This window comes from Chryseobacterium shigense, assembly GCF_014207845.1.
Classification (GTDB): Bacteria; Bacteroidota; Bacteroidia; order Flavobacteriales; family Weeksellaceae; genus Chryseobacterium; species Chryseobacterium shigense_A.
In genome coordinates, this window is sequence record NZ_JACHLC010000001.1 from 921,434 (window position 1) to 1,844,179 (window position 922,746).

A 922,746-nucleotide genomic window follows, 5' to 3' on the forward strand; every position below is an offset into this window, starting at 1 on the left:
TTTTGTAAAGGATTCTTTACAGGATGCCGATGTATTTTTGTTTATTGTGGACGTTACAGATAAAGCAGAACCTTCAGAATTTTTAATTGATAAACTGAACAAAATCCCGGTTCCTGTACTACTTCTGCTGAATAAAGTGGACCAGACTACCCAGGAAGGACTTGAAAAACTGGTAGAAGATTGGCACAACAGAATTCCAAAGGCTGAAATTCTTCCTATTTCTGCTTTAAATGCTTTCAATACAGATATTATTCTTCCTAAATTAAGATCTTTGCTACCGGAGAATCCTCCTTATTATGACAAAGAACAGTACACAGACAAGCCGGAAAGATTTTTCGTAAATGAAGCGATCCGTGAAAAGATCCTTTTGAACTATGAAAAAGAAATTCCTTATTCTGTAGAAGTGGTTACGGAACAGTTCAAAGAAAAAGAGGGAATTATTTTCATAGATTCTATTATTTATGTGGAAAGAGATACCCAAAAGGGAATTATCATCGGGCATAAAGGAGAAGCTATTAAAAAAGTGGGAACAGAAGCCAGACTGGATCTGGAAAAATTCTTTGCCAAGAAAATTCACCTAAACCTTTTTGTAAAAGTGAAAAAAGACTGGCGCAAAAATGACAGGGATCTGAAAAATTTTGGATACAGATAGACTAAAAATGCCTGAAATGCCGTTCTATTAAAAGATTTTTATTAACTTTAGTGTAAATATTTAGTAAATGAACTACTTTCAGCCAAATTCAAGCTCAGTACCTAAAGATATTGTCTTATTCGTAGTGAGGGTATTTTTGGGTTTTGCCATGCTTTCTCATGGTTTTCCAAAACTTCAGATGTTACTGGAAGGTGGTAAAATTGAATTTTATGATTTTATAGGATTAGGGCCTTTAATAACTCTGGTTCTTACCGTTATCGCTGAATTTGTATGTTCAATACTTCTTATATTAGGCCTCTTCACCAGGATTTCTTTAGGTTTTCTGATCTTTACAATGGTGATTGCCGCTTTTGTAGTTCACGGAGCAGACCCTTTCGAGAAAAGAGAAATGAGTCTTGTTTACCTGTCTGCTTATCTTTTGCTGATGGCTTTTGGTGCAGGAAAAATATCAGTAGACCATATGATAGAAAAACGAAAAAGAGCTTCGGATTGGTAATCCGGTTCAGATAAAATAAAAGAGCATTAGAAATAATGCTCTTTTTTGTTGGTTATATTTGAATTTATAAAGTTTAAGGCTATTTTAATTATACCCAAAAATCACTACATTCGTAAAAATGAATCTATATGAAGATAAAACTGACTATTTGCCTTCTGGCATTTCTCAATTTCTATGATGCACAGGAGAATATTACTTACCAGAAACCATCTGCTGAAATCTTAAAACTGGCAGATTATGAAAGGCCGCCAAGCGTTCTGATGAACAGCAAAAAAGACTGGGTGGTTTTCACATACCGCCCTACCTATAAAACACTGGAAGATCTTAACCAGCAGGAAATGAAACTTGCCGGGCTAAGGATCAACCCGGTTACCAATATTTCAAGCAGTGTTACGTATTCCAATAATCTGAAGATCAGAAAGATCAATGATAAAAATGAAACTCAGGTGAAGAATCTTCCTGCGAATCCTAAAATTACCTATATCTCATTTTCTCCGGACGAAAAAAAACTGGCCTTTACTAATACAACGGATAAAGGAGTTGAGCTTTGGATTGTGGATATGGAAACTGCCGCCGCTAAAAAAATTACCGCTGATAATCTGAATGCCAATCTGGGAACACCTTATACATGGTACAATGATTCCCAAAGTTTCCTGATCAGAACACTTCCTTCAAACAGACCAGCTCTGATTGATGCAAGTAAAGATCTTCCGACAGGACCTATTGTTTCTACCGCTGACGGTAAAGTTTCACAGAACAGAACTTATCAGGATCTTCTGAAAAATCCCCAGGATGAAAAGAACTTTGAGGTTCTTACTGCCTCCGAGATTTACAATGCAGATATGAACGGGAACCTAAAAAAAATAAAAGACCAGGATATGTATTCCGGCTTAAGTTTTTCCCCGGACGGAAATTATTTAATGGCGACTGTGATCAAAAAGCCGTTCTCCTATATCGTTCCATTAAACAGGTTCCCTTCGACTACTACCGTTTATGATCTGAAAGGAAATGCTGTAAAAACAGTAAACGATGTTCCCTTGAATGAAATCATGCCAAAAGGATTTTCATCCGTAAGAACAGGAAAAAGAAGCATGGGCTGGAGAAGTGATGCACCGGCAACTTTAATATATGCTGAAGCACTGGACGGAGGAGACCAATCCAAAGCTGCAGAGTACAGAGATGAGATCTTTACATGGGAAGCACCATTTACTGCCGCTTCGAAGTCATTTTTTAAAACAAAACAGAGATATGAAGGAGTAAGCTGGACTAATGACCATTATGCTGTAGTTTCTGAGGGCTGGTATGATACAAGAAATACCAAATCTTTCCTTTTAGATCTTAATAACGGAGAATCAAAAGTTATTGATGACAGGAATTACCAGGATGTTTACAGCGATCCCGGGAATTTCAATACTGCAAAAAACCAGTACGGAAGAACTGTTATCGATATGAAAGGAGGAAAGACATACCTTATAGGAGACGGATTTACTAAAGACGGTCAGCATCCTTTTATTGATGAAATGGATGTAAAGTCTCTTAAAAAGACGAGATTATACACTTCCAATATTAAAAACAGCAAAGAAGAGATCATTGATATCCTTAATCCTGCGAAAGGAGAGATTTTAACAATTCAACAGTCTCCAAGCCTGTATCCGAATTATTTTAAGAAAAATATTAAATCCAATAAAGCGGTAGTTGTAACCAATTTCGCGAATCCTTTTGAAAGCATTAAAGATGTTTATAAAGAAGTAATTACCTACAAAAGAAATGATGGTGTTACTTTAACAGGAACTCTTTATTTGCCTGCCAATTACGACAGAAAAGCTAAAAAGGAAAAACTTCCGTTACTGATCTGGGCTTATCCTACAGAATATAAAGATAAAAATACGGCCGGTCAGAATACGCAAAACCCGAACGATTTCACATTCCCATACTACGGATCTTTCGTATACTGGACTACAAAAGGATATGCTGTATTGGATGATGCTTCTTTCCCGATTATCGGAGAAGGAAAAACAGAACCGAATGATACCTTCATTCCTCAGCTGGTAGCAAACGGAAGGGCAGCCATAGATGCTGTAGACAAGCTAGGCTATATTGACAGAACTAAAGTTGCTGTTGGAGGTCACTCATACGGTGCATTTATGACCGCTAATCTTTTAACCCATTCTAAAGACTATGCCTGTGGTATTGCAAGAAGTGGGGCTTATAACAGAACCTTAACACCGTTTGGATTTCAGAGCGAACAGAGGAATTACTGGGATATTCCTGAAATCTACAATACAATGTCTCCATTTATGAATGCAGATAAAATGAAAACCCCGTTGTTGCTGATTCATGGTGATGCGGATAACAATCCGGGAACTTTCACTTTACAGACGGAAAGATATTTTCAGGCCCTGAAAAATCTGGGAGCTCCTGTAAAAATGGTTCTCCTTCCGAAAGAAGCGCACGGCTATGTAGCCAAAGAAAATATTTTACACCTTTTATGGGAACAGGATCAGTTCCTGGAGAAGTGTCTGAAGAAATAAATGTAAAACTCGCCTGTTAAGGCGAGTTTTTTTATAAATATCCGAGTATTTTATCAATACTCTTCAGCTCCATAAAATTTTCATGTTCCAGATGATGTTCATGCTGTTCGTGGCTCCAGGTTACATGATAAGGAATGTGGGCCGCAAAACCACCAATTTCCAATACGGGCAGAACATCTGATTTTATTGAATTTCCAAGCATCAGAAAGTGTTCAGGCCTGCAGTCCAGATGTTTCAGGAGTTTTTGATAATCGCTTTCCTTTTTGTCACTCATAATTTCTATATGATGGAAATATTCCTGTAATCCTGAATTTTTAAGCTTCCGTTCCTGATCCAGCAAATCTCCTTTTGTAGCCACTACAAGTCTGTACTTTCCTTTTAATGCATCAAGTGTTTCAGTAACGCCATCCAATAATTCTATTGGTTTCTGTAACAGTTCCTGACCAATTTCAATAGTCCTGTTGATTAACTGCATGGATGCTGTACCATTCGAAATTCTGCTTACCGTTTCCACCATACAAAGCATGAAGCCTTTTACACCATAACCGTACAGGTGAAGGTTCTTCATTTCGGTTTTAAATAATTCCTGGGATATGGAATGTTGTGGAAGATAATCTTCAAGAAGTACACAGAATTCTTTTTCTGCTTCCTGAAAATAGGGTTCATTAATCCAAAGGGTATCATCTGCATCAAAGGCAATTGTTGTTATGTGATTATTCATTTTACTTTTGTATTTTTCTCATGGCAAAATTCAGTATAAAAATTCAATCAGAAAAGGACATTTGTCCCGGATAAGAGATGTTACGGACCAATCAGTTATTTTTAAATTATATAGAGAACCTTTACGTAAAACAGGAACGTAAAGAAGATATTCTTGTAAGATCTTTCTCCAAAGGCGAAAGAATATTCTCACAGAACGAAAAACCTTCTAAAATAATGCTGATTAAAGAAGGAATCACCAAATGTTTTTTCGTTGAAGAGAATGAGAAAGAATATATTGTTGAATTTCTGGGAAAAGGCGAAATCACAGGGGAGATAGAGCTGATCCGGAATATTCCCTGCTTGTGTAGTATTGAAGCGGTAACAGATGTCATTGTTTATGCCATATCGATAGCTTATTTCAGGAATTTAATCAAAAGTGATCTGGCTTTGAATAATCTGCTTCTTGATGTTTTTGCCGAACGCATTGTCAATACTTCCAAAAGAGCTTCTTATCAGCAGTTGTATGCGGCTGAACATACCTTATCCCAGCTTCTTGAACTGCAGGCACAGCAGGAAATAGAAATTTCAAAAGAAGATATGGCTGCCTATCTGGGAATTACGGTGAGAAGTTTGAACAGAACTTTAAAAAACTTGGGGAAGTGACTCAATTTTAAACAATAAACATACAATTATTAATTAAATTCTGTCGGTAAAAGTCTCATGCTTCTTATTTTTGCAGAGAAATAAAACCGGAATCTATAAAACATGAAAGAGATACAATTCAGAAATGCTGAACTGAAAGATTTGGAAAAAGTGGTTGACATATATAACTCTACCATTCCTTCAAGGATGGTGACCGCCGATACGGAAAATGTTTCTGTGGAAAGCAGAAGGAAGTGGTTTGATGAACACAATCCTGATACAAGACCGCTTTGGATCATTGAGAATAATGATAGTGAGACGGTAGGATGGGTGAGCTTTTCTTCATTTTACGGAAGACCTGCTTATAACGGAACCGTTGAAATGAGCATTTACCTGGATGAATCCTGCCGGGGAAAAGGCTATGGAAAAAAAATAATGGAATACTGTATTGAGAAGGCACCGGGTTTAGGAATTAAAACCCTGCTGGGATTTATCTTCTCACATAATGAAGCCAGTCTGAAACTTTTCAGGAATTTTGGGTTTGAAGATTGGGGAATATTACCCGATGTAGCTGTTTTGGATGGAATTGAAAGAAGCCTGACAATTCTAGGAAAAAGGGTTGGATAATGATATAAAAACAAATTTCGCGAAGTCTCCGACTTCGCGAAATTTGTTACGAATAGTTTGTAAAAAGCTCCAAAGTAACAAAAACCGGAGTTTTTAAGCTCCGAGTTGATCTATTGACCCATTTTGTTTTTCTTTCTGGTTAATTCTTTTTGCAGACATATTTAAAAATCGTTTCACTAAGAAAACTGCGGAAATCGTAAGTCCCAAACCTAAAGCGATCCACATTCCGAAAGCACCCATATTCAGGGTTACACAAAGAAAATATCCTAATGGAACGGTAATCACCCAGTAAGCAATAAAAGTATAGATTGACGGAATTTTCACATCCTGCAAACCTCTGAGCGTACCCAAAGCTGTGACCTGAATCCCATCTGAAAGCTGAAATAATGCAGCAATAATCATCAGTTTGGATGCTAAGGTAATGACTTCAATTTCCTCTTTTTTGGTAAAGAAGGTTGGCAGAATATTTCTTCCGAGAATAAATACCAATCCACAGATACACATGAAAATAAAAGCTATTTTCAGGTTATTGATCCCGACTTTTCTTAATTCAACAAAATTCTGTTCCCCCAGTTTTCTTCCGATCATAACCGTTGAAGCCACACTAAACCCAACACAAAGATTGAAGGTAAATGAAGCCATACTCAAAGCAATCTGGTGGGAAGCAATATCATGGGCTGAAATAAGTCCGCAGATAAATGCTGCCCCGGCAAAAGCTGTTACTTCAAAGAACATTTGTAAAGCTGTAGGTAAACCCAGTTTTACCATTTTGTCAAACATATTTCTTGAGAAAACCTGAATTTTTAAAGAAAAATCTTTGATGTAGCGTCTTGTTTTTTTCTCTTTCACCAATACAATATAAAGAAAGACTACCATAAATATTCTGGAGATCAGAGTGGCTAAAGCAGAACCTTTCACACCCATTTCAGGGAAGATCCAAAGCCCTTTGATAAAAACATAATTAAGAGCAATATTGATGATATTGGCAATGATCGTGGCTTTGGTAACACCTATGGTATAAGAAAGACCTTCGGAAACTTCACGAAGTGTCTGAAACGCCATGAACGGGATCATACTGATCGCCATAATACTCAGGAAATCCACTGTATTAGGAATGATCTTCTCCGGCTGCCCGGAATGATAGAGTAGTGGCATTCCTAAAAGTAAAACAGTCATTAAAATAATTCCTACAGACATATTGATTACGAATCCGTGACTGAAAACAGAATTAATAGTCCCATGATCCTGCTTGGAATGGGCCTCAGAAACAAGGGGAGGAATGGCAAATGAAAATCCAAGCGCCAATACGAACACCGAGAAAAATACGGCATTTCCCAATGAAACGGAAGCGAGCGCATCCGCACCCAAAAGTTTTCCGACAATAATATTGTCGAAGAGATTCACCGAAACCTGCCCAACCTGCGTAAGCATAACAGGAAGAGCCAGAGTAAGGCATTCTTTCGTATAATTTTTGTTTAAAAAGTTCATAATAATTTATGATTCATATATAGTTTAATACTTAAAATAGGGCAAAAAAAAATTTGCAGTAAGGCTACTGCAAATTTTTATGAATATTTAATGTTCAATTAAATTATTTCCTTACAAAACTTGCAACATCCTCCTCGGAAACAGTATTTCCGCCAAGAATAATTAATCTTTCCACAACGTTTCTCAGTTCTCTGATGTTCCCTGTCCATGAAAGAACTTTAAGCGCGTCAATCGCTTTATCATCAAATTTTTTCACAGCAGTACCATGTTCATCGGCAATCATACCGGAAAAATGATCTACTAACAATTTGATATCTTCTTTTCTGTCATCCAACGGCGGAACATAGATTTCAATCACAGAAAGCCTGTGGTAAAGGTCTTCCCTGAATTTTCCTTCTTCAATTTCCTTCTGCATATTTTTGTTGGTTGCTGCAATTACTCTTACATCAACCTTGATTTCTTTATCGCTTCCTACAGGAGAAACTTTGCTTTCCTGCAATGCTCTCAATACTTTTGCCTGGGCAATAAGGCTCATATCTCCAATTTCATCTAAAAAGATGGTACCTCCGTTTGCCTGCTCGAATTTTCCCTGCTTGTCTTTAATAGCACCCGTAAAAGAACCTTTTACATGTCCGAAAAGTTCAGATTCAATAAGCTCGGAAGGGATGGCTGCACAGTTTACTTCCACCATTGGGCCTCTCGCACGTTCACTTTGGTTGTGAATGGCGTGGGCTACCAGTTCTTTTCCTGCTCCGTTTGGACCGGTAATTAAAACACGGGCATCGGAAGCAGCTACTTTTTCGATCATATCCTGGATCTTTTTCAGAGCAGGAGAATCGCCGATCATCTGGTATTTTTTGTTGACCTTTCTTTTAAGGGTCTTATTTTCAGTTTGAAGATTTTTATTTTCCTTTTTAAGACTTTCTTTGGCTAAAGCATTTTTTACGCTGGTAATCAGTCTGTTGATGTCGATAGGTTTGGAAATAAAGTCGTATGCACCTTCTTTTAGACAAGAAACAGCAGAATCGATGTCTGCGTGACCGGAGATCATGATGAATGTACTCTCAGGCTTTAAAAGGATGCTTTGCTTTAAAAGTTCTGTTCCTGAAAGTTTCGGCATCTTGATATCAGAAATCACCAATGCGAAATCTTCTTTTTCTATCTGTTTGTAGCCTTCAAGGCCATCTTCAGCGATAACAAATTCGTAATCGGTAAGTTCATCAGAAAGAATACTGTGTAATACTCCCGAGATTGCTTTTTCGTCTTCTACAATAAGGATTTTTTGCATAGTTGCAAATTTAGATTTTTTGATTCAATTATTAGCAAAAACCATACCTAAATATACTATTTTGAGTAATCTCTCCTGCCGAAAATAGCGGATCCAACCCTCACGGAATTGGCACCGCATTCAATGGCTAAGGGGAAATCATCACTCATTCCCATAGATAAAGTTTGGAGTGATTTTAACTGATTTAATTCATCAAAAAGTCCTTTCAGTATTAAAAATTCTTTTTTCACCTGTTCTTCATCATCCGTAAATGTGGCCATTCCCATCAGTCCGGTGATTTCAATGTTCGTAAACTTTCTGTCAATATACTCTTGAAACAAGGTTTTTGCTTCCGGAATTTCAAGTCCGAATTTACTTTCTTCCGCAGCAATCTTTACCTGGAGCAATACTTTAATGGTTCTGTTATTTTTTCCGGCTTCTTTACTGATCTCGGTCAGAAGTTTCTCAGAATCCACACTCTGGATGGTATCAATGAAAGGAGCGATATATTTTACCTTATTGCTCTGCAGATGCCCGATCAGGTGCCATTGGATATTGTTTGGAAGAAGAGGGTACTTTTCCATAAGCTCCTGAACTTTATTTTCACCAAAGACTTTCTGTCCCAGATCATAAACCTTCTGAATTGCCTCAACCGGATGGGTTTTGGAAACTGCTACGAGTTGTACTTCTGACGGAAGCTGGTTTTTTACTGCCGTATAATTTTCTTTAATATCCATAATATGCAAATTTCCGAATTTTAAAAGCAAAAAACTAATGATCCTGTAAAATAGTTACCAGTTAGCAGCTTTACCAATATTCCTGAATTGTTACACTGCTAAACGGATACATTGCTATATTGAAATTAGTTCAGGATATCATTAATCTTCGGATACTGGGAAATCTTCCTGAAAACAAACCTGTTGCTTTTCTGGAGTTTTTCAATAAACATATCCAGCTCATTGATGGAATCGGCATCTCTTAAATATTGGTCGTGAGTAAGGAAAACCAGATGTCTTGATGTTTTTTCCAGATCATTATAGAAGATGCTGTCTACTTTTTTGATCATGGCTTCATGGCTTCCCTTCAAAGTCATTTTTTGGGAAGGTTTCCACTCAAGATCCCAACCTATTACTTTATAGCCTGCTTTTTTAAGGTTGTCTGCCGCATTGGTGGAACTTTTGATATCGGTAACATTAATATTATTCAGTCTCCAGATATTTCGGCCCGGTGTTCTGGCGATCTTATCATAAAGCTTTAGGCTGTCTTTGGCGATATCAAAATCATATACCACAGCATCAGGATTTTTATAAAAATCGGAGTATTTGTTGTGTGCATGACTAAAGCTGTGATTGGCCAGTTCAATTAATGGATTGCTTTTTAAAAGTTCCATGTCATCTTTCTGTTTCTTGCTTCCATAGGCATGTTTTCCTACAAGAAAAGCAGTGGCACAAACGTTTCTCTTATTTAAGATTTTAAGAAGGTTTTCTGTTCCCTGGTTAGGTCCGTCATCAAAAGTAAGGTAGATAATTCTTTTATCGGGATCTACATTTTCATCATCTATTTTGGGGACCGTTTTCACGGTGGGATGTTCCAGTGAAACTGTTTTTTCAAACTCTTTCACTTCAGTTTTGCCGTTACAGCCGTTGAATACAATTGAAGACGCACTCACCAATGCAGTCATCCCAAGAAAAGTCATGTTTTTTGACTTTCCCCCAAAGAAATTTTTCATAAAGATAATGGAAATTAAATCGTTAAAAATTGTTAAAATTATCGCAAAAATGTTAACAAATTATATGCCATGATTTGTTAAAATACTGTTTTTTAATTTTATTTTAAGAACTTTATTTCAGTATGAATTTTGTCAGAATAAAAAGGTGTTGAGATTATGTTTTTTAATTTCTATATTTTAACATTTATAAATGTGAAAACAATAGTTTTTCTCTATTTTCATTGAAATTACAGATGCTGATAAAGGTATTTATTCTAAGATTTTCTTCAGGTAAAGAGAGTTTTTAATGGCAGCAGTTCCCCACGTATTATTGAAAAATATAAATGCTTTTCTTTCTGAATTTTTGATCTTTTGAGCCAGCGTATCAAGGAAGTCCGTGCTGTATTCAGATTTATAGAGAACAGGTTTTCCGTGAAGCCTGTAATATAAAATTTCAGGATGATTAACAATCATATCTTCCGGAAGGTTACCGGGAAAGCTCACGCCTGAAAAAACAATATGATGCCCTTTCAAAAGAGTGAAAATTTCATCAGACCACCAGGAATCATGACGGAATTCTATGACATTCAGGTAATTGAAATCAAGACCAGACAGGATTAAATCAATGTTTTCCTGCGACCGTTTGAACGAAGGCGGAAACTGGTACAGAAACCCGGAAAGTTTTTCGTTTAAGTGGGTATGAATATGCTCACAGAATTCCGAAATCTCTTCTTTGGAATCTTTCAGACGTTTTTCATGGGAAATGGTTTTGGGAATTTTGATGAAGAATTTAAAATCGTCAGGCGTTTCATCATGCCATTTTAAAAGCGTTTTTCCAGTCGGTTTTCTATAGAAAGTAGAATTGATTTCTACCGAATTGAAATTCTGGGAATATAAGATAAGAAAGTCTTTACTTTGAACATTTTCAGGATACAGCGACCCTTTCCAGTCGTTGTTATAAAATCCCGAACATCCAATGTAAAGACTTCCTTTTTTCATAACTTTTTATCTTATATCTGCATCCAGATTAACAGAGTTCAACCGCAATGAATTCAGAATTACAGAAAGTGAACTGACACTCATTGCCGCTGCTGCAATCATTGGAGACAACAGTATTCCAAAGAAAGGATACAATAATCCTGCCGCTACCGGAATGCCCAGTACATTATAGATAAATGCAAAGAACAGGTTTTCTTTGATATTTTTGAGGAGTTTTTCACTGAGTAGTTTAGCTTTTGCCACCCCTAAAATATCACCTTTTAATAATGTGATCTCTGAACTTTCCATAGCAACATCGGTTCCGGTTCCCATGGCAATTCCTACGTCAGATTGTGCCAAAGCGGGGGAGTCGTTGATTCCATCGCCGGTCATGGCCACTATTTTACCTTCTTTCTGAAGTCTTTTTACTTCGTTCAGCTTATCCTCCGGAAGGCAGCCTGCTTTGTAATGTTTTATTCCCAGTTCACCGGCTACAGCTCTGGCAGTATGCTCATTGTCTCCGGTCATCATAATGACTTCAATTCCTTCGTTCATCAGCTGCTGAACTGCTTTTTTGGAAGTTTCTTTAATTTTATCGGTAAAGCTGATAAATCCTAATACAGTCTGATTCTGTGCAATATAAGAGATGGTATGCGCCTTCGACTGTACTTCTACGGCTTTTTGCTTTAATTCTTGGGAAATAGACAGATTATTGGAAATCAGAAGGCTTTCATTTCCTAAATAAACGGTTTTTCCATTGATATTTCCCTGAACACCTTTTCCTGAGATATTTTCAAATTTATCTACCTTTTCAGCAGTTATATTTTCTTCTTTAGCTCTTTTAATGACCGCATTGGACAGCGGATGTTCTGAATTTTGGTTAAGTGAAAATGCCAGTTTCAGGATTTCATTTTTATCTCCGTTGCCTGAAGTTTCGATATATTGTACAGATGGTTTCCCTTCCGTTAAAGTTCCTGTTTTGTCTGTGATCAGTACATTTACCTTATTCATCTGTTCCAGTGCTTCTGCATTTTTGATCAGGATGCCGCTTTTTGCTCCTTTCCCGATTCCAACCATCAGGGACATTGGAGTAGCCAAACCGAGGGCACACGGACAGGCAACAATGAGAACGGCCACTGCATTTACAAAAGCAAATAAGCTTCTTTTTCCTTCCGGACCAAAGAACTGCCACAAAATAAAAGTAAGAACGGCAATCAGAATTACAACGGGAACAAAGACTTTGGAAACCTTATCAGTCAGTTTCTGTATAGGAGCTCTGCTTCGGCTGGCTTCGTTTACCATTTTAATGATTTGGGAAAGAAGGGTTTCGTCGCCCACTTTTTCAGCTTTTATGGTGAATACCTTATTTCCATTAATGGTTCCTGAGGAAACTTTATCATCAATATTTTTTTCTACGGGTACAGGTTCACCGGTAATCATGCTTTCATCCACAAGAGAGCTTCCTTCTGTGATCTTTCCGTCAACAGGAATTTTTTCACCCGGCTTTACTTTTAAAAGATCCCCGATTTTTACCTGGGAAAGCAACACTCTTTTTTCTTCTCCATTTATGATAAGATTGGCTTCGTCAGGAGATAGGTTCATCAGTTCTTTGATCGCATTTCCTGTTTTTTTATGAGCAGCGGCTTCCATAAGCTGGCCTAAAATTACAAGTGTTAAAATCACACAGACGGCTTCAAAATACAGTGGAATTTCATGATTATGTCCTCTGATTTCATGAGGAATAATATCCGGAAAAATCAAAGCTGTGATACTAAAAATAAATGCTGCTGCAACACCCAAAGCAATAAGGCTGAACATATTTAAATTCCAGGTTTTGAACGAAACCCAGCCTCTTTTCAGCAGAAACCATCCGGAATAAAACATCACGGGAAGCGTTAAGGCAAGCTCTATAAATCCCTGTATCTTATGTGAGAAAGGAAAATTAATCATCATTCCACCCATAGAAAGAATGAAAACAGGAATTGTAAAGGCAAGTGAAATTAAGAATTTTCTTTTCAGAATATTGTAGGTTTCATCCTCTTCATCCTCACTGCTGTCAGGCATTCTTATGAGGTCCATTCCACAGATGGGACAGTCTCCGGGTTCATCACGGATAATTTCCGGATGCATAGGGCAGGTGTATTTTGCTGTTTTCTTTTCGGGGTATTTTACCAGATCCATTCCGCAAACGGGACATCCCACATTGGAATCATAGGTTTTATCACCTTCACAATACATGGGGCAGTAATATTTTCCGGCCATATCATCTGTAACTTTCGGTGCTTCACGGTGATGACTGTCATCATGATGATGAGAATGCTGATGACTGTGTGAAGATGCATTTTTTGCAAGGTCTTCCGTGATTTCTTCCAGATGCATATGGCAGACCGGACAGTCACCTTTTTCATCATATACTTTATCGCCTTCACAAAACATCGGGCAATAATATTTTCCAATACTGTCTTTAAAATTTGAAGGGGGATTTGAGGAAGAATAGACTGGTTTGTGATTCGGGTCTTTGGCGTGTTTTTCCTCAATGGGAACCAGATACATATTGCAAACGGGACATCTTTCACCTTGTTTAAAGTAAACTTTATCACCTTCACATTCCATTGGACAATAATATACAGAAGACAAGGAAATCCTGTCCTGAGGCTTTACGAATGTTTTTTCGGGTTTATTGGGATCTTCGAGTCTGTATTTTCCTATTTCCTCTAAAGCATTATTTAAAACGGAAAGTTCAATTTCTTTATCGGAAGTTATGGTTGCTGTATTATTTTTCAGGTTTATATCGGCTGTAACTCCTTCAATGCTGTTGAGTTTTTCAGAAATTTTTTTCTGACAGCCGGAGCACGTCATGCCGAGTATATGATATTGTCTGTTCATGATTCCTTGAATTTATAATACAAATGTCCAAAATGAAATGGTAAGCCTGTTATAAATTTAAGGATAATAGTTATAGAATTTGGAAAGGTGGGTGAGCGGGAGGGTTTTAGGGTAGAGTGAGAGTAGGAGGGTTGAGGGTGAAGAAGTTTATATATTCATAAATGGGCTGAGGCTCTTCTGTATTTATACTCTAAAATTTTCCAACACGCTTACTCTCCAACTCAGAAACTGTCCAGGGTTTTTCTTTGATGATCTTTCAGTTTCTTAAATTCTGTAGGGGTGAATCCGGTAATATTCCTGAATTGGGAAGAAAGATGCTGAACACTTTTATAGCCAAGCTTTCCTGCAATTTCTGTAAGGGTGAATTCATTATAAAGAAGCAGCTCTTTTACTTTTTCTATTTTGTGAAGGATAAAAAACTGTTCGAGTGTGATGTTTTCGTTCTGGGAAAAGGTTTTGGAAAGGGAACTGTAATCCTTATGAATTTTTGAACTTAAAAAATCGGAAAGAAGAAAGTTTTCATCAATATCCAGTTCGCTAATTTTGATGATAATTATATTCTTGATCTTATCAACAAGCTGGTGCGCAGAGTCCTTGATTCTCTCAAATCCTGTATCCAGAAGAGTTTTTTCTATATCCACCATTTTTCCGGCTGAAATATCGGTTGCTGTTTCAACTTCTCCCAGAATGACAGAATTTACAGGAATATCTGCTTCTCCAAATATTTTTTCCACTGCAGAAATACAGCGGTTGCACACCATATTTTTTATGAAGATTTTCATGGTTTGCTCAGCCTGTCTTTTACAAATTCAATCTGGGTTTTTCCATGGGGTGCAGGGTTTCCGTCACTGTCCAGATTCACCATGACGATTTTGTCTACGGTAATAATGGTCTGGTGGGTCATTTTGTTTCGTACATCACATTTTAAAGTAACAGATGAAGATCCGAAGTGGGTGGCTTCAATCCCGATTTCTATAATATCCCCCTGTTTTGCAGAACTTACAAAATTGATTTCCGAAATGAATTTCGTTACTACTTTTGTATTTTCCAACTGTATGATTGCGTAAAGTGCCGCCTCTTCATCGATCCACTGTAAAAGTCTTCCTCCAAAAAGAGAATGGTTAGGGTTCAGGTCTTCGGGCTTTACCCATTTTCTGGTATGATAGTTCATGTTTTAATGATTTGCTCTACAAATTTAGGGCTAAAAACCGGGTTTATCAAGGAAACAATATTTACTGATCTTAAAAAAATGATTCATTTTCTCAATCATATTTTCTTGGAGCGCATTGCTTTTACTTTTTTTATGGAGCTGTCGTTTAAAAATTTTTGATATTCCTTACTTTCAACGGGAAAAACAGCTACTTTCCCTTCCTCATTGTGGTGGGTCCCGAATCCGTAGCGTTTGGATAATGGGGAGGAGCGTAGACAAGGCTGTCCTTTGGAGAAAAACTGTATTCTTGCCTGCTGTTTTTCACTTTCGGGAATATCATTTTTTAAGGCATAGCATTCAAATATAATATCGTCAGAAGTATAACGGTAAGGATTTTTTATCATCTGCTCATATTGAAATTCTGCCAAAGTTTTGATTTTCTTTTCAGGTGGAGCCTCGGCGTGGGAGACAGGACAGTCTTCAGCAACTTCAATAAAGGTGTTGATATAATTTGTTGTATGCTTCATATATATTTTTGATTAGGTTAATAAATGGGATTAATATTTTTTATTTTGTTAAGCTCAGGTTGCTATATATATGCTGAATTATAACAGGATTAGACGCTATATACTTTGTTTTTTACAATTTTTGTAATTATGTTAACTAATTTTAACTTTATTGAAATTTAAATATAATACACTGATATATAGGTAATTATTGTTTTGCATTGATGATTATAGGGCTTGAATTTCTTACGAGGCTAGAAATGACTTAAAAAAAACTTTGATTTATAATTTTTAATTGTATCTTGCATACGTTTATATTTGGAATCAATATTTGTTCATTAATTTATGTTGTTTTTCTTTTATATACCAAATTTTTATTAATTTTTTAATTTTATTTAAAATGAACATTTTTGTTTCAAACATCAATTACGCAACTAAAGAGTATGAGTTGCACGATCTATTCGCAGAATTTGGTGACGTATCATCAGCTAAAATTGTTACAGACAGAGAAACTGGCCGTTCAAGAGGTTTCGGTTTTGTAGAAATGGGTGATGAAGAAGGAAAACAAGCTATTGAAGCTCTTAATCAGAAAGAATTTAACGGTAAAACTCTGAATGTATCTGAGGCTAAGCCAAGAGAAGAAAAGCCAAGAAGAAGCTTTGACAACAACAGAGGTGGTGGTTACGGAAACAACCGTGGTAACGGCGGTGGTGGATACGGTGGAAACAACCGTGGTGGTAACGGCGGCGGAAACCGTTGGTAAAATATAAGGCGGCTTTTTAGTCGCTTTTTTTTGTATTAATATCCCTTCCTGATCTTTCAGGAAGGGATAATTATTTGAATATAAACAGTTAAGACATTAGTTAGTATTTATTTATTTTTCCCTGATCAGCATTACCGCCTCATTATAGAATATATCATTCTGTTTGTTATCAGATGTTTTGTCTCTCGAAATGCTTGGGAAAACTATTTTGATATGATATTTACCAAGGTCACTTTCCATAGAGATTTCTTTCATTCTTACAGTTCCTATCTGGGACGTATTGTTTTCAAATAACCTGTTCATTGCAGGGCCGAAATCCACAACTTCTTTTGAATTAAGAACTACCTTTATAATTCTTGAATTATTAACCAGCGCCTGGTTATCTATCAAAAACGTATCTCCATTGATATTTCCGGATTCCTGGCTGTAATTATTGAAATTAATTATATACTGATACCCCTGGATATAAGTTATTTTTGTTTCAGATTCCAAAATAAGCCTTTCATATTTTGAAACTTCCGGAATTCTATCCACAACGGAAAATGCATTTCTAATAGTGCTGCTGACAGCCCATGAATAAGGCTGTTGAAAATCATCAGCTAAAAGATCATGTGTTTTGCCGGAAACAAGGTTCAGCAAGAAATCCTTTTGTTTTCTTTCTGCAAGAAACTGGAATTTGTTTGAAATTTCATCTACCAGGGTATCGGCAACTTTCTTTTGAAAATTTATTTTGTTGTTTACTAAAAGTTTGTTCTTATCCAAAAGGGTTATCAATTCATTTTTCTGACTTCTTTTGGCAACACTGAATGCATTTAAGTAAGGAAAGATCAGTGAAAACAGGCCAAATGTGAATAAGCTTACCGGAATGAATTTTATACTGGCTTTCTTATTCAACACAAAATAAACGACAACGCTTAACAGCCATAACGCCAGTAATAATACAAAGTATCTGGGTTCTGTATAACCGTACTCCAGAATCCTTGTAAATATAGCCGTAAATAATAAAACAAGTAAAGGAATTATGGTATAATAAAAAGCCTGTGAAAATACTTTAACCCAGGATTTTGCCTTCTCTTCTTTAAGCGGATATACCAGCAGCAGAGCAAGGATACCTACAACGCTGTAAGCTAAAACCAGATACGAAACCCATCCTCTAGGAAGTTCCCAGCGAATGATTATTTTAAATGAATAAAGATAAAGAATGATTAAATAAATGAAAAGCAAAGGGATCAGAACAAACTGAGTGAAAAATTTTAAGATCACAGGGTAAGTTCCGTCTTTCTCAAGATAGTCCAGGCCGGTTTCATTGAAAAGAAGAAAAATAAAACAGCTTCCGGAAATGGCCAGCATGTAAAACGTATCAAGATAGAGGATATCATCGAAGTGAAAATCAAACAGTTTATCAATTGCGAGGATTGCCAGTTCCACACCTCCTGTAAGTACTCCTGTAAAAACGGCCGTCAGGAAAATATTAACAAAAAGATTCTTGTTATACTGCCAGAAATTAAGCTCTTTGTTTTTACTCAGGAACGCTGCAAAGGAAACCAGTAAATGGGAAAGCAGAAAAGTTATGGCTATAATAAAACCCTGAATATCATTGAAATTTTTCTTTTTTTCAGGCAGAATAAAATAAAAGCCAATTAGGAAAACCACGCCCAATATTTCCAACAGCAATCTTCTTCCAATTCTTTGGGATAGAATCTTCAAAGCAAACATTAATGAAATTCCCAGACTGCTGCAGATGGTAAATTTTGCATAGGTAAATAAAAGATCACCGTCATTTTTACTGTCCATCATACAGATAGCTCCTATAGAAGAGAGCAACCCCATTAATAAAACCATGGGATAGCGAAAGATAACATCCTGCGCTTTTCCTGTTATTTCACGAAATTTCGTTTTCATGATCTGTGTATTGTGTGTTTAATCTTTTTTCTTTTTTTTCTTCTTGTCCTTATCTTTTGCTTTGCCTTTTTTTACTTTTTTAGGGTTTAAGATTTCTTCTGCATATTCAAATTTAGGTTCTTCAGCTTTTGCAGGAATGATTTCAATTTTAAGGTCAAAATAATTCTTCAGATCATCCTGGGATATTAATTTTTCATTAAATAAAAACTCCAGCATATCCTTCCCTGAATCATTGAAAAAATTATGGGCCAGTTCTTTCAGTATAAACTTACGGTATTCTTCGATAGGGACAACAACGGTATATTTAAAAATCCTTCCTTCTTTCTGAGTGGTGAGATATCCCTTTTCAACCAATATTTTTAAATAGGTGGAAACAGTATTCTGGTGCGGCTTCGGCTCAGGATGCTGTTCCATGATGTCTTTCAGATAAAAAGATTCAAGCTTCCAAAACAGCTTCATAAAATTCTCCTCAGCACCGGTAAGATGATTTATTTTCATAGAATGTTCTTAATGTTGAAATTGTATATTGCAATAAAGATAAATAAAAGATACCACAAATGCTATTCCGGCACCCATAAATACTTCCTTTACCGTATGTCTTTTTAAAATAACTCTTGTAATTCCCACTAAAGCAGCAATTCCCAGCCATACCAATCCGGCCTTCCAGTTCAATGTAAAAAACAATGCGGCAACAAATACATTAAAAGCTGTATGCATTGAGCTTTTGATAAAGAAATTACTGATCTGCATGGTGAAAATAAGGATAAGGATAAAGAGCATCACAAGATCAATATACCCGTTCCTGAAATAATTAAAGATAAGATAGGCAACCACACAGCCCGCAATAAAAATATAGAGCGTTTTCCTCTGGACACGGTCCGAAACGTCCATATTCGTATATCTTCCGGTTTTTACATTCCATACCAGCCAGATCACTACCGGCACAATAATCATCAGTAATATAGGCACAAAATAAAGCAGGGAATCTTTCAGTGAGTATTGCTTTACGCTCATATACGTAAAGTAAATAAATAAAGAAACAAGTGGATTAAAAAAATCCGAGATAATCTTTGAAACTTTATGCACCAGTAAAGGCTGTTTTTCTTCCATGTTCAGGTTTAAAATTCAAATATAACACTATAAGCAAAAAAACAATTAGTATGTATATGATAAAAACAAAGTTTTTTTTATAATTTTGCTCAAATATTCATCATAAAAAAGCAAGAGCTAACACATGAAAGAATTTTCTAAAGAGGTATACCTGAAGTGGTATGAAGATATGACTATGTGGAGAAGGTTTGAAGACAAATGCCGTTCTCTTTATCTAAAACAAAAGATCAGAGGTTTTTTACATTTGTATAATGGTCAGGAAGCTATTCCTGCCGGATTCACACATGCAATGGATTTAACGAAAGACAGTATGATTACTGCTTACAGATGCCACATCCATCCAATGGCGATGGGAGTAGATCCTAAGAGAATCATGGCTGAACTTTGCGGTAAAGCTACCGGAACGTCCGGAGGTATGGGTGGTTCTATGCACATTTTCAGTAAAGAGCACCGTTTTTATGGCGGGCACGGTATTGTAGGAGGACAAATTCCTTTGGGAGCCGGAATTGCTTTTGCAGATAAATATTTTGACAGAAAAGCTGTAAACATTTGCTTCTTCGGAGACGGAGCAGCAAGACAGGGATCGCTTCACGAAACTTTCAACATGGCGATGAACTGGAAACTTCCTGTAGTATTTGTGGTAGAAAACAACCAGTATGCAATGGGAACTTCTGTAAAAAGAACAGCCAACCACGAAGATATCTATAAATTAGGTTTAGGGTACGAAATGCCTTGCCTTGCTGTAGATGCAATGGACCCTGAAAAAGTAGCCGAAGCAGCTTATGAAGCAATAGAAAGAGCAAGAAGAGGAGACGGGCCTACATTTATTGAAGCAAGAACTTACCGTTACAGAGGACACTCTATGTCTGATGCCGAGCCTTACAGAAGTAAAGAAGAAGTAGCACTTCATAAGAATGATGATCCTATGGAACTTGTGAAACACAGAATCCTGGAGAATGGATGGGCTACGGAAGCTGAACTGGAAACTATTGACAATAAATCAAGAGAATTTGTAGAAGAGTGTATTGAATTCATGGAAAATTCACCTTATCCGGATCCGGAGAAAATCTACGAATACGTTTATGCTCAGGAAAACTACCCATTCTTAGATAAATTAGAAAACTAAAAGATAATTAAATCAATTTGAAAATTTGAAAATGAGATAGTAAATTCATCTTTTTTTAATTTTCAAATTCTCAAATTTTCAAATTAATAAAAAATTATGGCAGAAGTAATTACGATGCCCCGCCTTTCTGATACTATGACGGAAGGAAAGGTGGCGAAATGGCATAAAAAAGTAGGAGATAAAGTAAAAGAAGGAGATATTTTAGCCGAAATTGAAACAGATAAAGCTGTTCAGGATTTCGAATCTGAAATGGAAGGAACTCTTTTATATATTGGTGTAGAAGAAGGCGCTGCTGCTGCTGTAGATTCTGTTTTAGCGATTATTGGAAATGAAGGCGAAGATATTTCCGGACTAACCGGCGGAGCGGCTGCTCCCGCTGCAGGAGGTTCTGAAGAGAAAAAATCTGAGGAAGAATCCAAAACAGAAAACAACGCTACAAGTGTTGAGCAGACTACTGCGGAAGTTCCTGCAGGAGTGGAAATTATTACAATGCCAAGACTTTCCGATACCATGACGGAAGGGAAAGTGGCGAAATGGCATAAAAATGTAGGCGATACCGTAAAAGAAGGAGATCTTCTTGCTGAGATTGAAACAGATAAAGCAGTTCAGGATTTTGAATCTGAATTCAACGGGGTATTATTGAAGCAGGGCGTAGAAGAAGGCGGTGCTGCTCCGGTAGATTCAGTATTGGCAATCATTGGCCCTGCAGGAACAGATGTTTCCGCTGTAGGCGCTCCAAAAGCAGCAGCTCAGTCATCAGACAAACCTGCTGAACAGAAAGCTGAAGCTAAAACGGAAGAAAAAGCAGCACCTGCAGTAAGTTCTTCATCTTCTGACAGGGTAGCGATCTCTCCGTTAGCTAAAAAAATGGCTCAGGACAAAGGGGTTGATATCAACAGCGTTCACGGTTCAGGAGAAAACGGAAGAATCGTTAAAAAAGATATTGAAAACTATCAGCCTTCCCAGGCACAGGCTCAATCTCCTGCTTCTGCTCCGGCAGCAGCTGCGGTTGCGTTAAGCTTTGTTCAGGGTGAAGATACGGAAACGCCAAACTCCCAGGTAAGAAATATTATTGCAAAACGTCTTGCTGAAAGTAAGTTCTCTGCACCTCACTATTACCTGATGGTGGAGATCAATATGGATAAGGCAATTGAGGCCAGAAAAGAAATCAATTCCTTACCGGATACCAAGATCTCTTTCAATGATATGATCATTAAAGCAACGGCTGTTGCTTTAAGAAAACATCCGCAGGTGAATTCAAGCTGGGCTGGAGACAAGATCATCCACAGAGGAAATATCAATGTAGGTGTTGCGGTGGCTATTCCTGACGGATTAGTGGTTCCTGTACTTAAAAATACAGACCAGATGAACTACACACAGATTTCCGCAGCGGTAAAAGATATGGCTTCAAGAGCTAAGAGCAAAGGCCTTAAAGCTAATGAAATGGAAGGTTCCACATTCTCTATCTCCAACCTGGGTATGTTCGGAATTGAGACATTTACAAGTATCATTAACCAGCCGAACTCTGCCATCCTTTCCGTAGGGGCAATTATTGAAAAACCGATTGTAAAAGACGGTCAGATTGTGGTAGGAAACATCATGAAGCTTTCACTGGCATGCGACCACAGAGTGGTAGACGGTGCTACGGGAGCTCAGTTCTTACAGACATTGAAAACATATCTGGAAAGTCCTTTAACTCTGTTACTGTAACAAGTCCGAATTATAAAATAGTAAAACCTCTCGTTTCGAGAGGTTTTTTTGTTTATTTAAAAATGAAATTTTAGATATTATCATTCTAATTTTTGATTGAATATCAAAATCAAATTACTATTTTTGAATCATGATTAAAGCAAGTAATATCCATAAATCTTATGGGAATTTAGAAGTACTGAAAGGAGTTGACATCCACATCAAAACGGGTGAAGTTGTTTCTATTGTAGGGGAATCAGGAGCTGGAAAATCTACTTTGCTTCAGATCTTAGGAACTTTGGATCATCCCAGTAATTCCAATAAGTATAATACGGAAATTAGTATTGCAGGGGAGTCTTTTATTAATATGAATGATAAACAGCTTTCCAAATTCAGAAATCAGAATATCGGTTTTGTATTTCAGTTTCATCAGCTTCTTCCGGAGTTTACTGCTTTAGAAAATGTTCTACTTCCTACAAAAATTGGGGGAGCCAACGAAAAAGAGGCGCTGGAAAAAGCATATGCTTTATTTGAAGACCTTAAAATAGAACAGAGGCTGAACCATAAACCCAACCAATTATCCGGAGGAGAGGCGCAGAGAGTAGCTGTAGCAAGAGCACTTATCAATTCCCCTAAAATTATTTTTGCGGATGAACCTACAGGAAATCTGGATTCAAAGAATGCAGATGATCTGCACAGGTTATTTTTTGATTTAAGAGATAAATACAACCAAACCTTTGTTATTGTAACCCATAATCCTAACCTTGCTGAAATTACAGACCGGAAACTGGTTATGAAAGATGGTATGATTATAGAATAAAACACACACCTTAATGAAAAAACTTTTATTCCTGTCCCTTTTTGCTATTTCCTGCTCAAAAGTTGAGTCTCAGGAAAATATATCTTCTAGTTTTCTTCCGGAAGCGAAAGTTTTGGAAATTAAAAACTTTGTAAAGGGGAAAAATTATAATCAGGACATTGCTGTTTTTATTAATTTTAAGGTGTATTCCGGGAAATACCGTTACTTTGTTTATGACCTGAAAAATAATAAAATATTGCAGAAAGCAATTGTTTCTCATGGATCAGGGTCAGTTATTAAGAATTCGGATGCTCTGAAATTCAGCAATACAGAAGGTTCATATCAGTCTTCACTTGGAAAATATGAAATCCTGAACAGTTATAACGGAAAATTCGGAAAAGCGTACAGGCTGAACGGCCTGGATATGGGTAACAGCAATGCAATGCAAAGGGCAATAGTATTACATTCTTTCGGATGTATCCCGGATCAGGAATCCCCAAACCCTGCATGTTTAAGCTTGGGATGTCCGATGCTTTCTGCGGGTGCATTGGCTCAAACCGCAAAATATCTTGATAAGTCAAAATATCCGGTGATAATGTACGCATTCTATTAAATTCTGTTTCTATATTCTAAATCCACACACAAATGACTATAAAATTTCTTGCTAAAGACGACAGGCCCAGAGAAAAATTTTTACGAAATGGAAAGAATTCGCTTTCTGATTCCGAACTTTTAGCTATCATTATGGGGAGCGGAAGCAGGGATGAGAGCGCTTTGGAATTGGCAAGAAAGATTCTGGCTTCGGTGGATAACAGCTGGCACCAGTTGAGCCTTCTTTCCAATAAAGAGCTTATGAAGTTCAAAGGAGTGGGAGAAGTGAAAGCCGTTTCCATTATTGCAGCATTAGAAATAGGAAAGAGAAGAATTACCCAGGAAATACCCGATAAGGCAGTAATTTCAAATAGTGATGAAGCTTATGTTATACTTAAAAATCAATTAACAGATCTGAGGACTGAAGAATTTTGGGCAATATTTCTGAATCAAAGGAATAAAGTTATCCAAGTTTCACAACTTACACAGGGAGGAATAAGTCAATCTATTGTAGATGTCAGGGTTTTATTTAAAACTGCTTTGGATCACCTTTCAACAGGAATTATAATAGCCCACAATCATCCTTCCGGTAGTTTAAAACCGAGTAAAGAAGACATCAATATTACCAAGAAAATAAAAGAAGCAGGACAAACATTAAGCATACAGCTTTTAGACCATATTATCATTACACAGGATAAATACTTTAGTTTCTCAGATGAAGGATTATTATGATTAGGAGATTGAAATATAACGAAATCAATTTTATAAAATATACTGGCTGCCTTGAAAAGTCAGAACAGAGAAAGTATTCAGCATCAAAAGATTTCCTGGATGCGACAACCGATAAGCAATGGGATGTTTTAATTTATAATGATTATGAGGCTGTTATGCCTGTTCCTTTTATACTTAAAAAAGGTATTAAAATTGTCCAGAATCCATTGATATGCCAGCAACTTGGAGTCTTTTCTGTTAAAGATGATAAGAAAATTAATGAAAAATTCCTGCATTTTCTTCAGAAAAATTATCTGATAAGAGCTTATCATTTCAATGAGACCAATGGTTTTGATTCAAAATTAAAGACAAAGAAGAACTTTCTTTTATATCCGGATGAATATGCCAAAGTTTTTGCAAAATATTCACCTAAAAGAAAAAGAAAACTGAGGTTGGATGATGAAGTGATAGAAAATTCGGAGCTTAAAGAAATAAGCTACCATGAAGCCGAAATTTTTATAAAGAACAATGTGATAGGATTGGATAAAGAGGATGATACAGAAACTTTGCTTAAAACCCTGCAAACCTTTCATTCATCAAAATATTTGAAATTTTCAGCTTTTTACTATCATCGTGAGATCACCAATATGATAGCTACTTATTCAGATTATGATACCATTGCGCTTCTGGGGACTTTTAATGATAAAAAATACATTAAGATGGCCGGAGCGTCCACATTGATTGATTATGTAATAAAAGAAAATATAGAAAATTACATTTTTGACTTTGAAGGTGGGAATCTTCCGAGTATTGAAGAGTTTTTCAGAGGCTTCCGGCCGGTGTTGAAGCATTACGCAGTCATAGAGAACTCTAAAAAAACACTGATTAAAAACTTTGCCAGATTTTTAATGAGATGCAAGTTTTCTTAAAATTTATATCATTTATATTTCGTTATTTAGAATGATTATAACTAAATATTATTCCGTACCTTTATAAAGTATTATCCAAACATTCCAGTCATGCTAAAGCAGATCCGCCATTATAAGCTTCCCTATATTATTTACAATTTTTTTAATAAGAAGAAATTACAGCATAATATTCCTTTATATAAGAAATACGGCCTTAATAAAAGCTATTTTTCCAGTATTTCCAGTGCAGATTTTGCCCATCTTCCTGCCTCTTTAAGAAAAATAGATCAGGATAGGCTGATTGATACTGCATTTTTCAAAGGACTTACTGACGAAAATAAAGAAAGTGCCCTTCAATATGATGAGAACGGATACATGATTTTGAGAAATTTCATTACCGAAAATGATGCTGATAAAATCAATACCGAAATTGAAAAACTGATGGAGAACGGCACACTGAAATTCATCTACGGCGGAAAGCTGATGTTTGCCATTCATCATTCTGAAATCATTAAGAATATTGGTAGTAACAGAAATTTATTAGATTTTCTGTCTGTACTGTTAAACGGCAAAGCTAAACTTTTTCAGAGCATTAATTTCATTAACGGGAGCCAGCAGAAAACACATTCAGACAGCATCCACATGACAACCTATCCGCTGGGCGGACTTTTGGGAGTATGGATTGCACTGGAAGATGTGGATGAAACCAACGGTGCTTTGCATTATATCCCGAAAAGCCATAAGCTGCCTTATTTTCTTAATTCTGATTATGATAATGAAGGTGATGCATTAAGGATTGGCAAAAAAAGCTATAGGGCCTATGAAGAATTTTTAGAATCTAAAGTCAGGGAATTAGGCTTGAAAAAAGAGGTCTTTAAAGCAAAAAAAGGAGATATGTTGATATGGCATGCCAATATACTTCATGGAGGAGAACCGCATACCGATAAGAACAGGACAAGAAAAAGTCTTGTTTATCACTTTTTTGATGAAGACAGTGTATGTTACCATGAAGTGACCCAAAGACCTGCTTTATTTGAATTATAGCCCTTTATCATTGCAAAAACCCGTAAAAGAATAAATAAGCTGAATCATAAATAGTTTTTTTACTTTTGCATTCTTACCGAATAAACTGAAACGCAAATGAAAAAAACTAAGAATATTCTTGTTTTTATTTTTTCACTCTATGTATGCCTGATGTCATCCTATCTGTATACCCATCAGTACTATAATGTAGATCTTGAAGCTTACGTAGGGCTTGTTTACAAAGCTGAATATCCGGATATGAAAATAGAGGACATTCATAAAAAAGTATACACAGAATTAAAAGGGAAAAACCCAAAGCTTTTCGGAATTACTCCACAGGATGAAGAAATTGCAAAAGGAGAAAATACCTATTATAAAGTTTTGTCAGAAAATCCGAAAGCTTACGGGGAAGAACTTCAGCTCTTTTCGGTGAAACCATTTTATAATTTTATTAACCTGATGTTCTTTAAAGCAGGTTGTAAGGTAACCACTTCCATATTTCTTACTTCCATACTTTCTTATGCCTTTATTCTGGTCTTAGTATTCAGTTTCCTGATCAGGATTTTAAAGAATTATCCGTTAGCATTTATTATAACGATCTTAATTTCTTTGTTTAAACCGCTTCTGGAAGCCAGCAGGCATGCTTCGGCAGACAGTTTATCATGCTTACTGCTGTTATTGAGCTTATATGTTTTTGTAGTTAGAAAGAATCATCTTGCTGCTACGGTTTTTGCCATGCTTTGTGTCTTAACAAGGCCGGAGTACTTTATTTTATATTCATTTCTTTATATTCTGGTTTATTTTTACAGAAATACTCTCCAGATTAAAACGGCTCAGGTTTTCTTGTCTTACGGCTATATTTTCCTTTCCTTTTCTCTGATCCAGTATTTCAACCAGATTTCATGGTCTGTCTTATTTATGAATCAGTTTACAAAAGTTCAGATTTATCCTATATCAGCTCCGGACCCATTCTCTTTTCCTGATTATCTTAATTTTATAAAGAAAACCATAATGCTTGATTTTAACGGGTCGTATTTTCCGTTACTATTAATATTCATTGTTATTATTCTGGCAAATAAATTGGCTTTAGGCAGTAAAAAAAGCTGGGCGCAGTGTTTATTTTTCGCAGCTATTTATGTTTCAGTATTTTTGAGATATCTGGTTTTTCCGAGCCTGGCAAACAGAATGATGATAGGTTTTTATCTCACCATAATACTGTCGCTGATCTATATTCAGAATTCTAAGATCGATATATTTAAAAACTCTTTACAAGACGGAAAATAATTAGTAATTTTGCCGTCTAAAATTATGGCTAGTTTTTCAGGATATTTACCGTATGCTTTTGCATTGATTATCGCAATTCCTTTTCTGGTATTGCTGAGACAATTCGTACACTCGTACATCACCCTTAAAAATCAGGAGATCAAGCTGCTTTCTGTAAAATCAAATTCAGAAAATAAAGCACATTCTTATGAAAGAATGACCCTTTTTCTGGAAAGGATAAAACCATCAAACATAATCCAGAAATTTGATAAAGGGTTAGCTGCACACGAGTTTATCTTTCTTACTGAAAAAACCATTAACGAAGAGTTTGAATACAACTCTTCACAGCAGCTGTATATCACAAAAATATCATGGAAGAATATTGTGGATTCCAAGAATGCGGTGATAGACCTGCTTCATAAAACCTATGACGGACTGAACGGAAATACAGATCTTGAAGAATTCAAAACCATTTTCCTGATGAACTATATGGAAGGCGACGACTATATTTCAGCCACAATAGAAGACCTTAGAAGAGAAATTTTAATTATAACTTAAAAATAAACAGATAAATAATGATTCCAAATTTTAAAGCACATCCGTGGCATGGGATTTCTGCAGGGGAAGATGCGCCAAATATTGTAAACGTATTCGTTGAAATTGTTCCCTCAGATACTATTAAATATGAAGTAGATAAAGAAACAGGATATTTAAAGGTAGACAGACCTCAGAAATTTTCTAATATTATTCCCGCTTTATACGGATTTGTTCCAAGAACATACTGCCATAATGAAGTAATGAAGCTTGCCGTAGAAGCAGGAGCAGATGATGTTACAGAAGGAGACCATGACCCGCTTGATATTTGCGTGCTGAGCTCTCATAATATCCATGCAGGAGGACTGTTAATGGAAGCTATTCCAATCGGTGGATTCAAAATGATTGACGGTGGAGAAGCAGATGATAAAATCGTTGCTGTAATGATCAATGACCATGCATTCGGGCATTTCAGAGATATTTCTGAACTTCCTGAAGCAGAAGTTAAAAGATTGATGCACTATTTCTTAACATACAAAAACTTACCGGATGAGCCTGCAAAATGTAGGATTCATGAAGTTTACGGAGCCGAACATGCTAAAAAAGTAATCAGAGCTTCTCAAAAAGATTATGCAGAAAAATTCGGGGGATAATATTCTCTGATTTAATGATATAAAAGGATAAACGGCTTTCGTTTATCCTTTTTTGTTTAAAAAATTAAAAGGCTCTATTTTTCATTGTAAACCTTAAAAATCCAGATATAATTCTTTTTGGTTAAATATCATCTGTAAACTCTCAACTTTTTTAATGCTTTAGTAGGAATTATTTATTATATTTAATTTTCTATTACCAAAAAAATATTAAACTATGGATCTATTTGTGTTAGTACCAATTTTTGGTGTTATTGCCTTGCTTTACACATTTCTTCAAAGCAATTGGGTAAGTAAGCAGAATGCCGGAAATGAAAAAATGAAAATAATCAGCGGACATATCGCTGACGGTGCTATGGCCTTTCTAAAAGCCGAGTACAAGATTTTAACCTATTTCGTAGTTGTAGTTTCCATACTGCTGGCTGTAATGGGGTCCAGTAATTCCAATTCGCACTGGAGCATCGGAATTGCTTTTGCTGTAGGAGCCGTATTTTCTGCACTGGCAGGATTTATCGGAATGAAGATTGCAACAAAAGCCAATGTAAGGACCGCAGAAGCGGCAAAAACATCACTTGCCAAAGCGCTCAAAGTTTCTTTCACAGGAGGCTCCGTTATGGGAATGGGGGTTGCCGGACTTGCTGTTCTTGGTTTGGGAGCCCTTTTTCTGATCATTAAGCAGATTTTTGCTCCGGATGCCACAGTAGATTCCCATGAAATGGAAAGAACAATCGAAATTCTTACCGGATTCTCTTTGGGAGCAGAGTCTATAGCCCTTTTTGCGAGAGTAGGCGGTGGAATTTATACAAAAGCCGCAGACGTGGGAGCTGACCTTGTAGGTAAAGTAGAAGCCGGAATTCCTGAAGACGATCCCAGAAATCCGGCTACTATTGCAGACAACGTAGGAGATAACGTAGGAGATGTTGCAGGAATGGGAGCCGACCTTTTCGGTTCTTATGTGGCAACTGTATTGGCAACAATGGTTTTGGGTCGCGAGACAATATCAGAAGATTCTTTTGGAGGTTTTGCACCTATTCTTCTGCCAATGCTTATTGCCGGGACAGGAATTATTTTCTCTATGATCGGAACCTTATTTGTAAGGATCAATGATAATGAAGGCTCATCCACTTCAAGCGTACAGAATGCCCTTAATTTAGGGAACTGGGGAAGTATTGTAATTACTGCCATATCTTCTTATTTTCTGGTAACCTATATTCTTCCTGAAAAAATGATCCTCAGGGGACATGAGTTTTCTAAAATGGGCGTTTTCGGGGCTATAATGGTAGGACTTGTAGTAGGTACTTTGATGAGTATTATTACAGAATATTATACAGCGATGGGTAAAAGACCCGTTTCAAGTATTGTAAGACAGTCTTCCACAGGACATGCAACCAATATTATCGGAGGGCTTTCTGTGGGTATGGAATCTACATTACTTCCGATTATCGTATTGGCCGGAGGTATTTACGGATCTTACTTATGTGCGGGACTTTACGGGGTAGCTATTGCAGCTGCCGGAATGATGGCAACCACCGCCATGCAGCTGGCTATTGATGCTTTTGGCCCGATTGCCGATAATGCCGGAGGTATTGCCGAAATGAGTGAGCTTCCGAAAGAAGTCCGTGAAAAAACAGATATCCTGGATGCCGTGGGTAACACTACAGCTGCCACCGGAAAAGGATTTGCCATTGCTTCTGCTGCATTAACGGCACTTGCTTTATTTGCAGCGTTTGTAGGAATTGCCGGTATAGACGGAATTGATATTTACAGAGCTGATGTTCTGGCAGGTTTATTTGTAGGAGGAATGATTCCTTTTATATTCTCTTCCCTCGCTATTACAGCAGTAGGGCAGGCTGCGATGGCTATGGTAGAAGAAGTAAGAAGGCAGTTCCGCGAAATACCAGGAATTCTGGAAGGAAAAGCACAACCCGAGTACGAAAAGTGTGTAGCCATATCCACAGATGCGTCTATCAGAAAAATGATGCTTCCGGGAGCAATTGCCATCATATCCCCGTTACTGATAGGATTTATATTCGGGCCTGAAGTTTTGGGAGGATTTTTAGCCGGTGCTACCGTAAGCGGTGTATTAATGGGAATGTTCCAGAATAATGCCGGTGGCGCCTGGGACAATGCTAAAAAATCATTTGAAAAAGGAGTTGATATTAACGGTCAGACTTATTACAAAGGTTCGGAGCCTCATAAAGCTTCTGTAACGGGAGATACAGTGGGAGATCCGTTTAAAGATACTTCAGGACCATCAATGAATATCCTGATCAAGCTGATGTCTATTGTTTCACTGGTAATTGCCCCGACTTTGGCAGTGTTGCATAAAGATAAAATTGAAGCCAACAGACAGGCTAAAATTGAAAGCTTAACGGGAATGAAATCTGTACATACTCAATATGAAGATATTTCAGTGGCACCTATACCTATTACTCCTAAAGATATAAAAGGACACATAAACGAAAATGGAGATTTTGTATACGAAACCGGAAATATTGAAGAGATTCAGTTAAAAGGTGGCAAGAAGATTTCTATAGGTAAAGAAAGCCAGTTGTATTATTTAACCAAGGATATTCAAAGCAAAAATAAAAACCTTTTGAACCCGGATAAATGGTATACCATTGAAAATCTTTATTTTGAAACCGGGTCAAGCGATCTGAAAGCAGGCTCAGAAGCACAACTTGTTAACCTTGCTGAAATATTAAATGCATATCCCGATCTTAAAATAAAATTAGGCGGTTATACAGACAATACCGGCAATGAAGAAAGCAATCAAAAACTATCCAATCTGAGAGCCCAGACGGCAAAACTCAAGCTTTTGGAATTGGGTATTTCTTCAGACAGGGTTGAAGCGGAAGGGTATGGCTCTCAGCATCCTGTTTGTGAGGCGAATGATACTGATGATTGCAAGGCAAAAAACAGAAGAATTGATGTGAGGGTTTTAAGTCTTTAAAGATAATAAGAATAAAATCATTAGAAAATGGTATTATAATTAATGTTAAAAATTCACATTTGTTTGAATAATTTTTTAATTTTAACTTATAATTAGCTTAGGTTCAGGATAAGAATAATTTTTATAGTATGAAGTATGCTTTATTTGCATCTTTTTACAAATTAAGAAAACTAAATGTAGGCTTCTGATTTATATAAGACAGTTTTTATTCTGAACTCAGGTTAATTAAATAATTTAGTTAAGACTAATATTGTGTTCCTATGAAAAAATTATTTTTTTTATTGTTTTTTATCTTATATACTATGAATTTTTCCCAAAAATTTGAATACTTTGATTATATTGAAAAAGCTGAAAATTTATATCATCAGAAAAAATATGAATCATCTGGAAAATATTTTGATAAGGCGTATGAGATAATGAATGAAAAGATAATTCAGAAAGATTTATATAATGCAGCGTGTACTTGGAGTATGGCCGGAAATCTTAATAAATCCTTCTTTTATTTAAATCATATTATTGAAAATAAAATGTTACAAGGATGGGATGACCCAGTTGAATTTTATAAAAACTTAGATAATGACAGTGATCTTAATAACCTGAAGAAGGATGCAAGGTGGAATACTTTTATGGATACTGCATATAATAATCAACAGTCTTATTTAAAAAATATTAATAATCCAATAGCAGAAAAAATAAAACTAATTGGTGAAAAAGATCAGGAAATAAGATTAAGACTGGATTCTATTCGAAAAAGGGATGGTTTAAATACATCAGATGAAAAAGAACTGATGAAGCAAATAGAAAAACAAGACTCAATCAATATTCTTGAGGTAGAAAAGATCATAAATGATTATGGTTGGTTAGGTCCTCATAAAATAGGTTATAAAAACAATCAGTATCTGTTTCTCGTTATTCAGCATGCAGATTTAGGAATTCAAAAAAAATATTTGCCTGTACTGAGACAGGCTGTTGAAGATAAGCAGGCTCTCCCAAAAGATTTAGCATATTTACAAGACAGGATAAAAAGAAAAGAGGGTCTTCCCCAAATTTACGGCACACAGGTTTATATTGATAAGGAAGCGAGCAAATATTTTTTATATCCAGCTATCGATATTGCTAATATTGATCAGAGAAGAGCTCTTGTAGGTTTAGAACCTCTTTCAGGATATTTGAAAAACTCCTTTAATATAAAATGGGATATTAACGAATATTTAGATAAAGCTCCTGATTTGGAGAAAAAACTTTTGAAAAAATAGTTTTTCATTATGATTATAGCATAACTATTAACCAATCTAATATGAATTTATCATGTTAAAATGTGTTAAATTAATATTCCACTATTGTGTGATATTTTTTATTTTAATAGATTAGCTAAACATTAATCAACAAAACAAAATTAAAATGAAAAAATTAAAAAAATTCGTCGTAAGTGAAGAAAATCTTAAGAAAATCAAAGGAGGACTTCTTCAGGTAAGTGTAGATGAAGGTTCATCATCTTCATCATCGTCTTCTTCCTCATCTTCATCATCATCTAGTTTTACTTCTGATTCTGATTCAGACTCTGATTCTGATTCTGATGCAGATTAAGATTTTCCATCTTAACATCAAAAAAGGATATACAATATTGTATATCCTTGTTTTTTTAATCTAATTTAATATTTCCGCTATGATTTTAATATTATCCAGATCAGATGATGGTTCTACTAACAGAATAATTGATTGGCTGTTTCTTTACGAGAAAAAGTACATACGGATCAATGGAAATAAAGCCAATTATCAGGTAAAGAAAATAAATAATAAAGAAATCATAATCTCATTTTATGGAAAAGAAATAAACATTCTTGAAGCTTCTACGGTTTGGTATAGAAGAAATGGCTTTGGTCACTCTTCTTTTGAGTATTCATTATCCAAAAATCTTTTAAAAAAGGTTTTTAAAAGGGAAATTGATCAATTTTATGTTTATGATCAAATTAAAGATGAATTTAAAGTAATTTTTGAATATATAAATTTTCTTATTGAGAACAAAATACCTAACCAACTTGGTAGTTTTTTCAAAAGAGATATCAATAAACTAGTAACATTGTATCAGGCAGAAAAATTGGGATTCAGGATCCCAACCTCATTTATTATTCATAAAAAAGAAACACTATTAAAAGAAAATAAATTAATCACCAAAGCATTAAAAGATGGAGTTTACTTAATGGGAAAAGATTATGATTATTATTCCTATACAGAGCGCGTTACCGAAAATGCTATTGAAAATATATACGAAGATTCGTTTTTACCGTCTTTATTTCAAAAAGAAGTAAAAAAGAAATATGAGCTACGTGTATTTTATTTGAAGGGTGAAATTTTCAGTACGGTCATATTTTCACAACAAAAAAAGACAGCTTCTGTAGATTTCAGAAGGGAAGGGCATTCCATCAGATATCTTCCGTTTTCTTTACCTGAAGAAATTAAATACAAAATAAATATGCTGATGGAAACATTGAATCATAATATTGGCGCAATTGATCTGATTGTGGATACAGATGATAACTATATATTTTTAGAAATAAATCCTGGAGGGCAGTTTTCTTATTATTCAGATATGTGTAATTTTTTTATTGAGAAAAAAATAGCAGAAATTTTATGAAAAAATTAAAATTAAGTGAGGCGCAAAAAAAATGTTTACCTATTTTTTATAATTATATAAGTTTTAGAAAATTAGATTCTTCTAACTATACTTTTGAACTTCCTCAATCAAATAAATATATGAACTTTACCAACATAAATGTTCCCCATACTTTTATTTCAAAAATAATTGATTATTCTAAAATTGATTAATATGGCTCAGAAAGAGAATTTTTTACTTGTCTATACTAACGTTTTTTTTGTAAGAGGACATACCCGGACTATGATCTTGGATTTATTAAAAAATGATTGGATATTTTTTGATAATGAATATGCTGATCTGATTGATTTATTTCCAAATAACAGTATTGATTCTATAGCAAAAAGTATCGATCCTGAAAGTCAGGAAGATTTCTATAACTTCATACAGTTTTTATTAGTTAACGACTACGCCTGCTATGTAGACGATATTTCTTTGTTCCCGAAAATTGAAGAAGTTTGGCATAGCCCATATAAAATAACAAACTCCATTATCGATTTTAATGATAAAATCCACGATATGGAAAAAATAGCTGATAATCTTTTTTTGTTGGGATGCCAATTTATAGAGTTAAGATTCTACTCTGATATACAGATAATAGAATTACAAAATATTTTAAAGTTTTTTAAAAACAAAGATTTCAGAAATATTCACATAATACTTAAATACGACTCAAACATATCAAATGATGTCATATTCAATATATGTAAAGAATATTTAAATTTATCATTTACTTTATACAATGCGCCAAAAAATGAGTATTTCAAAAGTGCATTAGATAACGTACTTCCTTCAGTAGGGTATATACATTACATTGAACAAAATATTATAGACTGTACAAGTTGCGGTATAATTAATTCAACTACTTTTTTAAATCCAAAAAATGTTGGGATATTCATGTCGAATAAATTATATAATTCTTGTTTAAATAGAAAAATATCTATAGATATTGATGGTAATATTAAAAATTGCCCTTCAATGAAACAATCTTATGGAAATATTAATGAAAATTCACTTCTTGAAGTTTATGAAAACAAAAATTTCAGAGACATCTGGTCTTTAAATAAAGATATGATCAGCATTTGTAAAGACTGTGAATTTAGATATGTGTGTAGTGATTGTAGAGCATATACTGAAATACCTAATAATCAGTATTCAAAGCCTCTGAAATGTGGTTACGATCCGTATACAGGAAAATGGGAAGATTGGAGTAAGAATCCATTTAAGCAGAAAGCAATTGATTTTTATAAAATGTAAACTTTACAAATTCCTCCGTAAATGCTCCAAAGCCTGAATAATCACTTCATCCTTCTTAGCAAAGCTAAACCGCACATAATCCGAATTTTGCCGGGAATTATAAAAAGCAGAAAGGGGAAGACATGCTGTTTTTTTCTCTACCGTAAGCCATTTAGAAAATTCCACATCAGTCATGGTTTTAGAAACATTTCTGAAATTAACAACCTGGAAAACACTTCCCTCAGCTTTTTTTGCCGCTTCTAACGGAGTAAAGGCAATCATTTCATTAAATATATTCCTCTTGTGTTCCATTGTACGCTTATTGGCAGAAGAATCAAATACCTCAAGATATCTGGCAAGGGCATACTGGGCGGGTGCGTTGGCACTGTAGGATATATATTGCTGGTGACATCTGAATTTTGCCGTCAGATCTTCCGGAGCAAGCAGATAACTGACTTTCCAACCTGAGGTGTGAAACATTTTTCCAAAAGAAAAAATACAGAAAGTCCTGTTTTTAAGCCCGGCATGAAGAAAAGAACTGTAATGTTCAATTCCGTCATAACAGTACGTATCGTAGATCTCTTCCGAAATAAGATAGATTTCCTGATGCTTGATCAACTCATAAAGCTGGTTCCAGTCATTTTGTTTCCAGACAGTTCCCGTAGGATTTTGCGGAGAATTGACAATAATAGCTTTTGTTTTTTCAGAAATGCATTGTTGAAACTTTTCCCAGTTTATGGTAAAATCATTGTCAAGATCATAATAGACAGGAATTCCGGCATTAAGTGTTACAGAAGGTCCGTAAGTATAATAGGAAGGCTGAATGATAATAACTTCATCTCCTTGATTTAAAACACATTTAAGGGCAGTATGTAAAGCAAAAGTTGCACATGGAATGATAGTAACCTCATTTTCTTTCAGTTTAATGCTGTTGGCTCTCGAAGAATTAAATGCAATAATATTCTTTATCAGCAATGGATTGCCTGCAAGTGGTTCATACTGATGGTATTCGTTTTCTGCAGCCTCTGCAAGGAATGATTTCAGGCGGCTGTCAATATCAAAATCCGGCAGCCCTAGAGAAAGATCAAAACTGTTATGTCTCAATGCCAACTCAGACATTTCTGTAAAAAAAGAGTAATGTGTAAATCCGTAAATTTTTTCCATCTATAGTGCATTTATATCAAATATAAGAAAAATACAGATTCATTGAAGATCAAATAAAATTTGTTATTTTTAAGCAAATTATTATCATATGACAAAAATACTTATCCCGTTGTTGGCTCTGACTGTAACAGCCAGTTGCGGAACAGCGCAGACTTCCGAAGGAACTGTTCCGCGGGAATCATCCGTTGCAAAATCAGACAAAGCTTTTCTCGCTGCCTATAAAACGATTAAGGCCGATGAGTTAAAGAAAAATTTATATGTGATTGCTTCCGATGAAATGGGAGGTAGAGACACAGGAAGTCCCGGACAGAAAAAGGCGGGTGAGTATATGATTAATTATTATAAAGCCCTTGGAATTAACCCTCCGAAGGCATTAGGATCATACTATCAGAAAGTTCCTGCTGAATTTATGAAGAAAAGAGGAGGCGGAAACCTTCCCGATTCCGAAAATATCCTTGCTTTTATTGAAGGAAGCGAAAAACCTGAAGAAATTGTAGTGATTTCCGCACATTATGACCATGTGGGAACCAGAAACGGGGTAGTTTATAATGGAGCTGATGATGACGGAAGCGGAACTGTAGGCGTAATGCAGATCGCAAAAGCTTTTCAGGAAGCTAAAAAAGCAGGACATGGTCCTAAAAGATCAATCCTGTTCCTTCATGTAACCGGTGAAGAGCACGGTTTGTTTGGTTCCGAATATTATACCGGTAACCCTGTCTTTCCACTTGCCAATACTGTCGTAGACCTCAATATTGATATGATTGGCCGTGATGATGCAGCAAACAGAGGAAAACAGTATGTATATGTAATTGGTTCTGAAATGTTGAGCTCCCAGCTAAAAGTCATCAATGAGGCAGCCAATAAGAAGACAAATAATCTGGAGTTGAATTATAAATATGATGATCCGGCAGATCCGGAGCAATTGTATTACCGTTCAGACCATTATAACTTCGCTAAAAATAATGTTCCGGTAGCTTTCTTCTTTGACGGTATTCATGAAGACTATCACAAACCTACAGATGATCCTGATAAAATTGATTATCCGTTACTGGAAAAAAGGGCACAGCTTGTCTTTACCACCGCATGGGAGATCGCAAACAGACCCGAAAGAATTGTAGTAGATAAAAAATAATATTTAAGAATAATTTAACACTAAACATTGGAATGAATATTCCAATGTTTATTATTTTTGTCAGGTGGAAAAGAAAGATCAGATAATTAATGCAGCGATGAAATTGCTTACTGAGAAAGGTATTCAGGCTACACCTATGTCTGCTATTGCAAAAGCTGCCGGTACAGGCATGGGTACCATCTATAATTATTTTCCTACAAAAGAAGAGCTGATTAATGCTATTTATCTGTATATTAAAAACCTGGAAGTTCAGTTTATAACCAGGAAAACAAATGAATCGTCGCTGAAGATTAAATTTCTGGATTATTATAAAGCATTTATAGATTTTAATCTTCAATACCCTGATTGTTTTGCCTTTATGGACCAGATGCAGAATTCACCGGTTATTTCATGCCATACAAAAGAAAAAGGAAAAGCAGAATTCCTTCAGATAATAGAACTGATCCAAAAAGGGCAGGATGAAGGAATTATCAAAAAAATGAGCATAGAAGCCATTCTGCAGTTTTTAGCAGGAACCATGACAGCCTATGTCCGCTGGATGCTTGGGATTAAAGAAAATGAAAGGAAAAAATACCTGGATCACCAATTGAGAATGGTTTGGGATGCCATAAAAGAATAAAAAAATTTAAACAATTTTGGAATGAACATTCATTCCAGTAAATCAATTATAAAATTTCAGCACAATGAAAACAATTTTTATTACCGGAACATCAACCGGATTGGGAAAAGCAGCTGCTAAACTTTTTGCAGATAAAGGGTGGAACGTTATCGCCACCATGCGTAAACCTGAAAATGAGACAGAACTGAGTCAGATTTCCAATGTAAAATTAATGGCATTGGATGTAACAGACAAAGAACAGGTACAGAAAGTTGTTTCTGACGTCTTGGCGGCTCATGATGTAGACCTGGTTTTTAATAATGCAGGTTACGGTTTGGCAGGGCCTTTTGAGGGTGCTGATGAAGACCAGATATTCAGAAATATCAATACCAATGTATTGGGTGTAATGAGAGTAACACAGGCTTTCCTTCCTCATTTCCGTGAAAAAAGAAAAGGAATGTTTATCTCAACAACTTCCATCGGAGGTTCTGTAGCATTCCCTATGAATTCCGTATATCATGCCACCAAATTTGCTCTGGAAGGATGGAGTGAGAGTTTGGCGTACGAGCTTGCACCATTCGGAATTACAGTGAAAACAGTCGCTCCGGGCGGAATTACTACAGATTTTGCAGGAAGGAGCCTTGATTTATCCAAACATGAGGCGTATGATGAAATATTTGCAAAAATATACTCGGTTTTCTCCAACCCTGAAAGACGTGCATCCTATTCAAGTGCGGAACAGATTGCAGAAGTAGTGTACGAAGCAGCTACCGACGGCAAAGATCAGATGAAATACATTGCCGGAAATGATGCAAAAGATTTATTCTCTCTGAGAAATTCAGTAGGACAGGATGATTTCCGCAAAGAAGTAAAAAAGATTTTCCTGGATTAATAAAAACAATTTTTTAAGAATAAAGCCTGTAGATTAATTTTGCAGGCTTTTTCATTAAAATTAAATATATTTACTGATGCATACTATTAAAATCCGGGAAGCGAGGCCGGAAGATATTCCTCAAATCCAGATAGTGAGAAACTCCGTAAAAGAAAATACCCTTTCAGATCCTGCTTTGGTAACAGATGCAGATTGTCATGAATTTCTGTTTGAAAGAGGAAAGGGCTGGGTATGTGAAACTGAATCACAGATCGTTGGCTTTTCTGTTGCAGATCTTAAAGAAAATAATATCTGGGCACTTTTTGTACATCCTGATTTCGAAAATCTTGGAATTGGAAGAAAGCTTCACGACTGTATGCTCGACTGGTATTTTGAACAGACAAAAGAAGATGTATGGCTTGGAACCTCACCAAAGACAAGAGCTGAAACATTCTACAGAAAATCCGGCTGGCAGGAAACCGGAGTGCACGGAAAAGGAGAGATCAAATTTGAAATGACATACAATAACTGGAAAAACAGAAAATCATGATACAGGGTGTAAAATCTATCAGGCCTTTCATTGGAGCTGAGAATTTTGAAATAAGCAGAAGCTTTTACAGGGATCTCGGATTCGAAGAAATAGTTCTTGAACCTAAGCTTTCCTTATTTAAAAAGCAGGAAACAGGATTTTATCTTCAGGATTATTATGCCAAAGACTGGATAGAGAATACCATGATCTTTATGGAAGTAAATAATACAGATGAATTCTGGAAAGAGCTCCAAACCCTGAACCTTACTGAAAAATATAGTACAGTAAGACTTATCCCTGTAAGAACAATGGATTGGGGAAAAGAATGTTTTGTACACGATCCGTCCGGTATACTTTGGCATTTCGGTGAATTTTTTTAAAGTATTGAAAGAAATATGATCTACGCCTTTGATACGTATTATTACGAAGACCATGCAAACACGGTATGCATCGCATTTGAAGGCTGGACCTCAGAAAAAGAGGCGGATATCTTCACAGAAAAAACAGAAATTTCTTCAGCATATGAAAGCGGAGCCTTTTATAAAAGAGAATTGCCCTGCATTTTAAGCTTATTAAAGAAAATTGAATTGAAAGAAGGGGATATCATTATAGTTGATGGCTATGTAACCCTTGACAACGATGGTAAAATTGGTCTTGGCGGTTATCTTTACGAAGCTTTAGAGCAAAAATATCCAGTTATTGGTATTGCAAAAAACGGATTTGCATCACCGGATTCCCAAAGAAGAAATGTATTAAGAGGGGATAGTAAAACTCCGTTATACCTTACTGCAAAGGGAGCAGATGTAGATGAAATATTACCCGAAGTAGAGAAGATGCATGGAAATTACCGCATACCCTCACTGTTAAAAAAGCTGGATCAGCTTTCCAGAGCATGATTTACTATGTATTTATGAAAAATGTTCATTTAATATTAATAGTATCATTTATATTTTTGACAGTATATTGCCTCCTGCAATATGATTATTTCTTTTGGTTCACACCACTGATTTTTCTTGCACTATGCTATAATTTTTATTTTATACTGAAATTCTCTAAAAGGATTGTTTTTTATTGCTTTCTTAATCTTTCACTACTTGCTATAGACATTTATTTCGCTTTCATTACTGTTATAATGCGAGTCGATTGGTATTTTATTTAAACAAAGAATATTTTATCTTCCTGATTTTTAAATTATTCTGCAAAAAGTGATAAATGTCATTCGTTTCTTATTTTTATTGATTCTAAATAAATATAAATTTGTCTCAACAAAATAAAAGAATTAATGAAGAAACTATCTACTCTTTCTGCGGTGATATTCTATATGATGATGAATGCGCAGTACTGTACCCCGGTATTCCAATATGGTGCAGACAGCAATATGATTACCAATGTAAGTTTTGGGAATATTAATAATACATCAGGTTCACAATCGGGAAGTATTCAGGCATATGAAGATTTCACTTCAATATCTGCAGATCTTCAGGCAGGGAACAGTTACCAGATTTCGGTAAAAGGCCCGTCCAGTACATTTCCAAGTGATGTTGTTGTGTTTATTGATTTTAATAAGAATGGAAGCTTCGATGATGCAGGCGAGAGTTTTTATATCGGCAGACTGGGAGCAGCAAACCCCTTTAATGCGCTAACAATAAACGGAACCATCGCAGTTCCTGTAAATGCAGCATCAGGTACCACAAGAATGCGGGTGCTGAAAAATACCAATACAGCAGCTTATTCAGATCCGAACGCACCAAACTCCATCAGTACAGCTTGTGATACAGGATTACGGGCAGGACAAACCGAAGATTACACCGTAAATATCACCGGAAATAATACCGTCTTCCCATCGCCATACTGTGGTACTGAAAACGTGACAACACTGACTGTAAGCGAAATTGCAAAAGTAGAATTTACAGGAATTATCCGCGAGAGCAATATAGACGGTACCTCAGACGCAATAGAAAACTTTACGGGTACCGTTTTCAATGCTAACAGAGGAAATTCTTACCCGATAACAATAACGGGAGGAACCCAGGGGCAAACCACAGTTTCAGCTTATGCCTATATTGATTTTAACCACAATAATATGTTTGATGCGAGTGAAGTATTCAACCTGGGCTACCTTGATAATTCCAATCCTGTTCCGGGTAAAGAATCTGGAATAACATCCGGAACAATAACAATTCCTGTGGATGCAGTATTGGGGGAGACCCGTTTCAGAATTGTCAAAGCTTATGAATCAAGTTCATGGATGGAAACGCTGGAAAATCTGCCATGTCCTTCAGGATGGTTCATCGGGCAGGTTGAGGATTATACTTTGAATGTATTGGCATCCAATCTGGCAACATCAGAAGTAATGAAGAAATCTTCTGTGAAAATATACCCGAACCCTACATCAGGATCTTTGACGGTAAAAACGGAAGAAGGACTTGAAAAGTATGAAGTCTATAACCTGGCAGGGCAGAAGCTTATGGAAGGAACATCAGGCAATATCAGTTTGAGCAGCGGTGCAGCAGGAACTTACCTGATCAGGATTTACACGAAGGATAAAAAAATAGTTTCCGGGAAAATCATTAAAAAATAAACACTTATCTAATCATATCCATATCAATTTTTGTTTTTTAAGCCGGCAGATTTTATCTGTCGGTTTTCTTTTGGGAATAATTTTTATAAAAAATCAGATTCCAGTAGTTCAAGCAGATCATTTTTTGAAAGCTTTCTGATACCATTTCCGTCAGTCTGAAGAAGGTTTTGAGCCAGTTCATTTTTCTTTTTCTGAAGACTTAAGATTTTTTCTTCAACCGTGTTCGAGCAGATCAGCCTTACAGCAATCACATTTTTCGTTTGTCCGATGCGGTAACTTCTGTCAATAGCCTGATTTTCCACTGCAGGATTCCACCATGGATCTACCAGGTAAATATAATCAGCTTGGGTAAGGTTAAGTCCTGTACCGCCTGCTTTTAAACTAATCAGAAATACTCTTACTTCATCGTTTTCCTGGAAATTATTAACAGCTTTGGCTCTGTTTTTAGTCTGGCCGGTAAGGTATTCAAACGGAATATTCTGGTGTTCAAGTTCAGCTTTAAGTAAATCCAGCATCTCTACAAACTGTGAGAATATTAATATTTTATGGTCTTTTGTTTTACTCTGGATTTGTTCCATCAGTATTTCTATTTTCACGGCATGCTCACCGGAATATCCTTCTTTCAGCAGTATCGGAGAATTGCAGATCTGCCTCAGTCTTGTAAGCCCCGTCAGAACATGCATGCTGTTCTTATTGAGATCATCATCGTCATTGGCTGCAATAAACTCCCTGAGCTCTTTTTCATACGCATCATAGACCTTACGCTGTTCAGTATTCATTTCACAGTAGATAACCATTTCTGTTTTTTCCGGAAGTTCTTTGGCTACCTGCTTTTTTGTTCTGCGAAGAATGAAGGGCTTTATTTTTTCCTGAAGCTCCCGGGCACGTTTACCGTACTCAAATTTATCAACAGGAACTGCATAAATATCTTTAAAATACTGTTTGCTTCCCAAAAACCCCGGACAGGCGAAAGATAGCTGACTGTAAAGATCAAAAGTATTATTTTCAATAGGCGTTCCGGTAAGAACAATCCTGTTTCTTGAATTTAAGAGGCGTGCAGCTTTATACCTTTCCGAATTGGGATTTTTAATGGTCTGAGATTCATCAAGGAAAGTACAGTTAAAACGGAAATCTTTCAGAAAGCGGATATCCGAAAGCAGCATTCCATAGCTGGTAAGTATTACCTCGTGTTCAGAAAAATGTTCTGTAGCTTTCAGTCTGTCAGCACCATAATGGGTCATTACTTTTATGGAAGGCGCAAATTTACGGATTTCTTCCTGCCAGTTAAATAACAGGGAAGTCGGGACAACTATAAGATTGGTTACGTGTCCGCGTTTTTCTCTTTGAGAAAGAATAAATGCAATGACCTGGAGCGTTTTTCCCAGTCCCATATCATCAGCAAGGCAGCCCCCGAAATTAAATCGGTCTAAAAAACTCATCCAGTTTACACCCTGATGCTGGTAATCTCTTAATGTTGCATTTAATCCCGCGGGAACAGGAATCTGCGGAATATCTTTAACGGATGAGAAATTAAGTGAATAGGAAGAAAGTTCGTCCTGTACCTCATGGCTTAAGATATCCTTCTCAAATAATGAAGATACTTCAGTAAAATTGATCTTCGGGATTTTAAGGCTTTCAGCATCAATTTCCCCGATCCGGAAAAATTCACTCATCCTGCTGATCCATTCCTCGGGAAGAACACCAAGTGTACCGTCATTCAGCTGTACGAATTTACTTCTGTTGCGGATAGCCCTGTGAAGCTGTTTCAGAGCAGCATCTTTCTGCCCGAAACTTACCTTTAATTTGGCATTAAACCAATCCAGTCCGCTGGTAATCTGAATATTGACTTTTGCTTTGTATGAATTTAGTTTAGTGTTTTTAAGCTCGTTGAATCCTAATATAACAATTCCTTCATTCCTCCATATTTCAAAAGATTGAAGAAACCAGTCCTGATCCAGAAACTTGTCTTTATGCAGATAAAAATAATCATAGCCATCCATTTGAGCCTCAAAATCAGGATGCTGTTTCATTATAAGAGATGTAAAGCGGGCTTCTTCCGCATCACTTCTGTCAATTTTAAATGCATTACCGTTCTGATCCGTACCAAAAAGCTGCTTTCTGGAATATACGGCAACTTCTGCCTGCCCATATTTCATAACAGGGGTTAAGGCAATATAATTTCCCTGCTGGCGAAGGTAAATGATCCGTTCATTGTCATGATCTTTTTCTTCAAGCTGTACTGATGTTGCAGGCTGTATGTAGCTGTAATTGATATGAATACGTTCTTCCAGTGAAGAAAGTACGTTCTGCATAAAAGCCTCGTATTTTGACTGATGAACAAGAAGAATTTCATTGTTGGCTTTAAAAAATCTGATAACCCTCAGCATATCAGGATCATCTACAAAACTGAAAGTATCCCGGCTATAAACAAAGTACTCATTCCTGATTATTACATTTTTAAACGGAATAGAAATGTCATTAAATTCCAGTTCACCGGTCACTTCATAAAACGGCTCTTTTTTAAATACGTTAAGCTTTATTTCAGCCTGTAAAATTTCAAGATGTACAGGAACAAGGGATTTGGATGACACGGTTTCAGCCAGTTCTCGGTCATGATAATAAGTTTCCAGCCCAAAAGGGTTGTGTACGATCAGTTTAAGGGCTTCCAGTTCAGCTGTATTATAATCTTCGTTATAATTGTTCTGAAACGCAGAAACAGCGGTGTAAAATTTAATATGCTGCGGTTCTTCGGCTTTCCAGATCAGCTGCATGGCATCAACCGGGGTTACCGGGTTTTTAATCTTTCCATACTGTGTGGTATCAGCTTCCATCAGTGAAAAGTTCAGATGGCTGTAATAACGGTGTCTTCCAATGACAAGAATTTTTCTTTTTCCAGTATCCTGCAAGGCCAGTTCATCAATTACTGAAGAACGTTGCGGGATAAGCTGCTGCCGGAGAATATCTTCGTCAATAGATAACATTTCTTTAATCTTTGGACGGACTTCTATTTTATCATCAACATATTCCAGTTCAAAATATGGGTCAAGATCCTGCTCATTTTCCAGACCGTAATTTTTGGCTTTGGCTATAAACAGCTTTTTACGGAGAAACGAATCAAAGAAAGTCCTGAATTTCCTTTCCTCTAAAATACAGTGAATGATTTCCGCCTGATGCTCACAAAGTTTATTTTTCGGATTATTACAGGTACAGGTGCTTACAATGGAGCTTCCTATCTGGCTTACTGAAACATCAGGAAAATCTTTTAACGGTGATCTTTTGGTAAAAACCCCGGTATTGTTTTCTATAGCGGCAGGATAAATGTCCCGAAAATCCTTTATCTCCAGAAATGCGCTCCCCGAAGTATGTTTCAGAAGATCGTATACGGAAAGTATAGTGATATTTGTATTTTCAAGAATATATGCTGCCATAAACACGCGAATTTACAAAAAATGGGAACAGAGAATCCCGAATGTTTTCAGTATCTGTTAAAATTAATCCTGAAAGGCGAACAATAGACAGGTTAAAGCATCATTATATGCTGTGAATACCAATATAAATTTTGAATTACATTTTATCATACGATTAATAGATATTTTATCGTTATTATTGTACAATATTAAGATTCATGAAAAAAACAAGATGAATTTAAAAAAAAATTAATTCTTTTTTAATGACAAGCAAGATTATAGGTGTGGGTAATTATATTCCGCCCGAGACAATTACAAATTTATTTTTTGACAAGCATCATTTTATTAATAAAAACGGAGAGTCATTAAAGGAAGCGAATGATATTATTGCCAGAAAGCTTAAAGAAATTACAGGCATTGAAGAAAGAAGATATGCATCTGAACATCAGGTGACTTCTGATCTGGGACTGATTGCAGCACAAAAAGCAATAGAAAACTCGAAAATAGATCCTGAAACACTTGATTACATCATATTTGCCCATAATTTTGGAGATGTCCGTTTTGGCACCGTTCAGTCGGATAGTGTACCAAGCTTAGCCTCAAGGGTAAAGCATCTGCTGAAGATTAAAAACAATTTCTGTGTTGCCTATGATGTACTTTTCGGTTGTCCGGGATGGATTGAAGGAGTAATACAGGCCAACGCTTTCATTAAAGCAGGTATTGCGAAAAGATGCCTTGTTATTGGTGCAGAAACCCTTTCAAGAGTAGTAGATATTCATGACAGAGACAGTATGATCTATGCAGACGGGGCAGGAGCAGCCATTCTGGAAATCAGTGGAGATGACAGTGGTATACAGTCTCATTTATCTGCTTCTTATACTTTAAATGAAAAAGATTACCTCTATTTCGGAAAATCATACAATAATGAAAGCTGCCCAGATACAAGATATATCAAAATGGACGGCAGAAAGATCTACGAATTTGCTCTTGTAAACGTTGCAGACGCTATGAAAAAATGCATGGATGCAAGCGGATATTCCATAGATCAGCTCGACAAAATTATTATCCATCAGGCCAATGAAAAAATGGATGAAGCCATTGTAAAACGTTTTTATCAGCTTTACGATTTGCCGATGCCTGAGAATATTATGCCGATGGTCATTAATAAATTAGGGAACAGCAGTGTGGCAACTATTCCGAGCCTGCTTACAATGATTCTGAACGGAGAACTTCCTACTCATGAAATAAAGGAAGGGCATGTGGTTTTATTTGCTTCTGTAGGAGCGGGAATGAATATCAACGCGTTTGTCTATAAATTTTAAGATAGAGTACTAGAAAAATTACAGTTTCACTGATTGTTACTGTAGTTTTCCAACATACAAGACCCGGATCATATGATCCGGGTCTTTTTTTATTTAATCCGTTTTGGCTACATGTTAATCCATTTTGGCAACTTTAGACTTTGTACTAATTCTGACCTTTGTCCTGTTAATTTAATACAGAACAAAATGAAAACAATTTTTATAACAGGCGCTTCAACAGGACTGGGAAAAGCGGCTGCCCAATTATTTCAAAGCAGAGGATGGAATGTTATTGCTACCATGAGAAACCCTGAAGCAGCTGGTGAGCTTGCAGCTTTAGACAATGTAACCCTGCTTCCTCTGGATGTTACCAATCTTGAGCAGATAAAATCAACAGTTAGTAAAGCTCTTGAGCTGGGAGATGTGGATGTGGTTTTCAATAATGCGGGCTACGGGCTTATTGGTCCTTTGGAAGCTTTGAAAGATGAGCAGATCCTGAAACAGCTGGATACCAATCTCCTTGGAGTGATCCGTGTAACGCAGGCTTTCATTCCTTATTTCAGGGAGAAAAAAAGCGGGATGTTTATTTCCACCACCTCAATCGGCGGGCTGATTGCATTTCCTTTAGGTTCAACCTATCATGCAACAAAATGGGCGCTGGAAGGATGGAGTGAAAGTTTAGCTTTTGAGCTGAATAAGTTTGGTATTGATATCAAAACAGTTTCTCCCGGAGGAATTAAGACCGATTTTGTGAGCCGTTCCTTAGATGCTGCAACAAGCCCTGAATATGAAGAAATGACCAATTCTCTTTTCTCCAGTATGGAAGGAATGATGGAAGCTGCTTCCGAACCGGAACAGATTGCTGAAGTTGTGTATCAGGCAGCAACTGACGGTAAGAAACAGCTGAGATATGTAGCAGGAGAGGATGCAAAAGCATTGTATGCACAGCGTCTTGAACTGGGAGATGAAGCTTTCAGAGAGCAGTTTGGAAAGCAGTTCATCTAAAATATACTGAATATTGAAGCAGCATAAGTAAACCCACTTGTGCTGCCTTTCAATGTAAATATTTAATAACTTTATATCATGGAAAAGAAAGACAATACCCCTTTGAAAATTTCGTCCATATCAGAGCTTCACAATCTGTTGCAGCTTCCGAAACCGCTGCATCCTCTGGTAAGCCTGGTGGATAATACGAAAATGATCGTTAATAAAGAGTTCCTGAACAGAAGCTTTTATCTGAATTTTTATAAGATCTCCTATAAATTCTCTGAACATGGTAAAATGGGCTACGGGCAGGGATACTATGACTTTAATGAAGGAGGTATGATGTTTACAGCTCCGGGACAAATTCTTTCCACAGAGGTGGATGAAGCATATTGCGGATATACGCTGTTGATTCACCCGGATTTTATACGGACATATCCTTTGGCAAAGAATATCAAAAAATTCGGCTTCTTTTCTTATGATACCAACGAAGCATTGCATTTGTCCGACCAGGAAAAAACAGTTATAACAGGATTGCTGGATAATATCAGAAATGAACTGAATACTGCCATTGACGAAGTAAGTCAGGATGTAATTATTTCTTATATTGAAGTTTTACTGAATTACAGCAACCGTTTTTATAAAAGACAGTTTATCACCAGAAAAGTGGTGAACAATGATCTGCTGTCCAAAATGGAAATAATACTGGAAAATTATTTTAACCGGCAGGAAACATTAACAAAAGGACTTCCCACAGTAGATTTTCTGGCTTCAGAAATGAATCTTTCACCCCATTATCTAAGTGACATGCTGCGAAATCTTACCGGCCAGAATGCCCAGCAGCATATTCATGAAAAACTGATCGAGAAGGCTAAAGAATATCTTACCGGAACCAGTTTTTCAGTTTCAGAAGTAGCGTATGCTTTAGGGTTTGAGCATCCGCAGTCTTTTAATAAGCTATTTAAAAAGAAAATGGAAATAACGCCTTTAGGTTATAAACAATCTTTTAATTAATTTTATTGTCTAATGAATTGAAAGTTATAAAATGACCCCACCAGGAATCGAACCTGGATCTAAAGTTTAGGAAACTTCTATTCTATCCGTTGAACTATGGAGTCTCTGAGACAATAAAAATACTAATTAATTTAAATAAATAAAAGGTTTTGACATTTTAAAGTCTTTATTTTTTGTATGCTGCCGGTTTTATTGATGGGATGCATAACCTGTTTTCTGATCATAAAAGAATCCGCTCTTTAGAAGCGGATTCAGTAGATAATACATCTCATTTTTTTAATTAGACAACAATAAAAAGCACAGCCGACAATGCTGTGCTTAAATTTTTATTTCAAATTTAATTGCAATTTCAAAGCTGAAAAAAGCAAAAAAAGATTTCATTTCAGTTGTATTACATAGTAAATTTAGCACTATTTTTAATACGAAACATGAATTTAATGTTAAAATTCACAACTTATCCACAATTTGCTGTGGATAAGTATGTAAGTTATTGTTTTTCAATATATTCTAAAATAAAATTGTTCAGTATCTCTTTCTCTTCTTCGCTGCCTTTATTATCCATATGCCCGTGATTGATCTGTGTGGGCTGTACCGTGATATGGTACTTTTTTTGCTCTTCAGGTGATGGTAACACGCCTGCATCAGCGGGATAATCATTGGAACGAAGGGTATATATCCTGGGAAGGGAAGTCCGGGGTAGGTACATTCTCCTGTTGTCCATAGTAATAACCCTGTGCACAAGAGAAGGGTATTTGCCGGCAAATAAAGCAACCATATCTCCGCCGTTGGAGTGGCCGATCAGTGTGAGATGCTTATAATCAAGATCAGGCCTGGACTTTTTAAGTTCATTCAAAACAAATAAAATATTTTCAGTACCCCGTTCCCAGAAAGGCATTCTTACCACCTGAAGGTTACCTTCCACAGGAAGAAGTTCATCAGTCGGAAGCTCATGCTGAATGCTTACGGTAAAATATCCTTTTGAAGCCAGTTTTTGGGTGAGATAAGAATAAACGAAATAATCGTTGCCTTTATTGGCTCCATAACCATGATTAAAGATAACAACCTGCTGCCCGGGAATCTTCTGATCTGTTTCCGGACTGTAGAATGCAACGGGAATTTTCCGGTTTCTGCCTGTATCAAAGAGCGTTAGTGTATCCAGTTTTGTTTTATAGTTCCGGTATGAATCGAGGTTCTTTTTAGATGTACAGTTATATAATAACAAAATAGCAAAAAGTGCCGATCCTATTTTAGATTTCATTGTGTTTACTTAGATTAATGAGTGGAAAATTAGTGAATATTTTATGAAGTAATGTAAAGAAGTTCTTTTTTCAGAATAAAATTTACATTGAAAAAATAGCCTTTGCTATTGGATTTCTATCGTTTAAATTAGTTTATTGTGCTTTAAAATAAATTGTTATATTTGGTTCATTAATATCTCTTTATAAATATTATTACTGAATCAGGTGATTTTCTAGTGCCTGAGACCTTAAGGTTCAAATTTTCTGAACCCAATTCTACTATTATTTAAAATTAAAAAGAAAATGATGATCAATGCATGAATATTCTCATTCATTAACTACATTTTATAAATCATAAAGAGAACATTATGAAAACACATAAAATTGCCATAATAGGCGGAACCGGAAAATCCGGAAACTATCTCGTTCAGGAACTCCTGAAAAGGGAATATTCCATAAAGCTGTTACTGCGTACTCCTGAAAATTTTACCACTGAAAGCCCTTTAATTGAGATTGTACAGGGAGATGCAAGAGATTTTGAAGCTGTAGACCGTCTTGTTAAAGATTGCAGTGCAGTAATCAGTAAAATAGGGCAGCCTGTTGGGGAAGAACCTATATTCAGGGATGCGACAAAAAATATTATCCAATCTATGAATTTCCATGGAATTAAAAGGTATATTACCATCACCGGTTTGAATGTAAATACACCATTTGATCATAAGAACAATAAGGTAAAAGCAGCAACCGACTGGATGTACCAGAATTATCCAAAGACGACTAAAAATAAGCAGGAGGAGTATGAAATCCTCGTCAACAGTAATCTGGATTGGACGCTGGTCAGGCTTCCATTGATTATTCCGACTTCTGAGCATTTTACAACAGAAACTAATCTGGAAGATTGTTTGGGGGAGAAAATCAGTGCAGCCGATCTGTCTGAGTTTTTGGTTTCCCAGATTGATAATGAAACTTATATCAGGAAAAGTCCGTTTCTATACAATGTATAAACGAATCTTAATTTAATAAAAAACAGAGAGTCATTTTGGCTCTCTGTTTATCTTTTAGTTCTCAAGTTTTTCCTTGATGTATTTTGCTGTGTGCGATTTTTTATTTTCCGCCAGGTCTTCCGGAGTTCCGGCAAAAACAACTTCACCGCCATATTTTCCTGCTTCCGGGCCAATGTCAATAATGTAATCTGCACATTTGATAATATCCGGCTGGTGTTCAATAACTATTACGGAATGACCAAGGTCTATCAATGCCTGTAATGACTTCAACAGTTTCTGGATATCGTGGAAATGAAGTCCTGTGGAAGGTTCATCAAAAATAAACAGGGTTTTATCCGTTGTTACTCCTTTAACAAGGAAAGAGGCCAGCTTCACACGCTGTGCTTCACCTCCGGAAAGGGTAGAAGAGCTCTGGCCCAGCTGCAGATAACCTAATCCTACTTCCTGAAGAGGTCTCAGTTTGGTAACGATTTTTTCTTCGTTATTATCTTTAAAGAATTCCAGTGCTTCATCTACAGTCATATGAAGAATATCGGAAATACTTTTCTCATCGAATTTTACTTCCAGGATTTCGTTCTTGAAACGGGTTCCTTTGCAGACTTCACATTCCAGTTCAATATCCGCCATGAACTGCATAGAAACATTAATTATTCCCTCACCTTTACATTCATCACATCTTCCTCCGTCTACATTGAATGAGAAATGCTTGGGCTTGTAACCCATCATTTTTGAAATTTTCTGTTTGGCAAAAAGGTCCCTGATATCATCATAGGCTTTCAGGTAAGTAACAGGATTGGACCGTGAAGATTTTCCGATAGGGTTCTGGTCTATCAGCTCAATATTTTTGATCAGTTTCTTTGGAAACTCTACGGAATCATAATCTCCTTTTTTACCACCCATTCCAAGCTGGATCTGGATGTCATTGGTTAAAATTTCCTTCATCAGGGTAGATTTTCCGCTTCCGGAAACTCCCGAGATCACCGTAAGGCTTTCCAGGGGAACATCTACGTCTATATTTTTAAGGTTATTCTGTCTTGCCCCTTTGATATGGATCCATTCCTTAGCTTTTCTGCGTTTTTTAGGAACTTCAATCTCCATTCTTCCGGTTAAATATTTTGAGGTAAGTGTATCTGCATTTTTAAGATCATTGTAATCTCCGGCAAATACCAGCTCACCGCCGAGATAACCGGCTTCCGGGCCTATATCAATAATATAATCAGCAGCTTTCATAACGTCTTCGTCATGTTCAACTACAATTACGGTATTTCCGAGGTCACGGAGATTTTTTAGAACTCCGATCAGGTTTTCCGTATCTCTTGAATGAAGCCCGATAGAAGGTTCATCCAGGATATAGATGGATCCAACAAGAGAGCTTCCCAAACTTGTGGCAAGGTTAATTCTCTGGCTTTCACCTCCTGAAAGGGTATTGGAGGTTCTGTTTAATGTTAAGTATCCTAAACCTACTTTTAATAAAAATTCAATACGGGTTTTGATCTCGTATAATAGTCTTTTGGCAACCTCCTGATCATGTTCGGAAAGCTTTAAACCGTCTATTAAAGGATATAATTCATCCAGCGGAAGCTCGATCATAGATTGGATATTGTGTCCGTCTACTTTTACCCAGCTTGTTTCTTCACGCAATCGCAAGCCTTCACAGGTAGGACAAAGGGTTTTTCCTCTGTATCTGGAGAGCATAACGCGGTACTGGATCTTGTATAGGTTTTCTTCAAGCATTTTGAAGAAATTATTAATGGAAGGAAAGCTGCTTTTTCCGTCACCTTTCCACAGGAAGGATTTCTGTTCTTTGGTTAACTGGTGGTAAGGTTTATGGATAGGGAAGTCTCCCGCTTTTTTAATGAATGCTTTTTTCCATTCACTCATGCTTTCACCTTTCCAGGAAACTACGGCATCCTCATAAACGGACAACGTTTTATTAGGAACAACAAGGTCTTCATCTATTCCTATTACTTTTCCGTAGCCTTCACAGGCGGGACAGGCTCCGTAAGGATTATTAAAGCTGAAAAAATGAACATTCGGTTCAAGGAATTCCATGCCGTCCAGCTCAAATTTATTTGAAAATTCCTTTATTTTTCCTGTATCCGCGTTCTTCAGTGCGCAATAACCATGACCTTCATAAAATGCCATTTGGATAGAGTCTGCCAATCTCTGAAGGAAACTTTCATCTTCTTCATAAGAAAAACGGTCAATGACAAGATTAATGATCATTTCTTTTTCAGGAGTAAAACCGAAGCTTTCAAGGTCTTCAATACCGGCTACGTTGCCGTTGATTTCAAGTCTTGTAAATCCTGCTAATTTTAAAATATTCAGTGTTTCCTTAAAATTGGCTGCATCATATTCCAAAGGAGCCGTAAGTAAAAATGAAGTCTCTTTTTTGGATGTCTTGATAAAATCGATTACATCTGAAACGGAATCTTTCTTTACCTCTTCACCTGATACCGGAGAAAAAGTTTTTCCGATTCTTGCAAAAAGGAGTTTCATATAATCGTAGATTTCAGTAGAGGTTCCTACTGTAGAACGCGGATTGGACGAAATCACTTTCTGCTGGATGGCAATAGAAGGTGCAAGCCCTTTGATGTCGTCTACTTTTGGTTTTTCCAGTTTTCCTAAGAACTGACGTGCATAGGAGCTCAAACTCTCCACATATCTTCTCTGCCCTTCCGCATAAATGGTATCAAATGCAAGGGAAGATTTTCCGCTTCCGGAAACTCCCGTGATTACGATCAGTTTGTTCTTCGGAATGAGAACATCTATATGCTTCAGATTGTTAAGATGTGCATTCTTAACGAAAATCTGTTTTTTTATATCTATTTCTATTGTTTTAGCCATGTTTTATCTTTGGAAAAAGATTGTTTCCATCTTAAAAATTAAGACCTACAAAATTACGAAATTTTAGTGAAAATCATGTGTTTAAAATTTCTTCAGGAGAAATATATTCCCCTGAAATATGCAGGATAAAATGCATTAAACTTTTAATAAGCGTAAGTAGCTTTTGGGAATAAGTGATTGATATCCATAAGGTTGTTTAAATGGTGTATTGTCACGGTATTTTGAAATAATTTAAGATTTTCGTTAAGTTTTTACATTTTACTATTGTTTTGTATTTTAAAATTATTTAAAATTGTATTCATAAATATGTAATATAGAAATGAGAAAGTTATTCAGAGATCTTGTTACGCATTTAATGAGAAAAAGATAAAATTACTTCCCTCAAAAGATGCAGTATCCTCATACTGCATCTTTTTTTATGATAACTATCATTTGCCTGTCTTCGGGAACTCCCTTACTTTTGAGGCCATTATTAAAGAAACTGGTTAAGAACAAAACGGGAACTATTATGATCAAGAAGATTGGAAGTATATTTTTATTGGGATCAATGCTTTATGCCCATGCACAGGAAAAGCCTACGGATATTGAAAGCATTGAATTTCAGGGTAAATTTATTTCAACACCTTATAAAAGCGCCAATCAGAATATTACGGTTATTACAAAAGAGGATATTGCAAATTCTCCTGCAAAAAGTATTGATGAAGTTCTTCAGCAGGTTCCGGGAATGGATATCAGAAGGAGAGGAGCGAATGGAGTGCAGAGTGATATAGGTTTTAGAGGAAGTTCTTTTGAACAGGTTCTTTTACTGCTGAACGGTATCAGGATGAATGATTCCCAGACGGGACACAATTCTATGAATGTTCCTGTGGATATGGATGATGTGGAAAGAATTGAGATCATCAAAGGTCCTGCAGCCAGAAGGTTCGGACAGAATGCCTACGCAGGGGTTATCAATATTATTACAAAAACAAATCCCGGAAAGAGGGTAAAAATAAGTGCTGAAGGCGGAGATTATGAAACTTACGGTTTCGGCTTCAACGCACAGCTGGGAAATGAAAAGTTCTCTAACTCGCTTCAGGCCAATTCTGCCACATCCCAGGGATATATGTACAATACGGATTATGAAATCCGGAATGTTTTCTATCAGAGTAAACTGAATATTAAAAACGGTGACCTTAAACTGCAGGCCGGTTTTTCAGAAAAGAAATTCGGGGCCAATGGTTTTTATGCATCCAAAAGTGCAACTGAACAGTATGAGGAAACGCAGGCTTCTATTGTAAGCCTGGCCCATCAGCAGAAGTTTGGTAATTTGAAACTGAGCTCAAATGTATACTGGAGAAGAGGACAGGATATGTACCTTTATGACAGGAATAAGCCAAACGGTTACAGAAATATGCATATCGGGAATAATGTAGGCGGGGAAGTGAATTCCAGCTATCAGTGGGGACTGGGAACTACGGGAGTGGGTGTTGAGCTGAGAAAAGAGTTTCTGGCAAGTAATAATTTAGGGGAAAGAAACCGTTTTGTTTCACAGGTTTTCTTTGAACATCATTTTTCTCTACTGGATAAAAAACTGAATATCAGTCCGGGAATTTCTTGGGCAAATTACTCAAAAGAAGGAAATTTTTTCTATCCCGGTTTGGATGTAGGCTATAATTTCAATCAAAATAATAAAATCTACGGAAATGTGGCGAGGGTTCACAGGGTTCCTACGTTTACAGACCTTTATTATATGAGTAAAACAGAGCAGGGAAACCCAGATCTGCTTCCTGAGAACGCCGTTTCATCCGAAATAGGTTATCAGTACCAGACCAGTAAAATTCTGGCAAAAGTAAGCGGATTTATGAGGAATTCTGAAAATTCCATTGACTGGATAAAGAAAGATATCAATGCTCCTATTTGGTATGCACAGAACGTTGGGAAAATTGATACAAAAGGAGTGGAAGTAGAATTGAGCCACAAGGTTTTCAACTGGCTGAAATATACGGCAGGATATACCTATCTGGACAGTAAAATAAGCGAATCCAATGAGTTTGTTTCACGATATATTCTTGATAATTTAAAACATCAGGTTGTTGCAAAACTGGAAACCAGATTCTTACAGTATTTTACCAATGAACTGGTGTACAGGTATAATGAAAGAATGAATCTTGGAACTTATAACCTTCTGGATGAAAAACTGACTTTTGCCAGGAAAGATCTTTCTGTGTACGTGCTGGTTAATAATTTAACAAATACAAAATATACGGAAGCTTTTGGCGTTGAAATGCCTCAGAGATGGTTCCACATAGGCTTCTCATACACGATCAATATTAAGTAAATGTTAAATTGAAATGAATGAAAGTTAATATTAACAATTTGTTAAATAATTTATTTTTGCAAAAATTTTTTATGAAACTTTTTTTAAGTCTGAGTTTACTTTTAAGTCTGACCATTTTCAAAGCGCAGGAACATGTTTCCAGTTTCAATGCAGTAACTCTGACCTATAAGTTTCACCCTAAATTTTTCCTCTATGCAGAAGGTCAGCTGAGAGGAAATGAGGATTATACCTATCCGGATTATTATGAGATTAAAGGAGGATTAGGTTACAATCTCACAAAAAACCATAAACCTTTCATCGGTCTGGGAAGATATGTGAATTATAAAGATCACAGTTTAAACAGAGAAGAGTTCAGGGTATGGCTTCAGGACGTTATTGACCTGAAAAAAGGAATCGTTAAGTTTGAAAACCGTTTCCGTGCGGAAAAAAGCTGGTTCTATGAGCCTGCAACAGACAAAGCTTCCCAGAGAATGCGTTACAGATACCGTTTAAACGTAAGTGTTCCCCTGAATGCAAAAACCGTTAAAAAAGGAACGGTATTCGCGAATGCTTATGACGAAATTTTCCTGGTAAGCCCAATGAAGCCTACGTTTGCCAGAAACAGGGTATATGGCGGTTTCGGCTATCAGATTGATGATTATTTCGGAATCCTTACAGGCTATTTATGGCAACGTGAATTTGAAGCGAAAGGAAATAAAAACCTTCACTTTATTTATCTAGCTTTAAACATCAATATTGACGGTACAAACCACCCAACAAAAACGTACGATTTCCCGGGAGCGGATTAATATTTTTCTATCAGATAGCGGTATGCTTTCAGGTACTTGTTGAATCTTTTGATGTCTTTTGGGGTAAGCTCCCTGTTTACCCTTCTCAGGTCCATATTATCACGAAGGTCATTCAATTTTACAGCAACAGCAAGAGGGGATCTTTCCGTTCTTTTGATAAATTCATCGTAATCCTCTTCCGGATCAAGTTTGGTCAGGCAACTGATTGCAAAGATAATGTACTCGGGAAATCCCTCTGTTCTTAAATAATCCAGGCTGAATTCTTCCGGATGGTCCTCTACCACGTCATGAAGTATGCCTACAATCTTTTCATCTATTGTTTTACCGTATTCCATAACACGCATTACATGGGCAATATAAGGGGCGTGATATTTATCGGTTTGTCCTTTATGTGCTTTATCAGCTATTTTTATTGCCCGGTTGAGCATTTCTTCTTTTGTCATTTCACATTGAAAATAGAATACAAAAATAAAAAATGCCTTAAAAAATAAAACATTTTTATTGAGATTATTTTACTAAGTTTTATTTTGTTAAAATAATTATTTTTAAAGACTGATATTATTATTTAATGCCAGCTCTTTTATTTTATCAGATATATCTTTGTTATTAATAAATCCATCTTTTATATCAGTTAACAGTTCTTCTAATGTTATTTTATAGAGGTTAGCCTTATTCACGGACAGAAAACTGATTATTTCATCTAAAGCCCTGTCATAATCTTTCAATTCAACACAGGACAGATATTTTATTTGTGAGGCATACTCGTTGTTACTGTTTTTTTGCAGCAATGTTTCAGCAATCGTAATTGCCAAATTATATTTCCGGATATTATACAAAGAATAAGAGAGCAGCAGTAATCTATAACGCTCATCCTTTGGAGATAATCCATTTAAGTTGTTTAAAATATCAATAGCCGGTTCATAGTGGCCGTTGTCTATTAAATTTTTAACTTTTTGCAGTTTATCAGTCATTTATATTGATATTTTTGTCAGGTTAATTATTACTTTAATACAGTAAATAAAAAATGCCTTAAGAAATAAGACATTTTTATTAAGATTATTGTACACAGTATTAAAGAACGGTTTCATCCTCTACAGAGGCACCCGGAGCATTATTCTTTACAGATTCTATACCGTTTTCCATTCCGTTTTCGGATTCGTACATCTGGCTGGTTCCTATGATCTGACCGTTTCCTGCCTTTAAATTGAAATAACAGCGGTCATCTTTCGCCGTATTCCTTTCAAATTTTGAATCATCCTGTGAGTTGATGCGTACGGATTCTATACCGTTTTCACATGAGGATTTTGAGCCATATCCCTGGCTTGTTAGGATGACTTGTCCGTTTCCGGCTTTCAGATTGAACTTGAAGTCATTGTCTGTCCTTTTCGAGATAACAAATTTTCCCATAGTAATAAATTTTTTGTTTTTTGATTATTTGGAAGGCTGTGCCTTTTTTGTGTCTGTTGATGTTTTTTCAGGAATGTCGGGATTCAATATCCTGTAAACAGGAATCAGGAATAAAGGAAATAATAGGATTTTCATAAGGTTTTTTGAATTTTAAATAAAAATAAAAAAAATAATGGAATTTTAGACTCCTGAAGCCTATAGATTTTTTATATATCAGTTTGCATTTCTGTTTGTTATGGATTTTTCAGTGTTTAAATTAAAAGAAAAGCGCCTCAAAAAGATGAGACGCTTTAAATCAAATTTATGTTATAAAAGACTAATAAGCTCCTTTAGTAATATAGTGTGCAGCAATTTTTTCAGTTAAAGCCACTACATTCGGATGGTTGGTGTATTTTGTGAATCTTCTCAACCCGGAAAGCATCATTCTCTGTTCATCACCTTCTGCGAAAGAAATAATTCCTTCTTTAGCGGCTACGATTGTTTTTTCAACGGCTTTGTACAGATTAAGCTGTGCCATTGCTGCTTCTACAGAATCAGGAGAGAAGTGCTTTTCAGCTCTTAATACAGCAGATTCTGCCATATAGATCTGGTTAAGGATTTCAGAGGCATTCAATAATAAGTGCTGCTGCTTCTCAATATCCATCATGAATTTCTGAAGGGCAGCTCCGGAAACCATTAAAAATACTTTCTTAAGATTTGCGATGATAGCTTTCTCTTCACTCATGAATGCTGAATAATCAGGAACTTCAAATGAAGGAATTCCCATTAATTCTTTGCTGATAGCCATTGCCGGAGACAACAGATCCAGTTCTCCTTTCATTGCTCTCTTGATCAGCATTCCTACAGATAACAATCTGTTGATCTCATTGGTTCCTTCATAGATTCTTGAAATCCTTGAATCTCTCCATGCAGCTTCCATCGGCGTATCTTCAGAGAATCCCATTCCTCCGTATACCTGGATACCTTCATCAGCAGTGTGCTGTGCAAGATCAGATACGAAAACTTTAAGAATAGAACATTCTACAGCGAATTCTTCAACACCTTTAAGCTCTGCAGCCTGATGATCCATTCCGCCTGCTACAAGCTCATCAATTTTATCCTGAACATCTTTTGCCGCTCTGTAAGATCCTGCTTCACTTACGAAAACACCTGTTGCCATTTCAGCAATTTTCTTTCTGATGGCTCCGAAAGTAGAAATAGAAACTCCAAACTGCTTTCTTTCATTAGAATATTGAATTGAATGGTTCAGAATTCTTCTTTGTGCATCAAGACAAGCTGCGGCCAATTTGATACGGCCTACGTTCAATGCATTTAAAGCGATTTTGAAACCGTTGTTTCTTTCTCCTAAAAGATTTTCCACCGGAATTTTCATATCATTGAAGAAAACCTGACGGGTAGAAGAGGCACGGATTCCTAATTTGTGTTCTTCCTCACCGAAAGTAATGCTTCCCGGATTTTCAAGCTCCGAACGGTTAATAATGAAACCTGTGATATTCTTATCATCATCAATTTTGGCAAACAAAGTGAAAGTATCAGCAAATCCTGCATTGGAGATCCACATTTTCTGTCCGTTGATGATATAATGTTTTCCGTCTTCGGAAAGTTTTGCTCTTGTTTTTCCTGAGTTGGCATCAGAACCTGCATCCGGCTCTGTTAAGCAGTAAGCTCCGAATTTTGTACCTGTAGCCAGATCCGGAAGATATTTCTTTTTCTGCTCTTCAGTACCGTAAAGAACGATAGGAAGTGTGCCGATTCCGGTATGTGCTCCGTATGCTGTAGCCAATGAACCTGTTACTCCGGAAATATAGTCACAGGCAAGCATTGTTGTTACAAAGCCCATTCCCAAACCTCCGTACTCTTCAGGAACTGATATCCCAAGCAATCCCATATCTCCAAGTTTACGCATTGTTTCTTCCGTAAATGCATAATCCTTCTTCTCAAAACGCTCTTTCTGCGGAACAACCTCTCTGTCGATAAATTCTTTTGCAGAGTCACGAAGCATTTTTTGCTCCTCATTCAGTTCCTCAATACTGAAAATTTCATTTGCAGGAATTTCTTTGATCAGGAATTCTCCGCCCTTCAGTGTTTTATTAAGTGTATTACTCATTATTTTATGATTTTAAATTTTAGATTATAAATTTTAAATTATTGATTTTCGTTATAAATTTTCAGATGAAGTTTTTATGATTTTGGTCAAAATATTAATAATGCTTTCAATTTCTTTCAAATAAGAATCTATTTCAATTTGAACTAAATTTGAAGATTGATAAAGTCTTAACCAATATTTAGTTTCTCTTGCTTCTTTATTTGCAATAGAAAGTTTTGAGATAAAATCTTTTTTAGACTGGGCTGCAATTGCTTCTTCTACATTTGCGCCAATTGAAGTTCCACAGCGAAGAATTTGTTTTGATAAAATAAATTCATTTTGAGATTTACAATGAGTATAAAATTTAATTATTCTTAAAGCAAAATCAAAAGTTTTTATTTGGATCAAATTGTCTTCTTTGAAACTCATTTCATCTAAAATTTATAATTTAAATCTATAATTAATTAAAGAAGTTCAAAGATTGAAGCTGCTCCCTGTCCTGTACCTACGCACATAGAAACCATTCCGTATTTGTTTCCGCGTCTTCTCATTTCGTCAAGAAGCTGAACGGTTAATTTTGTTCCTGTACATCCAAGCGGGTGACCTAGAGCGATTGCCCCTCCGTTTACATTCAGAATATCAGGATTCAGACCTAGTTCTTTTTTGATAGCAACGGATTGTGATGCGAATGCTTCGTTTAATTCTATTAAGTCAATATCTTTTAATTCAAGACCTGCCTGTTTTAAAGCTTTTGGAATAGCATAGATTGGGCCCATTCCCATAATTCTCGGCTCTAAACCTGCTGCTGCATAAGCTGCTAATCTTGCTTCCGGTTCAAGTCCTAGTTCTTTTACCATTTCTTCGCTCATTACCATTACGAATGCAGCTCCGTCACTCATTTGAGAAGAGTTTCCGGCAGTTACACTTCCTCCGTTAGCGAATACCGGTCTAAGTTTTGCCAGGCCTTGTAATGATGTGTCTGCTCTAGGGCCTTCATCTACAGAAAAATCAAACTTTTTAGTCTGCATTTTCTGGTTTTCATCAAGGAAGTTATATTCTACAGGAATGGAAACAATCTGATTGGCAAATTTTCCTTCCTGATTGGCTTTTAAAGCTTTCATGTGAGATTCAAAAGCGAACTGGTCCTGTTCCTCTCTTGTAATATTGTATTGTTTAGCAACTTCTTCAGCTGTATAACCCATTCCCCAGTAATAATCAGGGTTTGTTTTGGCAATGTCTGTTTCCGGAACGGGTTTGTAACCTCCCATCGGGATATATGACATGGATTCTGTACCTCCTGCAATAATGCAATCCGCCATTCCTGCCTGAATTTTTGCGGAAGCAATCGCAATCGCCTCACTTCCTGATGCACAGTATCTGTTTACGGTAACTCCGGGAACCTTGTCTGTATTTAAACCCATTAAAGAAATTAAACGGGCTACGTTCAAACCTTGTTCAGCTTCCGGCATGGCGTTTCCTACAATAAGGTCATCAATTCTGTTTTTATCTAATTGAGGCAGCTCAGCCATTAATTTTTCAATAACTGTAGCGGCCATCACATCGGGTCTTGTGAATCTTAAACTTCCTTTTGGAGCTTTTCCAACGGCAGTTCTGAAACCCTTTACTATATATGCTGTTTTCATATTTTTTGTTTAATTAAAATTTTGAATTTTTTTGCCTCGTAGAGGTAAACTGTTCATAGCTTTTTTGCAATTTACGGAGCTCCGTAGGAGCGACCTGTTAATCTTCAATCCATTCAAATAAATATTTTGAATCATATTCAATTTCAAATTTTTCCATAAAATCCAAATATTCTTCTTTAAATGTTTTGTTTTTATGATGCTCTTCCTGATTTAAGATATATTTTACAACGGAATCTACATTGCTTTTAGAATAAGAAAAGGCTCCATATCCTTCCTGCCAACTGAATTTTCCGTTAATCCATCCTTTTTCATTAATAAACTTTGATGAACCTGCTTTAATATCTCTAACCAAATCTGAAATTGATATTGTTGGGCCTATACTCACAAGAATATGAATGTGATCCGGCATTGCAAAAACCGCAAATAATTTTTGATTTCTATTGGCAATAATACCTGTAATAAATTTATGTAATTCTTCTCTGTTTTCCTTTGGAATCAGGTTTTGCCTCCCTCTAACAGCGAAAACAATTTGAATATAAATTTGGGTGTATGTGTTTGCCATAAAAACTAACAGGTCGCCTCTACGAGGCTCAATAACATTTTAAATTATTAATTGCTATTAACAGGTCGCTCCTACGGAGCTTCCTTCTAATTTCTCAACGGTTTTCCATTTTGAAGCATGTACTGAATTCTCTCCAGAGTTTTTCTTTCACCGCAAAGCTGAAGGAATGTTTCTCTTTCAAGGTTCAATAGGTATTGTTCAGTTACTACGGTTGGTTCAGAAAGATTTCCTCCGACCATAACGTTAGCTAATTTGTCTGCGATTTTCTTATCGTGCTCAGAGATGAAGTTTCCGGTAAGCATCTGGTCTGTTCCTACGTAGAACATTCCTAAAGCGTCTTTTCCTAAAACTTTTACTTTTTGCTCGATAGGTTGGGTATAACCTTGCTCTGCCAATAATTTTGCTACTTTTTTAGCTTCGGCGATCTGTCTGTTTTTGCTTACGGATACAATATCTTTTCCTTTTTCAAGAATTCCCATATCATAAGCTTCGTAGGCTGAAGTGGCTACTTTACCCATAGCAATGTTCATGAAGGCTTCACGAAGTCTGTTGTTTTTAACATCATCACTGTGGAATTCTCTGGAAGTTCTTAATGTAAGTTCTTTAGTCCCGCCGCCGCCAGGAATTACACCAACTCCGGTTTCAACTAAACCAATGTAAGTTTCTGCTGCTGCTACAACTCTGTCTGCGTGCATGGTCATTTCGCAACCACCACCAAGGGTCATTCCGTGAGGGGCAACAACTACAGGAATAGAGGAGTAACGTACTCTCATCATGGATTTTTGGAAGTAAGCGATTGCCATATTCAGATCATCCCAGTCCTGTTCGATGGCCATCATCAGGATCATTGCTAAATTGGCTCCCACAGAGAAATTGGCTCCCTGGTTTCCTACAACTAAACCATCATATTCTTTCTCAGCTAAATCAATGGCTCTGTTTAATCCGTCAAGAACTTCGCCTCCAAGAGAGTTCATTTTTGAACGGATCTCGAAGTTGATGATACCGTCACCAAGATCTTCGATAGCTGCTCCGGAATTACTCCAAAGTGTTTTATTTTTTCTGATATTATCCAAGATGATGAATGCATCCTGACCTGGAATTGTATTGTATTGTCCTGAATTTTTATCAACGAAAATGCTCTGACCTTCATCATTTACTTTATAGAAGCTCTCTACATTTTTAACCCAGTCTGAAACTTCATAGCCGGCATCTTTTGCCAGTTCAATACCTTTTTGAACGCCTACAGCATCCCAAATCTCAAACGGACCGTTTTCCCATCCGAACCCGGCTCTCATGGCATCGTCAATTTTATAAACTTCGTCAGAGATTTCAGGAACTTTATGAGAAACGTATGCGAATAATGCCCCTAAAGATTTTCTGTATAATTCTCCTGCTTTATCTTTTCCACCAATTAAAACTTTAAATCTGTCAATTGGTTTATCTATATTTTTAGTTAATTCTAAAGTAGGGAAGGAAGATTTCCCCTGAAGTTCATATTCTAATGTATCGAGGTTTAACCCATGGATTTCAGATTTTCCTTCTGCATTTTTTACTTTTTTATAGAATCCCTGCTCAGTTTTGGAACCCAGCCATTTGTTATCCATCATTTTCTGGATATAACCAGGAAGGGCAAAAACATCATTGAAATTATTGGCTTCAGCACCGCTCTGGCGTACACCGTTGGCTACCATCACCAATGTATCAAGACCTACAACGTCAGCTGTTCTGAATGTGGCTGATTTTGGACGTCCGATTACAGGTCCTGTCAATTTATCAACTTCAGAAACGGTTAATCCTAATTTCTGTACATTGTGAAGAAGATCCATCATAGAGAAAACCCCGATTCTGTTGGCAATAAATGCCGGAGTATCTTTAGCTAAAACGGTTGTTTTTCCCAGGAATTTGGCTCCATACGTCATGTAGAAATCTACAATTTCCGGATCTGTATCGTTTGTTGGGATAATTTCCAGAAGTGGAAGGTATCTTACCGGGTTGAAGAAGTGTGTTCCTGCAAAATATTTTTTGAAATCATCGCTTCTTCCTTCCGTCAAAAAGTGGATAGGAATTCCTGATGTATTAGAAGAAATTAATGTTCCTGATTTTCTGAACTGTTCAATTTTTTCATAAACAGATTTCTTAATGTCAAGCTTTTCAACAACTACTTCAATGATCCAGTCTGTATTTTTGATTTTCTGAAGATCATCATCAAAATTTCCTACTTTAATCCTATCTGCAAATTTGGGAGAATAGAGAAGGGCAGGACTAGCTTTTTTCAGTTTTTCAAAGTTCTCAGAAGCAATTCTGTTTCTTACCGCTTTGTCATCTTTGGTCAAACCTTTTTTCTGTTCAGCTTCTGTCAGTTCAAAAGGAACGATATCCAAAAGGGACACTTCCACACCAATATTGGCGAAATGTGCCGCAATACCGCTGCCCATAATTCCTGAACCAAGAACCGTTACATGTTTGATTCTTCTTTTCATATGTAAATTTTTATTATTAATAAGGTCATATGGAACCATATGGTTTCATTATAATTTATTTCCTGTTGTTTAATAGTTCGTTGGCAATCTTCATGATTTCAGACATTACTTCCTTGAAGGTTTCAATCTTTTCCGGAGCAATCTTTTCCATCACTTTTTTGTTAAAATTAACGACCACTTCTTTTGACATGTTCCTTGAATTCAATCCTTTATCTGTAAGTTTGATAATCACTTCCCTTTTATCGGCAGTGGTCTTTTCCTTATAGATATATCCGTTATCTTCCAGAAGTTTGATAATTCTGGTTAAAGAAGTGGGTTCAATAGCCATTTTAGGACCTAAATTGGTACTCCGGGTTCCTTCTTTGGGATCAATTTTAAGAAGAGTGAGGGCCTGTACAGCTGTAGAATCATGCTCCTGGGCAAGTTCTGTGTACATCTTAGAAACAGCCAGCCAGGTCTGCTTCAAAACTAAATCTACGTTTTCTATTTTTTCTTTATTATTATCCATCATTTATTCACTAATGGTGTTACCCAAATGTAGTAAATATTATGCATGCATAGTATTTATTAACGTTAAATTTTGTTAATACGCTGATAATAAATAGATTAAATTATATGATTAGCATAATACTATGCATGCATAGTATGTGAAATATTTAACAGAAATGCAGTATTAATGAACGTTTTTAACGAAATTGACTATTTCTTCGAAAGATTCATATTGTTGTTTGGTGGTGCCGGTGAGGATACCCCAAAAACCATTTTTATACTCAAAATGTAGGGCTGAAAGGTCTTTTTCGAAATTTTTCTGTAATAAAGAGTATAGCATTTCTTTGTGAACAGGCGGTGCATCAATGGAAGGGGGAACAAAACTTTCATTCACCTGAAATAATGAAACATTAATAAGCTCTTCATGCTGAAGCAGCACTTCTTCCACAATCCCTGAAAAAAGCTGGTTATCTTTTACGTACCATATCTTGTCTGCGAATTCTTTAGCCAATCTCCAGTCGTGGGAAGAAAATAGGATGATTTTATTTTGTTCCTTAGCCAGTTTGCGCAGAGTTTTTAAAATGATGAGCTTGTTCTTTTCATCCAAGTGGGTTGTTGGCTCATCCAGGATAATTACCGGAGAATTTTGAGTGATGGCTCGTCCGATGAACGCTTTCTGCAAATTCCCGTCTGAAAGGTTTTTAAGAAGGGTATGTTTATACTGGCTCAGTTCCAGGTCATTGATGATTTGTGCAACTTCATCCCTGTCCTCTTTTTTAAGCTCAAAATAAAATGGATAATAAATATATTTTCCCAGCGAAATAAGGTCTTCAACTGTATAATGCTGCGGAACATTTGATTTTGAAAATACAACAGCTATATATTCTGCAATTTCTTTAACGGAAAGGGTTTTTATATTTTTCTGACCCATTAAAATTTCACCGCTTAAAAGGGAAATCTGATGTAAAATAGATTTGATAAGCGTTGTTTTTCCCACACCGTTATTTCCAATCAGAAGGCATACGTCACCCAGTTTCAGATCTGCGTTGGCATTTGAAATTAAAGTCTGGTCGTAGCCTATATCGACTTGTCTGATTTGTAGGTGCATTGGATTGGTTAATTAATCGGAAGAATAATTTTTACAAAAATACTGTTTTTAAAGTGCAACAAGTTCGACTTGAACAAATTTTTATGCTGTTGTAATTTCATAAATAATTGACAATTCTGACTTCTCGTTTCTTTAAAAAAATAACACTTAATTTCTCAAAAATCTGCTTAATCTGCTAAATCTGCGAGCGTATAATTTTTTATTTTTTCTCCCGCAGATTGAGCAGATCAAGCAGATCTTAATTTATTGTTCATATTTATTAAGCATTATTCTGTTTTAAAAGCATCAACAAAATAACAGGGATTCCAAATACAGAGCTTATCACATTCAACGGAATCTGTGTTTTTTCAGCTATTACAGAGAAAAGCATCATCACCAGCATTCCAAGAAACATATTAAGAATCCATTGCTGCCATAATTTGGACGGATTATAGATCAGCCTGCAGAAATGTGGAACAATGATCCCAATAAATAAAATAGGTCCCAGAAAGGCTGTAATAGAAGCTGAAAGCAGGGAAGAAGATGCAATGATCAGGATTTTTAACTGATTAAGATTAACTCCCAAACTCTGTGCATAAGAAGTTCCCAAAGAATTGCCTATCAATGGCTTTATGGTTTTAAAACAAAAAAACATTCCTGTAAAAACCAGAATAGATAATACATAGATCTGGTTTCTTGTCACCATATTATTAGCACCGAAAGACCATAAAATATAGTTTTTCAGACTTTGATTTTCTGCATAGAACTGTAATAATGAAACAACAGCACCTGCAAATGCCGAAACAAGAAATCCAAATATAATAAGATAAGATTTATCCTGAAATCTGTTCGACATGGAAAGCAAGATCAGCATCAAAACAAAGCTTCCCGCAATAGCTGAAAGACTGAGAAAACTGTTTTGCAGAAATTCCGGGATTAAAAAATCATGGGAAAAGAAAATGTAAAAGGCTACCGATAAACTGGCTACAGAGGTAATTCCTAAAATATCCGGACCAGCCAGCGGGTTTTGAAAATATTCCTGCATCAGGAAACCGGAAGTAGGAATCGAAATTCCGGCTAAAAGCATCACCAGAATACGGTTGACACGGATCTCCGCAATCTGGCTTTGAGCAGTATTCTGAAAAAAATCCTGTATACCCAAACTTAAAAATCCTGTATTCAGGTTGATCACAGCAGTAAAAATAATGGCAGCTGTCAGCAGTAAACACAGGATTTTGAATTTTTTTGACATGATCAGAAAGAATCCGGATATATTATTTTAAAAGTGCATCAACTTTAGAGTTCAGCACTTCTTCGGTCATCATACCTAAGTATTCATCAGTTTTATCTCCTTTTCTCAGATAGGTAAAAGGAATGGATCCGCCGTCCCACTGTTTGAAATTATTACTGAAAAAAGTAGCATCCAGCTTCTGCCCATCCAAAAGAATGATATTACCGGCAAGATTATTTTCCTGTGCAAATGTTTTCACTGAACTGTTCCATTCAGATTTATCATCAAGATTGATAAATGTAAATTTTACAGGTTTTCCATGTAGTTCCTGCATTTTGTTCTTAAAATGAGGAATTTCTCTTATGCATGGTCCACACCAGGTTGCAAAGAAATTAGTTACATATAAAGTATCATTTTTCTGAGCCAGAAATTTTCCGAGATCCTCAGGAGAAAGTTCCTTTGAAACATAAGCTCCTGATGCAGAAGAAGCTGTATTTTCTGATACAGTAACGGAATCTTCAATAGCCGTGTTTTCCGTTTTCTGACCATCTTTTTTACAGCTGTAAAGTGCAGTGAGGATAAGCGTGGATAAAATTATCTTCTTCATAAATTATTTTTTGACTATTTTTGAGTTGAAGTATGGAACAACAAATCTATAAAGGGAAACTGATACAGTTTCATCCGTTAAAAATAGCGAAAAAGGAACAACTGACCAAAAATACTTTTTCTCTGGAATTCGATATTCCCGGGAATTTGCAGGACAATTTCAAGTTCGAAGCAGGACAATTTGTAAGCATAAAATTTATTGCTCATGGTACGGAAGTTATTAATGATTATTCAATGACATCGGCACCTTATGAGAAAAAAATCAGCCTAGGGATAAAGGTAAACTCTTCTGAAGGAGCTACTTCAGAGTTGTTTAAAAACTATAACACCGGAGATGAACTGATGATAGGAGAGCCTTCCGGAAGGTTTACATTGGTTTCCAAACCAAACGAGTTCAGGACAATCGTTGGTTTTGCAGCAGGAATAGGAATAACCCCGATTTTGAGCCACTTCAAAAACATCCTTCACAACGAACCCCGTACCAGGCTTTTTTTATTTTTCGGCAATACAAGTTCAGAAGAACTTATTTATAGAGATCAACTCGACCATCTTGTCAAAACTTATGACGACAGGCTTCAGATTTTCTATTTCTTTTCACGGGAGAAAACGGCTGACCAGTTTTTCTACGGAAGACTGGATGAAAAGAAGCTGAACCTTATCATTAATCAGATTCTGCATCTGGATGATACTGATGAAGAGTCTACGATATGGGATGCAGTAGATGAAGTGCTGATCTGCGGAAAAGGAGAGATGATCAAATCACTGGCAAATGCCTGCTACCATCACGGAATTCCGAAAAAGAATATTCATTTTGAACTTTTTGAGGAGTACAATGAGGATATTTATCCTGTAGAAAGAGAATTTTCATTGATTGAAAACATAGAGGTTGAATTTAAAATATTCGGAAAAGAGTATGAAACCCATCTTCCTGATAATAAAGAAAAGATCCTTCAGCAGCTGCTGATCCAGAAATTTCCTGTACCTTACTCGTGTAAATCCGGTATCTGCGGAAGCTGTGAATGCTATCTTGAAGAAGGAGAGGTGGAGCTGCTTGAAAATGAGTACCTCACCGAAAAGGAAGAAGCGCAGGGAAAAATACTGGCATGTATGTCTATTGCAAAAAGTAAAAAAATAAAGCTTAACTTTGATCTTAGTTGAGAATCATCAGGAACATATTTAACTTAGGTTTTGTTTCAGCGGAAATAGGGATTCTGCTGATATGTCTTTGTAATGCCTGGGTTTTCGGGCTTACAAACGGGCGTACCTATACCAAAATCTCCAAAATTCCCCCACGGGAAATTGCCCTTGTGCTGGGAACTTCTCCCAAAATGAGATCCGGCCTGTCCAATCCTTATTTTACCAAAAGAATGGATGCGGCGGCACTTCTTTATCATCACGGAAAAATCAAAAAAATTATTGTAAGCGGAGAAAAAAGCAAAGGATATAATGAACCTGCTGCAATGAAGAATTATCTGGTAAACCAGGAAGGAGTTCCTGAAGATATTATTATTGAAGATCCGAAAGGGTTTAATACCTATAAAAGCATCTTGCGCTGTAAAGACGTCTATAAAAAGATAGACGTAATTATTGTATCACAGGGGTTCCATAACCTGCGTGCCCTGTTTTTTGCAAGAAATAATAATATGAATGCGCTGGGTTTTGATGCACAGGATGTTACAAAGCCTGAAAGTTACTACAGAAACCAGATCAGGGAAGTATTTGCCAGAGTGGTTGCTGTAGTATATTTCATATTGGGAATTTCTCCGGATTAGAAAGGGTATCCGAATGCAATATTCAGGGTAGGTTTAAAAGGCTGGAAATTTTTAAATCTCCAACGGTCACCTTCAGGTTTATTCGGATCATAGATCTTATAAGCGAGATCAAGTCTGAAAGTGATGTATGCTACATTTACCCTTAAACCGAAACCGCTGCCGATCCCCATTTGCCCTAAGAATTTATTGAATTTGAATTCATCACCGTAGCCACCGGTTCCATCCGGTTTCCTGATGCTCCATGTATTTCCTATATCGGTAAATAGTGCTCCTTCATACATTTCATTGAACGGAACCCTGTATTCTATATTGGTGGTTAGCTTTACGTTATTCGTCATATAGGTACGGACTCTTTCATCAATCTGAGAATCTGAAGGTCCTAATCCTCCAAATGCTACCCAAGCCCTGATATCATTAGATCCACCATTGAAATAAGACTTAATAACAGGCATATCTGTAGAGTTCCCGTAAGGAATACCTACCCCGATGAACTGGCGTAAAACCAACGTCTGGTTGCCATTAAACTTAAAATACTTTCTGGTATCGATGTCAAACTTGACGAACTGGGCATAAGGAATTCCGAAGATTGTTCTCTGCGGACTGGTTACAACACCTCCGGCATCTCTTTTTTGATTGAATATGCTTAAAATATTACCGGCAAGCTCTATTTTACCGTTAAAATAGAAAGCGTTTGGATAATCTTTTTTACCAATCTCATTGTAAACAAAATTATAGATCATGGAAGAAATAAGGACATCCTGGGTCTGTCTGTCTTTATTAACCAGTGATCCCATAAATGCTAAAATAAGATCCTGTCCCGGTTTGTCCAGCGATGTTATATAATCTATATCTTTCAGAATTTCCTCAGAAACATAATCAATGCTTACCTGTCCGGAATTGAACTGTGCTCCAAGTTCAGGTTTACCTGCAAAATAACCTGCAAACACATCTTTCCTTATGTCTTCATCATTACTGAAATAATCATAATAAGCATCTTTGTTTTTCGTAAGGCTGACCTGCGTATTGAAAAGGGTAAGTCTGTGTGAAACCTGGTCGTTTACATTCGCCTGGTAATTCAGTCCGGTATTGAAGTTTACTCTTCCCAAACCAATATTGTTCTGTACCGAAGCTCCTAAAAGTATGGAAGAGGTCGGGGTATATCTTTTGGGAAGTAACTTATAATAATTGAATGGCAGCAGAAGTCTCGGGAAATTAAGGGAAGCCTGTGCTGAAATTTCATAGGCAAGCTCTCTTTTATCAATATTCTTTGTACTTCTGATAGATCCGAATGTTCCTGAAATACTTGTAGAAAGGTTTTCCGCCCCTTTGAAGACATTTCTGGTGGTAAGGTCTACGGAAGGGGATACCCCAAGATTAAGAATCTGGGAATAATTGATATCCGTTCCCAGCTTAAGCTCATATTTAGGAAGCGGTTTTAGTACATAAAGTACATCAACAATACTGTCATTAGGTGAAGTACCGCCGCCTCTTCTCAGGGAATCCCTTGCTTTCAGAATACTGAAGTTATTCATTGCAATGAAATTTCTCTTCGTTAGGTCAAGGCTTTTCTGATCATAAACTTTCTTACTGTCTACAATCACAGCTCTCCATAAAGAAGCTGTTTTGTAGCTGTTGTCCATTTTATGGAACCTTATTCTTCTTAAACTGTCCTTCACCGTATTTTTAGGAAAATCGCCAGCTTCATTAACAATTGCTACATCAATGTTTCCTATGGTTGCTACTTTATAAGGATGGTCTGCAGAATCCTTATGAATTTCCAGTGTAAGAGGAACCTGTTTTTTACTTTTCAGGGAATCTGCCACGAAATAAATCTCTTCATTGGAACTGTTGAACCTGTAATATCCGTTTTCACGCATCAGGTCTGTAATCCTTGTTACTTCTTTCTCAAGAACGGTCTGGTCAAGCCTTTGCCCGGATCTTATAAGACTCTTGTCGAGCTTTTGCCAGTAGAGACCTTTAACGGTAGGATCTGTAATATTGTAGTAATAATCTTTAATATATGTAGGATCATTATGCCTGATGAAATAATCAACGGCAGCTTTTCTTGATGCAGTATCAAGGGCATGTTTAAAACTGACATCAGGATCCCAAAAACCTCTGTAAATAAGTCTTTTTTTAATAGATTCAGCACTTTTCTCACTTCTCGTCTGATCAAGAATTACAGGCGGAGTTCCCCAGCTGTGAAACAAACGGTCCATAAAAAGTGTTTTTCCCACACTGCTTTTCATATCATATTTAAGGAAAAGAGAATCTCTTAATTTTTGATTTCTCATTTCACTGGGATAAGTCATGTATTCATTAAGCAGGGTATCATATTTAGGATTGGCCATATTATAAAATCCCAAACTCAGAGGCATGAAAAGAAGCTGCTTTTTATTGGGCTTCTGCTGAACGTAATCTTTCAGTTCTTCATCAAAAGATTCTTTCTTATCTTCAAACTTAAAGTTGTTCCTGGTAAGCAGATATTCGCCTTCCGGAACTTTTTTGGTTGTACTGCACGCATAAAGGAGACCAACAAATGTTGCAAATGAGATAATTTTATAATATTTTTGAGGAGAATTCTTATAATGCTTACAGCTCATACAATAAAAATTTTACAGTCTTTAGATAAAAAGAAGTTCAGACAAAAATACAATTTGTTTTTGGTTGAAGGTAATAAAATCATTTGTGAACTTTCTGAATCTAATATTAAAGTTAAAGAAATATTTTCTACTGATCCGCAAAAATTGGACCGGACAGATTCTTCTATCATCCAGATCACTGAAAATGAGCTGAAAAAGATCAGTTTCCTTAAAACTCCTAAAGATTCTGTAGCGGTTTGTTACCTGCCTGAAGAGAAAAACACAGAAGATAAAGACATTCAGCTGGTTCTTGACGGAATTCAGGATCCGGGGAATCTGGGAACTATTATCCGCCTGGCAGACTGGTTCGGAATAGAGCAGATTATTTGCAGCGAAGATACTGTGGATGTGTATAATCCTAAAGTAATTCAGGCTACCATGGGCTCTTTTACCCGCGTGAATATTATTTACACAAATCTTGTAAAATATCTTTCAGAAACAGAAAATATCAATATAGGAACGGATATGGATGGCGAAAATATTTATTCTTTTGAAAGACCTGGAAAACTTAATCTTATTCTTGGTAATGAAGGAAACGGAATGAGACCGGAAACGGAGAAACTTCTTCAAAAATGCATCACAATCCCAAGATTCGGGAAATCCCAGTCTACAGAAAGCCTGAATGTTTCTATGGCAGCGGGGATTATACTGGGGCAGTTATTTTCTAAGTAGATTTTTAGATGTCAGACATCAGATATCAGACTTCAATTGGTGTGGGAGAAATTAATTCCTAAACGAATATATCTGAAATCTGATATCTACTATCTGAAGTCTATATGAGCTGCTCCAGGCTTGAGACACTTTTATTCTTTTGGTAAACCTCAAGTTTTTTTCTGACATATTTCAGGGCAATAGGAGCGAGGTAGATCATGGCAGCTCCCAGAAGTTTTTTCTTCCAGTTGGGGCTTTTCATATTCTTTTTGGCATAGTTGCCAACTAATGCGGTGATTCCCAGTTTCACAAGACTGTCCGTCACATTGCCTCCCAATGCAGTGCTTGCAATTCCCACAGCAGCTTTTTTATTGATGAACATATCTTTCACTTCTGAAGTGAGCTGTCTGGCAATAACATCTTTTCGCAGAACCACTTTTTCATCGCCGTCATCATCTACTTTTTCCTGCAGATACTGATCTGTAAGACCATTGGTGAATGCGCTCAGGCTTTCTTTTGTATTTTTGAAAGTAAGAAGGTTTTCCAGATCGTTGATCTCACTTTTAAGCAGTTTTTTCTTTCTTCTTAATTCTTCAATGCTTTCGTAATTTCTGCCCATAGTTTAATGATTTAAAAATTTAATAACCTGATCTGCAACAGTATTGACAATCTTATTTTTAAAAGCAATGACAAAAGCCATTATCAACGCATAAAATGCAGCAACAATTAAGAATCCATATGAGTAATTATCCAGTGCTTTTCCGATAAGGAAAGCAATTCCAAAATTGAAAAGGATAATAAAAAAAGCAAAAGCAACTAGCAGCACTACAAAGTAGGTAATGAGCCCTGCAGAAAGAGAGGATTTTTCAGTAGCTTCAATCTTCAGAAGATCTATTCTCTTTGATGCATATTCTTTAATAGTCTCTATCATTGTTTTTTTTTAAAGTTACAAAAAAAGGAACTTTCGCGCAAAAAGTTCCTTCCCATAATTTACTCAAAAAATAAACTATTTATTTTTTAAGATCATTCAGTTCCGCTTCTACATCTTTTACTACGTCTGCAGTTTTGGAAACAATCTGATCTTTATATTTATCATATCCGTCTTTTACCGTATGAGCTACATTGTTGGCTGTTTCTTTGAAAGTAGAAGAGATATTGCTGTACTGGTCTTTTACTTTTTCAGAAACTTCACCATACTTGTTTTTAGCCTGGTCTTTTAGGTCTCCTGCTTTATCTTTTATTTTCTTTCTGGTTTCTTTACCTTCTTCCGGAGCATAAAGCATTCCTAAGATTACACCTGCTGCAGCACCTGCAAGAAGTCCTGCCAATATACCTGCTGTATTTTTTCCGTTTTTCGACATTTTAAGCTTTTTTAATAGTTAATAAATATTAGTTTTTACTGTGTTAAAATCTACAATTTGCATACCAAAGGGAATATTATACCTATTAAAAATTGTTAAATCTTCTTGATATAAGATAAAATCAGGTCTATGGTTTCTTCTTTTGTGAGAGATGTATTGTCTATAACAATGGCATCTTCAGCCTGCTTTAGAGGGGCTATTTCCCTTTCACTGTCGATCTTGTCACGGTCTATAAGGTTTTGTTTTACCTGTTCTCTGTCTGCCTCGATGCCCAAGCCGGCCAGTTCGAAATACCTTCTGTTTGTTCTTTCGTCAATACTGGCAGTAAGAAAGAATTTATAGTCCGCATTTGGCAGAACTACTGTCCCTATGTCACGTCCATCCATAATAATACCGCCTTTTTCTGCCAGAGTCCGCTGGGATTGAAGAAGAAAGTCTCTTACTTCTTTCTGTTTTGCAACAATACTTACATTGTCTGAAACTTCTGTGGTGCGGATCTGTTTGGAAATATCAATATGATTAAGGTAAAGAATCAGCTCATTGTCATTGTTCCTGAACTCAAGCTCAATCTGATCCAAGGATGAGAATAATTTCTGAAGATCAATGGAGCCGTCTTCATTCATACAGTTCTGTATGGCAAACCATGTAATTCCCCTGTAAAGTGCGCCGGTATCCAGATGTATGATATCCAGTTTATCGGCAATGACTTTAGAGATTGAACTTTTTCCGGTAGACGAGTACCCATCGATAGCTATTACAGGTTTTTTCATACCGCAAATTTCAAGAATTTTTTTAAAAAATCAAGACAACACAGAAAAAATCTTTATTATTATGAAGATTCCTTATGGTGGAGTTATTCTCCTGCGTGGCTGCTAAGGTCCATAGAAACGCCTATCTGATTCACATTGGAAGAGTTGTGATAGCGTACATGAGCATAGTCTACACGGAATCTTCTGAACTTGATTCCAAATCCTCCCGAAAGCCCTGAAAAATTCCTCTGATCTGCCACAGCAAGCTCATTTCCTCTTTTGGCATTATAACCAAGTCTGATATTGAAGTTTTTTTCCGGGAAAAGTTCTGCACCTATGGAAAAATGGTCGGCAAGTTTTCTTCCGAAACCAACTTCCTGTCCATTTACATTATATTCCTGTGAAATATCAAACTGCTGAAGATCGTGTGCAGTAATGGTAACGGCAAGAGGAATGACTTTAAGGATTCTGGTATATCCAAGATCTACCCTGAACGGAAGGTTTTCCCTGGTTCCGTTGAATGATTTCAGCTGAAACCCGAAATTCCTCATCACAAGGGAGAGGGCTTCTTTATTCTTTTTATTATGGTAAGTAACTCCTGCAGTTCCTGAGATGGCAGAAGAAGTGTAGTTGTCGATTTTTGAAGTGATGAAATTAATGCCGCCCCCAATCGTCCAGTCTTCCTCAAACTGGTAAGCATAGCCTGCCCCGATTGCTACATCCGAAGCTTTGAATTCACCGTTTTCGTACCCGCTTTCATCGGTTCTGGGAATGCTTCCGTAGCTCATATACCTGGCATTGATGGTTGCCATATGTCCGTTATCAAAATCTCTGGCATAGGCAACAGTTCCGTATTTTGAGTCTGCAAGATAAGCTGCACCATTTACTGAAAGCTGCTTATCTGAATCTTTATTTAAAAGGGCCGGGTTTGCAATAGCAAAGGAAACATCATAATCCCTGATGGAAATTGCATCGCCACCTAAGGCAGCCTGTCTGGCAGATACAGGAATGTTTAAGAAAGGATAAACATTTGTTCCTGTTTGCGCATAAGAAACAATTCCTGACAGAAATAATGAAAAAATGACAATTTTCTTCAATTCAATTTATAATTAATGCAAAAATAATCCTTTTTCGTACTTATCAAAATATTTCTGACATTATTTCTGCGTAAATATTTTTCTTTATTCAATATTTTTAATGATTATATTTGCAAAATCAAATTTTGGAGAATATTGCTCCGGTAAAGTTTATTAAAAATTAAAGATGAAATATAAAAGAATCCTTCTGAAACTGAGTGGTGAGGCCTTAATGGGGAACAGACAATATGGTATTGACAATGAAAGACTGCAGGAATATGCTGCCGAAATCAAAAAAGTAGTGGAAAAAGGCTGTGAAGTAGCCATCGTAATCGGAGGAGGAAATATTTTCCGTGGTGTAGCAGGGGCTGCAAAGGGAATGGACAGGGTGCAGGGAGATTATATGGGAATGCTGGCTACAGTAATCAACGGGATGGCTCTTCAGGGGGCACTGGAAGATGCAGGAATCAAAACAAGACTTCAGTCTGCCATTGAAATGGATAAAGTAGCTGAACCTTTCATCAAAAGAAGAGCTGTAAGACATCTTGAAAAAGGCAGAGTAGTAATCTTTGGGGCTGGAACAGGAAACCCTTATTTTACAACGGATACTGCAGCAACTCTCAGAGCAATAGAAATTGATGCAGATGTGATCTTAAAAGGAACAAGGGTAGACGGAATCTACGACAGCGATCCTGAAAAGAATGCAGATGCTGTAAAATATAACTCACTTTCATTCGACGAGGTATATGCTAAAAACCTTAAAGTAATGGATATGACGGCCTTCACTTTAAGCCATGAAAATAAATTGCCTATTATTGTATTTGATATGAACAAGAACGGGAATTTAGAAAGAATTGTTGATGGAGAGAATGTAGGGACTTTAGTTGATCTGTAAGTAGTTGGGTAATTGAAAGATTTAAATATTTAATAATTTAAAGATTGCCTGTTACTTATTGCTGATCATTTATCAATCATCACTTAACAAATGTGTAATTTATCAAATTTTAACTATATAATGGAAGAATTAGATCTTATATTAGAATCTGTAAAGCAAGATATGGATGCGGCTGTAAAGCACCTGGATCACGCATTTCAAAGAATCAGGGCAGGACGTGCTTCTACATCAATGGTTCAGGATGTAATGGTGGAATATTACGGAGCTATGACTCCTATTAACCAGGTTGCGAATGTTTCTGTACCGGATGCAATGACCATTTCTATTCAGCCCTGGGACAGAACGGCTATCAATGCCATTGAAAAAGCGATCATCAATTCAAATTTAGGTTTTGCGCCTTCTAATAACGGGGAAAATATCATCCTTAACGTTCCGCCTTTAACAGAGGAAAGAAGAAAAGAACTGGCAAAACAGGCTAAAGTAGAAACTGAAAATACAAAGGTAACGGTAAGAAATGCAAGACAGGACGGGTTGAAAGAACTTAAAAAACTTGACGGTGTTTCTGAAGATGTTGTAAAAGGTGTGGAAGAAGAAATCCAGACTTATACAGACAAATATGTTAAACTTTGCGATGAACATCTTAAGAACAAAGAAGCTGAAATTATGAAAGTATAATTTTCAGGCTGAAAAATAAAAAAAGAGGTTTCCTGTGAAACCTCTTTTTTTGTTGTTAAAGACATTTTATTTGCTTGTATTGCAATAAATGCTGCAACTTATCCTGTATTAATAATGGAAATTTAAATGCATAAAAAAGGCCTTCCATTGGAAAGCCCTGTATTTGTTTTTATTTGCAGTTTTCGTTGTAATCCGTAATCACTTCTTCAACTATTTCCGGAACGTTTGACATCACATCGTCAATCTGGCTTTTGATCAGCCTCCCTAATCCGGATCTTTTCTTTTCATCGTTCTTAAGGGATGCATAAGAGCCGCTTGTCAGTTTAGCTTTTGCATAGCTGCAGTCTGCAATAATTGTTTTGGCTTTGGCAAAAGTTAATTCCTCTATTTTACCTCCTTTTTTAGAATAGATGTAAGAAGGTGAGTTTCTCATTCTTTCAGTTTCCTTTTCAGCCACTTCAATCTGTCCGCCTGCAGAGAATGTAGTAGGATAGCCGTATAATTTATATACTTTGATCTTTCCATCCTTTACAACTTCGGCAAACTGGTAACTTTTTGTAAGATTATTAAAAGCCTTGATATTGCCGCTTAAACCTCCTGTTGCGGTATTGAAGCCTTCTTTAGTGTTTGTATACTTGATGGTTTCAAAATGTCTTTCATTATTGTTTTCATCAAAAGCCACATATTCTTTGATATCATCGGTATCAAGGGTTTTGAATTTTTGTTTTTTTCTGGATTTGTCAATATCAGATACCGCAACGAATTTTACTTTTTTCTGATTACTCCACGGGTTCATAGCGTCTCCGTTCAGTCTTACGATTCCTTCAATCTTTTTTCCGCCTTTATCAATGATGTAGCCATATTTTTCATCGGTTCTCAGTTCATAGTCCGTATTGTCTTCCTGCGCATAGGCATTGAAAGATACCAATGTAAACAGACCAAATAATAATGCTTTCTTCATATAGTTACTGTTTTTAACAATTTTTTGTAAATATAGCTTTTTATACCTTACTGCAAAATGAAATAAAATACCACAGCCATAAAAAAAGACCCGGAAATTCCGGGCCTATACTCTTTTTAAATTATTAAATGTTTAAATTCTTTAATCTCTAATAAACAGTTATCGATATCTCTCATGCTCTTTATTCTTAGCAAACCTTTTCGTAATAGGCTTAAACAGAGCTTTATATTTTTCGGCATCGAATAATTGCGAATCCGTAAGCGCTTTATACGTCATCCATATTCCGAAAGGAAGAAGGATAAGGTTGGGAAGCCAGGCCGCTAAATAAGGGCTCATTCCTCCTCCCCAGGCAACGTTTTCAATACCGAGATTCATTACATAGAAAACAATGAAAATAATGATTGCGATGATCACAGGAAGTCCCATTCCTCCTTTTCTGATAATAGACCCTAAGCTGGCTCCGATCAAAAAGAAAATGATACATGTTACAGAATAGGAAATAATTCTCTGCTGATAAATAACAACTTTGCTGAAATATTTTACATTTGAGCTGAACTCATTCTTTTTACCGGAAGCCGTAGATTTCAGATTTTCCAATCTGTTGTAAGCATTGGAAATAATCTCCAGCTTTTTATCTCCCTTCACGGTATCCAGTTTAAGCTGCTGCTTGGCAACCGCTTTGGATTTTGTTTTATCCATATAACTTATTACCGAATTAGTCTGGGTTAAAACATCAGAACTGATATTCGTAAAATAAGCCGCATTTTCTTTTTTGTTTTTTAGGATTGTTTCATTAAGCTGGCCATAAGTCTGGAAACGGTAGTCGTCCGTGATCTGTTCCTTTTCAATGGCTTTGTTGATGAGTTCAGCAATATCAAAGTGGGAAACCAGTGTGTCAAATTTAATGGCCTGATCCGGTTGTTTCAGTCTTACATTCTCGCCTTTACCTGCGAAATTATCCTCAAATATATAACCGTTATACAGTTCCAGTTTCAAAAAGTTTTTATTGGCAGCAGGAACAAATTTTCCCTTTTCCGCAACAATAGACTGCTGATTTTCGTAGGAACTGGCTTTTCTGTGTACAAATACTCCTTCAAGGGTTTCCTGATTCTCACCGTAAATTTTATCAAATTTTACCATGTACCCCGGAATCTGATCAATAAACTGTCCCGGTGTAAAATTCAGGGCCGGTTTCGTCTGGGCAATATTGAAAAGCATATTCTTTGCCTTTTTCTGAAAATCCGGAATGATGTTGTTGGAGAAGAAGAAAAGCATGACCGCCAGTATCGTTGCCACTCCAAGAAGAGGAGCCATTACTCTTGTCAGGGAAATCCCGGCCGCCTTCATTGCAGCAAGCTCATAGCGTTCCCCGAATTCCCCAAAGGACATAATGCTTGCCAAAAGGATCGTGAGCGGGAGCACCAGGCTGACAACACTTACCCCAAGGTAAAAAAGAAGCTTCAGGATCTGCCAGTAGCTTAATCCCTTTCCCATGAACTGCCCCAGCTGAACCCAGATAATGTTTACAATAAATATGAAAAACAAAACGCTGAATATAAAGAAAAACGGTCCAAAGAAGGTTTTTATGATATATCGGTCTAGTATTTTTAACATGCGCCAAAATTAATCAAAAAGCCACAAAGTTTACTTGTGGCTCTTATAATTTTTATTACTTTTTATTTTATAGCAAAAATACTTATTTGCTTCTTAGCTTTTTAAAGTTCTGTAATGATGTAGTTTTTGAACTTATTTTTGTCAAAAACAAACATATTGGGATCCAGTGTCTGGTTTTCCTTATATTCTTTAATGGCAATTACAGCTACATCTTTATTGTTTCCGTGCTGTTCCAGTTTTACCATCTGCTTTTTTGCAGAGTCTACAAAAATGTATACATATTGGATACCGTTGGATTTTACAGGGGTCAGTTTAATGAAATCTGCATTAACTCCGTTTACATTCTTTTTACCGTTATAGGTTACGTTATAATCGTTTCTGTAAGTGGTAAGATAGTTGATAGGGGAGAACATGCTGCTGCCCGCATTGGGTTTTGCCACGGTAACTTCCATATCATCTGCATTGATATTGTATATTTTACTTCCGTCGAAGATCTGTTCCGTATCCATGATCTTCAACTTATATTTATCCCCTGCAGCATAATAAATTCCCGGTTCTGTTTTGGTAACTTGTCCGTTAACACCGGTTCCGAAAGAGAATTTAAAATAAGAATTCTTTTTGGAATTGTAGTTCGCAGTGATATCGTCAAGAATCTTTTTAGCTTTTGCATCAATTTTCTGTGCATTGGCAAATCCTACAGCTCCTACTACAAAACTCCCGACTATGATTTTTGATATACTATTTTTCATTTTCTTATTGAATAAACTTTAAACATTCTAATGCTTCAAGGTTGAATTGATAAAGCACTTTTCCTTTAATTACGCAAATCTTCCAAAAACTGTTCCAAAGAATGAAGATCACTGATAATGACTTCTCTTGCTTTGGCTCCGTTAAAGCCTCCTACAATACCGGTTGCTTCAAGCTGGTCCATGATTCTTCCGGCTCTGTTATAACCCAGTTTAAGCTGTCTCTGCAACATAGAAGTAGATCCCTGCTGTGTGGAAACAATAATTCTTGCGGCTTCTTCAAATAAAGCATCCTTTTCATTCGGATCAAATGCTCCCACAGTACTTGTAGAGTCTTCAGAAACGAATTCAGGAAGCAGGAATGCAGATGCATATCCTTTCTGTTCTCCAATATATTCTGCAAGTCTTTCCACTTCGGGAGTATCCACAAAGGCACACTGAAGTCTCAGGATCTCGTTTCCGTTGAAATAAAGCATATCTCCTTTACCAATCAGCTGGTCTGCACCCGGTGAATCAAGGATCGTTCTCGAATCCACACTGGAAATTACCCTGAATGCTGCTCTTGCAGGGAAGTTAGCCTTAATCATACCTGTAATTACATTTACGGAAGGTCTCTGTGTAGCAACAATTAAGTGAATTCCTACGGCTCTTGCAAGTTGTGCCAATCTGGCGATAGGAAGTTCAACTTCTTTTCCTGCGGTCATGATAAGGTCGGCAAACTCGTCTACAACCAATACGATATAAGGAAGAAAACGGTGACCGTTCTCAGGATTTAGTTTTCTTTCCGTAAACTTTTTATTGTATTCCTTTAAATTTTTACAGAACGCATTTTTAAGAAGGTCATATCTTGTATCCATCTCTACACAAAGAGAGTTCAGAGTGTTGATTACCTTATTGGTGTCTGTAATGATCGCTTCATCAGCATCCGGAAGTTTGGCCAGATAATGTCTTTCAATTTTTGAATATAATGAAAGCTCCACTTTTTTAGGATCTACCATAACGAATTTCAGTTCGCTAGGGTGTTTTTTATAAAGCAGGGAAGTAAGGATAGCATTGATCCCAACAGATTTACCCTGTCCTGTAGCACCTGCCATCAATAGGTGAGGCATTTTTGCAAGGTCGGCCATGAATACTTCGTTGGAAATTGTTTTTCCGAATACCACAGGAAGATCCATATCTGTATTCTGGAATTTCTGCGATGCAATAACGGAACGCATAGAAACCATGGTAGGGTTTTTTCTCGGAACTTCAATCCCGATGGTTCCTTTTCCTGGCATTGGCGCAATAATCCTGATCCCTAAAGCAGAAAGGTTCAATGCAATATCATCCTGAAGCTTTTTAATGGCTGATACTCTGATCCCGGCTTCCGGAACAATTTCGTATAAAGTAACTGTAGGTCCAATCGTTGCTTTAATCTCGGAAATACCAACGTTGAAATTCTTTAAAAGTCCTACAATTTTATTTTTATTTTCTTCTAATTCTTCTTTATTGATGGAGATTTCTTCACTTCCGTAATCTTTAAGCAGTTCTACGGTCGGCATCTGGAAGCCTGCCAAATCAAGCTTGTGATCATAAAGGCCGTGCTTTTCTACAAGTTCCTGGGATTTTCTGTCTGAATCATCCAATACATCTACTACCGGTGCAACTTCTACATTAAATTTTATGTTGTCCTGAGCTGATGGTGACGGCGTTACCGGAGGAAGCGGAGTAATTGCAGGAATTACGGGTGCCATATCAAAAGCCTGTTCTGGAGAGGAGGTTGGAACGGCAGGTTTTGCATTTAAATTTAAGCTGACGGGTTTCTCTTCTTCCTCAAAAGAAGTCTGGTTAGGCGTTACAATAGGCTCCAGATTCGTTAAGGGCTGAACTTCAGGAAATCCTTTAGGAACACTTACCGGTTCCTGCTCTTTAACCTTTGCTGTATTTGAAACATCTGTAACGGTAACATTAAGACCTGCTTCTTCAGCTTCTTCTTCAAGTTCGGTATCGGCTTCAAAGTTTTCCTCTGAGCTTGGCATCATGGATTTAACTTTACCTATCGTATTGTCATTGATCTTGTCCAGCTTGGCTTTAATAGAGCTTGGACGAAGGTTGAATTCCAGAATGAAATATAAAAGGATACTTGCTGCCAATACTACCCAAAGACCTACAGGCCCGATGATGGCATTCAGATAATCCATGATCTGGTATCCGTAAACACCTCCCAGTACACCTTGCCCTTTAGTCACTGCTCCCATGAAAATAGGAAGCCAGCAGATGAAAAACAGGGAATGTCCGATGGTTTTCCAGGGTTTGAATGTTTTTTTCTTCAGGATAAGGGTGCCTACAACCAAAAATAAAAAGGCAATAATAAATGAGGCAATTCCTATGCTTTCGAATATAAAAATATTCCCCAGCCAGTCGCCTACCTTCCCAAAAATATTTGAAGATTTTATTGTTTTGTCTGTCATTGTTCCTGCCTGGCTCTGGTCTGCTTTCCAGTTCATCAGATAAGAGACGAACGAAAATGCCAGAACTGCGGAGAAAAGTATAAAGGTAAGCCCGAAAAATATACGGGGCTTAGATAAGATTTTGCCTTTGTCAGGCGATTCAGTCGGTTTTGTCTGTGTCTTTTTATCCATAATATCAATGTGGGCAAATTTAATGTTTTTTCAACATTAAACAGAATCTTTTTTTGTTCAAAAGATGGTCTAATTTAGGGTTATTTTTTAAAATTATGTTCCGTTTTAAAGATATTTTTTTCATTAAAATATAAATACAGTGGTTATTTTTTTAATCAATTTAAATATTGCTAATTATGATTAGCTAATCTTACTCCATAAACAAATTAAATTGAAATTTAAAAAATAGGTTTCATAGTTTTATCAACGTTTTACATTGAAAACAAAGTATATTCCAAATAAAAGATTTCATAGACAAATTGCATTCCTGATTTTTTTAACCGTAAAAAATATATTTTTCTTAATAATTTTCACGTTATTAAGAATGGTTCAAAATAACCGAAATAGGCTTCAAAGTGACAAAAAACAGCTTTTTTTAGCTACTTTGTTGTTAATCATCCTTATTTTTGCATGTCAAGTAAAATAAATCATGAAGAAGCTCCAAGATATTCTTATCTCGACCAGGACAATGGCTGTGCTGTTACTGGTTTATGCCTTTGCAATGGCATATGCAACGTTCTTAGAAAATGACTACGGAACTCCTACGGCCAAAGCCTTAATTTATGAAGCAAAATGGTTTGAATTAATCATGTTTCTGCTCATTCTCAACTTCATAGGAAATATCGGAAGGTATAGATTGTGGAGAAGAGAAAAATGGCCGGTTCTGGTCTTTCACCTTGCTTTTATCCTTATTTTTATAGGAGGTGCTATCACAAGATACATCAGCTTTGAAGGCACAATGCATATCAGAGAGGGGGAAACTTCCAATGAAATTGTAACGGATAAGAATTTCTTTAAAATTCAGATTGAAGAGAAAGGTGATGTTCTCAACTACCAAGATGTTCCTTATCTGATGTCTCCTTTGCATAAAGATTTTAATGCAACTTATGATTTCCACGGAAAAGAAGTAAAGGTTTTTACCAAAGATTATATCCAGAGAAAAAAAGACAGCTTAATAGTTGAGCCGAACGGTGCGGAATACCTTCACCTGGTTTCTACAGGAAATACGGGAAGACAGAATATTTACATCAAACCGGGCGAGACAAAATCTATCAACGGAACTTTGGTAACATTCAACAGAGCTATCGAAGGTGCTGTAGAATTCAAGAGTGAAGGGGGACAATTATTCATCAAAACTCCTGTTGATGCAGCTTTTATGACGATGGCAACCCAGGCTACGGGAAGTACGAAGAAAGATGAATTCCAGCCTTTGGCATTGAGAAGTCTGTATACCATCAACGAACTGAAACTGGTTGTGCCTGAAGGTCTTAAAAAAGGAAGACTGATGGCTTTTGAAGGAGACAAAAAGAAAGATGCGATGGTTCCGGATGTATTGAGGGTCGAACTTCAGGGACCAAAAACAAAACAGATGGTAGACCTTTCAGTAGAGAAAGGAAACCCGAACGCATTTAAGCAGATCACTATGGACGGACTGAATATTATGGTAGGTTTCGGCCCTAAAGTATACAATACACCTTTTGCACTGAAACTTGATGATTTCATAATGGAAACCTATCCGGGAAGTTCATCACCAAGTGCTTATGAAAGTCATGTAAAGATTATTGACGAAGGAAAAGAAACACCTTATAAAATCTACATGAACCATGTACTGAACCATAAAGGATACCGTTTCTTCCAGTCAAGCTTTGATCCGGACAGAATGGGAACGGTACTTTCCGTGAACCACGATTTCTGGGGAACAATCATTTCCTATATCGGATACGGACTTCTGTTCTTAGGAATGTTTGTGATCTTCTTCTGGAAAGGAACCCACTTCTGGAAACTGAATAAAATGCTGACTGATGTCAACAAAAAGAAAGTGAAAGGAACCGCTGCAGTATTGCTGATGTTCTTAAGCTTAGGTTTAAATGCGCAAAAAATAGAAACTCACGGAACGACTGACGGAAGCAGGGAACATATTCATGTGGAAGGAGACAACCATTCTCACGCTCCGGCTCCGTCTGCTCAACCGCTTGACGGTGCTGCTCCGAAGCAGAACTCCCTGGCAACGCCGATGAACAGAATGAGATCTATCTCTCCGGATGAAATCATTGCAAGAAACAGAATCAGCAAAGAGCATGCAGATAAATTCGGATACCTTCTGGTTCAGAATTTTGAGGGAAGAATTGTTCCTATCAATACAGAAGCGCTTGATGTTTTAAGAAAATTATACAAAAAAGATGAATTCAAAGGAACAGACGGAAAGTCTCTTACGGCAAACCAGTGGTTCCTTTCCATCAATACAGATACACCGAGCTGGACAATGGTTCCTATGATTAAAGTAGGTACAAAAGGAGGGGATGAATTAAAGAAAAAAACAAAAGCAGATGAAGATGGCTATACTTCATTAATGAACCTTTTCCCGGCAGATGCAAACGGTAATCTTACTTATATCCTGGAGCACGATTACAATACTGCATTCCGTAAAAAACCATCTGAACAGACCAACTACGATAAAGAAGTAATTTCTGTAAACGAAAGAGTACAGATTTTCAACGAGTTTTTCAGCGGTCAGTTTATGAGAATTGTACCTGTGAAGAATGATGCCAATCATACATGGCACTCATGGCTGGATCAGAAATTCGAACCGGATATGGAATCTCAGCAGGTGATGGGACCTTACTTTGCAGAAGCTCTTACGGCACAGAAAACCGGAAACTGGAGCAAAGCGGATACTGAATTGGCAAAACTTTCAGAATATCAGCAGAAATGGGGAAAAGCAGTTGTTCCTGCAAAATCTAAAGTTGACCTTGAAGTTTTCATGAATAAAGTGAATATCAACTTCAAATTATTAATTTTCTATACCATTATTGGTGGACTTCTTCTGATTTTAGGATTTGTAGAATTGTTCAAGTCTAATAAGGTTTTAACTAAAGTAGTCAAAGTAATTATTGCTTTAGGTCTGGTGGGATATTTCTGCCACTTCCTGGGCCTTGTGGCAAGATGGTATATTTCAGGGCACGCGCCTTGGAGTAACGGTTATGAAGCTATTATATTTATTTCCTGGGTAGGAATTACAGCCGGACTTATCCTTTACAGAAATGCCAATGCATTGATTCCTGCAGCCGGATTTATGGTAGCAGTTATTATGATGGGGTTTGCTCATGGAGGTTCAGCTCTTGATCCTCAGATCACGCCGCTTGTTCCGGTATTGAAATCTTACTGGCTGATTGTTCACGTAGCAATTATTACCTCAAGTTACGGTTTCTTCGCCCTGTCGATGATTATTGCTGTGATCTCTTTGGTATTCTATATCATCTCCAATAAAGAAACATACAAAATTCACCATGATACTACCTTGAAAGAATTGGTAATTGTATCTGAAATGTCATTAACTATCGGTCTTTTTGCTTTAACAGTAGGAAACTTCTTAGGCGGTATCTGGGCCAATGAATCATGGGGTAGATACTGGAGCTGGGACCCGAAAGAAACATGGGCTTTCATTTCCATCATGGTATATGCTTTCGTACTGCACATGAGACTGGTTCCCGGATTGAGAAGCAGATGGGCATTCCATGTTGCAACAATGTTTGCATTCTGTTCAATGGTAATGACGTATTTCGGGGTTAATTATTACCTGAGCGGACTTCACTCTTACGCAGCAGGAGATCCGGTTCCGGTTCCGGCATGGGTATATATCGGGTTGGGCACGATGCTTATTTTATCACTTGCTTCTTACTTTAAGTTTAAAACTTTAACGAAGAAATAAATATTTTACCATATACAACTGAAATCCTGGAATTCATTTCCGGGATTTTTTTGTGGGTGTTATTACGGGTTGCGGGATTCGAGATTCAGGGTGGGGAATATTAGTCAATAAATTATATTCTAATCCGGCTATTAATTTTAATTGATTTTATTTATCTAACCCGAAACATCTATCCTTACACTTAATAACCCGAATCTCGTACTCAGTAACTCACAAACCGAAAAAAACTCATCAGCAATGATTCATAATTCAAAACTTCTCCATACCTTTATGATATCAAAATAATATCAAATTAAAATTACAATCATGGAAAAAGTTTTAAAACCCATGTCGGGCTATCTGGCATTAGTGTTCTGTCTGATTTTGTTCGCCGGAGCTGTTTATTTTTTTATTTCCGGAGTGGAGCACAGTATTACATTTGTCATTATTTCAATGCTGTGTTTTCTGCTGTTCTGTTTCTTTTTGAAGGGACTGATGATTATTCAGCCTAACCATTCGAGAGTACTGAATTTTTTCGGAAAATATGTGGGAACAGTGAAAGATAACGGGTTGTTTTTCATCAATCCTCTGTATTCTTCACAGAAAATGTCATTACGTTCAGAAAACCTGCAGGGGCAGACTTTGAAAGTAAATGATAAAATGGGGAACCCTATTGAAATTGCTGTGGTTATTGTATGGAAAGTAGGAGATACTTACAAAGCTGCTTTTGACGTTGAGCGTTATTCAGATTTCGTAAGAATGCAGAGTGAAGCTGCGGTAAGACATCTGGCAATGAGTTTTCCTTATGATAATTTAGAGGATGATCATGCACCGATTACTTTAAGAGAAGGTGGTGATAAAATCAATTCTATTTTGGAGCAGGAGCTTACAGACCGTCTTTTCAAAGCAGGAATTGTGATTCAGGAAGCGAGAATTTCACACCTTGCCTATGCATCAGAGATTGCAGGTGCTATGCTTCAGAGACAGCAGGCAACAGCAATTGTAGCAGCCAGAACCAAAATTGTGGAAGGTGCTGTAGGAATGGTAGACCTTGCACTGAAAAAACTTTCGGAAGAGAATATTGTAGAGCTTGATGATGAAAGAAAAGCAGCAATGGTAAGCAATTTAATGGTGGTGCTTTGCGGTGAAAAAGCAGCGACTCCTATCTTAAATGCCGGAACTCTTTATAATTAAGGGAAAAAGTGAAGAATGAAGAATTAATCTTTAGATTTTTAAACGAAGCCTTTGCGTCTTCTATTCTGTAAAACGTATTACTAATCAGGCAAAGAGAAAAAATGAAATCGGAAAAAACTTCAAAACCCTCTGAAACTAAAGGCAAGAAATCCTTCGTCATAAGAATCGATGAATCTACCTATAAGCTGGTGGAGAAGTGGGCCAATGACGAGTTCAGGAGTGTGAACGGGCAGATTGAGTATCTGCTGCATCAAAGCCTTGTTAATTCAGGAAGAAAAAAGAAAGACGAATAAAGTAAAGGTAAATTTTTTAAAAATAATACTTTATAAAAGCCTTTACATTTAACAATCAAATAAAAAAATCACAACCATTTCAATTAACCTTATTTAAAAAGAAAAGCAGAGAAACTTCTCTGCTTTTTTATTTTATACAACTCTGAAGCGTATCGGCCCCGAAGTAGAAGATAACGAGCCAGATCAGACCTTTGATTGTGAAAAAAGCAAATCCCGCCCAGCCTACACGTTTGAACCATTTTTTGAACTTCGAATTGTTATTTTCCTGTGGATTTTCCATGTCTGAATGTCAAAAGATTACCCTGCAAAGATAAGCATGTTTATAATTAGTCCAAATAAAAAGTTTGTTAAAAATTTAAATTTTGAGGTTCGCATAATATTTCTATCTTTAGAGGAAACGAAAAGTAAATATTCTATGTCTAAAAAAGTAAAGGATTTCGGAATCGAAAAAACACTCAAAAATCTAGGAATAAAGGAGGAAAACAAAGGAACATCAGTTGGTGGAAAATATTTTGCTTCCGGGAAAACAATAGAAAGTTTTTCACCCGTAGATGGTAAATTGATTGCAAAAATAAAGACTTCCGGAGAAAGTGATTATGACAAAGTAATAGAGACGGCTCAGAAGGCGTTTCAGGAATTCAGATCTATCCCAGCTCCTAAAAGAGGGGAGATCGTTAGACAGTTAGGTCAGAAATTAAGAGAATATAAAGATGACCTTGGAAAACTTGTTTCTTATGAAATGGGTAAATCTCTTCAGGAAGGTCTTGGAGAAGTACAGGAAATGATTGATATCTGTGATTTCGCAGTAGGAGTTTCAAGACAGCTTCACGGATACACCATGCACTCGGAAAGACCGGGCCACAGAATGTACGAGCAGTATCATCCGCTTGGCGTGGTGGGGATCATTACCGCTTTCAACTTTCCGGTTGCTGTTTGGGCATGGAATACAGCCCTGGCATGGATCTGTGGAAATGTTACCATCTGGAAACCATCAGAAAAAACACCGTTATGTGCTATTGCATGTCAGAATATTATGGCTGAAGTACTTAAAGATAACAACCTTGCCGAAGGTATTTCAAGTGTGCTGGTTGCCGATCATGAAATCGGGCAGAAGCTGGTTGATGATAAGAGAGTTTCCTTAGTTTCCTTCACAGGTTCTACAAGAGTGGGAAGAATGGTTTCTTCAAAAGTAGCGGAACGATTCGGTAAATCTATTCTTGAATTGGGCGGAAACAACGCAATTATTATTTCTAAAGATGCAGATATCGATATGTCCATTATTGGTGCTGTTTTCGGGGCTGTAGGTACCGCAGGACAGCGATGTACTTCCACCAGAAGACTGATCATTCATGAAAGTGTATACAATGAAGTGAAAACCAGGTTGACAAAAGCTTACGGACAGTTGAAAATAGGAAATCCGCTTGATGAAAACAATCATGTAGGACCTCTTATTGACGTAGACGCAGTAAATCAGTATGAAGAGGCTATCAAAAAATGTAAGAAAGAAGGTGGTAAATTTATCGTTGAAGGAGGTGTTTTAAGCGGAAAAGATTACGAATCAGGATGCTATGTAAAACCATGCATTGCAGAAGTTAAAAATTCTTACGAGATCGTTCAGCATGAAACTTTTGCTCCGATCCTGTATTTAATCAAATATAAAACATTGGATGAAGCTATTGCGATCCAGAATGATGTTCCTCAGGGATTGTCTTCCGCTATCATGACCCAGAACTTAAGAGAGGCTGAATTATTCCTTTCTCATGCAGGTTCAGACTGTGGTATCGCCAACGTAAACATCGGAACTTCAGGTGCTGAAATCGGTGGTGCTTTCGGTGGTGAAAAAGAAACCGGGGGTGGCAGAGAATCCGGATCAGACGTTTGGAAATACTATATGAGAAGACAAACCAATACTATAAATTACACGGCTCAACTTCCTTTGGCACAAGGAATTAAATTTGATTTGTAAGAATTTAATTTAAATTATTTAAAATCTAAGTATTTAAAAATTAATAACCTGGAATGTTTAAATCTTTTTATTCATTCAATTTTTAAATCAAACACAATTAACTATGGAACAAACAATTGATATAAAAGTAAATAAGGTAAAAGAAACAGTAGGAAGACACGTTCTGGCAGACGGCTTCGATTTTGTGATGGATATTGAAAAATCCCACGGATCGTGGCTATACGATAAACTTACAGACAGAGAATATCTGGATATGTTCTCCATGTTTGCATCAGCCTCAATAGGTTACAACCATCCATATCTTGTGGAAAGATCAGAATGGCTGGGAAGAATGGCCGTAAATAAACCTACTTTGGCAGACGTATATTCAGAAGAATACGCGCACTTTCTGGAAGTTTTCGAAAGAGTAGTGATCCCTGAAGAATTACAGTATGCTTTCTTTATTGAAGGCGGAACTCTTGGAGTGGAAAACGCAATGAAAGCTTGTTTCGACTGGAAAACCCGCAAGAATTTTGAAAAAGGACTTCAGACGGAAGCCGGAATCTGTATCCACTTCAGACAGGCATTCCACGGAAGAAGCGGTTACACCTTGAGCTTAACCAATACTTCTGATCCTAGAAAATACCAGTATTTCCCAATGTTCGACTGGCCGAGAATCTTAAATCCTAAATTACATTTCCCGATCACGGAAGAAAATTTAGAAGAAACGATTAAAAATGAAAAACTGGCACTTCTTCAGATTGAGGAAGCCATTCTGATGAATCCTGATAAAGTGGCATGTATCATCATTGAGCCTATCCAGGCTGAAGGTGGGGACAACCATTTCAGAGACGAATTCCTGATGGGGTTAAGAAAACTGTGTGACGAGAATGAAATCTTATTGATATTTGATGAAGTTCAGACAGGTATCGCTATCACAGGAAAAATGTGGGCATTCCAGCATTTCACGGCAAAACCGGATATCATTTCTTTTGGTAAAAAAGCGCAGGTTTGCGGTGTTTTAGCCAACAAAGAAAAATTCGACCAGATCCCGAATAACGTTTTCAGAGAAAGCTCAAGAATCAATTCTACTTTCGGAGGAAACTTTATAGATATGCTTCGTTTCCAGCTGGTAATGGAAGTGATCGAAAAAGAAAACCTTGTTGAAAACGCAAGAGTAGTTGGTGATTATTTATTAGGCAAATTAAAAGAGCTGGCTCAGAAATATCCTGAGAAAATCTCAAATGCAAGAGGAAGAGGTTTGATGTGCGCCATTGACCTTCCTTCAGGAGAGCAGAGAAACCGCATGATGAACGAGCTTTTCAAAGACGGATTGATTATTCTTCCGTGTGGAGACCAGTCACTTCGTTTCAGACCCCATCTGAATGTTACCCAGGAAGAAATTCAATTAGCTTTAGATAAAATCGAGAGCAACATTAATAAAATTTAAAACCAAAGATTTGTAATTTTAAAAAAAACATTGTACATTTAGATACTCAAACGATATAGAATATGGAAAGAAGTACGAGAGTATCGGTTTTTGAAAGTGATAAGCCTTCAGAAATCCAGTTAATAAAGTCTAAATTGGATGATGCACAAATTACAAACAGCGTCGAAAACAGCTACCTTACATTTACGACAACGCCTACCGCAACGTCGCTGAAAATTATGGTAAAGCTGGAAGACGAGAAGAATGCATTTAAAGTTATAGATGCTTATCTTCAGCAAAGTGAAAATCAATAAAAACAATTTCATAATTTTAAATTTTACTACTTCGAACCGAAAATTAATTTTGATTAGTTTTCGGTTTTTTAATTGAAAAAATAGTAAAAATTAGGAATTTAAAAATTTAAAGATTAAAAAAGAGAGTACTTTGGCCTTCCTATTTCAAAAGGTTTAATCAATTCAATAGAGGTGGGCTTTAGCCCGCCTAAAAGATTAATCATCACAACTCACTGGCTTTAGCCAAAATCTAAAACAGAATAACTTCTAAATCTTTAAATCTTTAAATTCTTCAATTTTTAAATATATCTAATCAACATCCACACAACAATGAATTCAGAGACTAAACTAAGAAAAGCAGAGATTGATGACAGAGATATCATTTGGGGAATCATCCGGCAATCCATTGAAAGAAGAAGACAGGACGGAAGCACCCAATGGCAGAACGGATATCCCAACATAGGAACCGTAGAAAGTGATATTGCCAAAGGCTTCGGATATGTCCTTACGGCAGATGATGAAATTGCTGTTTACGTAGCTCTTATATTAAATGATGAGCCGGCTTACAGTACTATTGAAGGAGCCTGGTTGAGCGATGGAGAATTTGTTGTTGTACACAGAGTAGCCGTTGACGAAAAATTTGCAGGAAAAGGAATGGTAAAGAAACTATTCGATCATATTGAAGATTTTACGAGATCCCATGAAATTCAGAGTATAAAAGTAGATACGAATTATGATAATTTGGCCATGCTGAAGATCCTGGAAAGTAAAGGTTATTCCTATTGTGGTGAAGTACTTTTGGCTGGCGGAATGAGAAAAGCCTATGAGAAGATTATAATTTGAATCAAAAGTTAAATCAACTTTCATTGAATTTTTAAAAGAACCTGTATTTATAAACTCTATCATGTTTGTTCGTTTAGTTCTGAACTAATTTCTACTTTTGTCAAAATTTTTATATTATGCACCAAAGTATAGAAATTGATGAAAAGATTTTTCAGGATGCTGTAAAGTTTTATGGCACCGTTTTCAACCTACCGCCTTTAGCTTCAAAAATTTATTCCTACCTGCTTTTCGATTATGAAAAAGTGGGAATTACTTTTGATGAGTTCGTAGAAGTACTTTCTGCGAGCAAAAGCTCTGTTTCTACCAGTATTTCCTTACTGCTGAATGCGCAGCTCATCATCGACCATAATAAAATGGACGAGCGGAAACGGTATTTTTTCATCAATGACGAGTACAAGAAGATCCGATTTGAGAAAATTGTTCAGAAAATGCAGGATGAACTCAAATTACTGGACGATTTAAACAACTTTAAAAAAAATCAGGACAATGAATACAATGAACGAATAGAAGCCTACAAAGCGCTTTTACATAAAAATATAGAAAATATTCAGGAATCTCTTAATAAACTTTAAAATGAACAATAAGCTAGTTATACTTTCTGTTGCAGCGCTATCACTGACAGCCTGCAAAAAAGAAGCTCCAAAACAGGACGGTCCGAAACCTTTTCCTGTAGTTTCCGTGGAGTCTAAAAATATAGTAGGCTATCAGACCTTCCCGGCTACCATACAAGGAAGAGTTAATAATGATGTCCGCGCAAAGATACAGGGATATATTACCCAGGTGCTGGTAGATGAAGGTCAGTATGTTTCAAAAGGCCAGCCGCTGTTTCGTCTTGAAACCAATATCTTATCCGAAAATGCCGCAGCTTCCAAAGCCGGAATAGGAGCAGCAGAGTCCAATATTGCCGCAGCACAGGCTTCTGTAAATGCAGCTCAGGTTGAAGTAAATAAACTGAAACCTCTTGTACAGAAAAATATCATCAGTAACGTACAATTGCAGACCGCTCAGGCAAATCTTGCCCAGGCTCAGGCTCAGTTACAGCAGGCCAACGCAGCAAAAAGACAGGCCGTTGCCAATTACAAAGGAGTAGAAGCTAATATAGAATATTCTATCATCCGTGCCCCTATTTCAGGAGTTATCGGGAAGCTTCCGTTAAAAGTGGGAAGTTTGGTAGGGCCTACAGACCAGACCGCATTAACAACAATATCTGATACTTCCGAGATCTTCGCCTATTTCTCAATGAATGAAAAAGAATATTTTGATTTCCTTGAAAAATCTCCGGGAGCATCTATGCCTGAAAAAATTAAAAACCTTCCGATGGTAGAACTGCAGTTGGCCAACGGGAGCCTTTATCCTGAAAAAGGAAGAATCGAGGCTATTACAGGGCAAATTGATCCCACAACAGGAACCATACAGTTCAGGGTAGCCTTCACAAATGCACAGAAACTGTTAAGCAACGGTAACAGCGGAACCATCAGATTCCCGCAAGCTTATGATAATGTACTGGTAGTACCGGAAAGCGCAACTTATGAGCAGCAGGGAATCGTTTATGTTTACAAAGTAGATAAAGATACTGCTAAAAATGTGGTGGTGAATGTTATCGACAGAATAGACAATCTTGCCCTTATAAAATCCGGTGTCAACAAAGGAGAAATTATTGTTGCCGCAGGTATTGGAGGATTAAAACCGGGAACTGCCATTAAGAAGAAACCTGTAAAAATGGATAGTCTTGTTCAATCTATAAAACCGAAATTCTAAAATGATTAAAAATTTTATAAACCGACCGGTTTTATCCACCGTAATATCAATCCTGATTGTTATTCTCGGTGTATTGGGATTGATCTCACTGCCGGTTACACAGTATCCGGACATTGCCCCGCCTACAGTAAGTGTTTCTACGAACTATACCGGAGCCAATGCCGAAACTGTAATGAAAAGTGTGGTAGTACCACTGGAAGAACAGATCAACGGGGTGGAAGGAATGGATTATATTACTTCCAGTGCCGGTAATGACGGATCTGCCCAGATCCAGGTATTTTTTAAACAGGGAATAAACCCGGACATTGCTGCCGTGAACGTACAGAACCGTGTGGCAAGAGCAACACCGCTTCTTCCTTCCGAAGTAACCCGTTCAGGGGTGGTAACGCAGAAACAGCAGACCAGCGCCCTGATGTATATGTCCTTCTATTCTGAAAATAAGGATCTGGATGATGTATATCTTCAAAACTTCCTGAATATCAATATTATTCCGAATCTTAAGAGGATCAACGGTGTAGGAGATGCCAACGTTTTCGGTGGGAAGAACTATTCCATGAGAATCTGGCTGGATCCAGCGAAAATGGCAGCTTACAGTGTAACACCTACAGATGTTACCAATGCTATCAACGAACAGAGTAGAGAAGCAGCGGCAGGGTCTATCGGACAGAACAGCGGAAGCTCTTTTGAATATATCATCAAGTATGTAGGTAAATTCAACGACAAGGAACAGTATGATAATATTATCATCAAATCTCTTGGTGACGGTCAGAATTTAATGCTGAAAGACGTTGCTAAAGTAGAACTGGCAGGACAGTCTTATACAGGGATCGGGGAAAACGGGAACAATCCATCCATCAGTATGGGGATCTTCCAGACTCCGGGTTCCAATGCACAGGAAATCATTAAAAATATCAAAGAATATCTGAAATCTGCAGAAGGTACTTTCCCACAGGGCATCAAGTATACCTTTAACTTTGATACCAATGAATTCCTTGAAGCTTCCATCGAAAAGGTGGTACATACCCTGATTGAAGCCTTCATCCTTGTATTTATTGTAGTATATATATTCCTTCAGGATTTCAGATCTACTTTGATCCCGGCTATTGCAGTTCCGGTATCTATTGTGGGAGCCTTTTTCTTCCTGAATTTATTCGGATATTCATTAAACCTGTTAACCCTCTTTGCACTGGTACTTGCCATTGGTATTGTGGTGGATGATGCGATTGTCGTCGTCGAGGCCGTCCATGCAAAAATGGAACATGGTATTTCAGATGCTAAAAAGGCAACTGTAGAAGCGATGGATGAGATTACAGGAGCAATTATTTCAATTACTTTGGTAATGGCATCAGTATTCATTCCGGTAACGTTCATTACAGGGCCTACAGGGGTATTCTACCAACAGTTTGGTATAACACTGATTGTTGCGATTATCATTTCCGCGATTAACGCTTTGACTTTAAGTCCGGTTTTATGTTCCTTATTCCTGAAACCTCACTCAGAGCATCATAAAGAATATCAGAACCTTAATTTCCTTCAGAAGTTTTTCTATAAGTTCAATATTGCTTTTAAAACAACAACAGACCGTTACGGAAGAGGGTTTGTATTCCTGTTAAGACATAAATGGGTAACCCTGGTTATTTTTGCGATTACCGGAGGTATATTATTCTGGGCAAGCAGCACTATGAAAAAAGGTTTCGTACCTACAGAAGACAGAGGGATTATCTTTACGGATGTTCAGCTTCCTCCGGGCGCTTCAATGGAAAGAACATACAACGCTCTTAAAACACTTCAGGCAAAAGCAATGAAAGTTCCAGGAGTTCAGAATGTAACGATTTCCACCGGTAGAGGATTCTTATCCGGAAACGGAAGTAACAATGGTCTTGCCTTCATTAAGCTGAAACCCTTTGATGAAAGGAAAAAAGACGGCCAGACTTCCGAAGACATCACCAAGAAACTATTCGGGATTTCAGGAGCAGTTCCTGATGCGAAAGTGGTATTCTTCCAACCGCCAAGTGTACCTGGATTTGGTAACAGTGCCGGTTTTGAAATGGTGCTGTTGGATAAATCCGGAGGAGAATATGCTGATTTGGATAACAAAACAAATGAGTTCATCGGTAAGCTGATGGAAAGACCTGAAATAGAATTTGCCCAGACTTCATTCAACACAAAATATCCCCAGTACCAGATGGAAATTAATGTTCCGCTAACCAAGCAGCTTGGAGTTTCTGTAAGTGATATCCTGGCTACAATGCAGGGATATATCGGGGGAGTTTATACCGCTGATTTTACCAAATACGGAAAACAGTTCAGGGTAATGGTTCAGGCACTTCCTGAAAACAGAAAGAACATTGAAAATCTGAATGAGCTATATGTAAGAACAGGTTCAGGAGTAATGTCTCCGATATCACAGTTCGTAACTTTGAAGAAAGCATATGGACCCCAGTCTGTAAGCCGGTATAACCTCTTTACTTCTGTGAAGATTACTGGAGCCAACTCTGCAGGATTCAGTTCCGGTGATGCCATTACTGCTGTGCAGCAGGTAGCCAATGAAGCATTGAACCAAAATTATGCAGTAGAGTTTACCGGATTAACCAGGGAAGAATTAAATTCAGGATCTCAGACTCTTCTGATTTTCGGATTGAGTTTGATCTTCGTTTACTTTATTCTTTCCGCTCAATATGAAAGCTACATTCTTCCGCTGATCGTTGTAATTTCTCTTCCTCTTGGGGTAATGGGAGCTTATTTCGGACAGAAGATTATGGGGCTGGAGAATAACATTTATTTCCAGATCGCCCTGATCATGCTGGTAGGATTATTGGCAAAGAATGCAATTCTTATTGTTGAATTTGCAGTCCAGAGAAGGCATCATGGTGAAACCATCGTTATGTCTGCCATCAATGCGGCTAAAGCCAGGTTAAGACCGATCCTTATGACTTCATTTGCCTTTATCTTCGGTTTATTGCCGTTGGTTCTTGCAAGCGGAATCGGTGCGGTAGGTAACAGATCCATTGCAACGGGTGCAGCCATCGGGCTACTGATAGGAACCATTTTAGGATTGTTTGTAATTCCGGTACTGTATGTGATCTTCGAGACCCTGCAGGAAAAAATTAAACCTATCAAAAAAGAAGATATCAATTTAGCAGAATAAAAATTAATTAGAGAAACTGGAAGTTTGAGCTTAGAAATTTGTCTGATGCTCAGCTTCTGATCTCTGGTTTCTAACTTCTAATTTTAACTAATGAAGAGTTTATTAAACATCATAAAAGGAATAACTTTTTCAGTCGCAATCCTGGGCGCCATTACCTCATGTATGGCCAGAAAAGAATATGAAAGACCGAAAAACGTTGTGGACGAAAAGCTTTTCCGTACAGATATGCTTCCTTCCGACAGTACAACGATTGCCAATGTTTCCTGGAAAGAAATATTTACCGATCCCATACTTCAGAAACATATATCGAAGGCTTTGGATAATAATTTAGATATAAGAATCGCCCTGCAAAACATCAATTCTGCAGAGGCCTATTTAAAGCAAAGTAAAGCAGCTTATGAACCGACTTTAACAGTTGGTCCCGGCTATACTTTTCAGACCCAGTCTTTAAATACACAGACCGGTCAGCTATTTGGGCAAAGGCGTTATATCAACCAGCTTGACATTACAGCAAGTTTAGGCTGGGAAGCTGATATCTGGGGTAAAATGAAAGCTCAGCAAAAGGCTCAACTGGCAACCTATTTAGGTACTGTTGCAGCACACAAGGCTGTAAAAAGTGATTTGGTAGCGTCTATTGCTTCTGCTTACTACCAATTGTTAACCTTTGATGACCAAAAGAGGATCATTACGGAGACAATTGCAGTTCGTGAGAAAAATTTAGAGACGACCAAAGCTTTAAAAATAGCAGGAACAGTGACAGAAGTTGCAGTTCAGCAGAGTGAGGCACTGGTTTTCAATGCCAAATCTTTATTGATCGACATGGATACCCAGATTCAGCTGTTGGAAAATACAATGAGTTTGCTGATGGGAGAGCCTTCACACACTATAGAAAGATCAACATTGGAAAGTCAGAAAGTTCCTATTGATTTAAAACTGGGATATCCAGCCCAGTTATTGGCAAACAGGCCAGATGTGATGAGGGCGGAATACAGCTTGATGAATGCCTTTGAATTAACGAATTCGGCCAAAGCACAGTTTTATCCTACTTTGAAAATTACAGGAAACGGAGGTCTTCAATCGATGGATATTGATCATTTGTTCAGCGTAAATTCTTTATTTGCAAGTGTAGTTGGGGGATTGGCCCAGCCGATCTTAAACCGAAGAACGATCAAAACCAATTATGAGGTAAGTTTGGCCAATCAGGAAACAGCTTATCTGAACTTCAGAAAGACAGTTCTTACAGCGGGAAAAGAAGTTTCAGATGCTATCCGTGTGTTTTCAGTACAGGATTCTTTTATTGATTTAAAACAGAAAGAGCTGAATGCCTACAAAAATTCTGTTGAATATTCCCAGGAGCTTGTAAACTATGGTATGGCAAACTACCTGGAAGTGCTGAATGCAAGTGTTAACTCTTTAAATGCAGAGCTGAATATTTCCAATGCCGAATACAGCAAGATGAAAGCTGCCGTAGAGCTTTACCAGGCTCTTGGCGGAGGATGGAAATAAATACATTTCAGTGTATAAAATAGGAAAACGTATGTCAGGACAGGCATACGTTTTTTATTTGGCTTTTAATTATTCTGTTAAAATTGTCATAAAACAGAATGGTTATTTGTATGTACGTAGTTAACTACGTAGTTTTGTGCTGTAAAATAAAATGATATGGAAATACACATTCAGCCACTAAATAATAGTTATTCAGATCAGCTTATTGATTTGATTCTTACCATACAGCAAAAAGAATTTAACGTACCTATTACGATAGAGGATCAACCGGATCTTAAAAAAATTGAGAGCTTCTATATGGAACCCGGCGGAAATTTCTGGGGAGCTTTTATCAATGGAGAACTGGTAGGTTCCATAGCATTGGTTAAGTTTGATGAAAGGGCAGGAGCCATAAGGAAAATGTTCGTAAAAAAAGAATTCAGGGGAAAGGAGCTGAATATTGCCCAGAAACTTCTGGAAGTTTTAATTTCTTTCTGTCAGGAAAACGGAATAGACTCGGTATATTTAGGAACAGTCTCCATACTGAAAGCCGCCATGCGTTTTTATGAAAGGAATCATTTTTCACAGGTTGAAAAAGAGAATCTGCCGGCCCGTTTTCCATTAATGAGTGCTGATAATATTTTTTATTATTTAAATGTAAATCAGACAGTATGAATATAATAGATGAATCCGGTATTCTGGCAATATCCACAAGGCTACAGCGGTTAAGCGAACAATTGAGAAAAGACGGTGCCTTGATCTACAAATCCTTCGATATTGACTTTGAGCCCAAATGGTTTCCTGTGATCTTTACTTTGTATCATAAAAAGAAGCTTAGTGTTGTAGAAATTTCGAATGAAATAGGGTATACCCATCCGTCAACGATAAGCTTACTGAAAGAACTGGAGAAACAAAAGCTTATTCAATCCAAAAAAGACAAGCAGGATGAACGTAAAAGACTTATTGTTCTGTCTCCAAAAGGTACTGAGCTGGTTGAAAAAATGAAACCTGTCTGGGAATTAATGTCAAAAGTCCTGGGAGAAATTGCTGATAATAAGAATCATCTTTTGGCAGCTATTGATGAGGCAGAGGAAAAGATAGCAACCCAGTCTTTTTACCAGCGGGTATTGCAGATGAAGAATGAAAAGTGAATGGTTTGATTACCAGTTATTTGTTAAATAAAATCCTCTTTCTTTATCATTGAAATGATCCCCAATCCCTGATAACAATGAAAAAAATGATATAAATTCTGATAAAAAAGTAAGAAAATATTTGGAAATGTAGTTTAAATACTTACTTTTGTACCGCTTTAAGAAGTAGGGGAATTAGCTCATCTGGCTAGAGCGTTAGACTGGCAGTCTAAAGGTGACGGGTTCGATCCCCGTATTCTCCACAAAAAATAAAAGCTTGCAATCTTTGCAGGCTTTTATTTTTTTACAGGAAATCTAAATTCTGAAGCTTTACTAATTATATACCGGCTTAATGAACAGGTATCTTCAAAATTTTTGAAAGTTATTTTAATTTATTTGCGAGAAAAGATCTGTACTGTTCGGTACCATAATAGGATAAATGGCCTGTATCATAAATATAAGGCTCTCCATGATTCGAAACTTCTTTTATTTTTAAATGTAAAATGTTAATATACTTATCACCTAATTTACTAATAAGAAGATCATTTGTTTTGTCATCTTTTTCCTTTATCGATCTATTATTTTTGTGATCAATATTAAAATGATTTTTCAGATAATATGATGTCGGGAAATCCAGATAAAAAGTACTTGTTTGGCCAATATATAAAACTTTGGTATTATATTTTTTGAAATAATTTTCGGTAAACTCTACAGATTCTGATATTTCATCTTTTGTATAGTCGGCATAATTACTATTAATGACAACCATATCAATCTTACTGTAATTTTTTGGAAAAAAATCCTGAAAAAAGTAATTGAAAAAGTCTTTAGGACCTTGATATCTTGTTTTTGAATTTATCATTGGGTAAGTTGCATCTGCAGTAACTTGAATCAAATTATATTTATCCTGCGGAAAAATGTTATGAAAAGTCTGTGAGAACATCCCGGCATGACTATCGCCCAGTAAAACAATATTCTTTTTTTGAGGTAATACTTTAATTTTATTTAAATCGTAATTTTTCAGACTCAGATTGTAGCTAAAGTGCTTATTTTTTAGATCATACTGCTTATAAGCCTGGGGACTGTACTTATAATCAGTTGCTGCAAATGCCATATTAGCTTTGTAGTTATCAAATATATAATGAGGCTTTACTTTTGTAATTATTAGGGATGATGCAAATAAAATTACTGTTGAAACCAATACCAGCTTATATTTCTTATTATAATTTCTTTTTTCCACAAAATAATATGATACTATTGCAAAGACGAACGACAAAGCAATAAACAGTATTCTATATCTGAATCTTTCATTTACGTTAAAAAATATGCTTAAAACATAGAAAGGCCAGTGCCATAAGTAGAGGGAATAAGAAATATTTCCCAGAAAATTTATTACTTTATTATTGAAGATTTTTAAATCAATATTAAGCAGTAAAATGACCATTGTTGAAACAACAGGAATAATAGTTAATGTTGATGGCCAGGTAATGGAATGTTCATTTGTAGTTACAATAAAAACTCCAAGAATCACAATGCAGATACTCACTACTAAAAGTTTTGTATTGAACGTAATAGCTTTTACTTTATCCTCAAATAAGAATGCTACTCCCCCAATCATCATCTCCCAGGCGCGGGTATAAAATATGAAAAACGAATATGATTTATCATATGCACTATGAATTAACATGGATGCAAAAGAAATCCCGATTAAGGCACAGAAATATACTATAAAAACTTTTTTCCTGCTTTGATATGTATGTCTGAACAAAAGCAATATCAATGGATAAATCATGTAAAACTGCCATTCTACAGATAAAGACCATGTATGCAATAGAAAATTAAACTGTGACTGCTGATCAAAATAACCGTTATTGAGATAATAATAAATATTGGAAAAAAATAAACTACTCGAAAAATAAGATTTTAGGTAGGTTGAAAACATGGTGGGCAGTAAAAAATAAATAACCACCGCAAAAAAAGTGATCATGACCAACAAGGCCGGAAATATTCTTACAACTCTTTTTTTGTAGAAATCCAGTAAATTGAAATTATCATTTTTAAACCCGGAAAGTATAATTCTGGTCATTAAATATCCTGATATTACAAAGAATATATCAACCCCAACAAAGCCGCCTTTAAAAAAGAAAAATTTAAAGTGGTATAATAGAACTGCAATTACTGATATTGCTCTTAAAAATGATATATCATTTCTGAATTTCATATCTTAAAAAAGTTATTGTCAAATAAATATATAAATGCTCGTAATTGAAATCATGATCTTTTGAATCATGTAATAACGATTTTGTATTAAAGGTTGGAGTGTTTATTCTTCACTGTCTAAATATCTGCTATCGAAATATATTCTATACTCCAAACTATTTTTTTCTTTATAAGGTATTTGTGTTTTTTTGTTTTTCATTTCTACAAAATAATCATCACTTATAAACTCCACATATCCATAAATGTGCTTTTTATCTAATTTATTTTTTGGCAGTCTATTAATAATTAGCTTGCTTTTTTTGGTAGTGACTAATATTTTACTTTTTGCACTTTCTTCATTTCTACTATTAAAATAAGAAGGATACCCCCAATTTAGCTGCAGTTTTACTTCTGCTTTTTTGTTTGGTAGTACTTTCGCAATAAAACCATACATTTGATATCTTAATCCAAACCCACCTTTTATAATGAGTGTATCATTTTTGAAATAATGATGACACATGAAACTTTTTTTTAAGTATTCACTATTTTCCAGTTGATTAAAAGAAACAGTATCTTCAACCATGAGTTTAGCCCTAACAGTGGTTTGATAAATGGAATCTATAGAATAGTCTGTTGGACTGTCAGTCGTATTTATATTTTTCAGACTTGCCACTTTTATTTTAGGGTCTACAATTAAATTAATTGTCTTCTGAGAATAAATGTAATTAGCTGACAGTACAAAAAACAGAATTAGTAAGTTTAATCTCATGATCTGGGAACAATATTAAAAAGCTTAATGAATTGAAAAGCATTATCTAATATATTTAAGGTTATAAATTTTTTTTCGGCACGAAGATACAAAATTATATTTTTTTGTATGTGCTGACTTATTCACTGAGAATTATGCTTTTTACCAGACAAACTTAACAAACAGATAGTAAAGCTGCATAAATAAAGAGCCTCCAATTTTTGAAATTGCAGGCTCTTGTTTTTACTGTCAGAAAAATTCTAATTCCCCAGTTCCAGTTGATTTCTCACCAGGTTAAAATATTCATTTTTTGTATCTACCAGTTTGTAATGGTTGCCTATTTCTGCAATCTTTCCGTTTTTCAGAACGATAATCTGGTCGGCATTTTTTACGGTTGATAAACGATGGGCAATAACCACAACTGTTCTTCCTTCAAAAAAAGTCTGGAGATTGTTATAAATCCGCTTTTCATTTTCCGCGTCTAATGCTGAAGTAGCTTCATCAAGAAATAAGAATTCAATAGTCCACAGGAAGAGATTCTATAAATGAATCGATGCAGGCAATTCTGGCAGATCCAACCAGTTTCTGACTGCTGGTATGTTCAGAAATAAGGAATTCGATTCAATTGAATTTAGTTTTTTCTGGATTGCCAGTATTTTATTGATGGAAAATGTCTAAGCGTTATTTATTTTTATTTCCGGCATATTCATGATAAACTCATAAGTATGGTTACTGTTTTCCGATTGTTTCAGAAATAGGGTATAAGCAAAAATGAAATGATTTTACACCTTGTTTTTTAACAGATTAGAGAGCATTTGTTTGTTTCTATTTGGTAAATAATTGTATTTTAGCCAAAATAATAGGCTAATTCATAAAAATATAAACGGCTGATTAAAATTCAGATAATCTGAATGAAAAAAATTAGTAGATTTGCACGGAACAAGCCGGAAGAATAACAATATGAATTCACTTTTCTGTTTTTCAAATAGAAGATGAATAAATAATAATACAATTTGATTAGGTTATATAAACTATTAGAAACTATGAAGAAACTTTTTTTACTTCTTTTAACAGCTTTTTTATTTATCGGATGCAGTTCTGATGATGACACTATTCACGATTATATAGGAACGTGGTCAGGAAAATACACCGGAAGCGATAACGGAACCTGGAACCTTGTGGTAGCCAGCGATGGAAAAGTAACCGGAACTATGCATTCTACAGTAAATGACGAAAATTATAATATTTCCGGAAATTTAACTGAAACCGGTGATCTTACCGCTGTAGTTGGGCTTCCTGATGATGGAGAATTCAAAGGAACCCTTTCAAAAGATAAAAAAGGAAACGGAAACTGGTCAAACGCTGTTCCTACACCCACAAGATCCGGGACCTGGACAGGAGGAAAACAATAAAACAGAAAAGCCTGCAGATCATTCTGCAGGCTTTTTTATTTAAATAAATCCCATGTGGGTAATTTCATCTTTGCTCCTGAATACCAAAAAATAGAGGAGGAGCTTATCTTCCAGGAAATGTTTCTTAAAACGGATCTCTTTTTTATCCTTCATCAGGAACTTTTCTTCAGAATATTCTGCGGAGTATGTTTCCAGATCAGGATTTATAATGACTATTGTTATTTCATCTGCTGAAAGTTGGTCCGCTCCATTCAAGATTATATCTTCCTTTTCTTCAGAAATATAAATTTCAGCACTGAAATTTTTCTTTTCGCCAAACTTAAACTCCCTAAGAAAACTTATTCCTTCTTTGACGCTGAGTCCGTTTTGGACGGTTCTTTTTCCTCTCTCTGAAATGGTATCCAGATCCTTAACAGCCGTCATCAGCTTTGCAAATCTTTGATAGAGCAGGGGCTCATCAATTTCTTTAATATATTTTTCAATACAACTTCTTATCGTTTTTCCCGCTTTTGAGCAGTGCCCGAATTCAGAGCTGTTCTGCCGTACTTTCTCATAAGATGGACTTTTTTTGAAAGCCGTTTTATTGAACCCGCTTTTTTTACGTACCACATTTTTCCCGTTCAGGCTGTAAAAAACCAGATCGCCTACACTGCCTTTGATCTTTATTAAACTTTCGTACGTTGCCATATCACAAAATTGACTTCAAATATACTAATAAATATAAGAAATTAAATTTTTAACATATATTTATAATATAGTTCTAGTATAGTTATAACATAATTAAAATATAAAATGTATATTTGCTTCATGATTAGTTACTTCATTTAAAATCAGATGAATATGATACCGGGATTATTTGAAAAAAACTTAAGAATAAAGCAGCTTGCCGTTCTGGTGGTTGCCTCAGCCATGGCAGTTTCCTGCGGATCTTCAAAAAATGTGTCTTCCAGAAAAAATACAGCAGCAAAAACCGAAAATCTCAGAAAGCTTGATTCCAGATTTGACGGAACCATTTCCAGGTCTGTGAATGATATCCTGAAAGATGCCGAAAGATATATCGGAACCCCATATAAATTCGGAGGAAGTACATCTTCAGGCTTTGACTGCTCCGGATTTACCGTAAAAGTTTTTGAAGAAAATGATTTATCGCTTCCACGCAGATCAGCAGATCAGGCCGAAGCAGGTAAAAAAATAGATATTAAAGAAGTAAAGCCCGGAGATCTGCTTTTCTTTGCAACAGCCGGAGGAAGCAGGGTTTCACATGTAGGAATTGTTCATGATATCGGAGCTGACGGAGAGGTGAAATTCATTCATGCGTCCACTTCAAAAGGGGTAATGATTTCATCTTTAAACGAAAAATACTGGAATAAAGCCTATCTGCATGCCCAGAGGGTATTGTAATATTTAAAATATTCATGGAAAACCGGACCTTTGCATTTATTAAAACAGATAAAAAACTGGTAAAACTTTTCTTCAAAGACATTACCATTATAAAAGGCTTGGGAAATTATGTAGAGATCAATACTATATTTCAGAAAAAATACATCTACTACAAAACCCTTAAAGAACTTATTGAAAGCCTTCCCGATGAATTCATGAGAGTTCACAATTCTTATATTGTCAATTTGACGAATATCGAATACTTTGAAGACAACCAGCTTGTCTGCCAGGACCAGAAAATTGCTGTAGCAAAAAGTTACAAAGATTGCCTGATTACGGCACTCAACAAAATGATGCTCTGAAAATCCATATCAGAAAAGTGCCATTCTGAATAATATTTCCATCATACTGCATAATAAATTAGTTAACCTGTTGCATTCATTTTAGATTCGTAGAAAAATTAACAATGAATAAAGAAACAGCAATACACTACATCAACAGTCATAATCTCATTGAAATAAAAGCAGGAAATCAGAGAACAACTTTCCTCGAAATCTGGATGGTTACCGTTAACGACAGAATTTTTGCCAGATCATGGGGCCTTGCAGAAAAAAGCTGGTACAATACCTTTTTACAGGATCCGGAAGGTCAGATTAAATGCGGAGAGGATATATTCAATATCAAAGCCCGTGTTCCTGATGATCTTAATGAGATTACTTCTGACATTAATACAGCTTATTTAACAAAATATAATACTGATTCAAACCTAACCTATTCAAAAGGAATTATTCAGCAAAAACACATTGAGAAGACGATGGAGCTTATAATTTGCGAATGAAATCATCACATCTGAAAGTGAATAATCGTCATTACGCACTTATTGCCCAACTTGTATACTAAAACAATCTTTTGTACTTTTGAACCTGAAAACTGCGAGATGCTGCAGGATAATTTACATTAAAATCAAACAAGAACATGTCGTTACAACAAACTATTGAAAACATTTGGGATAATAGAGATTTATTACAGAATGAAGACAGCCAGAAAGCCATAAGAGAAGTTATTTCCTTATTGGATTCAGGAGAACTTCGTGTTGCCCAGCCTACGGAAAACGGATGGCAGGTGAACGAATGGGTAAAGAAAGCTGTAGTAATGTATTTCCCGATTCAGAAAATGGAAACCATTGAAGTAGGTCCGTTTGAATTTCATGACAAAATTCCTTTGAAGAGAAACTACGCTGAAAAAGGAGTAAGAGTTGTACCGCATGCCATCGCAAGAGAAGGATCTTTCGTAGCTTCAGGAGTAATCATGATGCCTTCTTATGTGAATATCGGGGCTTATGTAGATTCAGGGACAATGGTTGATACCTGGGCTACTGTAGGAAGCTGTGCACAGATCGGGAAAAACGTTCACCTGAGTGGTGGTGTGGGTATCGGTGGTGTATTGGAGCCGTTACAGGCAGCACCTGTAATCATTGAAGACGACTGTTTCATCGGTTCAAGATGTATCGTGGTAGAAGGTGTTCACGTAGAAAAAGAAGCCGTATTGGGGGCTAATGTTGTACTGACTGCTTCAACAAAAATTATTGATGTTACCGGTACTGAGCCTGTTGAGATCAAAGGAAGAGTTCCTGCCCGTTCAGTGGTAATTCCGGGAAGTTATACAAAACAGTATCCTGCCGGAGAATACCAGGTTCCATGTGCACTGATTATTGGCCAGAGAAAAGAATCTACAGATAAAAAAACATCTCTTAATGATGCTTTAAGAGAAAATAATGTAGCCGTATAAGCTATGTTTTCTCTAAATTTTAAAGCTTCATTTTAAAATTTACATAATAAACCCTGAATAACCATTTAGGGTTTATTTTATTTATACCTTTAAACAATTAAAAAAGCTTATTAAAAAATTGGATATGAAAATTGCCTTCGATGCAAAACGTTTTTTTCACAATACGTCCGGATTGGGCAATTATTCAAGAGATCTTGTCAGGATTCTTTCACAGTACTATCCTGAAAATGAATACCTGCTGCTGAATAAAAACAGTTCCGAAAGAGGCAGGCAAATTCAGGAGCAACCCAATGTAAAATTTGTACAAACCTCAAAAGGAAACCTTTCCAGACAGCTTAAAATGGGGAAAGATGCCCAAAAAGAAGGTGCAGATATATTTCATGGTCTTTCCGGCGAACTTCCGTTGAAATGGGGCAAAGAACCCATTAGGAAAATAGTGACGATTCACGATTTAATTTTCATGAGATATCCGCAGTATTATTCCTTCTTCGACAGGAAAATTCACCTGTGGAAATTTAAAAAAGCTGCCGTTTCTGCTGATAAGATCATTGCTATTTCAGAACAGACCAAAAAAGATATTATCACCTATTTAAAAGTCCCCGAAAGTAAAATTGAAGTTATTTATCAGGGATGTCATAAAGCTTTTAAGGAACAGCAATCCGATGAATGCATCCAGTCGGTGAAAGACAAATTCAACCTCCCTGAACGCTATATTTTAAATGTAGGAACCATTGAAGACCGTAAGAACCTTTTAAATATTGTTAAAGGCATCAGCGGAACTGAAATTCCTCTCGTTGTAGTGGGAAGAAAAACCAATTACTATAAAAAAGTAGAAGCTTTTATCAGGAAAAACAAGATGGAAAAACACGTACTTTTCCTTGAAGGAGTTTCTATGGACGAACTGGCTGTGATCTACAAACTGGCAGATATTTTTGTGTATCCAAGCTTTTTTGAAGGCTTTGGAATTCCTGTAATAGAAGCCCTTTTCTCAAAAACAGTAACCATTACAAGCAATGCCAGCTGTCTTCCGGAAGCAGGAGGAAAAGACTCTCTTTACATTGATCCGGCTAATTATTCCGATATCGGAGCCAAGATTAGATTTCTCTGGGAAAACGAATCCGAAAGAAAACGCCGTGCAGAAAAGAGTTTCGAATTTGTTCAGAAGTTTAATGATGAACCTATTGCTAAACAATTAATGGAGCTTTATAAAAAAAATCTGTGAAAAAACTTTGCAGTTTAAAAATAAATCCTACATTTGTACCACAATTCAAAACAATGAAACCGAATTTTTTAACACTACATCATTACTATCATCATCTCTGCTAAGACGGAATTGATTGATATAAACACGTGTTAAAATCAAAATAATTAAAAAACCGTCTGAGTAAATAGACGGTTTTTTTGTTTCCCTAATTCTCCTGGAAATATCCACAGATCAGTTTTCATTTACTCAGATTTATCTTAAAATAATACAATGAGTAAATTAAAAATTGCGATTCAGAAAAGCGGCAGGCTTTACGAAGACTCCTTACAGCTCCTCAAAGACTGTGGTATTTTCGTTAACAATGGGAAAGACCAGCTTAAAGTTTCCGTAGACAACTTCCCGATGGAGATCATGTATCTAAGAAACTCAGATATCCCGCAATACCTGGAAGACGGAGTGGTAGACATTGCTATTGTCGGTGAAAATCTTTTGGTAGAAAAACAAAAAAATATCCAGATTGTAGAAAAGCTTGGGTTTTCAAAATGCAAAGTTTCTCTTGCTGTTCCCAAAGAGGTGGATACTGATGATCTTTCCTACTTTCAGAACAGGAAAATTGCTACTTCTTATCCCAATACCCTTAAAAATTTCCTTGAGAAAAAGGGAATTACTTCTGATATTCACATCATTTCCGGCTCTGTGGAAATAGCTCCCAATATTGGTCTTGCAGACGGAATCTGCGATATTGTAAGCTCCGGAAGCACATTATTTAAAAACGGATTGAGAGAAACCGTTACCATTCTGAAATCAGAAGCGGTTTTAGCAAAAACATCTCAGCTTGATCCTCAGAAAGAAGCCATTTTAGACAAATTCCTATTCAGAATTAAATCCGTTTTAAAAGCAAAAAACTCAAAATACATTCTGATGAACGTTCCTGATGAAAAAATCAGTGACATTGCTTCAGTTCTTCCCGTTCTGAAAAGTCCTACCGTTATTCCGTTAGCTGAAAAAGGATGGAGCAGTATTCATTCCGTTATTGATGAAGAAAGATTCTGGGACGTTATTGACGAGCTGAAAGAAAACGGAGCACAGGATATACTCATTATTCCAATTGATAAAATGGTGATTTAATTATGAAAATATACAGATATCCAGAAAGAAAAATATGGCCGGATCTGGTAAAAAGGCCTGCTATTGAACGTAAAGAAATCTCAGGACTGATTGCAGAAATATTCGAAGCTGTTGAAAAAAAAGGTGATCAGGCACTTATAGAATTCAATAAAAAATTTGATAAAGCGGTAACTTCACAAATCACAGTTTCAGAGACAGAAATAAATAATTCTGAGAATGAGATTTCTGAAGATTTAAAAAAAGCTATTAAACAGGCAAAAGAAAATATTTCGAAATTTCATGCTTCCCAGATTGCAGAAACTGAGAAAATTGAAACCGTAAAAGGAGTAACCTGCTGGAGAGAAAACCGTGCAGTAGAAAAAGTAGGAATCTATATTCCGGGAGGAACCGCCCCATTATTTTCAACAGTGCTCATGCTTGCAGTACCGGCAAATCTGGCGGGATGTGAAGAAATTATCCTTTGCACACCACCAGACAGCAATGGAAATATTAACCCGGCAATCCTGTTCACAGCAAAACTTTGTGGTATTACTAAAATCTTCAGGACGGGAGGTGCACAAGCCGTAGCAGCAATGAGTCTGGGAACAGAAAGTATTCCTAAAGTCTATAAAATATTTGGACCCGGTAACCAATATGTTGTTGCAGCAAAAGAATATGCCCAACGTTACGGTGTAGCTATTGATATGCCGGCAGGACCCAGTGAAGTTCTCGTAATTGCAGACAGGCAGGCCGTTCCCGGTTTCTGTGCCGCAGATCTGCTTTCCCAGGCAGAACACGGAAGCGACAGTCAGGTAGTTTTTATAGCGACTGATTTTAAAATTTTTACTGAAACCATTGAAGCCGTTGAAAAACAGGTGAAAAAGCTGCCGAGAAATGAAATGGCCTGTAAAGCTTTAGATCACAGTGTTTTTGTCTTGGTCAATTCAGTAGAGGAAGCTTTGGAATTCAGCAATTTGTATGCTCCGGAACACCTTATTCTCGCGTTGGAAGATTTTGAACAGTATATTCCAATGATTCAGAATGCAGGCTCTGTTTTCTTAGGAAATTATTCCTGTGAAAGTGCCGGAGATTATGCCAGCGGAACCAATCACACGTTACCTACCAATGCTTATGCAAGGAACTATAGCGGTGTTTCCATCGACAGTTTTGTCAAGAAAATCACGTTTCAGTATCTTTCCAAAGAAGGTCTTAAAAAAATAGGAAAAACAATAGAAGTAATGGCAGAAGCAGAAGGTCTTATTGCCCACAAAAATGCAGTATCTATCAGATTAAAATAATATAATGAAAGAATTTAACCTCAATACTTTAGTAAGAAAAAACATACTAACATTACAGCCGTATATCAGTTTCAGGGATAATAATGAGTTCAGTGCCCCGGTTCTTCTGGATGCCAATGAATGTCCGTTCGGGGAATACAACAGATATCCGGATTCAACACAGAAAAATCTTAAAAATAAACTGGCAGAGCTTAAAAGAGTGTCACCCTCACAGATTGCATTAGGAAACGGAAGTGATGAACTGATAGATCTTATTATCAAAATCTTCTGTGAACCAAAAAAAGATGCCATTCTGATAATGAATCCTTCATTTGCCATGTATGCCTTCTATGCGGCAGTGAACGAAAATGAAGTTGTAAAATTAAACCTGGATGAAAACTTTGACATTGTAAAAGATGACTTTTTAAAGATAACCCAGGAACGCGACATCAAAATTTTCTTCCTGTGTTCTCCCAATAACCCAACAGGAAACAGTGTACAGGATATCGAATTTTTTGTTCAAAATTTTGATGGTATTGTTGTCATAGATGAAGCATATATTGAATTTTCAGGTAACAAATCTGGTATAGAATTATTGAACAAATATCCGAATCTGATTGTACTGCAAACATTCTCTAAAGCCTGGGGAACGGCCGGAGCAAGGGTAGGAGCTGCTTATGCTTCCGAAGAAATCATCCGCTTTATTAATACGGTGAAAGCTCCGTATAATGTTAATTCTATAAGCCAAAAACTTATTTTAAAGCTATTGGATGATAAAGATAAACTTAAAGAAAATGTCGGCAGTATTTTACAGGAAAGAGCGTGGCTTGAAGCAGAATTCAAAAATATTGAATGCATCGTAAAAATATTTCCGACGGATGCCAATTTCTTCCTGATTAAAATGAAAAATGTTGACGAAGCGTACAACAGAATGCTTGAAGCAGAAATTCTTACCAGTAAAAGAGCGCCTGCCATTCCGGATTGTATAAGGATCAACGTAGGAAGCCGTGAAGAAAATGAAAAATTAATCAATGTTCTAAAAGGAATAGCATTATGAAGAAAGTATTGTTTATAGACCGCGACGGAACCCTTATCATAGAACCGCCGGAAGATTTTCAGGTAGATTCTCTGGAAAAGCTGGAATTTTACCCGGGAGTTTTTCAGAACCTTTCCAGGATTGCTAAAGAAATGGACTACGAGCTGGTTATGATCACCAACCAGGATGGGTTGGGAACTGACAGCTTTCCGTTTGAGGATTTTATAAAACCACAGGAAAAAATGCTGAAGGCCTTTGAAAATGAAGGAATAATTTTCAGTGATATCCTTATTGACAAAAGTTTTGAACATGAAAACCTTCCCACCAGGAAACCGGGAACAGGAATGCTTTCAAAATACATGTACGGAAGTTATGATCTGGAAAATTCATATGTTATCGGAGATAGGAATACAGATATCCAACTTGCTGAAAATTTGAGATCTAAAGCTATTTTTATTAATGAAAGCTTTAATGAAAAGGCGGCTCTTACTACATCAAACTGGTCTGAGATTTACCGTTTTTTAAAGCAGGAATCAAGAAAAGCAAAAATCCACAGAAAGACCAATGAAACAGAAATAGATATTGAAATAGACCTGAACGGAAAAGGAGCTGCACAAATTTCTACCGGACTTCATTTTTTTGATCACATGCTGGATCAGATTGCAAGACATGGAAACCTGGATCTTAAAATCAAAGTGAATGGAGACCTTAATGTAGATGAGCACCACACGATTGAGGATACGGGAATTGCTTTAGGTGAAGCCTTTTTAAAAGCATTGGGAAATAAAAAAGGTATTGAAAGATATGGTTTTCTCCTTCCAATGGACGATTGCCTGGCCCAGGCTGCCATTGATTTCGGAGGCAGGCCGTGGATCGTTTGGGATGTAGATTTCAAAAGAGAAAAAATCGGTGATGTTCCTACAGAAATGTTTTTTCACTTCTTCAAATCGTTTACGGATTCTTCAAGATCTAACCTGAACATCAAAGCGGAGGGAAACAACGAGCACCACAAGATAGAAGCTGTCTTCAAGGCATTTGCAAAAGCTGTTAAAATGGCAGTGAATCAGTCGGACAACAACTTTAATCTACCATCAACCAAAGGAAGTCTGTAATATGATTGCATTGATAAAATATAACGGAGGAAATGTAAGCTCGGTACAGAATGCTTTGGCACGCCTCAATATTGATTCCATCATTACGGATGATCCGGACTTGATTATAAAAGCTGATAAAGTAATATTTCCGGGTGTGGGGGAAGCTTCCTCAACAATGAAAGTGCTTAAGGAAAAAGGTCTTGATATCCTTATTCCCAGCCTGAAACAGCCTGTTTTGGGAATTTGTCTCGGTATGCAGCTGATGTGCGGAAATAATGAAGAAGGAAATACAAAAGGAATGGAAATCTTTGATACAGACGTTAAACGCTTTCCACCCGGAGAACTTGTTCCCCATATGGGCTGGAACACCATTTCAGAGCTGAAATTCCCGCTTTTTTCAGGGATTGAGGAGAATAGTGATGTTTATTTTGTTCACAGCTATTATTGCGGATTAGCAGAGTCTACGGTATCTGTATGTGATTACATCCTGCCATTCAGTGCCTCATTGCAGAAAGATAATTTTTTTGCAGTACAGTTTCACCCTGAAAAATCAGGAGTGACGGGTAGCAGGATATTAAAAAACTTTATAAAATTGTAAATAATGAAAATTATTCCAGCCATTGATATCATTGACGGAAAATGTGTCCGCCTGTCAAAAGGAGATTATTCCACGAAAAAAATATACAGTGAAGATCCTTTAGAAATTGCCAAAGAATTTGAAAACTTCGGGATTCAGTTCCTGCACCTTGTTGACCTTGACGGGGCAAAATCTAAACATATTGTCAACCAGAAAGTACTGGAAAATATTGCGCGGGGAACTTCTCTTCATATTGATTTTGGAGGCGGATTAAAAACAGGAAATGACATAGAAACAGCCTTTAATTCAGGAGCAAAACAGATCACTTTGGGAAGCATTGCGGTACAGGACCCGGAATTCTGTATTGAAATGCTTCAAAAATATGGCCCAGATAAGATTATTCTGGGCGCTGATTGTGAAAACAGAAAGATCAAAACGTCCGGATGGCTGGAAGAAAGCTCCTTAGATATTATTGATTTTCTTCTTCAGTATCAGGAAAAAGGAATCAGCCAGACCATATGCACGGATATTTCCAAAGACGGAATGCTGGAAGGTCCTTCAACGGAACTGTATCAGGAAATATTAGGTAAAATTTCAGTGAAGCTTACGGCCAGCGGTGGAATTTCCTGTATTGAAGATGTATATAAGATGAAGGAGATCGGATGCTCAGGAACCATTATTGGAAAAGCCATTTATGAAGGAAAAATAAGTTTGCAACAACTTCAGAAATTTATTGAAAATGCTTAAAAAAAGAATCATTCCATGTCTGGATATTAAAGACGGAACAACGGTAAAAGGAATTAATTTTGAAGGCCTCCGGAATGCAGGAGATCCGGTAGAGCTTGCGGTAAAATATGAGAAAGAAGGTGCTGATGAATTGGTTTTCCTTGATATTACAGCAACATTGGAAAACAGGAAAACTTTTGCATCACTTGTAAAAGAAATAGCCAGACAATTAAGCATCCCATTTACGGTAGGCGGCGGAATTTCCTCTGTAGAAGATGTCAGGATACTTCTGGAAGCCGGAGCAGACAAAATCAGTATCAATTCTTCCGCAGTAAAAAATCCACAGCTGATCTATGATCTTTCCAAAGAATTCGGGAGCCAGTGCGTTGTTGTAGCTATTGATACCCGTTTTACAGACGGTTCAGATCTCGTATATGTGAGGGGTGGAAAGCAGGCTACCAGCCTAAATACCGTGGATTGGGCAACACAAGCAGCATCTTTGGGAGCCGGAGAGATTTTGTTGACCTCCATGGATGGTGATGGCACAAAAAACGGCTTTGATCTTCGCATTACCAGGCTGGTTTCAGAAGCTGTATGTATCCCTGTGATTGCTTCAGGAGGCGCAGGAAGTGCAGATGACTTTATTAAAGTATTTAATGAAACAAAAGCAACAGGAGCATTGGCAGCCAGTATTTTCCATTTTAATGAAGTACCAGTTCAGGAATTAAAAAAGCAATTGAAAACTCAAAAAATACCCGTTCGATGAAAATAGATTTTGATAAAAATAACGGACTTGTTCCCGTAATCATACAGGACAGCAGAACACAGCAGGTGCTCATGCTTGGTTATATGGATGAAGAAGCTTTAAAAAAAACAGAAAAAGAAGGAATTGTTACCTTTTTCAGCCGCTCTAAAAACAGGCTTTGGACAAAAGGAGAAGAATCCGGCAATTTTCTGACCGTAAAAAATATAAGCGTAGATTGTGATCAGGATACGATCTTAATACAGGCCGTACCTAAAAATACAGTCTGCCATACCGGGAGCTTCAGCTGTTTCGGTGAAAAGGAAAATAAAGGTTTTATTTATGAACTGGAAGCAAAAATTTCAGAAAGGATTGATAAGAAAACGGAAGGCTCTTATACGTATTCCCTTTATCAGAGAGGAATCAATAAAATGGCCCAGAAAGTGGGAGAGGAAGCCGTAGAACTGGTTATTGAGGCTAAAGACAGCAATGATGATCTTTTCAAAAATGAAGCCGCAGATCTGCTTTACCATTTTCTGATCCTGCTTAAGGCGAAAGGGTTTACCATGGAAGAAATTGAAAAAGTGCTTCTGAGCAGAGATAAATAGATTGGTTGATATAATTTTAAGAGCTTATTGTATTTAACTTAACTACCCCGTCTTTTTGCGGTGCAAAAATCCACCCCATCAGAGAAGGGGAATTTGGGTCGGGATAAGTTGTCATACTTTATAATAACTTAATCGTTCAAAAAATAAAAAGAGGCTGTTTCAAAAAAGAAAGCAGCCTCTTATAATTTTATAAAAATTTATCGGATTATTTCTCGATCAGAATTTTTCTCACTGCCTTCTGGCCATCAGATTGTATAATACCAATATAGGCCCCCGCAGTCAGTTTTGAAACATTAATTGCCGTTTCATTGACCGTTTTAAAAAGAGATTTTCCCGAAAGGTCCGTGATTTCAAAACTGAAATCTTTTTTGGTATTAGCGGGAAGCTCAATATTAATGGTATCTTTAGCCGGGTTAGGGTAAATAGATACAGCTTCAAGAGATTGGTTTGACGCTGCTTCCTTTGTTCCCAGCACGATGGAACTTGTAGAAGTAGCAACGGCAAAATGCTGCAGGGCTCCCACTGTTGCCTTTCCTATTTTGTAAATATAAACAGGGTCTGTATTCGCAAAAGTATCATCAGAAGAATGCGGATAGGTACTTCTTATCCTTTCAAAAAATCCTGTGATTACTTCACCTTTTCTTTCAAACGGGATGTAATCTGTGTCTTCTGCAGGGTCTACAGCGGTTTGAAGAGGAGAGTAGAGCGCTGTACAGTTTCTGAGCTGTTGTGTTACTGCCGCTGAAGCTGCATTATTGGTGGTTGGCCCGGACTGGTCCTGATCACAGTATACCGTATTATTGTTATTGCCCATAACACCGCCTACCTGGTCAAGATTGAATACCAGTTTAATGTCCAGAACCCTCGTCCCGTTCTGATAGGCTACATTATTCACATAATGGGTGCTTCCTCTCAATCCCTGCTCTTCACCGGAAAAATGGATGAACTTAATTGAATATTCTGTAGGGATATTCCTTAAAATTCTTGCCGCTTCCAAAATAATAGAAGTTCCGCTTCCGTTATCGTTAACTCCCGGACCATAAATACTGTCGAAATGTCCACAGATAATTACATATTTGTTAGGATAAACAGTTCCTGTTTTGGTAATAACCAGATTTTTAGAGCTGGTACTTCCGAAGGTAAAAGGATCTTCCACGATCTGGCTGGCAGAATATCCATAGGAAATGTACTTGTTTTTGATCCATGCTAATGCGTCTGCATTTTTAACAGTACCTGTTGTCTTGATGCCAAGATTTGAAAACTGCTGTAAGTTAGTTGTAATATTGGTCTGGGAAACCTGGTTGGCCCTGTCCTGATAAGCCTGGATGAAAGTCTGGGCCTTACTGCTGAATACTGCTGAACAGATAGACAGCATTGTAATTGTCTTTTTCATTTTATTATTTTAAATGTGTGGTGTGTCTATTTTTCAATAATGATTTTTCTTGTAATGCTTGTGCTTTCTGTTTTTACAGTACATAAATAAATTCCATTCTCCAGCTGTGAAACATTAATCTGAGACCTGTTTTTATTCTTCAGTACGGTAAATCCTTTTAAATCTGTGATTTCAACGGTAAAATCCTTTATTGCCGGATCAGGTAGTTCAACATTTAAAATATTTTTGGCCGGATTAGGATAAATTTTTACAGATTCTAATGTCTTCTGAGGTGTTGCTTTAGCTGTAACAGTTGTAGATGCCGTAGCAAAATGCTGCATTGCCCCTGTAGCTGCTTTGGCTACTTTAAATACATAAACAGGATCTATATTGGTAAAAGTATCGTTTACAGTATGTTCGGTATAGCTTCTGGTATATTCGTAAAAACCTGTGATTACATATCCTTTTTGTTCAAAAGGCATATAATCGGAAGAATAGGCATTGGAAATGCTGGTCTGAAGAGGTGAATACAGGGTAGTACATGTTGCCAGCTGCTGGGTAATTGTATTGGAAGACGCATTGTTTCCAGACTGTCCGGAAGTATCTCTTTCACAGATGATCTTACTGTTGGTATTGCCTAACTTACCACCTACCTGATCGAGATTAAAGACCAATTTGATATCCAGCTTTTTTACTCCGCTTTGATAGGCAACATTGTTTGCATAGTGAGAACTTCCGTATAATCCCTGTTCTTCACCGGAAAAATGAATAAATTTAATTGAATATTCAGTAGGAATATCCTTTAAAATTCTGGCAACTTCCAGAATGACCGAAGTTCCGCTGCCGTTATCATTGGTACCGGGCCCTGTAATAGTATCATAATGCCCGCAGATAATAACATATTTATTAGGATAAAGAGTTCCTGTTTTCGTGATGACCAGATTCTTTGAACTTGTACTTCCGAAAGTGAAAGGATCTTCCACAATCTGGCTGACGGAATATCCGTAAGAAGTATACTTGTTTTTGAGCCAGGCTAAAGTGTTGGCATTATTCACAGATCCGGTGGTTTTAATACCTAAATTGGAAAACTCCTGAAGATTAGCAGTAATGTTGGTCTGGGAAATCAGATCGGCCCTGTTTTTATAAGCCTGAACGAGACTTTGGGCACTGACGCTTCCAACCGCTAATGCAGTGCAAACAAATGTGGTAAGTTTTTTCATATTAAATATTTTGGTTTGGTGTGTGTCTATTTTTCAATAAGAATCTTCCTGGTGATGCTGTTTTGATCAGATTTTACAGTTACCATATACATTCCGTTTGAAAGGCCGGAAGTATTCATTTTCTTCTCATTTTCTGCATTTAAAATCAAACGTCCATTCATATCACTGATTTCTACCTCAAAGTTTTTATGGTCTTTTGGCAATTCAATATGAAGAACATCCTGTGCCGGGTTAGGGTAGATCCTGATTGCTTCCAGTGAATTTTCAGCCTGAACATCATCCGTTGCCAAAGTAACGGTTGAAGCTACTGCAAAGTGCTGCAAAGCCCCTAAAGCTGCTTTTCCTACGTTAAAAACATACACAGGGTCCACATTGGCAAAAGTATCATTTACGGTATGCTCATTATAGCTTCTCGTTGTTTCGTAAAATCCTGTAATGATGTCACCCTTATTTTCAAAAGGCATATAATCCGAATTGAAGGCATTCGACATGGTGGTCTGAAGTGGAGAATATAATGTGGTACACGTTGCCAATTGCTGAGTCATTGCCAGTGAAGCTGCATTATTTCCGGTTTGACCGCTCTGATCGCTCTCACATTTGATATTATTGTTCAAGTTTCCTAATTTTCCTCCTACCTGATCGATATTGAAGACCACTTTCAGGTTAAGCTGGCGGACATTATTCTGAAAAACAACATTGTTTACATAGTGTGAACTTCCCAGAAGACCCTGCTCTTCACCGGAGAAATGGATAAATTTGATGGAATATTCTGTAGGAACATTTTTTAAAATTCTTGCCGCTTCCAGCAAAATAGAAGCTCCGCTGCCATTATCACTTACTCCGGGACCAACTATCGTATCATAATGTCCGCAGATAATCACATAGGTATCAGGATATACCGTACCTGTTTTGGTTATAATTAAATTCTTTGTAGAATTACCGTTATAGGTAAACGTATCTTCTGTAATCTGGCTTGCATCATATCCGTAAGACTGATATTTCGCCTTAAGCCAGTTCAGTGCATTTGTATTTTCTATAGAACCTGTAGTTTTTACGCCAAGATTTCCGAAGTCCTGAAGGTTTGTAGTAATATTGGTTTGAGAAACCTTGTTAACCCTTGTTTGATAAGCCTGTATAAAATTCTGACCCTGAAGGCTGTAAGCTGATAAGGAAAGGAGTAAAATAGTCGTTATTTTTTTCACTTTTAACTAAAGTTTTATAGATTTAATAATTCAACAAATGTAAATAATAAAAATCAATTTTATTTTATGCTAAAAGAAAAACTTTCAAATGCTATTTTATTTTTTGATTAATCATAAAAGTGATACGCATTACTATTTTCTACCTAATTTAATGAAAGAATAAACGTAACAGATAATAAAAAAAATCCCGGACTAAAAAGCCCGGGATTATATTGATAACAAAAAATTCTACATTATTTTACTTGATCTACAACTGCTTTGAAAGCTTCAGGGTGATTCATTGCTAAATCTGCTAAAACTTTTCTGTTAAGCTCTACGTTGTTCTTTTTAAGAGCTCCCATAAACTGAGAGTAAGACATTCCGTGCTCTCTTGCACCAGCGTTGATACGCGTGATCCAAAGTGATCTGAAGTTTCTTTTCTTCTCTTTTCTTCCACGGTAAGCATATTGCATTGCTTTTTCTACCGCGTTTTTAGCTACAGTCCAAACGTTCTTTCTTCTACCGAAAAAACCTTTAGCTTGCTTCATAATTTTTTTTCTGCGAGCTCTTGAAGCTACTGCATTTACTGATCTTGGCATAATTTAAATTGTTTTTTTGAAAAGGGCGGCAGCTTAACTGCTCTTAGTGGCACCGTTTCAGGGTTAAATTGTTGAATTTGTTTTGAATTCTTATAAACCGGATATAGATTTATAAAAACTACTTAATGGCTAATTGACGTAGAACGCTTTTCTCATCCACAGCAGCAACGTAAGAAGTCTGCGTAAGATTTCTCTTCTGCTTAGTTTCTTTCTTAGTTAAGATGTGGCTTTTGAAAGCATTCTTTCTTTTAATCTTACCCGTTCCGGTAAGTTGAAAACGCTTTTTAGCACCTGATTTCGTTTTTAATTTTGGCATTGTTTTGCTTTTTATGTTTTGTTATCAATATCTTGTTCCTTGATTCCTGCAATACAGAGGAATTACAGTTTGCAAAGATACAAAAAAATTCAATCCAAACTTTCATTATCCGTGATTTTATCAGACTTATATAAAAAAGCCGACCCTGTTAGGAGACGGCTATGAGTTAAAAGTCGGTTTTGTAATAATAATGAAATTTATTATGATTGAAAAAATGATAATAAATCTTTATTGATTGTTTCGGCTTCTGTGGTAGGCATTCCGTGCGGGAAACCGGGATAGGAAATTAATTTTCCGTTTTTAAGTAGAGTAGCGGCAACCTTACCGGTCGTTTCAAAAGGAACAATCTGGTCATCTTCACCATGGAGAACCAAAACCGGAATTTCCGTGTTTTTAAGATCTTCTGTGAAATCGGTTTCAGAGAAAGCTTTGATACAGTCATAATGAGCTTTGATTGAACCATTCATCCCTTGTCTCCACCAGTTTCTTTGAATTCCTTCTGAAATATTTGCTCCTTCTCTGTTATAGCCGTAAAAAGGAAATGTAATGTCTATATAGAACTGTTGCCTGTGATGGGTGGTATTATTACGGATATCATCGAAAACAGACATGGGTACACCATCCGGGTTATTTTCGGTTTTAACCATAATGGGAGTCACTGCACTTATTAAAACGGCCTTTGCAACCCTTCCTTTTCCATACTGTGCAACATATCGGATCACTTCACCGCCGCCTGTGGAGTGTCCCACATGGATAGCATCTTTAAGATCCAGTGCGGTTACAATTTCGTCAACATCTGATGCGTAAGTATCCATATTGTGTCCTTCCGGAGTCTGCTCAGATCTTCCGTGGCCTCTTCTGTCATGGGCAATCACTCTGTACCCCTGCTCTAAAAAGAACAACATTTGTGCATCCCAGTCATCACTGGATAACGGCCATCCGTGATGAAAAAATACAGGCTGCCCTTTTCCCCAGTCTTTGTAGTAAATTTCGGTTCCGTCTTTTAATGTAAGTGTGCTCATTGCTTTTCTGTTTTTAAATTATTAATAATATAATGAATAATAGTGTTTGCTGATTACAATACAAATGTATACTTATATCTTTTACCGGATATTGATATAGGGTAATATTTAATAATAACTTAATAAATTTTAAAAACAAAAAAACCTCAAAATACTTTGAGGTTTATATGATAGGAAACAGACTTACGCCTGTTAAAACTATTTAGCTGGTTTTTTAGGACTCATCATCATGATCATTCTTTTTCCTTCAAGCTTTGGAAGCTGGTCTACTTTTCCAACGTGCTCAAGTTCCTGGGCAAGTTTCAGAAGTAAGATTTCTCCCTGGTCTTTAAAGATAATTGAACGTCCTTTAAAAAATACGTAGGTTTTTAATTTTGAACCTTCTTCAAGAAACTTTTCAGCATGCTTCTTCTTAAATTCATAATCGTGATCATCAGTTTGAGGCCCGAAACGGATCTCTTTTACAACCACTTTCACCTGCTTTGCTTTAAGTTCCTTCTGTTTTTTCTTTTGCTCGTATAAAAACTTTTTATAGTCTAATATTCTTGCAATAAAAGGTTCTGCCTTATCGGAGATTACTACCAGATCAAGATCCTGCTCTGTAGCAAGCTGTCTTGCCTTATCAATTGGATAAACTCCCGGCTCTACGTTGTCGCCCACTAAACGAAGCTCTCTCACACGAATTTTATCGTTGATCAAGTGCGCGTCCTCCTGTACCGGACGTCTCTGTGGGCCCCTGTTGTTAAATCTTTGTGCTATTGTATTATAATTTTATTGGTTAATTACTTATTTATTTTTTCTGAAATTAAAATATTGAAGAATTTAATGGCCAAAAGATCAATTAATGTATGTCTAATAGTTTTTCAATATTTTAATTCTTTAATCTTTTTATATCGCTGTCTCTTTCTTGAAGTAAGCAACAAAATCTTCCATGCTCATGGCTCCGAGATCTCCTTCGCCGCGTCTTCTTACAGAAATGGTGCCGTCAGTTTCCTCATTTTCACCTACAACCAGCATGAATGGAATCTTCTTCAATTCTGCATCACGGATCTTTTTCCCGGTTTTCTCATTCCTGTCGTCAATCAGACCGCTAATATCGTGATTTTCCAAAAATTGTGAAACTTTTTTTGCATAATCTACATATTTTTCACTGATCGGTAAAATAATAAACTGGTCAGGGCTCAGCCATAACGGGAAATCTCCGGCAGTATTCTCTAAAAGAATCGCAATAAAGCGTTCCATAGAACCGAACGGCGCTCTGTGGATCATTACCGGTCTGTGCTTCTCATTATCGTTTCCGATGTAGTGAAGATCAAACCTTTCCGGTAAATTGTAATCTACCTGGATGGTTCCCAGCTGCCATCTTCTTCCCAAAGCATCTTTCACCATGAAATCTAATTTAGGACCGTAAAATGCTGCTTCACCATATTCAACAACAGTTCTTAAACCTTTGTTTTTGGCTGCTGTAATGATTGCGTTTTCCGCTTTTTCCCAGTTTTCATCTGAACCGATATATTTTTCCCTGTTATCAGGATCTCTCAGAGAAACCTGAGTGACAAAATCTTCAAAACCTAAAGATCTGAAAACGTACAGTACAAGATCAATTACGGCTTCAAATTCTCCCAGAAGCTGATCCGGAGTACAGAAAAGGTGGGCATCGTCCTGGGTAAATCCACGAACTCTTGTCAATCCGTGAAGCTCTCCGCTCTGCTCATATCTGTATACAGTCCCGAATTCCGCATATCTTTTCGGAAGATCCCTGTAGCTCCATTGTGATGTTTTATAGATTTCACAATGGTGAGGGCAGTTCATCGGCTTCAGCATGAATTCTTCACCTTCATTAGGTGTTTTGATCGGCTGGAAGCTGTCCGCACCATATTTATCCCAGTGTCCTGAAGTTACATACAGTTCTTTTGCCCCGATGTGTGGTGACATTACGAATTCATAACCTCCTTTTTTCTGGGCAACACTAAGGAAATTTTCCAGTTTCCTTCTTAAAGCAGTTCCTTTCGGAAGCCATAAAGGAAGACCTGCACCCACTTTTTCAGAGAATGCAAAAATTCCGAGTTCTTTACCTAATTTTCTGTGGTCTCTTCTTTTAGCCTCTTCCAGTCTTTCAAGGTATTCGGTAAGTTCTTTCTGTTTAGGAAAAGAAATACCGTAAACCCTTGTCAGCTGAGGATTGTTTTCATTTCCTCTCCAGTAAGCACCGGCTGCGTTTAGGATTTTCATTGCCTTTACGATTCCGGTATTCGGAATGTGTCCGCCACGGCATAAATCCGTGAAATTATCATGAGTTACAAAAGTGATTTCTCCATCATTAAGATTAGAGATAAGTTCTACTTTGTAAGGGTTATCTGCATATGTTTTTAATGCTTCTTCTTTAGAAACAGGGTATAAAGAGAATGTTGAACCTTTTTTTGCATTTTCAAGCACTTTCTTTTCAATCTTCTCAAAATCTTTCTCAGATAAACTTTCGTCCCCGAAATCCACATCATAATAGAATCCGCTTTCAATAGCAGGTCCGATTGTTAATTTAGCATCAGGATAAAATTCAAGGATAGCCTGCGCCAGCAAGTGGGCAGAAGAATGCCAGAAAGCTTTCTTTCCAAGATCATCATTCCAAGTTAACAACTGTACCGTTGAATCCGTGGTTATAGGTGTGGTAGTTTCTACTTGTTTGCCGTTTACAACTGCGGAAATGGTATTTCTAGCCAATCCCTCGCTTATAGATTTTGCCACATCTAAAGGAGTAACTGCTCCTTCGAATTCTTTGACACTATTGTCTGGAAGTGTAATTTTTATCATTGTTTACTAAAAATTTTTAAGAGGCAAAAATACGCATTTTTTAGATAAAATACTATATTAGCCTGTATTTAGAATAAGAATTAACATCAAATATGAAAAAGATTGTTGCGGTTTTTGCCGTGTTTATTTTTTCACTGCACTTTTCACAGAAAAAAACATCTAAATTTTCAGTTTCCCATAACCGGAATATTGAAACCTATTTCCTTGCGGAGATCCTTTCTGTAGAGCATCGGAAGAATAATAAAGATTTTGAACTGTATAAAATCAAAGAATGTTCTGTGTATCAGCCTATCGTTAAAAAAGCTATCGATAAATACGGATCATTAAAAAACTCTAAAATTGCTGTTCTGACGGCTGAAATCAACGATGTTCTGATGGAGAAATATAGTTCCGGTAATGATGTTCTGATGAAACCTCTTCTTTACCATAGAGAATTTCCGGCAGATGATTGGGTTAATAACTATACATTCAATGATAATAAGTTTACAAAAAAGCAAAATGAAGAAGTAACTTCCCTGATCAGGAATTATATTTCGGAGCTGCATCATTTTTATGTAAAAGAAAATATCGGCGAATTTTTCGAACAAAATAAAGATTTTTATAAAAATGCCGAAGCTGAATATAATCAACAGATTCCACCCGCATTTACAGATGCTATGGAACAGTTTTATGGTGAAGGCTTCAATACATATACCATCCTTATTTCTCCGATGATGATGTGGCCTATTGAAGATAATGAAGGAAGGGGAATTGGAACAGCAGTTGATCTGAAATCAGGAGCAAAGAATATCTATGAAATTGCAAGTCCGTTTGTAAGGGTTGAAAAGCCTGGGCAGTTCGGGTATGATAATCAGTTTCAGGCCAGGTTTTTAAGTGTTCATGAATTCGGGCATTCTTTTGTTAATAAAGAGGTGTATAAAAACAAGGACAAGCTTGAAAAATTTAAAGACCTGTTTGAAAAATCCAAATTGAAGGAAACTATGATCAAAATAGGAGGCTACGGGGATTACCAGACCTGCGTTGCCGAACATTTGGTCAGGCTGGGGGAGATAGAAACCGCCAGGATCCAGCAAGATTTTGAAAGATCAAAAAGGCTGGAAGACTATCATATGAGGAATAATTTTATTTTCCTGCCAGAATTGGAAGCTAAGATCAATGAATATAACACTGACCGGAAAAAATATAAAACATTCGGAGACTTTGTTCCACAGCTTCTGGAAATTTTTGAGAAAAGTACTATTGAATCTATCAATAGTAAACTTGAAAATATCAAAAAATAATTTAGCATTTTTATCATATGAATAATTTTAATATTGATCTCCATTGTGATCTGCTATGCTATTTATTAGCGGCAGGTTCAGCAATTGACGACAGGGAATTGGGCTGCTCGCTTCCTTTCTTAAAACAGGGCAATGTAAAGCTTCAGGTAATGGCCATGTATGCCGGTACAGGCGGAAACAGTTCTGTTAATGGAATAAGGCAAAGTGAAATATTTTCAGATCTGATAAAAACTGAAAATTTCTTCTTATTTGAAGGCGAAAACTATAAAAATGCTGAGAACAGGGATAAAGTTGGCGTTATAGCCTCCATTGAAAATGCATCCGCCTTCTGTAATGAAGATGATACGCTGGAATCAGGCTTTAAAAATCTTGAAACAATCATTGCAAACGCAAGAAAGCTTCTTTATATAGGAATTACACATCATACGGAAAACCGTTTCGGAGGCGGAAATGATTCTGAAGCAGGACTGAAAGACGATGGTAAAGTTTTAATAGATTATATTGCCGATAGGAAAATTGCCATTGATTTAGCCCACACAAGCGATCAGCTGGCCTACGGTATTCTCAATTATATAGATCAGAAAAACTACAATATCCCCATTCTGGCAAGCCACTCCAATTACAGAAGCATCCAGAATAAGAGAAGAAACCTTCCGGATGAACTGGCCAAAGAAGTTATTAAAAGAAAAGGCCTGATAGGGCTTAATCTTATAAAAGACTGGCTGGATGATAACAGCCCGGAAAGATTATATGACCACATTCAGCGTGGGCTTGATCTCGGAGGTGAAAATGCCATCGCGTACGGTTTGGATTTTTTCCATGATAAAGCACATCCGGACAAATCCCGTTATCCTTTTTTCTTTGAAGGATATGATGATGCTTCCGCATTTAATACCATCAACAGCAGGCTTGAAAACGATTTTTCAGCTGAACTGATGGAAAAGATAAGTCATGGAAACGCTTTGAAGTTTTTGGAAAGAATTTCAGTTTAGGAACTGGTGGCTTCGAGAGCCTCAGCCACCAGATGCTGTATTTATTAATTGATGTCTTAAAAATATTGAAATCAGGTTGGTGGCTGAGGCTCTCGAAGCCACCAACCAATTCTATTTCTTCCGTTTATATCTCACTTTCTGCTTGATGATCTCTACCACATCCACATTTTTCACCTTAGATTTTACCCAGCCATGAATATCAATATACAGTAAAGATCTCCTGTAATATTCATTCTTTGAAAAATCTTCAAGTATCTTATCAAAAGCTTTAAATGATTCCTGCTGTTTACTTAAAACCAAATTGTTAATGTTTTTAAAAAACTGTATGCTTTCAAAATGAAATGCCTCAGGTTTTTTCATTTTACGGGCAAATTTTAACGTTGAGTTGATGAATTCATCATAATCTTCATCGTTGCCCGATTCGTATTTTGCCATTAAGATCAGGATCCGGGTATGGAATAAGAGGTCTTCCTGAACATTGCCTTTACATTCTATGACCTTCATGGAATACTCAATTGATTTTTCAAACATTTTGCTTCCGAAAAACATGGCCGCCATTTTCAGGTAAAGAATCATAAAGTGATGCTCATCAATCCTTTCCCTGAGCTTTTCCATTTTCAGTTCAATTTCAGGGATAAGCTTTGTACCTGTAAAAAATTCACCTTTTACAAAATGGATATTCATCAGGGTATTATAATGAGTCAGGAAAATCAAAGCCTGAAGGTTTTCATTCTGGCTAAAATTCTGGGAATTTACCGTAGCATTGAAATTCTCAAAATGTTCTTCCAGGATATCAATATTTCCATACAGGAATAAAATTTTAAGCAGATAGGTATTACCCTTAATATACCACACCGGATGACTGAAGATCATTTCAGGATTCTTATGAAAGAGATCTACCCATTGGCGGGCATATTTCAGCGTATATTTATAATCCTGAAGCAGCTGATTTTTCCAGACATGGGCCTTGAAATACCATAATTTTTCCGTAAAATTAAGCCGTTCCAGTTTTATTTTCTGAATCTGATCATTGAAAAGCTCAAGTACTTTTCCACGGTCCGTATCATTTTGAACATAGCCATGCGTAAGCATTTCACTGTATAATTTAAGGGACAGATTGGAAAGCTCTGTGGCATAATGGTTCTGCTTGCTGATTTCTGTAGACTGTCTGATAAGTTCATCCGCACGCCCTTCAATACTTCTTGTAATAAACTGTGATTCAATTACCTTTTCGAGATCAATAATTTCTGAAGCAATACTTTTCTCATCCAGTTCCAATGCAGACTGTTTCGTTTTATCCAGTATCTTTAAAGCCTGTTTGTAAAGGCCTTTCTGGTATAAAATATTGGCAAAATCCAACTGTTCCCGGAGCTGTATCCTGTAATTCTGATGGCTTGGGTTCATCCGAAGACTCACAAGAATCTGTTTGTAGAGATGCGCTTTCAGGTTGGATAGCTGCTGCTTTGTAGAGATTTTTTTCTCAATAATGATTTGTTCATCATATTCTTTCATCTTGTCAAGCTCTGAAAAAAGGAGTAGAAATTTAGCATCTACATTAATTCCCAGACGGTTGACGTACAGTTTGAACTGACGTTTTTCAGAAGTGGTTAATGACTTAATCAGTACAAACAAAAAATCTTTCTGCAATTCTGCCATTGTAAATTTATAAAATATAATAAATTGATTATCAGTTAAATCTGGTTATTTTTTCAGCTGTTGAATATTGTAATTTTCAGAAAAAATGAAAACGCAAAAATATTGTAAGCGGTAGTTTTGATCAAAATTAAGTAAAAAACTTCATTATGAATTCCGAAAAAATTGAAATTTTTGATACTACGCTGAGGGATGGGGAACAGGTTCCCGGATGTAAACTGAATACAAAACAAAAACTTATGATAGCAGAAAGGCTTGATAAGCTAGGGATTGACGTAATTGAAGCCGGTTTTCCAATTTCAAGTCCGGGCGATTTTGAATCTGTTTCAGAAATTTCAAAGCTGATAAAAAATGCAAAAGTATGCGGACTGACGAGAGCCAACAGAAAAGATATTGACACAGCCGCCGAAGCATTAAAATATGCAAAAAGGCCGCGAATCCACACTGGAATCGGAACTTCAGATTCCCATATTCAATATAAATTCAATTCAACAAGGGAAAATATTCTGGAACGGGCTGCAGAAGCTGTAAAATATGCCAAAAGCTATGTAGAGGATGTAGAATTTTATGCTGAAGATGCGGGACGAACAGATAATGCTTACCTCGCAAGAGTCTGTGAAGAAGTTATTAAAGCCGGGGCTACAGTTTTGAATATTCCGGATACAACAGGTTATTGTTTGCCCGAAGAATACGGCCAGAAAATAAAATACCTGAAAGAGAATGTAAAGGGTATTGAAAAAGCTGTCCTGTCATGTCATTGCCACAATGATCTGGGACTTGCCACCGCCAATTCAATTGCCGGGGCCATCAACGGAGCCCGCCAGATTGAATGTACCATCAACGGATTGGGCGAAAGAGCTGGAAATACAGCTTTGGAAGAAGTTGTAATGATTCTGAAACAGCATAAAGACTTGAATTTTCATACAGATATCAATTCAAAAATGCTTAATGAAATGAGTCTGATGGTTTCCGATCTTATGGGAATGCCGGTACAGCCTAATAAAGCCATTGTCGGGGCTAATGCTTTTGCACATAGTTCAGGAATTCATCAGGATGGTGTTATTAAAAACCGGGAAACATATGAGATCATAGATCCGGCAGAAGTGGGAGTGAATGCTTCATCCATTATCCTTACAGCAAGAAGCGGGCGTTCTGCTTTGGCATACAGATTCAAACATATCGGTTATGATATCACTAAAAACGAGCTTGATTTTCTGTATCAGGAATTTTTAAAAATCGCAGATCTGAAAAAAGAAGTTAAAAATGACGATCTGTACATGATTATGGAAACATGCAGCAGAAAAATAGGATAGTATTGATTTAAAAGTCAGGTAAAAATAAATATGGATAACAATAAAAAAACACTTTTTGACAAAGTCTGGGATGCTCATGTAGTAGAAACTGTTCCGGATGGGCCTCAAATTATTTATATAGACAAGCACTTGATCCACGAGGTAACCAGTCCACAGGCTTTTGCAGAACTTGAAGCAAGGAATCTTGGAGTTTTCAGGCCCAACCAGATTGTAGCCACCGCAGATCACAACGTTCCTACGCTTGATCAGGAAAAGCCGATCCGGGATGAACTTTCCAGAAACCAGGTAGAACAATTAACGGAGAACTGTAAAAAAAACAATATAGAACTTTTTGGTTTAGGTCATCAGTATCAGGGAATTGTTCACATTATCGCCCCGGAATTGGGAATTACCCAGCCTGGAATGAGTATCGTATGCGGAGACAGTCATACCTCTACACACGGAGCTTTCGGTGCTATTGCTTTCGGGATTGGAACCAGCCAGGTGGCACAGGTTTTTGCCAGTCAGTGCCTGCTGCTTAATAAACCTAAATCCATGAGGATTACCGTAAATGGTAAACTGAATGAAAATGTTCAGCCTAAAGATGTCATTCTCTATATTATTTCCAAAATCGGTACCGATGGCGGAACAGGATATTTTTGTGAATATGCCGGAAATGTGTTTGAAGAAATGTCCATGGAAGGAAGAATGACCGTATGCAACATGAGTATTGAAATGGGTGCCAGAGGCGGCATGATTGCACCGGATGAAACCACTTTTGAATACGTAAAAGGAAAAACATTTGCCCCGAAAGGTGAAGAATGGGCAGAAAAGCTCGCGCACTGGAAAACCCTCAAAACAGATGAAGGTGCTGTCTTTGACAAAGAGCTTACATTCAATGCTACAGAAATATTTCCAATGATCACCTACGGAACCAATCCGGGAATGGGAATTTCAATTAACGAAGCCATTCCTGTTCCGCAAAATGAATCTGAAGAAAAAGCCCTTCAATATATGGGACTGAAAGCCGGTCAGGAAGTTTCAAATATTAAAGTGAATCATGTATTCATCGGAAGCTGTACCAACGCAAGAATAGAAGATTTCCGTTCTGTAGCACAGTATATTAAAGGTAAAGCCAAGTCCGAAACTGTAAAAGCCCTGATTGTTCCGGGATCACAGCAGGTTGTAAAACAGATCTATGAAGAAGGTCTGGATAAAATTTTCAATGATGCAGGATTCCAGATCCGTCAGCCGGGATGTTCAGCCTGTCTTGCCATGAATGATGATAAAATTCCGGAAGGAGAATACTGTGTTTCCACTTCCAACAGGAATTTTGAAGGCAGGCAGGGGCAGGGAGCGAGAACCATTCTGGCAAGTCCGCTCACCGCAGCCAAAGCAGCTATAGAAGGAAGAATTTCAGCTTTTGAAAGCTTAAACTAAAAGATCAGACAGACTAATGCAAAAATTAACTTATATACAATCAACCGCAGTACCGTTACCCGCAGAAAATATAGATACGGACCAGATCATTCCTGCAAGATTCCTGAAAAGTATTGACAGGAAAGGCTTTGGAGAGAACCTGTTCAGAGACTGGAGGTTTAACATTCATTCAGGAGAGCCTAACCCTGATTTTGTATTGAACAATTCAAAGTACAGCGGGGAAATCTTAGTGGCCGGAAATAATTTCGGGTGCGGAAGCAGCAGGGAACATGCCGCCTGGTCTTTGACTGATTATGGATTCAAAGTAATTATATCAAGCTATTTTGCCGATATTTTTAAAGGGAATGCTCTCAACAACGGACTTCTTCCCGTAAAGGTTTCCGAAGAATTTTTAAAAGATATTTTAAGAAGTATTACCGAAAACCCTGAATTAGAAATTAATGTGGATGTAGAGCAGCAGACGATCAGTTTTAACGGGAGAACAGAAACCTTTGAACTCGATTCTTATAAAAAAATATGCCTTATCAACGGCTATGATGATATTGATTTTTTAATCAGCAAAAAACAGGTGATAGAACAATTTGAACTAAAAACACAAAAGCATGAGCAACAATTATTTTAAAATAGCAGTTTTGCCCGGAGACGGAATCGGTCCCGAAGTAGTCAGTGAAAGTATGAAGGTGTTGGAGGCTGTGGAAGAGGTTTTTCACTGCCGGTTCCAGTTTTCTTATGGATTAATGGGGGCTGAAGCTATTTTCAAAACCGGAGATCCTCTTCCTGAAGAAACATTAAAAATTTGTAAAGATTCGGATGCCGTTCTTTTCGGGGCAATTGGAGATCCGGTTTTCGACAACAACCCGGAAGCAAAGGTAAGACCTGAACAAGGTTTATTGAAACTTCGTAAAGAATTGGGGTTATATGCCAATATCAGGCCTTTGAAAACCTATGCTTCACTGATTGATAAAAGTCCTTTAAAAAGAGAAATTATTGAAGGAACGGATATCCAGATCTTCAGGGAATTGGTGAGCGGAATTTATTTCGGTGAAAAATTTACAGATCCGGACGGTAAATATGCCTATGATGTCTGTAAATACAGTACAGAAGACATCATTCCTATTGCTCATATGGCTTTTAAAGAAGCTGAAAAGAGGAAAAAGAAACTTACTTTAATTGATAAGGCAAATGTTTTGGATACTTCAAGACTCTGGAGAAAGACCTGCCAGAAAATTGCCATTCAATATCCTGATGTACAACTGGATTATATATTTGTTGATAATGCAGCCATGCAGTTGGTTCTTAACCCTAAACAGTTTGATGTGATCCTGACAGAGAATATGTTTGGAGATATTATTTCAGATGAAGCTAGTGTTATCGGCGGTTCTATCGGGCTTTTACCGTCTGCTTCAATAGGTGAGGAAAATGCTTTGTTCGAACCTATTCACGGTTCTTATCCTCAGGCTAAAGGAAAAGGTGTTGCCAATCCTGTTGCATCCATCCTGAGTACAGCCATGATGTTAGATTATCTTGAACTTACTGAAGCAGCTGATAAATTGAGAAGGGCAGTAGAGCATGCTATTGAGAACAGATATGTTACAGTAGATCTTAATTCGGAACAGCATTATTCTACAAGTGAAGTGGGAAGCTTTATTGCGGATTATATCAAATATTCTGAAAAATCTTATTATAATTTTGAAAATATCAAGATCGGAAAATCTACGATCGTATAGTTTTAAACAAACAGTTCACATAAATAATAGATTAGTTAGAAAGGTTCTGTCCTATGGGATGGAACCTTTCGTTTTATATAGAAGAGTGTACAGGATTTTAACCACAGATTTCACGGATTTTCACAGATAACTGCGTATAATTAATTTTAATAATTTCCATAAGTATAACATAAACATCTGTGAAAATCCGTGAAATCTGTGGTAAATAAAAACAGCTTCTTTTATAGAGAATGGATGAAGAATAGAAGATGTACAAAAATTTCATCATTAAAAAAGCCCCATCTCAAATATGAGACAGGACCTTCTTTATTTCTTAGTGTTATCCGTTTTTCCCGATTTGTTTTTTGAAGCTTTCTGAATATCTTCCTTATCAATATCGGGCGGATTGCTTTTTTCTGATGAAGCAGGAATATTCTGAAAATCCTGGTTCTGTTTCTTGGTTTCTGCGCTGTTGGCAGATTCTTTCTTTTTGTCGTCTTTTGAATCCATAGCTTTACATTTTTAGAGTCCTAAAACACCGAGCTTGCCGGTTTCATCTTCTATGGTATAGTTCAAAGCCTTTGCCAAAACGAAAATATTGTTGAGGTTTTCCATTAATTGTTTACGTCCTTCTGTTCTCAGTTGGTTCTGATTAATGGATTGAATTGCTGCTTCCTTGGCTTTCTGGGTCACATTTTTAATGTCCTTTTCAGAAATTCTGTTAAAAAAAGAATCGTCCAGTGACTGGATATCAACGCTTGGAGTAATTCTTATTTCTGCATCGGGAAGTTCGGTAATCACCAGTTTTTTGTTGATGGAATCTACCTCGATCTTCATTTTGTTGAGATCATAAGAAACCTGGGCATTGGTTTTGGTGTAGGTAATAATGCTGTTATTCGACACTTCTTTTCCAAACACTTCATAGCCCATTTTGGTTTTCTGCATGCTGGAAATATTCTGCTCCATCACCACCATTTTATTCATTTTGGAGATCTGGTTGGTCAGAATATAATAATCTGATTTTTCCGTCTTTCCTCCAAGATTTAAACAGGATTTAAGTCCGAAAAACAGAATCAGCATCACGAGAATTCCCGCTGCAAATGATATGATTACCTTGTAATTTCTCAACGTTATTTTTTAAATATTTCTTTAAGTACGGAACTGTCATCCTTCTTCAGAATTTCAACAAGATCCCTTTCAATATAACCGCTGGTAGGCATCTCAATAATTCTTCCGATTTCCTTGCCATATTTTTCTACGATAATGGTAGGTACTTTCTGGATATTATAACGTACTTCATCTCCGGTAGGGGATTCTTTTTTACGGTTAACAGCAATAATAGTCAGTTTATTATCCGGATATTTTACTTCCTCCAGGATTTTCGTCAATCTTGGAAAGTCTCTGTGACTGTCTTCACACCATGTTCCCATAAACACAACCAGTGAATAGGTACTGAATTTAGCCTTTCTTAATTCGCTGATCGCTTTCTGGTCAACAGCATATTCATCATGTTCTTTCACATACCAGTCTGCATAGGGAGCTTTCAGGAACTGCTCTTTGAATTGATTTCCCAAAAGCATTTTACCATCATTCTGAGTTTCCACTTCACGGTTCATCACTACTTTTTGGGCGCTTAGCTGCTGGGAAGCCAGAATAAGGCCTGAAATAACAAGAGTATTAGTAATAAATTTTTTCATATTATTTTTCGATAATTGTTTTTAAATCTGCAGGGGAATAGTATTTGTTTTTCAGAACTTTATGATCTGTTTTTCTGTAAACATTAAACTTTTCTCCTGACTTTTCATAGAAAGATTCTACTTCTTTTTCTTTATAAAATGCTACTGTTTCCTCGGCCTGTTCTGCATTGTCACACGCCTTAGACATATTGGAACGCTGTACTTCGTTGAATAGCTCTACAAATTTACTGCCAAGTCCGAATTCCAGTACGGCTCCGCTTAAAACATACTGAAGATCGCACAGGGCATCAGCTATTTCTACAATATTATTATCCGCAATAGCTTGCTTTAATTCGTTTAATTCTTCCTGTAAAAGTTCAACTCTCAGATTGCATCTTTCCGGTGAAGGAATTTGCGGAGTATCTAAAATAGGGGCTTTAAAAGTGGTGTGGAATTCTGCTACCTGGTTCAGACTGTCAATTTTATCCATGAATTTTATTATTTACAGCAAAGATAGAAAACGATTTTGGAAAACTTGTAATGCGTATTACATATCTGTTCCGATAAAAATTAAATAACCCTTATTAGAAAACACTTTCTACCAAAAATCCACAGCCTGAACCGTGGATTTTCTTTTAAAATTTTGAACGTTTTATTTCAAATTGTTAAGGTTTATTACAAATCTTCATATTTCCATACACCTGAAATGTTTAAAAGCGTTAATCCGGGCTGCCATTCTCCATAACTGAATACACAGATATATTTTGATTGGCAAACCTTACAATCGGTTCCAAAATATAAAGTAGGTAGATCGGTTACCGTTAAGTCCCCAAGATGCGACATTCTTGCAGAAGTTTCAGTAACCATTTTATTTTTCAACAATTCATTTCTGGATAAGACTTTATCTTCATTATAAATTTGAAAAATCGGGAATCCTGATTCATAGGGAAAGATTTTAATTGTATTTTCCTGACCGCAGTCACAACATATAAATTTTGTTTCAGCAGCCGGAATTATTTCATCATTACTGAAATGTTTTTTTTCAATAACTACCTGGTTAATGAGTTCTATTTTTTTTGATATTGAATACATTCGAATTTATTATTGCTGAATAACGGTGCCTGCCAGATTATTATATTTTCCGCTCGGACTTTTTTTGATGGTAATCTTTATATATCCTTCCTGTGCCAGCTTATTCCATGTTTTCTGATAGCCTGTAGCAACATCAACAGGAATTTTCCACATGGTCTGCTTTCCTCCGCCAATCTGGTTAAACCAGGGAATAACATCTGCTGTCTGGGACTTGAAAGGTAGTAAATTATTCAGAACATCTATTTCATAATAGAAATCATACTTGTTCTCCGGTTGGTTTAAGGCTCTTTGAGAGAAAGTATAAACATATCCGTTCACAATTGGGCTCGTAAAGCTGCCTCCCAAAGTAGGGATTCCTGTTCCGTCATAGCTTCCGACAGCTCCACTGTATCTGTCAAATTTTTGCCCTGCCTGGAACGGAACGTCGTCAACAATATTATAGCCTCCATTGGCAGGCGGCCATCCTCCGTTAAGGTCATTAGCTTTAAAAAGGGCTTCCAGCTCACTCCATCTGCCTTGTTTGTAAAGTTCAAATGCCTGGTTTCTGACAGTTGGGCTTACTGTTCCTGAAGGGTCGTAGGTTAAAGCAAATTCATCTGCATTCTTATAAAATACATGCGTAACAACTCCTGTTGGTACATCATCAGCTTCTTCATGATCTGAACTACAGGCAGCCGAAAAGAATACAGCTGTTATAAAAAAGATGTACTTAAATAAATGTTTCATGGTAAAAGTTTTTATGGTTATTTTATTTTTTTGGCGGATTTGAGATTTGATTCAATCTTTTTCCGGATTTTGTGAAATAGTATTTTATAACCTGATCTTGCCGGGACGAAGTAATTTTCTGAAAATAAAAATTCGGAAGAGAAAACCGTTTTATCAGAAGACAAAGAATCCAATACCAGCATTTGTTTCAAAATCTGATCGGGTAACGGTACAAAGTAATTTGAATGATAAATTTAAATTAAAAATTTTAAATATCACTTAAATTTATTAAAATAAATAATTATGTTTAAATTTAGTATATTTTTTAATTGTTTTCATAATGTACTTTGTATTGTAAGTGTGAATCAGATCGGGTTACAACAAAAAAAAGACTGCCCGAAGGCAGTCTTCCAAAGTGTTTACTGAATGGTTATTAATTTTTAATGAATCTCTTGGCAGCATCTCCAATCTGGATCGTATAAGCTCCTTTGATAAGTCCGCTTACATTTACACTGCCTCTTTCTAGTTTTCCTGAATTGATTAGTTTTCCACCCATATCGAAGATTTTATAATCTTCTGAAGTCGTGTTTGAAATATATAATACATCTTTTGCAGGATTTGGATACAACTTGATATCAGTGATCAGATCTTTGGTATCAAGAATTTCTCCTCTTCCTGAAGAAACAATATTCAGGGTATAATCTTCAACCTGTCCGTAAGTAAAGGCTTCACATGAAGAAGTAGGTATGGAGCTGTACTTCATCATTACTCTCATCCTTGTAGAACCAACTGTTGCAGTTGCAGGAATAGTAATACTTCCTGTTACAGGAGTAGTTGTGGAGCCTGCTTTGGTCCATGCCAGCTCTCCGTTGTCTGTAAAGTCGCCATCACCATTGTAGTCAATATAAACTGCATAAGCTTCACTGTATTTGGTTGAAGTCCATGTAGGAGTTACTGAAATAGTGTAAGCAGTTCCTTTTGTTACATTGGTAGAAACAGAAGTGAAGTTTTCATAACCTGCAGTTCCGGTTGAAGTATTGTTAATGGTTCCGAATTTCACGTTTCCGATTCTTTCATCTGCTGTATTGCTGGCAGATGATGAACAGTACGTTACTGTGCCTCCGGAAAGTGTTGTGACACTTACTGTATTACTTGATGGTGATACATTTCCTGCAGCATCTTTAGCCTTAACAGTAAAGCTGTATGTTGTGGCCGGTGTTAAACTTGTTACCGTATATGTTGCAGATGCCGTATTTCCGATTACAGATCCGTTCATGTATACATCATAGCCTGTTACTGCTACGTTATCTGTAGCTCCGCTCCAGGAAAGATTGGTAGTGGTAGCTGTAGTTCCGGAAGCTGCAAGGGTAGGAGCCGTAGGAGCTACTGTATCTGTACCACCGCTGCCTGCGTTAACTGTAATATTGGCATTGTTAACATCAAAGAAGATGTGGTTTGAGCCCTTTACCATAATTCTTCCTGTTGTAGTAGATGCATTAGGAATGGTTACAGCCTGGGTTCCATCATTCGGAGTTCCGGCAAGAAGGGTAGTCCATGTATTTCCGCTGTCTGTAGACCATAAAATATCTACATTGGCAGCATTCACCCCGTTTGCAGTTGTTCCTGCCACATTCCATGTTACGGTTTGTGAGCTTCCTCCTGAATAGGTAGTAGCTGAATTTTGGGATGAAACACTAAAAGGTCCTGCTGTTCCGTTTACAGTAATTAGGGCATCATCAGAATTGTTTCCGGAACCTCCCGCTCTGTTATCACGGACAGTAAATCGGAAATTTAAAGATCTGGCAACATTAGATAATGCTTCCACAGTGATCTCTGAACCTGCTGTAGTTGTTCCTCCTGTTAAGATGGATGCCATTCTTGGGAAATATCTCGTTGGAGAAGTTGTAGGAGTCCATGATCTGAAAGTTGGCCCCGTTGTCTTGGTGGCACTTGCCGCAGAACTGGCACCGGTTTGGGATGATGATGCATTATCCATCTGTTCCCAAATGTAAGTTAATGAATCCCCGTTAGCATCGGTTCCTGTTCCTGTAAGCATGAAAGGTGTGCCTTTCGGAATGGTATAATCAAGGCCGGCATTGGCTGTAGGAATGGAATTTCCTGTAGAAGTGCTTACCGGACATGTTTTAGCTTTAATATTATTGGTAATCTGCTGAATGCTTATTGCATGGAAGAAAGCATCAGAATGCGGCTGGATATCCTGACTTGTAATTCCGGCGTATCCCATAATGGTTGATCCTGAGCCCGGCTCCATATTGGCTCCGGTTCCTTCATTGCTCATAGAGAAGGTATGATTTCCACCGAACTGATGTCCCATTTCGTGGGCAACATAGTCGATATCAAAATTGTCTCCTGAAGGAATGGCATCTGCCGGTGAAGTATACCCGCTTCCTTTTGAACCGTTTGTACAGACGCAGCCGATACATCCTGCGTTTCCGCCTCCTCCGGAAGCACCGAATAAGTGCCCGATATCATAATTGGCTTCTCCGATTACAGAGGTCAGTGTACTCTGAAGCTGGGAATTCCAGCTGCTCATTCCTGAAGCTGCTGAATATGGATCTGTGGAGGCATTGGTATAGATTACGGCATCATTATTGGAAATCAAAACCATTCTTGCTGCAAAATCTTTTTCAAAAACACCATTTACACGGGTCATTGTATTGTTGATGGCGGCCAGGGCATTCGCTTTGGTACCTCCAAAATATGTTGTGTATTCTCCGGTGGTTGAAAGAGCCAGTCTGAATGTTCTCAATTTAGCATCATCTGCGTTTGGCCTGGCGGCAAGGGTGTTGTTGGATACTCCTTTTTGCGCTACATCAATAACGGTACATTCGAATTTATTGAGATCATCTTTTTTATCGGATTTCCTGTATACTACGTAAGAAGAAAGGTCTTTGGTGTAAGGCTCAATAAAAACAGCGGATTTGTCACCATAGATTTCCATAGAGGAAAGCCCAAGTGAAGAAATACTGAAATATACTGTTGAATTGGAATCGGTAAGACCTTCGCCTACATAAGATTTGATGTCCGGATATTTAGCTGCAAGCTGAGGGTCGAAATTCGAATTTTCCCTTACTTTAAAGTTTTCCATCTTTCCTTCAGAATTAGGAAAGGAGATAATGATTTGTGATTTTTCTCCCGGAGCGAGTCTTTGGGGAGCTTTAGCGAGGGCATTTTTCAATCCGTTGAAATCTAAGCTGTAGATTTTAGGATTATTAATTGTGGTTTTGTTTTCAAAAACGTCTGAAGGTGCTTTTTTTGAACCTTCACTCCAGAGACGGTCAGTCTGCGCGAAAGAGATACCTGTAATAAGAAGCATCCCGATCATGGATAATTGTTTTTTCATATGAAATTTTATTTTTGATTGTGGAATATCAAAGCTAATAAAAAATATGTTATGAAAAACAGAATTTTTTAAGAAATTTTTAGAACATCAGTTCAGTTTATTATGCAATACATTGTGTATAATTTAAAATGTATTATCTCAAAAAAAGAAAATAGCATACGCAAAATACGTATGCTATTCAAAATATGATTATATAAGTCTCAACTTACATCTGGTCTTCAGCAGTTGGTCCGTATAAACCAGGGACACTATTTCCTGTTGCTCTTAGATAAACAATCAGTTCGCCTCTGTGATGGTATAAGTGATTGTACAGAAAAGAACGGATTACCTGAATTTTTGGCATAGGAGGGAAGAGTGCATTACCACCCATTTCCATTTTCCACTCGTTGAAATAATTGTTTTCATCAGAATTTTCTAAAACTTTCTGGGCTCTGGCAACATTTTCTTCAAATTTTGCAACAATATTTTCAGCTTTAGAAATATCTCCTTTGTCATACTGGTAAGTTCCCATATCGAAAACATCCTGATTAAAGGTAGATTCGTACCAGTTATACACTTCTGCAATGTGAGAAGCCAGTTGGCCGGTAGTCCAGTTTTTTTCAGACGGTTTCCAGTTTAAAGCACTGTCCGGGATTGCTTTCAAAAGTTTTCTCGTGCTTTCTGCTTCATACAGAAATTCACCTAAGAGGGCTTGTTTAATCATTTGTGAATATTTAAAATTATTTTGTAATGTCTCTACCAATTACCAGTCTCTGGATTTCTGAAGTTCCTTCACCAATAGTACATAGTTTAGAATCTCTGTAGAATTTCTCAGCAGGGAAGTCTTTTGTATATCCGTAACCTCCGAAAATCTGAACTGCATTGTTGGAAATTCTTACGCATGCTTCAGATGCATATAATTTTGCCATTGCGCCTTCTTTGGTCATTTTTTGCTTGGCATTTTTCAGTGTTGACGCTCTTTGGATCAGAAGCTCAGCAGCATCAATTTCAGTGGCCATATCAGCCAGCATAAAGTTGATCGCCTGGAATTCAGCAATTGCTTTTCCGAACTGGTGTCTTTCTTTGGCATATTTTAAAGCGGCTTTATAAGCTCCTCTTGCTGTTCCTAAACTTAAAGCTGCAATGGAAATTCTACCTCCATCCAAAATTTTCATGGCCTGCTTGAATCCTTCTCCAACTTCTCCCAAACGGTGTGAATCCGGTACACGAACATTATCAAAAATAAGCTCAGCTGTTTCCGAAGCACGCATTCCCAGTTTATTCTCTTTCTTTCCTGAAGTGAAGCCCGGCATTCCTTTTTCCAAAACGAAAGCGGTAGAATTGTTTTTGGCTCCTATTTCACCTGTTCTTGTCATTACCACGGCAATATCTCCCGAAATAGCGTGAGTGATGAAGTTTTTAGCTCCGTTGATTACCCATTCGTCACCATCTTTAACGGCTGTAGTGGACATACCTCCTGAATCGGAACCGGTATTATGCTCTGTAAGCCCCCATGCTCCTATCACTTTTCCTGAAGCAAGCTGTGGAAGCCACTTATTTCTCTGCTCTTCATTCCCGAACTCATAAATATGGTTGGTACAAAGTGAATTGTGTGCAGCTACAGAAAGACCAATAGACGGATCTACCTGGGAGATCTCATCCAGAATGGTAACATATTCATGATAGCCTAAACCGGAACCTCCGTACTGCTCGGGAACTACAATCCCCATAAATCCCATTTCTCCTAACTGGTGAAATAAGTCTTTTGGAAACGTCTGGCTCTCGTCCCACTCCATAATATTCGGTCTGATATTTTTCTCAGCAAATTCTCTTGCTGTTTCTGCTATCATTTTAATGTTGTCAATAGTCTCTGTGTTCATATAGATAAAATAGTTAGTTCCCAAAGATAATTAAATTGATGGAATGCCAAAAATAATTATTCAGCTTATAATATCATATACGCAAGATTGTAATAATCAATTTTTTATATTTTTATAATTAATGATTTTTTAATAAAAATTTCAGAACTTTAAGTCTTTTAATTTACTATTTTAGCCTCCCAATTTTTATTGTATGAAAAAACTTCTATTTCCTGCTATTTTAATATCGTCATTTATTTCTGCGCAGGCTCCTGCGGGATATTATGACGGAACAACCGGGCTTACAGGCTATGCACTGAAGTCTAAAGTTCACGATATTATTTCTCAAAAAAATGTAAATTGGCATTACGATGATCTGCCTAACCTGTATAACCAGACTGATCTGGATAAGTATTATGATCATGATGCTACCAATACAACCTATTTATTAGATATTTATTCTGAAAGGCCGGCAGGTCCTGATGCTTATGAATACACTTCTGGTCAAATGACATCAGGTGCCGGTGCAGAAGGCCTTGGATATAACAGGGAGCACATGATCCCACAGAGTACATTCAGTACCAATTCTGATATCAGTGATTATCCTATGTACTCGGACTTGAATTTTCTGGTTCCTGTAGATGCAAGAATTAATCAGCTTAGAAACAATTATCCGTATGGAGTAGGCGGAGGAACCAATTTCTACATTTTTTCAAACACTTCAAGGATGAGCAATTCAGCTATTCCCGGTTATCCGTATACAGGAAGGGTTTATGAGCCTATTAATGAATTTAAAGGTGATATTGCACGGACTTTACTGTATTTTGTAGTAAGATATGAAGGAAAGTTAGGTTCTTTTAATACGGCTTACAGCACTTCTTCAACAATAACGCCTTCAACGGACCAATGTCCATTCGACGGAACAGAGGAAAGAGCAGTAGATCTTCCTTATATAGAGATGCTGAAGCAGTGGAACACCCTGGATCCTGTATCACAAAGGGAAACAGAAAGAAATAATGCCATATATACCATTCAGAAGAACAGAAATCCTTTCATCGACCATCCGGAATGGATCAACATGATCTGGTCTGAAACTCCTGACAGCGTTGCCCCTTCCGCACCGGGTTCATTAACTTCAACACAGCAGAATGCCAATTTTATAAACTTAAACTGGACTGCTCCTTCAGATACGGATATATTAGGATACAGGATTTATGTAAACGGAGCAGCCACCCCTTCAGCTGTAACAAAAAACACTTCTATAAGTATTGACCATCTTAATCCTTCCAGCACGTATACCTTTACTGTAAAAGCTTTTGATAAAGGTTATCTTGAATCTCCTTTCAGCAATACCGTTACTGCATCCACATCTGCTTCAGATGCTTTTGCAAAGGATCTGATGATTGTAAAATATATAGAAGGAACCAGCAATAATAAAGCTATAGAAATCATTAATAAAACCGGTCATGAAGTCAATCTGAATAATTACAGAATTAATATTCACCTGAAAAGACCAAGCACAGGGAATTTTTATGCAGCCGATACCTATGAACTGGAAGGGAAAGTAGGAAATAATGAAAGTTTTGTTATCCTGAATCCCAATGCATCACTTTCATGCTATAGCAACAGCCAGGCAAGGTTTGTAACCGCTTCGGATCCTATGACTTTTAACGGCGAAAATTATGTAGAACTTGCCTATAACAAAACAGTCACCATAGATGCTATAGGAACCAGGTATACCACCAATACCAACGGAAATGTTTCTTTATACAGGAAAAATAATGTAAACCAGCCAAACAGTACTTTTACGATTGGAGAATGGGATTCTTATCCGGTTAATTACTGTCAGAACCTAGGTGTATTATCCGCAACCGATCTTATTGCCTCTAACAAAGAGTTTAAAATATATCCGAACCCTGTTTACGATGACCTTTTCGTGAGCGGAGACACTCAGGATGTTAAGACGGCTCAGGTATTGGATGTTTCGGGAAAAGTGATATATACCGAGAAAGATCCGTTTAAAAACAAGAAAAATATTTCAGTACAGAATCTTTCAACAGGTTTCTATTTCTTGAAACTCGACGATAAAATATACCAGTTTATCAAAAAATAATAGAAGGTAACGATCATTTTATGATTTTACCTCTGGCTTTTTTACCAGAAAAAGACATCATTGATATAAGCAGATTCACTAATAATCAATATCTATAAGTGTTTCTGCTTATATTTTTTATTTATAAGTAATTATGCTTATATTTGCATAATGATAGCGGTCATAACCGGTGATATTATAAATTCACAGCATGCAGACACAGAAGTTTGGATCACCAGACTCAAGAATCTCCTGGAAAACTGGGGAAGTTCACCGCTCGCATGGGAAATCTACAGAGGAGACGAATTTCAGTTCAAGTGTAATATTGATGAAGTATTCTGGCGTTTTCTAGCCATTAAGTCTCTCATAAGAAGTCAGGAAAATTTAGACGTAAGGATTGCCATAGGCATTGGTGAAGAGAATTTTTCCTCCGAAAAGATCACCGAATCCAACGGAACGGCTTACGTACACTCCGGAAGACTGCTGAATGATCTTAAAAGTGACGGCCACACCGTTTCCATAAAAACCTCCAATGAAGCTGTAGACAGGGATTTGAATATCCTCCTGAAATGGTCTTCAAAAGATTTCGACAGCTGGACGGTAGCTACGGCAGAAATCATTCATGAAATGATTATGAACCAGGATATCACACAGGAAGATCTCGCTAAGAAATTTGCTATTTCACAGTCCTCGGTAAGCCAGAGACTGAAACGCGCCAACTACGAGCTTATCGTAGAAACCAACCAATACTTTAAAAAGAAAATCTCAGAACTGTAAGCATGATCTTTATTAAACTCATATTGGCACATTTACTCGGAGATTTTATTCTTCAGCCAAATTCTTGGGTTGCAGATAAAGAACGCCGTAAGCTGAAAAGCCCTTATTTGTACTTGCATATTCTGATCCACATTGTTTTAAGCTTTATTTTTCTCTGGAATACAGATTTGTGGTGGGTTTCGCTGCTTGTCGGGATCACTCATTTTATCATTGATGCCTCAAAACTGATTTTCCAGACTGTAAAAAATAAAAAAAGGTGGTTTTTTATTGATCAGATGTTGCATATCCTTGTGATTGCAGGGATCTCATTTTATTCCAAGGAATTCAATTTTGACTTTCTTCAGAACCAGAACGTTTTAAAAATAGTGATGGCCGCATTGTTCCTTACAACACCGGCTTCCATCTTTATCAAAATATTATTGTCTTCGTGGACTCCGGTTCCGGAAACACAAAGCAGTTTACAGACCGAATCCCTGTCGAGTGCAGGAAAATATATCGGTATTTTGGAACGCCTTCTTGTTTTCACTTTTATTATGGTGAATCATTGGGAAGGAGTAGGTTTTATGGTTGCTGCCAAATCGGTTTTCAGATTCAGTGATCTGGCACAGGCCAAGCAGAGAAAACTCACGGAATATGTACTCATTGGTACACTCCTGAGTTTCGGATTGGCTGTATTAACGGGAATTTTAACTAAGTAATATAAAATAAATCTAACTAATACGAATTTAGAAATGGAAAAGAAAGAAATGTTGTACGAAGGTAAGGCAAAACAGGTATTTGCCACCGATAATCCCAATGAAGTAGTAGTACGTTTTAAAGACGATGCTACAGCATTTAATGCTCAGAAAAGAGGATCTGTAGATTTGAAAGGTGAAATGAACAATGCCATCACCACCCTTATTTTTGAATACTTAAATGAAAAAGGGATTAAAACTCATTTCATTAAACAATTGAACGAAAGAGAGCAGCTGGTAAAAAAAGTATCCATCATTCCATTGGAAATGGTGGTAAGAAACTACTCAGCAGGAAGCATGGCTCAGAGATTAGGAGTGGAAGAAGGAATTAAATCTCCGGTTACCATTTTCGATATCTGCTACAAAAAAGACGAATTGGGAGATCCGCTTATCAATGATCACCACGCAGTTTTCTTGGGAGCAGCAACATATGAGGAACTTGATGAAATGTACGAGCTTACTTCCGATATCAACGAAATCCTGATCGAACTTTTTGATAAAATGAACATCATCCTTGTAGATTTCAAAATTGAATTAGGAAAAACAGCAGACGGCGAGATCATCCTTGCAGACGAAATTTCTCCTGATACATGCAGACTTTGGGACAAAGACACCATGAAAAAGCTGGATAAAGACAGATTCAGAAGAGATCTTGGAGAAGTTACCGAAGCTTACGTTGAGATCTATAACCGCCTGAAAAATTTACTGGGTAAGTAAATTTTGAGAGGTTAGAAGTTAGATATTAGAAATTAGTATGAAATCACACCGGATAGAAGATTTGAAAGTTTGGCAGAAATCAATGACTTTGGTAAAAGAAGTTTATTTGGTTTCGGCTGAATTGCCGATTGAAGAGAAATTCGGGCTGTTATCCCAAATTAGAAGATGTGCCGTTTCAATACCGTCTAATATTGCTGAAGGAGCTGGAAGAAATAACAAAAAAGAGTTTTATCAATTTCTTGGAATTGCATTCGGTTCCACCTATGAATTGCAAACCCAATTACAGTTGCTGGTAAATCTTAATTTTATTTCTGAAGCTAAAATAGCTTCCTTAAAAGAACTTTTAGCCGAAATTCAGAAAATGATTTACTCATTAAAAGAAAGTTTAAAATTATAATGAAGTTAGACTAAATTCTAACAATCTAATATCTAACTTCTAATTTAGAAAAATAGAAATGAAAAGTTTAGACATTCATAAAAGTGAATATTTAAAACAGTTTAAAGACCATACCTACGGAAGAAATCTTTTCAGAACGCAGGAAGAAGAAAGACTGGATGCTCCCAATGAGGAGTGCGGGATCTTCGGATTGTATTCTGATAATGATCTGGATACGTTTTCCCTTTCACAGTTCGGACTTTTTGCCCTGCAGCACAGAGGGCAGGAAGCCTGCGGTATTTCTGTGTTAAAAGACGGGAAAATTACCAATATGAAAGATGAAGGGCTGGTTTTGGACGTTTATAAAGAAATTCAGGAACCTGAAACTTTTATGGGAAATTCTGCAATAGGGCATACCCGCTATACCACTGCAGGAGATAAAAAGAAATATAATTTCCAGCCGTTCTTCGCAAAAAACGAATACGACCAGATTATACTTTCTATAGCGCATAACGGTAACCTTACCAATGCAAGAGAACTAAAAAAAGAGCTGGAAGCTGAGGGCGTTGTTTTCAGAGCAACTTCCGATTCTGAGGTTATTTTAAGACTGATCCAGAAAAACCTTGATTTAGGACTTCGTGGAGCAATCAAAGCCACCATGGAAAAAATTGAAGGCGCTTATTCCGTAGTGGGAATGACGAGAAATAAATTCTTTGCTTTCAGAGATTTCAACGGAATCCGTCCGTTGGTTTTAGGAGCTGTTGACGAAAAAACTTACGTTGTAGCTTCCGAATCCGTTGCATTAGATGCCGTAGGCGCTCAATATGTACGAGATATCCTTCCGGGAGAAATTATCTATACCAATGAAAATGAGCCAGGAAAGCTTAATTCTTATATGGTAAACGAAGAAAAAGGAAAACAGAGAATCTGTTCATTTGAATATATTTACTTTGCAAGACCTGACTCTACCTTAGAAAATATCAACGTATACGAGATCAGGGAGAAATCCGGTGAAAAGATCTGGGAACAGGCTCCTGTAGATGCAGATGTTGTCATTGGAGTTCCCGATTCAGGAGTTCCGGCTGCTATTGGCTTCTCAAAAGCTTCCGGAATACCTTTCCGTCCGGTTCTGATCAAAAACAGATACATCGGAAGAAGTTTCATTGTTCCTACACAGGAAATGAGAGAAAGGGTAGTTAACCTCAAGCTTAACCCTATCATTTCTGAGATCAAGGATAAAAGAGTAGTAATCATCGACGATTCTATCGTAAGAGGAACTACTTCTAAAAGACTCGTTAAAATTCTGAAAGATGCAGGAGTAAAGGAAATCCACTTCAGAAGTGTTTCCCCGCCTATCATTGCACCATGTTATTTAGGAATAGATACCCCTTCCAAAGATGATCTGATTTCAGCCAACATGACCACAGAAGAGCTTAGAGATTACCTGGGTGTAGATTCACTGGAGTTTTTAAGTACAGATAACCTGAAAGAAATTTTAGGATCTTCCAACCACTGCTTCGGATGCTTTACAGAAGAATATCCGGTAGGAAAAGGAGAGGAAGTAGAATTATTTAATTAGTAATTCTTCAAATAATAAAAAACGAAAGGCCGTATTTAATGTGTTAAATACGGCCTTTACTATAGGTTAAATAATTGATTGTAACTGATTAGAACTTATAATTCAGACCTAGCTGAAATGCTCTGTGGTTCAATGGTTCAGTACCTTCAGGCTTTTGGTTTCTCATATCCGTAAGACTGTTGATATATCTTGCATTGATCCCCAGATTCTGAGTGATATCATAACCAAGACCTAAACCTAGCCCTAAATTAAATTTGTTCACATCATCTTTATTGATGTCTTCAGAGTTAGATACAGACTGAGTTGTTGTAATACCTCCGGTAGTTGTAGAAATTGTACTGTTTCCAGAGTTTTTCCCGTTAATGAAATAACTGAACTCAGGGCCTGCCTCTACATAAAACCTCTCTGTAGGTCTCATTTGTACCATTAAAGGAACCGAAATATAGTTCATGGTAGTTTTGTAATCGCTTTTTGTCTTAATGTTCGTACTTCCTGTTGTTACGTCCGTAGAAGAGATTACGCTTTTTGCCCCTAACTGGTTGTATAAAACCTCCGGTTGCAGGCTGAATTTCTGAGAAAGTGGAATATTAACTAAAACCCCCGCATGAAATCCTATTTTCTGGTTATTAAGGCTTAATTTCTGCTCACTGAAGTAAGATGAGTTTCCTCCCGCTTTAATACCAAATCTGATGGGTTGTTTTTCTTTTTTAATGGGTTCTGTGCTTACTGCTTTTGTTTCTTGAGCAAACGTCATCATGCCAGCAGCAACTGCCAACCCTAGAAATAACTTCTTCATAATTTTATTTTTTAATTTTACTTTTTACTTCTCATCTGATTTTTCAACCAGACTTGATTTATTTTGCAAAATGCTTGCCAAACTTGGAAAAGCCTTATATGAAGGGAGTTAACAAAGGTTTTAGGGATTATGTTATTTGTACTTTTAACGGTTTTTTATGAGAATTTATGTTATGGAATTTCAGTTTTTGTAAATAATTCCATACTAATTTGCTTTTTTGTGAAGGCACAGTGAGATTTAATCAGCTGATATGATCAATTCATTTCACATGTCCAGCATTTCGGTAGCCGTCATTCCAAATTCCTTCCTGAAGGCAAATGAAAAATGTGATAAATCTTCAAATCCCAGATCCGTATAAATATCTGTAGGCCGCTGCTTTTTCTCTTCGATTAAAAACCGGGCTTCCTGTAAACGGCGTTTTATAAGCCACCGGCTGGGAGTTTCATTAAAGATCATTTTGAAATCCCTTTTAAACGCAGAAAGGCTCCGGCCGGCCAGAAAAGCAAATCTTTCCATACTTACATTGAACTTATAATTCTGCTGCATGAATTTTTCAAGATCCAGCCGCCCGGGAATCCCGAAATCAAAAAGAAGGTCAGACAGTTCAGGGTGAATTTGTAATAGGATCAGTAATAATTCTTCCCTTTTAAGATCAGAAAACGTTTTGCTGATATTTCCTGAATGATTGTAATAAGGTTCCAGAGAAAAAAGGAAACTGTCTATAAGGTTATCTTTTTTAAGCTTAATAAAAGCGTCTTTTGACTTATAATTCTGAAATAGGACCGTATTTTTTTTCTGAAAGCTTTTGAGAAAAGATTCATCAAAAATAAAAATTACCTTTTCAAATTCATTATCTGTTCTTACCTTATTGTAGCGGGCCAGCCTGTTTTTGCGGATAATACAGCTTTCTCCCGCTTTGAGCTTATAATGTTTATTTCCATCGTAGCCATTCATTTCCCCTTTTGCCAGGAATATGAAAAAATGTTCGGCAATAAACTGTTCCGGTGAAATAGCAGGACCTACAAAACATGATTTTATTTCAGTAATCTTCATTGTTTTACTTAATATTTTTCCACCATTGTTTAAATACCTGCGAGCCGTTGTTTAGGTAAACCGTTTCACCAATCATGGGTGTTGCAAGGCGGTAAGGCTTTGCTGCTGACCACTCTGTAATCTTTTCCAGCGGTTCATTCCAAGGATGCTTGGCTAAGGTGAATTTAGAATGATGAACAGGTAACAGGTTCTTGGCTTTTAATCCCGTGGCTGCCAGTGCGACTTCTTCCGGAAGCTCGTGTACGGACTGCCATGCCTTATTATATTGCCCGCATTCCATGATTGCCCAATCAATAGGGGGATATTTTTCCGCAATTTTTTTGAAACGGTCCGTATAACCTCCATCGCCGCTGTAATAAATATTCATAGCCGGGGACTGTATAAAGAAGGACAACCATAAAGCCTGTGAACTCGTGAAATTCCTTCCTCCATCGTGATGAGTGCTTTCGGCATAGATCACAAATCCAGGTTTTACCTGTGTTTTATCACCCCAGTCTTTTTCCAGGATCTGTTGAGGACGGTAGCCCCATTTTTCATAATGGGCACCGGCTCCGAGGCCGCAAATCACATATTTTACCTTTGACTGCAGTTCTTTTGCCGTTTCATAATCCAAATGGTCGTAATGATCGTGTGAAAGCAGCATATAGTCTATCTCCGGCATATCTGCAGCTGTATAGATATCACTGCCTTTATAAGCTTTCACGCTTCCCGGCAATGGTGATGCATTTCCGCTGAATATAGGATCAACGAGGATCTTTACACCATCCAGTTGCAAAAAGAAGGAAGAATGCCCGAACCATACTATAACATTACGGTCTGCAGGGATTGCTTTCAGATCTGTTTTTACTGATGGTATTGTATCTATCGGTTCTGTGTGAGGATATTTTTTTGTCAGTGCTTTCCAGATTTCACCTGTAAAACTGTAACCATCGGAAATGGTTGGCTTTTCTACGAAATTCCGGAATTTTCCATTTTTATAATGTGATGAATTTTTAACCGCTTCCAGCCTTTTACCTTCAGGCAATGCTCCGAACTGTGGCTGTTTCATATAAAAATAAGTGGCAATCATTAAAAGTGTAACGATGCATAACAGAACAATTAACGCACGTTTAAGTATTTTTAAAAACCGTTTCATTACTTTGCCTGTATTTTAATGTCTTTTACTTCCAGAACAGGCTGACTGTATCCCTTTAATACACAATTGATCATTGCTGCCCCTACTTCCCGCATGGTACAGATCCAGTTTGGAAAAGCCAGATACCAGATAGGGGACAGTGCATTAAATACACGGTATATAAATCTGACATTTTTCTGTCCTTTTACTGGCCTCATAAATCCGGGACGAAAATTGTAAACCGCTTTAAAGGGTAATTTGAGCAGAGCATTTTCGGTTCTGCCTTTCACCCTTGCCCACATTACTTTTCCCTGTTCTGTACTGTCGGTTCGGTTTCCTGAAACATAAATAAATGTCATACCTGAATTGATTTCTGAGAGTGATTTTGCAAACGGTACAACAAAATCAAATGTTTTCCTGGTAAATGATTCTTCATTTTCACCTACAGCACTTACTCCGGCACAAAAGAAGCATCCGTCATAATCCTTGAGCTGGGCACTGTAATTTTTTATCTCTGAGAAGTCTTTTAAGATAAGCTCTTTTAGTTTACTGTGTTTGCGGTCCAGTGGTTTTCTGCTTATGGCAAGTACTTCTGTAACCGCCGGATTTTCGAGGCAGACCAAAAGTACACCGTCTCCTACCAGTCCTGTTGTTCCCGTAATAATTATTTTCATCGTTTTTATTTTACTAAATTCATTTGGATCAAACTGTTTGCTGTAGCTAAAATGGCTTCTTCGGCAGAACGGGGTTTCCATCCCAACATTTTGACCGCTTTCTCGCTGCTTGCCCTTTTTACCATTCCCAGGTAAGGTTTAACGGCTTTCAGTTTGGGATTAAATATAGCCAATAATTTAATAAACCAGTCAGGCAATTCTCTGGAAGGAACATTGGCTGTTTTTTTATTTTCCATTGTTAAAATTTATAGTACAAATCTCCGGAATGAATTATGAAATCAGTTTGTTAAAAAGTCCATTTTGGTTTGTTATAAAGTTCAGAAGTGAAATTAATTTACATAAAAATACCGGACTCTTAAAAAGCCCGGCATCGGTTTTGAAAATATATATAATATTATTTGAATTTGTATGCTACACCCACCTGAAAAACATTGTTCCTGATGGCATCTCCGCTATTATGCTTGTAGATATCTGTTATACCGGCTGTAAATCTTGCCGTTACTCCGAAATTCTGAGTAAAATAATAGCCTGCTCCAATCCCGATTCCAAAGTTGAACGTATTATACAGATCTTTAACAATCTTGTCTGAGAAATTTGATGTTTCTGTAACAGTAGTATTTCCTGAATTTCTGGTCATGGTAATATCTCCTTTATTCTTACCTCCCAAAAGGAATCCGAACTCCGGCCCGGCTTCTACATAAAGCTGGGGAAGAATATTGTACTGTACCATTACAGGCACAGAAAGATAGTTCAGTGTCTTTTTATAATCAACTTCTCTTCTGTATCTGTCTGAATTAATATAGAATTCATCTCTTTCTTCTGTTTTTGAACCTACCTGGTTAAAAAGAAGCTCAGGCTGAACACTGAATTTTTCTGCTACCGGAATATTAACAAATATTCCTGCGTTAAAACCTGGCTTTATCCTTTGATCATTGTCATATTCATCTGCTTTACTAAGGGTAGAGGCGTTAAGGCCTGCTTTTACTCCAAATGTAACAGGGGAAGAAGCTTTGGTTTTTTCCTGTGCATTTACCAAAAGGCTTCCTGCCAATGCTAATCCTAGAATTAATTTTTTCATGATTTTTAAAGTTTAAACTTGTCCTCACATTGCATCAAAATTCCCGCCAAAGGGAATAAACTGATAAAAGTCATGTTGAAAAGCGAAAAAGTCAAGCTTAAATGAATAAGCCTGACCTTTTCTATTGAAATCAATTTATATGTAGAAAAAACTTTCGCTGGATAACTTTGATAAACTATCAAGTCTTTCAGCTTATCACATATAGGCAAACTTCTTGCCAAAAAATCAAATTGAGGATAAACATTATAAAAAAAACCGAATTAAATAAATAATCCGGTTTTCTTATTGAATATAAAATTTGTTTTCTGAATGCTAAAGCTTATTATTTGAATTTATAAGCTAAACCAACCTGGAATGTATTGTTTCTAACTGCATCACCAGAATTATCTTTAAAGATATCAGTTACTCCAGCTACATATCTGGCAGTAATACCTAAGTTAGGAGTGAAATAATATCCTGCACCAAGACCGATACCAAAGTTAAAAGTGTTCAAGTTATCCTTATAATTATCACTTGTAGTTGAGTTTCCTGTAGATTCATTCTTGAATTTGTTTTTAGCGCTTACCATGAATCCGAATTCTGGTCCAGCTTCTAAATAAAGCTCAGGAATCAAGTTATATTGTAACATTACAGGTACTGTAATATAATCTAATTTCGTAGATGCAGAATAATTAGTATTTCCTAATCTGTATTCTGATTTTTCTCCATACTGAGAATATAATACCTCTGGCTGAACACTGAATGAACTTGCAATTGGAATGTTTGCAAATGCACCTGCGTTGAAACCGATTTTAGATTTTTGATCATCTAAACCTTCGTCTTTGGAAAGAGAAGATACGTTCATTCCACCTTTTACACCAAATGTTACCGGGTTAGAAGAAGATTTTGCTTGCTGAGCGAATGCTAATGAACTTGCAGTTACTGCTAATCCTAAAATTAACTTTTTCATAACTTAATTTTTTTAATATTTTACTATTCTAATTTTAAATTTTACTACTGTCAAACTTTACTACCGGGTTTGACGCAGAGTATCTTTCAAATTGCTTGCCAAAAATAAATGACATGACAAAAGTCAGTAAAAAAATCAACTTAAATAATAAGTTGATTTATATTAAATTATTGATTTTAAACGATTTATAAAAACTATCAAACGTTTGTTTAGAGATAATCTAAATTATTCTGTTTATTAAAATTATATCGCTTAAATGATATTTTCCTATAAAATATTATGCATTATTCAGTCTTCTGTAAAAATCTAATGATTTCAGAATGTTTTTCTGGCTGCACTGGTAATCATAAGTACACGAGCCTAGTCCCGAAAGGAGTGAGAAATTGATTTTACTGTCTGTATTCTTTTTGTCATTCAACAGAAGTGCGGTAATGTTTTCGTCGGTAAAATCACTTATATCAAGGTAAGGATAATATCTTTGAATGTTTTCAATGATAGTAATAGCATCCTCTTCAGTAATCAGATTTTCAAGACATGCCAGATGTACTTCACAGATCATTCCCATGGCAACAGCTTCTCCATGAAGGATAGGATTTCCCTGGCTAAGGTAAAGGCTTTCTATGGAATGTCCGATGGTATGTCCGAAATTCAGGGTTTTTCTGATGTTTTTTTCATGAAAATCCTTTTCCACCACATCCTGTTTGATATCCATTGAAGTCTGGATATGGGGAACTACCGCTTCTACATCAAGTTTATGAATCTGAATAAGGCTTTCCCAGTGGGCTTTATCAGCAATAAGACCATGTTTCAGCATTTCTGCAAAACCGCTTCGTAATTCTTTAAACGGAAGTGTTTCCAGAAACTTCGGATAAATAAAGATCTGTTCCGGGAATGCAAAGGTTCCCACCATATTCTTATAATGCATAAGATCTATGCCGGTTTTTCCTCCTATGGAAGCGTCACACATAGATAAAAGGGTAGTGGGGATATTGATGAACTGAATTCCTCTTTTATAGGTAGATGCCACAAAACCGCCCATATCCGTAATTACACCTCCTCCAAGATTGATGACAAGTGCTTTTCTGTCTGCCTGCATCTCGGTAAGAATCTCCCAAAGCTGGTTGGCAGTCTGGATATTCTTCATTTCCTCGCCGGCCTCAATCTCTAAAATTTCAAAGCCTAAGTCTGTTTCCATATTGCCCAGGAGAACAGGAAGACAATATTCATGGGTATTTTCATCAACCAAAATAAAGATCTTACTGAAAGTTTTTTCGTGAAGGAAGTTATTTAATTGAGAAAAATCATCGTTTAATATTGTTATCATTATTGGAGTTTCTTTAAAATTAGAATAAAACTATTCTGCAAAGTTATGATTCTTAATTTTTAACTCGTAACTAAATTACTATCTTTGCAGAAATTTTTAGAATGAGCAGAGATAACAATAATTCAGAAAGACCAAAAAGACCAAGAATTTCAACAAGAAAAAGTTCTGATGATTCTCGTGCTTCTAGATCCGGAAATTCTTCAGGATCAAAACCTTTTAAAAAATCTTTTCCAAAAGCCGGTGAAAGAAATTCAGACCACAAAGGAAGCAATTCAAAGTTTGAATCTAAACCTTTCAAAAGAAGCGGGGATAGCGGAGATGAAGATTCAAAATCTGAAAGCAGAGCCTATATCACCAACTCAAGTGAGGGGCGTGAGAAAAAAACTTTCGGTAAGCCAAAAAGAGGTGGAAAGAATTTTGATACCAGAGATAAATATGAAAGAGGAAGTCTGAAATACGGAAGAAGACCTTCCGGCGGAGATGACAGAAATGAAGATAAAGCAAAGTCTTTTGTACAGAAAAGGAGATTAAATAAAATTGATAAGGATGTTCATAAGGATACGATCCGTCTGAATAAATATATTGCCAACTCGGGAATCTGCAGCAGAAGAGAAGCTGATGAGCTTATTACGCAGGGGCTTGTAGAGGTAAACGGACAGGTGGTAACTGAAATGGGATATCAGGTTCAGAAAACAGATAAGGTTGTTTTTGACGGGCAGGGAATTACACCGGAAAAACCTGTATATGTACTTTTAAATAAACCAAAAGGATATATTTCTACCACCAAAGATGATAAAGCCAGAAAAACAGTAATGGACCTGGTTGCGAATGCATCACCTTACCGTTTATTCCCTGTAGGAAGGCTGGACCGTTCTACCACAGGAGTTATTCTTTTAACGAATGACGGGCATATGACGAAAAAGCTTACACACCCTTCTTTTGATGCCAAAAAAATCTATCACGTAACTTTGGATAAAAAACTTACCCATGAAGATATGAAACTGATTGCAGAAGGAATCCGTCTTGATGAAGGAGTAGCGGTAGTAGACCAGATTTCATTTATTGAAGGAAAACCGAAAAATGAAATCGGGATTGAAATTCATATCGGGTGGAACCGTGTGATCAGAAGAATTTTCCAAAGGCTTGGATATGAGGTGGAAGCTTTAGACAGAGTGATGTTTGCAGGTCTTACCAAAAAGAATATTAAGCGTGGGCACTGGAGAATCCTTTCAGAACTTGAAGTAAATAATCTTAAAATGCTTTAATACGCTATAAAAATTAAAAAGGCGCAGAAATAAAATTTCTGCGCCTTTTTTTATCTTTAAATCATAGACTGAAAAGTAATTGTACAGACTTGCTAAATTCATCATTTATAATTTAGGCCTTATTATTGGAAAAAATTATCCAAGAATTGTAACTCCATTCTGGATCAGGTCATAAATAGCGTCTTTGCCATTGTCCGGTTTTACATTCACAGCTTTTGTTCCGTTGAAATGGAGACATGTGATGTACCCGTTTGCTACTGCATCCAGACAGGTGAATTTTACACAATAATCTAAAGCTACACCTACAATTTCGAGCAGCTGGATGTCATGATATTTTAAAAAATCATCCAATCCTGTTTTCATAAAGTGGTTATTGTCCTGAAATCCGCTGTAGCTGTCAATTTCTGTATTTTTCCCCTTTTGAACAATGTGGGTTACTTTATCCCTGTTCAGGTCCTTATGGAATTCAGCCCCGAAAGTTCCCTGGATACAATGATCCGGCCACATGAATTGTGGAACTCCGTTCAGAATAATGCTTTCGCCTACTTTTCTGTTGTTGTTGCTGGCAAAACTTTTATGGTTGGCAGGATGCCAGTCCTGGGTGAGCACAATCTGATCATATTCATTTTCTTCCATCAAAAGATTGATATAGGGAATAATTTCATTGGCTTCCGGAACTGCCAGAGCACCTCCTTCACAAAAATCATTCTGTACATCTACTATTATTAACGCTTTTTTCATATTGAGATTTCTCGAATTTTTGATAAAAATACTCAAAAAACTGTCCAAAACTGAATTATCGGACAAATCGGCAATATATTTTTCTAACTCGTTGAGTGCTATATCAGAATTGAAATAACTGCAAGTTTACCTTATATAGCATACAGCTCCGGTTTTTACCAAATATCAATAGCTTATCTTTGCAGTAAATAAGTATGTTTATGTCATTTGAATCTTTAGGATTATCACACAATATTATTCGTTCCGTCAAAAAATTGGGCTATCTGAAACCATTTCCGATTCAGGAGCAGGCTGTTCCGGTTATTTTGCAGGGCAAAGACCTGATGGGAATTGCACAGACAGGTTCCGGAAAAACCGCATGTTTTGTGATGCCAATTTTAGAAAAGCTGCAAAATTCAGAAGTTAAAAAAGACCGGAATGTTCAGGTTTTGATATTGGTTCCTACCCGTGAATTAGCCATTCAGATTGATGAAGTTTTCAGAGTTTTCACAGAAAATCTAAAGCGTGAGATCCGTACAATGGCTGTTTATGGCGGTGTTTCCATTAATCCGCAGATGAAAGGCATGTTTGGAGTGGAAGTTCTTATTGCAACGCCGGGCCGTTTATTAGATCTTATTGATCATAATGCATTAAGTATTTCAGGAATTCAGCATTTGGTGATTGATGAAGCGGATAAAATGTTTCAGCTGGGGTTTGGTGAGGAAATGAACAAGCTTTTCGCTTTGATGCCTGTAGTAAAACAGACAACTTTATTTTCAGCGACTTTAAATGATAAGGTTTCTGAAATGAAAGAGCGTTTATCCATCAATCCTGTCATCATTGAAATTAAAAAAGAAGAAGTTGAGATTGACAATATTGAACAACTGGCCTATCATGTTGCTACGGAAAATAAAGGCCCTTTTTTGCGGTATTTAATTAAAGAAAAGAAAGTTGAAAAAGCTTTGATATTTGTTTCCTCTACAAGATCAGCCGATAATCTGGTGGAAAAGCTTAAAAAGAATAAAATTAAAGCAGTAGCCATCCACAGCCAGAAATCACAGGGAGCCCGCAGAAATAATTTGGAGGAATTTAAAGTAAACGGAGCCCAGATTTTAGTAGCTACGGATCTCATTGGCCGTGGTATACATATTGAATCTTTACCTTGCGTAATTAATTATGAGCTTCCACGCTCACCTTTAGATTATATTCACCGGATTGGAAGAACAGGCCGTGCCAACGAAAAAGGAACCGCCATCAGCATTCTGACAGATGATGAACTGCAGCATTTCAGGGTGATTCAAAAGAAAATGGGAAGAAAAGTAACCCTGCAGAGAACAGAAGGTATTGATTTACACGGTTATTAAAATATCAATTACAATAGTAAAGCTTCAATTTTTCAGAATTGGAGCTTTTTCATATAAACCATATCAATACAATTAATGCATTCTTCATTTTAGATTCTTGAATTTTTGATAAATTTACAGAAACTGCTACTGAAAAAAACGTCCGGAAATGAATAACCGGACAGGACAATTTAAAACTATTAAAATGAGCAACTTAGAACAGAAAAGATTTCCTATAGGTGAATATCAGCAACCTGAAAACATCTGCGACATCAAACTTGATGAATATATTAAAGTCATCAAAAATTTCCCTGAAAAGCTTAAAAACCTGATAGAAAACCTTTCTGACGATCAGCTGGATACTCCTTACAGAGAAGGAGGATGGACAGTTCGCCAGCTTGTAAATCATATTGCTGACAGCCATATTAACAGTTTTATCCGTCTTAAACTGGCATTAACGGAGGATAATCCCACCATAAGACCTTATGATGAAGCGAAATGGGCCGAGCTTCAGGACAGCGTCAGTATGCCCATAAAACCTGCCATGAGAATGATAAAAGGAACTCATCAAAGATGGGCTGTTTTGCTGAAAAGCCTTACCAATAAACAGTTTGAAAGAACCTTTCATCATCCGGAACAAAATCAGGATTATGATCTGAGAAATTATCTTGCCCTGTATGTCTGGCATTGCAACCATCATTTTGCCCATATTGAAAATCTGAAGAAAGAAAAAGGGTGGTAAAGAAAAGTCTGCACAATCCGGTTTATTTTGAGGAAATTATTCACCGGATTTCCTTACTTACTGAAAATACTCCACAAAGATGGGGAAGAATGAATGCTTCCCGGATGCTAACCCATTGTGATCTTGTTCTTAAAGTGGCCTTAGGAAAAATTGAACTTCCTGAGATTAATATCTTTTTTGAAACAATAGGAGCAGTCACCAAAGTGGAAATGCAGATCTTTAACAACGGAATTCCCCGAAACATGCCTACTTTTCGAAAACTAATCGTTAATTTTGAATGTGATTTTAATGCATCAAGAACCAATCTGCTGAATACCCTGAAAGACTTCCGGACCGCATCTGAAAATAAAGCGCTTCCGGACCGTCACAGATTATTCGGGAAAATGACTGAAAAAGACTGGGGATTTTTAGAATACAAGCATCTTGATCACCATTTAAAACAATTTAATGTATGAGTTTTTTTGACAAAATATTCGGAGGAAAAGAAGACGCCCCTGAACGTAAATCTTTCTGGAAAACACTTGAATCTGTGGAGGATCTCAATAAAGCGATTGAAAATTCCTATCACCATAGAATTGCTATTTTCAAACATTCAACACAATGTTTCATCAGCAAAACTGTATTGAAAAATTTTGAGAGAGAGATAGATAATTTAGATCATAAAGTGGAGTTATATTACTTAGATTTGCTAAAATATAGACTGATTTCCAATAAAATATCTGAAGACCTTGGAATCAGGCATGAAAGCCCGCAGTTAATTGTAATAGAAGATGGAAAGGCTATTAACAGTGCATCACATGAAGATATATCCACAAATCAGCTCACATAAATGAAGAATATAAACACTTATCTGGCTAAAGTACTCAATGTTCCTATAGAAAAAGTGAACATGTGCAGTTTACACTATGAAGTAAAGAAAATACCTAAAAACCAGTTTCTTTTACAGTATGGTGAGATCTGCAGGCATATATTCTTTGTGGAAAAAGGGCTGCTGAAAATGTATTCCATCGACAAGAACGGGAAAGAGCATATCATACAGTTTGCTCCGGAAAGCTGGCTGATTTCCGACCGAAGCAGTCTTTATTTTAACGAAAAATCAATCTACTACATAGAAGCGGTCGAAGACACGGAAGTTCTGTTTCTTCACCCCGATTTCTTCAACAAACTTGTAGAACAGTTCCCGAACAGTATTGAAAGAAGTGATTTCCTTTTACAGAAGCACATCAGAAGCCTTCAGAACAGGATCAATTCTTTACTGGGCGAAACTGCAGAAGAAAGATATATGAAATTTATTAAAATGTATCCTGATTTACTTTTAAGAGTTCCGCAGTGGATGATTGCTTCTTATCTTGGAATCACCCCGGAAAGTCTGAGCAGGGTAAGAAAAGAACTGGCAAGGAAAAACTTCGTTCCGGACAGATAATATCATATTTTTTTTGCAAGATTCCCTACCTGTTGCAGGCATAACCTGGTTTCTTCCGTCCACGGCAGTCCAATACATAGGCGCATGCAGTTTTCAAACTGATTCTGAAGGGTAAACATCCTGCCGGGAGCAATACTGATGTTCTGTTTAATGGCAAGATCATACAGCTCAGTGGTGCGGATATTCTTATCAAACTCTACCCAAAGGGAAAGGCCTCCCTGCGGCCGGCTTGTTTTTGTGCCTTCAGGGAAATATTCTGCAATGGTCTGCACATAATTCTGATAATTATTCTGAAGTGCCCTCCTCATTTGCTGAAGATGCTTCTCATATCTTCCTGATTTGAGAAAATTGGCTACAGCCTCATTTACAATAGAAATAGATGAAGTGGAATGGAGCAGCTTAAGCTTCATGATTTTGTCCTTATACTTTCCCGGAGCAATCCACCCCACACGGTATCCCGGAGCCAGTGTCTTTGAAATTGAGCTGCAGTACAGTACATTTCCGTCCTTATCAAAAGATTTGCAGCATTTCGGACGGCTTGCCCCAAAATAAAGGTCACCGTAAACATCATCTTCAATCAGGGGAATATTATTTTCAGAAAGAATTTTTACGATCTCTTTTTTATTTTCATCCGGCATACAGCTTCCCAGCGGTGAATTGAAATTTGGAATCAGCAGGCAAAGATCAATTTGCGGTATTACTTTTTTCAAAGCTTCAATCTCAATACCTGTGGTTGGGTGAGTGGGAAGTTCAAGGACATTTAAGCCCAAGCCATTTGCCAGTTGTAAAATACCCGGATAACACGGACTTTCAATGGCAATTGTATCACCGGGTTTTCCTAAAGCCATTAGACAGAAGGAGAGGGCATTCATACCGCCATTTGTAGTAACCAGATCATTTTCACTGAGATTCCCTCCCCATTGCAGTGAACGTACGGCAATCATTCTTCGTAATTTCAAGTTTCCCTGAAGTTCTTCATATGCTGTTCCGCCATCTTTTAATTCACGGGTTGCATTGATGATTTCTTTCTTTAATTTAGCCTGCGGCAGAAGATCTCCCGAAGGAATTCCGATAGAAAAAAAAGTAAGCCCTTTCTTTCCCATGTTTTCATAAACCTTACTGATCAGCTCGTCCGGTTCATCGTTATTGGCAATCAGGGAAGGCCTGCTTACTTCCGGAAGAGGAAGCTTTACAGACATCAGCCTGCTGACAAAATAACCTGACTGCGGCTTGGATTCAATTAAAGACTGGGATTCAAGTTCCAGAAAAACCCGTTTCGCCGTATTCATGCTTACCTGATGTTCCTGGCACATCATTCTTACGGAAGGAAGTCTGTCTCCTGCTTTTAATACTCCGTTTCTGATCTGGGAAGCAATTCCGTCAGCAATTTCTGTATATATAAATTCTTTACTCATTTTTGCAACTGTGTTCATGCAAATATACAAAACTGAGACTGTGTTTATTCATTTCAGCTTTCTAATTTTGAATTATTAAAAAAATATAGAAATGATGACTGACAAAATATCCAAAGATGAAAATATAAGCGGATGGATCAACGGGTTTATAGGAGTAGTATTATTCAGTGGCGGACTGCCTGCCACCAAATTAGCGGTGATGGAAATGAGCCCGATTTTTGTAACAATAGTACGTGCTGCCATTGCAGGGATACTGGCTTTTATGGTTTTGTGGATAGGTAAAGAAAAACGGCCTGTAAAACAACAGCTCATACCATTGCTTTTGGTATCGCTCGGCTGTGTGGTTGGGTTTCCGCTTCTTTCTGCATTGGCTCTTCAATATCTTACTTCTGCACATTCTATTGTATTTTTAGGAATGCTGCCTTTGGCAACTGCCATATTTGGAGTGTTCCGGGGTGGAGAAAAGCCTCATCCGGTATTCTGGCTCTTTTCTATTGTGGGAAGCCTTTTAGTAATAGGATATGCGGTTTCACAAGGGATTTCTGCTTCGCCAATTGGCGATATGCTAATGCTTCTGGCGGTTATTCTATGTGGAATGGGATATGCTGAAGGTGCAAAACTGTCAAAAACATTAGGCGGCTGGCAGGTGATTTCCTGGGCCCTGGTATTGGCATTGCCGGTTATGATCCCTTTATTTTTTATTTACTTTCCCGACCATATTGAGACTGTAAGCTTTAAAGGGTGGTTTGGAATGGCTTATATTTCCCTTTTCAGCATGTTTATCGGTTTTATATTCTGGTACAAAGGCCTGGCGCAAGGCGGTATTGCTACAGTGGGGCAACTACAGTTATTACAGCCTTTTTTCGGACTTGGACTGGCAGCTTATTTCCTTCATGAGAAGGTAAGTATAGGAATGCTGGCTGTTACTGTAGGAGTTATTTTATGTGTTGCCGGGACTAAAAAATTTGCAAAATAATATTATGATCCAGATCATAAAAGGTTGCTTTAAAAATGTATTATTTTTGAATATACACAACAAAATATAACTATTTATGAAATATCCTTTGAGCATCAATTTGCAAATACTACAATAATTACTTCTTCATTATATTCATTTTTTATTAAGTTTTTTAATATCCTTCAGTCATCTGCAAGGATATTTAACTGCTATAGAATTTAAATTTAATAATTTTCAAACAATTATCTTTTTTAATATTAAATAACTACCATAAGTTTTAATTCAAACACAATTTGATAATTAATTTAACTTACTTTAACAATAAATTCAAACAATAAGGTTCGATATTTGCATATGATTTACAGAATCTCATATTCAATGAAATTTTAATTTGTAAAAAGCATTAGCATGCTGATAGAGAAAATAAATAACCCGATTATAATAATTTTCATCAAAAAGCAATTTCAATAAAAAATTTCACTATTTTTTATTGAACATATTAAAAAACATACTTATGAAAACAATAAGCTGCATGAATATAGGCGAAGATATTCTATATTCATACGGAGGGGAAATCAGACAATATAAAAAAGGGGAGCTTATATACAGGGAAGGGGATCATGCTCTGTATTATTTCCAGATTGTCAACGGAAAAGTAAAGCTCAATAATTATGACGAAGAAGGAAAAGAATTTATACATAACATTTTTGGAGGAAAACAGAGCTTTGGAGATTCATTGCTTTTTTTAGATAAATTTTATCCGACCAATGCAGTATGTATAGGCCCTTCAGAAATTATAAGGGTCCCAAAGGAACAGTTTCTGAAATTAATAAAGACAGAACCTAAGTTTTCTCTGGAAATGAACGCATGTCTTTCCCAAAGGCTCTATTTCAAGGCCATTATGCTTCAGAGTATGGCTTCCCTGAATCCTGCCTCAAGGCTTACAGGGCTGCTGGATTATCTTAAGAGCTATCATGACGACAGCTGCGGGAGCTGCTTCCAGGTAGAACTTACGAGACAGCAGATTGCCAACCTGGTTGGTTTGCGTGTAGAAACTGTTATCCGCGCTTTGAAAAAAATGGGAAAAGAAGGATACATCACCATAGAAAACAGGAAAATAATCTATTAAACCTATAAGAGTTGAATTAATATGATTTAGGTCATAAAAAAGTGAATTATTGAGGTGTATATTTGAAGTATCAGGTTTCAACATAATTTCCAATCCCTCAGGTAAGGTAGAAAAATTCATTATTTCCGGTATAGCGCAACCTATTTATAAGTATTCATTCAGAATAAAGCTCAGGGAAATTGATGTTGAAGTGAAAATAAAATTTTTCGAAAGGACCTATCAACTCAATTACTCAAATATATGGATTGTCAAAAAATAGTAAAGACCCTGAAACATAAAGACTTTATCAAGGTTTCCAATAAAGGTGGCTGGTTTGAAGAAGGCGCAGCTGTTTATGCCAAAGAGATCAAGGATCATATTTTTTTATTATTTGTGATCCTGAAAGATGTAGAAATTGAAAATATTCAGGCTCTGATCGCGCATTTCGACTGCTTCGGCAGTATAGGTCTGAAAGAACCGGAACAGATCATGTTTTATCTTTCCATCAAAGACAAGGAAGACCTGCACTATTTTGAGAAATATTTAAGAATTCCCGATAACTAATAACCGCTGAGAATATGATATTTGAAAACGACACTTTAAGACATTCCGGGTTGAATGATAAAAACAATATGATAGAGAATGAGTCTTTATTTCCCAATGTTATCAATTCTTACGGAGTTACTGCTTTTCTCATCAAATCATTGGAAAAGATAAAAAATAACGCAAAGTGCGATATTCTGAAAAATGTAATCGACAATTATATTAACGAGTACTTTCTGAATATCCGTGAATATCATAGCGAAAAAACCGTTGATCCGGGCAGCATGGACACGGAAATCAATATTGAAAATTCTTCATTCACCCTATATGCCAAAACAGCATATTACAAAGTATTAAAAGAAGAGGAATATCTTAATAAAGTACTGAGCACCTTAGAAAAAGACAGGGCCGGAACAGAATAACCCCGTGACAGATTTAGTTTGACTTTTTAACCTTCACACCACATTAAAAATAAATTGATATGAAAAATGAAAACCAAAATGAAAAGTTAAACCAACTGGACAGCCACACCACTTCCAACGAAAACGAAAAACTGACAACCAATCAGGGGATAAAAATCAATAATAATCAGGATTCATTAAAATCCGGTGACAGAGGACCTACACTGTTGGAAGATTTCATTTTAAGAGAGAAAATAACTCACTTCGATCATGAAAGAATTCCCGAACGAATAGTTCACGCAAGGGGTTCAGGGGCACATGGCATTTTTAAATTAAACAAAAGCCTCAGTCCTTATACTAAAGCCGATTTTTTGTCAAAAGCCGGCCTGGAAACACCTGTTTTCGTAAGATTTTCAACCGTAGCAGGAAGTAAGGGCAGTACCGATCTGGCAAGAGATGTAAGAGGTTTTGCTATAAAGTTTTACACTCAGGAAGGAAATTATGATCTTGTAGCGAATAACATGCCCGTTTTTTTTATACAGGATGCTATTAAGTTTCCGGATCTCGTTCATGCCGTGAAGCCGGAACCCGATAATGAAATACCTCAGGCAGCTTCAGCACACGATACATTCTGGGATTTTATCTCACTGATGCCGGAAAGTATGCATATGATTATGTGGCTGATGAGTGACAGAGCGATTCCCCGAAGTCTTAGAATGATGGAAGGATTTGGAGTTCATTCCTTTAAATTCATTAATGAACAAGGAAAAGTTCATTTCGTTAAATTTCATTTTAAACCCAGACTCGGAGTACATTCTGTTGCCTGGGATGAAGCCCAGAGAATTTCTGGTGTAGATCCCGATTTTCATAAAAGGGATCTGTGGGAATCCATTGAAACCGGAGCTTATCCTGAATGGGATTTCGGTGTACAGCTGATTCCGGAAGAAGACGAACATAAGTTTGATTTTGATCTTCTGGACCCTACGAAACTTGTTCCCGAAGAAGAAGTTCCCGTAGAAATTGTCGGAACCTTAACACTTAATAAAAATCCGGAAAACTTCTTTGCAGAGACCGAACAGGTAGCTTTTCATCCCGGACATCTTGTTCCGGGTATAGATTTCACTAATGATCCCCTGCTTCAGGGAAGACTGTTTTCATATACAGATACCCAGCTGTCAAGACTCGGATCACCCAATTTCCATGAAATACCGATTAACAGATCTGTAAATACAGTTCACAACAATCAGCGTGACGGCCATATGAGACAACAGGTCGTAAAAGGCAAAGTAAGTTATGAACCGAACTCCACCGGAGGGGGATGTCCTTTTCAGTCCATGATGTCAGAAGGAGGATTTGCTTCCCATGAAGAAAAGGTTTCAGGAGAAAAAGTAAGAAAAAGAAGCCAGAGTTTTGTAGATCATTATTCACAGGCAAAATTATTCTATAACAGTCAGTCCGGTCCTGAGCAGACTCACCTTCAGAATGCTCTTGTTTTTGAACTGTCCAAAGTAACGATACCGGAGATCAGGGAGAGAATGGTAGGGCAATTAGCCTTCATCGATAACATCCTCGCTAAAAAAGTTGCCGAAAAATTAGGGGTAAAAGTTAAAAAACTGAAACAGCCTAACCAAAGCATTCCTGCAGACGGCGATATCAGTAAACTTCAAAGTGAAGAAAGAGAGTCTAAAACAAAAATATCCGAAGCGCTAAGCATGAAGGATACCGTTAAAAATACCATCAAAAGCAGAAAAATAGGCTTTATCCTGGCCAATGGTGCAGACGGAACCGTTCTGAATGCCCTGAAAACAAAACTTGAAAAAGAAGGAGCAACAGTAGAACTTATTGCACCAAGTTTAGCTCCTGTCAGTGCAACTGATGAAATTTTATCTCCGAAACATTCTCTTACAAGTATTGCCAGCGTATGTTTTGATGCTTTATACCTAAGTGCCGGGGAGAAATCCGCTGAAGAATTAATGAATCCTGAAAACAAACATCTTACTCTGCGTTTCATCAATGAAGCCTATAAGCACTGCAAGGCTATTTATTTCGGTGCAGGAACAGAAATACTTTATAGCAACAGTAATATAGCCATGAAAAAGCACGAAGATCCGGCCGTGATTATCGCAGCAAAAGACAGGGATTCTGATGAACAGTTTATCAGAGCCATTTCCGGTCACAGAGTCTGGGATCTGGAACTCGCGAGGAATACCTGAACATAAATAAAAAACACCTTCACATCACACACTAAATATTTAAAATTATGGAATTTCAAGAAAACCTTTTAAGCCATATAAGCCAGTCTCTCATGACTGCAGGCGAAACAATTTCTATTGCAGAAAGTGTTACATCAGGGTGTTTGCAGCTGGCTTTTTCACAGATGCCGAACGCTTCACTATTTTATAGTGGTGGCCTGACCGCCTATACATTGCCTCAAAAAGTAAAACTTCTTCACATAGACAAAGAAGAGGCAGAAGAATGTGACTGTGTATCCGAAAATATTGTAGAAACAATGGCCCTGAATGCGGCAAAAATCTTCGGTTCCGACTGGTCAATTGCCACCACAGGCTATTGTACCCCGATAAGGAATTCATCCTATAAGGTTTTTGCCTTTTTCTCCTTTTCTTATAAAGGAGAGATCATTCTCACCAAAAAGCTCGAACTGCATCCTAAAACGCAGGCTCTGAACGCTCAGATGTACTATACGGAATTCATCCTTGGATGTTTCAAAAGTGAAATCAACCAGTCACTAATCTTAAAATAAAATATGGGGCGCAAGAATCAATATGCTTTAATTACAGGCGCAACCAGCGGAATTGGTTATGAACTGGCCAAACAGTTTGCAAAAAACGGCTATGATTGCCCACAGAATGGCTGAAATGCAGAAACCGGTAACTGAAAAATAATCATGAGTATGGATGAATTAAAAGATAAATCAGTTCTGATCACAGGAGCTGACAGCGGAATAGGTAAGGCAACAGCTTTACTTTTCGCACATAAAGGCGCTGATATTGCCATCATTTATCATTCAGACATAAAAAATGCGGAAGAAACCAAAAATGAAATCGAAAAACTGGGCAGAAAATGCATCATTTTCGGAGGTGACATCAATGATTACGGATTTTGTGAAGAAACAACAGCAAAGATAATTGAAGAATTCGGAGGAATTGATATTCTCATTAATAATGCCGGGGTACAGTTTCCCGCAGAGAATATTGAAGAACTCGAAGAAGAAAATATCCGGAAAACCTTTAATTCCAATATCATAGGAATGATCCTGCTCACAAAAGTTGTTTTCCCATATCTTAAAGAAGGAAGCAGCGTAATCAATACCACTTCGGCTGCTGCTTATCAGGGGCATGCAGAACTTCTGGATTATTCAGCAACAAAGGGTGCTATTGTATCATTTACGAGATCACTTGCACTTCAGGCAAAACCAAAAGGAATCCGGATCAATGCTGTGGCACCCGGCCCTGTGGCAACACCATTGACCAAGGCAACATTCGGGGAAGAAGAGGAAAACCCGGATAAACCGCCTTTTGACAGAAATGCCACACCTGAAGAAATAGCCGGAAGCTTTCTTTTTCTTGCAGGAAACGGAGCTGCACAAATTACAGGGCAGGTTCTCCATCCAAACGGCGGACTGATTATCAACGGATAGAATCAAACAGCTTTAAAGAACTAAAATTATAAAAACAGAAACATTAATTTTAGGAGCATGTGATTCAAAGCCGGAACCTTATACCTGAATTTCAACTTTAAATTGCAGTTACCATGTCAAAAAAAACTTTCTTTTACCGTAACAGTTTAAGTATTATTTTGCTTACACTAATGTTTTGCTGCCTTCTTGGACAGTTTTTTACAGGCTGGGCAACATTGAATAAAGAACTGACAGAAGAAGGAAGTCCACAACTCAGTGTTGGATCCTATATTTACAGCGGACATTTTATACAGGCTACATTTGAAAACTGGGAAAGTGAATTTCTCCAGATGATGCTCTACATTGTATTAACGGTTTCCCTGAGACAAAAAGGTTCCAGCGAGTCCAAATCTCTGGAAAAGAAAGAAGATGTAGACAAAGAGCCGGAAGCTCATTCAAAAGCTCCGTGGCCCGTTAAAAAAGGAGGAATATGGCTTACCCTTTATAAGCATTCCTTATCCCTGGCTTTTGCGGTTTTATTTATTGCAAGCTTCGGACTGCATTTTTATGGAAGTATGAAAGATTTCAACGAAGAGCAGGTCATCAAAAATAAACCTACGGTTAATGCTGTACAATACATCTCAGAATCCAGGTTCTGGTTTGAATCTTTTCAGAAATTTTTAGCTGTTGCAGCAATCGTGATTCTGTCTATCTGGCTTCGTGAAAAAGGATCACCGGAATCCAAACCTGTAGATATGGCTCACGATGAAACACCTTAATTCATCTTTCTCACTTTGGGCTTGGCTTTCATAATTGCATGATAAGAAGACGTAAAAGCGGACAAACTTTGATAACCAACTCTATAAGCAATCTGGCTTAAAGTGTATTGTCCTGTATCAATAAGTTCTATACTTTTCAATATCCTTACAAGCTGCAGGTATTTTTGCAGGGTAATTCCAGTTTCATTCTTAAAAATCCTTTGCAGGCTCCTTACGGACATTTGTGCTTTTTCTGCCATTTCATCGGCATTCAGGCTGTATTTAAAATTTAAATTGATATAAGTACAAACCGGAATAAGCCTGACATCCGACGGAACCGGAATTTCAAGATAACTGCTTTCCCTGCAGAAGTTGGGGAGGCTTTTTAAAATCGCTTTAAAAAAGAGATCCTGTTCTTCATCTTCATCTGTCAGCTGGTTCCATTTGGAAGCATAGAGAAGCATTTCTTTCAAAACCGGGGGAACTGCAAAAACATGAATATGTTTGTAAAAATCATCATCAAAAACCGTTTTGAACAGGAAGACCATTAAATTAACTGTTTTCGCTTCCGAAGTAATTCTGTGCGCCTTTCCGGAAGGAATCCAGATGACGTGATACTGCGGAACAAGATAAATTTTCTGATCTATATGAAAATACTGGTAGCCATCTTCCACAAAAGTAAGCTGGGCACGGTGGTGCGTATGCTCATGATCATCATGCTTCCAGTCTTTTTCACACCAGACATAGGCTTCTTTTCCTATAGTATCTACAAATCTGCTGTTCTTCTGTTCTGTTAAGCCACATTTTACACTGTCGTTCTGCATAGTATTTTTGGCAAATTTAATAAAAACGACAATATTAATTTTGTACTGTAATTATTTATTTCTTTAAAAATGAAAAAACTAAGTACCGTTTTTATATTAATTTTATTATTAAAAATCAGCACGGTTATGGCACAAGGTAATAAAGCCAGAATATTGGTTCTTATCCATTCAGATAATGGCGGGACATATAAACTGGCCAAAGAAATAGCATCCGGTATCGAAAGCAGTAAAAATGCAGCAGCAGTAATTAAACAGGTTAAAGAATCCTCAAATCCTGAATTAAAAAACATTCCTGTAGCCTCTGTAGATGAATTGCCTTCCTATGACGGAATTGCTTTCGGATCACCTGTTTATTTCGGGAATATCAGTACGGGAATGAGTGAATTTTTGTCTAAAACCGTTAATCTATGGACCAATCATGCGCTGGAAGGAATGCCTGCAACAGTTTTTATGTCCGCAGGAAGCGGAGCGGGAAAAGAGCTTGCTCTGAATGCTTTCCGGAATACTTTAGCGGTTCACGGAATGGTACTTGTCTCCAACGGAATCAGGGGAACGGAAAATATCGATAAGACAATTCCACAAGGGAATACCGTTTTAGGAGTAACAAGCACGGCCTCGCTGAAAGATGTTGAAAGACCTACAAAAGATGAGCGTGAACTGGCGAAAATCCAGGGAAGAAATTTTGCCAAAACCGCCCTGGCCCTGAAGGGTACATTTTCTAAGAAACAGACTGCGGCTGTAGCTCAGGAAAAATCTCAGGATATCAATGAAGTTTTGGAAGAAAAGAATATTATTCTGCCACAGGTTCCACAGCCTGCCGGAAATTATAAACCGTTTGTGCGTTCAGGAAATCTTGTGTTCATCAATCAGGTTGCTTTGAAAGACGGTAAAATTTTAAATCCCGGAAAATTAGGTGTTGATGTTAATGAGCAAGAGGTAAAAGAAGCTGCAAAAGCTACAATGCTTAATGTTATAGCCGTTTTAAAAGAAGCTGTGGGCGGAGATCTCAATAAAGTAAAACAATGTGTGCAATTGACGGGAATTTTCAATACCAAAGATGATTATACGAAACATGCAGACCTGATGAATGCTGCCTCAAATCTTACCGTGGAAATTTTCGGAGAAAAAGGGAAACATGCCAGAGCCACTTTAGGCGCGTCATCCATTCCTGTTAATTCTTCGGTGGAAATACAGGCTGTTTTTGAAGTAGAATAATTGGTAAGCACATCTAGATTTGCTTAACCTGCTGGATATGTGAGAGATAAAAGTGCATTAATTCTTTTTTTCGCAGATCGAGCAGATTAAGCAGATTTTTTTAATTTAATTGATTTGATGTTTTAGGACTTCGGAAATCTTTTTTATACTTTCTTCCAGCTGTTCTTCGGACAGAGAACCATAACTCAGCCTGAAACCATTGATAATCTGGTTATGGCTATATTGTTTCGGATGGATGATATTAATGTTTTTTTCCAGCAATGATGATGTAACAGCATCCCAGCTGAGATTTTTCTTTGGCACGATCCAGAAAGCCAGACCTCCTTCCGGCAGGGTAAAATTAGCAATGTTTCTTATATGTTTTTCCAATAAACCATGCACAAAATCCCTTTTGTTTTTATAATGAACAGTCGCTTTTTTAATGTGTCTTTTCACTGCACCTTCTTTAATTAACTGCATAACCGCCTGCTCCATAATCATATCGCCCTGAACATCAATGATTTTTCTCAGATCACCTATTTTCTTAAGCAGATCAGCGTTTTTGGAGGCCAGGTAACCTATCCGTAATGCCGGAGCAACCACTTTACTTAATGTACCTACATAAACATAGTTTGTAAGTTCAGCAAAACTGGAAAGAGGGAGAATAGGGCGGTAACCAAAATGAAACTCGTTATCATAATCATCTTCAATAATGGTAATTCCGTGTTTGTTTGAAAGTTCTATCAGTTCAAGCCTTCTTGCTAAACTTAAAGTAACCGTTGTAGGATATTGTCTGTGTGGGGTAATGTATATTGCTTTTATATTTTTATTTCCGGTTAAAAGCAGCTTGATATCTTCAATTTTGATTCCTTCATCATCTACTGAAACCGGTAACAGTTCTGCTCCGGCATATTCAAAAGCTTTCCAGGCCGGTTTATAACCCGGATTTTCAACAATAACCTGACCGCCTGTTTTTAAAAGACACTGAGCGGTAAGGAACATCGCCATCTGGCTTCCTCTTGTAATTGAAATTTCATTTTCACTGATATGCATTCCCCGCTGGTGATTCAGCATCTGAGAAATGGTCTTCCGGAATTCAGTATCACCATGTGCATTGCCATAGCCCATCATCTGCCATTTCGCTTTGCGGTTAAAAATCTGGCGGTATGCTCTTGCCAATTCTGTTACCGGAGCTATTTTGCTGTCAGGATGGCCATCATCAAAATTAATTACTGTGTTGGTAAATGCTGACGGGTCTTGTTCGTTTTCATCATTTCTGCTGCCCGGCATTTCCTTTAAAACCGGAAGATTATCCGATACAAAGATTCCTTTTCTTTCTTTTGAGATCACCCATTCTTCATTGATCAGTACCTGATAGGCTTCAACTGCCGTATTTCTGTTGATCTTTAGCATCAGTGCAAGATTTCTGCTTCCGGGAAGTGCATCACCGGCTTTAAGCCTTCCGGAGCGTATATCCGCAATGATGGTATCTGCAATCTGTAAGTAGACTGCCTTTTCAAGCTTTTTATCTATTTCGAATTCTAATTTCCACGGACGAATCATCTGGACTACCTATTTATATAAAAACTGAATCATTTAAACAGTCCAAATATAAAATAATTTTGTGAAGCAGTAAAGCACAAAACATTTTAAAATTTAGATATCATGGACAAGAAAAATTTCAGTTCAAAAGATTTTCACGAAACATTTGCAAGACCAAAGTATGTGAAACCAACTCACCTGATCCATAAAAATGTAGAAAATGCAGGGGAGCATGACCAGTTTTCAACGGAAAGAAAGCATCCTGTTTTTTTCGTGGATCTGCCGAGTAAAAATGTAAGTATGACCATTGGCGGCCTGCTTCCGGGGCAGCAAACCAACAGGCACCGTCATACTTACGAAACCGTATTGTACGTAATAGAAGGAAAAGGATGGACGGAAGTAGAAGATGAAAGAGTGCATTGGGAAGCGGGAGATGCCGTGTATATTCCTTCATGGGCATGGCATAAGCATCAGAACCTTAGCGATACTGAACCGGCCAAATATCTGGCCTGTGAAAATGCACCACAACTTCAGAATCTTGGAGTAGCCTTGAGAGAAGAAGAGGGAAGAGATCTTTAACATATCCTATCATTAAGAATAAGTTTAAGGTATTGCCAGGAAGATCATCCTGATGTTAAGTAGAAACCCGACCAGCCATTATTACATAAGTTTATTTAAGCAAAAAAATCACCTGAAGTAAAGCACTTTGATGAAAACAGAGATTTGTAAAGCTTAATAATTATTCAACTTAATATTTCTGGCGGCTTAAACTTTTCTTAATGGTTAAAGATTCCCATATAATCATTTTAATTTTAAATAAACAAAATATGAAAAATATTCCATTCAAAGGAATTATTGCTTACCCAATTACTCCTTTTGACCAGGATGAAAAGATAGATATTCCTCTTTTTAAAAAGCTGGTGGAAAAGCTGATCGTTTCCGGAAGCCACGGAATTGCCCCGCTAGGAAGCACAGGAGTAATGCCTTACCTGTCTGATGAAGAAAAAGAAGCCATAACGGAAGCTTCTATACAACAAACCAACGGAAGAATTCCAACACTGGTAGGAGTATCGAATCTTACGACAGAAAAAACCATTCACCATGCGCGATTTGCTGAAAAAGCAGGAGCTGATGCCGTTATGATTATTCCTATGAGCTACTGGAAACTGACAGATGATGAAATTGTAGCCCATTATGATGCAGTAGCCGGTAAAATTTCAATTCCTATTATGGCTTATAACAATCCGGCAACCAGTGGAGTAGATATGTCACCCGCCCTTTTGAAAAGGCTTCTGGAAATCCCGAATGTCACTATGATTAAAGAAAGTACCGGAGATATCCAGAGAATGCATTACCTGAAAAAAGAGCTGGGCGATGGTGTTGCTTTTTATAACGGTTCCAATCCATTGGCTCTATCTGCTTTCACTGCCGGGGCAAGAGGTTGGTGTACAGCCGCTCCCAACCTGATCCCGGAACTTAATATTAGTCTGTATCATGCTATTGAAGAAGGAAATCTCGAAAAGGCAAAAGATATTTTCTACAGGCAGTTTGATCTCCTGAAATTCATTGTTAATAAAGGATTACCGAGGGCTGTAAAAGCAGGTCTGAATATTTTGGGAGAAGAAGGCGGAAGCTTAAGAAGTCCGCTAAAGCCTTTAACCGAAAAAGAAACGGAAGAATTAAAAAATATTATTAAAACTCTTGTAAATTAATGTAAATCTTATGAAAAAATCAGTTTTTTATCACGCGGGATGCCCGGTATGTGTAAGCGCGGAACACGATATTGTTCAGCTTATCGGTACGGAAAATGTAGAAATCATTCATTTAGGGAATGACAGAAATAAAATTGCAGAGGCTGAGAACGCAGGCGTAAAATCAGTTCCTGCCCTGGTGACGCCTAACGGGAATGTTCTGCATATCAATTTCGGGGCTTCTATGGATGATGTTAAAAAGTAAAAAAACCGGTGACTTCGAGAGCCTCAGTCACCAGTTTTTATCGGGCATTCAATAATTTTGAATCCGTTTACTATTTAAGTTGTAGAAAAGGTGGTTTCGAGAATCTCAGCCACCCTTTTTATTTACACAATTGCGTTGCCTTCCACACCATCAGAATTATTCGTTTTAATCCCGGTTATAGCCGCTGTAACGAAACTGAACAGGCTGACAAGTTTCCCTGCTTTGGTGTCCCAATAGTATGTTTCTTTAGGTTCTACCCGGATAATGGTTACATCCGGATCATCTTTTCCGTCAAACCATGCTTTAGCCATAGGCGACCATTTTTCTTCAATCGTGGCTTTATCTTTATAAACTGAAGCTTCACCATAAACAGAAAGATACTGAGAATCGCTGTTGTTCATAAAAAACAGCTGTACTCTCCGGTCTTCCTTTATTTCAAAATTTTTATTGCTGGTTCCACTGCTGATAAACCATAAATTTCCGTTATCGTCCGTTTCCTGCAATGTCATAGGGCGGGAGTTGACGGGAGTGGTACCCAGTTCTGTACAGAACATGCATATTCTTGCCTTTTCCGACAGTTCTTTAATTTTTTTAATAGCTTCAAGGTGGGTTAAATTCTGTGTTGACATAATATTATATTTTTAGTGATTGGTAATGAGAAATTATAATGAATTAACTTCTGAAAAAGACACTTCAGTAACATTCACCGTTAAATATTCAAATACCTGACCAAACAGAATGAGTGTGGTAGCAATATCCGAAGTTTTATTTATTATTAGCTGCAATGGTTTCCTGAAGGTCACTCCATGCACCACCGTTATGTATATACTTAAAGCCTCTTTCCTTCAAAATATTTTCAGCTTTTACACTTCTAAGTCCGTGAGAGCATACTGTGATATAGGTTTTATCCGGATCAAGTTCAATATATCTTTCGCGGATGGTTCCCAGAGAGATATTAACAGAGCCTTCAATATGCCCCGTTTTAAATTCCTTTTCAGTTCTTACATCCAGAATAACAGCCCCTTTTTTAATAAGTCCATCTAAGCCGTTATCCAATGTCTGATATCTGTAAACCCGGTAAATAATATAAACTGTAAGAATTACTCCACATACTATCAATACATTCTTCATAGTTTACTTAAGATTTTATTGTCAATATAAAAGGTTCCGAACGGAATGAAACACGCCAGAATTACTTTCCAGGTGGTTTCTTTAAATTTCCATCGCTGCTCAACCCCTACACTCAGCGTATTAAACAGGAAAAGCAGGAATAATGTCCCATGAATAGGCCCCATTACTCTTACAAGAGCTGGATTTCCCAGCCAATACTTCATAGGTACTGCAATGAATACAAGCGTTAACAGGGATATTCCTTCCAGAATGGCCAGAATTCTCAGGCGCCCGATTTTTGTTTTTAATAAATGCGTCATAATTATCTTAAATATGGTCTGTTGGCGAGAGGGGAGAACGGCCACGGAATTGCAATGAAAATAATTACTAAAGCAATGGTGAACCAGATAAACATAGTTTTGAATTTTTCATGATCCGTTTCTTTTCTTTTTGCCAAAGCAGAGCCTACCGTAATCAGTACAACTGAAGTAATCATAAGTGAAATATGGATTAAACCGAAAAAAAGCAGATCTAACGAAGCTTTAGCTTCACCGGGGTTTTTCCAGAAATACTTTACAATTGGACTTTTTGTATAGAGAATAATTCCCAAAGCCAATTGAATATGGGCAATTGTTGCCGTCCAATGCCTTACCGAATCATCAGTTTTATTAAATATTTTATGATGGAAATACCCTCTGAACGCTATCCATATGGCATAAATAAGACTTAATAAAACAATCCAACGGAACATAGAATGAAGAAATGTAAGCGTCTGATACATGATAGTTTTTTAGAACGCTTCAAAGGTATAATAAAAACATACTAATTAGTATGTTTTTTGATAAAAAATTATCAAAGTGAATTAAAATAAGACTTAAGTCCCTTTAAATAAATAAGATACACATATTTTGAATTTTCCAGTTTACCCAAATTCCGCACTCCCCAATAGCCGGACATTACGAAAACAGCAATTTCTCTGGCATTCACATCAGCTTTTACCATGCCTTTTTTCTTTCCATTTTCAATACAAGCTATCATCGCATTTTCCCATTGCTTTGAAAGTTCGTTTAATGCTTTGGTAAAATCTACATTCCAGGGAGCCATTTCCTGTGTGAAATTGGAAGCGGGACAGCCATATTCAACCTTTAAAAAATCATTTTCCATTAAAATGCTGTACACCAGGTTATAAATATTTTCTAAAGGATCATTACTGTTTTGCAGGGGCTCAATGAAAGTACTCCTGAAATTGTTGATCAAAAGTTCATTAATAATAGCCAATCCCATTTCGTCCTTTGTTTTAAAATGATAATAAAAAGCTCCTTTTGTAACCTGTGTAGTTGCAATGATCTCATCTACACTTGTAGTTTGGTAACCTTTTGTATAGATCAATTCAAAGGCTTTCTGAAGAATATTCAATCGCGTGGCTTCTGATTTTTTCATTAAATGAACGGGATTTATTGCAAAGAAACGGAATTTCAAAACAACAAACTATTATTATTCTGATAATAAACTAGAATTTAAATAATTTTTATAATACAATTATTCAGCGGAAATTTGCATAGTCAATTCAACAAAATTACAACACAATGAATTATCAGAAAGAAATACAGGTCAATACAAAATCTGCCATGAAAAGCAAAGGGCTTCCGGCAGCATTATGGGCATTAACAATCAGTGCATTTGGAATAGGAACAACAGAATTTGTGATTGTAGGGCTTCTTCCTACTGTGGCAGGAGATCTTGGTATCAGTATTCCTTCCGCCGGGTTACTGGTAAGTTTATATGCTATTGGTGTAGCTATAGGTGCTCCCATACTAACGGCCTTAACCGGGAAAATTCCACGCAAAACATTACTTATTTCAATCATGGCTTTATTTGTGATAGGGAATGGGCTGGCTTCTGTTGCTCCGGGATTTATCACATTGGTTATGGCCAGAATCCTCACAGGATTTGCCCACGGAGTTTATTTTTCCATTGGTTCCACTATTGCAGCATCGCTGGTTCCGGAAGAGAAGAGAGCTACAGCCATTTCAATTATGTTTGCAGGACTTACCCTTGCCATTGTAACCGGAGTTCCTCTGGGAACTTTTATAGGTCAGCATTTCGGGTGGAGAGCAACTTTTATAGGTGTTTCCATTCTTGGAATCATAGGTTTACTGGCAAGTATGTTGCTGGTTCCCAAAAATCTTAAAAGTGAACAGACTGCTTCTTTGAAAAGCCTTCCGAAAGTATTTGGAAACAAACGTATGATTTTTGCATTTTTAATGACTGCAATGGGGTACGGAGGAACATTTGTTGTTTTCACGTATCTATCCCCGATCTTACAGCAGATTGCAGGATTTAAGGAATCAACGGTCACTTTTATTCTCCTTATCTATGGAATCGCAATTGCGCTAGGAAACCTTCTGGGTGGAAAAACAGCCAATAAAAATCCCCTGAAGGCACTTCTGTGGATGTTTGCAGCACAGGGACTGGTATTGCTTGCCTTTTATTTTACAGCCGGCAGCCAGATTTTAAGTATCATCACCTTATTCCTTTTGGGAGGGCTATCTTTTGCAACCGTACCGGGACTTCAGCTTTTGGTGGTTCAGATTGCAGAAAAAGAGCTTCCCGGAACTGAAGATGTGGCATCAGGAATTAATATTGCGGCATTCAATATAGGAATTGCCATTGGTTCTTACACCGGAGGGATTATTGTAACTTCTTCTCTGGGACTGGCCAGCACACCGTGGATCGGAGCTTTATTTTTACTGGTTACCGTGTTAATTACGGTTTACAGTATCCGTTTAAGCAAAAACAAAAAATAATTTCACCTGTTTATATATTTTAAAGACTGCCTGTTATCGGGCAGTCTTTTGGTTTTTTAAACAGTTTTAATCATATCTCATGAATCCCGGAATCTGTAAAGACAAAGAATTTTCCATCTTTGGGAACATTTTTGGTATCCAGGCCGGTAAATTCACTGAAAGCGGGAAGCAGCAGCTGGTTTTTTGTCTGAACAAAACAAGGAAGCCTGATATTTTTAACAGAAGAACTCAGTACCACGCCCGGATGAATATGCCCTGTGATCTGAAATTCAGGTATCGTTGTATCAAAATCATGGATCATTGTAAAACCGTCAATTGTAAGGGAATCAGATTTAAAATTCAGGCATAATTTCTGTTCCAGTTCCTTGGATAAACGGTCATGATTGCCTTTGATAAGATAAAAAAGAAGATCAGGATACTGATTTCTCCAATTGCAGAACTCGTCAACATCTGAATTATCTCCGGCATGAAGCAGATCCCCAACCACAATGAACTTTTCGGGCTGAAAATATTCAATAAGAACGGAAAGCCTTTCCAGATCACTTTTCATGATATGATTGGCCAGTGCAATGCCATTTTTCCTGAAATGAGCAGTTTTTCCAATATGAAGATCGGAGAGAATCAATGCTTTCTCTTTTTTCCAAAATGCTGCCCGTTGGTTGGTTAAAGTGAAAACTTCGTTGTTTATACTGATATTTTTTACTGCAATGTTCAATTTTTGTATTGATATATTAATGATTTTTCAGCTACCCCGTATTTTGCTATGTAAAATCCACCCTTTCAGAGAAGGGGAATTATGCAATCCCGGACCCCGGTACCACGAAACTAGATAATCAACCGTTTTTCCGAGCCTGTTCTACCATCCGTTTGATTCTTGCATCCAGACTTTCACTCGAAAGCGTCTGCCTTAAACTGTCTACTTTGATCGGGAAACTGAGCGGTGTAAAGGTATGGGAATATTTTAAAATGATTTTTGATTTTTCAATTCTTTTAAAAGCCTCCACAAGACGTGGTTCCTGAAGCTGCATATTGAAAACTTCGGTATAGGCCTGCCTCACAAGGAAATGATTGGGATCATAGTCTTCCAATACTTTAAAAATTAAACCTGCAGAACTCTGAAGTGATTTGTTGGAACGCTGTTTTCCTGCATAATTCTGGATCACCATTCCCGAGATCACTGCAATATCACGGAATTTACGTCTTGCCATTTCCGCCGAATTAATACTGGCTATAACATCATTCATCAGGTTTTCCCTGGTCAGGATTTTATCCAGATTACCTTCATTCAAAGGAATTTCCTTGTCACTGAATAGTTCAAAACCATAATCATTCATCGCCATAGAGAAAGAGATAGGGGCAAGTTTAGAAATGCGGTAGGCAATCAGCGCAGCCATTACTTCATGAACCAGACGGCCTTCAAAAGGATACATAAAAAGGTGATAGCCTTCGCGGTTTTTAATCAGCTCAACCAGAAATTCATCTTCTTTAGGAATATGGGAATTTTTTTCCTGATTGGCCAGTAAAGGATGAAGAAATTTCAGTTCTTTTTCTGATGCTTTAGGATTTAAGGTGTGAGAGAGTTTTTCCCTTAGAAAATGCCCCAGATTTGAGCTTAAAGGAAGCCTGCCGCCAAGATAACTCGGAGCCATGGCTTTTCCTTTTGCTGAACGCACATAAACCGTCATATCTTTGATCATGGCCACTTCAAGTGTTCGCCCGGCGAGAATAAATTTTTCCTCTTTTTTTAATTTTGAAATAAAATATTCTTCCACCATTCCGATATAACCGCCGGAAATAAATTTTACCTTCAGCATGGCATCACTTACGATAACGCCCATATTCATGCGGTGGAGCATAGCAATTTTCCGGGAAGTCACTCTATAAAGACCGTCTTCCATAATCACTATTTTGTGGAATTCTTCATAGCTTTTCAGAACGCTTCCGCCAATGGTGAGAAAATCGAGGATGCTTTTCCATTCTTCTGCGGTCATTTCCTGGAAAGCGTATATTTTTTTTATTCTTTCAAATGTTTCTTCAGGATAAAATCCGTCACCAACTGCCAGCGTCATCAGAAACTGAACAAGTACATCAAAGCATAAAACCTGTGGTTCACGGGGTTCTATTACTTTCTGCTTTACGGCTTCTTTTAGTGCTGCTACCTCGATCAGTTCAAGAGAATGAGTGGGAACACAGTAAATTTTAGAGGTTTCAAAAGGGGAGTGTCCGCTCCGTCCTGCCCGCTGTAGAAATCTTGCCACACCTTTTGCCGAACCAATCTGGATAACGGTATCTACGGGCTTAAAATCAATTCCGAGATCTAAAGAGGAAGTGGATACTACAGCTTTCAGTTTTCCTGCACTTAAGTTTTCTTCGATCCAGATGCGCAGATGGGCATCAATAGAACTGTGGTGAATAGCAATCTGACCGGCAAAATCAGGATAGGCATCCAGTAAAAGCTGATACCACATTTCACTCTGACTTCTTGTATTGGTAAAAACAATGGTAGATTTTGATTCAAGGATAATCGGGACAATTTTATCGGCTAATTTTGCTCCCAAATGTCCGGCCCAGGGAAGTATTTCAATCTCATCCGGAATTACCGGGAGAATATCTATTTTTTTATGTTCTTTGGCGGTGATCTTTGTTTTTTTAATGTCATATGGAATCAAAACGTCCATTGCTTCTTCCAGGTTTCCAATGGTTGCCGTAATTCCCCATATTTTTATTTCAGGAACATACTTTCTCAGTTGAGAGACAGCAAGTTCTACCATAACACCACGTTTTGAACCAAGCAATTCATGCCATTCATCTACTGCAACACACTTCATACTCTGGAAAAACCGGGCATGATTTTTCTGTCCCAGAAGCAGATGAAGGCTTTCAGGAGTAACAACCAGAATCTCAGGCATATTTCTGACCTGCTGCTGTCTTACTTTCGGATCGGTATCACCATTTCGTACTCCAACAGTCCAGTCGAGGCCAATTTCATCCATTGCTTCCTGCATAGCTTTGGCAATATCTTTAGACAGAGAGCGAAGGGGAGTGATCCAGATCATTTTCAGTCCTTTACCGTATTTTTCAGGATGATTCATAAAATCTGAGATCAGGGCAAGGAAAACTGAAAATGTTTTTCCGAAACCTGTTGGCGCAACAACCATTCCGCTATATCCGTTTCCGAATTTCTGCCAGGTGTCTATCTGAAATTTGAAAGGGGAAATATCTTTATCAGCCATCCACTGCTGAATGACCTTGAATCCGTTGGTATTTTCAAATGCTTTCAAATTATTGGATCAGTTTTTTTATTTCTTCCAGTTCATCAATTTCGTCTACGGTTTTATCTTTCCGCCATCTTACAATTCTTGGAAATCTTAAAGCAACTCCGCTTTTATGCCTGCTGCTGAATCCTATACCTTCAAAAGCAATTTCAAAAACCAGTTCAGCTTTCACCGTACGGACAGGCCCGAACTTTTCAATAGCATTTTTATTGACGAACTTACTGACTTCCATGATTTCTTTATCGGTAAGCCCTGAATATGCTTTTGCAATGGTCACCAGAGTGTCCCCGTTTTTTACGGCAAAGGTATAATCCGTGTAGTAGGCACTTCGTCTTCCGCTACCTTTCTGGGCATAAATCAAAACAGCATCAATCGTTAACGGGCTCACTTTCCATTTCCACCAATCGCCTTTTTTCCGTCCGGAATGATAGGGTGAGTTTTTCTGTTTTAGCATTAAGCCTTCACTGTTGATGTTTCTTGATTCTTCCCGCACTGTATTCAGATCTTCCCATTGAGCAAAATCAATGAGCTGTGAAAGTTTAATGTTGGGAGGAGTTTCATTCAACAGCAATTCTTCCAGCATGGCTCGCCTTGCAGCCATAGGTTTTTCCCGGAGGTCGGTTCCTTCAAGTTCCAGCAGATCATATACAAAAACTTCAATAGGAATATCCGTCAGCATTTTCTTTGTTAAAGTTTTCCTGTTTAATCTTTTCTGTAATTCATTAAAATTTAAAACATTAGCATCCTTTACCGCAAGTATTTCTCCATCTAAAACAAAATTACCTTTCATAGCCTGTACGGTCTCTTTTATTTCCGGGAACTGATCTGTTACCAGCTCTTCGCCTCTGGACCAGATAAAGACTTCATCATTCCTGCGGATAATCTGCCCGCGGATTCCGTCCCATTTATATTCTACCTGCCAGTCTTCCGGATTTCCAAGTTCTTCCGGTTCTTTTTCCAGCGGATAAGCCAAACAGAAAGGATAGGGTTTTGAATTATCCGGATTAACATTTTCTGCCGAGATCAATTCCTTAAATGACACTTCACCGGGTATCCATTTTCCCATGAGGCTATGCATCAGCGTGCTTGACTCCTGGGAAGAGAATTTGGTGAGTGCATTAATCAGAGTTTTATCAGAAACACCGATACGGAAGCTTCCGCCAAGCAGCTTGTTGAATATCAGTCGCTCAGTATAATCTAAACCGTTCCAGGATTTCAGTACAAATTCTTTCTTTTCAGCATCGGATTTATCTTTTAAACCAACAATATCCGTCATCCACCGGGAAAGAGTCCGGTCTATTTTTTCTGAGGGTGGAGGAAGGATCAGTGAAATGGTTTCCCCCAGATCTCCCACTGAAGAATAGCTTTCCTGAAACAGCCAGAATGGCAGCTGTGCAATTTCCAGCGCCCATTCTTTCATATAATTGGTATTAACGTTCCTTTTAGGTCTTTTCCCTGTGAACAGGGCAATGAACCATACTTTATCTTCATCAGGAGCACGTTCCAGATAATCGATAATGGCGTCTATTTTTGCATTGGTCTTATTGGTGGTTTCCAGCGCATTGATCAGGTCGGCAAAATGTTTCATGGCTCGGGGTTTTCAATGATTTCTTTTTCTGCTTCCTCTTCGTCTTCACCAAACTGTGTCTGTACAACATCCGCTTTGATCCCGATTTCATTCAGATATTTTGAGAAAATCTCGGTCTGGCCATGGGTAACGTGTACTATTTCAGCTTCGGTAGCTTTTATGGCCTGTAATAATCCTTTCCAGTCTGCATGATCGCTCATGGCAAATCCGGCATCGGCACTGCGCCACCTTCTTGCCCCGCGTACCTGCATCCAGCCTGAACATATTGCCGTTGCCGCATCAGGTATTTTCCTGATTATACTGCTGTCTAAAAGTGCCGGTGGTACAATGACAATTTCATGCTGTACTTCTTTAGCATTTTCTCTGAAATCTGCAGTTTTATAGTCGGGAAGACTAATTCCTACAGATTCAAAGGCTTCATTCAGTTTTCCGATAGAATAATGGACATAGATTTTTCCCAGACCTTCCACCGCTTTCATAATACGCTGGGCTTTTCCCAACGAATATCCTATAAATACCGATGTTTTGGAATTTTCCTTATTTTTAAGTACCCAAGTTTGAAGCTTTTTATTAAGATCCGGAACTTCCAGCCAGTTGTAAATAGGCAGTCCGAAAGTACTTTCTGTGACGAATTCATTGCATTTTACCAGTTCAAATGGTGTGCTTAATCCATCTTCCTGTACTTTATAATCCCCGGATATAACGGTAACATATCCTTTATATTCCAATCTTACCTGGGCTGATCCAATGATGTGGCCGGCAGGATGTAAAGAAACTTTTACACCGTTGAGGATTATCGTTTCACCATATTCAACTCCCTGACATTCAATATCCATCCCGATTCTTTGATAAAGGATAGGTTTTGTATAATGGTGGCAAAGATATTTTTTCATTCCCCAACGTGCATGATCAGCGTGTCCATGGGTAATGACTGCCAGATCCACAGGCCTCCAGGGATCAATATAAAATTTACCCTGCGGACAGTAAATGCCTTTTTTTGTAAATGTTATCAGTTTCAAATGAAAATATTTTGATACTTCTATAAAATTTATGTATTTATAGAGTTTTGGTTATGTTTCAATCTTCAAAAACCTAACCAATCCTTATTTTTCTATGAAAATATTAAACAGTTTTTAAATTAATACTTAAAAATCAATTTTATTTTGTAATTTTATCTACCTACTAGTAGATAGATTTATGGAGACCAAAGATAAAATTATTGAAATCGGCAATAAGTTGCTGGTTGAAAAAGGGTATAATGCCTTTAGTTATGCTGATATAGCTAAAAGCATCAATATAAAAACATCGTCAATTCACTATCACTTTCCCTCCAAAATAGACTTATGCCTTGCTATTATTGAAATGCATCAGCAACGTATCCTGAATCTGAAATATTCTCAAAATGAACTTTCAGCAACAAAAAAGCTACAGGGTCTTTTTAATTACTATCTGTTTCTTATTGATAAGCAGCAGATCTGCCTTACGGGTACTTTAGCATCAGATTATAATTCACTGGATGAAAAGATCACAGAAAAACTAAAAGGATTCAATGAAATTATTTTATTGCATACAACGGCAATCTTAGAATCCGGCATTGATAAGAAAGAATTCCGAAGCATCAAAAACTGCCGTTTAAAGGCTCTGGAAATTTTATCTGTGCTGGTTGGGCTGGCACAAATAGGAAGACTGTATACAAAGGATGAAATTCAAATTTTAATGGATGAAATTATTAACAATCTAAAACCTGAAAAATGAGTTTTTACCAAAAATTAAGCAAATACGGAACAAAGGTAGTCGGACAGCCAAAATTGTTTAAATGGGCATTCAATTTATCTCCTATGTACCGCAGAAGCACAGCCAGAATACAATCTGTTTCTGAAAACTTATCAAAGATATGCATCAAACTTCCTATTAGCTACAAGAACAGGAACTATATGGGAACTATTTTTGGCGGCAGTATGTTTTCTTCGGTAGATCCGATTCCTATGGTACAGCTGATCTACCTTACAGACCACAAATATGTTATTTGGGATAAATCGGCAGAAATCTATTTCAAACGTCCTGCTCATATCGATCTTTATGCAGATTTCATTTATACAAAAGAAGAATTAAAAGAAATAGAGGAACGCATAAAAACCGAAAACGAGATTGTTATTGTTAAAACAACACAGCTTACAGACAAAAATAAGGAAACCCTTTACTGTGAGATCAAGAAAACGATCTACATTGCGGATAAAAACTTTTATAAACAGAAACGGCAACTGAAAAAGCAAGCGTCTGGATAAACCAATTCACACTGGACTTTTCAGCAATAAAACATTGAACTTTTCACCAATAACCTTTCTTCTGAAATCCAGGAAATTTGTACTGTAACAATAAGAAAACAAAATGAGTAAAACAATCTTAATTACAGGTGCAGCAAGCGGTTTCGGAAAAACAGCCGCATTTGATCTTGCCAGAAAAGGACATAAAGTTATTGCAACCGCGCAGGTTTATCCGCAAATGAGTGATTTAATCCGTGAAGCAAAGGAACAGGGAATTGAACTTACCGTTGATAAACTGGATGTTACCAGTTCGCGGGATATCGCTTATATTCATCAGAAATATGATATTGATATTCTGATAAGCAATGCAGGCATCATGGAAGGCGGTCCTATCGCTGAACAGCCGCTGGAACTTATCCGTTCTATGTTTGATGTGAATGTTTTTGGCGGGTTAGAACTTGCCCAGGGCTTTATCAAAAAATTCGTTGAGCAAAAGAAGCCGGGTAAAATTGTATTTACAACGTCTATGGGTGGTTTGTGGACTGTTCCTTATGTGGCGGCTTACTGTGCCTCAAAACATGCTATGGAATCCATTGCAGAAGGTTTAAAAACTGAACTGGCTCAGTTCAATATCAAAATTGCGACCTGCAATCCGGGAGTTTTTGGGACAGGATTCAATGACAGAGGGGTGGATTCTATCTTCCGCTGGTACAATCCTAAGGTGAATTTCACTCCTGAATCAGCTTTTGACGGAGCAGCTGAATCTCTTGCTCACCAGTTAGATCCGCAATCTATGGCAGATGTGATCGTTAACGTAGCTCTGGATGACAATTCTAATTTCAGAAATGTACACCCTAAGGAAACAGAAGATTTTGTAAAACAGCTTCAGGCTGATGCATGGACTGCAAAAAGCTAGATCATGAGTATCACATATAAACAGGCCGCAAAAGCTCTGAATGCAGCTATAGAAAAAGCAGAATTCATCAAAATTCCCGTAAGTATTGTGGTGGTTGATTCCGGTGGACATCTTATGGCATCTGCAAGATTAGACAGTGTTTATGGTGTCCTTGAATTTGCTCTCAAAAAAGCCAAAACAGCTGTAATGTTTGGCGTAGATAGCGATGTAATGGGCACTATTATTGCCGGAGCAGGTTTTCACGGATACGGTATGCTGAATTCCAATGACGGACTTCTGACCATAGCCGGTGGAGTAGTGATCAGGGATAATGAAGGAAAGATCATTGGTGCAATAGCATCTTCCGGCGGAACTCCTGAGCAGGATAAAGAAATTGCAGAGGCAGGTGCTTCCGTTACAGACTAAATTCCGGATATTTGTATTATGGAGACTACTTCTGAGATCATATTTGATAAACTGGTGTATTCATGTTCCTTTGAAACGTACAGGGGACATGAGGAATTTATTCCGGATCATTTTCTTGGTTTTCAGCTGTCCGGTGAGACCCATGCGTTTCATGATAAAGGGAAAACTGTTATTAAAGAAAATACAGTTGTTCTGGTCAGAAAAAACCAGCTGATCCGAACGATAAAACATCCGTCAAAGAATGAAAAATACCAGTTTTTATCTATAACCCTTGATCAGGAAACACTCCGGCAGTATGCGGCAGAAAACAAGATTACTGCAGGTGAAAGAGTTTCAGATAATGAAAAGCTTTTTTTTGAATCGGATGAATTTTTCAAAGGGTATTTTGCTTCGCTCTTGCCCTATATCGACAAAACAAAAACAGCAACTTCCAGACTGGTGGTTTTAAAGATCAAAGAGGCTATAGAACTGGTTCTCCAGAGCAATCCTGATTTCAAGAACCTTCTTTTCGATTTTTCCGAGCCGCATAAGATTGACCTGAAAGAATTCATGAATAAAAACTTCATGTTCAATGTCTCAGTGGAAACATTTGCAAAGCTTACAGGCCGAAGTCTTTCGGGATTTAAACGTGATTTTGGCAAAGCATTTAATATGACACCCAAACAATGGCTCAGGGAAAAAAGGCTGGAGGAAGCATATTACCAGATTCGTCATAAGAATAAAAAACCATCCGACATTTATCTGGAGCTGGGATTCGAAAATTTATCTCATTTCTATTATTCATTTAAACAAAAGTTTGGTCTCACCACCAGCGAAATTTAAAAAGACACATTTATATAAAAAAGGAGCAACTTAAAACTGCTCCTTTTTCTTGTAAGAGATTAATTGCTGTTTCTATTTTTTCAGATAATTAATAATACCGATCACATCATCTTTACCAAAACCTTCATCATGTGCGGACTGATAAGTTTCGCTCAGTACTTTCGACAGAGGGAAGTCAGCACCAGCATTTTGTGCCAGAAGAATATCTTTCAGCATCAGGTCCAAAGCAAAAGCAGGCTCATACTGGTCCTTGATAAGCATAGCTGTTTTTACCTTGGTTGCACCGTTTCCACTGGCACTTTCATTGATGATTTCCAGCATTGCGGAACGTCCAATTCCCAATTTATCTGCAAACAGAACTGTTTCTGCCAATCCTTGATAAATAGCGGACAGGAAATAGTTGATTGACAATTTTCCGGCAATTCCTTTTCCGTTTTCACCTAAATGTTTTACCGCTTTTCCCAGCTTTTCAAAATAAGGCATTGCCCGCTGGAGATCTTTTGTTTCACCACCAGCCATAATAATCAGAGTTCCTTCTGCAGCAGGAATTGTACTTCCTGCAACCGGAGCATCAATGAAAGAGGCTTCTTTTATTTTAACGGCACCACTCAGTTCGGAAGTTACCTGGGGAGAAATGGTACTCATATCTATAAAGAGTTTTCCGCTGATATCTGATTTCAGAATTTCCTTATAAACAGCTTTCACAGCATGATCATCTGTAAGCATTGTAAATATGATATCATTGTTTTGAATCAATTCCGGGATTTGAGTGTAAACGGTTGATTTTTCTTTAAAGTTCTCAGCTTTTTCAGAAGATCTGTTATAAACTGAAAGCGGGAACCCTGCTTTTTCAAGATTTTTGGCCATAGGATGCCCCATGTTTCCCAATCCGATGAATCCTATTTTTTCTGTCTCCATATTTTTTCAATAAATTAATGCAGGCTTGTTCAGTATCAAAAGCCCAGTAAGATGTAATAAGAATTTACAATACAAAAGAGAGATCTGATATTGTATGTATGCTCTTTTTGCATCAAAAAACCGACCAAAACCAACTTTTAAAAATTAAGATTTGATTATATTTCTATTGATTTATTTCAGTAATATTTTTTCAGATTTGCTTTTAAAACCGGGAAAACTTACGGAAATTTGCAGCAAATGAAATTAATGAAGGTTATAGATATTGAAACATGGAACAGGAAAGAACATTTTGAGTTCTTCTCAAAAATGGCAAGCCCGTATTTCGGGTTTACTACAGAGGTTGACTGTACAAAAGCTTATGCCTATGCAAAGGAAAACGGGCATTCTTTTTTCGCTACCTATCTTCACAGGTCAATGGTTGCTGTAAATGCTGTAGATGAGCTTAAACTCCGTATCCTCAACGGTCAGGTAGTTTTATATGATGCCATCCATGCAGGAACTACGATAGGCCGGCCGGATGGTACTTTCGGTTTTGCATTTATCCCTTTTTCAAAAGATTTTAATGTGTTTAATACGGTGATGCAGGAGGAAATAGAAGATGTATACCGAACTTCAGGCATCAGAATGAATAACGGAGAGCTTGGAAAAGATCTCATCAGGCATTCAACCATTCCGTGGAATTCTTTCAGTGCGTTGCTTCATCCTACCAGTTTTAATAATTCGGAATCTGTCCCTAAGATCACATTTGGAAAGTTCAGCATCCGTGACGGAAAAAAATATCTCCCGGTTTCTGTGGAAGCACACCACGGACTGGCAGACGGGATACATATTGCGAGATACCTGGAAGAGTTTCAGCGACAGCTTGATGGTGAGTAATAGTAATTTCTGTTTTGAGATACGGGATACGGAATTTGAAGGCTCATTCTATAGTGACCTTTGATCTTTCCGATTAATACATAATTTTTCTCTTCTCTATTTTTAAGATCTTATCTTTTTCCATGCTCTTTATAGCTCTTATAACTGTTTCTACGCGAAGACCGGTAAGGGAAGCCAGCTGTTGTCGTGTCAGAGGGATTTGGAAAGAGTAGGGACTTTTGTCCTCATGATAGCTTTTGAGGTAATCCATCAGCTGCTTGAGCTTCAGAACAGGATTCTGAAAAGAAAGGTTATACAGCATGATATATTTGTAATACATCCTTTCTGCAAGACATTGGTATACATTCAGGGAAACTTCCTGATTTTCTTTTATTAAATTCAAAAAACGGGATTTTGGAAGCCTCAGAATACTGGAATCTTCTATTGCTACAGCATTCATTGGGTAGGGACGGTCTACAAACAGCAGTGATTCTCCGAAACTGTGGCCGTTGAAAAATATATTCTGAATGAATTCCTTTCCGCTCTCCGTATAGTTGTTGAGCTTTACCTTTCCCTGATTAATCTGGTAATAAAACATTGAAAACTCACCTTCCCGAAAAATAATATCTCCTGCTTTATACTTTTTAGTTTCTGCACCGAATGACATAAGTAAATCTTCAACGATCATGGTTTGACAGTTTTTAATTAAAATTTAAAACAAACGTTTAATCATTGATGGCTTTCATAATATAATAAACAGAAAAGCTTGAAATTTCAATAATGTAAAGAACGGTCAATTTTAATCAGATCCCTGAATTTAGCATACCATACATATACCACAAGCTTTAAATATTTCTGCTTTTAAGCCCTGTATAATGAATGATGATAATGAATAAAATCTTCAAAAACATTGATTGAGATCATAAAAAACATCATCTGCATCTTCTAAATTTGTTTAAAATAATAAACACTAATGTAATTCAGCACTGAATTGAACATATAATAAATAATCCGTTTATAAGCACAGACGTGGTATGTATGTGGTATTTCAATTCTGTAAAATTTTAATCATTTTTTCTTTCTTTGTTTCATTTAAAAATAAACCGAAGATCAAACTTCAGTTAGAAATTTTTAAGAATAATACCGGGACCGATAAAAAATGTATTATGCTATTGAATTATAAGTTATAGAATTTAAGTATATGAAGCCTCCATTTAAAATAGCTATTAAACTAGTTGGAGAAGAGAATTTGTACTGATGCTCTATGAGACATCAGAAATAAAGTCAGAGATGAGAAAAATATTATGAAAAACGAAAAACCCCAATCTAATTTAGAAGATTTGAACCAAAAAAATACAATGCAGGACGAGATTATAGCGTTGGCTAAAGAAAATTCTCCACGCCTGCTGAATAAATTCAGATTAGTTTACCCTGATTTTTTTGATAAAATTGCCAATGTATGTCCCAGTCTCAAAAATTCTGAACAGATTTTTTGCATTTACCTGAAACTCAACTTTACCACCAAGGAGATTGCAACCTATACTTTTGTAACTCCAAAAGCTATTCAGAACAGAAAAAACAGGATTCGTAAAAAGCTAAATATTCCTTCTGAACTGGATATCTATAAGTGGTTCAATGACCTTTAAAAATCTATTTTGTATCAGTTTATATTTGGATTACTGCTTTGTCCAGATCGTGATAAAGCAGTATTTTCCACTTCTCCTCGGTAGCTTCTTTTTGCCATTTCAACCTTAATTCCATTGCTTTTCTTCCGTCAAAATCGCTTTTATAAGCCAAATGATATTTCAGGTAAGATTCCTGCGGGAGATCATCTGCACCGTAAAAAGCGGTTTCTCCGTTTTCCCTGATCCAGAATACCTGCATAAAAGGAGTATGCCCGCCCGCTACTTCAAAAGAAATTTCATCACTGATATTTCCCTTGTCTTCATCCATCCATACGATATTCGGCAGGCTGATCAGTTTCTCCAGCATATCAAAATCGAAAGAGGGATTTCCTTTATTTTCAAGGGCAAAAGCCAGTTCACGTTTCTGGATATAGATCGTTGCATTAGGAAAAGCCGCAGCAAAACCGTTTCCGTTATTTTGAATGCTTCCGTCGATATGGTCTTTATGAAGATGTGAAAGAAGTAGTTTGGTAACCTGTTCAGGTCTGATATTTTCTTTTTCCAGTATTTCTGAAATAACGGTCTTTCCTTCAGCATTTTTCCATCCAATCCCGGCGTCCAGAAGAATATAATCATTGGCTGTAACGATCAAAAATGGTTGCACAGACATTTTAATTCCTCTGACGGTATCAAAATTCTCATTGGTCAGTAGTGTAAAGTCCTTCGTTTTGCTGGCAGAGAAATTACCTTCTTTAAGCGGAATAATTTTCATGCTGCAAATTTCCCTAATATTTTTAAAACCTGAAAACCTTTTTTTCAATAGGATTCATTGGAAAAAACGATCATACTACCAGCTGTTCAGCCCGTTTTCCATAGCTTTGGCATAATGTTCTTCATCAAAAGAGTAGAGGTCCGGAGCTTTGTGAGCGCCACCACGTCTCTGTTCATCAAGTTTTTTCAAAATTCCCAGGTTCTTTATTTTCCTGTAAAAATTCCCCCGGTTGAGCTCTTTTCCTAAAATAGCTTCATATAATTTCTGCAGTTCCGGAAGGGTAAATTTCTCAGGCAGCAGATTTTTCCCGATAGGTTTTGTAGATATTTTCTGTCTCAGGGTAAACAGGGCCTTTTGAATGATTTCATAATGGTCCATCCCAAATTCTATTTCCGGCAGTCTGCTGAGAAATACCCATTCACATGTCTCACTGAACTCATCAGGGATAAGACGAAATCCTGAAGGACTGTATAACGCATAATATCCCACCGTAACAAATCGCTGTTTCTGAAAAAGTGTTTCATCAAAATCTTCAAAATAAAACTCACTTCTGTTTTTCCTTCCGAATACACCAAATTCTTCGAGATAAACATCGGTAACTCCGGATCTTTCCTTAAGGATTCTCTTTACGGCTTCATCCAGATCTTCATCTTTTCCAACATAACCACCCGGAAGCAGCCATTGTTTTCTGTAATTGGTTTTAATAAGCAAAACTTTAAGCTCGTTATGCTCAAACCCGAAAATAACCGGATCGGCTGAAATGTGAGGCAAAAAAATCTCTTTGGCCTCCATCGACTGTTGTAAAAGCTGTTGTTTAAAATCCATGGAATTAGTTTGAAATGTGTTTTATTACAAATTTGCTAAAAAAATTGAAACAAAAAGGATATTACCACAAAATATTGACCGCTGTTTTTGCGTTAAGGTAGAATATAAAATATATAGCTGGTTTTCTTCAAACCATTACCAACAAAAAAAGTATTTCCCTATTTTCCTGCCAATAAATTATTTTACAATTAAATGTCTGTAGTTGATTGAAAGAGCTCGTTTCCAAACGGTCTTTTTTTTTTAAAATTGATTACCTTTGACAGTTCTGAGAAGCATATTTATTTTGACTTTTTAAGCCATTTATAACTCTCTCTACACTCATTCTAACATAAGCTAAATAAAACTCCGATTATATCATGCAGGTAAGTTCACCCTCCGCCATTTCCCGTACTGTAATCTGGCTGATGGCTGTTATTTCAGGCCTTGTGGTTGCCAACAATTATTATAACCAGCCTCTGCTGGCCCTTATTTCTGATGATCTGCATGTTTCCGAAAGCGCGGCAAGCAAAATTTCCGTACTTACCCAAATAGGTTACGCTTTAGGGCTTCTGCTGCTTGTCCCTCTTGGAGATAAATTTTTCCGGAAAAAATTAATTTTATTGGATTTGGTTCTTGTATTCGGATCTTTGCTTTGGATGACCTTTGCCACTCAATTATGGATGCTTTATGCAGCAAGCCTTATGATAGGGGCAACTTCGGTAATTCCCCAGCTGTTTGTACCTATTGCAGCAGAACTTTCTTCGGATAAAGAAAAATCATCCAACATTGGACTTGTAATGTCCGGACTTCTTCTGGGAATCCTTTTGTCCCGTTTCATTGGCGGTATTGTAGGAGAGGTCTGGGGCTGGAGAGCCATGTTCGGTATTGCTGCAGGATTAATGGTTTTTGTTTGGATTGCCGTATATAAAATGTTGCCCGAAATGCCTCCCAATTTTAAGGGAACGTACAGGGAATTGATGCGTTCCGTTGTTCATCTGGCTAAAACACAGCCGATACTGCAGCTGGCTTCATTCCGTGGAGCGATGGCATTCGGATCTATGTGTGCTTTATTTACCACTTTGGTCTTTCATATGGAGAAACCGCCCTTCAATGCGGGTTCTTCGGTTGTGGGAAGCTTCGGACTTGCCGGAGCGGTAGGAGCACTGGCAGCAGCTAAAGTGGGAAAACTTCAGAAATATCTTGATATCAACAGAATCATATTGTACTCCCTTTTTATTGTGATAGGAAGCTGGGCCTTTACGTATTTTGCCGGGGAAACTTACTGGGGATTGATTGTCGGGGTTATTTTGGTTGATCTTGGAGTACAATCCAGCCATATCATGAACCAGACCAATTATTTTTTAATTAAATCCAATGCAGTGAACCGTCTGAATACGGTATATATGGTTTCGTATTTCATCGGCGGATCGCTTGGAACCTGGCTGGCTTCTATAGCCTGGCAGCAGGCACAGTGGGAAGGAGTCTGTTTTGTAGGAGCTTCTTTCGGGTTGTTTGCAATCATTGTGCATGTGCTGTTCTGTAATAAAGTGAATGGATCATCAAACTGATTTTAAAAAATTTTCTTTTGTTTAAATATATTGTAACAAATCTTGTTACATTAAATAAAATACCCTAAATTTGTGCTATAAATAATTTCATCAAAAATTAAAAAATGAAAATAGAAATATGGTCCGATGTTATGTGTCCATTTTGTTATATCGGAAAACACAATTTCGAGCAGGCTCTTGAAAAACTTCCATTTAAAAACGAAATAGAAGTAGAGTGGAAGAGTTTCCAGTTAGATCCAACCCTGGATACCTCAAAACCTCAGAATACAATTGAATATTTCAAAGAAAAAAAGGGATTTCCGGCAGAACAGGCTTCACAGATGATTAATCAGGTTGCCCAGATGGGAAAAGGCGCAGGAATTGATTTCAATTTTGAAAAAGCAATAATCACCAACACTTTTACTGCCCACAAATTACTTCATCTTGCTAAAAAACACGGCAAATCCAATGAGATGGAGGAAGCTCTTTTTAAAGCTCATTTTATTGACGGAAAAAACGTAGGAGATCTGGAAGAACTTGTTTCTTTGGCAGAAAATACGGGTATTGATAAAGATGAGGCAAGAAAGGCTTTAACTACAGATCAGTTTGATTATGGGATTAATCAGGATATTCAGGAAGCGAAAAACAATGGTATTTCCGGCGTTCCTTTCTTTATTCTGAACGGAAAATATGCCGTATCAGGTGCACAGCTGGCGGAAGTTTTTGCAGATGCCCTTCAGCAGACATATAAAGAAACAGTAAGCCCGCTTAAAGATCTTTCTCAAGGTGGTGCGTCATGTGATGCTGATGGATGCAGTATGTAAGGAAATTTGAGAAATTGAGAACCTTTGTTTTAACCACTAATATCACCAACAGATTCACAAATAGCACTATTAAAGCCTGTTAAGATATGTGGAATTTGTGAAAGATCTTAGTGTTATTAGTATTTTATAATAAAATATAAATCAGCTTATTCAATATAAAGAACACCTCAATCCGGGTGTTTTTTTGTACTGTACGACTCAATAAAAACAGGAAACAGTTCCCGTTTTTATTTTTTCAATGCTTATTTTTGTTTAAATAATTTGCTCAATGATAAAAATCAATGCCGAAGCTCAATATCCAATTTCAGAAACATTGTTTGTTTTTGCTCTGGATTCCGAAGCAGGAAAAGCTTTTGAAGGAAAAAATAAATTGGTGACTGGAATAGGAAAAGTGAATGCAGCTATAGAACTTACCCGGGAAATTCATTCCAGAAAGCCTCAACTGATTGTTAATCTGGGTTCTGCAGGAAGTAAAAGTTTTGGTAAAGGCGAGGTGGTATGCTGTACGAAGTTTATCCAACGGGATATGGATGTGAGAGGGCTTGGTTTCAGTCTCTATGAAACCCCTTTATCCGGTATTCCGCCTGTTCTGGAATATGGCCTTCAGATGAATGGCCTGGAAGAAGGAATTTGTGGCAGCGGCGACAGTTTTGAGATGAATCATTCTGAAACAGACTATAATATTGTAGACATGGAAGCTTATCCGCTTGCTCTGATTGCAAAAAAAGAAAATATTCCTTTCCTGTGCCTGAAATATATTTCAGATGATGCAGGAAGCGATGCGGCAGACGATTGGTCGGTTCAGGTCCATCTGGCTTCTGAAGCATTCAAAAAATTATTATTTTAAGAGAAATAAAATGGCATCTGTTATTATCAACAAAGCTTCAACTGAAGATCTGGAAACCATACAGAATGTAGGCAGGCAGACTTTCCATGAAACTTTTGCGGAAAGCAATTCAGAAGAAGCGATGAAAATCTATCTTGAAGAAAGCTTCAGTACAGAAAAAATAAAATCAGAGTTAAATAATCCTGATTCCTATTTCTTTATTGCCTGGGAAGAGGATATTCCTGTTGGTTACCTGAAATTAAATTCCGGCCAGGCACAAACTGAGCTGCAGGACGATACTTCTTTGGAAATAGAGCGTATTTACGTCAAAAAAAGCCACCATGGTCAGAAAGTAGGCCAGTTATTATATGACAAAGCCCTTGAAACAGCCCAAAGTTTGAAGAAAGGATATCTTTGGCTTGGAGTCTGGGAACAGAACCTCCGGGCGCTTAATTTTTACAGGAAGAATGGTTTTGAGGTATTCGGAAATCATACATTCAGGTTGGGAGATGATGAGCAGACCGACCTGATGATGAAAAAAACTTTAGTTCAATAAAACGTATTACATCTTATATTTCTAAAATAGAAATCCTTTTAAGCACAGGACTTAAAAGGATTTCTCATAATGATTATCAAATATCAATGAAACATTTTAAATATTTTCAAAGTTTTTGCCCAAGTGCTCTTCAATCACAAAGAACGGGTCTTCCGTGCGGGTATGGCCTCTCATATCCAGCAAACTTACCTTACTCATCATTCTGAGCATGATTCTTCTTTCGCAGCGGTATTCTATCCCGTCAATATTTCTTATCCCTGCTCTGAAAGCCGATCTTCCGTGAGCACACAAATGATTATTGACCAATATCACATCTCCTGCCTGCGGTGTGAAGCCTGAATAGATAAGATCTCTTGCCTCCTCCCAGAACTCATTCAGATGATGATGAGCCTCATCACTTTGCCTGATGCTTGGATTGAACAGCTGTTCCGCTGCATCAAACCTCATGAATGGAAGCTCATAATTGCCATACAGAATAGCATCCAATACCTCTTCTTCATTGGCTCCAGTTTCAAGATTGGCATCTTTCGGAATTTTATACATAGGCTCAAAAAGGGGCCTGAATTTTTCCCCGATAGATTCATGGGAACGGATAGAGTATAGGGTAGAAGGTACCTGCTCTTCATTTCTGATGTACATAAAGCTTAAAAAATCAGCCTGGTGTTTCAGGAAAGCATCTTCCGTATGCACATAAAGATCTGTTGATGAACCTGATCCCGTCTGAGTTTCCCGCATTTTTTCATCCGGGATAATAGCATGCATCAATCCTCCACCTTTACGCTGTGAGTAATATTGTACCGGTTTGGACGGAAGCGCACCATGAATCAGCGCACAGGCAAAACCATAGATATTGAATTTGGAATAATCTGCAGACTGCCAGTTAGCAGGCGTAGTGCCTATATTCTCCTGGTCAATATCCATCAACCCTCTGAAAGCCAGTGCTCCGTACTGGTTCTTTGAAAAATCGCTGGCAAAATCAGCGGCTATATGTAGAATTCTTTCCGGTAAAAAATAAGAAGCAAGCTGATGAACATGGGTAATAAATTCACGGTTTTCATAGCTGCCGTATTTTCTCTGAAGATGCTCCGCTGCATCTTGTATCATTCTTCTTTCCTGAGATGTGATCTCAACGACTCTTGGAAGCAGTTTTACCGCAGTAATACTGTCGTTATCTAAAATTTCTAAAGAATTCATTAAAAAAATATTTGGTGTGTGAATATAATTTTTATATTTGTTTTTAATTATTCTAAATAAGAATTGACTGGCCAAATTTATGAATAATTTACAAACCACCAAATAAATATTTAAAAAAATGTAAAAATTAAAGACTTGACTGTCAGATATATATACTTGTATATCAAATGAATTTCACACAACTTACTGATTTTAAAATCACCTTACATAAACGTATATGAACAACAATCAAATGCCCGTTGGAGACCTCATGAACGCTTCCTTACCTCACATTTCGGGGAATTTTGGAAATATTTTTCATTCTGATAATTATGATCATTACCGTTCCGCGGTAGAAGAAACTTTAGACCTTGTGGGAACATTTCTTCACAGAAATCAAAAACCCTTCAGCGGAATAGAAGCCAAAGAAATGAAAGGCATGGTACAGCAGATAGACCTTAATCAAAAACTGTCTTCTTACCAGGAACTACTGGATGAAGTAGACACTATATATGTAAAGCACGCCACTGCTTTCCATTTACCACAATACGTGGCACACCTTAACTGTCCTATTGTAATTCCGGCATTAGCGGGAGAAATCCTTGTAAGCGCCATCAATTCTTCCCAGGATACTTACGATCAGAGTGCGGGAGGAACATTCATGGAAAGAAAACTGATCGACTGGACCGCAGAACAATTGGGATATAGCCCGGATAAAAGCGACGGGGTTTTCACCGCAGGCGGATCACAGAGTAACCTGATGGGGCTTGTTATGATGCGCGACTGTTTTTCCCAAAAGAGATACAATCATACTATTAAGCTTGATGGTCTTCCGCAGGAAGCAGGTAGGTTTAGAATCTTTGTTTCTGACAAATCCCACTTCAGCAATTTAAAAAATGCCTCTATCATGGGATTGGGCGAGAAAAGCATCGTAAAAGTTCCTACAGATGAAAGGTTCTGCATGGATATCGCTTTGCTGAAAAAATATATCAAAAGAGAAGAACAGATGGGAAATATCCCAATCGGGATTGTAGCAACCGCCGGAACCACAGACTTTGGAAACGTAGATCCCCTGGAAGACATCGCTAATATTGCAGAACAATATAATATCTGGATGCATGTAGATGCGGCTTACGGATGCGCTTTATTATTAAGTGAAAAATACCGTCATCTTCTGAATGGTATAGAAAGAGCGGATTCTGTGACGATAGATTATCACAAATCATTCTTCCAGCCTATAAGCAGCAGTGCTTTCATCGTGAAGAACAAAAGAGAACTGAGAATCCTGAAGCATCATGCAGATTATCTGAATCCCGCAGAAATGGATGAAGAGGAAATTCCTGCACAGATCAACAAATCCATTATCCAGAGTACCCGCAGATTTGATGCCCTGAAATTATGGTTCACGTTAAGAATGATGGGTAAAGAACAATTGGCCGAGTATACAGATACTGTAATAGACCTTACGAAAGATGTTGCGTCCATGATCCGCGAAAACGCAGATTTCGAACTGCTTTCCGATACGGATCTGAGTGTTCTGGTTTTCCGCTATATCAGACCAGATGTAGAAGATCTGAATGCTTTGAATCAATACATCAAAATGAAGCTTTTCTACAGCGGGGAAGTCCTTGTAGCCAGCACGAAAGCAGACGGAAATTTCTACCTGAAGTTTACCTTCCTAAACCCGATTACAACAACAGAAGATGTTCATCAAATTTTAAACAAGATAAAAGCGCATGGAGAAGACTTTGGTACAGCAAACTAAATTCACTGAACAGGCACAGGAAATTACGGTAAGAATTCTGCTGAACGGCATGCTTCGCGAACTTGGAAACGGAAGATTTTATCAGGGAGTCCCAAAATATGATACGTTAACGGCTCAAGCACTTCAAAACAGCATTTATCCGCTGCATATAAGATTTGAATTGAAGAAAAGCAAAGTCTTTTTATTCGCGCCCGTTTCTTACCGCTCTGAAAGTACCTTTCATAATTATGGCATGCCTTTATGGATCGTAGATCATAACAATCAGACAGTTTCTGAGGCTGATATTGATCAGTTGACTGCTTTGGTATATCAGGAACTTTCTGAAGCATCAACGCAGCAGGGACTTGAGCTTTTTACGAAAAGAATTCAAAGCAGTTTCCACAATCTCCAAATGATCATGACTGAAGGTTTAAAGAAGAAAAACACATTAACCTTTTCTTTCCTTGAATCTGAACAGCAGCTTCCCGTAGGGCATAATCTTCACCCCTTTACAAAAGCAAGAATGGGGTTTTCCAGAGAAGAGCAGCTTCTTTACGGCCCTGAATTCAATAAAGGGATCAAGCTTGAATATTTTCTCGTCCATAAAAACTGCGTGAAAAAAAACTCTGTTCTGGATATTCCTTACAGCGAATTCCTGAAAAGTATAGTTTCACTGCCTGAAAATCTCGAGCAGAAATATATTAATGAAAATATTTCAGATTTTTATACAGTTCCGTGTCATCCGTGGGAAGCCAGCTATCTTTTATCTACAAAAGAAGGTTCTGAAATGGTCGGCAACCGTACTTTAATTCACATTGGAACTTTAGGGGAAGAATTTTATTCAACCTCATCCATCAGAAGTATGTACAGTCCGGATGTCCCGTGGATGCCTAAGTTTTCCTTAAATGTCCTTTTAACCGGTTCTATAAGAATCAATACGGAAAAGGACTTGGCAAGAGGGTATGCATCGGCATTGTGGCGTAAACATGCGGGAGCATCTTTTGAAAAGGATTTTGATCAGTTCAGATTGCTGCTGGAACCGGTAACATTAGGCGTTTATCATGAAGATAAAAACATTGAAAGTCTGAACCTGCTTTTCCGTGAAAATCCATTTTCACCTGAAGACAAAATATTGTTACTGGCACGACTTTGCCAGGATGAACCTGCAGAGGGACAAAACTTCATCCAGCAGTTCTTTAAGGAAGTTTCAGAAAAACTGAGCACAAGCCCTGAAGAATCTGTAACGATCTGGTTTGAAAAATACGTCAGATTACTGATTGCTCCTTTAAACCATTTGTACAGCCAGTACGGAATGGCTCCTGAAGCGCATCAGCAAAACCTTCTGATCAAACTGGATGACCAGTTGCTGCCACAAACTCTTTTTGTAAGAGACGCACAGGGTTATTTACTGAGAGAAAGCACAAGAGATCAGTACACTGAACTTTCAAAACAGTATCCTGAAATTGAAGACCTTTTCATCAAAGACGAACGACTTTTAGATATAATCTCTTATCATGTGCTGGTAAGCAATCTTTCCGCACTTATTGCTTCATTGGGAAAGACAGGATGGGCCAAAGAAAGAGATCTGATCAATATACTGCATAATGAATTTAAGCTAATTCATCAGGAAATGCCGTCAGATTTCACCCGTTACGCCCTTAAAAACCGCTATTGGGGAACCAAAACAAACTTTAAGGCAGTTGCTAATGAAATTGACGGAATTACCAGCGCAGGAGCCATTTCTTATGCTAAAGTTCCGAATCTTCTTCATTATTATTATTTCTCGGATCAGCTGATTCATCCAATAGGAAAAGAAGCTTTCTTTAAGCGTTATTTCCAGAAAGATGATGTCACAGTTACCATAAGACCTATAGATATTGATGAAGACCTTGAAATGCTTCATGAATGGTTCAACCGGGAACATGCGATCAAAATCTGGCAAATGAACTGGCCGATTGATGAACTGGAAACCTACTACCGACTGATGCTTCCGGGAGATGAAGCACACAGCTACATCATCATGAGCAATGGTGAACCTACATGCAATATTGAGGTTTACTGGCCATGCAGAGATATTGTCGGCGATTACTATGATGTACTGCCAACCGATTACGGAACCCACCAATTTATTGCACCAACAGATCCGAAGAAGAAATATGTTTCACCTTCCACACAGTCTATGGTAGATTATGTATTTGCCCAGCCTGAGGTTGGAAAAATGGTAGGGGAAGGCTCGGTAGATTCTCTGGCTTCTATGATGAATAAAGCCCATGTCGGGTTCAAAGTAGATAAAGTCATTGAAATGCCTCATAAAAAAGCCAACCTCAATTTCTGCTACAGAGAATGGTACTGGGAAAAGTTCCCGCAAAACAAAGATGTAGAATTCACCGTAAAAATCACTGAACATGAATAACGATAATATATATAACGTGATCGGAATAGGCATCGGTCCTTTCAATCTGGGACTGGCAGCATTATCCAATCCGATTTCTGAATTAAAAACCCTTTTCCTGGACCAGAGAGACGGCTTCGACTGGCATCCGGGATTAATGATAGACCATGTAACCCTACAGACACCTTTTCTGTGCGACTGCGTATCCATGGCAGATCCTACCAATCCCTTAAGCCTTCTGAATTATTTAAAGGAGACAAACAGGCTTTACAAATTCTTTATCAGGGAAGATTTTTTCATTCCACGTAAAGAATACAACCGATACTGCCAGTGGGTGGTGAACCAGTTGCCGCAATGCCGTTTCTCAACGCAGGTTGTGGATATTGTCTATGAAAACGGATTGTATTTAATTACAACTATTCATACGAAAACCAAGGAAACAGAAGTTTTCAGAACAGAAAGACTGATCTTGGGAACCGGTACACAGCCTCACATTCCTTCATTTATTCCGAAAGATGATTCACGTATTCTGCATACAAGCTCTTATCTGTACCGAAAGGAAGAACTTTTATCACAAGGCAAAAAAATTGCTGTAATAGGTTCCGGACAGAGTGCTGCAGAGGTTTTCTATGATTTATTACAGAGCCGTGATGAAGATACACAACTGGGCTGGTATTCACGCCCTGATCGTTTCTTTCCTATGGAATATTCAAAACTGACCCTGGAACTTACTTCTCCTGATTATGTAGACTATTTCTATGGCAGAAGTGAAACAGCAAGAAAAACCATTTTAAGCAAACAGCAGGCACAGTTTAAAGGCATCAACTATGACCTTATCAATCAGATTTACGATTTTATCTACGATCTTAATATTGACAATGCTGATCCAAAGCTGACAATTATTCCTAACAGTCAACTGGATAAGGTAGACAACAGCAGTACAGATCATCTTACTCTTGAATTCACCCAACTGGAACAGGAAGTACCTTATGAACAGGAAGCTGACTATCTGGTGATAGGAACAGGATACCGTTATCATGAACCTGCATTTTTAAAGAATATCCAGTCCAGGATTAAAAGAGACTCAGGCGGTTTATTTGCAGTAAACAGAAATTATTCCATAGATCATAATGGTGGCGAAATTTATGTGCTTCACGCAGAGGTACATACCCACAGTTATATTTCCACTGACCTGGGAATGGCGGCTTACCGTAATTCCTATATCATCAATGATATTTTGGGAAGAGAATATTATAAGATTGAAAAGAAAATAGCTTTTCAGGATTTTGATGTAGAAAAACATGCAGCAATGTCACCCGCAAAAATATAACAGAAAATGAACACTAATTTAAATACAATCAGTCAGGAAATCTGGTTACAGGCCAACAGAGACCTTATGGCTAAAACCCTTGCAGAACTGATGCATGAAGAACGGCTTAAACCTGCTCCTGTCCTTCAGGATGAATCAGGATTCACCGTTTTTAAACTGGAAACCGGTATCGAAAATATAGAGTACACATTCCGGGGACAGAAAAGAATGATGGATTACTGGCATATCGATAAAGACAACATCGTAAAAACAGAGAACGGCATAAAAACCTCAGCTCTGAATATTCCTCAGTTCTTCTTTGAAATGCAGACCATATTCGATCTGGATGCCAATACGCTGGCAAGATATACCGAAGAATTACTGCATACCTTATATTGTGATGCCTTAATCCTATCGCGAGGTGTTAAATCATCAAAAGATCTTGCATCAAGCAATTACCAGACCGTAGAACATCAGATGACAGGACATCCCTGGGTGATTGTCAATAAAAGCAGGCTGGGCTTTTCCCCAACTGATCTTGAAAATTTTGCTCCTGAAGCAGGTAAGGATTTAAAAGTTCTGTGGCTGGCTGCCCATAAAGACAGGTCCGCATTTCAGTCTTTGGAGCATATTAACCAGGAAGAGTTTTACCGTTCTGAAATGGGAAATGAGCTGTTTGAAGAATTTCAGCAAAAGCTTATTGACGAAGGAAAATCCGTTCAGGATTATAATTTAATTCCGGTTCATCCGTGGCAGTGGGAACACAAACTGAAGATCCACTTTGCAGGTGATATCGCTTCAGGTATTTTAATACTATTAGGCGAAGGAAATGATAGGTACAGCCCGCAGCAAAGCATCAGAACATTATTTAATACAGGCCATCCTGAAAAAAGATACCTGAAAACAGCAGTTTCTATTCTAAGCACAGGTAACATCAGAGGGTTATCTCCCAAGCAGATGAAGATCGCTCCGGCCATTACGGATTGGGTTAAAGGTTTGATTAAAGATGATGCTTATCTGGAAAACAAGGGTACCATCTTTTTGGGAGAAGAAGCTTCCATTGCTTATCTGCATCCTCATTACAGTGCAATTGCCGGAGTTCCTTATCAGTACAATGAGTTTTTAGGGGCTTTGTGGCGTGAAAGTGCTTCAAAATATTTACAAGAGGACGAAGAAATGTTCACCATGGCTTCCCTTTTATTTGTAGATCAGAACGGGATTTCTTTGGTTCAGGCTTTTGCAGAAAAAGCAGGGATCAGTATTAAACAATGGATTACCAATTATCTTGATGCCTATCTTACACCGCTTCTTCATATCTATTACACCCATTCTCTTTGTGTAACACCTCACGGTGAAAATATTATGGTAGTATTGAAAAACGGAGTACCTCAAAGAATTGTCATCAAGGATTTCGTGGATGATATTGTCCTGACCACAGAAGCTAGGGAAAAACTTCCTGATCATCTGGCAGACGGACTCATTCAGTCTTCCAATAAGGAAAATGTTCCGTTGTCTATTCTGTTAGGTGTTTTTGATGCCTTCTTCAGGTACTTATCGAATGTATTGCACACTTATGCAGACTTTCACGAAGAAGAATTCTGGACACTTGTTCATGAATGTGTGGAGAACTACAAAAATCACAATCCCCATCTGAATGAACGATACGAAAAGTATGATCTTTATACCCCTGAGTTTAAGAGATTCTATATCAACAGCCTGCGTCTGAAAAATGGTGGATACAGTGAAAATAAGGCATTTGCCATTCCGAGGAAAGATGGCGCACTGCCCAATCCTCTGTATCAGATTGCCAATAAAAACTCTGTAGCGACGGTATGAGGAAGCTTCTGCATCTTGTAAAGGAAGGATCTGTATTTGCGTACGGAGCTTTGGCAGGGAAAAAGATAGAGCTTACATCAGGCAGTATCAACCGTTCTATCTTCAGTCTGGCCATTCCTATGGTTATGGAGCTTGTGATGGAATCTGTTTTCGTCAGCATCAATCTTCTGATTATTGCAAAGCTGGGGGATAAAGTTCTCGGACTTGTAGGGATTACAGATAACTACATCAATTTTGCCAACGCCATTGCTATTGGACTTGGTATAGCTGCTGCAACCCTTACTGCAAGGAGAGCCGGTGAAAAGGACCAGGAAGGTATGAGCCGGACTGCCCATTACATCATATTGCTGGCTTTTGCTTTTGCTGTACTGATTGGTGGGCTGTCATTTATTTTTGCAGGGGAAATCATCAGCTTTCTTGGGTTTAATACCGGGATAGTTGAGAACGGACTGCCTTTCTCCCAACTGGTCTTTTTAAGCATAGGTCTGGTAATCCTGCGTCTGTCCATCAATGGATTGTTCAGGGGAGCCGGAGATGCGGATCTGGCCATGAAATCGCTTTGGCTTTGTCATATCTCAAGTATGATCTTTGCCGTGATTCTTGTATTCGGACTTGGTTTTATTCCTGCTTACGGATTAATGGGACTGGCTTATGCCACCGTTTTATCACGCTTATTAGCTGTTTTGTACCAATTCTTTATTCTTCTTACAAGAAAAACCAGTATCAATATTCTGGTGAAATTCCATATTGATTTTTCACTGTTGAAGAAGATACTGAAAATCACTTTTGGAGGCCTTGTTCAATATATTATCCCTGCTTCAAGCTGGCTGATTATGGTTAAAATCATCGCAACATTCGGAACAACAGCTCTTGCAGGATATATTATCGCCCAGAGAATTGCTTCTGTAGCTACAATGCCAGCCTGGGGAATTGGAAATGCCGCGGGAGTACTTACAGGACAGAATTTAGGCGCCGGAAATCCGGACCGTGCCGAGAAAACAGTATGGAGAGCCGGAGGAATCAATATGACCTATCTGGTAGCAGTTGCTGTATTCTGGCAGTTTGCAGCAGAGTATGTGGTAACTTTCTTCACGAAGGAAGCTGAAGTAGCCCGCTATGCCGTACAGTACATCCATGTGGTATCTATGGCGTATCTCTTATTAGGCTTTACAATGGTAATCAGCCGTGCGCTGAATGCAGCCGGCAATATTATGCAGGTAACCCTGCTGTACATGATCATGTTCTATGTGATTCAGCTTCCTTTGGCTTACCTGCTTGGGGTAAGGCTTCAATGGGAACTGAAAGGAATATTTACGGCTATTGTTTCTTCGGAAATTGTATTGGCTGTACTATTCTTAATGATCTTCAAAAATGGTAAATGGAAAACTATAAAAATTTAAAATGCACACAACAGACGAATTTTATGAAATTATCGCATCAGCAATCGCTGTAAAAAAAGAACTGGTAGACGAAAACCTTACGTATCAGGAAATTCCTGAATGGGATTCTATGTCGCATCTGCTTATTGTAGAAGCTTTGGAACAGTTCTACCAGGTAAAGTTTGATTTCAACGATATTCTTGAAATGGGAACCGTCGGAAAGATCCGCGAAAAAATGAAAAAATACGATGTACTCGTAGAAAACTAAGTATATGAAAATTTTAGAAAATGTAATTGCCAACAAGAACTTGTTGTTTACAGATGCTTCCACCGGTGCCACCACGCCGGTTGGAACCCTGTACCGTTCTTTAGGCCTCAATCCTGTGGAAAAAGGATTGATCTTTTTGTACAATGACAACCAGCTGTCCAGTATTGAGGTACTTCTCAATTTTTACGGAACAGCACATGCCATTGCAGTTTTGGGCCAGAAGCTGCACTCGGAGTTCAAAGAACGCCTGGAAGGAGAGTACCGTCCAAAATACATCTTTGATCCCTCAAGAGATGAGGTTCAGGGATATTCGTTAAAGGAGTTTTCGGAAACGGTGAAAATCTTTGCTAAAGAAGATTACCAGCCGGAAGTGACCATTCATCCCGAAATCAAGATCCTGCTGAGTACTTCCGGAACTACCGGAGTTCCGAAGCTGGTGAAGCTTTCAGATGAAAACCTTTATCAGAATGCAATAAGCATCCTTCAGTATATGCCAATCCTGGAAACGGATGTAGTTCCGTTGAACGTACCGATTAATTTCGTCTACGGTTTTTCTATTTTTACCACCAACTGTATGCGGGCAGGAAGAATAGTCTGTACGGACAAAGACATCATGCAGAAAGCATTCTGGGATGAAATGGAACAATACGGATACAGCACGCTTGGCGGAGTTCCCTATCTGTATGAAAACCTGAACAGGATAGGGTTCTTCAGAAAAAACAGCGCTAGCCTGAGATACATGACCCATACCGGAGGTGTAATCAACGCTGAATTGAGAAAAACAATCTTTAATTACTGTCATGAATTCGAAAAACAATTCTTTGCCCAGTACGGACAAACCGAAGCAGGAGGAAGAATGGCTTATCTTACTACAGACGGACTTCTTGAAGAGGAAACTTCCATAGGAACTCCGGTAAACGGCGGCAGCTTCCAGATCGATCCTGAAACAGATGAACTTCTTTTCTTACATACAAGCATCAGTGGCGGTTATGCCAATAAGCTGGAAGACCTTTCAACTTATGAACAGCCCAGACTTCTGCGTACGGGAGATACGGCAAGAAGAGGACAGAATGGATTATACTACATTACAGGAAGAATCAAGAGGATTATGAAGCTTTTCGGGATCCGTCTCAACCTGGATGAGGTAGAGTTTATCCTTAAAAATGAGTTGGAAGGCAATACATTCGTCTGCCTGAATTCCAATGACAAAAAAATCATTGTACTTTATGACAACAGCGAAATTGATCCCCGGATCATTACGGAGACTATCAAGAATAAACTGCGTATCAACCCGCAGTATGTACGCACCGAACACATAGAATCATTTCCATTATCACAAAACGGCAAAATCAACTATCCACTGTTACAAAACTTACAGCATGAAAACATTTAGAACCCTTATATTACTTTTATTACTTGTCAGCTTTCCGCTTATTGTCTCTGCACAACAGAGTGAACGCGTTCACGGCAAGGTCATGCTGTCTGAAAAAGTGCCTGTGAAAAATGCGCTTTTAAGATTAGTCAATACGCCGTATCAGGCAAAAACCAATAATTTAGGAGAATATTACTTTGATAATGTGCCGCCTGGAGAATATACTCTTCAGGTGGTTTTAAATGATATCGAGCTGATGCGTGAGCAGATCCGCATTGAGAAAGATATTTTTGAAATTCCGGTAATTTATACTTCAGTAGAAAACAACGTCATTGAAGGCATCACAGTATATGCCGTAAGCAGGAATAAATTTCTGGATAAGGACAGTACTTCCATCTCCAAAATGCCATTGAAAAACCTGGAAAATCCACAGTTTTATACAAGTATTAACCAGCAGATCCTGAAAGAACAGCTTGTTTATGATATTTCCGATGCGTTAAAAAACGTTCCGGGTATTGTAAAAATGCAGGGAAGTGCCGGTAGAGCAGGAGACGGAAGTTTTTATTATAATTTACGGGGATTTCCTACAAGAGTTTCTATGGTAGATGGTGTTCCGGCAACAACCAACACCGAAATTGACCCCGCAGATATTGAGCGAATTGATGTGATCAAAGGCCCATCAGGAACCTTGTACGGTGGGGCAGTTACTTCTTTCGGGGGATTGATTAATGTAATGACCAAAAAACCGAAGGATTACTTCGGAGGTGAAGTTTCCTATCTTTTGGGAAGCTACAACCTGAACCGCGTCACAGCTGATGTGTATGGCCCGGTTACGGATTCAAGGAAAACACTTTTCCGTCTGAATGCTGCTTATCAGTACCAGAATGGGTTCAGGGATTCTGAATTCAGAAAATCGATGTTTGTAGCACCAACACTCAGTTACCAGGTAAACGACAGATTGACATTTAACCTGGGAGCACAGATTTATACCTATGAAGGAACAAACACTCCTATTATTTTCCTGTCCAGAACAAGAAAATTTTTCGCTGCAACACCTGATGAACTTGGATTCGACTGGAAAAGGTCTTATTCCAATAATGACATGAGCTTAAAAGCACCTTCCATCAATGTAAAAGCTGAGGTTAACTATAAGATTTCAGATAACTGGAGCTCACAGACCTTAATTTCAAGGAACTACCGGAAAACAGAAGGACTGTACCAGTATCAGTTCATCAGAGGAAATACCAGCGATGCCCTTTTGGAACGTAATGTACAATGGCAGAATTCTGAAGGAGCATCTACCAGCATTCAGCAGAATTTTAACGGAGAGTTTAAAGTAGGAAAAATTAAAAATAAAGTTCTTATCGGATTGGATTACCTGAACCAGTCCCTGAACAATAACAATTCGCCTATCGTTAAATATGATACCATCAACGGAAAAAATCTTACAAATGGTTACGGATTCATTTCCAAAGATCTTGTTCTGCAGAAAATCCAGTTGTCTAAAGCAGCGCTGGAAAGAAATACAACATCAAGTAACATTTATGGGGCTTATGTTTCAGATGCAGTATATATTACAGACCGTCTGATTACCCTGTTAAGCTTACGTTTCGACCATTATGAAAGCAAAGGACAACTTAATCTGAACAGTAATATCAATTCAGGCGCTTTCAATCAGAATGCGTGGTCTCCTAAGATAGGTGTGCTGTATCAGATCTATAAAAACCGCCTTTCTGCCTATGCCAATTATATGAACGGGTTCAGCAATACGCCTCCTTCTATTCAGCCGCTTTCAGACTACAGCGGAGATTTCAAACCGCAGAGATCCAATCAGTGGGAAGTAGGTTTAAAAGGAAACCTTTGGAGAAACAGGGTGAATTTCACAGTAGGATATTATGACATTCTGGTTGATAATATGCTGAGAGCAACTGAAGTAATCCGGGACGGGAAAAGCTATAATGTCACCATTCAGGATGGAGAGCAGAGAAGTAAAGGTATTGAAATTGAAACCATTCTGAATCCGGTTCAGGGGCTGAACATTATGGCCGGATATTCTTACAATGACAGTAAATTTGTGAGGGCTGCCGCCTCTGTTGATGGCCGCCGTCCTTCATCTGCAGGTCCTGCCAATGTATTTAATTCATGGATAAGCTATATTCTGCCGATCCAGGGACTTCAGGGGCTGGGATTGGGGCTTGGAGTGAACCGTATCGGTGAACAGGTTACCGTAGATAATGCAACTACGGGCCAGTTTATATTTCCGGCCTATACTTTAATCAATGCTTCTTTATCTCTTGAAAAGGAAAGATACAGGTTAGGATTTAAAATGAATAATGTAGGAAATACCAGGTATTTCGCAGGACAGGGTGTTATAGTTGCCCAGATGCCCCGTAACTTTGTTGCAGAGGTAACTCTTAAGTTTTAATATGAATCCTGTACTAAGAAAAATAGCCTATCAGCTACATCTATGGCTCGGACTAACGTCCGGGCTTATAGTTGTAATAATGGCCGTTACCGGATGTATTCTTGCTTTTGAAAAAGAACTGAAGCATACCATACATCCTGAAAAATATTACGTCAAAACCATAAAAAAGCAAAAACTGCCATTTTCTGATCTTAAATTAAAGGCAGAACAGGCATTACCGGACAGCCTGAAAGTGAGCAGGGTAGAAATATCCTCCGATCCATCAAGAAGCTATACATTCCGGTCCCTGAAAATGAATAATGAAGCTTTGACGTATTGGGGATCATATATCCATTATTACAGAGTTTATGTTGACCCTTATACCGGAAAGGTTCTTGAAGTGGAAAATGCTAAAACCGATTTTTTTGAAATTGTTATGGATCTTCACCGCAGGCTTTTACTGGGTGAAAAAATTGGTAAAACAATCACAGGGTATTCTACACTTATACTGGTTGTTATGCTTTTTTCCGGGTTGATTATCTGGTATCCCCGCAAAATGAATAAGAAAGCATTGAAAGGAATGTTCCTGATTAAAACATCAGCAAAGTGGAAAAGAGTCAACTATGATATGCACAATGTCTTAGGATTTTATGCTGTCATTCCATTACTTCTTATTTCTTATGCTGCATTGATCTGGAATTTTGAAGATTTTGATAAATGGGTAAAAAAAACACTGAACGGAAAAGCAAAGACCGAACAGAAAGCCAAAAGCACAATTCCTTCCGAAAAAAACACAGATCAAAAAAGCATCCTGAATATTGTAAGCAATAAGGTGGGAAAAAGTCTGGCTGATAAACAATCCGCACTCATCAGTTTTCCCAGGTCAGAAGAAGGAACCTATTATGCTGAGGTTACCTATGGAAACAGGCAATACCAGAATGAGCAGTTTAATTTCGATCAGTATACAGGCGAAATATTGAAGCACCAATCTTATAAAGACAAAAATATCGGATACGGAACCGCATTAAGAGAGAGGAACTATGACCTTCACACCGGAAGCATTTTGGGAATGACAGGAAGGGTTTTATATCTTTTTGCAGGTATGATCGCAGCTTCACTTCCCATCACAGGATTCATCATTTACCTGAACAGGAAAAAGAAGAAGCCAAAGAAAAAGGAGATCAAAATATAGCTTTTATATCAAATTAAAAAAACAAAAATTCAGATAAGTGTAGCGTAACAGTTACACTTTTTTTATACCAAAAATTCAATAAATTCAAACACAAAAAATCTGCTACATCTGCTCAATCTGCGAGAAAATTTAATACAAGTGTTTATCCTATCAACAATTTGATTTGCAAAATCTTTGTGATTATTTTTTTAGTCTCTCGCAGATTGAGCAGATGTAGCAGATTTTTTCCATCCTTATAAATATTAAAATTCCATTTTGTGATGTATTGTACTATTCAAATTACAAAGAATTTTAAAATTTTCACAGCAATTTTTTAGCATTTTCTGCAAAAATTTCCATACTTTTTTCCATTTCATCAGCATTGAGATTCCCAAAACCCAGTCTCATGGCCGTAAGATCTTTGGTTTGGTAAAGCAGTGTTTTAGGGATAAAAAGATTTTGCCGTGCACAGTTCCGGCTTAACTGCATCAGATTAACAGGAACTCCCCATTCCAGCCAGAATGCAAGTCCTCCGGATGGTTTCTGAAATTGTATAAACTTCCCTAAATGCTCTTCCAGCAACTCTGCAAAATAATCCCTTCTTTCCTGGTAAACCTTTAAAGATTTTTTCAGGTAACGATGGATTTCACCTTCTTCAATCATTTCTCCCAAAGCTCTTTCCATTAAAATATCTCCCTGCCGGTCTATGATTCCCAGGTATTTCCTCATTTCGGCCATCAGATTTTCCGGTGCAACAATAAAACCTGTCCTGAATCCGGGAGCCAGCGATTTCCCGAAAGACCCTATATAAATTACCATACCATTGGTATCGGCGCTTGCAAGAGGTAGAATCGGGCTTTTATCATAATGAAATTCGTAATCGTAATCATCCTCGAGAATCACAAAACCATATTCATGGGCGAGATCCAGCAATTCAAGCCTTCGCTGGGCACTCAAAGCAACAGTAGTAGGATAGTGGTGATGCGGGGTAAGATAAAGCATCCTGATCTTCTGTTTCCTGCAAATTTCCCTGACGTTTTCTACTATAATCCCTTCCTCATCTATTGGCAATGAAACAATATTAACGCCTGCTTTCTGAAAAATCATATTGACAGAAAAATAGCTCAGTGCTCCTACCAAAACCGTATCCCCTTCGGAAAGCAGAATTTCAGAAACAATATAAATACTCATTTCTGTGCTTCGGGTGATGAGAAGATTATTCTTTGAAATAGGCAGCCCCCGGGAAAGATTAAGATAACGGGATAAATGTTCTTTAAAAAATTCACTCCCGTCATGATTATAATGTCCCAGCATTTTCTGATTGGATTTTCTTTTAAGAATTGAGCTGTAAAATCTTGAATGCTGGCCGATCTGTGTTAATCTTATATCCGGAATTCCATCATTAAAAACATATTCACAGTCTGAATGCTCAAAAGGATTATCCAGGATATTTGAGGTTTTAAAAGGAAATCCTGTGGTTTTAGGATAATTCTGAAGATTGTTTTTTTCAAAATCTTTCACTTTTACAGGCTGTTCAGGATTTTTACCTATAACGAAAGTTCCTTTATTCGGAAGGCTTTCAACCCAACCCTGTGCAGATAATTCATCGTACACTGCAACAACTGTATTCCGGTGAATATCCAGAATCTCACTGAAGGTCCGGGTTCCGGGCAATTTGGTGCCATAAGGAAGAAAACCTCTCTGGATAGCATTAATGAGCTGATTCGCAATCTGCATATAGATTGAAGTCTCAGAATTTCTGTCAATTTCTATGAAACTTCTGTAAGGAATTTTAACCGGACTATCCATAATATAAAAACTGGCACCTTTTAATAGTCCGGCAATATACTACTTTTGGATCAAAATAAAATGAAAAGTTACGGGTTGCGAGTTATGTGATTCGGGGATTGAAGTTTAATCTTCTTTAACATTAAGTCGAAATTAAATATCCCGTAACCCGTAACCCAACCCCGAAACAATAAATCTATGGAATTTCATCAACTGCTAAAAAAAATTGTCCAGGATGGAGGAACTCATGCCAAATGGCTGAATACCCTTTCTTTCATGGAAAATGCCGGCGCCAGAAAAATCTCTAAATGTGAGCATCCAATTTCAGTGAATCTGATTCAGCTTAAACATGCAGCTGAAGAACACCGCCATGCTTACTATCTGAAAAAACAAATCGGAAAGATAGATCCTGAACTGTGTAAAACATATGAGGTTCATGAACTTCTTGCTCCCGTCGCAACCAGGCAATACCTTCATTTCTTAGATATTAAGGCTTGTAAATACCTTCAGACTGCTTTCAATTTAAATAAAGAAGAATTAAAATATGCAGCCTATCTTTTTGTAACCTATGCTATCGAGGTTCGTGCAGATGAGCTGTATCCGGTATATCAGGATATTCTGACCAGAGCATCTTCAAAAATTATGGTAAAATCCATTATCCTGGAAGAAGAAGGGCACCTTGAAGAAATGATTCATCAGCTCAATGAATTTTCCCCGGAATGGAAACAGCATGCAGAACATATTCTGAGAATAGAAAAGGAATTGCATAATCAGTGGATTAATGCTATAGCTGAAGAAGTATCACAACCGGATTATGCTTAATAAATTTCAGGAAGCTCTTGACCGGAGAAGAGAAACAGGGATCTTAAGAACATTAAAGCCTGAATCAAAAGGCATTGATTTCTATTCCAATGATTATCTCGGAATGTCAGGCAATGAAGAATTTCAGTTACAGCTGCTTGAAATGATCCAAAAGAATCCAAAACTTCTTTCAGGAAGCTCCGGTTCAAGACTGATCAGCGGAAACAGCAGCATAGTAACTGAAGTGGAAAATTATATTGCCAAACAACATCAATATCCGGATTCCCTGCTTTTTTATTCAGGTTACAATGCCAACCTGGCCCTGTTTTCTACATTACCGGACCGCCATGATACCATTATCGTTGATGAACAGATTCATCGCTCAGTTCATGATGCCTGCAGAATGTCTCATGCTAAAAAAATAAAGTTCAGGCACAATAACCCGGAACATCTTGAAAATATTCTGAAAAAACAAACGGGACCATGTTATATAGCAATAGAAAGTCTTTATTCTATGGATGGAGATTTTGCTCCCATTCAGGAAATTGCAGCCTTATCCAAAAAATATAATGCAGCACTGATTGTGGATGAAGCCCATGCTTTTGGAGTTTTTGGCTATGGTATGATTGAAAAATATCAGCTTCAGAATGATGTTTTCGCAGCCGTAATCACCTACGGAAAAGCTTTGGGAACACACGGAGCCGCAATCCTATGCCATGAAACAGTGAAATCTTATCTGGTCAATTTTGCATCTCCGTTCATCTATACCACAGCCGCTCAGGACTTCTTGTGGCAAAGTATAAAAACAGGCTATCAGTTTTTAAAACAGAACCCTGAATTATCAGAAAAGCTTCATCAGAATATAAAAATTTTCAGAGATCAGCATATAGATACACCTTCGTCAGCAGTGAGCCCGATACAAGCTGTACTGATCCCGGACAATCACCAGTTAAAAGCTCTGCAGCAGGCATTATCTGAAAAAGTATTTTCGACTTATGCAGTATACAGCCCAACGGTAAAAGCAGGCACTGAAAGACTCAGAATATGCATTCACAGCTTCAATACGGAAGAAGAGATTATTGAACTGTCAACCATAATTAAAAAATTCACCTGAAGCAAAAAGACGAAAACGAAAAAGCAAATGAACCGATTCACAGGCTTTTTTATCAATCATTCAACAACTCGAAACCCGTAACAATTCAATGAATAAACTCTTTATCACCGGTATTGGTACAGAAGTAGGAAAAACCATCTGTTCGGCAATTTTAGTGCAACATTTTAAAGCAGATTACTGGAAACCCATACAGTCAGGAGATCTTGATTATACAGACAGCCATAAAATACAGGCATGGACAGAAAATACCATTTGTCATCCGGAAGCCCATCGTTTTAAGCTTGCAGCGTCACCACACCAGTCTGCAAAAGAAGAAAGTATACAGATCAGCCTTGATGATTTTGAACTGCCAAAAACCAGCAACAAAATCATTGTGGAAGGAGCAGGAGGGCTTATGGTCCCACTCTCAGACGAATTTTTCATGATTGATCTGATTAAGAAACTGGAAATTCCTGTGGCACTGGTAATCAGGAATTATTTAGGATGCATTAATCATAGTTTACTTTCAATTATGGCATTAGAACAAAAAAAGATCAAACTGGAATTTCTGATCCTTAACGGATCTTTCCCTCCTGACACGGAAAGAGTGATTTCCGGATTTATTAAAAAGGAAACAAGGATTATCCACATTCTTGAGATTGAGCAGCTTACAAAAGACAGCATCAAAAACGCAGCAAAACAATTAATCAAAACAAATTTATGATAATGGACAAAAAAACAACCATCAGAAACAACTGGACAAAAGAAGAAATAGAAGAAATTTATCATCTTCCTCTGCTTGAGCTGATTTATAAAGCATCAACCGTTCACCGTGAGTGGCACGATCCGTCAGAAGTGCAGATTTCAACCCTGTTATCCATCAAAACAGGAGGCTGTCCCGAAGACTGCTCATACTGTGGACAGGCAGCACGTTATCACACCAATATCAAAGTTCAGGCATTACTTCCTACAGAAACCGTTATAGCCCATGCCCAAAAAGCTAAAGACAGCGGCTCTTCCCGTTTCTGTATGGCCGCCGCATGGCGTGAAGTCCGCAATAACCGTGATTTCGACAGGGTAATCGATATGGTAAAAGGAGTGAATGAACTTGGATTGGAAGTTTGCTGTACATTAGGTATGCTTACCGAAGAGCAGGCAATCCGTCTGCAGGAAGCAGGTTTATATGCTTACAATCACAATCTGGATACTTCAGAACAATATTATGAGGAAATTATCTCTACAAGAACCTTTGATAACAGGATCAACACCATCAATAATGTAAGAAAAGCCGGAATAACCGTATGTTCAGGAGGAATTATAGGACTTGGCGAAACCCACAGGGACCGTATTTCAATGCTTCTGACTTTAGCAACAATGCCGAAACACCCGGAATCCGTTCCCATCAACGCGTTAGCAAGAGTAGCAGGAACGCCGCTTGAAGACAATGAGAAAGTAGACACGTGGGAAATGGTAAGGATGATCGCCACTGCAAGAATTGTAATGCCTTCTTCAATGGTAAGATTAAGCGCAGGACGTATCGAAATGAATGAAACGGAGCAGGCCTGGTGCTTTATGGCAGGTGCCAATTCTATTTTTACAGGAGAAAGAGAAACTTTACTGGTAACCCCTAATCCCGGTGTTTCCGAAGATATGCAGATGTTGGAAAAGCTGGGATTGAAACCTATGAAAATGAAAGAGAGCAGCTGTTGCTAGTTACATAGTATGGAAGTTTGGGTGTAATAGGGTTGGAGAGTGGGTGTAGAATCCGGAAATAGTGAACAAACGGCAAATATCTGGTGGCTGAGGCCCTCGAAGCCACCAGTACTAATAGCTCATAAGATTTTTTTTACCGGAATTTATTTGTTCATTATCAAAAAAGTAAATCAGCTTATTCGCCTCCTTCATTTTTTATCCTTTTTACACCTTTTCACCTCAAATAATCATTAATACACTTTACATGAATACCTTAATACAATCCCGCCTTGCAGAAAGAGATAAAGCCGTCAACTGGCACCCTTACACACAGATGAAAACAGCAGGAAATCCTGTTCCAATCGTTAAAGGAAAGGGCGTCTACCTGTATGATAATGAAGGTAAAAAATATATTGATGCCGTTTCATCATGGTGGGTTACTTTACACGGACATGCCCATCCTTACATCGCTGAGCGTGTTTCCCAGCAGCTAAATACTCTGGAACAGGTTATTTTTGCAGGTTTTACGCATGAACCGGCAGTTCAGCTTTCAGAAAACTTATTAAAACTTCTTCCCGGAAATCAGGAAAAGGTTTTCTATTCGGATAATGGCTCCACCGCAGTGGAAGCAGCGCTGAAAATGTGTATTCAGTATGCCTACAATCAGGGAAAAGAAAAAACAAAAATCCTGGCGTTCAAAGAAGCTTATCACGGAGATACATTCGGGGCCATGTCTGTAAGCGGAAGGAGCGTGTGGACAAAACCCTTCGGAAGCATGCTCTTCGAAGTCATTTTTATTGATACTCCAACTGCTGAGAATCTGGAACATTTAAAAATTCAGATCAAAGCCTTGGCAGGAGAAACGGCATGTTTTATTTATGAACCTCTGGTACAGGGCGCCGCAGGAATGCTGATGTATGAAGCCGAACATCTTGATGAGCTGATGAAGTTCTGCAGAAATGAAGAGATCCTGATGATTCAGGATGAAGTATTTACAGGCTTCGGAAGAACCGGAAAATTGTTTGCAGCAGATCACCTGACGGAAATACCGGATATAATGTGCTTTTCAAAAGGGCTGACCGGCGGGACAATGCCCATGGGAATTACAACCTGTTCAAACCGGATTTTTAATGCTTTTCTGTCTGATGATAAATATAAAACATTATTCCACGGACACTCTTTTACAGCAAATCCTTTGGCATGTACAGCAGCACTGGCAAGCATGGAACTGTTATTGAAAGAAGAAACTTTAGCTGCAATTGACCGAATCAGCAGGCAGCATTCGGATTTCACCGGAATTCTGGCCAGCCATCCGAACGTTGAAAATGTCCGCCAGACCGGGACTATTCTTGCTTTTGAATACAAAACGGATCAAAATACATCATATTTCAATGAAACCGGAAAAATCCTGTATGATGAATTTCTGCAGCGGGGAATTATTATGCGTCCTCTGGGAAATATTATGTACCTGGTTCCTCCTTACTGCATTACTCCGGAAGAGTTGGATTTCATTTACCGGAATATTCTCGAGGTTCTGGAACTATTCAGGGAACCAACTTGTTTCCCCACTGATGAAGCTGCTCGAGAATAGGCTCTAATTCCCCGGCTTTATCAGTAAGCTTATAATAAACTTCCGGAGGAAAATTATAGACTTCAATCCGTTGGATCATATGGTTTTCCTCCAGTTGCTTAAGCTGCTCAGAAAGTACTTTCTTCGAAACTCTGGGCATCTTACGCCACAATTCTATAAAACGGACCTGATCTTCTTCAAAAAGATTCTGAAAGATCAGCGGTTTCCACTTTCCGGAAAGAATGTCCAGGCTGCGCCTGAGTCCACAATTTTTAAATTCTTCAAAATTCATCCGTAAAAAATATTTATAGTTAACCTTTTGGTAACCATCCATTATTTAGTCTTGATTAAACAATAGTTTTGCAGAACAAAATTAAGCAAATGAAACTAGAATTATGGCGTAACGCTACATTGGTACTTCAGATCGGAGGAAAGAATATTTTAATTGATCCCATGCTTGGAGAAAAAGGCTCACTGGGTCCATTTCCGATGACAGGTAATGAACTGCTGAACCCTTTGGTTGATCTTCCTTTCAGTGAAGATGAATTAAAAAATAAACTGTCCGAAATTGATGCTGTAGCTGTTACCCATCTTCACCCTGATCATTGGGACGGAAAAGCTATTGAGCTTCTGGATAAAAATATTCCGGTCATCTGCCCGGAAGTTATAGCGGAACAGATATCCCAATCCGGCTTCAGGAATATTATCTCTGTTAAAAACAATATTACCTGGGAAAACATCAGTATTTCTACAACAGAAGGCCGTCACGGAACAGGTGAAATAGGAGAGAAGATGGGAACTGTAAACGGATTTGTCTTTAAAGCAGAGAATCAAGCAGTTTATATTGTTGGCGACAGTATCTGGTACGAAGGCATTGCAGCAGAAATTGACAGGCATAAGCCGGAACATATTATTGTAGCAGGCGGTGCAGCAACTTTTGTAGTGGGAGATCCTATCATCATGACCAGTGAAGATATTATCAGGGTTTGTAAGCACGCTCCTGATGCATCCGTTTTAGTAACCCACCTGGAAGCAGTAAGCCACTGTAAAGAGGACCGTGCATTTATCCAGGATAAAATTGATAAAAGTGGTTGGCAGGACAGATGTTTTGTTTTGCAGGATGGCGAAATACATTCTTTTTAAATAATTTGAAAGAAACTGATTATTAGTAAAAAGACTATATCTTTTGTAGGATACAGTCTTTTTTATTAATAATCTTCAACAGATTTATTTTCTGCCGCTTCCGTTAAAAAATATGCTTCGGTAAGGCTTTGCAAAAAAAATCCCCGGGTTTCCCCGGAGATCCATTTTAATCTAAATTAGTATCAGAACTTAAATACACAGCCGCAAACGCTCATTTTGCCTTCTACAACTGTGGTCCATTGTCCGTTCCATGTGCCTCCGTAAGAAGCACAGATTGAAGGGCATATTTCTTTCGCATCTTCATTGCTCCAGATAGGGCCCGCTAAAACATCCATAGTATATTCGGTGCTTCCGGTTGGCTGAGTATTGTATTCAACCTCGATAACGCTCATCTGACCTTCGACAATAGTGCTCCATTGTCCGGTAAATTTTCCTAAATGTGCCGCAGCAATACGGCCTCCGATTTTTTGTGCTTCGTCATTGCTCCAAAGCGGACCGGCAATGATGTTGATTTTGAATGTTGACATGGTGTAATGTTTTAAATTGTTTAACATTACAAAGTTGTCACTTTAAAGAGAGATATGATAGCGTAGAAAGTACCAAATTTACTATTCCGTATTTTCACTTAAACATGAAATAAACAATTATGAATGCATAAAATGAAAAAAGGTCCCCAAAGGAGGAGACCTTAAAAAAACACAAATGATGAAAAAAAATTATTTCGATCCACAAATATAAACAAAATTTATATTATGTGGGATATCATATGAACATAAATATTAAAAAATTATTAATTCCATTTAAAAAAGAAGGCATCTGGCAATACTATTATCTTATCAACCCATCATATAGGATATTATGATAAAATCAAAATAATAAGTAAATATTTAAACATAATTAATATTAACAAGAAAGCATTACATTAATTATATAACACTAGTTGAAAATGTACCTGTCAATAAAATATTTTACCATTCTGGATTCTTACCGTTTTTTCTTTTTCCATTTTTTTTACAACTCTGATAACGGTTTCTACACATAAACCGGTAAGTGAGGCTAAATGCTGTCTTGTAAAAGGAAACTGGTAAGAATACTTGTCGGTGTACTGATTATAAGATTTAAAGCAATCCATTACACGTTTTACTTTTGTTCCGGGATCGGGAGCGGAAATATTACTCAACATCACATGCCTGTAGTACATTCTCTCCGCTGTATAGCTGTAGAGTTTTAAAATAAGATCCGGCGAGCTTCCGGTAAGTTCCAGAAATTTATTTTTATCAAGCCTTATAATCTCACAATTCCCCATTGCCACTGCGTTAACAGGATAGGGCTTATCTATGAAGAGAGAACTCTCTGCAAAACAATGACCGTCAAAAGGCAGACTGTGAATAATTTCCCGGCCATCTTCATGATAATTGTTGATTTTTACAGTCCCTGTTCTGATCTGAAAATAATACTTCGGCTGATCATTCTCCTTGAAAATAATATCATTTATCGAATAATTCATCAGTTCTGCTCCTGAGGAAAGTAAAAGTTCTTCATCTATAACCATAGGCGTATATAACTGTTGTGTAATTCGCAAAATATAAATTCAGGTTAATTTCGTTTCTTAAGGTTCTGAATTTTTATTCAAAAATAATTATTACTTTATAAAAACACGGTAAAACTTTAAAATTTAAAATTTAAACAAATTCATAATATATTTATAACAACATGACTCCAGTCATAAAATAAATCGGCTATTCCTCCTACTTTTGAGAATTGCGATTAACTTCCATATATCTCAATACATTACGTTTTAACATGGGCCTCTCAACTGAGAGGTTTTTATTTTAAAACTATTAGAACGCACTTCCTGATTTTCGCAAAAGAATGATATTTGGCATATTTCCGAAATTAAAAATATTATTCAACGCATAACTAACATTTAAATGATAGATTTAAGTAATTAAAAATACCGGGTTGAATCTGTCAATTCCGTATTTTATTTATTCTCAATGAAAGAATTTTTATCAAAATAAAATGACACATAAACCATTACACAACTTCCATATTCCGGTAATGGGCCTGGCGTATACCATAGACAGCCCAATCCGCGTTGCCCAATATGGAATTTCTTCCGTTATTTCCATTATTGATGATGAGATCCTGGAAAAAATGAAAAACTTCTACAACAGGAAATTCAATCTTGATTACCTTGGAATTTCAACAAAAACAGAAGATTACAGGGCAAAAAGAATTACAGCTTACCTGGATATGGTAGATGATATCGTGAATGAAAAATTTGAAACCTTCAAGCAGGAAATCACTAAGAACGGGGAAGCATTAAAGAACTTTATAGCCATTCTGCCCAATACTTCAGATCTGAAAAACGGGCTTCAGAACTTAATAAACCAAAAAGACAATGTAAGCTCAGGCATCAGGAACTTCATTGAATCCAACCTGAAGCCGGGAAGTATTGACGTTAATATCATGACAAAAGTTGATAAAGACAACTATAAAAAAGACGAGCAGCTTCCGGTGATTTTTAATGATGCCCATGCCTCACTGCGGGGCTTTGCACAAAGCAAACTATCTTCTTCCATGGTACTTTCTGCAGGAATGAATCCGCGTTTATACAGCTATATTGAAGAATTTGATGATTTCTTTCCTGATCAGAACGGATTTTTAAAAAAGAAGATCATTCTTAAGGTAAGCGATTTCCGTTCAGCGATGATCCAGGGAAATTTTTTAGCTAAAAAAGGATTATGGATTTCGGAATACAGGATAGAATCCGGACTGAACTGCGGAGGACACGCATTCGCTACGGAAGGGATGCTGCTTGGGCCTATCATGGAAGAATTTAAACAGAAAAAGGATGAATTGATCCGGTCTGCTCATGCATTAATGATTACAGCTTTAGAACAGAAAGGAAAACATACGGTTTCTGAACCTCTTGGCATGAAAATTACCGTTCAGGGGGGAGTAGGAACTTCCGAAGAGCATGAATTTCTGCTTGAAAACTATAAGGTAGACAGTGTTGGATGGGGTTCTCCATTTCTTTTGGTTCCTGAAGCCACTTCCGTAGACACCGAAACCAGGAACCTGCTTTTAAAATCCAAAGAACAGGATTTTTATCTGAGTAATATCTCGCCTTTGGGTGTCCCTTTTAATACAGTAAAGGGTACTTCCAATGAAATTTTGAAATATCAAAAAGAAGCTGCCGGAAAATATGGAAGCTCATGCCCTAAAAAGCTGCTGGCTTTAAGCAAAGAATTTTCACCGCAGGGAACCTGTACCGCTTCCAAAAAGTACCAGGATATTAAATTAAAGGAACTTCAGGATGAGCAGGAACTTACTGCTGAAGAATTTAACAGGAGAAAAACTGAAATTACAGATAAGGCATGTCTTTGTGTAGGATTGGTAAATGCGGCATATATGGAGCAGAATCTTGAAATAAAAGGAGAAAAACAAGGAGTTGTTATATGCCCCGGACCCAATCTTGCTTTTTTTGATAAAGAAGTTTCCCTTTCCGAAATGGTAAAACACATCTATGGAAACGCCAATATACTTACGGATAATAACCGTCCGAATATGTTCATTAATGAACTGAAAATGTATGTTGATTACCTTAAAAAAGAAATCAGCAGCTCTTCAATACAGATTACCAGTTCCCAGATTAAAAAATGGAATACATTCAAAAAAAATATATCCGAAGGTATTGAATATTATCACCATCTGTTCAATACATCCACTTTCTTTACAAGCGGACTGAAAACCATAGAACTGCAACTACAGGAATATAAACTGATGCTTACAGCTATTGAGATTCCCCAAGCTAAAAAGTAACAGTATTTTTTTATTTTAATTGATAGATAAAACAGTCTTCATCGTGGAGGCTGTTTTTATTTTGAATTATGGTTCTTAAAGCATAAAGAATGTGTGGGAATAAGCATTTTCATTTATAATAACTATAAGCAGCATGCTTATTTTTGAATGTGAAATGATGAGTGATATTCCTTACCTTAGATACTTCTTACAATTTTAATTCAATTTGTTTTTATGGAAAAAAGAAAGATAAAAAATACAGATCTGTCGGTAGCGCCTGTCAATTTTGGAGGAAATGTTTTTGGATGGACGCTTGATGAAAGACAGTCTTTTGATATATTGGATCAGTTTACAGATGCCGGATTCAATTTTATTGATACTGCAGATACATATTCATGGTGGGTGAACGGAAAAGGAGGTCAGTCTGAGGAAATTATCGGAAAATGGATGAAAAACCGCTCCAACCGTCAGGATATAGTGCTGGCAACCAAAGTGGGATCCGAAACCAAAGAACATGGCTTTGATATCAGTAAAAAACATATTTTAAAATCCGTTGATGAATCCCTTCAAAGGCTTCAGACCGATCATATTGACCTTTACTATACCCATTTTGACAATCATACCACTCCGGTAGAAGAAACACTTTCTGCATATGATGAGATCATTAAAGCAGGGAAGGTACGTTATATTGCAGCATCTAACCTTACTCCCGAACGTCTGAAAGCATCATTTGAAGCTTCAGAAAAATATAATCTTCCAAAGTATGCTGCGCTACAGCCTCATTACAATCTGATGGAAAGAGAAGGCTTTGAAAAAAATTATGCTCCGTTAGTGGAGGAATTTGGATTGAGTGTGTTTCCGTACTGGTCATTAGCAGCAGGTTTTCTTACCGGAAAATACCGCACAGAAGCTGATTTAGGCAAAAGTCAAAGAGGCGATGGCGTAAGAAAGTACCTGAATACCAAAGGTCTTGAAGTATTAAAAGCGTTGGATCAGGTAAGTGAAAAGCATCAGACAACACAGGGAACTGCAGCTTTGGCATGGCTCTTGGCCAATCCTTTAATTACGGCCCCTATTGTGAGTGCAACCAGCGCTTCCCAGCTTGAGACTTTATTCAATGCTCCCAAGCTGGTTCTGGATCAGGAAGATATTGAACTGCTTAATCAGGCAAGTAACTAATTTGAAGATAAAATACATACAATATCCGTTCAGTAGCTGGGCGGATATTTTATGCTTAAATGATTAAAGTTTTATTTGAAAAATCAATCGGAGTATTCTTTTAAAAGCTGTCTGTAGCTCATCAGAATGGAAGATTTTGAAATAAATCCGGTAAAATTATTATTCTCATCAGTTACAGGAAGATGCCAAACCCCGGTATCATCAAAGATCTGAAGAATTTCCAAGGGTTTATTTTTCCGGTAAATTACTGCAGGCGGAGCTTTCATAATTTGGGAAACCGTCATTGAATGGTCTGTTTCCGTATTAAAAAGATATGGACGGATATCATCCAAAGTTAGAATCCCTTTCAGTTTTCCGGCTTCGTCAGTTGCTGCGAAGATGTTTTTATTTCCGTTTTTCACCTGTTCAAACAACTCGGTAACTGAAGCATTTTCATTGATTGTTTCTGAATATTTATCTATAAATTCTTCAGTTTTTAAAGCAAAAAGAAGATTTTTATCGTGCTTATTGGTCAATATTTTTCCTTCGTCAGCCAAAGATTTCAGTTCAGGGGAGATTGGAGAGAACCATTTTGCAATAAGATAGGAAATGATGGATACAATCATCAGCGGAATAAAAAGATCATACCCGAAACTGGATTCGGCAATAAGGAATATAGCTGTAAGAGGGGCATAAAGAACACCACTCATTGCCCCGGCCATTCCTACGAGAACCAGATTGGTTACCGGAACTTCTGTAAAACCGATATGCTGGCAAACCAGTGCAAATAAATATCCCACCGTACCTCCGGCAAAAAGTGAAGGGGCAAAATTACCGCCATTCCCTCCGCTGAATATGGTAAAAGATGTTGCAAAAGCCTTTAAAAGACATATGAGAACTAAAAATATGATAATCGTCCATTCCCCGATTTCAAAATACCGGAAAAAACTGTTTCTGATGATAGACTGGGTGCTTCCGTTAGTAAAAGCCTTTACCGTATCATATCCTTCTCCGAACAACGGAGGAAAAAGAACGCACAACAATGACAGAACCAAACCGCCAAACATGGCTTTCCGCATCCTCGAAAGTTTTAATCCTTTGATAAAGTGTTCCACTTTTTGGGAAATGACTACAAAATAGCGCGCATACAGCCCGGTTACAATTCCCAGAATAAGATAATAGGGGACATTCTTATAATTAAAAGGTTCTCTTGTATAGAACCTGAAAAGCACATCTTCCTGCAGCAATATTCTCGACAGAAGACTTCCGCAGACCGCTGCAACTACCAAAGGAATGAAATCTGTAAAAACTACACCTGTCAAAAGAATCTCAAAGGCAAACATAATCCCGGCAATAGGCGCATTGAAGGCTGAAGCGATTCCTGCCGTAGCACCTGCCGCCAGAAGAAGGGTCCTTTCCTTATAACTCAGCCTGTAGGTCTGTGCATAATTGGAACCGATGGCAGCACCGGTAACTGCTATAGGGCTTTCCAGTCCTGCAGAGCCTCCCAACCCGACCGTTACGGCACTCTGAATGATCTGGGAATACATTTTTACGGAAGCCACGATGCTTGAATTCTGGGCAATTTCATATAAAATGGCACCAATCCCTTTCCTGTCCTGCCCCTTAAACAGGGTAAGAACAATTGCCGTAGTAAGCACAATTCCCAGGAAAGGAAAAACAATATAGAATAAGATCTGATACTCAAAATGAACCTTATGTGTAATAAAATTGTGAATGGTATGCACCAGAGTTTTCAGGACAACTCCGGCCAACCCTGCAGTACAGCCAACAAGAATCCCGGAGAGTACCAGAAACTGGTTTCTGCTGAGCCTGTTATTCAGCCAGTGGAGGATAAGCTCATAACTTCGGGCTTTTTCCAGTCCATATTCCTGAAAGTCTCTTTTAAATTTCAGAAAGCTTAAATACTTTTTTTTATTGTGAATTTTCACCTGAGAACCAATTTAACACTGTAATGGCTCCTTAAATTTATGAAATATCTTTATAATAATTTTGTTTCCTTTATCAGGGTTAATCAAAAAAAGGTAATAACGCATTGAATTTAAGATATTTAAATCAATTGAAAATAATTCATCATCGCGTATCAGCTTCGAAAAAAGAATGCTGTAAAAATATTCTAAGAGGCAGATTCCAAACTGTCTTTTTTAAGGCTGCTGATAAAATAGGAGGGGCTTACCCCGGTTTCTTTCTTGAAAATAACCGCAAAAACCTCCCTTGATGAAAACCCGCAGGCTTCAGCCAGGTAGCTGATCTTATATTCCCTGTAAATAGGGTCTTCATAAAGCTTATTGATAATATAACTGATGCGGAGACCGTTGATATAATTATTGTAATTATTCTCCCTGTATTGCTTGATGATTTCAGAAAGATACCTGGTATTGGTACTCAGATCATTGGCAAGGGAAGTAAGGCTCAGGTCCTTTTTGATGAATTTTTGTGATTTCTCAAACTTTTCAAGTTTAACGAGGATCATTTTAACTGTTTCATCGGTAATATTAATGCTTTTCTCAGAAGATATTTCCACCTGCATATCAGCCACAGGAGTATGATTGGCTTTTTTAAGATTATCAATAACAGCTTCGTAACTTTTATGAAGTTTTCTCTGATTTCTTTTCCAGAAAATTATCCCGCCTGCTATAATTAATATAATGAAAACAGAGACAAATACCAGGATCTTCTGAATATTTCCGGAATGTGCTTTTCCCTGTTCATCCATCATTTTTTTTACCGGAGTATTAATGGTTTTCTTTTCTTGGTTTACAAGGCTGTCATTCAGTTTTGTATAAAGATTCATATACTTTTTTGAAGCTTCTTTTTCTCCAAGCTCTACGTAAGATTTGAAATTAACTTCATAAATATCTCTGCGGATATAGGGTATGCTGATTGATTTCTCCAGATGCTCAGCCATTTCTGCATAATGTACTGCCTGGCTGTATTTCTTTTGATCGTAGTACAGCCACGCATATTCATTCAGAATAGTAACTTCCAGATTTTTGCGTACGCCATACTGCTCATTCTGGGATATTTTCAATGCTTTTCCAAAATAATCTTCTGCATCATTAATGCGCTTTGAGGCAACGCTTGTCATTCCCAGGTTCATGTAGGATAGGGCAAGAAGATGATATTTTTTAGACATATAATCTTTGCTACTGCCAATATGAAATGCACTTTCCAGACATTTTTTCTGGTAATATATAACAGAGTCCAAAGGTGCATTCACATGAGCCAAGTATAAGCCTATTCCTGTATAAGTTAACGCCTTCAGGTAGTTTTTCCTGTCTTCCGGCACTACTTTTTCAGATATTTTTAATGCTTTTCTAAATTCTATGATGCTTTCGTTATTGAAGCCCAATTCTGTGTAGGATGAAGCCCTCAGCCTGTAAATATTAGCCAGTTTTGCATCTTCTTTTGCATCCAAAGCAAGTTTTTCGGCTTCTGTACTTAAATCAATTACTTTTTTATGATTCCCGGTGTCAAAATACCTGGCCATAAGCATAGAGCTGCTTTCCAGAATGCCTTTTTGATAATTGGCCTTTTTAGAAGCACGGTAGAGCTTTTCAGAAAGTTCTATTGATTTTGCCGGATTGCCCTTGGACAGTTCTTCGGCGCGGATAATTTCAGAGTCAATTTGTGAATTTGTAAGAGATCCGGAATTCAGCTGGGCATGAAAAAGTCCGAAAATCATACAGAACAGAAGTAAAACGGTATTTTTCATTTTGTGTGTTTTTGAAAAAGCAAATTAAGTACAATATTAACAATTATAACTCAATAATAGCGTTAGTTTTTCAGAATTTATGTTATTAATTAAATTTATCAATAAACTGATCTTAAATAATTTAACTTAAAATTATTGTCTTAAATCCGGATTTTTTCAATCAAATAAAAATAGCCCCAAAATAGAAGTTTATTTTTCAGAAATCATTTTATACTGAATTTTTCCCTGTCTGATCAGGAGTCTAAATCTGTGCATATTTTAAAAGAGCAGATGGTTCATCTACAGCTATAAAACGCATCGATACTGAAGGAAAAATTGTTGGCCATTATCAGTCATCATCCTTCCGGCACTCTGCAAAACTGATTATTTAACCTGACGGATATGGAGGTTTTACCCGACAAGATGGTATATAGTGAAATATTCAGAATTTACAACACCATACATTTTTATATCGCAGGATAAACCTTTAATCTTGTTGTCAGAATCTCACATAATGTTTACATGGAAAAACAAAATCAGGCTTAAAATTCTAAAGCACAAGTATGAAAAGCAATAAACCTGTCAGAATTTCTAATCCCCTCAATTAGGAATTTTGTCCTATTGCTTTTCCTTTGTTCATCACTATTCAATTTCAAAATAAACATTTAGAAACACAAACAATTAAAAAGATTATGGACCTAAAAAACCTTAACATTGGATCAATGATAAAAGAAAAGGTTGCTAAAAGCGGTATAGAAATGTCCCGCATATGTAAATTTTTAAACTGCAAAGAAGAAGATGTCATGAAAATGTATAATTCTTCGGCCTTTGATACAGATGTATTGCTGCGCTGGTCCAAGCTTCTGCAATATGATTTTTTCAGGCTTTACTCCCAGCACCTTATTTTATATTCTCCGCAGTCTTCCATGAATTATGTTCAGAAGAAAAGCATACAGGATTCCTTGCCGGCCTTCCGCAAAAGCCTTTATACTAAAGAAATCATAGAATTTGTTCTGGATAAGATCAGAAAAGGGGAGATGACGAAATCAACTGTAATTTCCGAATATAAAATTCCCAAAAGCACCCTCTACAAATGGCTGCATAAATATAATCTGATAGAACAATAGAACACACAATGGAAAGTATCCCTGATTATAAAAGAATCTATACAGATCTTATCAACGAAAGACATCCTGATAAAATAGAGGCATTTAAAGCCATATTTTCCAAGGAGAATTTCTCTGTATTGGATGTCATTACATGCAGTAACCTTCTTACAGACAATACGGACAAAAGCACCTTTACTTTTAACCAGAAACACCGTTGTTTTGACCAGCAGTCTATCCTTGAAATACTGAATTTCCAAAAGAAATACGGATATAATAATGCACAGCTGGCCCGGCATTTTAAACTAAGCAGAAATACAATTACAAAATGGAAAAAGAAGTTTATCTAGCGCTTGGGATAAAAGTAAAGTAAAACAGACGCAAAAGAGTATAAATAATTATTTATCACTATATTACATAAATTAATTAATGTACTTTTTTCCGAAAACATTACAAACAATATTTCCCATTTTGAAAGAGTTTGTCAATCTTTGTAACCAACAGAGAATGTGAATTTTCAGTTTCATAAAAATTTAAAATGACTGTAAAAAGCATTTTAACCTTAAAAGTTCCATCAAAATAAAACCCCGACATTTAAAAACACAATTCAATGAAAAAAAAATTGCTATTCTTAGCACTTGTATCTTCATCGTTCATTAGCGCACAGATAGGAATTAATACCAGCAAGCCGCTGGGAACCCTACATATAGACGGTGCTAAAGATAATGCAGCTTCAGCCACTCCCGAACAAATCAGTAATGACCTCATTATTACCAATACAGGTTTCATAGGGGCAGGAGTTTCAAATCCAACCGTAAAACTTGATATGCGGTCAGCCGGATTACAAAATGCTGTAGGATTAGGCTCCACCAATATGACAGCCAGTGCAGCAGGAGCAGGTGCCGTGAGATATGAACCTACTCAAGCCAAATTTCAGGTATCTGACGGATCTGTCTGGGAAGCGGCAATTATTCTTCCCACAAAAGCGGTAGTGGTGGCAAGACTAACCAGTCCTGTCTCTATAGGCTACAATTCTGATGTAAATATTACAGGATGGGACGAAGTCAGAGATTTATCCAATAGTTTTGACCCTACAACAGGGATTTTTACAGCACCCAGGGCAGGTGTTTATACGTTTTTGATGACGTATAACTTTGTTTCCGGTTCGGTAGCCAACTCTTCTGAAGTCACCAGCCAGTTTTACAGTCCAAGCGCAGGATCCATCCTTGCCCGTTCTTATAAAACATTTGCAAGGGCCAATGAGGATGCCCAGGTAGGAGGATCAGCTGCTATTACGGTTAATTTAAGTGCCGATCAGACTGTCCGTCCGCAGCTTAACCAAAACATTACAGGATCCGGACCAAGAGCTTTAAGGGCAAATGCAGACTGGACTCATTCGGATGCCGGCTTTAATAACCTGACTATTATCGAAAATTAAAAACACAAAAATGAAAATGAAAAACTTATATAAACTACTGGTCTTTTTCCTGTCGTTCTCTGTACAGGCTCAAACAGGTGTGTTCACCAAAGATCCTATGCAGCCCTTTCACATAGATGGTGCAAAGGATAACACCAGTATACCTCCTTCTGCATCTCAGATCATAAATGATGTAGTAGTTACTTCCGACGGGAAACTGGGAGTAGGGATTTTAAATCCTAAAACAAAAGTAGATGTACGTTCGGGTGATCCCAAAAGTATTATCGGATTAGGCACAAGCACCCAAACGGCTGCTGAAGCCGGCGGTGGCGCAATTCGTTACGGCTCCGGAAATATTATCCAGTATTCCGATGGTGCAGCATGGCATAACCTTCCCATGACCCTGCCTCCGAAAGCATTGGTATTAGCTAATAAAAGTTCTGCGCTTACTCTTAATAACAACGCTACAACTCTGGTAAACGGATGGAATGTAGTAACAGATTCCCAGTCTAATTTCAACGGCACTACTTTCACTGCGCCCAGAAACGGGTTTTATATTGTTTCTTTCAACATCACTTTAGCAGATAGCAATATTGCGCAGAATTCAAGAATAGAAACAATTATTGAAAGTAATAATGCGACCAATAATATTCAGACCTACAGAAGCGTAAACTCGTATCCGGCCTGGGATGTTTCTACTGTCGGTAATATAGTGGGAGGTAACTGTACGGCTATTTTCAATTTATCCGCAGGCAATACCATCCAATTTAAGGTATATCATAATTTTGGAAGCAACAGAGGTATAAATACGGCAAACAGCGGAACCAATAACAGTATCAGTATTTACGAATTATAAAACAGCAAAGATGAAATTAAATAAAAAAAACATACTATTACTGGGCTCCGGAATTCTTTCGAATTTACTGTCAGCCCAAATGGGCATTGGCCTAAATAATCCCAGTTCTGCGAATGCTGTTGAAATCAATACCACAGAAAAAGTCATCATTGATAAAACCGGAAAAATAGGAGCAGGAGTAGCCACCCCAAAAATGGCTATTGACCTTAGAAACGGCGCCAACGGCTCTATGGCAATAGGAATGACGAACCAGACTGCTGCTGAAGCCGGAGCTGGTGCTATGCGTTACAATCCCAACCCTGCTATCGGAGTACAGGGCTATATAGAATATTCTGACGGAACGGTATGGGTTCCTATTTTACCTTACGGAAAGCCAAGAATTGTAGTTATGGCTGAAAAAACAGATAACAATTCCACCGTTTTTGAACCCGGCTTATGGCCTGTAGGGAATTATACGGACGGAATTCCCGGAAGATCTTCTTCTTACCTTACTTCATGGACGGAAAAGCTGGATTCGGATTCCGGGCAGCCGAGAACTAATTTCGATCCTTCTACTGGCGAATTTATCGCTCCAAGATCAGGGGTATACTTTGCTACTTTTACTTTTGCCCTTGCACCAAGCCAGGTTAATACCAGTTTTGGGCAGAACCAGACGGAAGCGATCTGGGAAGTGAGAAACTCTGCCAATTCGGTTATACAAAGGATAAAAACCAATAATGGTTATCCTCAGGATACAGGAAACTCACCCAATGCTGTGATAGTGGGATCTGCCTGTACTGCAAGTTTATATCTGAATGCAGGCGACAAGCTAAGACCTTTTGTATGGATTAATGTATCATGGGATCCTGATAAGCGTCCTCTTCTTAATACGGGAGGTTATAATGTTCTGACCGTTGTTGAACAATAGTCTTCATCTCTTATACTTAAAGATCATCATTTATCAGGAAATCAGAATAGCCTCTCATTCGGGAGGTTATTTATTTTTTTATATTGAGTAATTGGCAATTAATAATTTCTCCAGGCTTCGGAAAAATTTGTGTGATTCATTTTTTATCTCTAGCTGATCATACAGATATTTGATGAAAATATGATCCGCAAAGTATTCATCAAGAGGTTGCTGACAATTTCGGCATTTATATTTCTTTATGACTATACCACTTTTGCCTTACGGACAATTTTAGCCAGAAGATCGGGAAAGAACCTCTTAAGATAAGTTCCCATAACTTCCTGTCCGCCTATGGAAGCCTGATTTTTCTTTTTCCGGATTGCGGAAAGCATTTTTCCAGCAAAAATATCAGCCGGCATTCCCTTCATGGTGGCATCATCCATAGTTCCCTGTAGAGAACCGCTGCCGGTTACTGCATTAATGGAAATATTGGTCTGTACAAATCCGGGGCAAATAATGGTTACTATAATATTTTTTGTATACAATTCAGCACGCAGAGAATCAAAAAAACCGTGGAGTGCATGTTTGGCGGCTGCATAACTGCTTCTCATCGGAGCTCCGAAAATCCCCATCATGCTGGAAACAACAGCAATATGTCCGCCACCGTTTCTGACCATATAGGGAAGAACAGATTTGGTGAGGGCTACGGTTCCTATAAAATCAACTTCTATTAAACGTTTATCAACCTCTATATCTGTTTCCATAGCCAGAGAGCGCTGGGAAAGTCCGGCATTATTGATTAAAATATCAATTTTTCCAAATTTCTCTATGACTTGTGTTACGATATCCGGCATCTGTTTATAATTTTCCAGATCTAAAGGCAGTATCATAAAACGATTTGCATCAAGTCCGGCCTTTTGGGCAACGGTATTTAACTGATCTTTATTTCTTGACGAAAGAATAATTTTCGCATTGCTTTTTGCTGCCAGTTCATGAACCAAAGCTTCCCCGATTCCTGATGAAGCTCCCGTGATCCAAACCACTTTATTATTAAAATAATTTTTCATCCTTAATGTTTTTTTGTTAATTCTTAAAATTCATCATGATCTTTTTTAAAGTCCTGCAATATATTGTCCTGCCTTCATCCCGGAAAAGATGCATCCTCCGAGAAATGTTCCTTCCAGAGCACGGTATCCATGCATTCCGCCGCCGCCGAAGCCTGAAACTTCTCCTGCAGCATACAATCCATCTATTACGGTATCATCATCCCTTAAAACCTGTCCGTTAAGATTGGTTTTAATACCGCCTAATGTTTTCCTTGTAAGAATATTAAGCCGTACAGCGATCAGAGGTCCGTTTTTAGGGTCCAGTATTTTATGCGGGGAAGCAACACGGCCGAGTTTGTCTCCTAAATAATTTCTTGTATTCCGGATATAGTTAACCTGTGTGTCTTTTGAATATTTATTGTCCAGCTCGCGGTCTCTGGCTTCAATCTGCTCTTTGATTTTTTCATAGTTCAAAAGGGAAGTGCCTGTCAGCTCATTCATTTTTTCTACCAGATCTTTGAGATTATCTGAAACAATGAAATCTTTCCCATGTTCTTTAAAGGCTTCTACAGGGCCGGGGGCTTTTTTTCCAAAAATCCGGTTGAGGAACAGGGCGTAATCTTTATTGGTAATATCCGGATTCTGTTCTGATCCTGAAAGGGCAAATTCTTTTTTAATGATTTTCTGGGTAAGTATAAACCAGGAGTAAGAAAATCCTGTATCCTGTATGTGCTTCAAAGTTCCCAGGGTATCAAATCCGGGAAGAAAAGGAGCGGGGAGGCGGTTTCCTCTGGCATTAAACCATAGGGAAGATGGGCCGGGAAGTATCCTGATACCGTGTTTCGGCCATATCGGATTCCAGTTCTGTATTCCTTCTGTATAATGCCACATTCTGTCCGGGTTGATGATATGTGCCCCGGAATTTTCTGCAATACCAATCATTTTTCCATCTACATAAGCGGGCACACCACAAACCATATTTTCCGGGGCTTTTCCTAGTCTTTCCGGTCAGTTTTTGCGGACCAGTTCATGATTGGCTCCTATACCTCCGGATGCAATAATTACATGAGAGGCATGATATTCAAACCGGGAAATGACATTTCTGTTGGTTTCAGCTCCTCTTTCTTTATCATCGTTTTCGAGGATATCGCCTTTAACGCCTTTGGCTTTGTTGTTTTCTATAATCAGATCGGTCACTCTGTGCCTGAATTTCATCTGTAAAAGGCCTTTCTTTTCGGCTTCATATGCTTTATCTACAAAAGGCTTTACAACTCCTGTTCCTGTTCCCCAGCTGACATGGAAACGTGGCACAGAATTCCCATGACCTGTTGCTGATCCGTCTCCGCGTTCTGCCCAGCCTACCATGAACATAAATTTGATTCCCAGTTTAGAAACATAGGCATATTTTTCATAGGCTGCAAACTTCAGATAAGCTTCTGCCCATTTTCCGGGCCAGTAATCTTCCTCACGGTCAAAACCTGCTGTGCCTTTCCAGTCCTGAAGAGCCAGCTCATAAGAATCTTTGATTCCCAATTTCCGCTGTTGGGGAGAATTAACGAGAAACAGGCCCCCGAATGACCAGAATGCCTGTCCGCCAATATTCTGTTCTGTTTCCTGGTCCAGAAGAAGTACTTTTTTCCCGGCATTGGTAATTTCCATTGCAGCAGTGAGTCCTGCCAGTCCTGTTCCTATAATAATAACATCAGGCTGGAATTTTTCTTCCATTATATTGATTTGCTTTTGTTTGTACTTGCATTATATTTCCTATAATAAATATATAAAATATTTACACTCAAAAAGCAGCCAAAATATTTCAGAAGCAGATATCATTTCCTGTTTTATTTCTGATGGATGGTAACATCAAAAAAAGCAGGCCGGAAAATTAATCTGCGGACCTGCTTTTATTTGATATTCAGTAGTGCTTCAGCTATGATCAGAGAGGCTTTTTACCTGAAATAATGTTATAAAGTATTACAATAATGGCAATTACCAGAAGAATATGTACCAAATATCCGGTACTGATTCCCGGCACGACATCTAACATTCCAAGAAGCCAAACAACGATACAAATGACAGCTACTAACCATAATAAATTTCTCATGACTTTAAATTTTTAATGTTATTTCCTGATTTAATACACATTCTATGCCTTTATGAAATAAAATTGACAATAATATTAAAAATGTGGTACCTGTAATCTTTTTCTGATATAAATAAAACAAGTAAACAGAAGTATTCTTGAAAAATATCTTATCTTAAAACAATGAAAACAAGTGCGGGCATTTTGCTGTTTAAAAGAGTAAAAAATAATCTGTATTATTTCCTGGTTCATCCGGGCGGACCTTTCTGGAAGAATAAAGATGCAGGCACATGGTCTGTTCCAAAAGGGGAGATACAGCCTGATGAAGATCCGCTGGAGCGTGCCTTAACTGAATTTAAAGAAGAAACGGGGAAAACGATACACGGTGAATTCATTGCTCTTGTGCCCGTTAAGCAGAAAGGAGGTAAAACTGTTCATGCGTGGGCTCTGGAAAGTGATCTTGAAATATCCGGACTTTACAGCAATACACTGCAGATAGAATGGCCCCCAGGATCTTCTAAAATGATAGAAATTCCCGAGGTAGATCAGTGGGAGTGGTTTGAATCGGTGGAGGCTCAAAAAAGAATCAACCCGGCACAGATTGCATTTATAGCAGAATTAGAGAGGATATTGAGTGAACAGGATTCTATTTCTTAATTCCAATAGATTGTAAGGCATTAGCTGTAAGATATATATCCTCAAAAACAGTAAGTGCTTCAATATCTGTAAATGCAGTTGACATAAGATCATTTTTATTGAAAGAGAGTTCCACTTCCTGATCATAAGAAGCTACGATTCTCACTACGGAATATCCGTTGTAAGCGATGATAAACCCTTCAAACAGACATTTTTTTTCTGCTTCCTGATAATGAATATGCTCTTCAAATCCGGCAATATCATTTCTTTTTACAGCGTTATGATCAAGTGATTTCCAGGCAGTGTAGTTTCTGGGTTCTTTCAGTACATTTCCGTTCGGATCTACAGGAACAAACATTCCAAGAGTTAAGGGCAGTCTTAGAAAATTAGCATAGTTTTTCATCAAACGTAATGTCTGAAGATCGGCATATCCTTCGTTAGCATAGTATTCAATAACAAAATCTGTCATCGGAATCAGCTTGTGGGAAGCTTCAGTCGGCATAATTGGTGTTTTCTTTTCTTAAAATAAAAATAGTACTTTTATTTACTTTACCAAACAATAATCTGTTCCGGCTGCAGGAAAGCCGGTGCTGAAATTTTCAGATGCCCGGAAAGTAGACGGGAGATCATGGCCTGATTGTTGAGATTACTGCATTTTAGAGCATTTCGGGCATATCCCGCTCACTATAAAATTATATTCCTGTGCTATAAAATCCGGTGGCAGGCTGATATCAGGAACCACATTTTCAATACATGTTACCGAATGGCATTCTTTACAGTTAAAATGAATATGGTTGTGGAAGTGTTTTTCTGTACTGCATTTTCCGCTGCATCTGGCAAAATTCACCACTCCGTCTATATTTACAATTTTATGAATGAGTCCTTCATTTTCAAGCCTTTCCAGTACCCTGTAAATAGTCACTCTGTTGCACAGGTCGCCCAGCTTTTTCTGTATATCTGATTGTGAAAGAGCGATGTCAGAATGATTAATGACATTTAAAATTTCAGTTTTGGCCTGGGTATTTCTGATTTGTTTCATTTTTTAATGCAACAAAGTTGCTTTAATTAAGATTTTATCTATACTTTTGCAACAAAGTTACAATAAGAAATTTAAATCCCCGGTTTTTATGAAATCAAAAATTCTTGATGCAGTAGGAATTTCTGCAGCAGTTCTGTGTCTTATCCATTGTATAGTTTTTCCTCTGTTACTGATTATTCCTTTGGGAATATCCCATAATCCTTATATTGATCTTGCTTTCCTGATCATTGGTACTGTAGTGGTTTACAGGGTTACAAAGAGTATAACCCGCCATTGGCTCAGGGTCCTGCTCTGGGCTTCCATTTTTCTTATTGCGGTTTCTGTTTTTGCAGATTTGATCTTTGAAATTCATATTCCTTTATTATATGCAGGAGCAGCAGGATTAATCACGGGCCATATCATCAACTTTAAAAATCATCAACATTAAATTCTGAAATTATAAATGACCAGTCCTGAAAATAGTACGAATTACAGGCTGGTCATTTTTTTATGGAAAAAGCAGAACATACAAAGCTGCCAGGATGATGAGAATGCTGAGAATAGCAGTAAGCCATTTCAAACCTGAAACAATAATTATTTTGATTTGAAAGGTAGAGATTAATTTATTTTTATCATCTTCATTCAATCTCCAGTCTTCGGGGTTGGTTATTCTTTCCTGTTTAAGGATATCCAGCTTCTCCAGCAGGGATACTGTAAAATTATTTTCAAGTATATCCATAGCATAAGCTGCCAAAGGAAAATACCAGCATTTAATCAGCAAAATGTAAATGAAAGAATAGGGCCTGTCCATAAATCTTAACCAGAAATAAAAGAATATCATCAGCAAACCTCCGTAGGCAAAGGGCATAAAATACGAATCTGCTTTTAATGCTTTATTTATAACAGTACTGGTTTTGGAATCAATTCCCAAAAGGATGTCCTTCAAATAGGTCTTTTTGAAGGGAAGCTGTAGACCGGCCAAAGAAAATTTTTTGAATGTATATTTATTTTCACAGGTTTTTATACTGTAAAGAAAACCTTTTGAGAAGGAAGCCAGATAGGCACCGGTTGTAATGGTCCCGATGGATGTCAGAATAGCAATCCACAAAATCAGCTGATCAAAATTATCAATTCGAATATGCTGATCCAGATAATAATTTGTAATCTTTATCATGACTAAAATTTTTAATAGGTGAAACTTGATCTTTCTTTCATTTTAGGACTCAGGTTTTTATAGATCTCTGCTTTTCCTCTTTCTCTTTTGTAACTTTCCCAATTGAAGAAAACATCAGGATAAATGAAATCTTCTGTTCTGAAGTCTATAATTCCAAAGTCTTTACAAGCTTTTTGCATCAACTTGTTTTTTTCTTCAGAAGTCAGATTTTCGCCGGAAAGGAAAATAGCTGCAGCTAATGCCCCTCTGTAAAATAATTCTATCTTTTCATTCCTGGAAGGATTAAAATTAAGCCAGCTGATATCTCCTGTATCTACGCTCCGTACCGTTTTTTTGAAATTGCTGTTTTTAATCAGGAAATCACGGTCATAAAAATACCTCATTGTAGAGATCATAGAAAGGGCCAGCTTGGTTTCATTATCAATCAGTTTATACAGATCATCATTATCATATTCCAGTTTAATTCCGAAAGTAGGGCGGGTAGGTATAAAGTGAGTATTGCTGTAAAATACATTGATAGGGAAGTTGGATAATGCTCCTCCATCCACAAACAGAATCTCATTATTGCCCTGGATAAAATTTTTGTAAGCTCCCAGCTTTACCTTCCATGTGTTATTGATCTTTACCATCTGTGTATTGGACATGGTGACTTTATAGGGCTTAAAAAAGAAAGGAATAGACATAGATGCCCGAACATATTCAGCCGGAGAGATGGATTCATCACTTCCCCAGTAAAACTCGTGCATTCCGGGAAATTCTACTTTAATCTGGTTGGTAATATCTGCCGCAACCACCACAAGCTGCTGGGGGAATTTATAGCTTTTGGTACCCACTATAGCATAGGTGTTTTTAAATAGTTCCCCTATAATTCTTTCTACTATTTTTTCGTTGGCATTAATAGGAATAAAATTCTTTTCAATAAGCTGATCATTGATTACTTTCAGATCATGCCAGCTCACCTGATTAAAATATTTGATAACGGAAATAATCTGGTTCAAAAGGCCATCCACAAAACTCTGGTCTTTAGTGTTTTTATGTTCCTTTAAATATTTCTCTATTGCATTTTTGATGTCATTGTCAATTAGAGATTCCTTTAATTTTTTCCAATCGATTGTAGTTTCAGATTGTGATTTGTGGCTTTCCTCAACTAACTCTACAGGTTCGGTGGTCATACTGAGCTTTAAACTGTTTACATCTTCTGTAATGTTCAAAAGCTGTTCGTTGCCTTCACTTTTTCCTCCTGCCGAAGACAATGAAGCATTAAAAGAGGATTCATGTTCCGAATACCAGCACTTGTAAAGGTCGTTTTCTTTCAGCATTTTATTTTTAAGATCGGCTACGCTGTTTATCCTGTTTTCTTCCATGAGGGTTTTTATCCATTCTTTAAAATTGTCCCCCGGATTGATCCCCATTTTTTCACTGTTAAAATAAAGCAGCCGCAAAACCATAAAGTTTTTAATAACCATACATATAGAGATTATAAACCCCATCACCGAAACAATCAGTAAACGGTGAACCCAGATCTGCCACACCGCGATTTTGCCTGAAAGTATCCCAACTCCTATGGCAGCTACAATCATTGTAATTAAGAACACAACAAAAGAGTATACTGTAATTCTGGCTCTGAATTTTATTTTATCTAAAATGGGTTTCCGGTCCCGCTTGGAAAATATTTTTAAAATAATAAATCTCCATGACGGATGCCCGTCCACAAGTTCCGTAAGATCCTTTTTCGAAAGATATTCAAGAATTTTTTCAGATCTTGTTTCATAATACTGGTTGATGAATTCTTCTTTTTCGCCCATCATAATGGCGTCCCGTTGTGAATAAACACAGTTGAGCATCATGGTATTGATGGCTCCGGCACTTGTTCCTGCGCTGTTTAGAAAAGAGATCCCCATTTTCTCAAGCACATAGGTATATCCGGCCAGTGCAATTCCGTGTACTCCGCCGCCTTCCTGTATAAGGTCTACATACTGGCGCGGTTCTTCGCCTATATTATATTTCTCAAGCAACTTCTTTTTTTGCGGGTCGCTCCAGTCAATATCATCTATTACATCGGAAACTTTTAAAGGCTTATTTTTATAGAGTGTTTTAAGGTGAGTGATGAGATGAGCAACTGCACCTGTAAACTGCTCAACTTTCAGTTCTTCTTTCATGGCAATAATTTTATGATTCGATAATGAATAAAAGTATAGAGGTATACTGCAATCTCATACCAGAGACTGCATAGAGAGCATCGTAACGCTTACAATTCTAAGTACAGAATAAAAGCTAAGCAGTTGAGTAGAAAATAGGAATAGAGTTCATGGCTGTTAAGTTTTAATGGTTTTGTTTTTAATTTTATTGATAAAATTAATAAATAATCACCTATATGCAGACAAACCCCGACAAAAAGAGGAAAGTGTCAACATATTGATGATTTTATAGGGTGCAAATTTAGACATAAAAAGCCATAAAACAGCCATTGAGCGACAAAGATGACGCTCTAAATCGTACCCCCTTATTATGCAGACAAAAGGGAGACACAAAAAGAGCTAAAATGGCTGTGTTTGGCTTATAAACGACTGATATTGTCCACCCTGCAAACCGCTCATTTTTAGAGGTTGAATTTAATTTTACAACAATAGAAATGTAGCGTATGAGAAGTACATTCAAAGTCCTTTTCTTTTTGAAAAGAGACAAACAAAAAAAAGATGGAAGTGTCCCTGTATATTGCAGGATTACCATTGACGGAAAAGAAGCCCGTTTCGGAATGAAGAAATACATTGACCCGAAGCTATGGAACATCAAAGAAGGAAAAGCAACAGGAAAAAGTGCAGAATCTTCCGAAATCAATGCTCTGCTTGAAAAAACAAAGGCAGGAATTCATAAAATTTACAGGGATGTTCAGGAAAGGGAAAATACAGTTTCAGCCGAAAAAGTAAAAAATATTTTCCTTGGAATCGACAGTAAGCAATATATGCTGCTGAAGGCATTTGACGAACACGTTGAAGAAAAATTTAATTTGATAGGCAAACGAATTGTTAAGTCTACCTATCATAGATATTATTATCTTCGGGTTAGGCTATCGGAATTCCTTACGGAAAAATATCACCTTTCGGATATTCCACTTCGGGAAATCAATTACCAGTTTATCCGGGATTTTGAAATGTATTTGCTGACGGTTCGTGGAAACAAGCAAAGTACGATTGCCCAATATCTGATTAACCTGAAGAAGATTGTTGAGCTGGCTTATAAAAACGAATGGATTTATCGGAATCCTTTTATCAATTACAAAATAGAAGACGAAAAATCGGAACGAGGTTATCTTTCCCAAAGAGAAGTGGAAATTCTAATGAATTGGAAATTGGATAAAAGACTGGAACGAACAAGAGATGTTTTCATTTTCTGCTGCTTTACGGGTTTATCTTATATTGACGCTTTTAAATTAACTAAAGAGCAAATTCAACTATCTATTGATGGACAGCAATGGATTATGGGAAAACGGGAAAAAACGGATATGGACTATTTTATTCCGATGATGGAAATACCGAAGAAAATCCTTGAAAAATATAAAAACCACATCTTTAAGGATGGGAAACTTCTTCCTGTAAAAACCAGTATTATGGTTAATCGTCATTTAAAACAAATCGCTGAAATCTGCGGTATAAAAAAGCATCTGACTTTTCACCTTTCTCGTCATACTTTTGCTACATTGACGATGTCAAAAGGTGTTTCACTAGAAAGTGTGAGCAAGATGTTGGGACATAAAAACATACAAACCACTCAAATTTATGCTAAAATGACGACTGAAAAAATTGGCAGAGATATGGCAATTTTTGCAGAAAGCATAAGGGAAACCGAAAGAAAATTTGTGGTAAATTTTTGAGTGAATTTTGATTTAATTCGTAAAACGGAAATGGCTTTTTTTAAAGCTGTTTCCGTTTTTTTTGGAATTATCGCAAAATTTATTGGGAATTTTTGTACTATGTTTTGCTGAATTAGCTAATAATGAAGTATCTCCTATTTTAACTATATTTTGTTGAGCAATTACCTAGTAATTTATTGTCAATTGTGTCATTCGTTTTACAAACCTATTTTCGCACTCAATTAATTCGTCCATTGTCTGATTTTCGTCAACATAAATTCCATCTACAATAAAACCTATATTGTTGTTGTCGTTTCCGTATAATGAGTTTGAATGGGATTTGTCTAAGTTTAATTTTTTTGATAATGGATAAATAAGACCACTTGCAATTAATTCATTTTTGTAATAACCCGAATACGAATGTATTTGATGTAAATCCGCTCTATCAACATCTCTATTCTGCATTTCTATTCTCTTAAATTTTGCATCAAGAACAATAATTTTTCCACTTGTCTTATGTTTCATTATTAAGTCGGGGAAAAAAGACCTGTGATAAAACTGTTTTTGGTAAATCGGAAGTTCAACCTGTCCACTCACAAACCATTCGGGAAAATTTCTACTCAAAAGTTTTTCAAGATAGATTTCATATAATTCAGCAATATCAAAAAGATAGCCACTTGTCGTTAAGTTTTGTTTTTCATAGTCCGGCATTAAGTCTTTATTCAATAAAATAATTTCTGCATACTCCAAAACCTTTTTAAAACCACGATACATTGGATTGTATATAGATTGGTGTCTTTTGGCTTTTTGTATAGTTTCGTAGTTTACAAAACATCCCGAATATTGCTGTTTCAATAATTGGCATAGTCCCAGCAAACGACTGTGAATTTCTTTTCCAAAAACACTTTCTAATTTTCTCAACGCTAAATATAGAACATCTACAATTTCTTGAGCATATATTCGTTCTCTGAAAGTTGTTGTTAGTTTTCCTTGAAACGGAATATCTCTTTTTAAGTAGTCGCTGAAATTTATACTTCCTCTCACTTTTTGGCTTCGCTCTTGCTGTTTTTGGTATTGTTGTGGCAAACCCAAAACGACTACTTTTTCTAATGACTGAATAAATAAATGAGCAATGATAAATAAGAATTGATTTTCAGTTTCATCTTTTTTAGCTTGTATTTGTTCATTATCTACATAAATGTCATTTACGAAGTTAAGCATACGCTTTAGAAAAGCGCCACCATACCTTGTTGTAATATTTATTTTACAACCTTTATGAAATAAAATTCCAGCATATAAACCTGTTTGAATGTAGTATTCTTTCTCCTCTTTTTCTTTAGAATATAATTTTAGAATTAAACGTTCTTCGTCTTCCTTAAAAATTTTGTTGCGTTTGCTTTTGAAGTTTAATACTTTAACTTGTTTTAATTGCTCTGCACCAAGTTTTAACTCATAGACTGAAGAAAATAATTTTTGTAAATGTTTAACTCCCGATTTGTTTACATCAAAAGACTTACTCAAAGTCGATTCTAAAATTGGAGCTTCTTCGTAAAAATTATGATTGACGGGAACACTAATTCTCATTTTACTTTATTGTTTCTTTGAACTTATTCAACGCTTCATCTAACTTGCTATCTAATTCGCTTTCAGCAAATACTGCTCTTAGGTATTCTTTCAATGTTGGTCGCAAGAACAAGTTGAATAGAGTTTCAACATTATTTGCCGTAATTTCTTTACGTTTAGCAATGTCTCCAATCTTCATAAAAAAAGAATGACCAAATTCATACGATTTTCCCAAACCTAAATCGTTAGAAATATAGTTGTTTAATTTTTCACAGGCTTTTACATACTGACCGATATTATGAAACTCATCTTTTCCTTTGAAACGTGTTTCTTCTTCAATTACTTCATAATCGCAATCTTTTCCAATCCATTTAAACCTTCTACGAAGAGCTAAGTCAAAAGCATCAATACTTTTGTCCACATCGTTCATCATTCCGATAAAAAACACATTTTTAGGAACTCCAAATTTTACGTCTCCATTTATAGCGTTATAATCATATGCTAAATCTTTATATTCAGCAACAGTAGGATTATCTTTAATCAACTGTTCAATCAGTGCGGAATACTGTGTTTTTCTTAAATTTCTACCGCTTCCATCATCTCTGTAATCTTTTTCTAATAACGACAATGTTTCGCCAAATACAGTTGAAAGATTGGCACGGTTTATTTCATCTACTACGAAGTAAAAATCTTTCTTAGGCTGCTTTTTCGCTTTGATACAAAAGTTCTTAAAGACTCCATTTACCAATTCAAAACGAATGTTCCCGTCTTTTGAAACTCCTTTTGGTTTGATACCTTCAATAAAATCTTCGTAAGTAAATGATGGATGAAATTGTAAAACTTCGTATCGAGATGTATCACCTTGACATACAAAATCCAAACTATTTTTTGCAGAAAATGTTTTACCTGTTCCTGGAGGTCCATACATTATAACATTCGGATTATTGATGTCCGCAATGGCTTTAGAGTTTACAAATCTCCACAAAAAACGTGAAAGCAAAACAAGTTCATTTTTATCTTGCTCATTTACTTCTAAAAGCTTTTTTGCAATAATACAGACTTGATGGTTTTTTGTAAAAATACTTTCAGCATCGCCATCAATAAACTCATTATACAATTCTTCTAGCCACTGTGTAGAATAGATGTATAGAAAGTCTGATAAATTATCTAACACCGCCAATTTCATTAAAATCTGTTTGGCACTATAGTTTGCATTTTCAACCAATTGTATTTTTTCCAATGGATCGGTTTGTGAGACAATATTTTTCAACAAATCTTTTATGTTCTCGTTGAAATAATTTTCTGCTTCTTGTCGGCTTGCATTTGATTGATTTGTACTTTTGATGTGATATGTTATGTTGTCATCATTTAATTTCACTTCAAAATTAAAAGCGGTACCAGGCTTTGAAGAGCCCAAAACAATTCTTGTAGCTCGTTCTAAAAAATTACATAAGTAACCTCCCGGCATTGTTGCTGTGGAACTACTCAAAGTATTTGTATAATCATCCAAACTCAATGTATCATTTAAGATTTTGTCTTTGTATAATTGCCATTCTGCAATCCTTTTCTCAACTTCGTCATTGCTGAATTTTCTATCTTCTTCTTTTGTTTCAGACTTAAACTTATTCCAAAGCGTTTTGATTTGAGCTTGTCGTTCTGCTGATAATTTTATGTTTTCCATCAATTGTTTGATAATTTGTTTTTCTAATTCCGCAGCTAACAAGTTTACAATTTTCTTGTCTGCTTGAACCTCATTAGGTTTTAAATGATAAAGTGTTGCAGGTTGTTTTGATTCGCCCCAAGTACTGTCATTAAAATCAAGCCCTAATTTATCAAGTCTTTCTTTCGGAATTGTAAACTTTAATTTTCGGTTTTGTACAGTTTCAGGTGTACCATCCAAATGTTCATATTTTGCTTCTGAATCTACAAAACCGCACAAGAAAAATTTTTTATTTGAGTTTTGTCCTTGTGCAATTAATATGACATCACCAATTCGGATATCATTTTTGAACATTTGCCCAAAACGATGTTGATCATCATACCCAATAAATGCCCTCTTTAAATTATTAATGGCGTTTTTCCACTCTGTTTCATCTGCACCATTCATTACGTTTGGCGATAGTACCCAATACTTTCTTTTCATTTAATTTGTTACTTTTCTTAGTGGCTACGAGAGTAATAGTTTGTCACAATGACAGATTTTAATGCATTATAAGATTTGGTATAGACTATAGCAACCCCTAAACAATTTCGTTTATATATTATACCTCAGTTGAAACATATAAACCCTGCTGAAAGTGCAAACAATTTTACTTATTTAGATTACATCCCGTTTATAAAACAAAAGGTTTAATTGATTCTGACAGTGTAGCTGCAATGGTAGGAAACCAACTTTTGCATAATTCCTCCAATGTTGTACTCTTTTTGTCGGGCGGAGTTTTTTTTACCGTTTCTACTATTTCTAATAGCTTACTTGTTTGTTCAACGTTTAGACCATATTGCTGACTAAAATCATTGATATTTACTTCACCGTGATTGTCATTAAAATTAATATTTGCCATAGTTTCTGTAATTAATATATTATTATGAATTGAAAAATTAATGCGATTTGAAATTTGTTCAATAAAAAGATTTACTTGTTCTTCTGTTTTTTTATCAATAGAAATGGAATTTAACACATTTGAAACCTCATACTTATTCATTTTATTCTGAATAATTCTTAACCCTAACTTCTTCCACCAACTGTCCAGCTCAATAAGGCAATCTAAAAGTTCTGTATTTTGAGAAACGATGGCTGTTTTGACTATTGCAGATAGATTATTTAGTGTTTCCCATATTTTTATCTCATTTTTTTGTATTCTTATGTAAAATTCTTCTAATTCTAATTTTTCATCTGTAAAATAATAATAACGTACAAAGTCTTTCTTTTGCTCTACAATTTCTACTCCTAAATTTGTAGATTCTATAAGTTTAAAGTAATTACAGAAAACATTTGTAAGGTCTAAAATGAAATTCTGGTTTGCTTCTGATGTTTCTATTATGAAATCTTCAGTTCTGCAACTATATTTACTGCAACTTGGTGATATTGATACAATGTTTGGATTTTCCTTTTCAAGCTCAAGCAACTTAATTTTATTATCCAAATAGATTGTATTCAAGTCGAAATTTTCAAAAGAGATTAAGCCTTTGGGCGTTTGTTTGTAGTAAAAAGCCATTTCGCTTTTTACCATTTTATCCATTGGTTTCTTTCCTCTAAATAGAATTTTCCCTGTTTCATTTATTATATTATTTCCAAAAGTTACTCCGCTATAAAAATTGTTCAAATTTTCAGGTAGTAAAAACTCCGTTTCTCTAATGCCTATTAAACCGTTAACTACATTATTCTCAAATAAAAACTCATTTAGCATATTACATTTGTCAAAAATAACTTCTTGATTAAGGGTATTACCATCTATAGCAACCCTTGGGGTGAAAGATGAGTTCTCAAATGTAACTGAGTGGATTTTGCTATTTTTTATAGATAACTCGCAGCTTGGAGAATTTAAAGGATTGTTGAAAATACAATTTTCAAAATAAGAAGCTCCATTAAATTCTGATGTTTTTATGCTTAAGCTGTAATCAAATATTGAGTTAGAACCGTAAATATTAAAGCCAATATTGACAGACTCAAATAAAACTAAATCAGAAAAATGGCTATTCATCAAATTAATAGAAGATGTGCTGATATTTATCAATTTAAATTTTCCATAAAAATTAGAGTTTGATAAGTCTATCGAGTTGTTAAATTCCATATTATTTAATAGCAAATCTTCAGTAAAAACAAAACCTACAAAATCATATTTCCAGAATATTTTATCCGTATCTTTAAAAACCAATGAAATAGTTGAAAGTAATTTTTCAAAATATGTTTCGAATGAATTTTTTGATTTGAATTCTTTGTCTCTACTATGAAAAATACAATACCCCTCATTATCAAGAGGTAATTCAAGGAACTGTGGCTTACTTTTATCAGAGTAATAACAAGTTTTCCCATCGTTATTTCTTCCTTTATTTTTGTATATATAGTTGCACATCTTCGTTCTTAGAGTTATGATTTTTATTCTTAATAACAAATATACTTCTTATTATATATCCTTCAAGTTATTCTAATTAAATATTTTCACGCATAAAAATACTACAAAGTTTAATCATTTTACCAGTGAAAAATTACTCAGGGCTTAGTAACTAGCCTATAAAGAATAATGTAAGGTTCAATCTGCACCTGTAAAAAATAATTTAAGGTTACACTTCCAAGCCTATAAAGAATAATACAAGGTTCAATTTGTAAACTATAAAAAGTAACATAGGGTTTTGCTTCCAACCTATAAAGAATAATGCAAGATTAAACTATCAAGCTATAAAAAATAATGTAGGGTTCAGCCGCTTAACTATAAAGAATAATATATGGATTAATGCTCAACCTATAAAAAATACTGTAGGGTACAAACCACTTACCAGTAAAAAATACTTTAAGGTACAAGTAATAACCTATAAAAAATAATGTCGGGTTTAATCGTCAACCTATAAAAAATACTACAAGGTTAATTACCAAGCTGTAAAAATTAATGTAAGGTTCAAACTGCCCACCTATAAAAAATACTACAAGGTTAAGCCACTTACCAGTAAAAAATACTTTAAGGTACAAGTAATAACCTATAAAGAATAATGTAGGGTTTAATCGTCAACCTATAAAAAATACTACAAGGTTAACTACCAAGCTGTAAAAATTAATGTAAGGTTCAAACTGCCCACCTGTAAAGAATAATGCAAGGTTAAGCCACTAACCCATAAAAAATAATATAGGGTTCAACTGCTGACCTATAAAAAATAATGCAGGGTATTCATTTCCTATTCCAAAAATCAGATTTCCAAAAATAAATACTGATAATCAACAACTTATTAAAATCAGGGTAACTTCATTATCCACTTTTCAGAACTCTGAAAAAATCAGCCCATTTATTAAGCAAGATGTGTCTTTGTATATACAAACTTTTCAAGTTTTATATCCAAAGACCCTCTTGCCTTTTTTGCAAAAAGGGGAAAAAACTGCGGAACTTGTTTTTTTAGATAAATCAGGTATAAGAATCCAAATTAGTACAATTTATTCTTTTTTAATCCACGCCTATTCCAAACTAATCCAGACTAGTCTTATTCAGTCCAACGTCCTTGAATACTATTGTTTTCACGAGTTTGATGTTCCAATTTTGCAGAGGAAATTTTAATCAAAAAAACAATGAAAACAATGATTTATTTTTTTCTGCCATTTATCGGAATGTCTGTTCAAGGACAGGTGGGCATCAACACTCAAACGCCTGAAACTACTTTGGAAGTGGTAGGAAAACCAAATGACACCAATCATTTTGATGGAATCATTCCTCCCCGCATTACAGGAAATCAATTAGCAACAAAAACATATTCAATTGCTAAAAAAGGAGCTGTTGTTTTTGCCACAACTTCCGCTTCCAATTTATCGGGTCAGGTCAAAAATATTACCGAAGCCGCACCCTATTATTTTGACGGGAATTTATGGCAACCATTTTCAAAAGAGATAGCTCCTATTGAATATCAGATTATTTTATCATTTGATCCAAATAGTACAACTGCACTTACCGCAACTTCCACTTGGTCTGCACCTGTTAATTATTCTGGAAACACGAATGCTTATTTGACATCTACAAAAACGTATACTATTGGAACTAAAAATTTTGGAGGATTGAAAGGAGGTGTTTTATTTAGAAAAGTTCAAGGAATTGTAAATGTGAGATTTCAAATATATCGATCAAGTGATTCATCACCAATTTCGGGGAATGCCTTTATGAATATATCAAATATTTACAGTGATATAGGATATATTCCTAATCAGATTGTTTTACTGCATACTGAAAATTCAAGCCAATTTTTTCCTGCATTGCTTGAAAACTATGCCATCCAAATTCCTCAGACATCTTTATCTGCAATGTCTACATCATACTATACCTACGGAGAAGTTCAAGGATATTCTAACAGGATTAAACCTTTTTTACCATAACCATAATTGTTAAATAAAATGAATTGCAATGATGATATTACTTATAAATGATAGAAAATAAAATGACTTATCCTAAATGAACAAATGGAGAACGACGGAAAAGAAGGGCTGATTCTCATAAGAATTCAAAAAAACCGAAAGGAACACTGGAAAAAAATCTGTTTAGAAAAACAAATTTCCTTAACCAATTTAATCATTGATTCGGTAGAAAACAGAATGATGGATAATGAGAGAAAAAAAGTATTAGCGTTCATTGAAAAACAAGACAACATCTTTGTAAAAATCGAAACCAATATCAATCAGATTGCAAAAATGGTGAATGGTCAAAAGTTCATTTCAGAGAATGAATTACAGAAATTCTCTAACCAGCTTACTGAAATCGCAAAGTTGAAAGCCCAGCAGAATGAAGTTTTTATCAACATCTATTCAATGCTTGGAAAATGATTGTGAAATTGATGAAACCCGCAAGTTCTAATTTCCCTGGAATACAGTACAACGATAAAAAAATAGATAAAGGAAAAGGCGAACTGATGCTGATGAAAAATTTCCCTTCATTCATCAACGAATCGAGCAGCAAGGAAGAAGTAAAGTCCTACTTGGCTTCAGTTTCTAAAAACGAAAAGGTAAAAAAGCCACAATTCCACGCTGCTTTATCCACAAAGTTCAGGGAACATTCCAAAGAAGAGCTTACGAAAATCGCTGAAAACTTTATGGATGAAATGGGTTATGGGAATCAGCCGTTCATCGTGGTTTTTCACAACGACACTGAAAACAATCACGTCCATATTGTTTCAACAAGAGTCGATAAACAGACTGGGAAAAAGATTAACGACAGTTACGAAAAGCTGAAATCACAGAGAGCTTTAGCCAAAGTAATGGAAAAAATATACGGAATAAGCAATGTAGAAAATATTAATAAGCTTCTGAGTTACCGGATCAGTTCTTTAAAACAATTGGAACTTTTACTAGAAAGAAATGGATTCCGGTTAGCTCAGAACAAAGAAGATGAAACCCAATTGGATATTCTCAAAAACGGAGTTCGAGAAAAAACCTTTTCTGGAAATCAGATCGTTTTTGACAACAAAAAGAATGAAAACAGAACAAAACAGATTAAAGCGATCCTGTCAAAATACAAAGACCTATTTTCCAACAAGGTTTTTAAAGTTCAGGATTTTAGAAAACAGGAAGCAATGCTTCCAGAAGAAAAACAGAATGAAGAAACCGAGCCGAAAATCGAATTTGAAAGTGAGCTACAGAAAAAGCTGAAAGACACCTTTGGAATTGATGTGGTTTTCCATCAAGTCGATAAAAAATATCAAAGCGAAGGGAAATTGGAGGGCGAACTCCGCCCTTTCGGATATTCTTTGATTGATAACAGAACTGGAACGATGTACAAAGGAAGTGAGATTATGAAAATGAATGAATTATTTGAATTCACTTCCGTGATGATGGACAAAAGGCTCTTTGAGCGATTGAAAGATTTTAACATTCCAAACAAAGAAACTAAATCTGTTCTCATAAATTATTTAAAATATAAATATCCCGAAAGTGAACTGTATGACTTTATGCTTTTCGAGAACAAAAAATTTAAAAATAAGGAAATATTCAGTGCTGTCAGAGATGACGTGAAAGAATATCTCAAAACCCAAAATAACGATGATGTAAGCATCATAAAATTAGAGGACGGAAAATATTACATCATTCATTCCAAGCTCCACTACATCGGAGAATTGGAAACATTAATTGGAGAAAAACAGTTTCAAAACTTTTTAAACCCAGTTGTGAAGGCTGAAAACAAAAAAGAATATGGTTTGGAAAAGGTCATTGATGATTTCCTGTTTGATATGATGAAATCTTCAGCAACAGCGAAAGATCCAGCCGAAGAGGAACTCAAAAAACGTAGAAAAAAGAAAAGATAAAGTTGATGATTGTCGGTTAATAGTTGATAGAAAAATCAGCTTACACATTTTCAAACCGACAACAGGCAACCATCAACCGACAACTAAAAACTAAAGGTATGATTATCACATTTGCCACCCAAAAAGGAGGAGCCGGAAAAACCACGCTGGCAATTGCTTTTGCGAATTATATTTCGGAAAGATCCGACAGAAAGATCAATGTTTTTGACTTTGATTATCAGAAATCCTTTTACAACAAATGGAAAGAAGATGAACTTTTAGAATTGCCAAAACTGTATGAAGTAGAAATTGCAGGAGAAGGCGAGCGTCTTTTTTCAGATTTTGAACAGTTGATTGATTTGAAGGAAAGCAAAGATGTGAATGTCTTTGACTTAGCAGGAACGCTCGATGAAAAATACAGTGATTTGCTGATCTACAGCGATGTGATTATCATTCCATTTGAATATTCCGATGTATCGGTAAAATCCACATTGGTTTTCAAAAATGTTCTCGGAATGCTTGAAAGTGAAGCAGAACGAATTTTTATCCGCTCCAAATACGACAAAGGGTACAAATATCTCAATCAGAAAGAAATGGATGCCGAGATTTCAAAATACGGAGTGATGGTAGAAAGCCCGGTATACAAAAGAAATTGCTTACAAACCATTGATACCAGAAAACTGACTTATGAACAGAGATATGCCGTGAAGAATCCTTTTAATGAAATCATAGAATATATAAATGAAACCTTGAAATCGGAAATATAAATATCAAAATAATATGTTAAATACCGACAACTATCAACCATCAACTGACAACTAAAACAAAAAATAATGATAAAATTCTCACTCCTGCTTTTAACAGCTTACCTACTTTATTATGCAGGAAATATCATCTACGACCTTTTTCTCAAAAAAGAAATCACCACCCATCAGGAAGAATCAGAGTTCTTTTCTCTTTCAGATTTTACTAATGAAAAAGAGAATCCGGCAATGGTAGGCATCGAAGATGTTGAAACCCTCAATATGCCGAAATCTTTCAACAAAAAAGAAATTATACCGCAGCGCTCCTCACAAAATGAAGAAAGGCTGAGTCTGGAAGAACTAAGAAAGCGTTTCGAATCTGAGCAAGATTTGGACAATCTTCTTGAAGTGCAACCCGAAAAGAAAAAAGAAGCCCCAAAAGCAAAAGATAACGGATGGCAAAATATTCTTAACCTTTCGGAAACGATGGTTCAGCTGGTTTCCAATATAGACGGACACAAGGTATACCATTCAACAATGTAACTTAAAATCAATTCATATTTAACCTAAACTTTAATTTTTTATTATGATTAAAAACTTTTTCAAAAAAACCGTAACCACAAAAAAAGCACTGACTCTTGCTTTAGTAATGATGGCACTAACTCCAATCTTTGCTCAGGGAGGGGCCACCGCAATCTCGAATGCAGCCAGCGACATTAGGGATTATTGGGATCCCATCAAACTGATTTTAAAAGCAGTCGGAGGATTGGTCGGCTTTATCGGAGGATTGAGAGTCTATAACAAATGGACGAATGGCGACCAAGATGTCAACAAAGAAATCCTTGGGTATGGAGGAGCAATGATTTTCTTGATTGTCGTTCCGGAATTCGTAACAGCATTCTTTGCCTAATATGGGATTCTACCTTTACAAGGGGCTTAAAAAACCCCTTGTATTTTTTGGACTCAAAGGCAAGTACATCTTTTATGCAGTTGGTGTTATTGGAAGTGGAGTCATTGCCGCTTTGATACTTTCAAAGTTTGGTTTACTCGGTTCTCTACTCGGCCTCGCAATCACAGCGGGAGGAGTTTATCTCATCTTCAAAAGGCAGGATAAATACGGACTGTATGATAAAACAAAAAATTCCGATCAGGTTTTAATTTTCCCAAAAAAAGTACATAATAAAAAAATATTGAAAAATACAATAGCTGAAGTTTTAATAAATAATGAGAAAAAAATAACTTCAAATGAAATCGCCATTAACAATTGGGCGATAACATATGGCAATTAAAAACAATAAAAGCTAGATATGAAATCAAAAAAGCAGGCATTTAGCATCCCATTTATTGGCTACGATTATGGAAAAGATTTCAATTGGGATTTTGATGTTCTTTTCGGTCAGTATGGTAATCCTATCATTGGGATTAGGATAAAAAATATGGTTGAGCAATATTCAGCCGATCCCGACAATTATCTGAATTTTCATACGATTTTAAATCAGGTTGTATCAATTATTGGCGAAGGAAGAATTGTTCAAAAACTTGATATTTTCAGTAAGAAAAAATATACCGCAGAGCCATCCAATCAGTTTCTTCAACAGAAATACTCCGAACATTTTGACGGCAGGCTTTTCAAAACCATTGAAACGGTATTGTTCTTCACCGATATTATTGATGACAAACTGAAAAAGAAGAACAAGCAGTATCAGTTCTCTGAAAAAAGCTACAAAGAGCTTCGGGACAAGTGTCAAAAAGTATGGATGCTTTTGAAACAGAGCGATTGTGAACCCCAGTTTTTATTCGAAAAAGATTTTGAATATTATATATCAGGTGTTTTGTCAATGAAGTTTACCGATGTGCCAACATTTGACAATATCAAAAGTACCAATGAGTATTTACAAATTGGAAACCGTTTCGTCAAAAATATCTCTTACGTAGATGTAGAAAACATTGATCTGCCTTCGGAGATTGAACCTTATTCGTTTCTTGGAGGAAACGGAGCCGCTGCAGAAACAGCGGTAGATAATTTTACATTTATCAATGAACTGGAAGATTACGAAACGATTATTTATAATCAGGTTATTACGATTCCACCGCAAGCTCAGCAACAGAGAGAACTCGACAAAAAGAAGAAAAAGCACGAAGGGGCTGCCAACAATTCGCCTTCCAATGCCATTATTGCCGAAGAAATTCAGACGTTACTTCACAATATCGCTATTGATGGACAATTGGTGGTGAATGCCCATTTTTCCCTAATATTTTCAACAAACACTCTGGAAGAAATGGAAGGGACACAGTCCCTTATTGAAAATAAGCTGTTTACCAAAGGGATTATCGTTTCCAAAAATGCGTATAACCAGCTTGAACTCTTTCGTTCAGCCATTCCAGGTAACGGAACCGAATTGAGAGAGTATGATTTATTTATGACGACAAGCGAAGCAGCCTTGTGTTTTTTTTTTAAAGAAAGTTACCCCTTGAGTGAAGAATCCAACTTTTATTTACGATTTACCGACAGACAAGGTGTTCCGCTAAAAGTGGATCCTTCAGATTTACCAATGAAAACTGGAAGAATTAATAACCGAAATAAGTTTGTTCTTGGACCCAGTGGCTCAGGCAAGAGTTTTCTAATGAACAACATTATCGAACAGTATCTTACCTACAATTATGATGTTGTGATTGTAGATACAGGAGATTCTTACTCGGGAACGTGTAAATATAAGGGAGGAAGGTACATCCAATATACTGAAGAAAAACCCATTACAATGAATCCTTTTCTGATGGATAAAATAGAGTTCAATATTGAGAAAATAGAGTTTTTGACCAACTTGATTTTCCTGATTTGGCAAGGTCCCGATGCTGCAATGTCATCTGCTCAGAAATCCATATTAGATAATGTATTAATGTCTTATTATCACCAGTATTTCAACTCAGGAACTGTGTGGTATGAAAATAAAAATTCTGAAGAACTTATTTTATATCTGGGTAAGTACAACATTCACGAAGAGGATATTTTCGAAGAATACGAGAACGATACCAAAGAACAACGTACCTATTATGATATTCTGGGTATTGCATTCGATGCTGAATCAGATGAGATAAAGGAAGCCTTCCGAAAATTGGCTATTGAGTATCATCCTGATAAAAACATCAATAATCCCGATTATGACAGCGAAAAATTTTACAAGGTCTATGAAGCCTATGAAACCTTACATGACGAAGAAAAACGAAAAATATACAACGAAACACAGCTGATTCTCATTAAATCCAATGAGATTATCAGGCAACCCAAAACAGCGGAAGAATGGAACGAATCGTTCAGAAAAGCCATCATCAAAAAAATAAAGCAAATCGAAGAAACATTAGAAACGAAGGAACTTTCCTTCAATGGTTTCTATGAGTATTGCGATAAATTTTTACCTCTTTACCTAAACAATAAGAAACACAGAATCACGGAAAAAGAATTCAATCTGCGTACTTTCTTATTTGTTCTGAAGGACTTTTACAAAGGTGGAAGATATGGAACCACACTAAATAATAAAGGAGACGAGAGTCTCTTCGATGAATCATTCATTGTTTTTGAAATCGACAATGTAAAGGACAACCCGAAGCTGTTTCCCATCGTAACGCTCATTATTATGGACACTTTTATTCAGAAAATGAGGCTTAGAAAAGACCGCAGAAAAGCACTCATAATTGAGGAAGCGTGGAAAGCCATTGCAAGTAAATTGATGGGGGGATACATTCTGTATCTCTACAAAACCGTAAGAAAGTTCTGGGGAGAAGCAGTAGTTGTAACTCAGGAACTGGATGACATTATCGGAAATGCCGTAGTAAAAGACAGTATTATTAACAATTCAGATACGTTCATTCTGTTGGATCAGACGAAGTTCAAAGATAATTTTGACCGCATAGCGGCTTTATTGTCCCTAAATAAGGTAGAGCAGAATAAGATTTTTACCATTAACAATCTCAACAACAAATTCGGAAGAAGCCGATTCAAGGAATTTTATCTGAAAAGAGGTTCTAAAGGCGAAGTCTATGGAAATGAAGTTTCCCTTGAGCAATATTTAACCTACACGACGGAAAAACCCGAAAAATCAGCAGTTGAATATTATGTCCAGAAATACGGAAGCTATGATGAAGCGTTGGTAAAAATAGTAGACGATGTAAAGAATTTTGGAGATGATATGGGAAGTATAATATCCTTAATTAATCTCTATCAAAAGCCGTTAGACCAAAAAGTTTTTAAGTTCTATCATAAGTTTAAAAATAAACATAAGGGGCAAAATATCTTTAAGAATTTACAAAATGAGTTGGAAATGAATGAACAGACTTTGGAGGAATATATCGGTAATGCTGTATTTTCCAACTTTTCTTGAAAATTGGAAATGAGAGTACATGTGTCAAACTAAAGAAAAATCTATGAAAGCCATCATCAAAAAAGAAAAAGAACGGACGGATTGCAATTCTGTAGCTGAGAATGAAATTCGTATTGCAACTTGGGAAAAAGCGATAATTCTCTCTCATTGCTTTACACAAAACACCATTAAAATAGATACTAAAACAGGTCAGGAGATTGTGATTACGTTTTCCATCAGTACTGAAGATGTAACACCTGACTATCAGGAAAAAGACGAAATATGGATTAAAACGGTAAAATATAAAGCGATATGAAAAAATTTATTCTCAAAATAGTAATGCTGCTTTTCTCCCTTTGGGGGACAGGGGTATTCGCCCAAAACACCTACATCGACCCAACGGTAACGGCAGCTATGATTCTCTATTCGGAAAATCTAAAAGCCAAACAAAATGAGGTAATTGAAGAAACCTCCAAATTAAAAGATGCCCAAATGTGGATAGGAACTCAAATGGTAGCCGCCAATGATATTCAGAATAAAATCCTCAAGGGTTTAAAGGAAGTTTCCGGAACATTACAAAACGGAATTCAAGTGCAACAGATCTATTCTGAATTGAATAAATGTTACACCTATTCCTCACAAGTCGTACAATTAGCATCCCAGCATCCACAGTATGCGATATTCGGAGTGAAAGCTTCGCAAAAAACATACGAACAAAGTTTGAAAATAGTAACTGATGTTTCTGATATTCTGGCTTCTGGAGAACTCAATTTGGCAACTTCTGGTGATCGTTACAAAATCCTGCATAACATTTCCGAGAATGTGAAAAATCTAAAACTGTGGCTTTTGGCGATTAAACTGCGATTAGAAAAAGCCAACCGGTTAGGATTTTGGAATTCCATCAATCCGTTTGCAGGCTATATCAATACCGATAAAGGCATTGTGGAAAATATAATGAACCGATATAAGCGAAATTTTTAAATATCATAAGATGAAAAAATTTTCTCAAATTTTGTTGATACCACTGATTTATGTTATTCTGACTTCTTCCGGTGGTGGTTCCACACCAGCTTGGCAACAGGAAAATGTATCATTTCCAATGATGAATCTTGAGATTAATGCGACAATGAAAGAAAATGAAAGGCAAAAAGAAATGAGGCAAAAGCAAACGATAAATGCCACGGTAGAAACAGTTAATAAAACCCAATGGAACAATTTTAAAGATAAAGTTACCAAAGTTCAGGACAGACTGAAGATTGTTTCATTTGCCATTCAAGCCATACCAACAGGAATAGCGATGAACAGAGAGATTACAAAAATAACCAATAATCAGACCGCTATTATTCAGGAAATTAATTCTGCCCCCTATTCCATTATAGCAGTATTGCCTTCTCAGGTACAGTTTGTAGATGATTTACAAATGGTAACGCGGCTGATAATGGGCATTGTGATTTCTTACGGAGCCATCAATCAAATGGAAAAATCAGAGCGAAAAATTTTATTGGACTATGCTTTAGGAGAAGTCAAAACACTCAGCAGAAATTCTACCCATATGCTTTTAAAAATTAGAGACATCAAAGCCAAAGTTTTACGAAATAAAAGAGCTTTCCAGTACTATGTGAACAGAGATAAGCAGGTGGTGGAAAGTATTATGGATAACATTAAATCCTTTTAGAAATGAAAGCGAAGATTATCTCCTTTCAGTTGATAAAATCGAAGATTCGGCGTAAGCCAATGTATTTCGCGAATACCATAATAAAAAATAATAAAGTTATGAGCAAAAAAGTAGTAACCTTTGGATTATTATTGTTTTTAGGTGTTTCTGTAAAGAGCCAGCAGATTGTGATCAATGACAAACTTTTAGCTCAAATCACCAAAAATCATGCTGTACGATTAGCCAGTGAACAAACATTTCTGGACTCTTATGAAAAACAAAAGCAATTGTATGATGATGTTAAAAACAAAACCGCACAAGTCATTGCGATACAGGAATACATCTATCAGCAACTTAAAAATGTTAATTCAGCACTAACGCAGAGTAAAAAACTCATATATCTCTATCAGTATCTTGGGAAGATTGTGACCAATTCGAATAAAATGCTGGATTTATCCGCACAACATCCTGAATATGCCATATTGGTTTCAAAATATTATGTAGAAATCGGAAAGCAAACCCTAAAGCTCAAACAGGAAGTTACTCAAGATATTTTGAATGAAAACAAAGATTTCTTAATGGATGCAAGTGATAGAGAAATGCTTATTGAAAAGGTCTTTACAAGGGTAAGAAACATCAATGGAAATATTCTCTACATCATTCTACGATTAGAGAATGCCAAGAAAATACCTTACCTGTATCAGGTTCCAGTACTCAGAAATTACATCAATATCGACAAAGCCATTGTTGGAGACATTATCACCAAATACCAATACATCTTTAACTAAAATTATGAAACAATTATTCAAAAAAGGAACATTTTTTCTCTTACTATTTGTTACAGTTGGAGTATCTGCACAATTGAGTGTAAAAAGATTAAACGATCCTTCCATTGTCGCCCAACACAAAAGAATGACCTTCGAACGTTGGGGCGATTGGCGACCTTATCCAAAATACTTTTTAGGAATCCAGACCAATTTTGCCTATGCAACGGTTTGGGGAATATGGGCTCCGAGTAAAAACAGGGATTATAAAGACGGTCCCGACATCAGACCTTTAAAGCCAACCGGAGAACAGAATCTAAGATTTGCCCAACTCAAATTTCAAGAAGAGGAAGCCAAAAAAATCAAAACAGCTTCTGACACCATTCATAAAAGAAGCGTTCAGGATTTTGCCCATTGGACTTCCGCTACGGTTGATGCAGATCCGCTCTGGTTGCTGTATTACAAACGGATGCTAAAGCCCATTACCGAATTTCCTGATCATCCACAGAATTTTATAGAATGGCGGCTGAAAGACCAGCAGACGTTTGAAACATTGAATACAACAGGTACCATAACAAGACTACAGGAAGAACTGGACTTAATCAAAGAAAAATATGATATGTCCAGAAGTATGGATATGCCGAGAGGAAAACGCTTTATCATGTACCACGAAACGCTTATCAAATGGCGAAAATTTGTTCAGGAACTCAGAAAGTACAATAACAAGACAACACTTCTCTTGGATTATAAGAATATTCTGAAAAACCATTTATCCACAGCTTTGCCCAACCAATGGACTCCCGCATCGGATAAACAGATTGTTCATAGCACAATGCAACAATATAAACACCGATTTTAAAAATGAATAAAAAACTAACATTTATATTTTGCTTATTTGCAATACTTTTTCCCATCATGAGCTTTGCTCAAACTGATGGTGATTACAGTAACCTGCTCCAGTTTCTAAAAGGCGATGGTGCTTTTGAAAAATGGTTTATGGAAGTCTTTACCAAACTGGATAACAGCGTACAGGATAGCGCTCAAGGTTCTGCTTTGGTTGGGAAAGCAATTGGAGGAATGGGGGCTCTGATGTATCTCGGATATATGGGTTGGCAAATGGCAGCGGGAGACCGAGAATGGGAAATTACTCCGATGCTAAAGCCTATTCTCATCGGTTTTACCTTGGTGTATTGGACGGGATTTGTCAATTTAATCCAAGCCCCTTTTGAAGCCATTGCCCAACCAGGAATTGCCATTTTCAGTGATATAGAATCTGAAGTCAATGATTTGCGGGTTCAACGATTCAAAAAACAACAACAATTATTAGATGCCGTCATCAAACTCAATGCGGAAGAAGATGCCAAACAGGAAGTGATTGAGAATACTAGCGAAGATGCAGACGATTCTTGGTTTGATGTAAGTGAAGGTTTGGATAAACTCATTCAACCCATCAAAGAATGGCAGATCAGAATGCAGTTTCAAATGCAAAAATTAGTCGCAGAAGTCATTGAATTTGTCTGTCTTTCTATCTTGAGAATTTGCGTGTATCTCATTTTCTTCATCCAAAAAATTTGGGCATACATCCTTATTATTTTAGGACCGATAGCTGTTGGAATGGCACTCATTCCGGGATTTGAGAATTCATTGTACAGCTGGGTATCCAAATTCATCAATATTAATCTGTACACTTTTGTGGCTTATACCATTATCAATATCGGTCAGCAACTCATCGCTTCGGGTTACGAAATGGAAATTGAAAGATACGACACGCTTTTATCCAACGGAACCATTACCAATTTAGATGCTTTAATGGTGTATGTTTCAAACTCTGGAATGATTTACAATCAGCTCTTTACTTGTGTAGCCTATATCGTTACAGGAATTGGAGTGTTGATGACGCCAACCATTGCCGATACCATCGTTACTGCCGGAGGAGCTGGTGCAATGACCAAAATGAAAAGTGCGGCAGGAAAAATGGTTAGTAGTGCAAAAACGGCAATACTAACAGCCAAAACAGGTGGAGCTTCTCTCACATCATCCGCAGCAAAAAGTGCGACAGCAGGTTCTGCATCGGGAAGAGTACAGGAAGCAATGAAAAACGGAAAATAAATCTAATTATCAATTAGAAATTACGAATTACTATCAACCAACAACTATCAATCAACAACTAAGATAAAAATGCTTATTAAAAACATAGAACAAAGAATTAAAATCAACAAGGTCGTTTCGATTTCCACCATTGCTTTTGCAGTGTTCATAGTCATTGCCGGATTTTTCTTTGCGTATAGAATGATTGAGGATTCCAGAAAATCCATTTACATTCTAGACAACGGAGTTCCGGTACTTGCCAAGCAAACCGATATATTATTGAACCGACCTGTGGAATACAAAGCGCAGATTGAATTGTTCCACCGACTTTTTTTTACCCTTGCACCAGATGATGCCTATATCAAGGATAATATTCAGAAATCATTGTATCTCATTGATGACAGCGGAAAAAAGGAATATACCAATCTGAAGGAAAAAGGATTTTACAATCAGATTATTGCTTCCAGTTCAATGGTCAGTATTCACGCAGATTCTATTGCGCTCAATATGGAACAAAAGAAATTTGCTTTTTTTGGAAAGCAGATGATTACAAGAAAATCATCAGTCATCACCCGAAAACTCATTACTGAAGGCTTCTTTGAAGATATTATCCGAAGCCCCAACAATCCTCACGGTGTGATTCTTAAGAATTGGAGAATCATTAATAACGAAGAACTAACCAATCAAACCAAAAACTCGTACTAAAAATGAATACGACATTACAACAAGCTGGGCAAAAATGGCTGAATTGGGCTACTCAAAATCCGAAAAAATTCTTTACCTATTCGATGATTTTTTTATCCGTGTCCTTTATAGGCTCTTTGATACAGGGGATATTCTTTCCCTCTGATACGGCATTTAAAATCAAGCCTCCCATACTTTATTCCAAAAGTAAGATGGCACAAAATGCTCCAGTAAACAATGAAAAAGAAATGGGAAAGATTGTTAGTGAACTCAAATTATTAAAAATGAAGCGAGACAGAAAAGAATTAAAAAAAGAAGACAGTTTACGAATAGAATACCTGTTTAACCAATATCAACAATTAAAAAATGACCGGTAGCACCGGAGGCAATTTATCTAAAAATCAAAACTCAATGAAAAAACTTAATTTCAAACAGAAGAAATATGTGCTGCCTCTTTTAGCACTGCCGTTTCTGTTGCTATTTGTCTATGTGGGAGCACAGTTTACCAAAGAGGACACTTCGGAAAAAGATCAGTATAAAGAACTGTCTCTTTCATTAGGTGAAACGCAGGATTCCATTATGACGAAGAACGATGCGTATGATGCGTTTTTCAAAAAAGACGACAACAGAACGATGTTGGAAGGTCTGGACAAGGAAGAGGACAGTCTGTTAAGCTATGAAGATCAGCTATCTTTAGACCAAAAAAGAAAAATTGATTCTTTGAAGGCAGTAACAGCAAGACAGAATCAATATCGGGGAAAAGGAAATCCATCTTCTTACTATAACCCTAATTCCTCTCAAAGAGAAGATAAAGATTACAAACGATCTTCGGATATCATCAGAATGCTGAACGACAAATCCTACGGAAAAACCGAAAATGAGTATGCATCAGAAATCCCGAAAGCTCCATCCAGAAATGAGCAACAAGATCCAGTAAAATATCTTAAACAACAAATGCTGGTAATGGATTCTTTAGAAAAATCTCGTGACCCAGAATATCAAAGCAAACTCGCAGCTGAACAAAAACTCAAAGCCAATAGAGAAAAAATGGATGAGTTTCTGAACTCCACTTTCAATGTAAATAAATCAGGAATTAATAGCGACTTCAATGCTTTTTACAAGGAAAAAGAAAACAGTTTTATCAAAGCCGTCATTGATGAAAATAACAAAGGCTTTTTGGGAAGCAGAATCCGTTTCCGATTATTGGAAGACATTTTTGTAAACAATAGAAAAATTAGGAAAGGTTCTATTTTATATGGGCAGATTTCAGGGTTTTCAATGCAAAGAGTTGATCTTAAAATTATATCGGTATTTACGAAAGGAGAAATCTATCCAGTTAATCTCTCCATTTACGATGTAGATGGAATGAAAGGATTGTACGTTCCCCAAAGTGTTTTCAGGGATATGATTCGGGAAATGGGAAGTAATTCTGTACAGGGAACACAAATGGATATGGGTGGACAAGGATTTTTTACCAGCATTGGCTCTAAGTTATTTACATCCACTTCCAAATCCATTGCCAACCTGATTAAAACTAACAAAGCCAAGTTGAAATACAATTCTTATGTATTTCTAATTGATGAAAAACAATTAAAAGATTCACAAAACCAACAAAAAAAATAAGATAATGAGAACGATATTATACAGTCTGTTATTATGTACAGCTCAATTTTTAACCGCACAAACAGCCACCAAAGAACAAATCATTTCCGATTTACCGGAAATAGAAATTACCGAAGGAATTAATTTACATATTATTTCTCCCGAACCGATTCAGTATGTGGATTTATCCACGCAGAAACTCACAGGAGATTTACCAACCACCAATATTGCCAGAATTAAAATTACTGACCAGCCAGAAACCGATTCAAAAGATAAATCAAAAAGCCCAAATACTTTTTCTAACGGAGACCAAATCGGAGTGATTACCGTTGTCGGACAATCGTTTATTGCGCAATACAAAGCCATTTATAGAAATTCCGAAAATTTGAATACGGTCACCAATATTCACATTCAACCCGAAGAAATGCAGCCGATTGAGTTTGATAAAATGGTTTTTTCAAATCTTGAGCTGAGAAAATTTGCAATGGACATTATTCAGAAAAAATTGGAGAAAAATCCGATCAGAGAAGAAAAAAATCTGAAGCTCAATATGCAACTCAATAATGTGTATGTCATCAGCGATTATATTTTTTTGGATATGACTTTTAAAAATAATTCCAATCTGAGTTATGACATTGAAGACCTAAAGTTTTCCATAGAAGACAAAAAAATATACAAGGCCACCAACAATCAGAGTATTGAGATGGCTCCCATTTTTCAACTGAATCCCCAAAAGCAGTTCAAAAAAAATTTCAGAAATATTTATGTCTTCAAAAAATTCACTTACCCCAACTCTAAAGTGATGATGATACGATTAATCGAAGAACAACTTTCTGGCAGAACCATCGAAATGAAAGTGAACTATTCGGACATCCTTAAAGCTGATACATTTTAATCTATTAATATAATGGACAATTTTACAATTATCATATCTATAGCGAGTTTTACACTCATTTTACTGCTTGTTACCTTTATAATCATTTTTGAAAAAATACGGAAGCAATTTATAAAGGAAGATGAAAAGCTACTGATCTTAAAAGATTGTTATGAAAAAGTGTCAGAAGAAGCAATTCGCTCACTTATTATTGAAAGGGTTGAAAAAAAAGGAAATGAATTAATTGATCAATTTAATAACTTGAATATCAAACTTGTTAAAATTAAAGAACGGCAAGTACAATTGCAAGAACAGCAAAAAAATCTACACAATAATTTACTTGAACAACACAAATTATTAAATGAATACTTTGAAAACTATTCGTGATGCAAGAACAACAACATCAAATAAAAATTTACGGATTTCTGCAAAAAGCAGTGTACGCGGTAGTTGCACTCGATTGTGCTTCGCTGTTTTATCTCAATGCGAATGTTCCAGTAGTATCCAACTTATTGAAAAATTTTTCAAAGCTGAGTTTTATTTATCCGCCAATCAACGCAAAGTTTGCCACATTGATTTTGATAGGATTAGTCGCCATTGGAACAAAAGCCAAGAAAAAGAGAGACTTAAATATTGCGACAGAAATAGTAGTCCCTATGGTTGTGGGATTGCTGATGATTTTCTCTTCGTTGGTTTGGCAGAACGAGGCAGGAAATACAAAACTTCCAAAAATATTTCCAGGAATGAATCTGTATCAGATTATTTATGCGACACTTTCATTTTTAGGAGCGGTTATTCTTCAAATGGGAGCTGACAGTATTTCTAAACTGATGCAGCAAAAAATGGGAAAAGACCGATGGAATGTAGAAGAAGAATCGTTTGACCAAAATCAAGAATTGATAAAATCAGACACCAATATCAACATTCCTTATTTATTCAGATACAAAGGTAAAAGCAACAAAGGTTGGATTAATCTGAATCCTTTTCGAGGAACAATGGTGATTGGAACACCTGGCTCAGGAAAATCATTTGGTGTGATAAATCCCGCCATCCGGCAAATGATTGCGAAAGGTTTCTGTCTCTGCATTTATGATTTTAAATTTCCCGATTTAGCGCAAATTGCCTACTACCATTATTTACTAAAAAAAAGTAAAGAATCGGAGTACAATTACAGTTTTCATGTCATCAATCTGAATGAAGTAGAAAAATCAAGAAGAGTCAATCCGTTTCATAAAAAGTACATCCAAACTTTAGCAGAAGCACAGGAAATGGCAGAATCAATGGTTTCCTCATTGCAAAAAGGAGGTTCGAGTTCAGGGGGTGGTTCTGAAGCATTTTTCACCCAATCAGCCATCAATTTTCTGGCCTCCTGTATTTACTATTTTGCAAAATTAGAAAACGGAAAGTATTCAGACTTACCCCATATTCTTTCCTTTATGAATCGAAGCTATAAAGAAATCTTTGATACGCTGTTTACCAACGAAGAGATAGGTTCCTTGCTTTCTCCTTTCAAGACAGCGTATGATAACAAAGCTTTTGACCAATTGGAAGGACAAGTCGGAACATTAAAAATTTTCCTTTCAAGGCTAGCTACCAAAGAAAGCTTTTGGGTGTTTTCGGGAGATGAAGTTGAATTGAAAATGACCGACAGAGAAAATCCGTCCATCATTATTCTCGCTTCCGATCCCGGAACACAGGATATTAATTCGGCATTGTATTCTGCGGTTCTGAATAGAACGTTGCGTTTGGTCAATTCCAAACACAATTTGCCAGGAGGAATTATCGCAGACGAATTTCCGACGATTTATATCCATAAAATCGACAACGTGGTGGCAACCGCGAGAAGCAACAGGGTTGCTGTGTTGCTAGGTCTTCAGGAACTACCACAATTACGACAGTTCTATAAAAAAGAAGTCGCAGATACCATTTCTGCCATTGTTGGGAATATATTTTCGGGTTCAGCAAGAGATAAAAACACCTTGGAGTGGCTTGAAAAATTATTCGGTAAAATCAAGCAAAAGTCGTTTTCTCAATCCATATCGCAACAAGGAACAACAACCAGTATTAACGAAAAAATGGATTTTATGATCCCTGCAGGAAAAATAGCCGCATTAAGAACTGGTGAAATGGTGGGAATGATCGCACAAGGAGAAGAAAATGACACTGATGAATACAAAACATCCGCTGTGAATGGTAAAATCAATTTGGATATGAAATCCATTAAACAAGAAGAACAAAACTACATTCCGATGCCAAACTACTATTCATTTGTAGACAAAGCTGGAAATAACCGCAAAGAAGATGTTTTGATGACCAACTTTAGAAAAATTAATAAAGAAGTAGAACTCATCATCAATGAAAATATAAAAATAGCATAAATGAAAACCATAAAAAAATATTTTATAGCAGGATTGATTTTGTCTCTTCACATCTCAATATACGGACAGTTTAATACCCTTACGCCGACACAGTCAAATAAAGCGAATAATCCAAAAATTGTAGAGCAAATAAAAGAAGCGGATAATCCGAAGCTAAAAAAAGAGAAAAAGTCGTGGAAGGATGTTTTTAATATCACCACAAAAGCCGATTTGAAAAATGAAACCGAAGGTTCGACGAAGTGGTTAAAGAATCAAATTGACTCTTTGAAAGCAATGCTTAAAGAAGGTTCAGCATCCAACAGCAAGAAAGAGAATCTAAAAAAATCACAGGATTTTCTCATCTTAGCCACTAAAAGTAAAATAATTAATGACTTTCAAAATAATATAAAAGTCCCCTTTGCGGGTTTGGGAGCCTATGATTTTATAGATGAGCCAGAAGAAGTCAATTTTTCAAAAATTGTAATGCCGTTACGTCGAAAAATATCCATTACATCACCTTACGGAACAAGAACACATCCTATTTTCGGAACCTCTAAATTTCATAACGGAATTGATTTGGCAGCCCATTATGAAAATGTCTATTCGGTTCTGGATGGAGTCGTTACGGAAACAGGAAAAGGCAATAAAGGAGGTGGAAACTATATCAAAATCAAACACTTTAACCGATTTGAAACCGCTTACCTCCATCTTTCCGAAATTTATTATCGTGTCGGAGAGCGTGTGAAGGCAGGATTTATCATTGCTAAAAGCGGAAACTCTGGAAATTCAACAGGACCACATCTGCATTTTTCAGTAAAAGAGTTTGGGAAAAGCATCAATCCGTCTCATTTTTTAAACGACCTCATAAAAGTTAACCAATTAATCGCTACCTATTATGCAAAATGAACATTTACCAACCGAAGAACTTAAAAAATTCGGTATTATCAATGAAGACTTATCATTCTCTAAAAAACTAAATGCGAATGATATTCAGAAATTCCTGCAAGGATACACCATCGTTGCCGACAACGATAAAAACAGGGCTACTTTTCAATTGGTAGAAAACAATACCAAGCTAAAAGTTATTTTTTTGGAAAGAGACAAAAGCCTGTCAGAAATTCTGGAAAAGAGTAAAGAAAGAATTCAGTATTCTGAAACAAAAGTGCAATACGATGTTAATGAAAATAAACATTCTGCCCAATTGAGCTTTTCAAAACAGGCATTTGTTTTTGACAAAGATACGAATACAGTAAAGGAATTGGATTTTATCAAAAATGCTGTAGAGCTTACCAAACTCGTTGTGGGAAGAAAAAGTCCGAATGAAATCAGTCAATACCAATTAGAGCTTGAAAAACTTAAAAGTTTTCTTTACGATAAAATGGACCAATATCCGGAAATCGCCAAAGCTATTGCTGGTGATTTGAATATTGTAGATAAGGAAATCAGCTCAATTTCCAGCATTTCCAATACTGACTGGCAGGTTGAAAATGACCATCGCAGAGAGGTTCGGTTTGACGTAAACGATTCTGATAGGTATGAAGATGCCAATCGAAAGCGAGAAGAAGAACAGGAAGAAGAATTACACAGACCAAGAGGTAGAGGAAGATAATTTTTGTAGGCATATTAAACAGGTACTTATTAAGTGCCTGTTTTTTTATGTCAAAATTCCATTTCAGAGTAGTTTTTAGTCTTATTGGGTCTTTTTTAGTCTTCAACCTATTGATTATCTTGTATTTAAAAAGGGCTTTGCGGAAGTTTGCAATATCAATTAATTCATTAAAATTCAATCAAAAAAATTATGGAAACAAAAAAAGAATTCGACCAGGTAGAATATTTAAAAAATCAAATGAAATACCTAGGCTTTGGAGAAGGAGAAAAACTCCACAAAGACTTGGAAAAAGGTATCAATTCTAAAAAACAACAGTTTGAAATCAAAACCAGTTCCGACAAAACGTTACCCGGAAATAAAGCAGATTTTACATTGAATTACAATAAAACCGAAAAGGGCGGAATTTTCCTAAACTCTTACGATGCCAACCTTAGCAACGAAAAAGGGGAATCTGTTTCCCAAAATTTTAGGGTTTCGAGAGACAACTCCTTCACGGCAAAAGAGGCTGTCAATCTTTTGGAGGGACGTTCCGTGAAAATAGAGTTCGACAATCCGAAAACCAATGAGAGAGAACCTGCTTTTGTAAAGCTGAATTTGGGCAAAGAAAAAAATCAATACGGCAACTACAACTTCCAGACTTTTTATAAAAATTACGGTGTTGATACCGCAGAAATCGTAGAAAAATCCAATCTCATTTTCGATAAACCTGAATATAGGGAAACCACCATTAAATCTTTAGAAAAAGGAAATGTTGTAAAGGTGAAGTTTGAGCAAGATGATAAGATTATTGAAGGAAAAGCCATTCTTGACCCTCAAAACAGAAACCTTAAGTTATATGATTCTGATATGAACCGAATCAACACCAACAAACCGTTGGAAGGTCTGGAACAAGACAATAAGCACGAAAAAAACAATGTGAAAGAGCAAAGCATTAAACGATAAAATACTACCTGACCCTAATCCGAAAGCGGTGCGTCTAATGATTTGCCGCTTTTTTAAATCGAATTAAAATGAAAGTAAAATCAATATTTATACTCGCCATTCTTACAATATTTTTAACTTCTTGTCACAAAGAAATAAAATCCGAAAAAGGCGGAATTGATCTAATTTCCAATGTGTATTTCAATGCCTCCAAAGGCTTGGGAAATATGCAGACCTTCCACATTTCAAAACTCAATTATCAAAACGATTCGATCATCGAATTGATACCCGATTTGGAATTTCCAGAAATGACAAAAGCTACTTATTACATCAAAGATTCGGTCTTTTATGATTTGGAAAATGATAGTGCTTCAGCAGTGTTGTCAGAAATACAAAAAAAGCAAAAACCGAATTTAGTTTATACAAAAAAAACTGGAGCCATCTTTACAAAAGACCCAATCCTCAATTACAGAAATCGTCGAAAATTAAGCGACACCATATTATTCAAAAAGAACTACAAGCGTTTTGAAATCAATTCGCCCTGGAATTATACCCGATATTATATTTATCCGACCGATACGATTCTGCCTTATTCCCTATACAAAGAAGTTGAGGAAGATTATCACGGAAGAATTGAAAGAATAGATTCTTATGATAAACAGAAAGATATTTTCGTATCCCTTCAGCTGATTCCAAGAAAAAAATGGGATTCAGAAGCCGAAGAATTATTCCGATTTAACCGCTTTATCGAGGACAGGAATAAAAAGTAATTGTATGATTGATTTTCCGAAACAAGAAGATGCAGCGATTACAGAGAATCAACTTCCTGCAAGAATCATCAACCAAATAAGCCCTAACAGATACAAACTCACGGACTATTTTGAGGAAAAAGGGATTTCAAAAAACCTTATTCATCAAAATACTTCCCAGATTTATTACGAATATTCAGGAAAAAAATATCTCGGCATCGCCATACCTAATCATTCCGGAGGATTTGAAATTCTGCATCCACAGAACCATCATCTTATCGGAAAATCTGGTATTTCAGAAATTAAAGGAAGCAAAAACGAAATGGTTGTTTTTGAAAATGCTTTGGATACCCTGTCTTTTCTAAGGCTTTTGGAAATGGAAAACAGAAAGAACAGCCGAACCTTAATCACACTGCATTCTGCTGAAAATATGGATTTTCTTTTCAAACAGTACAAAAATTTTGACGGAAAACTCATGCTTTGTTTGAGTGGAAATGCCATAGGAAATGCTATAACCCAAAAGATTTCTGATTTTTTTGAAGGCAGGAATATTCGGGATGTCCGTTCATTTTACGGCATTTCAGAATCGGGAAACAGCAATCTGAATCATTACTTGATAAATAAACTCCGTAATGAACAGAAAATTGCTAATTTTAGCACATTAAATTTGTCAAAAGATGAAAACACTGCAATTAAATCTGGAACAGTTCCCGAAACTCAGCCAGTGGAATCAGGAACAACTCGACAAGACGCTGGAAAGTCTTTCGAGGAAAGCCAATCCGTCCAAAACCGAAATAACACTTCAAGACAAGCAGTGGGCAGCAACAATGCTGGAAATGGACTTGCAGACCCAGAGCGGAGCAATTTGGGAGGAGGACAAGCAGGAAGATCCTCAATTAGCCCACAACACAATGATGTTCGAAAAAATGAAAAAGGAGAATATTCCCTGGGCGGAATATTAACTCCAACAACAAGAATACAAAAATTAGATGCTCTTATTTTACAATATAAAGAGCAAAAGCTCACTAATCAACAGGTTGCGGAAATAGTTTCCGCAGCCTGCTTTGTTTCTGATGATCAAAAAATTCATCTCAGAGAAAACCTAATTATCACCGATGATTTAAAGAACATCTGTAACCAGTACAAATCCGGTGGAACAGATAAAAAAGGTCGTGGAATTTTAGATGAATATTACACTGATTCAAAAATTGTCGATACCGTTCGAAATCTCATTAAAGACGAGTTTAAAGGCAAAAGCCACATCAGCGTTTTAGAACCAAGCATAGGAACAGGAAATTTTGTGTACGCTGCAAAAGGTCTTGATGTAAAATGTACTATTACAGCTTTTGAAATCAATGAAACCACGGCAAAAATTGCCAAAATTTTTCATCCTGAAACCGACATCAACCTGCGCTCTTTTGAATCGGAATTTATTGGGGAAACAGGAATTAAAACCAATCCGAAAGAATTTAAAAACAAGTACGATCTTATCATCGGTAATCCGCCTTATGGTGATCACAGAGGCTATTACAAAGGTTTAGGAGAAGAACCCCATGTATCCAAATACGAAGATTATTTTGTAAAGCGAAGCCTTGATGTCCTAAAGGATGGCGGAACCTTGGCAATGGTTCTTCCTTCTGCGTGGTTGAACAGACAGAAAAAACTAAACGGTGCAGAAGTAATCAATGCATTCAGGCTGCCTTCGGGAGTTTTTGCAGGAACTAAAATCGGAACCGACATCATCATTCTTAAGAAAAATACCCACAAGCAAACTCAGGATATTTCCGGTTATTTTGACCAAAATAAGGAAAGGGTTTTGGGCGAAATGAAAGAAAGAAGCAACCAGTTCGGAAGAATGGAAACCTATGTTTCTGGAAACTTGGATGATGCGCTGTTGCAAATTGAAAAATTCCAATCTCAAAAAAATACCGCAAGAATCGGAAATCTTTTTGAAGATCTTTTTTCAGATAACGATAAAAGTAAGGAAGTAGAAGGTACTTCACTATCAATCAGAACAGGAGAAAAAACACAAACCGTTATTTCGGATACAAGACAGGAAAGAAAAACGTTACTTACCAATGCTCAAAATAAAGTAATTGAAGTTCTCCAAACGCTCAACGATATTAAATTCAAATCTCCCGCTGTCAATGCTGAAATCCGAAAATATGAAAAGTATAAAACATCAGTAGACACTCTTTCACCAGAGCAACTGAATACACTTTTTAAGAATGCTGAAAAAATACTGGAAAGAAATTATTCGAAAAATGAAGAATACAAAGTTCAGACTCAACCGAACATAAAACCAAGTATTCTCAAATACCAATTCAAAAAAGAGGATACTATTGTTCCCACCTCTTTGCAGAACAACCCCGATATTTCACAGGAACTTATCAATGCTTTCAAAGATACTCATTATGACGGAACGCTCAATAATTACGGTAAACACTACCAATTTGCCAATTACGTTGATGGACAATGGATTCACGATTTTTATTACGCTGAAGGAAATATTTACAAAAAGTTAGAACAACTTGAAATCGACTTCAAAGACAAGTATGCGGTTGGTGGAACAGAAAATCAATACGAAAAGCAGAAAGCTTTATTGGAAAAAGTGCTTCCTAAAGCCAAAACATTGGATGAAATCATCATCAGTCCCAATCATGAGTTTGTTCACCAATTTCATTTAGGAACTGTTGAGAAAATTCGGTATAACCAAGCTTCAAAGCAACAAGAAGCGGTTATTGAAAGTTACAGTCTTGCGGATAAATTTAAGGACTTTGTTCGTGATCTTCCTTCTGAAGCTTTTGCAGGTTCATCTTCGTGGGAAGTCAGGCAATTTGTAGATAATGAAACGGTAACAGGAAGTGATAAGGAGCGAAATGCCCTAATCCGAGAAAGGAGAAAAGAGGCAGCCAATGATTTATTTAACAAATTTCTCCGTGAAGAATTACCAGAAGATTTGAGGAAACGTTTTGTAAAAGACTTCAATAGGAATTACAACAATATTCACGTTCCTGATTATTCAAAATTTCCTTTGTTTTCAAAAATTTATCAAAATTTCAAAGGAAAAGAGCTTCGGTTAACCGAAGTTCAAAAAGCAGGAATCGGAAGGATGACCACAAAAGGAGTTGGACTTCTAGCACACGAAGTAGGATTCGGGAAAACCTTATCGGGTATTCTTTCGATGTACGAAGCCATGGAAAGGGGAAATGCTAAAAGACCACTCATTGTGGTTCCGAATGATACTATTTTGAAACAATGGGTGGATACGATTTTTGAAACCATTCCCGATGCGAAAGTGAATGTTTTAGGAAATCTCGGTAGAGATTATGATTTATCAAAATTCGATAATAAAGATGGAGAAATCACCCTCGTAACCTACGAAGGTTTCAATAATATCGGTTTCTCTCAAGAGATTACAGAACGTTTGGCTTCTAGATTCAATTACATCTCTTCAAGCGAGCTCAAAGGGGTAACGAATTCCGAAAGGGATTTTCAGAAAGAACTGGAAAAGGATAAAGAGATGCAAGGTAAAATGAAGCGTGGAAAAGTCTATGATTGGGAAGATTTTGGGTTTGACCACAAAACTTTTGATGAAGCTCATAATGCCAATCACATCATCGGAAAAGTAAGGATTGAAGACCGCCGTTTCGCTTCCGATTTTCGGAGTCAAAATCAACAAACCTCAAAATTGGGTATTAATACTTGGATGGCGGCACAATACATTCAGGAACAAAATGACGGGAGAAATGTCACCCTACTTTCAGCAACACCATTCACCAATAAGCCTTTAGAATATTATTCAATATTGTCATTGATTGCCAATAAACGTCTGGAAGAATCGGGATATTTCAATGTTAATACCTTCTTTGAAACCTTTATGGAAGCGGACAATGATATGGAGATTGATGCCAAAGGTGATGTGAAATTCAAAACCAATGTCCGCAGGTTTAAAAACAATTCTCTTTTTCAGCAACTTTTATCAGAATTTATTGATATTAAAGGAGAAGAAGACAATCCAGATCTGATTCGTCCGAACAAAATCAATAAAGAATATAAAATTGAGCAGAATGACCTTACCCAAGAACAATATGATGTATTGACCGAAAACTTTAAGGAAGGCGAAAAAGGAGCAATTCTTACTCATATTTTAAATGCACGAAAAATTGCGATATCACCTTATCTTTCTCCTTACTACGATGGCGAAATCCCAACGGTAAAAGAGTTTGTGGAAAATTCTCCGAAATTAAATGAAACGATGAATTTAATCCGGCAGAATAAAAAAGACATTCCCGAATCGGGACAGATCATTTATTCCGAACTGGCAGTAGAAGAATTTCCGAAACTCAAAGAATATCTTGTACTGCTGATTGGCTACAAACCGGAAGAAGTTGGAATAATTACTGGAGCAACAAGCAAAGCCAATCGGCTGAAAATTCAGGATGAATTCAATTCCGGAAAAATAAAAATCGTTATCGGAAGTGAAGCTATTCAGGAAGGAATGAACCTTCAGGAAAACACCTCGGATTTATATTTACTGTCTTTGCCGTATAATTTCACATCGCTTCGCCAAACGGAGGGAAGAGCTTGGCGACAAGGCAATCAATGGGAAAATGTCAGAATCAATTTTATGCTCACAAATGATAGTATTGATGTGTTTATGCTTCAGAAATTACAAGCTAAACAGGCGAGATATTTGGAGGCGATGAAGAAAGGTGCTGATGTAATTGATATTTCGGATATTGACACGCAGGAACTAAAAACATCTATCATTACCAATCCTGAAACCAGAGCCAATATTGAAGTTGAAATTCTGAAGAAAAAATTGGAAGGTGAAAAAAGCCGATTTCTTGCGGACAGTGCTTTTGTATCAAGAAAATTTGAAGAGTACACCAAAGAAAAGGAAAAAGTAACCCAAGCTGAACTTTCTTACAACAGAATTGAAGGGTATGCCAATGAAAATGATGACAAAGCGGATTATTGGAAAGACCAGCTTCCATACTATCAAAATAAGATTGAGCTTGCTAAAATTGACCTCGAAAAAGTAGTTCAAAAACTCGCTGAGAAAGGGGTAAATGTTTTGGATATAGAAAAGCAAACCGAAATCACGGAAGCTAAAATCGAAGAACTGGATATGCAAATAGAAAATCTTCCGGAGCTAAAAAAGGAATTAATCACTCAATACAGATTAGAGAAAAAAGAATCCCTGAAAATTGCTGAAAACCGTGATTATGTGAAAGAAAGGGAAACGGAGAATTTTGAATTATTTATAAATAAAGAACCTTACACAACTTTGAGCGCTAATTCTGTGATAGAAAAAGAAAATATTTTAAAAGAACAATCTGAAAAATATTCTGGAAGAAAAAGGTAAAATCGAGACAAAATTTCTCTTTTTATTGATATTCTATAGGAAATAAGTCAAAAAAATTTGCGTAAATAGAAAATCGTAAATACATTTGTAGGAAACGTGAAAAACCAAATGAAGAAAAAGCGTGTCAATTTCTTACCCAATGTTGATCCAAAAATTTATATAAGCTTCGGAATTATCTTATTTTTAAGCTTATTTTTTTTACTCTACCAGTATTTTCGTCATGTAGATTGCGAAAATGCCAATTACTATATTCATGCAGATGAATATATTGTTAATAAAGTCGTTGAATTCAATGATAATACAAAAGGAGCCACTTCTTGGGAATGGGATTTTGGTGATAGCACAACAATAGACACGAGGCAGCGTACTCTTCATTATTATAAAAAGCCGGGAGAATACATTGTAAAGCTCAAAATCAATGGAAACTGCACCCACGAAAAATCAGTAACCATTACCAGCATTAGTCAGCAAACAGGATATTTGCCTATTATTATGGCTCCTGATGTAGCAACAGTAGGAGATCTTGTTTATTTTGATGCAGAAAAAGAAGGAGGAGAATCGTGGGAATGGAGTTTCGGAGAAACAGCCAGTACAGATGCGTTAGGAAAATCCCCTGTGTATCGTTTCAAAACAACGGGAGATAAAAAAATAACCCTTATTGTAAACGGAGATGTAGAACACAATGCTGTAAAAACAATTTATGTCGCTCCAAAGACAATTAAAGCAAAACAAAAAATTGATATTAAATCTTACGAATTTGAGAAGCCTCATTCTACATTTTCATTGCCAATAGGAAGTGCACAAAAAGATCCTTTGGTGGATATGTTGCAATATATTCCTGTTTCTCCTAAAACAAAATCCAAAAAAGATTCCATAATAGCAGCAAAAAAAGCTCCAGAAATTTCCAACGAGCAGTTTCAGTTATTGCTTAATCAGGTAGCTGCTCAAGCCAAAACTAAAGACGATTTTAAAGATTATCTCTGTGAAAGGTACGATATTCCTGTTGTTGCCAATGATAAAAAGCTGATTCCTTTTGAACAGTTCTGTCAGAATATTGCAGGAAAAAAAATAAAAATTACAGCATTACGCCTAAATAAAGATGCTAATAACTGTATTCAGAATATCAATATCCAATATAAAGTCAAAAAATATTTGATTTGGATGAAGGAGTAAAAAAAAATAAAAACACAAAATTTTAAGATGAACCAAACCAACACCTATAATCTGGAGGTTACCAAAGCACTTAACATTGCCCAAAAAATTGGCAGAGAAAACCTTAATGCCTATTACACAGGAGCACATCTTTTAAAGGCAATGCTTACAAGAGATTTATCCTTGCTAAAACAGCTAGAAGCAATGGGTATAGATGTTTTTTATATGGAAGAATGGGCAGAAGTTCGTATAGAAGAGCTCCCAAAATCTCCTAACAAATACTCTTGTGAACCCGACGAAATTATTGACGAAATTTTTGCAGAAGCAGATTCGGTAAGAGAATTATTGGCAGAAGAAGAAATATCTTTATTTGCGGTAATGGTGGCAGTAAGCTCTCCTGGAGTGGCTTTCAACTTCGATCAAATGAAAACCTTCCCCGTTTCCCGAAACGAATTACTAAAGGACGTTTCCACATTCGGAGGCGCAGAAACACAAGGAATAGCAGAACCTACAAAAAAAACAAACAAAGGATTTATACAGAAATACTGCATCAACAAAAAAGAACAAGTTAAAAAGAGAAATAAAAAAGAATTATTGGTTGGTAGAGATACAGAAATTAATAAAATTACCGAAATTCTTTGTCGTTTTAGTAAACAAAATGTATTGGTTATTGGTGACCACGGAGTAGGAAAAACTGCTTTAATAGAAGGATTTGTACAAAAAGTTTTGCTAAAACAAATTCCAGATATACTTTCTGGACTTGAGGTGTTCGAGCTGGATATGGGAGCATTAATTGCTGGAGCTTCTTACAAGGGAGAAATAGAAGACAGGATTAAAAATATTGCTCAGGAATTAAAAGCCATCCCGAAAGCAGTACTTATCATAGAAGAAATCCATTCTCTTTTTAGTAGCCACGGTTCAGATTCTGGGATTGTTAATTTATTGAAGAGTGAGCTTTCTAATGGTTTAACGCTCATTGCAACATCCACCATAGAAGAATACACCAAAAAAATTGAAAAAGAACAAGGTTTAGCAGGAATGTTCGAGCTTTTAAAATTGGAGGAATCCAATGACGAAATGCACCTAAGAATGCTAAAGCAAACATTGGAAGATTATCAAATACATCATAAAATAACCATTGATAACGAGACAATGAAAGAAGCAATAAGGCTCTCTAAAAGGTATATGAAAGAGAAAAGTTTACCTGCTTCTGCCATAGATTTAATAGATCATACTATGTCTGTACTAAAAACAGCAGGAGAATCTTTTTTAAAAGAAAGAAATCATTTAATCACAAGGATTATCATTTTAGAAGACAATACCAATAACCATACAGAAGAAGAAAGAAGAATGCATGCAGATTGGTTGCTAAAAGATTTTGTAGAAAAAACCAAATACCTCATTAGTACAGCAGACGCACAAGAGGAAGAAAAAGAACTTCCAAAATTTGAAAATACCGACGAACTGCTTAAATTCTCCAGAGAATTGATTGAAAAAACAGAAAAAATCGCTCAAGAAAAAAGAACGCATATTACCGAGTTTGATTTGGGATTGATTATTTCTCAAAAAACAAATATCCCGATTGGCAAACTGAAAGAGGAAGAAAAACAAAAGCTCAACGATATGGAGGGCGTACTCGCCCGGAGAGTAGTTGGGCAGGACCACGCCATTACCATAGTTTCGGAAGCCGTGCTAGAAACCCGTTCTGGATTAAGCAAAGCAGGGCAACCAATAGGATCGTTTTTCTTTTTAGGACCCACAGGAACTGGAAAAACCGAATTGGCAAAATCTTTGGCGGAATTTCTTTTTCAAGATGAAAACGCCATTATTCGTTTCGATATGTCGGAGTTTAAAGAAGAGCATTCCGCAGCATTATTGTACGGAGCTCCTCCAGGATATGTTGGATATGAGGAAGGCGGACTTTTGGTAAACAAAATAAGACAAAAACCTTATTCTATTGTGCTTTTTGATGAAATTGAAAAAGCCCACGCTTCCGTTTTTGATGTTTTTTTACAAATTATGGATGAAGGAAAATTGCACGATCGTTTAGGGAAAGAAGGGGATTTTTCTAATGCCATCATCCTTTTTACCTCCAATATTGGTTCAGATTTTATCGTAGAATCCTTCGGAAGAGGAGAAATCCCACCATCATCAAAATTATTAGAAATGATGAGCCGTTTTTTTCGTCCAGAGTTTTTGGGTCGTCTTACGGAAACCATTCCTTTTGCGCCAATTAGTAAGGATAATGCATTGAAAATCTTCGAAATACACCTTAAAAAAGAATTGCTGGATTTGGCTAAAAACCTTAATATAGACTTAGTAATAACCCAAGAAGCCAAAGAATATCTTTCTACAGAAGGATACGATATAAAATACGGAGCAAGACCATTAAAAGGGGTAATTCGTGGAAGATTAAGAAGACCTTTAGCGAAAAAAATCGTTGCTGGAGAATTTAAAGATGGTGATACTGTAGAAGTTTCATTGGCAGATAATGACCTGATCTGGAGAAAATTATAATGAATTATGCATTGCATTAATTGTAATAAAATTTGATTATTATTCACAAAGTATTTGTTATTGATGAATATGAGACTGTTTATGATTGATATAATTTATAGTAATTAAATAAATGATATTTTCATAATTTATTCATTTCAGTTTTTTATTTAATTTTTCGTTAATTTTTAGTCTAAAAAGCTTGTTTATTGATAATATTTTATAGATAAATTGCTATATTTGTTAAAAACCAAATTTGATGAAATTTAATAAGCTATTTTATATAATCGTACATTTGATATTCTGTATCATTGCTTTTTCATGCAGTAGCAAGAAATATATCAGAGAGATTCCCTATAATTATTCATCTGACTCATTTTCTCAAACCGTTCAAAAACAAAAAGAACAATCTGATTCCAATTATTCAGTTGTAGATGATAATCCAGCGGGTCTTAGTGATGATATTTTAAAAATCAAAGAAAAGTATTCCATTATTTTGGAGGTGATGCCGAAGGAAATCAGAGATTACAAATTATATTCTTATTTGGATGAATGGATAGGTACTCCTTATAAGAAACAAATGTTGGAAAAGCAAGTAGGCGTGGAAGCATCCTATTTTGTTCAAGCATTGTACAGTGATATATACAAAGAAACCTTTCCCAAAACTCCAGACGGCATCTTTCGTTCCAAAGCCATTCAGCTTTTTACAGGAAGGACTTTTTTAAAAGAAGGAGATCTCATTTTTTTCCGCTATGATAAATTCCACCCCATTTCTGATGTAGGAATTTACCTTCATAATGACAGGATTCTAGCATGTACAGCTCAGGGACTTAACATTTACAATTTTAACGACGAATATTTTCAGCTTCGCTATGTGGCAGCGGGAAGACTAAAAGAAAAGCAATAAATGATGGGGCATATCAACTATATAGCAGATGTTATTAGAACGCTTGAACATGATGTAAGAGCTGAAGTAATCATTAACAACCTACAAGAGAATAACGATATTACAGATGAACAATATGTAATCCGTAAAGAAGGTCAGTTCTCAAGAGCATACCGTTTCGATGTACTGGATTCCAAAATAGTTGATTACAATTACGACAGTACTCAAATACTGAGTTTGGATTTATCCCGAGACAGCATGTACGATATGCTCCCTGAAGGAACAACACACGCTTCCAAAAATGACACTCCCGAAAAGGATGTAGATGTTATGATTCGGGAATACAACAACCAGAAGAAGCAACAAAAATCCGCAAGAATATTCTTTCAACCTTTTGAGAATGAAATCTTCAGGTATGGCGTGAGTACAGAAAATTTTGAAAATGAATTTTTGTATGGGCTTAACGGCAGTTCAGCACCGGAAATGTTTTATGACTTCTGGAATATTGATCGTGATTTTCCACCGCTATTGGTTTCTAAATTCATACGGTTATTACCTTTTGCCTATAAAATAGTAGGAAATATTCCGCTTGCTACTCACATTCTTTCTGTTCTGCTAGAAGAACCTGTGGTAGTAAATGACAGGGATTATCAGGAATATGCCGATGAAAGTCAGGGAATTTCCTTGGGAGAAACCCGTCTCGGCTTGGATAGTATTACAGGCACCCGTTACGACGATTATTCTCGCCATCTTGACGTTAAGATAGGGCCGTTGGAAAAATCTTCGTTTACTGATTTTATCCATGATGGTAACAAAAAGAAATTTACAGAAATGTTTTACGAGCACTTCTTTCCGCTAGAAGTCGAAATAAAAACCATTATTCTTCTTCCGAAGAATAAACAAAACTTTGAATTTAATAACACAGAAGCACCCGTTTTGGGCTATAATACGAGCATATGAACAAAATAAAGAAATATTTCACCAATTTATTCGATCCCCAATTGCTGGTCATAGTACTGGTAGTGATTGCGGTATGTATTATTCTTATGATGATATTTTCACAGAAAACGTCTGATTTTAAAGAAAAATACCGGTCTAAATTTTACATTTATCTGTTTTCGTTTGCTTTTGTATATGCCATTATTGCTTTATTGGGGTACAATAAGCTTTTGCAGGATAATAATCTGTATGAATTTATTTTTTATCAAGTGTGTTCCCTCATCATAGGAATCATTCATTGTTATGCTTATCGAGGATATTTTGAAAAATTTGGTTCTAAAAAACCAGTCAATGAATACCTGTTTGCTTTATTGTCCGTATGCTTTGCATCGGTTCCTTTTATGCTCATTTATACATTTCTGAATGGAACTGATCTTGTTTACCTGATGCTGGGACATTTCATCGTATTTTTCATTCCCACTTTCCTTAACGATACTTTTAACCGTGCGATGAACATTCCTCCCAAAGTATATGTTACTTGGCAGTTTCCAGAGAATTATAAAGAAAATATAGGACTTAGCGATGAAGAATGGCGAGATATGGTAGTGCTCACTTATGTTATGGACAAAGATAAACAAGCAACCAAATACAGCGTTTACCGTGCCAAAGGACCAACCAGAATAGATTTTGGAAGACTTTTTTACAACTTTATTGTAGACTATAATCAAAGACATCCCGGAGATGAAATACAGATTGAAGATGAAAACGGTCTTTTTGACTGGGTCTTTTTTCTACAACCTAAATGGTATGAACCGACCAAATATATTGACCCTAAATTAACTCTTTATATGAACGGTATCGAAGAAAATAGTGTGGTTTTCTGCATGAGAACAGATCAGATGTTAGGGGAAAATAAATCAACTCAAAAGACGGATTTTGAATATGATCAGAAAAAAGATAATGAACGAGTAATAAGCGAATAAACTTAATAATTCCATGATAGAAAAATTAAACCATTTTCCCGTAAACTGGATAGACGGGATGAAAATTAATAAAAACCATTTCACAGATGTACAGAACTTTGTAAGCGATTCTGTACGGGATGCAGTGGGAGTCCATACTTCAATGATTGGTTATGGCCTATTGCCTGTAAAAGATCCGGTTAAAATCAGTTTGATTATAGATAATCATAAACTTTTGCGAATAAAAGTAGAAGAATGCCACGCGATTACACCCAACGGTTCGAGAATAGAAATCGGAGAAGGAACATCAGAAAACCTCAGTCTTTCCATTCCTTATCCAGAAGCGGTAAGAGAGCTGAAAGAAAATGAAGAAGCCGTTTTGCTGGCATGTATTTCAGTCAACCCTTTCAAAAGAACACCTTATGGTGAGCCCGACCCCGAAGAAAACCCACCAAGGTATCCGTACACACTTCCCGAATACACATTGAATCTTATTCCAGAAGATGAACTGAAAAATACCGTAGGATTCGGAACTCATTATCTTACCATAGGTAAAATACTGGTGAAGTCTGGTGAGTCTAAGATCGATGAAAATTACATTCCTCCTTGTGTAACGGTTTCCAGTCATAAAAAGCTTCAGGAACTATATACCGAGATTGATCGTTTTTATGGACAGATTGAGCAATATGCTGTACAGATTGCTCAAAAAATATATTCTAAAAAACAAAGTAATTCACTGGCAATGATGATGGAACTGATGGCAGACAAAACGCTGAACTATCTGGGAATGGAGATCAATAAGTTCCGTTGGATGTCTCCCCATGCTTCACCTGCAGAAATGTTGGTATCGGTGGTTGCTTTGGCAAGGGTGTTGAAAAATTTTATTGACGCCCGTTCGGGTGCCGGAAAAGAAGAGTTGCTCAATTATTTCGCTGAATGGTGCAATGTGAGTCAAGGGGATTTTGAGATTATTTTTTCTGAAGCAATCAATAGCGATTATAGTCATAACCAAATGGATGTTGTAATTGTCAAAGTGAAAAAATTTATGAAAACACTAGAAGATCTCTATGCTGTGTTAAGCAGGCTGGATTATATCGGTAAGAAAAGAGATGGAAGTATTTTCGTTTCTGAAAACACAGATGAAAGAGATGCTGTGATTCATGCTAAGCGAAGCAGAACCTTTTTAGCAGATTAAGCAGAAAGTATCATCTAAAATTTATAATCTAAATCTATAATTATACTTATGGAAGTTTTAAATAAAACACAACGAAGAAGTGCCTATTGGTTTTTTGTATTGTTTTTTCTGATCACCGTTGCAGTGCTGATTACAGCTGTTTTCTTTAACGCCTATTTTCCTTTTAAGGAAAATAGCCTTCTGAAAACGGAAAATGCCAAAATGAAGAAAGAAATGGAGACACAGGAAAAATTTTCTTTCCAGCTGGAAAAAGTAAAGCTGGCGGTAGATTCCATCGGAGTTCCTGGACAGAACGACTTTTTTAATGAAAAGCTGGCACTCTCTATTCTAGCAGATATGTACAAGCAACTCCCGAAAGATACTCTGAAAAATAAAAATATGTACAATAATACCATTATGACCTATAAAGATCTGATAGACAACAAGAAACAGGTAAAGCAGCTTTCAGGAAATCAGGCACTGATGGATAGCTTAAGTACGATTAACAAAACATTGAAGGAAGAATATGATAAAATGAAGACCGACTTAGATGTTTGCAGACAATTGTACCAAGCACAATAGCGATGATGATGAAGCTAAAAAACGTTATTTTCTTTAGTTTTTTTCTAGTCTGTTCGGGATGGTTTAATGCTCAGGACAAAGAAGCCGATTCTCTGGAATTTGCGCATTTTGATTGTGGTATTACCCAGACAAAACAAAAGCTTGACAAACAATTTTTCGCAAGCACAACTCCTATTCAACTGAGGATTAATAATGATGAATTTACCTATACCACCATTCTGTTTGGGAAGAGAAAAAACAAAATCTATTTATACCTTAAGATATTGGCAGACAATGTATGTATCAAAAAAGATAAAAACGTGGATGTGTATTTTAAATCAGGAGAGGTCATTACCTTAAAAAATGAGTATCTCCTTAATTGCGAGGCTTTCTTCGCAAAGCAGATAAAGAAAAAAGAACTTCAAAAGTTAAAGGAGAATGAGATTTCCCTTATCAAAATATACACCTACAAAAAGAACTATGAGATGTACGTGAGTGAAGTACAAAATCAAGACATTCACCACTATATTGACTGCCTGTCTGCTTATAAAGTCAAAAAAACCGATGAAGTGAAAGTGAAAAAGAAGAAGCAAGATGAAAGATGAAAGAACCGAAAGCCAAGAGTCAAAAACAAACCAGCAACCGATAATCGACAGCCAACAACCAAAAGAACAATGAGTCCATTACCAGAGCTTAATCTTAATTTAGGAATGACCAATAATCCAGGTTCCCCATTTTACGGAGGAAAAGGAGAAGAAGGTGTTGTCGTGCGTACCGATTCTGGTTTAAAAAAGCATACCATCACCCTTATTATCTCGGATCAGGAAGCTGGAAGTATTTCTCTTAAATTAGGAGAAAAAGAAATTGAAGTTCCTACCTATAAACTCACTGTAACCGATGACAAGACTGAGGAAACAGAAGCGTATCAGGTAACAAGGGACACCCTCAGCTTTGTGAAAAGCAAGACTAAGAAAAGTTTTTTATCATTTTTCGGGTTCAAGCGGTTTGATAAGACTTCTTTTCTGTATGATACTATTGCTTTTGAACCTCAAGTAGAAAACATTGAAAAATTTGATATTTCGAGGCATCGGAAATTAACCCATGAGCTTTTGACCTACGAACTGGAAAGAGACGGACAAAAAGTAATGTTATATGCAGGAGATATTAACGAGTTTGCCAAGCCAGAGCATATCAACCAATATTTTGTGGTAGTAGATAAAGATGGTGGAAAGAGTTTTATCGGAGATATTTTGTATCGTGAAAAATTCCTAAAACTTACCCCCAAAGTGGAACTTCATCTCATTAAAAGAAAAAAAGTGCCTAAAAATTTTGAATACGATGACAAAGGGAATATCAAAAAAGTAATGTATATCTAAAAAATATTTGAATACCAATGAAAGGAGTCTACTATAATTTACCCCTAGATTTTGAGTCTTTAATCGAAAAGAAAGATGCTGAAAAGGTTACTTTGGAGACCTCCATTCGTCAGCATATATTCCTATTAGCGACTACGGCTTTAGGCGAATGTAAATTTGATGAAACCTATGGCACGGAGATATGGGAAATGGATTTTGATTTAATGAAGAGCGACAATATGCTAAAAGAGCTGATTGCGGAAACATTGAAGACTTCCGTTACAAGGCACGAGAAACGATTAACATTGGAGAATGTAGAAGTATCCATACATGATTATAACTTAGGAACATTCGGAAAAAGAAAGATGAAAAAGAAAGTGACCCTTGCTATTAAAGGATTGATATTGGAAACCAACCGCCCTTTTACTTTCAGTAATTCCTTCTTTGTAGGGCCGCTGTCGTATTAATAAAAGAGCCGAGAATCAAGATAAAAGAGTAAAAATCCAACAACCATCAACTGATAACCAATAGCCAACCAACGTATGAATCAAGACCGCATAAAAGACCGCATATTAAGAAGAGCAGCCCGAATGTGGGGGTATAATGAACTAGAAGCAGAAACCTCTTTTGATCCTGTTATCAGTTTGTTATTGTCAGCCTGTGCAGCAGAATTGGAAAAGATTGGATTTGAATTAGAAAGCTCACGAGCCAGAATCATTGAAAGAGTTTTAGAGGTGATGTTTCCAGAGGAAGTTTCGGGAGTTGTTCCTTCAAGAACACTTCTTCAGGTGAGTCCACTAGAAAATAACACAAAAATATCTCTTTATAACAGTTTTAAAACGTCCATACGAAAGCAGAATATTTACAATCCTGCGGAAAGCACGAGTAAAGATGTCTATTTCAGTCCTTCCATAGAAGCCAAACTGACCATAGCAAAAGTGAAATATATTGCCTATGCTAATACTTTAAATCAGGTTGAAAGCTTCTTTTTCGAAGATACCATCGGAAAAGCAGAAACGCATCTGCCTTCTGGAGAATTATGGCTGGGTATCCACTCTCCCAACAAAGAGAATCTTGAAGATTTGCTGTTTTTTATTGACATCAACAATACCTATCAGAAAGAGATGTTTTTTTATTATCTTCATCAGGTAAAGGTTTATTTTGCAGATAAAGAGTATGAACTCAAAGAAGGTTATAACGTTGAAAATGAAGGTTTGAACCTTGAAAACATCATTACCAAGAATTATTCTGATTTGGAATATATCTATAATGAAGTCAACCAATACTATGCAGGAAATTTTTTTACACTGAAAAATAAAATTGATTTTTCGGAGAAACCTGAAAAAGAAGAGTTATTCATTAAAAATTTCCCAAACCACAGAGCAGGAGAAGAAGAAGATGTCATTTGGCTAAAGTTCAGATTTTCTGAAGCCATTGTACCGGATATATTAAAAAATGTTCGTTTTGCCCTGAATTGTATTCCCATGCTCAACATCAGAAATAAAGAAGCAGGGCGTAAAATTAAAGGAAGACTGAATATTATTCCTATTGATGAAGAAGATTATTTTTTAGACTTGGATTATGTTTCTGATGATCGTAATGGCAAAAGATTGGATGTTAAAAATTACGATACAGAAAATGAAGGAATGACCGCTATGTTAAGAAAAGGCGGTGTTTCCCGATTTGATCGTAGAAACGCTTCAGAGCTTTTGCAATACCTTTTGGAACTCATCAAAGATGAAACAGCGGCTTTTGCTGCAATGGGTATCAATTCGGTCAACGAAACCCTAAAACAAATCAACCAACACGTCGCTTCACTTCATCAGGTAGCCAAAGAGAAAAATTTTACAGAAGCCAACAACCCATATCTTATCATTTCTTCAGGAAATGAAACATCAGAAATTAATTGTACGATTTCCTATTGGTCAACAGCTGCTGAAGAAGCGAATAATCTCAAACCTGGAACGATAATGACAGAAGAAAACAAAGGAAACCGCTCTATGAATCCCACCGCTGTAATGATTCAAACCTCTGTAGGAGGCAGAAAGAAGCTATCCTCTCAGGATAAAATTTTGGAATACAGAAGCGCACTTCTTACCCGAGGAAGAATTGTTACAGTAGCCGATATAAGAGCTTTCGGGATGAATCATTTCAAAAACACCATTACAGGGATAGACGTAAAGAAAGGAACCAAAAAAGAAGTGTCCTTGAAGGGAGGCTTTAGTAGAACAATAGATATTTTTCTGATCCGAAATAAAGAAAATGCAGAGGCAGTTGAGGAATCCGAATGGAATTATTTATGTGACAGCTTTTCATTAAAATTGAAAAATGCCTCTGCGAATATTTATCCATACCGATTATTCGAAAAATAAAAATAAAGTTTTGTATTAATCAAATTTTCATATATTTATAAAAACAAAAAATACATTGATGAAATCATTAAAATTCCTTACAAAGCCCGAATAATTTTCGCTTCAGTTTTTCTTTTTCGGAAAATACGATATCATCTTTAGATTTAGAATTTTGAATAACAAAAAAATAATTTTAAACCATACACTATGTTAACAAACAAAGGAATTGGTGGTAATGAAGTACCACTAGATGCAAGTGAAGCGATTTTCGAAATCCCACAAAACAGAACGCTTTTTGCGCAGAAGCTTACAGCGGATGACCCCGTAAAACCGGAATTGGTAGAAGGACTTACTACAGTAGAAAAAGTCTTTGAACATTACAAACCAGAAGTGAAAGTTGATTTCGAAGATGCGAACGGTTCTATCAGAATGGAGAATCTAAAATTCAAAAATCTTGGAGATTTCGGGACAAAAGGAATTACGGCACAAAGTGGCTTTCTTACCGGACTGGAAACAGAAAAAGACCAGTACCAAAAGATAGTGAAACAATTGAAAACCAATAAAATTCTAAAAGCAGCATTGGAAGATCCTGATGCTAAGAAAGCGCTCCATGATACACTACAATCGTTAATCAAAGAATTAGAAGAAAACAAATAACCTAAAACACAAATAAACAATGTCACAAAAACAGCAAGAAACACAACAGTCAGTAGAAGCTCCTGTTTTGGAACAGAAAAAAGGAGGACAAGTATCATTAGATAAATCCATCGAAAAATTAGCCCGCTACGGAGGTTTTGATTTACTGGAGACATCTATTGAAAATGTCCAAAATATCAACCCAGACCGAAAAGCAAGAAGAAAAATCTTCCTTACTGAAAAAGGGAAAGAAAAGGAAAGAGAAACCCTAAAAAAAACGCTAGAGCTTTGGGCAAGTGTTATCAGTAAAAGTGATTCTCTGACAGATATGGTAGCACATTGCGAAGACCAAAGAAAATCAGCAGAAGAATTGCTTTCTAAAAATCTATCCAAAGCAGTGGATACTACAAGAGAACTTGAAGCCAATTACAGAACAGTAGCACTATTTTATAAAAATACAGAATCAGAAAAAGTAAAGAATGTAACAGTAGTCAATGCTACTTTAGAGCAATTGAAAGATCTTGACAACACTCGTTTCATTGATACCATCCACGCAGAATTATCTGATAATTATGACCGTTTGGATCTTAAAAACAATTACGGACTTTTAGTTATTCCTGGATATTTGGGTTCTAATACTGTAGTGGAAAAATGGGCGAAAATTGCACACCAGAATAAAGTGATGCTCGTGACTGATTTTGAGCACCTAGATGAACCAGATGATGTGATGGAAATGTTCGATCAGGCTTATCTTACAGGAGGCGATATTTATCGTTCCAATGTATTGATGACCTGCAATTGGCTAGTAGGAAGAGGAAGATTTGAAGAAATTGATGAATTGGATGATCTTTTCATTCCACCATCAGGAGCATTGGCAGGAAAAGTATATAAAACGCTGATGTCACAAGTAACCGCAGGGAAAAAATTCGGAGGAATCAATGAAGTAGATGGGGTGAAATTCGATTTGAAAAAAAGCGAGATTGCTAATCTGGAGAACTTAGGATTAATTCCGATGGTAAACGAGTACGGAAAAGTAATGGCGTTCTCGGGGAAAACATTATTCAACGGAGATAACTTAGGATTGCAGACCTATTCTGTAGTGAGAGTATTTGATTATGTAACTAAAGTATTAATGGATTTCCTCAACAGAAGAGCATTTGAAAACTTTACAGCCGTTACAAGAAAAGAAATTATGAACCAAATCGTTCGATTTTTAGATGCCATCACAGGACCCGGAAAATTGATAGAAAATTTCGAGATTAGAAAATTTGAGCAGGATCCTGTTCAAAAAGACAGAATCCATTTGGATATTCATATGAAACCATATTTCCCAGCTAAAAACTTCCTCATTAAAATGGACGGACATAAGGGAGATGATGGCAATGAATGGGATACAGAGTACGAACAGAAATAATATTAAAATAAACTACAAGTTTACACCTTATTTAAGAAATAGCATAGAAGTTCAAGATTTTATCTTTTTTCTTAAATTTTTCATCATTTGTGTTTTTTTAACAGGAGGGAGTTTTCTCTCCTGTTTTTATTAAGATTCTATCTTTTAGTCATTTAACATAATAAAAAAGATTGAAAATTTTCTATAAAAAATTTGGTGGATAAAAAATAATGCGTAAATTTGATAAAAATTAGTTTTAAAAAATCTGTAAAGATTTATTAATTTTTAAGGATATCATCCATATTTGGTGTATGTAAAAAGGTATACAATGAAGAAAGAGAACATAGATAGGATATATTCCATTTTTGGTAGTATTAAATATTAAACCTTTAAATATATTTATTATGTCATTTAAAACCCTATTAGAGTACGCAGGAAAAAAGCGTAACGTACTATCTGTAGAATACGCAATGCTACAGGAAACCGACAAAACAGGAAGACCCTCTTCCGTTACCCGTGGCGGTAAAATCTTTATCACAGTAGAAGGCACAGGCGAAACTGATCTTTTTGAGTGGATGACCAATTCTTTCGAGAGAAAAGATGGTGTGGTTAAGTTCATCAAAAGAGATAGTGATGCTACGCTTAAAGAACTTAAGTTCAAAGAAGCCTATATTGTAAAATACACCGAAAACTTTGACGCATCGGGAGAAAATCCATTAACAGAAACTTTTGTGCTTTCCGCTAAAGAAATTGAGCTTGGAAACGCAAAGCATGTTAATGAGTGGGTATAATTCTTATTCACAAATCTATTAAATTTCTTAAAACCATTTAATTTTATTTTAGAGATTGAGATGAATTGATTTCAGTCGTGTCTCCATCAATTTTAAGTTCATTGGTTGAAAGATTTTTAAAAACACAAATTCTATTTATAACAATTAAAATTTTACAATTATGTCATTTCAAGCCATATTAAAAGTATCAGGAAAAAACTATAATGTACTCAACGTAAACTACGGATTATTCCAAGAAACAGATGCTACAGGAAGACCATCTACCATTACCAGAGGTGGTAAAATAGAAGTAACCGTAGAAAGTACAGGTGAAACCGATTTATTTGAATGGATGACCAATTCTTTCGAGAGAAAAGACGGAAGTTTCGTATTTTACAAAAGAGACAGCCAATCTACCTTGAAAGAACTCAAATTCACAGAAGCTTACTTAGTGAAGCATAAAGAGAAGTTCGATTCCACAGGAGAAAATCCTTTAACCGAGACCTTCACTATTTCTGCTAGAAAAATAGAAATGGGTAGCGGAGCGTATGAAAATGAGTGGGTGTAACTCATCTAATAAAAAAATGGGTAATGTAATGATTGCCCATTTTTTTGCTTTTTGAAAATTGTTTCAAAACAGATAAGTTAAAATCCATCAACAGACAATCATCAACCAACAACTAAAATATGTCATTTTTATCAAAATTAGAATTAGACGGTAATACCTACAATATATTGGAATGCAAATACAAGTTTGTTCAGCCGATAGACACCACCGGAAAGCCTAAAGGAATGCCAAAAGGTGGTGAAATCATCATCCGTATCGAAAGTACAGGGAATCCCGAATTATTAAGCTGGATGCTTGATCATAGCCAAGTCAAAAATGGCAAGATTGTTTTTTACCGCAGAGATGCGATGAGCAAATTGCAGGAACTTGTTTTTGAGAAAGCCTTCTGCGTAGAGTTCTCAGAACATTTTGATTCCAGTAATGATGAACCTCTACAAATCGAAATGCATCTGATGGCTAAATCATTTAATGTGAGCGGAGCCCATCACGAAAAGCTTTGGAGTGAATAGATCGTAAAGTAATGGAAGACTTGAAATTTGAATGGACAGGTATTCAGCAAAAACACCGACTTTATAACGGTTCGGAAATAAATGTGCAAGCTTTTTTAGGAGAGCAATTGTTTATATACAACCATTTTGCAAACAAGCATTTTTCATACTATCCGAAAGAAAAAAGACTTATTTATCGGGATGGCAAAAACCTCTTGTGTACTCCGAAAGGAATGATACTGAAGAAAGGTGTTTCTGAAAATATTTCATTCGATAAACCAGGAGACTCCATCAATTTTGAAGATGGAGGTATTGGCTGTGTTTTAGAAGAAAAAGATCTTCGGGAAATCCTTGAAAATTCATTTTTTCTTCCCCATCAACCGCGTTTTTATGATTTTATTAAAGATGATCTTCTATTACTGAAATGGTAAGAAACGTAACCTTTTATCAAATATACATAACATTAAACAACTCAAATTATGGAAAACGAACCTTTTGACCCTTCGATATTCGGTACATCACGATCCTTCAAAGAACAGCTAAATGATCCTAAAAACCCCAATGTTTACTGCTTGTTTATGATGGATGGCAAAGAGTTTCTCCTGAAAAACAGTTACAACACAGAGCTTCATCAGAAAACGGCAGATCACGATACTTTTTCTATTACCGTTCCAGATGATGCTTTGGATAGTTTTAAAGGTTATGTGCTGGAAAACTCCAAAAATATTCTTGGGAACGACATCACCATTAATTTTTGGCAATGGGGAAAAATTCAGCAATCTTTCAGCGGAATCATTGGCGGTATTGATAATGCGAAGAATGAAGGTGGCGGTTATGGTGATTTGATTATTACCGGATTTTCCCCAAGTATTTTGTTAGAAAGCGGGAAAGACTGTCAAAGTTTTGAAGATAAAACGCTAGAACAAATTATAGGTGAAGTTTGTGAGACTTATCCCAGAGAAGCCCGAGTAAAGGTTGATTTACCTAATGTAAAATATGCACTCCCCTACACCGTTCAGTATAAAGAATCAGATTATCAGTTCATTCGCAGATTGGCGGTACGTCACGGTGAGTTTTTCTATTACAATGGTGAAGAGCTGATTTTCGGAGCAGGGACACAACCTACCCTAAAACTAAGAGAAGGTAACGAACTCATCGATGTCACTTTTTCTTTAAAGATTGGTGCACAAGATTTTGGTTTGATGAGTTATGATGCTGGGAGCGGTTCTAAAGTAGAAAAAGACGGTACGTCGCAGCAAAGCGAGTTCAAGGCAAATCTTTTTCAAAGTGTTGCCATAAACCGTTCCAAGAATCTCTTCAGAAAGAAACCCAAAATGCACTTTAATCATACGGGTATCTCGGATATGTCCGAAAAAGAACTGCAAGAAGCCCTTCGGTTAGAAAAAGAAAAAAAGGAAAACCTGATGCAGGTAAAAGCCCGAAGCTACAATCCAGCGGTAAGAATTGGCGGTCGTGTGGAACTTTCGGACATCAATGGCAAAGCGATGGAAACCTACCGCATTATCGAAATCAAACACATCCACGATCCGGGAGAATATTACAACGAGTTTACGGCAATCCCCGATTTGTTCAATGCAGCACCTTACATCGACACTGAAGCTGTACCAAAAGGCGAAGAGCAACCTGCAAGAGTGGTAGAAAACAACGATCCAATGGGAATGGGTAGAATACGAGTGCAGTTCCCTTGGCAAGAAGATAAAGGACAAAGAACACCTTGGGTTAGATTGATACAACCCCACTCCGGAGCTGGAAAAGGTTTTCATTTTATTCCTGAGATTGGCGAAGAAGTTTTGGTAAGTCACGAATCCCAAAATGCGGAGAAACCTTTTGTGATGGGAACGCATTATAACGGAAGTGAAACGAGTTCTTATCATACGAGTGGAAATGATAAGAAGGTGATTCACACAAGATCGGGAACTAAGATTATTTTAAATGATGCAGAAGGTTCTGTTTTCATAGAAGACCCAAGTGGGAATACTTACTTAATGGATGGAGCTGGGAATATTAATGTGAATGCGCCGAAGAATATGACGTTTACTGCGGGAGAGAATGTAACAATAACGGCGGGAATGAATATTACTGCCTCTGCTGGAATGAACATTTCCGAAACTGCAGGAATGAATCACAGTAGTTTTGCTGGTGCAATGATGATGCAAAATGCGGTTGCAGATTATTCTTTGATGGCAGCGAATATTATGGAAGTGGCACAGGGTGAGAGAAAATCTAAAGCACAAAAAGTGACAGACCAATCTAAAGAGAAAAAGATAATTTCCGAAAATAAAAACGAGATCCATACCAAAGGTACTTTTGATAATAATGGAGGTGAAAATTCTAATTTGCATTAAATATGGCAGGAGGAAATATTACAAGAATAGTTGGTGGTACAAACAGTATAGAAACTGAAGAATGGATTGTTCGTACAAATGAATTTTCGGCTTATGCAGGAAAGGGAAGTTATTTTACTGCTGATGGAGGGACAATCTTTGGTGAGCCTAAAGATAGTCAGGAAGCATCCGAAAATGATAATTCTTTTGTCCCAATAGTTTTGATTGACGAGTCGGATAATGAACTGTACAAAGTTTCTGAAGAACAAAATACGACTTGGACTCTTGACAGTCCCATAGATGAAGATAAAAGAAAAACCAAATCTATGGTAATCAGGTTAAAAAGTAAAGAGAAGACCAAAATCAAGTTCAATGTAAAAAAGGGATATGTAAATGCGAATGACAGTGACGGAGGGATTATAAAAGCTTTTTATTTTAAAGCAGATGATCAAAAATCAGGAGTCAGTACGGAGCATGAAGTAAGTGGATATGACACAACAATTGAGCTTGAACTTTCGAAAGAACAGGGCTATCATCATATCCAATTCTATGCTGATGATAATGACAGCTTTTTTGACGGAGGTGTAAAAAATGTTTATTGTGGAGCGGTAAAGCTTACAGGATGCTATTGTAAAAGGGATTTTACAGTAGAGGAATTAAAAAAAATAATAATAGAATTAAGAAAATTAGAGAAAACGGGAGCTACACAAACGTTAAGAGATAAAAATAATACTAGCAGATATGAAATGGGCGAACCTGTTCTTGATAAAGATAGTAAAATTATAAAAATAGAACAGACCCAATATGATGAGTTAGGAGAAAACTTATTTAATTTAAACCTTCCAGAAAAGATAAACAGTGATGAAGCAAATTTCAAATCATTTACCGCTGCAATTAATAAAGCAATGACTGATTATGAAATAAATACTTGTATTAGAAAAATTCATTTCTTGGCGCAATGTTATCATGAAACCCAACGTTTTACATTGTCTTATGAAGAGAGACCAAAATCAACTTATCATGGAGGAGAATATTTTAGAGGTAGAGGATTGATACAAGTAACGCACGATGATTGGGGATATCTTCCATATTACAAATATCTATACCCTACATGTAAGGAGAAAACAGACCCAATAGATAGAAATAGTAATTTTTATAAAACAGTATTGATCCCTTTTTGCAAAAATATTTCTACTAAAATATCATATGCGTGTGATTCTGCTGGTTGGAATTGGAAATTTAAAGGAGTACCTACTGTCGGAGAAAATATTAACTTACTTGCTGATAAAGATAACGTTTTATTAGTCTCAAGAGCAATTAATGGGAATGTAACCAGCCCTTATGGTCTGGATAAAAGAGAAGAGTTTACAAACTTTTTGAAACAAATTATGAAATATAATGAATGTGAAAACCATTAAACTTATAGTTTTATTATTCTTATTTATTTTTTTTTGTGGCTGTTATGAAAAAAATAATCAGTACAAAGAAGATATTGAGCAAAAGAATATTATAGAATACCAAAAACCACAAAATTTATTCAAAAATTTAAAAAATTCTAACGGAGAAATCATACAAACTGACACTTGTAATTTCACTGTAATTTTTAAAAATGCTATTTTATTAAAATATAATAATATAAACTTTAAGAGAAATGCATATAAAGATTATCAATTTAAAATAATCTTGGAAAATATTTTGGAAAAACCTTTATACATAAAAACAACTAACTATTATGGATATTTACAGTTTAATTGGGAGTTGAAAAAGGAGGATGGAGAATATATCCTACAAATGACTTCTGATACGAGAGATTATGTTATGGATGAATTTAAATTAAAAAAGATAAAGGGTCATTATTCGCTTTATAAAGTTAGCAATATTATTCCCTTACGAAATGATTCACAATTTTCAAAACAAATATGCACTTTACCAATAGTGAATTTACAAAAAGACACAATTATTGATTGCACAATTGACAATTTAACTAATTGTTTATCAGTTAAATGACGTGGTTTAAATAAAAATCGTGAAAATAAAAAATAACATACATATTATAGTTGTTTATTTATTATTAGTAAGCTGTAAAGAATCGAAAAACAATATGGCTATAATGAATAAAAACATAAAACCAAGTCCTCTGATTTTTAATGTTGTCTATGAGGATTTTGGTGAGAAACGATTGGCATTCAATCCTGAAAAAATAGAAATCGATTCATTAATATGGGCAAATCATGAAAATGATAGTATAGTATATTATAAAATTTGTCTGAAAAATATAGAAAAAAGACCTTTTGTTTTGAAAACAAAATTAGTGGCTACAAAAATCCCTTTTTTATTAAGATACAGCCAACAAAAAAATAATGAAATAATATTGGAGGTAATTCAACAGTTCAATACTGTTTGGAAGGATTCTTTAATTTTTAGTAAAAATGGGAATTACAAAGAGGTTTATAGGATAGGATATTATCATAATGGAGTAAACGAAGCCAGTCGATTACATCCTATTTATAAAAATGACACATTAGATATTACTAATCAATAATATTATTAATAAGCATTTGAAGCAATAATGAAAATAATTGATTATGAAAATACATGTGTTAATAAAAAATAATTTTTTTTGTTGATTTTGTTGTTAAAATCATGTAGTCAAAATAAAACAGAGACTTCATCATCCAAAATTGAAAATAAAAAAGAAAACCATAATTTCAAGTTTCAAAAATATGTAATAACAAAAGTAGTAGAAAGATTGCTGCAAATATGGAAATCGGGAAGCGATCCTACAGGAGAAGATTTGGCTAAATATGTTACCAATAAATATACCATACACCCAATGTATCGTAATGCGACTTGGGCAGATGAAGTGGTAAAAGGATGGGCATCTTCTAAATATAAAAACACGGATATTATTAAGAGAATACAGAGTGCCACTATATATGATCATGCCCACAAAGTAACCAAAAGGGTAATAAGCGACGAGAAAATCCAAGAAATTTTAAAATATTTTCAATGATGAAACAAATCATTATATTACTTTTATTAAGCAGTATTTTGCTGCAATGTCAAACCAAAAAAGAACCTATGCCAGCAACCGATTTTTATATTAGTGAACAAAAAATAACCTATAAAGGTCAAGATTTACCTTTTGGAAAACCAGTAGAAGAATGGGTGAAGATTTTTGGCAAATATGATAGAGTGCTACCTCCATTGGGGAAAGATGGAATTGTTAGAAGAAATTATATTTGGGATAGTATAGGCATTATGATTGAAGAACATGGGAGTGATAAAGAAGTAAAATCGATACCTAATTTTTATATTTTTTTTATGAATTTGGAAAGTCCCTTAGCGAAAGAAGGGGTATTAGATTTTGCTGAAGGATATTATATGAATACTGATAAAGATTCCAAAAATTATGAATATCCTTTCACCATTTATAAAAAACCACTTAATATAGAAGGAGCAGAAGTTAAGAATGGAATGAAAATTTTAGATATTAACCAAGAAAGAAAATCAAGAGATTTAGAACCCATCAGTTATATAGATGCCAATATGAACGGTAAGGTTGAAGAGGAACCCGAAGAACAAGCTAACGGTTATTTCAGTAATTATGGTGCAAAAAATAATCCCCAACAACAAAGAAGAGAAGGCGAAAAAAAGAATTTTTATCACATCATGTTCCGCCAAACATCTGGAGAAGTTGAATACATTAGAATTGTACAAGATAAGGGGCAGGAATATTTTAAATATTGACATAGGAAATATTTAAAGTCGATGTAATAAACAATAATATTTGTAAATTGAAAATATTTGTATTCTGAAAATATATGAGCTTAACTTTACCTAAAACCTGCAAAATATCTAAAGGCACAACTCTTAAAGAGTTGGCAAACTTCTTTAGACTTACCGAAGAGCAGCTTAAGAGATACCATAATACCCACTGTCCTTTAGATGATTTGATTGGATATGATATTCCAGAGCATGTAAGAATGATTTATGTTCCGCCAGATGACATAGAGTCAAGAGAAAAAATATTTAATCCCAAAGGAGGAAATTCTGTAAATTACAAAAGCAAAAACACATTATACAACAAGGGCTCATTCAACAAACGATACGGCATTATTCAGAAAACATTCATCAATGGTGAGGAAAAACTGAAACTCCATTATGAAATAGAAATTAAGAAGAACAATAATAAAGTAGAAATAAAAAGAAAATCAGTTTATCTCAACCATCAACGTCCCGATTTGATTGTGGAACAAATGGCAGATAAAATTGGGAATATGATGTATCCGTTAGAATTAGAACTCAACGATGATGGTACTATTAAAGAAACAAGTAATCAACAAGCAATTCTTGACCGTTGGTTAAGGTTAAAACTAGAACTTGAAGATTATTACAGAGGAAAAGAAGCGGAACTTATTTTCCAAAATGTTGGTAAAAATATAAGAAGTAGAAGTAAATTTTTACACAAAATTAAAGATAGTTTATTTTATGGAATGTATTTTTTTCCTTTGTACGAAACCTTTACTGAAGATAAGAAGTACATTTTTCAAATGTATCTTCCTTTAGAAGAAAATTCAGGAAAAGTGCCTTTTGAGGTTACATTATCATTAAATGAAGAAATATCAAAAACAAATAAATTTTTGATTCAGGCAGAAGGAAAAAGTATAGCTCCTAGGTTATATTCTATTCATATCCCAAAAAATGAAAATAATAATCAACCTACAACTGAGGGATATTTTGATTTCACTTATAAATTCAATTCGAAAGACAATAGCATCTTTGCTATCTATGGAGAAATGGGGTTGAAATCTCAAAAATTAGACAAAAAAATAACTTTTGAATGTTATGAGCAGTTAAAATAACATCTAAAAAAAAACAATATGAGCCAGAAACATTTAGTTTGTCAAGGAGCTTTATGCAAATGCAATTTCGGAACCACACCTGATAAGCTCAAAGTAAAAACCCAAAGCAAACGTTATATCAATGATAAGGATGGTAGCGAAAAGCTAATGGCAACACATAAGGATATTGGAAAAACCTTTGAGAAAAATACTTTTGGTAGTTGTGCCAAGATGAATAATAATCCTTGCCAAGTGGTGGTAACAGAATGGAGCGGATATTATGAAAAAATTACCTTAGATGACAACAAAGGAAAAGCCTTATTGGAGGATAGCAAAGCAACCTGCCCTATCGGAAGCAAAGATTGTATTACAATCATTAAGCACGGACAAACTGCTGAAGTTTCTTCACAGAATGTAAAGAATGCAGATAAAGAAGCTGTGGCAGAATTGTGTCCTTTCATGGATATAAATAAATACATTCGTAAAACTGACGATAAAACTGATTAATTTTTAAATTCTAGAAGCTATGGGAGAAAACTTAAAATTAACTGCAATTATATTAGCCCCGGTCAATCCAGAATTTGATGAGCAATATAGGGCATTGACAATTAAGGAAGGTGAACGTTTCACTGTTGGAATTAAAGAATATGAAGATGGAAAAAAAGATCTTCAAAAAAAGATAGATGATTTAGAAAAGGAAAAAAATACTATTGATTCTAATCTAACAACAAAAGAGGAACAATTATTTCAGCAGGCAAAGGAAAGGTATAGTGAGGGAGGAAAATGGCTGGATCCCAAAAAACACAATGGCAAAATCATTAGCCAGGCTGAAGAAACTTATAAGGCAAATCTTGATCAGGAAAGAGCCAAAGCCCAAAAATTAAAAGGAGATAAAGATATTCTAATTAAAAAATTAAAGGACGATTTAAAGTCTTTGGAAGCAACATTTGACTCTGTTGTTTGGGCGTGGAATCTAGCTCGCAATAGGAGCAGTAAACCCTCAGGAAGACTTAAGTTTGGAAAAGGGCAAAGAGAAAGAACAATTATTATGGATAAACTTTCCAGTGGTGGTGGGTTTTCTTGGATAGAGCCCTTTTTTGAAAACGATAAACCTACAGGAAGTATAAAAAATGGACTCTATTATCATAGCATACCTCAAGAACCGGATGCCATAATTGCAGAATGGTATGGAGTAGATGAATCAGAAAACTTTGTAAAGATTGACCAACCTGTTGCCCCTGGATCGAAAGTCCAATTACATATATACACAAAAGACTTGTATGGTCAAAATATTGGAGTTGAGCTAAAAGCAAATGGTAAAACTTTAAAAGCCAATACATATTCACCGATTATCTATTCTAAACCAGCTAAGGATAAAGAAAGTGAAAAAAAACGACCAAAGTACGATACTTATGAATCTGAAGATATATTTTTAACTGAAGTAGAAATTTATGACTATTCTGATCCTTCTAGTATACAACCCCCTGCTGTAGCAATAAAAGGAAGTCTTACAGATACTAAGGATGATTTTTCAGACGGAAGCCCTACTTCTTTACCAAATGTGCAAAAAGGCATACTCAATTTTTACATTGATCCTATTTGGAGTTTTGGAGTTCCAGAAATTATTATAAAGCCAACAATTCACTTTTTAGGAAAAAACAAAGAGTTAAGTGCAGAACTAAAAATTAATGGACACAAAAATCCCGAAATAAGAATTCCGAACACAGGTAATATGCCTGTTTTTGTAGATAATGTGGAAACAGATTTTAGAGCGTTTCATCATTGTAGATATGATTTAATAAAAGGTTCATATGCTAAATTAGATGAAAGAGATGAAAATGAGCCGGTTGAAGTAATTATTTTTGATTCTACAAAAGTTGGCTCCGAAATGTCTGAACTTTTTATGCCTGTTATTGCAGGAAATAAGCAAGGGCGTAGGAATTTGAAAATAACAACAGATGCAAAAACGGAAGAATGTAATTTTAGTGACAACAAATCAAAAAGTCATAGTCATAAAGTCTTTGATTTATCGCTTATACAAGAAGCAGTAGTTGTAGAAGAAAGTACGAAAGTAGATGAGCATTTAATATTCAGTAAAAATGATTTTAAAATCGGAAACATAAATTTTGGTAAAGAAGAAGAGGGACACAAAGATACAAATGACGATAATGAAATTAATGCAACACATTCAAAGGGAAAAGGAGGTATTAATGGTCCTGTTGGAATTAGTAGAACAAGTAAGACAACAACCTTTAAAGATGAAAGAAAAATTGGAAAATATGCAAATTCTGACACAGAAATTGTATTGGATGTTGGTTATCAATATGAAGGATCTCTAATCAAATATATATGGCCAACAAGAAAGGCAATTATACAAAATTACCCAGTACTATTACATACTTGTGCCTATCCGCAAAAGACCTTAAATATTCAGGTATATCCAGATATAAAATGGATATTACAGTTTGCATATGATTGTGACCCCGAAGAATTTAACGAAATGCGAGGAGATGCTTATGATAAATATTTAGTTAAAGTTGAAAAATTAGACAGTAAATACCAACCTGAAAAAATTGAAGATAAAATTTCAAGAATTGATAGTGACTTACAAAACGCAAAAGAGACTAAAAAATTTGGTAATAGAAGTCAAAAAAGGAGTGCAGAAAAATTAATTTCTAATTTAGAGGAAAGGAAAACAAAGCAACAAACAAAAGCAAATAAATACATAAAAGAAAGTTCTAAAGCAAAAAAACAATATAAAAAAGACAGACCAGACTTATTTAATTTTAAAGATAATATAAGTTCAGGTTTGTCTGATTTGGTACTATCTTTAAATGTCGAGTACGATCGTCCTGGTGAAGCATTGGAAATTTCAGCAAGTTATCAACGTTATATCGATCTTGTGAAACAGATTATTGAGGTTAAAAATACGATAGAGTTAATCTTAGATGGTAAGAAAAAATCCAAAAAGAAATTAGATAAAAAATATAAAGAAATAGATGAAAAGACGGCTTCTGAAAATCTTGAGAAGCTAGGGGATGCTTTAAAAGGTAGACCGTTATTCTCTTTTGATATAATTCCACCTTCATTAGCGGTTTTAGGGTCTTGGTATGCTGAGAGTCCTAAAGATGTAAATACTGACAAGGTTGGTATTGTCGGCGAAATCCAAGTTATGGCAAAACCGTTTATTGGCGCTGCTATCACAATGGATTTTTTAGCTTTAGCACAAAAAGCTCATCCTATTGCAAGAGGAATTATTACTGTTATTGATGTTGCAGATGCTGTAGGTATAGGTCCTAAAATAACTCTTGAAATGGAAGTCAGTGGGGAACTAGAAATAGAAGGAAAGTTTATGTATAATTCTGCTAGTGGAAATACCAATTTTAATCAAGGTTCTTTATCACAAGATTCGGAAGATGATAGTCCACTTACGGTTAGTGGTGTATTTAAACTTGAATTGAGAGGAAAAATTGAGTTTTCCAAAAAAGCGAATTCTTATATTTTTGGCAGTGTAACGGCATATGCTAATGCTGGTTTTGAAGTCAAGACAGGTTTGACACTTTCAGGGGCAATAAAAGCTGATGAAAAAGGCTTTTTTATTGATCCCCTCTTGACATTTCATGGTTTAATTGTTTCGGGAATCGCTGAAGCAGGATATAGAGCTGAAAATTCTGATGGAGGTGAATACTTTTCCGATAGTATTGAAGGTAGTTTTGAATTAGTTCTTATGCATGAATATGAGGGTAGTTTTGAAAACTCAAAAGGAGAAAAAGTTCAACTGTATTTAACATAAAAACATGTGCAAGATGAGATTTTTTTTAGTAACAATAATGATTTGCTTAACAGCGTGTGCACAAGAAAATAAAGAAAATAAAAAAAATATGAAAACAAGCCAAGATATTTATAATCTTCCTAATGAAATCATAAAATATAATGAAGAGCCACTATATAAGCTTATACTTACATCAAGTGAGTGTTCATTCTATTTATTAGTAAACGATATACCATTATATAAATTTTTTGGGATCAGCGGAGGAGTTGGAGCAACCTCTTTACCTATGAATTGGAATATAGAAAAATCAGGTAAACAGAAAATAACCATAAAAATGTATCCGAAATTCAATTCTAATTCAAAAGAAATGGACGAAAATTTAGGTGCCAATGCTGGTGTAAAATTTAGCATCGAAAGAGAAATTAATGACGAAGATGAAACTATATTTGAATTTAACACACCTTTTAAAGAATTTAACGGTAAAGGAAGTGGTGGATTTTTATATCCTGAAAGAACATATTATGAGGAAACAATTTATGTTGATTTGAAAGTTCCTTACTCATTGTCTATTTTGGAAAAGGCACAAACTTTATATACCGAAGATTCTGAAAAATTGAAAAGATTAGAAAAAGAGGTTGTTGCTAAATATAATCAGATTAGAGATATTTATTTAAGTGGGTCAAAAGATGATTTAGCAAATATCAATTTTACCAAGGAGAAACGTTTAACTGAGCAAATGTATTTTACAAAAGAAGAAATAAAAAATGGATGGGATAATGATTATCAATTTAGAACTGATTCCAATTTAGAGTTTTTTGACTTAAAACCCGTAGAAAATTATAAAATGACTTTTTATGCTGATGGAAAAATAGTTTGTTTAGAAAAAATTAATAATAAAAAATCTGCACTTTGGGGAGGTTTTAAGCGCAAAGGCAAAGATATAGGAACAACAACTTATATAACAGTATATTTATACCGACCTAAAGGAAGTAATACATTGGACGTATATTAAATTATGAGTGTGATAAAAATTTTCGGTGCTTTTTTTATTCTTTTGGGAGGATTTTTAGTTTATGCTATTCTTGGAACTTTTTTCAATGTCATCTCAGGAAAGAAAATACAAGCAAAAATTGTAGCAGTTGAAAAGGTTGAAAGTAAAAGATTTACCTATTTATATTATCCTATTTTTGAATTTAGTTACAAAAATTGTATTGTGCGTCAAGTAAATAGGAGTCAAAGTATTGATTTAAAAGAAATAGGAACAAAAACAGATATTTATTATATTGAGAATCATCAAATTAGTAGAGGTTTTACAATTGTTGAAATTATTTTTTCAGTTGTGGGAATTTGTTTTATTTTTTTTGGTATGGTTACCTTATTTAAACAAAGATGAAATTTGTTAAATGTACCTGAGTTCGGTTTAAGGAAAGTTTAAAAATAATTGACCGTCATTTACTTTTTTCAAGTTGAGTGACGGTTTTTTTGGAAAGAAGCAATATGCTGTAAGACTTCCCAGAATGTTCATCATAAAATTATTCACACTTCGGTGTCTCGTGTGTTCCACTTGGCAATGATTTTTTAATTCATCGTTTATGGTTTCAATAATGGCTCTTTTACGGAGCAAAATCTTGTCTTCCATTTTCATAATATGATTTTTCATATTCTTTCTAAGTTTGGTAAAAAGTTGGATCCCATCAGCAAAAAGCAACTCCCACAAAGATTTTGAAAGATATCCTTTATCTGCAAATAGTTTTCCAAAAAGCTGCTGAGTCATATTTTTAATGTGCTTGAGATCTCTGTCATCAACATTTCCTTTCGTCAAATAAAAGGATAAAAGTTCGCCTTTTTCATTGCATACCAGATGTAATTTGAAGCCATAAAACCACCCCATTGATGACTTTCCACGTTCTGCCAAACCTTTGAAAACTTTATGATTGTGTATTCTCTGGTTTCTGCAAACTTTCAAAGTTGTACTGTCCATAAAACTTATTCCTGTGCATTTTCCCAAGCATTTTTCTTTTAGAAACAATGCAAAAACTACAAAGCTTCTCTGCTGAAGTTCAATAAATCTATTATAAGAAAGGCTTTTAGGAAATAAGTCCTTCCAATAACCACAAACAACTTCCTTATAATAGTGCTTAAAAGTTTTGTGAGCGCCCAAATGAAAGCCAATCATAATGGTGACGATTTCAGAATCCGACATTAGCGAGGTTCTATTTCTTCTTTTCTTTCTATCGCCGAGTGCCTGGAGCTTCATTTTTTTAATTTGAGCCTCAAACTCTTTACAAAAATCGTCAACTTGTACAAAAATATTTGTAATTTGGTCTTTCAAAATCATAAGCAATAATTCATTAAATATTTGAACGTTAGATACTTAAATATACGAATTATTGCTTTTTTATACAAATTTTATTCCTTGTTCTTATCCCGAACTCAGGTTAAATGTATATAATGTGTATTAGCTTTATTATCTCTTGGAATGTTTTTAGTCTGGCAAAATAACTTTATTATATGGGGAAAGTATCATTTCTCCATGTTCAATTTTAACCAACATATTCAAATCTTCAAAACTTCTGGTTCTGAATGGGCAGAATATTTTGATATTTTTTTCGGGAAAAGCTTTATGTAGTTTTATGGCTGAAGCCATAGCGGTACGACCCAAAGTCAATACATCATCTATCAAAATCAGATTAGATTCCATAATCAATTCCAGTTCAACAGACAAGCTGTCCAAATGTGTCTGAACCGAATTTCTTGTTTCAGCAGAATATTGTCCACTGGATTTAGGAATTGCGACTGTTCGCTTGAGGCATCCTGACACACCATTACCTAAACCGTTTCTTACTAATGTTTCAGCAATGACGTTAGAGGGAAATACAGCTCCCTCAACAGTCGGGTACTTCTTGGGATTGGTACTAAAACCGAATTATCGAAAAAAGAAGATTCGTTGTTTTCAATAATCTGTCCTGCCAGTATTCTACTGAAATCAGGATTACCATTTTTACAAGCTCCTAAAAGCCGTCTTGATTTTGCTGCATTTTCAGAGCTTCCACGTGGAGAATATATAAGAAATGTGAAAAAATCAAAATGCATATTCCTCTTTTGATGTTAGATATGGAATGTTTTCGATAAGATCCTTATAATTATCGTTGGTTAGAACCTGCGCACCATAATGCAACATTTCTTTTGCCCAGATGATATTTTCCTTTATCACATTTTCCATAATAAAAAGTTCCCGACCTAACCTCAATGATTCCCATCCCTGGTGTTTAGTTCCACTTTTTTCGCTGGCTTCAATGATAATAGTAGCATCACTTATCAAAGCCATTGTCCTGTTTCGAATAGGAAAATTCTTAGGAGTTACACTATAATTTTCAGGAAATTGAGAAACCAACAAATGTTCCTCAGCTATTTGGTCTTGCAGTTTCTTATTCTTCACAGGAAAATACTGCCCCAAAGGCGTACCTATGACCGCAATTGTTTTTCCTTCCCTTTCAATAGTTGAAAGATGAGCTGTCGTGTCAACTCCTTCAGCTAATCCACTCACAACCGTAATCTGGGTGTCCACTAAAAAATTACTGATAAAGCGTGTTCTTTTAATTCCCATTTCCGAAACATTTCTTGATCCGACCACAGATACCCTTCTACCAAATTCCAAAAGAGAGAAATCGCCTTTGAAAAATAGTTCTTTAGGACTGTTTTTCTTTTCTATTTCAGTGAGCTTATTATAGTAATCTAAATAGGTGTTCATATATTTTAAAAAGTAAAGACTTAAATATCCAACAAAATGCGGAATAGTATTATTCAAAGATAATAATTACACTATTATTAATCTCAATATTTTATGCAAAAGTAATAGTTGTATATTTTCAAAATTACAGTTTTTCCTTTAAATACGGTTATAAATTCTTTTAATTTGAGAATCGATTATTGAAAACAAGCCATTACACTCATATTTTAAATTAATTTTTCTGAATAAAAAACATCTGCCAAATTGCTTCCTACTGTGGTTTGGCTTTTTACTATTGCAAATGTAGGACAGCATCATTCACTCAAAAAAATCTTTTTGGGTTTCTACAAAAATTCTTTCCGCCTCTCTCCAACAATTTTTCCAGACACTCCTAAATCCTTCGGACAAAAAGATTTCAAGCCCGATTCGAATTCTGTTTTTTTAAAACGGAACTGAATCGGGTTTTGTGTGCCTGATGCTGTCCTATAATCATCGGCAAAGAAAAAGCCGGAACCTCAGTTATACGAATCAATTTAACAGCAGACGTTCTTTGACATCAACGGAAAAATAAACAAAAAAATAAAGACAAATAATGCTTTTCCAAAAAAAGAAAAGAAAAAAAGAAGCCGAGTGTCCTCGATACCAAATCAATTTACAACGAAATTTTAACCCAAGAATAACAAATTTATTAACAAGCAAAAACGAAAAGTTATGAACACAATCATCGGTAGAGTTACCCAAAACGCAGAAATCAACACATTAGCAAACAACAAACAAGTTGTTAATTTTTCAGTAGCAACCAACGAAAGCTATAAAAACAAACAAGGAGAACGCAAAGAGCAAACCACCTATTTTAATTGTTCGTACTGGATAAGTCCGAATGTAGCCAAAATCCTTACCGTAGGAGCTTTGGTTGAATTATCAGGCAGAGTAAGTTCAAGAGCGTGGATAGGAAAAGACGGAGAAATAAAATCGGGATTGAATTTTCATACTTCACAAATAAAACTTCACAGTAGCGGACAGAAATCTGACACAGGAGAAAAGCAATCGAATGAAACATCACAAGGAACAAATGCCTTTGCCGATGAAACAGAAGATGATTTACCATTCTAATAATCATTAATCATTTCAAAAATGGAAGCACAGTTTAATTTTCAGATAAAACAGCGAAAAGACAAGAGAGGATGGGAAAATATAGAAGTCTATTACAGAATCCATTGTGACAGGACAACCGCAATACGCTATGCAAGAAAACTCTCCAAGATATTCAAATCAGAAATCCGATTGACAGAAGGAGCAGAACCACTCAAAACAAGCGGAACATACATTTACGAAAATACACAACCTTTAAAAATCAAGCATTATGGCAAATTGGTGCAGTAATACGGTTGCTTTCGAGGGAACTCCCGAAGCAATTGAACAAATAAAATGGTTGTTTCAAGCAATGGCAACCAAAGAACAGCAGGAACAAAAAGGACAACTTCCCGATTGGGTAAATCAACACAATGGCGGATATTTCTTTGATTTGTATTTTGATAATGATAATACAGAAGTGTTTCAGTATCAAACCAAATGGTCTCCCAACCTTGAAATCATACAAAAAATAGCAGAACACTACAAAGTAGATTTTGTGCAGGATTATGAAGAAATGGGAAATCTTGTATACGGACAAGCAACGTATCACAACGGAATACTTCAAGACATCTATCTCGAAGATGAAGATTTTGAGCAGTACGAATATGACGAAGAAACCGACAACTATTACTTTGAGGGCGAAACCTACAACAGCAACACCGAAATCTTAGAAATCCTTTTAGAAAGAAAAACTGGCAATCATTTAAACCCAATGAAAATAGTAACCCAATGAAAACATCAACAAAACCCACCGAATATTTACTGATAAAAGCAATGACCAATAGCGAATGGGACGACTGTAATTTTGCTATTATCAACATCAATAAAGACTGGAAACAAAATCAAAAGAAAAGACTGGAAGCCGTAAAAATGGTTGAAAACGATTACGATTTGAAATGGTTAAACTATGCAGATACCAATGTAGAATTTTTCAAATTTTCGGAAGAAAAATATCCCGAAGTTAAAGAATGGCTTTCAGAAAGAAACCAAGTTTTTATTGAATTGGAAAAAGAGGATTTTAAAAATTTCACTTTACCCGAAAATAACCTGCATTGTTACCAAATGCAGGTTTATAAAAACGGAAACGCTATTTACAACGCCTTTGGAAAACACACAAGCGAGGAATTTTGGACGGAAGAATTTTCATTATACCACTTAACTCAATAGTAATGAAAGTAACAGATTTAAACGGTTGTGAAATAAAGGTAACCAATTTGGACGAAGCCATCCGAATTACAGCAGAATACAAGCAATATGAACACATCAATGACGGATTTTCAGATTTGGATAAAAGGCTGAACAATTATTGGACAGATATGTACGAGAAATTAATAAAACTAAAATCGAAACAGAATGAGCAATCTCGCCAATAAAACGGAATATAAAGCATTGACTGTTATTGCTCAAATGATTAAAGAATTTGAAAAATTACACTATTTGGATATGACCAAAGAAGATGACTTAGATGCTACAAGAGCAAGAAACTTGTTAGAGAGTATCATTCAAACCAATGGATACAAGATTAATTACGAAAAGAACAGCAAAAAAACACTTTTAAAAATAGAATAATGCAAACCAATTTTTTCAGACATATAGCCAAAATGGGCTTAACAGGAGATTTACAAATCACACTCCGTTCAACCACAGAAAACAGTTATGTTCTTTCCGTATTGCTCAACAATGATGGGTGCGGAGACGAAGCAAGAAAACTCATTCCTCCTTTAAATCTTCGGGGAACAGCCGAAGATTTAGACAACGGATTTTTTGAGAGTATTTCCGCACCGTTACAGACCGCTTCGGGATTGATGGTGGATATGGAAAGTTTTATGAAACAACTCGAAGAAGCCCAAAAGCAATCCGCAATGGAAAAGGAAAAAATGGACAAGGAGAAAAAAGAAAAGGAAGCTAAAGAAAAGAAGTACAAAGAAGCTTTCCAAAAAGCCGAAGGACTCGAAAAAGAAGGCAAATACAAAGAAGCGTGGTCGGCACTTCCGAAAGTATCGGAAAACCCCGATTTTGCAGAAGCTATCCGCAAAAAACAGGATGAATATGAAAGACATTTTGCTCCAAGTCTTTTTACCGAAAATCTGACAGAAAATTTCACGGAAAGCCAATCTCAAACCGACAACCATTAACTAACAACCAAATACTAAAATTATGTTATTAGCCACCCAATTAGAGCGGATTTTTATATTGAAAGATAACGGACAGGAAATCCGCCTTACAGACCCCGAACCAAAATGGAGCGTAGAAGCTGTAATGAATTTTTACGCCAATACCTACCCAATTTTAACCACCGCCAAAGTTTCCACACCACATATTAAAGATGATACCATTCAATACCGATTTGAAAGCGTAATGGGAACAAAAGGATAAAATTAGTTGATGGTTTTTGGCTGACGGTTGATAGAATTACAAACTAAAAACTGACAACCTACAACCATCAACTAACAATAATCATTCATCATTTATCAATCATCATTTATCATTCATCATTTATGAAAAACTATGCAACACAAGATTATATTGGGAAAAATAAGCGTTCTCGAAGAAAAAGAACAACAACGATTACACCAACAATTGGGCGAGTTTTCACAATGGCTTCAAAAACCAAAGACAGCGAACGAAATACGGAAAGACAAACTAAAATCCTTACCCATTGCAATGCTTCCAATGGTTTTCTAAAATGGAGATTTCTGCCAAAGCAGGAAGAAATACCAACAATACAAGATTGCAAAGAAATGGAAAAAACGGAGAGGGATTTTTATAAGTCCCTTTCAAATTTTGCTAAACATTACAATGTTGAGCTAATTTCAACTCAAGAATTTGAGTTTCCATATAATATTTCTTTGGCAATGTGGGATTTAGAAAACAAAATGAAGCAGACAAAAGAAGATTGGAATAGTTTCAAACTCATTCGTAATGATAAGAATATTCATTTTGCGAAAGAGGAAAAATACGGTACAGGAACATCTCTTTATTATATTCCCATTGTACCGTTATTCCAAATGCTTAACGATAAAAAGCATAGAAACAACGCCCAACTATTGCTTTCAGTTTGCAGTTATCTGTATCTGATTGCAGACATTCCTTATTACAGACAGCAAGACAGTTATCTGTATTGGATATACGAAATGCAGGAAGATTGGATAGAACAAGGCGATGAAGCGGAAGAAGATTTGCAGGAGTTTAGACGTGAATTTAAAATCTCAAAAATCATAGGAGATAAAGTAGAAAAAAAATTAGGTAACCCTAAAAATTTGGAAGTATTTGAACAGCGATTGGGAGATTTCAAAATCCGAAATACCTTTGACCACGACTGCTACGAATTGGCTTCCGTTGCTTTTACCCTTTATTCTGAATATCCGAAAACAACCGTTTTCCGAAACAAACCAACTCCCGAACTAGACCCTTACAATGATGATTACGGCAATAAAGCCATTGGAATGGATATGTATATTTCATTCGTTGCCGATACCAAAGGTTGTTTGTATAGCAATATTGAAGAAAGCATTAATGCAGAGTTCAATGAATACGGAAGTATCGAAGAACCTACGGTTTACACACTCATTAACGGAACTGCAATTTCAAAAGCCAATTTTGATTTTGAAAACCGCTTGTTTACCCTAATGGAAAACCTGTATAAAGTATTAACATTAACCCATTAACTCATAAAAAAATGAACGATATAATAGACATCGCCAAAGAATTCGGAACATTATATGAGCCAAAATCAGCACTTATTTTTTATGAATCTTTAGATAGCAATAAAACGATGTATGTAGAGCATTTTGATATGGACAGAAACGGAAATCCAATCAACGCCCATCCTTTGACCGTAAACGAAGCCAAAGAATTGGCAAAATCATTAAATACTGACGAAGAAAAGGACAAAACTTTTTTACAATCGAAAGGGATTTTACCAACCTATATTCTGAATATCAATCCTAGTCAAAACGGTTCTGTACTTTGGCATTCTCCATCACAAGAAAGGCAGATGTACTTTGTAAAAAATTTGGAAATACCCAACGGAAAAGCAAAAATTCCTGCATTACTTTGGCTTGCCAGTAAAGAGCGTCTTTCCGTTTTTGCTTTGGCAAATGATAAAAGACCAACCGAAAAAACACTATTGTATTACGCACCTTTTTTCAATGTGTATGAGGACGGAGCAGTCTGTATGGGAACAGTCAATATCCATATCAAAAATTCGGCTTCTGTAGAAGAATTTACCAACGCTTGGGAAGATTACTTTTTCAATTCTTATTTCAGTCATTTATTGGACAATTATAATCCGATAAAAGGAAATTGCGTAAACCTTTGGGAAAAATTAATAGAAACAGGCGAAACTTTTCCTGTGGGAGTATTGAAAAAAAATGGTAAAACCCTTAAAAATGTATTGCGATGAATAGCAAAATAATACTAAATCAAGAAATAAAATCGAAAGTCCATTTTACTGATGGTGAGTTAATCAGTCCGACCAATCCGATTTCGGTAAATCTAATCGGAGCAGGCGGAACAGGTTCTCAAATGCTTACTGCATTGGCAAGGATGAACCATGCATTGACGGAACTTAATCACGCAGGTTTATCCGTAAGATTGTGGGATGATGATCTAATTACCGAAGCCAATTTAGGCAGACAGCTATTTGCGGAATGCGAATTGGGATTGTACAAATCCGTTGCATTAAGTAATCGTATCAACCGATTTTTCGGCACGAATTGGAAAGCTGAAACTGTAAGATTTGAAAAAGACCGTTTTGACAGATTGCCCGAAAACGCAAAAGCAACCATTACGATTACCTGCGTTGACAATGTACAGGCGAGATTTGGTATTGCTGAAATTCTGAAAGAAAAAGTTAATTTCGGAAGTTATCGGGACGAACCAAAATATTGGATGGATTTTGGAAACGGTCAATACACAGGACAGGTGTTTTTATCAACGGTCGGAGTAATCCGACAACCCAAATCCGAGAAATACGAAACAGTGGGAAATCTTCCTTTTGTTACGGATGAATTTGGAGAGTTACTCAAACAATCTGAAACCGAAGATGATACGCCAAGTTGCAGTGTAGCCGAAGCACTCGAAAAGCAGGATTTGTACATTAATTCGGTTTTGGCACAAATGGGAAGTTCATTAATTTGGAATTTATTCCGCAACGGATTGACCGAAAATAGAGGTTTTTTCCTTAATCTGAAAAATTTCCATTCACAGCCTATTAAGTTATAATTTGAATAAGTTTTGTCACCTTATAGACCCCATAAATTGCGGCAGGTGGCAAAAATGCAATTCCTCTCTGCGGTCGGAATCGCATTTTTGCAGTTGAAAGCGGATGCAACCCCATTTAAAAACATTGCCATTGATTTTTACCAGCAAATGTTTTGAAAAAAGGTTGCGAAGTTTTTTTAATTCTTTGAATTTTAAGATGAATTGAAAAAGATGAAATACAGAAATTAATTCCAACTTACTTTTAAGTCTTTAAACTCTAAATTTGACCTTATTTTTTCAAACGAATTCCTGTCTGGCTGTGATGTCGTTTTGAATCTAAACATTTTTATAAACATTGGTTCGCCCTGTATATCTTTAAATGAAAAAGTAATTTTTACAGGAATATTTTTGGCTAACTGCGGAAAGGTTTTGCTAGATTTAGAGAAATCAATTTTATATTCATTTCCTTCAATATCTATAGCAAATATATCTTCGATAGTCATTTTTTTATTCTCATCTTTAGATTCGATCAGAAATATAATTTCGATATTTTTTCCGACTTTGTTCCCTGTTACTTTCGTTATTTTAAAAGTCGAATTTTCTTTTTCTGTTTCGAGTATCGGTTTGTTAATATCAAGCACTTTTTTCAAATATTCATTTTCTGAAACCAAAACTTTGTTTGTTGATTGCAAAGCTTCATTTTCTTTTTTCAAAGCATCACAATTCGTTTGACTGTATCCAAATGTTGCAAATAATAGTGCTGATAAAAATAAAAATCTTGTCATATCTCTATATTAAATCCTTTGTTTAGGGTATTCAAATTTACAAATAAAATTGGTTTTTATCAATTGATTGAATTCGAAAATACTGTTTTAACATTCCTTTTACCTGACAGTCAGTACGTTTTCAGTATGCAAAAGTATAAATCCCATTTCTGCTCAAAAAAATATTTTTGGGTTTCTACAAAAATTCTTTCCGCTTAGCTCCAACAATTTTTCCAGACACTCCTAAATCTTTCAGACAAAAAGATTTCAATGCCTTCATTACAATGCTTCCATTTCGGTTTTGGCTGAAACGGAATTTCTATCGTCAAAAAGCAATGAAAAACGACAAGTTGCTCAGATAAAAACAAAGTGTTCTTTGATATTTCAGAAAACAATAAAACAATAGTAACAATTTTAAAAATTTAATTATGAAAAATCCAAACATTTCAGCAAATGAATTCTACAATGATTTTATAGGTACAGAAACATACTACAAGTATCTTTTAGGACTACTGCTAACTGATGGTGTAAAAACCGTTGCTGATGAAGAACATTGTTATTGGTTTCTTGACTGCATTGCATCTTATCAGTTTAAAGAAAAATTTAAGCAGGAAGAATTTCAGGTCTGGAAAATCGAACGAGTTGAAGACTCTAGATTTAGGCTTTCTGCAACAAGCGGAAATAATAAAGTCTTAATTACACAGGATATTGAGTATTCCGATTTCTTTTTTAATGAACTAACCATTTGGAAAGAAAGTAATGTGCTACTGCTTCCGAGCGAACATTAAAACAATTAGACCTCACGATGTATAGGCAATCGTATTTTTTTACCTTTAAAAATGTATTACAATGGAAATTTACTCAATTATTTATGTAAGAAAGCCTTGAAAAATGGAAAAGGAGGTCAATGTAAAGCACTCGGAAATAAATTCAAGAGTGCTTTTTTGTATTTTCTATGCTCAAAATTTTTTAAGGAAAATGTAGGTTGGCAAAAATGCAATTCCTTCCTTTGGTCGGAAACGCATTTTTGCATCAAACGGAGCAACCCCATTTCTAAAACATTCCTTTCTGTAGCTTACCTTTTTTTGAAAAGAGGTTGCGAAGATGATTTTATCGAAATTGATGACCAATTATCCATAAGTTGATTAATGCTACAAAGTATAGTCTTGTATTTTTACTTGTCTATTAATCAAAATTTGATTTCGGACGTTTTATAGTTGGCAAAGAAATCTTTTGGAAAGCAGCACTGCTTGATTGTAATTCACTTTGAAGAAATGGCATTGCGTTTTTTATGGAAGACTTCCAGTTCGTTATCGGTTTGTCGTAACCGTTTTTCCATTCGTTTCCGAGCCAACTGTCATATTTTTCTTTAATAAGAATATCTAATTCGGGAACATAGTTGTCCAGTGTTTTCGCATACTGCGTAAATTCTTCCAACAAAGGAATATTTCCTGAAACCTGAATAAGTGTTTTAGCTGGAATTTCCAGTTGATTATCTGCAGATAAATTTTGATTTTTTGGAGCTTCAATTTTCTGTGAAGACTTTTCTGTGGTTTTATTTTTTTTCGAAATTATCTTTTGACTACTTTTAGTAGTCGAATCTCCTTTGTCGGTTTCAGGTTTTGCAAATACAGATAACGCAGGTGAATATTCCAAAAGAATTTTGTAATGTCCCGGAAGTCCGTTTTTGGACTGATACTGAATCATTCCCAGAGTAACCAATTTTTGGCGCAATGCAATAATCGTAGGTCTTGTGATTTTCAGCCCTTCACAAATTTCAGTATCCGAAAGATTGAAATCATTTTTTTCGTTTTTTTTCCATATTTCAACCAAAAAAAAATAGAGGGCAACCGCAACAGCTCCCAACGGTTCTTTTTCGTTGTATTCCCAAAACTGCATAATTAATCCCGACTCATTCATTTTTTATGCAAAGCCATCAATTCCATTGCTTTATCTTTATCGATGATTATTAGATGTCCGTTTTGAATAATGGCATCATCCAATATTCCGCTGGATTTGATTTCCGCTGCTTTCGAGCGGGAACATCCAAGCGTTTTGGCTAAACCTTTAAGTCCATATTCGTACTTTTTTTCTGGAACATTGTTTTTTTGTAAATCCAGAAATTCCTCGACAGTCAACTGAAGTAATGGCTTTTTAGGATCTATATTCATATTGTTGGGGTTTTCTTGATTTCAGTTATTATCTAGGAATTTAGGTGTTTGGATCAATAGTGTTTGAATCTTATTTTTTGAGCTCATAACTATTTTCAGCATCTTTAACAATCAATCCTTTCTCACGCATAAATTTTATATAACTCTTTGCCGTTCGGTCTTTGACTGCCATCATACTTTGAAGTTTCTCACATAATCCAGCATAGGTATAACGCTTTTGTTGCGAAAATAGATTTCGGGCAATATTTGCCAGTTCTATCTCTTTGCGTTTCTCTTTTTCTTCCTTGGTTTTTTCCCCGACAAAAACGTGCATTCCTTTTTCCTTATCCCAAGAAAATTGAATAAGCGGAACATCCAATGGGCTTCCGTCTCTTACTTTCAATGCTTTTACCACAGATATTTGGGGATCGTCATCTTTCTCGATGGATAAAATAGCGGCTGCTTTTCTCTGGAGTTCGCTTCCAAGATGTCCCCGAAGTTTTAGTCCGTTGGGTGTAAAGTGCAGTACACCGACAATGCAGGTTTTGTATATTCCTGCCATACGGTAGAGCTCGTCAATTAAGGCAACACTCTCTGCTTCATCATTGGCACATCGTATCAAATCGGCAATTCCGTCTATCACGACCATATGAATTCCTGAAAATTGGTAGTAAAATTTATCCATACTCTGTAATATTGCCTGCATCCTTTCTTTTCGTGACATCCCTGCCAAACAGTAGGCTTTGAAATAGTTAGGCATACTTTCTCTTCCAGATCGTTTCAGAATACCTGAAATGTTTTTGTACAGTTGATTTTCGGATTGTTCGGTATCGTAAAGCAAAACGGCTTTACCTTCGTTATTAGGTAAAATATGGGTTCCTAAAGTATCTATATGGTCGCCCTGACATAATGTTCCGGCAATCAGGCTTCCTACATAATTACTTTTTCCGGTTCCTTCACCGCCTGTTAGTCCCATTAAATTTCCTTGTGTCCCTAAAGGAACATCATTAATAGAAATCAAGGTTTGTGATTGTAATGGAGGCTGACTAAAGTCGATTTCGCAAGGTTTTAGTATCGCCATAGTTTCATTGTATAATTGGTCTAAAAATTCAAGAAATAATTGGTTAAAGTCATTTTTGGCATTTCCCATTCTGAAAAAATCGGAAATATCCTTTTCCTGTTTAGTTCCTGAAAGAGGTAGGATCAAACGATTTACTCCGAAACCAGACAATTGCTTCTGATGTTTGAGCGAAGCCTCCAACCCCGTTTTGTCCACATCATACAAAATCAGAATGTGTTTGAAACGATAGGAAAGTTTTTTAATCAGACTTTCTGATATCGAACTGGTTTCACTGTTGAAGCAAATCGCATAGAATCCTTTGGAAGCTAATGAGAGTACATCTTTTTCTCCTCCCGTAATAAACAGGGTGTTTCCTTTGGCAGGCAATTGTTCTAATCCAAAACAATAGGATTCAGGCAGATTTCCACCGTACAGGAAACGGATTTGGGAAAAAGGACGGTAAATTTTAACATACTTTTTGCCAAAATACCCAAACATAGGCTCTTCAACTGAAGATTGTATGGTAAAAGGTTTTGAGTCTTTATTTTCACTTGTAAATTCATCTAATGAAACCACTTTGTACAGTTTCAGAATTTCACGAGTAATGCCATATTGTTTCCAAAACTCAATTTCTTTCAGTGTAAAGCTGCGTTCAAATACGGTGTAAGGTTTAGGATGATACGCCAGTTCTTTCACTGAATTTTCATTTACATTATTTGCTTTTGCTCTTAAAGAACTTCTATCTTGAGGCAATGCATAATTATTTTCCAATCCCAAATTCATTTCTTCATTGATCTGTTTCAGGATTTCTGTAAAATCCTTATTACAGTCTAGGTTTTTTATTTTTCCTACCAATGAAAAACAATCTCCGTCATAATCAGGATTACCAAAATCCTTTATACGATACATATCGCTTCTCCGGTCAAAGTAGATGTTGCACGATGCTTTGGTATCGTCATAAAATGGATTTTTGAATTTTCTGCCCACACGCCAATCTCCGGGAAGGAAGTGTTTGAAAACATCTAGTCCGTCACGGGTGCTACTGAGTACCTTGTTTTTGTCTAACATTCTTTTGGTGGTTTAAGATCAGATTTTGTAAACAGTCTTCACTCCGACGGATTAGGTTTTCCTCCATCATTCTTTTAATTTCACTGATTTTGTAGTAATTTTTCCCTCTAATACGGGAATAGTTAATTTTATTTTCACTGCGTAGTCTTTGCAGAGTTCGGTCACTAATCTTCAAAAAGGTACATACCTCATAGCTGTCTACCCAACTGTCTTCTTCATCTTGTATGTTTTGCTGGGAAATAACATAATCGAAGATTGTGTCTACTTTTGACATCAAGTTTTTAAAAGCTTGTGATTCAATAGTGATTACTTCCATTAGTTTCTTTATTTTCAACTCGCAAAATTAATGGCTGTGGTTATGCAATGCCAAATTGTGAGGTGGTCAATAACAGACAAGAAGAAGACAATAACGGACTATGTGGGGGATATCAGAATATAAGCCCAAAAAATAGATTTAAGCTAACATCAGCAAAAAAATAAAGAGAGTTTTTGAGATAATTAGATTATGGCTCATTAGGGCAGGTGCAAAGGTGCAAGTATATATAATACTTGCACCTTGCACCAGTTCCAAATGCCGATGAATAAAGGATTGGTGTTTTGAATTTTTTTGGCTAAATTTGCACTATGAGTGGTTTGCAGACAAAAGGTAGACACCAGGCAGGTCAAAATAGTGCAGAAAACGCTCTAAATCGTACCCCTCAATTGAAAATACATACATTTAATATTGAATATTAGTTAGTTATGTGTTATTTACTAATTTTATATTAAAATTACTAAAATTAATTTTACCTTTTTATTACACAAATGTGTAATTTTTAATGCCTGAAGATGTTCTTCCAATAAAGCATAATTTCATTGGAAGGAGAATATGTATTTAAATTGAAAATCTGAGAAAAATAACAGCTATTAAGATCTGGGCTTACTGACATATTTATTGCCTTTAACATAGAAGCGCCAGGGCAGTAATGCATCTTCCTGAGCATAGGCCACCCCAATCCGCGGCCCGGCTATGATTTCATCAGAAGAATATTTAATACCATGATCCTCAATCCATATTTCATTTTCAGTAAGATCTTTTTTATTAAAAGAACGGTCGATCCCCAAAGCTTTTGCTGCCGAACCCGGACCTGATGAAATAGCAGCCTTTGAAGCCGGCATATTCCTTCTAAGTTCCATAATTTCAGAACCTATTAGCGGTTCTACGGCTCTTACCAATACTGCATGAGGTTCATCTTCAACAGAGCTTACAACATTGAAGAGATGATGGATCCCGTAACATAAATAGACATAAGAAATACCTCCCTGACTGTATAACGTTTCTGTGCGGTCTGTACGGCGGCCTCCGTAAGCATGGGAAGCTTTATCGATAACCCCGAAGTAAGCCTCGGTTTCTACAATAATCCCAGCCGTAACATCTCCGTTAATTTCCGTGAAAAGTACTTTTCCCAAAAGATTTCTGGCAAGAAAAATAACATCCTGATTGAGGTAATAGGAAAGGGGCAACTTCAAATCCATTTATTGATAACTGTTGAGCAAAGTTAAACATCTGATTCCTATTATCAAAGAAATTGGCTTGAACCGGAACATTACTATTTTGATATAAACAATAAAAAAAGAGACCCGGTGGCGGATCTCTCTTATACATTGAATTAAATTCTACTTAGCTTTACTGTTAATAGCGGTATCTGCTATTTTGGTTAACAATTCATCACATTTTTTTTCTTCATTAAGAGTGGCCAGAAGATTCTTCAGGCATGTTTTTTCTTTCAGTACTTTGGCATAGGCAGCCAGCGATCCATAGGTGGCAATTTCATAATGTTCCACTTTTTGTGCAGCAGCAACAATACCTGCATCTCTTACAGCACCTGCCTGTGTTTCTTCCATGATGCTTTTACCTTCATCCAGTAATCCCTGCATGGCATCACATTTTTTGGCCTGAGCTTTTTTACCAAGCGAAGCAAAGCATTCTTCCAGTCTTTTCACATGAATTTCAGTTTCATTAAGATGGTTTTCTATCGCTGTTTTAAGCTTTTTATCTGTAGCATTTTTATGCATCTTAGGCAGGGCTTTTACCAGGGCTTTTTCTGCCCAGTATATATCTTTCAGGGAATCTTCAAACAGATCTTTCAGCTGTTTGGCTGCCTCTTTTTTAGCAGGAATCTTTGCTGTTTTTTTTGCTGCAGTTTTCGAAGTTGTTTTCTTTGCTGATTTTTTAGTTTCCATAATAATATAATTTAGTGGTTGAATTTTTGATACTTTACTATCTGCAATTATAAGACCAGCCTCTATTTTAAAGTATTGATGTGGTAGGAAAAGTAATTAATAAAAAAAGAAGGAAGTGTTATTTTGCGTGAAATCCGGCAGATATGAAGATCTTCAGCTGTTCAATTTTCCCTGTGAAACCTGCCACTCACAGCTGTTAAGAACAATTCTGCTATCAAGAGGTTTCAGTGTCTCATTCTGATATAAGCTACTCTAAAGCCATTTTATAAAATACGGTGTAAATTATTCATTTTTAAAGGAATATAACAAATAACTCAAATAATGACATACTTATAAAACAAAACACATATTAACAAAATATTAAATAATAAACACTTATATTTGATTTTATTATAAAATAATATACAAATATTATAATTATTCATATATTAGTATTACAATAATCATATAAATTTTATATCATGAAAAACTTAAAAAAATTAAACAGAAACGAGTTGAAAACTATTTCAGGTAACGGAATATTCGATAACATCGGTGGTGTTATCGGAGGCCTGGGCGGAGTCGTTGGTGGAGTAGTAGGCGGTGTGGGTACGATTGTTGGAGGCGTTGTTAACGGTGTAGGCACTACCGTAGGTGGTGCGGTAAACGCCACGGGAACTCTTGTAGGTACTACATTATGCAATGTACAGTGCGTGATTAATGGTGTTGTACATATTCAGGTGCTTGCATGCGGATCTACTTGCTAATACCAGGCCAACGTTAAAACATGATACCGCTCTTTGAAAAGAGCGGTTTTTTTCTTTTAGGATTTAATTATTATAATTTTTCTTTTCAATTTTTTCAGATAATAAAAGGATCTCTTTATTTATTATATCAGCATTTTCTTTTTTCGTAATGATAGTACTATGGCTTGCATTCATAATAATTTGTTTTCCATCAGAAGAGAGTTCTTTTAGTTCTTTTTGCATATCAAACCACAATTGAACTTGCTTTTCAGGATCAATTCCATCTTTTCTGTATCTCTTTTTCTGGGATTCTTTATACTGTTCTGTAGCAGTAAATACCAAAACAGGTAATGAATCTAAATCCTTTGCTTTACCTGCTCGCATCAGTACTTCATTGGTTAATTCATTCTCTCTTAAAAACATGCGATAAACTTCTCCGGAATTATAAGTTAATGATCGTGAACGACTGTGTAATTCTTTGGGCAACCCATCACCCTGATATACTGGCTTAGCAATTGTATTATTATAAATACCCAAAATACCTAAATCTGCAAATACAGATCCTATTTTTAAAAGTTTTGCCTGTCCTTTAGGAACCAATTCTTTTTGAGCTAATCGTTTCCATTGTTCAGGATGGCTTGAGTCTATGAAAACAATTCCTTCAACTTCGTTTGGATAAAGATCCCTGAATATTCTGCTATAAGGTCCTCCCATAGAATGACCTACCAAAATGTAAGGTGGTTTTTCGCCAATTTTCTCTAATAATTCATGAAGCTGATGGGCATAAAATTCAGGAGATACACTATCATTATTACTCGATTCGCTAAACCATTTTCCATCTCTGTCATAGCGTATAACTCTCGTATTATTTTTTAACCCTTCTGCCAGCCAATGCAACATATCTGTATTACTGTGTGCACCAGCTTCAATAATAATAGTAGGTAAAGATTTCTTTTTACCATCTATTCTTACATGAATATTGGTCCCATTAACATTAACTAATTTACCTGGTGGAACTGGTTTTGAACTAAATAATCGGTAGCCTCCGCCCAAAAACAATAATAATATCAGAATTCCAACTATAAGTTTACCAATAAACTTAAATGTTTTTAAAATCAATTTCATAGTAATCTATTATAGCAGTTTTAGGCTTTGTGTAGTAGGGGACATTCCGACGTTGAAATGTTCAACTAAAATACAAATATCTACCGAAACACAAAACGTGAATTATATACTTTTTCCTCTATTGCAAGGCCCTTGTTAGTAACAGACAATTATTTTTCATGGAGAATTTGCTGTAATATTAATGCTGTTGCTTTTGCATCGTCTAATGCTCTGTGAAATGTAAAATTTTCTTTTATATTCATTTTTTCCAGAACTCTTTCTAATGAAATTCCAGATGTAGAAATGTTATTTTTTGCCAGCCAATAAACGCCTAGTGCTCTGATGTCAAAACCTCCACCAACAAAATATGTATTATAATCAAATCCAAATTCTGTAAATTCTTTCCTCAAAAGAGGTAAGTCGTAGTACAATCCCCAACCGGCTAAAGTTGATTTATTTTTTTCTCCGTACCAATCTAAAAACAGGAGAATTGCCTCATCAAAATACTTTTCATTTTCAACCATTTCATTTGTAATGTTTGTAATGTCCGTAATTTCGGGTAGAATTGGAAAATGTTTTGGTTTTATTAAAATTGAGAATTCACTTTTTATTTCAAAAGTTTTTTTGTCTAATTTTACAGCTCCAATTTCTATTATATTCGTTTCATTTATTTCATTTTTTCCAAAAGTTTTGCAACTTCCTTCTAAATCATAAATTACCAAATCACTTGAAAATTTCATATTATAGCTTTAAATATTTACGGTATTCAAAAATATAGTATTACTGCGCAATCTATTGGCGTATCACATTATTTTTTTTAATTGCATGAATACACAAATTTTAAATCAGTATAAGGAATGTAACAAAATAAGTTTCATATTTAATTTAACATAATATTAATTATAGGATAAATAATATTTCCTAGTCAGTTACCTTTAGAAACATCAATTCTGTCCAAATTTCCTCTCCAGGTATTCTTTTACAACTTCTACAAACTCTTCCTTTGTCATATAGCGTTCAAGAAATTTTTCAAGGGTTCCTTCGTTTTCAATTTCCTGAAAAAAAACTTCATGATCTGTGCTGTACACAGTTGGATTTTCCTGGTCAGGATCTGTGAGACATACAAAATAATGATCCGGATATCCGTACGAATAAATAATACAGATAAAATCCATTTCTGAGCCTTGTACAATTTCCCGGACTTCTGTTTCGTCTACAAGCCCGTCCAGCTCTCCAAAATCTTCTGAATTTTTTTTAAACGGTGTAAAGAGCCAGTTTTTATAGAAATCCTGGCCATAAGCATTTTCATGCTCAGAGAAATAATGATCAAGTAAATTCTGATAGAAATCTTCTTTATTATTGGCGTATAAATGCCTGTTGCTTTCATAAAACTGGTCGATTCCGTATACGTCCCATTCTTTATCATATAAATAATGATTGAATGTGATACTTTTCCAGTTCTCCGCAAAAGTTTTCTCTTTGTTTACATGATCTGTATTTGCTCCTAAAACAGTAAGTTTCTGCAATATATTCGCTTTCATATTATGTTAAATTGAATAGGTGTAAATATTTGCAATATAATTTTTATATATAAAACTTCCAATTCTTAAAGGACATATTTAATTCTTTATTTTTCAGTCATATAGCCTGTACCTGACTGAAAAAGCATCTATATAAATCTACTTTTCACCAATTTTCATGCTGGAAACTGCTGATAAAAAATTTACCTGAGTTTCAGAACTATCAAAAACTTTTTACCAACCCTATTCCTAAGCTTTTTTCCTGATAAAACGGCATTATCATGGTAGATGCATTTTTATTTTTACCTCCCAGCATCGTATTGATCTTTGGAAACAGCCAGTACGCCAGTTCAGTGGAAAGAATTCCAAATCCGGCTCCTGCAACCACATCCCCTACCCAATGCTTATCATTCAACATTCTGTATACTCCGGTAAAAACAGCTATGGGATAGCCTGATAAACTTAACCAGAAATTGGTATCCTTATATTCCCTGAACATAAACTGTGCAGAAGAAAAAGCTGCTGCAGTATGCCCCGAAGGAAAAGAAAGATTGTTAGACTCATCAGGCCTTTCTTCTTTTACCAAATGTTTCAGAGGAAGCGTAATGGCGGCTGATATTGCCTGTGATGTAACATAGATAACAGTCCGGTCCCTGAAATTATGCTTTCCTTTGATCCCTGCGGCATTCAGTCCGTATACCAGAACTGCGGGTGCATATTGGGTAAAATTGTCTAATTTTATATGATCCGGCCTATGCTCATTAATTTCATCTCTTGTAGAAAAATTGAGCTGCTTCAGATCTTTTACTGTTAAGCTTGCCACTCCATACCCTATAAAAGCAGCGGGAATAATTAAACTTTTATAATTCAGACGGCTCTTTTGGACATTTGGAGAAATTACACTGTCCTGTACGTTTCCATGGATCTTTACCGTATCATTTTGTGCTGTCATTCTGCCATATGCAGAAAGTACAATAACAAAACAGAAAATTATTTTTTGACGAAATGCATACATCTTATTATTGGTTTGTTTTTAAAATTTATAACTGTAACCTAGTCTTATCACTTGCGTTTCATAATAATCGTCGCTGGTGTATCTAAATCCTGAGCCCTGGATCTGCTTCCTGCTCACCATAGTATTCAGCAGGTCTGTCGCATTCAGAAACAGCTCGCCTTTACCATTCTGAATGGATTTTTTTACCCCGGCATCAATTGAAAACCGTGATTTTATCTTACCCTGCGGAATAATATCCGGAGCCAGGTAAACTGCGGTAAGCTGGGCATCAAATCCTTTAGAAAATTTGAAAATATTGTTGAATTTTAAGTTTCCCGAAACAGCAGTCTGTTTATCCGCTGAAAAAACAACAGGCTGAGGATAAAGATTTTCCACCGAAAATGCATTGATCTGATTTCTGTACAGGTTTCCATTAATATTAAAGGAATAAACTTTGGAAAGTTTTTGGTTCCAGATCATTTCCAGACCGGAATTATAGCTTTTGCCTGCATTCTGAAATACAGCATAAATCAAGCTGCTGCCCGGAACAATGCTCGAAATCCTGGTAATGGTTCCGTCTGAAAAACGATGGTATATTGCGGAATACAGATAACCGTTATCCCAGCTGTATTTTTGCCCCAACTCTATTGAATTGGTAAACTGAGGTCTTAAACCAGGATTCCCGACTTTAATGATTTCCGCATCATCATATTTTGGGAAAATGCGGATATCGACTTCATTGGGCCTGTCTACCCTCCTGTTATAAAACAGAGACAGTTTATGATGATCGTTAAACTTATAGGCCAATCTTAAATTGGGAAACGGCTGGGTATAATTGTAGCTGTCGCTCTTGTAAGTGGGATGGTTAGGATTTACATCATATTGAACTTTAACATACTCCAGCCTCATTCCCAGCTCTGCTTCCCATTTTTCGTTTTCAAAAATATAATTTCCGTAAACGGCCGGGATTAATTCTTTATAGGTAGCTTTTCCTCCTGCACTGGTATCCAGTACAGAATTGGCTCCGGGTATGAAATTCATATCTGTAGGGATGCTTCTGCTTCTGAGCTTTACTCCAGCTTCTATACGTCCGTATTTTAACGGTTTTACATAGTCAACATTAAAATCATATACCTGCTCATCGGATAACAATTTGAAGGCATCTGTTCCTGTTGATGTCGGCAGATAGTTATCATAAAAGTATTTTTCATCTTCCCTGTGGAAGGTATAATTAAATCCTGCGTTCAAGAGGTGCCCCGCTTCTTTGAATTTATGCTGATAGGCTGCTGTAGCCATCACGGTGGTTTTCAATTCATCTTCCAGAAACTGCCAGAGACGGAGGCGCTGCGAAAGATCTCCGTTGAAGAATGGCTGATCTCCCCTGTCTATAATTTTTTCACTTCCGTAAAGCCCGGAAATTGTTAACGTGTTTTGCGGGTCAATATTCCAGTCTATCCCGGCTTTGGTGGTAAGGTAATTGGTATTCCTGTTTCGTTTTAACTGTGAATTAATAACTGTTCCGTCATCATAATTCCGGGTTACAAATTCATTTTTATTGAGGGTTTGGGTATAGAGATTATCGGCCTGTAAAAAGATGTTTACCTTATCTTTCCTGTAATTTAAAGAAACTGACGGATTGATTTTTGGCGTTAAAGTATACTGAGGCCTGATAGTCGGCTGATTTTCCTTTCTTACCCAAAGAGAGCCAAGCCCGGCGGTAAGGCCTATTTTTCCGTTCCAGCCGTTCTGCTTGTTTTTCTTCATAATGATATTGATGATTCCTGCATTACCATTTGCATCATATCTGGAAGAAGGATTGTTGATGATCTCAATTTTATCAATGGCGGAGGATGGAATATTATCCAGTCCTGTCTGGCTTCCGAAACCTGTTAATGCGGTCTGTTTTCCATCAATCAAAACAGTCACTTTATCATTTCCGCGCAGCTGAACTTTGCCGTCCTGTACTGTAATTCCCGGTAAATTCTGCATACTTTGCAAAACAGATCCTCCACTTTGGCTTATATTATCTGCCACGGAATAGGTTTTCTTATCGAGCTGGCTGCTTATATCATTTTTTTTCGCTGATGTTACAACCACTTCTGCAATTTTTGTTTCTTTTTCATCTTTTTCCTGTTCAAGCTCTATGGAAGGAATTTCAAGAAATTCTGAAAGATTTCCCACAAAAAGAGACTGGTTCTGTGCATGATATCCGGAAACAGAAATTTCCAGCCTGTAATTTCCCGGTTTTATATTTGTGAGAGAGAATCGTCCTTCTTCATTGGTGATTGTTCCGGCAACAAATGCGGTATCTTTTTCGGTTTTTGCCAATATATTTACATAAGGCAGAGCGGATTGGTCTGTTTTATTTTTAACAATTCCTGAGACAGTTACATCCGCCACCTGGGCAAAAGACATCACAGAAAACATCATTGAAACTGAAAGAAACAACAGCTTTCTATTCATTTTCATCATCGTCAGCATACCTATTAACTTTTTCATTTTTTACATTTTATTAACTGTGCAATATTGGGTAATGATTTAGAAGGAATTTTGAATTTCAGGTTACTGGCGGTAATTTCTTTTGTCTATAGTGCGAAATAGTAATCATCAGAAACAGTAAAGCTAAAGAAACCAGTGATGCATACAATGTGCTAAGGTTCAAGCCGCCTTTTAAAATGGGCTTGGTGAGAAAATCCCCGAAAGTGGCCCCGAACGGTCTTGTGAAAACAAAAGCAATCCAGAATAATACAACATGATTGATCCTGGTGAAATAATGAAGAAGGACAACCACAAGTATAATGGATCCTGTAATAACAGCTCCTTCCAAATAAGTATATCCTAAATTATCACTCAGAAAATCTCCAAACGCTGTACCCAGGCTATTGGAAAAAAGTATGGCAATCCAGTAAAATATCTCTTTGTCTCTTCCAAAAAGCGGATATACTTCAAGACTGTTATATTTTTTATACCATAATAAAAGTGTTACCGAAAGACCTCCTGCCAATATTAAGCTTCCTGAGAAATAACCTATTTTCAGGGTTCTGTCAATAAAATCAGAGATTTCCGTGCCCAGTGTTGTAGTACTTACAATTACCATCCAGTAAATAAACGGGATGTATTTTTTTACACTAAGCTGTATGGTAATAACTATAATGAAAAATAGAAATGTAACTCCTATTCCTACAGAATACCCCAGGTTAAGCGTCATAGAAATAAAATCCCCGAGGGTTTCGCCAAGTGTGGTGGCCGTAATTTTCATCAGCCAGAACAAAAGGGTTACAGCAGCTACTTTATTTAGCGTATTCATGTTTTTTCTTACAAAATTCAGGGGTAATTTTGTAGAAATTTAGAATCTGGATATTTTATCTCTAAGTGAAATGATATTTCAGATAAAACGGTTTCAAGTAAAATCTATATTTATAATGATAAATCAATTGACTTCCATTAAATTTATATAATTCAATAAGTTAAATTAAATACTTTTTTAGCCCTTCCATAATTCCCTGCCATAAAGTATTGAAAAAGCTTTTATTCGGATCACGTTCTTTTTCCACTTCCACATGATCAGGTTCTCCTTTGGAGTCATTTTTAACGAAAATATTGGCTACGGCTGTAAGAAGTTTTCTTTCTTTACCTGTATTTTTATTCATGAAATTAACGTGCATGTCGTTATATTTAAAATAAAAATTCCCGCCGATTTTTTGGCTGTTACCCTTGTAATCGAATTTCAGATAATGAATTTGCCCATCCAGGGTTACATTCAGATAAGGCCGTACAAAAAGATTTGCATTGTCCACTGAAAGATTTTTTATAGTTCCGTTAATGGCATAATCATCATTTCTGTTGGCAACATCAAACTGCCAGTGAACGTCCGTAGGAGCATCTCCGAAGAATTTAAAGTCAGAATCCACTTTTACCAATGTTGGTTTTCCTTTCATTTTTGCACTGTTCACGCCGGTCACTTTTGCATTGAAATGATCAAATGTTATTTTTCCCGGAATCTGTGCTTTTTCTGCGATTTCTTCGTAAGTCAGTTTTGAATTTTTAATATCTACCTGTTTTATAAATAAAGGGAATTTTATATCACGGAGCTTTTTGCTGAACATATAACGGACACCATTATCATCAGGTGGAGCAAGATCATGATAAATATTACAGTCTACTCCGTCTAAAGCAATATGATCAAGATCTATACTGGTTTTACCACCTATGGCCGAATTTTTATCCGTGATATCCACTGATTTTACTTTGATTGTATACAGATCTTCTTCTACAGCAATTATTCTGTTAAACTGATCCCTTGAATATTTGGGAAGGAAAGCAAAATTGCTGATATGGGTAGTTTTTCCGGAATTTTTTATCTGATCAACCTTCAGTCTGTAGTACTTTCCTGCATCTATATCTAAAGTATTGGCCGTGATCAGATGACTTTTTACATGAAAAGGAATAGATTCTTTCAGAACATCTTTGTTTGTCGTAATTGAATTCAGCCTGACATTGAAATTTCCCACCTTCATCTTTTGAATACCTTGTTTCTGCTGACTGAAAGTTCCGTTGATCAGATTCAGAGCCCCGAGATTCACCATTAAATCAGGTGGCTGATTCTGTGTTTTTTGGGTAACAGGTTTTTTATGGGTTGCGGCAATAATTTGGATGTCGGGAGAATATACATTAATTTCATCCAGTTTAAGCTGTAGCTGCTGCCCGGCAAATTTTGAGGTATTGTTCAGGATGTCAATCTTTTCCGTTTTAATGTTGAAGACATCTTTTGTACTGCTTTTTCCGATTGCCTGAAACTGGGCATCATTAATGAAAATATCGGCATTATCCGAACTGATTTTTTTAATGCTCACAGCCTGCAAAGCATCCACTTTAAAATAAATATCATCCAGTTCAACATTATGGGTGGAAAATGCAAAAGGTATTTTTTCCTTTACCGTATTTTTATCAAAAACAATATCTTTCAGGTTCACACGGAAATTGTCTACAGAAGCTGTTTTCGTTTTGTCTTTCTGCTGAACGATTACAGAGCCCTGCTGAAGATCAAGATCTTTAATGCCGATTTTCAGATTAACTTCTTTCGGGTTTTCTTTTACCGTTTTTTTATTGGTAGAAGTGACGGTCAGTTGAGGTTTGATGAACCTGGCATTATCTATAATAAGTGAATCCTGATCAACGGTGAAATTCTCCGCAGACAGTTGATTAATCTTAAGATCAAAAACATTTTTTGCATTGTACAGGGCCGGGCTTTCAATAGGTTTCAGATGAAATGCTGAGATTTGAAGCTGTTTGTTTTTAGCGTCAATCCTATCCGCGGAAATTTTATAGAAATCATTCACGGTGATCAGTACATCATGCGCATCAATTTTAAATTCCTTAAAAGCAACAGGCATTTTGGAGGCATCTTTACTCTGGCGGATTTCTGTAAGCTTAATATTGATATTTTTCCCGTTAAAAAGATCTTTTCTGTCATTTCCTTTCACAGAAATATTTCCGTTGCTCACCAAGATATTTTCAACCTCAAAGTTCATTTTCTTTTTTGTGGAATCTTTTTTCTTCTGTGATTTTCCGGAAACTACCTGAACATTCGGGTCAATCAGTTTAATATTATCAACTTTGTAAGACTTATTGAATATGGCATTCCAGATTCCGAAATTTTCTATCTGGAGACTTTTTACATTTCCTGATATTTGGGTGACAGCTGGATCATTTGTATTTTTCGTTTTAATTGAGATAGAATTGGCCGAGATATTACCTCTGAAGAGACTGAGATCAAAATCCTGAAGGCTTATCTGGTAAGGTGTTTTCTTGTTGACAAGCTCCGGTAATTTATGTTTAAGATAAATGTTAAGTAAAAATGGAAAAATAACAGCTAAAAGACATACTACACCCAATATAACAAGTATAATCTTTTTTCTTTTCTTTAATTTCTGATTCGATAATAGTTTTTTCATTTTGTTTGTGGCTTTACAGAATTTAAATAATCTCTAGAATCCTAATAACTTGAGTTTAAACTGAATGGCGAAATTATCTTTAAATTTTGGGGTATTGTAATATCCTACCCGGTAGAAAAAACCTAAATTAAATTGGGAGGACAGGAAATTATTCCATTCAAGACCTACTTCATTATACAGATGATCAAGCTTTTTAAAATCAAACTGATGAAATTCCGGGTTTTTCATATCACCGATTGTTCCCCTGTAGATAAAGTCGAAACTTGAAACATTTTTCCCGAAACTTTTAAAATACCAGGGCAGCTTGTGTGTAAGATAAGCGCCCACAAATTTGTCATTATAATACTTTCCGCCTGCCATGGTTGCAAAACCAAGGTAAGAAGTAAGGTTGAAGTTCAGCCCTTCCCTTCCGTTTCCTAATCCATTCAGGGTGAAATTCTTCCAGATTGGTGCGTCACCTGTAACCAGACCACCATAAAGCCTTAAACCTGTTACACCAAGTTTTGTTTTAAAATTGTGAACAAAAAGAGCATCAAATCTGCTGAAATTAAAATCACCTCCGAATGCTTTATATCCCTGTTCATAGTTCAGATAGAGCTCCGGAAGATTCTGCTCGTAAGTATATTTTCCGGTAGGCGTCATAATATTCTTTGAATTCGGCGAATATTTCAGGGTGATGACTGATGATGCAATATCAAACTGATTCCCCAGACCTTTAAAATTATAATCAAACATTGACTCTTCCTGGGTTCTTTTTGCCGCAACATTGATAGTCAATGCGTTGGTAATATCATTTTCATAGCTTAATTTGAACCCTTTATGGCCAAAGAAAACATTATTGTTCAGGGCAACACCGGAATTCATTATTTTCATCCTGAAATTCCATAGGTTTTCAGAAAAACGGCCTGCCGCCATTACATCATTAAAATATTCTGCACGGAAGAACGAGTTTTTCTCAAGGGTTGTACGAATATCAACACCGGCTCCGTATTTAAAATCTTTGTCGTAAATACCATACGCGAAATAAGCATCAGGGGAAATATACCTGTTGAACTTATCATTCAGCTTGGCACCTGCTCCGAAACGGAAATGTTCATACTTATTGTAACCGATGATTCTGGCAAGATCAAAATCTACCATCCCGACTCTTATTTTTCCTTTTAGCAGACCGGTTAAGGCCTTCGCCCTTTGGTTAAGCTTATATTTTGCGCTTAAGCTGTCGATTGTTGTATAGGTAGCAGCTTCACGCTCAGTCAGATTTTCGGTGCGGTATTGGTCAATGCTTTTTCCGTCTGAATTTTTCACATCTATGGTATAGCCTTTGAAATCTGCTGATCTTTCTTCGATAGGGGATTGGAAGTCAAAATAATCAGCGGTGACAAAAGCATAGCTGCCAAATCTTTTTGTATTTTTTTTATCGGCTTCTTTTTCTTCTTTGGTTTCGTTTTTATCAGATTTATCATCATTATCAAAAGTGGCTGAAGCCATTTTCAGCTTATAGTTTTCTTTTACCAGAAACCATTTGTTATCAACAGGTTTCCATATACTGGTAATGCTGCCTTCGCTTTTAATTTTACTGTTACTTTCAATTTTTTTCAAAGCGTAGGTATCCTTATCTACATAAAGATATCCATTGAATTTTCTCTGTTTTACAGGCTGTTTGTAATCAACCTGACGGAAGCGGATCACGTAATTCTGCCGCCCTTCAATTTCAATAGAATCTGTTAAAAAGAAACGGTAAAGGTTCCTGTTTTCTTCACGAATCTCCTTCGGTATCTGGTTTCTGTTGGAACGGAAAGCCATCAGCTCATAAATAGGTTCTTTTATGCCGGCAACTTTATTGTCCAGGATATTAATTTTTTCACCATATTTTTTTGAATACAGATATTGGGAAGCCCTTTCCCAGAGGAATATTTTACTTTCACCCAAAAGCTTCATAAGGTTAACGGATTCAAGGGAATCTTTTTTCTCTGCAGCTTTCATAGGGCGCTGTGGCAATCTTTTAAGGGAATCTATCCTGTTGGCGATATAGCTGTTATATGCATTGATACTGTCTTCATCCAGATCCAGGGAAATTTTCTCATAAGATTTGAAAGAATAGGAATCTAAGCTTTGGGGGGAATTCTGTTTATAGTTTTCGTTAACTTTTTTCAGAATTTCTAATGCCCTCGGATCACTTTTATCTTCCAGAACAATGGTTTGTATATTTTTAATATTAGGATCTGCCTTGGTTAAGAAAACTTCCATTACTTTATCAACAACCACATCGTCGTCCTGAAAGCCATTTGCTGATACCTCTACTTTTTTACATTTTGTTTTAAAAATAAGAATTCCTGATGCATCTGTTTTACCTGCAATTTTATTATTGCAGGAAATTGTTGCATTTATAACAGGCGATTGATCCGTGGAATTTTTAACGATAATTTTTGATTGCGAAAAAATGCTGAGATATCCAAACGATAACAGCAGGATTATAATTTTTTTCATACAAAGTTTTTTTGACAGGTGTGATGCCATAATACTTCCAGATTACAGGAATTATTACACAAGCTTATACATGCTCTGGCAAAAAAAGTGCCGTTGGTGCTTTTTTTGAGTTTTTGTAGGAAAATTTACTATTTTTAAATCATATAATATCATTTTTTAAACCATTACTACATAATAATGTAATATTGAAAATATTATACCTTAGTATCATGGGAAATGTATTGGAAGAATATTTAATTTAATTCAATTTCGCTACATCACTACAGAAAATGAATGCCGGTTATTTTCAAACCTATAAGTAACCGTCCATCCGTGAAATGCGCATATTTCTTTGATAATAGACAATCCCAGCCCGCTTCCGCTGCTATCTGAAGACAATTTTGAAAATCTTTTGAACAGCAGATCTTTATCCAGCATTTCTGAGCCAGAATTGGCTACCTCAAAAACTGAACCGGTCAGTGTAACGGAAATAGAGCCATGAGGCGGTGTGTGGCGGATTGCGTTTAATATCAGGTTATTAATCAGGATCTCTGTTAAACTGCTGTTTCCATGTACCTTTACCTCTGAAACAATTTCTTCTTTTACAGAAATGTACTTCTGTTCAAAATGTTCTTGCAGGGCTTCCATGCTGTGATGAAGGAATGTATTGAAAAGGAAAACCTCCGAATTATCGAACTGGTTGTTCTCTATTTTAGCCAGCAGTAACAGGTTTTTATTGATTCTTGAACTTCTTGTTAAGGCTTTGTTCATTTCTTCGGCAATCCCGTACTGTTTTTCTGTAAGATCTTCACTCTGCAACAAAATATCCAGCTTGTTTTTAAGAATGGCCAAAGGTGTCTGCAGCTCATGTGAAGCATTTTCAGTGAATTCTTTCTGGGTTTTGTATACGGAAATATTGTGTTCTATTAATTTGGTTAATGACCGGTTTAATTCTTCAAATTCAAGAGTATCTGTGGTATTAAATTCAATTTTAGTTTCATTGTTCAGGTTAAATTTTTTCAGTTTTTCCAGCGTATCCCGGAAAGGTTTCCAGACTGAACCTGAAAGCCTCCTGTTAATGAATAAGAGCCCCAAAACAATCATAATAAAGAAAAAAACAGTGGTTATGGCAATCACAACAATGGTTTCCTGGGATTCTTCGATATTGGTTTCAACGGTAAAGCGGAACGGCTTATTATTGACATAAATAATGGTTGAAAGTGATCTGAAACGGTCAATATTAGGTTCTTTGGTGTAGGATTTTTGTTTTTCGGAAGTAAAAATGCTGTCTTTCAGCAGGTCGTTCTTTTTTATATTCTGAATATTTGTTCCCGGCTGAATGCTGTTCCAGAGTTCTATACTTTCCGACAGCTTTTGATCTGTAAGCTTCAGTTTATTAAGCCCGTATGCTGTTTTTTCTGCAATAATTTTATTGTGCTCGTCCAGTTCCGCTTTCCATATGGTATCCACTACCAGATAGTAAACGGGAATACTGATGACCAGCACTACAAGCACATAGATCAGAAAAGGTTTGGTTATTTTGCTTAATAAGGGTTTCATGACCGGCTGTTTAGTTGCTTTCCCATTTGTATCCGGTTCCGTACACTGTTTTCAGGTAATGATCGCAGCCGGCATCGTATAATTTTTTCTTCAGGTTTTTCACATGGGCATATACAAAATCATGATTATCCAGCATATCTGCAAAATCTCCCGAAAGATGCTCTGCAAGAGTACTTTTGGAAATTACCCTGTTTTTGTTTCCTATAAAATAGATCAGCAGATCGAATTCCTTTTTGGTAAGGATAATGCTTTGATTGTTAACGGAAACGGTTTTTGCCAAAAGATCGATCTGCAATTCATTCTGCATGATGATATTGGAACTACTGAATTGTTTCCTGCGGATGATGGAGTAAATTCTGGCCAATAATTCCGAAAGGTGAAAGGGTTTTGTAAGATAGTCGTCTGCTCCCAGTTGCAGGCCTTTTATTTTGTCGTCCAATGCATTTTTGGCGGAAATAATAATAACACCATCCTGTTTATTCTGCCTTTTGAGCTCTTCTAAAATGGTAAGGCCATTGCCGTCCGGCAAAGTAATATCCAGCAGAATACAGTCGTAATGAAAGGCTTCTATTTTATCCATTGCCTCTCTGAATGTGGAGGCAAACTCGCACAGATAGTTTTCTTCCGAAAGGTATTCAGAGATGCTTTTGGCCAGTTCAGCTTCGTCTTCTATTATCAGTAGCTTCATTTTACAAATCTATAGAGTGAATTCTGAAGAAATTTTGAATTTTTATGCAGAACCTTAAATATAACGAAAACTATTTAATATATGTAACCGGAAATGCCTTATACTTTCTTTAATATTATCTGGTTTTCGGATACAATAACCGCTACCCTGTCCCCTGCTTCAAAGCCACAATCCTGAACCCATTTCCCGGCAATCCTGATCTCCGGAAAGAAAACTTCATTGTAGTATGCCCTTGCGAAGGATTTACGGAAAACCTTAAGATTCCGGCTTCGGAAAAGCTTATATTTGTTCTGAGAACTGATCTTTTTTTTCATCATTTGCTGTTTTTTCTGCAAACCAAAGGATACCAGCCGGTATATACCAGTTTCTGAAAGGATATTTTATGTGAAATGAAGGATATTTCAGAATATAATTTATTTTATTTTTGAGCTTTATTTTTCTCTCCTAAAACTTTATATTTGTTATTATGATTGACACAGATATGCAAAATAAAAAAATACATCAGGGCCGAAACATCAAACGTTTCCGCGAAATGCTGGGCATAAAACAAGAAGCCCTTGCCCTGGAACTGGGCGACGACTGGAACCAGAAGAAAATTTCCCTTCTTGAACAAAAAGAAACCGTAGAAACGGATATTCTGGCCCAAGTTGCCAAGATCCTGAAAGTTCCGGCTGAGGCTATTGAGAATTTCAACGAAGAGCAAGCAGTAAATGTTATTGCAAACACATATTCCTTCCAAGATTTTAAAGATAATGCAATTGCTTCAGGGTTTAATTATCAGCCAAGCTTTAATCCTATTGATAAAATGGTTGAGCTTTATGAGCGTATGCTTGAACAGCAGAAGGAAATGATTGAAAAGTTGGAGAGGTTGATTGAGAAGAAGTAATTAAAAATCTCTTAGAATGTTAATTTAAAATTAATAGTAATTGTAATGGCTCAAATTGATTCTTATCGAACAACATTAATAAATAGACAAAATGAATTGTCTAGACTTACATCTGACAAAGCAAAAGAACAAGTCAAAATTGCAGATTTAAACAAAAAAATCAATTCTGCTTCTGATGCTATTAAAAGAACAAAAAATATAAGCTCCATTAATTCTAAGCTGAAAGAAATAGAGCGATATAATAAAGATATTGCAAGTACTACTAAAAAAATTGCTGATTTAGAGTCTAAAATTGTAAAAAAAAACAAAGAGATTTTTGACACTCAGAAAAAGATTGACAAAGAACAAGTCTCAATTGATAAAAAACGAAAGATCGAAAGTGATAAACTTCAAAAAGATCAAGAAAGAAGTTTAAGAAATATAAACAATACTTTAAATCATCATAACACATTACATCAAACTACTATTAATGAAATTCAAGAATTAAAAAAAATTCCTGAGAAAATCACTGTATTATTTTTAGCTTCAAACCCAATAGACCAAGTACAATTAAGGCTTGATGAAGAAGCAAGAAGTATTACTGAAATGATTAGAAAGACTAAACACCGTGATTCTGTTAAATTTGAATCACGGTGGGCACTTCAAACATTGGATTTATTACAAGCACTTAATGAGCATGATCCAACTATTGTTCATTTTAGTGGACATGGCTCAAATGATGATGAAATTGTATTTCAAACTCAAGAAGGAATAGCCAAATTTGTTAGCAAAGAGGCGATTGTACAAACAATGATGGCATCTGCTGACAATATCAGGTTAGTTTTTTTTAATACGTGTTATTCAAGAAACCAAGCAGAAGCTGTATCTGAATTTGTAGAAGCAACTATTGGGATGAATACTACAATTGGTGATGAAGCTGCTAGAGTATTTTCTTCACAGTTTTATTCAGCAATTGGGTTTGGACTTTCAGTTGGGAAGGCTTTTCAACAAGCCAAAGCATTACTAATGATGGAGGATATTCCAGAAGAAAATACCCCTGAATTGTTTATTAAACTTGGGCTTAATGCAGAGGAAATAATATTAGTACAGCCTAAATAAACTTAAAATACCATACAAAAGCATTATTATAATAATTTAAATGGAGAATCTTAAGTTCTCCATTTTTATCTTCATAATCAATTTAATATAAATTTTCCTCAAAAAAACTTGCGTAGTCAAATAACTTCATTTAAATTTGTAGTCAAATAACTACACAATGAATTTAAGAAGAGATGTATTTCAGGCTATAGCAGACCCTACCAGAAGATCTATCCTGATGCTGGTGGCGGCACAATCTATGACCGCCGGGGCCATTGCTTCCAATTTCGATACCGCAAGACCTACCGTTTCCAAACATCTTCAGATCCTCGCAGAATGCGAACTGCTGAGATCTGAACAGAATGGCCGCGAAATTATCTACCACCTCAATCCCAATAAAATGAAAGAAATAGCAGATTTTATAGAACCTTTCCGCAAAATGTGGGACGAAAAATTCAATAAGCTGGAAAGTGTAATGAAAGCGTATCAGAATAGAGATGCGTGATGCGACATACGGGGTTATTGAGATTCGTGGTGCGGGTTCCGGGATGATAAATGGATTGCAGTTTAAAATCTCAAAAATCTTCATCCACAAAATAACTCGAATCTCTTAACCCGAAACGCGTAACACGTATCAAACTCTCCCACTCTCAAACACTAAAACTCAACAGATATGGAACTCAAAACAAAAATTCACGCCGAAGACGGCAAACAGGAAATATTCATCACCAGGGAATTTGATCTTCCGGTAGAACTGCTTTTCAAGGCATATACAGAAGCAGAACTTTTCGAACAATGGATGGGAACTAAAGTGACAAAGTTTGAAAATAAACAACACGGCGGTTACCGTTTTGAAACCTCAAACCCTCAGGGAGAAGTGATGTTCAGTGCCAATGGAACCATTCATGATATCATTCAGAATGAGAAAATTATAAGAACTTTCCAGATGGAAAACACACCCTTCCCTGTTCAGATTGAGTTTTTAGAATTTGAAAAACTTACGGACAGCACCAGTAAGATTACCATACAGACCATTTACAAATCGGTAGATTTCAGAGACCAGCACCTGAAAATGCCATTCGCTCAAGGGATCAATATGGCGCATAACCGTTTGCAGGAGTTACTAGGTAGCAGGTAGCAGATGATAGGTGGCAGGTAATTTGGTCATAAGTTGTAAATCCCATTACCCCACAACTCTCCCACTCTAATACTCTAATACTCTAATACTCTAAAACCCTAAAACTCTCCAACTCAACACCCCTCAAACCCAAACTCATGAATCCAAAAGTTGATTTTTTCTTTAACGAACCCGGCCAATGGCAGGCAGCATTTGAAAAGCTAAGAGCAATTGCCCTGAGTACAGAACTCACAGAAGATCTGAAATGGGGATGCCCATGCTATACCTATGAAGGGAAAAATATTTTCCTGATTCACGGCTTTAAAGAATATTGTGCTTTGCTCTTTTTTAAAGGTGCTCTGATGAAAGATCCCGATCATATTTTAATCCAGCAATCTAAAAACGTGCAGGCTGCAAGACAGATCCGTTTTACGGATGTACAGCAAATTAATGATCTGGAAAGTATTCTCCGGTCTTATATGTTTGAGGCGGTTGAAATTGAAGAATCCGGAGCTAAGGTTGAAATGAAAAAGACGAAAGAATTTGAAATGGTTGAAGAATTTCAATCCAGACTGGATCAGCATCCTGCATTGAAAGAAGCTTTTGAAGCACTTACTCCCGGAAGACAAAGAGCTTACCTGCTTCACTTCTCATCAGCCAAACAATCTAAAACACGGGAAGCCCGCATTGAAAAATGTATTCCGCAGATTTTTAAAGGAAATGGATTAAATGATTAACACTAAAAACTATACGATATGGAAACACAGAACAAATCACAAAAAAGGAACAGAATCATCTACTGGATCTTCACCTTATGGATGGCCTTGGGAATGGTGTCTACAGCCATTGTACAGCTTATGAAAAATAAAGACGAGCTTGCCAATTTTACCAACCTCGGCTACCCTGCTTACCTGATGACCATTATCGGAGTCTGGAAAATCCTGGGTGTTATAGCCGTTCTTATTCCGCGATTTCCGGTATTGAAAGAATGGGCTTATGCAGGTTTTTTCTTCGTAATGTCCGGTGCATTGATCTCGCATATCATCGTTGGTGATGCTGCCGGAAGAACTTTGCCGGCCCTCCTATTGCTGGTTTTAGTAATCATTTCATGGTATTTCAGACCTGCTGACAGGAAAATTTCTATGGTTAACCACTAAAATATATATGCAGAAGCTTTAATTTTAATAATGAAACCACTTAACAATAATTGATATGAGTAAAAAGAAACTTTCAGCGGAACAAAGCACAGAACTTTTAAAAATTTTAAAAACCCGTTTCGAGAAAAATATGACCCGCCATAAAAACTTAGACTGGGGAAAAATTCAGGCAAAACTGGAAGCAAATCCCGAAAAACTATGGTCACTGAACGAAATGGAAGAAACCGAAGGCGAACCGGACGTTGTAGACTACGACAAAAAAACAGACGAATACATTTTCTTCGACTGCTCCCCGGAAAGCCCGAAACGCAGAAGCCTTTGCTACGATTATCAGGCCTGGAGCTCACGAAAAGCCAACAAGCCTGAAAACAATGTTATTGACAGAGCTGCGGAAATGGGCATTGATTTATTATCAGAAGAACAATACCACCACCTTCAGGAGCTCGGAAAATTTGACTTGAAAACTTCCAGCTGGATAAAAACACCTGAAAACATAAGAGAACTGGGTGGTGCTATCTTCTGTGACCGCCGCTACAATAAGGTTTTTACCTATCACAACGGTGCAGATTCTTATTATGCTGCGAGAGGATTCCGGGGAGTTTTGAAAGTGTAAAATTAGTATGGTTCGGGTTCCGGTATCCGGGTTTTGAGTTGAGTTTGAGCATTCAATTAACTATAAATTCCCTCACATAAAATGATTATAATAATCTACATCATTCCTACCAGCCACCAAAAATAAACCCGAACATCTGCTCAATCTGCCCCATCTGCGAGAGATAAAAAACATCAACTTTCAAAACTATATAAATTAAATTTTTCAATATTTTTCAATATTTTTAAATAACGTATTATTTATAGTCCATATTCTTCCATATCAAAATACTATTATTAATTTAGTACGCAGAAATTTGAATTTAATATAACAACTTTGGATATGAAAAAATTAATCTTACTGGGTTCACTGTCAGTTTTTCTTATTAACTGTAACAAAAAAACGGAAACTCCCGCCCCAAAGGTTGAAGGAGATGCAACGGCTGTAGCTGAACCTGTAGTAGATACGCTTGGGCCAAAATCTTTCTGCTATATGGGTGTTACTGGAAAGGACAGTGTTTTTGCATCTATTGATGATAATCTGGGAACCATTACCGGAAAATTAGCTTATAAAAACAATGAAAAAGACAGTTCTATAGGAGATATAACAGGTTTTAAAGCTGGAGATACTCTTAAATTAACCTATGAATTCCAATCCGAGGGAACGAAAAGCAAGAGAGATATTTATTTCATTCAGAAAGATAATATTTTAACGGAAGGAATCGGGGATCACAAAGAGGAAGACGGACAGTCTAAATATGCAGATGAGAAAAAGATCAGCTATAAGGATGGACAAAAGCTGGAACCTGCTGACTGTAAAGTGGTTTTAAAAGCTTTGAAATAATACAAAAAGGTGGCTTCGAGATCCTCAGCCACCTTTTTATTTACTTTCTGATTAGAGTTCTTTCTTAATAATTTCTATAAAGCGGTCTACCGGCTCATCTCCCGTATTCCAGGAAGTAATAAGACGGATTGCAGACGATCTTTCATCAATTTTTTTCCAGACATAAAATTCAAAATGCTCTGAAAGAATTTCAATAAGTTCATTGCTTATAATAGGGAAAATCTGGTTGGTATAGGTATCCGACAGAAACTGTACTCCCCTTTCTTTCATGACATTTTTAATCTTCATCGCCTGAATATTAGCATGTTTTGCCAGATCAAAATACAGATCATCTTTCATAAGCTCCATAAACTGAATGCCCAGAAGACGTCCTTTAGCCAGCAAAGCCCCTTTCTGCTTGATATTAAACGCAAAATCCTGCTGTAAAGCTTTATTATTAATCACAATAGCCTCTCCTATCAGTGCTCCGTTCTTCGTTCCGCCCAGATAAAAAACGTCTGTAAGCTCCCCTACTTTTTCCAGTGTAAGATCACTGATTTCAGAAGTAAGACCATGCCCTAGCCTTGCTCCGTCCATAAACAGATACAATCCTTTATCACGACAGAAATTTGAAAGTTCTTCCAATTCTTTAGCCAGATAAATCGTTCCCAGTTCTGTAGAATTTGATATATACACCAGCTTTGGCATTACCTGATGCGGAATATTACCGTGGCTTTCCAGAACAGGAATAATGTCAGAAGGTCTGAGTTTTCCATCCGCGGTATCAATACTTAAAACTTTATGGCCGGTGGCTTCAATAGCTCCTGTTTCATTATTCAGAATATGCCCCGGTGCTGCAGATATCACACATTGATAGGGTCTTAAAATCGAAGAAATTACAATAAGATTGGCCTGCGTTCCTCCGGAAACTAGATAAACCTCTGAATCCGGATTTTTGATCTTTTCTTTGATCAATTTTTTTGCCTGAAGTGAATATTCATCTTCACCATATCCGGCCTGCTGCTCAAAATTAGATTGTAAAAGTGCTTGTAGAATATTCGGGTGGCATCCCTCTGAATAATCGTTTTTAAAAGAAAATTTCATAGAGTAAAATTAAAAAAAGTTAAAGGAACAAGACCAGATTTTACATAATATTTTGTTAGATTTGTAATGAAAATCATCTAACATTTTGAGAACAACATTAACAGAAGAAAATTATCTGAAGGCTTTGTTTCATTTAGTTGACAATGAAGGGAAAGTAACGATCAATGAGCTCAGCAAATTTTTAAACGTGAAAATGCCGAGCGTAAACAATATGATGAAGAAGTTTGCCGAGAAAAAATGGGTAGTCTATGAAACCTATAAACCTCTGGTAGTTACAGAAAACGGAAAACGTGAAGCTGCACTGGTAGTCCGCAAACACAGGCTTACCGAAATGTTCCTGGTAAAAAAAATGAACTTTGGGTGGGAAAATGTACACGAAATTGCAGAACAACTGGAACACGTTCATTCACAGGTATTTTTCGACAAAATGGATGAAATTCTCGATTATCCTAAATTCGATCCGCACGGAGAACCCATTCCGGACAAAGACGGAAACATTATCTCTCAGGATCTCCAGAAACTGAGCGCCTGCACCGTTGGAGAAACAGTAATATTTGCTTCTGTTACCCTTTCAGATGATGGTTTTTTAAGTTACCTGAATGAAAGAAAACTTCTTCTGAATACGAGGATCAAAATCATTAAAATTGAAGAATTCGACAAATCCATGACCATAGAAATTGGAAATACCAAAGAAATTCTCAGCAGAAAAGCTACGGAAATAATATTGGTGAAGAAATAAATACGATGGTGGCTTCGAGAGCCTCAGCCACCAATGCAGCATACATTATAGAACAACGCAAAAAACAAATGAGAATCATTCTATCAACAGCAATCATGCTGGCATTTTTTAATACAACAAAAGCTCAAAAAATATTCACGTCTGATATTGACAACTTTTGGATTGCTTATGACCATATCCGGAAAACGGAAAACAATAAAAAAGAAATTCTGGAAACCTCTTTTCTGAATAAAAAAACGGAAGGATTAAAGGATTTCATGGAAATCAAACAGTTTGGCGGAAACGATTATCTTACCGTAATTGAAAAATACCCCCAATTCTGGAATTCCATCCGTAAAAATACTTTTATTGACAGCAAAAAAATCAGTTCAATAAACCTGGCTCTGAAGAAACTAAAACTGCTTTATCCCAACAATTCAACCGGAAATATTTATTATACCATTGGAGCTTTAAAATCTGGGGGAACAACCCATAATGAAGATTTGCTTTTGGGAATTGAAAAAATTGTAGGGGATAAAAATACAATAGTTTCTGAATTTGATAATGAAAACCTTCAGAAAATGTTTTTGTATATCAATAATTCACAACTGGAGCACATCACCGTTCATGAATTTGCTCATACCTTTCAAAAAAAGGGTGAAATTAACGTACTGTCAAAAGCTATAAAGGAAGGCTCCTGTGATCTTATTGCAGAATTAACGATGAACAAAAAGTTTTCTTCACAATATATGGATTATGGATTTAAAAATTATGATAAGGTAAAAACCCTATTCAAAAATGAAATGCTTACCCATAACTTTGAAAACTGGTTTTATAATAGCAGTACAAGTAAAAATCCCGATTTAGGCTATTTTGTAGGATATGTTATTTCTAAAAAATACTATGACAATTCAAAAAATAAGAAAAGCGCAATTAAAGAAATCATCGAATTGGATTTTAATAGTGAAGAGGCAATATTTCAGTTTTTAGAAAAATCAGAATTCTTTGAAGAAAATATTGAGGAAATAAAATCTGTATATAAAGACAAGCAGCCAAAGGTTGTCCGGATTATCGGATTTGAAAACAACAGTCAAAATGTAGATCCGAAGATAAAACAGATCCAGATCGTATTTTCAAAACCAATGAATGAAAATGTTTCCATTAATTTTTCAAAATTTGGCAAAGAACATTTTCCGTTAAAAAAAATTACAGGCTTAGACAACACAAAAACAATCCTCGCGCTTGAAACAGTTGATTTACAGCCTGACACTGAATACGACTTTTACATTACAGACCGGGGAACAAAATCTGAAGAAGGTTATCCTTTTCCGGAGCAGGAATATAAAATATCATTTAAAACTGAAAAAAAATAGCTTCTGGCCCATGTAAATAAGTTAGTGTATTGGTGGCTTCGGGAGCCTCAGTCACCAATGCTGCTCAAAATTATCATAAGAAATAACAGGCAGACGGCTAAAATTACAACTGGTGGCTGAGGCTCCCGAAGCCACCAGAACCTATCATTCCAATATTTCCAAAACCCTTGCGATTTCCTCATTAGTATTGAAATAGTGTGGCGACAAACGGATAGCCCTATCCAGACCTTTCAATGTAAAATCAATCAAAGCATTACTTTTATTGCTTACTGAAAAATATACGTTGTTTTCTTTCAGTATTTTGTAAATATTTTCAATATTACCGTCCTGGGGAACAAAAGTTACAATACTGCATAAATTCTGTCCTTGATCCAATACCTTTAAGCCATTGTTTTGCAGGCGTTGTCTCAAATCTTCTGCAAGTTTTCTATTATAATTTTCAATATTCTCCAAGCCAATTTCATTCGCATATTTCAAGGCTTCCGTAAATCCAAGAAGCGAGCTGATTGAAGTTTCCCACAGCTCAAATCTTTTAGCAGTTTTCAGTAATGTATAATCATCAAAATCCGTCCATTGCGCACCGTTCATATCCAGAAATACAGGAACCATATTTCTTTCTAAAACCCTGTCTGAAACATATAAGAACCCAGTTCCTCTTGGACCGCGCATAAATTTCCTACCCGTAGCAGTAAGAAAATCACAGCCTATTTTCTCAACATCTACAGCCATCTGACCAACAGACTGACAGGCATCAACAAGAAATAATACATCATATTGACGGCAGATCTTTCCAACTCCTTCCACATTCTGAATTAAACCGGAATTGGTAGGAATATGAGTAACAGCAACAAGCTTCGGATTATATTTTCTGATTATATTTTCAAGATCTTCAAGATCCAGCTCATGATCAGGAAGATTTTTAACCCTGATCAGCTTAACTCCCCTCTTTTTCTGCAGTGAAAAAAAAGCCATCTGGTTCGAGATATAATCATCGTTGGTAGTAATGATGACATCCCCGTCTTTGAATTCAATGCTGGACAAAGCTTTGGCATAAGCATCAGTAGAACTTACCGTAAAGGCAATATTTTCAGGCCTTGCGTTGATTATTTTGGCTGCTTCCTCATAAAACCTGTTAACGTGTTTCTCATTTTTGTCCGCAGCTTCATAGGCTCCGTATTGCTGTTCCAAAAGAATGTGATCCGTCATTGCTTTAACCACGGTCGAAGGCATCAGTGATCCTCCTGCGCTGTTTAAAAATATTTTATCCGCACAACCAATTGTATTTTGTCTTATGATATTTAGATCCATACTATTATTACTGAATGATTTGAATTTACAAACTGAACTATATTTTTGTTTTATGCATAAAAAAATCCCGAAAATTTCAATCCGGGATTTATACTGTTATTTATTCTGTTAATCTAAAACACTCCAGCCTCTTTTCGGATTGGTATTGGAAGAAACTTCCTGTTCATTAACAATGATATTTTCTTTTCTCTGACCAATATAATCAAGTTCGCTCAACTTAGAGAAAATTATTTCCAGGCTGCGTAACATCTGTTGGATATACAATAAGGGTTCTCCGCAATTATGATGGTCATAATTAGTTTCTGCCACTATTGAAAGCTGGTTTAATAAGGTATGAGGTGCAATTTCACTCCATTCCAAGCTGTAGTTCAACATTTCTTCCAGTTCTGCCGGAACTAAAAGCTGGGTTGAATTATAAAGATGAAGCGCCAGTTTTGCAAATGACTCGATTAAAAATACAGGCGGCTGCCACGGAATAATATTCCTGAACTGGAAATACATATCTCCAAACGTATTCACCATGGTAGTACACAAAAACTTAACGTTCTGTGCCAATGCTGTATTCTGGTTTTTATGAGATGCTTTCTGAATGATTTTAAATGCATACTGCTGCAGGTTTCCAATGGATTTTGCGTAGCTACTGTAATAATCCAACAAAGCAGGATGGCTCTGGATAGAGGTACAAGGCGGGATAAAATTAGAATCTACCTGTGCTATATTGGCCCTTAAATCTACTTTTCCGATAATAAGATAGTTTCCTCCGGAATAGCTGCTGTTCAGTGAAGTTACCGGAAGAAGTTCAATATGGTGGTTCGGCTGTGTGTTTGGATGGCGCGGTGGAATCTCTTCTGGATCAATATCTCCAAAAGGTACCTTGTCAAAAGGGTTTACAGAGATCAGGATGTAATAATCCCCGTCTGCCTGCTCTTCGGACATGGATTTTGCCAGGGATTTAACGCTTACTCTTCTGTCGCTCAAATCTATACGGTAACCCGCCATTGTAATGGCGCTGCATCTTTTGATAACAAGCTGTACATCATTGGTAGCGGTATTGTGAACATCGAATATTGTTTTATCCGTAAATTCGTTAGGAATAGGCAGAAGTCCGTAATTATATGTAGTGATCCCAAGCGAGCTGGAATCCCTGATGGTGTCAATTAAAAAATTATCCTGATCATTAAGGTGTCGCTGGGAAACTTTCATCCCGTCTACCCAATTGATCGCAAAATGCTTAATAGGCTGTATCATAGTTAATACTTTTTAAATTTGTGTGATTATGATTTTTTCAATACTCCTTCTTCCTCATGCTGGATCACTCTTTTGCAGATCACTACTTCATTTTCTGAAATACCGTTCATAGAGATATCCTGATCGAAATCAATATATTTTCTAAAGCTGAAAAACGATTTTTTGGTGTAAAAAATCCAGTAATAAGGCTCTTTTTCTATATCTGAAAGGTGGATGATTGAGTTTGGATTTTTATGGTTGTAGTCGTCAACCACTCTATAAAACCAGTCTCCGAAGGTTACCCCGGTCGGAAGTGTTTTGGCTTTGATCCTGAAACGGTTGGCATCTTCAAGGTTTTTGCTTAATTCTACATTCAATACCATTAATCTGTCAAAATCCGCCCCTTCAAAATCCGGAAGCTTCTGGTCCGGCGAGTATCTCCATGTTTTATAGATATCAAAAGGAATGCTTATAAACTGAACATAGCAATAGTAAAACACCATCGGAACAAGGAAAATCACCATGCTCGTAGCAGCCATAACCGAATATCCTGCTCCTTTACTGATCCAGTTAAAGATCAGGGTAAACAGATATCCTCCAAAAGCAATACATGTTAATGAAAGAATGGATTCAAACAGAATACTCATTCCTACAGAATCAATATGTTTCCTGAAATATCTGTGTAGCAAATTAACGTGAATAATACCAAAAATAAGATAAATAACTTGTGCTATAAGATACCAGTACGGATTAAAAAGGTTTCCTGCAAAACCAAAGATCCCGGGCAAAGCCAAACATAAACTGCACAGAAGAACGTATATAATAATGACTTTAATTTTAATCGCAGGCTTGTTTCTTCTGATAATACCCAGAATAATCATCATAATTATTGCGATTAAAGGCATTAAAATATACCTTAAAAAAATACCTTTTACTGAAGAAATTTCCATTCGTTTCTTTTCAAATTTATACTTTGTTGGTAATTGTAAATATAATTAAATTATTTTAGAGAAATGTAGAATATCCCAGCCGGCTGGCATTTCTGTCATCATCTTCAAGACTGAACGAATATTCTTCCTTTTCCGTAACGAAGTTTTCCTCCACATCTACCGTTACCGGAAGAAAATAATCATATAAAGCCTGAAGAACCTTTCTGAACGGGCTTCCGGAAATATACCTTTTCATTTCAGTATAAGGAATCGGGCCTATATTCACTACCCAGTTCCGCTGTCCGTCCATATGTTTTCCGCTTGGAATATAGGTAACTCCCAGTTTAGAATTCCCCAGTAACATTGAATCGTCATTTCTCTCTATCCTGTCGATAACATTCGGGGCAAAAGTAACTTCTACCGGAACCTGAAGAAAAGCCGTCATACATCTTTCAAACCATTTTTTATCTCCCCTGATCTGATGAAAAAAGGGTAACAGGTAAATGAAAATATAAGCATTCTGCTTATCCAGCAGTTTTATCAGCGGCCAAAGTTCACTTACGGTATCCAAAAGTGTGTCCGTACCACTTGAAATATCAAACTCTGATTCTTTAAGCAGGGAACTGATTTCTGTAAAAAAAACTTCCAGTTCAAAAGGCTTGAAAAATTTCCGGGCGTCCTCTTCTACTCTTTTCTGTTTACGGATTTCACGTACCACTGAATCCACATTTTTTCGGGAAGCTCCTAAGGATGGCGGATGGAAAAGCCCTTCCGGCAGATAATCATAAATACCTTCCCTGTAAGTCTCTATGGTAAAAACTTCCTCATCAAATCCCAAATAACTGCTCGAAATACTTTTGATATCTTTAAGATAAGCACGGTCATTAATCCCGATTCTTTCTATAAATATATTGCTTACCGCACGATGATATTTCAAAAGATTGACCGCCACGGCTTCAGCTTTGAAGTCGGTCTGCAGTTTATTGTAATACATGTCTACAATATTATTCTCATACATAGTGTTTCCTGTGATTATGACTTGTAAAGATAATATATCTCATAAGTTTGAAAAAATAATTCGGCTATAATTTTATTCTAAAATACTAATTTATTGACACTAAAAGGAATATTCTGTGATAAATTCCGTAAAAATACGGTAATACTGCTTCTTCAATGGATTTCAGGTTCCAAATTAAAAGTAAATGCAGCCGCTGACAGGCAGAATTTTATAATCTGTTTAAAATTTAAGTGTAATCTGTTTATTCAGATTAATTTTTATTAACATTTCTGAAGTAAGAAATTGATTATAATTGATGCTTGTTCCGAAACCGGGCCGTATCTTTGCAGCTTGTAAAATGTTATTTATAATGAAAAGTATTTATTCTAAAATTCTGATTTTAGCATTCATTTCATCCTCACTTTACTCTTATGCATGGGGACTTACGGGGCACCGTATTATTGCAGAAATTGCAGAAAACCACCTGTCCGGTAAAGCAAGAAGGGAAATAAAAAAAATAATGGGTAAAGAACGCCTGGCTTACTGGGCAAACTGGCCGGACTTCATCAAATCCGATACCACCGGTGTCTGGAAGCAGGCTTCATCATGGCATTATGTAAATATTGATCCGCAGGCAGACTTTAAAGCTTTTGGCCAGAACCTGAAAATGCAGGCAGGTCCAAGTCTTTATACACAGATCAACACCTTATCCAGCCAGATCAAGGATGAAAAAACGTCTGAAAAGGACAGAAAAATTGCCCTGATTTTCCTTATTCATATTATGGGAGACCTTTCCCAGCCTCTTCACGTAGGAAGAGCGGAAGACCTTGGCGGAAACAAAATCAATGTTACTTATTTCGGGGATAAAACCAATCTTCACTCTGTATGGGACGGAAAGCTGGTAGATTCACAGAAATACAGCTATACGGAATATGCCGGTCTTTTAGATATTAAATCCAAGGAAGAAGTAAAGCAAATTCAGGCCGGAACTGTAGAAGACTGGCTGTATGATTCCCACAAGATTGCCAATAAAATCTATGCCCAGACTCCGAACGATTCAAAATTATCATTTGATTATCAGTATAAATTTAATGATACGCTGGAAAGACAGCTTCTTTACGGAGGCCTCAGACTGGCAAAAGTATTGAATGATCTTTTTTAATTATTGATCGTCGACTGTTATCAGTTAATAGCTTGTCAAAATAATAAAAGCGGGACTTAGGTTCCGCTTTTGGTTTTTTGATTAAAACCCAATGTGTAAAGTCTCGTTCATGTCTGAAATCTGATATCTCACATCTGAGGTGTGCTTTAATTTAAAAAATAATTAAAAGTGGTGTAACCTTTGTACCTCTTCATGCGTATAATATACAGTAACTCTTTTTTGAGGATAAAATTAGATGAGACAATTAAAAATCACTAAGCAGGTTACCAACAGGGAAACCGCTTCATTAGACAAGTATTTGCAGGAAATTGGTAAAGTGGAACTGATTACTGCGGACGAAGAAGTAGAATTGGCACAAAGAATACGTGCAGGCGACAGAGCAGCACTGGAGAAATTAATCAAAGCCAACCTTCGTTTCGTAGTTTCCGTATCCAAACAGTACCAAAACCAAGGTCTTTCTTTACCCGATTTAATTAATGAAGGTAATTTAGGACTGATGAAAGCAGCAAAAAGGTACGATGAAACTAGAGGTTTCAAATTTATCTCTTATGCGGTATGGTGGATCCGTCAGTCAATTTTACAGGCTTTAGCTGAACAGTCCAGAATTGTAAGGCTTCCGCTGAATAAAATCGGTTCCATCAACAAAATCAATAAGGCATACGCTCACCTTGAACAGGAAAACGAAAGACCACCTTCTCCGGAAGAACTGGCTGAAGTTCTTGACATGAGCGAGGAAGATATTAAAGAATCTATGAAAAACTCCGGAAGACACCTGTCTATGGATGCGCCTTTAGTAGAAGGTGAAGATTCTAATCTTTATGATGTATTGCGTTCAGGAGAATCTCCGAGTCCGGATAAAGACCTGATGCTTGAATCTCTTCAGATTGAGATTGAAAGAGCATTGAATACTTTAACTCCAAGAGAGGCCGACTTAGTAAGATTGTACTTCGGACTGAACGGAAAACACCCAATGACTTTAGAAGAAATCGGTGAAACTTTCGATCTTACAAGAGAGAGAGTTCGTCAGATCAAAGAAAAAGCAATTAAGAGACTAAAACATAATACCAGAAGCAAGATTCTTAAATCTTATTTAGGTAAATAATTTTAGCGTAAACAATGTATACGGAGTCTGGTTTCAGGCTCCGTTTTTTGTTTTAACCTGAGTTCGGGATAAGAGAAATTCTGTAACATCGATAGGAATGGGCTTTAGCCCATTTATGTAACGAATAACAAACACGGCTTTAGCCGAAACTTAATTTAAATTTTGGCTAAAGCCCTTATGTATTTACCTCATTCGAAACATCGGGCTAAAGCCCGACGCTATTGATATTGAAATTCAATAATTTAAACTTAATGTTTATCCCGAACTAAGGTTATTTTATTAAATCATGGAATAATTGCAGGTTATTACGGAAGTGTAAAATTTTAATCGCAAAGTTTTATTTTGAGAATGTGAAATTTGAGAGTGCAAAGAAATAATCAATCTTTGATTGATTTGATTAAGCAGGCGTAGTATCAGCAGCTTAATCAATGGTGGAAGCATATACTTTGCATAACTCAAAGTATAAATCAAATTTTCATAAAACTTTGCGTTTAAAATTCCTATTTTTTATAATCCATTGAAATATATCCAATAATATAAAATGTAACAATCTTCAAAGTATTTCCAACTAATAAGAAACAAAATCAATCTAAAAACTTATGAAAAAAATACTCTTTGCATCTGCGCTGGCTCTCTCCATAATTTCCTGTAAAGAAAACAAATCCAGAAATGCTCCGGCTGTAGAAAATGCCGTAGATAATGCAGAATCATCTGTATCAAGCTCTCTGGAGAGTTCCCGCAGCGAAGATATGATTGATAAAATTTATTCTGAACTGATCAAAAACAATAAAAACCTAAAAGCTCTGGATGACAAGCTCATCAAATTGCATGAGGACAACAGAAAAGTTCAGGAAATATATGCGGAGACCCTTCATAAATCTGAATTCTTTTATCTTGATGCCTATAACCAGGCCACTTTCATTAAAGATTCACTTCTAAAACACCAGGTGGAAAAAGAAATTAAAATAAGTTCAGACCAATATGACCTTAAAATCAGCAAAATAAAAGAGTTAATGGCAAAAGTGGATAAGAATAGTGATAGTATTACTAATCTGTACACCGCTTTCAAAATCAGAAAAACACTTCCTGAAATCGAAAAGTACCAGAAAGCTCATCCTATGAAAACGGACAGCCTGGAGAAATTCATCAATAAGCAGACTCAACTCCTGAATAAGCTGAAAAATCTGAAATAATACTGATTATTAAATATTTTACAATTACCAAAAATAATAAATGAAGTGAGGGTGAAACCTCCCAGAAAGTCCGAAAAATATAACCGCCTTACTTTATTGGTAAGGCGGTTTTATTATGTTCAGTTTTACAATAAACTATAACAAACCTAATCCGGTAGGAAAATTCAATTCATAAAAACGGAATTATTTGGAATGATTAAAATAATTCCCATTTCATATGATAATTTTACAATAAAAACATAGAAATATGTAATATTTCCAATAAAATATTCACATAAATTAATTAAACCAAATCAATAAAAGAAAATTTTATGAAAAAAACATTTATTTACTCAGTTATTGTGTTGTTTTCATTAACCAAAATTAATGCACAACGTAACATGAATGAGCAAATCAAGCCAAGTCAGGAAGAATTGCAGAGATTTCTTTCCAACATTCCTAAAGGGGAAGAAAAAGACTTTGGCTTTACTGACCGTGAACAATTCAAAAAAGCAAGTCTTGGAAATCCAATTCTCATGAAAAGCTTTAATGAAAAAGGAGAAATTATCACTGAAAACAGGTACCGGATACCCGTAATTGTGAGAGATAAAAAAGTACTGTTTATCACAACAAGGCTTACAGAAGGAAATCTGGAAATAGTAGATATGGGTGGCAGCATACTTGCCCGTGAAATCGGGAAATATGAAGCTTCAGGGATTAAGGTATATAATATCATGAGGCTTTATAATGCCAATATAGATTTTGTGCAGATAAATGATACAGAAAATGAAAAAGAAGCAAAATATTACCCGCTTTCTTCTGCTGTACAAAAGCTTACGGATGAAAAATCTTCTAAGGAATATTATTCTGCTGAAGACCTGAGAAATATCTACAAAAACACACCAAAAAACAATAATTAGCCATGAAACTGATCAAGTATTTATTCCTGTTAGGATTCTTTGCTATAGGCAAATCACAGGTTTTAAGTGTTCCCCAAACCATTCAGGAGCAAGACCAATGGTGTTGGGCTGCGGCTTCCAAAACCGTTTTAGATTATTACGGTTACCCTAAACAGCAATGCGAAATAGCCGAGTATACGAGAACAACCGCTACATTTCATAATTTTGGAAGCACAAAATGCTGTATAAGTGCTTCTGCAGGCTGCAATTATTGGAATTACCTTTCCGGTTCTTCAGGAAGCATACAAAACATTCTTTCCAATTTCGGAAGCATTACCACTTCTTCTTCCAATTCATCTCTTACCCTTTCCCAGATCAGTACGGAAATATCAAACAAAAGACCGTTCGTGATAAGATGGGGCTGGGCAGCAGGCGGAGGCCATTTCGTTGTAGGGCACGGGGTAAGCGGCAATAATGTTTATTATATGGACCCGTGGTTCGGCGAAGGTAAACATATCTCCACATACAGCTGGGTAGTTGCAGATGGAAACCACACCTGGACACATACCTTAAAAATGACAAAAAATCCTAACAGAACAACTTTTAAACAAAGTCAGGCAGAAAATAATGACGCGGTAAGTACTTCTGCCACAGAAATATCTCCTAATCCCGCCAAGGATTTTATCAATATTAAATCTGAATCTGAAATAAGCTCTTATACATTTACCTCATTAAACGGAAATACTCCTGTAAAAGATCAGAAGTTTGAAAAAGATAAAAATATTGATGTAAGTTTCCTGCAAAGTGGAATATATATCGTCAATTTGAAAACAGCAGATGGAGAAAACATATCCGCTAAGTTTATAAAAGAATAGAAAATACTTTTATAAAAATATACAAAAAGAGGCTACTAAAAAGTAGCCTCTTTCCAATTTATTTTCTGCTTTAAACTTCTAGTAAGTCAGGGTAATTCCTGCTCCCCAACCCATTTCATTGTCATAATTTCCGGAAACGGATAACCATTTCTGCAGAATATACCTCAATCCGGTTGAGAATTCACCATCAGAATTCAGAGTAAAATTTCCTCTGACCCTTCTGGAAACAGGAATATCTTCCCTGCTTAATTCCAGCAAGACTTTTCCGTTCTGGTCTACGCTGGCATCAGCTGTGATCAGCATGGGTAAAAGATATTGTACTCCTACCATAAAAGCATATTTATTTTTTGAAGCTTTCTGCTGACCAAACCATGTTTTCTTTCCACGGAATTCCATTTCCATATCTTCCATCATCTGTCTTTCCATGATCTCATGATTTTTCTGAATCCTGAAACCTGCATACGGAAGTATCCACTGGAATTTTCCCAGAAATCTTCCTACTTTTACATTTCCTTCAAAATGATCAAAATCCCAGTTGGAATGAAACTGGTTCAGATTAGCCCATCTCGGTCCGAACATCGTCATTGTTTCTGCATGCACTTTATTGCTTGCCATATCCAGCATGGCCATAGAACTGATCATTTGGTTATCTTTCAGGAAATTTTTCCAGGCTAGTTTTCTGTCGGGCAGCTGTGGATTGGGTTTTGAATTTTCATAGCTGAATATTCTTCCCATTCCGGCCATCATGTGGTATAATATATGGCAGTGAAAAAACCAGTCGCCATCCTGATTGGCTGCAAATTCAATGGTATTTGTCTCCATTGGCATAATATCCACAACATTTTTCAGCGGAGAATATTCCCCTTTTGAATTAATCAGCCGGAAATCATGACCGTGAAGATGCATCGGATGGCGCATCATGGAATTATTGTACATGGTAATTCTCAGGATCTCACCTTTTTTTACAAGGATTTTATCTGTTTCAGTCACAGTTTTGTTATCCAATGTCCACAAATATTGATTCATATTTCCTTCCAGTGTAAATTTCAGTTCCCGTACGTTTTCACCTGGAAGAATTGTTTTTTCAGGAGATTTTAAAATATTGTAAGACAGTCTTTTAATTGTTTTCTCTTCCTTCATATTCATCCCAGAATGTTCACTGTGATTGGTAGCTGAGGCATTTGAAGCCGCGTTTTCCTTCGTCTTGGTCCCCATCATCTCATTCATGTGCTTCATTGTCATTTTTCTCTGGCTTTCAGGAAGTTCAGGATACATTACCTCATTCATATCCATCATCTGGTTTCCCATCGTCATATTCATTGGCTTCATGTTTCCGCTCATTTCCATCATGCCGTTCATCATTTTCATTCCTTCAAAAAGCAACAGCCTCGGCAGATCAGGAGCCGCCATTTTTTCACCGGAACCCAGCCATAATGAGGCATGTCCTATCCTATCTTCTGATGTGGAACGGAACTCAAAGCTTTTGTTTTCAGGGATTGTTACTTCGATGTCATAAGTTTCGGAAACCCCGATGATGAGGCGGTCAACTTCTACCGGAACTACATCATTTCCGTCATTTCCCACCACTTTTATTTTTCCGCCTCCATAATTCAGCCAGAAATAAGTGGATGATCCGCCGTTGGCAACTCTAAGTCTTACTTTATCTCCTGCTTTGAGGTTAGAATAATCAGAACTTGGGACACCATTGATGAGAAATTTATCGTAATATACGTCACTTACATCCATTGCCTCCATCCTTTTCCATTCATTCAGAGCTTTGGTTTCAAAATTACCGGATTTGATAGCTTCCCAATAACTTTGCACTGCATTTTTCTTAATGGCATACCAGTCCGTATTGGCCATATGAAGCCTTCTGGCGATCTGCATAGGATCTTCATCACTCCAATCTCCCAATAATACAGGTATTTCTGCATTGTAAGACGGCTTGGGCTCTCCTTCCCTTTTGTTAAATACAAGAATACCATTCATTCCGATCTGCTCCTGTAAAGCTTCATGGGAATGATACCAATACGTTCCGTTCTGAGATACCCTGAATTTATATAAATGCGTTTCTCCCGGTGTTACAGGCTTTGTCGTAAGATATGGAACGCCATCCTGTTCATTGGGAAGGATCACACCGTGCCAGTGAAGACCCGTATTTTCCTTAAGCATATTATGCAGATAGATTTCTGCGGTATCTCCTTCTGTAAAGTATAAAGTCGGTGCCTGTAGTTTTCCGTTGATGGCAATTGCTCTCCGGTTCTTTCCGGTGAAACTGACAATCGTATCTTTTACATAAAGGTCATACCGAACTGTTTTCCCTCCGAAAGTTATTTTCCCGTTTTCAGAATTTCTTTTGAATACATACTGATCTGTTTTCGGTTCTTCTGTTATTGTATGCTGATGGGTTTCTTTTTCTACAAGCTCCATACCACATTTTGGGCATTTTCCCGGTTGATCTGAAATAATTTCCGGATGCATCGGGCAAGTGTAATTAGTTTGAGGCTTATCAGAATGAGCTTTATAAGCAGCTCTTTCTTTTTTTGCCTCTATAACTTTTGGCTTTATCTTAGTCTGAATTTTAGTTTTATTTTTCTTAGGTGTTTCTATTGCTTTCTGTACTGTTTTAATCTCGGATTTCGGCTGTGGCTGGACCGTAGTTTTGGTTTTTACCACAACGGTTTTCTTCACCAGTGTCATTTTGCATTTTGGACAGTCTCCCGGTTTTGAGGATACTACTTCAGGATGCATAGGACAGGTATAATAGGTTTTTGTTGATTGAGCGAAAGTAAAAACAGAGAATAAAAGCAACAGAAATATGATTAGTTTCTTCATGATATTCTGAACTTTTTAAAGATGCACGACTTAAAGCTAATTAAAGATTAAACCTCACAACTTATTGTTTTAAAATAAAATACAATGATAAGTTTAAACAGATCTGATCATTATTTTATTTCTGACTTTACACTTCCGCAGGAAAGCATGGATTTTCCGTAATATGGGTTTACAATCTGTTTTTCGTCACTTAGCCAGCTTGAATCTGCCATTGGACAATATTGTACATAAACCGGTTTTTCTGAAAGTTTAAATTCTTTGGTTAAAGCGATCATGTTCTCTGAAAGATTGGAGAAGGTTTCTCTTTGTGCCGTAATATTTCTTGCATCGGAAATAGCCGTGGCATCTTTTCTCAAAATAGTAAGATTTCCTTCTGAAACTATTTTATAATCAACAGTTGAAACTGTTTTGATGAATTCTGTGGCTGCTTTTGAAGTTTTATCTGCATCATCAGAAGCCAGCGCGGATTTAATATCAATATAGTTCTGATATAATTTTGAAAGCTGGGCGTCTTTTTTAGATTGTGCAGAAAGTGAAATAATAGAAAATAAAGACAGTACTGCTGTAATGATATACTTTTTCATTGGTTTAAATTTTAGAATTAATGTTTAATAAAGAATAACTGAAACGCATCATGCGCTGAACCGTGTTGCCTGCGAAGGAATGCTCATCCGATACATACCAGACAACAGACGGATCTTAAATTCTAAAATGACAATGATTGATATAAATAGGAACAGGCCTGTATTCCGGCGGACCATTGATTCTTATCCGGGTAAATTTTGAAGCTGAAAAAGATTTGTCGGCAAAGAAAAACTGATGCTCAGTAAATTCCGGAACAATTTGGCCTGAAAAAACAATTTTAAGAAGATCAGATTTTTGGGAATCATCTACTTTTACAACTTTAATCTCAGTTTTACAGCATCCTTTTTTTTCCTTAACACCACATTTACCACAGATATCTGTAGTTTTCTGACTTACAGAAACAAATTCCTCCATACAGAAATGTACACTGAAAGCTGCCCCGGAAGAAAATCCAAAGTAGAAAACAGAGAATAATATGGCAAGAATCTTTTTCATTGGTAAGACAAAGGTAGAAATATCCCGGAAACCCGTGTTATAAAATTCTGTATACTTGTTATAAAATTCTGCAAAATAGAAAAGCTCCTGAAAAATTTCAGAAGCTTTTATTTTTTCTCGCTGATTTTGAAGATTGAGCTGATTTTTACTATTAAGTTATTAACTAATTTCTAAAATCTAACTTCTAACCTCTATCTATAGTTTGAATTCAAGTTTTACATTGAAGAAACGTCCTGTAAGGCGTACCGGAACCGGATACATTACATTAGAATTATAATCTGTGATCCACTGGTTGGCAACGGTATTGTTGATATTAAATGCGTTGAATACCTGAACACCTAAAGTTAATTCTTCAAAATTACCCCAGAAACCATATCTGCTTTTCTTGTTTTTGGAATCAATGAATACTTTTGACAATCCTAAATCTACTCTTTTATAAGCGGGTAATGTTCTCTGATACTGGTAAGGATCTGTGAAAACAGGTGCTCCGTTCGGAAGTCCCATAGCATATACCAATGTAAGGTTTACGCGCATTGACGGGAATTTCGGCATATAATCCTGGTAGAACATGGCAAATCTGAATCTCTGGTCTGTAGGTCTAGGAATATTTCCTTTTCCATCAATATTTTCATATATTCTGGCATAACTCGCAGACAACCATGAATCTACTCCCGGAACAAATTCTCCAAATAACCTGGTATCAATTCCATACGCATATCCTGAAGCATTATTCTGCCCTGAATAACGGATTCTTACATTATCCATATAATAAGGAATCAGGTCATCCATTTTCTTATAATAGGCTTCCGTAGTCAGCTTAAATGGCCTGTCATACATATAGAATTCGTAATCATGACCAAGGATCAGCTGCATGGAACGCTGGGATTTTATACTGGAATTAAAGTTTCCGTCAAGATCTTTGATCTCTTTATAGAAAGGTGCCTGGTAATAAATTCCTCCGGAAAGCTTGAAGAGCATATCTGAATCCCAGTCAGGTTTTATGGCAAACTGGAATCTTGGTGAAAAAATAGTTTCTTTGTTAAAGCTCCAGTTTGCAACCCTTGCTCCGGCATTCACAAATACTTTGTTGGCTCCCCAGTAAAATTTCTGGGAATACTGGGCATAAGCAGAAAGCCTTGAAGGTTCTATTTTATTTTTTCCTGCGATCTGGTAAAACAGTTCCAGATCTCCTGACTCCCCGGTTCTTGGATCATCAACAGGTCTTGGAATACTGTATCCTGAAGAATCTACCAGTTTCCATTCGTTGGTATTATCATTCAGGTTTTCTTTTTCATATTTAACTCCTACTTCTATATCCGTATTGATATTAGGTGAGAATTTTGCTCTGAACTGTGTTCCGTAAGTTCTCACAAACAGGTCATTTCTGGCATGTTCTATCTGTCCGCCCCCGTCAAAAGAAGGAACCGGATCTCCTGTTACAGGATCAAAAGTCTGGATCTCATAGCCTGAAGCAATGGTATAATATTCTTTTTCTCTGTTCTGATAGGCAAAACTGTCCAGCGTAAACTTCCATTTATCTGAAGGTTTATAGTTCAGAGAGAAAGTTCCCATCATATTTTTATACATATCCTGCTCACGTCCGCCATAGCCAATATTTACGGTAATCGGCTGCTGAAGGCTTCCGAAAGTAACGCTCTTGGCTTTTGGAACCATTTCGTAATCGTTCTTGGAGTAATATCCAATGAATGACATGGAAAATTTATCGCTGAGATGATAATTGATATAAGACTGGAAATCCCAATAGGTTGGATTAAAATCCGTATCCTCATTCAGGGTGTTGAGAACTAAATTGGTATTTCTGTATCTTCCTGAAAATAAAGCAGTCAGTTTTTTGTTTTTTGAAGCTAACCCCGCTGTCAGTCTTCCGCCAATCAAACTTGCTTCTCCAGAAAGTTCAAATTTTTCAGGTTCGCGATAGTAAATATTCAGGGCTGAAGACATTTTATCCCCGTATTTCGGTTCAAATCCTCCGGCAGAGAAATTGACTGTTGAAACCATATCAGGATTGATGATACTCATTCCTTCCTGCTGTGAGTTTCTGATCAGAAAAGGCCTGTAGATCTCAATATCATTGATATAGATAAGGTTTTCGTCATAGTTTCCACCACGTACCATATATTGCGAAGACAGCTCGGTATTGGAGTTTACGGAAGGAAGTGTTTTAAGAATACCTTCAATTCCTCCTCCTATGGAAGCAACTTCTTTAGCATCTTTTGCCGAAATTCTGACATTGTTAATGTCGTTCGTTTTTCCGATTACTTTTTTCTGGAAAACGACTTCCTCAATATCGGTTACTCTTTCTGCCGTATCTCTTTTTTTATTTTGAGAGAAAATAAGCATAGGAACCATAAGGCTCAGCGGTAAAACTAGTTTTTTCAAAAGAAATATTTTAAGAATTTCTAAAAATAGGGATTTTTTAACAATTACAAAATGGATTCTCTGATTCTTGTTAATTTCTTTAACAAATCTTCCAATAAATCTAATCTTAACATATTGGCACCATCTGACAAAGCGGTTTCCGGTGTAGGATGAGTTTCAATGAAAATTCCGTCTGCTCCTACAGCAATTCCTGCCTTTGCTACCGTTTCTATAAGATCCGGTCTTCCGCCTGTCACTCCTGAACTCTGGTTAGGCTGCTGTAATGAATGGGTAACATCCAGAATAACCGGCGCGTATTCCCTCATGGTAGGAATCCCTCTGTAATCCACAATCAGGTCCGTATAGCCGAAAGAGTTTCCTCTCTCAATAATAGCTACTTTCTGGTTATTGGAATCTGTAATCTTCTGAACAGCGAATTTCATAGATTCCGGAGAAAGGAACTGTCCTTTTTTCAGGGTTACGCATTTTCCTGTTTGTGCTGCGGCCACCAAAAGATCGGTCTGGCGTACTAAAAATGCAGGGATCTGAAGCACATCAACGTATTGTGCAGCCAGCGCGGCATGCTCATTTTCGTGGATGTCCGTTGTAGTAGGAATGTTAAAGGTCTCTCCCACTTTTTTAAGGATTTCAAGGGATTTTTCTTCGCCAATGGTTGTAAAAGAATCTACACGGCTTCTGTTTGCTTTTTTGAAGCTTCCTTTGAAGATATATGGAATATTATATTTGTCTGTTATGCTTATTACTTTTTCTGCAATTCTCAATGCCATATCTTCGCCTTCAATGATGCACGGACCGGCAATAAGAAAAAAGTTTTTTGAATCTTTGTGATGAATATTATCTAAATACTGGATCATTTTTATTTTAATTAAAAAGTTCAGTAAAAATACTTATAAAGTTTCAGAATCGAAAATTATTTGAAGGCTTTAACCATTCCAAATATAATGACGAAATTTTAATAATTCATCTGCTTATAATTACCCCTGTTGTGTATAATTACTATAACAATTAAATTTTTCAACCACATATTTCACTGATTTGCACAGATGATTGCGTGTAATTTTATGCAATTTCAATATAGTATAACATAAATACCTGTGCAAATCAGTAAAATCTGTGGTAAATAAAAAAACAGAAAATATTGAAATTTCGCATTCATATCATCAATTTCTACATCTGCAAAATGGATTAATGTAGAATAATATATAATAACCTTTATTATTTTATAACTTTATACTATGAAACCTAGAGAAACTTTGGATGAATTTTATGTTCTGCATGGAAAAGAACATGATCAGGAAGCTCATTGCAGTGTGCATCGCAGAGAAGATTTTGAATGCAGCAAAAGCTTAAAGCCTGTGTACCGCAGAGATTTTTATAAAATATCAATGATGTGTGAAGGAACGGGAATATTAAGTTATGCAGATAAATTCATAAAGATAGACAGACCTTCCATTGTATTTCTCAATCCTTTGATTCCCTATTCCTGGGAGCCTATTTCTTCTATACAGACCGGCTATTTCTGTCTTTTTACCGAAGATTTTGTAAGCTCTGAGCTTAAAAACGAAAGCCTTTCCCAGTCGGTTTTATTTAAAGCAGGAGGAAATCATGTATTTTTTCCTGATGAGTCCGGTATACATCTGCTGAAAAATGTGTATGAAAATATGCTGAATGAAGCTCAGTCGGATTATGATAATAAATACAGCCTTCTCAGAAATTATATCCAGATCATCATGCATGAAGCGATGAAGATGCAGCTGCCTCAAACATATGACCAGCATTCGAATGCTTCCGAACGCATCACTACATTATTTTCAGAGCTTCTGGAAAACCAGTTTCCGGTTAGTCCGGAAAATGTAATGCTGTTAAAAAATGCGAATGAATTTGCAACACAGCTTAATATACATACCAACCACCTTAATAAAGCCCTTAGAGAAACAACCGGCAAAACAACATCAGACTGGATTGCCTCACGAATCATCAGGGAAGCAAAATCCCTGCTCCAGTTCAGCAATTGGAGCATCAGCGAAATCGCTTACTGCCTGGGCTTTGAACATTCTTCCAATTTTATTATTTCATTCAAGAAAAAGACGGGAGACTCTCCTAACCAGTTCAGAAAGAAAATCCTCTCCAAATCATAACCTTTGATTTGTTCTGCATAATTATTTTATAGCAGCACAGCCGAACTTTGTGTCATATAAATATCAAATTATGACACATTCAAATTTTCAGGGAAAAACAGTACTCATTACCGGAGGTACAACAGGCATCGGGCTGGCTACTGCAAAACTGTTTTTAAAAAATGGTGCCCAGGTGGTTATTGCAGGCCGCAGGGATGAACAGGGAAATGCAGCTTTAGAAACACTTCGTTCAATAAATGATAAAGTACGTTTTGTTCAGACTGATGTCTCAAAAAGTGATCAGGTCCGGAATCTGATCAATGAAACTGTTAAACACTTCGGAAAGCTGGATATTGCATTCAACAATGCCGGAATCGAAGGAACGTTTTCAACAATTGACAATTCTTCTGAAGAGGAATTCGACAAAGTGATGAACATCAATACAAAAGGTGTATGGCTGGCCTGTAAATACGAAATTGAGCAATTTAAAAAGCAGGGAACCGGTGGAACAATCGTCAACACCTCTTCATGGCTGGCCAGAGGTGCAATATCCGGTTCTGCAATATATTCGGCAAGCAAAGCTGCAATAGACGGGCTAATGAGAGCACTGACTCTGGAAACAGCCTCAGAAGGGATACGTATCAATAATATTCAGCCCGGATATATCCACACTCCCATGTTTGACAGATTTTTCCCCGGAGAAAATGTTGAGGAGGCAATAGAATTATTCAGAAAACATGCTCCGATAGGACGTTTTGCCTCTCCTGAAGAAGTTGCAGAACTGGTTGTATGGCTCAGCAGCCCTGCAGCCTCTTTTATCATGGGCGAAAGTATTCTGGTAGATGGAGGTTTGGCTATTGGAGGACAACGATAGACAATGAAAAATATCTTTTACTTCATGTTATGGGCAGTAAGTAATCACTTCAATGCCCAGCAGACGGATAGCAGCAGTTATACACTCAAAAATAAAGGAACAGATCGTATAATGAAATCAGCAAAACACAATCATTTGTATCAGCATGGAATTGTAGATGCGTTTATAGGCGGACTTTACAAAGGAACACTTCCTCTAAAGGATTTAAAATCAAGAGGCGACTTTGGATTGGGGGCACCTGATATGCTGGACGGAGAGCTTACGGTACTTGACGGGCAGGTATATCAGACGAAGGCTACGGGCCAGACCGTTACACCCGGAGATCAGTTTAAAACATCTTTGGTTTTTGTTACATTTTTCAAACCGGATCATATTTTTACCATTGAAAATAAAATGGGCTACCATTCTGCCCTACAGGAAATAAGCAAAGTTCTGCCGGGGAAGAATTCAATGTATGCCATTAAAATAACAGGGAAATTCTCCCATATAAAGACCCGGGCTTTTCCTCCCGTGGAAAAAGAGCCTTTTCCAACTTTAAGTTCAATTTCCGACAGACAGAAATTCTTTGATTTTTCAGATACTGAAGGTACTTTAGTTGGTTTTTATCTTCCTGAATATGTAAACGGTATCAATATCAAAGGTTTCCATTTCCATTTCATTTCATCAGATGGAAAGCAAGGCGGGCATGTTCTGGATTTTGATGGTGAAAATTTAAAAGCGGCTGTGGCTGTTTTGAAAAGTTTCACTCTCGAGACACCTGAAAGTAAGGATTTTCAAAATTTCCGGTTTGAGCAAAAAAATAATGACGCTCTGGAACATTTGGAACAGGGTAAGTAGTCCGGATATATTTTAATAGTAAAAAAACAGGTTCCAAATTTAAAGCAATTTGGAACCTGTTTTTAATTCATTTTTTTCAGAATCTTTTCAAAAGTATTGATGTTCCGGCTGGTGAGCTGATCTTTAAGGCTTTTCTTTCCCAGAACCTTACCAAAAGAAGAATCCAGTGTATTTCCTTTGGGAACCTGCCAGTAAAATATTCCTCCGGTAATTTCAGCTTTTTCATCTTCAGTTTTGGAAGCTGCCTCGAATTCTGCCATCAGGATATTTTCCACTCCGGGATTTCCTACAAAGGCATAAATATGCATATCATCCTTTTTTTCAAAAGGAATGCTGCTCCAGAAAATTCCTGTTTCTTCATGGGATTTTATAAACAGAAAGGCTTCGTAGGAAAAATGATCAGACATTGCTTTTTCTAAAATCTTCTTTAGTTCTTCCGCTTTTTTATCGGAAGAGAACACTATATTTCCGGATGCCAGTACCGAACTTACATCCTGCATTCCGGCTTCTTTAAAAACCTGGCATACATCGGCCATTTTCATATTGGTTCCTTTTACGTTGACGCCGCGGAGAAAAGCACAGTATTTCATTTTTTGAGGGATTAGGAGTTAGAGATCAGGTTGTAGGGAAACGATTTGATTTGTAAATTACAAATATAATTCTAAAATTTTCAAATAAAAAAACGGAACCAAAGTCCCGTTTTTTTATTAGCATTTTTATTGTGTTACCTTAATTATTGCTGTTGTAATTTGTTCCTCTTTTTCTTTTGAGTAAGTAGAATCAAAAGGTTCCATCACATCAAACAGATACTGGTAGAAAGGTGAGATTTTCTGTATCTTTTCAGATTCTTTTCTTGCCTTTTCCTTGCCCATCTGCTGAAGATCTTTGATGAATGTATTAAACTTCTTATCAATCGGTTCTATGGATTTCACAAGGTAAGCATATGCTTTCTCATTCTGTCCCAGCTTTTTATACGCATCTGTAACAGCTGCTACTACAAGGGAATACTCCATTGGTTTTGATCTCATCTGTCTTCTTGCAAAATTCTGATCAGCCGGAGCAAGACTCAGGTAATAATCATACTCTTCAAAAATACCTTTTTTAAGGATTTCTGCCAACTGAAGCCCTTTCTTCTCCTGTCCTGCAATGATGTATCCTGTTACCATAGAACTTAGTGAACGTGGATCATTAAATTTCTCAGCAGGAATTTCTTTGGAAACAAGATCCAGCAATTCTACTGCTTTACCTTTCTGTCCGTTTAAAGCCAGTGCTGAAGCTGCTCTGCTCGCTGACATTCTGTAGCTCATGATGTTTGAGGTAGCTGTTTCATCAAAATGGCTATTTAAGTCTTTGAAATTACCCCATCTGAAGTTTTTCACAACATTGTACAGTGAATTAACATCTACTCTTCCCATATCTCCATCTGCATTTGGAACAGTGTGGATTGGAACCAATCTGTAGCTGAAGCCATCAAACTGAAGATACTCATCAAGATAGAAAATATTTTCACTGTCGTAAATTCCTCCTGATGAGAAGTTGACAGGACGTTTCCAGTCGAAATTGGCAAGCATATCCATCAGGATCAGGTTATTTTTATAAAGAGTGTTTCCTTTATAAGTAATCATGATCTGGTTAACTACATTCGGAAGATCTGCCTGCGTGATGATTCCAGCTTTTAAAGCATTTTCTTTGTTAACAGGAAGAATGAATTTATTTACCGGAAGAATATTGTATTTCTCATACTTTTCTTCTCCAAAGTACATTTTTAAAAGCTCATCTTTTTCAGGAGATTTGAATTTGATAAAATCAATAGCTTCTTTCAATGTTAATGAATCCTGTGTAAGATATTTTCTGAATGCCTGGAATTCCGTATCAGGGGCTCCCTGTTCTTTTAACATCGAGAAAACGCCTTCCCAGTCTTCTTTCTTCATCATGTAGATCTGGTCGTTTACACCATCTCTGTAATCCTCATGAGTCAGCTCACTTGGAATTCCTGCCGCATTGTATGTTTTTCTTTTCACCTGATCCAGATTCCATGGAGTTGAAGCAAGGGTAAAGTTAACTACCTTCACATCATCTCTGAATCTTTCTGTTTCCTGGATTGCCCAGACAGGATACGTATCATTATCTCCGTAAACAAATAAAATATCGTTCTTCGGAAGTGATTTTAATACTGAATAGGCATAATCATATGCTGTATACCTGTTGCTTCTGTCGTGTACATTATAGTTCTGGAAGCCCATCATAAAAGGAACTCCTAATAAAACTACTCCCAAAGCAATATTTGCCCCGTTGGATTTTACCTTGGACTGGATGAACCATAAAATAGCTGCTGCCCCAAGACCAATCCAGATAGCAAAGGCATAGAAGGAGCCTACCATCGCATAATCCCTTTCTCTTGGCTCAAAAGGCTTTACACCCGTATAGAAAACGATTCCGACACTGGTTAAAACAAATAACGAAAGCAGGGCATAAAATCTTCCAAAATCCCTGTTCAATTGGAAAAAGAAACCGATCAGTCCTAAAATCAAAGGTAAAAAGAAGAATTTTACGGTACTTTCATTCTTGAATTTGGCAGGCATTTTATCCTGGTTGCCAAGCAAAGCATTATCAATGAAAGGAATTCCGGAAATCCAGTTTCCTTTTGTGTTTTCCATATTCCCTTCAAGATCGTTCTGTCTTCCTACGAAGTTCCACATCAGGTATCTTACAAAGTAATATCCGTTCTGGAATGTAATGAAATAATCCATATTCTGGGCCAAAGATGGCTTCTGAACATTGATTAAATTGTAAGGCTTAACCTTCAGATAATCGGCTGCCGTAATAGATTTATCTTCGTACTTGGCTCTCAATTCATCAAAAATCTGCTTGGCCTGGGGGCTATCTGCTACATCTTCATTAGCATAATTGAAGGTAAAATCCGGAGCTCCGTACATTGAAATGTAGTTCGCCATTACGTCTTTATCTTCATTGAACATTCTCGGCATTAAACTTATCTGAGATTTGCTGAATGTATAATTGAACCTGTCACCGGTTTTTCTGTAAGTTCCGGTTTTTTCATCTTTTTCATAGATCTCACCGGTCTTCTTGGTCTTGAAGCTTCCGTCTTCGTTCTTCTCAATTCCGTTGGCATCAAGGAAAGCGGTGTAGTTTTGACCATAAATCGTTGGCCAGTCACCATACTGCTCTCTGTTATAGTAATCCAGCATACCAATAGCAGTATCCGGATCGTTAAGGTTCATCGGAGGATTGGCATTCGCTCTCACAGGAATTACCATCCAGCATGAAAAACCGATCATCATATATACAACGGATAATGCAGCCGTCTGAATTATGTTTCTTTTAGCTTTTCTTGCATATTTAATCATGAAATAGCAGGCCGCTACCATTAAAATAAATGCAGCAATGGTTCCTGAATGGAAAGGAAGTCCAAGCCCGTTCACGAAGAATATTTCCAATCTTCCGAACATCGTCATGATAAGCGGGAAGATAATTTTGAAAACAATAATCAAAATTCCCAGTGTGATGGCATTAGCCCAGATAAAATTCTTCCAGGTAAATTTGTAGTTTCTTGCATAATATACTAAACATACTGCCGGAACGGCAAGCATACACATCATGTGCACTCCCACAGAAAGTCCTAATACAAAGAAAATAAGGATGATCCATCTTTCGTTGTCTTTCGCAAGGTATTCGTTTTCCCATTTGGTAATCAGCCAGACAAGCAAAGCAATAAACATGGAAGCCATGGAATATACTTCTCCCTCTACCGCTGAAAACCAGAAAGTATCTGAAAAAGTAAAGCATAAAGCGCCTACAGCTCCAGCAAAAAGAATGGAAATTTCCTGGTGCTTTGTTACTTCATCAAAATCCTTGTTTAACAGCCGTCTTACAAAATGGGTAATCGTCCAGAATAAAAATAAAATCGTCAGCGCACTGAACAATGCAGACATTGCATTGATTACGATAGAATAATTCTCACCTTTTCCTAAAGCAAAAATGGCTGCCACAGCACCCACAATCTGGAATAAGGCAGCTCCGGGAGCATGCGTTACTTCAAGTTTTACAGCTGAGGAAATGTACTCACCGCAATCCCAGAAACTGAAATTAGGTTCTATGGTCGACAAGTACGTGAAAAATGCAATGACGAAAATCACCCATCCTAAAACGGTGTTCCATTGCCTAAAAGTCCAATTTTTCATAGTATTAAATCAATTACGCGAAAATAAGGCTTTTATACCATTCTATGGTGTTTTTAACAAAATTTAAAAATTTTGGCGTAGTATTTGCGATCGTACTTCCACTAAGATTGCAAATCAGAAAATAAATTTTACTGAATCGCTGGCTTGAAATCAAACAAAAGTTTAGTAATTATTTATTTTTTTGTATTTTTGCGGTCAGATTTTTATTGAAAATAACAAATAATGAGTAATGTTTACGATAATATTCTTGGCCTAATAGGAAATACTCCTATGGTGAAGCTTAATACTGTTACAAAAGATATTCCTGCAACCGTTTATGCCAAGTTAGAATCATATAATCCTGGACATTCCACAAAAGATAGAATAGCACTTCACATTATAGAAAACGCTGAGAAGAAAGGTTTATTAAAAGAAGATTCTGTAGTTGTAGAAACTACTTCCGGAAACACCGGGTTTTCTATTGCGATGGTCTGTATTATTAAAGGATATAAATGTATTCTGGCGGTAAGCGACAAAACCAAGCCTGAGAAAATTGCTTATTTAAAAGCATTAGGGGCTACGGTATACATTTGCCCTGCCAATGTTGCTGCAGACGATCCCAGATCTTATTATGAAGTAGCTAAAAGAATAGCTTCAGAAACACCAAATTCAGTTTACATCAATCAGTATTTTAACGAATTGAATATTGATGCACACTACCAGACAACCGGTCCGGAAATTTGGGAACAGACAGAAGGTAAGATTACACACCTTTTTGCCTGCACTGGAACAGGTGGAACATTGTCCGGCTCAGGTAAATTTTTGAAAGAAAAAAATCCTGATATCAAGATTATCGGAGTGGATGCTGACGGTTCTATTCTGAAAAGCTACCACGAAACAGGAGAAATCCATAAAGAAGATGTACATCCTTACCAGATTGAAGGAATGGGAAAAAACCTGATCCCTTCTGCCCTTCTTTTTGATAAGGTAGATGAGTTTGTAAGAGTAAATGATGAAATGTCTGCATACAGAACCCGTGAAATTGCCCTTAAAGAAGCAATTATGGGAGGATATACTACAGGAGCAGTTACACAGGCCCTGATCCAGTATGCACAGTCTCACGAGCTGACCAAAGATGATATTATTGTACTGATCTATCCTGATCACGGATCAAGGTATATTACCAAGGTATACAGTGACAAATGGATGGCTGAACAAGGTTTTGTAAATAACTGCGTACACAATTACGATGAAGTTTTCAAAACAGAATTCATTAAATAGATTTAAATAAACCACGATACAAATCAGGCCTTTTGTGTTTTACAGGAAAGGCTTTTTTACTTAAAAATTACGATACAAAATGTTGGATATTTTTGAAAGAATAAAAGAAAATCCAGGACCTCTTGGACAGTTTGCAGATTACGGAGAAGGTTATTTTATTTTCCCGAGACTGGAAGGCCCCATCGGCCCAAGAATGCAGTTCCAGGGAAGAGAAGTTATTTTCTGGAGTGCCAATGACTATTTAGGATTATGCAACCACCCTGAAGTGATAGAAGCTGATGCCAAAGCTGCTGCGGAATATGGAATGTTCTATCCTATGGGAGCCAGAGCGATGTCAGGTGAAACAGACCAGCATCTCCAGCTGGAAAGAGAACTGGCAGATTTTGTACAAAAAGAATCAGCCTATTTATTGAATTTCGGGTACCAAGGAATGGTTTCTGCCATTGATGCTCTGGTAAACAGAAATGATGTCATTGTATATGATATGGACTCTCATGCGTGTATCGTAGACGGTGTAAGACTTCACTCCGGAAAAAGATTTACCTACAGACACAATGATATTGCCAGCCTTGAAAAAAATCTTCAGAGAGCCACTAAAGTAGCGGAAGAAACCGGAGGCGGTATTCTTGTGATTACGGAAGGGGTTTTCGGGATGAGAGGTCAGCAGGGAAAATTGAAAGAGATCTGTGATCTTAAATCTAAATACAGCTTCAGACTATTGGTAGATGATGCTCACGGATTCGGTACTCTTGGAAAAACAGGAGCCGGAGCTGGTGAAGAACAGGGATGCCAGGACCAGATTGATGTTTACTTCTCTACTTTTGCCAAATCTATGGCAGGTTTCGGAGCTTTCTTAGCCGGAGATAAAGAAATTATAAGATATTTAAAATTCAACTTAAGATCTCAGATTTTTGCCAAATCTCTTACAATGCCAATGGTAATCGGAGGATTAAAAAGACTTGAGCTTTTAAGAACAAGACCTGAAATTAAAGCCAAGCTTTGGGAAAATACTTATAAACTTCAAAACGGTCTTAAAGAAAGAGGATTCAATATTGGAGATACCAACACATGCGTAACTCCGGTAATGATGCAGGGAACGCCGGTAGAAGCTACACTTCTTGTAAAAGATTTAAGAGAGAACTACAGAATTTTTACCTCTGTAGTGGTTTATCCGGTTATTCCGAAGGGAATGATCCTATTAAGGTTAATTCCTACCGCTTCCCATACGGATGCAGAAATTAATGAAACATTAGCTGCGTTTGAAGCTATTCATGATAAATTAGTAAGTGGTTACTATAAAGAGCAGGAACAGAAACTTCTGCAGGAGCAGGGTTTAAGTTTCAAGCCGATCTAATGAAAAAAGATAAAAACCACTGAAATTTTCAGTGGTTTTTTATTACATATTCATCCTCTCAAATTGATACGTAAAATGAAGTTCAAGGGCTATTTGTTAGGCATATTGTCATCCGTTTCATTCGGGTTGATTCCTATTTTTATCCTGCCGTTAAAGCAGGCTCAGTTTTCTCTAGACATTACTCTGTTTTATAGGTTTTTGTTTTCAGCCTTAATGGTGAGTGGATATTTGCTGTACTCCGGAGAAAGCTTCAGGATCAATAAAAAAGAAGCTTTGATTCTTGCTGTTCTGGGAGTATGCTATGCCCTTTCTTCAGAATTCTTATTTATCGGCTATGATTTTCTCACGCCGGGAATTGCTTCTACCGTTCTGTTTATTTACCCGGTTATTGTAGCTCTGCTCATGTTCTTTTTTTATAAGGAAAAACTTACAAAACTATCCGTAATGTCTCTGTTACTGGCATTTGCGGGTGTTATTGTTCTATGTTTAAAAGGAAACAGCCTGGAGATCAATTTTGCAGGACTTGGCATTGTGATGCTGAGTTCGTTATTTTATGCCCTCTACATGGTTATTGTGAATAAATCACATCTTAAAGTATCAGGATTCAAGCTTTCTTTCTATTCAATGCTTTTCACTTCTGCATTTTTTATGATAAAAGCTTTTACGGAAGGTGAATCTTTCGCCATTCCTTCTGTATCTGTATTTTTGAATTTTATTGTTTTCGCTTTTCTCACCACAGTAATTTCCAGCCTATGTTTAGTTTATGCCATAAAATATATCGGCTCTACCCCAACCGCTATTTTAGGTGCGTTGGAACCGGTAGTTGCAGTAATGGTAAGTGTTCTGATGTTCCATGAAAGATTTACGCTTAATCTTCTCATCGGTATTACACTGATTCTTTTAGGTGTTATCCTGAATGTTATTGCAGACAGCAGAAGATCAAAACGCAGTAAAAAAAGAACCTTAAAAAATACCTGACAAACCGTCAGGCATTTTTTATTTCATTTTATTAAACATATATCTGGCTATTTTCCATTTCCCGCTTTCTTTTTGCATGACAAACAATTCCCGGTTTTCTTCCGGTGTGGTTTTTTGTTCTGCATGAATTATTTGTGTTCCCTGAGAAACAGTACGTGCAATAGCATAACTTTCATTAATTAATGTAATTTCGTCTATTCTAAACTTCACATTGAGCTGCAGGGTCTTAAAAACAAAATCATAAGCTCCTTTTAACTGTTCCTGTCCTTCAGCAGAGGGTCCTCCCTGGGGCATAAATATTCCGTTGTGTGTGTATAAAGGTAATACCTGTTCTGTAGATGAAGAATTAAGAGCCTTCTCATAGGCAAAAAGTGTTTCTTCTATATCTTTTTTTGCTGTAATTTCCATTGTTGTATTATTTTGTACTGTTACAGTTGAATTATTATTTTTTATATTCTGCTGTTTTTCGGTGCAGGCTGTCAATACAGCTAAAGCCTGCATCATGATCAATATTTTAGCCATCTGTTATTCTAAAATTTAGATTTCGCTTCAGCCAAAGTAACTGTTTTTCCAAGTGCACCAAATTCATGAAGATCTCCAAAAACCTCAATACGGATCGACTGATCTATACCTCCTATTCTTAAAGGCTCAAAACCTGCATTTCTGATTACATTTTCAATATCTTCATTCACTTCCGTATCATCAGATGCATAAAACAATACTGCTTTTTCCGGTTCTTGGTTCGAAGATGATGCCAGCGTTCCTGCTCCAAGTGTGCCAAATGCTTTTACCAGCTTTGCTCCTTTTGGAAGGATTGCTTTATTCAGCTCTCCAGCTGATTCGTTTTCTCCAATGATCTTTTTAAATCCTCCGTTTCCGTCAGGAGCAATAGGATTAGAAACATCAACAATTGTTTTTCCCTGTAAAAGATCTCTATTGTCATTAAAGAAATCTTTAAAAGATCCAAACCATATTGCAGGAATAATAATATCTGCAGTATTAATTGCATCTTCAATACTGGCATTTTGGGCAAATCCACCAGATTGTACAGCAAAATTGGCTGCCTCCTCCGCATTTCTTGCTGCTACAATTACCTGATGCTTATTGTTTACTAAATTATTGGCAACTGCTTTGCCTATATTTCCTAATCCAATTACCGCTATTTTTTTCTGTGTTTCCATTTTATGTAATTTAAATGTTTTTATTTGACACAAAATTACAATGGATAGTAATAAGAAAACGACAAACAAGTTTAAGAAAACGCCTTAACATTTGATAAGATACTTCCTTAATACAGTTTAGTAAACGGCTTTATTTTTTCACTCTTTTTCCGCGGATTTTACTGAGAAACTGAGGTGTAATCCCCAGATAAGAAGCAATTTGTACATTAGAAATACGGTTAGCAAGCTGAGGGTACTGTGCAAGGAAGAACTCATATTTTTCTTCTCCTGTAGCACTGATATTTTGGAGCATCCGGTTCTGAAGCTCAATAAATTTTTGTTCCATGATAACCCTGAAATTCCGGTTAAATTTCGGAAAATAGACATAAAGATACCAGAGATCACTTCTTTCAATCTGAAATACAACCGAGTTTTCCAGCGCTGCAATATATAATTTGCTGGGCTTTTTATTATGAAAACTGTCAATATCTACAATCCAGTCGTTTTCTGAAGCAAATTGCAGATTATGCTCTACGCCGTCCTTATCTATACCATACATTTTAAAACATCCTGAAACTACAAATGTATAGTACTGGCACACATCATTTTCCTGCATTATAAATTGTTTCCGCTTTATTTTTCTTTCAGTTATCCGCTCTTTGAGTGCTTCCGTCTCCTCTTTTGAAAGGGGAACATAACTTTTAAAATAACTGATAAGTAAATCTATTTCTTTTAACATCTATACCAGATTTTTTATAAAACTACTTTCCACAATATATCAAAAAAATACAGCTTTTTAAATAAATTTTCATTTCACCGCTTAAAATAAATTTCTATTTATCAGATAAAGCCTAAACTTTCCTGCCCAGTCTTTCATTTTTAAATGAATTTAAAATAACTTTGCAAAAATTTCCTGTTGAAAGACCTGCTTCTCATTACCCCGCCTTTTACCCAGCTCAATACCCCATATCCGGCTACAGCTTATATTAAAGGCTTTTTGAATACTAAAAATATTTCCAGCTATCAGATTGACCTGGGGCTTGATGTTATTTTAGAACTATTTTCAAGACGTGGAATTGAGAAAATTTTCAGCAGAAATATCAATGTACAGGAAATATCTGAAAACTCGCAGAGGATTTATGCACTGCGGGAAGAATATTTAAAAACCATAGATCAGGTTATTCCCTTTCTTCAGGGGAAAAATCCTACGTTGGCAAGACAGATCTGCAGCATGAATTTCCTTCCCGAAGCTTCCCGTTTCAACCAACTGGATGATATGGATTTTGCTTTTGGAAACATGGGACTTCAGGACAAGGCAAAACATCTTGCCACCTTATATTTGGAGGATATCTCCGATTATATTATCGAAAATATTGATCCTGATTTTGGCTTCAGCAGATACGCGGAACGTTTGGGGAAAAGTGCCAATTCTTTTGATGAACTTTATTCAAAATTATCTGAAAATCAAACATTTACTGATAGTTTTACATTGAAAATTCTTCAGGAAAAGTTAGAAGAGGTCCAGCCAAAATTAGTCTGTTTTTCCATTCCTTTTCCCGGAAATTTATATGCCGGCTTCAAATGTGCCCAGTTTATCAAAAAAAATTATCCCCATATTAAAACTGCAATGGGTGGTGGTTTTCCCAACACCGAATTAAGGGAAGTAAAAGATAAGAGAGTTTTTGAATTTTTTGACTTTATCACTCTTGATGACGGTGAACTTCCTCTTGAATTACTTTACGAAAGTTTAAGTACTTCCGAAGAAAACACTGAATATAAAAGAACATTTTTAGTTGATAATCAAAAAGTTATCTATAAAAATAATTCCAAAAGACACGATTATAAACAGGCAGATATCGGAACACCGGATTATACTGATTTACCATTAGATAAGTACATTTCCGTTATTGAAATTGCCAATCCGATGCACAGCTTATGGAGTGACGGAAGATGGAATAAACTGACGATGGCTCACGGCTGCTACTGGGGAAAATGTACTTTTTGTGATATTTCCTTAGATTACATTAAAATTTATGAACCCATTTCTGCAAAGATTTTAGTCGACAGAATGGAAGAGCTCATCAAAACAACCGGCGAAACGGGATTCCATTTTGTAGATGAAGCCGCACCACCTGCATTGATGCGGGAAGTTGCCCTGGAAATTCTTCGTAGAAATCTGGTTGTTACCTGGTGGACCAATATCCGTTTTGAAAAAAGTTTCACCCGGGATTTATGCTACCTGCTGAAACTTTCAGGTTGCGTGGCGGTTTCCGGTGGACTTGAAGTTGCCAGTGACCGCTTGCTGAAGCTTATAGATAAAGGTGTTTCTGTAGAACAGGTTGCACAGGTGACCAGAAATTTTACAGAAGCAGGTATTATGGTTCATGCTTATCTGATGTATGGCTATCCTACCCAAACTATTCAGGAAACTGTAGACTCTTTGGAAATGGTAAGGCAGATGTTTGAGATGGGAGTTCTTCAGAGTGGATTCTGGCATCAGTTTGCTATGACGGCCCATTCGCCTGTCGGGATAAATCCTGAAGAATTCGGAGTAATTCCTGTGAAAGAAGAAATTCTGTTTGCCAACAATGATATCGATTTTAAAGACAAAACCGGAATCGATCACAATAAATTCAGTTTTGGATTAAAAAAATCCCTTTTCAATTATATGCACGGAATCAATTTTGAAATCCCGCTTCAGGAATGGTTTGATTTTAAAATTCCGAGAACAACAGTTCACCCGGATTATATTCATGACTGTCTTCTGGAAGATGCACCATTCGGTTTTAAAGGCAATTCAAAAGTTGTTTTTTTAGCTAAAAACGTAATCGCTGAGAATCGTGTAAAAAATAAAAAGAAATATTCTGGTACGTATACGCTTCTTACATTCCATTTAAAAACGAACATTATTAAGGTAGACCTGGAACAGGATAAAGCAGAGTGGCTCATGAATATTCTGGAAGAAAATTCTATAGAAAATCCGAAAAAAGTTACAGTACAGCAACTTAAGAATCAGTTTGAAGAAAATTTTGAAGATTTTGAATTATTCTGGTTTTCAAAACCTATTCAACAGCTTAAAGAAAATGGCGTGATTCTGAGTTTGTAATTAATTGGGATTTTCTTTTGAAACCGGGCCTACCGTCACTTTATCCTGTATTTTTATAAAGTTCGGGTCCATAATTGCAAGTCTTTCAGCAATAGCTTTATAGGTAGGAAATTTCAAAAGAGAAGCCCTGCCTGACATTTCTCTGTAAATGGTAAAAGTCTTTCCGCCAGCGGTTTTCAGCTGTTTTGTTGTGGTAATATATCTTCCTATGTACTTACTTTTGGCATCATAGATCTCAATATCTACAAAACTTTTGTCTTCAATGGTATCTTCGGAACCGAAACTTACGGGAAGGTTGGTGAAGTATCCTACTGGAACCCCATTACTGATAATCTCTCCCACTTTATTGACTTCGATATTCATTTTATCAATTTTACTTCTGGTGGTATAGGCATCTTTAGTTTTGGCATCCAGTTTTCTTTTCGGGATATTTTGGAAGATTTCGTCCAGGCTTTTAATATTGATCCCTTTGTTATCAATAATTTTCAAACCTTTTATAGAAGTGTATACCGCTGATTTTTCTTCTCCTGAAAATGCAGATGGAGAAATATAATCCAGCTCTATCGTTTTTTCCCGGTTGTAAACCCTGTTCAGCTTTATATAACTATCCCGTACAGAGTCTACTATGCTTTTATCTATAAATTCTATGGTATAGATCGGGGTATCATTCAGATCCATAAATGTATAGGTACTGGATTTGCTGGAAATCTTGGCAACATGGACGTCATCAAGACTTATGATACCTCTTTTGGTTTTGAAATTCTGAGCATTACAAAGAATTCCCAGAACGGTAAAGAATATGATGATGCTTTTCTTCATACAATCAGACTTTTACACAACATAAAAAAAAGTGTAACCAAAGTTACACTTTCTTGAAAATATATTTAGCTTTTCATTTAATTATTCACAAAGGATAATTCCTTTATCATGATTAAATTCTACAACACCGCTTTTGATAGGATAAGAAAAAACAGAGTCTTTCTCATTTTCTTTGGTAAAGTTCTTAGCATAAGCTTCCTCTACAGAAGAAGTAAAAAGCTTTACCTTACCTCCGATCAAAGAAGAAACAATTGCTGCGTGGCTTTTCATGATGTGAAATTCACCATTTTTTCCAGGCAATAATACAGAATCTACTTCTCCTTCAAAAACTACGTATTCTGGTGTTAAAATTTTTATATTCATTTTTTATGAATTATAGATTATAGATTTTAAATTTTAAATGATTTTTTCAATCTAAAATCTAAAATTTAACATTTAAAATTTTATTAAGCGTTTTCAGCTAACATTTTTTGTCCGGCTTCGATAGCTTCCTCGATAGTTCCTTTCAGGTTGAAAGCAGCTTCCGGCAAGTGGTCTAATTCACCATCCATAATCATGTTAAATCCTTTGATCGTATCTTTGATATCTACCAATGATCCAGGAATACCTGTAAACTGTTCAGCTACGTGGAAAGGCTGAGATAAGAATCTCTGAACTTTTCTTGCACGGTAAACTACAGATTTATCTTCTTCAGAAAGTTCTTCCATACCAAGGATTGCGATGATATCCTGAAGTGCTTTATATCTCTGAAGAATTTCTTTTACTCTCTGAGCACAGTCATAATGTTCAGCACCGATAATTTCCGGAGCAAGGATTCTTGATGTAGAAGCCAATGGATCTACTGCTGGATAAATACCCAATGAAGCGATCTTTCTGTCTAGTACCGTAGTTGCATCCAAGTGAGCAAATGTAGTTGCAGGAGCCGGGTCAGTTAAGTCATCCGCAGGTACGTAAACCGCCTGTACTGATGTAATTGAACCGTTTTTAGTTGAAGTAATTCTTTCCTGCATCGCACCCATCTCAGAAGCAAGGGTTGGTTGGTAACCTACCGCTGACGGCATACGACCAAGAAGTGCAGATACCTCAGAACCAGCCTGTGTAAAACGGAAGATGTTGTCTACGAAGAAAAGTACGTCTCTTCCCTGTCCGCTTTCACCACCGTCTCTATAGTACTCAGCCAATGTAAGACCTGAAAGTGCTACTCTCGCTCTTGCACCTGGCGGCTCGTTCATCTGTCCGAAAACGAATGCAGCTTTGGAATCTTTCATAGCTTCCAAATCTACTTTGGAAAGATCCCAACCTCCGTTTTCCATAGAGTGCATGAAATCATCACCATACTTGATAATTCCTGATTCAAGCATCTCTCTCAAAAGGTCATTTCCTTCTCTCGTTCTTTCACCTACTCCGGCGAAAACTGAAAGACCTCCGTGTCCTTTTGCAATATTGTTAATCAACTCCTGGATCAATACTGTTTTACCTACACCGGCACCACCGAACAATCCGATCTTACCTCCTTTTGCGTAAGGCTCGATAAGGTCGATTACTTTAATACCTGTAAATAAAACTTCTGCAGAAGTTGAAAGTTGATCAAATTTTGGAGCTGGTCTGTGAATTGGCAGACCACCTTCTTTAGAAATATTTTGAAGTCCGTCGATAGCATCCCCAACAACGTTGAATAGTCTTCCGTTTACAGCTTCACCGATTGGCATTGTAATAGGATTTCCGTATCCAATTACTTCCTGACCTCTTTGAAGACCGTCTGTAGCATCCATTGCGATACATCTTACTGTATCTTCACCAATATGCTGCTCTACTTCCAAGACTACTTTTTCACCGTTTCCTTTTGTAATTTCTAACGCGTCATAAATACTTGGAACTGCTTCCACATCTGTGAAGACAACGTCGATTACCGGACCAATAATTTGAGAAATTTTACCTTTAATTTGGTTTGCCATTGCTAAATTTTTTCTTGGTGCAAATATAATGATTCTTCATAAACCCACAATTGCTAAAAAAAAGATTTTTATCATACTTTTTGTTAATGTACCAAAGTATCAGTTTAGCAATATAACAATGCTATTGACCATAAATATTTGGTAAACCGTTAAATTGGTACATTGGTACATTATCTTTATATTTGCAGTCAAATTTTTTTCCGTTTTGAAAGTTTTCAAGAATTTTAAAGATTATTCCTCTCAAAAGCCTTTAGCATTATCTTTAGGAATGTTTGACGGAGTGCATCTGGGACACAAAAGTATTATCGATGAACTGATTAATGTAGGAACAGAGAATAATCTGGAAACAGCTATACTCACTTTCTGGCCTCATCCGCGTTTTGTTTTCAATCCGAATGAAGATCTTAAGCTTCTCAATACACTGGAAGAAAAAAAACAGCTGATCGAGAAATACGGCATCAATCATTTATTTCTGAAAGAGTTTGATGAAGAGTTCAGAAATCTTACGGGAGAAGAATTTGTACGCCAGATCCTGATTGATAAGCTGAATGTAAAATACCTTATTATAGGCTATGATCATTCTTTCGGAAAAAATAAGAGCGGAAATTTTGAACTTCTTCAGAAACTTTCCAAGGAACTGGGTTTTGTGGTTGAACAAATGGAGGCTATTAATATCCATGAAAACAATATCAGCTCTACTAAAGTACGTAATGCCCTTCTTGCAGGAAATATTAAAGAGGCCAATGAAATGCTTGGTTACTCCTACTCTGTTTCCGGAACTGTTGTTCATGGAAAAAAGATCGGAAGAACAATCGGTTATCCTACGGCCAATATTGATACTGAATCTATTAAACTTCTTCCTAAAAAAGGCGCTTATATTGTAGAAACCGAAGTAAAAGGACAACAGTATAAAGGAATGCTCAGCGTTGGTACCAATCCTACCGTGAACGGAGAAAAATTAACCGTTGAAGTTTATATCCTTGACTTTGAAGGTGATATTTACGACGAAAAAATCACGGTAAGGTTCAGGGATTTTCTTCATGACGAAATTAAATTCGAAGGTATTGAAAAGCTTATCGAAAGACTGGATGAAGATAAAAGGCTTACTCAAGAATTTCAATTTTAACTGTTTATAATTTCCTCTTTCGCTTTTTTCGTTAAAGAATTAAATACCAGTTCATAAGACTGATCTATTAATTTAAAGATCAAATCTCTTTTTAAACCGTCTACCATTACGGAATTCCAGTGGGTTTTATTCATATGGAATGCTCCTGTGATCTGTGGATGCTGTTCACGAAGTTCTGCACTCCATTCAGGATCTGTTTTCACATTTATATTTAACGGCTGCTTCTCCAAGGGCAGCAACAGGAACATTTTTGTCCCTACTTTCATAACAAGGGTTTCGTTATCAAAAGGAAAAGTTTCCGTAACTCCTTTTTTGGCAAGACAATAGTCTAGAATTTCGTTAGCATCCATAGGGCAATTTGAAAATTTGAAAATGAGATAATTTGAATAAAATCTTTTAATTATTCCTCCAAATTTAGTAAATTTAAGAAAGAAAATACGATCCACGCAAATTACAGTTATTATGAAAGCTTTGATTATCGGCGCTACAGGCGCTACAGGAAAAGATCTGGTAAAGCAGCTACTGAACGACAAAGAGTTTGAGGAAGTCGATATCTTTGTAAGAAAGCCTGTCGATATTCAGAATGATAAGCTGAAAGTTCATGTCGTTGATTTTGAAAAACCTGAAGAGTGGAAAGACAAAGTGAAGGGCGATATTGCTTTCTCCTGCTTAGGAACGACTCTGAAAGACGCCGGAAGCAAAGAAGCGCAGAGAAAAGTAGATTTTAATTATCAATATGAATTTGCCAAAGCCGCTAAAGAAAATGAAGTGGAAGATTATATTCTTGTTTCAGCTTACGGGGCCAATCCTAAATCTAAAATTTTTTATTCTAAAATGAAAGGTGAACTGGAAGAGGCTGTAAAGCAACTTCATTTCAATAAAATTACCATTTTTAAACCGGGAATGCTTGAAAGAAAAGATTCTGAAAGAACAGGAGAAGTGCTGGGAAGCAGGATTATTAAGTTTGCCAATAAACTGGGACTTCTGGAAAGTCAGAAACCCTTGCCTACAGATGTTTTAGCCAAAGCTATGATTAATTCTTCCAAAATAAAGAGTAATGGTTATTCCAGTATTAAGCTGGGAAATATTTTTTGTTTTGCGGAGAAAAGCAATGAGTCAAAGTAATAGACTATAAAACTTTGACCCTGCTCTTATGTATGTAAATCTGTTATGTTATAAAATCATACCTGAATGGGCATTATCTTATAATTTTAAAATTTCCGGATAATAATAACTTTATTGTTTTATAAGTTTTTTAACTACAACTTTTCCGTTTTGTAATTCTGTTTTTGCAATGTATATTCCTTTTGGAAGATCAGAAACATTGGTATCATTTTCTTTTATTGTTCTCAAATGTTTACCATCTGCAGAATAAATTTCAATTTTATTTATTTTCTCATTAGCCTGAAAAATAACATTTGATTTTACCGGATTTTCAAAAAAGACTGAATTTGAAAGATGAGCTTCGGTTGTTGATAAAGTTGGCAGCAGATTAAATTTTGCAGCATAAATATTATTATTGGTACCATTATTTATTTCTCCTGCAACAAAAAAAGTTGTTGGAGAAATTACATTAAAACTTTCCGCCCATTCCTGGTAAGCATTGGTGTTGCCAACAAAAATACCATTGTTATTAAAGGAATTGTCAGGAGTTCCATTCGGGTTCAGCCTTGCTACCATTATATTTATGCTTCCATCTATACTTGCTCCACTCAGATAAATTTGGTTTGAAAAAGTTTTTAAACCGGATATGATTGTGTTTGCAAGCTGATAAGTCCCATTATTCGCAAAAGTAGTCATTACACTACCTGCAGGGGTATACTTTTTAACAGAAGTGGTAAAGGAATTTTCATTGGATATACCATGAATTATATTGCCTGCATCATCTAAGGTTACATAATCGTAAGAATTTTCGTAATCAGCTAATGAAGAAAAAGAAGCTGTGTTAATTGTTCCATTGGTTCCAAATGTTGAATCAATAGTTCCATCAGTATTAAGAAGTGTAAGATATGTAGTATATGTCTGATTGTTGATTGATTTCACTAATAATTTACCTCCGGGACCATTATAGACCCCATATATATTGCTAATTCCTGGAATATTTGCTGTTGAAACAATATTGCCTGCCGTCACGTCAATTTTCTGTAAAACACCTTGTGAGTTTTCAGTTTTGCCAATATATAAATAGTTTGAAAGTAGTACGCTTCCATTGCTGTAATTTGTACCTGATGCTATTGTAAAAACTCCATTTACACCAAAGGAACTATCCAAAGTTCCGTCAGGATTCAGTTTGATCAGGGTATTTTGGGCAGGATAAAAAATTAAAATTTTATTACCCATCAAATAAAGATTGGCCACATAAGCATCTGGATACTGAAAAGATGTAAAATATCCATTATTGGCAAATGTTGTATCAGTTGTACCATCAGCATTTAACCTTGAAATAAAAACTTCATGACTATTAGCCCCATTAATTCTCTGCCCCGAAATAATTACTTTACCATCCGGCTGAACAACGGAACTTATTACAGAGTCTCCATCTGTCTGATTACTTAAAACTGAAAAACCATTAGAACCAAAAGAACTGTCAGCAGTAACTGTCTGTGCATTAAGATAAAAAGCAGTAATTAAAGTAAAAGAAATAAAAAATTTTTTCATGATATGTGTTTAAATATTTTTCTGAATTTCCGAAAAGAATATCAACATTATTTTTAAAAAAATATGATATACTTCGGTTTTATATATTCCTCAAAAGTATTCAATTTAACCTCAAATAAATACTAAAATTCAATATTTATTATCAATTACACAAAAAAACATCTTCTTACTATTAAAATAATAAATTTATCAACCAAAAATTTAAAAATTTATTGAAATTTTCAATTTAAACGCACATATTAGATTAATAACAATTTTAGATCATTTTAAAACTGCTTTTGATCCTTCTAATTTTTAGGATATTTGCATAAAAAAGTGGAAAAAATCCACTTTATATAAATCATTTTTAAGTTTTTATTTCAGATACTTTGTAATAGCTTCATCCGTAGGCTTTGTAGTACTTACGAAGGTATCTATTAATTTACCGTTTTCATCAAGCAGGAATTTTGTGAAATTCCACAGGATTGTAGTGTTCTTTACTCCGTTCAGGTCTTTTTCTGTCAAATATTTAAAGATTGGTGCTGTATCATCTCCTTTCACAGAAACTTTAGCAGCCAAAGGAAAAGTTACTCCATAATTTTTCTGGCAAAAAGCTCCGATCTCGGTATTGGTTCCGGGCTCCTGGCCTCCGAAGTTGTTGGCAGGAAAACCTATAATCACAAGTTTGTCTTTATATTCTTCGTACACTTTTTCCAGATCTGCATACTGCGGTGTAAATCCACATTCTGATGCTGTATTGACAATAAGGATTTTTTTTCCTTTAAAATCTGCAAAATTGATTTCTTTGCCATCAAGGCTTTCCACTTTGAAATCATATATTGTTTTTCCCATAAGTTCTTTGGTTTTAGCTTGAGAAATTTCACTTTTCTGGTTGGTACAACTCTGTAAAAATGCTACAAAAGAAAGCAGCAATAAGAAAACCTTTTTCATTCCTATAAATTTTATTTGGCAGTTTGCCGTTAAAAAATGTAATTAAAATTTAAATGTATTGGCAGGAAAAACCTTATTAACATCTATTCTGTTCAGGATCATAACGAAGTCTCCATCTTTTTTAGTACTTGAAGATTCAATTCTGAAGGGCATTGAAAGATTTCCAACTTTTTTATAATCAGCGTATGTCAACGTTTCATCTTTTTTAACTTCTCTTAAAAGCATATACGTTTTCACATCAAAATAATAAATATTCTTATTTACATTTTTGGTAAGTTCCACCTTGTGGCAGTAGATTTCGCCCACTTTTTCTTTTCCCAGATATTTGGCATCAAAGCCTTTGCTTTCCCAGTCGATAAAATCGTTGTCAAAACTTTCCGGTACATAATCAGCATAAACCTGAATTTTATTGGCTGCATAGTTCATTGCATAGCCTTTAGTACCGTCATAACCTTCTATTGCTGTTTCTTTTCCGTTAATAGTAATTACTGTTTTAGTAAGATTGGGACGCTGCTGGTAGATTTTTATAGGATATTCATCTTTAATCCCTAAAATTACTTTTCCCTGCAGCAATACTGAATTTAAGAGCTTCCAATTCGTTAATCCTCCTGATAGCTCTATATTTTTTTCTATAATTTCTTTTGCGGTCTGTGCAAAGGACAACTGCGAAAGTATCAGTACGAATACTAAAAGTATTTTCTTCATTAATCTTATTTATATTTCAAATATAAGGGGAATTGGGCTAAAAAGCAAAGAAAGTACAAGGTGAACTGACTTATTTGTTACCGATTATACTTCAGATTAATTTTCTGGCTTTTTCAAGATCTTCCGGGGTGTCAATCCCTACTCCGATAAAGTTTGTTTCTATTAACTTAATCTTCATTCCGTACTCCAGGTAACGGATACATTCTATTTTCTCCGATATTTCAAGAGGTTTCATTTCCAGTTTGGAGAACTGAAGCAGTGCATGTTTTCTGAATGCATATACTCCGATGTGCTTGAAATAGTTTACATCATAAGAAATTTCCCTGTGGAAAGGAATTACAGAACGGCTGAAGTAAAGGGCAAAACCATTGTTGTCCGTAATTACTTTTACATTATTCGGATTTTCAATTTCTTCTTTTTCTGTCAGTTTTATTTTTAATGAGGCCAGTGAAATTTCCTGATTATCGTCTTCTTGGAAAACTTCGATCAGTTGTTGTAAAGGTTCTAATTTAAGGAAAGGCTCATCTCCCTGTACATTGATTACAATATCACAGTCGATATTCTGCACGGCCTCAGCAATACGGTCACTGCCGGTTTCATGCTGCCCGGTCATTACTGCTTTTCCTCCGTTGTTTACAATTTCATCAAAAATAATTTCTGAATCCGTTGCAACAAATACTTCATCGAACAGCCCTGTTTCCACAACATTCTGATAGGTTGTAGTAATGACTGTTTTTTCACCTAATATCTGCATAAGTTTTGCAGGAAAACGGCTTGCTTCGTAACGGGCAGGAATGACGGCTATGATTTTCATTTATAATTAAGATATAAGTTATGAATTATGAGTTTAGATAATTCGTTAAAAAGATAATTCCATAGATCCAAGAGACATACAGAAATGAATAAAAAAGTCCAAAAGATAAACTTTTTAGCAGATTTCCTTTACAATGTCTCGAATTTTTAAATACCAGACGTAAAGCTCGGAAAAAAATCCAATATAACATCGCCGTAAAAAATAAAATGGCTGCCCAAAACAAAAATCCTAAAAAGTATAAAAGAAATACAAAAACAATCGTAAACACAAACCATAAAACAACAGATAATATGGCAGCTGCTATGCTATCACCAATAACGGGAGGATCAAAATCGAAACTACCAACTGTGGGAGCATTATCAGAATAGCTTTTTAATTTTTGTTTATTTAATACACTTCCGACATTTTCTTTTAATTTCAGACCATAATACAATCCCAAGCTTATAAAAAGGAAAAAAGTGACTGCTAAAATCGAAGTTGATACTATAGAGTTTTGGAATAAAGACCGGTGAGAATTTGTTCCTGAAAGCCAGACACTCAGAATAACCAAAATGAAAATTCCTAAGGTTGAATAACTTAGTAATTTGGTTTCCATAAAAGGCTTTCCGGGAAGATTCACTTTGTTTATATCCTTTTAAAAACGCTTCGACTCCGCTCAGCGTGACACTGCTAATACTAAGTGTTTGTGAAAACGTGTCATGCTGAATGAAGCCGAAGCATATGTTTTCCAATATAACAGTAACCATTTTTGTATGTAAACATTGGTAAACTGTTAGATTGATACATTGTTAGATTGAAAAAACTATTTAAGATTATTCAAAGCATTTTCCAATTTTGGAAGCATTACTTTGATCTCATCAACAGCCAAACCGCCTACAGAGGCACGGAACCAAGGCTCAGATTTTGCTTCCCCGAAGGCTGAGAAAGGAACTAAGGCTACTCCGGCATCATTAATTAAATAGAAAACCAAATCAGAAGAATTCTCAATAACAGAGCCATCCGGTTTTGTTTTCCCGATATAGTCTAATTTAATGGTAAGGTACAAAGCCCCCATTGGCTCAATACTTTCTACTGCCAATCCTTTTTGTTTTAAATCCTGGATTCCACCGTGAAGAACTTTTAAGCTTTCTTCTAATTTTCCTTTGAAATCTTCTACGAAAACATTTACATTGTCGGGGTTTTCAAAGAATTTTGCAGTAGCTTCCTGCTCAGGTTTCGGTGCCCAGGCTCCAACGTGAGTCAGTAAAGCTTTCATTTTATCAAGAATATGAGCAGGCCCGAATCCCCACCCTACACGTACTCCGGTTGCAGCAAGGCATTTGGAGATACCGTCGATATAAATAGTGTATTCTTTCAGTTCAGGGAAAAGGGAAACCGGATCTACGTGCTGTGCACCGAAAGTAAGATTGGAATAGATCTGATCGTACATCAGGTACAATGGCTTTTCGTTTTCACCTCTCTTTTTATTTTCTTCCAAAACCAGTTCGCAGATCGATGAAAGCTGCTCTTTTGTGAACATGGTTCCTGTAGGATTCAGCGGTGAACACAGTGCCAAAAGAACTGCACCTCCTAAATGAGGTCTCAGATCGTCTGCTGTAGGAAGGAAATTGTTTTCTTCTGTTGTTTTTACTTCTACTGCTTCTGCAGAAGTAAGATAAGCATAATGGTTGTTGTTCCATGATGGTGTAGGATATACTACTTTATCACCTTCGTCTACAATTGTTTTATAAACTGCATAAATCAATGGTCTTGATCCGGCAGTAATTAAAATATCGTTGGGTGAATAATCCAGGTTCCATCTGTTTTTTAAGTCTTTGGAAACTTCCTGTCTTAAAGATAAAAGTCCGTTGGCTGGCGGATAATTCGTAAGATTATTCTGATATGCTTTCTGAATCTCTTCTTTCAGCAGTGCCGGAATGGGATAGAGATTAGAATTCAGGTCACCAATAGTAAGATTGGCTATTTCCGCTCCTTTTGCCTTTAAATCATTTACTTCATTACCAATTTTTACAATTTCGGAACCAATCAGGTTCGCCGCTAATTTTGAAACTTTCACTTTATTTCTTATTTAAATTTATTTAATATTCTCTTTCAATATGTATTCTCTTATGAATTTCTTCTTCAGGAACTTTAGCATCAAAAAGGCTCATTAATTCTTTTGATTTTTTAGCAACATCTGAATTCGGATATTTCCTGATAATCCTGTTGAATTCTTCCCTGTTTTCATCATATATCGTTCCGTCGGAATGCTCATGAGTGGGAGTATTATCCATCCCGAAAAGATAATCGTACAGATAATTACCGTACATTTCTTTCACCCTGGAAATTAAAGGGCTTTCAGGATATTTTTTTATGAAATTTTCCCAAAATACTGTTCTTTCTCCCAACTCTTTCCAGGAAATTACCAATCCTGCATCCGCTGAATAAAGACCTTTACTTTCTTTTGAAAGCTGCCCAATATAACTATTATAATCCGGAGTTACTTTATCCTTAAAAAGAGAAAAGTAATGCTCCGGGAAAGACCAGATCTCGGTATAACCTTCTCCTACTTCTGTAAATTCAAGGCCTCCTTTTTTAAGCTGGGTACTGAGTTCCTTTATATTTTCAGGAAATTTGTAACGGTTACTTTCAGAGTCATAATAATTAACATATTCATCCAGAACTTTACTCAGATTTTCACTTAAACAGGCTGTATATTTCTCACGAATTTTAATATAATCTTCGTATAATTTATCATTCTGTCCGGGCGAATTCCGCGCAATTTCTTTTTCCGCTTTTTGCTGGTACCACTGAAGTGCCGCGATATAATCTTCTGTTTTATTTTTAGAAGAACACACAGTATCAACAGGTTTGAACAGGTCTTCCTTTGTTTCTGTTTTTGAAACCGTATCTTTTTGAATCTTTCCTTCAGAAGTTTTTGACGTTTCTTTTTTACAGGAAAAAATACAAACCAACAGAATAAAAGCTGATAAACTCTTTTTTACCATTTTCTAAAGTAAGATTAGTCTAACTTCAGATCTCTTCTTACGTCTTCTATTTTAGCTTCCAATGATTTCAATTTATCTTTAAAATCTGTTTCAGAAGCAACACTGTCTTTTACAGAGATGTAGAACTTAATTTTTGGCTCTGTTCCGGAAGGTCTTACGCAGACTTTTGTTCCGTCCTGAGTATAATAAATCAGTACATTCGATTTTGGAATGTCGTTCATTACCTGCTTTTCTCCTTTTGAAACAATAAAATTAGTCTGTTCTTTGAAATCCTTCACTTCTTCAACTAATGAACCAGCCAGTTCTTTTGGAGGGTTTTCACGGAAATTCTTCATCATATTCTGAATTTCTTCTGCTCCGTCTCTGCCTTTTCTCACCAGATTTACCAAACCTTCATAGTACATTCCCAATTCCTGATAAATCTCGATCATATATTGATACATCGTTCTGCCGTTAGCTTTGCACCACGCTGCAATTTCGCAGGCCAGAATGATGCTTCCGCATGAGTCTTTATCACGGACGAAATCTCCGGTCATAAAACCGAAACTTTCCTCACCTCCGCAAATGAATTTTTCCTTTCCTTCAAAATCACGGATCATTTTTCCGATCCACTTGAATCCTGTAAGTCCCACTTTACAGTCAACACCGAATTTCTGTGCAATATCAAAGAAAATATCAGAAGTTACGATGGTAGATCCTATGAATTCTTTTCCTGTGATTCTTCCCTGCTTTCTCCATTCATTTAGGATGTAATAAGTAAGGATTGTATTGGTTTGGTTACCATTCAGAAGCTGCATTTCACCATCCAGGTTTCTTACGGCAATTCCCAGTCTGTCACCATCCGGATCTGTCCCGATAACGATGTCTGCATTGGTAATTCTTGCCAGATCCATAGCCATTTCCAGTGCTGCCGGTTCTTCGGGGTTTGGAGATTCTACCGTGGTGAAATTACCACTTGGAATCATTTGCTCTTTTACAAGATCTACCTTTTTGAATCCTGCTTTTTCCAGAGCTTTTGGAATTGTAGTATATGTAGTTCCGTGGATGGAAGTGAAAACAATATTTAAATTTTCTTTTCCAACATTCTGGTAGGTCGAGTTTTCTATGCAGGTATCGATATATACATCATCCTGTTCTTCCCCGATCCATTCAATCAGGTCATCATTTCCGTTGAATTTAATTTCGTCAAATTTCACGGAATATACTTCTTTGATGATGGCTTCATCATGTGGCGGAACGATCTGTGCCCCGTCATTCCAGTATACTTTGTATCCGTTATATTCAGGCGGATTGTGGGATGCCGTCAGCACAATTCCTCCGTTACATTTTTTGTCTCTTACGGTAAAAGATAGTTCCGGGGTTGGCCTGTGATCTTTGAAAAGAAGCACCTTAATTCCGTTTGCCGTTAAAACATCAGCAACCAGTTTTCCGAATTCTTTTGAGTTATGGCGAACATCGTAAGCGATAGCTACTTTGATTTCTTCTCCTTTAAACTGCTGGAGCATATAATTGGCCAATCCCTGTGTAGCCTGTCCCAATGTATATTTATTCAAGCGGTTGGTTCCTACTCCCATCACACCTCTCATTCCTCCTGTACCGAATTCCAGCTCTCTGTAAAAAGAATCTTCAAGGTCCGGAGAATTACTGTTAATCAGTGCCTGTACAGCATCCTGTGTTTCTTTATCGAATGTATCACTTAACCAAAGTTGCGCTTTTTCTAATGTTGTCATATTTGTATTTAAGTTTGGAAGTGGGAAGCTTGAGGCTGGAGGTAATTTTACGTTCCAAATTCAAACTTCCTGCTTTTGTTTCACTATTTTATTATTTATATTTAATTAAAAATATTTTAATCTTTTAACTGATTTCTAAAAGCTATAATCTGATTCATCAAATTATAACTTTCATTATATATTGTTTTAAAATTTTCTTCCGAAATATATTCTCTGTTTTTTGCTTTATACAAGCATGTTACCGTTTCAGCTAAAGATCGAACTGAATATCCTAAAAACTTTTTAAATTCTGCTTTGGACTGTAATATACTTCCTTCTGAAATATTTAATCCTACAGAATCTGATGCTCTTCTTATCTGAGATGTTAAGTTGAAAGCTTCATCTTTTGGAAAATTTTGAGACAGCTTAAAAATTGCTTCTCCAAAATCCATAGATTTCTACCATATAATCAATTTCTCAAATTTAAAACTCATCTATCAATTATGTTATTCTTTGCCTTCCATCATCCGGCTTCCATCTTCCTTCTTATCAGTTGTTCAATTTTTTATTTTCAACACGGGTTGCTTTATCAATTTTAAAAGCCCGGATCGGGTTGTTATAATAAATGAATTTTGCTGTATTCTGAATATTTCCTTTTAAGGAATCTTTTACGTTCACTTCTGCATAATTCCCGTTTTTAGAGTCAATATTCAGGTTTTCTATTTTCCAGTAAGGCGCTATCAGACTTGCTGTATCTGAGATCTTTATCACTGCATTTTTAGTAAATCCTAAAAAATTGGCCCGGCTTCTGTTCTGCATTTCTACTTCTGCTCTTCTTGTGTTGACTGAACCCATAAAAGTAGAATAATTTTTTAAATTAAGCCTAAAATTATCGGTCTTTATTTCACTTGAAATATTCATTTCTGCGGAATCGGAGATGCTTATTTTTTCAGGATTATATTTTGAGTAAATGGTGATATTGTAAAAATCCACTCCTTTCGTCTCTCTTGATTCGGTAATGAATAATCCATCGTCTTTTACATCAATATCCAGGTTATCAAACACATTCGGGTAAGTTTCCACATCCACCATATTTTTTTCTCCTCTCGCATAAAAAACCCTGAATTTTCCTTTGAGAAAAATACTTTTAAAGTTCTCAACAGGAACTTCTTTATTTTCAATATTCCCTTTTGGAGAAACTTTTCCGCAGGAAACCGCTGCCATCAGCAGGGATGCGTACCATATTTTTTTCATGTTCAATTTTAAAATACTATCATATAAAATCATCATTGAAAATCTCTGCAGTAAGTTACTACAAGCCCAATTATCCATTATATGATTTAACAAAAATAAGATTAAAATTCCAAAAAGACTTATTCTTCCGGTACAAAATGCCTGTACTTTTGTAATAAAAAATATCCCAAAAAGTGAAAGCTCTTTGGGATATTGTTATTTAACTGATTTTGAATTTAAATCTTAAATCACTTCATCAATATTATAATTCTTATGCTCCCTGTTGGTTCTGATAATCATTTCGCCTAAGAATCCGGCTATGAAAAGCAATGTTCCCATAATCATCATCGTAAGTGCAATATAAAACCACGGATTGTTTGTTATTAAATGTCCGTAAATTCCTCTCGCAACGTCAATCAGTTTTGAAATTCCCAGCCAAAGTGCAGAAAGAAATCCTACAATGAACATCACCGTTCCTACTGCGCCAAAGAAATGCATGGGTCTTCCTCCAAAACGACTTACAAACCAAAGGGTTACAAGATCAAGAAAACCTCTGATAAATCTTTCGGTTCCGAATTTTGAAGTTCCATAAGGCCTTGCCTGATGCTGTACTTCTTTTTCGGTAATTCTTCTGAATCCGGCATTAGCCGCGAGAACAGGAATATAACGGTGCATATCGCCATATACATCGATTGATTTTACCACCTGCTTTTTATAGGCTTTAAGTCCGCAGTTGAAATCGTGAAGATAGACTCCCGAAACTTTTCTAGCAGCTGCATTGAATAGTTTGGACGGAACATTTTTTGTCATTACATTATCAAAACGTTTCTTTTTCCATCCTGAAACGATATCATAATTATCTTCAATCACCATTTTGTAAAGCTCAGGGATTTCTTCCGGAAAATCCTGTAAATCAGCATCCATGGTAATGACTACGTCTCCGTTGGTTCTTTCAAAAGCGGCATGAAGAGCCTGTGATTTCCCATAATTCCTGGAAAATTTTATTGCATGGATCTGTGGATGCTGAATCCTCATATTTTCGATGATGCTCCACGACAGATCTGTACTTCCGTCATCAACAAACCATATTTCATAGGACAAACTGTTGGTATTACAAACATTGTCGATCCTTGAAAAAAGTTCTTCCAAAGAGGCTTCTTCGTTTAATAACGGAATAACTATAGATAAATTCATTTAATTTCAGTAAAAATTATTCTTGATTTTCTGTTTCCTGATACACAGTTCTTGTTCTGAAAAATGCGCCAAAAAACACTGACAAAACTACGTAAAATATAAGAATTGCCGCAAAATATCCTGAAAAATGACTTGCTGTGAGCATATCTTTCCCTTTAATGGCTTCAGGAGAAAAACTAGGCAGCCTTTCTTTATATTTTTTGTCTAATTCATCAATATCTTTCTGATGTTTTAAAATCTTTCTTGCAGACTGGTATTCAGTATCCAGTTCCGTTTTCTGTCTTTGTACGTATTGGTAATTCAGTAGTTTTTTAGCATCTGTATCTACAAAATTCAGGAAAGCGTAAATACTGAAAATAGATAAAATTCCCCCAATAAACATCGGAACGAACGCTCTTGAAAATGCATCTTTAAAAGTTACTACCCTGTTTTTGTTCCAGAAAGATTTCACGGACCAGAAGGCTGCTCCTGCATACAGAATCGGAAGAACAAATGCATTGATTTTCAAAGAGATATCAAAGTAATTAATTCCTGAAAAAAAGTAATAGGCTACAAAAAAGATGATCATTGTAGCGATAAAAAGTAAAATTCCTAATGTTGATGGACTTTTCGTCATGTTTGATTTTTTAGAAAAAATTGAAAAATTATTACACTAAATTCCAGCCGTTTAGCTTTGTTACTGTATTTTTTCGACTAATTTTCTGTAATTATATTTTGAAGTTTATAAATTATTCCTACCTTTGCAACGGCAAGTCCTAAACAACCAGCTCCTGAGAACCCTCCAGGGTGGGAACACAGCAAAGGTAATTGGTCGTAGCGGTGTGATTTAGGTAGCTTGCCATTTTTTTTGGTTTAAACTGAAGCAAGGTAATTGGAAAATTATCTTTTTTTGTTTCTATACTTTTCAGCATTTTCATTCCAATTTTCAAATTACCTTTCATTTTTTTATTTTAAAATTCAAACTCTTCTCCTAATTTCGGAAGAACAAGTTCTATATTTTTGTCTGCAAAATGCTTTAATGCACTTTCATGGTTGATTTCAATTGCAGGGAATGTATCAAAGTGGCACCCTATTACTTTCGGGGTTTTCAATAATTCTGCTGCTGCAAAAGATGCTTTTCTGGGGCACATTGTGTAATGGCTTCCGATAGGAAGGATGGACAGATCTATATTCCCGAAAAGTCTTGGGAAAAGTTCCATATCAGCCATTACTCCGGTATCTCCAGCCAAATACATATTCTTTCCTTCAGGTAATCTGAAAATATACCCTACAGGAACACCTCCATAGCTTCCGTCAGGGAATGAACTTGTATGATGAGCAGGAACCATGGAAATTTTAAGATCATCGATTTTTGCTGATCCTCCCAGGTTTACATCGTCTTTGTTTTTTGCCGTTTTGAAGTAGGCACAGATTTCAGGAACCGCAATAACTGTTGCATCCGGGTGAAACTGTAATACTTCTTCCACATCGGCAATATGATCGCCGTGAGCGTGGGTCAATAAAATATAATCTATCTTCTGTGCCAATATGTCAAAGCCGGATTCCGCTTTTTTGTAATTGTAAAAAGGATCGCTTAAAATGGTTTTGTCTTTGTAAGTAAACAAAAAACAGTTTTGTCCTAAAAATTGTATTTTCATTTTTAAATTTATTTTTTAATTAAGTACATGAAACCGTTGAGTTGAAAAGAATCTGATACAACAATAAGCTTGTTGGTATAATGATAAAAATCTGAAGGATTAAAAATTCTCTCTGTGGTTTTTTCTTTCCGATTAATAAGAGCAAAGCCAAAACAGCATTTACAATAACAACGATTAAAATTAAAAGCGGTAAAAAACTAATATCTGAAAGAGACATATTACCCTTCATTTCATCAATTACAGTATAAACAAGAAATAAAGCCAAAATAATTGATAAACACGAAGTTATTTTTAACGCTACATTCATTTTTATTATTATTTCTGTGGAAACTTATCTTCAATCAGTCTTAAATTGATTCCATGTTCGAGGTAAGCTTTGCAACCGTCCAAAACTGTTGTAAAACCGCCTGTATTATCATTAATTACTTTTAAAAGATCTTTACCTGTCTGGCTGAAGCCATAGCTTTTAATCACAACAAGAGTTCCTTTCTCCATTACTCTGAATTCATAATCAACGTGTACCGCAGGATCACCCCACTCTGTTTTTATCAGCTGGTTAGGGATAATTTCATGTACCTGAACATCAGATTTTACGTTGTACATTTCCCATTCCCAGGTAATGGTTTTACCCACTTCCAGCTTTCCGGTAGATTTGGTAAACCAGAAATTGGTAGTTACTTCAGGATTGATGAATGCCTCAAAGACATCCTCAACCGGTTTTCTGATAAGCATCTGAGCTTCAACGTAGTTATTTGAACTCATAGTAATGGTAATTTATTATTTAAAAAAATTAAGTCCTATTGCTGTAAGAACTGCCATTGTAAAAGTAAGGATACCGACTTGTTTTAAAAACGGATCCAATTCTTTAGGCTCTTTTACAGACATAATCTTCCTTCTGAGCTTGGCAAGAGGAATCAGCAAAATCATTACGATAAATACATAATAATTTTGAGACTGTATGAAACCATTTATTCCCAGGAATATAAGAATCAGGATTAAAGGAAGCTGCAACAGGATCATTTCATAAATCATTGCATTTCTGAAACCAATCCTTAGTGCAAAACTGTTTTTTCCTGATAATCTGTCGCTTTCTATATCTCTCATATTGTTCAGGTTAAGAACAGCCATACTCATCATCCCTACTGCTGTTCCAGGCAATAGCATATCCCAGCTGAATGTTTTGGTAAACAGGAAATAACTTCCGCAAACCGAAACCAAACCAAAAAAGATAAATACGAAAAGATCTCCCAATCCCATATATCCGTAAGGTTTTTTTCCAACGGTATAACCAATTGCCGCCAAAATACAGGCTACTCCCAATCCAATGAAAATATAGAATTCATTCATATAATCCGGAATGAAAGCAATGTATAATAAAGCAATGGTAGCAACAAAGGATAATACAGAGAAAAGGATCACGGCATTTTTCATCTGACCGGCTGTAATTTTTCCTGAAGCCACGGCTCTGGATTCCGCTTCGTTGATTCTTTTGGCATCAGTTCCTTTTACTCCGTCTCCATAATCATTGGCATAGTTTGATAAGATCTGGTATAAAAGTGTTACCAAAAGTGCCAGTGCAAAAATTTTCCAGTCCCATGTTCCTCCTTCACCGTAAAGTCTCCATTTTGCAATGAAAGCTCCCATAATGATTCCGCTTAAGGAAAGCGGTAAAGTTCTTAGCCTTGCGGCTTTTATCCAATCAACCATTTTATTTAGATGTTAGATATTAGAAGTTAGAAATTAGATTTTAAACTGTTTAGTCTAACATCTAATTTCTAGCCTCTAACTTCTTTATTTTTAAGATATCCACTGATTTTCCCCGAAATCCGGTTTTCTTTTTTCAAGGAACGCATTTCTTCCTTCCTGAGCTTCTTCCGTCATATAAGCCAAACGGGTTGCTTCTCCTGCAAATACCTGCTGCCCAACCATTCCGTCGTCTGTAAGGTTCATTGCGAATTTCAGCATTCTGATTGAGGTTGGAGATTTTGCCAATATTTCCTGAGCCCATTCGTAGGCTGTATCTTCTAATTCTGCATGTGGAATTACAGCATTCACCATTCCCATATCCAAGGCTTCCTGAGCGGAATAATTTCTTCCTAAAAAGAATATTTCACGGGCTTTTTTCTGGCCTACCATTTTGGCAAGGTAAGCAGAGCCGTAACCCCCGTCAAAACTGGTTACATCAGCATCAGTCTGCTTGAATACAGCATGTTCTTTACTAGCTAAAGTAAGGTCGCACACCACATGAAGTGAATGTCCTCCACCTACAGCCCATCCGGGAACCACCGCGATAACAACTTTCGGCATGAAACGGATCAAACGCTGAACTTCAAGAATATTCAAACGATGTCTTCCATCTTCGCCTACATATCCCTGATGACCTCTTGCTTTCTGGTCGCCTCCACTACAGAAAGCCCATCCTCCGTCTTTGGCGCTTGGACCTTCTCCTGAAAGCAGAACAACACCTATTGAAGAGTCTTCATAAGCGTCATAAAAAGCGTCATACAGTTCTGAAGTTGTTTTGGGTCTGAAGGCATTTCTCACTTCCGGTCTGTTGAAAGCAATTCTTGCGACCCCGTTACATTTTTTATAGGTAATATCTTCGTATTCTTTGGCGGTTTTCCACTCAATCATTTTGTAAAAATTTTTCTCAAAGATACGGAATTACAAAGAATTTTTAGAGTGAAATTTAATGATAATAAGGGTAAAAATGAGAGATTAATTTCTGATCTTAAAAGCAAAGAAACCGGAACATTACTGCTCCGGTTTCATTTATTATTCAGCTAAGAATTATTATTTTGCTTTTGCTTTAAGCTCTGCTTCTTTAGCTTTCAGTTCTTTAAGTTTATCCATGTTTTTTGTAACAACATAGATTTCTTTCAATGCAGTAAGGGCATCAAGGTTTTCCGGTGCTGCTTTGTACCATCCTTCTGCATATGGAAGTGCTTTCGCAAATCTTTCTCTTCTGGCATCGATCAGCTTAGTAGCTTCATCCGGTTTATCTTTTCTAGAGGCATTGATCTGGTCTACAATTTTAGAATCGTCACCAATTACCGTATAAACAAGATTCTGGTATGCATTGTCAAAATCAGGCTTAACCTCGATTGCTTTTTTGAATGAAGCAACGGCATCTTCTACTGTAGCCGGGTTTTTAGACTGCATTACCCCTAAATTATACCAATTGGTGGCATCACCAGGGTTTTTAGCAAGCTGCTCTTTAAGAGCTCCGATGAATTTCTCAGTGTTTCCTGATTCGTAATATGCAGTTCCCTGAGCATCTTTAAGTTTAGCATTGTTTGGATATTTTGCCAATCCTTTTTCAATGATCACTAATGCATCGTTAGGTTTTTTTGCGTTGAGAAGCAAAGTTGTTAACGTTTCATATAGTTCAGGCTCAACACTTGGCGTCTGCTCAGTTTTAAAATCTGAATAATCAGGATTCTTTTTCATAAGCTCCCAGGTTGCTTTATCCAAAGGTACTACCTGACCGGTTTTTTTCTCTTTAGCAGTATAATTGGTCTGAACACCAGTAAATCCTGAATTAACAAGATCTGTATATATTTTGATGGATTCATCTGTATTATTTGCCAAAGCATAGCTTAACCCTGCATAATACATATATATCTTATCGTCCTGGCCGTTTGTTTTTAATAAGTTATAAACTTCTACAAACTTAGGTGCAGCGGCAGTGTAATTTTTTGCATTATATGCATCCATTGCAGCTTTGTTCGCTTCCTGTAGCTTGGCATTCACATCGTTACCCTTCTGACCGAAAACGAAAGCAGAAGCCACGATTGCTATACCTAAAATGAGTTTCTTCATATTAACTATATTATATTAATTGTATATTTTATTCTTCAGAATCAGAATTCTCATTTTCCTCAGCCGGATTTTCAATTTCAGCCTGAGGTGTTGTACTGTTTTCCTGATTATCAGCTACAATTCCTGTTCCTTCTTCATTTTCTTCAGAATCATCTTCTACATCTTTATCCATTTCTACTTTTGCAATGGCTGCAATTTCGTCATTTTTCTTAAGATTGATCATTCTTACTCCCTGGGTATTTCTTCCCATTACTCTCATTTCATCCATATTCATTCTGATGGCAACACCGGACTTATTGATAATCATCAATCCGTCATCGTCTGTTACATTCTGAATAGCAATCAGATTTCCTGTTTTTTCGGTAATGTTCAGGGTAATTACTCCTTTTCCTCCCCTGTTGGTGATTCTGTAGTCTTCTACAGCGGTTCTCTTACCATATCCTTTTTCGGAAACTACAAGAACTGTTTCTTTTTCTACATCATTCACAACAATCATACCAATTGCCTCGTCATTATCATCCATGGTAATACCGCGTACTCCGATAGAACCTCTACCTACTTCTCTTACTTTTTCTTCAGGGAAACGGATACATTTACCGTTTTTGGTAGCAATCATGATCTGGGAAGTACCGTTGGTAAGGTATGCACCCAATAACTGGTCATTATCCCTGATCTCGATAGCATTAACCCCATTAACTCTAGGTCTTGAGTAAGCTTCAAGAGATGTTTTCTTGATAGTACCGTTCTTGGTAACCATCACCACACTCATTTGGTTTACATATTCAGCATCTTTCAGGTTGTTGGTTCTGATATATGCCTTAATCTTATCATCCTGTTCAATATTGATAAGGTTTTGTACCGCTCTTCCCTTGGATGTTTTTGATCCTTCAGGGATTTCGAATACTCTTAACCAGTAACATCTTCCTTTTTCTGTAAAGAATAGCATGTACTGGTGATTGGTTGCAGAAACGATATATTCAAGGAAATCTTCATCCCTTGTTGTTGCCGCTCTGTTACCTACACCTCCTCTGCTCTGGATTTTGTATTCGGAAAGTGAAGTTCTCTTCACATAACCTGCATGTGAAATAGTAAGAACTACGGCTTCGTTCGGGATGATGTCCTCAATAGACATTTCTCCTCCTGAATAGTCAATTGCAGTTCTTCTTTCGTCACCGTATTTTTCTTTGATTTCAAGCAATTCTTCTTTGATGATCTCAAATCTTCTTGGCTCATTGGCCAAAATATCTTCCAAGTTCATGATCTCTTTCATGATCGCGTCATATTCATCGCGGATCTTGTCGAGCTCCATTCCTGTAAGACGAGCCAATCTCAGATCAAGAATAGCCTGGGCCTGAATTTCAGAAAGCTCAAACGCTTCGATCAAACCTTCTTTTGCGGCCTGTGGATTGGCACTGTGACGGATAATAGAGATTGCCCTGTCTAAGGCATCCTGAGTTCCGATCACTTTCATGAAACCTTCAAGAATATGAGCCCTTTCTTTGGCTTTCTTAAGCTCGTACTGAGTCCTTCTTACAATCACTTCGTGTCTGTGCTCTACGAAATGATGGATGATATCCTTTAAGTTCAATTGCTCAGGTCTTCCTTTAACCAATGCAATATTGTTTACACTGAAAGAAGTCTGAAGTGCTGTATATTTATATAACAGGTTTAAGACAACATTAGGAATGGCGTCATTTTTAAGTTCGTAAACGACACGCAGACCATTTCTGTCCGATTCGTCTCTGATCTCATGAATCCCTGCAATTTTATCATCTTTTATCAATTCAGCTGTTCTGGCAATCATATCTGCCTTATTCACCTGGTAAGGAACTTCTGTAACAATGATCGCATTTCTGTTTCCGATTTCTTCGAAATTCACTTTTGCTCTCAGCACTACTCTTCCTCTTCCTGTATGGAAAGCGTCTCTTACACCGTCGTATCCATAAATGATCCCTCCTGTAGGGAAATCCGGTGCTGTGATGTGGTGCATCAGCTCATCAATAGTGATTTCTCTGTTATCGATATAAGCGCAGATTGCATCAATAGATTCGGAAAGGTTGTGTGGCGCCATATTGGTTGCCATACCTACTGCGATCCCTGAAGTACCGTTTACCAGAAGGTTGGGAACTTTTGTAGGAAGCACGGTAGGTTCCTGTAAACTGTCGTCGAAGTTATTCTGAAAATCAACGGTTTCTTTATCCAGATCTGAAAGAATCTCATCAGAGATCTTTTTCAGTCTTGCTTCGGTGTAACGCATTGCTGCAGGCGGGTCACCATCCATTGAACCGAAGTTACCCTGCCCGTCTACCTGGGGATACCGTAAGCTCCATTCCTGAGCCATTCTCACCATTGCATCATATACTGAGGAGTCTCCGTGCGGGTGGTATTTACCCAAAACATCTCCAACAATTCTTGCAGATTTCAGATATTTTCTGTTAGAAAAAACTCCTAATCCATACATACCATAAAGTACTCTTCTATGAACGGGTTTCAGGCCGTCTCTTACGTCCGGCAGCGCTCTTGAAACGATAACCGACATCGAATAATCGATATAAGACGATTTCATTTCATCAACAATGTTGATAGGAATCAGTCTTTCTCCTTCTTTTTGCATAAACAAATTTTATTATAATGACAGTCAGACCTTTAGCTGTGCGTCTGAAAATTATTTATTTCCAATTTTTATTAACGGGCTAATTTACGAAATTTTTACCGATTTTTGTGCTAGAATTTATCCACAAAATCTTAAAAATTCATAAAATATGAGCTTATTGAGTATAACTTTCCATTGTACTAAAAACAATATTGAAGAATGGGAAAATTATATTGACGAAACACTGGTTCTGATGGCGGAAAACCTTATGGATGTCAATAAATATATTCTGTCTGAGGTAGAAAGCGATTATATAGATGAAGGTAAAAATTACAATCTTCTTCTGATTTTTGATAATGATGACCTCAGGGAAGATTTCATCAAAAGTGAAATGCTGAACATTGCTGAAAGGGTAGAGAAAAAATTCGGAACGGAGGTAATGATTTTCAACACTTTTTTAAATCCTAAAAAATCCAGATTTTAAATACGAATCAAAAGCCCTGAAATTTCAGGGCTTCTTTATTTTTCTCAATCTCTGTGATGTTTGTGTTTTTTGTTCTTATGATGATGACCTCTGTCGTCATAATCATAATAGTACACTCTTTTTTTCACCTGTCCCGGTGCATAGTACCTTGCACTTCCTCCGTACACTTTTTTAGCCTGTCCCGGCGGAAGTCTCCTTACCTGATGATCATGCACTACACATGATGTCATCATCAGCATAACGGTCATTACCCCTGCTATTTTAATTAAACTTTTCATATTTCCTACTTTTCAAATTTCAGGAGGGAAATAACAAGGTTAGTGCCAAAGTAGGTTTATGGGTTGGGAAGTTGGAGGATATATGGATGGTTGCTGATTTAAAGATTTAAGAATTTAAAGATTAAAAAATAGTCATCTGCTTATTTTATCAGATAATCTCGCTTCTCTTTTCCATTAAAATCACATCTTTCCATTGCCCGTTGAGTTTTCCTATTTTTTTCCTGACTCCCACAGTCCTGAATCCGTTTTTCTGGTGAAATTTTACCGAAGCCTCATTCTCAGGAAAAATACTGGCCTGCAGAGTCCAGAAACCATGGTTTTCGCTGTCAAGAATCAGCTTTTTCAGGAGAACTGAGCCTAAACCTTTTCCCTGATAACTATTTTCAAAATAAATGCTTACTTCTGCAACTCCTTTATAACATTCTCTTTTACTTACCGGTTTCAGAGCGCACCATCCTACAATTTCATTGCTTTCATTTTCCAGCACCCAGCGGCAGTCGTTGAAATATTCCATATTCCATGCTTCAACAGTAGGAACTTCTGTTTCAAAAGTGGATATACCTCCTTCCAATCCCTGTCTATAAATTTCCAGCACTCTTTTTTCGTCACCGGGAAGCATTTCTCTTAATTCGTAATTCATACTATTAATGGTATTTTCTTTTATTTTTTCTTTTGATTCTTGAATAATGGGTCTGCTTTTCTTTCTCGTCTTCTGAAATAACGCTTATATTTCCATCCACTTCAAGTATAGAAAGCTTCACGTCTTTTATTTTTTCCACACCATGTTCTCTTATGGCTTCTTCCAGTTCATCCCGGGTTATTTTCACCCTGTTCAGGGCAGGCTGGTCTATTACTCCGTCTCTGATAAGAATAACGGGATCTTCTTCCATAAATGTTTCGAATTTCCGGTTAGAAAACATAAGCCTTTTCAGGATAAAGTTGGCCGCAAACAGAACAAGCGCCGCAATAAGGCCGCCCTGCAGAGAGGTATCCTGACCTACCATTGCATTCTGAACAGCGTTGGAAATAAGGAGAAGCAGCACTATATCCCCTGCATTAAGCTGGGAAAGCTGGTTTTTACCAAAAAGACGGATAGCAATTACCATGAAAAGATAAACGCATAAGGAACGTACTACAACATCAAGAATGGGGTTCACAGATTGTATTTTATAATCAAATGTATAAAATTTTATGATTGGCTGTTCAATTTATTTTTAAACTTAAAAAAACAAAGAATATCTGAAAATATGGCATATGATTTGAGCCTTCAGTAGAAAACAATAAAACAATATCTTCTCATGAAACCCATCTTTTTATATCTAAGTATTTTTTTCTTTTTTACAGCCTGTAAAAAGAATGAACCTCATCCGCAATTATCTTCAGAAGCAGCAATAAGTAAAAAGATAGATAAGCTTTACAGCACCTATGGTAACTCCAATGATGCTCTTTATAACAAGCCGTTTTCCGACAGTCTTTTTTCCCCTGAATTAAAGGCTACACTGGAAGATGCGGTGAATGCATCCAAAGCTGATATTGAAAAGGTAAAGCAAAGTGATCATCCGGATGAGAAGCCTTTACTGTTTGAAGGCGCTGTTTTTTCAAGTTTGTATGAAGGGTATAACAGTTATAAGATAAAGTCTGTCGTTATAGACCCTTCCGGCACTTCGGCAGATGCATCCGTTGCTTTTGAATACAGAATGTCTCCTCCCAAGGTTTCATGGACCGATAAAGTGCATTTGATAAAATCCGGACAGGAATGGAAGGTAGATAATATTGTTTTCGACAGTATAGGAAATTCGAAGGACCTGAAAGCAAGTCTGAAGGATTTCGTTCAAAGTACAAAACAATAATTACATTTCATCATTAAAAAAGCTGCTTTTAAAGCAGCTTTAATTTTTTAAGGACATTGAGAAATCTGCGCTTCGCTGCAAACCACTTTATTGATTCTTTCGCAGTATACACAGTATTGTTTAGGCTGACCTCCGTACACTGATTTTAAATCTGTTTTTGTAAGTTTTTTAAAATTTTTCATATTGTTTTAATTTATGTCTGATAAAATTATAACGAATTCAATTATTCTTTATTATAGTTTCATATTCAAACATTTCATTATTTACAGTTAATTTGTTGTTAAAAACATTACAGACAGGGCAATCCGAGAAGATCCATTTCTGAGCTCCACAACAGTTTTACTTTTCCTTTGGAATCCGTTTCAAAAACGGCTCTTTCCGGAAACTGAACTTCAGAGTCAGAACCTTTCCTGTACCATTTAAAATTATCATAATAGGTAAAATATAAGTTCTTATAGCCTGCAAATACTATCGGGTTATATTTTCCGTGTCCATAATTGTTCTCTGTACTTTCTTTGGAAGCTGATTTTTTTATGGAAAGACTTTCCGCTGAATAGTTTTTACCATACTGTAAAGGAATCTCTTTTTCTGAAGCGATGAGCGGGTTTCCGATCAGGTTTTTATCTGCGTTCAGGATATAGGCTATGTAATCGTTTCCGCATTCATCGGATTTAAAAACGATTCTTTTTACCATACATGATTGCGAGCTTTTTGTTCCGTAAACAAAATACGTGTCTTTCATTTCCTTTTTAAAAGTATCTTCAAACCTTTTGTTATAGATTAATCTGTCCACGGATAATGTATCGTAATATTTATAGTCTTTCATATCTCTGTTATAGATCCAGGGAACAGAATCTTTAACCAGGAAATCTTCATACTTTTCAGATAAAGGAAGATCCTGATTGCCAAACTGAACCGGAATACAGATGGCAATATCTTTATCCGTTAGCTGATATACTCCAAAAACAGAGTTTTTATCTAACTGATATTCTATTTCCCGGGTAATGGTGTCAGTTTTCTGAACAGGTTTTTCAGAAGGTACAACCTTTTCATCTTTTTTACAGGATAAAAGAAATGGCAATAATGCAGGAACTATATATTTTTTCATAATTAATGTTTGGTTATAGGCTGGTTAAAAATAAAAAAAGAATCTGCTTTTGCAAATTCTTTTGAATGTTTAAATTGATTTTCCTTATTCCAGTTCTCTTTTCAAAAACTTTCCGGTAAGGCTTTTCTTGGATTTTACAATTTCTTCAGGAGTTCCCTGGGCAACTATTTGTCCGCCATGTTTTCCGCCTTCCGGGCCTACGTCTATAATATAGTCTGCCATCTTAATTACATCCATATTATGTTCGATGATGATGAATGAATTTCCCAACTCTACCAACTGATTGATAGCATCCATCAGGATTTTCACATCTTCAAAGTGAAGTCCTGTCGTAGGTTCATCTAAAATATAAAGTGTATTTCCGGTCTGTCTTTTTGAAAGTTCCGTAGCCAGTTTGATGCGTTGTGCCTCACCTCCCGAAAGCGTGGTAGACTGCTGTCCAAGCGTAATATATCCTAATCCTACATCCTGTAAAGTTTTCACTTTGACAAAAATCTTAGGAATGGGCTGGAAAAATTCTACGGCCTCGTCAATTGTCATATCCAATACGTCGGAAATAGATTTTCCTTTGTAACGTACTTCCAGTGTTTCCCTGTTGAAACGTTTTCCGTTGCAGGTTTCACAGTGAACGTATACATCGGGCAGGAAGTTCATTTCAATTACCTTTAATCCTCCACCCTGACAGGTTTCACATCTTCCACCTTTTACGTTAAAAGAAAATCTTCCCGGCTTATAACCACGGATCTTACTTTCCGGCAATTCTGCAAACAGATTTCTGATGTCTGTAAACATTCCCGTATAGGTTGCAGGGTTTGAACGTGGTGTTCTTCCGATTGGGGTCTGGTCTACATCAACAATTTTATCAATATTCTCAAGACCTTCAATCTTTTTGTACGGAAGAGGTTCCTGAACTGCTCTGTAAAAATGTTTATTAAGAATCGGGTACAATGTTCCGTTAATCAGGGAAGATTTGCCACTTCCTGAAATTCCGGTTACCACAACCAGCTTTCCTAATGGAATATCAAGGGTAACATTTTTAAGATTGTTGCCCGTAGCGCCTTTCAGAATGATATTTTTGCCGCTTCCTGCTCTTCTTTCCGCAGGAACTTCGATCTTTCTTTTTCCGTTGATATACTGTGCGGTGATGGTATCGGCTTTCAACAGATCTTTCGGTTTTCCCTGCCAAAGTATTTCGCCTCCGAATTTTCCGGCTCTAGGGCCAATATCCAGTACCTCATCGGCCTCTAGGATCATATCTTTATCATGCTCTACGACAAGAACAGAGTTTCCGATATCTCTGAGGTTTTTCAGTGAACTGATAAGTCTTTCATTATCTCTCTGGTGAAGTCCGATACTTGGTTCATCCAGAATATATAATACATTCACAAGCTGTGAACCAATTTGTGTTGCAAGACGTATCCTCTGGGATTCCCCACCGGAAAGTGTTTTTGAACTTCTGCTTAAGCTCAGATAATCCAAACCAACATCCAGAAGGAACTGAAGTCTTGTTTCAATCTCTTTTAAGATCTCGTGGGCAATGATTTTATGTTTTTCTGAAAATTTATCTTTAACATCTGATAACCATTCCTTCAAATCAGACAGGCTTAATGCATTGACCTCAGCAATATTCTTCCCGTCTATTTTGAAGCTTAAACTTGCAGGCTGGAGACGTGTTCCGCCGCATTCCGGACAGGTTTCTTCGGTAGTGAAGTGTCTTTCCAGCAATACGGCTTCATAAGATTCCCTTTCATCAATAATCTCTTCCATAAAGGAGATAAGACCATCGAAGCTTATTTTTATCTTTTTGGTAATCCCTGCATATTTCAGGTCCTTATTAAATTCTTTGTGGCAACCGTTATAAATATAGTCCAGCGCTTCTTCCGGAATATCCTGCATAGGTGTGCCCATTCCCAATCCAAAGATTTCAAGAATATTTTTGATCTGAGAAAGTATCCATTTATTGGATTTAATATCTTCCAACGGTAACAGCCCGCCCTGGTTGATGGACAGTTTAGGATTATCTATAAAATAATCTGTATTGATCTTTTTGATGGTTCCCAGACCTTTACATTCCGGGCAGCTTCCTTTCGGAGAGTTGAAAGAAAAAGTGTTGGGTTCAGGCAGTGCAAGTGAATGGCCGGTTTCAGCATCCATCAGGTTTTTTGAGAAATATTCAATATCCGTGCTTCCCAGTTTCTGTATCCCTATGATCCCCTCGCCCATTTCCATTGCGGTACGCAGGGATTTTTCCATTCTGGACTCGGAGGCGTTTTCACCAATGATCCATCTGTCGATTACAATATCGATATCATGGGTTTTATAACGGTCAAGCTTCAGGTCATACTCTATATCCTGCAGCTCGCCATCAATCCTTGCCTGGCCGTAGCCTTTTTTTGCCATCTGTACAAAAAGCTCATGATAATGTCCTTTTCTGGAACGTACAACGGGAGCAAGCAGCATTATTTTTTCACCTTTATAATTTTCCTTGATGGTTTCCAGGATCTGTTCTTCCGTATAACTTACCAATCTTTTTCCTGTAGAAAGAGAATAGGCATCGGAAACCCTTGCAAACAGGAGACGCAGGAAATCATACAGTTCAGTAACGGTTCCTACGGTAGATCTCGGGTTTTTATTGGTGGTTTTCTGTTCTATGGCAATTACGGGTGAAAGTCCCTCTATCTTGTCTACATCGGGACGTTCCAAACCTCCCAGAAACTGACGGGCATATGCTGAAAATGTTTCAATATATCTACGCTGTCCCTCTGCAAAGATGGTATCAAAAGCCAGAGATGATTTTCCGCTTCCGGAAAGGCCGGTAATTACTACCAGTTCGTTACGCGGGATCTTGACATTAATATTTTTAAGGTTGTGTTCACGGGCGCCGTAAACTTCTATATAGTCTGTTGATTTACTCATAATTTGGTGTGATTCTACATGAAAATCACGATGTGCAAAATTACGGAATTTTATGGAATTGTGTTACCCGGAAAATTTTTATTGAAGTTTAATTTTAGTTAAATTTTTAAAGGGATACAATTGAAATTCACATAGATGTTTTTTAATCCTTCGACTTCACTCAGGATAACATTGCTAATACTGGCTTTCTTTAAAATTATTATAAATAAAAAAGACCGGCACCTTGTACCAGTCTTCTATGAATTTTATATTTATTATTATTTTACAAATGAGTTGTAAGAATTCAGTACAGACTCATAAGAGGAATCAATCTGCTGAATATCACTGTCGGAAATTGTACCGGTTCCCTTGGAATCACGGATTACTTTCCTGTAAGTATCCAAAAAGCCGGATGCATTTTTGTTGAAGCTTTCAAACAATGTTTTTTTGTAAGAATACTGCGGATCTTTCACCGTGAACTCCAGTTTTGAATTGGCTTCTACTGCTTTGGCAAGTTCATCATACTTTTTCTGAGCTTCCGCTTCATTGAACTTTCCTGAATACTGCTTATCCAGTACATCAATATTAGCATCCAGAGCATTCATCACATTTTTAGAAGAGATGATATACTCTTTCATAGGATGATCTTTCAGAATTACTTCTTCAGCAGCATCTGTGGCCGGCTTGATCTTAGCTACTATATTTTCACCTGAAGTAAATAAAGCCTGGGCCTCAGTCTCAATATCCTTTGTTATGGCATCTGCTTTTGCTCCTTTATCATCTTTATAGTCTTCAGAGTTCATATAGGATTTAAGCTCTTCAAACTTTTTCTCTATGCTTTCCCTTTTAGCTTTATAGGTATTGAAATCCGCTTCTATTGCTGATTTGTCTTTTCCGAAACCTGATGGTATTTCCTTGATCTTTCCAAATGAAAAATCCATAGCGCCAATAACAACAGGCATGATCATTACATCACCTCCTTTTGCTTTCACTGAGGCTTCATCTGCATATTTAAGGATGTTTTCTATGTGTTTAGATGTACTTTTATAAGAGTCTAAAAAGTTATTGTTGAAATCAATAATAGCATTAGCTTCGTTTGCACTGCCAAGGTTCAAAACAGATTTACCCAGTTTACTGACGTCTTTTTTACAGCTTATGACACTGACTGATGTAAAGGTCAGGGCCATTGCGAGTACAATAATTTTTCTCATATTTTATAGTTTGTGGGTTGGTTTAGTTATATTTCGTCAAGATCGATATCTTCATTGCTTATTTTCACTACATATTCAATTCCGTCAATAGCTTTTGAAATGATCTGGTTTCTGAGTATATTGGCCATATTTTCCCAATAGGCTCTTCCATAGAAGGAATAATTCTGTGGAATGATCTCTATTTCTACAGTTCTTACAAAGCCTTCTTTCGGGCGGTTGCTGATCATGGTTCCTCTTCTTACCCTTACTTCTTTTACCTCATCTTTCAGAACCATTCTGCAATAATTTTTAACGTCTTCCAGGGAAATGATCTTGTCTCTTGTTGTTAATGCATATCGGTAAGCCTGTATACTGTCTGTGCCTTTCTGCTCCTCGGAACCGCCTATTGTTTCTGTGAGAAGTACAACGGTTTGTGATTTTAACTGGTTAGAAAGCTCTGTTCCCGGGCGCATATGATTAGCAAGCGTACAGTGTGTGATCCAGAAAGAAGCGTAAGTATGGTCTGTTTTTTCCACAGGCTCCATAATGACATAATTCAGTTCCTGCCTGATATTTCTTTTGGCATTGTTCACTTTCTGTACCATGGTCTTCATTTTATCGGACATTTCACTGAGCACTCCTTTAACATTATCCCTGTTCAGAAGTGAAAATGCTGCAATCTCGTCTCTTGTAAGCTCCAGGACATTGGCGATCATGTCAACGGCATTTCTATTGGTGAAACGCTCCATTCCACCTTTTCTTACCGTGTACAGCCCTTTTTTAAGATCATCTGCCGGAGTAAACGGAATTTCCGTATACTTTCTTCCGTCTCCATCCTGAACTTCATCTACATACAGAAAATGTTCTCCTTCATCCGTAACAAGCGGAATATTATTCCCCATGATGTCCAGGCTATACTCAGTCTTTTTCCATCCTCTGTTATAGATAGGAAAAGCATTCATCACAAATGAGAAGTTATCTAAGATCTCAGCAGAAAACTGCGGCGGGAACTCAAAAGTAAGCCACAGATAACGCTTATCTCCTATCTGTTTTCTGATCTCTTCTTTTTCGTTAAGAAAATCCAGATTTTGCGGCAATGCTCCCGGCTCTGAAAACAGGCTTCCAGAAAGTCCTGTGATTTCAATGAATTTATGACGGTAAACGCTTTTTATATCTTCAATGGTTTTATTCCGGATAGACTGCTCCTTAAACATCTGCTCGTATCCGTCCTGCTGATTGTTGGAGAGATAACTCAGTCCTTCTCTTACAAATAAAGGATTCCCATTACTGGTAACGGTGATATAAGGAAGAAGCTTGTATACAAAGTCTATATGCTCAAATGCAGGGTTTGAACAGAATATGCTGATATATTTAGGAACGTTTTCACTCACGTATCTGCTCACATCTATTCCAATGGTTATTTTCCTGTAATCTTCCGGCCTTCCCTGAAAACGTGCTACAGGTATCTTATTAAGCCTGTCGTCCACACTGTAACAGGTGTTTCCTACGAACATTACCGCAGTCTGTATTTTATTGAGTCTTACATTTCCTACCGGTGTAAAAGGAATATTAAGCTGTTTATCAGACTCTGATTTCACAGTAGATGTCATCTGCTTACGGAAAAAGAATTCAGTATGTTCCAGCAGAATTTCAGAAGATTCATAAGGTTGTGTGAAAGCAACTGAATGAGCCGGAATCGGGTGGGTATAAATGGAAGGTGTCAGGAGTTTTGCTAGTTTCTCAAGGATTCTTGCGTTAACGGTCTGAATTTCGTTATTGGCTTTAAAAACCTCTGTACTGAATGCATCTATCAGTAATTTTACAAATGGATCCAGAGACTGAGGGCTTTTCAGTCCCCATACTTTGGTGGCATTCTGGAGCATTCTTGCTTTTACAGATTCTTTGGAATATATATTTTGATCTAAGTTCATAAATTTTTGTGTAGGTGGTTATTAGAAAAGTGTTTAGTCTATTGACATCGGACTTAAAAATAGTTCTGTAGAAAAGCTGAAACGCTCTCCTGTTGCCTCCATTTTTGCATTGATGGCAATTCTTACTTTCTTTTTGATCTCTGTATGCTCTTTGGTATCGTAGCTGTGCTCTACAAATTGAATATGGGCTTCCACCTGGGGCTGTACAATGCGGGGTTCATATTCATGGATCTGTCTTCTGAGGCTTTTAATGAAAACGTTTTCCCAAACAGCGCTGGTAACTCCATTGTCGAATTCCAGATTCCAGACATCGTTTCCATAATTGTCATCATACCTGTTTTCGCCTTTTTTGGTAGTGATCAGAAGCATGATGTTGTGAGCAATGCTTTCGCCCATATCGCAAATATCAATACTTCCTCCTTCGGTCATTAATGCTGAAGGTACAAAAGGCATTCTGTAATTTGGTGTGTCCATAGTCAACTTCTTATTTCATAATCTAATTCTCTATGAAAAGAAATACCAAAATACACATTTTCATGAAATAAATGGGAAAAAGATGTCAAAAATATCATTGGAAAAGGGCTTCCGAATGAATCCGGAAGCCCTTATATTATTAATGCGGTCAAATGTATTCTATTGTTCCGTCTGTTTGTTCCTGTTAATAAAATAATACACAGGAAGTCCTAAAAGCACCATTAAAAATCCCGGCCAGGTATATTGCTGCTTATAAATAAGAAGAAGTACGCAAAATCCGGTTCCTATTACAAGGTAAATTATTGGAGTTACAGGATAAAGCCATGTTTTATAAGGTCTTTCGAGTTCAGGCTTTTTAAATCTTAAATAAATAACTCCAAAAACAGTAATCATGTAGAATAAAACAATTACAAACGAAATCATATCCAGAAGATTGCCATACTGACCGCTCAGGCATAACACCGAAGCCCAGATTCCCTGCATCCACAAAGCATTTTCCGGAACTTCATTTTTATTGTTTTTTTCGGCAGATTTAAAGAACATTCCGTCTTTTGCCATAGTCTGAAACACTCTTGCTCCCGCGAGGATCAAGCCATTGTCGCAACCGAATGTAGAAACCATTACTAGAACAGCTATAATAATTGTCCCGGCACTTCCGAAAATATTCTGTGATGCAGAAACCGCAACCCTGTCATTGGCTGCAAAAGCAATACTGTCTCTGTCTAGAGCGTTCAGGTATACATAATTAACTGCAAGATAAAGAATCATCACCGCAGAAGTACCGTAGATCATTGCTTTAACGATGTTCTTCTTAGGATTCTCTACTTCACCGGAAACGAAAGTTACACTCTCCCATGCTACAGAGCTGAAAACAGAGCCTACCATAGCCGCTGCAATACCTCCGAATAGAGTCATTCCGCTGATTGGCTCCCAGCCTTCTTTAAGGAAATTACCGCTGATATCTTTTTTAAGATTGTTAAACGAATCTAAGCCGAAACTGAAATTTTCAGCCAGATGTGAAAAATCAACCAGTATAAATCCTGCTGCAATCAAGCCTACCAGGGCTATAATTTTTGATCCGGTAAATATATTCTGGAGCATCTTACCGCTCTCTACTCCTCTTGTATTGATATAAGTAAGTAAAAGAATAACGGCTATTGCCAGGATCTGTATCCATGTAATCTTGAATTCTCCACTCTGAAAAAGTGGCGCTGCGTCATTAAGTGAAGGAACAAGATAAGCTGTAAACTTGCCGAAAGCCATTGCCACCGCAGCAATAGTTCCTGTCTGTATTACTGTAAACAATCCCCATCCATAAAGAAATCCCATCTTTTTCCCGAAAATTTCCTTGAGATAAGTATATTGTCCGCCTGCTTTCGGGAACAATGCTGAAAGCTCTCCATAGCTGATTGCGGCTGCCACTGTCATCACTCCGGTAATAATCCAGACTATAATCAGCCAGAAACCGGATCCCAGGTTCCGCATCATATCTGCACTTACAATAAAAATTCCGCTTCCAATCATAGACCCCATTACCAGCATAACGGCATCCCAAAGTTTCAGTTTTTTCTGCATATTCAAGTATAGACGTCAAATATAAACAAATCTGACATTGATTTTGAAATTTGTTTAATATTTACTGCACCATCTGTTTTTTATCAAGTTTTTATCGAATTATTATTCAATTTTAATTAGTACTTTTGGAAAAAATATTAAAAATGAAATTCAAGGCTATATTATTTGCAGCAGCGGTGAGTGTTTCCACTTTAGCTTTTGCACAGGAGACATCACAGAAAAAATTCGGACCGCCTGCAGGAAATGCCATTGTGGGTGATACTTACGGAGCGGCAGTAGCTTCAGAATCTAAAGCCATCACGGTAGATAAATTGAGCAAAAAGCTTAAGAAAGACAACAAAAAAGTTGAAGGTGTTGCAGTTAAAGGAAAAGTAACTGATGTATGTGAGAAAAAAGGATGCTGGCTTACGATCCAGACTGAAGATAATTCTCAGTTTTTCGTAAAAATGAAAGATTATGCATTCTTTGTTCCAACAGCTTTAAAAGGTAAAAATGTAGTGCTGGAAGGTACTGCGGAAAGAAAAGTAACTTCAATAGACGAGCAGAAACATTATGCTGAAGATGCTAAGAAGCCTCAGGCTGAAATTGATGCTATTACAACTCCTAAAGAGGAGATCAGGTTTGTAGCCAATGGAATTAAAGTGGTAAACTAATCCTTTATAAAAATAATAATGTCCTCAAAGAGTAATACTTTTTGAGGACATTTTGTTTTATGTGTAATCTTAATTTGTAGAAAATCTCACTCGAAGTTTATCCCTATAAAATGGAGATTTGCCTTTAATCTTCTATTGTAAATTCTACAGGAGCATCCAGTTTGGGGTATTTTGAAGCGGCTACGAATTTCTTTCCTGTACAGTCTATTTCCAGCCAGCCTTTTCTTTTTTTCACATCTCCCACTTCCATTACAAATGGTACAAAAGATATTTCATCTTTGCCTTCCTCTATTACTTCACGGTACTGAACTGCCACATCAAGGATACATTCATGATCTGTATTCAGTTTTACATTTCTGTAAATAATATCATAATGGGTCTCCTGGTTTTCAGGAATTTCAAGATATTTTTCCCAGCCATCAATACTGGCATTCAGCTCACTGATTGCTTTCAGCGCATAATATAAAGCGATTGTATAATATTTTCTTGTACCCTTTCTTGTATAATCATCTGCGAAATGCCCGCCTTCAAACAAAATCGTTGGCATGCCTGATTTAATAAAATTATCACCTGTGGAAGTTGGATAAAATTCATCCGTATATCTGCCGATCTGATTAGGTATTAGTTCTTTTAAACGATCATAAACACTGCCAATTACAGCCATACATTTTTTCCTGTTATCAGTTACGGTACGCTCTATATTTTCGGAGGGAGCCAAAAAGGAAAGCGTTGCCGGATGTATCCCGTCTGTAGTAAAAATTGTTCTCTGCTCATGAAGATTGAGTGCATAATCATATTTACCTGAAGCTACAGCATTTTTAAGAAATTTAATCTCTGTGCTGGATTCGTTATGAAAATCCCGGTTCAGATCAATATCTGCGGCATTCAGTCTTGTCCATCTCTCTGATCCGTCAGGATTAAGCATAAAAATAAAATCCAGCTTTATCTTACTGAAAAGATCTTCTTTCATTTCAGGAGTTTTATTCAAAGTTTCCAGAAGATCAAGCATAGCGTGAGTGGCATTGGACTCATTTCCGTGCATCTGGGACCAGGCAAGAACATTAATAGTTCCGGTTCCTATGCTTAACTTATAAATAGGTTTATCTAAATATGATCTTCCGATCTCCTGAATATAATCGCTGAGATTGGTCTGTAGGTAAGAAAATAATTTTTCAGGAGAAATATAGCGATTTGGGAAATTAGGATTTGGAGAATAGATCTGGTCAAAATTCATTATAAATAATTTACAAGAGTCAAATTTAATGAATTTTGAGCTAAAAAAAATGATTAACATTTGTAATCTTCTTAAACATAGTCAGCTGCCATTTTGTCTGTGGATAAAATTGTTAATTGAATATAATTTAAACTTAAATTAATAACCAAATAAAAATCAATCACTTATAAATTTTATATCAATGATATTTATAAGTATACTTTAAGTGAATAAAACCTATGCTATTTATAAATAGGCATAATAAATCTAAACATTACAATTGTGGAAAACTTCAATGGAAACAGTTGTATACATATGTAAATAGACGTTTTTGAAGAGAAAATTCAAAATTATGCCCAAATTCGAAACTTAGCACGACCCATTTTTGAATTTAATGATTTATATCTGAAATCAGGAATATAATCTTGAATTTTAGTTGGCAAATATTTGAAATACTGTTGTTTATACTATTATTTACATTTGTACATTGAAGTTATTACCCTTATTAATTATAATAATCTCTTATTGGAAGCAGAAAAATTTGTTTTTATTTATCTGTATATCATATAATTACAATTTAAACATATATTCAGTAAATATGCTTAATAATACAAGATTATCAGTATAATCAAATAAAAATATATTAAGCAAAACTGCATTTACATTGTTCAACTATAAATAAATTAAAATAATTACGACTATAAAAGACTGATATATAGATAATTAATTTTAAATTTACATTTGTATCTTTATAGAAATAACTATTTATTACATTTGTAATTTGACTATGTAAATTTAATTATTTACATTTGTAACATAATTAATAACTTATTATATGAGTTTAAATGAGAGAATTTCCAAAGTTATAGAGTACTCCAATCTCAGTTCTTCAGAGTTTGCAGATGAAATCGATGTACAGCGTTCTTCCATTTCGCATATCACTTCCGGAAGGAATAAACCGTCTCTGGAATTCATTATAAAAATAAAATCCCGTTTCCCGGAAATTCTCTGGGACTGGCTGGTTACCGGTGAAGGTGAGATGCTGAAATCAGAATTACCGGAAGAGGAAACAGCTTCCGAAGTAAAGACTGAAAACGAAAAGGTAAAACCTACTCCGCTACCCGACCTGTTTACCATGATGAAAGATGATGAAGATTTTGGAACTGAAGAAGAAACTGAGCTTGTACATGAAAGCCCGCGAGAATCGTTTATACCGCCCCCATATAAGAGAAAGGAAAATTTATCCGATTCTCAGCGATTAGACCATTCTGATGAAAAATTATTAAATCAAATTGTTGATAATCAATCTAATAAGATAAAAAGGATTGTTTTATTCTACGAAAACGGAAAATTTGAAAGTTTTGAGCCTTAAACATGATTAAATTACTCAAAGGTAAATTTTTTAAATAATAAAAAAGACATTCAGTTTTTGAATGTCTTTACTGTATATTTTAATGCATACTATTTCTTTCTTCTTTCCAGTTCTTTTTTGATAAGCCCTAATTCTCTTCCGGTCTGGCCGGCTACAGAGGTGTTTTCACGGGCTCTTCTCGTAAGATATGGCACAACATCCTTTACTGGTCCATACGGGAGATATTTAGCCACATTATAGGCTTTATTTGAAAGATAGAAGGTGATATTGTCACTCATTCCGTAAAGCTGTCCAAAATACACATGCGGATTTCCGTTTTCAAGAGATTTGGATTTCATTTTATCCATCACCAACTCAGACGAAACCTCATTATGAGTCCCGAAGAATGCAGAAACTTTATCCAAATGATTCATCACGAAATCAATTCCCGCATTATAATTCTTATCTGAAGCTTCTTTATTCGGCTGAATAGGATCATCATATCCTTTTTCTTCTGCTCTCGCCCGCTCTTTTTCCATGTAGGCTCCACGAACAATTTTATATCCTATAAAATAATTCTTTTCCCTGGCTCTCTGAAGATGGGCTTCCATATATTCCAGTCTTCCGGTTCTGTACATCTGGATGGTATTCCAGACAATCGGTTTTTCCTGGTTGTATTTCTCCATCATTTCTTCACAAAGCTGGTCTGCGGAGTCCTGCATCCAAGTTTCTTCAGCATCTACCATTACTTTTTTGTCATTTTCATGGCAAAGCTTACAGACTTCATCAAATCTTCTTACCACTCTTTCCCATTCTTCTTTCTGGCTTGTAGTAAGTTCATTTCCTTTTCCTACCGCTTCATACAGATCAATTCTGCCAAAAGCAGTTGGTTTAAATACAATAAAAGGAATTGCCGGATTTCCTACAGAGAATCTGATGATATCCTTAATCTCTTTACATACAGCATCAAAGGTTTCCTCATCTTCTTTGCCTTCAATAGAATAATCGAAAATGCTTCCCACTCCTCTTTTGAAAAGCTGTTTTACCGCCTTCATACTTTCTTCACGGGTCTCACCTCCGCAGAACTGTTCAAATAAAGTACTTTTTACAATTCCGGTCACGAAAGGAAAGTTATTGTGTACCGTAAAATTAAGAATAGAAGTTCCAAGGCTGGTAAGAGCCGGCTGTTCAATCATTTTAAACATCCAGTACGCCTTTCTCAGTTGTGCATCAGACTTGTCTGCAAATGCAACTTTAGTATCGTTAAAAATGGGCATTCCTTTTTATTAAATTTAGTTTTGCAAAGGTAATAATAACCTCAGTTTATTTAAAGAAAATTTTCTAGAATTTGCTCTCAATTCCATTCAGAAGCATGGCAATAATTCCTACAAAAACCCAAAATCTTAATATATTGAGCGTGAAGAATTTACTTCTCCTGGTAGAATTAATCAATAGGTAAATGCAAAGAATCAGTACAAATAATCCTCCTGTAAAATAATAAGACATAAACCCCGATATACCTGTTTTAGTAATCAGTTTCATGGAAACACCTATGGTAATTATCAGCAGGGAAATAATGATGATCTGAGTGTTTTTATTTTTAAAATAATTAGGAATTGTTGTATATCCGAATGCTTTATCCACACTTTTTGTAAGCATATCTTTCACAATATCAATACATAAAAGAATCAGGAAAAGAAAAACAGCCATCAGCAGCACTTTCCTGGAAAAGGTTTCATAATATACCATCATTCCAAAAAAAGGATACAGCGTAAGGCTTACAAAAGTAAGGTTATTGATAATCAGCAACCGGCTCAGTTTATGGCTGTAAAACCACATAAAGAACTGATATACAATAAAAAACAGAAAAACCTTATGAGAGATCATCCATGCAACTCCGAGAGAAATTACAGTCAGGGCAAGATAAGCATATAGGAAATACTTCTGCTTGATAAAACTTTGGATCCTGGTGCGGAACGGCTTTACCACATGGTCTTTTTCCAGATCGTAAAACTGGTTGATAATTCCGCCGGCCAGAATGGTTATAACGGTGCAGAAAATGATGCCGTGTACTTTAAAGTCAAAAACAAATTTTCTGAAGGTTTCATCCTGGTTGAACAGAAAAAATGTAGAAACATATAAGGCAAATGTGAGCAGCACAGCTACAAAAAAACGGGCACCGATAAGAAAACCTACGAATTGTGAGAATCTGTAAAATATAGATTTAGAGATATAGTTTTTAGATTGGAAAGTTTCTTTTTCAGAATTCATTCCAATCTGTTTAAAATCTGTAAATCACTTCTTTTTGGAAGCCTTCAAGCATTTTTTCTGCTTTCGCATAATCTTTGGTGAAGCCCAGAATATATCCGCCGCCACCGCTTCCGCAGAGCTTCAGATAGTAAGCATTGGAATCCAACCCTTTTTTCCAGATGTTGAAAATACTTTCAGGAATCATCGGACGGAAATGTTCATACGCCCAGTGGGAAAGCTTTTTCAGATTTCTGAAGAAAGGATTCATATCTTTTTTAAGGAAAGATTCAATACATGCGTTGTTATAACGGATAAACTCTTCTTTTAACGTTTTTCTGAAACCTTCCGTTTTCATTTTTTCGAAGAAAATCTGGATCATAGGTCCGGTTTCTCCGGTTATACCGCTATCGATAAGGAAAATAGCTCCTTTTCCTTCTTCTCCTTCAGGAATAGAAACCCTGTCCAGGTTTTCTTTATTTTCGATAAGGATTGGCAGGTTCATATAGCAGATAAGAGGATCCATTCCGGAGCTTTTGCCATGGAAATAACTTTCCATTTCACCGAAAACAGCTTTCAATTTTTTAAGATTGTCTTTTGAAATTTGCTCAGGATCAAGCTTTCTTATTGCATATCTTTCAAAGATAGCCGCAACTAATGCCCCGGAACTGCCTACTCCATATCCCTGGGGAATATTGGAATCAAAGAAAAGTCCGGATGCAATATCACTTTTAAAGCTTTCAATATCCAGCTTAAAATCATCAGAAAGATCAAGCGCTGCAAGGAAATCAGAGTATTTCTGCAGATGTCTGTTTGATTTAAGTTCGAATTCAGAACTCAGATCTGAGAATTTCATGGTTCCTTTATAAAAACTATAAGGTACCACAAGCCCCTGGGAGTCTTCAATCATCCCATATTCTCCAAACAGAATTATTTTTGCATAAAATAGAGGGTTCGTCATTTTGACAATAAATCTTTTTGCAAAGTTAAAATTATTCTGCTGAATATAAGCAAAACCCGCGCCGAATTACAATGTATTTGGGTATAAAAACGGCTCTTTCTGTCTTCAGGCGTTCTCTAAATACAGAAAAAAGCCTGAAATAATCAGGCTTTTATTATTAATTCTGTAAAAAACTATTAATGTTTAATTAATTTTTTATTGATCGTTTGTTTCTCTGTTTCTATCGTTACAATATAATTTCCGGCCAAAACAGATGAGATATTAACTTCATGCTTGTTTCCTTTTAATGAAGATGCAGACATTACCAGCCTTCCTGCTTCATCATAAATTTTATAAGATTTTAAACCATCTTTAGATGAAATAATGATCATGTTTTTGGCAGGATTAGGATAGATGCTTACAATATTTTCATTTTTACCAACCTCATCAACTCCTAAAACATTACAGGAAAAAGTGGCTTTCCAGCCGTTGTCCGTAACCCCTGGATCAGATACAAACCTTACTGTAATAGCTCCGGAAGAATGGGTAGAGGTAAAAGGTCCCGGTATGGTGCTTCCTGTAAGGTTATTTCCATTTGCAAATAAAGGAGATGCCGTAGAAGGACCATTATAAACATACATAAAATCGTAATCCTGTTCCAAAGCAAATTCTGTAAAGGTCATAGTAAGTGCCCCTGAAGACGGATAGAAAGTTTTAACAATTGTTTCATCGTTTCTGTACCCTGCCGTCTGACCTCCCGTATCGGTAAACAAAGCGCCATCACACCAGGAAGCATCTGTAAGGAATACCTGAGTTCTTTGGAATGCATTGGATGCGGAACACGTAGTACCTACGGATAATTTATAATAAGTTGCAGGCTGAAGACTGTTGAAGTTAAGTGTCTGAGAACTTGTATTTCCAGATTCAACAGGAGTCTCATCCATTTTGGTAAGCTTATACTTCCATGTTGTTGAAACAGCATCTGTAAAATTTGCATTAGCTGAAACCTGTGTAATATTGGAAACATTCATCTGGGTAATGGTAGATGTACAGGCGGTGATACAGTTGGTTCCCAGACATGGCTTTGAATCAACTGTATTTCTGATCAAAGCTGCAGGCTGCGGACCAAAACCATTATTGAAACTGATTCCCACCCCTGAAACAAGGTGGCAATAGCTCATAATTGATCCTTTAACTGTTGTTGAAGGGATCGGGCCTGTACATCCTTCACTGTAGCCTGCCTGAGCTCCACAACCGTCAATTGCCGTATTATTTCCGTTCCAGGCACAGGCATGGGTATGAGGAGATCCTAAACTGTGCCCCATTTCATGCGTCATTGCCTGAATAGTCCAAGAATATACAGGAACATTTGAATAAGTCTGTGAAATACCGGAATAGGCATGTTTATAAGTTCCACATAAAGAATTCAGATAGGCAACGCTTGTAGTGGCCGGTGCATTGATAAGATGTGCCAGATCACCGTTGAATGTCTGCCTGTTAGTTCTAAAGCTGGCCAGATTAGCATTTGGAGTTCCTGAATAAGGATCCTGCGTGGTCCAGATGTAAATTTCATTCAATGCCACTTTAATATTGTCATTGCTGTAAAGAGTAGCAATATTATTGTGGATAGCTGTAAGCCAGTTGGTTGTAGTTGTTGTATTTGAATTATTATTCTGGTAAGGTTTAAAAGCAACTTCATAGTAAATTCTTACACAGTTCTCAGTCATACCTTTCTTGTTGACAGACGGATCAAATGATATATTTTTTGTCTGATTTTCCTTCATCTCATCTACTCCGCACACAAAAGGGTTTGCCCCAGTGAGTTTTGATTCCGAATAACTCACAAAATCATCAGCATTTTTTGCTTTTCCAAGCACTACATTGCCAAGTTCGGAGGTAGAAGCTACTCCCACAATATCATTATCGAAGAAACTGAAAGCTGCAACGGAGTTATCGTCACCTTTCACAATTCCCATATAATAAACTCCTGGAGTATAATTTACAATTTCCACTTTATTGGTAACCACTTTGAAATCGTTTGTAAAAATCTGATTTTTATAAAGCTCAACCGTAATCTGTCTGTCGCCATCGAAAGGAAAACTTATTTCAAGATACTCTGGTTTTTCCTGAACCAGCTTTTTCAGTTCGGCAGATTTTAAGTTCATTACTGTGATATCAGTCGCTGCTCTTTTATATTCCAAAAGCTTTTTAGAAGTCTTGTCAACTTGAAACAGATCGTACTTTTGAAAATCATTCTTCCGGATATGGGCTTCGGAAATCTTCTGTGCAACAGGTCTCAGTTTCTGGGAAAAACCAAATACAAAACATTGCAGCAGGCATAGTAGTAGAAGTTTTTTAATCATTTTCACTTAATTTGATCTGCAAATAAACAAAAAAAATCAATATTTAGTGAATAATAATTATCATTTTCTTATACTTTTTTAACAATTTATAACAAATCCTCACCAAATTCTAAATATCTTAATTTGAGACAATAAAATTATTTCTTATACTAAACAAAAAAAGCTGAATAGATCAATTCAGCTCTTCAACTATTTTTATAATATGTAATTCTTTTACTTTTTCTTCACACTATTCCCCACTCCTGTCATGGAAACATTAGGCTTACCCGCTTTAGTAGGTGACGTTTTATAAAACACCTTATTATTTCCTCCTTCCACGATAACACGCGTTACTTTATCTATGTAAACTGTGTTGTCAGTGCCGGATACCTCAAGTTTATCTACATAACCGTTAATTGTAATTACATTACTGCCACCAGAAATTTCTGCGTTTCCTCCATTTAAAGTATAGGAATTATTGTGTCCTATACCATCAATTTCAAGATGTTTATCTTTCTGAGTACTTGTTCCATACTGAGAATTAACTTTTGTAGTTTTTTGCGCATACGCTAAATTTATTCCTGCAAAAAGAATAGATAAGATCAGTGTTTTTTTCATAATAATTCATATTAATTTGATTTAAAGTTGCTGCAATTAAAATGCCAATCACCAGATTAACAAATTAGCATCTGTTAATTTTTCGAAATATGAGATTATGAAAAATGAAAGACCTATTACATAAAAAAGATGACTTAAAACTAAGCCATCTTTTATTATTCTGTTAAAAGTTTATTAGAGAGTATCCTTGTTTTTCAGCATATTCGCTTTTAAAAAGCGGATCAGAACAAGCCCTGCAGCAAAGAATACAGTCATGGAAAGTGCCGCGATACGCATGTTATTAAAATGCTCAATCAATGTAGCAAAGATAAACGTCCCGATAATGATCGCAATTTTTTCCAGTACATCATAGAAGCTGAAATAAGTAGTGTTCTCCATAGAATCTTCCGGCAGAAGCTTTGAATAGGTAGATCTGGACATAGCCTGAAGCCCTCCCATTACCAGCCCTACCACTGCAGCCACACCATAAAATTGATATTCTACCGTAGGATTTTCTTTATTCAGGAAGTATGCCCAAAGACATGCAACAATCCATAGTACAATAGCAATTGATATTACATTTTTATTTCCTATCTTCTTAGATAACCTGGAGAAAATTACCGCTCCGATAATTGCTTCGATCTGAATGACCAAAAGAGTTCCTATAAGCTTATCCTGGGCAAGGTTAATTTCACTTTTCCCAAATAAGGTGGCCATTAAGAAAATGGTCTGCATTCCCACACTGTAAAAAAAGAAGCTGGAAAGGAAAAATTTCAGATTTTTATCTTTAAATAATACGTTTCCTACTTTAAACAGTTCATGGAAGCTCTCTCTGGCAATGTCTTTATAAAAACTCAGATTATCTTTAAGAACTTCAAAGAAACCACCCTGCTCTTCATGCCTCTGGAAAATATTTTTATAATTTAAAAGTACAAGATCTTTAGGCAGTTTTTCTTTAACATCCCCGAATTGCGGCAAATGCTTAAATGTATACTGCGAGAATCCGAACCACCATGCACCGGTTAACAGAAAGCTTATTCTTGTAAATAAAAGCTGCTGTGCCGCTCCTTTGGCAAAAACCTGGATCAGTACAAGGCAGATCACTACCAGAACTACAGACCCAATGTATCCGTAAACATATCCTTTTGCAGACAGTGCATCCTGTTTATCACGCGTCGCAATATCCGGAAGAAAAGAGTTATAGAACACCAGACTTCCCCAGAACCCGACACTAGCCGTAATACTGAAAAGAAGGCCTAAGAATACGTTATGCATTCCCGTAAACATGGCAAGCCCCATACATGAAGTAGCTCCCAGATAGCAGAAAAACTGCAGAAACGACTTTTTATTCCCAATGGTATCAGCTAACGAAGACAGGAACGGAGAAAGCAGCACTACAATAAAAAACGATATGGTAAGCGAGTATCCGTATACCGCATCCGGCTGGTATTCTTTTCCGAAGATCTTTATCATATGTCTTACCGGCACATCAATCCATGATTTTGTCTCCTCCACATACTCCTTTTTTTCATAAGCAGTAGTAAGAATGGAATAATAAATGGGAAAAATGGTAGAGGTAATCACCAATGAATACACAGAATTCGCCCAGTCGTATACAGCCCAGGCTTTCATAATCCTTGGATTATTCTTTATGTTTTGAGGCTGTTGATTCTCAATTTCAGACATTTCAAATAAATATTAGTACACAAAAATAGAAAAACCATTAAGAAATTGATAAGATTTTAGAAAAATTATCGATTCCTTAATGGTAAAATATTCTTCGGGAGAATTTTACATATTTTCAATCACGATAGCAGAAGCTCCGCCACCACCGTTACAGATAGCTGCAGCACCGTATTTTGCATTATTCTGCTTCAATACGTTGATCAGCGTAACGATAATTCTGGACCCTGAACTTCCCAGTGGGTGTCCGATAGCTACTGCTCCACCGTTTACGTTTACTTTAGATGCATCCAATCCCAAGATTTTATTATTGGCTAGACCTACTACTGAGAAAGCTTCATTGAATTCAAAGAAATCAATATCTGAAAGCTCCAAACCTGCTTTTTTAAGAGCAATCGGAAGCGCTTTTGCAGGGGCAGTTGTAAAGTTTTCAGGCTCCTGGGCTGCATCCGCATAAGAAACGATTTTTGCTAAAGGTTTTAAACCTAATTCTTCCATTTTTTCTTTCGAAACAAGGATCAAAGCAGAAGCACCGTCATTTAATGTAGATGCATTGGCAGCAGTTACTGTTCCTTCTTCTTTTTTGAATACGGTAGGAAGTGTTGCGATTCTGTCAAAATTCACTGCTTTATATTCTTCATCTTCAGCGAAAATTACAGGATCTCCTTTTCTCTGAGGAATTTCCACAGGAACTACTTCTTCCGAGAATTTACCTTCGCTCCATGCTTTTGCAGATCTCTTATAAGACTCTACAGCAAAATTATCCTGATCTTCTCTTGAAATACTATAGTCTACAGCACATTTCTCTGCACATACTCCCATATGTACTTTGTTGTACACATCTGTAAGACCGTCCAACACCATTCCGTCCTGCATTTTGATATCCCCTAATTTGGTAGCAACTCTTGCATTGTAATAATGTGGAACAAGAGACATATTTTCCATACCTCCGGCAACAATTACGTCAGCATCACCTGCCTTGATAGCCTGTGCTGCCATAGTTACCGCTTTCATTCCTGAAGCACATACCTTATTTACAGTAGTAGAGGGTGTCTCAATAGACAGACCTGCACCCAGAGCCACCTGACGGGCCGGCGCCTGGCCTTCTCCTGCCTGTAAAACATTTCCCATATAAATCTCCTGAACATTTTTAGGATCAAGACCGATTTTATTTAATGCTCCCTTTACAGCAGCAGATCCCAGCTTGGTAGCAGGAACCGTTGAAAGGCTTCCCATAAAACTCCCTATAGGCGTTCTTACTGCGGAAACGATGAATACTTCTTTCATGTGTATTATTATATTTTATTTTTTAATGAAATGATGCTGTAAGGCAGCATTTATACTATTCTATTTTTTTGCTTTTATATAGATAATTTCAAACTGGTCGTTTCCAACTTTAGTTTGCATTTTCAGCAAATTATTTTGAGTTTCTACAATTTTATTATTAAAAACAGTCCCTATCTGAATAGGATCATTTTTGTCAGATTTTTCCAGAACAATCACTTTATAATTACAGTCATCCACAAAAACAAGAGTGGATTTTACATAATCTTTACCATTATTGAAATATTCGGTCTGAACATTTTCTTTAATGGTCATATACCATATTCCTTCAGGATAGTTGGCTCTGAGAAATTTTCCTTCTCTTATATTCTTACATTTCGCAGGCTGATCGGGTTTATCAAATAATATACTTTGAGATTTAGCCTGTGAAAATAACAGCATAAACAATGCTGCTGATATAATTTTTAAATGTTTCATATCTGTGTTCTTTTATTTACTTTTTTACTGCCTGAAGCAAAAATCATAAGGAAAGCTCCCAGAAATTCTACAATCCAGCCCCATTTTAGCTTTACAACTCCTGCAAAAGCTTCTCTCCAGGATTTAAATGGCAGAAAGCTGAAATAGTCCAGAGACTGCATTTTTACCGCTACAAGCGTGAATACAAATAACAGAATTAAAAGTACCCCGAAAAACCTTACTACTTTTCCATTGCCATTAACAATACCGAAAACCGCACATGCAGCTAAAATCCAGCATACAATAGCAAGATAGTGGTCCAGCTTCCAGTAGTTCCAGTTTCCTATAACAGGAACATGGACAAGAGGCAGAAAACTACCTATCACCACCAATATTAATCCTAATAACTGAATATTTTTCATATTTACTAAAGTGCCAAAATACAAAAAAAAACACACTTTTAAACAGTGTGTTTTAAAAACGGCATATCTTCATCCGGACTCTAATTAGGCTTAAAAAAAAGCTGTAAAATTTATATTTAATTCAAGAAAAATAAAAATTTATTATCAAATTAAAAATCAAGATTAGCGATTTCAATACCAATCTGAAGACCATATTTTTTCTTCAGCAAGGCACTGTTATTAAATGCGGGAGTAAAATCTTTCTGAACAAACAGATTAAGTCCCCCATAACTGATCCCGAATTTACCTCCGAAGATAAAATCGTTCACCCCATGCATAATTCTTTCTCTTTCCACAATTCTTTTGCTGTTCACATTTGAGTATTTTATATAATTCACACTTCCTAAATTCAGTCCGCCATATACTCCCATGATCAGGCTCAGCTGTTTTTTCCTGTTATCCAGGTATTTTACACCTTCATATTCTGAATATTTGGGATTTAAGACAATCCTGAAATCCAAAGGCACATAGAGATATGTAATGTTCAGTTTTGTCTTTCTTAAACTTCCCCGGTCAAAATCATCTACAAAGATGCTGTTATTTTCCTGTTTGAAAACCTTATCATATTTGGGAACGTATCTATCTGATCTCAGTCCTAAACCAATGCGGTAAAAAACTGGACTTCTGAAACCTCCCATCTGATTTTCATAACGAAGTGCAAACTGAGAGGAAGTAATGATTGTATTTCTGGTATCTGAATCACTGTTATAAAAATTGAAAGGTTCATCTTTCGAAGTAAGCCCACTTCCCATTAAGCTTACTGAAAAATCAATCGTTTTCAGGAAGAACTTTGGATCTTTTCTCTCTTTCTGCTGCCCCAGCTTTATATTTACACCTCCATGCCCGATGCTCAGTTCATTTTTAGACCGGGTGGAATCACGGTCCATAAAAACGGAATTTTTAACAATTTCTCTTGTTGCCTCTTCAAGCTCCTGCTGCTGAGTATCTACTTTTTCGTTGATTATCTGCTGATATTTCCGGGCCGTTTCTTCACGCTGTTTCTGTTTCTCCTCAATTGTGAGCTTTTTTTCATTGAAATCTTTATCTATGGCATCCAGCTCAATATTCATTTTTGATTTTTCTGATACCACGATGCTGTCGATCTTTTTTGAATACAGTTCTATTTTCTGGTTCATTTCCGGTTTTTTCTGTGCAAAACTGCAGGTAAAAGCCAATATGGCGGTCATTAAAGCGAACTTCGTTTTCATATTTTTCATTAATTTTTAGACAATATTTTTGCTCTGACCTTACTTAAGGACAGTATTTTTTATTTTTATAAGCTTTCAGATTTATTTGGAATCCAGATAAACTGTTACTCCCAAAACCGTTACATTACCTACACTCGGAGTTACTCTGTCAAAATGTATCACTCCGAATTTTCGGTTGTCTTTTTCAGATTTTATACGGGCTTTTTCAAACTCTCTTCCCGAAAGAAGCTCATCCGCATTGATATAACTTGATTTTGATCTTTGAGTTTCCGCAAGCACAGGAAGCTCGTGTTTATTAACAACTTCTGTCTTTGCCTGATGGATGGTATTATTTTCAGGCTGATTGACTACAACCTGCTGTTCCTTTTGCCCGGCAATCTCTTGTTTCTTTTCTTTTTTAGGAATAAAAGATGCATCGGGTTTTATTTTTTCATGATTTTCATTTACAATTTTCACTTTCTCATTCTGAATCTGAACAGGTTCTTCATTAGAAATAACAGACTGGTTACCAAGATCAGATTTGACAGGATTCACTGTTTTTTTCAGAACCTGATTAACCATATAATCTGTTTTTTTATAATCGAATTTACTTTTATAGCTAATATAGTAAATGAGGGTACCTACAGAAATGAATACCAATACAGCAGCAGCATATTTCCACCACTGAAAAGACGGTTTTAAGACAGAATCAGGCATCTTCTCCGATTTCTGGTCTATCCTGTCCCAAAGATCTGCCGAAGGCTTTATTTCAAGCTTTTCGTAATCAGATTTTAATTGTTTCAGTATTTCTTTTTTCATTTTCTTTTGCTTTTAAAAATTCTGCAAGCCATTTTTTTGCTTTGCTCAGCTGGCTTTTGCTTGTACCTTCTGAAATATTCAGAATTTCTGCAATTTCCTGATGCTTTTTTTCTTCAAAGACATATAAGTTGAAAATCAACCTGTATCCTGCCGGCATCTGTGAAAATATTTCCTCGATATTAAGCTGTTCCAGTCCTTCATCCAGATCTTCATCAGAATAGTCGTCTGCAATTTCTATATCTGCATAAAGAATGTTCCTGTTCTTTCTGACAAAGCTGATAGAATCATTCACAACAATTTTTCTCAGCCAGAACGGAAAGCTTTTCCAGTCTCTGCACTCATCCAGTTTAGTGAAACATTTCATAAATGCACTGATGAGGATATCTTCGGCATCATGAAGGTTATTCGTATAAGAATTTGATATGGCAAGCATTTTAGCTGAAAACATCTCATAAAGAGCTTTCTGGGCCATCCGGTCCTGCTTTTTAGCCAGTAAAAAATTCTTTTCGAGATTCTCCATGTATCAGTTTCTATCTATAAGACGGAATTTGTTGCAAAAGGTTGCCTGAAAATAAAAAAAATTGCACTTTTTTTCAAAAGTGCAATTTAATATTTTAATAATCAGTGGAATAAATTAATGCTTTACTGAAGAAACTTCTTCCGGGTTATGTTTATGTCTGAATAAAACCGCAAAGAAAATGGCAAGAATCAATGCATAAATAGCAAATGAAAGCCATATGTTCTGCCAGTCTTTCACCATTACCACAGATGAAAGCGTTCCATCGGCATTCACAGCCGAATTGAAACTGTTTTTAAGGATCTCCAGGAAAGTAGGGTTATCAGCTGTTGTATCCAGATAAGCAGACAGGTCTGAAGCATTAGTAAATTTGTGTGTGAAAAACTTATCAATAGCCCAGCCGGCAATATAACTTCCGAAAAGAGCCCCAAAGCCGTTGGTCATCATCATAAATAATCCCTGAGCAGATGATCTTATCTTTTTATCGGTAGTAGTTTCTACGAAAAGTGAACCTGAAATATTGAAGAAATCAAATGCCATTCCGTATACGATACATGAAAAAACAATCAATGAAAGTCCGAATCCGTCAGGAACTCCATAAGCAAAGAATCCGAACCTGAGTACCCAGGCCAGCATGGACATCAGCATTACTTTTTTAATTCCGAATTTTTTCAGGAAAAAAGGGATTGCCAAAATAAATAGGGTTTCTGAAACCTGTGAAATCGACATAATAATTGTAGATCTCTGGACTACAAAAGAATCAGCGTATTTAGGAAAATGTGAAAATTCACTTAAAAATACATCTCCATAGGCATTCGTCAATTGAAGTGCTGCTCCCAATAACATTGAGAACAAAAAGAATAATGCCATTTTATAGCTTCCGAAAAGCTTAAATGCATTCAGACCTAGCTGTTCAGATAACGGAGCATTTTTATCAATCAGCCTCTGCGGCGGACATTTTGGTAATGTCAACGCATAGATTCCCAAAAATACAGCAATAGCCCCACCAATATAAAACTGTCCTTCCGTTGCTTTATTTCCTGTAAGATTGGTTATCCACATAGCTACAATAAATCCTATAGTTCCCCATACACGGATCGGAGGAAAATCTTTTACTACATCCAGATTACTATTTTTGAGTATCGTGTAGGAAATAGAATTTGCAAGGGCAATGGTCGGCATATAAAAGCACATAGCCAGAAGCATCAGCCAGAAGAAAGAGTCAGGATCTGCAGAATGAGGCAGAACAAAAAGTATAGCCCCATAAAGGACATGCAGTACAGCGTAGATACGTTCAGCATTGATCCAGCGGTCGGCAATGATCCCGGTAATGGTCGGCATAAAAATGGAAGCTATTCCCATCGTTCCGAAAACGGCTCCGAACTGGGTTCCATCCCAGTGTTTTGTCCCGAACCAAAAATTAGCCATCGTAATCAGCCAGGCTCCCCAGACAAAAAACTGAAGAAAGCTGAGAATGGTAAGTCGTAATTTTAAATTCATAGTTTAGTATAAAGTGTCTTTTTAATCAATTGTTCTTTTCCTCCTTTTAATTTCTTCCTGAATTTCCAGAGCGGTATCAAAATCTTCTTCTTTTACAGCTTCATCAAGTAATTTCTGAAGCTCTTCCATAGATACTGCCTTTAGGTTATCTTCAGACTGTACGGTTTCGGAGAACGGCTGTTCTTCCTTTGAAACATCTTCCAGTTCAAGAAGAATTCCGGCTTCATTAAGAACCTGCTGTGTAGTGAAAATAGGAGCATCAAATCTTACTGCCATTGCTACTGCATCAGAAGTTCTTGCATCAAGGATAAGTTCTTCGTTGTTAGCTTTATTTTTGAAATTGATATTAGAGAAAAATACACCGTCTACAATCTGGTAAATAATTACTGAAACCAATTCGTAATGGGCAGAAACTATAAATTTTGTGAATAAATCATGAGTAAGCGGACGGGGTGGATGGATGTCTTTTTCAAGTCCCAGCGAAATAGACTGAGCCTCGAAATTTCCTATAACAACAGGTAATTTTATATGTGTTTCTTCATGTTCCAATAACAAAGCGTAAGCTCCCGATTGGGTCTGGCTGTACGATATTCCGCGAATAATTAGCTGCTTATAATCCATAGCTACAAATATAGATTAATTTTTTATTGTGATTTTAGTTTTTACGCAAAAATAAAAGCCCGGAAAGGCCCGAACTTTTATTTTATAAGTGAATTTAAATCGTGAATTACTTCCTGTCAATTTTAAAATCTCTACTGACCGGCGAAGCAAAATCCACTATTGACTTTTTATCCTTTTATTGCTTTTATTTTCTCAGTTAATGCAGGAATAATCTGGAATGCATCTCCCACTACCCCGTAATCCGCAGACTTGAAGAATGGTGCTTCAGCATCATTATTGATTACCACAATCGTTTTAGAAGAGTTTACTCCAGCCAAATGCTGAATAGCTCCGGAAATACCCACTGCAATATAAAGGTTAGGTGAAATAGCCTTCCCTGTTTGTCCTACGTGCTCTGTGTGAGGTCTCCATCCTATATCAGAAACCGGCTTGGAACATGCTGTAGCAGCACCAAGAACATTAGCCAGTTCTTCAATCATTCCCCAGTTTTCAGGACCTTTCATTCCTCTTCCTGCAGACACAACAACTTCAGCTTCTTTAAGATCCAGTTTTCCTGAACTCTGCTCGTGAGAAATTACTTTCGTATCTTCATTAGCTACTGATAGGTTTTTAACTTCTTCTGAACCTGATACCACACTTTCTTTTACTCCGAAAGCATTTTGAGAAACAGTAACAATTACACCGTTTCCTTCTGCTTTTGCATGCATGAACCCTTTTCCTGAGAATGCTTTTCTTTTCACCTGGAACGGAGAAAGACTTTCAGGAGCTTCCAGAACATTGGTAATTAAAGAATAGTTCTTCATTACGGCAAGCATTGGAGCAACGGAAGAAGCGTCTGTTGTGTGAGGGAATACAATAATATTTCCGTTTACCACTTCATTCACAGCCTGAGCAAATGCTTTTGCCGAGAAGTTCTTAAGACCTTCATCTTTGATATTAATAACATTTGATGCTCCATATTTGTATAATAAATCTGAAGAATCTGTAGGGTTTACGGAGATTGCCGTAACGGTATCTCCCGCCTGGTCTGCCACTGCCTTAGCATAAGAAACTGCTTCCAAAGCTGCTTTTTTGTAAACTCCGTTTATATTTTCTGCGTATACGAATACTGCCATTTTTTTAAATTTAAAAATTAAAAGATTGAAAAATTAAAAGATTAAGATTAAGGACTCAGACCGGCTTTTTCAACTTCCGGCTTCTGGTTTCCTTCTTTCCTCTTTTTAGATTACTTTAGCTTCTTCGTGAAGTAATCTTACCAATTCATCCAAATTATCAGGAGAAACCATTTTCACAGCGGCTCTTGGCGGTACACTGTCATAAGTTACTCCCTGAACTTTCACTTCAGAAGAAGCCGGCTCTACAACCTGTAAAGGCTTCGTTCTTGCAGACATAATTCCTCTCATATTCGGGATGATAAGTTCTTTTTCATCTACCAACCCTTTTTGTCCTGCAATTATGGCAGGTAATTTTACTGATATAGTTTCTTTTCCGCCTTCAATTTCTCTTACGGCAGTAGCTTCGCTTCCATTCACCTCTAAACCTACAGATGCATTCACAAAGGGCTGATTCAATAATTGAGCAACCATTCCTGGTACAGAACCTCCGTTGTAATCGATGGACTCTTTTCCGCAAAGGATAAGATCATATCCTCCGTTTTGAGCTACAGCAGCAATTTCTTTTGCTGTAGAATAGCTGTCTTTAGGATCAAGGTTTACTCTCACAGCGTCATTAGCCCCAATAGCTAATGCTTTTCTTACTACCGGTTCTGTAGCAGCATCTCCTACATTGATTACTGTTACAGTTGCACCCTGAGTTTCCTGAAGTTTAACCGCTTTTGTCAACGCAAATTCATCTAAAGGATTAATGACCCACTGAATTCCATTTTTGTCGAAAGCAGATTTATCTGCCGTAAAGTTAATTTTGGAAGTAGTATCCGGAACACTACTGATACAAACTAATATTTTCATGTGTACTATTTTATTTTTTCCCTTTTGCGCATAAAAACCTTAGTGTTTTATGCTGAGATTTTGTTATATTTTACTGTTGCTAATATAATTAAAAAATATATTATGCATGCATAATACTTATTTTTTTACTATTCAATACATTAAATGCATTAATCAGGCAGGTTTTGTTGCCCTGAACTCTATCTTGCTTGGCAAAACACGGGGATTCATCTTTAAAATATCAAGCACCAGATTCCCCATATCTTCAGGCTGAATCTTCCAGCTGTCTTTTTCAGAAGGAATATTTCCGTTAAAATTTGTAGCTACTGAACCAGGCATAATGACGGTAGATTTGATGTTATACTTTCTGAGATCAATCATTGCTGCCTGGGTGAATCCCACTACTCCGAATTTGGAGGCATTGTAACCTGTTCCGTTTTCAAAGAAATTGGCACCTGCTAAGCTTGAAACCGTAATATAGTAACCTTCTGTTTTCTTTAATTCTTCTATTGAAGCTTTTAATGTATGAAAAACGCCTGTGAGGTTGGTTTCTATCATATCATTCCATTCCTGGGCTGTGAGTTCATCAACAGGTTTGAATATTCCCAGCCCTGCATTGGCAATTACAAAATCCAGTCTTCCGAACTTTCCAATGGTATATTTTACAGCTTCTTCTTCACTTTGCAGGTTTCTCACATCAGAAACAATCCCAAGAACGTTTTCCGAATATTGCCTGAGATCTTCTTCCGCTTTCTCTACGTCATCTCTTTTACGCCCCGAAAATGCTACTGAAATACCATTTTCCAATAATATTCTGGCTATTCCAAAACCTATTCCTTTGGTTCCTCCTGTTATATAAGCTACTTTATTTTCTGGCATACTGTTTAATTTTAATTCCCTAAAATAACAAAAACGCTCCAATTGGAGCGTTTTATATGTACTAAGATTTATCAGTTATCTTTTGACAATTCTTTCCGTTATTTTTCCGTTAGGTGTTTCAATATTCAGAATATATACTCCGGCTGGTAATTTTCTTAAATCAACTTTATTATCTGCAACAGGTGCATCCAGTTTTTTACCGCCAAAATCATAGACTGCTATTGAGCTTATTTTATCTTTTGATTCTACCACAACAAAATCGGAAGTTGGGTTAGGATACATTTTGTAATCTATCTTCTTTGTAACTTCAGATGTACCCAATACACCACTTACAACCTGAATTCCATCAAAGTAAGCTGAGCTGTTGTAGTTATCATTGGTAATCGCAATATTTCCTACCATAGTGCCTCCTGCAACTACACCGGTATAAATTAACGTTCCGTTTTGATAATACTTCGCCTCATTATTTGTAAAATCCAATTGTATCTTATAGGTATTCCATACATTTCTGGTAAAATTTGTGCCCGTATCAATGTAAGCAAGCTGAAGGGTCAACGGATCCATATCAATCACTTGAATGTTATTCTCAAAATCGAACCTCATTCTTGCATTAATTGTACTTTGGGCAGGTGATTGCGGGGAAAAAAAGAAATCACATTCATCTCCTACCGGAGTCGATGGCGTAAAATAGGCATTGAAATAAACAGTTACAATGGGTCCATTTACCGTTACAGTAGGGCTGATAGCACCCGCAGAGGCATGGTTGGTACCATTATTACCTGTAATTTTCAAAGATTGTGTCCCTGGCTTCGCCTGTTCAGCAGAAACCACTGCACTATGTGCAGCAGCTGTACCTCCCCAGCCTCCTTGTCCAGCAACATTACCGGCATTAAATCCCTGAGATGTTTCAAAGCTGTAATTCATTTGGGCATTACCCAGAAAAAAACTAAATAATGCAGCAGATAGTAAAATTCTCTTCATGATATTATTTTTCATTTTGATTAGTCTAGTAAATATAGAACTTTTATTCTAATCCAAAAACACATTTATAAAAAATAACAGAATAAATAAAAATATTATTATAAATAATTAAAATACACTATTCATATCGTTTTTTTTTAAAGAAAATGAAATACAAATCATTTCTCTAAATAAAGGATTTTTGGAAAATATTTTAACTAAAAAACATGCAAAAAACAAAAATATCCACTAATTTATCGAAAATTATAAATATTTGAAAAACAGATATTTAAGAACACCTATCCTATAATTTAATAAACTGTTCAGAAAAACTACAGGCCGGATTATAGTATTACATTATTTTACAGGCAAAAATAAAGCGCTCCGGTATAGGAACGCTTTATAAAATATCTTTACAGAGTATTATTTTTTTGAATAATTCCCGAAGAAAAGTGGGATACTCTCAATTCCTTTATAGAAATTAAACAGACCGTAATGCTCATTTGGTGAGTGAATTGCATCAGAATCCAATCCAAAGCCCATTAACACAGACTTGGCTCCCAATACTTTTTCAAACATAGCTGTAATCGGAATACTTCCGCCACTTCTGTAAGGAAGCACTTCTTTACCAAATGCCGTTTCCATAGCCTGTTTGGCAGCCAGGAACTCCTTGGTATCGCTTGGTAAAACATATGGCATTCCTCCGTGGTGAGGGGTTACTTTTACTTTAACGTTCTCAGGAGCAATCTTTTCAAAATATTTTGTGAATTTTTCTGTGATTTCTTCAGGAGTCTGATAAGGAACCAGACGCATTGAGATTTTAGCAGAAGCTTTGGAAGGAATCACTGTTTTAGCACCTTCTCCCGTATAACCTCCCCAAATACCATTACAGTCTAAAGTAGGGCGTATAGAGGTTCTTTCAAGCGTTGTATAGCTCTTTTCACCTTCCACTCCATTGAGGCCGATAGATTTTTTAAATTCTTCCGGGTTATCCTTCAATTTGTTCATATCGGCTCTTTCAGCATCTGATACCGTTTCTACATTATCGTAGAATCCATCGATAGTAATGTGCCCGTCTTCATCAATCAGTTTGGCAATCATTCTGGAAAGTACATGAATCGGATTTGGGACTGCTCCTCCGTAAAGCCCTGAATGCAGGTCTCTGTTTGGCCCTTCCACTTCAACTTCTACATAGCTCAACCCTCTTAAGCCTGTAGTTACAGTAGGCTGTTCATTGCTGTAGATATGGGTGTCAGAGATCAGGATGCAGTCACAAGACAGCTTTTCTTTATTTTCATTAACGAAATCGCCTAAACTTACAGATCCTACTTCTTCTTCACCTTCCAGGATAAATTTTACGTTGCAAGGAAGAGTATTAGTTTTCATCATCGCTTCAAAAGCTTTCACGTGCATGAAAAACTGTCCTTTATCATCCGCGGAACCTCTGGCAAAGATTGCTCCTTCCGGGTGAAGTTCTGTTTTTTCAATGTACGGTTCAAAAGGCGGCTTTCTCCACAATTCCAGGGGATCTGCAGGCTGTACGTCATAATGTCCGTATACAAGCACTGTAGGAAGGCTTTTATCTAATAGCTTTTCTCCAAAAACGATTGGGTAGCCGTTTGTTTTGCATACTTCAACATTGTCTGCTCCTGCATTTCTAAGATGTTCTGCACATACATCCGCACATTTCAATACGTCATTTTTATAAGCTGGATCTGCAGAAATAGAAGGGATTCTCAATAACTCAAATAATTCATCCACGAAACGCTGTTTGTTTTCGTTAATGTAATTTAATGTCTCTTGCATTGTAAAAATTTATTTTGCTAAAAATAAAAAAAATGCCCTGCTTGAGCAAGACATTCATATACTTTATTGTATTTAAATTATTTTGTAAATCTTACAGACATTTTTCTGTCAGATGCTCTTTCTGCATCAGATGCTTTTGCGTCTACTTTTGCAAACTGGCTTCCGTATCCTTCTGCTGAAACAATCTGTCCACCGGCACCTAAAGCGGTAAGCTGAGCTTTAATAAAGTTTGCTCTGTCCTGAGATAATTTTACATTCTTGGCTTCGTCTCCTGTTTTATCAGTATAACCACCGATTTTAATTTTTGCATCAGGGTAAGCTTTCAAAATTTTAGCCAGGTTATCCAACTGTCCCTGAGAACCGGCTTCCAATTGATTGGCAGAACCTATTTTGAAGTTTACATTATCAAAGTCATACCATACATTTTTCAATCCGTCTTCTGTTGCAGAAGCATACTGTCCGGACTTCAGGTATTTAATCATGCTATCTTCCATCCCGTTAGCAAAACCTTTTAAAGCAACTCCATTTAAATCAATAGAAACCTGAGATTTTTTCTCAGCATGTTCAGAACCATGTCCTGCAGCAGCTTCATGACCGTGTGCTTCGCCCCCAATCTGTGCATCGTCAGAGTATCTTTCTACTCCTTCTTCCAACTTCAGAGTATTCTTGTTTCCTCCTGCCTGGATCTTTTTACAGCTTACGGCTACTGTTGCAACAGCTAAACATATAATTAATTTTTTCATATGCAAAATTTATTTTTTTAATGTCATATGGAATCGCGTTATTTAGTCTGTTACAATTATTTTTACAGCAAGCGATTTCATGCTTAAATTTTTGATTGCCCAAAAGTAAGAAATCCTGCTTTTTTCGGCAACATTTTTATACTGATTTTAAAATAATTTTCCCTTTTTTGGATTGTGTAAAAATAAGATAGCTTTCTCCGCCATCTTTTATACCGTATTTCTTCTTGATTTCATCAGGCTTTAAGGGATAATTCTTTGAGATGATATTGAATTGTTCTTTCTTTTTAACCTGCTTGGATTCAATGGATTCCATTTCAAAAATTCTTCCCGGAAAATTGCTAACCTTCTGATCTGAAGTATAGATATGAGTATTGGGATGAAGTTTTTTAAGCCCGAATCTTTCTGAAAGCAAATTGAAAACTCCTGCTTTTAAAATACTGTTATTGGGAATATATATGAATTTTTCAGGTTCAGCATATACTGCCCCTGCATTTTCTTCATCACCAAACGTAAATGTAAAGACAGATTCTCCGCTCTCCAGGTTGGTACAATTCACCATAATGCCTTCCCTTTTCTCTTCAGACAGGAAAATAACCGCTTCCTTAACATCATTTTTTACCGCTATAATTTCTATCCTGAAAATACCCGGTAAAACTGATATGAGATATTTCAAATCTATTAAAGGTGAGAGCTTTACAACTACCTGATCTGCTGTACTGAGAAGTTTTTCCCTGATCTGAAGAATATCCGGAGAAAGATCTTCGAGCAGGAAAACTTTATTTTTGTTCTGGTCTCTTCTTGCAGGGTCCAAATAAATGGCATCAAAATATTCTTTGTTAGCACTTAAAAAGTCTTCCAGATTTTGATTAATAAATGATGCTTTCCGGTTTAAAATACCCCAATTATGTTCCACAATATTCAATAATTCGGGATTCTGCTCTACCAAAGTAACTTCATTAAAGTTTTGTGACAGATAATAGGCATCAATTCCAAAACCGCTTGTAAGGTCGATAAATTTATTTCCTTTAAGAATTTCTGATTTATAGTGGGCTGTGCTTTCTGAAGATGATTGTTCTAAGTTAAGCTGGGGCGGAAAAATAATTCCTTCTTTAAGCAAAAACGGAAATTTCTTCCGGGCAGTCTGTTTTCCTTTGATCTGCTGTACGATTTCCTGCATGGAAACATTTGGAAATGGGGATTTTTTTAATAATAGTGCATGTAAATCCGAATTTAGATTTGCATTGATGTAGTTTTGAATGTCTTGGTTTACTATTTTATTTTCCACAGATTTCTCAGACAACATTATCGTTTATAAAAAATATAATCGGTCAGTAATGGATCAATACCACTCTGTTTCAGAAGGGAATTGATCTGGCCCCGGTGATAAGTTGAATGGTTTACGGCATGAAAAAGCATTTCAAAAATACTGTTTTCAAATTTTGCTCCTCTTGAGTTCTGATATTCCACTCTTTGGTCCAGATCGGATCTTTGAATGATATCAATACTTTTCAGGAAGTTCTGCCGGTTGATTTCGTCAAGGGATTCAAAAGGATTGATTTGCCAGACTTCAAATGATTCCTCACCCAGGATCCGTGAATTCCAAATCTGCTGGGCATTCAATGTATGATTGATCAGGCTGATTGTTTTATCGTCAACTTTCAATCTGTTTTCTGAAATGTGTTTTATTATTTCTTTATTGAAATGATGGGTGTATTCAAAAAGGTCAATCAGTTTTTCTTTCATTACTACTCAAACATTTCAGCCCAGCGTACGGCTTTTATTTCCTTTTCACTGTATAAGTCGTCAATTGATCTTTTAACGTCTAATTTGGGGTATAAATTCACTCCTATCAGCTTTATTTTTCCTTCTTCCACCCATTCCTGCTCTTCAACAGCATGATCATAGATCTTTTTCTGAACAATTCCCTGCTTCAAAAGTTCAAGGTAACCTCCTGCCTCTTCTGTTTCAACAAACAGAGCCCAGGATTTTTCTGCAATCTGACGGGTAATATCTTCTACATAATAGCTTCCATTCGATGCATCCTCAAATACATTGATAATACTTTCATAAGCCAGCACTATTTGCTGCTTAAAAGAAATCTCTTCGGAATTGTCAGTACTTCGGTTCACAAGATAATTGTTACTGAAAACAGCATCTGCACCTGCAATCATGGCAGAAGCCAGTTCCAGTGTTGAGCGGATAAGGTTATTTTCATTATCTGCAACAGCTTTGTTTCTTAAGGATGTTTCTGCAAAAATATAGGGAGTTTCATTTAAACCATATTCTTTGGAAAGTTGGTTAAAAACTATTTTAAAAGCTCTCAGTTTGGCCATCTCAAAGAAATAATTTCCTCCTACGGCTATTCTGAAAATCAGTTTATTTAGAATTTCTGCACCATATGCTTCAGCAAGTTCTTTTGTTTTTGCCAATGCCATTCCCAACTGCTGGTAAATGGCAGCACCGGCATTCTGATGAAGGGAAATATCCACACAGATGTTTCTTCTGAAATCTTTTGACAAAAGTTCTTTAGCCAGCTGGTCATCAATAGTACCCTCATTTTCGTTGAAAACGTCGATCAGGGAAAAGTACTGATCTTCTTCTTTTGGACTGATATGTCCTGCAAGGTCTTTATTATTGACAAAAATTGTCTTCTGTTCAAGGTTTTCTACGTTATGATCCAGAATAAATGCAAAAACATCCTCTTCCAAACTTTCATGATATCTGGCTACGAGATGAGTGTTTTCTTCAACTTTCGGCAGGTTGGCCAATGGTTTCTGAACTTCACTGTAAAAAGGTTTCACATCAATTCCTTCAAGATTTTCTTTCTTTAAAATGGAATAAATGTCTTCTGTTTTAAGCTGTTTCTTTACTAAATTTTCCCAGTTTGGAAGTATATCTGCTGACATTGGCTGTTTATTATGGATCAATTGTGAATCACAGAATTGACAATTCACTATTACGTTTATTCTTCTTTGTATGAATGGCAAATTTTGCCTCAGTATCTAAAATTTCTTATTTTTCAGCAACATTTGCACTGTCTACCACCAGAATGAAGATTTCCTCATCCGGCTTTTTCATAAAATAATTTTCTCTGGCGTATTTTTCCTTTTCCGATTTATTGTTCATCAGCTTTTTATAAAAGGCATCGTTCTTTTCGTATTCTTTTTTATAATACTCCAGCTGGTCTTCATATCGGCTGATCTCGCCATTCAGTTCATTAATAACAAGGAAAGAGGTTTTATCAAAGAAAATCATCCATACGAGAAACATACAGATTGTAATGGTATACTTATTCAGAATGTATTTCTGGATAATTTTTAATGTTTCAGATTTCGGCTGAATGTCTTTAATAAGTTTGGAATCTTTCATTTTAGTGTTTTCTCAACGAATTTTTAATAACAGTAGTTAAAAAATCAATCGCTACGGAATTCTGTCTCATGTTCGGAATGATCAAATCGGCTTCATTCTTTGACGGTTCTATGAATTCCTGATGCATTGGCTTCAGTGTGGTCTGGTAACGGTGAAGAACCTCATTCAGGTCTCTTCCCCTTTCCTGGGTATCTCTCCTGATCCTTCTGATCAGTCTTTCGTCGGAATCTGCATGAACGAATACTTTTAAATCGAATTCTTTCAGCAATTCTTTATTTGTAAGTACCAGAATGCCTTCTACTACCAATACATTTTTAGGTTCTACAGTGACGTGGTCGCCGGTCCGGGAATGAGTGACAAAGCTGTAAATGGGCTGTTCTATAGACTCATTGTTTTTTAAAGCTTTCACATGTTTTATCATTAAATCGAAATCTATAGACTTTGGATGGTCGTAGTTGAGCGCTTCTCTCTCTGTCAGTGTAAGATTCGGATTGTCGTGATAATAGTTATCCTGGGAAAGGATATTCATTCCTTCAATATCAAGCTGTTGCATTATCTTATCAACAACTGTAGTTTTGCCGGATCCTGTTCCTCCGGCAATTCCTATTACAAGCATTCTTTTTTTGTTTCTTTATAGTTGGTACAAATATACTATTTTAGATGAATGCAAGTAAAACAATCCCTTCAGAATTTGGTTTTAACAAAAAATCCGATGCTAGGCACCGGATTTAAAGATATTATTAAGTCTTATTTTTTAATAAATTTGGTTGATAATTCTATTCCTTTTATGGTCAGAATATAATCTCCGGTCTGAAGCCTGGAGACATCAATTCTGCCGTTTCCGCTTCCTACTACTGTTTCCATTACTTTTCTGCCTTCCATGTTGTAGATTTCTGCTTTTTCTTCTTTATTTCCTTTTAATGAAACATTCAGGATATCAGAAACAGGGTTTGGATATACTGATACAATTTCTTTTTTAGAAGTATCATCTACACTTAGCAGGCAGTTATAAACCGGTAAAGTATATCCTGCAGCAGTAAATTCCTGTGTCATAACAGCTATATCCGAACAAACAAATCCGAACTGCCCAAGCATATCAATGGCAGCCTGTCTTACAGCGATTGCAGCACTCTGCTGATTTGTTGATGAATTGGTCATTGACAAACCTTCTAAAAATGCTCTGTCCGTTTTTGCTTTTCCGATCTTATCGTATATTCTCATTAAAGCGGAAGCCCAGATCTGCCCTCTTGTATGAATGGCTCCCGATCCCGGATACAGAACTGTATAATTGGTAATTCTTCCTGCCCAGTATTCGTTATGCCCATCCCAGCTGAACATCCAGTTGTACGCAGGTGCTGATGAAGGCCACTGGCTTAAACTTCTGCTGTACGATTGCGCCCAGTAATCGCCGCAACCTTCGCTTAATCCCTGAACCTGGGATAAACTTCCGTTGGTTAACCAATCATGAACACCATGCCCTAATTCATGCAAAACAACGTCTGCATCTTCAGCATCATCTACACCTCCTTCCCCGAAAACCAATCTTCCGTTGCTGTAATAAGAGTTATCATCTCCATCAAGGCCGTGCGGATCATACCATAATATACCGTCATTGGTTAAAGGTCTGCAGGCAATATTCAATGTTTCATTAATATAGCGTAAGCTGTTATCAACATGCCAGTAAGCATTTACAGCCTCAAATCCCTGATCATTTCTGTTAAACATGAATTGGTTGGTTGCCTGGGTAAATAAGCCTGTGGAAGGTGTTTCAAGATCTTTGATCTCTGCATAAGATCCTTTTAATTTATATACACCGCCTGTAAAATCCACTTCAGGAATGGTAACCAGGCTTCTGGCAGCATCTAAACTTGCATTAGTGGCATCGTTATTATCCACATAATTACCCGCGTAAGCTACCTGCATCCTGGAAAGAGGATCGGGATTGAAAATATATCCGTTCCCGGAAACGAAAACTTTCTTAGCGCTTACATCTTTTTTTGATTTTTTTTTAGCAGGCTTCGGACTATCATTTTCATCATGATGGTAATTGGCAATATCCTTAACGCTTATGATATTTCCGTTTTGTGCATCTACAATAGTTTCCCAGCTTCCCGGGTTGTCATGAGAGTTTGTAAGTACTCTGTAAGCAAGCTTTGTATCTCCTGATTCTGTAAGGTAAACAACCAGCTTGTTTTCTTCAAAAGTCACAGTTCCTTTGGTATTAGAAGCAATATGCGCTTTTTTAAGAGCTTCTGAAGCTGTAAAAGAAGGATCTGTAATAATATCCTTTATTTCTTTTTTAAAGCTCTCTGCTCCTGTATAGCTTATTCTGCCATCTTTATTGAAATGGATCACAATTTCAGACTGAAAAACAGGAACGTCTTTTATCATTTGTTGAAAACGTAATGTTTCACCTGTGTTTCCTTTTCGTACAGAGGTTAATTTCAATACACTGAAATCCTGAATCCCCAAATTTTTTGAGTTTTCCCTGATCCAGTTTTTAGCCGGCATTTCAAAAGATGATTCCTGGGCATTTACCACAGAAAAGCATAAAGTAGCGCAAAGAATAAGAGAAGTAATTTTTTGTTTCATTTATTTATATTTAAGTTATTAGGTGTAATCGCTAATATAAATAAATTTTATGAATTTCTTAACTAATAAGTGTGTATTTTGTAAAATAAATTACATATTTAATAAAAAACTCTGTCAATTGACAGAGTTTTATTATACTATTTCGCTTGTTAATTCCCTTGAAAGTAGTTTTTCGTGCATCGGTTTAAGGATATCCATTGAGCCTGTTTTTACCGTGCATTTGCCTTTGTAATGCACTAATATGGTACATTGTTCTGCCTGTTCCAAAGTATGTTTACAGATCTCGATCAGGCAGTCGATTACGTAATCAAATGTATGAATGTCATCATTATGGAGCACCAGTTTATACACTTCATCCGTATCATCCAGAACCAGCACTTCCTCTTCGTACTGGCGTTTCGGATCTTCGTAATCTTTTATGCTGTTATAAAAAATCATTTCTACTTTTTTAAACTTCTCCTATCTTATCGGCCAGATCATTCAGTACATTCGGGCCTTCGTATACTAATTCCACGAGTTCCACACTCTTATTATTCATTTTCAGAATTTTGAAATGATAGTTTTCTAAATCAAATTCATCATTTTCCTCAGGGATATCTTCCAATCCGTGCAAAATGAAACCTGCCAGCGTGTTATATTCGCTTTCTTCTGAAAGAGGCAGTTTTTTAGGCAGATATTCATTAATTTCATCCAATGGCTGTGTAGCCTGAACCCAATAAATATTGTCTCCTATTTTATCTACCAGTTTGTCTTCATCATCTTCTTCATCCTGTATTTCCCCTACAAGCTCTTCGAGAATGTCTTCCAGGGTAATAATACCTTCAGTTCCTCCAAATTCATCAATAACTATTGCAAGATGCTGTTTTTTCTGCTGGAAGATTTTAAGAAGATCTGAAATCTTTTTACTGCCCACTACGAAAAATGCATCACGCATAAGGTCTTTGAGATCTTCATGGTTAAGATCTCCCTTTCTCTTCACAAACTCCCGGATAATCTCCTTTGTATAGAAAACCCCAATGATATTATCAATAGAATCAAGATATACAGGAATACGGGAATAACCGCTATCCATAATCTTGTTGATAATTTCATTGATATCTTCCTCAAAGTCAATAGACGTAATATTCTGTCTTGGAACCATGATCTGCTTGGCGGAATGATCTGTAAAATCAAATGCATTTTTAATGATTTCATAGTTTTCCTCTTCAATTTCACCGCTGTCTGCACTTTGTTTTACCAAAAGCTGGAGTTCTTCGGTAGAATGGATTTCCTGCTCTGATGCCGGATGTATTTTTACCAATCTTAAGAAAGTATTCGACATCAGGTTCATCAACCAGATAAAAGGCTTGAAAACCGTATAAAAAACTCTTAAAGGAACAGCTGTAGCCATTGTAGTTGACTCAGATTTTCTGATGGCAATTGATTTCGGGATAAGCTCACCGAATACAATATGCATCACTGTAATCAATACAAAACTTGTTACCACTGATATTGTGGTAATTGTAGTTTGAGTAAGATCAACATTTAAAGAATGGAAAATGCTTTCTACTACGTGATGTAAAGCACTTTCCCCTACCCATCCCAACGCCAGGGAAGCTAAGGTAATACCAAGCTGTGTAGCGGACAGATATTCATCAAGATGCTTGATAATATGCTCTGCCTGTTTCGCCATAGAGTTACCTTCGGCTGCTTTTAACTGGATTTGTGAGTAACGAACTTTAACAATTGAAAATTCAGCGGCTACGAAAAAGCCATTTAATAAAACAAGAAATAAGGCTAGCAAAAGCCTGACTATGTCCGAGTCCATTTAGAAGTTGTATAATATTTTAGTTTACAAAGATAGATAAAATATAAATAACAAAAAAAGCATCGATAAGTATCGACGCTTTAATATTATGTTAAAATAATTCTTTACGAATTTTTCAAAGCTTCAGCTCCTGAAACGATCTCTAAGATTTCGTTTGTAATGGCAGCCTGTCTTGCTTTGTTATAGAAGATCACAAGATCATTCTTTAAAGCCTGGGCGTTGTCTGTAGCTTTATGCATAGCAGTCATTCTCGCTCCGTGCTCAGATGCTACAGAATCTAAAACCGCTTTGAAAACCTGAGTTTTAATTGCTTTAGGAATTAAATTATCAAGAATTTCATTTCTGTTCGGTTCAAAGATATAATCTGTTTCTACCTGAGTTTCTTCAGCTTTTTCAGCCATAGAAATCGGAAGAAGCTGTTCAGCCGTAACTTCCTGGGTAGCAGCATTAATAAATTTATTGTAGATTAAGTAAACTTCATCAAATTTACCTTCTTTAAAGCTGCTCATTACTCCTTCAGCAACATGGGCTACTGAATCAAAGTTCAAATTATCGTAAACAGCACTTTCATTGGAATATACTGTACGGGTTCTTCTTACCGCATCAAAAGCTTTTTTACCTACAGTAAGAACTTCAATTTCGTATTGAGATTTATCTCTGAACTGGTTGTTAAGTTCTTTTACGATAGATGAGTTAAAAGCTCCAGCAAGACCTCTGTTTGAAGTAACAGCGATGAAAAGAATTCTTTTCACTTCTCTTTTTTGAGCATAGACAGAAACCTGATCAGGATCAGAGCTAGAATTTACATTCTGGATGATTTCCTGAAGTTTTTCAGAATAAGGTCTTAACATTACGATTGCATCCTGTGCTTTTTTAAGTTTCGCTGCGGAAACCATTTTCATAGCACGCGTAATCTGCATCGTAGATGAAATGGATGCAATTCTACCTCGTATTTCTTTTAAGTTTGCCATTAATTTGGGTTCAAAGTTTATGGTCTAAAGTTTAAGGTTCAGAACGGGTTCCAAACCTTAAACCATGAAGATTTTAGTTATATTTAGAAGCTAAATCGTTAGCTGCCTGCTTAAGAACGTTTGTAATATCGTTATCGATTTTACCAGCTTTAATAGCTGCCATTGTATCAGGGTGCTTAGATCTTAAGAATTCGATGTATTCAATCTGGAATTCTTTTACTTTTCTGATAGGAACGTTTCTTAGAAGGTTCTCTGTTCCTGCATAGATCATAGCTACCTGGCTGTCTACAGGAAGTGGAGAATTTACCGGCTGCTTAAGGATCTCAACGTTTCTTTCTCCTTTAGAGATTACGGCTAAAGTAGAAGCATCAAGGTCAGAACCGAATTTAGCAAACGCTTCCAATTCTTTATATTGAGCCTGGTCCAGTTTAAGAGTACCGGATACTTTTTTCATTGATTTGATCTGAGCGTTACCTCCTACTCTGGATACAGAAATACCTACGTTGATCGCAGGACGAACCCCTGAGTTGAATAGATCAGACTCCAGGAAGATCTGTCCGTCAGTAATAGAGATTACGTTGGTTGGAATATATGCAGATACGTCACCAGCCTGAGTTTCGATAATTGGAAGGGCAGTTAAAGAACCTCCTCCTTTTACGATTGGTCTTAAAGACTCAGGTAAATCGTTCATCTGGCTTGCAATATTGTCATCAGCGATCACTTTTGCAGCTCTTTCCAATAGTCTTGAGTGAAGATAGAAAACGTCTCCAGGATAAGCTTCACGGCCCGGTGGTCTTCTCAATAGAAGGGAAAGCTCACGGTACGCTACCGCTTGTTTGGATAAATCATCATAAACGATTAGTGCCGGTCTACCAGTGTCTCTGAAGAACTCACCGATAGATGCTCCAGCCATTGCAGAATATACCTGCATCGGAACCGGATCTGATGCATTAGCTGCAACGATTACAGTATATGCTAAAGCTCCCTTATCAGAAAGGGTTTTAACGATTTGTGCTACAGTAGAAGCTTTCTGACCGATAGCAACATATATACAATATACAGGCTTACCTGCATCAAAGAATTCTTTTTGGTTGATGATGGTATCAATAGCAACAGTAGTTTTACCTGTCTGTCTATCACCAATGATAAGCTCTCTCTGTCCTCTTCCTACAGGAATCATAGAGTCAATTGCAACGATACCTGTCTGTAAAGGTTCTGTTACCGGCTGTCTGAAGATAACTCCAGGAGCTTTTCTTTCCAATGGCATTTCGTATAAATCCCCAGTAATAGGACCTTTACCATCGATAGGGTTACCAAGAGTATCTACTACTCTTCCTAACATTCCTTCTCCTACTTTGATAGAAGAGATTCTGTTTGTTCTTCTTACTGTGTCTCCTTCTTTTACTAATTTACTTTCCCCAAGTAGAGCAACACCTACGTTGTCTTCTTCAAGGTTAAGTACAATACCTTCTACATCACTAGAAAATTTCACCAACTCTCCGTATTGTACGTTTTCTAACCCGTATACACGAGCAATACCATCACCGATGGTTAAAACTGTACCTACTTCCTCAACGTTGGATTGAGTATCGAAGTTGGCCAATTGCTGTTTTAAGATCGCAGATACTTCTGCTGGATTTATTTCTGCCATTGTATGGTTGTTTTTTCTTTAATTTAACTGAAAATCTTTTTTAACTTGATTAAGTTTTGTCTTTACAGACGCATCTACCTGCTGATCACCTACTCTTAAAATGTAACCTCCCAGAATTTCCGGCTTTACATTTAAGTTCAGGTCAAAGTTTGAACCTGCTTTTACCAGATTGGTAGATCTCAGGATCTGATCAAGGTTTTCTTTAGAAAGCTGAGTTGCTGTTGTAAGCGTTATTCTCTGTACTCCGTTGATATCCTCTACTTTATTGATGAACTCCTGAGCTATATTTTTTAATTGGTTTTCACGTCCATGCTTGATCACTAACCTGATCAGGTTTTGTGAAGATGTTGAAAAACTTTTAAAAATTTCGTTTGCTGCCTCTATTTTCTTTTTGGAATCTATGTAAGGCGTAAGGAAAAATTTGTTCAAATCCTTAGATTCAGACATGATCTTCACTACATCTTTCATTTCAGAAAATACAGCAGCTGTCTGGCCTGATTCATTGGTGAAATCCAGCAGACCCTGTGCATATCTTTTAGCTACTTTAGATGTAAGCATTCTTAGTTAAGGTTTGATTTGTTTAGGTAATTTTGAACTAATTCGTTTTGAGCTTCGTTGTTATCCAGCTTTTGCTTAAGGATAGATTCGGCGATGTTTACGGATAAAGCACCGATTTGAGTTTTGATGTCTGCCATAGCAGCATTTTTCTCAGTCTGGATAGTTTGCTTAGCCGATTCAATCATTTTATCTCCTTCAGCTTTAGCAACATCTTTAGCCTCACCTACGATTCTATCTTTAATTTCTCTGGCTTCTTTAAGGATAGCATCTCTTTCGATTTTAGCTTCACGAATAATTCTTTCGTTATCCTCTTTTAAAGTCTCCATCTCTTTTCTAGCCAATTTAGCCTGATTAAGAGCATCAACAATGGAAGTTTCTCTGTCGTTGATTGATTTTAAAATAGGTTTCCAAGCAAATTTGCCTAACAAAAATAATAATGCTAGAAAAATAACAGACTGGATAATAAATAGTCCTGATGAAAACTGGTGAATTAATTCCATTTTATATAAATGTATAAATAATTATTACTTTTTTCTTTTTTAAATTAACATTGCTGCAGCCAACCGCTGCAACAATGTTTTTTTGTTTGGCTTATGATGCGAATAACGCAGCAAATGCAACACCTTCTACTAGTGCAGCTGCAATAAGCATAGCAGTTTGGATTTTTCCAGATTGCTCAGGCTGTCTAGCGATAGCTTCAAGAGCAGCAGCTCCGATTTTACCAAGACCGATACCTACACCAAGTACGATAAGACCGCCACCAATAATTCTAGGGATTTCCATAATAAATATAATTTAAAAAATTGTTTTTAATATTTTAAGCTTCAAACTTGTTCTAATTAATGAGCTGCGTGATGTTCGTGCTCATGTTCTTCCACAGCCATTCCGATAAATAACGCTGAAAGCATTGTAAAGATATAAGCCTGAAGGAATGCTACCAATACTTCAAGGATATAAATTACTAAAGTAAGGAATGGGAAAGCAACTCCGGCAATCCAGTTTTTGAAAATATAGATTGATCCGATAAGCGTCATTACAACAATGTGTCCTGCTGTCATGTTTGCAAAAAGACGGATCATCAATGCAAAAGGCTTGGTAAGAGTTCCTAATAGTTCAATCGGCAACATAATAAATTTCATTGGAACAGGTACACCCGGCATCCAGAAAATATGTTTCCAGTAATCTTTATTCGCAGAGAATGTTGTAATTAAATAAGTAAGGATAGCAAGGAAGAATGTCATGGTAATATTACCGGTAACATTAATTCCGAAAGGCATTAATCCTAATACGTTTAAAAGTAAGATAAAGAAGAATACAGTTAATAAGTACCCCATAAATCTTTTATACTTGTGCCCGATGTTCGGAATAGCAATCTCATCTCTCACAAAAATGATCAAAGGCTCTAAAAATCTTGCTGTTCCTGTAGGAACAACAGATTTCTTATAAGATCTTGCCATTCCTGTAAATAATACAAACATTAAAAGCGCAACCAGGAAAATAATAAGTACACTTTTAGTGATTGAAAGATCTAAAGGTTTATCATTTGTAGGGTGACCGTCTTTATCTAAAGTTAAAGTTCCTGCAGCATCAGTCTTGTATATTTTTTCGTGATGCAGTTTGTAATAAGAACCATCTACTTCAGTTGTTTCTCCATGCATGAAACCTTCTTTGCTGCTCATAAAGCTATGAAACCCGTTATCATAGAAAATAACAGGAAGAGGAAATCCAATGTGGTGCCCCTCTTTATCTACCATCAATGTAAAGTCGTGAGCATCCAACAAGTGATGAGTGATGAACTCTTTGTTTTCTTTACCTGCTTTTTCTTTCTCTGAAAGCTCTTTAGCAGGAGCCTCACCAGCAGGAGCCTCGCCGTGCTGTGCAGACACTAAGTTTAATACAAAAATACTGTAGAATAAAACTGCGAATTTCTTAAACATTGATAGGTTTTTTTCGTTGTGCAAAAATATAATATTTTTTCTATTTTCAATAAATAATTTTACTGTTTTTTGTCATGATTAATCAGCTTGATCGCGTAGTACGTAAGCAGCGTAGTCAGGACGAAATATGGTAATATAAAATGAAATTTATAGCCTGGAATCACTTCAAAGTTCAATTTTTTACGAATTAAATACATTAAACCGAATTTTAATAAGATAAGACCAATGACGGACAATCCTAAAAATTGAGGCACAGTTCTGTTTATTAAGATCACAAGAGTAATCATCATCATAAACATAACACTTAAAAAAAGATAAAATTTCACAATAATAATCTCATCTAAGTGAAAAACAAATTTCCAAAGGGAAAAATGAATCAGGAATGTTAAAAAGAATAATACCGTAACCAGGATATTAGGGTTCAATTTCATTATAAGCTTATTTTCAACCTTTATAAATAACAAGGTTTATTTTATCTGATCGCAAAAATAGACTTTTTCTATCGAATTCTGATCAATTTGATTTTTATCATTTTTTCCAATATATATAATATTACGTGTCCGGACACTTTGGATATGCCAAAAATTCCTTATTTTTGCAAACCTATAATTTACAATAAATATGTTTAATAGTTTACAGGATAAATTAGATAAGGCATTACACAATATTTCCGGACGTGGAAAAATTACCGAAATCAATGTAGCGGAAACCGTAAAGGAGATCCGCAGAGCATTGGTAGATGCCGACGTTAACTATAAAGTTGCAAAAGATCTTACCAAAAGAGTTCAGGATAAAGCATTAGGAGAAAACGTTCTTACTTCCCTTACACCGGGACAGCTGATGACAAAAATTGTTCATGATGAACTGGTAGATCTTATGGGAGGTTCCCAGGAAGGAATCAATCTTTCAGGAAAGCCAACCGTGATCCTTATTGCGGGGCTTCAGGGTTCCGGTAAGACCACTTTCTCCGGAAAACTGGCCAATTATTTAAAAACCAAAAGAAGTAAAAAGCCGTTATTGGTTGCCTGTGACGTTTACCGTCCCGCAGCAATCGACCAGCTTAAAATATTGGGAGGTCAGATCGGAATTCCGGTATTTACAGAAGAAGGTTCCACCAATCCTTCTACCATTGCTGAAAATGCAATTAACTTTGCAAAAGCAAACGGTCATGATGTAGTGATCGTAGATACAGCCGGACGTCTTGCGATTGATGAGCAGATGATGAACGAGATCAAATCCGTACATTATTTCATCAAGCCTCAGGAAACCCTATTCGTAGTAGACTCCATGACAGGTCAGGATGCTGTGAATACTGCAAAAGCATTTAATGATGCACTGAACTTTGACGGTGTTGTTCTTACTAAATTAGACGGTGATACACGAGGTGGTGCGGCTTTAACAATCCGTTCCGTAGTTGAGAAACCAATCAAATTCATCTCCACAGGTGAGAAAATGGAAGCTTTGGACCTTTTCTATCCGGAAAGAATGGCAGACAGGATCTTAGGAATGGGAGACGTAGTTTCCTTAGTAGAAAGAGCTCAGGAACAATTTGATGAGGAAGAAGCTAAAAAACTTCATAAAAAGATCGCTAAAAACGAATTCGGTTTTGATGATTTCCTTAAACAGATCAACCAGATCAAGAAAATGGGTAATATGAAAGACCTTATGGGAATGATCCCGGGAGTCGGAAAAGCAATTAAGGATGTTGAGATCAGTGATGATGCGTTCAAACATATTGAGGCTATCATTTACTCTATGACGCCTGACGAAAGAAGAAGACCTTCAATCATCAATACCCAGAGAAAGCAGAGAATTGCAAAAGGTGCAGGAAGAAAGATCGAAGATGTGAATCAACTGATGAAACAGTTCGAGCAGATGGGTAAAATGATGAAAATGATGCAGGGACCTCAGGGAAAACAGATGATGCAGATGATGAGCAAAATGCCGAATATGCCGGGAATGGGCGGAATGCTTGGAAAATAATAAGCTTACAACAATAAGATATAAAAAAACTCTCAGGATTTCTGAGAGTTTTTTATTTTTTTATTTGAATTTGTAACCTATTCCGATCTGGAAGAAATTCATTTTCAATTTTTCATCGTTTACCGGATCTTTAATCATATTGGTCAATCCAAAACTGTAACGTGCATCTACAAATAATCCTTTGTATATGTTATAGTCAGCTCCTAAAAGCAAGCCGAATTCTGTAGATTTCAGATTATCATCAAAACTCTTTTCCAAAAACTTCTCACCTTCGCTTACAGCTGCCTGATCTGCCATTCCTCCTGATACATCAATATTTACTTTTGTACTTGTTCTAAAGCTTACGAAAGGACCTGCATATAACCCAAGTTCCGGAGTAGCATAATATCTGGCTGTTACAGGAACTACAATTCTGTTGAAATTGAATTTTTCTGTAACGGTAATTCCCATTGTTGAAACTTCAACTTTTCCGCCCAGATTTGCATACTGAACTTCACCCTGTACAGCAAATTTACTGTTGAATTTGTGCTCTACCAAAGCTCCAACATAGAAACCTGATTTGGATTTCAAGCCTCCACTTACCCCTTCAAATGCATCAAGATCGTCATTTGAGTTTAGTTTTGATAAAGCATATCCTGCTTTTACACCGAATTTTGTCTGTGCATTCATTCCTGCAAAAAAAGCAAGAGCTGATACCAATAAGATTTTTTTCATGGTTATTTTATTTAAAAAATTATTTTCCAAAGATAAAAAAGCCCTAAAATAAATCTTAGGGCTTTTATTTTTATTTAATGCTTTTTATTACTTAGCAAAAACATATTTAACACCGATTCCTACAGACGCTAAGTCAAGACCGAAGTTATAGTTATCTACGCTTTTAGCATCTTTGTACTTAAAGTTGCTATATCCGAAATCTCCGATTGTAGCTTCGATAGTCCAGTTTTTGTTTAAGAAATAATCTAAACCTGGTTTGATAGAAACACCAAATGAATTGAAGTCATACTTTGCTGTGTTCGTTACGTTTCCGATAGACTCTTCAAATTTACTGTTTCCGAACTGCATTGGTACAGAAAGCTGACCGAAGATATAAAGTTTTTCTCCTAAAGTCCAGTATTTTCTAACGAAAGGCTCAACAATAACACCTTGCATAGTAGATTTATCATAACCACTAGCCATTTCAGTTTTTTCAACGTGAGAAGCATATCCTACTCCAACCCCAACAGCAACATTAGTTCCAACGAAATATCCTACAGTAGGAACTAGCGTTAGATCATTTACTTTTGAATCGTCGTTGTTATCGTGAGTAGATGAAAAGTTTAAAGTTCCTGATAAATAAGTAGTACCTTTTGCGATCTGTGCATTAGATAAACCAAAAAGTGCAACAGCACCCGCTAATAATAATTTTTTCATTTTAAAAAATTTTAATACTTTCTGAGGGCAAATTTACAGTGGGTATGGCTAATATTAAAATTTGTTAACGTGATTAATATCATTGATCAATATTGGCTTTTTACAGGAATAAAGCTTAATAATATTAGTATTTTGATTTTTTCACAATATTATGAATAAAAAAACTACAATTTCTCAATTGGAGCTTAATATGGTTACCTTTTTAAATTTCATCAATTTTAAATAAACTGTTCAGATTTATGGCTTAATGCAATATAATGTTAATAGGCAAGCCATTACTTCTTAAAATAAAATAAAAAAACTCCAGCGTGGAAGCCGGAGTTATTATTTATATGTAAGATTTCTCTTATTTCAGGAAGAAATTGTATCCGATATTAACAGCACCTACATTCCAGTTTGCTGTATACCATCCGTAATCGCGTTTGTTACTGATCGTCTGATATCCTAAATAAAGCTCACCTTTAGACATTTGGTACCCGAACTTAGGCTGTGCGTAGAAACCACCGTCTACTCCATCTTTTACAGAAATTCCATATCCAAGATCCAATCCTACAAAGATAGGTGCTCCCGAAAATTTATATTTTCCGGAAACCGCCACCGGAATAAATCCGAAATCATCAAAATTATCTTTTCCGAAGAAATGGGAATATCCCGTTGTAACTCCCAGGTCAAGACCTTTTGTAATGTTCCACATATAGGCGGCATCTACTCCTAATGTAAATGATGATGCATCACTTGCATCCCCTACCGGTATACCGATATGACCACCTAATTTAAAACCTTCCTGCGCCTGTGCAGCACCGCCCAGCAGCGCAAAAGCACTTAGTAAAAATAATTTTTTCATTTTTTAATAGTTTGATTGATACCACAAAATTACTAATTATTTTCGTTATTAACATAAAATTAACAAATTGCACTCATTGGAGGCAGCAAAAAAGCGGGCCAAAAATTTGGCCCGCCCTATGTTTTAAATCAATTTTCAAAGAACTAGTTTCCTCCGAATTTGAAACCAACACCTACCTGAAGGAAGCTGTTAGTTAACTTTCCATCACCAGAGTCTTTAGCTAAGTTAGATACTCCCATGTTGTATCTTGCGTCGAAGAATAACCCGTTTTCCAATGCATATTCAGCACCAAGGAAAGGAGCTATATTCAAAGTATTCGTCTGATCTTTGATATCAACTTCGTCACCGATTGAAACATCAAGTCCTGGTAAACCAAGTCCTACATTAACATCATACTTTGTTTTTGCAGAAAGGATAAATCCGAAACTTGCCCCTGCAGAAACTGATAAACCTTCAGTAATGAAATATTTAGCAGAAATCGGAACCATTAATGTTCCAAAAGTAATCTTTGCTTTTGCTCCAACCATTGCTTCGTCAGTACCTTCTGCTGCATCCAGCTTACCTCCAAGCGGAGAATACAAAACTTCTCCCTGAAGCGCAAACTTATCGCTTAGTTTATGCTCTACCAAACCTCCTACATAGAAAGTATGTAAAGGATCAGAACCTTCAGATTCTCCCCCGTCTTTATATTTTAAAGTTGAAAGTGAGTAACCGGCTTTAGCCCCGAATCTTGTTTCTTGAGCGCTTAGATTAGCGCTAACTACAGCCGCTGCTGCAATAAGTAAAATTTTTTTCATGATTATTTTTTAGCATTCGGTCACAAAACTAAGTATTTTTTTTAAAACACCAAATAGTGGCTAAAAATATTATCACAAATAATTAATATTAACCTTATTACAACCAGTTAGGTATTCAAATTTAATCTTTCAGTCTTTTATCTTCTTCATTGTATGCTAAAATAATCTTTTTTACCACAGGATGTCTTACCACATCTTCTTCCGTAAGATGAACAAAGCCAATTTCCTTAACGTCTTTCAGGATTCTCATAGCTTCTTTAAGTCCTGACTGTTGTTTTGGTGGTAAATCTATCTGGCTCGGATCTCCTGTAATAATGAATTTGGCATTCATTCCCATTCTTGTAAGGAACATTTTCATCTGGGCATGCGTAGTGTTCTGGGCTTCATCCAGAATTACAAAGGCATCATCCAGCGTACGCCCTCTCATAAAAGCCAGCGGAGCCACTTCAATCACTTTTTTCTCCATAAAACCTTCCAGCTTTTCGTGAGGGATCATATCTCTCAGTGCATCATATAAAGGCTGTAAATACGGATCCAGTTTTTCTTTAAGATCTCCCGGTAAAAATCCAAGACTCTCTCCTGCTTCTACGGCAGGCCTGGTAAGAACAATTCTTTTTACTTCTTTATCTCTTAAAGCTCTTGCAGCCAATGCCACACTCGTATAAGTTTTTCCGGTTCCCGCCGGTCCGATGGCAAAAACCATATCTTTTTTCTCCGTTTCTTTGACCAGCTTTTTAAGATTGGTGGTTTTGGCCTTGATGATCTTACCGTTTACTCCTTTTACAATAATATCCTGATCGAAAACCAATTGCTTTTCGTTCTCATCTTTAATATTTAGGATATTTTCAACGTCTTTCAGGGCAATAGAATTATTTTTAGAGATAAAATTAACAATGTCGTCCAGTTTTTGTTTTAATATATCTAAAGCTTCCTGATTACCCATTGCGAAGATAAAATGGTCTCTTCCGGTGATCTTAATGGTAGGAAAGCTTGATTTTAATAAGTTGAAATATTGGTTATTAACGCCATAGAAAGTCTTTGCATCGATACCTTCCAAATCATATGTTAATTCAAACATGCAGTATTTTATTTTATTCGATTTTAAAATTAAAGCTTTTTTTCAAATTTATATCAATTCTTTTCCACAATCTTTTGGGGCTTTCTTTTTATTTTAAATAACTTTGCAGTAAACACTATTTATTCTACGAACGATCCATGTCAATTATTACCCTTACTTCGGATTTCGGAAATTTAGATTACAGAGTTGCTGCTGTGAAAGGCAAAATTCTGTCTCTTAATCCCAAGGTTAATATCGTTGATATAACCCACGATATCCAGGCTTTCAACCTTATACAGACATCGTATATCGTGCGGAATGCATATAAATATTTTCCTAAAGGCACTATCCATATCCTTTCTGTAGACAGCTTTTACAACAGATCAAGGAAAAATATACTCTATAAAGCGGACGGCTCTTATTTTTTAGCCGCAGACAACGGGCTTTTAAGCCTTATATTTTTTGATATTAAACCGGAAGCCATATATGAAATCACTTTAAACAACCGTTTTGATGATGTGGTAAACTTTACTTCCACTGATGTTTTTGTACCTGCGGCAGTACATTTGGCCAATGGCGGACTTCCGGAAGTGATCGGGCGGAAAATAGATACATCCAAGCAACTCCTGTTCCCGAAACCGGTTTTCAATGAGTCTGAAAAAATGATTATCGGTGAAGTAACCTATATTGATAATTTCGGAAATATAATATCAAATATCAGTAAAGACTTTTTCGAAAGCAGTGGAAAAGGAAACGAAGGTTTTACTATAAAATTCAGAAATTTAACACTTTCAAGGGTGTATTCCAGTCATACGGAAGTCGTTTCTGACTGGGAAAGGGAAACGGAATTCCACGGACAGTCGGCAGCTATCTTCAATGACAGTCAGCTTTTGGAGCTTACCATCTATAAAGGAAGCAAAAAAAACGGAGCCAAAAGCCTGTTTGGACTTAATGTAGGCGAGAATATCTATGTTGAATTTGTCTAAAATTATCTATTTCATAAAAAAACCGATTTTTTTTATATATTTGTCAAAATCTAAAAATTAAAAATGGCAGAATACAAATTATTGCTTCCTTCCATGGGAGAAGGTGTTATGGAAGCGACAATTATCACCTGGTTGTTCAATGAAGGTGATAATGTAAAAGAGGATGATTCCGTAGTTGAAATTGCAACAGATAAGGTAGATTCAGACGTTCCGACACCGGTTTCGGGGAAAATTGTAAAAATCCTGAAACAGAAGGACGAAGTTGCCCAAGTAGGTGAAGCCATTGCTATTTTAGAAATTGAAGGAGAAGGCGGAAATACAGCTTCGGAGGAGGTAAAAACAGAAACTCCTGCTGCTGCTCCTGATCAGGAAACTTTAAAGACCATTGAAGAGCCATTAAAAGTTGCTGCCAATGCAGAATTCTCAGGAGACATTTACCTGTCACCTCTTGTAAAATCAATTGCACAACAGGAAAACATCTCTGAATCTGAGCTGAAATCTATCAAAGGAAGCGGTTTAGAAGGAAGAATTACAAAAGAAGATATATTAGCCTACGTTTCCAACAGAGGAAACCAGCCTGTTCAGCAGGCAGCGCCGGTACAAACTCCGGCCCCAGCCCCATCAGCAGCTCCTGTAGCGACACCGGTTTCTACGGTTCAGACAGCAGCAGGCGATGAAATCATTCCAATGGACAGAATGAGAAAAATCATCGCTGAAAACATGGTGAAAGCCAAGCAAATTGCTCCGCACGTTACTTCTTTTATTGAAACAGACGTTACCAACGTTGTAAAATGGAGAAACAAGCATAAAGATATTTTCGAAAAACGTGAGGGTGAAAAACTGACGTTCATGCCGATTTTCGTGAAAGCTGTAGTAAAAGCTATCCAGGATTTCCCTATGATTAACGTTTCTATCAATGGTGAAAATATCATTAAAAAGAAAAATATCAACATTGGTATGGCTACTGCTTTACCGGACGGAAACCTTATCGTTCCTGTAATCAAAAATGCAGACCAGTTATCACTTTCAGGTCTCGCAAAAGCAATCAATGACCTGGCTTACAGAGCAAGAAATAAAAAATTAAGACCTGAAGATACCCAGGGAGCAACTTATACTATTTCTAACGTAGGAAGTTTCGGGAACCTTATGGGTACGCCTATTATTCCTCAGCCTCAGGTAGCTATTCTGGCTATTGGTGCAATCGTTAAAAAACCTGCCGTTCTTGAAACTAAAGACGGGGATGTAATTGCAATCCGTCAACTTATGTTCATGTCTCACTCTTACGACCACAGAGTAGTAGACGGTTCTTTAGGAGGAATGATGCTGAAGCATGTTCACGACTATCTTCAGAACTGGGATCTGAATACAGAAATATAAAAACTGTCAGTTCGGAGGCACTTTCCTCTTGTATTGGTCAGAAACAATATAAAAAAGCTTCCAACAAGGAAGCTTTTTTGTTTTTTCATCTTTATTTAAATAAGATTTTCTAAATTCCATCTAATTTTCATATTTTTCCGTTTGATAAAATGTTTTAGTTTACACAAATGCTGAAGATCCTATCCCTTATACGAAAAGGCCTTAAAAAATCTTTTGACAACATCCGAAACGAGCAGCTGAAAAACAATCTGCTACAGGCCATTCCTTTCTGGATAGGTTCTGTAATTACCGGATTTTTTGCGGTTATGTATGCCAAGGTATTTGCCTGGGGAGAACATCTTCTGAATTTCATTATAGACTGGCATTCATGGATGATTTTCATTATTGCGCCAATAGGTTTCGTACTTTCGTGGTGGCTGGTAAAAGAATTTGCCCCCAATGCCAAAGGAAGCGGTATTCCACAGGTGATGGCAGCCGTAGAACTTGCCAATCCAAAAGAGCATACCAAAATCAGAAGCCTTTTAAGCCTCAAAATCATTGTCTTTAAAATTATTTCATCTGTAGTTCTGGTGATCGGAGGCGGTGCTGTAGGACGTGAAGGGCCAACGATCCAGATTGCAGGTTCGGTGTTCAGGAAAGTAAATGAATATCTTCCGCACTGGTGGCCAAAAATTTCAAAGAAAAATATGATTATGACGGGGGCTGCAGCAGGGCTTGCGGCGGCATTTAACACCCCTTTGGGAGGAATTGTATTTGCCGTGGAAGAACTTTCAAAAACCCATATCAATTATTTTAAAACGGCTTTATTTACGGCAGTAATTATTGCTGGTTTAACCGCGCAGACCCTGGCAGGCTCCTATTTATATCTGGGCTATCCAAAAACGAATGATGTTTCCTTAATGGTTATGTTCCCGATTATCCTTGTAGCGGGAGTTGCAGGTATTCTTGCCAGCCAGTTGTCTGTAATGATGCTAAAAATGAGTGACTGGAAGAAAAGAAAACTTAAAACAGACAGAGCCAACATAGCTTTTCTTATACTTTGCGCCCTGTTTATTGCTTCCATCGCTTATTTTATTAACCGGGAAATCCTCGGCTCCGGAAAAGAAATTATGGAGCGTGTTCTTTTTACCAAAGATAAACATGAAGAATGGTACGTTCCGGTCTTAAGAATGCTTGGTCCTGCCCTGTCTTTTACATCAGGCGGTGCCGGAGGAATTTTTGCCCCCGCTCTTACTGCCGGAGCGAGTATAGGATCTGTAATTTCAGGCTTGATTCATTTGACCGCCAATGAGACCAATGTGGTTATTCTTGCAGGAATGGTCGCTTTTCTTACCGGAATTACCAGGGCACCGTTTACATCTGCCATTATTGTGCTTGAAATGACAGACAGGCATTCTCTCATCTTTCATCTGATGCTGGCCGGAATGGTTTCTTCCATCGCTTCAATTCTGGTGAGCAGGCATTCATTGTATGACATGATTAAAGTGAATTTTTTAACCGAAATCAGAGCGAAGGAATAATAGTTTCGGGATGCAGGGTTCGGATTTTAAATTTAAAGTTTCGGGGCTAAGTCTTTAGGCTAAAAGTATTTTACCAAAGTTTAAAAACCAACAACTGCTAACTGTCAGCTAAAACCCCGGAGCCTGCATCTCGAAACCCCAAACAATTTCACTCCCGGTATTGCATATTACAAATATATTCTCTAATTTTGCACCTCGAAATAATTAACAAATTCATTTAACATTATGAACAATTACGAAACTGTTTTCATTTTAACTCCCGTTCTATCTGACGCTCAGGTGGAGGAAGCAGTGAAAAAATTTGAAGATCTTATCAAAGAAAAGAACTGTGAAATCGTTGCTAAAGAAAACTGGGGATTAAAAAAACTGGCTTATCCGATCCAATTGAAAAAGAACGGATTCTACACTTTAATCGAGTTTAAAGGTGAAGGTACTGTAGTTGCTGATCTAGAATTAGCTTTCAAACGTGACGAAAGAGTAATTCGTTACCTGACTACAAAGCTTGACAAACATGCTGTTGAGTATGCTGTAACCAGAAGAACTAAATTAAAAGCGTCAAGAGCTTAATTATTAACCCTATTTTTAAAAAAGACAAGACATGGCAATAGATGAAATGGCTAAACAAGCCTCAGCTGGAGGAGAATCAGAAGTAAAATTCCTTACTCCGCTTGATATCAATACAAAATCTGAAAAGAAATATTGTAGATTCAAAAAATACGGAATTAAGCACGTTGATTACAAAGATGCTGATTTCTTATTACAGTTTGTAAACGAGCAAGGTAAAATCTTACCAAGAAGATATACAGGAACTTCTTTAAAATACCAAAGAAAAGTTTCTGCTGCTATCAAAAGAGCAAGACACCTTTCTTTACTACCTTACGTAGCTGACTTATTGAAATAAGACAAAAAATAAATAAAAGAAGAGGACAACCTCTTCTTTTGTTGCTGAATTAATTAATAAATTCTAACGAAGTGATGGGAAACCCGGAACATAAAACCTGGAACCCGGAACTCTAAAACGGACAACAACAATGGATATCATCCTAAAAAAAGACGTAGAAAACTTAGGACTTGAGTTTGATACAGTAAGCGTAAAGCCTGGTTATGCCAGAAACTTCTTAATCCCTCAGGGATTTGCACTTTTAGCTACTCCTAAAAACAAAGCAGCTTTAGAAGCTACTTTAGAAGCTAGAAAAGAAGAAGAAGCTAAATTAATCGCTACAGCTAACGGTGTAGTTGAGCAATTGAAGAAAACATCTGTTACTATTCCTGCAAAAGTAGGTACTGGTGACAAATTATTCGGATCTATCAACAATGCTGATCTTGCTGAAGCTTTAGGAAAAGCTGGTGTTTCTGTAGAGAAAAAATACATCAAAATTCCTGGTAACACCATTAAGAGAACTGGTAAATTCGCAGCTCTTATCAGACTTCACAGAAATGTTGAGTACAACTATGAATTTGACATCGTATCTGACGCTCCTGTAGTAGCTGCTCCAGCTGCTAAAAAAGAGGAAGTTAAATCTGAAGAAGAAGCTTAATTAAGCTGAGAGTTTTCTCAAAATATAAAACCACTTCGTTTGAAGTGGTTTTTTTGTGTATTTATATTTTCCATTTCCGGATGATCAATATCTTGCCAATGCAACAGCACAGGGAACAACAACACGTTTCCAGACCGCCGTAATAGGAATGCTTTAATGCATAATCTGATGCTTTTTTTAACCTTAAACATTCAGATACTTTAAGTTTTTCAGTCTGACAGATACCAATACTGTTTTTTACAGTCAGTGGAACCAGCTTTTCGGAGCTAATTTATCTAAACTTCCTGTCAATGAATCTTTATCCATTCCATAACTGCGGGAACATTTAAAGCAAAAAATAACAGCCCAATCCATCCTTCTTTCCGATATGGAAATTTTTACAGGATTATTCTGCCTGAATTTAATCATGGCCTTCGCTTTACTTCTATACCATTCCGTAAAAATTGTGGTGAGGAATATCATTTGATTTTAGGCCGAAAATTTGCTGTACATTCTGAAATTGGATTGTATGGAAATTCAGGAAATCATAAATCACCAGAAAGACTTTTTTAAAACACAGCAAACGAAGAATATTAAATTCAGGAAAATGTATCTTGAAAAGCTCCGGGAGCTTATTCTAAAGAATGAGGAACATCTATATCAAGCCATCTATAAAGATTTCGGCAAATCAAAATTTGATACTTTTACAACGGAAATTTCCTTTGTTCTGAATGATATTGATTATTATCTGAAGAATTTACATTCACTTTCAAAACCTAAAAAAGTCAGGACCAATCTGGTCAATCAGTTGGGAAAAAGCAAAATTCACCCGGAACCTTTGGGCTGTGTCCTGGTTATCGGTGCATGGAATTATCCTTATCAGTTGTCCCTCTCTCCTGTTATTGCAGCACTGGCAGCCGGAAACTGCTGTATTTTAAAGCCCAGTGAAATAGCAGAAAATACCATGAAGGCAATGGCAAGGCTCATCAATGATAATTTTCCGCCTGAATATCTGTATGTTTATGAAGGGGGTATTGATGAAACCACTGAGCTTTTGAAATTAAAATTCGATAAAATATTCTTTACAGGAAGCACCAGGGTTGGAAAGATTGTTTATCAGGCCGCTGCAGAAAATTTAACACCTGTGGTTCTTGAATTAGGCGGAAAATCTCCTGCTATTGTAACCAAAGACGCCAACCTTGAAACAGCCGCCAAAAGAATTGTATGGGGAAAATTTCTGAATGCCGGACAAACCTGCGTAGCTCCCGATTATCTTCTGGTTGAAGAATCCATCCATGAACAGTTTCTGGAAATGATGAGGAAATACATTACGGAATTTAAATACAAACCTGACTCTGAACAATATACAAGAATCATCAATCAAAAAAACTTTCAGCGGCTAATAAAGCTCATCACTAAAGAGAAAATTTATTTTGGCGGAAATTCTGACGAGGACAAACTTTTTATAGAGCCTACCCTCTTGACTCATGTTGATTGGGAAGATGATGTTATGCAGGAAGAAATTTTCGGGCCTATATTACCGGTTATTGGTTTTACCAACTTTAATATGATTCTCAATACCATTCTTGAACATGAAAAACCGCTTGCAGCCTATCTTTTTACCCGGAATTCTGAGGAAAAAGAAGCTTTTACCACGAAACTATCGTTTGGCGGCGGATGCATCAATGATGTAGTGATGCATTTAGGCAATGACCGTCTTCCTTTTGGGGGAGTCGGAAATTCAGGCATCGGGAATTATCATGGAATATATGGTTTTGAAGCTCTCTCCCATCAGAAATCTATTCTGGAAAAGGCAAACTGGGGTGAACCTGATATAAAATATCCTCCCTATTCGGAAAAAAAATTAAGCTGGATCAGAAAGCTGTTATAAATAAAAAACCGGGAAAATTTCCCGGTTATATTTTTAAGATTTTGGAGCCCATTGATTAAAGAACTCTTTTACTTTGTCTTTACTGTACCCTTTTCCTTCCTCAAGAACCGAACTGTCTTTCAGAACATGAACTATTTTGCCATTTTTATCTAAAACAATGAAAAATGGATATCCAAGCTTCTCATTAATGTCTACATATTTGGCAAAAACTTTTTCATTTTTATTATCCGGAGAATAATTCAGGTGATAATATAAATAGTTTTTATCTGCAGTTTCCTTTAGTTCAGGCGTGTTTTGTACAAAATTATTAAAACGGAGACACCAGATACACCAGTTTCCCCCGGCCTGGATCATGATATTCTTTCCTTCTTTTTTAGCCTGGGCAATCAGCTTGTTAATATCAGCTTCTGCATTGGCTTTTGGATCATAAGGCTTTGGAAGTTTTGCTTTTTCCTCTGCTGCTTTCTTTTTCGCATCCAGCTCTGCATGATCAGCTTTCACCAAAAGGGCGTTCTCTGGTTTTCTTCCTTCCGGTGTATTTTTGATTTCCTGGGAAAAAGCAAATATGCTGAGTCCAAGAAAGGATATGATCGACAATTTTTTCATAACATAAAAATAAAAAAAATAATACTTATTGCAAGCAAAAATAGAACCATAATTTTATTATCACTAGATTTGCATGTTTTATGGATTTCTTAATCAAAATATTATATTTCATTTCTAAGCTTCCGCTCAAAGTATTATATATTTTTTCGGACGTTATTTTTTTCCTAAACTATTACCTGGTAGGTTACAGGAAGAACGTAATTACACAAAACCTCAAAAACTCTTTTCCTGAAAAATCAGAAGAAGAGATCAGGGATATCAGAAAGAAATTTTACCTCAATTTTTCAGATTATCTTGTAGAAACCATTAAATCTTTCAGCATTTCTGAGACAGAATCGCGGGTAAGGATGCAGCACATCAACCAGGAATTATTTCATGAGGCAAAAGCAGAGGGTAAAAATGTTATTATGCTTGCCGGACATGTATTCAACTGGGAATGGATCAATGCGCTTGCAAGAATTATTCCGCAGAAACACTGCCATCCTGTATACAGAAAGGTAAACAGTGATTTCTGGGAAAACCAGATGAAGAAAGTAAGGAATAAATTCGGAAACGAAGCCCTGGAAGCCAATGAAGTAATTATGAATATCTTCAGGTCTAAAAATGACGGCGAATCGGCTTATATGTTTGTAGCAGACCAGACCCCACACGTTGCCCATGTGAACTACGGATTAGAATTCTTAAATCAGAAGACACCTGCTTTTATAGGATACGATAAACTGGCTACCAGAATGGACCTCGCTTTTATTTACTGCGAAATGAAGAGGGTAAAAAGAGGCTATTACCAGGTAAACTATCACAGGATTTATCCTGACGGTGAAAAGTTTACAGAACATGAAGTGGTAAGAAAATTCCATAAACTTCTGGAAAATACTCTGCACAAGCATCCGGATAATTATCTCTGGTCTCACAGAAAATGGAAATACCAGGATGCCATTAAAACTTTTGATGCTGAAAAAATATAATTCTCATGTCAAAAAATTTAGCAGTTGTTATTTTAAACTGGAATGGTAAAAACTGGCTTGAAAAGTTTCTTCCAGGTGTCGTAAATTCTTCTCAGGATACAGATATTTATGTAATAGATAATCTTTCTACCGATGATTCCATAGCGTTTGTAGAACACTATTTTCCTACGGTAAAAATTGTCAGAAACAGTAAAAATTATGGTTTTGCCGGAGGTTATAATGAAGGCTTAAAGAATATTAAGAATGAATATTACTGCCTCCTCAATTCAGATGTGGAGGTTACTGAAAACTGGATTAACCCGGTTTTGGATTTATTTGAAAAAAATCCGTCCATTGCAGCTGTACAACCCAAAATTCTGTCTTTCAACCATAAAAAACAGTTTGAATTTGCCGGAGCAGCCGGAGGTTTAATTGATAACCTGGGCTATCCTTATTGCCGTGGACGTATATTCGATGATGTTGAAGAAGATAACGGACAATACGATGATGAAACGGAAATCTTCTGGGCTTCAGGCTGCTGTTTTTTTGTCCGTTCAAAAGATTTCTGGGAACAAAACGGTTTTGATGAAAGATTTTTTGCCCATCAGGAAGAAATTGACCTTTGCTGGAGACTGATTAATTCCGGAAAGAAAATTTTTTATACGGGAAAATCAAAAGTATATCATGTAGGAGGCGGAACCTTGAATAAACAAAGCGCACAAAAAACTTATCTGAACATCAGAAACAATCTTTCAATGATGCTGAAAAATCTTCCGTTCCCCAAACTGGTAGCGTTGATTTTTTTCAGACTGTGTTTAGACGGAATTGCAGGAATTTATTTCGGGATTAAAAACGGATTTCCACACCTCTGGGCAGTTGTAAGGGCACATTTCGGATTTTACGGTCAGCTTCCGGGCACATGGAAATTACGTCAGAAGCATCAGAAGCATGAATTTTACCAATCGAAATGGCTTATATTCAGGCATTTTTTAGGTGGAGGACAGTAAGGATTAGGGAAATAAAGCTCAAATATCTTAAGTTAGTATCTAAAATCCAATCATATTTTACGAGAAAAACTCTTAGCTTACAAAGCTTTACACTTAAAATCTTGAACGTTTAATAAAATAAGCAACTTATAATTTAAAAAATGGATTTCTGCGCAATAGATTTCGAAACAGCAACACACGAGAAAAGTTCAGCGTGTGAAATGGGTATATGCGTTGTTCAGGATTCCAGGATCATAGAAACAAAGACCTGGCTGATAAAACCGCCCAGTTTTCCTTATTTCAGCAGGTTTAATATTGGTGTTCACGGGATAACTCCGGAAGATGTAAAAGATGCTCCTACTTTTGATGAAATCTGGCATGAAGCCCAGGATATGATATACGGAAGCCTTATGATTGCTCATAATGCAGGTTTTGATGCTTCGGTTTTAAGAGGATGTTTTGAATATTATGGAATGTTTACACCCCAATTAAATTATCTGTGCAGTATACAGCTTGCCAAAAAATCCTGGAATTATCTTCCAAAATACGGACTGAAATCTCTGGCTGAATATCACAGCATTAATTTTAATCACCACCGCGCCGGTGCAGATGCAGAAGTATGTGCCAAGATTTCTTTATTGGCATTTGAGAAACTCTTCCTCACCAGTAATGATGAAGTACATGAGTATATGAAAGCAAAAATCAAAAGACTTTAAAAGTACAGGCATGAACCCGGGTTCTTATTCTGTAACCTTTAATACTTTGTACTTTCTTTGTACAAAAAAATCGTTAATTGCTTAACACTTCGGACAACAGGTTGAATTTTGGGATTTCTATCTCGAAAGTTTCCTGGGTTTCCATGTTTTTAACAAGGTATTTCCCACTCATACTCCCTACTCCGGACCGGAGCATCACATTGGAGAAATAAGCAAAATTTTCGCCTACGGGAATCTCTGGTGTCAATCCTATTACACCATCTCCTATAATCTCAGTGTATCCAAAGCCTACATCGAAAATAAGCCATTTTCTTTTAAGTACTTTAACCGGAAAGCTGCCATCGTTTTCTATGGTAATATTATACTTGAAGACGTAGCGGTTTTCAGACGGATAACTGTTTTTACTATCATATTCAGGTATTACTGAAACTTTGATATTGGAAGTCATTTTTGAGAACATCATCTTAGTATTTTCTTAACAAATACAAAAATCTCGCCTTTTTGGGGCGAGATTGTAAGAATATGTTATAATTTTCTTAAAATTTATAATCCAAGGCCTTTTCTTTCGTCACCTCCCATTAGTATTTCAACAGGATTGTCGATACCTTCTTTTACCGCAACAAGGAATCCTACAGATTCTTTTCCGTCGATAATTCTGTGGTCATAAGACATTGCAACGTACATCATTGGTCTGATCACTACCTGTCCGTCAACCGCTACCGGTCTCTGGATAATGTTGTGCATTCCTAAGATTGCAGATTGTGGCGGGTTGATGATTGGTGTAGACATCATAGATCCGAAAGTACCACCGTTTGTAATGGTGAATGTACCGCCTGTCATTTCATCAACAGTAATTTTACCGTCTCTTACTTTGGTTGCAAGATCCTTAATATTAGCTTCAACTCCTGCGAAAGACATATTTTCAGCATTTCTCAATACCGGAACCATAAGACCTTTAGGCCCTGAAACGGCAATTGAAATATCACAGAAATCATAGTTTACTTTGAAGTCTCCGTCAATAGATGCATTTACATCCGGATACATCTGCAATGCTCTTGTAACCGCTTTTGTAAAGAAAGACATGAAACCAAGTCCAACTCCGTGTTTTTGAGCAAATTCTTCTTTATACTGCTTTCTTAATCTGAAGATCTCAGACATATCAACTTCGTTGAAAGTCGTTAGCATTGCTGTTTCGTTCTTCACAGAAACCAATCTTGAAGCAATTTTTCTTCTAAGAACTGAAAGCTTAGTCGTCGTAGTAGTACGTGCACCTGTTGCTGTAGAAGGACTTCCTCCTAAAGCAGGAACAGCAGCCAATTCTGCATCAGTTTTAGTGATTCTTCCATCTCTTCCACTTCCTGAAACCTGACCTGCCTCAATACCTTTTTCATCAAGGATCTTTTTAGCTGCAGGAGATGGTGCTCCTGTTGCATAAGTTTGTGGAGCAGCTACCGGAGCAGCTGGTTTTGGAGCTTCCTGTTTAGCCGGTTCAGCAGCTTTCGGAGCTTCTTCCTGTTTTGGAGCTTCAGCAGCCGGAGCAGATGCGCCTTCAGGTTTTGCAGCGTCCATATCAATTAAACAAACTACCTGGCCAACCTGTACCACATCACCCTCTTCTGCTTTTAACGTGATTACACCGCTTTGCTCTGCAGGCAATTCAAGAGTTGCTTTATCTGAGTCTACTTCTGCGATGGGCTGATCTTTTTCTACGTAATCACCATCTTTCACAAGCCAAGTTGCAATTTCAACTTCTGTAATGGATTCTCCCGGTGAAGGAACTTTCATTTCTAAAACTGACATATTGAGTATTTTTTATTTTTTAATTGGGTATTATTTTAAATTACGCTGTAACAGGTCTTTTTGCAGGAGCATCATCTCTGTCGAAAACTCTGTTGATCACTGCATTCTGGTTTTTCTCAAACATTTTGTGACTTCCCGGAGCCGGAGCACCGCTTGGTACCGGAGCTACTACCTGGATTCCCGTATCTCTGAAATTTCTCAGGATATAAGACCATGCTCCCATGTTTTCAGGTTCTTCCTGAGCCCATACAAGTTGTTTTCTGTTTTCATATTTGCTGAAGATTGCCTCAATAGCATCTGCCTGAAGCGGATACAGCTGTTCTAATCTTACCAATGCAATATTTTCACAGTTCAGTTCTTCTTTCTTCGCCAATAATTCGAAGTACAGTTTACCTGAGCAAAGAACTAATTTTTCTACTTTTCTCGGATCTGCAGCAGGATCATCCAATATCGGCTGGAATGAACCGTTTGCAAAATCTTCAAGCGGGGAAACTACTTTTGGATGTCTCAGCAGAGATTTAGGACTCATGACGATCAATGGTTTTCTGAACGCCCATTTCAACTGTCTTCTCAATAAGTGGAAGTAGTTGGCAGGTGAAGTAATGTTAGCTACTACCATGTTTTCGTTGGCACAAAGGGTAAGGAATCTCTCCAATCTTGCTGAAGAGTGTTCTGCTCCCTGGCCTTCTGAACCGTGAGGCAACAGCATCACCAATCCGTCCTGGATTTTCCATTTTTCTTCTGCAGCAGCCAGATACTGGTCAACGATGATCTGAGCACCGTTCACGAAATCTCCGAACTGGGCTTCCCAGATTGTCAATGTATTCGGAGATGCCATTGCATATCCATAATCGAAACCTAGAACACCATATTCTGAAAGGTGAGAGTTGAATACATCAAATCTGCTTTCTGATACGTGTCTTAGCGGGATATATTCTTCTTCTGTATCTTCTGTTTTTACTACAGCGTGTCTGTGAGAGAATGTACCTCTTTCTACATCTTCTCCTGAGATTCTTACATTGTGACCTTCCACAAGAAGTGTAGCATACGCCAACCACTCTCCTAACGCCCAGTCTAATGAATTTCCTTCAATAGCTTTGATACGGTTTTCGAATAGTCTTGTAATTTTATTGATAAACTTTTTATCAACAGGAAGGGTTGACATTTTAACAGCCAGCTCTTTCAGTTTCTCTAAGTTATATTTTGTATCAACCGGTAACTGAACAGCTCCTCTTTTTCCAATCGGATAGTTTATCCAATCTTCAGCCATAAAGAGATCCATTACGTTTTTCTCAATCTCTTTGGAAGCGTCAAAATCTTTATCTAAAAGAGCTTTGAATTCCGTTTCCATTTTAGCAATTACATCATTTGAAGTAACGCTGTCTTTAAGCAATTTATCTTTATAAATTTCTCTCGGATTCGGGTGCTTTGAAATTGTTTTATATAAGTTAGGCTGGGTGAATCTTGGCTCATCCCCTTCGTTGTGGCCATATTTTCTATATCCTAAAAGGTCAATATAAACGTCTTTCCCAAATTTAGCCCTGAAATCGGCGGCAAAGTGGATGGCATGAACAACAGCTTCTGCATCATCAGCATTTACGTGCATTACAGGAGATTCTGTAACTTTTGCAATGTCTGTACAGTAGGTTGAAGATCTTGCATCCATATAGTTTGTTGTAAATGAAACCTGGTTATTTACAACGATATGAACCGTACCTCCTGTTCTGTATCCTTCCAATGTCATCATCTGGGCAACTTCGTAAGCAATACCTTGTCCGGCAATAGCTCCATCACCGTGGATGATAATTGGCAATACTTTAGAGTAATCTTTGTATTTATCATCTACTTTTGCACGGCAGATACCTTCTACCAAAGCAGCGACCGTTTCAAGGTGAGACGGGTTCGGAGTCAGGTTAATACAAACTTCTTCTCCTGAAGCTGTTTTGATTTTTTTAGATGATCCTAAGTGATATTTAACGTCACCTGAGAATACATCTTCTTCGAATTCTTTTCCTTCAAATTCTGAGAAGATCTGCTTGTAAGATTTCCCGAAAATATTGGTCAGTACATTCAATCTTCCTCTGTGGGCCATTCCCAATACCACTTCATCCACTCCAAGCTGGGAAGATCTTGTGATTAACTGGTCTAAGGCAGGAATTAATGTTTCCCCTCCTTCCAGTGAGAATCTTTTCTGACCTACAAATTTTGTATGAAGGTAGTTTTCAAAAGCAACTGCCTGATTTAATTTTAATAAGATTTCTGTTTTTTCATTCGCAGAAAGGTTCGGATGGTTTTCGTTTACCTGAAGCCATCTTTTGATGAAATCTTTTTCTTCAACGTTGTTGATGTGCATGTATTCCACCCCGATAGAATCGCAGTAGATGTTTTCAAGGTGCTTGATTAAATCTGCCAGTGTAGCAGGTTCTTTCATACCTGTTTCAAGGGCACAGTTGAATTTTGTATTTAAATCTTCTTTAGAAAGTCCGAAATTCTCGATGTCTAAAGTAGGCGTATAGTGTCTTCTTTCTCTAACAGGGTTTGTTTTTGTGAACAGGTGTCCTCTTGTTCTGTAAGCCTCAATAAGGTTTACTACTTTGAATTCTTTTTTGATATGTTCCGGAACTTCTCCTCCGGCTACTGCCTGAGAGATCTGCTGTACCGGAGCAGCGGTGGCCGGAGCCTGGATGTATTGAATGTTATCGTCATCTCCATAGTTCTCCAAAGCAAAATCAAAGCCTTGAAAAAAGGCTTTCCATGATGGTTCTAAAGAATCCGGGAATTTTAAGTATTGTTGGTATAAATCCTCAATTAACTGAGAATGAGCTGCGTTTAGGAATGAAAATCTGTCCATTATTACAGTTTATCTATTATTAAAATTTATTTGTAGAATTAATCTTCAAATTTAATAAAAAAAACCGAGTTAAGACAGCCTGAAACCGTTAAAAAAAATTAAGAAAAAAATAATCGGATAAAAATTATTTAAACACTGATAATGAAATCTTTACGTTTACTTCCTGCCCTTCAACCGGACGTTCAATAAAGGTCTGGCGGATATCCCCGAAGCGCATCTCGTCTTTTTTCGCCTTCTGAATCAGCTGCTGAACTGCCCGTATTCTGCCTTCATAGTTTCCTTTGTAATACATGACGTAATTTTGGGAGGCATTTACCGTCCGGAAATTGAAGTTATTATCCGTAACCCCGAACTTTTTTGAAAGCGGAATTCCGAGGAAATAAGAAACCTCTTTGTCTTTATAATTATCAGCATCAGTGATCAGTACCGGAAACCCGAACTCGTCATCTCTTTTTCCAAGATCCATTGTTACGTAATTATAAATTTTGCTGTAATTCATAACGATGTTTTTGTAAAGTGCCTCTTTTTTGTTTGATGCACTTACATTAATCCCCAAAAGCAGCTGACTGTCATCATTTTCCACCATCAGGCTGTCGTATTTAATGGAAGCCATCTGATTGTCTTTTTCGACCTTGTTACCCAGAACGTTTTTAAGGTTCACCATACTTTTGTCAATATTTTCGGCAAAGCGGTCTTCTGTCCAGAAGTTTTCCACTCTTCTTAATACTGAAAGTTTTGGTGTATGCACATGCCAGGTGATTTTCGTTCTTTGTGCTGAAACGGGCTTGAACTGAACGTCAACAACGGTAGGATTTTCGTTTCTGTCTTCAAAAAGCTGGTACCGTAAACTTCTGGGAGCGTTTTCGTAACGGATGAACATTTCTCCGTTCGTGTCTTTTTTAGGGTCTACATAACTTATTGCGCTGCCCTGCCCTTCATAGGGAGTATAATAATCTATATCAATTGATTGCGAGCTTGTAAAAAAGTTATTCCATCGCGTAAAATGCTGCAGGTTATTAAACTGTGAAAAAACTTTATCCAGGGGATAATCAACTTCTTTTTCAATCTTAAAATCCTTGTTTTCATCAACAAAATAATACATGGAAGCAGCATAAGCTCCTACCAGCAGAACAAGAATTACGGCTATTATTTTAAAAAAACGCATTGCACAAAAGTAATACAAATAAAAAAAGTGACCAATATGCTGATCACTCTGATTTTTAATTTTAACTGAAACTTTTTACTGTCACAAAGTTTCAGCCAATAAAAAAGCCGGAAGTTTCCGGCTTTTTACTTCTTATCGGTGTTTGAATTATTTTAACCCGAAGTTTTTAGAAATACCTACTCCTACTTCTTTACCAAAAGAGAAGTTGAATTGATTATTTTTTACATCAGCACCGTCCTGTTTCAAATAACCATATCTGATTCCTCCAATATTAAAGTTCAGTCCGAAGCCATTCTTAAAGTTGATGAATAATGCCGGTGTAAAATTGGCATAAACTCCGTTAAGTTTAGTTTCACTGGAAGTAGAACCTAGAGTATAGGTGTTTTTCATGCTCTGATATCCTGCTCCCAAATCTCCATAAACAGCAAAAGTCTGGCTCAACGGAACTGCATAACGAACAAATGGTCCGATCGCAAAGCCATTTTCTTTTAGTGTTCCATAATCCATTGGTCTTTTTCCTGATGTAATGGTAGAATTAACTCCTGCTGTCCAGTGATCGCTAAACTGATATCCTACTGTAGGAGTAAAGCTAAAAGATTCTGTTTTACTTTTTTCCCCTGAAATACTAGTGTTATCACTGTTATACCCAATATTACCTCCCAATAACAAAGTATTTTTCTGAGCACTCACCATTCCGAATGCAGCTGCGGCTGCAATAACCAAGATTTTTTTCATAATTTCAAAATTTGTATTTTTTGGGAGTTATTAACAATTCGCGTGCCAAATCATAAAATTTGTTAAAAAAACATTTGAATCAATTGGAAAGACGTGCTGTTTATCATTCAAATATGAATGATAAAAAAACAAAAAAGTATCCCAAACGAGATACTTTTAATTTTTTAACTGAAAGAGGTTTTATCCTATATGTGTTCCAGAAGGCAATACTGCTCCTTTTTTTACTACAACAATTCCATCCTGTACGGAATAGGTTCCATAATCTCCATCGGGAATATGTTTTCCGCCGATGATTTTTACATTGTCACCAATGTAGCAGTTCTTGTCGAGAATAGCCTTTTCGATATAGCAGTATTTCCCAATTCCCATATTCGGGTGCCCGCTTCTGTCGTTGAGGACAATTTCTGTGGTATTCTGGTAAAAATCTGCACCCATTACATAAGAATTTACGATGGTACTTCCTTTGTCGATTCTTGTCCTGTTCCCAATTACGGAATTTTCAATCTTATCGGCCATGATGATGCATCCGTCCCCGAAAACGGCTTTGCTTACGTAAGAACCGTTGATCTTTGAAGGAGGAAGCATCCTTGCTCTCGTATAAATAGGCGAAGGAGAGAATAAATTAAACTGTGGAAAATCCTGACACAGATCCAGATTGGCTTCGTAGAAAGATTCTATGGTTCCGATATCTGTCCAGTACCCTTCATACTGATAGCTTAATGTTTTGTATTTCCCGATAGAGTTCGGAATAATATCTTTTCCAAAATCGTCCCCGGCTCCTTCATCAAACATTTTTTTAAGAATTGTTTTTGTAAAGATATAGATTCCCATAGAGGCAAGGTATTCTTTTCCTTTATACTTGTTTTCTTCTGAAACTTCAGATTTCAGACCGTCCAGAATTTCATAATCCGGCTTTTCATAGAAGGAGGTGATGTTCCCATCATCATCAGATTTTAAAATCCCGAATCCTGTAGCATCTTTGGCAACTACGGGAATGGTGGCAATTGTTACATCGCCTTCGTTTTCAATGTGAAAATCCAGCATCTCCCTGAAATCCATCTGGTAAAGCTGGTCACCGGAAAGGATAAGAATATAGTCATAATCATACTTTTCAAGGTGCTTCATAGACTGGCGGACCGCATCTGCCGTTCCCTGATACCAGCTTTCGTTTTCCACATTCTGTTCGGCAGCCAGGATATCCACGAAACCTTTGCTGAAAATATCAAAGTGATAGGAATTCTTGATGTGTGAATTTAAAGAAGCTGAATTGAACTGTGTTAAAACAAGGATTTTGTTCAGCCCGGAATTCAGACAGTTGGAAATAGGAATATCTACCAGCCTGTATTTTCCTGCAATAGGAACTGCCGGTTTTGATCTCGAATACGTTAACGGGAATAATCTTGTTCCCCTGCCGCCTCCCAATACAATGGAGATTACATTTCGTTTCATATATATCGTGCGTTTTATTGAATTATGTTACTTTTTTTAACCTGTAAACCTGTTGAAACTTTACTTTTTGAAGCATTAAGATATCATAAGGTATTAAGAATTCTCCTTCAAAACCTTAAAAATCAAAATGACTGATCTCAACTGTATTTTATCGCTTAAATTCTTCTTAATGGTTTAATTTTTTAATAAACTCAAACAGCTTTCTATTGTAAATTTCAGTTATTATATAAAGCTATATATTTTTCGGCAGATTTCTCCCATGCAAAATCAAAATTCATGTTGGCATGAACAAGATCTTCCATCGCGCCTTTCTGATTATAAATTGCAAGTGCCCTGTTCATGGCATGAACGATGTCATCTACACCAGGATAGGTAAAATTCAGCCCGGCTCCTCCTGTTGAGATATCTTCCACTGTATCCCTGAGCCCTCCGGTATATCTTACCACAGGAACCGTTCCATATCTCATGGAATACATCTGATTCAGTCCGCAAGGTTCCACCCGTGACGGCATCAGCAGAAAATCTGCCGAAGCATAGATCTTATGGGAAAGGTATTCTTTATACCCGAGATCCAGAGCAAAATTAGTATAGGTATATGCGTATTCCTTAAGTTTATTTTCGATATAGGAGTTTCCTGACCCCAGGATCATAATATTCAGTGCTCCATAGCTCTGTTTAATACTTTTCCAGACTACATCGGGAAGGAAATCTGCACCTTTTTCGGTGGCAAATCTTCCTATAAAGGCAAAAAGAGGCAGTTCAGGCTTCAGGCCGTATTCTTTGCAAAGTTTTTCTTTATTTTTCTTTTTCTGTGCCAGGGCATTTTTTATATTAAAATTAAAATCCAGCATCGGGTCGGTTTCGGGATTCCATACTTCCGTATCAATTCCGTTGATAATTCCGTATGCTTTTCCGAATTCCTGACGTACCAGGCTTTCCAGACCGCGGAAGCTGATAAAAAGTTCTTCCAGATACCCTTCTGAAACGGTTGTAAAAGCATTGGAACATTTAATCATGCTTGCCAGAGGGTTGATATAGCCATTCCAGTCCATGAAGCCCCATTTATAGGAATCGAAAGACGGCATATAATTGGCCATATTCCAGCTCATCATTCCCTGGTATTCTCCGTTATGGATGGTTCCTATTGTTTTTACGCCTTTTAAAAATTCAAATTCAGGGCAATGTTCAATCATAAAAGGGACCAGCCCGGTATGATAGTCGTGACAGTGCAGTACATCGGGACGGATTTCCATTGCACTCAACCAGTGAAGCACTCCATGCTGAAATGCGAGAAACTGGAAACTTTCATCCTGATATCCATAGGGATTTTCCCTGTCTAAAAGCCCGGGAATTTTAACCATATAAAGCTCAAATCCCAAAACATCCGTTTTCTCCTTCAACACCTGAACCTGAAGCATATTTGGTCCCTGATGGATAAAGCCGTCAAAAACGATATCAAATTCATGGTCATGGACAAAAGGTTTATTGTACCACGGCATTACTACCTTGGCATCTATCCCTTTTATTTTATTCTGATATTTAGGCAGCGCTCCCACAACGTCTGCAAGACCTCCTACTTTTGCTACCGGATAACATTCTGTACTAAGGTGATAAATTGTCATTTTTATTATTAAAATTTAATTATTAAAAAAACTTCTCTTAAAGAGTTGTTTTTATATTGGATTGTAATTCAAACAGATACCGCATTTCATCTTCAAAAAAATAATTTTTGATCATGATAGTAAAATCTTCTGATTGAAAGGTTATTAATCCATATTTTTCAAGGTGATCAATATCAAAAGTAGATGATTCATCGAATGCAAAAGTTTCCACCTTCCATGATAAGAAACCTTCTTCTGAAGCATTTTCATTATCTACCCATTCTGTATTTTGCAATTGTTCATTTGGGTAAAATCTGAAACGAAAAGAATCCTGAATTATCAGTTTTTTAATAAGACTGCGTGTGTCATCTTCTCTTAACATGCAAATCATTTCACGCACCTTGTCATCTGAAAAAGCGAGTTTATGCTTTTCCACTTTATACTCATAAAAATACAAATCATCATTTAATTTTGCATCTGATAAAGGTGGATAAATTTCTGCCCTGGAAAAATCCCGCAATGTCTCTTCATCGAAATCGGTTCTTATAATATACTTCCTAAGATCTTTATACTCTTTTCCTAAAACATCTAAAACCTGAATCATTTTTTATGCTGTTTTATTCTCTGCAATTTATATTTTTTATCTTTTCTCTGTCTTAAAATAATTCCTGCCAACGGAGGAAGCTTGACAGTGATAGACTTTGGATACCTTCTCCATTCTTCGTGCTTTTCATTTAAAATATCAGCATCTGTACCACTTCCGCTATATTTCTGATCGTCTGAATTAAAAATAACCTCCCAATGGGTTCCTGTATTCACGCCAATAGTATATTCCAGAACCTGTGGAGTCAGATTGAGAACCACCATTAGAACATCATCTCTTCTTTTGCCTTTTCTAAGGTAAACGTATACGGAATTTTCCAAATCATCTGCTTCCACCCATTCAAATCCATTCTTATTAAACTGATTTTCATAAAAAGCAGGTTCGTTTCTATATAAATGGTTAAGATCTTTTACCAGTGTCTGCATTCCCTTGTGAACCGGGTACTGCAGCAGATGCCAGTCGAGACTGCGGGTAAAATTCCATTCACCGGTCTGTGCAAATTCATCACCCATAAAAAGAAGTTTGGCTCCCGGATGAGTATACATATAAACATATAATGCTCTTAGATTGGCAAACTTCTGCCATTCATCACCCGGCATTTTATAAATCAGGCTTGCTTTTCCGTGTACTACTTCATCATGTGACAGCGGCATCATATAATTTTCATTATACATATATACGGATGCGAAAGTAATTTTATGGTGGTGATATTTCCTGTTTATCGGATCTTCTTTAAAATAATCCAGCGTATCATGCATCCATCCCATCATCCATTTCATTCCAAAACCTACTCCCCCATCATGGACAGGTTTTGTAAGCATAGGGAAATCCGAGCTCTCCTCAGCTATCGTCATAATGCTGTCACCAAATTCTTTGTAAACCGCTGTATTGAACTCCTGCAGGAAAGCTTTGGCTTCAAGGTTTACATTTCCGCCTTCTATATTAGGTTCCCATTCGCCTTCATTCCTGGAATAGTCAAGATGCAGCATTGATGTAACCGCATCTACACGAAGCCCGTCTGCATGATAACGCTCCAGCCAGAACATGGCATTGGAAATCAGAAAAGACTTTACTTCATTTCTGCCATAATTGAAAATATAGGATTTCCAATCGGGATGAAAGCCTTTCCGCGGATCTTCGTGCTCATATAAATAAGAACCATCAAAACGGTGAAGCCCGTTGGCATCTCCCGGAAAATGGGATGGCACCCAATCCAGAATAACCCCGATATTGTGTTTATGCAGTTCATCAATCAGGAACATAAGATCCTGAGGTGACCCGAAACGTGACGTGGCCGCATAAAATCCTGTAATCTGGTACCCCCAGCTCGGATCGTACGGATATTCCATCACCGGCATAAATTCTACATGGGTAAAACCCATTTCCTTTACATAAGGAACCAGCTTCTCTGCAATATCACGGTAATTCAAGTATTTATCCGGAGCATTGCCTTCCCTTACCCAGGAACCTAAATGAAGTTCGTAAACGGATATCGGAGCATCCAGGGTATTTTTTTTCCAGCGGTTCTCCATCCATTCCTTATCGCTCCATTCGTACCAGGTAGTGGAAACCAATGAAGCGGCCTGCAGATTTTGTTCCCAGCTTAAGGCATAAGGATCACTTTTCTCCAGAATTTCTCCTCTGGCAGTTTCCACTGCATATTTATATAATGTACCCCAGGTAAGCCCGGTAATAAATCCTTCCCAGATACCGGAACCGTCCCATCTCGGAAACAGAATATGATCTTTATGATTCCAGTTGTTAAAATTTCCAATCACGGAAACTTTTTTTGCATTGGGAGCCCACACTGAAAAGTAGACACCTTTTACCCCATCTTTTTCAGCAGAATGTGCTCCAAATTTCCCATACAGCTTATAATGCCTGCCTTCTTTAAAAAGGTAAACATCATGATCATTAAACAGTGTATAGGTTTTAACAGAATTCATCAAGATATCGTTGTACTTTATTTTTTTTGAAACTACGAAAATTCTATGCAATAACCATTAATTATTATTCAAATAATTATTATGTTAATTACTTCCATTTTCCACACGTTTATCAAATATATTATTTTTTATATTCATTTTTTTATGATTTTAAAACAATCTTTTTTATAAATTTAGCTTCCAATTTATATTTAAATTATATTTAAACACACATGATGAGGTTTGAACTTTATACTGAAGAAAGCGACGACAGGACGGTGTACATCACCGGAAATTTTAACAACTGGAACCCAAAGGATTACAATTACCAGCTTAAACAGCTGAATCCGAACAATTATTTCATAGAGATTGATGACAAGATTCTTCCTGACATTGTGGAATACAAATTCACAAAAGGAGGCTGGGAAAATGTGGAGCTCGATAAGTACGGGAATATCACTCCGAACAGGAAAGCTGAAAAAGCTAAAGGAAAAACATCTGATAGCGTAGAGAAATGGAGGCTTAACTGGGGACCCTTTAAAAAGGAATTTTTTCCACTTGCAGAAGTGATTTCGGATGAATTCTATATTCCTCAGCTTGACCGCTACCGGAAAGTTTGGGCTGTGCTGCCCTATGATTATTATGTATCCGAGAAAAGCTATCCTGTGCTCTACCTGCAGGATGCCCAAAATCTTTTCAATGAAGGAAGCGGGTACGGAAACTGGGAAATTGATAAAAAACTGTCTATCCTTGCCGAATACGGCCGCGGTGATGTGATTATCATAGCTATAGAACACGGCAGTGAAGAACGTATCAAGGAATACATCTTTGATAATGATAATGTGGCGAACGGTTCGGAGGGAAAAAAATACATCCGCTTCATTACAGATACTTTGAAACCCTTTGTAGATGAGCATTACCGTACCAAAAAAGACCGTGACAATACAGGAATCGGCGGCAGCTCTCTGGGCGCACTGATTAGTATTTACAGCGGATTCCTTTATCCGGAGGTCTATTCCAAACTGCTGATTTTCTCCCCTTCACTTTGGGTGGAGCCTAACAATAACTTCCCGATGATGAACTTCAGGATTCCGTTTAAAACCAAAATATATCTGTACGGCGGTGGTCAGGAGGGTTCCAAAATGGTAAAAAGAATCCATGTTTTTGAAGAATATTTAAAACGCTGGGAAAAGAAGAATCTTTTTGACTTTGAATTCAGAACGAGCATTAACCCTGAAGGAACCCACAGTGAATTTTACTGGTCGCAGGAATTCCCAAGAGCTATTGAATGGCTGTTCTATAATAACACAGAAAACCCGGTAGAAGTAAAACCGCAACAACAAAGCGTTAAAAATTAAGTTTATGAAATTAATCAATAAAAAAAATAAAAAATATACCCAGATCTTTCAACTTTTCACTGAAGAAGAATGGACCAAATCCGGTAAAAATTACAATAAAAATGTTTCTTCTTTTTTCTCCGGAAAGAAATTTGAGGTTTTCATTCATACCGATGAAGAAAGTATCACTTACCTGATCGGTTTGGGAAAATCAACGCTGCAGAATTTCGAGGTTCAGCAGGTCGCCGTTAAATTTGCTCAGACCCAGAAAGAAAAAATTCAGGCCGCTCCCACTTTGCTTTTAGCAGATTTCCTGAAAGAAAAACAGTTTGAAGAATTTGTAAAAGGATTACTTTTGGGAACATACAGCTATCCTTTTGATAAGAAACATGCTTTCTGGAATCCTAAGTTCGAGATTCATTTTGAAAATTTAAGTCAGAAAAAACTGGATACAATCAGTTCTAAAGCCGAGGCGTTGGCTAACGGGCAAACAACCTGCCAGGAATGGCTGAATAAACCTGCCAATCTTAAAAAACCTGATACTTTAGGTCTGTTTCTGAAAAATCTGGCAAAAAAATACGAATTAAAATACACAGCATTCAACAGAAAAAAATGTGAAGAGCTTGGTTTGGGCGCTTATCTGTCGGTTAATCAGGGAAGTGCTTATGATGCTGCTTTTACCATTATAGAATATAAAACCACCGTTAAAAATGCCAAGACATTTGGCCTGGTAGGAAAATGTGTGCTCTTTGATACGGGAGGGATTTCACTGAAGAATCCGGACAATATGCATTATATGAAATCTGATATGGGCGGTGCCACAGCAGTTATCGGAGCTCTGATCTATGCTGCGGAAATGCAACTTCCAGTCAATATTATTGCTGTACTTCCTGTTACAGATAATGCAATTTCCGAAAAGGCTTTCCTTCCAAGTGATGTTATCACAGCCTACAACGGAAAAACAATTGAAGTCCTTAATACCGATGCTGAAGGCAGGATGATCCTTGCCGATGGACTTTCTTATCTGGCAAAAAATTACAAAACAGATTTCCTGATTGATCTTGCCACTCTTACCGGAAGTTCTGTAAGAATGTTTGGGGACACCTGTGGGGCCATGTTCTCCAATAATGATGAACTGAAAAATCTTCTGATAAAAACAGGAGATGTTACCAATCAGAGAGTTTGGAATCTTCCGTTATGGGATGTGTGGAAAGATGATATTCAATCTGATGTGGCGGATCTTAAAAATATCTCAATGAAACCTATCGGAGATTGTATTGTAGCCGCTAAATTTCTGGAACAGTTTATAGAAAACCATCCTAAATGGGCTCATCTTGATATTGCTGGTGTGGCATTTGGAAGTACAGGATATTCAAAAGAAAAGGCAGCAACCGGCTTCGGTGTACAATTATTGGCTGATTTAATTGAAAATTATCACTAAAAATTAGTTTTTTTCAAAATTTCTCTGTATACTTGATTATACATTTTCAAAAACGCAGTTTATTGAGGTTTTTAACGTTAATTAATCAATAAAAAATTGCTTTTATTTTTGATAATTTACTAAAAACTAAAAAACATTATATGGAGGAGAAAACTATAGTATGTATTTCGTGCTATTACAAAGGCTATGATTTCATGGATGAAATGAAGAAGCTTGGTAATAAAATCATCTTGGTAACATCAGAGAGCCTTAAAGAAAAAGACTGGCCATGGCATGCTATTGATGAGGTATTTTATATGGCTGAAGTAAAGCCGTCTGTCTGGAACCTGGAACATCTGATCCAGGGCTTTTCACACCTGATGAAAACCAGAAAAGTAGATGCCGTAGTGGCACTCGATGATTATGACGTAGAAAAAGCAGCGCTAATCAGGGAAACATTCCGTATTCCCGGGATGGGACAGACCACGCACCGTTATTTCAGAGACAAGCTGGCCATGCGCCAGAAAGCGAAAGATTCAGGAATCAGTGTTCCGGAATTCACCGCTGTTTTTAATAACGATGAGGTTAACAGCTTTGTAGAGGCAGTTCCGGCTCCCTGGGTATTAAAACCGCGTTCAGAAGCATCTGCATCAGGAATTAAAAAGTTTTCTTCAAAAGATGAACTTTGGAATGAACTGAACGCGCTTGGTGAAGAACGTCACCTCTTCCTGCTGGAAAGCTTTAAGCCGGGAGATGTATATCATGTGGACAGTCTGACGTTTAACAAAGAGATCGTATTTACATCTGCCTCTAAATATCTTGCTCCACCTATGCAGGTTTCTCATGAAGGCGGTGTATTCAGATCAAAAACTCTCGGAAGATATTCTGAAGAGTTCAAAGCCCTTGAAGAAGTAAATGCAAAAGTTCTTTCCAGTTTCGGATTGATAAACGGAGCTACCCATACTGAATTTATCCGTGGAAAAGCTGACGGAAAATGGTATTTCCTTGAAACATCTTCCAGAGTTGGCGGTGCGCATATTCCGGATCTTGTTGAAGCTTCCAGTAATATCAATATCTGGCGGGAATGGGCAAAAATTGAAGATGCCCTTCTTCGTGGAAAAGATTATCAGGCTTCCAAACCTACAGGCTATTATTCAGGGCTGATTGTTGCTTTAATCAAAGATAAAGATCCCGATTACAGTGTCTTTAACAGTGAAGAAGTCGTAAAATTTCTTCCTATTGATCACCATGTAGGAATTGTTTACAAATCCAGCGATCCGGAAACTATACAGCAAAGGTTAGACAGCGCCGCGGAAAAGATTCAGGCGGAAATGCTGAATATCCTGCCTCCCAAAAGCAAACTGACAAGTTAAAACGCAAAATATAACAAAAGAAATTTATCAATGCCGCATATTGAACACACAGATTATTATTCAAACATATTAGGAACAAGTCTTAAAGTAGAAGTTACCGGACATTACGGATACCCCATCATTATGTTTCCAACTTCACAGGGACAATACACTCAAAATCATGATTTCCATCTTAACGGAAGCATCAACTGGTTTATTGAGCAGGGAAAAGTAAAGCTTTATAATATCCAGACCATTGACGGCTGGAGCTTTTATGATGAAAAGATTTCTCCGCAACAAAGAATAAAAAATTATGAAATGTATGTACAATTTCTGATCCAGGAATTTGTCCCGTACATTCAGAAGATTCATAAAACGCACCGTGTAGCAGTTGCCGGGGCAAGCTTCGGAGGTTATCATGCCGCTAATTTTGCCTTCCGGTTTCCGGATGTAGTTTCACATCTGTTCTGTCTTTCAGGGGCATTCAGCATCAGAAACTTTATGGACGGATATTCGGATGAGCTTGTTTATTTTAACTGTCCCAGGGAATTTGTAAAAAATGATGAAGCCTGGAAATACAAGCACATGCATATTGTACTGAGTACTTCCGATCAGGACATCTGTAAAGATAAAAACCTGGAAATGGCAGAAATATTAAGTTCAAAAGGTATAGACTTCTGGTATGATGAAAGAAAATGGATCAATCACGACTGGCCTTTATGGAGAATGGTATTTCCAACATTTATAGGAGCATTTTTTTCCTGAAAAAACAATACATTTAAGAAAATAAAATAATAACACACCAATTTAAAAACAGAAATTATGGCAAAAAAAGTGGGAATTCTATTCGGTATGGAAGATACATTTCCTTGGGCGTTTATCGATAAAGTGAATGAACTGGGAGGCGGAGAGATCGTTGCTGAAGCAGTTAATATCGACAAACTGGAACAGGGAGCAGATTACGGCTATGCAGTAATTATCGACAGAATTTCGCAGGATGTTCCTTTCTACAGAGCGTATTTAAAAAATGCAGCACTTAACGGAACTTATGTAATCAATAACCCATTCTGGTGGAGTGCTGATGAAAAATTCTTTAACAATGCACTGATGACAAAACTGGGAATTCCACTTCCTAAAACAGTGCTTCTTCCTTCGCACGAAAGACCTACAGATACAACGGAAACATCATTCAGAAACCTGAAATTCCCTCACGACTGGGAGTATATTTTCAATTATGTAGGATTTCCTGCTTATATGAAACCTCATGACGGAGGCGGATGGAAAAGTGTGTACAGAGTGGAGAGCCCGGAAGATCTATGGGATAAACTAAGCGAAACAGAACAGCTTGTAATGATGGTACAGGAAGAAATTGTATTTGATGACTATTACAGAGTTTATTGCCTGGGTAAGAAATATGTTCATATTATGCCTTACGAACCCCGTAATCCACATCACCTGAGATATGCTACCACGCACCAGACTCAGGGTGAAGATCTTGAAAAATTATTAAAAACAATCCACGACTATACCATTAAAATGAATGAAGCTCTCGGCTATGATTTCAACACTGTTGAATTTGCCATCAGAGACGGAATTCCATATGCTATAGATTTCTGTAACCCGGCTCCGGATGCTGACAGAAATTCCGTAGGCGAAGAAAACTTTGCATGGATTGTAGAGCACGCAGCCAAACTTGCCATTGAAAAGGCAAAAGAATATGTTCCCGGAAAACCTAATATCTCCTGGGGTACTTTTGTAAAAGACTCTGTAAAATAATCATTAAAAAATAAAAAAACACGAAAAGAAAATGCATCAGTTTACTATAGGAATCGAGGAAGAATATCAGATCATTGATGTTGAGAGCAGAGACTTAATATCTCATGTTTCCAAAATAATTGAAGGCGGAAAAGCAGTTTTAAGTGAAAATTTAAAACACGAAATGCACGAATCCATGATTGAAATGGAAACCGGCATCTGCCAGAATATCAAGGAGGCCAGAACAGAACTGACCAACCTGAGAAGACATCTGATCAACACAGCACATGAGCAGGGGCTTAGAGTTTCCGGAGGCGGAACCCACCCTTTTTCAAACTGGGAACATAACACCATTACCAACGGTGAACGGTACAACAAAATTGTAGATGATATGGGAGATGTTGCCCGTGGAAATTTAATTTTCGGGCTCCATGTTCATATCGGAATTCCAAACCGTGAAGAAGGCGTAAGAATCCAGAATGTGATGCGTTATTTCCTTCCACACGTCTATGCACTTTCTACAAACTCTCCTTTCTGGATAGGAAGAAGTACAGGCTTTAAATCTTACAGACAGGAAATTTTTGTAAAGTTCCCAAGAACAGGGATTCCAAGCTATTTTAATTCTCTTGCTGAATTCGACAGCTATGTGGATCTTCTTGTAAAAACAGGGACTATCGACAATGCCAAGAAAATCTGGTGGGACTTAAGAGTACATCCATTCTACCCTACCATTGAATTCCGAATTTGCGACATGCCATTGAGAATAGAAGAAACCGTCTGTCTGGCAGCCATTATGCAAAGTCTGGTAGCAAAAATCTATAAACTTCATCAGCAAAACTTAAGTTTCAGAAGCTACAGAAGATTATTGCTCAACGAAAACAAATGGAGAGCATCCAAAAGTGGTATTGACGCTCACCTGATTGATTTTGGAAAAGAAGAATCCGTTCCTTATCCTCATCTTTTGAAAGAGCTTCTGGAATTCATTGATGATGTGGTAGATGAACTGGACTGCAGAAAAGAAGTTGAGTATGCCTGGACCATTCTGGAAAACGGAACAGGAGCCGACAGACAGCTTAAAGTGTTCAATGAGACCGGCGATCTTACCAAAGTGGTAGATTATATGATCTCTGAAACAGAGTTTGGCATAACACATGGCGAAACCGCTTCATAATATTTTTGGTAACTTTGCAAAAAATATGAAGTAGTATGAGAGATATTCGGATGGCATTGATAGACATGAACAATAATCATGTGAATCAAGGCTTTAGAAATATTAAAGAGATTTCAGAAGCATTCCAGCAGAATTCTGAAGAAAACGTGACCATCGAAACATTTGATGTAAGGTTTAAAAATGAAATGCCGGACATTAATGATTTTGACATCTTTATTTCTTCAGGAGGGCCGGGAAATCCACACAGAGAAGGCCTGGAATGGGAAGATAAGTATGCAAGCTTTTTGGATGCTGTTTTAGAGCATAATAAATATAGTGAAGATAAAAAATACCTCTTCCTGATCTGCCATTCATTTCAACTGGCAAGCATTCACTGGAAACTGGGTAATATCTGCAAAAGAAAATCCTATTCTTTTGGGGTAATGCCTGTTCACAAAACAGAGGAAGGCAAACAGGAATTTTTGTTCAAAAATCTTCAGGACCCTTTCTATGCTGTAGACTCCAGAGCTTATCAGTTCATTGAACCGGATATGGACCGCTTTGATGAATTGGGTATGAAAATCATGGCTATTGAGAAATTCAGGCCACATATTAATCTGGAAAGAGCCGTCATGGCTGTACGTTTCTCAGATGAAATATTCGGGACACAGTTCCATCCGGAAGCTGATCCTAAAGGCATGATTGAAAATCTGAAAGACGAAAAAAACAAAGCAGCAATGATCGAGAATTTCGGAATGGAAAAATATCTTGAAACAATGGACAGAATAGATGATGAAGACAAGATTATCCTTACCAGAAACCAGATCCTGCCAAGATTCCTTCAGTCTGCAAAAAAAAACATTTTGAAGGAAAGTGAAGTTTTAGCTTAAACTTTTTATAAGATGAAATAATATGCTTCGACTCCGCTCAGCATGACATTTCTAATAGGAATTGTCTTTTTAGCGTTGTCATGCTGAGCGGAGTCGAAGCATTATTAATAAATAAGACATTCTTTTAATCTTAAAGAAACTAAATCGGGCATAACAGCTCGATTTTTTAAAATCAAAACCACAGACAAAAAATATGATCCCAAAATACAGAAAACAATTCAACCAGGAGTTTTCACAGGAAAAATACGAACAGTTTAAAGAAATTCTTACCCAAAAAGGAGGTATTGCACCTGCATTCAGAATTTCAGAAAGCCCTCTTTTTCTCACTAATGAATTCAAAGACAAGCTTCTTGATGCCAGTGAAAGCATTATCGACCAGATTAAAGGACTTCCTGCTGAAGTACTTGATAAAGCCGTTCCGGACAACTGCAGGGTTCCCAATGATACACTTCAGCCTCACTTTTTTACCATTGATTTCGGGATCTGCCGAAGCGAAAACGGGCAAATTGAGCCACAACTGATAGAGCTGCAGGCTTTTCCTTCATTATATGCCTTTCAAAAGGTGTTTGAGGATACATTTTGTGAAGTTTACCCTTTCCTCTCTGAGATTAAAAATAAAATGCCTCATTCGGAATTCGAAAATCATTTAAAGAAACTGATCATTGGCGATGAAAATCCCGAAAATGTTATCCTGCTTGAAATTTTTCCTGAAAAACAGAAAACAGCAATTGATTTTGCATTAACTGAGCAATTACTAGGAATAAAAACAGTCTGCCTGACGAAAGTAAAAAAAGAAGGCAAAAAACTGTTCTACGAGAATGACGGAAAACCGGTGGAAATTAAAAGGATCTACAACCGTGTTATTTTTGATGAGTTGGACAGAATCCCTGATTTAAAAGCCGGATTTGATTTCCGTGAAGATATTGATGTAAAATGGATCACCCATCCTAACTGGTTCTTTAAAATATCAAAATTTCTTCTTCCGATCCTGAAACATCAGTTTGTTCCGAAAAGTTATTTCCTGCACGAGTTTCCCGAACATGAGCAGCTTGAAAATTTTGTATTGAAACCTCTGTTTTCTTTCGCTGGAAGCGGAGTGAACTTAAATCCTACAAAAGAAATCACAGAAGCCATCGAGGATAAAGAAAACTATATTTTACAGAGAAAAGTAACGTATGAGCCTGTTTTTGAAGATATCAACGGTGAATTTTCAAAAGCAGAAATCCGGTTGCTGTATGTTTGGCATGAAAATGACGAACGCCCTATTCTCCTGGAAAATCTGGGAAGAATGACAAAAGCCGCAATGGTAAATGTGGATTTCAACAAGAAAGACGCAATCTGGATTGGGAGTTCTAATGCTTTTTTCGGAGAAGAATAATTTAATTTAAAAACTATAATGGAAGAAAGTTCAGCTTTGAAGCAAATGGTAACTTACGAAGAAGAAGTTTATTACCCGCATGGATGAAAATATTATATTTCTATCTTTTGAAAATGCAGCAGATTAAAAAGAACTGGGAAAATATGTAATAGTAAAATCTCAGAAAAATCTGAGATTCTTATTTTAGAAATTAAAGTTTCGGCGGCATCTTCGATGCCGCCGAAACTTTGAATATTAAATTATTTAATTATTTTTTATCATCTTCGAGTAATTCTCTTGCCTGATATTCCTGTACAAGATCAATTGCATTGGAAATAACATCACTTAAAGCTGTAATGAAAGTACCTTCTTCAGCCATTCCCATCGCGTGCTTTAAAGCTTCAATTTCTTTCGGGATAATCTCATAGCTCACATCTCTTCCTGAAGACTGCATCCCTTCAATGATTAATCCGTTGATCTCTTCTTCTGTTCTTCCGCGGAGATGTTTTTCATTTCTGATGATGATATGATCAAACATTCTTCCTGCGATCTTTCCGCATTCCTTAATATCACTGTCACGTCTGTCGCCTACTCCTGAAATAATACCTATTTTCTTAGTAGATTCTACATTTTTAAGATAATCTTCGATTGCTTCATAGCCGGAAGGATTATGTGCAAAATCAATCAATACCTTAAAATTCTTGAATTTAAAAATATTCAGTCTTCCCGGTGTAAGCTGTGCACTTGGAATAAAGGTTCTTAAAGAATTGGAAATATCTTCAATCCCGAAGCCATAAAGATAACTTGCCAAACTCGCTGCCAGAACGTTTTCAATCATGAATCTGGCTTTCCCTTCCATTGTAATAGGGAAATCTTTGGCCTTTCCGATTCTGATCTTCCAGTCGCCTTTTTTAATGGTTACAAAACCTTCTTCGTAAATACAGGTAATTCTTCCTTCTTTGGCAAATTTTACAATATGCGGATTATTTTCATCCATACTGAAAATAGCGACTTTGCTGTCAAGATCATTAATGATCTTCATGGAATATTCGTTATCGGCATTCAGGACGCTCCAGCCATTTTTCTTTACACTGTCCAGAACAACTCTTTTTACTTTCGTAAGGTCTTTTAAATTGTGGATATCATTCAATCCCAAATGATCTTCCTCAATATTAGTCAGAACACCAATGTCGCATTGGGAATATCCTAAACCTGAACGCAGGATTCCACCTCTGGCTGTTTCCAGAACGGCAAATTCTACCGTAGGGTCTTTCAGGACGAATTCAGCAGAAAGAGGTCCCGTGGTATCTCCTTTTGAAAGCATTGTATTTTGGATATAAATACCGTCAGAAGTAGTAAATCCTACCCTGTAACCGTTACTTTTTACAATATGGGAGATCAGTCTCGTTGTGGTTGTTTTTCCATTGGTTCCCGTTACTGCAATAATTGGAATTGTAAACGGTTTTCCCGGAGGATAGAGCATATCTACTACCGGAGCTGCAACGTTTCTCGGAAGCCCTTCACTTGGGGCCAAATGCATTCTGAACCCGGGTGCAGCGTTTACTTCTATAATGGCAGCACCGCTTTCTTTAAGAGGCTGTGTTAAGTTTTCTGCCATGATATCAATTCCGCAGACATCCAGTCCTATAATTTTGGAAACTCTTTCCGCCATAGTGATATTTTCAGGATGTACCATATCGGTAACATCTATAGAGGTACCTCCTGTAGAAAGATTGGCGGTAGACTTCAAATAAACGACCTCCCCTTTTTGCGGAACGGTTTCAAGGGTATACTGAAGTTTTTCGAGGAGTTCCATAGTATCTTTATCCACTTCTATTTCAGTAAGGACATTTTCATGGCCATATCCTCTTCTCGGATCTTTATTTTCTTTATCTATCAGTTCCTGGATATTCAGCTCACCGTCCCCAACAACATGTGCAGGGACTCTTCTTGCAGCAGCGACCATCTTATTATCAATCACCAAAACCCTGAAATCATATCCTGTAATGTACTTTTCTACAATTACTTTTCTTGAATATTTCTGAGCATGTTCCAGGCCTATTTTTGCAGCTTCCCAATCGTTTACATTGATCGATGAGCCTTTTCCGTGATTTCCGTCCAGTGGTTTTAAAACAATTGGATACCCTATTTTTCTTATAACACTGTTCAAATCTTCTTCATCCACCACCAGATCTCCAACAGGAACCGGAATAGCGGCATCATGAAGCATTTTTTTAGTCAGTTCTTTATTACATGCAATATCTACTGCAATAGAGCTTGTTTTTCCGGTGATGGTAGCCTGAAAACGCTGTTGGTTAACTCCATAACCAAGCTGTACCAAAGAGTTTGTTCCTAATCTGATCCACGGAATTCTTCTGGAAACAGCTTCTTCCACAATACTTCCCGTAGAAGGGCCCAGACGAACACGCTCTCTAATTTCCTTTAATTTATGTATGCAGGCATTAATATCATATTCTTTATTGTCGATTAAAGCCTGGGCTATATTTACTGCCTGTTCAGCTGCATAAATCCCTGCGTTTTCTTCAATATAATTAAATACCACATTATATACTCCCGGTGATCTTGTTTCGCGGGTTCTTCCGAAGCCTACATCCATACCCGCCAACGTCTGTATTTCCAGTGCAATATGTTCAATAACGTGCCCCATCCACGTCCCGGTCTCTATTCTGTGGAAAAAACCTCCTTCTTCTCCTTCTGAACATCTGTGAGTGTACAGAGATGGGATCAGCTTTTCAATTCTTTCCCTGAAACCGTCAATTTTGTTTGTAGGATAATTTTCCATTTCTTCAAGGTCCAATCTCATCTGTATCAGCTTCTTTCTCCTAATACTCCAGATATTTGGGCCGCGTAACGCCTGTATCTTCTCAATTTTCATAGTCTGTTTGCATTTTTATCAGTTAACAATAACTCCTTTAAAAATCAAAGATAATGTAAAACCCTAAACCAAACTATACCACGTTTAAAGATTTCTCAAAAAAAAATTCAAATAAATCAACAATCCTAAAACATTAAAAATCATTAAAATGTGGCATGAATTTCGCCAAATGTTAATTATTTTTTAAATTTGCACACTATGATGAAACCTATTGGAAAATTAATTATTATCGGAGGAGCTGTAAACAAAGGAAGCTTTGCAGAAACCGATTTCGACCAGAATATTGAAAAAAACCTTAACTTTTTTGAAAGAGGAATCCTGAGAAAGATCATTAATGAATCAAAACTTAAGGAAAATTCGGTCATCGAAATTATAACTACAGCCTCTCAGATCCCACAAATTGTAGGCACAGAATACAAAAAAGCTTTTGAATTTCTTGGTGCTAAAAATGTAAATATCCTTGATATCCATAACCGTGAAGAAGCTAATTCGGATGCTATTGTTGCGAGAGCCAGTGCTGCAGATGTCGTGATGTTCACAGGTGGAGATCAGCTTAGGCTTACTTCTATTCTTGGAGGAACAAGATTTCATGATACCATTTTATTGAAGTATCAGGAACAGGATTTCATTTATTCAGGAACTTCCGCAGGTGCAGCCGCAGCTTCTGAGAATATGATCTACCAGGGAAGCAGCTCTGAATCTCTTTTAAAAGGTGAAATTAAAACAACACAAGGACTGGGGTTGATAGATAATGTGATTATTGATACGCATTTCGTACAGCGTGGCAGAATCGGACGTCTTTTCCAGGCTGTAGTCAATAATCCGAGAACACTGGGAATAGGTCTGGGTGAAGACACAGGTCTTTTTATCCATAATGATACCATGACGGCTGTAGGTTCCGGCCTTGTAATCCTGGTAGACGGAAGATTTATTAAAGATACCAACCTTACGAACATCAACTTAGGGGAACCTATTTCAATTGATAATCTTACGGTACACGTAATGTCTATGAATGATCATTACGATCTTGCCACAAAGAAGCTTACAATAGAGAATTCTCAGTTTAATCCGATACCGCAGGATAAATAGAAGTAAATAGTGAATGATGAATTTCACCAGCTATAATTTTATCCCTATCTTTAAAATTGACAATTGATTTTTCACAATTGCCCCATACAACCTTATGAAAATAATAATCCACGGTGGTTTTTTCTCTGAAAGCGATCAAAGCCACGAAGTGAAGACAGCGAAACAAAATTCTTTAAAACATATAGTACAAAAGGCTTTTGAATACCTTCAAACCCATTCAGCTTTTGATACGGCAGCTTATGCTGTTTCTCTTTTGGAAGATGATCCATTGTACAATGCAGGTATCGGTTCCCAAATACAAAGTGACGGTGTGATCCGCATGAGTGCAGCTATTATGGACGGAGAAACACAGAAATTAAGCGGTGTTATCAATCTGCAGGACGTAAAGAACCCGATTTTTGTGGCAAAAGAGCTTATAAAAGAGGATGACAGAGTTCTTGGCGGAAAAGGTGCCAAAACGTATGCATCCGAACACGGTTTCGAGAATTTTTCCACTGAAATTCCTCAGAGAAGAAGTGAATATGAAGCAAAACTTCATAACGGAGGTAAAGGAACTGTAGGCTGTGTAGCTCTTGATAAAGATGGAAAACTGGCCGTAGCTACATCTACTGGCGGAAAAGGCTTTGAAATCCCCGGAAGAATTTCAGATTCGGCAACAGTGGCAGGAAATTATGCCAATTCAGTTTGTGCCGTGAGCTGTACAGGCGTAGGAGAAGATATTGTAAGCAATGCCACAGCTGCAAAAATTGTAACGAGAACTACCGACGGAATGAGTCTTGAGCAGGCATTCAACAAGACATTTGAAGAGCTCAAGACCATAGATGGTTTTGCTGGAGCTATTGCCATTGACAGGGAAGGGAACGTTTATCATCAGGATTCTTATCCTACAATGGTCTTCGCCAGTTTTGATGGGAAAAATTTTCAGGTGTTTCAATAATTTTAACATTTTTTTATTATTTCATTTAATTTTTTGGCACGTATTTTACATATTTACCAGTAACAAGTTTTAATATAAAAATCATTAAAAAATAAAAATCATGGGAAATAAGACAAAAGGGCTATTAGCCTTACTAGGTATCGGTGCTTTGGCATTTTGGAAATATAAAAATTCTACTCCTGAAGAGCAACAGGCTGTAAAGGATAAAATTAATAATGCTAAGGACAATCTGAACAAATGGGGAAATGATCTTAAGAGCAAAGCTAATGATGTAGCATCTCAGGTTCAGAACAAAGTAGATGAGGCTAAAACAAAAGCTGAAGATTCTTTAAGCTAATAACAAATTAGTTTTTTTAACATTCATATATAGAAAGTCATCATAATCTCAGGGTTATGATGACTTTTTTATGTTATACTTTGGCTGAAATCTACTCTACTTTTTCTGCCCTTTCAAGGCATATACCAAAGGTAATTTATTTCCGAATTTTGAAATTCTCCATTTGCCTTTTTCAAATTCTTCTACATGGTTGAAGCATGGATATGGTGACCAGTCAAACTCCTGGAAGATCTCCAGTTCTATATCATGCTTTATCAGGTTTTGCAGAACTTCGGCCAAGGAATGGTTCCACATCACATATTCCTGAACGATATCTGCCGATTTATCAGCATAAGTCCCTTCATAAGTTTCTACAATTGGCTTTTCGTTAAAATAATTATAGGCTACTTTTGTAAAATCATCATCAAACATCCAGACTGCGGGATGGAATTCTGCCATTACCAGCTGCCCGCCCGGTTTCAGAAAATTATTGATTAATCCAGCCCATTTATCAAGATCAGGAAGCCAGCCTATAACGCCATAACTGGTATAAACAATGTCGAATTTTTGATCGAGAATATCCGGAAGACTATATACATCCGTACATATGAATTTTGTGTCTGTCCCACATTTTTGCGCAAGATCTTTTCCGGCTTCAATAGCTTTATCAGAGAGATCTACACCAGTAACCTGAGCTCCCATCCTTGACAGGGAAATAGAATCCTGTCCAAAATGACATTGCAGATGCAGGATGTTTTTACCTTTTATATCTCCCAGAAGCTCCAGCTCTATTGAATTGAGCGAACTTCTTCCTTTTAAGAATTCATCCACAAAATAGAAATCCGAATTAAGATGCGGGTCTACTTTAGCATTCCAGGAGTTTTTATTGATTGTTAAGTAATTTTCCATGGTATTTTTGTTTCCGGCAAAATTAATGAATGTTTTTAAATCCTGCTCCGGGGAGGTATAAAGATTAAGTATTTAATCCCTATTTCTTCAGAATTAACTTAGTTAGCAGGAATAACAATAGATATATACGGGCTGTAAAGCTTCCATCCGAGAGATTCATAAAGCATTTTTCCGTCTTCTGTTGCCACTAAAAAATTATTGCAAATATCATTTGACAAGGCAATTTTCTCAAGTTCCAGCATCAAAAAAACAGCAAGGCCTTTTCTCCGGTGTTTTTCTTCTGTGATTATCCTGTCATAAACAGCCAGATCATCTACCATAACAATACGGCCAGTAGAAGCCAATTCTCCATTTTCAGCAATAATTTTAACTACTGTGGTTGAATTATATTTTTCATATTCTAAATGATAATCTTCACACAAAGCCTGACCGCGGTTTTTCATTGGACCCAAACAATACATCATATAACCAGGCGGTTGTATTTCCCATCTTTCAGGCACTGAATTTTTTACCTCATCAGGGGAGGCACATACCTTAAGATAGATCCAGGGCTCATTGATGAGTTTTGAGAGATCAAGAAAATCATTATTCAACTCAGGAAAAACATACCTTACCTTCTGATTTTCTTCTCCTACTTCTACTCTAAAGCCGGATTTATATTGTGCAGGAAGAGGAAGCTTCCTTGACAGAGACCATGCTTTTAGCCATTTTTCTACAATACTATGAGATATTTTGCTTTCCATGGTTCTCTATTTATATTTATGAAGGCTCATCCAGCAATCTCCTTTTCTGTTCTGTAAATTCTTCTTCGGATAGAATTCCACTTTCTTTTAATCTTCCCAATTGTTCTAACTTATCTAAAACAGTAGGCTCTGATTTGATCTGAAAATTCTCTTTGGGCTGAGCCATAAAATCTCTTACTTTTTCACAGAATAATTCTGCATAATATTTTCCAACATTGTCGATCTCGAGAATATTATCTGAAATATGAATATCTATTGAAGCCAGCATCAGAGACTTTTCATATTGTATGGAACTTACTTTATCGTAAGAAAAATCTTCTACTTTTAATCCATACATGAATTCTTTGTCCACAAAAATCAATCTTCTTTCGGTGGCTACCAAAATGATATGATGATTGGTAAGTTTATTTCGTCCTTCAACCAGGTATACAATTCTTTCATTTTCAGAAAGCACTTCCGGTAATGCCCGGATTTCTTTTCTTGCAAAAATGGTAGGATTGATATCTAATGCTTCCAGTTCGTCTTTTATTTCGTCAAGTCTTGATTTTTCGCTCATTATTCGTTTTTATAAATGGTAGGTGTTACAAATTTAATTTTTTTCCAAAATACAAAAAGCATTACCTCACAGATAATGCTTTTTACTTTATATTTTTTTAGTTGTTATCCTAAAAATTCTTCCAAAGAAACTGTTTTCTGCTCTCCGGCTTCAAGATCTTTAAAAGTAACCGTTCCATTTTTAATTTCTTCTTCGCCTAAGAAAACAAGGTTTTTAATACCTTTCTTTTCAGCGTATGTAAACTGTTTGTTCAGTTTTGCATTTTCCGGATACAGTTCTGCAGAAATTCCTTTTTCTCTTAACTGCATGATCAATCTTAAAGCTTCTACAGTTTCTTCGCCTCCGAAATTAGCAAACAGGTATTCTACTTTTGTTGATGCTTCTTCAGGGAAAAGATCAAGTTCTTCCATCACCAGGTAAACCCTGTCCAAACCAAATGAAATCCCGATTCCCGGAATATTCTTAACTCCGAAGACTTCTGTCAGGTTATCATACCTTCCACCACCACCGATGGAGCCCATTGCCACTTCATCCGCTTTTACTTCAAAAATAGCTCCTGTATAATAATCCAAACCTCTGGCCAATGTAATATTGAATACAAGATTCTGCATATCCACTCCCAGGTTCAGGGATTGTGTGAGGACAAATTCTAATTCCTCCACTCCTTTAAGGCCAATTTCACTGTCTGCAAATTTTTCTTTCAGCTGAAGAAGATTTTCCAGTGCATCGTCCGACTGATTAAACAAGAACTCTAATTTATCTATAGACTCCTGAGAGATTTCTCTCTCCAGTAATTCTTTAACAACTCCTTCTTTTCCAATTTTGTCAAGTTTATCAAGAGCTACGGTAAATTCTATCAGTTTATCCGTAATCCCGGCATATTCTGCTAAACCGGAAAGAATCTTTCTGTTATTCATGTGAATAGTAACAGGGATTCTCAGATCGGAGAATGATTTAAGGTATAGCTGCACTAAATCTACTTCCTGAAGCAAACTCTCGCTTCCTACTACATCTGCATCGCACTGATAAAATTCTCTGAATCTCCCTTTTTGCGGACGGTCAGCTCTCCATACCGGCTGGATCTGATAACGTTTGTAAGGAAATGTCAGTTTACCATGATTCATTGCTACAAATCTTGCAAAAGGTACGGTAAGATCGTAACGGAGTGCTTTATCTGAAATCTGAGGGATAAGCTTCTGATGATTTTTATGATCCCAATCTTCCTGATTTACTTTTGAAGCGTACTCACCTGAATTTAAAATTTTAAAGATCAGCCGGTCACCTTCCTCTCCATATTTTCCCGTTAATGTAGACAGATTTTCAAAACTCGGTGTTTCCAATGGCTGAAAACCAAATAATTCAAAATTTTTCTGTAAAATATTGATAATATATTTCCTCCTTGAAACTTCCTGTGCTGTAAAATCTCTTGTTCCTTTTGCTAAACTTGGCTTCATTTGCTGTATATCATTTTGATGACTGCAAAAATAAGGAATTGAAAGGACTTTTCCGAACGATAAAACTGAGGAAGAAATCTTCCCCAGTTCTTTTGATGCATTATCATTACTGAATCCGAAAAAATCAGACGCTTTCAAGAATTTCTAAGATCTCTTCACCATAGTTTTCAATCTTATGTTTTCCGAAACCTTTGATATCAAGCAGTTCTTCTTTTTTAGCAGGTTTATACTTGGCTACAGACATCAGTTCTTTATTGCTCGCGATAAAATAAGTGGGGAGATTCTGTTCCTTAGCCTTCTCAGACCTCCAGTATTTCAGGGCATTTAAAATTTTAACTTCATCGGAGTTTAAGACATCACTATCTGCAGAGTACTTTACTGCCTTTGGTTCTTTCACTATATTTCTGGCTGTTTTCAGCTCTTCAAAACACAGGATTACGGACCAGTAACATTCATCATTTACAAAAGCGGTATCCACTTTTATAATTTCGTTCATTTCAAGAAAATCATCAAGCATTTTTTGATCTCGATGAAGAAATTCCTTGGAAATTCTGATTTTAAAAATTTTCATTTTCATGATTTGTGTTTTTAGAATTATTTGCCTCCTAAAAGCAGGATCTCATCGATTCTGATTTCTGTTATATAACGTTTAACGCCATCTTTGTCATCATACGATCTGTATGTAAGCTTTCCTTCAATTGCGATTTCTTTTCCTTTTGGTACATACTTCTGAAGGATTTCAGCAGGTTTGCCAAAAGCAATCAGATTATGCCATTGTGTTTCTTCCACTTTTTCACCTTTTGCGTTTGTGTAATGATCGCTGGTGGCTAAGGATACGCTTGCTTTTACATTTCCGTTTTCGAAGTTTACTGTTTCAACTTCTTTACCTGTGTAACCAATTAATGTTACTTTGTTTCTTAGTGACATAGCTTTTAAATTTTTAAGATTAATAATTCAGATAAGAGACGTTCACTGTCTTTCTCAAATCTCTGTTGCAAAGATTGCCACACTACAACATCTTAGTCGGTTATAAACTATTTAAATTCATTTGTATTCGTTTGTTGTCGATTATTTAATGATCCTTTTCATTTATTTTTTAGCTTTAAAAAATTCTCTATCTTTTTATAATCAACAAATAAGAATTAGAATCAGGTTCTATTAAGTAAAATTTTAAAACGTTTCTACAATTTTTCTTTAAATACCCATTTCAAAATACCGAATACAAACGTTAAGGAAACATTCCTGCATATAGTTTTATCCGTTTGCAAATGGATAATTCCGTATCTTTGAGTTATGATGAAAACGGAACCTATACAAGACCTTTTGTAAAAAATTTAATTCAAATAATAAAAAATAAAGAAGATTAATGAGGAAGACAATAAGAAGAACATTCAGGGTTTCAAAATATGTAATTTATAAAGAAACGCTGGTTGATTATAAAGAGCATTTCTGGTCCTTTCTGGGAGCGTTTGTCGGGATTGGAATTATTGCGTTCATTCAGTCACATACTTTAGCCGCAACTGAAAATATATTTCTTATTGGCTCCTTTGGTGCATCAAGTGTTCTGATCTATGGAGCTATTCAAAGTCCTCTTGCCCAACCCAGAAACCTTGTCGGCGGACATGTTATTTCAGCACTTGTAGGCGTTACCGTTTATAAGATCGTTCCCGATATTATCTGGCTTTCTGCACCGATGGCAGTTGCTTTTTCCATTGTTCTGATGCAGTATACCAAAACCCTTCATCCACCCGGCGGAGCAACAGCTTTAATTGCCGTAAGCTCTACAGGGAAAATTCCGGAGCTGGGATACTGGTATGTTCTCTCCCCTGTTTTATCAGGATGTATTATTCTTTTATTGGCTGCTCTCTTATTCAACAATATGACCCCGAACAGAAGCTATCCTTCGCACACCAGGTTTAAAAGATTATTAAGGAAAAAGCATGAGCACATGCACAAAATGAAAAAATAAAAGTATGAACTGTATTGAATGTGGCGAAAAAATTATCGGCAGATCAGATAAAAAGTTCTGCAATGATGCCTGCCGGAATGCCTATAATAATAAACAGAATAAAGATTCAACCAATCTGATGCGGAATGTCAACAATAAACTCCGCAAAAATTACCGTATCCTGCTGGAACTGAATACTGATGGCAAAGCAAAAATTGCAAAATCAAGGATGGACGGCCTCGGTTTTGATTTTGATTATTTTACGAATCTGAAAGTTTATAAAAACGGTTCTGAATACCGGTTTATTTATGACTATGGCTATAAATTTCTGGAAGACGATTTTGTCCTGATTGTAAAAAACCAGGCATAATTTCCTCAATCACTTCAAAATATTGTATTATGAAAGAAATTGTTCTTATAACCGGCGCAGGCGGCATGATCGCAAGAAAGCTCTCTGAAAAGATTGAGAAAGATTATACGGTAAGATTCCTGACCAGAAAGAAAAAACACGACAATGATTTTGAATGGGACATTAAAAACGGAACAATGGATGAATCTGCCCTTGAAAATGTTTCCCACATTATTCATCTGGCCGGAGCCAATATTTCGGAAAAACGCTGGACTAAAGAAAGAAAGCATGAATTAATATCCAGCCGTGTGGATTCTGCCGGACTTCTTTTAAATACTGTAAAAAAGAAAAAAATAAAACTAAAATCCTTCATTTCCGCTTCAGGAATCAATTATTACGGTACCGTAACCACAGAAAAAATCTTTACTGAAAATGATCCCCCGGGAAATGATTTCCTGAGTGAAGTTGTAGTCTTATGGGAAAGGGCCGCAGATGATTTCAAAGAACAGGATCTGGCTGAAAGAGTTGTTAAAATACGGACTGCCGTTGTTCTGTCCAAAGAGGACGGAGCATTAAAGAAAATGGTTCCTACCATAAAATACGGCATCGGGTCTGCTTTAGGAAGCGGAAAACAATATATGCCCTGGATTCATATTGATGATATCTGCTCTGTTTATGAAGCGGCTTTGAAAAACTCAGAGATGGATGGAGCTTATAATGCCGTTTCTCCTCAAGATACAACCAATGAAAATTTAACAAGAAAGATCGCTGAAGTATTGAAAAAACCACTGTTTATGCCTAATGTACCGACATTTGTCTTAAAACTGATATTTGGCGAACTGGCAGATGCTTTACTGGAAGGTTCCAGAGCTTCTTCTCAAAAGATACAGAATACCGGATTTCAGTTTAAGTTTAAATTCCCCGATCTGAAGAAAGCATTACAAAACTTATTAACTGATAATCAGACTAAATAAATTACTATTCAAAATATTCAATCCCTATATGCATACCCCTAAAATCGACATTATTAAAACGGAAATTCTTTCAGATAACTGGTATACTTTAAAGAAAGTTACTTACGCTATTGAAAAGAAAGACGGAACTAAGGACACCCAGAGCAGAGAAGCTTACGACAGAGGAAATGGAGCGGTTATCCTGCTTTATAATAAAATTTCAGGGACCGTAATTTTAACAAGGCAGTTCAGACTTCCTACTTTCATCAACGGGAACACTACAGGCATGCTTATTGAAGCCTGTGCCGGCTTACTGGATAATGACAACCCCGAAGAGTGCATCAAACGAGAAACTGAAGAAGAAACAGGCTACAAAATTTCAAAAGTGGAAAAAGTATTTGAAGCCTATATGTCACCCGGTTCTGTAACGGAAATTCTGCACTTTTTCACTGCCGAGTATTCCCATGAAATGAAGACTGCAGACGGAGGCGGCCTTGAAGAGGAAGGTGAAAACATTGAAGTCCTGGAGCTTCCTTTTAATGATGCCCTTGCCATGATAGACAACGGAGAGATTATGGATGCAAAAACCATTATGCTGCTGCAGTACCTGCGTATCAAAAATATTGTATAGAAATCCAATGAAAGAAATAGTTTCAGTACTGGTTTTGCTCAGTCTTTTATATTGTAAGGAAGAACCGAAAAAAGAAAACATATCTGTCAGACAAGAGATTCCTGACACTTCCAAGACTGAAACCGTAAAAGATGTTGTATATACTGAATTTAAACCGGAAAGTATTCCCAATTTAAAAATCGAAGGATTTGATGTTGAGGAAGCATTCTCTGTTGAAGGAAACAGCATTGTGGCAGGACACTATCAGTCTGTTGACGGTAAAATTACTTTACCGGACACTGAAGAAAACTGGGGAAAAAGACTTTTAATGCTGAACAGTAAGAACCAAATCATCTATCAGTCCAAAGGATCAGGAGAAGCCTATATTTATCAGCCCTATTTTTATAAAAACAATCTGAATGGCAATATCATCATTGTCTGCCAGCAGGCTTTTGAGTATTTCTTTGGCGGTGATGCATTTGTATTGGAAAAAGGAAAAATAAAGTATCTTGGCAATTTAGATATTGAACCTAAGAATGATGAAAAGAAATTAACCGATATCTTAAAAATTAAAGAATCAGATAATAAAATTACTTTTACTTTTGAGACGGATTCATTAGTCCTGAAACCAGGAAGCGAAGATATTGTCATCAGAAATAATAATGTGAAATATGTATATGACCATCAGTCATTAAAATTATACCGGTAAGATGATAATTAAGATCGTTAGGGCACTTGCTATCATTTCAATTCTAATTTTCAGTATTCTGATGCTGAAAGTCATCTCCCAGTACACAGGATTTGATAAAAATGTGGGTTTCCTTATGTTCAAGCAGAAAGTTGTCAGCAATCCGTATTGGATGGCATTTTTTTATATTCATATTTTTTCAATCACACTTTGTTTGCTGGCAGGACTTACGCAGTTTTCGGGCCGGTTTTTAAGAGAGAACCGGAAACTTCACCGGTGGATAGGTAAAATATATGTTTACAATATTCTGATCATCAATGTTCCGGCTTGTTTTGTATTGGGATTATTTTCAAATGGCGGAGTCATCGGGATTTCGGGCTTTTTGCTCCAGGATATTCTTTGGGCTTATTTTACCGTTACTGCTGTTATTTCCATTAAAAAAGGAAATATTCAGGTCCATAAAAAATATATGATCCTTAGTTATGCGGTGACAACCACAGCCATTACCTTCAGGATCATCAAGAACCTGATCTATCAGGAAAACCGGTATGATTATGAGCTTTTTTACGGACTGAATGTCTGGATTTCCCTGCTAGTCAATCTTTCTGCAGCATATTTTATCATAAGAAATCAAAGAACATTACCTTCCCATATTGACATTCGACATAAAAATAACAAATGAAATGAACAGTAACAGCGCGTATGATGCAATAAAGATCAAACCATTCAATACTGTTTTATGTTGTGATTTTGCTGTCCACCGGTTAAAAAACCGCACCACAAGGTAAGATATCCCGGCCGGGATCAATAAAATAAAGACAAAAAAAAGCAATTCCATAGCTATTAATTTTATATCAAAACTATTATTTTAAAATTAAAAAACAATAACCTGATAAATATTTTGTAAAAAACGGCCCAATTAAATCATAATTTTACCTAATGGTTAGATTGATTATATTTGATAGTAATCAGAAAGTGAACATAATATTTCTTTGAAATGGATTGGAAAATCAATTATTCGTCTCAGTCAAAATGGCAAAATGTTGTTGACATTTACGAGACTATTCTTAAAAATGAATTTTATGATACAGATTATTGGTATTCTGTGGGAAGTACCGATGTCAGTTTTAAGCTTTCATTATTTACAAAAGAAGACTGGGAAAAGCTGAAAGAAGATATTGTTAACTGGAAAAGTAACCAGATTGAAATATTAAGCCTGATCCTTACATCAGATAAGGATCGTTTTGAATTGACTGATATAAAATCATTTCAATCATTAAAAAGTGAATGTTATTCTTATCTATTGATCATTTGTAACGATGATCTTTTTACAGATTTAATTGATAGTATAGATTTCATAAAATTCAATAACAATAAAGATTCTGAAATCCTCAATGAAATAAAGTTTCGTCTTTTAAAGCTAAAAGATTCTCCCCTAATCCAGAATAACAACTCTAATCATTTTTTGTATACCCAAACCCGGTTCGAAAATTTTATGCAGTTAGTTAATGATGAAATAGAAAAAGCAGATGATAATTCCTCATATGTTCAATGAAAACAGCCGGATTTGCCGGAATCTAATTAGCTTATGCTGAATTACTTCTTATTTTATTTTTAAACTCTGAAGCATCAAATAAATTAAAAGTGAACAACTTACGATTTTTCAAATTTAATTGCCTAATTTTGCACTCCGAAAATAAGGATCGAGAATATGAAAAAATTAGGCGAATACAGAAAGCTTCTTGAGGTTGACAAAAATGTTACACTGAAGGATTTAAAAACAATTTACAGGAATACGATGAAAGATTCTCATCCTGATAAATTTATTAATGATGAAGCCGGAAAACTGGAAGCAGAAGAAAAAAGCAAATCTGTGATTGAAGCCTACCACTTTTTAGTAAGCATCAACCCGGAAACACAGGAAAAATATAAAGAAGAATACACAGAAACCATAACAACATCCAATATTCAGGATTTTTATCTTGAAAAATCCATCCTGACGGTTCAGCACCTGAACGGTAAAATGTATGAATATATTGGTGTTCCGAGAAATACTTATATAAAAATGGTCAATGCCGATTCGCCCAGCCGTTTTGCAAGAAGACATATTTATGGAAATTTTACCTACAGAAAGTCTGGTGAGGCTATGGCAGATTAATTTTTTCATATTATAATATAAAAAGAGCTTTCAGTTTTTACTGGAAGCTTTTTTATTGCTAAAAAGGACAAAATATTATGTTTCGGCTAAAGCCATATGGATCTATACAATTAGGCGGGCTAAAGCCCGCTCCTATTGAATATTTTTCTTAATGCACCACGATTGACGAAAAGGAAAACAGGCTCCTTTACAATACTATAATAACAATTAATCATCAATAGAAATGGGCTTTAGCCCATTTACAATAATGAACATACTCCAATGGCTTTAGCCAAAACCTATATGGTAAATCTTGAATCATCATCTGCCAACAAAAAAAGCGCATCAGAAATCTGATACGCTTTTCGGTTAATTAAGGTTAAATATTTTAGTCTACGTGCTTAGTAGTAAATCCATCTTCACTTAGCTCTTTATGTACATAATCTGCCTTCATTTCAGATTCATAATCTACTTTTTCATGTTTGCCCATTCTTCGTAGAATAGAATCAAACAGAGAGTATACTACCGGTACGATAATCAAGGTAAGGAATAGAGACGATGTCAAACCACCGATAACTACCCATGCAAGACCTTTGTTCATCTCCGCTCCTGCTCCTGTTGCCAATGCAATTGGTAACATACCGAAGATCATCGCAATCGTTGTCATCAGGATCGGACGAAGACGGGCGTGGTTAGCCTGTACTAATGCATCATGCGTATTGGCACCTGCTTCTTTTCTGGCATTCGTAAAGTCTACGATCAGAATCGCGTTTTTCGCAACAAGACCGATCAACATGATCATACCCAGCATCGTAAAGATGTTCAGTGAATTCGCAGTTAAGGCAAGGATCACCATTACCCCGATCATTGCCAGCGGAATGGAGAACAATACCACGAACGGATATACGAAACTGTCATACAAGGAAACCATTACCAGGTATACCAATACGATAGCTGCCAATAAAGCAATACCCAACGTACCGAAACCTTCCTGCTGGTTTTCCATATCACCACTCCAGATGTAATCTACCCCTACAGGTTTGTTTTTGCTGGTCATGAACTGGTTCGCCCACTCATTAGCTACGTCACCTACAGGTCTACCCACTGCTTTTGCTCTTACTTTTACAGAAGGAGATTTATCTCTACGTTCAAGCAAACTCGGTCCTGAACCCATTTTTACATCTGCAAACTGGCTCAAACGAACCTGCTGTCCCTGTGGATTGGTAAACATAAGGTTTTTAACATCATCAATGGATTGTCTGTTCGCATCACCGAAACGGATATTGATATCATATTCATATTCTCCTGCTCTGAATTTACCGTCTGTATTTCCGTTGAATGCAGTCTGCATCGTTTGTCCTACACTTGAAAGATTCAACCCTAAAGATGCCATTTTATCCCTGTCTATGTTTACCTGAACTTCCGGGTTACCTGTATCGGTTGATAATTCGGCATCTACTGCTCCGGGAACTTTTTTCAGTAATTCTAAAATTCTCGTAGCTTCTTTTACTGCTGTTGCATTATCCGGGGCTGTCACTACCATTTCAATCGGCGCATTTTCAGCACCCATGATACCAATTGGAGCGGTTTTAAATTCAACACCTGTGAATTTCTCTTCCAGCTCTCTTTTTATTTTTGCAGCCTTGATATTCGTACTTTCGGAACGTTCAGACTTATCTGTTAAGTTTACCTGAACCTCAGACTGGTAAGTTGTAGCCTGCGCCCCACCAAAACCTGTTGACTGCTGACCAACTGTTGTAATCAGGTCAACAACATCTTTATCGTTTCTTAAAAACTTCTCAACATCTAATGTTAACTGGTTTGTTTTTTCAACGGTTGCATCTTTTGATAATTCCATCTGAACAAGGAACTGTCCACGGTCAATCGGAGGGAAGAATTCCCCACCAATGAAGCCGAATGCAACTAACATGAATGAAGCAATCAGGATAACAAATGTAATTACTACTGTTGATATTCTTCTTAAAGTGGATTTCAGACACCATTCAAGGATTCCCGTGATCCAGTGTGTGAATTTATCAATTAAACCTTCAAACCAAAGGATGAATTTCTGGAACCAGTTTTTACCTGTTAAATGCTCTAGTTTACCAAATCTTGATGATAACCACGGGATAATGGTAAATGAGGCCAACAATGATAACATTGTTGCAATAACCACTGTGACGCAGAACTGGGCAAGGATATTGGCCACAAGACCTGAACTCATCGCAATCGGTAAGAATACCACCACAATTACCAAAGTAATCGCTGCAACGGTAAACCCGATCTCTGAAGCTCCATCGTAAGCCGCTCTGATCTTGCTTTTACCCATCTCCATGTGACGGTAAATGTTTTCAAGTACCACAATGGCATCATCCACAAGGATACCTACCACAAGTGACAACCCAAGTAAACTCATCAAGTTTAGGGTATATCCCATTAAATTCATTCCGATGAACGTTGCCACCAATGAAGCCGGGATGGAAACCATTACGATGAATGCGTTTCTGATACTGTGAAGGAATAACAACATTACAATTGCCACGAGAATAATCGCTAAGAATAAGTCGAAAATAACGTGGTTGGCAGATTCAAGGGTAAAGTCTGTAGTATCGTTTACCACTTTTACTTTTATTCCCTGAACTTTATAGGCTGATTCTACTGTTGCGATGGTTTTCTGAACGCTTTCAGATACAGCCACCGCGTTGGCATCAGACTGCTTTTTAACCTGCATCAAAATGGTAGGAAACTGGTTGAATCTCGCTACTTTTTCAGCATCTTTCTGGGAGTCGAAAACCGTTGCAATATCAGATAAACGCACCTGTGCTCCATTTTTATTGGAAACCACAAGGTTGTTCATTTCCTGAGTCGATTTGTATTTTCCGGATAGTCTGATCGTAGATTTTGAAGTTCTCGTTTTTAAACTACCTGTAGGGAAATCAAGGTTTGATGAAAGAATTGCCTGCTGTACATCGGAAATTGAAAGTCCGTATCCCTGAAGCTTTTTCTCATCCAGATTCACCTGAATTTCTCTTTCCTGTCCTCCTACAAGATCAACCTGGGCCACACCGTTTACACGGGAGAAAATAGGTTCAATCTTTTTATCTAAAAGGTCGTAAAGGTCTTTATTATTCAGTTTATCAGATGAAATACTCATCGTGATAATCGGTAAATCATCCAAAGAGAATTTATTCAGTGACGGTGCGTCCACATCATCCGGAAGGTCTGCCAGGATTGCGTTTACCTTTCTCTGAGCGTCATTCAAAGCGTAATCTACATCTGCTCCGTCGTTCAGCTGAACCATGATCACGGATAAGCTTTCGTATGAGGAGGATTCCACTTTTTTCACGTTTTCCAAAGAACCAACGGCATCTTCAATTTTTCGGGTAACGGAGGTTTCCACCTCAGCAGGTGAAGCTCCGGGATATACCGTGGATATGGTTACCATATTGGTTTCGAACTTCGGAATCAATTCGTATCCCATGAGCGTATAACTCAGGATACCACCCAGCGTCAGAATTGTAAATAATACAATAACCAACGATGGTCTTTTAATCGATATTTCTGCTAACTTCATAAACCTTCTACTTTATAATGTTTACTTTAGATCCGTTGTCAAGGTTGATCTGTCCGCTGGTTACTACCTGCTCGCCTCCATTCAGTCCGCTTAATACCTGAACTTTATCTCCGTATACTTTTCCAACTGTTACTTTAATCAGTTTGGCAATACCATTCTGAACAACGAATAACTGGCCTGAACTTACTCCATTTACAAATGCTTCAGCCGGAACCGTCAGCATATTCTGAGTTTCAGCACCGTTATTTGTTTTAAATAGAGCTGTAGCATACATACCGGCTTTCAGATTTCCTCTGTTCTGAACTTCAATTTCAACAGGGAAGTTCAGAGAAGCATCACTTTTAGGAGCAATGAACGTAATCCTACCTGAGAAAGATTCTCCGGGTAAAACATTTACACTGATTGGAACTTCCTGTCCTAACTGAATTCTTCCGATCTGGCTTTCATCCACTAAAACTGAAAGTTTCAGGCTGTTGATATTTACAATCTCAAACATTGCAGTTCCCGGAGAAACTACAGTTCCCGGTTCTACCATCTTTTTATTGATGGTCCCACTGATTCCTGCACGGATGCTTGTATCATTTACTTTTACACTCTGGGCTCTTACTGCAGCCTGAGCATTTTTAAGCTGTAATCTTGAGTTGTCAACCTGCTGTTTCGTAACACCTCCGGTTTTGAAAGCGTTTTCATAACGTTGGTTGTCAATGATTGCATTCTGCAGATTATTCTGAGCCTGGGTAACATCAACTTCGATAGCATCTCTTTTGATTGTTGCCAGAACCTGCCCTGCTCCAACTCTTGAACCTTCTTTTACCAAAACGTTTACAATACGCCCTGAGATCTCAGAAGACTGGTTCATTTCCTGCTTTGGAAGGAAAGTTCCGTTGGCGGAATAATCCGTATCAATATTTTCTCTTGATACTGTTACGATATTTACATTGATTTTATCTACCTGCTTGGCTACTTCTTTTACTTCCTGTGTCTGTTTTTCTTTATTACCTGCAATCTTGTATGCCGCCAGACCTACCAGTACAGCTGCTACGATGATATATATTAAAGTTTTTTTCATTTTAGTTTATTATAAGTTTTGTAGTGTGTTTAGTTCTCCTTTGGCTTTAATTAGTTTGATCTCAGCCTGCTTGTAATCGAGCAATGCGTTTGAATAATTCTGTTTCGCCTGGGTAAGGGCATTTTCAGAATCCAATACTTCTGTAAGTGTTGCCAAACCATACTGGTAGTTGGCCTGGGTATTTTTCTGAACTCTTTCTGCCAGTTCCACATTGTCTTTCATGCTCTGAATATTAATGATCGTATTTTCCATATTGGTAATGGCATTTTTATAATCCAGATCCAGGCTCAGCTGTGTTTTTTGAATATCCTGATCTATATCCAGAATATCAACTTCTGCCTGCTGAATTTTAGCTTTTGTAGCTCCCCCGGTAAAAATCGGGATATTGACATTCAAACCGATTGCTGAATAATCGCTCCAAAGAACTCCGTTGTTCAGGCCGTTTGTCAAAGGGAATTTTTTACCCATACCTGCCCATCCGTAGTTGGCTGTAAGGTTAACTGTAGGATATAAATAGGCTTCCGTTGCTTTTTTGTTAAACTGCAGAAGTTCTCTGTTTTTATTTAAAACTTTAAGTTCCGTACGGTTTTCCAGGTTTACGTTACTGGTAATAAGTTCCGGTTTCGGTTCTATTGTTTTTTCTTCAAGCTCAATATCTGTACTGATAGGAACTCCCATATAAAATTTTAAAGCATTTTTGGAAAGCTCAACGGAATTGATCAGCTGCTGCTTGTTCGAACCGATATTGGTAAGCTGTACATTGGTACGGTCTAAATCGATAGCCTTTGCCAGACCGTTATCAACAAGACTTTTAATTACATTTCTTACTTTCTCAGTATTGGCATAGCTGGCCTGTACGGTTTTAAGATTTTCTTCCTGTACAAACACCTGATAATAGGCTGTTGCTACATTTTCAATGATCTGCTCATTGGTGAGCTGTGCATTCAGGATATAGAATTCTCTTGTAGACTTAGCGGCTTTAAGACCTGTAAAAACTCTTTGGTCAAAAATAGCCTGCTGAAGCTGAACCACGGCACTTGAACTCCAAGGCTGTCCTAACTGCGCCCTGATTCTTTCGCCTCCAAATTCAAGTAAGGATTCCTGAATTACCGGGTTGTAAGTTACTCCTGCTGTAGCGCTTATCTGTGGTAAGGCACCTGCTCTGGCTTCATCAATTTTGTATTCAGCTTTTTTAATCTGCAATGCGGCTTTTTTAGCTTCTGCCTTGTTCTGCAGTGCCTGCTTGATGGCTTCCTGAAGAGAAACCTGCTGCTGGGCTGATACTGATGAAAAACCGAAAATCATAAATGCTGCAGCTATCCCAATTTTTAGCTTTTTAGCAGTTATACTTTTTCTTTTCATAATTATATACTTCGTTTATTTTTTTAATGTAATTTTCCCCGTCAATGTTTTTATTTCTAAAGGACGAATCATTTCTTAAAATACTTTAACATTTTTTAATTTTTAAATAATAAATTCAAAATGATCTCTTTTCTTTCTGAAATAATTTTATCAAATTCTTCTTCACTAATCATAAGATTCTCCATTAATAAAGGTCTTACAGCACTTGGGAAGACCAACAGAGAAACCATATTCAAAACAAACTGAATGGGTTTCATTGGAGGAATATTTCCCAGTTCCATTTCCTTTTCTATATCCTTGTACAATTTATTCAGTTCATCTTCTTCAATATCTTTTTTGTGGCAGTTTCCTTTATTGATCTGTGAAACGATATAAGTTTCCAGATAGGGATACTGAAGACTTGTCGATAAGCTTCCTTCTATAAACTGACCAATCTTTTCTTTAAAGGGCAGATCAGAATTCATGATGATTTCAGATTTTTCGTGCTCTACTTTCTGTGCTTCATCAAAAATTATCTGAATCAGATTATCTCTCGAACGGAAATAATAATTGATAAGTGTTCTGTTTACTCCCGCTGCATCTGCAATCTCCTGGGTAGTAGCATCAAACTTCCCTTTCACAAAGAATAAATTCTTCGCTGTCTCTTTGATCAATTCCTGTGTTTGGTCTTTTTTTGCTTGATTTGACATTATTGTTAAACAATTTTGTGCAAATTTAAATCAAATTTTATTTTTGACAAAATTGTTAAACAAAATAATTAAACGAAATTGTTATGATTTGCATCATGTTTTTAGGTGATCAGTTTGAGATTAATAATACTTAGTCTCTATTTAGTGAGGTGTTTTTATATATTTGCGGAAAATTATAAATGATGCGAAAAACTTTACTCTTTTTCACAGTGGTTATTTGTGGATTAGTGTTTGCTCAAAAACAACATATACAAAACAATCAATATTATTTCTACGAAAATAAAGGACAGATTATTGATCAGGATGGAAGAGAAAATACAGATGTTAGATATTTGTATCATTCCGGAGGCCTTAATGTACAGTTACGTAATCATGGATTTTCCTATGATATTTATGAAACAAAAAAGGCACCCAATCCTAATTTTTCAAAACATAACCGAAACGGGCTTACAGATCAAAAAGCTTATGATCCAGATGAGTTTATTTACGAAAAACAAATCCATAGAATTGATATTGAACTTTTAAATTCAAATCAAAATTCAAAAATTATAGCAGAAGGAAGATCTTCTGACTACGATAACTATTACAATATTCCTCATAAACCTAAAGGCATTACTAACGTTCACCGTTATCATAAAATTCTGTACAAAAATATTTATCCCAATATTGATCTAGCATTTTTTAAGCCTGATGATACTTTAAAACCCATTGAATATAATTTTATCATCAACGCTGGTGGTAAAATTTCGGATATTAAAATGAAATTCAGTGGTGCTCCGGCATTAATAAAAGATGGAAAACTGGCTATGAACGTCCGCTTTGGGGAAATTCATGAAAATATACCTAACAGCTGGATAGAAGGACTTAGAAGAGAAAATATTAATGTTTCATTTAAAGATTTAGGAGATCAGACTTTTGGATTTAATTCGCCTGTAGATTCTTCAAACAAAATTATTATAATTGACCCTGTTCCTACGAGAATTTGGGGAAGTTATGCAGGTGGAGCAGGTGAAGATTATGGAAGAGTTAAAACTGACAGCCAAAACACTGTTTATGTTTATGGATCAACCAACAGCAACACTAATTTTGCAACTTCCGGAACTTATCAACAGAATATAGCAGGTGGTACTGATGCCTATCTTATGAAGCTAACTAAAACCGGACAAAAACTTTGGGGAACTTACTACGGTTTCGGAATGACTGATTATTTTATGGATGTTGACTTTGATGAAAATTTTAATATTTATGCAGGCGGAAGTGTTCAAAGAGGTTTATATAATGAAAATATTGTTTTAGTAAAATTCAATAATAACGGAAACTTGATTTTTCAAAAAGAATTTGTGTCAAGTAGAGAAGATAAACTTTATACTGTTTCTTATAATCAAAATCATGTATATATTGGGGGACATGCTTTTAGCTCAGACTTCCCTACTGTAAATGCCATACAGCCAACAAAAGCTACTCCATCAGGTATGTCGGATGGGATTTTAGCATCTTTAAATTCAACAAATGGAAATGTAGATTGGGCAACTTATTTTGGGGGGTCAGATTCTTCAACTTCTATTTTTCAAATATTTTCTTCAGTAAATGATCTGGAAATTGTTGGGGCTACACAATCTGTAAACATTCCAATGATTAATCCTTTTCAAGCCGTAAAAGCGGGAGTTACTGATGGGATCTATTTAAAACTTTCAAAATCTGGGAATATACTTATAAGGTCCAGTTATTATGGTGAAGTAGGGCAAGATGTGATACGACAGGCCAGAATTATCAATAATACACTCATACTTGCCGGAGAATACACAATACCTTCTCCATCAGGCGGTATCATAAACAAACCAGGAGTCTGGAGAATAAATCTAACAAGTAATATTATAACGAAAAGTTATTTCGATTTCAATCCCGGGGGGCAGTTATTTGCCTATACTGATGTCTCAGGAAATGTTTTCTTCATGGGACTTCATTTACAAAATTTTGGACAAGCAGATATTTCAACTCCCGGAGCTTATATGGGAATTCCTGCCATGTATATTGCTACCTTTTTAATTAAATACAATCAAAATGATATAAAAGAATGGGGAACGTATTATACAGGAAATGGGGCTACTCAGCTTGGCGAAATTACAAAAGATAATGAAGGTTCTATTTATTTAACAGGAATGTCTAGCGGAAATTCATCTGGCATTGCAACTCCTGGAACCTTTCAACAATCACCAGGAGGAGGAAATGATATGTTCATTGCCAAATTCCAAGACTGTACTTCTACAGCTGTTATAATGTCCAACTCTCCTGTCTGCACCAATTCAACAGTCCAATTAAATGCTACCGGAGGTACCACATACAGCTGGACGGGTCCGAACGGATTTACTTCCAACCAGCAAAATCCTTCTATTCCAAATGCCACGGCAGCAAACTCGGGGGTTTACACCTGTCAGGTTTCAGGCTCCGGAGCTTGTGATGGCAGTTTTACCGTAAATGTTGTAGTTGGGGATAATCTGGCTCCGGTTCCGAACGTGGCTAGTCTTCCTGCCATTACCGGAGATTGTCATACGGTTATTACCAATTTCCCTACCGCAACAGACAATTGTGCAGGAACAATTACTGCAACGACTACTGATCCGCTATCCTATTCTGTTCCGGGAACTTATACCATCCACTGGAATTATAATGACGGAAACGGAAATAATACTACACAAAACCAAACGGTTATGGTAAATCCAGTACCAGCTCCCACAGCAAATGTTAGCCAGATTTTCTGTGCGACAAACAATCCAAAAATCTCAGATCTTCAAGTAACAGGTCAGAATATTAAATGGTATGATGCTGCAGGGAATTTATTATCTTCTGCTGTATTACTGGTAGATGGCCAGACTTACTATGCATCTCAGACTATTAATGGGTGTGAAAGCAGTAAGATAGCTGTTCAGGTAACCATTAACAATACACCCAAACCTACCGGTAATACTACTCAGGATTTCTGTGCATCAGCATCGCCAACTTTAGCTAATCTGATTGTTACCGGAACATCCATTCTCTTTTACAATGCTTCAGGAACTATTATTCCTGTTACTACACCTCTTGTAAACGGACAAACCTATTATGCAACCCAGACTATCAACGGATGTGAATCTGAAAAACTGGCTATAGCTGTAACACTTTCCATCAATAATGTTCCGGCAGTCAATCATACGGAAGTAATGTGTAATAGCACTACAGGAAATACAATGAGTGTAAACCTTCATTCCTATGAAGGCAATATTATTAATAACCCCGGAAATTACATTTTTATTTACACGGATAGTGCAGGAAATGTCATTTCAAACCCTGCCAATTATACTTTAAATATAGGAACAACAGTTATTACCGTAAAAGTTGCAACCGTTGACGGATGTTTTACTACAATAAGACTCACCCTAATCTTAAATCCAAAACCTTTCATGGAGCTCCCTGAAAAATTAGATTTCTGTGAAGGCAAAACCATTACACTGGATGCCGGTGCAGGCTTTGCTTCTTATTTATGGAGTAACGGTGCGACTACCCGAACCATTACAGTTTCCGCACCGGGCACTTATTCCGTAACGGTAAAAAATGTTTTTGGATGTGAGAATACGAAATCAGTGCAGGTAGCTTATTCTGTTTTGGCAACTATTGTTGGAGTCAATATCAACAATAATACAGCTACAGTTGTTCTTTCTGAAAATGGTAACTATGAATATTCCCTGGATAATTTTGTATGGCAGGATTCCAATATTTTCACCAACCTCAATACGGGTGAATACACAGTTTATGTCAGAACAAAATCCGGATGTATCATTGGGCAGAAAAAATTCTCTATTTTCAATATTCAGAATGCTGTCACTCCAAATGGAGATGGGAATAACGATGCCTGGAAAATTGCCGGGCTTGAGAATTATCCGGGAACAGAAGTCTATATATACGACAGAAAGGGATTTGTTATTCTGAAAGAAACTATTACCAAAAAACCTTTCGTTTGGGATGGTAAATATCATCAGCAACCTTTAGCTACAGGAAATTATTGGTATACCATTAAGGTTTCGGACGGGAGAGTTTATAGCGGATGGCTTCTGGTAAAGAACAGGGATTAATAAAAACCGGGCAGAAAATTCTGCCCGGTTTCTTTTATAATAATTTTATTTTATCTTCTGAAATATCAACGATCTTATCTTTATAAAGTCCGCCAAGTGCTTTCTTAAAGTTCTTTTTACTCATCTGAAGCTCGTCTTTGATTTCTTCGGGAGAAGATTTATCGGAAAGGTAGAGAAGTCCGTAGTTTTCTTCCAGTTTGTTCAGAATCTTCTGCCTGAATTCATCTATATTCTCAAAACCTTCGGGCTGAAGGGAAACATCTATTTTCCCGTCTTCACGGATCGCTTTGATGTAGCCGCTTTCTTCTGATAAAGGATACAGCTTTTTGAACACATCTGATGCATAGACAAGTCCGATGTATTTTTTATTAACCACCACGTTCCAGCCCAGTTCACTCTCATTCATCATAAGAAGGTCTACTTTATCTCCTTTTTGAAAAGGAAGGTCCTGGTATTGCGGATTTCTTTTGAATTTTGTAGTTCCGGTGATCAGTTCCAGATCTTCATCTACATACAAATGAACCAGATATCTTTTACCTTCAATGATCTTGGATTTCTGTTGTTTGTAAGGAATAAAAAGGTCCTTAATAATTCCCCAATCCATAAATGCCCCGCTCGGAAGACTCTGTACACAGCTCATTACCGCATACTCTCCTACTTCAGCCAGTGGAATTTCAGTGGTTGCTTTTAATTTACTGTCATCCTGATAAACAAAAACTTCAACATCATCACCGATTTCCTTTTCATCGCTGGTGAAGACCTTGGGAAGAAAAGCTTTTTCGCCTGATTCGTCCGTCAAGATCCATCCTGAATTGTTTTTATCTGAAATTTTTAAAGTCTGGGTTTTTCCGAGTTGCATTGAATATAAAATTAGCCACAAAGGTACGTAAAATTGAAGATTTTAAACTACATATCCTGTTTTATCCTTATTGGGTTACATTAAAATGAGCAGGAATCTCTTTTAATTTTTTATAAACCTTTTCTGATAACTCATCGGATAAATGATGAAGATTAAAATGATTTTTCAATGTGAAAGCCAGCTGATCCTTCTCTATAATTTCTGAACTTTCTTTTCTGCCATTATTCCAGCGGATATTGAGTGTGGTATTAAAAAGGGCATACCTGGCATCTTCATCTACTTTTGTAATCATCAGGAATTTATTAAATACAGAATCGGGTCCGGTAGCAATATACCAGTTGGCCATTGCCAGATCCGAAAATTCTACTTCTTCAAGGGTAAACTTATAAATCGGAAGCCATTCTTCTTTTAAAACTTCCAGCCTGTAGAAGCCTTCAACGTCTACAAGGCGGAACAGTCCGTTAGGTGTTTCCTGTTCTATATCTTTTTCCAATAAGATCGGGGAAGTTAATGTCATAGATCCAAAACCCACGTCTGCCAGATATTTTGTCCCGTTAATATCAGTACTCAACAGCATATGGGAACGTGCAGTTCCTGTTCCGTCCCTGCTTCCCCAAACTACTCTTGCCAGATGCATTTTTATATTGAATCCAAGACTTTCCAATACATTTTTAAACAACAAATTTTGCTCGTAACAGTATCCGCCTCTCTGAAGCTTTACCAATTTGTTGAATATCGCTTCAAGCTGTAATGACGGGGTTTCCCCGGTAAACGAATCTATATTTTCAAACACAATGTGCTTAGGATGCAGCTGATGAAGCGTTTTCAGAAGTTGCAGCTTTCCGGTATTCTCTAATGATATTCCTGCTTCTATCCGTTTAAAATACAGATCCAGTTCATTATTTTCCATGATTTGATACTTTAAATTAATTCTTATCCAAATATCGGGATTGCTGATGTTAAAAAACAGGTCAAAAGAAATAATTATATGGACAAATCAATCATTTTTCTTTACCCATAAAAAAAGAGAAGCCTGTGCTTCTCTTGTATTTATTTCGGCAGTTGTGGTGCTCTCATTTTGTACTGATAACTGTGCAGCGTTTTCAGGAAATTCTCCAGGTCTGTGAGTTCGGTATCCGTAAGGTTAAGTTTTTCCAGCATTGCTGATTTTTTCGGGGCCAGCGGACTGTCTCTGTTTCTTTTTTCATTAGGCATTCCGGCATTGTACATATTCAGAACGCCTCTGATGTTTGGAAATAATCCGTTGTGCATATAAGGAGCCGTTTGCGAAACTTCCCTTAAAGTAGGAGTCTTAAATTTCCCGACATCTTCATTTTTCTTGCTGATATTGTAAAGTCCGAGGTCTTCATATTCTCTTCCGAAATAGGTAAGCCCAATATTATGAAACTTCTGGTCTGAAAAATAAGGTGTATTGTGACAGTTGATACAGTTTGCCTTTGTTCTGAACAGGTGAAGTCCATTGATTTCGGAATCTGTTAATATATCTTTTTCCCCGCCAACAAATTTATCGAATTTTGATTTCGGGCTTATGATGGTTCTTTCAAAAGTAGCAATAGCTTTAACAATATTTTCTTCTGTAATTTTATCATCACCAAAAGCTTTTTGAAAATACTCTTTATATCCCTTAATCTTTGCAATTCTTTTTACCGCCAGTCTTGAATGAAGATTCATTTCAACAGGGTTTTCAATTGGAGCTTTTGCCTGCTGTTCAAGCGTTGCTGCTCTTCCATCCCAGAAATATTCTTTAGCATACATGATATTGAGGATCGTAGGAGTATTCCTTGTTCCCTGTTGCCTGTCGTGGCCATAAGCAACTCTTCTTCCGTCTGCCCAGGCCAGCTCGGGATCATGGCAGTTGGCACATGAAATCTGTCCGGACGCGGAAAGTCTCGGATCAAAGAAAAGTGTTTTCCCAAGCTCTTCCTTGTCTTTGGAGTAAGGGTTATCTTTCGGAAACTCGGGTTTAGACAGCGGTCCTATATCTTTAAATCCTTCCTTAGCTTCATCAAACAAATGAGGCTTTGGCCAAAGGTTCTGGTTTCCGCTTCCGTAAAGGTCCCTCAGCTCCTGATTGGTATAGCCCTTCTGAATATTTCCAAAATCAGAAAAGGAATAAACAGCAAACAACAATGCCGACAGTGGCAAAAAATATTTCATAATTTTCTAATAAAACAGGGATATTCCCGCATTGAAATACAGGTTCGGATTTCCGTTATACTCTGTATTCTGTTCAAATCTTTTATTCATCGCGAACAGTGTTGCAAAATTAGTAAATATTTTCAGGTCTGTTCTGGCAGTTACCTTTTGGTAGAACTGAAGCCCGAACTGAGGTCCCAGCTTTGAAATGCTGTCGAACTCATGATCGTTTCCGATTACATTATCATACAGTAAGGTATTGGAAGATGCAGCCTGGTAATCAAGGCTTGTGCTTAAAGGAAAATAGGACATTGCTCCTACTTCCAGATTTACTTTCTGCTTATCTGTAAAGAAAATATCTTTATTGAATTTCAAATTAAGGTTCAGGCTTTTTACATATTTATAAGTGGCTCCCAAAAGATCGATCGCAGAAAAATCACTGTAAACGGCTTCAAGTGTGGTTCCCAGCTTTATTTTCTGTCCGTCTCTCAGAAGGAAATGATTGGCCGTTGCCAGCCTGTCCAGTGTCATTCTGTAGTTTTGCCCGAATTCTGCATTGTTATAATTATCACCCGTAATGCTCTGGAAGTTCACATTGGACATGAAGTCCATTTTGTCTCCTTTGTACCAGTAATTGGCATCAGTACGGTAATTAACAAGGCGGTATTTCATTTTTTCCAGACTTTCGTCAAAATAGGTTGCCCCATTAGTCTGGTTTCTCTTTTCAGCATCATTCCCGAAAAGGTCCTGCATTTTTTTACTGTAAGAAAAATTGATATTGAAGAAATTCCTGCTGTTTTCAAATGCATAACCCCCACCGAAGTTTTTATCAATGGTTCTGTAGCTGTAATCCGTATAGGCCGGGAAATAAATCAATCTGCCGTACCCATTGGAAAATCTCACATAATATTCCGGGTTAGCCGGGGCATTTACGGATTCGTTGACGGCTATAAGATCATAGGTTTCAGATCTTCTTCCCAATCCTCCGAAAACGGAAAGCTGATGTTTTCCCAAACGGTATCCTGCAAATAGTTTCCCTGAATAATCTGCGGTATTGATGTCCGGTCTTGGATCGGATTTTCTGTAGGAACTCTGGTTTTTATAATCAATCACAGCACCCAGTTCAAGGCCTTTCCATGGGTTGTAAGACATTCCTCCCTGTACTTGGTAATTCTGGGTTTCCCAATTGGCTTTTTTAGGTACGAAAAGATAATTCGGGTTCAGAACAAACTGATCTTCAGTTCTTCCGTTGGTAAGGTTATAGCCTAAATTTTCTTCGGTAATAAATTGGTAATCAAAACTTCCTAAAAGTCTTAATTTTTCTGAAATATTAAAGATCCCCTGTGTTTTAAAAGCATATTCATTGGACTTTTCTGCCGTCTGTACACGCTTCATATTAAGATCTTTAATGGTTGCGCTCAGCTCTGTTTCCGTAAAGTCTGAAAATCTTTGCTTTGAAAACTGTACGGGATTTTCCCAGATCCTGCCTAGCTGATTGTAGTAGACCTGGTTTGCCGGGATAAAAATACTGTCATGCAGCTGTGCCGAAACACAACCGAATGATAGTACAGGAATGATATATAACGTCTTGAATTTCATTGTATGTTATTGCTGGAAACCTCTTGGATTTGCCGTTTGTTTTACAAAATCGTTTGCTGAATTGTTGGTATCTTCCAGAACTTTTCTTTTACCTCCGTTATTAGGAAGATCTACCAGTGCTTTTGTCTTTCTGATCACCGCCTGAGAGTTGAAAGAAGCATCGCAGGCAATGGAAGAAGCATCAATAGAAGCGCTCAGCATTTTCGGTCTCTGGGAGTTTGGATTGTAGTGCTGAAGGTCTACTCCGTCAATAATGATATTGTTAGGAATCTGTTTAAAGTATCTTGTATTGGAGTTCACCGTTGTTACGGACGGGTCTGAATAATCAGGAAGCGCATCAAGATCATCAGCCCTGAAGATTACAAAGCTGTCTCTTCCCAGATTATCTATGATAAAGTCATTATTCGGGCTCCAGTATCCTGTTCTTCCCCAGTATGCGATCTGCATATCCGGTACGGCTGGATTCTGAATATCGAATTTATATACCGGCTGTCCGATAGAAAGGTTATAATTTCCTAAATAAACTTCAAAATTGGAAGTACTCAGATCTACCGTAAGGGCCGGATTCTGGATGGTAATCGGGTTTCCGGTGTTATCTACCAGCGGGGCTTTATGATTAACTCCGTTTTGTGCAATTACAACACTTTCTCCCGGCAAAATCGGGTACTGTGTTCCGTTTCCCGGTACTTTTATAACATAATCGGCGTAAGCGTAGTCCGTATTGGCGGCATTTCCCATTGTCATTCCTATAGATTTGCTCCAGTCGAATTGTCCGTTAGCCTGGGAATAGCTATTGTTGGTTGCCGTATTTACTTTTCCGTACAGCTGTCCTATATAAAGTCCGTCCGCATAAATAATCTGGTCGGAGTTATTGTAAATTTCAATAAACTGGTCCCTGAAACTGGCTCCCTGCAAAGCATGTGATCCTGCATAATAAACCTGTTTAATGAGAAGATCTCCTACTCTTGCTCCTTTTACCTCTACAGAAGTAGACTGTATATTGGCACTGATGATGGCATTTTCCTGAACCCCGTTAAAGCTCATTTCTGCAGAAGCTGCTTGGTACCCGAATGTAGCAAGGAATTCATTGGAAAGCATTTTTTTAGATACGGTAATCTTGTAGGTTCCCGGAATAACGTTCTGAAAATTGGCATAGCCATTCGCATCCGTATTCAGCGTGTAGGTATCTCCTGAATTATTATTGGTCATCACAACGGTTGCTGTTTTGGCCTGTTTATCTCCGTAAACGGCTTTATCGTAAGAAACTTTAACCTGATAAGCAACGGGCTGAAGTGTAGCATTGCCACCGTTTCCGAAATCATCATCACGACAGGAAATAAGCATCAGTATTATTGTGAAAAGGCTTAATAACTGTTTCATAGTGTTTATTTTTTATAATAATGTTTAAAATTGATATTCTATTTTGGCTCCGAAAGAAAGCTTCAGCAAATCGGTCTTCAGCGTTTCAATGGTTGTCCCGTTTTCTGTTTTGGTCTGAATCTGTTTTAGATCAAGGAAATTATTGGCATAAAAAGAAAACCGGAATCCGTTTTGGAAATCTTTGGAAATTTTAAGGTTGAAATTATGAAATACTTTTCCCAGCTTTGAGTTCTCTTCATCTACATCATTATCCTTAATGCTGGCAAACTGTTTAGGATCATTGATCTGTTCAGGAGTCATAATCACCTTTTCCATATTGGTATTGATGTAGGCATACAAAACTTTCGGGTTATAGATCAGCTTGTCATCAATGAAGAAATGCTGGGTACGCAGGGAGATTACCAATCCTGCTTTCGGAAGGTGATAATTTAAAGCTGCACTTATGGTCATCTGCTTGTATTGGGACTCCACAGATCTGTATAAGCCATATATCGCTCCGTCCGCAAGAGTTTTGGAATCTTTATAACGGTCTACATTGGAATTGTTTTTTGTTTCTACATAACTTCCGTTAATATCCATGCTGATATTCTTTATCGGAAGCTTGTTCAGATTCATCATTAATTCCAATCCTTTGTCTTCGGATTTAAGGCTGTTGACGATCCTGTTCTGCAGGTAATAAAAATTACTGTATCCGATAACGTCGTAAGTGGGCGTATTGTTTCCGTTATAATTGATCTTAAGATTAGCCTGCTGTCTTTTCGAGGCATAATATTCGTTGGTAAAACCATCATAAAGCTTGTTATAAAAAGCTGTCAATCCTACATTTCCGTATGCAAATTTATAATCGATTCCCACTTCGGAACGGATACTTTTTGAAGGTTTAAGGTCTTTATTGTCAGCAAAATCTACGAAAGTCTGCACTACACCAAGGTTATAATACCCCGGAAGACGTACATCGGCAAGAACCTGGTCATAGTATCTTGGTCCTGTGTAGATCATATTGATGGAAGGCGCTTTGGAAGCTATCCCGAAACCTCCCCTGAATTTGAAATTTTTATAAATAAGGTAGGAATTGATCCTCGGCTGCAATACGGAAGCTCCGAACTGGTTATCAAATCTTACCCCGGCATTCATGTTAAAAATATAATTCCCGAATCTTTTGAAAACATTGTCTTCCGCATATACGGAGTATTGGTATTCGGCTCTTACATTCTGGCCGAAATTATACGGTCTGAAGGACTGACCGCCGCCTGCGAAAGGAGTAATCAGCGTTTCCGGGGTTCCCAGTCTTCCTGCTCCTTTATTATCACTGCTTCTCAATGAGGTTCCTGCGAGGAAATTGTGAATCCAATCGCTTTCTGTTTTAAGATTCTTTTTCAGCTCGGCAGAAATAAACATGGAAATCGGTTTTCCTTCCACTTCCTGCACCTGCCTGTAATTGATAGGGGTGTATGAGCCTGTGTAAACGCCGTCTGTAGTACTTGTCCCCACGATCTTACCACCGGTATTCACAAGCTTGGAATCATAGGTATTCTGGTAAGCGTGGCTGTAATTGGCATTGATGCTTAGATTGTCAAAGAATGAATCTTTGAATCTCCAGTTGAAACGGTTCGATATTTTGAAAGACCTGTTTTTATTTTTGATGATCTGCTGGGAAGTATCTTCTTCCTCAAAATTGGCATTATCAAGATTATTCCCGTAATCTACAGAGAGGGAGTTGCTGATGTTCTTGTTTTTGTTGTAAACCGTCCACATCAAACTGGTAGTGACCCTTTGATAGCGGTTAAATTTTGTTCTCGGATCTGAATTTGAGCTTAAATAATTGACATTAACGTTTAAAAAGCCTAATTTATCATTAATCTTCAGCCCTTTGTTAAGGTTGAATTCCTGTGTTCCTTCTCTTAAAGCAATATAAGCCCTGTAAGGAGTTTTCCCGCTTTTCTGCTGGATATTCACCAGACCGGAAGTAAGATCTCCGTATTTGGCCGAGGGAATTCCCTGAACGACTTCTACACTTTCGATATTTTCGACCGGAATTTCCCTGAGGTCAACCCCGAAATTGGCATTGGAAAAATAGCCGTTATAGCCGTTTCCTTTTCCAAATCCCAGCATATTCGGGTTGAATAAAGAGCCTTCGTTGCTTAAAGACGGCGATATCGTGGAATAATTTCCCGTATATCCCTGCATATTTTCATTATTGGAAATAGGAATTCCGTCTACAACAACAGCTGTACCGAAAGATTTGTTCCCGAAACCGTCTGCTCCTGTTCTTGTTAAAGATCCAAGATTCGTTGAACGGAAAACAATGGGTTTAAATTCATTAAGGGAAAGGTTTCTCTGCTTCTGCCCTGGAATCTGCTCCAAAACTTCATTTAGTGAAAATGCCTGAATGTTCTTCAGTGCTTCTTCTTTGATCTCAATCTCGGAATAGTTTTTCTTTTTGGCGGCTAGTGCAATTTCCTTGATACGGATTGAGGCAGCCTCCATTTCTACGGTAATGCCTTCAGCCGGCACAGTGGTGTATGTTTTTCTTTCTTCAATAAGTCCGGATCTCGAAAATACCAGTGTTTCATTAGAAAGATAATTGATCTTAAATAGCCCCGAATTATCGGTTACCGTCCAGATTCCGGTATTTTCCACCCCAACCTTGACTCCCGAAACAGGCTTCTTACTGTCCGCTGCCACTACAATCCCGGTCACCGTCTGACCACTTACGGAAAGAATAACAAACTGAAAAGCAAGCAGTAATACTTTTTTCTTCAACTTTAACAATTTTTGGCAAAATTATTTATAATTTTTCTAAATAAAAACAAAAGTGAATTGAATTTTTATGATTTTTTTCTTCACAAGTTGTAGAATTATTCAAAAGAGAAATAATTTTACCGGAAATCTATAAAATCTGGAGAAAGAAAAAAGCTAATCAATGTTATATAAGCAACAATAAAAAAGAGAAGCAAAATGCTTCTCTTGATCTTTAAATATTTGAATTTTTAAATCTTTCAATCAAAAATTACATATGGATTGGTCTTTTAGCCGTAGCATCCAGTGCTGCTTCTTTAATAGCTTCTGCATATGTCGGGTGGGCGTGAGAACTTCTTGCGATATCTTCTGCACTTGCACGGAATTCCATAGCAATTACACCTTCTGCAATAAGGTCGGCAGCTCTTGCTCCAATGATGTGCATTCCCAAAACCTCGTCAGTTTTTTCATCAGCAATAATCTTCACAAGTCCATCAATATCACCGCTTGCACGGCTTCTACCTAAAGCTCTCATCGGGAAAGAACCGACTTTGTAAGCTACTCCTTCTTCTTTCAGCTGCTCTTCGGTTTTACCTACTCCAGCAACTTCAGGCCATGTGTATACAACACCCGGAATCAGGTTATAATTGATATGCGGCTTTTGTCCTGCCAGTATTTCGGCTACAAGAACTCCTTCTTCTTCAGCTTTATGGGCAAGCATTGCTCCTTTGATCACGTCTCCGATTGCATAGATGTTAGCCACGTTAGTCTGTAAGTGATCGTTTGTTTTTACTCTTCCTCTTTCGTCAAGTTCCACACCTGCTTTTTCAAGAGCAAGGCCGTCTGTATAAGGTCTTCTGCCTACAGAAACTAGACAATAATCTCCTTCTACAACTACTTCTTCTCCTTTTTTATCTTTAGCAGTGATTTTTACAGTATCTCCGTTTCTTTCAACAGCAGAAACAGCGGTAGAAAGCATAAATTTCATTCCCTGTTTTTTAAGAACTTTAGTCAATTCTTTGCTTAAAGCCCCATCCATTCCAGGAATGATTTTATCCATAAATTCAACAACAGTTACCTGAGCGCCTAATCTTAAGTATACGGAACCTAATTCAAGACCGATAACTCCTCCACCGATAACCACTAAATGCTTAGGGATTTCCTTAAGATTTAAAGCTTCCGTAGAAGTAATCACTCTTTCTTTGTCAAGAGAAATGAAAGGTAAACTGGACGGCTTGGAACCGGTTGCGATAATGGTATATTTGGATTCGATGGTTTCTGAAGAACCGTCATTTTTAGTTACTTTGATCTGAGTAGCAGATTCGAAGCTTCCCAATCCTTCAAAAACAGTGATTTTGTTTTTGCTCATCAGGTAGTTGATTCCATCTGTATTCTGTTTTACCACTTCGTTCTTACGCTCGATCATTCTTGCGATATCAGCCTGTGGCTCGTTGATAATGATTCCGTGGCCTGCAAAGTTGTGCTTCGCGTTCTCGAAATGCTCAGAGCTGTCTAAAAGCGCTTTTGACGGAATACATCCAACGTTAAGACAAGTTCCGCCTAAAGTTGAATATTTTTCAATAATTGCTGTTTTGAAACCTAACTGAGCTGCACGGATAGCAGCCACATAACCTCCAGGACCAGAACCGATTACGGTAACATCGAATTGACTCATGTTATTGTATGAATTTGTTTGTTATTATCTTTCTTAATTCTCACAAATTTACATATAAATTACCAAGCACCAAAGTGAGTTTTATCAATTTAAAATTGATCATTATATGTTTTTAAGTTTGTGGAATATATTATTTCAGCATTTTTATATTCTCTTCGTCTCCTTCTTTCAGATACATTGCTGTAAAAACAAGTGGTTTTTCTTTGGATGCATTATCAAAATGAAGAATTTTCGCATTTTTTGGCTCATAGAAAGCATCTCCTTCGTGAAGGATCACTTTCTGCCGGCCCTCGATCTGAAAAACAGCTTCCCCTGATCTGATGATTCCCAGCACCGGACATGGGTGCAGATGTTTTGGAACCTCGAGTCCTGGTGCCAGTGTTATTTCCTGGATTTCCGTAGTCTTAACTTTCTGATTAATGGCGGTTTTTAATAATTCCTTTCTGGAGATCTGGTTCTGCTGAGCCGTTATTACAGCAGAATTCAGTATCAGAACAATGATTACAAATGGCTTTACAAAATTTCCCATTTTATTTTATTGTTAAATTATATTCTAAGTTTTTATGGCTCCAGATTCAGTTTTCCCTGCCCAAAAGTCCCTGTACTTTCAAAATAAGAGCCTCCATAAACATACCATTCCAGGGTTTCGAGATATTCCGCTGCATTTTCCGGTGTGATCTGTAAACGGTCTTTTTTCGAAACAATTCCTTTGTACCATCTTCCCGATCTGGAAAAACTTTCGTATTCAACAAAATAATGAATCCATATTCTTTGGCACAGTTTACACTGCTGAACGGTTACTTCTCCATATCTTCCGTTCGTATGATCTGTACCCAGTTCCGAACTTCTGTATTCGGTATAATGGTAGCCGGGTTTTTCACAAGCGCACCCTATTTGGTGGATCTTCTTCATTGATTGTTATTGATTTTATCAGATCCAAATCTAAGAAAATAAAATTCCATAAGACCAATATGATACATACTACTTCATTAAATCCAGCAAAACTTTCTCATACTTATCCAGAATAATATCCTTTGAGAATCTTGATCTGATGGAATTTCTTATTCCGTCACGGTCATAATTTCCCTGCAGGACTTTCATTATTTTCAGAGAGAATTCTTCGTAGTTTTCAATATCAGAAATTTCCCCGTTCACCTGGTGCTGGATAATCTCATTGATTCCGCCCGGGCAGTTATTCGCAAGGGAATAAGTTCCGCAGGCTCCTGCTTCCAAAAGAACATTCGGGAAACCTTCATACCGTGAAGAAAGGATAAAAAGATCTGCATATTTTAAAAACTGGTACGGATTGTCCTGTTTGCCATGAAAAATTACATTTTTCAAACCCAGAAAATCTTTCATCTGGAGAAGCACCTCCTTATCCTGACCATCGCCCAGAATATGAAGCAGAACATTTTCGTTTTTAAGCCTTGAAAATACTTTAAGAAGATTGTCAAAGCCTTTTCTTGCTGACAGATTTCCTATAGCTACCACATTTTTGTAATTGTATTTAAAGCTTTCCGGCTTTACAGAAATATTCAGCTTGCCATCAATAAAATCGAAATCAACAGGGTTGTTGATCTTAGTAATTATTTCATCTTTAATATTAAAATTATCTATTAAATCCTTCCTCATATCATCACTCTGAGCAATTATTCTGTGATAATTATTATAGAAATTATAAAAAAATTTTATTTCCTTTCTGGAAACATGTTCTGAAACCACATTGGTTTCCCTGGAGATAAATTTGGTACTTTTCAGAAATGGGATAAACGGCGACATAAAAGCAGAGATTTCTCCCCATCCTGAAAAGAATATATCCGGTTTCTCCTTATGGATAATAGGCAATATTTTTAATACCGAAAACCTTATCCTTTCTATTCCCAGTTCTCTAACTTTTATGTTTTTTTTAAGTTCAAGAGTAGGGAAATCTACATTTTTAAAAAGTAAAAGTGTAAACTCATACTTGTCCTCATCCAAATGGTTAAGCAGTGTAAAGATGATTCTTTCCGCCCCCCCAAAGGTAAGTCCCGGCAAAAGAAAGTATACTTTTTTTTTCATTATTTCACACCTCTAAAAATTCTATAATACAAATACTGCCAGATAGTTGGATGGTACCAAATAAAATTGTCCTTTGTTCCGGATATGGTTTTTAACCTGTCATTACAAAAGTCCTCAACTGCCAGTTTTAATATTTTACATCCTTCTGCCGTCTGATACAACGGATAAGTAGTAAAATTATCTGATTTTTCAGGCAAAACCCTAGACTGATAAATTACTTCTCCCGTATCCACTCCTTTATCTACCAGGTGTACCGTAACACCGCAGTTTTCTTTGTCATTGTTTACCAAGGCCCAATAGCAACCATGTATTCCCCTATATTTAGGAGTAATTCCTTCATGAGTATTAATAAAGGTTGCATTTACATTATTCAGAATCTTTTTGGAGATAATTCTGCAACCATTAACAATCACCAAATCAGGCTTTAATTCCTGCAAAAGCTTAAGTGTTTTATCTGAATTTACTGAATCTGTTGTTTTCAGAACTGTTTCAGGAATCGGAGATAAATCCACTTCCAATTTTTTTATTACTTTCTCTGTTTGATTTTTTGAAAATTTCTTAATAACCGGCAATAGTAAAACTCCAAACATAATTTGTCCCCCTACATTTATCCAGCCTAATTTTTTAGCACGATTTTTCATAATCTGCTTCATTGGCACTGCATTTTCCTCTATTACCGCAGAAATATTAAAATCTTTTATCAAGGCATTATAAGCAATTGCTGATGAACGTGTTTTTCCAGCCAGCATAACAATCTTTTTACTATTATTTTTTTCCATATTCTTGTGCTATCTCCAACATATTTTTACTTTGAAAATTATATTTCTCGTTCAGATACCTATAATGTTGAAATATTTCTTCTAAAAATGCTAAATTTTTATTCTGGTGAATTCCTATATCGTGTGGATGAAACCAAAGATGAAAAATTTCATTGTTTTTGGCCGCATACGTCATCTGCTGCTTTATTCTACGAAGTTTTAGCTTGTCCAGATATTTTATTTTTTCTGAGTAAGGCCTGAGCCATCTGCTCGCCCGAATTACTATAAAACCGTTATCAGAAAGATCAGAAATCTTTTGTGTATGATGGCTTCCTACTTTTACGAAATAATCTAAATACCTGAAGGCTCTTTTTATCAACCCTTCATCTGACCCTCTTGCTGGTGAATGGTACCAAATTTTTTCAGTTCCACGGTAAATTGAAATACCGTTTCTCTTTAAAACTTCCAAATAGTTATCATTAATCTGGTGTCTGGGAAAAATAAAAGATTTTACATCAATCCCATTGGCAGAAGAAACTGCTATGGCAGCTTGTGTATCTGCCTCAAACTGATTTTTATTCTGTCCGCTTTCCAAACAGTAATAATGTGAAAAGGTATGGCTTCCAATTTCCTGATATGGAACATCCTGAATCATTTTTATCAGCGATTTTCCGTATAATAAACGGCCATCTAACTTTTCTGAGGATTGAATAAAATCATAGTAAGGTGAAAGATTTTTTTCAATATAGGAAGGCCTAATTTCCGGAGTGTATTTTTGTAAATCCTGAAAACTTTCAGTCATCATAGCGCCTACTGAGGCCCAGGTGCAATGAATTTCATATTTTTTATAAAATTCCAGAAGTTTGGGGACTACGCTCCAAACTCCTAAAACATTCTCACCATATTCCTGAATAGTCTTTTTATCCCGGATGCCCCAATATAACTCAAAATCTAATGATACAGTAAAAATGCCATTATTCTTCATCATGTGTTTTGCCTGCAAATTTACTTTTTTTTTTTGAATTCTTAATTTGAAAAAAGGATTGTTATTGTTGTCAATTGGCTACATCACTGATGAATTTTATCCTCAGCATCCTTACTTCCTCATCGGAAAGTTCATCTCCAAATTCATCAAGCAGCACTTTCATGCTGTCACTTTCAGATTCGGTCATAAATTCTATGAAGCCGTCTACAATATCTTCATCAAAATTATCTTCGATATAATAGTCGATATTCAGTTTTGTTCCCTGGTAGACGATACTTTCCATTTCTTTTAAAAGCTCGTTCATCGAAAGGTTTTTGGCTCTTGCGATATCCTCAAGGTCAATTTTTTTGTCGGTACTCTGGATAATGAAAACTTTATGGCTGGATTTGTTGGCTACCTGCTTCAGTACCATATCCTGGGTACGTTCTATATTGTTGTCTTCAACGTAAGCCCTGATGAAGTCTGCAAATTCTTTACCGTATTTTTTGGCTTTTCCTTCTCCTACTCCGTAGATTTTTGCAATTTCTTCCAGCGAAACAGGATACTGAACCGTCATATCCTCCAAACTTGGATCCATAAAAACCGTGTAAGGCGGAATTCCATGCTTTTTGGCTACTTTTTTTCTCAGGTCTTTTAACTGTCCGAAAAGGTTCTGATCCAGACCTGCACTTCCCTGCATTTGTATCTGCTCACTATCTGCTTTGGCCTGGGTAAGATCAAATTCTCTGTCTTCTGCAATGAGGAAGGATTCTTTACATTGGCCTTCCAAAAAATTCCTGGCCTTTTCAGACATTTTCAAAACTCCGTAGGTTTCAATATCTTTCTGTAAAAATCCCTGAACGGTAGCCTGTCTTAAAATGGTTTTCCAGTAATTATCTTTTTCCTCTTTTCCAAAACCGAAATGAGAAGTCTGTTCTAATTTATATGATTTGGTAACGGCATTTTCTTTCCCGGCAATAACTGAAATCAGGTCTTTTGCCTTGAATTTCTCACCTGTATCTCTAATAAGTTTTAAAACTTTTGTGAGATCTGCTGTTGCGTCTTTTAATTTTGGAGGATTGGAAGAATTGTCGCACATATCTGCTCCGTCTCCTTTCACCGGATCAAAATTCTCCCCGAAATAATAAAGGATGTACTGCCTTCTGCTCATTGAGGTTTCGGCATAGCCTACCACTTCATTTAAAAGCTGCAGTCCGATTTCTCTTTCGGAAACGGGTTTCTGTGCAAGGAATTTTTCCAGTTTTTCAATATCCTTAGGGTCATAAAATGCCAGGCAATAGCCTTCGCCGCCATCTCTTCCGGCTCTTCCTGTTTCCTGATAATAACTTTCAAGAGATTTGGGAAAATCATAATGGATCACAAAACGTACATCCGGTTTATCAATTCCCATTCCGAAGGCAATGGTAGCTACAATAACGTCTACTTCCTCCATCAGAAATTTATCCTGATTGGCGACTCTTATTTTCTGGTCAAGCCCCGCATGGTATGGAAGTGCATTGATACCGTTTACCTGCAGCAGCTGTGCAAATTCTTCCACTTTTCTTCGGCTTAAACAGTAAACAATTCCTGATTTTCCTTTATGCTGGCTGATAAATTTTACGATCTCTTTATCTACATTTACTTTCGGGCGTACTTCATAATACAGGTTTGGACGGTTGAAGCTTTCTTTGAAAACCAACGCATCATTCATTCCCAAAGTTTTCTGGATATCATCCTGAACTTTAGGGGTTGCAGTAGCCGTTAAAGCGATCACCGGAACATCGGCAATCTTATCGATAATTGATTTCAGGTTACGGTATTCCGGTCTGAAATCGTGTCCCCATTCCGAAATACAGTGTGCTTCGTCAATAGCTACAAATGAAATCTTAACTTCTTTAAGGAAATCCAGATAATCATCCTTGATCAATGATTCGGGAGCTACATACAAAAGTTTGGTCTTTCCCCCTTTGATATCGTCAAAAACCTGTTTGGTCTGTGTCTTATTTAATGATGAATTTAAAACGTGGGCTACCCCATCATCAGATGAAAGGCCGTTTACCGCATCTACCTGATTCTTCATTAACGCTATTAAGGGCGAAACCACGATTGCCGTACCTTCCGAAATAAGTGCAGGAAGCTGGTAACATAAAGATTTACCGCCGCCTGTCGGCATTAAGACAAATATATCTTTCCCACCCAGTAGGTTTTCTATAATTTGTTCCTGCTGGCCTTTAAATGTAGAGAACCCGAAATACTTTTTCAATTCGCCTGATAAATTGGCTTTTTTTGCGCTCATCTAATTTTCTATTGCTAAATTTGCATCCAACTCAAAGTTATAAAAATTCTGCTTAAAATAAAAGCGAACGAATTTATAAAAAATAAAACTTATATTAAATATTCTTTTTTAAATATAACGTTTTTTAATGGATTTTTTGTATGCCTTAAAATTATAAAATGGAAAGAACCGATATTATTTCAATTGCCAAAAACACTTTAGAGATAGAAATTTCAGAACTTGAAAAATTAAAGAACAGAATCAATGAAGATTTTGCCAGAGCAGTAGAGATTATTCATTCGGCAAAGGGGAAATTAATTGTTGTGGGAATCGGAAAATCTGCCCATGTAGGTAACAAAATTGTCGCCACTTTAAATTCTACAGGTACGCCTTCGCAGTTTCTTCATGCTTCCGAAGCCATTCACGGAGATCTTGGTGTGATTCAGAAGCAGGATGTGGTTCTATGTATTTCAAATTCGGGAAACTCACCCGAAATAGCCAACCTGGTTCCTTATTTAAAGGATTATTCTTCTGCCCTGATCGGAATGACGGGGAATAAAAACAGTAAACTGGCCGAATTCTCCGAGATTGTTCTTGATACCCATGTAGATGTGGAAGCCTGCCCGAATAAACTGGCACCAACGAGTTCTACCACTATCCAGATGGCGCTTGGTGATGCTATGGCCGTTGCTTTGATGGAGCTGAATGATTTCAGGGAGAATGATTTTGCCAAATTCCATCCGGGAGGAAGCTTAGGAAAGAATCTTGTTTCAAAGGTAGATCAGTTCCTGTCGCCTCAAAAGCCGCAGGTGGAAGAAAATGCACAGGTGAGAGATGTTATTATTTCAATCAGCGCATCAAGCCACGGGATTACGGTGGTAACCCATGAAGAAAAGATTATTGGGGTAATTACCGACGGAGACCTGAGAAGAATGCTGATGAAGGGTGGTGATATCAGTAAAGTCCTGGCAAAAGACATCATGTCCGCCAATCCTAAGACCATTGAAAGGGATACGCTAGCAAAAGAGGCTATGAAAATTCTGAAAGAAAACAATATCGGACAGCTTATCGTTACGGAAAACGGAAAATATTTCGGGATCATAGATCTTCATACATTGCTTGACGAAGGGATTAATTAATCTGCACAAAATCATTTTTAAAGAATTCTGAATACTGATTATTATTTCATAATTTCGCAGACTTAAACAGCCTAGCATTAACGGGGTTACTGTTTCAGATAGATTTTAGTATATGGACGCAAAAAAAGAAATGTCCTTCCTGGGACATATTGGAGAATTAAGGGGCCACCTTGTCCGTTCAATTATTGCCATTGTAATTGTTGCAATAGCTGTAGGATTCAATATCAACTGGATCATGGACCATATCTTTTTTGGACCTACCAGAAATGATTTTCCAACTTTCAGGATAGTCAATCATTTTTCAAGAATGCTTTTAGGAGAAGACAGCATTCATCTTCCGAAAGATTTCCCTATCCGTGTACAGAGGCTTTACCAACAGTTCAACGTGATGATGGCCGTATCTGTTTTCGGAGGTCTGGTGGGTGCTTTTCCTTATATTGTATGGGAATTATGGAGGTTTATAAGTCCTGCGCTGCATCCCAGAGAGAGAAAAAATTCCATTTTTATTATCAATGCAGTATGGATTTTGTTTATGACCGGAGTTTTATGCGGTTATTTTCTGATTCTTCCGTTTGCGGTAAATTTTGGAGTTATTTTTAAAATCTCGGATATTATTATCCCGCTTTACGACTTAAGTGATTATACTACTCTATTTTTACAGGTAATTTTAGGGATGGGAGTTATCTTCCTTTTTCCTATTCTTATTTATTTCCTGACCAGCATCGGCATTTTAACACCTATGTTTATGAAGACTTACCGCCGTCATGCTATTGTCCTGATTATGGTAGTTGCAGCGATTATTACACCTGCGGATGTTTTAAGTATGCTTATGGCTGCTTTTCCACTGCTGCTGCTGTATGAATTCAGTATTATCATGTGTTCTTTCACTTATAAGAAAGTACAGAGAGAGGCGGCCAACCTTCCTGTAGTACAGAAATAATTTAACGAAATAAGATTTATATTTTCAAAATAAAAAGCCTGGTTTTAACCGGGCTTTATTCATTGTTTTATACAAAGTTTAATCCAGATATTGTGTAGTATAAGGAAAGCAAACATGGACAAAAATTTTGGTCCCCAACCATTTATCCTTATCATCAGTATTTACATTTTTTCCTACAGACCACTCTATTGTGCCATTAATTTTTCTATTTTTGATAGAATTTAATTTGATTTTAAATGAAAAAGCTGACATATACACTTTTATTTGCTTCAGGACTTGTTTTCGGACAGTTTTTTGAGAAAGATAAGGTCTTCACCAAGGAAGATACATTAAAGGGTTCCAATACCAAATTCAGGGATTTTTGGGATGTCAAGAAGTATGATCTTTCCGTAGAGCCGGATTTTGCTCAGAAAAGTATTAAAGGGTATAATAAAATCAGCTTTGAGATTACCAAAGACGTTACTGATCCTGTTTTCCAGATCGATTTGCAAAAACCGATGAAAGCAGATAAAGTAGAAGCCGATTTTCCGGTTGCCAACTATAAGCAGGATAGAGATTTTATTTTTGTAACAGCAAAAAAGAAATTCAAAAAAGGTGAAAAATTCAGTATTGATGTAACCTACTCCGGAAATCCTGCCATTGCAAGAAATGCACCGTGGGATGGCGGCTGGCTTTTCACCAAAGATGAAAAAGGAAATCCGTGGATGAGTGCTGCTGATGAAGGAATAGGCGCATCTATATGGCTGCCTACAAAAGATATATGGAGTGATGAGCCGGAAAACGGAGTCGTTATGAAGATCATTACCCCAAATGACCTTGTAGGAGTTGGAAACGGAAGACTGACCGGCAAAAAAACGGAAGGTAATAAAACAACCTATACCTGGGAAGTAAAAAATCCGATCAATGCCTACTCCATTATTCCGAATATTGGTAAATACGTCAATTTTAAAGATACATTTACCGGTGAGAAAGGAAAACTGGATCTGGATTACTGGGTGCTAGACTACAATCTTGAAAAGGCAAAAAAACAGTTCCAGCAGGTAAAACCTATGCTTTCCGCATTTGAATACTGGTTCGGGCCATATCCTTTCTATGAAGATTCATATAAATTGGTTGATTCCCCTTATCTGGGTATGGAGCACCAAAGCAACGTAGCGTATGGAAACGGTTATCAGAACGGTTACCGCGGTATTGATTTTTCAGGAACGGGTGTAGGGCTTAACTGGGACTACATCATTATTCATGAAAGCGGCCATGAATGGTTTGCCAACAATATCACGGCAAAAGATCAGGCGGACATGTGGATTCATGAGGGTTTCACGATGTATTCCGAGGTTCTTTTCACAGAAAAGTATATGGATAAAAAATCAGCGGATCTGTACGCTGTAGGAATCCGTAACAAAATTGATAATGATGTCCCTATTATTGGAAAATATGGCGTCCGTAATGAAGGCAGCGGTGATATGTATCCAAAAGGAGCCAGCATGCTTCATACCATCAGGCAGGTAATTAATAATGATGAAAAATTCAGACAGATCTTAAGAGGCCTTGGCAAAGATTTCTATCATCAGACTGTTACCACAAAGCAGATTGAGGATTATATGTCAAGCAAATCGGGAATTGATCTGTCAAGCATCTTCAATCAGTATTTAAGAACCATAAAAATTCCTACCCTGGAATATTCGCAAAACGGAAATTCCTTAAAATTCAGATATACGGATGTGGTTAAAGGACTTAAACTTCCTGTCAGAATAGATGGCGACCAGACCATTACACCAACAGAAAGCTGGCAGACGGTAAAACTTAAAAATAGTACCCCTGTAGAATTTAATAAGAACTATTACATTAATTACAGTAAAGTTTAATAACAGAAATTGCGAAAATGCAAAAAGACAAATTCGCGGAAAGGCAAAATCGTTACATACGGGTTTGCCTTTTTTATTTTAACCTGTTTCACCATATAATTTTTTCACTTCTAAAAAATTTAAGAAAATTTTAATACTGTATTCGTAACAAATTGTTCAAAAAAACTACTATTTAACTATAAATATTTAAACCTAATGAGAAAAACAGCAATCAGTTTGGGGATTTTCGCCGCTTTTCTGGCTAATGCCCAATCCATAAAAACTACGATTGACCTTGTGAATGTAAAAGACGACAAGGTAGCCGTTACTATGGAATTCCCGAAAATGAAATCCGGGGATATTAAGTTTCATTTTCCAAAGACCGTTCCGGGTACATACTCCGTAGATGATTACGGAAGATTTGTGGAAGGAATTAAATTTTATGACAATAAAGGAAGGGAACTTACTTATACTAAAGTGAATGACAATACATATTCATTAAAAAACGCCCAGGCATTAAGCAAAATAACCTATCTGGTAAATGACAGTTTTGATGATGAGATGGATACTTCAAAACACAAAGCAGTATTTTCTCCGTCGGGAACTGATATTGAAGAGGGAAAAATTTATATGATCAATACCCACGGATTCATTGGATATATTGATAATATGCAGGATGTTCCTTATCAGCTTATTGTTGAGAAACCAGCCGGATTCTACGGAACAACAGCCCTTGTGGATCAGGACAAATCTGATGCTACAGATACCTATACGCTTGCCAACTACGCTAAAGTAACAGATTCTCCGCTGATGTACACCAAACCGGATTATATCACCTTCAATGCCGGAGGAATGGATCTGGTACTCGGAGTTTATTCCCCTACCGGAAAGTATAAGGCTGCAGATTTTAAAGACAACCTTGAAAAAATGGTACAGGCCCAGAAGAAATTCCTGGGTGACATGAATACGAATAAAAAATATGCGATCATGCTTTACCTTTCCGGAGGTGAGGGACCGCAGATCAAAGGTTTCGGGGCACTGGAACATCACGAGTCAACCAGTGTGGTGCTTCCTGAAATGATGCCGAAGGAAGCTATCGACAAAACCATTACGGATGTGGTTTCTCATGAGTTCTTCCATACCGTGAATCCTTTGAAGACCCATTCTGAAGAGATCCATTATTTTGATTATGCAGATCCTAAAATGTCCCAGCACTTATGGATGTACGAAGGCGGAACAGAATATTTTGCCAATCTTTTCCAGATCCAGGAAGGCTTAATCAACAAAGATGAATTCCTGCACAGAATCAGTGAAAAAATCACCAATTCAAAGAACTACAACGATACAATGCCTTTTACGGTGATGAGTAAAAACATTCTGCTGGATGAATATAAAGACCAGTACAGAAATGTGTATGAAAAAGGAGCATTGCTGGCAATGTGCCTGGATATTGAGCTGAGAAAGCTGTCTAACGGGGAAATGGGCTACCGTGATATGATCAGGAAGCTGTCCCAGAGATTCGGAGAGAACAAACCTTTCAAAGATGACAAACTGATTGATGAGCTGGTAACAGTAACCGGATACCCGCAGGTAAAAGATTTCTACAATAAATATATTGCAGGAAGCCAGCCTACACCTTATGCAGAATATCTGAGCATGGCAGGCGTAGAAATCAGTAAAAAAGATACTCCCCCTCTTTTCTGGTTCATTAAAGATCCAAATCAGACAGGCTATAATGATAAGAATAACACTTTTGTATTCGATGAAAGCTCTGCCTTATCTCCTTTCGCAAAAAGTATAGGTTTCAAGATCACAGATGAAATTGTTGCTCTGGACGGAAAAACCATCAACGTACAGAATATGCAGGATTTTATTAATTATGCTAAATCTATTAAAGAAGGACAGAATGTTACTGTTAGCGTTCTTAGAAAAAATGGTGCTAAAACTGATAAAATAGACCTTAAAGGAAAAGCTGTTCTGGATAAAATGACAATAGAAACCTTGCAGTTTAAAGCCAATCCAACGCCGGCAGAACAGAAACTGCAAGATCAGTGGCTTACCGGAAAGAAATAATTTTGGAAATTAATAGTTAATAAAAAAGCGGAGAATTTTTCTCCGCTTTTTTAATTTCTTATTTAGTGTTTTGCTTATCTAAAAGTTCAAGGGTATGCTTTACGTGATCATTTCCTTTCCATTCATCATGGCCCGGAATTACCTTTGCAGTAGAAGGATATCTGGCCTGCAGCTTTTTCATTGTCAGTGGCCATTGCTGTACATTAGCCTCTCCTGTATACCCCAGATCAACTGCTGCACTGCTTTTCACCAGACAGCCTCCGTCAAGAACATTATATTTTGGAAACCATACCACCACATTGTCTGCCGTGTGGCCTTCACCAAGGAAATCCACAATAAATTCCTCTCCTCCTATTTTATATTTCTTCCCGATCTGTGTTATTTTACTTGAGGTTGCTTTTCCTTCTTTCTTCAGTAATTCGTTGGTTTTGGCTGTGGCATAGGTCGGAATACCTTTTTTATTGTAAAAGCTAAGATCTCCGGCTCTGTCTTCGTGAGAATGTGTTGCAAAAACAGCAATTACCGGTAAGTTATGGCGTTTTTTTATTGTATCCATAAGGCTCTGGTACTGGGTTTTCTGCCATGGAACATCAAACAGTACCACTCCTTTTTTTGTAATCAGATAAAGCGCGTTGGTAGAATATTCTTTTCCCCCGAAAACTCCGAAAGTTTTATACAGATAAAGTTTTTTGCCAAAAGGTTGCTCAATGACAAAATCACGAACCTGCGCATTAAAAAAATTAACAAGAAATAAAGACAGAACTGTAAGAACTTTAACATTTTTCATCATAACTTTTATAGGATTTAATTGATAAATAAAATACAGATTGGAAATGCCTGTGAGCATTAACTGCATCCGAAAGAGGTACAAATTTATCTATTATTTTGTGTAAACCTGCTCACATCAGAGGGGTTTAACTTTTTTTAATACTATAAAAACCGGCATTACAAACAAATTTGCACATATTGAGATGAGGGACCTTAGAACAATGTCAGTCTCTCGTTTCAGAGTATGTATAGAATTTTTAACCACAGATTTCACTGATTTGCACAGATGGTGTACATAATTTTAGCATTTTAATAAAATATAACATTAACATCTGTGCAAATCAGTGAAATCTGTGGTAGATAAAAAAAACAGAAAATATTGAGATTTTGTATTTGAATGAGAAATTTCTATACTTTTCTTATTGTAATTCTGAATGTACTGCCCTTTCCTACTTCTGTCTGAGAAATTTTAATATCCCCGTTATGATATTCGTGAATAACCCTTTTTGCCAATGAAAGGCCTAGTCCCCAACCTCTTTTTTTGGTTGAATAACCCGGCTTAAAAGCATTTCTTGCCTGCTGTTTGGTCATCCCGCTGCCGGAATCTTTAACTTCTACAAGAATATTTTTATTTCTTTCAAAAACATACATACTTAAGGTTCCTTCTCCTTTCATAGCATCCACAGCATTTTTTACAAGGTTTTCAATAACCCAGCTCATCAGGATTTTGTTGTGCGGAACCAGGATAGTATATGTTGGAAGATGCAGACTGAAATCTATTTTCTTTGAAATCCTTGTTTTGAGGTAATTATAATTCTCTAAAATAGTCTCATTGAAATTCATATCATTCAGTTCAGGAACAGATCCTATTTTGGAAAAACGTTCAGAAATAGTCCTCAGTCTTTCGATATCTTTTTCAATTTCGTATACTCCTTCTGATTCCGGATTATCCAGCTTCATGATTTCCATCCATCCGATCATGGATGATAAAGGAGTTCCGATCTGGTGGGCGGTTTCTTTGGCAAGACCAGCCCAGAGATAGCCTTCATCCGTCTTTTTGATCGTTCGCAGGAACCAGAATGAAAACAGAAAATAACACAGGATGAAAAAGCCAAGGATAAAAGGGGAATACCTTAAATCGTTAAGCAGCCTGGAGTTATCGTAATAGACAAACTGGTTATTTCCTTCAGGAATTTTAATTTCGATCGGAGGGTAACTTTTTGCCATTTTTTTGGCCAGAAGTGTAATCCGGACCGGATCGTTTTCAATTTCCCTGGGAATATTTTTATGTACCATAGGTTTGTCATCCTTATCCAGTACAATCATTGGAATAGTATTGTTAGAGCTGTATATTTTAAGAATCAGTTCCTGAACTTCCAAGCTGGGTGTTACTTCCTGCTGAAATTTCAAAGCACTTACCAGGATATCCACACGTTTGATTTCCTCTTTTCTGAGAAAATTGATAAGAATAGTGGAAGCAACCACAATGGTAACCACCACTAAAGTCATCAGTAAAAATATAATCCAGTTATTCAGCCTGGCAAATATGGATTTCCTCAAAGCTCTTTTATTTTAAGACATTCAGAATTTTCTGCAGTTCCGCACCTCCGCTTCCCTGGTAATTATTAATAATGATTGAAAATACATATTTTCTACCATCTTTCGATGTATGATATCCTGCAAAGGATTTTGTATCCCTCATTGTTCCGCTTTTCATCTTCATCCCGTTGTCCTGAACCGGAAAACCGTCATAATAAGCATCAAACCAGGGTTGTTTTTTTGCATACAGCAAGGCCTGTACTTCAGCTTTGGCAGCAACATAATTCTGTGGAGACAGTCCGCTTCCGTCTGCAAAATTGATCATATTCGGATTAATACCTTTAGATTTCCAGAACTCTTTTAAATAAGCAATCCCGCTTTTAAAGCTGGAATTTCCTTTCTTTTCTTTTCCTAACGTTTTAATTAAAGTTTCCCCGTACATGTTGACACTTTTCCTTAAAAACCAATACACCATTTTATCCAGTGTCGGGGATTCGTAAGTGAGAATTATCTTTTTTGCAGCTCCGGGAAGCTGTTTCCCTTCCATTTCAAGCTGTGAGCTGGTTACTATTTTCCCTGAAATTTCTATTCCGGATTCTTTAAGCCATTGTCCTGCTTCTGTTCCTAATTGCAGCGGCGGATCAGGTACCGAACCGGAAACCGTAACTGTTTTTCCGGCTGGCAATGTACCGTTGATTAAAGCTACATCAGAATGAGGTGCGGTGAAAATAAGACTTTGATCTGAATTGCCGCCAGCTTTAAGATCATTCAGCCATTTTACATTTTCAAGCGGATAAGAAAATCCTTTAAATTCCGTCCCGTTTATATTGATATCAAACTGGTTTTCCCTCCAGTTGATTCCCCAGACTCCTGCTCCGTAATAGTTTCCGAGGTCATCCCAAGGCCATCCTCCGGGAATTGTCTGATGGTCAAAATAGGAATCATCAATGACCAGATTGCCGGAAATTTTTGTAATTCCGGAGCTTTTAAGGGCTTCTATTAATTTCTTTTTAAAATTGTCAGGCTTGTAGGCATCATACCGCCAGCTTCCCAAGGTAGGATCCCCATTCGAACTGATGATAAAATCTCCGTTCAATGTTCCTGAAGAAAGGTTTCCTGAATAACCTGCCGTTGTTTTATAGGTAAAATTCTTCCCTAAAGTTTCAAGTGCTGCACCGGCAGTGAAAATTTTCTGCGTGGAAGCTGTTGAAAGGCCTTTATTACCCTGGTATTCGTAGATAAGCGTTCCGTTTTCATCAGTAACGTAAAATGATAAGCCGGACGAAACAGCCCCCGAAGAATCCATAAGGTCTTTGGTTGCTTGATCCAGTTTCTGTGCCATATTCTGGGCAGATATCGTGTGAACCGACAGTATAAGAACTGCAAGCGTTTTTTTCATTGCCAAATTTTTTATCAGTCTGAATTATTATTGTAATGCTCCGGCTGTTTTTAATATAATGTTTCCTGTACAGAATGTTTTCAGACATACTGCGGAACAGAGTCAGTACATTTTTCTTCAAATCCAGATCAAATATAATAAAAATAAGAGCTTGTTTTTATGATTTAAAGTATTGTCCCTGCTTCTATTTCATAAGGTTCTTTATCTTTTTCGAAGACTCTTGTCAGCTCACTGCCTTCTACCGTGATGCTGTCTCCTATCCTTCTGATCCAGTTTCCTTCACGAAGACCTATTACTTTTATATCATTTTGAGTCAGGAATTCTTTGATTCTCGTTTCCCTGGTTTCCCCGTTGTGTTTCAGTTCAGGATTCGGGTCAAGATAATGAGGGTTGAGATTGAACGGAACAAGTCCCATACAATCGAAGCTGGGTGGATAAACAATAGGCATATCGTTGGTGGTTTTCATATTCTGTCCACCAATATTGCTTCCGGCGCTGCAGCCAAGATATGATTTTCCGGATTCTACATTTTCTTTAAGGACAGTCATTAAGCCTTCCTCATGAAGAGTTTTTACCAGTAAAAATGTATTTCCGCCACCTGTAAAATATCCTTTGGCATTATTCAAAGCTTCTGTTTTATTTTCAAACTCGTGAAGTCCTTTTACTTTAATATTGATGGTTTCAAAAAAAGAACGTGCTTTTTGAGTATAATCATCATGGGAAATTCCGCCCGGCCTGGCGAAAGGAACAAAGATTATTTCGTCAATTCCTTTATATAATTCAATCAGTTCTTCTCTCAGGTACTCTAAATATTCTCCTCCGAAAATGGTGGAAGTGGATGCCAGTATAATGTTCATATAAATACGTTGATTATTAAAAAAGTTGGATTACAAAGATAAACTCAATCACTAACGAATCAAAAATTAAGCTAAAAAAATAAATTTATCCGTTAATATTCTCTAAAAAAACTTAAAGCCTCTAAAATTTAAACTTTTGTGGAATTATTATTGAATTTTAGAATTAGAATTTTAAAAATGTAAGATTATGAAAATGGTTAAAGTTAATATTAAAAATCTATTCTTAGGGTTACTGTTTGCAGGAACTGCAGGTTTCGCGAATGCACAGACTACTCAAACAGACAGTGCAAATAATGCAGCAGCAACTACTGCCCAGAAAGGAAACCCGACAATTGACGGACTGAAAAAACAAATCGAAGCCAATCCAAAGGATACCGATGCATTGGCAAAATTAGCAACAGCATATCAGGATGCTTCCGACTGGACGAATGCAGTGGATACATGGAAAAAAATATCTGCTCTGTTACCGGATTGGGCTCCGTCTTACTACAGTCAGGCTTATGCATACCAGTCCGCTAAAGACGATGCCAATGCAAAACTTGCTTATGAAAAGTATATTGCAACAGTAAAACCTGAAGAAGTGGAGCAAAATAAAAAGAATCTGGCCTATGCCTATTTTTATATTGCCTTTGCAGAACAGCAAAGCGATCCCACTAAAGCAAAAGAACATATTGCCAAATCTATAGAATATGATCCTACCAACCAGGATGCTGTAAAACTTAGCAAAACTTTAAATTCTTAATACAATAAAATCCGGAAAAATTTCCGGATTTTGTTTTTATGTTTTTTAATTGATTTTTTTACCAAAAAAGTCAGTTTCGCCCTTCAGATACAGAATGATTTTATCAATATTCCGCTGGATGCTATCTTCTGTTTTTAAATGGCTGATATAACGGATCAGCTCAAGTTTTCTTGAAGGAACTAAGTTTTCAAAATTTGCCAACGTAACCGGATTATCTTTAATGGCCTGATCCAGTTTGGGGTGAATAGGAATACTTCTGTCCGAATCATCAAATTCAATAGAAATCTCAATTATTTCACCTATTCTTTTGGGAGAATTTTTGAGCATTACAAGATTGACATACAGTCTCCATTCTCCAAGGTATTTCATCAGATTCTGCTTAAATTCTTTTCCGTTTACCGTTCCTTTTACAGGAATAGGGCTTTTATTCTTTCCGGAAGTTTCAAAAATGGTGTTTAAAACATCTTCAGGAATAAAAACAAAAGGATTGATGCCAATGATTTCCAGTTTTGCCGTAAAAGAATTGTTTTTCATATTTAATAAAGATAGTATTTTATTGGATGCCCGGTGCCGGTTTCGGGTTTACAGCTTTCTGCAACTTCTAACTTCTAACTTCTAACTTCTAACTTCTAACTTCTAACTTCTAACTTCTAACTTCTAACTTCTAACTTCTAACTTCTAACTTCTAACTTCTAACCAAAATTAAAATTTTTCACTCGCAAAGTATTCGTTATCTTTGCAAAAAATAAATCTATTTATACAAAATGAAATTTTTTATTGACACAGCCAATTTAGAGCAGATCAAAGAAGCAAGAGACCTTGGAATTCTGGATGGTGTAACTACCAACCCTTCATTAATGGCAAAAGAAGGTATTCAGGGGAACGAAGCGATCAAAAATCATTACAAAACGATCTGCGAGCTTGTAGACGGGGATATTTCTGCAGAAGTACTTTCCACTACTTATGAGGAAATGATCAAAGAAGGGGAAGAATTGGCAGCTATTCACCCGAATATCGTGGTAAAAATCCCTATGATTAAAGACGGGATCAAAGCATTAAAATATTTCTCTGATAAAGGGATCAAAACAAACTGTACGCTTATTTTTTCTGCGGGGCAGGCTCTTCTGGCTGCTAAAGCAGGGGCTACTTATGTTTCTCCTTTCTTGGGAAGACTGGATGATATTTCTACAGATGGATTAGGACTTATTCAGGAGATCAGATTAATTTTTGATAATTATATGTACGAGACTGAAATCCTTGCAGCGTCTATCCGTCATTCTATGCACATCATCGACTGTGCTAAAATCGGGGCTGATGTCATTACATCTCCACTTCCTCCGATTTTGAGCTTATTAAAGCACCCGTTAACAGACAGCGGATTGGCTCAGTTTATTGCAGATTCTCAGAAATTAGCTTAATAACAGAACTTATTTTTAAATACAAAAATCCCGGAACAAATATTCCGGGATTTTCTTTTTAGTTATTTTCTTCAATATTTTTAATAACCTTACAGGGATTTCCTACGGCAACCACATGATCCGGAATATCTTTAGTGACAACACTTCCCGCTCCTATTACCGTATTATTTCCTATGGTAACGCCGGGCAGAACCACCACATTTCCTCCTAGCCATACATTATCCCCTACAGTTATGGGACGGGCATATTCCAGGCCCTCATTTCTCTGTTTTACATCCAACGGGTGTCCTGCAGTATAAAAACTACAGTTTGGTCCGATGAATACATTATCGCCGAACTTTACCTTAGCACAGTCTAAAATAACCAGATTGTGATTGGCGTAAAAGTTTTCGCCAGCTTCTATATTGTAACCGTAATCGCACCAAAAAGACGGTTCTATGCAAATATTTTCTTTTGTACTTCCCAGAATCTTCCTGATCAATGTACTTCTGCGCTGAGCATCTGAGTTTTTTAACTGATTATATTCCAGACAAAGATCTTTACACGCAATACGTTCATTGATAAGCTGTTCATCATAATTGGCGTTGTATAAAAGTCCGGCTTCACATTTTTCTTTTTCTGTCATAGTATTTAGATTCTGGACTTAAAGGTACATTAATATCCAAAAAGAAAGGATAGTCATTAATAACCATCCTTTACTCATTAAACTGAAAACTGTTTTTATTTATACAGTTCCGGTTCTATTTTATTATTGTTCTTCAATTGATCTTCTTTTGCCATTTTTTCGATATTCCGATACATTTCATTCATATCAATACTTTTCCCATCCTGATTTTTCATATTGACTACAACGCCCGCAGGAAGTGTACTCATGTTCTGCTTCATATCTTTGGTAGGATCTGTAAGATAGTCCTTCCAGGCCTTTTTAAACTGCTTTTTGTTGATCTCTATCTCTTTACCTCCATAACCGATCATAGTAAGCCCAGGTATCTGTAGGTCTTCTTCGGAAGACTCTTCTGTTTTCTTATTTCCAATTAGGGTCATGATATGGGAGCCCGTTTTATCTTCAATTTTTACAATAAGTCCCGGTAATCCATAAAATTTATATGGTCCGTCCTGAAAAGGAATATCTGTAGAAAACCAGGCTATCCAACTTCTTCCACCGTAATTTGTAGTGGCTTTCTGAGTATTATACTCTCCAATTTTTTCCTTTTCCGGAAGAATTTTCCATTCAGGTTTCTGATCTTCTGTTACTTTATAGGTTGTATTTCCTATTCTTTCAGAAAAAGAAATGTTGTACTCCGGATATTTTTTTACGACGGTAGTAAAAATCATTCCCGGCTTTTTACTTCTCTTAATATTAATATTTCCTCCGAATCCTCCTTTCATTTGTTTTGCAATATCTGCCTTCATTGTGGAATCAGAAATGAACTTTTCGCGACTGTAATATTTTGATCCTTCTTTGTTAATATCCAGCAGCATAATATCACTTTTCACATCAGATCTATTGGTGGAATCAGAGATGTATTTATAATCGTAAAAGAATCTGTTGATCTGGGCCTGGGATAATATCCCCAAAAGCAGAAAAAATAAAATTTTAATTTTCATAATTTGAATTTAATAATAAAAAAAGCTCTGCCAATATACTATTGACAAAGCTTAATGGTACTTATTTCTTTGTCTGAATTCTTATTTCACCACGTTTTACATTGTTTGTATTCGTTTTATTAACGGAAACGCTGGCTATGTTTTCTGGTTTTATAGCATCCATTTCACTTTTGGTAATTTCTTTTCCATCCAGAAAAAACTTCATATCATCCGAATCACCGCTCACTTTAAACTTTTTTACTCCATTTAAAGCAATATTACCATCAGAATCCCTTCTCATATTATCTGCCTGAAATTCCATTGTCCGGCTTATTGAACCCGGTTTATCAGCGTTTGAACTTTTGAAAAAATAGGCATTTCCTTTGGCACCTTCAGAGGCTTTCTTCATAATTTCCACTCTTATTTTTTCACCCATTTTTCTTGCTTTCTCTCCTTCGAGTCTGGCTTTTTCACCAGCTATTCTTGCCTGCTCTCCAGCCATTCTTGCCGCTTCACCTTGTATTCTTCCCATATCCCCAGCTTTTATAGCAGCTATTCTTGCAGCCTGGCTCTGTATTCTGGCTTCCTCACCCATCGCTCTGGCCTTTTCGCCTAACTTCATGGCTTCTATTCTTGCTTTTTCAGCTTTTTTTCTGGCAGCCTTTCCTTCTCTGATCGCTTTTCTCGATGCTTTAGTATCTCCGGAATCCCAGTTCTGGTAAACAACATCATTAAACCTCATTATTTTTACTTTAGGTTCATTCGGAGGTGTGGGAGGTGCCGGCGGAGCATCCGGAAAATCAATATCCAGGTTGGAAAGATCAGGCATTTCCACACCAAGGTCTTCAAGAGCTTTGGTTCTGTTTTTCCATTCATCGGATTTGAAAAAATCATTTAATCTTTTTGAATCCGCATTAGGAATAACAAAGGCCATTTTAAAATCATCAGAATTGGTAATTCTTCCTATTTCTCCTGAAAGTTCGCTGATTTCATCAATATTTCTCTTAAACTCATCGCTATCCGGCTTTAAGTTTTTTAAGGCTTTACTTTTTTCTTCGATTTTCTTCCCGAGTTCTGCAATTTCTTTTTTGCCTGAAGATTCTTTGAAGAATTTCGGACTTATGATTTCTCTTTCTTCGGTTTCACGAGGTGTTATTGTATCTTTTTTGATCTTAGAAACTGCTTCTTTAATGGCGATATTTGTCTCTTTAATTTCTTTATTCTTGGCATTTACCATGTAGGCAAAGGCTACTGAAAATAAAACCGGTAATGCAAAAATTCTCCGCGCATATCCGAATTTGGTTTTGGGTTTTTGTAACATTTTGAGTCGTTTTTTTAGATTTGAACTTAGAAACGGACTGGTAGCAGGCAACTGTGTTCCGGAAAAGTGGCTTGCTAAAAGCATCTGCGCAAATGCTTTGGTATCCGATTGTTTTACGGCTTTTTTATCCGCCAGGTATTCGTGGATCAGGGTGATCTCTTTTTTTATAATATGAAAAAACGGGTTGAACCAGAAAACAGAAGTAATAATCTCAATAAAGACCTTATCGAAGGAGTGTTTCTGTTCAATATGAACCATTTCATGCTTTAAAATCTGTTCTCCCACATCAGAATTCAATGTGATGGTATTTTTCCAGAAAAGATTTCTGAAATATGAAAACGGAGCTTCTGTAAGGTCTGTACGGTAAAAATTGATCCCGTCAAAACTTTCTTTCTGAAACTGCCTTTTAAGCTTCTCGATTTTCAGGATCCCGAAGATCAGCTTCCCTAAAAAATAGAGAGAAACCAGTCCCAGAGCTGAAAAAATAATTCTAAAATAAATGTGGCCATTGTCTATGTTTTTTTCTGTATTAAAATTCTGTATCTTGTCAAGAAGCATATACATATCGTTATTTACTTCTATCGTAAAGTCATCTACCCTGATCAGGGGCAGCAGCAATGATACAACCATTGCAAACAGAAGGTAAAATCTGTTATAATGGTGGAATGTCCTGTCTTTTAAAGACAACTGGTAGTACAAAAACATTACACCGGAGCACACAATTACTTTTCCCAAGTATAAAAGTACAGTTTCCATGATCAATTAGTTTTTCTTTTTGAGTTCGTCCAGGAGCATTTCCAGGTCCTCCACGGTCATTTCATTCTTTTCTACAAGGAAAGAAACAGCGCTTTTATAAGAACCTTTGAAATAATTTTTCACAAGGCTTTTCATTGTTTTTCCGGAATACTGCTCTTTGGTAACAATCGGAAAGTATTCATGCTGCCTTCCATATACATGATAATCTACAAATTCTTTGTCTTTCAGAACTTTTAAAATTGTAGAAACTGTATTGGTATGGGGTTTCGGTTCCGGAAAAAGGTCCAGAATATCTTTCAGGAAGCCCTTTTCGAGTTTCCATAAATACTGCATCACCTGTTCTTCTGCTTTTGTTAGATTCTGAATTTTCATATCCTTTTCATTTAATCATTAATGTGATATACAATTGATAACATTTAATATCACTAAGAAATTAGTTATACAAATGTAGAAATAAAATTGAATGAAACAACTAATTTTCTAGTGATAAAAGACAAGTTAACATAACTCGTTGAAAATCAACACAATAAATTTTATTAAAATATGTTAAATTTTTAATATACCTTATTTATTGCCTGTTTAATATGCAGAAAAAGTTCATATTCCGCTGTAAATTCTTAAAACTTGTTAATTTTTATTAAATAAAATTAAAATGAATTTGTTTAAAGTGAGAAAATATATTTATTTTAGTGCTTTAAAAATTTCTCATGAAAAGATATAACTTATTGATTGTACTATTACTGCTTATTTTTAACGTTGCTACAGCTCAAAAGAAGAAGAATTCTCCGGCTGCAGATCTCAGTATGTTAAAGGAAACCAAAACGAAAATTGAGAACACTGTTCCATTGGTAATCAAGCATCTTCAGACTATTGCTGATAAGGAAGGAGATAACAGTATCGTAACCAACGGAAAGGTTGCTTTAGGAAAAGAATATGGTATTATAGAATCTGAATGGTTCCTGTACAGAAACAATATGAAGAACTGTATCCTTAACAATTCTTCCAAAAAAGCTAAAAAATGTATGGAATATCATACACTATACCTGAGAAATACATTCACCAACTACAGCAATTATATCACAAACCTTACAAGAAAGAACGGATATCTTGGTGTAGAAGGAGATACAAAATTCGATTTCAAACCGGCAGATATTACCACAAAACTTAGCGAAGCTTATTTCAGTGCGAGTGATGCTGCAGGAAGAATGAAAGGCGACCAGAAAAAAGACTTTTTAGGACAGACAATGTCTGATGACAATAAACTTACTCCTTTCGGTCAGTTAGCTCAATAATTGAATTAAAATAAATATAAAATCCCGCTTTTGAAGCGGGATTTTTATTTTACGGATGATAATATCTATACCGTTTCAAATTATTTTTCAGCCATTTAATAAAGAGATAACCACAGATGCAGTTCTCCTATTCGCCGGAAATATATAAATATTACTCATTATTATATTCTGATGATTTTATAAAAGATCTCCGCCGGAATGTTTTTTATCTATTCATCATAAAAAACATTCAGTAAAAGTAGAAAATGAGGCGGAGATCATTAAATATAGGCAGACTTTATAACCCGTTTCAGGCTATCAAAAGCAGTACAAAAATAGGGCTTTGGAGCTGTTACGGATAAGAAAAGACTGTAGAATTAAATAATATGCTTTGTAGAAATAATACTACTTTGAAACAAAAGTTTCCTAAATAAAACTCTGCGTTAAAAAACTGTGCTTTCACGGAACCCTTACTTTCAACAAGATCCGGATTAATAATTAAGAATATAAAAACAAAAAAAAGAAGCAATAAATTATTGCTTCTTTCGTTATAGTAGCGGGAACCGGACTCGAACCGATGACCTTCGGGTTATGAGCCCGACGAGCTACCTACTGCTCCATCCCGCGGTGTATTTTTAGAGTGCTTACCGAAAGCACTTGCTTAGTAGCGGGAACCGGACTCGAACCGATGACCTTCGGGTTATGAGCCCGACGAGCTACCTACTGCTCCATCCCGCGGTATATTTTTAGAGTACTTACCGAAAGTACTTGCTTAGTAGCGGGAACCGGACTCGAACCGATGACCTTCGGGTTATGAGCCCGACGAGCTACCTACTGCTCCATCCCGCGATATTGTGAGTGCAAATATACGGCTATTTTTTGAAAATCCTAATTTTTCTTTTAAATAAAGGACTTTTATGAAAACTATTTTATTATTTGTATCTTTGTTTTATGGCAAAAATACTGAAAATTTACCCCGATAACCCGCAGGAAAATCTTGTGAATGAGGTTATTAAAACTTTACAAAACGGCGGACTGATTATCTATCCTTCCGATACAATCTATGCCCTGGGATGTAACATTTTTGATATAAAAGCCATGGAAAAGCTGGCTCAGCTCAAAAAAGTGAAGTTGGAAAAGTCTCAATTCTCTATTATCTGTAATGATTTAAGCCATCTTTCAGATTTTACAAGACCTATTGACACTTCAGTTTTCAGGTTTCTGAAAAGCCACCTTCCGGGACCGTTTACTTTTATCCTGGATGCCAATAAAAGTGTTCCTTTGGCTTATAAAAATCATAAAACTATCGGTATCCGTGTTCCTGACCACCCGATTCCGCAGCTTATTGTGGAAAAACTGGGGCATCCCATTGCTTCAACCTCTATCAAGGATGATGATGAGATCATTGAATATTCTACAGATCCGGAACTGATTGCTGAAAAATATGACCACCTTGTAGATATTGTCATAGATTCGGGGTATGGCGATAATGTAGCTTCCACTATTGTAGATCTTACTTCTGGAGAACCGGAAGTTATCCGCCAGGGAAAAGGAATTATTTAGCAGAAAATTGATACCTGATCTTTGAGATGATGAGTTTGTACGGTAAATATGCAATGGGAATTCTTTTTTCTTTTGTACTTCTTGCTGCGGTAATGCTTTATTCCTTTCCGCTTATTTATTGTATTACAGGAATAAAAGGGCTTACTTCAGCTTATTTATTTTACTCCAGGATTATTCTTTGGGTGGTTCTTGCTTTGGTCTTTCTTTACAATCTATTTATAGAAAAGAATTCCTTTCTGTTATGGAAGGAAAAGCAGTATTCTGTAATGTTCTATCTTAAAGCTGTCATTATTTTATATCTGATTTGTGCTTTTGGCGGTTCTTTCTTAAATTTTATCATCCAGGTTTTCACTCATGAAAATGTAAGCAGGAAACTCGTCCGGATCGCATCACTTTTAAAAAACAATTATTTCCTGATTGTCTCTATCTGCCTTACTGCAGGAATTGTGGAAGAACTTCTCATGCGGGGATATATTCAGCCAAGAATTGAAAAAATATACAATAACCCATACCCTGGCATTTTTATTTCTGCCGTATTATTCGGAATTTTGCACAGTACTTACGGAACACTTGGACAGGTTCTTGTACCTTTCTTTATCGGAACCGTTTTTGCTGTATTTTATAAAAAATATTCAAACATTAAAATCCTGATCATCTGCCACTTTATGTACGACTTTGTGTCTATGATGATTATGAATTTTATAGACATTAAACATTTATCTGCATTCTAACATTATGAAAATTATAACTTCTCCCGCAAAATTGATGAACGTTGAAAATTCAACCGGCTTGTTACGATCAACAACCCCGAAATTCATCGAAGAAGCTGCATTTATACAATCTTATTTAAAACATAAATCACCAAAATATCTTTCCGAATTAATGGAAATCTCCCCGAAACTGGCTGATGAGAACTGGGAAAGAAACCAGAAATGGAAAGCCAAACCAACGGCAAAAGAATCTGCACCTGCTATGTTTGCTTTTACAGGAGAGGTTTACAGAGGATTGGATGCCAAAACTCTTGATAAAAATGCTGTCGATTATTTACAGAAAAACTACAGGATGCTTTCCGGGCTGTACGGTCTGCTGAAACCATCTGACAAGGTAATGCTTTACAGGCTGGAAATGGGACGTCATTTTGAATTCGATCAGTATAAAAATTTATATGAATTCTGGAGGGAGAAAATTACGGAACAACTAAATTCCGAGATGAAAAAAGGTGAAATTCTTCTCCACCTGGCCAGCACCGAATACGGAAAGGTAATCGACAGAAAAAAATTAAATCATAAGGTCATTGATTTTGATTTCTATGAACTTAAAGACGGAAAACTGAAAACCATCGTAGTTTATACCAAGCATGCAAGAGGTCTTATGGTAAGATTCTGTGCGGAAACCAACGCCAAAACCCTGAATGATGTAAAAGCATTCAACTATGAAGGCTACCTTATTGATGAGGAAAAATCTACAGACACAAAACTGGTTTTCACAAGGTAAATGACAATATCAGAATTTAAAAAATATTTTAAAACAGAGATTTCCGGGCTTTATAATGATTCGGAAAGCACTTTTTTATGCTCTGTTTTTATACAGAAAATGGTAGGCTTCGACTCATTTCATCAGAGAAGATTATCTCATCAGGAACTTCTTATTGCCGATGAAAAGCAACTTATGGAAGCTGTTTCGGGTTTAAAAACCGGCAGGCCTTATCAACAGATCCTCGGAGAAACTGAGTTTTACGGCATGCTGTTCTTTGTGGATGAAAACGTACTTATCCCGCGTCCTGAAACAGAAGAGCTTCTCGAAATGGCAATCCGTGAAATCCGGGGCTCAAAACTTAATGCTCAAAACTTAAAGATTCTGGATATAGGAACCGGTAGCGGAGTGATTCCCCTGGTACTGAAAAAATACTTTCCACATGCAGAAGTTTCCTCTGTTGATTTTTCTGAAAAAGCTTTGGAAACAGCAAAAAGAAATGCTGAACACCATCAGCTGGAAATTAATTTTATTCATGCAGATTACCTGAACTTTGAATTATCGGAAAATTATGATATCATCATTTCCAATCCTCCATATATAGGAATTGAAGAGGAATCCGACATTGCAGATTCTGTAAAGGAGTTTGAGCCTAAAATGGCGCTCTTCTCCCCTGTTCAGGATGCCCTGATCTTCTACCGTAAAATTGCAGAGGATTCAAAGCAATATTTGAAAAATAACGGGCTTCTGTTTCTGGAAATCAATCAAAAACTGGGGCCTGAAACGCTTGAATTATACACGCAACATTTTTCCGAAGCTCATCTTATCAAAGATTTATCGGAAAATAACCGATTTATTTTTGGAAAGAAATAAAAATTGAATAATGGAGATCATTACACATTCTGTTAACGATATAAAAATAGCTGAAATTATTTCTGATGAAATCATTATCCAATCTGCTCAGGACGGACTGGATCTTCTTGGAAATGCATACTATCAAGGCTTTGACAAGATGATTATTTATGAAAAAAATATTACCCCTGAATTCTTTGATCTGAAAACAAAAATAGCGGGAGATATCCTGCAGAAATTCTCCAATTACCGTGTCAGTCTCGCCATTGTGGGAGAATTTGAAAAATATGAAAGTAAAAGTATCAGGGATTTTATTTTTGAAAGTAATAAAACGAAACATATCAACTTTGCTGAAACTTTGGAAGATGCTTTAGGCAGGCTTGGAAAGTGATAAATTATTTTAAAAAGATACATCTGCTTTTATAAACCACAAATTACACAGATTTTCACACAAATATTTCTACAAATAAAATTTGCATAATCACTAAATCTGTGAGAGAAAACTACAAAATATCAGAATTAAGAAGCACTATTTCAACCTGTTATTTTTATTCTTGTTTTCAAAAAAACGGACTGCATCTTCAACTGCTTTATCAATGGGCTGATATTCAATCCCCAATTCATCTACAGATTTCCGGTTTGAATAAAAATTGTTGATTCTCAACGCTTTCATATTAACAGAGCTGAGATTGGTCTTTATTTTAAGTTTTCTCAAGCCATCTCCAATTAATCCCAATATAATCAAGCCTGGCTTTGGAATGGGGATCATTACAGGATTCTGTCCTGTTATGGTATTTACTTTCCTGAAAAACTCTTTATAAGTAAGATTTTCATTGGCCAAAAGATATTTTTCCCCGCTTCTCCCGTGCTCAACAGCCTTTATAATTCCTTCAGCTACATCTTCTGCATGAACGAAATTTTTCCCACCTTCCGGATAGAATACAATTTTCTTTTTCCAGGCCCAGAAGATAATTTTTCCTGAATCCGGCTTGCGATCGTACGCTCCGATCATAAAGGTGGGATTCACAATAACCACCTTTGTCTCCCCGCTTTGCTGAAGAAGGTAATTCTCCGCTTCCAGTTTGCTCTGTGCGTAATAGGAATGAGTAAAAGGATAAAGCTGTGGAGTCAGCTCGTTTCCCAGACCGTAAGAGTTTCCGTATCCTAAAGTATTGGCTGTACTCACAAACAGGAATTTCTTAACCCCAGCGGTAGCCGCTTGCGAAAAGAGATGAACTGCAGCATCATAATTCGTTTTTTTATAATATTTATAATTCAGCAGATTCTGCCCGGTTTCCGCAGCAATATGAATAACAGCAGCCACATCCTGCAAATGTTCTGAGATATCTGAGAACAAATCACCTTCTATAAGTCTGAGATTTTCGCTTTCTTCACCCACCCAGCTACTTTTCTTACGCACCAGAGCAATAACAGAATAATCATATGGTAATAATTTAATGATGGTATTGGTACCCAGAAGCCCTGTGGCTCCGGTTACGAAAACTTTTTTCATGCTTCTATTTCTTTTTTTATGGCACTGGTCATCAGAGGAAGTTTGATCCATATCGGCAGAACCTTCATGACCAGCCAGCTGATAGGATTCACCATAATAACGGAATCTTTTTTGAAAAGCTGCCTGATACAGTAGGCAGCTACTTTATTCGGGTCCAGAAGAGTAAGTTTACCCAGGAAGCCCTGTTTTTCAATTCTTTTGCAAACGTCTATATTGGTTTTCATTGCGCCGGGATTAACAACGCTTACAAAAACGTTTGTATCCTTCAGCTCTTCATGAAGTCCTCTCGAAAATGAGTGGATAAAAGTTTTGGAGGCAGGATAAACTGTTTTAAAACCGATTGGTGAAAAAGCCGCCATACTTGATACATTCAGGATGTAGGCTTCCGGCTGTCTTAACAGGTTTGGCAGCAGCTGATGGGTAATTAATGAAGTTGCAGCTACATTAACCTGCAGAATTGTGTTGATATAAGATGGTGAGGCATCTACAAATTTTTTGGTTCCTCCAAGTCCGGCATTATTAATCAGGATATGAATTTCAAAGGAATCATTAAGCCATTCTGTAAGCTTCATTACATTTTCATTCACAGAAAGATCTACCTCATAATAAGGTGCTTTGATCTGGTAAGTCTCTTCAAGCTGCCGGGAAAGTTCTTTTAACTGCTGGCGTGGAAGACTTATTAAAATAACATTGATCTTTTTCCGCGCAAGGTTTTCGGCAAATGCTTTTCCCAGTCCCTGACTTGCCCCTGTTACCACAGCATATGATTCTTTGGTCTTCATAAAACGATTTTATGGTACAAAGCTATCCTGAAAATGCTCCCGGAATGTTCAGAATTATCCGGTTGAACCCATTTTAAAGCTTTGAAAACAAACGTTACAAATAATTAAAAATCAATTGATTAAATAAAACAGAACGTTTAAATTTATAAACCCGAACTGTTTTTATACTCAGAAGGAGTCTGCCCGGTAAATTTTTTAAAGGTAGTATTGAAGGAAGTCTTGGAATTGAATCCTGATTCATAAGCAATTCCCAAAATTGACAGTTTGCTCTGAGAATCTTTGAGAAGTCTTTTAGCATACTCAACCCTGTATTCATTCACATACTGGAAAAAGTTCTTTTTAAAGCCGGTATTAATGACATAAGACAAATGATGGGTGGAAACCGACAAAAGCTCGGAAAGACGGATCAGGTTAAGCTCACTGTCGAGATAGGGCTTCTGTTTGTACATAACTTCTTCCAGCTGATTTTTAATCCTGGCTAATTCTTCATCGGAGATCAGTTTTTTCTTCACTTCTTCCATTTCCGGTTCTTCATCAATAGCAATCAGTTCTTCACGCTGCTTTTCTTCCAACGGATAAATTTCTTTCTGCTTTAAGGAATAATATCCAACAAAATAAATAACCAGTAAGAAAACTCCGTTGATGAAAAAATTCAATGCTTTGGAATCATAGGATAAATTATAAACTACATAGATGATATTTATAATAAAGATGATAACCGTGATATATTCCAGCCAGTTGAGATTGATCCCTTCCGTATTGGCAGAAAACTGCTGAATCCTTTTTTTATGTTTTCGAATGGTGAAATATGAAAGTCCGGTGTAGAATAAAGCCTGAAAAAGAATTAATCCAATAAAAATATAATTAAAAATACTGTTATCCTCAAACCCTCCAAAACGCTGTAGTAAAATATTGATCCAGAAGATAACGGGAAGGATCAGGTATTTCAGGTCTGAAATTTTAAATTTAAATGAAGGATTGGTGTAAAATAATACACTGAAATAGAACATAACCGGAGTCAGAAACTGTATCATCTGAACTGAAATGATGGAATGAATCTCTATCGGCGTATCGTTTACCAGCGTAAGAATTTCATCCAGCCAGAAGCTCGACCATAAAAAAAGAAACATTCCGAACCAGAAGTTGGCTTTCCTGTTCACCCGTAACGGATTGGAAAGTTTCAGTACAGAAAGCAAAACCAATGAACCATAGATTAATACAACGATGAAACGGTTTAATTCTGATGTGTTCATTGGTTCTGATATTTTGATTAAAGATAATCTTTTATCCTATTCTCTTCCTGACGAAAATTTCGTAGCCCAGATAGATCAGGGGAAGTGACATGATTCCCAGATACAGAGCGTTATGCATTGCAGTATCCGGAGCTACAGCCACCGCATAAACCAATCCGAAAAAAGCGCCTCCAAGATGGGCAGCGTGCCCGATATTATCGTGCTGTCTCGGATTCAGCATCATATAAACTGAATATCCAAAGTACAGCAGCCCGAAAAGATATCCCGGAACCGGAATGGGAATAAAGAAAATGTAAATTCCAATATCGGGAATCATTGCTATGGACGCAAATAATACCCCTGAAACACCTCCACTCGCTCCTACTGCAGAATACCAGGGCTGTTTCTGGTAAATATAAAGCGAGAGAAAATTCCCAAGCAATATGGAGCCCAGATATACAATTGCAAAACCTATGTTCCCAAAAGCCTGAATAACAATAGGCCCAAAGAAATACAACGTCAGCATATTAAACACAAGGTGCATGATGTCGGCATGCAGAAACCCTGATGAAAGCAGACGGATATATTCTTTTCTGTGCAGGATAGGCCCTACACTGAATTTATACTTTTCAGTAATACCAGGATTGTTAAATGCAACAAAACTGATAATTGCTGTGATGATAATAAATAAGATGAGAATATTCATAAGTTTAATTCTTAGTTTTCAGGTTCTCCTGTTTCAAATAAATCTCCTATTACGGTTCTGTCGTCATCCACAATACCGTCACCTGTTTCCGGCTCTTCATATACTTCCGGTTCTTCTTCCACAGGTTCAGGGATGGTAATATTGATTGTTTTTACTTTAAATTTCGTAAACTGGTTTCCAATTGCTTTTATTCCTTTCACGGTAATGAATTCGTCTATCTGAATGGTTTCAGGATCGCGTTCTTTTCCTTTGTCTTTAGCGAAGATGATCTCCGCAGAAGCACCATCTGATACAATGATGTTTTCGATAAATGATTTGGAGTGTTCCGAAGGCATGAATGTCTGCACATTTGCTGTATTTTCCAGCAGGAATCTCTTAATAAAATACATATCTTTTTCTCCGTCGTAGTAAATGCAGGTTACCGGCTGCTGTGGTTTCCATTTTTCCAGAATCAGGTATTCATCATCGAAACGGTTCCCCAGATCAAAAGAAACAAGCTTCACTTCACCGTTTGTATTGATGGTCAGAATTCTGTCATCTCCTTTAAAACTTCCCAAAAGGGTTCCTCTGGCATCTGCATTCAGTCTTCTTACCGTATCATCAAACCATATTTTTCTTGGGGCCAAAGTGGAAACTCCTTCTTCTTTCATGTCTACCTTTTTCACGGAATATTTGGTCACCAGATTTCCTTTGGAATCTCTTCCTTTGATAGCCAGATCGGAGAAATCTATTTCCATTTTATTTTTCCTGATCCTCGGGTTTGGTTTTAAAAGTACAGTTACCGTTTCTGCTTCTCCATTAGGATTGGCGGAGAAATATAATGTTTCCGAACCTTTTTTATCGGAAGCTAACGGATAGTCTGTATTTCTTGTTACGGCAGTTACGGAAAAACGTTTCATGTAATAAGGCCCGTCTCTTCCTTCCCGGTAGATCATGTTGTAGACGGTTCTTTTATCATTCTTCTTCCAGATGGCAACGTGCAGAATGTCTTTTCCTACAAATGTTTTGGCATCTACCTTAACCACCTTCATCGTTCCGTCTTTTCTGAAGATGATGATATCATCTATATCCGAACAGTCGAACAGGTACTGATCTTTTTTCAGTGATGTTCCGATAAATCCTTCCTCGAAATTGGCATAGAATTTTTCGTTGGCTACAGCCACTTTTGTAGCATCAATGGTATCAAAGATTCTCAGTTCTGTTTTTCTCTGTCTGTCTTTTCCGTATTTCTTCTGAATATTTAAATAATACTCAATGGCATAGGCTACCAGATTGGCAAGATTGTGTTTTACCTGCTCTATTTTACCTTCAAGGGAAGCAATATTTTCTTTGAATTTATCTAAATCGAATCTTGAAATTCTCTTGATCCTGATTTCGGTAAGTTTTAAGATATCTTCCTCCGTTACCGCTCTTAAAAGATGTTTGGTATGGGGCTTTAATCCTGCATCAATGGTTTTAATAACATCTTCCCAGGTTTTTACTTCTTCAATATCATGATAGATCCTGTTTTCTATAAAGATTCTTTCCAGTGAGGAGAAATGCCAGCTTTCCTGAAGTTCATGAAGCTCAATTTCCAGCTCTTTTTTAAGCAGTGAAACGGTATGGTCCGTATTCATTTTCAGAATATCGGAAACATTCATGAACATGGGTTTATCACCAACAATAACACATGCATTCGGAGAAATGGTTACCTGGCAGTCTGTAAACGCATAGAGTGCATCAATGGTTTTGTCCGGCGATACGTCATTATGGAGATGAATAAGGATCTCTACGGTATCCGATGTATTATCTTCAATCTTTTTGATCTTGATTTTTCCTTTTTCGTTCGCCTTCAGGACTGAGTCAATCAGGTCGCTTGTGGTTTTTGAGAAAGGAAGCTCGGAGATTACCAATGTATGTTTGTCGGTTTGGGTAATTTTAGCCCGGGCACGTACTTTTCCTCCTCTGTGACCGTCATTGTATTCGGAAACATCAAGGTAACCGGCTGTCAGAAAATCCGGAAACAGTTCGAATTTCTTTCCTTTAAGATAGGCAACAGAAGCGTTGATGAGCTCATTGAAATTATGGGGAAGAATTTTCGTAGAAAGTCCAACCCCGATTCCTTCTACTCCCTGTGCAAGCAGCAGCGGGAATTTTACCGGAAGGTCAATAGGTTCATTGTTTCTTCCGTCATAGGATTTGGCCCATTCGGTTGTTTTGGGATTAAAGACTACTTCCAGTGCAAAAGGTGTCAGCCTGGCTTCAATATATCTTGCCGCGGCAGCAGAATCCCCGGTGTAGATATTCCCCCAGTTTCCCTGGGTATCTATCAGGAGTTCTTTCTGGCCAATCTGTACCATAGCATCTGTAATGGAAGCATCTCCGTGGGGATGATACTTCATGGTATTTCCTACGATATTGGCTACTTTATTGTAACGGCCGTCTTCCAGCTCCCGCATAGAGTGCATGATCCTTCTCTGAACGGGCTTAAGCCCATCATAAACGGAGGGGATCGCCCTATCCAGAATTACGTAGGAAGCATAATCCAGAAACCAGTCTTTATAAAGTCCGGAGACTTTTTTCAAGCTCTCACCTTCGTGCGAGTTTTCTTCTGTCGTCATCTATTTTTAATCGTTTTTCTCTTTATTAGTTTTTACTACTTTATTCAGAGAGAGTTTTAAATCGTTTACTTCTTTTTGGCTCAAATAAGATATTTCATATTTGAGTATGGTAGACCCACTGTTTTTGCTGGAGATAGTAACATATAATCTTTTAATGAATAAAATACGAACAATCTCATACTTTATCAGTTTATATTTTGGAAATTCATCATGCAGAGGTCTGTCCAAAAAAGGGATGATATTCCTGTTCTTAAAGTTCAGTGCTTCTCCATCACTGTCATATTCAAATATTTGCCTGCCGTTAAGGTGAAAAATCACCAGCAGTATAATGGGAACAATTAAAAGGGCATAACTTTCTTTTCCTACAGCGTGAAATCTGTATTCGTTCAACAAAAATGCTGCAATTCCAAATATGGCCATCATTATGAGTAATGTATGTGCAAAATTGTAAATTGAGGCTCTGTTGCGGTTGCTAAGTCTCATTTGTGATATGTGTTTTTAATTAATGTCTGTATTAGTCTGCTACTTCATCCAAAATTTCTTTTTTATCAATATCGGGATCTTCCACTACAAGGTTCTCAAGGATAAACACCTGCCTGTCCGGTGTATTTTTACCCATATAGAATTCCAGCAGCTGGTCTATGGTCTGGTCTTTTCCTACCACTACGGGTTCGAGACGGATGTCTTTTCCGATGAAATGCTTGAATTCATCCGGGGAAATCTCTCCAAGTCCTTTGAATCGGGTAATTTCCGGATTTTTACCAAGTTCATTCAGCGCTTTTATCCTCTCTGCTTCGGTATAGCAGTACCTGGTTTCTTTTTTATTTCTTACTCTGAATAATGGGGTCTGAAGAATATAAAGATGCCCATTCTTAATCAGGTCAGGGAAAAACTGAAGGAAGAATGTAATCATCAGCAGACGGATGTGCATACCATCCACATCGGCATCGGTAGAAATAATCACCTGGTTGTATCGTAAATCTTCCAGGCTTTCTTCAATATTCAGTGCAGCCTGAAGAAGGTTGAATTCTTCATTTTCGTATACTACTTTTTTGGTAAGCCCGTAGCAGTTTAAAGGTTTTCCTTTTAATGAGAATACGGCCTGGGTTTCCACGTCTCTTGATTTGGTAATAGACCCGGATGCGGAATCTCCCTCGGTAATGAAGATCTGGGTCTCCCCTTTTCTTTCATTTTTCTGGTCGTTGTAATGCTGCCTGCAGTCACGAAGTTTTTTATTGTGAAGAGATACTTTTTTTGCTCTTTCTCTTGCCAGCTTCTGGATTCCGGAGAGTTCTTTTCTTTCTCTTTCGGAGATGAGAATCTTTCTCTGGATTGCTTCGGCAATTTCAGGGTTTTTATGAAGGAAATTATCGAGTTTGCTTTTTAGGAAATCAATTATAAAAGTCCTTACTGTTGGCCCGTTTGGTCCCATATCGTTGGATCCCAGTTTTGTTTTGGTCTGGGATTCGAATACAGGTTCCTCAACGTTGATGGAAATGGCTGCAATAATTGATTTTCTGATGTCTGAAGCATCAAAATTTTTATTGAAAAATTCCCGGATCGTTTTTACATAGGCTTCGCGGAAAGCGTTAAGGTGTGTTCCACCCTGTGTGGTATTCTGTCCGTTTACGAAGGAAAAATAAGTTTCAGTCTGCGACTTGTCTGAATGGGTGATTGCCAGTTCTATATCCGTATCTTTCAGGTGAACGATGGAATATAGGATTTCGTTTTCCATTTCTTCTTCCAAAAGGTCTTTAAGGCCGTTTTCAGAATAATAGGTTTCGCCATTGAAAAGAATTTTCAGTCCCGGGTTAAGGTACGCATAGTTGCGCAGCATTTTTTCTATGTATTCTTTCCTGTATTTGAAATGAAGGAAAATCTCACCATCAGGAATGAAGGAAATTTCAGTACCGTTGCGGTCTGAAGTATCTTTTTCGTCATAATTTTCTGTGATGAGTCCTCTGGAAAATTCTGCCATCTTCAGTTTTCCTTCACGGAAGGATCTTACACGGAAGAATTCTGAAAGCGCATTAACGGCTTTTGTACCTACCCCGTTTAATCCGACAGATTTTTTGAAGGCTTTACTGTCGTATTTACCTCCTGTATTCATTTTGGAAACAGCATCTACAACTTTTCCCAGCGGAATTCCACGGCCAAAATCACGAATGGTAACTTTACCGTCGTCCAGTTTTATTTCAATTCTTTTTCCTGCTTTCATTCTGAACTCATCGATGGAGTTGTCCAGAATTTCTTTCAGCAGAATGTAAATACCGTCGTCCGCAGAAGAGCCGTCTCCCAGCTTCCCGATATACATTCCGGGGCGCAAACGGATGTGTTCCTGCCAATCGAGGGTTCTGATATTATCTTCAGAGTAGATTGGATTTATTTCTTGTGACATATATAATTTCAGCAAACATACAAAAGTACGAAATTGTACAAAATTATCCGAATTTTTTCGATCCGTTTTTTTCAATAACTCATCTGAAATATTGTATTATTATTAATCAAATTATATATTTACAATATTATTCAATACCATGTGAAAAAAAAATTTACTCTATTCTTATTTTATTTAATTTTACTATTTTCCCCATTATTCCCTGCCCAGATCCCCGGAATGGTTAATTATAATGAGGAAGATGGGCTGAACAGTTCCTATACTTATCATTTAAGACAGGATAAAAACGGTTTTATCTGGATAGGCAGCGACAATGGATTATTCAGGTTTGACGGAAAGGAATTTAAACGGTATGGAAAGGAGGAAGGATTAAAAAACATTGATATTATTTCCTGTGAGCCCCTACCCAACGGTGATGTTTTCATCCTCCCCTTTCTGAATGATTTTGCTTACCTGAAAAACGGGCGGGTTATCAATTTAAATATCAATGATTATCTGAAAAATCAGTTTTCAAGCTCGATTCCAAAAATCACACGCGATGGAAACAGACTTTATTTATACGGTAACGGTAATCCGAAGAATATTTTCACTTATGAAAACGGCAAAGTAAAAAAAATTCCAATCCGTCTGGATTATAGGAAAAGAGAGTTTTTAACAATAAAATATGATTCCCGTACGCAGAACCTGTATCTGAAACATCCTGAAAAAAATGAAATTTTAGCTTACAACCTTGCCAGCCATAAAGAAAAAGAAATAAAAGCAGACCGGGGAAATATTATCTGCGAAAAAGATAATTTCTTTGTATTGGAGAAAAAAGGGCAAATTGATGTATATAAACTTGTTGATCCTTTACAGATAAAAAAAATATTTTCCTACCATACGGAAGATAAGATTTTTTATGGAAACATTGATAAGAACAATAAACTGTGGCTTAATCTCTGGAATGGCGGTGTTTTATATTTTAACCAGTCACTGTCTGAAAACAAAAAATTTCTTGCTCCGCCTGTAAGGATTCTAAGCAGCCATGTTATTAACAATGTCCTGGTAGACAGAGATGATAATGTATGGTTTAATTCCAGGAACAGCGGTGTTTTTTTCATCACCAAAGCGCTTTTTACGAATCATATCAATTTATCGGTAAAAAACAATTCTGAATTTATCAAAGCTATCGCAAAAGATGACAAGACTATTATTTTAGGCTATAACAATTCATATGGGGCCATTATTTATAAGAATGGTAAAATACAGGATATTACGCTTGACAAGGATAATAAGGACGAAAACAAGTCGATCTATATCAATAATAACACTGCTATTTTCGGGCTTTCCACTAAAATTGTCATTCATGACATTGCTAAAAATAAAAACACAAAGCTGGATTGTGCATTAAAAAATATTGTTCCTTACACCCGGGATTCTGTTTTTTTCTGTACATCCGGCAATCTGCTGCTATACGGTTTAAAAAACAGGAACCTTACCAGCATTCTCGATGAGCGGATATATACGGTATTTCCCTGTACTAAAGAGGATTTACTTATCGGCAATTTCAGTGATCTGTATAAATTCAATATCAAAACGAAAAAGAGAACTTTATTTTTAAAGGGATATTATTTCACTGATATTAAAAAGTTAAGAGATCATATTTATCTGGGGGCAACAAACCTCAACGGAATCATTATTTTCAACGATAAGGGTGTTTTAAAAAAAATTGAAAAAAAAGATGGCTTAACCAACGAGCAGATAAAAAAAATAACGGTAGAAAATACAAATACCTTTTGGGCAAGCACCAATTCCGGAATTTCCAGAATTGAATTAATGAAAAACAATATACGGATCAACAATTTTACCCAGACGGACGGGCTACCGTCCAATGCTGTTGCGGACTGTGTAACAAGAAATGACACTATTTTCATCGGAACTTCCAAGGGACTGGGAATATTTCCCATAAAAAAGCTGATGGCCCAGGAAAAATCGATCCGTAAAAAGGTGATCATCAATTGTGTAACCATTAAAAACCATGAATATTATAACCTAAATGAAAAACTAACGGGCTATACGGATAATTCCATCACCTTTAACCTCAGCTTCCTGGATTATGCATCTCAGGGAAAAATAAGTTATAAATACAGGATTGAAGGCCTCAATGATTCGTGGCAGGTGAGTAATTCCCCGAAAATCATATTCAACTCTATTCCTCCCGGAAATTATGTTTTCCGGGTTTATGGCTTAGGTTATAACGGGAAGCAGTCTTATGCCTCTACGGATCTGCCTTTTGAAATTCAGCCAAAATTCTGGCAAACCTGGTGGTTTAAGCTGTTAGTGGCAGCAGTTATTACCGTGGTTCTGTCTGTTACAATCAGTTCCTATCTGCAGAAAAAACGCAATAAAAAAATGGAGAAATTCTATCATGAAAAAAAGATTGCGGAACTGGAACTTCAAGCCATCAAGGCACAAATTAACCCTCATTTTATTTATAACTGCCTTAATTCTATTAAATATCTGCTGTTCAAAGAGGATTATGAGGAAACTGAAAATTATCTGGATACATTCTCTCAGCTGATCAGAAAAACACTTTACTATTCGGAACAGGCTTTCATGCCTATAAGGGACGAAACAGAATATCTTTCTTTATACATGGATATGGAAAAACTCCGCCAAAATGAACTGTTTGATTATGAAATACATATTTCTGAAAAAGTAAATAAAAGCTGGGTAATCCCCTCGTTATTAATTCAGCCATTTGTAGAAAACGCCATAAAACATGGAATTTCCGGCTTAAAGAACCGAAAAGGTTTTATCAAAATATCTTTTGACCATACAGACGCTACCCTCTGCATTACGATTGAGGATAATGGTGACGGAATAAAAACCAAAAACGAATCTTTTGCTGAGAATAATTCTTTTGGATTAAAACTGTCCCAAAAAAGAATAGAAACCTTCAAACAGCTTTTCGAAACCAATATTATTTTAGAAATCATTAATCTTTCTGAGAAATACGAAAGACATGGAACACAAATAAAACTTTATATAACGCCATATGAGAACCAAAACACAAATTTGCATCATTGATGATGAGAAGCATGGAAGAGATTATATTTCCTTACTGCTGAAAAAAGAATTTCCCGAAATTGAAATAAGTTTCGAAGCATCAAGCGTGGAAGAAGCCTACATTTACCTGAGCAAGAACTCGCCGGATATTTTGTTCCTGGACATCCGGCTGAGTGACGGCACTGCTTTCGATTTACTGTCAAAGTTTAAAGAACTGTCTTCCCAGGTTATTTTCATTACAGCTTTTGAAAACTTTGCGATTCAGGCTATTAAAAACGGAGCTACCGATTACCTTTTAAAACCGATTAAAAAAATTGATTTTATCATTGCAGTCAATAAAGCGCTGGAAAATATAAAAAAAACGCAGCCTGTACATAACAATAATCCATTGCAGGATAATAAAATCATTCTTTCTACCCTGCAGGGATTCAAAGTGGTAGGCATTGCAGACATTATCCGCTGTGAAGCAGATTCCAGTTATACCACCTTCTATCTAATCAATAAAACCAAGATCATGGTCTCCCGAACCCTGCATGAATTTGAACAGGCACTTCCTGAACTCAATTTTTTCAGGATACACCATAAGCATCTCATTAATGTGGATCATCTTCAGGAATACATCAAAGGCCGAGGCGGACAGGTTGTTATGAGTGACGGCTCTGTTCTGGATGTATCTTTCCGCAGAAAAAATGATTTTCTTCACAAAATAGGAAATATCGATTAAAATTCTACTACCGCTTAAATCAGATTTGAAACAGTCTTAGCCTGAACAAGTATTTTCATTAATACCTGAAGGCTAAGCAGTTTCGCACTTACTTACTCAGCTGTCGCACTTGCTAGTTGTGGATATTTTTTGTTCATGCTCTTCTTTATTTTCGTTGTATTAATCAACTAAAAAAATTACCATGAAAAACAAATTAAAATTATTCACGCTGAGTGTGATGTTTCTCTTTACATTTTCCTGTAACAATGATGAAAGTATAAAAACAGAGGAATCCTTGTTGTATAAGACTGAAAGTTCAGCTATAATGACTAAGCAGTATAACTATATTGGCAATCCTTATGAGTCAGTCGGACAATTTCATAACAGCTTTCTTGATTATTATTTCGAGTCCGATAATTCTGATGAAATAAGTGATATAGCAGAACTTGCAGTATCATTTTACAAAGATCAAAATAATACTAATCCTCTTGATTATATCCAATACCCTAATATTATTGCAGACGTAAATTATTCTATAAACAACACGGTCTCAGAAACAATAAATAAATTAAATAATCAAGGGGTAATTTCTAATGTCACGAAGAACTACCTGAACCAAATATTTGATATTTTATCAGCTGCTGAAGCTAGTGGAGATATCAATAATTTTATAAATGAAGTAGAAAATATAGAAGAGGAAATGCTTGAAGCAGACCTCAATGATGCTGATAAGAAGATACTTCTTCCAGTAATATCAGTAGCAAAATATAGCTCCAATTATTGGAATGAAGTGTATATATCTTTGAGCGCTTCTTCCCCTAATGGCAAAACTGATAATCTTCTTAGAGCTAAACAGGCAATTCACATTGCAGGTGTTGATCTCAATGCTCAAATTACAGCAAGTATATGGGCCGGCCCATTCGCTGGCATAATTGCAAGTTCCGCTTCTGCCAAAGAAGCTAAAAGAATAGGTTATAAATAAATCATTACTTAATATTTAAAGATCATTTATTTTCCAGAATTTCTTATTTGTTCTTTATTTCAAATTACCCTCACAAAATATTAATTCTTAAAGTTTTTATTGGTTTTTGATTTATAAAACCAAGCTATATTATGGTAAGAATATATTTTCTTGCAATTTATTTGCTTTTGGGATGCCTTGCCTTGAATGCACAGGCTCCGTGCTCAGATTTTAATGCCTCTTCCAATTCAGGAGGCAACTGGGGTCCCTCACCTGCCCCTAATGGAAATGTATCGGTAAACTTCGGTTCCGCCAATACATTAGACGGATCTCAATATCTTATTTTAGGAGATCAGTCCGGGGGTTCGTGGTATCAGAACTCTACAGATTACAGAGATCTTGGAAAAAGATTCCTTGGCCAGTGCCTGTTTTTTGATGTTTATCTGAAAAATGACAGTGATTCCGGACAGCCTTACCACCCTTTCATCACTATTTCCAATGGGGTTCACAATGCTACATTTACGGCCAATGTAACAATCACACCCGGAAGCGGATGGGTACGTATTAAAGCTCCCATACAGCTTTCAAGCAGCGGAATACTCCCAAGTAATTCAGACGGAAGCTGGGTACTGAACACTTCTACCAACCCTGCAGATTTTGACAATATGATGATGACTTCCACCACACTGGCCATTTCTCCTGATATTACCAGCACCCAGCAGGAAATTATATATTTTGATAACATTTGCGTAAAACCATGCAGCGACTGTACGGCAGATTTTACACTTGATACTTCGTTCAGTACAGTAACCAACACGGCTAATGCCAATGTAACGATAATCAATCCTATCCTGTATTCCACTCCAGGAAATCCCGGACCTACTTATTTAATAGATTGGGGAGATGGTTCCTCGTCTAATTTTATTTACCCTACTACTCCACATACCTATTCTACAGCTGGAACCTACACCGTTTGTGTAAGCGAGAACCAGGGTAAATCTTCGAAATGCAAGAGATGCTTTACTTTCTGCTACAGGCCGTCTGTTATTCCGTCAAAAGAGAGCAGCCCGGTTATAAAGACACCGTCAACGATGTCCGAAATTGAAACAATTATAAAAGAAGAGATCAGAAATAATGAACAGAAGGACTTTTTCCTTGTTCCCAATCCTGCAAATGAATATGTAGAGCTACAAACAACACTTGCCGGAAGAGAGGTTGTATCAGTAAGGCTTATAGATGTATCCGGAAAAGTGGTACTGGAAAAATCAGAAAACCTTGACAGCGGAAGACAAAGCATTAAGCTCAATATAGAAAAAATGAATCAGGGAACCTATGTTGTTGAATTGAAATCAAAAGATAAAATCAGTTCACAAAAGCTGATTGTCTCAAAATAACTGATTCTTACTTCATAAGATATACCATACAATAAATTGAGAAGAGCTTCTTGAACTCTTCTCAATTTACAACCCTTTAGATTTTTAGCTTTTTATCCTTCAAAAAATGAAAAGTTTAAATTCTGTATAACACTTAAAATCAAAAAAATGAAAAAAATCACGATCTATATTGCTGTGGTTTCTCTTTTTGCTGCATCCTGCTCGAATGCAATAGAAGAATACGAAGCCGAAGCTTCCACTTCTCAAGTTATAAAGAGTAATAAGCTGGATGATGAGACACAGTATGCGGAAGAAGGAGAACCTACTGTGTTGGGAAGGCAGATTCCTATTCCTTACACTATTGAAAACATGACTTCAGCCTATGAATCATTAATGGCAGAGCCAAAAAAAGAAGGCAACAGGTCATTAAACCATGTGAATATCCGCACCACCCACAGATATATAAAGTTTAATCCCACTACCGAAGAAGAGCTGGAAACATTGCTTCAATCGGATCTTATTCTTTATGATACACCATTGGACAGGGAAATACTGGTAGCAGGTAAATATTACCATGATCCCCAGGTGCCCGACAGCCAGCCTACACCACAATATGCAACTGTGCGTAACGGAATTAAATTACCTGAAGGAATTGATTACGAAGTGCTGAAAGATGTATATATTCCTGAAGAAGACATTAATCTTTTAGGAGCCAGCAATACCAACTATAAATTCGTCTATAGCCTTGTTCAGAGGGCTGAATTGATTTCCGGTGTCATTCATCCTGAGGAGGCAGATCTTAACCCCTGGGATAACGTGGGAGAACCGGGACAGTGGTATCCTGAGCCCAATCCAGGTGGCGGCGGCGGTGGTGCTGCCATTTATGGAGCCATCCGTATCTTTGATACACGTCTAAATACACTGATCCCTTTTGAAGGAGCAAAAGTTACTGCCAGAAGAGGCCTGAGAACAAGAGAAGGCATTACCAATGCCAATGGCCAGTACGGATTAAGCGGCACCCCTTTCCAAAACAATAGAAGAGTGGATTTTAAACTTCACATGGATAGAAAACATTTTGTGATAAAAGATAACTGGCTAATACCAGCGAAAGTTGTAAAAAACAACATACTGAGTAACCACTGGAGCCACGACATCATGCCGGGTTATGAAAATATGCAGGGGCATATGTTCAGGGCAGCTTACAGGTATTTTGACAAGGATATTGGAGGTTTACGAAGACCTACCAGACCTGGTGGAAACCGCTCTCACATTGTGGCCAAAAATACAGATAAAAACTGGCAGGGTATAAATTATATCGTCTTTCCATATCTCAAAATTGCAAGATTCAGAAATAGTGCAGGTACAGAATTTCAGTCTGATGAGTATTTTTCAACAACGGTACATGAGCTGGCACATACTACCCACGTTATAACAATGAATGCCGGGGCAGTCCAGTATTCTCAGGTTAATTCCATGTTCCAGGAAAGCTGGCCTTGTGCTGTGGAATGGTTCATAACAGGGATAGAATACAGAGAAAGAGGCATTCCAAACTATGGGACACCGACTTATAATCCGGCAAACCCTCCAGGATTTCCTAATCAATTTGGCTATCAGAACTGGAATTCAGCTATAAGTTCTGATTACACAAGTTTATTCATTAATGTAGTGGATAATTTTAATGAATTTGGACAATCATTAGTTCCCAATTCATCCCCTGTAGGTACAATCAATGATCAGGTTACCGGCTATACTTTAGCAACTATTGAAACCAATTTTCTAAAATATTGCTATGGATTAAATAGTTTAAGCACACAGCTTAAAGCCAACAAACCAACCGGAGTAACCGACCCGCAGATTGATTTACTATTAAGCTTTTATTAACGAAGCATATACAATACAAACCCTGACCTCAAGCAGTAGAAATTTATGTTTTCTACTGCTTTTTTGTGCTTCCGTCCAACCCTAAACTGAAAATTACTTCTTTAGTCCATTTCAATTAATTAATATCTCTCATTATATATTGTATTATAATCAATCAAATTCTATATTTACATTATTATTCAATACGAAGTGAAAAAAATATTTATATTTTTCATAATCCTTTTCATTCTGCCTTTTTCATCATTATTTTTTGCACAGATTCCCGGAATGGTAAATTATAATGACCAGAATGGCCTGAATAATTCATATACCTACTCGATCACCCAGGATTCGTCCGGATTTTTATGGGTGGGAAGCGATAACGGATTATTCCGTTTTGACGGTAAAGAATTCAAACATTTCAACAATAAGCAAGGCCTGAAAAATATTGAAGCGCTTTCATGCATTCCTTTAGCAAACGGGGAAATTTTTATAGTTCCTTTTTTGAATGATTTTGCTTATCTGAAAAATGGCAGAATTATTAATTCAGATTCAAACAGTGAACTGAAAAAAATGCAGTTTGCCCATAATCCTGATGGTTATGTTAACGGTAACTCTCTATACCTGCATTCCGCTTATAATCCAGACCATATTTACATCTACAGAAACGGAAAAGTTAAAAAAATTCCTGTAGCCATCAGGTTCAGGCGTGGAGACTCCTACTCTACCTTTGGCCTGAGTGCCGATCATATCCTTTACCTGTTCAATCAAGATGATGGAGGAAATATTCAGGCCTATGATATCATCAGTAAAAACAGGACTACCTGCAATATTTCAGTTAATAAAAGGACATTCATCCTTAGAAAAGGGAATATTTTCGTTTTCAGAAACCAGAAGAATATTGATGTTTATCAGCTTTACAATAAATTCTATTTCAAGAAAATTAAAAGTTACAAAGCCCAGGAAGAGGTCGACAGGATTGTCATAGACAATAATTACCGACTTTGGCTCTGCCTGGAGGAAGGCGGAACCCTTTACTTCAGGCATTCACTTCTGGAAAAAGGCGACCTCTCCAGTCCTGTTAAGATGATGGAAAAATATATCATCAGCGATATTCTGGTGGATAAAGATAATAATACCTGGTTTTCTACCCGAAATAACGGGCTTTTCTTTATTACCGATCTCTTTTTTAAAAACTATGTTCACCGCACCTTAAAAAATAATTCATCATATATTACAGCGATTGCCAAGAATGACCGCGATATTTACCTGGGGTATAATGAAGCTAAAGGCAGTGTTTACCGTAACGGTAAGATCACTGATATTGTTTTTGAAAAAAATATCAAATTAGAGAATAAAGCTATTTTCTGTGACGGAAATACTATAATATTCGGGTTTACAAGAAGGCTTTTTCAATACAATACTGCAATTAGGGAAAAACATTTTCTGAAAGATTTTGTTTTGAAAAATATTGTACCCTATACAGCGGAATCCTTACTTCTCTGCACATCGGAAGGACTTACTTCCTATAATTACCACACAAAAAGCTATGCCGACATCCTCAGCAAAGAAAGGATTTACACCGCGCTTCCTTATGCCAGTGACAGTCTGTTTGCCGGCAATTTTAAAGATCTTTATAAAGTGAACACCCTTACAAAAAAGAAAACCCTATTTCTGGAAGGGTATTATTTCACAGATATTAAAAAACTGGGGGACAATCTTTATGTTGGAGCCACCAATGTTAAAGGGATCATACTTTTTAATAATTCTAAAATTCTACGGAAAATTTCAGAAAACACAGGTCTTGTTACCAGTCAGATTAAAAAAATAGAAATAGAAAATAAGAATGTTTTCTGGGCAAGCACCAATTACGGACTCAGCAGAATAGAGCTTAAAGAAAATACTATAAAGATCAATAATTTTACCCAGGCGGATGGACTTCCATCGAATACTGTCGCAGGATGCGTTTTGTCAGGCGATACAATCTATGTGGGAACATCAAAAGGACTGGGGATTCTTTCTGTTAAAAGCCTGATGGAACAAAAGAATTTCATCAACAAAAAAGTAATCATTAACTCTGTGATGATCGGAGGTAAAGAAGTCTTTGATACCCGGCAGGCGTTAACGGGACAAACTCCGGATAATGATATCATATTCAATGTAAGCTTCCCGGATTTTACTTCACAGGGAGAAATAAGCTACCGTTATAAAATTGAAGGACTCAGCAGCGGATGGCAGACAGGCAGTTCGCAGAAAATTATTTTCTCTTCCCTTCCACCGGGAAAATATACGTTTAAAGTTTTCGGGATTGGCTATAACGGAAAACAGTCTTACACTTCTACCGACCTGAATTTTGAAATTCTCCCCAAATTCTGGCAGACCTGGTGGTTTAAACTGATGATGATCGCTTTTGGAGCCATTTTATTATTTATTTTCATCACTTTCTATTTCCAGAAAAAAAGAAATAAAAAACTGGAAACCTTATATTATGAAAAGAAAATAGCCGAGCTGGAGCTGCAGGCAATAAAAGCACAGATCAATCCCCATTTCATTTATAATTGCCTTAACTCTATCCAGTTTCTCCTTTATAAAAAGGATTATAAAGAAACGGAGAACTACCTTGAGATATTTGCCCGGATGATCAGAAAAACCCTTCATTATTCAGAGAAGACCTTCATGTCCATCAAAGACGAGGCAGATTATCTTTCATTATACCTGAATATGGAAAAACTCAGATTAAAAGATGCTTTTGATTATAAAATTGATATATCTGAGAACGTGAATGAAAACTGGGTGATACCTTCCCTTCTCATACAGCCTTTTGTGGAAAACGCCATTAAACATGGAATTGCCGGTTTAAAAGACAGAAAAGGAAATATACAGATTTCTTTTAACTATACCGGAAACTCCCTTTCTATCACTATAGAAGACAACGGTGTTGGCATTGGCCGTGAAATACAGACAAGGCCGGATTCTTTCGGGGTAAAATTATCTCAGAAAAGAATTGAAACATTCAGGCAGCTTTTTGAGACTCATATCATACTGGAAATTTGTGATTTGTCTGAAAAGGAGCAAAGACCGGGAACCCAGATCAAACTTTATATCAAGCCTTATGAAAACCAAAATACAAGCATGCATCATTGATGATGAACAGGACGGGAGAGATTATATCGCTCTTCTGCTGGAAAACGAATTTCCGGAAATAGAATCCGCATTTCAGGCATCAGGTGTGGAGGAAGCCTATATTTATCTTTCTAGGAATACACCGGATATACTTTTTCTGGATGTGCAGCTGAAAGACGGTACTGCCTTTGATCTTCTTTCAGAATTCAGGGACATCAATTCCCGGATTATTTTCATTACCGCATTTGAAAATTTTGCGATTCAGGCTATTAAAAACGGTGCAGCAGATTATTTGCTTAAGCCTATCAGGAAAATGGATTTTATCATTGCCGTGAATAAAGTGCTGGAAACCATTAAAAAAAGTAAAAACCCTTCCCATATTCCTATCAATGAAAATAAGATCAGCCTTCCTACCCTTCAGGGATTCAAATTAACCAACATCAGCGATATTATCCGTTGTGAAGCAGATTCCAGTTATACAACCTTTTATCTTACGGATAAAACCAGGGTTATTGTTTCCAAAACACTGCATGAGTTTGAAGAACAGCTTACGAAATACAATTTTTTCAGGATTCATCATAAGCATCTGATCAATCTTTTTCATCTTAAAGAATATATCAAAGGGAAAGGCGGGCAGGTAGTGATGGCAGACCATTCCGTACTGGATGTTTCGGTACGCAAAAAGAATGATTTTTTACATAAAATTGAAAATATAGAATAGCTCAATTGGTGCAAAAAGAATCGCATTTATTACCTCAAAAACCGCACTTATTAGTTGGGGATATTTTCTCTGCGTTTACTTTTCTATTTTCGTCATGTTAATCAATAAATAAATTATCATGAAAAAAATTACAGGAAAGACGCTTAAGAAAGCTCAAATGAATTCAATTGTAGGAGGAACAGCCGTTATTACAGCGAGCAATCCTGGTTACAACCCACCCGTAAATTCAACATTACTGCTTGGGCCTATTGACCGTATACCTTATATCTACACAATGCCCTGGAATGGACTTCCAAATAACGGCTGGGTTGAACCAAAATAATGAAAATCTAAGCTCCGGTCTCTGGATCGGAGCTTAGTTAAATAGTAACTATTTATTATAGAATGATCTCCAAATTGTATTAATTGACGGGTCTAAGGATGGTTTATCAAACCGTCCTTTTTTCATATCCATTTCTCTAATTATTTCCTTAAATTCGGTTAAATAAAAAATCGTTTAATGATACAACTTCCATTATCCAAGCTATCCAATGTAGGAACTACTATTTTCAGTCAGATGACGCAGCTCGCCAATGAAAATGAAGCCGTTAACCTTTCTCAGGGATTTCCTGATTTTATGCCGGATTCTGAATTGCTGGATCATGTAACCCATTTTATTCAAAAAGGTTTTAACCAATATGCCCCGCTTGGAGGAATGATGCCGCTAAAAGAGGAAATTGCAAGGAAAATAGAGAACAGTCATCAGGCGGTTTACCATCCTGACACTGAGATTACTGTCACTGCGGGAGGAACCCAGGCTATTTTTACAGCCATTGCTACCTTTGTAAAAAAAGATGATGAAGTAATCATTTTTGAACCTGCTTACGACTGTTATGAGCCTACCGTGGAGCTTTTTGGAGGAATTGTAAAACGTTTTGAAATGAAAGCCCCGGATTATGAAATAGATTGGAATGCAGTAAAAAATCTGGTGAGTGATACAACCAAAATGATTATCCTCAATAATCCGAATAATCCTTCCGGGAAGATTTTAAAAGAAAATGATTTGCAGGAACTGATCAGCATTGTAAAAGACACTCATATTCTTATTTTAAGTGATGAAGTGTATGAGAATATTGTTTTTGACGGAAAGCAGCATTTAAGCATCTGTAAATATCCTGAATTGAAAGAAAGAAGCCTACTTGTTGCTTCCTTTGGAAAGCTTTTCCATGTTACAGGCTGGAAAACAGGTTATTGTGCCGCCCCTAAAAACCTTACTGATGAATTCAGGAAAGTACATCAGTTCAATGTTTTCTGCGTAAATACCCCTATCCAGCTTGCCCTGGCTGAATACATGAAAAATGATGAGCACTACAAGCAGCTGAACAGCTTTTTCCAGGAAAAGAGAGATTTTATGAGGAACGGACTTTCAGGCACTTCTTTCGGACTTCTGGATTGTGAAGGAACCTATTTCCAGGCGCTTACCTACGATAAAATATCTGACAAAAATGATTTTGATTTCGCTTCGGAGCTAACGATCAATCATAAAGTGGCAAGTGTTCCTTTTTCTTCATTTTATAAAAACAAACGAAATGACCATGTGATCCGTTTATGTTTCGCAAAAAAACAGGAAACTTTAGAGAAAGCCATTGAAAACCTTTCCAAACTATAGATTTTTAATCATGAAAAAAGCAAAGAAGGCAAATATGAAAAGTAAATTTGTCTTCTTTGCTTTCAACTTTTCAGATTTTTAGCCTATAAAAACATTCCTCCTGAAACTTCAATTCTCTGGCCGTTGATCCATCTTGCATCTTCAGTACAAAGGAAAGCCACTACTCCACCGATATCATCAGGAAGTCCTGCTCTGCCTAAAGCCGTATTGGCAGCAATCATTGAGTTGATTTGCGCATCATCCCTTGTTCTTCCACCTCCGAAATCTGTTTCTATAGCGCCCGGAGCAACAACGTTAGATTTAATTTTTCTTGCTCCAAGTTCCTTCGCCTGGTATTTTGTCAGCATATCAATAGCTGCCTTCATAGAACCATACACAGAAGATCCCGGAACAGCAAATCTTGCCAGCCCTGAAGACACGTTAATAATTCCTCCTCCATCATTAATGAATGGCAAAAGTTTCTGAGTCAGGAAAAATACTCCTTTGAAATGAATATCAACCATATCATCCAATTGTTCTTCCGTCACATCCGGAATCGGAGCATGTAAAGCCGTTCCTGCATTGTTCACCAGATAATCAATATTTCTGCTGCCCGTTTTTTCTTCCAGGTAATCTCCCAGAGTTTTAACAAAAGCCTCAAAACTTTTTGTATCTTTTGTATCCAATTGATAAGCAACTGCTTTTCTTCCTAACGACTGAATTTCTTCCACTACCTTATCTGCCTCTTCCTTATTGCTTTTATAAGTAATGACAACGTCCAGTCCTTTTTGAGCAATCTTAAGTGCTGAGTTTTTACCCAATCCACGGCTTCCTCCGGTTACCAGTGCGATATTTGTTTTTGTGTTCATTTTATTTTGATTATTTTGATGGTACAAAGTTGGGATATTTTCAGATTAAAGTGTTTGCCTGAATCAATCTGAAATTTGCAAAATTCAAATCATGAACGGAATTCCACTGGGGTAAATGAAGTTTTTCTTTTGAAAAAATTTGAGAAATGGGCAATTTCTTCAAAACCCAGTGCATAAGAAATCTCCGAAACATTCCATTTGGTCTGTCTTAAAAGGATTTTAGCTTCCTGAATCATTCGGTCCGCAATAAATTCGGTAGTTGTTTTCCCGGTACTTTCCTTTAATTTTTTATTCAGATAATTGACATGAACGGCTAATCTGTCGGCATAATCTTTTGCTGTTTTCAGCTGTAACCTCTGATCTGAGGATTCTATTGGGAACTGCCTTTCCAGGAGCTCTATGAATAATGATACTACTCTCAGCGAAGCATCGTTTGAAGCTGAAAGTTTTGCGGCAGGCTGCAATTTCTGTCCATAATGGATCAGTTCCAGCACATAGTTCCTGATCAGGTCATATTTGAAAATATAATCGGAATCTATTTCCTTTTTTATTTTTGTGAACAGGATTTCTATTTCCTCTGCCAGTTCATCCTCTATTTCAAACACAGGAATATTGCCCGGCTGAAAAATAGGCAGGTCTTCCAGTGAAAACCGGGATTGTGCCTTGATAAAAAAATCTTCTGTAAACACACAGAAGCTTCCGGATTGGTCCGGATCTTCCGGAACCCAGTGATAAGGAACTTTTGGAGTCGCAAACAGTAAAGCATTTTTCCTGATAGCAATGATTTTGTCTGCATACTCTGCTCTGTTTTTCCCCCTGATAAGGCTTATTTTGTAGTATTTCCTCCTGTTATAAGGCATTTCTGAAGTGGTTCTTACTCTTTCAATAGTCTGCCTGATATCAAATACATTAAAATGCCCGATATCTTTATGAAGCCCTTTTGGAAAAATACTTTCAAGATCTTTTCCTAGTTTGGCTGCCATCTCTCTGTAAAAATCTTCAAGGGACGAATGAGTGATCTTTTCCATAACCATTGTTTGCAAAATTCAAATATACAAAGTTAACCTGATTTGAAAAGTGAATATATTTATTTCTACTTTTTTCCACATAATGTGATATATATTCAGATGTTTTCCTTATCTTGGTTTTCAACTAACTCACTAACAATCAAACCATGAAAAATTCAAACTTACACAACGGAAAAAAACTAAACAAAAGAGAATTAAGAACGATCAGAGGAGGAAAAGAAATGTGTGTTGATCCTGCTACAGGGCAATGCAGAAAATATGGAATTGGCTGCGCCGAATTAAAATGCCAGCTAATAGATCTATAGAGTTAATATAATTACCCAGAAATGCAAATTAAAAAACGCTCCGGAGATATACCCTGGAGCGTTTTTCTTTATAACTAACTTTAATATTTTCTTATACGTTGAATCTGAAGTGCATGATGTCACCATCCTGAACAATATATTCTTTACCTTCTACGGCAAGTTTTCCTGCTTCTTTAATTTTCACTTCGGAGCCATAGGTTACATAATCATTATACTTGATTACTTCTGCACGGATGAATCCTTTTTCGAAATCTGTGTGGATTACTCCGGCAGCCTGTGGAGCTGTCCATCCCTGCCCGATTGTCCAGGCTCTTACTTCTTTCACACCGGCTGTAAAGTAAGTATGAAGTTTTAGCAAGTCATAAGCCTTTCTGATCAGACGGTTTACGCCCGGCTCTTCAAGTCCCAATTCTTCAAGGAAAATCTCTCTTTCTTCAAAAGTTTCCAGCTCGTTGATATCTGCCTCAATCTGTGCTGCCAAAACAACAATTTCCGCTCCTTCATTTTTAGCCATCGCTTCAATTTTTCCTATCCATTCATTTCCGTTTTTGATAGAATTCTCATCAACATTACAAACATATAATACCGGCTTTTTCGTTAAAAGCAGAATATCATCAATAATAGGTCTGGTTAAATCATTTACCGGAAATTCTCTTGCATTTTTACCGTCCTCAATGAATTTTTCAAGGCTTTGAAGGGTTTCATAAACCAGGATATCGTCTTTTTTTCCGGATTTGATGAATTTTTTGGCTTTTTCAACAGCTTTTCCTACTGTTTCAAGGTCTTTAAGCTGTAACTCGATATCGATAATTTCTTTATCTCTTAAAGGGTCTACAGAACCTTCAACATGGATGATATTCCCGTTATCAAAACATCTTAAAACATGGATAATTGCCTCACACTCACGGATGTTGGCAAGGAACTGGTTTCCTAACCCTTCTCCTTTGCTGGCCCCTTTTACAAGACCTGCAATGTCAACAATTTCAACTACAGCCGGCAATACTCTTTCCGGGTTAACTATTTTTTCAAGTTCAAACAGTCTGGGATCCGGTACAGATACTGTTCCCAAATTCGGTTCTATCGTACAGAAAGGATAGTTAGCGGATTGTGCTTTAGCATTGCTCAAGCAGTTAAAGAGAGTTGATTTACCTACATTCGGAAGGCCTACAATTCCACATTTCATATTGTAAAATTCAAAGTTTAATATTCAATGATGCTATTCAGGTTCAAGGTCTAAAATGTGATGTTTAAAAGTTTATTTTTTATCAATTCCGACTACTGAACTTTCAGCCTGCAAAGATAGTGATTTTAAAGGGAGTTTCATAATAAAAAAATCTGCCATATTCCGGCAGATTTTAAATAATTTTTGTTCAAAAATTGTGTTTATGGGTTATCTCCGGTAGCATTCTGAGCCAGAGGTATGTCATTGGGAGCTTCCTGCAGTGTTTTATCTAAAGTAAATAAGGATTCATCCGTAGCGCGGTCTCCTCCTGCAATTTTCAATTTATCAATCAGGTTGGAAGCCAGTGTTTCTTCTTCTATCTGTTCCTGAACAAACCACTGCATGAAATTCCATGTAGCCCAGTCTTTTTCTTCCAGTGCCATATCTACAATCCTGTAAATTGCTGTAGTGTTATCAACTTCATGTTTAAAAACACCGTCAAAACAGGCTGTTAAAGATTCCGGATCGGCAGGGGGAGCGGGTATGGCATCTACTTTCGGTTTCCCGCCTCTGTTCAGCACATATTCCATGAATTTGATGGAATGGTTTCTTTCTTCCTGTGCATGCCTGTAAAGGAAATTGGCTATTCCCTGATATCCTTTATCATCCGCCCATATTCCATACGACAGAAAAACGTGTGATGCGTGAATTTCTTTGTTCATCTGATCACTGAGTGCTTTTTCAATAGTCGTGGAAAGTCTGTTGGTATTCATAATGTTATATTTTGGTGATTATAGAAATAATGATGCAAAAATGATTCCGATAAAGCTTTATTTTTTAATCAATAATGAAAATTTAACTTACAAATAATTGAATTACATTATTTTAAACGAATAATTTATAGTAATTCTAAAATAAAAACCAGTCCTGCTAAAGAACTGGTTCATTTTATTTTTAAAACTGACCTTTATTTTATTTTTTTTGCCATATAGTCACTTTCATTTCCAAGTCTGTCGACTGCTTTTATAGCTACTGCATTCAGCTTTCTGCCTCCTTTGGATTTTGGAATATCTCTTGAAAGGTTATCCAGTGTAAGTATTTCGGTTTCCCAAACTCCGTTGTACTGGGTGAAAAGTACCCATTGGAATACGTTTCCTATATTTTTAGTACTCCAGCCGGCCTGGATAAAATTTCCGTTATCCGTTGTAAACAAAGTTGGAGTCTGCAATGGAGCTGCTTTTATCCACGGGGTTTTCGGAACTAATGCTTTCTCGCTGTACGGTCCATTCTTTAAAGTAGGCAGCATCGCTGCGTTTTTTGTTAATCCGGCAATACTCCAATGGATTTCTCCGGCATCATTCTTTAAGACCTGTCTGGAAATTTCGATCTGGTTTTTGATTTCTGCCGGACGGTCTGAAACTTTAATTTCAACGGTATTGAGCCCCGGCCAGAGATGGCGGTTCTTTGTATTTTCAGATTTCCACCAGTTCAGTAAAGGCTCAAAGCCCTGCCCTTTTGCATCAATCGGCCAGTACAGCTGTGGTGAAAAATAATCTACCCAGCCTTTATTCAGCCATAGTTTTGCATCAGCATATAATTCGTCGTATTGAGAAGAGCCTACAATTCCTTCGGGATATCCGGGCTTCCAGATTCCGAACGGGCTGATCCCGAATTTCACATAATCTTTTTCAGCATGAATTTCTTTATAAATTCTCTCCACGAATTTATTGACGTTGTCTCTTCTCCAGTCTGCTCTGGATAATGTTCCTCCGTTTCTCAGATAGTCATTCCAGGTTGTATTGTCAGGAAAATCCGCTCCCCTGTTATAAGCAGCGTAAGGATAGAAATAGTCGTCAAAATGGATGGCATCAATATCATACCTTTTCACAATATCTTTTACGACATTGGAAACATGTCCCTGTGTTTTAGGATTGGCAGGATCGAACCAGTACATTCCGTTTTTCAGTTTTACTACAATATCGGAAAGTTTGTTCACCATAGACAGACTGTTCACAGCGCCTCCGTTGGTATGGTGTGCACGGTAAGGATTCAGCCATACGTGCAGTTCCAGACCTCTTTTGTGTGCTTCTTCAATCCAGAACTGAAGGGGATCATAGTTCGGATAAGGAGCTGTTCCCGTTTGTCCTGTCAGAAAGGATGACCATGGTTCTATACTACTTGTGTAAAGGGCATCTGCCGAAGGTCTGATCTGAAAAATTGCGGCATTGAAATTATTATCTTTCAACATATCGAGCATACTTATTGCTTCCGCTTTCTGCTGATCAACGGTTAAATTATTTCTTGAAGGCCAGTTGATATTGGCTACACTTGCGATCCATGCTCCTCTGAATTCCCTTTTAACTTCCGGAAGAACTGTTCTGAAGTTATCGTCAGCCGGAGGTACCGGGGTTGCAGGTTTTACTGTAGTAACCGGATTTTTAGGTTTTATGATATTGCTGTTAGGCTTTGATTCATTTTTTGTTGGTGCTGCTTTTACGGTATTGTTCTGTACGGAGCAACTGGTATATGATGCGAAGGCTCCCGCCAGAAAAGTAAGCTTTATAATATTCATTTTCATCGTCTGCAAACTACTTTAATTTTATTTTTTCTAAGAGATTATTATGCCAAAATAAACATTTTAAGATATAGTCTAATAAAAAAGCCCCGAAAAATTCGAGGCTTTTCTGATATATAAGGATTTCTTATGCTTTTGCTGATCTTTCCACTCTTTTTCTTTCTTCTTCGGAAAGGAGTTTTTTTCTCATTCTGATGAAGTTTGGAGTAACTTCAATGGCTTCATCACCCTGAATATATTCCATACATTCTTCCAGTGAGAATAAAATTTTCGGAGCAACACCGGTATCTTTATCTTTTCCGGAAGCTCTCATGTTGTTCAGCTGTTTTGCTTCTACGATGTTTACTACAAGATCTCCAGGTTTGTTTTGCTCACCGATAATCATACCTGCGTAGATTTCTTCACCCGGATCAACGAAGAATTTACCTCTATCCTGTAATTTAGCGATAGAATATTCTGTAGCCGGACCTTGGGTTTTGCTGATCAATACTCCGTTATTTCTTCCAGGAATCGCACCTTTGAAAGGTTTATATTCTGTGAAACGGTGTGCCATAATAGCTTCACCGGCAGTAGCAGTCAACATCTGAGAACGCAACCCGATCAAACCTCTTGAAGGAATCTCGAATTCCATATGCTGCATTTCACCTTTAGTTTCCATAATGTGAAGGTCACCTTTTCTCTGTGTAGCCAAATCGATAACTCTTGAAGCATATTCTTCAGGAACGTCAACAACCAAAGATTCGTAAGGCTCACATTTTTCACCATCAATTTCTCTCAGGATTACCTGTGGCTGACCAATCGTCATTTCATACCCTTCTCTTCTCATCGTTTCAATTAAAACTGACAAGTGAAGAATACCTCTACCAAAAACAAGGAAAGTGTTGGCATCATCAGTCTGCTGAACTCTTAATGCAAGGTTTTTCTCTAATTCTTTGGTTAATCTTTCTTTCAGGTGGTTAGAAGTAACATATTTACCGTCTTTACCGAAGAAAGGTGAATTGTTGATAGAGAACGTCATGTTCAGCGTAGGCTCATCAATTGCTGTTCTTTCCAACGGTTCAGGGTTTTCAAGATCTACGAATGAATCACCGATCTGGAAAGCATCAAAACCTACCACGGCACAGATATCTCCTGCCTGTACTTCAGTTACTTTTTTCTTTCCTAAACCTTCAAAAACGTATAATTCTTTTACTTTTCCTTTTACAACTTTTCCGTCTGCCTGTGCAAGACCGATCCATTGAGATTCTTTAAGTTCACCTCTTGTTACTTTCCCGATCGCAATTCTTCCCAGGAATGAAGAGAAATCCAGCGAAGTGATCTGCATCTGAAGGTTACCTTCCGTTACCTGTGGTGCAGGAACATATTGTAAGATTCCATCTAATAATGGTAAAATATCTTCAGTCTGTTCTAATGAAGTATTAAACCAACCTTGTTTTGAAGATCCGTAGAATGTTGGAAAATCCAACTGTTCTTCGGTAGCTTCAAGGTTGAAGAATAAATCGAATACCTGATCGTGAACTTCATCAGGACGACAGTTTGGCTTATCTACTTTATTGATAACAACCAATGGTCTAAGTCCCAATTCCAATGCTTTCTGAAGTACGAATCTTGTCTGAGGCATCGGTCCTTCAAATGCATCAACCAATAGAATTACTCCATCCGCCATTTTTAGAACTCTTTCTACCTCACCACCGAAATCGGCGTGACCGGGAGTATCAATTACATTAATTTTAGTGTCTTTATAGGTAACAGAAATATTTTTGGATAAGATCGTGATGCCTCTTTCTCTTTCAAGATCATTGTTATCCATTATTAATTCTCCACTTTCCTGATTTTCTCTGAAAATGTTTGTAGCATGAATAATCTTGTCAACCAAAGTCGTCTTCCCGTGGTCAACGTGTGCGATAATCGCAATATTTCTAATGTTTTGCATGAATGATTTTTACGGGTGCAAAAATAGTGTTTTTTAATGAATAATGAGCAAGAATATGGATTAATTAACAAATTCATAATGAGAAATTTAGATAATTCCTTTTAAAAAAGCTGAATAAAATAATATACGTCAAGTTCTGTCGCTGGCTCCATTTATCTTTGCTTCAGTAGTTTTCCTGCAGGAAACATATTTATTAACACCAAAAAAACAAAAAATGGCAACAATTGAATTAAATGACCAGTTTACCAATGAATGGACAGTTTTTGAAGAAGCTGAATATAAGTATTATGATCACAATCCGAACACTGTACCTCCTCTTATTACTCCTCCTCCGATTACCATAGATGATTGCGATGGGATTATCTACAAAAATATTGATGATAAGTATTACAGAAGAGTATTGGTTGATGACACGGTAAATGTAAAGTGGTTTGGAGCTAAGGGTGATGGTGAAACAGATGACACAGAAGCGATAAAAAACGCCATTGAATCTTACCATTCAGTAAGATTCGACCGTGGTCGATATATCATCAATTCTACTATTGAAATTCCAATGGAATTTTCAGGACGTAGCATTTCAGGAAGCGGCAGTGATATATGGGATAAAAACAGCACTGTTCTTACAACGAAAAACTCAAATACAATTTTTACAGGTGCAGAAGGACTAAATACTTTCAAAATTTCAAATCTTATTTTTGACGGGAAACATAACGATCATGCTACTACATCAGGAACTATTGCAATGGATTTTACTGAAGGGGGCGGATTGATTCTAGACAGAGTAGTGGTAAAAAATTTCTCTGAATATGGTTTATATTCCAAAAGAGGTCTATTAAGAATAGAAAACTGTTATTTCAGAGATAATAAAGTGGGTGCTCAAATATATTCGGACAGCAGTATCTCGAATTCTGAATTCGCTGCAGGAGATATTCCTTTAAGACTGGTTGCCGGAGGTAACAGATTAGTCAATGTATGGTGTAATTCCGGAAAGGTCTCATGCCTGGATATTGAACCTCTGGATACTGATACAGGTCATCAAAACACGTCTATCACTAATTTATATATTGGTGAAGTGGAAAGCGATCAAACCGAAGCGTATGCTATCCGAATCAGGGGTAATGATATTAAAAGAGTACAGCAGGTACAGATCAGCAATTCATTCTTTGTTCATGCTGCCGGTGACTCACTAAACGGATTCGTATATACAGATAAAGCTGACGAAATTATTTTGAACGGTATTAATGTTCTAGGCAGAGGCCTGTATTCAACCGCGAATGAATATACCAGTCATTTTGTTAAAGGAATTAATTCCAATAGAATTACAATTGCCTCAAGTGTAATTAATGGTATCAATAAAAATGCTATATATCAAGGGAGCAATTGTTATGATTGGGAAATATTTAACAATACCTTCAATAACTGTGGTGATCATATTGCCGTTAATGATGAGGGAGCAAATATTTACGTAGCTGAAGCATTGGGAAGAACATCCGTGATCGGCAACAAGTTTTTAGTGGCAAGCGGGAGTTCCGTTCCATACGCTGCATACGTTTCCAGCATTGACAGTTTAAACTGGGACAGCAATTTCATTTCTTATCCTAACGCCATAATTGTAAAAGACCCTACTTATACAAGTTCGCCTGAAAACAACTTTTCCGGTTCTTTTTACAGAAATGGAAATGATTTTAAAACAGTAAACAAAGCAGCTTTGACAGCCAGTTACTTTGATCATGGGTTTGTACGTCCAAACAAAAACTTAAAACATGCACAATTCTTTTATGACAGTAATCACAGAAAACCTATTTGGTATGATGGTCTGGATTCAACGTGGAAAGATAGCACAGGAGCAGTAATATAAATCATAAAATATTCCAGGAATACATGATGTTTGCCAAGTATCATATTTACGTAGCAACCTATCTGATGATATTTTTGGTAAAAACCCATCTACAAAAGATTTTGCAAATACACAGGTAACTTCTAACGTACAGCTCATTGTTTAAATATAAAGCACCTCAATTGAGGTGCTTTTTTTATTCATCACATCAGGTTCCAATAAAATTCATATTTCCTATATCAGATAAAATTTTGGATTGCACCAGAATTCCACCACCAATAAATAATTCCGGTCTGAACCAAAACTACTAATGAAAATTTTAACAAAAAAGATATTTTTGAAATCTTATGCCTGAAAATAAACATCCCTAATATCGCTCCCAGCGTCCCTCCTATGAAGGTCATTCCCAGAAGTGTATTTTCCGGGATTCTTCTTTTGTGTTTAATTGAAAGCTTTTTATCCCATCCGAAAATAATAAATGTTAACAGATTTATTATAAGAAGAATATATATCATCATGACTGCAAAAGTAGTGAATTGAATAATAGTTGATACTTCATCAATATAAAAAGCTGCCTTATAAAAAGCAGCTCTTCCTATTTGTATTGTATCTAACAATTATTTTTTAGCCTTTACATCAACAGCAATCTCGATGTCTTTGCTGATCATCCATTCAGCAGGATCTGCTTCTGAAGTACCGAATTTGATTCCCCAGTCCGCTCTGTTCACAGTAAATTTAGCATGGATAGACGCTGAATTTTCCGTTACATCCACTTTAGCAGGGAAAGTTACGTTCACTGTTTTTCCTGATAAAGTAAGGTTTCCGCTTACTGTTTTATTGGCTCCTGCAACTGCATCTTTAGGTGCATCTTTCAAATCTGCAACACTTGTAATTTTGAAGTCTGAGGTTGGATTTTTTGCCGTATCAAAGAAATCAGGATTTTTTAAGTGAGCTTCAAGATCTGCCGGTTTTTTATCTTTTTCTGTTACTGAAGCTGGATCTACTTTAATGGAATTCATATCAATAACAAAGTTTCCTGCAGCTAACTGACCACCTTCAACGCTAAGATCTCCTGATTTTACGTTAAGTGTTCCCCAACGAGGAGCCATACCTCCTTTATGAGTTGCTTTCCAGTTTACTACAGAAGAAGCAACATCAACTGCTAAAACTTCACCTTTGCTTTCAGCTACTTTCTGTTCTGTAGCTGTAGCCGCAGTTTCTGCAGATTTTTCTTTATTACATGATGCTGCAAGCAATCCTACTCCTACCAATGCAATTACACTAAGTTTTTTCATATTATTTATTTGTTTAAAAAAATTTAATTAATATTTTAAATTTCAAGTTTCAAAAATAGAAAAACCATACCATTTATTATCTTAACATACATCAAGAAACAAAAAACTTCAGTTTTTATTGTTCATTATGCCTGAAAAGGACAGACCAAAATATTTCACTCCATAGCAAAATTACCTATTTTAGCTGTTTAAAATTTAACATGAACGTTACAAGCTATATAAAACAGATACTCGACATCCCTGAAAAAAATATCAACAGTACCCTTCAATTACTGGCCGAAGACTGTACAATCCCCTTTATTTCCCGTTACAGAAAAGACAAGACCGGAAATCTTGATGAAGTTCAGATTGAACAGATTTCAAAGATCAGCAAGCAGTTTGAAGAAATTATAAAACGAAAGGAAAGCATCTTAAAATCAATTGAGGAGCAAAATGCCCTGACCCCTGAGCTAAAGCAGAGAATTAAAGAAAGCTTTGATATCCAGGAACTTGAAGACCTTTATTTACCATTCAAAAAACGCAGAAAAACAAAGGCAGATGCTGCTAAAGAAAAAGGACTGGAACCTCTGGCGAAAATTATAATGAGTCAGAAAAACAATGACCTGCAGTTCCTTGCCTCCAAATACATAAACAATGAAGTTCCGTCTGAAGAAGAAGCGCTTCAGGGAGTGAGAGATATTATGGCTGAATGGATTAACGAAAATATGTATGTGCGTAAAAATCTCCGCCGTTTGTTCCAGCGCAAGGCTGCAATTACTTCCAAAGCAGTCAAAGCTAAAAAAGATGAAGAAGAAGCACAGAAATTCTCCCAGTATTTCGAGTGGGAAGAACAGCTTAACAGAACACCTTCTCACAGGCTTTTGGCTATGCTCAGAGCCGAATCGGAAGGTTTTGTGAAACTGAATATAGGAATAGATAAGGAAGAAGCAGTGGATTTTATTGAAAAAGCCATCATCAAATCCAATAATGAAAGTTCAGAACAAATTTCCATAGCCATAAAGGATAGTTACAAACGTCTTTTAGAGCCTGCTATTTCCAACGAAGCTTTACAGGAAGCCAAAGAAAAAGCAGATAAAAAAGCAATTGAAATATTTTCTGAAAACCTGAGCCAGCTTCTTCTTGCCCCACCTTTAGGCGAAAAGAGAATTTTAGCAATTGATCCGGGCTACAGAAGTGGCTGCAAGGTGGTGTGCATTGACGAAAAAGGAGATCTTCTCCATAATGAAACCCTCTACCCTCACGCCCCTCAAAATGAAAGCGGAATGGCCATGAAAAAAATACGTTCTATGGTAAATGCTTACAATATTGAGGCAATTTCCATCGGAAACGGAACGGCAAGCCGTGAAACAGAATTTTTCATTAAAAAAATTGCTTTTGATAAACCATTGCAGGTTTTTGTGGTTTCGGAAGCGGGAGCATCAATATATTCTGCCAGTAAAATTGCAAGAGATGAATTTCCGTCTTATGATGTAACTGTCCGTGGCGCTGTTTCTATCGGAAGAAGACTGGCCGATCCGCTGGCGGAACTGGTAAAAATTGATGCAAAATCCATTGGTGTCGGACAGTATCAGCATGATGTAGACCAAACCCAATTAAAGAATGAGCTTGATTCTACCGTGATGAAGTGTGTAAACTCTGTAGGAATCAATTTAAATACAGCAAGCAAATCATTATTAAGCTATGTTTCCGGGATTGGTGAGAAAATGGCAGAGAATATTGTAAGCTACCGAACAGAAAATGGTCCTTTTGAAGACAGAAAAGAGCTTAAAAAGGTTCCCAGACTTGGAGAAAAGGCTTACCAGCAGGCTGCTGCTTTTGTGAGAATTACCAATGCTAAAAATCCTCTCGACAATTCAGCCGTGCATCCGGAAGCCTATGGAATTGTAGAAAAAATGGCTAAAGATTTAGGTATCAAAACTAATGAACTGATTGCCGGCAAAGAAAAAATAGCTCTGGTAAAACCTGAAAATTACATTACAGAGGAAATAGGAATTTTAGGAATCAAAGACATTTTGAAAGAGCTTGAAAAACCCGGATTAGACCCCAGAAAGGCTGCTAAAGTATTTGAATTCGATCCTAATGTAAAAAGCATAAAAGACCTGAAGCCTGGAATGATCCTTCCCGGAATTGTCAATAATATTACGGCTTTCGGATGCTTTGTAGATATGGGGATTAAAGAAAGCGGGCTTGTCCATATTTCCCAGCTTAAAGACGGCTTTGTTTCTGATGTAAATGAGGTGGTGAAACTTCATCAGCATGTACGCGTAAAGGTAACGGAAGTGGATGAAGCAAGAAAAAGAGTTCAGCTGAGCATGATTTTGTAATTGTTTTTTTGTAAAACTGTTTTAAAATTATTAACCAAATACTAAAAGCAACAGTATATTTTGAGTAATAAAAATTTAATTTTTGATTTAGACGGAACACTTTGGGACCCGAGAGCAACGGTTATCAAAATATGGAATGAGGTTTTAAACAAGCATCAGTTAATAGAAAAAGACTTAAAACCTGAAGATATGAATCCATATATGGGATTACTGGCTGACAATATTTTAAAAGATATTGTTCCCGGGATTTCAGACCAACGTGTTCATAATATTCTTTCTGAAATTGTTCAACATGAAAATAAAACTCTGCGTATTCATGGTGGAATTCTGTATGAAGGTGTTTCCGAAACTTTGAAAAATTCAGCAAAAAATCATCGGCTTTTTATTGTCAGTAACTGTCAGGACGGATATATAGAATCTTTTTTAGACTTCTATCATTTCAACGATTTGTTTACAGATATTGAATCTTATGGGCGAACGAAGAAACCAAAAGCTGAAAACATCAGGCTGATTATGGAAAGAAATGATTTAAGCCCGGAAAACTCTGTGTATGTTGGTGATACGCAAACTGATTATGAATCCGCAAAAGCCAATAACCTGCCATTTATTTTCTGCAAATATGGCTTTGGAAAGTTAGACACATCTGAATACCAGCCTTCAATTTCAAAGTTTTCAGATATGGAACTCCATATTTAACCATCCTCAAAAATAGCATCCGAATAAAAAACAAAGGCTGTACATTTATCTGTACAGCCTTATTCTTTTAAAATTCATATCTGAAATCTAAGATCTTATATCTTCCCTCTATTTAAAATCCTTAGAATCTCTCTTCGGCTGTTTAGCATCCGGCCATTTTACCGTTTCCCCTTTTTCATCCTGAGGCAATACTCTTTTTGTCCTGCTTGTAAATTCAGGGTCTTCTGATGCCATGTAAGCCAATGCAGCCGTTAAAACCACATTATTTTTCACCTCATCAAAAACGATTTTATCATAGGTATCTTTTGTAGTGTGCCATGTATAACCGAAATATCCCCAGTTCAGGGAGCTTAAAGAAAATCCGGGTACTCCTGCCGCTACAAATGATGCATGATCAGAGCCTCCGCCACCCGGCATTCCCGGAAAATCTGTTTTAATCTGGTCTCTCACGGTTTTTGGAACTCCGTTCAGCCATTTTCCGATATAGCTGTAAGAATCCACGAATCCCTGTCCGCTGATATTAATCACACGTCCGGTCCCGTTATCCTGGTTAAATACAGCCTGAACTCCTTTCATGATTTGCGGATTATCTGCCACAAAACCTCTTGAACCGTTCAGTCCCTGCTCTTCACTTCCCCAAAGCCCAATAACGATAGTTCTTTTATTGTTCGGATAATATTTTTTCAATATTCTCATTGCTTCAAGCATGGTAAGTGTACCCGTTCCGTTATCGGTTGCACCCTGCGCTCCATCCCAGGAATCAAGATGGGCAGAAAGTATGACATATTCTTCCGGTTTTTCCTTTCCTTTGATGATACCAATTGTATTAAAACTTTTTGCATCAGGAAGAATTTTAGATTGAGCTTCTATTCTGACCTTTGGTTTAGCTCCTTTTTCAGCCATTCTGTAAAGCATTCCGTAATCTTCCACATCAATATCAATCATTGGAATTTTTGCTGTTTTTGCTCCGAAAATCCTGTTCGCTCCCATAATGCCCGTCCAGTTGGAAATAGCAATTCCCGCTGCACCGGCTTTTTCTAAAGCTTCCGGAAGTGTGTTGTTATCATATCCGATATTCTTTACATAATCGCGGAAATCTTTCCCGGCCTGCTCTTTTTCTGCTTTCAGTTTTTCGTACAGTTCCGTAGTGGCAAATTCTTTAATCTGTTCATCGGAACGTCCGATCTTTTGATACTGCGCTATTAGTACTATTTTCCCTTTTACAGAAGGAATCCATGCATCAAATTCGGCTTTGGAAGAAACTTTTGGAAGTACCACAACCTCGGCTTCTACTGCTTTTTTCGTTGCCGGGCTCCATGCAAGCTGTGTTGCAGCCAATGATTTCACGCGCGGATAAACCATATCTACATGAGTGATTCCGCGCTGCCATCCTTTCCATGTCCCGAACTGCTGAAGATTGGATTCTATACCCCACGAACGGAGTTTTTCTGCAGTCCATTCATTCGCAGCAAGCATTTCAGGGGTTCCTACAAGACGTGGCCCTATTCCGTCCAGAAGCTCATAGGCCATATTTTCCAGCTGTGAGCTGTTATTGATTTCATCTACAAAGCTTTTTACAACGGGATCAAGTTTTTCTTTCGGATCTACCTTCACCTGGGCCCATGAGAACTGAGCAGCCAGTACAACCGCAGGCACGGCAAAAAATCTATTTATCTTCATAACATATATTGAATGCTTAAAGATAGCAGAATTTACGTGAATAAGGAAGAAAATTCACAGATAAGAGGGATAATTTACGGATTTACCAATCTGATTTAAATAAAAAAGACCGCCCAAAACTGACGATCCTGAAATGTATTCAAAAAACTGTTATTTTTCACTGATAAAAGCCTGTTCATCAGCTGAAAGGAGGATTGCATCTTCTTTTTCCTCTTTCACAGGAACATTTTCCCAGATGCTTTTACTGAAATCCACTTTCTGGGAAAGGCCTTCCTTTCCGGACTTTTCAAAAGTATTATAAATAATTTCCCGGCTGAATTTTCTTTCATGTTTCTTGCCAAGATAAAAAGCTGAGTATTTATCCCCTTCAAACCTGGTTGAGGCAGGCAGATACATGCCGTCTTTTTTATAAAAATCAAAAATAAGAGAGGCATCCCCAAGCTGATAATCATACTCTACCCCTTCTGCTGTTGTTCTTCTGACCGGAGGATAATCTGCCTGCAAATACTGTACTTCAAAGTAAGTGATGACCTTATCGGTTTTATTGTATTTAAACTCTCCTTTCAATTCAATTCCAACACCGGATTTGACTTTAAACGTGATCAGTTGCTCATCACCTTCTTCAGATATCATCTTCGCTGAATATTTTGCCCCGATGCTCCTTACATGATTGAGGGTACGGTTCAGTTCGAAGCTGAAAAAATAATTTCCCATATACTCATGAGAAAATTCATTGTTTCCCGTGGTAAAGATACTGTCTGCCTTTATATTTTTCAGGTATTTTACATTGTTCAGCTGTATCTGCAGGATCTCATCATAGTTTTTCCTGATGCCGTCTTTATAATTATACTGATTGCTTTTGCTCCATAATTTTGCTTCGGCGATCGCCAGAAAGTAGAGCTTATTATTATCTAACTTCTTCTCTTTGTATATTACATCATAAAGGGAAGGCTCATTATAATACCTCTTATGGTAATTTTTACTTACATCTCCAAGAAGCTTCCTGAGATCTATGCTCACTATCTTTACTTCTCCAACATTTTTGTAAGCACGAGCCAGTTTGATCAGGGAATTAAAAGCAGTAATTTTCTTTTTCTGATAACCGGAAGCTGAAATTTCAAAGTTTTCCGCATCCTCTCCCACCGGGGCAAAACCATCCTCATTGGTATAAACAATCTGATCCTTGAGAATAATTCTCGCATGAGATACAGGTTTTCCGTTTTCGGAATCGACCACTTTCAATTTCTGGGCAGAAAAGAATCCAAAAATGAAAATGAATAAAAAGTAAGAGTGTTTCATGGTGAGTATAATTAATTTTTAAAATTAACTATACAAATATATATCCCGACGGTGAAATGAGATTATTTCTAATAAAATTTAATAGTATTTAACTTATACAGTAGTTAAAGCCGAATATTTTAAACCTGAGGATAGGTCATAAAAAAAGCCGGCTCAATGAGCCGGCCCGGGAACGAATTATTTTTTAGCTTCTTCTACAGAAACTTTTCTGAATTCTTTGAACAGTTTGCTAAGTTCCAAAGCTGATTTACGAGCTCTTGTACCAGCAGCTTTGTTTCCTTTTTCTGCTTGTTGGTTAGCTTCAGTTGCAAACGCTTCGAATTCAGCGTTGATTTTTTCAATTAGTTCTTTCATTATTTTAAAAATTTAGGCTGCAAATATAGGTTTTATGGTAATTCCAGCCTAACTCAGGCAGAAAAAGTTTGAGCTGAAATGTGTTTTTTTTCTACTTTTTTCTTATCCATCTGATTTTCTTTGCATTTCTATTAAAAATTTATGGCTTTTATTAAATTCCATAGGGCATCCGGGCAATTATCCGGATATTTTTTCATCCGCTGATCTTCTCTATTTATTCTTATTCCAAAGTTGAATTAATAGCGGAAATACAGGAAACTCATTTTTACCTAATGCATAGATTTTAAAATAAATAACTGTATCGGTTAAATTAATGGGAATTGTATCCTTTTTAAATGCAATAATCTTCTAATTTTGAATAAAAAAGATTCATGAATATAATATCAAAATTTACCGTAGGTTCTGAAGATGGGATTTCTGATCTTATAAGTATTATTGATTCTTCGGTGTACACTATGTACAAGGGATTGGTTCCTGACGAGGACATCAAAAAATATATTGCCAATGATATTGATCCCCGAAAAATGATCAATGACCTGAATGATCTTTCCAACCAGCTTATTATAACTTATGCAGACGATAAACCCGTAGGTTACAGCATTTTGAAAAGCGGCTCCGGCCATCCTGCGCTGCCTGAAGGAAAAAGAGCAACGGAAATCAGTTTTGTGATACTTCCTGAATTTGATTCACCGGAAATCAGGCAGTCACTTTGGAAAAAAAGCAGGTCCGCAGCCAGCTTTACAGATATGATATGGCTCAATATGATGGCACACGATCCTCTTCTGGAATTTCTGAAAGAATCAGGTTTTGTTACTGTTGCCGATACTACAGCCGGACCTTTTCAACTTCCATCCCACATATTGAAACTGGAGTTTTAGAACGGCTCAAATTTTTAAAAGATTCAAAATTGAGAATAACTATAATGTTCATTTTCATTTCATTCCTTAAAGCAATTTTAAATTAACAGCAGTTTACGTATCTTTGATTTTTATAATTTATACATCATGAGCGATCAGCTGGAAACTATTGAAGATTATTACAGGCGCATCCGGAAAGATCAGATAAAAATGTTCGATTCCGATGAATTTGAAACGGGAAAGTCACATTTCAATGTTTCAATGCGGAGGTACTGCAGTTTTAAAAGCCCATACAACCGCCGTGATTATTACAAAATAAGTTTCATTATTGGAAAAGGGACGTTCCAGTACGGGCATCATAAACTGTATGTTGACCGGCCCGCCCTCTTTTTCCCTTCGCCTAATATTCCGTACTCCTGGGAATGTGACGGGGATCTTCAGGAAGGATATTTCTGCCTGTTTAACCAGGAATTTTTCAGCGGAAATACTGAATTCAACCTTTTTAAAAAGACTTCTCTGTTTAAGGAATGGAGCACGCCTCTTATCTTTTTAACCGATGAGCAGACACAGCTGGCAACTCTTTATTTTGAACAGATGTATAAGCTGAACAATTCACCGTACCCGTTCCGATGCAGCAGCATTAAAAGCCATCTGGCCTCTGTAATGCACCTTGCTCTTGAAAACCGTGTGGATGACATCAACCCTAATGAACTTCCTGCCAATATCCGTCTGTACCGTTTATTTGATGAGCTTCTCAATAAGCAGTTTCCACTGGATTCACCGGCCTATCCCCTGGCACTGAAAACGGCTTCCGATTTTGCGGATCATCTTAATGTGCATGTTAATCATTTAAATTCATCGGTAAAATCGGTTACTCAGCTTACCACTACACAAATTATAAAGGAAAGGGTGTTTGAAGAGTCCAAAAACCTGTTGAAATACACCAATTGGGATATTGCTGAAATAGGATATACCCTGGGATTTGAGCAACCTTCCCATTTCAATAATTTCTTTAAAAAACATGCTGAGGTTTCCCCTTTAAAATTTAAAAATACATTTTAATCTTTGATTTTTGTAATTTTTACTTTGTCTTTTAAAATTAAACTCATGCATTCCTGATCTATTTTTGCATAGTAAAATAACGAATGAATATGTTGTTGAAAGAAGCATCTGAAAAAAGAATCAGATTAATAACCATTATGGCCTTTGTGTCGATCCCGCTTTCCGGGTTTGTCACTGATATTTATTTACCATCATTTCCATCGATGGCAAAAGAAATGAACGTATCTGAAAAGGATATCCAGATTACTTTAACCTCTTACTTATTAAGTTATGGGATCTCACAGCTTTTTGTCGGGGGAATCCTGGACAGTATCGGGCGTTACCGTCCAAAGCTGGTCGCCCTGTTCTTACTTATAGTCAGCAGTATCCTGATTACAATGACGGACAGCATTCTGCTGATCTGTCTTCTCCGTATTCTTCAGGGAGCCGCCGTTTCCGTACTGGTTGTAGCGACCAGAGCTATTTTTGTAGATCTTTATGATTCTGAAAAAGTAAAGCATTATCTGAGCTATTTCACCATTGTCTGGTCATGTGGGCCTATCCTCGCTCCTTTCCTCGGAGGATATCTCGAAAAACTGTTTAACTGGCATGCCAATTTCCATTTCCTTGCCTTATATGCAGGAATTTTATTTTTGTTCGAATGGTTTTTCAGTGGCGAAAGTTTACCGGAAAGAAAAAAACTCAACCTTTCTGAAAATATCGGCCTGTATAAGATGATGCTGAAAAACAGGATATTTATGTTAGGAATTTTTATTCTGGGATTAAGCTATTCTATTGTTATGCTTTTCAATATCACAGGTCCTTTTATTATTGAAAATACGTTTCATTTCACGCCGGTAGTTATCGGCTACTGTACCCTGATCTTAGGATTTTCATGGATGATTGGCGGATTTATAGGAAAAAGAAGGCTTAAACTTGACTTTAAGGAAAGAATCCTTCACCCTATCATTTTACAGCTGATTCTGATCACCGGACTAATTACTACCAGCTTCTATGCGGAAAACCTGTTCATTATGATTCCTTTTGCATTTTTCATTCATATCTGTTCAGGCATCTTGTTTACGTCATTTTTTACAACCAGTATGCTTTATTTTCCTAAAAATGCAGGAACAGCAGGCGGACTGATGGGCGGACTGGTGTATGTAATTACCTCTATTACGAGTTTTATTATTTCGGTGAGTGGAACTGTTACAGAACAGGATGGTCTTGCCTGGCGTTATCTGGCGATTGCGATGATACTTTTAGGAATTATCCTGGTCATGCACCAGGCCGTTAAAAAAGAAAAAGCAGAGAATTGATCTCTGCTTTTTTATTTCAATAAAATGAATTTTAAATATACCTGAATTAACCAATGCAGATTAAATCTTATTTTTCATTCCCATCAGTAAGCCCGGTAAGCAAACCACTTTTTAAAATAATATTTTTAATTAAGGCTTCCTTATAGCTCCAGTAATCACTGTTTCTTGGCATTTGATTTTCCAGGATGATCAGATTGACATCGTCTGAAGGAAAATGAACATTCAGGCAAGTAAAACCATCGCCAAGCCCGGTTACTGCATAATAACTGAGCCCTGATTCTTTAATGATACGAACGTTATAACCGAATCCCATATCTTCTTTTCCAAAAACATCATGCTGTGATTTTGTTGTAGGCGAAGTCATCATTTTAAATGTTCCTGATTTTAGTAATCCTCCTTCAAATAGTGCCGTGTTCCATAATGAAAGATCATGAACTGTTGATACAATTCCGGCTGCAGGTAAATTATCATTATTTATGAATGATTTTTCTACCTTTTCAAAGTTATTTTCTTTGTTCATGTAACCGTTTACAAGGCCCCGCTTGTTATCTTTATTGTAACAGAAGGTATTTTTCATGTTCAGTTTTCTGAATAATTCATCCGCCAGTTCAACATATGTTTTACCTGATATTTTTGCAAGGATTTCGCCTAAAAGCATATAAGACAGGTTACCGTACTTGAATTGTGAACCGGGCTTAAAAACAAGCGGTTTCTCGGTATCCACAATTCCGTGGGTATGATTAAGAAGCTGATGAACCGTAACCAAATCTGCCCAACTCTCCGTTAAATCCGGAAGGTATTTTTTGATGGGAGACTGAAGGTTTATATTTCCCTTTTCCACTTCTTTCAATATCAGAACGGCTGTAACCTGTTTTGAGTTTGACATAATTTCAAACTGGTCATCAGATTTTAACGGAATATTGTTACTGAAGTTGCTATAACCAAAGGTTTTAGCATATTTTACTTTTCCGGCTTTTGTTACCAGAACCGTCCCGTTAAATTTTATAGGATCTGAATTCGTAATAACACTGTCAATTTTTTTTGAAAAATCATCTGTTTTCTGGGCTTTGGTTATTGAAAGACTAAGTAAAGTGAATAAAAATCCGGTAAGTTTTAACTGCATTAATTCTGTTTTTTATTTGTATAATAATTCCACACTGCTTTGGTTATATCAGCAATTGTTTTTTCTGTTTCTGCTCTTTCTTCGGTAATATTTTTCAGATATACGGAAAGGATAAAATGTTTTCCGTTAGGAAGTTTAACAATTCCTACATCATTCATTGCTGCCCTGAGATTCTGGTCATTCGTTCCGGAAATTCCTGTTCTGTGAGCAAGCTCTGTATCTTTTGGCAATCCTGCCTTCATCCAGGTAAGGCCGCGTGATGTTTCCACCATAATCTGGTATAAATATTTTGTTGTTTCCTTTTTCAGGACTTTTCCTTTATAAAATTTCTCCAGAAGCCCGGTCGTTGCCAAAGGTGTTGAGGTATTTATGTATAAATTATCCCAGGAAGACATTCCCTGTTCATCCACTTTAATTGTAAAATCCCGGATTCCCTGCTTATTGATAAACTTCTGAACGGCTTCAGTACCCCCTACTCTCTTTATAAGTATATCGCAGCCGTTATTATCGCTGTGCGAAACGGTATATCTCAGTATCTGGTCTAATGTCAGGTAAACATTTCCATTCGGATATTCATCCCGCATGGGGCTCCATGTATCAGGAAGAAGTTCTTCTTTTTTTACAAAGATCTTCTGGTTTAATTTTAATTTTCCTTTATCCACCTGATCCAGGACAGTTAGTGCAATATGAAATTTAAAAACGCTCATCATAGGCATTTTCAAATTTCCGTTGATGCTTACCGTATCTTTATCTTCAATACCTTTCACAGATATTCCGGCGGTTGCATTTTTTGTTGAGATGATCTGCTGTATTTCTTTTCTAAGGTTTTCAGTGGATTGTGCTTTTACAGTAAGGTTGAGTGACAGAAGGACTGTAAGAGGTATAAGCTTCTTCATTAAATTTATAATTTCAGTTAGTGTTTTATATTTATTTTTTTAAATAAAAATCATAGGTAAGTCTGGAAATATCGGCAATTATCTTTTCAGAATCTTCAAAGCTTTCAAAAGTATTGTGAACAAAAACAGCAATGTATATTTTCTGTTTACCCGGAAGCTCTATAATTCCAAAATCATTAATTGCCCCGGTCATTCCTTTTTCATTAGTAAAAGATGTTCCGGTTCTGTGTGCAACGTTTATATTTTCAGGAAGTTTTCCTTTAAGTCTTTTTCCCCCGGTAGTATTGTTCACCATTGTGTCATAAAGCCATTTTGTATTTTCTTTATTAAGAAGTTTTCCTTTATGGAATTCTTTAAGAAGATGCACTGCTTCATTGGGAGTGATTTTGTTTACAAACTGGGAATCCCAATCCTTATGCATATCCTCTTCATTGTTTTTTATGATGAAATTTTTACCAGCTATAAATTTCTGTACCTGTTCCGTGCCGCCAATTAATCTTAAAAGAATATCAGTCAAGTTATTATCACTATAGGAAATCATCCATTTCATAGCCTCTTCCAGGCTTATTGATATATCTCCTTCGGGATGCTCTTTTTTAAACGGACTCCATGTATTTTCCAAAAGCTCTTCTTTTCTAATAAAAATTTTCTGGTTCATGGATAATTCATTGTGTTCCACTTTGCTGAGAACGGTTAATGCAATCGGAAACTTTACTGTACTCAGCATTGGATACAATTTTCCACCATTAATTTCAATAAAATCATTCTTTCCTGCTCCGGAAATTGAAACTGCGACATCTGCTTTTTTTCCGGAAAGTAATGCCTCAATTTTCTTTTTTAATACTATACTTTGGGCATTCTGAGCAAATAGATTTAGGCTCAATAAAGCCATGAACAAAGAAAAAATTATTTTTCCGGGAATCATTTGGGAAATTATTTGTGTTTTGGGTTTATCGGGTACTCAAATATTTTATGAAAAATAGAAAATATTATTCAATACCAAAATTTTTATTTCTTTTCTAGTGAATATCGTTCAGCTTTTCAGATATTACAGATTCTCATAAGTCTGATCAACCAGAAAAGATATTGCTTTTTTTATTTTTTCGCGTCCATCGGCAGTATTGAGATCTATCCCGCAAAAAACACTTCCATTTACGGAAGCATACATATTAAGATAATAAAGTCCTGAAACCATAATAGCAGCTATTGCACGGAAGTCCCACGAACGTTCTCCAAAATAAGGATCAATAACCAGTTTCAAAAGACTTTCTCCGCTTTCTTCCTGCATATTGGTGAGCTTCGTCAAAGATTTCCGGGATTCGGATAAACGCCAGAGCAGCAGCTTTTGAAATTCCTTATTAGTATGTACATAATCAAATTGCTGAAGCAGCATTTTTTCCATAAACAACCTTCCTCCATCTCCTGTATCCGGCATTATCTGATCGGTTGTTACATTACTCCAGTAATCCTGCGAACGGATATATTCGTCCATCAGGCCATCCATCCCGCCAAAATAGGTGTAGATCATCTTTTTGTCTACTCCTGCCGTAGCAGCAATATCATTGATTTTCAATGCTGCATATCCTTTTGTTTTCAGAATTTTTCCAACTGCATCCAGAAACTTTTTTTTACTGCGTTCCTTATTACGGATGCTGCCTGCTGCTGATTTTCTTTCCATGATTAAGCATTCAATTATACAAGTTTATGAAAAATTTTATTAATTTAAACACTAATTAGTGTCTTATTTTGTATATTTGCCGAAACTAAACCATTCTACATATATAAACACTATTTAGGTTGAAAAAAACTAGGAACAATTCCGCGCAGGAATAGTCATTAACATTGAGTCTGTAAAAGAACATAAATGACCTTCATAAAACGGCCCCCTTAGTTTATTTCCTTTAGTTTAAAAATGTTTCAGAAATAATGACAGAATGAAGCGTTGGAGAAATAATGATTTGAACACACTAATGATGATGTATTAAAAGAGTTAGAAAGTAATTGTTTCCATAGCAAAAAAGGCAATTTCGAACACCAAATACTAAGGTAAAAACACTAAATGTAAGCGGCAGCATTAGAACCCTAATGCTGTTGTTTTATTTTATGGTAAAAAATAACATACGTTTTCATTAATCTATTTCTAAACTTTCTTTTCTGATCCATTAAGAGGTGATGAGTTATTAAGAAAATTAAGCTTCCTTGAAAAATAAAAAAGAAGATGACCATTTCAAAATGGTCACTTCTAATCGTATTATATCAATGATTTGGTGTTCATACTGTTTTTAAATAGCCATACAAAATATATTATCACAGGACAGAATATTCTTTCTTATCTGAAAAGACATCAATCATCACTTTCGCAATTCTCTCTTTCTCATCATCCGAAAGATTGGATCCTGAAGGCAGACATAAGCTGTTTCCGAAAAGTTCTTCAGCTACTTTTCTTCCGTAATACGGGGCGTCTTTAAATATCGGCTGCAGGTGCATTGGTTTCCAGATAGGACGGGATTCAATGTCGTCTTTCAAAAATTCCAGACGTAAGTCTTCAGGAGTTATTGATGATTTTGTTTCGTCAATGGTAATAACAGACAGCCAGTGATTGCTGTAGAAATCTGAACTTGGTTCTGAGAAAAGTGTTACTCCATCTAAATTCCTGCAAAGTTCATCATAAAAGCGGTGTACATTTCTTCGTCCTTCTACTCTTTCTTCCAAAACTTCCATTTGTCCCCGCCCGATTCCAGCACTGATATTGCTCATCCTGTAGTTATAACCAATCTGGGAGTGCTGATAATGCGGCGCTTTGTCCCTGGCCTGCGTAGATAAAAATACGGCTTTGTCTTTATCTTCCTGGGAATGGCAGACCAGTGCACCACCTCCGGAGGTCGTAATAATTTTATTTCCATTGAATGATAAAATACCAAAACGTCCGAAAGTGCCGCAAGATTTCCCTTTGTATCTGGAACCTAACGATTCGGCAGCATCTTCAATTAAAGGAATTCCGTAATTGTCTGCAACGGTTAAAATTTCATCCATTTTTGCGGGCATTCCATAAAGATTAACCACAATTATAGCTTTCGGCTTTTTACCTTTTGAAATCCTGTCTTCTATTGCTTCCTTCAAAGCAGCCGGGCACATGTTCCAGGTATCTTTTTCAGAGTCTATAAATACGGGAACAGCTCCCAGATAAACGATAGGATTTGCAGAGGCTGAAAATGTCATGGACTGACATATCACCTCATCTCCAGCGCTTACATTACACTCAATTAATGCCAGATGTAAAGCGGCAGTTCCCGCAGAAAGTGCAGCTACCTTAATTTTTTCATTCAGGAATATTTCCAGATCCTGTTCAAAACCGTCAACGTTCGGACCCAAAGGAGCTACCCAGTTTGCATCGAGTGCCTCTTTGATATACTTTAATTCGCTGCCCCCCAGATGAGGAGATGATAGCCATATTTTCGATTTCATATTTCTACTTTTACTATTCTAGATTTTTAAACTTTTACTCTTTATAATTTTCCCGGGATTGCCTACTACTGTAGCACCATCCGGAACATCAGCGATGATAACGGCTCCTGCACCAATGGTACACCATTTGCCAATTTCTATTCCCGGGATCACACTGGCCCCGATTCCGATGTGGGTTCCTTCACCTACATATACATTTCCGGCCAGCGCGACATTGGGAGATATATGAACAAAGTCTTCAATGATGCAATCGTGGTCAATAGAGGCATTGGTATTGATAATACAGTGCGCTCCTATTTTAACTGCCGCATTTATGGTAACTCCCGGCATGGCAATGGTTCCCTCCCCGATCTTTACTCTTTTGGAGATTGCCGATTTGGGATGGATGAGCGTAATATAATTGAACAATCCTCCCTGCTTCACTATTCTTTTCCGAATTCTGTTATTTCCGATAGAAATAAGTATGTCTATTTCATGCGGGGGAATTTCGTGAAGAACACGATAGCTTAATACTCTTTCCTTTAAAGGGTTATCATCGATATAAGCTTCAATCTTATAACCGGTTTCTTCAGCTATTTCAGCTACCACTTTGCCATGACCACTTGCTCCGAATAAATACATACTCTGTCTACATTTAAATTAATTACTCCCATTAAAAATTTCTGCCGTTGCCTGCCCTGCCTGGTTTATTCCTTCTTTTTTTATCACTTTTTTTAAAGTAAGAAGAATCACCCTGCAGTCTGTTTCAAATGACAAATGATCTATATACCATATGTCCAGTTCAAATTTTTTTGTCCACGAAATAGTATTTCTTCCATTCACCTGTGCCCAGCCCGTAATACCGGGGCGTATATTGTGTCTTCTTTTCTGATCTTCATTGTATAAAGGAATATATTGTGGCAGCAGGGGTCTCGGACCTATAAGTGCCATATCTCCTTTTAATACATTAATTAGCTGCGGAAGCTCATCCAGGGAAGTCTGGCGGATAAAACGCCCGATAGCCGTCAAACGTTCCGAATCCGGCAGGTAATGGCCCTGTCTGTCTTTTTTATCATTCATTGTTTTGAACTTGATGATGCTGAACATTTTTTCATTCAGGCCCGGTCTGGTCTGAACAAAAAAAGGCTTACCCTGATTTGCGATGTACAGTAACACTGTTACCACGATAAAAACAGGAGATAACAAAATCAGGCCTGTTAATGCAACCGTAAAGTCTATCATCCGTTTAAAAAAAAATTTATACACGATATTTTCTTTCTTTAAGCAGTTTGTTATATTCACTTAATAAGGCATCCCAAACCACGGACTGCTCATAGCGGGACTGAATCATTGGCCGGGCATTCATTTTCAGCTGATGATAATAATCCACATCTGATATCATTCTTATCATTGCTTCTTTGAGCTTCTCACTATTCTTTGCCGGAACTATGACTCCGTTCCTGTTTTCTACAATAATTTCGTTGCAGCCATTGATATTGGAAACGATACTTGGCAATCCCATCGCTCCGGCCTGCATTACCACATTGGGAAAACCTTCCCGGTAACTTGGAAAAACCAATGCATCAGCAATTGCAAAATAAGGGCGGACATCTTTCTGAAAGCCTACAGATATGATATCAGGATTATTTTTAATCTCTTCCAAGGTGTTCTGTTCCAGCGGATCCAGTTCCTGTTCCAGCGGACCAACCAATAATAATTTAGGCCGGTATTGTGTGCTTCCTGTTTTATTTAAAAAGGAAAATGCTTTAACCAGTTCATTAATTCCTTTGTCTCCTACCAAACGTCCTACAAATACAAAAACAAAATGAGTGTCTTTGATATTCAGTTCCTGCTTTAGAAGCTGTCTCTGTTCTGCAGTAATCTGCCCATGTGAAAAATAGGTCAGGTCGATCCCATTTACATTTCCGTTCCCGATCACTTTTAACGATTTTGAAGTGATTCTGTATTGCATCAAATCTTTTTTCACTCCTTCTCCTTCCGGATAAACATGGGTAGCAGCCCAGCACAACAACTGGTCCATGCTGATAAGAAGTTTCTGCACCGCTCCTTTCCTGGTTGGAAAAATAAGCCCTGTAAATGTGTGCATACGGATAGGTACTCCGGCAATTTTACCCGCCAGCATTGTTAAAAGCCCTGCTTTAGGGGTAATGGAATGTACAATAAGGGGTTTTTCTATTTTTAAAATTTTATATAACTGATAGAGAGAAGTCAGGTCTTTTAAAGGACTTATTCCTCTTTCCATATTGACTTCAATTGTTTTTATACCTTCTCTCTGCTCTACTTCATCAAGCAAATGACCTTTGGAAGCTATTCCCACAACTTCATAAAATCCATTTAAAAACTTTAACTGTCCTTTTAACAAAACATTTAAAGACAATGGTATTGTTGATGTCCGGATTAGTTTCATATTTAATATAAGGATTGAATGTCTTTTATTAATCTGTTTCTGCTCTCTGCAACCAGGCTCATAGACTGATCCAGCTTCAGTTTGATCTGATCGTATTCTGAAATAGCCTTATCAAACATTTTTATCAGCAGGTCCGGCTGTACATCCTGAATCTGAATAACATAATCGTCCAGATTAAAATCTCCCATAATTCCCAGCGCCTTGTTGCCTCCATACCCTATTGCAATGGAAGGAACTAAGGAGGTAAGTGAAAATATGATGGAATGAAAACGTGTCCCTATGAAAAAATAAAAATTGGAATAAACTGCTTTCAGGACATCACAGGATAGGTTTTCATTGATCCAGATGATATCGGGATGCTGGATTTTCTCAAGCAAATCTTTTATGGCATTACGGTCATCTTCATGAGAATTCGGGCCTAAAGACTGGTTACATAAAGCAACCTTGTATCCTTTGCTTAAGAGATGCTTGGTAAGCTCCACAACCGAGTCGATGTATTTTTTGTACAATGCTTCCGGATTTGGTAAGCCCGGGAAACGCCACGGCCGGATGGTAACTCCTACAATTTTATCTTCTTTTGTTATATTATATTTCTGTAATATTTTCAGTGCTTCTTCCTGACTTCCTTTTTCCAGGAAAAATCCAAGATCCATTTCTACAGGAATATTTTTGCCCAATAACTCACTTAAGCTTTTTGCAGATACATTTTCACGTGCATACACCAAATCCAGCTGATTGAATACTGTACGTACCTGTTGTTTAACCGTCAGCCCTATAAACGGTCCATAAGAATTGGGCAGAAAAACTACTTTTTTTCCCAACGCTTTGGCAAGTCTTACATAAAACAGGAAATACCACATTAAATACGGAGCTGTTTTTTCACCATAAGCATGGATAAAACCTCCGCCTTTCACAAAAACGGTTTTCGCCTCATGAAACTGCTTAACGGTTTGGTAGGTCTTATCATCAAAGTTTTTCTTTACTTTTTCAAGATCGCTGCATATTTTAATGAGATGCCTGGTGTTTTTAAAATCCATTCCTGCATTTTTAATCTGCTTCAAAAGCTCAAATCCGGATTCTTTTATATGCTGATCGGCTTTATGCTGCCCTCTTCGCGGATGCTTTAAAATATTATCCAATAGTTTGAAGCCGTGTTCCTCGGACTGCTTGCATAACAGTGCCCTTTCTTCGTCATTATCTCCGGCGTCCAGTATGTACACTTCATCATAAAGCCCGGTATCTTTTGCCAGCCTCCAGCTTTCCCAGACCAATGCCTGATCTCCTTTATTCAAATCCGTTACTCCCGGTACTATTATAGCATTGTTCATTCTAAATCAGTTTTCCTTGTTTAATCCTTTGTGTGTTCTGTTTTACTTTATGGCTGATGTATACATTGAGTGCTATTCCGAAGGGAATGGCTATGAGCGTATAAAACCTGTTGGGGGAATCTTTAAAGAAATTCCATTTTTTGGCAAAAAGACATGAGGAGATATAATGTACTGAGTTCTTCAGCACTATTTTTTTACTGATTCCGTATTTCATTTTTACTTTTCTGTATTCGATAAATGAATTGGGACTGTCTTTATATCTTTTGTAGAGTCCATTGGACAGGCCGTCCTGCTGGTATTCTATGATACAGTAAATTTCATTTGAGAGAAGGAATTTATACTCCTGGTCAATCAGGGTAAAGATCCAGCTGACTTCATGAAAAATTTCATTTTCAAAATAGGGATACGGCAGGTACTTTTTGTACACTTCCGTATCAAAAATATATTTCTTGTCTCCTTTAATTTTGTAGTGATCTACCAGTTCAGAATATGTAGATTCTTTAATATCCGGTAAGTGTTCGCCTGCCACGGAACCATCTTCATAGGCATCCAGACCAATAATCCCTGCGGAATTGGCTTTTTTATTGGTTTTCCAAAATTTTAATATGTTTTCGATGCTGTCATCCGGCATGTAATCATCTGAATCGATACAGGTGAATAATTCAGTATCTATATAATTCAAAGCTAAAATCTGGGCGGCCAGTTTTCCTTTATTCTTCTGGTAATAATATTGTATTTCAATGCTGCCTTCTTCTATCCATTGCTGAACCTGAGCGGAAGTATTATCACCTGAGCCATCGTCTACAATGATCCATTTAAAATCCTGGCTGCTTTGGCTGCACAGGGAATTATAAAGCCTGGCTAGAGTCTTTTCTCTATCGAAAGTAGGTGTAAAAACGGTAATTGACTTCATGCTTTACCCAATTTTTTAAAGATTTTATCGAACTCCTCTACCTGGTTTTTCCTGTCGTAATTATTGAGGATCAGCGATTTTCCGTTGCCGGCGATAAACTGATACAATTCCCTGTCATAATAGAGTTTACAGATATATTCATAATAATCATCCACGTTATTGTGGGTAGCAATATATCCGGTAAAATTGTGCAGGATATAATCTGTAACTCCTCCCACGGGATTGGCAATAACAGGTATTTCAAATGCCAAGGCTTCCATAATTACACGGGGCAAACCCTCGGTATCGGACGGATGTATGAGAATATCACTGTTTTTAAAAATACTGTACGGATCTTTCTGGTTGAGCAGAATCTCTACATGATTATCCAGCTTATACTGATTAATTTCAGCCCTGATTTTATTTAAAAAATTCTCTGAAACGGGTGTATCATATACAGCTCCCATCAGAATCATCTTAAAATTAATACTGTTATCCTTTAGCTTCTTTGCCAAAGAAATTGACAGATCCTGACCTTTTGCCGGTAAAAAGCCGCCACAATGCAGGATCACCATAGGATCATTATCCTTACGCTCCGGTTTTTCTTTTTTGTACCGATCTACTTTCGTCAGATCAATAGCATTGGGTACAACAAAGATTTTTTCCAAAGGAGCCAAACCGCCCGTATAGATGGCCTGTCTTGTAGACTGGGATACTCCGATGAAATAATCGGAATTATACTTAAACATTAATTTTTTAAGGAAACCTATAGAATTATAAGCAAACCAGCCTCTTGCAAAATAAGCTATCTTATAGTCTTTCCCTTTCTTTAAGAGCGAATTGGTTTTGATGTTATTGATGATCACCACATCCGGCTTAAAGGTGCTCTGAAATTTTTTAAATTCTTTTTTCAGCCTGATCCAGTCCAATAAAAACAAAATGATATTGATCCCTATCTTAAAGGGATTTCTGGTACCAAAAATTGCAATTGGGCTATCATTTTTCTTTAAAATCTGTATTGGGATCTTATTGGCCTGCACATCTTCTATAAATTCACTGCAACTGCCCCAGAAATCTACGATAACCGAATTATGCCCCTCTTCATTTAGTCGTTTTGCCAATTCTATGGTGCTTTTACGAGCACCACCATGAATCTGAACGGCTTCAAGGAAAATTATATTCATTTTATATCACTTTCATTATTGTTGTATAATCAGACAAAATTGAGTTATAAGTTTTTTAAAGCTAAGTTTCACATGAGTGAACAATTACAATATCTTCAAAGCTAAAAGCCTGAAAATGTTGTCAGTATTTTCAATAATTAAAATGATTTTTTTTCAAATCTGTGTGTGCAGATATAGTAAAGATGTAGTAAAATTATTTTTAAAATAATATAATTATGTAAACTATTTATTAATATAATTTAATTATGAATGAATTTTTCACTACATAAAGCAAATATACAAAAAAATAATATATCACAAATATTTGAATCAAAGATTATTTTTAATATCTTATGGCAAAATGAAAAAATATCAGAAAAATATTAGGTTTATGGAAACTTATTTAAAAAACTATTAACAATTTCATATTCAAGATTAACTCCGGATTCATTCCAGCTCAGCGACTTATCGTAAAAACCTAAGCAACGGTCATAAACATAAGGCTGGAATCCATAACTGATCTCTACCATCAAGGGATTATCCCCGGAATCAAAGATAAAGTCATACGCAACACATACCATATTCAATTGCTGAGCAGTTTTAAAAGCAATACTCACTGATTCCAGGTTAAATTTTCCGGGCGCAAATTCCAGCATACCACTTCCGGAAGCCCTGAAATCGTTATCTCTGGTATTTCTTTTCAGATAATAACATTTATCGCCAATCACGATGAGTCTTATATCATAGGTAAGTCCGGGAATAAACTCCTGGAAGTAAACATAGTTTCTCTGTTTGGGAAAAACTTTGTACTGTTTATCTACAAAAATCCCTTTAAAACCCCATTTTACAACTCTTAAAAAATTATGCACTGTTTTCTGTCTCCAGAATCTTTCGATGGTATCTGTAAAAACCGTCCAGGAATCAAAAGCGTTAAATCCACATCCAAAAGCCTGATTTATAATCTTTCTTGCCTGGCTTTTTGTTTTAATAAGCTTTACATTAATGGATCCGGCTCCTCCCTTTAATTTAAAAACCTTCGGGAATGACGTATTTTCTATATATTCTTCCGCTTCTTTCCGGTGATAAAAAACGTCTGCTTTTACCAATGGTACCCCCAAAGCTTCCAGGAGATACTTCTGGGCTACTTTATCGTCAAAATGCCAGTAAGCATCCTCTTCCGGAAAGGTTTCGATCCCGATCTGCTTAAGGGATCTGAACAAGGTTTTTGCATGCAGCATATCTTCATAATAATTCTGATTGAAATGCCACATAAAATGGGTTACTTTATTTTCTTTTACCTGCCCGATAATATCATTATCAAATGCATTCAATATCACATAAGGTATATTTTTTTCTTCCAGATATTCAATCCAGCGGTCAGAAAAGCTTCCTTTACGGTGATGTACTGCTATCTTCATTTCTTCGTTTTAAAAAATTTATAAAATAATCCTCCGCCCATAATGCATCTTGCCAGGGATAAATTAATAGCAGCCCCAAGAACAGAATAAAAGTGAATCAGGGGATAAGCCAAAATAAAACCCAGGACAGAGGCCAGTAAGGTATTTTTCATAACTAATTTATCCTGACGGTGCACAATAAAATAATTGAGTCCGAAAATATTATATAAGGTGTAACCAAACAATCCTATCGCCAATATGAATAAGATCCAGAATGCATTTTCATAGTTTATATTCAGGTACCAGAAGATTAATTTATTAAAAGCCAGCACGCCAATAATCATTGCGCTTATGGTAATGAGCATCATGTTCTTATACCATTGGAATGCATCTTTTTTGCGGTTCAGGAATGGGAAGAATACACGGGAAAGAATTTCAATCAGGGTTACAATCAGGTTAACTACCGTTAAAATAGCCTGGTAAATCCCCACCAGCTTTGGTGTTCCTAAAATTCCCAACAGAAAAGTACTGGTATTGTTGTAGAGATTCGGGACAAACTGGTTGATGAAAATGGGCGAATTGGTTTTTATCGTTTTAACAATCAGCTTATAAGGCAGAAATATGAATTTCAGTTTGTATTTCTTTACCAGCACATATTGCCCTACCAAGCCTGCTCCCACATATCCGGCGCTTTGCAGAAGAGGATAAATCCAGAAATCACTTTCCTTTTTAATAAAAATAAAGACACATAAGGTAAAAAAGAGTTTAATTCCCAAATTCAGATAAGTGATATAGCGCATCTTTTCAATACCTTGAAAAAACCATTCGGGAAATAATACATAGCCTAATAAAAGCAAGCTTGTATAAAAATAAATTTCCCTGTTCTCGTAGAACGGCGGATACAGATAAACCGCTATAGCAATGATAAGCCAGGATAACAACAGGAAAAGTGTTTTAATTGTTAAAACCTTACTGTAGATGATATTCAGCCTTTTCGGGCTATCCCTGTAAATGGCCACGTCACGGGTTGCTGTAATCCTGAAGCTAAAATCCGTCAGGGCAGTAAAGTAAGCAATAAGTGATGCTGAAAAAACAATGACTCCATATTTTTCAAAGCCTATTACCCTCAGAATATAAGGCAGAGTAACTAACGGCAGTACCATACCTATCAGTTGCAATGCGGATAATGAAACGAAGTTTTCCAACAGCGCTTTTTTATCTTTGGTATTAAAAATTTTCTTTATTCTGTTAACCATTATTTCAAGGTAATCGTTTCGGCATTGTTTTTAAATTTCTGGCCAAAGCCATTTGCATTTTTGGAAGATGCACCCAGTTTTCCAAAATCCATATTCACATTCACCTGGTGCGAAGCTCCTTTAAATGACCTGAATTTTGCCGTTGCATTATTTTGTGAAGAAAAATTGCTTACGCTGATATTCCCGTTAAGCTGAGGGAAGCCTGCATTGGGCTTGTCCCTGGTTACAGCCAGCCCGAAGCCGATCCTGGAACCGTTATCTTTAAAATTATTAATCGCCACTGAAATGGCCTTCTGCTGTTTTCCAACCATATTTCCGGGAGAAATGATGATTCCGTAGTTGCCGTTGTTTTCAGTTTCGATATTGTTAAGCTTAACGTTTTTTACTTCGTAGGAATTACTGTCCGGCTCAATATCTATTCCCGCCTGAGGATTAGTTCCGGATGTATTGGCGATGTAAGCATTCTCCAACAGCAGATTAACGACACCCCCAATAGTTAATCCGTTTCTGCGGTTATCTTTTAAAATTACATTCTTAATCGTTATGTCTGAAGAGTTAATATTATTTCTGCTGCCTATACAAATACCATCGCCCCAGTTGCTTTCAATATAAGAACCAATGATATTGATTTTGCCTGATGACAGTATATAGATTCCCATTCCCCATTCTCCGGCAGCCGATAAATGCTTGTGTTTATCTCCTGTAATATTGGGATAATAGATATCTACATTCTGAATATTGAACAAATTAAGCATCCCGTTACGGTCCTTACCGTTAGGCTTCATGATAAGTTTTGAGCTTTTCTGAAAAAGAATTTTCTGGTTGGATTTCAGTACCAATCCGTTTTCATTGATAAGAACAGGAAAATCAGGCATTATAAGGGCAGAATTTTCGTTGAGTCCTTTCTGGATGTAAGAAGTATAATCCGTATCTCCGTTTTTAGAATACCCTTCCGGAAGATAGGAAGTTATGTCTTTTGCCTTTTGAAAATATTTGCTTCTGACTGTTTCATACCCTGAAAAACGGTCTTTAACATAATATTGACAATTTCCTAAAAAATATATCAAGACAAAAAATAAGAATATCAGCTTTTTCATTTTGTCAGATTTAATTTGTTAATTATTGTAAAGAATGGTATAAATACAACCAGGTTAATAAATAATGTAGCGGAAAGGGAACCAATATTAATCATCATGGATGTTGCACAGCCAAAAGCTAAAATGATGTATAAAAAAAATAAAACAGGGGAATTTACAGTATAAGCTTTTGTTTCAAATCTAAAGGCCAAGACAGTTAACACAAATATATAGATGTAAAAAAAGTACTTTGAAAAATGATAAAGCCCCGCTACCGAAACCGGTACAATCTGGTCCCTGGAACGGCCTGCCCCATAGATATGATTATTGAACCTGATGTTTGTCTTATAATTGTCGTTGGAAAACTTCGAGAGTACAGGGATATTCTGCGTGATATCAGAAACGAAATAATAATATTTGTCAAAAGGGTTTACCTGGTTCTTTTGATAGGAATCATAGCCAATGGCATAATTGGCCACCCCTCCAAAATAAGCATTCAGCTGGTGAAGTGTAAAAAAGCCTCCCACATCGGCATTTTTGGTATTCCCGGAAAACTTGGCCAATGAAGCTATCATTAAGATCAACCCAAAGAAAACAGATGTATACGTCACAACCTTTTTCCTGTAATCCGGGTAGAAATAAACCAGCAACAGGATCAGAGGAAAGGAAGCATACACAATACTGAACCGGCTGATCCCGATAATAACAGTCGCATTGATCAATACAACAAGCATGGAAAGCATCAGCTTTGTCCCTTGTTTTAATTTAAATGAATTGATCAGTGAAAAAATAAATAGAACGATGTATGCCCTCATCACAGGGAACATAATACTTACCAGCGGGGAAATATTTTCCAGATCCCCGGAAACCTTAAGTTTTAAATAGGTAGCAATATCCCATACAAAACTTAATTTATGCAGAAAGCTTCTGTTCGATGCAATAATCAGTACAAACAGGAAAAATAAACCGGTTGTAATGGTATTCAACGGTAGAAAATCCAATTTCCTTTTCTTAGGTTTTCCTTCTTTTGAAAAGGTACAGATATGATAGGCAATCAATATGAACAACAGCTCAATAAGCATCATTGAAACTGCATAGGCTTCATTCACCGTTGTACTTCCGAATTTTAATTTATCACCCGTTATAAAAAGAAAAGGAATAACAATATACCGTATAAGCTGCTGAATGGTTATCACCCAGAAAATAAAATAAGATTTAAGCTTTACAAATATGTTGGAAATAAATAATGTAAAAAAGCCCAACCCTATGGGCAAAAAGTAAACATCCTGATAGGAAGTATTGCTGATTTTCCCATAGATAAAAAAACCTATGCAGAAAAACAGAAAACTTAAAGTGAATAAAACTAATTTATATGATTTATTTACCTCCATGCTCAACAGACAGCTTACTTCCCAGTTAATAAATAATAATACGGCACAAACATTTCAAGACCGGAAAAGATTCCGGAAAACTGAGAGAAAAACAAAATTTACTCTTCTCCCGGCTTTTATTTTAAACTTTATTATAACCTGGAATCACATTCCTCCAGAACTCCCTTCACGTCATAAATGATCCCGTCTTCTTTTAGATAATGGTTCAGGTCAATGCCCATAAATTCGTTATGTGCTACTGTAAGGATAATGGCATCGAACTTTTCATTTGGAATTTCATTCACAACGCTAAGGCCGTATTCGTGCTTTACTTCTTCAGGCTTGGCCCACGGATCAAAAGTAGTGACATGCAAAGCATAGTCTTCAAGTCCGTGGATAACATCTACCGCTTTGGTATTACGCACATCAGGACAGTTTTCTTTAAAGGTGATTCCAAGATTTAAAACCCTTGCCCCATTGATCGTAATTTTCTTTTTAATCATGGTTTTTACCAGCTGGGAAGCCACATACTGCCCCATAGAATCATTGAGACGGCGTCCGGCAAGGATAATTTCCGGGTGATATCCGTTTTCCTGGGCTTTCTGCGCCAGATAATAAGGATCAACACCGATGCAGTGACCGCCTACCAATCCGGGTTTAAATGGTAAAAAGTTCCATTTCGTTCCTGCAGCCGCCAATACAGCGTGGGTATCAATATCCAGAAGGTTGAAAATTTTTGCCAGCTCGTTTACAAACGCTATATTAATATCTCTCTGTGAATTTTCAATAACTTTAGCAGCTTCTGCAACTTTAATGGTTGGAGCTAAATGAGTTCCGGCAACGATTACAGATTTATACAAACCATCTACCACCTCACCTATTTCCGGTGTAGAGCCTGAGGTAACCTTCAATATCTTTTCCACCGTATGCTCTTTATCTCCGGGATTGATTCTTTCCGGTGAATATCCTGCAAAAAAGTCCTCATTGAATTTTAATCCTGAAACCTTTTCCAGGACAGGAATACATTCTTCTTCAGTAACGCCCGGATATACGGTAGATTCATAAATCACGATATCTCCTTTGGACAATACTTTGCCAACAGTTTCCGAAGATTTGTATAATGGAGTCAAATCAGGACGGTTATGCTTATCAACCGGTGTCGGAACGGTAACAATGTAAATGTTCGCATCCTGAATATCCTTTATATCATCAGAACAGTACAATCCTTTTTCATTGGTCTGATTAAAAGGATTTTCATTTTTTAATACAGCTTTCAATACTTCATTTTCTACCTCCAGAGTACTGTCTGTACCTGTATTTAACTCCTCAATTCTTTTCTGATTGATATCAAAGCCCACAACCGGATACTGTGTTGCAAATAGTCGTGCTAAAGGCAATCCTACATATCCTAATCCGATAACGGCAATTTTATATTGTTTTTCCACAAAAACTTGATTTAAACTTGTTTATTTTAAATTTTCCCAATACCAGCTGATTGCTTCCTTCAACCCCTTTTCTATGGTATGGGTAGGCTGATATCCTAATAATTTTTCTGCTTTTTCAACGGAAGCCAATGAATGCGGTATATCACCGATACGATTCGGACCATGAATAACATTAACACCTGCAATTTTTTCATCGAATTCACTTAAATATTTTTTAAGATACCCTACCAGGTCATTCAATGTAGTGCGGTCTCCTACTGCCGTATTGTAAACCGTATTCACTGCTTCCGGGTTATCCGTAAGCATCGCCAGCTCATTCATCTGAATAACATTGTCGATGTAGGTAAAATCACGTGAATAATCTCCCGTTCCGTTAATTGTCGGGGATTCATGATTGATTAACTGTTTTACAAATAAGGGAATCACAGCAGCATAAGCACCGTTTGGGTCCTGTCTGCGCCCGAATACATTGAAATATCTTAAGCCGATACATTCCATCCCGTAGGTTTTCCCAAATACATCAGCATACAGTTCGTTTACATATTTGGTAATGGCGTATGGCGATAATGGTTTCCCGATCACGTCCTCTACTTTAGGTAATGAAGCAGAATCCCCGTAGGTTGATGATGAAGCAGCGTATACAAAACGCTTTACTTTCGCATCACGTGCAGCAACCAGCATATTTAAAAACCCGGAAACGTTAACATCGTTACTCGTAACAGGATCTTTAATGGATCTCGGAACCGAACCCAATGCCGCCTGATGCAATATATAATCTACATTTTCCACTGCTTTCTGACAAACTTCCAAATCACGGATATCACCTTCAATGAGTTTATAGTTTGGATTTTCAAGAAAAGGATCGATATTATGGCGGTGTCCTGTTGCAAAATTATCCAGGCAAACTACATGACAGCCCTTATTTAAAAAATACTCCGTTAAGTTAGAGCCAATAAACCCCGCTCCTCCTGTAATTAAAATTTTATTCATTTCTATGATTTAAAAATTTTGTTCCACCAGCTTTTCTTGTCTTTGGTCTGGCTGTAACCGTAGCCGTAGCTGTAGTTGTATCCGTATCCTCCCGCACGTTTCGAAACATCATTAATAATAAAGGATACATTGGTAAGTTTAGAGTCCCTCACCAGGTCATTGGCAAAATCCACCAATATATTTTTCGATACTCCGGACCGCAAAACATACAATGTTGCATCGGCAGTATCAGCAATACTCAATGTATCCGAAACCAGCATGAGCGGAGCGGAATCTATAATGATATAAGCGTACTGAGAAGACATCTGTTCAATAAGTTTCTGATATCTTCCATTGGAAAGCAGTTCCTGAGGATTGGGTGGAATTGTTCCCGCATAAATAACATCGCAGAAAGGATTGGTAGTTGATGCATGGATAAGATCTTCCACATTTACCGAATCATCGTATAAAAATTCGGTGAGACCTTTGCGTTTTACGGGCTCGCTGTCATACCGCTGGATCTGGGGATTACGGATGTCCGAACCAATCAGAAGGGCTCTTCCGTTTTTATTTGCTATGGTTAGGGCCAGATTAACAGATACGAGGGTTTTCCCTTCCCCTTTCACGGAAGAAGTTACCATGATTACTTTGGCAGAATCTTTTGCCGGCAAAACAAATTTCAGATTGGAAACAAGCACCCTGAATGCTTCCGCCAGCTCTGAAAAATCGTTTTTCTGTACCAGATGGTTTTCATTGTCTTTAAGTGAAGGTATATCAACCAGTACCCCCAGCCCTGAACGCTCTTTAATATCGTCCCTGCTGTATATTTTATCATCCAGAAGGAAGAGTAAATAGAAAATTGCAAAAGGAATCAATAACCCGAGGAAAAAAGCTCCCGGAAAAATAATATCTTTTTTAGGTGACACCGGAGCATCTTCTGTAAACGCGGGGTTTACAATTTTAGCTTTCGGAACATCTACCGACAGATTGATTGCGTTTTCCTCTCTTTTTTGCAGAAGAAACAGGAAGAGCTGCTCTTTAAGATTCTGCTGGCGCTCTATTCCCCTGTAAACTTTAGATTGCCCCGGAACCTTCTCTATAACACCGTTGTTTGTTGTGATCTGGTTTTGCAGCTGTGAAATACCCGTTTGCACCGTTTGTTTCTGCTCATGGATATTATCACGGATTACATCTTTCAGGGAAGCAATTTCCCGGTTCATTTCTATAACAGCAGGGTTTTCATTGGTTGCCTGCTTAAGGGTTTTGTTTCTGGTGATAATAAGTGAATTGTACTGGGAAATCGTTTGTTCCAATGAAGGATTCAGCCCCAGATTGGACGGCATCAACTGACTGTTTCCTTTTGAAGCCTCTGATGAAAGAGAGTTCAGAAGATCCAGCTGGGCCTGCTGCTGAAGAAGCGCTTTTGTATTTTCGCTGGTATTCTGCAATGCCAGTTCTGCCTGCGCCTGCAGATCTACAATACGGTTACGGTTTTGAAAGTCTTCTTTCTGGTTTTCTACCCCGGAAAGGTCTTTGGTAATAACCTCCAGTCTTTTATCAATAAATTCCTGGGTATTCTGAGCCTGGAGATTTTTATCTCTCTGCCCGTCCAGATTATACTGTTTGGTAATTTCATTGAGAATGGCTTCTGATTTTTCAGGGAGAGATCCTATCAGGCTGATGTCCATCAACATTGCTTTTTCATCCGGCAAATTGACCTGTATTGTTTTTTCCAGTTTTTTAACTTTCTCAACAGGGTTCCAGAAAACAATTTTATACTCTGATTTTGGAGTAATTTCAGAATTTTTCCGGAGAACTACAATTCCAAAATCCAGCCGTACAGGAACATTAAATTCTCCTGTAATATTCTTTTTTTTCTCAGTGTGAAGGGTAAACTGATTTCCCTTTATTTCCGTTATGCTATATCCGGAAGAAACAAACTTTTCTTTAGTGTAAGCCAATACTTCGGCAGTAACAGGTACTTTAACAAAGAGTTGGGAATCTTTAATTTCGCCTGCACTGAAATACTCTACATTAAGGTTAAGGTTTTTCACCACCTGCATAAGTATGGGCCTCGAATTTACAACTGCCGCCTCGCTTTTCAACTCATCAGCATTTCCCAGTCCTATCCCGAGATTATCCAGATCTGCCAAAGCAGAGGAAAGATCGTTTTGCTTTTTATCAAATTTAAGGGTGGTCTTCGATTGGTATTTAGGAATGCTGTACCTGAGGTAAGTATATGCGCCTGCTACAAAGATCAAAACAGAGGCAATAAACCACGGCCATTTATAGAGATATTTAGAAATAGCCTTTCTTATATTCAACTTTTCATCTTTTGCCTGAAATTCTGTCTGCTGCATATTTTATCGTCGTGTTAAAGCAATAATAAGTGTACCTGCCGTTAGTAATGCACCAATAATCTGGAATGTAAGCGCCCTGTTCGGATTGGAGTTTGCCTGAACCTGCTTGTTTTTGTCCGGCTGCACGTACAATATGTCGTTTTGCCTCATATAATAGTATGGTGAGCTTACGATATCCGATCTGGTAAGATCAATATTCACTACCTGGTCTACCCCATCATCACCGGTACGGATAAGCTTTACATTGGTACGGTCTCCAAAATCCGTCATGTCCCCGGCAAGGCCAAGTGCCTGAAAAACATTGATTTTCTGGGAAACACTTTCTTTCTGTCCGGGTTCCTTCACTTCACCTAAAATACTTACGTTGAAGTTTTTAAGGGTAATTGATACCATAGGATCTGTAAGATATCTTTTCAGGCGGGATTCCAGGTCCTGTTTCAGCTGCACTTGGGTCATTCCTTTAGTATAAACATTTCCCAGTACCGGGAAAGAGATATAGCCTTCTTCATTCACAAGGTATTCGCTGGGCTGTACATATTGGTTAATTCCGGTATTTGTTTCGCTCCCGACCTTATTGGCTGTATTAAGGTTGAAAGGTTTTACCGCAATTTCATCAAGAGCGGAAACAAGAATCAGAAGAACATCTCCTTCCTGAATATGCAAACCCTGAAATTTCGCCTTTGAAACTTCCTCCTCCATATTATGCTTTGACATGTATACCATATTCTGCTTAGGCTTACATGACAGTAAGGTGACCGATAGCAGGATTAGGTATGTGATAATGGTTCTCTTCATATGTTTTTAAATCTACTGTGGTGTTTGCATTGAATTTCATCAAAACATTAATGATACAGAATCGTATAATAAATATTTTTTTGAATTATAAAAATTTCACTTAAACGTGAAAATATTTACAGTACTGTATTATTTTTAAGATTAATTCTTTTTGCAGCAATTTTCGTTCCGATTAAATAAAATTGATAAAAATATTTATTTATTTTTAAATTATTTTTTCCATAATTTAAACTATGTTATTGATATACTTCATGTTTTGATATTATATCAAGAATTTCAAATTCTGAATTATTGCTTTTAAATTCCGGAACAATCTCCTTCAATATTTTAACAACCTGCAGACTGTCTTTTTTTATAGCCGAACGCATAATCTGTTTACACAACATTTCTATCTCTTCAAATTCCATCACCGGATCCCTGGAAATCATTATCTTTTCGTGATGCGTAGGAATTGTAGTGGAATTATCCGTTAAAAGCTCTTCATAAAGTTTTTCCCCGGGCCGCAAACCGATAAAATCAATTTTAATATCAACATCAAGTGTATATCCGGACAGTTTTATCATTCTTTTAGCCAGATCCAGGATTTTAACGGGTTCCCCCATATCAAAAACATAAATTTCACCTCCATTCCCCATCGTTCCGGCCTGAAGCACCAATTCACAAGCCTCAGGAATTGTCATAAAATAGCGAATGATATCAGGATGGGTAATTGTAACCGGACCTCCTTTTTCAATCTGCTTTTTAAAATGGGGAATTACGGAACCATTGGAACCCAGCACATTTCCAAAACGAGTGGTGATAAATTTCGTTGTATTATCCGGGGAGTTTTGCAAAGACTGCACAAAAAGCTCAGCAGCTCTCTTGGAGGCACCCATTACATTGGTAGGGTTCACAGCTTTATCCGTAGATACCATCACAAAATAATCAACGTTATATTGCCTGGACAGTAAAGCCAAGTTTTTGGTCCCTCCAATATTCACAAAAACAGCTTCATGCGGGTTATCCTCTATTAAAGGAACATGTTTATAGGCAGCAGCGTGATATACTATCGAGAAACTATAATCCTTAAACAGTTTTTCAAGCCTGTAATGATTTGAAATATCCGCCAATACAAATTTGAAGTTCTGATCGGGAAACCTCTCCAACAGTTCAAGCTTCAGCTCATGCAAAGGAGATTCAGCCTGATCCACCACTACAATAAGTGATGAGTTCAACCGGGCAACCTGCCGGACAATTTCACTTCCAATAGACCCGGCCCCTCCGGTTACCAGAACACTTTTATTACAATGACGGTTTTTCACCGCTTCGCTTTCTATTTTTATGGGAGCACGGTCCAGCAGATCTTCAATCTGAAGCGGACGGATACTTCCTGCAACACCATTTTCCTTCATTTTATGAATACAGGGTGCTTTCAACACTTTCAAACCTTTATCCAGCGCAAGAGTTGTCCACTCTTCCATTTTCTGCCTGCTCATCATCTCCCTGATTAAAACGGCATCAAACTGATTCGCCAAACGATCATTTTTAAGAAGGTCTTTTTTATTATGAATTTTATAACCAAGCAGCATTGCCTTTTTAGAATCCGATCTTGCACTGAAGAAACCCACCAGCTGATAAGGATGGCCGGGATTATGAATGATAGCATTTGCCAATAATACAGACTCATCTTCTACTCCAGCAATAGCAATCCTCAGCCTGGGCAACCTCCTCTCAGACCCTGCAAACGACCTAAAAAGTCTCTTGGCAGACATCCTTAAAAAGAACATCAGAAAGACAGAAGTCAAGAAAAACAGAAAAAGAGCCGGGTACAGATACATAGGTTTTCCCAGCAGCATATGCGACATAAGATTTACGCCCAACAACACAACAAGAGCGCAGCCAGACGCCCAGAGAATTCTAAAAAAATCAAAAAAAGTGGAATATCTTATAATTCCCGCATATGTTTTAAAGAGAAACATAAACAGAATATTGACGATAATTATTACAAAAAAATTCCCATTGAAATATTCAGTAAAATTAATTTTTACATGCAGGTTTTTTAAGAATAAATACGTGGTTAAAACAGAAAAAGAAACAATTGAAATATCAATAAAAAAAATCAACCACCTGGGTATATATCTTAATTCTTTGATTTTAAAAACATTCACCATACTACAAGCCTAAAAACATTATATTTTTATTCTTAATTCAACATTTGGTGGTTTTTAATTTTAAGCAAATATAATTAATTATTAATAATATTTTTCAATATTATTTGTTAATTTTTATAAATACTGCTACAAAAATTACTATATTTTTAACCGAAAAATATTCATATCTTATTGCAGTACAATATTTTCCAGCCTGGAAACAGCACGCTAAAATGCCACACAAAATTTATGATTTAAACCGATAAAATGCGTATGTCCCGGTTCTCTTTGAAGAGATGAGTTCAGTGATAAAGTATGTAATTTTCCTTAAGCAATAGTACTTGACAGCGTTTTTATACACTCAGCCTTTATTTTATATTTTTTAAGAACGATTTAAAAAATTAACATTAAAAATCATTTATCATTATTAAAATTCATAAAAGTACTTACAGCTGAAGTATTTGCATAAAAAAAACAGCACCAATAAAACTATGGTACTGTTTAATACTTCTATAAAAAAACTAACTCAACCTGCAAAGTAAATTGCATATCAGGAGAGTGATCGGATGAATTACAGTCAGGAAAAATTTCGGGCCCAACTGTTATAAAAGAGAAAGAATATTTTTTTAATTTCGGATTCTCATTGAGGCAATATTTAAATCATTGGATGAAAGCAGTTTATTCCATCTGGCTATGGTATTTCTGCTTAATTTGAAATGTATTGCCAGCTGTGTGTTATTAAGCTTGTTTTTTCTCTGGTAATCTAAAATTTCGCGTATTGTTGAGATATCATAGGATTTATGCCTCTGATTTGCTACGAATCTTTCTTTATTTTTTTCCTCAAACAACAAAGAATTCAGCTTAATAATATCTAAAAAAGACAATTCTTTCTTTTCCAGAATAGATTTACACAGTTCTTTTTTTTCCGGATATTTTTCTTCTACAATATCATTATATATTTTCTTGTAATCTGGTGATCCTGGTCTTTGCATGACTTATTAACAATTTAATTTATTTAAGTTTATCTTTACATACTCATTTTCCTCTTACATATTTCCGTACTGTGTTTTTTAAAAGGGCCGAAGTGTGGCTGATCTCCGGCCAATAACAACAAAAAAACTATGCAGCCACAAACAAATATCAATTTTTTCGGGTACGTTATATTTTAAACCTGATCTGTTTTTTAAACTTTTTTCAGGATAATTTCCAGATCAAAACAAAACGCCTGTGCTGGTAAAAATGTACCTGCCGGAAACAGCAGCCTTATTTCACCCATCTGCTTTTTGTTACAAAATAATACTGGTTTTAAGAGCTGGTGCAAATATGTACCATTCATTTTTTTTATGAAAAAAAACAGATATTACATATCTATGACATATTCACATTACCTGTCAATTGTATCCGGGTGGATCTGCAAACTTTCTTCAGATCATTAAAAAAATCCAGTCTCATCCACCTGCATTACCTATAAATGATAGCATCTTAGGTTATTTGTTAAAAGAAAACCAGGTGATTGCTCTTAAGTATAACAGTTGAAATAAAATTTCAATAATATTATATTTACGATATTCTTTATTTAAGATAAACATCAGCCCTGCCTATGGCATGGTAAACTCTAACATCACCTACAGTACCTCCTTCATATTCTCTTTTTGCCTGTAAAGTAAATGTATAAGTTCCGGGGGTAAGACCTGAAATGGAATATAGTGTTCCGAAATTAGAATAAGCAATAGGAGTAGGATTGGGAGTATTATTCTGGTACCAGCTTACCATACTTACTGAACCATATGTTGTTGTTGCTGTTCCCGTTTGGGCAATTTGGAAACGTAACGAGCCATATGCATTTATTGAGGAGCCATATACCATTGTATACCCCGTAAAATTCAACACTACTTTTGCATTGGAAGAAGGTACGGTCACAGTAACTGAAGAGCCAGGTATCGTAACATAATTGTTTCCTGCAGGCAAACCTGACAATTGCCCTCCTGTAACTGGTGTACTGGAGTTATAATCAACAAGACTTTGGTTAACATCAGCGTCCAGATCCCATCCATTGATTCCACTGGCCGTAAGTGTGGCAAATTTTCCTGGCCGTAAAACAAAAGTACCGGTATTGGCGATGTAGCCTCCCAAACGCATGATCTGGCCGGATGCTGCAGTTAAGGTTAAGATATTAGACGTACTGTTGTTCTTGATATAGTATTTTCTACCCATGAAATCTGCTGCTGTACCGTCAGTTGCAGATTTTGAAGGAAGGCTCAGAGTAAGGTCTGCTGTTCCTGAAAAGGAAACATGATAGTCTTTAGGATTAAGCACCTCTGTTGCTGGTATTGTTGTTGTTATAATTTCACGGAAATTGCCTTCAACAGACCCTCTTACATCCATTGTACTGGAGGGTGTCGGTGTATTTATACCGACCTGAGAATAGGCATGGGCAGATAAAAATAGTATGCCTGCCCAAAATAACAGTTTTGTTTTCATTGTGTTTTTTTAAATCTTTATTATATAATACGGATCAAAATAAAATTGTAATGATCCATAAGACGTATTGTTTATTTTATATAAACTTCTGCTTTGCCTGTAGAACCCAAAATTCTGACTGCAGTTACAGTGCCTGTTTCGAAGGCTCTCTGTACTGCAAAAGAAAATGTGTACGTTCCGGGATCAAGATTGGTAACAGAATAGGTTGTGGAGAAATTAAATCTAGGGCCATTAGTTCCGTTATAATTGTACCATTGGTCTTGTATTATCTGAGCATTACTGGCTCCATACTCTGCCAATGCCGTACCTGTCTGTTTAATATAGTATTTTAAATAACCGCCTGAACCAGCTGAACCGGTAGTCTCTCCATATCCTGTAAAAATTAATTCTACCTTTGCACCTTTAAAAGGCACGGTTACAGTAACAGGAGAATCAGTCATGATATATCGGTCATAGCTTCCGGGAGTTGGAGGTACATTTTGTGGTGTTGCAAGTATAGGTCCTTTAAAATCCATATCTACAAGCTTCCAGTCTACCTTGGTATCCACATCCCATCCATTAGCTCCGCCAGCTGTAATTACGGCAAATGTTCCCGGCTGTAAAACATAGGTGTTTGTACTGGTTCCGTACCCTCCTAAACGTATAATGTCTCCGGATGCCGCAGTTAAGGTTAAAATACTGGCTGTGCTGTTATTGCTGACATAATATTTTCTTCCCCTGAAATCTGCTGCTGTATTATCTGTAGCCGATTTTGAAGGAATGCTCAGAACAGCATTCGATGTCCCCGAAAAAGAAACATTATAATCTGTATTAGTAAGAGTGTATGGTCCTGTAATTTCTGTAATTTCGCGAAAATTACCTTCAATAGATCCTCTTATATCCAGGGTACTGGAAGGTGTAGCTGTGGTAATACCCACCTGAGAGTAAGCATGTACCGATAAAAATAAAGTACCTGCCCAAAATAACAGTTTTGTTTTCATTGTGTTTTTCTTTTTTGTAAATTTTGTTTTTGAATTTTACGGTATACATTAAAATTCCGTTCAAAATTTATGTGTTGTTTTGTATGCTCCGGATTGAAATAAATCCCGCTAATTGAATAGAATGTATTATTTATAATAAACCTGTGCTGTGCTTGCCGAGCTCCAGATGGTAACATCACTTATACTTCCCGCTTCTGCTTCTCTTTTTGTCTGTAAAGAAAATGTATAAGTTCCGGGAGCAAGATTGGTAACGGAGTATGCCGCTTTGAAACTAAAACAGACAGGAAAAACTCCACTGTAGTTGTACCAGCTTATCATATTTACTGAAGGATATGTTGCCACTGCTGTACCTGATTGGGCAAGTTGAAAACGTAATGTACCCAATGAATTGGCTGATCCGCCTGCAGTTCCCAAACCTGTAAAATAGAATACTATTTTTGTACCCGCAGTAGGCACGTTCAAAGTAATCGGAGAATCGTTCAGTGTATAATAGCCGCTTGCGGGTACAGTTTGTGCTACAACCTTTGGTCCGTTGGCATAGGAGTCAATAATAGTCACATAGGAGTCAGTACTCAGATCCCATCCGTTGGTTCCGTTTGCCGTAAGTACTGCAATTTTACCGGGCTTTAGAACGTAGGAATTATTATTTGTGATATTGCTTCCTAAACGCAAAGTCTGTCCGGTGGCTGCATTTAAAGCTAAAGTACTTGTTGTACTGTTATTCTTTATGTAGTACTTTCTGCCGGTGAAATCTGTTGCGGAACCATCTGTTGCAGCTATTGCAGGAAGGTTCAGAGTTGAATTTAATGCTCCGGAAAAAGAAACATGATAATCTTTAGCGTCAAGATCATATGTTGTTGTGATTTCACGAAAATTCCCTTCAATAGACCCACTTACATCCAGGGTGCTGGAAGGTGTTGGTGTATTAATACCTATTTGGGAATAAATGGGTGCCGATAAAAAAAATGCACTTGCCAAGAATACTAATTTTGTTTTCATTATGTGTGTTTTGTTCTTGAGGTAGGCTGGTTTAAAAACCTGCTGCAAATTTGTATCTTTTTATCTTTTCCTACCAAAGAAATGCCTATTACATAGATATGACACCGTTATAAAGAACTGATTTTCAACACACAATAAAAGCAATTTTTAAAACTATATATCCATTAATAATTTAATAAATTAATCTTTTTTTTAATTATGATTGATATTATAAAGAAATAGGTAACACCTGTTTTTGTAAAAAGAAACATATGTTACCTATTTGAAATACCTGCGTTATCATCCGGATAAAATCAAAAACTTTCAAATTATTTGAAAAACCAGGTTTCAGTTATCCGGACCAACAATACCTATAACAAGTTTACCCGTTTGTAAAAAGATGAATCTAAACCAGTCCGTAATTTTTTCATCCCGCTTTATGATTTAACAGAATGCATGCATTATAATTTTGCCCAGGCTTTGTTTGTTAATCATTTTTTTAGAATCTATTATATCATTCGGACTGAATAAGTATACTACCCTTTCTATTTTAAATAAACTTCTGCTCTTGGCCATGCAGAGGCATTATAAATTAGAGGCTTATTTCTCTAATTATTTGACCGCTCATGCCCAATAATATTAAAACTTTATTAATACTGATTGATTAAGTTAATTTGTATAGCACATATATCTTACCCGGCAAAATTATTTTTATGTAATATTACTGTTGTATTAGTTATTTAAAGTCTCCCTAAAGGGGAAATTAAAAAAATCATGTCACTTTACCTATAACTCATATATAGATAAGAAAGTACGGCCATTTTGTATGGTACGGGCAACATTATTATTATACATCCATCCTCTAATTGTCAGTTGCTGACCCGCATTCATTGAAACAAGACCATTAATACTTAGTGTCGGACCTTCACTGGAGGTATTACTGGAAACAGAAAATACATTACTGTTTGATAAAGCAACGGTTCCGTTTACCACAGCATCAAAATAGAATTCATTACTTGAAGTACTCCAATTAGCGGAAGGGGCTAATAAAATATTAGCATTGACCATATAATAGCCTGTTCTGGGTGCTGTAAATGTATTTGTCGCAAAATTATTGCCTATATCAAAAGCTTCAGTATAGGAAAGTACGGTAAAAGAGCCTCCCGATGAACTTCCATTAGCCGGAAAACTTACTGTGCTTACACTTCCTTTAAACATAGCTTTTTGAGTAACACCTGCCACTACTACATTTCCCGTAGTATCAACTCCCAGCCCTGCCGCATTGGCAACCGGAGTTGATGAGCTATTCATATTGGTAAACTTTAATCCTGATGAGCCATTGACTCCGGATGAAATTTCCAGTTTGGATGTAGGGATATTTATTCCAATACCTACATTTCCTGTAGCTGTTGCTACAACATCGTTAAGTTGCTGGGTTGCATCGGGAGCTCCTGTTAAAGGATTATCTTTACCTCCGTCAATGTGGAACATAGCCTGTGGATTTGAGGTATTTATTCCAACTTGCGAATACCCAAATAAAGAAACAAGCATAAAACAAAAAATTGTAATTTTTTTCATCATGAATATATTTAGAAATTTATAAAAATGTACCCCCTTTTAATTGAGATATCTCTTTCTTTCGTAACTAAGCGGTACATTTCAGGTAGAGTAATAAAAAAGGGGTAGTAAAAATATTTTGGAATCTATGATGTTATAATTCTGATCTAATGATTATCCTAAGTTTTCTATTTTAAATAAACTTCCGCTCTGGGAACTACTAAGTAATTCCAGATCTGCAAACCCGCAGCCCCAGCTGACTCAGATTCCCTTATCGCCTGCAAAGAAAATGTATAAGTTCCCGGTGCAAGATTAGAAACAGGGTACATTATTGAGTAATCTACTGCACATGCGGTTGAAACACTATTAGGCTCAACCCAGCTTAGCAAGCTCACATTATCATAAGTTGCAGATGCTGAGCCCGTCTGAGCAATCCGGAAACGCACTGTACCATATACACCAAGTGCTGATTGCGACTGTATATTTAAACTACCTATAAAACTTACTACTGCTTTTGTGTTTGAAGAAGGGACAGTAACAGTAATCTGGGAGCCATTCAATGTAGTATATGAAGTTGCATTAACTGCATTTTGAAGAGAGAGATCCTTAGTAGGTGCTACGTAAGGTAAATTTACAAGCTCCGCATTGACATTAACATCCAGATCCCAGCCATTGGCATTTCCAGCTGTAAGTGTTGCAGATTTTCCGGCTTTTAAAACAAAAGTATTACTGTCCGGAGTACCACCACCCAAACGAAGGATCTGTCCGCTTGCCGCAGTTAAGGTTAAAGTAGCTGTTGTACTGTTATTCTTGATATAATACTTTCTGCCTCTAAAATCTGCTGTAGATCCATCTATGGCAGATGCTGCAGGAATGTTCAAATTTGAATTGGATGTTCCTGAGAAGGAAACATGGTAGTCAGTACCAAGAAGAGTATCTGTACCTGTAATTTCACGATAGCTTCCTTCAACAGATCCTCTTACATCAAGAGTACTTGAAGGCGTTGGTGTGGTAATACCTATCTGAGAATAGGCCTGTGCTGACAACAATAAGGTGCCGGCCCAAAATAATGTTTTTATATTCATTGTGTGTATTTCCTGATTATGATATAGTGAATAATAGATTGAAAAAAAAATCAGCAGTCATATGGCATACTTTATTATTTTATATAAACTTCTGCCTTGCCCGTGGAACCCATAATATTAACCGAGCTATAAGGGTAATTAGTCAACCCCTGATTTGTTGGAGTGATATTAAACGTATATATTCCGGGGGATAGACCTGAAATAGAATATCCTACTGTGAAATTAAATTTGGGGTTACTGCTTCCTGTATAATCATACCATGACTTTAAACCCACATTTGAGTTGTAATATGCCGGTGTCGGACCTTGTTGATTTATTTGAAATACTATTCTGCCATTTCCATCAGATCCTGCATTAATCCCTTGTCCATACCCTGTAAACTCAAGTAATACTATTGCATCTGAAGAAGGTACAGTCACCGTAACCTGGGAATCAGCTAATGGGGGGACTCCAACAAGTACTGGTGTCAAATTCGGACCTTTGAAATCTACATCATATAGCTCCCAACCGGTATCGGCTTCTAGATCCCAGCCATTAACTCCTCCAGCCGTAACGATTGAAAACCTTCCCGGCCTCAAAGTAAATGTGTTGCTATCGGCTATACTGCCTCCCAGACGAAGAATCTGCCCGCTTGCCGCAGCTAAAGTTAAAGTAGCCGTTGTGCTGTTATTCTTAATATAATATTTTCTGCCCCTGAAATCTGCCGTTGTATTATCTGTAGCGGATTTTGAAGGAAGCGTAAAAGTAGAATTTCCGGTACCGGAGAAAGAAACATGGTAATCATTAGCCAGAAGAGTATATGAACCTGTAATTTCACGATAACTCCCTTCAATAGATCCTCTTACATCCAGGGTGCTGGAAGGTGTGGATGTGCTGATACCTGCCTGAGAATAAGCCTGTACTGATAAAAACAGAGTGCCTGTCAGGATTAATATTTTTTTATTCATTGTGTGTATTTTGTTTTTAAATTGTGCAAATCTGAAACGATCCGTAAATTTTCACTGTTTGCTTTTGATAAAGCAGATTAAATTTTTTCATCTTCATTCTGCCTGCAGCTTTACATCAATTGAAAAAATTCAATTGTTGTTGTCTGTTGTTCTGTGCCAGAATGTGTTGAAATAAAATGATAATATGAAGCTGAATTGCCTTTTATTTGATGATGACTTCTGCTTTTCCTGCCGATCCCCAGACATTCACACTACTTACAGTACCTCCTTCTGCTTCTCTTACGATCTGCAAAGAGAATGTATAAGTGCCGGGAGCAAGATTGGTAATGGCATACGCCGTTTTGAAATCATAAGCTGTGGTCCCTCCGGTTCTGGTGTACCAGCTTTGTGCAGCTGCCAGAGCATATATTGCAGCCGATGTACCTGTCTGTGAAAGTCTTAAACGTACGGTACCACGGGAATTAGCCGATCCTGCTGCAGTTCCGTAACCCGTAAACTTCAATATTACTTTAGCCCCCGGAGCAGGTACAGTTACGGTAACCGGAGAATCGGTGAGCGTATAATAACTGGTGCCGGCAGATATAGCCTGTGCTGCAATTTTTGGCCCATTAGTAGCCACATCGAAAAGTCCCCACTTGATTTCTTCCAGATCCCAGCCATTAGCTTCACCCGCTGTAAGTACAGCGAGTTTTCCCGGCTGTAGAACAATAGTATTGCTATTTACGTTAACCAAACCACCTGAGCGGATGATCTGTCCCGATGTTGCTGTTAGGGTTAAAGTACTGCCTGCACTGTTGTTTTTGATGTAATACTTTCTGCCTCTGAAGTCTGCTGCCGAACCGTCTGTGGCAGATTTTGAAGGAAGATTCAGCATTGAATTTGATGTTCCGGCAAAAGAAACATGATAATCCTCACTTTTAAGATTATCCGTGGCTGTAATTTCCCGGTAATTACCTTCAAGAGACCCTCTTACATCTAGAGTACTGGAAGGTGTTGGCGTTGTAATACCCACTTGCGAATAGGCTGCTGCAGATAAAAAAAATGCACATGCCATTAGTAATGGTTTTGTTCTCATCCTTATTTGTGTTGTGTTTTCGTTATTAAATTATTGATCTAAAAACAGGATGCAAATTTGTACCATTTGTTCTTTTTCTACCTAAAATCAGGTATGACATGAATATGACACAAACATGACATAGATATGACACATGTGCAACAACTTAAAAATCAACACACAGAAATTAAATTATTTCTGTCTTCAGGTTTACAAAAAACAGAATAAGACCAGCCAGCAGCCAAAATCATCATGATAAATGATAAAATTTTAATTCTGTCTTCATTAGCAGATGCATAGTTTCGGGCAATCCCGGAATGAAACAGAACTGATTTTATATGGGTATTTTTTAATCGGAAAAGTGTGAAGTACGTCAGAGGTTCTTCATCCAGATATAAATGTCTTCATCTGAAGTGATATTCAGCCTTTTTCTCAACCTGTTTTTCCTGGTTTGGATAGATTGAGGCTGCACAAAGGTATAGGCAGCGATATCTTTTGTAGAGAAATTGAGAAACAGCAGGGCACAAAATTTCAGTTCTGTATTCATAAGCTGTGGCTCAATTTTCAGCAGTTTCGGAAATAATTCAGGATAAACTTCCTGAAAACGGGCAAGAAATTCAGGGTCATTTTTTTTGGCCAGCTGTATGACCTCTTCAAAGGCAACGTTCAGTTGTTGGTTAAGTTTCTGGGTTTCCTGCTCTTTTACATTTAATACTTTATCATTGTTTTTTATCCGTTTATACACAAAAAAGACAATTACAGCTGTACCCGCAATTCCTGCAAGTATAATATACAATAAAAGATTATTCTTATCCTCCAAAGGTTTTTGCTTTTCCTCCACAAGAACTCCAACGGTATCTTTCAGGTTATTTTCATCTACTGTTTTCAGACTGTCATTCAGAGCGTTGTATTTAAGCTCATATTTTTTTTGATTATCAGTCTGTCCTGTTTTTTCATATACCGTGGATATTAAACCGTACAGCTCTGCCAGTTTTCTAAAATTCTTTATTTTTGCAGCAAGCTCTATTGCTTTTTTATAGTCTACAATAGCAGAATCATATTGTTTTCTCGCATCGTGAATCTGTCCTAAAAGCTTGAATGCTGCAAATTCATTATTACCTAGTTTTATGGGTACGGATTGAGCGGATTTTACATAAAATTCAGCAGAATCAGTTTTATTCTGATTAATCTTTGCCTCACCCAAAAGTAATGTTACAATTTTTAAGTTTGTATTCAGGCCTATATCCATTTTTTTAGCCCTTTTAAACTCCTGAATAACACTCTTTCCATAATAGGTAGCAGAGTCATAATTTTTTTTCTCTATATAATTTCTGGTGATCTGGGTGAGGAGAATTCCTTTCAGCGAATATCTGGCGGAATCGTTTTTTATATTGTCAGCCGGAATCAGATTCTTCTTAAGCTTTTTTAATGCTTCGTCATACATTTTAATTCCCCTGTAGTTCATACTGTATACTACATTCATGGCAATTTCCTGACTTCCGTCGTCCATATACTTCAACTCAGGCTCCATCAGCTTTAAATAATAATTGCTTTTACTATATTTATACTGCATGGAAAAAGCAAGAGCCAGGTTATAGTACGCATACAGTCTTCCTTTTGCATAATTGATACTTTTGGCGTCTTTCAGAACTGATTGATTTAATGCAATCATATCATCTGTTTTACCATCAACAAGAAGGAAATTAGACTTTTTCAGTCGTTCATCAATAGCTTTTGGGGTTGTTTTTGGCTGAGCAAACAGCAAAAGCGGGAAAAAGAAAATAAAAAATTTCATCGTGTGTAATTATTTGTGAATATAACAAGTATAACAGCAAAGCATTTCCTTTATCAAAGTAAATTTACAAAATTAATCAGTAAATACAGTTTAATTTATTATTTAAATTATATGGAAATAATTTTTTAAAAAATACTACAAATTAGTATATATCATTTATATTTTTCATCCAGACATAAATATCTTCATCGGAAGAGATATTTAATTTTTTCCGCAACCTGTTTTTCTTGGTTTGTACGGATTGAGGCTGTATAAATGTAAAAGTAGCTATATCTTTAGTAGAGAAATTAAGAAACAGCATGGCGCAAAACTTCAAATCTGTATTCAATAGTTGAGGTTCAACTTTAAGCAGTCTGGGAAAGAATTCAGGATAGACTTCCTGGAAACGGGCAAGAAATTCAGGATCATTATTTTTTGCCATCTGTATGACATTTTCAAAAGCAAGATTCAGTTTTTGATTAAGCAGCTGGGTTTCCTGCTCTTTTACGTTCAAGATTTTATTTTTCCTACGCAAAGCAGTTATAATCAGCGGCATTGAAATAACCATGCTTAAAATTGCAGTCCAGGTTCCGTAAATCAGAAATTTATTTTTTGCTTTTATATTTTTTTCTTTCTGGGTAATCAATTCTTTTACTGTGCCTTCAAGGGCAAGCTGTTTGGCACTTTCCAGACTGTCCTTAATAATAATGTATTTTTGAAAATATTCCTGGGCAGAATTTTTATCTCCCCGCTTCGCATAAGCTCCTGATACCAACTTATACAATTCTTCTATTTCAACAGTATAATTCAGTCCTTTAGCCATTTCTATTGCTTTCTGGTAGTCTGCAATGGCCAGATCATATTCTTTTTTTCTGTCATGAAGCATACCTGTTACCTTATACTGTTTAAAATTCATATTTCCCTGCAGTCTCTCCGGACGGGCTTCAAATGATTTGAGGTATATTTCAGCAGAATCAATTTTATTTTCCTTGATCTTTATCTCAACCAATGCAAGTGAACTCCAGGCTAACAGCATTTGTGATCTGGGAGTCAGATCCTTCAGCTGAAGTACAGTATTAATTGCTTTTTTAGTGTATATAGAAGCCGAATCAAGCTGATTTTTATCCAGATAAACCTTCCCTATATCAACAAATGTTGATGAAAGCCGTGCCAACCGTACGGAATCCGGTTTAATTTTATTCACAATCGGAATGATTTCTTTGAGTGAATTAGCTGCTTCCTGATAAAGATTCATACCGAAGTAATTAACACTGTAAAGCGTCTTAATCCGTACCTGAACCTGGTTGTCTTTAGCATACTGTTCCTTCTCTCCCAACTTCAAATATTCTAAACTTTTCTTATAGTCATTAAGTACTGTATAACGTGCAGAAAGGTTTAAAGCACTTACTGTAATTCCGCGGGAGTAACTGATCTTTTGAGAATTTTCCAATATCCGGATATTATCTCTTATAAACTGGGCAGAGTTTCCAAGTTCATCATTGGATGTAAACTTATTTATTTCTGCATCAATAGATTGAGGTGTAATTTTTTCCTGAGCAACCAGAAAAACCGGAAGCAAAAAAATAAGAAATTTCATCATGTCATTTGTGTGTTTTGAGAAACAGTACCTAAAATAAGTCAGTAATTATTAAATATAGATTTAAATAAATCCTAGAATATCTTTTAATAATCACAGGTATACATTTGTACTATTAATTCCGGGTGCAATAATAGAAATTTCGAAAGAAAATTTCTTTAAAGAAGATATTACATAGGTATTACATACGTACTACATCTTTTAAAATCCCTGTGTCTAAAGTAGTTTCTTCTTATTACCAAACAATCAACAATTTACTTTACAAACTCAATTATTGCGGTGAATTGACCAAAATCAGACACTAAAGTAAGCAGCTATTACACCGGAGACATTTTTTAAGCTTTTCAGTTTACCGATAACTTCCGTTTCAGTTTACAGAATTTATAACAGAAAGCAAGCCGGATAAATTAAAAACATCTGAAAATTTTGAATTCGAAATCCATAACAGCATAAATTCAGTAAAAAGAATTAAACAATCTGAAAATCAATAAATTAAACAAATGTAACACTCATGTAATATATGATATTTTGTGAGAAAAAACTCTTTGCCATAATATTGTAGTGAAAAAATACAATTGTTTTAAATATTTAAGAAATGAAAAAATTATTCCCTCATCAGTAATTATTTATTCTCAAGTTGGAATTAATACTGCCAGCTTACGAGAGGACTTTGGATATAGTAAATAACACCGGTTCATTCATGTATTCTCAGGAATGACAACTCCAAAGAGATTCTATGCCACCGGTTCCTTCATTGTTATTTAACAAACAGGTGATTATATGAATCATCATTTGAAAACAGTTCCGGAGACCAATAATACTTCTTATACTTTACATAAAATATTTTAACCTAATCTTTATAATTATGCTTTTTAAAAATATTCATATCGGCCAGCTCATACAAACAAGAGTAAAAGAAACTAATTTTTCTACGGAAAGGCTTACCAATTTTCTGCAATGCAGCGAACATGATATTGAGAACATGTATAACAGTGAATCCCTGCACGCAGAACTTCTGCTAAAATGGAGTAAATTATTACAATATGATTTTTTCAGGATGTATTCCCAGCACCTGTTACTGTATTCTCCTCCATCTTCTCCTGATTATTATAAAAATATAAAACAACAGAAAACAGAGCTTCCTGAATTCAGAAAAAACATCTATACCATAGAAATTATAGAGTTTATCCTGGATTTAGTAAAGTCTAACAAAAAAACAAAACAAGAAGTAATCAAGGAATACAAAATTCCTAAAACGACACTTTACAAATGGCTTAATAAGTATTAACAACACTTTATCATAAATTAAGCTGTAAATATTACTAATCCAAATTCTTATATTCTACTACTCCATTTTAAAGATTCTAAAAACACAAAATGAATCAAAAGTATCTCGATTTGTACAGGGTAGCCCTCTATCCTAACAAATCTGAATCATCAGAAATTTTATTTTTTTGTTAGACAGGAGCCTTTATTTCCCTCACAAGCTCCTGTCATTTTTCATACGTTACAGAGCTGATATTCAATAAGTAACCATTCTGCAGGAAAACAAGAACCGTCCATAGCAGTACACCAATCAAAACTATGACAAAAACAACTCAAAACAGATTATACTGATGTAATACCTATGTCATATGGAGAATTTTGGAGGGTTTTGCATTTTGAAATAATATTGTACCAAAATTAAACACTAAAAAAATTTATCCATTATGATGAAAAAAATGCTTTTCTTATCGGCTTTTTCAATATCAGCTGCTATATATTCCCAAGTTGGCATCAATACCTCTAACCCGCAGGGCGCCCTGGATGTAGTAAGCAATACAGGTTCATTCATTCCACCGAGAATGACGACCGAACAGAGAGATGTGCTGTTGCTTCCTCCCGCGGGTTCCATTATTTTCAATACCACAACAAATGGTTTGGAATTCAATTACGGTACACCATCCTCTCCAACATGGAAAACTCCTCTTACTTCTGCAACTATTTATTCTAATATTGTGGCGGCCGGAGGTTCTTCTGCCCCTCTTTCACCTAATGCTAATCCGGACACCCCCACCACTAATGGAAACGGCAACTTTACATTCATACTTACTTTGCCTGCTGCTGCTAAATGTAAACTAGATTTGTACCCTACCGGCTGGTCTTCTGCAGCTACCGGTGTAGGAACGGTTTTATATATAGATGGTGTGCCATCCGCTACTTTTTCAACTACAACGGCATCCCCATCAAATCTACATGTAGTTGTGCCTTACAGCTATGTAACGCCAGCTAATTTAGGCTCCGGATCTCATACGGTGAAAGTTCAGTCCTCCGGCACTTCCAAAATAGATGCTAACGACAAAATGGCATACTCTTATATGTGCTGGAACTAATTGTAAACACAATTTCCATACTGTAATAAAAGAATATTTTCTGCCCGGCAGATTTTACAGTGAACTGAGAAAAACAACCAGAATACATATTCTGTTATTTTATATTTTGTTTTAAATTTTTACGATTCTAAAAACACACAAATGAATCAAAAGTATCTCGAGGTATACAGGGTAGCCCTCTGCTCTGTATAGGGGTACAAAATCAAATTATATTAAAATTAATTTTTAGCTTTTTTGTGTCAGACAGGAGCCTGTATTCCTCTGAGGAATTCTCCTGTCATTTTTATTCACTGACGGCACAGAAGACCATTTGTTTTTTACATAAATTATTCTACTATTACTTTACCAAAAACATATATAAAAAACAGACCAAATTACTTTGGACTGTTAATAATAACAAAGCAACCGGATGAATAAGTTTATCCAATTGCTTTTTAATATTCAGGCGGGTTTAAGGACGTGTCTGCCTATTGAAATATTTCCATTCTTCCCCGGAGTTTTCACCGGTATCGAAAGACTATCCTCTGGTTTTCCCTTCCAGAGCGGCATAAGCAGAGTTTCTGAGCATTGGCCTCGGCTATTACAGGACGTGTAGAAAGGCGCTTGTAATGTTTTTTCCAAAAGTTAGAGTACTGCCGGAGATCAATCAATCTTTATAAAATAAAATCTTAAAAAAAGTAAAATCATTTTTCAATCGTCTCTTATTCTAAGCAGAATATTCTTGCGAATTTTTAAAACAAAAAAACAAAATTTAAAATGGGAAAAACAAACAAAACCTGGTTTATAACCGGTGCTTCTCGTGGATTTGGACGTATCTGGACAGAAGCTGCACTAAAACGTGGTGACAAAGTTGCTGCAACAGCAAGAACTCTTTCGAGCATTGCCGATCTTAAGGAAAAATATGGTGATAATGTACTTACTTTAGAACTGGACGTTACCAATGTTGAACAGGCAAAAACAGCTATAGATAAAGCTTTTACACATTTTGGCGAAATTGATATCGTGCTGAATAATGCAGGATTTTCAATGATTTCAACCATTGAAGATGGCAACGCAGAAGATATTCGTGCGCTTTACGAAACCAATGTAATCGGGCCTTTGTTTGTAATACAGGCAGCGCTTCCGTATTTACGTAAGCAAGGTTATGGCCATATTTTAGGAACTTCCAGCAATTTAGGTCATGTTACAATGCCTATTATCGGATACTATTGTTCCTCGAAATGGGCTTTTGAAGCCATTCACGAAAGTCTGGCGATGGAAATAGCACAATTCGGAATTAAGGTTACAATTGTAGAGCCTGGTGCTTACGCTACGGAATTTGGCAGCGGACAAATGCCGGATCTGTTTAAAGGTCTGGACATTTATACCGATTTCAAAAATGGCTTTTTGGAGCAAATGAAAAACCACCAGCGTGGAAATCCGGATGCAACACCGGATGCACTTTTCAAAATGGTTGATTCACCGAATCCACCGCTTCGTTTTTTCCTTGGAAGCGGTAATCTGGCCTGGACAAAAGGTGAGTATGACAAACGCTTAAAAGAATGGGAAGAATGGCAGGATGTAGCTGCTTCTGCCCAGGGAAATTAGAAACTCCTGATCAATATTTTAAAACCCCAATTCACAAGTTTAGAATTGGGGTTTGTTTATATATTTATCATTTGTTTTATAATGTGAGAGTGGTAAAGCAAGGTTTGAGAAAAAGGCTGGGATGAAATTTAGAATAAAATAGCTCTTCAGGGCTATATTCCAGGGGTAAATAATAAAATCGCCCCTTAAACAGGGGCGATTTGTGACCGCAGAAGGACTCGAACCCTCACTGTCGGAGCCGAAATCCGAAGTTCTATCCATTAAACTATGCAGCCCTGATCATGAACAGTAAATGATAAATAATCTCATACATCTTTTATCATGATTCCGACTGCGAAAATACTGATTTTTTTACAATTTATAAAGCCTGTAAAAGTTTAATTCCAAAATCATTTACAGAACCAATCGCCTTTTACAGCGTAAGCAGTTCAGCATAATATTCAATGAAGAAAACCGGATCAATAAAAATAATTAAGAGTCAGGCACTTAAAAACAGAATATGTAACATACACAATAAATTTTATACTTATAAAATAAACATCTTATACATTTCATAGATCAAAGATTATGAGAAATAAAATATTGTCAGTGTTTTTACTTTTATGGACGGCTGTATTCTTTGCACAGAATAATCAATCCAATGATGAGTATGCTAAAGCCAAGGAAATCATCAGAGATTTGGATTCAATTGTTTCGCCAAACGGTATTCAGGAAAGCTATTCCGTTACTATAGGAAATATAAAGCAGCAGGTATATGTACGGGGTCAGAATAAAGAAAACCCGATTATTCTGTTTGTCCATGGAGGTCCGGCATCACCCGTCAGTCCGGTTATGTGGATGTTTCAGAGACCTGTTGAAGAATATTTCACAGTGGTTAACTATGATCAGAGGGCTGCGGGAAAAACCTATGCCATTAATGATACCGTTAACTTAGGAAAAACCATTCACATTGATCAGTATGTACAGGATGTTATTGAACTGGCACAATATATTGAGAAAAAATATCAGAAGAAAAAAGTTATATTGATGGGACACAGCTGGGGAACCATTGTTTCTATGAATGCAGCTTTGAAAAGACCTGATCTGTTCTATTCATATGTAGGCATTGGGCAGATAATCAACACAAAAGATAATGAGCGGTTAAGCGTTGAATATGCACTGAAAGAAGCCACCCGCTTAAAAAATGATACAGCCATCAAAGAATTAAAATCTATCGCACCATATCCCGGGAATCAACCCATTACAAGAGAAAGAATTATTATCGCACGAAAATGGCCGCAATATTATGGCGGACTTACTGCATTCAGAAATAATTCAAGATACTATTTTCAGGCACCTCTGCTCTTTTCAGAATATTCGGAAAAGGACCTTGATGCCCTTGGCGAAGGAAGTCTTTTCACATTAGGAAAACTCCTGCCCGAGTTTTTAAATGTCGATTTTAAAGGGGTAAAAACCTTTCCTATCCCTGTCTTCATGTTTATGGGGCGTCATGATTACACAACGCCTTCCGAACCGACGGATAATTGGCTCCGAAATGTAAAAGCTCCTACCAAAAAAGGAATCTGGTTTGAGAATTCTGCTCACCTGATTCCCTGGGAAGAACCCGGAAAAATGCTGGTTACTTTATTAAATGATGTCCTGCCAACTGCCAAAGACAAATAATGGATAAAAATAAAAGTCTAGGATAAAAAAGCCTTACATTCAATAATGTAAGGCTTCTATTTTGTTGAATATGACGTAAGAGTTAGAAAGTAATTTTCACACCTCCTAAAATCTGTGCACCTAAGACTTTATAGCCTTTATAGGTCTGGTAATTCGAGTTCAGGAGATTATTCCCAATGGCAAAAACACTGAAGTTTTTATGGAATTTATATTCTGCGGAAAGATTTAGATCTGCATACCCGCCTACTTTATCGTTCCTGTTTTCCGTAGACTGATACACCATTCCCGGATTAGCTACTCCTTCGACAGCGAAAGAATTGGTTGTTCTGTCGCTTGCAAAGATTCCTTTGAATCCAAGCAGTAATTTTTTATCCAGCATCGTATATTTCGCTCCGATACTTGCATTAAACAAAGGAACGTTATAAATATCCTTGTAATTCTTAAGATCGTACTTTGTAAATTTTACTTCTCCGTCCAGGATCAGGTTTTCAAGAGGAAAATACTGTACGCTCCCTTTAATATCACTTACATTTCCGTCATCATATACGGCAGAGAATGTATTGGCAAAATTATAGGCAGAACGGTTCAGGGTGTAGGTATTATCAAACAGGTCGTTCCCCTGGAAGAACATAATATTATTGATCTTTCCATAACCTGCAGAGAAGTCGTATTTGAAGGTTTCATCAATGTCACCTCTTAACCCGGCATAAAAGTGATACTTGGTCTCTGTAGGCTTTAAAAACTGATCAGAAACAATGAACGGGTTCGCCTGCAAAAGATCTCCGTACGTGTTGAGTTTTAAACCTCCGTCTACCCCACCATAGAATTTAAATTCTTTAGCAGCTGCAAACTGGAATTCAGCCTGTGGAAACCAATATGTTTTATTGTTCTTTACCTCACCGCCCATTAAATCGCTGGAATTTTTAGCATTCAGGAAAGAAAATGTAGATCCCAGCATTAAATAGGAATCCCCTTTTCTGAAAGTTACTTTCGGATCTAAAGTCGTATTGAAGAAATTGGACGAATTTTTATCTCTGATGGCAAACTCTGATTTCACAGCTTCTAATCCAACTCCTAAATCTGCATTTAAATTAACTCCGGATTTTCCTATCTCCACAGCATGCTTGGAAAGGTTCGCCAAAATGGAAACCTGGTTTTCCTGTGCATCAAAATGATCTTTCAGGAAAGAAGATTTCACCCTTACATCATTCAAAATTTCATTTGAATAAAAATCATAGTATCCGTTCACTTTGAACTGGTTTACTCTCTGCTTCAAATCTACATCTGCTGCAGGTTCCAGCGCATAGATGCCGTAATATCTGTTATTATCCAAACCATATTGAGCATTCAGGTTGAATTTACCTTTTTCACCATATGAATTCAGATAAGCACCGATAGCTGTAGAACTTTGCTTGGAATCCCACGCGTATTCCTTTTTCAGCCCTAGTGTGGAAAGGAAATGGAAATCTGCACCTACTTCAAGTTTATTTTCAAGCGTTTTGGAAATGTTGGCATCCGCGAGGATTTTCCCGAAGTTCCCCATTCCGAACTGCAGATAATTGTTTTGAGCCGTCCCTTCAAATTTCGGGGTTACATCCTGGCCCTGAATGGTTGAAGTTTTAAAATCCGAAACTGCAGGCACATCCGTAATGGTATATTTTACAGGATTCTGGGATTTCTCTTCCGGCGGATAATTCTTAATTGTTTCCACAGAGGTCTTCTTCTTTTCGATCTTCTTCACTTCCGGTTCCCTCTTCTTGTTAAGAATCAGTTTTTCCTCCTTGATCTGGGCAAACGCAAACTGCGAAAACCCTAAAAATAATATGGATAAAAATTGAATTTTTCTGTTCATTATTCTTTGTATTTATGTACCCATGTAACATATACTAATGATATTTACATGAACACGATACTACTTTTACTTTTTAATCTGCTTTTTAACCTCTTTAGCTTCTGCCACAATCTCAGGGAAATCTTTATAGTTTTCAATGATCTGGTCGCAGGTATAACTTGCCTGGTAATTATCTTTCAGTCCGACATAGTTTTTAGCCATCAGCACAAGGGCTTTTGCTCCCCAGTAATCTTCTGAAGCGTAATTATTCGCCAGTTTAAAGATCGTTTCATTCGAAGATTTGAATGCTTTTCCTTTATTCTGATAGTATGCTTTTGCATATAATGCCTCAGCGGCCACTGAAGTATTGGATGATTTTTCCAGAGAAGTATAGGCAGACTGTGCGTCTTTATCTTTCCCTGAATTCATCAGGCTTCTTGCTTTAATTACTTTCGCCGTTTCAATAACTGCTGCGGAGTTCTTTGAATTTGCGATCACTGCATCTGCAAGCTTTTCTGCCTGTGAGAAATTTTTCTCATTGGCGTACATCTTCATCAACTCTACATTTGCATAATTCTTAATGTTGATATCAGATGAATTTTTGATATTTTCAAGATACTTTTTAGCTTCTGCCGTATTACCCTGCGCAATAAAAATCTGTGCAAGACGGGTCTGTGCATCATCCTGATAGTCATTCTGTACTGAGGCTACCTCCTGCAATACAAGAAGTGCTTTCGTTGTATTATTGGTCTGGTAATAACTTTCTCCCAGCTCGTACTTAGCCTGATAAAGGCCTTCTCCGGTAGGATTCTGCGTTAAATATTTTTCGTAGTAAGAAATGGCATTTTTGTAGTCTTTCTTCGTGAAATACTGTTTTCCTGTGGAAAGATTGATTTCGTCAATTTCAGAGGCAGCCACATTCACTCCTATACCTTTGGCAAAGCTTTCGTATCCGGAAACGTCTCCGTTCTTTGTGAAAATAGGTTTTGCCGCCTGAACGATCTTTTCAGCATAAGCCGTATTTTTGTACTGCTCTCCTAAGGATCTCAGTTCGGAAAGTGCTTTATCGTTCTGGTTCTGGTCAATATAATTCTGAGCCCTGTAAATGGATGCATTGGCAACAAGATCTCTATCCGAAGATGTTTTAATCACTTTGGCAAAAGCATCATTTGAATTCGCAAAATCATCCTGAGCAGCATATGCGGTTCCCATTTCGTACTGGGCATCATCATAATACTCGGAATCAGGGTATTTGGATAATAGGTTTTTCAGATTATTGATTTTTGCCTGTGTATCTCCTTTAAAGCCTAAAGCCATTGCTTTCTGGTATAAAGTATAATCTGTGGCATCTTCATTCTTATCATAGATCGCAATGGCCTCATTCAGGTCATTGTTGGCATAATGAATATCTGCCAGACGAAGTTCTGCATCGTTCTTAAATTCAGGCTTCGGATTGTTCAGGTACTGCTTGAAGTAAGTCTGTGCCTGATCGAATTTTTTAGATTTGAAATAAGCATAGCCCAGATCATAAGGCAGCTGCTGTTTTTCCGGAAAACTTTCATTAAGCAGTTTTTCATAGCGGACGATGGCAGATGGATAATTCCCTTTCTGGTAATACACCTGACCCAGCCAATATAGTGCCCTGTTATAAAATTCTTTATTGATATTGAATCCTAAACTTCTCAGTAAGTACGTTTCGGCTTCATCATAATTTCCTTTGTTGAATTCTTCTGTTCCCAGCAAATAAGAAACCTCCTGATCTATCTTATTGATCTCGGGAGTGGAACTCTGAAGCCTGTCAATGGCGTTCAGGGTTTCTTTATAGTTTCCGGAATACAGATAAGATTTCACAAGAAGAGACCTCATTTCCGGCGCATTGATATCATTCGGATTGCTGTTGATATAGCTCTGAATGACTGCAGAAGGACTTTCAAACGGATTCCCGATATCATAACTCAGTTTTGCATACTGTTCGTGAGCTAATTTTTTAACTTTGGCATCATAATCCATCTGGTAGGCAGAACGGAATGCGGAAAGGGCTTCCTGCTTTTTATCTACCGCCAGATAGGCATTTCCCAACTGATAATAAGCATTCTGAGCCAGCGCTGAATTGCTGTTGATAAGCTGGCTGTAATAGGAAACAGCTTCGTCATATTTTTTCAGCTGAGCGGCTACAAATCCCATTTCATAAAGGTCATTTTCAGAAGGATTCTGCTGTACATTCAGGTAATCTTTCAGATGAGGATACGCTGAAGTATAGTCATTTTTCATAAAATAACTTTCCCCTATGATCTTATGAACCTCCGCTTTATAGGCATCTGAAATATCTTCGTTCAGAAGTGCAGTTCCTTCGGTGATTGCCTGATCGTAGTTCTTATCGTTATAGTACATCTGAACGTAGTAAGGGCGCACCAGCTTGGAGAATTTAGGCTTCTCTTTCACAGAGTCAAAATACTGGAAAGCCTTATCGCTCTGCCTGTTTGAATAGTAAAGGTGGCCCAGCATGTAGGCAATGTCTCCTTTCTGGGATTCATCGGCTGTTTTATAGGCTTCTTCCAGGGCATCTGTAGCCCCTTTGGTGTCACCCATCATGAATTTGGCATACCCTAGTTTCAGAATATACTGTGTATTTTCTTCTTTAGAAAGTTGGTACTGATTTACTTTTTTAAGTGTTTCCAAGGCTTTTCCGAAGTCTTTTTTAGCCAGATAATAATCTGCTAACGGAAGATTGGCCTGGGCAAAATAAGCAGAATTCGGATACTCCTTCATAAAGGCGGTTAACCCTTCCTCTGCATGGTTTTTCTGAAGAATCACCCCGATCACATTATCAAAAAACTGTGCTGCTTCTTTTCTCGATTTAGACAAATTCTGGTTATAGAAATACTGTCTTGCATATTCGAACTGGGAAGCATTGTATATTTTAGTCTGATAAAGATTTTCTGCGAGATTGAACCTGTAATTTTCTTTCTGTGTAAAGTACTGTGACTGTTGCGCTCCGGAAATTCCGAAATAAAGCACTGCAGCTGAGAGAAGGATTTTTTTCGAATTCATTCTTTTTTGAATAAAAAAATTAGTCTATATAAGTTAACGAAAATATTAAAAACTTATTGTTTAAGCAAGTTTTAAAAGGTTTTAATACCTAAAAACATCAATTGAATACATTTCACTATCTGATGATAAAAAATGATTACTTTAGTGTCATAAAACTTGAATAGGTATTAATATAGAATCATCAAAACAATATTTTGATTCAATCCTCATTCTACAGCAGCTAAAAACATACCATTACATGAAAATTAGAATACTTTTAGCATTAATTTTTGCTAACCTGATGCAGGCCCAGAAGTTTTACTTTCCCAAAACAGCAGTAACAGACTCTGCCGTTCTGGAAAAACAAATGCCGTTACTGGCTTCAAAATTAATGGCGCAACCTCAAGTGCTGAAGCTAAAAAAGACAAACAGAATTGCTTTTTCGGATAATATGTTCCGCCTGCAAATGGTAGCTAAAGACTATAAAAACTCTATTGCCACCCTATCTGATTTCCGCAGCCAGTTTGCTGATCATAATATGGCAGGAAACAAATTCATTGCCTATGAGTTTTACAGCCTGGCTAAAATAGACGAGGAAAAAGAGAAAATTCCTTTTCACAATGCTCTTCAAAAGACATTCAACAAAAAATACGAAAGCCTTTCGGATAAACTGATTACCAAGCTCGGGATTGCTGTGGACGGTGATGTCCGCAACACCCGGAAAATTATGAATGAAGCCCTCAGCAAACAAAAAGATAAGGACAGTATAGATTATGGCTCCGCTTTGGCTTTATGTAATAGTTACCTGAATTACAAGATTTATTCCAGTCTGAAACCTCAGATTGTACAATTGGTAGAAGCAAAGGATCAGGAAAAATTCATTATTGAAACAAAGGATATTAAAACAAAAAACAGGAATACATTAACGATTACCATTGTCAGAAAAAAAGAAAACACCTCTCCTCTTCCGGTTATTCTTACCAATAATATCTATGCGGGATCCTTTGATCCTTATTTCGGGAAACGGGCGGCTGTGTACAATTATGTAGGTGCTGTAGTGAATACCAGAGGAAAAAGGAACAGTAATGATGAGAACAATCCTTTCGAGCATGAATCGCAGGATCTTTATGATGTAACCGACTGGGTGAGCAAGCAGCCCTGGAGTAACGGTAAAGTCGGGATGATTGGCGGAAGTTATTTAGGTTTCAGCCAGTGGGCCGCTGTAAAAAAACTGCATCCGGCCTTAAAGACCATTGTTCCGCAGGTTGCTGTAGGAATCGGGATAGATTACCCTGCTCAAAATAATATTTTCATGAGCTATATGCTGCAATGGATCAATTATGTCACCAACAATAAACTGACTGATGAAGCTGATTTTAATAATTTCACAAAATGGGATTCTATTAATACAAAATGGTATAAAAGCGGAAAATCATTCAGGGCCCTGGATACGATAAGCGGCAAGCCGAACAAGATATTCCAGAGATGGCTGGATCATCCCGGATATGATGAATACTGGCAAAAAATGGTTCCTTATAAAGGAGATTTCGCCAACATCAACATCCCTATTTTAACTACTACGGGATATTATGATGACGACCAGATCGGGGCACTATCCTATTTTAAAACGCATCATGAATATAATAAAAATGCCAACCACTATTTAGTAATGGGACCTTATGACCATGGTGGCGCGCAAAGCTTTGGATTTACTTTCGTTAATGGCAGACCGATAGATCCTGCCGCCAGGATAAGTATTGATGATCTTGCTTTTTCATGGTTTGATTATATATTGAAAGATGGCAAAAAACCGGCACTTTTAAAAGATAAAATCAATTTCCAGGTGATGAATACCAACTCGTGGAAGCATGTTCCTGATTTTGAAAAAATGCATACTTCAACGGTAAAGTTTTATCTTCAGGATCATAAAAATGCATCATCAGTTTTTAATCGGCCAACAGATAAAAGCTTTGTAACACAAACTGTTGATTTTAAAAACCGCGATCAGAAGGAGATCTATCATAAAGTAAGCAAAACAGACAGTATAAAAATTACCAATTCCGTTTATTTTGAAAGTGAAGTTTTAGATAAAGATCTTATTATCAGCGGAAATCCGGCAGGAAGTTTTAAAGTTTCTATCAATAAAAAGGATTTCGATACGGACACTTACCTGTACCAGATACAGCCGGATGGAAAACCTTTCCTGCTTTCAACTCATATTGTGAGAGCGAGTTATGCCAAAGATAATGCTGTACGCCAGCTCCTTGAACCGGGTAAAATAGAGCAAATCCCTATTAAAAATTCAATATTAATCAGTAAAAAAATAGAAAAAGGAAGCAAACTGGTTCTTTTGGTTGGAGTCAATAAAAATCCCAACTGGCAGATCAATTACGGAACAGGAAAAGATGTAAGTGATGAAACCATAAAAGATGCAGATAAACCGCTGGAAATAAAATGGTATAACGACAGCTATGTGGAAATACCTATTTATCAAGAATAATAGCTTTTAAACTATCCTGATTTAATATTTTTAACTAAAATTACGATGACAGATAACATCAATATAAAAAATCATTACATTTGCTTTTTTTCAAACTCAAATAAATATTGAATGAATCAACTTTTTAGAAGGAAAAACTATTCGGAAACAGATACATCTACCAGCCTTCTAAGGGTTCTAGGTGTTTGGGATATTGTTTTTTTTGGTATTGCGGCCATTATCGGAGCAGGAAGTTTCAGCAGTTTAGGTGAAGCGGTTTTCAGAGGTGGTCCCGGAGTTATTCTGTTATATTTAATTTGTGGTTTTGCCTGTGGTTTTACGGCATTGTGCTATGCTGAATTTGCCAGCAGAATTCCTACAGCAGGATCTGCCTATACTTATGCTTACGCCAGTTTCGGAGAGCTTATCGCATGGGTAATCGGATGGGCGCTCATCATGGAATATTCTTTCGGGAATATCTATGTAGCCTTTTCCTGGTCCGACTATTTCACAAGCTTTTTAGGACGTCTGGGCATGCATATTCCCGATTATCTTACCTGTAGCTATACAGAGGCAAGAAAGGCTTTTCAATTAGGCTCTGAAAACAAAGAATTATTAAATGCCTGGAAAACAGCACCAATGATTGGCAGTTTAAAGTTTATTGTGGATGTTCCTGCATTGGTTATCAACGGGCTTATTACGTGGCTGTGCTATGTTGGGGTAAAAGAGAGTAAAAATTTCAATAATTCTTTGGTTATTTTAAAGCTTGCCGTGATTGTTTTGGTAATTCTGGTAGGTTTTGCATATATCAATACAGATAACTGGGCTCCGGTTAATCCTGAAACTCAGGTAGCTTCATTCATGCCCAACGGCTTTGCAGGAGTAATGAGTGCCGTTTCCGGGGTTTTCTTTGCTTATATAGGCTTTGATGCCCTGAGTGTACTTTCCGAAGAAACAAAAGATCCGCAGAAAACTCTTCCAAAGGGAATGATTATATCTCTTGTATTGTGTACTTTCATCTACATCGCCCTAACCCTCGTTCTTACCGGAATGGTAGATTACAGAAAGTTTGACGGTGTGGGAGATCCGCTTTCATTTATTTTTGAGAAATCGAATGCCAATGTAGCCTGGATGGAGCTTGTGGTTTCCTTCGTTGCTATTGTTGCTATCACTACCGTATTATTGGTTTTCCAGATGGGCCAGCCGAGAATATGGTATGCTATGAGCCGTGACGGACTTATGCCTCAAAGATTTCAAAAGGTACATCCAAAGTATAAAACTCCTTCCTACGCTACCGTTATAACAGGTATTGCAGTAGGAGTCCCTATCCTGTTTACGGATAAAACTTTCATTCTTGACTTTACAAGCATCGGAACCATTTTCGCATTTGTATTGGTTTGTGCAGGGGTTTTAATGCTTCCTGCAAAGGAAAAGATTAAAGGCAGATTCCACCTTCCTTATATTAACGGCAAGATTATATTCCCGGTTATTTTTATTGGCGGATTAATCGCTTTCTACATATGGCAGCCGGAATTCTTCACCAGTTTAACGGATTGGAATGATCCCAAAGAAGGTGAATTCAGAGCCTCTATCTTTGTTTTCATCCTGATTAACCTGGTTCTGTGCGTTTTTGCATTTATCAAGAATTTCTCGTTAATTCCTTTAATCGGTTTAAGTTCTTGCCTGTATCTCCTTACAGGAATGAGTCATGAAAACTGGTTTTGGTTTGGGCTGTGGTTTGCCCTTGGACTGATCATTTACTTCTGCTATGGCTACAGACACAGTAAGCTTAGAAAGGAAAATTAAAATAATTAATCAAAAAATATAAAAAGGCGAAAAGGCAGATAAGCAGTTTCGCCTTTTTGCTTTTTATCTTTCAGCTTTCTCATCAAATCGGCAGAATTATTGCATATATCTCAACAGAAACTATAAACTAATATTTGCCATGTCAGAAAGAATAAAAACTTACAGGGAATTTTATCAGTTCTATCTTACCGAGCACAGTAAAATGGGAACAAGGATCTTTCACTTCATTGGTACTCTCCTGGTGTTTGTTGTGATCTGGTATGTTATAAGTTCAGGGAAAGAACGGTTTCTATGGTATATTCCTATTTTCGGGTATGGGTTTGCATGGTTCAGTCATGCCGTTATTGAGAAGAATAAACCGGCAACTTTTAAATATCCGCTGTGGTCATTAATTTCAGATTTCAAACTGTTTTTTGAGCTTTTAATCGGCAAACAGCAGTTCAGAGGAATTGCTGCACCGCCAAAGGAAACGGAGAATAGTGATAGCTTACATTAATCTCTTTTTCTTTTTTCAACCACAAAAGTCACAAAAGTTTTTTTTAGTTTAATGCTTTGTGTTTTAGAAGCACACTTAAGTTTTAAAAAATCAAAGATTTTTCTGGATAATTTTTGGATAATTGTGTGAGAAAGATTTTAGAAAAAGTTTAGGGTTTCGGCGGCCTTTGGCCGCCGAAATCCTAAACTAAAAATATTAAACTTAATTTTGAATAAAATTCATAAAATACTGATTATCAAAATTATTTAAATTTCTTCTTAAAGTTAAATTTAAGCATATTCATTAGTCCGGGTTCAATGATATCAATCCCCAAACCGAAGTTACTGTCTGCTACTTTATGATGATCTTCCCGGAATTTTTCAAACTGATCCTGAGGAATTTCAAGGTTCACCAGAGGATGATATTCAATGAAAACTGCAGCGCCATTTTTAGTGATTTTTTTACGGCTTTTATATTCAAAATAAGGATTATTAATGGTGCTTTCCTGTACCGTATATTTCTCTTCGGTATCGATCTTCTGATCTGTATTCAAACTGATCTCGTATTTTTCACTGTCGAAATTATGCCAGAAAGGGAGGTCTTTATGTATAAAATCCCTTGCACTGGCTTTAACAACATTCCGGTCAAAATACATTAAGAAACGGTTTTTCTGAGGATCTGTATAGTATGGATTTTCAACTATGGCGCTATAATGAATCTTGAATTCGTTCAGTTTTTTATCATCGCTTACAATGTCAATGGCAGCGTCTTTGAAAATATTTCTGATGTCTGTTCCGTTCCTGTCGTTGGAATAATTAAGTCCATAAAACAGGAAATTGTTCCAGCTGTCTATGATTTCTCTTTTATTGGTACTTTTAAAATACCTTCTCATGGCATTGGCGCGGTTGCCTTTATATGTTGTGGCCAATTTCAGTTGTCCTGTTGTATTCCGGGCATTAAACTCAATTTTTTCATCAATGCAGTAATACGGAAATTTGTGTGATTTTCTTTCCTGCAGCACCTGATCCGGTTTTACTTCCAGATAATGCATGAAATAGATAAACCCGCGGTTTTCTATCAGTCCGAATTCATCACGGACCGTAGCATCAACAAAATATTCCTGACCTTTATAATTGATCTTTACCACTACATGATTAAAACTAAGCAGCGAAGGAAGGTAATATTTAATATAATAATCGGTATGAAAATTAACGAGAACTACCGAAGAATCAACTCCGATATAATCTAAAATAACTTTCAGGAGAGCGCATTTTGCCTTGCAGTCGCCCTGCTTGTTCTCATAAGTTACTGAAGGCTCCTGCGGTTTGTGCCCGTTCATCTCATCCGCATTGAATATATAGTAGATATGATTCTGTACATATTCTATAGCAAACTGCAGCTTTTCATCCTGACCGTTTATGGCATCCAGCTTTTCAACGAGATTGGGAGCAAAATCTTTCAGGGAATATTTACTGAAAATTTCACCATAAATAGGTGCAATATAATTAGAAAGATCTTTCCAGTTGCTGTCCGTTGCAAAATCTATAAAAGGAAAAACCTCGCGGCCTGCATCTACGGGATTGATGTAGTTCTCCTCTTCTATAACAAATCTCTCTCCTTTTTTCAGGTAATGGGTCTCGAGTTCCAGAACATTCCCTTTTTCATCCCGGAAAAATGTTTTTTTGTAAGCAATATTCTGATCTCTGTCATTGATAAAAGTAAACTTAAAACTTCCGTATGCCCAGTAATTATCCGGGCTTACCCATACATATTTTGAAAATTCCTTTCTCAGGAAATCACGCTCTGCGAAAGCCTTACATCTGGAATCTTCCAGGATCAGCACATCATAAAGCCTAAGGTCTTTGATGGTAATATTGATCTTTTTATTACTGCTTAAAATACCACCGCTGCTCTGGTTTTCACTGTCCAGCACTTTTATTTTGGTGTCCGGGATTTTATCAATCAGCACTCCATCTCTCAAAACACTGATCCTGTGAATGCTGTATACTTCATTTTCTTCTACAATAACATCAGACACGGAAGCTCTTTCCAGATTTCCGGGCTCATTCAGGGTGTAAGCCATACAGACATACTCACTGTTTTCGGTATTGCTGGTGTAATATTTTTTATCAAGAAAATAGCAGTAATCTCTTCCTTCATCAATCTGTTTTCCGGAAAATCCGGTGTCTTTTATTTTATCGACAAGTTCCTGATCACTGATGTTTCCGGCCCATATTTCAGGTTTCTGAATTTTGTAATTTTCAATTTGAATCGGGTTATCCATATTATATTTTAGTATTTGTGTTCTTTGGTTATATTTTTAGAAGTGTTCAAATTAAATAATTAAAAACTAAAAAACAATAGAAGAACTGCGTCAAAAACTTCGGCATAGTAATTGCGACCTAAGGGGTAAAATAAAGTTTATGAAAATTATCGCAACCATTCTAAAAAGCGCTGTTCCTGCAGTAGCACTATTCGCAATGACGCAATGTACCACTACGGCAAATGCTGCCGGAGCAGATGAAAAAACATTCATCGTAGGACCTGAAACTGCAGACTGTACAGGAGTAGCACCCATGAAATGTCTGCAGGTAAAAGAAAAAGCTTCAGAAAACTGGACGAATTTCTATACAAACATTGAAGGATTCACCTATGAGCCTGGATATGAATATGTTTTGAAAGTAAAAACCGAAAAAATAGCCAATCCTCCGGCTGACGGGTCTTCTATAAAATATACACTGGTAAAACAGGTTTCCAAAACCAAGAAATAATACAAAACTCCCGGAATTTCCGGGAGTTTTTATTTATAAATATTTTTAACGGTTTAAAATAACAGATATTCAGTTTAAACCGTCATTCCGATATCAATACCTTTTATTTTTCTGTACAGATCGGTCGCAAAATTATCCGTCATACCTGAAACAAAATCTATCACACCCAGAACTTTCTGATAGTCCGTTCCCTCTTCATAAACGAACTGTTTTGGAAGCAGCTTCAATGCTTTTTTATCATAGGATTTTCTAGTATCTTCAGGTTTCAGGATAGATGGAATAAAATGGTCAAGAAGCTCATACATTACATTGTATCCTGCATTTTCAATTTCTACGACTGCTTTGTGATTGTAAATTTTTTCAATGGAGAAGGATTCAATATCCTGTAAAGCACGGTTCTCAGATTTGTAGATATCAAGAAGTCCGCTATCCAGATTTCCATGAAGAATAGTTTCGAAATTGTTTTTATAAATCTCAAGGGACTTATTGATCAGGGCGTTGATTGCTTTTGCACGCAGATAGGAAATCTGTTCGTTTTCATTGGAAATAGAACCTAGTTTTTTCTCGATTCTTTTAATATCGTCTGTCTCTGATTTTATCAGTTCGAAAAATAAATTTTTACAGTCTGCTGTAGATACAATCCCCAATCTGTGGGCATCTTCCATATCAATTATGTTATAACAGATATCATCTGCCGCTTCTACAAGCCATACAAATGGATGCCTCTTAAAAATATAAGGCTCTTCATTCTCCAGGATTAAATTGGTTGCTTTGGCTATTTCCAGGAAAATATCTTTCTCGTTCTGGAAAAAACCGAATTTCTTCCTGTGGATGATACCCTTTTTCTTCGCAACCGCTTCACAAGGATATTTTGCAATACTTGCCAAGGTTGAAAACGTAAGCTGTATTCCTCCTTCATCTTTTCCCTGCTGACGTTGTACCAGAACCCTTATAGCATTGGCATTTCCTTCAAAATTAACAAGATCCGCCCATTCTTTTTCATTAAATTTCAGTTTGAGATCTTTTTCATTTCTCTCAAAATAACTCGCAATGGCATCTTCTCCCGAGTGTCCGAAAGCCGGATTCCCTACATCATGGCACAAGCATGCCGCTGCAATAACGTTCCCTAAATTATGAAGATAAAAGTTTTTAGAATCTTCCGTAAGGTCATTTTTATACGTTTCAAAGATAAATTCGCCGATAATACTTCCTAAACTTCGCCCTACAGACGAAACTTCCAATGAGTGCGTCAGCCTGTTGTGTACGAAAACACTTCCGGGAAGAGGAAAAACCTGGGTCTTGTTCTGCAGTCTTCTGAATGCTGAAGAGAAGATAATTCTGTCGAAATCCCTCTGAAAATCAGTTCTTGAAGCTTTGGTATGCGGATTATTCCCTGTACGCTGATTCGTGAAAATCTGGTTTAAATTCATCATTTTTCAAAATTACTCCAAATTTTATTTTTACGGAATAGTATTTGAACTTTTATTGAAAAGCAAAGTCATGCCTGAAGGACCATCCATACTTTTAATGAAAGAAAACCTGCAGCAGTTTATCGGAAACCAGATAACAGAAGCTTCAGGTAATGCTAAATTTGAAAAGGAACCGCTGATTGGCCAGACCCTTCATGAAATCCGTACGTTCGGAAAGCAGACGTATCTTGTTTTAGACCATGTTGCGGTTCGTATTCATTTGCTGATGTTTGGATCTTACAGTATCAATGAACAGACGAAACCGGATCAAAATCTGCGCTTATCTCTTCATTTCAAGACCGGTAGCATGTACTTCTACACCTGCTCCGTAAAAACTGCTGATCTGGATTTTTTATCTTCGATAGACTGGGAAGCCGATATTATGAGTGATCAATGGAATCCTGAAAAAGCAGAAAAGAAGCTGAAATCCAAACCAAAGATGATGGCTTGTGATGCCCTGATGGATCAGGATATTTTTTCCGGTGTGGGAAATATCATCAAAAATGAAGTACTGTTCAGAATCGGTGTACAGCCAGAAAGCCTTGTTGGAAATCTTCCCCCGAAAAAGCTGAAAGAACTGATTGCCGAAGCCCGGAACTACAGTTTTGATTTCCTGAAATGGAAACGGGAATTCGTTTTGAAAAAGCACTGGCTGGTTCATACCAAAACAACCTGCCCGAAATGCGGACGAAAACTTGTAAAAAAACAGACCGGTTTAGGGAAAAGACGAAGCTTTTATTGTGAAAAGGACCAGAAACTGTATTAATCAGTACTATTTTCAACCCATACTGAAAACTTAAAAAAGATCTTAATGATTAAAATCTAATCTTTAGAATTAATGTGTCCCCATTTTTGAGAATACATTAATAATAATCACCCCAAGAACGATCAGAGCAATTCCTATGATGGCCGGAAGATCCGGAACTTGTTTAAAAGCAAAAATTCCGATCATCGTAATAAAAATAATCCCTACTCCGGACCATATGGCATATGTAATTCCTACGGGAATCTGACGAAGCGTAAGACTCAGAAAATAAAATGCCGCAGCATATCCTATAACGGTAACCACAGAAGGCCAAAGTTTCGAGAATTCTTCTGATTTTTTCAGAAAGGTTGTTGCTATGATCTCAAATATGATCGCTAAAGCAAGAAATATATAACTGCGTCCCATAAGGCTGTTTTCTTCAAAAATAATGAAAATGTTACTTTTTTACTAATAAACAGGTTGATAAAATCCGGATCACATTCTGCTTTTCAACGTAATTAATAATGACTGTTTATTATCCCACACCTGTGAAAACCTTCTAATTTATTTAATCTAAAATACTTACAGAAAAAAAAGACCGTTTCCTTAAAAATGTCTGACCATGAATATTTGAAACGTGTCAGTATTTCTAATGTATGTGACAAAACTTTCAAATTAATGTCATAAAATCTGTCAGCGTTTTTAAAATCCAGGAAGAAAATTCATGTCCGAAGAATAAGTTTTCTTAACATCATATTTCCTCCATCAATGAAAATCTGATGTTCAAAAACAATATTAAAAGTGAACGTTATGCATCGCATTTTTAAATTTTTGTTTTATCAAGTCCAATATAGAAGTCTTGAAACACTTATCAATTTTTTATTTTTTTACAGATAAGACAATAAATATATCAATAATTTCATAAAAAGACATTAATTTTTTGTAAACAAATACTTCATTAAAATTAACAAATCAAAGATATAACACACTGATATACATCATAATTATTTACTTTGGCACGTGATTTGAAAACTGTAATATTGCAATTAGAAAATTGATAAAATAAAGTCAAATAATTAAATAAAATTAAAAAATGATCACTTACATCGGTATCGCAACGTGTTTAATCGTATTCGCTTCTTATTTCATGACAGTAAAAAGAGAAGAGAGAAACTAAGTTCTATAATAAAAGAAAGCTTATAGAATACACCTATACTAATTATATTGTTTATGTTTTTTATCTGAAATAATCAGATTCCGCTCTTTTACTCACTGGAGTAAAAGGGCCCGAAAACATAAATTCTTAACTGAATTTCATAGCAAATTTTAAATATCCCAATAGGGAAGCCGGACAATAGTCCGGCTTTTCTTGTTAAAATACCTGTATGTATCTAGATTTTGGCTAAAGCCGGATGCTGCTGCATTTTATTTTTTTGTAAACGGGCTAAAGCCCGTTCCTATTGAATGTTATTTAGCCTGGCCTATCTGTTTATTCTATTTCAGGATCAGGACTTGATTCAATAATGTTTTATCTTTGTACAGATAAGAATCTCTTTTTAAATTCAGCATGAATCTTTACAATCTCATCATTCAGGATAAGGAGGAAGTTACCTTCAACGATGTATTTCTCAGTAACCAAAACCGGGATCAACTGGTACAGCTCATTAAAGAGCATACTTACATTAAGGATTTGCAAGAATATGGGCTTCCTGTGAATAATAAAATTCTCCTTCAGGGAAATTCAGGATGTGGGAAGACAATGACTGCAAAAGCTGTAGCCAATGCTTTAGGCAAAAATATACTCATTTTAAATCTCAGTAATATTGTTTCTTCCCGTATCGGAGAGACTTCCCAGAATATTAAAATGATATTTGATAAAGCAGCAAGGGAAAGATCTGTTCTTTTCCTGGATGAGCTGGACCAGATCGGGAAAGCACGGGGAAGCGACGATAAAGATGTGGGCGAAATGAGAAGATTGGTTAATACTCTGATCCAGCTGATCGATTATTATCCTGAAAATGCCCTTTTAATCTGTGCCACCAATCATGCAGAGATTATTGATACAGCTTTATTGAGACGTTTTCAACTGAAAATTAACTACGAAATGCCTGATGCTGAATTTCTTGATACTTTTTACGATACTCTTTTATCTACATTCCCGGAAGATCTGAAAAGTATAGACAGAAAGTACGATATCTCTTTTGCAGAAGCTAAGGATTATGCATTAACTTCTATAAAGTCTGCTTTAATTAAGAAGCTGGAATCCCAGAAAATTACACAGTAATGGAAGAAGATATCCTCCATAATCTTGAGGTCATCAAAACCAGAATACAAAAAGCCTGTGAAAAAACGGACCGGAATCCTGATGAAGTTAAATTATTACTGGCTACAAAAACAGTTTCTTCCGAACGCATTAAAATAGCTTTGGAAAACGGGCAAATCTTAATTGCAGAGAACAAGGTTCAGGAGTTAAAAGAAAAATACAATGATCTGAAAGGAATTCCGCATGAGAATCATTTCATAGGGCATTTACAGACCAATAAGGTAAAGGATATTTTAAAATATGATGTGGTTTGTGTGCAGTCTCTTGACCGCCTTGAACTGGCAGAAAAACTTCACCAGAGACTTGTAGCTGAAAGAAAAACTACGGATGTTCTGATCCAGGTGAATGCCTCAAACGAGGAGAGTAAATTTGGCGTGCACCCAAATGAAGCTGTTGAACTGACAAGAAAAGTTTCTGAATTCAGGACTTTAAAAGTTAAAGGACTGATGACAATCGGTCTTTTCAGTTCAGAAACAGAGAAAGTAAGGTCATGCTTCAAAATCCTGAAAAATTTGCAACTGGAAATCATCCGGCAAAATATTCCCAATGTAGAAATGAAAGAGCTTTCTATGGGAATGAGTGGTGATCTTGAAACTGCAATTGAGGAAGGTTCTACAATTGTGAGAGTTGGAACGGCGGTGTTCGGAGCGAGGGTTTATCCGGACAGCTATTATTGGGATGAAGGGAAAGGCTAAAAAAATGAAGAGTGACAATCAAAACTGTCTTTTACCATTACTTTTATTAATTCCAAATTTATTTTCGCCAATGCAGGCTCACCTATTATCTTAAGCATTTCTTATTTATAACATATAGATTTTTTTTCATATAGATTATTCGGTATCCTTTTTGCTCATAAAATACTTAAAACCAAACAAATACATCTATATGATTAAAAAATTACTCTTGGGCTGTCTGCTAATGACAGTAGTATCTTTGTCTTCATGTGATAAGTATGATAATACATCACAGGCAAAAGACAGCGAAGTATCAATTAAAACAGTTTCAATGGTAACTTTTGCTACCATGGCTATAGCACTTCTCGTAGCATACAGCTATCGAAGAAGATAACAGTATGGAAAACAATAAAAAACACCCGTTTGGAATCCAAACGGGTGTTTTTAGTTATAAATTCTGATTACATATAAGCTTCAATCGGCTCACAGGTACATACCAAGTTTCTGTCTCCATATGCTTCATCCACTCTTGAAACAGAAGCAAAGAATTTGTGTTCTCTTACCCACTCCAGCGGATAAGCGGCCTTTTCTCTGCTGTATGGTTTATCCCAAGAATCAGAGATGACCAATTGTTCTGTGTGAGGCGCATTTTTAAGGACGTTATTGGCCTGATCTGCCTCACCGTTGGCAATCTCATCAATTTCTTTTTTGATTGAGATTAATGCTTCTGCAAAACGGTCAATTTCAGACTTGCTTTCAGATTCTGTAGGCTCTATCATCAATGTTCCTGCCACAGGGAAAGAAACTGTTGGTGCATGGAATCCATAGTCCATTAATCTTTTTGCTACATCAGCCACTTCAATTCCCAATGATTTGAACTGACGGAAATCTACGATACACTCATGGGCTACTCTTCCACTCTCATTTGAATATAAGATAGGGAAATGCTCTGCTAAAATCTCTTTAAGGTAATTAGCATTCATGATTGCATGTCCTGTTGCTTTTTTCAATCCTTCTGTTCCTAACATTTTAATGTAAGAATAAGAAATGTTCAGGATCAGTCCTGAACCGTAAGGTGCTGCAGAAATACCGTCAATAGCTTCTTTAGCCCCGATTCTGATATTGGCATTGGAAGGAAGGAAAGGAACCAGGTGTTTAGCCACACAGATCGGACCTACTCCAGGGCCTCCGCCTCCGTGAGGGATAGCAAAAGTTTTGTGTAAGTTCAGGTGGCAAACGTCTGCTCCAATGTTTCCCGGACTTGTAAATCCAACCTGAGCGTTCATGTTTGCACCATCCATATATACCTGTCCGCCGTGTTCGTGGATCAGACTTGTAATTTCTTTAATATTGGCATCAAAGAATCCGTAAGTTGACGGATAAGTGATCATTACACAAGATAGGTTTTCAGAATTCTGTTCTGTTTTGGCTTTTAAATCTTCAAAATCAATTTCTCCGTTTTCAAGATTTTTAACGACAACTATCTTCATTCCTGCCATTGCTGCGGAAGCCGGGTTTGTTCCGTGTGCAGACTGAGGGATCAATACTACATTTCTGTGGCCTTCACCTCTTGAAATATGATATTCTCTGATTACCATTAATCCTGCATACTCGCCCTGTGCTCCGGAATTCGGCTGTAGTGAAGTTCCAGCAAAACCTGTGATCTCAGCAAGATCTTTTTCAAGCTCTTTGATCATTTCCTGGTAACCTCCGGCCTGGTCTACCGGTACAAACGGATGAACACTTCCCCAATCTGCCCATGATAGCGGAAGCATCTGAGTGGCTGCGTTCAGCTTCATGGTACAAGATCCAAGAGAAATCATTGAGTGCGTTAAAGACAGGTCTTTTCTTTCAAGACGTTTGATGTAACGCATCAGTTCTGTTTCTGTATGATATTTGTTGAATACCTGCTCCGTAAGAATTTCGTCTTTTCTCAACAATTCTTCAGGAATGCTGTATCCTTCTTTAATTTCTAATTTGAATGTCTGCTTATCTTTAAACTGAGCGAAAGAAGCCATTAAATAATTCAGCTTCTCCAATGTAGTACTTTCGTTGATCGCAATGCTTACGATTCCTTCTGTGAAATAGTTCAGATTCAGCCTATGATCAAGCATCATTCTCATTAATCTTCCTTTTTCGTCTTCGCTCATTGTGATTTTCACCGTATCGAAGATAGGTTCTTCCACCACCTGGTATCCTAATGCACTAAGGCCGTTTTTCAAAGCGTTTGCTTTAAAGTGGATCTGGTCAGCAATATAATTTAATCCTTTTGGTCCGTGGTAAACAGCATACATCCCCGCCATTACAGCAAGAAGTACCTGTGCCGTACAGATATTGGAAGTTGCTCTTTCTCTTTTAATGTGCTGCTCTCTGGTCTGAAGTGCCATTCTCAATGCACGTTTTCCGTACATATCCTGAGAAACCCCGATAATTCTTCCCGGAATATCTCTCTTATAATCTTCCCTGCAAGAGAAAAATGCTGCGTGAGGACCTCCGTAACCTAATGGGATACCAAATCTCTGTGAAGTTCCTACCGCACAGTCAGCTCCCATGGAAGCCGGTGATTTCAATTTAACCAAAGCCATCGGATCACAGGCTACAACTACCTGCAGGTCTAATTTTTTATATTCTGCAATATCCTCTGTATAGTCCAGAACGATCCCGTTCTTGCCCGGATACTGTAATAAAACGCCATAATAGGTGCCATCAAACTGGTGGGTTTTATGGTCTCCTTCCACGATTTCAATACCTAAACCTTCAGCTTTTGTTTTTAAAACAGAAACTGTCTGAGGTAAAACAAGATCTGAAATAAAGAATTTGTTCGCATCAGCTTTCTTCTGGTCCTTGGTTCTGTTGTTAAAGAACATATGCATAGCTTCTGCAGCAGCAGTAGATTCATCTAAAAGAGAAGCATTAGCCAGTTCAAAGCCCGTAAGGTCGCACACTACAGTCTGGAAATTAAGAAGGGCTTCCAGTCTTCCCTGTGCAATTTCCGCCTGATAAGGGGTATAGGCTGTATACCAGCTGGGATTTTCGAAGATATTTCTCTGAATAGCTGATGGCAAAAGTGTATTGTGGTATCCAAAACCGATATAGCTTGTATAATCAGTATTCTTCGATGCCAGCTCTTTAGAATGGTTCAGCATTTCATATTCTGAAAGCGGTGCAGAGATCTCAAGATCTTTCTCTAAACGGATAGAAGAAGGAATGGTCTGAGAAATTAGTTCTTCAATACTTGAAACGCCCAATTTTTCCAACATTGCCTGTCTGTCGGCTTCGTTAAGGGAAATGTGACGGCTCACAAACTGTTCTGTATTCATTTTTATTTATTAGATTTTGTTTGTAAAAAAGATTCGTAAAATTACAATTTTTTAAACGACTATACAAGAGCTTCAAATTGCCGAAACTATAGTGAAAACTTATATTGATATTAAGAAAAATGACAGATAATCTATTCTATTGCATAAAATTTAATGGACGGACTTATCCTCTCCCCGTATTTTGTTTCGTTGAATGTAACCGTACAAATTATAATTTACCTGCATAATTTATCCAAACGAAGCTTCGGATCTGAAAATTCTTCTACGCTTTCATTCTGGTATGTTAAGTTCCAAACCTATCCCGGATAAGTCTGAAATTTTAATTCCGGATTCTGTTTTCAGTAAAATTATCTTTAAAAAAATCTGTATTTCAGGTCCAAAATTAGAGGCTTAATCTTCTGTAAATATGTTAATACACAGGTATTGTAACATTTATGAAAATTTATTAATTATATTTATTCTAAATTAATATATTTGTAACATGAATATGATTACTCCTTTTAAAGTACCGCCTTTATCTCCTGTATATGCATTCAACAATGAAGATATGTTCTGCGAGAAGAAATCCTGCTGTAAGAAATTCAAGAAGGGAAAAAGATGCAAAAAATGTCCGGGAAGAAAAAAGATGGCTTAAACTAGCCAAAGTTTTTCACTAAAAAATACATTGCAACAGCGAGAATAAGAATTCCCCAGATCAGCATCATGATCTTTGGCTGACCGGATTTGTTGATCCGTGTTCTGGGTTGAGGCTTGAACATTTCTTCCACACTGTTCTTGAACTGGGCACCATCATTCTCAAAAACTTCTGTAATCGTAATTCCCTGCACGGCTGTTTTGTGAAGCAGTGAATTGGTTGCATGAAGCAAAAGCTGGAATTTCCCGTCCTTAAATTCTGTAATCTTAAAGATTCTTTCCCCAAAAGGTTTTTCCAGGCCAAAAGGCAGTATTTTCACCACATCGGCATTGCTTGTCTGCCAGTTAATGATAATCTCCTCTCCTTTTTTAGCATGAATTTTATTCGAAGTAAAAGTTTTAATGGATGGTGGAATATTATATCTGAAGCTTTTCTGATGGTTTTCTAAATTCTGATCATAAGTACGCCTTTTTCCCGCATCACTCAATATTTCATAAGCTTCCTGAATTTCGCGGAAACGCCCGGCAAAGAAATCATCATTATCATTTTTGTCCGGATGGTATTTTAAAGATAATTTTCTATAGGCTTTTTTGATGTCTTCTTCTGAAGCATCCGGAGAAATCCCGAGAAAATAGTAGTAATCTTTCATTGAGCTACGCAAAAATAAGGATTTATTTTTTTTATCATTGTTCTATGGGATAAAATGTGGTTCTATTTGAAGATAGTTGCTGCGGTGGCTTCGGGAACCTCAGTCATCTATCCTACAAATAATAGTCTATGATATGCTATTTCTTATGTTCGTGAGGTTGTACTTTCCGGTGGCTGAGGCTCTCGAAGCCACCACTTGAGATTGCTTTGTCGCTTCGCTCCTCGCAATGACAGTATGAAAAGATTCCGGCGCGGGAAGCAGAGCTTCCCGCGCCGGAATTAACAATTTCAATTTAGTTATTTACTGCTTCTGCTTCCGCAGTATGGTTTCTTTTGCAGCATCTTGAAGCGAATTCTTTTTTGAATTTCCCTTTCAGTTCCTGATACTGTTCTTCGTCCATTTCCCTGATTTTATCTGCAAGACCGAAAGGTGATCTTTCTTTAATTCCATATTCACTGAAAATACCTTTCATAAATCTTTTTCTTTGTGCAATTTTTTTAGCAGCCAATGCTACTCCTACTACTGCCAATGCTCCAAGAGCTCCTTTTAATGCTGAATTTTTCATTTTTTCAAAATTTTAAATTTTACTACTTTTTGTTTTTTATATAGACGGATGAATTTCAATTTTACTTTACTACTTCTTAAAATTTTTAAATTATCCGTTGTTTTTGTTGAAGAATCCTCCTGAACATCTGTCTCTCCAGACTTCTTTAAATTTTTCACGTTCTTCGGGAGAAAGTTCGGCCATTTTCTGTCTCATTTTTCTCTCTTTGAAGTCTCTCATCCCTTTTCCGAAATGAAAGCCCCCGAAAAGGATCTTACTTAAAATTAATATTCCCATCGCCTGCCAGAATGTAATGGCCTTCACACCCAGAATCCCAGGAAGCAGGCAATTCCAGAGCCACATCACAATAAATGTAACGGCTGCGAGAATAAGCGGCGGACATAATAATAAAAAAATCCAGCCTTTTTTGTGTTTATAATTCATAATTTCTTCTTTACTAACTATTTAAATCTTCATATAATTTTCTCAGCCTGTTTCTTAAATGCTTCACAGCATAATTTTTCCTGCTGATAATGGTCTTGATATTTTCTCCCTGTTCATCTGCAATTTCCTGCAGTGTCTTGTCATTCAGTTCGTTTTCTACGTAAACCAGCCTTTGTTTTTCAGGGAGTTCATCCAATGCCTCGAAAAGCTTTTTCCATATCTCATCCTGGAACATTTTCACTTCAGGTCCTGCACTTTCATCCAGCAACAGAATATCCTTGATGGAAAAACTGCCGTCATCATCTTCATATACAAAATCTTCAAGATTTTCGGTTTTCTTTTTACGGTAACGGTCTGTAATCTTATTTGCTGTTACCCTGTACAGCCAGCCGCCTACATTCACAATCTCGGAAAGATTGGTCAGACTACTGAACTGAAACCACACTTCCTGCAGAATATCTTCTGCATCTTCTGTGTTTTTCACTTTCGGACGAATATAGGACATCAGCTTCCCTCCGTACTTTGAAACGGTTTGTGAGATGATACTTGCTTTCTCCTCCTGTGGCATTGTTATTTCTTCGACAACCTCCATATTGCTATGACGATCTGTCCTTTGGTTTTACTTTAATAAATTTAAAAAAAATTATTGACTGGTGGATTTTTTGTTATTTGATGCGGGTTTCGGGAAAGAAGATTTTTTAGCAGAAAGATGGAGGATGGGAGATGGAAGTATTGAAAGTCTATTCTAAACAGTTCTATACATATCAATTTCAGATCTTTATGTAATCTTATGTCTAATGTCTAATGTCTAATGTCTAATAAAAAAACGGGAAGCACTATACTTCCCGTTTCTGTCATATAAAATGTTATTTATTTCTTATTGAAGTTTTCTGCGAAAAAGCCCAGCATATATTTATACAATTCCAGTCTGTTCGGCTCTTTTCCGAATCCATGGCCTTCATCATACTTTACAAGATAAGGAACTTCAAATCCTTTTGCGCGCATTGCTTTTACAATCTGGTCTGATTCATTGATGTTAACTCTCGGGTCGTTGGCGCCCTGCACTACAAACAAAGGTTTCCTGATCTTATCAATCTGGAAGACCGGTGAAACTTCTTTGGCTGTTTTTGCTTCTTCAGGATTATCAAGATCATACCAGATCTGCTTTACCATTTCTTTATAAGGTTTCCAGTATTCAGGGAAAGAATCGAAGAAAGTAAAGATGTTGGATACCCCTACGTAATCTACACCGCATGCATATAGGTCCGGAGTTTTGATAAGCCCCATCAGAGTAGCGTAACCACCGTGGCTTCCTCCGTAAATGGCAATTTTATCTTTATCTATCCAGCCTTGTTCAATGGCATATTTTACTCCATCTTCCACATCATCCATTGCTTTTCTTCCGATCTGCTTGTATCCTGCTTTCTGGAATTCTTTTCCATAGCCTCCGGAAATCCTGAAGTTGACCTGGAGCGTTGCATATCCTCTGCTGGCAAAAAGCTGCGTTTCCGGATTGAATCCCCACTGATCCCGGATTCCCTGCGGACCACCGTGAGGGTTAACGATAAGAGGAACCTTTTTACCTTCAAGAGCTGCTTTGGGAAGGGTGATGTATCCGTGAATGGTAAGCCCGTCCCTGCTTTTGAATTCAATAGGTCTCATTTCTGCCATGTCTTCTTCTTTCAGCTGAGGCATCAGGTTGTAAAGAAGGCTTATTTTTTTGCTTTTTGTATCATATTCGTAGTAGGCTCCGTACAGTTTGTCGCTTCCTACGTAAACCAGCAGCTTGTCGTTATTGTCGTCTGAAGAAACAATGGAAAACTGTTTGTACTTAAATTCAGATTTCAGCTTATCATCAACATCCTTATAAAATTGGCTTACAGGAACGGTTTCATTTTTAATACCGTCATAGCTGATGTAATCAAGCTCGTAATTTCTGTTTTTGCCGGCTACGCTTATGGAGTTGACATCAAATACAGGATTGGAATATACTTCCCTGATTACTGCGTTTTTCTTCAGGTCGTAAAGAACAATTCTGGATTTATCACTGTCCAGATTGGTAACGACATAGGCTTCGTCCTTATTTTTAGAATTATCGTTAAGCGTTATGATATAAAACGTGTCCTTCCAGTCCGTGGATTTCAGGAGGTTGAATTTTCCTGTCTGCAGATCTTTATAATAGGTTTTGGTTGTGAGACCATTTTCAAGAACCGAATATCCTCTGAGATTACCGTCTTTATCAAAGATATAATCATCAATAGGACTGTTTACGTCTTTATTTTCATACAGCTGGGTCATTTCTCCTGTATTGAAATTGATTTTATAAGGTTCAAAGATCTGTTTGTTGTTTTTATTCATAGTTACCACAACAAAATCGGTATCTTTTATCAGCTTTACGGTTCCCAGTGTAATTCCGTCAAAAGGAGTAAGGTCTTTAAGATTTTTCCCGTCAATATCTGCTGCATACAGGTGGATATTTTCATTTCCGCCTTTATCCTGGGTAAAGAACAGGCGTTTGTTGCCAAGCCAGCCATAACTCTTGATGAGATCATCTTTTTCAACGATGGCTTTGGTAATTTTTCCTGTTTTCAGCTCTTTTACATAAACATGGTTCTTTTTGTCCTTATCTTTTTCTTTGTAGGAAAGATACTGCCCGTCGGGAGATATTTTAAACTGGGAAGCATTAGGCCTTGCAAAATAATCTTCTACTTTGTATTTAAAGTTTCCTTTGTCGTAAGAGATCAGTTTTTCAAGATTTGCTTTAGTGGATGGAAGCGTAGGGTCGCCCGGCAGCTTGGCCGTTGAGGTCTGTGCATTGATCATAATTGCTGAGAGTACGATTTGAGCCGCACCAAAAATTTTAGTATTGAAATTCATAATTCATATTTTGGATGGTTAAATTATTTGTCACAGGATCTTAAGTTAATTAAAACCTTATATATAATAGGACAATCTCATCTTCAAAATGTTACATTAATTATGAATGTTTTTATAAATAATTCAAGGGTATTTATATATTAATTTATAAGTATTGACATAATTATCATGAGAAAACTTGGAATGCTTTTCATTTCAAAAGGAGATATTAGACTTTTTAACCACAGATTTCGCTGATTTACACAGATGTTTTTGATGGGCTTTATAGAAATTGTTAAAATTATGCGCAATCATCTGTGTAAATCAGCGAAATCTGTGGTAAGTAAAAAAGACAGAAAACACTAGTATTTACTATTTTAATGATAAACTATAACATAATTTCTATCTCTTTTTTTTAGAAAAAATGGATTAATTTAAAATAATAAAATCTGTCCTTTAATTCAGATAAATTCCGAAATACCAGGTCCAGACTATAAGAATAATCTGCATGGGTATTCTTTCCAGGTAAAGGTATTTCATTCCGGGACCTGTATAATCTGCTTTGAAAATATTGATATTTTTCTTTGAAGAATTAATGTTGGCAATAAATACCAAAACATAAAAAACAATAAGCAGTATAGCTGTAATCTCTCTTATAGAAGGGATCATTAAACCAATTCCGGCAGCAATCTCAAGAATTCCCGTACAATATACCCAGAACATTTTACCGGGAACAAAATCAGGAATCATCATGGCCATTCCTGTCTGAAATTTAAAATGGGAGAATCCTGTGAAGATAATAAACACAGCCATTCCCAAATTTCCTGAAAATAAATAGTCCGGCTTTCCCTGAAATACATAAGTTCCTACCAAAGCAAGCATGAATACTGCAAAAAGGATCGTTAATAATTTCATTTTTTATTTTTATTTACTGTACTTAAAAGATAAAATAAATTTCGCAATATTGAGTACAATACATTCATAAAAAACCACATAGTTTTAATCTATGTGGTTTTTCTTTTTATAACAGGGAATTTGGCTATTTTTCAGAAAGGTTTTTCACTACTTCCAGCCCTTGTTTAAATCCGCTGTCGATATCATCTTTCCATTCTTTTTCCACCTGCACTTCTACGTGAAGTTTGGTTTTTCCATCCAGATCAATAAGAATGTATTTTTCAAAAGAACCGCTCCATTCCATTACTTCTTTACTTTGTGTGTCTTCATTGCCTTCTTTATCTACCATTCCCAAATGTTTGAAGATAATCTGGTTAGGTTCATCAATACTATCGATGGTTGACACCATTCCTCCGCCTTCTACGCTCAGGAAATAGGTTTTTCCTCCTACTTTCCAATCGGTTTTCATTTCGGATCCGTTGCCGAAGAACTTCGTCCATTCAGGATAATTGTTCCACAGAACATCCCAGACTTTTTGTTGTGATGCATTGATTTCCGTTTCGTAAGATAAGGTTTCCATATTTATTTTATTTGTTTTGTCTTTATAATTGATTTTCCGAAAGGTTTTTCACAATACCCAAAGCTGTCGGGAATTTTTCTTCAAAAAAGCTCTGAAATTCTTCAGGGGTATTTATTTCAATTTTCAATATTGTTCCGGTTTCTGTTTCCTGTAAAATATAGGCTTCTGTTGCTTCACCCCAAGCCTGCTCTTGTTCCACCCCGTCATAGATTTCCCCGAGATGCAGGAATTTCATTTCTTTATGGGGTATGTTTTTTTCAATACGGCTGTACATCCCATTATTGTTCGGATCAAAGAATTTTATAATACTTCCTTCTTCAAAACTACCCAGATAAAAAGAGCCTTCTGTAAATGCCGTTGTCCATTGCCTGTAAGTGATATCGCTCCAAAGCACATCCCAGACTTTTTCAGGAGGTGCATCAATCTGGATTTCAAAAAATAGTTTCTGCATTGTTTTTTATTTAGATGTTAAATTGTTAGAAATTAGAGGTTAGTTTTTTATTTGTACGACATATTTCAAATGTACGCTTTTCTGACTTCCAATTTCTCTCTTATCCTCCTACAAAGTCTCCTCCGTTGATGTGAATTACTTCTCCGGTGATATAATCTGCATCCCTGGAGGCAAGGAAAACATAAGCGGGAGCAACTTCTGACGGCTGCCCTGCCCGTTTCAGAGGAGTATCTTTTCCGAATGTTGAAAGATCATCAAAGGTTTCTTTCACAAGCGGCGTCCATATGGGACCGGGAGCAACTCCGTTAACCAGGATTTTCTTTTCGGCAAGATTGGTTGAAAGTGATCGTATGAAAGATAAAATGGCGCCTTTAGTGGCTGCATAATCAATCAGATGATCACTTCCCCTGTATGCCGTAACTGAGGTGGTACAGATGATCCGGCCTCCTTCCCCTATTAAAGGTAAAAAATCTCTTGTGAACGAAATCATGGAAATAATGTTGGTATTAAAAGTTTCCTGAATCTGCTTATCTGAAATTTTTTCAAGACTGCTTTTTGAGGTATGAATTCCGGCATTATTGACGAGAATATCCAGATTATTCCATTCTTTTTTTACCTTATCCGCACATTTTGTCCTGAATGCTTTTTTAGTAAGATCACCTTTTATAAGAATACATTGCCGGCCTTCATTCTCAATCAGTTTTTTGGTTTCTTCAGCATCATCATCGCTTTCTTTATAAATAATTGCAATGTCAGCTCCTTCTCTCGCAAAGTGAACTGCTACGGCCTGTCCTATTCCGCTGTCTCCACCTGAAATAACAGCTTTTTTTCCAAGAAGTTTCCGGCTTCCCTGGTAATCTTTACGGATAATCTCAGGAAAAAGCCCTTCCTCAGGGACTTTCGATTTAGATTTTGACTTGTTCTGTGTTTTCATAAGCAAATCTTTTCCCTAAACTCCATCAAACAGCAAGCCGAAATAGTCAGTAAAAAAATGGGAAAGGGTAAAAAGGCAAGATTGCTAAAAGACTAAAAATCAAATTTGTCTTTTAGCAAGTCTGCTATTTAGCCTTAAATTTTAAGAATTATAAGCTTCTTCCAGGTCTTTTATAATAATCTTCTGCATTTTCATCATTGCCTGTACTGCTTTCCGGCTTTTTGCCTGATCAGGATCATTCATCAGCTGGATGAGTCTTTTCGGAACAATCTGCCAGCTTACTCCATATCTGTCTTTCAGCCAGCCGCACATGCTTTCTCTTCCGCCTTCAGAAGTAAGTGTGTCCCATAGATGATCGGTCTGCTGCTGGTCATCTGTCATAATGACTATGGAAATTCCTTCATTGAAATCGAACTGATGATCGTAGGAATTATCCATACAGAAGAAACTGTATCCATCAATGGTAAAATGGGCGTGCTGTATATTTTCGGCAGGTTCGGGTATGGAATGTCCTTCTCCTCCATCACCATATTTCAGGATATTTCCAATACTGGAATTGGGGAAAGTTTTGGTATAAAATTTCATAGCTTCCATAGCTTTTCCGTTATTCTGATGGATGAACATCATGGTAGGAATAATTCTCTGGGATTCGGGTTTGTCTCCTAAAAACAGCTGCCAGGTAACTCCGTATTTATCCTGTACCCATCCGTATTTTTTGCTCCATGAATAAGAATCCAGGGCCATAAGGACAATTCCGCCTTCTGTTAATTTGTCCCAGTATTTTTGTACCTCATCTTCGGTGTTACAGATCACCATAAAGGAAATAGAGGGATTGGTCTTAAAATGGGGACCTCCGTTCAGCAGCATCAGTTTCTGCCCGAACAGGTCAATGTTCATTACAACAGGTGTATCTGCAGTAACTTTCCCGTCAAAGACTTCGCAATAAAATTCTGCGGCTTCTTTTGATTCTGTATCAAACCATAGACAGGGAAAAATATCGTTATTCATACTATTCAATTTAGGGGTGAAAATATAGTTTTGTTCATCATGACTTGCAAATATATCAGTAATGATGAGATTTCTGGTAGTGTAACAGTCAGTTTTTGAAAGAAACCCGGTGTTCTTTCATATGATCTTTCAGTTTCTGCATGGCATTCCTTCCGAAACCATGAAGCTTCATGATCTCTTCCTCGGAATAGTCCGAAAGTTTTTCAAGAGAATCAATTTTTTCTCTTTCCAAAGCTCTTCTGGCCGGTAATGCAATAATCCCGGACAGGAAATTGCTGTTCTTGATGACATGATTAACAGCACAAATAGAGACTAAGGATTTTGCCATTATAACCAGATTTATCATGACTAAAAATGAGTATTTTAATGGTTTTCAACATATTTGTGAAAGTTGTTCAGGATAGCATACCAGCCGTCCCGCTGCATTTCCACGGAATTCTGTGTTTCAGGGTCGAAAATTTCGGTAACCTTCGTGGTGTTTTCGTCAATCTTATCAAAAATGACCTCAACTTTACGGCCGTCTTCCATATGGTATTTAATGACTGAATTCGGGACTACCTCATCATAAAATCCTTCAAAATCGAAACCGAAACTTTTATCTTTTGCTTCCATTCTGGTTTTGAATTTTCCTCCGACTCTTAAATCATTTTCTGAGCTGGGGCACTGCCAGGATTCATGGGCAAAATTCCATTTTGTGATATGTTTGGGTTCATTAAAATAATTCCAGACTTTTTCTACCGGAGCTAAAATGGTGATATCTATTTTAATCGGATCCATAGTTTTACTTTTTAAATGTTTAGGTGAAAAGGCAGCCCGGGGTAGGACCGCCCTTGAATAATTTAGTTAAATATAAGATTATTTTGTATATTCTTCGTTATAGTTCACCATCCAATGAACACCGTATTTATCCTGGAAGCTTCCGAAATAATCTCCCCAGAACTGGTCTTCAATGGGCATTTCTATGTTTCCGCCTTCAGAAAGACCTTTGAAAAGCCTGTCTGCTTCTTCCTTTGATTCCGGGAAAATGGATACATAGTTATTATTTCCCACGTTGAGGGTCTGTCCGAAAGCGGGAACAATATCTGAAGCCATAAGAAGATCATTCCCGATAGGCAAAGCAATATGCATTACCCTGTTTTTCTCTTCATCTGATAAATTTTCGGTTCCGGGAGCGTTACCCATTTTGTGAATTTCACCGAGGAATTCTCCTCCGAAAACTGATTTGTAAAAATTGAAAGCTTCTTCTGCTTTTCCGTCAAAATTCAGGTATGGATTTAATTTTGCCATGATTTCTTGTTTTTAAATGTTGTTATTAATTTAGTGTATGCTTTATTTTAAATTGAATCATTAAAAGAATAGCACTTTCATCTTAATGGTTTAAAAATTTAACGGCTTCATTCACTGTCAGGTCTATCAGATTCTTATCTGTATTTCCTCCAAAATCAGCCATCATATAGGAGCCGTGGGTTGCCGGAAGGATCATTAGCTGGGATCCGGGAACCAGACGCCACATTTCTACAGCATGTTCAGGTTTCATTACATCTTTGTCTCCGGTTATGAACAGTGCAGGAGCTTTTATTGATGTTAAAACTTTTCCGTCCCAGTCTTCAAAGGTCTGCATCCTTTTACTGTCTTTATCAAACATGTTTTCGAGCTTTGAAAAATCAGGGTTCAGGTTAAGAAAATTGATTTTAAGAGGTTCGGGCATTGAATCTAATGTGGCTTCTGCCATACTTTCAAAGAAACCGTCCATCATTCCTGCTCTTTTATAAAATGAGGATGCAACGATAATCTTTTCTGTTATTTCAGGATAAAGATGAGCGATCTGCATTACTGTGTTTCCACCGTTGCTGAAACCCCAGAATGAAGCTTTTTCAGTATGAAGTTCTTTTAAGAGGGCAGCTACGTCATGAGCGTCCTGTTCAAAGGTTTCGGGGATATCACGGTGATCTGTCATTCCGTGATTTTGCAGATCAATTCCTATTAACTGAAACCGGCTTTCAAGTCTGGAAATGATCTCTTTAAAATCAAATAAGATTGAAGATCCTCCGCCATGAACCAGTACCAAAGGTTTTCCGGAACCGTAGATTTCATAATACATCCGGATTCCGTTGACATGCTTGTAGCCTTTTTCCTTAGGTTCCATCAGTTAATATTTTAGATTTTCATCAACGTCATATTTCATTCCAGGATAGTCAAGGATTCTTCTCATCAAGCCGATCTGTCCGCATAAATAATCTTCACGGCCAATGCACATTCCTGCGAAATTGAGTTTGGTTTCACGGACGAAAGGGATATTCATTCCGATTTCAAAAATTTCATCCAGTTCCTCATCAGTAACTTCTAAAAGTTTCCGGTAAACTTTTGAAGAAATGTCATGAAAGTTTTTTTTAAGCTCTTCAAGACCTGGATAATTGTAGTTTTCATCCAGTGCTTTTCCCTGAAAGAAAAGGTCGCTGTAAGGATCTTCTTCTCTGAGGCCTAAAACCCAGCCCAAGCCATAGCGCATATTCACAAAGTTTCCTGCCATCCAGGCAATATGATTGGTTTTCCCGTCGATTCTTTTCAGAGCGTCTTCTTCCGAGATTCCTTCCAAAGCATTGAGAAAACTTTGGGAATGCATCCTGTAAGCCGGAATAACAAGCTCTATTTTTTTTGATTTTGGTGTGTCCATTTTTTGATTTTTTAGTTGTTTTAAAAATGATATCTTTCTGAATAAGGAACGTGAAGCCCTTCTTCTGCAAACTTCCTTAAAATCCTTAAATATAAGGCCCAGCAGAAAGAGCTTTGCCTAAAATGCCCGTTGGCAGATTTCCAACCTGTGTGATAGAAGCTTATCTCAGTACCGTTTCCTTCTCCCTTTAAAGTAAAGCCAACTTTTGTTCCCAGCCAGTCTGCATCTGCATCCGTCATGAGAAATTCAATTTCATAAGGAGGGTTGAATTTTGAAATTTTACCTTTCCAGATATATTCTTTAGAAAATTCAAAGATATACTCTGAATTAAGTTCCGGAATGCCCTTAGAATAATGGGTTCACCACTCATTAAGAAACTCGGGAACGGAAACCATCCGGAATACATTTTCCAGTGTATCATCAACTTCCAGATCATGGAGAATAGAGAAGGAGTTTTCCATTTTTTAGATTTTAAATATTTTTTTCTTTGGCTGATTGTTAATCAAACTGTATTCAACACTATTTTATGGCTCCTGGTTTTCCTAAAATTCTTCTGAGATAGCCCAGCTGCCCGCTGTGATAAATTTCGTGGAGACAAAATATAGCTATGTCATTAATCGTTTCGGGGTTAAAACTTTCGATGGTTATCAGTTTTGCTTCCAGTTTATCCTGAGATTGCTGCAGGTAAGATTTTAACTCTTCAAAAGTAACCAGTTCATCTTTTCTTTCCAGTGGAAGTGCGCCTCTGTTGTAGCAGGAAAATTTTTCGTTATCCCAGACAGATTCTTCACCTAGCGTATTCAGAAATGCATTTCTTATGTAGATGAGATGTCCCAGAATCCAGTTCATACAATTGGCTTCACCGTTCGGAAAGACCATCGATTCTTCATGGGTAATACCTTCGATATTCATTGAAATAACCTTATAGTTACTGAATACCTGAACTTTCACGATCTCAATATCGTTTGATTTTGTTTCCATGACTGTAGATTTTTATTCTTATCTGTTGTTGATATTACAGATAAGGCAGATTTTATTACAGGAAATAAGCAATTAGAATTCCGCAGGCATCTGGGAAATATCCGCAAATGTAATATTCCAGCCGTGCCCGTCTATATCCCAGAAAGAATTCTGGTACATCCATCCGTAGTCCTGAGGATCTTCATGTTGCGAAGCTCCGTTTGCAAGAGCGGTATTTACTACCTGATCCACTTCTTCGCGGCTGTTCAGACCAATGGCAACAAGAACCTGTGTGGTATCTCCTTTCGGAACCGGTCTTTCGGAAAAGGTCTGGAAATATTCTTCTGTAAGAAACATCACGTAGATGCTGTCTTCTTTCATCACTACGCAGGTTGCTTTATCATCTGAAAACTGTTCATTGATTGAAAATCCCAGTTTGGTCCAGAATTCTTTTGTTTTCTGTACATTCTTTACCGGAAGGTTGACGTAAATTTGATTGGCTTTCATAATTGTAATTATTTTGTGTTAAACTTTTAACCAAAATTACCAAGCCTTTGCGAAAATCAACTTGCCATAGGACAAGATTTAATTTTTCTTCGGATGAGAAACAATTTCTTTACGGATACGGCTCAAAGAAGTATCTGTAACCCCAAGATAGGAAGCAATCTGTTTGAGAGGGGCAAATTGCACAACCTGTGATTTCTGCTCCAAAAGGTTAAGGTAACGCTTAGTAGCGGAAAGGGTAAACATTTCTACGGAACGCTGTTTGTAGGCAAAAAGCTCTTTTGACATCCAGGCTCTTCCCCATTCTCTGAGATTGGGTATTTTGTGGAACAGTTCCTGAAATGTTTCAAAATCAAATCTCCAGCATTCACAGTCCGTAATGCAGACAATATTTTCCTGGGACGGAATTCTCTGAAAAAGTGACAAAACTTCAATAATGATCTCGTTATCTGCAAAGAAATGGGTAGTTACTTCATTTCCGCTAAAATCATTAACATATGAACGAGCCAGGCCTTTCTCCAGAATATAGTATTCATTAGCTGTTTTTCCTTCTTCAAGAATAATATCTCCTTTCTGAAAGGATACTTTTTCGTGAGCCTGAAATATTTCATCAAGCTCTTCATCGAGGAAAAAAGGGAAATCATAACAGATTTCCAAGGCTTTACTGTTCATTGAATACGTGTTTTTTAAGGCTTTAAAAATATAATTTTTAATTGAATCCCGGATAAAAAAAATTAAACAAATTGATATAATACTCTAAGAAATTCTTATTTAAGTATATTATTTATGGTTGTTTTTATTTTTTCTAAATAGTTAAACAGTGTTGTTTGAACCACCCCGTCAAATCTTTGATTTGCCACCCCTCCGGAGGAGGGGAATTACCATCTATTCAAAAGTAGAGGTTATAATACTTTATGACTTGAAAGAATCAGGCTCTTATAGTTTCATATCAGAATAGGGAAAGCTGGATCGGTTTGGGATTTCCAGGTGGTTTTGCATCTCCAAAGACGGTTTTTCCTCCAAAGCGCCATGAGTTCTGCCTTTCTTCTTCTATTACCTGTTGGATATCGAAATCAGGGGTAAAATCTTTTTCAGTATCTGCGACAATCTGGTGCAGCTTATTCAAAGTATTGAGTTTATCGGAATTTCCGAGCTTAGACTTTTCAATTCCTTTTCTGAGAATGCTGATGCTTTCATCGTAGGTTTTGGTTGGAACCGGAAACGGGTGACCGTCTTTTCCCCCATGGGCGAAAGAAAATCTTGCCGGATCTGCAAACCGCGAAGGCGCTCCGTGAATCACTTCACTTACCAAAGCTAAAGACTGCATGGTTCTTGGCCCTACCCCTTCAAGCATCAAAAGATCTTCAAAATTTTGGGGCTGTTGTTCACGGGTTACATACAAAAGTGCTCCGAGACGTTTCAGGTCAACATCTGAAGCCTGTACATCATGATGAGCAGGAAGAATTAACCTTGAAAAATCTTTCATGACATCAATGGAATCGGTATGTGAAATATCCAGAATTCCTTTCCTGTTTTCTGAGGCATCAGCATCCGTGAGATTAAGAATTCTTCCTCTTGAAATTCCGTTGATTCCCGTGTGGGGCTCTTCAATAAATGATCTGATTTTTTCTGAATGCCAGTGATAACGTCTTGCAGTACCATCGGATTCATGCATTCCCTGCTGTACTACACTCCAGCTTCCATTGTCTGCCAGAATAAAATTATGCAGGTACAACTGATACCCATCCTGGATAGCAGTATTATCTACTTTAGCAGAAAGTTTACTGGCTTTTACCAGCTCATGACCATTCAAACCTGTTTTATCTGCAATCTGAATCAGTTCTGAAGGAGTATCCCTGGAGAATTTTCCTTTTCCGCCACAGATATAAAGACCCAATGATTTTGAATTAGGGTTGATGGAACGTTTCAAAGCACCCATTACGGAAGTTGTAATTCCTGAAGAATGCCAGTCCATACCCATCACGGCACCAAAACTCTGAAACCAGAACGGATCTGCAAGTCTTCTGAGAACTTCATCTTTTCCATAATCCATCAGGATCACTTGAATAATGGAAAGCCCGAGTACGGACATACGTTCATACAGCCACGGCGGTACTTTTCCGTAGTGTAAGGGTAAATCTGCAGTTCCTGAACGTTTCATGATATAAAGGTAATTTTTTAAACACAAATGACACTAATTTTTACACTAGCCTCACTATGAATATTTTAGTTAATTTATCTAATAGATGCTTCGACAAGCTCAGCATGACATTTCTAATACTAACCTGATTATATTACCCATCCTTAAAGTTATTGGGGCACATAAAATTCTAAATGCTTATGTTTTTCTTCGTCAAATTTTTCATTGAAAATAATTTTATTCCCGAAAGGATCGTATACTGTAAAAGCTACAGCATCATAAAATGTTTTTTCCAGGCCTGGGTAATTGTATTTATATTGTTTATCTATCAGTTCTTTATGGTATTCCGCAACACCTTCGCCCCAGATAAAAATTCTTGTTCCCGGAGTTCCGTCTCCATGATGTTCGCTTAAATGAAAAACAATATTCCCTTTTTTTATTTCCATATAAAGAGGAGCGCTATCTTCCGGCTGGTCTCCCCATTCAATTTCAAAACCCAGCCAGTCTACATAAAACTCAATGGTTTTCCTGTAATCGAAAATTCTAAGGATAGGAATTACCTGCTCTGCTTTCATATTTCTATTGTTTTAATTAATCCTGTTTATGTTCAAGTATATTGATCAGATTTCCAAACGGATCTTTTACAAAAAATCTTCGGACACCCCAATCTTCATCGGTAATTTCATAAGTGATCTCGAAATCTTCCTGCTTTATTTTTTCATAGAGTTCATCTGCATTATCTACCTCTATTGAAAGTAAGGGAACTTCCGTATTGTCTCCACCCTGCGTGGCAAAACTTACCTGAACTCTTGCCTGTTCATTATTCCCGAAGGTTTTAATCCAGCCATGATCCATTAAAATCTCAAGACCCAGAATATCCTGATAAAAATGATCTGCCTTTGACAGGTCTTCGGCCTTTATGTTCGCGACAATTCTCTTTATCATTGAAATTATATTTAGAAATTCTTACGGCCTAAAAAGCCTTGCGGATACAACTCTCACAAGGCTTTTTATTCAAATTTTATTTCAGATCTTTATTTTAATGCGGAAAGAGCTGCTTCATAATCAGGCTCATCTGCAATTTCAGAAACCTGTTCTGTATAAACCACTTTATTATCAGCATCTGTTACAATCACAGCACGGCTTAAAAGTCCTTTCAGCGGAGAGTCAGTAATCGTTACTTCATAATCATCCCCAAAGCTGCTTCTGAAATCAGAAAGGGTTTCCACATTGTTCAATCCTTCAGCTGCACAGAATCTTGTTAAGGCAAAAGGCAGATCCTTAGAAACGTTGATTACAACCGTATTATCCAGATTGGAAGCTTCTTCATTGAATTTTCTTGCTGAAGAGGCACAGGTAGGCGTGTCAATACTTGGAAAAATATTGAATACTTTTTTCTTTCCTTCAAAGCTTTCAAGCGTTTTCACGTTTAATCCTGAATCTACCAGAGCAAAATCTTTGATTGTAGTTCCTACTGACGGCAAAGTACCTATTGTGTTTACTGCGTTTCCTTTTAATGTGATATTTGACATAATCTATTTTTTAGTTTTTCAAATTTACTCAAAATAGGAAATTTTTCGCCCAAATAAAGGTTAAATAATTCTTAAAGTGAAAATAAAAGTCCCTATTTCTAAAATTAACTTTTCAGATTCAAATTTTAATTATATTCGCAATCCAAAAAATAACATTTATGCGAAAAAAAATTACTCTGCTTCTTTTTGGAGTGCCTGTTTTTGGTTTCGCCCAGTCTGTGATCGGCAATATTAATTCCGGGGCAGTTTCTGAAACCAATTTCACACATTCTGTAGGAGAAATTTATGTAATCCCAACAGACCCTGACCAGGCTAATTCAGGGACAATGGGAATGCTCTATCAAACTGTTTTACAGGTTCTGGGTGTTAAAGAACTTGAAAAAGACCACATTAAAATCTATCCGAACCCTACCACTGATTTTGTTCATATCACTTTGAGTTCAAGTTCCAAAATTGAAGAAGCTGAAATATATGACACAGCCGGAAGACTTGTTTTAACAGTTAAGCTGGACAATGGAAAGCTGGATCTGCGCAGCCTGAATGCCGGAATTTATATGGTTTCATTCAAAAATCCGGATATCAAGCCTATTAAAATCATTAAAAAACCTTAAAAAAACATTTAAACATGAAAAAATTCTACGCTGCATTAAGCTTATTTACAGCAATATTGTTAAGCGCACAGGTTCCTCAGGCTTTCAGCTACCAGACTATTGCATTTAACGCTTCGGGGGTGCCAATTGCCAACGGAAATGTATCTTTAAAAGTAAGCATTTTAGAGAATACTGCTACGGGAACTGTTTTATATACTGAAACTCATAACAAAACAACCAATGCCAAAGGATTGGTTAACCTTAATATCGGACAGGGAACGCCTTCTACCGGGAATTTCGGGAGTATCAACTGGGGCACCAATTCAAAATTTGTAAAGGTTGAAATGGATCCTCAAGGAGGTTCAAATTACACAAATGTGGGAGTCAATCAACTGATGAGTGTTCCTTATGCCCAGGTAAGCAAAACCGTTGTTACAGGGGCTGGTCAGGGAATTACTTTGGTTTCTCCGAATGGTACTAATTACACATTAAACGTAAATGATTCAGGAACATTGAATTTACCTGTGAGTTCTAGCTCCAGCACTCAATTACCAGCTAATTTATATATGTACGGAAGTTATAATAATTTCACTGCCACTTCAGCAGACTTGATGCGAAATGACGGAAGCAGGATAGGATATAAATATTTACCGGCAAATACACAGATCAGGTTCATTGCTGCACAGAATGCCAGTGCACAAAATTATGGTTCAGACGGTCAAACTAACCTGGTTCCCAACGGAAGTGTTTATAATATTTCTTCCAATGGATTTTATAAGATAGAAATCACGAACTTTATAGGGAACCCTGTAAAAACATTTAATTTCAGCCCGGGTATCAGCTTAAATACCAATGGTTCCGGTGCTGCAGTTGTTTCTCCATTAAGCTATAATCAGGCAACAGGAAAATTTTCTTTTAATCTCACCGGTGTAACTTCATCAAATTTCACAGGATTCACAATCAGCCTTTCTCCCGGAGGATCCACAAGTACTGAAGTTCTAGGAGATAACCTGAGCGACGGAAACTTTGATATTAATGGTACGCCTATTTTGATTCCCAATCTTACTTCAGCTCCAAAAAATTTCAAAATTGAATTTAATATTAATTTTGACGCTACCGGAACTTATACAATTACACAAATATAGATTAAAGAGGCACAGACCTCTTTTTTTATGCAAAATAACTTCATAAAACAATCATATTTAGTAAATTTGTGAATCTAAAAAATCAAATAATAAATACACAGTATAATGTCAGACAAATCAAAAATCTATTACACTCTTACGGATGAGGCTCCAATGTTGGCAACACACTCGTTTTTACCTATTGTAAAAGCTTTTACAAAATCAGCAAACATTGAAATTGCAGTTCCTGATATTTCTTTGGCTGGAAGAATTTTAGCCAATTTCCCTGAGTTTTTGAAAGATGACCAGAAAATTGGTGATGCATTGGCTGAATTAGGTCAATTGGCAACCCAACCGGATGCAAACATTATCAAATTACCGAATATTTCAGCTTCAGCCCCTCAGTTGGACGAAGCCATCGCTGAATTACAGTCTAAAGGATTTGCAGTTCCTAATTATCCTGCAGAACCTAAGAGTGATGAGGAAAAAGCAATCAAAGCCAAATATGCAAAAGTTCTGGGAAGTGCGGTAAACCCTGTATTAAGAGAAGGAAATTCTGACAGACGTGCTCCAAAAGCCGTTAAAAACTATGCAAAAGCCAACCCTCATAAAATGGGTGACTGGGCTTCAGACAGTAAAACAGACGTTGCTCACATGGATGGAGGAGATTTCTACGGAACTGAAACTTCAACCACTGTAGAAAACGCTGCAAAATTCAAAATTATATTCAAAGGTAATGATGGCGCCGAAACTTTACTGAAAGATTTCGCGGGTCTTCAGGCCGGAGAAGTGATTGATTCTTCTGTAATGAATTTAAAATCATTGAAAGCATTTGTTCAGCAGGCTATTGATGAGGCTAAAAACAGAAACGTACTTCTTTCCGCCCACCTTAAAGCTACGATGATGAAAATCTCTGATCCTATTATCTTCGGAGCCATTGTGGAAACTTATTTCAAAGATGTTTTTGCCAAATATGCTGAAACATTCAAATCTTTAGACATTAATCCCAATAACGGTCTTGCTGATCTTTTCGAAAAAATCAAAGGAAATGCCCAGGAAGCTGAAATCAAGGCTGACATTGAAGCTGCTTTAGCTAACGGACCAAGAGTGGCTATGGTAAATTCGGACAAAGGTATTACTAATTTCCACGTTCCTTCCGACATTATTGTAGATGCTTCTATGGCTGCTTTGGTAAGAGGCGGCGGTAAAATGTGGAACAAAGACGGAAACGAAGAAGATACCGTATGTATTATTCCTGACCGCTCTTATGCAGGTTTCTACCAGGCTGTTATTGATGATATGAAAGCTCATGGAAAACTGGATCCTACTACAATGGGTTCTGTGCCAAACGTAGGTTTAATGGCTCAGAAAGCTGAAGAATATGGTTCTCATGACAAGACTTTCCAGGCATCAGCTGACGGAACTATTGAAGTTCAGGACGAAGCAGGAAATGTTCTTCTTTCTCAAAAAGTAGAGACTGGAGATATTTTCAGAATGTGCCAGACTAAAGACGCTCCGATCCAGGACTGGGTGAAATTGGCGGTTAACAGATCAAAACTTTCTGATACACCTGCTATTTTCTGGTTGGATAAAGGAAGAGCACACGACAGAGAAATCATCAAAAAAGTAGAAAAATACCTTAAAGATCATGATACTACAGGTCTTGACATCAGAATTCTTGACGTAAAAGATGCTATGACTGAAACGCTTAAGAGAGCAAGAGAAGGAAAAGACACGATCTCTGTTTCAGGAAACGTATTGAGAGATTATTTAACGGACCTTTTCCCAATTCTTGAATTAGGAACTTCCGCAAAAATGCTTTCCATTGTTCCGTTAATGAACGGTGGAGGCTTATTTGAAACAGGTGCCGGTGGTTCTGCTCCTAAACACATTGAACAATTCCTGGAAGAAGGTTATTTAAGATGGGATTCTCTAGGTGAATTCTTAGCTCTTCAGGCTTCATTAGAGCATTTGGCTCAGACGCAGGGAAATACAAAATCCCAGGTTTTAGCTGATACGCTGGACGAAGCTAACGCTAAATTCCTGGCTACTGATAAATCTCCTGCAAGAAAAGTAGGTCAGATTGATAACAGAGGTTCTCATTTCTATTTAGCAATGTATTGGGCTGAAGCTTTGGCGAACCAGACTGCAGATGCTGAACTTGCCTCCCGTTTTGCTCCCGTAGCTGCCGCAATGCAGGAAAATGAAGCTGTAATTAATGCTGAATTAATTGGTGCTCAGGGAAAACCTCAGGATATTGACGGTTATTATAAAACTGATACGTACAAAACGTATGCAGCTATGAGACCCAGCACCGTTTTAAATGAAATCATTGACGGAATTTAATTTCCTGAGTTGATATAAATTGAAAAGTCCCTTTTTTAAGGGACTTTTTTTGTTTTTTATAAGTACAGGCATATTTTGATCCCTGTGTTGACTAAAGCCATCAGTTGAAATACGCTGAAACGCCAGATCATCATCAATTCACAGGTTAGAAATTCCGAATCCGATACATCATTTGTTTCCGGCTGAATAAAAATATGATAACATTTGCAAAACTTTCATATCATCATTTTTTATGAATTTATTGCATTCAAAATTATAAAATCAAAGAATCCATTTGTGTTCCCCCAATCAGGTAATTACTTTTTCATTTTCTACTTATCACGTCATTACTTTGGTTGGGGACTTTTAATAAAAACAAATCCTCCCGGAAATGAGAGGATTTATTATTGAAAACTATGTTGCAGAAAATGTAAGTTTCATATATAACTCATCCGGATATTAATTCATAAAGCTCTCCGGAATCCATTCATAAGCATTATCTTTCTTCTTTGTGAAGCCAAGTCCCGGCCACGGAAGATGATAGGCAAAAGCTTTGGTTTTAGTTTCCGCCAGTTGCTGAAGTAATTTTCTGCGGGATTCTGTAGCAATATCCAGGTCCGTATCCCCCGAAAATCCCCATTCAGGATGTGGGAAAAGAATAACGTCAGAATGGATCAGATCTGCAATATACATAAGCTTTTCATTACCCGAAGAAATACTCATAACCGTAAGACCCGGGGTATGTCCCGGAGCCAGCTGAAAACTGAAATGATCATACAAAGGCTTTTTAAAGTCATAGAATTTCAGCTTTGGGCGGATTGTTTTCAGGATATTCTGAATGGGCGGAATAATCTGGTTAAGGAATTCCGGCTGATTTTTCAGAAAACTGTTTTTAAAATCTTTAATGGAAGTCTGAAGCCAGAAATCATATTCAATCTTTGAAATATAGATATCTGCATTGGGGAAAACCAGGTTATTCTGTTTATCTACTACTCCACCAATGTGATCAGGATGGGCATGAGAGATAAAAATATCCGTGATATCTTTTGGAGAAAATCCGGCCTTTTGCAAGCTTTTCAGAATAAATCCGGTTCTTTCATCTGCAAAAATGCCCATTCCGGTATCCAGCAGAATCAGCCTGTTTTTTGTTTTGACAAGCATCAGGTTCATGGCCATGTCTATATAATCATCCGAACGGAAATTATCCCTTAGAATTGCCTTTAACTGAGGTACATCTGCTCTCGGGGCAAATGTTTCAATGCTTTTCTCGCGAATATATCCGTCCGTAAGAATAAAGAGTTCAAGCTCTCCAAATTTTATCTTTTTAAAGGCTGAAAGGTCATCTTCAATGCGTGATGAAGAAATTTTAGTGCCTGCAAAAACATCGGAAAACGGAACAAAGCTTAATGCTCCGGCCATCAGTCCGTTTTTTAAAAGTTCTCTTCTGTTCATAATCAAATGTGTTTTTTTAACTTCCTGATCCCCAAATGATATTCAGGAATCAGGAAGCTGGAGATTTAATTGTTTACTAATTTCATGGAGCCTTCGGTATATCTTTCCCCTACGTTAGGGTATTTTTTCAGAAGTGCATCTATTGTTTCAAGATCTGACGGTGACAGGTCAATATTTATAGCTTCAATATTTTCTTCAAGATATTTAATTCTCTTGGTTCCCGGAATCGGAATGATGTCTTCACCCTGGTTCAGTACCCAGGCTAAGGCAAGCTGAGTTCCTTTTACGCCTTTGGACTCTGCAAATTCATTGATTTCTCTTGCAAGATTCCTGTTATTTTCCAAATATTCCGCCTGGTAACGCGGCAGTGACTTTCTGAAATCTTCATCCCCAAAATTCTGTACTTCGTTGATATTGGCAAAAAGTCCTCTTGCCAACGGAGAATAAGGCACTAAGGTAATACCCAGCTCTCTGATCGTTGGAAGTATTTCGTTTTCCACATCTTTGGTAAGGATAGAATATTCTGACTGCAATGCCGTTATCGGGTGAATTTTGTTTGCTTTTCTGATGGATTCGGCAGAGGCTTCTGATAGTCCGAGATATTTTACTTTTCCTTCTTTAACCAATTCTGCCATTGCTCCTACAGTTTCTTCTACCGGAATATTCGGATCTACTCTGTGGGCATAATAAAGATCAATGGTATCGATTTTAAGCCTCTGAAGGCTCAGATCAACAGCCTGTCTGATCCATTTCGGAGAACCGTCAAAATAAGTTCCCGGGGAACCGCTGTGGCTTGCTTTTCCATCTTTAAACCTGAATCCGAATTTGGTAGCAATAAAGATCTTATCCCTGTTCGGAACCAGTACTTTTGAAATGAGTTTTTCATTTTCTCCTGCGGCATACATATCTGCGGTATCCCAGAAATTGATTCCTAAGTCCAATGCTTTATGAAGGGTGCTGATGCTTTCCTGCTCATCCGCCGGTCCATATGCAAAGCTCATTCCCATACATCCTAAACCTATTGCAGATAACTGCTCTCCTGTGTTTCCTAATTTTCTGAATTTCATAATTGCTGTGATTTTAAATTGATGAAACAAAATTAGAACAAGAACGGAATGAATGGAATATAGAATTCAAACTAAGAATTATAAAATTCAAACAGATGCTGTTCTTACAGAATTGGGAGCCAAGCCGGTTTGTTTTTTAAAGAAATTGGTAAAATAAGCAGGTTCTTCAAAGCCTAATCCATAGGCAATCTCGGAGATGTTCCAGTCGGTATGCTTAAGCAAAGCATGGGCTTCCTGAATAACCCGTGAAGCAATCTGCTGGCTGGTTGTTTTCCCCGTCATTTCTTTTACAGCACGGTTTAAAGAATTCACGTGCACCGAAAGACTCTGGGCATAGTCATTAGGAGTTTTCAGTTTCAGAAATGCTTCGGGGCTGTCTATAGGAAACTGCCTTTCCAACAGTTCCATAAACAGTGATGCAACTCTTTGGGAAGCATTCTGATAAGATTCAAAATTTTCTGCGGGCTGCATTTTCATGGTTTCATGAATCATAAGATGAAGGCAGGCACGAAGCATATCGTATTTGTGGAGATATTCGCTCTGAATTTCTGTCATCATCTTGATAAAGAGTTCCGAGATCACTTTTTGCTGTTCTTCATCAACAAAGAAAATCGGGGTTCCTCCTATTTTAAAGAGCTGTGAATCCAAAAGGTTTCCGAGACGTGTTCCATTCTGAAGAAACTGGTCTGTAAAAAGGCAGAACCATCCCGTCTGGTCTTCATCGTCTGCGTCCCAGGAATATGGAACCACCGGATTTGAGAACAAAAGTGCAGGGCGGTCTACATGGATCCATTTGTCTGCATAATGGAGTTTTCCTTTTCCTATGATGAGCGAGATTTTGTAATAATCCCTCCTGCTGTAAGGGGTTAACAGTGAACAGCTTTCACGCGAAAAAACATTGAAATGTCCTACACCGGGAGTTGTAATAGCATCTACCCTTTCCATAGAGGCGTTACGTAAGTAAAATCCTTTTATTGTTTCTTTAGATTCCATACTGCTAAGTTATAAAATTCAAACAAATAAAATATTCCTGCCACGGAAAATAAAAATGACCGGCAGGTGCCGGTCATTTAAATTAAATATATAATTGACAACTGGTTTAGTGATGATGTCCGTTATTTTTCTTCTCTGCTTTATATGCTTTGGATTTCTGGCCTTTATATTTCTTGTAATTGTTTTTATTTTGGTTGTAAACGGCTACAGGGTTCTGTCCTTTGTAGTATTTCTTTTTAAACTTACCATATTTTTCTCTTCCCAGTATTTTTTCTATTTCGGAATAACGGTCTTCTTTCCATCGGTCCGGATTGCTTACGTATACCCTGTTCCAGGAATCATAATCATGATATCTGTCGTTTAGAGCATTCAGTTGATTGGTCTGTGCCACAGAAAGCAGAAGGTCTGTAGCTACTGTCTGCCAGTTGATGTCTGTAATACTTCTTCTGTAATCGTTGTAATAATCTGATTGTGCATAAGTGAGGCCAAATGTACCTGCAAGCATGAATGCGATTAATATTTTTTTCATCTCTTTAGCTCATTTTAAAGTTAAACTGTTTTAGTTGAGTCAATTAAAATGCCAAGCTTTTTATATGCATTCCCAATTTTTGTTAAACAAAGCATAACTAATTGATAATCTGAACACAAATATCAACCAGATTGCATTTCACATGATAAAAAAAAAGTTTTCATGAAGGGTTTACTCATAACAACAGTGAATTATTCATTATTAATAAGTATAATTTCAAACGTATACAGCCCAATCTTATCACTTCGTTGTGAGAGTCAGTTTTGAATATAAAAGAGTTTAAAATTAGTTAAGATTCCCCAAAACCTGTGTTTTGTATTATTTTAATTCGTAATTTTAAGAGTGATAAGTATAAATCCGGGAGGATTGTGATGTCGCCAGATTATCAAATGCTATGGATTAAATGAAGCAGGCTGTTTAACCCAACTAAATTTTAATTATTATGGAAAATATAAAGTTTGAGATATCACCATATCAGGACGAGCTGCAACTGCTGATTGACGGACAAAAAGCAGGATATATGTCTATAAAAATTGACGGAAGACTGCTGATTGTTTATTATACTAAAATTATTGAGGAACGCGAAGGTCATGGGTACGCGAAACTTCTTCTTGATGAACTGGTGCGTTATTCCGAAGAAAAAGATCTTTTGGTAGATCCTGAATGTGATTTTGTACGCCAGCAGTTTGAAAATCATCCTGCAAGATACAAAGACATCTGGCATGCCTGAATTATGCCTCCCACCACTCCCTGAAACTATGGTGCGATTGATTCATATTAACGACTTCCCCAATCATCGGGGTAAGTATACTAAGTCCTTTTTCTTTTCCTAAACCTGTTATTTTTTGAAGTGGTTCATTCCAGGGATGAAGAGCCAGCGCAAATTTTGAAGAATGTACAGGAATAATATGTTCAGCCTTAAGATCAGAAGCAGCCTGAATAACATCTTCCGGCAACGCATGGATATACCGCCAGGCTTCATCATACTGCCCGTTTTCAAGAACTGCATAATCAAAAGGGCCAAACTGCTCTCCAATATTTTTAAAATGGGAATCGTAGCCGCTATCGCCACCCAGAAATATTTTTTTTGTGGGAGTTTCCAAAACATAGGATGTCCACAATGTATTATTCTGCTTTATTTTTCTTCCTGAAAAATGCCTTGCCGGTGTAAAAGTGATTTTCAGGTCATTTTTTAAAAGCACTTTTGCTCCCCATTCTTCCTCGATTAAATTTTCTTCACTGTATCCCCATTTTTCCAGATGTGCCCCAACCCCTAAAGGTACAACAGCCATTCCTGTTCTGTCTTTAACTGCCTTCACCGTTGGATAATCCAGATGATCGAAATGATCGTGTGTAATAACCAGATAATCCAGATCGGGAATATCTTCCGGTGTAAATACATCTGAGCCTTTAAAAGCTTTATTGAAATATTTAAACGGGGAACCATATAAACTCAAAACAGGATCTACAAGAAAGGAAACACCGTCCGTCTGCAGGTAATAGGATGAGTGCCCCAACCAGATGAAAACGTCCTGATTTTTCTGAATATTTCTTAAATCCGTATGAACAGAAGGAATATCCTTCAAAGGTTTCAGTAAGGGATGTTTCTTTCCCAGCATGAAATCATAAGTTACTTTTATAGTACTATATCCTTCTGCGATGGAAGGTGTATGATTTATGTTCTGAAATCTTTTATTTTTATAAAGCCCGGATTGTTTTATACGCTGCAGCCTTCTGCCTTTCGGTTCTGATCCAAAAGCGGGCAGATTCATAACCCATAGATAAACGGCAACCAAAACGGCAGCTGCTAAAATCAAATATATCATCTTCATCAAATAAACCTCAAAGGTATTGACTTTTAGACTGACATGAAAATACAGCTGTTTTTTTAATTTAATTTGAATATCAAATTGCTTTTGGCAATTAAAAGTTCCAACTACCTTTTGATAGTAAGAAGTTGTAAAAAAATTACGTAATCTGGAATGATACGGTAATTTTTCAGGATCTTAATTATCTTATTAAGTAAATGAATCTATAAATACAGAACATTTTTATGAAACATTCTGAATAATTTAGCATTTATTTAAACCAGAATATTTTTAATCTTTTTTAATTTAGTAGATTGAAAAAATTCAAAATACGTTGAAAAATTATTCGATCATACTGCTGGCCGCAGCACTCTCTTCATGTGCATCAATCAGGAGGCATAATGAACAGAGGACTGCATGCATTAGTCCTGAAGAGCTTAAGGAAGATATAGATTATGCTTATCTGAAGCTTCAAAAAATGCATCCCCAGCTTTACTGGTATATTTCCAAAAAGGATCTTGACCATAAATTCGACAGCCTTAAGCAAACTATCAACCAGCCTCTAACCCCGCTTCAGTTTTATTTTAAATTGCAGCCTGTGATTGCCGATATCCGTGAAGGGCACCTGTCACTGAGAATTCCCAGACAAAAGTTTTCAGGAAAGCAAATTAAGGCTCTTGAACATAAAAAGGGAATGTTCAGCCGTTTTGAGTATTACATAAAAGATAATCATTTATTCATAGTTCAGAATAAGGATTCAATAGAGAATATAAAGCCGGGAACCGAAGTTCTGTCAATCAATAACATCCCCGTATCCGAATATATAAAGAAATACCGTGAACTCATTAGCAGCGATGGTTATAACACTACTTTTTATCCGTATTTTCTGAAGGATGTCTTTTTCAATTTTTATACTGCTGAAAACGGATTTGCAGATACAGCATGTTTGGAAACTTTGTATAACGGTAAAAGCCAGAATTATACCCTTCACCGGGAATCCAAATCCAAAAACGACCTGGAAAAAGACAAGGAACAGGAAAAACGAACCCCGGAAAGGAAAGTCAATGATTATGTAGCTTTCAGTAATTCCTATAACCGGAATTTTAAATTTTTGGACAAAGACAGCACAACCGCTTACTTAAAAATAAAGAGTTTTTCAAGCGATTATTCGGATAAGTTTTACAGGGAAACCTTTGCTAAAATTAAAAATGCGGGAGCCAAATATTTAATCATAGATGTCCGCAATAATTACGGAGGATCTTTGCACGAAATCAACAATCTGTATTCTTACCTGGCCCCGGAACCTTATGTTCTGATAAAACCCTCACAGCTTACTTCAAGGATCAGTCCGCTAAAAACCAACTATTTCAGGAAAAGCAGCCCTTTCCAGTATGCTTTTAAAAGCCTTGCCTATCCCACATATGTATTTGCACAAACCTTCAGTACTTATAAAAAAGATGGAAAAATATATTACAGAATGAAGGCTGATAAGCCCACAAAACCTCATAAAGATGCTTTCAAAGGCAAAGTGTTTGTACTCATCAACGGAGGAAGCTTTTCCGCCTCTTCGATTATCACTGCAAAACTGAAATACGACAAACGGGCAACCCTGGTTGGTGAAGAAACAGGAGGTGCAAATGACGGAACAGTAGCCGGATTTTATTCTTACCAGAAACTGCCTCATTCAAAGATTAATTTCCCTATTGGACTGCTTTTGGTACAGCCCAACATTGATTTTGTGAACACAAAAAGAGGAGTTTTGCCAGATGTCACCATCACTGAAAGCATGCAGGACATCATCAATAAAAAAGATCCGCAGCTGGAATGGGTGAAAAAAGAAATTGCAAAGGAGGAAGCCGATAAATAGTTTATAAGGTTTCGGCGGGCTTTCAGCCCGCCGAAACTATTTTACTTTTTTAATTCTTTCAAAAGGTTCTCTATGTGTACAATATATCTTCCGTAATAACGGTAAAACCAGAACTTTCCACTGATAAACAGGGCAAAAAGCCCTGCCGTTACTGAGCTTATCAGGATCACGGCAGTTTTTGTTTCACTCATGGGTTGCGGCCACGGTATAAATTCTATAACAATAATCATTTCGCAAACTATAAAAGGGACGAAGCTCAGATAATACGACAGATAGTACTGCTTATTGAGGTTAACCTGCATAACGAGATCTTTTAAAGAATCGTAGGTTTTGAGCATAGGATTGCTGATATCATTATAAAGCCTGAAAAATTTACTGAAAAAGAAAATCGTAACAACAAGCATTGATGCTACCAGAACCGTAATATAAAACTGGAATTTAAAAGGCCTGCAGAATGCACATACTATAAATGAAAAAATAAAGATTCCAATCATCAACCAAAATTCCATGCGCATATTTTTACGCATTTTTTCCAGCGGAAGGTTGATTTTATTTCTCTGTTCAATACTTATTTCGGGTGTTTCCTGAGAAACATCTTCATTCCATATATTTTTTAATTCATCTATATTCATTGGTACTGATTTAAAAATTATGATTTGTTTGAGTTTAAAATATCCTTAAGTTTATTTTTTGCACGGTTCATTCTCACTCTTGCATTGCCTTCGGAAATTCCCATCTGTTCAGCAATCTCTTTCCCCGAAAAATCTTCCAGGTAATAAAAAATGAATGCTTTATCTATGGAGTTCAGCTGCCGGACTGCTTCATACATCTGTGCTAATTTTTCTTCCTTTCCATAGTCATAATCATCCTGAATAATTTTATAACCGGAAAAATCCTCATTGGAGATAAAGCTTCTTTTTTTCTCGGTTTTCAGAAAAATGATTGCTGTATTGAGAGCAATTCTGTACAGCCATGTAGAGAATTCGCTTTCCCCTCTGAAATGAGGATATGCTTTCCAGATCTGATAGGTTATTTCCTGAAAAAGATCATTGCGGTCTTCTTTTTCGGACATGTACATTTTAGAAATCTTGAAAATGATTCCTTTATGTTTTTCAATTTTATCTAAAAATTCCTGCTCTAATGAGTTCATGATTCCGGGCTCTGTAGAGTTAGTTTTAAATGTAAAAAAATGTTACAGATATTTCTTAAAAATAAAAAACCCGACAGAAATTTCCTGCCGGGTTCCATTGTGTGTTTTTTTAAGCTCTACTCCGCATCTGTTTATGAAAAAACAGATCTTTTGTATGAAATAGTTTTCTAATCAATAAACTACTGTTTGAAGTATTTACTGATTAAAATTGAACAGTCAGTTTTAATTTGAGCAATCACAAATACGATACTAACATTTTATATTTCTAATAGTTAGTAGAAAAAAAGTAAAAATGTTACACTTTTTTGAGAAAAATTTACACTAAAAAGTGAAATTTCATTTCCTTTATTTTCATAATATTCATAAATCCTTTATAACAGCTACTTTCAGCAATGCTATGCTTATCAAATATTTTAGTAAAAAATCCTGACAGAAAATTTCCGTCAGGATTTAGCTTATAAATTGAAATATTATAAAGATAAGTTTTTAGTTCAAACTGTTCAGTGCCTTTTGAAGTGACTGGATATCAATGAAATCAAGTTTTACCCCGATAATGATGAAAAGCAGGAGAAGGAGCGTTAAAAACACTACAATAAAAATATACACAGAAACAAACCATATAACGGTATTCAGAATATTTCCGTTGAGCCCGAATTTATTCATGAAAAATCTCTGGGAACGCTCAAACCATGAATTCTGCCTTACTTTTTTAGGCTCTACTTCCAGTCCGTTTAGTTCATCTACCAGGCGTACTACATCTTCTATATACCTCCCGTACATATAGTAGATCCAATATTTTATAATGAACCAGACCAACATCAAGGTAATCATAAAGCTGATGCCAAAAATGGCAAGATTGTATTCTATTTCAAAATGAAAATTGATCTTGATGAGAGATAACAGAAAAGCTAACGGAATGTAGGAAATATAATAGGCAATGTAGATTTCTTTCGATATTAAAAGCTGTGTTTTAAGGTTAAACAGATCATAGTTTGTATTAATTCCGCTTTTACGGAGAATTTTATAAAGTTTGAGGAAACGGGAATAAAAGTAAATAATGAAAGCAAGGGTAAGCACCACTACAAAAGCTGATATAATAACAATATTCGCATCCCCGGAGGCAAACGGAAAACCTATCAGAAGCGTAGGCATGGTAATTACCATTAACCAGAATTCCGTTTTCATATTGATCCTCAGCATCTGCATCGGTGAATGAATCTCACGCTGCTTTTCCAGGGAGATTTCAGGCAGATCTTCCCTGTTATCCTTATTCCAAAGTTCTTTAAAATTATCTAACTCCATCTGTTTTGTTTTAAATCTGTTTATTTTTTTTGCTTTTCAATGATTTCCTTTAATTTTGTCTTAGCTCTGTTCAGCTTTACACGGGCGTTTACTTCGGTTATACCCAATTGCCCGGCAATCTCTTTACCTGAAAAATCTTCCAAAAAGAAAAAAATAAGTGCTTTGTCTATAGGACTCAGCTGGTGAATAGCCTCATACATCAACTTCATATTCCTGTCATCTGTATCATTGTAGGATTCCTGAGGAACAACAAGATTCTCTATTCCCTGGTTTTGTATAAAACTACGTTTTTTTTCGCTACGCAGGAATACGATCGCTGTATTTAGTGCAGTTCTGTAGAGCCATGTTGAAAAGTCGCTTCTTCTTTGGAAATCGCCGTATGATTTCCAGGCCTGATAAATGATCTCCTGATAAAGATCACTTTGATCATCCCGATCGTCCATATACATTTTAGAGATCTTGAAAATAACACCTTTATGTTTTTCAATTTTCTCCAAAAATTCTTTTTCCATTAAAGACATCATTGAAACTCTATTCATAAAGCAGCATTTTAATCAAAAACACCACTTTTTTAACACAAAACTAAAAACTCCACGTCTCAAAATACAAAATCCTCAAAAAATAAAGAAATTTATTGAGGATTATTATTTTATGTTAAATAGAGAAAAAATCAGCCTAGAAAATATAGTCGGTGCTTAAAAAATTAGAATCATGTTCTCTCACAATGGTATTTAATAGTTTCTTGTTGGAATCCGTCAGTTTTGCAGCTACCAGGGATCTGATTGAAAATGAACGGAGCGCATCAAAAACAGAAAGCGTGCCTTCTGCACTGTCTTTTCTTCCTGTGAATGGAAAAACATCTGGGCCTCGCTGTGCCTGGCAATTGATGTTGACACGGCTTACAAGGTTCACAAAAGGATCAATCAGCCTGGAAACTTCCTGCGGGTCTTCACTGAAAATACTTACCTGCATCCCATGCGAAGCATTTACCTGGTAATCAATAGGCTCTTCGATATCTTCAAACGGCACCACGGGAATTACCGGTCCAAACTGCTCTTCATGATACAGCTTCATGTCGCTATTAACAGGATAAACCACTGCAGGAAATACAAAAGATTCTTCTGTGAAGCCTCCGTTTTCATTTAAAACTTTCGCACCTTTTGTCAAAGCATCCTCAATACATTCTTTCAGATAAGGCGGTTTATTCACTTCTGGGAGCGGGGTCACTTTTACATCTTTTTCCCATGGAAGACCCGGCTTCATTGCTGAAACGGCAGCACTTAATTTCTGAGTAAATTCTTCAGCAATTTCTTTCTGCACAAATATCAGCTTCAATGCGGTACACCGTTGCCCGTTGAATGACAGGGCTCCAAGAATACATTCATTTACTGCAACATCCAGATCGGCATTTTTGGTTACAATAGCCGCATTTTTAGCATCAAGGCTGAGAATAGCACGTAGGCGGTTCACTTTAGGATGCAGCTTTTTCAGTCCGTTGGCTACTTTACTGGATCCTATAAAGGCCAGAACATTCACTTTTCCGCTTTCCATGATCGGGGTGATAATTTCCGAACCTTTTCCGTAAAGGGTATTTACGGTTCCCTTCGGAAAGGCTTCTTTAAAGGCGTTCAATAACGGATAATGGGCCAGAACACCATGCTTCGGAAGTTTGAATAAGATGGTATTTCCCATGATCAAAGCGGGAATCAGCGTAGTAAAAATTTCGTTTAATGGATAATTGAAAGGCCCCATACTCAGAACCACCCCAAGCGGTGCTCTTCTGATCTGTGCTATGGTTCCTTCAGCCTGTTGGAAACGGGATGATTCTCTGTCCAGATCTTTCAGCGCATCAATAGTTTGATTGATGTAATCTACCGTACGGTCAAATTCTTTGGTTGAATCCGCCAGTGTTTTACCAATTTCCCACATCAGCAGCTTAATAACCAGGTCACGCTGCTGGATCATCAGATAGACAAATTTCTGCATACATTTGATGCGCCCTTCCACGGACATTGTCGGCCATTCTCCAAGACCGTTATCATAAGCTTTAACGGAGGCTTCAAGAACATCCATCGCTTCTTTGGGACCTATATTCGGGATACTACCCAAAAGTTTTCTCTGCAACCCGTTTTCCATAGGAATACATACCGGTGAATAGATATTCTGCACCTCTCCTTTCCATTCTATAAGTTCTCCATTAAGCAGATAGACCTTCTGATGAATCTCGGGAACTTTATATTCTTCGGGAATCTCATTTTCGCTTTTAAAAATATCCTGAAATAACGGTTTGTTTACTGAATCCATAAATTTTTATTTTGTTGATGAATTGAATGTAAAATTTCATCTTTTACAGAATAAAGGTAGATGTTACAGTTGGTAAAAAAAATAGACATTTGATAGATTTGCTCTATTTAACGGGTCTTTAAATTAAAATTAATCTCAGCAAGTGAAAAAAAGAATAATTTTGTTTAAAAATAAAACTTATGTTTTCAAGAATAATTTTCAGTACATTATTTCTTTTCTCAACATTTCTTTTTGCTCAAAATACGGTTTTGATGGGAGGAAAACCTGTACATACCTATGCAAAATTACCTGCGGTAAATAAAGCCGCTCCCCAATTTACCCTTACAGATGTTACCATGAAGGACCAGACTTTGGATTCTTATAAAGGAAAATATGTTATCCTTAATATTTTTCCGAGTGTAGATACGGGTGTTTGTTCAGCTTCTGTGCATCATTTCAATGAAGATGCGGGCAATATCCCCAATACGGTTGTGCTTTGTATTTCCAAAGACCTTCCTTTTGCGCAGAAAAGATTTTGTGGTGCTGAAGGAATCAAGAATGTTGTAATGCTTTCGGATTTCCGTTCGGATTTTGGAAAAACCTATGGCGTGGAAATCACAGATTCTGTAATGAAGGGACTTTTGAGCAGAGCCGTTGTTGTAATTGATCCTTCAGGAAAGATTGTTTATGAGGAGCAAGTTGCTGATATTTCGCATGAACCGAATTATGAGGCAGCAATTGCAGCTGTAAAAAAATAAGCTTATGCTTTCTTTATAAAAAGTTTTCGGGCGATCTTCGATCGCCCGAAAACTTTTTATTTCTTCATTCTCCATTTCTTTTTCGTGGTCAATATGATCACTCCATTTTGTGCTTTTGAACCATAGATTGAAGTGGCAGCTGCATCTTTCAGAATTCTCATGGTTTTTATTGCATTGGGATCTGTTTCCTGTAAATCTTTTAAACTGGCTATTTTGCCGTTCATAACCACCAAAGGTTCCTGATCTTTCCTCACACTGGAATTTGCTCCTCCAATTCTTATCGGCTGATTATCTACCGGCATTGGACTACTGACTATTCCCTGAATTTTTGATACAATTTCTTCCGGTTTATCTTCTTTAGCATTTAATGCAGATGCAGGAACCACTGTTGTTGATCCAAGCATTCTTTGACTTTTTTGGTGATTAAGTGCAGTAACTATAACTTCCTCCATTTTTTCAGCCCTTAAAGTATCCTTATTTGTATTTTGTTGAGCATGTACGGAAACCAAGCCTCCTGTTGTAAGAACAAAACCTAATGCAAACTTTACAAAAACTGAATTGATATAAGAGTACTGTAAGTTTCTATTTAACTGTGATTCATAAAAATTTCCACAAATTTCCTTTGAAGAATCGGAAAAAGCATCTATTATTTCCTGGTCGGAAGCAACGGTAAAATCCCGGACAGTTTTTGAGCAAACGGAGCAGAACCTTCCTTTTTCTTCGGGTGTCATTGTTTCCCAGCTTTCGTGACATGGCTTTGGTATAGTGATTTTCATATGATCTTTTGATATAAAGATGCTGAAGCTGCCTGAAAGGTTGGAAAAATGTTATAAATTTCTATGAAAACTTAATACTGAAACCGTTAAATTTTTAATTACAATTGAAAAAGTATTTCACTCAGCAAATAATTTCCGTATAAACACTGAGGTCATTATTAAACAGTTTTTTTATATTTGATATGAAGCCAATCTTATTGCCGATCAGGCAGTACGGAAGCTAAAAACTAACTGTAACCATTAAATACTTTATGATATGAGCAAATACAATTACAATGCCTGTCTAAAAGCTATTAGCGAACAACACGGCAAACCACCAACTGAATTTCTTGACACATTGGTTGATACTATTGAGGCCCTTCCCAATGATGTCTTTTCACGAAATGACAAATATGATATTTACAGTGTAATGAATGGCGTATTAGGCCCTTACGCGGATCTGCTTCACAGAAAAGCGGTAATGTGTGAGGTTCTGCGGGTTGTAGCCGCTTTTGAATCGGACTGGGATTGGAATGAGGGCGTGGATACAGGAAAGCCAAAATCGAAGTTCAAAAAAATAGCAGAAGAAACCGGTGCATTTCAGGTTTCGTTCGATTCTATGTCGACGGACAAAAGCCTGCAAGAATGTCTCGATAAGCATGAAGGCAGGCATGATGTAGAAACGTTTATCACGGCAATGAAATCCAATCATAAACTTGCTGTGGAATATTGTGCAAGGCTGTTCAGGTTTGATACCACCTGGTGCGGAACCGTGAAAAACAAGAATATGGTTATTTCACATGTAAGCCGGAATTCTGTAGAAGAATTTAAAAGCTTCCTTTCCGTAGAACCCATTGTGGCCGACAATACGGAGAATCCTGTATCTAATGATTCACAACACATAAATGATCTGGTGCATATTGCTTCAAACCCGGCTAATAATTTTAAAAGCCTGAAGGATATACAAAACAGGGCCGCAAAAAAATTATTGGTGTACGATGGCGATAAATATCCTACAAACGGCTGTGCAATAACCCTTTCGCTGATATTGCAGGACGCTGGAATTCCCGTAAAGGATATCTACATGGCAATTGAATTAACAAATATTCTCCGCAAAAAAAGAAACTGGGGAGTAATACCCAATGGTTCCCAGCAAAGCGGGGATATAGGAACTACATGCGGAACAATTCCAAATCATGGATACGACCATATTTATCTTGTAGTAGAACGAAAAGGTAACGATGAAATGGTTATTGTGGATAATCAGAAAAATGAGCCCCATACCAGATTTGCAAGTGGAAAGGGAGGAAAAACACCTACCAAATATTTCTTAAGAGCCGTATAATAAAAAAACAGCATTATCCAAAGCTAATAAAACAGCCAACACCTGTTTTTTTTGGGTAATATTTTGCATATTTGTATAAAATACAGCTATGCAAAAAGAAAAACTACGCGACGTAAGAAAAAGAAAAGGTTTTACACAGCAGCAGATTGCAGACATTATTGCAACAGATGTTTCCAACTATAGCAGAAAAGAATCCGGAGATGTATCCATAAGAAAGGAAGAATGGGACAAGATTGCTCGTTTTCTGGAAGTTCCCTTAGAAGAAATTTATCAAGACAATAATGAGGAAGTTTCACAAATCAATCATTTTGATAACAATACGAACAGCAACAATATAGGAAACGTAAGTGGAAATTATTATTGTAATGTTCCTGAATATCTTTTGGAAACTCAGAGGGATCTTATACAGCTTCTGAAAAAAGAAAACCAAAGACTGGAAGAAGAACTCCAAAAGACCAAAAGAAAGTAAAATTATCTTTTTAAACTTTTTTAATAGTTCAAAAAAATAAAACTCAGCTATCTGCTGAGTTTTTTATTTGGTCGTTAGGTGTTATTTCGCACTGTCAATTTTTTTAAGAAACAAATTTTATTAACCACAGATTACACAGATTTACACGGATGATTACGCATAATTTTAAAAAGTTCAATAAATATAACATAAACATCTGTGCAAATCTGTGTAATCTGTGGTTAAAACCTATACATCATCCCAGCTTTATCCCAATACTCATAAAAGATTGATTTCCTTTATCAATGCCTCTTACTCTATCTTTTCCAGATCGTTTTTGTTTACCATAGAAGAGTTCTTTGCAGCCTTCAATGTGGAAAGCAAAGGATACCCAACAATTACCGGATATTTCCCCCACTGGGAATTGGAAACAAAAGTAATTTATAGTTAGCTCCAAACACCATTGTTTTTCCCAAATGTAAATTGTATTTGGCTATAAACAGGGGTGTTTTAACGTTTTGTAAAAAGTTTTTGGGGTGAAACAAGGGTATTTGGGATTATGGGTTCCCGTAAGTGTGAGTAATTTTATTTTTATATATTTGAAACTATTCTTTATCTCAAAAATGAAATATAGTAGAAAACAAATTACTAAAGCAGGAGAAAAGCTAATGACATCCAAATCTAGTAAGGAAATTGAAGATGCATTAAATATAATAAATAAATGGAGAACAAGCCATCTTCTTCCTTTAATAATTTTAAAAAATAAGCTATTAAGAACTCTTAAAGAAAATAATATTGAGCCTAACTTAGTTTCTCAAAGATTAAAACGATTAAGTTCCATTGAGTATAAATTAGATCTAAATCCTAGCATGGGCTTAGGAGGAATGCAAGATATTGGTGGCTTTAGATCAGTTCTAAAAGATGTACAAGATTTAAAAAATCTTGACAATGCTTTGCGTCATCAAAAAAGTCATCATAAGCTTGAGAAAGTTGTTGACTATATCCAAAATCCTAAACACACTGGATATAGAAGCATACATTATATATATAAATATTCTTCTAATAAGGAAATGTATGACGGCTTAAAATTAGAATTACAAATCAGAACAAAACTTCAGCATAATTGGGCAACTGCGGTAGAAACTGCAGGAATAATTACAAAAACATCTTTAAAATCAAATCAAGGTCCTGATAAATGGCTAGACTTTTTTAAAATTGTAAGCTCTCTTTTTGCTATTAAAGAAGAGCTTCCGGTTATGGAAGAACATAAAGAACTAACAATGCAAGAGTTAATGGTTCAATGTTATAAGTATTGTGGTGAATTAAACATTTTAACAAAACTAAAAGCTATAAGAGTTTCAAGTAATAGAATTGAAAAGGATAAATTTCCTGGTGACTATTATTTGCTAAATATAAATATTATATCAATGTCAGTAAATATTAAAATTTATAACAAGCAACAATTTGAAACTGCAACAAATGAGTATTTAAGACTTGAAAAAACTATTAATGAAAATGAAAATGCCGTAGTCTTAGTATCAGCTTCATCAATACGAACTTTAAAAAAAGCTTACCCAAGTTACTTCTTAGATACTTCTGAATTTATTTTAGCCATTGAAAAAATTAATTCAAACTGCAAAAAGTTAAAATATGTCTAAATTTTTGTAAGTAATCTACATAATAAAATCCACCTCTCGGCAGGTTTTTCTATATCTAAAAAGTTTTAAAACAAAACTATCATCCAAGAAATTTTCACCAATAATCTAATCCCCATCTCCTCCAATAGAATTAAACTCTTGTGTAGAATAATGTAAGAAAAACAATATTAGCAAATCATCAACAGAATCATCACTCTCAATATAAAAAACCTTATTCTTTTCTTCCTTAATTTCTATTAACAGATTTCCTTTTTCGAATAATTGATTTGTTTTACTCAATTTGAAATTGTAGATCTTAACATTTTCTCCGGATTTTATAATTCTTTCTTTTTGTAAGTCCGTAAAATAAATAACTCCTTTGGAATTGAAAAGCTCCGCATCATTCTTTAGAAAGCCAACATTTTTTATATCATAACTTCTGGAATTAAAAATAATATAGTGCTCTGAATAAAAGATCTTATTCATTTCTACAATTCTTCCGATCTCTTTTTTATCCTCTGAAATTAAGGCAAACTGTTTCTTAATAAGTTGAGTTGTATATTTTTTCAAATATTCAAGGTTTAAGTTGGAGATAAAAATAAAAAAACTTTGCTATACCAATACAGCAAAGTTCTTTCTTATGATAAATTTTTTATTTAAAACAAACCCTCATCCACAAAATTCGGAAGCGTCACTTTCAGGTTCGGTTCTGCTTCCATAGCTCTTTTAATAGCGAAAACAGCGCCTTCATTTCTGGCCCAGCTTCTTCTTGAGATTCCGTTGTTTACGTCCCAGAAGAGCATAGATTTTAATCTTCTGCCGGCATCTGCGCTGCCATCCAGCAGCATCCCGAAGCCACCGTTAATTACTTCGCCCCAGCCTACTCCGCCACCATTATGGATAGAAACCCATGTAGCTCCGCGGAAGCTGTCACCAATTACATTGTGAATGGCCATATCTGCTGTAAACCTTGAACCGTCATAAATGTTGGAAGTCTCTCTGTAAGGCGAATCTGTACCGGAAACATCATGATGATCCCTTCCTAAAACCACCGGACCAATCTCTCCGTTCTTAATGGCATTGTTGAAGGCTTCGGCGATCTTCATTCTACCTTCTGCATCTGCATACAGGATTCTCGCCTGGGAACCTACTACCAGTTTATTTTCCTGAGCCCCTTTAATCCACTGAATATTGTCTTTCATCTGTTGCTGGATCTCTTCAGGGGAATTTTTTACCATTTCTTCCAAAACAGCACAGGCAATATCATCTGTTTTCTGAAGGTCTTCCGGCTTTCCGCTTGTACATACCCAACGGAACGGCCCAAAACCATAATCGAAGCACATAGGCCCCATAATATCCTGAACATAGCTTGGGTATTTGAACTCTCTTCCCAAACTAGGATTTTCTGCCATCACATCCGCCCCCGCTCTGGAAGCTTCCAGTAAAAAGGCATTTCCATAATCAAAGAAATAGGTTCCTTTCCGGGTGTGTTTATTGATAGCAGCTGCATGTCTTCTTAACGTTTCCTGAACTTTCTCTTTGAATAATTCAGGATCTTCAGCCATCATCCTGTTGGATTCCTCAAAGCTCTGCCCTGCCGGATAATAACCGCCCGCCCACGGATTGTGAAGGGACGTCTGGTCTGATCCTATATCTATCTTTAAATTCTTCTCATCAAATTTTTCCCAAACCTCAACAATGTTTCCGAGGTAAGCCAGAGAAACGGTTTCTTTATTTTCCTGGGCTGTTTTTACTCTTTGTACCAGTTCATCAAGGTTTTCATGAATTTCATTCACCCATTTCTGATCGTGGCGGATTCTGGTAATTTTAGGGTTCACTTCTGCACATACGGTAACGCAGCCTGCAATATTTCCTGCTTTTGGCTGTGCACCACTCATTCCCCCCAATCCTGAGGTCACAAACAGACCGCCTTTAGGCTCCTTATTTATTTTTCTGAAAGCGTTCAGAACAGTGATGGTTGTTCCGTGAACAATTCCCTGCGGCCCAATATACATATAGCTTCCTGCCGTCATCTGCCCATATTGGGTAACACCCAGAGCATTGAATTTCTCCCAGTCATCCGGTTTGGAATAATTCGGAATCATCATTCCATTCGTTACCACAACTCTCGGCGCATCTTTATGGGACGGAAATAATCCCATCGGGTGCCCTGAATACATGGTTAAAGTCTGTTCATCCGTCATTTCAGACAGATACTTCATCGTCAGAAGATACTGGGCCCAGTTGGAAAAAACAGCTCCGTTCCCACCATACGTAATAAGCTCATGAGGATGTTGCGCTACAGCATAATCAAGGTTATTCTGGATCATCAGCATGATGGCTTTTGCCTGCTCGGATTTTCCGGGATATTCTTCAATCCCTCTCGCTTTCATCTCATAATCCGGACGGAAACGGTACATATAGATTCTCCCGTATTTCTCTAATTCTTCCTTGAATTCAGGCAGCAGCTCCGCATGAAACTTAGGATCAAAATAACGCAATGCATTTTTAAGAGCAAGTTTTTTCTCCTCCTCTCCTAAAATTTCTTTACGCTTCGGTGCATGGTTGATATTGGTTTCGTACGGTTTAGGCTGTGGCAGCTGATCCGGAATCCCCTGCTGTATCTGTTCTTGAAATGTCATATTGCTATTTAAAGTTCAATGTTTAGAATGAATTGTTTGAAGTTTTAAAGATATTCAAATTAGGAAATATAGGCAAGGTTGATGTGCTGATTTGGCAATATGATCATTCTATATTTTGTAAATTATCCTTAATTTGAAAACATACCGGTGAAAATTCCCCTCCAGAGGAGGGGAATGTACTCCCGGGAAGACAAAGGGTTTTCAAAAATAAAAAACCTCACTGAAAATCAATCAGTAAGGTTATTATATTTTATTGTAATACCTCGATTCAGGTTAAAACATCGTCATTTTCCTCTTCGTGGTCGTCATCATTGTCGCTTAAGCTCCAGTAATTATTTTCTTCATCTTCGGAACCTATTTCTTCCATGTCATCATCATCTTCGGCTCCCGGGATATCAAGTCCTTTATCCAGCTTATCATCATCCATTTCATTTAGTATAGGGTTTCCGTCACCATCAAGCGGAATGTGGGGTTCCTTATTGAATATATCTTCATTGGGATTGTAATCCATCTGCTCCAGTTTTCTGTTTTGCTCGTTCTTATTATTTTCAGGTATCATAATATTTTGTATTTAGGGGTTTATCAATATCGAACAAAAATAATTCCAAGTCCGTTAATTTTTCCCGGAATATACTTCCGGATTGGCACAATATGGAATTTTTTCACCTTTAAAAAAAGCGATGATATTTTCAGCCGCAATCTTTGCCATTCCTGTTCTGGCCTCAATGGTAGCAGAACCTATATGCGGAAGTACACAGACATTTGAAAGCTCCAGCAGCGGACTTTCCTTAGACATAGGTTCCGGATTGGTTACATCTAAACCGGCACCCCAGATCTTTTTTTCAGTCAAAGCTTCATAAAGATCTTTCTCATTCTGAAAACCTCCTCTTGCCGTATTAATAAAAATAGCATCAGATTTCATTTTTTCAAAAACAGAACCGTTGAAAAGGTCTTTCTGCTCAGGGGTAAAACTGGCATGAATGCTCAATACATCAGATTGTGCAATCAATTCTTCAAAAGAAACATAAGCGGCATTCAGCTCCTGTTCTGCTTCTTCATTCCTGTGACGGTTGTGATAGATGATTTTCATATCAAAAGCTGCCCTGGATTTTTTAGCCATTTCGAAGCCAATCCTTCCCAGCCCTAGTATTCCCAGGGTTTTTCCATACAATTCCTGTCCAAGAGCATGTAACGGATCAAAATCTCCCCAGTTGCCGTCTTTTACTTTCTGAAAATTATAGCTTGCTCTTCTGGCTACAGACTGCATCAGTAAAAAAGCAACATCAGAAGTTGCTTTACTCAGGACATCCGGGGTATTTCCTATGGGAATATTTCTTCGGTTGGCTTCCATAATATCCACATGATCAAAGCCTACGGAATATAAAGCGATTGTTTTTATATCGGGACATTGATCAAAGAAATCTTTGTCGTATTTAAATTCCGCTCCTACACTCAGAATGGCATCATTGTTCTGACAGTGAATCAGCCATTCTTCATGCGAAAGATTTTCATGTTCCGGGATAAAAACCTCCAGTCCTGCTTCTTTCAGCATATTGATTCCTTCTTGCGGAATTCTTTTGCTCACAAATACTTTCATATTTTATTTTGATTTAATTCTGTGTTTACAATATCCAATAAAAAACCTCACTTCTGTTAAAAAGTGAGGTTCTTTAACTTAAATTAAAAATTATTGATCTTCATCTGAAAGATCCTGATTTTTGTCCCAGACCTGAGAAGCCATTTCCTGAATTTCTTCCCAAACATCTTTTGCCGATTTCTGTGTATGAGCCATAAATCCCTGCTTTGTAGGTTCCTGATTCTTACTTTTCATATCATTCATATAATCCTTTACCTGCTGGGTATAGCTTTCTGTATGGTATCCGGGATTATTATGCAGGTTTTTCTGAATATTACTGAAATCATGTGATGATTTAAATCTATTCGTGTCCATAATAATAAAAATTTAAGTGATTAGGTCTTACATTGAATCCAATTACTGTTCCGAAGCCGTCTTAAAGTTTATTAAAATGGATAAAAGCTTTGAATTGATTTAACCACAAAAGGCACAAAATTTTTGAATGCTTTGGTTATTTAAAGTTTAATATTTCGAGAAAAAGTACACTTAAGTTCTTCTAAAATCTTAGGTTTTCTTCTTATGTGAACTTAATATTTTTCGAGCTTCTAAATTTTTGTGCCTTTTGTGGTTTAAAAAATTTGTTAATGATTGGTATCTCCCAACATAGGAACGAATTTATAAGCGCCGAACTCTTCTTTTTCGAATTGTGTAGGAGCCGTTTTTGTAAATCTGTACAGAATCTGCTCATCGGTAGGACCTAACGGAATAACCATTTTCCCGCCGACATTAAGCTGCTTTAATAATTCCGTAGGTAAAACTGAAGCACCACAGGTAACGATAATCTTATCAAAAGGAGCGAAAGTAGGAAGTCCTGCAAAACCGTCTCCGAAGCTCTGAAATTTTGGATTCAAATGCAGCTCACGGAATTTCTTCTTTGAGAAATCAAAAAGGTCTTTCTGCCTTTCCACCGTGTACACCAATGCTTTCATAGCTAATAGAACGGCGGTCTGATATCCGCATCCCGTCCCTATTTCAAGCACTTTCTCACCTGGCTTCACCTGTAACAGCTCAGACTGTTCCGCTACTGTTGAGGGATGTGAAATGGTTTGGTGTGATAGTATGGGAAACGCCCGGTCTTCGTAGGCAAAATCTTCGAAAATACTTTCAATGAAAAGGTGTCTCGGAACTTCGCTCATTGCCAAAAGTACATTTTCATCCGAGATTTCTATATTATGTCTTAAGTATTCGACAAGAATCTTTCTTTTTCCTTTATGTACAAACGAATCATGCATCATTAGTAAGATATAGTTATCAGGTTGCGGGCAGTAGTTTCTACAAAAGTAAACAAACTATCAATATTTGTCAACCTAAAATCTGCAACCTCCTTCTTAATACCTAAAATTATTATCTTTACAAAAATTAAAAAATCTATGTTAAAAGCAGGTTTGGTAGGTGCCGGACATCTGGGAAAGATCCATTTACGACTTCTTAACCAGTCAGATAAGTACGAGCTGGTAGGTTTCCACGATAAAGATACTGAAAACGGAAAAAAAATAGAAGCTGAATTCGGATATAAATATTTTGAAAATTTTGATGAACTTCTTGAGCAGATCGATATGCTGGATATTGTAACTCCTACGATCTACCATTACGATTATGCACTGAAAGCCATTGAAAAAAAGCTTCATTTTTTCATTGAAAAACCGGTGACACAGACACTTGAACAGGCAGAAGAAATTCTTCACAAATGCCAGGAAAATGGTATCAAGGCACAGGTAGGACATGTTGAAAGATACAATCCGGCTTTTATTGCCACTAAAGAATATATTAAAAATCCGATGTTCATTGAGATTCACAGGCTGGCGGAATTCAACCCCAGAGGAACTGATGTTTCTGTGGTGCTTGATCTTATGATTCATGATCTGGATATTTTGCTGAGTATGGCTAAATCTAAGGTTAAAAATATTCATGCAAGTGGTGTATGTGTGGTAAGTAAAACTCCGGATATTGCAAATGCCAGGATAGAATTTGAAAATGGCTGTGTAGCGAATCTTACAACTTCCAGAATTTCCATGAAGGCTATGAGAAAGAGCCGTTTCTTTCAAAAAGATGCTTATATTTCTGTAGATTTCCTTGAGAAAAAAGCAGAAGTGATCCGGATGAAAGACGCTCCTGAAAATCCCACCCCTTTCGATATGATTATTGAGAATGCTGATGGTGAAAAAAACCAGATCCTGTTTGAATATCCGGATATCCAGCCCAATAATGCTATCCTTGATGAATTAAATTCTTTTGCAGACGCCATTACGGATGGTAAAAATGTGGAAGTTTCCCTGGAAGACGGAACAGAAGCTTTAAAAGTTGCCCTTGAAATTGTAAAACTGATTTCATAATTCCAATAAAAAAACTTTTTTAACTTTTAGCATTATGAAAAAAATAGGTCTTTTCTTTCTTTTGGTTTCGTCACTGGCCATTGCACAGAAATCTGCTTTAGAAAAGAAAATAAATTCAATTACGCAAAACAAAAAAGCAACAGTCGGGGTTTCTGTTCTGGGTTTCGAAAATAATTTCCAATACAGTAAAAACGGGGATCAGAAGCTTCCTATGTTAAGTGTTTTCAAGTTTCATATTGCATGTGCAGCTTTGGATCTTGTAGATAAGGGAAAATTATCATTAAACCAGAAAGTATTCATACATAAAACCGATCTGAAGGAAAAAACATGGTCTCCGTTCCGGGAAAAGTATCCTGCCGGAAATATTGAAATTACTTTAAATGAAGTAATCGACTATACGGTAGCTTTCAGTGATAACAACCTGTGTGATGTTCTTTGGAAACTTATTGGCGGGGCAAAAACGGTACAGCAGTTTATGAATGCCAAAGGGGTAAAAGACTTCCAGGTCAAGTACAATGAACAGGAGATGCATGAAAAAAGCTGGGAATCACTTTACGAGAATTACAGTACGACCAATTCTGCCGTATCGGCCCTGAAAAAGTTCTATGACGGGAAATTGCTTTCCAAAAAGTCTACGGATTATCTGATGCAAATTATGACCGGAACGAAAACAGGAACCAATAAAATTGTTGAGCAGCTTCCGAAAAATACTCCTGTTGCACATAAAACAGGCTCTTCAGGAAAAAATAACAAAGGACTTACGATTGCTGAAAATGATATGGGAATCATCACGCTTCCAAACGGAAAGCATTACGCAATTGCCGTATTTGTAAACAATTCTACGGAGACAGAAGCTGTAAACTGTAAAATGGTTTCTGATATTTCCAAAGCGGTTTGGGATGATTTTAATAAGTAAAATATTAAGCTTATTTTTAAAGCAGATAAATGACTTACGGCTTAATAATTAAAAGCCGGCAGGCTGAATCACCTAAAATTTAACTATCTATAAAAAATAAAAGAAAAAATGATCAAAAACATTGTAGTTATTGGAGCCGGAACCATGGGAAATGGTATTGCACATACTTTTGCACAAAGCGGATTCAAAGTAAATCTGGTAGACGTATCCCGGGAGGCTCTTGACAGAGGGATTAAAACAATCACAACCAACCTCGACAGAATAATTGCAAAGGGAAACCTTACAGAAGAACAAAAAACTGAAACATTAGGAAATATCAGCACTTTCACAGAACTTAAAGAAGCTGCCGGAAGCGCAGATCTTATCGTGGAAGCTGCAACTGAAAACCAGGACCTGAAGCTTAAGATCTTTGGTCAGATGGATGAATTTGCTCCTGCCGACTGTATCCTGGCTACCAATACCTCTTCTATTTCTATCACAAAGATTGCAGCAGCTACCAAAAGAGCTGATAAAGTAATCGGGATGCATTTTATGAATCCGGTTCCTATTATGAAGCTGGTAGAGATCATCAAAGGATATTCTACTTCCAAAGAGACTTTTGATGCCATTTATGAGATGAGCAAAACATTAGGGAAAGTTCCTGTGGAAGTGAATGATTATCCTGGTTTTGTGGCTAACAGAATTCTTATGCCAATGATTAATGAATCTATCGAAACACTATACAACGGTGTGGCAGGTGTAGAAGAAATAGACACGGTAATGAAGCTTGGAATGGCACATCCTATGGGACCTCTTCAGCTTGCTGACTTTATCGGTCTTGATATCTGTCTTGCGATTCTTAATGTGATGTATGACGGCTTCAAAAATCCTAAATATGCTCCAAACCCGCTTCTTGTAAACATGGTGATGGCCGGAAAACTTGGGGTGAAGTCCGGAGAAGGTTTCTATGATTATTCAGAAAGTAAAAAAGCTGAAAAAGTTTCAAAAATGTTTTTGAAATAATTTTAAGTCAATAATTTTATTTATCTTTGATTAAAGTTAAAATATTAAAAAAATGAAATTACCAAAGTTTTTATTAGCAGACAATTCGGAATTTCCTGAAGATTTATTCGTAGTTCATACAGAATACCCAAGATTTATCTTAAACGTAGAGGAAGAAGAAGTTGAGTGGCTGGATGATCTGGAAGGCGATGATGAGGAAACTATGGCAGATGAGGCTACAAAAGTGGTAGAAGCTGCGTTTAAATGGTGCGATGAAGAATTGGCTAAATACGACGAAGAAGAGGAAGAATAATAACTACCTTACACATAAAAAAAGGAACTCAAATTGAGTTCCTTTTTTATTTTTATTCAGTTTTATTGAATTTCAACAGCAGAAGATTGTCCTGATAAAGTTCCAGAGTGGTTCCGGAAACTACATATTTATTAGCCTTCCCCATCATATCCATAAAGTTCTGCTCAACGCTCACATTATTGCACATCATTTTGGTAGACCCCATTTGACCGGCAGAGAAATCTCCTGTGGAAGGATCTAATTTAGCCGTTCCGAAATAGTTATTACATCCGCCATTTCCACTGATCTTTTCACCATCGATATTAAGGGTCGGAACCTTGCCTTTCACGTTATCTGCCAACGTCCATTTTGTACCGGCCAGTGAAGGCTGTACCTTACCCACTTTAGATGCGGAAGGGCTGGACATTGTACCACAAGACGCAAGAACAGCTGCCGCACAAATACTTAAAAAAAGATTTTTCATTTTTTTCTTTTTGAATTACTCAAATTTAAGGAAATATTATTATCTAAACGGCTTGTGAAGGATTTTATTATTTCCTGGGAGTCTATTTTAGGATTATTTTTTAGTCTTCCGTTATTGAGCAGATGATAACGTTAAAAATAAGATGATGCGGATGTGTGTGAGGTTGCAAATAAAAAACGGGCTTTACAGCCCGTTCCAATATGATTTTATTCTTAACTAAGATCTTAATTCTGCATTGTATTCTTTCTGGAATGCTTTGATTAATGAATCCATCACGGAAGCAATTTCTTTTTCTTCCAGTGTTTTTTCTTCATTTAAAAGCTCAAAGCTCATTGCATACGATTTCTTGCCTTCAGGAAGATTTTTTCCTTCATAAACATCGAATAAGTTGATATTCCTGATGTAAGGTGATTTGTTCTTTCTGGCAGTCTCGTACAGGTCCTGATAATTGATGTTCTTATCGATCAACAGAGCAAGATCCCTTCTGATTTTATTGAATTTAGGAATATCGTTAAACTTAAGAACATTTTTAGAACGCAGTTCCTGAGCCAATTCAAGCTCAATTTCTGCGTAGAAACATTCCTGATCGATATCAAAGTCTTTCAGTAGAATCGGAGATACTTTTCCTATTCTTACCAAAGCTTTTTCTCCTGTTTCATAAGCCAATGCATCAGAAAATCTTTCATCCGTTAAAGGAATTTCCTTATAAGTAATGCCAAGTCTTTCCAACAAAACTTTCACATAAGCTTTAAGATGATAGAAGCTTACCGCAGATTTAGGCTGCAGCCAGTTTTCGGCAACATCTCTTCCCGAAACAAGAAGGGCAAGCTGCTTTCTTTCTTCGTACTTATCTCTTTTATGATAAATTTTCCCGAACTCAAAAAATTTGATATCCTGGTTCTTTCTGTTGATGTTATAAACCGCATTTTGCAGAAGACCTTCCAATAAGGATTTTCTCATAAACGCAAGATCTCCGCTCAAGGGGTTCAGTAATTTTACAGCATCTTTTTCATCTTTTACAGATGTAAGAGAGTTGTTCATCACCTCATTGAAGCCAAGCCCCTGTAAAGTTCTCGCCCAGTTGTTTTCAAGCTCGTCCTGATCGTTGGCACTCAGTTTTACCGGAGTAAATGAAATTTTCTGCGGAGCATCTATTTTATTGTATCCGTAGATCCTTAAAATTTCTTCAATGACGTCTATTTCTCTTGTTACATCTGCTCTGTAAGCAGGTACTGAGATTTCAAGACCGTTCTGGATTTCATTCAGAACCTGGATTTCAAGGGACTTCAGGATTTCTTTTACTTTTTCTCTGTGGATTTTTGTTCCAAGTATCTGTTCGATTCTTGAGAACCTGATGATTACATAATTGTCCTCAATTTTCTTCGGATATTCTTCCAGTAAATCTCCTGCTAATTTTCCTCCGGCAAGTTCCTGGATCATTTTAACAGCATGGGTAATTGCTGTTCTGGTCATATTGGGATCTACTCCCCTTTCAAATCTGAAAGAAGCATCTGTATTTAAACCATGGAATTTAGCGCCTTTTCTCACGGCTACCGGATTGAAATAAGCACTTTCCAGGAAAATGGTTTTTGTTTCATTGGATACCCCTGAACTGGCACCACCAAAAACACCGGCAATACACATCGGGTTATCTTTTCCGTCTTTGATCATCACCTCAGAACCGTTTAATGTTCTTTCTACACCATCCAGAGTGGTAAATTTTGTCCCTTCTTTTACGGTTCCCACCTTCACTTTATTACCGGTAATTTTATCGGCATCAAATGCATGAAGAGGCTGGCCGTATCCGTGAAGAATATAATTCGTAATATCTACAATATTGTTGATCGGGCTTAAGCCGATTGCTTTCAGTCTGTCTTTTAACCAAGCCGGAGATTCTGCCACTTTTACGTCCTCAATAACAGCTCCGATATATCTTGGGCACAGTTCTTTATTTTCCACTTCTAAAGTGAAACTGTGTGAACCTTCAACGTTCAAAGCTACAGAAGCTACTTTTGTAAATATTGATTTCTGCTGATTCGTTGAAAGGAATGCATGAAGGTCTCTTGCAACACCGTAATGCGACATGGCATCGGTTCTGTTGGGTGTTAAACCAATCTCAATTACTTCATCATTAGTCAATTCAAAATAGTCAGCAAAATTCTTTCCTACCTGGTATTTTATTTCATCCAGAACCATAATTCCGCCATGATCATCGCTAAGGCCAAGTTCATCTTCTGCACAGATCATTCCCTGGGAAACTTCACTTCTTATTTTCGCTTCCTTGATCTCAAAAAAGTTTCCGGTTTTGTCATAGATTTTAGTTCCAACAACGGCTACAGGAACTGTTTGCCCTGCTTCAACATTAGGAGCACCACAAACAATATTTAATATTTTCCCATTCCCTACATCAACTGTCGTTTTCTTTAATTTGTCGGCGTTCGGGTGTTTCTCACACGTCAATACTTTACCTACTACAATACCTTCCAGACTTCCTTTAACACTTTCAAATTTTTCTATCCCCTCTACTTCAAGACCAATATCTGTAAGGAATTCTCCGATTCTTTCAGTTTTCAGTTCCGTTTTGATAAAGTCTTTCAGCCAGTTGTTTGATATTTTCATTTATTAAATTTTGAAAATTTTATTTGAATTTTTTTCCAGTACAAATGTCGTGTTTTTTTAAGAAATAGAGAAATTTAGAAATGATTTTAAAACAAATAGTTTTTGATTAATCATCTCCTATTCATTTAGAGAATTTCCCTGTAAAAAACCGAATATATAACGTTATTTTACTTTTTAATTGCTTGTTGAAATAAAAAAGAGACTGAAAGATTCAGTCTCTTGTAGTTTTATGCATTAAAATATTATAATCCGATTACCGGCATTGATAACATCAGAATATTTTCACTTTCTTCAAGACCGTCAAGCGGTTCAATGATTCCCGGTCTGTTAGGCTGAGACATTTTCATAGTGATATCGTCCGAACCTAAAATGGTAAGCATTTCCGTTAAAAACTTAGAGCTAAAACCAATATTGATATCTTCTCCGTTGTAATCGCAAGGAATCTGCATATCCGCTTTGTTTGCATACTCGGTATCTTCTGCATGAAGGTGAAGAATATTGGCAGATAATTTAAATCTCACCTGGTTGGTAGATTTGTTAGACATAATGGATGCTCTTTTGATCGCTCCTAAAAGAAGGTTTCTGTTGATCGTCAGTACATTTGGATTCTCTTTCGGGATTACTGCTGTATAATTGGGGTATTTACCGTCTATCAGTCGGCAGATCCAGATGTGTTTCCCAAAAGTAAATTTAGCCATATTCTCATTGAAATCGATGGTAACGTCTTCATTGGAACTTGCCAGTATGTTTTTGAAAATGTTCAGAGGTTTTTTAGGCATGATGAATTCCATTGGCTCGGCATTCATCAGGTCTGCTCTTTTATAGACCACCAGTCTGTGGGAATCTGTGGAAACAAAATTGGTTTCGTTTTCTCCAAACTGGAACAGTACTCCGGTCATTACAGGACGAAGAGAGTCGTTACTTGTAGCAAAAAGAGTATTCGTCAATGCTTCAGACAGAACTCCTGCCGGCATTGTTACGCTCTGGGATGCATCAAATTCCGGTAATTCCGGGTAATCATCAGCATTATCCAGTGCTACAGCGAAGTTGTCTTTTTCATCCAAAATCTCAAGCTGGCTTCCGGTTCCTTCAGCATTATCCTTCACAACGAACGTCAAAGGCTGTTCACCATAGGTCTTGATAAAATCCTGAAAAATTTTAGCAGGAACGGCAAATTTACCCGAATCGTCAGACTTTACTTCCAGAGAAGTCACAAGAGTAGTCTCGCCATCAGATGCTGTAATGGTAACGTTATTTCCGTCTAATTCAAAAAGATAGTTTTCTAAAATCGGTCTCGACTGAGAGCTTGATATTACGCCACTTACAGTTTGCAATGCTTTCTGCAGTTCACCACTTGAAATAATAAATTTCATAGATTTAAAAATAAGTTTCTACAAATATAATAAATAGAAACTATAATGAAAAAAATAATCTTAAGGAGTTTTGAACAAATATCATCAATTTGTTTTCAGGACTGATTTGATACTCAAATTTAACACTGATTATTGATTTTGGATACAAAAACCTATCCCTAGTTTTTCATGTACAGATTAAGAAAAACAGGTTTCCAATTTATTATTTTCATCAAAATACAAATCTTATCTTTGTTAAAAATAAGCCATGCAGAAACCACCTATTCACAAAAGTTTTTTGAATGCTTTCCGCGGTGTTTTCCTGATGATGAAGACGGAAAGGAATTTCCGGATTGAGCTTGCAGCATTTTTCGTTAACCTGATTCTGATTTTATATTTCAGGCTTTCAGCGGTTGATACAATACTCATTCTTATGGCTTCACTAAGTGTTTTGGGTGCCGAAATATTCAATACCGCTATAGAAAAGATATGCGATATTGTACAGCCTGAATTCGATAAAAGAATTGGTTTTATCAAGGATATTTCTGCCGCAGCGGTCCTTTTACTGACCATCGGGGCCGTTATTACAGGGATAATTATTTACCGGAAATATGTATTTCAATAAAAAAGCACTCCGGAAGAACAGATAGGCTATTATAAATATTTTTCTATGATGGATATTGCAGTTTCTGCCATTATTCCGTAACCCTTTTCGTTAGGATGTACACCGTCTGCAGAAAGTAAAATTTCCTTATCATCCAGGACAGCAGCATGAAAATCAACATGATGAACTGAATTTTCGGAAGCCACATCTTTAAGTATCTGATTGTAAACTATTACTTCTTCATTTGTTCTGAGCTTTCCGGTTGCACTTTCTATCCCGTCTACTTTTTGAGAAACCGGGAGAATGTTTACCAGATAAATATCATTGGTGTATTGTTTTGCATGATGAATCGCTTCATTGATGTTATTCCTGAACTGTTCCAGATTTACCATATGGGTTCCGTCTTTTTTTGCCAGATCATTGGCTCCGTACCCGATAAAAACAACATTTCCCTCTGCTGAATTTCTGGCTGCCAGCTCGTAAGGCATCCTTTTCAGCAGCCCGACTGTGGTTTCGCCTCCGATTCCAAGATTAAAGAGGATCAGTTCATTTTTTCCTTCATGGAACTGCTGGAGTGCATATCTTTTAAGAATATCTACCCAGCCTCCGAATACGCCGTCATACTCCCCATATGTGATGCTGTCTCCAAAGAACAGCCCGTAAATCATTTTTTTCATGTTTAATAAGATGTGGATATTAGATATTAGACACTAGATTTCAGATGCCAGATGTCAGATGTTTAGTAGATATATCATTTATTGTTTACAATTGACCATTCATCATTAATCTAAAATCAATCCAAAATTAGTGTAATATTTTGGTGTGATTCTATAATTTCCACTAAAATATCAAATAAGGTCTGCCCTTTTCCTGAGACCAATTCATCCAGTTTATGCTGTATAAGATCTATATTGAAAGGCTTTCCCTGACTGATCTTGTTCTCATAAAAGCTGCGGGTTGCGTCAAAGCCCAGATCTTTTTCTGATTTTTGGGATTCTTTCCAGATCATCTCTATTTCCTCATCGTTTTCAAAGACACCGAAACCTCCGTACAAAATATCATCAAAGCCGTCCAGTGTTCCTACTTTCCAGTCAGCATCCTTCATAAGAACAGATGAAACCTCATCATAAAACCCGGCCAGATTTGAAAAATGACCGCCATTAATGACGGTCATTTTCCTGTTATTTTTATTTGAAGTACTCCACTCCATTTTTGAATATATTGTGGTAATTCGCGGTAGGTATGTTTTTCATGAGGCCTTCTGCAAATCGTTCAGGGTGCCCCATTCTTCCGTAAATCTTTCCGCACGGGCTGGTAACTCCTTCAATTCCGAATAATGAATTATTAGGATTGAACGGCATTCCGTGGGCAATATTTCCGTTAAGATCGATGTATTGGGTAGCAATCTGCCCGTTCTCGTAAAGTTTTTGAATTTCTTCTTCGGAAGCCATGAAACGGCCTTCACCGTGAGAAATGGGAATGGTAAATACCTGATCTTTCATTCCTTTTAACCATGGGCTTTCATCATTAACCACCTTTACATTCACCATCTGGGAAATATGCCTTCTGATGGCATTGTGAGCCAATGTCGGAGAATTTTCATCCAGATCTTTGATTCTTCCGTAAGGCAATAAACCAGATTTAACCAAAGCCTGGAACCCGTTACAGATCCCGATAATCATACCGTCTCTGTCCAGCAGCTCGTGAACAGCATTTTTCATTTTTTCGTTTTTCAGGACGTTGACAATGAATTTTGCGGAACCGTCCGGCTCATCCCCTGCTGAGAAACCTCCTGAGAATGCCAGAATCTGAGATGTTCTGATCTCTTCCACCCATGCATCAATGCTTTCATCCAATAACTGGTGATTGATATTGATTAAAGGTAAACTGCTTACTATTGCACCTTCTTTTGCAAAAGCATTTAAGGTATCATACTCGCAGTTGGTTCCCGGGAAAACCGGTGCGAATACTTTCGGCTGGGCAATTCCGTGCTTTTTAATAATGATATTTCTTGGATTGATAGAGTTTGATTTCTCATCAATTTCAACCGTAAGCTTTTCTTTTTCTTTGGTTGGAAAAAGGTTTTCAAATGTTCCTGTATAAGCTGATTCAAGATCTGAGATTGAAGATTCAAGGTTATTTATTTTTAAAGTTCCTGAATCTTTTACTTCTCCGATATACTGAAGAGCAGCGCTGTTAAGTTCTTCTTTTGATTCAATAATCAAGCTACCGATATTTTTAGATAACAAAGCATTTTCATCAATATTTACTTCTGCTCCCAACCTGTTCCCGAAACTCATTTTAGCTAAAGCAATGGCAGCACCGCCGTCTTTAACTGTTTTTACTGAAACAATTTTTCCGGCTTTGATGTTTTCAAAGATAAATTCAAAGATTCCTTTTAAGCTTTCATAGTTTGGAAGACCGTTTTCCTGAGCAGTATGATTGAAGAAATACAGTTTATTTCCTGCATTTTTAAATTCAGGAGAGATGATATTTTTCTTATCACCGTTGGCACAGGCAAAAGAAATCAGCGTTGGAGGCACATTCAGATCCTGGTATGTCCCGCTCATGGAATCTTTACCCCCGATTGCTGCCAAACTTAAATTAATCTGGGCATCATAAGCTCCCAATAAAGAAGCTAAAGGTTTCCCCCATTTTTCAGGGTTCTGGCCCAGCTTTTCGAAATATTCCTGAAAGCTTAACCTGATGTTTTTGTAATCGCCACCCATGGCAACGATTTTTGCAACGCTTTCTATCACTGCATAAGAAGCTCCCAATAATGAATTCTGCTTTGAAATTCCGGCATCAAATCCCCAGCTTGCCAAAGATACGGTTTCGATATCTTTTGCTCCTAAAACAGGAAGCGTCTGTACACTTCCTTCCATCAGAGTCTGCTGGTATTTTCCTCCTAAAGGCATTGCTACCGTAGTTGCTCCAATTGAAGAGTCGAACATCTCAAGCAGCCCTTTTTGGGAAGCCACGTTTTTATCTTTTAAGATGTTCAGGAAGTTTTCTGCTGTGAACGCTTTCGTTTCTTCTTTTACTTCTTCAAGGTGGGTAATTTTTACTTCCTGGCTTTTTGAACAGCCGTTCGTGTCCAGAAATGCTCTTGAAAGGTCAACAATCTTATCTCCTTTCCAGAACATCTGCATTCTTCCGGAGTCTGTAACTTTTGCCACTTCTACAGCCACAATATTTTCAGCTTCACAGAATCTGATGAAGTTTTCTTTATCCTTCGGATCAACTACAACGGCCATTCTTTCCTGGGATTCAGAAATAGCAAGCTCAGTTCCGTTTAATCCTTCATATTTTAAAGGTAAAACATCAAGGTTCACTTCTAATGAATCTGCGATTTCACCGATGGCCACAGAAACACCTCCTGCCCCGAAATCGTTTGATTTTTTGATTAACCTGGTCACTTCCGGGTTTCTGAACAATCTCTGGATTTTACGTTCTTCAACGGCATTTCCTTTCTGAACTTCAGAACTCATGGTGTGAATAGAGGTTTCATCCTGTTCTTTTGAGCTTCCGCTGGCTCCGCCAACACCGTCACGGCCTGTTGCACCTCCTAAAATGATAATAGAATCACCATTTGCCGGCTTTTCACGTCTTACCCAATCTACCGGAACGGCTCCGGTAACGAAACCAACTTCCATTCTTTTGGCTTTATACCCTTCGTCATAGATTTCAGAAACCATTGTAGTAGCCAGACCAATCTGGTTACCGTAAGAGGAATATCCGTTGGCAGCCTGTTTTGTGATTGTCTTCTGAGGTAATTTTCCCGGTAAGGTTTTATCAACCGGTTCCAATACATCTGCAGCACCTGTTAATCTCATGGCCTGGAAAACGAAAGAACGTCCGGACAACGGGTCTCTGATAGCGCCACCTAAACAGGTTGAAGCTCCTCCGAAAGGTTCAATTTCCGTAGGGTGATTGTGTGTTTCGTTTTTGAATAGTAAATACCAAGGTTCTTTTTTACCGTCGTATTCGGCTTCGATCTGGATGGTACAGGCATTGATTTCGTCAGAAACCACAAGGTTTTCCAGCTTGCCTGTTTTATGGAAATATCTTCCGCAAACTGTTGCCAGATCCATTAATGAAATGGGTTTCAGTTCACGGCCTAAGAATTTTCTTTTTTCGATATAGTCATTGAAAATGGTTTCCAATGTATTTTTGAATTTTCCTTCAAACCGGATATCTGACAACTGTGTTTCGAAGGTGGTGTGACGGCAGTGGTCACTCCAATAGGTGTCTAAAACTTTCAGCTCGGTTTCTGTAGGGTTTCTTTTTTCTGTTTTAAAGTATTCCTGAATGAATTTTAAATCATCCAGGCCTAATGCAAAACCGTGGTTGTTAAAGAATTCTTCAAGCTGAGCATCATCGAAATTGATGAAGTTTTCGTGAACCAGAACTTTTGAAGGTATCTCATCGGCAGGAATATCCAGAATTGATAAATCTTTTTGCTGGGATTCGACTTTATTGATTAAAAGGTCTTTGATTTTTACCAGATCGGATTCAGAAACGCCTTCAAATTCTATCAGCTTTCCGCTTCTTACCTTAGACTTTTCATTCTCCGTTAATAGGGCGATACACTGTTGTGCAGAATCCGCACGCTGATCGTATTGACCGGGTAAAAATTCCATGGCAAAAAAGATTCCCTTTGCCGGATTTTCTGTGTGTAAAATATCGGTAACAGGGTCTACAAAAGTGCTGTTTACCACTTTTCCGAACTCTCCGTCGTTCAATCCGAAAATATCGTAAATGTTGTATACTTTTACATTTTGGATCGATGGAACGACTGCTTTTACTTCATCAAAAATTTTTGGACTTTCAACATCGAAAATTCCTCTTTTTTCTACGAAAATTCTTTTGTTATTAGACATTAGATGTCAGATTTTAAATATTAGATTTATTACTTTCTTTTTTCTTTTTCAGAACCATTGGTTGGCTCTCTTTTTATTTTTACAGCTTCAGCGTCAGGTTATTGTCATTGGTTCCGTCTGCATTGGAAGCTTTTTTAGGGGTTATTACCCACCATGCGTTATTGAGTACAAATTTAAAGGAATAGGTTTTGCCTTTTTCAAACTTAGACAGGGGAATTTCCAATTCAAAATGATTTGCATCTTTTTTCTTCATCCGGTATTCTTTATTTACCGGATTCCAGTCATTAAATGAACCTGCTACAGAAATAGTATTGATTAATCCTGAATCCATATTTTTTGGATGATTATACTCAAAAACAACATTATTTCCTTTCACGGTATATCCGTAAACCTGTTTTTTGTCTGATGGGGAAGTAAAGTCTTCCATGATCTCTGAAGCCGTATTCTGAAGGGTGTAGCCACCTCCCGGCACGCTTACATTGATAATCATACAGATTCCTATGTTATATTCAGGATAGATGGTAAACCAGGTTTGTGTTCCAAAGGCTCCGCCGTGTTTAAATCCGACTTTACCATATTCGCTGATATAATAATCATCCCAAAGGTATCCGTGCCAGTTTTCTTTACTGTTTTCAATATTTTTCTGGGATTCCTGTACGACTTTATTTTTTGAGTCCAGTTCATATTTCAGGAATTTCATCAGGTCACCTAAAGTAGATTTGGTTTTTGCTCCTGTAGAACCCCATAGCTGGGAGCTGAAATGGGGCATCAGCTTACCGTTATCATAGTAACCATTGGCTAAATTTTCATTTTTACCCAGATTAAACTTAGTATGCTGCATTCCCAATCCTGAGAAAATATTTTCTTTAAAAAGTGTTTCCACATCTTTACCATAAACATTTTCTAAAATAATACCTGCCAATTCAAGGCTTAAATTACTGTATTTATATTTTACCCCGGGAATTGTATCCAGTTTTACATTTTTAAGATCTTTAAAAAACTGTTCCCTGGTATAATCTGCTTCAAGGTTTCTGATTAAAAAAGGGGTTTCATCGGTAGTTTTTTCATATAGTTTATCTTCATCCGGTAAACTTCTTGGGAGTGCTGTTGTGTAAGAAAGCAGGTTCTTAATTTTAACAGGTGTTCCCTGGTATTGCAGATTCTGATAATCTTGTTTTAAAAATTTACGGATATCATCTTCTAAATTGATTTTTCCTTCCAGAACAGCTTTTGCCAGTAACTGGCCTGTAAAAAGTTTGGTAACTGAAGCGATCTCAAAATAGGTATTGTCATCCGCTTTATTTCCTTTTCCTTTATCTATTTCTCCGTAATGTTTTGTATAGGTTTTTCCATCTTTCAGGATTCCAATGGAAACGGAATAGGCTCCAGATTTTTGTGCAAGTTTCTGAGCATTGGCATCCATAATGGCATATACATCTTTCTGGTTTTGTGAAAAGCTTTTCACAGAGAGTAAAATGAATAAAAAAATCGGAAGGTTTTTCATGGAGCTATTTTACATTATAAGTATTAGGGTTATCAGGATACATTGTTAAATGAACAAAAGTACTTTTCATATTAATATTGATATAAATTAAAAAGATAATCAGTCATTTTTGCTAAGATCTGTCTTCTTCCGCGAATTTACAATAATATAAAATCTATGCGCAAAATTATAATCTATTGAATTATCCAACTTCCACTTTTCATAGCCCTTATAATCAAATTGATGGTTTTCCGGTGGACTTAGTAAGTAGTAATACTGTTCCATTAAATATTCATCTACAAAACCGTCATTTCTAAGTTTCGTAAAGAAAGAAATCAATTTGGTTGCAGGATTTTCTCCACTAATTGAGCTGGAATTTTTTTCTGTTTTATAATCTATAAAACCATTAATGCCGGATATCTGATAATTTAAAAGAATTCCGGGAATACCTGACGCTCTTCCATATTTATCAACATTTTCATATATCCATTTCATTTTATTCGTAGCACTGCTCATGGTAATCCTCAACAGTAATGTATCCTGGGCAGCAGCCGGTGCATAAAATATATTTGAATATCTTGTCAGAGGGTTTTTCTCAACAATTTTTGAAGGCATTATTTTTTTCAAAAACTCATCCTGTCTGCTATCCAAAGCTAAAGTATCATTTCCTTTCTGGCTGGTTTCCGAAACAAACATCCAAAACCCGGCATCATATACTCTTACATTGATCAATCTGTCGAGATGTTTAAAATAAGTACTTATTCCATTAAGCTTAAACTTACCATCTTTAAAATGAATTGTTTTATTTACAGCTTCTTTTGGAGTATATTTTCTACTTTTAAGATTACCGAAATAATAATTAAAAAGCCTGTCTTCATCCAAACGTCCTGGAACTATTTTAAACAGGAACAGGGCATCATTATTTTTATTTTCATATTCCGCAGAAAAAACACTGTCATTTTTAGAGTTTGTAAATAATCCTGTTCTGGTAAATTCTCCCAAATTAACCGGAGCTATAACTCCTGAAATTATATGTTCAAAATTTTCATTTGATTTAATTTTTTTATTCAGTTTAAAGTCCTGAGAAGATATAATCACAGGAAACAACATCAGAATAAATAATAAATAATACTTCATATGAATTTCAAAAAAATATGCAGCCCAAAAGGACTGCATATGCTTTATACTTTAAGATCAGCCTCCAATCCTATCAGGTCTTTATTTTTATCCAGAATAGGCTGAACTTCATTGCTGATGAACTCCTCTGTCTGGATCGGCGCGAAACCGATAAAGTTTTTAGGATCTAAAACTTCTTTTAATTTTGATTTGTCCAGTTTTAAAGAATCATCGTTCAGGATTCTTTCAATAAGATCATTTTCTTTTCCTTCTTCTTTCACTTTTTTGGAAGCTTCCATAGAGTGAACTCTGATCACCTCGTGGATTTCCTGACGGTCGCCACCGGCCTTCACTTCTTCCATAATGATATATTCTGTCGCCATGAAAGGAAGCTCTTCCATAATATGTTTGTTGATTCTGTTCGGATATACAACAATTCCGTTCATGATGTTATTCCAGATCAGCAGGATAGCATCAACGGCAAGGAACGCCTGGGGAATGGTAAGTCTCTTGTTGGCAGAATCATCCAAAGTTCTTTCAAACCATTGGGTAGAAGCTACCATTGCGGAACTTGTCGTTAAAGACATCACATATTTTGCCAAGGCTCCAATTCTTTCGCTTCTCATTGGGTTACGTTTGTAAGCCATAGCAGATGAACCGATCTGATTTTTTTCGAATGGCTCCTCAATTTCCTTAAGGTTTTGAAGAAGACGTAAATCATTGGTGAATTTATGGGCAGACTGCGCAATATTTCCTAATAAAGCCACTACTTTAGCATCGATTTTTCTGTCATAAGTCTGACCTGAAACTCCAAATACCTTTTCGAAACCGAATCTTTTTGAAAGTTCTTTATCCAAATGTTTTACTTTGGAATAATCTCCGTTGAAAAGTTCAAGGAAACTTGCAGCAGTACCGGTAGTTCCTTTTACTCCTCTGAAACGAAGTGTTTCAAGAAAGAAATCAAGCTCCTCGATATCAAGAACCAAACTCTGTAACCAAAGGGTAGCTCTTTTTCCAACTGTTGTAAGCTGGGCCGGCTGGAAGTGGGTAAATCCTAAAGTGGGTAAATCTTTATACTGAATGGCAAAATCCGAAAGATTTTTCATCACATTAACCAACTTTTTCTTTAAGATCAAAAGTCCGTCACGGATCTGGATAAGGTCTGTATTATCTCCTACAAAAGCTGAAGTAGCTCCTAAATGAATAATTCCCTTTGCTGAAGGGGCTACATCACCATACGTATGAACGTGGGCCATTACATCGTGGCGGAATTTCTTTTCATATTCTGCCGCTTTATCATAGTCGATGTTTTCTGCATTTGCTTTCAGTTCGGCAATTTGCCCATCTGTAATGTCAAGACCTAAGTCTTTTTCAATTTCAGCAAGCGCTATCCAAAGCTTTCTCCAGGTACGAAATTTATTGTTATGTGAGAAGTTAAACAACATTTCTTCACTGGAATAGCGCTCTTCCAATGGATTTTTGTAGGAATTCATTCTTTCTTTTACTTTTTTAGATGTACAAAAATAAGGATTTTCATTGAGAGATGAAAATAGAGTGTGTTCTTTTAAATTTCAGTCGGAAGTGACGGTATATTTCATTTTTGATGGTACTAAGACTTACCTCCATTCCATTTTTTTTACAATTTGAATTATTTTTTCAACAGGAAGTGATTTTATATTATTTTATTTTTTAATTTAGTGAAACCAAGCTTAAAAAGCAGATCAAATAACAACTTAAAACCAAACTTATTATGAAAAACTTAAAAAAACTTTCAAAAGGTGATTTAAAAATGATTTCAGGAGGCTGGGTTCCGCCACCGGGAGGAAGATGTCCTAACGGAACCTGTCAATATACCGAAAATGGGCCATGCAGAACTTATGATCCTGATAAATGCTACTAAAACTGAAATTACGTATTACAAATTCAGACCAGTAATAAAAATCATAGAAAAAGCCGTTCTTCCGAACGGCTTTATTTTTTATGGGAGATAACATAAAGATTTCATATAGTGATTTTTACACCACTTTAAGATTCATATGTTAAGCAAGTCCGCATTCTGCTCCTACAGGAATACATTTCTTTACAAATGAGCACCAAAAGTAACCGGACAAACACATTGGAACACCTCCCTGAAGTGTCTTTAATTCTTGTTTTGAAAGTTTTTTTAAGTTTTTCATACTATTATTTTTTTGATTTTTCCTACTCTGTAAGCTTTTCGGATTCTGCTATAATTTGGTAATACCAATATACATTTTTTTAATCAAAAACGTAATTTTAATCCTTACTGGTTATTTTTCTTGCAAAAAATTAAGTATTTTAAAATACATCATCCGGTTATCGCCGCATCGAATTCTCGCTGAAGCACAGAGTTTTCTCATTTGCATTTTCCTATTTTTCAGGATTCATCTACATTTGCACCGAAACACAAATGATGAAAAAAAATTATTCTCTTATTTTCTTTTTTTTCATAATTACTTTTTTTCCGGCACAAAAAAATGTCCCGGATTCATTGGTTATTATATTAAACAGGACTACTGATCTTTCAAAAAGAGCAGAGGTTTTAAATAAAATATCTGACTCTTATAAGACTTCGGACCCGGATGCCATGCAAAAATTTGCGCATGAAGCATTACAATCTGCAAAAAATGCCAATAATGTAAAGGAAGAGATTCTGGCGCTGCAAAATCTGGGAACTTCAAATATCATCCGAGGAAATTACGATCAGGCACTCAGCTATTTTGACCAGACGGAACAAGAAATATCAAATCTTAACCATACTGATCAGAATATGCAGGAAATGCTGGCTAAAACTTTTGGCAGCAAAGGAATTATATATTCGGAACAGAATAATTACTCCCAGGCTTTACATAATGATTTCAAAGCAATGAAGCTATATGAAAGCAGTCAAAACGAAGTGCAATTATCCAAGATTTATAATAATATCGGGGTTATTTATCACTCAATTGACGATGATGAAAAAGCCTTACATTATTTTCTGAAATCCTATGCTGTACAAAAGAAGATAAAAGCTGCTTCACTGGGAGTTTCGTGCTCGAATATTGGTTCCATTTATTTAGATAAAAACCTTCCTCAAAAGGCGAAAATATTTTTTGATGAAGGGTTGAGCGAGTTTCAGAAAAATCCTAATCCCCGCGAACAGGGAGAGCTGTATAACAATATTGCCCAATATTTCATAATTAAAAAGCAGTTTGAACCTGCCAAAGAATACCTGTTTAAGGCAGAACAGGCTTTTAAAAGTACAGAAGACAGATTTGGGCTGTCCAATACCTATTTATTTTTAGGTAAAATTTATTATAGTGAAAACAAGCTTGACGAATCGCTGGAATTTGCCAACAAAAGCCTTACTATCTCTAAAGAGCTGGATCTCCCTGAAACTACTGTAAAAAGCGAAGAGCTGCTTTCCCAGATCTTTGATAAAAAAGGGAATAAGGAACAGGCTCTTGTTCATTTAAAAAACTACAGTGCAGAAAGTAAAAAGCTTTTAAAGATTGAAAATGCAAAGGAACGTATTAAAACAGAGCTTGATTTTGAATCTGAAAAACAACAGATCGAACAAAAAGAAAAAACAAACCGGGAGAAGATAAAATGGTATTTCGGACTTTTACTACTGATCATTATGCTGGCAGGAATGTATTTCTTTTTCCGTAATAAAGAAAGGGAAAAAACAATACTGCTTCAAAAGCAACTGACGGAATTTCAGCACAAGGCACTGCATCTTCAGATGAATCCTCATTTTGTTTTCAACTGCCTGGCAGCAATTTCTTCGTTCATTATGCAGAATGATAAAGAGGAAGCCATAAAGTACCTTGCAAAGTTCTCAAAACTTATGCGCCTCACACTAGATTTCTCTAAGGAATCACTTATTACTATTGATAAGGAAATTGAATCTTTAAAAAATTACCTGGAGCTTGAACAGCTGAGATTTAATCAGAAATTCGACTTTACCATCACCAAAGATCCTTTAATAGAAGACGATACTGCACTTCCCTCTCTCCTGCTTCAGCCTTATATAGAAAATTCGGTTATTCACGGGGTAGTTCCCAAGGAGGGCAAAGGCTTCATTCAGATTAAATTCAGCCAGACGGGAGAATCATTAATCTGTGAAATCACCGACAACGGAATAGGAATAGAAACGTCTAAAAAACTGAAAGAAAATCTGGTGAACGTGCATAAATCCATGGCTATGGAGATTTCACAAAAAAGACTGGAAACACTTGAAGAGTTTGAAAAGAAAAAGGTGAACCTGACGGTGACGGAAATAAAAGGAGAAAACAATACCCCTGAAGGAACAAAGGTAGTTTTGGAACTGCCTTTAGAATATATAAAAGATTAGTTATGATTAATGCTGTTATTATAGATGATGATGCCAATTTACGGGAAGGCATGAAGGAAATGCTGAAGCTCTACGCACCGGATATTATACTTTTGGGAGAAGCCGAAAGCGTGAAATCCGGAATTGAACTGATTGAAAATAAAAAACCTGAAATTGTATTTCTGGATATACTGATGAATGACGGGACGGGTTTTGATATCCTGGAACAGCTCAATGAAAGGCAGGGACAGATCTCAGCTCACGTTATTTTTATTACGGCTCATGAAAAATTTGCGATCAAAGCTTTCAGGTTCAGTGCCCTGGATTTTTTGTTAAAGCCTGTAGATCCGGATGAACTGAAAAATGTAATCATAAAGATCAAAGAGATACAGCACAGAAGCAATACGCATAAACATATAGAACTCCTTCTTGATAATATCAGCAGGAAGACGGAAAGCTTTAAAAAGATTGCCCTTTCAACCTCAGAAGGCATCCATCTGTTTGAAATAAAAGATATCATCCGTTGCGAAAGCGAAGACAATTACACAGAATTCTACATTAAGAACCATAAAACGGTCATTATCTCCAAAACTTTGAAAGAATATGAAGAACTTTTGGGCGATCATGGTTTTGAGCGTATTCACCAGTCTCACCTCATCAATCTGAATGAGCTGAAATCCTATATTAAAAAAGATGGCGGCTTTGTCATTATGTCGGACGGATCGAAGCTTCCGGTATCTCAGAGAAAAAAAGAAAAACTGCAGGAACAGATCAACAGGCTGTAAATTCTAAATAGAACCCTCAAAATTCTCACCCGCTCTGGTTAAAAAAAACAATAAAAAATAAATTTGATAAAAAATTATTCAAACACTTTATGAAAACAAAGTTATTATTTTTCGTGCCCATTCTCTGTCTCTCATTAGGCATTAAGGCACAGATTATAAACATTCCTGATGCAAATTTCAAAGCTAAACTGCTGTCTTCCTCACCCTCTAATACCGTTGCAAAAGATGTAAGCGGAAACTATTTTACTATTGATGCCAATGCAGACGGGGAAATTGATGAAGGTGAAGTTCAGGTTATAACAGAACTCAACATATCAAATGCGAATATTACCACACTAGGAACCGTCCTGAACTATTTTGAGAGTTTAGTCAAATTAGATGCAAGCAACAACCTTCTCACTTCTTTCCAGTATGGATATCAGCTGATATCTAATTATGCAGTTTTAGGGACTTTAAGGAACGCAAGTTTTAAAAACAATCCCAATTTACAAACTTTTCAATTTACAGGTTCTCCTACCGGGCCATATCCCTTTGGGCTTGAAGAACTGGATGTAGAAAATTGCCCTTCTCTTCAAAGTGTAAAACTACAGTATAATTATCTAACCTATTTAAACATTAAGAACTGTACGAATTTAGAAGAGCTGGATGTAACGCGTAATCAACTTACAAATATTGACTTCCTTAATAACACTAACCTCAAGAGCGTAAATATTTCACAGAATAAGTTTACAGATTTTAGTGTAAGTGCTCCATTGCTGTTACATTTGAATTTGTATAATAATGATCTTACTACTTTCAACATATATAATTATCCGAATCTGGAATCTTTAGAGATAGCTAATAATAAAATTGCAGATGTAGATGTCAGTAATCATCAAAAAATACAGGAACTCTCGGTTTGGAATGATTATCCGCCAAGCAGTAATTCCGCATATTTAAAAACAGTAAATGCCAATAATTGTGTGGCCCTTACTCAGATAAGAATAATAGATATGCCTAATGTTGAAAAAATATTTATTAAAAACGGAGTCGCAGATGACGTTGCTATATTGGACTGCCCTAACGTTCAGTATATCTGCTGTGATGACAGCGAAGTTTCCGGAATACAGAATATGCTTATTAGTGGCGGGGTTACAGGATGCAACGTAAATACATATTGTAATTTCGTTCCCGGCGGAAATTATAACACCATCACCGGAACGGTAAGATTTGATGAAAACAACAACGGCTGCGATACCAGTGATGAAATTTTCGAGCATATGAAGCTTAAAATAAACGATGGGACCAATACCGGGGAAACCTTTGTAAAGAACAACGGCAAATATGATTTTTATACTCAGGCCGGAAACTTTACAGTAACCGCAGAACCGGAAAACCCTTCTCTTTTCACCGTAATGCCTGCTTCTTTTGCCACAAGCTTCCCGAATAATAATAACAATATTTTTACACAGGATATTTGTGTTGTGAAAAACGGCAATGCCAACGACCTGGAAGTGGTAATCGCTCCTGTAACCAATGCTGTACCGGGCTTTGATGCCAAATACAAACTGATGTGGAGAAATAAAGGAAATACCACCATGTCCGGAAGCGCAGTACTTACATTTGATACCTCAAAAATGAATTTTGTTTCCTCTTCTTTACCTTATGTAATTTCCGGGAACCAGATCACTTTTAATTTCAGTAATTTAAAGCCATATGCCAATACTGCTTCAGAAATTATATTTACCATCAATACCCCTACCCATCCTACCAACCCTGTTAACTCGGGAGATCAGCTTATTTTCTCTTCCAGTGTAAATCCTCTTCCGGGCGACATCAATCCTCAGGACAATATATTCACCTATAAGCAGACCGTTGTGAATTCTTTCGATCCTAATGATATTGTATGCATTGAAGGAAATACGGTACCTTCAGCAATGGTCGGCAACAACCTGCATTATATTGTTAATTTTGAAAATACAGGAACTTCCAATGCCGTTAACATTGTTGTTGAAATGGATATAGATCCTGCAGATTTTGATATCTCTACATTACAGTTACAAAATGCCTCTCATTTGGCTTATACAAGAATAAAAAACAACAAAGTTGAATTTATTATGAAAATGGCCAATCTGGGAAGCGGCGGTCATGGAAATATCCTGATGAAAGTAAAATCAAAAAATAATCTTACCCCGGGCGATCAGGTAATAAATAAGGCCAATATCTATTTTGATTATAATTTCCCGATTGTTACCAATGACGCAACCACGAATATTGAAGGAACCCTGCAGACTGCTGAAACCTCAAAAGACGGATCTGTGAAATTATATCCGAATCCTACAAAAGGTGATGTCAATATAGATGCCGGTTCAAAAATCAAGTCGGTTGAAGTGTATGATGCACAGGGAAGAATTATTCAGAAACAAATCGGAATTAATTCCCAGACTACCAAAGTAAGTATTCACAGCTCTTATCAGGGAGTATACTATTTCAAAGTATTTACTGATAAAGGAGTATTGCTTAAGAAAGTAATTAAAGATTAGATATAAAATACCCTTTCAGTATTTCTGAAAGGGTATTTTTTTAACTTTATGCTGAATAACAAAGCCACTCTTTCGGGTGGCTTTTATTTTATTGGTAAATCACAACGTTATCTTTTTTAAGCTGGTATTCATTTTTTTTGAAAGGAACCAGAACATAATCATCTTTTTTCCAGATTTTACCTTTTCCTGCTCTGATAAGAATCAGGCTTTCTCCGTCTGTATCAGGGATGAAAACTTCGGCTTTTTTCATGTCTTTGCTGAAAATTACAGCAGCCATTGAAGTGGAGCTTCCTTTCGGAGCAACTTCTGTTAATTTAATTTTCTGTTCAAAAACTCTTACACAGTCTTTTTTGATCTGAGAATAGGTATATCCCGCAGAACCTATGCATCCATGAGCATCTCTATCTCCACCTACTGTCTGTGCAAAGATGAATGATCCCATGAATATTGCGCTAAGTACAATAGTTTTTTTCATAATTATTATATTAAATCTACAAGTGTGCCATTAAAAATCATGCCAAATAAGAAAAAAAGCCACTCAAAGAATGGCTTTGATTATTATTATTTTGTCCAGTTTATTTTTGAATGTTTCACATCATTGGAACTGGTTCCTACCATGATATCAAATTCTCCCGGCTCCCAGTCAAACTTCAGCTCTCCGTTGTAGAATTTCAAACTTTCCGGAGTAATATCGAAGGTTACTTTTTTAGATTCTCCTTTTTTCAGGAATACTTTCTGGAAACCTTTCAGCTCTTTTACCGGTCTGGTAATGCTTCCTACCATATCCCTGATATATAATTGCACGACTTCTGCCCCGTCATAGTTTCCGGAATTGGTCACTGTAACTGAGGCCTGAACAGTCTGATTTCCTTTTGGATTGGAATTTGAAACTGACAGATCGGAATAGGTGAATTTAGAATAACTCAAACCATATCCGAACGGATATAAAGGTGTATTACATTCATCCATATAATTGGAACGGAATCTTTCATATTCACATTTATCAACTTTATCCTGACTTAAAGGACGACCAGTATTTTTTGCATTGTAATAGATTGGAACCTGACCTAAGCTTCTAGGGAATGTCATCGGAAGTTTTCCGGAAGGATTTACTTTTCCGAACAGAACGTCTGAAATGGCATTTCCTGCTTCTGAACCGGCAAACCAAGCATTCAGGATAGCATCAGGCGTATCTTTCACATTGGTCAGAGCCAGTGGGCGACCTGTGTAAAGTACCATAGCAATTGGTTTTCCTGTTTTTTTCAGTTCATTCAATAAATCAACCTGAGACTGAGGAATGGTAATTTCTGTTCTTGAAGAGGATTCTCCGCTCATTTCCGCAGATTCTCCGATTGCCAGAACGATAACATCTGCTTTGCTTGCCACATCAACAGCCTCTTTCAGTAATTCTTCTTTGGAACGACTGTCTCTGTCTGTCTTTTTTCCGTGAGCTGCATAGATGTCCTCTAATTTAACATCATAATCAATGTTTGCGCCTTTTGCAGAAAGGAATTTCACTTCTTTTCCGTAATTGGCCTGAAGTCCCTGCATTAATGAAACTGAAGCGGCATGTTTTGTAGCTACGCTCCATGTTCCGGCCATATTCAGTGAGTTATTAACCAACGGACCGATGACAGCTACGGTACCGGATTTTTTCAGAGGTAATACCTGATTTTCATTTTTCAATAAAACCATAGACTGAGCTGCTACATTTCTTGCTACATTACGGTTTTCCATGCTGTATACTTCTTTTGCAGCCAGTTTCGCATCACCGTAACGGTAAGGATCATCAAATAATCCAAGATCGTATTTTGCTTCAAGGATTCTTCTTGCAGCCATATCGATCTCTGCCTTCGTAACTTTTCCTTCGTCCAGAGATTTTTTAAGGGTAGTTAAAAATCCTTCTCCTACCATATCCATATCCACTCCGGCTTTCAGAGCTAAGGCGGACACCTGCTGAAGGTCTCCCATCCCGTGTTCTATCATCTCATTGATCCCTGTATAATCTGTCACAACGAAACCTTTAAAATTCCACATTTTTCTGAGAACATCAGTCTGAAGCCACTTGTTTCCGGTTGCCGGAACTCCGTCCACTTCATTGAAAGAGGCCATTACAGAGGCTACTCCGGCATCTACCGCAGCTTTATATGGCGGAAAATATTCGTTGAACATTCTCACATGGCTCATGTCTACTGTATTGTAATCACGCCCTGCCTCACCGGCACCGTATAATGCAAAGTGCTTTACACAGGCTAAGATGGTATTACCAACGGAAAGATCTTTTCCTTGATAACCATACACCATATTCTTAGAAACTTCACTTCCTAAATAAGGATCTTCTCCGGAACCTTCGGAAACTCTTCCCCATCTTGGCTCGCGGGAAATGTCCACCATCGGCGAAAACGTCCAGTTGATCCCATCTGAAGAAGCTTCTTTTGCAGCTATCCTGGCAGACTGCTGTACCAAATTCATATCCCATGAAGCAGCAAGACCCAATGGAATCGGGAAAGTGGTTTCGTAACCGTGGATTACATCCATTCCGAAGATTAAAGGAATTTTCAGACGGCTTTTTTCTATAGCTACTTTCTGAACTGCTTTGATCTTTTCAGCTCCTTTTATGTTGAATAATCCTCCTACTAATCCCTGCTCTACTTTTTTTCCGATATCTGAGCTTTGAGCCTGTCCTGTTGTAAAATCCCCGGAAGTAGGCAGGTTGAGCTGGCCAATCTTTTCATCTAAAGTCATTTTAGACAAAAGGTTTTCTACAAAGGCCTTTTTCTTCGCCTGATACTGGGCTGTCTGGTAAGACTGAACCGGCCTGGTTACCATTTCCTGTGCGGAAAACACCGGAGAAAGTGCAAGGGTTGCCATTACAATTAACTTTTTCATAAATCTATCTTCTTAAATTATATTTCTAATTTTATTTTTTTGTTTTAACGGGGAGGCGTTTTTTTGTTGGAAAACGCAAAGGCGCTATTTTTTTCAAGCTTTATGTTTTAAGGCGCAAAGATTTTATCAGAGATAAAAATTGATTGTGTTATAGCTAGCGTCTTTATTCTATTTAAATTTATTCTCACTTTTTCTTAGAGAGCATCCATTCATACAGTTTGGGATCAGAATAGGTAGAGTCCCATGAATTGTGATTATCATTCGGAAAGACCACCAGTTCTGCCGATGGATTTACCGGATGTAATCTCTGGTAAAAGTTAAAGGCATTTTCCGGTAAAACGATATCATCCATTCCGCCATGAAAAATTTTCATGTTGAGGTTTTTATACTGGTTAATGTTCGCATACATAATCATATCTGTAGGTGCACATACCGGTACTACTGCTGCAAACATTTCAGGATGTTCCATTGCAAGCTTCAATGTTCCCCAACCTCCCAGTGAAAGTCCTGTAAGATAAATTCTTGAGGCATCAATTTTATATTTTTCCTGAATGTCTTTGATCAGATTATAAATTGTCACCGTATCCCACCAAGAATCTGCAGGGCATTGTGGTGCTAAAATAGCTACAGGCTCCTTGATCAGATTTTTATATGTAAACGGGCTATGTACTTTAACTGCATCAAGATTATTTCCTCTTTCTCCTGAACCGTGAAGAAAGACGATCAAAGGTACGTTTCCTTTTGCTTTCTGAGGATAATCCAGAATATAGGATATCTTTTCTGTTCTTTTAAATTCTTTGTTTAACTCTGCTTTTATTTCCTGTGCATTCACCTGCAATGAAAGTGACAGGAATAAAAGGGAAAGATGTTTCAGTTTTAATTTCATATTGTTATTTAGGTTTTGGCTAAAGCCATTTGGTGTATTATCTTTTTATTTAAACGGGCTAAAGCCCGTTGCTATTGAATTAATTTCTATTGAATGAAATCCCGTTGAAGATAATATTAAAAATTCAGTTATTTAATATTATACTTCTCAGACCTGAAGCTTAGTTTCTTAAGTCCCTGCTGAATTTCAGGTGCATTCATAAATAATTTCCAAAGAAAACCTGTTCTGTAATTTTCAATCATAGGAGCTATCGTTCCCTGATCTATTGCTAAATATCTTGGAGTAAACCAATTGTTGTAATTAATGGATGTGGCATCATAAGGTCCCGCTGAACCAATAAATTCAGGTTTTTGAGTATAAAGGAATCTCAGGAAATTCATAGATTCTTTTGGTGTATACGGAAAGCTGCTCAATGCAGCAGTAGGTGTTATCACGCCATTATCATTGCCAGGCATGTGGGCGGTATAGCCCGTACTTCCGTCTTCATTTCTTGTATATCCGGCTGTCAATCCCCAATAATTTGGTCCATAACCTTTCCATTGTTTTGGATTTTCAACGCAGTATTTATAGTCGATGAGGACCTGATTTTTGTTTAAATTAAAATAGTTTTTCACTAATTTATCAGAAAGTCCGGTTGGATCCAGACCGATGTAGGAATATTGTGACCAGAAAAGCGGTCCGCCGTATTCTTCGGCATAATTGTGTTTTACATACAGAGGAAGTCCGTATTTTGTTTTATCTGTAAGGTAGGTTCCGCTTCTCGCCCAGCCTTTGTAATAGGTTTCTGCATCAATAGGATATGTAGGTGATGAAGCTGCAAGAATATAAGTGATCAGGCATTCGTTATACCCTTCTAGAGGGAAGTTCATTTCCCACTGATATTCGGGTGACCAGTGCCAGTAAAGCACTTTTTGACCTCCTTTGGTGTACCAGTTCCACTGAATTCCTTTCCAAAGCTCATCACATTTTGAAGCTAAGGCTTTCTCTTCTGCATTTCCGTTTTTAAAGTATTCACGTACCATTAGAATTCCTGAGGTAAGGAATGCTGTTTCAACCAAATCTCCCCCATTATCTTTTTTACCGAAAGGAACAGTTTTTCCTGTTTCTCCATTGATCCAGTGTGACCAGGCGCCTTTGTGACGGTCTGCTTTGGCAAGAAAATCCATCATATGAGTCAGTCTTTTTACAGCTTCTTCTCTTGGAATAAATCCTCTTTCCACGCCTACCAGAAGGGTTGCCAATCCGAATCCTGAACCTCCGGTTGTTACTACATGTTTGTCATTATCAGGATAAATGTTGTCTTCGTGATAACGCTCTCTTCCCAACATTGACTTAGGTTCGGCATAATCCCAGAAATATTTTAATGCGTCTTTCTGAACTCTGTCCATAAGCTGCTCGTCGGTGATATTACTTTTCACAGCTTCATTTTGTACAGTTTCCTGCTTCTGAGCCTGGGAGTTTTTGCAGGAGTATACAAAGAATAGAGATGTTACGGCAATTGATAATACGGTCCTTTTCATGAAATCTTTTTTACCTTGGTTGTACTAAAAGAAGAGGAGAACTTTCATTCTCCTCTAAAGTTTATGGTTTATATTTAATATCCTGGATTTTGGGTAAACAATCCGTTACTTTGATCCATCGCATCTAAAGGAATAGGAAATAATTCATTTTTTCCAGCTTTAAATCCGTAAGAAGCAAGAACTGTTGCTGCCTGCCCCGTTCTTACCAAATCTACAAAACGATCACCTTCCAAAGCCAATTCCACTCTACGCTCATGCCATATTGCTGTTCTGAGAGCAGCCTGTGATGAAGCTGTAGTTCCGGGAAGTTGTGCCCTGGTTCTAACTTTGTTAAGGTTGGTAATTGCTGTAGCGGTATTCCCCAGTTCATTTGCAGCTTCAGCGTTTATCAATAATATTTCAGCGAATCTCAAGATTCTGATATTCTGAATTGATCCATATCCACATGCATTATTATTAAGTGCTTTTGGAACATATACTTTTTGGTTGTATGTAGTAACAGACTGAGGATCTCCCATTGCAATAAGGTCTCCTTCCGGGGTAGTTTCCCCATTTCGAAGAATTGTTAATTCTTTACGGATATCTCCCGGTTCAAATGCATTTTCCAATGCCTGAGAAGGGGTAAAGAATCCCCAACCAAATTGGTTTCTCACTCCCTGAACTTCAGCGTACTGGCTGCCTCCAAATTGTGCAGAACATTGACAGTTAACTTCAAATACTGATTCTGATCCAAATTCTCCAGCCGGCCTGAATAAATGGTTAAAATCAGAATCTAAAGCATAGCCCATTACAATAACCTGATTAGTTGTATCATAAGCTTTCTGCCAATCTTTTTTATAGAGGTAAACTTTAGATAGCAGCCCAAGAGCAGCTCCTTTGGTAACTCTTCCTAAATCTGCCGCGCCATAACTTTGCGGAAGAACAGCCGCAGCACTCGTAAGATCTGAAATAATAAAGTTATAAACCTCATCTACAGAATTTCGTGGAATATTATAGTTCGTCTGAAGACCGTCAAATATTGGAACTCCGCCATAAATCCTCACCAAATTAAAATAGAAATATGCTCTTAACATTTTAGCTTCTGCAACCAATCTGTTTTTTAAATCGGCATCCATCTCAATTCCAGGAACTTTGGAAATTACCTGGTTGGCTCTGTTAACAGCCTGCCACTGACCGATCCAATATCCTCTTACTCCGTCGTTACTAACAGTATACGTAAAATTATCATATTCATTAATAAATGATGCATCTCCTGGATTTGAACCTTTTACAACATCATCTGCAGGCACCCCGAAAACAAACTGATAAGGAAATGCTGAATTTTCCCAGCTTCTCAAAAAGCTGTAAATAGCATTGGTTCCATTCATTGCATCCTGCTGCGTCGTGAAGAATGTAGACGCTTCGATTTCTCCTTCTTCTTTTATATCTAAAAAATCATCCTTGCAACTAGCTAAAAGAGAAACTAATGCGATTGATAAAAATATTTTTTTCATAACTCTTCTAATTAAAATGTTAAATTCATACCGAATGTATAGATTGCTGAAATAGGATAGATATTTTGGTCAACCCCCATTTGCACTCTATCCGTGTTCATAATTTCAGGTGAGAAACCATGGTACTTAAAGCTTGTCCAAGGATTCTGTGCACTTATATATAATCTTAATTTAGTTATAGACATAGAATTTGTAAATGCTTTCGGCAGGTTATATCCAACCTGGATATTTCTGATTCTGATATAGCTTCCGTCTTCTACATAGAAACTGTTCGGTAAAATAATAGCCTGATCATTGGTAACCATCGAATAAGAATTGGAAGTCCCCGCACCGGTCCATCTGTTGTTATAGAAATCTAAATCCCAGTTTTCGTTTCCGAAACGCTGTTCGCGGTTATAGTTATAAATTTTATTACCGAATACTCCCTGGAAGTCAATGGCAAAATCAAAATCATAAATATTCATATTAACACCAAAACCATAAGTTCCTTTAGGGATAGGACTTCCCAAGAATGTTTTATCTCTCGTATCAATAATTCCGTTTCCATCAAGGTCAGCAAATTTAAATGCTCCCGGACGTGCCTGGTTCTGCGTTGGTGAGGCATTTACTTCTGCCTGACTCTGGAAAATTCCGGCAACCTGATATCCGTAATAAGATCCAACTGCCTGACCTTCCTGAAGTCTTACAATAGAATTACCAAACAGGCTTACCCCTGTTTCCAAATATGAACCACCATATACTGAAGTAATCCTGTTTTTCAGGCCTGTATAGTTACCATAAACCCCGATACCGATGTTTTCGTTGATTTTAGTATTATAATTTACTGAAACTTCAAATCCTTTATTATTGAAGGAATAGGCATTAGTAACATAATTACGCCAGTTACTAGCTCCGGAAACTGTTCCCTGGAAAATTCCATATACAACATCTTTGGAATCTTTGTTAAAATAAGTAGCGTCTATTTTCAGCTTATTATTAAGTAAGGCCATTTCCAAACCTAAGTCTCCACCTGAAGTTGTTTCCCATCCAATAGTAGGGTCTATTATTTCATCAATAGTTTGCGCAGGATATCCTGTGTTTCCGTAATATGCTCCTCCGGCAATACTTGAAACGTTTAACGTATACTTTCTTGTTACATTAGGATTTCCAAGTTTACCATAACTTGCTCTCAATTTTAAGAGATTGAACAAATGCTGCTCACTCATAAAATCTTCTTTGGAAACAACCCAGCCTACACTTACAGCAGGGAAGAATTTGTATCTGTCATCTGAAGAAATCTGTGAAGTTCCGTCTCTACGAATTGAAGCATTCAAAAGATATTTTCCTTTGTAATCATAATTTAATCTTCCAAAGAAAGACTCAATACGGTACTGATCCTGATTTAGGCTTAATTCCGGTCTGTCATTAGTATAAATCAGAATGTTGTTTCCGTTACTTATACTCAAAGATTCATTTGTTCCATCATAAGGTACATTCTGTGCTTCGGAATAGATTTCAGAATAAGAATTCCTTGTTCTGGAAAAGCCTGCCAATACTTCAAAATTATGACTTCCAAAGCTTTTTTTCCAGGTTAAGGTATTGTCCCAGACATAATTTCTTTCTCTGGAATTTCTCGTAATTAGTTTTGTAGGCTTCTGATCTGAAACAGGGACATAATTAAGAGTCGGTGTATATTCATACTTGGTTGTATTAATATTATCCGAAGTGTAGCTAACCCTTAAAGTAAAATCTTTTAAGAATTTATATTCTCCCCAGATATTATTAAGTAATCTTTCCTGTCTGGTCTGAGAACGGAATAAATCCAGTTTGGCTCTTGGGTTCGGAATAGAATATCCGTTGAAAAACTGATAATCTCCTGTTGCAGGATTCATCGTTGAAAATATCGGAGGTGCATTATATGCATCTAACAATGGATTTTGAGCTGCATCAGTCCTCATTTTGGAGAATGAGAAATTATTTCCAATGGTAATATTGTCCGTAATTTTATAGGTAAGGTTTAATTTTGTATTTAACCTGTTGAAACCGCTTCCTGAGTTAATTCCTCTTCCTGCAGCCAGATTACCTTCATCCTGTAAATTTCCGATACTTCCGTAATAATTCAGTTTTCCTAAATTTCCGGAAGCCGAAAAATCATTCGAATTGATAATACTTGTTCTGAAAATTTCTTTAAACCAATTGGTATCTGCCGGAAAGTTGGATCTGCTTAAGAATTTTGTAGGATCAGTTACATTTTCATTTCTTAATTTTTCATTGTATAATTCAATATACTGATCCGAATTAGCCATTTCCGGGATATTGGTTACTTTTTTAAAGCCCAGATAAGAATTAAAGCTAAAAACAGGTTTCTTGCCTCTTCCCACTTTAGTCTTGATAATTACGGCTCCGTTAGAAGCTCTGGCCCCAAAAATAGCTAAACTTGAAGGATCTTTAAGAACACTCATAGATTCGATATCTTGTGGATTCAGGAATGAAATATCATCAGTAATCATTCCATCAACAATAAATACCGTTTTTCCTGTAAGCGATCCTACTCCTCTGATATCTACTCTGGGAGAACTGCCGGGTGCACCGGAATTCAGAATCTGAACACCGGATAATTTACCCTGTATTGAGCTTATGGGGTTCGCATTAGGCTTATCAGCAAGGTCTTTTGCAGAAACGATACCGATACTTCCGGTAACATTTTCTTTTTTCTGAGATCCATATCCTATTAAAACCACTTCCTCAATCTTTTGCTCTTTAGGAACAGTATCTTTCGGAGTAGTCTGTGCATTGACGTTCATACCGAAGTATAAAACCGCAATGAGACATGAATACTTTAAATCACGTTGTTTCATATAGTTCAATTTTATTCGTACAATCTAATTTTAATAATGCCCTGTTTGTGGAGTTATCTTAAATTCTCAAAAAAAGACATTAGTCAAAAATAGAAAAAAATCCGAACATTGTTAATATATCTTAAAAATTAAAAAAAAATACACAAATTTTAAATAAAAAACTCAATAAATTGAATTCAGGTAATTAAATTACATTATAATTATCAATTTACAATAAAATATCCAATTGGAAAATTTGCATTTTCAACAAAATATTCACCAAACAGCACAGAGAATTTAATATTTTGTTAATATACTTATAGTGTTTACCTTTGGCGTAATATTTGAAAAAATAAGAAAAAAGATCAATGAAAAAATATATTATAGCAGCAGCGTTATTAATTGGAACCGGAACATTAATTTTTACCAGCGTTCAATCCTGCACAACAGTGGCTACTTCAGACCTGGGTCTATCCATCATTAAAAGAGTTCTACTGAACGGGATAGATAAGGGAATGGGAATATACAGCAATAAGGAAGCTTTCCTTCAAAATAATATGGTAGATAAAGCACTTCCAAAGGAGCTCAGAGATATCAACTCTACTCTTGAAAAAATTGCACCTTCCCTTGTGGCTAAGGAAAGAGATTTTATTGCCCAGGCAGCGGCCTATACCGTTAATACCTCAAAACCTATTTTACAGGGTGCAGTTAACAGTCTAAATGCACAGGATGTTACAAGAATTATCCAGGGAACTACGGCAACACAGATTTTAAAAGAAAAGACCTCTCAGCAGCTGGTAGCCGCTATTGCTCCCAAAGTAGATGAGAAACTGAATGAATATGGAATTGTAAAAACAATCAATACAGCTCTTTCAGGAAGCAATCTTCTCGGAAGCCTTCTTGGAGGTGGCGGAAGTAATGTAAATGCCGGAGGACTCAGTAAACTGGCCTCTGAACAACTGGTTAACGGACTGTTCTACATCATCGAAGATTATGAGCACCAGAATTCCAAAGCACTGCTGGGACCTCTTGGGAAATAGAAAAATTTTCGCTATATTTATATATAATTTAACAACGGCAGATGGATATATTACAAGGAAACCAACACGCAAACCCGGAAGATTTTTATAATTCTCTGAAGGAAAAACTGGAAGGCCACCACGACTTTCCTGAAGATTATTTATTTAAATTTATCGTTCCCACAGACCAGGCAAAACTAACCGAAATTTATAAAGTTTTTGATGGTATTAAATTTACTCTTGGGAACCGCGAAAGCAAAAACGGAAAATACACTGCCTGCAATATCAATGCGTTCGTTCTGGATGCAGATCAGGTAGTGAATATTTATAAAGAAGTCGCCAAAATTGAAGGCGTTATTCTATTGTAAGAAAAAAGAAAAGTCAGCGAAAAGCTGACTTTTTTATTGGTATTATTTTTCAATAAAGAATTTCACATTTTCAATAGGTCTTCCCAGCATGGCGACAGATCCTTTGATCAGGATGGGTCTCTGTATCAGGGAAGGATTCTCAGACAGGATCTTGATCCATTCTTCTTCAGAATAATTTTTATCGGCATAGTTCTCCGTGTACAGCTTATCTGTTTTGCGGATCATATGAAATACGCTCTGATTCAGCTTTTTCAATACTGTTTTGATCTCTAAAACACTCAGCGGATCTTCCACAATATTGATGATCTCGAAAGGAACACCGTTTTCATCAAGATACTCAAGTACGGCATTTGATTTAGAACAGTTTCCGTTATGTAAAACCTTAACCATCATAATGTATCATTTAAAATTAAACTCCTTTCCTCAAATTTAGGAAGAAATGAATGGAAATCTGTCTTAAATTCTGATAAAAAATTGTTAAAACAGTCCGTTCAGTTCTGCTTCTATTTTTTCCAGGATGAATCCGAAATCTTCGGGCTTTTCTACAAAATCAAGATCATCCACTTCAATAACAAGAAGTTTTCCTTCGGTGTAATTGGAGATCCATTTTTCATACTTCTGGTTCAGTTTTGAAAGGTATTCAATGCTGATGGTTGCTTCATATTCCCTTCCTCTTTTGTAGATCTTTTTCACAAGGTTCGGAACATCGGATTTTAAATAAATCAACAGATCGGGTGCGGAAACAAAAGATTTCATCAGCCCGAAAACGGATACATAATTATTGAAATCCCTGTCTGAAAGAAGTTTCATATCATTCAGGTTTTCCGCAAAAATGTGGGCATCCTCGTAAATAGTACGGTCCTGGATAATATTTTTCCCGCTTTCTCTTATCTCTTTTACCTGCCTGAACCTGCTTCCTAAAAAGTAAATCTGCAGTGCAAAACTCCACTTGCTCATGTCTGCATAAAAATCTTCTAAATAAGGGTTGTGATCCACATCTTCAAATTGTGCATCCCATCCGTAGTGCTTGGAAAGCATTGTGGTCAAAGTAGTTTTTCCGGCTCCAATATTTCCTGTAACTGCAATATGCATTCTCCTAAGTATTTTTTTATTAATTAACTAAACACCGGCGGCCTGAACTTCGGAAGTATCTTCCATCAGCTTCTGTAAAGTGGTATCAGGAGCTTTTTCTTCAGATTCCTTCTTTTCTCCGTCTGCTCTTTTTACTTCTTCTCTAACTGGTTGTTCAGAGGGTGTTTCCGTAACTGGCGACGTAGTTTCGGGTCCGGTTTCCGGCTGTGCCTGCTGTTTGGTTTCTTTTATTTTTTCAAGGCTGTAAAGATAGAGTTTGTTCGCTTTGATTTCAAAATAAGAAAGGATGTTTTTATCCACAATTTGTGCGTCTTTATCTTCAAAAATTTTTAACATTCCTTTTTCAGGATCATATTTCTGGATTGAATTGTCTGCAACTACCAAAACAACATCGTTCTCTCTTCTGAATCTTTTCCCGTTTTCCAGCAGGGCTTCAAAGAGTTTTTCAAATTTCAGGGAATATACCCTGATGTGTTTTCTGGTTAAAATATAGACTTTATTTTCGAATACGAGCAGGTCCATCAGATCATCAAAACTGATGTCGAAAGGATAGGAATTGATGGTTGTCTCGTTCCTGAAATTGTACTGGATAAGACGTTTTGTACTGTCATCCAAAAGCCATAACTGCTGAAGATCTTCGGCATAGGCCATTTTAATGAAACCAAATTTCTGTTTGAAATCAATTTTCTGGATTTCGTTCATATTCTGGTCCACAAATTTCATTTCCTGTGCATTTTCAGAGAATAAAGGTACACTCAGAGGGTTCTGAACCGTCTGCACTTTGTAGGGAACCGTGAGCATCATTTTACCAAGCTGTTTTCCTAAGGAATCATATTTGGTAAAGCTGAAGTCTTTGTTTTTATAGATGTACAGATTTCCGTAATCGTCTGCCAGCATATCTTTGGCTTCCTTCAGTTTCAGTGTATCCAAAGGAAGGGATTTCTGTGCAGTAACGGTACAGAAAAGGAAAAGGAATATTATGTTGAAAAACTTCACTCTGATTTTTTAATGAGGTCAAGATACTGAAAAATAATTTCATCCAAAAGGGGATCAAAATTAATTGAATTATCCTAATACTGAACTTATTTAATCTTTTAATTAAAAATAGCGCTCCTGAAGGAACGCTATATATTTTAGATAAAGTTCATTAATTATTTAATCTGAACTTCATAAATCTTCGACCAGTTTTTACCGGTTACAAGCATATTATCTCCTTTGAAGGTAATACCGTTCAATACATCATCGCTTCCTTTGGTATTCTTCTTGGCAATATCTGTAAAGTCAAATGTACCTACTACTTCTCCGGTTGCAGGATTGATCTTCAGCACAATCGGTTTCTGCCATACGTTGGCATAGATAAATCCGTTGTGGTATTCAAGTTCATTCAATTGGTCATAAGCCTGTGAACTTCCTGCCACGGCAATATATTTGATCAGTTTTGAAGGATTGCTGGCATCAAGGAAATATAAAAGTTTACTTCCGTCTGAGGCAATCAGGTTTTTCCCGTCATAGGTAAGTCCCCATCCTTCTCCCAATACATTTGGATAAGGAAATTCCGACAGAAGCTTCAGAGAATTTTTATCATAGATATATCCTTTTTTGCTTTGCCATGTTAACTGATATACTTTATCTCCTACGATTGTGCTCCCTTCAGAGAAATCTTCCTGAGCCTGTTTGGTAGAAGCCAGCGGAGTTGTGGTTCCCAATGTATATTTCAGGATCTGTGAAGAACCGTTTTGCCCGTCACTTTCATAAATAGTGTTTCCTTCAATCTGGAATCCCTGCACAAAATTCTTGGGATCATGCGGATATTCGGCTATGATCTGATAGGTTATATTTTTTTCAGGACTTTTCGCAAATACGTTGATGGTGGCATCCTGGTTTAATACTTTTCCTCCTTTTGTTTTGATATTGAAGGTAACGGCATTATCGCCTAATGTAAAAAATTTAGGGTCAACCGTTAAGCTCGAAGTTTCCTTATCGCCAAAGCTGATACTGATGCTTTCTGCATTTTCCGTCACCTCTTTCGGAAGCTCAAGTTTATCACCGAAGTGGTATCCTTTTTCCGTCATTGAATTATTATACTCATTCAGAGTGTTCAGGATCTTTTCATCTTTATTACAAGACGCCAGCATCAAAACCACTGCCAAACCTACTATTATATTTTTTTTCATTGAATTTCTAAATATTTCCCCAAAAATAGCAAATTTTATTCCGTATTTCCAATATTATCAGCAGGCTGTCCAAATTGTAGTATATAACCGTTGTTATCATATATTGCAAATTCTCTCATTTCCCATTCAAAAGTCTCAATTTCATAGCAGATTTTTGCTTTTGCTTTAAGGTCTTCCCAGAGATCATCAACTTTGTCTACATTGAAATACAATGAGCCTGTGAAATTGATTCCATTAGGTTTTTCATAATCATTCTCGGACAGCATGATCTGTACATCGTCCTTACGGATGGAGGCCCACTGCCAATCATCATTCCTTCCCATTAAAGTAAAGCCTAGAATCTGTGTGTAAAATCCTATGGTTTCGTCCATATTTTCAACCCAGAGTATGGGACGGAGCGCTGTAAATGTTGTCATTGCTGAAGGGATTCAAATGTATTTTTATTGATTTTCATATTAAGGGAAAGCCATAATTCATTATCAATACTGACTTCACTTGAAATCTTTGGGTCAATTTCAAAACCTGCTTTTTTATAGCATTCAATAGCTCCGGTATTCCAGTCGTATACATTAAGTTCCGCTGTTTCCCTGTCGAAATGGGTAAAACCATATTGCAGAAGGTTCTGTACAATTTTCTTACCGTAGCCTTTCCCTCTGTTGCTTTCATCCCAGATCAGGATTCTTCCCAGCAGAAAAGTTCTCTCTTTCAAAAAAATCTGGGCATGGCCAATCGCCTTTTGTCCGGTCTCATCAAAAACTATGAACAGGAATCTGTTTTCAGTTTCCAGATCATTCTTCAACTGTTCTTTTGTGAGCGGAAAATGATAGGCAGGACCGGCAAACTGAAGAAGCATTCTTTTGTCTTTTATTTTGGAGATCAGTTCGGAACTATCTTCTGTGGTAAAAGGCTGCAATTGTATCATATGGTCTATTTTTCCAGATATTCTTTCATGCTTTGTCCGATAATTCCATTCCATCCATCGGTAAAGCTTTTCCTTGAAAAATTTTCGCCTAAACTGTCAAAGCCTTCAATATCATCATGCGTAAGTGTCACCAATGTTCCGTTATTTTCTTCCTGAAGTTCCCAGGTTACGGCAGTCACGGCATCTGAAAACTCAGGATACGACCATGTATGTTTTAATTTTCTGTCAGGAATAATTTCCAGAATACGGCCCTGATGGTGATATTTTTTAGCATCACCCGGCTCGTAGAAATTGAATTCTTTTCCTTCTTCCAAAATAAAATCGGGGATATCAAAATACCAGGATTTCATTTCATTTTTGTCGGTTAATGCTTTCCATATTTTTTCTACAGGTGCATTTATTTTGTATTCTACAGTGATTGGGGTGTTCATATCTTTATTTTTAATTAAAAAAATTTAAATACTTGAATTCAGTTTTTCCAATACTTCTTCTTTTTCCATTTTCCAGCGTTCTGATAATTCTGAAATCAGTTCATCTGAAAATCCTATTTTTACATCGCCCCCGCCAAATCTTTCCTGATGTATTTTAAAACTTTTAACAGATTCTTCTAAAGGTTCACCGTCTGCAACTTCAACAGTACAGTTTTCGATTTTCAAAAATTTTCCGGCAAATGAACTTATGGCTGTTTCAATTGTTCTTAGGTCAATTTCTTCATCAGTATGCCAAATATCCATGAAGCGTGGTTTCACACCTTTTTCGTTTTTGGGAGCATCATAAGTCACTTCCTGGAAGTCTTCATCCTCAGGCTCGTCGTAATAGAACCAATAATGACAGACATTATCTGATAAATATTCCCGTATTGCATCAGAGAAGTCCTTTTCATCCTCTTTGTTCAGCAACTCGTTTAAAGCATTTCTTAAATATCCTTTTGCGTTTAAACAAACTGCTCCAATTCTTTCACCAGACTCATAAAACAGTTCCAGATCTTCCCAGCCGGTTTTATCACAAAGTCCATAAATTCCCCACCATAAATTGGAAGATTCTGTTTTTACAATAATTTTTTTCGCTTCCATCTGTTTAAAATACAACTTAACTGTGAGAGAATCCGGTAATCTTCGCCTCATCAAAATCCAGCTGCATTTCAATGGTTCTCATAACATGGTCATCAAAAATTTTCTCCTTTTTCATCCGGTGCAGTTCATTTCTCTGTGCCTGGATGATCTGGCGGAGCACATCTTTATTTTCGTTAATCGCATTGACATAATCTCCTGTGGAAGCCATACATTGAGCTTTATCTGCCATCAGCATCATTTCGGTTTCCAGTTTATGCTTCTGATGGCGTACCAAAGTATTTTTTTCTGCAAGGTCTGAAAAATCATTTTCCATTTTATGCAGTGCTGTTTCTTTAAGCTTGCGCATCAGGATCACTTCCTGTTTTTCTTCAGGCAATTCACTTCCGGTATCATCTATTTTCAGCCATTTCAGGATGGGGGTCAGAAGAAGTCCCTGTCCTACCAATGTGATCAATATGATAACGAAAGTTACAAATAAAATGATATTACGGTGTGGAAAAGCTTCACCATTTGGCAAAAATGCCGGAATTGAAAGCGCCGCCGCCAATGAAACCACTCCTCTCATTGCAGCAAAACTGATGATGAAAGGTTCCCGCCAGTCCGGTTTCGGAACTTTTAGTCTTAATTCTTTTGAGCAGAGTCTCGGAAAATACATGACAGCATAACTGTACAGTATTCTTGTAAAAATAATAACGCCACCAATTACAAGACTGTAAAAGATTCCTTCTGAGATTGTATAGTCTTTCATGGCGGCAACCACCACCGGAAGCTCAAGACCAATAAGAATAAAGATGATGGTATTCATCAGGAATATGAGTACGCTCCACACATTTCCGGACTGTATCCTTGTAGTATGGCTTAAGTAACAGTGTGAATTATACGACATGAGAAGACCTCCGGCAACTACTGCCAGTACTCCCGAAAAATGGAAGTGTTCTGCTCCTACATACATGATGTACGGAATAATCAGGGTGATCACAGTATCAATATTGGAGTTGGAAGGAATGATCCTCAATAAGGCTCCAAATAAGAACCCTGCTGCCACTCCAACTGCCACTCCTCCTACAGCCATCATAAAGAAATCCTGAATGGCATCTCTCCAGATAAACTGCCCTGAAATAACGGCTGCCAAAGCAAATTTAAATACAATTAAACTGGAAGCATCATTGATAAGACTTTCTCCTTCCAGAATACTGGTGATCTTTTTAGGAATCTTCATGTGTTTCAGTACGGAAGTGGCTGCCACTGCATCAGGCGGAGAATTCACTCCTCCAAGCAGGAATCCCATTGCAACGGTAAGTCCCGGAATAATGGAAGATGAAAGGTAAGCTACAACGACTGAGGTTAAAAATACAAGTCCAAACGCCATCGAGAAGATCTGCTTTCTCCATTTGTGAAAATCCTGCCATGAGGTAAACCATGCTGCCTCAAAAAGAATGGGAGGAAGAAAAATAAGGAATACAAGATCCGGCTCTATTTCAATATGCGGCATTCCGGGGATAAGGCTGATCAAAAGACCTGCAATCACCAGGAAGATGGGATAAGCTACTTTCAGCTTCTGTCCTATCATCACCAATATCATTACAGATAAGAGAACTGCAATGGATATGATAACATAACTGTGAATCATTTTAGTTTGTTTTTTGGTTGTTTTTCGGATTTTAAATTGGCTAAATACGGATGTCGCGGGCTTTAAGAAACAAAAAAATGAAAATTTTCAATGACTCCCTTTCCCTATTTATTAAAACAAAAGCGGGAAGGATCAATAATTTCTGTATTTAACCTAATTTATTTTAAAGTACAATGTTGTTCTTTGGAGTAATGGCCGGAGGAAGATCAGATTCGTCCAGCATATCTCTCATATCAATCTCTATGGTACGGCTGATCTGGGTGATCGGCACGTCGTTCGGGCTTCCTTCAAAAGGGTTTACGGAGGCTTCACCTACACTGTCGAGTGTATGGAAACACCAGGTTACCATCAATGAAAATGGGATATTAAACCAGATCGTCCAGCCTTCCAAAACGGTTCCTTCGCCCAATTTATCCAGTTCTTTCAGTAACCCAAAAGGTACGAAAAGAATAAACAGCAATAAAAGGTAGGTTGTAATGGATGAGAAGTTTCTAGGATAAGGGAAGTTCTTGATTCTTTCTGCTTTTCCCTGGTTATCCGTAAATTTTACCAACTGCTGGTTGATCTGCGTCCACTGGAAATCATTGATATCTCCTCTGGCATAGGCTTCTGATAATTCTTTACTCTGGCTGGCCATAAGCTGTGTTGCCCTGTTCTTTTTGCTTAAAATATACTGAAGTTCGGTTTCGGAAATATATTTTTTCATTTCCTCATCCAGCTGGGTCAGTCTTTCCGGAATATCATATTTTTTAGAATATTCATCGTACTGTGCGGTTCCCATATTTTCCCATGCTCTGGGCTCTCTCAGCTGGAAACGGAGTGCCGTAAGCCACGCATAGTGACGGGAAAACATTTCTTTTACTTTCTTCGGGTCTTTTGTGGAAAGAGAATCTCTCAGGATATATCCGAAACTACGGCTGTCATTAATGATTGCTCCATAAATCTGTCTCGCTTCCCAAAGCCTGCTATAACTGGCATTATTTTTAAAACCTACAATAAAAGCTACTGCAGTTCCTAAGATAGCAATGGGCTGCCAGGGAACGGAAACGAATTTCCAGCCTAAAAAGTACAATACTGTGGGTATTGCCGCCAATGCTGATAGAACGTAGATACTTCGTCTTGTCCAGGTGGCGAACTCAAGCGCCCCAAATCTCTTTCCTGAATGCATATGTGTTATTTGTTTTTGATCTGTTGATTGTATTTTCTAAACTAACCGTTTTTTTCTTCATCAAGGCACTCCGGCAAGAACTGTCAATATTAATTTTTATTAAAAGGAATATTATTATAAAAACCGATCTGGATCTGCCCGCGGTTCTTATTTTCCTGAATCTGGTTCATATAACCGGCTTCTATCCGCATATTTTTATTGATAACGTATCCTAAAGCTCCATATACCCTGTTTCTGTCGAAAACCGGACTGTCAAAATGCAGGAAGATCTCATTATATACTGAGGCATACAGTGATTTCGGAAGCATTTCTTTTTGAGTAATCGGGATGTTCAGTCCAAGCATATAACGGAATCTCATTCTGAAGTCATCTTTCAGAAAACGCTCTTCCAAACGGTATCTGTGCTGCAGGTTAAAACGTCCGAATTTCTGTTTTGTAATAAACTGCTGGAAGATCCTGTGTTCAATATTCTCTCTTTTTTCGCCATTTACATAAGGCTGACTTAAAATAAAGCCATAGCCAAGCAAAACATTATTGTTGTTTTCGGTAAGGTCATATCCTATTCCTGTACGGATCAATAATTGTTCGAGGTCTCCTATTGCATCAAAGTTACGGTACTGGATTTCGTTGTGCCAGTTCAGTTTTTTGCTGATCCTGTTGTTTCCAAAATACATATACCACGCCCCCAGATCATTTTTCTGTGCAAACGTTGCTATTGACCCCAAACCCAATACTGTAAGTACAAGCTTCGTAAAGACCTTTCTCATGTTATTCAATTACTATTATCTATCGTACAAGACAAAATTAATAATTTAAATCAATAATAGCAAACAATATTGAAAGAGGGAATAAATTGAAAATTTTTAATTAAAAGTATTTCAAAATCTGTATTGATTTAACCAGGAATCTGTTCTACCAGAATTTCATTTTCTTTTTTATCAAAATAAGTGCATGTCATATCATTAAGATCCATTTTCCATCCTTCTACTCCATTTTCTGCACAGTCGCTGCAAAATGTGAGATAATCTGTCCCGCCCTGCTGGTGAAGTTTTAATCTGGTTTTAAACTGTTCAAGGTTCAGGTTTTCTGAAACGGAGAGGTTATCATATTTTTTGCCGGTATGTCCGGACTCGTTATCTGTATCAAAATACTGTGTATTTCCATCAGAAACATACACGGTGTAGTGTGAAACTCCCAAATGCTTTATGGCCTGAATATATTGGGGAAAATCTGCTCCGCTTTTTACTTTCTGATGTTCTGCTTTGATCTGTTCGACTGTAAATTTCATCTCTGTTTATTTTTTTATTCGTTGTGATAATAAGAAGCAAGCTTTGTGATTATATTCTGATCCGTTACCGCTTCTTTTCATTTTTTTTTTTTTGGAATGCAAATGTATTATAAATAAAAAACCGGCAGATATCTCTGCCGGTTAGTTTTAACTATATTTCGTATACAAAATATAAATATTAAGGATGCTGCTGCATTTTCGCAGGATCATCGTAGTTTACCATCCAGTTAATATCAAATTTATCGGTAAACATCCCGAAATAAGCTCCCCAGAAAGTATCTGCCATAGGCATTGTTACTTTTCCGCCGGCAGAAAGACCGCTGAATAATTTATCCGCTTCTTCTTTAGATTCTGCGTTGATGGAAATTGCAAAGTTGTTTCCCGGTTTGTAGTGGGAAGCCCATTCTCCTCCTGTATCGCTTCCCATCAAAACGGTTTCTTTTGAAATGGGAAGGGAAACGTGCATAATCTTGTCTTTATCTGCTTCAGGAATTTCTTTGCCATCCATAGGAGGCATTTCTCCAAAAGTTCCGATGTAAGGATATTCTCCTCCGAAAACTGATTTATAAAAGTCGAATGCTTCTTTGCAGTTTCCATGAAATGTTAAATAAACGTTTACTGATGCCATAGTTGTTTTTTTATTAGTTAAGTTTTAATGAGTTTCTGTTCAGGGTTTTTCAGATAATTCTTTTAATCCGGAAAGTCCTTTCTGGTAATCTTTTCCAATAGCATCTTCCATATTCATAAATAGTTTCATTACCGTAAAAGGATAAGGTATTTCTGATGTAAATCCCCAGGTGGCTTTGCTTCCATTTCCTTCAGGGACAATTTTCACATAAGCATGGGCTTCACTTTCATAAGGTGTTAAAAATTTGATATCCGTATCAATTCTTTTACCTGCAGCATCTACTTTTTTCACTTCCTGGCAGCCTTTTCCAGCTTTATCTTTTTCACTGTCCCAGCACATTTTTTCACCAGGCTGACCTGTAGTTCCGGTCCAGTCTTTCTTCATGGCAGGATCGATGTCGTTCCATGGGCTCCATTGGTCCATTGCTTTCAAAGTATTGGTATGCTGCCATACTTTTTCAACGGGTGCATTGATGGTTATTGATTTTTCATAGACACAGTCTCCTGAAATAAAGGCAGCCACCACCATCCATAAAATCAGGATGGAAGCCAGGACAAGGATAATTCTTTTTAATATTTTCATAATCAATGTTATCTGTGTTGGTCAATTAAAATCATATTTCCGTCCGGATCTTTCAGGAAAATATGTTCAGGTCCTGAAGTGGTTTCGTCTGCTGATTTTTCCAGTTCAATTCCATTTTCTTTTAAATGTTTCTGGATATCACGTACATCGTCAAAAGATTCCAGATTCCGGGCATTTTCATCCCATCCCGGATTGAAGGTAAGCATGTTTCCATCAAACATAGCCTGAAACAGACCGATCAAAGTACTTCCGTTCTTCATGATCAGGTAATTATGTTCCATATTTCCGCCCATAGCGCTAAAACCGAGTTTTTCATAAAAATCTTTAGACTTCTGAAGGTCTTTTACGCTCAAACTGATTGAGAATACTCCTAATCTCATATTTTTTTTGTTTTTAAAGCTAATGTACTTCCGGCAAAGACCAGTCCCCATACAAGAATTCCCAGGATCCAGAACCAAACCGGGGTAGGAAGAGAAAACATCATATATATGGTTATAAACAGGAAAATAATTCCACAGACTGCTGCAGATGTATGTTTTCCGTTTCCGGCAATTTTTGAAGCTGTAAATCCTGAAACGAAAGCGGCCAATGCATATCCGATAATCACGAAAAACAGCGCCATGAATGGAGCGTGAGCCACATATTCTTTCATTGCGGTCATATCACCGCTTCCGGCTGCTGCAGGCGGCGGGTACAAAGAATGTCCGATTTTTTCAACAATAGTGATGCAGATAATTCCTGCAATGAGTCCGGCGGGAACAGCCAGTATTCTTCTTAGCATATTTATTATGGTTATTGGTTTTTTAATCGGGTTTTGAAGTCCAGTGTCCCGTCATAACTTTTCCAATCACCAATAAATTCTATATACTGAGCTTCTACTTTTTCAGTTTTTTTATTCCATTTGAAGGTATAGATAAATTTACCTTTAAAAATACCGGAATGTTTTCCTTTGGGTTCTTCCGCCAGTTCGTAATCCCCGAATACCACTCCTTTTTTCTTGGCATCTCTATACTTTGTGATGGTTATTTTACCTTCATACTTTGCATAGTTGTTATCTACAAGAGAATATCCGGAAACAAAATATTCCTGGTCGTTTTTTTTATTCTGTTCGGAGATATTTATTTTCAGTTTCAGCTCCTGTCCGCGGTCTCCTATTGTTCCGTTATAAGGTTTACTGTTGTTCAGCCAGACATTCGAGATATCCGGCATCTGCCCCCATGCAAAATTGCAGGCAAGAATGAGGATCCATAAAAGTTTTTTCATAGTGTGTATTAATATTTAAACGCCGAATTGTGACAGGTGATGGTTAAGGTGTTTTGCAAACATATTATTCCATTCCTGTGAATTTAATTTACCGAAAGAAAAAGATTCTTTGCCATCGAATGCATCTGCCCCCAATTGCTGTGTTTTCTGAATGAACCCGATCAGTCTTTTTTTCTCTTCATCAAAGTTTTTTCTTCCTGCAATTAAAAATTGCGGAGCTGTAGGAGAATCTCTTGGATACGCTTTTTCTCCGACTACTTTAGGTTTTACAAAAGTCTTCAGGATAAATTTTGCAATAGCACCCGGTTTTTTATGCTTTTCAGGCTCATATACCATTTCATAGGATACGCTGCAATGGGCAAGCATCTGGTCAACCGTCATTTTCCCCCATAAGCCGTGGGTATCTTCTACCAGCTTATTAATCCTATCTATATAATTCTGAGCATCTTTTGCATCAAATACATTTTCCATAACTTTCTAATTATCTGAAAGCAAATATATCAGTTTTTTCTTTTGATTTTTACAGGCTAATGAAAAAAGTGGTGACGTGTTTCGAGGTGGCGGGATGCAGGGTTTAAATTGTGAGTTACAAGTTGCGGGTTAAGGCTCAAATTGGGTATAAATTGATTTAATATCCGGATACTATATCTTTTATCATGAGGCTCTCAAACATTTTTGGTTTCCGTTTGCGTTTTTTTTAAAAATAAACCAAAGTTTGATCTTTAAGGCAATCCAGCCAAGAATAGCGTAAACCACAAGCAGGATACTTAAATGTTTCAGAAAAGGAAATGTAAGTTCTACAGAGCCTTTCTGGATCAATAAAATTTTAAAGGCCTGAAGAAAAGGAGTGAGAGGAATAATATTGGCAATAAACTGTACAAATGAAGGCATTGCACTCAGAGGCCAGGTAAATCCGCTGATAATGAATGCCGGTGAAGCAATGACCATTAAAATCTGTGTAGCTTTCAGTGCATCAGGAATAAGAATACTGATGAACACGCCTAAAAATGATGCAGAGCCAACAAATACCGCGGTAAGAAGAATAAAATTGAGTATCCCTTCAGGCATCGGAACCCTGAAAATCATATGCATAAAGTAATAGACACTTACAATAAGTATGGAAAATACCCAGATGGGAATTACTTTGATGAGCATTGTCGGGAAAGCCCATTTTTTCATCTTAAGGTATTCTTTTACAAATGAACCTCTTTCAAATTCTGCTGCAAAACTTACGGCCATTGCAAGGAGAATCACCTGTTGCAGAACTACAGCCAGCATGGCCGGCCACATAAAAATAAGGTAGTTTCCTGTAGTATTGAAAAGGGTGATATAGTTGGCTTTGAACGGCTCATATTGTGTTGCTGCTTTTGTAGCAGGCATTCCGGCCTTTTGTAAGGCTTTGATGGATGCTCCGGCAGAGAATGTTCCTATCGTAAGCTGAAGTGCTTTGGAAGCAAAATTAGCAGTAAGAACGTTTCCTGTATTGATGTAGACATTCAGTTCAGGGTATTTTTTCTGGAGCATTTCCGCCTCAAACCTTGCCGGAATAATGACAACTGCGGCAGCTTCATGCCGGATCACTTCATCTTTTATGCTTAAAGGCTCCTGTGCATATTTAACGATGCTGATGCTTTTATTATCGTCCAGCATATCTGTCAGCTGGCTTGACAAAGGGGTATTATCCCTATCGATCACCAGTACCGGAGTATTTTCTACTTTTCCGCTTTTATACACGAAACCCAATAGTGTGGCATAGAATACCGGGGCCAGAAAAAATACGGTCCGAAGGGTAGAATTGCCTATAAAAAGCCGGAATTCACGTTTTAAAAGCCGGAAAAATTCGTTCATAATTATTTCAGGATAACATTAGCGTTGACTAAAATACTTTTAGCCTTATTCACGTCAGCAGGTTTCACTTTGATCTCATACACTGCGTCCTGCAACTGATAATCCGGGTAAGCTGTTGTAATATCTGCATATCTTGTCAGCTGTTTAATGTAAACAATGGTTCCGGTGAGAGTTTCTTTATTATAAACAACCTGCATATTTACCTGCTGTCCTTTTTTATATTTTGAAATAGAACTTTCAGGCACTGTAAACCTGAAATAGGTACTTTCGGGAATATAGCCATTAAATAAAGCAAAACCTGCAGTAGCCAGCTCACCTGTATTGAGGCTGATGGTTTCTATTTCCATGTCATTGGTAGCGATGATGTATCTTTCAGAATAGGCCACATTAGCTTCCTGAAGAGCACCTTTGGCCTGGGAGGCCTGCCCTGCCGCCATTTCCACTTTTTCAAAGCGTGTTCCTCTTTGTACATCGTCCAGTTCAGCTATAACAGCATCATACTGGGCTTTTGCGCCCTGAAGCTTGGCATAAACCTCATCATACGCCTGAGGAGACATAAGGCTGTCACGGTACATATTATTAGCTCTTTTAAAAGATTTCTGAGCAAATTCATATTGTTCTTTTAGGCCTTTATGTTTGGCCTTAAGCTGTCTCAACTGGTCTGCCGTAGCTCCGTTTTTTGCCATCTGTTCCTGGGCTGTTGCGGCATTTACAGCTCCTTGAGCCTGGGCAATTTTTGCGGAGACTTCCGGTACATCAAGTAATGCCAGTGTATCTCCTTTTTTCACGGTCTGGCCTTCGCTTACGTATATTTTTAAGATTCTTCCGGTTACTTTAGGTGCAAATGAGATTATATCTTTTTTGGTTTTTCCTTCAGAATCATTCAGGTTTTCTTTTTTTTCACTGCAGCTCCCTACTAGAAAAAGAACAGCAAAGAGTATGACTATATTTTTATGCATTATTTTAATGGTAAGGGATTAATAAAGTTTAGTGATATCAAGTTCCTGGGTAGATCTCATCAGCTCTATTCCGGCTCTTCTCTGATTAAAAAGAGCGTTCTGGTATTCAAGCTCCGCAGCTTCAAGATCGTTTTCTGCGTCTATGAGCTGTGAAGATTTGCTCATTCCGTACCTGAATTCTTTTTCTGCCTGGATCAGGGCATTCTTCGCCAGTTCTTTTTCTTTAGCCTTCAAAGTGATCTGTGCTGTTGCTATGTTGTAATTGGTCTGATTATTGGCCAGATTTAAGGTTAATTTTTTAAGGGCATCTTCTTTTTTGTTCTGAAGGACTTCTTTTCCAACTTTTGCTGTTTCTTCGGCATGTTTTCCTTCTTTTCCGTCGAATATCTCCCATTTAAAACCTACACCAGCGGTTAGCAAAGGAAGGATATTAATATTGGTTGGCTTCCAGTCCAGTTTTGCACCTTCGTAGCCTAAAGCAGGGACTGCAGGAATTACATTTTCTGATGTTTTGATACGGCTTCCATAGAGTCCGATGTAGTATGCGGATGCCATTAATTGTACTTTAGGGATCATCCAGGTTCTTTCAGCTTTTATTTTGTAATCTGCTGCTGTTATTCCGTGTTCCAGCGCACGAACCTCTGCCCTTTCTTCTATTCCTTTTTCTGAGGATAAAAGTTCTACAGGAGAAAGTACCGGATCAATTATTCTGAGACGTTCTTTATTGATTCCCGTTAAAATATAAAGCTGGGTAAGAAGAAGTTCTTTTTTGCCTTCATATTCTACCATTTTGGCATCGAGAGCAGCCTGTGCCAGTTCAATTTTTTTATGGTCATACGGAGTGATTAAACCATAACCGAGAGCTTTATCTGCCGTTTTGCGATTAATATCCAGTCTTTTTTTGCTCTCATCGAGTACTTTTTTAGACTGATGGATCAATGCAAGCTGGTCATAAGCCCTGGAAATATTAGCTACTACATCGTCTTTTGTTTTTTCAAGAAGAATATCTTCGGAGATTTTCTTTTCTTCGTTGGCTTTTTTCAGGTACTTCACTTTTCCGCCTGAATAGAGAAGCATTTTAGCATCTGCTTTTGCAATTCCTGAAAAACCTGAAACGTTAAGATTATTATTAAAACTTCCTTCGGGAATATTAATGAAAGGAGCCAGATTGATTTCCGGCGATGTTAATCTTGCTGTTGCGTTCAAATATCCGGCCTGTCCGCTTACTTCAAGTGTGGGAAGAAAGATATCTTTCAGTTTATGTCCATCAAGGTCTGTGAGTTTGTTCTGGGTAATCTGCATTTTGAGATCGGAATCCCTGACCATAGCACTGTCTAAAAGTTCTTTAAAATCCGGCGCAGACTGTGCCCGGCAAAAAGCGGGGAAAGCCAAAAAACTAAACGTAAAAATCAATAAATTGTTTTTCATGGTTTATGTTTATAACAAATATAATGCAAAAATTTGTTAAATCCGAGGAGATAATTCATTATTGTAACGAATTTAAAACAAGTTTAAAAAGTGTTTAGTTTTAATCCTCTAGTTGTGATAAGTATAGAAGAAGTGTTTGATTTTAATTTGAAGGATGTTTTAATTGAAAAAATAAATTATTGTGTATTCATCATTGTTTACGAAATATATTTATGCTTTAATTTAAACCATTAAAAGAGTTGAAGTTTTTAAAAATGTTAAGCTAAATCAATTGACTTTTTAAGCAGAATATTAGAGTAAGTTCTAGAGTTATGTTTATTAATAGTTTGACGATTTCCAAAAAATCTGCTCCATCTACTAAATCTGCGAGAAAAAAAATAAACTTTCGCAGATTTAGTAGATGGAGCAGATTTTATTTTAATTACTTTAGAGGATAGTTTACAGCAAACAAAAACTCCCCACAAATTTTGTGAGGAGTTATTATTTTAAATTATATCGGTTATCTCTGAATTGCTGATTTCATTTTAGCATCAGGACGTAAAATTCGGTAACGGACTTCAAAGTCTTTCGGTACATAGAATACCAAAGGAAGTTTGCTGTTGTACCTTACAATCTCCGGCTTAAGGGTTACAAACTTTTTGGTCTTTTTCTGATCCGGGCAAGCCATTAATGTTCCGCCCGATTCACCATTAGACTCTACTTCGTAATAATTGTATCCCCACCCCTGAAGATCCTGGGTTTTTACATCTCCCATCAGGAAATATTTGTTGCAGTCCAGCATTTTTTCGGCCCCTACAAAAAATTCTACTTTTAAATCGCTTTCATTTTTTGCAACAGGCAGCTGAATGTATACCTGCTTGAATCCGTCTTTTGCTTTAGGGAACATTTCAATCTGTAATTTTTCAAATTTTTCTGCTTTCTTTTGAGCGAAAGCATTAACCCCTACCAACATTACCAATCCTGTAATTAACGTCTTTGAAAATTTCATTTTGTTTGTTTTTAAAATTTCTGTTGTATTTTCAAAAATCATTCCAAAATTAAACAAATGTTTAATTTTACAAAAACTTTCTATAAAATCTTACATTCACTACAAAAAAAAGAACAAAAAAAACTGCAGTAAGATATTACTACAGTTTTTTTTATTTACTTTATAAATTACTCTGAAATTGTCACATTGGTTCCTTTTGTATGGGCATTCATCTGTGGTGCATAGTAATTCTGCATCGTTGTGATCCCGTTGGAAAACTTACCGGCAGCATTGGAAACAAGGTCATATTCAAATATATATTTTCCTTTTGGCATATACTGAATGTAGAAATTGGTAGAGGCATCTTTAGTTGATTGGTAATACCCCAGACTGTTTTTCCACTGATAGCCTGACAATGCATCTACAGGCTCAAATCCTGCCGCACGCATATCTTTGATGTGAATGAATTCCATCGCTCTGTCCGTATTCAGGATCATTCTTACGGTTACCTTATCACCTATTTTCAACGGAGTATCGGATGAAATCTTCTGAAGTTCCTCACCGTTTACCGTTTTTACTTTTTTGTAAAGTTCTTTGGTAATGGAGATGTAGTTTTCTGAGGATTTTATTTTATCCAGGTCTTCATAATACTGCCAGAATAATCCTCCCTGAACAATTCCCGGCCCTGGTTTGGTAACGGTAACTGTTCCTAAATTTTTATCTACTGCATCAGTTTTAACCGTTGATTTCACATAACCGGTAGCCTGGGTTTGAGGAGCAAGTTCTTTTCCTCCCCAAACGATTGTTGCTTTATCACTTTCAGCGCTTGTCCATGATTTTCCTGAATTCAGGATTGTGAAAATGACTTCCGAAGTTCCTCTTGAGCTTCCCCATGAATTGACTTCTTTCTGGGTAATTAACCAGATTTTCATGTCCTCAATCATTGCCTGGTCATTCGGCTTTAAGGTATTGAATGCTTCCAAAGCTCCTGCATGATTGACTACCTTGGATCCGAACCAGCCCCAGTCGTTCAAATTCTGTTTCCAGTAAACACCTTGGGTTTTAGTATCGGTGGATGTTTCTTTCAGGTAATTCATTAACTTATCAGAAACATCTTTTAAACCGTAACCATTCATCAATAAGGCAGCACGGTGAAGTCCGAAGAAAGTGAAATCTGTAATCTTCGCTGTTTTCGCTTTCTGTTTTACCAATGATTTCAATGATGCTCCTTTTCCCTGTAAAGGATATTGTTTTTCCCAGTAGTTGCGCGTATCAAGGTAATCCATTGCCCAGTTGGTCCAGATATTATCTTTCTTAACATCCCAGTATTTATCTATTTCATTGTCTACATACTGAACTAATTTCGTAACCAGTTCTTTCTGTCCGGACCCCTGATAATCTTTGGCATTATCTTTTAACCAGCTATTGATTTTCCCTAAGTTTTTAAGAATGTACAGTGACGTTCCATAAGAACTTGGATATCCGGGATACCATGAGAATCCACCATCCGGATTCTGCAGTTTCTTAAGATCGTCCCAATCCTGGTTAATTGAATTTCTCATTGTATTGGCATCAAATAACAGAGCCAGTTTCTGCATCTGCTCGCCTTCATTTTTACTTTCCAGCACCCAAGGGGTTTCTTCCAGTAAAAGCTGTTTCAGTTCCTGATTTTTTTCAAGATTGGAATTCAGTAATCCTTTGCTTTGATATTCTTCAAAAACAGTTTTCATTTTCGGATTGGCCTTGAATATTTCAGAAGCCAATACATCCGCGAACCATTTGTTGAAGATTACATCAGCAGAGTTGTTCTGATCATTTTTCAGGCTTGGAAGCGCAAACATGATTTCCCAGATCGGATTTGCGGTAAGTTCCAATGTATTGGAAACGTTGGAGATCGTGTTAGAATTTGCATTTTTAAGGTTATCTAAAACGAATGTCTTTGTTTCGCCTTCTTTTACAAATACCGGAACCGCATCTGTCACCAGCATTCTGTTCGGAAGTACAGCAACCGCCTGCTGCTCACCATCTGAATAGGCTCCGGCTTTTGCCACTACTTTTAAAATGATAGAAGAAATATTGTTTGGAACTTTCAGCTTCCATGTTAATGCACTGTTTCCTTTTTCATCTAAGTTAAAATTCTGCACTCCTGCATTGATTCCGAATTGAGAAGAAATGTTTTCATTCGTGAAGGCATCCAGGATCTGAAGTTCTGCTGAACCGCTTAGTTTTTTATCGGTAAGGTTGGATAATTTAGACTGAAGGTTCAGCTCATCTCCTTCTCTTAAAAATCTTGGATAGTTTGGTGTTACAGAGAATTCTTTCTGGGTTACGACCTGTTTTTCCAATGTTGAGGCTCTGGCGTCTTTGGTATGAGCCAGGAACATCAGTTTCCATTTTGTCAATGCTTCCGGAGAAGTGAATTCAAAATTTACATTTCCGTCTGCATCTGTTTTCAGATCCGGGTAGAAGAATGCGGTTTCGTTGAGATTCTGGCGTACAGGTACTTTTTCCAGGTTTTCAACTATTGCCGGCGAATTATCTGAATATCCGGCTGCGGCTGCATCAGCCAGAGCGCCTTCTGTAGTTACCAATCCTGTGGTTGTTTCCAATTTACGAACCATCTTAGCCTTTGCAACAACAGGTGCGGGAGGAGCCGGAGAATATGCAGAATTTTTTACACCTTCGTTTACTTCCAATTCCTGAAGAGCTGAACTTCCATAGAAAATACTTTCATCAAACCAATTAAAGTTGGGTACGTCTACATATTTTCCATTGTAATATTTCAATCTTTTCTGATAGTATTGCTGTAATAAATATTGTCTGATATCATAAGATGTTACCATAGAATATGGCGTATATAAATTCTGCCAGCTGAAGCTATTGGCGGCAAACTGATCCAGTGACATATCATACATATTGGCCAGCACCTCGGCATTTACTTTTTCCTTATCATTTCCTGAAACTTTTACCGTCCATTTTTCTTTTGAATTCGGTTCCAGCTTATCTCTGAAGGTAACGGTTTCTATTTTTAAAGGCTGTTCTGTATCTTTTATTTTTAAAGTTACGGACTGCGTCTGTACATCATTAAATGCTGCAACCTGGAACTGGATATTCAATGCCGCCACACTTTTATCTTTCGGGATATCTGCGGTATATTCCAACACTCCTTTTTTCAGCTGATGTACTTCTGAAACTGTTTTTCCTGAGCCATCCTGAACAAATACATTCACAACAGCATCCGGAATTGCCGAGTATACATATACTTTAGCCTTTTCTCCTCTTGAAAATTCATTCTTCGGTTCAACAACCGTTAAGAACGTTTTTTGTGAAGGTTTTAACGATCCTTTATCCCAGATGCTGAAGTTCTGGGAAGATTTTATGGTATCTTTCCCTTCAATATTATAGAGTTCAAGCTGGTAATCTCCTGCGTCCAGTTTTCCAAGATCTAATTCTGTTGCCGGCTGCTGAAGTTTTTCAGAAATTACTTTTTCTGCTTTCCAGTTTTTAACCTCATCATTTTTATCAAACAGATCATGTGGAAATTTGCTGATAAATTCTTCTTTGGAATACTTTGGAAGATTCTGAACTTCCTGTGCAAAATTATCCCTGAAAATCCTGTTGGGTACGGACAGTTTAGACAGTTTTACCTTATATGATTTTTTAAGATCCTGTTCGTTATAATTTAGAGTTTCTACTTTCAGTTTTACATTTTCATCACTGAATGTATTCTTGATTCCATCAGCTTTAATGTAATGAGAAACCGAAGCTACTTTCAATTGAGTGTCGGCAGACTGTGTTTCTCCGTTAATATCTGTTACCGAAGCATTGACTTCATAATTATCAATCTGGATTCCTTCCAGCTTTTCATCTTTTTTAAGATCAAGACGGATTGTGAATTCTCCTTTTTCATTGGTTTTAACCTCGCCAAGAATGGAATTTTCGTTATCATTATCATGAGGATACCACCAGAAATATCTCCATCTGATGTTATGTTTTTTGATCTCATAACTTACGGTTGTATTGCTCAGAGCTACTCCGGAGAACATCATTGCTTTTCCTTTCAGTTCTATAGTCTGCCCATATTTGTATTCCTCTTTTACAGGATCGAAAGTGACTTCAAATTTTGGTCTTTTATATTCTTCAACCCTGATGTCTTTATATCCGCCTTCAGTTCCTTCATCGGTTTTTAAATAGAAAACTCCGTTCAGCTGGCCTTTCGGAAGGATGAAGCTTCCGTGGTAAGAACCGAATTCATTTGTTGAAAAATTCTGTGAAGAAACCTCCTGGCTGTTGGCATCAAGAAGTGTGATTTTTTGCTTTAAGCCCGAAATTACACCTTCGGTTTCTTTATCAATTTTTGTATTGATAACTTTGAAATACACAGTCTGTCCCGGCCTGTAGATGGCTCTGTCCGTAAAGATCTGTGCCAGCGTACGGGTTTGTTTATTCGGGTTGTAGTTTTCTGCATTTCCGCTGTTTCCGTACACCTGCATGATCTGGAAATCATTGGTTTTCGGCTGGCGGATCAGAAAAGTTCTGTAATATTCTTTGCTGTTCGTGGATGGGAATTTGAAAACGCCATTTGCATCGGTTTTGCCATCAATTTTGTTTAAAGTTTTATTGGCAACAAATTCATAGAAAGTAAGACCTTCATTGGCTGTTGGATTCCCGTTTTCACTGTTAACGAGCTTCAGTACATTGGAAAGCTGGTTTCTGTCTGTTTTTGTCTGGTAGATGATCCTGTTTCCGGAAACCAGAAAATAGAAGTTCTGTCTGACATCACTGTCTTTTGCTTCTGATCCTGCAACGGAATATTCAACAACATAAACTCCTGAAGGAAGAGGCTTGATCTCCAATGAGGTTTTATGAACCTGGTAATCTTTGGAATCTCCAAGCTGGAAAGTTTCTTTTCTTACGAGATTTTTTTTAATTTTTCCAAAAGTATTGTTGTAGGAATTCTGCACATATTGCATCAGTGAAGTGAAATCTTCTTTTACTTCATAAATATTCAGGGAAAATTCTGTTACGTTCTTATGATCTGCCACAAAATGGATCGGCAGATTACTCTGAGTCTGCTGCTCATATTTAATGGTAAGAAAAGGATTGGTAATCTGATTTTCTTTGTTTTTTATATTTTCAAGGAAAGGAGATTTAGGGTATTGTTTCTTAGCCTGATCTGCAATGGCCAAAGCTTCTTTCTCCTTCTTTTTATCCACAAATTCATTCATGATATCTTCCATGATAATGACTTTGTAATCTCCTTCCGTATCAGATTTCAAAAGGTTTTGAAGCTGTTCAAGTTTATCTTTACACTGGTTGTAATTACAGTTTTCCGTCAGCTTTTCTTTCATGAAATAAAGCTTAGGGTTTCCGGTGTTCTGGGCAATAAGTTCGTCAAAAACAGTATTAATCTGGGTTCCGTTCTCCGTCAGTTCATTTTTGGTAAAAAGCCCATTTGCGGAAAGGTAACTGATCTTTTTTACAGCATACCACTCATATACGGTTGGGAAATAAGCAATATCTTTTATGTCTGTAAAAATAGTTTTGTATTTCAGCAGGGAGGTTTTCTTCATTTCCTGTTTCTGCTGATCAAGTTCCTGATAATTTTTCTTCAGATAGTTTTTAAAATCCAGTTTACTCCAGGTTTCAATCTGGGAAATATCCTGTGAATTGATATTGGTTCTGCTTTCTATTTCCCATGAATTCTGGTTATAGTAATCCATAAAAAATTCATTTAAGAGAACTTTATATACGAGTTTCTCTTCTCCTTTAAGCCTGGTATCCGCTTCCTGAAGCTTCTTAAAAAATTGGGAGGCAGAATCATTCTGGTCATCATCCACTGTCTGGTTTACAACACTGAATTCTGCTTTCAGGGAACGGATGAGCTGGATGGCATTGTTTTCTTTCATCGCATGGTTTTGTATGTCTAAAATGATAGGAAGATTAGATTTGTAAGCACCTTTTGCGCTGTTTTCTATTATTTTTTTCCACTGATCGTCGTAGTATTTCTGTGCCGAAACAACGGAAAAGCTCAGCATTAGAAGCAAAAGCATAAAAATCTTGGAAAATCTTTTCATATATGTTATTTTTGATAAATGAATTTCTTAAAAATACTGAAAAAAACTGTTATTGACAGTCAAATTTATGTCTCTGTTATGGGAACTTTATTTGCGGTATTTTTCATGAAAGAGCAAAACACATTCCGTTTCCCTACTGTGCTCTTAATTTTCATTACTTATTTCAGCGGTTATCTTTACACCAAGTACCAATATACCAGGCACTTTTTGAAAATACTGGTTCTGAATGCAATAGCAGGCATTATCTGTGCTTTCCTGATCATTCACAATCATAATGAAATAAGACTTTTGAAATGGTTTGTCATTGTGGTTTTGGGACTGCTTTACAACAGTTTTTTCCTGGACGTCTATATCAGGAAAATCCCATTACTGAAGATATTCTACGTTGGGCTGGTCTGGGCGTTGGTCAACAGCTGGCTTACGCTTCCGGAATTCAGCTTTCCGATATTTTTTATCAGTTTCTTTTTTATAACGGCACTGGTTTTACCCTTTGATATCCGGGACATGGAAAGTGATACGGTACAGACTTTTCCTAAGTTGATAGGTGTACAGAATACAAAATATATTGCCTATCTGCTTGTTTTCATCAGTATGCTGATTGCTGCTTTTTATCTTAAACCTGCTTATGGTATCGCATTTTTTTTATCGGGAATTATTACGTTTATATTTATCTATTTCTCTGAAAATAAAAGAGATGACACTTATTTTTCATTCTGGATAGAAACCTGCTCTGCACTTCCCTTTTTATTTTTACTAATAATGGAGTATTTTTGACGAATGATTATCAAGAAGCTTTCCCTTTACAATTTCAAAAACCATTCGGAGAAGAAATTTGAGTTCTCTCCCCAGATCAATTGTTTTGTGGGAAACAACGGTGCCGGAAAGACGAATATCCTGGATGCACTGCATTATTTATCCGTAGGGAAAAGTTTTTTGGGCAATACAGATTTCAACAATATCAAAAGAGAGGAAGATTTTTTCACCATTGACGCTGAGATTTTAAATGAGGACCGTGAAGATACCATCAAAATCTCCCAGCCCAAAGAAGCCAAAAAGATCATCAAAAAGAATGATAAAAGCTATGACAGGCTTGCAGACCATATCGGATATCTGCCAAGTGTAATGATCTCACCGTATGACTCTAACCTGATTTCAGATTCCGGGGAAAGCCGCAGAAAGTTTCTGGATTCAATGATCTCTCAAACGGATTCGGAGTACCTTTTTGATCTGATACAATATCAGAAAACAGTGCAGCAAAGAAATGCCCTGTTGAAATATTTTGCCAAAAACAGAACCTGGGATAAAGATTCTCTGGAAATCTATGATGCTCCCATCACAAAATTCGGAACGAGGATTTTTGAGAAAAGAAGAAATTTTGTTGAGAAACTGGGTCCAATTGTTCAGAATTTCTACAGGATCATTTCCGGAGGGAAAGAGATGGTTTCGGTTCATTATCAATCTGATTTAATTGCAGGCTTCGACTCCGCTCAGCCTGACAGAAATTTTCAACAGCTCTTAACAGAAAGTCTTGAAAGAGACCGGATGCTGACGTATACTTCAAAGGGAATTCACAAAGATGATCTGCTATTTGAAATGGATCATGTGCTGATTAAAAAGACAGGTTCTCAGGGACAGCAGAAATCTTTCCTGATTTCCTTAAAACTGGCTCAGATGAGTCTTGTGAAAGAATTGACCAAGAAAACTCCCATCCTTCTTCTCGACGACATTTTTGATAAGCTCGATGATACGCGGGTTTCGCAATTGATTGAGCTGGTTAATCAGGAAAGTTTCGGACAGATTTTCATTACGGATACGCACAGGGAGCGTACGGAAAGTGTAGTGAAGAAAATCAATGAGGAAAGCATCATTTTTGATGTTTGATAATACAAACCTGTAACCTGAACCCATGAAGAAGAATAAAAAACGTGAATTTCAATCCTCAGAGCTTGTAAAATCTTTTGCAAGGATACATGGTTTTGAGCATAAGCTGATTGCTTTTGAAATTAAGGATTTCCTTGAAGACTATCTGGATGAAAGTCTTTTCAGTGAGATCAGAAGCGTTAATATTGAAGACAAGTGCATTATCATTAGGATTGATTCTCCTATATTAAAACATGATTTCCAGATGCGTAAGAGCTTTTATCTTAAAAAGTTTCAGGACAAATTCGGAGAGGCTCAATTCAGTGATATAAGGATTGTTTAGATCTTATAAATATCACTAAAATCTTTCTTCAAAATATTAATGATCTTCAGATTTATTTGTAATTGTACTGCTCATCAGATCATCTGCTTTTTTATCCAGACCTGAACGCAGCGGAAAGAAAAACTTAAACGGATGCTTTACAAAATATTTGAAAATCTCACGGTAAATTTCACTTACCTGTCCGAAGTTCATTTTTCTTGATCTGAATGCCAGGAACATAGATAATGTAAAACTTACCAGGAAGTTAAAGAACCCAATTAAAAAGACAGTAAAGAAAGATATCCAGAAGGTATAGGAATCCACTGAAAAATCCTTTCCGTAAAGCCCCAAAGCAAAGTTTCCGGCAGCAAAGGTAATGTGCCTGATATCAAGATCCAATCCGAAAAACAAACCTACCGGAGCGGTTGCCCCCAAAAATACCCCAAACCAGAAATTGGAAACAATTCCCGGCCAGTTCTTAGCATAATATTTAGATAAACTTTTCGCAAACTTTTTCCCGAAAAAATTTCTGATGGAAAGGTTTTTTGCAATTCTTTCCGGGATCTGGTAAAACACGGAATTGTTGCCTATATTCCCTGAAATAATTCCTGAAATAAAAAGATAGAATCCTGCAATACTGGCATGCAGTATGGCTTTGGATTTAAAAGGATCAAGGTCTTTTAATAGTTTATCTGACCTTTCTACAGCTAAATTCTGAGAAAAAAATACATCCAAACCATAAATAATCGCCAGCGCAATAGGAAATGAGAGAAGCACATTCCCCACAAATGCAATAAACTGGCTTCTGAACAGCTTTGATACAAGATGGGCAAATTCGGTATTATTCCGTTTGCTGTTTCCTTCTTCTGATAATACTTTGGTCATCGTAGCCGCTGTCATTGCAGGCTGTTTCGTGGCCAGGGTAAAGCCCATCAGATAGATCATCACAAACCCCATCGCATAATTGATTGAATATAAAAATGCATGTGAAAAATCACTGCCCGGGATATATCCGTACAGCATTTTCAGAACACAAAGTGCTCCAACAATGATCCCTCCTCCGCTGGCTTTATAAAACATTGTCATGTATTCTTTCCGGGTAGAGGTAATGTAATGGGTTCCGGTTTCTGCAGTATGGTTGGTAATAAGGTGCGAGATTAGACGTGTACTGTCGTTGATCAGATCTGCAATATTATTTTTATGGGATTTGTAGCTGAGTATATTAAAAACCAGCTGTTTAGATTTTATGGTAATATCCTGTTCATTATCAATAACCAAAAGCTGTACGATCTCATAGATTCTTTCAGTCTGCTGACGGATCTTAAGCAGCGATTGGTTGATCTTTCCCGAAATCCCGTATTTGGCTGAGTTTTTAAAGGCGATATTGACAAATTCAAGGCACTGCTCTGCATAGATCTTGATCTGCTTATAACGGCTGTCTTTGGAGTGCAGCTGCAGGCCCGGATCTTTTTTAAAGTCTTCGGTAAGTACTTCAAGTTCATTCTGAAGGGCCAAGAACGGATTATCAAGATTCCTGTACTGAGGAGCCATTCTTACCACTTCCACTTCCATGGCCATTCCTGTAACACGCCAGGAAAGAATATTCATCGAGAAGATCAGCTCTTTTTTAACATTGGGTTTGGTTATAAAATCTGAAGCACCCAGCAGAGTTAAAAATTCATCAATTTCATTTTCAGGAAGATTGTGAAGATATTTCAGGTCTTTCTTGGGTCTGAAACTCACATTATCAATCATGTACCACACCGTTTTTTCATTTTCTACGGGTGGTAAAATTTTATTAAGGATTCTTTTTTTCAGTTCCGGAAAGAAGGCATTTTCTGAAAGGATATTGGCCTCGGTAAGAGAAAGGTTGAAAGGTCTTCCTTTGAAAATATTATGAATGTAATGTTTAAAATTTTCAGCAAAATCCGGGTTACTTCTCAGAAAATTAAGGACATCTGTAAAATCTGCCCTTTTTATGCTCTCTAAAAACTCGGCAAATGGCTCTAAAGAAATAGTTTCGTTCTTAAAAGAGAAATATTTTTTAAGAACTGATTCAAAATTTGTACTGGAATTAAAAAATTTCATTGGTACAAAGATACTATTTCAAACTCACATTCCTCATCTGTCTCATGATCCAATTATGTTTCTTTCTCAAATACGGGGATGGGTTTTTAGGATCATATTTCTTTGGATTAGGCAGTACAGCGGCAATCCAGGCGGCATCTGAAGCGCTCAGATCTTTAGAGGATTTCCCGAAATAATACTGTGCGGCAGCTTCCACACCAAATACGCCCTGCCCCATTTCAATGGAATTCAGGTATCTTTCAAGAATGATATCCTTGCTCCATACTTTCTCAATAATAAAGGTGTAAACAGCTTCAAGTCCTTTTCTGAACCAGCTTCTTCCCTGCCAGAGGAAAACATTTTTGGCTGTCTGCTGGGAAATAGTGCTTCCACCGCGGATTTTTCTTCCTTTTTCATTATTCTTCATTGCTTTTTCGATGGCTGTATAATCGAAACCGTTATGATCAAAGAATTTCTGGTCTTCGGAAGCAATTACTGCTTTTTTAACATTATTACCCATTTCATCATAGGAAATATAATCCCTGTGCAGCTTTCCATACTCAAAAAGGCCTCCAATCTGTGTTATGGTGATTGGTGGATTAAAAAATCTGCCCCAAACAATAAAAAATACGTTCAGAACAAGAATAATAAAAACAGCCTGCTTAATTTTTTTCCACATAATTTCTAAAAACGACTACAAAAATAAACAATTCGTTCGAGTTACTGAAGTTCTTTCATATAGGTAAGCTGATATTCCGGCAGCAGTTCGGGATGGAAGATCTTAATGTAATCTTTCAGGATAAGGTCTGCCCTTATGGCTCCGCTTTCAAAAAAATCATTGGCTTTCTGTCTTTCTTTTCCTGCAATGGTGTAGATCTTTCCTTTATTGAATACCTCCAGTTTTCCATAAAGAGGATTAGTTCCCAACATTTCTTTTTTTGAAGCGTGAATTCCTGCGTTTATCCAGTAACGTACACTGCCGGATTTGGCATATACTTCTTCAAAGCTCATGGTGAGGGATTTTTCTTCTTTATTATCTTTCATGATGTAGGAAGCGTTGGCATCCGTAATATAATTGGCCACAGATGTTTTCCCTCCCGGAAGATACCATACATTTCCGTACATTTCATTGGCAAGCACTACAGGTTGGTCTTTTGCTTTTAATGCCAGCTGTTTCAGTTTATTATAATTTTTTTCAATTTCCCTGTATTTTTCCCCGGCTTCTTTCTCTTTTCCGAAGAATTCCCCGAAAAGTTTGATATAAGCCGTTTTTTCCAATGGAAGCTGTTCCATATATTCATCAAGGAAAACTACCTGAATTCCGTTATTTTTCAGGAGCTGGTAGGTATTGTCGAAACTTGCAATATAATTGGTGAAAACAGCATCCGGTTTCATGGAAATGATTTTTTCTACGTCATATTTCTGTTCGCTTCCTACATTCTGAATCTTTCCTTCTTTCAAAAGGCTCTGGATCTTCTCCGAGTAGATATATTCCGGGCTGGAAACTCCAACAACCAGATTTTCGGCTCCAAGCTCAGAAATATATCCTGCCATACTGGCATTTAAAAGGACAATTTTCTTAAACGGGGTCTGATTTGTTTTAAAAGTATAGGTGAAATTTCCCGATTTCAGTTCCAAAATACCATCATGCTCCTTAAATTGTGTACGGTTTGATATTTGGTTCCAGTTTGGGGGTGAAATTTTTTGTTCTCTTTTACAGGAGATTAGCGCTGCAACTGTAAATAAAAGTAAAATTCTCTGTTTCATCTTTCAAAGAAAGGAAAAAAGTGCTATATTTGCAAACCTTTAATAAAGGCCTCGTGGCGCAACTGAATAGCGCATCTGATTACGGCTCAGAAGGTTACAGGTTTGAATCCTGTCGAGGTCACTTGAAACGGCAAATATCATAGATATTTGCCGTTTTTATTGTTAATTCTTTCCAACTTGTGTTTTTTGGGAGCTGCACCAAAATTGGTACTAACAAGTTTTTTTAACGTAAAGGTAAAATTCAATCCGTTTATTGATAAGGAAGCCAAGAAAGCGACAAAGTCGCAGATGAAGCTGTATGGTTATGCGCCGGCTTAGAAAGAATCAATGAAATTGATTCCACCTTTGCCATCTTTAAAATATAACATCACCCATTAAACCTTTGCGTTAAAAAAAATATCCCGCAGATTAAGCCGATTGAGCAGATTTTATTTCTGTTCTTACTTTCTAGCTAACTACATTTATTTCCTTTTCTCTTCTTTCCAGAATAATGTACGCTGCATCCAGCATTTTAATAAGATGAATATATGGGTTGATGATATTCTTCTCCGGCACATTCTCGTAGACTCCCAGTGAGAAATAGACAATCCCGGACATAAAATAATCAAATTCCCTGATGCTGTATTCTTTGAATGCTTTTTTAAAGACCAGCAGAGGATTTTGATATTCCTTCTCCGAAAGCAGGCCGAGAAGCAATGGAGAGACATTTTCCAGCTGGGTATTAATGCTCCGTTTCTTTTCCGTAAGTGCTATAAGATAACCTGCACGCACAAACGAACGCATAGACTGATGAAACTGAAAGATAACGGACGGATCTTCTTTTATCCATGTATTTCTATTGATAGCGCAATTCATAATGCTGCTTAACTGCTCTTTAGAGGCCGCCAGATCATTGAACTGAAAATAGGCCTTCATCAGCTTCAAGCCGGAACGCTTCCTGCCACCTGCCCAAAAGCGGGTTTCAAAGGCTGTTCTGTTGTTTTTCATGAGTTTGTATTTTGTAATAAGTGATTTTCTGCTATTTTGTACTGGTCGTGAGGAAGGAAGCCCGCCTGAACTTCCTTCCCGTACAGGCCAGAAAAAATAATATGATAATATTTGTGTTCCCGTAAAAAGCCCTGAAGCCGCAATGGATTGTACACTCCATTGTACCATATCATGATACTTTATGTGGTAAAAGCAGGCTTAGAAAAAGATAATTGTAGAAAAACAGAACAGCATGAAAATAAAACGGCATGGGACTCTACAATATCCGGTTTGGGGCACTGGTATACCTGCATACAGATAAGAGAGCCCACGCCTAGGTCGTGAGCTTCATTACTTATCCTCTCGTATGCTAAAAAGTACCAGTTTTCAAACCGAGATTCCAAGCAATAGCTTCTAATATTCTTTGAAGTATCGCAAAGTTACATTTACTGTAACCTATTTTGCAAATATAATAAAAAAATCAAAAGGATACATATAAGTATCCTAAATTTTAACTTCAAACCTAGAATTTTACAGTTAATGAATGAAATTGAACTTCATAATTGTAAAAAAGCTCTTGGTTATAGAATTTCTGAATTAAGAAAAAAAGTTATAAACCCCGAGACAAATAAACCTATTTCACAAGAAGAGTTAGGCTTAAGAACCGGACATGCAAAAAAGACAATAGGAGAATTAGAAAGAGGCAATACTAATCCTCGATACGATACTCTACTCATAATCAGCAAAGAACTTAATGTTACAATACAAGAGCTCTTTAATTTTGATATGAAAAAATATATAAAACTATCAAATAAATTAGATTAAATGAATCTACCAGAATATTATAGAAAGAAATCTATTGATGATATTTTTAATATACCAACATTTCGTACATGTTGGACAATTTGGAAACCCGAAATTGACAGAAAGTTAGGAGAAAACTATAGCGCCACTGACATATTGAATTTGGGAGATACTCTTTCAGAAATATTCAAGATGACTGGCCAAGGTGGAAGAGATCAAGGTAGTCTTTCCGGAGGTGGTACGGCATGGGAGGCTCTAGTATGTTGGTATTTGAATTTATGTATGATAAACAGTAGAGCTGTTGCAATTAGAAGGATGAGCTTAATTCCAAAACATATACAGGATTCTATCACGGTTAATTACAGTAATTTCCCTTGTAATACTGAATCAGACATTACCGTTCTTATTTTCCCCGACTCACCTGATTACAATAATAACATTGAAGAGGTATCGCTTAATAGAGGTAGTATATTCAATGACTTTTTAGCGGTAGACAATTCCTTAAATATCAACGTACTGGATAGTCTTATAGAGCGAGATTTCAACTTATTTGAAATTGGAATAATTCAATGCAAAACTAATTGGAATGATAATGCTCAAATACCAATGCTCTGGGATATGATTTATTCCTCTGGAGGCTTTACAGGTAGAAATATTACTATTGGTAGAAATAATTATAGTATACAAAATTGTCACAAATTTACATATTCATTTGTGACAGTTCCCACAAATCAACGCTCTAATTATACTAGTGGTAGTGTAGCAGTACAACGAGTATACAATTTAAGTGGAGGTAATTATTGGGGAAAACCAACCTCACAAAATATATGTCGATCAATAAAAGAAATATTTAATAATAATTTCCAATCTGCCTTTAGAGGTATAGGTGCCAGAGGCTGTATCAATTTAAAAATTCAGGCATTGAACGATAGCAATGAAGAATATTCTTATTTTCATCTTTATTAAATAAAATTGAGGAGTAATAATTACTCCTCAATTTTATTTAATAAATTTTTAACTAATTTTCCCAATGTCATACTTAGGATTGGAGGAACTGCATTTCCCACTTGTGTATATTGTGGAGTTTCATATTTGCGCATCTTTCCACCTGTTGTAACTTTAGATCTAAATTCAAACCAATCTGGAAAAGACTGGATACGCGCCATCTCTCTTACTGTTAGCACTCTTGGTGAATTAAAATCATAGTGACAAATATCATCAGGAATTGTGAGTTGAGCTGGTGCAGGTTGATTTCTATTAAGCGATCTTTGGCTATGTTTCTTCGTTTTTAGAAGAGTAATTAAATTAATAAGTTCACTAGAACTTCTTAATTTACGATCACTTATATTTTGCAATTCTTTATCAGGAATAATAAATTTATATTTTTTGATTTGGTCAAATACTTCATTTATTATCAAAGTACTTTCTTTCTCCGTCAATAAACTATTTAATTCTTTTTTATAGTTGTGTGGCAATTCTTCTAAGATTTGATAGAATCTAAACCTTGCTTGTGTAATAATATTATGCGTTCTCAATTCAAAGTTAAGTGCTTTATTCAAGATTTTTGTACTCTTAAACATATTATTTACATTAGATATATAAATAGAATTACCTACTCCTTTTTTCGAAAGATCATCAATCGCACTAGCAACTGTTACAAAATTTTGTTTCATTGTTAACGGCTTCGGTAAAAGAATATCATTAAAAAATATGGAATCACTTTCAATATCATAGTAGTTAAGATCGGAAATCATTACATTATCGAGTGATTTTTTATTGTCTATTACTTTGTTGTAAAAAGATAAGGTATTCTCTATTATATCTTCACTTTGTTGATTTTTAATCTTTTTTTTCAATTTCAAAAAGATATCTTTTCTGTAAGCCATTAAAATAAATCTTGGCCTATTTTGAGGAACACCAAAATACTTCGAATTAATCATCATACATATAGGAAAATACCCTTCTAATGCAAATGCTTTAGACACCTCTAGCCATGCAAAATATTTTTCACCATTTTCTAAAAATGGAGCTGTTATTCCTTTAACATTTTCTAATAAAACAACTTTTGGCTGTACAGATCCTGCAAATTTAGCAAAGGATAGTGGTAATAGATTTTTTGCATTATTTTTCTCTCTTTTACCAGCAAGGCTAAAGCTTTGACAAGGGGGGCCACCAGATACTAGATCAATATCCATTTGTCTTAATTCTGCATATTTATTATTTTTGAGTAAAAAGCTATGCAACCTATCTATATCACCAACTAAAAGTTTACCATTTACATCAGTATCTTCGGTTAAATCAGAATATATTTTTTTACCATCAAAAGGATTTTCTCGCAATCTATCCTTCAAATTTTCCGAAGTATATTCACTCGCAATCCATAGCGTATTTTTAGGACTTAATTTTTCATTTGCTAATTGTAATAAGTTTTCATCAAAAAAATTATAAGCAAATGTTTCACTTGCCATTGGCGATATTTCATTTGCAAAGAGTAAGTTATATCCTGCTCTTTCGAGCCCTAAGTTCATTCCTCCACAACCTGCAAATAATTCTATATGCGTAAAATCCCTCATTAAATTTTAAAAAATTAATTATTAAAGCAGACAAAAATACAAATAATGTCTCCTCCATAAAAATATCTTTTTTATAAAATCAAAATACTTTCGTTCTTCAAAACCTCTTTATTTCAGATATTTTTTTTTAAAGATTTGTTTATTTATGAACTTAAACCAAGAAGACATTACAGCAGTGATTTCTAAAAAATCACCATCTTTCAAAACAAACTCCCAAATATTCCGTTTAATTCTTAAATTTGGCTCATGCGAAAGAATCTTTATTTCATTATTATATTATGTTCCCTTACCAGTTGCTATACGTATCAGGTAAAAAAGCCGGCAGATCCGGCTGCCGACAATAAGCAGGACTCTAAAAAGAATGCAGCTCAGGCTAATAATACGGCTGCATCAATGAAAAATGCAGCAGCTGAATCTTTGGGCCCACAGCAAGCGCCAGCCCCGGTTAATATTCAGGAGAAACTTGCCTCCGGTAAAAACGTTAAAATAGACGTTGACGGCAGAAGCTATAAAGTAATAGTAGACAAGTGGGAAAGCGACAGCCTTGTGGTACACCCGGTTCACAATCCTAAAAAAATCCTGAAATTCCATAAAAACCAGATCAATGCTGAGAGAATTGCGGAAAAACGTTTTTCGCAACCCATAGCGGATATTATTACGGTTGTCGCTTATGCTTCAATTGGTGTCGGAATTTATCTTCTTCTCCGCTAATTTTTTTAAAACTTTTCCGGTAATTGCAGCCTGAAAAAACATCCCGGAAATTCACAAAAAACCCCATACAGGATCTGTAGGCTCTTTCAAAGCGTCTCCGGGCATTTCCACAACCCTCCGGAAGGACTTATCAAACTGCCGGTACCCTTTAAGGAACGCCCGCCCCCCCCTTACCCAAGGGGGTAAAACCACTTACAAAACGGTGTCCGGAGGCTTATAAAACGGGCTTCAGGCCTTTATTGAAGACATACCGGCCCCTGTCAGATTCCCTGAAGAGGGTTATGATCTGGGTACGGACCTATCTGATAAGATGATTAACCAAAAAAAACATTGAAAATCATTAACTGTTCCTGATCCATCAGCCATTTAATGACATCCACATTATTGCAACACAAAAAATCCCCGGAAACCGAGGATTGAACCAAAAACTATAAAACCTCACCTTAAACATGAGCGTTATTTTTAGTAGCAATTTTTGCAGTAACTTTTATCTACATACACTTTGTCACCTGAAGAATTGATATAATAACAGCCTCCTTTTTCGCCTACATGCAAAGTATGTCCGTTGTATGAGCAGTATTCTGAACCGCCTGAACCGTCCTCCGAATTACCAGAGCCTTCACAGGAAAATACAGTAAGACCAACAATCAGTAGTAAAATTATTTTTTTCATTATAGATAATATTTATTTCTGCAAAAATATATCACGTCCTGAACTATAAAATACGGGTTTCCGTAGTAGTGCTTAATATCTGCCTTTTGAAGTTTCATGATTCAGGAGATTTTATTCTGAGCAGCAGCAAAACAGTATTATAACAAACAATTAGCAAAAAACTACTATTATCAGGGAGAGTTGCTTATATTTGAAAGTTAACGGATATTGAAAAGCACTATAACGCTTACCCTATGAAAACAAAACTTAGCTATCTGTTTATTCTGTTATATACGCTTGTAAGCAGTCAGGAAAATTCAGTTATTAATGACCTGAAATTTTCTAATTATTCCGGCCATCCCAAAAAGATCACAGAGGTCATTACCTTTTTACCGGACAACATTTACAAAAGTATTTCTTATTTCGACAAAGAAGGTTTTCTCACGAAAATAGAATATTATAATGCAGAAAGCGAGCCTTCTCATAAAAGATCGATCAATAAGGTGATTAACTACAATTCAAAGGACAAAGCCAAACGCTATTTCGAAGCCTTCAATCCCGGAAATAAGAAAACAGAAACAACCGGCTATTTTGAAAAAATTTCTGATTCCCTGTACAAAAGAGTTTCAGAAAATCCTTTTCGCAGTATATCATTGACCAAGTTATTTTATTTCGACAAAAACAACCGTCTTATCAAAACAGAAGAAACCGGGAATTTTTTTGAAACGCCAGTTAACAGCACCATTTTTTATACCTATACCCCTAAAAAAGAAACGCTTCTTGAAGATGCCGTGAAGCAAAAAAAATCTAAGCTTATTTATCAAAATGTAAAGCTAGACCAGCATGAAAATCCCGTTTATGAAGAGCTGACAGATGACCATGGAGCCCTGCAGCAAAAAATAGAAAGAGAATTTGAATATTATTAATTGGGAAAGTCTCCTCATTTTTTGAGTATCTGTTCCGGACAGGCCACAACAAAACAGGATCTGAAAAAACCTGCTTCACAATACAAACGATCAGTCCAGTTTAAAAAAGAAATACACTACCGCCGCCCACTCTTTTCTGATGCCTTTCGCATAGCCAATAGTACTACGGCTGCTGTTTTCTACAGTTCCATCGTCTTTGATGTAACCAATGGTGGAACGGCTGCTGTTTTCTATCGTACCATCCTTCTTAACGTAACCCACAGTAGAACGGCTTTTATTCTCTATAGTGCCATCACTTTTAATGTAACCGATGGTGGACCGGCTTTTATCCTCAATCGTTCCGTCGGACCTGATGTACCCTACTGTGGAACGGCTGCTGTTCTCAATGGTTCCATCCGTTTTGATGTAGCCTGTTGTACTCCTGTTTCCCGATTCTATAGTCTGTGCATTTAAAATGGAGAGGTTCAGTAAAAGAAAACAGGTGAATAGAGTTTTTTTCATAATTTTTAGTTTTTTATGCTCCTGAAAAATAGTTAATGTAAAGTAATAATTGGTAGAATAAGCTTTTAATTCAAATAAAATATTGAAAATCATAAACCTTGATAAGAATATCAGTGCAGTTTCCTTTACATAAAACTTACATTACCCTCATACAGGCATTTATTTCAAACTCCCATTTCCCTTTTCAACAAAATCATTCCACTGCTTATCCAGATACACAATGGCTTGCTTTTTCTGGTCCTTATTCAGAGAAGAATAATTAACAGAGTTAAAGACAAGCTTTTTAAGCGCTTTCACATCCAGCTCCCAATACATAAAAGCTACCCAGAAATCATAGCTGAGGCCTTCATAGCCGTACACAGACGGATCATCACTGTTAATGGAACACTGCACGCCGTTGCTCAGTAAAACCCTTGCAGGATGGTTCCTCAGATCACTTACATAGCCCAGGACCTGATTACTGATGGGGCTTACCTCTACCAGCTTGTTCTGCTTCTTAACCTCTTCCATGGTGGCCGGAAAATAGATCAGGTTCAGGCCGTGCCCTATCCGCTGGTTATTCAGCAAGGAAATATCCACGATATTTTTATTGAAAACAGAATTGCTTTCGCCCGCATGAAGGAAAAGCGGCATTTCTACCCCGTATTTTTTAGAAAGCTCATTCAGCTTCATCCAGTCTTTCTGAAAGGAATAAATACTGTTTCCGGCAGCCTCATCCGCCACAAGATCAAAACCTGAAATCATGTCCGGGAATTGTTTTTTGAGCTCAAAGGCCGTTTCAAGTTGCTTTTCAACACTTTCCGGGTCCAGAAATTTAAAGCTGGAATAAATCAGTTTCAAACTGAATTCCGGATTCGTTTGACGGATTTCCTTAAGAACGTCCTGCAGATCGGTAATTGAAGTTTTTAAAGGATATTTTCCATGCTGAAAATCGTAAAGCTCATCAAATATAAACCTGATCTCCAAATGCTGTACATGATCTTTAGCCAGATCCTGAAAACCCTTCAGATAATATTCTTTAAAGAAAGGGCGGTAAGGCAGCAGAAGATTGATGCGCTTGAAACGCTTCTCAAACTCAACCCAGTAATCCGTATAGGTACAGAGCTTATCCCGTTTTAAGGTAAGAAGATCCTGCAGTTGTTTTTCAAATCCGGCATCTGAAGCCAGTTTCTTATCCAGGCTCACAAATCCTGCCGGAACATTTTCCTTTGCAAAAAAGGCCAGCTGCCCGTAAATATATTGGTCATTATCCTTCTGGTCGTAAACATAGCATTCCTTATATTTTATTGCCGTAGAAATCACCCATTTTACATCTGCCAAACCTCCGCTGTGGCTGTGCAGCAAACCTCCTTTCGGCATCGTCTGGATGATTTTAAATAACCTGCTGGTTTCAATGAGAGGTTTTAATTCATTAAAAGAACTGTTGAACAGGGATATCTTTTGTGTTTCCGCTTCGGTAAGGATTTGTTTTCTAAGCTGGAATAATTTTTTATCCAGCGCCATTTCCGCATCGGATAATTGTGTATCTGCATCAAAGGCAAGAGCTTCGTTCTTCTGCTCGGATAGTTTCCATTCCTGAGCATAGGTGGATTGCCCGGCCATTTTATTCTGGCCCAACAAAGAAAATCCAAGAAGCAATATATAAGTAAAATATCTTTTCATATTTAATATGGGAACTTGTTTTGCACAATAGATTATGCAGAAAGTTTTTAAAACATTTTTGATAAATGTTACAAAGTTAATACATACCCCTTAATTCTGTCAAAATATATTGGAAATTAAAGCTATTATTTCTCTGTTTTAAATTTCTCCCGGTAAGGAGTTCCCTGATACAATTTTCAATCAAAAACATTTATGATTTGTAAATTAATAATTTATAATAGTGGAAATATCTGTTAAACTAATTGATCATTGCCCGAAACCGAACGCATGAATTTACAAGTGCCTAAAAATAAAGCTCTATAAAACAGCCTCAAATACAGCAACATACATAATATCAGCAGATCACCCATTATGGATATTAAAAAAAAGTATTACTTTTGCTTCAGCTAATAAGATTGTTTAAAAAACTTTTTATCAGTAATTGTAAGACACAAATTTATAAAACATTAAAATCCCTCCACATGAGAAAAATAATTCTACTCATTACATGTATGTTCGGTATTTCAGTTTTCTCACAGATTAAGGTGCTGAAAAATGAAAGCTTGGTGGAAATCGGCAAGGATAATTCCGTAGGTTTATATAAAAAAGAAAATAAATTCACCATCAACTATCAGGATCTTAATACCAGTAACCTGAATACCATCAGATCTTTTTCGTTCCAGAACGTAGACGGTGACGTTTCCGGGCTGTATAAACTGATTATGGACGGTTTTATTTCCGTTCCGGACGAAAACGTTATCCTGGAGCTTCCTAATGATATCATTGAGCTTCATTACGAGAAAAACTACGGGCAGCCAACCATGCAGTTCATCCAGTACATCAATAAAAACCGCAAGTACGTTGGAAAATCTCAGTTCCTGAACAGAAAACAGATAGAGAAGATATTTGGAAAAGCCAATGGCAAATCTGCCATGTATGAAAAACCGGGCAACAACGGTGCAAAACCTGTTTCAAACCAGGCTTCTACTGCGGTACCGGCTTCAGGCAACAAAAAATCAAAGAAATAATCATATTATTTTTCAATATTACTCAACTCATTCATCCGAATGAGTTTTTTTATTTTTATTTTTGCAGAAAGACATTACTATTATGCCGCTTCAGATAATCAACTTGACTAAAAAATTCGGGGAACAGACTGCACTGGATAACATCAATATTTCTATTGATAAAAATGAGATCATTGGTCTTCTGGGTCCTAACGGAGCCGGAAAATCCACACTGATGAAATCCATTGTCGGGGCGCTGAAAATTGATCAGGGCGAAATTATCTTCAACGGAATGAATATTTCCGAAAACGAGACCGAAAGCAAGAAAAAAATAGGTTTTCTTCCTGAAAACAATCCGTTATATCTGGAAATGTACGTTAAAGAATATCTTCAGTTTGTGGCAAATATCCATAAAATTTCTTCAGCCAGAGTAGATGAAGTGATCGAATTGGTGGGAATTACTCCTGAAAAATCAAAGAAGATCGGCCAGCTATCTAAAGGATACAAACAAAGGGTCGGGCTTGCACAGGCCATTATTCATCAACCTGATCTGTTAATTCTGGATGAACCTACCAACGGCCTGGACCCCAATCAGATCATTGAGATCAGGAACGTAGTGAAAGAAATTGGCCAGCAGAAAACAGTACTTTTATCTACACACATTATGCAGGAAGTGGAAGCATTGTGTTCCCGTGTGATTCTTATTCATAAAGGTAATATTCTCCAGGACTGCCCTATCGAAGAGTTTAAAGGCAGATTCGACAGCCTGGAAGAAGCTTTTGCAAGCTATACGGCTGTTTCTTAATTCAAGCTAGCTCCGGATAACAGCATGGCTTCATATTTGATTGGGTTTAAGCCTAACCAATAACCTATAAATCATGATCAAAAAGATTTTACTGGGAGCCTTTAGTGTGGCTTTATTTTCTTCAGTGCATGCAACCGGAAAACCTGCTTTAGTGAACATTATCACTGTTTCCAATGATACACAGCCTTTCCAGAAGGTTCCTAAAACAGTTATCATTAAAACAAAAAAATTCAAAATCAGGATTGATAAACAGCCCAATGGGAAATACCTTTACCAGTCGTGGTCTGCCAATGCCAAAATCACATCAAAACCAAGTATGATTATCAGTGATGGTGAACTTATCCCGGACGGTTCCGGAGGAAATTACTATTTCAACTTTGTGAATAAAGGGCATAATTACCAGGTATGGAGAAATTATCTTACCGATTCAGCGACCAAAGCTCCTTATACATTAACCGTGAATGATGAAAATAATAATGAAATTGTACGTCAGGACGGAGTTGTAGTGAAGCAGTAAAATAAATCAGTATAAGGGTTTCAATTACACTCAAAAATAAAAACCTATAATCCTGCATTTTATAAAATTCTTATATGTGGAATTTGTATAATCTGTGGGATTTTTCTGTAACCTTTTCAAATGTTTTTTAACGCAAAGGTTATAATATTTTCCTGTTCTATTTAAGGGAGCTGAGAGAGAATCAGCAAGCTGATCTGATAAAGCGAGAAAAAATCAGCTGTTTATTGTGATTATTATGTCCCGGACTGCCTCAATTGAGTACTGAAACGGCTTGTTTCATAGCTTTCTTCTGCAGCTTTATAGCCGACATTGAAAATTTCTTCCAAGCGGTCTTTTCTCCTTTCGAAAGTACCATATGAAGAGAGTTTCTGGGAAGTGATAAACCAATCGCAGTAATCGAATTTTCCCTTCTCTATCCTGTAGGAAAGAAGGTCGTAAGACCGGGAAACAATAGCTTTGATCGATTTTAAATCTTTAATATCAATATCATGAGGCGGAGAAACAAAAACTCCTATAAGTTTATCGCATTCATCCCTGATGATATCTGCCGGAAAATTATTCAGCACACCTCCGTCACAGTACATTTCCTCACCAATAATGTAAGGTGTTGTAACCCCCGGAATGGAACATGAAGCAATGATGGCATCCATGACTTTAAAATTTTCATCAAAAATTTTCTGGGTTCCGGAAACCAGCTCTGTTGCAACAATTTTCACCTCTTTTTCCAAATCTCCCAGTTTCATGTCGTGAAAAATAGGCTTAAGATAGTTCCTGAAAATTATGGAAGAAACCAGTCCCGGCTGATTGAAAGTAAAATGTTTCCAGTTGAAAAAATAAACCGAATTGAAGAATTCCAGGATTTCATCCGGCGTTTTTCCTACAGCATGAAGACATCCCACAATAGACCCGGCACTGCAGCATGACAGTACATCAACTTCTATATTTTTTTCGTTCAAGAATTTTAAAACTCCTGCATGGGCAATCCCTTTGGTACCGCCTCCTGACAAAACCAGCCCTGTTCTCTCAAAATTCATAGAATAAATGTAAGAAAACAGGGCGAGAAATTAAGTTTAAATTATATAAATATTATGTTAAAAATTATTTTAACAGATATTCCTGCATAAATCTGATAACGGCAAGCCTCTGAAAATCTACATTTTCTTTTTTTCTGAATCCGTGGCCTTCATTTTTAGCTTCCAGGTACCAAACTGTTTTTCCCTGAGCTTTCAGTTTGTCCCTCATCTGAACAGCCTCAGTTACGGGGACTCTCGGGTCATTGGTTCCTTGGATGATAAACATTGGTTTTTTAATTTTATCGATATTGTTCAGAGGGGCAATTTTGGTGAAAAATGCTGCCATTTTGGGAATTCTTTCGTCGCCGTACTCTACTCTCCTTAAATCTCTGCGGTATTCTTCGGTATTTTTAAGAAAGGTATTAAAATCAGAAATTCCGACAATATCTACGGAACACCTGATCTTATCGGCATATTCGTAAGCGGTTGCCAGCGTCATAAAACCGCCGTAGCTTCCTCCCATGATCATAATCCTGTCTTTGTCCAGTTCAGGCTGTTTGGCGATCCAGTCCAACAGTGCTCCTATATCTTTCACGGAATTCATTCTCAGATCCCAGTTATCCGCAGCAATGAATGTTTTCCCGAAACCGGATGAACCTCTTACATTAGGATAGATCATGGCAACTCCCATTTCATTGGTGAAATAATTGGAAGAGCCCAAAGAAGAAGCCATAGACTGACCTTCCGGACCACCGTGAATGTTAATAATCACCGGTCTTTTTCCTGTAAATTTCGATGCTGCAGGGTAATAAAATCCGGAGATTTTCAGATTGTCAAAGCTCTTCCATTCTATCAGTTTGGGAACCGACATATCGGCAGGCTGCATTTCACCCTGCTCGCTTTCCGTCCATCTTTCTATGCTCTGGCTGGCCATATCCATTTTGTAGATATCTGATCCTGAATCTGCGGCAGATCTTGAAAAGTAGAGAGATTTTCCATCGTTGGAAAACTTTACGCCACCAATCAGCCCAATTGGAATCTGGCTTACCTGTGTATATTTTTTGGTCGCGGTATCCATAATATACAGCTTATTAATTCCGCTCTCATTTGTTACAAATGCCAATCTGGACTGATCTTCCGAAAGATCATAATCTTCCACATTCCACGGAATAGAAGAAGTAAGATAGTCTGTTTTTTTGGTTTTTAAATTTAAGACAGCCAGCCTGCTGAATTCATTGTTACGGTCTGTAACATAGAAAATTTCATCAGGGTTTTTGCTGAAAGAAGCTCCGCCCTGTACTACCCCTTTTTCCTTTCTGTCAGTAATTGGTTCCAGTTTTTTCGTTTCCAGATCATAGATATACAGGTAAGAATCATTGGCAGAAACATATTCTGAGATCAGGAGCTTTTTGCCGTCTTCAGAAAGGTCAGAAATTCCCCAGCCGCCACCTTTCACTTCCAGTACGAGTTGAGTATCCTCTGGTTTTAAGGGATCCATGTAATAAATATCCCTGTCGCCGCCATTCCTTTTGGTGGATGAAAAATAAAATCCTGATCCGTCTTTTTTCCAGGTAATTCCACCGTTCTGGGATCTTCCGCCATCGGTAAGAAGTTGGGATTCCAGAGTTTTCAGATCGAGCTTAAAAAGCTGTCCGAATTCATTTCCTCCTGTATCTTTTCCATAGATCAGATATTCTCCTTTTACGGGTTCGTAGGATGCTGTACTCACAGGTTCATCAAAGAAGGTAATCTGTTTTCTGGCTCCCATCGGAAACGAAATCTTATGAAGCTGGTTGGTAGAAGCAAAACGGGTTGTGGCAATGATCTCTTTTCCATTGGGATGAATGCCTGCAATTCCTGCATTTCTGCTTTCTGAATACTTCTTAATAACCTGGTTAAGGCTTTTTGGAATAGGCAGTATATTTTCTGCAATCAGATTTTCGTTGGGACTTATAAAATCATTTTTCGACTGTGCAGCAATGAGCCCGGCCAGTGAAAGGGTAAGAATAATATATTTGTTTTTCATTCTTAAAATTTTGACTGAATTTACAAAAAAACCACAGACAAAATGCCTGTGGTTGGTATATAAAGATATTGAATCTTCTTAATTACTGATCTTAGATGTGGATTACTTCTCCGTAAGCAGCAGCAGCAGCCTCCATAATAGCTTCAGAAACTGTTGGGTGCGGGTGGATAGATTTGATGATCTCATGACCTGTAGTCTCCAGTTTTCTGGCAACTACCGCTTCTGCAACCATATCTGTAACTCCTTCACCAATCATATGACATCCTAACCACTCACCGTATTTGGCATCGAAAATAACTTTGATGAAACCGTCCGTATTTCCGTTAGCAGTTGCTTTACCACTTGCGGAAAGCGGGAATTTCCCTACTTTGATTTCGTATCCTTTTTCTTTTGCCTGCTTTTCTGTAAGACCTACAGATGCTACTTCAGGGTGACAGTATGTACATCCCGGAATATTACCGTAATCGATCTTTTCAACGTGCATTCCTTTGATTTTTTCAACACAAGTAATTCCTTCAGCAGAAGCAACGTGTGCCAAAGCCTGGGTAGGAATAATATCTCCGATTGCATAGTAACCCGGAACTGAAGTTTCGTACCATTCGTTTACTAAAACTCTTCCTTTATCTGTCTGGATTCCTACTTCTTCCAATCCGATGTTTTCGATATTGGCCGCGATACCTACGGCAGAAAGTAAAATATCAGCTTCAAGGGTAATGTTTCCGTTAGCTGTTTTTACAGTGGCTTTCACCCCTTCTCCGCTTGTGTCAACACTTTCTACAGAAGCATTTGTCATGATCTCGATTCCTGTCTTTTTAAGAGACTTTTCTAAATGCTTAGAAATTTCTTCATCTTCTACAGGAACAATGTTCGGCATAAACTCTACAACGGTTACTTTAGTTCCCATTGTATTGTAGAAATCGGCAAATTCTACCCCAATAGCACCTGAACCTACAACGATCATAGATTTTGGCTGTTCAGGAAGAGATAATGCCTGTCTGTACCCGATTACTTTTTTACCATCCTGAGGAAGGTTAGGAAGTTCTCTTGAACGTGCCCCGGTTGCAATAATGATATTTTCCGCTGCATATTCGGTTACTTTACCGTCTTTATCTGTAACAGAAACTTTTTTACCTTTCTGAACTTTAGCTGTACCAAGAATCACATCGATCTTGTTTTTCTTCATAAGGAATTCAATTCCTTTGCTCATTTTGCCGGCTACGCCACGGCTTCTCTGAATCACGTTTGGAAATTCAAAGCTGGCTTCCACTTTATTCAGGCCATAGTCTTCAGCATGGTTGATATAATGAAAAACCTGGGCAGACTTCAGTAAAGCTTTTGTAGGAATACATCCCCAGTTCAGGCAGATACCTCCTAAATTTTCTTTCTCGATAATTGCAGTTTTGAAACCCAATTGTGCTGCTCTGATCGCAGTAACATAACCGCCAGGACCGCTTCCGATGACAATGATATCGTAGTTCATTATTTTAAAAATTTTTATGCGAATTTAAGGAAAAATATTGGATGAAGCACGTTTCTGCAAATTCATCTTCGAATGTTATTTTCATTCTCTCTAAACAAAAAAGAGAATACAAAAAGTACTCTCTTTACGTATTTTATTTACGTTTAAAATTCCACATTACATTTTTTTCAGTAATCTTTTCTGACTCTGATATTTTTCATTTAATGCTTTCATCTGATCCCGTTTCATTTTTTTGGTGGCAAGCGGGTGATTCAGGATCAGTTTCTTTTCTGTATTGTATCTTTTATCCAGTTCCTTCGATTTCATGCTGATCAGTTCAGCTTTGGAAGGATGCGGAGGACTTTTCTGGGCATTGACATTCATTGACAGACCTAATAACACGACTGTTGATATAAAAAACTTTCTCATGACATTTACTTTTTCTGAATGATTTCAATCAATTAACAAATGTAGATTAAATTCATTCACGTTTAGGTAAATATTACATATATCATACCAGAGTTTTTACTACTTCCTATTAAACTGTAGTAGGTTTCACCTCAATAAGAAAATTTTCATAATTCTTTACATGTTTCTGGGAAAATAAGGCTGAACACAAGAAAAGATAAAAGGAAAAGGAATTTTAGTTTTATTTTGAAAATATCAAAATCCGTTTGATTCTACTTCTTTATAAACTTTTCTGTAAAAATATTACCATCTTTAGTTAAAACTTTCAAAATGAAATTTCCTGTTGGAAGACCAGATATATTAATTTTAGAAGAAGCAACCGGATTATCAATCAATCTTCCATTCATATCAAAAATTTGCAAAAACTGTATATTTTTGATATTTGGATAACTTACATTAATATAATCGTTTGATGGATTGGGATAAATTTTAAAGGTCTGATCTTCTGATTTATGATCAATAGTACTTAACGCTGAAAATGGAAGTGCTTCAATCTGATAATTATCTAAAAGCATAACTCCATTTTGTACTCCACTTAAAAAGCTAAAATACATTCTATGCTCAAAAATTTCCTGGTTAGGTATTGGATTATACTGAGTGTTTGCAGCATCCAATACACCTATTCCATATGGTCCCTCTATAGTAACTTTACCTGTATCATAGTCATAGGTATATACTATATCTTGTAAAACATTTGGTGGATTAAATTGATTGTTTAATAATGAAACTTTATAATAGTCCACTGTGTTATCGACTTTCTTGGTAGCTCTTGCATATCCATCTATTATTCTTCCTTCTAGACCAATAGTTAAACCAACAATCATTCTTTTTTGACTATCATAAAGACCAATAGTAATATCGGATTTAATATCTTTAGTATATAATTGGAATTTAACTCTTAAAACATTATTTCCTGATTGTCTACCTGACCATAAAGTCCCCAAATTACCGGTATTTTTTATTTCATAACGATCCATAAACTGATTGTTAGGTGTCGTTATTTTAAGAATTTTACCTTGTCCTCCATTACCTTGAGAAACTTGCAAAACTGGAGGTCTGTAAGCTGCAGGAATATTAGGAGTTCCACTTGAATAATTTATGATAGTCCAATTATTGAATGCTCCAATACTATAATTTTCAAAGTTCTCTGTATGCAATGCTTGAGAGAAAATTAAACTGCTTATAAATAGTATTGAAAGTAAATATTTTTTCATAATCATTATTGTTTTAATTTTTATGCTAAGATAAATAAATGTATTTAATTTTTGTCTTTCAATAAAATAAATAATGCTTTATCTAATTCCGGATAGATGAACTGAAACCCGTTTCTGATGAGTTTTTCGGGATAAACATTTCTGCTTTTAAGCAACAGTTCTGTTTCTGTATTTAAAAATACTGATGCTATTTCAAGCTGCCAGACCGGGGCATTCAAACCAAAAGGAATTTTCAGGCTTTCTCTCATTTTTTTCATCAGTTCTTCGTTGGTAACGGGTACCGGAGCGGTTACATTGATTGTTCCTGATATATTTTCCTGGTTAATGATCCGGTCAACGGCATTACAAAAATCATCAACATGGATCCAGCTTACTTTCTGTTGTCCTCTCCCCTGCTTTCCACCCAAACCGAATTTTGTGATGGTACGAAGTTTCGGAAAAGCACCGCCATTATTTCCTAGAACAATAGAGGTTCTCAAAGCCACTTTTCTTACATCCTCATTATTAATCGTGAAAAATTCTTTTTCCCAGCTTTTGCAGATGTTCATGGAGAAATCATCGCCAATAATCCCGTTTTCTTCCGTATTCAGATGTGTTTCTGAATGTATGTAAATGGTTGCGGAAGATGCGTTCAGCCAGACTTTGGGTTTAGTGGTGCATTGATCAACGGCTTCCTGAAGTACTTTTGTGCTGTCTATTCTTGATGTATAAATTTCTTTTTTGTTCTTTTCGTTGTATCTGCAATCCACAGATTTTCCGGTGAGATTGATCAGAACATCTGCTCCATTAATGCAATCTTTCCAACTGTCTAAGGTTTGGGCATTCCAGTATATTTCATTGTCTCGTTCAGGTTTTCTTGTGAGAATATATACCTCAGCTCTTTTTTCTTTAAAATATTTTTCCAGGCTTTCACCGAGAAATCCGGTTCCGCCTGCAATTATTATTTTCATTGCGTTTTGTGTTAAGTTCTTATTTTGATTACATTATATATTTCTTAGTTTTTACTTCAATTTCAGAGCCTTCTGCCAGCATGACTGAAATGGGTTCCTGATTATTAAGAAATGCAAAGTCTTTTCCATAGAGTGTTTCAAACCGGATATACAGTTCATAGCCTTTAATCCGGTAATAATCCCATTTCGGGTGGCAAACTTCATATTCTGAGGTTTTATTCTCCCTTTTAGTGAACCCGAAATAATGTTCTGTAATAAATTCAAACTCTGAATCTGTTTCCATAGGAAGAGCATTACTGTCCGCTTTGATCTTTAAAGAATGCCAGCTTCCGTTTTTCCATGAGTATTTCACCATCAATTCATTGTTGTTCACATGGATTTCATTACTCATGGGCATTGTTTTATAATTTTCTTTGTAGAATGTATTGGCCACAAAACTGAGTGCATATTTGGGAACGATTTCTTTGATAAAAACAACGCCTCTTTTCCAGATATCTTTTTCTTTCTTTTTAACATAAAACCGGAGGTTTACTTCTTCGAAATTCCGGTAAAAGGGAATGGAAAGACCTAATAATTTTGTATTTAAAAACATGAATCCAACAAGGCTTACATAACATTTCCCGTGGTAGAAATCGAGCTCTGTACCTTCGGGAAGGTATTTGTCCAGAATTTCAGGGTCTATTTCGTAATTGATGATGGCTAATTTTCGCCATTCGGCTTTTAAGAAGTTCATTTTTGCGGTTTTTGAAGTTTGGAATTTGGGGCAAGACTCTGGTTTATATTTCAGCGATTTTCTTAATCAGACGGTTTCGTTCAAGTAGGAAGTTCTTCATATAATTCTTAAGGAAAATATGGTTGAAAAATCTTCCGATGATTCCTAATGGGGATTCAAATTCAAAGATGTCAATCATTAATGTACCATCATTTTTGTTCTTAAAAATATGCTGATGTTTCATTGATTTAAAAGCTCCTTCAAGCATCACATCCGTAAACCGGACTGGTTTTTCCATGCTGATAATTTTTGTCGTTAAGGTCTGGTATACACCTAAATGTTTTGCTCTCCAGGTTACAGTTTCCCCTTCTTCAATAAGCCCGGAAGTTCTTCCTGCAATTGCTTTTTCATTGGTTTTTCCTGTTGACTTCTGATGGAGGTCAATATCCCTGGCCAGATCAAAAACTTTATGAACATCTGCTTTGATTGGTGTTTCTAAATATATTGTTGTCATTCTTAGGTTAAATTTTAAAGGATAAACCAGATGATAAGAGCTAAAGCTGTCATTCTGAATAATATCCATGAAATAGTGGGAAGATAGTTCAATTTTAAGAGTTTACATCTTCTCATATGCTCCAAAAACATAATTAATACAACCATCCCGAAATAAATGATATAAAAAGATGGTGCGAGGCTGATGAATAAAACAGGAATTAGAAGCAGTGTTCCTATGAGGGAAACGGTCATCATATTTCCGAGATAATCCCAGATTTTGTCTTTTAAACAGATTCTCAGAAATAAAGTCTGCCAAATGACCTGCCCAATGCATACGGTAAATTCCCTCATAAAATTATGGTTCAGATTGAATCCCAGTCTTTCTGAAAATATACTCAAAATATAACCTGAAAAAGAAACTCCGAAGATTAGATATGCAATTCTGTACTTAAGATTAAAATCAGGAATGCAAGCCTGTTCGTTCTGATCTTTTGCTGACGGAATAATCTGTTTACGGTTGTAAGAAACAAATGAATAAAGCTTTTTGAAAAACCAGTACAGCGGTTTTATTCTGGCTGCTTTTTCCAGCAAAGGAAAGGAATTTCCAATGATAAGAAGAAGACTTTCCAATCCATAAACAACTTTATTTTTGTTGTGATCTACCAATGCTATTTCATTTTTCGCACGGTTGAAATCAATGAGGTCTTTGTTTTTAAAGCTCAGATCTGTAAAGGCTTCTCTCCCATCTGCATCAAGCATTCCACAGTTGATGAAACCTTTTGAGTAGATGTTGCACATCGGGCATTCGTTATCGTAAATGAGCGTGTGATTTTTTAAGGTTTTCATGATGATTGATTTTAAAAGGTTAAAAAATCGCCTCTGGTCCTTTTGTTGTGAAATCTGAAGGTAAAATACATCCAGATTTTAAATATCAGTGTTTTCATTTTCGATACGTTTTTCTTTATTCATGGAATGTTTACGTCCTTTCAGGAACAGTAACAGGTTCAAAAGCATCATAAGTCCGAGATAAATGGAGAAACCTCCGATTTTTTTGCTTAAAGCAACAACCAGTCTTTCTACGGTCTCAATCTGGAAAAATTCAATGATACATAAGGCAAAACCTATATTCAGAAGATAAAATCCGATCTTGAAGAGAGAGTTCGTTGCCATTGCAATGTCTTCTTTCTGATGAAAAATATCAACCATGAACGTCTTAGAATTTTTAAACAGAAACTGGGTTACCAATACGGTAAGGGCAATTACAATTGGCAGATAGATCATGTACGCTGAAAAATTGTACGTCTGTGTTAAAACTGTTGTAGTCATAGCTTTATTATTTTAGTGTTAATTTATTTCTTAAGAAGTACAGGGTAAAAATGTTTGTATAGTGCAGAACACAGAGGATCAGGGCGATATAACCTATACGTGCTGCAGTTACTGCAATCAATTCTTCTGTAGAAGTTACCCTGTCCCAGACTGCGAGATTAATGGCAATGTATCCCAGGTTCAGCAGGTAATAGCATCCGAGAAGTATCCTGTTGATCGTAAGACACATGCCTTTATCATGAATCAGGTATTCCAGATAAGATTTTCCGGCCTGAAAGCATCTTCTTCCAACATCTATGGTGATGTAAAAACTCACCGTGAGGAAAATGACATATGATACGATATTAAACATTTTATAAATATTATATTTTCAGTAATTTTTGAAAATTAAATTCAAATAAAAAAGGATTCCTCCTCTTCTATTTTAACAGGTTGGTGATTTTCCCTACCAGCCAGTGATCGTCGCTTTTAATGGCCAGATCCATAATATTGTTGATCTTTCCTGTAACCGAGCTGAAATCATCCATCAGCTTTATAAATTCCTTAGCTTCTTCTGAATCTTTATCATCAATATTTTTCAGTTCTTCCAGGAAAGAAATTACAGGTTCTATTTCTCTTTTTCTGCGTTCTTTTGTGATTTGTTTAAAAAGGTACCAAATATCTTTTTCAGCTATGAAATATTCTTTTCGGTCTCCTTTTATAAATTCTTTTCTTACAATTCCCCAATCTATCAGAGCGCGTAGGTTCATATTGGCATTCCCTCTTGAAACCTCCAGCTGTTCCATTACCTCATCAGTGGAAAGAGGTTTTCCGCTTGCCAGAAGCAATGCATGAACCTGTGCCATCGTACGGTTGATTCCCCAGTTAGTAGCGAAGGTTCCCCATGTCTGGATGTACTTTTCTTTTGCCTCTGAAAGTTTCATTGATTTCTCTTTTCTTATTTCTGTAACAAATGTAATTATAATTTTTGAATTTTCAGTAATTTTTGAAAATAAATTTTAAAATAAAACAGACACCTTTAAAGAATGCCTGTTTTAAAGCTATTTTTGGATAGATTTATAGGTTTCTACCAATCTTATAAATTCAGATCTGTACCCTTCTTCATCTTTATTCCTGCCTTCTTTTGCAAGCGTTTCAATGGTATCAAGATCTTTTTTCTCAATTAATTTTGAATCCCGAAGCACTAACCCGAACCAGGCTACTGAAGTCGCAAACTTGAAATCCGGACTCGCAGATGCAACGGATTCATCGGAATTTTTAATAATCTGACTGAATTCAACACTTTTGTCCTCATCCGGTTTTTTATACCTGAATTTTACTGTTCCCAGTTCGTCTCCGAAGTTTTGGGAATTTAAAGTTGTTGTGTACTTTAATTTCGTTTCTTTAGGAGCAAATACTGATTTAACGTTCACAGGGATAATCTCATATAATGCAGTTACCGTGTGTCCGCTTCCCAATTCTCCCGCATCAATCTTATCATTGGCAAAGTCTTCGTTTCTAAGCTTTCTGTTTTCATACCCAATTAAACGGTAAGAGCTTACATATTTAGGATTGAATTCAATTTGAATTTTCACATCTTTTGCAATGGCGTACATACTTCCTGCAAATTCTTTTCCTAGAAATTTATTGGCTTCCTGCATATTATCGATATAGGCGTAATTCCCATTTCCTTTGTCAGCTAAAGTTTCCATCCTGTTATCTTTGTAATTTCCCATTCCGTATCCAAGACAGGTAAGAAATACACCTGATTTTCTCTTTTCTTCAATGAGAGCTTCAAGACCTGTAACAGAAGATTCTCCCACATTAAAATCACCGTCCGTAGCTAAAATAACCCTGTTATTCCCGCCTTTTATAAAGTTTTCCTGGGCAAGCTTGTAGGCCAGTTCTATTCCTTCCCCGCCTGCCGTGCTTCCTCCTGCACTTAGCTTATCCAAGGCTTCTGTAATCTTATCTTTTTCTTTAGCTGAAGTTGGGGGCAGAACCATTCCGGCACTACCAGCATAGACTACAATTCCTACTTTATCCTGTGGTCTTAACTGGTTTAAAAGTAATTTTAATGAAGATTTCAGCAATGGTAACTTATTGGAAGCATCCATAGATCCGGAAACATCAATAAGAAATAGAAGGTTTGAATTGGGTAGATTATCCATCGGAATATTTTTGCCCTGAAGACCTATTTTAAGTAGTTTATGACCGGGATTCCAAGGTGAATCGCTATATTCTGTATTGATTGAGAAGGGTCTTTTGCTTTCAGGCTGAGGATATTCATATCTGAAATAATTTATCATTTCTTCAATCCTTACCGCATCTTTATCTACTTTGTCTCCACCATTGATCATTCTTCTGATATTAGAATAGGATGCATTATCAACATCAATAGAGAATGTGGATACTGGCTGGTTTTTTGTTAACTCAAAAGGATTTTCAACCAGGGAAGCGTATTCTTCGTCGTTATAATCTATCTGCTTTTTCACTCCTTTTTTATCAGCAGGCTTTACTTTATTGTTCTGATATTTTTTTTCATTCTGATCAAATGCTCTCCTTTTGGGTGCACTGCTCGTAATAATACTTTCTGAATATACTTCTATGGCTGTCTGACTTTTAGGTTTAGGACACCCATTATACTCCGGCATTCCGGGAACCGTAGGGCAGGCATCGTCTTTATCTAAAATGCCATCACCATCAGTATCCGGCCACGGACAGCCATTATTTTCAGGAGGGCCAGCAACAGTTGGACAGGCATCGTCTTTATCTATAACTCCGTCACCATCAGTTTCCGGCCACGGACAGCCATTGTTTTCAACAGGACCTGCAATTTCAGGACACTGATCTGTTTTATTAGGAACTCCATCCTGATCTTTATCCTTTCTGATGCTTAAAGGTTTGGAGCCATTTTCTCCCGTAGATACTGTATTGGTTTTGCAACTGCTCAGGAGTGCCAGCGCAACTATTGCAGTACTTATTTTTTTCATCATAATTTTTTTTACTGGCAGTGAAATTATCAAAATATATTTAATTTTTGTTAAAAACATCTAATTTTTTGTTAAAATAAAGCACTGCTGTTTATTTTAAAAATCTTACAGGCAGTGCTTCATTTTAAATTATTTTGAAATTACTTTATAACTTTCAATCAGCCTTAAAAATTCAGATCTGTACCCTTCCTTATCATCTGCTTTCCCTTGTCCGGCCAGGGCTTCGATATCGGATAGTTCTTTTTTCACAATCAGGTCAGATTTTCTCAGTACCAACCCAAACCAGGCAACGGAAGATGCAAACTTAAAATCCGGGCTTGCGGCAGCTATTGAGCTATCCGTATTTTTTACAGCATGGACTATTTCTGTACTTGCACCTCCATCAGGCTTTTTATAACGGAATTTAATGGTTGCCAATTCATCATTAAAATTTTCAGAAGCAGAGGTTTTACTGTATTTCAATTGATTTCCTTCAGGCAAGAATTCAGATTTTACCTGAACGGGAATTACTTCATACAAAGCGGTTACGGTATGTCCGCTTCCCAATTCTCCCGCATCAATCTTATCATTGGTAAAGTCTTCGTTTCTAAGCTTTCTGTTTTCATACCCTATCAAACGGTAAGAGCTTACATATTTGGGATTGAATTCAATTTGAATTTTCACATCTTTTGCAATGGCGTACATACTTCCTGCAAATTCTTTTCCGAGGAATTTATTGGCTTCCTGCATATTATCAATATAAGCGTAATTCCCATTTCCTTTATCAGCTAAAGTTTCAAGCATATTGTCCTTGTAATTTCCCATCCCGAAACCAAGACAGGTAAGAAAAATCCCGGATTTTCTTTTTTCCTCAATCAAAGTTTTTATATCTGAAGTAGAAGAAGCCCCGACATTGAAATCACCATCAGTAGCTATAATGACGCGGTTATTTCCATTTTTCACAAAATTTTCCTGAGCCAGCTTATAGGCCAGTTCTATTCCAGCCCCGCCAGCAGTACTTCCGCCTGCCTGCAAATTATCCAGCGCAGAAACTATTTTATCCTTCTCTTTTGCGGAAGTAGGTGGCAGAACCATTCCGGCACTTCCTGCGTATACTACGATACCAACCTTATCTTGCGGTCTGAGCTGATCGAGAAGCACTTTGAAGGAAGATTTCAGGAGTGGAAGCTTATTCTCTTCATTCATAGATCCGGAAACATCAATCAGGAATACAAGATTAGAGGCCGGAAGTTTATCCATAGCCATATTCTTCCCCTGAAGTCCTATTTTAAGTAGCTTATGGCCGGGGTTCCAGGGAGCATCACCATATTCGGTACTGATTGAAAACGGAACATCATTTTTAGGCTGAGGATAGCTGTATTTAAAATAATTGATCATTTCTTCAATCCTCACTGCATTTTTATCTACGGTTTGCCCGTTATTGATCATTCTCCTGATATTGGAATAGGCAGCATTGTCCACATCGATAGAAAAAGTTGACAGTGGCTCATTTTTAGTAAGTTCAAACGGATTTTCTACAAACTCATCATATCCTTCATTAGCAGAAACAGGATTTTGTCTGTATTGACTAATGGTCTTCTGTATTTCTTCCATACTCTTTCTCTCCTTTCTGGAAAGCCTTTTGGTTCTTACCACAATGATTCCGTTCGCTCCCCGGCTTCCATAAAGTGCTGCTGCCGCAGCTCCTTTCACAACCTCTATGCTCTTAATTTTCTTGGGATTTAATGCACTGAAATAATCCTGTTCCACTATATTACCGTTAACGATAAATAATGGGGAAGCTGTTCCTTTTATACTTGCCAAGCCTCTTATTACAACCGGATTATTGTTGTTTGAATAGCCATTATTGATTGTATTGAAAGTGTTTCTGATCTCTTCATTCTTTCTTCTTTTAATACCATGAGCACTTTGTATTTGTAACCCGGCTACTTTTCCCTGAAGCTGCTGGGTAGTATTTGATGCAATATAATTTGACTGTACACTAACTGCGCTTGAAGTATATTCAGATTTCTTTTTAGGAATTAAGCCTGTTAAAACAACCTCTTCAATATCCTGTGTTCTTGCTGTATCTTTCCATTGTCCTCTCTTTCTTTGAGGGGCAGGAGAAAGTGTTTCTTCCTGCTTTTTAATAAAATATTCATCCGTTGAATAATCTGCTTTTCTCGAAGTGTAAATTTCATCGTATGCATTCACAGCTGCGTCCTTAATCTTACCCGGTTCATAAGCCAATGGAGTTTCTTTTTGTATGGCTTTTGAGGCTTGAATCTCTTTTTCAATATTAGATTTTACTGTACTGTCAACAATATGAGCTGTATTTTTATCAGGATGAGATTCAATTTTGTTATCAACAATCAGAGGTTTTGAAGTCTCAGCAGTTTTATTTTTACTGATGAAATAAAATGCTCCCAATCCAATAACCAGGCTGGCTGCAATTCCATAAGGCAACCAAACGGGCCATATTTTCTTTTTCTCTTCTTTTTTATCTAGTTTTTCTTCAACCTTTGCCCAAACTTTATCAAAACCCGGAAAAACAGCCGGTTCTTCTGAAAGCCTGGAAGCATCATTGAATCTTTTATCTATATCGTGATTATTTTCCATTTCTTAAAGTTTAAATGTTCTGATTGATCAAAAGTTCCTGTAGTTTTTTTCTTGCAAAATTGAGCTGGGATTTTGATGTTCCTTCGCTTATGGAAAGCATGGAAGCGATTTCCTTATGCGGATACCCTTCTATTGCAAAAAGGTTGAATATTGCCCTGCAACCTTCGGGCAGAAAGTTCAACAGGCTCAGAATATCTTTTTCAAACGAAATATTTTCTGATGAAACACCGGAGGTTTCTGCAAAACTGTCATCCATAGAAATGAACTGTGCTTTGGTAGCTCTCAGTTTCTGAAGACATTCATTCACAGTTATTTTTTTCGCCCAGCCTTCAAAGGTGTCCAGGTTTTGAAGCTGATTGATCTTCGTGAATATTTTGTAAAAAGTATCGGCCAATACTTCTTCAATATCTTCATCGTTTTTCAGATAGCGTCTGCAGACTGCGTACAGCTTGCCCGCCATTTTCTCGTAAACCTTCCGCTGTGCACTGCGGCTGTTACGCTGGCATTCTATTAGTAATTCTCTTTCCATAGTCAGGCTTTATACACTTATAGATGCATAAACTTTTAGATAGGTTGGAAATATTTTTATTTTTTTAGAAAAAGTCAATAAGCTGATTACAGATTTGCTTTCTCAGCTTTCTTTGCCATGTTCATATCCAACAATTTTCAACTTTACTTCTTTTTTCTCTTTCCAAATTTAACTTTTCCCTTTGTAACAAATCTTTACTATGAACGACTATTCATATAAATAATCTTTTATAGTAATGAAAAATATCAAAATTACCTCATTACTTTTTGTTTTGTCTGCAGGAAGTATGATGTTTGCCCAGGATGATTTAATCAACAAATTAAAAAACAATCAGTCTCAAAATGCTAATTTCCAGTTTACCACGTTAAAAGACGTAGGAGCTACTTCAGTGAAAAACCAGGGTTCATCAGGAACGTGCTGGAGCTATTCCGGAAATTCCTTCCTTGAATCTGAGATGCAGAGAATGGGTAAAAAGCCTGTAGATCTTGCTGAAATTTTTACGGCCAGAAATTCTTACCATGATAAAGCCAAATTATATGTATTAAACAACGGAGCTATCAGCTGGGGCGACGGAGGTGAACTGCATGATGTTATCAATATGTATAAAAAATACGGTGCAGTGCCTCAGGATGTTTATACAGGTCTGAAAACAGGCCAAACCCTGAATAATTTCAAAGAAATGCAGGGAAAATTAAAAGCTGTTCTGGACAGTCTTGTTCAGGCCGGTTCAAAAGCAAAACTGACTGATAACTGGATGGACCCGGTAGATGCCATTCTGGATGAATACCTTGGAAAAGTTCCGGCTAACTTTACTTATGAAGGAAAAAACTATACGCCTAAAACATTTGCCAAAGAGGTTGTAGGTATTAATCCGGAAGATTATGTGGAAATTTCTTCATATAAAGATTATCCTTATTACCAGAAATTCGTAGTTCCGATTCCTGATAACTGGAGCCATGATTCTGACTGGAATGTTCCGATGAAAGATTTAACTGCAATTATCGATAATGCAGTAAATAAAGGATATTCTGTAGGATGGGCAACGGACGTTACCGAGCCTTATTTCTCTTACAAAAATGGTGTAGCGTATGTTCCGGATATGGATCTGAACCAGATAACTGATGAGAACAAGCAGTCTTTGTTCACTGAGTCAAAGAAAGATAAAACCATCACGGAAGACTTACGCCAGAAAGGACTTAACAATCTTTCCACTACGGATGATCATGGGATGCATATCGTAGGGCTGGCAAAAGACCAAACCGGTAAAGAATATTATATGGTTAAAAATTCATGGGGTGTAACCAATGATTTTGAAGGCTATATTTATGTAACAAGACCTTATGTAGAATATAAATCAACTGCTATCCTTATCCATAAGAATGCAGTTCCTAAAAGTATTCTTAAACAGCTGAAACCTACAAAAAATATTGGTTTGTAATCAATAAATCACTGTTACCGTTTATCCGGTAATTTTAGATATTTAAATCTGTTAAAAACCGCGCTCCAAAATATTTTTGGAGCGCGGTTATTTTATTTCACTGATATTTTCAAGTAATTATTTCGCTATTCTGTGAAAATATTCTACTTTTATTATACAACAAATTATTACGTATGAAAAATTTAAAAAAATTAGCAAAATCAGATTTGAAAAAAATCAATGGAGGCAATGCTCCTGAATGTCCGGAAGGAACAACAGCATGCTACATCCCGCCTAAAAACGGTTTTCCGTCACGATGGAAATGTATTTCCAATACGATGGAATGCCCGGATTAAAATCAATAAAACCCGCTTTCAGAAATTCTGAAAGCGGGTTTCTTTAATAATAAATAGGTGAAAAATTATATATAAAATAAAGAAAAAATATAATGTATTGATGGTGAATTCACTGTATATTATTCATCTTAATACAGTTTCCCCATGCTTTCTGCTGAAAAGTCCAGCAGCTCTTCCGTGTTACCTGTTTTTATTTTTTGAACCCATTGAGGATCCTGTAAAAGGGCCCGTCCTACAGCAACAAGATCAAATTCTTCATTATCCAGTCTTCTGATTAGTTCTGTAAGGTCTGTTTTCTCAGTTCCCTGTCCGGCAAAAGCACTCATGAAGTCTCCTTTCAAGCCTACAGAACCTACTGTAATGGTTGGCTGCCCTGTGATTTTCTTTGCCCATCCTGCGAAATTCAGGTCTGAACCTTCAAATTCCGGTTCCCAGAAACGGCGCTGTGAACAGTGGAAAATATCTACTCCCGCTTCTTTTAAAGGTAATAACCAGTCTTCCATTTCTGCCGGAGTCTGGGCCAATCTGCTGCTGTAATCCTGCTGTTTCCATTGTGAAAGACGGAGAATAATTGTGAAATCCTCTCCTACGGCTGCTCTTATAGCTTTAATAACGTCTACTGCAAAACGGTTTCTTTCTTTGATGGTTTTCCCACCATATTCATCGGTTCTCGTGTTGGTTACCTCCCAGAAGAACTGATCTATAAGGTATCCGTGTGCTCCATGAACTTCAACTACATCAAATCCTAAATCCTTTGCAGATTTTGCAGAAGCAGCAAACTGTGCAATGGTATCCTGAATATCCTCAAGAGTCATTGCAGAAGCTTTTTCCATGGGTGCAAGAGGGTAATCTTCAGACATTCTTGTATCTCCCACATGCCAGATCTGAGGCCCCATTTTACCCCCATTCTGATGAACGGCATTGATTACGTTTTTCCAGCCTGCCAATGCCTCATTTCCATAGAAATCAGGAATGTTCTGCATATTTTTGGAAGCGGTTCTGTTAATGACAGTTCCTTCGGAAAGAATTAATCCTACTTCTGCGGCAGCTCTTCTTGCGTAATATTCTGCAATATTTTGGGTAGGAACTCCATTATCAGACTGTGCTCTGGTCATAGGAGCCATTACTATTCTATTTTTAAGTTCCAGATTTTTGTAAACAAATGGTTTAAATAATGATTCTGTGCTCATTTTTAAATTGGTATTTTATAATTGTTACACAAAGTAACTAATAATAGTTTGTTTTTGTATCTTTCATTGGAAAAATAGTGGTAACTTCGCAGTAACTTACATTAGTAACTTAAAAGTAACAGGTAAAAAATAAATAGAATATTATGAAAAAGAATGAAATGATGCAGTACAGCTGCCCTTTGGGTAAGGCAATGTCTGCTTTGGGAAGCAAATGGAAACCGATCATTGTTCTGGTAATTAAAGACCGTAAGTTACGTTTTGGGGAACTTGCCGTAAGGATTCATGTGATTTCCAGAAAGGTTTTGACCGACCAGCTAAGAGAAATGGAAAATGACGGGCTCATCATCCGTGAAGAGTTCAAAGAACTGCCTCCAAGAGTGGAATACTCCCTTACGGAAAAGGGACTGGCACTTTTACCGATATTGTATATGCTGGAGGAATGGGAAGCCACTTATCAGAATAAGGAATTACAGGATGGAAAGGATTGCAAGCTATTGGGGAGGGAAACGGAAAAGATGGCTGGAGCTTAACTAAGTTTTAGCTATTTTATAATGAGCATATTGGCAAAATAAGTCATCTTTTGATTAGAAACTATTTTTAAGCCGGCTTTGGAAATGGCCCTTTTCCATTGTTTCTGACTCAAAAAGTGGAAAGCCCCGATATTAAAGAAGATAAAATTAGTTACATCCCTGAACTGCTCTGAAAGAATAATCAATCCATCATCTTTCAGAATTCTTTTTGCTTCTTTAAAAAATAAAACTCTTTGTTCTTCTTCTAAAATTTCATGCAGTGCTGTTACAGCAAGAATTACATCCTGAGATTGATTTTCAAAAGGTAATTTATCCGGTAAAATTTTTATTTCATTAGGGTTAGGTGGAAATATTTTTTTTGATATTTCAATTCCTTTTTCATGCTCATGCCTGTTTCCGTAAATATCACAAACTGTCAGATTTAAATTCGGATATTTTTCTTCTAATCGCTTTGACAGAGGATCAAAACTGGCATGAACCAAAATGGCATTTTCAGTTTTCTCCCAATCTATTATTCCTTTTAAATTGTTCAATTCATATAAATCCGAATGATCATATAAAATATAAGAAGCAATAAGTGAAGCAATTATATTTAAAATAATAAGACCGCTTACAATCCTGAATAGCAAAAAGATCAATTCTGAATTAATCCAAAACGACAATCCGAAGAGAAGCGCGGAAACGATAAGTCCAAATATTATTTTTTGATAGTTGAAGAGGATGACCAGTCTGGTGATTTTCATTTTCCGTATTTTATTTCCTGCGTTTTCTGTTGTTTGATTTTTTATATTTCTTTTTCAATGCATTCAATAGTGTTCCTAAGTAAACCGGCTTGAATCCTTTTGTTTTTTTTGTCATTTCATTTGGAATATTCCAGGTTAATATTTCTTCTGAATCAGTATCAAAATCATCCGCAGGATTATATTTTAATCCTGATCTTCTAAATTTATTGGATTTAAATGCCTCGACGATTTTGTTTAATAATTGATAAACCTCTTTCTCGTAAATTTCTAATTCATCTTCATTTTTTTCAAAATAATAATCCGGAACTGCTCTCCAAAAAATCATTAACGCGGTTCCTTTATCGCATTTACCGGAGTTAATGATCCAAAATAAAACTTCCACCCCATCATCCCAGTTATAAATGTCTGCAAGATAATGAAGCTCTGTAGAATTTAGTGTTTTAAATTTTTCAAAATCCGGATTTTCATCTCTGAAAGATAATTCAAAGAAATTTTCTTTTATAAAATTTTCGCGGCTTGGTTTTACAATCATTTGTACTATTGGTTAGATCTACCCAATTTACAAATTTTAGAAAAATATGCAATAGCCAACAAAAAACCGCTTCCAAAAGAAAGCGGTTCAGTTTTATCTAAAATCCCAATTAAAATATCGCCGGATATTTCTGAGGATTTGTTTCATTGAACATGGCATAGATTCTTTCTACCATATCATCTGAAGACGGCTTGCTGAAATAATCTCCGTCACTTGCATAAGCAGGCCTGTGATCGTTTGCGGCAATCGTTAACGGATCTGAATCAAGATATCTGAATGCTTTTTGTTTTTCTAAAATCTGTTGAAGAATAAATGCTGAAGTACCCCCTTCCACATCCTCGTCAATAACGACTAATCTGTTGGTTTTCTTCACACTTTCAGCAATTTCATTGGTTAAATCGAAAGGAATTAATGACTGAACATCAATAACTTCTGCAGAAATTCCAAGTTTTTCCAATTGTTCTGCGGCGTCCATCACAATTCTCCATGTGGAACCGTAAGTTACCAGAGTAACGTCTTTTCCTTCTTTGGTTACTTCAATTTTACCAACAGGAACAGTAAATTCACCTAAATTATCAGGCTGTTTTTCTTTTAATCTGTATCCGTTCAGGCATTCAACAATAACAGCAGGATCATCACTCTGAAGCATTGTATTGTAGAAGCCAGCAGCTTTCGTTAAGTTTCTCGGCACCAATACCAGAACACCTTTTGAAAGATTCAGAATTCCCGCCATCGGAGAACCTGAATGCCAAACACCTTCCAGTCTGTGACCTCTTGTTCTGATAATTACAGGAGATTTCTGGCCTCCTTTTGTTCTGTACTGAACGGTTGCCAGATCATCACTCATTCCCTGTAAACAGTAAAGGATATAATCTAAATACTGGATCTCAGCGATTGGCCTAAGTCCTCTCATTGCCATCCCGATTCCCTGACCAAGAATGGTAGCTTCACGGATTCCGGTATCTGCTACACGTATATCACCGTATTTTTCCTGCATTCCTTCCAGTCCCTGGTTCACGTCACCGATATTTCCGGCATCTTCACCAAATACTAAAGTTTCAGGATATTTTTCGAAAATCTTGTCGAAATTATTTCTTACCACTACTCTTCCGTCCACTTCTTCAGAGCTGTCTGAGAAAACAGGTTTGATCTCTTTCACATTTTCAGCTTTCCACTGAGATTGTGAATATAAATGTGAAGAATAGTTATCTTTTTCTGTTTCAAAAATTTCATTGTACTTCTGCATCAGCTGGGTTCTTTCCGCAGAGTTGGTTCCTCTTGTTACCAATAAAGCTTTTCTTGTCAGCTGGAAAATATCTTTTTTAGCTTTGGAAACCAATTTACTGAACTGGGCAATATATCCTTCGATCTCAGCATTCTGACCTTTAAGGTTTTCAACTAATGGAAGAACAGATTGAATTAGGTCTGTAATGGTTTTCTGATAGTTTTCCCATGCATTTTTCTGACCTGCTTTTACTATTTTCTTAGCTTCATCATCTATTGCATCCAATTCTTCTGCTGAAGCAATAATTTCCTCTTTTCCTTCAATTTCGATTGAATAATTTAAGATCCATTCTTTGAATTTCACCAAGCCGTCGAAATCTGCTTCCCACGAAAGACGCTCTTCATTCTTGTACCTTTCATGAGATCCGGATGTAGAATGCCCCTGAGGCTGGGTAACTTCAATAACATGAACAACAACCGGAACACTTTCCGTTCTTGCGAAATGTTCTGCTCTGGCATAGGCATCCAATAATGAAGGATAATCCCAGGCTTTTACCTGAATGATCTCGCATCCCTGGTTTTCGCCTTCTTTTCTCTGGAAGCCGCTTAACATTTCAGAAATATCAGCTTTTGCTCTCTGATTCCTGGTAGGAACAGAAATTCCGTAACCGTCGTCCCAGATAGAAACAATCATAGGAACCTGAAGCGCACAGGCTGCATTCAGAGTTTCCCAGAAATGGCCTTCTGCTGTTGAAGCATCCCCAATGGTACCGAAAGCAACTTCATTACCTTCTTTTGAGAATTTTTCTGATCCGTCAAACTTTACACTTTTATATACTTTGGAAGCCTGAGCAAGTCCTAATAATCTGGGCATCTGTCCCGCTGTAGGAGAAATATCCGAGGAGATATTTTTCTGTGCTGTAAGATCTTTCCAGCTTCCGTCTTCATTTAAACTTCTTGTGGCGAAGTGCCCGTTCATCTGTCTTCCTGCTGATGCCGGCTCTCTTTCAACACTTGTATCTGCATACAACTGTGCAAAAAAGCTTTCAACCGTTAAAGCATCTGCCGCTAATGCAAAAGTCTGATCCCTGTAATATCCTGAACGGAAGTCCCCATTTCTGAAAACTTTCGCCATTGCCAGCTGAGGAAGCTCTTTACCATCCCCAAAAATTCCGAACTTAGCTTTTCCTGTAAGCACTTCTCTTCTTCCAAGATAAGACATTTCGCGCGATATCCTTCCTAACCTGTAGTCTTCAAGTATCTGATTTTTAAAATCCTGGAAGGAAATTTGCTGTGTTTCAATATAGGTTGTCTGCATAGCTAGATATAAAAGTTTTTTATTCTTCAAGTATGGTGCTAATATACAATTTTTAAATTAATTTTAATTTTCAATAATCTTTTTTAAAAATTTGATAATAAAAAAATTGTGTGTTATATTGTGAAAAATTGTAAATGATGGAAAAAAAATCAACCCACATCCTGAATGCATCAAGCAATCTTTTAGGTTTTTCCCTGATTATCATCACCTCACTTAAGATCTCTAAAATCAGTGGGAATACACATCTGGATGAATTTGCCGGTTTAGCCTGCCTATTATTTTCCTGTAGCTGCTTCTTTTCGTTTTTGGCTATCCGGACCAAAAGTGAAAAGCAGGAAAATAAATATGAGACTATTGCGGATTATTTATTTTTAATCGCTTTATTTTGTATTGTTCTAGCTGTTATTATTGTGACGGTAAAAATAATTGACTAAATCTATAATGTGATCATCTCATTTTTTGCCGTTTTTATTTTCTTTCAATAAATAAATCACCAACCTGTCCTTAAAACGGTAAAATAATAAGATACTTTCCGGCATGAATTAATTCAAACCAAAGAGATTTTTTTTACATAATCCGTAATTTTTTTCCTTTTAAACAGTCCAAAATTATCATATCGTTAATCATTATTTCTATTATGGTATAAAAATTGATAAACGAAATGAATTGTTATGTAATTTTAACACATAAAAGAAAAAAAATAAATCGATGAGAAAAAAAATTATTTCGCTGGTTGGCGTTTTTTTAACGTCAGGCATTATTTTCGCACAAGTAGGTATAAGAACAAGCAACCCACAGGCTATTCTTCATATTGATGGAGCTAAAGATAATCCGGCATCGGGTGCGCCTTCTGCTGCACAGCAACTCAATGATTTTGTTGTAACCAGCAATGCTAATGTAGGTATTGGAACTACTACTCCAACTGATATGCTGGATGTAGCTTCAGGAAATGCGAGAATCCGGAATATTACCACAAATATAGGTGTGGGAGGTACAGACAGAGTTGTTGTAGCTGATGCAACTGGGGTACTGAAAACTATAGATTTTACAGCCTACTCATTATTCCATGCCCGTTTAGCGGCAGATCAGAGTATTTCAGGTTCTGCAACTATTACTACTCTTATGTTTGCTGCACCAATAGCAACTTCGCCGTTTTATAGCTATAATACAAGTACGGGAGTTTTAACTTTCACCCAGGCAGGAAATTATCTGGTGACATTACAGGCAAGTTTTGCGGGCATTGCTGCAGATGCACAGTTACTTTTGGGAATAAGACCTGTTCCTGACGCCACTTATTTGGGAAGAGGAAGTCATTACGCTGCGACTGCAACCCCAGCGCTTACCCCTACTACAAGAATTGGTGAGCTTATGAATTATACAACATTGCTTATCATACCTACAGCAAATTATCAGGTTCGTTTTACAGCCGCTCCTAATCAGGCAGCTACTGTTTTATCAACGGAAATGGGACCTACAGGAAATGGTAATGTAACGAACGTTACTGTTCAAAAGATCTAATTTTAAAATAAAAAATCGGAATACCTTATCAGTTTCCGATTTTTTTTTATTTTAATTCCAATTCTTAAAACTTTCTTTCAATTACATAATCCAGCATCAGGTGTAAAGATTTCTTCGGCTCAGAATCCGGGAATTCATTCAGGATGTCTTTGGCTTTCTGCTGGAAGTCTTTCATAACTTTTATCGCATAATCCATACCACCGGAGCTTTTTACAAACTCTATAAGTTCTTTTACCCTTTTCTGTTCATTATTATAGCGCTTTATGGTATTGAAATAGTATTTTTTGTCTTTTTCCCCGGCATTTTTCAGAGTATAAATCAGGGGAAGTGTCATTTTCTGCTCCTTAATGTCTATCCCTACCGGTTTCCCGATCACATTTGAGCTCAGATAGTCGAAAAGGTCATCTTTAATCTGAAAGGCCATTCCTGTATACGTTCCGAAATCCATCATTTTTTTGGCAAGAGCTTCGTCTGCATTGTTGGACAGGACACCAATCTCACAGCAGGCAGCAATCAATGTAGCAGTTTTCTGGCGGATAATTTCGTAATAAACATCTTCGGTGATATCCAGCTTTCTGGCTTTTTCCAACTGCAAAAGCTCTCCTTCGGACATTTCACGGATGGTTCTGGAAATTACTCCCAAAAGGTCATAATCCTTGTGATCTGTAGAAAGTAATACGGATTTTGATAAAAGGTAATCTCCTACCAGAACAGCAATTTTATTCTTCCACAGAGCATTAATGGAGAAAAAATTACGACGTTTGAAACTTTCATCCACCACATCATCGTGTACCAAAGTCGCCGTGTGGATAAGCTCGATCATAGAAGCTCCACGGTATGTTTTTTCATTGACCTCACCTATCAGCTTTGCACAAAGGAATACAAACATAGGACGCATCTGCTTTCCTTTGGTAGTAACAATAAAACGGGTTACTTTATCCAATAAAGGTACTTTGCTCTGCATCGATTCATAAAACTTCTGCTCGAAAAGTTTCATTTCCTCATTGATCGGTTGTTTGATTTCTTCTACGATATTTGCCAAAATCTGTGAATGAAAGGTAAATACTTATTAATTCTCACAAAGATAATTTTTTTCACGCAATTTCAGGATAAAATTAATCTTTGAATTGTTCTTTAGGAATAAAATACAGTGCCGGTTGAGCACTCCCCAGTCTTGATTTAAATTTTTCCCCTGAAATATAGATTCCGGACTGATTAACAGCAATGCCTTCGATCTGCCCGATTGCTAAAGCACTTCCGAGATAATAATGTTTCGGCTGTTCTTTAAAAAAAATTCCGGGTTCTGTTTCTGTAAATACATTGAGAAAAACTTCCGTTTTTTTGGTATACCCTATCAGATAAAGTTTCTTTTCAAAATAGGCAGCATCCGTCACTACAAAATTGGTTTTGTATGTTTCTGTTTTTTCGGCTTTCTGCTTTTCAGATATATTAGGATCAATAATATAATGTGTGGTTGATTTTGATTTCCATTCCTTGGTAAACAAATGCAGTTTTCCATTGAGATAGATCATCGCTTCGGCATCAAAATCATTGTCTGTATATTTTGGGATGAATTCTGTCTGTTCCGGATAATAGAACGAAATTTTCGTAATGGAATCGTTTTTTGATCCATCCTGGAAGGGTACTTTATAAATTTCCAGATCTTTTCTCGTTCCTCCGTTATTTCCAAAATCTCCGATATAGAAATTTTTTCCGTCATTCGTCAAAGCTTCCCAGTCTTTATTTTTGGCAGGAATTGTAAAAATATTTTTGATACTGCCGGAAGATTCCTCCAGTTCAAAAATTTCCGGAGCATTGCCGCTGTCATTGAAAGTATAAAGTTTCCCATTCAAAATACTCAAACCTGATGTTTCCTTAATTTTATCATCCAAATAGCCGATCCTGAATTTTCTTATCTTCAAAAAATCAGTCTGTTGTGAAAATGAGGATTGGAAAATGATAAAAGTGGAAAAAAGGAGGAGTTTTTTCATAGAGCAAAGATAGATGTTTGCTGATGATTGGGAAAGCTGAGCGATATTTTGTTTTAAGAACCACCCCGTCAAAAATTCTTTGAATTTCTGCCACCCCTCCACTGGAGGGAGAATTTTGATCCAGCAGATTGTAGTTATCCTAATAAAACCGGTGATTCTGCAATAAAATATCTCATGCAGATTTCATTTTTTGCTTTTCTTCCTGTCTTTTACTCTGTTTCTTCAGATAGTCTTTTTGATATTGCCGTACTGTTTTTCCTGTTCCGTCATGCCTCCATCCCGGGGAATTGAAAATGTAATTCATCCTATCTGACAATTTCAGTCCCGGCTGTTTAATATCTTTCCATATTTTTCTCCATTCATAAAGAAGAACGGTATCCGGTTTATTATCAGGCATTTTAGGGTAAATTCCGTATTTTACAGGTACATTGGGGTCTTCTTTTTCAAAGGTTCCGAAGATTTTATCCCAGATAATCAGGCACATGCCCATATTCCGGTCAAGATATTTAATATTGCATGCATGATGCACTCTATGATGTGAAGGGGTTACCAGAATATATTCCAGGATTCCCATTGTTTTTACGGTTTGTGTATGCACCCATGTTCCATACACCTGCCCTATTGCATAAACGACCATGATATGCCATGGATTGAAGCCTAAAAAAGCAAGTGGAGAAAAATAAAGATACCTGTAAAGCGGTTGCAGCACAGGGCTTCTGAAACCGGTAGTCAGGTTGAAGTATTCTGAATTATGATGGGTAATATGAATCGCCCAGAACGCTCTGGAATGATGGTCCACATAATGCAGCACATAATAGGCAAAATCTGTAATGACAAAGCAAATGAGCCAGTACCAGATGGTGAAATCCCAGGTAAAAAGCCTGTGATTGTAAAAGAAAAACATCACCCCCATTGCAAAAGCCTTCATAACCAGGTCGAGGCCAAAGTTCATCAAAGCGAGGTAAACACTTGTTGCAACATCTTTTCCGTTATACAGCTTGGCTTCTGATACATGGCTGTAGATCATTTCTGCCAAAATCACGGCGGCATGAAACGGAATTGCCCATGCATATACGTGTTCCAAGCCATCCTCATTCATAAAGAAGTCCATAATAACTTTTTACATTATGTAAAGTTAAGCTTTTAGGGAATTTTTAAGAAAATTTTTAAGTTTTTTAAGGAAATTTTAATCCACTGTTTTATTGGCCAGCTGTCCGCAGGCGGCATCGATGTCTCCACCACGGCTTTTTCTGATCATTACAGTGATTCCGGCATTTTCCAATTGGCGTACATAGTTTTCTTCCGCCTGTTTATTGCACTGGTCGTACTTACCATCTCCGATAGGATTATACTGGATAAGATTCACTTTCGAAGGAACCTGTCTGCAGTATCTGATCAAAGCTTTGATATCTTCATCACCGTCATTGATTCCTTTCCAGACACAGTATTCAAACGTAATAACAGAACCTGTTTTCTGATACCAGTACTGAAGGGCTTCCATAATATCCGTAAGCGGAAATTTATCCGAGAAGGGCATAATTTCATTACGCTTGGATTCAATAGCAGAGTGAAGTGAAAGGGCCAGTTTTACACGAAGATCATCATCTGCAAGCATTTTGATCATCTTTGGAATTCCGGATGTAGAAACGGTAATTCTTCTCGGTGACATTCCCAGACCTTCCGGCTGGGTAATTTTCCTGATGGCTTCCACTACATTTTTATAATTCATCATCGGCTCTCCCATTCCCATAAAAACGATATTGGAAAGCGGTCTGTCAAAATACATTTTACTTTGACTGTCAATCAGGGCTACCTGATCCACAATTTCAGCCACTTCAAGGTTTCTCATCCTTTTCAGTCTTGCTGTTGCGCAGAATTCGCAGTTTAATGAGCATCCTACCTGTGAGGAAACACAGGCTGTGGTTCTTGTTTCTGTAGGGATAAGAACGGATTCCACCAGCAGTCCGTCATGAAGTTTTACTCCATTTTTAATTGTCCCGTCTGTACTCCTCTGAAGCTGATCCACAGAAACGGGATTAATGGTATACTCTTCGGAAATTTTTTCGCGCAGAGCTTTCGAAAGATTCGTCATTTCATCAATCGAATGAAGGTTTTTACTCCATAACCAGTCATAAACCTGCTTCGCACGAAACGGTTTTTCCCCTAAAGTTACAAAGTAATCTTTAAGCTGGTCCAGTGATAAAACTCTGATATCTTTCAAAATGATAATGATTATAGATTTTAAATTCTAAATTTTAGATTAAAATCCGTTACAAAAGTTAGGATAAAATCTAAAATTCAGAATCTATAATTTAAAATTAATTACAAAATAAGCATTGCGTCACCGTAAGAATAGAATTTGTACTTTTCTTTTACGGCTTCTTCGTAAGCGTGCATGATGAAATCTTTTCCTGCAAATGCTGCAATCATCATCAATAATGTTGACTTTGGCGTGTGGAAGTTGGTGATCATAGAGTTGGCCACTCCAAAATCGTGAGGCGGATAAATGAATTTATTTGTCCATCCGTTGAAAGCAGAAATCTTTTTGTTTGAAGAAACAGAAGTTTCCAACGCTCTCATTGTAGTGGTACCTACGGCACAAACTCTTCTGTGGGCATCTACTGCTCTGTTGATGATCTCAGCATTTTTCTCATCAATGATGATTTCTTCAGACTCCATTTTGTGCTTGGAAAGGTCTTCTACCTCAATCGGGTTGAAAGTTCCCAAACCAACGTGAAGCGTTACTTCAGCAAAATCAATTCCTTTGATCTCCAATTTCTTCATCAGGTGCTTAGAGAAGTGAAGACCTGCAGTAGGGGCAGCAACGGCTCCTTCTACTTTGGCATAAATAGTCTGGTATCTTTCCGCATCTTCAGGCTCAACTGCTCTTTTGATATATTTTGGAAGCGGAGTTTCGCCCAATTCTTTCAGTTTTGTTCTGAATTCTTCATAAGAACCGTCGAAGAGGAATCTTAATGTTCTACCTCTTGAAGTAGTATTATCGATAACTTCAGCTACCAAAGATTCATCTTCAGTAAAGAATAATTTGTTACCAATTCTGATTTTTCTTGCAGGGTCTACAAGAACGTCCCATACTCTGGTCTCTTTATCAAGTTCTCTTAAAAGGAAAACTTCAATTTTAGCCCCCGTTTTTTCTTTATTTCCATAAAGACGTGCAGGGAAAACTTTAGTATTGTTGAAAATGAATAGATCTTTCTCGTCAAAATAGTCTACAACATCTTTAAACAGTTTATGTTCAATGGTTTCTGTTTTTCTGTTAAGAACCATTAATCTGGCTTCGTCTCTGTGTTCAGATGGGTGTTCTGCCAATAATTCTGCAGGAAGATCAAAATTAAAATCTGATGTTTTCATTTTTTTAAATTACGGTTTAAAAATTATTCAAATTACAAGTGTAATTTTCGGAGTGCAAATATACGACATTCAATACCCCTTTGTCAAGTATTATTTACAATCAAATGTAAAACCGTGATTCTACGGTGATACGTAAACGAAAAAAAAGATTATTTTTGGAAACATTAAAATTTTTACACTATGAGCAAATATTTATTGGAGGCTTTCGTTAACGAAACTAAAGAAAATCCGCAGCAGAGAGATTATTTTGAGCTTGAAACACCACATATGCTTGAAATTAATCTTAACAATCAGGCTGTATGGACCAAAAGAGGAAGTATGGTAGCCTATGTGGGAGGAATCAATTTTGAAAGACAAGGAATGCTGGCAGGAGGTATCGGCAATCTTTTAAAGAAAGCAATCAGTGGTGAAGGAGCCAAACTGATGAAAGCGGAAGGAAGCGGTAAACTTTATGTGGCAGATGCCGGTAAGAAAGTACGTATTCTTTACCTAGACAATGAAGCGGTATGTGTAAACGGAAATGATGTTCTTGCCCATGAACAGAGCGTAAAAAGCGATATTACCATGCTTAAAAGCGTAGCAGGAATGATGGCAGGCGGTCTTTTCCAGGTAAAACTTTCCGGAACGGGACATATTGCCATAACAACACACGGTGAACCATTAACATTACTGGTTACTCCGGACAACCCTGTTTTCACAGATCCTAATGCTACGGTAGCATGGTCCGGAAACCTAAGCCCTGATCTGAAAACAAATGTTTCTTTGAAAAGCCTTATCGGGAGAGGAAGCGGTGAAGAGTTCCAGATGAAATTCTCAGGAAACGGATGGGTACTGATTCAGCCGTATGAAGAAGTATATTTCACAGAAAAATAATATATTAAAAATTGATGATTGTAAAACGGTTGTTCCTCATGTCAGGGCAGCCGTTTTTTATTTTTACTGTCTTGCTCTTTCATATTTTTTTAAGTCATTTTCACATCAAAATTCTGCCTCACAAAACCTGTATCCCGTATCCCGAAGCCTTTTCCATACCCCATACCTCACAACTTTTTAATATATTTATGAAAAAATTTCAATGAACACCACCACTTCACGAAGAAATTTCATCAGGACCGCTGCCTTAGCCAGTTTTGGCGCATTGGTTTTACCCAATTCCCTATTTGCTTATTCCAGTGATTTTAAATCAGACAAAAAAGTACGGGTAGGATTTATCGGGGTAGGACTTCGCGGACAGGAACATGTAAAACTGCTGGCAAAACGTAATGACGTAGAAATCATAGCTTTTGCAGATCCGGACAAAAGAATGCTTACCGCCTCTCAGAAGATACTGAAAGACAATAATAAATCTGCCGCTCAGGAATTTTCAAACGGAGAATATGATTACAGGAATCTTTTAAAACTGAAAAATATAGATGCCGTAGTGATAGCTACTCCGTGGGAATGGCATCTTCCACAGGGAACGGAGGCAATGCGGGCCAGGAAAATTGTAGGTATGGAGGTTTCAGGAGCTATAAAACTGCAGGACTGCTGGGAATTTGTGAAAGTATATGAAGAAACAAAAGTGCCTATCTTTATGATGGAAAATGTATGTTACCGCAGGGATATCATGGCTGTTCTGAATATGGTCCGTAAGGGGATGTTTGGAGAACTGGTTCACGGAAGAGGCGGCTATCAGCACGATTTGAGGGGTGTTCTTTTCAATGACGGTGTTACACCTTACAATTCCGGTGCTGAATTCGGAGAAAAAGGGTTCAGCGAGGCGCATTGGAGAACAGAACATTATGTAAAACGCAATGGTGAGCTTTATCCTACTCACGGATTGGGACCTGTAGCCGTGATGATGGACATCAACCGTGGAAACCGCCTTACAAGGCTTTCATCATTCTCCTCAAAATCAGTCGGACTGCATCAATATATTACGGAACATCCAAAGGGCGGAGAAAATCATCCGAATGCAAAAGTAAAATTCAACCAGGGTGATATTGTCACTACACAGATTGCCTGTGCCAATGGAGAAACGATTCTTTTAACCCATGATACGAGTTTGCAGAGGCCTTATGATCTAGGTTTCAGGGTACAGGGAACGGAAGGTTTATGGCAGGATTTCGGATGGGGAGATTTCAACCAGGGCCATATTTATTTTGAAAAAACAATGAACCACAGCCACCGCTGGGAGAATACGGAAAAATGGATGAAAGAATTTGACCATCCAATGTGGAAAAAGTTTGAAAATGTAGCTGCAGGCGCAGGGCATGGTGGAATGGATTTCTTTGTGATGAATACCTTCATTGAATGCATCAAACAGAATATAGAATTCCCGATGGATGTTTATGACCTTGCTTTATGGTATTCTATCACGCCATTGAGTGAAGAATCTATTGCCAAAGGAGGTCAGGCTGTAGACATTCCTGATTTTACCAACGGAAAATGGAAAACCCGTAAACCTGTATTTGGAATGACTGATGAGTTCTAAAAAGACACTGCTTATATTAGCCGGAGGTTTAGGAAGCCGCTACAAAGGATTAAAACAGATAGACGGAATTCTGGACAATGGCTCGCCTATCCTTGAATATTCCATATATGATGCACTGGAAGCAGGTTTCAGCAAAGTTGTGATTATTGTAAACAGGCTTATTCCTCAAAGCTATATTGAAAGATTAAATACAATATCCGGCAAAGCTAATTTTGAGTTTCAGTGGGTATACCAGGAAAAAGAAAGTTTCCTGCCTGAGGATTTTGATGCATCGCAAAGACAGAAACCCTGGGGAACCGGACACGCTGTTCTCTGCGGAAAAAATGCGGTAAGGGAACCATTTGTGATGATCAATGCGGATGATTTTTATGGAAAAGAAGCTTATCAGCTGGCGTCTGAAGAAATTGATCTTCATATTTCAGGATTACGGTTCGGAATGGCAGCTTACCCGGTAGAAGCTACTTTAAGCGGAAACGGAAATGTAGCAAGGGGAATATGCATATTGGGTGATGAAAATTACCTGATCAGCATAGTGGAACAGACTACTATACGGAGACAGGAAAATTCAATTGTCTACACTGAAAACGGAAATGATATTAAGATAGCTCCCGAGACATTGGTATCTATGAATTTCTTCATTTTCCATCCTGATATTTTTGATATTCTTGAAGTTTATTTTAATGATTTTATACAATCTGATCCGGGACTACTGGAAGAGTTTTATATCCCTTCTGCCGTACAGAGAATGATTGACGAAAAAAAGGCAAAAGTATTGGTGAAAGCCTCTCCTTCTCAATGGATGGGCGTTACCTATGCAGACGATAAAAGCAATATTAAAGATTTTCTGACATCAGAGATCGAAAAAAACAGATATCCCGAAGATCTATGGAATTAAAACAAATCGTGACCGGGTTTACCGGAACTGAAAATTGTACGATCACTCCCATTACCAACGGACTGATTAACACAACTTATTTGGTGGAAGATCATAATTCCGGGGAAAAATTTATCCTGCAAAAGATCAACCGGCAGGTTTTCCGGTTTCCGGAAACAGTTATTCATAATCACCTGAACATCAATACGATGTTGAAAAACGGAGACTATCCGTTGCAGCTGGTGGAATTGAAGAAAGCTTTATCCGGCGGTTTTATGATGGAGGATGAAAACGGAGAATCATGGAGAATACTCAGTTTTATTGAAGATACGAAGACTTTTTTCAAGATTCCCGATATAAAAACTGCCTATGAATCAGCAAAGGCTGTAGGATGTTTTTTAAATACCGTAAATCCTGAAGATCTGCCGGATATTCAAACCCCGATTCCTGATTTTATTAATTTTGAGAAAAGGATCGCAGATTATCAAACCTCTTTACAACATGCGAATGAAGATCTGATAAAGAATGCCGGACCAGAAATTGAAACAATGAATGAGCTGCTTTTTCTTCCCCAAAAATGGATCGAAATGGAAAAAGAAGGTATTCTGCCTAAAAGAATTATTCATGGAGATCCTAATGTAAGAAATATCCTTTTCGATAAAAATTCAAGTCCTGTCGCTGTTATTGACCTGGATACAGTAACCGTTTCAACCATTCTGTATGATTTCGGAGATATGGCAAGATCTTACACCAATATTCTGGATGAAGATAACGGAAATGCAGACAATAATTTTAACCCGCATATTTACAGGACTGTAAAAGACGGATTTTTATTGTATTTAAAAGAAAAACTGACTTTTGAAGAGCTTGAAAACCTTGACTATGCTGCACAGACTGTTATTTATATCCAGGCCATCCGTTTTCTTACCGATTATCTGAATGGAAGTATTTACTACTCTACAAAATATGCTGAACACAATCTGGATAGAACGAGGAACCAGCTGGAACTATTAAAAGGACTTAGAAAATATTTAAAAGATGATTAATATGAGAGACTCGCAGATTGAGCAGATAAAGCAGATTTTTAATAAATATAGTCTTTTGGGTTTAAATCTATTTTAGAATATATCTGATATAATAAAAACTTTTAATTATATACATAAACATCTGATTTATCTGCTCAGTCTGCGAGAGATTTAAAACTAGTTCATATTAATTTTAAGCCATAAAAATCATTTCAAAAACTCCAATATCTTATTCCAATCTTCCAGTTTTTTATCAAAAGATACTGTATGAAGAGGACTGGTAGATGGTAATTGAAATATAGGCAACCTGTAGTTTTTCCCTAAAAGTTTCTGTAGATTTTTGTAAGATTTGCCTCCATTACAGAAAATGGCTTTGATGTTGGGGTGCTCATCCAAAAGCTCTGCGATCTGATTGGCTTCTTCATTTCTGATTTCGGAATCCAGGCTTCCTTTTCTTTCGCAGGAATCAATAACGTCCCAGACTGCTATATGATGTTTTTTTAAAACACCTATTCTTATGGTGTAATCTTCGGTAAATTCTTCATGAAATAAATGAAAAATAATTGTCCAGAATTTATTTTGAGGATAGGCATAATACTGCTGTTTTTCCAATGATTTTACTCCGGGAATTGAACCTAAAATTAAAATTTCAGATTGTGAATCAATTAATGGAGGAAATGAGGAAATTCTGTTTTGCATATTCAAATATATTAATTTTGGCTAAAGCCTCTCATGTTGAAAACAAAAAGCGGGCTAAAGCCCGCTCCTATTGATATTTTCAGGAATAATTATTAGAAATTCAATCTCATTTTAATTATTCTGTATTATTTTTCACTACAATGTTTCCTTCAGCCAGTCGAAGAATTCTCTCTGCCATACCAATCCGTTTTGAGGATGAAGTACCCAGTGGTTTTCATTCGGGAAGTATACTAATTTAGATTTCAAGCCTCTTAATTTTGCTGCCTGGAAAGCTTCCTGTCCCTGTTCGTAGGGTACACGGAAATCAATGCCTCCCTGAACAATCATGATAGGTTTGTTCCATTTTTCAACAAAATTGCTTGGGTTGAATTCCGTATATGCTTTAGGAGTCGGCTTTTCCCACGGAGAACCAAGATCCCAGTTGGCAAACCAAAGTTCTTCTGTAGTAAGGTACCATGATTTCATATCAAATAACCCATCGTGTGCGATGAATGTTTTGAATCTGTTTTCATGGATTCCGGCTAACATAAATACGCTGTATCCTCCGTAGCTTGCCCCAACTGCGGCTACTCTATCACCGTCTACATACGGTAATGTTTTTGCATAATCTGTTGCTGCCAGATAATCTCTCATTGGCTGTCCGCCCCAGTCTTTAGAAATGTCTTCGTTCCATTTTGTTCCCCAACCCGGCATACCTCTTCTGTTTGGAGCCACTACGATGTATCCGTTTGCTGCCATTAGGGAGAAGTTCCATCTTGTGCTGAAAAATTGTGTCAGTGCAGATTGCGGACCGCCCTGGCAGTATACCAGTGTAGGATATTTTTTATTGGGATCAAAGTTTGGCGGATAATGGAACCATACGCCCATTTCTTTTCCATCCGTTGTTTTTACCATTTTAAGTTCAGATTTACCCTGCGCCAGTTTAGCATACATATCTTTATTGGCTTCGGTTACCTGCTTCATTTCACCGTTTTTCAGATTGACAGAGAATAATTCCGTTGCGTGGTTTATATCTGTTCTTCCTACTAAAAGTGAAGATTTATTATCAGTAAATATTTCATTGACATCAAAATCACCTTTTGTGATCTGCTGTACTTTAGCCGCTTTAGGATCTAAAGAGAACAGCTGTTTTGTTCCTCTGAATGCTGCCGTAAAATAGATCACTTTGGAATCGCCGCTCCAGAATACATCTCCTGAAACGCTTTCGTCCCATCCGGCAGTAAGATTTGTAGTTTTACCGGACTTCCAGTCCATGATCTTTACGTCATTTTTATCTGCTTCATAACCGTCTCTGGCCATACTTTGCCAAATCAGGGATTTTCCGTCCGGACTGAACTTTGGATTGACATCGTATCCTTTATTGGATTCTGTTAAATTCTTTGTTACTCCTGACGCAAGGTCGTAAGCAAAAATATCTGTGTTGGTGCTTGTAGAATATTCTTTTCCGCTTTTAGGCTTGGTAACGTATAAAAGCTGGGAAGAATCCGGGCTCCAGATAAAGTCTTCTGCGCCTCCGAAAGGTCTTTGCGGAGAATCCCATGTCTTGCCTTCCAGAAGATCTTTTGCAGCTTCTGCTTTGTCTGTGGTATTCACTACAAATACATGATTGTATTTTCCTTCATTGAAATAATCCCAATGCCTGTGGTTCAGATCTGTGTAAACCTGCGCCGTGGTTTTTGGGGTATCGCCGTATTTGTCTTTCCCCATTAATTTTTCAACCAGAACCTGCTTGCTGAACGCAATTTTTTTACCGTCCGGGGAAATTACGATGTTATCGGCTTCTCCGATCGTGTAAAATTCAGACCATGTTTTTCCATTGTCTTTTGAAAGAAAGATCTTATCTCCTTCCTGGGCATAAATTCCGTTTTTATCCCATTGGATAAGGGCTTTTTTACCGAAATCTATTTTGGAAGACTGGTTATTAAGAACATTGAGAAAGTAGTTCTCACTTTTTGTTTTCTCTGTTTTCAGGTCTACCTGTCCTACTTTATAGATCAATGAAGACTGATCCGGTGAAACTGCCTGTACTCCAACTTTTTTTAAAGTCCAGAGAATTTCAGGCGTCATTAACTGTTGTGCATTCATTAAAAGCGGAGCTGCCAGAGCCAGCAGACTGTACTTAAGTTTCATATGTTGATATTCATTTTTAACGGATTCAGAAAATCAGGTGATTTCATAAATCCTTTTTAGTTTAATTCAAAGATTGTCAAAGTTAATATTTAAAATAAAAAGGAGCGAAAGAATTAACATTTAAGTTTTGATTTTATTCTGTTTTCTGTACGGATGAAGAAATTTAATCAAAAGAGCTGCAGCAACGCGGATTTATATCAGACAGGCTGTTGCTGTTTTTATGCAAATTATCAAATTGTTTCATATTTTTACATTTGAAAGGAAAAAATAAGTTGGCTAATTGATGAACTAATAAAACACTATGAATAACCGAAATTTAAAACGAATCCTGATTATTTCACTTCTTATCATAACTTCAAATCTTACTTTTGCGCAAAAAAAAGAATTTCGGAACACCACAGTAGACAGTCTGACTTTTGTAAATAACCGGAAGTTACTAAACAGTTTAAATACGGACAATTTTCAGAAAAAAGTTTTCGTAAAAAATAATATACAGATTCCCTACAGAATTTTAATTCCGGGAAACAATGATAAAAATCAAAAATTTCCGTTGGTGATCACTTTTCATAATTCCACCAGAATTGGAAAAGATAATGAAAAACAGCTTGAACCGTTGGCTAAAATATGGTTGAGAGATGAAATATATACCAGGTATCAATGCTATGTGATAGCACCACAGTTCAGTAAACGGTCATCAGATTATGAAAATAATCATGATCATATTCTTACCTCAAAACCTTCGGATGACGTCTCCGCTTTACTGGATCTGATAGCAAATGCAGAAAAAGAATACCCGAATATTGACAGGAACAGAATTTACCTGGTAGGATATTCTATGGGAGCTTCCACAGCACAGAATCTTATGAGCATAAAGCCCGGCAAGTTTGCAGCTCTTGTTTCCGTTGCAGCAGTCCCGGATTTTTCAAACCTGAAAAAACTGAATCAAAAAAATATCTGGCTGATTCATGGCGAAAAAGATAATGAGAATCCTTATCCGGGAAGCACCGAATTATTCAACAGATTATCTTCGAACAAAAATCTGACTTTTACAACGTTCAGTAATCTGAATCATGATAACATTACCATCCCGTTTTTAATAACTGAAGAGATACCGGAATGGCTTTTTGAAAAGAGAAAATAAACAATCTGCTACATTCAGTTACACATACAAAAAAAGACCTGCTATTCTCCAGCAGGTCTTTTGTTAATTTTATTTCTGATCCACTAATCTCCATCTGAAAACATAGAATTGGCCAGGGAAGTAACAAAGGAAAGTAGCACACTGAAGATCAGTGCCCACCAGAATCCGTCTACCACCATACTGTCTATAAAATAATCTGCAATTAAAATAATTACCGCATTGATCACTAAAGCGAATAATCCTAAGGTAATAATTGTAAGCGGCAACCCCAACAATCCCAGGATAGGTTTTACAAAAATATTCAATACTCCCAAGACAATGGCGAAAATAATTGCTGAGGAAAATCCATCGAAATGTACCCCCGGAAGCACCTTAGTCAAAAGGTAGGCAACGATTGCTGTAATGAACAGCCTGATAATTAAGTTCATATTATATTTTTTAATGTTTATGGTGTTTATGGAGCAAAACCTGTTCCATTTGCCTTGAAAAAGTACAGTTCTGCTCTTTGTTTAAAGAATATTTTAATCTTATTTTATTCTCATCATGGTGACCAGTGAAGTAGCTACATGACTTTCTGAAGCGGTGGTTTCATCAAGAACATAAATTTCAGTCCTTACCACAATAATCTTAGCTCCTCCTTTTATAACGTAAGACCTTGATATCAAAGCATCTCCCAATGCCGGACGAAGATAATTCACCTTCAGCTCAACCGTCACTACATAACAGTCGTCTTTATAATGACTTACCGAAGCATATCCGGAAGAAACATCCACCAGGGAAGCAATCATGGCCCCATTGAACATTCCTGCTTTCCGGGTCATCATTTCCATTTTGGGAATTTTGATGGAAACGAAGTCTGTATCCACTTCCAATAATTCAGCGTTGTAGAATTTCAATGTTTCGGAGCGGCCAAAGCTGTCTGTGATGAGTTTCTTTTTTTCTGGAGTCATAATTTTACTTTAAATAATCCATTCGTCTGATTCGTATTTTATTCTTGGATAAAATTTCTTAAATCTTATCCCATAAATATGTTCGCCTGGTAAATTTTTTATTAATTGATATTTTGTAATAATTCCATTCGCAACATCCAAACCTTTTTCGCTTGTAAATAAATATTCCCATTTCATTCCTATAAATGATAAGCTATTTACAAAAATTAAAAATTGTTCAAATGTAGATAATTGTGCCCTTAGTATTTCTCCGTAATTATATGAATTTTCATATAAAGAAGCATCTAACGTTTTTGAATCAATAAATTTGAATGTTTGAAATAAATGCCTGAAATAATGATCCAATCTAAACTGATGGCCTTTATAATATTTCTCAGCTTTATAATTTTCAATACAAAGAATTTCTAATTGATTTAAATCTTTAATCTTTGACAACTTCGTTCTATTACTATATAACTTTTTTATCATTAGGTTTAGCTTATCATTAGGTAAATCTCTTAATCCTATCCAACCCTTAAAATGGGTTCCGTTTTTTGATGGTTTTAATTTCAAAAAAAACAATAATTTAAAATAATAATCGGGGTTATATTTTTTTTGAAAATTTTTCCTTACAATAGCCTCACCATCTTCATCTAATCCAAAAAAAACAATTGAGTACGCAATATCAATTTTCGCTAATTCTATTATATCTATTTCCTTATTTATTTTATTTATTATTGTGGCTAATTTTTGCCTATAATTTTTGGATAAATAATCTTCTATCTTTGTGGAGTTTGAAAACTTCCCTACCTCTCTATAACATTCTATAAAATCTATAAATATTTGTCGCAGAACCTCCCTATTTTCATAAGTTATGCCATTTTGTTCGTATTTTAATTCAGTAACATTATCTTTATGTAGTTTTAACATTTCGTAAAACTGACTTTCAAATTGTTGAATTCGAACCTCATTTCTCTGATTCTCTTGCTCTTGCTTAAATTGTTCTTTAGTATCTACAAGCTGTTTCTTGAAAATCCTTACTTGTAATTTGTTTGCTGTATATTGCATATAAAAGGCCAGTCCTGTTATAATTACAGCAGCCATATTGATGAATGGATTAGTAATGCCTCCTAAAGTATCACCAATATATCCTGTTTTTTCTGGATTAAAATTATCCAATATAATTTGTCTCGTTAAAAGATATGGAGCTATTATTCCTAATAATAATAAAACTATTGATAATATTAATAGAAAAATTGTTTGTGGTGTAAATGTTGTTTTGAACTCGTCTACATCATTTTTATAGAATTTTTCATATATACCTTTGCTTAGGTTATATAAAAATGATAGAAAAAAACTAAAAATTAATATAGAAAGTAATATTAAGCCAGCTTTCATTATGTAATTGAGGTTATTATTTTTAACGAAATTTAGCTTTTTATTTTTACCTAATAAAATTAATTTAATAAGATTTGGAAATCCTCCCCAAGTGCCAAAACTCCTTCTGTTACACCTTCAGTATGTGACGTAAATCCTTTCAGTTTTGAAGTTTTTCCTTTTAAAATAATATCTAAAAGCTGTTTATCCGAAAGTTTCTTTCCGAAAATATCAAACGTAATTTTAAAACCACAATTCTTGAAATCTGAACAGCCAACAGCGGTTTTTCCTTTGATCAGATTGTGCTCTTTACATTTCGGACATTTTGTTTCTTCCCAGGATTGGAGGTCTTTTTTCTGTGCAGGTTCTCTCTTTTTCTTCTCTTTTATTTCTTCCTTCTCTTCTTCATGAAGGGTGATGACTTTTCCTTTTCCATACACTACCTTTTCAGTAAGTTCCGTAACCATCTGAACGAGTTCTTCTTTGAAAAGATTGGCTTCATACTCACCTTTTTCAATTTTACGAAGCTTTGATTCCCATTCTCCTGTCAGCTCCGGGCTTTTTAACAGCTCATCTTCAATGGTATCAATCAGCTGGATTCCGGTTTGGGTAGCGATCAGGTTTTTCCTTTTCTTCTCAATATATTTTCTTTTGAAAAGGGTTTCTATGATGTTCGCACGGGTGGATGGCCTTCCGATACCGTTGTTCTTCAGCATTTCACGAAGCTCTTCATCTTCTACCTGCTTTCCGGCAGTTTCCATGGCTCTCAGCAATGTTGCTTCGGTATACGGTTTTGGTGGTGTCGTTTTGCCTTGGTGAATCATCGGATCATGTGGTCCGGTTTCCCCTGCAGTAAATTCAGGGATCGTTTGTTCCTCCTCTTTTTCTTTTTCCTTATCGGTAGATTCTTCTTTGGGTTCTTTGGCGTAAACGGCTCTCCATCCCGGCTCAAGGATCTGCCTTCCGCTGGTTTTGAAAGGAATGGTTCCTACTTTTCCTTCCACCAGAGTATTGGAAATTTTACATTCCGGGTAGAATACGGCAATGAAGCGTTTTGCAATCAGATCATAAATCAGCTTTTCTTCCCTGCTCAGGTTTTGTGAAGGGGGAATTTCCGTAGGAATGATCGCATGGTGATCGGTTACTTTTGTATCATCGAAAACTGCTTTTGATTTTGGAATCGGAGCTTCCAGTAATGGGGCAATCAGGTCCTGATAAGGATACATCTTTTGAAGAATTCCTGCTATTTTCGGGTATAAACTATCTGATAGATATGTTGTATCAACACGCGGATAGGTTACATGCTTCTTTTCATAAAGACTTTGGATATAATTCAGTGTATTTTCTGCTGAATATCCATATTTTTTATTGGCTTCCACCTGAAGTCCGGTAAGATCGAAAAGTCGTGGATTCTTTTCTTTTCCTTCTTTAATTTCGAAAGAAACAATTTCAAATGGATTTACCTTAAGGTATTCCAGTCCTTTTTCTGCGCGTTCCAATGTTTTTAAACGGTCAATCGCTGCATTGAAAATAACGTCACGGTATTTGGTTTTCAGTTCCCAATATTCTTCCGTGGTAAAGGCATCAATTTCTTTCTGGCGCTGAACCAGCATTGCCAATGTAGGAGTCTGCACCCTTCCAATGGAAAGAACGGCTTTATTACCCCCAAATTTCTTGGTAAACAGCCTTGTTGCGTTGATTCCCAACAACCAATCCCCTATGGCCCTGGCATTTCCGGCTAAATACAGATTTTTATAATCTTCTGCCGGTTTCAAACTTGCAAAACCTTCTTTAATAGCATCTTCTGTCAATGAAGAAATCCATAAACGCTGAACGGGCTTATTACATTTTGCTTTCTGTAAAACCCATCGCTGGATCAGTTCTCCTTCCTGCCCGGCATCACCGCAGTTGATGACCTCATCACATTCCTCCACTAATTTTTCTATCACCTTAAATTGGTTTTCAACCCCTTTATTGGGGATTAATTTGATCCCAAAACTGTTGGGAATGATTGGCAGTAAAAACAGGTTCCAGGATTTGTACTGGGGACCGTAATCGTGGGGTTCTTTTAAGGTACAAAGATGCCCGAACGTCCATGTCACACAGTATCCGTTGCCCTCCATATAGCCCTGTTTAGGCATTGTAGCACCTAATACTTTGGCGATATCTCTGGCAACACTGGGCTTTTCTGCAATACAAAGTTTCATGAATTTCCGGAATTATTGAAGGGGGGACAAAAGTCGGGATTTTTTTTGACTTTACCCAATTTTGTTGGAAGTTGAAAATTTCCAACCGGGATAAAAAGATCCTGTTTAAAGATGCTTTTAACAATACTTTTTAAATGGAAAATTCAGAATTTTCATTAAATGAATAAAATATTGATAAAATTCAAACAAAAATAAAACACTGATAAACAAATACTTAAATATAAAACAAAATAGAAAATAATAAAAAGTCTATTGTTTTAGTGGACTAATAAAAATATATGTCCTATATTTGCAACCGTATTCATGAAATGAAAATAAAATGAAACAAGGATTCAAACATCAGTCAATGAAGAAACAGACCATCAAAACTATAATGATGTGCAACTGTATGCCTATGCATCAGGAATCCCGTGGCTGACCTTACTTTTATATCACATATTTCTAAAGGCCTTACCACGTTGTAGGGCCTTTTTATTTTTAATACTTCATACAAAACATACAATGAGCACTTCTAAAAACAGCTGGCTGGTACCAGTGGCATTTATCAATATTTACGTGATTTGGGGAATTACATTTCTCGCTATTTCATTTGGGCTGAAAGGATTTCCTCCTTTTATTCTTTCCGGATTCCGTTTTTTGGCAGCCGGGCTTCTGATGATAGGATGGCTGCTGGCTAAAGGTGAAAAGGCAAATTCTTTAATTAACTGGAAAAAAAATGCCATTACAGGGATACTTATTCTGACCGGAGGAACGGGTCTTGTAGCCTGGGGTGAACAGTATGTATCTGCTTCCGAGGCTGCAATTGCCATTGCAACGGGACCGTTCTGGTTCATTGCTATTGATAAGAAAAACTGGAAGTATTATTTTTCGGATAAATTTATCCCTATCGGATTGATCATCGGGTTTATAGGTTTGATATTATTTCTGAATGGAAGCGTTTCCGGTCCGGCTCATGCAACAGCAGACGGAACCCTTCGCATAACGGCATTTATGGTACTGGCATTAAGCTCAGTGGCCTGGGTTCTCGGGTCTTTATATTCAAAGAAAAATCCGGCTTCACAATCCACATTCATGAATATTTCTCAACAACTTATCACAGCGGGTATTGCTTCGTTTATTATTGCGGTGTTCAGAAAAGAGTGGCATGGTTTCTCATTTTCCAATGTTCCGGCTTCAGCTTGGGCTGGTGTATTGTTTCTGGTATTCTTCGGATCGATCGTCGCTTATTTGTCTTATATATGGCTGCTTTCTGTAAAACCTGCTGCTTTGGTAAGTACACATACTTATATCAATCCTATTGTTACAGTATTTGCAGGCTGGATCGTAGCCGGGCAAACCATCAACGGAAACCAGCTGTACGGACTGTCCATCATATTATTGGGAGTACTTCTAACCAATGTAACCAAATATTTCAGGCTTTCGAAACGGTCGAAAGTTAAGATAAGAAGGCTTAAACGGTTTTTCAATAAAACGGTAAGGCCGTATCAGCCCATTTAAAATTAAAACTATACTTTAAAAATGATAGAAATCAAGAACATTTCAAAAACATTTCATCAGAAAAAGCAGTCTTTCAAAGCACTGGATCAGGTAAGCCTGAGCATAGAAAAAGGAGATATTGTCGGAATCATAGGATTTTCCGGAGCCGGAAAAAGTACACTGATCCGTACCGTAAATCTTCTGGAAAGACCTGACGAGGGCCAGATCATCATCAACGGAAAGGATTTTACTCAATTAAGCTCAAAACAGCTTGCGGGCGAGCGTAAGAAAATCGGGATGATCTTCCAGCATTTTAACCTGCTTTCATCGAGAACTGTTTTTGAGAATGTAGCGCTTTCATTAGAACTGGATCACGTCAGTAAAGATGAGATCAGCAGAAAAGTAAATGAACTGCTGAAGATTGTAGGACTGGAAGATAAAGCCACAGATTATCCCAGAAGCCTTTCGGGCGGACAAAAACAGAGAGTAGCCATTGCAAGGGCTCTGGCCAATGATCCGTACCTCCTTCTCTGTGATGAAGCTACAAGCGCACTGGATCCGGCAACCACACAATCGATCCTGCAGCTTTTACGGGATATTAACCAGAGACTGGGTATTACCATTCTTCTGATTACCCACGAAATGGAAGTTATCAAAGCTGTCTGCAATCATGTGGCTGTCATAGACAAAGGAAAATTATTAGCAAAAGGAACATTAAGCGAGATCATTTCGGATAAAGAAAACCCGGTGATCCGTCAATTTATAAATTCAGATATCATGACTATACCTCAGGAACTTAATAAAAAACTACAGAAAGAACCGCAGGACGGCTTATTTCCGCTGGTTGAAATAGAGCTCAATGAAAACATCAGTGTTGAAGAACTTTTATCAACACTTTATGACCAATATAAAATACCTTACAGACTTCTGAAAGCTGATGTGGAATATCTTGGTAATTCCAATTTCGGGAAACTTCTGCTTCAGCTTCAGGGAGAAACTGAGGAAAACCAGAAAGCTATCTATTATTTCAACCAGAATAAAATTCAAAATACAGTAAAAGGATATGCTTAGTGATTCGGTAATTTCTCTTTTGGGAAAGGGGCTTTGGGAAACAGTTTATATGACGTTTGTTTCAGGATTTTTTGGATTTGTTTTAGGCCTTCCGGTTGGGATCCTGTTATTTTTAACAAGAAAAGGTCAGTTACTGGAAAATGCAGTTTATTATAGGTTGATCTCTATTTTGGTTAATATTTTCCGCTCCATTCCTTTTATTATTCTGATTGTCTGGATGATTCCTTTCACGAGAGTAATTGTAGGGACTTCAATTGGTATGAACGCTGCATTGGTTCCATTAAGTGTCGGAGCGGCTCCGTTTATTGCCAGACTGGTAGAAAACAGCCTTCTCGAAGTTCCTCATGGTTTAATAGAAACAGCAAGAGCTTTAGGAGCATCACCATTACAGATCATCCAAAAAGTATTGCTTCCGGAAGCGCTTCCTTCCCTGATTAATAATGCAGCAATTACGCTAATCACACTGGTAGGCTATTCTGCAATGGGCGGAGCACTGGGAGCCGGCGGGCTCGGACAGATCGGCTATCAATACGGATACATTGGGTATGATGCTGTAATTATGAATGTAGTATTGGTACTGCTGGTTGCTTTGGTGTTTATTATACAGTTTGCAGGAGACAGATTGGCAAAAAAATTTGATCATAGGTAAATACAATAGGCCGGTGGCTTCGAGTGCCTCAGCCACCTTTTAACAACAAAGAGTGCATCAGCCACCTTTTTAACAATAAATAATCTAATGAAAAAAATAAAAATTCTAAGCTTTTTAACAGCAGGATTCCTGGTATTCAATGCTTGTTCCGGGAAGAAAAATGACCCGAATCATATTGTGGTAGGCATTACCTACGGTCCGGAAATGGAAATTGCCGAAGCCGCCAGGAAAGTGGCCAAAGAAAAATACAATCTTGATGTAGAACTTATTCCCTTCAATGATTATGTAGTTCCGAATGAGGCTTTAAACAACGGAGATATTGAAGCCAATGCATTCCAGCACGTTCCTTATCTGAACGAACAGTCGAAGCAGAGAGGATACAAACTGGCTGTAGTGGGAAATACGTTTGTCTACCCTATTGTTGCCTATTCAAAAAAAATAAGAAATATCAGCCAGCTCCAGAATGGAAGCACGGTTGTTATTCCGAATGATCCCACCAACGAAGGACGGTCATTGCTTCTGCTTCAGAAAAACGGACTTTTAAAATTAAGAGAAGGAACCGGCTTATTACCGAAGGTCACAGATATTACCGAAAATCCGAAACAGCTGAAAATCCTTGAAATTGAAGCACCGCAGCTTCCGAGAGTACTTGATGATAAGGAAGTAACTATTGCAGTAATCAATAATAATTTTGCATCACAGGCCGGATTGGATGCGGATAAGCAGGGAGTTTTTAAAGAAGATAAAGATTCACCATATGTCAATGTCATTGTTGCGACCCATGACAATAAAAATTCCGCTAAAGTTAAGAATTTCGTAAAAGCTTATCAATCTGAGGAAGTGGTGAAGAAAGCTGAAGAGATTTTCAAAGGTGGCGCCGTGAAGGGATGGGAAAATCACCAGTAAGTAATAAATGATGAGTTAAAAATGAAGAGCTAGACCGATAATTTCAGATATTGATTATTCTATAAACACTTAACAATAATCTTCAAACTTATACTGAAACCAGAACCATACAATATAAACGGTTAATCATTTTTTATGGATTAATTTATTTTCTCAATTTGAGATAATAAAAATTTTACTTACTTTTGTTGTTAATCAATAAAAAGGCATTTTATGTTCAAGAAAACCGCCATTGTAAGTTTATTCACTTTTATTGCCGCTTCATATATGGCCCAGACTCATACTCAACCTGTTTATTTAGATGAATCAAAACCTGTAGAACAACGTATCCAGGATGTTCTTTCAAGAATGACCCTGGAAGAAAAAGTGGCTATGCTGCATGCACAGTCCAAATTCAGTTCTCCAGGCGTTCCAAGACTGGGAATCCCTGAATTCTGGACAACAGACGGTCCTCACGGGGTACGCCCGGAAGTAATGTGGGACGAATGGGACCAGGCTGGATGGACGAATGACTCAATCATAGCCTACCCTGCCCTTACGGCACTTTCTGCAACATGGAACAAAAAAATGTCCTGGAATTACGGAAAAGTTCTCGGTGAAGAAGCCCGTTACAGGAAAAAAGATATCCTTCTGGGACCCGGTGTCAATATCTACAGAACTCCACTGAACGGAAGAAATTTCGAATATATGGGTGAAGACCCTTATTTAACCTCAAAAATGGTAGTTCCTTACATCAAAGGCGTACAATCCAACGGTGTTGCTACTTCTGTGAAGCATTTTGCTTTAAACAACCAGGAAATGTTCCGTCATACAAGCAATGTAAATGTAGACGACAGGGCACTTTATGAAATATATTTACCTCCCTTCAAAGCAGCTGTGACCGAAGGGGATTCCTGGACGATCATGGGAGCTTATGATATGTACAAAAACCAGTATGCCAGCCAAAACCAATATCTTTTAAACGATATCCTGAAAAAGGAATGGGGCTACAAAGGCGTTGTAGTATCCGACTGGGGTGCGGTAAACAATACGGAACAGGCTATCCATAATGGTTTAGATCTTGAATTCGGGAGCTGGACGAACGGGCTTTCCGCAGGAACTAAAAATGCCTATGATAATTATTATCTGGCTAAACCGTATTTAGACCTTATTAAAGCCGGAAAAGTAGGAACACAGGAGCTGGACGATAAGGTAACAAGACTTCTTCGCCTGGCCTACAAAACCACGATGAACAGGAATAAGCCTTTCGGAAATATTGCTTCTGAGGAACATAAGGCCGTAGCGAAAGAAATTGGAGAAGAAGGAATTGTACTGCTGAAAAACCAGGGAAATGTACTTCCTATTGATATTAATAAAGCCAAAAAAATTGCGGTTATCGGTGAAAATGCCATTAAGATCATGACAGTCGGTGGCGGTTCTTCCTCTTTAAAAGTAAAATATGAAACACTTCCTTTGGACGGTATTAAAACCAGATTCGGGAAACAGGCAGATGTTCAATATGCACGGGGATATGTAGGCGATATCGGTGGTGAATATAACGGAGTAAAATCCGGACAGAACCTGAAAGATGACCGATCCGCAGCTGAATTACTCAACGAAGCCGTAGAATTAGCCAAAAATTCTGATTACGTTATTTTCGTTGGAGGCCTGAATAAATCGGACTTCCAGGACAGTGAAGGTAACGACAGAAAAAGTTATGGGCTGCCTTACAATCAGGACAACGTCATTTCAGCGCTGGCAAAGGTAAATAAAAACCTTGCTGTAGTTCTGGTTTCCGGAAATGCGGTGGCTATGCCGTGGATCAAAGAGGTTCCTTCCGTACTTCAGTCGTGGTATCTTGGTTCTGAAACCGGAAATTCTATTGCTTCCGTATTGGCCGGTGATGCAAATCCTTCCGGTAAGCTTCCGTTTACTTTCCCTGTGAAACTTGAAGACAATTCAGCTCATCAGTTGGGAGAATATCCCGGACAAAAAGGTGAATTGGCTGCCGGAAAGGGAAAAGACCAGAAAAACCCGATCAACATTACTTATAACGAAAGTATTTTTGTAGGTTACCGCTGGCATGATACCAAAAAAATCAAACCTTTATTCAGTTTCGGACACGGATTGAGTTATACAACATTTGAATTTGGAAAAGCTTCCGCGGATAAAACTACGATGTCCCAGAATGATAAAATCTCCTTCACGGTAACTGTGAAAAATATAGGAAAAAGAGCAGGTGCTGAAGTGGCACAATTGTACATCAGCGATATGAAATCTTCCGTACCACGCCCTGCAAAAGAGCTTAAAGGTTTTGAAAAGGTTTATTTGAATCCCGGTGAACAGAAAGAAGTAACCTTTACCATTGATAAAGCAGCATTAAGCTATTTTGATGCCGATAAACATGAATGGGTAGCTGAACCCGGGGATTTTGAAGCGCAGATTGGAAATTCTTCGGATGCAATCAAAACAAAAGTAAAGTTTACGTTGAAATAATTATTAAGATTACCTCAGTTCGGGATAAACATTCAGTTTAAATTATTGAATTTCAATATCAATAGCGTCGGGCTTCAGCCCGATGTTTCAAATGAGGGAAATACATAAGGTCTTTAGCCAAAACTTAAATTAAGTTTTGGCTAAAGCCGTGTTTGTTATTCGATACATAAATGGGCTAAAGCCCATTCCTATTTATGTTACAGAACTTCTCTTATCCCGAACTCAGGTTAATATTAGTAATAAATTGAAAAGCAGGTTCTACAGGATCTGCTTTTTTAAGAGAGATACTTGATTAATTAACGCTCTCAAAGTAATGAATCATTCCTCCTTCAGGAAGCTGATATTTGTGTGCATTCATTTCTGATTCCCTGTTTCTGCTGTTTTCCAGAAAAGAATTGCTGAAAAGAGCATAAGACGGTTGCTGTGCAAATTGATTTTTCAACATCTGATGGACCTCCACAATAGTTTTTCCATAAAGCTTTTTAAAACTTCCGATTGTATATTGGGAAAACTTCCCGTAATGTATGATGAATTTAAGAGACATGTCTATGGACATACTTAACTCTTTATTTAATTCTTTAATCTTTTGGTTAAATGCATTCCGCATCTTGCAGAGCATTGTTGAAATATTCGGATAAGACGGTTGGTCATCATATCTGTAAAATAAAATAGCATCCCCTTCTATTTCTGAAATTTCAAAATACTGATCATTCATATCGATCAGTGTAGATAATAGTTGTCTTACAATATATTCTCCTGTATAAAGTTTTGTATTGAACACAAATTCTGTAAACCCACTGAAATCGGGAATAAGAATGATACCCTCATGTATATTTGTATTCTTCATAATGAGATAGTTTAAAACCTGCTTCTTCATTATAGACGAAAGAGTATCAGTTTTACTTTAATGGTGAAAAAGTGAAGAAACAGACCTGTAAATCATCTTTCTTTGCCTTATCTACTATACCTCAACAATCAATTCCTTCTCGTAACCATTATACTTTTCATCAATATAGCCGTGAGGATTACAAATAACTTCAGTATTCCCGATAGTGTATCTGCATGGTGTATGGATATGCCCATGAATCCAATATGCAGGCTGATATTCTGTAATAAAACTTTCCAGATCAGATGCATAAGCGGCAGTTAAGGGATCTTTTTTATAATGTTCCGGAACAGATTGAATGCTTGGCGCATGATGGGTTACTACAATATTCTTTAAACCCGGAGAATTTTCAAGGCTTTCTTTTAACCAAAGTTTTGAAAACTGATGAATTTTAAAAGTATCAATAGTCCTCATTTTTGAATAGGAGGGATCCCTTTTGATTTTTTTATAATCGTTCATTCTAGGCTGACAGATCATTCCATAATACATCGGATCTCCGAAAATAGAAAAATCCGTCCAAAGTGTCGCTCCATGGAAACGGATACCTTCAATATCTACAGCTTCGTTTTCTAGTACAAAAACATTTGAGCCTTCAGCTGACTGCTTAATTTTATTTAAAGTTTTCGGATAGGAACCTTTATAATATTCATGATTTCCCAGAACATAAATTACAGGTTTATTCACAATCTTTGATTTAATCCATTCAATTCCTTTCGTACCCAGATTGATATCTCCCGCCAATACTACCATATCCGCATGATCAAAAAATAAATCAGTTGATCCGAATTCCTGATGAAGGTCGCTGATGATCTGTATTTTCATGCTGCTAAAATAAAAAGAACCGACCTAATAATGCCGATCCTTTTCTCATATAGTCTGTATATTTTTAATCGTTTACGAAACGGCTATTTTTGCCTGTCTGACCTTTAAGCTTTTAACAATGAAATACAGGAGCATTCCAAGAGCCAGCAAAGCATATCCGGTCAGGATTATTAAACTCAGATCTCCAACAGCATATTTTGAAGGAAAAATCTGGCTCATCAATGTCATTAATGAAAGCCCTATTCCCGCTCCCAGAAAATAGCTGGTAGAAGTAAGGCTGGATGCCACCCCGTAATGCGAAGGTTCCACATCCTGAATAGCCATCACCGAAAGTGCCGTAAAGCAGAACGTCATTCCTATTCCCGAAATACAGGCGGCTCCAAGCAGTACTACCGCAAGCGGATGACCGGTGTAGACCGCAATCAGTAGAGAAAAAGCCCCGGCTAACATAAAACTCCAGCCAAAAACACCCATCTGGGAAGAACTTAATCTTTTGGAAATATGAGGAAGAACAAATTTTGCAGCCAGCGCAGACATAATGCTGAACGGCACCAGCATAAGTCCCGCCGAAGCCGCACTGTGTCCCATATCTTTTTGAAGCATCAATGAAATAAGGAATAAAAATCCTATAAAAAATGCTCCCAATGTAAGGAAAACAGCATTAGAGATCACTAATGACCTGTGCTTAAACAATTGTACATCAATCAATGGCTGGGCTACGGATTTCAGTCTGATGAATACAGCACCCAAAAGCAGGATGGAAACTGCCAGGGAACCAATAATCAGCAGGGGATTTTCTTTTATATGAATTAATTCATGTGTTCCGTAGGTAAGGCTTAGCAAACCTGATACAAGCAGTATACCTGATACAAGATCCGTTTTCCGGCCTGATTCACTTTTTTCATCTGCAGGAAGATACTGGTACGCAAAAATCAGGGTAAGCAGAAGAATGGGTACGTTGATCAGAAAAACCCAGTGCCAGCTGAGATAAGTACTGATAATCCCTCCTACTGAAAGCCCGCTCCCTGAACCGATTGCAGCAAATGAACTGAAAACACCGATAGCACGGTTACGTTCCTGTTCTCCTCTGAACGTATTGGTTACAATGGATAATGCAGAAGGCATGATAAATGCAGCCCCCAATCCCTGCAGCGCACGGAATATGGCTAAAGCTTCAAAGCTCTGCGAAAGTCCTGCCCCTAATGATGTCAGCATAAAAATAAGAGCCCCGAGAAGAAATATTTTTTTCCGCCCGATCTGATCTGAAAGTTTCCCGCCAATTATCAGAAAACCTCCAAAAAATAATACATACAGTGTTTGAAGCCACTGCACAGTCTCTGCCCCGATATGAAATTGTTCCTGAATAGAAGGAATCGTTAAATTAATAATGGCAATATCCAAAGCTTCCACAAAAGTTCCTACCGATGCTAATATTAATATTAAGTTTTTCCTTGTACTCATAAATTCAAATTTCCTGCAAAATTAATTTTAAAAGAACATATGTGAAAATTATATCATAAATTTGGAACAAATATTCAATTTAAACAATATAAAAAGAACAATAACACTAAATCAATCAATATCAAGTTTAAAAACAGAACAAATGGCTGCAGAACAATATACCCCGGACGAAAAAGACCTCTCTATCCTGCGTTTGCTACAGAAAGATGCCAAAATGAGCGTGCGTGATATTTCCGCCAGAATCAATCTAAGTCCAACGCCTACCCATGAACGCATCAAACGGATGGAAAAGCTTGGAATCATCAAAGAATACACAGCTGTAGTAGACCGTAAAAAGGTGAACAAAGGTATGATGGTGATCTGCATGATCGCCCTGAATGCCCACAATAAAAAAATGGCAGGAAAATTCATTGAGGAAGTGGGAAAACTGAAAGAGGTTGTTGAATTTTACAACATCAGCGGGGATTTTGATTTTATGCTCAAGATTCTCGCCCCTAATATGGATGAATTTCATGAGTTTTTTGTCAACAAACTTTCTGAAATTGAAGGAATCGGGCAGACAAAAAGTATTTTTGTGATGAACAGTATTAAGGAAAGTCCGCAGATATTATAGAGGATGGAAGCGAGAAGATAGAAGTTGGAAGAGGGAAGCTGGAAGTTACTGTAAGACTTTAAATTGCTGATAGATTTTCTATACCAATATTCAATTCGGAGGAAAATGTCAAATTTAAATCATGCAGGATTAAATTTATACGATTGTTTTCAAGAACTTCTGGCTTCCTTTCTTTTAAGAATCTTTTAATATTTTAAATTCCTCATTCTATTCAGGATTGAGTACATTTAATTCATCTAAAAATTCACAAAATATGCCCTGGAATCCTGAAGTTTACAATCAATTTAAAAATATCCGTTTCAAACCCTTTTACGATCTTGCTGAACTGATCGCTGATGAAAAAAACATGAAAGCAGTTGATCTTGGCTGCGGAACGGGTGAACAGACAGCCATACTTACCGAAAAGCTGACTCATGCAACATTTACAGGAATTGACTCATCCCCTGAAATGCTGGAAAAGTCTAAGATGCTGGAAAATGAACGCCTTCATTTCAGACTTGCTACAACGGAAGACCTATTAAAAGCTGATGAACGCTGGGATCTTATTTTCAGTAATGCTGCTTTACAGTGGTCTGACAATCATCAGAAACTTTTTCCAAAACTGATCTCAAGGCTTAATTCCGGCGGCCAGCTTGCAGTGCAGATGCCTTACCAGCCCGGGAATACTTTGAACAACATTCTTTTTGAGCTTGCAGACGAAGAACCTTTCCGGACACAGCTTAATGGCTGGAATCGTCCTTCTGCTGTGCTTACTATTGATGAATATGCCCAGATTCTGTTCGATAACGGTATTGAAGATCTGAATTTATCACAAAAGGTATATCCTATTATTGCAGAAGATCATGAAACTTTATTCAACTTCATTTCCGGATCGGCTTTGATTCCTTATCTGGAAAGGCTTGATGAGGAACAGCAGAAAATCTTTACAACAGAATTCAGGCAACGTATTGCTGCCGGTTTCCCAAAACTTCCTGCGATCTATGCTTTTAAAAGAATTCTTATGTATGGAAGGAAAAAATAAAAAAATCCCTGTTTTACAAATAAACAGGGATTTTCAGTGCCTATTACCTGATCGGCTCATTATTTGAGCCTGGTAATTTGAAATTAGGAATTTTCCTTACCGTATCAGCAAGAACCGTATCATTACCTCTTATTTCAAAGTTTTTCTCATTCAAAGCATAAAGACGGGCTTTGTACTCTTTTTTCTGATGTTTATAATAATCGTTGATCGTTGAAGGATTCTCTTTATAAATTACATTAATCAGGCTGTCTATTTTCATTCCCGGTGGTGCTTTTTTTGAAACAAGCCTCCAGTCGTTTTCATTTAATTCATTATTTGGAAAAGGATTCAGATTAAAAGTCTGTACTGCAGGAGTTTCTGAAACGGTATTTTCTATCCTGACTGTATCATTGCTGTTGTTTTCAACCGCAACGGCTTCTTCTGTAGGTAATCCTATCATTTTTCCGCCATCTATGAAGATGAGGTAACATGCTGCCGCACCCGTCAGCAGCAGAAGAAGACTCCAAAAGGCTATCTTATAACCGTTAAATTTACGTTCCCTGCCCTGACTGTTTCCTCTGCTGAAATCTTCGAGACTATTCCCTAAAGCAGGTTTCACATAAGGCTGATTCACCGGGGCCTGGGAAGCTATCGAGCTGATGGTTCCGATATCTCTTCTCTGCCTGATCTTGTCTGCAAATACTTTTCTGATTTCCAGATGCTGTTTTTTAACTGCTTCAACCTTTCCCTCTGATTTTAAACTGCTGATCAGTGTATTTATTTTTCCGGCATACTGTTCAAATTCCTGATTGATTGCAAGTATTCCGTCTTTGGATTCACTGATCTTCGCTGCATTTTCCTTATGTCTTTTTTCATTCTGTGAAATTTGCTGGTTAAGTTGATCCAGAAGGTGTTTTTTGTCATCATTCAGGTTATTTTTTTCCAATTCCAGATCACTGATATATGTATTAAGCAGACGCGATTTTTCTTCATCTGATTTCTGGATTTCACGTTCAAAACCATTCAGATCTACAATTTTAAAAATTCCTTTCTGCTGTACAAATTCTGCAACTTCATGGTTCCCGGTGAAGTAAATCATGTCATAAGAGTTCAACAAAGCGGTTGCTTTACTAAAAAGCTGCTGCAAAGCACCCGGATTAATTTCACTGTATACCACAAGATAATTATTACCTTGCTGGGCTGCTCCCCCATCTTCAGGCTCACGGATATTCAGACTGATCTTATCATAATCTTTTGGCTTATCAATGGAAAATTTATCGGAATGATTAATGGTAATGGTTCCATCTGCTACGTTATGCTGTTCAAGGTATTGATGAAATTCATCCAGTACAGCTATGGTAATGCTTTCAGACGTTATTTTATCAACAAAGATAAGACTTGAGCCTATAAATGTTCCGCCACGCTGGGAATTCTGCTCTTTGGCAAAAGTATATACGGAATAGGAAATAAGGGAGGACGATCCTGCCGCTTCTTTGCGGATTCCATAAAGCCTGCTACCCGGAAACAGTTTGACAGCATCTGTTTTCAGATCAAAGGTCCTGATGTTTTTAACGATATCTGCATGGCCTCCCAGAAAATAGGACTGGCGGAAACCGTTCGGATTGCCAAAGGTCCCGAATGCAGAAAAAAAGTAAGTGATATTCATCAGCTGGTAAAACTAAATTTTAAACGTTCCCAGAATGTTCCTTCATAATCCAGATCGTAACCCGTAATGCTTCTGTAGAGCCATTTCGACAAAACTTCGGCTGTGGACAGGTTGAGCAGGTTCACTCTTTCCTGCCCTACAGAATTTTGTACGCTTCCGATGGTGTAATAGGATTTACTTAATCCGTAGGTATTGATTCTCTGTGCTGTCATTGGCAGGCGGTCGGAAATAAAGCCTTCAAGTTCTTCGGCACTTTCTACGTCCATTCTTCCGGATTTGTCCCATTTGGAAATGACGAGCACTGCATTGACTGATTTCAGGTTTTTGCCTTTTCTTTCAAGCTCATCAAGGAATTCGTTGATTACGCTGTCTTCTTTATGGGCAGATTCGTAGCTTGTTACAATGATAAAGGTAATTGGCACTTTGGCATTCAGAAATGATTCGATGCTGCTGTGATAGCTTCCTCCTCTTCTGATTTCGTTGTGGTTTTCTCCCGAAGTTTCAAGAAAAGTGAGATCTATCGGAACTACTTTTTTGGATCTGTTGTTAGGTTCAAAAACAAGGTCCATACGGGTTACCTGATCTTTCGTAGTCCTGCTGGGTAAAATTCCCTGCCTGATGTTTTCAAAAAAATCTGATAACAGAACATTGGCTTCTTTGGAATTTGGTGTTCCCAGCTTGGGCCTGAGTACGCCGGCATGGGATTTAAGGTAATAAAGCATAGAGGAAAGTATGACGGACTTCCCTGAATCTGCTGTTCCAAAGAAAAATACGAAGTTGCTTTCTTTATTTTTGATATCATTCGAAATGGTTCTGGCAATGGGAACAAAGTCTTCCTGAACTTCATGATTATTGTCGAATGACAAAGGTTTGAAGGCTTCTCCTCCCTCAGTTTCAAAGGAAAGGGGTTTGAATTTTTCGCTGCTGTTTTCCATGGTTTAGTTATTAGGAATTAAAGTATTTCCGCTTCTTTTGTTATTGAAAACACTGCCTCTGTTGTTTCTGTTGTTATCCGGATTGGTAACCAGTAAAATAATAATAACGATCACAAAATCCAGTAGAATACACCCTGCCAATACTACAAACTGGTACATTCCAAAGTGTTTGATGGCATGTTCAAAGGCAAATCCGATCTTTCCCACTTCCTGTGTCTGTGAAACGATAGGTTCAAAATGGATCTTTTCATTTCCCAGAACGGTCTGAGCACGGCTTCCCAATTTGTTATATTCTGCAAGTGATTCATCTATAACACCTTGTGAGAGGTCATCTTTTTCTTTTTTGGACAATAAGAGAAGATCCTGAATATTTTTATTCCATTTTAAAGAAGCATTATTAAGATCTGTTTTCAGTGCTCTTTCTTCAGGTGAAAGGTCGGAGATCATATTATCAATCTGATGCCCCATTCTTTCGGAAAGATCTTCGTAATCATTTCCTACCGGTGTAAGCAGATCCACTTTCTGGCCTGTAAGTTTCTCAATATCCCTGATGAGCGACTGTGCTCTGGTTCCGATTCCTTTATTCCCTGGATCTTTGATCTGCTCCATCAGCTGTTTTTTCTTGATTTCGATGTTTTGGGTGGTTATTTTGTTGTATTTATAACTCAACTTGGATTCCACATCATTTTCGAGAGCTGTAAAACTTTTATTGATTTCCCTGAGCTCATCGGTATAAATATCCGTTTTCATGAATCTTGTATACAGTGCATTGAAATTCGCGATGAAGCAAAAAGAGGCAATAAACATATAGATTCCCACAAGGCTTCCGGTTGGCTTTCCTTCCAGCTTGGCGCTCCGGAGCATCCAGCACAGAAACAGCAGTAAAAGGGATAAAACCAAAGCGATAACGAATGATGCAGGGCCAAAGATCTGCTGCAGGCCAAGCCATGTCTGATAAAAGCTTACGCTAATGAGCAGCAATGCAAGAACTCCTAAAAAGAGGTCCGCGGGAGTAGTTTTTTTATTCATAATGTTTGAGTTGTTGTTTTCGTTTTATAGGCCGAAACTACGAACAACTGCGGGAGGAAAATTGTGGGAAACCGTAAAGGAAGTTCATTAACAGAATTATTTTGGAAAATTTTGCTCTTATATTCCAGATAATTATAGGGATACTAAAAAAACAGCCGAAGGAAGGACCTTCGGCTGTTTAAATTTCATTCAGAGGGAACTAGTTGTAATTGTTTACAATATATTCAATAATCTGCTTATCTGAATTATAGGATGATGCTCCTTTTCCTCTTTCAATTATGGTAAATTCATCAGCACTGTTATAATCATAAATTACTTTGGATTTCCTTTTTCCAATTTGTGAAATAATGGATTTAGAATGCTCCTGACTGTAAGAAATCTCTGTTGTTATTCCTAATTTAGATAATTTTTTCTGAAGCAACAACGTTCTCATTTCAAGAGCTTTTACACTGTATTTTGATGCATTAAGAAGGTAGACTAAATTATTATCTTTTTCAAAATATACATAGCCTGATAAACGAAATATAAATTCAGGATTATTTAAGAAATATAACCTCCAATCATTTACTGCCGGCTTATACTTATTTATAATGTTTTTAAGATTTTCTTTATCTGAAAGATTTAAATCTGTTTCATCAAACAATTGCTTAAGTACATCTAAAGATTTGGCATATTTTGAATTATCACTTTCTCTGAAAAATCTTTTCCAACTGATATCCCTATTCGTTTTATTGTCAACAAAGTGGAAATTTTTAGAATAAATCAAATAATCTCCAATAGAAAGCATAGCCGATCTAAACAGCTGTTTATCATAATCCTTAACACCATCATTTGTAAAATACATTTTATAAATTGAGAAATAATTTTTCAATGCGGTATACAACAGCAAGGAATCTTCTTCATTCCAATCTAATGAGGGATCTGATTTATAATTATCCCAAATGCCTGAATATTTAAGCAGCAATAATATATGCCCCTGAAGATATGGATCTAATTCAATTTCATTGATAAGAGCGCTCCATTTTTCAGATTTATTAATTAGAATAATTTTGATTTCCTCTTCAGTAATCTGTTCTTTATAAAAACCAGAAACCTCCGTACTGATAAACTGTTGATAAATATCCCCTGAATAATTCTTTATTATACCATCTAAACCTTTCAAACTGTTATTAAGATCCTCATAGTTGTTATAAACATTATTAACACTTGAAAGGTTGGCAATTATTCTTTCAATCCTTAATAATTCTTCTGCCCCGTTTTCCAAATTTCTAACTAAAGGTAAAAAATGCATAACAGCATAAAGCCTTATTCTTTCTGTAGCAAGGAGGCTATAATTATCCTGAAATGCTTTTTCGGTTAAGATATCATTGAGACTGAAGCGATGATTTCCGAAAGAGTTATAACCGGAATATACCTTATACCTCTCAACAAGAAAATCCAAGATGTCAATATAATTTACGATTGTTTCTTCTGTAAGCAAACCTGATTCTATAAATTGATAAAACGAAGGTAAATATTCCCCGGATATAAATTTATTTCTTGTGTTTTCAAAGGAATCGGGTAAGGACAACGCCTGATTTGTCAATGCCACAAAAGATAATAAATTCAGTAATTTATCATCATATATATTGGTTTCTTTATTTCTTAGGTTCCAAAAGAAATCAGACCAAACAGTGTCTACTTTAGTAATAAAGTAGGTGTACATATCAAAATTTGAAATGCCTTCTGTATGCTGATATTCATATAAATACGTAGTATTAAAATTGCTATCCTTTATCAGCTTACTCAATTCTGCTTTCAGATTTTCGAATCCTGTGAGGGAAACACCCCGCGCATTCATTTTTATGTATAAATCGTCTGAAATTCCTAATTCTTCTATATCTAAAAAATTGAATACAATAGGAGGTTCATCTTCATCTATTAATTCTTTTAGGGTAATTCCTGAATTATAAAATTTTGAATGCAGCAGATCAATAACGTTCAAACAGGAAAAGATGGTATTGTCTGCAGACCATCTTGTAAGAAACCAACTTTGATCTTTAATATACTCAGATATGGTATTTTCAGAATCAAAGATACTTATATCAGAAATATTTAAATCCAGGATCTTTCTGAAAAAATCATTGGAAGTCTGTCGGATTTGATACGTAAATCTTGAAAGTTTTTTACTGTAATTGGGTAAAATTCCATCTTTAAAAGCAAGGTACCAATGAAGAAGATATAAAGTAGTTAAACGTTGCTGCCCGTCCAGCGGATAGAAAATATCATTTTGAATATATCCATACACAAAGTCTAATTCCAGGGGTTCGGCACCGCCATTTTTAACTTTAATAATTGAATCTTTTATATCTGATACAAATTGGTTACGAATCTCAACAGATTTCGGATTAAGACGGCCCTGCGCATAATCCCTCTGGATCATTGGAATTGTAATCCCATACTTTAATGAATGATTTTCTACATCATTACTAAGCAGTTTCCATAAAGTAGTTCTCATGCTGTTATTTAAATTTATCTAGTGTGGTATTAATTTTTTCCAAATATGACAGTTTATCAACCACTGTCCAATAAAAAAAGTTTTCAGGCTTGGGAGTATGATATTTCAGAAAGACTCTTTTGGTTTCAATAGGAATGTAGGAACCTTCCTTATCTCTATCAAGTATTTTTGAACGTTTCACATCAAATAATGAATAGCTTAAATGCGAATTGGAATCCTTATCTAATAATGCCAAGTTCATAATTGAATCTCTTTCCAGTAAAAAAGAAAAATCTTTTTCTTCTTCAGAATCCTCTATAACTATAGCTTCTTCAGTTTCTTCTAACAAATTCATCGTCTGAGTATCTATAAATGAAAGCCCGTCTGTATAAATTTTTTCTGAAGATGAAACAATCGCTACAAAATCAATATTGTCAAATTTCCCTCCATTTTCATCATAAAAAGCTATCTGATGATTAACCTCTTTTAAAAGATCAGCAGCTTCTTTATTTGCCGTTTTCTTTTCAATTGATACTTTATTATCACGCAGCCATACTATATAATCTTTTTCTTTAAAATCTTCTGAATTTTGAGCATAAATATGCTCTAAACTCCATTTCTTGGATTTAAAAGAGTCAAATGGAAAACGTGAGCTATTATCTGGAATTGAATAAGTGCTGTCAATATTAACCAAAAGAAGTAATTGAGATATCAATTTATGATGATCCCTATAATATAATTCTTCCACTTTAACTTTCTTAAAATAGCTATAAACTGATTCCTTTAGAAATATATTAAATTCCTTTGTCGATTTTAATAAAAAAGCATCCACTAAATTGGATACAGGAAAATTTAAAGTAATGAGAAATCCAATAAAATGGTAGTAATAATGGTTATTAAACCATTCATCAAAAATTTCAATTCTGGATTTAATTTTATCCCATTCGTATTCAATAAGGGAATAATTCTTATCTGTAAGATCCTTAATGAGCTCTTTATCCTGTTTTGCCTTTTTTATTTTGTCATAAAAATACCGGAAAGATGCATATGTATTTGAACTCATACCTTCAGGTGACAGTAATTCTAAGATATAATCTATTCTTGTTTCGTAGCTTTTATTGGACTGAAGAACAAAATACCAAAACTTATCATTCCGTAGCTTTTTTTCCAGCTGATCCCATTCAAAAGCTATTCTGTTCTGAAGTAAATTAAGTACTTCAGGTTCCCGCTCCTGAAACCCAATCTTCATATTGTCCTTGCTTAAAAAAACTGCTTTCACAAGCTCTGAATTTGTTAAAGCTATTTTACCAACATTAATTCTTGTGAAAACATCTACCGCATTGGTATTTTCCAGTATCTCATACCATATAAATTCAATTCTGTTACCAAAAGCCGTCTGAAGATCGCTGGGAAGAGAAGATTTGTTATCTATTTGTTTCGTAAGCCATGTGTCTATTATCATATAAGCTTGGCTGATGTAATAATAGTCTGGATTAGAATCATTAATTTCGGTAGAAATTTGCTGTAAAAAAGTCTCACTATCAGTTCTTGTCTGATAAGATAAAGAATATGTTTTTAATAACGTATTATATCTCTTTATGCAATTAAGTAGAATGAAAATAGTTGTCAGCCGCTGTTGTCCGTCCAGAACCTCATATCTTTCATCCTGCATCTTTTTTACCACAATAGGCTGAAGACAGTATTTTTCGCCTTTTGTGATATAAATAAAATCATACAGATCTTCCAGTAAATCTGTTATCTGGTCTTTATCCCACCTGTATCCTCTCTGATAGGATGGTATATAGAAGTTGTAGACAGGTTTACCATCTTCCTGTTTCAGTAAATCCCCTACAAGAATGGGATGGAGCTTATTTTCCTTTATTGTCATAGTTATTTGTTTCAAAAACAATTATACTAAAAATCTTTAATTCCTGTTTACGGGAAAACGTAATTTTAAATAAAATTATAAAACAGACTTCATCACTCATCTGAGAATATTTTTTCCATTTTCAGTAATATCATTCCACTTTTTCCGTTTCATGGTAAACTAAAGACCATTTTGCCTCATACTAAAATTTTCATCCGTCTACATTTTCTGTTCTGCGGCCAGCTTAACATCAATCTCTTTAAACATATTATTTGACAAATTTTTACTCCATTAAAATTTAAACTCAATGCAAAAATTGTTTGTTAAAACTGCTGTCACGGCGGCTGTCCTCTGTTTCAGTTCCATGGCTCTGGCGCAGCAGAAATACTCGGTAAGCGGTACTGTGAAAGATCACAAAAACGGTGAACTGTTGATCGGGGTTACTGTAAAAGTAAGTGAAGATCCGTCTGTATCTGTTGTGGCCAATGAATATGGCTTTTACTCATTGTCACTTCCTGAGGGAAATTATACGCTGATCGTTTCCTATCCCGGCTATCGTGATTTTGAATATCCTATAAAAGTAGAACAGAATACAAAGCTCGATCTTCCTCTCGATCAGGAAGAAAAAGGGGATGAAAAAGTAGGAGCAATTGATGAGGTTGTTATTTCAGGGACTAAAAAAGATAAAAACCTTAGCACGGCCCAAATGGGATCTGAAACCTTAAATATCAAGAATATTGAAAAACTGCCGGTTTTATTCGGGGAAAAAGATGTCATGAAAACCATCCAGCTTTTGCCGGGAATTAAAAGCAATGGTGAAGGAAGCAGCGGATTCAGTGTAAGGGGTGGTGCTACAGACCAGAACCTTATTTTATTGGATGAAGCACCTGTTTATAATGCTTCTCACCTGCTTGGATTTTTCAGTACTTTCAACAGTGATGCGCTGAAAGATGCCAGCATTATCAAAGGAAACAGCCCTGCCCAGTACGGAGGCCGGCTTTCTTCCGTAATGGATGTTAAAATGAAGGATGGAAACAACAAAGATTATAATGTAAACGGAGGAATCGGACTGATCAGCAGCAGGCTGAGTGTGGAAGGCCCTATTCAGAAGGAAAAATCTTCATTTATTGTTTCCGGAAGAAGAACGTATGCTGATCTGTTCCTCAAAACTACAGATGATTTTAAAGACAGCAAGCTTTATTTCTATGATCTTAATTTGAAAGCCAATTACCAGATCAATGAAAACAACCGTCTTTACCTCTCCGGATATTTTGGAAGAGATGTGTTGGGCTTAGGCGATACTTTCTCTACAGACTGGGGAAATACGACGGCTACCCTTCGATGGAACAGTATTATCAGCAGTAAATTATTTTCCAATACTTCATTGATTTACAGCAATTACAATTATAAAATCAGCCTCAAAAGCAATGACAATACTTTCGGACTGGATTCCCAGATCGAAGACTGGAATCTCAAGCAGGATTTTACATGGTTTGCCGGGAACAAACATTCCGTACGCTTCGGGCTTCAGTCTATTTATCATACCATTACTCCAAGCAGTGCTTCCGGTACAAGTATAAGCAGCTTTCCGAGAAATCCGAGAAAATCATGGGAGAATGCAGTATATATTAATGATGACTTTAAGGCTACCGATAAACTTACCGTGAATTATGGTTTAAGGCTTTCCACCTTCAGCGTTTTAGGCGGCGACACGTACAATACCTATGAAAATGGTGTTCTTACAGACAGTAGATTTCTGGAAAAAGGAAAATTCGGGAAAACATATTTTAATCTTGAACCGAGAATTTCTGCCAATTACCGGATCAATGAGGTAAGCAGTATCAAAGCGGGATATTCACGTAATACACAGAACCTCCATCTTCTGAGCAACAGCAGCAGCGGAAATCCTACGGACCAGTGGATCGGAAGCAGCTACAGTGTGAAACCGGAAATAGCGGATCAGGTAAGTATGGGGTACAGCAGGAATTTCAATAACAACAATTATGAACTGAATGCTGAAATCTATTACAAATCCATGCAGAACCAGATTGATTTTAAAAACGGTGCACAAATCACATTTGATACTGCTGCAGATGTGGAAAGTGAATTGTTATTCGGTAAAGGAAGAGCCTATGGACTGGAACTGATCGCGAAGAAAAAAAACGGAAGATTAACAGGATGGATCTCCTATACCCTGTCTAAAACAGAAAGAAAAATAAACGGAATTAATGATAATGAGTGGTATAATGCGAGAATGGACAAAACCCACGACCTTTCCATTGTTGCCACTTACGAACTGAATAAAAAATGGTCCGTATCCGGTTTATTCCTTTACAGCACAGGAAATGCAGTTACCTTTCCTACCGCGAAATATGAGCTGAACGGACAAACCATATTCCAGTACAGCAGCAGAAATGCAGACCGTATGCCTGCCTATCACAGAATGGATCTGAGTGCTACCTATGAGCCGGATTCTAAAAAACGTTTCAAAGGATCATGGTCATTCGGGATTTACAATATTTACGGACGTGAAAATGCTTATACCATTACATTCGAGGACAATCCGAACAATCCGGGAACAACACGCGCCATGCAGACTTCACTGTTCCGCTGGGTACCCAACATCACTTATAATTTCAAATTTTAGATCATGAAGAATATTATTTTTATCATATTAGCCCTGTTTTCAGTAACTTCCTGTGAAAAGGAAATAGATATTGACCTGGATGACAGGAGCGGAAACATTGTCATAGAAGGTAATATAACAAACCAGGCCGGACCATATACTGTAAGGATAACAAAGTCTGTGGCATTCACTCAGGCCAATCAGTATCCTGCTGTTACAGGCGCACAGGTCATTTTAAGTGACAATACGGGCCAGACTGAAACTTTACAGTACGTCGGTGACGGAAAATATGTGACTACAGTTTTCACCGGAGTAGCAGGCAGAACGTATACCCTGAAAATACAGGCAGAAGGAAAAGAATATACCGCCCAAAGTACAATGCCACAACCCGTGGAATTTGATGGCCTTACGCAGGATTCCTTTACTTTTGGAGGTGAAACCACGTATACTCTATTGCCTATATTTACAGATCCTGTAGAACTGGGTAACCGTTATCTTTTCAACTTTACGGTTAACAGTATACCGAAAAAAACATTTGAGGTATTTTCTGACAATATCAATAACGGACTGGTGAACCAAAGACCTTTATTTCTTCCCAACGAAGATAATGAGGATGATCCTTCTGACCATAAGGTGGTGCCGGGAGATACTGTTTATGTAGAAATGCAGTCCATCGATAATAATATCTTCACCTATTATTCTGCTTTGCTGCAGATTTCAGGAGATGGCGGGCCTGGCGGAGGAATTACTCCGACCAACCCTCCAAGTAATATCAGTAACGGGGCTTTGGGGTATTTCTCTGCGCATACGATTCAGAAAAGAAGTATTGTGATTCAGTAGGTTATGGTAATAAACTTATATGGCTGCTTTGGGTGACTGAGGCTGCTTTTTTGTTTAACCACCCCGTCAAAAATTCTTTGAATTTTTGCCACCCCTCCAAGGGAGGGGAATGTATCGCCGTTTAAATAGTCTGGATAATAATGGCTTTAAGTTTCTAAGAGAACTTTTCTTTTGAAAATATTTTTAACAGAATAAATAAATTACTAATAATCAACAAATTAAAATCAATACGTATTTCTACTGAAGATTGAATTTGGTTATTTACACGCTAAAATGCGGGGTGTTTTCTTCGTTACTTTGAGTTGTTCAAAACAAAGAATTACAAAATCAACCAAAAAACAAAACCAATGGAAACAATTCAAATTACACAGACTGAGGTGGGTTTCACAGACCCGTTCGAGCGTATTATTTCAACATCAAAAGCGGGAGGAGAATCCAAAGAATCTTATTCTATTGAAGTGGCAGGTGAAGGGCAGCTTACAGGGCTTTCTTATACCGTACCGCCATTTACTCAGGGAAGAATCACTGCTTCTCTTCAGGTATCTGCCATGTCCAGCCAGGATGTAAAAAACCTGAATGACCTGGCCATGAGCATGCTGGATGCCACTTATAAAGAACAGGTTAAAGAGTACGAAAAAACATCTGCAAGTGCCAATCTATCAGTATGGACGTGGTTCTTCGGTGGCGGTGGTGCTTCTGCTTCTTATGAAAAAACCAAAGAATCCATGAAATCCAAAGGGCTTACAGAAGCTCAGATTACTACGTTAATGGATGCATTTCTTGAAAAAGCAAAACAGATGTCTACTGTAAATATTGACTTCTACGTGAATAATTCAGCCAATGATTATGCTGTTTCGGGAGACCTGTATCTGTATACTGTTTCAGGAACTATTAAAACTGAAAAAGGAACGGCACAATACAGAATGCTTGCAGATCAGGCTTCTGCCGGCGGTCCTCCTCCTGCGGGTGGTGGTGCTCCTTCTTCAGGAACAATTAAACTGAACTGATATTAAGTTTATAAGATGATTAGATTCGGGGCGGTTTCACCGCCCGAATCCTAGTTTAATCAATCTGCAAAATATTTTTTCAGATCCGATATGTTTTTTATCTTCAGCTCTTGGGATTGTTTTTTACGCATCATCAGGGCATAGGAATTATTGAATCCAAGCGGTTTCAGCCATTGAATTCCATACTGTTTTTCAAATTCTGAATTGACGTAAGTGTATGTTTTATCTGCGCTTTGAGTTACATTTTCGAGAACCTGCTCCGAAGGTTGTAAAAGCACCAGAAGTCCGGTTCCTGTATATTCGGGATAAAAATCGATTCCGTCATTCATCAGAGCATCAAAACAGATTTTGGTACCTCCCAGCCCTGTTTTTGTCTCTACTTTATAGTCGGTATAGCCTTCAATCAGCATTTTATACATTTCTGTGAGAATATACTGCTCTCCGAAAATTTTTGATCCGATGCGCACTGTTCCGGAATTTCCTTTTCTTGAATTTTTATACAGATCATTTTTAATCAGAAAATCCTTTGCAATTTTTTCCGGTGTCTGGTTGAGGTAATCGGATTTATAATTCAGATCGGTCATAATTGAATCATTGAATTTACCTGCAAGCTTGTTCAACGTTTCTTCCAATCCGGGAAATTTTTCCAGTGTTTTTGTTTTAATGATCGGTGCAGCGTAATAGGGTGGGAATATTTTTTTATCATCATTCAGAACATAGAGATCAAACGCTTTGATCCTGCCATCAGTAGAATATCCGCTGATAAGATCCAGTTCCTTTTCATAGGCTGCCTTGTACATAATGGCATCACTAACAACAACAGGATTTACATTCAGTCCGTAAACAGAGCGTAAACCCAGATCTCCATCTTGCCTTCCCATAAATTCGGGAGTGAAACCTGCTTTAATTGTATTCCGGGAAGCGGAACTGAACAGATAAACCGCACCTACAATCAGCAATATAACTGGAACTATGTATTTCAGTTTCTGAAACAGCTTATATCCTGATTTCTGCACGAGAGCAATCGCCTGATCGAGCAAAATAGCCAGTAACGCAGCAGGAATGGCTCCTGCCAGGATCATATTGGTATTATTTAATGAAATTCCGCCAAAGATAAATTCGCCCAAACCGCCTGCCGCAACAAATGAAGCCAATGTAGCCACTCCAACATTGATAACAGCTGCCGTCCGGATTCCGGCAATAATAACAGGCATAGCGAGAGGAAGCTCAACTTTAAAAAGAAGCTGTCTTCTATTCATTCCCATTGCCTTTGCAGCTTCAATAACGGTAGGGTTTACTTCTGTAATCCCTGTATACGTATTACGGATAATGGGTAAAAGCGCATAAATCAGCAATGCCACAATAGCCGGTTTGGCCCCGATTCCAAAAACAGGGATCATAAAGCCAAGCAGCGCAATACTGGGAATAGTCTGCAAAATACCCGCAGTTCCAAGCACAGAGCTGGAAAGTTTTCTTTTCCTTGCTATGAGTATTCCTAAAGGTACACCAACAATAATCGCCAGAAGTAAGGACAGAAATGTAAGCCCGAGATGCTGTACAATCTGGGTGAGTAATTTTTCCTGCTGCTCAACAATAAACTGCCAAAGACTCTGCTGTGTCATACGATCTGTAATTTTCTGTATTCATTGAAGGTCTTGATCAACTTCTCGTAATATTCTGTATTTTTATGACTGGAACTCAATTTTTGTAAGGCATCCCAGACACTGGTGTTTTCAGTAAAATTCAATTCATTATACAAATTTTCTGAATTTTGGAATGGGTCTACATCTTTCAAAACGGCTGTTTTATATTCCAGTAAAAGCCTGTTTTCGGCAAAAAATTCACTTACAAAGGTATTCTGAGGATGATACAGCATTTCCTTTGGGGTTCCTGTCTGTACAATTTTTCCTTTATCCATAAGGCATATACGGTGACCCAATTCAAAAGCTTCCTGTACATCATGAGTAACCAATATTATAGTTTTATTTTTAAGCTCTTCCAATGATTTAAATTCCGAATGGATGTCAGCTTTGGTGATATTATCCAATGCTCCGAAAGGCTCATCCATCAGCAAAACAGGTGTATTGGCGATCAAAGCTCTTGCAATGCCTACTCTCTGCTGCTGTCCTCCACTCAATTCACCGGGAAACCGGGAAAGAACATCTTCCTGAAGATGAAGTTTTCTGAGCAGTTCATAAGTCCGATTCTCTGTTTTTTTCCTGTCCCATTTCAGCAATTCTGGGACTACAGCAATATTCTGCTTAATGGTATAATGAGGAAATAATCCAGCATGCTGCATCACAAAGCCAATTCCCATCCGCAAATCTTCCGGTTTCTGATCACGGATATTCTTTCCGTCAATGAAGATATTTCCGGAATCTGCTTCTATAAGCCGGTTGATCATTTTAAGAGTAGTCGTTTTACCACAGCCACTGGTTCCCAGTAGCACCAGAATCTCCTGATCATGAGCCTGAAAAGAAATATTATCCACTGCGGGTTTTCCGTTAAAATTCTTTGAAACTGATTCTACTGTAATCATCGGCAAAAATTATTGAGCAAGTCTGATTCCTGTAAACTGCCATTTCAGATTGGTCTGAAAGAAATTCCGGTATGTATTCCTGCTATGTCCGGCCGGTGTTGCTTCTGAAGCCCCACGCAAAACCATCTGATTGACCATGAATTTTCCGTTGTACTCTCCTACCGCCCCGGCTTCTTTTTTAAAACCCGGATAAGGCAGGTAAGCAGAATTGGTCCATTCCCAGCGGTTGCCCCAATTAAAACTATCTGATGCGACTTCCCATTCCGTTTCGGTGGGCAGGCGCATTCCTTTCCATGACGCAAAAGCGGAAGCTTCATAAAAATTGATGTGGCATACTGCATCGTTAAGGTCTATTTCCTGTAAGCCATTCAATGTATAATTCATCCATTCGCCATCTATAAAATGCCAGTACAGCGGGGATTTTGCGTTGTTCTGTTTTACCCAGTCCCAGCCTTCTGCATGCCAGTGCCTGAAATCGGTATATCCGCCGGCTTCCATAAATTCCAGATATTCTCTGTTTGTAACCTGTTGATCTGCAATTTCAAAATCATTGAGGTATACTTTATGCCTTCCCAGCTCATTATCAAAACAGAAACCTTCCCCGTTAAAACCTATTTCATAGACACCTTCGGAAAACCTGATCATTTCAACATTTCCATGATTTTCTTTTTTTGAAACCGCTTCTTTCTTATAAGACGGAAAAAGCGGATTGTGTCCCAGAATGTATTTAATATCCGTAATCAGTAATTCCTGATGCTGCTGTTCATGATTAAAGCCAAGTTCCAATAGTGGTTCAATGGCTTCATTCATATATTGACTCTGAAGAAAAGTTTGCATATGCTCATCGACATATTTCCTGTATTCATAGATATCTGAAACGGAAGGCCGGCTGAGGTTTCCACGGTCTGTGCGGATTACTCTTGCCCCGATGGTTTCGTAATAGCTGTTAAAAACAAAATTATACTGCTCATCGAAAACTTTATAGCCGGACAGATTAGGAATGAGGATGAAAGTTTCAAAAAACCAGGTGGTATGGCCAAGGTGCCACTTGGGTGGGCTTACATCCACGATGGGTTGCACGACATAATCTTCTGTTTCGAGCGGTGAACATATTTCTTCGGAATGTTTTCTGATGTCCATATATTTTTTTACTAAATCCTGTGTGGTGATATTGGGTGTCATATTCTTTGGTTTTGATTTTTGTTTGCAGATTGAGCAGATTTTAATAAATCAATATTTATGTAGGGCTTGCTTGTCTGTGGGGTATTTTTTAACGCAAAGTTTTATCTATTCAGATGTTTTATTTAAGGTAAGCAAAGAGGGCGACTATGTCGCTGATGAAACTTTGGGGCTCGTGATAGTTTTATCTTTTTCTTCTTTTATTCTACCTGCCAGATGACGTCTACAAACCAGTTTTTTGAATCTTTGATTTCCCCTACTCTTTTAAAATCTGATTTTTCTCTTAATTCTTCTATCTTTTCTGCGGAGAACTTCTGGGAAATCTCCATATCGATAAGTTCGCTTTCTTCAAATAAAATACTTTCGTTTCCTATCTTGACTGTTTGCTCTTTTAAACTTACCAGATAGCTTTTGCAGGCTCCGCTTACAGGATCATAAGTTTGATAATGCTGAAACTGTTTCAGATCAAAATCGGCACCGAGCTCCCTGTTGATACGGGTCAGCAGATTGAGGTTAAATGCAGCTGTAATTCCGTTTTTATCGTTATAAGCATTTAAAATGGTATGAGGATTTTTCTTGAGATCGAAGCCAATCAATACCCTATCACCAGAGGACAGATTGCGGTTCAGAGCATGGCAGAAGCTCTCTGCTTCTTCAATATTCATATTTCCGATATTGCTGCCTAAAAATAAAATAACTTTCCTTCTGTGGGACAATGAAGCGGCTTTCTGCAGCATTTGAAAATAATCACCTTCCAGAGCCGATATTTCCAGAGCCGGAAGCTCCCGACCCAGTTTTTCTTTTAATATGGAAAGAATATTACCTGAAATATCGATAGGCATATAAGTGAACTGTACTCCAGTCTCAACAAGATGTTTCAGCAAAAATGTAGATTTCATGGCATCTCCCGCACCCAGTTCAATAAGATCGAACGGCTCATTTTCAGGGTTGATAAGGCGAATGAGATCTGCTGTTTTATTTTTAAAGATATCGAGTTCACATTTTGTAAGATAATATTCAGGCATCACCATGATTTCCTGAAAAAGCCGGTCACCGGTTTTATCGTAAAAGTATTTCGAGGACAGCCTTTTGGGGCTGCTTTTTAGGCCTTTCAGAACATCCGTAAGAAAACTGTCAACATGATGATCCTCAACCTTTGTATGTGGGTTTACCTGTAAATTCATATGTTTTAATTTGTGTGTGGTTCTCAGTTTAATACAACTATCTTGCCGCCTCAACATTAAATTTCCTAAAATATCCTGTGATTTCAGCTTATATAAATATATTAATTTTAAGTTTAGGATAAGAATTAAAAATGCTATCCGGCCGATTGATATTAACTAATAGCGAGTTTTTGACGCAAAGATTGATTTATAAGGCTTCATATTTTAAGAATAGCAAAGGTGGATCAACTTCGTTGACCTGATGAAGCGTTGATATTACCGGATGTTTAATAAGATTGCTAAAAACAGATTGGTTTACTGTAAGATATTATTCCGGGGATTTTTGTTCGGACTTGATCTTATTGATCAAAGGGTTGGCGTACATCGCGAGGAAATATTCTCTGGAAAGGGCATCGGAGGGATCGATACGCATTTCCAGCCTGCGGATGAAGAGTTGTTTTTCCTGTTCTGTATACTGGTCAGCATAGGTACCGGTGTTGTGAAGCAGGTCATATGCTATGTATTTGGTAGGCCAAAGTTTGTAGTTCTGAATGATTGAATCATCAATAATCTGTGCTACAGCCTGAAGCTGTTTGTTTTTGTTTTCAAATTTTACAGCAATATCATCCAGTTCGGTATCTATTACATTTCCTGCGTGCAGGTGAATGCGTTTTTTCTGGCCCAATACCCCGCTGAGCATGGTCATAAAGTCTTCATCTTCACTTTTAACATACTCTTCATCCCTATGCTTGGCCAGTAATTGAGGCATCTTAAGGGAATCTGTAGGATCATATTCATAGGAAATGGAAACAGGAACGATTCTGAGTGTTTTAAAATAATCCGTTAATGACAAATCTCCGGCAGCCATGGCAAGCATTTTCAGAACTCCCTGCTGGGTAGCATCGTTTCCGTCTTTTGTACGGCCTTCACGCTGGGCAATCCAGACAGAGCGTTTTTCATGATGCAGAAGCTCGTCAATATACTCAGACATGATCTGTGAACTTTTGAGCTGCTCACGAAGGGGCAATCCTCTCTGAACTAAAAAATTACGGTTCAGTTTGGCCAGATCATGTAAAAAAGTTTTTTTAACAAGGTTGTCCCCAATGGCCGAAGCTGTCATAATAAGACCGTTTTCCAACAGGACAAGATTGATGAGTGAGGTATCCAATACAATATCCCTGTGATTTGAAATGAAAAGGTATGGTGTCTGCTTATCCAGCTTGTCGAATCCCAAAGTGGTAAGTCCTTCGGAGCTTTTCGCAAGGATCTGGCGAATGGTATGGGCGATAAAATCATGCTGAAAATCGCTTACGGAGTGTATATTTTTAAACTGTTCCCTCCATACCTTTTTATCGGTACCGGGAAAAGTAAAGCCCATCAGCGCATTCATCATAGGATCACGGGAAATTCCCAGTAATGCTTCATTTACCTCGTTATCATAGAAAAACCTGATCTCATCGAACTTTGACATGCAATTATGTTAAATTAAAAACTTTCTGCAAAAGAACAAAAATTTATTGAGGGCACCTTATTACTATATGTTAAAGTATTATGATAAACGTATCAGTTCAAAAGTTTTATTCTTTTATGGATTGGGAAACCTGAAATATGTACAAGGACAACTTTGTAAATACAAAATTTCAATATCTTTCTGTTTTTTACTTACCACAGATTTGCACAGATGTTTATGCTAATACTTTATTGAAGTTATTAAAGTTATACGCAATCATCCGTGCGAATCTGTGAAATCTGTGGTTAAAAAATTCTATACATCATCGTAAATATAAATTGATAATGTCCTCATTTTTTTTAACGCAAAGATTTATTGTAACAGTGGATATTTTGAGGTTGCAAAGAAAGGATCAATCAAGATTGATTTGATTAAGCTGGCTGATTATCCGGCTGTTTTATTGGGACTTTTGCTTTTATTTTACTTTTTCCAGCAGGTATAATTTGGCTCCGGAAAAGGCCAGTTTAGGCATCAGGTTTCCTTCCAGGACCATGGTCTTGTTGTTGACATCAATGACTGAAATGTAATTGCTGGAATTGTATTCTATATAGTTTTCCTTTTCTTTGGTTAAAGGATTTTTGCCGAATTCCATAGAATATTTTACCCAGTCTTCATCGCCGGAGCTGCAGTGTACGGGTTTGAATTTGGATTTTTTAGCCTTAAAAACAATCTCGTCGTAGCTGTCTGTACAGTCTGAAGTGAATGAACTTTCCGGGTTCTGATCTTTTGAAAAGTCCTCGAAAGAGCCTTTATACACTCCTACCACTTTCCAGGTACCATCCACACGGTCTTCATCTATTTTTCCTTTCGCTTTGCTTACGGCCCAGCTGATGCCGTTTACGGTTCCTTTTACGGCTTTGTAACCTACTTTGGCAACTCCTGTCACTACTTTTGTTGCAGTTCTTACTACACAGGAATTCAGTACAAGAACAGCAGAAAGGAGGAATATTGTTTTTTTCATTTGTCAGGTTTTTTATCGTTGCGAAGATAGGGTTTTTGAAAGTGACAATGAAATTTCAGAAAACATCAGGACCACAATTTGAAACGCTTCAGAGATGAAATGTTGAAATTTATATTAAAATATTGACATATAAAATAAACTATGGATTTAAGTCCACGGTGGCAATCTGTGTTCGCTTACACATCCACCTCCTCAACCTCCACACCGGCAAATAAACAAAAACCACAGACAACACCCCCGCCAGCACTCCAATCACCACAGCCATCGCCGTAGCATCCAGCTTATAATATTCAGACAGGTTATATTGCGCTAAAAGCAAAACGGACAACACCAGCAATCCGGTAACAGCACCATGCAAAATACTCAGCTTTGTCATCAGTTTCTTTTTATTAAGCTGTTCGTCTACGGTAAACTCAATGGCGCCCTGCTCGGAAGCGATGATCACCCTGTTGATAATATCAATGGTAAGAACTACTGGAAGAAAAACGGCCATTGGCAATGTAAGACGGGCCAGGTTTTGAGTTCCCGAAAAGAAATGCGTATATCCCAATTCCTGGAAGCTGGCATAGGCAATAATGAAATTAAAGAACACATTTGGAAGGACATAAAATATTGTCCGCCTGATGAGAAAACGTTTCAGTGTGGTTTTCCTGATTTTTTTAGGAGGTGCGGGCTTCAGTTTAAATTTCATAACGACGAGGTCAGGAATTCAATGGCTTTGTCTTTGATTCTAACGGCTTCTTCTTTAGGCAGAAAATGTTCATTGGACATGAATGTAAAATCCATCTGCCTGTTATACGTTGTGGTCACCAGCGTATTAGAATTCAGCCAGGGAAATGCAACGGTAGGACTCATGATGCTTTCCACTTTAAAATTTTTATAGGTATCGGGAATATTGATCCTGCCCATATTGGATAAGGTAACATCGTGTCCCCCTTTACCGGATTTCAGCATGCTGATCATATCTTCAACGACAGGATGCATCTGCTCTCCCACCCACAGAAGTTCTCTCGCCTCCATTTTTCCTGTTTTCTCCACAAGATCTTTTTTGATCTGTCTTGCATGGTCAAGTATATTCTGACCTGCTTTTTTCAGTGAAAGCTCAACGGTCGGCGCAAACGCAAATACATGATCCTTCCTGATCTCCGGTATAAAATGGCGTACATCTACCGGACTTATCACCTTACTTTTAGCCTGATTCCCCTGTATTTCTTTAAAGGCCTGCATAAACGATGCGCACAGCAAAGCATGTACAGAAATGCCATGAACTTTGGATTTTTCAGTTATCTGTGTAGTCGTTTCAGTATTCAGTTTCCAGTGGATCACATAATTTTTTCCGGGATTTTTCCGGCTTTTCCGCTGCATCAGGAAAAAAAGACGGGCCATTATCAGATATAGACGGGCTTTGCGTTTCTTCTTTTTTGTATTGAAATCCAATGGCAGGAAATCATCTGCTGAACTGAATAAATGATAAGTCCCCAGCTCCGAAGAAGGGCCATCCAGCAGGGAAAGAAGCTCTTCCGTAAGATTGACAATCGAGGTTCCGTCACAGATGCAATGTGGAAGTACCCATAGGATTTCGGAAATATTATTCACCCCTTTGATCCACACCAGACGGGCCAATGGTTTATTTTCATCATCAAACAGAAGGAACCATTCTTTTTCGGATTCCTGAAGCCAGTCTTCATCCGTTTGCCGTTCAACGATCCGGAGCGGAACAGGTTCAATCTCTTTATTTTCTATGAAAAACGGATACCGCTCACTGCTGTTATCAATTCTGACCCTCAGTAAAGGATGCTTTTTCTGAATTTTCGCCAAAGCAGTTCTAAAGTTTTCCTCCGGAATTTCTCCGTTAATTCTTACCGTAAAAACACAGTTTACAGGTGTTTCGGGGTCAACGTACATGATCCGTTCCACCAACATTAAATTTCGTCTCATCATAATACTGCAATATGATCTAGCTGTAATTTCACTGTTTTAATCATCTCATCCCGGATAGCCAATGCTTCCTCATACGGTAAATATCCTTCGCTTCCTACAAAAGAAAAATCCATTTCCCCTCTGAATGTGGAAGTAACCATCGTTGTAGTGTTCCCCAAAGGGCCGATCACGGAAGGACTGAAAATAGTTTCAAGGGTAAATTCTTTATACTGATGAGGAATCTGAATGCGCCCTAAATTGGAAAACATACAGTCATTGGAAGATTTTCCATGTTTTAAAAGCTTTGTGAAATTTTTCAGGGCATCGTGGGCAGATTCCATGACCATCATGGTGATGTAAGGATTAAGTTTCGATGTTTTACGCTCTACAGATTCCTGCATCAGGCGTAAATTCTCCGAAAAACTTATTTTCTGATTGGCCGAAACCACGATCATCAACCCAAAAGCAAAAATATGATCTTCCTTGATCTGTTTGGCAAACCTCCTGATATCCACCGGACAGGAAACTTTATTGAAAGCTGCGGCCCCTCTCACTTTTTTAAATGCATGAAGCAAAGCAGCACTCAAGAAAGTATTAACCGTAACTTCCTGCGATTTACAGTAGGAAATCAGTTCCTGGCTTGTCTTTTTATCAAATTTCCAGTGAATCAGGTAGTCGTTTTTTCGTTCAACAGCTTTTTTACCAACAGGAATACATTTAATAGCCGTTGCTGCCAGCCTGCCGATCACTTTCGCTTTCAGTTTTTGCTTCCGGCTCGTTAAGATATCAGAGGGAACCACGTCATGAATTCCAAGTATAGGATTCTCCACTCCTATTTCTGCTGAAGGATGATCCAGCAGCTGTAAAAATTCGTTCAGGAAAGCCATTGCAGAACCTCCGTCGCATAAGCAGTGATGGAAAGAAAAAAGCATATCTGAAACCTTTTCCCCTTTGATCCATACAAACCGGATAAGCGGTAATTCTCCATAATTAAACAGAATCTTCCACTCTCTTCTGGATTCTTCCTGCCAGTCTTCATCACCGTTTCTGGACACAATCCGGATAGGTATGGGCAAATGATTTTCCGGCACTTCAAGCCACGGGATATTGTTTTCATCGTGGATGATGAGGGCTCTCAGCCAAGGATGCTTACCCTGAAGCTGGTCCAGGGCATGCTGAATATCTTCTTCTCTAAAAGTACCGCGCAGCCGGAACGGAATCACCGCATTAAAAGGCTCTGTTCCGTCCCCCAGCAGCATACGCTCGCCAAATAACAATTTTCTTCTCATAGGCTTATACAGAAACTAATGTTGACTGTTCTTTTTGTATACAATTTTCCAGCAGCTCTACTGCCCTGTCGTTGCCACCTGCATTAAGTAAACTTGTTTGCACTTCTTTGGCTGCATTCCTGTATTGAGGATTTTCCAGTAATTCAAAAACAGTTTCCCGGAGTGCTTCCACAAGTAATCTTTTGTAACGGATACTGATTCCACAACCGGCCTTTTCAATCAGTTTGGCAATATGAAAATGATCGTAGGCAATAGGAGTAATTAGCATAGGTAATCCGTTCGTGAATGTATCATTAACGGTATTAAAACCTCCATGACAGATCACTGCATCCATATGGGGCATTAACGCAGACTGTGGAACAAAACCGTTTACGATAAAATTAGACGGCCATTCATTAAATATGTCCGGCGGAGTTGCCGCCACAATAGTTACAGGTTGATCTGCAAATGCAGCAATCACTTTTTCAAAAAAGGCTTTCCTGATATCTACCAGCAGTGTTCCCAGTGATACAAATATCTTGGGTGTGGTGGCTGCTTTTAATCTTTCCCAGTCAAAGGGTGCCGGATTAGGACGTCCTTTTACCGGGCCTACAAATCTCATGTGTGACGGAACTGTTTCAAAACCTGCAAAAGCCTGCGATGTAAATACCAGATTTAATTGATGGGAATGAATAAAAATACCATCATCCGAAATTCCTACCTCTTTCTGAAGATCTCTGATCAGTTTTTGCTGCCACTCGAATATTTTGGGTGCGTTATTTTCGGTATCGCCCATTACATCAGGAGGAACAGGCGTCGTCGTTACGCAGGGAATATTATGTTTATGGGCAAAAAGAGCACCCCCGAAAGTAATACAGTCGTTCACCAGGACATCGGGTTTCCAGCTTTTTACGAGGCGTTCCAATCCGGGCATCATCATTCTGGCAAACGGAACATAGGTTTCTTCAAGGGCCAGTTTCATGACTTCAGGTCCTGAGCAGGCAGGTCCTTCGTCCTGTCTTTTTAAAATACGCTGAATTTCATCTTGAAATGGCACAAGATCTTCTTCGGGATAAAAATAGCTTCCTCCTTCCGGAATATGTTTGCTGTCCAACGGTGTAATTCCAAACCATTTTACCTCATGGCCACGGGCAATGAGGCTGGCTCCCACACTTAATGTAGGGCTGATATGCCCAAAAAAAGGAGGAATCACAAATAAAAATTTAGAGCCACTATTTATTGTTTCTGAAACGGGAATTAGCGCCTTTTCCAGTAAATTAGCTGCGGGGACTGTACCGCCTGCTTCCATAAAAGATTCACGGACTGTTTGTGCAGCTTCTTTATATCGTGGATTATTCAAGATATTCTGAACAGCTTCGTTCAGGTGACGGGATTTAAATCTGTTAAAATTTAAGCGTTCCCCTGCTCCTGTACGTACGACACGTCCTGCAACGTGAGACTGGTCGTAAGCAATAGGAATAACAACCAGCGGGAGAGCGTTTGAAAGGGCTTCGGATACGGTATTATGACCGCCATGACAGATAACTCCGTCCAGATAAGGCAGAAGATCCAGCTGAGGAACCTGCTGACAGACTATAAAATTTTCCGGCCAGTTTTCAAAAAGCTGAGGATCAGAAACCAGTACAACAGTTAAATCTTCATCTTTAAAGGCATCTATTACTTTTTGGAAAAAGGCTTTTTTATGATCATGATCAAAGGTCGTTCCAATACTTACCAGTATTTTTTTCCTAGTAATACTATTGAATCTGTCCCAATCAAATTCGCATGAAATACGGCGTTCGGTAAGAACCGGGCCAGTGAACTTATAATTTTCCGGCAGATCCATTTCACCAAAGAACTCTTTTGATGTTAAAACAAGGGTCAGAAGATCCGAAGAAGCCAGCGAACGGTTTTCTGTAATGCCCAGTTCTTTTTGCAGTTCAATGATCTTATTGACTTCCCATTCATGTACTTTAGGCAGTTCATCCATCATTTTAATGGCTGCAGGAGCCGTAACGGAAGTGCTGTAAGGTAGGTTGAGTTTTTTAGTGGCAATAGCAGCAGCAAACAGCTGATGGTCTCCAATCACCATATCGGGCTGATATTGCTTCAATAAAGCAACAATTCCAATGTAACAGTGTCTGTTTAAGGGAATCAGCACCTCATCGTAAAGAAATTTAATGCTGTCGATACCGTAAACTACTTTTTTGGAAATAATATCGAGATAGCTTTCACTTTCTTTTTTTTCTTCGTCGGTCTGGTCGTATTGAATGAGCAGAAGTTCTCCTCCAGCCGGAAGTTTCGTGTTTAAATTCTGGTCGAGACTGATCCAGGCCACTTCATGCCCTCTTTTCAGTAATTCTGAGCCGATGCTTAAGGTTGGATTGACATGGCCTGTCAATGGCGGAACAACAAATACAAATTTAGCCATGATTTTGTGTTATTAATTTAGATAATGATTGGGATAAAAAATGAGTAATATTTTCAGCGATTTGGACAGGTTCCTGAATCGGGATATTATGGTCCCCGGGAATAAATTTTAACTGAGATTGATTGATTTTTGCATGCAGCCACTCTCCTGTCGGCCTGCAATTCGAATCTGCACCGTACATCAATAATGTGGAGGATTTTAACTCAGAAAAATCTGCTTCATTCAGGAAATCTTTTTCTCTGATCATGTCTGCTTTGATGCTGGTCTGTTCAAACAGGAATTCATACATCCGGTGGTTTTTCTCCATCTGTCTTTTACCCATCTGCACTTTGGTGGTGTCTGTAAAATTGGCGACATAATGCTCGAGAAATTCTTTACTGTATTCATCAATGATGTTGCGGGCCTTTTCGTCCCGTGGATCCGGTGCTTCAATGACAACCAGCTGGCTGATACGTTCTGGAGCCTTCAATGCTGTTTTCAAAGCAATAAGACCTCCGAAACTGTACCCGGCAAGATGTACTTTTTCAAGGTGTAAAGCATTCATTAGGGCCAGAAGGTCGTCCGACATACTTTCCAGATCATATCCATCGGGAAAACGTTCGCTCATGCCGTGGCTTTTCAGATCGTACATCACAACATGAAAATGCTTCGCCAGAACCGGGGCAATATTGAAATAATAAATGGAAAGGTTGCTGAACATCCCATGGATAAGCACCACCGTCTGCTCAGCTCCTTTATTGAGTTCCTGAATATGAACCTGTTTATGATTGATTGTAATTATTGGCATTCGTAAATGTAATTGATGATCATACGAAGATCAAGGTTGATCAGCTCATCCAGATCCATAGAAGACAGCCATCCTGTGAAATCAATCTGCTCACCGAAGTGGGCTTTGATTTTCTCAGAAAAGGAAACGATTTCTATGCTGTCCATTTCCAGGTCTTTAGTGAATGAACTGTCCGGGGTGATATCCATTTCTTCTACAAATTCAGCGCCTATCACTTCGGTGATAAAACCTTTTAAAAGGGTGAACAGTTGCTCGTGATTCAGTTTTAATGTGTTGTTTATAGTGTCCATCCGATAATATAATTTTTATGTTTAATAGTTTTTATTTCTGTTTGGTTGATCCACAGGTGATCTTCTTTGATACTTCCAATTTCAAATGCTTTTGGATTTCCTTTCAATCCTGTTCCGAGGAATTTTGAATAGGCTTCTTTGGCTACCCAGAACCTTGTGGTCCATTCTGCCTGATTTCTGTCTTTTAATAAAGCTAATTCGTGATCCGTAAATACCAGATCGTAAAATCCGGAGCTGCGTTCTTCTATGATTTCCATGTCAATTCCCACCGGGCCGCCATAGCGTGCAATACCAACTGCGTCTTTTCCTTTGTGAGCTAGTGAAATATGGATATTTTCTATAATATTACCCATCAGATAGGGTTTTCCGGCTACATTGGAACGGATCTCAAAAGCGATGGGGAAACAAGGATGATTTTTCTGTTCACGGAGAAGGTTTCGTACGGCATCTTTTACTGCTACACGGCTTACCATCCAGTTTTTCCGCTTGTTAGGTAACAGCTGTTGATGATATTGCTTTTCCGTCTGATTGAAATAACGCTTTAAGATAAAATCCCACGAAGCCACTCTTGTGTAAGCCTGATGAAAGAAAAATACCTCAGGTGCTATTTCCTCCGAAAGACGGTTATGCAAAGGCGACATCGAAACATTCCAGAGAGGCTCATCAATTTCAAGACGGCGGTTCTGCCAGCCTGTAATGGCACACCATACCTTTCCATCTCTTTTAAGAACAATATCTGCTATGGCAAACTCATCATTAAGTTCTGTAAGGATGCAGGTACATTCAAAAAGGCCGTCCTGATCCGTCATATCTCCGAAGAATTCAATATCCCTGATCTTCACAGGAAAGGCAATACGGTCTTTCGTTAAGGTAAGCTGCAGCCACAACCCGAAAAGTTGTCCGGCATTATCCAGCAAAGAACCTTTTCCTCCGTTTCCTTTAATTTTTCCGATAATACCTTTAGTTCCCACCGCTGAAACTTCTGTAATTCCCTGATACAATTCTCCGTGAAACATATGTTTATCATAAATCTCTTCAGGTGTTCTCTCAATTGACAGAAGATCTCCTACCGATACATTGAAGACCGGAGCTGCCGGAGCAGAGGAAGCCAGTAGGATTTCTGCATTGGCAAAGTTCTCAATATCAAGATAGGCATGGTTAGGTGAACGCCACTCTCCTTTTACTGTTTTTTCAAAGGGTTTGGCTACATTCATCCACTGAAATACACTTACATTCATGATTTTATGAACATGTGTACCTGGTATTTCTGCCTGAGCGGTTTCAGCTAAAAGCTCAAAAATCATAGTCATTGGAATCACCGGCTCCATATCTGAAACATGGGGCCATCCTTTAGGCTGTCTTAATAAGCTGTGATCAATGAGATAAGGATGTGTATCTAAATTGATATACAGAAGTTTTGAAAAGTGCTTATTTACTGATATTTCAGGCATCGCAGGTTTTAAAACTGTAATTTCCGGACGGTTTTGGAACAGCGTCAGAACTTCTTCCTGCATCCTGATCATATCTGTAATATTTTCCTGAAAGGCCTGAACAAGAGGATGTCCTGTCTTGGCTCCCGTTGCGGAAATATTGTTTTGCTTTGATAATTCAAAAGACTGAGCCAGCGTTTTAATTTCTTTAAAATCACGGATAATTGGAGAACCTAATTGTAATTTAATTCCCTTTCCTAATGATTTTTTAGATTGATTCTGTACTTCTAAAAAGTCTAATTCCACGGTTTTACCTTCTACAAATAATGCGGCTACAACACGTTGCAGCTGGGCCAGTGCAGATCTTGTGGCTACACTGGAAGCAATGGTACTGAATGCTTTTCCTTTCAGCGTATCATCAATAAATCCTATTAAGCCTCCCGTACCTATCTGGATAAAGCATCTTGCGCCTTCTTCATACAGTTTATCGGTAAGTTCACGGAATCTGACGGGCTGAATAAGATGCTCAGCACTTAATTTTCTGATCGCTTCCTGATCTGAAGGGTAAGGTTCCAAAGTTGTTGCAGACCATAATGGAATTTTTGTCTGCTGAAACTGTGCTTTTTCCATTCCTGCTAGGATCACATCCAGTTTATCTGCAATAAACGGTGAGTGAAAGCCAGACTGAAATGGCAATATCTGGTGAAATACCTGCCTGGATTTTAATAATGGGACCAATTCGTCCAGCGCTGCATTGCTTCCGCAAAGAATAACCTGATTAGGACAATTATCATTGGAAATGTAAAGGTTCGGAATGGTATCAATAACAAGCTTTATGGCATCAATACCCGCTCCGATTGCAATGAATCTGGAGTCTTTCAATTCAAAAGTTTCGGGATTTAAAACATCAATCAAAGCTTTGACAGAGTTTACTTCAGCCAGTTCTGAGGAATATCCTGCGAGCCATTCTCCCAGACTGTGTCCTGCATTCATGTCGGGAACAATTCCGAGCTTTTCAGGGCATTATCCAGAATGCTGCATTTGTTGAAAATTCCTAATGCATCATTTAATAAGCCTTCTCCTTCTGCTTCAATAGGTTCATTTAATCCAAAATAACGGCTGACACTTTCAACTTCGCCTTTTGCCAAGCCATCCAAGCCCGGGAATACGAAGGCTATTTTGCCGCCATCTTTTAGCAAAGGCGTATTGGTGTACCAAATATCCTGTTTATTACGCCAAGGATTATCTTTTGCTACAATTTTAATTGCTTTTTCTATTCTTTCAGGTGTCGGATCGAATAAGGCAATCCGGTAATTTCCTTCGCCTTTTTCTGTTTCGTTATTCTGTAAAGCTGAAAGAAGTTCTTCGTTCGTTGGCCTTGCTAAAATCAAAACACGGTCTTTTTTTGGCATATCATAACCTTCAAGAACTACGTGTGCATTGATGCCTCCAAATCCAAAGGCATTGACGGCAGCTACTTTCGGCAAGCCCGTTTTCGACCAGTTTTTAGGCTCCTGTACGGGGGCAAACCGGGTATTCTGCATATCCGGAACCGGATTTTCACAGTACAATGTTGGCGGTAAGGTATCGTGATGTAAAGCAAGACAGGTCTTAATTAAGCCTGCGATTCCTGCAGCCGGCATGGCATGTCCGATATTGGATTTAACGGAACCAATTCCTGCAACAGGAGCAGCTTCTTCTTTACCGAAAAACTGGGCTAAGGTCTGAAGTTCCGTTTTGTCTCCAAGTGGTGTTCCTGTTCCGTGAGCTTCAAGATAGCCGATCTGCTTTTCGTCCAGATCTGCATTGATCCACGCCTGTTGCAAAGCTTTAAGCTGGCCTTTAACGGATGGACTCATGACGCTGGTTCCATTACCGTCACTGCTCACGCCAACTCCTTTGATTACTGCATAAATCTTATCCTGATCCCGGACTGCTTCTTCCAGTCGTTTTAACACGACAAAACCACAGCCTTCACCAATGAGCAATCCATCGGCATCTGCACTGAACGGTTTGATCTGCTGCTGATGCGACAAAGCTCCCAACTGGGCAAAAATACTCCAGAAAGCTGCATTCTGTCCTGTATGCACACCGCCTGCAATCACCATATCACAACGTCCGCGGTGAAGTTCCTGTACTGCATGATCTACTGCAAGCAAAGCACTGGCACAAGCTGCATCTACCGTAAAGGCGGCACCTCCCAGATTAAACCTGTTGGCTACTAAAGAGGCAACCAGATTGGGAATTAATCCCATGGCTGTATCGGCTGCAAAACGACCTTTCCGTTCCTGAAAAGCATGTTTCACCTTTTCAATATCTTCTGGTGATACCTGGGGCAGCAATTCCTGCAACAGCGAGGAAATCTGTTCTCCGGTACGTACAATTTCAATGGCACGGGTAGCTCCGGGTCCGGTATAGTTCCCTTTTCCTATGATAATTCCTGTTTTTTCAAGGGAAATCTGTTTTTTGAATATACCTGCGTCATCCAAAGCTTTCCGAATCAGGTCAAGGGTTAATAAATGATCCGGCTCCGTTCCTTCCACAGCCAATGGCAGAATACCGAAGGCTGTAGGATCGAATTCATAATCAGGGATAAACCCGCCACGTTTACAGTAAAATCGGTCTACAGGATTTGTCGTATCACTGAAGTGTACAGAATCAATCCGGTCTGCGGGAACTGTTTGGGTAGAGTCTACTTTATTGATAATATTCTGCCAGAAAGTATCGGCATCCTGTGCCCCGGGAAAGACACAGGAAAGACCGATTACGGCAACATCTGTTTTTTTCATGGTTATTGTATGCAGAGGTTTACCAATTATTTCCGGACATGATGAGTACCTGACTTTCGGTTCCGTATTTAATCTCGTTAAGGAAAATTTCTTTTCCCTGATCTAATGGAATTAATGAGATACCGCGGCGTTCATATTCTGTTTCAAGGGTTGAAGAAACCATTCCGGCTCCTTTCCATGGGCCCCAGTTGATGGAAATCACTTTACCTTTTAATTTTTTGTTTAAAGCTTTTGCATAATCATCCAGCACGGAATTGGCAGCAGCATAGTCTGTCTGTCCTTTATTCCCATACACTGAAGCAATGCTTGAGAAGAGCACTACAAACTGACAGTCTGCACGAAGCTGTTCTGCCAGTACACGAAGCGGTTTTACTTTGGTATCAAAGACGCGTTCAAAGGAGCTGGACGTTTTCTGTTTAAATAATTTATCTTCCAAAAGGCCGGCTCCATGAATAACTCCGTCCAAACGGGCATATTTTTCGTAAATATTCTTTATTAAACCTGATAATCTTTCTTCATCACAAAGATCCAGGGATTCATATACCACTTCGTTTCCCAATTGTTCCATATCCCGGATTGTGCGAAGAATCTGATTGTTTTTAAAAATTCTGACTGTTTCTTTTTCTATTTTGGCAGGAGAAGTGAATTTTCCGGATTTGATAAGGTGGCTTCTTATTTCTTCCTTCGTTTTCATTGCTTCAAATTCTCTTAAATCAGCTACGTTCTTTCTCGGATCTGCTGATCTTCCTACCAGAATATAGGTGCATGGGTAAGTTCCTGACATATGTTTTACGAGCTCGGAGGTGATTCCCTGCCCTCCTCCAAGCACCAAGACCACAGATTCCCTGTCCAGTTGGATATGGGCTTCTTCCAGGCTTGTTGACAAAGGCGATGGAATGATATCTACTTTATGTCTTTGGTCATGTTTATAAATAACTTCGGAAGGTTTGTCCGTGGTTAATATTTCTTTCAAAGTGATATCAGTAATCCGGTCTGCTTCCTGTGGTGTGCTTAAACTGATCAATCTGCAATGAGTCTGCTCAAATTCGCGTGCTAAGCTTTTAAAAAGTCCGGGATGCCCTTTGTAATGGCGTAAAAGTGTTGTATCAGTAAGCTCCTGAACGTGTGCCGGAATATCTGATATCAGATAGATCCACTTGGCTTTATCAAGATCCATTTTTTTGATCAGGCCTACATGATCAATGATGCTGTGCTTGATTGGTGAAGAGAATAAATCAAGGATAATGAGCCCGTCAAAACCGGTAAGATCCTTTTCCATATCAACCAATTCAGCTATGGCACCATGTTTTTCAAGGGCGTTTTTGATGGCAAGTGTTTGCGGACTGTTGTCCTGTGTAATGGCAAAGCGTTTTCCTTTTATTAATTCTGTATTCTGTTCTGTGGAAACATCTGTTGGGGTCAGATCAAACCGGAGGCGTGATAATGCGTTTTGTACAGGCTCAATATTGCTGTTTCCGCTCATTTCGTTGATCCACGATGCTAATCCTTTTAATGTTTTTATCGCAGCCAGTTTTTCCATAAGATCATCAGCCTGTTCCCTATCTCCTCCAAAACCGATTTGGGTTTTAAGATCGGCTATAATTTCCATGCGCTTAATGGAATCAATACTTAAATCTGCTTCCAGATCAAGATCCAATCCCAGCATTTCTTTCGGATAGCCTGTTTTTTCACTTACGATATTCAGAATAGTTTGCTGAAGTTCTTCAAGGGTGAGGCCTGCTTTGTCTTGCGGTTTCGAAGTCTTTGTTTCTACCGGCTCGGTTTTTTCAGAAACTGTTGAAGTTCCCATACATTCTGTCAACCAGGAAACCAAACCGTTTAAAGTTTTTATTCCTGCAAGCTTTTCCATCACAGTATCTTCATTACCCTGATCGCTGCTGAAAGATCCCAATTCAGAACGAAGGGTTCCTATGATCTCAACCTTTTTAATGGAATCTATACTCAGATCAGCTTCAAGGTCCATTTCCATGCCCAGCATTTCATGAGGATATCCTGTTTTATCGCTGACAACCTGTAACAGTAAGGTTTTAATATCTTTTTTCAAGGGAACCACAACAGCTTTTTCCTGAATAACAGGCTGTACAGGGACACTTACTACACGCTCATTAGCAGGCTGTGGTATAGATGGAGCATAAACAGGTGCAGGATTGATCTGTGGATTTTGTCCCAAGAAGGAAAGCATCACGTCACGCTGTGCCTGAATAAGCTGTTTCATAGTGTCTAAATACTCCTGCAGCATACGTTCGGCAGCAGGCTGGTGTCCCGTTATTGAAGTCTGGTGGTTATTAGTAAAATTGTTCATTGGAATAGGATTTATGATCGGTAAAGCACCATTAGCCGGTAACTGACCTGTCGCCGGGTGTGCGGTTTGTCCGTTAACACGCCATACAGCAGGACTTTTCTTGTATAGTTCAGATTGATCAATCTGGATCAGTCTGGCATTACGGCCATCGAAGAGTTTTTTAATATTGAAATTCCGGCCAGTTCCCAGATATTGGGCCAGCATAGTAAGAAGGTGGCTTAGTTTATTACGGCTGCTGTCTTCTGCATACAGGGTTAAATGATCTTTCTCCAGGCAGGATTTGGTAAGTCCGGAAAGCACTTTTCCAGGGCCTACCTCGATGAATATTCTGGCTCCGTCTTCATACATTGCCTGAATTTCCTCAACAAATCTTACCGGCTGCACCAGATGATCAGTGAGTCTTTCTTTGATTTCTGATACCGCTGTTGGGTATGTTTTTGCACTTGTATTCGACCAAACCGGAATCTGCATTTCGCTGAAAGGAATATCTTTCAAAACCTCATCATATAAGCCTTTGGATTTGGCTAATAAAGGGCTGTGAAATGCACATGCCACTTCTAATTTTTTGGCAGAAATATGTTTCTCTTTAAGAGCTTCCATTAATTTGCCGATGGCTGGTGTACTTCCTGCCACCACACATTGAGCCGGAGCATTATAATTCACCGGATAACAGTCTTCTGCCTGTTCCAATATGGATTGCAGTTGTTCTCTTGTGGCACTTACCGCTATCATGGTACCCGGATCACCGCCTTCTACTGAGTTCAGAATGGCATAAGCTCTCTGAATACTCAGCTCAACCAGTTTTTCTTCTTCAAAAACTCCGGCAAAGCATAATGCAGGCAATTCACCATAACTATGACCCGCCAGCATATCCGGAACAATGTCCAGTGACTTTAAAAATTTGGCTAAAGCAAGATCAACAATTCCCAAAAGAGGTTGTGCCAGACAGGTATCTTTAATGGTTTCTTTTTGTTGTTTTAAAGCAGAATCATCAAATACAGCCGGCGGAAAAACTACTTTTTCCAGTTCAGGATATCTTCCAATCAATTCACGCATGGCCGGAAAAGCCACGAACAGATCACGCGCCATATTGATGCGCTGGCTGCCTTGTCCCGGAAACAGGAAAGCGACTTTTCCATCATGCTTATTAACTGTAAAAGTATCTTTACTTTCAATGCCGGATAATGCCAGTTCGATGTTCATCATCAGGTGTTCTGCCGTATCGGCAACAATGCTTAACTGAATTGGTTTTTCTGAACCTACAGCTAAACTGTAAGCTATATCTTTCAGAGAAATAGTATCATTAACCTCTAATAAAGATTTGATCTGAGCCAGTTGGATTTTAGCATCTTCATAGGTCTCCCCGCGGAACACGAATAATTCTGACGGCCAGGATTGCAGTACAGCAGAATCATCTTCTTTAGGGTGATTAGTAATAACCGTATGGAAATTAGTTCCTCCAAATCCGAAAGCACTGATCCCTGCATAACGTTTTTTTTCCTCCCATAATCCGCTTTCTGAATAGAATGCAAAAGGGCTTGTTTGGGTATTATAATAAGCATTAGGTTGTTGCAGATGAAGTGTAGGCGGTTTTACACCATGATACACCGCAAGAGAAGCTTTGATTAATCCTGCCAATCCTGCTGCACATTTGGTATGCCCGATCTGTGTTTTCACGGAACCTAAATGAGTCTGGCCCGGTATAGCTCCTGAACGGCTGAATAAATTGGTGAGTGCACTTAATTCAGTCTTATCTCCTACTACTGTTCCGGTACCGTGAGCCTCCACTAAACCAATTGATTCGGGGCTGATTCCTGCCTGAGTGTAGGCACGTTCCAAAGCTCGAACCTGTCCTATTTTCCTTGGAGCAGTAAGACCTAAAGCTTTTCCGTCGCTGGAACCTCCTACTCCTTTGATCACAGAATAAATACGGTCACCATCGCGAACGGCGTCTTCATATCTTTTTAATACGAGAATAGCAACGCCTTCACCAAGGGCAATACCATCTGCCTCACTGTCAAATGTTGCACAACGGCCTTTTCTGGAAAGTGCATGGGTGCTGGAAAACATAAGATAATCATTAATACCGTTATGTAAATCTGCTCCGCCTGCCAGAACCATATCGGATTTTCCCAATACAAGTTCCTGACACGCCAGATCAATAGCTGCCAAAGATGAAGCACAAGCCGCATCTACAGTATAGTTTCTTCCCCCAAGATCCAGACGGTTGGTAATACGGCCTGCAATAACATTGGCTAAAATCCCTGGAAATGAATCTTCTGTGGTATGCGGAAATGCGTCTTTAACCTCTTCATGAAGTTCCCCGAAAACCTGCTTATAATAGCCTCTGAAACTATAGCTGTTAGCCAGATCATTCCCGCCCTCAGCACCTATAATTACAGAAATATTCTCTCTGTTGATCTGTTTTTCTCCATAGCCGGCATCGTCCATAGCACGTTTAGCAACCAATAAGGTTAATAACTGTGTAGGTTCAATGGCTGCGAGAGACTGCGGAGGGATTCCGAATGCCAGAGGATCAAAATCTATTTTAGGAATAAAACCACCCCATTTGGAATGGGATACATCCGGGCCGTCTGAATCCGGATGATAGTAAAGTTCTTTATTCCAGCGTTCATCGGGTACTTCTGTAACACTGTCTCTTCCCCAAATAATATTACGCCAGTATTCTTCCAGATTTTTAGCTCCCGGGAAAATACATTCCATCCCGATAACAGCTACATCCAGGGCTTTTTCTTTAGATTCCGGTTTTTCCGGTAAAGCTGCCTGTTCAATATATTGGTAATTATCAATACTTACGTTCTTGTGAAGGGACGCAAGGGAAATCACCCGGTTTTGCATAGTGGCAACCTGGCCTATCATGTACATACCGAGATCCAACTGCTGATTTTTAGGGATATTAACAAGTTTATCGCCTTGACGGTCAATTCCTTTTGCCGCAATACGTAAACGGCCCACATTTAATTTTTCAAGCTGTTCCCAAACTTCTTTTTTATCTGTTCCGGCTGCCAGAAGCTTGTTCTTTTCAGCACTGAAATGTTTTGCAAAAGCTGTATTTAAACAGCGTGTTTCGTGGCCCGGTGCTGTTTCCAGTAAAACGGTATCTTTTGCCTGCATAGCCTGTACCTGGAATTCTTCCTGAATAGCTCCTGTACTTACTGCTTCTTCAGTGTACAGATATGCCGTTCCTATCAAAACCCCTACTTTTACGCCTCTGGCTGCTAACGGAGCTGCCATTACGGAAACGAATGCCGTTGAAAATGCGTCGTGAATACCTCCGGCAAAAAACACACTGATATTCTCCGGATTGTCTTCTTTTAAAATGCGTTCAATCTGTTTTTCCCACAGGACCATACTTGAAAGCGGACCTACGTGGCCTCCGCACTCACGTCCTTCAAAAATAAAGTTGGCAGCTCCTTCTTTCAGGAAAATATCCAGCAGCGCAGGAGAAGGAACATGAAGGAAGGTGGTTATTCCTGCTTTTTCAAATACTTTCGCCTGTGCAGGTCTTCCCCCTGCAATAAGGACTACCGGAGGTTTGGCTTCCAATATGTATGAAGTCTGTTCTTCTCTCAGTTCCTGAGGGGCAAAACCTAACATACCAACTCCCCACGTTTTTTCACCGGCCAGCTTTTTTGTTTCATTGATCAATTCTTTGGCCTGATTTCCTTTAAGCAACGATAAAGCAACAAAAGGTAAAGCCCCGGCATCTGCCACTGCATTGGCAAATAAAGGAACGTCGCTTACACGGGTCATTGGGCCCTGTGCAATGGGATAACGCAATCCCAGCTGCTTAGCCATTGCATTTCCCTGGCTGATTACCTGAAGTGCTTTTGCCTGTTTCAGGTGCCCGTACATGGCTTCTTTAAATCCGAAAACCATTCTTTTCAGATTCCTGAACTCTTCATACAGATCTACGGCTAAAGAAATATCCTGTCCCATAGGAATGTAGCTTTTGCTTACGTCAAGATCCATAAAATGCTGTTTAAGCTCTTCAGCAGAAGGATTTTCCGGCAATACGGGAGAATTTGGCCTTACCAGCACACGGTGATTGGCTATAATTTTGGTTTCAGTACCATTGAGTTTCGAGCACAGGTCTTTGATATCCTGAGGAACGGAGCTTTCCGGGAAAAGAGCAAGCTGGCTATCCAGTACAACACCGGCTGCTCCCAGCGATTTTACGGCTGCTGCAGTATGCAGACCTATTCCGCCTTGTACCCATACAGGTATAGTTTGAATTTCTTTGATGATGCGCTGGAACAACACAAACGTTGATTCATAGCCCACCAGGCCGCCTGCCTCATTTCCTTTTATAATGATTCCTTCCGCACCTGATTGTTCGGCCAGCCTTGCTTCGTCCGGACTGGTTACCTGATAGATAACAGGGAGATCCGGCAGAACATTCATTAAAACTCCTGACGGAAGAATCGCAAAGCTTACTTTTTTGGGGATCTGAAGGGATATAAATTTGTCGTTGGGCAGATAGATTCCATAAGAAAGTATATCTGTTTTATCAATCTGATGCAGCGCTTCCTGAGCGGCTGTCAAATCATGTCCTAAGCTTAAGATGGGAAACGCACCTGCCTCATACAGTTTTTGCATAAGGTTAACATCCGGCTTTTCAAAAGGCGTTAATCCAATAATGGTTAAGTTTTTCATTGCATTCATGGTATTGAGATAAAAATTGGGAAACACATAACAAAGCACAGATGCTTTCGGCATAATGAGCAATTGTTAAATATGACGGAATAAAAGTAATAAATTAATACAATATTTTCAATAATAAATTAAATTTAATAATAAATTATTAATAATAAATTATTATGAATTTAAATACAATTAAGAAATACACATTTGAATATTTATTCTCAGAAACGAGACGACACAATCTATTTGATTCAATTATAAACATTTATAAATGAATAATATTAAGCAAATATAGAAATAAAAACTAAATATATCAAAAATAAGAGAATTATTTTTCTCAATATTACAAAAACACAACACTTCAAAAAGTGCATAGAATCTATATAAAATAACATCTCGAAAATGCTGAAAATGATCAGAAACTCTGACACGTGAAGTAATTAATGATAAAATCCGGGATAATTTTGTTTAAATGACAATCTTTACCGGAAAGTAATTCCGTGAAAATATTTCAGGCAAATATGTAATTTACCTTAAACTATATGTTACCGGGCATCACAGATGGAATGAAATTTAACAAGATTTTATATTCAATCCGGTTGTAAAGGTAATTTTAAAACAAGCTTAGATCATATTGCTTCACAAAATCCAGAATCATATGATAACCCGCTGAAGAATTTCCATGCTGATCTAAAGCAGGACTGAAAACCCCAATTCCCATTTTCCCGGGAACACTGACTGCAATTCCTCCCCCAACACCGGATTTGCTTGGCAGGCCAACTGTTCTGGCATATTCGCCACTGAACTCGTACATGCCGGCAATAAGCATTTGCGACTGAATCAATTTTGCCACCTCTTCATTTTTATAAGTAGAATCTCCATCAAACCGGACGCATTGATTGGCAAAGAAGTACCCGATTTTGGCTAAATCTTCAGCAGTCAGCTCAATAGAACATTGTCTGAAGTAATTATCCAGCTGTTCTTCATTTCCGGAAATCAATCCGTTGTTTTTCATGAGATAGAACATTCCACGGTTGCGGTGGCCGGTAGATTTTTCGGATTCGTAAACGGATTTGTTATAATCAATTGCATGGTTTTTGGTGATATAGCGGACCATATCCAAAATTTTAAGGAATGGTTTTTCTCCTTCTCCGGAAATTAAAGAAGTGGTAAGAATTGCCCCTGCATTCATCATCGGATTCAATGGTTTACCCGTAGTTTCGAGGTTGGAAAAATGGTTAAAAGGCTTATCGGTTCCAAAATAGCCCATTTTGTCAAATACATTGGCTTCTCCTTTTTCACTGACAACAATCATCAAGGCAATGATCTTGGAGATACTCTGCATGGTAAATTTCTTGTGGACATCACCGGCATTGTGGATTTTACCATTTTTATCCACTACTGAAAAAGCTATGGCTTGGGCGTCCATTTTTCCAAGTTCGGGAATATAATCAGCTACTTTGCCTTCTGTATAATAGGATCTGTTTTTCTCCAGAATGCTGCTTAGCGTTTTCTCTGAAATAGTGGAAATATCTGCTGTTTTCTGGGCATACACTACTGTATTTAAGGAAAGAAAAGCTGCAATACAGATTGCTTTTGCAGAAGGTAAAAAAACATTTTTGCTCATACAGGTATTTTCGGCTAACATCTTATCATCAACCCCGAAAACAAAGATAAAGTATTTCATCCTTTACCCACAAATCTGTAAAAAGCAGATTAAGTATTTCTACCCAGATCAATAATTGGTTATTTGTACTCTAAAAGAGCTGATTTCTTCTTTGTTACTTTGAAATACGAAGAAATTTTCAAAATAACAATAACCAAAAAAATAAATTCAACATGGAAACAGCAAGTGTAAACGCAAATTCGTCCGGCCAGCTTCAGCTGGGTGGAGGGGCTCAGTTCTGGGTCTACCTGTCACCTCAGAACAATACTTCCAAAATGATTTCAACATGGCGCGTAACATTTTCACAGGGAAACTGGAGTGATTCTATTTCGAGTGAGAATCCGACGAAGCAAATCCAGACTCCGAATCTTTCAGGTATCTTTGAAATTAAAGTGGAGCTGTTAAGCGGTTCTACCGGTACATGGCGCCAGATTCCTCCACAGGCAGGAAGCTATAATGAAATAGGCTGTAATTCCAATTGTGCTTCAATGGTGGGTATTGTTACCGACAGTACCAATCCGCCTCCGGGAGCTATTAACGCTCATTTCTGGACGACTTGGGACGCCATGTGTAAAGCACAATAAATCAAAATTCAATACAAAATAAAACGTCTCATTTTATATATGGGACGTTTTACATTTATATTCATGCTTCATTTCAGAAAATGCAGTGTAAATAATAATATGGATTTAAAATAATTTCAATCATCCATTTATCTGATACCGTTCATTATTTTTGCATAATTAATCGATTAAAGCATTATATGGACAGTACATTTTCCGGTAACAATCAAATTGAGGTGGTTTCTACCTTTGCTGAACTTGTGAATACCGATTTCCAGGGAACTATGAATACAATTTGCTGGTACAGAAATTTATCCGGAGATTTTAAAGAAATTGTATCCAAGCTTCAATTAAATGACAATATTACAGAAGTATCCGCTGAAGACCTTCTGGCACTGCAGCTGTCTGAAAACGGTAATATAGCAAGAGAAATTATCCTGAATGATTTACAGCTGTTAACAGATTTCGGAGCATCACCTTCATTAAACCTGCTTAAATGCTATGAACGGGACGAAGAACTGGATTTCATATCAACCGATGTATATTCTTATCACGTAGACCGTTCTCCCATTGGAACCGATACTTTTTTATGTACTTATCATGGTACATCAAGTGACATTATCCCCAATGATCAGGTTGAACAAAAAATTCTGATTCCGGAAATCCGGGCAAAGCTTAAAGAATTGCATGACGGTCCGGAAGAAGATTTTGAAACCTTTCTGAAAGACTATTTCTTCGATCTGCACTATCAGCCTAAACCCGGTGCAAAATCCACCAATTTAGAGACAGGACATCTTTGGCGGCTGGCGGTAGATCATCCTGAGCAAAAAGTCTTACCCTGTGTTCATAGGGCACCGGTAGAAGATGAGGGTGAGTATAGGTTGCTGCTGATCTGTTGAGAGATAATTCAGAAAAATAAAGCCAACACTTTTAACATAATCTTTGGTACTATGACTTCCTGATTCTATAGTTTGCCACTTACCATGCAAAGGCTGAAAATAAAGGAGTAAATGAATATTATTTTCTCATGGTTTAAATTATGTTGTGTTGAAGTTTTAAACCTGGTATTTGTATATGCTTTCCCTTTTTAATTTTAGCTATCTGTAAGAAAAATTTTCAATATCCTTTTTAAGCTTAGACTTTACATTATCATTCCATTCATTTTTCAAAATACTTAACCTTGCAACGTCAATCCTGTTCCCGCTTGCATCTGTACTACAATTTCTTAAAACACCTTCCACAACGCAGCCAATTGCTTTCATTGCATTTATACTCCGGTTATTTTTGCTATTTGCTGCGAATGCAACTCTTTCCATATTTAGTTTTTCAAAAGCAAATTCAAGCAACAGATATTTGCAGTTTTTATTTATTCCGGTCCCCTGATATTTTTTTCCGTACCAGGTGTAACCAATTTCTATAGTCTTATTTTCTATAAAAATTGCATAAAATCTTGTACTCCCCACATATTTTTGTGCAGATTTATCAAAAACAATAAATGGGTATTCTTTTTCAGTTTCTCTTTGCAACAGTGCATTTGAGAGATATTTTTGAAGATTTTCCTTTCCGTTTGCGCCTCCGGAATTGAATTCCCAGATTTCAGGCTCATTTTCCGAATAAGGAAGCAACAGGTCAAAATCAGATGGTTTAAGAGGCTCTAATCTTACCCATTCATTTTCTAAAATATAATTTTCATTAAAGTCGAAATTCATTTTTTGTTTTTGTTTAATATTACAAAAGTATTGCTATAACTGCAACGAAAATAGTAAAAATGTAAAATCTATAAAAACAGGTTATATGTAAGCTGCGAAAGATTTTTTGTACTTTTTTCGATAACAGACCGGAAATGATTAATTTTTCTAATGAATATCTCCCATTAGCTCATTATATATTTATATTTTCTGAAAATTGAAAAATTATTTCCCTATACAAAAATAGTTATGATTAATTATCAATAAGTTATAAAAAATAGAATCAATATAGAATCAAATAAATAACTTTATAGTAAGATAATTTATGCCAATTGATAAAAATTGATTACCCAAAGGAATTACATATCTTTGTTAGCATATATGTTTCAGTAGATATGCCACAAAATCTTTCAGACCATCTATATAAAAGTAAATTTTCTCTAACTTTAGTCCATAAGGCCTCAAAAGCAATCATCAAAAAAGGTGCTATACAATTGGATAAAGATAGTACAAAGCTAACCGAAGGCGAAAAATTAACTTTAAAATTATTTGAATATTTTACCTCTTTACAGAGGGTATTGCAAGATATTGAAAATGTATTGGTTTTCTTAAAAATTGACACTAAAAAAATCAGAAAAGTCTACCCACTCCTTGATACTGACGAGGAATATTACAAATACCATTTCGAAAATTATATTATCAGGATAATCAGCTTACAGGACATTGTTGGAAAACTAGGAAATATTTTATATAAAACAAATATTGATGATGAAAAATGCAATGGATATAATTTCAAGGAAGCACTTAAAAAAAATGGTAATCCAAAACATTCTTACATTTCTGCAATTCTTGAGCAATCTATTGATGTTAAAAAAGTTAGACATAAGAAATTGCATAGAGGGATAGCAGAAATAAATAATCTTAGAGGGGTAGTTTTTTGGGATGATTTAGAAAAGGCTACGAGTAAAAAATTTGACAGAATACTTCATGAAATGTCTGCTGGAGATTTATCCATTCAAATTAATGAAATAGAAAAAGAAACTGTCAAGATAATCGATCTAATTATTGAATTTTTTGATAACTCATTGGATGAGTTAAACAATATATAATGTGTTGAACTGATTATACAGATAGTAATACAACATTATGACTGCTTATGTCAACAAAAAAAAGTACCATTTTAGATATATAAATAATAAAGAGAACCCAACTACCACAATATTATAAATAGTTACTTTTTACCTACTTCTGATTTATCGATATTGATAATTTTATTTTCTTTAAGTGGTCTACCCTCATTTCTTTTCACACAAAACTAAAACTCCCAAAAAAATATTTTTATATTTGGGACTTATACATTATTTATGCCTATTTTAAAACCACAAGAAATACAATCTAATATTCGAGATTTAGAAGCATCTCGTAATAATCAATATAATAGATATTTATTAAATAAGATTTCTGTCATTATTGAAGGACTTGTTAAATCTAAAGATAAAAATCATGGAGAACGCTATAAAGAAATACAGTTGATTTTAGCAGGCTTGCGTGAACCACATGATATTAGTACAGGAAACCTAGTTAATGCTGAGGCAAAAGCTATTATACTTGATCTTTATGATGAGTTAATTGAAATTTTAAAATCTTATTAAACTTTGGAAAACATTAATCATTCAAAATGGTATGGAAGAGAGTTTAAATCCCAAAAAATACAAGAGTGGGAAAATCTTCTCTCTAAAAATTTGTTAGAAAATAATTATCAAACGTATTTGACTGAAAATGCAGGGATTTTTTTAAGCGATGATGATTGCCATTTAGTTATTTCTAAACTGAAACTTGGCAGTGAGTTAGAAACTGATTTTATAACTTTATCAGATGGCTTTAGTAATGGAAACATTTTTGAATTTATTGAAATCAAACAACCGTCAGCCAAATTATTTACGGAAAAGGGATTAATGACTGCGGAGTTTAATAGAGCTACACAACAAATAAGAGATTGGAAAAGATGGTTAATGGATAATCGCAATTGGATGGGGAAATATTTGCCCACTGTCAATACAAGAATATCAAACCCAACCCATTTTAAATTCAAGATAATAATAGGTAGAAGATTATCAAACCATTATGAAGTCGAAAAAAGAAATCAAATAGCCGAGGAAATTGGGGCTGAAATTAGATCCTTCGACTATTTGACAGATAAAATTAAAAGGCGAGAATTTTATCCTATTGCTTGGTTACGGGATGGAACACCTGGACATTATGAAAAGGAACTTGCAAATCCATTTTACAAAGCTTTTACAGATTCTGAATGGAAAAAATTTTGCAATAGTCAAAAGGTTGCATCATCCCATTTTTATAGTGATCATTTTGAAGAAGTTTTAAAAATGAGGGAATACAGTTCTTATTAATCTATTTAATATTATTTTTGACTTTCTGTACTGTTCCTATACTTACATTACAGATTTTCGCTGTATCTCTTATAGAATTTCCTTTTTTTAAATTCTTAACCACTTCTTTATATTTGAAAAGAAAATCTTCAATGCTTTCCGTAGAACCTTTCTCACGTCCTTTGTAGATTCCTTTAGCCTTTGCAAGTGCAATTCCCTGTCGTTGACGCTCTAAAATGGTTTCTCGTTCCATTTCGGCTATGTTAGCCATAACAGAGATAATAAGTTTGAAGGCTTGATTTTCTTTGCCTTTGATTAGGCTTTCTATTCCGAGATTATCCACTTTGAGAATAACGCTCTTTTCTTTGAAGAATTCCAGAGTTGTAAGGATGTCATAAAGGTTTCTTCCGAGCCTGTCAATTGAAGTTACCGAGATATAATTAATCTCATTACCTTCAATAGCTTTTATTAGCTCCTTTCCTTGTTCTCTATTCTTAAAAGGAGTAGAACCGCTAACAATATCAATAAAAACTTTTTCGTCTTTTGTTTGGCGTTCCTCCTGCCTTGCTGTGTTTTGCGCTCCCGTTGAAACTCTAATATATCGTGCTTTCATAATTGCAAAGTATTATAAAGCACCCTGTATTTAAGCAAGGTGCAAAGGTAAATATTGTAGTTAGTTTCGGAAATAATATCCATTAGAACTCATATAATCATACATCAAATGTCTGGCGGTTGCTTCCCAATCAATGTAAATGTAAGATGGTAGGTTTTCGAGAATTGAGCCATCCTGTTCTAAAGTAGTCTGCGCAAAATCTTCATCCGAACTGTACTCGCCATAATATGAATCCGAAAGGTTATCCAATAGGTCGCTTATGTCCTCATGATAATAACTCATGCACTCTGCATAGGCTTCTATAACCTCGAAATCATAATCTGAATTATTAATTTGCTCGGCTATCTCATAAATGTTTGCTGAAAGATGGCATTCACTGATTAGTTTTTGTTTGATGAAGAACTGATTACATTTATAATCCTGAAACATAAACTCTGGTTCGTCTTCATCTTGGTGTAGTTCCCGCATAGTTTCTAAAAGCTCGTCATAATTTGAATAATCTGAAATTTCAAGCCATGAACCTTGTAGGCTTCCATTATTGTACTTTGCGTACGTTCCGACATAGATACTGAAAGTATCAAGACAATTTGTTAACTTTGCCATTGTAAGTAAGTTTTAATTAGCGTTAGAATTTTTTACACTTCCCCGCTCAATATTGGTAGTATTGACGGGGTTTTTTGTTGGTTTTTATTACTCGAAAACTATGCCAAATGTTATAAAAATAGGGTGATATTCAATGAAATAGCAAAAGTGTTTTGAATCCGTAGAAAATTCTTTAGACCCTGTTCTAACTTTGGATTACAGTCTAAAAATATTCAAAAAAATGTCTAGGTTTTTAGGCTTCCCCGAAAACATTTGACTAGTTTTCAAGTGGTGGGGGTACTACCAAAAACTTGTCCTATGGTGGGGTACTTTTGTATAGATACCTCCTCTATTAACATATATATTCCAGATATGGTTAAAGCATACAAAAATTTTATATTTTTACACAATAGTTAAAGCAATGAAAGTAAAATTAGGTCAAGCAGTCAAAATGTTTTTTGGAAATTCATCTTTAGAGATGATTTACTTTGAGGCAATAAGCAATGCCTTAGATGCTGACGCGACTGAAATTGAAATTGAAATTTCAATAGAAGCAATCAACAGACCTGAAACTTTAGAAATAAAAATTTGTGATAATGGACTAGGCTTTGATGATTTCAGATACAAAAAGTTCTCAAACCTTTTTGATGTTGAAGAAAGTTCACATAAGGGACTAGGAAGACTTGTCTATCTTTGCTACTTTGATGAAATTCAAGTAAATAGCATTTATACACCAAATAAAGAAAGAGTTTTCACATTTTCCCAGCAATTTGAAGAAGAGAAATTCTCGATTAATAGTATTGACAAGGATTCAACAGGAACGACTTTATTAATGAAATCCTATACTCTCCAGAAAATTGCAAAATCTGAGTACTTACAGCCTAAAGAGATTAAGAATAAAATACTTGAAGAGTTCTATTCTCGCCTTTTCCAATATAAACAACAAAATAAATTAGTCACTGTAAATATTAAATCAAAAATTGGTACTAGAGAATTTAAAGAAACATTATCTAATTCTGAAATTCCTAATTTATTATTCACTGAATTAGATAGTACACTAAATCTTTATGATAGTTTACATTTATATTACTCTATTGAACCCGTAGATGTTAATGATACTTCCTTAATTTCTGCTATTTCAGTGGATAATAGAACTTTTAAAGTGGAATTAATTGCCGATGAAAATATACCAACAGGCTATAAAATGATATTCCTGCTAATCTCTGATTATTTTACAGGAAAAGTTGATGCAGCAAGACAAAATTTGACATTAACAAAAACTGAATTAAGAGAAGTACAGAAAATCTTCAGAAAAAAAGTCACATCACTAATTGAAGAGAAAATTCCAAAAATAAAAAATAACAATACTAAGATAAAAGAAGGATTAATTAATAGATACCCTCATCTTAATGGCTATTTTGATACAGACCATATTGGATATCTTAAGAGAAATGATATTTTGAAAAATGCACAAGAAGAATTCTTTAAAGCCCAAAAGGAATTATTAGATGCTAATCATTTAACTAATGAACAGTTTGAAAAATCATTGGAAATATCTGCGAGGGCACTAACTGAATATATTCTATTTCGCCAACTTACTATAAAAACACTAAAAGAGTCAACATCTGAAAATTCAGAGGCAGAATTGCATTCACTAATTGCAACAAAAGGAAAAGAAGGGAAATTTGAAAAATCTAACCTCATAAATGATATTTATAAAAATAACTCTTGGTTGCTTGATGATAAATTCATGACCTATGAGGTAACATTAAGTGATAGAGAAATGACTGAATTAGTTGAACACTTAGTTGAAGGAGAAGATATTGAAAAAGATATTGATAGACCTGATTTTGCATTTATTTTCTCTAATAATCCTAATGAAGAAAAACCTTTTGATGTTGTCATAGTAGAATTAAAGAAAAGAGGAGTCAATTTATATGAGAACTTAAAAACCGTAAATCAGCTCGAAACAAGAGCAAGGAATTTAATGAAATATTACAATAATAAGGTACAGAGAATATGGTATTATGGTATTATTGAGTTTAATGACGAAGTTGAACTTGCTCTATCAAGTGATTTTACAGAATTATATTCCACAGGTAAGCTTTATTATAATGAAAAAGATGTTGCTATTTCGATAAAGCCCAAAAGAACTGTACCTGTAGGAATGTTTATCTGGGATATTGATGCTATTGTAGAAGATGCTAATGCCAGAAATAGTACATTTTTAAATTTTATCAAAAGTAAATTTTCAAGCCAATAAAAGCATTCAAATTTGAATGCTTTTTTCATAAAGCTTGTAGCAAAATGTTACGAACTTTTTCATTTCTATCTTCTATTGAATACCAGATTTTTATTACTTTATAATTACCTAAACTTAGCTTTAAGAAAGCAAATGCTTTTACAGCAACTTCATCTAAATCAGTATAATAATCATTATAATCTAGTATATCACCAATATCTAAATCTATATCATCATATACTAAATGATTAAAATCAGACTCAACGGATTTACTTATACATAACCACAATCTTGTTTTCATAGTTTTTATGATTGAATTTATTTTTTGAGATGAATTTATGAAAAGTAGCAATTACTTATTAAATAATTTTCTCATTTTTGCAAAGTATAACTATTTAAACGGTTTAATTATTGATATAGAAAATTTATCTAAAATGCCATCGGGCTATTTTAGAAGACATCAACGATAAAAGTGAAAACTTTTTTTGCTAACGCTCAAGTAAACGGCTAATTTATTGAAAAGCACAGAAAGCAAAAACAAGTGAGCATCTTGCTATATGGCAGGTTGCTTCCTGTTTTTTGTGCTTAGGTTTTAGCCGACCTTCTTGACGAGAGCAGTGGAGTTTACCTGCTTTTTTGTTGCCAAAATTAAACAAAATTTATAAAAATATGAGCAACACAAATGACGGCGGCTGCCTACCTGTATTAGTATTTATTCTTTATGCAATCGTAATTATCGGCTCAGGAGTTCTTTCATGGAATTGGACTGAACCAGAATCTTTTCTCGGAGCAATCGGATTTATGATTGTTTGGGGAATTTTATCCTACATTGGTCACTTCATTCTGCTTGGAATAATAGCAGTAGTATCTGAAAAATAAGTACTATGAAAAAGGTCTACTTATTAATGATTTTTTGCACAATAGTTTGCTGTAAAAAAAGAGATACTGGGGATGATGTCTATACAAATACTGACACCATTAATTTTGGCAACTCCTATCAAGACGTTATAAGCGATTATAACGACTCTACAAGCAACATTCAGGATATTCCAGCAATCGAGCCAATAAAGCCAAAATATGCTATTATCTGGGCTATTATAGCCCCTAATAGTGATTCTATACTCACCAAAGAAAATATGTCTAGCTATCAAAGTATTGGAAGTGATGTCATTGAAATGATTGACGTAAGTGAAGATGCTAAGTACAGGAAAATGGATGAGTTCGAGAAAACATTATATAAGGACGGTGCTGTTCCTACAGGAATGAATATCAGACAGAGAAAAATTCTTGTTTTCGACAGCTACGCCGAAGCTTCAAAACAGAGAGAAGAATTTATCAAATAAGACAATTATTAACAATCAAAAATAATTACAATGAAAAAATTAATTTTTACCTTAATGGTCGTATTACCAACGCTTTATTTTGCACAAGAAGAAAAACCAAAAGAATCACAAATCGCTAAAGAATGTGATTTACCAAAAGATTTCAAAGAGCCAATCAAAAATAACAGATTAAAGAAATTTGTTGCCATTGACAACGGAGTTGACGAAAAAGAGGTAGCCATAATCAGAGCGCAAAATGGATTCGGAAGTGGGATTTTTACAGCCTGTGTCAAGGGGCAACCAATCCAATATCAAAAAATGGGAACTGTGTTTATGCGCGAAGGGAAAAATCCTTTTAACAACGCAAAATGATATTGCAGTTTCAGAGAGCGTGTATTACACCATTTGAATTTAAACCATACAGCATTTGGGATGATGTATCACTTATTTTGATACTGTCAGTATATCTCTTTTTGTATGTCGGAGGTGCTTATTTCCTCATACGAGGTTTGAAACTCACAATCAATGCACTGAAAAAGTATTTCAAAAAAGAAAAATGTTAAATGCTTCAAAACCTGTTTATAACAGGTTTTTTCATTTTATTTTATACAAATACCGTAAAAATACCTAGTAAAAAAATAGAAGTTTTATTTAATTTAGAAAACTTTATCAAAAAAATAACCCTGAATGAGAAAAAATTTTAAAAAAGCATTGTTAAATATCATTAAACATGGAGATACAGATATATTTCCTTTCCCTTTTGAAAGATATCTTTTTGAAGACATGCTGGAACAATGTTTAGATATCCTAGAGGATTACCATAAAAATTTTGAACAATCTTTATCACTTTCTCCTCCTATTAATCTCGAAACACTTAGTCAAGTAGGATATTATGGATTTCGACAAGCAACATTAATTGAACCTTTTTGGAACGCATATTATTTGGGAATAGTAATATCTCTAGCTGAAAAAATTGAAAATAAAAGAATTAAAGAGGCAGATAAAAATGTTTTTTCTTACAGGTACGAATGGAATGCAAAAAAAAGTTCATTATTTAAAGACGCAAATTGGATAGACTATAAAAAACAATGTGTAGAATACTCCAAACAGTTTGATTATGTTTTACAAACTGATATATCTAATTTTTACCCAAGAGTAAATCATCATAAGCTTGAAAATGCTTTAAAAAAAATTGATACTACAGATATTCCAAAAAGGATACTGAAGTTATTAAGCATCTTTTCTGGAACTATATCATACGGATTACCCGTTGGCGGACCCGCATCAAGAATTTTAGCTGAATTAGCTTTAAACAATACAGATCTTAACTTGAAAGCGAAGGGTATTGTTTTTTGTAGATATGTTGATGACTACACAATCTTTTGTAATAGTGAATCCGAAGCATATAAAACTTTAATTCTTTTGTCCGAAAAATTATCAAATGCTCAACTTAGCCTACAAAAGGATAAAACAAAAATTATGTCTTCGGAGGAATTTAGAGAAATTCACTATTTCTTAGATCCAATATCTGATGAAATAGATAATCCTGAAGAAGAACAAAAACTATTAAACATTTCTATTAGATTTGATCCTTATTCGGCTACGGCTGATGAGGATTATGAAACTATTAAACATTCAATCCGTCAAATAGATATTATTGGAATATTATCTCGAGAAGTAAACAAAACCAGAATTGACCAAACAGTTACCAAGCAAGCGATAAATTCAATAAAAGCTTTGACAGAAGAAAACCAAGTAAATGCAGTAAAAATTTTACTAGACAGCAATAATTTATTAAATCTATCTCCTGTTTTTACAACTATAATCAGAGCAGTCAGGAGTGTTTATGATGACTTAGTTGATGCTGGAAAGAATTTTGTTGATAGTGCTTTATTAGAGCTATTTGCTGAAGAAAATTATTTAACTAAGATTGAAATAAATCTAAATTATATTGTTCAAATACTTTCATTAAGACATTCTCCTGCTAAAGAAACCATCTTTATTAACCTTTTTGAAACAGTAACCAATCACTTATTAAAAAGACAAATAATTGTAGCAATGACAAATTGGGATTGTGATTTTTGGCTTGGAGATATAAAAAGTCAATTCACGACTCTTACAATGTGGGAAAGAAGATCAATTTTATATTCATCTTATTATCTAGGAGATGAAGGCAAACATTGGAGAGACCATAATAAAAATTTATTTAGTAAAGAAGAGGTATTAATGAGAGATTGGTTTGCAGATAGAAAACAATTAACAAAACCTGTTTTAGTATGATAAATGAAAGAGATATTGCAGAAAAATTTTCACCTATTTGGAAACAAAGTTTTCCATTTTTGACTCCTAACTTCATAAGAATGGTAAATGGTACTCAGCTTACTGAAGTAAACAGAATATCTATCCCTTCACTTCAAAAAGCTCGCTATGATATTGTTTCTGAGATTGCATTTACTTTATCCGAACAAGTGATTACAACGAAGCAAAAACTTAAAACTGTTTTATCAGACAATAAAACTTTATTAAATACAACAAAGGAAGTTGCAAGTAAAATCTGGAAAAATGGAAATTATAAAGAGGAAGATCTTATTTTAACCAAAGTTGAAATTAATGAAATTGAAAAAATATCAAATAATACTTTAGAGTTTATAAATAAGCAAAACTCAGAAAATATAATTTTTAGACCAACATTAAAAGGATATGGATTTATTCCCAACTTAGAAGCTGATTTATTAATAGATAATACTATTGTTGAGATTAAAACAGTCAATAGAAATTTTAAGAATAGTGATCTAAAGCAATTACTTATATATTTCGCTTTAAAACAGATGTCTGATAAAACAAATTGGGAATTTGGACAACTTTACAATCCAAGAAGTGGATTAGCTTTTAAATTTGAACTTAATGAACTTATTTCTAAAATATCTGGTGGGAAGTCACAAAGTGAAGCATTTGAAAGTCTTCTAAATGGACTAGTAAGGGAGGTACAAATAGATAGTAAATTTTAAAAATTTTAATATGGAAATACAAAAGACAATTCATAATGTAAATTATAATTTCTATATATCATTTGATGTAAAAGATCATCAATATGTCATTGGAAATATTGAGGTAAATAAAAATGTAGAAAACTTTAGGAGACTAGAAAATAGTTCTGAAATTTTAAAAAGCATTTTACATAAAGCGTTGCACGAAAATTTTCAAGCACGATTCTATATCAAAACATCTAATATAGATACAGGAGAGCAATTCATTGGGCTATTTCAAAAAATTATTTCCAGTGGAGAAAATTCCATTGAGATACCTGTAAAATTAGAGACATCAAATACAGTAATTAATGTTAAACTGCAATTATTAGAAGACTTTATAGAATGTACAAAATTAGAAAAGTCACCTTTCAATCATGTGCAAAATTTCTATACTAACTCTTCGGAGTCTTTAGCTTTTTTTGAGAAGATAGTTATTAAGGCGGATATTACGGAAGATCAAAGATTGCCAATAGTAACAAATTACCTTGAAGATTCTTATAAAACAATTGAAAAAGCAATTAATAAGTTCCTTGAAAATTATGATAGTTATAATTCATATCAGATAATAGAAACTTTAACTTGCAATAAATTCGAGCAACAAGTGAAATTTATTGTTATGCCGAGAGAAGCAGAATAAGATTTTAAAAGAGATGTACAATAACAATTTAAATAGTAAATTAACAGAAGATGAAGTCATTCTAATCTTATCTGAACAACTGAAAAATGATGGATGGCAAATAATAAATCAATGCTTCGGACAGTCAAAAGGAAATGATATAGAAGCGGTAAAAGATGGCAAAACACTTATTGTGGAAGCGAAAGGAGCTAAATCAAACGATTACTCACCAACTAAAAAAAGAGATTTTTTTGATAGTGGTCAAATTAAATCTCATTTTGGAAGAGCTTTAGTAAAAATTATGTCTGATATAGAAAAAAATCCTGATAATCTTTATGCTATTGCACACCCTGATGATGAATTAATTAAAAAAACTATTGAAAAAATCATTCCTCAACTTGAAAAACTTAATATTAAGCATTATTGGGTAAAGAAATTATAAGAAAACAGAACTAATTGGAATGGAATCTACATTACATAAAGAAAATCAGAAATTGGAAAGTATCAAATTGCTTTTTAAATCCGTAGAAAATATTAGAATCCCTGCTTATCAACGTGCTTATAGCTGGGAAAATAAACAATGTTCTCAATTTTTAGAAGATTTGTTAGAACAAAAAGGAAAACGTTACTATTTGGGGCAACTACTTTTTGAAAAATCTGATTCAACATTTTTCATCATCGATGGACAACAAAGACTCACAACAACAATTTTATTTCTTTCTGCGATTGTCAAAATAAAAGAAGCTAAAGGACAAGATGCAAACGAAATTAGAAGTACATATTTAACCGATGTATTTAGAACAATTAAGGATGATCATCAAATTTTTAAAAAAATTTCACAAAAACATTTAATTTCAATTATTGATGATACAGAGACAATTTCACAGAAACGAATAATCGAAGCATTTAATTTTTTTGAGATCGAATTGAATAAGCTTGATAATGAAATCATTGATATTGTTCAAGAAACATTGGAGAACGCAATAATTAGTACCTTTTACATTTCAAATAAAGTTGAAGCTACTCAGGTTTTTGAATATCAAAATAACCGAGGTAAAGAACTTTCAAGATTTGAGGTAATTAAGGCATATCTAATGCATCAAATTTATATTCAGAGTAAAGATAGTAATCAAGCAAATAACGATATTTCTGATGTTCAGGATGATATTTCAGTAACTTATCGTAATATTGAAGCTGTTGAGGGATATTTTACTGAGAATGAACTTTTAGATAATTACTGCAATTTGTTTTTTAATATTAACGGAAATATTGAAGCAATAAAGGAAAAATTGAACAATACCGAAGATAAAATAAAATGGATAAAATTATTTTTCGAAAACTTTGTTGAATTAACCCATAGTGCAAAAACCGTTGTAAATAATAGAGGGCAATCAGAGATTTCAAATTTATTCTTCGTTGGCAATGAAGTTAATTGGAAATTAGTATTACTTGTTTTGTTCAATCGAGGTGAAAATAAAGGAGAGATCTATACCAAAATTCTAAAGCTATTAGAAATTCTTTCTTTCAAGCTAAAATTAGGCGATTACAGGACAGACTATTTGCATAACTATGCAAAACAGTACTTTAATTTTGAACAGGCATACAATATAAATGATTTATATGAGGATATAAAAAATGCGACTATAACTGGATTTAAATGGTACTGGAATGATAATGATCATTTTGAAAATATTATTATAAATTATTTTGATAATGAAAAATGGCACTATAATCGAAATACTATAAAATTTGTTTTATGGCAGTATGAAAATCATCTAAGAAAAATAAATCTCTCAGGTATATTGCTTGATAAAGAACTTTATGATAATTATACAATTGAACATATAAAACCTCAAAATCCAGAGGATGAAGAATACTCTGAAGAATTTAAATCCAAATATTTACACATCGTAGGAAATTTAGCACTTTTAACAAAAAATCAAAATAGTAAATTCAGTAATAAATCATTTGATAAAAAAAGTGAACTTTTTCAAGATACAGCACTTTCAAGCTATACAGAAATTAGAGAAAAATATATCTGGACAGAAAAAGAAATTACCGAACGACATAAATCAATTACTGATTTTGCAAAGAGATACTTTAATACTTCAAACTTATAAATCATTTTTAAACCTTTTTATTTGATAATTTAAATACAGTTTTGATAAAAGTAGGCTTGTTTCTAAGTCTACTTTTATTATTTATTCGATGTTAAAAATTAATTTTAAAAATCATTATAAGCATACCATTCAGGGTGTAATTCAACTCTCTTAACATAGTCAACTTGATAATGATGCTTCTTCCATTTTTCCTCCTCTATTTTAGGTGTTAAGCCTGTGTACTCAAAAATGTATTTAGGCATCAAATCCTCTAAAATAAGAGCGTAATTCTCTGTTGTAGACAAAGAGTCATGAATCGAAAATAAAGGCATTTCTGGGTACTCTTTGGCAATTTTCCTTGATACAAAATCAATGATACACTCCGATTCAATATTTTGTAGCAATTTGGAAAAAACAGCATTATCATTTCCCTTAAATAACTCTATTGCATCAACCAAATTTGGAAAAGCTTCTTTAAAAATTTTGTAATTTGAATTTCTAGTTTTTATACCACTGAAAAATAAAGTGAAAATAACTCCTTTCATCAAAGCTCTAACATCATCCACTTTTTTAATCTCTGTTACTTTTTTTCGAGCGTTATATTTATTAGCAAAATAAGAACCTAAACGTTTCTTTGGTTTAATAATACTTTCCATATTTTCATAAATTTCACCATTAAGAACCCATGTTTTAAACATCTTATATTCTTCTTGAAAACTCTCTGTAGAAAGGCGTTTGCGAAGATTCTGCAACATAAAGGAATTATAAGTCTTTTTACTATATACTTTACTTAATATATAACTTATTCTATCATTGTTATTTATAATAGAATCTATTAAAAATATTAAGAAAAACGGTTGCGAATTTTTTAGATCATATCCTATGAGTTCTTGACCTTCATAAGTAATAAAAGGTTTGAATATTTTCTTCAAGTTTGTTAAAGTTGTATGCAAACGAAAATCACTTTCCTCATTTCGGGTTGCATAAAAAGCCTTATGATGCAATGCTAATATTTGATGATTCCAATGAACTTTTTTATGCGTTAAATCAAAGATTTCACCTTCATAATATGATAAATCTTTTATATAGGTTACAGCTCTTTCAAAATCTATCTCCAAACCATCATTAAACCACTTCAAAAGGTGCTTGTTATCTTCATATACTTCGGATTCCTCAATCGATCTCGCCACTATGATTGTGTTGGATTTTAAAGCTTCCATTTCAACTATTTCAGAGCCTGAATCCTCTTTTAAGGATGGTAAAATAAAATTGGCAAAACAATATTTATTTGAAGAATTTCCAGCAACGTAATTTTCAGCCTTGAAAATAACTTCTTGCTCAATAAGCCAATCTATATATTCATTATAGTCTGATTTTATACCCCTTAAAACCGTTGCATTAAGTGCAACAGGAATATTTTCAAGTGCTTTATTTTCATAGGTATTTTGACGCCTTATTATCGTTACAATGATATAATAGAAAAACTCAACTTTTAGTTTGTAGGTAAAAGTTGGGCGATAAACCTTCACGAGCGTATCAATATAGTTTTTAATTACAGAAGGAATTAACGCCAGATTTGCGATTGTAATTCTTTGTTTTTCATTTCTACTTAGCTTTCTAGTTGTTTGATTTTTATATAATATTTTTTTAGACATAATCTCAGATTTTAAATTATACAAATTGTTGGGTTTCAAAATTCTTATTTACTTCAGCTTTCATCATTGAAATTGACTTATAGTGCGTTCCTGAAGTAATTTCTTTGATTAATTCACGCTTCAAAACAAAAAACTTATTAGTAATTTTGCATTTGTAAGCAGGGATCAATCCTGAATTAATTTTTTGAACTATTACTCGCTCGTTCATATCGAGAAGTTCTGCAACATCTTTTACTGTTAAGACAGCTTTTGAGATAGCTATTTCACTCAATTTTTCTAATTCTGTTGCGTAAGCAGTTAAGTATTTAGTTACTTCTGTCTGCACCAATTTTTCGATTATAGAACCGAAATTTTCGTTATGGCTGGTTTTTGTCGTCATGATTTCTTTTGTCATGAATCGGTTACATCAATAACTTAGCGAGTATGCCAAAAACGAAAAAACTCTCACCTTACAGTAAGAGTTTTAAGTGTTTGATTTTAAGTGTATTATAATATTTGTAAAATACTATTTGATTAATCAGCTCAAATTTTATCGGAAAAAATGAAAAAAAATGAAAAAAATTTCAAGGGTGGAGTAGAGATTATGCGATAATTTTTTTCAGTAAGTCAAATGTGCTTTCAAGGTCAGTTAAAATTTTAAAATTGGTTGACTTCTTTTTGCTTTTAAGTTCTTCTCTTGAAATCTCCGAATCATTTTTAAGAATAAAATAATCAGCCAAAATTTTCCAATGTTCTCCTTCCGCATCCTGGATAATTTTATCATCTTCCATTATTTTATAAAATGTAGCTAAAGATGTAATATCTTTCTCCCAAAGGATTTTTGGTAATTCTCGTCTTTTGTTGTCAAAAAGGTCATAAACCTGTTCAAAAGTGGTTATCTTAGAAATGAATCCTTTTTCTATCAAATTTTGTTTAATGGATTCAACAATTTTTGTTCTTGCTTCCATATCCTTTAAATTCTTATAGGTTTTTCTCGGTGCAAGCTTAAACGATTGAACTTCTTTTTTAGAAGGATAAACAAGCTTTTTTAGAGCTTCAAAATTCTCAGTTGTAAGATAATCTACAAAATTGGAATAAAAGTCTCTAAATATTTCTAAATAAACCTCCTTAACAGCCATACCATATTTTGCAAAGACATTTTTCTCTTTTCTTATTGCATCATCTAAATCATAATAATCATTGAAAAGTATTTCAGTGAGCTTATTTATGTATAAGTATTTATTTTTAGATACAATATACTCATGTCGGAGCAGTTTCTGTGATTTAATTTTCTCCTCTATTAAAGCATTGTACAGTGGTTCAAAGAAAGAAACTATTTTTAATTCTCCGTTTTTATCTTCAATACGCATTTTACCTTCAACTTTATATTCAAATTCATACTCTTTAACATGGATAAAATAGTGATAGGCTATAAGGTAAAAATAATCTCCTCTCATGAAGATGTTCTTAAACATGTCAAATCTTTCTATTTTTTCTTCATCAATTTTCAATGTTCTTATTGGGAGTCTTTCTCTATCCAAAAAGAAATATCTAAGCCTGAAAAATGGATACATGCCGAAATCGGTTGCATCTGTATGACCTTCTTCATAATTTTGAAATAATGATGAAAATATAAAATCATCATCTTGAATTGGTAAAAAGTCTATCATAACCCTAAAATAATATTATTAATAGTACTTATCTTTCGTTTATCAACAATTTTTGCGTAAATCTCCGTAGTACTGACGTTTTTATGTCCCAACATTTTTGAAATTAGATAAATATCTGCTCCTGCTTCCAATTGTGCTACTGCATAAGAAGTTCTGAAATTATGAAATGTTACTTTCTTCTCAATTTCTGCTTTTAAAAGCCATTTTCGTAAATTGTCATTTAGCGAATGATAAGCAATTCTTTCGAAAACAAAGTCAGTCCTGTTTTGTTTATCTCCCATAAGATTTATCGCTTCTTGGGAGATAGGATGATATTGGAATGCTGAGGTTTTCTTCATCCTGAAATCTATAAAATCTGTATCATGTCTTCTAACAACATCACCCCATTTTAGATTTGATATATCCGAATATCTCAAACCTGTTAAAAGGGCAAAAACACAATATTTTTTTAAAACTTCATCGGGAAACTCAGTAGCAAATAGGATTTTGCACTCGTCAATTGTTAGAAAATTCTTCATCACTTCTTCCTCTTCAATCCATTCGATTCTTCCTTTGAAGTTTTCAGAAAGATAATTTTCTTCGTAAGCCATTTCCAAGACTTGAATAAATCTGATAAAATAGCTTGCCGCCGAATTCCTTTTCAATTTGTGTTTTTTACTTCTTAATTGAAAGGAATTAAGTAACTTATTTTTAAAATCTTCAATCAACACTTTATCAATATCACTAAAAAGCTTATTACCATAATATTTAGAAAAATACCCATAACTAGCACTCCATGCCCCCGCAGATTTTGTTGCATTTTCTGCTTTTTCCTTAAAATACTCTGTAAAGATTTTCTTCTTATTTTCAGTTAGTTTGAAGCTTTTTAACTCCGCTTCTGTATAAATATCTGGACTAATTACTTCCTTAAACCTCTTTGCTCTGTACAGTTCAATCATTTCATTAGTTTCCCTATTATGATGTTTCTGAGCAGGAGTTAATGTTATTTTTTTCGGATAGCCTTTTTTATCTTTAACAATTTCAATTTTTGACTGTTTCTTCCCATTTGCATCTGTATAATAAATAATTTCACTTTGAAATTCATTATAAATAAAATAACTCGTTTTTTCATACCGAGTCTTTTTTCCAGTTTTTCGATTGAAAACAGGTGGATAAAAATTTAGTGAAAGATTGCTCTTATTTCCTTTTACAAGTTTTTTTAGCACTGTTACTTTTTTACTCATTATTGAAAATTGTATTTACTAAGTTTTTGGGGACATACACATTTTTACCTTTTTGAATTTTCGGAATATTATGTTTTTTACATAAATGATAAAATGAACCTGAACTCACTTTAAATGCGTCTAAGACTTCGTTAATCGTGTAATAATTATCATCACAGAAATATGGTAAATTATATTGTTTTTCTTCTTTATTTTCGGCTTTTTGACTAAAGAGTACATCTAAGTCGATTTTCCTAATCCTAACCGATTTAAAGCCTTCTAATTTGCTTAATCTGCCATCTTTTAACATTCGATAAATTGATGTTCTACTAATATTGAGTAAAAGCATAACTTCTTTGATGGATAAGTAATCTTTCTTTTGGATTTCTTCAATATCATAACCTTTAATTTGTACTTCTAAATCCTTATCACTCGCCTGAATCTTTTCATCACGCTTTCTCTTTTTGTAGAATTTCTTAGCACAGTCATCGGAACAGCATTTTGTTGTAGTCTTTTTAGCTACAAACCTATTTCCGCAGAATTGACAAATTTTATTGACTTCCATAACGCCTAAATTCTCCTCAAAAATGTTTCACATTGTTTCCCCATGTTTCCCACCGTTTCAAAATGTAACATTTTTTAACGATGAAATTACAAATTTTATTCCAAATCAAATTCATAGAAACGAAATAGAAACAAATAGAATGTATATATTCTGCAATATTAAATTTTTAAACAAAACAGAATACAAATAAAAAGCCCTTTAAATACTACATTTAAAGGGTTTTTCGTATTATTGCAATTGTAATCTATATACAATCTAAAACATGGTCTACTTTCCGATACAAAACTTAGAAAAAATATTCCCCAAAACCTCATCATTAGTCACCTCACCTGAAATTTCACCAAGATGTTCCAATGCATTTCTTAATTCATAGGCTAACAATTCTGTGGAAATCTGGAAAGTAATAGCTTCTTTTACTTTATGAGTTGCTTCCAAAGATTTCCGGAGAGCTTCAAAGTGTCTTTGATTGGTAATCACCACATTATTTTCCTGGGACTTTAACTGTTCTACATAAGAAGACAGTTCGTTTTTAAGATCCTGGATGTTTTGGTTTTCTACGGCAGATATTCTGATAAAATCAAAATCCTGGGCAATTTCATTTCTGAAAATGTCTTCTACTGCCTCATATTTCGGAGGAAGTACTTCATCAATTTTTGTAGCACAGATAATCAGTTTAAGGTCATCTCTCTGAAGGGATCTGATCATTTCAATATCTTCCGAATAATCTTCTGTGGCAGCATCTGCCAGATATACAAGAATATTGGCATTTTCTACTTTTTCTTTTGCTTTTTTTACCCCGATAGCTTCAATTTCATCTGCTGTTTCACGAAGTCCGGCAGTATCAATTAAACGGAATGCATGACCTTTGATGTGCAGCACTTCTTCAATGGTATCTCTCGTAGTTCCTGCAATGTTACTAACGATTGCTCTTTCTTCCTTTAATAGGGCATTCAATAAGGTAGATTTCCCGGCATTCGGTTTTCCGATGATGGCAACAGCAGTTCCATTTTTGATAGCATTTCCGTATTGGAAGCTATCTATAAGTGAATCCAGTTTCAATTCTATCTTATCTAACAGGCCGTTAAGAGCTGATCTGTCTGCAAACTCCACATCTTCTTCCGCAAAATCCAGTTCAAGTTCGATCAGGGAAACAAAATTCAGAAGATCTGTTCTCAATATTGATATTTCATTGGTAATTCCCCCTTTAAGCTGATTAATGGCTACTTTTCTGGATGCTTCATTTTCAGAAGCGATGACATCTGCAATGGCTTCTGCCTGTGAAAGATCTATTCTTCCGTTGATAAATGCACGAAGGGTAAATTCCCCTGCTTTAGCCATTCTTGCCCCGTTTTTAATCAGAGTCTCCAGAATTCGTTTTCCGATATGCGGTGAGCCGTGAAAAGCAATTTCCACAGAGTTTTCTGTAGTAAAGCTTTTCGGAGCAAGGAAGATAGAAAGCATCACTTCATCAACAGCTTCTTCGTCATCCATAAAATAACCGTAATGGATGGTATGGGATTTTTGCTTTTCCAGCTTCTTAGACGGAAAACTTTTCTGAACTACAGGTAAAGCATCATCTCCTGAAACTCTTATAATCCCTAAAGCTCCTACTCCGTTGGCTGTTGCCAGTGCACAAATCGTATCGTTATTCATGATGCAAATTTACGTATTTTCAGGCTAATTCCTGAAGCCGTCTTTTATACAGATTGTCTATAACTCTGATTCAATCTTTTGGTTTTGCATACATCATAAAAACATAAAATCTTGCCCGTAATAACAATTTATTTCTGCTTTCTTCCCAGTTCTCCTACTTTCTGAAGCCATTTTGCACGCTGTATTTCCGTAGAATTTCTGATAATGCCTATATAAGTAGTTTTCACCGGTTTTATACCACAAAATCCCAGGGTTGATCTTTTCAGCTGATTAACGCTTGGCCTCCCATAAATAAACCAATAATACCATCCCGGCTGATCAAGCGTTGTAATGATGTGGCCTGTTTTTCCTTTCAACAGTTTATCCCACCAAACCGAATTTTCCCTGTACTGATAAGCGAACCCAGGAAGAAAAAGCCGATCAATAAAACCTTTCATCAGTGCAGGCATACCGCCCCACCACACAGGATGAATCCATACCAGATGATCTGCCCACTGTATGATTTCCCAGGCATTCAGCAGATCTGGCTCCAATTCCATTCTTTTTTGGTATCCAAAATGCAGAATGGGATCAAATTTAAGTTCAGCTATTATAATTTCTTTTACTTCAGCTCCCGATTTTTCTGCCTCTTTTTTGTAAGACTCTGTAATTCCGAAATTAAAGGAATTTTTATTGGGATGTCCGTTGATAATGGCTATTTTTTTCATCCTGTTCATTTTAATAGATTCTTTAGTGTAATCCATCTATTCACAAAATTACAAAACTGCCGCGTACCGTTATAAGACAAATGCCCAAAACCTTTGTACTTTTTAAAAATGCCAGATTCTCTATAGTACACCTTCAGCAAAGTTAAACAAATACAAAAACCAATGCAGGTATTTAAAACTTCCCTGATCCTATTTTAAAGCTATTAGGATTCTTTAACTGATACAACTTTTCACTGGTGACAAAAAATAAAACCATTCCGGAACGAAATGGTTTTACCTGCTTTGAATTTACTAAGTGTATATGAAGATATGAATGATGTACTTTTGCTGATACAAAGATAGGCAGTCGCACATGATATCCTGTCAGGGGAATCCCTAGAATTATATCCGTAAAAATACGGTTGTATGTATAAAAAAGCCCTGCAGATCTCTCCACAGGGCTCCAAAATTATCTAACAATTATTAATGTTCAGTATTTTGAGTTGAAGATGTAAGTCCAGCGTTTATATCCAAAATAATTATTGACAATTGCCCTATACATCATTCAATGTATCCTTTAAAATGGACTTACCAATTCAAGGAACCATGCTTTAACATCTCCTTCAAGGTACGGGCCTATCTTTTGTTCGCATGTTCTGTGGTAATCATTCAGCCACTGAATCTCTTCTTTTGAAAGAATTTCTTTTACGATAGTATCTTTAAAGAACGGGCAGAATGTAAGTGTCTCGAATTCATAGAAGGTTCCGTGAATTGTTTTTTCCGCTTCTTTTACGGCAATCAGGTTTTCGTGACGGATTCCGTATTCTCCTTCCAGATAATATCCCGGCTCATTGGAACATACCATTCCCGGCAGAAGGTCCTGGGGATTCATATCTTTTCTGATATTCTGAGGTCCTTCATGAACATTCATAAAACTTCCTACACCATGACCTGTCCCGTGGTTGAAATCTTTGCCTTCCATCCATAAAGGAAGTCTTGCAATAGCATCAAGGTGAACACCTTTTGTCCCTTTCGGGAATTTTACCATTGACAAACGGATCATTCCCTGAAGCACCAACGTTGAATTTCTTTTGAATTCATCAGAAACAGCTCCCAGAGCAAAGGTTCTTGTAATATCAGTTGTTCCTTCCAGATACTGTCCTCCTGAATCCACAAGGATACTGGCATCGTTCGTAACCTCTTTGCTGCCTTCACTTTTTGCGGAATAATGCATGATAGCACCGTTATCCTTATATCCTATAATGCTTCCAAAGCTTTCTCCTACAAAGTTTTCTCCTTCTGCACGGAAGCTTCTCAGTTTTTCACCGATAGAATATTCATTCATGGTTTCTTTTCCTGCGTTATGAATAAGCCAGTAAAGGAATTTCACCATGGCAACGCCATCTCTTACCATTACTGTCCTGAATCCTTCCAGCTCAGCTTCATTTTTCTGGGCTTTCATTAGATTACCGGGAACCGGCGCCTTTATAAACTGATTGTTTTCTTTTAACGTTTCAAAAATCATCTGGTTAGTGTTCGGGGAAACCAGAACTTTTTCGTTTTTGAATATTTTCAGATAGCTGTAAAATTCTTCGTAAGGCATCATTTTCACAAAAGAATCGTCCATCTGCTTTCTGGCACCTACTTCCAGCTTTTCAAGGCCGGTAAAAAGTACTGCATCATTTTTGGTGATGACGATGTATCCTAAAAATACAGGATTGCTTTGTACATCACTTCCTCTTAAATTCAGTGTCCATGCTACGTCATCAAGACTGGAAACAATATGAACGGTAGCTTCCTGCTCTTCCATTTTCTGACGGATTGCTCCCAGTTTATCCGCAACTGATTTTCCGGCTCTTTCTACAGGATGCACGAAAACCGGATTTTTAGAAGGAGTACCTCTGTCTTTCCATATCTCTTTTAATAATGGAAGGTCTGCCAGAGTTATATTTTTCGACTGCAGCTTTTGCGACAGCAGTTCCCAATTGGTATTTGAAGTGGCAACAGCATTAACAGCCACTTTTCCTCCGGCAGGAATTTCTGAAATAATCCAGTCTATATAATTGGGTGTGCCTTCCATTCCGTCTTTGAAAAGATCTATTCCTGAGCCTTCCAGCTCTATAGCAGCCTGGGTAAAATATCTTCCGTCCGTCCACAGACCTGCTTTGTCTTTTGTAATTACCACAAAACCTGCAGATCCCAGAAACCCGGAAAGCCATGCTCTCTCCTGCCATTCTTCCGGCAAATACTCACTCATATGCGGGTCTGCAGAATATATTATAAATGCATCAACATTATTTTTCTGCATTTCTTCACGAAGCGCAGCCACTTTGTCCTTTGAAGTCATTCTTTTCTTTTTTAAACACCGAAAGTTACGAAAAAATTGAGGTTTGGAAATGAAATCCACAGCCTATTTTAGTTAATGATTTGTTATTTTTTCTTTACAAGTAAATTCTGCCTGCAAGTTGATTTTTCAGATTGAAACCATGTTTATGAACAGAGATGGCTTTTTTATTTCGTTAGTCTTAATAATTACTCTATGATTTACCAAAAATAATCAACAATATTAATTACAGCATACATTTAAATACCACAAAAACAATATTATTATTAAATACACAAAGTTTTGGAAAGATTATTGCTACTATTCTTCGTATGAAAGCACAGAATTATAAAAACCACAGAAAATTTTACCCCCCTCATCATTTCATTTACCTCCCGATATTAATATTACTAGAAATTTATGGGATTTATAAGATATGGGATGATACGGAACATCAATTAACCTGGATATTGTTTTCTATTGTAATATTCCTGCTTTTCTATCTTGCTTTTATGACAAGGCAGCATTATGCGCTGGGACTCCAGAACCGTATAATAAAGCTTGAATTTAAACAGAGATATTTTGAAATTTCCGGACAGAGATCTGATGAAATTACTGATAAGTTAAGATTTGACCAGATTGCAGCTTTAAGATTTGCTTATGACGATGAATTCAAAGAGCTTTTATACAGGGCAATTCACGAGAATATTTCAGGAGATGAGATTAAGCGTTCTATCAAAAACTGGAGAGCAGACCAGGAAAGAGTCTAAAATAACACCCAAAATATGTATACCATGAGAAAATTGACCTTATACAGTATAACCATATTCACTTTGTTAACCTTAACAAGCTGTGAAGCAGTAGAAACTATTTTTAAGGCTGGAATGTGGTGGGGAATTATCCTGGTCGTTGCAGTTGTAGTCATCCTTTTTCTGATCTTTTCGAGGGGTAAAAACTCTTAACCATTCTTTATGGAGAAGAATACTGATCTGGAAATTATTTCCCACTTGAAGCCTTCAAAGATTGTGAAGATCATGAAGGATCCTGAGGCCTCCGCAAAGGCGGTACATCTTGTATATACCACCGATGCGGAAACTGAAGGGATTACGAGGAAAAAAACCGGAAAAAAGTATTCTTATTATAAAGACGGCGAAAAACTTAAGGACAAAGACGAAATTACCAGAATCAATAAGCTTGTCATCCCTCCCGCCTGGGAAAATGTCTGGATCTGTGCTTTGGATAATGGCCATCTTCAGGCTACGGGTTTTGATGTAAAACACAGAAAACAGTATCGCTATCATCCTTTATGGAGCGCTCTGAGGAATCATACCAAATTTTACAGAATGCTTCAGTTCGGATATGCCCTCCCTGAAATCCGGCTTCATGTGGAGCAGGACCTTGCCTTACGAAATTTTGAGAAAAGGAAAATTCTGGCATTAATTGTTAGTTTAATGCAGCATACCAATATCCGTATTGGTAACAATGCGTATGAAAAGCTGTACGGCTCTTTCGGGTTAACAACTTTAAAGGACAAGCATGTAAAAATTAAAGGTCAAAAGATTACTTTTTCATTTAAAGGTAAAAAAGGCATCATGCATACTATTGACCTGAGGAGCAGAAGACTTTCAAAACTTGTGCAAAAATGCAGGGATATTCCCGGCAAAGAGCTTTTCCAGTATTTTGATGAGGAAGGAAACCGTCATTCGGTAGATTCAGGAATGGTAAATGAATACATTAAGGAAATAAGCGGAGAAGATTTCACAGCTAAAGATTTCAGAACATGGTCGGGAACCGTAAGTGCCCTGATTGCCTTTAAAGAGATAGGCTATGCCGAAAGCAACAGCGAATATAAAAAGAAAGTGAAAGAAGCTTTAGAGATTGTAGCCGAACATCTGGGGAACACCAGTACAGTGTGCAGAAAATATTATGTACATCCCCTGGTAATCAATCTTTATGAAAATAATACGATCAAAAAATACTTGGATGAGCTCGAACAAATTGAGGAAAATGACGGAAAAGCAGGCCTGACCCAGGAAGAAAAACTTGTGCTGAAAATCCTGGAAAAAGAAAAGTTGCAGTGAAGTATGGAAGATGGGAGCATGAAGAGGGAAGTTATTGAAGTTAGGGGTTTTAATTTTTAATATTTGATTCGTTTTATGTTATAAAACACTCTAGTTTTTCAGGAGATTATCAGGCATTTATTAAAACTGCCAATACTATATAGTATTATTTCTGGTCATTAAATTTAATTAATTGTTTTAAAGCTATATACTTTGCTGTGAATTTAAAAAATCATGCAAATATTGATCACATTCCATTATTAAATAATAATAAAAACTTTATTTTTTTGAATATAAATCAGTAAAAAGTTCTTTTTTACAGAGGCAAGCTGTTTTTTTTTCTTTGCGTTAATTATTGTAAATTTGTATACCAACATATGGATTAATTTTAAAATAATACAACATAATATGTCAAAAGCAATTTCGCAAGTACCATTTGCAGTAAACGAGCCGGTAAATTCTTATGTACCGGGATCTCCAGAAGTTAAAAGCCTTATCGCCACTTACAAAAAGATGTGGGCTGAAAAGACGGAAATCCCAATGATCATTAACGGAAAGGAGGTAAAAACCAACGAAAAAGTTCAGCTTCAGTCTCCTCAGGATCATGCTCACGATTTCGGATTTTACTATAAAGGTACCATGCAGCATGTAGATGACGCTATCAACGCGGCACTGGCAGCTAAAAAAGAATGGAACGAACTGGGCTGGGAACACCGTGCAGCTATTTTCCTGAAGGCAGCTGACCTTTTGGCCGGGCCTTACAGAGATGTGATCAACGCAGCAACGATGATCGGGCAGTCTAAAAATGTTCACCAGGCTGAAATTGATTCTGCATGTGAATTCATCGACTTCCTGAGATTCAATGTAGAATTCATGACTGAAATGTATTCTGAACAGCCGGTTTCCGACAGCGGAATCTGGAACCGTGTAGAGTACAGACCATTGGAAGGATTCTGTTTTGCAGTAACTCCGTTCAACTTTACTGCGATCTCCGGAAACTTACCTACATGTATGGCCATGCTTGGAAATGTTGTAGTCTGGAAGCCTTCCGACAAGCAGGTTTATTCTGCGAAAGTAATCATGGATGTATTAATTGAGGCGGGTCTTCCTGCAGGAGTTATCAACATGATATTCACAGATGGAAAAGAAACGGCTGAAAAAGTATTGGCACATCCTGATTTTGCAGGCCTTCACTTTACAGGTTCTACAAAAGTATTCCAGGGAATGTGGAAAATGATCGGTGATAATATCCATAATTACAGAACATACCCGAGAATCGTTGGGGAAACTGGTGGAAAAGACTTCGTAATCGCTCACCCTTCTTCTAATGTAGAAGCTGTAGCAACTGCTTTGGTAAGAGGTTCTTTTGAATACCAGGGGCAGAAATGTTCTGCGGCTTCAAGAGCTTATGTTCCTAAATCTCTTTGGGCTGACGTGAAAAAAGTAATGGAAACCCAGATAAATTCTATTAAAATAGGTTCTCCTGAAGATCCATCCAACTTCGTGAATGCGGTAATCGACAAGAATTCTTTCGAGAAATGTAAAGGTTATATCGACAGAGCGAATGCATCCGGTGAAGCTAAAGTAGCCATAGGTGGAAAAGTTGACGATTCTAAAGGATGGTTTGTACACCCAACTGTAATTGAAACAACCAATCCTCATTATGAAAGTATGGTTGAAGAGATTTTCGGCCCTATCTTATCTGTTTATATATATGAAGATCAGGACTGGAAAGAGACTTTAAAACTGGTAGATTCCACTTCTCCTTATTCGTTGACAGGTTCTGTTTTTGCACAAGACCGTTACGCAATTAATGAGGCTTTTAAAGCTTTAGAAAATGCTTCAGGTAACTTCTACATCAATGATAAACCGACTGGTGCGGTAGTAGGACAGCAGCCTTTCGGAGGTGGAAGAGCTTCAGGTACGAATGATAAGGCAGGTTCCAAGATGAACTTGTTGAGATGGACTTCCGTAAGAAGCATCAAAGAAACTTTTGTTTCTCCAAAAGATTATAAATATCCATACCTTGGATAGGAATCAGCCAGCAAACAACCATTGCTCAATGATGAGTAATCTGTAATGAGCAATGAGTAATCATAAAATCCCTGAAAATTATATTTTTCGGGGATTTTTATTTTATACGATGTATAACTAACACCCTAATCCCTATATTACCTATCACCTGCAACCTATACCTTTCTCCCTAACACCTTTTAACAAACTTTATCTATGTTTTAATACTTTATAATACCGGTTAGGAACAATTATTGAACTTTTAACAACAACACCAAAAATAAAATATTATGAGAAAGTTTTTGATAGCAGCCGCAGGTTTAGGAATAATAGCTGTGAGCTGCGGGACCAAAGAATCTTCCATGTCATCCGGTAATGCTGATTCAACAGCAGTAAACAATACCAAAACCGTAATACCGACTACAACGGATTCTACAAAGATGACAACCGATACAACCAGGATTAAGATAGATTCAACGGCAACCGTGCCTCAGACTAAATAGATACAACAATAAGTCTAATTTAAAAATGGAAAATCCGCAGATGAAAGTTCTGTGGATTTTTTTATTCAGATTGCACAGGCCCGAAACAAGCATGCTGTAAGATTAATATGTTTCAAAAATTCAATATTTATATAATTTATCAAACAAAATACTTTCAATACAGAATATATAACCAACAAGTATAAAATGACAGTAATATTATTTATATTTGATAGTATTAAACATCAAAATTAATTATTATGAAAAAATTATGGACAGGAGCTGTTTTGGGAATATTATTTTTGGGAAGCTGCGCCCAGAATAAAGAAAAAAGAGAAGAGTTCAAAGAAGAGCACAATAAGGATTCTCTGAGGAATAAAATGGGGGATTCGGCTGTTGCCAATTCTGAACCGGCCCCGGTTACCCAGGATACCGCCAAAATAAAAACAGACAGTCTGAAGGCAAAATAAAAACAAATCCGCGGCATTGCTGCGGATTTGCACTTAAAAAAACTTGACTGAAAAAAACCGGGCAATCAACCCCGATTATATTATAAATATTTTACCGGCTCTCACCTTCTTAATAAAAGTATTTGGTATCAGATAATCATTTCTGCCATCATTCTTATATCTTGTTTAAATTTCAACAATCTTAAAGACAACGTTACCTCCCTGAAAAAGCTTTGGGGGAAATTCCCCCTCAGCTTCGAACATGTCGTTTCCTTCACAATGATATCCAGGGCCGTATTACCAAAGCAGCAATAGAAAAATACTCCGTAATTACCATCTGTTTAAGGACTATTAAAAGTTTTCATGGCTTATGGTTCGAACGCTGTTCTGCTTTATGGAAATCAGAGATTAAAATGAGTGACAAAGGCAAAATACCTTTCCCCATAAAGCTGGCGCAAAGATATAGATGTGAAGGTCTTACGTAAAAACAATAGGTTAGCCATTTTCACGAAAATGAAAAGACAGAATCCATACAAACACAGTACCTCTTAATTGTTTTCCTGAAAATGAATATTTTTGCCTGATTGATTTTCAGTATCCAGGTATTTAATATACGCGGAAGGAGAAAAATCTGTTACCGCTTTAAATACTGATGCAAATTTACTGTGCGAAGAAAAACCGCATTCGTCTGCAAGGATGCTTATTTTATACTGTCTGTATTTATCATCATTAATAAGCTTGTCTACAATATAGTTAATCCTTAAACGGTTAACATATGTTTTTACATCAGAACTTTTATGCCTGTTGATTACGTAAGACAGATATTTTGTATTCGTATTAAGTTCTGCAGCCAGAAACGATAAAGACATATTTTTATTATTGTACAGCTCTCCTTTTTCAAACTCTTCAAGAAGATCCAGAAGTTTGCATTCTGTCTCGGAGGTCATCAGTGATTCATTTCTGGGTTTATCGGCTTCTTCTGCCCTGTCGTCTACTTCTTCCACAGAAATGTTGGAGAAATCGGAATGTGCTGTTTTTAAAGGAGAAGATCCACTGCCGGGACTGCTCATCCTGAATTGTGTTCTTATAATATTCCTGAATTTTGCCCGCTGCTTTTTCTGCTTGATTCTGAAGAAAATAACAATCATTATAAGAGCTCCAGCCAATATAATAATTGCTGCATTTTTAACAATACTGATCCTGGCATTTTTTTTATTTGGCTTCGGTATTTCAGGGCTTTTAAATGTGAACTCACGGTTTCTGGCTGTAAGACTGTCATAAGCTTTTACATATTTCACGGCATAAAGGGAAGCTTTAAAATTATCCCCTGTCCCTTCATAATAATCGTTGATGTTGGAATACACAGCTTTTTTCAGCTTAAGACTTCTGGAACTGTCTGCTATATTTTCAGCTTTTTTCAGATAGAACTCAGCATCTTTCCAGTTTTTCTGTTTCAGGCGGATACCTCCCAACCCGTTATACACCAGGCCGAGAATACAGCATCTGTTTTTAAGCATCGATTCTGCTTTCCTGTAATAATTCTCAGAAGCCGTGTAATCTTTCAGCTTAAAGTATACATCTCCCAGAAGCTGGTAAGAAGCTGCCACGGCACGGATATTACCCTGGATATCATCCTGACCAAAAGAATTCAGTGAAAGTTCAATATACTTCACTGCTTCCGGATAGCTGCCCTGTTCAATTTCGTAGTAAGCCATTTCCTGGTTCAGCAAACCCACTACTTCTCCCCTTTTTTGAGTATCCCGGATATGTTTTGCAGCCTCCATTCCCTGCAGCGTATATTTCTTTGATCTTTCAAACAGGCCAACCAGCCGGTATTCTTTTGCCAGAAATTCATTGACACGGGAAAACCATTCTGCATCGTTAACCTGGCTCAACAGCGAATGAGCATTTTCACCATAGCATACAGATTTTTTAAACTCACCGGCGGAATGATAAAGCTCGGCCGAAAGTAAAAGGCTTTTTACCTTATCCAAAGGTTTTTGTGCCTTCATATATAAGGAATCAGCAGTTTTTAAAGCTTTAGGAATATCTTTTTGTGCTATCTGCACAAATGTCCTTTCGCAGATCTGATCAAAATTATATTTTTTCTGAGCCAGAATGGGGACAGCGGTAATGAACAAAAACAAAAGTTTCAGCAGACTTTTAGACATAAAAAAGTAAATTATTATTTTGATTTTATAATAATTCATCATTCTCATGAAGTGTCTTTTTGTTTTTTACAAAGCTACTAATATTTTATATTTTATTAAAATATTCTTCAACCATTTAATTTTTTCAATTAAAAAATCACATATCATTTATTTTAATAACAACTTTTGTTAATTATCACTTTAAATAGATTTATTATATATTAAAATTAATATCCGTAACTATTTTCTTTTTGACCCGACTTATTTGTTAACATAATTATTACATTTGTAATCAATAAAAAGTTTTTATGAAAAAATTAGCACTATTTTCTTCAATATTTATAGGAGCCCTGGCATTCGCACAGGGAATTAAATTTGAAGACAGTAATTTCTCTGCTATACTGGCAAAAGCAAAAAAAGAGAACAAACTTATATTTATAGATGCTTATGCATCATGGTGCGGGCCATGTAAACTGATGGTAAAAAATATTTTCCCGCTTCAAACTGTTGGAGATTTCTATAATTCCCACTTCATCAATGCAAAAATTGATATGGAAAAGGGAGAAGGAATAGGTCTTGCCAAGAAATATAATGTAAAAGCATTTCCCACTTATCTCTTCATTAATGGTGACGGGGAAGAAGTACACAGAACTTTAGGCTATGTGGAGGAAAAAGATTTTATACAGTTTGCTAAAGATGCTGAAGATCCAAGTAAAAGGCTTACCGCTTTAAAGCAAAAATTCGAAAACGGGGAAAAAGATCCTGAATTTTTAAAGAATCTGGCTGGTCTCACTATCTATAACGATTCGGAATTTGCAGGAAGAGTACTGGACCGTTATTTCCAGCAGAAAACCGCATTTGATCAGGAAGATGTACAGATGCTGCTTTCAGGGATACAAAGCACGGAAAGTCCGTTATATAAAGTATTTCAGTCAAAAAAATCTGAAATTACCAAGCTATTCCCGGAAGAAAAATACGCAAGATTCGACAAAAATGTAAAAATAAATACCGCTATTAAAAAGTCTTACAATGCAGATTCAAAGTCATGGAATGACAATTATTTCCTGACAGAATCACAAAAATTCCTGACGAAAGATGAAGCTGAAAAGATCTTAAAAAGAGCAAAGGCAAGCAGAGCTTTAAAGGATAAAGATGTTCCAACCTATGAGAAATTAACGCTGGAACTGTATAAAGATTTTTCCGCTGCAAGTTCGGAAGAATTAAATTCACTGGCCTGGAATTTTTTTGAAAACGTAAGCAGTAAAGCTTCATTGGAAAAAGCAGTAAGCTGGGCCCAGGAATCTGTAAAGAAAGATGAAAATTACGCCAACACTGATACTCTGGCTAATCTTTACAACAAGATCGGAGATAAGAAAAATGCTAAGATTTGGGCTGAAAAATCTGTTCAGCTGGCTAAAAGCACAGGACAGGATTCAACGGATACTGAGAAATTGCTGAAAAGCCTTTAGTTGATGTTATTAATATAAGAAAAGACTCGGCCGGGCTTTGCCCGGCCGAGTCTTTTTATTTTTAACCACCCCGTCAGATCTTCGATCTACCACCCCTCCGGAGGAGGGGAATTATCAGTTGGTTATTCAGTTATTTCTCTATTTTGCTATTTTGCTAAAATTAGTATTCAAAAAGTACGCTTCCCCATGTAAATCCGCTTCCAAATGCGGAAAGAAGCACAAGATCTCCTCTTTTGATTTTTCCTTCTTCAATAGCTTCACTTAAAGCAATAGGAATAGAAGCGGCCGTTGTATTTCCGTATTTCTGGATATTATTACGGATTTTTTCGTCTGGAAGTCCGAATTTCTGCTGTACAAACTGGGCAATTCTAAGGTTTGCCTGGTGAGGAATAAACATATCAAGATCTTCAATAGTTTTTCCGGCTTTATTCAAAGCTTCCTGCATCGTTTCAGGGAATCTTGTCACAGCATGTTTGAACACGAAATTACCGTTCATGATAGGATATACTTCCTTATTGGTAACATTTTCAGGTTCTTTTCTCATTCTGTCGCTCCATCCGAATTTGGAACCCGGGAACTGGGTACACAGTTCATCAGCATATTTACCTTCAGAATGCATATTCACCGCTAAAATATCCCCTGCATTTTCATCTTCCGTTGCGGAAAGCACAATAGCTCCTGCCCCATCTCCGAAAATTACGGAAACTCCTCTTCCTTCATCCGAAAAATCAAGTCCGAAAGAATGGATCTCTGCTCCTACCACAAGTATATTTTTGTACGTTCCTGATTTGATAAAAGCATTGGCCACACTCATAGCATATACAAATCCTGAACATTGGTTTCTGACATCCAGAGCACCAATGGTATCACAGCCCAGCATATCCTGAAGCAAAACACCACAACCCGGGAAATAATAATCCGGGGAAAGTGTGGCAAAAACAATATAATCTATATCCTGAGCGGTAAGACCTGCTTTTTCAAGAGCTTTCTGAGAAGCTTTAAAAGCTAAATATGCTGTAGTTTCCTGAGAATCGTTTCTGTTTTTTCTGTGTCTTCTTTCCTTGATACCCGTTCTTTCTGTAATCCATTCATCATTGGTGGTCATCAACTTTGCTAAATCATCATTCGTAACAACATTATCTGGAACATAAAATCCAATCCCTTTTATTGTACTTTTAATCATATAGTTTTTTTAATTTTGGCAAAGATAAAATTATTTAACACATAGTTTTTCAAAATATTAGTATTTTTATTATATGCCAATCGACACGATATACAGAGACTCCCAGTGTGAATGGGTAGATGTAGAGGCTCCCACAGCGGAGGACCTGAAATTTCTTCATGAAAGATATGAAATCAATAATCTTCTCCTGGAAGATACGATGGACCCGAACCACCTTCCGAAGTATGAAGAGGACGGCAATATAAAATTCTTTCTCCTCCGCGAAAGCACGGAACTGGAAAGGAAAAACCTTAACACCATAAGCGATATCAGCACAAAAATAGGGATCTTTCTGCTGGAAAATACCATCATTACTATTCACAGAATGAAAACCAGAAGCATTTCTGAGACAAAGAAACAGCTTGCCGATATGCAGACGGAAGTTTCACCCTCAAAAGTTGCTTTGATGATTGCCCTGCTGGTTATGAAAAGTTTCGATGATGAATCTGTAAGTCTTCTGGAAACCATGGACAATATTGAAAACGAAATTTTCCTTAAAAATACAAACCATACCAACCAGATCAGAAGGCTGTATAAGCTGAAAAGAAAATCAGGACTGAATTCAAGAGTGCTGACCATTTCTACAGATGCTGTAGACAAATTCAAATTATTGAATCTTCAGGATTCCGAAATCGTTGATTTAAAAGATAAACATAAAGATGTAGTTGCGGACTTTGACCACCTGAATATTCAGATTACCAACCTGATTTCAATGTTTCTGGCCTTATCTGATCAGAAAGCCAACCAGGTGATGAAAGTTTTGGCGATCTACTCGGTTTATTTCTTGCCAATTACCTTTATTGCCGGTGTTTACGGGATGAATTTCGACAATATGCCTGAGCTTCATCATAAATACGGTTATTTTATTACATTAGGCATTATGGCTCTGGTAGTGATCTGCACCTTTATTTACGCAAGACGCAAGCAATGGTAGTTTCAGAATACTATTAAATTGGCAGGTTTCGGTTGGCAACCGTGGAAGACTTCCTGGTTATTTTGTATGTTTAACAATAGGAGAAACGGAGTTCCTTTGAATTTAATCAAAAACAACTAAACACCAAACCGTCATGAAAACCGAAATATTAAACAAAATCCTTGAAGAAAATGTTCTTTCCCGGGAATCCAAAGAGAAACTTTTTGCACTGCATGGAAATATTTCTTCCAAAGAGTTTTCTGACCTGCTTGATGCCCGGGGAAACCAATATGTAGAGTTTGTTCAGGAAGGAGGCGGTGTCTGGGGAAGTGCATTGGTAGGTTATCTGTATGGACTGGAGATCTTCGGGGTCCGTTTCCTGAAAGTGGCAGGAACCAGTGCAGGAGCTATCAATACCATGCTTATTGCTGCCTGTAAAACTAAAGAAGAAGCTAAAAGTGAAGTGATTAAAGACATTCTCTTCAGCTGGAATTTCGCAGATTTTATGGATGGGAAAACTTATGTAAAAACAACCATCCATGCTATCCTGAACAATAAGGATTTCTTTAAGATCAATGCTATTATTGCAGCCATTATTATGGTTATCCTGATCATTATTCCTTTTGCTGCACAGCCTGAAACAACGCTTAACGCCAAACTTCTTTTCCTGGTTCCATTAATTCCGGGTATTATTGTTTTTTTCTGCATTAAAAAGTTTTATAATGATTTCCGAAAGCAGAACAGCGGCTTCAATCCCGGGAATACATTTTTACATACCATGGAAAGTGTTCTGGACGGTTTCGGAATTAAAACAGTAGCCGATCTTAATGATAAATTTATTCAGAAAGAGGATGGTCTCCACCTCAACTATCGTTATGGAAATACCCGGGAATATTATACAATTGCCCTGAAAAGTATAGAAGCCATTAAAGAGAAAAATCTTGAACATATTGACCAGACCCGTTACAGGATATTCTATGAAAGTGCTGTCAATAATGATTATTACAAAAACAATCCGTTTTACCAGCTCCGTTCGGAATATGTTGTCATCACTACTGATATTAATGCCAAAATAAAGGTAGAACTTCCTACAATGGCCAATTTATACTGGTCTGAAGAGGAACTGAAACACATAAGTCCGGCTGAATTTGTGCGGGCCTCCATGTCTGTTCCGTTCTTTTTTGAACCTTTTCAGAAAAGGATCAATAAGGATGATGATTCCGTGAAATATGCCTGGAAATTCTGGATGAATACAAAACCGGAAGACATCTACCCTGCCGGAATTTTTATTGATGGCGGAAGTATTTCCAATTTCCCGATTGACATTTTCCATGCCAGCGATGTATTTTATCCCAGAATGCCGCTTTTCGGGGTACAGCTTACGAGTGATTCGGATATTCTTTCCGAGAAAGGGAAAACCAGTGAGGAAATTCTTAAAACACCGTTTTCTTACACTGGAAACATCATCAGTACTTTAAAAGGTTTTAATGATAAAACATTTTTAACCAAACACAGTTTTTACCGTCTTTACAGCATCCAATCTGTAAACTGCGGAACAAGCAGCTGGCTGAATTTCTTTATGAAAAAAGAAGAAAAAGAGGATCTTTTCAACAGGGGTTTTCAGTCCGCTCTGGATTTCCTGAATCAGTTTGACTGGGAGAAATATAAGTATGAAAGAATGATGCTCTCGATGAAAGAGAAAAAGATTTTGAAGGAGGAGGATACGAAAACGGTGGGGTAAGAAATTTTGAGTATTTTTAGAACCCAAACCGATTTATTATGAAATACATCTGCAAATGCTGCGGAAAGGAAATGGAAGACTGGCCCGCAATAGCATATAATGCCCCTTCAATTTATCATCAATTAACAGATGAAGAATTAGAAAGCGCTGAGCTCTCTTCGGACTTATGCATTATAAAATATCCTGATGAAACCAATTATTTTATCCGGGCTGTGCTGGTACAGGAAGTTACTGATAACTGTCAGGATCTTGAATATGGAGTTTGGGTTTCTTTAAGTGAAAAAAGCTTTAACGATTATGCTGAAAATTATGACAATAAAGAGTATGAAACAGGATATTTCGGTTGGCTATCCAATTATTTCCCGGATTATGATTTTGAAGAAAGTATTCCTGCCAATGTAATTGTTAATAACAAGACAGGAAGGCCTTTTATCTATCCTCATGACAGTTTTGAGCATCCTTTTGTTCATGATTTCTACAATGGAATTTCACTGGAAGATGCAGAGGAAAGGATCAACAGGGTTTTAAATCAGAATTAAACAACAGTGGGCGGATACATAGCACTTTACAAAACCGATAACCGTAAAATCCAGGAAAAGCTGTACCCAAAGCTTTCTGACATTACCCTTCCTGAAATATACAACAGTGATCTCGATAAAAGTTTCGGGACTTTTCAGAGCTTCCTGATGGCCAACAGAAATAATCTCGATTATCGCAACGCCAATTACGAAACTATTTTAAAAAAGCTTCAAAACGGGTATTTTACGTTAGAACACGATGAATTTTCTGCCATTTTAGATTGGTTTGCCTGGTATTATCAGGATGAGCATCAGGGTGATGAAAATATTTTTGCGGAATATGGTATGATTAACATCGGAAACCTTAATACCCGATATGAAATTCCTGTATTTTTTTCACTTACTGATAACGGGATCACAGATTTTTATTTACCGCTTCAAAATCCGGCAGAGTTCGTATGGTATAATGACGACTCTTATTTAAGCAGTCAGAAATTACTGCTGATGATTAACTATCTTGCTGCTTTATGCTTTAGTATTGCCGTATACAAAGAAGATCCCTGCCAATACGAAATTGAAAAAGATTTTGGACTTTCTGATTTCGAAAAAAAAGATCCGGGCCTGCAGATCAGTGTTCATACCCATTTAGGATCTTACCTTCAGGGCAGTGAGGACGATCTGAGTGCCATGGAACATCTTTTCGAATACGGTTATACCTACATTCCCGGTATCATATCAGATATTAAAAACAACCTCGGCAACTACCAGGGTACGATTTACAAAGATCATTGTTATTAGTTTACAGAGTATCCAAAAACTCCAGATACATCGGCACACTTTTCCCCACCCATTCTTCTGAAGGATCATTTTCAATTCCGTAATAGACGAAAGGTTCTTTATAATCTGCCCTGATATAATCAAAAGTCAGTTCATAAGGCCGGAAAAGCTCATTCATGGTATATTTATATTTTCCGGATGCGCTGTAACCTTCTTCGTCAATACCTGCCGTAACAGCCAGCGTCATCTTCTTTCCTCCCAGTTTATAGCCGCTTTTGCTTCCGTAAGCCCAACCGTAAAGAAGCACCTCATCAAACCATTTTTTCAAAAGAGGCGGACTGCTGAACCAGTAAAACGGAAACTGGAAAACAATTTTATCATAACTTTCCAAAAGCTGCTGCTCTTTCTCTACATCTATTTTCCCGTCCGGATATGCTTGGTACAATGCATGGACGGTATACTTTTCAGGATATTTTTTCAGCTCTTCCATCCATCTTTTATTGATTACCGATTTTTCGATATCGGGGTGAATAACTATGATTAATGTTTTCATTTTTTTAAATTTCTTCAGCAAAAATAATATACGTAACTTACATTTCCGACAGTAGTATCCTATTGTATGGTACTATAAAAAATGTAAGTAATGACTAAAATAAAGGAAACATCAACCAATTTTGCCAATAAAAAAGCTCTTGCCGACGAATGTCCGGAAATTTATGCATCCAATACAATTGGCGGACAATGGGCGCTTGCGATCTGCTGTTACCTGATCAATGGTAAACTGAGATTTGGTGAACTGAAAAAACGCCTGAACAATATCACAGAAAGAATGCTCACCTTACAGCTCCGCAGGCTGGAAGCAGACAGAATTATCACCAGAACGGTTTACGCTGAAGTTCCGCCACGCGTGGAATACGAACTTACTGAAATCGGTTATAAACTGAAGCCCATTATTTTAGAATTTGAAAAATGGGGCAAAGAGCATAAGGAAATTATGAAAAATGCAGATTCTGTTTCTAATATGAAAAATGCAGATTCTGTTTCTAAGCTATAGGAACTGTAAATCTAAATTTTGGCTAAAGCCGGACTGCATTTGTTTTTATTGAACGGACTAAAGTCCATTCCTATTGATGCAAACAAATCTCTCAGTAATGGAAGCCTATATTTTATTCGGGATTAAAATTCTCATCTATGACCGCGTAAAGAAAATATTTTTTTTCATTTATTTTAGTATATAGGGTTAATAATCTGTAATTTTAGTGGGCTATAATTACCAAAAAACAACCTATGAAAAATTCAATGCTTTTAATTGCCATATCTGCTGCTGTTCTTTCCGGAATCTCCGTGAAAGGGCAGAAAATTTCAGACGGCCAGACTGTAGAAGTCAACGGAATGAGTGTCACTTTCAATATTTTAAACAAAGAAAGTGTTGAAGCAGGCGGAAAACCATATGACCGCTATAAAGTTTCGGCATCTGTAAAAAATACGTCAGATAAAGCCTACAACATCCGTCTTTCCTCTTATCCGCAGATCGTGAGCAATACGGGGCTTGTGGAGCTGGACTGTATCAATGCGACCGGAGCAAAACTGACTTCTAAGAAGATTGAGCTTAAAATGAAGCCCCAAATGATCAATGTAACCTACTCTGCTTACGATAAATCCGGAAAATTTGCAACCAGTACAATTCCTGTGACCGGAAGTTATTATTTTGATCCGGGAGATACCATCAGCGATAATGCCATTTTTATTGTTCCCCAGGGTGAAAAGCCGGATGTTTCAGTAAGAAATCTGAGATAATATGAAATACTCTTTAATCCTGCTTTCTGTAATTTTCCTGTCAGGATGCAGTAAAACCGAAAATAAATCCGTTCAGAAAAACGAACTTCCTCCACAGAATATTGCTTTGGTAATAGACAGATCAATATCTATGTACTCCATAGATTTTAAACCAAACAGGTCAGGAGCCGTTCTGAATGTTCTAAAAAAAGTAATTTCTTCCAAAAAAGATAATCAGGCTTTTTCCATCGTGGTTTTTGCAGGTAACTCCTACCTGATCTGTCCATTGACAAAAAATAAGCAGGAATTACTCACAGCTCTTGATAAAACGGCCAAACAGATAACGCATATAGGACCACTGAAATTCGGCACCAGTTTTTCACATGCATTACTGAACGCATTATACTCCTTAAAAGGTCATAAGGGACAAAATTCAATTCTTTTCTTTTCAGACGGAAATACTACTATAGATTCCTATCCTATCAATATACCTATAGATGAGGCCGTCACCAATAATATTCCTATTAACTCCATTGTAATTACTCCGAAAGACTTCGCAATTTCACCCACAACAATGGATTTAAACTATAAAATGGGATTCGAAAAAGTAAAGGCAATACCTGTTGATACCGTTAAAGCCAAACAAATACCTGCTAAAACAGGTGGGATTTTTAAAATTTTTTATACTCAGAAAGATTTTGATCAATTTGATTTAAAAAATATCATCGATCATACAAATTATCAATTGCCGGCAAAGAAAAATCCCTCCCAAACAGATCCTAAAAAGTTAATAATGATCTATTCAGAAATTGAAAAGAAGAATGACAGTATTGCAAAACTTTATCAATAACAAATTACAGGAATAGTATATTTCGCTACATTATAAGTCTAAAAAATCAGATTCCTGAAACAGTAACCTACTCTATCCAAAGTGGTTTCTGCTCCAGCACATGTTGATAAACAGGACAATTTTCAGCATGAGCTCCCTTCAGATATCCGGTACTCATTAAAAATTCATTGACAATTTCGCCGCCTGTGAATTTAAAGGTCTTTTTGAAAAGCTTCATCCATTCCTGAAGGGTTTTCGGATGATGATGCTCCAGCCATTTTTCAAATGAGCCGAATTCTTTCTGAAGTTCTGTAATGGTTTTAGCGTTTTCAATGGCAGCATTTACTTTCAGGCGGTTCCGGATGATTCCGGGGTCATTCAGTAATCTTTCACGGTCTTCTTCCGTATAAGCTGCAATGGCCTGAATATCAAAATTGCTGTATGCTTTCCTGAAACTTTCTTCCTTTTTTAATACCGTTTCCCAGCTCAGTCCCGCCTGGTTGATTTCCAGGATCAGCCTTCCGAAAAGTTCATTATCATCATGAATCGGAAATCCGTAATGGTTGTCGTGATAGTTTTTATGAAGCTCCTTTTTGTTTTCCGGCTTCATCCCTTCTATTGCTGAACAATAACTCATTTAAATAAATTCTCTGTTTTGGTTAAAAATTGTTCCAATGCTTCTTTAATATCAATACCGGTACGGTCTGCCAATACAATCAGCCACCAGATATTCTCCCCAAGCTTATACTGCAGTTCTGCTTCAGAATCTTTTTTCAGCCATCTCTTTTGGTGCGACATGATATCCCTTCCCACTAATCCTGCATCCGTAAGATATGCAAGTGTATCCTCCTCCAGCGACCATTCCGTGCCGTGATGCTGTTTTTCCAGCTGATGATATTCTTCTCTGATCGCCAGAGAGCGTTTTATGATTTCGTCAAAATTATTTTGATCCATTATTTGTTTTTGAGATTAATGATCCTGAACAATTCAGATGATAAAGATAAGGCAGGATTATGACAACTGTTTGTCAGTGGCATTTTTATTTATGGAATACTTTTTCATTTCAGAAGGATGTATTGAGTTTTTTAACCACTGATTTGCACAGATCATTATGTATAATTCTAATAATTTCAATAATATATAACATAATTATCTGTGAAATTTCTGGTGAATGAAAAAAACAGAAAATATTGAGGTTTTGTTTTTAATGATAAAATATATCATAAATTTCTACATCCCCATCTTTTGTAATATAAAATTTTAAAGAAACACCATAAATTAGAGCTCTCAAAAAAACAATGCATGAAACGTCTTTTGTCCTTTATTTTTATTCTGCTCTTTATTTCCTTTAATGCCCAGACTATTTACTCTAAAGCTTATGGCAGTCCTAAAGGTGTACCTGTTATTTTCATCCATGGCGGACCGAGCGGAAATGCGACATTATTTGAAGGAACTACCGCTCAAAAGCTTGCAGATAAAGGATTTTATGTGATTGTATACGACAGACGCGGAGAAGGCAGATCCAGAGACGATAATGCTTCTATGACTTTTAAAGAAAGTTTTGAAGACCTCAACAGCATTTATAAAACATATGACCTCAGAAAGGCTAATATCATTGCCCACAGTTTCGGAGGGATCATTGGCACTTTATTTACACAGAGCTTTCCGGAAAAGGTAAGCTCATTAACTCTGGCCGGGGCTTTATTTTCCCAGCAGGAAACCTACGATCATATTCTGAAAGAGGCTAAAGAGAAATTCAAAAATGATCCATCGAAGCTAAAAGAAATCTCAGAGATTGAAAGTTTAAGTAAAAACTCAGCAGATTACAGAAAAAGATGCTACAATATTGCCGGCGACATGAAATTCTTTACGATGCCTTTCCCAACCCCTGAAAGCCAGAAGCTAAGATCTGAATATGAAGCCGGTGAATTCTACGCTGCCAATTTCAGAAACCCGGAATCACCATTAAAATTCTACAAAAATGAAAGCCGCAACAATATTGATAATACTTCTGTTTTAAAAGAAATCAGAAAACGGGGAATCCCAATTTTCGCAGTTTATGGTAAGGATGACGGAATATTTTCGAAAAAACAGCTTAATGATATGAAGAATATTGCCGGGAAAAAACATTTCAGACTGATAGATAACTGTTCCCATTATTTATTTGTGGATCAGCAGCAGGAATTTCTGGATTTTATAAGTTCACAGATGAAATAAAAATTTCTATGAGTAAGTAAGGATTTTAAGTTTTTAAGAATATTGAATTAAAATGCTTCGACTCCGCTCAGCATGACATCGCTGTAAATTAATCGCTAATAAAAACAGTTAGTATTAGCAATGTCATGCTGAGCGGAGTCGAAGCATTCCCATATATCAAAAATTAATAATAAGGAAAACTTATTTTCTATAAAATTATTATCTACAAAAAAGCCTCCGAATATTCCGGAGGCTTTGTATTAATTCATAAAATTTAGTGTACGCCACTCAAATCTATTTTTTCTTTGCTTTTTCTTTCTTTAATGAAAAGGATAAATGGTATACATACCAGGAATATTACTCCTAAGTAAAGGAACACATCCATATAGGACAGTACTGTAGCCTGTTTCGTTACGGACATATCCAGCATTTTATAAGCCGCATTCATGGCTGCATCCGGAGTCATTCCTTTTGCGACAAAACTGGCTTTTAATGCATTTAAGCGCTGCTGTACTTCAAAACTGTTCTCATCGAGGTGGGAGATCAGGTTGAGCCTGTATTTCTGGCCTGCGTTGGCAATAAATGTAGTAATTGCTGCAATTCCGAAGGAACCTCCAAGCTGTCTCATCATTCCCGTGAATGCTGCTCCCTGACCAATTTCCTGTCCTTTCAGTGTGCTTAAAGACAATGAAGTGATCGGGATAAACAGAAGTCCCAAACCGGCTCCCCTTACAATCAGCATCCAGAAAAAGGCATCTTTGCTGGTGTCCGGTGTAAGGATTTTATACCCCCAGAAACTATAGATAAAGAAGATAAACAGTCCCAGGGAAACTAAAATCTGCTGTTTTGCTCCTTTGGAAAGAAGTCTTCCGATGATGGGCATCATAAAGGCTGTCGTCAATGCTGCAGGAATCATCAAAGCTCCCGACTGTAAGGCCGTCCATCCCAAAATACTTTGCGTATAAAGCGGTACAATGAAGGTAGAACCATATAATCCAAATCCTAAAACGAATGACATGACGGTTCCGATCCTTAAGTTCCCATTTTTCAATACTCTAAGTTCCACGATAGGATATTTGAAGGTAAGTTCCCGCCAGAGGAAAAGGATAAATCCTAATACTGCAGATACGGTGAATGCCACAATCATTCCGCTTTCAAACCAATCTTCCTCGTGACCTCTTTCCAGAATAAACTGTAAAGATCCTACGGTAACTGCCAGTAAACCGATTCCTATCCAGTCGACATCTGAAACCTTCCGTTTTTCAGCATATTTCGGACTTTTTACGAATTGTAAGGTCATCAGCGTTGCTGCAATTCCAATCGGAATATTGATGTAGAAAATATACGGCCAGCTGAAATTATCTACGATATACCCTCCCAATGGCGGACCTAAAGTAGGACCAATAATTACTCCCAATCCGTAAATGGCCTGTGCCATACTTCTTTTTTCAATAGGATATGATTCTGTAATGATGGTCTGTGAAGTTACCAAGAGTGCTCCTCCACCTATTCCCTGCATCAGCCTGAAAAATACAAGCTCCCAGATATTGGTGGCATTTCCGCATAAGAAGGAAAAGACGGTAAATATGATAATGGAGGCTGCAAAGTAATTTCTACGTCCGAACTGCTGAGACAGCCAGCTCGTCATCGGCACGATAATTACGTTACCGATTGCATAAGCTGTAATCACCCAGCCTACTTCAGAAAGTGTGGCTCCCAGGTTCCCCTTCATCTCGTTCAGGGCAACGTTCACAATCGTGGAGTCCACAATTTCAAGCAGAGCACAAAGGATTGCCGTGATCGTAATGATCACTCTCCGGGCTCCATATTCTACTAATGAATCTTGCATAATATTTTTACAAATGTTTGTATGAATGTAAAATGTAGAATGAATTCATGATCTGAATTTTGGCTAAAGCCAATGGAAATTGTTTTTATATAAGCGGGCTAAAGCCCGTCCCTATTGAATATCTAGATCTTTTACTATTTAGATTCTTCAATCAATCATAAATACATATTACATGAATACATCTATACTATTTCAGTGCTACTTCTGCCTTCACATTCATTCCTGTTCTCAGTCTTTTTGCAATATCTTTATCAAGGTTTACAAAATCTATTTTTACAGGAAGTCTCTGAACTACTTTTACGAAGTTACCGCTGGCATTATCCGGAGGCAGGATTGAAAAGGTAGCCCCTGTTGCAGGAGAGAATGAGCTTACAACACCGTTAAATTCTTTATCCGGGAAAGCATCGATCTCAATTTTCACTTTCTGCCCTTCCACCATTTTATCTACCTGTGTTTCTTTGAAGTTCGCCACTACCCATTTCTGGTCGTTCTTAACCAAAGCAAAAAGCTGGGATCCGGCTTGCAGATACTGTCCTGCCTGCGTGGAAACTTTTCCTACATATCCGTCTTCCGGAGCAAGGATTACTGTGTATGACAAATTTAATTTAGCGTTTTCCACATCTACCTCTCTCTGTTTTGCCACTGAACCGGCTACGCTGATCTGCTGAGAGCTTGCTGCTGTCTGGGAAGATGCAATGGTAGTTTGCTGTGCAATCTGATTTCTCTGGTCAACCAAAACCTGAAGCTGTCTGTCCGCAGATTGTTTTGCTGCTAAAGCCTGCTCGTACTGCTGTTCTGTGATAGAATGATCTTTTACAAGATTGGCGTATCTTTTCAGATCCTGTGATGTTTTCCAAACATTAACCTTTGCTGCTTCTATCTGTGCGTTTGCTGTTGTTACAGCTGCCTGGGAAGAGCTGATATTTTTTGAAGTGGCAGTAGTGGTAGCTTCTGCATTTGAAATATTGCTTCTGGCTGTTGATAAAGCAGCCTGAGCCTGTTCAAGAGTCATTTTCTGATCTCTGTTATCAAGAATCACCAAAGTATCTCCTTTTTTTACGAACTGGTTGTCTTTTACTTTTACCTCTGCTACATACCCCGAAATTTTAGAAATTACCGGTGCCATGTTGGATGTAATCTGTGCATCGTCAGTTTCTTCGTGATACTGCCCGTATGTAAAAGCTTTGTACCCGTAGATTCCTCCACCGATTACTACTACGGCTAAGATGAGAGGAAAAACTAAACTTTTTTTCTTTTTAGGTTCTGGTGCTTGTGTATTATTATTTTCCATTTTGGTTTGAGTCTGATTATTTAATTGTTAAAGTACCTGTTGTCTGTAATAGTTTTCTGTAAGCTAAAGCGGCATCTGCCTTTGCATTGATTACGCCTACGTTAGCCGATATCTGGGCAGCGTCTGCATCCAGAAGCTCTGTCATGGTTGCAAGGCCGTTGTCATATTTGTTTTTGGTAATTCTGTAGTTTTCATTAGCCTGTTCTGCAGTTTTTTCATACACGGTGATTCTTTTTTTAGAATAATCTGCGTTCTGGTATTCTCTGTTCACGTCAAGCTTGATGTTATCATTCAGTAATTCGTCATTGGCTGCAAGCTGCTTTTCTCTTGCCTGGGATTGTCTTAATGCAGAGTTTTCTTTCCAGATATTGGATAAATTATAAGAGATACCAACTCCTACATTTACAGCATTGTATACGGTAAGAAATTTCGGAATATCTGCCGCTACATACCCTCCGGTAAATGCAATTGAAGGAAGATTTTCAGCTTTTGCCGATTTTGTTCCCAGTTCCGCAGCTTTTCTTTGCTGGGCCAAAGCCTGTAAGTCTTTACGGTTTTCTCTGGCTTCATTTACATAGTAATCTACAGCTTTTACTTCAGAGCCTTCATCAATATAATTCTGGTCCACTTCAATTTCTGTAGTTTCCGGAATTCCCAACAGCAGGTCCATATTGATATTCGCAATATTGTAGTTGTTTTTAGCCTCCAATAACTGCAGCTCGATATTTGAAGTCTGAAGATTGGCTTTTAAACGGTCGTTTCTTGCAATAACTCCATTATTTTCAAGCTTTAGAAAAGTTTCATCCCTTTTTTGAGAAGCAGTTAAATTTTCTTCCAAAACTTTAATGGACTGATTGGCTTTAAATAAATTGTTATAAGCCTGGGCTACGTTGTAAGCAATCGCTACTTTATCATTTTCTGTGCTTAGTTTTGATGCTTCCACCAGATATTTTGCAGACTGGATACCATATTTAATTCTTCCGCCGCTGTAAATAGGAACACTAAGATTGGCAGATCCGTAAGCAACCTGATGCACTACCGGACTTCCTTCTCCTGAAGCACCTGAAATCTTCAGATCCACAGTAGGTTTAAGCGGAAGGTACATATAACTTCCCGAAACTTTAAGTTCCGGAAGCTGCCTGTTTTTGGCTTCCAAAAGGTCTGCCGTAGCTTCTTCAATTTTAGCGGCATCTATCTTAAGGCTTTTACTGTTCTGGATACCCAGCTGCACGGCTTCATCGAGAGTGAGCTGTTTTTTCTCCTGAGCATTTATGGTGGCAATTCCCATGAAAAGGGATAATGCGAATACCGAATTATTTATTCTCTTCATAACCTAAAAGGTCTTTTAGTAAATATTTTATATGTTTATTAAGTTCTGTGTAGTATTTTTCTTCGAAAACCTCATCATCTGCAGTATCATTCAGGAATTCTTTATACATTTCCTTAGCATTGGATGCATAGAATAAAGTTCCGCTCACGGTAGCATGAAGTAAGTAGATAGGAGGATTTTTAGTGAATATTCCTTTCTTCAGACCGCTTTCAAGAACCTGGGAATACATGGATATAAAGCCCATCTTGGTTTGTTTCAGGAATTCCACGATCTGCGGATTTTCTGTATAAAGCTGCTCACGCTGCATGATCCTGTAAAAGCATTTGTGATTTCTTACTCTTCCTGAAAACTGGTCTACAATCTTTTCTATCTTCTGCCATTCATTGATATCTGTTCTTTCCAGTATGTCTTTTGAAAAGAACTGACCTTCAGCCATTCTGTATTCAACCAGTTTTTCGTATAATTTTTCTTTGGACCCGAAATAATAGGAAATCATAGAGATGTTTACATTCGCTGCCTTGGAAATCTCCCTTGTGGAAGTTCCTTCAAAACCTTTTTCAGCAAAAAGCCTCTCTGCGGCAAATAATATATTTTCTTCTTTTGAAACCATAGCCATTCTATTTTTCAGGGCGCAAATGTACACAAGATTTTGAACAAATCAAACGATTGATTGATTTTTTAATCTACTTTTAATATTTCATAACATAAAGCACTGATAATTAGTGATAATGAAATTTGAAAAATTAACGGAAATTTAAAATCCGGTATAATAACCGGATTTTTTTGTTGTATAAAACAGAATCTTTGGTCTTAAAAACCAGAAGATATATAATGCGTTACGAATTTTTGTGAATATAACGTGACAATTTTATTCCCAGATCTGTCCAGACAATCTTAGGATTTCCATTTCTTGTCAGGTGAAGGTCTGCCGTATTGATCTCTTCCAGAATACTTTCAATATTGGCTCCGCTTATAAATTTGGAAAAGCCTGTCCAGTTAAATCCTTCCGCATCGATCTTTTTATAAACCAATTTGTCAGATTGATAATTCTGAAGTAAGGCAAGTCTGAATATTTCTGAACAGTAGTTAAGGAAATTTTTCTGCTTCTCCCTGTTCCAGCCTGCAATTTCTCTTGCCCAGAAGATAATACTTTTAAGGAACTGAGGTTTCTTTTTAACCATGAATGCATCTCTCACCCATTGGATAAAAAGCTTTTCAAATTCGTCACTTTTGTGTCCCGAATTTAAAATTTTAAGAGCTTCGTTGAGATCTCCCTGGGCTTCATGAACAACTTCTCTTATCTTGTCTTCTGAAAGCTGAAAGCTCTTTTTAAGGTAATTTTCCAGATCTTCATCACCGATCCTCGGAACTTCCACGATTTGTGTTCTGGAAAGAATGGTGGGAAGAATATCATTGGCGGTTTCAGCAGTAAGAAGTATAAGGGTTTTTGCCGGCGGTTCTTCCAAAAATTTCAGAAATTTATTGGCCGCAGCAATGTTCATTTTATCGGCTCTCCATACGATCAGGATTTTAGTTCCTCCTTCAAAGCTTTTTAAGGAAAATTTTTGATTCTGATCATCAATTTCATCTGCGGAAATAAAAAGCTGTTTGTTTTCTGATTCAAGGAAGGCAGTCCAGTCATCATAGCTTGCATAGGGAGAATCCATAATCATTTCCCGGAAATCCTCGAATTTATTTTTGCTTAAGGAGTTTTTATTATCGGTAAAAACAGGGAAACTAAAATGTAGATCCAAATGGTTCAAATGCTCTACTTTCGAAGCGGCATGCTCATTTTCCTGGCTAAAGATTTCTTTGGCATAGGCCAATACCATTGGAAATGTTCCATATCCTTCTTTTCCTAAAAAAAGCTGGGCATGGCTCACTCTGTTTTCAGCAATGCTTTCCCGAAGAAGTTTTTTCAGATTTTCTTGTCCGGCGATGTTCTCCCAATTCATGTTCCAAAGATAAAAAATCTTATCTCATTGGAGAAAATTAAGTCTGTTTAATATAATGCATGGTTTATTATTCTGGTTTAATTATTGTTTATAGGAAACATCAATAATATTATTAGAATAAATCTCCAATTTAAATTGCGCGCAATATAGTTTTTAGCAATACATTTGTCCGGTAAATTTTACCAAATTATTTTTACAACCAGAACCTATTTCAATCACTTAATACATTAAAAAATGACTAAAGAAACAGAAGAAAAAATAAAAGAAATATTTCAGAAGCAGAAAGCTTTCTTCAAAACCAATCAGACTAAGGATATTGAATTCAGAAAAACACAGTTGAGAAAATTCAGGGAAGTATTTTCCGGTCATACCGATGCTTTGTGTGAAGCTCTGGATATTGATCTGGGGAAAAGCAGAAAAGAGGCAGAATATGTGGAAATCCAGATTGTACTCAGTGAGCTTGATTATCTTTTGGAGAATATTGATGAATGGGCAAAACCTACTCCGGTAGAATCGAAACCGCATCCATCCGGAGCCGAAGTGGTAAGCAAAATAATATATGAACCTTATGGGGTAAACTATATTATCGGGCCTTTCAATTACCCGGTTCAACTGACGTTCAGCCCGCTTATCGGAGCTTTGATTGCAGGAAATACAGCTATTATCAAACCTTCGGAAAATACTCCTCATGTTGCCAAAGTTCTTGAAGATATCATAAGAGAATCTTTTGATGAATCTTATGTAGCAGTGGTTCAGGGAGCTATTGAAGAAAATACATTACTGTTGAGCTTTCCTTTCGATTATATTTTCTTTACAGGAAGTCCTAATGTCGGAAAAATCGTAATGAAGGCTGCTGCCGAACAGCTTATTCCTTTAACCCTGGAACTTGGAGGGAAATCTCCTACAATTGTTCATCATGATGCAGATCTGGATAAGGCAGTAGCAAGAATATCTTACGGAAAATGGATCAATTGCGGCCAGACGTGTGTTGCTCCTGACTATATTTACATTCATGAATCTGTTAAAGATCTTTTCGTTGAAAAATTCATAGCTTATTTAAAAAATACTTATCCTAACGGATCTTTAGGGAAAATAGGAAAAATTGTCAACCAGAACCAGATCAGACATCTTGCAGGTTATCTGGAAGCTGCACCCGAAAAAGTGATCTATGGTGGAAGTTATGATCTTGATACCCGTCATTTTGAAGCTACCCTTATGGATCATGTGACCTGGGATGATAAGGTGATGCAGCAGGAAATCTTTGGTCCTATCCTACCGGTTATGACTTACAACAATATTGATGAAGCGCTGGAAGAGATCAATAACCGTCCAAAACCATTGGCATTATATGTCTTCACGGAAAACCAGGCATTTGCAGATGATATTTTAAGCCGTACAACAAGTGGTGATGCGGAAATCAACAGTGCTATTATTCATGTAGGATCTCATTATCTGCCTTTCGGAGGTGTGGGAACTTCAGGGATGGGGAAATATCATGGAAAGTTCAGTTTTGAAAATTTCAGTCACAGCAGGTCTGTGCTTCAGATAAAATAACTGATGTAAGTCATATAATAATTCATTCTTTGATATTTACCACTGATTTGCACAGATGATTGCGTATAATTTAAACAATTTCAATAACGTATAACCTAAACATCTGTGCAAATCAGTGAAATCTGTGATTAAAAATTTGATGTATTTTTTCGAAATGAAAAACATTCCTGCTTTATCATAATACGCTTCTCTTTTTTCTTGTAATGAAAGATGAAAGGTCTTTTTTGTATCAAATAATTACTGTTTTTATTAGTG

Annotated in this window: 853 protein-coding genes, 7 tRNA genes, 1 other RNA gene and 4 pseudogenes (1 of these 865 running past the window's edge); 387 read left to right on the forward strand and 478 right to left on the reverse strand. The window is 36.7% G+C overall.

Annotation, left to right across the window (positions count from 1 at the left end):
• From era to HNP36_RS04165, 3 genes are all read left to right on the forward strand, one after another.
• Positions 1-652, forward strand: partial view of a GTPase Era gene (era, locus tag HNP36_RS04155; RefSeq protein ID WP_184160121.1) — the 3' portion only. Its footprint begins 224 nt before the window's first position; the window shows 652 of its 876 coding nt (coding positions 225-876); its start codon lies off the left edge, out of view; the stop codon is at positions 650-652.
• A 67-nt stretch (positions 653-719) separates the two neighbouring features.
• Complete coding sequence (locus HNP36_RS04160) at positions 720-1,148, forward strand: DoxX family protein (RefSeq protein WP_184160119.1); 429 nt, start codon at positions 720-722, stop codon at positions 1,146-1,148.
• 128 nt (positions 1,149-1,276) lie between these two features.
• Complete coding sequence (locus tag HNP36_RS04165; RefSeq protein WP_184160117.1) at positions 1,277-3,679, forward strand: prolyl oligopeptidase family serine peptidase; 2,403 nt, start codon at positions 1,277-1,279, stop codon at positions 3,677-3,679.
• A 31-nt stretch (positions 3,680-3,710) separates the two neighbouring features.
• On the opposite strand, the gene HNP36_RS04170 is transcribed toward HNP36_RS04165, so the two are convergent.
• On the reverse strand, positions 3,711-4,400 hold the full coding sequence (locus HNP36_RS04170) for an HAD family hydrolase (protein ID WP_184160115.1): 690 nt from the start codon (positions 4,398-4,400) through the stop codon (positions 3,711-3,713).
• 77 nt (positions 4,401-4,477) lie between these two features.
• Here HNP36_RS04170 and HNP36_RS04175 point away from each other — a divergent pair, with 77 nt between their 5' ends.
• Together HNP36_RS04175 and HNP36_RS04180 are read left to right on the forward strand one after the other, a co-directional pair.
• Positions 4,478-5,044, forward strand: coding sequence for a Crp/Fnr family transcriptional regulator (locus HNP36_RS04175; protein WP_184160113.1), 567 nt, complete (start codon positions 4,478-4,480; stop codon positions 5,042-5,044).
• Positions 5,045-5,146: 102 nt separating this feature from the next.
• Entirely contained in the window at positions 5,147-5,650 is a 504-nt protein-coding gene (locus tag HNP36_RS04180; RefSeq protein ID WP_184160111.1) for a GNAT family N-acetyltransferase, read from the forward strand.
• Positions 5,651-5,743: 93 nt separating this feature from the next.
• Here the strand turns inward: HNP36_RS04180 and HNP36_RS04185 are convergent, their stop codons facing one another.
• The 9 genes from HNP36_RS04185 to HNP36_RS04225 all read right to left on the reverse strand — a co-directional run bounded on the left by HNP36_RS04185 (position 5,744) and on the right by HNP36_RS04225 (position 15,654).
• Positions 5,744-7,138 carry an MATE family efflux transporter gene (locus tag HNP36_RS04185; protein ID WP_184160109.1) on the reverse strand — a complete coding sequence of 465 codons (1,395 nt, stop codon included), beginning with the start codon at positions 7,136-7,138 and terminating at the stop codon, positions 5,744-5,746.
• 103 nt (positions 7,139-7,241) lie between these two features.
• Positions 7,242-8,426 (reverse strand): sigma-54-dependent transcriptional regulator, encoded by a 1,185-nt coding sequence (locus HNP36_RS04190; protein WP_184160107.1) that lies wholly within the window; start codon positions 8,424-8,426, stop codon positions 7,242-7,244.
• A 56-nt stretch (positions 8,427-8,482) separates the two neighbouring features.
• Entirely contained in the window at positions 8,483-9,142 is a 660-nt protein-coding gene (locus HNP36_RS04195) for a YggS family pyridoxal phosphate-dependent enzyme (RefSeq protein ID WP_184160105.1), read from the reverse strand.
• Between the two features lie 125 nt (positions 9,143-9,267).
• The gene (locus tag HNP36_RS04200) at positions 9,268-10,134 is read right to left on the reverse strand and encodes a polysaccharide deacetylase family protein (RefSeq protein WP_184160103.1); all 867 of its coding nucleotides are present in this window, start codon (positions 10,132-10,134) and stop codon (positions 9,268-9,270) included.
• Positions 10,135-10,383: 249 nt separating this feature from the next.
• Positions 10,384-11,112, reverse strand: a complete 729-nt coding sequence (locus tag HNP36_RS04205) for a DUF72 domain-containing protein (RefSeq protein WP_184160101.1) — start codon at positions 11,110-11,112, stop codon at positions 10,384-10,386.
• Between the two features lie 6 nt (positions 11,113-11,118).
• Positions 11,119-13,977, reverse strand: a complete 2,859-nt coding sequence (locus HNP36_RS04210; protein ID WP_184160099.1) for a heavy metal translocating P-type ATPase — start codon at positions 13,975-13,977, stop codon at positions 11,119-11,121.
• A 221-nt stretch (positions 13,978-14,198) separates the two neighbouring features.
• A complete protein-coding gene (locus HNP36_RS04215; RefSeq protein ID WP_184160097.1) occupies positions 14,199-14,759 on the reverse strand; it encodes a helix-turn-helix domain-containing protein in 561 nt (186 codons plus the stop codon).
• Positions 14,756-15,148 carry an acyl-CoA thioesterase gene (locus HNP36_RS04220; protein ID WP_184160095.1) on the reverse strand — a complete coding sequence of 131 codons (393 nt, stop codon included), beginning with the start codon at positions 15,146-15,148 and terminating at the stop codon, positions 14,756-14,758. The genes HNP36_RS04215 and HNP36_RS04220 overlap by 4 nt, the downstream gene beginning before the upstream one ends.
• 95 nt (positions 15,149-15,243) lie before the next feature.
• Complete coding sequence (locus tag HNP36_RS04225) at positions 15,244-15,654, reverse strand: DUF6157 family protein (RefSeq protein ID WP_184160093.1); 411 nt, start codon at positions 15,652-15,654, stop codon at positions 15,244-15,246.
• Positions 15,655-16,033: 379 nt separating this feature from the next.
• Here HNP36_RS04225 and HNP36_RS04230 point away from each other — a divergent pair, with 379 nt between their 5' ends.
• Positions 16,034-16,396, forward strand: a complete 363-nt coding sequence (locus HNP36_RS04230) for an RNA recognition motif domain-containing protein (RefSeq protein ID WP_184160091.1) — start codon at positions 16,034-16,036, stop codon at positions 16,394-16,396.
• A 111-nt stretch (positions 16,397-16,507) separates the two neighbouring features.
• Here HNP36_RS04230 and HNP36_RS04235 read toward each other — a convergent pair whose 3' ends face one another.
• The 3 genes from HNP36_RS04235 to HNP36_RS04245 are packed head-to-tail and all read right to left on the reverse strand — an operon-like array spanning position 16,508 to position 19,408.
• Positions 16,508-18,298, reverse strand: coding sequence for a DUF4153 domain-containing protein (locus tag HNP36_RS04235; protein WP_184160089.1), 1,791 nt, complete (start codon positions 18,296-18,298; stop codon positions 16,508-16,510).
• Between the two features lie 18 nt (positions 18,299-18,316).
• Positions 18,317-18,796: a BlaI/MecI/CopY family transcriptional regulator gene (locus HNP36_RS04240; RefSeq protein ID WP_184160087.1), complete on the reverse strand. Its 480-nt coding sequence runs from the start codon at positions 18,794-18,796 to the stop codon at positions 18,317-18,319.
• Positions 18,797-18,805: 9 nt separating this feature from the next.
• Positions 18,806-19,408, reverse strand: coding sequence for a phosphatase PAP2 family protein (locus HNP36_RS04245; protein WP_184160085.1), 603 nt, complete (start codon positions 19,406-19,408; stop codon positions 18,806-18,808).
• Positions 19,409-19,532: 124 nt separating this feature from the next.
• Between HNP36_RS04245 and pdhA the strand changes: the two genes are divergently transcribed.
• The 16 genes from pdhA to gwsS all read left to right on the forward strand — a co-directional run bounded on the left by pdhA (position 19,533) and on the right by gwsS (position 35,565).
• Complete coding sequence (gene pdhA / locus HNP36_RS04250) at positions 19,533-20,534, forward strand: pyruvate dehydrogenase (acetyl-transferring) E1 component subunit alpha (protein WP_184160084.1); 1,002 nt, start codon at positions 19,533-19,535, stop codon at positions 20,532-20,534.
• A gap of 96 nt (positions 20,535-20,630) precedes the next feature.
• Positions 20,631-22,244: a 2-oxo acid dehydrogenase subunit E2 gene (locus tag HNP36_RS04255; protein ID WP_184160082.1), complete on the forward strand. Its 1,614-nt coding sequence runs from the start codon at positions 20,631-20,633 to the stop codon at positions 22,242-22,244.
• A 130-nt stretch (positions 22,245-22,374) separates the two neighbouring features.
• Complete coding sequence (locus HNP36_RS04260) at positions 22,375-23,043, forward strand: ABC transporter ATP-binding protein (protein ID WP_040999146.1); 669 nt, start codon at positions 22,375-22,377, stop codon at positions 23,041-23,043.
• 13 nt (positions 23,044-23,056) lie between these two features.
• Entirely contained in the window at positions 23,057-23,635 is a 579-nt protein-coding gene (locus HNP36_RS04265) for a murein L,D-transpeptidase catalytic domain-containing protein (protein WP_184160080.1), read from the forward strand.
• 32 nt (positions 23,636-23,667) lie between these two features.
• Positions 23,668-24,345, forward strand: a complete 678-nt coding sequence (radC, locus tag HNP36_RS04270) for a RadC family protein (RefSeq protein ID WP_184160078.1) — start codon at positions 23,668-23,670, stop codon at positions 24,343-24,345.
• 8 nt (positions 24,346-24,353) lie between these two features.
• Positions 24,354-25,253, forward strand: coding sequence for a hypothetical protein (locus HNP36_RS04275; protein WP_228456244.1), 900 nt, complete (start codon positions 24,354-24,356; stop codon positions 25,251-25,253).
• A 90-nt stretch (positions 25,254-25,343) separates the two neighbouring features.
• Positions 25,344-26,276, forward strand: coding sequence for a phytanoyl-CoA dioxygenase family protein (locus tag HNP36_RS04280; RefSeq protein WP_184160074.1), 933 nt, complete (start codon positions 25,344-25,346; stop codon positions 26,274-26,276).
• A gap of 96 nt (positions 26,277-26,372) precedes the next feature.
• Positions 26,373-27,539, forward strand: a complete 1,167-nt coding sequence (locus HNP36_RS04285) for a hypothetical protein (RefSeq protein ID WP_184160071.1) — start codon at positions 26,373-26,375, stop codon at positions 27,537-27,539.
• A gap of 24 nt (positions 27,540-27,563) precedes the next feature.
• The gene (locus HNP36_RS04290; protein WP_184160069.1) at positions 27,564-28,076 is read left to right on the forward strand and encodes a hypothetical protein; all 513 of its coding nucleotides are present in this window, start codon (positions 27,564-27,566) and stop codon (positions 28,074-28,076) included.
• A 17-nt stretch (positions 28,077-28,093) separates the two neighbouring features.
• Entirely contained in the window at positions 28,094-28,705 is a 612-nt protein-coding gene (locus HNP36_RS04295) for an inorganic pyrophosphatase (protein WP_184160067.1), read from the forward strand.
• A 214-nt stretch (positions 28,706-28,919) separates the two neighbouring features.
• Positions 28,920-31,655: a sodium-translocating pyrophosphatase gene (locus HNP36_RS04300; RefSeq protein WP_184160065.1), complete on the forward strand. Its 2,736-nt coding sequence runs from the start codon at positions 28,920-28,922 to the stop codon at positions 31,653-31,655.
• A 260-nt stretch (positions 31,656-31,915) separates the two neighbouring features.
• Positions 31,916-32,911 carry a DUF6624 domain-containing protein gene (locus HNP36_RS04305; protein WP_184160063.1) on the forward strand — a complete coding sequence of 332 codons (996 nt, stop codon included), beginning with the start codon at positions 31,916-31,918 and terminating at the stop codon, positions 32,909-32,911.
• A gap of 145 nt (positions 32,912-33,056) precedes the next feature.
• Entirely contained in the window at positions 33,057-33,242 is a 186-nt protein-coding gene (locus HNP36_RS04310; protein ID WP_184160061.1) for a hypothetical protein, read from the forward strand.
• Between the two features lie 79 nt (positions 33,243-33,321).
• Complete coding sequence (gene gwsG, locus HNP36_RS04315) at positions 33,322-34,290, forward strand: grasp-with-spasm system ATP-grasp peptide maturase (protein ID WP_184160059.1); 969 nt, start codon at positions 33,322-33,324, stop codon at positions 34,288-34,290.
• Positions 34,287-34,481 carry a hypothetical protein gene (locus HNP36_RS04320; RefSeq protein ID WP_184160057.1) on the forward strand — a complete coding sequence of 65 codons (195 nt, stop codon included), beginning with the start codon at positions 34,287-34,289 and terminating at the stop codon, positions 34,479-34,481. The genes gwsG and HNP36_RS04320 overlap by 4 nt, the downstream gene beginning before the upstream one ends.
• Before the next feature lies 1 nt (position 34,482).
• Positions 34,483-35,565: a grasp-with-spasm system SPASM domain peptide maturase gene (gene gwsS, locus HNP36_RS04325; RefSeq protein ID WP_184160055.1), complete on the forward strand. Its 1,083-nt coding sequence runs from the start codon at positions 34,483-34,485 to the stop codon at positions 35,563-35,565.
• Between the two features lie 3 nt (positions 35,566-35,568).
• Here gwsS and HNP36_RS04330 read toward each other — a convergent pair whose 3' ends face one another.
• Positions 35,569-36,708, reverse strand: a complete 1,140-nt coding sequence (locus HNP36_RS04330) for an aminotransferase class I/II-fold pyridoxal phosphate-dependent enzyme (protein ID WP_184160053.1) — start codon at positions 36,706-36,708, stop codon at positions 35,569-35,571.
• 88 nt (positions 36,709-36,796) lie between these two features.
• Here HNP36_RS04330 and HNP36_RS04335 point away from each other — a divergent pair, with 88 nt between their 5' ends.
• From HNP36_RS04335 to HNP36_RS04365, 7 genes are all read left to right on the forward strand, one after another.
• A complete protein-coding gene (locus HNP36_RS04335) occupies positions 36,797-37,840 on the forward strand; it encodes a M28 family metallopeptidase (RefSeq protein WP_184160051.1) in 1,044 nt (347 codons plus the stop codon).
• A 64-nt stretch (positions 37,841-37,904) separates the two neighbouring features.
• Positions 37,905-38,459 (forward strand): TetR/AcrR family transcriptional regulator, encoded by a 555-nt coding sequence (locus tag HNP36_RS04340; protein ID WP_317168950.1) that lies wholly within the window; start codon positions 37,905-37,907, stop codon positions 38,457-38,459.
• Positions 38,460-38,523: 64 nt separating this feature from the next.
• Positions 38,524-39,330, forward strand: coding sequence for an SDR family oxidoreductase (locus HNP36_RS04345; RefSeq protein WP_184160047.1), 807 nt, complete (start codon positions 38,524-38,526; stop codon positions 39,328-39,330).
• A 76-nt stretch (positions 39,331-39,406) separates the two neighbouring features.
• A complete protein-coding gene (locus HNP36_RS04350) occupies positions 39,407-39,859 on the forward strand; it encodes a GNAT family N-acetyltransferase (RefSeq protein ID WP_194304106.1) in 453 nt (150 codons plus the stop codon).
• A complete protein-coding gene (locus HNP36_RS04355; protein WP_184160045.1) occupies positions 39,856-40,218 on the forward strand; it encodes a VOC family protein in 363 nt (120 codons plus the stop codon). The genes HNP36_RS04350 and HNP36_RS04355 overlap by 4 nt, the downstream gene beginning before the upstream one ends.
• A 15-nt stretch (positions 40,219-40,233) precedes the next feature.
• Positions 40,234-40,734, forward strand: coding sequence for an endonuclease V (locus HNP36_RS04360; protein WP_184160043.1), 501 nt, complete (start codon positions 40,234-40,236; stop codon positions 40,732-40,734).
• A gap of 386 nt (positions 40,735-41,120) precedes the next feature.
• The gene (locus HNP36_RS04365; RefSeq protein ID WP_184160041.1) at positions 41,121-42,419 is read left to right on the forward strand and encodes a T9SS type A sorting domain-containing protein; all 1,299 of its coding nucleotides are present in this window, start codon (positions 41,121-41,123) and stop codon (positions 42,417-42,419) included.
• 83 nt (positions 42,420-42,502) lie between these two features.
• Here HNP36_RS04365 and HNP36_RS04370 read toward each other — a convergent pair whose 3' ends face one another.
• Positions 42,503-45,847: a DEAD/DEAH box helicase gene (locus HNP36_RS04370; RefSeq protein WP_184160039.1), complete on the reverse strand. Its 3,345-nt coding sequence runs from the start codon at positions 45,845-45,847 to the stop codon at positions 42,503-42,505.
• A 242-nt stretch (positions 45,848-46,089) separates the two neighbouring features.
• Between HNP36_RS04370 and HNP36_RS04375 the strand changes: the two genes are divergently transcribed.
• The 3 genes from HNP36_RS04375 to HNP36_RS04385 all read left to right on the forward strand — a co-directional run bounded on the left by HNP36_RS04375 (position 46,090) and on the right by HNP36_RS04385 (position 49,125).
• The gene (locus HNP36_RS04375; RefSeq protein ID WP_184160037.1) at positions 46,090-47,148 is read left to right on the forward strand and encodes a 3-oxoacyl-ACP synthase III family protein; all 1,059 of its coding nucleotides are present in this window, start codon (positions 46,090-46,092) and stop codon (positions 47,146-47,148) included.
• 186 nt (positions 47,149-47,334) lie between these two features.
• Positions 47,335-48,132: an SDR family oxidoreductase gene (locus HNP36_RS04380; RefSeq protein ID WP_184160035.1), complete on the forward strand. Its 798-nt coding sequence runs from the start codon at positions 47,335-47,337 to the stop codon at positions 48,130-48,132.
• Positions 48,133-48,210: 78 nt separating this feature from the next.
• On the forward strand, positions 48,211-49,125 hold the full coding sequence (locus HNP36_RS04385; RefSeq protein WP_184160033.1) for a helix-turn-helix domain-containing protein: 915 nt from the start codon (positions 48,211-48,213) through the stop codon (positions 49,123-49,125).
• A 32-nt stretch (positions 49,126-49,157) separates the two neighbouring features.
• On the opposite strand, the gene HNP36_RS04390 is transcribed toward HNP36_RS04385, so the two are convergent.
• Positions 49,158-49,229 (reverse strand) — tRNA-Arg (locus tag HNP36_RS04390).
• A gap of 383 nt (positions 49,230-49,612) precedes the next feature.
• The gene (locus HNP36_RS04395) at positions 49,613-50,383 is read right to left on the reverse strand and encodes an alpha/beta fold hydrolase (RefSeq protein WP_184160031.1); all 771 of its coding nucleotides are present in this window, start codon (positions 50,381-50,383) and stop codon (positions 49,613-49,615) included.
• Positions 50,384-50,731: 348 nt separating this feature from the next.
• Between HNP36_RS04395 and HNP36_RS04400 the strand changes: the two genes are divergently transcribed.
• Complete coding sequence (locus tag HNP36_RS04400) at positions 50,732-51,367, forward strand: NAD(P)-dependent oxidoreductase (RefSeq protein ID WP_184160029.1); 636 nt, start codon at positions 50,732-50,734, stop codon at positions 51,365-51,367.
• A 54-nt stretch (positions 51,368-51,421) separates the two neighbouring features.
• Here HNP36_RS04400 and uvrA (HNP36_RS04405) read toward each other — a convergent pair whose 3' ends face one another.
• Positions 51,422-54,214: an excinuclease ABC subunit UvrA gene (gene uvrA / locus HNP36_RS04405; RefSeq protein ID WP_184160027.1), complete on the reverse strand. Its 2,793-nt coding sequence runs from the start codon at positions 54,212-54,214 to the stop codon at positions 51,422-51,424.
• Between the two features lie 508 nt (positions 54,215-54,722).
• On the opposite strand from uvrA (HNP36_RS04405), the gene HNP36_RS04410 reads away from it, so the two are divergent.
• Entirely contained in the window at positions 54,723-56,534 is a 1,812-nt protein-coding gene (locus HNP36_RS04410; RefSeq protein WP_184160025.1) for a TonB-dependent receptor plug domain-containing protein, read from the forward strand.
• A 71-nt stretch (positions 56,535-56,605) separates the two neighbouring features.
• Positions 56,606-57,322: a DUF2490 domain-containing protein gene (locus HNP36_RS04415; protein ID WP_184160023.1), complete on the forward strand. Its 717-nt coding sequence runs from the start codon at positions 56,606-56,608 to the stop codon at positions 57,320-57,322.
• Here HNP36_RS04415 and HNP36_RS04420 read toward each other — a convergent pair.
• From HNP36_RS04420 to HNP36_RS04475, 12 genes are all read right to left on the reverse strand, one after another.
• Positions 57,319-57,765 (reverse strand): phosphohydrolase, encoded by a 447-nt coding sequence (locus HNP36_RS04420; protein ID WP_184160021.1) that lies wholly within the window; start codon positions 57,763-57,765, stop codon positions 57,319-57,321. The two genes, HNP36_RS04415 and HNP36_RS04420, sit on opposite strands and share 4 nt — an antisense overlap.
• 102 nt (positions 57,766-57,867) lie before the next feature.
• Entirely contained in the window at positions 57,868-58,293 is a 426-nt protein-coding gene (locus HNP36_RS04425) for a hypothetical protein (RefSeq protein WP_184160019.1), read from the reverse strand.
• Positions 58,294-58,393: 100 nt separating this feature from the next.
• The gene (locus HNP36_RS04430) at positions 58,394-58,729 is read right to left on the reverse strand and encodes a YegP family protein (RefSeq protein ID WP_184160017.1); all 336 of its coding nucleotides are present in this window, start codon (positions 58,727-58,729) and stop codon (positions 58,394-58,396) included.
• Between the two features lie 316 nt (positions 58,730-59,045).
• The gene (locus tag HNP36_RS04435) at positions 59,046-60,836 is read right to left on the reverse strand and encodes an acyl-CoA dehydrogenase family protein (protein ID WP_184160015.1); all 1,791 of its coding nucleotides are present in this window, start codon (positions 60,834-60,836) and stop codon (positions 59,046-59,048) included.
• 51 nt (positions 60,837-60,887) lie between these two features.
• Positions 60,888-61,244 carry a four helix bundle protein gene (locus HNP36_RS04440; RefSeq protein ID WP_184160013.1) on the reverse strand — a complete coding sequence of 119 codons (357 nt, stop codon included), beginning with the start codon at positions 61,242-61,244 and terminating at the stop codon, positions 60,888-60,890.
• Positions 61,245-61,279: 35 nt separating this feature from the next.
• Entirely contained in the window at positions 61,280-62,458 is a 1,179-nt protein-coding gene (locus tag HNP36_RS04445; RefSeq protein ID WP_184160011.1) for an acetyl-CoA C-acyltransferase, read from the reverse strand.
• A 97-nt stretch (positions 62,459-62,555) separates the two neighbouring features.
• Entirely contained in the window at positions 62,556-63,020 is a 465-nt protein-coding gene (tnpA, locus tag HNP36_RS04450; RefSeq protein ID WP_184160009.1) for an IS200/IS605 family transposase, read from the reverse strand.
• Between the two features lie 86 nt (positions 63,021-63,106).
• A complete protein-coding gene (locus tag HNP36_RS04455) occupies positions 63,107-65,500 on the reverse strand; it encodes a 3-hydroxyacyl-CoA dehydrogenase/enoyl-CoA hydratase family protein (RefSeq protein WP_184160007.1) in 2,394 nt (797 codons plus the stop codon).
• A gap of 55 nt (positions 65,501-65,555) precedes the next feature.
• The gene (locus HNP36_RS04460) at positions 65,556-66,008 is read right to left on the reverse strand and encodes a MarR family winged helix-turn-helix transcriptional regulator (protein ID WP_034727924.1); all 453 of its coding nucleotides are present in this window, start codon (positions 66,006-66,008) and stop codon (positions 65,556-65,558) included.
• Between the two features lie 165 nt (positions 66,009-66,173).
• A complete protein-coding gene (locus HNP36_RS04465; protein ID WP_184160005.1) occupies positions 66,174-67,097 on the reverse strand; it encodes an ABC transporter ATP-binding protein in 924 nt (307 codons plus the stop codon).
• Positions 67,098-67,356: 259 nt separating this feature from the next.
• Entirely contained in the window at positions 67,357-68,328 is a 972-nt protein-coding gene (locus HNP36_RS04470; protein WP_184160003.1) for an iron ABC transporter permease, read from the reverse strand.
• 22 nt (positions 68,329-68,350) lie between these two features.
• Entirely contained in the window at positions 68,351-68,914 is a 564-nt protein-coding gene (locus tag HNP36_RS04475) for a TlpA family protein disulfide reductase (RefSeq protein WP_184160001.1), read from the reverse strand.
• A gap of 32 nt (positions 68,915-68,946) precedes the next feature.
• On the opposite strand from HNP36_RS04475, the gene HNP36_RS04480 reads away from it, so the two are divergent.
• Together HNP36_RS04480 and HNP36_RS04485 are read left to right on the forward strand one after the other, a co-directional pair.
• Complete coding sequence (locus tag HNP36_RS04480) at positions 68,947-70,071, forward strand: iron-sulfur cluster-binding domain-containing protein (RefSeq protein ID WP_184159999.1); 1,125 nt, start codon at positions 68,947-68,949, stop codon at positions 70,069-70,071.
• A 5-nt stretch (positions 70,072-70,076) separates the two neighbouring features.
• Positions 70,077-70,685 (forward strand): vancomycin high temperature exclusion protein, encoded by a 609-nt coding sequence (locus HNP36_RS04485; protein ID WP_410494174.1) that lies wholly within the window; start codon positions 70,077-70,079, stop codon positions 70,683-70,685.
• Here the strand turns inward: HNP36_RS04485 and HNP36_RS04490 are convergent.
• A complete protein-coding gene (locus tag HNP36_RS04490; RefSeq protein WP_184159995.1) occupies positions 70,682-73,288 on the reverse strand; it encodes a BamA/TamA family outer membrane protein in 2,607 nt (868 codons plus the stop codon). The two genes, HNP36_RS04485 and HNP36_RS04490, sit on opposite strands and share 4 nt — an antisense overlap.
• Here HNP36_RS04490 and HNP36_RS04495 point away from each other — a divergent pair.
• Positions 73,274-73,999, forward strand: coding sequence for a TrmH family RNA methyltransferase (locus HNP36_RS04495; RefSeq protein WP_184159993.1), 726 nt, complete (start codon positions 73,274-73,276; stop codon positions 73,997-73,999). The two genes, HNP36_RS04490 and HNP36_RS04495, sit on opposite strands and share 15 nt — an antisense overlap.
• Before the next feature lie 100 nt (positions 74,000-74,099).
• On the opposite strand, the gene HNP36_RS04500 is transcribed toward HNP36_RS04495, so the two are convergent.
• The 5 genes from HNP36_RS04500 to porQ all read right to left on the reverse strand — a co-directional run bounded on the left by HNP36_RS04500 (position 74,100) and on the right by porQ (position 77,185).
• Positions 74,100-74,597: a phosphoribosyl-ATP pyrophosphatase gene (locus HNP36_RS04500; RefSeq protein WP_184159991.1), complete on the reverse strand. Its 498-nt coding sequence runs from the start codon at positions 74,595-74,597 to the stop codon at positions 74,100-74,102.
• Between the two features lie 3 nt (positions 74,598-74,600).
• Positions 74,601-74,909, reverse strand: a complete 309-nt coding sequence (locus tag HNP36_RS04505) for a phage holin family protein (RefSeq protein ID WP_184159989.1) — start codon at positions 74,907-74,909, stop codon at positions 74,601-74,603.
• A 79-nt stretch (positions 74,910-74,988) separates the two neighbouring features.
• Positions 74,989-75,339, reverse strand: a complete 351-nt coding sequence (locus HNP36_RS04510) for a YtxH domain-containing protein (RefSeq protein ID WP_184159987.1) — start codon at positions 75,337-75,339, stop codon at positions 74,989-74,991.
• Between the two features lie 95 nt (positions 75,340-75,434).
• Positions 75,435-76,109, reverse strand: a complete 675-nt coding sequence (gene cmk, locus HNP36_RS04515) for a (d)CMP kinase (RefSeq protein ID WP_184159985.1) — start codon at positions 76,107-76,109, stop codon at positions 75,435-75,437.
• A gap of 83 nt (positions 76,110-76,192) precedes the next feature.
• Positions 76,193-77,185, reverse strand: a complete 993-nt coding sequence (gene porQ, locus HNP36_RS04520) for a type IX secretion system protein PorQ (protein WP_184159983.1) — start codon at positions 77,183-77,185, stop codon at positions 76,193-76,195.
• Positions 77,186-77,351: 166 nt separating this feature from the next.
• Here porQ and pyrH point away from each other — a divergent pair, with 166 nt between their 5' ends.
• Positions 77,352-78,059, forward strand: coding sequence for a UMP kinase (pyrH, locus tag HNP36_RS04525; RefSeq protein WP_184159981.1), 708 nt, complete (start codon positions 77,352-77,354; stop codon positions 78,057-78,059).
• 120 nt (positions 78,060-78,179) lie between these two features.
• Entirely contained in the window at positions 78,180-78,734 is a 555-nt protein-coding gene (gene frr, locus HNP36_RS04530; protein WP_184159979.1) for a ribosome recycling factor, read from the forward strand.
• 169 nt (positions 78,735-78,903) lie between these two features.
• Here the strand turns inward: frr and HNP36_RS04535 are convergent, their stop codons facing one another.
• From HNP36_RS04535 to HNP36_RS04550, 4 genes are all read right to left on the reverse strand, one after another.
• A complete protein-coding gene (locus HNP36_RS04535; RefSeq protein ID WP_184159977.1) occupies positions 78,904-79,695 on the reverse strand; it encodes a hypothetical protein in 792 nt (263 codons plus the stop codon).
• Positions 79,696-79,854: 159 nt separating this feature from the next.
• Positions 79,855-81,309, reverse strand: a complete 1,455-nt coding sequence (locus tag HNP36_RS04540; protein WP_184159974.1) for an LptF/LptG family permease — start codon at positions 81,307-81,309, stop codon at positions 79,855-79,857.
• Positions 81,310-81,410: 101 nt separating this feature from the next.
• Positions 81,411-82,058 (reverse strand): LolA family protein, encoded by a 648-nt coding sequence (locus HNP36_RS04545; RefSeq protein WP_184159972.1) that lies wholly within the window; start codon positions 82,056-82,058, stop codon positions 81,411-81,413.
• Positions 82,059-82,123: 65 nt separating this feature from the next.
• Positions 82,124-84,676: an FtsK/SpoIIIE family DNA translocase gene (locus HNP36_RS04550; RefSeq protein WP_184159970.1), complete on the reverse strand. Its 2,553-nt coding sequence runs from the start codon at positions 84,674-84,676 to the stop codon at positions 82,124-82,126.
• Positions 84,677-85,145: 469 nt separating this feature from the next.
• Between HNP36_RS04550 and ccsA the strand changes: the two genes are divergently transcribed.
• The 3 genes from ccsA to HNP36_RS04565 all read left to right on the forward strand — a co-directional run bounded on the left by ccsA (position 85,146) and on the right by HNP36_RS04565 (position 89,890).
• Positions 85,146-88,424, forward strand: coding sequence for a cytochrome c biogenesis protein CcsA (ccsA, locus tag HNP36_RS04555; RefSeq protein ID WP_184159968.1), 3,279 nt, complete (start codon positions 85,146-85,148; stop codon positions 88,422-88,424).
• Positions 88,425-88,730: 306 nt separating this feature from the next.
• Positions 88,731-89,597 (forward strand): SPFH domain-containing protein, encoded by an 867-nt coding sequence (locus tag HNP36_RS04560; RefSeq protein ID WP_184159966.1) that lies wholly within the window; start codon positions 88,731-88,733, stop codon positions 89,595-89,597.
• 101 nt (positions 89,598-89,698) lie between these two features.
• Positions 89,699-89,890: an Arc family DNA binding domain-containing protein gene (locus HNP36_RS04565; RefSeq protein WP_184159964.1), complete on the forward strand. Its 192-nt coding sequence runs from the start codon at positions 89,699-89,701 to the stop codon at positions 89,888-89,890.
• A gap of 127 nt (positions 89,891-90,017) precedes the next feature.
• Here the strand turns inward: HNP36_RS04565 and HNP36_RS04570 are convergent, their stop codons facing one another.
• Entirely contained in the window at positions 90,018-90,170 is a 153-nt protein-coding gene (locus HNP36_RS04570; protein ID WP_184159961.1) for a histidine kinase, read from the reverse strand.
• Positions 90,171-90,305: 135 nt separating this feature from the next.
• Here HNP36_RS04570 and HNP36_RS04575 point away from each other — a divergent pair, with 135 nt between their 5' ends.
• The 11 genes from HNP36_RS04575 to HNP36_RS04625 all read left to right on the forward strand — a co-directional run bounded on the left by HNP36_RS04575 (position 90,306) and on the right by HNP36_RS04625 (position 102,184).
• A complete protein-coding gene (locus HNP36_RS04575) occupies positions 90,306-91,856 on the forward strand; it encodes an aldehyde dehydrogenase family protein (RefSeq protein ID WP_184159959.1) in 1,551 nt (516 codons plus the stop codon).
• A 103-nt stretch (positions 91,857-91,959) separates the two neighbouring features.
• Complete coding sequence (gene lat, locus HNP36_RS04580; protein WP_184159958.1) at positions 91,960-93,285, forward strand: L-lysine 6-transaminase; 1,326 nt, start codon at positions 91,960-91,962, stop codon at positions 93,283-93,285.
• A gap of 62 nt (positions 93,286-93,347) precedes the next feature.
• Positions 93,348-93,578 carry a DUF2007 domain-containing protein gene (locus tag HNP36_RS04585; protein WP_048504017.1) on the forward strand — a complete coding sequence of 77 codons (231 nt, stop codon included), beginning with the start codon at positions 93,348-93,350 and terminating at the stop codon, positions 93,576-93,578.
• 309 nt (positions 93,579-93,887) lie between these two features.
• Positions 93,888-94,400: a GNAT family N-acetyltransferase gene (locus HNP36_RS04590; protein WP_184159956.1), complete on the forward strand. Its 513-nt coding sequence runs from the start codon at positions 93,888-93,890 to the stop codon at positions 94,398-94,400.
• Positions 94,401-94,516: 116 nt separating this feature from the next.
• Positions 94,517-94,972 carry a transcriptional regulator gene (locus tag HNP36_RS04595; protein WP_184159954.1) on the forward strand — a complete coding sequence of 152 codons (456 nt, stop codon included), beginning with the start codon at positions 94,517-94,519 and terminating at the stop codon, positions 94,970-94,972.
• Between the two features lies 1 nt (position 94,973).
• Positions 94,974-96,158, forward strand: coding sequence for an efflux RND transporter periplasmic adaptor subunit (locus HNP36_RS04600; RefSeq protein WP_184159952.1), 1,185 nt, complete (start codon positions 94,974-94,976; stop codon positions 96,156-96,158).
• Between the two features lies 1 nt (position 96,159).
• Positions 96,160-99,306, forward strand: a complete 3,147-nt coding sequence (locus tag HNP36_RS04605; protein WP_184159950.1) for an efflux RND transporter permease subunit — start codon at positions 96,160-96,162, stop codon at positions 99,304-99,306.
• A gap of 90 nt (positions 99,307-99,396) precedes the next feature.
• Positions 99,397-100,812, forward strand: a complete 1,416-nt coding sequence (locus tag HNP36_RS04610; RefSeq protein ID WP_184159948.1) for a TolC family protein — start codon at positions 99,397-99,399, stop codon at positions 100,810-100,812.
• Between the two features lie 156 nt (positions 100,813-100,968).
• A complete protein-coding gene (locus HNP36_RS04615) occupies positions 100,969-101,466 on the forward strand; it encodes a GNAT family N-acetyltransferase (RefSeq protein WP_184159946.1) in 498 nt (165 codons plus the stop codon).
• The gene (locus tag HNP36_RS04620; RefSeq protein ID WP_184159944.1) at positions 101,463-101,942 is read left to right on the forward strand and encodes a MarR family winged helix-turn-helix transcriptional regulator; all 480 of its coding nucleotides are present in this window, start codon (positions 101,463-101,465) and stop codon (positions 101,940-101,942) included. Before HNP36_RS04615 ends, HNP36_RS04620 begins: the two co-directional genes overlap by 4 nt.
• Positions 101,943-102,110: 168 nt before the next feature.
• Positions 102,111-102,184: transfer RNA gene (locus HNP36_RS04625), tRNA-Ala, on the forward strand.
• 119 nt (positions 102,185-102,303) lie between these two features.
• Here HNP36_RS04625 and HNP36_RS04630 read toward each other — a convergent pair.
• The 3 genes and pseudogenes from HNP36_RS04630 to HNP36_RS04640 all read right to left on the reverse strand — a co-directional run.
• Entirely contained in the window at positions 102,304-104,142 is a 1,839-nt protein-coding gene (locus tag HNP36_RS04630) for an acyltransferase family protein (protein ID WP_184159941.1), read from the reverse strand.
• Positions 104,143-104,244: 102 nt separating this feature from the next.
• A complete protein-coding gene (locus tag HNP36_RS04635; RefSeq protein ID WP_184159939.1) occupies positions 104,245-104,889 on the reverse strand; it encodes a hypothetical protein in 645 nt (214 codons plus the stop codon).
• A gap of 239 nt (positions 104,890-105,128) precedes the next feature.
• Positions 105,129-105,383 (reverse strand): annotated as a pseudogene (locus tag HNP36_RS04640) (peptidase domain-containing ABC transporter); the annotation flags it as partial.
• A gap of 528 nt (positions 105,384-105,911) precedes the next feature.
• Here HNP36_RS04640 and HNP36_RS04645 point away from each other — a divergent pair.
• Positions 105,912-106,280: a hypothetical protein gene (locus HNP36_RS04645; protein WP_184159937.1), complete on the forward strand. Its 369-nt coding sequence runs from the start codon at positions 105,912-105,914 to the stop codon at positions 106,278-106,280.
• Between the two features lie 39 nt (positions 106,281-106,319).
• Here the strand turns inward: HNP36_RS04645 and HNP36_RS04650 are convergent, their stop codons facing one another.
• Positions 106,320-106,967, reverse strand: a complete 648-nt coding sequence (locus tag HNP36_RS04650; RefSeq protein WP_184159935.1) for a hypothetical protein — start codon at positions 106,965-106,967, stop codon at positions 106,320-106,322.
• 153 nt (positions 106,968-107,120) lie between these two features.
• Here HNP36_RS04650 and HNP36_RS04655 point away from each other — a divergent pair, with 153 nt between their 5' ends.
• The 13 genes from HNP36_RS04655 to hisIE all read left to right on the forward strand — a co-directional run bounded on the left by HNP36_RS04655 (position 107,121) and on the right by hisIE (position 117,819).
• Entirely contained in the window at positions 107,121-107,681 is a 561-nt protein-coding gene (locus HNP36_RS04655) for a C40 family peptidase (RefSeq protein WP_184159933.1), read from the forward strand.
• Between the two features lie 14 nt (positions 107,682-107,695).
• Positions 107,696-108,022, forward strand: a complete 327-nt coding sequence (locus HNP36_RS04660) for a LytR/AlgR family response regulator transcription factor (RefSeq protein ID WP_184159931.1) — start codon at positions 107,696-107,698, stop codon at positions 108,020-108,022.
• Positions 108,023-108,126: 104 nt separating this feature from the next.
• Positions 108,127-108,498 (forward strand): DUF2255 family protein, encoded by a 372-nt coding sequence (locus tag HNP36_RS04665; protein WP_184159929.1) that lies wholly within the window; start codon positions 108,127-108,129, stop codon positions 108,496-108,498.
• Between the two features lie 137 nt (positions 108,499-108,635).
• A complete protein-coding gene (locus HNP36_RS04670; RefSeq protein ID WP_184159927.1) occupies positions 108,636-109,448 on the forward strand; it encodes a 2,3,4,5-tetrahydropyridine-2,6-dicarboxylate N-succinyltransferase in 813 nt (270 codons plus the stop codon).
• Positions 109,449-109,572: 124 nt separating this feature from the next.
• Positions 109,573-110,670 (forward strand): glycosyltransferase family 4 protein, encoded by a 1,098-nt coding sequence (locus HNP36_RS04675; RefSeq protein WP_184159925.1) that lies wholly within the window; start codon positions 109,573-109,575, stop codon positions 110,668-110,670.
• Between the two features lie 252 nt (positions 110,671-110,922).
• The gene (hisG, locus tag HNP36_RS04680) at positions 110,923-111,780 is read left to right on the forward strand and encodes an ATP phosphoribosyltransferase (RefSeq protein WP_184159923.1); all 858 of its coding nucleotides are present in this window, start codon (positions 110,923-110,925) and stop codon (positions 111,778-111,780) included.
• Positions 111,781-111,782: 2 nt separating this feature from the next.
• Entirely contained in the window at positions 111,783-113,057 is a 1,275-nt protein-coding gene (hisD, locus tag HNP36_RS04685; RefSeq protein WP_184159921.1) for a histidinol dehydrogenase, read from the forward strand.
• 4 nt (positions 113,058-113,061) lie between these two features.
• A complete protein-coding gene (gene hisC, locus HNP36_RS04690; RefSeq protein WP_184159919.1) occupies positions 113,062-114,093 on the forward strand; it encodes a histidinol-phosphate transaminase in 1,032 nt (343 codons plus the stop codon).
• The gene (hisB, locus tag HNP36_RS04695; RefSeq protein ID WP_184159918.1) at positions 114,090-115,184 is read left to right on the forward strand and encodes a bifunctional histidinol-phosphatase/imidazoleglycerol-phosphate dehydratase HisB; all 1,095 of its coding nucleotides are present in this window, start codon (positions 114,090-114,092) and stop codon (positions 115,182-115,184) included. Before hisC ends, hisB begins: the two co-directional genes overlap by 4 nt.
• 1 nt (position 115,185) lies before the next feature.
• Entirely contained in the window at positions 115,186-115,764 is a 579-nt protein-coding gene (gene hisH / locus HNP36_RS04700) for an imidazole glycerol phosphate synthase subunit HisH (RefSeq protein WP_184159916.1), read from the forward strand.
• Between the two features lie 3 nt (positions 115,765-115,767).
• Positions 115,768-116,490, forward strand: a complete 723-nt coding sequence (gene hisA, locus HNP36_RS04705) for a 1-(5-phosphoribosyl)-5-[(5-phosphoribosylamino)methylideneamino]imidazole-4-carboxamide isomerase (RefSeq protein WP_184159914.1) — start codon at positions 115,768-115,770, stop codon at positions 116,488-116,490.
• Positions 116,483-117,235 (forward strand): imidazole glycerol phosphate synthase subunit HisF, encoded by a 753-nt coding sequence (gene hisF, locus HNP36_RS04710; protein WP_184159912.1) that lies wholly within the window; start codon positions 116,483-116,485, stop codon positions 117,233-117,235. Before hisA ends, hisF begins: the two co-directional genes overlap by 8 nt.
• Positions 117,232-117,819 (forward strand): bifunctional phosphoribosyl-AMP cyclohydrolase/phosphoribosyl-ATP diphosphatase HisIE, encoded by a 588-nt coding sequence (gene hisIE / locus HNP36_RS04715; RefSeq protein WP_184159909.1) that lies wholly within the window; start codon positions 117,232-117,234, stop codon positions 117,817-117,819. The genes hisF and hisIE overlap by 4 nt, the downstream gene beginning before the upstream one ends.
• 205 nt (positions 117,820-118,024) lie before the next feature.
• On the opposite strand, the gene HNP36_RS04720 is transcribed toward hisIE, so the two are convergent.
• From HNP36_RS04720 to thrS, 8 genes are all read right to left on the reverse strand, one after another.
• Complete coding sequence (locus HNP36_RS04720; RefSeq protein WP_184159907.1) at positions 118,025-119,212, reverse strand: M28 family peptidase; 1,188 nt, start codon at positions 119,210-119,212, stop codon at positions 118,025-118,027.
• A 26-nt stretch (positions 119,213-119,238) separates the two neighbouring features.
• Positions 119,239-120,411, reverse strand: a complete 1,173-nt coding sequence (locus tag HNP36_RS04725; RefSeq protein ID WP_184159905.1) for a M28 family peptidase — start codon at positions 120,409-120,411, stop codon at positions 119,239-119,241.
• A 26-nt stretch (positions 120,412-120,437) separates the two neighbouring features.
• The gene (locus HNP36_RS04730; protein WP_184159903.1) at positions 120,438-121,613 is read right to left on the reverse strand and encodes a M28 family peptidase; all 1,176 of its coding nucleotides are present in this window, start codon (positions 121,611-121,613) and stop codon (positions 120,438-120,440) included.
• Positions 121,614-121,846: 233 nt separating this feature from the next.
• Positions 121,847-122,191, reverse strand: coding sequence for a 50S ribosomal protein L20 (gene rplT, locus HNP36_RS04735; protein WP_040995267.1), 345 nt, complete (start codon positions 122,189-122,191; stop codon positions 121,847-121,849).
• A gap of 118 nt (positions 122,192-122,309) precedes the next feature.
• Complete coding sequence (rpmI, locus tag HNP36_RS04740; RefSeq protein ID WP_184159901.1) at positions 122,310-122,507, reverse strand: 50S ribosomal protein L35; 198 nt, start codon at positions 122,505-122,507, stop codon at positions 122,310-122,312.
• Between the two features lie 200 nt (positions 122,508-122,707).
• Positions 122,708-123,529 carry an alpha/beta fold hydrolase gene (locus HNP36_RS04745; protein ID WP_184159899.1) on the reverse strand — a complete coding sequence of 274 codons (822 nt, stop codon included), beginning with the start codon at positions 123,527-123,529 and terminating at the stop codon, positions 122,708-122,710.
• A gap of 198 nt (positions 123,530-123,727) precedes the next feature.
• Positions 123,728-124,228: a translation initiation factor IF-3 gene (gene infC / locus HNP36_RS04750; protein ID WP_184159897.1), complete on the reverse strand. Its 501-nt coding sequence runs from the start codon at positions 124,226-124,228 to the stop codon at positions 123,728-123,730.
• Positions 124,229-124,417: 189 nt separating this feature from the next.
• Positions 124,418-126,337 (reverse strand): threonine--tRNA ligase, encoded by a 1,920-nt coding sequence (thrS, locus tag HNP36_RS04755; protein WP_184159895.1) that lies wholly within the window; start codon positions 126,335-126,337, stop codon positions 124,418-124,420.
• A 92-nt stretch (positions 126,338-126,429) separates the two neighbouring features.
• Here thrS and HNP36_RS04760 point away from each other — a divergent pair, with 92 nt between their 5' ends.
• Both HNP36_RS04760 and HNP36_RS04765 read left to right on the forward strand, forming a co-directional pair.
• Positions 126,430-127,617 carry a DUF4932 domain-containing protein gene (locus tag HNP36_RS04760; protein ID WP_184159893.1) on the forward strand — a complete coding sequence of 396 codons (1,188 nt, stop codon included), beginning with the start codon at positions 126,430-126,432 and terminating at the stop codon, positions 127,615-127,617.
• A 17-nt stretch (positions 127,618-127,634) separates the two neighbouring features.
• Positions 127,635-128,609: a dipeptidase gene (locus HNP36_RS04765; RefSeq protein WP_184159891.1), complete on the forward strand. Its 975-nt coding sequence runs from the start codon at positions 127,635-127,637 to the stop codon at positions 128,607-128,609.
• 111 nt (positions 128,610-128,720) lie between these two features.
• Here HNP36_RS04765 and HNP36_RS04770 read toward each other — a convergent pair whose 3' ends face one another.
• Positions 128,721-130,265 carry a hypothetical protein gene (locus HNP36_RS04770; protein ID WP_184159889.1) on the reverse strand — a complete coding sequence of 515 codons (1,545 nt, stop codon included), beginning with the start codon at positions 130,263-130,265 and terminating at the stop codon, positions 128,721-128,723.
• 146 nt (positions 130,266-130,411) lie between these two features.
• Between HNP36_RS04770 and HNP36_RS04775 the strand changes: the two genes are divergently transcribed.
• Genes HNP36_RS04775 through leuB form a run of 4 tightly spaced genes read left to right on the forward strand, consistent with a single transcriptional unit; the run spans position 130,412 to position 134,721 of the window.
• The gene (locus tag HNP36_RS04775) at positions 130,412-131,575 is read left to right on the forward strand and encodes a 2-isopropylmalate synthase (protein ID WP_184159887.1); all 1,164 of its coding nucleotides are present in this window, start codon (positions 130,412-130,414) and stop codon (positions 131,573-131,575) included.
• Between the two features lie 30 nt (positions 131,576-131,605).
• Complete coding sequence (gene leuC, locus HNP36_RS04780) at positions 131,606-132,994, forward strand: 3-isopropylmalate dehydratase large subunit (protein ID WP_184159885.1); 1,389 nt, start codon at positions 131,606-131,608, stop codon at positions 132,992-132,994.
• Between the two features lie 16 nt (positions 132,995-133,010).
• Complete coding sequence (gene leuD / locus HNP36_RS04785) at positions 133,011-133,616, forward strand: 3-isopropylmalate dehydratase small subunit (RefSeq protein ID WP_184159883.1); 606 nt, start codon at positions 133,011-133,013, stop codon at positions 133,614-133,616.
• Entirely contained in the window at positions 133,597-134,721 is a 1,125-nt protein-coding gene (gene leuB, locus HNP36_RS04790) for a 3-isopropylmalate dehydrogenase (RefSeq protein ID WP_184159881.1), read from the forward strand. The genes leuD and leuB overlap by 20 nt, the downstream gene beginning before the upstream one ends.
• 306 nt (positions 134,722-135,027) lie before the next feature.
• Here the strand turns inward: leuB and HNP36_RS04795 are convergent, their stop codons facing one another.
• From HNP36_RS04795 to HNP36_RS04835, 9 genes are all read right to left on the reverse strand, one after another.
• Positions 135,028-135,210 (reverse strand): hypothetical protein, encoded by a 183-nt coding sequence (locus HNP36_RS04795; RefSeq protein ID WP_184159879.1) that lies wholly within the window; start codon positions 135,208-135,210, stop codon positions 135,028-135,030.
• A 12-nt stretch (positions 135,211-135,222) separates the two neighbouring features.
• Positions 135,223-135,828, reverse strand: coding sequence for a DUF4230 domain-containing protein (locus HNP36_RS04800; RefSeq protein ID WP_184159877.1), 606 nt, complete (start codon positions 135,826-135,828; stop codon positions 135,223-135,225).
• Between the two features lie 2 nt (positions 135,829-135,830).
• Positions 135,831-136,397 (reverse strand): TlpA family protein disulfide reductase, encoded by a 567-nt coding sequence (locus tag HNP36_RS04805; RefSeq protein WP_184159875.1) that lies wholly within the window; start codon positions 136,395-136,397, stop codon positions 135,831-135,833.
• A 1-nt stretch (position 136,398) separates the two neighbouring features.
• A complete protein-coding gene (locus HNP36_RS04810; protein ID WP_184159873.1) occupies positions 136,399-136,866 on the reverse strand; it encodes a nucleoside triphosphate pyrophosphohydrolase family protein in 468 nt (155 codons plus the stop codon).
• Positions 136,867-137,051: 185 nt separating this feature from the next.
• Positions 137,052-137,468 (reverse strand): hypothetical protein, encoded by a 417-nt coding sequence (locus HNP36_RS04815; RefSeq protein ID WP_184159870.1) that lies wholly within the window; start codon positions 137,466-137,468, stop codon positions 137,052-137,054.
• Positions 137,469-137,477: 9 nt separating this feature from the next.
• A complete protein-coding gene (locus HNP36_RS04820) occupies positions 137,478-138,194 on the reverse strand; it encodes a glycohydrolase toxin TNT-related protein (protein ID WP_184159868.1) in 717 nt (238 codons plus the stop codon).
• Between the two features lie 412 nt (positions 138,195-138,606).
• Positions 138,607-141,537, reverse strand: coding sequence for a reprolysin-like metallopeptidase (locus tag HNP36_RS04825; RefSeq protein WP_184159866.1), 2,931 nt, complete (start codon positions 141,535-141,537; stop codon positions 138,607-138,609).
• A 205-nt stretch (positions 141,538-141,742) separates the two neighbouring features.
• A complete protein-coding gene (locus HNP36_RS04830; RefSeq protein WP_184159864.1) occupies positions 141,743-142,240 on the reverse strand; it encodes a DinB family protein in 498 nt (165 codons plus the stop codon).
• A gap of 16 nt (positions 142,241-142,256) precedes the next feature.
• Entirely contained in the window at positions 142,257-143,396 is a 1,140-nt protein-coding gene (locus HNP36_RS04835) for an acyl-CoA dehydrogenase family protein (protein ID WP_184159862.1), read from the reverse strand.
• Positions 143,397-143,589: 193 nt separating this feature from the next.
• On the opposite strand from HNP36_RS04835, the gene HNP36_RS04840 reads away from it, so the two are divergent.
• From HNP36_RS04840 to purF, 6 genes are all read left to right on the forward strand, one after another.
• The gene (locus tag HNP36_RS04840) at positions 143,590-145,488 is read left to right on the forward strand and encodes an endonuclease (RefSeq protein WP_184159859.1); all 1,899 of its coding nucleotides are present in this window, start codon (positions 143,590-143,592) and stop codon (positions 145,486-145,488) included.
• A gap of 150 nt (positions 145,489-145,638) precedes the next feature.
• Positions 145,639-146,244 carry a SatD family protein gene (locus HNP36_RS04845; protein ID WP_184159857.1) on the forward strand — a complete coding sequence of 202 codons (606 nt, stop codon included), beginning with the start codon at positions 145,639-145,641 and terminating at the stop codon, positions 146,242-146,244.
• A gap of 2 nt (positions 146,245-146,246) precedes the next feature.
• On the forward strand, positions 146,247-146,942 hold the full coding sequence (locus HNP36_RS04850) for a DUF3307 domain-containing protein (RefSeq protein WP_184159855.1): 696 nt from the start codon (positions 146,247-146,249) through the stop codon (positions 146,940-146,942).
• 33 nt (positions 146,943-146,975) lie between these two features.
• Positions 146,976-147,695: a phosphoribosylaminoimidazolesuccinocarboxamide synthase gene (gene purC, locus HNP36_RS04855; protein ID WP_184159853.1), complete on the forward strand. Its 720-nt coding sequence runs from the start codon at positions 146,976-146,978 to the stop codon at positions 147,693-147,695.
• Between the two features lie 37 nt (positions 147,696-147,732).
• The gene (locus tag HNP36_RS04860; RefSeq protein WP_184159851.1) at positions 147,733-148,092 is read left to right on the forward strand and encodes a four helix bundle protein; all 360 of its coding nucleotides are present in this window, start codon (positions 147,733-147,735) and stop codon (positions 148,090-148,092) included.
• Between the two features lie 58 nt (positions 148,093-148,150).
• A complete protein-coding gene (gene purF / locus HNP36_RS04865) occupies positions 148,151-149,650 on the forward strand; it encodes an amidophosphoribosyltransferase (protein ID WP_184159849.1) in 1,500 nt (499 codons plus the stop codon).
• A gap of 88 nt (positions 149,651-149,738) precedes the next feature.
• On the opposite strand, the gene HNP36_RS04870 is transcribed toward purF, so the two are convergent.
• The 8 genes from HNP36_RS04870 to aroB all read right to left on the reverse strand — a co-directional run bounded on the left by HNP36_RS04870 (position 149,739) and on the right by aroB (position 156,638).
• Positions 149,739-150,446 (reverse strand): porin family protein, encoded by a 708-nt coding sequence (locus tag HNP36_RS04870; protein WP_184159847.1) that lies wholly within the window; start codon positions 150,444-150,446, stop codon positions 149,739-149,741.
• A gap of 264 nt (positions 150,447-150,710) precedes the next feature.
• A complete protein-coding gene (locus tag HNP36_RS04875) occupies positions 150,711-151,499 on the reverse strand; it encodes a helix-turn-helix domain-containing protein (protein WP_184159845.1) in 789 nt (262 codons plus the stop codon).
• A gap of 4 nt (positions 151,500-151,503) precedes the next feature.
• Entirely contained in the window at positions 151,504-152,634 is a 1,131-nt protein-coding gene (locus HNP36_RS04880; RefSeq protein WP_184159843.1) for an MBL fold metallo-hydrolase, read from the reverse strand.
• Positions 152,634-153,287 carry an NAD-dependent epimerase/dehydratase family protein gene (locus HNP36_RS04885; RefSeq protein WP_184159841.1) on the reverse strand — a complete coding sequence of 218 codons (654 nt, stop codon included), beginning with the start codon at positions 153,285-153,287 and terminating at the stop codon, positions 152,634-152,636. The genes HNP36_RS04880 and HNP36_RS04885 overlap by 1 nt, the downstream gene beginning before the upstream one ends.
• 5 nt (positions 153,288-153,292) lie before the next feature.
• On the reverse strand, positions 153,293-153,523 hold the full coding sequence (locus HNP36_RS04890; protein ID WP_184159839.1) for a hypothetical protein: 231 nt from the start codon (positions 153,521-153,523) through the stop codon (positions 153,293-153,295).
• 158 nt (positions 153,524-153,681) lie between these two features.
• Positions 153,682-154,365, reverse strand: coding sequence for a porin family protein (locus HNP36_RS04895; RefSeq protein WP_184159837.1), 684 nt, complete (start codon positions 154,363-154,365; stop codon positions 153,682-153,684).
• A gap of 322 nt (positions 154,366-154,687) precedes the next feature.
• Positions 154,688-155,314, reverse strand: coding sequence for a porin family protein (locus tag HNP36_RS04900; RefSeq protein ID WP_184159835.1), 627 nt, complete (start codon positions 155,312-155,314; stop codon positions 154,688-154,690).
• Between the two features lie 277 nt (positions 155,315-155,591).
• On the reverse strand, positions 155,592-156,638 hold the full coding sequence (gene aroB / locus HNP36_RS04905; RefSeq protein ID WP_184159833.1) for a 3-dehydroquinate synthase: 1,047 nt from the start codon (positions 156,636-156,638) through the stop codon (positions 155,592-155,594).
• 101 nt (positions 156,639-156,739) lie between these two features.
• Here aroB and HNP36_RS04910 point away from each other — a divergent pair, with 101 nt between their 5' ends.
• Complete coding sequence (locus HNP36_RS04910) at positions 156,740-157,903, forward strand: pseudouridine synthase (RefSeq protein ID WP_184159831.1); 1,164 nt, start codon at positions 156,740-156,742, stop codon at positions 157,901-157,903.
• 135 nt (positions 157,904-158,038) lie between these two features.
• Here HNP36_RS04910 and pncA read toward each other — a convergent pair whose 3' ends face one another.
• Positions 158,039-158,644 (reverse strand): bifunctional nicotinamidase/pyrazinamidase, encoded by a 606-nt coding sequence (gene pncA / locus HNP36_RS04915; RefSeq protein WP_184159829.1) that lies wholly within the window; start codon positions 158,642-158,644, stop codon positions 158,039-158,041.
• Between the two features lie 200 nt (positions 158,645-158,844).
• Here pncA and HNP36_RS04920 point away from each other — a divergent pair, with 200 nt between their 5' ends.
• The 5 genes from HNP36_RS04920 to HNP36_RS04940 all read left to right on the forward strand — a co-directional run bounded on the left by HNP36_RS04920 (position 158,845) and on the right by HNP36_RS04940 (position 162,131).
• Positions 158,845-159,987 (forward strand): DEAD/DEAH box helicase, encoded by a 1,143-nt coding sequence (locus HNP36_RS04920; RefSeq protein WP_184159827.1) that lies wholly within the window; start codon positions 158,845-158,847, stop codon positions 159,985-159,987.
• A 184-nt stretch (positions 159,988-160,171) separates the two neighbouring features.
• Positions 160,172-160,708 carry a YfiT family bacillithiol transferase gene (locus tag HNP36_RS04925; RefSeq protein ID WP_184159825.1) on the forward strand — a complete coding sequence of 179 codons (537 nt, stop codon included), beginning with the start codon at positions 160,172-160,174 and terminating at the stop codon, positions 160,706-160,708.
• Positions 160,702-161,163, forward strand: coding sequence for a DUF1569 domain-containing protein (locus HNP36_RS04930; RefSeq protein ID WP_317168951.1), 462 nt, complete (start codon positions 160,702-160,704; stop codon positions 161,161-161,163). The genes HNP36_RS04925 and HNP36_RS04930 overlap by 7 nt, the downstream gene beginning before the upstream one ends.
• Positions 161,160-161,537 carry a bacillithiol system redox-active protein YtxJ gene (gene ytxJ / locus HNP36_RS04935; RefSeq protein WP_184159823.1) on the forward strand — a complete coding sequence of 126 codons (378 nt, stop codon included), beginning with the start codon at positions 161,160-161,162 and terminating at the stop codon, positions 161,535-161,537. Before HNP36_RS04930 ends, ytxJ begins: the two co-directional genes overlap by 4 nt.
• Entirely contained in the window at positions 161,538-162,131 is a 594-nt protein-coding gene (locus HNP36_RS04940) for a Crp/Fnr family transcriptional regulator (protein ID WP_184159821.1), read from the forward strand.
• A gap of 2 nt (positions 162,132-162,133) precedes the next feature.
• Here the strand turns inward: HNP36_RS04940 and HNP36_RS04945 are convergent, their stop codons facing one another.
• Positions 162,134-163,546 (reverse strand): PLP-dependent aminotransferase family protein, encoded by a 1,413-nt coding sequence (locus HNP36_RS04945; protein ID WP_184159819.1) that lies wholly within the window; start codon positions 163,544-163,546, stop codon positions 162,134-162,136.
• A 91-nt stretch (positions 163,547-163,637) separates the two neighbouring features.
• Between HNP36_RS04945 and HNP36_RS04950 the strand changes: the two genes are divergently transcribed.
• From HNP36_RS04950 to HNP36_RS04990, 9 genes are all read left to right on the forward strand, one after another.
• Entirely contained in the window at positions 163,638-164,522 is an 885-nt protein-coding gene (locus HNP36_RS04950) for a DMT family transporter (protein WP_184159817.1), read from the forward strand.
• 496 nt (positions 164,523-165,018) lie between these two features.
• A complete protein-coding gene (locus tag HNP36_RS04955; RefSeq protein ID WP_228456246.1) occupies positions 165,019-165,633 on the forward strand; it encodes a Crp/Fnr family transcriptional regulator in 615 nt (204 codons plus the stop codon).
• Positions 165,634-165,873: 240 nt separating this feature from the next.
• Positions 165,874-166,176 (forward strand): hypothetical protein, encoded by a 303-nt coding sequence (locus HNP36_RS04960; protein WP_184159815.1) that lies wholly within the window; start codon positions 165,874-165,876, stop codon positions 166,174-166,176.
• 14 nt (positions 166,177-166,190) lie between these two features.
• The gene (locus tag HNP36_RS04965; protein ID WP_184159812.1) at positions 166,191-166,577 is read left to right on the forward strand and encodes a hypothetical protein; all 387 of its coding nucleotides are present in this window, start codon (positions 166,191-166,193) and stop codon (positions 166,575-166,577) included.
• Between the two features lie 59 nt (positions 166,578-166,636).
• Positions 166,637-168,769 carry a catalase gene (locus HNP36_RS04970; RefSeq protein WP_184159810.1) on the forward strand — a complete coding sequence of 711 codons (2,133 nt, stop codon included), beginning with the start codon at positions 166,637-166,639 and terminating at the stop codon, positions 168,767-168,769.
• Between the two features lie 47 nt (positions 168,770-168,816).
• Positions 168,817-169,317, forward strand: a complete 501-nt coding sequence (locus HNP36_RS04975; protein ID WP_184159808.1) for a CinA family protein — start codon at positions 168,817-168,819, stop codon at positions 169,315-169,317.
• A gap of 3 nt (positions 169,318-169,320) precedes the next feature.
• On the forward strand, positions 169,321-169,431 hold the full coding sequence (locus tag HNP36_RS04980) for an SDR family NAD(P)-dependent oxidoreductase (RefSeq protein WP_228456248.1): 111 nt from the start codon (positions 169,321-169,323) through the stop codon (positions 169,429-169,431).
• 36 nt (positions 169,432-169,467) lie between these two features.
• Positions 169,468-170,214: an SDR family oxidoreductase gene (locus tag HNP36_RS04985; protein WP_228456251.1), complete on the forward strand. Its 747-nt coding sequence runs from the start codon at positions 169,468-169,470 to the stop codon at positions 170,212-170,214.
• A 113-nt stretch (positions 170,215-170,327) separates the two neighbouring features.
• On the forward strand, positions 170,328-170,972 hold the full coding sequence (locus HNP36_RS04990; protein WP_184159804.1) for a DUF6766 family protein: 645 nt from the start codon (positions 170,328-170,330) through the stop codon (positions 170,970-170,972).
• On the opposite strand, the gene HNP36_RS04995 is transcribed toward HNP36_RS04990, so the two are convergent.
• Positions 170,969-171,775 (reverse strand): helix-turn-helix domain-containing protein, encoded by an 807-nt coding sequence (locus tag HNP36_RS04995; RefSeq protein ID WP_184159802.1) that lies wholly within the window; start codon positions 171,773-171,775, stop codon positions 170,969-170,971. The two genes, HNP36_RS04990 and HNP36_RS04995, sit on opposite strands and share 4 nt — an antisense overlap.
• Before the next feature lie 69 nt (positions 171,776-171,844).
• Here HNP36_RS04995 and HNP36_RS05000 point away from each other — a divergent pair, with 69 nt between their 5' ends.
• Positions 171,845-172,990, forward strand: a complete 1,146-nt coding sequence (locus HNP36_RS05000) for an Atu1372/SO_1960 family protein (protein WP_184159800.1) — start codon at positions 171,845-171,847, stop codon at positions 172,988-172,990.
• A gap of 105 nt (positions 172,991-173,095) precedes the next feature.
• Here HNP36_RS05000 and HNP36_RS05005 read toward each other — a convergent pair whose 3' ends face one another.
• On the reverse strand, positions 173,096-174,532 hold the full coding sequence (locus HNP36_RS05005; protein WP_184159797.1) for a PLP-dependent aminotransferase family protein: 1,437 nt from the start codon (positions 174,530-174,532) through the stop codon (positions 173,096-173,098).
• A gap of 102 nt (positions 174,533-174,634) precedes the next feature.
• On the opposite strand from HNP36_RS05005, the gene HNP36_RS05010 reads away from it, so the two are divergent.
• The 3 genes from HNP36_RS05010 (at position 174,635) to HNP36_RS05020 (ending at position 176,467) form a co-directional block, all read left to right on the forward strand.
• On the forward strand, positions 174,635-175,090 hold the full coding sequence (locus tag HNP36_RS05010) for a cupin domain-containing protein (RefSeq protein WP_184159795.1): 456 nt from the start codon (positions 174,635-174,637) through the stop codon (positions 175,088-175,090).
• A gap of 248 nt (positions 175,091-175,338) precedes the next feature.
• A complete protein-coding gene (locus HNP36_RS05015) occupies positions 175,339-176,223 on the forward strand; it encodes a dihydrodipicolinate synthase family protein (RefSeq protein WP_184159793.1) in 885 nt (294 codons plus the stop codon).
• A 10-nt stretch (positions 176,224-176,233) separates the two neighbouring features.
• Positions 176,234-176,467 carry a thioredoxin family protein gene (locus HNP36_RS05020; RefSeq protein ID WP_184159790.1) on the forward strand — a complete coding sequence of 78 codons (234 nt, stop codon included), beginning with the start codon at positions 176,234-176,236 and terminating at the stop codon, positions 176,465-176,467.
• A gap of 122 nt (positions 176,468-176,589) precedes the next feature.
• Here HNP36_RS05020 and HNP36_RS05025 read toward each other — a convergent pair whose 3' ends face one another.
• The 5 genes from HNP36_RS05025 to HNP36_RS05045 all read right to left on the reverse strand — a co-directional run bounded on the left by HNP36_RS05025 (position 176,590) and on the right by HNP36_RS05045 (position 179,017).
• Positions 176,590-177,096 carry a pyridoxamine 5'-phosphate oxidase family protein gene (locus HNP36_RS05025; RefSeq protein ID WP_184159788.1) on the reverse strand — a complete coding sequence of 169 codons (507 nt, stop codon included), beginning with the start codon at positions 177,094-177,096 and terminating at the stop codon, positions 176,590-176,592.
• Between the two features lie 136 nt (positions 177,097-177,232).
• Positions 177,233-177,598: a rhodanese-like domain-containing protein gene (locus HNP36_RS05030; protein ID WP_184159787.1), complete on the reverse strand. Its 366-nt coding sequence runs from the start codon at positions 177,596-177,598 to the stop codon at positions 177,233-177,235.
• A complete protein-coding gene (locus tag HNP36_RS05035) occupies positions 177,595-177,897 on the reverse strand; it encodes a DUF3817 domain-containing protein (RefSeq protein ID WP_184159785.1) in 303 nt (100 codons plus the stop codon). The genes HNP36_RS05030 and HNP36_RS05035 overlap by 4 nt, the downstream gene beginning before the upstream one ends.
• Before the next feature lie 2 nt (positions 177,898-177,899).
• Positions 177,900-178,358 carry a hypothetical protein gene (locus HNP36_RS05040; RefSeq protein WP_184159783.1) on the reverse strand — a complete coding sequence of 153 codons (459 nt, stop codon included), beginning with the start codon at positions 178,356-178,358 and terminating at the stop codon, positions 177,900-177,902.
• 71 nt (positions 178,359-178,429) lie between these two features.
• Complete coding sequence (locus tag HNP36_RS05045) at positions 178,430-179,017, reverse strand: TetR/AcrR family transcriptional regulator (protein WP_184159781.1); 588 nt, start codon at positions 179,015-179,017, stop codon at positions 178,430-178,432.
• 146 nt (positions 179,018-179,163) lie between these two features.
• On the opposite strand from HNP36_RS05045, the gene HNP36_RS05050 reads away from it, so the two are divergent.
• Complete coding sequence (locus HNP36_RS05050; RefSeq protein ID WP_184159779.1) at positions 179,164-180,384, forward strand: MFS transporter; 1,221 nt, start codon at positions 179,164-179,166, stop codon at positions 180,382-180,384.
• A 70-nt stretch (positions 180,385-180,454) separates the two neighbouring features.
• Here HNP36_RS05050 and pdeM read toward each other — a convergent pair whose 3' ends face one another.
• The 4 genes from pdeM to HNP36_RS05070 form a co-directional block, all read right to left on the reverse strand.
• The gene (gene pdeM / locus HNP36_RS05055; RefSeq protein WP_184159777.1) at positions 180,455-181,099 is read right to left on the reverse strand and encodes a ligase-associated DNA damage response endonuclease PdeM; all 645 of its coding nucleotides are present in this window, start codon (positions 181,097-181,099) and stop codon (positions 180,455-180,457) included.
• A 118-nt stretch (positions 181,100-181,217) separates the two neighbouring features.
• Positions 181,218-183,665 (reverse strand): ligase-associated DNA damage response DEXH box helicase, encoded by a 2,448-nt coding sequence (locus tag HNP36_RS05060; protein WP_262889242.1) that lies wholly within the window; start codon positions 183,663-183,665, stop codon positions 181,218-181,220.
• A gap of 1 nt (position 183,666) precedes the next feature.
• Positions 183,667-185,247 (reverse strand): ATP-dependent DNA ligase, encoded by a 1,581-nt coding sequence (locus HNP36_RS05065; RefSeq protein ID WP_184159775.1) that lies wholly within the window; start codon positions 185,245-185,247, stop codon positions 183,667-183,669.
• Positions 185,244-186,266 carry a ligase-associated DNA damage response exonuclease gene (locus tag HNP36_RS05070; RefSeq protein ID WP_184159773.1) on the reverse strand — a complete coding sequence of 341 codons (1,023 nt, stop codon included), beginning with the start codon at positions 186,264-186,266 and terminating at the stop codon, positions 185,244-185,246. Before HNP36_RS05070 ends, HNP36_RS05065 begins: the two co-directional genes overlap by 4 nt.
• A 178-nt stretch (positions 186,267-186,444) precedes the next feature.
• Between HNP36_RS05070 and HNP36_RS05075 the strand changes: the two genes are divergently transcribed.
• The 5 genes from HNP36_RS05075 to HNP36_RS05095 all read left to right on the forward strand — a co-directional run bounded on the left by HNP36_RS05075 (position 186,445) and on the right by HNP36_RS05095 (position 189,654).
• Positions 186,445-187,002, forward strand: a complete 558-nt coding sequence (locus HNP36_RS05075; RefSeq protein ID WP_184159771.1) for a TetR/AcrR family transcriptional regulator — start codon at positions 186,445-186,447, stop codon at positions 187,000-187,002.
• Complete coding sequence (locus HNP36_RS05080; protein WP_184159769.1) at positions 186,999-187,532, forward strand: DUF4442 domain-containing protein; 534 nt, start codon at positions 186,999-187,001, stop codon at positions 187,530-187,532. The genes HNP36_RS05075 and HNP36_RS05080 overlap by 4 nt, the downstream gene beginning before the upstream one ends.
• Positions 187,533-187,635: 103 nt before the next feature.
• Positions 187,636-188,427 carry an SDR family oxidoreductase gene (locus HNP36_RS05085; RefSeq protein ID WP_184159767.1) on the forward strand — a complete coding sequence of 264 codons (792 nt, stop codon included), beginning with the start codon at positions 187,636-187,638 and terminating at the stop codon, positions 188,425-188,427.
• Between the two features lie 3 nt (positions 188,428-188,430).
• Positions 188,431-188,832: a GlcG/HbpS family heme-binding protein gene (locus HNP36_RS05090; protein ID WP_184159765.1), complete on the forward strand. Its 402-nt coding sequence runs from the start codon at positions 188,431-188,433 to the stop codon at positions 188,830-188,832.
• An 18-nt stretch (positions 188,833-188,850) separates the two neighbouring features.
• A complete protein-coding gene (locus HNP36_RS05095) occupies positions 188,851-189,654 on the forward strand; it encodes a helix-turn-helix domain-containing protein (protein WP_184159763.1) in 804 nt (267 codons plus the stop codon).
• A gap of 72 nt (positions 189,655-189,726) precedes the next feature.
• Here HNP36_RS05095 and HNP36_RS05100 read toward each other — a convergent pair whose 3' ends face one another.
• A complete protein-coding gene (locus tag HNP36_RS05100) occupies positions 189,727-190,572 on the reverse strand; it encodes an NAD(P)-dependent oxidoreductase (protein WP_184159761.1) in 846 nt (281 codons plus the stop codon).
• Between the two features lie 237 nt (positions 190,573-190,809).
• Here HNP36_RS05100 and HNP36_RS05105 point away from each other — a divergent pair, with 237 nt between their 5' ends.
• Positions 190,810-191,448 carry a chloramphenicol acetyltransferase gene (locus HNP36_RS05105; RefSeq protein ID WP_228456253.1) on the forward strand — a complete coding sequence of 213 codons (639 nt, stop codon included), beginning with the start codon at positions 190,810-190,812 and terminating at the stop codon, positions 191,446-191,448.
• A 73-nt stretch (positions 191,449-191,521) separates the two neighbouring features.
• On the opposite strand, the gene HNP36_RS05110 is transcribed toward HNP36_RS05105, so the two are convergent.
• Positions 191,522-192,115, reverse strand: coding sequence for a Crp/Fnr family transcriptional regulator (locus tag HNP36_RS05110; protein WP_184159758.1), 594 nt, complete (start codon positions 192,113-192,115; stop codon positions 191,522-191,524).
• Between the two features lie 616 nt (positions 192,116-192,731).
• On the opposite strand from HNP36_RS05110, the gene HNP36_RS05115 reads away from it, so the two are divergent.
• On the forward strand, positions 192,732-193,073 hold the full coding sequence (locus tag HNP36_RS05115) for a helix-turn-helix transcriptional regulator (protein WP_184159756.1): 342 nt from the start codon (positions 192,732-192,734) through the stop codon (positions 193,071-193,073).
• 19 nt (positions 193,074-193,092) lie between these two features.
• On the opposite strand, the gene HNP36_RS05120 is transcribed toward HNP36_RS05115, so the two are convergent.
• Together HNP36_RS05120 and HNP36_RS05125 are read right to left on the reverse strand one after the other, a co-directional pair.
• Positions 193,093-193,824: an MBL fold metallo-hydrolase gene (locus HNP36_RS05120; RefSeq protein ID WP_184159754.1), complete on the reverse strand. Its 732-nt coding sequence runs from the start codon at positions 193,822-193,824 to the stop codon at positions 193,093-193,095.
• 75 nt (positions 193,825-193,899) lie between these two features.
• Positions 193,900-194,649, reverse strand: coding sequence for an NUDIX hydrolase (locus HNP36_RS05125; RefSeq protein ID WP_184159752.1), 750 nt, complete (start codon positions 194,647-194,649; stop codon positions 193,900-193,902).
• A gap of 356 nt (positions 194,650-195,005) precedes the next feature.
• Here HNP36_RS05125 and HNP36_RS05130 point away from each other — a divergent pair, with 356 nt between their 5' ends.
• The 4 genes from HNP36_RS05130 to HNP36_RS05145 all read left to right on the forward strand — a co-directional run bounded on the left by HNP36_RS05130 (position 195,006) and on the right by HNP36_RS05145 (position 198,381).
• The gene (locus tag HNP36_RS05130) at positions 195,006-196,196 is read left to right on the forward strand and encodes an MFS transporter (protein ID WP_184159750.1); all 1,191 of its coding nucleotides are present in this window, start codon (positions 195,006-195,008) and stop codon (positions 196,194-196,196) included.
• 104 nt (positions 196,197-196,300) lie between these two features.
• Positions 196,301-196,999: a DsbA family protein gene (locus tag HNP36_RS05135; RefSeq protein WP_184159748.1), complete on the forward strand. Its 699-nt coding sequence runs from the start codon at positions 196,301-196,303 to the stop codon at positions 196,997-196,999.
• Between the two features lie 268 nt (positions 197,000-197,267).
• Positions 197,268-197,846, forward strand: a complete 579-nt coding sequence (locus HNP36_RS05140) for a nucleosidase (RefSeq protein WP_184159746.1) — start codon at positions 197,268-197,270, stop codon at positions 197,844-197,846.
• Between the two features lie 10 nt (positions 197,847-197,856).
• Positions 197,857-198,381 (forward strand): GNAT family N-acetyltransferase, encoded by a 525-nt coding sequence (locus HNP36_RS05145; protein WP_184159745.1) that lies wholly within the window; start codon positions 197,857-197,859, stop codon positions 198,379-198,381.
• A gap of 96 nt (positions 198,382-198,477) precedes the next feature.
• Here HNP36_RS05145 and HNP36_RS05150 read toward each other — a convergent pair whose 3' ends face one another.
• On the reverse strand, positions 198,478-199,575 hold the full coding sequence (locus tag HNP36_RS05150) for a TauD/TfdA family dioxygenase (protein WP_184159744.1): 1,098 nt from the start codon (positions 199,573-199,575) through the stop codon (positions 198,478-198,480).
• Positions 199,576-199,792: 217 nt separating this feature from the next.
• Between HNP36_RS05150 and HNP36_RS05155 the strand changes: the two genes are divergently transcribed.
• The 9 genes from HNP36_RS05155 to HNP36_RS05195 are packed head-to-tail and all read left to right on the forward strand — an operon-like array spanning position 199,793 to position 213,450.
• Positions 199,793-201,319 (forward strand): pyridoxal phosphate-dependent decarboxylase family protein, encoded by a 1,527-nt coding sequence (locus tag HNP36_RS05155; protein WP_184159742.1) that lies wholly within the window; start codon positions 199,793-199,795, stop codon positions 201,317-201,319.
• Positions 201,291-203,711: a GNAT family N-acetyltransferase gene (locus HNP36_RS05160; RefSeq protein WP_184159740.1), complete on the forward strand. Its 2,421-nt coding sequence runs from the start codon at positions 201,291-201,293 to the stop codon at positions 203,709-203,711. Before HNP36_RS05155 ends, HNP36_RS05160 begins: the two co-directional genes overlap by 29 nt.
• Positions 203,704-205,020 (forward strand): lysine N(6)-hydroxylase/L-ornithine N(5)-oxygenase family protein, encoded by a 1,317-nt coding sequence (locus HNP36_RS05165; RefSeq protein ID WP_184159738.1) that lies wholly within the window; start codon positions 203,704-203,706, stop codon positions 205,018-205,020. The genes HNP36_RS05160 and HNP36_RS05165 overlap by 8 nt, the downstream gene beginning before the upstream one ends.
• A gap of 6 nt (positions 205,021-205,026) precedes the next feature.
• Positions 205,027-206,835 (forward strand): IucA/IucC family protein, encoded by a 1,809-nt coding sequence (locus HNP36_RS05170; protein ID WP_184159736.1) that lies wholly within the window; start codon positions 205,027-205,029, stop codon positions 206,833-206,835.
• A complete protein-coding gene (locus HNP36_RS05175; RefSeq protein WP_184159733.1) occupies positions 206,832-208,235 on the forward strand; it encodes an MATE family efflux transporter in 1,404 nt (467 codons plus the stop codon). Before HNP36_RS05170 ends, HNP36_RS05175 begins: the two co-directional genes overlap by 4 nt.
• A 1-nt stretch (position 208,236) precedes the next feature.
• Positions 208,237-208,482 carry an acyl carrier protein gene (locus HNP36_RS05180; protein ID WP_048504159.1) on the forward strand — a complete coding sequence of 82 codons (246 nt, stop codon included), beginning with the start codon at positions 208,237-208,239 and terminating at the stop codon, positions 208,480-208,482.
• 4 nt (positions 208,483-208,486) lie between these two features.
• Positions 208,487-209,875 (forward strand): AMP-binding protein, encoded by a 1,389-nt coding sequence (locus HNP36_RS05185; protein ID WP_184159731.1) that lies wholly within the window; start codon positions 208,487-208,489, stop codon positions 209,873-209,875.
• Positions 209,862-212,279, forward strand: coding sequence for a TonB-dependent receptor (locus HNP36_RS05190; protein ID WP_184159729.1), 2,418 nt, complete (start codon positions 209,862-209,864; stop codon positions 212,277-212,279). The genes HNP36_RS05185 and HNP36_RS05190 overlap by 14 nt, the downstream gene beginning before the upstream one ends.
• A 1-nt stretch (position 212,280) precedes the next feature.
• Positions 212,281-213,450: a PepSY-associated TM helix domain-containing protein gene (locus HNP36_RS05195; protein WP_184159727.1), complete on the forward strand. Its 1,170-nt coding sequence runs from the start codon at positions 212,281-212,283 to the stop codon at positions 213,448-213,450.
• Positions 213,451-213,750: 300 nt separating this feature from the next.
• Here HNP36_RS05195 and HNP36_RS05200 read toward each other — a convergent pair whose 3' ends face one another.
• A complete protein-coding gene (locus HNP36_RS05200) occupies positions 213,751-215,238 on the reverse strand; it encodes a PLP-dependent aminotransferase family protein (RefSeq protein WP_184159726.1) in 1,488 nt (495 codons plus the stop codon).
• Between the two features lie 177 nt (positions 215,239-215,415).
• On the opposite strand from HNP36_RS05200, the gene HNP36_RS05205 reads away from it, so the two are divergent.
• The 5 genes from HNP36_RS05205 to bioA all read left to right on the forward strand — a co-directional run bounded on the left by HNP36_RS05205 (position 215,416) and on the right by bioA (position 220,394).
• The gene (locus HNP36_RS05205) at positions 215,416-216,039 is read left to right on the forward strand and encodes a hypothetical protein (protein WP_184159723.1); all 624 of its coding nucleotides are present in this window, start codon (positions 215,416-215,418) and stop codon (positions 216,037-216,039) included.
• The gene (locus HNP36_RS05210; protein WP_184159721.1) at positions 216,032-217,132 is read left to right on the forward strand and encodes an aminotransferase class I/II-fold pyridoxal phosphate-dependent enzyme; all 1,101 of its coding nucleotides are present in this window, start codon (positions 216,032-216,034) and stop codon (positions 217,130-217,132) included. Before HNP36_RS05205 ends, HNP36_RS05210 begins: the two co-directional genes overlap by 8 nt.
• Before the next feature lie 88 nt (positions 217,133-217,220).
• On the forward strand, positions 217,221-217,835 hold the full coding sequence (gene bioD / locus HNP36_RS05215) for a dethiobiotin synthase (RefSeq protein ID WP_184159718.1): 615 nt from the start codon (positions 217,221-217,223) through the stop codon (positions 217,833-217,835).
• Positions 217,836-217,837: 2 nt separating this feature from the next.
• On the forward strand, positions 217,838-218,824 hold the full coding sequence (gene bioB / locus HNP36_RS05220; RefSeq protein ID WP_184159716.1) for a biotin synthase BioB: 987 nt from the start codon (positions 217,838-217,840) through the stop codon (positions 218,822-218,824).
• Between the two features lie 244 nt (positions 218,825-219,068).
• The gene (gene bioA / locus HNP36_RS05225; protein WP_184159714.1) at positions 219,069-220,394 is read left to right on the forward strand and encodes an adenosylmethionine--8-amino-7-oxononanoate transaminase; all 1,326 of its coding nucleotides are present in this window, start codon (positions 219,069-219,071) and stop codon (positions 220,392-220,394) included.
• Here bioA and HNP36_RS05230 read toward each other — a convergent pair.
• Positions 220,348-220,665, reverse strand: a complete 318-nt coding sequence (locus HNP36_RS05230) for a winged helix-turn-helix transcriptional regulator (protein ID WP_184159713.1) — start codon at positions 220,663-220,665, stop codon at positions 220,348-220,350. The two genes, bioA and HNP36_RS05230, sit on opposite strands and share 47 nt — an antisense overlap.
• Positions 220,666-220,754: 89 nt before the next feature.
• Here HNP36_RS05230 and HNP36_RS05235 point away from each other — a divergent pair, with 89 nt between their 5' ends.
• Positions 220,755-221,516 carry an MBL fold metallo-hydrolase gene (locus HNP36_RS05235; protein ID WP_184159710.1) on the forward strand — a complete coding sequence of 254 codons (762 nt, stop codon included), beginning with the start codon at positions 220,755-220,757 and terminating at the stop codon, positions 221,514-221,516.
• Positions 221,517-221,698: 182 nt separating this feature from the next.
• Here the strand turns inward: HNP36_RS05235 and HNP36_RS05240 are convergent, their stop codons facing one another.
• Both HNP36_RS05240 and HNP36_RS05245 read right to left on the reverse strand, forming a co-directional pair.
• Positions 221,699-222,043 carry a mannan-binding lectin gene (locus HNP36_RS05240; RefSeq protein ID WP_184159708.1) on the reverse strand — a complete coding sequence of 115 codons (345 nt, stop codon included), beginning with the start codon at positions 222,041-222,043 and terminating at the stop codon, positions 221,699-221,701.
• 428 nt (positions 222,044-222,471) lie between these two features.
• Positions 222,472-223,098 (reverse strand): Crp/Fnr family transcriptional regulator, encoded by a 627-nt coding sequence (locus HNP36_RS05245; RefSeq protein ID WP_184159706.1) that lies wholly within the window; start codon positions 223,096-223,098, stop codon positions 222,472-222,474.
• 440 nt (positions 223,099-223,538) lie between these two features.
• Here HNP36_RS05245 and HNP36_RS05250 point away from each other — a divergent pair, with 440 nt between their 5' ends.
• Both HNP36_RS05250 and HNP36_RS05255 read left to right on the forward strand, forming a co-directional pair.
• A complete protein-coding gene (locus HNP36_RS05250; protein ID WP_184159704.1) occupies positions 223,539-225,344 on the forward strand; it encodes a hypothetical protein in 1,806 nt (601 codons plus the stop codon).
• A gap of 213 nt (positions 225,345-225,557) precedes the next feature.
• A complete protein-coding gene (locus HNP36_RS05255) occupies positions 225,558-226,502 on the forward strand; it encodes an aldo/keto reductase (RefSeq protein WP_184159702.1) in 945 nt (314 codons plus the stop codon).
• An 83-nt stretch (positions 226,503-226,585) separates the two neighbouring features.
• Here the strand turns inward: HNP36_RS05255 and HNP36_RS05260 are convergent, their stop codons facing one another.
• Positions 226,586-228,433, reverse strand: coding sequence for a chloride channel protein (locus HNP36_RS05260; protein ID WP_184159700.1), 1,848 nt, complete (start codon positions 228,431-228,433; stop codon positions 226,586-226,588).
• A 185-nt stretch (positions 228,434-228,618) separates the two neighbouring features.
• Positions 228,619-230,217: a tetratricopeptide repeat protein gene (locus HNP36_RS05265; protein ID WP_184159698.1), complete on the reverse strand. Its 1,599-nt coding sequence runs from the start codon at positions 230,215-230,217 to the stop codon at positions 228,619-228,621.
• 701 nt (positions 230,218-230,918) lie between these two features.
• Between HNP36_RS05265 and HNP36_RS05270 the strand changes: the two genes are divergently transcribed.
• The 5 genes from HNP36_RS05270 to HNP36_RS05290 all read left to right on the forward strand — a co-directional run bounded on the left by HNP36_RS05270 (position 230,919) and on the right by HNP36_RS05290 (position 234,482).
• A complete protein-coding gene (locus HNP36_RS05270) occupies positions 230,919-231,323 on the forward strand; it encodes a transposase (protein WP_317168952.1) in 405 nt (134 codons plus the stop codon).
• Positions 231,324-231,331: 8 nt separating this feature from the next.
• Positions 231,332-231,652 carry a helix-turn-helix domain-containing protein gene (locus tag HNP36_RS05275; protein WP_184159694.1) on the forward strand — a complete coding sequence of 107 codons (321 nt, stop codon included), beginning with the start codon at positions 231,332-231,334 and terminating at the stop codon, positions 231,650-231,652.
• A 260-nt stretch (positions 231,653-231,912) separates the two neighbouring features.
• Positions 231,913-232,740, forward strand: a complete 828-nt coding sequence (locus HNP36_RS05280) for a hypothetical protein (protein WP_184159692.1) — start codon at positions 231,913-231,915, stop codon at positions 232,738-232,740.
• 16 nt (positions 232,741-232,756) lie between these two features.
• Complete coding sequence (locus tag HNP36_RS05285; RefSeq protein ID WP_184159690.1) at positions 232,757-233,575, forward strand: hypothetical protein; 819 nt, start codon at positions 232,757-232,759, stop codon at positions 233,573-233,575.
• Positions 233,576-233,585: 10 nt separating this feature from the next.
• Positions 233,586-234,482 (forward strand): hypothetical protein, encoded by an 897-nt coding sequence (locus HNP36_RS05290; RefSeq protein ID WP_184159688.1) that lies wholly within the window; start codon positions 233,586-233,588, stop codon positions 234,480-234,482.
• A gap of 242 nt (positions 234,483-234,724) precedes the next feature.
• Here the strand turns inward: HNP36_RS05290 and HNP36_RS05295 are convergent, their stop codons facing one another.
• The 3 genes and pseudogenes from HNP36_RS05295 to HNP36_RS05305 all read right to left on the reverse strand — a co-directional run bounded on the left by HNP36_RS05295 (position 234,725) and on the right by HNP36_RS05305 (position 237,608).
• On the reverse strand, positions 234,725-235,528 hold the full coding sequence (locus tag HNP36_RS05295) for an SDR family oxidoreductase (RefSeq protein WP_184159686.1): 804 nt from the start codon (positions 235,526-235,528) through the stop codon (positions 234,725-234,727).
• Positions 235,529-235,573: 45 nt separating this feature from the next.
• Positions 235,574-237,232: pseudogene (locus tag HNP36_RS05300) on the reverse strand (FAD-binding dehydrogenase).
• Positions 237,233-237,440: 208 nt separating this feature from the next.
• Complete coding sequence (locus HNP36_RS05305) at positions 237,441-237,608, reverse strand: lmo0937 family membrane protein (RefSeq protein ID WP_184159685.1); 168 nt, start codon at positions 237,606-237,608, stop codon at positions 237,441-237,443.
• A 162-nt stretch (positions 237,609-237,770) separates the two neighbouring features.
• Between HNP36_RS05305 and HNP36_RS05310 the strand changes: the two genes are divergently transcribed.
• Positions 237,771-238,244 (forward strand): NUDIX hydrolase, encoded by a 474-nt coding sequence (locus HNP36_RS05310; protein WP_184159683.1) that lies wholly within the window; start codon positions 237,771-237,773, stop codon positions 238,242-238,244.
• Here HNP36_RS05310 and HNP36_RS05315 read toward each other — a convergent pair.
• Together HNP36_RS05315 and HNP36_RS05320 are read right to left on the reverse strand one after the other, a co-directional pair.
• Entirely contained in the window at positions 238,234-238,725 is a 492-nt protein-coding gene (locus tag HNP36_RS05315; RefSeq protein ID WP_184159681.1) for a hypothetical protein, read from the reverse strand. The genes HNP36_RS05310 and HNP36_RS05315 overlap by 11 nt on opposite strands.
• Positions 238,726-238,869: 144 nt before the next feature.
• Positions 238,870-239,262, reverse strand: a complete 393-nt coding sequence (locus HNP36_RS05320) for a Fur family transcriptional regulator (protein ID WP_184159679.1) — start codon at positions 239,260-239,262, stop codon at positions 238,870-238,872.
• Positions 239,263-239,350: 88 nt separating this feature from the next.
• Here HNP36_RS05320 and HNP36_RS05325 point away from each other — a divergent pair, with 88 nt between their 5' ends.
• Entirely contained in the window at positions 239,351-239,689 is a 339-nt protein-coding gene (locus HNP36_RS05325; RefSeq protein WP_184159677.1) for a MerC domain-containing protein, read from the forward strand.
• A gap of 60 nt (positions 239,690-239,749) precedes the next feature.
• On the opposite strand, the gene HNP36_RS05330 is transcribed toward HNP36_RS05325, so the two are convergent.
• Complete coding sequence (locus HNP36_RS05330; RefSeq protein WP_184159675.1) at positions 239,750-240,415, reverse strand: hypothetical protein; 666 nt, start codon at positions 240,413-240,415, stop codon at positions 239,750-239,752.
• Positions 240,416-240,426: 11 nt separating this feature from the next.
• Positions 240,427-242,574 carry a patatin-like phospholipase family protein gene (locus HNP36_RS05335; RefSeq protein ID WP_184159673.1) on the reverse strand — a complete coding sequence of 716 codons (2,148 nt, stop codon included), beginning with the start codon at positions 242,572-242,574 and terminating at the stop codon, positions 240,427-240,429.
• A gap of 482 nt (positions 242,575-243,056) precedes the next feature.
• On the opposite strand from HNP36_RS05335, the gene HNP36_RS05340 reads away from it, so the two are divergent.
• A complete protein-coding gene (locus HNP36_RS05340) occupies positions 243,057-244,286 on the forward strand; it encodes a site-specific integrase (RefSeq protein ID WP_184159671.1) in 1,230 nt (409 codons plus the stop codon).
• A 165-nt stretch (positions 244,287-244,451) separates the two neighbouring features.
• Here HNP36_RS05340 and HNP36_RS05345 read toward each other — a convergent pair whose 3' ends face one another.
• The 3 genes from HNP36_RS05345 to HNP36_RS05355 form a co-directional block, all read right to left on the reverse strand.
• Positions 244,452-245,849, reverse strand: a complete 1,398-nt coding sequence (locus HNP36_RS05345; RefSeq protein WP_184159669.1) for an McrC family protein — start codon at positions 245,847-245,849, stop codon at positions 244,452-244,454.
• Position 245,850: 1 nt separating this feature from the next.
• On the reverse strand, positions 245,851-247,971 hold the full coding sequence (locus HNP36_RS05350) for an McrB family protein (RefSeq protein ID WP_184159667.1): 2,121 nt from the start codon (positions 247,969-247,971) through the stop codon (positions 245,851-245,853).
• A 190-nt stretch (positions 247,972-248,161) separates the two neighbouring features.
• A complete protein-coding gene (locus HNP36_RS05355; RefSeq protein ID WP_184159665.1) occupies positions 248,162-249,901 on the reverse strand; it encodes a hypothetical protein in 1,740 nt (579 codons plus the stop codon).
• A 1,199-nt stretch (positions 249,902-251,100) separates the two neighbouring features.
• On the opposite strand from HNP36_RS05355, the gene HNP36_RS05360 reads away from it, so the two are divergent.
• The 53 genes from HNP36_RS05360 (at position 251,101) to HNP36_RS05620 (ending at position 305,649) form a co-directional block, all read left to right on the forward strand.
• Positions 251,101-251,895, forward strand: a complete 795-nt coding sequence (locus HNP36_RS05360) for a hypothetical protein (protein WP_184159663.1) — start codon at positions 251,101-251,103, stop codon at positions 251,893-251,895.
• 84 nt (positions 251,896-251,979) lie between these two features.
• Positions 251,980-252,339 (forward strand): plasmid mobilization relaxosome protein MobC, encoded by a 360-nt coding sequence (locus HNP36_RS05365; RefSeq protein ID WP_184159661.1) that lies wholly within the window; start codon positions 251,980-251,982, stop codon positions 252,337-252,339.
• Complete coding sequence (locus HNP36_RS05370; protein WP_184159659.1) at positions 252,336-253,814, forward strand: relaxase/mobilization nuclease domain-containing protein; 1,479 nt, start codon at positions 252,336-252,338, stop codon at positions 253,812-253,814. The genes HNP36_RS05365 and HNP36_RS05370 overlap by 4 nt, the downstream gene beginning before the upstream one ends.
• Positions 253,815-253,912: 98 nt before the next feature.
• Complete coding sequence (locus HNP36_RS05375) at positions 253,913-254,560, forward strand: ParA family protein (RefSeq protein WP_184159657.1); 648 nt, start codon at positions 253,913-253,915, stop codon at positions 254,558-254,560.
• 66 nt (positions 254,561-254,626) lie between these two features.
• Positions 254,627-255,079: a hypothetical protein gene (locus tag HNP36_RS05380; protein WP_184159655.1), complete on the forward strand. Its 453-nt coding sequence runs from the start codon at positions 254,627-254,629 to the stop codon at positions 255,077-255,079.
• 43 nt (positions 255,080-255,122) lie between these two features.
• The gene (locus HNP36_RS05385; RefSeq protein ID WP_184159653.1) at positions 255,123-255,446 is read left to right on the forward strand and encodes a DUF4134 domain-containing protein; all 324 of its coding nucleotides are present in this window, start codon (positions 255,123-255,125) and stop codon (positions 255,444-255,446) included.
• Between the two features lies 1 nt (position 255,447).
• Complete coding sequence (locus HNP36_RS05390; protein ID WP_317168953.1) at positions 255,448-255,825, forward strand: DUF4133 domain-containing protein; 378 nt, start codon at positions 255,448-255,450, stop codon at positions 255,823-255,825.
• A gap of 18 nt (positions 255,826-255,843) precedes the next feature.
• Positions 255,844-258,912: a TraG family conjugative transposon ATPase gene (locus tag HNP36_RS05395; protein ID WP_184159651.1), complete on the forward strand. Its 3,069-nt coding sequence runs from the start codon at positions 255,844-255,846 to the stop codon at positions 258,910-258,912.
• Positions 258,913-258,955: 43 nt separating this feature from the next.
• Positions 258,956-259,207 carry a hypothetical protein gene (locus tag HNP36_RS05400; protein ID WP_184159648.1) on the forward strand — a complete coding sequence of 84 codons (252 nt, stop codon included), beginning with the start codon at positions 258,956-258,958 and terminating at the stop codon, positions 259,205-259,207.
• Positions 259,204-259,872: a hypothetical protein gene (locus tag HNP36_RS05405; protein ID WP_184159646.1), complete on the forward strand. Its 669-nt coding sequence runs from the start codon at positions 259,204-259,206 to the stop codon at positions 259,870-259,872. Before HNP36_RS05400 ends, HNP36_RS05405 begins: the two co-directional genes overlap by 4 nt.
• A 10-nt stretch (positions 259,873-259,882) precedes the next feature.
• Positions 259,883-260,566, forward strand: coding sequence for a hypothetical protein (locus HNP36_RS05410; RefSeq protein ID WP_184159644.1), 684 nt, complete (start codon positions 259,883-259,885; stop codon positions 260,564-260,566).
• A 98-nt stretch (positions 260,567-260,664) separates the two neighbouring features.
• Positions 260,665-261,333 carry a hypothetical protein gene (locus HNP36_RS05415; RefSeq protein ID WP_184159642.1) on the forward strand — a complete coding sequence of 223 codons (669 nt, stop codon included), beginning with the start codon at positions 260,665-260,667 and terminating at the stop codon, positions 261,331-261,333.
• A 4-nt stretch (positions 261,334-261,337) separates the two neighbouring features.
• A complete protein-coding gene (locus tag HNP36_RS05420) occupies positions 261,338-262,168 on the forward strand; it encodes a hypothetical protein (RefSeq protein WP_184159640.1) in 831 nt (276 codons plus the stop codon).
• Between the two features lie 2 nt (positions 262,169-262,170).
• The gene (locus HNP36_RS05425; RefSeq protein ID WP_184159638.1) at positions 262,171-263,418 is read left to right on the forward strand and encodes a hypothetical protein; all 1,248 of its coding nucleotides are present in this window, start codon (positions 262,171-262,173) and stop codon (positions 263,416-263,418) included.
• A gap of 69 nt (positions 263,419-263,487) precedes the next feature.
• Entirely contained in the window at positions 263,488-264,102 is a 615-nt protein-coding gene (gene traK, locus HNP36_RS05430) for a conjugative transposon protein TraK (protein ID WP_184159636.1), read from the forward strand.
• A 2-nt stretch (positions 264,103-264,104) separates the two neighbouring features.
• Entirely contained in the window at positions 264,105-264,458 is a 354-nt protein-coding gene (locus tag HNP36_RS05435; protein ID WP_184159634.1) for a hypothetical protein, read from the forward strand.
• A gap of 34 nt (positions 264,459-264,492) precedes the next feature.
• Positions 264,493-265,704, forward strand: coding sequence for a conjugative transposon protein TraM (gene traM, locus HNP36_RS05440; RefSeq protein ID WP_184159632.1), 1,212 nt, complete (start codon positions 264,493-264,495; stop codon positions 265,702-265,704).
• Positions 265,705-265,708: 4 nt separating this feature from the next.
• A complete protein-coding gene (gene traN, locus HNP36_RS05445) occupies positions 265,709-266,578 on the forward strand; it encodes a conjugative transposon protein TraN (protein WP_184159630.1) in 870 nt (289 codons plus the stop codon).
• Between the two features lie 12 nt (positions 266,579-266,590).
• On the forward strand, positions 266,591-266,944 hold the full coding sequence (locus tag HNP36_RS05450; RefSeq protein ID WP_184159628.1) for a hypothetical protein: 354 nt from the start codon (positions 266,591-266,593) through the stop codon (positions 266,942-266,944).
• Entirely contained in the window at positions 266,944-268,935 is a 1,992-nt protein-coding gene (locus HNP36_RS05455; RefSeq protein ID WP_184159626.1) for a type IV secretion system DNA-binding domain-containing protein, read from the forward strand. The genes HNP36_RS05450 and HNP36_RS05455 overlap by 1 nt, the downstream gene beginning before the upstream one ends.
• A complete protein-coding gene (locus tag HNP36_RS05460; protein WP_184159625.1) occupies positions 268,936-269,820 on the forward strand; it encodes a M23 family metallopeptidase in 885 nt (294 codons plus the stop codon).
• Positions 269,810-270,523 carry a hypothetical protein gene (locus HNP36_RS05465; protein WP_184159623.1) on the forward strand — a complete coding sequence of 238 codons (714 nt, stop codon included), beginning with the start codon at positions 269,810-269,812 and terminating at the stop codon, positions 270,521-270,523. The genes HNP36_RS05460 and HNP36_RS05465 overlap by 11 nt, the downstream gene beginning before the upstream one ends.
• A gap of 189 nt (positions 270,524-270,712) precedes the next feature.
• Entirely contained in the window at positions 270,713-271,465 is a 753-nt protein-coding gene (locus HNP36_RS05470) for a DUF6449 domain-containing protein (RefSeq protein WP_184159621.1), read from the forward strand.
• Positions 271,466-271,533: 68 nt separating this feature from the next.
• Positions 271,534-272,214: a hypothetical protein gene (locus tag HNP36_RS05475; protein ID WP_184159619.1), complete on the forward strand. Its 681-nt coding sequence runs from the start codon at positions 271,534-271,536 to the stop codon at positions 272,212-272,214.
• Positions 272,215-272,218: 4 nt separating this feature from the next.
• Positions 272,219-277,564, forward strand: coding sequence for an Eco57I restriction-modification methylase domain-containing protein (locus tag HNP36_RS05480; RefSeq protein WP_184159617.1), 5,346 nt, complete (start codon positions 272,219-272,221; stop codon positions 277,562-277,564).
• A gap of 108 nt (positions 277,565-277,672) precedes the next feature.
• Positions 277,673-278,737, forward strand: a complete 1,065-nt coding sequence (locus HNP36_RS05485) for a PKD domain-containing protein (protein ID WP_184159614.1) — start codon at positions 277,673-277,675, stop codon at positions 278,735-278,737.
• A 27-nt stretch (positions 278,738-278,764) separates the two neighbouring features.
• The gene (locus HNP36_RS05490; RefSeq protein ID WP_184159612.1) at positions 278,765-281,233 is read left to right on the forward strand and encodes an AAA family ATPase; all 2,469 of its coding nucleotides are present in this window, start codon (positions 278,765-278,767) and stop codon (positions 281,231-281,233) included.
• A 238-nt stretch (positions 281,234-281,471) separates the two neighbouring features.
• Positions 281,472-282,119 carry an NlpC/P60 family protein gene (locus HNP36_RS05495; protein WP_184159610.1) on the forward strand — a complete coding sequence of 216 codons (648 nt, stop codon included), beginning with the start codon at positions 281,472-281,474 and terminating at the stop codon, positions 282,117-282,119.
• A complete protein-coding gene (locus tag HNP36_RS05500; RefSeq protein ID WP_228456255.1) occupies positions 282,120-283,058 on the forward strand; it encodes a type VI secretion system baseplate subunit TssG in 939 nt (312 codons plus the stop codon).
• Entirely contained in the window at positions 283,055-284,020 is a 966-nt protein-coding gene (locus HNP36_RS05505; protein ID WP_184159608.1) for a TssN family type VI secretion system protein, read from the forward strand. The genes HNP36_RS05500 and HNP36_RS05505 overlap by 4 nt, the downstream gene beginning before the upstream one ends.
• A gap of 13 nt (positions 284,021-284,033) precedes the next feature.
• On the forward strand, positions 284,034-285,194 hold the full coding sequence (gene tssK / locus HNP36_RS05510) for a type VI secretion system baseplate subunit TssK (protein WP_184159606.1): 1,161 nt from the start codon (positions 284,034-284,036) through the stop codon (positions 285,192-285,194).
• Between the two features lie 48 nt (positions 285,195-285,242).
• The gene (gene tssO / locus HNP36_RS05515) at positions 285,243-285,755 is read left to right on the forward strand and encodes a type VI secretion system TssO (RefSeq protein WP_184159604.1); all 513 of its coding nucleotides are present in this window, start codon (positions 285,243-285,245) and stop codon (positions 285,753-285,755) included.
• Positions 285,728-286,339 (forward strand): hypothetical protein, encoded by a 612-nt coding sequence (locus HNP36_RS05520; RefSeq protein ID WP_184159602.1) that lies wholly within the window; start codon positions 285,728-285,730, stop codon positions 286,337-286,339. Before tssO ends, HNP36_RS05520 begins: the two co-directional genes overlap by 28 nt.
• Positions 286,340-286,408: 69 nt before the next feature.
• Entirely contained in the window at positions 286,409-287,110 is a 702-nt protein-coding gene (locus tag HNP36_RS05525; protein WP_184159600.1) for a hypothetical protein, read from the forward strand.
• 17 nt (positions 287,111-287,127) lie between these two features.
• Entirely contained in the window at positions 287,128-287,556 is a 429-nt protein-coding gene (locus HNP36_RS05530) for a GPW/gp25 family protein (protein ID WP_184159598.1), read from the forward strand.
• Between the two features lie 75 nt (positions 287,557-287,631).
• Positions 287,632-289,461 (forward strand): type VI secretion system baseplate subunit TssF, encoded by a 1,830-nt coding sequence (locus tag HNP36_RS05535; protein WP_184159596.1) that lies wholly within the window; start codon positions 287,632-287,634, stop codon positions 289,459-289,461.
• Positions 289,462-289,647: 186 nt separating this feature from the next.
• Entirely contained in the window at positions 289,648-290,097 is a 450-nt protein-coding gene (locus tag HNP36_RS05540) for a hypothetical protein (RefSeq protein WP_184159594.1), read from the forward strand.
• 19 nt (positions 290,098-290,116) lie between these two features.
• The gene (locus tag HNP36_RS05545; RefSeq protein WP_184159592.1) at positions 290,117-291,490 is read left to right on the forward strand and encodes a DUF5458 family protein; all 1,374 of its coding nucleotides are present in this window, start codon (positions 290,117-290,119) and stop codon (positions 291,488-291,490) included.
• Positions 291,491-291,873: 383 nt separating this feature from the next.
• Positions 291,874-292,260: a type VI secretion system tube protein TssD gene (tssD, locus tag HNP36_RS05550; RefSeq protein ID WP_184159590.1), complete on the forward strand. Its 387-nt coding sequence runs from the start codon at positions 291,874-291,876 to the stop codon at positions 292,258-292,260.
• A 160-nt stretch (positions 292,261-292,420) separates the two neighbouring features.
• Positions 292,421-292,807, forward strand: a complete 387-nt coding sequence (gene tssD, locus HNP36_RS05555; protein WP_184159588.1) for a type VI secretion system tube protein TssD — start codon at positions 292,421-292,423, stop codon at positions 292,805-292,807.
• A 119-nt stretch (positions 292,808-292,926) separates the two neighbouring features.
• The gene (tssD, locus tag HNP36_RS05560; RefSeq protein WP_184159586.1) at positions 292,927-293,316 is read left to right on the forward strand and encodes a type VI secretion system tube protein TssD; all 390 of its coding nucleotides are present in this window, start codon (positions 292,927-292,929) and stop codon (positions 293,314-293,316) included.
• A gap of 11 nt (positions 293,317-293,327) precedes the next feature.
• Positions 293,328-293,726 (forward strand): hypothetical protein, encoded by a 399-nt coding sequence (locus HNP36_RS05565; protein WP_184159584.1) that lies wholly within the window; start codon positions 293,328-293,330, stop codon positions 293,724-293,726.
• A gap of 48 nt (positions 293,727-293,774) precedes the next feature.
• Positions 293,775-295,661, forward strand: a complete 1,887-nt coding sequence (locus HNP36_RS05570; RefSeq protein ID WP_184159582.1) for a type VI secretion system Vgr family protein — start codon at positions 293,775-293,777, stop codon at positions 295,659-295,661.
• Positions 295,662-295,663: 2 nt separating this feature from the next.
• Positions 295,664-297,058, forward strand: coding sequence for a hypothetical protein (locus tag HNP36_RS05575; RefSeq protein WP_184159580.1), 1,395 nt, complete (start codon positions 295,664-295,666; stop codon positions 297,056-297,058).
• A complete protein-coding gene (locus HNP36_RS05580; RefSeq protein WP_184159578.1) occupies positions 297,045-297,647 on the forward strand; it encodes a hypothetical protein in 603 nt (200 codons plus the stop codon). The genes HNP36_RS05575 and HNP36_RS05580 overlap by 14 nt, the downstream gene beginning before the upstream one ends.
• A 103-nt stretch (positions 297,648-297,750) precedes the next feature.
• Complete coding sequence (locus tag HNP36_RS05585) at positions 297,751-298,182, forward strand: hypothetical protein (protein WP_184159576.1); 432 nt, start codon at positions 297,751-297,753, stop codon at positions 298,180-298,182.
• A 207-nt stretch (positions 298,183-298,389) separates the two neighbouring features.
• Positions 298,390-298,653, forward strand: a complete 264-nt coding sequence (locus HNP36_RS05590; protein WP_184159574.1) for a hypothetical protein — start codon at positions 298,390-298,392, stop codon at positions 298,651-298,653.
• On the forward strand, positions 298,650-299,390 hold the full coding sequence (locus HNP36_RS05595; protein WP_184159572.1) for a hypothetical protein: 741 nt from the start codon (positions 298,650-298,652) through the stop codon (positions 299,388-299,390). The genes HNP36_RS05590 and HNP36_RS05595 overlap by 4 nt, the downstream gene beginning before the upstream one ends.
• A gap of 74 nt (positions 299,391-299,464) precedes the next feature.
• Positions 299,465-300,505, forward strand: coding sequence for a hypothetical protein (locus HNP36_RS05600; protein ID WP_184159570.1), 1,041 nt, complete (start codon positions 299,465-299,467; stop codon positions 300,503-300,505).
• 18 nt (positions 300,506-300,523) lie between these two features.
• On the forward strand, positions 300,524-300,991 hold the full coding sequence (locus HNP36_RS05605) for a DUF4280 domain-containing protein (RefSeq protein ID WP_184159568.1): 468 nt from the start codon (positions 300,524-300,526) through the stop codon (positions 300,989-300,991).
• 19 nt (positions 300,992-301,010) lie between these two features.
• Positions 301,011-304,277: a hypothetical protein gene (locus HNP36_RS05610; protein ID WP_184159566.1), complete on the forward strand. Its 3,267-nt coding sequence runs from the start codon at positions 301,011-301,013 to the stop codon at positions 304,275-304,277.
• Between the two features lie 13 nt (positions 304,278-304,290).
• Complete coding sequence (locus HNP36_RS05615) at positions 304,291-305,268, forward strand: hypothetical protein (RefSeq protein ID WP_184159564.1); 978 nt, start codon at positions 304,291-304,293, stop codon at positions 305,266-305,268.
• Between the two features lie 3 nt (positions 305,269-305,271).
• Entirely contained in the window at positions 305,272-305,649 is a 378-nt protein-coding gene (locus HNP36_RS05620; RefSeq protein ID WP_184159562.1) for a hypothetical protein, read from the forward strand.
• A 27-nt stretch (positions 305,650-305,676) separates the two neighbouring features.
• Here HNP36_RS05620 and HNP36_RS05625 read toward each other — a convergent pair whose 3' ends face one another.
• From HNP36_RS05625 to HNP36_RS05635, 3 genes are all read right to left on the reverse strand, one after another.
• Entirely contained in the window at positions 305,677-306,594 is a 918-nt protein-coding gene (locus HNP36_RS05625) for an IS982 family transposase (RefSeq protein WP_410494153.1), read from the reverse strand.
• A gap of 506 nt (positions 306,595-307,100) precedes the next feature.
• A complete protein-coding gene (locus HNP36_RS05630) occupies positions 307,101-307,349 on the reverse strand; it encodes a hypothetical protein (protein WP_184159560.1) in 249 nt (82 codons plus the stop codon).
• The gene (locus HNP36_RS05635) at positions 307,339-308,007 is read right to left on the reverse strand and encodes a DNA-processing protein DprA (RefSeq protein WP_184159558.1); all 669 of its coding nucleotides are present in this window, start codon (positions 308,005-308,007) and stop codon (positions 307,339-307,341) included. The genes HNP36_RS05630 and HNP36_RS05635 overlap by 11 nt, the downstream gene beginning before the upstream one ends.
• Before the next feature lie 690 nt (positions 308,008-308,697).
• Between HNP36_RS05635 and HNP36_RS05640 the strand changes: the two genes are divergently transcribed.
• From HNP36_RS05640 to HNP36_RS05690, 11 genes are all read left to right on the forward strand, one after another.
• The gene (locus HNP36_RS05640; protein WP_184159556.1) at positions 308,698-309,099 is read left to right on the forward strand and encodes a single-stranded DNA-binding protein; all 402 of its coding nucleotides are present in this window, start codon (positions 308,698-308,700) and stop codon (positions 309,097-309,099) included.
• 21 nt (positions 309,100-309,120) lie between these two features.
• Positions 309,121-309,369 (forward strand): addiction module toxin RelE, encoded by a 249-nt coding sequence (locus HNP36_RS05645; RefSeq protein WP_184159554.1) that lies wholly within the window; start codon positions 309,121-309,123, stop codon positions 309,367-309,369.
• Positions 309,350-309,853: a hypothetical protein gene (locus HNP36_RS05650; RefSeq protein WP_184159552.1), complete on the forward strand. Its 504-nt coding sequence runs from the start codon at positions 309,350-309,352 to the stop codon at positions 309,851-309,853. The genes HNP36_RS05645 and HNP36_RS05650 overlap by 20 nt, the downstream gene beginning before the upstream one ends.
• Positions 309,850-310,287, forward strand: a complete 438-nt coding sequence (locus HNP36_RS05655) for a hypothetical protein (RefSeq protein WP_184159550.1) — start codon at positions 309,850-309,852, stop codon at positions 310,285-310,287. Before HNP36_RS05650 ends, HNP36_RS05655 begins: the two co-directional genes overlap by 4 nt.
• Positions 310,288-310,289: 2 nt before the next feature.
• Complete coding sequence (locus HNP36_RS05660; RefSeq protein WP_184159547.1) at positions 310,290-310,493, forward strand: hypothetical protein; 204 nt, start codon at positions 310,290-310,292, stop codon at positions 310,491-310,493.
• Positions 310,474-310,689, forward strand: a complete 216-nt coding sequence (locus tag HNP36_RS05665) for a hypothetical protein (RefSeq protein WP_184159545.1) — start codon at positions 310,474-310,476, stop codon at positions 310,687-310,689. Before HNP36_RS05660 ends, HNP36_RS05665 begins: the two co-directional genes overlap by 20 nt.
• Entirely contained in the window at positions 310,689-311,255 is a 567-nt protein-coding gene (locus tag HNP36_RS05670) for a PRTRC system protein E (RefSeq protein ID WP_184159543.1), read from the forward strand. Before HNP36_RS05665 ends, HNP36_RS05670 begins: the two co-directional genes overlap by 1 nt.
• A gap of 22 nt (positions 311,256-311,277) precedes the next feature.
• Entirely contained in the window at positions 311,278-311,496 is a 219-nt protein-coding gene (locus HNP36_RS05675) for a PRTRC system protein C (RefSeq protein WP_184159541.1), read from the forward strand.
• A 122-nt stretch (positions 311,497-311,618) separates the two neighbouring features.
• Complete coding sequence (locus HNP36_RS05680) at positions 311,619-312,788, forward strand: hypothetical protein (RefSeq protein ID WP_184159539.1); 1,170 nt, start codon at positions 311,619-311,621, stop codon at positions 312,786-312,788.
• Positions 312,789-312,799: 11 nt separating this feature from the next.
• Positions 312,800-313,525, forward strand: coding sequence for a PRTRC system protein B (locus HNP36_RS05685; RefSeq protein WP_184159537.1), 726 nt, complete (start codon positions 312,800-312,802; stop codon positions 313,523-313,525).
• Positions 313,522-314,346, forward strand: a complete 825-nt coding sequence (locus tag HNP36_RS05690; protein ID WP_184159535.1) for a PRTRC system ThiF family protein — start codon at positions 313,522-313,524, stop codon at positions 314,344-314,346. The genes HNP36_RS05685 and HNP36_RS05690 overlap by 4 nt, the downstream gene beginning before the upstream one ends.
• A gap of 224 nt (positions 314,347-314,570) precedes the next feature.
• On the opposite strand, the gene HNP36_RS05695 is transcribed toward HNP36_RS05690, so the two are convergent.
• Positions 314,571-315,110 carry a transposase gene (locus HNP36_RS05695; RefSeq protein WP_184159533.1) on the reverse strand — a complete coding sequence of 180 codons (540 nt, stop codon included), beginning with the start codon at positions 315,108-315,110 and terminating at the stop codon, positions 314,571-314,573.
• A gap of 407 nt (positions 315,111-315,517) precedes the next feature.
• Between HNP36_RS05695 and HNP36_RS05700 the strand changes: the two genes are divergently transcribed.
• On the forward strand, positions 315,518-315,877 hold the full coding sequence (locus HNP36_RS05700) for a DUF6876 family protein (protein WP_184159531.1): 360 nt from the start codon (positions 315,518-315,520) through the stop codon (positions 315,875-315,877).
• Between the two features lie 397 nt (positions 315,878-316,274).
• On the opposite strand, the gene HNP36_RS05705 is transcribed toward HNP36_RS05700, so the two are convergent.
• The 6 genes from HNP36_RS05705 to HNP36_RS05730 all read right to left on the reverse strand — a co-directional run bounded on the left by HNP36_RS05705 (position 316,275) and on the right by HNP36_RS05730 (position 321,590).
• Complete coding sequence (locus tag HNP36_RS05705; RefSeq protein WP_184429255.1) at positions 316,275-316,988, reverse strand: hypothetical protein; 714 nt, start codon at positions 316,986-316,988, stop codon at positions 316,275-316,277.
• Positions 316,989-317,005: 17 nt separating this feature from the next.
• Positions 317,006-317,260 (reverse strand): DUF3853 family protein, encoded by a 255-nt coding sequence (locus HNP36_RS05710; protein WP_184159527.1) that lies wholly within the window; start codon positions 317,258-317,260, stop codon positions 317,006-317,008.
• Positions 317,261-317,330: 70 nt separating this feature from the next.
• Positions 317,331-319,367 (reverse strand): toprim domain-containing protein, encoded by a 2,037-nt coding sequence (locus HNP36_RS05715; protein ID WP_184159525.1) that lies wholly within the window; start codon positions 319,365-319,367, stop codon positions 317,331-317,333.
• Entirely contained in the window at positions 319,339-319,683 is a 345-nt protein-coding gene (locus tag HNP36_RS05720) for a helix-turn-helix domain-containing protein (RefSeq protein ID WP_184159523.1), read from the reverse strand. Before HNP36_RS05720 ends, HNP36_RS05715 begins: the two co-directional genes overlap by 29 nt.
• A 590-nt stretch (positions 319,684-320,273) precedes the next feature.
• Positions 320,274-320,882: a DNA-3-methyladenine glycosylase gene (locus HNP36_RS05725; protein WP_228456258.1), complete on the reverse strand. Its 609-nt coding sequence runs from the start codon at positions 320,880-320,882 to the stop codon at positions 320,274-320,276.
• 141 nt (positions 320,883-321,023) lie between these two features.
• Complete coding sequence (locus tag HNP36_RS05730; RefSeq protein WP_184159520.1) at positions 321,024-321,590, reverse strand: ferritin-like domain-containing protein; 567 nt, start codon at positions 321,588-321,590, stop codon at positions 321,024-321,026.
• A 461-nt stretch (positions 321,591-322,051) separates the two neighbouring features.
• On the opposite strand from HNP36_RS05730, the gene HNP36_RS05735 reads away from it, so the two are divergent.
• Complete coding sequence (locus tag HNP36_RS05735) at positions 322,052-322,336, forward strand: bacteriocin-like protein (RefSeq protein ID WP_184159518.1); 285 nt, start codon at positions 322,052-322,054, stop codon at positions 322,334-322,336.
• A 63-nt stretch (positions 322,337-322,399) separates the two neighbouring features.
• Here HNP36_RS05735 and HNP36_RS05740 read toward each other — a convergent pair whose 3' ends face one another.
• From HNP36_RS05740 to HNP36_RS05790, 11 genes are all read right to left on the reverse strand, one after another.
• Entirely contained in the window at positions 322,400-323,440 is a 1,041-nt protein-coding gene (locus HNP36_RS05740) for an alpha/beta fold hydrolase (RefSeq protein WP_184159516.1), read from the reverse strand.
• A 149-nt stretch (positions 323,441-323,589) separates the two neighbouring features.
• Positions 323,590-324,159 carry a 3'-5' exonuclease gene (locus HNP36_RS05745; protein ID WP_184159514.1) on the reverse strand — a complete coding sequence of 190 codons (570 nt, stop codon included), beginning with the start codon at positions 324,157-324,159 and terminating at the stop codon, positions 323,590-323,592.
• A gap of 204 nt (positions 324,160-324,363) precedes the next feature.
• Positions 324,364-324,960, reverse strand: coding sequence for a hypothetical protein (locus tag HNP36_RS05750; RefSeq protein WP_184159512.1), 597 nt, complete (start codon positions 324,958-324,960; stop codon positions 324,364-324,366).
• A 202-nt stretch (positions 324,961-325,162) separates the two neighbouring features.
• Entirely contained in the window at positions 325,163-325,891 is a 729-nt protein-coding gene (locus HNP36_RS05755) for a phosphatase PAP2 family protein (RefSeq protein WP_228456260.1), read from the reverse strand.
• 81 nt (positions 325,892-325,972) lie between these two features.
• A complete protein-coding gene (locus tag HNP36_RS05760) occupies positions 325,973-328,432 on the reverse strand; it encodes a TonB-dependent receptor domain-containing protein (RefSeq protein ID WP_228456262.1) in 2,460 nt (819 codons plus the stop codon).
• Positions 328,433-328,490: 58 nt separating this feature from the next.
• On the reverse strand, positions 328,491-329,240 hold the full coding sequence (locus HNP36_RS05765; protein ID WP_184159508.1) for a hypothetical protein: 750 nt from the start codon (positions 329,238-329,240) through the stop codon (positions 328,491-328,493).
• Positions 329,241-329,400: 160 nt separating this feature from the next.
• Positions 329,401-331,887 (reverse strand): hypothetical protein, encoded by a 2,487-nt coding sequence (locus tag HNP36_RS05770; RefSeq protein WP_184159506.1) that lies wholly within the window; start codon positions 331,885-331,887, stop codon positions 329,401-329,403.
• A 33-nt stretch (positions 331,888-331,920) separates the two neighbouring features.
• On the reverse strand, positions 331,921-334,374 hold the full coding sequence (locus HNP36_RS05775) for a DUF5686 family protein (RefSeq protein WP_184159504.1): 2,454 nt from the start codon (positions 334,372-334,374) through the stop codon (positions 331,921-331,923).
• Positions 334,375-334,626: 252 nt separating this feature from the next.
• Positions 334,627-335,913, reverse strand: coding sequence for a sensor histidine kinase (locus HNP36_RS05780; protein ID WP_184159502.1), 1,287 nt, complete (start codon positions 335,911-335,913; stop codon positions 334,627-334,629).
• A gap of 10 nt (positions 335,914-335,923) precedes the next feature.
• A complete protein-coding gene (locus tag HNP36_RS05785) occupies positions 335,924-336,601 on the reverse strand; it encodes a response regulator transcription factor (RefSeq protein WP_184159499.1) in 678 nt (225 codons plus the stop codon).
• Positions 336,602-336,699: 98 nt separating this feature from the next.
• A complete protein-coding gene (locus HNP36_RS05790; RefSeq protein ID WP_184159497.1) occupies positions 336,700-336,918 on the reverse strand; it encodes a SymE family type I addiction module toxin in 219 nt (72 codons plus the stop codon).
• A gap of 149 nt (positions 336,919-337,067) precedes the next feature.
• Between HNP36_RS05790 and HNP36_RS05795 the strand changes: the two genes are divergently transcribed.
• The 8 genes from HNP36_RS05795 (at position 337,068) to HNP36_RS05830 (ending at position 342,273) form a co-directional block, all read left to right on the forward strand.
• Positions 337,068-337,487: a helix-turn-helix transcriptional regulator gene (locus HNP36_RS05795; protein WP_184159495.1), complete on the forward strand. Its 420-nt coding sequence runs from the start codon at positions 337,068-337,070 to the stop codon at positions 337,485-337,487.
• A 45-nt stretch (positions 337,488-337,532) separates the two neighbouring features.
• A complete protein-coding gene (locus tag HNP36_RS05800) occupies positions 337,533-338,585 on the forward strand; it encodes a CHAT domain-containing protein (RefSeq protein ID WP_184159493.1) in 1,053 nt (350 codons plus the stop codon).
• A gap of 157 nt (positions 338,586-338,742) precedes the next feature.
• Complete coding sequence (locus HNP36_RS05805; RefSeq protein WP_184159491.1) at positions 338,743-339,069, forward strand: ArsR/SmtB family transcription factor; 327 nt, start codon at positions 338,743-338,745, stop codon at positions 339,067-339,069.
• A 168-nt stretch (positions 339,070-339,237) separates the two neighbouring features.
• Positions 339,238-339,702, forward strand: coding sequence for an SRPBCC domain-containing protein (locus HNP36_RS05810; protein ID WP_184159489.1), 465 nt, complete (start codon positions 339,238-339,240; stop codon positions 339,700-339,702).
• A 137-nt stretch (positions 339,703-339,839) separates the two neighbouring features.
• Positions 339,840-340,418: a YdeI/OmpD-associated family protein gene (locus HNP36_RS05815; protein WP_184159487.1), complete on the forward strand. Its 579-nt coding sequence runs from the start codon at positions 339,840-339,842 to the stop codon at positions 340,416-340,418.
• 18 nt (positions 340,419-340,436) lie between these two features.
• Positions 340,437-340,838 carry a DoxX family protein gene (locus tag HNP36_RS05820; RefSeq protein ID WP_184159485.1) on the forward strand — a complete coding sequence of 134 codons (402 nt, stop codon included), beginning with the start codon at positions 340,437-340,439 and terminating at the stop codon, positions 340,836-340,838.
• 55 nt (positions 340,839-340,893) lie between these two features.
• The gene (locus HNP36_RS05825) at positions 340,894-341,451 is read left to right on the forward strand and encodes a DUF4256 domain-containing protein (RefSeq protein WP_184159483.1); all 558 of its coding nucleotides are present in this window, start codon (positions 340,894-340,896) and stop codon (positions 341,449-341,451) included.
• A gap of 321 nt (positions 341,452-341,772) precedes the next feature.
• On the forward strand, positions 341,773-342,273 hold the full coding sequence (locus HNP36_RS05830; protein ID WP_184159481.1) for a hypothetical protein: 501 nt from the start codon (positions 341,773-341,775) through the stop codon (positions 342,271-342,273).
• Between the two features lie 51 nt (positions 342,274-342,324).
• Here HNP36_RS05830 and HNP36_RS05835 read toward each other — a convergent pair whose 3' ends face one another.
• On the reverse strand, positions 342,325-343,356 hold the full coding sequence (locus HNP36_RS05835) for a threonine aldolase family protein (protein ID WP_184159479.1): 1,032 nt from the start codon (positions 343,354-343,356) through the stop codon (positions 342,325-342,327).
• Between the two features lie 85 nt (positions 343,357-343,441).
• Between HNP36_RS05835 and HNP36_RS05840 the strand changes: the two genes are divergently transcribed.
• Positions 343,442-344,095, forward strand: a complete 654-nt coding sequence (locus tag HNP36_RS05840; protein ID WP_184159477.1) for a metal-dependent transcriptional regulator — start codon at positions 343,442-343,444, stop codon at positions 344,093-344,095.
• A 68-nt stretch (positions 344,096-344,163) separates the two neighbouring features.
• On the forward strand, positions 344,164-345,447 hold the full coding sequence (locus tag HNP36_RS05845; RefSeq protein WP_184159475.1) for a hypothetical protein: 1,284 nt from the start codon (positions 344,164-344,166) through the stop codon (positions 345,445-345,447).
• A gap of 144 nt (positions 345,448-345,591) precedes the next feature.
• Here HNP36_RS05845 and HNP36_RS05850 read toward each other — a convergent pair whose 3' ends face one another.
• The 4 genes from HNP36_RS05850 to HNP36_RS05865 form a co-directional block, all read right to left on the reverse strand.
• The gene (locus HNP36_RS05850; protein WP_184159473.1) at positions 345,592-346,755 is read right to left on the reverse strand and encodes an aminotransferase class V-fold PLP-dependent enzyme; all 1,164 of its coding nucleotides are present in this window, start codon (positions 346,753-346,755) and stop codon (positions 345,592-345,594) included.
• A gap of 108 nt (positions 346,756-346,863) precedes the next feature.
• Positions 346,864-348,003: a hypothetical protein gene (locus tag HNP36_RS05855; protein WP_184159471.1), complete on the reverse strand. Its 1,140-nt coding sequence runs from the start codon at positions 348,001-348,003 to the stop codon at positions 346,864-346,866.
• A 26-nt stretch (positions 348,004-348,029) separates the two neighbouring features.
• The gene (locus HNP36_RS05860; RefSeq protein ID WP_184159469.1) at positions 348,030-348,932 is read right to left on the reverse strand and encodes a TssN family type VI secretion system protein; all 903 of its coding nucleotides are present in this window, start codon (positions 348,930-348,932) and stop codon (positions 348,030-348,032) included.
• 55 nt (positions 348,933-348,987) lie between these two features.
• Positions 348,988-349,905 carry a type VI secretion system baseplate subunit TssG gene (locus tag HNP36_RS05865; RefSeq protein ID WP_228456264.1) on the reverse strand — a complete coding sequence of 306 codons (918 nt, stop codon included), beginning with the start codon at positions 349,903-349,905 and terminating at the stop codon, positions 348,988-348,990.
• Positions 349,906-350,278: 373 nt separating this feature from the next.
• Between HNP36_RS05865 and HNP36_RS05870 the strand changes: the two genes are divergently transcribed.
• The 5 genes from HNP36_RS05870 to HNP36_RS05890 all read left to right on the forward strand — a co-directional run bounded on the left by HNP36_RS05870 (position 350,279) and on the right by HNP36_RS05890 (position 355,118).
• Complete coding sequence (locus HNP36_RS05870) at positions 350,279-351,070, forward strand: S1/P1 nuclease (RefSeq protein WP_184159465.1); 792 nt, start codon at positions 350,279-350,281, stop codon at positions 351,068-351,070.
• A 235-nt stretch (positions 351,071-351,305) separates the two neighbouring features.
• Positions 351,306-352,172: an RNA polymerase sigma factor RpoD/SigA gene (locus HNP36_RS05875; RefSeq protein WP_002979276.1), complete on the forward strand. Its 867-nt coding sequence runs from the start codon at positions 351,306-351,308 to the stop codon at positions 352,170-352,172.
• A 599-nt stretch (positions 352,173-352,771) separates the two neighbouring features.
• Entirely contained in the window at positions 352,772-353,365 is a 594-nt protein-coding gene (locus HNP36_RS05880; protein WP_184159462.1) for a hypothetical protein, read from the forward strand.
• 311 nt (positions 353,366-353,676) lie between these two features.
• Positions 353,677-354,264 (forward strand): hypothetical protein, encoded by a 588-nt coding sequence (locus HNP36_RS05885; RefSeq protein ID WP_184159460.1) that lies wholly within the window; start codon positions 353,677-353,679, stop codon positions 354,262-354,264.
• A gap of 2 nt (positions 354,265-354,266) precedes the next feature.
• Entirely contained in the window at positions 354,267-355,118 is an 852-nt protein-coding gene (locus HNP36_RS05890; RefSeq protein ID WP_184159458.1) for a T9SS type A sorting domain-containing protein, read from the forward strand.
• Between the two features lie 78 nt (positions 355,119-355,196).
• Here HNP36_RS05890 and HNP36_RS05895 read toward each other — a convergent pair whose 3' ends face one another.
• The 5 genes from HNP36_RS05895 to kdsA all read right to left on the reverse strand — a co-directional run bounded on the left by HNP36_RS05895 (position 355,197) and on the right by kdsA (position 362,287).
• Positions 355,197-357,953 (reverse strand): multicopper oxidase domain-containing protein, encoded by a 2,757-nt coding sequence (locus HNP36_RS05895; RefSeq protein WP_194304105.1) that lies wholly within the window; start codon positions 357,951-357,953, stop codon positions 355,197-355,199.
• Between the two features lie 110 nt (positions 357,954-358,063).
• Positions 358,064-358,537: a DUF3347 domain-containing protein gene (locus HNP36_RS05900; protein ID WP_184159456.1), complete on the reverse strand. Its 474-nt coding sequence runs from the start codon at positions 358,535-358,537 to the stop codon at positions 358,064-358,066.
• A gap of 115 nt (positions 358,538-358,652) precedes the next feature.
• Positions 358,653-359,033, reverse strand: coding sequence for an HYC_CC_PP family protein (locus tag HNP36_RS05905; RefSeq protein WP_228456266.1), 381 nt, complete (start codon positions 359,031-359,033; stop codon positions 358,653-358,655).
• Between the two features lie 195 nt (positions 359,034-359,228).
• The gene (locus tag HNP36_RS05910; protein WP_184159453.1) at positions 359,229-361,433 is read right to left on the reverse strand and encodes a TonB-dependent receptor plug domain-containing protein; all 2,205 of its coding nucleotides are present in this window, start codon (positions 361,431-361,433) and stop codon (positions 359,229-359,231) included.
• Between the two features lie 44 nt (positions 361,434-361,477).
• Positions 361,478-362,287, reverse strand: coding sequence for a 3-deoxy-8-phosphooctulonate synthase (gene kdsA, locus HNP36_RS05915; protein ID WP_184159451.1), 810 nt, complete (start codon positions 362,285-362,287; stop codon positions 361,478-361,480).
• Between the two features lie 381 nt (positions 362,288-362,668).
• On the opposite strand from kdsA, the gene HNP36_RS05920 reads away from it, so the two are divergent.
• The 3 genes from HNP36_RS05920 (at position 362,669) to budA (ending at position 365,261) form a co-directional block, all read left to right on the forward strand.
• Entirely contained in the window at positions 362,669-363,571 is a 903-nt protein-coding gene (locus HNP36_RS05920) for a helix-turn-helix domain-containing protein (protein ID WP_184159449.1), read from the forward strand.
• 70 nt (positions 363,572-363,641) lie between these two features.
• The gene (locus tag HNP36_RS05925; RefSeq protein ID WP_184159447.1) at positions 363,642-364,424 is read left to right on the forward strand and encodes an SDR family NAD(P)-dependent oxidoreductase; all 783 of its coding nucleotides are present in this window, start codon (positions 363,642-363,644) and stop codon (positions 364,422-364,424) included.
• Between the two features lie 3 nt (positions 364,425-364,427).
• Positions 364,428-365,261, forward strand: coding sequence for an acetolactate decarboxylase (gene budA / locus HNP36_RS05930; RefSeq protein ID WP_228456267.1), 834 nt, complete (start codon positions 364,428-364,430; stop codon positions 365,259-365,261).
• A gap of 62 nt (positions 365,262-365,323) precedes the next feature.
• Here the strand turns inward: budA and HNP36_RS05935 are convergent, their stop codons facing one another.
• Together HNP36_RS05935 and HNP36_RS05940 are read right to left on the reverse strand one after the other, a co-directional pair.
• The gene (locus HNP36_RS05935) at positions 365,324-365,851 is read right to left on the reverse strand and encodes a DUF1697 domain-containing protein (protein WP_184159445.1); all 528 of its coding nucleotides are present in this window, start codon (positions 365,849-365,851) and stop codon (positions 365,324-365,326) included.
• Between the two features lie 126 nt (positions 365,852-365,977).
• Positions 365,978-369,463 carry a DUF2723 domain-containing protein gene (locus HNP36_RS05940; protein WP_184159443.1) on the reverse strand — a complete coding sequence of 1,162 codons (3,486 nt, stop codon included), beginning with the start codon at positions 369,461-369,463 and terminating at the stop codon, positions 365,978-365,980.
• 222 nt (positions 369,464-369,685) lie between these two features.
• Here HNP36_RS05940 and HNP36_RS05945 point away from each other — a divergent pair, with 222 nt between their 5' ends.
• The 3 genes from HNP36_RS05945 to HNP36_RS05955 all read left to right on the forward strand — a co-directional run bounded on the left by HNP36_RS05945 (position 369,686) and on the right by HNP36_RS05955 (position 373,055).
• Positions 369,686-370,723 (forward strand): PLP-dependent cysteine synthase family protein, encoded by a 1,038-nt coding sequence (locus tag HNP36_RS05945; protein ID WP_184159441.1) that lies wholly within the window; start codon positions 369,686-369,688, stop codon positions 370,721-370,723.
• An 82-nt stretch (positions 370,724-370,805) separates the two neighbouring features.
• Positions 370,806-372,077 carry an aminotransferase class I/II-fold pyridoxal phosphate-dependent enzyme gene (locus HNP36_RS05950; RefSeq protein WP_184162224.1) on the forward strand — a complete coding sequence of 424 codons (1,272 nt, stop codon included), beginning with the start codon at positions 370,806-370,808 and terminating at the stop codon, positions 372,075-372,077.
• 75 nt (positions 372,078-372,152) lie between these two features.
• Positions 372,153-373,055: a DMT family transporter gene (locus tag HNP36_RS05955; protein WP_184159439.1), complete on the forward strand. Its 903-nt coding sequence runs from the start codon at positions 372,153-372,155 to the stop codon at positions 373,053-373,055.
• An 18-nt stretch (positions 373,056-373,073) separates the two neighbouring features.
• Here the strand turns inward: HNP36_RS05955 and HNP36_RS05960 are convergent, their stop codons facing one another.
• The 3 genes from HNP36_RS05960 to HNP36_RS05970 form a co-directional block, all read right to left on the reverse strand.
• The gene (locus HNP36_RS05960) at positions 373,074-373,577 is read right to left on the reverse strand and encodes a YybH family protein (RefSeq protein WP_184159437.1); all 504 of its coding nucleotides are present in this window, start codon (positions 373,575-373,577) and stop codon (positions 373,074-373,076) included.
• Between the two features lie 8 nt (positions 373,578-373,585).
• On the reverse strand, positions 373,586-374,236 hold the full coding sequence (locus HNP36_RS05965) for an NADPH-dependent F420 reductase (protein WP_184159435.1): 651 nt from the start codon (positions 374,234-374,236) through the stop codon (positions 373,586-373,588).
• A gap of 130 nt (positions 374,237-374,366) precedes the next feature.
• Complete coding sequence (locus tag HNP36_RS05970; RefSeq protein ID WP_184159433.1) at positions 374,367-374,954, reverse strand: Crp/Fnr family transcriptional regulator; 588 nt, start codon at positions 374,952-374,954, stop codon at positions 374,367-374,369.
• A gap of 177 nt (positions 374,955-375,131) precedes the next feature.
• On the opposite strand from HNP36_RS05970, the gene HNP36_RS05975 reads away from it, so the two are divergent.
• Complete coding sequence (locus tag HNP36_RS05975; RefSeq protein ID WP_184159431.1) at positions 375,132-377,321, forward strand: B12-binding domain-containing radical SAM protein; 2,190 nt, start codon at positions 375,132-375,134, stop codon at positions 377,319-377,321.
• On the opposite strand, the gene HNP36_RS05980 is transcribed toward HNP36_RS05975, so the two are convergent.
• From HNP36_RS05980 to atpD, 3 genes are all read right to left on the reverse strand, one after another.
• A complete protein-coding gene (locus HNP36_RS05980; protein WP_184159429.1) occupies positions 377,322-378,140 on the reverse strand; it encodes a hypothetical protein in 819 nt (272 codons plus the stop codon). It abuts the gene before it with no gap.
• Positions 378,141-378,221: 81 nt separating this feature from the next.
• Complete coding sequence (locus tag HNP36_RS05985; protein ID WP_184159427.1) at positions 378,222-378,503, reverse strand: FoF1 ATP synthase subunit delta/epsilon; 282 nt, start codon at positions 378,501-378,503, stop codon at positions 378,222-378,224.
• A gap of 83 nt (positions 378,504-378,586) precedes the next feature.
• Entirely contained in the window at positions 378,587-380,095 is a 1,509-nt protein-coding gene (gene atpD / locus HNP36_RS05990) for a F0F1 ATP synthase subunit beta (RefSeq protein ID WP_184159426.1), read from the reverse strand.
• A 205-nt stretch (positions 380,096-380,300) separates the two neighbouring features.
• Between atpD and HNP36_RS05995 the strand changes: the two genes are divergently transcribed.
• The gene (locus tag HNP36_RS05995; RefSeq protein WP_184159424.1) at positions 380,301-381,221 is read left to right on the forward strand and encodes a bifunctional riboflavin kinase/FAD synthetase; all 921 of its coding nucleotides are present in this window, start codon (positions 380,301-380,303) and stop codon (positions 381,219-381,221) included.
• Here HNP36_RS05995 and HNP36_RS06000 read toward each other — a convergent pair.
• Positions 381,218-381,571: an MmcQ/YjbR family DNA-binding protein gene (locus HNP36_RS06000; protein ID WP_184159422.1), complete on the reverse strand. Its 354-nt coding sequence runs from the start codon at positions 381,569-381,571 to the stop codon at positions 381,218-381,220. The two genes, HNP36_RS05995 and HNP36_RS06000, sit on opposite strands and share 4 nt — an antisense overlap.
• 112 nt (positions 381,572-381,683) lie before the next feature.
• On the opposite strand from HNP36_RS06000, the gene HNP36_RS06005 reads away from it, so the two are divergent.
• Positions 381,684-382,346, forward strand: coding sequence for an NAD(P)H-binding protein (locus tag HNP36_RS06005; RefSeq protein ID WP_184159420.1), 663 nt, complete (start codon positions 381,684-381,686; stop codon positions 382,344-382,346).
• Positions 382,347-382,457: 111 nt separating this feature from the next.
• Here the strand turns inward: HNP36_RS06005 and HNP36_RS06010 are convergent, their stop codons facing one another.
• From HNP36_RS06010 to HNP36_RS06065, 12 genes are all read right to left on the reverse strand, one after another.
• Positions 382,458-383,879 (reverse strand): T9SS type A sorting domain-containing protein, encoded by a 1,422-nt coding sequence (locus tag HNP36_RS06010; protein ID WP_184159418.1) that lies wholly within the window; start codon positions 383,877-383,879, stop codon positions 382,458-382,460.
• A gap of 354 nt (positions 383,880-384,233) precedes the next feature.
• The gene (locus tag HNP36_RS06015; RefSeq protein WP_184159416.1) at positions 384,234-384,809 is read right to left on the reverse strand and encodes a glutathione peroxidase; all 576 of its coding nucleotides are present in this window, start codon (positions 384,807-384,809) and stop codon (positions 384,234-384,236) included.
• A 42-nt stretch (positions 384,810-384,851) separates the two neighbouring features.
• Positions 384,852-385,514: a histidine kinase gene (locus tag HNP36_RS06020; protein WP_184159414.1), complete on the reverse strand. Its 663-nt coding sequence runs from the start codon at positions 385,512-385,514 to the stop codon at positions 384,852-384,854.
• A 91-nt stretch (positions 385,515-385,605) separates the two neighbouring features.
• Positions 385,606-386,328, reverse strand: coding sequence for a 3-deoxy-manno-octulosonate cytidylyltransferase (gene kdsB, locus HNP36_RS06025; RefSeq protein WP_184159412.1), 723 nt, complete (start codon positions 386,326-386,328; stop codon positions 385,606-385,608).
• 25 nt (positions 386,329-386,353) lie between these two features.
• The gene (locus tag HNP36_RS06030) at positions 386,354-386,923 is read right to left on the reverse strand and encodes a hypothetical protein (RefSeq protein WP_184159410.1); all 570 of its coding nucleotides are present in this window, start codon (positions 386,921-386,923) and stop codon (positions 386,354-386,356) included.
• Positions 386,924-387,130: 207 nt separating this feature from the next.
• A complete protein-coding gene (locus tag HNP36_RS06035) occupies positions 387,131-388,384 on the reverse strand; it encodes a pyridoxal phosphate-dependent aminotransferase (protein WP_184159408.1) in 1,254 nt (417 codons plus the stop codon).
• 22 nt (positions 388,385-388,406) lie between these two features.
• Complete coding sequence (locus HNP36_RS06040) at positions 388,407-389,315, reverse strand: tetratricopeptide repeat protein (protein WP_184159406.1); 909 nt, start codon at positions 389,313-389,315, stop codon at positions 388,407-388,409.
• 14 nt (positions 389,316-389,329) lie between these two features.
• Positions 389,330-391,045 (reverse strand): phospho-sugar mutase, encoded by a 1,716-nt coding sequence (locus tag HNP36_RS06045; RefSeq protein ID WP_184159404.1) that lies wholly within the window; start codon positions 391,043-391,045, stop codon positions 389,330-389,332.
• A 116-nt stretch (positions 391,046-391,161) separates the two neighbouring features.
• Positions 391,162-391,476: a four helix bundle protein gene (locus HNP36_RS06050; RefSeq protein ID WP_228456269.1), complete on the reverse strand. Its 315-nt coding sequence runs from the start codon at positions 391,474-391,476 to the stop codon at positions 391,162-391,164.
• A gap of 97 nt (positions 391,477-391,573) precedes the next feature.
• Positions 391,574-392,278, reverse strand: a complete 705-nt coding sequence (locus HNP36_RS06055) for a GIN domain-containing protein (protein ID WP_184159401.1) — start codon at positions 392,276-392,278, stop codon at positions 391,574-391,576.
• A 222-nt stretch (positions 392,279-392,500) separates the two neighbouring features.
• Entirely contained in the window at positions 392,501-393,451 is a 951-nt protein-coding gene (locus tag HNP36_RS06060; protein ID WP_184159399.1) for a glycosyltransferase family 2 protein, read from the reverse strand.
• A gap of 16 nt (positions 393,452-393,467) precedes the next feature.
• A complete protein-coding gene (locus HNP36_RS06065; RefSeq protein WP_184159397.1) occupies positions 393,468-394,067 on the reverse strand; it encodes a DUF4199 domain-containing protein in 600 nt (199 codons plus the stop codon).
• Positions 394,068-394,197: 130 nt separating this feature from the next.
• On the opposite strand from HNP36_RS06065, the gene ffs reads away from it, so the two are divergent.
• Positions 394,198-394,295, forward strand: an RNA gene (gene ffs, locus HNP36_RS06070) — signal recognition particle sRNA small type.
• A 106-nt stretch (positions 394,296-394,401) separates the two neighbouring features.
• Here the strand turns inward: ffs and HNP36_RS06075 are convergent.
• The 7 genes from HNP36_RS06075 to gyrA all read right to left on the reverse strand — a co-directional run bounded on the left by HNP36_RS06075 (position 394,402) and on the right by gyrA (position 401,524).
• Positions 394,402-395,088 carry a metal-dependent hydrolase gene (locus HNP36_RS06075; RefSeq protein WP_184159395.1) on the reverse strand — a complete coding sequence of 229 codons (687 nt, stop codon included), beginning with the start codon at positions 395,086-395,088 and terminating at the stop codon, positions 394,402-394,404.
• 19 nt (positions 395,089-395,107) lie between these two features.
• Positions 395,108-395,395, reverse strand: coding sequence for a hypothetical protein (locus HNP36_RS06080; protein ID WP_184159393.1), 288 nt, complete (start codon positions 395,393-395,395; stop codon positions 395,108-395,110).
• 8 nt (positions 395,396-395,403) lie between these two features.
• The gene (locus HNP36_RS06085) at positions 395,404-395,850 is read right to left on the reverse strand and encodes an SRPBCC family protein (RefSeq protein WP_184159391.1); all 447 of its coding nucleotides are present in this window, start codon (positions 395,848-395,850) and stop codon (positions 395,404-395,406) included.
• A 15-nt stretch (positions 395,851-395,865) separates the two neighbouring features.
• Positions 395,866-396,795: a 1,4-dihydroxy-2-naphthoate octaprenyltransferase gene (gene menA / locus HNP36_RS06090; protein WP_184159389.1), complete on the reverse strand. Its 930-nt coding sequence runs from the start codon at positions 396,793-396,795 to the stop codon at positions 395,866-395,868.
• Between the two features lie 90 nt (positions 396,796-396,885).
• Complete coding sequence (locus HNP36_RS06095) at positions 396,886-397,722, reverse strand: 1,4-dihydroxy-2-naphthoyl-CoA synthase (RefSeq protein WP_184159387.1); 837 nt, start codon at positions 397,720-397,722, stop codon at positions 396,886-396,888.
• A gap of 159 nt (positions 397,723-397,881) precedes the next feature.
• Positions 397,882-398,910, reverse strand: a complete 1,029-nt coding sequence (locus tag HNP36_RS06100) for a tetratricopeptide repeat protein (protein ID WP_184159385.1) — start codon at positions 398,908-398,910, stop codon at positions 397,882-397,884.
• Between the two features lie 28 nt (positions 398,911-398,938).
• Positions 398,939-401,524, reverse strand: a complete 2,586-nt coding sequence (gyrA, locus tag HNP36_RS06105; protein ID WP_184159383.1) for a DNA gyrase subunit A — start codon at positions 401,522-401,524, stop codon at positions 398,939-398,941.
• Between the two features lie 148 nt (positions 401,525-401,672).
• Here gyrA and HNP36_RS06110 point away from each other — a divergent pair, with 148 nt between their 5' ends.
• Entirely contained in the window at positions 401,673-401,987 is a 315-nt protein-coding gene (locus HNP36_RS06110) for a DUF4286 family protein (RefSeq protein WP_184159382.1), read from the forward strand.
• Between the two features lie 44 nt (positions 401,988-402,031).
• Here HNP36_RS06110 and HNP36_RS06115 read toward each other — a convergent pair whose 3' ends face one another.
• The 3 genes from HNP36_RS06115 to HNP36_RS06125 all read right to left on the reverse strand — a co-directional run bounded on the left by HNP36_RS06115 (position 402,032) and on the right by HNP36_RS06125 (position 403,422).
• Positions 402,032-402,265 carry a hypothetical protein gene (locus HNP36_RS06115; protein ID WP_184159380.1) on the reverse strand — a complete coding sequence of 78 codons (234 nt, stop codon included), beginning with the start codon at positions 402,263-402,265 and terminating at the stop codon, positions 402,032-402,034.
• 148 nt (positions 402,266-402,413) lie between these two features.
• Positions 402,414-402,905, reverse strand: a complete 492-nt coding sequence (locus HNP36_RS06120) for a GNAT family N-acetyltransferase (protein ID WP_184159378.1) — start codon at positions 402,903-402,905, stop codon at positions 402,414-402,416.
• 4 nt (positions 402,906-402,909) lie between these two features.
• Entirely contained in the window at positions 402,910-403,422 is a 513-nt protein-coding gene (locus HNP36_RS06125; protein ID WP_184159376.1) for a DUF421 domain-containing protein, read from the reverse strand.
• A gap of 141 nt (positions 403,423-403,563) precedes the next feature.
• Here HNP36_RS06125 and HNP36_RS06130 point away from each other — a divergent pair, with 141 nt between their 5' ends.
• Positions 403,564-404,115: a DUF3828 domain-containing protein gene (locus tag HNP36_RS06130; RefSeq protein WP_184159374.1), complete on the forward strand. Its 552-nt coding sequence runs from the start codon at positions 403,564-403,566 to the stop codon at positions 404,113-404,115.
• A gap of 47 nt (positions 404,116-404,162) precedes the next feature.
• Here the strand turns inward: HNP36_RS06130 and HNP36_RS06135 are convergent, their stop codons facing one another.
• From HNP36_RS06135 to HNP36_RS06165, 7 genes are all read right to left on the reverse strand, one after another.
• Positions 404,163-404,297 carry a bacteriocin-like protein gene (locus HNP36_RS06135; protein ID WP_184159372.1) on the reverse strand — a complete coding sequence of 45 codons (135 nt, stop codon included), beginning with the start codon at positions 404,295-404,297 and terminating at the stop codon, positions 404,163-404,165.
• Between the two features lie 107 nt (positions 404,298-404,404).
• Positions 404,405-405,223 carry a hypothetical protein gene (locus tag HNP36_RS06140; RefSeq protein WP_184159370.1) on the reverse strand — a complete coding sequence of 273 codons (819 nt, stop codon included), beginning with the start codon at positions 405,221-405,223 and terminating at the stop codon, positions 404,405-404,407.
• Positions 405,224-405,307: 84 nt separating this feature from the next.
• The gene (gene uvrA / locus HNP36_RS06145; RefSeq protein ID WP_184159368.1) at positions 405,308-408,139 is read right to left on the reverse strand and encodes an excinuclease ABC subunit UvrA; all 2,832 of its coding nucleotides are present in this window, start codon (positions 408,137-408,139) and stop codon (positions 405,308-405,310) included.
• A 257-nt stretch (positions 408,140-408,396) separates the two neighbouring features.
• Positions 408,397-409,329 carry a DUF3829 domain-containing protein gene (locus HNP36_RS06150; RefSeq protein WP_184159366.1) on the reverse strand — a complete coding sequence of 311 codons (933 nt, stop codon included), beginning with the start codon at positions 409,327-409,329 and terminating at the stop codon, positions 408,397-408,399.
• Positions 409,330-409,355: 26 nt separating this feature from the next.
• On the reverse strand, positions 409,356-411,239 hold the full coding sequence (locus HNP36_RS06155; RefSeq protein ID WP_184159364.1) for a type VI secretion system baseplate subunit TssF: 1,884 nt from the start codon (positions 411,237-411,239) through the stop codon (positions 409,356-409,358).
• A 33-nt stretch (positions 411,240-411,272) separates the two neighbouring features.
• Complete coding sequence (locus HNP36_RS06160; RefSeq protein ID WP_184159362.1) at positions 411,273-411,713, reverse strand: GPW/gp25 family protein; 441 nt, start codon at positions 411,711-411,713, stop codon at positions 411,273-411,275.
• 159 nt (positions 411,714-411,872) lie between these two features.
• Positions 411,873-413,288, reverse strand: a complete 1,416-nt coding sequence (locus tag HNP36_RS06165) for an APC family permease (protein WP_184159360.1) — start codon at positions 413,286-413,288, stop codon at positions 411,873-411,875.
• A 143-nt stretch (positions 413,289-413,431) separates the two neighbouring features.
• On the opposite strand from HNP36_RS06165, the gene HNP36_RS06170 reads away from it, so the two are divergent.
• Positions 413,432-413,941, forward strand: a complete 510-nt coding sequence (locus HNP36_RS06170) for a DUF4920 domain-containing protein (protein WP_184159358.1) — start codon at positions 413,432-413,434, stop codon at positions 413,939-413,941.
• A 124-nt stretch (positions 413,942-414,065) separates the two neighbouring features.
• Here HNP36_RS06170 and HNP36_RS06175 read toward each other — a convergent pair whose 3' ends face one another.
• Positions 414,066-415,175 carry a M14 family zinc carboxypeptidase gene (locus HNP36_RS06175; RefSeq protein ID WP_184159356.1) on the reverse strand — a complete coding sequence of 370 codons (1,110 nt, stop codon included), beginning with the start codon at positions 415,173-415,175 and terminating at the stop codon, positions 414,066-414,068.
• 814 nt (positions 415,176-415,989) lie between these two features.
• On the opposite strand from HNP36_RS06175, the gene HNP36_RS06180 reads away from it, so the two are divergent.
• Positions 415,990-416,526, forward strand: a complete 537-nt coding sequence (locus tag HNP36_RS06180) for a helix-turn-helix domain-containing protein (protein ID WP_184159354.1) — start codon at positions 415,990-415,992, stop codon at positions 416,524-416,526.
• A gap of 89 nt (positions 416,527-416,615) precedes the next feature.
• Here HNP36_RS06180 and HNP36_RS06185 read toward each other — a convergent pair whose 3' ends face one another.
• The 34 genes from HNP36_RS06185 to atpB all read right to left on the reverse strand — a co-directional run bounded on the left by HNP36_RS06185 (position 416,616) and on the right by atpB (position 450,378).
• On the reverse strand, positions 416,616-417,782 hold the full coding sequence (locus HNP36_RS06185) for a proline dehydrogenase family protein (RefSeq protein ID WP_184159352.1): 1,167 nt from the start codon (positions 417,780-417,782) through the stop codon (positions 416,616-416,618).
• Between the two features lie 64 nt (positions 417,783-417,846).
• Positions 417,847-418,776, reverse strand: coding sequence for a UbiA family prenyltransferase (locus HNP36_RS06190; protein WP_184159350.1), 930 nt, complete (start codon positions 418,774-418,776; stop codon positions 417,847-417,849).
• Between the two features lie 10 nt (positions 418,777-418,786).
• A complete protein-coding gene (locus tag HNP36_RS06195; protein WP_184159348.1) occupies positions 418,787-419,713 on the reverse strand; it encodes a mevalonate kinase in 927 nt (308 codons plus the stop codon).
• A gap of 176 nt (positions 419,714-419,889) precedes the next feature.
• Positions 419,890-422,055 carry a T9SS type A sorting domain-containing protein gene (locus HNP36_RS06200; RefSeq protein ID WP_184159346.1) on the reverse strand — a complete coding sequence of 722 codons (2,166 nt, stop codon included), beginning with the start codon at positions 422,053-422,055 and terminating at the stop codon, positions 419,890-419,892.
• A 213-nt stretch (positions 422,056-422,268) separates the two neighbouring features.
• Positions 422,269-422,652, reverse strand: coding sequence for a DUF3060 domain-containing protein (locus HNP36_RS06205; RefSeq protein WP_184159343.1), 384 nt, complete (start codon positions 422,650-422,652; stop codon positions 422,269-422,271).
• A gap of 174 nt (positions 422,653-422,826) precedes the next feature.
• Positions 422,827-424,317, reverse strand: coding sequence for an MFS transporter (locus HNP36_RS06210; RefSeq protein ID WP_184159341.1), 1,491 nt, complete (start codon positions 424,315-424,317; stop codon positions 422,827-422,829).
• A gap of 105 nt (positions 424,318-424,422) precedes the next feature.
• Positions 424,423-425,601: an acetyl-CoA C-acyltransferase gene (locus tag HNP36_RS06215; protein ID WP_184159339.1), complete on the reverse strand. Its 1,179-nt coding sequence runs from the start codon at positions 425,599-425,601 to the stop codon at positions 424,423-424,425.
• Between the two features lie 60 nt (positions 425,602-425,661).
• Positions 425,662-426,075, reverse strand: coding sequence for a hypothetical protein (locus HNP36_RS06220; RefSeq protein WP_184159337.1), 414 nt, complete (start codon positions 426,073-426,075; stop codon positions 425,662-425,664).
• Positions 426,072-426,476, reverse strand: coding sequence for a hypothetical protein (locus tag HNP36_RS06225; protein ID WP_184159335.1), 405 nt, complete (start codon positions 426,474-426,476; stop codon positions 426,072-426,074). The genes HNP36_RS06220 and HNP36_RS06225 overlap by 4 nt, the downstream gene beginning before the upstream one ends.
• A gap of 149 nt (positions 426,477-426,625) precedes the next feature.
• Positions 426,626-427,723 carry a hypothetical protein gene (locus HNP36_RS06230; RefSeq protein ID WP_184159334.1) on the reverse strand — a complete coding sequence of 366 codons (1,098 nt, stop codon included), beginning with the start codon at positions 427,721-427,723 and terminating at the stop codon, positions 426,626-426,628.
• A gap of 81 nt (positions 427,724-427,804) precedes the next feature.
• A complete protein-coding gene (locus HNP36_RS06235) occupies positions 427,805-428,521 on the reverse strand; it encodes a hypothetical protein (RefSeq protein WP_184159332.1) in 717 nt (238 codons plus the stop codon).
• Positions 428,487-429,041: an RNA polymerase sigma factor gene (locus tag HNP36_RS06240; protein WP_184159330.1), complete on the reverse strand. Its 555-nt coding sequence runs from the start codon at positions 429,039-429,041 to the stop codon at positions 428,487-428,489. The genes HNP36_RS06235 and HNP36_RS06240 overlap by 35 nt, the downstream gene beginning before the upstream one ends.
• A 114-nt stretch (positions 429,042-429,155) precedes the next feature.
• On the reverse strand, positions 429,156-430,538 hold the full coding sequence (locus HNP36_RS06245) for a nucleoside permease (protein ID WP_184159328.1): 1,383 nt from the start codon (positions 430,536-430,538) through the stop codon (positions 429,156-429,158).
• A 21-nt stretch (positions 430,539-430,559) separates the two neighbouring features.
• On the reverse strand, positions 430,560-431,159 hold the full coding sequence (locus HNP36_RS06250) for a bifunctional nuclease family protein (RefSeq protein WP_184159326.1): 600 nt from the start codon (positions 431,157-431,159) through the stop codon (positions 430,560-430,562).
• Between the two features lie 167 nt (positions 431,160-431,326).
• Positions 431,327-432,274, reverse strand: a complete 948-nt coding sequence (locus HNP36_RS06255; RefSeq protein ID WP_184159324.1) for an electron transfer flavoprotein subunit alpha/FixB family protein — start codon at positions 432,272-432,274, stop codon at positions 431,327-431,329.
• 105 nt (positions 432,275-432,379) lie between these two features.
• The gene (locus HNP36_RS06260; protein ID WP_184159322.1) at positions 432,380-433,126 is read right to left on the reverse strand and encodes an electron transfer flavoprotein subunit beta/FixA family protein; all 747 of its coding nucleotides are present in this window, start codon (positions 433,124-433,126) and stop codon (positions 432,380-432,382) included.
• A gap of 153 nt (positions 433,127-433,279) precedes the next feature.
• Positions 433,280-433,984, reverse strand: coding sequence for an SDR family oxidoreductase (locus HNP36_RS06265; RefSeq protein ID WP_184159320.1), 705 nt, complete (start codon positions 433,982-433,984; stop codon positions 433,280-433,282).
• Positions 433,985-434,059: 75 nt separating this feature from the next.
• Positions 434,060-434,965, reverse strand: coding sequence for a T9SS type A sorting domain-containing protein (locus tag HNP36_RS06270; RefSeq protein ID WP_184159318.1), 906 nt, complete (start codon positions 434,963-434,965; stop codon positions 434,060-434,062).
• A 402-nt stretch (positions 434,966-435,367) separates the two neighbouring features.
• Positions 435,368-436,750 (reverse strand): dipeptidase, encoded by a 1,383-nt coding sequence (locus HNP36_RS06275; RefSeq protein ID WP_184159316.1) that lies wholly within the window; start codon positions 436,748-436,750, stop codon positions 435,368-435,370.
• Between the two features lie 77 nt (positions 436,751-436,827).
• Positions 436,828-437,493 (reverse strand): OmpA family protein, encoded by a 666-nt coding sequence (locus HNP36_RS06280; protein ID WP_184159314.1) that lies wholly within the window; start codon positions 437,491-437,493, stop codon positions 436,828-436,830.
• Between the two features lie 136 nt (positions 437,494-437,629).
• Positions 437,630-438,796 (reverse strand): class I SAM-dependent methyltransferase, encoded by a 1,167-nt coding sequence (locus HNP36_RS06285; protein WP_184159312.1) that lies wholly within the window; start codon positions 438,794-438,796, stop codon positions 437,630-437,632.
• Complete coding sequence (locus tag HNP36_RS06290) at positions 438,796-439,236, reverse strand: DinB family protein (protein ID WP_184159310.1); 441 nt, start codon at positions 439,234-439,236, stop codon at positions 438,796-438,798. The genes HNP36_RS06285 and HNP36_RS06290 overlap by 1 nt, the downstream gene beginning before the upstream one ends.
• 2 nt (positions 439,237-439,238) lie before the next feature.
• Positions 439,239-440,399 carry a methylmalonyl-CoA mutase family protein gene (locus HNP36_RS06295; protein ID WP_184159308.1) on the reverse strand — a complete coding sequence of 387 codons (1,161 nt, stop codon included), beginning with the start codon at positions 440,397-440,399 and terminating at the stop codon, positions 439,239-439,241.
• Between the two features lie 106 nt (positions 440,400-440,505).
• The gene (locus tag HNP36_RS06300; RefSeq protein WP_184159306.1) at positions 440,506-440,862 is read right to left on the reverse strand and encodes an FtsB family cell division protein; all 357 of its coding nucleotides are present in this window, start codon (positions 440,860-440,862) and stop codon (positions 440,506-440,508) included.
• A gap of 1 nt (position 440,863) precedes the next feature.
• A complete protein-coding gene (gene udk, locus HNP36_RS06305) occupies positions 440,864-441,478 on the reverse strand; it encodes a uridine kinase (protein WP_184159304.1) in 615 nt (204 codons plus the stop codon).
• Between the two features lie 131 nt (positions 441,479-441,609).
• Positions 441,610-443,454, reverse strand: coding sequence for a T9SS type A sorting domain-containing protein (locus HNP36_RS06310; RefSeq protein WP_184159302.1), 1,845 nt, complete (start codon positions 443,452-443,454; stop codon positions 441,610-441,612).
• Between the two features lie 132 nt (positions 443,455-443,586).
• Entirely contained in the window at positions 443,587-443,892 is a 306-nt protein-coding gene (locus HNP36_RS06315) for an ATP-dependent Clp protease adaptor ClpS (protein ID WP_184159300.1), read from the reverse strand.
• 10 nt (positions 443,893-443,902) lie between these two features.
• Positions 443,903-445,261, reverse strand: coding sequence for a hemolysin family protein (locus HNP36_RS06320; protein WP_184159298.1), 1,359 nt, complete (start codon positions 445,259-445,261; stop codon positions 443,903-443,905).
• Positions 445,262-445,365: 104 nt separating this feature from the next.
• Positions 445,366-446,232: an ATP synthase F1 subunit gamma gene (gene atpG, locus HNP36_RS06325; protein WP_184159296.1), complete on the reverse strand. Its 867-nt coding sequence runs from the start codon at positions 446,230-446,232 to the stop codon at positions 445,366-445,368.
• Positions 446,233-446,305: 73 nt separating this feature from the next.
• Positions 446,306-447,883 carry a F0F1 ATP synthase subunit alpha gene (atpA, locus tag HNP36_RS06330; RefSeq protein ID WP_184159293.1) on the reverse strand — a complete coding sequence of 526 codons (1,578 nt, stop codon included), beginning with the start codon at positions 447,881-447,883 and terminating at the stop codon, positions 446,306-446,308.
• Positions 447,884-447,901: 18 nt separating this feature from the next.
• Positions 447,902-448,441 carry an ATP synthase F1 subunit delta gene (gene atpH / locus HNP36_RS06335; protein WP_184159291.1) on the reverse strand — a complete coding sequence of 180 codons (540 nt, stop codon included), beginning with the start codon at positions 448,439-448,441 and terminating at the stop codon, positions 447,902-447,904.
• 2 nt (positions 448,442-448,443) lie between these two features.
• Complete coding sequence (locus HNP36_RS06340) at positions 448,444-448,941, reverse strand: F0F1 ATP synthase subunit B (RefSeq protein ID WP_184159289.1); 498 nt, start codon at positions 448,939-448,941, stop codon at positions 448,444-448,446.
• Between the two features lie 91 nt (positions 448,942-449,032).
• Complete coding sequence (gene atpE, locus HNP36_RS06345) at positions 449,033-449,224, reverse strand: ATP synthase F0 subunit C (protein ID WP_040994829.1); 192 nt, start codon at positions 449,222-449,224, stop codon at positions 449,033-449,035.
• 56 nt (positions 449,225-449,280) lie between these two features.
• Positions 449,281-450,378 (reverse strand): F0F1 ATP synthase subunit A, encoded by a 1,098-nt coding sequence (gene atpB / locus HNP36_RS06350; RefSeq protein WP_184159287.1) that lies wholly within the window; start codon positions 450,376-450,378, stop codon positions 449,281-449,283.
• Between the two features lie 621 nt (positions 450,379-450,999).
• Here atpB and ffh point away from each other — a divergent pair.
• Positions 451,000-452,361: a signal recognition particle protein gene (gene ffh, locus HNP36_RS06355; protein WP_184159285.1), complete on the forward strand. Its 1,362-nt coding sequence runs from the start codon at positions 451,000-451,002 to the stop codon at positions 452,359-452,361.
• A gap of 60 nt (positions 452,362-452,421) precedes the next feature.
• On the opposite strand, the gene HNP36_RS06360 is transcribed toward ffh, so the two are convergent.
• From HNP36_RS06360 to HNP36_RS06380, 5 genes are all read right to left on the reverse strand, one after another.
• On the reverse strand, positions 452,422-453,075 hold the full coding sequence (locus HNP36_RS06360) for a porin family protein (RefSeq protein ID WP_184159283.1): 654 nt from the start codon (positions 453,073-453,075) through the stop codon (positions 452,422-452,424).
• Between the two features lie 87 nt (positions 453,076-453,162).
• Positions 453,163-453,771 carry an outer membrane beta-barrel protein gene (locus HNP36_RS06365; RefSeq protein WP_184159281.1) on the reverse strand — a complete coding sequence of 203 codons (609 nt, stop codon included), beginning with the start codon at positions 453,769-453,771 and terminating at the stop codon, positions 453,163-453,165.
• 346 nt (positions 453,772-454,117) lie between these two features.
• A complete protein-coding gene (locus HNP36_RS06370; protein ID WP_184159279.1) occupies positions 454,118-454,615 on the reverse strand; it encodes a hypothetical protein in 498 nt (165 codons plus the stop codon).
• A 143-nt stretch (positions 454,616-454,758) separates the two neighbouring features.
• Positions 454,759-455,412 carry a porin family protein gene (locus HNP36_RS06375; protein ID WP_184159277.1) on the reverse strand — a complete coding sequence of 218 codons (654 nt, stop codon included), beginning with the start codon at positions 455,410-455,412 and terminating at the stop codon, positions 454,759-454,761.
• Between the two features lie 121 nt (positions 455,413-455,533).
• Entirely contained in the window at positions 455,534-456,490 is a 957-nt protein-coding gene (locus HNP36_RS06380) for a PhoH family protein (protein WP_184159275.1), read from the reverse strand.
• A gap of 137 nt (positions 456,491-456,627) precedes the next feature.
• Here HNP36_RS06380 and HNP36_RS06385 point away from each other — a divergent pair, with 137 nt between their 5' ends.
• The 7 genes from HNP36_RS06385 to HNP36_RS06415 all read left to right on the forward strand — a co-directional run bounded on the left by HNP36_RS06385 (position 456,628) and on the right by HNP36_RS06415 (position 463,760).
• On the forward strand, positions 456,628-457,455 hold the full coding sequence (locus tag HNP36_RS06385; RefSeq protein WP_184159273.1) for an S-adenosyl-l-methionine hydroxide adenosyltransferase family protein: 828 nt from the start codon (positions 456,628-456,630) through the stop codon (positions 457,453-457,455).
• Between the two features lie 63 nt (positions 457,456-457,518).
• Positions 457,519-458,832 (forward strand): dihydrolipoamide acetyltransferase family protein, encoded by a 1,314-nt coding sequence (locus HNP36_RS06390; protein ID WP_184159271.1) that lies wholly within the window; start codon positions 457,519-457,521, stop codon positions 458,830-458,832.
• Between the two features lie 167 nt (positions 458,833-458,999).
• Complete coding sequence (locus tag HNP36_RS06395; RefSeq protein ID WP_184159270.1) at positions 459,000-460,352, forward strand: chloride channel protein; 1,353 nt, start codon at positions 459,000-459,002, stop codon at positions 460,350-460,352.
• Positions 460,353-460,577: 225 nt separating this feature from the next.
• Positions 460,578-460,919 (forward strand): 30S ribosomal protein S6, encoded by a 342-nt coding sequence (gene rpsF, locus HNP36_RS06400; RefSeq protein WP_184159268.1) that lies wholly within the window; start codon positions 460,578-460,580, stop codon positions 460,917-460,919.
• 31 nt (positions 460,920-460,950) lie between these two features.
• Positions 460,951-461,253: a 30S ribosomal protein S18 gene (gene rpsR, locus HNP36_RS06405; protein ID WP_034706728.1), complete on the forward strand. Its 303-nt coding sequence runs from the start codon at positions 460,951-460,953 to the stop codon at positions 461,251-461,253.
• A 130-nt stretch (positions 461,254-461,383) separates the two neighbouring features.
• Positions 461,384-461,890, forward strand: a complete 507-nt coding sequence (rplI, locus tag HNP36_RS06410) for a 50S ribosomal protein L9 (protein ID WP_184159266.1) — start codon at positions 461,384-461,386, stop codon at positions 461,888-461,890.
• Positions 461,891-462,398: 508 nt separating this feature from the next.
• Positions 462,399-463,760 (forward strand): aldehyde dehydrogenase, encoded by a 1,362-nt coding sequence (locus HNP36_RS06415; protein WP_184159264.1) that lies wholly within the window; start codon positions 462,399-462,401, stop codon positions 463,758-463,760.
• Between the two features lie 33 nt (positions 463,761-463,793).
• Here the strand turns inward: HNP36_RS06415 and HNP36_RS06420 are convergent, their stop codons facing one another.
• A complete protein-coding gene (locus HNP36_RS06420) occupies positions 463,794-464,366 on the reverse strand; it encodes a thioredoxin family protein (RefSeq protein WP_184159262.1) in 573 nt (190 codons plus the stop codon).
• Positions 464,367-464,446: 80 nt separating this feature from the next.
• On the opposite strand from HNP36_RS06420, the gene HNP36_RS06425 reads away from it, so the two are divergent.
• The 3 genes from HNP36_RS06425 (at position 464,447) to HNP36_RS06435 (ending at position 467,012) form a co-directional block, all read left to right on the forward strand.
• A complete protein-coding gene (locus tag HNP36_RS06425) occupies positions 464,447-465,331 on the forward strand; it encodes a lysophospholipid acyltransferase family protein (RefSeq protein ID WP_184159260.1) in 885 nt (294 codons plus the stop codon).
• 5 nt (positions 465,332-465,336) lie between these two features.
• A complete protein-coding gene (locus HNP36_RS06430; RefSeq protein WP_184159258.1) occupies positions 465,337-466,317 on the forward strand; it encodes a glycosyltransferase family 2 protein in 981 nt (326 codons plus the stop codon).
• Positions 466,318-466,457: 140 nt separating this feature from the next.
• Entirely contained in the window at positions 466,458-467,012 is a 555-nt protein-coding gene (locus tag HNP36_RS06435) for a 3'-5' exonuclease (protein WP_184159256.1), read from the forward strand.
• 73 nt (positions 467,013-467,085) lie between these two features.
• Here the strand turns inward: HNP36_RS06435 and apaG are convergent, their stop codons facing one another.
• From apaG to glgB, 9 genes are all read right to left on the reverse strand, one after another.
• The gene (gene apaG, locus HNP36_RS06440; protein ID WP_184159254.1) at positions 467,086-467,475 is read right to left on the reverse strand and encodes a Co2+/Mg2+ efflux protein ApaG; all 390 of its coding nucleotides are present in this window, start codon (positions 467,473-467,475) and stop codon (positions 467,086-467,088) included.
• A gap of 80 nt (positions 467,476-467,555) precedes the next feature.
• Entirely contained in the window at positions 467,556-468,812 is a 1,257-nt protein-coding gene (odhB, locus tag HNP36_RS06445; RefSeq protein WP_184159252.1) for a 2-oxoglutarate dehydrogenase complex dihydrolipoyllysine-residue succinyltransferase, read from the reverse strand.
• 40 nt (positions 468,813-468,852) lie between these two features.
• Complete coding sequence (locus tag HNP36_RS06450; protein ID WP_184159250.1) at positions 468,853-471,663, reverse strand: 2-oxoglutarate dehydrogenase E1 component; 2,811 nt, start codon at positions 471,661-471,663, stop codon at positions 468,853-468,855.
• A gap of 124 nt (positions 471,664-471,787) precedes the next feature.
• Positions 471,788-472,828, reverse strand: coding sequence for an SRPBCC family protein (locus HNP36_RS06455; RefSeq protein ID WP_184159248.1), 1,041 nt, complete (start codon positions 472,826-472,828; stop codon positions 471,788-471,790).
• A 147-nt stretch (positions 472,829-472,975) separates the two neighbouring features.
• On the reverse strand, positions 472,976-473,563 hold the full coding sequence (locus HNP36_RS06460; protein WP_184159246.1) for an outer membrane beta-barrel protein: 588 nt from the start codon (positions 473,561-473,563) through the stop codon (positions 472,976-472,978).
• Between the two features lie 180 nt (positions 473,564-473,743).
• A complete protein-coding gene (locus HNP36_RS06465) occupies positions 473,744-475,012 on the reverse strand; it encodes a glucose-1-phosphate adenylyltransferase (protein ID WP_184159243.1) in 1,269 nt (422 codons plus the stop codon).
• Between the two features lie 215 nt (positions 475,013-475,227).
• A complete protein-coding gene (locus HNP36_RS06470; RefSeq protein WP_184159242.1) occupies positions 475,228-476,634 on the reverse strand; it encodes a glycogen synthase in 1,407 nt (468 codons plus the stop codon).
• Between the two features lie 37 nt (positions 476,635-476,671).
• Positions 476,672-477,217, reverse strand: a complete 546-nt coding sequence (locus tag HNP36_RS06475; protein WP_184159240.1) for a hypothetical protein — start codon at positions 477,215-477,217, stop codon at positions 476,672-476,674.
• On the reverse strand, positions 477,214-479,163 hold the full coding sequence (gene glgB / locus HNP36_RS06480) for a 1,4-alpha-glucan branching protein GlgB (protein ID WP_184159238.1): 1,950 nt from the start codon (positions 479,161-479,163) through the stop codon (positions 477,214-477,216). The genes HNP36_RS06475 and glgB overlap by 4 nt, the downstream gene beginning before the upstream one ends.
• A 215-nt stretch (positions 479,164-479,378) precedes the next feature.
• On the opposite strand from glgB, the gene HNP36_RS06485 reads away from it, so the two are divergent.
• From HNP36_RS06485 to HNP36_RS06520, 8 genes are all read left to right on the forward strand, one after another.
• The gene (locus HNP36_RS06485) at positions 479,379-480,500 is read left to right on the forward strand and encodes an alpha/beta hydrolase-fold protein (protein WP_184162221.1); all 1,122 of its coding nucleotides are present in this window, start codon (positions 479,379-479,381) and stop codon (positions 480,498-480,500) included.
• A 4-nt stretch (positions 480,501-480,504) separates the two neighbouring features.
• A complete protein-coding gene (locus HNP36_RS06490; RefSeq protein WP_184159236.1) occupies positions 480,505-481,920 on the forward strand; it encodes a leucyl aminopeptidase family protein in 1,416 nt (471 codons plus the stop codon).
• A 140-nt stretch (positions 481,921-482,060) separates the two neighbouring features.
• Positions 482,061-483,272 carry an acetyl-CoA carboxylase biotin carboxylase subunit family protein gene (locus HNP36_RS06495; protein ID WP_184159234.1) on the forward strand — a complete coding sequence of 404 codons (1,212 nt, stop codon included), beginning with the start codon at positions 482,061-482,063 and terminating at the stop codon, positions 483,270-483,272.
• Positions 483,273-483,302: 30 nt separating this feature from the next.
• The gene (locus tag HNP36_RS06500) at positions 483,303-484,016 is read left to right on the forward strand and encodes an alpha/beta hydrolase-fold protein (RefSeq protein ID WP_184159233.1); all 714 of its coding nucleotides are present in this window, start codon (positions 483,303-483,305) and stop codon (positions 484,014-484,016) included.
• Between the two features lie 57 nt (positions 484,017-484,073).
• On the forward strand, positions 484,074-485,027 hold the full coding sequence (locus HNP36_RS06505; protein WP_184159231.1) for a RimK family alpha-L-glutamate ligase: 954 nt from the start codon (positions 484,074-484,076) through the stop codon (positions 485,025-485,027).
• 31 nt (positions 485,028-485,058) lie between these two features.
• Complete coding sequence (locus HNP36_RS06510) at positions 485,059-486,177, forward strand: carboxylate-amine ligase (protein ID WP_184159229.1); 1,119 nt, start codon at positions 485,059-485,061, stop codon at positions 486,175-486,177.
• A 35-nt stretch (positions 486,178-486,212) separates the two neighbouring features.
• Entirely contained in the window at positions 486,213-487,046 is an 834-nt protein-coding gene (locus tag HNP36_RS06515) for a type 1 glutamine amidotransferase (RefSeq protein ID WP_184159227.1), read from the forward strand.
• 193 nt (positions 487,047-487,239) lie between these two features.
• Positions 487,240-488,424 (forward strand): hypothetical protein, encoded by a 1,185-nt coding sequence (locus HNP36_RS06520; RefSeq protein WP_184159225.1) that lies wholly within the window; start codon positions 487,240-487,242, stop codon positions 488,422-488,424.
• 247 nt (positions 488,425-488,671) lie between these two features.
• On the opposite strand, the gene cphA is transcribed toward HNP36_RS06520, so the two are convergent.
• Positions 488,672-491,299, reverse strand: a complete 2,628-nt coding sequence (gene cphA / locus HNP36_RS06525; protein ID WP_184159223.1) for a cyanophycin synthetase — start codon at positions 491,297-491,299, stop codon at positions 488,672-488,674.
• Positions 491,300-491,497: 198 nt separating this feature from the next.
• Here cphA and HNP36_RS06530 point away from each other — a divergent pair, with 198 nt between their 5' ends.
• The 3 genes from HNP36_RS06530 (at position 491,498) to HNP36_RS06540 (ending at position 493,662) form a co-directional block, all read left to right on the forward strand.
• Positions 491,498-492,388: a cyanophycinase gene (locus tag HNP36_RS06530; protein WP_410494154.1), complete on the forward strand. Its 891-nt coding sequence runs from the start codon at positions 491,498-491,500 to the stop codon at positions 492,386-492,388.
• A 94-nt stretch (positions 492,389-492,482) separates the two neighbouring features.
• Positions 492,483-493,325: an isoaspartyl peptidase/L-asparaginase gene (locus HNP36_RS06535; RefSeq protein WP_184159221.1), complete on the forward strand. Its 843-nt coding sequence runs from the start codon at positions 492,483-492,485 to the stop codon at positions 493,323-493,325.
• 100 nt (positions 493,326-493,425) lie between these two features.
• A complete protein-coding gene (locus HNP36_RS06540; protein ID WP_184159219.1) occupies positions 493,426-493,662 on the forward strand; it encodes a YtxH domain-containing protein in 237 nt (78 codons plus the stop codon).
• 96 nt (positions 493,663-493,758) lie between these two features.
• Here the strand turns inward: HNP36_RS06540 and HNP36_RS06545 are convergent, their stop codons facing one another.
• The 6 genes from HNP36_RS06545 to HNP36_RS06570 form a co-directional block, all read right to left on the reverse strand.
• The gene (locus tag HNP36_RS06545) at positions 493,759-494,550 is read right to left on the reverse strand and encodes a class I SAM-dependent methyltransferase (RefSeq protein WP_184159217.1); all 792 of its coding nucleotides are present in this window, start codon (positions 494,548-494,550) and stop codon (positions 493,759-493,761) included.
• Between the two features lie 98 nt (positions 494,551-494,648).
• Complete coding sequence (locus HNP36_RS06550; protein ID WP_184159215.1) at positions 494,649-495,293, reverse strand: GNAT family N-acetyltransferase; 645 nt, start codon at positions 495,291-495,293, stop codon at positions 494,649-494,651.
• Between the two features lie 16 nt (positions 495,294-495,309).
• Positions 495,310-495,849 carry a PH domain-containing protein gene (locus HNP36_RS06555; protein WP_184162214.1) on the reverse strand — a complete coding sequence of 180 codons (540 nt, stop codon included), beginning with the start codon at positions 495,847-495,849 and terminating at the stop codon, positions 495,310-495,312.
• Positions 495,850-495,953: 104 nt separating this feature from the next.
• Positions 495,954-497,303 carry a histidine--tRNA ligase gene (hisS, locus tag HNP36_RS06560; RefSeq protein ID WP_184159213.1) on the reverse strand — a complete coding sequence of 450 codons (1,350 nt, stop codon included), beginning with the start codon at positions 497,301-497,303 and terminating at the stop codon, positions 495,954-495,956.
• Between the two features lie 124 nt (positions 497,304-497,427).
• Positions 497,428-497,880 (reverse strand): HRDC domain-containing protein, encoded by a 453-nt coding sequence (locus HNP36_RS06565; RefSeq protein ID WP_184159211.1) that lies wholly within the window; start codon positions 497,878-497,880, stop codon positions 497,428-497,430.
• Between the two features lie 17 nt (positions 497,881-497,897).
• The gene (locus HNP36_RS06570; protein ID WP_184159209.1) at positions 497,898-498,230 is read right to left on the reverse strand and encodes a single-stranded DNA-binding protein; all 333 of its coding nucleotides are present in this window, start codon (positions 498,228-498,230) and stop codon (positions 497,898-497,900) included.
• Positions 498,231-498,669: 439 nt separating this feature from the next.
• Here HNP36_RS06570 and HNP36_RS06575 point away from each other — a divergent pair, with 439 nt between their 5' ends.
• The 8 genes from HNP36_RS06575 (at position 498,670) to HNP36_RS06610 (ending at position 504,009) form a co-directional block, all read left to right on the forward strand.
• Positions 498,670-499,272: an HPP family protein gene (locus HNP36_RS06575; RefSeq protein ID WP_184159207.1), complete on the forward strand. Its 603-nt coding sequence runs from the start codon at positions 498,670-498,672 to the stop codon at positions 499,270-499,272.
• A 4-nt stretch (positions 499,273-499,276) separates the two neighbouring features.
• The gene (locus tag HNP36_RS06580) at positions 499,277-499,621 is read left to right on the forward strand and encodes a DUF2116 family Zn-ribbon domain-containing protein (protein WP_184159205.1); all 345 of its coding nucleotides are present in this window, start codon (positions 499,277-499,279) and stop codon (positions 499,619-499,621) included.
• Positions 499,622-499,650: 29 nt separating this feature from the next.
• Entirely contained in the window at positions 499,651-500,574 is a 924-nt protein-coding gene (locus HNP36_RS06585) for a TIGR01777 family oxidoreductase (protein ID WP_184159203.1), read from the forward strand.
• Between the two features lie 28 nt (positions 500,575-500,602).
• Positions 500,603-501,184 carry a GDP-mannose pyrophosphatase NudK gene (gene nudK, locus HNP36_RS06590; protein ID WP_184159201.1) on the forward strand — a complete coding sequence of 194 codons (582 nt, stop codon included), beginning with the start codon at positions 500,603-500,605 and terminating at the stop codon, positions 501,182-501,184.
• Between the two features lie 7 nt (positions 501,185-501,191).
• Entirely contained in the window at positions 501,192-501,872 is a 681-nt protein-coding gene (locus HNP36_RS06595; protein WP_184159200.1) for a hypothetical protein, read from the forward strand.
• 1 nt (position 501,873) lies between these two features.
• Entirely contained in the window at positions 501,874-502,533 is a 660-nt protein-coding gene (locus HNP36_RS06600; protein ID WP_184159198.1) for a DUF2306 domain-containing protein, read from the forward strand.
• Between the two features lie 315 nt (positions 502,534-502,848).
• Entirely contained in the window at positions 502,849-503,406 is a 558-nt protein-coding gene (locus tag HNP36_RS06605; protein WP_184159196.1) for a hypothetical protein, read from the forward strand.
• Between the two features lie 156 nt (positions 503,407-503,562).
• The gene (locus tag HNP36_RS06610; protein WP_184159194.1) at positions 503,563-504,009 is read left to right on the forward strand and encodes a KTSC domain-containing protein; all 447 of its coding nucleotides are present in this window, start codon (positions 503,563-503,565) and stop codon (positions 504,007-504,009) included.
• Positions 504,010-504,376: 367 nt separating this feature from the next.
• Here HNP36_RS06610 and HNP36_RS06615 read toward each other — a convergent pair whose 3' ends face one another.
• From HNP36_RS06615 to HNP36_RS06630, 4 genes are all read right to left on the reverse strand, one after another.
• Entirely contained in the window at positions 504,377-507,562 is a 3,186-nt protein-coding gene (locus HNP36_RS06615) for an efflux RND transporter permease subunit (protein WP_184159192.1), read from the reverse strand.
• Positions 507,563-507,569: 7 nt separating this feature from the next.
• On the reverse strand, positions 507,570-508,631 hold the full coding sequence (locus HNP36_RS06620; protein ID WP_184159190.1) for an efflux RND transporter periplasmic adaptor subunit: 1,062 nt from the start codon (positions 508,629-508,631) through the stop codon (positions 507,570-507,572).
• A gap of 9 nt (positions 508,632-508,640) precedes the next feature.
• The gene (locus HNP36_RS06625; protein ID WP_184159188.1) at positions 508,641-509,993 is read right to left on the reverse strand and encodes a TolC family protein; all 1,353 of its coding nucleotides are present in this window, start codon (positions 509,991-509,993) and stop codon (positions 508,641-508,643) included.
• Between the two features lie 95 nt (positions 509,994-510,088).
• A complete protein-coding gene (locus HNP36_RS06630) occupies positions 510,089-510,682 on the reverse strand; it encodes a TetR/AcrR family transcriptional regulator (protein ID WP_184159186.1) in 594 nt (197 codons plus the stop codon).
• Positions 510,683-510,861: 179 nt separating this feature from the next.
• On the opposite strand from HNP36_RS06630, the gene HNP36_RS06635 reads away from it, so the two are divergent.
• Complete coding sequence (locus HNP36_RS06635; RefSeq protein WP_184159184.1) at positions 510,862-514,788, forward strand: T9SS type B sorting domain-containing protein; 3,927 nt, start codon at positions 510,862-510,864, stop codon at positions 514,786-514,788.
• Positions 514,789-514,822: 34 nt separating this feature from the next.
• Here the strand turns inward: HNP36_RS06635 and HNP36_RS06640 are convergent, their stop codons facing one another.
• The 13 genes from HNP36_RS06640 to recQ form a co-directional block, all read right to left on the reverse strand.
• Positions 514,823-515,647, reverse strand: a complete 825-nt coding sequence (locus tag HNP36_RS06640; RefSeq protein WP_184159182.1) for a S1 RNA-binding domain-containing protein — start codon at positions 515,645-515,647, stop codon at positions 514,823-514,825.
• A 67-nt stretch (positions 515,648-515,714) separates the two neighbouring features.
• Entirely contained in the window at positions 515,715-516,557 is an 843-nt protein-coding gene (locus HNP36_RS06645; protein WP_184159180.1) for an arylamine N-acetyltransferase family protein, read from the reverse strand.
• 140 nt (positions 516,558-516,697) lie between these two features.
• Positions 516,698-517,825: a cytochrome-c peroxidase gene (locus tag HNP36_RS06650; protein WP_184159178.1), complete on the reverse strand. Its 1,128-nt coding sequence runs from the start codon at positions 517,823-517,825 to the stop codon at positions 516,698-516,700.
• A 6-nt stretch (positions 517,826-517,831) separates the two neighbouring features.
• Complete coding sequence (locus HNP36_RS06655; protein ID WP_184159176.1) at positions 517,832-519,403, reverse strand: DUF6850 family outer membrane beta-barrel protein; 1,572 nt, start codon at positions 519,401-519,403, stop codon at positions 517,832-517,834.
• Positions 519,404-519,409: 6 nt separating this feature from the next.
• Positions 519,410-520,783 (reverse strand): DUF4876 domain-containing protein, encoded by a 1,374-nt coding sequence (locus HNP36_RS06660; RefSeq protein ID WP_184159174.1) that lies wholly within the window; start codon positions 520,781-520,783, stop codon positions 519,410-519,412.
• Positions 520,784-520,807: 24 nt separating this feature from the next.
• Positions 520,808-523,546: a TonB-dependent receptor domain-containing protein gene (locus tag HNP36_RS06665; protein ID WP_184159172.1), complete on the reverse strand. Its 2,739-nt coding sequence runs from the start codon at positions 523,544-523,546 to the stop codon at positions 520,808-520,810.
• A gap of 247 nt (positions 523,547-523,793) precedes the next feature.
• Positions 523,794-525,197, reverse strand: coding sequence for a dihydrolipoyl dehydrogenase (lpdA, locus tag HNP36_RS06670; RefSeq protein ID WP_184159170.1), 1,404 nt, complete (start codon positions 525,195-525,197; stop codon positions 523,794-523,796).
• A 130-nt stretch (positions 525,198-525,327) separates the two neighbouring features.
• Positions 525,328-525,726 (reverse strand): cupin domain-containing protein, encoded by a 399-nt coding sequence (locus HNP36_RS06675; RefSeq protein ID WP_184159168.1) that lies wholly within the window; start codon positions 525,724-525,726, stop codon positions 525,328-525,330.
• Positions 525,727-525,758: 32 nt separating this feature from the next.
• Entirely contained in the window at positions 525,759-526,109 is a 351-nt protein-coding gene (locus HNP36_RS06680) for a hypothetical protein (RefSeq protein ID WP_184159166.1), read from the reverse strand.
• 69 nt (positions 526,110-526,178) lie between these two features.
• A complete protein-coding gene (locus HNP36_RS06685; RefSeq protein ID WP_184162210.1) occupies positions 526,179-527,258 on the reverse strand; it encodes a glycosyltransferase in 1,080 nt (359 codons plus the stop codon).
• Positions 527,255-528,034: a formyl transferase gene (locus HNP36_RS06690; RefSeq protein ID WP_184159164.1), complete on the reverse strand. Its 780-nt coding sequence runs from the start codon at positions 528,032-528,034 to the stop codon at positions 527,255-527,257. Before HNP36_RS06690 ends, HNP36_RS06685 begins: the two co-directional genes overlap by 4 nt.
• On the reverse strand, positions 528,021-529,001 hold the full coding sequence (locus HNP36_RS06695) for a polysaccharide deacetylase family protein (protein ID WP_184159162.1): 981 nt from the start codon (positions 528,999-529,001) through the stop codon (positions 528,021-528,023). The genes HNP36_RS06690 and HNP36_RS06695 overlap by 14 nt, the downstream gene beginning before the upstream one ends.
• 67 nt (positions 529,002-529,068) lie before the next feature.
• Positions 529,069-531,273, reverse strand: a complete 2,205-nt coding sequence (gene recQ, locus HNP36_RS06700) for a DNA helicase RecQ (protein ID WP_184159160.1) — start codon at positions 531,271-531,273, stop codon at positions 529,069-529,071.
• A 158-nt stretch (positions 531,274-531,431) separates the two neighbouring features.
• Here recQ and HNP36_RS06705 point away from each other — a divergent pair, with 158 nt between their 5' ends.
• The 4 genes from HNP36_RS06705 to HNP36_RS06720 all read left to right on the forward strand — a co-directional run bounded on the left by HNP36_RS06705 (position 531,432) and on the right by HNP36_RS06720 (position 537,248).
• Positions 531,432-532,391 (forward strand): SIS domain-containing protein, encoded by a 960-nt coding sequence (locus HNP36_RS06705; RefSeq protein WP_184159158.1) that lies wholly within the window; start codon positions 531,432-531,434, stop codon positions 532,389-532,391.
• Positions 532,392-532,503: 112 nt separating this feature from the next.
• Positions 532,504-533,331: a twin-arginine translocase subunit TatC gene (gene tatC / locus HNP36_RS06710; RefSeq protein WP_184159156.1), complete on the forward strand. Its 828-nt coding sequence runs from the start codon at positions 532,504-532,506 to the stop codon at positions 533,329-533,331.
• 236 nt (positions 533,332-533,567) lie between these two features.
• Complete coding sequence (locus HNP36_RS06715) at positions 533,568-535,196, forward strand: M1 family metallopeptidase (protein ID WP_184159154.1); 1,629 nt, start codon at positions 533,568-533,570, stop codon at positions 535,194-535,196.
• A gap of 195 nt (positions 535,197-535,391) precedes the next feature.
• Complete coding sequence (locus HNP36_RS06720) at positions 535,392-537,248, forward strand: PDZ domain-containing protein (RefSeq protein ID WP_184159152.1); 1,857 nt, start codon at positions 535,392-535,394, stop codon at positions 537,246-537,248.
• A gap of 58 nt (positions 537,249-537,306) precedes the next feature.
• Here HNP36_RS06720 and blaIND read toward each other — a convergent pair whose 3' ends face one another.
• The 4 genes from blaIND to pepE all read right to left on the reverse strand — a co-directional run bounded on the left by blaIND (position 537,307) and on the right by pepE (position 541,811).
• Entirely contained in the window at positions 537,307-538,035 is a 729-nt protein-coding gene (gene blaIND / locus HNP36_RS06725) for an IND family subclass B1 metallo-beta-lactamase (protein WP_410494175.1), read from the reverse strand.
• Between the two features lie 389 nt (positions 538,036-538,424).
• Complete coding sequence (locus tag HNP36_RS06730) at positions 538,425-539,576, reverse strand: sensor histidine kinase (RefSeq protein ID WP_410494155.1); 1,152 nt, start codon at positions 539,574-539,576, stop codon at positions 538,425-538,427.
• A 7-nt stretch (positions 539,577-539,583) separates the two neighbouring features.
• A complete protein-coding gene (dacB, locus tag HNP36_RS06735; RefSeq protein ID WP_184159148.1) occupies positions 539,584-540,954 on the reverse strand; it encodes a D-alanyl-D-alanine carboxypeptidase/D-alanyl-D-alanine-endopeptidase in 1,371 nt (456 codons plus the stop codon).
• Positions 540,955-541,118: 164 nt separating this feature from the next.
• The gene (gene pepE / locus HNP36_RS06740) at positions 541,119-541,811 is read right to left on the reverse strand and encodes a dipeptidase PepE (protein WP_184159146.1); all 693 of its coding nucleotides are present in this window, start codon (positions 541,809-541,811) and stop codon (positions 541,119-541,121) included.
• A gap of 187 nt (positions 541,812-541,998) precedes the next feature.
• Here pepE and HNP36_RS06745 point away from each other — a divergent pair, with 187 nt between their 5' ends.
• Entirely contained in the window at positions 541,999-542,553 is a 555-nt protein-coding gene (locus tag HNP36_RS06745; protein ID WP_184159144.1) for a tetratricopeptide repeat protein, read from the forward strand.
• Positions 542,554-542,598: 45 nt separating this feature from the next.
• Here the strand turns inward: HNP36_RS06745 and HNP36_RS06750 are convergent, their stop codons facing one another.
• Entirely contained in the window at positions 542,599-543,087 is a 489-nt protein-coding gene (locus HNP36_RS06750; RefSeq protein ID WP_184159142.1) for a YdeI/OmpD-associated family protein, read from the reverse strand.
• 230 nt (positions 543,088-543,317) lie between these two features.
• Here HNP36_RS06750 and fsa point away from each other — a divergent pair, with 230 nt between their 5' ends.
• Entirely contained in the window at positions 543,318-543,971 is a 654-nt protein-coding gene (gene fsa, locus HNP36_RS06755) for a fructose-6-phosphate aldolase (protein ID WP_184159140.1), read from the forward strand.
• 58 nt (positions 543,972-544,029) lie between these two features.
• On the opposite strand, the gene HNP36_RS06760 is transcribed toward fsa, so the two are convergent.
• The 4 genes from HNP36_RS06760 to HNP36_RS06775 form a co-directional block, all read right to left on the reverse strand.
• Positions 544,030-544,596, reverse strand: a complete 567-nt coding sequence (locus HNP36_RS06760; protein ID WP_184159139.1) for a sugar O-acetyltransferase — start codon at positions 544,594-544,596, stop codon at positions 544,030-544,032.
• Between the two features lie 95 nt (positions 544,597-544,691).
• The gene (locus HNP36_RS06765; protein ID WP_184159137.1) at positions 544,692-545,579 is read right to left on the reverse strand and encodes a GLPGLI family protein; all 888 of its coding nucleotides are present in this window, start codon (positions 545,577-545,579) and stop codon (positions 544,692-544,694) included.
• A gap of 61 nt (positions 545,580-545,640) precedes the next feature.
• Positions 545,641-547,635 carry a M56 family metallopeptidase gene (locus HNP36_RS06770; RefSeq protein ID WP_184159135.1) on the reverse strand — a complete coding sequence of 665 codons (1,995 nt, stop codon included), beginning with the start codon at positions 547,633-547,635 and terminating at the stop codon, positions 545,641-545,643.
• A gap of 6 nt (positions 547,636-547,641) precedes the next feature.
• Entirely contained in the window at positions 547,642-548,007 is a 366-nt protein-coding gene (locus tag HNP36_RS06775; protein ID WP_184159133.1) for a BlaI/MecI/CopY family transcriptional regulator, read from the reverse strand.
• A gap of 335 nt (positions 548,008-548,342) precedes the next feature.
• Between HNP36_RS06775 and HNP36_RS06780 the strand changes: the two genes are divergently transcribed.
• The gene (locus HNP36_RS06780; RefSeq protein WP_184159131.1) at positions 548,343-548,927 is read left to right on the forward strand and encodes a hypothetical protein; all 585 of its coding nucleotides are present in this window, start codon (positions 548,343-548,345) and stop codon (positions 548,925-548,927) included.
• A gap of 533 nt (positions 548,928-549,460) precedes the next feature.
• Here HNP36_RS06780 and HNP36_RS06785 read toward each other — a convergent pair.
• From HNP36_RS06785 to HNP36_RS06795, 3 genes are all read right to left on the reverse strand, one after another.
• Positions 549,461-549,533: transfer RNA gene (locus tag HNP36_RS06785), tRNA-Met, on the reverse strand.
• A gap of 38 nt (positions 549,534-549,571) precedes the next feature.
• A tRNA-Met gene (locus HNP36_RS06790) sits at positions 549,572-549,644 on the reverse strand.
• Positions 549,645-549,682: 38 nt separating this feature from the next.
• Positions 549,683-549,755, reverse strand: a tRNA-Met gene (locus HNP36_RS06795).
• A 102-nt stretch (positions 549,756-549,857) separates the two neighbouring features.
• Between HNP36_RS06795 and HNP36_RS06800 the strand changes: the two genes are divergently transcribed.
• From HNP36_RS06800 to HNP36_RS06820, 5 genes are read left to right on the forward strand one after another with little or no spacing between them, the layout of a single operon-like run.
• Positions 549,858-550,469 (forward strand): L-threonylcarbamoyladenylate synthase, encoded by a 612-nt coding sequence (locus HNP36_RS06800; protein ID WP_184159129.1) that lies wholly within the window; start codon positions 549,858-549,860, stop codon positions 550,467-550,469.
• A gap of 26 nt (positions 550,470-550,495) precedes the next feature.
• Entirely contained in the window at positions 550,496-551,200 is a 705-nt protein-coding gene (locus tag HNP36_RS06805; RefSeq protein WP_184159127.1) for a CPBP family intramembrane glutamic endopeptidase, read from the forward strand.
• Positions 551,201-551,204: 4 nt separating this feature from the next.
• Positions 551,205-551,963, forward strand: a complete 759-nt coding sequence (gene yaaA, locus HNP36_RS06810; RefSeq protein WP_184159125.1) for a peroxide stress protein YaaA — start codon at positions 551,205-551,207, stop codon at positions 551,961-551,963.
• Positions 551,964-552,815 (forward strand): peptide chain release factor N(5)-glutamine methyltransferase, encoded by an 852-nt coding sequence (gene prmC / locus HNP36_RS06815; RefSeq protein ID WP_184159123.1) that lies wholly within the window; start codon positions 551,964-551,966, stop codon positions 552,813-552,815.
• A 10-nt stretch (positions 552,816-552,825) separates the two neighbouring features.
• The gene (locus tag HNP36_RS06820) at positions 552,826-553,185 is read left to right on the forward strand and encodes a DUF4180 domain-containing protein (RefSeq protein WP_184159121.1); all 360 of its coding nucleotides are present in this window, start codon (positions 552,826-552,828) and stop codon (positions 553,183-553,185) included.
• A gap of 138 nt (positions 553,186-553,323) precedes the next feature.
• On the opposite strand, the gene HNP36_RS06825 is transcribed toward HNP36_RS06820, so the two are convergent.
• The 7 genes from HNP36_RS06825 to HNP36_RS06855 all read right to left on the reverse strand — a co-directional run bounded on the left by HNP36_RS06825 (position 553,324) and on the right by HNP36_RS06855 (position 562,025).
• Positions 553,324-554,307, reverse strand: coding sequence for an NAD-dependent epimerase/dehydratase family protein (locus HNP36_RS06825; protein ID WP_184159119.1), 984 nt, complete (start codon positions 554,305-554,307; stop codon positions 553,324-553,326).
• A complete protein-coding gene (locus HNP36_RS06830; protein WP_184159117.1) occupies positions 554,304-555,089 on the reverse strand; it encodes an SDR family NAD(P)-dependent oxidoreductase in 786 nt (261 codons plus the stop codon). The genes HNP36_RS06825 and HNP36_RS06830 overlap by 4 nt, the downstream gene beginning before the upstream one ends.
• Before the next feature lie 143 nt (positions 555,090-555,232).
• The gene (locus HNP36_RS06835; RefSeq protein ID WP_184159115.1) at positions 555,233-556,342 is read right to left on the reverse strand and encodes a helix-turn-helix domain-containing protein; all 1,110 of its coding nucleotides are present in this window, start codon (positions 556,340-556,342) and stop codon (positions 555,233-555,235) included.
• 31 nt (positions 556,343-556,373) lie between these two features.
• On the reverse strand, positions 556,374-557,027 hold the full coding sequence (locus tag HNP36_RS06840) for a rhomboid family intramembrane serine protease (protein WP_184159113.1): 654 nt from the start codon (positions 557,025-557,027) through the stop codon (positions 556,374-556,376).
• Between the two features lie 11 nt (positions 557,028-557,038).
• The gene (locus HNP36_RS06845) at positions 557,039-559,627 is read right to left on the reverse strand and encodes a DNA gyrase/topoisomerase IV subunit A (protein WP_184159111.1); all 2,589 of its coding nucleotides are present in this window, start codon (positions 559,625-559,627) and stop codon (positions 557,039-557,041) included.
• A gap of 6 nt (positions 559,628-559,633) precedes the next feature.
• The gene (locus HNP36_RS06850) at positions 559,634-560,050 is read right to left on the reverse strand and encodes a hypothetical protein (protein WP_228456272.1); all 417 of its coding nucleotides are present in this window, start codon (positions 560,048-560,050) and stop codon (positions 559,634-559,636) included.
• A gap of 91 nt (positions 560,051-560,141) precedes the next feature.
• Positions 560,142-562,025, reverse strand: coding sequence for a DNA topoisomerase IV subunit B (locus tag HNP36_RS06855; protein ID WP_184159107.1), 1,884 nt, complete (start codon positions 562,023-562,025; stop codon positions 560,142-560,144).
• Between the two features lie 219 nt (positions 562,026-562,244).
• Between HNP36_RS06855 and HNP36_RS06860 the strand changes: the two genes are divergently transcribed.
• The 9 genes from HNP36_RS06860 (at position 562,245) to HNP36_RS06900 (ending at position 575,462) form a co-directional block, all read left to right on the forward strand.
• On the forward strand, positions 562,245-565,094 hold the full coding sequence (locus HNP36_RS06860) for a histidine kinase (RefSeq protein WP_184159104.1): 2,850 nt from the start codon (positions 562,245-562,247) through the stop codon (positions 565,092-565,094).
• Positions 565,063-565,797, forward strand: a complete 735-nt coding sequence (locus HNP36_RS06865) for a LytR/AlgR family response regulator transcription factor (protein WP_184159102.1) — start codon at positions 565,063-565,065, stop codon at positions 565,795-565,797. Before HNP36_RS06860 ends, HNP36_RS06865 begins: the two co-directional genes overlap by 32 nt.
• Before the next feature lie 181 nt (positions 565,798-565,978).
• A complete protein-coding gene (locus HNP36_RS06870) occupies positions 565,979-566,758 on the forward strand; it encodes a hypothetical protein (RefSeq protein ID WP_184159100.1) in 780 nt (259 codons plus the stop codon).
• Between the two features lie 131 nt (positions 566,759-566,889).
• Complete coding sequence (locus HNP36_RS06875; protein WP_184159098.1) at positions 566,890-568,131, forward strand: T9SS type A sorting domain-containing protein; 1,242 nt, start codon at positions 566,890-566,892, stop codon at positions 568,129-568,131.
• A 147-nt stretch (positions 568,132-568,278) separates the two neighbouring features.
• Positions 568,279-569,991 carry a hypothetical protein gene (locus HNP36_RS06880; RefSeq protein WP_184159096.1) on the forward strand — a complete coding sequence of 571 codons (1,713 nt, stop codon included), beginning with the start codon at positions 568,279-568,281 and terminating at the stop codon, positions 569,989-569,991.
• Positions 569,992-570,258: 267 nt separating this feature from the next.
• A complete protein-coding gene (locus HNP36_RS06885) occupies positions 570,259-573,114 on the forward strand; it encodes a histidine kinase (protein ID WP_184159094.1) in 2,856 nt (951 codons plus the stop codon).
• On the forward strand, positions 573,083-573,814 hold the full coding sequence (locus HNP36_RS06890) for a LytR/AlgR family response regulator transcription factor (RefSeq protein WP_184159092.1): 732 nt from the start codon (positions 573,083-573,085) through the stop codon (positions 573,812-573,814). The genes HNP36_RS06885 and HNP36_RS06890 overlap by 32 nt, the downstream gene beginning before the upstream one ends.
• Before the next feature lie 157 nt (positions 573,815-573,971).
• Complete coding sequence (locus HNP36_RS06895) at positions 573,972-574,136, forward strand: hypothetical protein (protein WP_184159090.1); 165 nt, start codon at positions 573,972-573,974, stop codon at positions 574,134-574,136.
• A gap of 177 nt (positions 574,137-574,313) precedes the next feature.
• Positions 574,314-575,462, forward strand: coding sequence for a methionine aminotransferase (locus HNP36_RS06900; RefSeq protein WP_184159088.1), 1,149 nt, complete (start codon positions 574,314-574,316; stop codon positions 575,460-575,462).
• 83 nt (positions 575,463-575,545) lie between these two features.
• Here HNP36_RS06900 and HNP36_RS06905 read toward each other — a convergent pair whose 3' ends face one another.
• Together HNP36_RS06905 and HNP36_RS06910 are read right to left on the reverse strand one after the other, a co-directional pair.
• The gene (locus HNP36_RS06905) at positions 575,546-576,310 is read right to left on the reverse strand and encodes an SDR family NAD(P)-dependent oxidoreductase (protein ID WP_184159087.1); all 765 of its coding nucleotides are present in this window, start codon (positions 576,308-576,310) and stop codon (positions 575,546-575,548) included.
• Positions 576,311-576,399: 89 nt separating this feature from the next.
• On the reverse strand, positions 576,400-577,338 hold the full coding sequence (locus tag HNP36_RS06910; RefSeq protein WP_184159085.1) for a helix-turn-helix domain-containing protein: 939 nt from the start codon (positions 577,336-577,338) through the stop codon (positions 576,400-576,402).
• 146 nt (positions 577,339-577,484) lie between these two features.
• Here HNP36_RS06910 and HNP36_RS06915 point away from each other — a divergent pair, with 146 nt between their 5' ends.
• Entirely contained in the window at positions 577,485-577,643 is a 159-nt protein-coding gene (locus HNP36_RS06915) for a hypothetical protein (protein ID WP_184159083.1), read from the forward strand.
• A 91-nt stretch (positions 577,644-577,734) separates the two neighbouring features.
• On the opposite strand, the gene ychF is transcribed toward HNP36_RS06915, so the two are convergent.
• From ychF to typA, 4 genes are all read right to left on the reverse strand, one after another.
• Positions 577,735-578,826, reverse strand: coding sequence for a redox-regulated ATPase YchF (ychF, locus tag HNP36_RS06920; RefSeq protein ID WP_184159081.1), 1,092 nt, complete (start codon positions 578,824-578,826; stop codon positions 577,735-577,737).
• A 200-nt stretch (positions 578,827-579,026) separates the two neighbouring features.
• Positions 579,027-579,578 carry a ferritin gene (locus HNP36_RS06925; RefSeq protein ID WP_184159078.1) on the reverse strand — a complete coding sequence of 184 codons (552 nt, stop codon included), beginning with the start codon at positions 579,576-579,578 and terminating at the stop codon, positions 579,027-579,029.
• Positions 579,579-579,772: 194 nt separating this feature from the next.
• Positions 579,773-581,383: a glycoside hydrolase family 10 protein gene (locus HNP36_RS06930; protein ID WP_184159076.1), complete on the reverse strand. Its 1,611-nt coding sequence runs from the start codon at positions 581,381-581,383 to the stop codon at positions 579,773-579,775.
• 124 nt (positions 581,384-581,507) lie between these two features.
• The gene (typA, locus tag HNP36_RS06935; protein ID WP_184159074.1) at positions 581,508-583,313 is read right to left on the reverse strand and encodes a translational GTPase TypA; all 1,806 of its coding nucleotides are present in this window, start codon (positions 583,311-583,313) and stop codon (positions 581,508-581,510) included.
• 214 nt (positions 583,314-583,527) lie between these two features.
• Between typA and HNP36_RS06940 the strand changes: the two genes are divergently transcribed.
• A complete protein-coding gene (locus HNP36_RS06940) occupies positions 583,528-585,171 on the forward strand; it encodes a glycosyl hydrolase family 28-related protein (protein ID WP_184159072.1) in 1,644 nt (547 codons plus the stop codon).
• A gap of 218 nt (positions 585,172-585,389) precedes the next feature.
• On the opposite strand, the gene HNP36_RS06945 is transcribed toward HNP36_RS06940, so the two are convergent.
• Both HNP36_RS06945 and HNP36_RS06950 read right to left on the reverse strand, forming a co-directional pair.
• A complete protein-coding gene (locus tag HNP36_RS06945; protein WP_228456273.1) occupies positions 585,390-585,767 on the reverse strand; it encodes a DUF1294 domain-containing protein in 378 nt (125 codons plus the stop codon).
• Entirely contained in the window at positions 585,768-586,445 is a 678-nt protein-coding gene (locus HNP36_RS06950; RefSeq protein ID WP_184159070.1) for a YceI family protein, read from the reverse strand.
• A gap of 200 nt (positions 586,446-586,645) precedes the next feature.
• Between HNP36_RS06950 and HNP36_RS06955 the strand changes: the two genes are divergently transcribed.
• Together HNP36_RS06955 and HNP36_RS06960 are read left to right on the forward strand one after the other, a co-directional pair.
• Positions 586,646-588,769 (forward strand): Tex family protein, encoded by a 2,124-nt coding sequence (locus HNP36_RS06955; protein WP_184159068.1) that lies wholly within the window; start codon positions 586,646-586,648, stop codon positions 588,767-588,769.
• A 60-nt stretch (positions 588,770-588,829) separates the two neighbouring features.
• Positions 588,830-589,465 (forward strand): HAD family hydrolase, encoded by a 636-nt coding sequence (locus tag HNP36_RS06960; protein ID WP_184159066.1) that lies wholly within the window; start codon positions 588,830-588,832, stop codon positions 589,463-589,465.
• Positions 589,466-589,573: 108 nt separating this feature from the next.
• Here HNP36_RS06960 and HNP36_RS06965 read toward each other — a convergent pair whose 3' ends face one another.
• The 3 genes from HNP36_RS06965 to HNP36_RS06975 all read right to left on the reverse strand — a co-directional run bounded on the left by HNP36_RS06965 (position 589,574) and on the right by HNP36_RS06975 (position 592,798).
• Positions 589,574-591,145, reverse strand: a complete 1,572-nt coding sequence (locus HNP36_RS06965; protein ID WP_184159064.1) for a M20/M25/M40 family metallo-hydrolase — start codon at positions 591,143-591,145, stop codon at positions 589,574-589,576.
• A 150-nt stretch (positions 591,146-591,295) separates the two neighbouring features.
• On the reverse strand, positions 591,296-592,444 hold the full coding sequence (locus HNP36_RS06970; protein WP_184159062.1) for a hypothetical protein: 1,149 nt from the start codon (positions 592,442-592,444) through the stop codon (positions 591,296-591,298).
• Positions 592,445-592,621: 177 nt separating this feature from the next.
• Positions 592,622-592,798 carry a histone H1 gene (locus HNP36_RS06975; RefSeq protein ID WP_040994607.1) on the reverse strand — a complete coding sequence of 59 codons (177 nt, stop codon included), beginning with the start codon at positions 592,796-592,798 and terminating at the stop codon, positions 592,622-592,624.
• Between the two features lie 371 nt (positions 592,799-593,169).
• Between HNP36_RS06975 and HNP36_RS06980 the strand changes: the two genes are divergently transcribed.
• The 3 genes from HNP36_RS06980 to HNP36_RS06990 all read left to right on the forward strand — a co-directional run bounded on the left by HNP36_RS06980 (position 593,170) and on the right by HNP36_RS06990 (position 596,015).
• Complete coding sequence (locus HNP36_RS06980; protein WP_184159060.1) at positions 593,170-593,676, forward strand: hypothetical protein; 507 nt, start codon at positions 593,170-593,172, stop codon at positions 593,674-593,676.
• A gap of 126 nt (positions 593,677-593,802) precedes the next feature.
• Complete coding sequence (locus tag HNP36_RS06985; protein WP_184159058.1) at positions 593,803-594,717, forward strand: helix-turn-helix domain-containing protein; 915 nt, start codon at positions 593,803-593,805, stop codon at positions 594,715-594,717.
• A gap of 92 nt (positions 594,718-594,809) precedes the next feature.
• The gene (locus HNP36_RS06990) at positions 594,810-596,015 is read left to right on the forward strand and encodes a Bcr/CflA family efflux MFS transporter (protein ID WP_184162199.1); all 1,206 of its coding nucleotides are present in this window, start codon (positions 594,810-594,812) and stop codon (positions 596,013-596,015) included.
• 67 nt (positions 596,016-596,082) lie between these two features.
• Here the strand turns inward: HNP36_RS06990 and HNP36_RS06995 are convergent, their stop codons facing one another.
• The 30 genes from HNP36_RS06995 to HNP36_RS07140 all read right to left on the reverse strand — a co-directional run bounded on the left by HNP36_RS06995 (position 596,083) and on the right by HNP36_RS07140 (position 632,542).
• Entirely contained in the window at positions 596,083-597,138 is a 1,056-nt protein-coding gene (locus HNP36_RS06995; RefSeq protein ID WP_184159057.1) for a serine hydrolase domain-containing protein, read from the reverse strand.
• On the reverse strand, positions 597,138-598,034 hold the full coding sequence (gene bla / locus HNP36_RS07000; protein ID WP_184159056.1) for a class A beta-lactamase, subclass A2: 897 nt from the start codon (positions 598,032-598,034) through the stop codon (positions 597,138-597,140). The genes HNP36_RS06995 and bla (HNP36_RS07000) overlap by 1 nt, the downstream gene beginning before the upstream one ends.
• A 31-nt stretch (positions 598,035-598,065) precedes the next feature.
• Positions 598,066-598,926, reverse strand: a complete 861-nt coding sequence (gene bla / locus HNP36_RS07005) for a class A beta-lactamase (protein ID WP_228456275.1) — start codon at positions 598,924-598,926, stop codon at positions 598,066-598,068.
• A 156-nt stretch (positions 598,927-599,082) separates the two neighbouring features.
• Positions 599,083-599,712, reverse strand: coding sequence for a TetR/AcrR family transcriptional regulator (locus HNP36_RS07010; protein WP_184159054.1), 630 nt, complete (start codon positions 599,710-599,712; stop codon positions 599,083-599,085).
• Between the two features lie 629 nt (positions 599,713-600,341).
• Positions 600,342-601,499, reverse strand: a complete 1,158-nt coding sequence (locus HNP36_RS07015; RefSeq protein ID WP_184159053.1) for a DegT/DnrJ/EryC1/StrS family aminotransferase — start codon at positions 601,497-601,499, stop codon at positions 600,342-600,344.
• Positions 601,500-601,517: 18 nt separating this feature from the next.
• Complete coding sequence (locus tag HNP36_RS07020; protein WP_184159052.1) at positions 601,518-602,120, reverse strand: acetyltransferase; 603 nt, start codon at positions 602,118-602,120, stop codon at positions 601,518-601,520.
• Positions 602,121-602,138: 18 nt separating this feature from the next.
• The gene (locus HNP36_RS07025; protein WP_184159051.1) at positions 602,139-602,744 is read right to left on the reverse strand and encodes a sugar transferase; all 606 of its coding nucleotides are present in this window, start codon (positions 602,742-602,744) and stop codon (positions 602,139-602,141) included.
• The gene (locus HNP36_RS07030) at positions 602,737-603,906 is read right to left on the reverse strand and encodes a glycosyltransferase family 4 protein (RefSeq protein ID WP_184159050.1); all 1,170 of its coding nucleotides are present in this window, start codon (positions 603,904-603,906) and stop codon (positions 602,737-602,739) included. The genes HNP36_RS07025 and HNP36_RS07030 overlap by 8 nt, the downstream gene beginning before the upstream one ends.
• Before the next feature lie 2 nt (positions 603,907-603,908).
• Positions 603,909-605,234: a polysaccharide pyruvyl transferase family protein gene (locus tag HNP36_RS07035; protein WP_184159048.1), complete on the reverse strand. Its 1,326-nt coding sequence runs from the start codon at positions 605,232-605,234 to the stop codon at positions 603,909-603,911.
• Position 605,235: 1 nt separating this feature from the next.
• On the reverse strand, positions 605,236-606,147 hold the full coding sequence (locus HNP36_RS07040; RefSeq protein WP_184159046.1) for a glycosyltransferase family 2 protein: 912 nt from the start codon (positions 606,145-606,147) through the stop codon (positions 605,236-605,238).
• Positions 606,144-607,310, reverse strand: a complete 1,167-nt coding sequence (locus tag HNP36_RS07045) for a glycosyltransferase family 4 protein (protein ID WP_184159044.1) — start codon at positions 607,308-607,310, stop codon at positions 606,144-606,146. The genes HNP36_RS07040 and HNP36_RS07045 overlap by 4 nt, the downstream gene beginning before the upstream one ends.
• 368 nt (positions 607,311-607,678) lie before the next feature.
• On the reverse strand, positions 607,679-608,707 hold the full coding sequence (locus HNP36_RS07050; RefSeq protein WP_184159042.1) for a RimK family alpha-L-glutamate ligase: 1,029 nt from the start codon (positions 608,705-608,707) through the stop codon (positions 607,679-607,681).
• On the reverse strand, positions 608,704-609,942 hold the full coding sequence (locus HNP36_RS07055; protein WP_184159040.1) for an oligosaccharide flippase family protein: 1,239 nt from the start codon (positions 609,940-609,942) through the stop codon (positions 608,704-608,706). Before HNP36_RS07055 ends, HNP36_RS07050 begins: the two co-directional genes overlap by 4 nt.
• A complete protein-coding gene (locus HNP36_RS07060) occupies positions 609,942-611,039 on the reverse strand; it encodes a right-handed parallel beta-helix repeat-containing protein (RefSeq protein WP_184159038.1) in 1,098 nt (365 codons plus the stop codon). The genes HNP36_RS07055 and HNP36_RS07060 overlap by 1 nt, the downstream gene beginning before the upstream one ends.
• A complete protein-coding gene (locus HNP36_RS07065) occupies positions 611,036-612,409 on the reverse strand; it encodes an oligosaccharide repeat unit polymerase (protein ID WP_184159035.1) in 1,374 nt (457 codons plus the stop codon). Before HNP36_RS07065 ends, HNP36_RS07060 begins: the two co-directional genes overlap by 4 nt.
• 131 nt (positions 612,410-612,540) lie before the next feature.
• Entirely contained in the window at positions 612,541-613,833 is a 1,293-nt protein-coding gene (locus HNP36_RS07070; RefSeq protein ID WP_184159033.1) for a nucleotide sugar dehydrogenase, read from the reverse strand.
• A gap of 21 nt (positions 613,834-613,854) precedes the next feature.
• On the reverse strand, positions 613,855-614,823 hold the full coding sequence (locus HNP36_RS07075; RefSeq protein ID WP_184159031.1) for an SDR family oxidoreductase: 969 nt from the start codon (positions 614,821-614,823) through the stop codon (positions 613,855-613,857).
• A 2-nt stretch (positions 614,824-614,825) separates the two neighbouring features.
• On the reverse strand, positions 614,826-617,162 hold the full coding sequence (locus HNP36_RS07080) for a GumC family protein (protein ID WP_184159029.1): 2,337 nt from the start codon (positions 617,160-617,162) through the stop codon (positions 614,826-614,828).
• Between the two features lie 3 nt (positions 617,163-617,165).
• Positions 617,166-617,876, reverse strand: a complete 711-nt coding sequence (locus tag HNP36_RS07085; protein WP_228456277.1) for a polysaccharide biosynthesis/export family protein — start codon at positions 617,874-617,876, stop codon at positions 617,166-617,168.
• 317 nt (positions 617,877-618,193) lie between these two features.
• Positions 618,194-620,107: a nucleoside-diphosphate sugar epimerase/dehydratase gene (locus tag HNP36_RS07090; protein WP_184159025.1), complete on the reverse strand. Its 1,914-nt coding sequence runs from the start codon at positions 620,105-620,107 to the stop codon at positions 618,194-618,196.
• Between the two features lie 605 nt (positions 620,108-620,712).
• On the reverse strand, positions 620,713-621,078 hold the full coding sequence (locus HNP36_RS07095) for a helix-turn-helix domain-containing protein (RefSeq protein ID WP_184159023.1): 366 nt from the start codon (positions 621,076-621,078) through the stop codon (positions 620,713-620,715).
• Between the two features lie 580 nt (positions 621,079-621,658).
• Positions 621,659-622,567, reverse strand: a complete 909-nt coding sequence (locus HNP36_RS07100; protein ID WP_184159021.1) for a hypothetical protein — start codon at positions 622,565-622,567, stop codon at positions 621,659-621,661.
• Between the two features lie 71 nt (positions 622,568-622,638).
• The gene (locus HNP36_RS07105; RefSeq protein ID WP_184159019.1) at positions 622,639-623,547 is read right to left on the reverse strand and encodes a hypothetical protein; all 909 of its coding nucleotides are present in this window, start codon (positions 623,545-623,547) and stop codon (positions 622,639-622,641) included.
• Positions 623,548-623,673: 126 nt separating this feature from the next.
• Positions 623,674-624,546 carry a hypothetical protein gene (locus HNP36_RS07110; RefSeq protein ID WP_184159017.1) on the reverse strand — a complete coding sequence of 291 codons (873 nt, stop codon included), beginning with the start codon at positions 624,544-624,546 and terminating at the stop codon, positions 623,674-623,676.
• A 765-nt stretch (positions 624,547-625,311) separates the two neighbouring features.
• Entirely contained in the window at positions 625,312-626,076 is a 765-nt protein-coding gene (locus HNP36_RS07115) for a hypothetical protein (RefSeq protein ID WP_184159015.1), read from the reverse strand.
• 194 nt (positions 626,077-626,270) lie between these two features.
• Positions 626,271-627,167, reverse strand: coding sequence for a hypothetical protein (locus tag HNP36_RS07120; RefSeq protein ID WP_184159013.1), 897 nt, complete (start codon positions 627,165-627,167; stop codon positions 626,271-626,273).
• A gap of 74 nt (positions 627,168-627,241) precedes the next feature.
• Complete coding sequence (locus HNP36_RS07125) at positions 627,242-628,114, reverse strand: hypothetical protein (RefSeq protein WP_184159011.1); 873 nt, start codon at positions 628,112-628,114, stop codon at positions 627,242-627,244.
• 202 nt (positions 628,115-628,316) lie between these two features.
• The gene (locus HNP36_RS07130) at positions 628,317-629,168 is read right to left on the reverse strand and encodes a hypothetical protein (RefSeq protein WP_184159010.1); all 852 of its coding nucleotides are present in this window, start codon (positions 629,166-629,168) and stop codon (positions 628,317-628,319) included.
• Between the two features lie 373 nt (positions 629,169-629,541).
• The gene (locus HNP36_RS07135) at positions 629,542-630,963 is read right to left on the reverse strand and encodes a tetratricopeptide repeat protein (RefSeq protein ID WP_184159009.1); all 1,422 of its coding nucleotides are present in this window, start codon (positions 630,961-630,963) and stop codon (positions 629,542-629,544) included.
• Positions 630,964-631,105: 142 nt separating this feature from the next.
• Positions 631,106-632,542: a tetratricopeptide repeat protein gene (locus HNP36_RS07140; RefSeq protein WP_184159008.1), complete on the reverse strand. Its 1,437-nt coding sequence runs from the start codon at positions 632,540-632,542 to the stop codon at positions 631,106-631,108.
• A gap of 862 nt (positions 632,543-633,404) precedes the next feature.
• On the opposite strand from HNP36_RS07140, the gene HNP36_RS07145 reads away from it, so the two are divergent.
• The 3 genes from HNP36_RS07145 to HNP36_RS07155 all read left to right on the forward strand — a co-directional run bounded on the left by HNP36_RS07145 (position 633,405) and on the right by HNP36_RS07155 (position 636,498).
• On the forward strand, positions 633,405-633,827 hold the full coding sequence (locus HNP36_RS07145) for a transposase (protein WP_184159007.1): 423 nt from the start codon (positions 633,405-633,407) through the stop codon (positions 633,825-633,827).
• Between the two features lie 421 nt (positions 633,828-634,248).
• Complete coding sequence (locus HNP36_RS07150) at positions 634,249-634,911, forward strand: hypothetical protein (protein ID WP_184159006.1); 663 nt, start codon at positions 634,249-634,251, stop codon at positions 634,909-634,911.
• A gap of 756 nt (positions 634,912-635,667) precedes the next feature.
• Positions 635,668-636,498, forward strand: a complete 831-nt coding sequence (locus HNP36_RS07155; protein ID WP_184159005.1) for an SDR family NAD(P)-dependent oxidoreductase — start codon at positions 635,668-635,670, stop codon at positions 636,496-636,498.
• A gap of 203 nt (positions 636,499-636,701) precedes the next feature.
• Here HNP36_RS07155 and HNP36_RS07160 read toward each other — a convergent pair.
• A tRNA-Arg gene (locus HNP36_RS07160) sits at positions 636,702-636,773 on the reverse strand.
• Positions 636,774-637,086: 313 nt separating this feature from the next.
• On the opposite strand from HNP36_RS07160, the gene HNP36_RS07165 reads away from it, so the two are divergent.
• Positions 637,087-638,160, forward strand: a complete 1,074-nt coding sequence (locus HNP36_RS07165) for an alpha/beta hydrolase (protein WP_317168957.1) — start codon at positions 637,087-637,089, stop codon at positions 638,158-638,160.
• Positions 638,161-638,242: 82 nt separating this feature from the next.
• Here the strand turns inward: HNP36_RS07165 and HNP36_RS07170 are convergent, their stop codons facing one another.
• Both HNP36_RS07170 and HNP36_RS07175 read right to left on the reverse strand, forming a co-directional pair.
• Positions 638,243-640,012 (reverse strand): TonB-dependent receptor, encoded by a 1,770-nt coding sequence (locus tag HNP36_RS07170; protein WP_184159002.1) that lies wholly within the window; start codon positions 640,010-640,012, stop codon positions 638,243-638,245.
• A 66-nt stretch (positions 640,013-640,078) separates the two neighbouring features.
• Positions 640,079-643,042, reverse strand: a complete 2,964-nt coding sequence (locus tag HNP36_RS07175; RefSeq protein WP_184158999.1) for a tetratricopeptide repeat protein — start codon at positions 643,040-643,042, stop codon at positions 640,079-640,081.
• 238 nt (positions 643,043-643,280) lie between these two features.
• On the opposite strand from HNP36_RS07175, the gene HNP36_RS07180 reads away from it, so the two are divergent.
• The 3 genes from HNP36_RS07180 (at position 643,281) to HNP36_RS07190 (ending at position 647,802) form a co-directional block, all read left to right on the forward strand.
• On the forward strand, positions 643,281-645,521 hold the full coding sequence (locus tag HNP36_RS07180) for a CocE/NonD family hydrolase (RefSeq protein ID WP_184158997.1): 2,241 nt from the start codon (positions 643,281-643,283) through the stop codon (positions 645,519-645,521).
• A 111-nt stretch (positions 645,522-645,632) separates the two neighbouring features.
• Entirely contained in the window at positions 645,633-647,306 is a 1,674-nt protein-coding gene (locus HNP36_RS07185; protein ID WP_184158995.1) for an APC family permease, read from the forward strand.
• 139 nt (positions 647,307-647,445) lie between these two features.
• Positions 647,446-647,802 (forward strand): DUF962 domain-containing protein, encoded by a 357-nt coding sequence (locus HNP36_RS07190; RefSeq protein ID WP_184158993.1) that lies wholly within the window; start codon positions 647,446-647,448, stop codon positions 647,800-647,802.
• Positions 647,803-648,043: 241 nt separating this feature from the next.
• On the opposite strand, the gene HNP36_RS07195 is transcribed toward HNP36_RS07190, so the two are convergent.
• On the reverse strand, positions 648,044-650,065 hold the full coding sequence (locus tag HNP36_RS07195) for a hypothetical protein (RefSeq protein WP_184158991.1): 2,022 nt from the start codon (positions 650,063-650,065) through the stop codon (positions 648,044-648,046).
• Between the two features lie 139 nt (positions 650,066-650,204).
• Between HNP36_RS07195 and HNP36_RS07200 the strand changes: the two genes are divergently transcribed.
• Entirely contained in the window at positions 650,205-650,552 is a 348-nt protein-coding gene (locus HNP36_RS07200) for a DUF4377 domain-containing protein (RefSeq protein WP_184158989.1), read from the forward strand.
• Between the two features lie 74 nt (positions 650,553-650,626).
• Here HNP36_RS07200 and dgt read toward each other — a convergent pair whose 3' ends face one another.
• The gene (gene dgt / locus HNP36_RS07205) at positions 650,627-651,982 is read right to left on the reverse strand and encodes a dGTP triphosphohydrolase (protein WP_184162195.1); all 1,356 of its coding nucleotides are present in this window, start codon (positions 651,980-651,982) and stop codon (positions 650,627-650,629) included.
• A 70-nt stretch (positions 651,983-652,052) separates the two neighbouring features.
• On the opposite strand from dgt, the gene HNP36_RS07210 reads away from it, so the two are divergent.
• Positions 652,053-652,787, forward strand: a complete 735-nt coding sequence (locus tag HNP36_RS07210; protein ID WP_184158987.1) for a DNA-formamidopyrimidine glycosylase family protein — start codon at positions 652,053-652,055, stop codon at positions 652,785-652,787.
• Between the two features lie 69 nt (positions 652,788-652,856).
• Here the strand turns inward: HNP36_RS07210 and HNP36_RS07215 are convergent, their stop codons facing one another.
• Positions 652,857-653,192 carry a DMT family transporter gene (locus tag HNP36_RS07215; protein ID WP_184158984.1) on the reverse strand — a complete coding sequence of 112 codons (336 nt, stop codon included), beginning with the start codon at positions 653,190-653,192 and terminating at the stop codon, positions 652,857-652,859.
• 1,141 nt (positions 653,193-654,333) lie between these two features.
• On the opposite strand from HNP36_RS07215, the gene HNP36_RS07220 reads away from it, so the two are divergent.
• The 3 genes from HNP36_RS07220 (at position 654,334) to HNP36_RS07230 (ending at position 656,157) form a co-directional block, all read left to right on the forward strand.
• Positions 654,334-655,050 carry an AAA family ATPase gene (locus HNP36_RS07220; protein ID WP_184158982.1) on the forward strand — a complete coding sequence of 239 codons (717 nt, stop codon included), beginning with the start codon at positions 654,334-654,336 and terminating at the stop codon, positions 655,048-655,050.
• Complete coding sequence (locus HNP36_RS07225; protein WP_184158980.1) at positions 655,050-655,784, forward strand: YggS family pyridoxal phosphate-dependent enzyme; 735 nt, start codon at positions 655,050-655,052, stop codon at positions 655,782-655,784. The genes HNP36_RS07220 and HNP36_RS07225 overlap by 1 nt, the downstream gene beginning before the upstream one ends.
• Before the next feature lie 208 nt (positions 655,785-655,992).
• A complete protein-coding gene (locus HNP36_RS07230; protein WP_184158978.1) occupies positions 655,993-656,157 on the forward strand; it encodes a hypothetical protein in 165 nt (54 codons plus the stop codon).
• A gap of 67 nt (positions 656,158-656,224) precedes the next feature.
• Here HNP36_RS07230 and gcvP read toward each other — a convergent pair whose 3' ends face one another.
• Positions 656,225-659,083 (reverse strand): aminomethyl-transferring glycine dehydrogenase, encoded by a 2,859-nt coding sequence (gene gcvP, locus HNP36_RS07235; protein WP_184158976.1) that lies wholly within the window; start codon positions 659,081-659,083, stop codon positions 656,225-656,227.
• Positions 659,084-659,236: 153 nt separating this feature from the next.
• Here gcvP and HNP36_RS07240 point away from each other — a divergent pair, with 153 nt between their 5' ends.
• Entirely contained in the window at positions 659,237-659,392 is a 156-nt protein-coding gene (locus HNP36_RS07240; RefSeq protein ID WP_184158974.1) for a hypothetical protein, read from the forward strand.
• A 326-nt stretch (positions 659,393-659,718) separates the two neighbouring features.
• Here the strand turns inward: HNP36_RS07240 and HNP36_RS07245 are convergent, their stop codons facing one another.
• From HNP36_RS07245 to tpx (HNP36_RS07355), 23 genes are all read right to left on the reverse strand, one after another.
• Entirely contained in the window at positions 659,719-660,366 is a 648-nt protein-coding gene (locus HNP36_RS07245) for a J domain-containing protein (protein WP_184158972.1), read from the reverse strand.
• Positions 660,367-660,658: 292 nt separating this feature from the next.
• Positions 660,659-660,931, reverse strand: a complete 273-nt coding sequence (locus tag HNP36_RS07250) for a hypothetical protein (RefSeq protein ID WP_184158970.1) — start codon at positions 660,929-660,931, stop codon at positions 660,659-660,661.
• A 90-nt stretch (positions 660,932-661,021) separates the two neighbouring features.
• Positions 661,022-661,354, reverse strand: a complete 333-nt coding sequence (locus HNP36_RS07255; RefSeq protein ID WP_184158967.1) for a hypothetical protein — start codon at positions 661,352-661,354, stop codon at positions 661,022-661,024.
• 13 nt (positions 661,355-661,367) lie between these two features.
• Positions 661,368-661,946: an RNA polymerase sigma factor gene (locus HNP36_RS07260; protein WP_228456283.1), complete on the reverse strand. Its 579-nt coding sequence runs from the start codon at positions 661,944-661,946 to the stop codon at positions 661,368-661,370.
• 278 nt (positions 661,947-662,224) lie between these two features.
• Positions 662,225-664,231: an alpha/beta hydrolase family protein gene (locus HNP36_RS07265; protein WP_184158965.1), complete on the reverse strand. Its 2,007-nt coding sequence runs from the start codon at positions 664,229-664,231 to the stop codon at positions 662,225-662,227.
• Positions 664,232-664,666: 435 nt separating this feature from the next.
• A complete protein-coding gene (locus HNP36_RS07270; RefSeq protein WP_184158963.1) occupies positions 664,667-665,125 on the reverse strand; it encodes a hypothetical protein in 459 nt (152 codons plus the stop codon).
• Between the two features lie 124 nt (positions 665,126-665,249).
• Positions 665,250-665,684: an SRPBCC family protein gene (locus HNP36_RS07275; RefSeq protein ID WP_184158961.1), complete on the reverse strand. Its 435-nt coding sequence runs from the start codon at positions 665,682-665,684 to the stop codon at positions 665,250-665,252.
• 22 nt (positions 665,685-665,706) lie between these two features.
• Positions 665,707-666,135 carry an SRPBCC domain-containing protein gene (locus HNP36_RS07280; RefSeq protein ID WP_184158959.1) on the reverse strand — a complete coding sequence of 143 codons (429 nt, stop codon included), beginning with the start codon at positions 666,133-666,135 and terminating at the stop codon, positions 665,707-665,709.
• Between the two features lie 100 nt (positions 666,136-666,235).
• A complete protein-coding gene (locus HNP36_RS07285) occupies positions 666,236-667,069 on the reverse strand; it encodes an SDR family oxidoreductase (protein WP_184158956.1) in 834 nt (277 codons plus the stop codon).
• Between the two features lie 141 nt (positions 667,070-667,210).
• A complete protein-coding gene (locus HNP36_RS07290; RefSeq protein ID WP_184158954.1) occupies positions 667,211-668,077 on the reverse strand; it encodes a VOC family protein in 867 nt (288 codons plus the stop codon).
• 88 nt (positions 668,078-668,165) lie between these two features.
• The gene (locus HNP36_RS07295; RefSeq protein ID WP_228456285.1) at positions 668,166-668,405 is read right to left on the reverse strand and encodes a DNA-directed RNA polymerase subunit alpha C-terminal domain-containing protein; all 240 of its coding nucleotides are present in this window, start codon (positions 668,403-668,405) and stop codon (positions 668,166-668,168) included.
• Between the two features lie 35 nt (positions 668,406-668,440).
• Positions 668,441-668,854: an SRPBCC family protein gene (locus HNP36_RS07300; RefSeq protein WP_184158949.1), complete on the reverse strand. Its 414-nt coding sequence runs from the start codon at positions 668,852-668,854 to the stop codon at positions 668,441-668,443.
• A 78-nt stretch (positions 668,855-668,932) separates the two neighbouring features.
• On the reverse strand, positions 668,933-669,364 hold the full coding sequence (locus HNP36_RS07305; protein WP_184158947.1) for a VOC family protein: 432 nt from the start codon (positions 669,362-669,364) through the stop codon (positions 668,933-668,935).
• 82 nt (positions 669,365-669,446) lie between these two features.
• Positions 669,447-670,223 (reverse strand): alpha/beta fold hydrolase, encoded by a 777-nt coding sequence (locus tag HNP36_RS07310; RefSeq protein WP_184158945.1) that lies wholly within the window; start codon positions 670,221-670,223, stop codon positions 669,447-669,449.
• A 3-nt stretch (positions 670,224-670,226) separates the two neighbouring features.
• Entirely contained in the window at positions 670,227-670,751 is a 525-nt protein-coding gene (locus HNP36_RS07315; RefSeq protein ID WP_184158943.1) for a DinB family protein, read from the reverse strand.
• Between the two features lie 20 nt (positions 670,752-670,771).
• Entirely contained in the window at positions 670,772-671,092 is a 321-nt protein-coding gene (locus HNP36_RS07320; protein ID WP_184162189.1) for an SRPBCC family protein, read from the reverse strand.
• 178 nt (positions 671,093-671,270) lie between these two features.
• Positions 671,271-671,732 (reverse strand): hypothetical protein, encoded by a 462-nt coding sequence (locus HNP36_RS07325; RefSeq protein WP_184158940.1) that lies wholly within the window; start codon positions 671,730-671,732, stop codon positions 671,271-671,273.
• Between the two features lie 72 nt (positions 671,733-671,804).
• The gene (locus HNP36_RS07330) at positions 671,805-672,218 is read right to left on the reverse strand and encodes a VOC family protein (protein ID WP_184158938.1); all 414 of its coding nucleotides are present in this window, start codon (positions 672,216-672,218) and stop codon (positions 671,805-671,807) included.
• Between the two features lie 78 nt (positions 672,219-672,296).
• Positions 672,297-672,887: a Crp/Fnr family transcriptional regulator gene (locus HNP36_RS07335; RefSeq protein ID WP_184158936.1), complete on the reverse strand. Its 591-nt coding sequence runs from the start codon at positions 672,885-672,887 to the stop codon at positions 672,297-672,299.
• 277 nt (positions 672,888-673,164) lie between these two features.
• Entirely contained in the window at positions 673,165-674,376 is a 1,212-nt protein-coding gene (locus HNP36_RS07340) for a DUF763 domain-containing protein (RefSeq protein WP_184158934.1), read from the reverse strand.
• 149 nt (positions 674,377-674,525) lie between these two features.
• Positions 674,526-674,930 (reverse strand): glyoxalase superfamily protein, encoded by a 405-nt coding sequence (locus tag HNP36_RS07345; RefSeq protein ID WP_184158932.1) that lies wholly within the window; start codon positions 674,928-674,930, stop codon positions 674,526-674,528.
• Positions 674,931-674,946: 16 nt separating this feature from the next.
• On the reverse strand, positions 674,947-675,300 hold the full coding sequence (locus HNP36_RS07350) for a glyoxalase superfamily protein (protein ID WP_184158930.1): 354 nt from the start codon (positions 675,298-675,300) through the stop codon (positions 674,947-674,949).
• 89 nt (positions 675,301-675,389) lie between these two features.
• A complete protein-coding gene (gene tpx, locus HNP36_RS07355) occupies positions 675,390-675,887 on the reverse strand; it encodes a thiol peroxidase (protein ID WP_184158928.1) in 498 nt (165 codons plus the stop codon).
• Positions 675,888-676,045: 158 nt separating this feature from the next.
• On the opposite strand from tpx (HNP36_RS07355), the gene HNP36_RS07360 reads away from it, so the two are divergent.
• The 3 genes from HNP36_RS07360 to HNP36_RS07370 all read left to right on the forward strand — a co-directional run bounded on the left by HNP36_RS07360 (position 676,046) and on the right by HNP36_RS07370 (position 679,947).
• The gene (locus HNP36_RS07360) at positions 676,046-676,498 is read left to right on the forward strand and encodes a T9SS type A sorting domain-containing protein (protein WP_184158926.1); all 453 of its coding nucleotides are present in this window, start codon (positions 676,046-676,048) and stop codon (positions 676,496-676,498) included.
• A 14-nt stretch (positions 676,499-676,512) separates the two neighbouring features.
• Positions 676,513-677,622, forward strand: coding sequence for a hypothetical protein (locus tag HNP36_RS07365; RefSeq protein ID WP_184158924.1), 1,110 nt, complete (start codon positions 676,513-676,515; stop codon positions 677,620-677,622).
• 105 nt (positions 677,623-677,727) lie between these two features.
• A complete protein-coding gene (locus HNP36_RS07370; RefSeq protein WP_184158921.1) occupies positions 677,728-679,947 on the forward strand; it encodes an NADP-dependent isocitrate dehydrogenase in 2,220 nt (739 codons plus the stop codon).
• 438 nt (positions 679,948-680,385) lie between these two features.
• Here HNP36_RS07370 and HNP36_RS07375 read toward each other — a convergent pair whose 3' ends face one another.
• The 4 genes from HNP36_RS07375 to HNP36_RS07390 form a co-directional block, all read right to left on the reverse strand.
• Positions 680,386-681,378, reverse strand: a complete 993-nt coding sequence (locus HNP36_RS07375; protein WP_184158919.1) for an MBL fold metallo-hydrolase — start codon at positions 681,376-681,378, stop codon at positions 680,386-680,388.
• A 65-nt stretch (positions 681,379-681,443) separates the two neighbouring features.
• A complete protein-coding gene (locus HNP36_RS07380; protein ID WP_184158917.1) occupies positions 681,444-682,445 on the reverse strand; it encodes an aldo/keto reductase in 1,002 nt (333 codons plus the stop codon).
• Positions 682,446-682,532: 87 nt separating this feature from the next.
• On the reverse strand, positions 682,533-683,438 hold the full coding sequence (locus tag HNP36_RS07385) for a helix-turn-helix domain-containing protein (RefSeq protein ID WP_184158915.1): 906 nt from the start codon (positions 683,436-683,438) through the stop codon (positions 682,533-682,535).
• Positions 683,439-683,544: 106 nt separating this feature from the next.
• Positions 683,545-683,967, reverse strand: a complete 423-nt coding sequence (locus HNP36_RS07390; RefSeq protein WP_184158913.1) for a hypothetical protein — start codon at positions 683,965-683,967, stop codon at positions 683,545-683,547.
• 442 nt (positions 683,968-684,409) lie between these two features.
• On the opposite strand from HNP36_RS07390, the gene HNP36_RS07395 reads away from it, so the two are divergent.
• Positions 684,410-684,697: a GNAT family N-acetyltransferase gene (locus HNP36_RS07395; RefSeq protein ID WP_184158910.1), complete on the forward strand. Its 288-nt coding sequence runs from the start codon at positions 684,410-684,412 to the stop codon at positions 684,695-684,697.
• Position 684,698: 1 nt separating this feature from the next.
• On the opposite strand, the gene HNP36_RS07400 is transcribed toward HNP36_RS07395, so the two are convergent.
• Positions 684,699-685,793 (reverse strand): MBL fold metallo-hydrolase, encoded by a 1,095-nt coding sequence (locus tag HNP36_RS07400; RefSeq protein ID WP_184158908.1) that lies wholly within the window; start codon positions 685,791-685,793, stop codon positions 684,699-684,701.
• Between the two features lie 316 nt (positions 685,794-686,109).
• Between HNP36_RS07400 and HNP36_RS07405 the strand changes: the two genes are divergently transcribed.
• The gene (locus tag HNP36_RS07405) at positions 686,110-687,642 is read left to right on the forward strand and encodes a S41 family peptidase (protein WP_184158906.1); all 1,533 of its coding nucleotides are present in this window, start codon (positions 686,110-686,112) and stop codon (positions 687,640-687,642) included.
• A gap of 41 nt (positions 687,643-687,683) precedes the next feature.
• Here the strand turns inward: HNP36_RS07405 and HNP36_RS07410 are convergent, their stop codons facing one another.
• The 5 genes from HNP36_RS07410 to HNP36_RS07430 form a co-directional block, all read right to left on the reverse strand.
• Positions 687,684-688,274 (reverse strand): hypothetical protein, encoded by a 591-nt coding sequence (locus tag HNP36_RS07410; protein ID WP_184158904.1) that lies wholly within the window; start codon positions 688,272-688,274, stop codon positions 687,684-687,686.
• Between the two features lie 17 nt (positions 688,275-688,291).
• The gene (locus tag HNP36_RS07415; protein ID WP_184158902.1) at positions 688,292-688,792 is read right to left on the reverse strand and encodes an RNA polymerase sigma factor; all 501 of its coding nucleotides are present in this window, start codon (positions 688,790-688,792) and stop codon (positions 688,292-688,294) included.
• A gap of 486 nt (positions 688,793-689,278) precedes the next feature.
• Entirely contained in the window at positions 689,279-690,094 is an 816-nt protein-coding gene (locus HNP36_RS07420; protein ID WP_184158900.1) for a hypothetical protein, read from the reverse strand.
• 20 nt (positions 690,095-690,114) lie between these two features.
• On the reverse strand, positions 690,115-690,615 hold the full coding sequence (locus HNP36_RS07425) for an RNA polymerase sigma factor (protein ID WP_184162186.1): 501 nt from the start codon (positions 690,613-690,615) through the stop codon (positions 690,115-690,117).
• Positions 690,616-690,769: 154 nt separating this feature from the next.
• Positions 690,770-692,398 (reverse strand): NADP-dependent glyceraldehyde-3-phosphate dehydrogenase, encoded by a 1,629-nt coding sequence (locus HNP36_RS07430; RefSeq protein WP_184158898.1) that lies wholly within the window; start codon positions 692,396-692,398, stop codon positions 690,770-690,772.
• Between the two features lie 179 nt (positions 692,399-692,577).
• On the opposite strand from HNP36_RS07430, the gene tpx (HNP36_RS07435) reads away from it, so the two are divergent.
• A complete protein-coding gene (tpx, locus tag HNP36_RS07435; protein ID WP_184158896.1) occupies positions 692,578-693,135 on the forward strand; it encodes a thiol peroxidase in 558 nt (185 codons plus the stop codon).
• 56 nt (positions 693,136-693,191) lie between these two features.
• Here tpx (HNP36_RS07435) and HNP36_RS07440 read toward each other — a convergent pair whose 3' ends face one another.
• Positions 693,192-693,911 (reverse strand): TonB-dependent receptor plug domain-containing protein, encoded by a 720-nt coding sequence (locus HNP36_RS07440; RefSeq protein WP_184158894.1) that lies wholly within the window; start codon positions 693,909-693,911, stop codon positions 693,192-693,194.
• A gap of 256 nt (positions 693,912-694,167) precedes the next feature.
• Here HNP36_RS07440 and HNP36_RS07445 point away from each other — a divergent pair, with 256 nt between their 5' ends.
• The 4 genes from HNP36_RS07445 (at position 694,168) to HNP36_RS07460 (ending at position 697,341) form a co-directional block, all read left to right on the forward strand.
• Positions 694,168-695,235, forward strand: coding sequence for a hypothetical protein (locus HNP36_RS07445; RefSeq protein ID WP_184158892.1), 1,068 nt, complete (start codon positions 694,168-694,170; stop codon positions 695,233-695,235).
• A gap of 88 nt (positions 695,236-695,323) precedes the next feature.
• Positions 695,324-695,704 (forward strand): helix-turn-helix transcriptional regulator, encoded by a 381-nt coding sequence (locus HNP36_RS07450; protein ID WP_184158890.1) that lies wholly within the window; start codon positions 695,324-695,326, stop codon positions 695,702-695,704.
• A gap of 217 nt (positions 695,705-695,921) precedes the next feature.
• Positions 695,922-696,134: a hypothetical protein gene (locus tag HNP36_RS07455; RefSeq protein ID WP_184158888.1), complete on the forward strand. Its 213-nt coding sequence runs from the start codon at positions 695,922-695,924 to the stop codon at positions 696,132-696,134.
• Between the two features lie 172 nt (positions 696,135-696,306).
• Entirely contained in the window at positions 696,307-697,341 is a 1,035-nt protein-coding gene (locus HNP36_RS07460; protein ID WP_184158886.1) for a RelA/SpoT domain-containing protein, read from the forward strand.
• Between the two features lie 105 nt (positions 697,342-697,446).
• Here the strand turns inward: HNP36_RS07460 and HNP36_RS07465 are convergent, their stop codons facing one another.
• From HNP36_RS07465 to HNP36_RS07490, 6 genes are all read right to left on the reverse strand, one after another.
• Positions 697,447-697,890, reverse strand: a complete 444-nt coding sequence (locus HNP36_RS07465) for a hypothetical protein (protein ID WP_184158884.1) — start codon at positions 697,888-697,890, stop codon at positions 697,447-697,449.
• 86 nt (positions 697,891-697,976) lie between these two features.
• Complete coding sequence (locus tag HNP36_RS07470; RefSeq protein WP_184158882.1) at positions 697,977-699,962, reverse strand: urocanate hydratase; 1,986 nt, start codon at positions 699,960-699,962, stop codon at positions 697,977-697,979.
• A 268-nt stretch (positions 699,963-700,230) separates the two neighbouring features.
• Positions 700,231-700,521 (reverse strand): hypothetical protein, encoded by a 291-nt coding sequence (locus HNP36_RS07475; RefSeq protein WP_184158880.1) that lies wholly within the window; start codon positions 700,519-700,521, stop codon positions 700,231-700,233.
• Positions 700,522-700,575: 54 nt separating this feature from the next.
• Positions 700,576-701,559 carry a 2-hydroxyacid dehydrogenase gene (locus HNP36_RS07480; protein ID WP_184158878.1) on the reverse strand — a complete coding sequence of 328 codons (984 nt, stop codon included), beginning with the start codon at positions 701,557-701,559 and terminating at the stop codon, positions 700,576-700,578.
• A 90-nt stretch (positions 701,560-701,649) separates the two neighbouring features.
• Positions 701,650-701,913, reverse strand: coding sequence for a prevent-host-death protein (locus HNP36_RS07485; protein ID WP_184158876.1), 264 nt, complete (start codon positions 701,911-701,913; stop codon positions 701,650-701,652).
• Between the two features lie 266 nt (positions 701,914-702,179).
• Positions 702,180-702,830, reverse strand: coding sequence for a protein-L-isoaspartate(D-aspartate) O-methyltransferase (locus HNP36_RS07490; RefSeq protein ID WP_184162183.1), 651 nt, complete (start codon positions 702,828-702,830; stop codon positions 702,180-702,182).
• Between the two features lie 138 nt (positions 702,831-702,968).
• Between HNP36_RS07490 and HNP36_RS07495 the strand changes: the two genes are divergently transcribed.
• From HNP36_RS07495 to HNP36_RS07510, 4 genes are all read left to right on the forward strand, one after another.
• Positions 702,969-703,931 (forward strand): Gfo/Idh/MocA family protein, encoded by a 963-nt coding sequence (locus HNP36_RS07495; protein WP_184158874.1) that lies wholly within the window; start codon positions 702,969-702,971, stop codon positions 703,929-703,931.
• A 34-nt stretch (positions 703,932-703,965) separates the two neighbouring features.
• Positions 703,966-704,847 carry a CGA/CIA family class A beta-lactamase gene (gene bla-A / locus HNP36_RS07500; RefSeq protein ID WP_184158871.1) on the forward strand — a complete coding sequence of 294 codons (882 nt, stop codon included), beginning with the start codon at positions 703,966-703,968 and terminating at the stop codon, positions 704,845-704,847.
• Between the two features lie 111 nt (positions 704,848-704,958).
• Complete coding sequence (locus HNP36_RS07505; protein WP_184162180.1) at positions 704,959-705,849, forward strand: 3-hydroxybutyryl-CoA dehydrogenase; 891 nt, start codon at positions 704,959-704,961, stop codon at positions 705,847-705,849.
• 52 nt (positions 705,850-705,901) lie between these two features.
• The gene (locus HNP36_RS07510; protein WP_007845674.1) at positions 705,902-706,141 is read left to right on the forward strand and encodes a hypothetical protein; all 240 of its coding nucleotides are present in this window, start codon (positions 705,902-705,904) and stop codon (positions 706,139-706,141) included.
• Positions 706,142-706,193: 52 nt separating this feature from the next.
• Here HNP36_RS07510 and HNP36_RS07515 read toward each other — a convergent pair whose 3' ends face one another.
• The 3 genes from HNP36_RS07515 to dnaN form a co-directional block, all read right to left on the reverse strand.
• Positions 706,194-706,604 carry an META domain-containing protein gene (locus HNP36_RS07515; RefSeq protein WP_184158870.1) on the reverse strand — a complete coding sequence of 137 codons (411 nt, stop codon included), beginning with the start codon at positions 706,602-706,604 and terminating at the stop codon, positions 706,194-706,196.
• Positions 706,605-706,820: 216 nt separating this feature from the next.
• Entirely contained in the window at positions 706,821-709,223 is a 2,403-nt protein-coding gene (gene pheT / locus HNP36_RS07520; protein ID WP_184158868.1) for a phenylalanine--tRNA ligase subunit beta, read from the reverse strand.
• Positions 709,224-709,465: 242 nt separating this feature from the next.
• Complete coding sequence (gene dnaN, locus HNP36_RS07525; protein WP_184158866.1) at positions 709,466-710,596, reverse strand: DNA polymerase III subunit beta; 1,131 nt, start codon at positions 710,594-710,596, stop codon at positions 709,466-709,468.
• A 247-nt stretch (positions 710,597-710,843) separates the two neighbouring features.
• Between dnaN and HNP36_RS07530 the strand changes: the two genes are divergently transcribed.
• Positions 710,844-711,200 (forward strand): diacylglycerol kinase family protein, encoded by a 357-nt coding sequence (locus tag HNP36_RS07530; protein WP_184158846.1) that lies wholly within the window; start codon positions 710,844-710,846, stop codon positions 711,198-711,200.
• A gap of 29 nt (positions 711,201-711,229) precedes the next feature.
• On the opposite strand, the gene HNP36_RS07535 is transcribed toward HNP36_RS07530, so the two are convergent.
• From HNP36_RS07535 to purB, 6 genes are all read right to left on the reverse strand, one after another.
• On the reverse strand, positions 711,230-711,856 hold the full coding sequence (locus tag HNP36_RS07535) for an SGNH/GDSL hydrolase family protein (protein ID WP_184158844.1): 627 nt from the start codon (positions 711,854-711,856) through the stop codon (positions 711,230-711,232).
• Between the two features lie 116 nt (positions 711,857-711,972).
• The gene (locus HNP36_RS07540) at positions 711,973-712,389 is read right to left on the reverse strand and encodes a ribonuclease inhibitor (RefSeq protein ID WP_184158842.1); all 417 of its coding nucleotides are present in this window, start codon (positions 712,387-712,389) and stop codon (positions 711,973-711,975) included.
• Positions 712,367-716,062 carry a phosphoribosylformylglycinamidine synthase gene (locus HNP36_RS07545; RefSeq protein WP_184158840.1) on the reverse strand — a complete coding sequence of 1,232 codons (3,696 nt, stop codon included), beginning with the start codon at positions 716,060-716,062 and terminating at the stop codon, positions 712,367-712,369. Before HNP36_RS07545 ends, HNP36_RS07540 begins: the two co-directional genes overlap by 23 nt.
• Positions 716,063-716,141: 79 nt before the next feature.
• Entirely contained in the window at positions 716,142-717,566 is a 1,425-nt protein-coding gene (locus HNP36_RS07550) for a serine hydrolase (RefSeq protein ID WP_184158838.1), read from the reverse strand.
• Between the two features lie 99 nt (positions 717,567-717,665).
• Positions 717,666-718,682, reverse strand: coding sequence for a hypothetical protein (locus HNP36_RS07555; RefSeq protein WP_184158836.1), 1,017 nt, complete (start codon positions 718,680-718,682; stop codon positions 717,666-717,668).
• Positions 718,683-718,726: 44 nt separating this feature from the next.
• Positions 718,727-720,154 (reverse strand): adenylosuccinate lyase, encoded by a 1,428-nt coding sequence (purB, locus tag HNP36_RS07560; RefSeq protein ID WP_184158834.1) that lies wholly within the window; start codon positions 720,152-720,154, stop codon positions 718,727-718,729.
• A gap of 257 nt (positions 720,155-720,411) precedes the next feature.
• Between purB and HNP36_RS07565 the strand changes: the two genes are divergently transcribed.
• Positions 720,412-720,561 carry a bacteriocin-like protein gene (locus HNP36_RS07565; protein WP_184158832.1) on the forward strand — a complete coding sequence of 50 codons (150 nt, stop codon included), beginning with the start codon at positions 720,412-720,414 and terminating at the stop codon, positions 720,559-720,561.
• Between the two features lie 139 nt (positions 720,562-720,700).
• Here the strand turns inward: HNP36_RS07565 and HNP36_RS07570 are convergent, their stop codons facing one another.
• Positions 720,701-720,838: a bacteriocin-like protein gene (locus tag HNP36_RS07570; protein WP_184158830.1), complete on the reverse strand. Its 138-nt coding sequence runs from the start codon at positions 720,836-720,838 to the stop codon at positions 720,701-720,703.
• 332 nt (positions 720,839-721,170) lie between these two features.
• On the opposite strand from HNP36_RS07570, the gene HNP36_RS07575 reads away from it, so the two are divergent.
• The 3 genes from HNP36_RS07575 (at position 721,171) to HNP36_RS07585 (ending at position 726,301) form a co-directional block, all read left to right on the forward strand.
• Positions 721,171-723,015 (forward strand): histidine kinase, encoded by a 1,845-nt coding sequence (locus tag HNP36_RS07575; protein WP_184158828.1) that lies wholly within the window; start codon positions 721,171-721,173, stop codon positions 723,013-723,015.
• A 2-nt stretch (positions 723,016-723,017) separates the two neighbouring features.
• Positions 723,018-723,779 carry a LytR/AlgR family response regulator transcription factor gene (locus HNP36_RS07580; RefSeq protein WP_184158826.1) on the forward strand — a complete coding sequence of 254 codons (762 nt, stop codon included), beginning with the start codon at positions 723,018-723,020 and terminating at the stop codon, positions 723,777-723,779.
• A gap of 89 nt (positions 723,780-723,868) precedes the next feature.
• A complete protein-coding gene (locus tag HNP36_RS07585; RefSeq protein ID WP_184158824.1) occupies positions 723,869-726,301 on the forward strand; it encodes a T9SS type A sorting domain-containing protein in 2,433 nt (810 codons plus the stop codon).
• Between the two features lie 88 nt (positions 726,302-726,389).
• Here HNP36_RS07585 and HNP36_RS07590 read toward each other — a convergent pair whose 3' ends face one another.
• From HNP36_RS07590 to HNP36_RS07615, 6 genes are all read right to left on the reverse strand, one after another.
• Complete coding sequence (locus HNP36_RS07590; protein ID WP_184158822.1) at positions 726,390-726,776, reverse strand: hypothetical protein; 387 nt, start codon at positions 726,774-726,776, stop codon at positions 726,390-726,392.
• An 86-nt stretch (positions 726,777-726,862) separates the two neighbouring features.
• Positions 726,863-729,190 carry a beta-glucosidase BglX gene (gene bglX, locus HNP36_RS07595; RefSeq protein ID WP_184158820.1) on the reverse strand — a complete coding sequence of 776 codons (2,328 nt, stop codon included), beginning with the start codon at positions 729,188-729,190 and terminating at the stop codon, positions 726,863-726,865.
• A gap of 184 nt (positions 729,191-729,374) precedes the next feature.
• Positions 729,375-730,076: a prolyl oligopeptidase family serine peptidase gene (locus HNP36_RS07600; protein WP_184158818.1), complete on the reverse strand. Its 702-nt coding sequence runs from the start codon at positions 730,074-730,076 to the stop codon at positions 729,375-729,377.
• Between the two features lie 128 nt (positions 730,077-730,204).
• Complete coding sequence (locus HNP36_RS07605; RefSeq protein ID WP_184158816.1) at positions 730,205-731,596, reverse strand: glucoamylase family protein; 1,392 nt, start codon at positions 731,594-731,596, stop codon at positions 730,205-730,207.
• A gap of 74 nt (positions 731,597-731,670) precedes the next feature.
• Complete coding sequence (locus tag HNP36_RS07610; protein WP_184158814.1) at positions 731,671-733,089, reverse strand: RagB/SusD family nutrient uptake outer membrane protein; 1,419 nt, start codon at positions 733,087-733,089, stop codon at positions 731,671-731,673.
• Positions 733,090-733,100: 11 nt separating this feature from the next.
• On the reverse strand, positions 733,101-735,926 hold the full coding sequence (locus HNP36_RS07615; RefSeq protein WP_184158812.1) for a SusC/RagA family TonB-linked outer membrane protein: 2,826 nt from the start codon (positions 735,924-735,926) through the stop codon (positions 733,101-733,103).
• Positions 735,927-736,273: 347 nt separating this feature from the next.
• On the opposite strand from HNP36_RS07615, the gene HNP36_RS07620 reads away from it, so the two are divergent.
• The gene (locus HNP36_RS07620) at positions 736,274-736,945 is read left to right on the forward strand and encodes a DUF4197 family protein (protein ID WP_184158810.1); all 672 of its coding nucleotides are present in this window, start codon (positions 736,274-736,276) and stop codon (positions 736,943-736,945) included.
• A gap of 41 nt (positions 736,946-736,986) precedes the next feature.
• On the forward strand, positions 736,987-737,292 hold the full coding sequence (locus tag HNP36_RS07625; protein WP_184158808.1) for a DUF493 family protein: 306 nt from the start codon (positions 736,987-736,989) through the stop codon (positions 737,290-737,292).
• A 42-nt stretch (positions 737,293-737,334) separates the two neighbouring features.
• Here HNP36_RS07625 and HNP36_RS07630 read toward each other — a convergent pair whose 3' ends face one another.
• The 23 genes from HNP36_RS07630 to HNP36_RS07740 all read right to left on the reverse strand — a co-directional run bounded on the left by HNP36_RS07630 (position 737,335) and on the right by HNP36_RS07740 (position 760,391).
• On the reverse strand, positions 737,335-737,685 hold the full coding sequence (locus HNP36_RS07630; RefSeq protein WP_184158806.1) for an arsenate reductase family protein: 351 nt from the start codon (positions 737,683-737,685) through the stop codon (positions 737,335-737,337).
• Between the two features lie 84 nt (positions 737,686-737,769).
• Positions 737,770-738,384, reverse strand: a complete 615-nt coding sequence (locus tag HNP36_RS07635) for a deoxynucleoside kinase (protein ID WP_184158804.1) — start codon at positions 738,382-738,384, stop codon at positions 737,770-737,772.
• Between the two features lie 27 nt (positions 738,385-738,411).
• Positions 738,412-739,380, reverse strand: coding sequence for a hypothetical protein (locus tag HNP36_RS07640; RefSeq protein ID WP_184158802.1), 969 nt, complete (start codon positions 739,378-739,380; stop codon positions 738,412-738,414).
• Positions 739,381-739,535: 155 nt separating this feature from the next.
• Entirely contained in the window at positions 739,536-740,558 is a 1,023-nt protein-coding gene (locus tag HNP36_RS07645; RefSeq protein WP_184158800.1) for a glutaminyl-peptide cyclotransferase, read from the reverse strand.
• Positions 740,559-740,593: 35 nt separating this feature from the next.
• Entirely contained in the window at positions 740,594-740,974 is a 381-nt protein-coding gene (locus HNP36_RS07650; protein WP_184158798.1) for a VOC family protein, read from the reverse strand.
• On the reverse strand, positions 740,971-741,480 hold the full coding sequence (locus HNP36_RS07655) for a GNAT family N-acetyltransferase (protein ID WP_184158796.1): 510 nt from the start codon (positions 741,478-741,480) through the stop codon (positions 740,971-740,973). Before HNP36_RS07655 ends, HNP36_RS07650 begins: the two co-directional genes overlap by 4 nt.
• Positions 741,481-741,485: 5 nt before the next feature.
• A complete protein-coding gene (locus tag HNP36_RS07660; RefSeq protein WP_184158794.1) occupies positions 741,486-741,911 on the reverse strand; it encodes an SRPBCC family protein in 426 nt (141 codons plus the stop codon).
• A gap of 24 nt (positions 741,912-741,935) precedes the next feature.
• Positions 741,936-742,553, reverse strand: coding sequence for a hypothetical protein (locus tag HNP36_RS07665; protein WP_184158792.1), 618 nt, complete (start codon positions 742,551-742,553; stop codon positions 741,936-741,938).
• A gap of 16 nt (positions 742,554-742,569) precedes the next feature.
• Positions 742,570-744,183, reverse strand: coding sequence for a Na+/H+ antiporter (locus HNP36_RS07670; RefSeq protein WP_184158790.1), 1,614 nt, complete (start codon positions 744,181-744,183; stop codon positions 742,570-742,572).
• 163 nt (positions 744,184-744,346) lie between these two features.
• Positions 744,347-745,351 carry a bestrophin family protein gene (locus HNP36_RS07675; protein ID WP_184158788.1) on the reverse strand — a complete coding sequence of 335 codons (1,005 nt, stop codon included), beginning with the start codon at positions 745,349-745,351 and terminating at the stop codon, positions 744,347-744,349.
• 89 nt (positions 745,352-745,440) lie between these two features.
• A complete protein-coding gene (locus tag HNP36_RS07680) occupies positions 745,441-746,118 on the reverse strand; it encodes a DUF2490 domain-containing protein (RefSeq protein WP_184158786.1) in 678 nt (225 codons plus the stop codon).
• 128 nt (positions 746,119-746,246) lie between these two features.
• On the reverse strand, positions 746,247-746,639 hold the full coding sequence (locus tag HNP36_RS07685) for a DUF1398 domain-containing protein (RefSeq protein WP_184158784.1): 393 nt from the start codon (positions 746,637-746,639) through the stop codon (positions 746,247-746,249).
• A gap of 178 nt (positions 746,640-746,817) precedes the next feature.
• The gene (locus HNP36_RS07690) at positions 746,818-747,267 is read right to left on the reverse strand and encodes a VOC family protein (RefSeq protein WP_184158782.1); all 450 of its coding nucleotides are present in this window, start codon (positions 747,265-747,267) and stop codon (positions 746,818-746,820) included.
• 39 nt (positions 747,268-747,306) lie between these two features.
• A complete protein-coding gene (locus HNP36_RS07695) occupies positions 747,307-747,849 on the reverse strand; it encodes an SRPBCC family protein (protein WP_184158780.1) in 543 nt (180 codons plus the stop codon).
• An 8-nt stretch (positions 747,850-747,857) separates the two neighbouring features.
• Positions 747,858-748,229 (reverse strand): VOC family protein, encoded by a 372-nt coding sequence (locus HNP36_RS07700; protein ID WP_184158778.1) that lies wholly within the window; start codon positions 748,227-748,229, stop codon positions 747,858-747,860.
• Positions 748,226-748,630, reverse strand: coding sequence for a hypothetical protein (locus HNP36_RS07705; protein WP_184158775.1), 405 nt, complete (start codon positions 748,628-748,630; stop codon positions 748,226-748,228). Before HNP36_RS07705 ends, HNP36_RS07700 begins: the two co-directional genes overlap by 4 nt.
• A gap of 11 nt (positions 748,631-748,641) precedes the next feature.
• Entirely contained in the window at positions 748,642-749,112 is a 471-nt protein-coding gene (locus tag HNP36_RS07710; protein ID WP_184158773.1) for a hypothetical protein, read from the reverse strand.
• Positions 749,113-749,127: 15 nt separating this feature from the next.
• Positions 749,128-749,583 carry a DUF1569 domain-containing protein gene (locus HNP36_RS07715; protein ID WP_184158771.1) on the reverse strand — a complete coding sequence of 152 codons (456 nt, stop codon included), beginning with the start codon at positions 749,581-749,583 and terminating at the stop codon, positions 749,128-749,130.
• 183 nt (positions 749,584-749,766) lie between these two features.
• On the reverse strand, positions 749,767-750,960 hold the full coding sequence (locus tag HNP36_RS07720) for an ABC transporter permease (protein ID WP_184158768.1): 1,194 nt from the start codon (positions 750,958-750,960) through the stop codon (positions 749,767-749,769).
• A 2-nt stretch (positions 750,961-750,962) separates the two neighbouring features.
• Entirely contained in the window at positions 750,963-751,919 is a 957-nt protein-coding gene (locus HNP36_RS07725) for an HlyD family secretion protein (RefSeq protein ID WP_184158766.1), read from the reverse strand.
• Between the two features lie 18 nt (positions 751,920-751,937).
• Entirely contained in the window at positions 751,938-753,347 is a 1,410-nt protein-coding gene (locus HNP36_RS07730) for a TolC family protein (RefSeq protein WP_184158764.1), read from the reverse strand.
• Positions 753,348-753,846: 499 nt separating this feature from the next.
• On the reverse strand, positions 753,847-754,335 hold the full coding sequence (eco, locus tag HNP36_RS07735; RefSeq protein WP_184158762.1) for a serine protease inhibitor ecotin: 489 nt from the start codon (positions 754,333-754,335) through the stop codon (positions 753,847-753,849).
• A gap of 167 nt (positions 754,336-754,502) precedes the next feature.
• Positions 754,503-760,391, reverse strand: a complete 5,889-nt coding sequence (locus tag HNP36_RS07740) for an alpha-2-macroglobulin family protein (protein WP_184158760.1) — start codon at positions 760,389-760,391, stop codon at positions 754,503-754,505.
• A 78-nt stretch (positions 760,392-760,469) separates the two neighbouring features.
• On the opposite strand from HNP36_RS07740, the gene HNP36_RS07745 reads away from it, so the two are divergent.
• Genes HNP36_RS07745 through HNP36_RS07755 form a run of 3 tightly spaced genes read left to right on the forward strand, consistent with a single transcriptional unit; the run spans position 760,470 to position 762,594 of the window.
• The gene (locus tag HNP36_RS07745) at positions 760,470-761,165 is read left to right on the forward strand and encodes a hypothetical protein (protein ID WP_317168962.1); all 696 of its coding nucleotides are present in this window, start codon (positions 760,470-760,472) and stop codon (positions 761,163-761,165) included.
• Between the two features lie 3 nt (positions 761,166-761,168).
• Positions 761,169-762,272 carry a DNA replication/repair protein RecF gene (gene recF, locus HNP36_RS07750; protein ID WP_184158756.1) on the forward strand — a complete coding sequence of 368 codons (1,104 nt, stop codon included), beginning with the start codon at positions 761,169-761,171 and terminating at the stop codon, positions 762,270-762,272.
• Positions 762,273-762,297: 25 nt separating this feature from the next.
• Positions 762,298-762,594: a DciA family protein gene (locus HNP36_RS07755; RefSeq protein ID WP_184158754.1), complete on the forward strand. Its 297-nt coding sequence runs from the start codon at positions 762,298-762,300 to the stop codon at positions 762,592-762,594.
• Between the two features lie 36 nt (positions 762,595-762,630).
• Here the strand turns inward: HNP36_RS07755 and HNP36_RS07760 are convergent, their stop codons facing one another.
• The 3 genes from HNP36_RS07760 to HNP36_RS07770 are packed head-to-tail and all read right to left on the reverse strand — an operon-like array spanning position 762,631 to position 766,407.
• Positions 762,631-764,661: a recombinase gene (locus HNP36_RS07760; protein WP_184158752.1), complete on the reverse strand. Its 2,031-nt coding sequence runs from the start codon at positions 764,659-764,661 to the stop codon at positions 762,631-762,633.
• Positions 764,662-764,674: 13 nt separating this feature from the next.
• Positions 764,675-765,319 carry a monofunctional biosynthetic peptidoglycan transglycosylase gene (gene mtgA, locus HNP36_RS07765; protein ID WP_184158750.1) on the reverse strand — a complete coding sequence of 215 codons (645 nt, stop codon included), beginning with the start codon at positions 765,317-765,319 and terminating at the stop codon, positions 764,675-764,677.
• Between the two features lie 41 nt (positions 765,320-765,360).
• Positions 765,361-766,407 carry an ABC transporter substrate-binding protein gene (locus HNP36_RS07770; protein WP_184158748.1) on the reverse strand — a complete coding sequence of 349 codons (1,047 nt, stop codon included), beginning with the start codon at positions 766,405-766,407 and terminating at the stop codon, positions 765,361-765,363.
• Between the two features lie 47 nt (positions 766,408-766,454).
• Between HNP36_RS07770 and HNP36_RS07775 the strand changes: the two genes are divergently transcribed.
• Positions 766,455-766,528, forward strand: a tRNA-Arg gene (locus HNP36_RS07775).
• 326 nt (positions 766,529-766,854) lie between these two features.
• Here HNP36_RS07775 and HNP36_RS07780 read toward each other — a convergent pair.
• The gene (locus HNP36_RS07780; RefSeq protein ID WP_184158746.1) at positions 766,855-767,562 is read right to left on the reverse strand and encodes a hypothetical protein; all 708 of its coding nucleotides are present in this window, start codon (positions 767,560-767,562) and stop codon (positions 766,855-766,857) included.
• A 351-nt stretch (positions 767,563-767,913) separates the two neighbouring features.
• Here HNP36_RS07780 and HNP36_RS07785 point away from each other — a divergent pair, with 351 nt between their 5' ends.
• Positions 767,914-768,198, forward strand: coding sequence for a helix-turn-helix domain-containing protein (locus tag HNP36_RS07785; RefSeq protein WP_184158744.1), 285 nt, complete (start codon positions 767,914-767,916; stop codon positions 768,196-768,198).
• The gene (locus HNP36_RS07790; protein WP_184158742.1) at positions 768,199-769,143 is read left to right on the forward strand and encodes a hypothetical protein; all 945 of its coding nucleotides are present in this window, start codon (positions 768,199-768,201) and stop codon (positions 769,141-769,143) included. It abuts the gene before it with no gap.
• A gap of 20 nt (positions 769,144-769,163) precedes the next feature.
• On the opposite strand, the gene HNP36_RS07795 is transcribed toward HNP36_RS07790, so the two are convergent.
• Positions 769,164-770,750: a DNA cytosine methyltransferase gene (locus tag HNP36_RS07795; RefSeq protein ID WP_184158740.1), complete on the reverse strand. Its 1,587-nt coding sequence runs from the start codon at positions 770,748-770,750 to the stop codon at positions 769,164-769,166.
• Positions 770,751-770,996: 246 nt separating this feature from the next.
• On the opposite strand from HNP36_RS07795, the gene HNP36_RS07800 reads away from it, so the two are divergent.
• Positions 770,997-771,461 (forward strand): hypothetical protein, encoded by a 465-nt coding sequence (locus HNP36_RS07800; protein WP_184158738.1) that lies wholly within the window; start codon positions 770,997-770,999, stop codon positions 771,459-771,461.
• A gap of 462 nt (positions 771,462-771,923) precedes the next feature.
• Here HNP36_RS07800 and HNP36_RS07805 read toward each other — a convergent pair whose 3' ends face one another.
• A complete protein-coding gene (locus HNP36_RS07805) occupies positions 771,924-772,133 on the reverse strand; it encodes a hypothetical protein (protein ID WP_184158737.1) in 210 nt (69 codons plus the stop codon).
• A gap of 233 nt (positions 772,134-772,366) precedes the next feature.
• Between HNP36_RS07805 and HNP36_RS07810 the strand changes: the two genes are divergently transcribed.
• Positions 772,367-773,038, forward strand: coding sequence for a hypothetical protein (locus HNP36_RS07810; RefSeq protein WP_184158735.1), 672 nt, complete (start codon positions 772,367-772,369; stop codon positions 773,036-773,038).
• A 90-nt stretch (positions 773,039-773,128) separates the two neighbouring features.
• Here HNP36_RS07810 and HNP36_RS07815 read toward each other — a convergent pair whose 3' ends face one another.
• Complete coding sequence (locus HNP36_RS07815; protein WP_184158733.1) at positions 773,129-773,539, reverse strand: 5-fold beta-flower protein; 411 nt, start codon at positions 773,537-773,539, stop codon at positions 773,129-773,131.
• A 159-nt stretch (positions 773,540-773,698) separates the two neighbouring features.
• Complete coding sequence (locus HNP36_RS07820; protein ID WP_184158731.1) at positions 773,699-775,201, reverse strand: adenosine kinase; 1,503 nt, start codon at positions 775,199-775,201, stop codon at positions 773,699-773,701.
• A 461-nt stretch (positions 775,202-775,662) separates the two neighbouring features.
• Here HNP36_RS07820 and HNP36_RS07825 point away from each other — a divergent pair, with 461 nt between their 5' ends.
• The 3 genes from HNP36_RS07825 to HNP36_RS07835 all read left to right on the forward strand — a co-directional run bounded on the left by HNP36_RS07825 (position 775,663) and on the right by HNP36_RS07835 (position 777,509).
• Positions 775,663-776,208 carry a hypothetical protein gene (locus tag HNP36_RS07825; RefSeq protein WP_184158729.1) on the forward strand — a complete coding sequence of 182 codons (546 nt, stop codon included), beginning with the start codon at positions 775,663-775,665 and terminating at the stop codon, positions 776,206-776,208.
• Positions 776,209-776,290: 82 nt separating this feature from the next.
• Positions 776,291-776,992, forward strand: coding sequence for an ABC transporter ATP-binding protein (locus tag HNP36_RS07830; RefSeq protein ID WP_184158727.1), 702 nt, complete (start codon positions 776,291-776,293; stop codon positions 776,990-776,992).
• Between the two features lie 73 nt (positions 776,993-777,065).
• Positions 777,066-777,509 carry a hypothetical protein gene (locus HNP36_RS07835; RefSeq protein ID WP_184158725.1) on the forward strand — a complete coding sequence of 148 codons (444 nt, stop codon included), beginning with the start codon at positions 777,066-777,068 and terminating at the stop codon, positions 777,507-777,509.
• 233 nt (positions 777,510-777,742) lie between these two features.
• Here HNP36_RS07835 and HNP36_RS07840 read toward each other — a convergent pair whose 3' ends face one another.
• The 15 genes from HNP36_RS07840 to HNP36_RS07910 form a co-directional block, all read right to left on the reverse strand.
• Positions 777,743-778,543, reverse strand: coding sequence for a patatin-like phospholipase family protein (locus tag HNP36_RS07840; RefSeq protein ID WP_184158723.1), 801 nt, complete (start codon positions 778,541-778,543; stop codon positions 777,743-777,745).
• Positions 778,544-778,607: 64 nt separating this feature from the next.
• Positions 778,608-780,548: a S9 family peptidase gene (locus tag HNP36_RS07845; RefSeq protein WP_184158722.1), complete on the reverse strand. Its 1,941-nt coding sequence runs from the start codon at positions 780,546-780,548 to the stop codon at positions 778,608-778,610.
• A gap of 91 nt (positions 780,549-780,639) precedes the next feature.
• Complete coding sequence (lpdA, locus tag HNP36_RS07850) at positions 780,640-782,028, reverse strand: dihydrolipoyl dehydrogenase (RefSeq protein ID WP_184158721.1); 1,389 nt, start codon at positions 782,026-782,028, stop codon at positions 780,640-780,642.
• Positions 782,029-782,184: 156 nt separating this feature from the next.
• The gene (locus HNP36_RS07855) at positions 782,185-782,436 is read right to left on the reverse strand and encodes a hypothetical protein (protein WP_184158720.1); all 252 of its coding nucleotides are present in this window, start codon (positions 782,434-782,436) and stop codon (positions 782,185-782,187) included.
• 251 nt (positions 782,437-782,687) lie between these two features.
• Entirely contained in the window at positions 782,688-783,689 is a 1,002-nt protein-coding gene (locus HNP36_RS07860; RefSeq protein ID WP_184158719.1) for a T9SS type A sorting domain-containing protein, read from the reverse strand.
• A 44-nt stretch (positions 783,690-783,733) separates the two neighbouring features.
• On the reverse strand, positions 783,734-784,639 hold the full coding sequence (locus tag HNP36_RS07865; protein WP_184158718.1) for a TIGR01777 family oxidoreductase: 906 nt from the start codon (positions 784,637-784,639) through the stop codon (positions 783,734-783,736).
• A 28-nt stretch (positions 784,640-784,667) separates the two neighbouring features.
• Entirely contained in the window at positions 784,668-785,372 is a 705-nt protein-coding gene (locus HNP36_RS07870; RefSeq protein WP_184158717.1) for a YqjF family protein, read from the reverse strand.
• A gap of 43 nt (positions 785,373-785,415) precedes the next feature.
• Entirely contained in the window at positions 785,416-785,865 is a 450-nt protein-coding gene (locus tag HNP36_RS07875; protein ID WP_184158716.1) for an SRPBCC family protein, read from the reverse strand.
• Between the two features lie 14 nt (positions 785,866-785,879).
• Positions 785,880-786,692: a DCC1-like thiol-disulfide oxidoreductase family protein gene (locus HNP36_RS07880; RefSeq protein WP_184158715.1), complete on the reverse strand. Its 813-nt coding sequence runs from the start codon at positions 786,690-786,692 to the stop codon at positions 785,880-785,882.
• Between the two features lie 78 nt (positions 786,693-786,770).
• Complete coding sequence (locus tag HNP36_RS07885) at positions 786,771-787,172, reverse strand: hypothetical protein (RefSeq protein ID WP_184158714.1); 402 nt, start codon at positions 787,170-787,172, stop codon at positions 786,771-786,773.
• 7 nt (positions 787,173-787,179) lie between these two features.
• Entirely contained in the window at positions 787,180-787,524 is a 345-nt protein-coding gene (locus tag HNP36_RS07890; RefSeq protein WP_184158713.1) for a hypothetical protein, read from the reverse strand.
• Between the two features lie 67 nt (positions 787,525-787,591).
• Positions 787,592-788,095 (reverse strand): GbsR/MarR family transcriptional regulator, encoded by a 504-nt coding sequence (locus HNP36_RS07895; RefSeq protein WP_184158711.1) that lies wholly within the window; start codon positions 788,093-788,095, stop codon positions 787,592-787,594.
• Between the two features lie 117 nt (positions 788,096-788,212).
• Positions 788,213-790,147 (reverse strand): vWA domain-containing protein, encoded by a 1,935-nt coding sequence (locus HNP36_RS07900; protein WP_410494157.1) that lies wholly within the window; start codon positions 790,145-790,147, stop codon positions 788,213-788,215.
• Between the two features lie 126 nt (positions 790,148-790,273).
• A complete protein-coding gene (locus HNP36_RS07905; protein WP_184158709.1) occupies positions 790,274-792,742 on the reverse strand; it encodes a vWA domain-containing protein in 2,469 nt (822 codons plus the stop codon).
• Positions 792,743-792,752: 10 nt separating this feature from the next.
• Positions 792,753-793,271, reverse strand: coding sequence for an RNA polymerase sigma factor (locus tag HNP36_RS07910; protein WP_184158707.1), 519 nt, complete (start codon positions 793,269-793,271; stop codon positions 792,753-792,755).
• Between the two features lie 235 nt (positions 793,272-793,506).
• Between HNP36_RS07910 and HNP36_RS07915 the strand changes: the two genes are divergently transcribed.
• Together HNP36_RS07915 and HNP36_RS07920 are read left to right on the forward strand one after the other, a co-directional pair.
• Positions 793,507-794,709: an aminopeptidase C gene (locus tag HNP36_RS07915; protein ID WP_184158705.1), complete on the forward strand. Its 1,203-nt coding sequence runs from the start codon at positions 793,507-793,509 to the stop codon at positions 794,707-794,709.
• A gap of 173 nt (positions 794,710-794,882) precedes the next feature.
• On the forward strand, positions 794,883-795,044 hold the full coding sequence (locus tag HNP36_RS07920) for a bacteriocin-like protein (protein ID WP_184158703.1): 162 nt from the start codon (positions 794,883-794,885) through the stop codon (positions 795,042-795,044).
• 128 nt (positions 795,045-795,172) lie between these two features.
• Here the strand turns inward: HNP36_RS07920 and HNP36_RS07925 are convergent, their stop codons facing one another.
• On the reverse strand, positions 795,173-796,234 hold the full coding sequence (locus HNP36_RS07925) for an NADH:flavin oxidoreductase (RefSeq protein ID WP_184158701.1): 1,062 nt from the start codon (positions 796,232-796,234) through the stop codon (positions 795,173-795,175).
• A gap of 143 nt (positions 796,235-796,377) precedes the next feature.
• Between HNP36_RS07925 and HNP36_RS07930 the strand changes: the two genes are divergently transcribed.
• Entirely contained in the window at positions 796,378-796,764 is a 387-nt protein-coding gene (locus tag HNP36_RS07930; protein WP_184158699.1) for a winged helix-turn-helix transcriptional regulator, read from the forward strand.
• 11 nt (positions 796,765-796,775) lie between these two features.
• On the opposite strand, the gene HNP36_RS07935 is transcribed toward HNP36_RS07930, so the two are convergent.
• From HNP36_RS07935 to HNP36_RS07945, 3 genes are all read right to left on the reverse strand, one after another.
• Positions 796,776-797,507 (reverse strand): class I SAM-dependent methyltransferase, encoded by a 732-nt coding sequence (locus HNP36_RS07935; RefSeq protein ID WP_184158697.1) that lies wholly within the window; start codon positions 797,505-797,507, stop codon positions 796,776-796,778.
• Between the two features lie 10 nt (positions 797,508-797,517).
• Complete coding sequence (locus HNP36_RS07940) at positions 797,518-798,039, reverse strand: DUF4274 domain-containing protein (protein ID WP_184158695.1); 522 nt, start codon at positions 798,037-798,039, stop codon at positions 797,518-797,520.
• 109 nt (positions 798,040-798,148) lie between these two features.
• Complete coding sequence (locus HNP36_RS07945) at positions 798,149-800,581, reverse strand: thiamine pyrophosphate-dependent enzyme (protein WP_184158693.1); 2,433 nt, start codon at positions 800,579-800,581, stop codon at positions 798,149-798,151.
• A gap of 137 nt (positions 800,582-800,718) precedes the next feature.
• Here HNP36_RS07945 and HNP36_RS07950 point away from each other — a divergent pair, with 137 nt between their 5' ends.
• Both HNP36_RS07950 and HNP36_RS07955 read left to right on the forward strand, forming a co-directional pair.
• Entirely contained in the window at positions 800,719-801,015 is a 297-nt protein-coding gene (locus tag HNP36_RS07950) for a hypothetical protein (protein ID WP_184162174.1), read from the forward strand.
• 274 nt (positions 801,016-801,289) lie between these two features.
• Positions 801,290-802,099 (forward strand): hypothetical protein, encoded by an 810-nt coding sequence (locus HNP36_RS07955; RefSeq protein WP_184158691.1) that lies wholly within the window; start codon positions 801,290-801,292, stop codon positions 802,097-802,099.
• A 64-nt stretch (positions 802,100-802,163) separates the two neighbouring features.
• Here HNP36_RS07955 and HNP36_RS07960 read toward each other — a convergent pair whose 3' ends face one another.
• The 5 genes from HNP36_RS07960 to queA form a co-directional block, all read right to left on the reverse strand.
• A complete protein-coding gene (locus HNP36_RS07960; protein WP_184158689.1) occupies positions 802,164-803,141 on the reverse strand; it encodes a polyprenyl synthetase family protein in 978 nt (325 codons plus the stop codon).
• A gap of 73 nt (positions 803,142-803,214) precedes the next feature.
• Positions 803,215-804,090: a hypothetical protein gene (locus HNP36_RS07965; RefSeq protein WP_184158687.1), complete on the reverse strand. Its 876-nt coding sequence runs from the start codon at positions 804,088-804,090 to the stop codon at positions 803,215-803,217.
• A 172-nt stretch (positions 804,091-804,262) separates the two neighbouring features.
• Positions 804,263-805,201: a sterol desaturase family protein gene (locus tag HNP36_RS07970; protein ID WP_184158685.1), complete on the reverse strand. Its 939-nt coding sequence runs from the start codon at positions 805,199-805,201 to the stop codon at positions 804,263-804,265.
• Between the two features lie 75 nt (positions 805,202-805,276).
• Positions 805,277-806,311 (reverse strand): 23S rRNA (adenine(2503)-C(2))-methyltransferase RlmN, encoded by a 1,035-nt coding sequence (gene rlmN / locus HNP36_RS07975; RefSeq protein ID WP_184158683.1) that lies wholly within the window; start codon positions 806,309-806,311, stop codon positions 805,277-805,279.
• Positions 806,312-806,412: 101 nt separating this feature from the next.
• Complete coding sequence (gene queA / locus HNP36_RS07980; RefSeq protein ID WP_184158681.1) at positions 806,413-807,462, reverse strand: tRNA preQ1(34) S-adenosylmethionine ribosyltransferase-isomerase QueA; 1,050 nt, start codon at positions 807,460-807,462, stop codon at positions 806,413-806,415.
• 180 nt (positions 807,463-807,642) lie between these two features.
• Here queA and HNP36_RS07985 point away from each other — a divergent pair, with 180 nt between their 5' ends.
• The 4 genes from HNP36_RS07985 (at position 807,643) to HNP36_RS08000 (ending at position 811,855) form a co-directional block, all read left to right on the forward strand.
• Positions 807,643-808,335, forward strand: a complete 693-nt coding sequence (locus tag HNP36_RS07985) for an AIM24 family protein (RefSeq protein ID WP_184158679.1) — start codon at positions 807,643-807,645, stop codon at positions 808,333-808,335.
• Between the two features lie 202 nt (positions 808,336-808,537).
• A complete protein-coding gene (locus tag HNP36_RS07990; RefSeq protein ID WP_184158677.1) occupies positions 808,538-809,935 on the forward strand; it encodes a Gfo/Idh/MocA family protein in 1,398 nt (465 codons plus the stop codon).
• Positions 809,925-810,830: a sugar phosphate nucleotidyltransferase gene (locus HNP36_RS07995; RefSeq protein ID WP_184158675.1), complete on the forward strand. Its 906-nt coding sequence runs from the start codon at positions 809,925-809,927 to the stop codon at positions 810,828-810,830. The genes HNP36_RS07990 and HNP36_RS07995 overlap by 11 nt, the downstream gene beginning before the upstream one ends.
• Positions 810,821-811,855 carry a phosphotransferase enzyme family protein gene (locus tag HNP36_RS08000; RefSeq protein WP_184158673.1) on the forward strand — a complete coding sequence of 345 codons (1,035 nt, stop codon included), beginning with the start codon at positions 810,821-810,823 and terminating at the stop codon, positions 811,853-811,855. The genes HNP36_RS07995 and HNP36_RS08000 overlap by 10 nt, the downstream gene beginning before the upstream one ends.
• Before the next feature lie 186 nt (positions 811,856-812,041).
• Here HNP36_RS08000 and HNP36_RS08005 read toward each other — a convergent pair whose 3' ends face one another.
• Both HNP36_RS08005 and HNP36_RS08010 read right to left on the reverse strand, forming a co-directional pair.
• Complete coding sequence (locus HNP36_RS08005; RefSeq protein ID WP_184158671.1) at positions 812,042-812,533, reverse strand: DNA-deoxyinosine glycosylase; 492 nt, start codon at positions 812,531-812,533, stop codon at positions 812,042-812,044.
• A gap of 135 nt (positions 812,534-812,668) precedes the next feature.
• A complete protein-coding gene (locus HNP36_RS08010; protein WP_184158669.1) occupies positions 812,669-814,663 on the reverse strand; it encodes a S9 family peptidase in 1,995 nt (664 codons plus the stop codon).
• 301 nt (positions 814,664-814,964) lie between these two features.
• Here HNP36_RS08010 and HNP36_RS08015 point away from each other — a divergent pair, with 301 nt between their 5' ends.
• Positions 814,965-815,804 carry a dienelactone hydrolase family protein gene (locus tag HNP36_RS08015; RefSeq protein WP_184158667.1) on the forward strand — a complete coding sequence of 280 codons (840 nt, stop codon included), beginning with the start codon at positions 814,965-814,967 and terminating at the stop codon, positions 815,802-815,804.
• 83 nt (positions 815,805-815,887) lie between these two features.
• Here HNP36_RS08015 and HNP36_RS08020 read toward each other — a convergent pair whose 3' ends face one another.
• The 4 genes from HNP36_RS08020 to HNP36_RS08035 all read right to left on the reverse strand — a co-directional run bounded on the left by HNP36_RS08020 (position 815,888) and on the right by HNP36_RS08035 (position 820,317).
• The gene (locus HNP36_RS08020) at positions 815,888-816,232 is read right to left on the reverse strand and encodes a phage holin family protein (protein ID WP_184158665.1); all 345 of its coding nucleotides are present in this window, start codon (positions 816,230-816,232) and stop codon (positions 815,888-815,890) included.
• Between the two features lie 99 nt (positions 816,233-816,331).
• Positions 816,332-816,754, reverse strand: a complete 423-nt coding sequence (locus tag HNP36_RS08025) for a PaaI family thioesterase (RefSeq protein WP_184158663.1) — start codon at positions 816,752-816,754, stop codon at positions 816,332-816,334.
• A 9-nt stretch (positions 816,755-816,763) separates the two neighbouring features.
• Entirely contained in the window at positions 816,764-818,131 is a 1,368-nt protein-coding gene (locus tag HNP36_RS08030) for a putative phage abortive infection protein (protein WP_184158661.1), read from the reverse strand.
• A 59-nt stretch (positions 818,132-818,190) separates the two neighbouring features.
• Entirely contained in the window at positions 818,191-820,317 is a 2,127-nt protein-coding gene (locus HNP36_RS08035; protein ID WP_184158659.1) for a type IA DNA topoisomerase, read from the reverse strand.
• Positions 820,318-820,818: 501 nt separating this feature from the next.
• Here HNP36_RS08035 and HNP36_RS19360 point away from each other — a divergent pair.
• The 6 genes and pseudogenes from HNP36_RS19360 to HNP36_RS08060 all read left to right on the forward strand — a co-directional run.
• Positions 820,819-821,232 (forward strand): annotated as a pseudogene (locus HNP36_RS19360) (EamA family transporter); the annotation flags it as partial.
• Between the two features lie 87 nt (positions 821,233-821,319).
• Positions 821,320-821,814, forward strand: a pseudogene (locus tag HNP36_RS19365) (DMT family transporter); the annotation flags it as partial.
• Between the two features lie 21 nt (positions 821,815-821,835).
• Complete coding sequence (locus HNP36_RS08045; protein ID WP_184158655.1) at positions 821,836-822,864, forward strand: methionine ABC transporter ATP-binding protein; 1,029 nt, start codon at positions 821,836-821,838, stop codon at positions 822,862-822,864.
• Complete coding sequence (metI, locus tag HNP36_RS08050) at positions 822,857-823,513, forward strand: methionine ABC transporter permease MetI (RefSeq protein ID WP_184158652.1); 657 nt, start codon at positions 822,857-822,859, stop codon at positions 823,511-823,513. Before HNP36_RS08045 ends, metI begins: the two co-directional genes overlap by 8 nt.
• 87 nt (positions 823,514-823,600) lie before the next feature.
• Complete coding sequence (metQ, locus tag HNP36_RS08055; RefSeq protein WP_184158650.1) at positions 823,601-824,419, forward strand: methionine ABC transporter substrate-binding lipoprotein MetQ; 819 nt, start codon at positions 823,601-823,603, stop codon at positions 824,417-824,419.
• A gap of 213 nt (positions 824,420-824,632) precedes the next feature.
• On the forward strand, positions 824,633-826,894 hold the full coding sequence (locus tag HNP36_RS08060) for a glycoside hydrolase family 3 C-terminal domain-containing protein (RefSeq protein WP_184158648.1): 2,262 nt from the start codon (positions 824,633-824,635) through the stop codon (positions 826,892-826,894).
• Between the two features lie 292 nt (positions 826,895-827,186).
• Here HNP36_RS08060 and HNP36_RS08065 read toward each other — a convergent pair whose 3' ends face one another.
• The 3 genes from HNP36_RS08065 to HNP36_RS08075 all read right to left on the reverse strand — a co-directional run bounded on the left by HNP36_RS08065 (position 827,187) and on the right by HNP36_RS08075 (position 830,063).
• Positions 827,187-827,741: a DUF2652 domain-containing protein gene (locus HNP36_RS08065; RefSeq protein WP_184158646.1), complete on the reverse strand. Its 555-nt coding sequence runs from the start codon at positions 827,739-827,741 to the stop codon at positions 827,187-827,189.
• A gap of 114 nt (positions 827,742-827,855) precedes the next feature.
• Entirely contained in the window at positions 827,856-828,602 is a 747-nt protein-coding gene (locus HNP36_RS08070) for a metallophosphoesterase (protein ID WP_184158643.1), read from the reverse strand.
• A gap of 72 nt (positions 828,603-828,674) precedes the next feature.
• Positions 828,675-830,063 (reverse strand): MFS transporter, encoded by a 1,389-nt coding sequence (locus tag HNP36_RS08075; protein WP_184158641.1) that lies wholly within the window; start codon positions 830,061-830,063, stop codon positions 828,675-828,677.
• 142 nt (positions 830,064-830,205) lie between these two features.
• On the opposite strand from HNP36_RS08075, the gene HNP36_RS08080 reads away from it, so the two are divergent.
• Together HNP36_RS08080 and HNP36_RS08085 are read left to right on the forward strand one after the other, a co-directional pair.
• Positions 830,206-830,676, forward strand: a complete 471-nt coding sequence (locus HNP36_RS08080; RefSeq protein ID WP_184158639.1) for an Lrp/AsnC family transcriptional regulator — start codon at positions 830,206-830,208, stop codon at positions 830,674-830,676.
• A 253-nt stretch (positions 830,677-830,929) separates the two neighbouring features.
• Positions 830,930-831,697, forward strand: coding sequence for a methyltransferase domain-containing protein (locus HNP36_RS08085; RefSeq protein ID WP_184158637.1), 768 nt, complete (start codon positions 830,930-830,932; stop codon positions 831,695-831,697).
• Between the two features lie 43 nt (positions 831,698-831,740).
• On the opposite strand, the gene HNP36_RS08090 is transcribed toward HNP36_RS08085, so the two are convergent.
• The 5 genes from HNP36_RS08090 to HNP36_RS08110 all read right to left on the reverse strand — a co-directional run bounded on the left by HNP36_RS08090 (position 831,741) and on the right by HNP36_RS08110 (position 839,670).
• Complete coding sequence (locus HNP36_RS08090) at positions 831,741-833,342, reverse strand: hypothetical protein (protein WP_184158635.1); 1,602 nt, start codon at positions 833,340-833,342, stop codon at positions 831,741-831,743.
• Positions 833,342-834,277: a hypothetical protein gene (locus tag HNP36_RS08095; protein ID WP_184158633.1), complete on the reverse strand. Its 936-nt coding sequence runs from the start codon at positions 834,275-834,277 to the stop codon at positions 833,342-833,344. The genes HNP36_RS08090 and HNP36_RS08095 overlap by 1 nt, the downstream gene beginning before the upstream one ends.
• A 3-nt stretch (positions 834,278-834,280) precedes the next feature.
• On the reverse strand, positions 834,281-835,306 hold the full coding sequence (locus HNP36_RS08100; RefSeq protein WP_184158631.1) for a hypothetical protein: 1,026 nt from the start codon (positions 835,304-835,306) through the stop codon (positions 834,281-834,283).
• A 199-nt stretch (positions 835,307-835,505) separates the two neighbouring features.
• A complete protein-coding gene (locus tag HNP36_RS08105) occupies positions 835,506-837,803 on the reverse strand; it encodes a DUF262 domain-containing protein (protein ID WP_184158629.1) in 2,298 nt (765 codons plus the stop codon).
• A 4-nt stretch (positions 837,804-837,807) separates the two neighbouring features.
• Positions 837,808-839,670, reverse strand: coding sequence for a DUF262 domain-containing protein (locus HNP36_RS08110; RefSeq protein ID WP_184158627.1), 1,863 nt, complete (start codon positions 839,668-839,670; stop codon positions 837,808-837,810).
• Positions 839,671-839,956: 286 nt separating this feature from the next.
• Between HNP36_RS08110 and HNP36_RS08115 the strand changes: the two genes are divergently transcribed.
• The 3 genes from HNP36_RS08115 (at position 839,957) to HNP36_RS08125 (ending at position 844,122) form a co-directional block, all read left to right on the forward strand.
• The gene (locus HNP36_RS08115; RefSeq protein WP_184158624.1) at positions 839,957-842,296 is read left to right on the forward strand and encodes a TonB-dependent receptor; all 2,340 of its coding nucleotides are present in this window, start codon (positions 839,957-839,959) and stop codon (positions 842,294-842,296) included.
• A 3-nt stretch (positions 842,297-842,299) separates the two neighbouring features.
• Positions 842,300-843,115: a DUF4249 domain-containing protein gene (locus tag HNP36_RS08120; RefSeq protein ID WP_184158622.1), complete on the forward strand. Its 816-nt coding sequence runs from the start codon at positions 842,300-842,302 to the stop codon at positions 843,113-843,115.
• Between the two features lie 347 nt (positions 843,116-843,462).
• Positions 843,463-844,122: a hypothetical protein gene (locus tag HNP36_RS08125; protein WP_184158620.1), complete on the forward strand. Its 660-nt coding sequence runs from the start codon at positions 843,463-843,465 to the stop codon at positions 844,120-844,122.
• A 59-nt stretch (positions 844,123-844,181) separates the two neighbouring features.
• On the opposite strand, the gene HNP36_RS08130 is transcribed toward HNP36_RS08125, so the two are convergent.
• From HNP36_RS08130 to glsA, 16 genes are all read right to left on the reverse strand, one after another.
• A complete protein-coding gene (locus tag HNP36_RS08130) occupies positions 844,182-845,744 on the reverse strand; it encodes an ABC transporter permease/substrate-binding protein (RefSeq protein WP_184158618.1) in 1,563 nt (520 codons plus the stop codon).
• A complete protein-coding gene (locus tag HNP36_RS08135; RefSeq protein WP_184158616.1) occupies positions 845,741-846,661 on the reverse strand; it encodes an ABC transporter ATP-binding protein in 921 nt (306 codons plus the stop codon). Before HNP36_RS08135 ends, HNP36_RS08130 begins: the two co-directional genes overlap by 4 nt.
• Before the next feature lie 9 nt (positions 846,662-846,670).
• Entirely contained in the window at positions 846,671-847,843 is a 1,173-nt protein-coding gene (gene egtB / locus HNP36_RS08140) for an ergothioneine biosynthesis protein EgtB (RefSeq protein WP_184158614.1), read from the reverse strand.
• Between the two features lie 197 nt (positions 847,844-848,040).
• The gene (egtD, locus tag HNP36_RS08145; RefSeq protein ID WP_184158612.1) at positions 848,041-849,024 is read right to left on the reverse strand and encodes an L-histidine N(alpha)-methyltransferase; all 984 of its coding nucleotides are present in this window, start codon (positions 849,022-849,024) and stop codon (positions 848,041-848,043) included.
• A gap of 307 nt (positions 849,025-849,331) precedes the next feature.
• A complete protein-coding gene (locus HNP36_RS08150) occupies positions 849,332-850,474 on the reverse strand; it encodes a 1-acyl-sn-glycerol-3-phosphate acyltransferase (RefSeq protein ID WP_184158610.1) in 1,143 nt (380 codons plus the stop codon).
• Positions 850,475-850,928: 454 nt separating this feature from the next.
• Positions 850,929-851,474, reverse strand: coding sequence for a hypothetical protein (locus tag HNP36_RS08155; protein WP_184158608.1), 546 nt, complete (start codon positions 851,472-851,474; stop codon positions 850,929-850,931).
• A 139-nt stretch (positions 851,475-851,613) separates the two neighbouring features.
• On the reverse strand, positions 851,614-852,165 hold the full coding sequence (locus tag HNP36_RS08160) for a hypothetical protein (protein ID WP_184158606.1): 552 nt from the start codon (positions 852,163-852,165) through the stop codon (positions 851,614-851,616).
• Positions 852,162-853,415, reverse strand: coding sequence for a condensation domain-containing protein (locus HNP36_RS08165; protein ID WP_184158604.1), 1,254 nt, complete (start codon positions 853,413-853,415; stop codon positions 852,162-852,164). The genes HNP36_RS08160 and HNP36_RS08165 overlap by 4 nt, the downstream gene beginning before the upstream one ends.
• Positions 853,412-854,683, reverse strand: a complete 1,272-nt coding sequence (locus HNP36_RS08170) for a condensation domain-containing protein (protein WP_184158602.1) — start codon at positions 854,681-854,683, stop codon at positions 853,412-853,414. The genes HNP36_RS08165 and HNP36_RS08170 overlap by 4 nt, the downstream gene beginning before the upstream one ends.
• A gap of 4 nt (positions 854,684-854,687) precedes the next feature.
• Positions 854,688-857,093, reverse strand: a complete 2,406-nt coding sequence (locus tag HNP36_RS08175; RefSeq protein ID WP_184158600.1) for a glycosyltransferase — start codon at positions 857,091-857,093, stop codon at positions 854,688-854,690.
• Entirely contained in the window at positions 857,086-857,880 is a 795-nt protein-coding gene (locus tag HNP36_RS08180) for an alpha/beta fold hydrolase (protein ID WP_184158598.1), read from the reverse strand. Before HNP36_RS08180 ends, HNP36_RS08175 begins: the two co-directional genes overlap by 8 nt.
• Entirely contained in the window at positions 857,871-858,170 is a 300-nt protein-coding gene (locus HNP36_RS08185) for an acyl carrier protein (RefSeq protein ID WP_184158596.1), read from the reverse strand. Before HNP36_RS08185 ends, HNP36_RS08180 begins: the two co-directional genes overlap by 10 nt.
• Positions 858,158-860,593 carry a 4'-phosphopantetheinyl transferase superfamily protein gene (locus tag HNP36_RS19260; RefSeq protein WP_228456287.1) on the reverse strand — a complete coding sequence of 812 codons (2,436 nt, stop codon included), beginning with the start codon at positions 860,591-860,593 and terminating at the stop codon, positions 858,158-858,160. The genes HNP36_RS08185 and HNP36_RS19260 overlap by 13 nt, the downstream gene beginning before the upstream one ends.
• Positions 860,590-862,389, reverse strand: coding sequence for a polyketide synthase (locus HNP36_RS19265; protein WP_228456289.1), 1,800 nt, complete (start codon positions 862,387-862,389; stop codon positions 860,590-860,592). The genes HNP36_RS19260 and HNP36_RS19265 overlap by 4 nt, the downstream gene beginning before the upstream one ends.
• A gap of 19 nt (positions 862,390-862,408) precedes the next feature.
• Positions 862,409-869,452 (reverse strand): type I polyketide synthase, encoded by a 7,044-nt coding sequence (locus tag HNP36_RS08195; protein WP_228456291.1) that lies wholly within the window; start codon positions 869,450-869,452, stop codon positions 862,409-862,411.
• A 538-nt stretch (positions 869,453-869,990) separates the two neighbouring features.
• A complete protein-coding gene (gene glsA, locus HNP36_RS08200; protein ID WP_184158594.1) occupies positions 869,991-871,004 on the reverse strand; it encodes a glutaminase A in 1,014 nt (337 codons plus the stop codon).
• Between the two features lie 212 nt (positions 871,005-871,216).
• On the opposite strand from glsA, the gene HNP36_RS08205 reads away from it, so the two are divergent.
• Positions 871,217-871,627 carry a hypothetical protein gene (locus HNP36_RS08205; protein ID WP_184158592.1) on the forward strand — a complete coding sequence of 137 codons (411 nt, stop codon included), beginning with the start codon at positions 871,217-871,219 and terminating at the stop codon, positions 871,625-871,627.
• 179 nt (positions 871,628-871,806) lie between these two features.
• Positions 871,807-872,505, forward strand: a complete 699-nt coding sequence (locus tag HNP36_RS08210; protein ID WP_184158590.1) for a DUF1826 domain-containing protein — start codon at positions 871,807-871,809, stop codon at positions 872,503-872,505.
• A 198-nt stretch (positions 872,506-872,703) separates the two neighbouring features.
• Here the strand turns inward: HNP36_RS08210 and HNP36_RS08215 are convergent, their stop codons facing one another.
• Positions 872,704-873,315, reverse strand: a complete 612-nt coding sequence (locus HNP36_RS08215) for a GNAT family N-acetyltransferase (protein WP_184158588.1) — start codon at positions 873,313-873,315, stop codon at positions 872,704-872,706.
• A 311-nt stretch (positions 873,316-873,626) separates the two neighbouring features.
• Here HNP36_RS08215 and HNP36_RS08220 point away from each other — a divergent pair, with 311 nt between their 5' ends.
• The 3 genes from HNP36_RS08220 to HNP36_RS08230 all read left to right on the forward strand — a co-directional run bounded on the left by HNP36_RS08220 (position 873,627) and on the right by HNP36_RS08230 (position 875,702).
• Positions 873,627-874,403 (forward strand): Cthe_2314 family HEPN domain-containing protein, encoded by a 777-nt coding sequence (locus tag HNP36_RS08220; RefSeq protein ID WP_184158586.1) that lies wholly within the window; start codon positions 873,627-873,629, stop codon positions 874,401-874,403.
• Between the two features lie 255 nt (positions 874,404-874,658).
• The gene (locus HNP36_RS08225) at positions 874,659-874,946 is read left to right on the forward strand and encodes a hypothetical protein (RefSeq protein WP_184158584.1); all 288 of its coding nucleotides are present in this window, start codon (positions 874,659-874,661) and stop codon (positions 874,944-874,946) included.
• 3 nt (positions 874,947-874,949) lie between these two features.
• A complete protein-coding gene (locus tag HNP36_RS08230) occupies positions 874,950-875,702 on the forward strand; it encodes a Shedu anti-phage system protein SduA domain-containing protein (RefSeq protein WP_184158582.1) in 753 nt (250 codons plus the stop codon).
• 1 nt (position 875,703) lies between these two features.
• Here the strand turns inward: HNP36_RS08230 and HNP36_RS08235 are convergent, their stop codons facing one another.
• Both HNP36_RS08235 and HNP36_RS08240 read right to left on the reverse strand, forming a co-directional pair.
• Positions 875,704-876,294, reverse strand: a complete 591-nt coding sequence (locus tag HNP36_RS08235) for a recombinase family protein (protein ID WP_184158580.1) — start codon at positions 876,292-876,294, stop codon at positions 875,704-875,706.
• A 60-nt stretch (positions 876,295-876,354) separates the two neighbouring features.
• Positions 876,355-876,897, reverse strand: a complete 543-nt coding sequence (locus tag HNP36_RS08240; protein ID WP_184158578.1) for an antirestriction protein ArdA — start codon at positions 876,895-876,897, stop codon at positions 876,355-876,357.
• A gap of 400 nt (positions 876,898-877,297) precedes the next feature.
• Between HNP36_RS08240 and HNP36_RS08245 the strand changes: the two genes are divergently transcribed.
• Positions 877,298-879,139, forward strand: a complete 1,842-nt coding sequence (locus tag HNP36_RS08245; RefSeq protein WP_121489246.1) for an ATP-binding protein — start codon at positions 877,298-877,300, stop codon at positions 879,137-879,139.
• Positions 879,140-879,164: 25 nt separating this feature from the next.
• Here HNP36_RS08245 and HNP36_RS08250 read toward each other — a convergent pair whose 3' ends face one another.
• Positions 879,165-879,419: a hypothetical protein gene (locus tag HNP36_RS08250; RefSeq protein ID WP_184158576.1), complete on the reverse strand. Its 255-nt coding sequence runs from the start codon at positions 879,417-879,419 to the stop codon at positions 879,165-879,167.
• Positions 879,420-879,787: 368 nt separating this feature from the next.
• On the opposite strand from HNP36_RS08250, the gene HNP36_RS08255 reads away from it, so the two are divergent.
• The 8 genes from HNP36_RS08255 (at position 879,788) to HNP36_RS08290 (ending at position 886,205) form a co-directional block, all read left to right on the forward strand.
• Entirely contained in the window at positions 879,788-879,997 is a 210-nt protein-coding gene (locus HNP36_RS08255) for a hypothetical protein (protein ID WP_184158574.1), read from the forward strand.
• Positions 879,998-880,023: 26 nt separating this feature from the next.
• Positions 880,024-880,461 (forward strand): hypothetical protein, encoded by a 438-nt coding sequence (locus tag HNP36_RS08260; RefSeq protein ID WP_184158572.1) that lies wholly within the window; start codon positions 880,024-880,026, stop codon positions 880,459-880,461.
• Between the two features lie 30 nt (positions 880,462-880,491).
• A complete protein-coding gene (locus HNP36_RS08265; RefSeq protein WP_184158570.1) occupies positions 880,492-880,812 on the forward strand; it encodes a hypothetical protein in 321 nt (106 codons plus the stop codon).
• A 315-nt stretch (positions 880,813-881,127) separates the two neighbouring features.
• On the forward strand, positions 881,128-882,720 hold the full coding sequence (locus HNP36_RS08270; protein WP_228456293.1) for an RNA-directed DNA polymerase: 1,593 nt from the start codon (positions 881,128-881,130) through the stop codon (positions 882,718-882,720).
• On the forward strand, positions 882,717-883,448 hold the full coding sequence (locus tag HNP36_RS08275) for a hypothetical protein (RefSeq protein ID WP_184158568.1): 732 nt from the start codon (positions 882,717-882,719) through the stop codon (positions 883,446-883,448). Before HNP36_RS08270 ends, HNP36_RS08275 begins: the two co-directional genes overlap by 4 nt.
• A gap of 10 nt (positions 883,449-883,458) precedes the next feature.
• A complete protein-coding gene (locus HNP36_RS08280) occupies positions 883,459-884,106 on the forward strand; it encodes a hypothetical protein (protein ID WP_184158566.1) in 648 nt (215 codons plus the stop codon).
• 13 nt (positions 884,107-884,119) lie between these two features.
• The gene (locus HNP36_RS08285) at positions 884,120-884,527 is read left to right on the forward strand and encodes a hypothetical protein (protein WP_184158563.1); all 408 of its coding nucleotides are present in this window, start codon (positions 884,120-884,122) and stop codon (positions 884,525-884,527) included.
• Positions 884,528-884,546: 19 nt separating this feature from the next.
• On the forward strand, positions 884,547-886,205 hold the full coding sequence (locus tag HNP36_RS08290; RefSeq protein WP_184158561.1) for a DUF262 domain-containing protein: 1,659 nt from the start codon (positions 884,547-884,549) through the stop codon (positions 886,203-886,205).
• 104 nt (positions 886,206-886,309) lie between these two features.
• Here the strand turns inward: HNP36_RS08290 and HNP36_RS08295 are convergent, their stop codons facing one another.
• The 8 genes from HNP36_RS08295 to HNP36_RS08330 form a co-directional block, all read right to left on the reverse strand.
• Positions 886,310-887,839 carry a hypothetical protein gene (locus HNP36_RS08295; RefSeq protein ID WP_184158559.1) on the reverse strand — a complete coding sequence of 510 codons (1,530 nt, stop codon included), beginning with the start codon at positions 887,837-887,839 and terminating at the stop codon, positions 886,310-886,312.
• A gap of 16 nt (positions 887,840-887,855) precedes the next feature.
• Positions 887,856-888,233, reverse strand: coding sequence for a helix-turn-helix domain-containing protein (locus HNP36_RS08300; protein ID WP_184158557.1), 378 nt, complete (start codon positions 888,231-888,233; stop codon positions 887,856-887,858).
• A 187-nt stretch (positions 888,234-888,420) separates the two neighbouring features.
• Complete coding sequence (locus tag HNP36_RS08305; RefSeq protein ID WP_184158555.1) at positions 888,421-889,488, reverse strand: hypothetical protein; 1,068 nt, start codon at positions 889,486-889,488, stop codon at positions 888,421-888,423.
• On the reverse strand, positions 889,485-890,711 hold the full coding sequence (locus HNP36_RS08310) for a tyrosine-type recombinase/integrase (RefSeq protein WP_184158553.1): 1,227 nt from the start codon (positions 890,709-890,711) through the stop codon (positions 889,485-889,487). Before HNP36_RS08310 ends, HNP36_RS08305 begins: the two co-directional genes overlap by 4 nt.
• The gene (locus HNP36_RS08315; RefSeq protein WP_184158551.1) at positions 890,704-891,255 is read right to left on the reverse strand and encodes a helix-turn-helix domain-containing protein; all 552 of its coding nucleotides are present in this window, start codon (positions 891,253-891,255) and stop codon (positions 890,704-890,706) included. Before HNP36_RS08315 ends, HNP36_RS08310 begins: the two co-directional genes overlap by 8 nt.
• Positions 891,256-891,522: 267 nt before the next feature.
• The gene (gene mnmE / locus HNP36_RS08320) at positions 891,523-892,908 is read right to left on the reverse strand and encodes a tRNA uridine-5-carboxymethylaminomethyl(34) synthesis GTPase MnmE (protein ID WP_184158549.1); all 1,386 of its coding nucleotides are present in this window, start codon (positions 892,906-892,908) and stop codon (positions 891,523-891,525) included.
• Positions 892,909-893,036: 128 nt separating this feature from the next.
• Positions 893,037-893,615 carry an NAD(P)H-dependent oxidoreductase gene (locus HNP36_RS08325; protein ID WP_184158547.1) on the reverse strand — a complete coding sequence of 193 codons (579 nt, stop codon included), beginning with the start codon at positions 893,613-893,615 and terminating at the stop codon, positions 893,037-893,039.
• A 556-nt stretch (positions 893,616-894,171) separates the two neighbouring features.
• Positions 894,172-895,941 (reverse strand): aminopeptidase P family protein, encoded by a 1,770-nt coding sequence (locus tag HNP36_RS08330; protein ID WP_184158545.1) that lies wholly within the window; start codon positions 895,939-895,941, stop codon positions 894,172-894,174.
• 308 nt (positions 895,942-896,249) lie between these two features.
• Here HNP36_RS08330 and HNP36_RS08335 point away from each other — a divergent pair, with 308 nt between their 5' ends.
• The 7 genes from HNP36_RS08335 to HNP36_RS08365 all read left to right on the forward strand — a co-directional run bounded on the left by HNP36_RS08335 (position 896,250) and on the right by HNP36_RS08365 (position 901,406).
• Positions 896,250-896,687, forward strand: a complete 438-nt coding sequence (locus HNP36_RS08335; protein WP_184158544.1) for a DUF6526 family protein — start codon at positions 896,250-896,252, stop codon at positions 896,685-896,687.
• 24 nt (positions 896,688-896,711) lie between these two features.
• Positions 896,712-896,879, forward strand: coding sequence for a phosphatidate cytidylyltransferase (locus tag HNP36_RS08340; RefSeq protein ID WP_184158542.1), 168 nt, complete (start codon positions 896,712-896,714; stop codon positions 896,877-896,879).
• Between the two features lie 9 nt (positions 896,880-896,888).
• Complete coding sequence (locus HNP36_RS08345) at positions 896,889-897,998, forward strand: DNA topoisomerase IB (RefSeq protein WP_184158540.1); 1,110 nt, start codon at positions 896,889-896,891, stop codon at positions 897,996-897,998.
• Between the two features lie 387 nt (positions 897,999-898,385).
• Positions 898,386-900,011: an L-glutamate gamma-semialdehyde dehydrogenase gene (gene pruA / locus HNP36_RS08350; protein WP_184158537.1), complete on the forward strand. Its 1,626-nt coding sequence runs from the start codon at positions 898,386-898,388 to the stop codon at positions 900,009-900,011.
• Between the two features lie 269 nt (positions 900,012-900,280).
• Positions 900,281-900,493, forward strand: coding sequence for a cytochrome C551 (locus HNP36_RS08355; RefSeq protein ID WP_184158535.1), 213 nt, complete (start codon positions 900,281-900,283; stop codon positions 900,491-900,493).
• Between the two features lie 239 nt (positions 900,494-900,732).
• Complete coding sequence (locus HNP36_RS08360; RefSeq protein ID WP_184158532.1) at positions 900,733-900,942, forward strand: hypothetical protein; 210 nt, start codon at positions 900,733-900,735, stop codon at positions 900,940-900,942.
• 212 nt (positions 900,943-901,154) lie between these two features.
• Positions 901,155-901,406: a hypothetical protein gene (locus HNP36_RS08365; RefSeq protein ID WP_184158530.1), complete on the forward strand. Its 252-nt coding sequence runs from the start codon at positions 901,155-901,157 to the stop codon at positions 901,404-901,406.
• Positions 901,407-901,469: 63 nt separating this feature from the next.
• Here HNP36_RS08365 and HNP36_RS08370 read toward each other — a convergent pair whose 3' ends face one another.
• Positions 901,470-903,092 (reverse strand): helix-turn-helix domain-containing protein, encoded by a 1,623-nt coding sequence (locus tag HNP36_RS08370; RefSeq protein ID WP_184158528.1) that lies wholly within the window; start codon positions 903,090-903,092, stop codon positions 901,470-901,472.
• Between the two features lie 287 nt (positions 903,093-903,379).
• Here HNP36_RS08370 and HNP36_RS08375 point away from each other — a divergent pair, with 287 nt between their 5' ends.
• On the forward strand, positions 903,380-904,540 hold the full coding sequence (locus tag HNP36_RS08375) for a thioredoxin family protein (RefSeq protein ID WP_184158526.1): 1,161 nt from the start codon (positions 903,380-903,382) through the stop codon (positions 904,538-904,540).
• 160 nt (positions 904,541-904,700) lie between these two features.
• On the opposite strand, the gene HNP36_RS08380 is transcribed toward HNP36_RS08375, so the two are convergent.
• Positions 904,701-905,723: a 3-oxoacyl-ACP synthase III family protein gene (locus tag HNP36_RS08380; protein WP_184158523.1), complete on the reverse strand. Its 1,023-nt coding sequence runs from the start codon at positions 905,721-905,723 to the stop codon at positions 904,701-904,703.
• A gap of 73 nt (positions 905,724-905,796) precedes the next feature.
• Here HNP36_RS08380 and HNP36_RS08385 point away from each other — a divergent pair, with 73 nt between their 5' ends.
• The 4 genes from HNP36_RS08385 (at position 905,797) to HNP36_RS08400 (ending at position 909,732) form a co-directional block, all read left to right on the forward strand.
• Positions 905,797-906,696: a CorA family divalent cation transporter gene (locus HNP36_RS08385; protein ID WP_184158521.1), complete on the forward strand. Its 900-nt coding sequence runs from the start codon at positions 905,797-905,799 to the stop codon at positions 906,694-906,696.
• 133 nt (positions 906,697-906,829) lie between these two features.
• On the forward strand, positions 906,830-908,416 hold the full coding sequence (locus tag HNP36_RS08390; RefSeq protein WP_184158519.1) for a patatin-like phospholipase family protein: 1,587 nt from the start codon (positions 906,830-906,832) through the stop codon (positions 908,414-908,416).
• A 38-nt stretch (positions 908,417-908,454) separates the two neighbouring features.
• On the forward strand, positions 908,455-908,955 hold the full coding sequence (locus HNP36_RS08395; RefSeq protein ID WP_184158517.1) for a DUF2199 domain-containing protein: 501 nt from the start codon (positions 908,455-908,457) through the stop codon (positions 908,953-908,955).
• Between the two features lie 6 nt (positions 908,956-908,961).
• Entirely contained in the window at positions 908,962-909,732 is a 771-nt protein-coding gene (locus HNP36_RS08400) for a hypothetical protein (protein WP_184158515.1), read from the forward strand.
• A 1-nt stretch (position 909,733) separates the two neighbouring features.
• On the opposite strand, the gene HNP36_RS08405 is transcribed toward HNP36_RS08400, so the two are convergent.
• Positions 909,734-910,264 (reverse strand): NAD(P)H-dependent oxidoreductase, encoded by a 531-nt coding sequence (locus tag HNP36_RS08405; protein ID WP_184158513.1) that lies wholly within the window; start codon positions 910,262-910,264, stop codon positions 909,734-909,736.
• A 90-nt stretch (positions 910,265-910,354) separates the two neighbouring features.
• Between HNP36_RS08405 and HNP36_RS08410 the strand changes: the two genes are divergently transcribed.
• The 3 genes from HNP36_RS08410 (at position 910,355) to HNP36_RS08420 (ending at position 912,337) form a co-directional block, all read left to right on the forward strand.
• Positions 910,355-910,765, forward strand: coding sequence for a winged helix-turn-helix transcriptional regulator (locus HNP36_RS08410; RefSeq protein WP_184158511.1), 411 nt, complete (start codon positions 910,355-910,357; stop codon positions 910,763-910,765).
• Positions 910,766-910,998: 233 nt separating this feature from the next.
• Entirely contained in the window at positions 910,999-911,508 is a 510-nt protein-coding gene (locus HNP36_RS08415) for a hypothetical protein (protein ID WP_184158509.1), read from the forward strand.
• Position 911,509: 1 nt separating this feature from the next.
• A complete protein-coding gene (locus tag HNP36_RS08420) occupies positions 911,510-912,337 on the forward strand; it encodes a vWA domain-containing protein (RefSeq protein ID WP_184158507.1) in 828 nt (275 codons plus the stop codon).
• 67 nt (positions 912,338-912,404) lie between these two features.
• Here the strand turns inward: HNP36_RS08420 and HNP36_RS08425 are convergent, their stop codons facing one another.
• The gene (locus tag HNP36_RS08425; RefSeq protein ID WP_184158505.1) at positions 912,405-912,953 is read right to left on the reverse strand and encodes a DNA-3-methyladenine glycosylase I; all 549 of its coding nucleotides are present in this window, start codon (positions 912,951-912,953) and stop codon (positions 912,405-912,407) included.
• Positions 912,950-913,270, reverse strand: a complete 321-nt coding sequence (locus HNP36_RS08430; RefSeq protein ID WP_184158503.1) for a MazG-like protein — start codon at positions 913,268-913,270, stop codon at positions 912,950-912,952. Before HNP36_RS08430 ends, HNP36_RS08425 begins: the two co-directional genes overlap by 4 nt.
• A 348-nt stretch (positions 913,271-913,618) precedes the next feature.
• On the opposite strand from HNP36_RS08430, the gene HNP36_RS08435 reads away from it, so the two are divergent.
• Positions 913,619-914,533 (forward strand): alpha/beta fold hydrolase, encoded by a 915-nt coding sequence (locus tag HNP36_RS08435; protein WP_184158501.1) that lies wholly within the window; start codon positions 913,619-913,621, stop codon positions 914,531-914,533.
• Positions 914,534-914,786: 253 nt separating this feature from the next.
• On the opposite strand, the gene HNP36_RS08440 is transcribed toward HNP36_RS08435, so the two are convergent.
• The 5 genes from HNP36_RS08440 to HNP36_RS08460 all read right to left on the reverse strand — a co-directional run bounded on the left by HNP36_RS08440 (position 914,787) and on the right by HNP36_RS08460 (position 920,937).
• Positions 914,787-916,361: a DHA2 family efflux MFS transporter permease subunit gene (locus HNP36_RS08440; protein WP_184158499.1), complete on the reverse strand. Its 1,575-nt coding sequence runs from the start codon at positions 916,359-916,361 to the stop codon at positions 914,787-914,789.
• Between the two features lie 187 nt (positions 916,362-916,548).
• Positions 916,549-917,652, reverse strand: coding sequence for an HlyD family secretion protein (locus HNP36_RS08445; RefSeq protein WP_184158497.1), 1,104 nt, complete (start codon positions 917,650-917,652; stop codon positions 916,549-916,551).
• 16 nt (positions 917,653-917,668) lie between these two features.
• Positions 917,669-918,982, reverse strand: a complete 1,314-nt coding sequence (locus HNP36_RS08450) for a TolC family protein (RefSeq protein WP_184158495.1) — start codon at positions 918,980-918,982, stop codon at positions 917,669-917,671.
• Positions 918,966-919,592: a TetR/AcrR family transcriptional regulator gene (locus tag HNP36_RS08455; protein ID WP_184158494.1), complete on the reverse strand. Its 627-nt coding sequence runs from the start codon at positions 919,590-919,592 to the stop codon at positions 918,966-918,968. The genes HNP36_RS08450 and HNP36_RS08455 overlap by 17 nt, the downstream gene beginning before the upstream one ends.
• 226 nt (positions 919,593-919,818) lie before the next feature.
• Positions 919,819-920,937, reverse strand: coding sequence for an ATP-binding protein (locus HNP36_RS08460; protein ID WP_184158492.1), 1,119 nt, complete (start codon positions 920,935-920,937; stop codon positions 919,819-919,821).
• 234 nt (positions 920,938-921,171) lie between these two features.
• Between HNP36_RS08460 and mdlD the strand changes: the two genes are divergently transcribed.
• Positions 921,172-922,491 (forward strand): NAD(P)-dependent benzaldehyde dehydrogenase MdlD, encoded by a 1,320-nt coding sequence (gene mdlD / locus HNP36_RS08465; RefSeq protein ID WP_184158490.1) that lies wholly within the window; start codon positions 921,172-921,174, stop codon positions 922,489-922,491.
• The last annotated feature ends 255 nt before the right edge of the window (positions 922,492-922,746 follow it).

What these genes read in the sequence shown, in the direction of transcription:
- HNP36_RS06120 (WP_184159378.1), bottom strand. Translation starts at nt 402,905, where the DNA reads ATGAATTACGAATTAAGAGAAATGCTTCCCGGTGACGAAAAAAGAGTG.
- bioD (WP_184159718.1), top strand. Translation starts at nt 217,221, where the DNA reads ATGAATAAACTCTTTATCACCGGTATTGGTACAGAAGTAGGAAAAACC.
- HNP36_RS06210 (WP_184159341.1), bottom strand. Translation starts at nt 424,317, where the DNA reads ATGTCTGAAATTGAGAATCAACAGCCTCAAAACATAAAGAATAATCCA.
- HNP36_RS04495 (WP_184159993.1), top strand. Translation starts at nt 73,274, where the DNA reads ATGCTTACAGCTCATACAATAAAAATTTTACAGTCTTTAGATAAAAAG.
- HNP36_RS06395 (WP_184159270.1), top strand. Translation starts at nt 459,000, where the DNA reads ATGCTGAAGATCCTATCCCTTATACGAAAAGGCCTTAAAAAATCTTTT.
- HNP36_RS08265 (WP_184158570.1), top strand. Translation starts at nt 880,492, where the DNA reads ATGAAAAAATTAATTTTTACCTTAATGGTCGTATTACCAACGCTTTAT.
- yaaA (WP_184159125.1), top strand. Translation starts at nt 551,205, where the DNA reads ATGAAAATTATAACTTCTCCCGCAAAATTGATGAACGTTGAAAATTCA.
- HNP36_RS04610 (WP_184159948.1), top strand. Translation starts at nt 99,397, where the DNA reads ATGAAGAGTTTATTAAACATCATAAAAGGAATAACTTTTTCAGTCGCA.
- HNP36_RS07420 (WP_184158900.1), bottom strand. Translation starts at nt 690,094, where the DNA reads ATGGAGTTAGATAATTTTAAAGAACTTTGGAATAAGGATAACAGGGAA.
- leuD (WP_184159883.1), top strand. Translation starts at nt 133,011, where the DNA reads ATGCAAAAATTAACTTATATACAATCAACCGCAGTACCGTTACCCGCA.
- HNP36_RS08225 (WP_184158584.1), top strand. Translation starts at nt 874,659, where the DNA reads ATGCCTATTTTAAAACCACAAGAAATACAATCTAATATTCGAGATTTA.
- HNP36_RS06625 (WP_184159188.1), bottom strand. Translation starts at nt 509,993, where the DNA reads ATGAAAAGAAAAAGTATAACTGCTAAAAAGCTAAAAATTGGGATAGCT.
- HNP36_RS06005 (WP_184159420.1), top strand. Translation starts at nt 381,684, where the DNA reads ATGAAAGCTTTGATTATCGGCGCTACAGGCGCTACAGGAAAAGATCTG.
- HNP36_RS07955 (WP_184158691.1), top strand. Translation starts at nt 801,290, where the DNA reads ATGAGAAAAAAAATTATTTCGCTGGTTGGCGTTTTTTTAACGTCAGGC.
- HNP36_RS04585 (WP_048504017.1), top strand. Translation starts at nt 93,348, where the DNA reads ATGGAAAGAAGTACGAGAGTATCGGTTTTTGAAAGTGATAAGCCTTCA.
- pdhA (WP_184160084.1), top strand. Translation starts at nt 19,533, where the DNA reads ATGAAAGAATTTTCTAAAGAGGTATACCTGAAGTGGTATGAAGATATG.
- HNP36_RS07550 (WP_184158838.1), bottom strand. Translation starts at nt 717,566, where the DNA reads ATGAAAAACCTTCCGATTTTTTTATTCATTTTACTCTCTGTGAAAAGC.
- HNP36_RS06575 (WP_184159207.1), top strand. Translation starts at nt 498,670, where the DNA reads ATGAGGAAGACAATAAGAAGAACATTCAGGGTTTCAAAATATGTAATT.
- HNP36_RS04850 (WP_184159855.1), top strand. Translation starts at nt 146,247, where the DNA reads ATGATCTTTATTAAACTCATATTGGCACATTTACTCGGAGATTTTATT.
- HNP36_RS04395 (WP_184160031.1), bottom strand. Translation starts at nt 50,383, where the DNA reads ATGAAATCTAAAATAGGATCGGCACTTTTTGCTATTTTGTTATTATAT.
- HNP36_RS05905 (WP_228456266.1), bottom strand. Translation starts at nt 359,033, where the DNA reads ATGAAAAAGATTCTTGCCATATTATTCTCTGTTTTCTACTTTGGATTT.
- hisA (WP_184159914.1), top strand. Translation starts at nt 115,768, where the DNA reads ATGAAAATTATTCCAGCCATTGATATCATTGACGGAAAATGTGTCCGC.
- HNP36_RS05250 (WP_184159704.1), top strand. Translation starts at nt 223,539, where the DNA reads ATGACACATAAACCATTACACAACTTCCATATTCCGGTAATGGGCCTG.
- HNP36_RS05065 (WP_184159775.1), bottom strand. Translation starts at nt 185,247, where the DNA reads ATGAAACATTTTGCCGACCTGATCAATGCGCTGGAAACCACCAATAAG.
- HNP36_RS04645 (WP_184159937.1), top strand. Translation starts at nt 105,912, where the DNA reads ATGAAGAAACTTTTTTTACTTCTTTTAACAGCTTTTTTATTTATCGGA.
- HNP36_RS07890 (WP_184158713.1), bottom strand. Translation starts at nt 787,524, where the DNA reads ATGTTTAATATCGTATCATATGTCATTTTCCTCACGGTGAGTTTTTAC.
- HNP36_RS07480 (WP_184158878.1), bottom strand. Translation starts at nt 701,559, where the DNA reads ATGAAAGTATTTGTGAGCAAAAGAATTCCGCAAGAAGGAATCAATATG.
- HNP36_RS06660 (WP_184159174.1), bottom strand. Translation starts at nt 520,783, where the DNA reads ATGAAACAGTTATTAAGCCTTTTCACAATAATACTGATGCTTATTTCC.
- HNP36_RS07395 (WP_184158910.1), top strand. Translation starts at nt 684,410, where the DNA reads ATGGAAAATATAAAGTTTGAGATATCACCATATCAGGACGAGCTGCAA.
- HNP36_RS04940 (WP_184159821.1), top strand. Translation starts at nt 161,538, where the DNA reads ATGAAGAATATAAACACTTATCTGGCTAAAGTACTCAATGTTCCTATA.
- HNP36_RS07845 (WP_184158722.1), bottom strand. Translation starts at nt 780,548, where the DNA reads ATGAAAAACAAATATATTATTCTTACCCTTTCACTGGCCGGGCTCATT.
- HNP36_RS07690 (WP_184158782.1), bottom strand. Translation starts at nt 747,267, where the DNA reads ATGGCATCAGTAAACGTTTATTTAACATTTCATGGAAACTGCAAAGAA.
- HNP36_RS05860 (WP_184159469.1), bottom strand. Translation starts at nt 348,932, where the DNA reads ATGGAAATTTCTTCAGTAAAAGGTATTTTTTTAAGGTATATTTTAATG.
- pepE (WP_184159146.1), bottom strand. Translation starts at nt 541,811, where the DNA reads ATGAACATTATACTGGCATCCACTTCCACCATTTTCGGAGGAGAATAT.
- HNP36_RS06520 (WP_184159225.1), top strand. Translation starts at nt 487,240, where the DNA reads ATGATCCCAAAATACAGAAAACAATTCAACCAGGAGTTTTCACAGGAA.
- HNP36_RS05755 (WP_228456260.1), bottom strand. Translation starts at nt 325,891, where the DNA reads ATGACAGCACAAAATGATACGGTAAAGATCCATGGAAACGTACAGGAC.
- HNP36_RS04920 (WP_184159827.1), top strand. Translation starts at nt 158,845, where the DNA reads ATGTCATTTGAATCTTTAGGATTATCACACAATATTATTCGTTCCGTC.
- HNP36_RS07990 (WP_184158677.1), top strand. Translation starts at nt 808,538, where the DNA reads ATGAACACCACCACTTCACGAAGAAATTTCATCAGGACCGCTGCCTTA.
- HNP36_RS04440 (WP_184160013.1), bottom strand. Translation starts at nt 61,244, where the DNA reads ATGAGTTTCAAAGAAGACAATTTGATCCAAATAAAAACTTTTGATTTT.
- HNP36_RS08315 (WP_184158551.1), bottom strand. Translation starts at nt 891,255, where the DNA reads ATGGAAGTCAATAAAATTTGTCAATTCTGCGGAAATAGGTTTGTAGCT.
- HNP36_RS06800 (WP_184159129.1), top strand. Translation starts at nt 549,858, where the DNA reads ATGGCAAAAATACTGAAAATTTACCCCGATAACCCGCAGGAAAATCTT.
- HNP36_RS07940 (WP_184158695.1), bottom strand. Translation starts at nt 798,039, where the DNA reads ATGATTGTAAAACCAAGCCGCGAAAATTTTATAAAAGAAAATTTCTTT.
- HNP36_RS07720 (WP_184158768.1), bottom strand. Translation starts at nt 750,960, where the DNA reads ATGAACGAATTTTTCCGGCTTTTAAAACGTGAATTCCGGCTTTTTATA.
- HNP36_RS06340 (WP_184159289.1), bottom strand. Translation starts at nt 448,941, where the DNA reads ATGGAATTAATTCACCAGTTTTCATCAGGACTATTTATTATCCAGTCT.
- HNP36_RS07015 (WP_184159053.1), bottom strand. Translation starts at nt 601,499, where the DNA reads ATGAAATCGAAAATATGGCTATCATCTCCTCATCTGGGGGGCAGCGAA.
- HNP36_RS05265 (WP_184159698.1), bottom strand. Translation starts at nt 230,217, where the DNA reads ATGAAAAATACCGTTTTACTTCTGTTCTGTATGATTTTCGGACTTTTT.
- HNP36_RS05040 (WP_184159783.1), bottom strand. Translation starts at nt 178,358, where the DNA reads ATGTATCAGACGCTTACATTTCTTCATTCTATGTTCCGTTGGATTGTT.
- HNP36_RS05585 (WP_184159576.1), top strand. Translation starts at nt 297,751, where the DNA reads ATGAATAAAAACATAAAACCAAGTCCTCTGATTTTTAATGTTGTCTAT.
- HNP36_RS08405 (WP_184158513.1), bottom strand. Translation starts at nt 910,264, where the DNA reads ATGAAAACATTAATCATAGTTATTCACCCCGATATCGAAAAATCGGTA.
- HNP36_RS05015 (WP_184159793.1), top strand. Translation starts at nt 175,339, where the DNA reads ATGAAAAATATTCCATTCAAAGGAATTATTGCTTACCCAATTACTCCT.
- HNP36_RS06050 (WP_228456269.1), bottom strand. Translation starts at nt 391,476, where the DNA reads ATGGATTTTGGAGAAGCAATTTTTAAGCTGTCTCAAAATTTTCCAAAA.
- HNP36_RS06875 (WP_184159098.1), top strand. Translation starts at nt 566,890, where the DNA reads ATGGTAAGAATATATTTTCTTGCAATTTATTTGCTTTTGGGATGCCTT.
- HNP36_RS06240 (WP_184159330.1), bottom strand. Translation starts at nt 429,041, where the DNA reads ATGGAGAATCTCGAAAAGAATTTTTTACTGGCTAAAAAGCAGGACCGG.
- HNP36_RS04745 (WP_184159899.1), bottom strand. Translation starts at nt 123,529, where the DNA reads ATGAGCACACTTACATTAAAAGACGGAACCGAAATTTACTACAAAGAC.
- HNP36_RS04265 (WP_184160080.1), top strand. Translation starts at nt 23,057, where the DNA reads ATGAAAAAACTTTTATTCCTGTCCCTTTTTGCTATTTCCTGCTCAAAA.
- HNP36_RS07965 (WP_184158687.1), bottom strand. Translation starts at nt 804,090, where the DNA reads ATGAAAAAACTCCTCCTTTTTTCCACTTTTATCATTTTCCAATCCTCA.
- HNP36_RS07440 (WP_184158894.1), bottom strand. Translation starts at nt 693,911, where the DNA reads ATGAAAATCACTATACCAAAGCCATGTCACGAAAGCTGGGAAACAATG.
- HNP36_RS05695 (WP_184159533.1), bottom strand. Translation starts at nt 315,110, where the DNA reads ATGACAAGATTTTTATTTTTATCAGCACTATTATTTGCAACATTTGGA.
- HNP36_RS07675 (WP_184158788.1), bottom strand. Translation starts at nt 745,351, where the DNA reads ATGCATTCAGGAAAGAGATTTGGGGCGCTTGAGTTCGCCACCTGGACA.
- HNP36_RS06060 (WP_184159399.1), bottom strand. Translation starts at nt 393,451, where the DNA reads ATGAATTTATCTATAGTTATTCCGTTATTAAACGAAGAAGCCTCTTTG.
- HNP36_RS05075 (WP_184159771.1), top strand. Translation starts at nt 186,445, where the DNA reads ATGGAGACCAAAGATAAAATTATTGAAATCGGCAATAAGTTGCTGGTT.
- HNP36_RS08345 (WP_184158540.1), top strand. Translation starts at nt 896,889, where the DNA reads ATGGAGAAGAATACTGATCTGGAAATTATTTCCCACTTGAAGCCTTCA.
- recQ (WP_184159160.1), bottom strand. Translation starts at nt 531,273, where the DNA reads ATGAGCGCAAAAAAAGCCAATTTATCAGGCGAATTGAAAAAGTATTTC.
- HNP36_RS06100 (WP_184159385.1), bottom strand. Translation starts at nt 398,910, where the DNA reads ATGAAGAAACTCATTTTAGGTATAGCAATCGTGGCTTCTGCTTTCGTT.
- HNP36_RS04835 (WP_184159862.1), bottom strand. Translation starts at nt 143,396, where the DNA reads ATGAACACAGAGACTATTGACAACATTAAAATGATAGCAGAAACAGCA.
- HNP36_RS04575 (WP_184159959.1), top strand. Translation starts at nt 90,306, where the DNA reads ATGTCTAAAAAAGTAAAGGATTTCGGAATCGAAAAAACACTCAAAAAT.
- HNP36_RS05785 (WP_184159499.1), bottom strand. Translation starts at nt 336,601, where the DNA reads ATGAAGCTACTGATAATAGAAGACGAAGCTGAACTGGCCAAAAGCATC.
- HNP36_RS07150 (WP_184159006.1), top strand. Translation starts at nt 634,249, where the DNA reads ATGATGAAAAAAATGCTTTTCTTATCGGCTTTTTCAATATCAGCTGCT.
- HNP36_RS07300 (WP_184158949.1), bottom strand. Translation starts at nt 668,854, where the DNA reads ATGGATCCGATTAAAATAGATATCACCATTTTAGCTCCGGTAGAAAAA.
- HNP36_RS05365 (WP_184159661.1), top strand. Translation starts at nt 251,980, where the DNA reads ATGGAGAACGACGGAAAAGAAGGGCTGATTCTCATAAGAATTCAAAAA.
- egtB (WP_184158614.1), bottom strand. Translation starts at nt 847,843, where the DNA reads ATGACACCCAATATCACCACACAGGATTTAGTAAAAAAATATATGGAC.
- HNP36_RS07985 (WP_184158679.1), top strand. Translation starts at nt 807,643, where the DNA reads ATGAGCAAATATTTATTGGAGGCTTTCGTTAACGAAACTAAAGAAAAT.
- HNP36_RS05940 (WP_184159443.1), bottom strand. Translation starts at nt 369,463, where the DNA reads ATGAAAAATTGGACTTTTAGGCAATGGAACACCGTTTTAGGATGGGTG.
- HNP36_RS06765 (WP_184159137.1), bottom strand. Translation starts at nt 545,579, where the DNA reads ATGAAAATTAAAATTTTATTTTTTCTGCTTTTGGGGATATTATCCCAG.
- HNP36_RS05655 (WP_184159550.1), top strand. Translation starts at nt 309,850, where the DNA reads ATGAAAACATCAACAAAACCCACCGAATATTTACTGATAAAAGCAATG.
- HNP36_RS04430 (WP_184160017.1), bottom strand. Translation starts at nt 58,729, where the DNA reads ATGGGAAAATTTGTTATCTCGAAAAGGACAGACAATGACTTCAAGTTC.
- HNP36_RS07400 (WP_184158908.1), bottom strand. Translation starts at nt 685,793, where the DNA reads ATGATATATTTGATTTTAGCAGCTGCCGTTTTGGTTGCCGTTTATCTA.
- HNP36_RS06705 (WP_184159158.1), top strand. Translation starts at nt 531,432, where the DNA reads ATGGAAAGAACCGATATTATTTCAATTGCCAAAAACACTTTAGAGATA.
- HNP36_RS08015 (WP_184158667.1), top strand. Translation starts at nt 814,965, where the DNA reads ATGAATAACCGAAATTTAAAACGAATCCTGATTATTTCACTTCTTATC.
- HNP36_RS05680 (WP_184159539.1), top strand. Translation starts at nt 311,619, where the DNA reads ATGAAAAACTATGCAACACAAGATTATATTGGGAAAAATAAGCGTTCT.
- HNP36_RS06260 (WP_184159322.1), bottom strand. Translation starts at nt 433,126, where the DNA reads ATGAAAATATTAGTTTGTATCAGTAGTGTTCCGGATACTACTTCCAAA.
- HNP36_RS08060 (WP_184158648.1), top strand. Translation starts at nt 824,633, where the DNA reads ATGTTCAAGAAAACCGCCATTGTAAGTTTATTCACTTTTATTGCCGCT.
- HNP36_RS07620 (WP_184158810.1), top strand. Translation starts at nt 736,274, where the DNA reads ATGAAAAAATATATTATAGCAGCAGCGTTATTAATTGGAACCGGAACA.
- HNP36_RS07265 (WP_184158965.1), bottom strand. Translation starts at nt 664,231, where the DNA reads ATGAATTTCAATACTAAAATTTTTGGTGCGGCTCAAATCGTACTCTCA.
- HNP36_RS05530 (WP_184159598.1), top strand. Translation starts at nt 287,128, where the DNA reads ATGAAAGGAGTCTACTATAATTTACCCCTAGATTTTGAGTCTTTAATC.
- HNP36_RS08205 (WP_184158592.1), top strand. Translation starts at nt 871,217, where the DNA reads ATGGAAACAGCAAGTGTAAACGCAAATTCGTCCGGCCAGCTTCAGCTG.
- HNP36_RS06270 (WP_184159318.1), bottom strand. Translation starts at nt 434,965, where the DNA reads ATGAAGAGAATTTTACTATCTGCTGCATTATTTAGTTTTTTTCTGGGT.
- uvrA (WP_184159368.1), bottom strand. Translation starts at nt 408,139, where the DNA reads ATGAGTAAATCAACAGACTATATAGAAGTTTACGGCGCCCGTGAACAC.
- HNP36_RS06985 (WP_184159058.1), top strand. Translation starts at nt 593,803, where the DNA reads ATGAGCGATCAGCTGGAAACTATTGAAGATTATTACAGGCGCATCCGG.
- odhB (WP_184159252.1), bottom strand. Translation starts at nt 468,812, where the DNA reads ATGTCAGTTTTAGAAATGAAAGTTCCTTCACCGGGAGAATCCATTACA.
- HNP36_RS07370 (WP_184158921.1), top strand. Translation starts at nt 677,728, where the DNA reads ATGTCAGACAAATCAAAAATCTATTACACTCTTACGGATGAGGCTCCA.
- HNP36_RS05790 (WP_184159497.1), bottom strand. Translation starts at nt 336,918, where the DNA reads ATGATGAAAAAAAAGATCAGTTCTCAGAACAAATATAAGCTTTTCCGA.
- HNP36_RS04215 (WP_184160097.1), bottom strand. Translation starts at nt 14,759, where the DNA reads ATGAAAATCTTCATAAAAAATATGGTGTGCAACCGCTGTATTTCTGCA.
- HNP36_RS05630 (WP_184159560.1), bottom strand. Translation starts at nt 307,349, where the DNA reads ATGCATTTTGATTTTTTCACATTTCTTATATATTCTCCACGTGGAAGC.
- HNP36_RS08375 (WP_184158526.1), top strand. Translation starts at nt 903,380, where the DNA reads ATGAAAAAATTAGCACTATTTTCTTCAATATTTATAGGAGCCCTGGCA.
- HNP36_RS05920 (WP_184159449.1), top strand. Translation starts at nt 362,669, where the DNA reads ATGAAACCTAGAGAAACTTTGGATGAATTTTATGTTCTGCATGGAAAA.
- HNP36_RS05770 (WP_184159506.1), bottom strand. Translation starts at nt 331,887, where the DNA reads ATGAAAAAACTATTATCGAATCAGAAATTAAAGAAAAGAAAAAAGATT.
- HNP36_RS06860 (WP_184159104.1), top strand. Translation starts at nt 562,245, where the DNA reads ATGGTTAATTATAATGAGGAAGATGGGCTGAACAGTTCCTATACTTAT.
- HNP36_RS04975 (WP_184159808.1), top strand. Translation starts at nt 168,817, where the DNA reads ATGGAATTTCAAGAAAACCTTTTAAGCCATATAAGCCAGTCTCTCATG.
- HNP36_RS06205 (WP_184159343.1), bottom strand. Translation starts at nt 422,652, where the DNA reads ATGAAAAAAACACTGATCTTATCTATTCTTTTTGCAGGAATAAATTTA.
- HNP36_RS07805 (WP_184158737.1), bottom strand. Translation starts at nt 772,133, where the DNA reads ATGAAAAAAATAATTTTACTACTGATTGTTGGTCTTACTGTATTTTCC.
- HNP36_RS07870 (WP_184158717.1), bottom strand. Translation starts at nt 785,372, where the DNA reads ATGAACTTCTTAAAAGCCGAATGGCGAAAATTAGCCATCATCAATTAC.
- HNP36_RS07310 (WP_184158945.1), bottom strand. Translation starts at nt 670,223, where the DNA reads ATGGAACCTAAGGAAAAAGGCTACAAGCATGTCAACGGAATCCGGATG.
- HNP36_RS04220 (WP_184160095.1), bottom strand. Translation starts at nt 15,148, where the DNA reads ATGAACTATCATACCAGAAAATGGGTAAAGCCCGAAGACCTGAACCCT.
- HNP36_RS04615 (WP_184159946.1), top strand. Translation starts at nt 100,969, where the DNA reads ATGGAAATACACATTCAGCCACTAAATAATAGTTATTCAGATCAGCTT.
- HNP36_RS06745 (WP_184159144.1), top strand. Translation starts at nt 541,999, where the DNA reads ATGAAAATGGTTAAAGTTAATATTAAAAATCTATTCTTAGGGTTACTG.
- HNP36_RS07290 (WP_184158954.1), bottom strand. Translation starts at nt 668,077, where the DNA reads ATGAATAACGATATTTTTCCCTGTCTATGGTTTGATACAGAATCAAAA.
- atpA (WP_184159293.1), bottom strand. Translation starts at nt 447,883, where the DNA reads ATGGCAGAAATAAATCCAGCAGAAGTATCTGCGATCTTAAAACAGCAA.
- HNP36_RS05870 (WP_184159465.1), top strand. Translation starts at nt 350,279, where the DNA reads ATGAAAAGTATTTATTCTAAAATTCTGATTTTAGCATTCATTTCATCC.
- HNP36_RS05855 (WP_184159471.1), bottom strand. Translation starts at nt 348,003, where the DNA reads ATGATACAGCCTATTAAGCATTTTGCGATCAATTGGGTAGACGGGATG.
- HNP36_RS04675 (WP_184159925.1), top strand. Translation starts at nt 109,573, where the DNA reads ATGAAAATTGCCTTCGATGCAAAACGTTTTTTTCACAATACGTCCGGA.
- HNP36_RS06620 (WP_184159190.1), bottom strand. Translation starts at nt 508,631, where the DNA reads ATGAAAAAAACTTTAATATATATCATCGTAGCAGCTGTACTGGTAGGT.
- HNP36_RS04255 (WP_184160082.1), top strand. Translation starts at nt 20,631, where the DNA reads ATGGCAGAAGTAATTACGATGCCCCGCCTTTCTGATACTATGACGGAA.
- HNP36_RS07945 (WP_184158693.1), bottom strand. Translation starts at nt 800,581, where the DNA reads ATGCAGACAACCTATATTGAAACACAGCAAATTTCCTTCCAGGATTTT.
- HNP36_RS04810 (WP_184159873.1), bottom strand. Translation starts at nt 136,866, where the DNA reads ATGGATAAAATTGACAGTCTGAACCAGGTAGCAGAATTCCACACCACT.
- HNP36_RS05385 (WP_184159653.1), top strand. Translation starts at nt 255,123, where the DNA reads ATGATTAAAAACTTTTTCAAAAAAACCGTAACCACAAAAAAAGCACTG.
- HNP36_RS06375 (WP_184159277.1), bottom strand. Translation starts at nt 455,412, where the DNA reads ATGAAAAAAATTTTACTTATTGCAGCAGCGGCTGTAGTTAGCGCTAAT.
- HNP36_RS05985 (WP_184159427.1), bottom strand. Translation starts at nt 378,503, where the DNA reads ATGAATATAAAAATTTTAACACCAGAATACGTAGTTTTTGAAGGAGAA.
- HNP36_RS04205 (WP_184160101.1), bottom strand. Translation starts at nt 11,112, where the DNA reads ATGAAAAAAGGAAGTCTTTACATTGGATGTTCGGGATTTTATAACAAC.
- ffh (WP_184159285.1), top strand. Translation starts at nt 451,000, where the DNA reads ATGTTTAATAGTTTACAGGATAAATTAGATAAGGCATTACACAATATT.
- HNP36_RS04820 (WP_184159868.1), bottom strand. Translation starts at nt 138,194, where the DNA reads ATGAAACATTTATTTAAGTACATCTTTTTTATAACAGCTGTATTCTTT.
- HNP36_RS06320 (WP_184159298.1), bottom strand. Translation starts at nt 445,261, where the DNA reads ATGGACTCGGACATAGTCAGGCTTTTGCTAGCCTTATTTCTTGTTTTA.
- HNP36_RS06955 (WP_184159068.1), top strand. Translation starts at nt 586,646, where the DNA reads ATGAACGTTACAAGCTATATAAAACAGATACTCGACATCCCTGAAAAA.
- HNP36_RS06675 (WP_184159168.1), bottom strand. Translation starts at nt 525,726, where the DNA reads ATGGGAAATTTTGTAAAGCCATTTGTAATCATTGTTCTGATACTGAAT.
- HNP36_RS06015 (WP_184159416.1), bottom strand. Translation starts at nt 384,809, where the DNA reads ATGAAAAAGGTTTTCTTATTGCTGCTTTCTTTTGTAGCATTTTTACAG.
- HNP36_RS06855 (WP_184159107.1), bottom strand. Translation starts at nt 562,025, where the DNA reads ATGTCACAAGAAATAAATCCAATCTACTCTGAAGATAATATCAGAACC.
- radC (WP_184160078.1), top strand. Translation starts at nt 23,668, where the DNA reads ATGACTATAAAATTTCTTGCTAAAGACGACAGGCCCAGAGAAAAATTT.
- HNP36_RS04830 (WP_184159864.1), bottom strand. Translation starts at nt 142,240, where the DNA reads ATGATTAAACAAGCCCTCTTAGGTGAATTTCTGTATGAAGCAGAAAGC.
- HNP36_RS04825 (WP_184159866.1), bottom strand. Translation starts at nt 141,537, where the DNA reads ATGAAAAAACAATTATCCATGATCGGGATGCTTCTTATTACAGGTATC.
- cphA (WP_184159223.1), bottom strand. Translation starts at nt 491,299, where the DNA reads ATGAAAATTGAGAAGATACAGGCGTTACGCGGCCCAAATATCTGGAGT.
- HNP36_RS05845 (WP_184159475.1), top strand. Translation starts at nt 344,164, where the DNA reads ATGAGAATCATTCTATCAACAGCAATCATGCTGGCATTTTTTAATACA.
- HNP36_RS04355 (WP_184160045.1), top strand. Translation starts at nt 39,856, where the DNA reads ATGATACAGGGTGTAAAATCTATCAGGCCTTTCATTGGAGCTGAGAAT.
- HNP36_RS06455 (WP_184159248.1), bottom strand. Translation starts at nt 472,828, where the DNA reads ATGCGTTTTTTTAAAATAATAGCCGTAATTCTTGTTCTGCTGGTAGGA.
- HNP36_RS04505 (WP_184159989.1), bottom strand. Translation starts at nt 74,909, where the DNA reads ATGATAGAGACTATTAAAGAATATGCATCAAAGAGAATAGATCTTCTG.
- HNP36_RS08430 (WP_184158503.1), bottom strand. Translation starts at nt 913,270, where the DNA reads ATGGATCAAAATAATTTTGACGAAATCATAAAACGCTCTCTGGCGATC.
- HNP36_RS06890 (WP_184159092.1), top strand. Translation starts at nt 573,083, where the DNA reads ATGAAAACCAAAATACAAGCATGCATCATTGATGATGAACAGGACGGG.
- HNP36_RS04305 (WP_184160063.1), top strand. Translation starts at nt 31,916, where the DNA reads ATGAAAAAATTATTTTTTTTATTGTTTTTTATCTTATATACTATGAAT.
- HNP36_RS07040 (WP_184159046.1), bottom strand. Translation starts at nt 606,147, where the DNA reads ATGAAGTCAATTACCGTTTTTACACCTACTTTCGATAGAGAAAAGACT.
- HNP36_RS06045 (WP_184159404.1), bottom strand. Translation starts at nt 391,045, where the DNA reads ATGACAACATTAGAAAAAGCGCAACTTTGGTTAAGTGATACATTCGAT.
- HNP36_RS05280 (WP_184159692.1), top strand. Translation starts at nt 231,913, where the DNA reads ATGAAAAAAAAATTGCTATTCTTAGCACTTGTATCTTCATCGTTCATT.
- HNP36_RS06485 (WP_184162221.1), top strand. Translation starts at nt 479,379, where the DNA reads ATGAGGTTTGAACTTTATACTGAAGAAAGCGACGACAGGACGGTGTAC.
- HNP36_RS08030 (WP_184158661.1), bottom strand. Translation starts at nt 818,131, where the DNA reads ATGAAAGCTGGCTTAATATTACTTTCTATATTAATTTTTAGTTTTTTT.
- HNP36_RS07250 (WP_184158970.1), bottom strand. Translation starts at nt 660,931, where the DNA reads ATGAAAAATTCAGCATTAAAAGGAGCTCTTGGAGCATTGGCAGTAGTA.
- pyrH (WP_184159981.1), top strand. Translation starts at nt 77,352, where the DNA reads ATGAAATATAAAAGAATCCTTCTGAAACTGAGTGGTGAGGCCTTAATG.
- tpx (WP_184158896.1), top strand. Translation starts at nt 692,578, where the DNA reads ATGTTTTCAAGAATAATTTTCAGTACATTATTTCTTTTCTCAACATTT.
- HNP36_RS05045 (WP_184159781.1), bottom strand. Translation starts at nt 179,017, where the DNA reads ATGAAAAAATCAGAAGCCACGCGATTGAATATTCTTCAGAAAGCCTTT.
- HNP36_RS08460 (WP_184158492.1), bottom strand. Translation starts at nt 920,937, where the DNA reads ATGAATTGGGAGAACATCGCCGGACAAGAAAATCTGAAAAAACTTCTT.
- HNP36_RS07710 (WP_184158773.1), bottom strand. Translation starts at nt 749,112, where the DNA reads ATGAAAAAACTTTTATGGATCCTCATTCTTGCCTGCAATTTTGCATGG.
- HNP36_RS07275 (WP_184158961.1), bottom strand. Translation starts at nt 665,684, where the DNA reads ATGGAAACCTTATCTTACGAAACGGAAATCAATGCATCACAACAAAAA.
- HNP36_RS06065 (WP_184159397.1), bottom strand. Translation starts at nt 394,067, where the DNA reads ATGACGAAAAGTCCATCAACATTAGGAATTTTACTTTTTATCGCTACA.
- HNP36_RS05090 (WP_184159765.1), top strand. Translation starts at nt 188,431, where the DNA reads ATGAGTATCACATATAAACAGGCCGCAAAAGCTCTGAATGCAGCTATA.
- HNP36_RS05370 (WP_184159659.1), top strand. Translation starts at nt 252,336, where the DNA reads ATGATTGTGAAATTGATGAAACCCGCAAGTTCTAATTTCCCTGGAATA.
- HNP36_RS05825 (WP_184159483.1), top strand. Translation starts at nt 340,894, where the DNA reads ATGAGTAAAAAGAAACTTTCAGCGGAACAAAGCACAGAACTTTTAAAA.
- HNP36_RS07045 (WP_184159044.1), bottom strand. Translation starts at nt 607,310, where the DNA reads ATGAATATAATTTTCCTTGAAGCCGTTCAGATTCATGGTGGTGCTCGT.
- HNP36_RS04970 (WP_184159810.1), top strand. Translation starts at nt 166,637, where the DNA reads ATGAAAAATGAAAACCAAAATGAAAAGTTAAACCAACTGGACAGCCAC.
- HNP36_RS06910 (WP_184159085.1), bottom strand. Translation starts at nt 577,338, where the DNA reads ATGGAAAAGATCACTCATTCGTCCCTTGAAGATTTTTACAGAGAGATG.
- HNP36_RS06605 (WP_184159196.1), top strand. Translation starts at nt 502,849, where the DNA reads ATGGATTGGAAAATCAATTATTCGTCTCAGTCAAAATGGCAAAATGTT.
- HNP36_RS06020 (WP_184159414.1), bottom strand. Translation starts at nt 385,514, where the DNA reads ATGAAGAAAATACTTTTAGTATTCGTACTGATACTTTCGCAGTTGTCC.
- HNP36_RS07615 (WP_184158812.1), bottom strand. Translation starts at nt 735,926, where the DNA reads ATGAAACAACGTGATTTAAAGTATTCATGTCTCATTGCGGTTTTATAC.
- HNP36_RS19260 (WP_228456287.1), bottom strand. Translation starts at nt 860,593, where the DNA reads ATGAATGCAGGACACAGTCTGGGAGAATGGCTCGCAGGATATTCCTCA.
- HNP36_RS06175 (WP_184159356.1), bottom strand. Translation starts at nt 415,175, where the DNA reads ATGAATTTTGACCAGATCTATTCTCCAAATCCTAATTTCCCAAATCGC.
- HNP36_RS04240 (WP_184160087.1), bottom strand. Translation starts at nt 18,796, where the DNA reads ATGAAAATAAATCATCTTACCGGTGCTGAGGAGAATTTTATGAAGCTG.
- atpB (WP_184159287.1), bottom strand. Translation starts at nt 450,378, where the DNA reads ATGTTTAAGAAATTCGCAGTTTTATTCTACAGTATTTTTGTATTAAAC.
- HNP36_RS06805 (WP_184159127.1), top strand. Translation starts at nt 550,496, where the DNA reads ATGATGAGTTTGTACGGTAAATATGCAATGGGAATTCTTTTTTCTTTT.
- HNP36_RS07010 (WP_184159054.1), bottom strand. Translation starts at nt 599,712, where the DNA reads ATGGAAAGAAAATCAGCAGCAGGCAGCATCCGTAATAAGGAACGCAGT.
- HNP36_RS06585 (WP_184159203.1), top strand. Translation starts at nt 499,651, where the DNA reads ATGAAAGAAATTGTTCTTATAACCGGCGCAGGCGGCATGATCGCAAGA.
- HNP36_RS04345 (WP_184160047.1), top strand. Translation starts at nt 38,524, where the DNA reads ATGAAAACAATTTTTATTACCGGAACATCAACCGGATTGGGAAAAGCA.
- HNP36_RS05425 (WP_184159638.1), top strand. Translation starts at nt 262,171, where the DNA reads ATGAATAAAAAACTAACATTTATATTTTGCTTATTTGCAATACTTTTT.
- HNP36_RS07810 (WP_184158735.1), top strand. Translation starts at nt 772,367, where the DNA reads ATGAAAACAAAACTTAGCTATCTGTTTATTCTGTTATATACGCTTGTA.
- HNP36_RS04225 (WP_184160093.1), bottom strand. Translation starts at nt 15,654, where the DNA reads ATGAAGCATACAACAAATTATATCAACACCTTTATTGAAGTTGCTGAA.
- HNP36_RS04605 (WP_184159950.1), top strand. Translation starts at nt 96,160, where the DNA reads ATGATTAAAAATTTTATAAACCGACCGGTTTTATCCACCGTAATATCA.
- HNP36_RS04360 (WP_184160043.1), top strand. Translation starts at nt 40,234, where the DNA reads ATGATCTACGCCTTTGATACGTATTATTACGAAGACCATGCAAACACG.
- HNP36_RS05570 (WP_184159582.1), top strand. Translation starts at nt 293,775, where the DNA reads ATGGAAAACGAACCTTTTGACCCTTCGATATTCGGTACATCACGATCC.
- HNP36_RS04180 (WP_184160111.1), top strand. Translation starts at nt 5,147, where the DNA reads ATGAAAGAGATACAATTCAGAAATGCTGAACTGAAAGATTTGGAAAAA.
- HNP36_RS07685 (WP_184158784.1), bottom strand. Translation starts at nt 746,639, where the DNA reads ATGAAATTTACAGTCGAACAGATCAAAGCAGAACATCAGAAAGTAAAA.
- HNP36_RS07050 (WP_184159042.1), bottom strand. Translation starts at nt 608,707, where the DNA reads ATGAAGATAGCAGTACATCACCGTAAAGGAAGCTTTTCTGACCGCTGG.
- HNP36_RS05705 (WP_184429255.1), bottom strand. Translation starts at nt 316,988, where the DNA reads ATGCAGTTTTGGGAATACAACGAAAAAGAACCGTTGGGAGCTGTTGCG.
- HNP36_RS07580 (WP_184158826.1), top strand. Translation starts at nt 723,018, where the DNA reads ATGATTAATGCTGTTATTATAGATGATGATGCCAATTTACGGGAAGGC.
- HNP36_RS06370 (WP_184159279.1), bottom strand. Translation starts at nt 454,615, where the DNA reads ATGAAAAAATTATTTTTACTAAGTGCTTTTGCGCTGCTGGGCGGTGCT.
- HNP36_RS05505 (WP_184159608.1), top strand. Translation starts at nt 283,055, where the DNA reads ATGAACAAAATAAAGAAATATTTCACCAATTTATTCGATCCCCAATTG.
- HNP36_RS07175 (WP_184158999.1), bottom strand. Translation starts at nt 643,042, where the DNA reads ATGAATTCGAAAAAAATCCTTCTCTCAGCTGCAGTGCTTTATTTCGGA.
- lpdA (WP_184158721.1), bottom strand. Translation starts at nt 782,028, where the DNA reads ATGAACTACGATATCATTGTCATCGGAAGCGGTCCTGGCGGTTATGTT.
- HNP36_RS05085 (WP_184159767.1), top strand. Translation starts at nt 187,636, where the DNA reads ATGAGTAAAACAATCTTAATTACAGGTGCAGCAAGCGGTTTCGGAAAA.
- tssK (WP_184159606.1), top strand. Translation starts at nt 284,034, where the DNA reads ATGATAGAAAAATTAAACCATTTTCCCGTAAACTGGATAGACGGGATG.
- tssO (WP_184159604.1), top strand. Translation starts at nt 285,243, where the DNA reads ATGGAAGTTTTAAATAAAACACAACGAAGAAGTGCCTATTGGTTTTTT.
- HNP36_RS05295 (WP_184159686.1), bottom strand. Translation starts at nt 235,528, where the DNA reads ATGAAAAATTATTTTAATAATAAAGTGGTTTGGATCACGGGAGCTTCA.
- bla (WP_228456275.1), bottom strand. Translation starts at nt 598,926, where the DNA reads ATGGCTTTATTGAGCCTAAATCTATTTGCTCAGAATGCCCAAAGTATA.
- HNP36_RS06185 (WP_184159352.1), bottom strand. Translation starts at nt 417,782, where the DNA reads ATGCCCATTTTTAACGATACTAAAGTTGCATTTGCAGACAAGTCTGAT.
- HNP36_RS05875 (WP_002979276.1), top strand. Translation starts at nt 351,306, where the DNA reads ATGAGACAATTAAAAATCACTAAGCAGGTTACCAACAGGGAAACCGCT.
- HNP36_RS08415 (WP_184158509.1), top strand. Translation starts at nt 910,999, where the DNA reads ATGAAAAATTCAATGCTTTTAATTGCCATATCTGCTGCTGTTCTTTCC.
- HNP36_RS07925 (WP_184158701.1), bottom strand. Translation starts at nt 796,234, where the DNA reads ATGAGCACAGAATCATTATTTAAACCATTTGTTTACAAAAATCTGGAA.
- HNP36_RS06080 (WP_184159393.1), bottom strand. Translation starts at nt 395,395, where the DNA reads ATGAATGTAGCGTTAAAAATAACTTCGTGTTTATCAATTATTTTGGCT.
- HNP36_RS04385 (WP_184160033.1), top strand. Translation starts at nt 48,211, where the DNA reads ATGGAAAAGAAAGACAATACCCCTTTGAAAATTTCGTCCATATCAGAG.
- HNP36_RS07635 (WP_184158804.1), bottom strand. Translation starts at nt 738,384, where the DNA reads ATGCATATTGCAGTTACAGGAAATATTGGAGCCGGAAAAACTACTTTG.
- HNP36_RS06530 (WP_410494154.1), top strand. Translation starts at nt 491,498, where the DNA reads ATGATGAAACCTATTGGAAAATTAATTATTATCGGAGGAGCTGTAAAC.
- HNP36_RS06865 (WP_184159102.1), top strand. Translation starts at nt 565,063, where the DNA reads ATGAGAACCAAAACACAAATTTGCATCATTGATGATGAGAAGCATGGA.
- bla-A (WP_184158871.1), top strand. Translation starts at nt 703,966, where the DNA reads ATGAAAAAAATAGGTCTTTTCTTTCTTTTGGTTTCGTCACTGGCCATT.
- bglX (WP_184158820.1), bottom strand. Translation starts at nt 729,190, where the DNA reads ATGAAAAAGTTAATTGTAATGGCAACCCTTGCACTTTCTCCGGTGTTT.
- HNP36_RS06850 (WP_228456272.1), bottom strand. Translation starts at nt 560,050, where the DNA reads ATGATGGCCATATTTGGAATTGCAGCATTTTTGTTGAACGAATACAGA.
- HNP36_RS07180 (WP_184158997.1), top strand. Translation starts at nt 643,281, where the DNA reads ATGAAAATTAGAATACTTTTAGCATTAATTTTTGCTAACCTGATGCAG.
- HNP36_RS07450 (WP_184158890.1), top strand. Translation starts at nt 695,324, where the DNA reads ATGCAAAAAGAAAAACTACGCGACGTAAGAAAAAGAAAAGGTTTTACA.
- kdsA (WP_184159451.1), bottom strand. Translation starts at nt 362,287, where the DNA reads ATGATCCAGTATTTAGATAATATTCATCACAAAGATTCAAAAAACTTT.
- HNP36_RS04185 (WP_184160109.1), bottom strand. Translation starts at nt 7,138, where the DNA reads ATGAACTTTTTAAACAAAAATTATACGAAAGAATGCCTTACTCTGGCT.
- HNP36_RS05620 (WP_184159562.1), top strand. Translation starts at nt 305,272, where the DNA reads ATGAGTGTGATAAAAATTTTCGGTGCTTTTTTTATTCTTTTGGGAGGA.
- HNP36_RS08410 (WP_184158511.1), top strand. Translation starts at nt 910,355, where the DNA reads ATGACTAAAATAAAGGAAACATCAACCAATTTTGCCAATAAAAAAGCT.
- HNP36_RS07885 (WP_184158714.1), bottom strand. Translation starts at nt 787,172, where the DNA reads ATGACTACAACAGTTTTAACACAGACGTACAATTTTTCAGCGTACATG.
- HNP36_RS07670 (WP_184158790.1), bottom strand. Translation starts at nt 744,183, where the DNA reads ATGATTCACAGTTATGTTATCATATCCATTGCAGTTCTCTTATCTGTA.
- HNP36_RS05980 (WP_184159429.1), bottom strand. Translation starts at nt 378,140, where the DNA reads ATGAAGAAAAGCATCATCATATTCTTTACCGTTCTGGGAATTCTTTGT.
- HNP36_RS07135 (WP_184159009.1), bottom strand. Translation starts at nt 630,963, where the DNA reads ATGAAATTTTTTATTTTCTTTTTCCCGCTTTTGCTGTTTGCTCAGCCA.
- HNP36_RS08070 (WP_184158643.1), bottom strand. Translation starts at nt 828,602, where the DNA reads ATGAAAATACAGATCATCAGCGACCTTCATCAGGAATTCGGATCAACT.
- HNP36_RS04650 (WP_184159935.1), bottom strand. Translation starts at nt 106,967, where the DNA reads ATGGCAACGTACGAAAGTTTAATAAAGATCAAAGGCAGTGTAGGCGAT.
- HNP36_RS07830 (WP_184158727.1), top strand. Translation starts at nt 776,291, where the DNA reads ATGCCGCTTCAGATAATCAACTTGACTAAAAAATTCGGGGAACAGACT.
- HNP36_RS04630 (WP_184159941.1), bottom strand. Translation starts at nt 104,142, where the DNA reads ATGAAATTCAGAAATGATATATCATTTTTAAGAGCAATATCAGTAATT.
- HNP36_RS08150 (WP_184158610.1), bottom strand. Translation starts at nt 850,474, where the DNA reads ATGTCAAAGTTCGATGAGATCAGGTTTTTCTATGATAACGAGGTAAAT.
- HNP36_RS04310 (WP_184160061.1), top strand. Translation starts at nt 33,057, where the DNA reads ATGAAAAAATTAAAAAAATTCGTCGTAAGTGAAGAAAATCTTAAGAAA.
- HNP36_RS04985 (WP_228456251.1), top strand. Translation starts at nt 169,468, where the DNA reads ATGGATGAATTAAAAGATAAATCAGTTCTGATCACAGGAGCTGACAGC.
- HNP36_RS05690 (WP_184159535.1), top strand. Translation starts at nt 313,522, where the DNA reads ATGAATAGCAAAATAATACTAAATCAAGAAATAAAATCGAAAGTCCAT.
- HNP36_RS07145 (WP_184159007.1), top strand. Translation starts at nt 633,405, where the DNA reads ATGCTTTTTAAAAATATTCATATCGGCCAGCTCATACAAACAAGAGTA.
- HNP36_RS05720 (WP_184159523.1), bottom strand. Translation starts at nt 319,683, where the DNA reads ATGGAAGTAATCACTATTGAATCACAAGCTTTTAAAAACTTGATGTCA.
- HNP36_RS06190 (WP_184159350.1), bottom strand. Translation starts at nt 418,776, where the DNA reads ATGAATTCTGAAAAAGAAACTTTCCAATCTAAAAACTATATCTCTAAA.
- HNP36_RS07590 (WP_184158822.1), bottom strand. Translation starts at nt 726,776, where the DNA reads ATGAAAAAAACTATTGTACTTAGCGCAATATTCATGGGATCATTCATC.
- HNP36_RS05405 (WP_184159646.1), top strand. Translation starts at nt 259,204, where the DNA reads ATGAAAAAATTTATTCTCAAAATAGTAATGCTGCTTTTCTCCCTTTGG.
- rpmI (WP_184159901.1), bottom strand. Translation starts at nt 122,507, where the DNA reads ATGCCAAAATTAAAAACGAAATCAGGTGCTAAAAAGCGTTTTCAACTT.
- atpD (WP_184159426.1), bottom strand. Translation starts at nt 380,095, where the DNA reads ATGGCAAACCAAATTAAAGGTAAAATTTCTCAAATTATTGGTCCGGTA.
- gwsG (WP_184160059.1), top strand. Translation starts at nt 33,322, where the DNA reads ATGATTTTAATATTATCCAGATCAGATGATGGTTCTACTAACAGAATA.
- HNP36_RS05945 (WP_184159441.1), top strand. Translation starts at nt 369,686, where the DNA reads ATGAGTAATGTTTACGATAATATTCTTGGCCTAATAGGAAATACTCCT.
- HNP36_RS05160 (WP_184159740.1), top strand. Translation starts at nt 201,291, where the DNA reads ATGGAGAAGACTTTGGTACAGCAAACTAAATTCACTGAACAGGCACAG.
- atpH (WP_184159291.1), bottom strand. Translation starts at nt 448,441, where the DNA reads ATGCTTACATCTAAAGTAGCTAAAAGATATGCACAGGGTCTGCTGGAT.
- ytxJ (WP_184159823.1), top strand. Translation starts at nt 161,160, where the DNA reads ATGAGTTTTTTTGACAAAATATTCGGAGGAAAAGAAGACGCCCCTGAA.
- HNP36_RS07105 (WP_184159019.1), bottom strand. Translation starts at nt 623,547, where the DNA reads ATGAAAACAAAACTGTTATTTTGGGCAGGTACTTTATTTTTATCGGTA.
- HNP36_RS07415 (WP_184158902.1), bottom strand. Translation starts at nt 688,792, where the DNA reads ATGAACTCATTAGAGCAGGAATTTTTAGATAAAATTGAAAAACATAAA.
- aroB (WP_184159833.1), bottom strand. Translation starts at nt 156,638, where the DNA reads ATGATAACAATATTAAACGATGATTTTTCTCAATTAAATAACTTCCTT.
- HNP36_RS06615 (WP_184159192.1), bottom strand. Translation starts at nt 507,562, where the DNA reads ATGAAGTTAGCAGAAATATCGATTAAAAGACCATCGTTGGTTATTGTA.
- mnmE (WP_184158549.1), bottom strand. Translation starts at nt 892,908, where the DNA reads ATGAATAACGATACGATTTGTGCACTGGCAACAGCCAACGGAGTAGGA.
- HNP36_RS06000 (WP_184159422.1), bottom strand. Translation starts at nt 381,571, where the DNA reads ATGGATGCTAACGAAATTCTAGACTATTGTCTTGCCAAAAAAGGAGTT.
- HNP36_RS04175 (WP_184160113.1), top strand. Translation starts at nt 4,478, where the DNA reads ATGTTACGGACCAATCAGTTATTTTTAAATTATATAGAGAACCTTTAC.
- HNP36_RS05775 (WP_184159504.1), bottom strand. Translation starts at nt 334,374, where the DNA reads ATGAAAAAAATTATAATCCTGCTGTTATCGTTTGGATATCTCAGCATT.
- egtD (WP_184158612.1), bottom strand. Translation starts at nt 849,024, where the DNA reads ATGAATTTACAGGTAAACCCACATACAAAGGTTGAGGATCATCATGTT.
- HNP36_RS07630 (WP_184158806.1), bottom strand. Translation starts at nt 737,685, where the DNA reads ATGATGGTTAAGGTTTTACATAACGGAAACTGTTCTAAATCAAATGCC.
- HNP36_RS05435 (WP_184159634.1), top strand. Translation starts at nt 264,105, where the DNA reads ATGAATACGACATTACAACAAGCTGGGCAAAAATGGCTGAATTGGGCT.
- HNP36_RS07030 (WP_184159050.1), bottom strand. Translation starts at nt 603,906, where the DNA reads ATGAAACTAATCCGGACATCAACAATACCATTGTCTTTAAATGTTTTG.
- HNP36_RS04470 (WP_184160003.1), bottom strand. Translation starts at nt 68,328, where the DNA reads ATGTCAAAAAAATTCAAAATCCTGTGTTTACTGCTGACAGCTGCCATT.
- HNP36_RS05600 (WP_184159570.1), top strand. Translation starts at nt 299,465, where the DNA reads ATGAGCTTAACTTTACCTAAAACCTGCAAAATATCTAAAGGCACAACT.
- HNP36_RS06595 (WP_184159200.1), top strand. Translation starts at nt 501,192, where the DNA reads ATGAAAGAAATAGTTTCAGTACTGGTTTTGCTCAGTCTTTTATATTGT.
- HNP36_RS06540 (WP_184159219.1), top strand. Translation starts at nt 493,426, where the DNA reads ATGGGAAATAAGACAAAAGGGCTATTAGCCTTACTAGGTATCGGTGCT.
- tatC (WP_184159156.1), top strand. Translation starts at nt 532,504, where the DNA reads ATGGACGCAAAAAAAGAAATGTCCTTCCTGGGACATATTGGAGAATTA.
- HNP36_RS07770 (WP_184158748.1), bottom strand. Translation starts at nt 766,407, where the DNA reads ATGAAACAGAGAATTTTACTTTTATTTACAGTTGCAGCGCTAATCTCC.
- ychF (WP_184159081.1), bottom strand. Translation starts at nt 578,826, where the DNA reads ATGAAATGTGGAATTGTAGGCCTTCCGAATGTAGGTAAATCAACTCTC.
- HNP36_RS06275 (WP_184159316.1), bottom strand. Translation starts at nt 436,750, where the DNA reads ATGCAAGAGACATTAAATTACATTAACGAAAACAAACAGCGTTTCGTG.
- HNP36_RS07665 (WP_184158792.1), bottom strand. Translation starts at nt 742,553, where the DNA reads ATGGAAGCGAAAAAAATTATTGTAAAAACAGAATCTTCCAATTTATGG.
- udk (WP_184159304.1), bottom strand. Translation starts at nt 441,478, where the DNA reads ATGCTTGTAATAGGAATTGCCGGAGGAACAGGATCCGGCAAAACTACA.
- HNP36_RS08045 (WP_184158655.1), top strand. Translation starts at nt 821,836, where the DNA reads ATGATAGAAATCAAGAACATTTCAAAAACATTTCATCAGAAAAAGCAG.
- hisD (WP_184159921.1), top strand. Translation starts at nt 111,783, where the DNA reads ATGAAAATATACAGATATCCAGAAAGAAAAATATGGCCGGATCTGGTA.
- HNP36_RS06160 (WP_184159362.1), bottom strand. Translation starts at nt 411,713, where the DNA reads ATGGACACACCAAATTACAGAATGCCTTTTGTACCTTCAGCATTAATG.
- HNP36_RS04475 (WP_184160001.1), bottom strand. Translation starts at nt 68,914, where the DNA reads ATGAAGAAGATAATTTTATCCACGCTTATCCTCACTGCACTTTACAGC.
- HNP36_RS07390 (WP_184158913.1), bottom strand. Translation starts at nt 683,967, where the DNA reads ATGAAAAAAATATTAATCGCATTCATGCTTGCAGGTACATTTGGCCTC.
- HNP36_RS06220 (WP_184159337.1), bottom strand. Translation starts at nt 426,075, where the DNA reads ATGAAACATTTAAAAATTATATCAGCAGCATTGTTTATGCTGTTATTT.
- HNP36_RS05030 (WP_184159787.1), bottom strand. Translation starts at nt 177,598, where the DNA reads ATGAAGAATGTATTGATAGTATGTGGAGTAATTCTTACAGTTTATATT.
- HNP36_RS07835 (WP_184158725.1), top strand. Translation starts at nt 777,066, where the DNA reads ATGATCAAAAAGATTTTACTGGGAGCCTTTAGTGTGGCTTTATTTTCT.
- HNP36_RS07215 (WP_184158984.1), bottom strand. Translation starts at nt 653,192, where the DNA reads ATGGGACGCAGTTATATATTTCTTGCTTTAGCGATCATATTTGAGATC.
- uvrA (WP_184160027.1), bottom strand. Translation starts at nt 54,214, where the DNA reads ATGGCTAAAACAATAGAAATAGATATAAAAAAACAGATTTTCGTTAAG.
- HNP36_RS08420 (WP_184158507.1), top strand. Translation starts at nt 911,510, where the DNA reads ATGAAATACTCTTTAATCCTGCTTTCTGTAATTTTCCTGTCAGGATGC.
- HNP36_RS04465 (WP_184160005.1), bottom strand. Translation starts at nt 67,097, where the DNA reads ATGCACCTACAAATCAGACAAGTCGATATAGGCTACGACCAGACTTTA.
- HNP36_RS06235 (WP_184159332.1), bottom strand. Translation starts at nt 428,521, where the DNA reads ATGAAAAAAGAAATACTGAAACAATTAAAATCTGATTACGAAAAGCTT.
- HNP36_RS05195 (WP_184159727.1), top strand. Translation starts at nt 212,281, where the DNA reads ATGAATCCTGTACTAAGAAAAATAGCCTATCAGCTACATCTATGGCTC.
- purB (WP_184158834.1), bottom strand. Translation starts at nt 720,154, where the DNA reads ATGAATTCCTACAAAAATCCATTGGAAGAGCGCTATTCCAGTGAAGAA.
- HNP36_RS04570 (WP_184159961.1), bottom strand. Translation starts at nt 90,170, where the DNA reads ATGGAAAATCCACAGGAAAATAACAATTCGAAGTTCAAAAAATGGTTC.
- gyrA (WP_184159383.1), bottom strand. Translation starts at nt 401,524, where the DNA reads ATGCAAAAAGAAGGAGAAAGACTGATTCCTATCAACATTGTTGATGAA.
- HNP36_RS19265 (WP_228456289.1), bottom strand. Translation starts at nt 862,389, where the DNA reads ATGAAAAAAACAGATGTTGCCGTAATCGGTCTTTCCTGTGTCTTTCCC.
- HNP36_RS04980 (WP_228456248.1), top strand. Translation starts at nt 169,321, where the DNA reads ATGGGGCGCAAGAATCAATATGCTTTAATTACAGGCGCAACCAGCGGA.
- tssD (WP_184159588.1), top strand. Translation starts at nt 292,421, where the DNA reads ATGTCATTTCAAGCCATATTAAAAGTATCAGGAAAAAACTATAATGTA.
- frr (WP_184159979.1), top strand. Translation starts at nt 78,180, where the DNA reads ATGGAAGAATTAGATCTTATATTAGAATCTGTAAAGCAAGATATGGAT.
- HNP36_RS07600 (WP_184158818.1), bottom strand. Translation starts at nt 730,076, where the DNA reads ATGAAATTAAAACTGAAACATCTTTCCCTTTTATTCCTGTCACTTTCA.
- HNP36_RS08110 (WP_184158627.1), bottom strand. Translation starts at nt 839,670, where the DNA reads ATGACAATAAAGGAAAATAAGCTCCATCCCATTCTTGTAGGGGATTTA.
- HNP36_RS05025 (WP_184159788.1), bottom strand. Translation starts at nt 177,096, where the DNA reads ATGTCAACACAGAATTTAACCCACCTTGAAGCTATTAAAAAAATTAAA.
- HNP36_RS04400 (WP_184160029.1), top strand. Translation starts at nt 50,732, where the DNA reads ATGAAAACACATAAAATTGCCATAATAGGCGGAACCGGAAAATCCGGA.
- HNP36_RS04425 (WP_184160019.1), bottom strand. Translation starts at nt 58,293, where the DNA reads ATGACTGATAAACTGCAAAAAGTTAAAAATTTAATAGACAACGGCCAC.
- tpx (WP_184158928.1), bottom strand. Translation starts at nt 675,887, where the DNA reads ATGTCAAATATCACATTAAAAGGAAACGCAGTAAACACAATAGGTACT.
- blaIND (WP_410494175.1), bottom strand. Translation starts at nt 538,035, where the DNA reads ATGAAAAATGTTAAAGTTCTTACAGTTCTGTCTTTATTTCTTGTTAAT.
- HNP36_RS05765 (WP_184159508.1), bottom strand. Translation starts at nt 329,240, where the DNA reads ATGAATACGCTAAATAAAGTAGCTGCTGTAACCCTTTTGTTCTGGCTG.
- HNP36_RS06390 (WP_184159271.1), top strand. Translation starts at nt 457,519, where the DNA reads ATGGCAGAATACAAATTATTGCTTCCTTCCATGGGAGAAGGTGTTATG.
- HNP36_RS07085 (WP_228456277.1), bottom strand. Translation starts at nt 617,876, where the DNA reads ATGTCAAAGCATAATATGGAGGAGGAAGTTTCAAAGGCGAAATTTCAG.
- HNP36_RS05935 (WP_184159445.1), bottom strand. Translation starts at nt 365,851, where the DNA reads ATGAAATACTGTGCTTTTCTCCGCGGCGTCAACGTAAAAGGAACCAAT.
- HNP36_RS05240 (WP_184159708.1), bottom strand. Translation starts at nt 222,043, where the DNA reads ATGTCAACATTCAAAATCAACATCATTGCCGGTCCGCTTTGGAGCAAT.
- HNP36_RS07155 (WP_184159005.1), top strand. Translation starts at nt 635,668, where the DNA reads ATGGGAAAAACAAACAAAACCTGGTTTATAACCGGTGCTTCTCGTGGA.
- HNP36_RS07570 (WP_184158830.1), bottom strand. Translation starts at nt 720,838, where the DNA reads ATGAAAAACTTAAAAAAACTTTCAAAACAAGAATTAAAGACACTTCAG.
- HNP36_RS05595 (WP_184159572.1), top strand. Translation starts at nt 298,650, where the DNA reads ATGATGAAACAAATCATTATATTACTTTTATTAAGCAGTATTTTGCTG.
- HNP36_RS04300 (WP_184160065.1), top strand. Translation starts at nt 28,920, where the DNA reads ATGGATCTATTTGTGTTAGTACCAATTTTTGGTGTTATTGCCTTGCTT.
- HNP36_RS04910 (WP_184159831.1), top strand. Translation starts at nt 156,740, where the DNA reads ATGAGCAGAGATAACAATAATTCAGAAAGACCAAAAAGACCAAGAATT.
- HNP36_RS04260 (WP_040999146.1), top strand. Translation starts at nt 22,375, where the DNA reads ATGATTAAAGCAAGTAATATCCATAAATCTTATGGGAATTTAGAAGTA.
- HNP36_RS07565 (WP_184158832.1), top strand. Translation starts at nt 720,412, where the DNA reads ATGAAAAACTTAAAAAAACTTTCAAAAGGTGATTTAAAAATGATTTCA.
- HNP36_RS05270 (WP_317168952.1), top strand. Translation starts at nt 230,919, where the DNA reads ATGATAAAAGAAAAGGTTGCTAAAAGCGGTATAGAAATGTCCCGCATA.
- purC (WP_184159853.1), top strand. Translation starts at nt 146,976, where the DNA reads ATGGAAAAGAAAGAAATGTTGTACGAAGGTAAGGCAAAACAGGTATTT.
- HNP36_RS05805 (WP_184159491.1), top strand. Translation starts at nt 338,743, where the DNA reads ATGAATTTAAGAAGAGATGTATTTCAGGCTATAGCAGACCCTACCAGA.
- HNP36_RS06760 (WP_184159139.1), bottom strand. Translation starts at nt 544,596, where the DNA reads ATGACAGAAAAAGAAAAATGTGAAGCCGGACTTTTATACAACGCCAAT.
- HNP36_RS06110 (WP_184159382.1), top strand. Translation starts at nt 401,673, where the DNA reads ATGAGCTTATTGAGTATAACTTTCCATTGTACTAAAAACAATATTGAA.
- HNP36_RS06630 (WP_184159186.1), bottom strand. Translation starts at nt 510,682, where the DNA reads ATGTCAAATCAAGCAAAAAAAGACCAAACACAGGAATTGATCAAAGAG.
- apaG (WP_184159254.1), bottom strand. Translation starts at nt 467,475, where the DNA reads ATGATGTTCTCAAAAATGACTTCCAATATCAAAGTTTCAGTAATACCT.
- HNP36_RS06280 (WP_184159314.1), bottom strand. Translation starts at nt 437,493, where the DNA reads ATGAAAAAATTAATTATATGTTTAGCTGTTGCAACAGTAGCCGTAAGC.
- HNP36_RS06820 (WP_184159121.1), top strand. Translation starts at nt 552,826, where the DNA reads ATGGAGATCATTACACATTCTGTTAACGATATAAAAATAGCTGAAATT.
- traM (WP_184159632.1), top strand. Translation starts at nt 264,493, where the DNA reads ATGAAAAAACTTAATTTCAAACAGAAGAAATATGTGCTGCCTCTTTTA.
- HNP36_RS04760 (WP_184159893.1), top strand. Translation starts at nt 126,430, where the DNA reads ATGAAAAAGATTGTTGCGGTTTTTGCCGTGTTTATTTTTTCACTGCAC.
- HNP36_RS06545 (WP_184159217.1), bottom strand. Translation starts at nt 494,550, where the DNA reads ATGGAAAATTACTTAACAATCAATAAAAACTCCTGGAATGCTAAAGTA.
- HNP36_RS05340 (WP_184159671.1), top strand. Translation starts at nt 243,057, where the DNA reads ATGAGAAGTACATTCAAAGTCCTTTTCTTTTTGAAAAGAGACAAACAA.
- HNP36_RS05185 (WP_184159731.1), top strand. Translation starts at nt 208,487, where the DNA reads ATGAAAATTTTAGAAAATGTAATTGCCAACAAGAACTTGTTGTTTACA.
- HNP36_RS07895 (WP_184158711.1), bottom strand. Translation starts at nt 788,095, where the DNA reads ATGAAACTTTCAGAGGCAAAAGAAAAGTACATCCAGACATGGGGAACC.
- HNP36_RS05380 (WP_184159655.1), top strand. Translation starts at nt 254,627, where the DNA reads ATGATAAAATTCTCACTCCTGCTTTTAACAGCTTACCTACTTTATTAT.
- fsa (WP_184159140.1), top strand. Translation starts at nt 543,318, where the DNA reads ATGAAATTTTTTATTGACACAGCCAATTTAGAGCAGATCAAAGAAGCA.
- bioA (WP_184159714.1), top strand. Translation starts at nt 219,069, where the DNA reads ATGAATACCTTAATACAATCCCGCCTTGCAGAAAGAGATAAAGCCGTC.
- HNP36_RS07330 (WP_184158938.1), bottom strand. Translation starts at nt 672,218, where the DNA reads ATGAAAGCCAATCAAATTTACGTCAACCTTCCGGTAAAGAATGTACAG.
- HNP36_RS07740 (WP_184158760.1), bottom strand. Translation starts at nt 760,391, where the DNA reads ATGAAAAGATTTTCCAAGATTTTTATGCTTTTGCTTCTAATGCTGAGC.
- HNP36_RS06230 (WP_184159334.1), bottom strand. Translation starts at nt 427,723, where the DNA reads ATGAAAACGAAGTTCGCTTTAATGACCGCCATATTGGCTTTTACCTGC.
- HNP36_RS08425 (WP_184158505.1), bottom strand. Translation starts at nt 912,953, where the DNA reads ATGAGTTATTGTTCAGCAATAGAAGGGATGAAGCCGGAAAACAAAAAG.
- HNP36_RS05865 (WP_228456264.1), bottom strand. Translation starts at nt 349,905, where the DNA reads ATGTATTACAATAAACTGCAGACCGACTTCAAAGCTGAAGCCGTGGCG.
- HNP36_RS05850 (WP_184159473.1), bottom strand. Translation starts at nt 346,755, where the DNA reads ATGGATCTAAATATCATAAGACAAAATACAATTGGTTGTGCGGATAAA.
- HNP36_RS07090 (WP_184159025.1), bottom strand. Translation starts at nt 620,107, where the DNA reads ATGGTGAATGTTTTTAAAATCAAAGAATTAAGATATATACCCAGGTGG.
- HNP36_RS08270 (WP_228456293.1), top strand. Translation starts at nt 881,128, where the DNA reads ATGAGAAAAAATTTTAAAAAAGCATTGTTAAATATCATTAAACATGGA.
- HNP36_RS04350 (WP_194304106.1), top strand. Translation starts at nt 39,407, where the DNA reads ATGCATACTATTAAAATCCGGGAAGCGAGGCCGGAAGATATTCCTCAA.
- HNP36_RS04545 (WP_184159972.1), bottom strand. Translation starts at nt 82,058, where the DNA reads ATGAAAAATAGTATATCAAAAATCATAGTCGGGAGTTTTGTAGTAGGA.
- HNP36_RS06825 (WP_184159119.1), bottom strand. Translation starts at nt 554,307, where the DNA reads ATGAAAAAAGTTTTCGTAACCGGAGCCACAGGGCTTCTGGGTACCAAT.
- budA (WP_228456267.1), top strand. Translation starts at nt 364,428, where the DNA reads ATGAAAAATATCTTTTACTTCATGTTATGGGCAGTAAGTAATCACTTC.
- HNP36_RS06500 (WP_184159233.1), top strand. Translation starts at nt 483,303, where the DNA reads ATGCCGCATATTGAACACACAGATTATTATTCAAACATATTAGGAACA.
- HNP36_RS05715 (WP_184159525.1), bottom strand. Translation starts at nt 319,367, where the DNA reads ATGTTAGACAAAAACAAGGTACTCAGTAGCACCCGTGACGGACTAGAT.
- HNP36_RS06980 (WP_184159060.1), top strand. Translation starts at nt 593,170, where the DNA reads ATGAATATAATATCAAAATTTACCGTAGGTTCTGAAGATGGGATTTCT.
- HNP36_RS04925 (WP_184159825.1), top strand. Translation starts at nt 160,172, where the DNA reads ATGAGCAACTTAGAACAGAAAAGATTTCCTATAGGTGAATATCAGCAA.
- HNP36_RS04565 (WP_184159964.1), top strand. Translation starts at nt 89,699, where the DNA reads ATGAAATCGGAAAAAACTTCAAAACCCTCTGAAACTAAAGGCAAGAAA.
- HNP36_RS06495 (WP_184159234.1), top strand. Translation starts at nt 482,061, where the DNA reads ATGGAGGAGAAAACTATAGTATGTATTTCGTGCTATTACAAAGGCTAT.
- HNP36_RS08120 (WP_184158622.1), top strand. Translation starts at nt 842,300, where the DNA reads ATGAAGAATATTATTTTTATCATATTAGCCCTGTTTTCAGTAACTTCC.
- HNP36_RS05890 (WP_184159458.1), top strand. Translation starts at nt 354,267, where the DNA reads ATGAAACTGATCAAGTATTTATTCCTGTTAGGATTCTTTGCTATAGGC.
- HNP36_RS05525 (WP_184159600.1), top strand. Translation starts at nt 286,409, where the DNA reads ATGAGTCCATTACCAGAGCTTAATCTTAATTTAGGAATGACCAATAAT.
- HNP36_RS06975 (WP_040994607.1), bottom strand. Translation starts at nt 592,798, where the DNA reads ATGAAAGAACTAATTGAAAAAATCAACGCTGAATTCGAAGCGTTTGCA.
- HNP36_RS07240 (WP_184158974.1), top strand. Translation starts at nt 659,237, where the DNA reads ATGGACGGACTTATCCTCTCCCCGTATTTTGTTTCGTTGAATGTAACC.
- HNP36_RS07325 (WP_184158940.1), bottom strand. Translation starts at nt 671,732, where the DNA reads ATGGAAACAAAATCAAACGATATTGAGATCGTGAAAGTTCAGGTATTC.
- HNP36_RS05355 (WP_184159665.1), bottom strand. Translation starts at nt 249,901, where the DNA reads ATGTGCAACTATATATACAAAAATAAAGGAAGAAATAACGATGGGAAA.
- HNP36_RS04795 (WP_184159879.1), bottom strand. Translation starts at nt 135,210, where the DNA reads ATGGATTCAAAAGACGACAAAAAGAAAGAATCTGCCAACAGCGCAGAA.
- HNP36_RS05255 (WP_184159702.1), top strand. Translation starts at nt 225,558, where the DNA reads ATGGAAAAAAGAAAGATAAAAAATACAGATCTGTCGGTAGCGCCTGTC.
- HNP36_RS06600 (WP_184159198.1), top strand. Translation starts at nt 501,874, where the DNA reads ATGATAATTAAGATCGTTAGGGCACTTGCTATCATTTCAATTCTAATT.
- HNP36_RS07170 (WP_184159002.1), bottom strand. Translation starts at nt 640,012, where the DNA reads ATGAACAGAAAAATTCAATTTTTATCCATATTATTTTTAGGGTTTTCG.
- HNP36_RS08215 (WP_184158588.1), bottom strand. Translation starts at nt 873,315, where the DNA reads ATGAATTTCGACTTTAATGAAAATTATATTTTAGAAAATGAATGGGTA.
- HNP36_RS04510 (WP_184159987.1), bottom strand. Translation starts at nt 75,339, where the DNA reads ATGTCGAAAAACGGAAAAAATACAGCAGGTATATTGGCAGGACTTCTT.
- HNP36_RS04335 (WP_184160051.1), top strand. Translation starts at nt 36,797, where the DNA reads ATGACAAAAATACTTATCCCGTTGTTGGCTCTGACTGTAACAGCCAGT.
- HNP36_RS04165 (WP_184160117.1), top strand. Translation starts at nt 1,277, where the DNA reads ATGAAGATAAAACTGACTATTTGCCTTCTGGCATTTCTCAATTTCTAT.
- HNP36_RS05700 (WP_184159531.1), top strand. Translation starts at nt 315,518, where the DNA reads ATGAAAAATCCAAACATTTCAGCAAATGAATTCTACAATGATTTTATA.
- HNP36_RS06690 (WP_184159164.1), bottom strand. Translation starts at nt 528,034, where the DNA reads ATGGAAAAAAATAATAGTAAAAAGATTGTTATGCTGGCTGGAAAAACA.
- HNP36_RS08155 (WP_184158608.1), bottom strand. Translation starts at nt 851,474, where the DNA reads ATGAAAAAAACAATATTCCTCCTTTCTGCTGTTCTTGTACTGAATTCC.
- HNP36_RS08295 (WP_184158559.1), bottom strand. Translation starts at nt 887,839, where the DNA reads ATGTCTAAAAAAATATTATATAAAAATCAAACAACTAGAAAGCTAAGT.
- HNP36_RS05115 (WP_184159756.1), top strand. Translation starts at nt 192,732, where the DNA reads ATGAAAAACGAAAAACCCCAATCTAATTTAGAAGATTTGAACCAAAAA.
- HNP36_RS05320 (WP_184159679.1), bottom strand. Translation starts at nt 239,262, where the DNA reads ATGAAACAAATCAGAAATACCCAGGCCAAAACTGAAATTTTAAATGTC.
- HNP36_RS05285 (WP_184159690.1), top strand. Translation starts at nt 232,757, where the DNA reads ATGAAAAACTTATATAAACTACTGGTCTTTTTCCTGTCGTTCTCTGTA.
- HNP36_RS05540 (WP_184159594.1), top strand. Translation starts at nt 289,648, where the DNA reads ATGTTAACAAACAAAGGAATTGGTGGTAATGAAGTACCACTAGATGCA.
- HNP36_RS06965 (WP_184159064.1), bottom strand. Translation starts at nt 591,145, where the DNA reads ATGAAGATAAATAGATTTTTTGCCGTGCCTGCGGTTGTACTGGCTGCT.
- HNP36_RS05820 (WP_184159485.1), top strand. Translation starts at nt 340,437, where the DNA reads ATGGAAACACAGAACAAATCACAAAAAAGGAACAGAATCATCTACTGG.
- HNP36_RS06075 (WP_184159395.1), bottom strand. Translation starts at nt 395,088, where the DNA reads ATGAAAATACAATTTTTAGGACAAAACTGTTTTTTGTTTACTTACAAA.
- HNP36_RS06695 (WP_184159162.1), bottom strand. Translation starts at nt 529,001, where the DNA reads ATGATGAAGAATAATGGCATTTTTACTGTATCATTAGATTTTGAGTTA.
- HNP36_RS06245 (WP_184159328.1), bottom strand. Translation starts at nt 430,538, where the DNA reads ATGAATTTAAAATTACGACTTACCATTCTCAGCTTTCTTCAGTTTTTT.
- HNP36_RS08280 (WP_184158566.1), top strand. Translation starts at nt 883,459, where the DNA reads ATGGAAATACAAAAGACAATTCATAATGTAAATTATAATTTCTATATA.
- HNP36_RS05330 (WP_184159675.1), bottom strand. Translation starts at nt 240,415, where the DNA reads ATGATAAAGATTACAAATTATTATCTGGATCAGCATATTCGAATTGAT.
- HNP36_RS05500 (WP_228456255.1), top strand. Translation starts at nt 282,120, where the DNA reads ATGATGGGGCATATCAACTATATAGCAGATGTTATTAGAACGCTTGAA.
- HNP36_RS07920 (WP_184158703.1), top strand. Translation starts at nt 794,883, where the DNA reads ATGAAAAATTTAAAAAAATTAGCAAAATCAGATTTGAAAAAAATCAAT.
- HNP36_RS08260 (WP_184158572.1), top strand. Translation starts at nt 880,024, where the DNA reads ATGATTTTTTGCACAATAGTTTGCTGTAAAAAAAGAGATACTGGGGAT.
- HNP36_RS07785 (WP_184158744.1), top strand. Translation starts at nt 767,914, where the DNA reads ATGAATGAAATTGAACTTCATAATTGTAAAAAAGCTCTTGGTTATAGA.
- HNP36_RS06215 (WP_184159339.1), bottom strand. Translation starts at nt 425,601, where the DNA reads ATGAAAGAAGTATTCATCGTTTCCGCAGTAAGAACGCCTATAGGGAGT.
- HNP36_RS07725 (WP_184158766.1), bottom strand. Translation starts at nt 751,919, where the DNA reads ATGCATAAAAATATAGTCATACTCTTTGCTGTTCTTTTTCTAGTAGGG.
- HNP36_RS06505 (WP_184159231.1), top strand. Translation starts at nt 484,074, where the DNA reads ATGGCAAAAAAAGTGGGAATTCTATTCGGTATGGAAGATACATTTCCT.
- HNP36_RS06055 (WP_184159401.1), bottom strand. Translation starts at nt 392,278, where the DNA reads ATGAAAAAAATATGGTACGCATCCCTGCTGATGGCAGCGGTTTCCTGC.
- HNP36_RS07910 (WP_184158707.1), bottom strand. Translation starts at nt 793,271, where the DNA reads ATGGAAAGAGAATTACTAATAGAATGCCAGCGTAACAGCCGCAGTGCA.
- HNP36_RS06885 (WP_184159094.1), top strand. Translation starts at nt 570,259, where the DNA reads ATGGTAAATTATAATGACCAGAATGGCCTGAATAATTCATATACCTAC.
- HNP36_RS04435 (WP_184160015.1), bottom strand. Translation starts at nt 60,836, where the DNA reads ATGAGTAATACACTTAATAAAACACTGAAGGGCGGAGAATTCCTGATC.
- HNP36_RS07510 (WP_007845674.1), top strand. Translation starts at nt 705,902, where the DNA reads ATGAAATTACCAAAGTTTTTATTAGCAGACAATTCGGAATTTCCTGAA.
- HNP36_RS07790 (WP_184158742.1), top strand. Translation starts at nt 768,199, where the DNA reads ATGAATCTACCAGAATATTATAGAAAGAAATCTATTGATGATATTTTT.
- HNP36_RS07700 (WP_184158778.1), bottom strand. Translation starts at nt 748,229, where the DNA reads ATGAGATTAGGAGTATTCTCAATCAGTTTGAGCGTAAAAGACCTTCAG.
- HNP36_RS07225 (WP_184158980.1), top strand. Translation starts at nt 655,050, where the DNA reads ATGGAAGAAGATATCCTCCATAATCTTGAGGTCATCAAAACCAGAATA.
- HNP36_RS04765 (WP_184159891.1), top strand. Translation starts at nt 127,635, where the DNA reads ATGAATAATTTTAATATTGATCTCCATTGTGATCTGCTATGCTATTTA.
- tssD (WP_184159590.1), top strand. Translation starts at nt 291,874, where the DNA reads ATGTCATTTAAAACCCTATTAGAGTACGCAGGAAAAAAGCGTAACGTA.
- HNP36_RS08065 (WP_184158646.1), bottom strand. Translation starts at nt 827,741, where the DNA reads ATGAAGAATACAAATATACATGAGGGTATCATTCTTATTCCCGATTTC.
- recF (WP_184158756.1), top strand. Translation starts at nt 761,169, where the DNA reads ATGATTATCAAGAAGCTTTCCCTTTACAATTTCAAAAACCATTCGGAG.
- HNP36_RS05400 (WP_184159648.1), top strand. Translation starts at nt 258,956, where the DNA reads ATGAAAGCCATCATCAAAAAAGAAAAAGAACGGACGGATTGCAATTCT.
- HNP36_RS05145 (WP_184159745.1), top strand. Translation starts at nt 197,857, where the DNA reads ATGGCATCTGTTATTATCAACAAAGCTTCAACTGAAGATCTGGAAACC.
- HNP36_RS06750 (WP_184159142.1), bottom strand. Translation starts at nt 543,087, where the DNA reads ATGAAAAACAATTCTTTTACGGCAAAACTGGAAATCATTGGCATCAAT.
- HNP36_RS05205 (WP_184159723.1), top strand. Translation starts at nt 215,416, where the DNA reads ATGGAATTTCATCAACTGCTAAAAAAAATTGTCCAGGATGGAGGAACT.
- HNP36_RS07075 (WP_184159031.1), bottom strand. Translation starts at nt 614,823, where the DNA reads ATGAATAAAATTTTAATTACAGGAGGAGCGGGGTTTATTGGCTCTAAC.
- HNP36_RS08325 (WP_184158547.1), bottom strand. Translation starts at nt 893,615, where the DNA reads ATGAAAAAAATAGCCATTATCAACGGACATCCCAATAAAAATTCCTTT.
- HNP36_RS08080 (WP_184158639.1), top strand. Translation starts at nt 830,206, where the DNA reads ATGGCTGCAGAACAATATACCCCGGACGAAAAAGACCTCTCTATCCTG.
- HNP36_RS07110 (WP_184159017.1), bottom strand. Translation starts at nt 624,546, where the DNA reads ATGAAAACAAAATTAGTATTCTTGGCAAGTGCATTTTTTTTATCGGCA.
- metI (WP_184158652.1), top strand. Translation starts at nt 822,857, where the DNA reads ATGCTTAGTGATTCGGTAATTTCTCTTTTGGGAAAGGGGCTTTGGGAA.
- HNP36_RS05815 (WP_184159487.1), top strand. Translation starts at nt 339,840, where the DNA reads ATGAATCCAAAAGTTGATTTTTTCTTTAACGAACCCGGCCAATGGCAG.
- HNP36_RS04635 (WP_184159939.1), bottom strand. Translation starts at nt 104,889, where the DNA reads ATGAGATTAAACTTACTAATTCTGTTTTTTGTACTGTCAGCTAATTAC.
- HNP36_RS07530 (WP_184158846.1), top strand. Translation starts at nt 710,844, where the DNA reads ATGCAGAAACCACCTATTCACAAAAGTTTTTTGAATGCTTTCCGCGGT.
- HNP36_RS07545 (WP_184158840.1), bottom strand. Translation starts at nt 716,062, where the DNA reads ATGTCTAATAACAAAAGAATTTTCGTAGAAAAAAGAGGAATTTTCGAT.
- HNP36_RS07035 (WP_184159048.1), bottom strand. Translation starts at nt 605,234, where the DNA reads ATGAACAATGCTATAATAGTACCGGGAGTAACGGATTTGAATAAAGGA.
- HNP36_RS05120 (WP_184159754.1), bottom strand. Translation starts at nt 193,824, where the DNA reads ATGAAAATTATTCCGCTTAAAGAAGGTAATTTCTCTGCCAGCAAAACG.
- HNP36_RS06250 (WP_184159326.1), bottom strand. Translation starts at nt 431,159, where the DNA reads ATGGATTATAAGCAGCTAATTATTCGCGGAATATCGTACAGCCAGACC.
- HNP36_RS07625 (WP_184158808.1), top strand. Translation starts at nt 736,987, where the DNA reads ATGGATATATTACAAGGAAACCAACACGCAAACCCGGAAGATTTTTAT.
- HNP36_RS07905 (WP_184158709.1), bottom strand. Translation starts at nt 792,742, where the DNA reads ATGGAAAATAATCACGATATAGATAAAAGATTCAATGATGCTTCCAGG.
- HNP36_RS04290 (WP_184160069.1), top strand. Translation starts at nt 27,564, where the DNA reads ATGGCTAGTTTTTCAGGATATTTACCGTATGCTTTTGCATTGATTATC.
- HNP36_RS06880 (WP_184159096.1), top strand. Translation starts at nt 568,279, where the DNA reads ATGAAAAAAATCACGATCTATATTGCTGTGGTTTCTCTTTTTGCTGCA.
- typA (WP_184159074.1), bottom strand. Translation starts at nt 583,313, where the DNA reads ATGCAAAACATTAGAAATATTGCGATTATCGCACACGTTGACCACGGG.
- HNP36_RS04880 (WP_184159843.1), bottom strand. Translation starts at nt 152,634, where the DNA reads ATGAAACGGTTTTTAAAAATACTTAAACGTGCGTTAATTGTTCTGTTA.
- HNP36_RS05490 (WP_184159612.1), top strand. Translation starts at nt 278,765, where the DNA reads ATGAACCAAACCAACACCTATAATCTGGAGGTTACCAAAGCACTTAAC.
- HNP36_RS05575 (WP_184159580.1), top strand. Translation starts at nt 295,664, where the DNA reads ATGGCAGGAGGAAATATTACAAGAATAGTTGGTGGTACAAACAGTATA.
- HNP36_RS06845 (WP_184159111.1), bottom strand. Translation starts at nt 559,627, where the DNA reads ATGACGACAGAAGAAAACTCGCACGAAGGTGAGAGCTTGAAAAAAGTC.
- HNP36_RS05535 (WP_184159596.1), top strand. Translation starts at nt 287,632, where the DNA reads ATGAATCAAGACCGCATAAAAGACCGCATATTAAGAAGAGCAGCCCGA.
- HNP36_RS06930 (WP_184159076.1), bottom strand. Translation starts at nt 581,383, where the DNA reads ATGAAAATGAATATTATAAAGCTTACTTTTCTGGCGGGAGCCTTCGCA.
- HNP36_RS07880 (WP_184158715.1), bottom strand. Translation starts at nt 786,692, where the DNA reads ATGAAAACCTTAAAAAATCACACGCTCATTTACGATAACGAATGCCCG.
- dgt (WP_184162195.1), bottom strand. Translation starts at nt 651,982, where the DNA reads ATGAATTTAAACCAGATTTTCACGAATCAGCGTACAGGGAATAATCCG.
- HNP36_RS07095 (WP_184159023.1), bottom strand. Translation starts at nt 621,078, where the DNA reads ATGCAAAGACCAGGATCACCAGATTACAAGAAAATATATAATGATATT.
- HNP36_RS06030 (WP_184159410.1), bottom strand. Translation starts at nt 386,923, where the DNA reads ATGGAAACCAAATTACTAAGTTATTCAACCTTAGGAATTTTCATTTTG.
- HNP36_RS06900 (WP_184159088.1), top strand. Translation starts at nt 574,314, where the DNA reads ATGATACAACTTCCATTATCCAAGCTATCCAATGTAGGAACTACTATT.
- HNP36_RS07605 (WP_184158816.1), bottom strand. Translation starts at nt 731,596, where the DNA reads ATGAAAAGGACCGTATTATCAATTGCCGTAACATCTCTATTCTTTGTA.
- HNP36_RS04860 (WP_184159851.1), top strand. Translation starts at nt 147,733, where the DNA reads ATGAAATCACACCGGATAGAAGATTTGAAAGTTTGGCAGAAATCAATG.
- HNP36_RS06360 (WP_184159283.1), bottom strand. Translation starts at nt 453,075, where the DNA reads ATGAAAAAAATCTTATTGGTATCAGCTCTTGCTTTTTTTGCAGGAATG.
- HNP36_RS04210 (WP_184160099.1), bottom strand. Translation starts at nt 13,977, where the DNA reads ATGAACAGACAATATCATATACTCGGCATGACGTGCTCCGGCTGTCAG.
- HNP36_RS08255 (WP_184158574.1), top strand. Translation starts at nt 879,788, where the DNA reads ATGAGCAACACAAATGACGGCGGCTGCCTACCTGTATTAGTATTTATT.
- traN (WP_184159630.1), top strand. Translation starts at nt 265,709, where the DNA reads ATGAGAACGATATTATACAGTCTGTTATTATGTACAGCTCAATTTTTA.
- HNP36_RS06415 (WP_184159264.1), top strand. Translation starts at nt 462,399, where the DNA reads ATGGAAATTCAGGAAATCATAAATCACCAGAAAGACTTTTTTAAAACA.
- HNP36_RS04720 (WP_184159907.1), bottom strand. Translation starts at nt 119,212, where the DNA reads ATGAAAAAGACAATTACAATGCTGTCTATCTGTTCAGCAGTATTCAGC.
- HNP36_RS07185 (WP_184158995.1), top strand. Translation starts at nt 645,633, where the DNA reads ATGAATCAACTTTTTAGAAGGAAAAACTATTCGGAAACAGATACATCT.
- leuC (WP_184159885.1), top strand. Translation starts at nt 131,606, where the DNA reads ATGGATAACAATAAAAAAACACTTTTTGACAAAGTCTGGGATGCTCAT.
- HNP36_RS05835 (WP_184159479.1), bottom strand. Translation starts at nt 343,356, where the DNA reads ATGAAATTTTCTTTTAAAAACGATTATTCAGAGGGATGCCACCCGAAT.
- queA (WP_184158681.1), bottom strand. Translation starts at nt 807,462, where the DNA reads ATGAAAACATCAGATTTTAATTTTGATCTTCCTGCAGAATTATTGGCA.
- HNP36_RS05480 (WP_184159617.1), top strand. Translation starts at nt 272,219, where the DNA reads ATGATTGATTTTCCGAAACAAGAAGATGCAGCGATTACAGAGAATCAA.
- HNP36_RS08195 (WP_228456291.1), bottom strand. Translation starts at nt 869,452, where the DNA reads ATGCCGAAAGCATCTGTGCTTTGTTATGTGTTTCCCAATTTTTATCTC.
- HNP36_RS07115 (WP_184159015.1), bottom strand. Translation starts at nt 626,076, where the DNA reads ATGCTTGTTTCTTTATTTGGGTATTCGCAAGTTGGAATAAATACCTCA.
- bla (WP_184159056.1), bottom strand. Translation starts at nt 598,034, where the DNA reads ATGAAGAAGCTTATACCTCTTACAGTCCTTCTGTCACTCAACCTTACT.
- HNP36_RS05345 (WP_184159669.1), bottom strand. Translation starts at nt 245,849, where the DNA reads ATGAGAATTAGTGTTCCCGTCAATCATAATTTTTACGAAGAAGCTCCA.
- HNP36_RS05375 (WP_184159657.1), top strand. Translation starts at nt 253,913, where the DNA reads ATGATTATCACATTTGCCACCCAAAAAGGAGGAGCCGGAAAAACCACG.
- HNP36_RS07995 (WP_184158675.1), top strand. Translation starts at nt 809,925, where the DNA reads ATGAGTTCTAAAAAGACACTGCTTATATTAGCCGGAGGTTTAGGAAGC.
- HNP36_RS07970 (WP_184158685.1), bottom strand. Translation starts at nt 805,201, where the DNA reads ATGGACTTCTTTATGAATGAGGATGGCTTGGAACACGTATATGCATGG.
- HNP36_RS04845 (WP_184159857.1), top strand. Translation starts at nt 145,639, where the DNA reads ATGATAGCGGTCATAACCGGTGATATTATAAATTCACAGCATGCAGAC.
- HNP36_RS04775 (WP_184159887.1), top strand. Translation starts at nt 130,412, where the DNA reads ATGAATTCCGAAAAAATTGAAATTTTTGATACTACGCTGAGGGATGGG.
- HNP36_RS08275 (WP_184158568.1), top strand. Translation starts at nt 882,717, where the DNA reads ATGATAAATGAAAGAGATATTGCAGAAAAATTTTCACCTATTTGGAAA.
- HNP36_RS05415 (WP_184159642.1), top strand. Translation starts at nt 260,665, where the DNA reads ATGAGCAAAAAAGTAGTAACCTTTGGATTATTATTGTTTTTAGGTGTT.
- HNP36_RS05325 (WP_184159677.1), top strand. Translation starts at nt 239,351, where the DNA reads ATGAAATCAAAAATTCTTGATGCAGTAGGAATTTCTGCAGCAGTTCTG.
- HNP36_RS07585 (WP_184158824.1), top strand. Translation starts at nt 723,869, where the DNA reads ATGAAAACAAAGTTATTATTTTTCGTGCCCATTCTCTGTCTCTCATTA.
- HNP36_RS06970 (WP_184159062.1), bottom strand. Translation starts at nt 592,444, where the DNA reads ATGAAACACTCTTACTTTTTATTCATTTTCATTTTTGGATTCTTTTCT.
- HNP36_RS07495 (WP_184158874.1), top strand. Translation starts at nt 702,969, where the DNA reads ATGTTAAAAGCAGGTTTGGTAGGTGCCGGACATCTGGGAAAGATCCAT.
- HNP36_RS05745 (WP_184159514.1), bottom strand. Translation starts at nt 324,159, where the DNA reads ATGAAATTTTCAAGTGATTTGGTAATTTATGATTTAGAAGGAAGTTGC.
- HNP36_RS05895 (WP_194304105.1), bottom strand. Translation starts at nt 357,953, where the DNA reads ATGAAGAAACTAATCATATTTCTGTTGCTTTTATTCTCTGTTTTTACT.
- HNP36_RS05615 (WP_184159564.1), top strand. Translation starts at nt 304,291, where the DNA reads ATGAGATTTTTTTTAGTAACAATAATGATTTGCTTAACAGCGTGTGCA.
- HNP36_RS06085 (WP_184159391.1), bottom strand. Translation starts at nt 395,850, where the DNA reads ATGAGTTCAAATAACTACGTTGAAGCTCAGATGCTTATCAGAAAACCG.
- HNP36_RS07055 (WP_184159040.1), bottom strand. Translation starts at nt 609,942, where the DNA reads ATGGTTAACAGAATAAAGAAAATTTTTAATACCAAAGATAAAAAAGCG.
- HNP36_RS04535 (WP_184159977.1), bottom strand. Translation starts at nt 79,695, where the DNA reads ATGAAGAAAGCATTATTATTTGGTCTGTTTACATTGGTATCTTTCAAT.
- HNP36_RS07840 (WP_184158723.1), bottom strand. Translation starts at nt 778,543, where the DNA reads ATGAATTTTGAGAGAACAGGGCTGGTTTTGTCAGGAGGCGGTACCAAA.
- HNP36_RS08290 (WP_184158561.1), top strand. Translation starts at nt 884,547, where the DNA reads ATGGAATCTACATTACATAAAGAAAATCAGAAATTGGAAAGTATCAAA.
- HNP36_RS06285 (WP_184159312.1), bottom strand. Translation starts at nt 438,796, where the DNA reads ATGTTGTCTGAGAAATCTGTGGAAAATAAAATAGTAAACCAAGACATT.
- HNP36_RS04965 (WP_184159812.1), top strand. Translation starts at nt 166,191, where the DNA reads ATGATATTTGAAAACGACACTTTAAGACATTCCGGGTTGAATGATAAA.
- HNP36_RS08020 (WP_184158665.1), bottom strand. Translation starts at nt 816,232, where the DNA reads ATGAACTTAATTATCAGGCTGTTCATTACAGCAATCGTTGCCTACCTT.
- HNP36_RS06380 (WP_184159275.1), bottom strand. Translation starts at nt 456,490, where the DNA reads ATGTTTGAATTAACATATGATTTGGAAGGTATCGATGCAAAGACTTTC.
- HNP36_RS05465 (WP_184159623.1), top strand. Translation starts at nt 269,810, where the DNA reads ATGCAAAATGAACATTTACCAACCGAAGAACTTAAAAAATTCGGTATT.
- HNP36_RS07780 (WP_184158746.1), bottom strand. Translation starts at nt 767,562, where the DNA reads ATGGTACAATGGAGTGTACAATCCATTGCGGCTTCAGGGCTTTTTACG.
- hisS (WP_184159213.1), bottom strand. Translation starts at nt 497,303, where the DNA reads ATGAAGCCAAGTTTAGCAAAAGGAACAAGAGATTTTACAGCACAGGAA.
- HNP36_RS05965 (WP_184159435.1), bottom strand. Translation starts at nt 374,236, where the DNA reads ATGGAAACACAGAAAAAAATAGCGGTAATTGGATTAGGAAATATAGGC.
- HNP36_RS08085 (WP_184158637.1), top strand. Translation starts at nt 830,930, where the DNA reads ATGCCCTGGAATCCTGAAGTTTACAATCAATTTAAAAATATCCGTTTC.
- HNP36_RS08170 (WP_184158602.1), bottom strand. Translation starts at nt 854,683, where the DNA reads ATGAGAAGAAAATTGTTATTTGGCGAGCGTATGCTGCTGGGGGACGGA.
- HNP36_RS06770 (WP_184159135.1), bottom strand. Translation starts at nt 547,635, where the DNA reads ATGGAAACTGTACTTTTATACTTGGGAAAAGTAATTGTGTGCTCCGGT.
- HNP36_RS06385 (WP_184159273.1), top strand. Translation starts at nt 456,628, where the DNA reads ATGTCAATTATTACCCTTACTTCGGATTTCGGAAATTTAGATTACAGA.
- HNP36_RS04805 (WP_184159875.1), bottom strand. Translation starts at nt 136,397, where the DNA reads ATGAAAAAATTTATTACTAATACTCTTGTTATTTCAGGCCTTATTCTG.
- HNP36_RS06420 (WP_184159262.1), bottom strand. Translation starts at nt 464,366, where the DNA reads ATGAAAAAATTGTCGATCATATCCTTTCTTGGACTCAGCATATTTGCT.
- HNP36_RS08180 (WP_184158598.1), bottom strand. Translation starts at nt 857,880, where the DNA reads ATGCCAATAATTACAATCAATCATAAACAGGTTCATATTCAGGAACTC.
- hisC (WP_184159919.1), top strand. Translation starts at nt 113,062, where the DNA reads ATGAAAGAATTTAACCTCAATACTTTAGTAAGAAAAAACATACTAACA.
- hisF (WP_184159912.1), top strand. Translation starts at nt 116,483, where the DNA reads ATGCTTAAAAAAAGAATCATTCCATGTCTGGATATTAAAGACGGAACA.
- eco (WP_184158762.1), bottom strand. Translation starts at nt 754,335, where the DNA reads ATGAAATTTTCAAAGACGTTAATTACAGGATTGGTAATGTTGGTAGGG.
- HNP36_RS08175 (WP_184158600.1), bottom strand. Translation starts at nt 857,093, where the DNA reads ATGGCTAAATTTGTATTTGTTGTTCCGCCATTGACAGGCCATGTCAAT.
- HNP36_RS07350 (WP_184158930.1), bottom strand. Translation starts at nt 675,300, where the DNA reads ATGATAAAGAGAATTGTCGCGAACATAAAGGCCGAAGACCTGTCAAAG.
- HNP36_RS07655 (WP_184158796.1), bottom strand. Translation starts at nt 741,480, where the DNA reads ATGATACAATTGCAGCCTTTTACCACAGAAGATAGTTCCGAACTGATC.
- hisIE (WP_184159909.1), top strand. Translation starts at nt 117,232, where the DNA reads ATGAAAATAGATTTTGATAAAAATAACGGACTTGTTCCCGTAATCATA.
- HNP36_RS07305 (WP_184158947.1), bottom strand. Translation starts at nt 669,364, where the DNA reads ATGGCAAAATTAAATCCATACCTGAATTTTGACGGAAAAGCAGAAGAA.
- HNP36_RS05885 (WP_184159460.1), top strand. Translation starts at nt 353,677, where the DNA reads ATGAAAAAAACATTTATTTACTCAGTTATTGTGTTGTTTTCATTAACC.
- HNP36_RS07865 (WP_184158718.1), bottom strand. Translation starts at nt 784,639, where the DNA reads ATGAAAATAATAATTGCAGGCGGAACCGGATTTCTCGGTGAAAGCCTG.
- HNP36_RS07535 (WP_184158844.1), bottom strand. Translation starts at nt 711,856, where the DNA reads ATGAAAAAAATGATTTACGGGCTGTTCTTTGGAGACAGCATCACATAT.
- HNP36_RS08390 (WP_184158519.1), top strand. Translation starts at nt 906,830, where the DNA reads ATGAAAACCGAAATATTAAACAAAATCCTTGAAGAAAATGTTCTTTCC.
- HNP36_RS07065 (WP_184159035.1), bottom strand. Translation starts at nt 612,409, where the DNA reads ATGGAGGTAAATAAATCATATAAATTAGTTTTATTCACTTTAAGTTTT.
- HNP36_RS05800 (WP_184159493.1), top strand. Translation starts at nt 337,533, where the DNA reads ATGGCTCAAATTGATTCTTATCGAACAACATTAATAAATAGACAAAAT.
- HNP36_RS07755 (WP_184158754.1), top strand. Translation starts at nt 762,298, where the DNA reads ATGAAGAAGAATAAAAAACGTGAATTTCAATCCTCAGAGCTTGTAAAA.
- HNP36_RS05390 (WP_317168953.1), top strand. Translation starts at nt 255,448, where the DNA reads ATGGGATTCTACCTTTACAAGGGGCTTAAAAAACCCCTTGTATTTTTT.
- HNP36_RS04900 (WP_184159835.1), bottom strand. Translation starts at nt 155,314, where the DNA reads ATGAAAAAGTTAATTTTAGGATTAGCAGTAACTGCAAGTTCATTAGCA.
- HNP36_RS08340 (WP_184158542.1), top strand. Translation starts at nt 896,712, where the DNA reads ATGAGAAAATTGACCTTATACAGTATAACCATATTCACTTTGTTAACC.
- HNP36_RS06225 (WP_184159335.1), bottom strand. Translation starts at nt 426,476, where the DNA reads ATGAAAAATATTCAGTTATTAGGATTAATATTGGTGGTGATAGGTAGT.
- HNP36_RS06635 (WP_184159184.1), top strand. Translation starts at nt 510,862, where the DNA reads ATGATGCGAAAAACTTTACTCTTTTTCACAGTGGTTATTTGTGGATTA.
- HNP36_RS05750 (WP_184159512.1), bottom strand. Translation starts at nt 324,960, where the DNA reads ATGAAAGCGAATATATTGCAGAAACTTACTGTTTTAGGAGCAAATACA.
- HNP36_RS07800 (WP_184158738.1), top strand. Translation starts at nt 770,997, where the DNA reads ATGCGAAAGAATCTTTATTTCATTATTATATTATGTTCCCTTACCAGT.
- HNP36_RS05310 (WP_184159683.1), top strand. Translation starts at nt 237,771, where the DNA reads ATGAAAACAAGTGCGGGCATTTTGCTGTTTAAAAGAGTAAAAAATAAT.
- HNP36_RS07060 (WP_184159038.1), bottom strand. Translation starts at nt 611,039, where the DNA reads ATGAAAAAGCTGATATTCTTATTTTTTGTCTTGATATATTTTTTAGGA.
- HNP36_RS04885 (WP_184159841.1), bottom strand. Translation starts at nt 153,287, where the DNA reads ATGAAAATAATTATTACGGGAACAACAGGACTGGTAGGAGACGGTGTA.
- HNP36_RS05180 (WP_048504159.1), top strand. Translation starts at nt 208,237, where the DNA reads ATGCACACAACAGACGAATTTTATGAAATTATCGCATCAGCAATCGCT.
- HNP36_RS08010 (WP_184158669.1), bottom strand. Translation starts at nt 814,663, where the DNA reads ATGAAACTTAAGTACAGTCTGCTGGCTCTGGCAGCTCCGCTTTTAATG.
- HNP36_RS05175 (WP_184159733.1), top strand. Translation starts at nt 206,832, where the DNA reads ATGAGGAAGCTTCTGCATCTTGTAAAGGAAGGATCTGTATTTGCGTAC.
- HNP36_RS07410 (WP_184158904.1), bottom strand. Translation starts at nt 688,274, where the DNA reads ATGAATATAGATGAATTAAAAAATATATGGAATGAAGATGTTTCTCAG.
- HNP36_RS05200 (WP_184159726.1), bottom strand. Translation starts at nt 215,238, where the DNA reads ATGGATAGTCCGGTTAAAATTCCTTACAGAAGTTTCATAGAAATTGAC.
- HNP36_RS06680 (WP_184159166.1), bottom strand. Translation starts at nt 526,109, where the DNA reads ATGAAGAAGATCCACCAAATAGGGTGCGCTTGTGAAAAACCCGGCTAC.
- HNP36_RS07760 (WP_184158752.1), bottom strand. Translation starts at nt 764,661, where the DNA reads ATGAAATTTTTTAATTCCAGTACAAATTTTGAATCAGTTCTTAAAAAA.
- HNP36_RS06840 (WP_184159113.1), bottom strand. Translation starts at nt 557,027, where the DNA reads ATGAATATTCTCATCTTATTTATTATCATCACAGCAATTATCAGTTTT.
- tssD (WP_184159586.1), top strand. Translation starts at nt 292,927, where the DNA reads ATGTCATTTTTATCAAAATTAGAATTAGACGGTAATACCTACAATATA.
- HNP36_RS06095 (WP_184159387.1), bottom strand. Translation starts at nt 397,722, where the DNA reads ATGATTGAGTGGAAAACCGCCAAAGAATACGAAGATATTACCTATAAA.
- HNP36_RS06555 (WP_184162214.1), bottom strand. Translation starts at nt 495,849, where the DNA reads ATGAGCGAAAAATCAAGACTTGACGAAATAAAAGACGAACTGGAAGCA.
- HNP36_RS06450 (WP_184159250.1), bottom strand. Translation starts at nt 471,663, where the DNA reads ATGGACAGATTTTCATTCCTAAACGCAGCTCATTCTCAGTTAATTGAG.
- HNP36_RS05735 (WP_184159518.1), top strand. Translation starts at nt 322,052, where the DNA reads ATGAAAAACTTAAAAAAATTAAACAGAAACGAGTTGAAAACTATTTCA.
- HNP36_RS07875 (WP_184158716.1), bottom strand. Translation starts at nt 785,865, where the DNA reads ATGACAACAATATATTTAGAAACACCAATCAAAGCAGATGTTCATAAA.
- HNP36_RS05970 (WP_184159433.1), bottom strand. Translation starts at nt 374,954, where the DNA reads ATGTTAAAAGAAATAGATTTACTTATCAGTTATTTTAAAAGTTATGTT.
- HNP36_RS04960 (WP_184159815.1), top strand. Translation starts at nt 165,874, where the DNA reads ATGGATTGTCAAAAAATAGTAAAGACCCTGAAACATAAAGACTTTATC.
- HNP36_RS08105 (WP_184158629.1), bottom strand. Translation starts at nt 837,803, where the DNA reads ATGAGAACTACTTTATGGAAACTGCTTAGTAATGATGTAGAAAATCAT.
- HNP36_RS05650 (WP_184159552.1), top strand. Translation starts at nt 309,350, where the DNA reads ATGGCAAATTGGTGCAGTAATACGGTTGCTTTCGAGGGAACTCCCGAA.
- HNP36_RS05925 (WP_184159447.1), top strand. Translation starts at nt 363,642, where the DNA reads ATGACACATTCAAATTTTCAGGGAAAAACAGTACTCATTACCGGAGGT.
- metQ (WP_184158650.1), top strand. Translation starts at nt 823,601, where the DNA reads ATGAAAAAAATAAAAATTCTAAGCTTTTTAACAGCAGGATTCCTGGTA.
- HNP36_RS05170 (WP_184159736.1), top strand. Translation starts at nt 205,027, where the DNA reads ATGAACACTAATTTAAATACAATCAGTCAGGAAATCTGGTTACAGGCC.
- HNP36_RS07125 (WP_184159011.1), bottom strand. Translation starts at nt 628,114, where the DNA reads ATGAATAAAAAAATATTAATCCTGACAGGCACTCTGTTTTTATCAGTA.
- HNP36_RS04460 (WP_034727924.1), bottom strand. Translation starts at nt 66,008, where the DNA reads ATGGATAATAATAAAGAAAAAATAGAAAACGTAGATTTAGTTTTGAAG.
- HNP36_RS08385 (WP_184158521.1), top strand. Translation starts at nt 905,797, where the DNA reads ATGCCAATCGACACGATATACAGAGACTCCCAGTGTGAATGGGTAGAT.
- HNP36_RS07730 (WP_184158764.1), bottom strand. Translation starts at nt 753,347, where the DNA reads ATGAAAAACAATTTATTGATTTTTACGTTTAGTTTTTTGGCTTTCCCC.
- HNP36_RS06315 (WP_184159300.1), bottom strand. Translation starts at nt 443,892, where the DNA reads ATGATTTTTTATAACAGCATAAAAGATTACGAAGATCCGAAACGCCAG.
- HNP36_RS05830 (WP_184159481.1), top strand. Translation starts at nt 341,773, where the DNA reads ATGAAAAAATTAATCTTACTGGGTTCACTGTCAGTTTTTCTTATTAAC.
- HNP36_RS08090 (WP_184158635.1), bottom strand. Translation starts at nt 833,342, where the DNA reads ATGAATATCACTTACTTTTTTTCTGCATTCGGGACCTTTGGCAATCCG.
- HNP36_RS06570 (WP_184159209.1), bottom strand. Translation starts at nt 498,230, where the DNA reads ATGTCACTAAGAAACAAAGTAACATTAATTGGTTACACAGGTAAAGAA.
- HNP36_RS06775 (WP_184159133.1), bottom strand. Translation starts at nt 548,007, where the DNA reads ATGAAAATTCAGAATCTAACAAAAGCAGAAGAACAGGTGATGCAGTAT.
- HNP36_RS06490 (WP_184159236.1), top strand. Translation starts at nt 480,505, where the DNA reads ATGAAATTAATCAATAAAAAAAATAAAAAATATACCCAGATCTTTCAA.
- HNP36_RS05210 (WP_184159721.1), top strand. Translation starts at nt 216,032, where the DNA reads ATGCTTAATAAATTTCAGGAAGCTCTTGACCGGAGAAGAGAAACAGGG.
- HNP36_RS08035 (WP_184158659.1), bottom strand. Translation starts at nt 820,317, where the DNA reads ATGAAACTTTGTATTGCAGAAAAGCCCAGTGTTGCCAGAGATATCGCC.
- HNP36_RS08360 (WP_184158532.1), top strand. Translation starts at nt 900,733, where the DNA reads ATGAAAAAATTATGGACAGGAGCTGTTTTGGGAATATTATTTTTGGGA.
- HNP36_RS04410 (WP_184160025.1), top strand. Translation starts at nt 54,723, where the DNA reads ATGATCAAGAAGATTGGAAGTATATTTTTATTGGGATCAATGCTTTAT.
- HNP36_RS05000 (WP_184159800.1), top strand. Translation starts at nt 171,845, where the DNA reads ATGAAAAAACTAAGTACCGTTTTTATATTAATTTTATTATTAAAAATC.
- HNP36_RS08440 (WP_184158499.1), bottom strand. Translation starts at nt 916,361, where the DNA reads ATGCAAGATTCATTAGTAGAATATGGAGCCCGGAGAGTGATCATTACG.
- HNP36_RS07555 (WP_184158836.1), bottom strand. Translation starts at nt 718,682, where the DNA reads ATGAAGTATTATTTATTATTTATTCTGATGTTGTTTCCTGTGATTATA.
- HNP36_RS07485 (WP_184158876.1), bottom strand. Translation starts at nt 701,913, where the DNA reads ATGGACACGAATAGATTTAAATCATCACATGATTTCAGTAATATTCAG.
- HNP36_RS06645 (WP_184159180.1), bottom strand. Translation starts at nt 516,557, where the DNA reads ATGGAAAATAATGAACTGGATCTGTATTTTAAACGGATAGAAGCAGGA.
- HNP36_RS04995 (WP_184159802.1), bottom strand. Translation starts at nt 171,775, where the DNA reads ATGCAGAACGACAGTGTAAAATGTGGCTTAACAGAACAGAAGAACAGC.
- HNP36_RS05610 (WP_184159566.1), top strand. Translation starts at nt 301,011, where the DNA reads ATGGGAGAAAACTTAAAATTAACTGCAATTATATTAGCCCCGGTCAAT.
- HNP36_RS07855 (WP_184158720.1), bottom strand. Translation starts at nt 782,436, where the DNA reads ATGAGAAAGTTTTTTATATCAACAGTCGTGTTATTAGGTCTGTCAATG.
- HNP36_RS06290 (WP_184159310.1), bottom strand. Translation starts at nt 439,236, where the DNA reads ATGAAAGAAAAACTGATTGACCTTTTTGAATACACCCATCATTTCAAT.
- HNP36_RS05740 (WP_184159516.1), bottom strand. Translation starts at nt 323,440, where the DNA reads ATGAAATTGATTTTAAAAACATTTAAGTTTATTGGTAAACTTATAGTT.
- HNP36_RS05495 (WP_184159610.1), top strand. Translation starts at nt 281,472, where the DNA reads ATGAAATTTAATAAGCTATTTTATATAATCGTACATTTGATATTCTGT.
- HNP36_RS08285 (WP_184158563.1), top strand. Translation starts at nt 884,120, where the DNA reads ATGTACAATAACAATTTAAATAGTAAATTAACAGAAGATGAAGTCATT.
- HNP36_RS06130 (WP_184159374.1), top strand. Translation starts at nt 403,564, where the DNA reads ATGAAACCCATCTTTTTATATCTAAGTATTTTTTTCTTTTTTACAGCC.
- HNP36_RS05135 (WP_184159748.1), top strand. Translation starts at nt 196,301, where the DNA reads ATGAAAATAGAAATATGGTCCGATGTTATGTGTCCATTTTGTTATATC.
- HNP36_RS07210 (WP_184158987.1), top strand. Translation starts at nt 652,053, where the DNA reads ATGCCTGAAGGACCATCCATACTTTTAATGAAAGAAAACCTGCAGCAG.
- HNP36_RS04170 (WP_184160115.1), bottom strand. Translation starts at nt 4,400, where the DNA reads ATGAATAATCACATAACAACAATTGCCTTTGATGCAGATGATACCCTT.
- HNP36_RS06150 (WP_184159366.1), bottom strand. Translation starts at nt 409,329, where the DNA reads ATGAGAAAAATTATTGTACTCGCAATGGCCCTGACCTTTACATCAGTC.
- HNP36_RS05005 (WP_184159797.1), bottom strand. Translation starts at nt 174,532, where the DNA reads ATGATTCGTCCGTGGAAATTAGAATTCGAAATAGATAAAAAGCTTGAA.
- HNP36_RS08305 (WP_184158555.1), bottom strand. Translation starts at nt 889,488, where the DNA reads ATGATAGACTTTTTACCAATTCAAGATGATGATTTTATATTTTCATCA.
- HNP36_RS04445 (WP_184160011.1), bottom strand. Translation starts at nt 62,458, where the DNA reads ATGAAAACAGCATATATAGTAAAGGGTTTCAGAACTGCCGTTGGAAAA.
- HNP36_RS04600 (WP_184159952.1), top strand. Translation starts at nt 94,974, where the DNA reads ATGAACAATAAGCTAGTTATACTTTCTGTTGCAGCGCTATCACTGACA.
- HNP36_RS07645 (WP_184158800.1), bottom strand. Translation starts at nt 740,558, where the DNA reads ATGAAAAAAAATATAATAGTAGGTTTGGCAGTGGTTTTGATGCTGGCG.
- ccsA (WP_184159968.1), top strand. Translation starts at nt 85,146, where the DNA reads ATGAAGAAGCTCCAAGATATTCTTATCTCGACCAGGACAATGGCTGTG.
- HNP36_RS04330 (WP_184160053.1), bottom strand. Translation starts at nt 36,708, where the DNA reads ATGGAAAAAATTTACGGATTTACACATTACTCTTTTTTTACAGAAATG.
- HNP36_RS05960 (WP_184159437.1), bottom strand. Translation starts at nt 373,577, where the DNA reads ATGGCTAAAATATTGATCATGATGCAGGCTTTAGCTGTATTGACAGCC.
- HNP36_RS07490 (WP_184162183.1), bottom strand. Translation starts at nt 702,830, where the DNA reads ATGCATGATTCGTTTGTACATAAAGGAAAAAGAAAGATTCTTGTCGAA.
- HNP36_RS07425 (WP_184162186.1), bottom strand. Translation starts at nt 690,615, where the DNA reads ATGTCTTTAATGGAAAAAGAATTTTTGGAGAAAATTGAAAAACATAAA.
- HNP36_RS08100 (WP_184158631.1), bottom strand. Translation starts at nt 835,306, where the DNA reads ATGAATAAAAAAACTACTCCCGCGGACCTCTTTTTAGGAGTTCTTGCA.
- HNP36_RS05545 (WP_184159592.1), top strand. Translation starts at nt 290,117, where the DNA reads ATGTCACAAAAACAGCAAGAAACACAACAGTCAGTAGAAGCTCCTGTT.
- HNP36_RS04365 (WP_184160041.1), top strand. Translation starts at nt 41,121, where the DNA reads ATGAAGAAACTATCTACTCTTTCTGCGGTGATATTCTATATGATGATG.
- hisB (WP_184159918.1), top strand. Translation starts at nt 114,090, where the DNA reads ATGAAGAAAGTATTGTTTATAGACCGCGACGGAACCCTTATCATAGAA.
- HNP36_RS04540 (WP_184159974.1), bottom strand. Translation starts at nt 81,309, where the DNA reads ATGTTAAAAATACTAGACCGATATATCATAAAAACCTTCTTTGGACCG.
- HNP36_RS04560 (WP_184159966.1), top strand. Translation starts at nt 88,731, where the DNA reads ATGGAAAAAGTTTTAAAACCCATGTCGGGCTATCTGGCATTAGTGTTC.
- HNP36_RS05470 (WP_184159621.1), top strand. Translation starts at nt 270,713, where the DNA reads ATGGAAACAAAAAAAGAATTCGACCAGGTAGAATATTTAAAAAATCAA.
- glsA (WP_184158594.1), bottom strand. Translation starts at nt 871,004, where the DNA reads ATGAGCAAAAATGTTTTTTTACCTTCTGCAAAAGCAATCTGTATTGCA.
- HNP36_RS05810 (WP_184159489.1), top strand. Translation starts at nt 339,238, where the DNA reads ATGGAACTCAAAACAAAAATTCACGCCGAAGACGGCAAACAGGAAATA.
- HNP36_RS07935 (WP_184158697.1), bottom strand. Translation starts at nt 797,507, where the DNA reads ATGAAAATCACCAGACTGGTCATCCTCTTCAACTATCAAAAAATAATA.
- HNP36_RS07900 (WP_410494157.1), bottom strand. Translation starts at nt 790,147, where the DNA reads ATGATGAAAAAAATAAGTACTGCAATAGTTGCGCTGGCACTCCTGAGC.
- HNP36_RS07200 (WP_184158989.1), top strand. Translation starts at nt 650,205, where the DNA reads ATGAAAATTATCGCAACCATTCTAAAAAGCGCTGTTCCTGCAGTAGCA.
- HNP36_RS07660 (WP_184158794.1), bottom strand. Translation starts at nt 741,911, where the DNA reads ATGAACACCCCAATCACTGTAGAATACAAAATAAATGCACCTGTAGAA.
- HNP36_RS07020 (WP_184159052.1), bottom strand. Translation starts at nt 602,120, where the DNA reads ATGTATTTATTCGGAGCAAGTGGTCATGGCAAAGTGGTAGCTGAAATA.
- HNP36_RS06950 (WP_184159070.1), bottom strand. Translation starts at nt 586,445, where the DNA reads ATGAAAAAACTTAGTGTAATTGCATTGGTAGGAGTAGGATTGCTTGCA.
- HNP36_RS06135 (WP_184159372.1), bottom strand. Translation starts at nt 404,297, where the DNA reads ATGAAAAATTTTAAAAAACTTACAAAAACAGATTTAAAATCAGTGTAC.
- HNP36_RS05190 (WP_184159729.1), top strand. Translation starts at nt 209,862, where the DNA reads ATGAAAACATTTAGAACCCTTATATTACTTTTATTACTTGTCAGCTTT.
- HNP36_RS05095 (WP_184159763.1), top strand. Translation starts at nt 188,851, where the DNA reads ATGGAGACTACTTCTGAGATCATATTTGATAAACTGGTGTATTCATGT.
- HNP36_RS08355 (WP_184158535.1), top strand. Translation starts at nt 900,281, where the DNA reads ATGAGAAAGTTTTTGATAGCAGCCGCAGGTTTAGGAATAATAGCTGTG.
- HNP36_RS04770 (WP_184159889.1), bottom strand. Translation starts at nt 130,265, where the DNA reads ATGGCAGAATTGCAGAAAGATTTTTTGTTTGTACTGATTAAGTCATTA.
- HNP36_RS07380 (WP_184158917.1), bottom strand. Translation starts at nt 682,445, where the DNA reads ATGAAATTCAGAAAATTAGGAAACACAGGAGAGCAGTTATCTGCAATA.
- leuB (WP_184159881.1), top strand. Translation starts at nt 133,597, where the DNA reads ATGAGCAACAATTATTTTAAAATAGCAGTTTTGCCCGGAGACGGAATC.
- HNP36_RS04370 (WP_184160039.1), bottom strand. Translation starts at nt 45,847, where the DNA reads ATGGCAGCATATATTCTTGAAAATACAAATATCACTATACTTTCCGTA.
- HNP36_RS07650 (WP_184158798.1), bottom strand. Translation starts at nt 740,974, where the DNA reads ATGACAACATTTACAGCGCTCCGTCCCATACTCTGGGTTGAAAATATG.
- HNP36_RS07695 (WP_184158780.1), bottom strand. Translation starts at nt 747,849, where the DNA reads ATGAAAATATTAAAAAGAATTATCCTTGTCCTGGCTTCCATCCTGATT.
- HNP36_RS08300 (WP_184158557.1), bottom strand. Translation starts at nt 888,233, where the DNA reads ATGACAAAAGAAATCATGACGACAAAAACCAGCCATAACGAAAATTTC.
- HNP36_RS06535 (WP_184159221.1), top strand. Translation starts at nt 492,483, where the DNA reads ATGAAAATAATAATCCACGGTGGTTTTTTCTCTGAAAGCGATCAAAGC.
- HNP36_RS04875 (WP_184159845.1), bottom strand. Translation starts at nt 151,499, where the DNA reads ATGAAGATTACTGAAATAAAATCATGTTTTGTAGGTCCTGCTATTTCA.
- thrS (WP_184159895.1), bottom strand. Translation starts at nt 126,337, where the DNA reads ATGATAAAAATTACACTTCCAGACAATAGTGTCAAAGAATTCGAAGGA.
- HNP36_RS06830 (WP_184159117.1), bottom strand. Translation starts at nt 555,089, where the DNA reads ATGAAGACCAAAGAATCATATGCTGTGGTAACAGGGGCAAGTCAGGGA.
- HNP36_RS05360 (WP_184159663.1), top strand. Translation starts at nt 251,101, where the DNA reads ATGAAAACAATGATTTATTTTTTTCTGCCATTTATCGGAATGTCTGTT.
- HNP36_RS05565 (WP_184159584.1), top strand. Translation starts at nt 293,328, where the DNA reads ATGGAAGACTTGAAATTTGAATGGACAGGTATTCAGCAAAAACACCGA.
- kdsB (WP_184159412.1), bottom strand. Translation starts at nt 386,328, where the DNA reads ATGAAAATCATAGCCGTCATTCCTGCCCGTTACGAAGCAAGCCGTTTT.
- HNP36_RS06140 (WP_184159370.1), bottom strand. Translation starts at nt 405,223, where the DNA reads ATGAAAAAATATATAGTTCCTGCATTATTGCCATTTCTTTTATCCTGT.
- hisG (WP_184159923.1), top strand. Translation starts at nt 110,923, where the DNA reads ATGAGTAAATTAAAAATTGCGATTCAGAAAAGCGGCAGGCTTTACGAA.
- rpsR (WP_034706728.1), top strand. Translation starts at nt 460,951, where the DNA reads ATGGCAATAGATGAAATGGCTAAACAAGCCTCAGCTGGAGGAGAATCA.
- HNP36_RS07280 (WP_184158959.1), bottom strand. Translation starts at nt 666,135, where the DNA reads ATGCAGAAACTATTTTTTGAAATCCAGATTGATGCACCTCCTGAAAAA.
- HNP36_RS05475 (WP_184159619.1), top strand. Translation starts at nt 271,534, where the DNA reads ATGAAAGTAAAATCAATATTTATACTCGCCATTCTTACAATATTTTTA.
- HNP36_RS07470 (WP_184158882.1), bottom strand. Translation starts at nt 699,962, where the DNA reads ATGACATTTCAAGAACAGATACAGCAGGGGATTCCGGATCAGCTGCCA.
- HNP36_RS08335 (WP_184158544.1), top strand. Translation starts at nt 896,250, where the DNA reads ATGAAAGCACAGAATTATAAAAACCACAGAAAATTTTACCCCCCTCAT.
- HNP36_RS06310 (WP_184159302.1), bottom strand. Translation starts at nt 443,454, where the DNA reads ATGAAACAAAAAATTACTTCTCTTATTCTTTGCGCTACTTTATGCTTT.
- HNP36_RS06925 (WP_184159078.1), bottom strand. Translation starts at nt 579,578, where the DNA reads ATGAATACCAACAGACTTTCCACGACTATTGAAAAAGCACTCAGTGAT.
- HNP36_RS06655 (WP_184159176.1), bottom strand. Translation starts at nt 519,403, where the DNA reads ATGAAATTCAAGACGTTATATATCATTCCTGTACTATCATTCGGTTGT.
- HNP36_RS07705 (WP_184158775.1), bottom strand. Translation starts at nt 748,630, where the DNA reads ATGCTAAGAAGAATACTGGCTGTTCCCGCCGGACTCATTGCAGGAATT.
- purF (WP_184159849.1), top strand. Translation starts at nt 148,151, where the DNA reads ATGAAAAGTTTAGACATTCATAAAAGTGAATATTTAAAACAGTTTAAA.
- HNP36_RS08310 (WP_184158553.1), bottom strand. Translation starts at nt 890,711, where the DNA reads ATGAGTAAAAAAGTAACAGTGCTAAAAAAACTTGTAAAAGGAAATAAG.
- HNP36_RS04295 (WP_184160067.1), top strand. Translation starts at nt 28,094, where the DNA reads ATGATTCCAAATTTTAAAGCACATCCGTGGCATGGGATTTCTGCAGGG.
- HNP36_RS04230 (WP_184160091.1), top strand. Translation starts at nt 16,034, where the DNA reads ATGAACATTTTTGTTTCAAACATCAATTACGCAACTAAAGAGTATGAG.
- HNP36_RS05395 (WP_184159651.1), top strand. Translation starts at nt 255,844, where the DNA reads ATGAAATCAAAAAAGCAGGCATTTAGCATCCCATTTATTGGCTACGAT.
- glgB (WP_184159238.1), bottom strand. Translation starts at nt 479,163, where the DNA reads ATGAATTCTGTTAAAACCTATACACTGTTTAATGATCATGATGTTTAC.
- HNP36_RS05080 (WP_184159769.1), top strand. Translation starts at nt 186,999, where the DNA reads ATGAGTTTTTACCAAAAATTAAGCAAATACGGAACAAAGGTAGTCGGA.
- HNP36_RS04380 (WP_184160035.1), top strand. Translation starts at nt 47,335, where the DNA reads ATGAAAACAATTTTTATAACAGGCGCTTCAACAGGACTGGGAAAAGCG.
- HNP36_RS04895 (WP_184159837.1), bottom strand. Translation starts at nt 154,365, where the DNA reads ATGAAAAAATTAATTCTAGGATTAGCATTGGCAGGAAGCCTTTTGGTA.
- HNP36_RS05165 (WP_184159738.1), top strand. Translation starts at nt 203,704, where the DNA reads ATGAATAACGATAATATATATAACGTGATCGGAATAGGCATCGGTCCT.
- HNP36_RS06265 (WP_184159320.1), bottom strand. Translation starts at nt 433,984, where the DNA reads ATGCCAGAAAATAAAGTAGCTTATATAACAGGAGGAACCAAAGGAATA.
- HNP36_RS05450 (WP_184159628.1), top strand. Translation starts at nt 266,591, where the DNA reads ATGGACAATTTTACAATTATCATATCTATAGCGAGTTTTACACTCATT.
- HNP36_RS07610 (WP_184158814.1), bottom strand. Translation starts at nt 733,089, where the DNA reads ATGAAAAAAATATTTTTATCAATCGCATTAGTTTCTCTTTTAGCTAGT.
- HNP36_RS07680 (WP_184158786.1), bottom strand. Translation starts at nt 746,118, where the DNA reads ATGAGAAAGGTCTTTACGAAGCTTGTACTTACAGTATTGGGTTTGGGG.
- HNP36_RS07795 (WP_184158740.1), bottom strand. Translation starts at nt 770,750, where the DNA reads ATGAGGGATTTTACGCATATAGAATTATTTGCAGGTTGTGGAGGAATG.
- HNP36_RS07540 (WP_184158842.1), bottom strand. Translation starts at nt 712,389, where the DNA reads ATGGAGTGGAGTACTTCAAATAAAAATAACAGGAAAATGACCGTCATT.
- HNP36_RS07255 (WP_184158967.1), bottom strand. Translation starts at nt 661,354, where the DNA reads ATGAATTATAAACACAAAAAAGGCTGGATTTTTTTATTATTATGTCCG.
- HNP36_RS05780 (WP_184159502.1), bottom strand. Translation starts at nt 335,913, where the DNA reads ATGAAACCCTTATTAAGCAAAATAACCAAACCTTTTCTGATCTATGTG.
- HNP36_RS08395 (WP_184158517.1), top strand. Translation starts at nt 908,455, where the DNA reads ATGAAATACATCTGCAAATGCTGCGGAAAGGAAATGGAAGACTGGCCC.
- HNP36_RS05455 (WP_184159626.1), top strand. Translation starts at nt 266,944, where the DNA reads ATGCAAGAACAACAACATCAAATAAAAATTTACGGATTTCTGCAAAAA.
- HNP36_RS08435 (WP_184158501.1), top strand. Translation starts at nt 913,619, where the DNA reads ATGAAACGTCTTTTGTCCTTTATTTTTATTCTGCTCTTTATTTCCTTT.
- HNP36_RS04590 (WP_184159956.1), top strand. Translation starts at nt 93,888, where the DNA reads ATGAATTCAGAGACTAAACTAAGAAAAGCAGAGATTGATGACAGAGAT.
- rplT (WP_040995267.1), bottom strand. Translation starts at nt 122,191, where the DNA reads ATGCCAAGATCAGTAAATGCAGTAGCTTCAAGAGCTCGCAGAAAAAAA.
- HNP36_RS07335 (WP_184158936.1), bottom strand. Translation starts at nt 672,887, where the DNA reads ATGAACAGTAAAGCCTTGGAAATCTGTTATGATTTCCCTTTTTTCCTC.
- HNP36_RS07260 (WP_228456283.1), bottom strand. Translation starts at nt 661,946, where the DNA reads ATGGAGGTTGTCGAAGAAATAACAATGCCACAGGAGGAGAAAGCAAGT.
- HNP36_RS05035 (WP_184159785.1), bottom strand. Translation starts at nt 177,897, where the DNA reads ATGACGCATTTATTAAAAACAAAAATCGGGCGCCTGAGAATTCTGGCC.
- HNP36_RS06940 (WP_184159072.1), top strand. Translation starts at nt 583,528, where the DNA reads ATGGCAACAATTGAATTAAATGACCAGTTTACCAATGAATGGACAGTT.
- HNP36_RS06435 (WP_184159256.1), top strand. Translation starts at nt 466,458, where the DNA reads ATGGATTTCTGCGCAATAGATTTCGAAACAGCAACACACGAGAAAAGT.
- HNP36_RS05640 (WP_184159556.1), top strand. Translation starts at nt 308,698, where the DNA reads ATGAACACAATCATCGGTAGAGTTACCCAAAACGCAGAAATCAACACA.
- HNP36_RS08135 (WP_184158616.1), bottom strand. Translation starts at nt 846,661, where the DNA reads ATGATTACAGTAGAATCAGTTTCAAAGAATTTTAACGGAAAACCCGCA.
- dacB (WP_184159148.1), bottom strand. Translation starts at nt 540,954, where the DNA reads ATGAAAAAAACGCTTGCAGTTCTTATACTGTCGGTTCACACGATATCT.
- HNP36_RS05460 (WP_184159625.1), top strand. Translation starts at nt 268,936, where the DNA reads ATGAAAACCATAAAAAAATATTTTATAGCAGGATTGATTTTGTCTCTT.
- HNP36_RS06580 (WP_184159205.1), top strand. Translation starts at nt 499,277, where the DNA reads ATGAACTGTATTGAATGTGGCGAAAAAATTATCGGCAGATCAGATAAA.
- HNP36_RS04955 (WP_228456246.1), top strand. Translation starts at nt 165,019, where the DNA reads ATGAAAACAATAAGCTGCATGAATATAGGCGAAGATATTCTATATTCA.
- HNP36_RS05605 (WP_184159568.1), top strand. Translation starts at nt 300,524, where the DNA reads ATGAGCCAGAAACATTTAGTTTGTCAAGGAGCTTTATGCAAATGCAAT.
- HNP36_RS05675 (WP_184159541.1), top strand. Translation starts at nt 311,278, where the DNA reads ATGTTATTAGCCACCCAATTAGAGCGGATTTTTATATTGAAAGATAAC.
- HNP36_RS06040 (WP_184159406.1), bottom strand. Translation starts at nt 389,315, where the DNA reads ATGGTAAAAAAGAGTTTATCAGCTTTTATTCTGTTGGTTTGTATTTTT.
- HNP36_RS08025 (WP_184158663.1), bottom strand. Translation starts at nt 816,754, where the DNA reads ATGACTCCAGAAAAAAAGAAACTCATCACAGACAGCTTTGGCCGCTCC.
- HNP36_RS04480 (WP_184159999.1), top strand. Translation starts at nt 68,947, where the DNA reads ATGGAACAACAAATCTATAAAGGGAAACTGATACAGTTTCATCCGTTA.
- pheT (WP_184158868.1), bottom strand. Translation starts at nt 709,223, where the DNA reads ATGAAAATATCAAACAACTGGCTGAAAGACTTTATCAAAACGGAACTG.
- rpsF (WP_184159268.1), top strand. Translation starts at nt 460,578, where the DNA reads ATGAACAATTACGAAACTGTTTTCATTTTAACTCCCGTTCTATCTGAC.
- HNP36_RS05725 (WP_228456258.1), bottom strand. Translation starts at nt 320,882, where the DNA reads ATGGATTTGAAGTTGCCCCTTTCCTATTACCTCAATCAGGATGTTATT.
- HNP36_RS05335 (WP_184159673.1), bottom strand. Translation starts at nt 242,574, where the DNA reads ATGAAAGAAGAACTGAAAGTTGAGCAGTTTACAGGTGCAGTTGCTCAT.
- prmC (WP_184159123.1), top strand. Translation starts at nt 551,964, where the DNA reads ATGACAATATCAGAATTTAAAAAATATTTTAAAACAGAGATTTCCGGG.
- HNP36_RS06780 (WP_184159131.1), top strand. Translation starts at nt 548,343, where the DNA reads ATGAAAAGATATAACTTATTGATTGTACTATTACTGCTTATTTTTAAC.
- HNP36_RS06460 (WP_184159246.1), bottom strand. Translation starts at nt 473,563, where the DNA reads ATGAAAAAAATCTTGGTTATTGCAGCCGCAGCTGCATTCGGAATGGTG.
- HNP36_RS07220 (WP_184158982.1), top strand. Translation starts at nt 654,334, where the DNA reads ATGAATCTTTACAATCTCATCATTCAGGATAAGGAGGAAGTTACCTTC.
- HNP36_RS07385 (WP_184158915.1), bottom strand. Translation starts at nt 683,438, where the DNA reads ATGGAATCTAAAGAAACAATAAAAGGATTTTACTTACGTAACGCCTCT.
- HNP36_RS04200 (WP_184160103.1), bottom strand. Translation starts at nt 10,134, where the DNA reads ATGAAAAATTTCTTTGGGGGAAAGTCAAAAAACATGACTTTTCTTGGG.
- HNP36_RS06995 (WP_184159057.1), bottom strand. Translation starts at nt 597,138, where the DNA reads ATGCAGTTAAAACTTACCGGATTTTTATTCACTTTACTTAGTCTTTCA.
- pruA (WP_184158537.1), top strand. Translation starts at nt 898,386, where the DNA reads ATGTCAAAAGCAATTTCGCAAGTACCATTTGCAGTAAACGAGCCGGTA.
- HNP36_RS05305 (WP_184159685.1), bottom strand. Translation starts at nt 237,608, where the DNA reads ATGAGAAATTTATTATGGTTAGTAGCTGTCATTTGTATCGTTGTTTGG.
- HNP36_RS06430 (WP_184159258.1), top strand. Translation starts at nt 465,337, where the DNA reads ATGTCAAAAAATTTAGCAGTTGTTATTTTAAACTGGAATGGTAAAAAC.
- HNP36_RS06715 (WP_184159154.1), top strand. Translation starts at nt 533,568, where the DNA reads ATGAAAAAGCTGACATATACACTTTTATTTGCTTCAGGACTTGTTTTC.
- nudK (WP_184159201.1), top strand. Translation starts at nt 500,603, where the DNA reads ATGCATACCCCTAAAATCGACATTATTAAAACGGAAATTCTTTCAGAT.
- HNP36_RS06640 (WP_184159182.1), bottom strand. Translation starts at nt 515,647, where the DNA reads ATGCAACTCGGAAAAACCCAGACTTTAAAAATTTCAGATAAAAACAAT.
- HNP36_RS05275 (WP_184159694.1), top strand. Translation starts at nt 231,332, where the DNA reads ATGGAAAGTATCCCTGATTATAAAAGAATCTATACAGATCTTATCAAC.
- HNP36_RS05100 (WP_184159761.1), bottom strand. Translation starts at nt 190,572, where the DNA reads ATGGAGACAGAAAAAATAGGATTCATCGGATTGGGAAACATGGGGCAT.
- HNP36_RS06465 (WP_184159243.1), bottom strand. Translation starts at nt 475,012, where the DNA reads ATGAAACGAAATGTAATCTCCATTGTATTGGGAGGCGGCAGGGGAACA.
- HNP36_RS04160 (WP_184160119.1), top strand. Translation starts at nt 720, where the DNA reads ATGAACTACTTTCAGCCAAATTCAAGCTCAGTACCTAAAGATATTGTC.
- HNP36_RS07930 (WP_184158699.1), top strand. Translation starts at nt 796,378, where the DNA reads ATGAAAAAGAATGAAATGATGCAGTACAGCTGCCCTTTGGGTAAGGCA.
- HNP36_RS07445 (WP_184158892.1), top strand. Translation starts at nt 694,168, where the DNA reads ATGAGCAAATACAATTACAATGCCTGTCTAAAAGCTATTAGCGAACAA.
- HNP36_RS05795 (WP_184159495.1), top strand. Translation starts at nt 337,068, where the DNA reads ATGATTGACACAGATATGCAAAATAAAAAAATACATCAGGGCCGAAAC.
- mdlD (WP_184158490.1), top strand. Translation starts at nt 921,172, where the DNA reads ATGACTAAAGAAACAGAAGAAAAAATAAAAGAAATATTTCAGAAGCAG.
- HNP36_RS04815 (WP_184159870.1), bottom strand. Translation starts at nt 137,468, where the DNA reads ATGTATTCAATATCAAAAAAAATAGAACTCATTAACCAGGTAGTTATT.
- HNP36_RS07825 (WP_184158729.1), top strand. Translation starts at nt 775,663, where the DNA reads ATGAGAAAAATAATTCTACTCATTACATGTATGTTCGGTATTTCAGTT.
- HNP36_RS07375 (WP_184158919.1), bottom strand. Translation starts at nt 681,378, where the DNA reads ATGAACAGAAGAGAACTTTTAAAAAACGGACTGATGGCCGGAGCATTA.
- HNP36_RS06165 (WP_184159360.1), bottom strand. Translation starts at nt 413,288, where the DNA reads ATGCAGAAAAAACTGAAACTTTGGGATGCCGTTATGCTGGTAATGGGG.
- HNP36_RS06895 (WP_184159090.1), top strand. Translation starts at nt 573,972, where the DNA reads ATGAATTCAATTGTAGGAGGAACAGCCGTTATTACAGCGAGCAATCCT.
- HNP36_RS06365 (WP_184159281.1), bottom strand. Translation starts at nt 453,771, where the DNA reads ATGAAAAAATTATTATTAGCGGGTGCTGTTGCACTTTTTGGTTTATCT.
- HNP36_RS08330 (WP_184158545.1), bottom strand. Translation starts at nt 895,941, where the DNA reads ATGACTTCAAAGGACAAAGTGGCTGCGCTTCGTGAAGAAATGCAGAAA.
- HNP36_RS06010 (WP_184159418.1), bottom strand. Translation starts at nt 383,879, where the DNA reads ATGAAAAAATTTTTTATTTCTTTTACTTTAATTACTGCTTTTTATCTT.
- HNP36_RS08125 (WP_184158620.1), top strand. Translation starts at nt 843,463, where the DNA reads ATGGAAACAATTCAAATTACACAGACTGAGGTGGGTTTCACAGACCCG.
- HNP36_RS06650 (WP_184159178.1), bottom strand. Translation starts at nt 517,825, where the DNA reads ATGAAATATTTTTTGCCACTGTCGGCATTGTTGTTTGCTGTTTATTCC.
- HNP36_RS05710 (WP_184159527.1), bottom strand. Translation starts at nt 317,260, where the DNA reads ATGAATATAGATCCTAAAAAGCCATTACTTCAGTTGACTGTCGAGGAA.
- HNP36_RS04245 (WP_184160085.1), bottom strand. Translation starts at nt 19,408, where the DNA reads ATGGAAGAAAAACAGCCTTTACTGGTGCATAAAGTTTCAAAGATTATC.
- HNP36_RS05020 (WP_184159790.1), top strand. Translation starts at nt 176,234, where the DNA reads ATGAAAAAATCAGTTTTTTATCACGCGGGATGCCCGGTATGTGTAAGC.
- HNP36_RS06195 (WP_184159348.1), bottom strand. Translation starts at nt 419,713, where the DNA reads ATGACGAACCCTCTATTTTATGCAAAAATAATTCTGTTTGGAGAATAT.
- HNP36_RS06905 (WP_184159087.1), bottom strand. Translation starts at nt 576,310, where the DNA reads ATGAACACAAAAACAAATATCGCACTGGTAACCGGAGGAAGCCGTGGA.
- HNP36_RS05155 (WP_184159742.1), top strand. Translation starts at nt 199,793, where the DNA reads ATGAACAACAATCAAATGCCCGTTGGAGACCTCATGAACGCTTCCTTA.
- HNP36_RS08370 (WP_184158528.1), bottom strand. Translation starts at nt 903,092, where the DNA reads ATGTCTAAAAGTCTGCTGAAACTTTTGTTTTTGTTCATTACCGCTGTC.
- HNP36_RS07345 (WP_184158932.1), bottom strand. Translation starts at nt 674,930, where the DNA reads ATGAAAGCAGAGCAGGTAATTCCTATCCTTAGAATTTTCGATTACAGG.
- HNP36_RS05635 (WP_184159558.1), bottom strand. Translation starts at nt 308,007, where the DNA reads ATGAACACCTATTTAGATTACTATAATAAGCTCACTGAAATAGAAAAG.
- HNP36_RS06170 (WP_184159358.1), top strand. Translation starts at nt 413,432, where the DNA reads ATGAAATTCAAGGCTATATTATTTGCAGCAGCGGTGAGTGTTTCCACT.
- HNP36_RS06115 (WP_184159380.1), bottom strand. Translation starts at nt 402,265, where the DNA reads ATGAAAAGTTTAATTAAAATAGCAGGGGTAATGACCGTTATGCTGATG.
- HNP36_RS07285 (WP_184158956.1), bottom strand. Translation starts at nt 667,069, where the DNA reads ATGAAAACACAGAACAAGTCAAAATCTAAATCGAAAGTCCCTGAGGAA.
- HNP36_RS06295 (WP_184159308.1), bottom strand. Translation starts at nt 440,399, where the DNA reads ATGTCAGCAGATATACTTCCAAACTGGGAAAATTTAGTAAAGAAACAG.
- HNP36_RS06470 (WP_184159242.1), bottom strand. Translation starts at nt 476,634, where the DNA reads ATGACAATTTATCACCTTAGTACAGAATGTTATCCGGTAGCAAAAGTA.
- HNP36_RS07315 (WP_184158943.1), bottom strand. Translation starts at nt 670,751, where the DNA reads ATGGACACACCAAAATCAAAAAAAATAGAGCTTGTTATTCCGGCTTAC.
- atpG (WP_184159296.1), bottom strand. Translation starts at nt 446,232, where the DNA reads ATGGCAAACTTAAAAGAAATACGAGGTAGAATTGCATCCATTTCATCT.
- HNP36_RS04415 (WP_184160023.1), top strand. Translation starts at nt 56,606, where the DNA reads ATGAAACTTTTTTTAAGTCTGAGTTTACTTTTAAGTCTGACCATTTTC.
- HNP36_RS08075 (WP_184158641.1), bottom strand. Translation starts at nt 830,063, where the DNA reads ATGAGTACAAGGAAAAACTTAATATTAATATTAGCATCGGTAGGAACT.
- HNP36_RS07460 (WP_184158886.1), top strand. Translation starts at nt 696,307, where the DNA reads ATGAAATATAGTAGAAAACAAATTACTAAAGCAGGAGAAAAGCTAATG.
- HNP36_RS06610 (WP_184159194.1), top strand. Translation starts at nt 503,563, where the DNA reads ATGAAAAAATTAGGCGAATACAGAAAGCTTCTTGAGGTTGACAAAAAT.
- HNP36_RS04665 (WP_184159929.1), top strand. Translation starts at nt 108,127, where the DNA reads ATGAATAAAGAAACAGCAATACACTACATCAACAGTCATAATCTCATT.
- traK (WP_184159636.1), top strand. Translation starts at nt 263,488, where the DNA reads ATGCTTATTAAAAACATAGAACAAAGAATTAAAATCAACAAGGTCGTT.
- HNP36_RS07365 (WP_184158924.1), top strand. Translation starts at nt 676,513, where the DNA reads ATGAAAAAATTCTACGCTGCATTAAGCTTATTTACAGCAATATTGTTA.
- HNP36_RS07140 (WP_184159008.1), bottom strand. Translation starts at nt 632,542, where the DNA reads ATGATGAAATTTCTTATTTTTTTGCTTCCGGTTTTTCTGGTTGCTCAG.
- HNP36_RS08115 (WP_184158624.1), top strand. Translation starts at nt 839,957, where the DNA reads ATGCAAAAATTGTTTGTTAAAACTGCTGTCACGGCGGCTGTCCTCTGT.
- HNP36_RS05900 (WP_184159456.1), bottom strand. Translation starts at nt 358,537, where the DNA reads ATGAAAAAGTATATCATTACAGCAGTACTGTCTTTATTTTCTATTATT.
- HNP36_RS06550 (WP_184159215.1), bottom strand. Translation starts at nt 495,293, where the DNA reads ATGGAAAGCAAAATATCTCATAGTATTGTAGAAAAATGGCTAAAAGCA.
- HNP36_RS07715 (WP_184158771.1), bottom strand. Translation starts at nt 749,583, where the DNA reads ATGGAAAATGTATTTGATGCAAAAGATGCTCAGAATTATATAGATAGG.
- HNP36_RS04890 (WP_184159839.1), bottom strand. Translation starts at nt 153,523, where the DNA reads ATGGAAAATAAAAAAACAGCCAATGTTCCTTCCAGAGAATTGCCTGAC.
- lpdA (WP_184159170.1), bottom strand. Translation starts at nt 525,197, where the DNA reads ATGAGTCAATTCGATGTTACCGTAATCGGTTCTGGTCCTGGAGGTTAT.
- HNP36_RS07820 (WP_184158731.1), bottom strand. Translation starts at nt 775,201, where the DNA reads ATGAAAAGATATTTTACTTATATATTGCTTCTTGGATTTTCTTTGTTG.
- HNP36_RS07190 (WP_184158993.1), top strand. Translation starts at nt 647,446, where the DNA reads ATGTCAGAAAGAATAAAAACTTACAGGGAATTTTATCAGTTCTATCTT.
- HNP36_RS06180 (WP_184159354.1), top strand. Translation starts at nt 415,990, where the DNA reads ATGAGTTTAAATGAGAGAATTTCCAAAGTTATAGAGTACTCCAATCTC.
- HNP36_RS05315 (WP_184159681.1), bottom strand. Translation starts at nt 238,725, where the DNA reads ATGCCGACTGAAGCTTCCCACAAGCTGATTCCGATGACAGATTTTGTT.
- HNP36_RS04500 (WP_184159991.1), bottom strand. Translation starts at nt 74,597, where the DNA reads ATGGGCAGAAATTACGAAAGCATTGAAGAATTAAGAAGAAAGAAAAAA.
- HNP36_RS04950 (WP_184159817.1), top strand. Translation starts at nt 163,638, where the DNA reads ATGATGACTGACAAAATATCCAAAGATGAAAATATAAGCGGATGGATC.
- HNP36_RS08130 (WP_184158618.1), bottom strand. Translation starts at nt 845,744, where the DNA reads ATGACACAGCAGAGTCTTTGGCAGTTTATTGTTGAGCAGCAGGAAAAA.
- HNP36_RS04670 (WP_184159927.1), top strand. Translation starts at nt 108,636, where the DNA reads ATGTCGTTACAACAAACTATTGAAAACATTTGGGATAATAGAGATTTA.
- HNP36_RS05420 (WP_184159640.1), top strand. Translation starts at nt 261,338, where the DNA reads ATGAAACAATTATTCAAAAAAGGAACATTTTTTCTCTTACTATTTGTT.
- HNP36_RS06510 (WP_184159229.1), top strand. Translation starts at nt 485,059, where the DNA reads ATGCATCAGTTTACTATAGGAATCGAGGAAGAATATCAGATCATTGAT.
- HNP36_RS05230 (WP_184159713.1), bottom strand. Translation starts at nt 220,665, where the DNA reads ATGAATTTTGAAGAATTTAAAAATTGTGGACTCAGGCGCAGCCTGGAC.
- HNP36_RS08445 (WP_184158497.1), bottom strand. Translation starts at nt 917,652, where the DNA reads ATGGAAAATAATAATACACAAGCACCAGAACCTAAAAAGAAAAAAAGT.
- HNP36_RS05760 (WP_228456262.1), bottom strand. Translation starts at nt 328,432, where the DNA reads ATGAAAAAGTTAATAGGTATGCTGACGATGATGAAAATGAATAGAAAG.
- HNP36_RS06475 (WP_184159240.1), bottom strand. Translation starts at nt 477,217, where the DNA reads ATGATTCAGGTTTTAGATGTTTTAGGAAAAGAGTATAAAGATCTTAGG.
- gcvP (WP_184158976.1), bottom strand. Translation starts at nt 659,083, where the DNA reads ATGAATACAGAACAGTTTGTGAGCCGTCACATTTCCCTTAACGAAGCC.
- HNP36_RS08450 (WP_184158495.1), bottom strand. Translation starts at nt 918,982, where the DNA reads ATGAAGAGAATAAATAATTCGGTATTCGCATTATCCCTTTTCATGGGA.
- HNP36_RS05645 (WP_184159554.1), top strand. Translation starts at nt 309,121, where the DNA reads ATGGAAGCACAGTTTAATTTTCAGATAAAACAGCGAAAAGACAAGAGA.
- HNP36_RS05410 (WP_184159644.1), top strand. Translation starts at nt 259,883, where the DNA reads ATGAAAAAATTTTCTCAAATTTTGTTGATACCACTGATTTATGTTATT.
- cmk (WP_184159985.1), bottom strand. Translation starts at nt 76,109, where the DNA reads ATGAAAAAACCTGTAATAGCTATCGATGGGTACTCGTCTACCGGAAAA.
- HNP36_RS07360 (WP_184158926.1), top strand. Translation starts at nt 676,046, where the DNA reads ATGCGAAAAAAAATTACTCTGCTTCTTTTTGGAGTGCCTGTTTTTGGT.
- atpE (WP_040994829.1), bottom strand. Translation starts at nt 449,224, where the DNA reads ATGGAAATCCCTAGAATTATTGGTGGCGGTCTTATCGTACTTGGTGTA.
- HNP36_RS05105 (WP_228456253.1), top strand. Translation starts at nt 190,810, where the DNA reads ATGAAATTAATGAAGGTTATAGATATTGAAACATGGAACAGGAAAGAA.
- HNP36_RS07950 (WP_184162174.1), top strand. Translation starts at nt 800,719, where the DNA reads ATGGAAAAAAAATCAACCCACATCCTGAATGCATCAAGCAATCTTTTA.
- HNP36_RS07515 (WP_184158870.1), bottom strand. Translation starts at nt 706,604, where the DNA reads ATGAAAAATCTTTTTTTAAGTATTTGTGCGGCAGCTGTTCTTGCGTCT.
- HNP36_RS05685 (WP_184159537.1), top strand. Translation starts at nt 312,800, where the DNA reads ATGAACGATATAATAGACATCGCCAAAGAATTCGGAACATTATATGAG.
- HNP36_RS04655 (WP_184159933.1), top strand. Translation starts at nt 107,121, where the DNA reads ATGATACCGGGATTATTTGAAAAAAACTTAAGAATAAAGCAGCTTGCC.
- HNP36_RS06425 (WP_184159260.1), top strand. Translation starts at nt 464,447, where the DNA reads ATGGATTTCTTAATCAAAATATTATATTTCATTTCTAAGCTTCCGCTC.
- HNP36_RS08165 (WP_184158604.1), bottom strand. Translation starts at nt 853,415, where the DNA reads ATGATGAGACGAAATTTAATGTTGGTGGAACGGATCATGTACGTTGAC.
- HNP36_RS04945 (WP_184159819.1), bottom strand. Translation starts at nt 163,546, where the DNA reads ATGAGTAAAGAATTTATATATACAGAAATTGCTGACGGAATTGCTTCC.
- HNP36_RS06155 (WP_184159364.1), bottom strand. Translation starts at nt 411,239, where the DNA reads ATGAACTTAGATCAAAATATATATTCCAAAGAATCTGTAAAAGCAAGA.
- mtgA (WP_184158750.1), bottom strand. Translation starts at nt 765,319, where the DNA reads ATGTGGAAAAAAATTAAGCAGGCTGTTTTTATTATTCTTGTTCTGAAC.
- HNP36_RS04285 (WP_184160071.1), top strand. Translation starts at nt 26,373, where the DNA reads ATGAAAAAAACTAAGAATATTCTTGTTTTTATTTTTTCACTCTATGTA.
- HNP36_RS04870 (WP_184159847.1), bottom strand. Translation starts at nt 150,446, where the DNA reads ATGAAGAAGTTATTTCTAGGGTTGGCAGTTGCTGCTGGCATGATGACG.
- HNP36_RS06720 (WP_184159152.1), top strand. Translation starts at nt 535,392, where the DNA reads ATGAGAAAAACAGCAATCAGTTTGGGGATTTTCGCCGCTTTTCTGGCT.
- HNP36_RS04550 (WP_184159970.1), bottom strand. Translation starts at nt 84,676, where the DNA reads ATGGATAAAAAGACACAGACAAAACCGACTGAATCGCCTGACAAAGGC.
- HNP36_RS05110 (WP_184159758.1), bottom strand. Translation starts at nt 192,115, where the DNA reads ATGATCGTTGAAGATTTACTTATGTCATTCGGTGCAGAAACTAAAAAG.
- HNP36_RS08235 (WP_184158580.1), bottom strand. Translation starts at nt 876,294, where the DNA reads ATGAAAGCACGATATATTAGAGTTTCAACGGGAGCGCAAAACACAGCA.
- HNP36_RS04660 (WP_184159931.1), top strand. Translation starts at nt 107,696, where the DNA reads ATGGAAAACCGGACCTTTGCATTTATTAAAACAGATAAAAAACTGGTA.
- HNP36_RS05730 (WP_184159520.1), bottom strand. Translation starts at nt 321,590, where the DNA reads ATGGAAACTAAAAAATCAGCAAAGAAAACAACTTCGAAAACTGCAGCA.
- HNP36_RS07080 (WP_184159029.1), bottom strand. Translation starts at nt 617,162, where the DNA reads ATGCAGCAGACAGAATTTCAGGCAAAAGATGAAAAGTTGAATATAAGA.
- HNP36_RS07475 (WP_184158880.1), bottom strand. Translation starts at nt 700,521, where the DNA reads ATGATACCTGAAAATAATAAGAACGAGCAAAACAGAAAACTGGAGCAG.
- HNP36_RS05955 (WP_184159439.1), top strand. Translation starts at nt 372,153, where the DNA reads ATGAAGTTCAAGGGCTATTTGTTAGGCATATTGTCATCCGTTTCATTC.
- HNP36_RS07745 (WP_317168962.1), top strand. Translation starts at nt 760,470, where the DNA reads ATGGGAACTTTATTTGCGGTATTTTTCATGAAAGAGCAAAACACATTC.
- HNP36_RS04990 (WP_184159804.1), top strand. Translation starts at nt 170,328, where the DNA reads ATGTCAAAAAAAACTTTCTTTTACCGTAACAGTTTAAGTATTATTTTG.
- HNP36_RS04620 (WP_184159944.1), top strand. Translation starts at nt 101,463, where the DNA reads ATGAATATAATAGATGAATCCGGTATTCTGGCAATATCCACAAGGCTA.
- HNP36_RS07815 (WP_184158733.1), bottom strand. Translation starts at nt 773,539, where the DNA reads ATGAAAAAAACTCTATTCACCTGTTTTCTTTTACTGAACCTCTCCATT.
- HNP36_RS06255 (WP_184159324.1), bottom strand. Translation starts at nt 432,274, where the DNA reads ATGGCAGTATTCGTATACGCAGAAAATATAAACGGAGTTTACAAAAAA.
- HNP36_RS08210 (WP_184158590.1), top strand. Translation starts at nt 871,807, where the DNA reads ATGGACAGTACATTTTCCGGTAACAATCAAATTGAGGTGGTTTCTACC.
- HNP36_RS04595 (WP_184159954.1), top strand. Translation starts at nt 94,517, where the DNA reads ATGCACCAAAGTATAGAAATTGATGAAAAGATTTTTCAGGATGCTGTA.
- menA (WP_184159389.1), bottom strand. Translation starts at nt 396,795, where the DNA reads ATGGTTGATTGGATAAAAGCCGCAAGGCTAAGAACTTTACCGCTTTCC.
- HNP36_RS07100 (WP_184159021.1), bottom strand. Translation starts at nt 622,567, where the DNA reads ATGAAAACAAAACTGTTATTTTGGGCAGGCATACTATTTTTATCTGCC.
- HNP36_RS07120 (WP_184159013.1), bottom strand. Translation starts at nt 627,167, where the DNA reads ATGAATATAAAAACATTATTTTGGGCCGGCACCTTATTGTTGTCAGCA.
- HNP36_RS07195 (WP_184158991.1), bottom strand. Translation starts at nt 650,065, where the DNA reads ATGGATAACCCGATTCAAATTGAAAATTACAAAATTCAGAAACCTGAA.
- HNP36_RS07270 (WP_184158963.1), bottom strand. Translation starts at nt 665,125, where the DNA reads ATGAAATTATTAACGATCCTTTTTGCAGTATTCATGCTTGCTTTGGTA.
- HNP36_RS05010 (WP_184159795.1), top strand. Translation starts at nt 174,635, where the DNA reads ATGGACAAGAAAAATTTCAGTTCAAAAGATTTTCACGAAACATTTGCA.
- HNP36_RS08095 (WP_184158633.1), bottom strand. Translation starts at nt 834,277, where the DNA reads ATGGAAAACAGCAGCGAAAAATTCAAACCCCTTTCCTTTGAAACTGAG.
- HNP36_RS04195 (WP_184160105.1), bottom strand. Translation starts at nt 9,142, where the DNA reads ATGGATATTAAAGAAAATTATACGGCAGTAAAAAACCAGCTTCCGTCA.
- HNP36_RS05665 (WP_184159545.1), top strand. Translation starts at nt 310,474, where the DNA reads ATGAGCAATCTCGCCAATAAAACGGAATATAAAGCATTGACTGTTATT.
- HNP36_RS04490 (WP_184159995.1), bottom strand. Translation starts at nt 73,288, where the DNA reads ATGAGCTGTAAGCATTATAAGAATTCTCCTCAAAAATATTATAAAATT.
- HNP36_RS08455 (WP_184158494.1), bottom strand. Translation starts at nt 919,592, where the DNA reads ATGGTTTCAAAAGAAGAAAATATATTATTTGCCGCAGAGAGGCTTTTT.
- tnpA (WP_184160009.1), bottom strand. Translation starts at nt 63,020, where the DNA reads ATGGCAAACACATACACCCAAATTTATATTCAAATTGTTTTCGCTGTT.
- HNP36_RS07860 (WP_184158719.1), bottom strand. Translation starts at nt 783,689, where the DNA reads ATGAAAAAATATTTACTTTCAATACTATTTATAAGCAGTTTAATTTTC.
- HNP36_RS08185 (WP_184158596.1), bottom strand. Translation starts at nt 858,170, where the DNA reads ATGGACACTATAAACAACACATTAAAACTGAATCACGAGCAACTGTTC.
- HNP36_RS07915 (WP_184158705.1), top strand. Translation starts at nt 793,507, where the DNA reads ATGAAAAATATCAAAATTACCTCATTACTTTTTGTTTTGTCTGCAGGA.
- pncA (WP_184159829.1), bottom strand. Translation starts at nt 158,644, where the DNA reads ATGAAAAAAGCGTTAATAATAGTAGATGTACAGAATGATTTTTGTGAA.
- HNP36_RS06915 (WP_184159083.1), top strand. Translation starts at nt 577,485, where the DNA reads ATGAAAAATTCAAACTTACACAACGGAAAAAAACTAAACAAAAGAGAA.
- HNP36_RS06200 (WP_184159346.1), bottom strand. Translation starts at nt 422,055, where the DNA reads ATGATTAAAAAACTTCTACTACTATGCCTGCTGCAATGTTTTGTATTT.
- HNP36_RS05880 (WP_184159462.1), top strand. Translation starts at nt 352,772, where the DNA reads ATGAAAAAAATACTCTTTGCATCTGCGCTGGCTCTCTCCATAATTTCC.
- HNP36_RS05125 (WP_184159752.1), bottom strand. Translation starts at nt 194,649, where the DNA reads ATGGATTTTAAACAACAGCTTTTACAACAGTCGATGGAGGCCAAAGAG.
- HNP36_RS05660 (WP_184159547.1), top strand. Translation starts at nt 310,290, where the DNA reads ATGAAAGTAACAGATTTAAACGGTTGTGAAATAAAGGTAACCAATTTG.
- HNP36_RS04420 (WP_184160021.1), bottom strand. Translation starts at nt 57,765, where the DNA reads ATGACAAAAGAAGAAATGCTCAACCGGGCAATAAAAATAGCTGATAAA.
- HNP36_RS08250 (WP_184158576.1), bottom strand. Translation starts at nt 879,419, where the DNA reads ATGAAAACAAGATTGTGGTTATGTATAAGTAAATCCGTTGAGTCTGAT.
- HNP36_RS06515 (WP_184159227.1), top strand. Translation starts at nt 486,213, where the DNA reads ATGAGAGATATTCGGATGGCATTGATAGACATGAACAATAATCATGTG.
- HNP36_RS08380 (WP_184158523.1), bottom strand. Translation starts at nt 905,723, where the DNA reads ATGATTAAAAGTACAATAAAAGGGATTGGATTTTATGTTCCAGATAAT.
- dnaN (WP_184158866.1), bottom strand. Translation starts at nt 710,596, where the DNA reads ATGAAATTTATTATTTCAAGTGGTGAACTGCAGAAAGCATTGCAAACT.
- HNP36_RS07340 (WP_184158934.1), bottom strand. Translation starts at nt 674,376, where the DNA reads ATGAAACGTTCAGGAACTGCAGATTTACCCTTACACTACGGAAAAGTA.
- HNP36_RS05130 (WP_184159750.1), top strand. Translation starts at nt 195,006, where the DNA reads ATGCAGGTAAGTTCACCCTCCGCCATTTCCCGTACTGTAATCTGGCTG.
- bioB (WP_184159716.1), top strand. Translation starts at nt 217,838, where the DNA reads ATGGACAAAAAAACAACCATCAGAAACAACTGGACAAAAGAAGAAATA.
- lat (WP_184159958.1), top strand. Translation starts at nt 91,960, where the DNA reads ATGGAACAAACAATTGATATAAAAGTAAATAAGGTAAAAGAAACAGTA.
- HNP36_RS05350 (WP_184159667.1), bottom strand. Translation starts at nt 247,971, where the DNA reads ATGAAAAGAAAGTATTGGGTACTATCGCCAAACGTAATGAATGGTGCA.
- HNP36_RS05150 (WP_184159744.1), bottom strand. Translation starts at nt 199,575, where the DNA reads ATGAATTCTTTAGAAATTTTAGATAACGACAGTATTACTGCGGTAAAA.
- HNP36_RS08160 (WP_184158606.1), bottom strand. Translation starts at nt 852,165, where the DNA reads ATGAAATTTAAACTGAAGCCCGCACCTCCTAAAAAAATCAGGAAAACC.
- HNP36_RS07295 (WP_228456285.1), bottom strand. Translation starts at nt 668,405, where the DNA reads ATGGCAAAATCCTTAGTCTCTATTTGTGCTGTTAATCATGTCATCAAG.
- HNP36_RS04455 (WP_184160007.1), bottom strand. Translation starts at nt 65,500, where the DNA reads ATGAAAAGAAGAATCAAACATGTAACGGTTCTTGGTTCAGGAATTATG.
- HNP36_RS08240 (WP_184158578.1), bottom strand. Translation starts at nt 876,897, where the DNA reads ATGGCAAAGTTAACAAATTGTCTTGATACTTTCAGTATCTATGTCGGA.
- HNP36_RS05050 (WP_184159779.1), top strand. Translation starts at nt 179,164, where the DNA reads ATGAATTATCAGAAAGAAATACAGGTCAATACAAAATCTGCCATGAAA.
- HNP36_RS04320 (WP_184160057.1), top strand. Translation starts at nt 34,287, where the DNA reads ATGAAAAAATTAAAATTAAGTGAGGCGCAAAAAAAATGTTTACCTATT.
- HNP36_RS04725 (WP_184159905.1), bottom strand. Translation starts at nt 120,411, where the DNA reads ATGAAAAAACTTACCACATTTGTTTGCACTGCATTAGCGGTTGGAAGC.
- HNP36_RS04840 (WP_184159859.1), top strand. Translation starts at nt 143,590, where the DNA reads ATGAAAAAACTTCTATTTCCTGCTATTTTAATATCGTCATTTATTTCT.
- HNP36_RS04280 (WP_184160074.1), top strand. Translation starts at nt 25,344, where the DNA reads ATGCTAAAGCAGATCCGCCATTATAAGCTTCCCTATATTATTTACAAT.
- hisH (WP_184159916.1), top strand. Translation starts at nt 115,186, where the DNA reads ATGATTGCATTGATAAAATATAACGGAGGAAATGTAAGCTCGGTACAG.
- HNP36_RS04235 (WP_184160089.1), bottom strand. Translation starts at nt 18,298, where the DNA reads ATGAAAACGAAATTTCGTGAAATAACAGGAAAAGCGCAGGATGTTATC.
- HNP36_RS07245 (WP_184158972.1), bottom strand. Translation starts at nt 660,366, where the DNA reads ATGAAAGATTACTACTATTTTCTCGGGATTTCTCCGGATGCTTCAGAA.
- HNP36_RS05670 (WP_184159543.1), top strand. Translation starts at nt 310,689, where the DNA reads ATGCAAACCAATTTTTTCAGACATATAGCCAAAATGGGCTTAACAGGA.
- HNP36_RS06300 (WP_184159306.1), bottom strand. Translation starts at nt 440,862, where the DNA reads ATGAAAGATTCCAAACTTATTAAAGACATTCAGCCGAAATCTGAAACA.
- HNP36_RS08000 (WP_184158673.1), top strand. Translation starts at nt 810,821, where the DNA reads ATGGAATTAAAACAAATCGTGACCGGGTTTACCGGAACTGAAAATTGT.
- rplI (WP_184159266.1), top strand. Translation starts at nt 461,384, where the DNA reads ATGGATATCATCCTAAAAAAAGACGTAGAAAACTTAGGACTTGAGTTT.
- HNP36_RS07130 (WP_184159010.1), bottom strand. Translation starts at nt 629,168, where the DNA reads ATGGCATGTGCATTTTTTTTATCTGCAGCAGCCTATTCGCAAGTGGGT.
- HNP36_RS06835 (WP_184159115.1), bottom strand. Translation starts at nt 556,342, where the DNA reads ATGAACACATCAGAATTAAACCGTTTCATCGTTGTATTAATCTATGGT.
- gwsS (WP_184160055.1), top strand. Translation starts at nt 34,483, where the DNA reads ATGGCTCAGAAAGAGAATTTTTTACTTGTCTATACTAACGTTTTTTTT.
- HNP36_RS07430 (WP_184158898.1), bottom strand. Translation starts at nt 692,398, where the DNA reads ATGGATTCAGTAAACAAACCGTTATTTCAGGATATTTTTAAAAGCGAA.
- HNP36_RS05485 (WP_184159614.1), top strand. Translation starts at nt 277,673, where the DNA reads ATGAAGAAAAAGCGTGTCAATTTCTTACCCAATGTTGATCCAAAAATT.
- HNP36_RS04375 (WP_184160037.1), top strand. Translation starts at nt 46,090, where the DNA reads ATGACAAGCAAGATTATAGGTGTGGGTAATTATATTCCGCCCGAGACA.
- HNP36_RS05290 (WP_184159688.1), top strand. Translation starts at nt 233,586, where the DNA reads ATGAAATTAAATAAAAAAAACATACTATTACTGGGCTCCGGAATTCTT.
- HNP36_RS06870 (WP_184159100.1), top strand. Translation starts at nt 565,979, where the DNA reads ATGAAAAACAAATTAAAATTATTCACGCTGAGTGTGATGTTTCTCTTT.
- HNP36_RS08245 (WP_121489246.1), top strand. Translation starts at nt 877,298, where the DNA reads ATGAAAGTAAAATTAGGTCAAGCAGTCAAAATGTTTTTTGGAAATTCA.
- HNP36_RS05235 (WP_184159710.1), top strand. Translation starts at nt 220,755, where the DNA reads ATGAAACTAGAATTATGGCGTAACGCTACATTGGTACTTCAGATCGGA.
- HNP36_RS05140 (WP_184159746.1), top strand. Translation starts at nt 197,268, where the DNA reads ATGATAAAAATCAATGCCGAAGCTCAATATCCAATTTCAGAAACATTG.
- HNP36_RS04190 (WP_184160107.1), bottom strand. Translation starts at nt 8,426, where the DNA reads ATGCAAAAAATCCTTATTGTAGAAGACGAAAAAGCAATCTCGGGAGTA.
- HNP36_RS08005 (WP_184158671.1), bottom strand. Translation starts at nt 812,533, where the DNA reads ATGCAAAACAGAATTTCCTCATTTCCTCCATTAATTGATTCACAATCT.
- HNP36_RS06565 (WP_184159211.1), bottom strand. Translation starts at nt 497,880, where the DNA reads ATGAAAATGAAAATTTTTAAAATCAGAATTTCCAAGGAATTTCTTCAT.
- HNP36_RS05625 (WP_410494153.1), bottom strand. Translation starts at nt 306,594, where the DNA reads ATGATTTTGAAAGACCAAATTACAAATATTTTTGTACAAGTTGACGAT.